The following is a 730318-nucleotide window of genomic DNA, read 5'->3' on the forward strand; positions in this document are numbered from 1 at the left end:
AGCCCAAGGGAAAAAAGATGAGAGATAGATACAAGAGTCATCTTTCTTACCTATTACAAGGCTAGCACCTGCACTCATCTTCAGGCGAAGATATACACTACGAATTCTGTTTTTCTTAAACTCTAAACCCACTTCAAGGTTCTTTGAATCGGCCTTAAATAAATTTAAAATTCTCTCCTCTTCTTTATTTAGATAATCTTGAAAAGATGTATAATTCACACCTTCAGGTATAGCAGAGGATATCTCCTCTCGATTCTTTGTTGTTGGAAAGCCTTCATTTATAAACTCTCTTTTTGCCTCTAGATGTTTCTCCCTTCTTCTCTTATCAGAAATACATCTACTCATTTCCTTAAGTATTAGTTCACCATTTTTCTGTTTGATTATTTTCTTCAACCTATCCATATAAGAAACAATACTCTCATCTTTTAAAACAAATTTCTCAAAGATCTCTTTAGCTGATGGCCTAATTACAGCAAGCCTCTTACCTTTATAAATAACTTCGGATTCAACACTATCTGTAATCGCCTTAACTTCTCCAGGAAGTCTAAAGTAATAAGTATTTTCACCTTTTACTAAAGAAGATTTAAAGCCATAGACCTCTCCTTTATTCTCTGAGAAATATATCTTTAACTTTCCACTTGTCATTCTTCCTTTATGAATATTGTAATCACAGAAATGACTTTTACCGTATCGGTGAAAATTCATACTATACGGGTCGATATCTTTCTCTTTTAAATGCTCCTCACTTAGCTTGCAAACTGTATCATTTCCAAGTTTTATATCTCGACTTGAAAAGGAGCCTACAGGCTTCCCCCTAAGCTCTCTATTGGTAAAAAGAGAGATTCTTCCCTCAAAAGCTCTAACAAAAGAAAGAGAAGATTCTAGCCTATCTTTTATAATAAAATGTCGTACAATTTCGCCAGGGTCTCGATTATCTCCGTGGCAGCTAAAACTAAATAATAATGTTATCAAAAAATATTTCATACTATAAGTTCTCCAGTCATTCATTAACTTCACTATGTTTTAGTTTTTCTAGATCAACTAAGATTATCACGTTTAAAACTAGTCTAAACTTTTAATAGAGACTTTAAGGTTAAGATTTCTAAAGGAATAAAGATCGACGTCTTCAGTTCTTATGGCAGGTTTGCTTGCAAGTAAATCTTTGAAATATGGGGGTTAAATAGCTTCGCATCCAAACGCGACACCCGACCTCGCGCTTCCTGCGCTCGCCTGGGATTCTCAGCATCATTTTTCCATCCTGGAAAATGTAAGACCCTCTCTCGGTCGCATCATGCTCCCTCGTCAGGGTTGTTCGGCGTCATATGCCATCGTGGCATATGACGCCTCCAAAAAAAAACCCGGCCGAAGCCGGGTCCTTAATCAAGATGTCTACCCTTAAATTGAAAACAACTCCTATGTTTCCCCGCCCAAGGCTTAAGAGTGTCATCAACCTCTTACGTGATCAATTGTCGATTCCAAATAAATGGCCATCGATTCTCTAAGCTGGGACATTGAAATAGGTTCTTCGTCTAACAGTAATTCCTTTTTGATAAAATCAACTGGAAAACCTGTCATTTGTGAAAGAGTTGAAAACGAAACCATCTCTTCCGTACTGGTCGATTTTGAATTCAATTCTGCCGTTCTGGCTAAATTCTGCTGTGTCATTCCTACACTCCCTTGTACCTACTTCAGCCGTCACAATATTAAAAACTCTTATTTTTAATATTAGTATGACCTGTCCATGCCGAAGGCCCATGTTTTCTTATGGTGCATAAAAATGATACAAATCTCTTTTTCACCATGTCAAATAAATGAGGGTTCTTACAGCGAGTTGTAAGACTTTATTAGATTCTTTCAGTAACTATAAATTGTTGAATTTATAAGATTATAAGAAAAACACTCAGGTAAAAGTAGAGCGTCATTTAGAGGTTTCTTACAAAGCTATCCTTCTTAAGATGCATCTCTAGGAACTCTTCTTCGCACTTGCTAAGTAAAGTAATGCCCCCGCCAGCGTGATAGCGCATCATTTTGTCATCCATGCAAAAGTCACCCGAGCGAATATTAATGGAGGCCGCAAAAAGATCTCTATCAATCAATATTGTGCTACCGCAGTAGAAGCCTCTCTTTTCTTTCTCTAGTGAAGATAAAATTTTCACAACATTCTTCTTTGGCGCACCCGTGACACTACCGCCAGGAAACATGGCCTTCACAATTTTTAAAAGAGATGTACTCTCCCTTAGCTTTGTTTCAATTAGTGAGTATTGATGAATAATTTTTGGAACAACGAGAGGAGCACACTTTTTAATAACCCTTCCGACTTGCAGATCTATTTTAGTTAAATCATTTCTTAGAAGATCAGTAATCATATTTAACTCACCCTGATCTTTCTTAGATGATTTGAGCTTCTTAAACGACTCTCTCCAATCTTCTCCCCTAGGAAGCGTCCCTTTTATAGGCATTGTCCACAGACTCGCCTGTGGCCCTTTTAAGTCACCTTGAAAAAGACACTCAGGTGAATTACTTAGATAGAGTTTTCCTAGCTTTGGGATATATGTGGCGTGCGCATATGGAGATCGACTCTCTTTCTCTCTCCACAGTCTTGAACAAATCTCCTTAGCGGAGTGGTTCTTCTTCCACCTATAGCTAAAAGGAAAGGTTAAATTAAATTGATAAATATCCCCTCTTAGAAGATGCTCATACCCTTTATCAAATGCTGCCTTGTAATCGCGACTAGAAACAGCTCCGACGGCCTTTAACTCAAGAGAAGGTATATTCTCTATTAATGACCAAGGTTTCTTTTCTTTGTACTGAATCTCAATAGCGAGAGGATCATCTGCACCAGGACCAGAGTGGTCTAAGAGAATTTCTCCCAACTCATAGAAGAGGTGCACAACATAATTTCTCTTTTGCCTAATTTCTTCTAGAGATCCATGATCACTTTCTAAACGCTCTAAGAAGTGATCTATTTTAATATCACTTCTCTGCCCAGTTAATAGATCAATGGAATAATGACGATAGAAAACTCTTGCAAAGCTTGGAGAGGAGTATTTTACAAAACCATCCCCCATCCAAAAGATGGACCACATAATTAATGTTCGTTTTCTATATTAAAGGCCGGATTTTCAAAACTCGTATATTGACCAACCCAAGAGAGTTTAGCCGTTCCCGTTTCACCGGCTCTATTCTTACCGACGATAACCTCGGCAATACCAGGCTCTTTAGTATCTTGGTTATAATACTCGTCACGGTAAACGAACATAATGATATCCGCATCCTGCTCAATGGCACCAGACTCTCTAAGGTCACTCGTCATTGGTCTCTTATTTGGTCTCGATTCAACACCACGGTTAAGCTGAGAGAGAGCAATAACAGGACAACCCAATTCCTTTGCCATTGACTTAAGACCCCTAGACATCTCTGAAATCTGCTGTTCTCTAGATGGGTTCTTAGTGTGAGAGTTCATTAACTGAAGGTAATCAATAATTATAAGTCCAAGACCTTGCTCAGTTTTAATTTTACGACACTGGGATTGAATATCTAAAATTGTTGAGTCACCTGAATCATTTATAAAAATTGGAAATTGAGATAACTCTTGAACAGCTTTACCTATACTTCTTAGGTCAGTGTCCAAGAAATTTTTCTGTCTAATTCTCTTAGAGTCTACCTTCGCCTTTTGTGAGAGAAGTCTCATTGAAAGTTCGTTAGATAACATCTCCAGAGAGAAGATTGCAACAGGTAGCCCTGAAGTAGCACAAGCGTTTTGAGCAATATTTAGGGCCAAAGCCGTTTTCCCCATCGCAGGACGGGCAGCTAAGATAATTAATTGCCCCGGCTGCATTCCAAGAAGCATTTCATCCAATTTAGGATAGCCAGTTGGAAGTCCATTAATTTCACCTGGAACTCTTGAAGTGTCCTCTAGTTCTTTAAGATTGAGCTTCAAGCAAGAATTAAGCTTTTGCATTTTTCCAGACTTGGCTTCATTAGTAAGCTTGAAGAAAGTTGACTCTACTTCTTGAATGAAGTCCTCAGACTTACCACCGAAGTCGTAACCCATTGAGGCCACACGTTCAGCACTTCTTATAACTTCGCGCATACCAGACTTATCTTTAACGACTTTAGCGTAGTGATAAATATTGGCCGCCGAAGCTTGGTCTTCGACAATTTCCATAACAGAAGATTGTCCACCAACAGCTTCTAATTTTCCAATCTCAGTAAGTTTTGAACATACTGTTACAAAGTCAATTGGAAGACTTGCACTATTTAAATCTGCGATGGCTTCGTAAATGACTCCGTATTGAGGGTGATAAAAGTCCTCACCTTTTAATTTTAAATCACTCATCTCATCGAAAGAGTTCCCATCAATAATTAAACAACCTAGTAGAGATTTCTCCGCCAATAAGTCATGGGGTAATTGCTTAATATTATTTTCCATTGGAACCTCCAGAGATTTTACTGTCGATTTAAAATATAGGCCCAGAGAAAACTCTGGGCCCTAAATGTAGCTAGGCTACGAAACTTTGGAATAAAATCTTAAGATCTTAAGATTTTGTTGGCTTCTTCTTTAAGCTTTTCTTCTTCAGTAAGTTCTTTTACTTCAGAAGTTGCTTCTTCAGTTTCACCATTTTCTTTAGCAAGAGCGGCTGCTTCAGCTGCTGCAGCTTTCTTTCTGTCTGCATCTTCTTGCTTCTTCTTCATCTCTTCTGCTTGAGCTGGATCAAGTGTAACGTTAACTTTAAAGTTAGCTTCTACACCTTCGAATAACTTAGCTGTTACATCAAAGTTACCAATTGCTTTAATTGGGTTAGCAACAACGATCATTCTCTTTTCAACTTCAACACCTTGAGCTTCAAGTTCCTTTGCAATTTCTAAGTTAGAAACTGTTCCGAAAAGCTTTCCAGAACCAGCTACTCTTCTTACGAACTCAAGAGTGATTCCTTCTACTTTCTTAGCACTTGCAACTGCAGTAGCTTTTTGTTCTTCCATTTTCTTTGCAAGAACTTTTTGTTGGTGGTTAAGTTGCTTAGTATTAGACTCATCAGCTAATACAGCAAATCTATTTGGTAATAAATAGTTTCTAGCATAACCTTGAGAAACATTTACGATCTCACCAACATTTCCAAGAGTCTTTACTCTTTCTGTTAAGATCACTTTCATATTATATCTCCTTCATTTTATTCTTTTTTTTTAAGAACTTTCTAAAATCAATCCAAATATCCGCTATCCCTAATATAGTTACCGCTTGATAACCCATAAATATTGATAGGATAACGACAATACTTCTAAAAAATCCAAAAATGCCGTACGTATCTAGCGCATCAGAAACAATTCCAAACCCTTGGAAGAAATAAAAGATTCCTAGAGAGTAAACAATATTCCATCCAATTGTTTCCATTAACTGACTTTCAAAAACAAAACTTCCAAGAGGAATTAATGCCATTGCTAAAATCAGTCCGTAAACAAATTGTTCAGGAACCTTAAAGCGAACTAAGTCTTTCATCTTGTAAGGATAATCGTAGAATTGACGCCAGATAAGTGAGTTTCTCATCAGCATAAATTGCGATATCCATAAAAAGAAGAAAGTTCCAACAAACGTCACTGCGAATGTCATTCTTAGAACTAAAATTGCTACTTCTTTTGGCTTATCAATTATAAACTTCATGGCCTCGGCTTGTTCACCGCCTTCAGCTAGAAAATTATCAAATCCCTTACTTGCCTTTAAACTATCTCCAACCTGGACGACTGTATCAGTAAACATGTCCACAGTTGTTTTTCCAGATAGCATAACAAGTAAACCAAATAATAGAGCTAAAACTGTAAAAACTGAAAAACCATTCTTTAGAAGGGCCGATACTGGGTTTTGCTTATTCCACACAACTCTTGCAGTTAAAAAAGCTACAATTGAAGTGACCACAAAGTAGAGGCTCATCATTCTTGTTCCCTCTAAAGAAGAAACTAAGAAAGAAGCTCCAACAATAACAGCAATAGTTGCTGCGATGAGGCCAAATGTCTTTCCCTTACCATAAAGTAAAAAGGCAATACAAAGTGGAATTGGTGCAAAAACAATTAAAGGACCTGCCACAGATAATAATAACGAGATCACTGCTAGGAAAACTAATTTCCCAATAGTCAGTTGACCAAAAACCTTCTCCTTAGACTTCTGTTCAGAACCCTGAGATGTTTTTAAATAGTTGTTATCATCGTTGTGATTTGTCATTTTACAATTAAAACCAATTCTTATTCAGCTAAGCTATTTGTAATGTGACTTACAACACCCATGTTTCTCGCTCTCTTAATTGCTGTATCAGCAAGTCTGTGAGCTTTACGGCTAATACCTGAAACACGACCTGGATTAATTTTTCCAAACTCGTTGATTAACCATGCATAAGTTTTTGGGTCTTTCCAATCTGGTGTAATGTTGTTTGCAGCAAACCAACAAGACTTTCTTCTTGAGAATCTCTTCTTATCTTTTTCAAGATCAGAATCAGAATCATTTTCATCAAGGATTGAACCGTTGAATTTCTTAGAAAAAGGTGACTTGAATTTCTTAGCAATCTCAGTACCTTGCTCAGCAGTCTCACCAACTTTAACAATCATTTTCTTAAGAATTGATTCGTTGATTTTTAGACGTCTTTCGATTTCTAAGTTAACAGCACCGTTACCAGAGTAGATGAAGTAAAGGTAGTGACCTGTTCTTACACCTTTTGATGTCGCTTGTGCGAAGTGCTTGTTACCCCAGTCATCAGTTAAAAATACTTCACCAGCATTTGCACCAACAACTTCAGTAACCATTGCTTGAAGAGCAGCTCTTTGCTCCTCAGTAGTTTCCGTCTTAGCCACTATGGCCAATTCATAAATCATAAAAACCTCCCGGACAATTTATGGCCCCACCTAACTAATGATGGAGCGAGATTTACGCAAAAATGTTTCGAAAAGATAACAAAAAAGCGAGCAAAGGTAAATGGCCAAAGAACTTTCTTTAGCAATTATAAGTATCTAATTTTAAAGGAATTCTAACTATTGAAGATCAAATATTGAATCTTTTCATTAATATCGTCCATCTCCAGCAAAAGCTGCTTCGTTTCAGGGGATTCCACCAATAATTCAATATAGAGACCAACCACTCTCTCGGGTTGCGTCAAACAAGGTTTTAAATGATCTTTTTGGCACTCAAGCTTTACCATCTTTCCCACCCATTTTTCAAGTTTCGTCTTGAGTCTGCGCAGAAGTAAAATATTTTCGGCCTTAAGCTCTTGAACACTTGCCTTGGGAGTAAATTCACATACCAAGTAGGGAGTCCCCTCGTCGAGAACTTCCATAATAGTGCCGCGCAGGGTTCCCGTGAGCAGAATAACCATTGTGCCGTCGCTACATTCTTGAACAATCTCAGGCACTCCCATACAAACAGTCTTACGTACATAGCTATGATGTTCATGAACAATTGCAGTGGATTCACTGGCCAGCGAGTCTTCGCTATGGGCAAAGGCCAGGGCAATGGGAATATTCTTTTCAATTGAATCCTTAACCATCTCTAAATACCTTGGCTCGAAGATATTCAGCGGCTTTCGAGTTCCCTCTTGCAAGGAAATTTTCGACAATGGAAAAAGATAAGCTTTATTTGGCATCTGCGAATAATAATAGTCTCTGTAAAACTAATCAAGTCCTAGTACGAATGTCTTAGACAAAACCTAAGGAGGGCCAAACATCAAGATAACTTAAGTTTGCACAATTTCAATCTCTACTTATTATTCTTATATGAATTATGACTTCGATATTTATCTACTCGGACTACCTATAGCTATCGTTAAGCTAATTGGAGATTCCTTAGAGTCTAAATTCACATTAAAAGTAGATGCCCAAGACAAGCATGATCTTGAGCTTGAAAAGAAGCCTATTCTCATTATCTACAATCAGGCCATTCAAAGAAGGGTGAATGAGTTTAGACAGAACTATTCACTCGAGGGCATTCCAACAATTGCTTATATTGACTCAGTTAAGAGAGGCCGCCAAAAGAAGATTAGATCTCTTGAAAATGGTGCCGACGACGTTCTAGACTATGAAATGAGTTTTGAAGAGAAGTTAGTTCGCATCAATAAATTGATACAACTCTACTTGAAGAGAAATAAAATGCTTATTTGTCTCAATGACTTTATTTTAGATAAGAATTGTCAGCGTGGCTTCTTTCAAAAGAAAAATCTCAATCTCTCACCTATTGAATTTAATATTCTCTTTGCACTTTTTGAAAATTTAAAAGTTTCCATCTCCAAAGAAAAGCTCACTCGCCTAATATGGAACTCAACTCAAACGAGTAAACTAAACTCACATATAACAAATACAAAGAAGAAATTGGCCCAAACTCCTCTTGAGATTTCTTTCAAAAAAGAGATGGGCTATTCGATAAAATTTAAAGAAGTGAATTAATACTCTTGCGAGAAAATTTCGTATTGCTCAATATGATAATTATTCTCTGATCTAATTTGCAGAGATTTACCATAACCCTCTTCAAGGTTTTCAATAAGATCTAAATCGTCGCCACACAGTCTTGCTGTAACTTCAGGGTGAGCATAAATATAGACCTTTGAGCCTGTGGATTTATTTAATACTTTTAAAAGTTCACGAATCAATTCGTAACAAACAGTTAGAGTCGACTTAACTCTCCCCGTCCCTTCACAATATGGACATGGCTCACAGAGAACTCTTGTTAGCGTGTCTCTCGTTCTCTTTCTAGTCATTTCGACTAGGCCAAGTCCTGAGATAGGAAGAACATTTGTTTTTGAACGATCTTTTTTAAGGGCTTCGATAAGAAGATTATAAACCGTTTCTCTATGCTCTTCTTTTTCCATATCGATGAAATCGATAATAATAATCCCACCACAATTTCTAAGTCTTAATTGGTAAGCGATTTCTTTAACCGCCTCCATATTAGTTCGAAGGATTGTTTCTTCGAGATTCTTGCGACCAACAAATTTTCCAGTGTTCACATCAATAGAGACAAGAGCTTCGGTTTGATCAATATTCAAAGACCCACCAGAGCGCAGGTAAACCTTATTACTAATCCCTCTTTCGATCTCCATATCTACGCCAAATTTTTCAAAAATAGGAGTTGTATCATCGTAGAGCACTGTTTTCCCTTTCATTGAAGGTAGGTACTTTGATGTAAACTTCTCAACTTCTTTTTGATTATCTTTGGAGTCGATAATAATTTCAGAAACATCTTCGTCTGTAATATCTCTTAAGAGTCTTTGAATAAAACTCAAGTCTCTATAACAGACAGTGGAAGGCTTAGATTTCTCCGCCTTCTTTTGAACATCTTTCCAAATCTTAACAAGCATATTGTAATCAGATTTAAGAGTTCTATAACTCTGTCCCTCGGCAACAGTTCTAGCGATAACACCCTTACCTTCTGGTCTAATGGTATCTAAAATTTCACGCAATCTCTCGCGCTCACCTTCATTTTCAATTCTTCTTGAAACACCTGTGTGCTCAATGAATGGCATGAAAACGACATGTCTTCCCGCTAGAGTGATCTGTCTTGTAACCCTTGGCCCCTTTGTTGAAATAGGCTCTTTAGCAACTTGAACTAAAATTTCCTGACCCTCTTTTAAGAAAGTCTCTATCGTTGCATGCTCAGGGCGAAAGCGCATATTTACCGATTCATTGAGAGTTGAAAATTCATCGGGAATAACTTCCCCTACTCTCTCTTGTGACTCAATCATCTTGCGCGTTTTTTCGGCCATCTCTCTCTGCTCTTGCAGAGTAGGAATATAGGCGTCATCTACATAGAGAAATGCGGCCTTTTCCCAACCAATATCAACAAAAGCAGATTGCATCCCAGGTAAGACTCGCAGAACGCGCCCTTTAAAAATATCTCCAACTTGTGGAACTTTATCCTCACCTTCAGTTGTTCTCTCCATTAGGAAGTCTAAGATTTCTCCATTGAGAACTAATGCCGCTCTACACTCGTTTAGAGTTTGATTGATAATTAATTGTTTACCCATAGTAATCCTTACTCTCTTTTATAAGAACATACCTGCAACTGCTGCGGTCATTAAACAAGCTAGAGTTCCTCCGATCATAGACTTGACTCCAAGTTCGGCCAGATCTTTTCTTCTATCTGGTGCGAGGACTCCAATCCCGCCAACTTGAATGGCAATGGAGCTAAAGTTTGCAAAACCACAAAGGGCATAAGTTGAAATAATAATTGCGCGCTCTGAAAGAGCACCTTCACTCATGGCCTTAGTTAAATCTAGATATGCTACAAATTCATTTAAAATCATTTTCTTACCTAGGAGACTTCCCACAATTTGACAGTCTGCCCATGGAACACCTAGGAGCCACGCCACTGGCGCGAAGAGGTATCCAGAAATAAGCTCCATAGAGAGCTCAGGATAGTTAAACCAACCACCCACGAACGAAAGGATACCATTAAACATAGCGATGAGAGCGATGAAGGCCAAGAGCATGGCGCCTACATTTAAGGCAAGCTTTAAACCTTCACTGGCTCCGTGTGCTGCCGCATCTACTAAATTCGTCGTTTCTTTTTCAATTTCTAATTTAAGGTCCCCGTGAGTTTGTGAAGATTCTGTTTCAGGGACAAGTAGTTTTGCACAAACAAGTGCAGCTGGTGCAGACATTACAGAGGCTGCCAATAAATGAGCAGCATCGACACCAAAACCAACATAAGCGGCTAAAACCCCACCAGCAACAGTGGCCATACCACCAGTCATCAAGGCCATTAATTCAGACTTTGTCATCTTTGAAATAAAGGGTCTAATGACAAGTGGTGCTTCTGTTTGACCAGCAAAGACATTAGCTGCTGCCGCAAGAGATTCCCCACCTGAAGTTCCCATCACCTTAACCATTATCTTGGCCATAAATCGAATTACGACTTGCATAACTCCCAAGTGATAGAGAATAGACATTAGTGCACTCATAAAGAGAATAGTAGGAAGAACTTGAACGAAGAAAATAAAACCAAACTTCTCAACACCTGTCAGACTTCCAAAAATAAATTTTGAACCTTCATTAGTGTAAGCTAAAATTCCAGTAAAGAATGTTCTCGCATATTCAAAGAAACCCTTACCAAAGCTCGTCTTTAAGATGATGAGTCCTAGGAAGATTTGTAGGCCAATTCCCGAGGCGACTGTTCGCCAACAAACTTTCTTTTTATTCGTACTCAATAAGTACGCAGCAAAAAGCATTAACAAAAGGCCGAAAAAGGAAATGAATCTTTCCATAGTAATCTACTCCATCATTAGTTTGGATAGACTTTAGCAAAGCGAAGAGGATATGGGAACTCTTCGCAAAGCAGCAAACAAAGAAAAAATTAATTAAAACGAGAAGTTGTAACTAAAAGTAGGAATGGATTTAGCTTGAGATTGAAATTTCTTTTGAATCTGAGACTTTTGCCAGGCCACGCGTCTAGCTGTAGAGAACTCTTCACTTGAGTTCATACCGTGAGACTCAATCACTCCCTTACTCTTCGTCGCTTGTTGCCAAGCAACAATTCCAACACCGGCGATAATCCCAATAGCTCCACCTACAAGAATATTCTTTAAGTGATCCTTAGGCTCTTCAGTGAATGAAAGAGTTGAAAGTCCAAGTATTGCCCCACCAAGACCAATTGCAGCAACTGTTGTTAAGTCTCCAACTGACTCTTGCAGGATCGAAGACTCTCCCTCTTGTGCCATTGCGCTAGGAGCTAAGGACAGAGAAAAAGCCGTCATTAGTATTAAAAACATTTTATTAAATTTATTGAACATTAAAACCACCTTAATCGGGCATTTACAGTTAAAGGCCCGGCGAATATGATGTTGTTTCCTTTCTTTTAAGAAAGTTACATATATAACGATGCTTTTTTTTTAATAATGAGTCAAGTACATGAAAAATCTCGAAACAAATTTAAATTACTCCGCCTACGATATTATCGCCAAGAAAAGGGACGGAAAAACATTAACAGATACTGAAATCAAGTGGTTCATCGCAGGTGTGACTAATAAGTCCATCACAGACTACCAGATGAGTGCCCTTCTAATGGCCATCTACATCAAAGGTTTTGATAAGGCCGAGACTGCATCTCTTACAGATGCGATGCTCTTTTCAGGTTCTACAATCTCTTTTGAAGGGGTCGATGTTATCGACAAGCACAGTACAGGTGGTGTCGGAGACAAGGCTTCATTCATTCTCGCGCCTATTGCCCACGCGGCAGGTGTAAAAGTTCCTATGATGGCCGGGAGAGGTCTAGGTCACACAGGTGGAACCATCGATAAGGTTGAGTCAATTAAAGGATTTAAAACTTCCCTATCACTGGAAGAATTTAAAAAGGCCGTAGACAAGAATCGAATGGCCCTCATTGGTCAAACAGGAGAAATTGCTCCGGCCGATAAGAAAATTTACGCTCTAAGAGATGTTACTGCCACTGTCGATAGTATTCCTCTCATCACTGCTTCTATTATGAGTAAGAAACTCGCAGAAGGGGCCAACGGAATAGTCATGGATATCAAGACAGGTTCTGGCGCATTTATGAAAACTCGTCAAAAGGCCAAGGCGCTTGGCAAGAGTCTTCGCGACACGGCGACTCGCTTTGATAAGAAGATGCTTACAATGATTACTGATATGAACCAACCTCTTGGTGAAGCTGTCGGTAATAGTTTAGAGATCATTGAAAGTATTGAAGTTCTAAAGAACAAAGGTCCAAAAGATATTACTGATATTTCAGTGGAACTTGCTGGAGCGATGATTTACTTAGCAGAAATTACAAAGACACATAAGGCCGGAATAAAGAAGGCCAAGGAAGTTCTAAAAAATGGTAAGGCACTTGAAAGCTTCAGAGAGCTCATACGCCTACAGGGTGGAGATCACAAGGTTGTCGACGACTACTCAAGATTACCATTAGCAAAGAATACCAAAGAGGTCCTCGCCACGAAATCTGGTTATATCTCAAGTATTGCCTGCCAAGAATTTGGAGAGCACGTAGTGACTCTAGGCGGAGGAAGAAAGAAGACCGAAGATCTCATCGACTTTGGTGTTGGATTCATTGTCCATAAATGTGTCGGTCAAAAAGTTAAGAAGGGCGAGAAGCTCGTTACTATTTATTACAATAATGACCAAGCTGAAATTGTAAAAAATATTGAAGAAGAAATACTAACTAAGAATATCAAAATTAAAGATGCAAAGCCTAAGGTTATCAAGCCATTGATTTATGAAATTGATGAGAACCCTCTTTGTTAAAACTGGAAGAAAATTATGTATGAGAAATTAGCTACAGCTGCGGCCCATATTCAAAAAGTTAAACCTTGTAGTCCTAAAGTAGGAGTTGTACTTGGGTCTGGTCTCGGAGACTTCGTTGATCAAATCGAAGATAAAACAATCATCTCTTATGATGATATTCCTTTCTTCCACAAGACTACTGTTGAAGGTCATGCTGGAAAATTGATCCTTGGAAAGATTGGCAATACTGAGATCGCTGCTCTTCAAGGAAGGTTCCACTCTTATGAAGGACTAGAGATGGATGATGTAGTCTTTCCAACAAGACTCTTATCAACTCTTGGTGTAGACACTTTAATCCTTACCAATGCCGCAGGTGGAATCAATACTAATTATCAAGCAGGTGATCTTGTCGTTATTGAAGATCATATTAATATGACAGGTAATAATCCACTAGTTGGGCCAAATATTAAAGAAATGGGTCCACGCTTTCCTGATATGTCTAAGGCCTATCACCCAGAGCTAAGAGAAATTATCTTAAAGAGTGCTGAAAAACTTGGTTACACAATGCAAACAGGAATCTATGCAGGAGTTCTTGGACCAACTTATGAAACACCGGCCGAAGTGAGAATGCTTAGAACACTTGGAGCTGATGTTGTAGGAATGAGTACAGTTCCTGAGTGTATTGCTGCCAATCATATTGGTATGAAAGTTTGTGGAATTAGTTGTGTGACAAATATGGCCTCAGGTATCGAAAATGTTGAACTAAAGCATGAAGATATTAAAGATGAAGCCCTTAGAGTCATGGAAAAGTTTACGAGCATACTTAAAGAAACTGTTAAAACAATAGGCGCATAATTTAAGGGGGGAGTATATTCCCCCTATTCTAATTAGCGTAACTTATTTAAAATATTTATTATTATTTACCCTTTTCAACCCGAGCGAATGTTCGGCGAAGGTCATCCATGTCAGAAGCTTTTGAATTAATAAATAATCTCGAATTTTGTGTCTTTGATTTAGAAACCACAGGTGGAAATCACAAGAGCGATAAAATCATAGAAATTGGTTTAGTTAAAATTAAAAACTTTGAAGTTATTGATCAAAAGAACTATCTCATTCAACCCGAAATTAAGATTCCTGAATTTATTCAAAAGCTGACGAGCATAAAAGAGGAAGACGTCAAAGACTCCCCCGTTATTGAAGATGTCATTGATGAAATCTTGAAATTTATGGGAGACTCAATTCTTGTTGCACACAATACAAGTTTTGATGTTCCCTTTTTTAACTCTGTTCTAAAAAGACTCGGTAAGCCTCAGCTAAAGAATAAAAGTCTTTGTACAAACCTAATGACAAAGTACCTCATTCCAAATTTGATGAACTCAAATCTAAACTATATGAGTAAGATTTTTGGAATTAAGCATAAGAAGGCCCATAGAGCACTTGATGATGCTTTGGCCACTGCTGAGTTACTACTTATTTACTTAAAGATTTATATCGATAAGGGAATCACAAAAATTAATCACCTCTACTACCCTAGAGGTCGCTATGAATTAGATAGGGCCAACTTCAAGTCAGACGATAATATCCAAGAGATTAGAGATAAGTTCATGTCTCTAAAGACTCCACATATTGTAACCATTAAAGGTGAAAATGGAGTGATCCTCTTTGCTCTACCTTGTAATAATACTGATAGTGAAAAGGAGTTAATTTTCTCTAAGCTAGAAGAACTGGATTGGAGAAACTTAACGATTAAATTAGTTGGTCCGTTTATTGAGGCGCTTATAAATTATAATAGCCTCTTTAATAAAATAGACTCTACCGATAAGGGAGAAGTATCTAGATTCCTTTGGAAAGAGCATCTTCCTGAGCAGAAACCGCCTCTAAAGGACGATATACGAGGTGAAAATATTCTAGGAAATAACTTTGGGGATTTTATTATTATAAATAACCTAGTCCCAGAGCAATACAATATCTATCCAATCAACGCTCTCTCTCAAAAGTCTGAGCTTGTTTTTAGATACCCTGGACACAGAAAGAAGTTAATTCAATACATCAACTCTAAATCGAATAAGTTGAGCAATAATAAATTGAAGAAAACATTTTTCAATCCACTCTTTAAACAATTTCTCGACTCTTATATTTTAAAAGAGGCGCAGGAAGGTTCTATTTTTTGCTTTAAGAAAAGTCTTCCAGCAAAGAATCAGGAAAACTTCTTCAAAGAAATGGAAGAGTATTTAAAAGAGAATCCAAATTCTTACGACTACCCAAAATATTATATTTAAAGTTTCTTTAAACTTCTTATAATAATTTTATTCTCTTTACCTTCAAGCTCTAACTCGAGAAGACTCATTAGGTGTAATAAGAGTTTTGACTTAGCGATTACATCAAATAACTTCATATACGGGTGGAAGTGCAATTGAATATCACTTCCCTCTTCAATTATTTCAATTCTAATTTGATCAAACTCACTGCTTAGAAGCTTTTGATGGTGCCCTAAAGTAAAGGCCTCACTTAAAATGAGATAGAAAATCATTGAAGAGATACTATTATTTAAATTGCGAGCAAAAGGTCTCTTCTTGTTATAATCAAAAACCATCTTCAAATTAGACTCAACCATTCTAGATCTGAGTAACTGCAATGATTGCTCAACCGAACTCTCTAGAGTATCGTTCTGAGAATTAGTTGGATCAAGCTTTGAGAATCCTAAGAAGACTTCAATCAACTTCTTACACCTCTTGGCCCCCGTTTCCATATCACTTATGAGATTCTCCGACTCTTCACCTAGATCATCTTCTAGTTTAAGAAGAGTTAAAGCGGCCAAGATTCCAGCAATAGGATTATTTAACTCATGGGCAATAGACCCTGAGATAATTCCTAATTCCTCAGATGAAATAGTCAGTCCTCCCTCACGAGTTTGGGATTCATCAGAGATAAAGATATAAGAAATATAATCTCTTCCCTTAATTCTTAGAGGAGTTTTTAGAACTTTAAAGAACTTCTCATTGCATTCAATTGTTTCATTATTTTCTAGTTTTAAACAATCACTGGCATAGAGCCCTAGTGATGAGAAGTGAGAGTTGTGAATAACCAGCTCTCCTCTAGGAGAGACGAGGCAGGTTGAAAAACTTAAACTATTTAAGATAATTTCCCAATCACTTTTAGAGTACTTCTCTAAAGTGTACTTCTCTCTTTTTTGGTCTTGATAAATAATCAAAAGTCCCAGTAATAATTTTACTTCTTCCTCAAGAACTTCTTCCCTAAAACAAAAGAAAAGAGAGCTATCTTTTGAGTGTGTCCGTAAAATACTTTTATAATTTAAAAATTCATTACCTTTTTGGAGCTCTTCTTCCGAGCAAAGAGTGATTTCAATATCAAAGTGATCGTATAGAAAGTGAATTAGTCTCTCTCGCTCTTGGACAATTGAAATATCTCCCCAAGAAGCGAGGAAGGCCAAGAAATCATTTAATGGGAAGTCCCCATAACTACTTAGCTTTGTTTTAAAGAAAGAGTTAAAGAGCTCCTTCTCCCCTTCACATAACTGTAACCACTTCTCAGTTGCAACGGACTCTTCAATTAACCTTAGAACATTTGGAATATATTTAAAGGAAAACTCAGGGATAATGATTGTTCTCTCACCTGTAGCAGAGAGATCTGTTACTATTTGCCAACCACCAAAACGAGGGTCCTCACGGCGAGAAAGTAAGAGATCAGAATCATCGCACTCTCTCCATCCGTTATTAATCATAAGTCCATTAACTTCTCTGCAATCTAAATTTGATTGGAAAGACTTAAGACTCATACTTTGCTCACCTTGTTCTTGCCGTCACTGAATTGAATATCTAACTCAGCACCACTTTCAAGTTTAGAAAACTCTTTTGAACTTGCAACAACATGCCCAGAAGAATCTGTCATATAACTATAGCCTCTCTCTAAGACATTGCTAGGATTGAGGGCCCCGAGCATATTGAATGATTTATTTACTCTGTGCTCTCGGTCCTTCAATGTTCTCTCAAGGGCCAAATTCATTCTCTTTAATGATTCATCAAGTCTTTGCCATTGTTCGTGTAGACCAAGTAATTCAAACTCCCTTTTCTCAAGTGAGCATCTAGAGAGTCTAAATTTATAGTCTTGATATAAATTCATCACTTTATTCATTAGAGCTTCTGGTCTTAGAGAATGAACTCTATCCTTCCTGGCTAAAATAATTTCACGCCCACTACTAGAGAGGTGCTTCTTAATATTTTCAAGTCTTGAAATAATTTGAGATTGCCCCTCACTGAGAATTTGTGCAGCAGCTGATGGTGTTTCACATCGAAGATCACTTACATAATCAGATATTGAGAAATCAACCTGATGTCCTACTGCACTAATAATAGGGATAGGACAATTAAAGATATCCCATGCTAGGGCCTCGTCATTAAATGCCCAGAGATCTTCTAGACTTCCGCCCCCTCTAGTAAGAACAATGACATCAACAGCATTCTCTTTATTCTCAAGTGAGTACTTAATGGTATTAAATAGAGCCTTTCTAATTGAAGCTGCTGCTCCCTCACCTTGAACAAGTGCCGGAACAACCATTACATTACTCCAAAGAGTCCTTCTCTTTGTAATGTTTAAAAAGTCCTGCAGTGCTGCACCCCTTTGAGCAGTAATTACCGCAATCTTCTTAGGCAGTGTAGGTATTTTATTTTTGTTAGAGAGATCAAAGAGGCCCTCTCCTGCTAACTTCTTCTTTAGTCTTTCAAATTCTGCCAGTAAATCACCACCAACATTGGTCTTGGTGATTCTCTTTACGATGACTTGAAATGATCCTCTCTTAGCATAGACGCCAATACCACCTATACACTGAACCTTGTCACCATTCTTTATTTCTCTAATGGCCGGGTTTCTCATAGCATCCATTTTAAAGAGACACGCAGAAAGGGCCGATGACTTATCCGATAGAGTGAAATAATAATGTCCAGATGAGGAAAGTGATAGATTCGTCACCTCTCCCTCTATTGAAACACTTCGAAACTGTCCCTCGAGAAGTCCTTTGACTTTACCAACAAGTGTAGAAACTGAATCGTACTGGATATTGCTCATGGAAAAATTCTAGCAATTTAGTTTGGATATGCAAATTTTAGAAGAGAAAAAGCGCCGATAAAGAAGCTATCGACGCTATGAAATATAGTTATTTATTCATTTTCTTAAAGAGATCAAATGAACGAATATAATTTACGGCCTGAAGAACTTGGTAATCCTCACTTGGATTATATTTAATCATCCACATATTCTTATGATCTTTCTTCTTTTCTTTTTTAAGCTTTTTGAGCTTTTCCATTCTCTCTTTTCTATCTTCTTTCTCTCTGACTAGACGACGTTTCTTTTCTTCTTTAGTCTCTATCGTTGCAGTGAGGTGATTCTTTAAGTCTGACTCCCTGATGTAACTAGATTCTTTTCTATTTTCGCTAACCCATGTGGCCTCAACCTCATCGACGAATACATCAGGAACAATTCCTACCGCCTGAATTTTTCTTCCTTTAGGAGTCATATACTGAGCGATTGTAAGCTTAACGCCCTTCTCATCATCAATCTTAGCAACAGTCTGAACAGAACCTTTTCCAAATGATTGAGAACCCATGATAATTCCCCTCTTCATATCTTGTATTGCTCCTGAGACAATTTCACTTGCAGATGCTGAAGATGAATTAATAAGTACAACTAGCGGCACATCTAATTCTTTGTAACCTGACTTTTTCACGTATCTAATTTCTTTATTCTTTGGATCTCGGCCTTCAGTACTAACGACAATACCATCCTTTAGAAAGATTGAAGTTACATCTACAGCTTCATCGAGTAGTCCACCAGGGTTAGATCTTAAATCAAGAATAACACCTTTGAGTCCACCGTTCTTCTCTGTCTTTTTTCTGATATCTTTAAGGGCATTAATAATTCCCTCTGCTGATCTTTTTTGGAATTGCTTTAATCTTACAAATCCATAATTCTTTCTTACGACATCATATTTAACAGGTTTGATCTTTATGATTTGTCTTGTGAGTACGAAGTTCTTAACTCCTTCCTCATTTTCCCTAACTACGCCAATAGTGATTTTATCGCCGTTCTTTCCTCTCATTTTATCGACAGCTTCTTCCAGAGTAACTCCAATTGTAGACTCATGATTGATTTCTACAATTCTATCTCCAGGAAGTATTCCTGCCTTAAAAGCGGGAGAATCCTCAATAGGAGTAACAACAATGAGGTGGCCATTTTTCTGAGTAACTTCTAGTCCAAGTCCACCAAATTCACCTTGAGTCTCCTCTTGCATCTTTGCAAAGACTTCTTTATTTAAGAATGCAGAGTGAGGATCTAATGTATTCATCATCCCCTTAATTGCACCTTGAATTAATTTATCAGTATCAACTTCACGGTAGTATTGAGACTCAACTAAGAATAAAACTTTATTGAATAACTCTAACTTCTCAAATCTTGACTTTGTAACCGCCAAAACCTTCTCTGTTCCAACGAAGCCCATAAAGAGGCCTCCAACAGATAAAGTGATACAAAGAGCTATAGCTCTTACGCTTCTGCCACTCTCTCTTTTCATAATTTTTCCTTAAATTATATATTTACATTGTTTAGATTATTTTTTGCTACGAATGCTTCATCCATTAACAGAGAAGTATTTTGAGCGATATTCTTCTTTCTCACTTCAAAATATAATTTCGCTAACTCACGAGACTTCTTATTAACGAGGGTATAACCAAGAATATCTCCTGCATTTACCGATTGCCCTTTCTTTACCTTGCTCTTTAATTGTCCTAGAAAGATTGATCTGGTCTGATTTCCATGTTCAACCATAATGACGTTACCATAATTAGATAAAGAACCTACGAAAGAAACTTTCCCATTAATCGTATTCTTAATTGGCTGGCGATCTCTAAATTTAAAATTAATCCCCTTCTTACCATATTCAACTGCGACATAGTCTTCAATTGGAGATGAAAATCTTAAATTTACTAATGTTTTATTACTACTAATTTTCTTCTTTGATTTATTATAAACAATCTTAGATTTAAGCGATGAGATCTCAGCACTTAAATCGGTTCTCTTCTTTTCAACTTCAACATATTGAGAAGCATATTCTTTTTTCTGATTTTCTAAATTCTCAATTACAGTAAGAAGTGTTCTCTCGCTCTCTTCTAAACCTTTAAAAGAGTCTGTTATCTCTTTATACTTCTTCTGCTTAAGTTCTAAGACCTGTTCAATGGCCTTAAGTTTTAAAATTTTCTGAGTTAATGCCTTCGCCATCATCTTTTTAGTTAAAAGATCTGCACTCGTTTCCTCATCACTTAATGAATTAGCAACAACTGATCCAAGAAGGTTCTTAACTTTTTCCTTCTCTTCTTTTACAACAACGAGATATTTCTCTATTTTTTCAGAATTCTTATAAATTTGATTTTCGATTGTTCTCTTAGACTCTAAGATCTGAATATAATCTTTATTCTTACTTCCTAGAGATTTTTCAAGACTAATAATTCTATGATTAATTTTTTTAAGGACTCTCTCCTGTGATCTCAAATTCTTTCGAAGATCAGAGATTGTTGAGCTCTTAGCAGCAAAGACCTTAGAGCAAGAGAGAGTTAGAGCTAATGTAATGAAGATTGACGGGGCTATTCGTGCCACTGTAAATTCCTTAACTGTACAATTGAAAGTAACGCGACAAGGGCAACCCCAATTAAGGCACCATACGTGTTCACACTTCCAAGGCTAAAACTAATTGCGAAACAAAAACTAAGTAAAGTTGCCATACCTGTTAGCATAACTTTTAGTCCTACTTTATTTCTTCTTTGAAATTTCTCAATAATATATGAGCTCTGCTGAACTTTACTAGAAAAGACAATTGAAATGAGAGACCAAATAACCAAGCAAGCAATGCTTACAACAGTTATTCCCCACTCTTTAAATTGTGTAAAAACTTGATTCTTTAATTCTTCTGCTTTTGAAATTGCTTTAACTGCCCCAAGTGTTAACTTTGAAGAACCAACGAGTCTAACAAGGTAATCTCTAATTAGGTTTTGACTTCTCTCTTGCAGACTTTTATCAAGAATAACTTTTAGTCCGGCATAGTTAAGATTCATCTCTTCCATTTCCATCCCAAGATCCAGATTTGAAAGTACTTTTGAAACTTGATCTTGAATCTCAGCTTCTCCTAAGATCTCAACTCTATTCACTCCAGGAAGTTCCGTAAGTTTTCTCGATATTCTCTTATGATTTTCCTGTCCAGAGATCAGCGCATGAAAGTATGGCCCTGTAGAGTAAGATGAATTAGTAGCAAACACACTCTCTTCAATACTTGTGAAGTTAATTGCACATGCCAGTACAAAGATAGAAGTCATTGCGAATAGGCCGCCCCAAAAAGGGTGATTCTTTATATTTAGAAAGAAGTTACTTAGATAAAACATGCATGCCCCGAGTAAACAAGTCTACCACCATCTAAGTGTACGATTCTCCCAGAGAATTGTTTTACCAACTCTTTATTGTGAGAGGCCCAGATAACGGTAAGCTTTCGTTTAACATTATATAAATTTAAAATATCAAATATCTTTCTAGCACTCTCGGCATCAAGTGAACTTGTTGGTTCGTCACAAACAATAATATCTGGCCTTGAAAGAAGTGCTCTTATGATGGCAATCTTTTGTTTTAATCCACCATTTGCATTTTTCATCTTTATATCGAGTCTATCAGTGATACCTACAATTCTTGATAGCTCCATAACATCTTTATCAAACTCTTTTCTAGAATTATAAAACTTAGGATCGTAACTAAAATTCAAATTCTCTCTACAACTTAAATTTCCAAAGACTCTAAGATCTTGAAAAACTTGTGAGATAAAAACACTTGAATCAGGTCTCTTCACTCTCCCACTATCCGGCTCAATATCTCCAGCAAGAACTTTTAGTAATGTCGTCTTACCTGCCCCTGAAGCACCTGTTATAAAAACGACTTCACCTTTTTCTACTGAAAATTGAACATGTCTAAGACCTACAGTTGTACCAAACGTAACTGTGACATCTTCAAGATAGAAGAGGTTTTTAGATGTGAAATTTGAGCGATTTTGTGGGCTTTGCGTTCTATGAAACGAATTATTGATCATCCTGACCTTTCCTTAAATTCTATTATTCAAATCATCCTAATTTGAAGCTGTAATGCATTTGCTACAGCTCTTATATTCTAACCAATTGCTGGATTTTAGTAAAGAAATCCATTAGATATGAATGAATTTTGAAAATTTTTCTAAGGCTAAGTCCCCTATAATACATCATAGGTAAAACCGACCATAGTAGTTGGTTACACTTTGGCCCCAAATGCGCACAGCAACATCAAACTTCACAGACTCCTAACTTGAGCCCTTGATCACAGCGTGATAGAAAATAGCAAAACTTCTAAGGAGAAAGTATGGCCACTCAAGCTTGGAAAATTGAAAGAGATTTACTTCTTTCAAATAGAATTAAGAATTACTCTAATCACTTTGTGTCGCTTGGTTACTATGACCTTGTTTATGTAGAAGTAGATGAAGAAGATAATCCTTTGATTAATTCTGATGGAAGAAGTTTTAGTGCATTTACTTCTAAAGAACTTGCATGGAGAAGTAAAACAAACCAAGAGCTAGAAGATATTATCAGCAATAAGATTCCTCTTGCTACTAAATCAATTAATTTAAAATCTTTTATGATTGGAGACTTGGCCTTTTCTCTCTCAAGCAATACAGATATTAGATTTATAAAAATAAATCCTATACTTTTCACAGAGCAAGAGAAAACTCTCCTACTCCATGAAGAAGTTTTGATTATTCCTATTAAAGATGAGTTAACTTCTAAACACATTCTCACATCTGCGGATGAATCAATGGCACTGCTAGCAATAAAGCCCAATGATGAGAAGAGAATGGGAATGGAGTTAGTCTTCTATTGTTTAACAACTAAAAATCTTCCTGATGATTTAGAAGAAAAAGAGCGCGTTCTCAATGAGAGAATTGCAGAGCTATCTTTCTATAGTTCTAGAGTTCCTATTAAAAAAGGAAGTAGTTCAATACTCTGTGTAATTGTTAATTTAGAAAATTCAATGGAAGAGACCGCTTTCATTAGAAACTACAAGACGATGGATAAGCATAGTGATGTGATCTTTGTCACCAGTGATTTAAAAATCAAAACTGGTGACTTAGAAGTAATCCCTTACAACGGTGAAAGTATCGATACTGTTTTTATGCCAATTATTAACTGGCAAAATAATCACAGATCACCAATGCAATCTACAATGAACTAGCCTGGAATTAATCCGGCCTTAACTAACCTCTCATGTGTTTTCATTGAGCAAAACACATTGGGAGTGTAATTCATCTTCTTATGCAGACTTGAGATAACTGAATTTTCAACATCTGCTAAAAGTTTAATATCCCCATTATCATAACTTATTTTTACCGGATCTCTCTCTAGTAATAAATTAGACTTCTGTCCATTCTTCGCAATGGCCTTTGGAGATTTAACATAAATAATATCTTTCTTAGGAAGATCAGGTAGAATCCAGTCCTCCGGACTTCCATTTTTCTGGAGATACTCTTCTAGCTCTTTAACTTTTGCCTGTGCCTTTTTTACGACTTTATCATTTTCAGTGGCCTTATCTTGATCAAAGAGTATTTGCTTGAACTCACTACAATTAATAGTCTTCGCCCCTCTCTCTAATAATAAAGTAAGCGCCATATCCTTTATATGAGGAACTTTATCTAGATCTCCATTTGAATAATGCTTTTGAACTAAGCTAATGAAGTAACTATCGTTAAAGCCATAGAACTTCATTGGATCATTTGCAATCATATCCAATAGATCACTGTAGCGATAAATATAACCTTTCTCTAAAAAGTGAAATGTAATTTTCTCAGCAATAGCATCATACTTTGATCCTCTAGGTGATCTGATGACTTGAGAGTACCAAGCAAATCTAGACATTAGAAAATCTTCTACACAGTGAAGAGCATTATGCCTGATCGTTAGAATATCATGCTGATCGACCTTTCTAACTTCAAAGTGGTGAAGAAGATAGTCGCGATCATAAGCTCCATACTTTAGACCAGTATAGTGAGCATCTCTAAGCAGGTAGTCCATTCTATCGCAGTCAATCTCTGAATGAAGAATTTGATTTGCCAAGATTGAAGGATCAACACCCTTTACTAAATCTGATATTGTTTGCGGATCTAGACCATACTTTTTCAAAATATGTGTTATTCCACCTTCGTAATCTGTATTCTTGATTATAAATGAACCAAGGTTCTCGTGGTCATCTTGTAATCCCTTCCCACCTTTTGAGTTAGTTGTCTCTCCAAAAGTGATATACGCCGATTCAGTTGTATGGGAAAAAACAAAAGTACCAAGATCGTGCAATAGAGCACCAATCCTTAAGGACTTGTGATAAATAGCTTCTTTACTTAAACAATTTATATCCATTAAATCTTCATCAGAAACTGCTCTTGAGCATGACTGAAGAATTCGGTGGGCATTGAACATAACTCCAATAGAGTGACCAAAACGAGAATGCTCAGCTCCTGGAAATACATAGAAACTAAATCCTAACTGCTTTATCCAACGCAATCTTTGATAAAAAGGTGAATGTATTATTTCATATTCAACAGGGGTTAGCTTTATAAAGCCATAGATAGGGTCGAAGACAACTCTTCCCTTTTTCGTAACATCCATGTACAACCTCAAAATTCTTTAAAAAAGAATACCGGCCTTCCCGGCCGGATTTATTTTATTGTAATTTTTCTTTTCTTCTAGCTTTTGCTTTTTTCTTACGCGTTTCTTTCTTCTCTTTCTGTCTTAAGTTTCCAACGATGGCAGAAAGAACAAGACTTGCTTCTCTTCTAAGTCCGTTATCTTGAATAAACCTATAAAAGTTCTCAATATCAGCAGCTGTACGAAAATTTCTAATACCTTTTGATTCAATTGTTGATGTATCTGTAGTCGTACTCACGGGTCCTCCTTAAAAGAACAATTTGCCCCAAAATTACTTCTGGGGCGAATTTAAATAATACTTAGTATATTTCAATAATTCAAATTTAATTTTTACACGTTGCTCTATCGCAGTGATTAAGCTTCTTTCGGCTCAATCATTCCGTATGAGTGAAGCTTGTTATAAAGAGTCTTAACTGTAATTCCTAAAGTCTTAGCAGTCTTAGTTTTATTACCACCTAAGTGCTCTAGTGTATGACAGATATGCTTTCTTTCTAATTCATCTAAAGTCATTTCGCTAAACTCGATAACTTTTGAATCAACAATCTCTTCAACTTTTTCAGCTTGAGAAACACTTTCAGATAAGTGATCTCTCTCAACAATCATTCCATCAGATAGAATAAATGCTCTTTCCATTACCGACTGTAGCTCTCTTACGTTTCCTGGCCAGTGGTAATCTTGTAAAGACTTTAGCGCTCCAGGAGCTAATGACTTTTGTAGCTCAGCACTCTTTCCTTTGTTTAGGAAAAATGATGCTAACATTTCGATATCTTCTACTCTATCTTTTAGAGCTGGTACTCTTAGAGACATAGTATTTAGAGCGTAAAATAAATCTTCTCTAAATAATCCTTTTTCAACTAACTCAGAAAAATCCTTTGCACTTGAAGCAATGATTCTAACATCTGATCTATAAGGAATTTGTCCTCTTACTCTAAAGGCCATTTTTTCATTTAAAAACTTTATTAACTTTGACTGAATCATGACTGGCATTGACTCAATATTATTAATGAATAGAGTTCCATTATTCGCCTGCTCAATTAATCCAAGTCTTGCATTATGTGCTTGCGTGAAATCTCTAGCTTCTTCACCAAATAATTCAATTTCTAATTGTGCTTCTGAGAGAGACGAGCAATCTACAGAGATAAATGCACCCTCTTTTCTTTCACTTCTACAGTGAACTCTTCTCGCAACCATTTCTTTACCTGTTCCAGATTCACCTAGAACTAAAGTTGCAACATCTACAGCTGCTACTTTGTCAGCTACTCTAATGAGCTCTTTCATAGAATCAGACTTACCAATAATATCTCTTTCTTCAATTCTGTATGAGTCTAATACATTTACACTAGACTTACTCTGCTCTAGTTCTTTTTCCTTAGCTTCAATCTGTCTAGATAGAGACTCGTTTAAGAACTTAGCTGATAAGTAAATTTTCATATTTTTTACTGGTTTTTCAATTGAGTTTAAAATCTCTAGAACCTCAGTAATATCTTCTCTTGCAAACGCTCTCTCTTCAGATAGAGATTGAATATGAATAGTTCCAATCATGAAACCGTCACAACCTAGAGGAACGCAAAGCTCGGCTACTGTGTCAGAATCACAGTTTGAAGCAAAGAGTGGATCTCTTGAAATATTATTTGAGAAGTATGACTTCTTTGTTCTAAGAACATGACCAGAAATTCCTGATCCTTTTTCGATGATGTTTCCATCTTCTATAGACTGGCCATTTTCACTAACTAATAATGATGAACCATTTTCTCTTACTCTAAGAATTCTAACTCTATCACTTGCGATGATTTCATTTAAGCATTTTGAGATCTCATTGAAGAAGACTTGCTCGTCTAGAGTTGATAATAAAATAGACGATAATTCTTCGATTCTTGTAGAGTTTTTAGCCACCATCTCAGTCATTGTTCATCTCCTAGTCAGATATATGAATTATTTAATTAATTACGCTTAGCGTTAATCTAAGAAAATAATACATTGCGTCTGAATTTTTTACAAGACTAAAATGCTCGGGTGTTCATTTTTTTTACTGTATTTTCGCAATTACAATGACTTAGTCCATCTAGGAGTTGTACAGTTTCCGAAATTCTCGGTGATCGCCCCTATAATTTCTCCATCATTGTCCATTATGTATATATTTTGTACGGCCCTAGTCCTCGAGAGAACTCTCTGACTAGAAAAGGCTATAAACTGTCCATCATTTGAATAGGTAGGATCTTCATTAGAGCCAAAGTCCTTAGTTAACCTAGCTAAATTACTACCATCACTGTCAATTCTAAAGATATCAAAGCGAGAATCTAACCATGAACTGAATGCTATTGTCTTTCCATCTGGAGCAAACCTTGGAGTTGCATTAAATTTTCCAACAAAACTGATTCTCTTAACCGCTCTTGTGGCCATATCCATAGTGTAGATCATTGGCTTCCCTGCCCTTCCTGAGAGGAAAGTCATTATTGAACCATTCTCATTAATAGAAGGGTCAACGTCTGGAGAATAGCTATTAGTAAGCCTCTTTAGAGCTTTCGTCTTTAAATTCATAATAAAAATTTCTGCATTACCTACATGGCTTAAAGTAAGAAGAATAGACTCTCCACCAGGCATGAAAACTGCTCCGGAGTTCAATCCATTTCTACTTGAAACAAGACTATTTCTTCCTGTTTCTAAATCGTAAACGCGAAGATTGATATTTCTATGCTTACTTTTCTCATTCTTTATAAGTGAATAAAGAACTTTCGTACCGTCGTGAGAGATTGCAGGTGAAATTACAACACCTCCATGATGAGTAAGCCTCTTCTTATTACCACCATCAAAGTCCATCATATAAAGTTCTTTCACTGGTGTTTGCTTATTTCCATGTCTATCAGAAACAAAGATCATTTTAGAATTAAAGATTGAATCACTGCCTGTAATTTTCTTATAAGCAGTATCAGAGAATCTATGAGCAAAACCTCTTGGGTTTTCTCCACTATATGTATAACTCTCCTCGCTTACAACTTTTGTATTGGCCACATCATGAACTAATAACGTTACCTGCAAAGAATTTCCTGATTGGCGAAAAAATCCTCTAATTACATAACTCACACCTTGGGTCTTAAAAGAGCTGTAGTTAAATCCACCTTCAGATATAGAAGAGAGCTCTTTTTTCACTGAAAATTTCTTCATATAAAAAGAGAAGTCATTTCTTATAACGTCCATTATGGTCGAAGCATCTGCAATAAAGCTTCCGCTCACTCCACCTTGAAGAATAGGCTTTGCAACCTCAACTTTAGAGAGCTCTAACTCAGCTTCACCAACAGCTACAATATTGATTTGTGAAAATGCATTCCAACAAAGTAATGATAAAAATAAAATAATAAGCTTCTTCATAATTTCTCCTATAGAGGGAATCCGAGTACGATCTCCCCTTTTAAGGCATTGCCTCTACTGGCAGGGGGAACGGCAGAAAATGGTGAAGCTTGCTTAATGGCCGCCATAGCTCTCTTATCAAATTCTTCTTCACCACTAGATTCAAAGATCTCACTTCTTAATAGTGAGCCATCTGATTTTAAATAAATTCTTATTCTACATTTTAAATTCTTGTCTATTAAGTATCCTGGAAGTTTCCAAAATTGCTTCACTTTAGCAGAAAGTGTTGAAGCGTATAGTTGAAACTCAGTAAGTTCTTGATCTGATCGTCCAGTTCCAGAGAGAGCAACCCCTTTAGAAATCTTATTTCCTTCAGCGACTAACTTTTTCAATGTATTAGAGTCAATACCGATTCCATCATCAGCACCTTTCTTTTTAGGTGTTGGCTTAGCCTTCTTAACTTCTACTTTCTTATTAGATAAGTCTTTCATCATATCTAAGAAGTTTGGCTTAGCGACTTTCTTCTCAAAAACAGTATCATCTTTATTGATAACTTCAGCAGGTTTAGCAGAAGGCTTCTCTCTTACAACTTCACCCTTGGCCGGAGGCTGCATTGCCTTTAATTCTTTAAGGGTAAACTTAGGCATTGCAACCATATCAACTTTTACAGAAGCCTGTACAAGCTTCATATTATAATCCCTAGTTGATTGAATCTTGTCGTGCACTAATTTTCCAAATAAGAAAAAGAGTACAGCAATAGTGATATGGAAGAAAAATGACCAACTAAAGTAATACTTAAATGATTTATTTGCTAAAACATTAGTGTTCATTATTTCTTTTCAATCTCCGTAACGAGGGCAACTTTTAAGATTCCCTCTCTCTTTAAATAGGACATTAAATTAGCGACATCACCATACTTCATTGCAAAGTCAGCTCTCAAAAAGAGAGTATCCGTTTTATTTTTTTGAAATAACGCCTTTATTTCCGAAATGATTTCACTTCTAAGAACCTTAGTTTCACCAATATAGTAATCGCCACTATTAGTATAAGAAAGTACGACTTGAGTAGTATTCAAGCTTATGGGATTAACTTCTTTTGTTTTAGGTAAGTCTAACTTTATACCGTTTAACATTAAAGGAGCAGTTATCATAAAGATAACAAGTAGAACTAACATGACATCGACCAAAGGAGTCACATTAATTTCAGAAATTGCACCCTTTTTATTTCCAACATTAAAGGCCATATTTTTATCCTATTTTACTAATGATCTTTCAACAACGTTTAAAAATTCTTGTCCAAAGCTCTCCATCTCCGATTGGATATGAGAATTTTCATTATTAAACTTATTATAAAACCATACTGCAGGAATAGCTGCAACGAGACCAACTGCAGTTGCAACAAGGGCTTCAGCAATACCTGGAGCCACAGCATCTAGAGTTGCACCCCCACCAGCAAGACCAGTAAAGGATCCAATAATCCCCCACACTGTTCCAAAGAGACCAACAAAAGGAGTTACAGAACCAATACTTGCTAGCGTTGCCAAGAAGCGCTCTAACTCGATATTAATCTCATGAACACCTTTCTTCATTCCCCTTTCAAGGAATTGAAGACCATGTTTTGTGATATGTTGTTCTAACTTCTCTTTATCATCACCAAGTGCATCTTTTAACTTCGATAATTCAAGATAGCCATTAGTAAATAATGATTTATGAGGAGAGAGCGAAAGTCTGTGACAACTCTCCATTATATCTTTCAAAGATGTAGAGTTTTTATATACCTCTAAGAAGTCTCTACTATTTTCTTCTAACTCTTTTATCAATTTCTTTTTCTTTAAAATTATTGCCCACGATACAACTGAAGCAAGAATTAAAGACAGTAGAACTGTTTTAACGACAAGACCTGAGTCAAGCATGATTTGTACAATATCTAATTCACCTGTAGTCAAAATGAACTCCTTAAATTCAAAATTATTACTAATATTTTATACTGTTAAATTAAAGCTGCAACCGGCAATGCTATACTTGATCTAGAGAATCAGACTTTTTCCTTCGACAAAAATACATATAACCGAGAGACACGCACAAGAGAGATGTAAATAAAAGCGGTCCTGGATCACTTGAAGAAATCAAATATGAAAACTCATTCCCCCAAATAAAATCAATCCCCAATAAACTGATTAGTGGTCCGATAAAAATAACTAATACTAATAAAGGATAACTCCAACTTCCCTTTGACCAATAGGATGAACTAAAGCAAAGCAGAAGAAAGAAAGGAAGAGACGATAAGGAATATTGAGAGTGAGTAAAGACATTCACATTCACTAAATAACTTAGAATGACAAAGAGTATAGTCTCTATGATTTTCTTCTTACTTGATACTTTGTAAACATTTTGAAGAAATAAGAGAAAGATCACTTCCGAGAAAATAAAAATAATAGAACCTAAATAAGATGAAAAGACTTTAAAAAGCTCGAAAGTTACTCTTTGAGCAATCACTGGTCTTAAGAAAATAATTGCAAATACTAGGTTAAATATAATTAAAGTAAAAAGAGGGCTACTCACATTCTTATAGTGATCTATGAAGAAAGTTCTCATTGGCTTTCTAGATGTAGAGCGAATAGATATAAACTTTATAATAACAAAGAAAGAAATCACTTTAACTAAAGAAGTGATCTCCCATCCCTGATCAAAGTTCCAATTTTCAACAATATTGAGAGAATGACCCAGCTGAAGGTGAAAGAAAGTCACAACAGACGAGACAATGAGAAAAATTGCCCAATTAAGAATGAAAAAGAAAATGATAAATGAGAGGTGAATAAGAAATCTCTTTCTCTCCTCTAGTGCTAACTTCTCTTGCATATCACTTAGGGGTTAACCAATTAATTTGTAATTCAGGAGATGGATAGATCTTTACATACTGCTCGTAGAGTGTGTTTTCCTTAACTAGCTTATCTACTTTTCTAAGAAGAGAGAAATAAGCGTTCCAAAGCTTTAAGTTATTCTTTAGAACCTTTTCCATTTCTTTTGTCACAGAGAATTGTTGTTTAAAATTAAAGCCTTCACTAAGTACAATTTGATCATATTTCTTTAAGATACTCTTGAGCATATTAGGATCTAATTTCTTATTTTGAAAATTTGTCCCCAGTGCTGAGCGAACCTCTTTAGTCATGGCCATTTCTTTGAATAGACCCTGCTTTACTCTTAGATAGTTCTCAAATAGAAGTACTGAGATCTCTAATTTCGTTAAATCCATCGTTCTAATAAAAGGAATAGATAAGAGAAAGAGGTATTCATTCTTCTTATAAGGTAGACCAAAGTGAAAGACATTAGGAGAATCAACCAATAGAATTCTAAACTTAATTCCAAAGACACCAATATTCTTTAGAACTTGTTCAAAAGATTCGTCTAATCCATAATCTGGCTTTTTAACATTCCACATTAGAACAGGAGCATTCTTTATGAGCCAAAACTCACTGATAAAAGGCCAAAATTCCTCTTCATTAGGAATATTATATCTTGCGCGATCTTTCTCTAATCTCTTCTTCTTCTTTTCTAAAGCAATTAGAGATTTCTTTCTCGCAGCTTCCTCTAACCCATCACTTTTGATAACGTCTTTTATCTTTGAGAAATCAACTAACTCGTTTTCCTTTTCCTCTTTAGATTTCTCTACAGAAAAGCTGCTGATACTCATTAGGAAAATAGATATGATTAAAGTAATCTTCATTTAATTTGCTCTCGATTGACCTGTCACATATTGGTCATATAGCTTTCCCCAGTAGAACATATCTGTAATTTCTAAATCTAGGGAGTCAAAAAACTTAGGATACTTATCTTGAAAACACTTTGGTTTGGTTGAACTCAAGTAGTCTCCATTCATATATCCATCATAGGAACCTACTTTTACAATTTTCCAAGTTCTATTAAATAAGACTCTCGCATTACTCTTAGACACTAACTTGTACACCTTTACTGGATGGCCACACTCTGTCGTCGTTAAATAGATAGAGTGCTTAGAAGGATTCTTGTGAACCTGAGCAAAGAGTTGATTTACATACATCACCTTATCTAGAACTTTCTTCTGATCCTGACCCTGAGCAAAGGTGCTGATCGATAATAATAAAATGGACAATGCAATAGCTAACGCTTTCACTTTAAACCTTCCATCTAAACTGAATTGTTTCCCATGAATGACACTGAGGGCATCTCCAAAAGATTTCATCAGAGTTATATCCGCACTCATTACAATAGTGCTTAGTAAGTGACTGGTGGAAACTATTTAAAAAGTCTTTAGTATACTTAACAACTTCTTCGCTTTTTCCAAGATCAATTAAGAGCTTAATATACTCACTATAGATGGCCTGAGAGTTATGAGGGTGATTATTTACCCACGGCTCCATTATAGCATAGGCCTTTTCTAGCATATTTCTAGACTTCAGCAGTCTGACTTTCGAAAGGATCACTGACGGTGAATTTAAAAACTCTGAATCATCTAACTCTAAAAAGTAATCTCTAAGCATTGTTAGTCGAGTGCTATATTGCTCTTGCTCGGCTTCCTCCCCTTTAAATCCTTCTTCAAGTGACTCAAAGATAAAAGAGGCATACATTGGATGTTCTTTTAAAAGTTCTAATAGAGAGAATTTAGCTTGTTCTAGATTCCCATCGTGAAGTTGAACTCTAAGTCTCAATATTTTAGCGGAAACTGATGGCGCAAATCTAAATGCATCCTCTAGGTCTTCTCTACTCTTAGCGAACTCACCTTTTTCGAAGTATATTCTCGCCTTTTGAACGAGTATGTGTGAGATCGTCTCTGCTTGATTATTATGTCCAACTTTAGAGAGCATAATTCTATAGTGATAGGCCTGATCCCAATCCTCAACATCTTCATAGATTCTACAAAGAGATTGAATCACTTCAAATTGGTCTCTATTTATTTTAAGAACATCTTTATATGTCTCTACTGCCTTATCTACAAAGCCACCCTTATCAAAGTCAATGGCAAGCTCTTTAAGGGCCCTAAGCCTGTGAGACTCAGAGATATTTTCTCTAGCGATTAAAGATCTATGAATACTAATTGCCTTCTCTATTTCACCATTACTTCTAAATAGCCCACCCAATGCAAAATAGGTTTCAATCGTTTCCCTATTAATATCTACGGCATTTAAAAATTCTTTAATGGCGAGGTCTTTATTTCCAGAGATTAGATATTGAGTTGCATTTAAGAAGACTTTTGACTGTGCTTCAAAAATGGAGTTTCGATATCTCTTTGAAAGCTTTACCCCAGTATCTTTTTCAACTAAGTAATGAAAGAAGAGAATAACCATAATAACCACTGCAACAATGGCCAAAAGGTATTCTTGAATCCACTCTAAATATATTTCCAAACCTATTTCCTATTTTCCAAAAATCAACATCGGCATATAGTTAACCATTGTACTAAGCCTAATATTTGTCGTCGCTTGATCAAGGTTATCTACAAGGTCCCAAAATCCGCTCTTCTTCTTTTTCTTAATATACTTTAGAGCAAACTCTCCCTCTAGGTTTAACTCTTTATGAATATCTCTTCCCGCCTTCCAAAGACTTCCAAGCTCATCTACAAGACCTAGCTCCTTAGCTTCCTCTCCAGAAAATATTTGCCCTTGTGCCAACTCTAAAATCTCTTTAGTTAATTTCTCTTTTCTCGTGGCCTCAATATCTCTCATGAATTGCTTGTGAACGACTTGAATCATCTTATTCATCAATCCAGACTCTTCATTTGTCATTGATCTATGAGGAGAACCAATATCTTTATACTTCCCTGCTTTGACTGGAGTCTGTTTAACTTTGAAGTACTCAAAAACCTTAGAGAGATCTGTGAAGTTCATAATTACACCGATGGAACCTGTTAAAGTTCCTGGCGAAGCGTAAATCTTTCTAGCTGCTGCCCCTAGATAGTATCCACCACTAGCTGCAATAGCATCAAAACTTGCATAGATTGGCTTTCCACTAGCGGTCTTATCCTCTGGATTGTAAGCGCTATCTATTCTTCTTATCTCTTCATAGATTTCTTGAGTAGGACCAACGGCACCGCCCGGTGAGTTAATTCTTAGAATAATTGCTTTAACTGATTTATCTTTTTCGGCCTTTTCTAATAGCTCTACAGTTTCCTTGGCCTGCATTATAGGACCCGAGACTTCAATAACTGCTATTTGACCTCTTTTATTTTGAGAGTCAAAGACCTTTGACTCATCATTAAAGACTTTTACTGTGAAAGTAGCAAAGACCATTAAAATTACAAAGAATAGGAAGACCATTAAAAGGATTCCAACAACTGCCCTGTTTTTTGTTTGCACCAGAATTCTCCATCTTGGAAAAATTATTAATTCCTTATATCTTCCCAAAAACAATAGCTTCCGTAAACTTAACACAAAAGTTTCCCTAATGTTTTTTACGAATTTGACGATAAATAGTTGAGAAATTGAATATGGAGTCATTATGAGACAGACAATTCTAACAACAATTCTATTTATGATGGCATTTACTGTGTCTGCGCAGTCTTATCAAGCGCCAGATATTAAAATCTCCAGACATCCCGACCATTCAGGTCAAGTAATTATTAAGGGAGACTGGGAATCTAAATACGAAGTAGAACAAGAAGTTATTCCAGATAGAGATGTTGCTTCTGAAGAGGATATCGCTCCTGAAAAGGATAGAAGTCCTTCATCAGAGAGAAAGCCTTCTTCTAAATCGAAGAAGCCTAAGGTCGAACCATGGCCGTTCGACCCATCTGAAGCGAATTAATCGGCCCAGAGATTGAGCTTATCGTGCTCACTTTTTAACTGACCACAAGCTGCTAAGATATCAGTTCCTTTCGTTGTACGAGTCGTACAAATATAACCCCTTCTATTTAGTTCATCTTGAAACCACTTAATTTTTTCATCACTTGGTCTCTTAAATTTAGACTCTGGATATTCATTAAAAGGAATAAGGTTAACTTTAGAAACTTTCTTATCTAAGAGATCACTCAAGCCATCAAGATCCTCAACTCTATCATTAAGATCTGCAATGAGAATATATTCATAAGTAATCCAACGATGGGCCTTTAGAGGAATTTTTCTAATGGCCTCAAAAAGCCTCGTTAAATCATAGGCCTTATTAATAGGCATTAACTCTGTACGAATATTATTGTGAGCAGCATGTAGAGAAATCGCCACATTTACAGGAGGAAAGTCCTGAAGCTTTTCAATTTGTGGAACGAGTCCCGAAGTTGAAAGAGTGATTTTTCTTTGTCCTAGACCAATCCCCTTCTCTTCCATAAAGACTTTCGTGGCCTGCTTTACATTATTAAAATTATGAAGAGGTTCACCTTGTCCCATGTAGACGATATTTGTTAGCCTCGCCTCTTCGTCAACATTCTCTCGTAACCACTTTGTAACGGCAAGATACTGTCCAACAACTTCACCTGTTGTTAAATGTCTTGTTAGTCCCATTGTACCTGTGTGGCAAAATGTACAACCAATAGCACATCCAATCTGCGAAGAGACACAAAGAGTAAGTCTATTATTCTTTGCAGGAATGGCCACCGCTTCAACAGTATTTGAGTCATTCATTCCAATGAGGAATTTTCTTGTTCCATCTTTACTCAATCCATTCCAAACGACTTTTGGAAGGAAGGTATCTAAATTTTCTTCGAAGTGTTTTTTGATTTTACCTGAAACATTTGACCACTTATCAAAGTCAAACTCATAGCGCTTAAAGATCCAATTATAAACTTGATCTGCTGCAAATTTAGCAAAGCCCTGCTCTTTGAGATACTCTCTCAATTCCTCTAGGGTTAGTGAATATAGTGAGACTTCTTTCTTGGCCAAGTCGATTCCCCAATTATAGTTTTGTAAGGGGAATACATAACTCTTATTAAGGGTTTACACAAGTGTCCAAGCAAAGATTACACTCGTAAATTGAGTGTAATTCCACGCCCTTTTGCCACTAAAATTTCAACTTCTGGCTCAGTGAGCTTCTTTCTAAGATTTGATACATGGCTATCAATTGTATGAGCATCAATATCCGAGACGCCCCACACAGACTGAGAGAGATCATTCTTCGAGACCATTTTCCCAACATTCTTCCAAAGACAGTGAAGAATCTTATATTCAGTTGGCGTAATATCCACAACTTCCCCATGGATTTCAAGCCTTTGCGAGTCAACAGACAACCTAGTTGAGCCGTATTGATAGACACTTGGAGCTTCTTTTTCGAGTCTATTTATTCTATTTTTTACTCTAGCAAGTAGCTCTCTCGATAATACTGGTTTAATTATATAGTCATCGGCACCAAGCTCAAGACCTTCGACCTTCGTCTCAACCTTGGTAATACTAGAGAGAAACATGACTGTCGTTCTTCTTAAATCTATATATTTTGAAATTTCTTTATAAACAGAAAATCCATTCATTACTGGCATATTGATATCTAAGAGAATAGCATCAAATTTATTGACCTTTAAAATATCTATCGCCTTAAGACAATTGCTCTCGGTAACAACATCAAATTCTCTAAGGAGAATTTCTGAAATTGTATCAAGCATGTCCTGTTCATCATCTAAGAGAAATATTTTCTTTTTTTCCATATCTAATTGAATCAATTAACAAGACGTTACGCAAGTTTAAAAAACATTATTTTAATTACCTTAAACTTTCGTTAAACTATGAACGAACCTTTTATAGAGGATAAAATGAAAAAGGCCATTCTATTTCTAGCAGTATTCTTAGCATCACAACTCACTACCTACGCATGGCTTGGAGTTGAGGTTCCTAAAGATGATAAAGTTCTAACTAACTATGGAAGCTCAAAGCAAGATTCTATCAATGGTGAAGCATTCAATGTCTTTGTTTGGAATATATATAAGGCCAAGAAAGAAGGCTGGGACAGTCAGTTTAAATCAGTAATTAAAGATTACGACCTATTTCTTTTACAAGAAATGCTAACAACAGAGAATGTTTTAAATATTTTCTCTCACACTGAGGGTGTGTCATTTACGGGCGCGACTTCTTTTATGTATAAGAAAGATGGTAAGAGAACGGGAGTTGCAACTGGGTCTAAAGTAGAACCAACGTGGCAAAAGTTTTTAAGAAGTAAGAAGAGAGAACCAGTTCTCTCTACTCCAAAGATCACTCTCTTTACAAAGTACCCTATCAAAAATTCAGAAAAAGAGCTTTTAGTCGTTAATATTCATGCTATTAACTTTGTCTCTTCTCTCTCTTTGCACTCTCAACTACAAGACGCAGCTGATATCATTAAGAAGCACAATGGACCTTCTGTTTTTGCGGGAGACTTCAATACTTGGACTCTTGAAAAGCAATTATTTCTAAAGAAGATCACGAAAGAAGTGGGCATGAAAGAAGTTGAATTTAAGAATGATACTAGAAAAAAGATGTTTGGTTTTATCTTAGATTTTATTTTCGTTAAAAACTTACAAGTTCTAGATTCACAAGTACACAATGACCTTTATAGTTCAGACCATAAGGCCATTAGTGCACAACTAAAAATGATTAAATAAACCTTTCTACAGAGGCCTTGGCAAGTCCAATGCCTCTTCCTTTTGTCGACTTGATTGTGTGACTAGCACCTCTAATTTTTCGTCTTAAGTTACAAATATGAGTATCAATGGCCTTAGACTTACCATAGTGACCACCGGCCCAAAGAGATTTCACGAGAACATCTTTTGAATGTAATCTATCTGGGTTTCTTACAAGAGTTAATAGGATTTAAAATTCAATAGGAGTTAAACAAGTATCCCTACCATCAATCAGAGCTCTCTGATCACTAATACTAATACTTAAATTTCCAAACTCTAGTTCTAGAGCACTTGTCTTTTTATATTTCTCAACTTTATTAGAGAGTCTAGCGTTTAATTCATTTGCAGTAATTGGCCTAGTAAGAAAATCATCAACTCCATAATCAAAGGCCTTAACTCTATTTTCAACTGAATCTCTAGACGAAATTAAAATGAGAGCAACTTGCTCTTTATCTATCGCTATCAGAACGTCATTTAGAAATTCAAAAAAGCCACCACTAACATCGCTATCATCTAAGAGAATAAGATCAATGTCACTTCTCTTACTGAGTTCACCAAGTAAAACCTCTCGTCGATTAATCGGCGTTACATTAAATTGATCTCTAATCGATCCCTGTAGTAGTAAATGATTTTCTATATTTTCGTCAAAGTAGATAATTTTTGCTTCCATAACTTCCCTGTAATCGAAACTGTATTGGGTAAAATTTTAGCAAAAATTAAAAAGAATATAAGTATGTGGAACCTTAATTTTTCTGGACGATACTAGTAATTTTAAAGACTTACAACGTCTTCTTCTACTTTAATTTCGATCGAACACTCTCTGCAAGAAAGTCTTTCTCTGAGTTATTGAAATATTTTCTAAGATATTTCCACCGCTACTTAAAGCTTCAAGAAGATCACTTACTTTTGAAGACTCCTCTAGAATTGTATTAAATTCATCCATAGAGTGAAGCCCAATATATGGAAGTCTCAGGTCTTCACTGATATGAAAACAGAACTTAGTAATTTCATCAACGCTTTCAAATGGACCGAAGCCAACTTCACCTTCCGGTTTATCGACATCAAACTCCTGGCAATATCTATGCATAAGCTCTGGCTTTAAAGCACCTTCATCAGTTAGTAGATGCAATAAATAATAAGAGCCTTTCGATTGCTCTAATTCGTTATATGGGTTCTTATATCTATAAATTGCAATTAGCTTATCCATACTTTCACCTTAAGAGAAAACACCAAAATCGATACTGAAAGAACCATCTGGTAGCAGCTCTCCCTGAATCTCATGTGGTTGCGTTGAAAGATCACAGTTATATTCATCAATTATTTTTAAGAGTGCAAAGTTCTTTGCAAACTTAAACTTAACCTTTTTCTTATAGCTAGTAGGATTATAAATACTAAGCCTTCTAACCTCTTCATAGTTAAGCTCATTAATAGAAGAACTTCTCGTTCTCCAAAAGACCTCTACACTCTCAGAAACTTCTACAGAAATATGCTGTACTTCAAAAGTTCCAATGAGCTTCTTCCAGAAGTTAACTTTTTCACCCCTCCCTCTAGAGAGAAGCTTTTCACCATTAAAAACGATTAACTTCCCCTCTCCTAATTGAGCATAAGTCACATCAGTGAGGAAGTTTACTTTTTCAACTTCTAAATTATTCTCCAAGAAGAAAGATTCAAGTCTTCTTACCAGTTGAGCATCGAGGTCAGAGTTATCCAAAATAACCTTTCCACCATTCATAAAGATTTTTAATATTGTTCGAAAGTCACTTTCAATCAACTCTCCCCCTTGAACAAAGAAGAATTGATCTAGAACGTTTCGCCCTTCTTTCCAATGAAAGGAGTCTTTCTCAAGATAAGAGAAACAGCTATAGAATTCGTCATTGAGAGATTCTACTAATCCCAACCCACTCCAAATCTTAGAGCCTTCCTCAAAACGAACTAAGTTAAATATATTAAGAGTTCTAAATTGAACTCCCTCACTTTCATATATATCGTCTTCAGAAATTTTTTGATTAAGATAAGTTGCCTCAACAACTTCGCTCAACTGCCTCCCCAGAACACCTTTCTTCTTTCTAAAAGGAAGAAGAATTGAAGAAGGGATCACACCCTTAGAAAGACATTTTGAAATATCGTTAGAGTACTTAGAGTTTAAATCATTCGCACTCATTCGACTCAAGAGGTCCTCTAATGAACCGCCAAGAAAGGCAAATTTTAGAACACCTTCCCAATTTGCACCAACGCCCTCAGAAAGAGATTCCAAATAGAGAGAAGTAATCGTTTCAGTAAACTCTCTCTTAACAATTACTTCTTCTTCAATCGAGTTTATTCCCGCAAATTCATTGCTCTCTTTTAATGCTCTCGCCTTAAGAAAGCGACTGAATGCTTGCTCGAAAACTTTGGATGAATCATCCAAGTAACTTACGAACTCATCATTTTCTAAGTTTCCGCAAATATATCCATATACATCAGAAGAGATTCCGCTCTTTGAAATATACTGCCCAAACCTGTGGCAAAATTTAGAGTAGGCTTGAAAAACTCTTGGGTCATAAAAGGAGTAGAGCTTATTGATATTTTCTTCGTTATCAATTATTCCATAGGCCATCCCCTCTTTATTAAGAGCAATTGAGCGCGCCAGTAAATGCGGCACTCCACCATTGGCCAAGAATGGAACGGGAGTTAGTGGCATAAGAAAGATTAACTCTTTACCTATTTCACATGCTATATCGAATAATTTCTTTAAATCTGTTTCCGGCTTTGATTCCGCAAAATCGTAACTATCCCCAGTGTCGGAGTGAAATGACCAATTGACTGGTACCAAAACTTTATCACTCTTACTAAATTCTTCTAATTTAGTTTTCCAAAGTGATGACGAAGTCTTCCAGTAGAGAAACCAATTCTCACCAGGAAATACTGCGTCCGCATCTCTAGTCACAGGTGTCGTTAGACTCAATGAATACCTCGTGTCTGTGCTAATATCTTCCATGATTTTTCCTTAAACCCTTAAAATTCTATCAATTTGTTTAAAATGATGTAAAGCATCTTTTATATAGAATTTGGGCAAGGCTACAAAACTTGTCAGAGTTTTATCTGCTTTGGTATAAAAGTTGCGTCAAATTCACAATAAGTCATTGAAGACACTCAATAAATAGACCTTAGATCAAAAGGATTACTCATGTGGTTTTTTACTGAAGAAGAAAAACAGATAAAAGAATTATGCGCTGACTTTGCTCGCAGAGAACTTGCTCCTGTAGCAGAGAAGCACGATACAGAAGAAAGCTTCAACATTGAAGCCTTTAGAAAAATGGGAGAACTTGGAGTTCTTGGTATTACTGCCGATCCAAAGTACGGTGGTGCTGGAATGGGTGCTGTCGCAGCAACAATAGTCATGGAAGAGTTTGGAAAAGCTTGTGCATCATCAACACTAAGTTACCTCGCCCACTCTATTCTTTGCGTAAACAATATTCAAAACAATGCTTCTGAAGAGCAAAAAGAAAAATATCTTCCAAAGCTCATCTCCGGTGAACATATCGGTTGTATGGGAATGAGTGAGCCTGAGTATGGTTCCGATGCAGTTGGTATTCAAACAAAAGCGGAAAAGAAGGATGATCACTATCTTTTAAACGGTACTAAGATGTGGATCACAAACGCAGAGTATGCAGACGTTGCGTATGTTTACACAAGAACAGGGAAAGAGAGAAAGAACCTTTCAACTTTCATTGTAGAAAAAGGCGCTGAAGGTTTTTCAATAGGAAAGCCAATTCATAAAATGGGTATGAGAGCTTCCCCTACGGGCGAGCTTGTTTTTGATAACTGTAAAGTTCCTCACAGTGCTCTTGTTGGAAACGAAGGTGACTCTATTTATCACATGATGAAGAACCTTGAGCTAGAGAGAATTACTATTGCGGGTATCTCTCTTGGTATTGCTCAGGCCTGTGTTGATCAATGTGTTAAGTATGCAGGAGAAAGAGAGCAATTTGGTAAGAGCCTAGGTAACTACCAAATGATCCAAAAAATGATTGCAGAAATGGCAACTGAAACAGAGATGATGAGAAGATTCCTCTACACTGTTGCTAAAGAATATGATGATGGGAAGAAGGGACCAATGGTTGCCGCGCAAGTTAAGCTTCAGATCCCAAAGATGGCCACAAAGATTGCCCTGGATGCTATTCAGCTTCACGGTGGTTATGGTTACTCAAGAGAGTTCCCTGTTGAAAGAATGATGAGGGATAATAAACTTAACGAAATTGGTGCTGGAACTAATGAAGTTATGATTATGATCATCGCAAAAGAGCTACTCTCTCTTAGTAAAACAGCTAATTAAATCAAAGGGCCCTGACTACAGGGCCTTTTTTTTGAAGTGTTCTCTCATTAACGCCCTTGAGTATTGATTCGCCTGAAAGTAAAAGAAACTCTTAAAGAACTCCCTTTGCTCTTCATTAAAATCTCCTCCACCTTGGTGAGCCTTTCGTATTTGACTAGTAGCATGCTCTATCACTATTGCCGCGGCCACGGAGACGTTTAGAGATTGAGAATAACCATAGCTTGGAATAATACACTCTACATCACTCATCTCTCTTGCAACTTCAGAAATTCCAAAAGACTCATTCCCCATTAAAAGAGCGGTGGGTTTAGTAAAATCTACTTCAGTATAAGGAATCGCCTTATCACTAAAAGCAGTTGAGACAATTTGTACTCCTCTATCTTTGAAATATTGTAAGCAGTCTTTCGTTTCATACCACTTCTGCATTGTGACCCACTTGTGGGCCCCTTGAGATGTTCTATTAGTCCACTTCATTGGACCTTTTGTTTCAATGATTTCTAATTTTTGAACACCGAAGTTATCACAAGTTCTCGAGATAGCTTGCAGGTTTCCAAGATCTCCCAAGCTCTCCAAAATCACACTTAAACCTGAAATCCTCTGGTCTAAAATTCTCTCAATTAACTCTTTTCTTTGATCATTTAGAGAGTCCTCTACAATGGATCTCATAGTGTGATGATCAAAGTTCTTATCATTAATTTCTAACTTTTCTTCATGTGCTTTAAATACGACTTTCATAATTTTTGTACTATAAACTGCAGTGCGCACACTGCCAATAGTATAAGTTACTAGAACTAGGTTTTCTGCTTAGTGCTATTCACTCCTAATATTGCTAAATCATTGAGTTTTTTGCTAGTATGCCCTCTATCTTAAAATGCAAATCTAGTCGGGAGAACTTACGTGTTAAGTGAATTACAAGTCGAATTATCAAATCAACTCAAGAGATTTTGTCTTGATAAAATTGAACCTCATATGGAGGAAGACGATAGTAATGAAAACTTTAGAATGGACATCTACAATCAAATTGGAGAACTAGGTGTTGCAGGAGTTACAATTCCCGAAGAGTACGGAGGTGCTGGACTTAGTTACCAAGACCTTTGTGTTGTCTTAAGTGAACTTGCGAAGTCATCTGTATCTTATGCTGTCACTCTTTCAGTTTCTACAATGTCTCAATCAATTCTCGCTGAGTTTGGTAATGAAGAGCAAAAGAAAAAATATCTTCCGGCCCTAACAAGTGGTGAAGAAATCGCGGCATTCGCACTCTCGGAATCACACTCAGGATCAGACGCTGCTGCACTAAAAACAACAGCAAAGAAAGTTGAAGGTGGATACATTTTAAATGGTACAAAGATGTGGATCACTTCTGGTGGTATTGCCAAAACTTATATTGTAATGGCAAGAACTGGAGAGGAAGGTCATAAAGGAATTTCTGCTTTCATCGTAAGAGATGGAGCCGAAGGTTTCTCATACGGAAAGAAAGAAAATAAAATGGGGTGGAAAGTTTCCCCTACTCGCGAATTAGTTTTTGAAAATTGTTTTGTTCCAGAAGAAGATCTTTTGCAAACAGAAGGTATGGGATTTAAGATCGCACTTAGCGCTCTTGATAGAGGAAGAATTACAATTGGATCTATTGCCGTAGGTCTTGCCCAAAGGGCCCTCGACGAAGCTGTTAAGTATGCTCTTGATAGAAAGCAATTTAACCAAGCAATCTTCGACTTCCAAGGTTTACAATTTATGATGACAGACATGGCGACAGAAGTTGAGTGCTCTCGTCTACTGGTTGAGGAAGCCGCTAGAAATTTTGATAATGGAATCAAGAATCAAAAAGTTGCATGTATGGCAAAACTTAAGGCCACAGATACGGCAATGAAAGTTACAACTGACGCTGTTCAAGTCTTAGGCGGAGTTGGTTATACAAGTGAATACCCAGTAGAGCGTTTTATGAGAGACGCTAAAGTACTCCAAATTGTAGAGGGTACAAACCAAATCCAAAAAGTCGTCATAGGTAGATGTCTAAAAAAGGAATATGCTCAATGAATATTGAATTAACAAGTCCTATCGCCAGAGATGAAGATCTCTTTAGTGAAGATTTCCTACGAGAGAAGCTATCAGAGTTTAAGAAAATCATCGCAGATCCAGCAATTGGATTCTTTGATCTTCCGCAAACCCAGAAATACGCTAAGGCATGTGAAGAAGTTTATGAGAAGTATAAGGGTGCAAAGAACTTTATTCACGTTGGAATAGGAGGAAGTTCTCTTGGTCCTGAAATGCTTATCACTGCTCTTGGAAAGAGTGATACTCGTTTTGAGTTCATCAACAATATAGATCCCGAGAGAATTGCTGACCAATTAAAAGGTCTTGATCCAAATGATTCAATCTTCTACTTTGTTTCAAAGTCAGGGGGAACAGCTGAAATGACCGCGGCCATGGCCCTCATTATAAATTGGCTTGAAGACAAGGGACTTAATCAGGAAGAGTGGAGTAAGAAATTTATTTTTGCAACCGACCCTAAGAAGAGCATTCTTCTAGATCTTGCTACAGAACTCAAAATAACAACATTAGAGATTCCTTCAGATATCGGTGGAAGATTTAGTGTTCTCACTCCTGTTGGCCTCTTTCCTGCCCTATTTGCTGATATTGATATTTATCAGCTTTTAGATGGTGCGAGCAAATCTCGAGAGAATTGTCTAAGTGAAGACGTTTTAAATAATGAACTCCTCAATACTTGTTCATTTCTCTATGACTTAAAAAACTTTGATATCACTCAAACGGTCTTCATGCCTTACTCTTCTAAACTTAGAGACTTTTGTTTTTGGTTTACACAATTATGGGCCGAAAGTTTAGGCAAGAGATTAGACAATGATGGAGAAGAAGTCTTTACTGGGCTCACTCCTATTCCAGGGTATGGAGCTACAGATCAACATTCACAGATGCAGCTCTTTATGGAAGGACCACTAGATAAGTGCCTTCTTTTATTGGAAGTCGAGAAATTTTCTTGTGATTTCTCACTCAACTCCAATTTAGATTATCCATCATTCAATAAGTTATCTTCCCATACACTAGCAGACCTCATGAAGGCCGAGCTTTATGGTACGATAAAGGCCTTAAAAGAAAATGGCCGTCCACATATTCACTTCAAGATTATTGAAAATAACGCCGAAGCTATGGGTGAATTAATAATCTTTTTTGAAAGCTTGACTGCTTTAATGGGGCATTACTTAAATGTTAATCCATTTGATCAGCCAGGTGTTGAACTTGGAAAGGTGTACGCTTACGAGAAATTGGCCAAAGGCTTCTAGATTAAAAATTAACTAGGAAGTTATGTAAGCAGTTGTATAAAATGGCCCTTGGGGCTAGAATTGAGTTTAGTTAACTACATATAAATTCATTATTTTTTCAGATATTGATAAGAAGAAAGGTATAAAAATGAGTGACGATTCTACAGTTGTACTAACCGACATTAAAGCAGCACTTGCTTCAGCAGAGAATGAAGCACAACAAAAGCCAGCCGCCCTATTGGTAGTTGGTGGAGATTTGAATGGAACAATTTTTGATCTAGATCAAAATGAAATTACCTGTGGAAGAAATGCTGATAATAGCATTCCTCTAGAGTTTAATGGAATTTCTAGACACCATTTTAAAGTTGTAAATCAAGGTGATGATAATTGGTCGGTTGAAGATACTGGTTCTAAGAATGGTACCTTTTTAAATAATAAGAAAATCGAAGGTTCAGTTGCCTTAAACAAAGGTGACATGATCAAGCTTGGTAGTATGGCCCTTAAGTTTCTTCCTAAGGGAGATCCTGAGAGACTAACTTATGACAAGCTTAGTATGGAAGCCAATACTGATGGACATACAGGTTGTTATAATAAGACATACTTCAACAATAGAATCGAACTAGAAGTTAAGAAGTCAAAAGTTACAGGTGATCCTCTATCACTCATTCTCTTTGACCTAGACCACTTTAAATCATTAAATGATAACTATGGTCACGATGCTGGAGACTTTGTATTAAAAGAATTAGCTGATGTTATCAGAGGTGGCGGAGTTAGAGATAATGATGTCTTCGCTAGATATGGTGGAGAGGAATTTGTAATCTTACTTCCAAAGACTAACTTAAAGCAGTCTTTTGAAATTGCAGAAAGACTTAGAAAGCTAGTTCAAGACCATGACTTTAACTATGAAGGAAAGATTCTTCCAGTTACTGCTTCAATCGGAGTGGCCGACTACCGTCAAGGTGTGACTTCAGGTACAGAACTCTTTAAGAGAGCAGATGAATCTGTTTATAAGTCAAAAGAAGGTGGAAGAAATCAAGTGAACTTCTATCGAGCACAATGAGTTTAGAAGAAAAACAGCATAAGATAAATCTCTTACCAGAGCATTTAATAGATCAAATCAAGGCCGGTGAAGTAATTGAAAGACCGGCCTCTCTTGTTAAAGAACTCCTAGAAAACTCTCTCGATGCAAACTCTACGAATATTAAAATTTCAATAATTGAAAATGGACTAGAGCTTATTTCCATCGAAGATAATGGAGACGGAATTCTATTTGAAGACCTCCCCTACGCATTTTGTAGACACGCAACTTCAAAGATTGAAAGATTTGAAGATATATACAACCTCTATAGCTTTGGCTTTAGAGGTGAGGCCCTTGCTTCCATGGCCGCAATCTCTAGGATTACATGCTCATCTACACCTATAGATAATCCAGAACAGGGTGGAAAGATTGTCATTCATGGCGCCAAGGAAATGTCCCATACACCTCTAGCCTCTCGCAAGCAGGGAACATCTATTTTTATAAAAGACTTATTCTTTAATACTCCCGCTAGATTGAAATTTATCAAATCAAAAACTAGTGAGAAGAACGCGATAAAGAGAGTGATCAATGCTTTCATTCTTACCAATCCTAAAGTTCAATTCTCTGTGAAATGGGATGATAAAGATAAGAATATTTTTAAACCTGTTGAAGACACTCGACTAGCTGATCGTATAAGAGAAATCATTCTTCCAAAGAATTCTCCTAATAAGGAGCTCTACGAATTTGAAGGGGAATACGAAGGACATAGTGTAAGAGGTTTTGCTTCTGCTCATACGAGCAAAGGAAATGCTGGAAAGTCCCAGTATCTTTTTGTAAATGGCAGACTCTTCACAGATAGACAAATCCATCAATCCATTCTTCGAACGATGGAAAAAGTTTGGCCATTTGGAGAAACTGGTCACTACTGCGTGATGCTCAATGTTCCCCCTACTCAAGTCGATGTGAATGTTCATCCTAATAAGACGCAAGTTAAATTTTTCAAAGCAAATATTGTATTCTCTCTAGTTTCAGCCAGTATAAAGAAGTTTATAGAAGAGAATTTCAAAGAAGAAGTCGCTCCACAAAATGAACTCTTTAATAGAGACCAAGCAAAAGAGCAAAGTGTTCAAATGTTCTCTCAAAGTCCATTTAGTACTTATAGCGAACAAAGTAATCATCCAGTTTCATATGGGCCAAGTTCTCGTGTACTACCCACATTATCTAACACAGAGAGCGCGACTTTCTTGAGTAGATTAAATGAGCGATACCTACTTCTAACGGATGAAAACTCTAAGAAGTTCATGATCGATTCTTTTGCTCTCTTTATTCAATACTGGATAGATAATTGGAAAGAGAACTACCCTTATGATGAAGCTAAGACAACTCCTCTTTTAATTAGTGAGCCCTTCCAACTACACCAGGGAATAGATAAGCTTGCCAACTTTTTAAAAACGTTAGGACTAGAACTAGATAAGCTTGATGAATCTACCTACGCTCTAAGAACAATCCCTAACTGCTTTGACTCATTCAATATTAGAGAAGTTCTAAGTGATATTCTCACTATATTTCAACAAAGTTCGTTGAATCCAGATAATTTTGAAAAAGTACTTAACGAAACTATAAAAGATTTTAATCCCTCTCAATTCTTTTTAAGTGACTATGCGATTAATTATATATTACAACGATATACATTAGCACAGGCCCTTAACTCAAAGGCCATTGTTAACTTAGACAATGAAGCTTTGGAAAAGCTATTTAAATGAGTACAAAGAAAAATAAAATCATTATCATTTCAGGACCTACTGCCTCAGGAAAGACCTCTACAAGTATGTTGCTCTCCCATGCCCTCAAGCAAGAAGGACTAGACTCAGCAATTGTTAACTTTGACTCACTTCTCTTTTATAAAGAACTCAGTATTGGAACTGCCAAACCATCTAAAGAAGAACTCGAAACTTTTGAGCATCATTTAGTGGATATAGTCAGTGCAAGTAGCCCGCTAAATGCATCCGACTTCCTCTCTCGCGCCGATAGTACACTTTCAAAGCTAGTAAGTGAGAATAAAATCCCTATTTTTGTTGGAGGCTCCGCTTTTTACATTCGTGCATTCGTAAAGGGAATGTATGACTCTAACCCTATCTCTGAGGATCTCAGAGATAAAATAGATAAAGAATATAAAGAGAGAGGAATTCATTTCATTAGAGAAATCTTAGAAAAGAGAGACCCTGCTTCTTTTAATCAGCTTCACGAAAATGACCACTACAGAAATATTAGGGCCTATGAGCACCTTATGGCGACTGGTGAGCCCATTAGCCAACAGAAACAAAAGAGTGATGAGAATAATCCTTATGATTTTACTATAAATCGACTAAAAGACTTTGATATCATCCACATATATCTAGATCTTCCTAAGGAAGAGCATTGGAAGATTATTCTAAAGAGAACCGAAGAGATGGTCGCCAATGGACTTGTAGCAGAAGTTAAAAACCTTCTGGCATCTGGCTTTGACGGAAGTGAAAAGCCTCTTGGCTCAATTGGCTACAAAGAGACAATACAATTTATTAATGGAGAATTTGACTCCGAACAAGACTATATTGAGCGCATTGCCATATCCACAAGACAGCTAGCTAAGTCTCAACGAACCTTCTTTAAAAAGGTCACCCCCAAAGCAACTTTTCACCCCATCGATGACAAGAATAAAATAGTCAACCACACCCTTTCAGCGATAAAAGAAGAGTAGGATTTTTTTTCTCAATCCTTTGTTAAACCATTAAATTTGCTAAAATTAAGCAAAGGAATTTTTATGGCATCTCTTCCAAGAAAGTTAAAAATAATTATTATCTCCGATGGAACGGGAGAGACCGCAACAGCGATCTCCAGAGCGATTATGACTCAATTTCCAGATCGAGAAGTTTACTTTACTCGTTTTAAAAATGTTAGAACGACAGAGCAAGTAGACGCAATTTTTACAGAAGCAGCAATTCATCACGATTTAATTATCTATACCATTGTAACAAGTGAGCTTAGAGATTATATTGGCGATGTAGCTAGAAATCGTCACGTTAGAGCACTAGATCTTATCGGGCATGCCTTGACTGCTTTTTCCAATTACTTTGAACAAGAGCCTAAATCAGAACCAGGTCTACTTCATGCAGTTAATGATGACTACTTTAAGAGAGTGGCCGCCATGGAATTCACTCTTAATCATGACGACGGAAGAAATTTAGAAACTTTAAGCCTTGCTGATGTTGTTCTTATTGGAATTTCGAGAACCGGTAAAACTCCCCTCTCAGTCTATTTAAGTCAACACGGAGTCAAAGTTGTTAATGTTCCTCTCATAAAAGGAACGGAAATTCCTGAATCTCTTTTTCAAATTGATCAGAGAAAAATATTCGCATTAACAATTAATCCCGATGCCTTATTGGAAATTAGAAGAAAGAGATTAACAACACTTGGAGCTTCTAATCATACTGGTGACTACGCCGAACAAAGTAAAGTCATTGAAGAGCTTGAATGGGCGAATGACCTCTTTAGTGAAAATAAGAGATGGCCTATTTTTAATGTCACAGATAAAGCAATTGAAGAGACAGCTTCAGAAATTCTTAGACTTCTCAACATGAGAAAGAATAATATTTTCAAACAAAGCAAGAGAAACGAAGAGCGTGAAGACTAATGAGTATATTTAAGAATTTCTATGACATTCAGATTCACTTCTCTAATGCTCTTGGAACAAAGATTGTAAATGAGGATGGAGTTAAGCTTGGAAAGCTTTGTGACTTCTTTGTAGATTATGAAGAGGTCTACCCTCTTGTCCTAGCGGTTCAATTTAAAAGATCAGGTCAATCATTTTATATTTCATGGAATGATATTATTGAATACTCACATAAGAAAATCATTGTTAAGAATAATAGCTTTCACGGAAGAAGTAGAACTTATCCAAAAGCAACTACTAATAAAGTCATTACACCAATTCTCGCCAATCAATTCATAGGAGATACTGTAGAGTATCCCCCATTAGGTAAAATTGTATTGGATAGACAAATTGTCGATACAGCTGGAAAGAAAGTTGTAAGAGTAAATGATATTCAAATGATTAAAGCTGGAAGTAATTTAAGAGTCACTCATGCAGCAATAGGACTGCGTTCAATGATGAGAAGACTTGGCTATGAGCCAGCAATCGATAAAATTGTAGGAATGGTTAGACCTAAGTCTAAATATCTCTCAAGCGAGACTCTCATCAATTGGAAGTATGTACACGCTATTCCAAACAAGAGTATTCAGTCTTCTGTAAAATTAAATTTATCTAATGAAGATATAAAAGAGCTCCACCCTGCTGATTTAGCTGATATCTTAGAAGATCTAGATAGCCATGGTAGAGAAATTATTTTCAACAATCTCGATGCTAAGACAGCTGCTGAAACTTTATCTGAAGTTGATGATGAACTCCAGGCAACACTCTTAAAAAATGAAGACCCTGAAAGAGCTGCTGATATCATTGAAGAAATGGATACAGATGACGCTGCCGATATTTTAAATGAGATCGGTGGACAGAGGGCCGAAGATATTATTTCAAGAATTGAAGATGATGAAATTCTTGAAGAAATTCAAGAGCTACTCGTTTATCAAGAAAATACCGCTGGTGGCCTTATGTCCACGGAGTATCTCTACGTAAATAAGAACGATACTAAGGTAGATATTTTAGAGAAAATTCAAGAAGAACATGAAGACCTTGAGACTGTTTACGCTATTTATGTTGTAGACTCTGACCATAAACTTATTGGCCACTGCTCTCTTAGGCAACTCATCACTCAGAAAGAAAATATTCAAGTTGGTGAGATCATGAATACAAAAGATATAAAAACACTCAAGCCTGACGCTCACTGGAAAGAAGTGGCCAGCTTTATGAGTAAGTATAATTTAATCTACACTCCTGTTATCGATGAATCGAATGAACTTCTTGGAATGATTTCGATTGATGACTTACTACCTTGGTTATTAAATGAGCGATAAAGTCGAAAAGAAAGGTTCTCCTTCATTTTATACAAAGCTATTAATATTACTCAGTATAGTTGGACCAGGTATTATCACCGCTAATATTGATAATGATGCTGGTGGTATTGCAACCTACTCTCTCGTTGGTGCTAAGACGGGATTTAAACTTCTTTGGACCTTAATGCCTATTACTGTCGCTCTCATAATGGTGCAAGAGATGTCTGCTCGAATGGGAATTGCCTCTGGAAAGGGTCTCGCCGATCTCATTAGAGAAAAGTTCGGACTCAAGGTTACCTTTTATTCTTTATTCCTTTTAATTTTTGCAGATCTTGGTAATACCATGGCCGAATTTGCTGGGATCGCTTCTGCTGGAGAGATTTTTGGAATATCCAAATATATCTCTGTTCCACTGTGTTCCCTCTTTGTATGGCTCTTAATTACAAAAGGAAATTACAAAACAGTTGAGAGAATTTTTATTGCTGGCTGTGCTGTCTATCTTTCATATATTGTCTCTGGATTTATTATTGGTCCAGACTGGGGAGAGGTCGCCAAAGCAACCTTCATTCCCGACTTTGATGTTCTTACATCAGAGAATATGCCGTTAATTGTCGGCCTTGTTGGAACTTCCATTACACCTTGGATGCAATTCTATATTCAATCAGCTGTAGTTGAAAAAGGAATTTCGACTAAGCACTTATGGCACTCAAAACTAGACGTTATTGTTGGTTGTTTATTTATGGTGATGGTTACTATATTTATCATCATTTGTTGTGCGGTAACAATTCATAGTGCAGGAGTTCAGATCAACACTGCCGCTGATGCGGCAAGGGCCTTAGAGCCTCTAGCTGGTAAATACTCCAGTATTCTCTTTGGTATTGGCCTCTTTAATGCTTCTATCTTTTCAGCAGCTCTTCTTCCCCTTGCAACTAGCTACTATGTCTGTGAAGGAATGGGATGGGAGTCAGGAGTAGATAAGACTTTCAAGGAAGCACCAAACTTTTTTACGATCTTTACTCTACTTATTCTCATTGCAGCAGCGATGATACTTATTCCAGGAATTGATTTATTCAATATACTCATTTGGACACAGGTTATAAATGGTGTACTTATTCCTATTATCTTACTATTTATTATCAACCTGTGTAATGACCCTGATGTAATGGGAGAATATACTAACTCCACAGCCTATAATTTTATAAGCTATGGAATCGTACTATTAATGTTAATTATTAATGGGGCCTTGATTTACTATGAGGCCGTTCAAAGGTTTTTCTAGAGTATGAGCTCACAGAAATCAACAAATGAATCTTCTGTTAGCTCAAAATCAATCTTTCTTTCGATATTTTGTTTACCCATCTTAAAGTAAATACTATGAGCTGTTGGCTCTCCACTTTCAGACTTCTTAGTACTGATTGGAAAAGGAATTCCCCTCTTACCTCTAAATGGTAGAGATTCTTCTCTTGGTTCACCAAACATATTAAAACTAATACTGCCGCGAGCACAATTTCTAGACATTCTTAAATATCCGTAAGGCTGATAGTTTGTTTCTGTAACTTCAATGTTCTCATTATCTCCATCAGCAGGAGAGATTTTCTTAATAAAATGCTCTCGACCTGAAGTCTCTATTCTAATCCAGTGAACCTTTCCTGTAGTAACTTTAAACGAGTTCAAGAAATCTACTTTCGTCTGCTTACCATCAACAAAGACATGTTGCTTATGCTTATTAAAGCCTTTAAGAGTAATCGTTGCTTCTCCAGCACTCTCTCTAATTACATTTGAAACTGCTTCACTTTCAATATCAGAAGATGGAACTCTTTGTGTTTGAGTGTGAACTGCTGTATCAGAATGAACTTCTAATCCAACAAGCTCTTTCACCATTCCCATATTTGTATATCCAAAGTATAGACCAGCTCCGAGAACTGCAATAGATGCAACCTTTGTAAGTAATCCACTTTCTTTCTTTTTCTTCTTTACCTTTCTAACGTTAGTCTTTGTTCCAGTTCTCTTTGTTTTAGTAAGATCTGGCTTAGATATACGTTTCGTACCTTCCATAGGTCTTCTGGTAGTACGTGTTTTAGATGCACCAATTGAAAGCTCCTGAGTTCCATCATTCAGGTGTCCAAATTTTTCATCAATATCAACCTTAGACTTCGTCTGTCCTCTTCTTGCCCTTGTTCTTGTTTTTGTAGCCGGTTCTTCTTCTTCAAAACCAAAGTCAAGAACTTGCTCTTTCCTCTCAGCCGGAGCCTTAGCTGCAGGTGCCGCTTCTCCAGAACTACTCTCCGCAGGAGCTGCTCCACCACCACTTTGCTCTCTTTTAAGATCATCTAAGTATGGCTTTAGATCAATTTTTCCATACTCAAATAACTTCTCTCTATCTTTTTTTATCTCTTCTTTAAAAAGCTCTTTTGCAAAGAAACCTAAATCTGAAGAGTTAAAATCAGGATAAGTTGAGAATAGGAACTTAATAAGTGCCCTATTTAGCTGATCTAAGTTTTCATATCTCTTATTTCTATCTTTATGAAGGGCCTTCATAACGATCTCATCCAACTCTTTAGGAACGTTTGGATTGATAGTAGAAGGTGCAGGTATTTTACATTCCTGAATCTTCTTAAGTACAGCTAGATCATTAGATGCCTTAAATAACTTTCTTGAGCATAGCATTTCCCATAGAGTAATCCCCACAGCAAATTCATCATACCTTGGATCAAGTTCATGACCTTCAAGATACTCTGGTGCAAGATAAGAAAGCTTCCCTTTAATTGTCCCCGCTTGAGTTGCCTCTGAATTGGTTTCAGTCTTTGCAATACCAAAGTCAATTACCTTAATGGCGCCATCAAAGGTCAACATTATGTTATGGGGAGAAATATCTCTATGGATAATCTGTAAATCTTTACCTGTAAGTTTATCAGTTAATGTGTGAGCATAGTGAAGCCCCTGACAAACCTGAGTAATGATATAAACCGAAATTTCTACAGGAAATACAAACTTTCTTTCTTTTAACTTATCTAAATACTCTTTAAGGTTTCGACCATCACAATATTCCATTGCAACAAAGAGTTGATCTTGATGCATACCATAGTCATATGTTTGGACAATATTTGGATGCAATAATCCGAAAGTAGTTTTAATTTCGTCCATAAACATTATTCTAAAGTTTTCATCTTTAGAAAACTGTGGCTGAACCATCTTGATCGCAACGACTTTATCGGCCTGCTCCCCAAGGAAACGCGCCCTACAAATCTTTGCCATCCCTCCATCAATGAGGTGATCTAAAATTAAATAACGTCCAAATCTTTCTCTATCCACAATATAAACCTTATAATAGCCAATGTATTATACTATTTTTCAAATACTATATCGGACTCTCACATAAATTCTTGAGGAAAAAGATGTCTGAAACACCAAAAGAGTCTCTCTCAACAAAGAGAATAATTACAATAAGTTAAGCCTAAAATAGGTCAATTAACCTAAAAAGAAATTGTCGAGAAATTAGGGAATTCTACTTTAAGAGGAGAATTCAAACTCGAAGTTGAACAAAGAATAGCAACATCATAAAGTTGGAATGAATTGGCAATATATTGAGGATGTAACTTCAAAGCACTTGTAAAGTCATTGAGAATAAATTGATCATAGCCCTGCGCTTTTGCTTGCTTTAAGAAACTCTTTTTTGAAATCACTTCACTGGCACTAGAGTAATAAATTGCTAAGTAGCTCTTCTCACACCTTTTAAGAGAAACTTTCTCTGAAGTTGAAAACCAATTATAGAAAGGAGAACTTTCAGTGACCTCCCCCATTAGTACATCAAAAACCATAGTCATTTCTTGATACCAAGAAATTCTTTTCATCTTTAATTCATCCTTCCAAACTTTCTCTCCCTTTGAACCACCGGCCAATTCAAATTCATTTTCCTGAACAAGATTTCGTCCAGTTAATGAACATGATGTAATGAGAAATGTTAGAAGTAGAATTATTTTTTTCATATTTTACCTATGGATATCACTTATCCAATTATAAATATCATTAAAGACCTTGTCTCTATTTTTTTCGTTGAATAAATCGTGTGCAGAATGAGGATAAACTCTCTCACTTGCTAAACTCTTAGGCATTCCTTTCATAAAGAGTGAGCTCTTACTCCAGTTCACAAGAAAGTCTTGTTTACTAAGGAGCATCAATAGAGGCATATCTAAGAAGTAAGAATAATCTAATAATTGCTTACTCTTTTTTACTATTTCTTCTACTAGTGAAATAGACATATAGTGATTAATTAGAGGGTCAGAGTTATAACTTTCAATCCTAACTCTATCTGTACTTAAGTCACTTCCCTTAATCTTATAAGGAAACCTCACTTTTCCAGCATACTTATTAATTTTCTTTAAAATACTCTCATAGAGCTCGTGCACTTCAATATTTAGATAAAGAAGTGGATTACTAAGAACAATAGAACTTATATGTTCACGGGCAATCTGCTCATACTTTTGAACGTAGGATAGAGCAATCAAGCCACCAAGCCCCTGTCCTATTAAGACTTTCTTTGTTTCGAATGATTCATCATCTTTTAAAATTAAATGTAAGTCTTCAATATACTCATCAAAGTTCTTCACATAGGATCTTGTCCCAGAGCTTAACCCATGCCCTTTGAGGTCAATGAAAGTTATATCAATCTGTTCTTCGAATTTTTCCCATAGATACTGGGCCAGCGGCTCATATCTTCCATGATGATCACAAATATCATGTAAAATAATGAAGTGATGGAGAACTCTCTTCTTAGTACTCTTCCACTCTTTTACATAGAGACTCTCACCCTTTGAGTGAGACTTTAAGTTATAGGAGTTAACTTGTAGAAAGTTAAATTTCTCACTAGCCTTTGTTAACATAACTCTCTATTGAGCTCTTTGCTTCATCATTTAGAGTCATAAATCTTAGTGAGAATCCTTGACCACCGTCTAGTAACCTTACAATCTCACCTTTGGCAGTGAAACAGTAGTCTGAATTATCAGGGTGAACATTCATCGAAACTTCATCACCAACATTGCCAGGGAAGTTTGAAACAAGAATCTGTAAACCACCTACTGAAATATCGCGACAAACGCCTTCGAAGAACTCTTCTTCATCATGAAAGAACATTCTTGCAACAAAAGGTTTTCTTAGATTCTTTCTCCTGTCTATTTCATCGATTACAGGAGGCATTGTATTAAAGAGTTGTTCATAGATAGGAACGTCGGCCAAGAAAATCCACTCTTTCATTTGACCAGGAACATAGATTAATGTCTTCTCATTAATTCTCTTCTCTGCAAAGGCCTGTGATAATTCATCAAGATTATATGGCCCATATTCGACCTCTTGCGAACCTCTATCAATTCCAATTTTAATCATGAATATTTTTTCAGACTTAGAAACACCATTCCAGTCAAAGTCACTCTGAACAACTTCTGATGGAGCGTCTTCACTTAGTAAATATTCAAGTTCACTGACCTCGTTAAACTTCTTCCAATTATCAAAGCCCTTGGTCCATACATAGCTCTCAGAATCTAGCGTTCCACCCTTTAAAAGCTCTGCTAATTTAGCTTCATCAACTGGTCCAACACGGTCCTTTCCTTCTACATAATACCAACTCGTCATTCTCATTCTCCGAAGATTTTATTAATACACTATTTAATTTTAACTCATTGAAATCTTGTGTCATTGGTGGATTTTTTTCCTAAAATATGAACAAACCCTACATCTTCGCTCAAGTTTTCTTAAAAAGTCTCCGAATAAGCTAAAGATAAGAATTATTTTGAGGTCAATATGATTAAAAATAATAGAAAATGGATACTAATATTATTAGCACCCCTACTCTTTATTTCTTGTAACGAAGAACAATTTGGAGTTGGCAAGCAAAACTCATCGGTTCAGACTAATCCTGTTGAAACAGGAAGTACCTTTGTTTGCTCTGATCATACATTGATTAGGCCACCTGTTGATTTGCTATTCCTCTGGGATAATTCAACATCTACAAATTATATTCACCCAGATAAGAAAGCTGCATTAAATAATACCCTTAACTATATCTCTGACCGCTTTGACTATCAGGTGATGATTGCTCCGCTAGTTGGCTCAGGAAATAATAATACATATTTCTTTAGTCGTGCTGGAAGTACACCATCTGGAGTGACACATATTTCAAAATCAAGTGCTGTCTCAGTAATTGAGAGTCTACCACTGGCAACTGGAGCTGCTGAAGCAGGTGGAGCAAGAGCAAGAGATCTTATTAAGAATAATATGAACAACTCAATCTTTAGACCAAATGCTTATACTATTGTTGTTCTTCTTTCAAATGAAGATGATGATAGTTATGTTCAAAATGATTATGGTTCCAATAAGAACGAAGCCGAAAAACTTGGAAACGGTATCACACACGACCTCCTCTGCTTAAAGGGAGGGACTTATAACGGAAGCTATAGAAACTCATATTCATCATACTCTACAAATTGTAGTGGAGTTCCAAAACTCAATGCTTCTATGATGAGATTTTTAAGTATTACTCCAAGTGGAAGCTTTGCTTACAGAAAGATCTCTCGAAATATTGCGATCTCTCAAAACTATAGTGAAAGCGATTGGACAAACTTATCTGTCAGCTCGTTTTCAAATATTTTTGATCAAGTGAATAGTGTAATTGCAGACCAAGTGATCAAGCATAGATATAATTACTGGCCAGTTGCAGGGACAAATGTAGAAGTTGAACCTAGTTCAATTAGAGTCTTTAGAAATAATGGTACACAACTTGAGAGTGATGAATTTAGTTATATTGGTAAACAAGTAAATAAGAACACGAGATATCATCCAAGCCTTGGTGAGCCATATACAGGACATATGATTGAACTTATTGGAGAAGGTGAAGTTATTTTTCCAAGTTGTTTAAGAGTTACTTATAACGCTCCTGCCGCCTACTATGGATATTGCCACCTAAGCTCTCAACCATTAGAGAGTAGTATCGAAGTGAAGATAAACGGTGTAAAAATTGCGAACTCAAAATGGAGCTTAGTAAAGTCAGGAAGCTCTCCTAGATATTTCTCTAGTAAGAATATTAGAATTAAATCTGCGAGTGACTTCTCTGAAGCAACTCCTGCGGTCAATAGATCGGGATACTTTGTGAAGCTTGATCCAAGTGTGGTCTATACAGATAGTCAGACTTGTGATGTTACATACCACTCAACAGGACAAGTAAATTAACTAGAAGGTTTTCCTTCTAGTTATTTCCTGACTTCTCGTCATTAACCTTCTTAACGGCATTCATCATACGAATAGACGGATATAATTTTTTAAGTTTTGAGTAGTTTACAACTGAAGTAAGTTGATTTCCTTCACCAACTAAGATGTCTTCACAGAGCTTACAAGTAACAGCATCTCTAATATCTTCGTCAGAAATCATAACCTTTTGCTCTTTAAAGTCACTTAGTATCGATGATATATTCGCCTGCCCTTTCTCTTTATCTAGTCCAGCTTTGGCCAATTGTCTTAGGATTGCACCGAGAAGAATTTCACAGCGTTTAGAAATTTTTATCTTCTTTGCGTCTTCGGTCATACGTTGCGTATTAAAAAATACCAACATCTGTCTGAATTGATCCACATTAGAGACTCTAATAAGCTTTGGCAAACCATCAGGATCATTTGCAACTTCAACCATACTAAGGTCAGTGCAAATTCTCATAAACTCTTCGTACTTTACTTCTGAAAAGTTATAGATGTCGAACATATAGAACTTCAACTTATTCATATGAATTTCCATCTTATTATCTTTTAGCTCAGCATGAGTTTTTAAAATAAGATAGAAAGTTGAAAGGAACTTTATAATATCTGTAGAATGAAAGAAGACATAGGAACCCACACCACCGTCTGTACTTCTCCCAACAGAGTTACTTTCTAATTCTTTAACTTTTGTATTTGTTTTTCTAAGTCTATCTGCAAGAGTGTTAATGATAGTCTTAAACCATGGGTTGAGGCCGGCCATCGTTTTTCCAAAGGCATTATAGGAAATTTCAATAACCTCTGTCGTAACAAGTGCTGCGGCAGAGCAGCTTCTACGATTGGCCTTTTCGTCGAAGTATCCCATTTCACCAATAACTTCTCCGGCCCTTAGAATGGCGAGATCAACAAAACCTCTTCCCTTAGGAATATAAAGTCTAATTTGACCCTTTTGAATAATATAGAGAGAGTCAGCGGGATCGTTTTGCGCAAATATCGCCTCACCCGCCTTAAATGTTCTCATTCCTGATTTCTTTGCGACCTGCTTCCCTGCTGTCGTACTCATTTAAAAACTCTCTCGTTAATTTTACATTCTTTCTACTATTAAGCTTAGTGCTTCTCCGCCACCAATACAAATTGCGGCCATACCGTATTTAGCATTCTTCTTTTCAAGAGCGTTCATAAGTGTAACCACTATTCTCGTTCCTGAACAACCAATTGGGTGACCTAGGCTCACACCACCACCAAAGACATTTACCTTATCTCTAGAAATTTTAAATTCTTCCATCGCCGCCATAGTTACTGCAGCAAAAGCTTCATTGATTTCAAATAACTCTATGTCTTCAATCTTTAGTCCGGCCTTATCTAGTGCCTTCTGCATTGCTCCTGCCGGAGCAGTCGTAAACCAAGTTGGATTCTGCGCATGAGAAGCCCAAGATAGAATCTTAAATTTTGCTTGATCTTTATATTCCTCTCCGCCTAAAACCACAGCTGCTGCACCATCATTAATTGTTGAGGCATTGGCCGCTGTAATCGTTCCATTCTTATCAAACGCAGGACGAAGTGCAGGAATCTTTTCAAAGTTTGCTTTGAATGGACCCTCATCTTCAGAAACAATAGTGTCTCCCTTTCTACCTTTGATCGTTACTGGAACAATCTCTTCTTTGAAGATTCCTTCATTAGCTGCATTTTGAGCTCTCTTAAAAGACTCAATTGAAAACTCATCTTGTTGTTCACGTGTAAAGTTGAATTTTGAAACACACTCTTCAGCACAATTCCCCATTGGTCTGTCTGAATAAACGTCCCATAGTCCATCCCACTGCATAGAATCTTTCATCTCTGCACCACCAAATTTTGAAACTCCAGTTCTAGAGTTCATAATTAAGTGAGGGGCCAAAGACATATTCTCCATTCCACCAGCAACGACTACTGAGTTGTCACCACACTTAATTGATTGAGCGCCCATAATAATTGTCTTAAGCCCAGAACCACAAACTTTATTAACTGTTGTACAAGGAACAGACTCTGGTAGCTCAGCAAAGAGAGCGGCCTGTCTTGCAGGAGCTTGTCCTACGCCAGCTGTAATAACATTACCCATAAATACTTCGTCTACTTTTGAAGCATCTACATTTGCCTTAGTCACGGCACCTTGAATAGCTGCAGCACCAAGCTTAGGCGCTGGTACACTAGATAATGATCCTAAAAAACTTCCACTAGGAGTTCTCGCTCCCGATAGTATGTAAACTGACATAGTGTCTCCTTTTGCATTGTTAAAGTCGAAGTATTAAACCATAGCTTACTTAAATTTGTAAGCTTCATGGGCTAATCAGCAACATCTTGCAATGCGAAAGCTTTGATCAAAGTCCACCTGCTCCCTCTCTTCTAAGTGAAAAGAAAGGCGATCTACAATAGACTTGTCTTTATATTCTAAAATTGGATTGAAATCTGAAATTCTATACTTCTTCCAATTGCCTGCAATTTTAAAGAAGATTTCTACAAATTGTATTTTATCAAGGAGACTAATATTGATTGCTCGAGAAAGGATTAGCTCATCTCTATCAATATGAGAAAACTCAAGACAATTATCATCCCACGAATCCTCTGCAGATAAGTTTTGATGAACAATAATTTTAATTCGTTTATTTCTTGAGATTAGACTTCGCATAATCGCCTTGCTCCTTGCCTCTATATAGTGTAAATCTCCAATAGAAAAGCTTCAAAGAGGTAATAAATGCTATCGAGAAAAGAACAAAATAGTCAGGCAATTGCTCTTCCAAAAGAGTGGACTGAAAAAGTCTGCAATCTTCTAAATGATGTGTACGGAAGTCACTGTAAACAGATGGATAAGAGGTTCGAAGTCTACGGATCAACCTACCCTAATGAATTTGTTCTCATAGCCACATTGGCCGATACTGCTGACGAAAGAGCCGCTTCTGTGAGTTATTTTATTTCTGTAGATCTTGAAGAGAGTACAAAACCAGAGAAAATGCTTAATGATTTAGTTGACTCAATTGGTGCGTTTTTTGATATCTACTTCGCTACTGAAGACTGGGATGACTACCAAGCAGAGTGGCTGGAAGCAGAATTTAAAGGTCATAGATTTTTCTATAAGATTTCAAGAGAGAATATTGCCCTCCACATAATGGCGGACAACCTTCTCAATCAATAAACTATATATTCATGAAGAGATGATATTGTTGCGTCTCTTCATTGAATTTTTCTTCTGTAAAACCAAGTGTCTCATAGAGACTTCTTGCCACAGCATTTGCATGAAATACACATATCTCAATTTTTGAAATTTCTTTTTCTTTTAATAGGTCTCGCCCTTGATTCATCACTAGGCGTCCAAGCCCTCTTCCTCTAAAGTCAGGATCGATATAAATATCAAAGCCAAAGGCCAATTTCGACTCATAATTAAGCTGAACCCAAATATAACCAATCTCTTCTCCTTCAAATTCAACAACTCTCCATAAATCTTTAGAAGCATTTGTTGTGACCGGATTTTGATCTTGGTTCTCTGTTAATTCAACTTTAATATCTTCAATTTTCTTACTTGTGGCTAGAGACATCTCTTTTAGAAAGTTATTATAAGAAAACTCTCCATATTGTTTAAATTGATCAGATGTCATCTCTTTTAATAGAATCACTTATACTCCTAATTTATGAACATAAGTAAATAGTAGCACAGAATTATCAATTGAATTTAGGTAGGAATTATTTTGTTAGTTCAAATAAAAAGGCCTCGGTTTTTCCGAGGCCATCATATTATTCTTCGTTTAAATAGCTCTTTGAAGATGAGCTCTTAGTCTGCTCGTAGGCAATATCTTGATCTTCGGAGTCATCATTATCGTCATTAAGATCAAAATCAACTTCATCAGCATCAATTCCAAGATCCTTAAGAACTGCAAAGAATGACTTCTCATCAGTTAGATCTTCTAGGATTGATTCAAGATGCTTTAGAGGATACTTTGCAACAAGCTCTTCAATAAACTCTTGTAGCTTCCCTTCTTCTAAGATTGAATTTCTTCTCTTAATTTCATTCCAATTCTTAATATAGTGGTAGCGGCAATAACCAAGCGTAGTTACAGGGTTATCACAATTCTTCTCTAAACACTCATCAGTATCTTCTGTAAAGAAGCTCAACGATTGGATAGCTGTGAAGATTTCATTTAATGAGAAATCATCTGTTAATGAAACTATTTCTTCAGTTAGCTGATCCCTTGCTTCTACCAAGTCTTCTTTTGAAGACTTCTTAGGCTTAACTTCTACAACTTCTTCAATTTCTTCTTCAACTGCTACTTCTACTTTTGTGGCCTTAGCTTCTTTCTTAGATGAAGTTTTCTTCTTTGGTGCTGCTGACTCTGCACTCTTCTTTTTTACAGAAGAAGTCTCTACTTTTTTAGCCGCCGCCTTCTTCTTTACAGAAGAAGTTGCTACTTTTTTCGCTGTCTTTTTTGCAACTTTCTTCGCTGTCTTTTTTGCAACTTTCTTCGCTGCCGCCTTCTTCTTTACAGAAGAAGTTGCAACTTTTTTAGCTGCTTTTTTCTCAACTTTTTTAGCTGCTTTTTTCGCTACTTTTTTCGCTGTCTTTTTTGCAACTTTTTTCGCTGTCTTTTTCGCAACTTTCTTCGCCGTCTTTTTTGCAACCTTCTTCGCCGCCGCCTTCTTCTTTACAGAAGAAGTTGCAACTTTCTTCGCCGTCTTTTTTGCAGTTTTCTTTGCTGTTTTTTTCGCAACTTTTTTGGCAGTCTTTTTTGCAGTTTTCTTTGCTGTTTTCTTAGCAGTTTTCTTCGCGACTTTTTTTGCAGTCTTTTTAGCTGTTTTCTTTTTGGCCATTCCTATATTCTCCAGGATCTTTTTTAACAAAGTAGACTTCCTATAAAAAAGACGAGCCCTGTTTTACACAGGGCTTCATTCTTAATTTTTATAAGTCATATTCGTATCATTATTGATAATAATCAGCAAGATTTACTTAAGATCTTTAAGTTCGTTAGCTGCAATTACAACTCTCTGAATCTCACTCGTTCCTTCATAGATCTCTGTAATTTTAGCATCTCTGAAGAATCTCTCTACTGGATATTCCTTCGTATAACCGTTACCACCGCAAACCTGAATAGCTTTAGTAGTTATCCACATTGCAGACTCAGCAGCAAATAGCTTGGCCTGAGCTGATTGAAGAGAATATGTTTCATTATTATCTTTTCTTCTTGAAGCTTCCCAAATAAGAAGTCGCGAAGCAGCAATTTTTGTACTCATATCAGCAAGCATAAATTGAATTGCTTGAAGAGCATGAAGTGGCTTTCCAAATTGAACTCTCTCATTAGAGTATTTCTTAGCATAGTCAAAAGCTGCTTGAGAAATTCCTAGGGCCTGAGAAGCAATCCCAATTCTTCCACCATCAAGTGTATTCATTGCGATTCCAAAACCTTTTTCAAGTGTTCCAAGAAGATTCTCTTTTGGTACTCTTACTTTATCAAATGAAATCTGAGCCGTTGAAGAACCTTTAATACCAAGCTTATCTTCACACTTCATTACTTCATAACCAGCAGTATCAGTTTCAACGATGAATGCAGAGATACCTTTATAGTTATCCGTTTTAGTTGTCTTAGCAAAAACTACTGCGATATTGGCCTCTTTACCATTTGTAATAAAGTTCTTTGTCCCAGTGATTTCGTAGTAGTCGCCTTTATCTTCTGCGAATGTTATTAAAGAACCAGCATCTGTACCTGCATTTGGCTCACTTAAACAAAAACAACCAATATGCTCACCTGAAGCAAGCTTAGGAAGATACTTCTTCTTCTGCTCTTCATTTCCAAAGTTAAGAATTGGATAAACGCAAAGTGATGTGTGCGCAGAAACAAGAACACCAGTAGAAGCACAAGCTCTAGAGATTTCTTCTACGATTATAGAGTAGGCCGTGTAGTCCATACCTGCTCCACCATATTCTTCAGGAACATAAGAACCTAAGAATCCATTTTCGCCTAATTGCTTAACAATTGATTCTGGTATTTTCTCATTCTTATCAATACTTGCCGCAAGTGGTGCAACCTCAGTATCGGCAAACTTTGAAACCATATCTCTAATTTCTTGATAATCACCTAACATCATTTATATTCCCCTATCTATTATCTATTTTCCTGTAAATACTGGTTTTCTTTTTTCAACAAATGCTTTTGTTCCCTCTTTCATATCATCAGAGTTAAAAATAGCACCGAAGGCCTTAGCTTCGACATTTAGTCCTTCACTAATTGTTAAATCATTTCCTTCATTCATCACTCTCTTCGCCTCTAAAATAGCGTGGGGAGAATTTCTCATCATTTTAGAGAGATATGTTTTAGCACTCTCTAGCATTTCATCTTTTGTTTCAAAGATAGCAACAACAAGGCCGATCTCTTTCGCCTCTTCTACTCCAACATTTCTTCCAGAGTAAGTAATCTCTTTTGCTCTATTTCGTCCAACTAACTTTGAGAGTCTCTGAGTTCCACCGAAACCAGGAATCAATCCTAACTTTACTTCCGGCTGACCAAAGACAGCAGTCTTTGTTCCATAGATGAAGTCACAACTCATTGCCATCTCACATCCGCCTCCTAAGGCGTACCCATTAACACAAGCGATAACAGGAACGTTTAGAGATTCAAAGAGGAGTGTGTTTTCTTGACCTAATCTAGCAAAGCTCTCGGCTTGCTCAGCAGTCATTGTTGTCATACCTTTTATATCCGCACCAGCAATAAAGGCCTTATCTTCAGCACCAGTTAGAATTAATCCCTTTGCTATCGAATAGTCTTTATTCAAGTTTTTAAACTCTTTTAAAAGAGCATTTAACTCTGAGTGAACTTGTTCGCTTAGTGCGTTTAAAGCTTTTGGTCTATTAACCGTTATAACGCCAATTTCATTTTCAACTTCAAAGAGAAGTGTTTCGTAATTAGTATTCATAAACACCCTTCCCTACTTTTCTACCAAAGCGTCCCGCTGTCACATACTTCTTAAGAAGTGGACATGGACGGTACTTTGTATCACCTAGTCCTTCATGAAGAACTTCCATGATGGCCAAGCAAGTATCTAGTCCAATAAAGTCAGCCAATTCAAATGGCCCCATCGGTTGATTACAACCCAACTTCATTGCATTATCTATTCCACGAGCATCTGCAACACCTTCATAGAGAGTGTAGAATGCTTCATTAATCATAGGCATTAAGATTCTATTTACTGCAAAGCCAGCAACATCATCAGCTCTAACGACAGTCTTCCCCATTTTTTCAGCAGCTGCTTCAACTGCATCAATCGTTTCCTTACTTGTTTCAAGACCAGTAATAGTCTCAACTAATTTCATTACAGGAACTGGGTTCATAAAGTGCATTCCGGCCACAAGCTCTGGCCTCTTTGTCACTGCTGCAATTTCAGTTATAGAGATTGAAGAAGTGTTTGAAGCTAGAATTGCTCCATCCTTTGCCACTTCATCAAGTTGCTTAAAAATTTCAAATTTAATCTTCTTATTCTCAGTGGCAGCTTCAATGATCAGGTCACAATCCTTAAGTTCTGACATATCAGTTACACCTCTTAAGCGACCCTGAACCTCAGACACAAATGAGTCATCCCACTTACCTTTTTCCACTCCACGCTTAAGCTGTTTTTCGATGAAGTTAAGACCAAATTGAAGTCCCTCTTCAGAGATATCAAATACATTTACATTATAGTTAGACATTGCCGCCACTTGAGCAATCCCTCTTCCCATTTGGCCAGCGCCAACTACACCAATAGTTTTGATTTCAGACATATAGAATCCTTTGTCGTAAATAAGCTATGAAAAAACCACACGATCATACGGCCTTTACAACCATTTCACAAACTCATAAACGGTTGAAAATCTATTTAAGTCACTGAAATTCATCATATTTCTTGCAACTCTTTCAAATAAAGGGAATTTTCACTTGCCATAGACCCCCATATGATCTAAAAAGTATGTTCTAGTACAGAATATTAATGAAGTGCATTAAGTAATACAGTTAACGTAGGAGTGACTTGTGGCAAACCACAAATCTGCGAAAAAAAGAGCAAGACAAACAATCGTAAGAACAGCTAGAAATGTTCAAAGAAAATCAGCAACTAGAAATGCTTTAAAAGCTATTCGTTCGGCAATCGAGTCTAACGACAAAGCAACAGCAACTGGTTTATTAGCTAAGACTCAAAAGCTTTTAGCAAGACTTGCTAAGCACGGAGTAATTAAGCCAAATGCAGCTGCTAGAAAAACTTCTAGACTTGCATCTCAAATTAATAATCTTTAATAAATTATTATTTTAGATATAGAAAAGGAGCCTCTTCAGGTTCCTTTTTTAGTTTGTGGCTACAAAGAAATAAAGACTAATTAAAAGAAGCTAAGTACTCAACTCTAAGTCTATTCTTTAACAGTGGACTCTTAGACTTTGCATCTATTTCAAGCTCTCCAAATAAATGACATTCTCTCTGCAGATCATCAACTGACCACGCCTTAGCGTGAGAGAGTATTTCTTTATCATACTTACTTAGACGACTCTTTCCATCACAGTAACTAGTATCCATCATTTTAAAAAGATGGCCCTGCATAAAGGTAAAGAGTGAGCGCAATTGTTCAAAATCAATATCCTTTGAGGAAAGCATTCCGAAGAAATGAGATCTCTTCTTAGTCCCAAAGAGATTTGCCAATTGAAAGTGGTCCAACTTACTAGGTCTAATTAATCTTTGAACATAATCAAGCCTGATATCTACTCCACCAGGGAAGTATAGACTAAGAAGGTTCGCTGCCTGAAAGAACTCATAGCTAGTATTCTCAAGAGCACCTAAAAGGTAGTTCTTAACGTTCATTGGAAGATTTAAATTGAAGAAGTTACAAATAAATTCCAGATGCTGAAGCCCCTCCCAAAACCTAGGAGCTTCTATTTTTATAAACTCCCCACTCATCTTCTTTGAGAGTTGCTCAAAAGTCTTCGATGGTTTCGAGAAAGAGAAAATGAGAAATTGATCAGTGATCTCTAATGGATTTTCTTCAAGCCACTTCTTGGTCTTTTGAGGCAAGTTCTGGGCCTCAATAACAAGATAGCTTTCGTTGGTACTAAAAAGAGAAATTGTTTTGAATTTATCTTCAAGCCAATCAATCGTTATATCAGCGCCATTAATTTTAAAGAAGTTTCCACTCTTAGTGAGTTCTTTAGGAAGTAATTCTAAAATAATATGACCAACAAATTCATCACAAAATTGAAAAGAGTATATTCCACTTTTAGAAGGATTAAGTGTTTGTTGGTTGGCTTTTAAATAGTCCCAAGGAAACCATTTACTAGAAGGCATTTAACACTGTCTCCCTAAATGTTGATCCAGCTGAAGAAGCCAGAGACTCCACACTTTTATTAAATATTTCTCTATTTTGAGTTGCATTCGTCACTCCCGCACCATTCGGTCCACTAGAGAGACTTAGAAACCTTGTATAAGATGTAGAGAGATTAATCACTTTTGAAAATACAACCTTAGGGTGCTTATCTAAATAAGGAAGAAAGTCTTTATTTATAAGCTGTAGATCAAGTTGTGTGGGCTTTTTAATTAGAATAATATTTAAAGTCATCTTATAACTCGTCTGGTTCGGGGCATAGAAATCCCTTCTCCCTCCCCTATCTTCAATTAATGTTCTCCCCGTAGTTTGGTTGAAACTACTTTTTCTATCTAGAGAAGAGATTATTCCAATGAGTGTTGCATCCGCCCTAGTAGAGTTACCGCTATGAATTTTAAGCGTAGTATTTTGGGAAAGAACAGAGCTGATACTCTCTGTAAAAGGAGTACTCGCATTAGGAACTAATGACTTATTTAAGAAGTTAGGAATCGCAATAGAATTTATTCCATACGCAGCAAATGGATTATTTTGGTAACGAAACTGATACCCCGCACAAGAGGAAAGTAAAAATAGCGCTAGGAGTGTAAAGATTTTCATAAGTATTTATTCTACTGTTTATAAATTGCGTTAAATTAATCTACCACCTCTAATCACAGTTGCCAATTCTACAGAATTAATAGACTCTTAGCCCATGGTAAAAAAAGGTCAATTTAATAGCTTAAAGAGCTTACTTGAAAAGAATTCGTCGGGCAGCGTTAGAGCTTCCAAGGCCAAGTATTTTGGGCAGGATACCTTTGACTTCTTTTCGCTCATTGAAATATGGCCAAAAATCGTGGGTGAAAAACTTGGGAAGTTTACCATTCCCCTAAAGAATCACAACGGCAACTTAACAGTTCTAACGAATCACTCCGCGTTCTCTCAACAACTTGGCTTTCTAGAAGAAGATATTAAAAAGAAAATCTTTAGCCAATTTCCTTCACTAAAAGGAAAGATTAATAGGATTTACTTTAATTATAATACTGAGCATTTTAATACACAGGTGACACTATCTGAGAAAATGATTTCTAAGAAAACAAATGCGAACCAAGAAAAAGAGAAAATTATATTTCATAAATATTCTCCAACATATAAGAAGTTAAAATCTCAAGCAGACCTTCTTCTTCAAGACATTGAAGACGAAGAGATAAGGGAGAGCTTAAGCTCAATCTACATTCAATTGAAATCGGAATAGACCCACTTCTTGAAATGATCCTATTCTCTCTATCCTCTTATCCAATTTACATAAGTCGTCACTGTGGCATATATAGGCGCGACCATTCTCTAAAAGTCTTTGCTCCAAAAAATTTAACAACTCCAGCAGTGTAAAATTCAAAGCAAAACGGCAGTGATTTCTCTTTTCGTTCTCCCCCAATCTTGAGCTAGCGGGATCAAAGTAAGGAGGGTTAAGTAAAATGACATCAAACTTCTTTGTCATCTCTACTTCTTTGAAATTTCCCCAATGAATCTCATAAGGAATTTTGAGATCAGAGATATTACTTAAGAAATGAGACGAGAAATCCTTCTGCTCTTCTATAAAGCACAGATTAGAAATAGAGTTATGTCGAGAGAGAAACTCTAAACTTACAACACCACAGCCTGAGAAGACTTCGAGTACATTTAATTCTTTATTCTCTGACTCTAGCTCTGCTGCAATCTGAGCAAGTTCAATGCTATCTCTAGAGAATTTATAAAAATCAGGTTGAGAGTAATTCAAAATGTTCTTTGACTTCATTGATAAATTTACCTTCACGAACAAATTGGCAATTCTTCCCATCAAAGAGAACAATTGTAGATGAGCGTCCAGAACAATTAGTGCTTATTCTTTCTACAAACTCTTCACCCGGAAGATTCTTTCTGAAGAATTCTTTCGCCATCTCTTGCTCAGTAATGGGCTCTTCACCAGTTAGGTTGAGACTAGTTGAGGTTACAGGTCCTTTTACCTTTTCAAAAATTGCTGCCAGCTCTGGTGTGTCCATACATCGAATTGAGATATACTCACTCTCCTGGCATATCCATTTAGGTAAATCTCTCTTTGCCCAAACCTTAGGCAGACCTATTGTCGACTCTAATGTAAAGTACTTCTCAAGCCACTGTTTGGTAATATTCTTGGGAAGATCGATAAGATCTTCAATCATTTCATAATTTTTAAAAACAATACTTAGAGGCTTTTTAAGAGCATGGCCCTTTATTTTAGATATTTTCTCGTAGCACTCATTTGAAAAAATATTCCCACCAATTCCCCATACAGTATCTGTAGGATAAACAAATAATTTAGATGTCATAGAATTAACCACCAGATGAACTCTTCTCTCTCTTCTCCCATTTCGATTAATTTTAATATAGGAAAAGAGCTCTCTCGTCCAGCCTCAAGTATTTGATGGTAGAAGTTTCTCTTTAATGTAAAAATGGGCTTCTTAAGCTCAGGGTTTATATCTCCAAGATTCTTCTTGAAAATATTATCTTCAAGTAACTCTAAAATAATATAGTCGCCAGCGTATGAATCCCCATACGACTTATTAATTTGATTTACAATAAAGTCTCTAACTGTGTCATTGGGAGAGAGGTTTTCTTGAAAGACCCAGTAGTCTAAGATATTCAATTTTCTTAGAACTCTATCCTTCTCTAGCTTAGTGATAAACTTCTGTTTTTCACTATTTGATATTCTATTGATGACTGATTTCATCCAAAAAGAAGGAAATGAAATTCCATACAGAGAGGAGTTCATATTCTCTCTAATTTCATTTAATGACCAGCTCAACTCATCTGATTCAAATTCTATTTTTTCTTTCTTAGTGTCTAAGAACTGAAAATTTGTATCTAGAATACGGATTAACTTTGTGTCATTTAAACTCTCTCTTAGTAAATTAAAGAGATCGTTTACTAACGAATAGTAATGATCTCTGTTTTTAAAAGAAACAAAGTTTTGAGTGAGATCGATAGTATAAATAATTTCATTGATAGCTAGTAATTCTTTAAAGCTCTTTGCGAGTAAACCTTGGTTTCCAATTTGTCCATAAGAGGCACTCAAAATGAGACGCTTTAAGAATACTGATTTTGATTTATTTGCCAGTGTTAATAGTTTATTAAAATAAGAATACTTCTTAAGTTTAGATTTCTCATTCTTAATTTGCTTTAGTAACGCTCGGTACTCACCTAGTTCTGAATCCTTTGAATACTTCGCATTCCAAATTTTCTCAATCTTGTCCATCTCATCTTTCTCAAATCCACGTGATTTAAGAAAGAGAAGAATGTCGCTCAAATCATTTCCTTTCTTATATGGGTAGTGAAGAATATCTAAAGTTCGCTCACTAAAAGATGGACTACATTTCTTAATAAATGGCTTGAGTTCCTCTCCTAGAAGAAAATCAGACTTGGCCATTGCTAGAACAAGTTGGATATTAAATTCATTTTTAAACTTACAATTTTCTGGATCAGGAATATTTGTTAACAATACAGCGAGTCCCTCTCCGGAGACTCGAAATGCAATATTGTAAAATTCATTTGTTACGGGAGATATTTCAAAGAAACTTTTTTTTTTAGATCATTTGAAAATTGTGCTTGAGCATTTACCGATTGGATAAAAGGATTTCCTATCCTAACGACTTCACTATTTAAGATATTTGTAAAATAGTAATAAGCACCTGAGGCAATGATTCCAATTAAAAGGACTAGAACATAAAAGAGATAACGATCGTTTCTCTGTGGTTTATTCTTTTTCTTAACTTTACGCTTCTTATCTGGAGAAGCTTTCTTTTTTGAAGACTTCTTCTGAGAACTGGCTACGTTAGCTTTTTTTTTTACTGGTTCTTCGAAAGCTGCTTCAGGAAGTTCTGGGGTAACATCTTCCTTGACCAAAGGAGGCTCAGAGAAAACAATTTCACCTGAACTATCTTGTACAGAATTCATATCGAAACTAGGATCTGTAGCATCAGGGTCAAACTCTTCTTGCTCAACAGGAGCAGCAGCACTAACTGGACCACCCATATCTGGGTACTCTAGATCATCACCACAAGGCATCTTCCCCTCTTCATCATGACCGGGCTCTTGAGCCTCTACATGAGCGTTCATTTGAACAGGTGGATTCTTTGGAGGTGTACTAACTGCTGGCTTACTTACAGGAGTTGGATTACTCTCAACCATTCCCATATCTGGATACTCTAAATCTTCGTTACTTGGAGTGGCCACCTGATCATCACCTGCAGGCTCAGCACTCCCCCCCATATCTGGATAGTCTAGATCTCCCCCCTCTGGTACAGCTGGACTCTCATCGAGGTCTAGCTCAATCGCTGGTGGAGGACTATCCTTGGGCATTGTATTTGGATTAAGTGATCCTGTATTCTCTGTTGGTTGTGATAAATTAGCCGTTAATACATTTGGTGCTTCAGAAATTGGATTAAAGCCCTGAGGAATATCTCCTCTTACATATTTATCGATTAAGTTATTCTCTTTAATTAAAATCCAATATCCGTTTCCACTTGTAACTTCATCCTCAGGAGTTAAAGAGCCTTTATCGATAAACTCAATAATCTTCTGCTTAGTTACTGGACCTAAGATTTGTTTATTTTTAGTTCTAATTAACCAACATTTTTCCATTTCTTACCTATAAGAAAAAACCTATAAGGCCCTTTAAATCCTCATCATTAAATCTTAGACCTAAACTAAAGAGAGCTGATCTTTCTTTAGTTGCAAGGTCTACACCTGAAACTTTTCCGTAGAACACATTCCACAATTGTACTTCTGTAGAAAGTCTTAGATTTGGACCAAGCCCTGATCTATAGTCAAATACATCAAGAGAGAATCTTGTTGCGCCATTGAATATGTCATAATCAATACCAGCACCACCAGTAGACTCGATGATCCCACCACGTACATAGAGATCGTGTAGCTTTCTACCAATCTGTACATCAAATCTAAAAACATCTTTCTTTTTAACTTTCTCAGTTTCTGTTGTCGTAACACCATTAACGATGCGAACAGTTTCTTTTTCGCTCTCAGGCCCGTAGTTAGAAGAACTAAGACCTAAAATATAGAACCTTTCTGGTGATGGGAAAATTCGAAGAGAACCACTAGTGACACTTCCCTCTTCAGTTCCTGCTCCCATATAACCTGATAGCTCTGTTCTAATGTCGCTTACTCGACCAACAATTTTATTAACACTTGAGAGAGTTTGCTTTACTTCATCGGCAATCTCTTCTTCGACTAAAATTTTACCTAATGTTCCTTTACCAACTTTAATATCAGCAACAAGATCTTTCAGGTCAGCAGTCATAGCATCAGCATTTGCCAAAATCTTTCTTAAGTCCTTCATTGCAGAGTCTTGCTCTTGATCATCTGTATGATAAGCAATTTGTTCAGAGAATCTCTCTAGGTTTGCGATGAGATTATTCATCTTTTCTTCGTTACCTTTAATCACTGTTTTCAAGGAGTCAGTTGCAATACGAGCATTCTCTGCAACAACAGCGAAGTCATTAAGAATTCTCTTCACAGGAGAAACTTCTCCTTCAGGCGAAATAGACTCTCTTAAAGTCTTCATCATGACCTTTACATCTTTTAAAACATCACTGGCATCTTTAACTAATTTCTCAACTCCAGCTCCTTCGTCAGAAACAATGAACGAGTTTGCAGTTAAGCGCTCTTGTGACTCACCCATTTGAATTTGAATATACTTGTCTCCAAGAAAGCCAACTGTCTTAACTTGTAATTTAGAATCTTTTACGACAATTACATTTTCTAAAACTTCAAAAGTGATTAAAGCTTGATTACCTTGTAATTCAATTTTCTTTATTCTACCGGCATTTATACCTGCAATTTTAATTGGTGTTTTAGGAAAGATTCCAGAGGCATCTGTAACAATAGTTCTATATGTTACATACTCTCCGAACCCAGATTGATTAGATGTAATTTTTAAAGACATATAAGCAACCATCACCATTGTAGCGATGGCCATTAGTCCTATTTTAAATTCATTCATGGCTTATATTTCTCATAAATTTATAAACTCCTGCACAAGAGGATTTGTTGATTTTTTAAATTCTTCCACAGGTAAGTATTCAACAATATTACCACGATCTAAAAAAGCTACAAAATCTGAAATACGAAGGGTAGCTTTTACATCGTGAGAGATAATAATTGATGTCATGCCTCGGTCACTATTCTTTTCGGCCGTATCCACAATCAAGTCATTGACCATTTTTGTCGTAATTGGATCTAGACCAGTTGTTGGTTCGTCATACAACATTATATGAGGATTTAGAGCAAGCCCTCTAGCTAGACCTACTCTCTTTCTCATCCCTCCAGATAATTCTGAGGGAAGTCCTTCAAAAGAAACCTCTTTAATTCCCACTGAAAGCAGTAGGTCTTTTGACTTAGAAATAATCTCTTCATTCCCAAGCTTCGTGAATTCTCGCATAGGAAAAGCGACATTTTCCACAGCACTCATGGAGTCAAAGAGGGCAGCATATTGAAAGAGCATTCCAAAATTTTGCCTAAACTCTCTTAGCTTCATTGGATCAAGATTTTTTAAATTACTTCCAAGAACCTCAACCACTCCACTTGTCGGCTGATGAAGCCCAAGAATATGTTTTAAGAGAGTTGACTTTCCAGCTCCTGAAAAACCTAGAATTGTTGTAATTTTATTTTTAGGGATATCAAAATTTAAATTATTAAGTACTGTATGCTTACCAAATACTTTGGTTAGATTAGAAATTCTTACGGCAGGATTTTCAAAACTCAACATTATAGGACCTGCACCAAGAAAGAGGTTAAGAAGTAATCTAGAACAAGTACTGAAATCATTCCCCAGACCACAGCGAGGTTTGTTCCCTTCCCTACTCCTTCAGCTCCTTTAGTTACATTAAAACCAAAGTACGTTCCAATAACAGCAATGACAAAACCAAAGACAGTGGCCTTAATGATTCCCTGGACAATATCTCCAACGAACATAAAGTCGCCTAACTTTGAGAGATACATCGTTTCATCAATTAGAAGCGCTACTGTACCAACAATATATGAGCCTACATTTCCAACAAATAAGAAAACAATACTGAGCATTGGTAGAGAGAGAGTCGCCGCCAAAATTCTTGGAACAGCTAAGTACTGATAGCTATCAATACCCATAACTTCGAGAGCATCTACTTGTTCTGTCACTTTCATCGTTCCAATTTGAGCGGCCATAGCTGCACCAGCTCGACCCGCAACGATGAGTCCACTCAATACGGGAGCCAGCTCCTTAGCCAAAGAGATAGCAACAACTGAACCAACTAGTGAATCGACATTAATTAATTTAAAGCCGAAGTAAGTTTGGTAGGCCATAACCATACCCGTAAAACTTCCGGCCAATGTAATGATAAAAAGTGATTTATTTCCGATAAAGTAGAACTGCTCGGCGAAGAGCTTAAATCGATATGGAGGCTTGAATACCCAGTAGAAGAATTTGAATATAAATCTGCAAATGCTACCTAGACCTTGGACGTTTTCCATTGTCATAGAACCAATTGCTTCTACAAATTTTCTTATCTGATTTGTGATTAAGACCATTACTTGAGCTATTCCGTCGGCTAAATAAAGTATCAATTTTATATAATATTTAAAATTGTAAACGATCAAACACACCAAGGCGAATAATTATGCGAAATTTTTAAATTTATTAGCAAAAAATTCCGTTTAGTAAGCTGATAATCTAAAAAAAGGCCGAATAAGTGACGTATTATTTAATTAATATAGAGAACTCTGACTTTATAAAAATTAAGGACAAGTTAATACTAGGAAGAAAGAGTTCCTGCGACATTGTTTTAAAGGATGATCTCGTATCTGGTAGACATTGCAGATTTCACGTCACCGAGAGATTTCTCATGCTTGAGGACCTCGATGCCTCCAATCCAGTACAAGTTAATAATCAAGAAATGGACTCTAAGTCCCGCATAAGAATTAATGTCAAAGATAAATTAAAAATTGGATCAACTGAGTTCTACCTTAGCGATAAAGAGCCAAGCGATGAAGTGACGTACAAGTCTATGGTTCTTGAGAAAGTTAAAATTCATGAAACTTTTGACTCTGATCTAGATTACGAACAACATCAATCCCACTGGCATGAAGAAGTCTCCAAGAAGAAAAATGAAATTGTAAAAATTCAAAAGAAGCTCAACAAGGTCACTTCTAGTAAAGATAAAATGCAGAATTTAAAGAACCAAGTTGCAGAGCTTGAAACGAATATAGAAAAGCTACAGAGTAGGATTGGTGAGACTAAGAACTACTCTCAGGAAGAGCTAGTAGAGAAGATAAGTCTCTTTAGTGAAAAAATTAAATATTACACAGAGAAGAGAGACCAACTCTTTGCAATTCAAACTCTCGCCAGTGAGAAAGAAGAGCTTAAGGCCAAGAAGAAATCTCTGATGGAAAAACTGGGCGAGCTCTCAGAAGAAGATTTAGATAAGCAACACCATGAGCTATCGAAAATCTACAATACAGAAGTAGATGCGCTATCAAAACTGAATGAGAAGTTAAAAAAGTCTTAAGAATAAATCTTTGGAACTCTCTGTGTAATTCCAATGAAGACTTCATAAGGAATTATTTTAGCTTCTTTACAGAACTCAGCGAATCTCTCGGCACTATGATCCCAAAGAGTGAAACTATCCCCTACTTTTAGATCAGGTAGAGAGTTTTCATCAAAGAAAACTTGGGCCATATCCATATTCACTCTGCCAACAACCTTACCTTTAATATCTTTATGATAGAGATGTGTTCCAATATAGCGAGTAGTAAAACCATCTCCGTAGCCGAGAGCGACTATGGCCACCTTCCCTTTGGACGGACAAGGTGTAGCTCCGTAACCTACAGGCTGTCCCTTTTCTACATCGAAAATTGAGATGACATAAGTTTCTAACTTAGAAATAATCTCACCACTCCAAAGACTTAGATCAGAGTATTGCGGCAACATCGAACTTGGCCCATACATCATCAGACCAGGTCTTACGTGTGTTTCGCCAAGTCCAGCACCCTGCTCAATAGCACCAGAGTTTGCAATTGAAGTTCTCTCAACTTCAATTCCAGCATCAGAGAAAGCTTTCTTAATTTTTTCAAAATTTTCAAATTGAATTATATTTCTCTTATTCTTCTTAATAGGAAGAGAAGATGAAGATAAGTGAGTCATTAAATGGTAAATTGATTTTCTACCAGAAACTCTAATACTTCTTATCACCTCATCAACTTTATCCATTTCTAGACCGAGTCGATTCATTCCAGTATTAAACTTAATAAAGAGTGGAAAGTTTTCAAACTCTCTACTATTTAAAATGAAATCTAAATCATCACGATTTGATATCACCGGTATAATTCTTCTATTCAAATAAATTTCAGCGCACTCTCTCAGCTCAACCTGAACATCTGAGAAAACATAAATTTCAAATTCAAGATCATAGAGCTCTTCTCTTAAAAGAAGTGCCTCTCCAAGACTAGCGCATCCAAACTCAGTGATTCCAAGCTTCTCAACACTATGGCGAACAATAGGTATCACCCCATGCCCATAGGCATTGGCCTTAACCATAAAGATGATTTTATTATCTACACAGATTTCTTTTAATTTCTTATAATTATTTTCTAATTTTTCAAAGCTAATAAAGTGTCTTGAGCGAAAACGCATAAATTAAAGTGTCCTCTCCGGCGCTTTCCCCCAAACAAGATCTTTGGTCTTTTTCTTAATTGCTATTGACTCTAACTCATCCAGAGCAGAGAACTTCACATCTTCAATATGGAGAAGATATGCTTCAGCAGAAGCTGGAATCATTTTGATTTCTGGCTTTAAATTCTTAGTTAGTAGAGCATCTGATTTTTCAAAGTAGCGCCAATATGAAAATCTCATACTTACATTTTTTAAATGCTTTAAAGTTGCATCGATATGTTCATGGTCACAAACAACTCCAATATTGCTTACTCCCATAGAGATAAATTTTAATTCGTAATTAAATGATGACGTTATTCTAGTTACAAAATCTTGAAAGAATTCCTTCCAAGAGAACTCTCCGGAATCTCCAATTCTTGCAGCTTGTACTAAGCTAGAAAGATCAATATCTACAAGAGCGTATTGATTTTTAATATCACCAACCGATGCCATTTTAATTTGTCTATCAAAGAGAGTGAATGCTTCCCATGGAGTGATAAATCTCGCTTCTCTTTTTATGACGGCCTTACCACTGTCTCTAAAGTGAGCATAAATACCGTTAAGGTGACTCTCTAGAGAAGTCCAATCAATTCTCTCTGAAAGTTCTAGATCATTTAAGCTTAAATAGATGATGATATCAGGATTAACTTCGCTTCCAGAAATATTTAAAGACATCACCTCTCCGCCGAGAAGTTCTACTGCCACTTGTGAGCTTAAATTTTGAGCGAAATCTGCAATTCCATTCTTACAAGTCTTACCTAGAAAGAGTGAAGGAATAGAGACATACTTCATCGACTGTCCTTCAGGAGAAACAAGTCGCTGTCCGTTTGAGCTCAATTCAACAAATGAGAACTCTTTAATATCCGCAAGATCAGAGAAAACACTTTCACATGCAGAAAAGAAATCAAATGAAGTTCTCTTAGTTGCATCAAAACGCGCAAAAACATTTTTGAGGTACTTCTCAAAGAAGTTATCTTCTTTATAAACCTGAGAGACTTCAATAAGTCCTCGAACCTGATTAGAAAGTTTCCCCTTCTCAAGTTCAAGATTACTTAGTTGCTGCTCGTACGATAAGAGCTTATTCAATCTCTTAAGTATTGATTTAATTTGACCCTTGTAATTTGCTCCGTGAAGAATTGTTCCAAGGTTTAGAAAATCAAATGTTGAATGAAGAAGTGGAGCCGAACCCGTTGTAAAGTAGAAGGCCATCGGCATTTGTTCATTTATTACAAAAGGATGATTTTTAAGTAAGAGATGTCCTTCGTGCATTTTCTTTACATCAATCAAAGAAAGTGTAGGAAGAACTTCAAGTGTTCCATTCCAAAAAGATTCTAAATTTTCATAAAAGTGAGGAACCACACCTAATTCGCGAAAGATATCTGAAAATTCTTTTGCTAAACTGAGGTCTTCTAGTAATAACGCAACTGTTAAACTATTGGAATTCATCTTAAATCTCCCCTTGGAAAGTCCTTCATTATTATGACTTTCTTTACACGATACGTCTAATACCAAAAGCCTAAGATATTAAAAAAGAGTCTTGAGCAAAGTCCAGCTCGTAGGCCAAGAATTCACATCAGAGACTAAGCTCAGGTCACAGCACTTTGAAAAAACCTTCTCTCTTTTTAAATAGAGCTCTTCTAGCTCGTCTCTACTCTTATCAAGCTGTGGTCTATTCGCATCTCCAGCAATTCGATTCATGGCCTCATCAAAGTCAACTTTCAGATGTAGGATCTTTACTCCTGATTCCTTTAAAAACTCAATATTTTTCTCATCTTCAAGCGTTCCTCCTCCCAGAGCAATCAGTCCCTCTTGACCAATTGTATGGACTTTCTGGCGCAAACAAAGAGACTCCAACTGGCGAAATTTCTCCCACCCACTTCTCCTTATATACTCGCCTAAGTCCTCGCCAACTTCGTCTCGAATAGCAATATCTAAATCAATAATAGGGACACCGGAAAAGGTCTGTAAGAATGTGCTCTTTCCCGCTCCCATAAATCCACAAATAGCTATAATCACAAAAAACCTACGTCTGAAAAAATGATATATACAATGTACTTTTAGCTTCTTATACGTTACAAGCGCTAGATATTTATATTTAAGAGGCTACCATGTTGCAAAGAGACATAAAAGATAATCTAGAGGAGTTCGCCAGAATTGAGAGTTTTCTCGATGAGGAGAGAAGCTACGAGCTAGACAAGGGCTGCGAATGGGTGAACGACCTTTTAGCAGAGCTTGAAGAAAACCTAGAAGAGGACGAAAAAGATCCTGAAAACAGAAAGATGTCTGTTAATTTAAAGATCAAGAGAAAGAGTATTCCAAGCTACGGAGAAGGACTCATTGTTAGAGGTGACTTCAGCGGGAACTTTCTCACTCCATGTATCAAGTGCCTAGCGCCTGCCGCCGAGACTTGCCAAGGAGAATTTGAAGCAGTCTTTATTACTGATAAATTTGAAAAAGCTGAAGAATTTGATGAAACTCTAAGCCTTTGGGCCGATAATTCTGAGCTGGAAGTTTATTTTCACAATAGAGGTAAGTGTCACATTAAAAAAGTGGTTCACGAGCATATTTTTCTTGGATTAAATCCTTACCCTCTCCACAGTGAAGACTGTAAAGGACTATGTGGAACTTGTGGAAGTGACTTAAATCACGAAGATTGTGGACACGGGGCCCAATAAGTCCTATAGAGAATGTTAAAAAGCTTGATAAATGGGTTAATATAGCGTAAATATTCACCCTTAATATTAAAAATAAAGAAGTTAAAGTTATATATCTGGAGTAGAAAATGGCAGTACCAAAGAAGAAAACCAGTGTTTCTAAAAAAGGTTTAAGAAGAGCTGGGCAACACCATAAATTATATGCAAATAACAACGTAGTTGTTGATAATACAACTGGTGAGTTAACTAAGAAGGGATGTATTTCTCCATCTGGTTACTGGAAAGGTAAGAAAATCTTCGAAACTAAAGCTGATAGAGAAGAAGAAACTACTGAAGAGTAGTCTTACACTTAAAATTTAAAAGTTAAATAAAGCAGAATTATTAGGTAACTAATTTTTCTGCTTTTTTGCGTTCTATAGAATGAAACTCCAAGAGCTCAACACACTCTCCCCTTTGAATAAACTCTTTTCATATCCAAATCAAATTTGTTATTTTACTTACTTATAAAAATTAGGAAGGAAGTATGACGGAATATAAAGTAAAAATTAAGGGAACAGGAATGTTTGTTCCTGAGAAAGTTTTAACGAATGATGACCTCTCAAAAATGGTTGATACAAATGATGAGTGGATCTTCGAGAGAACAGGAATTCGTCAAAGAAGAATTTCAAATACTGAGGCCGGTGAGTTTCCAAGCGACATGGCCTATCACGCAACTCTTCAAGCATTAAAAGAAGCGAATCTTGAACCAAATGATATCGACATGATTCTCTTTGGTTCAGTTACACCAGATTATAAACTCCCAAACACAGCAGTTATTCTTCAGCAGAAACTAGGTATCACAAATCAATGTGCGGCCCTAGATATTGCAGCAGCATGCTCTGGTTTTGTTTACGGTGTAAACATGGCACAGGCCATGGTGAGAACAGGAATGCAAAAGAACGTTCTAGTTGTCGGTTCTGAAATGCTAAGTACAGAAGTAAACTGGGAAGACAGAGGAACTTGTATTCTCTTTGGAGACGGTTGTGGCGTGGCCATAATTGGAAGAGGAGAAGAAGGTGAAGAATCTGATATTCTAGCTACTCACCTTGGTGCCGATGGAACAGGTAAAGAGTTCTTTGACCAACCAATTGGTGGAGCAGTTCACCCTCTTACGGCTGAGCACTTAGAGGAAAAAACTCACTACATGCAAATGAAAGGTAGAGAGATGTTCAAAGTAGCAACGAGAACTCTCGCTCAAAATGCAAGAACAGTTTTAGAAAAAGCAAATTTAAAATTAGAAGATGTGGACTGGCTAGTTCCTCATCAAGCTAATGTGAGAATAATTGAAACAACAGGAAAGCTTCTAGGTATTGATCCTGAGAAAGTTATCGTCAATATAGATAAATACGCTAATACTTCTGCCGCGACAGTGCCAATGGCATTTCACGAGGCTATCCAAGACGGAAGAATTAAAAGAGGTGATATCGTTTTATTTGACGCTTTTGGTGCAGGACTGACAACAGGGGCCACTCTACTACGTTACTAAACTAAGGATAAGAAATGACAAAATCAGTTACTTTATTATTTCCTGGTCAAGGTGCACAGTATGTAGGGATGGGAAAATCTCTCGAAGGTCATAGTGCGTTTAATCTCTTTGAAAAGGCAAACCAAGCTCTTGGTTTCAACCTTACAAAGATGATGTTCGAAGGACCAGAGGAAGATCTCAAACTTACAAAGTACACACAGCCAGCAATTCTAAGTCACTCTGTTGCTCTTTTTGAAAAAGCAAAAGAAATTCTTGAAGAAAAGAATGTAAAAATTGACCGAGTTCTCGGTCACTCTGTTGGAGAATATGCGGCCCTAGTTGCGGCCGGAGCAATCTCTTATGAAGATGCACTCAACGCTGTTCATCTTCGTGGAACTTATATGCAAGATGCAGTTCCAGCAGGAAAGGGAAAGATGTTCGCCATCATGAAAGTCCCTGAAGATAAAATTCTTGAAGCTTGTAAAGCTGCTAGCACAGAAGGTTCTGAGGTTATGCCAGCAAACTTTAACGAACCATCACAAATTGTTATCTCGGGCGAAGCCGATGCTTGTGACAGGGCCGTTAAATGGTTAGAGGAAAATTGGAGCGATCCATATAGAGCGGTTGAATTAAAAGTTTCGGCCCCATTTCACTCTTCGCTAATGGAGCCAGCAGCTAAGAATTTAAAAGAAGCTTTTGCAAAATTTAAATTCAACGACTCAACTCTTCCCTACATCGCCAATATCGATGCTAAAGAGTATGCAGCCGGAACAAGTGCAGCAACAATTCAAGATAATTTAATCAAGCAAGTTGATGGCTCAGTTCTTTGGACACAAAGTATTCAAGAACTTCCAGATGACACAATCTGTATCGAGTGTGGACCTGGACGAGTATTAATGGGACTTGTTAGAAAGATTAATCGCAACATCAAAGTTATCTCACTAGATAAAGACGGTGCCTTTGATGAATTGAAGGAGCTATTATCATGATGGCAAAATTTGAAGATTTAAAAGATAAGAAAGTTTTAGTTACGGGTGCAACGAGAGGAATTGGTAGGGCCATTGCTCTTAACCTAGCTTCACAAGGTGCTCACGTAGTTTTCAACTTTAGAGAAGGAAAAGAAGAAATCGCTAAACAAATGGAAGAAGAACTTAAAGCTGCGGGAGCTGCAAATGCAACTGCCGTTATGTTCGACGTTACAAATAGCGAGCAAATCAAAACTGCCCTCGATGCTTTCAATAAAGAGCACGGTGCAATTACTGGTCTTGTTAACAATGCCGGTATCTCTAAAGATCAAATTGTTCTTAGACTTAAGGAAGAAGATATTACTCAAACACTAGATACGAACCTAAAAGGATCTATTCTAGTTACGTCTGCGCTCTCAAGGGCCTTTCTAAGAGCTGAGAATGTTTCTATCGTAAATATTAGTTCTGTAGTTGGACTAATGGGAAATCCTTCTCAAATTGCTTACGCCGCCTCAAAGGCCGGAATGCTTGGATTTACAAAGAGTTATGCTAAAGAACTTGCCTCTAGAAATGTAAGATGTAACGCAATATGTCCAGGATTTATCGAAACAGATATGACCGAAGCACTTGATGAAAAGGTAAAAGAAGCGTATCTTTCCTCGATCCCGTTAAACCGCCTCGGTAATGTTGAGGAAGTTGCTAACCTAGTGAATTTTTTACTAAGTAGAGCCTCTTCATATATTACAGGTGAAGTTATAAAGATTGACGGTGGATTATATATTTAAGTAAAGTATTCAAACACATATAAGGAGTTAATAATGGAAGAAAAAGTAATTAAACTTGTAAGTGATGCAACTAAGATTGATATTGCTAAAATCAACGCGGGAACAAGCTTCGTTGACGATCTAAACCTTGATTCACTAGACATCGTTGAGCTAATGATGAAAATGGAAGATGAGTTTGGTGTAGAAATTCCAGAGGAAGACGCAGAAGGTCTTAAGTCAGTTGCTGATGTTGTAACTTACTTAGAAAAGAAGCAATAAGAATTTTTAAATAAAAGAAGATAAAAAAGGGGAAGCAACTATAGGCTTCCCTTTTTTTTTGCACTATATTTTATGTGTTGAAATTCAAAACCTAGAAAGAAGAAGCCCATTGGAAAATGGCTCACTAGGAACAGGAGAATCACAAATGAATAGAGTTGTTATTACAGGTATGGGTGCCATCTGCGGATTAGGTCACTCACTTGATGAAGTTTGGGGAAATATCATTGAAGGTAAATCTGGTATTTCTAAAATTGAAAACTCACCTATTGAAAAGCTAGCTGTTCAAATTGGTGGAGAAGTTAAGAACTTTGAAATAGACCCAGAAATTCTAGACCCTAAAGAGGCCACAAGATACGACAAGTTTGTACACTTTGCACTCCATTCAGGGTACGAAGCGTGGAAGGATGCCGGGCTAGAAAACCACAACTACGCACCAGAAAAAATTGGCTCAATCCTAGGTGTAGGAATGGGTGGATTTCCAGAAATAGAAAGAACGTATGAAACTTTTATGGCCAAAGGTCCAAGAAGAATTTCTCCATTCTTTATTCCAGGAATTATTCCTAATATGGCGACAGGTCTCTTAAGTATTAAACTTGACCTCCAAGGTGTTAACTACACGATCGCTTCCGCTTGTGCTTCAGCAGCTCACGCAATATCAGCAGCAGCTTTTGAAATTATGGCCGGAAGACAAGATGTAATGATCACAGGTGGAGCAGAGTCTGTTCTTTCAAACTTACCTATGGGTGGTTTCATCTCTATGAAGGCGCTTTCTAAAAGTGTTGAAGAACCAGAAAAAGCCTCTCGTCCTTTTGATGTAGATCGTAATGGTTTTGTCATTGGAGAGGGAGCAGGTGTTCTCGTATTAGAAAACTACGAATCAGCAAAAGCTCGTGGAGCAAAGATCTATGCTGAAGTTGTTGGTCACGGAACATCAAGTGATGCTCACCATATTACGGCACCACACCCAGAGGGTGAAGGCGCTTATAAATGTATGAAGATGTGTATTGAATCAGCAGGTGTTGATCCTGCAAAAGTTGGCTACGTAAATGCCCACGGAACTTCTACTCCACTAGGAGACTTAGGAGAAACTAAGGCCATTAAGAAAACTTTTGGAGATCACGCTAAGAATATGTATGTCTCATCTACAAAGTCTATGATTGGACATCTCTTAGGTGCAGCAGGTGGAGTAGAAAGTATTTTCTGTGCGATGGCACTTCATAAAGGAATCCTTCCTCCAACTATTAATTTAGACAATCAAGACCCAGAATGTGATTTAGACTATGTTGCAAATCAGGCCAAGAATGTTCAAGTGGAATATGCACTAAATAATTCATTTGGTTTTGGTGGAACTAACTCTTCTCTACTTCTAAAAAGATATACAGAATAAAGGACTCACTATGTTTCATAAAGATGCAACTTCACTTGATACAATGGATTCAGAGATCACAAAACTTGTAGAGCTAGAAAGAGTTCGCCAAGAAGAGGGGCTCGAACTTATTGCTTCAGAGAACTATACTTCAAAAGCTGTCATGGAAGCTCAAGGTACAATTCTTACGAATAAGTACGCTGAAGGTCTTCCGGGTAAGAGATACTATGGTGGTTGTGAAGTTGTTGACTCTGTTGAAACTCTTGCTATTGAAAGAGTTAAGAAATTATTTGGAGCAAAGTTTGCCAACGTTCAGGCCCACTCAGGATCTGGTGCAAATATGGCCGCTTACTTCTCTCTTTTAGAAGTTGGAGATAAAGTTCTTGGAATGAACCTAGCTGAAGGTGGTCACCTCACTCATGGTTCTCCAGTTAACTTTTCAGGAAAACTTTTTAAAATTATTCCTTACGGTCTCGATTTAGAAAGTGAAACAATTGATTATGATGCCCTTAGAGATTTGGCCCTAAAAGAGAAGCCAAAGATGATTATAGCTGGAGCGTCTGCCTACCCTAGAACAATTGACTTCGAAAAATTTAGAAGTATTGCTGATGAAGTTGGTGCTTACCTTATGGTAGACATGGCCCATATCGCAGGTCTAGTGGCCGCGGGACTCCATCCTAATCCAGTGCCTCATGCTCATGTTGTAACTTCAACAACGCATAAAACTCTTAGAGGCCCTAGAGGTGGAATTATTCTTACGAATGATGAAGAGCTCGCTAAGAAAATTAATTTCAATGTCTTCCCTGGTATTCAAGGTGGACCACTTGAGCACGTCATCGCGGCCAAGGCCGTTTCTTTTAAAGAAGCGCTCGAGCCAAGCTATATCGATTACCAAAAGCAAGTGATCCTTAATGCAAAAGTTCTAGGTGAGAAGCTACAGGCCGAAGGGATTGAAATAGTCTCTGGTGGAACAGACAATCACCTTCTTCTGGTAAAGACAGACTCTGTTAATCTTTCTGGAAAGCAAGCTGAACATGCACTTGAAGCCGCAGGGATTACTTGTAATAAGAATATGATTCCTGGAGACAAGAGATCTCCTTTTGTAACTTCAGGTGTAAGACTTGGAACTCCTGCCATCACGACAAGAGGTCTCAAGGAAAATCATATGGAGCAACTTGGAACTTGGATATCTAAGGCGCTTAGAAATAGCGAAGACGAAGGAGTTCTTAAATCAATTAAAGAAGAAGTCCTCACTCTTTGTAGAGAATATCCTGTTTACTAAAATTATATCTAGGCCCTATCAATTCGTTAGGGCCGTTCTTTGATGAGGATAGATCTCCTCTAAACTCTTCACCTTTGTTGGTGACACTCTTCTAAAAATATCAGCTCGACTTAACTTACTAGGATGATCAACTCCAGCACTTCCTAGAATCTCTCTAACAGAGTGAACCGTTTCTTGATGAAAATTATTAATTCGCGTTCCCTTATTTTGAACATCTAGTCCCCAAGATAAACTCTTATCTTGAGTTGCAATTCCTGCTGGACATTTATTCGTGTTACAAATAAGTGCTTGAATACAACCCAATGCTAGCATCATTGCTCTAGCACTATAGCAAGCATCTGCCCCTAAAGAGAGAGCTCTCACAATATGAAAGCCTGTAATAATTTTTCCAGAAACAATTAGTTTAATCTGATCTTTTAATCCGTACTTATTTAAGAGATTACTTACTAACACAAGTCCCTCAGTCATCGGTGTTCCTAAACTATCCGAGAACTCTAGAGGTGCCGCACCAGTTCCACCCTCTCCACCATCAACAACAATATAGTCAGGATAATTATCCATCTCTTTCATCTTAATGCAGAGATCTTCAAATTCGTGGAGCTTTCCAAAACAAAGTTTTATACCGATTGGCTTTCCTCCACTTAAATCTCTTAGTCGCTGAATAAATTTAATTAGTCCTTCGCTATTATTAAATTCAGTGTGCCCAGGAGGAGAGATGACGGCAGTATAAGGTTTTACCCCTCTAATGCGCGCAATTTCAGGAGTGTTTTTCTTAGCGGGAAGGATTCCTCCATGCCCCGGCTTCGCCCCTTGAGAGAGTTTAATTTCAATCATCTTCACACTTTCTCTTTTAGCATTCTTACTAAATAGCTCATCTGAAAAGTTACCATCGTGATCTCGGGCACCGAAATAACCGGTACCGATTTGCCAAATAATATGACCGCCGTGCTTTAGATGGTAATCACTAATACTCCCCTCTCCTGTATTTTGAGCGAAGCCCCCAAGGCTTGCGCCTCTATTAAGAGCCTCAACAGCATTACCACTTAGAGAACCATAACTCATGGCCGAAATATTTAAGATACTAGCATTATATTTTTGCTGACAGTGCTTACTTCCAATCTCTACTCGTAAGTTCTCTAAAGGAACTTCGTGATCACTGAGTGGATACATAGAATGGTTAATCCACTCATATCCAGGTTCATAAACGTCGACTTGTGTACCAAAAGGTTTAGTTCTTAAAACTCTCTTGGCCCTTTGATAAACAACACTTCTATTGATTCTATTAATTGGAGTTCCGTCTGTGTCACTCTCAACAAAGTACTGATAGACTTTTGGTCTAAGCTCTTCCATGACATATCTTAATCTTCCAAAGAGTGGATAATTCTTTTTTATCGTGTGCCTTGTTTGAGTTAAATCATAAAGACCAACCAACCACGAAGGCAGCAATAGGATCAAAGACAGCGACCACCACGGATGTAAGTAGATAAAGTAACTAGCTAGAGGTACTGTAACAATACAGTAAACAATGAACCATTTTCTCATGAATTTCTCCCTTAACTTATTATATAACGGGAGTGATATTTTTTATGCTAGGTAAAAGAGTTGTCTTAGTAGTTGATTGATTTATTCACACATTGATGACCATTCTGAAATTGGTTCAAGTGCCTTATTATAATCCTCTTTGCAGCCATCAATTGGAACATAGGAGTAATAGAGAGAACCGCCTGCGATCTTCTCCATTATTTTTCGACCTTGCTTTGGTACGAATGCCGGACATCCAAAACTTCTTCCCATAACACTTCCCGTATTATAATAAGCTTCGTGCATCACTACGCCCTGGGCCCTGGCCTTATCGTTTACACCATCACTTAGGCCATCCATTCTCATACCGTTATAACTTCTTCCATTCACTCTAAAAGTTGGCCAACCTCTATTTCCTTTCTTCGCCTCATTATGACTAGAAGACATATAAAATTCTCCAGTCTTAAAAAATCCAGGTCTCGTTAGAGCATATTGATCGTGCTTATTGCCTACTTTATTTTTTGGTATACGACATCTTTTCATCATTCCATTGTGGTTTGAAGACTTAGTAACTCTCCCATTTGAGATTGTTGCATCTCCGTACTTAACACCACCTAAACTACCACTACCGTGAGAGACTTTTGACGAGCTTACTTCCCCTGTCCTCATATCCAATAAGAAAAATCTCTCTTTGGTCGAGTTCACAGAGTAATCAGCAATCGTTATATAGTTTTTATTCTTGAATGATTTCTTATTCTTTTCAAAATAGTAGAGAGATTGTTTTAGAGCATTAACAGGAACCCCGGCCTTAATAAATTTCTTATAATACTGACAACTCTCACCTCTAAGAAGAGTATCCGCTATTCCAATGGATTGCTTTGCCGCAAGTCTTAACTCTTCATTAAGGGCCTCAATATATTCAGGAGAGCACTTATCAGCGACTGCGGGCTCTTCCTCATACTCAACAGGTATAGACTCATCAGCAAAGACTGAGAAATGAAGGCAAAATATCAATAATAGCAATTTAGACACAAGAATCTCCTCTCCACACTTCTTATCGGTTACTAAGACATGTCACTTGAGCTCCTAACAGACTGAAATCATATGTACTTTTTTCAGGAAAATAAAATAATGCCTTGCCAATGAAGCCTAAATTACAGTAAAAATTCACTTACTTTAATAGGATTTTATATGCATTGCCCAATTTGCCAACTTACAGACACCAAAGTCATCGATTCACGCTTAATGCCTGAAGGATTTAGTGTGCGCAGAAGAAGAAAATGCGAAGGTTGTGACAATAGGTTTACAACTTATGAAAAAATCCAAATTCAAATGCCTGCCGTTTTAAAACATGACGGTAGACGCGAGAGCTATAACAGAGAAAAGATCTTGAGCGGTCTAAAGAAAGCTTCACAGAAAAGACCAGTCTCAACAGAAGATCTTGAAACATTAATGGAAAAAGTAGAAAAGCATATGCTTGAACATTTTCCAAAAGAAGTTCCTTCCAATGTTATTGGCGAATTAACAATGAAAGAACTACTTCATCTTGACCCAGTTGCCTACACTAGATTTGCTTCGTTCTATTGGGATTATAAAGATATCGAAGGTTTTGTTTCTTCTTTACTAAAAAATCTTACAGCATCCAAAGGAGTAGAACGTGAGCAACTTCAACAATAAAACTATTGCGAGAGAGTTCTCTTTCAAATTAATTTATAAAGTTTTATGTGGAAACGAGAACCTTCTCGAATTAATGCTCTCAAAGAACCCTAAGGCAGAATACGAAAGATTTATGGAAGAGTTTACTAACTCTTGTATTGAACCAGACGAAGAACATCCAAATAATCAACTTCCTTCTGGTGCTCAAAACTTCGCACTCTCTCTCATCGATGGAGTATTTACGAATAAAGCTTCACTTGAAGATGAAATATCTAAGCACCTTAGAAAGAGAAAAATTAATCAATTAGAGAAAATTGACTACGCTCTCTTAATGCTTGGTTGTTATGAAATTCAAAATGTAGACGCTACACCTAAGGCCGTCGTAATTGATGAAATGGTAAATCTTGCCAGAAAATTTGGGACAGCTGATACGTATTCATTTATCAATGGAACTCTTGACTCAATAGGAAAATAGAATGAATAGAGAATTATTAAATAAAATTGATAATTCTATAACTTCTATCCTATGGATTAGTGCAACGGAGTTTCACAACACACAAAATTACTTTGAAGAATTCAATTACCTAATGAGTGGAATCCTTGAGAAGAAACAAGAAAATCTAACAGGTCTCTACCAAACAGATAGTTTTAATAGGCCTCTTAGTATTGCTCTAATAAAGAAAGATACAAATCAATCAGCGCTAGCTGCCGCTGAGAGCTCTCTTGCAATCATCAATAAAGAGAGCAACTCTAAAGTCTTAATTGTTCATGAAAATATTGAAGATAATTTAAAAACTAAATTCGAAAAGAAATACAAGGGATGTGAGTTTCTAGAATTTTCACCAACAAAGGAAGATTCAAATGATTAAGTATTTAGCCGCAATCTCACTTCTACTTTCTTTAAACTCATTTGCCGACTGTGAGAAAGAATATAATAAATTTAAACTTATTGCTCTCACTGAACCAATTACAACGCCTATAAGAACTGGACTCTACTTCTCAAGTGGTGCCATTTCTTCAACAGGAGCCTCTCTAATTGGAACACTCGCTCTCAACTTAGAGCTCAGTACGGCAGGAGTACTCTATGGAGCGGCCTTTACTTATGAAGGTACCTACTTCATAAAGGCTACAATTGCTAATTTTAGAAAGTTTAAAGGACGTGCTCACGCACAAAAATTAATCATCGAATCAAAAATTGGACTCGGAGATACTTTGGAAGAGTTCATTGATGATGTTAATGAAGCCTTAAGCGATTACATCTTGCTCTCTAAAGAGCAAGTGATAGAAGAAGTACTTCTTGGTAACACTACTTTTGATTTCTGCCAAAGTAGAGAGACTATGTTTACAATCAATAATATTAAAAACCATATTATTAGAAAGTACACACCACAATCAGATATAGAACCTGATTACGATGATGATTTGGATATTGATATCATTGACGGTGGGTACGAATTATAAAAAAAACCGGCTATTGCCGGTTTTTTTATTTTAGAGCACAAATATAAGTTACCCAAGATTCACAATTTTCTTCTTTCTTAGCCGGATAGAAGTTACCATCTCCTCCACCGTCTCCGTCCTCACCTTCCCAGTAAGGAATAACGCTTGAGAACCCTGCTTCTTTCATAATATCTTGAAGCTCTTTTAGTCCCCACATACGCCAATCATATGTGAATACTTTCTCATGCTTCTTACCTTTATACTTGAAGTGAATATAGTAAAGTACTTCAGATGTTATTGGATTAAAGCTCTCACAGTCCCAGAAGTATGTATGATCATCATGGTCTGTCTCTTCTACCATTTCTTGACATGCATCTGTTCCACCAAAGAGGTCTACAAAGAAAGCTCCATTATCATTTAACCCTTCTCTAACTTTTTTAAAGTAATTCAGAAGAACTTCTCTTTCTTTAAAAATAAAGTAAGAAAAATTAAAGGCCACAACAACATCAGACTTAAAGTTTCTATCTTCAAGAACATTGCCTTCAATATATTCCATTCTAGATTGCTCAGCATCACTCAGCCTAGAGTAATGATTTTCTCTTCCATACTTTATAGGTTCAGAATCTAAGTCCACTCCCCAAGCCTTGTGATCACTAGATTGTCTAACCCAGTCACATGCCATAGCGGCTGTACCACCAAAGTCTTCTCTTAAAGTTAGAGGCTTTCTTTTAAAATATCTCTTATACTCTTTATTTATAAAATCGATATCTGTTTCGTGATTCTGAACAGAGGCTTCATAAAGTTTATACTTATCCTCTAATGATAGCTTTGCCATCAAAAACTCCCTATTAATTTTTTTAAAAATGTATCATACTTCCAGTAGATTTTTGAAGTATTAATATTCTTCGTAGGACTTGACCTCTTGAATAGAAGAACCAAATTTAATATTCACTTCATTCTTTAGCGCAAAGCGCTGATCGTTTGTTATATACACTGCTCTTGCTAATTCAATAAATCCAGTAGAGAAGTCACCTCTTCGCTCATACTCTCGGATATTATCTTCAATCTCCCAGAGTTTTGTATTCACTTCTCGGAGTTGACTGATGTAGCTCTCGATTTCTGATAAGTTTAACTTTTTTAAAGTATCTCCCAAAGTTTCTAATTCCTTTGATGCATTTTCATTTTTAACTTTATCTAAGATTTTCTCTTTCTTAATTTCAAGAATCGAGATCTTATCGACAAGCTCTCCAAGTGAAACTTCACAAAGTATTTTCATAATATTTCCTTATATTCTATTTTCAGTATCTCTAATTCAAAACTTCCATTTGGTGCATCAATGCTAACAATGTCTTCAACCTCTTTACCAAGTAATGCTCTTCCAATGGGCGATCTCCAACTAATCTTACCTTTCGAAACTTCAACTTCATCAATTCCAACAATGGAATAGACTTTAACTTCAGCCTCTTCATCTTCAACCGTAACTGTTGCTGAGAATTGAACCTTTTCACTACTCATCTTTAGAGGGTCAATAACCTCTGAGTCATCGAGCCTCTTTTTGAGAAATCTTAATCGTCTATCAATTTCTCGAAGTCTTTTCTTTCCATAGATATAATCAGCATTCTCAGAACGATCACCATTTCCTGCTGCCCACGCAATTATCTGAGTCGTCTTTGGTCTCTCTACCTTTAGAAGATTTTCCATCTCGGCAGATAGCTCATCAAAGCACTTGGGAGTCATATAGTTTTTCTTCTTACCTTTCAGCGATAAACCCCTTAATTGCATCTTCCAAAATATCAATAACTTCAAAAAATCCCTGGTCACCTCCATAGTAAGGGTCAGGAACTTCCGAGGCCCTCATCGTAGTGCAGTAATCTGTTATTAATTTAACTTTATTAAAATCATCATCACTTGCAGCAAGACGAGTTATATTTTTATAATTACTTTGGTCCATTACAAGAATAGAGTCAAAGTCTTGAAAGTCTTCCTGTCTAAACCCTCTCGATCGAATTTGACTTAAGTTATACCCTCTTCTACTAGCGGCTTCCCTCATTCTAGCATCGGCCATCTCACCTTCGTGAAATGCACTTGTTCCCGCAGAATCACAGCTCATATTTAAGTTTAACTTTTCAATATAGCTAGACAATATGCCCTCTGCCATTGGCGATCGACAAATATTGCCCAAGCAAACAAATAGAACTTTCTTCATATTCCCTCATGTAAAAATCTAGCTTGAAGTAGAATTCTATTCTATCATGTTTTTAGAGGAGTTTTAAAAATGGCGATTAAAGATTTGACTAAAATGGGGAATCCTGTCTTAAGAAAAGTAGCTCTCGAATATCCGAGCGAAGAGATTGGTGGAGAGAAGTTTATAAAGCTCATTAAAGACTTAGAAGATACAATGAAAGAAAATGGTGGTATTGGTATCGCAGCACCGCAAATTGGTGTCTCCTATCAAGTCGCAATAATTCAACTCCCAGATAACTCTGAAAGATACCCCGATATTGCAAAGAGTGACCAATACATTGTTGTAAACCCAACCATTGAAGTTCTTGATCAAACTGAGCAAGGTTTTTGGGAAGGCTGTCTCTCTGTACCTGGCCTAAGGGGTTTTGTTCACAGACCACGTAAGGTTAAAATTACATTTCTAAATGATCGTGCCCAACAAGAGGAACTAATACTAGAAGGATTTCTCGCTACAGTATTTCAACACGAATTAGACCATCTATTTGGAAAGCTCTATATCGATAGAATTAAGGACCTAACTCTCTTAAGTTACGAAGAAGAGTTTCGACAATTCTGGCAAGATACGATCTAAGTACCTGAAATAAAGATATTGAGATTAATTTAAGGTAAATAAATTCCCTCAAACTTCCGATAGAGGAAGAGGAATTGAGGGAAGAATTTGATAGTTCTAAAGAAGTTTAAAAACATTGTCCTGTGGCTACCATTTGTCATATTTGTATGTGTATTGTCGACCTATATACTCGCAAATTTCTATGGACCCTACCACCAGTACTGGGCCTCCCAATCACTTGAGAATATTCAAGAGAGATCAATTGCAAGTTCAATTGGAGATCTCGAATACGATGCGTATAGAGATTACTTTTTTCAAAATCAATTTAATAAATATATTAATTATAAAATCGAATCAGAGATTTGGAGCAGCAATAAAGAGCAAAGTACTAGTGAGATTACGAGTGCCTACTCACAAGCTATAAAAGAGACCTTAGAGGGAGAAAATGCGAGTGAGAACTCTCTTGCTCAAGTCTTTCAAAGACATACACTTAAAACATTTATTAAGAAAATGCGCTCTCACTTAAAAAGTAAGAGCAATGCCAGTGGCGAGCTTCAAATTGATATTCACTTCATTCCACAATTTGAGCAGACCCTCAATTACAACACAGAACATTCTACAAATAATTTAGTTAACGTCGACCAATTCAATTTAAAAAGAGAACTCGAATATAAAGAAAAGACTATTAGCGAGCAAATATTAAATTCTAAGATTCCCTCTTCACACTCACGCTACCAATATAACGGTGGAACAATTAGCATCGTTTTAAATCTGGAAAAAGAAGGTAGCACAGAGATTCGATTTCGCCGTTTTTTTAAGGCCAATAGTATGACTGAGCCAGATCTAAATATTCGCTCTAAAGAGTTTAAAGTAACGATGTTCCACTCTGTTTCATCTAAAGAATCTGATAACGACTATATAACAGTTGACCTCATAAAGAATTACAATACTCAAGAAGATACAATTGAAAAAGACAAAGTCATGATACATCTTGGTAAGATTCTCCCATCCATTAAAGAATCAGGAGTATGGGTAAAGAAACTTAGCGACACTAACAAGACTCCTACAATTACAAATGATTTCTATATTCATGGTAGATATAGTGCCCCTTCAGAGAATCTAAAAGTTAAAATGAAAGTTGATACCTTAGTTTACTCTCTAAAAGACAGGGAATTTTTAAAAGAATCAAAGTACTTTATTAAAATAACTTCTAGAGATCCAGCAAGTACAAATCCATATAGAGAAAGAGAAATTCTTAAAGAAAATTTTAGATTGAATACAATTCCAGAAGTAATCAAGAAATTAGAACTTGGTCATTTCTTATACTCTAAGCAAGAAGGAGATCTCTAGTGAATAGGTATCTCATACTCTTCTTATTCATGTTTAATATTAGTGCAGCGGAATTTCACCTCCAAGAGAGAATCCTTGCAAGAAGCTACTACCTAGAGAGCGCTCCACTCATATTTGATAATGATCAAATTAAAAATACTTCTATGTTTAAGAAGAATCTTATTTCTTTAGACACTCAAAGAAATAAAAGGGCCAATTTATTAATCAATCGTCTTGCCCCCGTTCTTCCCTCAGAATTTTTAAAACCAATTATACATTGGAGATTAATAGAGCCAGATAGAAACAAACTAAATAGAACACTTAGTTTTATAATGCTATATAAGGCAAATATACTAAGAGATCACCTCCAGTATCCAAATCTTTCGGAGTCAGAAAAAGAGTCAGCTGAAAACCTTTTCAAAAAAACTTACCACCATAAGTTTTCAAAGGGCCAATCTCTTCACCTAACTTTAATTAAAGATTTTGAACAAAAATCAAACTTCATTACCAATTTTGAAAATACTGAAAACTTTATTACAGCGATAACTGAAACGACTCCCCTTTCAATTAACTTCAAAAAACATTCAGAGATAAATCCATACTCACTAAACTTTGGTGGATACATTCCAGGTAATAAAATAACTTTCTTCAATAATGGGCCAACTACTAAAGAGAGAATAGAGACTTTAGTTGAACAAGAGAATTACCTCAAATCAAACGGCGAGCATATTGCTTTAAGTAATGATCCAGTATTTAAAGAAACAAAGAAATTAATTGAAAAAGCGAAAGAGTCCATTGTTATCAATATGGACAGAATTAGCGGTACAATTGGAGCCTCTTTCTACAAAGCTTTAAAAGAGAAAACGACTCGAGAGCTAAAGAGAAATCCTAACTTTAAAACAATTATTTTAACGAATTCCATATATAAAGAGAATTTAAATGCTGAACGTAACTCTTCTTTTATTATCTTAAACTCACCCACTCATTCACCCGTCAATCACACTAGAGCAATTATAATCGACTCTAATTCCAGTTCACCAATGGCCCTTATAGGTTCAAAGAATTGGAGTGATCATCAAGGTGGCTACTTCCATGACAATGATCTTCTAGTGGAAGGACCAGGTGCGGCCTTTATTCAACATACAATTCAAGAGGATATCTCTAACGCTCTTAGTGATCCGCAAAATAGAGTTTCGAGTACAATTCAAAGTGAAGTTTTGAATTTCATCAAAATTAAAAGAGAGAGCTATCCAATTATTGGTAAGCAAAGTATTCGCATTAGTGAAACAGATTCATCAAAGAAATTAAGAACAACAAGAAACTTCATCATTGATATGATCAAAAAGGCACAGACCAATATCTATATGGAGCAACAGTATCTATATGATTCCTATATTATAAACTCACTTATTAAGCGAAAATTAGAAGTACCCACTCTAGACATTCGTATCCTTGCTGATCACAGTGAGAGCATTGCTCTTGGAGGTCTTCCCAATACAATCTATCTTAGAGAACTAAAGCTTTATGGTATTGAAGTAAAGTCTCGTATGAATGTGACTTATAAGCAGTACCAGACAATGAATCACAGAAATACAATTTCAGTTGATGGAAAAATCTTACTAACAGGCTCCAATACAATTTCACCTAAAGCGATGCAAGGAGATTCTAGAGAATTAAGTATCCAAATTTATGATAGCTCTGCTATCAAATCTTTTGACTCCAACTTTCTAATCTCTTGGAATAATCGTAATCAAGTAATGGATCTAGATATTCAAAATTTTCGCGCAAAGATTAAAAATGAAACTCTATCCAAAGAAATTTCATCATTAATAAACGCTGTTGCAGCAAGTTTTCTGAAGGCCAAAGACAAGCTACAAAATGATTTTTAGAGAAAGCTACTTAGCTGCTGAAACGTCGCAACCAGTATCTCCACCTTGGAGTTGAAAGGCTTCTTGCTTGGGCTTTGCCAGCTTCTCTTTTAACTCTTCCTCTGTTTCACAGGACTCATCATCTACTTTCTTTAAATCAGAGAAGTCATCTTTCACTGCCATTGAGTTAGATTTTTTAGAGAAGTCATAATTTGGAGTTTCTTTTTTTACTGAGTTCACACTCTTAGAAGCAATAGGAGCTTCCTTATTACAACTCACTAATAAAAGAGTAAAAAGTAAAAAAAATTTCTTCATATAAACCCTACTTACTATAATTTGCAAATGGTAGCTGCATAAAAAAGCGATACATCCACCTAGGAAGTCTCTCCAGTATAAACATAACCGTCTTCATTTGCCATGGAAAAACAAAGAGAGGAAGCTTTCTGTCTAAGGCTTTTTTAATTTTTCTTGCGGCTTTTTCACTACTCATAAGCCAAGGCATACTATGGTCATTTTTTTGAGTTAGAGGTGTATCAATAAAACCAGGTGCAATACAACTGACCTTTATATTCTCAGAGTGAAGATCCATACTGAAAGACTCACATAACTTCAAAACTGCGGCCTTAGAAGCTGAGTACGAAGACGCTCCCGGCAGTCCCACCATTCCAGCAACACTAGCAATGGCTGCAATATGACCTCTTTTATTAGGAAGCATATTCTTCAAGGCTCCTTCAAAAGAGTTGAGAACACCTAAGACATTTATATTAATCACATCTCTTGCTGCTTCAAAGTTTGGAGTTCTCGTCTTACTTCCAACACTCCTTCCAGCACTGGCAACTAAGAGATCTAGTTCGCCTTTACTAAAATCATCAATGGCCGCTAGGACTTCATCTCTATTTGTAACATCAACTTTATAACAAGTTAGATTCTTATATTTTTCATTTGCTCCAGACTCAACTTTAGATAAATCACGACCACAGATCGCAACCTGATGCCCCTCTTCTAAGTAAATCTTTGCAAGAGACCAACCAATACCTGTCGTCCCCCCAGTGATAAAAACTTTCATACACAATCCTTTATACCATTCTATCAATCTTATTAGATGTGACAACTGTACAAGCTTACAAGATCACTATAAGATTAACTATGCTAATTCTCGGTCTTATTGTTACAGGTATTTTCGTAGGTCTTCTCTCAACTTTCTTTGGAGTTGGTGGTGGTATCCTTATCGTACCGACTCTCTACACGTTTTTTAGCTTCCTACCTGCTCAGGTGGTAATTGCAACCTCTTTAACTCTTATCTTCTTCAACTCCACTAGAAATACATATAACTTTACAAAAGCAGGCGTAAAACCAAATTTTAAGTTCGTTGCCCCCATTGCACTTGCTATGCTTATTGGAGTCATCGTTGGAGGAAGACTCGCCCTTATTCTTGATGCAAAAACTATTAAACTCATTTTTAGTATTTTTGTTTTCATCATTGCTATCAGAAATATTTTCAACAAAAATAAAGTAGCTGATCATAATAACTGGAGTCCAAAGTTTACATTTAAAACAATTTCCCTAGGGACACTTACCGGACTAGTAGGAGGACTCATTTCTGGCCTCACAGGACTTGGTGGCGGCGCTGTACTAATTCCCCTTTTTATACTCATACTCGATATCCCCTTTAAAAAACTCTCCGTCCACAGCAACGCCTGCATGGTGGTCGGAACATTTACTGGAATGCTCACCTACCTCATCCAACCGACTCCAACATTCGTTTTCAACTATAGAATTTTAGAAATGGGACAAGTCGGTTACGTTAACTTTTCAATAGTCATCGCACTATTCATTGGCTCAAGCCTCTCTTCTAAGTTAGGAGTCAACCTCACTCAGAAAGTTAGCCCACAAGTGGCGAATATGCTCTTCAGCATACTGCTGATGGTCATTTCAATAAAAACATTTGTATCTTCTCAATTATTTTAAAAAAAGATCATTTTCATATTGACTCTACGACCAGAAATACTTATATTAAATCTCACGAAATGCGGGGGAGTAGTTAAGTTGGTTATAACGTCGCCCTGTCACGGCGAAGGCCGCGGGTTCGAGTCCCGTCTCTCCCGCCATTTTATACTTGATCAGATACCAACTATCATGATCATAAAAAAGCCCAGTTTAACGACTGGGCTTTTTTGTTTCTAGACTCAAATCAATCAAAACCATATACATCAAGACTCAAAAGTTGCTTAAAAATAGGAGAAGTTAATGATCAAATAGAGGTGAAGCTTATTAAATTTATTCTATCAACTTCTGAAAGTAGCGGCGAATTGATTAAAGAAATACATACGGAATTAAATACACTGCAAAGACTTCGAGGTAGAGGAAAAGCCCATGGTAACTGGCAAGTTCCAGATGGGTCTTTGATTGAAGATGCCGAGAATAGATTAATCAGAGTAATTAATGCTCTAACAAAACTCAAAGAACATCTAGAAAAGATTAACTAAAACGATAACACCTAGTAAAAATACAAAGGAAAATCTAAAGTTCTCAAAAATCAAAATCAGTAGTCCCTCAAAAAAAGTTGGAAGTCTCTTATCTTCTTGCCGGTATTTCGTCTCTACAAGATTCTGAGATCTATTTGAAAGGCTAGGCCATTCCTCCTCTATCAAACTATCCTCTTTAAAAACATGAGGTTCAGACTCCTTACAGTCTTCTATAGTAACACTGACAGCCTTCATTTCTTCAATAACTGACTCAATATTTCTTTTTGGTATCTCAGCCTTGACCACACTATTAACAAGGTGTCTTGAATTGCCCCATCTTGAAATATCGACAGCATCATTTTGCTTTTCTACTTTTCTTTCTTCGACTGGCGTCGCTCTTATTTTTTTCACTTCCTTTCGGTTAGAATCTTTTTCCCTCTCTATTCCCTCGATATAAAACCCTGTCCCTTCTAGGTCTCTACTAGAGACATCTCCCCTTGGAATCAATATCCCAACAGACTTCTTACGACCAATCCTTCTCTTACAATCATTTAGTAACTGCTGCTGCTCTTCAACCATTAGAACTCTATTAGGTATATCTGGAAATTTAGGAACTAGAATGGCTATAATTTGAAGACTTTTACTATTTAGATATCTTATTTTCTTCGGACACAGAGAGCTCGAAACAATAGCCTCTAGGGCAACTTTCCCCTTTCTATTCTCACTAACTAAGTCCGCGATGACGTCAACGATCTTCATTCCTTTCTCTAATTTTTGAGACTCAGAAAAAGACATCTCACCTCTAGGATTTCTATATTTAACAGTATAGCCTTGACTAGATCCTGGCTTTATACACTTCAGTTCACTCAACTGCGTTAGTGCTATTTTGAAAAACTGGTGTTCATAGGACTCATTACTTCCAAGAGGCGGCTCTTTTGAGTTTTTCTTCAGTCTAAAAAAAGGGCCATTTTTACTCGTCGATTGACTCACTCGAATATCTTTTGAGCCAGGTAAGTACAAGCATCGATCTTTTAGCTCTTTCTCTGAGCTATTGTTAATCTGAAGTAAGTTATGAAGTACTCCACTTTTCACTTGCTCTGCAGAAACAAGAAACTCTCGACTTTGATACCTAAGTGATGCATGTAGCAGTGAGTACTTAGCTTTTTTCTTTTTAAACTTAACGGAATAGCCCAAATGATCTCCTTGATAAGGACTAATCACATATATCATACTCAAAATTTTTCACAACAAAAAAACAACACATCGCAACAAGAAAAACAAATAAAGTAAGACGTACTATCGTTATGTTAGAGATTTCGTATTACCGGTATCGAATCTTTAATATCCCCGCCAATTTAAATACAAAATTGGAAAAAGTTATAAGACACCGCCAACTACTGTATTCCGATATAAACTTTTACGGAATTTGGCCCATCATAAAGTTCAAAATCTGTTTTATAAAGACGCTTAAACTCTGAATCTTCATCAGAGAAGTAATTCCAAATATCAGTCCATACTTGAATCACGGCCTGTGGCATTTCACCTTGTGCAGTAAAAACAAGGTATTTTCCTGCTTCTATCGCCACAGCTTCTGTTCCATCAACTTTCTTTTCTGAGGCGGCCGTTACATTAAACTCGCCAGAGTGATCAGACTCATAGGATGAATAAATTCCATAGACAAGTTCTTCTTTATTAAGGAGAGGAGCAACTTCTGAATAAAAGCTTCCCCATAGATTTCCTATTTTCGCAGTCTCTTGGTTCATCTCATTTTCATTCTTAGTACGGATCGTGAGGCCATAGACTAATTTTAATTCATTAATTGTTTCTACTTTCATTGAATTAACCTTTTGATCACTCGAAAGACTAGTGATCTACTTGTAGCCCTTTTGAGCGAGTATTTTACTTAGTGAATTGGCGAAGTTTTCTTTGTCCTTAGCACCAAAAGGTTCAGGACCTCCAGTTACAACTCCACTATCTCTTAAGTCTTTCATAAAATCACGCATAGAGAGCCTCTCACCTATATTCTCATCATCGTATAGCTCTCCACGAGGATTTATTGCCACAGTTCCTTTTTCCACAACTTGAGCAGCAAGTGGAATATCTGCTGTAACCACTAAATCTTCTGGAGCAATATGGTTCGCAATATACATGTCAGCAACATCGTCGCCGCTTTCAACTTTTACAAATGAGATCAGCTTATGAAAAGGAACATTCATATAAGAATTCGCTACCAGACAAATAGGAATCTCCAAACGAAGGCAGCTCTTAAATAAAAGCTCCTTTACAATTTTGGGACAAGCATCTGCATCAACCCAAATTTTCATATAACTCCTCTCAAGCATCAGTAAAGTCCTCTAAACGTTTTTAAACTATAACAAATAGAAGCTGAAAATTACAATTTATCGATTCACATTATAAATCCTCTTATGGTACTTCATAGTTTCAAGATAACTCTTCCCTCTAACTTTAGAGAAGCACATAAGGCACAAAACTAATGAAAAAAATATTTAATCTTACAGCTCCAAATAAGAAACCAGAGCGCCAGGCTGACTCCGTAAAATATGAAATAAAGAAATACATAAAGAGAGAGCGCCGCAAAGAACTCCCAGAGGGACATAGCTGTTGGGAGCTTGATTGTAAAATTGGCAAAGATCAAAACCAAGCACAAGTAATAACACCAGATAGGTTCAGCTCAATGATCGATGAGTTTGTAGCTCAAGGGTGTGAATCTATTTACGTCGAAGTTCTAAGTCGTGCGGGACATAGACCAAAGAAAAAATAAGATTAAAGCTTGTCTCTTACATAACAATTATATATAAACACTTTATCAAATATCTCTCCGGAGATATTTGTAGAAAAGCCAGGGTTAACCCACTCTGGCTTTTTGTATTTCTAAAACTTCCTTGATAAAAACCAAATATAATCAAACTACTCACTAAAGTATTCAATTTCTCTTACTAATTTATAAAAGTGAGCTATTCAAAAGGTAAACCTAAAATCACAACAGCAAGACAGAAAAGTCCAACAAATAAAGAGAAGCTTAACCTTGATAGAGATCTGCGAAAGTAATACTTAGCTGAAGAAATACATTGAAGCAGATAATAAAGTGCAAACCCCTTAGATGCGAGAGAGATAACTTCAAATATATTAAACGACCAAATAATAACAAGTATTAAAATAGCGATTAAAATATATGAGTTTCTTTCAGAAATCTTACCTTTAGAAAACTCTCCTATTAAACCTCCACATCCACTCATATCTGCGAGTGCTGCACTCAATTGACTAGAAAGAGCGGCAAGAAGAATTAAAACAGGAGCAACTCTAAAAACATGTTTTGCAGCATCAATAACAGAGGTCTCCTCTATCGCCCCACTAAGTGGATACAAAATAAATACACTAGAAAAAAGGATTATAAAGAGAAGATAAATTCCAGTACTTATTAACTGAGCATTTCTCATACTTGTGACTCTTATTTTACTCGAGTAGCTAGATCCTAAATAGCGACTAGTCTCAAACCCTTGGACCATAATAACAAGTCCAAGAAGGACTCTAATAACATCAAAATCAAAAGCTTTCTCCTGAGCAACTGGTGAGTCATTTTGAATATTAAAAACAATCAAAGAAACTAAGAAAGTAAAAATTATGGAGAGCTTAATATTTACGGATATTGACTCAACTTTCTCTAATGACTTAAAACCATGCTGATGGCCGTAATACGCAATACTGCAAACGATTAAAGTGGTTAAGCCTCTCTCTAAGTCAAGGCCATGTAAAGAGGTTGCCTTTAAAATGAATGAACTTAATAAGTATAAATAATATGAAACAGAGAGTATGTATGCGATAGATAAGAAAATATCGCTTAGTTTCTCGCTAATGTAGCTAGAGCTATTCTCTTCCACATTTTGAATATTCCATCTAATGATAATACCAATACAGTAAGTCGCACAACAAAGCCCAAGCATTAAGAGATAGCTATATTTAGAGTTTAAGGAGTTTAAAATTGGAGCTGCAATTAAAAAACCACTCCCTATTATAGAGGCAAGTGGAGTTATTGTTGCTCTCCAAGTTTCGTTACTAGAGACTTTTTTATTGAAGAAAAATCCTAAAAAGATAATACATATAAAGAGGTAAACTAAATCCATACGAGAACTTTACCTGATAATATATCAATTTTCAGTCCTTATTTTTCTAATTTCTAATAAGTTTTATCTTTAAAGAACTATCGACTGGTTTCTCAACAAACCATGGGAATTGACTAAGTCATACAGCTTCTTATAATCAATTTTCCTCGCAATTTTTTCACCATTGATAGCTACTAGCAAAAAGTCCAAACACTTCACTAAGAATCTAGTTTCTTCATTTTTTCTATCCAAGCACTTCTTTTTTCTTCGCTAGATTTTATAACGGGGCCAATATAGATAATCTTCTTTGTCTTGATTCCACAGAAACTTAGAATCAGGTTCTTCAATGTTCTCACTCCTAAATTTCCTTGAAAGTACCTATAATACCAAGGGGGAGTGTCTAGAGTCGTAATTATTGAGGCTGTTTTTCCCTTTAATAACTTCGTCGGAAGAGTCTTTCCTTCTTCAAATTTAAAAGCAAAGCCAGGAAGTAATACTCTATCAAAGAAACCTTTTAATTTTGCGGGAAGAGTTCCCCACCAAGTTGGATAAAAAATAGTGATGTGATCAGCTTCCTTAATAAGACTTTGACACTCAAGCAGAGAATCCTCTAAAGGCATTATTTCTTTGTATCCCATCTCTAAGATAGGATTAAAGTCTAATACTGATAAGTCTACAACATTCACTTTATCACCACTCTTTTTACGGGCCTCTATGTAAGAAAGCGAAAGAGAGTGAGTTAAAGAAGAGCTATCTGTATGTCCTTGTATCACTAATATATTTCTCATCTTTACCCTTGTCACAAATATTAACGGTTGATAACATATTATGTGAACATATGTTTACATTCAATATAAAAATAGAGAATTTACAATGAACAAAAGAAAATTAGATACTTATCATCACGGAGACCTAAGAAGTGACATTATTGAAAAGTCTAGCTCTATTATTGCTAAGAATGGCTCTCTAGATTTCTCTATTCGAGATATAAGTAAATTATGTGGTGTATCACCTGCTGCGATTTACAGACATTTTAAAACAAGAAATGAAATCGTGGTGACTATTGCACTTGAAGGTATAAAAATTCTAAAAAATAATTTTGAAGAAATACGTCTCTCCAAGAATCCTAGTCTCATAAAGTTAGGTATGGCCTATATTTCTTTTGCAAAAGAGTATGAAGGTTTCTTTAGAGCAATGAACTTTAGACAGATCGCAGAGATGAAAGAATATACTGAAGTTGAGACAATCTCTGAACAATTAATATCTTATATTTTTGAATTTGTAGCAAAAGGAACTCCCACAAATAAGGTTAAGATGAATACTCAAACATTAATTGCCTACGTACATGGAGCCTCATTTCTAAGTATTGATGGATGTATTAATCTCAAAGAAAAAGAAATTGAGAAGTCTCTAAAGGCCATTCTTAACTAAATAGTTCAGCCCATTACTCCACAAAGGATTCTTTGATTTCAAAGCGAACATCAAAATCATCATTGGCCACAATCTTAACACTTACTCTTTGAGCGATTGTATGCATCGGTATCGTATGGGAGCAATCAAATTCAGATATGATTGGATAGTCTCTCTGTCCAACAATTTCCAGTAATAAATCATTAAGATCAAAGGGAGCACCTTCATTATTAGGCATCTCGGGTTTCCCCATAATCAATCCTGCAATTTGATCAAAAACACCTATGAGCTTAAGCTGCGTCAAGCTTCTCTCTTCCTTTGACCATGGCGCGGCCATTTCTTCAATTAGTAGAATTTTTCCTGATAACTCTGGGAAATAATTTGTCCCAGCACTTGAAATGAGAGTGTTTAGGTTTGCAATGACAATCTCAGCTTCTGCCTTACCGGCATTTAAAACACGCCATCCATCGTTCTTACTCCACTCTCTTGGAATATTCTTCCAATCACCATTGGACCAGTCTCTAAAATGATTACTCCACCTAGAGAATGGTTTTATTTCTCTAGGTGAATTATTTGTATTCATAGAGGCCTGTAGAAAAGAGTCGATACTCTCTTCTATTCCATTTGGGTACTCTCCAAACCAAGTCATAATAGCTGGGCCATAGAATGTACTTAATCCAGAATATTTAAGAATCGAAAGATGGAGTGACGTTACATCACTATATCCGCATATGATCTTTCTCTTCTCTCTGATTAGATCAAAATCTAAATAGGGAATCATACTATTTGAATTCATTCCGCCAATTGTTGATATAAGACACTTTACTTCACTATCTTCTATCAGCTCCATAAACTCATTCGCTCTTTCTCTGGGTGTTCCTGAGCGATAACCTTGCGATGATCTATTCTGAGTAAGGCTTCCTAGTTTCACTTTGAAACCTAGTGCTTCAATATTTTTTACACCATTAACAAAGAGCTCTTCATTAGCCTTATAAGCAGGAGATGAAGGAGTGAAGATACCAATTGTATCTCCTTTTTCTAACTTATAAGGCTTAATTATTTTCATTTGATTATAATTGCCAACGATAAAGAGCCGCGACAACATAGTCCTTTGTCACTAATAGATAAGGTCTATACTCATAATTCTCGTTATAAAGCGCATTAGTAAAATCTATTGTAACAAGTGACTCTGAAGAGTTCGCTTCGGCTTGAGTCGTAACAAAGTTTTGAACAACCTTTAAGCTAGAGTCTAAAACTGTTACCTTCTCTCCATTTGAGTTTGTATTATAATTATAATAGTAAGCTTCAAAACTTAATGGTTCCGTTAAGTTTCCATTACCATAAAATTTAATCTGATTATAAAATTTAATGAGATCAGTGAAAAAGTCACTACCCATTCCGTATCGAGATAACATTGCCCTATAATCACTACCTTTAAATAAAGTACTACCATTTTGAAGTATCGTACGTACTTCATTCTCGTTCAAATTACTTGGCCTCAAACTTCTAGTACTATATTTACCTTCTCTCTTAAAAACTCTGAACCAAAGATTCCCCTCAGCCTCATTAGTTTTAATTAACTCTAGCCCATTACTATTAATTAAAGTAACTGCTTCTCCTAATTCCTTATTCTGATTCTGACCTAGCTCTACCCAACACTCTCTCTCAAATAAACAAACCTTTTGATTATTAGATGCCAAAATATTTGAACCTGAAAGTAATAAACAACAAATAAGAAATAGCTTTCTCATGGATCTCCCCTTTAAATACCTATAATTATAAAAATGAAATACCACAGGGAAATTAACATAAAAATATTTATGTAATCATTACACTGAATAGAAAGTTAATACTTTAGGCCAAATACTCTTTTAAGATCTCTTCACACCAATTCATAAAAACCTTAACACGAGAAGGTATCCTCTCTCGATTAGTATAAAGTAAGTAGACGTTCATTGGTGGCATCTCATATTTCTTTAAAACTTGAATCATTTCTCCAGATTCAAGATATTTCAAAATCCCAATCTCAGGAACTTGGATAATTCCTAGCCCAGCTAGGCAGGCCGCTTGATAAGAAACTGTATTATTGACTGTCGCAAATGTCTTCATCTTAATCATTTTCACACGACTTCCATCTAGATACTCAAAGCCATCCTTACCAGAGCCAAAATTCTGTAAGTAACATACTTGATAATGCTTATGTAGCGAATCCAAGGAGCGAGGGATACCGTACGTATCAGCATAAGAGCGACTTACGCAATTTACAATCTTATGCTTTCCTATTCTTTTAGCAATTAGACTACTATCTTTTAACTTTCCAGCACGAATAACAAAATCAATGCCTTCTGCAACGAGGTCTAAATCCCTATCACTAGATCCAATCTCTAATTTTATTTCAGGATATTGTAAGCTAAATTCTGGTAAGCGAGGAATGATGACTCTCTCTGCGAGAATCGTTGCCATATCAACTCTAACTCTCCCCTCAACAGTGCTTGATATACCAGTGAATGAAGATTCTAGGTCTATTAAATCACTTAGAACATTCTGCGCCTTCTCATACAGAAGATGTCCTTCATCAGTTACTGATACTTTTCTTGTTGTTCTTTTAAGTAACTCTGTTCCAAGATCTTCTTCAAGTCTCTTAATGGAATCAGAGACAGTGGATCTTGGAATATTCAATGCTTCTGCTGTCTTAGAAAAGGAAAGAGTCTCGCATAGTTTTACATAAATACTTAATACTTCAGGCTTAATCATAATAATCCGATTTTCACTAACAATATTTTAACATTATCACTATTTATCCGTTTAAATCAAACAGATAAAATCATATAAAAAGGAGATTATATGAAAATAGCACTTATTACAGGAGGAAGTAGAGGGTTAGGAAGAGAGGCCGCAATAAATATGGCAAAGAAAAATACGGCCGTCATCATAACTTATCTAAGCAATGAAGTTGAAGCTCAAAAAACTGTAGATCAAATAAAGACGCTAGGTGGAGTAGCTTATGCCCTTAAACTGAATACAGCAAAAGCCGATAGCTTTGATTTATTCGTAAGTGAGTTAACAAATTTATTGCAAACGAATTTAAAGACTAAAAGCATTGATTATCTACTAAATAATGCAGGAATTGGTCGCTATAGCTCAATTATAGAAACAAGTGAGGACACTTTTGATGAGTTAATGAATATTCATCTCAAGGGAGTCTTCTTTCTTACCCAAAAACTAATACCTTTAATTAACTCTGGTGGAAAGATATTAAACATCTCTTCTGGTCTAACGAGGTTTTCTTATCCAGGCTATGCCGCCTATGCAATGATGAAGGGTGCCATCGAAGTATTTACAAGGTACCTAGCAGTTGAACTTGGGGAAAGAAGAGTTAATGTAAATTGCCTCGCTCCTGGGGCGATCGAAACAGACTTTGGAAATGGTGCTGTTAGGGATAATAAAGAACTCAACAACAAGATTGCTGAGCAGACTCCTCTAGGCAGAGTTGGTCTACCCACTGATATTGGTCCAATTATTTCAGAGCTTCTGTGCGATGAGATGAAGTGGATTAATGGTCAAAGAATTGAAGCTTCAGGCGGGATTCATAGTTAGATTATAGAAGAAATTAGCGCTGATATTATTCAGCGCTATATTTTTCTTATTTTAATCCAACTGCATTCTTTGCCTTAGAAAATAGTTTATCTCCAATAGCAAAACCAACAGATACACCTACAGAATAATCATGTAATTTATCAGGAGTATCTCCTTTAAATTCGAGAATTCTATTATTCTTTAAATAGTCCCCTTCTGTTTTTCTATATTTAGTATAAGATCCAAAAACCTTATAGCTAATAGACTCAACCCATGATGAACTCTGAGTGTATTGCTTAAATTGAACTCCTAGCTTTCCTCCATAGCCCCATGACTCATGAGAATTGTCCTCTGTTTTTCCAGTTGTTAAGTCAGTAAACTTTGCAGAGTTATCCGCCGAAGTATGATTATAAAAAACTCCCGCAAACGGTGCCCAAGACCAAGTTCCACTTTCTGAGTAAATATGGTACTTAAGTGTCGGCCCTACACTCACTGAGTGCCAATTGTAGTCATCCCCATTAGCGCTTTGAAGATAAGAAAAATTAAAGTCTTTTTGTCTTCCTATAGAATACATTGTATCTAGAGAGAAATCCCAGTTTACCCACTGATGACCAAGAGAAGCTTCTGTTAAAAAAGACTGACTTGATTTGTAAGACTTAGAATCACCTTTAAGCTGCTTGTGAAGAACTCCACCTGAGAGCTCTAAGTAACCTCCAGCCCATGAGGGTAGTGAAAATAGTAGTAGTGTTAACGATAAATATTTCATATAAACCTCCGTTTTATTCTTCTATTCTCCCTCCATATTAAAGTTTTTTGATGTGTCAAAATGTCACATTTTCAAGCTCTGAATAAGTGATATAATCTCTTTATGAACCTATTAATCGTAGAAGATGAAAAAGTTTTATTGGATAAGTACAGTGACTACCTAAAGGAAGTATTCTCTTCAATAAGAACAGCTAGAAGTAAAGAAGATGCCTTTCAACTTATTGAAGAGCACGAATTTGATGTGGCGTTAATTGACTACAACCTTCCCGACGGCAAGGGCCTAGATATACTTAGGGAATACCCTAAAAATGGTGATGCCCCAGTTTTTATAATGCTCACTGCTTACTCCAAGGAAAGACTTGCTATAGAGTGTTTAAATATTGGAGTCTATAAATATTTAGAAAAGCCAATTGATAAAAAAGAACTTATTCATACTTTAATTGAAGCTAGAGAAGAGGCTTCAAATAGGGATACAATAAGAAGTTTGAAAAGAAAATTTACTATTTCTGAAAGAGTTGCAAATGTGCTCGTTGAAAAGTATCAAATTTCAAATAGAGAGCTAGAAGTACTAAAGTCTATTATTATACATGGTAAGAATAAGATTGTGGCCGAAAAACTATTTATTAGCCAAGGGACAGTAAGGAACCACTTAAGCAATATTTTCCAAAAAGTACATGTAAATACAAAAGAGCAACTTAATGGATTAATTGAAGATCTTAACTCAAAGAATTAGTCTTCCTAGGAATTTTGAAAGTGAAACAATTAAGCCCATCAGAATGTGAATAGAGCAAATCTCCACCAATACTTTTGGCCACGTCTTGAGCAATAGCGATTCCCATCCCTCTTCCAATTCCTTCCTTACTTGAGTAGAGACTATCGAATATCTTATGAGACTCTTCTATGGCTCCTCCCTCATTAGAGATTTTAATGTAAATACTATCTTCTACTTGCTCAATAGAGACTTCAATCTTCTTTGAAGTACTTTTGTGGCTTACTATATATTCAATAGCATTATCTAATATATTAGAGATTGCTCCAAGTAATTCAGTTTTTGATGCATAAATAGCATACTTCGCATTTTCGTTATCAAAGTTAAGATTAATATTAACTTCAGCACTACTGGCCATTGAATCATACATGGAAACTAAGTCTTTTATCATCGCCCTTAAGGAGATCTCCTCTTTGACTGAAAGATTATTTCGAGACCCTAACTTTCCCGCAACAACTTTTAATCTCTCAAGAGCATGAGAAGCTTTTTCAAGTTCATTCTTTGCGAGATGAAAATCTTTTGATTTTAAGAAATTCTCTGCATCATCTAAACAATACATCAAAATGGCCAAGGGATTTTTAAGTTCATGGGCCATCTTAGCAGAATACTCTCCTAGCTCACTCACCTTCCTCATCCTCTGTATGGAATCTAAAAGCTTAATCTTCTCCTCTTCAATTTCTCTTTGTTTTATAATATATTCGTTAAGCTCTGTACTCATTTCATTGAAGGCCAACATCACTTGACCTATCTCATTTTTTGGAATTTTACTGTCAATTCTCTTTGAAAAATCACCTTTCCCAACAAGAATTGCTCTATCTTGTAACACTTTTAGTTGAGGGAAAATTCTTAAAAATAAAATACACATTATTAGTAAGATAAAAACACCAATAATAATGACTGAAGTAACTACAATTCGAAGTCTATCGGCTCTCTCTCTCGTTTCTAGATCTAGCTGTATTTCACGAAAACTTTGCCAACTAGGCACAAGGTGGGTATTGAGATGATGTGAAACTTCATTCTTTATGGATTTTATCTCAGCTTCAATGCTCTCTTTAGTACTTAAAGTTCTTTCTATTTGGAACTTTATACTCTGTAGATTTTCAAAACTTCTTATCAAATGACTTTTTAATTTTTCATTTAACTTTGTAGATTTTATTTTCTCAAAGGCTCCAGTAAATTTACTTTTTAAGTTTACATCCCTAGTTTGCTCAAAATTTTTCCAACTGATTAGCCAATCCGAGAAATCCATTAACTCTTTCAACTCTTGAAATTTCTCCTGTTGCACATAGGAAATATCTAAAGAATTACGGACCTTTTCAAAAAATGGTATATCCTGTGCCCACTTTGAAAGAGTCGTCTTGAAACCTGGTAGAAACTCTTGCCCATTCTTCATTCGAGTAACAATTTCAGTACTCAATTTCTTTTCAATTTCATCCCATGTTTGTTTCTCTACAATCGACTCTTTATTCAATCGCTCTCTACTTAGAAGTAAACTTCTATTTAGAACTTTCATTCGATCTAATTTCTTCTTAGGGTGAGAGAGCTTTAGCTCACTTAACTCATCAGTCTCTGCGATCTGCATATAACTATTATTTAAGTCATTTAAGGTAGAGCTAACCTCCTTCATACTATTAAGAGGAAAACTTGAAATTAATTTATACTTAGAAATATAATTTACAATCAAAAGACTTTTCTCAAGATCCTTTTTTGATCTTTGCCAATCTTCTTCGATTTGGTCTTGCCCATCGTTAAGAATAAAGCCAACTCCACCTAATAAGACTGAAATAATTAAAAATGTAAGTAAAAGAAATGTTGAGCGTAGTCCCATAGAGATCATCATATCTCACTTTACATCTAAAGGCCTATGTCAATTTGACACATTTTTAGAAGAATTATGGTGTATTTTCGGTGCTAGATTGCTCACCTTGCCCAGAGTAGATAACACCTCGACTCGTAAAGACGTATGACTTTCCATAGGCACCCGATGATGTCATTACCGCTTCAAATATTGGAGGTATTATTTTATCTTTTGAAGAGAAGATTACAATGAAGTTAGCACCAGAGCCTCCCTCAACATCACTTCTTTGAACAAAGACTTCTCTTGTTTCTAGAGGAGCAAGGGTAACTCCCTCTTTAAAATAACTTCTAATTAGATTACCTGAAGTATTATAATATAGAACTTTTTCTATTTGTAATGAGTTCTTTAAATCTATATTCCTAAGACTTAAGGTAATGGCCATTGGTAAGCTCTCACCTTTTGACTCATAAATATTTGAGTATGCAGGAACATAACTATAGATCAATTTCTTATCGCTATTTAATTTAAAAGACTTTGAGATATCTTCATTAAGCCCTTCAACGACTTCGTAAGAAACACTATAAGATTTCGAAGGTTGTAAATACTGTGAAAAGTTTTTTGCAAGAAAAACAAGAGTAATCATACTTATAACTATAGATATTGTTTTTACTTTCTCTAACATTTATTCCTCTTTATAATCTTATTCTTTAATGTAGAATCTAATTCTTTTATACTCTCACCAAAAAAATATTATTACTATCTAAAATTCGCCAAATGCAACTTCAAGCTTTAAATATGCTCCGTGAACTTGCTTAAAATTCTTTTCTCTCGAAAAAGAAATATATGGACCCAAGTCGTAATAAAGCCAATCTTTATGAAGCTTTTGTCTATAGTTAATAAAGAATCTCAAGTTTGTTAAATAAAAATGAGGTTTATTTTCGTAATCAAATCTAAAGTTGTACTCAATTGATCTTCTCTTAGACAGAAAATATATATACGAAGGACCTGTCGAAAGAGATACTATATTTGTACTTTCTCTCCATCCTTGCTCCACGACGTAGCGAAATGTACTTATATCGTTAATCTTCTTACTTAAAGTTATTCCAGAAGATTGAGAAAAACGATCTCTACTATACCACTCACTTCCCAAGTAAGTTGTCATATTAAAGTATTGAAAACTATCTTCTCTTGAAAAATAAAGCTTTGAAAAGATTTGAGGCTGGCTTGATACAGTTAACCCGGCCGATGTTCTCATGGAAGCTAACTTACTTAACTTTAGAAAGTGGTGAAGATTTGCTTCTACCTTTTCTTCAACTTTTCGATTATCACTACTATCGACTTCCCCTTCATCGGAGTTTCCATTTACAGGTGTTTTATTATTACTGTCAAAGGATAACTGTAAGGACTTTGAAAGCCTAGGGAGTCTCAAGCTCAGTCTATAGTTAATTTCATTTAGAAATTGGCCATCATTAGAAAAAGAAACTTTATTAAAAAAATATATTCTGGAACCGGTATCTTTATTAAGCTCTTTTTCAGTAAAAACAAAATTATCTAATCTGTTGACACTCTTTCCAAATTTTTCAGAAATCATTGAATGTCCAGAGTCTATCTTTTCTTTGAAACTACCTTGAGCACAAACCTCTCCCCCACGGCATAAGAAAATAATAATGAAAATTTTAATATGGAGCTTTAGCATATATATAGTCTATAGTATCTAGACTAAATCTCGCAAATAACAACTCTTTGCATGGTCATTAACCATTCCCATCGCTTGCATGAAAGCATACATTGTCGTAGGTCCCACAAACTTCCAGCCTCTTCTTTTTAAATCTTTAGATAGAGCGATTGACTCTTCAGAAGTCGAAATATCTTTAGTGCTTTTTCTTTTTTGTTTTGGCTTAAAGCTCCAAAAGTAATTTGCAAGACTGTCATATTCTTTAATGATCAACTTGGCCATTTTTGCATTATTGATAGTAGCTTCAATTTTTCCACGGTGCCTAATAATACCTTCATCTTTCAAAAGTCTTTCGACATCGCTTTCCTTAAACTTTGAAACTTTATTAAAGTCAAAATTTTTAAAGGCCTTTCTAAAATTCTCTCTCTTAGTTAGAATTGTTCTCCAACTCAGCCCAGACTGAAAACCTTCCAGACAGATTTTCTCAAATAATCTTTGATCATCGTGTACAGGAAAACCCCACTCTGTATCGTGATAGCTCATGTACTCTGGAGTCGCTATACACCACTTACATCTCTTTTTTCCATCTTCACACTTTACTGCCGTAACCATTACTTACTCCAATGAAATATAAAGAGGTATTCTCTCAGTTTATTTTAATTCTCTCAAGTACTCACTCAACCTTTCTTTATTCATAGAGACTTTCTTCTTATATTTATTAGAAAATTCAATGGCATGATCTAAGTTCATAACTTTTCCAACCTGTATAACTCCAACCATTCCCATTACATAATGATTTTTACAATCATAGATATAAATCCCCTCTTTATTGAAGGTTACTTCAATTTCCTTATTCCCTTTCATCTCCCAACTCTTTGCATCCTTTGGAATAAAAATCGAACGAGGATGATGTCCTCTTGTTGATGGAAGAAATTTCACAGTGTCTCCCACATTAATCTTAAGAACACTTGGATTGAATATCATTAACTCTTTTCCTTCTTTATTTAACATTTTCACCTCATAAGTTGCGGCAAAAGTTTTCGAAAAGAGAAGACACATAATAAGAATTTTGAATAAATTTAACTTCATTTATAACTCCATAAAAAAAGGCCTAGATTACTCTAGGCCTTCAAATCCAAGGAAGGATTTATTTAATATCAAAGCGATCGAGCTGCATAACTTTTGACCACGCTTTAACAAAATCTCTTGCAAATTTATATTTAGCATCATCAGAAGCATAGACTTCTGCAATGGCCCTTAATTCCGCATGAGAACCAAATACTAAATCAACAGGTGTTCCTGTCCAAAGAACTTTCCCCGACTTTCTTTCAACTCCATTGTAAATTCCAGGAGTATTTGACTTTTCCCACTTTGTTCTCATATCGAGAAGATTTACAAAGAAATCATTCGAAAGAAGCCCAGGTCTCTTAGTAAAAACTCCATGCTTTACTCCATTAGTATTAGCATCTAAAGATCTCAAACCACCAATAAGTACCGTCATCTCTGGAACTGTTAGAGAGAGCATATTTGCTTTATCAACTAACATATAAGTAGGAGTTCTCATCGTTTCTTCTGTAAAGTAGTTTCTAAATCCATCTGCTAGTGGCTCAAGAACACCAAATGACTTCACATCAGTTTGTGCTTGAGTAGCATCCATTCTACCAAGCTTATATGGAACACTAATTCCTTTATAGCCTGCTTTTCTTGCAGAATCTTCAATAGCAGCTGCCCCACCAAGTACGATAACGTCAGCAAAAGAAACTTTCTTTCCACCAACTAAAGTACCATTAAACTCTTCATGAACTTCTCTAAGCTTTGCTAATACTTTTGTAAGCTCTTCAGGGTTATTCACTTTCCAATTTCTTTGTGGAAGTAAGCTTACTCTGGCACCGTTAGCACCTCCGCGCATATCAGTTCCTCTAAATGAAGCCGCTGATGCCCACGCAGTTCTAACTAGCTCTTGATTTGTAAGTCCTGATCTTAAAATAGATCTTTTTAAAGAAGCTACTTCTGATTTATTAATTAGCTTATGATTTCTTCTTGGAATAGGATCTTGCCAAGAAAGAATCTCCTTAGGCTTATCTTTACCTAGGTATCTCGCCAATGGCCCCATATCTCTATGAGTAAGTTTAAACCATGCTTTAGCAAATGCTCTTTCAAACTCTTTAGGATTCTTTCTAAAACGAGTTGTGATCTCTCTATAAATAGGATCTCTCTTTAATGCCAGGTCAGTTGTAAACATGATTGGCGCATGTCTCTTTCCTTCAATGTGAGCATCAGGAACTAGATTTGATGCATTCTCATCTTCAGGAACCCACTGAATTGCCCCAGCAGGACTCTTAGTTTGTTTCCAAGTAAATGCATAGAGATTATCTAAATACTGTGTCGTCCAAAGTGTTGGTGTTGCTGTCCATGCACCTTCAAGACCGGAAGTAATTGTATCTTCACTATGACCTTTACCACACTTATTGATCCAACCTTCGCCTTGCTTTTCAATACTCTCAGAACCTGGGTCTTTTCCGACACACTCTTCTACTTTATGAGCACCGTGGGCCTTACCAAAAGTATGTCCACCAGCAATTAACGCCGCTGTCTCTTCATCATCCATTGCCATTCTTCCAAATGTCTCTCTAATATCTTTTGCTGCTAATAGAGGATCTGGTACCCCATTTGGCCCCTCAGGATTAACATAGATAAGACCCATTTGAACTGCAGCCAATGGTCTTTCAAGCTTTCTATCACCTTCGTATCTCTTATCATCTAACCACTTAGTCTCTGGTCCCCAATATACTAGATCTGCTTCCCAATCATCTGTACGTCCACCGGCAAAACCAAATGTTTTAAATCCCATGTCTTCAAGAGAAACATTTCCTGTTAAGACCATTAGATCGGCCCATGAAATTTTCTTTCCGTACTTTTTCTTGATTGGCCAAAGGAGTCTTCGCGCCTTATCTAAGTTTGCATTGTCCGGCCAACTATTAAGTGGTTCAAATCTCTGTTGTCCACCTCCGGCGCCACCTCGTCCGTCCATAACTCTATACGTACCAGCACTATGCCAGGCCATCCTAATGAAGAAAGGACCGTAATGACCATAATCTGCTGGCCACCAATCCTGAGATGTTGTTAAAACTTTTCTAATATCTGCTTTAACAGCATCTAGGTTTAATTTTTTGAATTCCTTAGCATAGTTAAATCTCTTGTCCATTGGACTTGATTCTTTAGCATGCTGTCTTAGAGGGCTTAGATTAATCTGGTCAGGCCACCAAAATCTATTTGGCTTTGCTTCCCCTACTCCAAAATGGGAATCCATTTTCTTTTCAGGCGTAGAGCAACCTACTACTGAAAGTAGAGTGGCCATCAAGACGATTCTTGATTTCATACAAACTCCTTTTTATAGAATTAATTTTAAATTTTCTAAATGGTAGCTCATTTTTAGACTAAACATAGTAAATTTACTCTATCGGTTGATAGAAAAAATTTATCGGCCGATTAAAGTATTAAGATATCTTAATATGTTCATTTTAAGTGTCTGCAATTATATTGACATAGAAGATAGTAGACTGATCTGATCGGCGAATGCCTTTAAATTGTGTGTCATGTGCACTTTCATCTTTTGCACTACTGGCCCTGTAGATATCAATTTCATCTCCAAGGTGAGCTTCTTTTAAGAAGTTGATTTGATAATTTCTTAGCTTTGCACTCTTGTGTAATTCAATAGGTATTGAGTCTAAAACCCATTGAGTGTATTTCGTATTATTGACATGCATATTCAAATCAAGATCACTTATTCTAACTTTGATTTCATTAACAAGCTCAAAGTTATCGAGGACCTTAATTCTCTCGGCACAATAATCTAGTAGAGAATCTAATCTAGGGTTAATCTTTTCTATCGGAAAATCTGGTTTCTTTATTCTTCTTGTATCTCCACTAAGAATCATCCAAGCGGTTGAACAGCTCCCAACTTTCTCATCATTTAAGAAGAATTCAAACTCTCTAAAAGCATACATCCCTTGAGGAGTTCTCGACCATGTTTGAATTTCAATTTCATCATTCCACTTAGGAAACTTATTCATTCGAATCTCTTGTCTGACTAAAACCCAGAATGAATTAGAGGAGATCATCTCATCTAACCCAAACCCTGCTATCTCTGCGTGTAACGTTGCTATGTCTTGAAGATAGCCAAGTAATCCAAATAGACCAAGCCGCTTATTGATATTTACATTGCTTATACTAACTTGATATTTCTTTTTAAATACAGGTGATTTCATAGCTCTATTTAATCAAAGACTTAAGTAAATGTCCTTAATTTTTCTTGTTTAGAATTAGAGATACTATATAATCTAAATATGAATAAGAATAAGTTAATACTTTGGTTTGGAGACTCTCACGTTGAGACAATCTCTGTTCGCTGTCACTTTATTATTAGACTGCTCAGTTATTGTGAGATTGATTTTGATGTTCAATGGGTAAAGCTTCCTGAGCAAGCAAAGAAATTAGATATAGAAGCCAAAACAATTCCGATCTTAGATATGGGCGGTAAGAAATTAACTTGTCCTGAAATTATAGAGTATTGTCGTAAGCATATTAATAAAGTGGAAAAGGATCTTATATTTCCGGACTATAGCTTAGTTCAAACGATTACATTTCAGTGGGCAACAACTACACTGCTTGGACTATATGTAAACTATGTCTACACCTGTGAAGAAACAAGAAAGAGATTTTTTAAAGATTTCAAATCGACTCACTCAGAGATTAAAGATAGCGACCTCAATCAAATTTCTCAACTTATGTCCCAATGGGTAGACCACTGCTCTAGTATTAATATTCCTCGAGTAGAGTATGATAATCATGTCTTTAAACTTATTGAGCATTTTGATAATCAATTAAAAGATCATGAGTTCTTTTTTGGAGATACTGTTTCTACTACAGATATTGCAATCTTTAGTTTTATCTTTTTAATGTGCAATCCACATATTCATAAATTTAAAGAGAAAGTGAGGCAGTCAAATAACTTATTTAAGTGGTGTAAACGTATGGATCATCTTACTCAGCATGAGTTTAGAAAATATAGAATTTAGAGATTATACTTACTTTTAAGTTTTGAAATTACACCTTTTTTAGTTAATTGCTCATACTCACGATCAATTAGTTTCTTTAACTCTTCCGAGAATTTGTTCTGCCTATTAATAAGCCAGTAGAAATTTTCCTTCTTGGCCCCTTTTATTTCTGAATATGCAATATCTGTATACTCTTTATAGTTAGGTAACTCTCGTTTTAAAACCTCTAATCTCGTTAAGCCTACTTTACATCTTCTCTCACTTACAAGATCAATGATTCTTCCTAGCGCCTTAGAAAGCTTCTTTACTTCCTCGTTAGGAATTCCAAAATTTGTATACGTATATCCAGTCTGCCCACAAATTGGCTGACTTGAGACAATCTGTTTGGCAGTCTTATCTCTTAAACTTGCTTCGAAGCTTTTATGAAAGAAATATGCAGGAGTCATTGTATATATTGGAGTAGTAAGTAAGTAGTCTCTTCTTCTTTGCTCATTGGAAGCAGCATCTAATACAATGTCGACTCCGCCCTCAATAGCTTCCTTTAAACATCTTTGCCAAGGCTTAACAACAAATTTAAACTTAATTCCAACACGAGAAAATACAGCTTCTGCCACATCTCGATTAAAGCCAAGAACATCAAACTCTCCTGTTGCTGAGTCTCTTACTGGACTAGAATAAGGAAGCCACCCAGTATCCTCTGCGCAAATATTGATCACCTTTTCAATCTTAGGAGAATCCTTCTGAGCGAACCCAGATGAAGAACTTAGAATTAAGGTTAATATAAACAATAAGTTAAAGTGCAAAGCATACCTGTAAAATAAATTACTAAATAAATCTATTGTACTTCAATTTTATCTTTCTACTACCTCAAATTATAAATAAATATAAACTTTACCCATCTGCTCGAAATTCTTTACCAAACCAAAATAAAACCTTAATTTTTCCTCACAAGGAGAAATAATATGAGACATATATTAATGGCGATTATGCTATATTCATCATTTGCCAGTGCTTCGGAAGTAGCCCCTCAAGCAAATGACATGAAATTTGTAACAGATTTTACTAACTTTGCTTGTAAGAGCTTTAGAGATAAAGTCGATGCCCCAAATGAATTAGCAGAGCTTGAAGTGGAATTTACTAATTTAGGAATTTCAAGTTCAACAAGAAGAGCAATTATTGACGTAAAAACTCTTGATGGAGAATGCCTCTACTCAGCTGACTACTCGAGAAAGAAAGGTGAGACTATTCTTACTTTTGAAAACTCATACATGACTAATACACCAAAGTGTCTTGAGGTTAAGAAAAATCTTGATGAGATTATGTCTGAAGGTTTCAGATATAGAATCAAGTACAATGCATTTATCTCAATGCTATTTCTAAAAAAACTTTCTGGTCAATGTGACGACGTTAGTGGAAATCATTTAATTGAATTTCAGTGGATGCTATAAAAAAAGGGCCCTAGATGGGCCCCCTTCCTTCTAAGATATCACTTCTTTATTTCGAAACTTTGCAATTAAATTCTTAACTTTATAAACCAAGTAATGAACTATTGGTACTAAGAAGTAAGTGAAGATAATTGATCCAATCATACCACCGATGATTACTGCCCCCATTGCTGACTTGATTTTATCTAGAGCAAAGAGCTGCGGTAGAGTACCAGCGATAATAGCAATTGATGTCATAAGAATTGGCTTAAGCTTCTCTTTGGCTCCTAGCCAAATTGCTTCTCGAACTTCTATTCCTTCAGCTATTTTCTGTTGAGCATATTCAATCATTAAGATCGCATTATTAACTGCTAGACCAACAACCATAACCATCGCCATCATAGATCCAATATTCACCGTTTGATCTGTATAGAACATCAGCGCGAATGATCCTAAGAATGAAGTTAGAATCGCTGATCCAATTGAGATTGGAAAAACAAAAGAATCTAAAACTGCAACAAGTAGCATATAAGTTAAGATAACTGCCAGCATAAAGGCCTTACCTAACTCCTGTGATGATTCAGCTTGGTTTTCAGCATTTCCTGTATAGGCGTATTCTACAGATTCAGGAAGATCTAACTCTGAAAATTTCTTAGTGAGCTCACCCATCACTGTACCTGTATTCGACTTTGCGAGATAACCATTGAGCTGAATGATACTCTTCTTATCCCTTCTCTTTAAAGGAGAAGTAGCCTCAGTAAATTCAACCTTACCAAGTGAAGCGATTGGAATTAATCCATCTTTTCCATGAATAAGGAACGAATCAAAGTCTTCAACATTTTTCTTAAAATCATCTCCAAGAGTGATGTTGATATCATATTCCTCACCCTCTTCTTTATAAACAGAGTCATCATTACCATTAACGAGACCTCTAATCACTTGCCCAATTTGAACATTTGAAAGACCTTGCCTGATAATCTTTGAAGCATCTGGGTTAAACTGAACTTCCATTTTTGGAATTCTATAAGAGCTTTCAATAGAACCAAAGTAGCCACTATTGGCCATAATCTCTTTCATTTTCTCAGAAGCTTTAGCCATTTCTTCAAAATTACGTCCAGTAACATCAATTGTAATATCCCCTTGACCACCTGAACCAGAGTCCCCCCCAGATAATGTGACTTCAGCTTCAGGAATTTTTGCTAAATCAATGAGAAGCTCGGCCATAAGAACGTCGTAACTCTTCTCTCTAGACTCAGCAGGAGTTAAGCTAACAGTTACTCTCGCCTTCTCCTCACCATCATATCCAATATCAGAGAGAGTACTTGTAACTTCAGGATATTCTTTTAGTAGTACATCAATCTTGGCAACAACTTCACCAGTTTTCTCAACAGGTGTCCCATCAGGCATAACAACAGTCACTGTATACTCATCTCTATCCGACTTTGGAACAAATTCAGAACCGAGCTGTCCAGCAGGAACTACGATTGTGAAAAATACGGCTAATGAAAGAATTGTCGCTGTAATTGGCCAGTCCATCATTTTATCAAAGAACCATTTATATTGAGTTGTAATCCAAGCGATTACTCTATCAGTTATTTTAGCAATAAAAGGAAATGGTCCCTTTAACCTTGAAGGATCCTTTAAGAGTATTGAACAAAGCATTGGAGTAAGTGTCACAGATGCCATAATAGAGAAGATTGTTGCATAAACAACAGTCATACCAAATTGAACCATGAATTGACCTACAATACCTCCCATAAATGCAAGTGGCGTAAATACAACAAGGTTAGTCCCAGAAGAAGCAAAGATAGCAAGAAGAACTTCCTTAGTTCCATCAATTGAGGCAAGTTGTGGGTCTTTTCCCATTTGAAGGTGCTTATAAATACTTTCAATAATAATCAGAGCATTTGCAATTAGTGTCCCTAAACAAGTCCCAAAAGCAAGTAGAGTCATCATATTAATTGAAAAGTCAGACATATCCATAATAAAGAATGTCGAGATAATCGATGTTGGAATAACGACAGCTGCAATGATTGCACCTCTCCAATCACCTAAGAAAACCAAGAGAATAATAATTGTAAGAACAACACCTAGAAGAATACTGTTAATTGTTCCAACTGTATTATCAACTGTAACCCTAGTTGTATCAACAGCAATCTCTAACTTCATTCCCTCTGGTAACTCTTTTTTAATGACTTCTAAGTCACTTTTTAAAGTTCCAACGATTTTTACAGCGTCACCATCAGATAGTTTCTTAACAGCAATACCCACTGTGTCCTTTCCATTGAATCTTGCAATAGAGTCAACATCTTTATAACTATCACTTACAGTACCTACTGATGAAAGCTTTATAGTTCGTCCCTCTCTTGAGACAATTGAGAGATTTTTAATTTCTTCAACACTTTCAAATTCACCAACAAATCGAACACTTACTTTTGAGTCTTTTCTATTTATTGACCCACCTGGAACATTTAAGTTCTTGCTCGAAACAGAATTGATAACGTCTTCAATCGAAAGATAATTTTGAATCATTAAATTATTATCTAACTCAACATTAATTTGTCTCTCTCGACCACCAAAGACATCGACAGTCGCAACACCATTAATCGCAGATAACCTTGTTTTTAGTTTTTTATCTGCATATTCAAAGAGTTCTGTAAGATTATGCTTATCACTCATTAAAGCGAGAGTTGCAATTGGTTTAATTAAAGGGTCAAATTTTGCAATAATTGGTCTATCGGCTCCACTTGGGAAGTCGTTCATTATTGCTTCAACTTTATCTTTAACCTCAATCGACTTAATATTAACATCTGCTTCGATTAAAAATTCAATTATAACAACACCGTAACTATCTCTCGCCTCAGAAGATATCTTCTTAATTTGAGAAATCTCAGATACGGCATCTTCCACTCTTTTTAAAACCTGAGTTTCAATCTCTTCAGGAGAGGCTCCACCATAGGTTGTCTGTATTGTGATAATTGGAAACTCAATTTTAGGAGTAGGTTCAATAATTAAATTCCCTATTGACACAAGTCCCATCACCATAAATATTGCAATAAAGATAATCGTCGTTGCGGGACGCTTTACAAATATTTCAATCATAATTTACTCCACTCTCTTTACGACAAGTACTTTCTGTTGATCTTTTAAGTACCTTTGGTCACTAATCACAATTTCATCACCGACCTTTACGCCCGAAGATATTGCGTAATAGTCGTCATTATTCCCACCTAGAGAAACAAACTTTTTAGAAATTTGATTATTCTTAACAATATAAAGGTGTGGTTTACCACCTCTAGTAGATACAGCTTCTCTCTTAACAACTACTGATCGGTCCAAGTGTCCTATTTCCACTTGAACAACCACAGATTTAGATGTCACAACATTCTTTGAAAAAGTGATTACAATTTCAAATAGCCCAGAAAGTTCATCAACTTGATTAGAGATGAAAGTAACCTTTCCATTGTAAATTGTATTATCCTTAGTAATTCTTGCAATTGCTCCAACACTAAGTTTAGAGGCAATCCTTGGTGCAACTAAAGACTTTACTCTTCTTCCAGTTGTTCTAAGCCCAGTCACAGCAATAGTATCTGAAAGTGATCTCTCAACTGCTTTCTCTGTGTAAACAGGTGTTCCACTCTCTTGCCAGTATCGATAGAGAGTCGGCACATCTTTATTCTTAGCAATCTTCACCTGCTCACCTTTCCAGATGAGACTCCCAGCGTAGATGGCACCAATTATTAAAAGAAATAATATTCTCTTCATTACTCACCCCTCTTCGAGCTTTCAGTCTTAATTCTTTGAATATCAACCATAGTGTTTAAAAGCTCTAGCTTTGTACCTGCGTAGTTAATTTTATTATTTGTCAGAAGAAGTTCACTATCGTTTAGCTGAAGTTGAGAAACTCCACCTGTAGCGAAAGCACCTAGAGAAACTTTATAAGATGACAAAGCCAGCTCAATAGCACGTAACTCAGATTCTAACTTTCTCTCTAAACTTTCTTTTTGACGATAAAGCTTAAGTAACTTCACTCTTTGGTTTCTTGTTTCCATATCCAGTTGAAGCTTAGCGATTCTTGATTGTGTCTTCTTAATCTGGACAGCATCATTTAGTGATCCACCAAATGGCCATTCAAAAGTAAACATCACCCCAAAAGTTAAATCTTTTTGGTCTTTGATTTTGTCCCCAAGAAATCCATCTTTATAGTTAGATGGTGTGAAGTTTGCGAACGCACTAAGGGTTGGCATTCTATTTGATCTTTCATTATCAACTGCCAATTCGCTTAACTTTAAATTCTCAGTCAATATTTTAATATCTATATTATTCTCAACAGTACTTAGCCCATCGTCTTCACTTAATGAAACTTTTCTAAGCGAATTAACTTCAAGATTAAGTTCACTACTCTCTGGAATATTGATAAAGTTCATTAAATCAAATTTAGCAATATTAAGATTTTTTTCAGAATCTATAAGTAAAGGCTTTCTACTTGCAACATCTGCCTGCATCTTCAAATTATCGTTACGACTTATTCTTCCGTAGGCAACTCTTTTCTCTAAAGTCTTCTTATTCTGATTTGCATTTTCAAATGACTCTTTTGAAACTCTTAGAATATCACTACTGAAAAGAACTCTATAATATAGTTTTCTTGCAGTATTTACGATATCAGCTTTAGTAGCTAGTGCTTGAGATTTACTTATCTTCTGACTAACTTTAGCAATATCAATTGCACTACTTATTTTTCCAAAAGTATAAATGGGCTGACTCACACCAATAGTCGCTCTCTCATTCCAATCATAAGCATTAGGAGCAGCATTCCCTCTTCCAGAAGATTTTTGCACCTGCGCTTGTATTGATAGAGTAGGAAGAAGAGATGATGTTGCAGCATCAATTTTAGAGTTAGCAATTTCAATCTCTGCTTGTGAGATCCCCATGGCCTCATTTCTTTTCAAGGCCATCTCTATAACCTTTGCTTCATTTAAGTTCACAACTTGAGCAAAACTAAGTGGACTCAAAGCAAAACTCGTAATGCATATAAGAGATTTAAATTTATTTCTCATCATGTACTCCCCCTTTTTTCATACACGATTCAATATATTCTAATTGTTCTAGTAACTTCTCTTTCTCTTCCTTAGAGAATTTTTCAAGAATATCTTCTGTCATTCTGAAATACTTAGGAGATATTTCGTTTAAAACCACATGGGCCTTCTCTGTAAGAAGAAGAACTTTTGCTCTTGAATCTTCAGGATCGACTCCCCTTTGAATGTAATTTGATGATTCAAGTCTTGCGATTAGTCCTGAGATATTTGCTTTAGAAACACATAACTCCTCAGCTATCTCAGTTGCCTTCAAACTATTCCCATCAGCATATTTAATAACAAAGAGAACATCTAATTGAGGCTTAGTCAGAGAGTACTTCTCTACTGAGCCGGTAATCATTTTTTCCAAAAATCTAATTGAGCGGGCCATAGCTCCAATAATGTTGATGTCTACGCCCTCGATTTTAATTTTACTCATAGTCACACCTTAGTTAACATATTAACTACATAGTTAACATATTTACTAATTTGAGACAATTTAATTTACATGTTAACTAAGTTAACAATTTAAAATTTCGTTAGATTTCAAGTAGTTAGCTAAAATAAATCTTCTAGACTCTCATATTGGTTTGATTTGATCACTTTTTCATTGGCCTGCTCGAGTGCTGACTTAATCTCATTGGAGATACCTTTTCTTAAGTGAATCCAGTTTTTCTGCTCATTGAGCATGAAGGTATTAAAGCTCTTCTGAGCATCTAATTTATTTTCAGAAATAAAGTACTTAAATGCCGCAGATGATATGACCACAATATCAACTCTATTTAGTAAGAGCATCTGTAATGCTTTACTATAGTCTTGCATAAAAACTGTTCCAGGCTTCTCTAGTGCATCAAACCCAGGTGAATACTTCGCACCTCTAATAAATGCAATTTTTCTAGAACCTATATCGGATAGTTTCTTTATCTGAATATCTTTAAGCGAAACAAGATAATTTATATTTCCAAGAGTTGGAGTAAGCTGGTCAAAGTCTTTCTTATATTTAGAGGATGGATAGAAAATCGCCATATCCATTTCTCCGTCCTTTAAGAGCTTAATCGCTCTCGCATACGGAACTAAAGTATAAGTGAATTCAAGATTAGATTCTTTTTCAATCTTCTTACAGAGATTATAAACGAGCCCATCCAATTTCCCATTCTCATTAATATAACTAAATGGAGCGACATCAAATAAAGCTACGCGTACCTTGCTATGGGCTTCGAATGATATCAAAGAAAAGAGTAAGATTAGTATGGCCTTCAATTTAATTCCCGAGAAAACTTTATTTAAGACTATCACAGGCATGTGCTATTTACTACATGCATAATTTCTTCTCATAAGACCTAAGTCCAAAGAAGTAAAATGAGAAAGTAAGGGCATTAAAAGTAAATAATGTTAGTACCATAGGCCATGCTGTTCCATTGGCAAAAATAGTCACTAACACAGACCCTAAAGAAGATATGCTAAATTGAATACTCCCCATCATCGCGGAAGCAACCGCCGCTCTTTCGTGCTGAAACTCCAGAGCCTTCGCAGTAATATTTGGAATAATAAAACCAATTGAAGCAATTGAGCAAAATAGTGGGATTAAAAAGTAAATAAGATCAAGATGTAAACCAATTGAGATTAACGTACAAGCAGCAGCGACAATCGCAAAAAATATAGCTTTCTCTAAAATTGAATCAATTGAATAATGATTTAATAATCTAGCATTTATTTGAGAACAAATAATAAAGCCAAGTGCATTTGAGCCAAAGATGATTGGATATGCAGTTGCCGACACTTTAAAAATATTTAAAAATATAAATGCACTACCAGCAATATAAGAAAACATCCCCGCAGTTATTGTTCCACAAACAAAGCTCGCCATAAGGAACTGTCTATCTCTTAACAACTCATAGTAATTTACAAATCCTTTTTTAATTGGAACAACGACTTTAAGAGACTCTGGGATTTTAACTATTGAGCCCAATAGAGTCACTGCACCAAATACTGCTAAGAAAATAAATAACATTCTCCAAGTCGAAAAGAGCAATATCTGTGTTCCAAGTAAAGGTGCGATGATAGGTGCGACACCCATAACGAGAATAATTAAAGAGAATACTTTTGCTGCATCTCTTGGTTCATAAAGGTCTCTAATAATGGCCCTAGTGATAACCATTCCAACACAAGACCCAAGAGCTTGGATAAAGCGTAAAATAACGAGAGCTTCTAGAGATTTAACCATTGAAATGAAAATAGAGGTAATTATAAAAATGGTGATACCAATTAGGAGTGGTTTCTTTCTCCCAAACCTGTCAGATATTGGTCCATAAATTAATTGTCCAATTGAGAGTCCTGCCAAGAAAGATGTTAGAGAGTACTGTATATCTTCAGTTGGGACGAGTAGATCTTTACCTATTTCAACAAAGGCCGGCAGATAGAGATCAATAGTCATGGGTCCAAAGGCAGCCAATGCACCTAGTATAAGCAAAAGTGATTTTTCAATTGTTCTAGACATATTGCAAGACTACTCCTATAAGCCGGGCAATACTAGGTAAATAAAGTTAAATTTTGATGATAAAAATTAGACTTTCTTAAACAGTTTCTTAGCATCCTTTCTTCTGACATAGAGAACTTTGTTTACAGACGCTACGACTTTATTTTCACTATCAATTATTTCGACCGTGTACTCAGGCTCATAACTGAAATTATTAAGGCAAGCTTTCCTAATAGATTCTATTTCTTCTAAAGAAACATAGAACTTCGCGCGAACCTCTCCCTTAGCTGGTCGCAGATAATTTATAGAAGCACTTTTATCCCATACTATATGCTCATCTTTTAAATGATGAAGTAAAATAAACATCAGAAAGGGATCGCACATTGAGTAAAGAGAGCCTCCAAAGTGGCTCCCTACATAATTTGTATTGTAGAATCTCTGCTTCATTCTTGTCTCAACTTCAGTGAAGTCTTCACTTATACTCTTGACGTAAACTCCTGCTCCTAAATAAGGTGGCCAAAACTTTATTAATTTTAATATCTTACGTGGTTCAATAAAATTAATCAGCATTCCTTTCTACCCTTATTTAATATTCCAATTCCACAATAAACTTACTATAATTCGTGCATGAAATTTATAATCGCTTTCTTATTTATTATACATGCAAATGCATTTGAACATCTAAGTATACACCCTTATCTAAAAAAAGGGCAAAGTGCTCTCATTCTCTCAACAGGAACTTGGGAAGACGAGAAAACTTATGAGAAAGACAGTGACATTATAGATATGAGTGAACAGAAGGGTTATGTTCAGACTCTTAACTATAAAAAAGCTTTCAGCAACCAGTTTACTTTTGCTATTGAATTACAATTATTAGTTGATGGAACTTACTCAGAAAACTATTCAGGCAGTCTTTCACATATCCCAGATAAGAAGCAAAGTAGCCATGGCCCAAGAGAGCCACTTTTTAAAGGTTACTACTGGCTAGACTATCCTGGTAAAGAATTTAAGCACGCTTTTCTCTTTTCGCTGAGACCAAAAATTATCGAACCTAAAGCACATGAGTTCTTTACTGGTAGAAATGAACTCTCATTTAGTTACCTTTATAGATACCAACGAAGTAACTTTGAAGTAGCAGGAGATATTTATTCTACTATCTTTGGAAAGAAAGAAGTGAGACTAGACTCTGGTGCTGAAGATACAATTGAAGCTTTCACAGAAGTTGGTCTCAGATTTAACCCTGGATTAATTTTTGAGAGATTCTCTATTCACGTACTCTCTGCCTACTCTTCAATGACTGATTACAACACTAAGAATAGCTACTTTAGTCGCTATAGTGACAAGGGTTATGCTGTAGAGATTGGCCTAAAAATCAATTTTAAAATTTCAAACTCTCAAGGAATCTCATGGTTCTATTTAAATAGAGAATCATACTTCAACTCAATTGAAGAGGACCTCTCTAGGGCCATAGAATATGAAATAGACAGTGATGAACACAGATTAAGCTGGTGGTTAATATTTTGATAAAAACTTTTCTAATTATTTTTACATTAATATTCTCGATTTCAAGTCTTGCAAAGAAAAGATCGTGGTACAGCGATTTCGCAAGCCCAATTACTACTGACGCAAAATATATTACAATGAGTGGTGCAGCCGCGACGCTAATGGTTTATGCAAATAAGTCTAGTAGAACTTATCGCAAGAGAGAGTCACTAAAAGAAGCTCAACCATTTGGGAAGTACGGAATTATTGGGGATATCGCAGGACAAGGTTTTTTAAATACTTTCTATGCACTCGCCTACTTGGGACATGGTTACTTTGGAGAAAGTAATGAAAGTATGCAAAATGGTGAGCATATGGCCAAGGCTTCGATTTACTCAACCTCTCTCATTGTTGTTGGTAAGTTACTAGTAAGTGAAAAGAGACCTGGATATCCTGACGATGACGATTCATTCCCTTCTGGACATTCTGCTGCTTCATTTGCTTTTGCTTCTGTTGTAGCCGCTAGACATGGTTGGTACTGGGGCGGCGCTGCTTATGGACTAGCCGGTTTCATCTCAATTAGCCGAATTAATGATGACTTTCACTACCTGCACGATGTGGTTCTAGGTGCGACAATTGGAGCCGCTTACGGATGGGGTACCTACTATAACTATAAGGATGGTATGCCCTACTTCTTCTCCCCAATCATCGTAGATGATGGAGGAGGAATAAATGTGAGTTGGAGTTTTTAGATATCTAGAATAGTACCAATCTTTTCCATAAGCTTTTGACGATTAAAAGGCTTTACTAAGATATTCTTCACCCCTAGCTTCATTGCAAATAAGGTTTCCTCTTTAGTTAAACACCCAGAGATTAACAGTACTTTTACCTTTCCAAGCTTAAATGATTTTTTCAAGTTCTCTATAAATTCAAGCCCTGTACGATTAGGCATAGATTTATCTACAATGATTAAGTCAAACTCTTGATTATTTAACTTCATCATACCTTCGAGGGCATCTTTAGCTAGAACAACATTACTGAAGCGAGAAGACATATCTAGAAAAATCTTAATGATTTTACAAATTTTCTCTTCATCATCAATCACAAGAACACTAAACTTCTTCTTCTTCATGACCTTCTCCAGCAGCAATTGAAAGACTTGTTAAAACACTCTCTTTATCCAGAGGTAAACTTACATAACCTTGGATTCCTTTAATTTTCTTATCTTCTTCACTCGCAATTAGGTAAAATTCAATCTTCTCATTTAAAGAAGAAACTTTTTTAATATCTAGCTTTGAGTGTAGATTCTTACTAATAATTATTTTATCAATTTCAATATTCTCTAGAAGGTCTAGAGACTTTGAAGCACTTCTTGAAACAATAAATGAAGTTCCTCTTTCACCATTTAGAGCAATGAAGAAATTTAAATGATCATAGTCCTCATCTAAAACAAGGACTTTAGTTGTAGAAGATGTATCAATATTAGAGATCTTAGCTTGAATCTCTAGATAATTACTAATTTCAGCAGATGGAAGCTCTATTATAAAAGAGCAGTGCTCTTTCCTATTCTCACCCAACTTTATTGAACCCTGATGCTCATCAATAATCTGAGAGGATAGTGAAAGACCCATACCTGTTCCCTCTCCTAGTTCCTTTGTTGTAAAGAACGGATTAAAAATACTTTCTACATTCTCTTTATCAACTCCATTTCCACTATCAATGACTTCTATAGTAAATGAATCACTTTCTTCTCTTGAGGAGGCCTTAATAGAAACCTCTTTCTTCTTATTATTTGATTGAACAACAGAATCTAGCGCATTTTTTAAAAGGTTTACAAGAACTTGCTCAATGGCCAATTCATCGACATAGGCCGAGATATCAGTGCTTGAATCAATTAATAAACTCACACTCTGTCTCTCATACGACGACGCGACTAGACTGACTGATGATTCAATTAAGTTTTTTACAGAGACAAACTTCTTCTGTTTAACTCCTTCATGAATAAACTTCTTCATATTAAGAGTTATTTTATTAATTCTTAGAAGTGAGTTCTGTATATTGGAAATTGATTCCAGTATATCTTCCTTAGATTCAACACCTACTTGCTCGGCCAATAATATCTCTAAGATTTCAGTGTTCCCAGAGGCGATTGTTAAAGGATTACTTATTTCATGGGAAATTCCCGCTGACAGCTCTCCAATACTTTTCAATTTATCTGCATGAACTAATTGCTTATAAGAAACCTTTAGTTCCTCAACTTGCTTTCGGTATTTGTCGTAAATAGATTTCTCTATTGAGAGATCATTAAAGCAAATTAAATACTCCTCATCAGACACCTTATTAATTTTCACTACACAATTTATAATATCACTAGATTGGTGGAATTGAATTTCTCCTTCTTTACTAACAAAAGGATGTCCTGAAGACAGTACTTCTTCGAAGTGCGAGATTAAATCGATTCTCTTATCTACGGAAGTAAACAAATTTGAAATATCTTCTATTTTCTTAATCTTTCTCGGGGAAAGACCTGAGAATGTTGAAAAGTAATGATTATAATAAACTAATTGCTTAGATTGATTTACAATAATTACTGGTTCAAATAATTGATCTAAATAACTCTTATCTTCTCTCATAATCTGCTCTACTTTATAAATTGAAAATACTGCTCTTCAATAGCATCAAACTCCATTTCATCACTTCCGCAATCAGGACACTTTACGGCCGGTGCACTTAATCCTTTTACGTCAGATACTTTTAAGTGCATTTTAAATTCTTTATCACAGTCCTCGCAATAGTAAGGAGCATAGAATGACTCTACAGTTGCACCCTCTCTAATGAACCCATGTACCATATTGATCTGCTCTATAATGATTTGACGACAATTTCTATAAACAAGTACAGAGTCCTTATCAACAGACTCAAGAAAGTTAACCCACTCTCTTATTCCGCAAGAGTTTATTAAAGACACTTTCTCAAAGTCGAAAATAACTTTCCCTTTAATCTTTCCATCAAGCTCCGAGAAATTAGAATCCTCATCAATCAAACCTTCAAATGAAATCAAGAGGCCATCCCCCTCTTGTCCTATTGTTATCTTTAATCCTTCGCTCATACCTTTTCCTGTTCTTCAAAATAATGAAAAGAAGTTATCCTTTCTTTATATGTTTTAAATCTCTTATTTTTTTCAATTATGCATATGACTTCAGTACTTACACCAGGTCTTCTCCTGACAATAAACTGATTAGAATATGAAAAAGCTAGAAATAATCCTAACCCTGCTCCTCCATTCTTATTTTGATGTTCGCGCTCCCTAAAGCTTCTTTCCAAATTAGAAACAATAACTTCTCGATCTAGACGACCAGTAAAATCAATCACACAGATTGCAATAAACTCTCTTCCAACTGCAAGAGAATAGTCTATATGCTCATCCTCTCCTAAGAGTGGAGATGACTGACGATCCATTTCTGAGCGCTCATTGAAGACACTGCCTTTTCCTGAGTGGTAAAGTGCATTTGTAAGTAATTCATTACTAATGATCTTCAAGTAATCAATTGGACTTTCAAAGTATCCATCAGCATCAAGAGTCCCAAGTAAATTATTGATCTTCTCAAAGTCTGACTTCTCACGAACTGTTGTATTGTGAAAATGAGCTTCCCCTAGATACTCTCCAAGAGAGAGCGATTCTTTGTAATTTTCAATATTGTGTTGAATTTCATGAACGAGGTGCGGAGAATTTCTTCCAACAAGATGATTAATGCTTTCATTCTCTTTTAATATAGAGATATTCTCGCAGTCCTCCCTAGAGGAAATAAAAACAAATCTAGAATCATTTATAACTTTATCAGTTACGTACTTCTTACATTCTTCTTTAAGATTTTTATTAAGTAGAGTTTTCAATTCAGAATCATCAATATTACCACTCTTTGTGGCTTCCTCTTTCTTAATATCTTCAGACTTTACACTTACTATTGTAACATCATCATCAATTGGAATATCTCCATAGAAATCAAATGCACCACTGACAATATTATCCCTGAACACATCATTAGCTTCAGCTATATTTGCATTAAGACTCTTTAAGAATCTTCTCTGCCCATAGTCACGATCTTCACTATTTTTTGACTCTAGAATTCCATCTGTAAATAGAAGGACTCTTTCAACTTCACTAATATCAATGCTATCTACTTTATAATCCCCAAATCCCTTGTGCCCAAGCCTTGGGCCATTACTTCCTAAAAGCGGCTTAAAGTTGTTCTTAGCATTTACGTCGTAATCAAAACCCCTATAGAGAGGAGGATTGTGAGAAGCATTAGAGTAGAGAACCTCTCCCCTCTCCTTATCAAAGACACAGCAAAATGCGGTCATCAACATCTTACCTTCTAAGCACTGAATGGAGCGGTTCATGAACTCGAGAACTTTCTCTGGAGAACGAATAATACTTTCATCGCCTTGCTTCAAGTTCTCTAGACAACAATGGGCCGTAGCGGTTAGTAGTGCTGCAGGAACTCCATGTCCAGTAGCATCGGTAATCACAACTGTGAGAAATTTATCACTCTCATAATATCCCCACCAATCTCCACCACACTCACTAGCTGGTTTATAAAAAGAGGATATATTGAAAGAGTTTAGGCCTAAGTTCTCATTTGGAAAATATGTAGATTGAACATACTTAGCCGTCTCAATTTCATTTTCAAGACGTGCCTTCTCTTTCATCTCATCCATATAGCGAAGAATTTCTTCACTCATATAATTAAATGAATCTCCAAGTGCTCCAATTTCATCCCTAGAACTAATCTCGGCCTTTTTCGTAAATTCACCTTTTGAGATTGAAAGTGTTAAATCATATAATTTTTCAAGTGGAGATGTTAGCGATCTCGAAAACAAAAGAGCAATAAACCCTGAAAGAGAAAGCAGAACAAGACCAAAAATCTTAGATTTCCCTAATAAGTACTCATTAACCTTATAAGCTTCTTTTTTTGAAATTTCAGAAATAAATATTAATTTAAATTTCGCATCGATAATATACGATAGGATTTTTGGTTCAACTGTATCAACTTCAATTGTGGCCTCTTTTAGAGACTTTTCTTTTATCTCATCGAAGTAATTTTTAGATATATCACCAAAGAAAGCAGTTCCATCAGGATTAAGTATATAAGAGTCATATTGAGAGAATGAAGATAGGATACTCTCTAAGTAATTTGTACGTAAGAACATTACTAAATTAAGAGAATTCTCCTTATTGAAGTATTTTAATACTAAGTAGCTCTCCAATTGATCTTTGAAAATTATGAAGCCGTTTATATCTTGAATATTGAGACTGCCTACTATTCTCTTGTACTCCTCCACAGAATGACCTAAGTTTTCAATTTGGCTTTGATTGTAGAACGAGCTCTTTTGCTCTCCATCTTTATAAATATCTAGATGTAGAACATCTTGGTAATTACCAAGAATATCCCCTACTTTTTCAATTGGCATGTAACTTAAAATTTGTAACTTATCAAAAGTGGAAGATAGATAATTAGATACTCGATTATTGAAAGAGAGATTGGCCTCACTACTATTTCCATAGATATAAGCCGACTTATCTTTTTCAAATAAGTTAAGAGCAAAGATTGCATAGAGAGAAATAGAACTCACCAAAAGAGCTGCCATTATCACAACTAGCTTTATCTTTAGAGGAAAAACTACCCTTCTACTCAAAAATGCCTCACTCATTTATCATTACAATATGATTATCTATCTAAGTAGTGAAAAATTAAAGACGGGCAAAAGCTCCACGTTGTGAAATGAACTATAAGAAGCTTGATTACTTCCTAATTCCCTTTACATTTATCTGCTTTCTCATAAGTAGTTACTACCTAGTGGCCGACCAACTTACTTTGACCAATGAGATTAGAGAATCCATTGCTAAAATAACTCAAACAACAAATACAGTACGAACAAAAAGAGGAACAAGCCTCTTTTGGAAGAATGCACATATGGGAGAAGATCTTGATCAAAGCGATCAGATTTATACTCATCAAGGTTCTACAGCTAAGATTGCGCTCTCTGATGGAGCAAAAATTAATATCTCACAAAGTACACTACTCTCTCTATCTCAATTCTCTAAAACAAATGAAATCTCAGTGGAGAAGGGATTTATCATTGCTGAACTTGGTGATAGTAAAAAAGAAATTAGTATAAAACTTGGGGATAAAACTCTTCGTCTTCAAAGTAATAAGGCTAAAGTTCAAATTACGACAGAAAATAATCAATCTTCTCTATCCATCCTAGATGGTAGTGTCAGCATCTCACATGACAATAAAGAGACAACAGGTAGTAAAGGACAAATTCTTAAACAGAAAGGAAAGAATATCGAAGTTGAAAATACTATTGCACAAATAGATTTTCCAACTAGTGGGGCAAGAGTTTTTATTGGTGATAAAACTAAGAAAGTAGCATTTAAATGGTCAGGTACAAAATCCCCAATAATTCAAATTGCTAAAGACTATAACTTTAAGAGAATTATACAGAGAAAGTCCTTAACAAAGAATAATATCGAATTACCTCTAATGACAGGACAGTATTACTGGAGAATCGTCGAAGGAAATAAAACGAGTCTAACCCATCGTCTAGAGGTTCTCCCAGAGGTCTCCACGACTCTCACCTCTGCTTTCGACAAAGAGGAAATTGAGTTCTTAAACAAAGAGTCTTCCCTCCTTCTCACTTGGGTTGATCAATACTTTAACGACTTTGAAATTGAGATTAACGGAAAAAGAGAAATTGTAAGTGGAAAGAACTTTTTCAATTTCATATATTCTAGAGAAGGTATTTATAATTGGAAAGTTAGACCTTTAAACTCTCCTGCTTCAAAATGGTCAAAAGAGGGAATTTTTATTGTTAAGAACCCTCCCCTTCCCCCTCCAGTAAATCTTATTACCCCTGAGAATGATCATGAAATTATTGTTTTTCCAAATTCTAAAGCAGAATTTAGATGGTCTGGACGAAATAGCGATCGTTATCTTTTAGAAATATCTAAGGATCAGAACTTCAAAGATATTGTTTTCTCAAATACCCTAACAACAAACTCTATTCTTTTTAGAATGAAGAAAAGTGGAAAGTACTTCTGGAGGGTAAAGTTAATTGATCCCCTTAATAGAGAAACAGAATATTCCAAAGCTAATATTGTACATATAAATCTATATGACACGAGTTCTATCCCAAGAGATGGAACTAAATTAGTCATCAATAGACCTAGTAAGAAAGTTCAATTTAAATGGGAAGACTTAAGAACACGAGATCAGAGAGTTGTTTCTTATCAATTCGAACTTTCAAAAGATTCAAACTTCAAGAGTATTGAGAAATCTGCAAGTGTAAGAACGAATTCTATAGAAGTTAGTGTTCCACAAATTGGAACGTACTACTGGAGAACGAAAGTTGAAATCCCTGGTAAGGAAGCATACTACGGTAGCCCCCAAAGAGTTACAATTAGCCCTACCCCTCCGCCAGTTCGTCCTATACTAGACGATGAGGTTGAAATTGAGCTTAAGATTAACTCGATCTTCAATTCCATTAAGAATATATTCACTAAAATTATTGATCTTATTATACCTTCTGTATCTGCAAGTGAAGAGACAACACAAGCAACCATCCGCTGGAAAAAAGTTGTAGACACTAAGAAGTACTACCTTGAGATATACAAAGACCCTGAACTTAAAGAAATTGTGATAAAGGAAGAAGTTAGTGAGAATGCTTTTAAGTTGAATAATTTTGAGGAAGGTATTTACTACTGGAGAATTTCTACTCTTGATCACTGGAATAGAAAAAGTGAGTTCTCAAATATTTCTAAACTGATTCTTAAACTTCCAGAAGAAGTAAAAAAAATCGAAAATGTGAAATTAAATCTCCCATCAAATAACTCTACCTACAGAGGAGAAAAGAGAAGAATAAGATTTAGGTGGAGTAAATCAAGTCAGGCGGTAAAGTATCAACTTATAGTTTCAAAAGACATTAATTTTGAAACGACATACCTCATGAGAACAGCAACAAAGAACTTGTATAATATCTCCCTCTCAAAAGGAAAGTATTTTTGGAAAGTCACCTCTTTTAATAAATATAATAGGTCTATAGAGAGTAAAGTAAGCTCTTTTCAAATTGCTCCTAAGAAAGATCCGCCAACACTGGCCCAGCCAAAAGAAGCAAAGAATATACTTATATTTAAAGATAAAAGCTCTTTTAAAGAAAGAGATCATCTCTATTTTCGCTATGACTTCACTCTTTCTAGTGCCAAGCAAGAGCATCAGAGCTACACAGTAAATGCCAAAGACCCTATCTTCACATCAATAGAAATAGGAAACTTCTCTGAAACTAATTGGGGAGACTTTAATTCACAACTAAGAAGATTCTCAGGAAAGGTCTTTGAAGATCAAAGCTATGGAGTACTATCTATTCAATCCACTTATCAATATGCTCTAACAAAGAGTCTATTTCTAAATGCAGGACTTGGATTTAGTAAGTTCTCTAGCTATCAAAGAGATGTTAATACAGTTGTCTCCGTTGACCAAACATCCATTCTCTTACCTATTTCAATTCAATACAATTCTGTCTTTTTAGAAAATCGAAATCGCTTACGTTTCGAGTACACCATTGGTAAATTAAGTTCTATGAAGTTAATTAATACTTTTGATTTTAACTATAAGAAAAATAAGTTCTTTAGTGTAGGTCTTGGATATGAGAAGTACTCTGCAAGCGTTGAAAGTAGTGACTTTACAATATCAAATATGATGAGCTTTCTTAGATACAATATACGCTATTGAAAAAGTCATTATTAGAGTTAAGAGCATATATTTCATTTTCTCACTCTCATCTAAATCAATTCTTCCACAAGAAATTGAAGAGTCATAACTAGCACTTGATACAGCACTGGTTGATGAAGAGACAAATGTATTAATTGAAGCGCTCGGAGAGGTTGAACCTGTTCCCGTTATAATTCCATCTCCATCGTCGTAGCGAATTCTTCCACTACCACCTTTTCCACCGTCATTATTTGTTGTAAAAGTTCCATCCCCTGCACTTCCACCATCAGCACTAACTGTCCCATTAATTCTTATATCACCAGAAGCCTGCAAAAAGACTGCTCCACCAGATCCGCCACCGCCGCCACCTGCACCACCAGAATGAGGAGTTCCTGCTCCTGTAGCAGCACCACCTCCACCAGCTCCACCACCAGAGCCTCCTAAGAAGATATTCTCAAAGTTTGACTCTGGTCCATAACTAGATGAACCAGCAGCTCCTGCAGCAACTGCTCCCCCTAGATCGTCCTCTCCAGCTTCTCCATCATCGGGAAGAGTCTCCGTTCCATAGCGGCCACCGCCACCACCACCTCCGCCGGCATCGCCAAAACCTAAGTGTGTTGCAACATCTCCACCTTTACCCTCTCCATCATTTCCACCACTTTGCCCGTCATTTCCAGAAGAAGAAATTGTAGGGCAACTTCCTCCTGCAAAACCTCCAGCTCCAGCGCTTCCAGCACTTGAACCAGCAACAGCACTTCCATTACCGCCGTCTCCACCAACAAGGGAGAGATTTCCAGTAACTGTAACCGATGATGTTGATTTGATAATTAAGGCCTTTGATCCGGTAACTGAAATAGAAGAAATAGAGACACTCGTACAATTGTAAGTATCTTTCACGTCAGTATCGAGTGCTACTGTGAAGTTACAGGCTCCATCACTTCCGTCGCCAAATTCAGCGCCCATCGCTCGAGGAGTTAAAATAATGAGAAATAGAAGGGCCCAAAAGCAGTGCATATATCCATTATAAGGAACCCTTCTACAATGACAAGATATTAACTTATTCTACTTTTTCGACTCTAATTTGAGTATAGATTTCATCGTCACCAAAGCTTGCGGCGATCCCAAAACCAACTATAGTTCTAGTAACAGTACATCTATGTTGAACCTGAAATGCACTCGCCTCAGTAACAGTTATAATTCCCATGAAATCTGAGTTCGACACACTTCCGTAACTAGTGTGAGATCTTTGAGTTGTCCCTATTAGAACATTCTCACCTGTTGTCATATTTACTAATTTTGATTTATGAATATTATCAAAGTATCCCGGAACAACACCGTGAATATGATAAGTCCCTGGAGAGAGATACATCTGATTACCAGAAACTGAAACAAAAGAATTATCTCCCTCAACAGTATTTAAATCTCTTGTTAGATAACTTCCCTCTGTACAGTCTCCACCGTGAGTTCCGTTTGGCTTAACATCTTTAACATAAGCAATTTTTCTTTGAACTCCTGTCTCTGGAATTAATGACGCTGCAATCTTTCCATCAGTCCCTACTTGAACAATTTTCCCAGCGCTTGTACCTACATCAACACTAATTTCACCATTTCCATTCTCAATGGCACCTACGATACCAACACCTGAAGAGAGGTTTACATTAGCGTCTTCACCTTTATCACCCTTATCACCTTTCTCACCCTTTTCACCTTGAATACCTTGAGCTCCATCAGCTCCAGCAAGACCCTGTGGACCTTGAGGTCCTTGTGGCCCAATAGCACCAGCTAAACCTTGCGGTCCTTGAGCACCAACTTCCCCTTGTGGGCCTTGGATTCCCTGAGGCCCCTGTGGTCCCATTTCTCCTTGCTCCCCTTTCTCTCCACGCTCACCTTGGTCACCCTTATCGCCTTTTGCTCCAGCAACACCAGCAACACCTTGAATCCCCTGAGGACCTTGTGGACCTACATCACCTTTGTCGCCTTTATCACCTTTATCGCCCTTATCCCCTTTCTCACCTTTTGCTCCGGCAGCACCTGCAAGCCCTTGTGGCCCTTGCGGACCAGCTGGTCCAACTTCACCTTGTATACCTTGAAGACCTTGAGCTCCTGGCGCACCAGCAATACCTTGTGGTCCTTGTTCTCCAGCTTCACCTTGGAGACCTCTTGGTCCCATTTCACCTTGAGGACCTTGAATCCCCTGAGGGCCCATTTCACCTTGGTCTCCCTTATCTCCCTTTTCACCTTGAGTTCCCTCTGGCATATCAGTCGGCACCCAAAGGTTTCCATCAAACTGAAGAATCTGCCCAACAACAGGACTTATTCCTTCAAACTCGATTCCTTCAACTTCACTTACAGCTTCCTCTACTAAGAAGTTTGCTGTTATTGAAAAATTTCTACTTGTAAAAAATGTTCTTCCCTCTAATCTCAATGTTATTTGATCAAAAACTTCTCTAACCTTTCTACTATCATAACCATCACTACAACTATCTAAATAGAGCTTATAATCACTGGTTAGAAGTTGTGCTAACGGAAGTCTTTTAGGCGAGTACAAACATGAAACACTATTGTCGAGGTCTACAAAAACTTTATACTTACCTAGGGTTCCACGAGCGTTCTTCATTCTTATATAGCGTGGAATCTGGACTAAACCTTGAATAGATAGAGAGTTTTCTGGAACCTTATAGCTTGCAGAGAGCGATACTCTCTCTTTATGAGCATGCCTCTTCTCTGACTTTCTCGCCTCTACTAAAGGAGCAACGAGCAAAGCAATAGCGATAAAATTTATCTTTAAAGATTTCATAAAACATCCAACGTGCAATTGTTAATTAATTGAGTACTATTGTAGGCCAATTAATAAGATTTCTTATGAATTTAAAGAATTCTAATAGTTAATTCCTTTAACCGACTGATAATTCGAATTTTAATTTAATATATTCAATAAACTTAATTTCAACGTCTTATTTGATAGTAGCGACTATTATTGGCAGTTAAAGAATAAAAACCAACTAACAATATATCCCAATAATATATTTCTCATTTTCAGCTATTATAGGCTAAGCAAGTAAACAAAATTAACCGAGTAGTAGAGCATGGATGAATTTGAAATTGAATTAAAACAATCTACCTTAAATGAACTTGAAGATACTCTATCTGACCTTATTGATTATTTGCAAAGTAACGAGTTTCACTTACTAGACCTAGATGAATTATTCAGAGCTGCCCATAGCCTAAAGGGCAATTCCAAAGCAGCCGACTTTGACTCCATAGCAAAGGTAACCCACCAACTTGAAGACCTACTTATTAATAGAAAAGATTCTTCAAAAGAAATGACGAGTAAGTTCTACGACTTACTCCTTACTTATAGTGAACATATTCAAAGCTCAATCGAACAATTAAAGGGAGACATTTCGCTTATGCCAAATCTAGATGAACTACAAAATCAAATTGAGAGCTTTGAAGATTCTACAACAGAAGAGTCCTCACCAAAGAAAGCCGAAGTCAAAGGTCTTAAAAAGCTCCTCCTAGTAGATGACGATATAGATATCTATACAATAGTTAATAAATATCTAAACGATAAATTTGAAATTGATTATGTATCAAATGCTGTTCAAGCCATTGAAGATTGTAAACTTGAAGATTATGATCTCATCATCTGTGACTACAAGATGCCAGTAATGAATGGACAAGAATTTGCCCTCTACCTTAGACAAGGATCATCTAAGAATAAAGAAACTCCAATGATATTTTTAACAGCTTTTTCACCAAAGCTATTCAATCAAAAATCTATTTGGGAAGAAGTATTCTTTATGGATAAACCTATTCAAAAAAAGAAGCTACAATATTACGCCAAATGTGCACTACAGTCTTCTTATATAAAAGAGAAGGCCTCGTAGGCTTAACTTCTCTTAGCTGTATTAAAGAATTTATCTTTAAACTCTAAGAGCTGAGCAATTATACTCATCGATATCTCTGGAGGAGAATTATCTCCAATATTTGCTCCAAGAGGACAAATAAAGTCAAACTCAGTAACACCACACTCTTTGAGTTCCTTTTCCATATTATTTCTTTTTGCAATTGAGCCTATAACCCCAAGGAAAGGGAACTTAATTTTCTTTAATAGAATCTCTTTTAGAATTGGTAAATCTTTTCCATGCCCCATTGTCATGAGAACAACAAAACTATTCCTAGGAATTCTCTCAATATAATCTTGCATATTTTCAAGATGAACTAATTTAACTTCACTACTTATATCTTCAAACTTATCAAGCCATTCTCTTCTATTATCAACAATTGTTAAGTTACATTTTAACTTTACAAGAAAACGGCAAAGGCTCTGGGAAATATGACCGGCACCAAAAACAGTGATATTCCAAGGATTGCGATTATAAACTTCAAAGAATATTGAGGCGACACCACCACAAGTCATCCCTATATCTTTTTGTAAGTTTATAGTAGAGAATAAAAAACTCTCTACGTTTGACTCCCCTAGTAACTCAATTGATTTTTGAATTGTATAATTCTCTAGTTTGCCTCCACCAATAGTGCCTTCAATACTTCCATCGGGAAAAACTATAATCTTTGCCCCTTGATCCTGTGGAGCACTCCCTAGTGTATTAACTAAGGTTGCCACACAAAAGCATTTGCTCTCAGAATCTAAAGATGCAATTCGATGTACTATTCTACTCATCTAATAACGTCACAATCTCCTCACAAGTGGCGGGGAGTTTTAATTTTGAAGCATTCGAAGGATTTGCAAAGTAGAGAGCATCCTTCACAGCATTCCACACGGAATTGCCAAGAAGAAATGGAGGTTCTCCCACAGCTTTAGAGCGATGAACACAAACATCATTTGTATTATTTTCAATTAGATCAATATTAAATTCTCTTGGAGTATCTTGAATACTTGGAATTTTATAAGTCGTTGGCGAATGAGAGAGGAGAACTCCTTTATCCGAATAAGTAAGATTTTCACTAGTCACCCAACCCATTCCTTGAATAAATGCTCCCGAAACTTGTCCCATATCAATACCAGGATTGATTGAGCGTCCAAGGTCCATTAATACATCCGCCCTTAGAACCTTTGTCTCTCCAGTAAAGCGATCAATAAGAACCTCACTTACAGCAAGTCCGTTAGTATAGTAATTGAACGCTTGTCCTTTTCCCTTAGCCTTATCAAAGCCAAGACCAGGAGTTTTATAAAACGCATAGTCTCCCATTGAAACTCTATTAAAGTAAGCTGTTGAGATCAACTCTTTGAAGTCTATCTCCTTCGATGTTTTAGTATCTCTGACTTTAGAATTTTCAAATACTATATGATCTAGTTCCTCAACAGAGTTTATCTCTATTTCATCAGCAGGAGAAATCTCTCCTTTTTGAAGAGTATTAAATACACTTGCCAGTCTTTGCTTAATTTTATTACAAGCAATCAGAGTGGCCATTCCATTTAAGTCCGATCCACTAGAAGCAGCCGTTGGTGAAGTATTGTGATTCTTCTCTGTTGAAGTTGGCATAACTTGAACAAGACTCGCATCTATGCCAAAAGCATTGGCGGCGATTTGTTGAATCTTAGTATTCACCCCTTGTCCCATCTCTGTTGCTCCAGTAGAAACTTGCACCGTTCCATCTAGATGTAGATTTACAAGAGCATTGGCCTGATTTAAGAATCTAGCTGTAAAAGCAATTCCAAATTTAGTTCCAGTTAGAGCTAAACCTTTTACGTGAGTCGCAGAGTTCTTATTAAACTCTTCAATCTCTTCTCTTCTTTTTAAATAATTCGACGACTCTTTTATCTTTTCCATTAATTCAGGAAGAGTATTATTATCAACAATCTGCCCATAAGGAGTTGTTAATTTATCCCCTTGATAAATATTTTTCTCTCTTATCTCCAGAGAATCTTTCTTTAGAAAGTGAGCAATCTCTTCGATGACACTCTCAATAGTAGCGTTACCCTGTGGTCCACCAAATCCTCTAAAAGCAGTATTTGAATGTATATTCGTTTTGCAAACACGGCCTAAGATTTCAACATTTGGAATATAGTAGCATCCATCACTGTGGAGCATGGCCCTCTCAAGTATAGATTCTGATAAGTCAGTGTAGGCTCCTCCATTAGAGAATAATCGAATTCTATAGCCTAGGATCTTACCTTCTTTATCAAAGGCCACTTTCCAAAAATTCTTAAATGGATGTCTCTTACCAGTAATCTTCATATCATCGTCTTTACTGATAATAAGTCGAGCTGGTCTCTTTAATTTCTTCGCACAGAGACCAACAAGAGAAGCAAAAGGAGCTGCCTGAGATTCTTTACCTCCAAATCCTCCACCCATTCTTTTAACAACACAAACAACCTGGTGGTAGCTTAAACCTAGTGATTGTGCCACTACGTGCTGAGTCTCACTTGGGTGCTGCGAAGATGAATGAACTTCAATTTGATTATTCTCTAGTGGTATTGCCGCACAGGCATGACTTTCTAAATAGAAATGTTCCTGTCCACCATTTTCAAAAAAACCTTCTAAGGTATGTTCTGCATTTGAAAAAGATTCTTCTACATTACCTCGAGCAATTTTCTTTTCATCTGAAAGAAAATCCTCTCTATCTATTGCTTCTTGTAAACTAAGAATAGGCTCTATTTCTTCAACTTCAATTTGGATAAGCTGCTTGGCCTTCTCAATTGCCTTATAGTTTTCAGCAGCAATTACACATACAGGCTCGGATTCATATGAAATTATATCATCTACTAAAATAGGTTGCTCTTTTACAATGGCTCCCCATCTATTACTTGCAAGATCTTTGTGAGTATATATTCCAAGTACACCTGGCACTTCAAGCGCCTTAGAGATATCTATATTCTTCAATCTCCCATGTGCAATAGGAGCACCCATTAGCCCACAAACAACTTCATTCTTCAAAAAGGCCCTATCGTCAATAAAGATAGACTCTCCACTGACGTGAGTTACTGCTGAATCGTGAGGAATATTTTTACCGACAGTCATTACTTCCCCCCTCTAGAAATATTTAAACTCTCTTCAGCGTAAAACTTCAAGAGCATATTCTTACTTAGAATTCTTCTAAAATTTGCAGTACCTCTTACATCATCAATTGGTGTGACTTCTTTTTTCAAAATCATACTTGCCGATTCAAAGGCACTCTTATTAAAAGTTTTACCTTTAAGCTCATTCTCAGTCTGCTCAACTCTCATCACAACAGGACCGACACCGCCGACTGCAATTTGGATATCCTCTATCTTATCTTCATTAACTTTAAACTTACTCGCAAAAGTTACAATTGAGATATCCATATCTTTTCTATTACTAGTTTTATAGAGTTTAACTTTTTCTCCCTCATCAAGAAGAGGTATTGAAACTCCTTTTATAAATTCGTCGTCCTTCATATCTAACTTCTTGTAGCCTTGATAAAAGTCATTAATATTAACAACTCTCTCTCCTTGGCTTCCGATTAAGATAATTTTCGCATTCATCACCATAAGAAATGGAATTGAATCACCTATAGGAGAAGCGTTTGCGATATTCCCAACAAGAGTTGCTCTATTTTTAATTTGAGGTGAAGCAAAAATATGGATCATGTGAGTAAACTCATAAAGTTCATCACGAAGCTCTTGTTCTATCTTGTGAAGATTTACTCTTGCTCCAATGAAAACCTCACCCTCACCTTTAATGATCTGATTCATTTCTTCTATATTATGAAGGCCTAAAAGAGAGCTTGGATCATAGCCTCTCTTATTATAGAGAACACCTAAATCACTAGCACCAGAGATTAAAACACAGTCATCACCTCTTACATGCTCAATTGCATCAGATAACTTTGTAGGCAGGTAGACTTCATTCGTCTCACTCTTAACCCTAGTCGCTTTTGCAATATCACTTCTTAAGTTCTTTAGTATTTCAGCTGAATCATACTTCGATGTTAAAGGCTCAAACTTCGCCATATCTATATTAAGACCAGCTTCAATAATTGACTTATATCCAGTGCAACGACAAAGGTTTCCAGTGAGAGCATTTTTAACTTTCTTCTCTGTAAACTTCTTTCCAGAACTCGCACTAGCTTCAGCTCCAGCATTAAGAGCACACACAAAACCTGGAGTACAAAAACCGCACTGAGCTCCATGATTATCAACCATGGACTTTTGCACTTCGTTTAACTCATCTCCATTCTTAAGTCCCTCAACAGTCACGATATGACATCCATCGAGAATATGCATGAATGATATACATGAATTCACTGGTACATATTCGAAGTCTCCATCCTTTAAAGAGCGAGCATTGCCAATGAGAACTGTACAAGCTCCACAATCTCCCTCGGCACAAACAACTTTTGTTCCTACAAGCCCTCGCTCATATCTCAAATAATCAGATAAAGTCATAAATGCATGGTCGCCCTTAATTTGACGAGGCTCCCCATTTATATAAATCGATATATAATCTCTCATTAATTTTCTCCGTATTTAAGAAGCTATTATCACATAAAAAGCATTCATTCGTTAATTACAATTTCTTCAATATACAGCTTCTAAAGATGCGCACTGCAATTTAACTTCACAAGAACTTAAACATAGGATAAGTTTCTCTAATGATTACTGATGAGGAAAACCTAACTCCACCTGAACCTATTGAAATTCTCTACCAAGATGAGCAAGTTGTAATTGTAACAAAGCCATCTGGCCTGCTTGTGCACCCTTACTGGAAAGAGACTAACGAGCGCGATAATTTAATGAGAAGAGTAAGGGATCAAATTGGTCAAAGGGTCTATCCTATCCATCGATTGGATCGTCCAGTTTCGGGAGTTCTTTTATTTGGCCTAAATGGCGAAATCGTCAAAAGAATCCAAGAGCACTGGCATGACAAAACGAAAGTTCATAAAGAGTACTTGGCCCTCGTTTTTGGAGAGATTGAAAACGAAGGTGTCTTTGATTTTCAATTAACTAACGACAAGAAAATTAAGCAAGATGCACTAACTAAGTACCGCCCTCTACAGTCGAGTGAACGCGCTACTTTAATGCAAATTACGATCGAGACAGGTAGAACTCACCAAATAAGAAGACACTTCTCTAGATCTCGTCACCACCTTATTGGCGACACGAAACATGGAAAGGGAAATATTAATCGTTACTATAGAAGTGAGCACGACTTCAATAGAATCTTTCTACACTCATATAGACTCAAATTAAATCTAGACTTTTTAAAGGTAGATATTGAATCCCCTCTTCCAAGTGAATTAACTGAATTATTAGATACGATAAAAATTGATTATAAGAATGTTCCTACTTGGAAAGAAGTGGCCCACAATCCACAAGAGGCTTCTTCTCCGTCCAAGGATCTCGAATCTTCTGACTAAGATTTCCAGTATCCAATAAGGCCATATCTGGAAAAGATGCTTCTCGGTCATTACAATTATATTCCATCAGTGCTCTAATCTTTTTCAAGTGGCATGAGCTCTTACTGTATACGCTTACAACTGAGTTATGAAGCTTCTTAGCATCTTTAAAATCTACTCTTTCAAGCTTATCATTGAATATATAAGTATTCTTAGGTCTATAGGCCTTTGTTAATTGAACTCTCAATTCACAAGGAAATTTATCATTCTTAGTTTTCTTTTGAGAGAGAACCTCTCCCTCCACGCAAATAGCAGGTGGGTTGTGCGGATACTCACACATAGCTTGTAGATTCCAACAAAAGAGAGAAATAATAAAAGACTTAAATAGAATTTTCATTCTTACCTATTTGAGCAATTTAAAAAGATTGGATAGTGATCTGAAATAACCTCTTTATACACACGATAAAAAGTATTATTGCTTAATTGAGACAAGAATACTCTATCTCTAAAGTAACTTAAACGTTGATTAATCCTAGAGTCATCCTTTACGATTTCACCTCTTTTAATGGTGTAAACCTTCTTTAGCTGACTCTCTAGAGAAGAGATCATCTTCTTCATATGACGCTCACCCGTCTTCGTCAGTGAGTAATCATATGATTCAGTTAGGCTCTCTTCTAAAATATCTTCAGGATAAACCTGAGTACTATTCTTTATTCTCTTCGATCTTACGATGTAATTATCACTAATATACCTATAGACATCACCACTTAAATATTCCAAACGGCTTGTATCATAATCATCATTTTCTTTCTTACAATTGCTTAAACTATTCTTTGGAACAATGAAGTGGTCATAGTTACTTGCCATAGCATTAGTAGGTACGCCTCTATAATTTACTTTTGCTAGACTTAAACTTGTTTCAACTTCAATTAGTAGTTCGTGTTCACCAGTTTCTTTAAGTAAATTACTCCAAAAAGGATTATCAGCAGTAAGGTTCATATCACCAACGTAAATAATATCTTTTTCTTTGTACTTACGTTTTAACTTCTGCATGAACTCCATAATTATTTTTGCCTCAGCAAAACGAGCATAATTTGTTGAGTCCAGTCCCACACCTAAGTCTTTGTAGTCAGAGACTCCAAACGAAGGCCTTAAGATATTTTCCATATCTTCTTTATCCTCAACAGGATGAGGAGAAGTAAAAACAACATGAGAGGCCAAAAGAGAAAAATCAAAGCTTCCACTCTTAAAACTTCCAAGTAGAGGTCTTCTTGAAAATACGTGAGAAGTTTCTCTACCCATAAATGATTTTCTTAAATTAGGAAAACAGGCATATTTCTTACCTGAAGTTCTAGAGTAAGTTTCTTGGCAATGTTCATTAGTAATCGGCTTTACACTACGACCTCTATAAAAGAATCCCGTCAACTCTTTTACGTGTGTAGGTTTAGCAGAGTCACCTCTCGGGCTCAGAATTAGTGACCAAGAGGAGTCTAATTTTCTGAGTTCACTTAATACTTTCAAGTACCCAGGTTCTCGGTATAGTGACGGCGCTTTCTTTAAAGTATCTGAGATAATTGTAATTTTGGCCTTAAGCTCTTGAACTTCATCTAAGTCTCCACTTCTGTTAGCAGCATTAAGCTCCCTTTTCAGTGATCTTAATTGCGCCGGGCCTTCAGCTAAAATAGAGACAACTTCACTATTATTCTTAGCATCTAAACTTACTAAAGGTAGAAGCTCAAGTGCTCCAACGACATCTGACTTATCAATAATTTGAGCGATTAATTTATAGTCTTTATATCCTGAGTTCTGAGAACCTGGATGCCAAAGGTTGAATCCAGCAATTCGGACCTGTCCATTTCTTCGAGCTTGTGATTGTGAGTATTGCTTATCAGAATTAGAGTTGTAGTGTTGATATAGTTCACCACAGTCAACATCAAATTCATCTTTGATGAGGTAGAGCTTATTATTTCTACATTCCTGAAGAAATTCAGCGATGGCCTCTCTATCTTCTTCAACAGTTTTTGCAAAACTATTTCCTAAGAGAGTGAGCGCAATAAATATCCATAGTGTGTAGTGTAACTTGGCCATAAACACTCCTTAAAACCAAGGAACACAAAGATACCTTAGAGCTATCTTTTTAGCAAAAATATAATCGGCATAAGGGACTGAAATTACATGAAACCATGTCAGGAATACATTAGTATTTTAAACTCTTTGTATTTAGTCATCATTCTCAGACTGGGCCTTATCTAATAACCTATTGAAATATCGCATCCTAGAATTCTTAGTGTATTCAGATAGCTTTTGGCCTGTAACCTCAGGCATTAGTATGGACTTAGTATAGTAATTTATTGCTTTCGATCCTGAAGGAGTATTTCTTAAGGTCGTCCAATCAAAATCGTGATCGTCATAGAAGAAGAACTTAGTGATTCCCCAGTGAGAGTCATTATCATTTTGTAAGAATTCCTTTGCCGCTGTAGCAGCAAATCGTTCAGCAAATCCACCATTAGCATCATCTTTAACAACTAACTCACTAACCATTTTCAAAGTTTCTCGCTCGGCTTCATTTGAAACCCTTCCACTCGCGATAAGAGGTAGTAGGTAATTCTTTTTAATTCTATCAAGTTTCTTTCGAGACTCTTCACTTCCATCGCGAAATAATCTCTTAAAATCATAAGAAGATGTCATCTTTCTAGACTCTATTCGAAGTTGGTCAAAGCGAGAGGTCATACGCTGCCACTTCACTCTTTCCGAAGAACTAAAGTCGCTAGTGCGGCTCTTTTTAAATTGTCTAAGAAGGATTTGCTCCTGTCTTCTTTGCTCTTTTTTAATATAGTCATCGAAGATATTTCTCACATTCTTAGAGACTACGGCATAGGCTAAAATATCTGCGAGCCTCGTTGACTCAAAGAAGTTCTTTAACTCAGAGAGTTTTACCTCTCCATTTTGCTTATTGAGCCACCTTAGGGCACGCACAAGTTCAGATCTAAAAGTAATTAGCTCTGTTTCCATTGATTCAGGATCAAATATCAATCCCTCTTTAAGAAACTCCCCAAGCACGGATATAAGATTACCAAGCGCAGCCGTACCAAGCTCGCCAGTAACTTCAGTATTAGCTATATCAGTTTCACCAATATCAGATCCGAAAGACTTTTTTCTTGTTAAAATTAAAAGCTCATTTAGAAGATCGTTGTTAAAGACATGTGTTATTAATCTTCTATGATTTGCATTATTAAAGGAATCTCTACCAAGCTTAGAATCTAAGTGAATCTTATCTTGAATAAAGGTTCTAAATGAATTGAATAATTCATTATCCACATTTGACTTACAAGTACTCAAATGGTCTTCCAACCATCCCTCTGGAACTATTTCATTATCACCTAAAATAATGAGTAAGTTCTCAATAGCGCTCTTTGTCTTAGAGTCTCCGTGAGTATAACTCTCTAATAGCCCTCTGCTATTCGTATTTGATTCTCTTGCTTTAAATATCTTAATAAGATCAATGTCCCCTCTAGGGCTTATTGATTGTAAAAATAATTCTCTTTGCTCAGGAGTTACTACAGTGGACTTCTTAACTAAACCTGCTAAGAATAAAAATGTATTCTCATAACAAATTTCATTAACGTTTAGAGCAGCCTTCCCCTGATCTTTTAAAATAGGCTTATTTGTCGCTATCAACATATCTGAAATATTTTTTTCAATCTCAAACTGGGCCATCTCATAGCAACCATTCATTTCAGCGAGAGTGTTGACAGACTTAGAGTTAAAACTCGGCAATTTTTCGATGCACGACTCAAAGTAATGTAGAGGCGAGAGAATATTATTGGCCTCTACTGAAAGTAGATCAAAGTCCTTCGAAACTAAGTGCTCTAACTTATCTTTAGAACTTAAGAAGAAATCTTCTCGCTTTTTCTTTTCCTTACAATTAATTAAATAGTCATTGAAAGATATATCTGTCCATGTTGGAGAATAATTTGAAAAACAATCTATAAATGCATCTTCAGAAACTTGATTCTCTTCTTTATAAACTAATAATTCCGCTTCTTTTAAGACTTGATTAGTTAAAGTATGGCCACTAATTTCTCGTCCCTTACTCGCTTGAATTCTGACCGTATACTTCACTTTAGAGGAGAGGCTCATCTTTCTATCACCAAGTAACATAGAATGAACTTTTTCTTCGATCTCTTTTCTCTTACTTCTATCTAAGTTTGAATCAGTCAGTCTCTGCAAAACATAGAATTCAGAATAGATAATTCGTGAGTCTTCTTTAATTTCATCATTAAATTTACGGAGTCCAGAGACATCTTTTAAATCCCCCACAGTAGATTTCAAGTACCGCTTAAGAACAGTTTTAAAATGTTCTCTCTGCTCTTCCTCCAAGTTGATATAAGAATCCTCTTGAACAATCGAGTTTGTAAAGATCTCAGGAATAAGGCTTTTAAGAGTGACAAACTCACACTCAAGTTCAACTCTAGAAAAAGATTCGATAGATTCTAAGAACTCATTTTCATTTGCACCTAAGAAGAATTTCTCTTCTAGGCATCTATCAAAACGTCTTTTAAAGTTCCTCTCATCCCTAGCATTAAAGGAAAAGTTTTCACCAGGTAGTATTGAATTCAGAGCATATTGAAGCTTACTAGATCCTTCTGAATGACTTAACTTCTTCAGTACGGATATCATACAAAATTGATCTTGGTCACACTTCTTGAAGCTATCAGATAAGGTTTGCTCCATCGTCTTAGAAAGTAATTTACGCTCACTTCTATCTTTTAGAAATGTATCAAATGCAAAACGAATCTTGCTTTTATTTAAATGATTTCTACATTCTTGAAAGCTTAAACTCTCTCTACACTTAGAAAATTCTTCAAAAGATTTTTCTTTAAAGAACTTACTATTAGACTCTGTTAAAAAGATCCCCTGCAACCTTGAATCATTATTAATACCATTTTCTATTTCACTTAGCTCTACACTTTTATTTAATTTCTCAAGGCATATTTTAATATCTTCTTCTGCAATACTCATTGGAATAAGAGCAACCTTTACTTCAGATGAATCTTCGAAGAAGCCATTATTGTGTAGGCACTGATAGAAGTTATTCTTTAGATTTCTCTCTGTATATTGCCCTTCTTTAGCCAAAGAGACATTCATATCGATATTGAAATCCAAGAGAGAATTAAGTTCAGATATTATACGGCAACCTCTTCTTAACTCAGGAGAATCTACATTTTCAAAGCTTCCCTTTGAAAAGTAATTAAAGATACATTTTCCAAATTCATTCTGAACCTTCTCAAAATCTTCGTCACGAAGACTATTTAAGAAACTTAATTCATCTTGTTCAAGAGACTTAAAGTAGTCCTCTCCTTTATCTACTCTAAGAACCTTCTTATGCTCTACACTATCAAAAGAGAGCTCTAACCTTCTCTTTTGTTCAACCACACTGGAAGATGAATCAAAGATAACTTTAGAGCTTAGACCGCGTTTATTAACTTCTAACTCTAAGATTGTATTTTGTGACAATAGAGGGTTGGAGGCATTCGGTCTATAGAGAACGAGCTTCTTTCTATTATCTAATAAGCGCAGGGATAGTAATTGAGTTCCAGATTTATGAACTTGAAAGAAATCATTCTCTTTCTTTATTTTAAGATCACTAATATCGACCTTATCAGAAAAAAGAGAAAATCCATTAACTTCTAGATTCTCATTTAGATGTGCTCTTAGAGATACCTCTCCTATACCTTCTATTTCAAAAGTATGAATAATAGTTTTCTGAGTAGCCTCTTCACTATCTTTTAATTTATTTGCTATTCCCTCAACAAGTGGGCCTAGCTCATCCGCCGATGTTGGAGTTACTTTTTCAAATAGAACGATATTACATTGAGTTCCGTTCATTACCTTAACTCGGTCAAGTGCTGCTAGCAACTCTTCAAACTTAACCCCTTCAAGAACCTCTTCTCTAATCTTCTCCTCTATGACAGCCGAGGCCATATCTATAGAGCTCGTATCTTGAATATCAAAAGACAAACTCTTCTCATCATCAAAGAAGCCTTTCTTATACTTAAAAATGATCTTTCGCTCAGAGGGTTCATAGATTAATGACAGATTTGAGGACAGTGCACGGCTCGAATATAGCTCTACTTGCTCTCCACCTAGAGTGCTAAAAGCAATCACTAAAATTAAAGCTCGTATTAAGATATACATTAAGATTCCCTCAACTCTCTTTACGGTATTTCAAGGTATTCCTTAAGCAATAACTGTTTATTTTTAACAACTTAGAGAATGGCTTTTTATTAAAGAAATATCTGACTTAAGCCGATAAGAATGCAGAATGTTTTAGAATAACAAGAAAAATTTTACGAGGTCAAAGGGTATGTTCCTAAAGAAGTTATCAATTTTATTTTTAATTCTTACCATTTCTTCTGCTAATGCTGCAGGTGGAAAGCTAATAGATTTCCTTCTCTTTGACTCAGGTGTTGCTGAAATACTAACAAAGAATGGTGTCGATGCTATAGCAATTCCAAGAGTGAAGAGATATGTAGCAAATTCACTACAAGCTCTCAGTCTCTCGGGTGCAAAACCTACTAAAGCTCAGTTGAAAGAAATTCTAAACGGACTTGGTGGTTCGCCTCAAGATATTAAGATTAAAAACTCTCTACTTGCTCTACTGGATAAACCAGAAGATAAAATTAGAAAGAGAGATGTCGTTACTGCGATCAATAGTCTTATTTTCCTTGCTAATAGACATGGTAGTACAGGCTCAGCAATGCTTGCATGTGCACAGTGTGTAAGTGATGTTTTAAGTAAGAATGGATTTAAATTCACACTTGAAGAAATTAACAATACTGCCGCTAGAAAAGTTTTAGACCAAACTCTTCCAAAACAACCAAGACAATTAACAAACTATATTAATACTAAGATGGCAAAGTTCAACTTTGGTGATCTCTCTAGAGTTAGCCCAAAAATGCTAAGACCAGAAGAAGAGAAATCTCTAGGACTTTTCCTTGGACTTGCTGAAGCTGGAAATAAGAAACAAAAAGCACTTATTGAGGCCGTTAGAGAATTTAGTACAGATCAAAATGGAGTAACTAACTTGGTTGACTCTAGAAACCCTCATACATTTTGGAAATTATTCAGTGAAGATATGGATGATGAAACAGTTGAAGGGTGGACAAAAATTATTAAAGAAGCAACTGAAAGTGCTGATGGACAGACCAATAAGCAAGATGCCTTCTACGCTGCTCTAAAGAAGAGAGCTGGGGATGATCAATATATGAACGATCAGCTCGAATTTCTAAAAAAGAAGAATTGTTTCTTCAAATAAAAATATAAAAGAAGCTCAATTGAGCTTCTTTTTTTTTACATAAAGTCTACAACACCTGGATCTCTACTAATAACTAATATCTTTAGTGCATTTACGAACTTATCAAATTCTCCTGCCGTATTGTACTCAGCTAACTCTCTTACTACTTTATATGCCATATCTCCAAGCTCTCTCATACCAAAGATGTCATCAACAGATACAGATGACCAAATCACCTGTGCAAGTGCCTCTTGCTCTGCGCCCTCTGCTTTAAAGAGTAACCTCTTAATCGACTCAGGAGACATCTCTACAAACTCTCTAAATGCAGCTTGTTTCTTCGCTCCTAATTTAGAAACGAAACTCCCAACGTTTTCAGATGAAACTTTCTGAGATGCAAATTGATGAACTCTCTTTGAGATTGAATCTTGAAACTTCTCCATTTCTGCTGCGATCCTCTTAGACTTTGAGCTTGATGCTGTACTGATAGCTTCATCTACTGTCTTATCAAATGCCTTCAGAGCTTCGAATGTTGTCTCTGCAGCCACATATTTAGAAAGCCCAAACGTCTCTCTTGCTGTCGCCTTAGTTGATTCATAAACAAGCCTAACTCTAGCATTTAAGAACTTCTTCATAATTAGACCATCTGCTAGATCATAAACTGCTCCTGAAACTCTATTTACGAAAGCAGAAGAAGTATTCTTTAATACACCACCAGTATGTGGTCCACCCTCAAGAAGAACCATGTAAGGGATCTCTCTCTTTCTTACAGGTATTTTTACAAAGATATCAGAGAGATCTTCCATATTCTTTAAAAGGTACTCAGATAGATCATCTCCATTCTTCGATACGGCTTCAAGACCATCGATCATTCTATTGATTTTAGTTCCATTCTTTGCCAATTGCTCGAATCTAAATTTTCTAATCCAATTTGTTCCCCAAAGATATTCACCCTTATTGGCCTTTCTCATAACTGCTCTAGCGTGAACGAGCTTATCGTGAGAACTAAACCACTTTGTTGAGTATGACTTTAATAATCTCTGTAACGCTTTTGGGTTGTGTCCAAAGTAATCAGCAACAACTTGTGCGGTTTTCTTATTGATCATCTCTGGAGTTTCTCTAACAATGACATTACTAGTATATTCAAAAATATCATCAGCACCCATTTTTGCATGCTTCTTAAATGGAGCAAGAATCTTTCCAAGCTTCTGAGTCATCTGGGCCATTGTCACTCTCCCAGTCTTATAGAGATGCTTAACATTATCCATTTCACTCATAGCATTCTTTACTAATTCTTCAGATGCTCCACTTCTCACTAATTCTCTTGAAATACTCTCTACTGCCTGAGAAGCTTCATCAGAGTTCTTTCCTAGGGCCTTTGCTAAATCGTCTTGTAGAGATCTAAACCCTAGAACATATCTTGCAAAGCTCACATCAGCTTCAGTGGCCGCAGTTTTACCTGCAACACCTGCCATATTCCAAGCTTTCTTAAACCCGATTTTTCCTGTATTTCTAAGCATTGTCTTCGCAGAGATATATGTCATCTTAGATCCAACTTTAACAGATCTTCCAACGACACCTACCATAGGAATAAGTGAAACAGCTTCAAAAATTGCCCATCCCCATGATCTTGATACTTCATCAGAACTTCCAGATGTTGCAAATCCCATTTCTTCCATTCTCTTTACTTTTTCCTCGTTCTCATCCGCTTCCATTTTTCTATCAACTTCTCTATAGACAAGAGTCAACTGCATCGTTAAAGCTGAAGTACCTGCAGCTATCATTGCAATTCCCAAAGGTGCACATAGTCCACCTGTTACACCAGTACAAGCAGCACCGATAATAATTGCTGCCACACCAAGGAAACCAGCACCAAGACCTAACCACATATCAGTCCATTCTTCATCTGACATAGAGTTAATCTTATCTAATACATTCTCAGGAACTCCTGGAAGCCCTGCTAATTGATTCAATTGGTTTTGCGCCTTAGAAGTTGCATAGAATAATGTCTTCATATCTTCGTGCGTATTAGGCTCCATATTACAGAATTCATTGAGGTTACTTAAAACCTTAAGCTTTCTCACCATTGCAGCTTCTTTAATAAGATCTTTAAAGATTGGTGATTTAATTCCATTATCAAGAGATAGAAAGTTCATCTTTGCAGAGAATTTATTATCAATTCCATTTTCCTCTGAGAACTCTTCAAATAAAGCAATTTGCTGATCAACATTTCCCTTTCTCTTATAGAGATCAAGAAAGAATTGTCCAATTTGTCCTTCATCGCTCTCTAATAGGTCATCGATTTCATCCCATGCTTCACCTGAGATTGTATTATTATACTTAGCTTCGTACTCTTCAACATTCTGTCTTGTTAATAAAGTTTGGTAAGAAAGATCCTCTAATCTTGAGTAGTAACTCTTTCCTTTAAGTTCTGTTTGAAAGATATTTGAGTTCTCTTCATTTACTCTCTCAGCTATATCTTTCCAGAAGTAATCTTTTTCATCATCAGAAAGGATTTTATTGGCATAGCTTGGTACGAGTACTTCATCAATATTAATTTTCTTCGCTGCCTTTTCAAGCATCTCAATATGTAATTTAATATTCTGTCTCTGAACTCTTGTCTCACTAGAAACTCTACTCCCTCTTCTTGTTTGGATATATTTAGGAGTTATTCCAGCTTCTACATGCTCAAGCTCATCCATTGCGACTAAGTAACTTAAACGAACAGAAGCCCATGGATTAAGTGCTTGCATTTGACCAGTTAAGAAATCTAATTCGCTCATATTGCTAAATGAGAACTCAGAGTTTCCTCTATTAGTATTCATATTCCAGATATATCCAAATACAGGATAATTCTTTTCTAATTTCATTTCTTCAAGTCTTCTAAGAGGTACAAAGTCAGAACTTGTAGTAAATTCTTTCAAGTAGTCTGCCATTTGAGAGATTAAGTGCTTCCCTCTTCCGTCCTTACAGATCTCACTTCCCTTACCAACATATTGACATGCAATTTGAGCATCTCTATAAGCTGCATCAGACTTCTTTACATCTCTCTTTGATTCTAAGTAGAGAGCAATATTTTTAAGGGCCCAATTTCTCCATATAGCAGCACCGTAGAGAGATGGAAACTTTATTCTTGTCTTATTCTTCTTTAATTTATTAATCAGCTTCTCTGAGAGAATTTCTGTATAGTGAGTTGCTCCCTTTCTTTGCATTAACTCTGTTAAAAATAAAGAAAGATTCTGTCTTTGAGTATTAATTGTCGCTAAAGTTCCATCACTTAATTTAGTTTCATACATTTTACCTGCGGCAGGCTTTTCAAAGAATTTCTGGAACTCTACTCCAATATTGTAAGTGTAAGTTCTTGCAGCCGTGTGCTTCTTAGTTCTTCTATTGTAATTTGCTCTTGTCTTTCCTTTAAATACAGACATCGCCTCTTGTAACTTCATTTGAACAATAGTTGGATAATGTGAAACATCATCGATGTCAGCCTTTGTAAAGTGACTTCCATCTCTATCGTTTCTTAGAGCACTCTTATATTCTTCAAATGGTAGTAACCCAGAATAACCCATCTTCGTAGGATCTTTATCCGCATTATCCATGAAGTACTCTAAATACTGATAGTTATTTAAGCTAAAAGTAAGTCCATGCCCTGACATAATATTTTGTAGATACGTGTCTCCCTGACCTTCTACAAATTGAAAGTTAAACTTCTCTGGCATACTTCCATTAAAGTGAGACTGACAAGATCTTGGTACATCGATCGCTTCATTATCTCCAATCATTGCTTGATAAACATAGATCTGAGACATCATCATATGAAGAGTAAACCACTTTAGCGCTCTTACATAATTTCTCTTTGTTGGCGTCTTTACCAGAGTTAGAACATCTCTAGAAAGGATTTCGTTTTCATTAAAAACAAGTCTAGATTTTCCCCATGATTCATCTAATACATTTAAGTGATATGGATCTGTCTGCTCATCAGGTCCTAGTGTGATTAATTTTCTTTGATCAATTTGATCTTCATCAATTAAGTCCGTTGGAAACTCAGGAAGAAGTGATTCATAGAAAAACTTACCATCGTACTCTCTGTCGACATAAGATCTTTTAGATACAACGAGATCTCTCATTGGCAGAAGAACACCACCAAGGTACTTTACAAGTAAGTCTCTTCTTACTTCTTCTTCTACTTCATCGTCATAGAGGTATTTCTTTAACTCATCTTTTAAGATTTTTGCTTTCTTATTTAAACTTGTTAATAATTCATCATTTGCATTTAACGAAGGAATCTCTGACTCTCTCTCTTCTTCTTCAAGCTTCATTACTTTTTCAGCAAATTTTTCTATATGTCCCTTAACTCTCTTTGGAACACATTTTTGAGCTTCTTCTTTTGAAAGATTCTGATCAAATGTATATAAGTACTGACCACATGAAGCCTCATTGATACCTTTAACAATCTTCTCCCAATTGCTTAAAGTTGCTTCATCGTAGGCAACGATTTCATCTTCCTCAAAACCAAATAAATCATCATATGACTCTTCTTCTTCACTGGCCTCTTCAGATACGGCTGATTCTAAAGCATCCACTGCATCTGTATTACACTCGGCCTTAAGGTCCTTTCCTTTGATAGAAGTTTTAAAGCTCTCAATTTCTTTGAATAACTCTTCTGTTGAGTACTTATGATCAAAAGACGCCTGAGCTGGAACACGTAGAATCGTCTCAGCAAAGGCCAATTGAAATGATATTAAGTAAATTAAAAGCGCAGAGATAAATCTCTTCATATAAGTCCCCTCAAGTTCTATATGCAATATATATTGCAATTGAGGGGCCAATCACATGCCCAACTTCCTTAATAATTCTAATATGTTAATTTTTATATAGTTGTCTAAACTTTAGACATGTTAGGATTTTAACGCTTTAGAAAGGTGCCAGTCGACTTTAGCCCTGGCACCCTGGATATATTTCTACGAGTCTCTAAGGTCTTTTCTGAGAATTTTACCGACATTTGACTTTGGTAATTCATCTCTAAATTCGTAAATTTTTGGAACTTTATATCCCGTTAGGTTTTCCTTACAAAATGCTTTTAGCTCTTCAACAGTAAGTGATTCATCTTTCTTCACAACAAATAACTTCACCACTTCTCCTGACTTTTCATCTGGAGAACCAACAGCTGCACATTCAAAAACTTTCTCATTCGAACAAACAACATCTTCAACTTCATTTGGATAAACATTGAATCCCGATACTAGAATCATATCTTTCTTTCTATCAACAATTTTAAAGAATCCTTCTTCATCCATGACTCCAATATCACCCGACTTAAAGTAACCATCATCTGTCATAACTTTCTTTGTTTCTTCTGGTCTATTCCAGTACCCCTTCATCACTTGAGGTCCCTTGATACAAATTTCTCCAACCTCTCCTACTCCAAGAGTCTTTCCATCATCGTCTTTGACCACAACTTCCGTTGAAGAAACAGGTAAACCAATTGCACCGTTATAATTCTTAAGATCAAGTGGATTGATACAAGCAGCTGGAGATGTTTCCGTTAAACCATATGCTTCGATCAAAGGAGCTCCAGTTATTTTCTTCCATCTTTCGGCCACTGCTTTCTGTACGGCCATCCCTCCACCAAGTGTTAGCTTTAATGAAGAGAAGTTTACATCTGAAAATTCTGGAGTATTAAGAAGTCCATTGAATAGAGTATTCACACCAGTTATTGCAGTAAAGTTCCACTTATTTAATTCTTTAACAAAGCCTTTCATATCTCTTGGGTTTGTAATTAAAACGTTGAGTGCACCAACTGTAGAGAACGTGAAGCAATTCGCTGTTAAACTAAAGATGTGATAGAGAGGAAGTGGTGTGATAATAATCTCTTTACCATCCTCAATAACTGGAGAGATCCATGCTTTCGCCTGGAGAAGATTTGCAATGATATTATTATGAATAAGCTCTGCACCTTTTGAAACACCAGTAGTTCCCCCTGTATATTGAAGGAAAGCTGTATCTTCTCTTTTTATATCAGGTCTTATGAACTTAGTTTCATCACCTTTATCAACACATGATAGAAAATCTTTTGTCCCAGAGATATTCCATGCAGGAACCATCTTTTTAACATTCTTAATGACGAAATTAACAATCATCGATTTTGGAAAACCTAGCATATCTCCAATTTTTGTAGTGAGAACATTCTCAACACCTGTATTGGCGATAACTTCTTCGAGCACGTGAGCTGAGTTTTCAAAGATAATAATTGTCTTTGCACCAGAGTCATTGAGCTGATGCTCTAATTCTCTCGCGGTATATAAAGGGTTAACATTAACGGCAACCATTGCGGCCCTAAGAATTCCAAAGAGAGCAATTGGGTATTGTAAAATATTAGGCATCATGATCGCCACTCTATCGCCCTTAGATAGATTCAAATCATTTTGTAAGTAAGATGCAAATTTTCTACTTAGAAGATCTATCTCTGAGTAAGTCAACGTTTTGCCCATGCAATGAAAAGCAGCATTATTAGGATACTTAGTGAAGGACTCTTCTAAGATTTCAGGTATTGAGTTGTAGACCGACGTGTCAATTGTGTGCGCTACACCTTCTTGATAATGCTTAAACCATACATGTTCCATGAGATCCTCGAGTTTAAAATTTATGTAATATATTGATTTTATAAAATCTTTCTAAATAAGTAATCTTTGGCAGAATTTTCTTATTAAGCTATAGGATATTCTAAACTTTTTTTCTTGCCTACAAAAATCGCTAATGATAGAACTCTCAAACTTTATGAGAGTGATTTCCTGAATTAATGGATGTCAGCACTTCACTCTTAGAGATAGATTAATTCTATACACACGCGTTTTAGCCTCCGGAATCGGAGGCTTTTTTGTTTCTTTACTCTGATTCTCTAGCAAGATATTATGTACTCTATGACCAAGAAACTGATCGAAAATGTCGACTATTATTTCAATGATAAAGGCCTTATGGTTTTTACTGAGAAATACCATACTGAAAGAGGCCACTGCTGCCAAAGTGGTTGCCTTCACTGTCCCTACGAATTTAGTAAGAAAGTCGACCCTGAAGTTCCATCAGAATTGCAAAATCCATGGACTCAGAGTGAAGAAGATGAGCTTGAGATCTATGATGGTCCCATCGACGAATAAACCAAGTGCTCTTTCTCTTTTCTAGATAATTGTTTTATCTCCCACTCTCTTTTTGAAGCAAGTGAGCGATTCTCATATTCTTCTATATGAACAACTCGTTTAGGTCTATTAGATCTAAAGAATTTTGCGCCCTTCTTTCCACTAGCGTGTTCATTAAATCTTCTCTCAACATCAGTTGTAATTCCGGTATAGAATTTACCACTTGTCGTCTCTAAAATATAAACAAACCAAAGCAACTTTAAACCTAGGCCTTTACATCTTGATGACGTTCTAAGACTTGAGAAAATTCATCTACATCGATAGGTTTTTGGATATAGCCATCAAATCCAATCTCTCTAGCCTTTTGCTTATCCTCTTCCATCACATTGGCAGATAGTGCATAGATAAAAGGTCTTTTCTCATCTTTCCAGTATTTAATAATTGTCCTTGCAGCCTCATACCCGTCCATGACAGGCATTTGAATATCCATAAGAATAAGGTGGAAGTCTTCTTCATTAAGAGCTTCAATGGCGAGTTTTCCATTGTCGACAATTTTAAAATTAGTGTAGCCCAGCTTCTGCAGTAACTTCTTCACCAGTAATTGATTTACCTTATTATCTTCAGCAACTAAGATTTTAAAATCACCATAACTACCTTTAGAATTTTTCTCAACTTTCTTACTTTCAGTAGGGACTTCTTCTTCAGAAGTATACGTCATGACAGTGAATGAAAACTCAGAACCGACACCCTCTTCACTGGAGACACTTATCTCTCCACCCATGGCCTCTACAAGTTTCTTAGAAATACTTAACCCAAGACCAGTTCCACCATACTTTCTAGAGGTTGAAACATCAGCTTGCTCAAAGGAGTAGAAAAGTCTCGCCTGTGCCTCTTGTCTAATACCAATCCCAGTATCTTTGACTTTAAATTGTAATTTGAAATAACTATCTGACTTTTGAACGACCTTTACTTTAACTTCAATTGAGCCCTTTTCTGTAAACTTAACTGCATTTCCAATAAGGTTTGTTAAAACTTGTTTTAATCTTAATGAGTCACCAGATAGGATATCAGGGATATCACTTTCGATATCTATTTTTAGATCGATTCCTCTAGAGGTTGTTATATGATCAAATATATGGATAGTTGAAAGTACGCAATTTCTAATATTGAAATTTGATTTTACGATACTAAGTTTTCCGGCGCTAATTTTAGAAAAGTCTAGAATATCATTTATAATTGCAGCTAGACTCTCTCCACACTCTTTAATATAGCGAACCTGTTCCTTTGCTTCTGTAGAGAGTTTTAAATCTGAAAGAATTCCTGTAAAGCCAATAATTCCATTTAGAGGAGTTCTAATCTCATGACTCATATTCGCCAGGAAGTTACTCTTTAAATTTGCAACACTCTCGGCCTTAATTTTCGCCTCTACTAATTTAACACTTGTATAGTAAGTCAGCGCAAAAATGAATATAGTTGAAAAGAGTAGGCCAGTTAATAGTGCGACTTTCGCATCATTTTCGGCTCCATTAATTCTATTCGTTGCTTCTACCTTTAAAGTAGCCTGATTATTCTTTAACCACTCAAAAGCTTCAATCGCCGGGTCGTCGTCCACTTTTACATTTTCATCAATTCTTCTAATCGAATATCCTTGATCCCTTAACTTTCTAGCAACACTTATATTGTCTTTATATTTTTGAACTGTTGAATAAATATTTTGAATATGAATGAACTCTTCTGGAGTTATTGTTGGATTTTTCTCAAGCTCCTTTAAAATATTAAGCGCTTTTTCCAAAGAGTCGCTTGCAACTTTCGAGTACCTCTCATCCCCTCTTAAGATGTAATTCTTAAACGCGTGGTGAGCTCCACCAAAGCCTAAAGTATCTTTTAACTCTCCGTACAGTAGTCCCTTTGAGTCGACTGTATTCAAGTACTGACTCCACTCCTGCCTAATATTATCTATTTTAATATATTGAAAGATCGCCACTGAACTCAAGAAAATACAGATGAGGAGTGGTACAATCATCAAGCGCTGTTGATAGTTCTTCAAGAAAACCTCTGTTTAATAGTTACCCCTATACTTTAATCCAAAAAAAAGGAAGGTTGTAGGTTTTCCTAAAGAAATTATATTTCAATCAAAGATAAAGTACTGATTATTCATAAGAAAAAAATGGCCCCCAAGAACTGGGGGCCTATATATTTAAAAGTCAATGAAGATGGCCCTCTATTACACAACACAAATAGGAAACCAACACAACTATAGAACCCGCTCCTTATAAAGGAGCATGGCCATCCCACCAACTTACTAATTTCTTGAATGCGGCTTTATAACGCAGATTTGAAATGATCTCTAGTATAGATTCTAGAGTCTAAAAAAGTTACACACCTTTATATTCTATTGAGCAATGATTGCGCCCAATAGAGCAGCTCCAGCGGCAAAGATAATAGAGTTAGCGGCCTTATCTGAAACTCTATATCCGCCTTTAGACTTAGAAGGGTTCTCTCTATCGTAGTAAGGAATATCTGGTTCTCTTTCAACATTATCCTGCGGAGGAACTCCAAGACTGCTAAGTTCAAAAGTGCTGGCAGATTGGATATCTAAAAAGTGCACGAACTTACTTACTTCATTAATTTTAATATTCTTCTGCTTAGCAACGGCTTCAATAGTATAGGTCTTCTTTGTATTCTTACGTATAGAGTCTCTAAGCTTTGAATTCAACACTCTTACAGGATAGGCGTAACTCTTTCCCCTCTTATCTTTAATTCTAAAATAGAGATCGCTATCTTGTCCCTCAACACCCTTCTTGATAACAAACTTACCAGAGAGTCTTAAGACCTCTTCGCTTTGTCCAAAGGACGCCAAACTAATAATTAAAGATAGTACAATTGCTAATGATTTCATTATTTCCCCTAGTTTCAACTCATTCTATCTTATCTAAGTGAAAATCAATAGCGTAAAAAGTGTCTAAAATTTAAACAGCTATGGAAATTTTCTATACATAATTTCCTGAAAAGATCTCTAACTATGCTTAAGTATGTACTTCTTTTTTGGCACGCTGATTGCTCTATATTAACTAGAAATAGTAACTGGAGAGATTACAATGAACACTTTAAGAACAGTCTTTTTTACGATGCTGACACTTTCATTTATGCAAGTGATTCAAGCAAGAGCAGCTGTCCATACGAAGCTAGAGTGCCATACTCCTAGAATGAAGAAGTCTTTTGTTATTTTAAATAATAAGATTAGTTTCCTCGAAGAAACGGATAATGGCAGAATGGTTGCCTCAGCAAATGCGATGAGAACAAATTATAAGAAGAATGGATTTACCAAAGTTCTAAATTATTGGGGACAAAGGCATGAAATCCATATCGGCGATGTTGATAAGCTGTCGGAGCTTAACGACTATCTCACGATTCGAACTAATAAAGGACATGAGATCACGTACCCCCTAACGTGTTATCAGAGATAGAAAAAGCCCGAAAGGGCTTTTTTTTGGCTTACTTATTCCATTTAAATTGATTTATTCCACTTCCATCGTCCATACGCGGTGGGATCTTATAATTTTCACAGCCACTTAAAGGAATAGACTGCTCTCTAACGACTTTGGCAGATCCATCTAACTCTATAAAGTTAGAAAGTTTGGTCTTTCTCTCTTTATTGTAAAAAGCGATATCGACGTAGTAATCACCTCTTAATTCCTTCCCTCCATTGAGAGAGGTATTCGAGTAATTAAAGTCCTCAACAGCAACGAGTAATCTCTCCTCTTCAACAGGAGAAACGCTTATCTTAGAAGAAAATGGTTTCTCGCTTCCAACTTCCGTTTTTTCAATGAGAAGATCATGCTTAAATGCTGGGCAAGGAGAATTTGAAAAACGTGCAGACACAGAAGAAGCAGAGTAGAGAATTCTAAAGCTTCCTTTTTTAAGCTGATTAATTCTCATAGCATTCTTTTGCCCGGGAAGAATAATTGGAACATAGAGGTAGCCGATGGTTTCATTTCTCATCATCCCCTTTCTCTTCACTCGAACAATCCAGCTATCGACACCATACTTATCTACTAAGTATCTTAGGTCTTTATTTTCAAATTGCGGAAAGGTGAAGGTAACTTGAACACCACGAGAAATTGTAATATTTCTCATAATGCCGGCTTTCCAAATAATAGGAGTAATATCTGTAATTTCAGAAGAAGTCGGCTCTATCGACACTCTTTCTCCATCATAGGAAAATTGTGATTTCTTTTGACAAGAAAATAGCAAGAATAAAGAAAGAATAAATAGAGTGAACTTCATATCTTCTCCTACTTAATAATTAAAAAGCTACCCTTGCCTACTACGCTAAAGCTATTCTCTTCTTCTAGAGGAAAGATTGCCGCTTCATATTGAGAGAGGGACTCTGACACTCCTCCTCGAGTAACTTGGACTTCTCCACTAAGGACGAGAATTGAAGAAACTCTTTTTTCAAAAGAGACCTCAATTTTAAATTCATCCTCTCTACTATAACTAAAAAGTTCAAAGTCATTTAACTCAAGAAGTTTTAAGTCTTGGTTAAAAATATTATTTTGAATTTTAAAATTAATTGGAAAGTTAAACTCTTCATCAAAACGAATAACGTCTAGAGACTTTTGAACGTGAAGTTCTCTAGAGTTTCCTTTTTCATCAACTCTATTCCAATCCCATACACGGTAAGTAATATCTGAGCACTGTTGAACTTCAGCCAGGAAGACATCTTCTCCAATTGCGTGAATAGTGCCGGCCGGGACATAGAAGAAGTCACCTCTTTTGACTGGGTAGAAGTTTAAAAACTTAGATAGATCATCTTTAGATTCGATTGCATCTCTAAAAGTTTCTTTATCAACACCTGGCTTAACTCCAAGATAAATTCCTGCACCTTCTTTAGCATCTAAAATAATCCAACACTCAGACTTGCCTTTAGAGTTCTCTACTCTCTTAGCGTACTCATCCTGAGGGTGTACTTGGACAGAGAGATTCTTCGCCGTATCTATAAACTTAACTAGGTAAGGAATATCTTCTAGGTTAAAAATTTTATTTAAAGGACCTTCTTCACTAAAAGACGCACCATCATCGTGAGCTGATATTTCCCAAGTTTCACCTAGAGGATCTTGCTCCGGTGCAACGTTTATATTTCTAATCTTTGAAAGCAATTGCCCTCCCCAAATTTTATGGGAAGCGAATGGTTTCAAAGGCATAATTGATTTCATTTTATAACCTCTTAATATCATGATACTGATAACATGATTTATTGTCACTTTTATGGCCTAAATTTCTAAATTCTCGCCACTCTTTTCTTAATAAACTACTGAAACTAGGCATATTCATAAACTCTTCAAGTTCTCTTCAACATCAGCGGTTACAATGACGTATGGAAACTTTAAGACTTCCCGTATTACCAATCCCAAATGTCGTTCTCTTCTCCAGAACATCTCTACCCATTTATATCTTGGAACCCGTTTACATTGATATGGTCAAAAAGTGCATTCGTGACAATACACCTATTGCTATAAGTAAGGCTGTTGAGATTGGAAGAGAGGACTATAAAGTAAGATACTCACCTTGTGACATTTGTGGCTACGGAAGACCTGTTATCTTAGAAGAAAATGTTGATGGAACTTTGAAGGTACTTATTAAGGCCATTGGTAGAGTTCGCCTTCTCAATGTCGAACAAAACCTTCCCTACCTCGTCTATGAAGCGGAATACTTCCACGATAAAATTGAATCTGAAAAACTTCACGGTCCACAAATTCAAAACCTAAAGAAGCTTCTCGACAACTGGTTAGAAGTAAATATTCTAGACTCATTTGAGAGAGAGACATTTGCAAACTCTCTCACTAGCATCTATCACATTATTGATTATATCTGCATGTTCTTAGTTCAGGACCCTGAACTGCGGCAACTGCTCTTAGAGAATAATTCTCTCTTTGAGAGGATTCAATTACTCAACTCATTATTTGAAGAGCCTTCTCAATTTGAAGAAAGCTCCCTCGTTGTATCTGCAATAAAAAGATATGAAGAGATTGAGAAGACTTCTCGAATCGCCCACTAAAAGATTGGTATTAAAATATTAATGGCGGTTATTCCCAGACCTGAGAGAACTGGAATTGTTAGATTGTCATCAATCACAATACTGCACAACTCTGAAAGCGCGCCAAATAATCCAGCGAGAACACTAAAGACGAGAAGATCTACTCCCGGTCTGTAAAAGTAACTCCCGTAAGCAAAAGTTAAAATATAGCAAACGAGAAACCCTGCGATACAGCCTTGCAGTGATTTATTAGAAATAATTTTATCCTTTCCGTATAGAATTCCAAAGAATGAGCTAATTGGATCAGCGAAAATAAGAAAGAGGATTGAGAGAATTGCGATCTTCTCTTCAAAGAGAAGTAGCGAAATCGCCGCACCGAGCGCATAGAATGGAAATCCACTTAATGAATTTCTCTCGGACTCTCTCATAAAAGGCTTCATCACCTTCAAAACAATTGCATTAAATGAGCTGACATTGAGGCGAGTAAACTCAACCAAGAGAGCTGCAAGCCCTAGTGCCATTAAGTAAATCCCCATATCTCTTGATTCAAGAGAGAAGTGATTATAAATCGACAGTCCGCTTAAACCTGTTCCCATGTGCCACAGTTTTCTAGTCAAATGAACTTCTGAGCGCAGGGCCATTGAATTATTTATTTCAGTACTCATAATGAGCCTCCAGTGATTGCGAAAGCACTCTAGCTAGCAAAGCGGAGACTGTCCATACTTAAGCAAAATATACAACTATTTGTATTTACATTGAAAAAGTTTAATATACGAACTTTTTTAAGCACTTAATGCCTTACATATTGAAATTTCTTATCTATAATTAAGTGAATTTTCAGGGATAGAAAAATTTATGCAAAATACAACGCAAGATGTTCACGATATATTAGACTCGACGCAGAGAACAAAAATTTGGGCCATTGGTGGCGGAAAAGGTGGCGTAGGAAAAAGCCTCGTTACAGCTAACCTCTCCATTTGCCTCGCCCTTATGGGTTATAAAGTAGTTACTATTGACCTCGACCTTGGTGGAGCAAATCTTCACACCTGTCTTGGAATGCCAATTCCAGAAAAAACTCTTTCTGACTATTTAACTAAGAAAGTTAGAGACCTAAGCGAAGTGGTCACACAAACACCTATTCAAAACTTATCCATTATCAGTGGTGCTCAAGATGACGTAGGCATTGCAAACCTAAAGCAAATGCAAAAGGCCAAAATCATCAGTAAAGTTGGCTCACTTGATGCTGACTACGTTCTCTTTGACCTAGGTGCTGGTACGACCTTCAATACTTTGGATTTCTTTATCTCAGCTGACCAGGGAATTTTAACAGCTCTTCCTGAGCCAACGAGTATTGAGAATACTTATAGATTTATTAAAAGTATTTACCACCGTAAGCTTAATATGGTGGAGGATCTTTTAGAGATTGGTCCACTCATTGATCAGGCCATGAATGCAAAGATATCTCAAAACTCAACTCCTGCTGATTTAGTTTCAAGAGTGATAGAGATCAATCCTGAAATTGGACACAAGCTAAAGATGGAAATTGAGAAATTATCACCTAAGCTCATTATCAACCAAGTCAGAACTCAAGCTGATATTGATATTGGTTTTTCTATGAAAATCATTTGTAGAAAGTACTTTGGAATAAACTTAGATTACGTTGGTTTTCTCGACTACGATGCTACTGTTTGGCAAAGTGTAAAGAGAAGAAGACCGCTATTAATGGAATTTCCAAACTCAGCACTCGTCAACAACTTTGATAAAATCGTTCACAGACTGCTCAATATTTCTTAAGGAAGAGGAAAAATAATTGGAAAAGCAAAAGAATTACTACGATGTATTAGAAATACCACCTAGTGCGACTCAAGAAGATATTCAGCAAGGGTATGTTAGAGCAAAGAATGCATACTCGATGGACTCCCTAGCACTCTATTCTCTTATGACAAAAGAAGAGTGTGACTCTATTTTAAACTTAATAGAAGAGGCCTATAGCATAATTAGTGATCCTATAAAGAGACAACAATACGATGAGGCTAGAGGTCTTAATAAGAACTTCAGCTATCATGAGAGACAAACTGCTTCAGATAGCTTTACTCGCAACGACTCACCTGACTCTAAACTAGATGCTCAACTTGGGACAGATACAAAACCTAATGAAGGTAATGTTAAGAGAATTGTTGCAAGTAAGAAATTTGCTTTGGACTACCAAGAAAATCCTGAAATGGAAGAAAAGATTACTCAGGCCACAGATTTCACAGGGGATTTTCTAAAAGAAATTAGAGAATATAAGAATGTAGATATCTTACGTATGAGTGAGATGACAAAAGTTTCAAAAACATATTTAAAATATATAGAAGAGGAAGCAATTACAAAACTTCCGGCCACTGTCTATGTTAGAGGTTTTGTATATCAATATGCAAAGTGCTTAAAGCTTAATCCAGAGATGGTCGCCTCTTCTTACTTAAATAGAATCAAAGAATTAAAAGGTTAATCATATGTCCGCTTCTGATGGTAGTGAATCATTTACTTTTACTATTACAGAGGAGGACAAGGCCAACTTTAAAAGGCTCGATCAATTCTTATCTCACAAGCTTGTTGATCAAAGTAGATCATATATAAAGATGCTCTTTGAAAAGGGAGAGATATCTTCTCCCAATGCTGCCAAGAAGATTGAACTCAAAAAATTTCCCGATGTTGGCACAGAGATCATCGTCAACATACCACCTCCGGCACCTGCTGATGCAATTGCTGAGAATATTCCTCTAGAGATTCACTATGAGGACGAAGATTTAATTATTGTTAACAAAGCGGCAGGGATGGTCGTTCATCCAGCTCCGGGAAATTATACTGGAACTTTAGTCAACGCGATCCTCTACCACTGTAAAGATATAAAAGGTGTTGGAGATCAACGCAGACCAGGAATTGTTCATCGCCTTGATAAGGGAACATCCGGCATCATGGTGGTTGCTAAGAATCAAAAATGTCATGAAGGCCTTGTGAAGCTCTTTAGCACTCACGATATCACTAGAAGATATGAATGCATTGCCATGGGAAAATCGTTTCCTACAGGTGGAAAGCTAGAGTCTAATATTGGAAGACATCCACAAAATAGATTAAAGATGTCGACGGAATCAAAAGCTGGCAAACATGCGCTCACTCACTACCGAGTCCTCAAGCAATTTGATAAAGTTGCCCATGTGGAATTAAAGCTAGAAACGGGAAGAACTCATCAGATTAGGGTTCACCTTAGTCAATTACTTCATCGCCCTATTCTCTGTGATCCACTCTATGGAAACCCCAAAGAGCACCTTCAAAGAATTGGCCCTGAGCTCAGTGATATTATCGGTGACTACGAGCACCCATTTCTTCATGCAAAAGAGCTTGGATTTATCCATCCGATTACTAAGAAAGAGTTGCACTTTACTGCACCTCCACCAGAACTTTTTCAAAATGTTCTCAATCATTTGAATGGATGCTAACGTGATGGCCCCAATTTTTAGCCAACACTTAAATCAGTATATCTATGAAGTCTGGCCAGCGAGACCAGAGTTAAACAATATAAAAGAATTAATCCAAGTTCATGGCAATGATATTGTCGAAGCAACGAGCATTAATGCAGACACTCAAGCTGATGGATTAATATCCTATGCAGACGAAGTCCTATGTATAAGGACTGCCGACTGCCTACCCGTTTGTTTTACCTCCAATAAAGGCCACGCTCTTATTCACGCGGGCTGGCGAGGAATAGCCAAGGAAATTTTATTGGATGATAAATTGAAGCAAATATCTCCAGAAACTATTTATATTGGTCCTCATATTAGGGCCTTGAATTACGAAGTCTCGGCAGAGTTTACAAAGAATTTTCCTAAATCTAACAATTTTAAAGAGATTGAAGGTAGAATATTCTTTGATATCTCACAAGAGGCCATTGACCAGTTATCAAAAAACTACCCACAATCAGAAATAATTGACTGCGGTATTGATACTTATTCTCACACAGATTTCTATAGCTATAGAAATGGAGATATCGAAAAAAGAAATTGGAATGTACTAAGGAAAATATAGGAGAAGAAATGGAAAAGAAGTCTTTTTACAAAGATGGCACATTTAATGCGCATGTCATTTTGGGTGTACTAGCTGTTGCAATGATCGCAGTTTCAATTTATTTAACAAATCACTACTTTGGAGTGAAGTTTCCAACAAGTATTAGCGATAGCTCTACTATGTGTAACTTCAATTCATTCTTTAACTGTGACACAACAACCAACTCACCTGCTTCAAATATTGCAGGAGTACCAATCTCTCTCTTTGGTGCACTTATTGGAGCATTCCTCCTCTTTGGTTTCCTATTTAAAGACGAAGAATTTGAAGGTACTAATCACATACTACTTCTTGTTAACGCTGTAGGATGCTTAGTACTATTTCTCTATTCACTTATAGCTCTTGGTGGACTTTGTCCTATGTGCTCTGTTTACTACTTCCTCTCTTGGGGTGCTCTCTTTATTTTCTACAAGAACAGCTCCCATAGATTTTTAAGTATTAAGCCAGTTGCTATTTACCTAGTAGTTACGCTTGTTGCTTCTGGTATCACGTACTATGGAGTTTCTGGAAAGCAAGATGAAATAAATAAGCTTGCTCCTTCTCTTTTAAGTCAATACTGGAACCTTCCTAACCTTGGAAAGCCAGCAACGGATTCAGAGTTTAGAATTGCTTCTGCAAGTGAGAACTTCACAGATGCACCACTTCAATTAACATTCTTTTCTGATTTTCAATGTCCTGCGTGTAAGGCCCTTTCAGATAATTCTCACGCAATTGCAAGAAAGTACCAAGGGAAGATTAATATTCAATATATGTACTACCCTCTCGATCACAACTGTAACCCTAAGATGCAAAGACCTCTTCACACTCTGGCATGTCAGGCCGCTTACTTAACAACTTGTCTTCCAGAGAAGTTTGGAAAAGTTCATGATGATATCTTTAACAATCAACAGAGTCTTTCTATGCAATGGCTTACTGATTACGCAAAGAAAGAGAATGTACTTGAGTGTATGAATGCTCCTGAAACAAAGAAGAAAGTTCAGGATATCATCGCTAGAGCAGAGCCATTTAATATTAACTCAACACCTACAATGCTAGTGAATGGAGTTAAGATTGAGGGTGTACTTCCTCTTAATCAACTCTACATCATCTTAGATGATATATTAGCTAAATCTAAAAAGTAGTCATACATGGGCAAGAAGAGAAGAGAGATACCAACCTTTGAGAATCCAATAATCGAGACGCACTGTCATCTCGATTATTTGAAAGAAGAAGAGCTAAAGGATGTTCTCTCAAAAACTCTTGCCCATAATATTGAGAAAATCATAACAATTTCAGTTGCTCCCAATAATCTACAACCTGTTCTAGAATTAGCTCAAACTCACTCCAATATCTACTGCACGCAGGGAATTCACCCTCATGAGGCAAAGGACTGGAGTGACGAGGTTGAAAAGAGAATCAGAGAAAACCTTAAAGACGAGAGCGTTGTCGCTGTCGGAGAGATTGGCCTTGATTTCTACTACAACAAGTCGGTTAAAGATATACAAATTGAAGTCTTTAAAAAGCAATTAGAGTTGGCCATTGAATTTGAAATGCCAGTGGTCATTCACACTAGAGAAGCGGATGAAGAGACCATCGAAATCCTAAAAGAGTACGCTCCCAAAATGAAATACAAAGGCGTTGTCCATAGTTTTACTTCGGGACAAGAGCTCGCCAAGTGCGCTATCGACTTAGGCTTCTACCTTGGCTTCAATGGAATCATTACTTTTAATAACGCACAAAATGTCCGCGATGTTCTAGAGCTCTGTCCACTTGAGAGAGTCCTACTTGAAACTGATGCTCCCTTCTTAACTCCTGTACCATACAGAGGAAAAGAGAATGCTCCCTACTACCTACCTTTTGTTGCCGAAAAGGTGGCCGAGGTGAAGAATTGCGAGCTGGATTTAGTGCTCAAAACTTGCTACCAGAACTCGAAGGACTGCTTCCTCCTTTAAAATCAAACACTTAGTCACGAGTAGAATCTACACACTCCCTTTATTTGGATAAATTCTCTGTTAAAATAACGCACTTCACAAAAAGGTGGGAGCTTATGAAATCTATTCTTAAAATGGCAGCGTTATTGTTGTTAAGTACAATGATAAATACTTCTTTTGCTAAGAACTTCAGTGCCAATGTTCTTGCTCCAAATTTGGTTGGATTTACAAATGATGTAGAAGAAAATAGAAATCAGTGGGCCAAGTTTGAAAGCGATTTAGAAAAAATGAAAGAGCTTGGAATCCAATCCATCTCAACAAATATCTGGTGGTCTCTAGTTGAATCATCAGATAATAATTTCAACTGGAGCTATTATAAAAAGCTCTCTGAAATCATTATTGATAAGGGGTTAAAATGGTCCCCAATCATTTCTTTTCACAGCTGTAAAAGTAATGAAGACGACTGCAATATACCTCTTCCAAGCTGGGTATTTAATAAGTACTCTGCTCATGAAAGTATTAATGACATTAATGATCTAAAGTTCATTTCTCAAAGTGGTGCCGTAAATGACGAATATATTTCTTTCTGGGCCACTGAAATTGTGGCCACAGAATATAAAGAGTTCATTCAATCCTTTATAACTGAATTCAACTCTAAGAGTTCAAGTATTCTAGAGATCATTGTTTCCCTTGGACCAAATGCCGAACTTAGATTTCCAACTAATAACAATGAAGTGAGTTCATCAGCATACTCTAATCTTGCAAAGAGCTCTTTTAGATCGTTTATCAAAACAAAGTATAAGACGATTGATAATGTTAATGCTGCTTGGGAAAGTAATCTTGAGACAATCGAAGATATTCAACCTCCTCTAGATTCTTCATTCTATACAGCAGAAGAGTTCAAGAGCAATTATGGAAAAGACTTTTATGATTGGTATAACTCTTCTTTAAGTGAGCATGGAATTATTGTTCTTACGACTTTAATTAGAGAGCTTAATAAAGAAGATTCTTCATTTTTAGGAAAGCCAATCGGTACAATTATTCCAGGTTCAATCTGGTCTCCTACAAAAGATCTCAATCGACTCAATGAACTTAATGCTGGACTTATAAGATCCAGTGACAATTTCTGGGACAATAAGAATCCTGCATCAGGGTATGATCATATTATTGGAACACTTAAGGATGCATCAGTTCTAACGAAGTTTGAAAATTTAAATATTCACTTAACTTCAATTGAAATGACGGCCCCAAAAGAGTCTAAGGTTGATGAGGAAGAGAGTACAAATTTAGCTTTTGAAATATCTAAGTTAGCAAAGATTTCAAATCTAGGAATAATGGGACAAAATCAGTCGGCCAATGTTCTTGGTTCTAATATAGCTTGGGACAATATTTGGAATGCCGTTCAGAATGCAAATTACACAGGATTAACGATTAAAACGATGAACGATATTTCTGAAAATCCACTTGCCTACGATTTCTATAAGTGGATTATTGAAAATATGAAGAAGTAGAAAAGGGCAAAATTTTCCTCATCAATTAAAAAGAATAACCGATTAGCTAAGTATGAAAAAAATCTACTTAGCTATTACTTTACTAATATTATCAACATCTATTAGTGCCAAGACTCAAGCGCTCTCTGTACGAAGTTATCTAGATACAGAATTCGATGCAATGTTTGAACTTAAGGTTCTAGAGTATCCAAAAATTATTCTAGACTGCCAAAGCTTCTTTCACCAACTTGTCGTCTATAGAAATAATTCTCAATCAGGTGAGAAAACAACTTTTCATCTAGATTTTAGTCAGTGCTATGAAGCTCATGAATTTCTGTCACAGTCACAAATAGAGAGAAAGCCAATTTGTTTGAAGCTAGATTTCGACTACGGTGAAATTGGACTCTCCAACGAGCCTCAAGAATACTGCAAATAATTTACTTTAAGATTTCTAATGCATTTGGGTGGGCCAATATTTTTGAGAGGAAACTCTTCATTAAGTTGGTCTGTTCTTTTTCTTGCTCGTAACTTTCTCTTATTCTTGAGATCTCTCCCCAAATTGTTTCCCTAACCTCTCTAGAGTCATCTATTTGAGTATGTCCCTCTTTTCTAAGGTTATTAATCACCTCAGTTTTTGAATTATCTCTAGCGATATTTGGACCATCATTGAAGAAAGCGTCTTTATCTCCGATAAAGTTAATATTCTTTTTTACATTCTTAGGAATAATATCGTTATCAAAGCCAACAGAATCTAGCGTCACCAAGAGATCAATCTTTCTAAAACCATTTGCAAATGTATTTAAGTTATTAGCAATATTTACGATGGCATCTCCACCAAGGGAGTGACCTATGAGAATGATAGGCTCATCTTTTGGAGTTCTCTTTATCTGATCAATTACAACTTCTTCATCTTTCCAGCTAAAGTGAGAAGCGCCTTCGAGATCTTTGGCCATGCCCTCTAGCCCCTCATCATTAGAGCTTATCCCAGCTAAATGAAGACCACTCACGAAGATAACTTTAGCCCCTTCAATTTGACCGGCCTCTTCCTTATCAACAAAGACTTCTTTAACTTCTTCAATGGCCTCACTCTCAGGAATAACAGAGGACACAAGATCTATAGCTGTTCCAATCCCAGGCATATTCACTGCATTCTTGGCGACTCCAACAGCATCTTTCAAAAGATGTTTTGAAGCGCTCTTTAGCTCTCTTTCATTTTGCTTTAGGTTTTCCTTAACTTTTGAACCGAGATCTTTACTTTGATCTTTCGAAGTTTGCGACAACTCAACTTTGTCGGTAGGAGCTTTCTCAACTGGTAAATCACCGCTTCCCCCCTTGGCAGGAGAGATCAACTTCTTCCCTCTATTTTGAAGATAATCGCTATGGGACTTATAGTGGCGCACGCCATTTCCAGTTTTCATCACTTTATTTTACTCTTGTGAGAGCTTTGACGCAGCCTAGAAAAACTCTCCCTATTTAATCCGAGGGAAATATTCAGGATTTCATCAAAGAACTACCCAAGTGCGTGTATTTATGGCATAGTCCTAGACATTAATATACCTTAAAATAACGCGGAGTAACTATGTCCAAAATCAGAGTTGGAATTAATGGAATGGGAAGAATTGGTCGTACAGTTCTAAGAGAATTTTTCAATCGTGGAGTTGAAGAATTTGAAATTGTTGCAGTCAACAGTCCAGGTCATCCTGAAGACTATGTTCACCTACTGAAGTACGATTCTCTTCATGGAAAGTTCAATGCTGAAGTTTCAATTCAGGATGGACATATTTTAAATATTAATGGAACTAAAATTACATTTCATAAATACAAAGACCCTTCTGAAATTCCTTGGTCACATGACAAAGTTGATATTGTTATCGATGCCACAGGAGTTTTCAAAGACAAGAAAGGACTTGGTAAGCACTTAAATGGAACAGTTAAGAAAGTTATTATGTGTGCCCCAGGAAAAGATCTTGATGGAACATTTGTAATGGGAATTAATAACGAAGAATACGACTCTGAAAAACACCACATTATTTCAAATGCTAGTTGTACGACAAACTGTCTAGCACCAGTTGCAAAAGTTTTAAACGATGCTTTTGGAATTGAAAGTGGATTTATGACTACTGTTCACTCATATACTGGTGATCAAAGAATCCTAGACTCATCTCACTCTGATAAGAGAAGATCTAGAGCCGCTGCGATGTCAATGATCCCTACAACAACAGGAGCTGCAAAAGCTGTTGGACTTGTTATTCCTGAGCTTAAAGGAAAACTCGATGGTTTCGCGATTAGAGTACCTACTCCAAACGTTTCTCTTGTTGATTTAAACGTAACACTTAAGAAAGAAGTTACTGCCGATGAAGTTAATGCTGTTTTAAAAGAAGCTGCAAATGGTGCTTTAAGTGGAGTTCTTGGATATGAAGAAGAAGAACTTGTTTCAGTAGACTATATGGGAATGAGAGAGTCATCTTGTGTTGATGCTGGACTTACAAATGTACTAGATGGAACAAATGTAAAAGTTGTAACTTGGTATGATAACGAAGCCGGTTTCTCAAATAGAGTTATCGACCTTACAGTATTTATCGGGAAACAACTCTAATGGCCCTTCACTTTATTGATGAATTAACAGAGGAACTCAAAGACAAGGTTGTCATTGCACGCTTTGACTTTAATGTTCCTCTAGATAAATCAGACAGAACGAAAATTACAGATACCACTAGAATTGATATGGCCCTTGAGACCATTCAATATCTATTGGAAAATGGCGTGAAGAAGTTAATTCTGATGAGCCACCTCGGTAGACCAAAAGGAAAAGTAAACGAAGAGTTTACTCTCGAGCCAGTAGCGACATATCTTGCTGAGAAACTTAGAGAAGATGTTGTTCTAACTGAGTCTTGTTTGGACAGAGGAATTAGAACATTATTAAACCTCAATGAATCAAAAGTTATTCTTCTACAAAACTTACGTTTTCACCCAGAGGAAGAAGCTGGTTCATCTGAATTTGCAAAAGCTCTTGCAAGCTACGCTGATATTTATGTGAATGATGCATTTGGTGTCGCACATAGAAAGCATGCATCTGCTTATACAATCAATGCTTACTTTAAGAATAAGGCCTATGGTGGATTCTTACTAAAGAAAGAGATTCAAGCTCTAAGTAAAATTGTAGAGTCTCCAAAGTCACCATTTGTAGCAATTGTTGGTGGAGCAAAAGTTTCTGACAAAATTAAAATCATTGAAAGATTAATTATTAATGTCGACCACTTAATTATAGGTGGTGCTATGGCCTATCCATTTCTAGTGGCGAGAGGTCACGAAGTTGGTAACTCTCTTTGTTCACAAAGCGACGTTGCTCTGGCCAAGAGAATCCTTATGGGTTCAGGTAAGAATAAAGTTGTTCTCCCTGTAGATCACGTTGTTTCATCTGAGTTTGGTGGAAAACCAGAAGCATGTGACAATGTTGAAATTGATGGAGATAAGATGGGCCTAGATATTGGTCCAAAGACTATCGCTCTATACACAGAGAAGCTAGCAGGAGCAGCGACAGTTCTATGGAATGGTCCAATGGGGCTATTTGAAAATGAAGACTACGCAGCAGGAACGATGGCCATTGCAAAAACTCTAAGTGAGATGGAATCGGCCTTCACTCTAGTTGGTGGTGGAGACTCAGTAAGTGCAGTAAGAAAGTCGGGACTCTTTGATAAGATGTCTCATGTTTCAACTGGAGGCGGAGCTTCTCTTGAGTTTATTGAAGAAGGAAGCCTACCTGGAATACAGGCCCTAAAATTTGGTGTAGATTTAAATTAAGGAGTTCAAATGAGAGAGATACATATCGTTGGAAATTGGAAAATGAATCAAGAGCTTGAACAAGTTCGTGAATTTGCCAAGGCCCTTGAAGCAATGCCCTCTCTCAATTGCCAGGCATGGATTGCTCCACAAGCGATTCACGTTACAACTCTATTGAGTGCGACTTCTAAAGTTAAGGTTGGTGCCCAGAATTGCTCTAACCACAACTCAGGAGCCTTCACTGGAGAAACAAGTCCTAAATCACTTAAAGACCTTGGTGCACACTTTGTCATCATTGGTCACTCTGAGAGAAGGGCCATTTTTAACGAAGAAGACACTCTTTTAAATGAAAAGGTCCTAAACGCTCTAGATAACGGACTCAAGACTATTCTCTGTGTTGGAGAAACTCTTGAGCAAAGAGAGAGTGGAGAATTTAAAGATGTCTTGGCCACTCAACTTCACTCAGGACTAAAAGGTATTAAAGCAGCTGACAAAGAAAATATCATCATTGCATATGAGCCAGTTTGGGCCATTGGGACAGGAAAAGTTGCTTCACCAGAACAAGCGGCGGAAGTTCACACTTTCCTCAGAGAGGAATTATCTAAAGTTGAGGCCCTAGACTCTGAGCAAACACCTATTCTCTATGGCGGTAGCGTAAAGCCTGAAAATATTGAAGGCTTATTAGAAAAAGTAGATATTGATGGAGCTTTGGTTGGAGGAGCCTCTCTTAAAGCCGATAGTTTCATGGAATTATGTAAATTAAGTAAATAACATTTAATGACTAGATGCGTTTTCTTGCCAAAGCTAGTGATTATTTGATATTTAACTAGATACGTTTTATTAAGATTTTATAAGGTACTAAAATTATGTTTCACTCTTTAATGATTTTCCATATTGTTATTTCTGTTCTTCTAATTGTTCTTGTTCTCCTTCAATTTGGAAAGGGAGCCGAGGCAGGACTTCTATCAGGAGGAGCTGGAGACTCTACTTTCACAGGGACACAGCAGGGAAATATTCTTGGTAAGATCACAACAATCTTAGCAGTTCTCTTCTTAGGAAACTCAATTCTCTTAGCGAAGATTCAATCTACAAAATCTTCTTCTTCGATTTTAGACGGTGAAGCTCCAATTGCAGCACCACTTAATAACGATGCAATGATGCCAAAAGCACAAGAGACAAAAACTCCTGAAACTGCAACACCGGCAGAAACAAAGAAAGAAGAAACAAAGTAATTAAAATAAGAAATTAAAAATAGACTAGGGCCTCTTTTTTAAGAGGCCTTTTTCTTTTTAGCACCATCGTCAACAGCAACTTTACCAAAGTTTTGCTCTTCCTTCTTAAAGAAGTCTGTCTGTTGCTTCTTGGCCGCAACCTGTCTAAACGGTAGTACATCATGAGGCTGGCAAGGATCAAAGTCAGATGGGAGCTCTTTATTATGCGCCCTATCCACAACCTTAGAAATATTATTTGAAAAGAGCTCAAAGAGCTTTGGATCAATCTTCTTTCCAACACTTCTAGACATTACGCCTAGGGCCTCTTCTGGAGTTAAGGCCTCATGATAAGACCTCTTTGTTGTAATAGCATCAAAGAAATCAGCAATAGCTGTCACTCTTGCAAGAAGGTGAATATCATTGCCTTTTAGACCTGCAGGATAGCCTGTACCATCGAAGTTTTCATGGTGCTCATGAACGATTCTTTTAACAATTGAAAAGTCTACACCAGGACAGTCAATTTCACTTCCTTCAAGAAGATCAAAACCAAACTTTGGGTGCTTCTTAATAATAGTAAATTGCTCATCATCAAGTTTACCAGCGTTATTGATAATATGAGTTGGAATTTTAATTTTTCCAAGATCGTGTAATAGACCTCCTAACCCAGCTAGAACCATTTCTTCTCTAGCAGCATTTGGTCTAAGAATCTTAAACATTGAAATACAATACATCGAAACATTTATCGAATGATCGTAGGTATAGAAGTCATGGAAACTTAAGTCTCCAATTAAACTTTGAACTTGCTTAACATCATAATCTTTAATCACGTCTACCATTGATTCAACGGAGTCTCTACAGCCACTAATAGTCTCTGTTAAAACTTCATTGGAAAATTCTTTTGTAGGATCAAAGATAGTATCGAGGTAGTGTATCGCCGAGTCTTTTATGATCTCAGTCTTTAGCGTATCCGCCACACCTGAACAATCCACTAAACTTCTGAGGTACATATCTCTCTGTGTCTCTGGAATATATAATTGATGATATTTTTTCTTAAAAGTAGTTATATCCTCAGAGTTAAGTATTCCATTCATAGGGAAGATTCTTACAAACTTCTCCTTGGCCTCATTAGTCGATGAGTTAACGTAGAGGTCATACGGAAGCGACTTCTCAACGAGAATCAAATCAAACCCTACAGAGAAAAAGCTTGTGTTCTTTGGTCTTAATATTTCAGACATAATACCTCTACATTTATCATATACTATATCGGCGAATTCCCCTCTCATCTTTAACCTTATCCTTAAAAGTTTTCTGCCTAAACTACTGTTTTTACTAACTAAGTACGGAAAAAGAATTCACGAACTCCAGTAAATTCAACAACAAAAAAGCCTTTATTTATCCTCAATTAAAAGTGATAATGAAAGAGATTCAATAAAATTGATAATAATTATGCCCAAAGAAAGCCTCATTCTAATTCTCCCCCTATATAACGAAGAAGAAGTCATTTCACATGTTCTTGAAACTTGGGTAACGACTCTGTCTAAATTTGATCTCAAATACGAGATTATTGTTATCAATGATGGCTCCAGAGATAAGAGTTTAGCCGTGGCCCAAAAAGCTGCTTCTTGCTTAGAGAATATTCAGATTATTACAGGTGAGAATTCTGGGCACGGTCTTGCAATTACTAAAGGCTATCAAATAGCAATTGAGAAAAAACCAGATTGGATTTTTCAATGTGATAGCGATGATCAAATTAGCAGTGATCAATTTTATAAATTATGGAACGAAAGAGAAGCTTGTGAACTAGTGCTAGGAAATAGAAAAAAGCGCGAAGATCCCCTACTTAGAATTATTGGATCAAATGCCCTTTCACTTCTTCTTAACTCACTCTTTAAACTTAGAATGAATGATTATAACTGCCCTTTTAGATTGATTAAAACGGATCTCCTAAGAAAGTTCTATCAACAATATACGCAGCCTTTCTTTGCTCCGAATATTTTCATCTCCATCTTCTTTGCTCAACACAGTAGAGTAAAGAGTATTCAAATTTCTCATTCCATGAGAAGAACCGGTCGTCCCTCACTAAATATAAAGGGAGTGTTTATTGCAGCACTAAAGACATTAAAGAATATTATTAGCTTTAAACAAATTGATAAAATATGAAAGTAAAGAATTTAATTATTGGTGCGGGTCCATGTGGTCTTGGAGCTGGCTATAAACTTAAAGAAAATAATAATGATGACTTTCTTATATTAGAGAGAGAAAGCTGTGCTGGTGGCCTATCTAGAAGCTTTATCACTGATGAGGGCTACCTCTTTGAGATTGGTGGACATGTGCACTTTTCAGAGGACGCAACATACTTAGATGCTATTTCAAATGTATTTGGAAAAGAGAATATCTTCTTTCATGAAAGAAAAGCCTATGTCTATATGGACTCATACTTTGTTGATTACCCATTCCAGTCCAACTTAGAGCAAGTAAGAGATAAGAGAATCCTAGATAATAAAGTTGATGAGAACTTAAAGGTTCAAAATTTTCATGACTGGCTTAATAAGACTTTTGGAGATAAGGTCTGCGAAATTTTTATGACTCCGTATAACTCAAAGGTTTGGTCTCATTCACTAGAGGATATGTCTTTTGAATGGATCGAAAAGAGAGTGGCAACTCCAGTAGAGAGGAAAACTAAATCCTGGGGACCAAATAGTCAGTTCTTCTTTCCTAAAAAAGGTGGAACAAGTGCAATCTGGAACTCATTCGCGAAGTATATTGGCGAAGAGAAGATAAAGTACAATACAAGTGTCATTAGTATCGATTTAGAAAATAAGCAGGTCACCACAGATAATAATCTCATCATTGAATTTGAAAACCTACTTAACACTACCCCACTCATAAATTTAGTAAAATACGCGAATTTAAAAATTGATCATCAAGACTTGAAGTTCAACTCTCTTTACTGTCTTGGATTGGGGATAGAAGGTAAGGCGCCAAAGAAAATAGAAGATAAGTCTTGGATATATTTTCCTGGAAAAGCTCCTTTCTACAGAATGACAGTCCTCTCCAACTACTCTAATAATAATACCCCAAATGACCACTGTTACTCTCTACTTCTAGAGATGACTTCATCTAATAAAGAAATAGATACAATAGAGCTAGAGAATATGGCCCTAGCATATCTTGAAGAAGAGGGGTTTATTGAAAATAGAGAATCAATTCAGTCTAAGTGGTCTTTTCAAAGTAAATTTGCCTATCCAATTCCAACTCTTGGAAGAAATGAAAATCTCGAAGAGATTAATCGCACACTAGATAAGTACTCTATTAAAAGTAAGGGGCGCTTTGGCGCATGGAAATATGAGCTAGGTAATCAGGACCACTGCTTTATGCAAGGATATAACTGGGCAAAAGATGTTTAACCTTAAGTACTTCCTATTCACTTCATTACTTTTACTATTTCTCTTCGAAGTACTTATAAGAGTCAATGACAATACTTTTCGTGCTTGGCCTAAGAATCCAAACTCATGGACACTTTATGATAGTGAATTAGGCTGGAAGCATAAGAAAAACTTCAAGACTCTCGATGAGTTCAAGCAAGATGTGCATTTAAATAACTATGGTCTAAGAGAAGATAGAGACTTTTTAATTGGTGACTTTAAAATTGTAGCACTTGGAGATAGTTATACTTTTGGAGATGGAGTTAAATCAAAAGAGAGTTGGCCTACAATCCTTGGCGAGAGGATTAATAGCGAAGTAGCAAACTTAGGTGTTTGTGCATATGGATTAGACCAAATGATTTCTTGGTACAATCAGTTAAGTTTAAACGCAGCCCCTTCTCTAGTTATCCTCGCAATGATTGAAGAAGATATAACGAGAACAAACCTGACTCACTGGATTTCTGGCCATCGAAAAAATAGATTGAGCGCTAGTAATGGAGAATTTCAATTGGAATTTGAAGATCTTCCAAAGGTTGTTCACAATGAGATTAACTTTGATCGCAATGGTTTCTTAGATTTCTCCAGATCATACTTATTAGATCGTGTGACTTTTGGTCAAACATATAAGTCTCGTGCATATGAGAGAGCAAACTCACTTTTAAAAGAGTTTAAGAGAGTATTATCGAATAAAGGTACAAACCTTATCATTGTGAAGCTCTCTAGTTTTTCACCTAAGTTTGAAAATATTTTAAATGATTTAAAAATAGAAGCTTTTACATGTGATTCATTTGATGAAGTGAAGGGTGGTCGTATCTCAGATACAAATCCACATCCTTCTGCTCGAGGGCATCAATTAATCTCTGATTGTATACAGAAGAACGTTAATTGGAATGATTATTTAAAATAATATTCATCTTAGAGCTTTCACAACAGCCAAATTCACATAGATCTCCTTGATCAAAAGGAACTTCTACAATTAAATGAATTTTTGCCATCTTTATAAATCGACTTAATCTTAAGCGTTGTTCAAACATCTTAATAGAAGAGACTACTTCCTCTCTAGAGAGGGATACCTCTTTTTGAAAATAATTATATGAAATGTTGCAATCTCTTGAGACACTAGAAGATAGACTAGAGATATTGATCGCACATTGTTCGCTTTTAAAAAACCACTCTCCTTTTCCGTCTACGTTATTGTACTCTCCTCTAAAATCTCTTAAAAAAAGAGCCCCTTTCATTACAATTTTCTTTATATTGCTAAAGTTTTCTTTATCTAAGTAATCTATTGGATAAGCGAATTGATTAGTTTTTCCACATAGAAATTGGCAAGATACAAACTTCTCCTTGGGTAAGGAGCTAAACTCGACTTCACCTTCTACTCTATCAAAAATACTTATCCCCTTTGATAGACAGAATTTGCGACCAGTATCATGATTCGTATTTAGAATACTTAAGGCCTGTATAGAAGTACTCTTTGTTAATTTATTATACTTAACTCCTGGCCACACAAATAGAGCAAAAATTAAAGTATATAAAAGACAAAGGAGTACTCTCTTACTAATCATCAAACATCTCTTTTAGAATACTTCTTGAGTTTTCATCTACTAACGAATGATCAATGAACTTTGTCTCTTTAAGATCATCCAAAATAATTCCTCTATCTCTTTGAATACTTGGAACGTAGAGAATGAAAAAGAGTCCAATCAACAAAGGCCTTAGATAATTTTCTTTCTTATTTAAAATCTTCAACATCGGAATTAAAGAAATATACCAACAGCAAAATATCATAGGAGCGAGATGCCTTGTTAACTCTGCCCTCCCCTTCATAAAGAACCATAGAAAGTAGAAGAGAAAAGAGAGAAATAAAGGAGTGAGGTCATCAAATGATTTTTCTCTCCAATTTCTTATTCCAAAAATAAGAGTGATACATGAGAGAAGAAAAATCCCAATACCAGTATTTGAGTATACTATCTTCACATTTTCTAATACTAGGGAAATAGATACTTGATTCATTTCAGAATTTAATCCTGAGCCATTCTGACTAAATGCCGCTATGACATCAAAGGGATACTGTAGAACTCCTGCAAGTCCTCTATCAAAGAATATATTCACGAGAACAAATCCAAGAGGAGACATTGATAATAGAATGATATTGATCTTATTTTTCAAGGGTATATTCTTTAATAAGAGAAGTAGAAAGTATCCTAAGACAGGTAACACGAATATAGTCTTTACAAGTATGGCGGCACTACTAAAAAGTAAAAACGCACTTCTAAGTTTTCCTTGCTGGTAGTGCAATACTCCCGCAACAAGTATCAAGCTCCCAAAGACCTCCCCCCACATTATAGAAAAGTATAATGCTATTTCACTCCAACAGCCCAGGAGTATTCCGCTTAGAGTTAGTACTTGATAGAATTTAAAATTATGAAAGCGTGCAATTTTATTCAGTAAAAATATCAATAGAGAAAGAGAGACCAATAAGAATAGTACTCTTGAATAAAGTACTGGGAATCCAAGAACTAGTGGCAATCCACCAATTAGTGTTGCCAGAGGGCCAGTTGTAATGAAAGGATCAAAGCTTTGAGTGTAATTTCCGAAAGTATTTGAATAGCTAAACGAACTTAAGAAATTTGCCCCCGCCTCTAAATTGACGACTTCATCAATGAAGATAGGATAACCCATTCCTTCCAGGAAGAGTTTAATGAATAAAACGATAGTGAGTAGATAGGTAATCGTTTTATCAGAATTTAATTCCTTAAGCTTTATACAACTCTCCCGCTAGAATAAAAAAAGGGCATTTAAATAAATGCCCTTCTCTAACTATGTTAATTGTATTTAATCACAATTTCTAGAACGGAATATCATCGCTTGTGAAGTTCGAGTCAGTTGAAATATCATAATCCTGGCTCATAGCGCTGTTATCTTGTGATGGAGAAGATTGTTGAGAGTAATTGCTATTATCTCTTGATTGAGAAGCTCCCGTAGAGGCTCCACCAATAAATTGAACAGTTCTCACATTGATTTCAGTTGTGTAATGCTTTTGTCCTTCTTTTTCCCACATTCTTGTTTGAAGTGAACCTTCGAAGTAAGCTTGTCTTCCTTTTGAAAGGTACTGGTTACAAAGCTCAGCTGTTTTTCCCCAAACAACCATTCTATGCCATTCAGTTTTTTCTTGTTTTTGACCACTTTTATCAGTCCAACCTTCAGAAGTCGCAACAGAGAAATTACAAACTGCAGCACCAGATGGTGTGTACTTTAATTCTGGTTCAGTTCCTAAACGACCTAAAATAATCACTTTATTTACACTCATGATTTCCTCCTTCATGATGAGCACCTACGATACTTTCTCACCAAAGCTAAGTGTGTGTTGGTATCGTTAAAACATATTACGAAAACAGCCCTTTTAAAAGATATTTTCTTCGCTTTTGAACAAAGCAAAGATGGAGGAAATACTTAAAATCCTAAGTGTTTGAAATTAAAAATAACTTTTAGATCCAGCTCTAATAACTGGCGTAGGGGTTTGAAGAATTCTGCTGAGGCGGAGGCATTTGCCCTTCATCGAACTCATTAATCTTCTCCTGCATTTGGGCATTTGGTTGCTTCGTGGCCCAGAAATCATGAACGATTTTCCTCGCCATTTTCACGTCTTTCTTATACCAAGAGGCGTCGAATCCACAATGTGGGCAAGGGATGTCTTTTCTAAAGTTCATTCTTACTGCCGCTTCAAAAATGGCCCAGAAAACAAAGAAGACAAAGTATGATCTTGCGCCCATCAAAGGTGCGAGCGCAGCTCCCACTAAAAGAGAACTTAGTACGAGTTGTAGATAATTCTTAGGTGATAGTCTTGGAGTTGAGTGAAAGGCTCTCTTAGTGCCACAGAGAGGGCAGAAGAATTCCATCTTTGGATTCTTATGTTTAAACGTTCTGTACTCTAAGGGCTGCCAGTCTGGTCTTCTCATTAAATTCTTTCTCCAAAAGAGTTTTACCTTCATCTATTCTAGCAATAAAACACTTCTACTTTTAGAGCGTAAAATCTTCCAAACGCACCGCAAATAGAGCTCCGATGGCCCCGCGACCACCGGAGAAAGACGTGTTTTAGACGCACCGAAGTGCCAAGAAAGTAAAACTGTTGATAGGATGAGCCGTGCACCAACGTTCCGCGCTACGCTACCGACAATTCAGCATAGCCTATGCACTATATATCAAGATTCATTCCAATTTTTGCTATGCCCAAAACACTGATTTCACAATGGGGCCGGTGCCAAAGCAGTCTAAGTGGTCTCTCCTTGCTCCCGGCAATATTTTCCACATTATTAGATTTCAGACCTTTTTTATCAGTATCTTATAGTGCTAAGATAGAGCCCAATGAGAAAGATCTACAAAAGCGAAAAAGGACAGCTCAGTATTTTCCTGGGAATTATTATGGTGATTATTATTACCATGATGGCCTTTATCATTAATGTTGGTCTCTTCGTTAAGGCCAAGATCAATCTTCAAAATGCAGTCGATGCTGCCGCATGGTCTGGAGCAGCCGTTCAAGCAAGACAATTATCCAATATCGCCTATATGAATTGGGAGATGAGAAATACTTATAAAGAGTGGATGTTTAAGTACTATGTCATTGGACACCTTGGACTTAGCGACCAACTCAAGGCCGACGTTGTCGCAACTAAGAATAAAACAAGCTTCAGACTCCTCCCCTTCCCTGGTTCAAGTGAAGTAGATCCCTATAATCTTCCATCAACATGTATGGCCTTCGGTGGATCAAAAGATATTTGTAAACTTGTCTCAACTCCTGGTCTTCCAAGGTTTGAGGCTCCGGGCCTTGCTGGAATTGATGACCAACACGAGAGTTTTGAAAATACAATTGCAAAGATCAAAGCAGATAACTGTTCTACTAAGTCAGTCAAAAATTTTGCGAGTGCAATGATTTGGGCATACGGAATCAAGAAAGACTTCTTTAGCGATACTCCAGCAGCCGCAACTCATAGACCTGGGGCTTGGATTCAAGCAATGGAGTTGGCCCTTAGAATGAGAAACCTTGAGGCCATCGTCAATCGCCCACCAGTCGATGACCCTATCTGCTTTGGAAGTTCTTCGTGTAAAACAATTGAGTCTTTGGCCAGTGACAACGCTGGAGGATCTTTTGGTAACCCTTATAACGAAAGACCAATTAAGGCCTTTAAATCGGCCTTTAGAAATCTCTCAGGTGGAACCTATAAGTCTGGTGAGATTAAAGACGAGTTTAGTGGATCATTTAAGTTAACAGAGCTTAAGCCAAAAATATTTGATGCAAAGAACGGAACACTCAGTAGACTTTTAATGCCACCGAGTCCAAACGTTAACCTTGGCTCAACATCTTTTGATCCCTCTCAAAAAAGGTATCTTGACCTTATCGCCTATCCACTTAATCTAGTAACTTTCTACACAACGATGGTAACTAATAATAGTGGTGAAGCGATCCAATCTATCGTTGGATCAACACCTGTAGAATCGGCGTGTGGTTCTACAAAAACCGGATTGCCAGTTCCTGGATACATCTTCGGTTATGTTAAGAACCCAAAAGTTCTCACTTACTACGCAGTAAAAGGTGAAGCGAACTTTGTTGGGCTCTTCTATCCATTTACAGATACTAATGGAATCACACTTCAGGCCTATGCAGCGGCCAAGCCGTTTGGCGGTAGAGTCGGTCCAATGCTCTTTGGCTTTGGAGATGAAAATGCTTCCACTCTTATTCCAAGAGTTGAAAATGCTCAAAATAGAACACTTCCTTATGTCTCCGCACTTCTTGTCCCTCCGGGACCATTTAGGGCAGGAAGACCAATCCCTAACAATCAGGACTTCTGGGTTCAGAGTGCAACCTCAGTTATCGGTGGCTCGCCAGCAGCGGGGATCGATGTAAAGTTTGGTATTCCAAATATTCTCTACGACTATGTTTCAATGGGAGATCTCACTCAGCATACAACGAGTACAGAAGGTGCAATTTTAACTATTCGTGAAACCACCTCAGCCATTGCAGAGCCACTTGAAGAGCTTGGTCTCTACGACGCAAAACAATACTCTAAGTTTGCCAGCCACCTTCAAGTTGCTGACCCAACAATTGTTGGAGCTGTCGAGATTGAAAGGGCCCTTGAGAGCGTCAGACAACCTACAAGGTATGAAGCCCTTAACTATATGATTCCAACATTTGAAGAGGGAGATTCTAATCCTGAGAAGCTAGCTGCCTACCCTGTGGTCAAAAAGAAAGGAAACAGTCCTTTTACAGGAAACACTCTCTACCAACTCTTTGGACCAATCTGGGGAAGTGATACTCTTTACTCAACACCTGATGCTATTATCTCGATTATTCAAAGCTTTATGATGAGTAATCAAACGGCCATCGATAAATATTTAGACTCTCTAAAAGAAGTTGCCGAATCAATTGCTGCAACTCCTTCAACGGGAACCGATACATATAAGAATGCAGCGGAAACCATCTACCCACTAGCCGCTGGCCTAGACAACCTAAGTAATTGTGACTCTCTAAGTATGGCCACTCGTTTTAATCAATTCTTTAACGGCGGTAGTACTCAGTGTGACATCAAGCCTCTCGGAGAGCTTGTTAGAGATTATATTAAAACAGAGAGTGATACGGGTGGAGAAAATTATAAGTATTTTTATTTAACAAGTTACGTTAAACCCAATAGTGGAACTCCCTATAAGCAACCTGTCTCAAATAAAGAGCTTCTAACTGCGTACGCACCAGGTGAGAGACAAGGCTCAAACGACGAGGGAGAGCTTCTTCACCCCTTCAATGTTTACTCCACTATCTTGAGTGCAAAGAGAAATTACTACTCGACAAAATTAGTGGCAATGAGGGCCCTCGCAGAGAGTGGACAAGGAACATATCAAGAAAAACCAATATATTCCGAAGCGGCGGGAAGTAGTTCTGGAAGTGTAAGTTTTAAAATTCCTAGTGACTTATTGAGTACAAAAATTGTAAATGAACTAGAAAATGGACAATTGAATGATTTTGGCGATTTGACGCACTAAAATTACTTGAAAAAAGTCACTATTTATTTATATACTCAGAAAAAATATTAAATAAATTATCAATAGAATTATACAGAGGAATTTCCTATGGCAGCGAAGAAGAAAGTAGCCAAGAAAAAGGTTGCTAAGAAAGTGGCTAAAAAAGCGACTAAAAAGAAAGTTGCAAAAAAAGTAGCTAAGAAAAAAGTTGCAAAGAAAGCGACTAAGAAAAAAGTCGCGAAGAAAGTAGCTAAGAAAAAAGTTGCAAAGAAAGCAGCTAAGAAAAAAGTTGCAAAGAAAGCGACAAAGAAAAAAGTTGCAAAGAAAGCGACTAAGAAAAAGGTTGCAAAGAAAGCGACAAAGAAAAAAGTTGCAAAGAAAGCGACTAAGAAAAAAGTTGCGAAAAAAGCGACAAAGAAAAAAGTTGCGAAGAAAGCGACTAAGAAAAAGGTTGCAAAGAAAGTAGCGAAGAAAAAAGTTGCGAAGAAAGCAGCAAAGAAAAAAGTTGCAAAGAAAGTAGCGAAGAAAAAGGTTGCAAAGAAAGTAGCGAAGAAAACAGCGAAGAAAAAGGTTGCAAAGAAAGCGACAACATCTTCTGCTAAGAAGAAGACTCCAGTGGACAAGGGCCCTAAGAAGCTCTCTAAAGAAGAGGCCATTGAGAAATATAAGAGAGAACACAAACTAGAGCTCAACGACGACCTAAAAGAGTCAGAGGAAATCTTTGTAAAAGAAGATAAAGAAGTTGAAACAGTAGAAATTGCAGCGGCAAGTGAAGACCTTGCTCCAGAGATTGCAGCAGAAATTGAAGAAAAGTCGACTAACAATACTGACTCTCTCGATGAGTATAATCCTGACGATGAGAAGGATGATGAGACAGCAAATTTTGGTTACGGTTGGGGATATAACGACGCCTTTGACAAGCCAGAAGACGAAGATGAAGTTAATCCTTATGATGAAGATGAACTTTACGCTAAAGGTCTCGATACAGACGACGAAAGGGATAACGAATTATAATATTTAAGCCCCCATTTCGGGGGCTTTTTTTTTTACATAATCAAAGGTTAATTACACATGAAATTAGAATTGTTCTACTATGACGCTTGTCCGTTTTGCCAACTCGTATTAGGGGTCATTGATGAATTAAATATTGCTGTTGATTATTGCAATATCCAAGAGTCTATGGAGCACCTGAATCGTCTTACTAGCGATACAGGTAGAAGAACTGTTCCTTGTCTTTACATAGACAATAAGCCAATGTTCGAATCATCTGACATTGTTGATTGGCTCAAAGAGAATCAATCTAAACTTCAAAAAAAGGCGTAAACAAGATGGAAGTTAGAGATCCTGTACACGGTTCAATCCATATTCTAGATGAAGAAATTGCAATTATTCAGCATGATTTTTTTCAAAGACTTCGAAATATTAAGCAACTTGGATTTTCAGAGTATGTTTTTCCAGGAGCAACTCACACTCGCTTTATTCACTCAATTGGAGTTATGAATATTGGAGACAAGGCCTTTGATAAATTATTTAGAGATAAGATTGGTCACAAAGATTTTCAAAGACTGAAAGAAACATTCAAGCTTGGATGCTTACTACATGATATTGGGCATGCCCCTCTTTCACATTCTACAGAATCAGTCATGCCTTCTCTTAAAGAGCTGAAAATTCCTGCGCGTTTTCTAAGTGAAAAGGATCAAAACTCTGATCGCCAAGCAACTCACGAAGATTATACAATCAAGGCAATTGCCGATAGCTCTTTTGCCGAATCTTTCACTGATGTAGAAAAAAGTTTTGGAGTAGAGAGAAAGTATATTGCTGACCTCATTCGTGGAGATACTGACGAGCCAGAGTACTTTACAATTGATGGTATAAATTACTTTGGAATACTTCATCAGCTTGTTTCAAGTGAACTTGATTGTGATCGCATGGACTATCTTCTTAGAGATAGCTATTTCTGTGGCGTGAGCTATGGTTCTTACGATCTTGACTGGCTACTAGACAATCTTGAGCCGGCCATCATCGATAATAAGGCCTACTTAGGTATCTCTGAAAGAGCTGTTGTTACTTTTGATGACTTTCTCTTAAGTCGATATCATATGTTTGTTATGGTGTACTTCCACTATAGGGCCGTATGTCTTGAGCAATTGCTCTTTAGATACTTTAGAACAGCACCAGGGGAATACTCTATACCTGCTGATATTGAAAAGTATATTGAGCACGACGATCATTATCTCATGAAGATTATGAGAAATAGTAAAAATGAATACGCTCAATCTATTGTGAAAAATAAAATTCCTCAAAAGATATTTGAGTCGTTTAACTCAGAACAAGTTCTACATTTAGAGCAAGTTCAGAAATATCTAGAAGACCAAAATATAGACTTTATTAGATGCTCATCTAAGGGAAGACTTTCCAAGTATTACAGCGAGGGAAATACATCTAATAAGTACTCCATGAAAGTCGTAAGAAAAACTCATGGAAGTAATAAGAAGGAATACTTTGATATTGATGAGGCGACAGACTTATTCACAAAATTCTCCGCTTCTCATTCAATAAATAGACTTCACTGCAACCTCGACCTTCTCTCAGAATCTCAGAAGAAGGAAATCGAGAAGCTTATTCGTTCATAACTTGAATGTTACTGCCGCTTGAGAGATAATAACCTATATTCTCAAGCGGTACGGAACATATAGAAAATGAATAAAATTTCAATTTATATTTTATTAACACTCATCTATCTTGGACTCTCTAAGAGTTTCTCGCCGTCAGAGAAAAGGGCCCCTCATGTTCCCAATGAAAAGATCTTTCCTAGTTTCTTCTTTGGCGCTCCTATTTCCATAATTCTGCTCGACAGTTTTCAAACAGGCTTTTTAATAAAGACCTATTTCCAAAAATATAAAATTGTTCACGGTTTTAAACATCCAGAGACGATTATTGTTAGAACTTCTTACTCTTTTTGGGAGAAGAATAAAGGCAATATCGGAATGTCTATTTTCCGCAGAGGTGAAAAGAAGAATACTCAAAGCGATATCCCTATGCCTCCTGGAATTCTCTATGTTGGAGACCCTGCTTACGGACACTGGGAAATGCTCAATTCAGGAGAAAAGGGATGGGTCTTCCATAGGGCCTATAGACACTTCCCTGCCATTTTTAATTGGGGAACATTTACGCCTACAGAAAGATTTTATAACACTGCCGTTGCCTTTGAAGAGCACGATAAAACTTATTACGGAGATAATAACGAGTTTGGAACCAACGGTAAGCTCTCTGAAGAGAAGAATCAATTAGAGAAAGAAAAAGATGAAGAAGTTCGAAAGACTGACTTTCGTGAACGTATAGACCGCTTATTTCACATTCCAAGTTGGAATGATTAACTTAGAGAACTAATTGCATGAATGAATTATTTGATAAACTTATTTTAAGAATTGTATTTACACTCTTTCTATGTGGAATCTTATTTCTTTATAAATATGCTCACAGTTTTCTCTACCCTTCATCGAGAACTCAAATTTTCAAAAGATTTTTCCCGTCCAAGAACTCTGCCGATACAATTCATTTATTCTCGCGTTTAATAGGTATTGGAATTATTCTTTCAGAGTTCTACTTTACGATGTCGGATAAATTCTATCTAGTGCTCATTGATTTCTTCGTTCATGCGACTCTGGTAAGCTTCATCTATTTAATTTCAATTTATATCATTGAAAGTATTGTTCTATATAACTTCGAATATCATGACGAAATCATCAAGAGAAAGAATATGTCCTACGCACTCATTTCTTTCTCTAACGCCATTGCCGTGGCCTATATCCTAAAGGGTGTTTCATCAGTTTCTCAGTCTTCAATAATTATACTTCTATTTCTTTGGTTACTCTCAATGGTGCTCCTTGGGTTTTCAACTAAGAGTTACTCGCTTATCTCAAAGCTTTCTTTTAACCGACTACTCGTACAAAAGAATCTTGCTGTAGGAATCTCATACCTTGGATTTATTTGGGGCTGGGCACTTGTTATTAATGCCTCATTTGATCACGAGCTTTTAAATATTAAGTGGTACTCCATTCACGTTATATTAAAATTGATTCTCGCTCTTCTCATTATTCCAATTTTTAGAAGTGGACTCATTTTTATATTCAAATTACAAGACGACTTTAATATCGCAAATAAGTCTAAAACCAATACTAGTGATTCATCTGCAGAGATTGGATATGGAGTCTATGAAGGTGCTATCTTCTTTACTTCATGCTTCTTAACAACTGTAATTACTGGAAATATTAACTTTGGTAACTTCTATCCTGTCTTTTAATTGAGTGAAAAACTCTGGGATATCTTGCCTTATTCCATTTGATCCCCACTATTTTATATAATACTCATTGAGTACTTTAATGGGGATTTTATATGGATTTAAAAATGTTTCAAATGCTTGAGTTTATGAATAATAGACTTAGCAATATTGAAAAGAATATTTCTAGAATTGATGAGAAACTAGAGTTCTCTCTCTCCCTTCAAAGAAATCATCTTATTAGAATAAAGAATGGTGAGTTCATTGATGATGCAAATATTTTAATGGGAAAGCCATATAACGACCTCTCCCCTCAGAGGGCCTTCGAGATTTTTCAAAACCCCAACCTCGATTTTCTCATTCTAGATGTAAGCCACGAAAACTTTAAAGGCAGAAAGAAGCTAGAGGGAAGCGTAAAAATTCCTCTCGAAGAATTACCGAGAAGATACGCTGAGATCAGCAGTAAAACGACACCTATTCTCGTTTTTTCTGAACAAGGACTTAGATCTATTCAAGCCTGTGAATTACTCATTAAAAAGGGATTCTTTAATTTAAATAATGTGTCTGGCGGACATCGTTTCTGGCCAAGTCTTGATGAAAATCTAGGCCCTACAACTTAGGGCCCTTAGAAATCGAGAGTTAAATTTTGAAATGCCTGGGAAGCCTTTCTTTGAATTTGATTTGTCGTAAGTCTCGTATGGAAATTTTCAAGAACATGCTCAATTCTATCCATTTCCACTTCACCAACTAGGAAGGAATAACTCTGCTCAATATTTGATAAGCATTCAAAGAGGTTTAACTTAAACTTCTCTCCGTATTCTGTAAGATAGATTCTCTGCTCTCTCTTATCAGAGGCATTAACTTGTCTAAATATATAACCACGCTTCTCTAATTCATTGAGATGGCTCGTCATGGTTTGTTTCTTCAGTCCACAACCACTTCCAATATCTTTGATCGATGGACCTTCATTTTCACAAATATAGAGTAGAACTTCCAAGAAACTTGGTCTTAAGTCAGTGAAGCCGCGCGACTCTAAAACAGAAAGCATTTGAGAATTATACATTCTGTAGAGTCTTTTTAATAAACTTCCAATATTTGAAACTCTTTTCATATTTTAGTACCTACCACATACTACTAGTATGTTAATAAGACTATATAACTACGCTCGTCTTAATGAGTCAAGCCTAGGTTACTGTTCTAACAAAAACATGTTTGATTAACTATAGGAAAATACGTCAAGGGGAACGCGACGCAAAATAAGAGTTCATCTACTTCACTTGCGCGTAACCCCATCGAAGATATTTTTTAGATCGCTATGCTTTCTTCGCTCTTTCAAAAGAAGTTCATTCATAAGATCTCTTTCAGCCTGAGTTAAGTTAAACTCCGAAACGGCATTATTATCAAACTCTTTTAGGGTCATCTCTCTAGGCCACTCAGCTCCATCAAATTTCTCATCAACAACCTTCTTAAAGACCTTTCTTTCTGAGATATAGATAATACCAAAACCATTGCCAGAAACTTCTTTCTCAAAATCTCCTAACTTTGCTACCAGATCTTTATCATTTTGAACTGTAAGACTAACACCACTAGGAACTGAGGCTAAACCTCTAAAGTTTCCTCGTCCTCCGCCAGGGCCTCCAAGACCTCTAGATCCACCAACTCCCGCGCGACTTCCCGCACTCGCTGTCGCTGCCGCTCCCTTCTTAGAAGAAGGTACTTGAGCGCTAGAAGAGCTCGTGTCGAGTTCATTACTTCCTTTATTTGAAGAAGTCGATTCAACTTCCTCGTCACTATTCTCGTTACTGTATTCATCACCATTCACTTCTGGCAAATTGGCTGAAATCTCAGGAACTATAAAGCTAGAATTCGTTTTAGAACTATAAGATGGCGAAGATTGAAAAGAGTCTGGTTCAGATGAAAAGAACCTATCTACAAATTGTTTTGCAGGTTTTTTTCCAGTGATTCTTGTCACTTCATCGATCTCACGCTTAAGTGCACCGAGCTCACTTGAAAAAATATTCTTCCCATTCGGCCTAGACGCCAATCTTCCATATCTTCTAACTAATGAGTCTTGAATCTTGTTGAGCTTTTCATCTCTATACTTATCAGCACTTCTAATAAAACTCTGCTTCGCTTTGGCAAATTCCTCATCACTCATACCGACTCTGATTTTTCCATCCAATGATTCAGGAATTAAATTCTCATAACTATCTGTTAGCTCTTTAAACTCAGGAGTCCCTTCTTTAATTCCAACATCACGAGCGTAACTTCTTACTCGGTCCCTTACGCTTTCAACAAAGGCAAGCTCCGCCATTTTCATTTCGTGCAGGGCCTTCTGTTCTGCAACTGTTCTATCAGTCTCTGAAATAGTCGGTGGAGCCTTCATATCAATAGGAGCAGTATCTAAAGCACCTAAGACCTCTGCACGAGCAGGCTTTGGGCCCATTAGGCAGCTCAAGTTACTAGCAAAGTCCAAGTTTCTATCTAAATCTGATTTCGATTGACTCGACATATGTAAAAGAGCATTTCTTGAAGCTGAATCATTCGTTTTATTTGCCTCTTCCACAAGCGCATGGATCTCCATTGTAGGAATACTACAAATAAGACTCACTCTCTTACTTAAATTTTCACAGCGCTTTGAGACTTCTTTTGCAAATTCATCTCTAAATTCACTCTTTAAAGCATTTGCTAGAAAAGGCTCCGTATCTACATTCTGAGAAGACTTATTTATCAAATCTGCTAAGGCCCGACTCTTCTTTTCAAACCTGAGCTTCTGTCTCATTATCTGCACAAGAGAAGCGAGAAAGTGACTCATGAGTGAGTATCTTCATTTTGAGTTCTTTCACTTTATCTGAATCACTATCACTAAACTTACAGAGAGATTTCATAATTTTGCCTGAGTCTTCTAAAGCCAATTCATTCTTTATAAAGCCCTCTAGACTATTTCCATTTTCTTTTACGTCCAAACGTAAGGCGTGCATATCCATCATGTACTGGTGTGTTGGTTTGCCTATTAACTTTTGTAAGTCAGAGGAATTTTTAATATTCTGAAACTTAGCACTATCTATACTACTGCTTCTATTCTTCAAATAATTCTTTAAAGTAGCTGAGTGAAGCTCAAGCTTAGGCTGATAGAAATTCCCTTTCTTCTTCTTAAGACTCTTCAAATAACTAATAGGATTAAATTGCTTATCTTTTAAAAAAGAAAACATTTTATTTTCTTCATTTAGATCTAGATCAATCTCACTATAGGCCTTCTCAATTCCCTCACACTTGGGCTCAATTTCTTCTTCACATAACCCTTCTTCAATACCGTAGTATCTCATCATATCAAGAAGGTGCTCGGCCTCTCTTTCTAACTGAATAGAATTGGTGATAAGAACTTTATTTGCACTTTCTTGTATATGCTGTTTGATAGGATGCTTATCATCATCACTTGAGCAGATTGACTTTTTCGTTTCATCAAAATTATTGACCATATCGCAGATACATGAGTTTTGAGGAAGTTCATACTCCGAACTATATGCAGTCAAACTTAACTTCTCCCAACCTCTCTTGTACTTTCTACTGCAAAGATTTTCTAAAGTACCTTGAGCTTTTCTCTTATTAAAAAAGTTATCTATATCTAAAAGGCTTGGCTTTATTGGGATTAAACTTCCACTTTGATCAACACACATAGTCCCCTGAACTTTAGAAGTTAGAACAATTTTACTTCTTTTCAAACTATCTACACTTTCCATACTACAAAAAGAAGTGACTCTTCTATTAAATGATTCGAGGCTAACCTCAGCTTGAGAAAGTGACACTAAAGAAATAAATGTAAGGACCGTTTTCGCTAATATATTCATTACCTTCATTCTAATTCAAGTTATTAAACTTATCTGCTTTACGGTATAACCGACTGAAAACTTTAACTATTACCTGGCAATTATTATTGGCGATTTTGGAAATAAAAAAGCCACTCATTGAGCGGCTTTATCAATATTTAGAAATTACTTTTTACTTTTAGAAATCCCAATCTGGCTCATCGGCAATCCCATCAATCTTTCCATTATACTTTTCCATATAGTCAGCTAGGTCTAAGTCAAATTTCTCATAAGTCACAAACCTTGTATTATTCGACCCCTCAACACCATTAGAGCTAGCAAAGTCATTTGTGAGACCACCCTTAATCACTCCAAAGAGAAAGGCCTGCTTTCCTTCTAATATTCCTGGAGCGTAGTCTTCATCTACTTCATAACTCAAAATTATTGCACCACCACTGGCTCCACCAAACGTCGTAATATCATCACTGACACCGCCAATTGGATCTCCTGAAACATCACTCGCCGCCATATCACCTGTAACATCGTAAGTGAGAACCGTTCCGCCCTTTCCTTTCTCTGCATCGGCACTATAGCCTGCTGCCGCAAACTCAACTCCATTACTCATGTGACCATCTAGAGAAGATCCTCCATTATAGTCTAAGATAAGTGGGGGAACATCTCTGAAGTCTACAAAGTCTTCTAAGAGTAGAAAGGCGACGTCTGATTCCCAATTATTATGAATTACTTCTTTTACTTTTCTAGTGATGGTCTTTCCATCTTTAGTCTTTGTTGTCCAAGTTGCAGTATTCCCAGCTAGACAATGTAGCGAAGTCACTACAATGCGAGAACTCTGCTTTGGAGTAAAGGCCACAAGGGATCCTCCACAAATATTTGCCTTTCCATTAGACTTCTCAATTCTAAGTCTTCCAACTGCATCTAAATATCTTGGTGAGTCTGGACCTTTGACTAGCCTATCATCTGAAGGGTGAATTGCTTTATCTGATTTTAAATATAAACCTTTTGAAACCTCAGTTGATCTGTCTGTTGAAATAAACGAATCAATAGTCTTTACTTCAGAAGCGATACTTCTAGAGTTTCCAGTAGTTGGTGTTACGGTTTTAGAGCTATGGCATTCCGAAGCTGTGGAATATCCGCAGATGAATAGAACATTAACAGTGAATAGAATTTTAACAACGGCTCTCATGTAATTTCCTTTACTTACAATAAAAACATTCGCTCGATACCCTCTATGTAGCATACACCATGCCAAAACTCACCAGAAAATACTATTTATTGTAATTACTCCCCAATTAGTTCCAGGTGCTTTTTCAGGACACAACAAAGACTAAACGGAGCTGCTTAAGCCAGTCGCAGCTCCAAGGAAAGTTTTCAAACTGATTAAACTCTCACAATAGCCCTTTCAAGAATGGATAATAATTCCTAAATATTAGGAATTAGGCTTTCCTAAAAGAGATACGAATTCAACCTTCTCAATTCCATTTTCTTCTAATCGTTTTGAAAGCATCTCAAGATATTCTTCATTCGTTTTTAATTGAAATTCCTCAATGAAGGCACGACTCTTTTTATATTCTTCATCTTCCTGAATTTTAACAATTTCAGAAAGAGTTTTAGTTGGCACAGCTTGAAATAAGTAGAGATTCAATTGAAGAGTTATTAACTTTAAATTGGAAATTAATCTTCTATAAAAAGATAGCTGTTTTTTAGTGCTATCAAGTTTACTAATCATAAGAAGTAACTTTGCTGAGAAGTCTCCTTGGTAAAAGTTTGGAAAGTCTACTTCAACAATCTTCTCTACAAGATCTAATCTCTTTGCTGCATCTTCAATCCTATTGAAGTTCTCTATATACTTAGTAAACTCAGGCCCATCAATTTTTTTTAATCTAAGAAGATTCAATTTCCTTACGATTGGTTTATCTATAAACTTGAAAGAATTTTCCTCAAATTCGGAATAGCTCTTTGAACTTTGAGCTTTATCAAAGAGTAACTCACTATAGTTACTCTCTCTAATAAAACTCTCCGCTACTTCTGCAGCCTCCTTATTCACTACATTTTCAGCACCTTTAGAGTACTCTTCAATCATAGCAATTAATTCATTCTGATCTAAAATAACCCCATTAAAGAGTTTATAGACCTTCTGATCATCCTGTGAAACCTTCAAGCTAGATGTGCTACACGACACGAAAGTTAGACTCATTAGAATTGTCATCAATATTTTTTTCATTTTGCCCCCACTTAAGTTTGAAAAATCAATTTGAATACTTTTCTTAATTTGATCTATGTAAAGCAATTAGCTTGCCAATTTTTTTGAATGTAATATTGGGAAGATATAGAAAGATAAAAGGAAATGTTCTAATTCAAGAACACCTATAGACGGGTTCCAGGTGCTTTTTCAGGGACCAGTGGTCTTACACATTTTAAAAGGTCGATAAATCTAAGGTACTAAGCATCCTTAATAAAAAGATTGGGCTTAATTTGTTTTTTAGTGTTGTTATTTTTTGCATAAGAGAAAATAGGTCTTTTTAATCCAGTTCTAATACTATGATCCTCTTCTTCACTATACTCAATATTGAGCCAGTCAATGACCTTTTGGTCAGTAATAAGACTATGGTCTTTCAAGTCAACTAGAGGCTCAATTTTTAGGATATCACTTTGGAAGTGCTCACAAATTGAAAATGGATAGTATTCACATTTCTTAGTGATATGAGCCTTAACAGGGTTTCTCAAAATGTACTTATAAGTATTCAATCTATGAGTAGGCTCTATTAGAAGAGATGACTTGTATCGGCCTCCATAAATAGAGTTAATACGACTTGTTTTTCTTTGAACTCTCAATGTCGATTTCTTCATGAACCAATACATCACGATATCAATATTTGAGAGTGGTGTTTGAATCATCAAATGATAATGATTATTCATTAACGTGAAGGCATAAATTCGAACATCGAATTCATCCATTAGAAATTCAAGTAACTCAATGTAGAGACTCCACATTTGATCTATCGGTAGCGGAAACCACTCTTTATTATGAGCTCTTGCTACAATGTGATATGGATATTTATTTTCTCTTATAGTAGGTCTTCGTCCCATACTAGACTTTCTGCAATCTAAAAATAAATATTATTCACTCAAGGTGTTAGTTCTATTGGTTTTTTACAAAAATAAATCAAAAAATTATTTTCTCGAGCTGCCTTTTTTGTGCGAAGCCGCCTTAAAAGGCACCTGGAACCCATTAGGATTCAAACTTTGCAATGGCCAAATCGAGCTCCTCTGGCACTTCCAACTCCTGCTGCGAAGCCACCTCAGCAGACTCTTCCTTACTCTCTTCTATCTGCTCAGCAAATTGAGTAATCCCCTGCTCAACCATTTCAACCTCTGTTGTACTCGAGTTATCGACACCAAAGACCCACAAACTATTTCTCACTTGTTTAAAAGAGCTTGCAGCAGACGAGGACGTTACACTCGCAATGAAAACGAACAAGACAATTGATAAAAACTTAGTCACTTTCATTGGTATAACCCCTTGTTATTGCGTTATTTAAAATAGTTATACCTATATAAGAGCAAGTTCCATGCCGAGAAATCGCATTTCTTTGACTTTGAAGATTCTTTTTGAAAGAATTTAAGTGACTCTATTCATGGATGAAATAATGTCTAAACTACTGCTAATCTTAGCAATCACTCTTGCCCTGCCTGTAAATGCTTCATTTACAGTGAGTACACAAAACCTTTGGCACTATACCAACGATTACGAAAATAGACTTAAGAATTTAAATGATGAGTACTTTTCTGAAAGTGCAGACATTATGAACTTCCAAGAAGCTTGGCAAAGTTTTACTGGCAAGAGTCTCTTTAATACCATTGTAAAAAAAGAAGAATTTAACACTCACTACTATAGAACCAATAATACTTTAATTATCAAAGAGGGCCTGGCCACTCTCTCTAGATTTGAAATTCTAGAAAAGACTGCTTTTGAGCTTCCCCATAGTAAACTCTTTAGAAAGAGAACAATGATTATTACAAAGATTCTCTCACCTACTAAGAAAGAGCTTTATATGATCAATATTCATTTAAGCCCATTCACTCAGGGTAAGGTCGAGAGAGTTGATCAGCTCGACTATATACTAAAGAAGATTGAAAGTGATTTTAGCGATGCACCTGTGATTCTTACGGGGGATTTTAATCAAGAAGAAGATGAAAACTTTTTTACTAAGTTAGTTGACGCCGGCTACTCTTCGACACTTCCGGGAATTTGTACATATTGTGCTAATGAAAATGAATACGTTGATTCTGAATATATTAGTAAATTAGATTATATCTTCTATCCAAAAGAAGTTTTCCAGCTTCAAAAAGCGAGAAGAACTTTTGTTGAAAAACCTATTTCAGATCACTTTGGAATTAAGGCCGAATTTATTGACCTGAGAGATTAACAATAAAGTCTCCATACTGATCAGTCTCTACGATTTCTTTATCAACGCCAATGACTGTCACTTTTCGACCTAGAATCTTAGACCACTTTTGATTGAATTCTTTTAATGCCGCGAACTCACTCTCCATCCATCGAGATTTAAAATACTCTTCATGGGAGTTCCACTTATAATTAGCTTCTCTCATTCTTTGCGCCATCGCTGGTGAGAATACCTTAAAATCAATATCACTCTTAAGCATTCCTTTAACAGTAAAAGCCTTCCCTAAACTCTTTGTTGGATTATTTGAATAGAATGTAGTTGATGTGCCATCTACAATGAAATTACCATTTTCAACTTTTTCAGCATTGAGGGCCTGTAGAAGTTCCGCTTTCATCTGTTTAAATTGCTCTAAGTTCATTCCAAGTGGAACTTTCTTATTAACCATTAAGTCAATCTGCTCTTCAGTGATACCTTGCTTATAAGCTGGGCCATAGCCAAACTCTCTCCATAACTTTACGTTTTGTAGCTGTCTGACTTTTACATCGAGTTCATTGGCCAAAGACTTCATCGCTTTTGCATCTTCACTCTTGGCCATAAAACGATTAAGCGCGCTGTACTTCTTTCTCTGAGAGCTTAACTCCTCAATCATATCTGAAAGCTCAGTGTCGCTAATATGACTCTTGTAGAGAATTTTCTTTGCATCAGTAACATCTTCTCCCGTTTCGTAAAGATGCTTTCTTCTAATTTCAATTAGGTGTTTTATTTTAGAGTATTCAATATCGTAGAGTTCAATTGAAATTGGAATATTTGCTAACTTCTCTTGCTCAGCAAATTCTCTAAGAGCGAAGAGTCTTCCATTTCCATCAAAGACAATATAATTTCCATCATCAGTCTTAACTGCTCTCATCAACATTCTAGACTTTATAGTCGCTTCTTGAATATCAGTTGTAATGACATCGGGAATACCTTCTTTCGAAGTGTACTGAGCGAGACTTGCCGCTCTGGCCTTTGTTTTTTCTAGAGACGCTCCTCTATTTATAGGGTGGATCGCCTTTAACTTAGAAAGAGGAATATCCACAACTCTCTTTCCATTATTTTGAGTAACTAATCTATAACGAAGTAAGATCGCCACAAGATTAGATTTGTCGATATGCTTTATTTCCGAAAATTTCTGCGTCAGATACTTTAATCCGGAAATATTTGCTAATTCAGTATTTGCGGAATCAACTTGAATAAAGTTGGTACTAACTTCTTTGCACGAAAGTTCAGTACTAGTCGTCTTTACAGAAGCAGGTAACCTAAGCCCAGAGTTAGTTGTCGAGCATGAGGTAAATTGTAGGAAAAGTAGAAATGTAACCAATAAATGAACTATTCTCATAGCTCACTTATCGGTTTTTATATGGTTTTTCCTTAGGAAAAAAGAAATTTCGAAGTAAATATTTTCAACAACTTAGAAGAGGTTTCTCGAATTACTTATAGAGGTTGCAATCCCGCAACAAATTCCAAATGTCATCAAACTCGAACCTCCATAACTCATTAATGGAAGAGGAAGCCCTACAATAGGCATCAGTCCCGCGACCATTCCCATATTGATGAAGGTGTGCCAAAAGAAAATCGACATAATTCCTATGATAACTATGGACTCATAAATCCGAGGCACAGACTGCGCCAGCCATATAAATCGGTAGAAGAGAACGATAAATAAAGTGATCAAAAAGAGGGAGCCAACAAAACCGTGTTCCTCATTAAAGATAGAGAAAACAAAGTCAGTGTGGTTCTCAGGAAGATAATTTAAAGACGCCTGAGATGATTTTCTAAATCCCTTTCCAATCACCTTCCCTGAGCCAATCGCTATTTTTGATTGAATAGCATTATAACCAGAACCCTTGGCATCGGCGGCAGGATTTAAGAAAGTAACGATTCTTCTCTTTTGATAATCCTTTAAACCAAATTGATACATGACTCCGCCACTTATCACTCCAATAATGGCAAGAATCGCAATCGTCTTCCACTTTAATTTTCTATAAAAAGAAATCACAAAAAAGATAAGTAAGATCAGAAGTCCTGTCCCTAAGTCTGGCTGAATAACAATGAGTAACGTCGGAACGAATGCAATAAGAAACGGAATGATCAATTGCTTAAAACCAAGCTCCTTATCTGGATCCCTCTTAGCATACCATCTCGCTAAGACAAGAATTGACGACATCTTCATAAACTCAGAAGGCTGCAACCTAATAGGCCCAATGACTAACCAACGCTGGGCACCCATTCCCTTATGTCCTAAGATGAGAACAAGTACGAGAAGGAATATATTGACTGCAAAAATAAGCCAAGAGAATCTAAAAAAGTTCTTTGGTTGAATAAAGCTTATGACTACTCCAATCAGTAGGGAAACTAAGTACCAACCGATCTGAACTTTGTAGAGATTTGCCATGTGATCGCTCACTGAGGCGTGAGTGGCGGAGTAGAGATTAACAACACCCATTAGAAAAATGGCTCCACAAATTCCAAAGAAACTAAAATCATATTTCTTTAATGCTTCTATAAGTGCAGAAGTGTTCATTCGCTTTCCTCTTCTAATTTTTTCTTAGCCGCTGCTTCCTCTTTCTTTCTCTTTTCTTCGAGATAGATTTTTCTCGCATACTCTTTATCTTCTTTAGAGTACTTTGCATAAAGCTCTGGCTCATACTTTTTCATATATGTCTCAGTAACATTTCGAACGACTGGAGCTGCTGCACCAGAACCCGAACAACCGTGTTCGACAACTGCAGCAACTGCAACTTTTGGGTTATCAAATGGTGCAAATGCCACAAAGATTCCGTGGTGCCTATCTTCGTAAGGCATATCAACACAACGTGAGAAGAGTTCTTTCTTTGACATAGATCGAACCTGAGATGTTCCAGACTTACCGGCCATCCTTATTCCTCTCCCTCTATACCACCAAGCAGTTCCCTTTCTGTGGTTCACAACCTGATAGAGACCTTTTTTAACGTGCTCCAAAGAATCCTGGCTAACTGTTACAGTGTTTACAACCTTTGGAGAAAATTTCTTTTTGATCGTTCCATCACTAGAGAAAATTTCCTTTATTAAATGTGGCTGCATTAATTTACCACCATTGGCAATAGTCGCATAGGCCATGGCCAATTGGATTGGAGTTGCAAGAACATAAGACTGTCCAATAACACAAGAGAGAGTCTCACCCTTTTGCCATGGTTCTCCCGTCTTTTTTAACTTCCACTCTTTATTTGGAAGAAGACCAGGTATTTCTCTAGGAAGAGGCACACCAGTCTTGGAGTTGAACCCAAATTGTTGTGCGTACTTATAAAGATCATCAATATCTAGTTTTGTGGCAATCTTATAGAAGTAAACGTCCACCGACCTTCTAAGTGACTTATAAATATCTGTAGGTCCATGACCGTTTCTCTTCCAATCGTGAAAGACCCTTCTCCCCAATCTAAATGTCGGAGGACAACTCACCTCTTGAGTTGGTGTAACAATCTTCTCTTCTAATGCGGCTATCGCCGTGAAGGTTTTAAAAGTCGAACCTGGAGAATAGTGCTCTTGAATAGTTCTATCCGTCATTGGTTTGTGCTCATCACGGCTCAGTTTATTCCATCTCTCACGAGTTATTCCTCTGGAAAACTCTGTTGGATCAAAACTTGGTCTTGAAACCATCGCCAGTATTTCCCCCGTATTTACATCAACGGCAACGGCGGCGCCTACTTTTCCCTCTAAGGATTCATAGGCCGTTCTTTGCATATCTCTATCTATAGTAAGGCGAATATTATTTCCCGGAGTGGCCGGCTTATTCTCAATTCCCGCAAAGAGATTCTTCCCACCGATAAGACGCTTCATTCGTCCTCTAGCGTCGACCTCCATAAATTGATAGCCGTCTTCTCCTCTTAAATCTAAGTCGAAGTTCTTCTCTATCCCCGCTTGACCAATAAAATCACCAAGCTTGTAATCGTAATTATCTCTATCTCTAAATGTTCGAATTTTACTTTGTGAAATTTCAGAAATATATCCAAGAGCGTGACTCCCTATTTCCTTATCCGCATACTCTCTGGCAATAAATGTTTGAACACTTACCCCCGGCATCTTCGAGTTCTCTGTTTCAATAACGGCAACTTCTTTTTGAGAGATATTCTTCTTGATAATGACTGGACGATAGCGCGCTTGATAAGCGTTCTTCTTTAAAATTGAGTTAATTGACTTCTCACTCATATCTAAAATTTTAGATAGCTTTGATAGCGTCTCTTTTTTATTTGTTAGATACTGAGGAACAATAATTGCGTCAAATCTTGGAACATTCTGTACAAGTAATTGATTATTTCTAGAAAAGATCATTCCCCTTGGGGCCTTAACCGTTTCCTTTCTTAGTCTATTTTGAACAGAATACTTATAGAACTCATCGCCCTTATAGATCTGAAGGTACCAAAGTCTAATGAGGATAATGATAAAGCATCCTACAACAATATTAAAAATGAGGTCTGCTCTTCCTTTATGGGAGCGGACAATATCATCTTCACCAAACATTAAATATCTTCTCCAAGCATCCCTTCTGCTCCACCTTTCCAAACTTTATCAAGGATGGCGAAGAAAAATGGTGCCATTAATGAGATCACAATACTCTCAGGTATAAAGCGCCACATCTTTTCTACAATAAGAACAAAACTATTCGTTTTTAAGTAAAAGAGAATTGAAACAATTAAGAACCAAACAACCTGAAAGATCTGAGTTACGGTAATAGTAATTATGGCAGATGAGAAGTGAATGACATCTCTTAAGTATGAAATAACGATACAGATAAAAACACCTGCAATTGTACCGAGCTCCCATCCTTCTATTGAGAAGAATGAATGAAAGTATTGCACAATCAAAATCAAAACAGATAAATACGGAGTCTCTAACTTAAATCCTAAATAAAGAACAATTAAAATATTAAATGGAATGATATATTTCTGTATTCCAAAAGCAGGAAGAAGTGCCGTAGAGATTATCTCTAAAACAATTAGGATTAGAAGAGTAATTATCAGAGGAACGATAAGATCTTTTAACTGAGTTTTCATTTATCTTTCTCCTCTGAGTTACTATCGAGGGCATTCCACTCTAGGTCTTTCTTTTCATCACCTTCAGAAACCAGAACAATGACTTCCTCAAGTTTTCCAAAATTCACACTTGGAGAAATTGCTACATCTTGAGTCATCCCATAGGACTCTCTTTCGATGCGAGATACCTTTCCAATTAAAATTCCCTTTGGGTAAAGATTCCCAAGGCCAGAAGTTAGAATTTCATCGTTTAATATAATTGGCTCGGTTCTCTTTACATACTTCATGAGACATTGACGATCAGAGTCCCCTTCAACGATTCCATGAGCGCGTACCCTTTTAACTAAAGCATCAACTCTATTATTTGGATCTAGAATTGTTAAAATATCTGCAAATTGATCAGTCAGTCTGTAGACAAAACCTACTAGGCCCTCTCCTGTTACAACAGTAGACTGAAGCTTCAATCCGTCTTTTAGTCCTTTATTAATACGAAGTACTCTAAAGTCACTAGAAGCATCTCTGGCCACAACTTGGGCAAGAATTTTCTTATAAGGTAGCTCCTCTCCAAAATCTAAGAGTTTTTTGAGTCGTACATTCTCCAATTCCATTTCACTAAAAGAGAATATCTTACTATTCATTTCTGATAGCTTCATCTTCAATGCTTCATTTTCCTTAGAAACATTTACATTGGCGATGTAATTTTCAAATATTGAATTAAAGCTTGTTTGTACAAAAGTTACACTTTTTTGAATTGGGGCAAAGAAGTCAATCATTACGTTCTCAAATGCACTTGTCTTGTGCTGCGCAAAGTCTTTCGTAGATATTCCATATAACGCGACTGCACATACTAAGACATTTAAGATGATCTTGGTCTTCTGCCCTTCTCCTTCACCAATTCTCACTTGGCCCATCCTTGAGTTATTATTCATTTTATTGAGAAGTCATATAAAGAGTAACTAATTAAGCCTCAACTGCCAATAATCTTTACGGATTTAATAAGTCCATGGAATAATATGGCACTAAAAAAATAAATATCGAAAAGGATTTTGCACTATGTCTGAAATTGAATCTACACCGAAGAAGTCTTCAAATATTTTTGTGACGATTTTCATCGGCTTAATTGTTATTTCATTTATGTTTACGGGTTACCAAAGTTTAACAACTTCTCCTAACTCTGTGGCCAAGGTTGGCGACGAATTTATCAAAGTTGAAGAATATCAAAGAGAGTACAACAGACAACTCGAGTTCTTTAGAAATATTCTTGGTGGAAAAGATCTGACTACGCAACAAATTCAGCAATTCAGAATCAAAGAAACTGCGCTAAGTAACTTAGTTCAACTAAAGCTAACTCTTATCCTTGGTGACAAAGTTGGAGTTATCCCTAGTTCTGAAGAAATCAAAACTGAAATTAAGAGACAGCCTTACTTTCAAGTTAATGGACAATTTAGCATCAATAGATACAAGGACCTCTTAGCTGCAAATAGAATGAACCCAGCGCAATTTGAAGAGAGCATCAAAGATCAAGTGAGAGGAATGAACTCAGACGCTATCTTTACTTCAATGCCAATCTCTGAGTCTTACCTTAAAGATGTTGAAAATTTTAGATCTCAAAAAATTGAAGCTAATATTATTGAAATTGATAAAGAAGCGCTTAGAAAGAAGCTAACAATTTCAAATGATGAAATAACTAAGTATCTAGCTGATGAAACTAATGCAAACAGAGTTCAATCTCTATTCAATGAAAGAAAGCCTACTCTTGATCAAAAGGAAGAAGTTAAGGCCAGACATATTCTCTTTAAGACAGATGGTAAAAACGATAAGCAAAAGCTAAAAGCAATCACGACTCTTAGAGGAAAGTTAACAAAATCAAACTTTATTTCTCAAGCGAAGCAACACACTGAAGAAGAAGCTGGTAAAAGTACTGGTGGTGACCTGAGATGGTTTACAAGAGGTGCTATGGTTCCTGAGTTTGAAAAAGTTGCCTTTGAACTTAAGCCAGGGACAATCTCTAGACCTGTTAAAACTCCTTTTGGTTACCATATTATCTACGTTGAAGATAAGAAAGAAGCTAAAGAAGCAACTCTGGAAGAGTTTAAAAACCAACTGGCGTCTGAATTAATTAGAAAGACAAAGAATGATGAAGTAGAGGCAATGGCAACTGAAGCGAAGAAGGAAGTAGCAAGTGCAGCGAACTCATCTAGAAAGCTTAATGCATTAAAGAAAAAATATGGAATCAAGATTGAGCTTTCTAAAGAAATCAGCAAGCTAGATGGTTCAACTGGTCAAATTCAGCTTGAAGCGGCCAACCTAAATGATATCTTTAAGAAAGGTCTAGATCAAAGCGAGCTCTATACTTTTGATAGGGCCAGCAATATTGTCGTTGTAAAAACGTCTAAATTTGATAATAAAGAGTCTGTAAACGAAGAAAGTATGGACGAAAGAAATAGATCTCTTAGAAATATTCTTTCAAAGAAGCTTAAGCAAGATATCCTCAAAGACCTTGAAGCAAGTGTTACTGTAAAGGACTTTGGCGTATTATAAGGTAGGAGTTAATAATGGCAGACAAATCAGCAAAATGGGATTTAAACGTAAGTGGAAAATTCTATGTTGATGACCAGTGTATCGCATGTGATGCATGCATCATGGAAGCAGAAGACTTTTTTGAAATGAATGATGATGATGGTCATGCATTTGTAAAAAAGCAACCTTCCAATGATGAAGAGCTTGAGCTATGTAACTCTGCTCTTGAAGCCTGCCCCGTTGAGGCCATAGGCGCAGACGGAGAATAATTAAATATCCCAAGGGTAGCAATTGCTACCCTTTTTTTTTACCTAAGAGCACTTTTATTTTCATTCTTTTCTCTCCATAATAAGTTCAAATTCAATTTAAAGGATTAAGAATGAAAAACCTTATTTTCTTATTTATTATTGCATCACTTTACTCATGCTCAACAACTAAGAATTATCACGTTTCAAATGAGTCAAAGAATTCAAAAGAAAGCTTAAATGCTCCCTATGTTCTTCTTATCTCACTCGATGGATATAGATGGGATTATACCGACAAGTATAAGCCTAAATTCTTAAGTAACTTTAAAAAGTCTGGTGCCTCTGTAAAGAGCTTAAGACCTTCCTTTCCAACTAAGACATTTCCAAATCATCTCTCTCTAGCAACTGGAATGTATCCTATGAATCATGGAATTGTTGGAAATAGTTTCTATGCACCTACTATGAGAGAATCTTACTCTCTAAGAAATCGAGAGGCCGTAACAGACCCTAGATTCTATCTATCAAAACCGATATGGGTTCTTGCAGAAGAACAGTCACTAAAGTCTGCAACTTACTTTTGGCCTGGCTCAGAAGCTAAAATTGATGGAAAATTTCCTAGCTACTACCTCACTTATAATCACTCTGCACCTCACGCTGATAGAATAAAGACTATTATAGAATGGTTTAAGCTCCCTGAAAGTATTCGTCCCCACTTAGTTACTCTCTACTTTTCAGATGTCGATAGTGCTGGACACAAATTTGGTCCAAACTCCCCTGAAGTGAAGAGTGCCATTGAGAAAGTTGATCACTCTCTTAATACTTTAAATCAAGAGCTAAAGCGTCTAAAGCTTCCTATAAATATTATTATTGTTTCAGATCATGGAATGGACGATGTCTCAGAGGAAAAAGTTGAGCTCATTGCTAGTGGAGAGCTAAGAGAAGATATTGAATTAAGCTTTAAAATTGTAGGCTCAGGACCACTTATTCACTTCTATAGTAATGACAACCCACTCATTAGTTCTGAGGCGACGCTTGAGAGAATTAACAAGAATGCAAAGAACTTTAAGTGTTACGATAAAGACTCTACTCCTAGAAAATTAAACTTTAGAGAGAACGATCGCATCGGCGATATTGTCTGCATTGCTAAAGAGGGTTGGTCGATAGGCATAAAAGAAGGAAAGCTTCCAAAGGGAAATCATGGTTGGTCACAATTTGAAGGGATGAATATGCACTCGATTCTCTATGCCGATGGCCCTGATTTTAAAAAGAACACAGAGATTGGAACTGTTAACAATATTGATCTCTATCCTTTAATTGCAAAAATTCTCAATTTAAAAATTGAACACAAAATCGATGGTTCAATAGATAAGATTAAAGAACTCCTTAAATAAAAAAAGGCACTAGTATTACTAGTGCCCTTTTAATTATAAACCTTAGGAGAGATTAGGTTAAAAATTATCTTTTGATGTTAAGAACTTGTTGTAGCATTTCATCTGCCGTCGTCAAAGTCTTCGCGTTAGCTTGGAAGTTTCTTTGAGCAGTCATTAGCCCAACAAATTCATTTGCAATATCAACGTTTGAAAGCTCTATTGATTTTGAAAGAACTTCACCTCTTCCAGACTCACCCGGTTTCCCCATTGCGGCCTCGCCAGAGTTTCTAGATTCTTTCATTAAGTTCTTACCAACTTTGAAGAGACCTTCGTTATTCTCAAACTTCGCAACTGCGATTTGAGAAATATCTCTAGACTCACCATTGTCATATACTGCTGTTAAAATCCCTGCATCGTTGAAAGACATTGATGCTAAAGTCGCAGCCGAGAAACCATCCTGAGAGTGTCTTGCAATTGCAGAACCCGAACCATACTGAGTAGAAGCTCCAATTCCTTCACCACCTTCAGAGATAGACTCACCAAAGTTAAATGTTATTTTTTGATCTGGAGCTGCACCCTTATTAAAGTTAAAAGAGTTACTTCCTTCAACTTCTTCTTGAAGCTGACCTTTGTTATTGAAAATAATATTACCTTGGGCCATTTCAACAAATTGACCAGACTCACCACCTTCTACATCAGCACCATCAACTAATGCTCTATATGTCCACTGATTATCACCTGTCTTGTTATAATACATTGTTACTAGTCTAGCCGTACCAACGTTATCGTATACTGTTACAGAGTTTGAGAAGTTAGATGTTGCATCAGGATCAGCAATATTAAATTCTTTAATCTCTGCTCTTGAGTCTAAATTCAAATTAAAATTAACCTTCTCTGAGGCCTTAGCTGGAATCGTTGTACTTCCTAGCTTAACTGGAGCTTCTTTATTAGTAATCTTACCTGTTTCATCTGCTTCAAATCCAATCACTTGATACCCATCAGAGTTTACAAGCTCTCCTTCCTTATTGAAGTGAAACGAACCATCTCTTGTAAATCCTTTACCAAATGGTGCATTTACCTTAAAAAATCCGTCACCATTAACTGCTAAGTCAGTAATGTTGTCTGTTCTTGCAACATCACCTTGAGTCATTAGTGTTTTAATGTGAGCTAACTTTGTACCTGCACCAAATTGATCTCCACCGTCGATCCCTTTAAGTGAAGTTGCTAACACATCTTGAAATTCTGCTCTTGAAGATTTAAAACCATTAGTACCAGCGTTAGCAATGTTATCACCAATAACACCCATTCCCTGTCCTACAGCGTTTAAACCAGTTACACCAATGTTAAATGAACGTAAGATTCCCATTTAGTCCCTCCTAGACCTTGTATTAAATAAGAATATTTGCGAAGGGCGTTTAGTAACTACAGACTAAACACAAGGCTTCCGGAAAGGACCAGCCATCAATCACGAATACTTTAAACGATTACCGTCGAATCAATCTTGGTAAATACGTTTTCTAAAATATTATTTTTATCTATCGCCGTTACAATTTTATTTTTTGGAACGTCGACAATATAAGCGGCCTTATCTGTAATTACTAAAGAGTCTTGGCCACCCTTTTCTTTCAACTTAGTCATTGCGCCCTTCAACTTGAAGAACTCATCTGAATCCATTGATAAATTTCTTTCTTGAAGTCTTCTCGCAGCATGAGTTGTTAATTGAATCCCATGCTCTTTTCTGGTTTGTTCAACTTGGTCCTGGAGTAATGCTTTGAATTCATCACCAGACTTACCATTACCAATTTTATTTTCTAAGTTAACCTTCTTATCCGAAGGTATCTTCGATACGTTTGGAATTAGAATGTTGTTAACTTTTGCATTTGTCATTTATATTTCTTCTCTTAGTTTACTTGAGACTCTATATTATTATAGACCTTCGCAGCATTCTTTTTCAAGCTAGGTATATTTTGCATTGCCGCGTTATTTTTTGCCATTGAAAAACTTTCAACATCTCTTAAGAAGACCTTCTTCCCCTTCTCAAGCTCTAATACTGCTTCACCATTTTCAAAGTGAACACCTGTTACTAAACCAGTAGACTTAGTTTCACCTTTAAATTTATTCATTGATTCATCATAGGCCGTAACATCAATTCTATAATCACCTTTTACAGCAGGTGCACCGTCTAATTGTAGACCGTCCCAAGTTACAGATTGACTTCCTTGACCAAGAGATTCTTTTTCGATTTGAGAGATCAATTGATTCTTACTATCGTAAATTCTCACAAGGACATTTGTCGCTGGCTTATTTAAATGAAAAGGAAGTGTTGTACTTCTACTCTGTCCATCGTATTGAACAGAAGTACCTTTTGACATAATTTCCTTACCGATAAAACTTGCTGCCATAAATTTATTTTCAGTTGTATCGTTTTTCTGCATACCATCCATTTTGGTATTCATATTAGTAAGTTGCTCTAATTGAGAGAATTGAGCTAAGTCTGCAGCGAATTGTTTTTGATCCATAGGTTTCATTGGATCTTGGTTTGCCATTTGGTGAGAAAGAAGTTTTAAAAAACCATCTTTACCGAGTTTATTATGCTCTTTTGCATCAACAAACTTTTGATCTGGTCTAATACCAGCAATGTCATTTAGCTTGTCACCAACATTTTCTCTTTTCTTATTATTACTTGTTTTCTTGAGTGCGATTCCATTAAATGGATTTGCAACTTGTGGTCTACCGATCTCGGCCATTATGCCCCTAACCTTTCTCTATACATGTCCCACATCTGCTCTCTTCTGTCTCTTCTATTTTGTTCGTGACCAGAAGAAGCTTGTCCATTATGTCTAGAGTGTTGACTTGAGTGTCCTTGATTAAATTGACTATCCCCTTTATCAGAAGATTGTAAGTTAAAATCTCCACCCATCGAAATCTTAACGTCATTTAATTTTACACCAGAATTCGATAAACTCTTAATCATTTCTACTTCATTTGATTTGAAAAAGTGATGACCTTTATCAGAGTTGGCAACAATATCTAAATTAATTTGATCAGGTAATTGTCCCTTAGTGGCCGTCACTTTAATATGCCCTAAAGAATCATGCTTAACTAATAGCTCAACATGATCTTGATTCTCTAAACGACTTGTCGTTATATAATTAGAAATTTTATCAATTAACTGAGCTGAGTTTGTTGAATTAATATTTGAGAAATCTAAAACTTTAACAGCGTTATTATTTCCAAATAAGTTTTGCCCTTCACTAGATTGACCTTGAGTGTGCGCCATCATAGGAGCAATCACTTCAGCACTCTGATTAGTAGAGAGTATTCCTTCAAGAGAAGCTTCAGAACTTAGCTTTGCCTTACTCGTCGCAACTTCAGTATTTGTTGTAAAAGGATTCTTTCCAGCAAAGACATTATTATTAATTAAATTTTGTTCTTTATTAAAAGCTAATACTTTATTCTTGGAATTTGGAAAGAAAGATTTTCTCTCACCTATTTGTTGAGTTTCACCCTCTTTATTTTCTACAACTTTTGAAGCATCAATAAAGTCCTGTGAAGATTGGAAATTACTTTGAACTGGTTTCTTTGTCGCATGCTCTTTTAAAGAGATTAGCTTTCCATTTGTGATCTTTGGATTAACTACTTCAAGAGTTTCTTCTGAAGTGTTCTGACCAATAACTTTATTCTCTAGACCTGTTACTTCCCCCTCACTTGAAATATTCTTGAGAGTATTATTGATAACAGTCTTATTTACAGGAGTTTTAATTTCTTCATGACCAAGAATTTTTGCAAGTTCAGGACTACTCTTTAGAGTTTCCCCCGTAGGCGCTTTAACAATTTCAGCACTAGAAGTAGAAATTTCTGACTTAACTAAATCAGAGCCTTCAAGAGCATTCATAAAACTCTTTGCGAGTGTCTTCTTCTCTTCTGAAGATAGACCTAGATCTTCTGTTCCTAATGTTTCAATAAATTCTTGTGGTGATACACCTGACTGTGCCATGGCCTTAGTTTCATTTAATAGAGAAAGAAATTCTTTTGAAAACTCAGTAACTCCACCCTCAGTAGATGGAACAAGCATATTAGAACTCTCAGCAGTCTTTGCGACTTCCTGCCCTTGTCCTAAAAATGTTTGTATTAAGTTTGAGTTCGTTAGCATTCTATTTATTCTTCCTTTAAAAAACTGTTGCCACTATGCGCAACATATCTATCTTTTCATAGTTAGGTACTGTTTTTGAAGCCGGGCAGAAACTTCCTTATCCATCAAGTTGAATATTTTCGATACCTTAGCTGCTTCTAACTTTCCTAATATTTGAACTGAGAGATTCGAATCCTGTACTGAAAGTACATCTGCTGCATTTTGAGGCCTCATTCCAGAGACAACTTCCACCATGTGGTCAATTCTCTTAGTCTCTTTTGTATTCACATCATCCAAGCAAGAGATAAATTTCTCCTGCCTTTCATTAAATAATTTAACTCTTTTAACAAAGGACTTTTCATTGATCTGAAGACTTTGGCGCTCTTTTTGAAGTTGTAACTCTCTCTGCTCAAGCTCCTCTTCTTTCTTTAAGAGCTGGTTTGAAAACTCAGTCATCTTAGAGCGACCAATTTTTCTCATTCTCTTTTCCATCTCATCCATGACAGCTTTTCTAAACTCTTCTTTAGTAAAGGTAAGCTTACTCTCTTTAGGCTTTTCTTCCTGTGCACTTACTGTAGTAATGAATAGAAAAAATATTAAACCATAAATAGCTTTCATGATTTAGTCTCCTTAAGTAATCTTCTTATTTGAACAAGTTCATCTACATTTTCTTGAAATTTCTTTTCTACTTTCTTCTTATGTTCAGATGACTTCTTTTCTTTTAAATTTTCTATAACTTTTACTTCTCCTCTAGCGATTCCTAACTCTTTTTGTTTTTCATCAAACTTCTTTTCTAGAGCGTAGAGAAGGTTTTCTTTATTCTTAATATCAGCTTTCTTCGCTTCAATAAAACGGGGAAAAAACTTTACCATATCCCCACTACTTGGATCAGCTAAAAACTTTTCTTGAGATTCATAAGTCTCTTTAATATTATTAGTAAGCCTTGTGATATCATCTTTGGTGTTCTGTATTTGAGTAAGAATCTCACCAAGTTCTATCTTTAATCTCTTTTCTTTGAATTCACGAACCTTTAGTAGACCATCTAGCTTAAATTTGAACTTCTGCATGCCTACTCCTCTTCAGTTGGATTAAGAGAATTTTCAGCTTTTCTAGCAAGTTCAACCATCTGATCATAGAGGGCTTCAATTGTTAAATAGTCACTCATGCCCTGAAATTGCTTTAATAAGGCCATCAGGTCGTCATAAATGACAAGGGCCTTATCTACCTTTGGATTAGACCCTCTCGCATAGGCCCCAACATTTATAAGGTCCTCATTTTCTTTATAAGCTGAGAGTAAGTCTCTTAAGTGAGAGGCTACAATTTTATGCTCGTTTGTTGTCACTTTATTCATAACCCTTGAGAGGGACTGAAGGACATCAATTGCAGGGAATTGGTTTCTTGATGCAAGTTCTCTACTTAAGACAATATGCCCATCGGCAATTGCTCTTACAGCATCTGCGATCGGCTCATCCATATCACCACCCTCTACGAGAACAGTATAGATACCTGTGATCGTACCAGAGTTAGATTTTGTTCCGGCCCTTTCCATCAACTTAGGTAATTGTGCAAATACAGATGGCGTATATCCTTTTTGCCCAGGAGGTTCTCCAGCACTTAAGGAAATCTCTCTATTGGCCATGGCAAAACGTGTAATAGAGTCCATCATCAAAAGAACATCTTTATTATCATCTCTAAAAAACTCTGAGATTGTCGTAGCAACATAGGCAGCTTTCATTCTAATCAGTGGAGAAGTATCTGATGTGGCAACAATAACCACAGATCTTTTAATTCCCTCTGGTCCTAAGTCAGACTCTATAAACTCGAGGACCTCACGTCCCCTCTCTCCGATAAGTGCAATGACATTAACATCAGCACTAGAGTTTTGAGCAATCATCCCAAGAGTCACAGACTTCCCGACACCAGAACCTGCCATGATGGCCATTCTCTGCCCCTTACCTGCCGTCATAAAACAATTAACTGCATGAACTCCCACATCTAATGGTTCTTTAATAGGCGGTCTCTCTAGTGGATTTAACGCCGTCCCATAGATAGATCGAGACTCTTCTATATCTGTTATTGGTCCCTTTCCATCAATTGGATTTCCTTGAAAATCAATAACTCTTCCAAGCATATTCTTTGAAAGTTTAATTGTTGTCGTGAGGTCTTTTAGGTAGACTTTTGTTTCTGAATTTATTCCTGAAATTTCATCATATGGCATGGCCATGCATTTATGACCGTTAATAGCGACGACTTCACCTAGACATCTCTCACCAAATTCAGTCACAAACTCAACATTACTGCCAATCACTGCACGTGAGAGATTTACTTCAAAGAGCATACCTTTATTAGCAAAAACTTTTCCAATTTTTTGATAGGGAGTTGAGTATTCATAAGCTTTATGAATAGCAAGTAAATCAAGTTCTTGATCTTTACTCTGAGTCACTACTTCCCTCATCACTGCTATTGCTCTCATGGACAGTATTCATATCCACTGGAGCTTCTTGATCGAGCCCTACAGACTCAAACAGACGATCTAAACTCTTGAGCTGCTGATTAATTGTTCCGTTTAAGATACCTTTATCACACTCTAAAACTATCCCTGGCCCTTCAATATCGTAATCAATTTCAACTCTAACATTAGAGAGTTGTCCAACCTTCTGCTGAACAATCTCAAGGACCTCAGGCATTTGCTCAAAAGATCTTTCATCTACATGAATGAGAAGGTTACTCTTTGTTTGCATCTCTACGATAAGCTTTTCTAAGAGATTTTCGATATAGGCACCATCGTCCTTAAGCTCACGTAATATAACCCATTTAGTAAGAACACGAACTAAAGAATAGACTTGCTTCTTTTGGTTAATTAAAAGTTCTGGTCTTGTACCTAGAACTTCAATAATCATATTTGTTAAATTCTGTAATTTCTCTTCAGAAGCAGCTCTATTTTGACTAAAGACTTCTTCTCTACCATTCGCAACGCCTTCATTAAAACCGTCGTTATAGGCTTCTTGTCTAATTTCCTGAACTCTTCTTTCAACTTCTTGCTCAATTCTAAGTTCTCTCTCTTTGAGAACCTGTTTCGTAATTCCTCTATGTTCTTTTACGATTGGTGCAATCTTGAAGTCATTCTTTTCAGCATGCTCTCTTTCAATTTTAATAATTTTCTGATGCTCTTGTGTCCTAGATGGGGCTAACTCTGATATTTCTTTAAATTCAAAGTTAGAAACATCTCCATTTGAAAGTGAAGTTGAAGAAAATGATTGAAACTCATAATCTTGTACATCACCAAATAGATTGTTCTTATCATTAGACATTCAAACTCCTAAAAAATTAATTATTAAACGAGAGCATCTCCGTCTCCACCTCTAGAAATAAAGGCCTTACCTTGAGACTCTAGTTCCTTACATTTTTGCACAATTTCAGATTGTGCTTTTTCAACATCAGATAACTTTGTTGGCCCAAGAGCATCTAAATCCTCTTGTAATAGCCCGGCAGCTCTATTAGACATATTCTTAAAGAGCTTTGCTCTAATCTCTTCAGGTGCTGTTTTAAGAGCAATAACGAGCTTCTGCTGATCAACTTCTTTAAGTAGAGACTGAATACCTCTATCATCAACGTAGACAAGGTCTTCAAAAACAAACATGAGTTTTCTAATCTCTTCTGCGAGTTCAGGATCTTTCTCTTCAACTCTACCCATAATGTTCTTCTCAGAGTTCTTATCCATAAGGTTAAGCATATCTGCAATAGGCTCAACTCCACCCAGTTGATTTGTATCAATAGAACCAAGAGTAGAGAGTTCTGTTTTAAGCACATCATCAAGTTGTGCAATAAGCTCAGGAGAAACATAGTCTAAATTAGAAACTCTTAGAACAACTTCGGCCTGTAACCCTTCAGGTAATCTTCTTAAGACATCAACTTTTCTCTCAGCATTTAAGTGAGCAATAATTAATGCGATAGTCTGAGGGTGCTCATTGATAAGGAAGTTTGCTAGAGTTCTTGTATCAACTAGTTCAAGTGACTCAAGAGTATTTGAAGCTCCCACATCAACAATCTGTCCAAGTAACTGCTTCGCTCTATCTTCACCAAGAGCATTGATGATGAAGTCTCTTCCCCTATTCTCAGAGAATAATAAATCATTATCTTCATTTAAGTGTGAGTAGAATTCTTCAAGAACTCTCTTGATCATCCAAATAGGGGCTTTATTAATTGATGACATCGCATTAATCATACGTTTAACATCATTATCTCTCATATATGAGAAGATTAATTGAGTTGTTTGAACACCCAATGAACTCAAAAGGATCGCGGCCTTATCCTGCCCCGATAATAGTGAGTATTCAATATCTGGTTCTAAACCTTGCTCTGCCATCTTTATTCCCTATCCTATCTTATGCTATCTGCTTATCTGACTCTTGAGCATGGATTATTTCATGGATAACTTGTGCTGCCTTGGCAGGGTTTCCTTCAACTAGTGAAATAATCTTCTCTCTCAACATATTCCCTTCGATCTTCTCAGGGTTTAGCTTCTCTTCTATCTGTGGAAGCGCATCTTCAAGCCCTGGTAACTTTTGATTTGCTTGAACTTTCTCAAGCTCTTCAAGAGTTTTAGGTAGGAAGTCTTCAACAGTTTCAACTGTATTATCAGTTACCCACTGAATAAATGGTCTAACAACTAGGAAGAAAAAGAGAGTTATCGCTAAACCTACAGTAAGATACTTAACGATATTCTTGATAAGTTCTCTATTTTCTTTCTCTCTCATCATCGCTTCAATAGATGCCATATCTTCTTGAGCGAACTCCATATTCTTGATAACAATTTGATCGCCTCTTCTAGCATCAATACCTAATGTAGATGAAACAATGGCTGAAAAATTTGCTAAATCTGCTTCTGACCATCTCTCGTATTGAGTAGAAATGGCTCCATCAGCACCCTTAACCTGAACTCTTCTTCCATCAATCATTACAGCGGCACTAATTTTTCTAATACCTGCCGTTGGGTTCTTTGACTTTGTTACCTTTGATGGAACATTGTAATTTCTAGTCGCAAGTGACTTATCTACATTATTTCTAGTCTCTGGGATTCCTGGTTGTGGTTGCTCTCCAGGAAGATTTGATCTCGCTCCAGGAATTCCCTGAGGAGAAGGTCTAGAACCATTTAGCTTCTGAGTATTTGAAACCTCTGAAAGAACGGCCTTATTCTCACCGTCAAACTCTGTTTTAGTAGATACACTCTCTGTAAAATCAAGATTTACTGTAACCTTAGCAATGACTTTTCCGGCCCCTACAACCTTTGAAAGGATATCTTCAATTTGTTTTTCATACTTTCTATTTACTTTTCCCTCAAGTGCCATTCTATTGGCAGTATAAGCGGTCATTGGATCACCAATATTCTCAGAAAGCTTCTTACCCCTATCATCTAAGATAACAACATTTTCATTTCTCATTCCATCGATTGAGCTAGAAACAAGTGAGGCAACACCTTTAATTTCATCAGGAGTTAGTGTTACACCTCTTTCTAAGTCAACAACTACTGAGGCAGATGGAGCTTTCTTTTCCGAAACAAATGGACTTGATTCTGGAATAGAGAGGTGAACTCTTGCTCTTTTAACACCTCTAATATATTTGATGGTTTTAACAAGCTCTCCCTCTAGGGCCCTTTGCTTATTAACTTTTTGAACAAAACTTGTCGTTCCAAATGACTGCTTATCAAAAACTTCGTATCCAACTGTTCCAGAGAAATTTACTCCTAGAGTTGCAATCTCAAGCCTCCACTTATTGATAAGTTCTTCTGGAATACTGATCGTTTTTCCATCATTAGACATTTCATAAGGGATTTTCTTCTCTTCAAGTAAAACAGCGATCTTTTTCGAATCTTCTCTATTTAACTCTGTGTAAAGAACATCCATTCTTGTCTTAGATGCCCAAATGACAATCCCAACAAAGCAGGCAACAATAAATGCCGCAATTGAAACAAGACCAATCTTCTTATTTAGGTCGAGTGAGTTAAAAAATTCTGTGAAATTCCTTATGATCTTTTCTAAAAAATCTTGCAAGGGAATCCTCCTGATAAATTGAGCTAGAACATCCTATTCCAGCTTTAGTTGCCCCCAACTATTATATTTGCATTCTCATTACTTCTTTATAAGCATCAATGACTTTAGTCCTAATTTGGTTCATAGTTCTAAAAGCAATATCAGCTTTTTCTACTGCCATCATTACCTCTGGAAGATTCTTCTTCTCTCCAGAAGCAAGTTTTTGCATGGCCGTATTGGCTTCTTGTTGAAGTCCATTTACTTGTGCAATAGAGCTGGCTAACATTTCACCAAAACTCTGCTTTGCCTGTGTACCTTCAACATCACCTATTGAAAGCTCATTGAAGTTGATGGCCTTTGCCCCATCGAGTTCAGCGCTCTTGGTCCAGTCCTTTGAACTATAATCATTCAAAATACTTTTCATAGATCCTACTGTTTCAATTGGCATAACCTACTCCCTCTTAGTTTCGACCAAGCTCTAGAGCCTTCATGGCCATATTCTTAGTCGTATTCATAGCATTGATATTGGCTTCGTATGCTCTCGAAGCCGATATCATATTTGCCATTTCTTCCATTACATTAATATCTGGATAAGCAACATAACCTTGATCGTTAGCATCAGGGTGATTTGGTTCATACTTTAAGATAGGAGGTCTGTTAGTACTAATCACCTCTGTTGCTTGAACAGTTTGTGCTTTCTCACCAAGTTCGCCTTCAAGAATCTCTGAAAAAGTTTCTCTCGCTGGCTCTGAACCAAAAACAACTTCTTTACGTCTATAAGGGCCACCTTCAGCCGTTCTCGTCGTTTGAGCGTTCGCAATATTCGAAGAAATCGAGGCCATTCGCTTTTTATTAGCGGCTAAACCTGAAGAACTTATTTTTAAAGAGGTTAATAAATCCATCTATTCTCCTTAGTTACTTGAACCAACTGCGTACTTCATGAGTCCAAATTTTTTATTAATTAATTGCACCGTTGCATCGTATAAGATCTTATTCTCTGCCATTCGTGCTAGTTCTGCATCTCTGTCTACTGTATTTCCATCCTCACTTACAATTCCATTAGGATCTTCGTATACCTCTGGTTGTAAATTCCCAAAGCCACCGCTTCCTACATCGAAGTGACGTGAATCTTCAGTATTAAGTTGTTGCTGTCCATCAACGTCCAACGCTCTCGCCAGGGCCTGCTCAAAGTCTACTCTTTTCGCTTTATAACCTGGCGTTTCAGCATTAGCGATATTAGAAGAGATAATCTCCTGTCTCATCTGTCTGAAATTCAGTGATGATGCTAGTGCTTTAAGTGTTTTATCGTTTACATCCATTACAACTTCCTAAGTCTTATTTGATTACAAATTATCTTAAGTTTACAAAGTATGCTGATCCATTATTTCTATATTCATTAATTTTATTTCTAAGAGTTCTAATTGAAACTCCAAGAATCTTTGCTGCTTGAGTTCTATTTTCACTTGTGTGAATTAAAGCCTTCTTAATTAATAGCTTCTCAGCTTCTTTTAAAGACATTAATCTGATTCCATCAGAATCATCATCACTCATCATACTTACAGCTTTCTTCTCACCAATTTCTAAGTCAGCTTCTGTTAAAACACCTGTAGAGTTATTTTCAAGTGCATTCTCAAGAACTGTTCTTAGTTCATTTACATTATGAGTCCAGTAGTGACCAAGAATTTTATCCATTGCTGAGCTATCTACTGATACTGAGTCTTCAGAGAACTCTTGTACAAAGTGTCTTGCGATTTCTTCAAGGTCAGTTACTCTCTCTCTTAATGGAGTTAGTGAAATTGCATTTGAAGAAATAAAAGTATAGAGACCTCTATAAAATCTTCCTGATCCAACTAACTTAGATAAGTTCTTAGTCGTTGTTGCAAGAATTCTTACATCAATATCGTAGTCTTCTAATTCATTTAAAATTTTGTGAAGTCTTTTTTGGAACTCATCTTCTAGACAATCAATATTTGCGAAAACAACTGATCCACCGTTAGCAGCTTCAAGAGCTCCCTTAACGAATCTTCCAGTCTCTTCTTCTCTATGTCCTAGAATTTGATTTTCTACAGTTTGAGCATCTGCTGAACAATCAACACAGATATATGAGCTATTTGCTCTTGTAGAATTTTCGTGGATATAACGACTTAAGGCCCTCTTACCTACTCCCGTTTCACCAACAACTAATACTGGGGCTTTTGTTACAGAAATATTCCTAGCTACCGAAATGGCCTTCGTTACCTTAGGATCTTTACCGAAAAGCTCAACTCTAACTGATTCCATTTGACCTCCTGTCAATGCTGATCCATTCCTTGGATCTAAAATTATAAAGTTCTTTCTTTTATTTTTAACATGCTCAGCTCACTACGAGCTAAATTCTTGATATGCTCATCAATCCCATCTTCAGAGATTAGCTTTTCAAGAATTTCTTTTCCTTCATCATTTTTCTTATTATTTAAAAGTGCTAAACCTAATAAGTAATTTACTCTTCCTAAATAAATAGACTTACTAAATTCCTCTTTAAATCTTTTAATTTTTGACTCCATTAGCATGAAGCTTGCGTCTTTCTCATCTCCAGCTAATAGCTCGATATTTAAGTAAGAAACTTTCTCTCTAACTGAGTCCATGTATTCATTTTTCTTCTTAAGACCTCTAGTATCACTTAAAAGAGCACTAGCAACTTTCTGATACTTCTTCGTATCTCCTAATTCATAAAGACAATCTGTATAGGCCTTAACTAATTCAGCAATTTCTTTCGGGTCAGTAATAGAGCTATCTTTTCCACTTGAAAGAAACTTCTCAAATGAGTCAGCGCCTTTTTTCCAATCTCCAGTATGATAAGAAAGTAGACCTTGGTAGTACTCTAATTTATCAATATTAGCTTTCTCATTTCTCAAAGTATTAAGCTCTTTTCCTACAACACTCCAATTCTTTAATTTAAGATTTCTAATAACTTGAAGTTCAGATAATAGAGTCTTTGTATCAGCGCTATTTTTTCTCTCAACCCAAATTGGAAAAGTTTTTGAGATATCGTATTTAGACTTAGAGAATTTCTCATAAAGCTCGTCAAACCCATCCATTAATCCAAGTCTGATGTAAGCATTAGCTACTAAGAAATTCATCTGTGGATCGTTTGCAACCTTATCAACATATTGATCCTTGTATATATCCCATGCCTTAATAACATTGGCATAAATTCCTTCTTCAAATGACTTCTCGATAACACCGTATACAATCTCAGCTCCATCACTTTCAAAAACTCTTCTATCAGTAGGAATCATCGACTTAAGAGGAAGAGCGTTTAAATAAGCAAGCGCTTCATCATATTTCTTCTCAACAATGAATGTTCTCAAACGAACTTGCCAAAGCAACTTCTTTAGATCACTTTCAATTTTCACATTATCAATACCTGAAGTTAAAAATACTTTAACCTCTCTATCACTATCATCAACCTTCTTCTTTCTTAGATTTCTAAGAGCAACATAACGGATTCTCGCTTCAAATCCTATTTCAGAGTTTTGAGATCTATTAATGGCATTCTTATAAAGCTCAATTGTTTCATCAAAATTCTTTTCTTGAATTTCCCAGCACTGAGCGATTCTGATTCTTGCTTCAGAACTCTTAGAGTGAAATGAGTAATCCTTGATAAAATCATCATATACTTTGGCAGCTTTTGAATAATTTGAATTTCTAAAGTACGCTTCAGCGACATTATAAAGAATAACTGGGTGAACTGGCTTTACTAGAGACTTCTCATTCGCTTCATAGAGTTTAATTACCTTCTCAGACTCTTCTAAACTTAGGTAAGTATACATTTCGTAAGCAAGCATTACTTGCTTAGGTAGAATCTTTTGAATCGTTTTCTCTTTTAAAAGTTCTTGAACCTTATCAATCTGCTTAAGCTTTGCAAGATTATAAAGAATTCCTTCTGCTGCAAAATTTGACTCTTCATAATCATGACTTTCTTTAGAATCAACATAGTACTTCTTAGTTAGTTCCAAGCTTTTAATATGATCGTTTGCTTGAATATAGTAAGGGATTAAATACTTATAGATTCCACTTCTAAGTTCATAATTCTTAGACTTTAAAAGGATGTTTTCAAACATACTGATACTCATTTTAACTGGTTCAGTATTTCCTTTTGAAAAGTTTTCTCTAAGAATTGCATTGGCCTTCATGAATTCATTTGTATCAAACTCAGTCTCTTCACCATACTTCTTATTAAATAGCTTAATAGACTTATACATTAATCCCCATTTCTTTTTTCTAAAGAGATTAATAGTTAATTGCATATGAGCTTGAGCTTCACTCTTAGAAACATCTCTATTTCCAACTTTGTAGAAGTACTCAGGAGTTTTTCTATCTAGATTAATAATTTTCTTAAGAGTTGGTGCTAGAGGTGAATAATCCCAGATAAATGAAGCACCATATCTGAAGTCTCTATAAGGAGAATTCATTTTAGGATTCACTGATTTTTGAACAATAACATTCTTAGCTGGCTTAGCTGCTACGACTTTCTTCTTTGCGGCTTTCTTTACTGGTTTTGCTACAGGCTTAGAAACATTTGCAACTGGAGCTGGCTTGGAATCTTCTTCAGTCCAAAAGTCTACAACTAACTTCTTATCTCTATCTTTATAGAAGCTAAATAGCTCTACACTTTCAGACTTAAGTTTAACTTCAACTTTTGAGCTATTACTCATTTCAGATGGACCAACAGTCTTTATAGAAGTGATGTACTTCCCGTCTGGATCAATCTCTTTAATAGCTTGCTCTAGTTTAATATACAACTCTGTGTTTAATGTTTTGAATTGAACTGTGTCTTTATTCTTATGTATTTGAACTAAATCTTTTGGTGCGAAAATATTCCACCTAAGATGTGTTGAACCTTTTTCTTGTACAATAATTCCTGCCTTAACATTTAAGATTGTTAAGAAAGCGATTAGTGTCAAAGTTTTGAGCTTGATAGGCTGCATAGTAATAGAAACTTCCTGTTTCAAGTTAATGCTACCGCGACTGGTTAAATTCAATGTTCATCCTAAACATCGTTTTCCATCGCACAAACCTATTCTACCTTTTTTTGAAAAATTTTAAAGGAAAATTTTTCCAATAGGACGATTTTTCCCCACAGAAAAATGACATGGGAAAAATCTATCGCATATATACATACTTAGGTGGAAATAGGGCCAAAATGCCCTAGCTAAAAACTACACTACTCCCGCACTGAATGTGCGGGAGACAAGTGTTATTGTTGGAATTCAATTTGCTTTTTTTTCATTTTTTCAATGAGTGTTGTTCTATTCATTGAAAGAAGTTTTGATGCTTGGTTCTTATTCCCAGCAGTCTTTGAAAGAGCTTGAAGAATTAGAGAGTCTTCAATATTTGATAGGGCCATCTTAAGATCTATCCCTGCTTCAGGAAGAGAGATTAAACTATCATATGAATTTAAATGCATTGGAGCTCTCTCTAAAAATTTAACAGGTAGATCACTTGGGCGAATTACACTTCCACCTCTTAAGATAACTAATCTCTCCATTAAATTTTCTAACTCTCTCACATTTCCTGGCCAATCATAAGCAAGTAATAGCTCAAGAGATTCATCATCAAACTCAATACTATTTCGTCCGTCTGCACTTACAAATCTTGAAAGAAAGTACGATATTAATAATGGAATATCTTCTCTTCTTTCACAGAGTGCCGGAACCTTAATTGGAATTACGTTAAGTCTATAATATAAATCTTCTCTGAAGTTACCATCCTCAACATGTTTCTCTAGGTCCCTGTGCGTGGCCGTAATGATTCTCACATCTACAGGTGTTGTCGTAGTACTTCCCACTCTTTCGATAACTCTTCCCTGAAGAACTCTTAAGAGTTTTACTTGAAGTAGTAGTGGCATATCACCAATTTCATCGAGGAAGATAGAACCCTTATTCGCTAGTTCAAACCTACCCTTTCGACTTGAGATGGCTCCAGTAAAGGCACCCTTCTCATGACCAAAGAGCTCACTCTCTAGGAGTTCACCTGGTATCGCTCCACAATTTACAGAAACCATTGGGTTATCCACTCTCTGAGAAAGTGAGTGAATGGCAGAGGCAATTAATTCTTTACCTGTTCCCGAAGGACCGTTGATGAATACTGTTGAACCAGAAGAGGCTACTTTTTCAATCCTCTCAAAGACTTGTTTCATCTTTGCTGAGCGACCAATCATTCCACAGAAGATATCTTCTTCATTAGGAGCTTCAATCTTAAAAGATCTCTCAATTCCTGTACTCTTCTTCGGGATAGTGACTTTAGGTGTTTCAACTTTAAAATCTTTTTCTGTGTATCCAAGCTTAGAAATTGCGGCCTTCATTATTAGGTCCGTAAGAACATCAAGCTCAAATGGTTTTGTAAGATAGTGAAAAACTCCCTTCTTAGTTGCTGCAATTGCAGTTTCAATAGAAGCAAAGCCAGTCATTACAATAGGAATAAACTTGTGACCCTTTTCTTTAAGAAGGTCAATCAGAAGTAGGCCATCGGCCCCTCCGTCATCAAAGCTTATATCTGTGATTAAGATAAATTGCTCACTAGAAGATCTTTCATTGATCTGGGCAATTGCAGCACCTGGATCAGAGTGATAACTAACTTCAAGGCCCAATTTCTTTTGAATAAATTTCTTAAGTGTTTTTCCAAAGATTAAATCGTCTTCAACCAGAAAAACTTCAGGTAGGCTGGGTTTATCTTCACTGCTTTCATAAGAATTGTGAAGAAATTCAAATTCGTTCAAATGACTCTCCTTAGTGACCAAAACAACTTCTTAAAAGAAGTTTTGATAGAAAAATCGTAGCTAAGAAGATCTTCAGTGTCAATTTTTCAACACCCTGGAAATACTTTCCAGTCCTAACGAAATCTTACATTTGAGGGTGTGAGTGCTGAAATTTTACTGTTGGAATTGTAAAATTTGCTGCACAGAGGCATCAGGACCTCCTGCAAATATCCAGTAGGCCAAAAAAGATAAGGATATGAAAGCAATTAGTCCAAAGCCTAGAGAGATAACTCTAATATCTTTTATCCAATAAATATAACTAAAGTACATAGCGATTAAGAGAACCGGCAAAGACCAAAAAGGAGTGTATCTAATGAGAAAGAAAATTAAATCCATTACTAAATACTAATCTCTAAGCAAAAAAAAAGCCAGTCCGCAGACTGGCCTTATATTTATTATTTTCTTCTTATTAGAACATTGCCTTGAGCTGATCTAAGTAAGTAAGCTTCTCCCATGGGAATGAAGTATTACTCTCTCTACCGAAGTGACCATAAGCAGCCGTTTCAGAATAGATTGGTCTTAGAAGATCAAGTCTTTCGATAATTGACTTTGGCTTCATATCAAAGATTTCATTAACAGCTTTATTGATTGCTGCAATATCAACTTTCTCTGTTCCGTAGCAATCAACTAGTAGAGACATTGGCTCTGCAACACCAATTGCATAAGCAACTTGAACAAGAGCTCTATCAGCTAAACCAGCCGCAACAACGTGCTTTGCAATTTGTCTTGTAGCATACGCTGCTGATCTATCAACCTTAGATGGGTCTTTACCAGAGAAAGCACCACCACCGTGAGCACCGTGACCACCATAAGTATCAACGATAATTTTTCTACCAGTTAAACCACAGTCTCCCATTGGTCCACCGATAACGAACTTACCAGTTGGATTGATGAAGTACTTAGTTTCATTATCAACTAAGTGAGAAGGGATAACTTTATTGATAACTTCTTCTCTTACTGCTTCTTGAACTTGCTTTAAAGTCATGTTTTCTGCATGTTGAGTTGAAAGAACAATTGTATCGATTCTAGATACTTTTCCATCAATATATTGAGCAGAAACCTGTGTCTTACCATCAGCTCTTAAGTCGCCAATTGTTCCATTCTTTCTAACTTCAGAAAGTCTCATTGCAAGCTTATGAGAAAGATCAATCGTTAGCGGCATGAAATTATCTGTTTCATTGATTGCATAACCAAACATAAGACCTTGGTCACCGGCACCCATTTCTGTATAAGTTCCTTCACCAACATTTACACCTTGTGCGATATCTGGAGATTGCTTATCAAGCGCAACCATTACTGAACAAGTGTTACAGTCAAATCCCTTATCTGAGTGATCGTATCCAATCTCTCTAATTTTATTTCTAACAACTTCTTGAAAATCAATATTTGCTTTAGAAGTAATTTCACCTGCAAGAACAACCATTCCTGTTGAAATCATAGTTTCACAAGCGATTCTAGATTCAGGATCTTGAGCAAACATTGCATCTACGACAGCATCAGAGATTTGATCTGCCATTTTATCAGGGTGTCCTTCAGTTACAGACTCTGATGTAAATACATAATCTTTTAACATATATACTCCATTAAATAGATTTTATTAAACAAATAATACACTAGTAACTGAAAGACTATACTCCCTTAAGTGTGTATTAACAATGAAATTATTCAGAATTAGAGGGGGTGTTCGAAATATCTAAAGTAATGTCTGTTTCTATACTTATAGAAGTGCTCACCTTGTTTATCTGTTACGTAGATATTCTTTTTAAACTTAAGAACTTGGAATAGGTTCCCCTGTGCGTCTGTGAAGTCATAGAGGAAAGTATACTTACCTTTCTTGTACAGACCTTTGATGTAATGGCTTCTCTTAACTTTTAGCCCTGGCCTCTCTGAGACAGGTGTGAAGTTCGACCAAATCTTGGCCATATTTACTCTTCCAAGCATAGATGCACGCGAAAAGTAGCGCAAGGCCCTAAAGTCTACATTTGGCTTTTGCAAGAGAGAGAGAGCTATCGAGACGTTTTCTCTTCTAAGAAACTTCCCCGTTCTCGTCATATCAGGACAATAGATTCGTAAGTTTCCAGGAATAAAAAAATAAGTGAAAGAGAATTCCCCCTCTTTAAACATAACATTGAGCCATGGGTTTTTAGCAATTTCTTTCTCACTTAACTTTAGATAATCAAAGATCGACTCATCGGGGTCAATTGAATTGTATTCCGGGTCCGTTAGACGATTAATTACCACTTGAGTAACATCTCTTCTTTCGAGCGCATCTCTTCCATCAAGACCTCCGACCTCATTAAAGAGAATCGTATCAATTACATAAATGGCCTGCATAAGAGTAGATTGATTCATCCAAAATTTATAAGAATCTGCTTCCTTCGATAAGACATAGTCTTTGAGAATATATCTTCCCTTTGCTCTATTTTGTAAAAGATTGTCTGTTGAAAAGGAGTGCCCTTCCTCTTCAACCTTTCCATCGCGAAGCATTTTATAAAATGTTATGGCCCTATCAACTCTCTCGCTCCACTCGCCCAATCTAATAAATTGTTTCTTAGGCTTTCCCTTTAAGTGCCATTTTATAGCATCGAGAGCGGCCTTTAGATCAAATCTAAAATCCTCACTAATAAAGTCAGTATTCTCATTGAGCCCCAAATAGATAGAGTCAATAGTCGCCCTTAGAAAGCGATCACTTCTTTTATGGTTTAAATCTTGAGCGCCATCTTGAACAATTTTTCGAAAGAAATACACTTCATTAGATTTTCTCTTCCCTACCACATCTTCAGAAGACTTGTATTTGTCATAACTCACTCTAAGATCAAAATGATCAACAGGAAATTTATAGGACTGTAGAAATGATAGTGACTCTAAGTATTTTTTTAGATCGTTTCTAAAAGCGATCAATTTATACTTTGATTTATTGCGAATCAAACTCCTCTCTTCCGGCTTAGAGCTCGTAAAGTACTCTTTCTTAAATAGGAGAAGAGAATGAAATTCTTTTTGTAGTTCTAAAAGCTTTTTATATTCGCTCTTGAAGTTCTTTCTTTTTTTGACAATCTCTCTTTGGGAGTCAATCCACTTCTTCTTTTGTTCAAGTTCAGGGATGAAACGATTCACTGTACTCTTATCTAGCTTTCCATCAGGTAGAAGAGGAATAAAGTTTCCATTGCCTCGAAAGTTTTTATACTTTTTCCAAAACTCCTCTTCAACTCCACCCTTACAATAGGTTTTAGAAAAGGTGTTCAGCTTGTTTAAATAGAGGTTCATTACCTTCTTTTCAGAAAGCTCAATCGACATGACTTGCGATGAGATTTTCTCAGTACTTCCAAAGCTTTGGACCGAAGTCATCAATGTGAGTAATAATAAACTTTTAAACATTAATTAATTTTTCAACAAAGTCAGATTGCCAAAGACCTAGGCAAGTTCCATTACTAAGTACTAATAGAACAGTGTCTTTATCCGCAATTTTATTAATTTCTTTTACCAAGTCTTCAAGGTTTGTCTGTATTGTTCCCTTTACGCCTATTTTCTCGAGTTCAGAGAGAATTTTGTGACCGTCTAAGTCCTTGGCACCTTTTACACTTGTATGTCTCTGTGGCTTAGCGAAGACAACATAATCAGCACACTTTAGGGCCGTTGCAAATTCACTTTGAAATATATCACTTCTAGCTGTCGCTGAATTTGGCTCAATTACAACTTTGACTTTCTTTTCAGGATATAGATTTTTAATTCCTTCAGTTGTTAACTCTACCGCACGAGGATGGTGAGCAAAATCGTCAATAACAATTGCCTCTTGATACTTTCCTCTCACTTCTTGTCTTCTGCGCACAAGCTTTAGATTTGTAATTGAACTTTTAATATTCTCATACTCAATGCCCTCACCTAAAGCAAAGAGTATCACTGAAGAGAGGTTTAAAATATTATGTTTTCCTACGAGATTGGTCTTGAAGTCTAGTTCCCCACCTTTCCAGATTAAAGAAAAAGAGGTTCCATCCTTAGCAACACTTTTAATTTTTGGATTCTCTTCTCCGTAAGCAATCAGGAAGTTTTCTTTAAAATCTTTTCCATACTCTGAAACCAATTCATTAGTGGCCTTGTAGCTATTATCGTAAATAAGTTTTCCCTTAAAGCTATCTAACATGGCCCTAAACTCATTTTTAATATCTTCTATATCGTTAAAGATGTCAGCGTGGTCAAATTCAAGAGAAGTAAGAATTAAATGATCTATTGAATAAGATCTAAATTTTGAGATTTTCTCAAAGTAAGCGCTATCGTACTCGTCGGACTCGATGAAAAAGTACTTACCATCACCAAGAGTTGATGACTTTCTTCCATCTACAACTCCGCCAATAAAGTATCCAGGATTGTGTCCAAGCTTCTCAAATACCTGAGTCATTAAGTATGTTGTCGTTGTCTTTCCATGTGTTCCTGCAATCCCTACAACATTCACATCATCTAGGACAAGGGCTCCGAGAGCAGAGGGAAAGCTTGTAAAGGCAACTCCAAGCTCTTCGACTCTTCTAGCATCCTCACTCATTCTAGGTACGACGTTGCCAACAACGATCAAATCAAAACCTCTTAAGTAGTCCATATCCAGCTCATCCAATTGATGGAGTGCTATTCCAGTACTCTCTAGATAAGTACTCATAGGTGGATAGAATGTCGTATCTGCTCCCTCTACGACATAACCTTTCTCTTGTAGAAGACCTGCACAGGCACCCATACCTGTTCCACAGACTCGAAACATAAATATTTTCTTTATCTCATTCTTTTTAAGCTTTAATTCGTCGTGAGAAATTTTATTTACTAAATTCATAATTATCCTAATAAAAAAGGGAGCAATAGCTCCCTTCATTATACACAAGAATATACTTTTGTAGAACTTAGTTACTCGATGTTTATCCTTCTTGTAATCATCTCTTCAGTGACCTCTTCAAACTCGGACACCTTTGGATCTTTAACTACAAGTAGCTCGCTTGGATTCTTTGGATTTCTAAAATAAGAAACAGCAATATCTCCATCGTCTTTCAAAATTTGTACTACCATTACAGAGTCAGGGTCGGCCGCACCAATTCCCATAACCTCTTGTTGACGACCATACTTATAAGAGAACTCTGGTCTTACTTGTTTTAATCTTCCAAGATCAACATCTTTATTCGCTCTTCTCACACCAATTAAAACTCTTCCCTTTAATTGATCTTTTAATTTCTCAATAACATCTGGATCATTTTGCATACCGTATGTCACTTGAACTCTCTTACCGGCATCATCAGTAATTTGGAACTGCATTGCCCCCATAGCAAAGGCCTTACCAACCTTTCTATCTTTTGATGTTGAGTATCCATAACTCGTTCCATACTGAGGACCGGTCTCAGAGTGATCCTTTGCCATCTGTACAAGTCCGCCATGATAGAGATCATCGTTGTAGCGATCAAAGTCCGCTAGAACAATCTCTTTCATTTGCTTTTGAGACATATTACCTCTGATCTTTTTAGCAACATCATTGGAAGTCATTTGCGGATGAATTTCTCTAAATATTTTTAAAATCTCACTCTCTTCAACATCTCTTCTATAAGCAAGACCTCTCCATACAACACTGTCTTGATACCAAAGAGCCATTTTAGCATCCCAGTCCTGAGAGTTTCTAAATGCACCCTCTCCAAATGTTGCTTTGAAGTCTCTATCAACGAAAGCTAGATTAACTTCTTGGAGTCCTTCTTTCTTATGAGTAAAGTCCACCTTTACAGTTTTTAGAAAGCTTTCATACTTCTTATTAATACCTAGTAAAGTCTCATGGGGACTTTTCTCAATCTTAGCAATTAAGCTCGGATCTTCATCAACCATATAAGAGACGAACTCCATATATTGTCTAGGATCAACATCTGCAACTCGAGCATCCTCTTTCACCGCTTTAGAGCTATACTTTTTAGCATCTATACTTGCACTTCTTATTGTATAAGGAGAGAAAAGCTCAGGTGAATTTTCAACAGGTAAATTTAACTCTAGTCTATTTGTTATATCTTCATAGAGACTATTTGTTGATTCCATACCTTTAACAACTTGCTCTCTCCAAACTTCAATTGGTGAGTATAGATCCATATTTGGATCAGCAATACGTGACGGCGGAAGCCCCTCTTTTATTAGAGCGTAGTTTAAAATAAATTCCCTTGTGGTTCTTCCATTTCCATTTCTAAATGGATGAATAGAGACCATATCTCTTTGGAAATTTACAACCATCTCTATGTAGTCATTAATTTTCTCTTCAGTATCTAGGCTTCCAAGCGCTCTTCTTGTTTCATTAAACCAAGAGAACCTTTCCTCTGTCAGCGCTTCAACTAAAGTAGTCATTAAATCATTCTCAGAGATAGATCTATCTCCCTCTTTAAATGCTGTTATTTTTTCAAATGTTTCTGGATGAGTCGTTTCAATTCTAGCGAGCGCCTCATCTTTAATATTTGATGGAGTTGGATAGAGGATGGCTCCTTTAGATCTTCTAACCTCACCTTCAGTTGTCACACTCGTAACCTGAAATCCAAGGTAAGGATTACTATTAATATTCTCTAGGGCCTCATCTGTTACTCCGCGCCCTCTCTCATTACCAATTAATGCAACTTTTCTAATTGCTCCTAATTCACTATCTTTAATTTCTTCCACACCATTTTTCATCATCATAGTGTGAACTTCTTTAAAAGTTTCTAAAGAGTAGTCTGGTCTATTTGCAATAAGATACTTTCTAGCATCAACAAAGTTTTCAAAAGCAGCTTCATCCCACTGAGGAGTGGCAACGGCACCTCTCCCTCTAAGGAAGTTTCCAACTCTACCAAGAACTTCTCTTGCTTCTCTACGACCTTTATTAAAGGCATAAGGATATTCAACCTTAGAAAGTTCTTTATGCCCCTTGAAGACCTGATCAAGTTCTTTAACGGTATAGTTATAATCAATGAAGTGAATACTCTCTATTGCGTTGGTGATACCAATTCTTTCAGTCTCATCAAAGTTAGAGATATTTGTCATCAATCTCTCTCTTCGATCGCTGAAGCTTGATTTAAAGAATTGCTCAACTACAGTTTTACAAGACTCTGATGCAGCCGCTGGATATCTTAAAACATAGTTCTTTGGCTTACTCTTAACTGAATAAAATGTACTATTATGAGTACAACCAAAAGCAGTTAGCGCAACTAACAAGGTAAAAATTAAATTTCTATGCATTAGATAATCCTCCGTCTTGGAGTCTTATCGGGTAGTTGATGAATTTTCTTTAAGGGAAGAGGAACAAGCTAAGAGTCTGAAATTACTTAGACCAAATAGTGGTCCCTAATTCCTTTCTAAGCTCCGTGAGGCCTTTTCTGTCGTACCAATAGTTTTGAGTGGCATTGGTTAAAATCACACTGCCCCTACTCTTTTGCGTATCTATCCAAATTGATGTTCCGGTAAAACCTAAGTGACCAAAAGTCGAAGACGAACATCCTCTGCCCGCCAATGAATTTTGAGGATCAGAAACAGTATCCCAACCATAGAGAAAGCGATCAAAAGATGTATTTTTAAAAGCTCCATCCATAAAGTCTAGAAGAGAGTATTTAGAGTCTAAATTCAAGAGACTCTTACAAAGTCCATCGATGGAAGCAAAGAGACCAGCATGAGAGACTTTCTCCTTTAAATAAAAGGCATTGTCATCATGTACTTCCCCTTGAATTTTCTTTCCATGTCTAAATCCAGTTACAGGAGACCTGAGAGGATCTTCAAGCTCAGTCCAATGAAACATTTCTTCGTCAAAATAGTCAGAGCATATTTCATAGAGTTCTCTTTTAAAAGTGTCTTCTATTTCTAACATTGCCCTTAGTGCAGAATAGTCGGAGTAAAGTGTCGGCGCCTCTTTTACTTGAAAACTCTTTATATAAGAGCGCCACTGACTGGGAGATATTCTTCCTCCAGAGGTCAATGAACCGCGATGATTTAATAGAAGTAACATTTCATTGTTAAACTTCTTTGGAGAGGTAAGGTAAGTACTCGCTAAAGTTAGAGGCTTAGTAAGAGAGGCCAAATCAAAGAAATACTTTCCAGACTTATTTACAAACTCTCCACCATGCCACTCGAGAGATTCGTAATTCTTAGCTTTAAAATCAATCACTCCGACCGCTACGCAGTCGAAGTGTTGTTTAGGCATTAAATTCTCAATTATCTTTTGAATATCTTGCATTAATCCCTAAGGGCAGCTTGAGCTGCGGCCAATCTAGCAATTGGAACCCTGTACGGAGAACAAGAAACGTAGTCTAGTCCAATATCATGACAGAATTGAATAGATCTCGGCTCCCCTCCGTGTTCACCACAGATACCCATATGAATTTTTGGATTTGATTTTCTCCCTTCAACACAGGCGTGATTTACTAAGAAACCAACTCCTTCTTGATCGAGAGAAACAAATGGATCAACTGGAACTAATCCTCCATTTATATACTCTGGAAGAAACTTACCTGAATCATCTCTTGAAAGGCCAAAAGTTGTCTGTGTTAAATCATTTGTACCAAATGAGAAGAAGTCTGCCTCAGGTGCAATTGAGCCGGCCGTAATTGCGGCCCTTGGAAGCTCAATCATTGTTCCCAATTTATATTTTACTTCTTCACCAGTTTCTTTAAAGATCGTTTCAATTTCTTTAATACACTCTTCTTTAAGTAGAACAAGTTCTCCCTTTAATGAAATAAGTGGAATCATAATTTCAGGAAGTACTTCTACTCCCTTCTTCTTACACTCTAGAGCAGCTTCAATAATTGCTCTTGTTTGCATTTTATAGATCTCTGGGAAAGTTACTCCTAAACGACAACCTCTATGCCCTAGCATAGGATTAAATTCATGTAGCTGCTCACATCTCTCATCTATAAGTTGTACTTCAATTTCAAGATACTCCGCTAAGGCCTCTCTATCTTCTTTAGTGTGAGGGAGAAACTCATGTAGAGGTGGATCCAGAAGTCTGATATTAACAGGCTTTCCATCCATAGCAGTGAAGATACCGATAAAGTCTTCTCGCTGAAATGGTAGTAACTTAGCAAGGGCCTTCTCTCTTTCTTTAAGCTCTTTAGCGTAGATCATCTCTCTTACAGCTAAAATTCTCTCCGCTTCAAAGAACATATGTTCAGTTCTACAGAGCCCGATTCCTTGAGCTCCAAAGTTTCTAGCAGTCTCGCTATCCTCTGGGTTATCAGCGTTTGTTCTAATTTCTAATTTTCTGAACTCATCGGCCCAGCTCATAAAGTTTGCAAAGTCCTCAGAAATCTCCGCCGCAATTGTTGGAACCTTTCCTTCGATAACTTCTCCAGTAGCTCCATCAATCGTTAAGTGATCACCTTCTTTAAACTCTCTTCCATTAACTTTTAACGTAAGAGTTGCATAATTAATTTGAATCTCAGAACACCCAGCAACACAAGGTTTCCCCATCCCTCTGGCCACAACAGCAGCATGAGAAGTCATTCCCCCTCTCGCTGTTAAGATCCCCTCAGATGCAACCATTCCAGCAATATCTTCAGGACTAGTCTCTTGCCTTACAAGTAGAACTTTCACTCCACTCTCATTAAGGGCGGTTGCTTTTTCAGATGTAAATGTAATCACACCACTTCCAGCACCAGGAGATGCCGGCAGTCCTTGAGCAAGAACATTCTTAGTCGCACTTGGATCAAGCCTTGGGTGGAGAAGTTGATTGATATCTTCTGGGTTGATTTTCAAAATCGCTTCTTCTTTTGAAAGGATCTTTTCATTTACTAAATCCACAGCAATTTTCACAGCTGCCGCAGCCGTTCTCTTTCCATTTCTTGTTTGAAGAATAAAGAGCTTATCATTTTCGATAGTGAACTCAATATCTTGCATATCTTTATAGTGTTTTTCAAGACGAGTGTAGACCTCTACTAACTCATCATAAACTTTTGGCATGGCCTCTTGTAAAGTTTGAAGACCTTTATTGGACTCATTCTTAGATAAGTCATTTATTGGTTGTGGAGTTCTAATCCCAGCAACAACATCTTCACCTTGAGCATTGATTAGAAATTCACCAAAGAATTTCTTCTCTCCAGTACTTGGATCTCTAGTAAAGCAAACACCTGTAGCGCAATCATCACCCATATTTCCAAAAACCATAGATTGAACATTTACAGCTGTCCCCCAGCTATGGTCTATATCATTTATCTCTCTATACTTAATGGCCCTAGGATTATTCCAAGAACTAAAGACTGCCGAGATGGCCCTCCATAGCTGCTCCATCGGATCAGTAGGAAATGAAACCCCTGTCTCTTCAAATATAATCCTCTTATAAACTTCGACCAACTCCTGTAGGTCATCAGCTGTAAGCTGTGTATCGAGTTCAACTTCTCTGGCTTCCTTTAGATCTTCTAGTGTTGACTCTAGGATCGCAACATTGAATCCCATAACCACGTTGGCATACATTTGAATAAATCTTCTATAAGAGTCCCATGCAAACCTAGGGTTCTTTGTGAGTTCAGCTAGACCTATAACAGAATCATCATTTAAACCTAAGTTTAAAACTGTATCCATCATCCCAGGCATTGATACTCTTGCTCCCGACCTAACAGAGAAGAGCAGAGGGTTCTTAATATCACCAAACTTCTTACCAGAGTTCTTCTCCACTTCCTGTAAAGCGAGTAGTACTTCATCTTTAATTTGCTGATTAATCGTATTTGAGTTTTCCACGAAATCTAGGCATGCAGCTGTTGTTACAGTGAAACCAGGTGGAACAGATAGTCCAATCGAAGACATCTCTGCAAGGTTAGCCCCCTTGCCTCCGAGTAAGCCTTTCATTGTTTTATTACCTTCAGTCTTTTCAGAACTAAAGCCATAGACCCATTTATTTTTAGTTGCCACAAAACCCTCCCTGGGTGGTTGAAACTAATAAAAAATAAAAGGAGCGAGAAACTCGCTCCTAGAAATTAAAAACCTAATTTATCTCTTAAATACTTATCCAGTTGATCAATGGCGACTCTCTCTTGAGTCATTGTATCCCTATCTCTAACTGTAACTGCATTATCGTCAAGAGTATCAAAGTCAAATGTCACACAAAGCGGTGTTCCGATCTCATCTTGTCTTCTATATCGCTTTCCAATTGAACCTGCGACATCGTACTCAGCTTGATAATTTTTTTGAATTGTTTCAAATAACTTTCTAGCTGGTGTATCAAGTTTTTCTTTTTTCACAAGAGGAAGTACTGCTACTTTAATTGGAGCAATCTTAGGATGAAACTTCATCACTACTCTTTCATTTTCTTTATCGCCTTCATTTTCTAATCTATAGGCATCACAAAGAAGAGCAAGAACGGCTCTATCACAACCAACAGAAGTCTCTAGAACGTAAGGAAGGTACTTCTTATTTCCATCCTCAGTATCGAGATACTTTAAGTTCTTCTTTGAAAATTCTTCGTGTCTCTTTAAATCAAAGTCCGTACGAGAGTGAATTCCTTCCATCTCTCCCCATCCCATTGGGAATTCATATTCAATATCAGTTGCAGCATCTGCGTAGTGAGCTAAGCTATCTGGCCCATGTGGTTCCCAACGAAGTTTTTCAGCTCTTAGCCCATTATCAATATGCCATTGCCAACGAACCTCTTTCCACTTCTCCATTGCATCCAATTGAGTTCCAGGCTTCACAAAGAATTGCATCTCCATTTGCTCAAACTCTCTCGTTCTAAAAATAAAATTCCCTGGAGTAATTTCATTTCTAAATGCCTTACCAATCTGAGCAATTCCAAATGGAAGTTTCTTTCTCATTGTCTGCTGAACATTTAAAAAGTTTACAAAAATTCCCTGTGCAGTTTCTGGTCTTAAATAAACTGTTGAAGATGAATCTGTAACAGCTCCCATCTGAGTATTAAACATTAAGTTAAAGTCTCTTGGCTCAGTAAAGTCAGTTGCACCACATTTAGCACATGGTTTAGAAGTATCAATTTGATCTTCTCTATATCTCTCTTTACAACTCTTACAATCAACCATTGGATCGCTAAAACCATCCACGTGTCCAGAAGCTTTCCAAACCATTGGATGCATGAAGATAGAAGCATCAATTCCCACAACATCTTCTCTAAATGTCATGGCCTTCCACCAACTTTCTTTTACATTATTTTTTAATTGAATGCCGTAAGGAGCATAATCCCAGCATGAGCCTAGGCCACCATAAATTTCTGATGATTGAAAAATAAACCCTCGTCTCTTACACAGACTAACGAGATCGCTCATAGATTTTAAATTACTTTCTGACACTGAGTTAACTCCTACAAAATCTTTATTAAATTCTGCTCATTTTACCGAAGTTTTTCAGGGCTGTCTAAGCATCAAAGCCGATTTTTAAATGCTTTCTAGCTTTGACTCAGATCGTAAAGTTTAGCGTATTCCCCACCCTTAGAGATCAATTGTTCATGACTACCATGCTCAACTAAATGACCTTCATGAAGAACGTAAATTCGGTCAAAGTTTTGAATAGTCGACAATCTATGGGCCACTGCAACAACTGTCTTATTTCCACCAATTGAATCTAGAGCCTTTTGAACTAATTTTTCAGACTCATTGTCTAGTGCAGATGTCGCCTCATCAAAGAGAAGAATCTCGGCATCTTGCAAGAAGGCCCTAGCAATTGTAATTCTCTGTTGCTGACCTCCTGAGAGTCGAGCACCCCTATCCCCAACAACTGTCTCAGTGAGCTCGGGAAGCTTTTCAACGAATTCATTAGCGTAGGCAACTTCAAGGGCCTTATTAACTTGCTCCTGTGTGAAGTCTGAACCAACTAAAAGGTTTTCTTTAATAGTGTCATTGAATAGAAAGATATCCTGACTAACTAGGCCAAAGAGATCTCTTAAAGACTTGAGTTTAATATCATTTAGATCAATTCCATCAATACTTATACCACCGCGGGCAATTGGATAGAGACCTAGTAAGAGATTAATTAACGTAGATTTTCCAGATCCAGAAAGACCGACGAGTGCTATTTTTTCACCTTTATTAATTTCTAAATTCAAATTCTTTATGACATCACCTTCCCCATAAGAGAATGTAAGATCATTAACAATAATTTTTTCAGAAAAAGAATTTATTGCCACTTCTCCACTATCTGGTTCATCTGGTGTTTCTAATAGTTCAAAAATTCTATCCGATGCAGCCTTGGCCTGAGATAATTTAACATTTGCCTGAGAAAATTTTCTAAGTGGATCCATAAAGAGTGCTAGCGCTGTCGCAAAGGAAATAAAGTCACCAATCGTTGTACCATTCTTTAATCTGTAGTGAGCAAAAACAATAAGTCCCGCAAATGCAAAAGTTCCAACGATCTCAACTAGTGGATGGGCAAATTCCTCAATGAAAGTTGTTCTCATTTGAGCAGAGAAGAATCTCTCTTGCGCTTTTTTAAATCTTGAATTTACAAATTCTTGAAGATTGAAAGCTTTCGTTATTTTCTGAGCATGAATTCCCTCTGCGATATTGTGAGTCAGTTGGGCCTGCTCTTCTTGAACACTTCCTTGATTTGCTCTTACTTTCTTTCCACTCTTAGAGAAAATAACTGCGAGAAAAGGAGCAATAACAAAGATCACCAGGGTGAGTTGCCAATCACTCCAAAACGCCATACCAAGATAAACAACGGCCTTAAGTGATTCACGAATAACGTCAAGAGCTGCCTTGAATCCGTAAGAGAAAACTTGTGTATCATTTAGAATACTCGAGATTAGCTCACCTTGCTTCTTTTTTGCAAAGTATGAAACAGGAAGCTTCTGTAACTTTTGAAAGATCTCTTCCCTTACTTTTAGAGTTGCCCTATCAGACACGTAACGCAACCAGTAAAAATGAAAGAAACGACTTGGAAAGTGCATGAGCCCAACGGCCACTAAGAGTCCGGCCAAGAACATAACATCTTCAACAGAAGAGTAACCTTTTAGGCCAGTGTCAAATATTGGCTTAACTAGCCTTACTTGAGCCCCACCTAGACCAGCAATTAGGAAGGAGAGGATAAAAGCACCAAATACTTTTGTTTTATAGGGAATAATATATGGAAAAAGTTTATTCTTTACTAAGTCTTTCATTCCCAGAGAATAGCAAATAAATACTCAATTAGTACATCTTAATCACGAATAAAAGCTGAGCGATTAATAAGCTGATTTCCTTCTGAGCTCTCAATAATTTCGGCTTCACCATTTTTAGAAATCTTAATATGGAAAACTTCCTCATCGAATTGATATAGTTCAATTCTATCTGCACCAATTGCATAGGTGTAGAGCTTATCTACTTTTTCCGAAGCCTTCACTCTCTTAGCTAGATTCTCTAACATCACTTTCGATTCAGCAGAATTGGCCTTAATTGAATTTAGGTTATGGCCAAATACAACCCCACTTTCAATTTTAACTGGCTTATCTCCAATCTTGCTAAGTAAATCTTTTAAATCTTTACTTCTTCTCTTCTCATCTTGCTCAGTTTTCTTCTCTTCTAACTTCTCAGAGTTGTTAATTGCTTCTTCGATTAATTCATTGTTAACAATACTTGGAACAGAGTCATTATTTGACTCACTAGCAACTGGTGAACTGCTCTCATATGAAGAATTATCACTACTAGAATTATTTGAAGAAACGCTTGATGGAGCAGAACTTAGAGAACCTGATGAAGAAGCACTCGAACTCACTGGAGCTAAGGCTTCATCTTCAACTCCTCTTCTAGAGGAAGTAGCTTCATTATCCGCTCTAGCAATCTGTCTCTCGGCAGTAGGAGCTGCTTCTCTTGGAGTAATTTCAGAAGATGTAGTAGTACCTGCACCACTTTCAATGGCCTCTCTTTGTTTTGTTAAATTTGAAAGTTCCGAGCCGAGTGCATTAAGTTGATTTCTTCGACCAATATTTCTTAATTCCTCAGTAGCTGAAACTTTATCTTTTGCTTCGTAAGATGAGCTATTTTCTCTAGTAGCTCTATCCATATAATCATAGGCCTTATCAACTTGCGCCCTTCTATTATTAAAGATTTCTTCTGCTTGATCTCTAGATAAATCTTTATTTGAATTCTGAATTTCTGAAACAATATTATCCTTGTTTTCATCAGAGTACATTTCTTTTACGTTCTGTGCCTGAGTCATCGCCTGATTAGAAAAAGGGTTACTACTATCTACACCTAGAACGTTCTTTGCAGAAACTAAACTATTATCAAACTTCTCTCTTTGACCATTAGCTAGCGCTTGAATTCTTTCAGCTTCTCTCTCGGCTTGCTCATTTGACATGATAACGCCTTTTGCTGCTAAGTGAGTCGCTAACGATGCAGCAACTGCGCCTTTACTAACTTTAAACTCACTCTTCTTCTCTTCTGTTTCGCTATGATGTTGCTCTTGAGCTTTTCTCTGTTCTTCTTTTCTCTTTTGTTCAGCAACCTTTCTCTGCTCTTCTCTTCTTCTCTCTTCAGTCTGTCTTCTTGCTTCATCTCTAGAAGCGCGCTGATTTTGAGTACTATTATTTTGAGCTTGTTGATGTTGATTTTGCCCAGGGTGCTGATTAGAGTTTTGATGATGACTTCCCTCTTGACTTGGAACTCTCTGTCTATCTGAATACTTTTCATCAGTTGAATATCTTCCTGTACGATTTTCAGATCCATGTGTAGAGCTTCCACTTGTTGCACTAGAGGCGTGGCTTCCAACAGAATTACCACCTGAAGATCCTCCAATTGCCTGAGAAGAACCTGAGGCTCTCTCCCCTCTTCGAACAAGGGAAGTTGCCTTTGCATTATGTCCAGAGAGCCTACTCTTTTCGTGGGTTCTCTCACTTAGTACTTGTTGCGCTCTTTCAGAGTGTCTCGCTCTTTGTGCGACACGAACGAGCTTATCTGCATCGGCCTTAACTGCCCCACTTCCAACTTTAGAAACTGCTTTCGCTCCAGCAAGAACACCCTTCTCAGCAATTTTCTCACTAATTCTTCCAGGTATATTTCCTTTCGCTATTACTTCTGAAGCAACCATCACAACTTTATTTTCTGTAACAACTTTTGCGATTGAGTCCATCTTATCTTTAATTCGAAGTGCTTGTTCAGAACTCACTGAGTATATTTTCTTCGCAATCTCAGTAGACTTACTCAATCCTGTACCAACTACAGCAGCAGTCTTTGCCATAATTTCACTGGCCTTTGTCGTCTTGGTAGCTTTAGAAGATTTTGCAAAAGACGGAGCAACAGTCTTTACTTTAGAGGATACTTTAGTGGCCACCACCGCTAGAGTCTTGGCTCCGGCCCTTGCCGTTAAGCTGGCAGCAGTTCCCACGCCCGCAGTTAAAAAAGCGACACCAACCTCACTTGATATCGCACCAATAGCAACACAAGTAGCATTGATTTTATCATCACAGTCAATACAATCGTAATTTTCAAGAGGCTGTAAACATTTTGAAAACTGAGGTTTCCCTTCCCACTTTGCGCAGAAAACAGAAGTTCTAACCCAATCATCTACACCTTTTTTAATATTATCAATTAAGTTTGAGAACCACTTACCAGGGTTATCCCAAAAGTCTTCTACATCTTTTTTACTCTGAATGGCCTTTGCATGTAGCTTGTCTGCTTCGTCATCAAACCACCCACCAATATCAAAGAGAGACTTTGTACCTTTAGAAACTAAGTCCCAAACACTTGAAGCACTAGACCATAGATTGGCCGCAAAAGCGTAGACAAAATCTTTTACACAATTCGATCTACCGTCAGCGATACACTCACTATCATAGTTTTTTTCTTGAACTGTATTTCGAACATATTTTTGAATAGGATTTCTAATAACTCGAGGGAGCATTCCCGCGCCGTCTTTAATGGCCCTTAACTTATTACATTCCCATGCTTGTCCACAATTTTTCTCAAACTCTTTTTTCTCACTTTCATTACAGGTAACTTCATCAGTAGCTTCTTGTATTTCAGCTATAAATGGAATGACTTTTGGCTTATCCCTGTTTTCTACACAATCCTGAAATTGTCTATAGACATCAGGATTACTTGTCATTAGTTCTTCTCTTTCTTTGAACTCTAATTGTAGGTACTCCATAGTGTCTCTACACGAAAAGAATTCATCACTAACATAAACATCTTCTCTAAGTTCATCATTTTGATCGATACAATACTTTTCAAACCTATCTAATGTTTCGACAAAAGGATCAATTTCTCCATCTGCGTAGACGGATAAAGTGAGCGAGGTTAATATTATTAAGAGAATATTTTTCATTTACACCATTCGAGTTTTTTTCTTTATAAACAAATGAAATTAAAGGACTTTCCTTGCTAATTCATCGAGAAAAAATTAAGAATTCTTTAATTATTTTAAAAGAAAATCCGAAGTATAATGTGAAAAAAAGAGGAAAAAAATATTTTGAAAAACCTAAGAAAATTCAACATTAAATTAGAGAACGGTAAGTATAAGAATATACTTCTAATCTTAATTTTTTCCTTAACTTTTCAAGTTGCTAGCGCTACAGAAAAAGACTTTACACTTGGTAAAAATAAAATAAATTTACATTACCCAAAAGGTTGGCAGCACGCTTTTAACTTCCTAAATACACCTTTGACTCTCTTTGGACCGGTTCTAAATGGAAGAAGAGCAGTCGTTTCAATTAACAACACCAATATAAAAGATTTTTCATTTAATAAGAAAGATCTTCAAGACAATGAAGACAACTACAAAAATGGAAGACTTAAGTGGTTAAAGAAAAATAAAGGGAAAGTTGTTCGTTTTACGGGCTATAGAATTTCAAAGTGGAAGAATATCCCAGAAATTCATTCTATTGGTTACTCATATACAATTAAAAATGACCTCTTTTTAGAAAAGTCATATTTCTTTAATTGTAATAATGAACTCTTTAATATCTCAACACTCATGACATGGGAGCAAAATAAATCTCATGGAAAAGAAGTTAAGAAGATACTCTCATCATTTAAATGTTTAAAATAATAAACTCAGCGTTTTAAAATCATTGCGTGACATTTGAACTTGAAAACATAAGTAGTCCAATAATCTATTTGAATAGGATAGTGGAATCTCTTTAGTCTCTTGTAGCTCACTATATTTCTTCAAGGCCACTTGGCAGAGAAAATTCCACATTATCTTCCCCTCTTCAGCGCTAAAGCGTCCATCTCTCATATCTTGATTTAAGCAAGTTGTATCAGCAAATCCACCGTGCTCATCTATAAGAGTTAATTGTGATAACTCATGTAGAGAAACTCCACTTAAGACACAGTTATTTCTCTCTGGGAACACTCCCTGCTCGATCAATGTTTTTGATACAAAGTGAAAAAGATCAGCTGAGAACTGGTCTCTCTCTAAAGTATTTTTTTCAAGATAAAAAATTGCATTACTTAGAACTTTAAACATTGAATCTTTATCAACTAAATCTTGATAGTGGCCCTCATGTAAATCTGCATCGACAACCAGCTTGTCGGAAATTTCTAGAAAAGCACATAATAAATAGAACGCTTTGTGATTTTCTCTAATACTTTTATGATGCCAAGAAGGAGACCATTCCTTCACAGAGAAAATACTTACTCCAGGCTTGGCCCTAGTAAGTTCTACTTTCACAAGATGACCTAATTCTAAGAAAGAACTCTTCTTCTTATTTCCTCCACCTTGTCCTCCGTAGAAAATGGCGGATATCTTCTCACCACTTCGAAGAAGAACACGACACACTAAGTGTCTATCTTTATAAGGAGTCTTTGAGAGGATGATGCCCTCTACCTTTGTCATCATAGTAAAAACCTAAACCTAATGAAGTCTCGAATTAAAAGTATCAAAGTTTGATATAAATATCTAATATCTCGCCAATCTTTTTTCTCCATTTCGTAGACATGGTAACACGATCCATCGCGTCCGCCTCGTCCAACCATCTGTATCCAAAAGTCTTTATTCTCTATTTCATAGCTTAGAAAAACCTTGGAGATAATTGGAAGATTCACTCCGTGGCTTAGGGCCGAAGTTGAGAAAATACACCTTGGCCTTGGATTGCTTTCAAGATTATTTAAAAACGATTCAACCTCTCCACCTACACATCCAATTGCAGAAATCTTATGTCTAAAACAAAACTCTAACCACATATCGACTTCTGTTCTAAACCTACAAAAGTAAAGAATTGTTCCTTTTTCTTGCTTCTTAAGAATATTTATAAAATTTCTTTGAAATACCATTTTCCCGGCGAGATTATAATTTGTAATCACTGATGGATGATTAAATAATCTTTGATTGCCAAGATTAATAAGAAATCTCTCCTCTACACCAAGAGAGAAGTCCTCACTCCAAGACTTTAAAATCTCCTCGTCCATTGTAGCAGTTAGCCCCAGAATACTTCCCTGATTATTTGAGACTTCCATTGCTCTCTCCCAAAGCAGTGGTCTAAAGCTTTGACCCCAATAATAGAAGAGATGAAATTCATCAAAAATAAAGAGAGTCTTCTCCTTAGAAAATCTTTCTATAAGATCACTTCCTAGTCTCTCAGCGGTACAAACTAATAAGCCCTTCTTCTTGGTCGAAAATTTTTTTAGCTTTTCTTCTAATCCTTCTCTATCACTTAAAGACAGAACATTTCTTAAATGCGTTGCTCGATTCACGAATTCCTCCGCTAGGGCCCTTAACGGAGAGACAAATATAATTCTTCCATTAAATTTCTCATAGAGATCTAGCACTAGAGTTGTCTTCCCCCAACCAGGAGGAGCTAGCATTAGCGTGAAGGAGCTTTTTATACTTATAATTGGAAGAATATTGATAGATCGGTCCATATATTATACTTTGCAAATAGGATTAAAGATAAATCCACAAAGTCACCGAAATTATTGACACAAGTTGAGCTATGAACAGTATTTGCTTTTTCAAAGAAGAATTAATTAATCAAGACAGCATCAGCTTTTCTGATGAAAAAAGACTGGGCCATCTACACACCCATCTAGATTCAAAAGAGGGTGACCTCATCACTATTACCATTATTGGTCAGGGAATTTATAAAGCAGAAATTATAAAGTTAAATAACCTCACTTGCGAAATTAAAGTTAAAGAGCAACTCAAATCTCTTTCACAGTGGTTTCATCTCTTAGTCGGATTGAGCAGGCCACAAACAATTAAGAAAGTGCTCGAGCACTCTACAACTCTTGGAGCGAAATCAATTCACCTCTTCAAGGCCCTACTCTCAGAGAAGAGCTATTCCCAGTCCTCCATTTACAGAGACGAAAACTATAAGAGCTACCTCATAGACGGACTTGCTCAGTCCAAAACATACTTTGAACTACCTGAGTTCTCTCTCAAGAACTACTTAAACCTTGATCAATATAAAGCACATAAGAATAAGTTCTACCTATCTTTAAATACAGAACAGACCTTTAAAGAGCTAAGCCCCGGAGAGCGAGATGAGCCTCTTTTGGCGATTGGTCCAGAGAGAGGATGGACAAGAGCTGAAGAGGAAAAACTTAAAGAGGCAGGATTCTCTCCAATAAAGATAAGCCACTCAACGTTAAGAGTTGAACACGCTATTTATACAAGTGTTGGGCAACTTGAAATGTTTAGAGTTTAATACTTATAAACATAAGAGCTGATTAATTCAAAGAATGTTTTAAACTGAATTGGTTTTGACATGAACTCTACATCTTCAAGATCAACCCTTCCTTTGAGCTCATCCGTTAAGAAACCTGTCAGCATCAAGATTGGCGTCTTCATATTTAAATTCTTTCGAGTTCGAATTCCAGATATTAAAGCTGCACCAGTCATAAAAGGCATTTTATGATCTGTAACAATAAAGGAATATTCACTTTCCTGGCATAGAATAAAAGCATCTAGACCATTAGAGGCCCTATCAACTTCACACATATATTTATCAGTTATCAATTCCTCAAGAATATCAAGGATTTCCACTTCATCGTCTACGATTAGTATTTTCATAGCTAAATATTAGCTTAACTTTGGGAATTTTATAAGCCTATGGCCATTAAATTGTTATAATAGTAGAAAGAAAGGACTGAATAAGATTTGGAGATATTATAATGATTAGAAAGATAGAAAACCTCTTCGATGAACAAGTGAGACCTGCTCTGGCAGCTCATGGTGGTAATGTTGAGGTTATCGATATAGATAATGGAAAACTCTTTGTTAAGCTAAGTGGAGGATGCCAGGGATGTTCTAGCTCAAGCGCCACTCTCAAAGATGGTATTGAAAGAATGGTTAAACAAAATTTCCCTGAAATTGAAGAAGTTGTAGATCTTACTGATCACGCATCAGGTGACTCACCTTACTTCTCATAATTGCTTCATCATTCGAAGCCCAGCTTCTCGCTCATCAATAACCTTAAAGCCTTCATTTAAATAAATATTGAAGGCTTTTTTATTTTTTGGATCAACAACTAACCACAATTCACTCTTACTTAACTCTTCTCTAACAAATCTATAAGCGTCATCTAATATTTTTGAAGAGAGACCCTTACCTCTATATTTTTCATCAATAATAAAGAAGCAGAGATAGACAATTCCAGGCTTCTCTCTAAAGCTCTTAATTGCTAGGTGTGAAATAAACCCATCTTTATTTTCCCACAAGAGCGAGAAATTTTCGGACTCAGTTTTCTCAATCCAATCATGCCAGTCTTTCATATCAACTGGATACTTCGCACTTGGAAAGGCGAGTTTTAAATCATGTTTATTTTTATAGAGAGTTGCAATGGCATTTTGATTGAAAGATTTAGAGATTTTTAAATCCAAACCTATCTTCCCATTATCACTTGTGATCTAACTGCTTCAATTCTTTCGAAGTCTAAATCTTGAATAAAGATCCCTTCACCTTCCTTAGCATCAACTAAAACCTCTCCCCACGGATCTACTATTAGTGAGTGACCGTAAGTTGAGATGACTTCATTATTAAGTCCCCACTGGGCAGAAGCAATAACATAGCACTGATTCTCAATTGCACGCGCCCTCAAGAGAGTGTGCCAATGAGCTTTTCCAGTTGGTACAGTAAAAGCAGAAGAATAAGTTAGGATTTTAGCTCCACGCATTCTGTAATCTAGGGCCATCTCACTATAGCGAAGATCAAAACACACACCTAATCCAATTAGAGTATCTTTGAAATTTAGTAATTTCGATTCATTTCCAGGAGTGTAAATATCTCCCTCATCAATCTTCTTCACTGCCCCATCTCTTTTAAAGTTACATGAGAAGAGATGATTTTTATCGTAGAACCCTAAGTCTTCACCATCGGCAGAAAAGTTATAACATCTATTCATAACTTTTCCATCTATCATAGAGGCAGCAGTTCCACCGATAAGGGCCACGGAATACTTCTTGGCAAGATTCTTTATATTATTGTAGTGCTCATTTCCAGGAGCAACGAGATAAGGAGTTGGCTCTTTTCCATTAGACATAGAATAGAAGCACTCTGGAAGAAATACTGCTTCGACATCAGAATTCTCTACCTCTTTTAAAAGAGTTTCAATCTTTTGAAGATTGACCTGGTAGTCCAAGACTGATGTCATTTGTAAAACAGCAACTTTCATTATGATCTAGAGATCCTTTTTCCAATCGCAAAGTAATCAAACCCTGACTCAAGAACCTTCTCTGTCTTATAAAGGTTTCTACTGTCAAAGATGACTGCTTTATTTAGTCTTGTTTTAATTTCTTCGAAATCTGGACTCGTAAACTCTCTCCATTCAGTCATAGTCACAAGACCATCAGAATTTGTAAGAGCATCGTATTTATTATCAAATCTCTTTGTTCCCTCTGACATTCCCTCTAAAGAGCTCATCAATTTTTCAAAATTATCTGATGCCTCTGGATCGTAGTAATTTACTTTTGCTCCAGCTGCAACGAGTTCTTTGGCCATAGTAATCGCACTAGTCTCTCTAATGTCATCCGTATTGGCCTTAAAAGCAACTCCCCAAAAAGTAAATGTCTTCCCTTTCACATCTCCATAGTAAGACATGATCTTTTCAAACATTCTCTTTTTCTGCTCTTCATTCACTTCTTCAGTTGCTTCAACAACTTTTAAAGTCATCCCATTCTCTTTAGCTGTATACATGAGCGCCTTAACGTCTTTTGGAAAACAACTTCCCCCATAACCTGGACCAGGATAAAGAAAGTGACTTCCAATTCTTCTATCACTTCCAATTCCCTCTCTCACCTCATTAATATCTGCACCTGCAAGATCACAGAGTTTTGCAATTTCATTAATAAAAGAGATTTTTGTGGCCAAGAAACAATTGGCTGCATACTTCGTCATCTCTGCAGAGAGATTAGACATCATATAGATAGGATTCCCCTGACGAACTAGTGGAGCATAGAGTTCACTCATTGCATCAGCAGCAAATTGATCAGAGTGTCCAATAACAACTCTATCAGGTCTCATAAAGTCATCAACCGCAGTCCCTTCTTTTAAAAATTCTGGGTTATTTACGATGTGAAACTTTTTATCTGTATTTTTTGAAACAAGGTCTCTAATCATTTCACAAGTCCCTACAGGAACAGTTGATTTGATTACAATGATTGCACCGTCACTCATTTCCTTAGCAACACAAAGTGCCGCATCTTTTAAGTAATTAAGATTGGCTGAACCATCATCACTTGATGGAGTTCCAACAGCTAAAAAGATAGACTTTGCCGTCTTTACAGAGTCGTAGCTCGTTGAAAACTTTAATCTATTCGATTTAATATTTCTTTGTAGTAATTCTTCTAGACCTGGCTCATAGATTGGAGACTTACCATCTTCCAAAATTTGAATTTTCTTCGGGTCAATATCAATACATGTTACATCGTGACCGATTTCGGCAAAACATGTTCCACTAACTAAACCTACATATCCAGTACCAATGACTGAAACTTTCATAATTCCATTCCTTATTAAAATTCAAAGCCCTTTACAATAGCACTAAATTCATTAAATATAGAGGGAAAAGACAAATTCTTTGCACCGCAAGACTCAGGTACATAATGATAAAGACATTGGCAAAATTTCTCGTCGCAGCACTACTCATTGGTTGGTTAATAAGTAGTGGAAAACTAGACTTTTCTCTCGTGAAGCGACTTATCAGTGAGTCTAACAACTGGATTTATGCCATTATTTTCATGGTTATTCAGATCAATCTTGCAAGTTTTAGATGGAGGGCCCTACTAAAGACTAAGTCTAAAGAAAAACTCCCTCCCCTAAAATTAATGTCACTAAACTGGATTGGACAATTCTTTAATACTTTCCTACCAGGAGCAGTAACAGGAGATCTCATCAAGCTTCTCTATGCGAGAGATTTAGATAAGTCTCTACCTAAGACATTTTTAATCATGACTGCTTTTATTGATAGAATTCTGGGCCTTGTTGGTTTGATTTTTCTGACAGGGATTTTCACAATTCTAAACTACGAAGAAATGATTACTATTTCTCCTAAAATGAAAGCACTTCTTCCATTTAATGGATTACTCTTTTTAGGAAGTTTGGTCTTCTTAGCTTCTCTCTTTCTACCGCAAAGACTGCAAGAGATGATTCTTAAAATCTCTCAGAAGATTCCATTACTAGGAAGTAAAATAGCGACAACTTTTGAACAAGTTTGGTCAATCGGAAAAAGTAAGAGTACCGTACTTTTTGGAGTGGCCATCAGTTGTGTACTTCAATTTGGAAATATTTTCTGCTTCTGGCTAGTAACGGAGCCTTTTATCGATATCAAAGTACCAGTTGGTCAACTCTTTACTTTTATTCCAATTGGTATGATTTCGACTGCAATCCCAATCTCTCCAGCAGGACTTGGAGTGGGACATGTTATTTTTGAAAAACTATTTAAGCTTGTAAATATCAATGGTGGAGCTTCACTTTTCAACCTCTTCTTTGTCATTACTGTTGCGACTAATCTACTGGGAGCAATTCCTTACCTATTAAGTAAGAAGCACTCAATTAAAGAAGCGGATGAATTTGAACATAGTGAAGCTTAATTAAAAACGAAAATAGATTTCGCATCTAAGTGACCGTAGCGAACCCACTTTGTCTTTAAATTCTCAACTTTAAGTAGAAATTCCATTTCTTTCTTAACGTCATTTAGAGAGCGAACCTTCTTTCCCTCTTTTTTAAGAACATTTTTCACATCACCAGGAAGTAGGCATAATCCAGAGAGAGTATAGTACTCTCCTTCTGTCTCAATAACTCTTCCGATAAAGAGATCATTCTTTATAAGTGAAGGAATGATGGCCCTTTTAGAGAGGACAATTTTTCTATTGTGTACAATATCTTTTAGAACGTGTTGTCTACGTAGGTTGCGACCTTGATACTCATATATAGAATGCTTGATTGTCTTTAAGGCCTTAGAAACTTTTTCTTCAACAGAATTTTCAGATACATAATTCCAAATTGGACAACCATCTTCGGATACATATTGTAATAGATACCAATCATTAAAGGCAGACATTCTACTCTCGTAGTCCTCATCTTCTTCAAAGATTTGTCCAGTCATTGAGAAGTAGAGATTCTTAGCCTCTAACATCGTATCGTAGTGGTTTCCATTACTATATATTTTTAGAGCATTATTTAAATGCTCCATTACAACTTCAATCATCTAATCATCAACCTTCAATACTGCGAGGAAGGCTTCTTGTGGAATTTCTACACTACCAACCATCTTCATTCTCTTCTTACCAGCTTTTTGCTTTTCAAGAAGTTTTCTCTTTCTAGAGATATCCCCACCATAACATTTCGCTAGTACATTCTTACGTAATGCCTTCACTGTTTCTCTAGAGATAATCTTTGCTCCAATAGCAGCTTGAATAGCAATATCAAATTGCTGTCTATCAATAATTTTTCTCAGTCTCTCAACTAAGACCTTACCTTTGCTATAGGCATTGTCTCTGTGACAGATCAAAGAAAGAGCATCAACTTTCTCACCATTAAGTAAGATATCAACCTTTACTAAGCTCGAAGGCTCGTAGCCTTTAAACTCGTAATCCATAGAGGCATACCCTTTAGACATCCCCTTTAGCTTATCGTAAAAGTCAAAGACCATTTCACTAAGTGGGAGATCATATGAGATTTGAACTCTATCTTCTGTAATATAATTAAGATCAGTTTGAATCCCTCTTCTCTCTTCACATAACTTAATAATTCTTCCTACAAATTCATTTGGAACGTGGATAGAGATTTTAACGTATGGCTCAGAGATAGACTCAAACTCTCCTGGCTCAGGAAGGTCCGCTGGATTTTCTACATCGATCTGACCACCGTCATTAAGTTGAACTGTATAAGACACAGAAGGAGCAGTTGAAATTAAATTTAATTCAAATTCTCTCTCAAGTCTTTCTTGAATAATATTCATGTGTAGAAGGCCTAAGAATCCACATCTAAACCCAAAACCAAGTGCACCCGATGTTTCAGGCTCATAGGTAAATGATGAATCGTTTAGAGCTAACTTCTCTAAGGCCTCTTTTAAATTTTCATAGTCAACAGATTCAACTGGAAAAATCCCACAGAAAACCATCGGCTTAACTTCTGAATATCCAGGTAAATTTGGCGTGTCTTTCTTCTTAGCGTGTACAACTGTATCGCCGATCTTCACATCGCGCACAGCTTTAATTCCACAGATAAGCATCCCAACTTCACCGGCGCCAAGCTCAGTAACTTCTTCAAAGAAAGGAGTATTAACTCCCATTTTTAACACTTCATACTCTTGGTCTGAGTGCTTGAGATAAACCTTATCTTTCTTCTTAAGCTTACCTTCCATGACTCTAACAAGAACCACTACACCTTGATATGGATCAAACCAAGAATCAAAAATAAGGGCCTGTAAATCGTTATCGGGACTACCTGTTGGAGAAGGAATTTTCTCGATAATTGTCTCTAGAAGTTTCCCCATTCCGATTCCAGATTTGGCCGAAACTTCATCCGCATCCATTGCATCGATACCAACAATATCTTCTATTTCTTGTTTTACTTTATCTACATCTGCGTGTGGAAGATCAATCTTATTTAAAACGGGAACGATTTCCAGATCGTTTTCCATGGCCATATAAACGTTGGCCAGAGTTTGCGCCTCAACACCTTGGGAGGCATCAACTACTAGTAGCGCTCCATCACAAGAGGCAAGAGAGCGAGAAACCTCATAAGAAAAATCAACGTGCCCCGGAGTATCGATGAGATTAAGGAAGTATGTATTCCCATCTTCCGCTTGATATTTAAGTCTTACTGTTTGCGCTTTAATTGTAATCCCACGCTCTTTTTCAAGATCCATATTATCTAAGAGACGATCTTTTTTCTCACGAGCAGTAATCGTTTTAGTTTCGTCTAAAAGTCTATCTGCCAGAGTTGATTTACCGTGATCAATATGTGCGATAATTGAAAAGTTTCTGATGAATTTTTGATCCATTATTTTCTTGCCTACTTAGTCTATATGGTAATCTTAAAACACCATATCTTAACCAATTTTTAGGCATTTAAAAAGACTTGGGAGGAGAAAAAGTAAAATTATACTCCCCCCGATGCGTTACGCATTAAGAGCCTGAATTTATACGTGAACATCCGCGGAAAGAACCATTAAGTAATAGTCCATTGAACTTTCCTTCCCTCTAATAGGAATCACGTTCCCGTAACCACTAAATATATTCTCTTCCACTTCTACTTCACCATTCTCTAATTTAGTAGATTCATCTTCACTTACTTGAACAGGATCGACTTCGCTATCGGACTCTTTTGCCTTCTTCTTAGGAATAACAATATCAGCATTTTCAATCTTACTTCTTCTCTTGATGGCCAATTGATAAGTGGTAATAATTGACTCTGGAATAAGCGTGTCACTCATTGTTTTACCAATAACATCCTCAGACTGAACTTGAAGTAGAGAATAAAGTCTAGAGTTCATATAAATAATTTGATTATTTGCATTTGCCAGCAGAACAGGTTTTTTAACAAGGTTTGCAAGGGCGTCAAACTTTCTATTTTCAAGAGAGATTCGATCCGTTCGAAGTTCCTCAAATACCTTGAAGGAGTGAATCATCTTATTCATCTCTCTTGCAATTTCACCAATCTCATCATCTTGTGAGTAATAGATTGAGACGTCAAAGTTACAATCCTGTAGCTCCCTAATGGCATCTTTAATCTTTTTAAATGGAAGAGCAATTTTTCCTGGAACCACAAGACCTAAAATAATTGTTCCAAGAAAACTAATGATCAATGTGATCATCATATTTCTCTTTGTTTCATTAATAATTTTCTTTATCTTCTTATCTCTTTCTACTGATTGAAAATATTGAATATCTTGAAACTCACTAAAGGAATCTAGAATCTTATCTGCCAGATCTCCAATTGAGGCCATCCCGATATTATCTCGATGAAAAAGAGATGCTTTTCCAAGTACAACTTTTAGAGAATCTACATAGGACTGCATTTGCGCCACAACCCTCTTAACATCTGGGTCTCGGTAAAGAGAGTCTAGAGTTTGAAGCTGTGAGGTAAAGCTATCACAGAGATTAACTAACTTTTCTACTAACTCTGGTGAAGCTTTTTTAGAAAGAATTCTTCTTTGATACTTGAGAATCGAAACCGCCGAAATTCGAATCTCATCAGTTAAGAGAGAAACTCTATTGGACTTCACTGTAATAGATTCAATTTCTTTATTTAAAGAATTCAAATGAAAGAAAACAGTAAAACCGACAACTAAAACAACAAAGCAGGCGATTATAAAACTAGCTGCAACTCTATTTTTAAGCGATAAATTCACTCTATCCCTCCACTAAATCTGCAAAAAGCTTGTTGAAGTTCTTCTCACTTCCTACAAGAACAATAATGTCATCAGATTCAATTACGTCCATTGGCATTGGACAGTCATTTATCTCAACTCGATATGCAGATTTACCATCTTCTGCAATATATGGAATTTTCTTTTGAAGAGCGACAACGTTTAAGTTGTAACTTTGTCTGATCTTACTCTCAACAATAGTCTTACCTTCAAACTTCTTACCTAATTTTAATTCTACAATTGAGTAACCTGCAGAGAAGTTATATCTCTGCATAACGTGAGGAGCGACAATCTTAGAGGCTATAATCTCTCCCATCTCTTCTTCAACTTTTATAATTTCCGAAGCTCCAATTTCTTGAAGAACGTGCTCATGCAATGTCGAAGTAGCACGAGCAATTACTCTACCAACCCCGAGTCTTCTAAGCATTGTCACTGCGAGAATACTCATTTCAATATGATCACCGATGGCTACAACAGCAACATCAACATCAGAAATATTAACAGAACGAAGAGATCTCTCCTCTGTAACATCTAAAGATACTGCGTGAGTCACCCTGTCTTTAATCTTGTCGACGAGCTCGTCATTTTTATCAATAGCAATAACCTCAGCACCTTTTTCAAAAAGCCTCACCGCAGTTTTTGCTCCAAATGTTCCCAGTCCAATGACAGCAACAATCATAATACTTCCTTATTTAATATAAAATTAACCAATCATTATTCTACCATCAGGGTAGTCAAACTTCCCTTTATCTCTATTTCTTTGACCAATGGCAAGGATGAGAGTCAGGGGACCAATTCTCCCAATTAACATTAATAATGAAACAGCAATTTTCCCCACCATAGAAAGATAAGGGGTAATTCCCAGAGTCAGCCCAACCGTCCCTGAAGCACTAATGACCTCAAAGAAAATCGGCAGAAACGACTGCTCTGGTTCTAACTTCATTAATATCAATATAAAAGAACTCGTTATTAAAATTGAAATAAACATAAGAGCCGTCGCTCTTACAACCACCGGAGCAGGAATCTTTCTATCTAGAACAGTAACCTTCTTATCGCCCTTAAGCGTAGACTTAATTGAGTAAAATAAAATTGCGAGAGTTGTCGTCTTAACACCACCAGCTGTCGAGCCCGGACTTCCCCCGATGAACATAAATAAAGTCATCATATAGATCGTATACTTATGTAAATTTGTAAGTGGTATAGTATTAAATCCTGCCGTTCTCAAAGTCACTGACTGGAAGAATGATATCTGCATCTTTTCCCACAAAGTATATGAATCGAGGGAATTTAAAAACTCTCCAAAGAATATAAAAAGTGTTCCCGCAACCGTTAAGACAATAGTTGTAACCAGAACAATTTTTGAGTGTAACCCAAGTCTTACGAGCTTCTTCCCCTTAGTGATCACCTCTGCTAATTCTTTTAAAACAATAAATCCTAGTCCACCAAGAATAATTAAAATCGCAATCGTTCCATTAATTAAAGGTGAAGCCGCATAGCTCTCAAGTGAGTTGTTAAATAAACTAAAGCCAGCATTACAAAATGCAGAGATACTATGGAAGAATCCATAATAGATGGCCTTACCAAACTCAAAGCCTTCAAATGTGAAGGCAATTGTTAAGACAATCCCCCCCCAAAGCTCAATGAGAAATGTATACTTTATAATATTTATGATCATCGCAAAGAGCTCTTCTAGAGATGAAACGTCTAAAAGATCCTGCATAATAATTCTATCTTTCATCCTCATTGATCTCCCTAGGAGAATAGCCATTGAAGAATAGAGAGTCATAATTGAGAGACCACCGATTTGAATAAGAACAAGTAGAACAACTTGTCCAAAGACAGAGAGATTGTCCTGAACAGAGAGCGTACTAAGTCCTGTTACACATGTCGCCGAGGTCGCCATAAATAGGCCATCGACAAAGGATATACTATTTCCATCGGCCGAAGAAACAGGAAGCATTAATAAGAAAGTTCCTAAAAAGATAACACCTATAAATGAGAAGAGAACCATCTGCGCAGGTCTGAGCCTGAGTCCTTGAAAGAGGTTTTGCTCCTGCCTCCCTCTTTGTACTTTCACATCATTTACATCATCATAGAGTGCAAGAATTGATGAGAGCAAATGTGCCGATGCCAGCCAAAAGGCAAACTCAACATCCCCCCAAGTAATAAGAAGAGGAACGAAGACGACCATTGAGAAAATATATCTGCGCAAGAAGTCTTCTAGGCCCTTTGAGTTTTTAAAATTATTAACTACATTTATTAACAATATAACAGGGACAATATAGGCGCAGTTCTGGATGACAGAATCTATAAATTCTGGACTCCAATTTTCAGGCAATTTCTTAATAGATCTTAACGAGTAGAGAAAAATAAATAACCCGTTAAAAATGAATTCTAAAAGAAATGGTAATTTTTGCGATATTTTTCCCATAAGACTATGATAATACTAAAAGCGAAATCCTTTTATAAGTTACTTTTTACCCGTTGGATATTATGAAGAAAATAGAATTCACTATTGATCACATTGACCCTCTTGGTCAAGGAATCAGTAAAACTCAGGATCAAGTATGTTTTATTGAGAAGTCATTACCAGGAGAATCTGGAGAGATAGAGATCATTAAATCGAAGAAGAAAGGCAGACTTATTTTCTCAAGATTAAATAGTGCAGACCTTCATAGCCCTTCACCACTAAGGATTCAGCCAGAATGTGAACACTTTTGGCATTGCTCAGGTTGTCACTACCTCCATGTAAAATACGAAGATGAGCTAGAATTAAAAACTTCTGTAATTCAAAGGATGTTCCAATATCTTGACCAATATGATCAAGATATCCCACTTATTTCTGCCAGCAAAAGATTTCACTATCGCAATAGGATTCAACTTCACTATGACAAGAAGTTATCAAAACTAGGATTTATTGACTCTCTTAGAAATGAAATAAGAGAGGTTGCAAATTGTTTAGTTGCAAATGATGAGATATCGGCCTCGCTTAAAGAGCTCTACACTGCAAATAACTGGAAGAATCTAGTGAGAGACGAGAAAAATACTGGTCATATAGAGCTCTACAAGCTTGGGGATAAGGTTCAAATCTCAATCAATAAAAGATACTCAGAGGGAGGATTTACACAAGTCAATGAGGAGATGAATCAAAAGATGCTCTCTCACCTTGAAGAACAAGTGCGCCAATATATTCCTGCCGGAATAACACTTCTTGACCTCTTTGGTGGTGCAGGTAACCTAAGTTACAACCTAGAAGAATACGAAACTTACGTTGTAGACGGCTTTCCGCCAACTGAGATGAATTATCGACCTCACCAAAGTTTTGAGCAGATCAATCTGTACAAGGAAGGAGCAATAGATAAATTACAATCTAGATGCTCAGGAAAAGATATTGCCATTATTTTAGATCCGCCTAGATCTGGCCTCAAAAATATCAACGAACTCATACAAAAATTAAAACCTTCTTTTATTTTTATGATCAATTGCGAGCCCTCATCCGCTATCAGAGATATAAAATCCATTGAAGGAGATTTTTCAATTGAGAATCTTACAACCTTTGATTTATTTCCAGGTACAAGACACTTTGAGACCTTTTCTACATTGCGATTTGGTTGATTTAACATTTCCAAAGAAGTACAATTATTCATAACTAAGACATAGAAGTCTTTTTAATGGAGCATAGATGAAACTCAAATTTAATTCACTTCTTTTTATCACTCTTTTCGCACTTACATCTTGTGCCACAAGAGACAAACTCACAAAAACACCTGAGCAAAAGAAAGCTGAATTATTCTATTCTCACGGAACTTCAAAACTTTTACAAAAAGACTACCGTGAAGCTCTTAAATATCTAAAGCAAGCTTATGAAATAGATCCAAAAGATACAAAGATCTTGAATAATTTGGGAATGAGTTACTACTTTCTAGGTCAAACTAAGACTGCATTTAAATATCTCGAAGAAAGTTTAGATATTGATAGCAAAAACTCAGATGCGCTTAATAATATTGGTTCTCTCTATTTCAAAAATAAAGAGTACGACAAATCTCTAAAAAGTTATCAAGAGGTCCTAAGCAACCTGACTTACAGACACCAATATAGAACTCATTACAATATTGGACTGATTTACTTAATTAAAGGCGAGAAAGACAAGGCCAAGGAGAATTTCTTAATGGCCAATACTCAAAACCAAGACTACTGCCCTGCCAGCTATGAACTAGGGAAGCTCTACCTCGGTGAGTATAGATATAACTCTGCCCTCAAATGGTTTAAAGAAGCATCGAAAGGCGTATGTTACGAAAACCCAGAGCCTATTTATATGCAGGCAATTACACAATTACAGCTTGAGAACTACGCTCAGGCAAAAGAAAAATTTCAAGAGGTTATAGAACGTTTTTCCTCTACTAGATATTCAACTCTAGCTCACTTAAAATTAAAAAAGATTAATAGTGAACAAATTTTGGAAAAACAAGCTAAAGAGACTGTTCTTCCAAATAACTTAAAAAGTACTAATCAATTTGATAGTCCATCTTTTTAATTAAGGCCTATGAATACAGAACAGAGTAGTGAAGAAATGACTAATACTGAAAACCCAGCTGGAACAGAGACTCCTATAAGAATGACTATTGGCGAGTACCTCAAAGCTGCAAGAGAAGAGAAGACTCTCTCTTTGAAAGTGATTTCTCAACATACAAAAATTTCTGTAACAATCTTAGAAAGTATTGAAAATAATAATTTCGACAAGCTTCCAAGCAAGGCCTATGTAATAGGCTTTGTAAAAAGTTATTCAAAAACAATTGGACTTGATGAAGCGGAGTGCTTAAAGCTTTTAAATGAAGCCTATGGCAGTACAGAGCACACCATTGCTAAAACTGCACCAACTTCACTTGAAGGTGCTCCCCCAACAAATCCACCAGTAGAAGCGACTCCTTCAAAGGAAATTCCTTCTCAGTACTTAACGATTGCAGGTGTCTTTGTTGCACTTATTATTTTATTTGCCATTGTTATTAATAATACAAATACAAAGCCAGGCGAAGAAGTAGCCGCTACAGAAGAAACAATTGAGAAAGAAGTCGTACAAACACCACTTGTAGACGTTAAGCCTCAAGAGTTATCAGAGAAAACTCCACTAACAGAAGATAGTGATCCTGTTGTTGAAGAAGAAGCTGCAGAACAAACTGACGATGAGCAACCTGTTGCTGAAGAAGAGACCAAGCCAGAAAAAAAGGTTGAAGCTGCAGAGAAGAAAGTTGTAGAAGATCAGAAAACTGAAGAAAAGAAAAAAGAAGAAGTTAAAGAAGAGGAATCAAAGAAAGAAGAGAAGAAGATTACTCTAAGAGCGATTCCGATGCCACTATACACAGAGACGAGTGAAGAATCTTTCTACACTCACTTACCTGAGAATATTAAAGCTGCAAAAATTGATGGAAAGCAAAATATCTTTATCAATGCTGTTGATGGAGATACATGGATTACTTATAAGTCAGATAATGACGATATAAAGAAGTTTGTTCTCCATCAAGGAAGAACTCTCTTAATAAGAGGAGATATTGTTCGCATTTTCCTTGGAAATGTAAATGTAGCTAGAATCTTTTTAAATAATAAGGCATTAAAAATCTCTTCAAGATCAGGTGTTAAGTCTCTTGTCTTTCCTCAGGAAAATGCAAAAGACTATAAGCTACCTCTTTTTATCTATCCAAAACCAGGTCAAGTTATTACTTCATCTGAGTATGAAGAATCTCTTAACTAGCCCAATCTAATTTCTTATAGAAGTATGCACCGATGGAAGCAAGAATAATGGTCGGTGCAAAGACAACTACGTAAGCTGGAACAATACCTTTTCTCGCAAAGCTTACACCTAAGAAGAAAAGTGAGTAATATCCTAATAAGACAAAGAGCGCTCTTCCAGAAGAGTTTTTGCTCTTTCCCCTACCGTGTTTAATTCCAAGTGAGAAACCAATTAGAATAAAAACAAAGCAAAGTAGTGGAGTATTAATTCTTGACCACAATTCCAATTTTGTCTTGGCCATTGATCTCTCTCTATCTTTTCTTGAGAGCTTCTTCTTCACTGCCAGGGCCGTTGCTTTCTTAATTTCTGATCTAAGCTCGGCATTGGTTCTCATTCCATCTTTAGTCACAAAGTTATTTACAGCACCACCTGAGGCAAGCGGAAAGTCATACTCTTTAAAGAGAATTTTCTCTAAATCTTTATTTGTGTCTTTAAATCTTTTAACAATCGTTCCATCAGTTAAATGAAGGCGTACACTAGGAATAGACCACTCTTCATTTTTGATTTTTATTAGAGCACCTTCTTTTGCTGTAACAACCTGCTCCAATAAATTTCCTTTCCCCTCTTGCTGAATAAAGACGTTGTACATCTTTCTTCCCTTATCAATAACGGTATCAGCAAAGAGAGTCACTCCAGCAACTTCTGTAAAGAATTGTCCTTCTTTAATATCAGTTAAAACTCCCCTAGAAGTTAGTCTGATAATCGTATTTTTAAATTGGGTTTTTGAAGCTGGTATAACCTTATTATTTAAGGAATATATACAAGCACCGATAAAGAGAGCTGAAATTAGAAATGGTAGAAATAGTTTAGATTTGGTCATTCCAAATGAGCGCATAGCAACTATCTCAGAGTCATCACTCAATTTATTAAGCGTATAAATTGTAGCAAATAGACATGAGAGAGGAACGGCCATAGGAATAAATGAAATGGCGATGTGACCCATTAGCTCAAAGACCAAGCTCCACTCAACACCCTTACTAATGACAATTTTAATAATGCGAAATAACTGGAATGTGAGTAAAAAGGCCACGAAGAAGAATAAACTCATCGTAAACGGAGCAATAAAATTTACAGCTAAGTAGCGCTGAGTAAGTTTAAGCATATATCCTAATAACCTTCTTCAATTTTGGCATTCTAATATGATCATGATAGTTTAACTCGCGAAGATTTATTTCACAACTAATGACCCTACGGGTCGAACAATATAAAGGAGATTTCCATGAAGTATACTCTCAATCTTGGAGCGAAGGACTTTTCAAGCGATAGCCTAGTGCTAGTTTCTGCCTTTGAAAAGACTGTTGAAGCAAAAGGGAAAACTAAAGAGTCAAAGGCCATTGTTAATACTCACTGGTCAAAAGAACTTAAAACAGCTTTTGAAAATATTAAAACATCTGCTGATTTTACAGGATCACTAGATAGTACTTTCACTTTTCACCTTGAAAATGGAACAACTATTCTTGCTTACGGTCTTGGTGAAAAGAAATCTATGGACTTTGAGGCACTAAGAAATTCTGCAGCAAAGATCTATAAGTCAATCGCATCTAAGCACAAAGAAGTTGCCGTTCAATTTGATGGATTCACATTAAAGAATAAGGCCGAAGAAAGTTTAAATGCTATGGCCGAAGGACTATCTCTTGCTGACTATAAATTTGATCGTCACTTCGTAAAGAAGTCACCAGCAAAATTAAAAGAAATTACTTTTGACTCTGCTGCAAAGAAGACTGGTCTTAAGAAACTACAAAAGACTCTTGATGACACTCTTGTAGTTACTGAGTCTATTAATGTTGGTAGAAACTTTGTTAACGAAGCACCAAACATTCTAAGAAGTACAACATACGCCAAAGAAGTTCTTGCTGATATCAAAGGAACTAAAGGTGTTAAAACTAAAGTTCTAGGTAAAGCAGAATTAAAGAAAGAAAAAATGGGATTATTTCTTTCAGTTAACTCTGGTTCTGGATTCGAGCCACAACTTGTTCACTTAACTTATACTCCAGCAAAAATGACTAAGAAAACTAAGCACATTGCACTAGTTGGAAAAGGACTTGTTTTTGATACTGGTGGATACTCTCTTAAGCCAAGTGGATCAATGGTTAATATGAAATTTGATATGGCCGGATCAGCGACTGTTTACTCTGCATTTAGAGCAGTTGCAAAACTTGGATTAAATGTAAAAGTAACATGTATTCTAGGTATGACTGATAATGCGGTTAACGAGTTTGCAACAATGCCAGATGCAATCGTAAAAGCAAGAAACGGACTATCAGTTGAAATCCTAAATACAGATGCTGAAGGAAGACTAGTTCTAGCAGACTGCCTAGACTATGCTTGTGATCAAAAGCCAGACGCTATTATTGACTCTGCAACACTAACAGGAGCAGTACTTGTTTCTCTTGGTAACCAGGTTTGTGGTGTAATGGGAACTGATCAAAAACTAACTGACAGTCTATTAAAGTCAGCTAAGAATACTGATGAGTACATGTGGCAACTCCCTATCATTAAGGAATTCCATGAAGATATGAAATCACCAGTTGCAGACCTTAAAAATATTGGTGGATCAAGCTTTGGTGGTTCATCGAAGGCTGCAGCATTCCTATCGAACTTTGTAAGGGATGGTATCCCTTGGGCCCACCTTGATATTGCCGGAATTGGTGATAGCCAAGGTCACAAAGCTTATTGTCCAACTAAAGGTGCTTCAGGACTTATCGTAAGAACACTTGTAGATTTCTTAAAGAACTCTTAATACATTTGGCGCTCACATAGTTGGGCGCCAATCTCTCTCTTATGCAAAAACCTCTTTTTAAAATTGTTTTAAATGCTCCAGAGATACCAGGTAATACTGGCTCTATTGGTAGAACATGTGCGGCCCTAAATCTAGAGCTCATACTTATTCATCCACTTGGCTTTGATATCTCAGAAAAAGCCGTTAGAAGAGCGGGACTGGATTACTGGGATTCGATTAAAATATCTGAGTACAGAGACTTTGATCACTTTCTAGAGTCTGAGAAGCCTAAAGAAGAGGAATTATTTTTCTTCACAAAGAGCGCAGAAGAGACCATTTTTGAAACGACTATCACTGAAGGATCATATCTTATATTTGGAAGTGAAAGTGTTGGACTTCCCAAAGACCTACTTGCAAAGTTTTCAAATAGACAAGTATGCTTTCCAATCCTCAATAAAGAAATAAGATCACTCAATCTTGCCAGTATAGCGACTAGTGCAGCATTTGAAGGAATACGCCAACTCAAAGGCTATTAATAAAAAAGCCCCGCAGTAGCGGGGCCTAAGTATCGAAATAAATTTTTAAAATTTATTAGAACTTATAAGTCATACCAACTCTTGTCATTAAGTTATCAAGAGCAAGTACACCTTGCTTAGATTGAGTTGTTGCAGCTCTTGAAGCAGCAGTTGTCCCAATGAATCCATCTACAGTAAGGTTACCAAATAGAAGTGATGCACCAGCATTTACTGAAGTAGAGTTAGCAATTGATTTCTTACCATCAGTTGTTGAACCGTCATAAGAACTAAGAGCTAGACCCTTAAGACCAAAGTTTGCAGCAGCTGGGTTAGTTGACTGCTCAGAACCAACAACTGTTGCAAGGTTCTTAGACTCTGCATTTCCAAGTAGGTGGTAAGAAACAGATCCTCTAAGAGTTAACCAAGAAGTTGCGTTTACTTCATAACCAGCAACAAGTGGTAATGCTTTTCTATCAAGTTCAGCTTTTCCTGAAGCATACTTAAGCTCTACATTTAAAGCATCATATACTGCTCTAAAGAAAACAGAATCAGTTTCACTTAACTTATGAACTTTACCTGCACCGATGAAGTATCTAGTGAATGAACCATCAGTTTTAACACCAGCAGTTTGGTTACCACCAGTTTGCTCCCACTTAAATGTTTTGTAAGCAGCGTGTAGTTTAACACCTGAATCTAGCTTGTATGAACCACCAAGTAAGAAACCTAGCTTTCCATCAAATTTAGTAGGCGTAGTTAAGTTCTTCTTTTCAGATTCTGACTTAAGTGAAAGGTTTACAAAACCTTCCCAGTTTGAACCAAGAAGTCCAAATCTAGTCGCCATTGCACTATCTTTACTATTTGCAGCAGTGTTTGCTTCATTCTTGTCACTTGTCCAAAGAAAGTTCCATCCCCACTTAATTCCGTTAGACATAGTTGATCCAACAAAGAAGTCAGTTTGGTTATCAGCAGTTGCTAAGTAAGTTGACTGAAGGTTAGCTGCACTTGGAGAATCAGGAGAAGCTACAATTCTTAAGAATGAAGAAACATTTGATTCGTTACCAAGGTAAATACCATAAGTGAAGTTACCTGATTTCTTTAAGAAACCACCCATTGCTTTCGCATTGTCATTTTGATCTAAAATAGTGAATGCACCATTTCCACCCCACTCTAACATTAGAGTATCAGAGTAATCATTTACGTAAGCAGCGTTTGTAAAAATTGATCTTGAGTCTTCGATGAAGTAGTTATCTTCTACCTCTTCACCAAGAGCTAAAATTCTAGCCTTAGAAGCTAGAGCTGAAGTAGAAGCCAATCCCATGGCAGCAACAGCAGCAAATCCTAAAATCTTTTTCATCCTAATTTCTCCTGAAAAAGTTGATATAAATTCTTATTTTTTTGTAATGATTATATTGTCTTGCCTAAAAGTTTTTCTGTCAAATTTTATAGTTTAATTAAGTTGAAATATTCTTCCCTAAATTCATTTAGAAATTTAGAAATGCTTTTTAAAATTGCGTTGAAAAAATTAAGATTAAGAGAGTGTACTTCTCTTCGGTCGCATCCTGCTCACCCGACTCTGGGTTGTTCGGCGTTAAATAGCTTCGCATTTCAAACGCCCTCCCTTGCACACCCGACTCAGGCTCCTGCCTTCGCTGGGTTGCCGAGCGCTATATCGCATCCTACGATATAGGCGCACGCAAAAAGCCCCGCGGTTAAGCGGGGCCTCGATATTTAAATTAATTTATAATTTAAATTAGAACCAGTAAGTAACACCAACTCTAGTAAGTACGTTGTCAAGTGCAAGTGTACCGTTCTCAGTTTGAGTAGCAGCATTTCTTGCGTGGCTTGTTGTACCGATAGAACCGTCAACTTTTAACTTACCAAAGTTAAGAGTTGCACCAGCACTAACGTCTGTAGAGTTAGCACCTGTTCTCTTGTAGTTGTTAGTTGTCGTAGTTGCACCTTTTTTCTCTTCATTGTTAATGATAACATTTTGAGTTACAGATCCTCTAAGAGTTAACCAAGAAGTTGCATCAGCTTCGAAACCTAAAGTAAGTGGTAAAGTAGTTGAAGTTGTTTCACTTTCAGTTGCAGTTGCTGGCTTTGTCTCTTCTTTAGTTGAAACAAACTTAAGATCCATGTTTAATCTTGCTGTTGAAGATACTTCGTGAATTCTACCTACACCAACAGTAATAGCTGTGAAAGACTCTTCAGACTTTACTCCAGAAACTGTGTTGTCAAATCCGTCTTTGTCATAATCAGCAAAGATAGTAGTTCCGTTTAAGTTATAAGAAGCACCAAGGTTAAGACCGTTAGCTTCGAACTTGTCAGCAGCTGCTGCTCCACCTTTTGACTCGTCAGAAAGAATGATGTTTGCGTAACCTTCAATGTCACCCATCATCATACCAAGACCTAGACCAAAGTTAGAGTGTTCTTTCTTGAATGTACCTGTATTTTCAGTGTTTCCTGAAGCATAGTGAACTCTTGCTCCCCACTGAACACCCATATCTCCACCAAAGAATAGGTCAAGACCATTGTCATGTGCTTGGTAGTTAGTTCTACTAGAGTTTTGAGCATCAATTTGAGATCCCATGTAAACACCGTAGTTGAATGATCCCATTTCTCTGAAGAATCCACCTTCTGCATGTGGAGCCGCAGCAGAGTCATCAGTAGAGTTAGAAGCTGTTCCCCACTCAGTAGTGATGTAGTTCTTGTGTGTGTTTACTTTTGCAGCGTTTCTGAAGATGTTTCTAGAATCTTCTACGTAGAAAGAACCTCTGTCGTCATTTTGACCAAGAGCTTCTAGTCTTGCTTTCGAAGCGAAAGCACTTGTTGAAAGTACTGCTAAACCAGTTGCGATTAGGACTTGCTTTTTCATCCAATCTTCTCCTTGAAGTTTGAGATTACATTCCGTGTGTAATCTTTTTTATTAATATGCAATAAACTGCAATAAAATACTTTTCTCAGTTAATCTTAATTTTCATTGGCTTTAAAATATTTGTCAACACCCTAAAATCATTTGTTTTCAAAAAAATTAAGACAAAGAATTCTTCATTTGTGACAAAACCTTCAACCCTCTCGCGAGGTGAGAAAGCCCCACACAGGAATCTGCGCTACTATCATCCTTATTCTCTTCGTAATAAAAAGGTGCACTACTACTAACGAAAAATACATTCCCTAAGAAATCTTGCGATTCTAAAGAGAAGGTATCGTCAAAACTCAGACTATGCGTATTCTCTGTTAATACAATAAATTCTCTCGCATTTATTTCTTTAAAATTAGGATAAATTTTTTCTAAATTTCTTTTTAATAATCTAATTTTTTTGGAAATATCTTCTTCATTCGTATCATTCGTGTCTATAAAAGTTAAAAACTCTCCAGTTTGAACCTTTTTTTCTTCATCATATTCTGAAAATTCACAAATAAAATGACCCCATTCGTGCGTATAGCTTAGCGGAACTAGTAAAGTCTCTCTCTGATCAGTAACTTCCTTCTCTAATTCCAATTTTACGTGGAGGGCACAAGGTGTTTTCGTGCTTTCTACAAACTCAATGAACTCATTAGAAAGCTTTTCCTTACCTTTAAACTCCTCATAAAACTTCCAAGGAGAATCGGCCCAAACAAGCTTCTTAGTATATATTTGAGTACCATTAGTGCATTCAATAACCCAATTATCTCCGTCTTTAAAAACTTTGGAATAAAGAAGTTCGAGTCTAGACTCTGTTAGCTTATTGTAGAATTCATCACTCTTTATAAAAGGAAAGAGCTTCTCTAAATTGTAGTTTGCACCTGGACCTGTATAGAACTCCTCACCCCATTGAAGCTTCTCTGACTTACTTCTTCCACCAAAAGGTTTGAACTTCATATCCTTATAGAACTTTGGAGTCTCTGTCGTTTCTTCTATTTCAGCGTATTCAAAAGCTGACTTAAGAAAGGCAATATTGGCTTCACCTCTTAAGATATTTGGACCAAGAAACTGACTTGTTTCTTTAGAGAGAATGTCTTTAGTAAGAATCTTTGTAACTTGCTCAGGATATTTTCCACTTAAAAACTCAAAAGCAGACTGAGCAAATAGGTCTCCACCTACAACTAAGTTATCTACTTCTACTTTTGTAATATCTTTTATTTCTTCTTTCTTTAATTTTTTTAAATCTGAGTATGCCATCTTTCCTCGGGGGCTATTTTTATCAATATATCAATATTGATCGAATATTACCCCGACGAATTCTCTATTGTCATCCCTTAACGAAAGAAACCTGCTAATGCAGGTTTCTAAAATAAAATTCAATTTAGTTTTAAAATTATCTTATGGCCAAACGGTCACCAGCTCTAATTTGTCTTCGATTAAGAATTGATAAGTTTGAAACGATAAGTGTATCTAAGTTAGTTTTAGTTTTTCTAGCAACAGACCAAAGAGAATCTCCACGTCTTACCACATACCACTTCGATGGGTTAACAATTCTCTTTCCTCTTGCTTTAGCAATTCTGAGTCTCTTTCTATAATTCTTTCTTCTAACAACAACTTTACGCGGTTTTTCATATAAGTCAGCGTACATTGCATTCTTTCTAGACTGTCCCTCTCTAAAAGGAAGTAAGATCGTAGAGCCCTTCTTCAATCTCTTCGTTGCGCTTAGGCCATTTAATGAGCTTAGAACATAAGGTGCTTTTTTAATTTTAAATTTTCTAGCGACATCATTTAGATTCGTTCTCTTTCCTCTAATTTGATATTCTTGGAAAGCAACCGCTTTGTATTCTTTAGAAGAACAACATGCCACGTACGTATCTCTTAAGCCCGCAGGGATTCTTAGTGTATACTCTTCAGCATTTGGTGGTGTAAACCAGCGTAGAATCTCAGGGTTTAAATATTGAATGTCTTCAAAGTCGAGTCCCATATCCTTTGAGAATTCGACTAGGTCAGTTCCACCTGGAATTTTAATTTCTTCAAAATCAATTGGATCGTGGAAATCAATTTCATTAAAACCAAAAACTTTTAAGTTCTTTCCAATGATAGCTAGGGCCATAATATTTGGAACATAATTCTTTGTTTCAGGTTTTAGGTATCTACCCTTTCTTAAATTCCAAAAATTCTCAGTCTTATATCTTCTTATCGCTCTACCAACTTTTCCTTCACCTGCGTTATAGGCAGCAGCTGCTAGCTCCCATGATCCAAAGTCTCCGTAAAGTTTCTTTAAATATTTTGCTGCGGCAACAGTGGCATTAAAAGGGTCTCTTCTCTCATCAACATACCAGTCAATTTTAAGTCCATACCTTTTTCCTGTATACGGCATGAACTGCCAAGGTCCAACAGCTCTGGCCCATGACTTAGCTTTATTCTGAAATCCAGACTCGGCCATGGCCAAGAAGATAAGATCTCTTGGTAGTCCTTTATCTTCTAAGATCTTTCCTAAAAGAGGAGCATATCTTCCACCTCTAGCAGAATATCTTTCAAAGAAACCTCTACCACGAGTTAGAAAATACTTAATCCACTTCTTTGTTGCCTCATTATAAACAACAGGAATATCGAAGTAGTAATTATCTAACTTCAAATGTTCTGCACCATAGAGAAAGTATGTTTTACCATCGTAGTTAGAAGGATTAATTTCTGCACTACCGGCTATAAGAGTTTCAGTATCAACACTTCCTACAGACTTTCTTGCGTCATTGGCCCAAGTCTTATGTTTAGAAAGTTTCTTTTTTACAACTGGTTTCTCATCTTGAACAACTTCATTTTTAGGCTTTATATTTGAACAAGATACAAAGAGAGAGGCGCAAAAAAGTGACGTGTAAAGGGATTTACTTATCTTCATAATTCTCTTATTTCCTTAGTTGATAAATGGGCAAAAAGGCCCAAGTCTCGAGTTCATATATTGTCTAATGAACGGGTCTCTGAGTCAATCCAGAAGACCCGAACGTATTTCAATACATTTTGCTTAGTTGGCAGTACCTTCTATTAATGGGTTATCCTCGCTATTGGAGAACTCCTTATTATCCATCATTGAATCGACAACTATAGTACCCACACAGTCTCCAAAGACATTTACTGTAGTTCTGAACATATCGAGAATTCTATCTACAGCTAAGATTAGTCCGATCCCTTCAATTGGAAGCCCTACTGCTCCTAGAACAATACTCATCGTAATTAGACCAGCTCCTGGAATTGCGGCTGCACCAATTGCTGCTAAAGACGCTGTCATAAAGATAACAATCTGCTGTCCAATTCCTAGCTCAATTCCATAAACCTGAGCAATAAAGATTGCGGCCACTGATTCATAGAGTGCCGTACCGTCCATATTTATAGTGGCACCAAGTGGAAGAACAAATTTTGCTGTATCCTTTCTCACTCCAAGATTCTCTTCTACACATGTCATAGTGATTGGAAGAGTTGCCGCTGATGATGATGTTGAAAATGCTGTCAGTAATGGTGAACTTAAATTTTTCAAAATAAATAATGGAGACTTCTTCATTCTCCAAGATGCAATAAACATAAGAACGCAAGCATGAAGAAGCAATCCAATAATATAAGTCTTAGTGTCATTGCCTCAAGACTTTCCATGAAACTAACAATTGGTTGAGCTTTCTTAGGCATGTAGAGAGCAACAATTCCAAACATAATTGCGAATACAATAACCTGTAAAACAGTCGAAGTTGCCATCGCTTCAAATGGGTTTGTTGGAATCGCATTTATGATTACATCTAAAATCGTCTGATAGAGTCCTTTCGATTGCGTTACCTTCTGGTGCATGGCTTCGGAAAGTCCATGAAGTCCTGCTGTGTCTTGAATACCTTCAACACCTACACCTGGATTAATTAAATTCACCATGATTAAACCGAAGAAAACGGCCATTGCTGTAGTTAGAAAATAATAACCAACGGCCTTTCTTCCCATTGAGCCCAAACTCTCAGGAGTTCCCAAGTGATACATGGCCATAAAAATGGAAGAGAGTACTAGAGGAACAATAACCATTTTAAGTAGTCTTATAAAAACTGTTCCTATTGGTTTAATATAGGCGGCCAACTCACCGTGACCACTGAAGTAGAGCGCGAGCCCTGCAATTAAACCTGCGATCATTGCTATACCAATGAGTTTCGCTTCTTTCTTAGATGCTTCCTGCATTTATTTCCCCTTTCTGCTTATGTCTTTTAAAAGTTTGTTAAAATATAAAAATGTTAAATCATCCTATAACTTTCATAATGATTTCTCTAAGCATAGTCTTAATCATGTCGACTTTAATTCTTAGTCTCGGAAATCCTATGATCTTTCACTAAGGCAGTTATGCAACTTATTCAAATTATAGGTAGATTATTTGTACTAACTATTCTCGTTGCAAGTGGCCTTCTTGTAAACAGGGCATTTTCTAAAGTGGAAGCTCCTAATTATGACTTTACTCTCCAAAAGCTTGAGCCTTTTACTCCGGGAAAGGAAGCTTCAACTATTCCAAACACACTTGGAAAAGCTGATACTGTTGAAGATAACGGTGACACAAAAATTTTGAGATACTCGATCAGTCATGTCAGGTACAAATTCCCTGTCTATGTTCAAATAAAAAAAGGAATCATCTTAGACTTCTTTGCAAAGCTACCTACTTACTTTCTTCATGATACATTTCATCAATCTCTTATCAATAAATATGGAAAGCAGAGTAAGTATCATCGACAAGAGAACGATGCGCTCTATGTTTGGAATGATATCGAAAATATTAAAATCATCTACAGTGGCTCTTGCACCGTAACTTGTTTTCCTAATTATGTAAGCTTTATACAAAAGACAAATAAAAAGGGAGACTATGTCCCCCTTGTTCAAAAATTTAGTAATAATTTTCTAGGTAAGAAAACTAAATAGGATCTTCACGTTTAGAGTTTAGGTAGAGAGCTGCAAAGCCTCCAATTATCATAATCAGACATAGAATTTGTCCCATCGTAGTCGTTCCACCGAAGTAGTAACCTAATTGTTGATCGGCCTCTCTGAAAAACTCGATAAAGTATCTAAAGAATCCATAACCAATTACAAAAGAACATGCAATCACGCCGTGTCTTTTTACTTTTGTCATAATTAGCCAAAGGATCAATGTAAGAAGTATTCCCTCAGCGAAACCTTCATAAAGCTGAGAGGGATGTCTCGGGTAAGGGCCACCTGTTTTAAAAACCATTCCAAAAGGAGAATCAGTAACTCTTCCATAGAGTTCACCATTTATAAAATTCCCCATTCTCCCAAAGAAGAGTCCCGGTGTTCCAGCAAGGGCCGTAGCGTCCATAACCTGTGCCCAAGAAACTCCATTTTTTCTACCAAAATACCAACCTCCAAATAGTAGGCCGGCCAAAGCACCATGGAAACTTAATCCCCCCTGCCAAACATAGAATAATTCTCCGATGTGACCTGAGTAATAATCCCAGTTATAAATGAAGACATAAGCAAATCGCGCACCCAAGAACATGCAAATAAGCATAGTGGTAATCATTGAGTCGATTTTATCTTTTTCGATTTTATAAAAACCTTTTTCTACAAGTTTCTTTAATAAGATATTTGCGATTACAAAACCGATGACATACATCATTCCATACCAACGTACACTTACAGGTCCTATGGAAAAAATAATTGGATCGATATTGAGAGGGTTCATGAATACTCCTGCATAAATTTATATGCATTCATGCTACTCTCATTGACTTTGCATTACAATTTTTTAAATTTTAATCAAGCATGACAACAAAATTTAAAGATTCAAATTTGTTCTCGGTTGAAAACTTTCTGTTGGATAAATCAATCCTTCATAAGTTCTACAAAGTGATTGAATCATCTGTCTCGTAGGCACTGTCATTGAGCCGTAGCTAAAGTATGAGCAGTGAGCAGATAAGAAAGAAAGAAATTGCTCTGGCCCCATCTTGATTGATCTATCCTTTAAACTACTATCGAGTTTAAGAACTTTGAAAGAGCTCTTCATTTTCTTCTGACCATCTTGAGTATAGAGCCAACGCTTAAAGACATCGATGAAAACGACTTCACCACTGGCCTCGATCGGCTTTTGCACAACGATCCCCTCTTCCACTGGAACACCCCAAAAACCAATAATGCCAAGAGGAGCAAGTGACCATGAAAGAAATCTCATTAAAATAATCTTAGAGGCCAACTCAAATCTTGAAGTTGCGAAGTCATCCGTGCAACCCATTTCCCACTCTTTAAAAGAATGGCCATAGATCATAAGGCCAACGCCTCTGTAGCGATAAATATTATAGGTTTCTTTAGGATGGATACTCTCGCTACCAAATTTATCAGACTCACTATAAAGTCCTATTTGGCGCATAACACCAGGACTTGCTTCTTTAATGGTTAGTAACTTGCCAAACTTCTCTTGTGAGAAGTTTTCCATAGCAGTTTCTGACTCAGTGCTAGAGAGCTCATCAAATTTTAAAGACTTCAAAAGTTCTACAACTTCAGAATTAAAATGTGACGTTTGAAGACGGATATAAACTGGTAAATTCATACCCTTAAAATACTGAAAATACGTGTAGTTAGGCGTTTCCATATATCCCTCGCTCTTGCTATAAACTTTCTCGCAGGTAAGTACCTGTTTTTGTGAAAGTATCCCCACTAAACTTATCGTCAATCTTCGCTATTTAATTAATAAATTCCGCCTTTCTTAAAGAGGTTTTTCCCTCTAGAATTGCTATAAAATCTTGACATTAGGCCCCAAATTTTATACATCTTCTAGATTCTGAATAATAGTGACCAAGTTTAGGGTAACAAGATTCTCCAAAAAACTGCGAGGACCCCTGAGTTTGTCAAATACTAGGAGTATTAAATGTACGGAGTTGTTGAGATTTCAGGACACCAGTATAAAGTTCAAGCTGGAGATGTTCTTGATGTTGAAAAACTAAGCAACGAAGCAGGTTCAACTGTTGAGTTAGAAAAAGTTTTATTCATTGGTGGGGAAAAGCCATTAGTTGGTCTTCCTACAGTTAGTGGTGCAAAGGTTACTGCAAAAGTTATCAAGCACGACAGATCTAGAAAGATTATTGCTTTCAAAAGAAAGCCTGGTATGTACCAGAAGAAGATGGGTCACCGTCAAAACTATACTGCTCTTTTAATCACAGAGATTAACGATGGTAACGGTAACGTTACAAAGATCGATGCTGATTCAAAAGCTGCAAAGAAATTTTTAAAATAAGTTTTAATTAGGAGAATAAGTCATGGCACACAAGAAAGCCGGTGGTTCAACAAGTAACGGACGTGATTCAAACCCAAATATGTACGGGGTTAAGAAATTTGGTGGTGAGAAAGTCATCCCAGGAAATATTATCATCAGACAAGCTGGAAACAAGTTCCACGCAGGTCCAGGTGTTAAGCAAGGTAAAGACTGTACTCTTTTCGCGGTAACAGAAGGTTCTGTTAAGTTTTCATACTATAACAAAACTAAGAAAATCGTATCAGTTGTACAAGGTTAATTGATATTTTCAAAACATCATAATAAAAGGGAATCCAAACGGGTTCCCTTTTTTTATATGGGGCTAAATATTAAAGTTAGTGAGATAGTTAATGCGGTTTATAGATGAAGTTGTAATCACAATTATAAGCGGAAACGGTGGTAATGGTTGTGCCAGTTTTCGAAGAGAAAAGTTCTACCCATTGGGAGGACCAGACGGTGGCGACGGCGGAGATGGTGGAAGCGTCTTTATTCAGGCCGATAGAGGAATAAATACTCTCGTTAACTTTCGAAGCAAGAGAATATTCAAAGCTGAGCATGGACAAGATGGGATGAACTCCCAGTGCCATGGCAGATACGGAGAAGATCTCACTCTCAATGTCCCAGTCGGTACTATTATTCGCTCAGCAGAAACGGGTGAAATCATCGGCGACTTAACAGAGCATGGTGAAAAAATACTCATGGCAGAAGGTGGTCGTGGTGGAATGGGAAATATACACTTCAAGTCCTCAATCAACCAGGCCCCTAAGCACGCTACTTTCGGTAAGGAAGGTAGAACTCTTGAAATAGAGCTAGAACTTAAACTAATTGCAGATATAGCATTAATTGGACTTCCAAACGCTGGTAAGTCTACTTTAATTTCAACAATTTCAGCGGCCAAGCCAAAGATAGCCGACTACCCTTTTACAACACTAGAGCCAAATCTAGGTGTTGTGACAATGGGTCCAGAGCAATCATTTGTAGTAGCAGATATTCCAGGACTCATTGAAGACGCTTCAGAGGGAAAAGGACTTGGTATAAAGTTCTTAAAACATATTGAAAGAACTAAGGCCTTTGTTCACTTAGTCGATGTTTCTTGGTGCCTTGATGAATTTGAGGCCTTTGAGCAATACGTAACGATTAGAGAAGAATTAAGAAAATATAATGAAGACTTACTCACTAAAAAAGAGCTTGTCTGCCTAACAAAAATTGATGCAATGACCGAAGAAGAGATTCAAAAGTTTATCGACTTCTTTGAAGAGCAAATCGATAGAAAGGTTCTTCCACTCTCAGCAGTCTCAGGAAGAAATATTGGTCTTTTAAAGTCTTTAATGCTAAAAACTTTTGAAGATTACGAGGAATAAGAGAAGAGTATGAGCGCAGAATTTATCACTAAAGAAGTTGAAAAAATTGTTAAGAATACAGAGTTTGAATATCCTTTAAATATCGCCATGGCCACGGCTTGGATTTTAGGTAACTTCAAAGGTATCAATCTTAAAGTCTTAGATGTGAAAGAAAGTAGCTCACTAACAGACTTCTTTGTTCTCGGATCAGCAACAAACCCTACAATGGCCCAATCAATGGCCGATGAAATAACAAAGCAACTTAAAGTTCATGGTTATGAAGTTATCTCGAGAGAAGGCTCTAGAAAGGGAGACGATTGGATTCTCTTAGACTTTGGAGATATCATCGTTCATGTATTCCTAGATGTTTCAAGAAGCGTTTATGACCTTGATAATCTTTGGGAAAATGCTAAAGAAGTAGAGATTCCAAATTCATACTACTTCTCTTCAGATGATGAAGAAAAATCAGAAGACGCTACAGGGAAGAGTTACTTCTAGTGAAAGAAGTTCACTTAATAGTCGTTGGAAAGTTAAAAGATAAGAATATCGAATCACTTGAAAACGACTACCTAAAAAGAATTAAGTCACCTAAATTCATAATTCACGAAGTAAAATCACACAAAGAAAACTTAGACCTTGAGGCCGGAGAAGTTGAAAAAAAACTTAATGATCTTGGCCCATGCTACCCAATTCTTCTGGCCGAAAATGGTCAGCTTTTTGATAGCCCCAAAATGTCCAAATGGCTATTTAACCTCATTGAAAACCGAAGTGAGAAGATTGTCTTCATCATCGGAGGAGCCAGTGGGCATGGAGTTAAAATTATTGAAAGGGCCAAAGAGAAGCTTTCGCTATCTCCACTAACCTATCCTCATAAGTTAGCTAGACTCCTTTTTGTAGAGCAAATCTACAGAGCTATTACAATTCAATCTGGGCACCCATATCATAAGTAGTTCTAAAACTAGAACACTTAACTCCTAGAAAATTCATTAAATAACTTGGCACTCTTATTGCTTTAAAGTGAGTAAAAGGAGTATTAAAAATGGGAAAACTTGATCGACTAGATATAGTCATCCTAACTTCAGCACTGCTGCCATTTCTATTCTTATTAAGTTCAGAAAAGAGTTCTGAATACAGCATTTTTATAACCTTAAATTTCATATTAATGATGATTATTTTTATTAATTTCAAAAGGAGTGATTTGAAATGAAAAGTATATTTCTATTTTTTCTAATATTACTAACTTCTAACTTTGCCAGCGCAAATGAAGATTTCTGCTTTGTAGGCTTAGAGAACAATAAGTCACTCTCGATAGATAAGATAAATAAGAGAATGAGCTGCCAAACAAGAGACTCACTCGTTGTTGCTCTCCAGGCCGGCACACTAACAATCGGTACAGTCACTGCTCTTTGTACCTGGGCGCCTGAGCCTGGTTTAACTAAAATCAGTGCAGCTGTTCTCGCGACGACGGGACTAATTGTAAATTATGCAACATTCATAATGAGAAATATTCCATGTAACTCTACAAGTGAAAGAGAATTAAATGATTATGAGAAGAGAGAATTTATGGAAAAAATGTGTAGGGCCATAGATAAAACTTTTAATCCCTACACTGAGAAATGTGAATAGAACTATTTTACATAAACTTCATACCAATAATCTTGGCTTTCATTTAGAACAAATCTATTTGAAAGCTTCAAATCTAACTCTTTAACTCTCTCACGGAGCTTTTCTTGAATTCCATTATTTTGAAGGTTATTTAAAACTACAACTTCTGTCTTATTACTGCATTCTAGATCTAATTTCTTTTTAAAGTAACCATGAACTTTCTGAGTTCCAGCATCAATTGGCCACATGAAACATATTTTTCTTGCTTGATAATTTTTCTCAATATGCTCAACTGAAGAAATAATCACTTCCTGCTTTGACTTTAAATAATTGTTTCTCCACCCATTCTCACTATTGTAAACCCCAAGAGAAAAAAGGATTAGTAACAATAAAAAGCAGTACTTATTTTTAAAGTAGCCAACTAGAGTGAAAATGGTAAAACACATTGAAAAATAAACTGGTAAAAAGTCTCTCTCTATAGAGTCTTCAAAAAAGATAAAGAATAGGAGAAAGAATAACGAATACAGCCCTTGTATGAGAAGAGAATCTCTTAAACGAGTATCCAACCTCTTAAAGACCTTTACTAGAATACAAGAAGAGATAAAGAATATAATTATAAAATAAAATCCTAGTGCATTTTCAAAAATATTAATCACTTTAAATAATGACTCTATTTTAGCTGTCCCTATAGAAAAGAAAGAAATATTCTCCTCTAGATGACTCAACTCCCCCAAGGCAAATGGATGGCTTGAAAGCTTTCCTCTAAAGAAGTAATTCAAAGAAAAGAAGACAATTAAGCCTAAGAACGACGGCAAAGTGATTAAAGCGTTTTTGATAAGGTTCTCTCTTCCTTTAAAGAAAGAAATTATGACCAAAGAAATACTTAGAGCAATGGCTGACTCTCGAGTTAAAACAAGGATCAACATTGTGAGAGAAGCGGCCCTATTCTTGACCTTGTAGAGAAAATAGAGAGTCAGGAAAAAGAGAAAGACTGCCGGCATATCAGCCTGACATTCTACTAAGTAATTAGAAATCCCTGGTAAGAAAAAGGTCAAGAGAATTGCTAATGATGCAATAATTTTTGGAATAAATTGCGATAGATAATATAAGAAAATTGCAAGAGTAGAAATTGAAAGAGAAATAGAGAAGAGATGTGCATTTGAATGAGAGAGATCAAAAATTGAAAACCACCCTACCGCCATAATTCTATAAAAAGGAGGATGGCCAAGAAAATCATAACTTTCGTGAAATGGATTTATGGAGGAGATCTTATTTGTCACTATTGAGTCTACGATGTGATAGAGCTCATCTTCCATTAAGATTAGAGGTACTCTCTCACCAAACATATAGTAAGAGAGAATAAATAAGAGTGCTAAAAATATGTAATTAGCTGATTTTGTATTAATTCTTTCCATCACATTAAGTTTTCACTAAAAAATATCTATAACTAGAGTTCGTTGACTCTGAATCATCCAATCTATATACTTTTAAAATGCTAGGTATCATTGGTAAAAATGTCAAAACTGAAGATCATTCAGAAAGCTCTCTATTGGGCAAAGACTACTTCTTTGTGGCCAATAAGAAGCTTTACGAAAATGAGCAATTCTCACTACTGCTTTGCGGAACTATTACAAACTTTCTCACTGAAGTTAGAAGCGAAGACAATTTTTCAAACCTTTTAGAATTATATCAGAGGTATGGCAATTTCTTCTACAAGTATATAGATGGGCCATTCTTTATCATGCTCTGGGACAAGAGTACCCAGAAGTTAATTCTTGCTAATAATAGACATCAGACATCTAATCTCTACTATTCATTTGAAGATAGCACGCTTTACTTTAGTGACTCGCTTGAGAAGATTAACTCCGCTCTAAAATCAGATAATCCTTTCATGCCTAGTATAAGAAGTTTTCTCTCAAATGGTTTTACTTATTCTGATAAAACTCAAATTCAAAATATATCAAAGCTACTCCCTACATTTTCACTCATCTTCGAGAAAGGTAAGTTAGAAGTGATCAATCATTGGGACGAAGAGATCAACTTTACAAAGAGAGAAATTACAAACTTAGATGATAGATTAAATGAGTATGAAAATACTTATCAGAATGTGCTAAAGAGTTATCTCACTAAGAATGTTGGAAAGAATATTGGATGTCTTTTAAGCGGTGGGCACGATACAAGTTTTGCGGCCATTCAGCTTAGTAAATTGAATCTAAGTAAAGTAAGTGCTTACACTGTTACCTTTCCCAACTGGGCCTTTAATGAAGAAGAGCATGCAAGAAATATTGCAGAGAAATTTGGAATCGATTTTTGTCCTGTTCCCTTCTTACCTAAACACCTAGATGATATTGTTGAATTAATTCACGCTGTCGAAGAACCTGTTGTAGGTGTTGCTCTTCCGCTCTTTATACTTTCAATGAAAGCTAAGGAAGACGGGATTGATATTATTGTTGGTGGCGATGGTGGAGATACGATGTGGGGGGAATATTACCCCGTTGGAGAAATTCATCGCTATATAAAGTTCCTTCCCCTTCCTTGCAGAAAGCTACTACACCTATGTAGTAAAGCCCTAGCAAAAATAACAGACTGGGAGAGGTTCTGGGAACTCGAGCACGTATTAAGTATTTTTGCGCAAAGAGATTATTACGATCAATTCATGAGAAAACTCTGCACCTATAGGCATTTTAATGACCCTGTACTTCGAGATCTTTTTTCACCAGAGTCTTACGGTGGAGGAGAGATTTCAAGAAGTATACTAGAGGTGCCATTTAGAAGAGATAATTTTAATGAAGCTCTGATAGAAGGAAAATTATTCAATGCCTTCTATACATATATGGGATTCTCTCAAACAAAACTAATGAAGTTCTTAAAGATTGATTTCTTTATGCCGACTGTTCAAAAACCTATAATTGATTTTATTACAGCTCTTCCTAGTCTCTGGATTAATGGTGGAAATACATTTCAACGTCTCACAAATAATAAGAAAATAAATAGAAAATTTCATAAGAAGGCCTTATCAAGATATTTATCTAAAGATGAGATATATAATCGAAGCTTTGATATTCCCTGGCATCTTATTTTAAGGCCGAGGGAAGATATCCTAACAGAATTAGAGCACGCTCTCATAAGACGAGGATGGTACAACAAGACCTATCTCAAATCCCTTTTTAAAGAGTTTAAAGAGCAAAAAGTTAAAGAAGATGAGCTTCTTGAACTTAAAACCCATGGTTATAGGATATTCACCCTATTAAGCTTAGAGATATGGTGCCAATTATTTTTAGATAAGAAAAGTTATTCAAGTTTTGACGGTAACGTATCTAACTTCCTAAGAGGTCACAATGAATGAAATTTGTATTCACGGCCTAGGAATTGTTGGATTGGTTCAGGCCCTTAAACTTTGTGAAGATGGGCATAAGGTCGCCTTATACGATATAAACTCTGAAACAAAGGAATCGATCAGTAGAGCAAAGATTCCTTTTTATGAAAGAGATATTGAAGGGCTTCTTGAAAAATACCTAAATCAAAGTTTAAGGCTCATCGACGAGAGTGAGATTGCTAATTACAATATTCATTTCATATGTGTAGGAACACCTTCTAACTCAAACAATACAGTTAACTTAGACCACCTAATAAGTTCTATAGAAGGCATTGAAGAAAAAGGAATTAAAAACGCTACACTCGTGATACGCTCAACTGTTCCACCCAATACAATCACTGAATTAACTCATAGTAAAAATAGCTTTGATAATATTATCTACTTTCCTGAATTTCTTAGGCAAGGAAGTGCATGGAAAGATCAGAAAGATGAGAAAACAATCATCTACTCCGTGAATAGAGGGTGCGATAGTACTTTCAAAGGTCTATTCAAAGAAGGGGTAAATTTCAAATCAATAGATACCAAATCAGCAGAGTTTTTAAAGTACGCTAATAATACATTTCATGCACTGAAAGTTACATTTATTAATGAGCTATCATCACTAGCTGATGCAATGGATGTAGATTTCAAAGAAGTCTTAGATCTTTTCACGAGTGATACAAAGCTCAATATCTCTAAGGCCTATTTGAGTCCAGGGTTACCCTACGGAGGTCAATGCCTAACCAAAGAGGTAAAAGCTTTAAGTAAAATTTCAAAGCTACAAAGTATACAGACACCATTAATTTCATCTATAGAAGAGAGCAATGATGAACATTTACAAAGATGTATCGAATCATTGAAGAAATATGAATCTGCTGGATTTATAGGGATTGGTTTTAAATCCAACTCTGGCGATATAAGAAATAGCCCCGTCCTCAGTATATTAAATGCTCTTACTAACACTCACTACTTCCATCCGGTAGATCATTCAACAATGATTCAGGCTAAAAAGCATTTGAGTATAGAAAGTTTAATTGAATTTTCAAAAGTCATTATTATTTCCACTAATGATCTCTCACTAGAAGATTGGGAGAAATTATTTAAAAGCTCTAGAGATATCTTAATTTCCTCAACTAAGATTAAGTGCCCTTTACCTAATTACAAACCGAGGGTTATTGGAGAGACAAAGAGATGAGTCCAAAAATTACTTTTGTCCTCCCTACAAAAGATGAAGAAAAAACAATAGGAAATATCATAAAGGAGATTAACTCACTTTCAAGTGAACTTAATTTTCAGATCTCAGAGATTCTTGTCTCTGATGATTCAAGAGACAATACGAAAGAAATTGCTCTATCGTTAGGAGCGAAAGTTCTCTTTGGAGGAGGCAAAGGTTTAGGCGAAGCCATGTACCGTGGGCTAAAAGCAGCCTCAAATACTGACTGCGACTTTATCATTTCTCTAGATACAGATGGACAGACAAATCTTGCAGAAATTTCTGATATGACTCAGGCCATAAATGAGCAAAAGGCGGACCTCGTTCTATCCTCACGCTTTAAGCGCAAAGATCTCGTTTCTTATAACTATCCATTAATAAATAGAATTGGAGTTCTCATTCTAGTTAAATTCTTAAGGTATGGGAGTAAGTCTCCTCTCACCGACTCCCACGGAGGAATTAGAATTATGAAAAAGGATGTTGCCTCTAGACTTGAAATGCTTGGTACACATACATATGTACAAGAAACAATTTTTGATGCAGCAAAGAAAGGATTTAAAATTGCTGAGATTGAAGGTAGATGGTTACCTCGAAATGGTGAATCAAGAGTACTTGCCTCCATTCCAAAGTATGTGGCGTACACTCTGCCTGTCATCATTTTAAGACTTGGACTTCATATGAAGTTATTACTACCAATTTTCTGCACACTATTACTCTTATCGATAGGTTATTTAATCATTAGTTTAAGTACTACAGCTGTTGTTTCTATATTGATTTCAATCTTACTTATTTTCCAGGTATATCTATTTGAATACCTACAAAGTGTACTTATCCAAAACAGAAGATATGAATAAATACTATCTCAACGAAGTCTTATCTTTAATGCCTCGTCTTCTTTCCCTACTTGATAGAAGACCCTTCAGTTCAACTCGAGGCTCCTTTGATAAATCCTACTGGCACTTTAAAACATCTGATTTTTCCAATGCAGCAGCTCAAATGGGTATGGAAACGTTGGCCAGAGTTTGGAATATAGATGATAGTTCAAACCCTTATTACAAGAATGAAAATATACTAAACCTAACAAAATGCTCTCTCTTATATACTGTTAGCATTCAACACAACGACGGGTCTTATGATGAATGGTATTATAACGAAAGAGGATGGGCTGGCCCTACCGGCTATGTTCTTCAAAGTGTTTGTAAAACCTATCAAATAATCAAAGATCACCTTAGTGAGAAAGAGAAGTCTATCGTAATAGATTCAATTAAGAGATCTTGTCTCCATCTTGATAGAAGAGATGAGAAGAATATCTTAGCAAATCATATTGCTGTAACGATTATGTCTCTCACTAGCTCCTATGAAATTTTGCAGTCACCGCAGCTAAAAGATTCAATAATAAAGTGGTGGAAGTTCTTTCAAGATTACAGTTTTGATGAGGGATGGAGTCTAGAATACGATGGGATAGACTTTGGCTACAACTTTGCTTCAATTAGCTTCCTATCAAGAACTTTAGATTCTATTCACTTAGAAGGTCTTGAAGATTATATTTATAAGAGCTTTAATTTCTTACAATATTTCTTCTATCCAGATGGTACATTCGGAGGATCTCTTGGATCTAGAAATACTGAACATCTCTACCCATTTGCCATTGAGTTTTGGAAAGAGAAATTAGATATTGCTTCAAGAATAGATTCACTTCTAAAGAATAAGAAAATTAAATTAATCCCTCCAAGTACCCAAGATGATCACTATATTATGTATAGAACTAATGATTATCTTGAAGCTTACGAGTTGCACGCTTCTAAAAAACAAGAGACGTCATACCTACTCCCTTTTGAAAAAGAAGGACATTGGACTAAAGAATTTAAAGAAAGTGGAATTATTATAAACAAGGGAGTTAGTAGTTATTTTTTGAGTAATCTAAAAAAAGGTGGCGCGTTCTATTACTTCAACTTAAATAATTCTGAGCTAAATAGAAAAGACTCCGGACTAATTGGCAACTTAAACGGAAAACTCCTTACGAGTAGTTATAGCAGTAATGATTGGAAGGCGACTTATCATGAAAAGAGTTTTTCAACAGAGAATAGACTGGAGAAGGTAGATAACAAGCTCTTTAACCCTCTTACATCAAGTATATTTAAAATTGTAGTAATGTTTTTGGGCAGTAGTACTTTTCTAAGTTATAAATTAAAATCTATCATTAGAAGTCTACTCATTGTAGGTAGAAACCCTGAAAAGAATATTCATTATCGTAGAGAAATTACCATTCAAAAAGATAATATAAAAGTAGTTGATTCTCTTAAGGGAAAAGCTTCTGGAAATATCATGATTGAAGATGACTTCACATTGCGCTATGTCCCTCAGTCACAATACTTCACAGAGCAAAAGCTTTCAAGCTCGCCTAAATTTCACTATAAGAATAAGAATAATGACTTCTATCTAGAGAGAGAGTTTGAGTTATAATGTGTGGTTTAGCTGGCATCTACAATTACTCTAACGAACAAGATATTAAAGAAACTATTGAGAGCTTTGATTCTCTTCTTAAGCATAGAGGTCCCGATGGTAAGGGGAGCTACTTCGATGATAAGTACTTAGTTGCTCACAGAAGATTAGCCATTGTAAACTCAGACTCCAACTCTGATCAGCCCTTCTACTCTAAATGTAGAAGATATAATCTCTCGTTCAACGGGGAAATATATAATTACCTAGAGCTTGCACAAGAACTGAAAGAAGAGGGTATTGTTCTAAGTACCACTTCAGATACAGAAGTCTTACTTGAATCATATCTTTTTTGGGGCACTTCATTTCTAGATAAAGTAAATGGAATGTTTGCCATCGCTATTTGGGACAGTGTGGACAAGAAGATCTTCATTGCTCGCGATAGACTTGGAATAAAACCTCTTTACTATGCTCACGATGGGAAGAGCTTTGTTTTCTCATCGGAAATAAGGCCTATACTTAAAGTCATAAAGAAGTGTTCTCTAAATTATGAATCACTGTCGGACTACTTTCGCTTTCGCTACATACAAGGAGATGCAACTGCATTTAAAGAGGTGAAGTGCCTAAGTCCAGGTAGCTATATGATCGCTTCAGGCACTGAATTTACTCATAAAAAATATTGGTCACTACAAGAGGCAGTTAAGGGCCCTCAGTCTCTCAATCTCGAGAAACTAGAAGAAATATATAAATCTTCAATTCATCTTAGGATGAGATCCCACTCTAAGATTGGGAGTTATTTAAGCTCGGGAATAGATTCCTCTTCTCTACTCTTTGCAAATTCAGAGACTCAAAGAATCCACTCCACATATACCTTTGACACAGAGGATTCTAAAAGTGAAGTCAAAGAAGCCAAGCAAATCTCTACTCAACTTAATATAAGACATACAGAAGTAAAGAAGAAATCCAATTATAAAAACCTCTCTACTATCTTAAAAAACTTAGAAGAGCCTATTGGAGACAATATTATTTTAGCGAGTAACGACCTCGCACATATGGCATCTAAAGATGTTAAAGTCATACTCTCAGGAGAGGGGGCTGATGAGATACTCAATGGCTATGCTCATCACTATGTACTCTACATACTCTCTAAATTTAAGTTTTTAACTAAAGCCATTGGACATATTATTAATTTCTTACCACTAAAGTTTATAAACTATATTCACCCCTACCCGAGAGAATTTGATAGACGAACGATTCAAAGTATTTCTTCCAAACTCACTCGATTTGAGAATTCTAAAGAGTATATACAAAGTTTCACTGAATTATTTTCAAACGAAGATCTATCAATCTTCTTAAAGAGTAGCTTCTACAATAAATTATCAAATAGAAAGATCTCCACTAGCAATGAGTACAAAGAGAGCAATTTTCTTAACAAGCTCACTCTCCACGATCTTGAGAATTGGAATGTTAAATATACCTTATTAAGAAGTGATAAAATTAACATGTCTCACTCTCTAGAAGCCAGAGTACCATTTATGGATCATCGCTTAGTTGAGTATATCTATTCTTTAAAGATAGAAGATCGTATTGGCCTAAGGGAGCAAAAAATCCCATTAAAAAGACTAATGAAAAGATTAGGGGCCCCTAAAGCAATTTGGAATAAGAAGAAAGCCCCCTTCTTAGTATCTCTATCAAATGAACGGGAATACATTGAATTCCAAACATACTGTGAAGAAGAGCTTACATCTACAATGCTTAAAGACTCCCCCTTTTGGAATTGCGAAGAAGTCCTAGAGCTAATTAATAAAAAGAGATCGAGAAGTTTCGTTGAAGATAAGCAATTATTTTCAATTCTTGCATTTCAGTCTTGGTTCAATGAATTTGAAGAGTTTGGCCTTAGTATTTAACTAAGTACACCCACTGCTTTTTTAACCTCTTTCAAAAAGGCCGCTGCTTTTGGACGAACTCTTTCAGCACCTTCAACAAGTACTTTATCAATTTGAGATTTATCGGCCATCAATTCATTATACTTCTCTCGAGGGCCTTTTAAATGATCATTGATAACGTTGAATAGCTCAAGCTTGGCCTCTCCCCAACCAATTCCTCGTCTATACCAAGCATCAAGCTCAGTGACTTGTTCTTCAGTTGCAAAGAATTTATAGAGGTCAAAGACTAGTGAGTCATCTGGATTTTTTGGATCTTCAGGTGCAGATGTATCCGTAGTAATCTTATTAATTGTTTTCCTAAGCTTCTTTTCTGGTAAAAAGAGTGGAATATGATTCCCATAACTCTTACTCATTTTTCTACCATCTAAACCAGGAACAAGAGCACCTTCCTGCGCCTTAGCTTCAGGAAGTGTAAAGACATCACCGTAGACATAGTTAAAGGCACTTGCAATATCTCTTGCAATTTCAATATGCTGAAGCTGGTCAGCGCCAACAGGAACAATATTTGACTTTAAAAATAAAATATCACATGCCATTAGAATGGGGTAAGTATAAATCCCCATATTAACACCGTGGTCAATATCCTTTCCGGCCTCTTCATTATTTTGAACAAGGGCCTTATAAGCGTGAGCTCTATTCATTAGACCTTTAGCTGTGAAGCAAGAAGTTATCCAATTTAATTCTAAAATTTCAGGGATATGACTTTGTTGATACAGTGTCACTTTAGAAGGATCAAGTCCTAGGGCCAACCAAGTTGCTGCAACTTCGTAAATATACTCTCGTAAAACTTCCGGCTTATGGATTGTTGTAAGAGAGTGATAATCTGCAATAAAGTAATATCCTTCATACTCAGATGATTGCGCCATCTCAAGTGCAGGCTTTATTGCTCCTAGATAATTTCCTAGGTGTGGTACGCCAGTTGGCTTTATTCCAGTTAAACTTATTTTCTTGTCGCTCATGATGATATGCCCAAAATTGGATAAATAATCTAAAAGTTACAATAAGAGAGCTTTGATAACAAGACTAATCTTTGAACATCTCTTCCATCTTCTTATTCATATCATTCATAGTCTTAATATTCTTATTCATTTCCTTAAGCGCAGCATTTTTCTCTAGGAATGACTTCACTTTTTCCGACTCAGCACTCTTTTTACCTGAGTGTAAATCCTTTAACCCTTCCTGAATATTATTGGCAGCAGGAGTTCCATCAAATGCAGCACCTGAGCTAGCACCAAAAGTCGTACAATCTTTTATAGCGCCATCTTTATCTAGGGTTAAATTTAATTTTAAAATTCTTGTATAACCTTTCGCTCCGTAAGAATTTCCAATCTTATCTAGCTTAAAGCGAAGATCCATTAAAGCTGAAAACTCAGTATCTTTCTCATAATTTGCTGTTGAAATTGAGGTTAGTCTCAGCGATTGGTTCAGAATTTGTCCCTTTTTATAAAGGGTCTTTCCATTAGATTTTAATATATCCTCTAAAACGAACTCATCACCTTCACCCACCTTAAGTCCATTGAAGTTTTTCTTACAGTAGCCCGGTCTTGCCATATAGGCCTTAGCTTCTAAGTAAAAACTATGGGCCTGAGCGGAGGATTTAATTGCATTAGCTGATTTTCTTTGGTTTTCCATGATCTTCATTACCCCCAAAGAGAGTAATCCCATCATTCCAGCGGCCATCATAATTTGAACCATGGAAAAACCAGAATTATTTAATTTTTTCATAAATCAATTATATGAATCTCTAGGCAGTAGCGGAATCGGAAAAGAATTCCGTAACCGAGTAAATTAATCAGCATTTTAAGGAAATTTGAAGTTGGCCCTACTAAGGACAGAAGGGCCATAGGAACTTTATTTGATGCTACAATTTAACTTAATTGTCCCACCATAGTGATCATCCATATATGTCATGATTAAATATGAAGTAAACGATGAAGGTTCACTAGACTTAAGATTTTTAGCAGGAACAATTAAATCTAAATATCCAAAGCCATAATATGGGCTTCCAGCAATTTCATTAACCCACACTGGGAACTTCATATGACCAAAGTACTTTCTTGGTCTGTAATCAAGCTTATTAGAAAAATTCTCAAGCTCTTTTAGTCCTGCAGACCAAATATATTCTTCATTATTATCTTCGTAGATAGAATACTTAAAAGTAACTTTTGAGAACTTCACTTCTTTCTCAGATACAACTGAGAAATCTCCATTGATTTGAGCACTCACAAACATTCCATTATGCTCGTAGAAAGATTGCTCACAATTTAAAGTCGCCCCTAAAATTGATGAAGAAAATAGTATACCAATAATTAATCCAATTAAAGCTGACTTCATATGCTTCTCCAAACTTTTTAAATTCATCTAATTTTTTGGATATTGCCATAAACGATATGTATTTTAATGTAAGTTGAATTTTTTATATGGAAAAAGGATGGTTTTCTTTAAATAAGTACGTGATATCCCAAATGAAACTTTCTGCCCAAATGGGAATCACGTACATAGAGTAATTCTTACTTTTTCAATAGATCAATTAACTCGATAAACTCTTCACGATAATGGTGCTTGTCCTCACCTTTAGATCTATCTGCCATAGATCTAATTTCTTCATAACTCATATTCTTCGTCAGCTCATCATCTCTAAGCTTCAGTCCAAAACTTGCAACCGCAAGGGCAAAGGTAAAGTCATTATCAACAAACTCAGAACCACCCTTAAGAGATTTCTCAAACTTATCACTCATAAAAGCATTTGGTTTCTTGTATCTAACCTTTACGGTTAATAACTCATCAGAGTTAACTTCAGTCTTTGTTGAAGATGAATATTTCAATTTATCTATCTTAGGTAAATCAATCCCTCCACCCTTTGGAACAATCTCATAGATAGCAGTTACAGTGTGTCCAGCACCAATATCACCAGCATCTTTTGTATCATCATTAAAGTCTTCGTTTGCAAGCTGTCTATTTTCATACCCAATAAGACGATAGGCCTCTACTTTAGAAGGATTGAACTCAATTTGAATTTTCACATCTTTCGCAACTGTTACGAAATTCTTTTCTAAATCAACATTTAAGATCTTATTGGCTTCGCTCAATGAATCGATATAGGCATAATTTCCGTTCCCTTTATTAGAGATCTCTTCAAGCAATGAATCTGAATAATTACCCATTCCTAACCCGAGTACCGTTAGATATATATTCTTCTTTGCTTTCTCTTGTATGAGGTCTACTAATTCATAACGACTTGTTGTCCCGACATTAAAATCCCCATCTGTTGCTAAAATGACTCTATTCACTCCATTTTTTATAAATTCTTCCTCAGCTAACTTATAGGCTGCAACAATACCGGCTCCTCCATTAGTTGAGCCCCCAGATTGGAGTTGATTGAGCGCTTTATGGATTTTAACTTTATCTGAAACACTAGTCGGTTCTAAAACAACACCTGAAGAACCAGCATAGACTACAATTGATACCTTATCATCGCCCTTTAAGTTTCTAAGAAGAAGCTTAATTGACTCCTTAAGAAGAGGTAATTTATTTGGGCTACTCATTGAGCCAGATACATCTAAAAGAAACACTAGATTCTTTGAAGAGTTAATAGCTGTTTTTGGAGTATCGGCTTTAAGTGCGACCCTAACAACTTTTCTGTCTTTATTCCAAGGACTATTTGTTAAATCTAACTTTAAATCAATTGGATGTTCAGGATTTGAAAAAGTGTAATCATAAGAAAAGTAATTGATTAATTCCTCAACTCTAACCGCTCCTTTATTTGGCCTTACTCCGTTATTAATAAACCTTCTAACGTTTGCGTAGCTTGCTGTATCGACATCTATAGAGAATGTTGTAAGAGGGTTATCGCTTACTCGAGAATAGCTACTCGCTTCAATATGATCATATTTTTCACGAGAGAGAAGATTAGTTGAGTGAACTTGACTATCACTAAAATTATCAGCAAATCCCTCATACTTTCCAAAAAAATTATCATGAAAACGATCTTTCAAGTTTGAATTGCTAAAATTATACCAAATAGCGACAGTAGCAATGAAGAGTGTAAATACACTCGTTGTTAAGGAGAGACCTAGAGCTATCTTCTTAAAAATTTTCCATTTCTTTTTCTTTAAAAGCTCTTCTTTACTGGCCTTAGATAAGTTTAAAACTTGATCCCTTTGGTATTCACTTTTTATAGCTGCTGAAGTTGCTCTAATGGCCTCTACTTCAGCATTAATTTCTTCTTCAGAAATATCTTTGCTTAAAAGATCATTTCTATAATTACTTCCTTCTTCAATAGTCATTTCATCAAGGGCAAATTTTGTAAATAATGGATCATGATTCATTTAAAACCTCCTGTGAGTAAATAACTTGTTCTTTTAAAACAATAGCGCGAACTTTCTTTACACAGTCATGGATAATAAAACCAACATTTGAAACACTTAGGTTTGTAATAGAGCTAATCTCTTTGTAGCTTAAGTCATTTGCAAACTTTAAAGTCATAACTTCGACCTCAATAGGCTTTAACTTTCCAATCTCTTGCAAAATAATACTGCTATCAAATACAGACTCACTAATTGATGGGCAGCTTATCAACTCTTCAACTTCTCCATCAAAAACAAGCCTCGTATCCTTTCTAAGAATATCTATGGCCATATTTCTACAGACTCTATAGAGCCAGGCCTTTGGATAATTCTCATACTCTTTATTAGGGAAAACTTCTCTCCATAGTTTTAGAAAGCTTTCCTGAGTCACCTCTTCACTAGTCGCTCTTTTACGTAGAATTTTAAAGACATAACCAATGAGAGGAGCTTCATGTTTAAGAACAACTTCCGTAAACCACTTCATTTTTTTAGACATAATAAATCCCCAACAAATAGTTTCTAAGTTAGATACGTTTGAACTCACATTTTCTTAGAAAGAAATTTCTATAAACTAAAGATTTTTCTTTAATTACGGACACTTAGGAGTACAAAAGGATAATAAAAGTTATTTAACTATTCGATATATCTAGGGATAATTTGATAAAAGATTTCTTGAACTTAGGTGTAGGCAAAAAAAAAAGCTCTTCCGTAGAAGAGCTTTTTTATGGTGCCCAGAAGAGGACTTGAACCTCCACGCCAAAGGCACTAGATCCTAAGTCTAGCGTGTCTACCAATTTCACCATCTGGGCATATATTCGTGATCTGACGTTCTGTATTTTTAATAGTTCTAGATGGAAATGACAAGGAAAATCTTCTCTTTTTTGAAATTTCAACAGGATTTTAGATGATTATCTTAAGCGGCTTTCTTCTTGGTTACTGCTAATTTACGCTCAGACTCAGCTAATTTTGTTTTTAGCAGGTTAGCCTCTTGCTTGTACTTTAAGATTTCTTTCTTCTTTTCAGCAAGCTCACTCTTAGCATTCTGAGCTTCTGTTTTAAAGTTCTCGTTTAGCTTCTCGAGGTGCTTAATCTTGTGCTGTGACTTAGCATCAGCACCTGAGCGAGAACTACCTCTACCAGTGCTGCTCTTTCTCGCACTTTCTTCAACTTGGGCCATAAGAAATTTATTCTTTTGCTCCAATTGCTTTATCTTTAAGCCTAGGGCCTTGCTTTGATCAACACCTTTCTTGACTTCGAGGTTAAGCATTTCTATTTCTTTCTCTTTTTCAATTAACTCACTAGCATCATTTGATGTGCTTTGCTCAGGAACAATTGTATCCAACTCTCTTTGTAAGGATTGTAGCCTTTCAACTTCTTCAGAAAGTTCTTTATTTTCTTTTTGAAAAGAGTTGATGACTTGCTGGCTCTTCATCATCTTTGTTCTAAAGTGAGCAGTATCTTCATCAGATTTTGTAAGAGCATCTTTGCGCTCTTGCTCAAGCTTAGTATTTAGTATTTCGCTTCTCTCTCTAGCATCTTCTAGCTGTGCCTCTAAAGTTTTTACTTTTGCTTCAAAGGACTTAATTTCTGCATTATTTGGAATCTGTTTAACTATATCTTGAACAAGATCATCTTTATGTCTCTGGGCCTCGAGAGCCTCAGACATATTCTCTCTATTGGACTTTAATATCTCAATCTCTTTTTCTTTCTTACTAAGCTCATCTTTAACTTTAGCTAGCTCTACTTCTGCAACAGTGTCCCTTTCAGGGTCAGCATTTCTCTTTTGTATAATAAGCTCTTTTTTCATAGCGTCGATCAACTTCATCATTCGACTTATTTGAGCATCTTTCTTAGCTGCTGAGTCTCTTAGATGAGTCACCTCTTTATCAATAGAGCTCGTACTTTCTTCTTTAGTAACTTCAAGAGAGTTAATCAAGGTATCATCAAGTAACCCCTTAACTAGTGCATTAGATTCACTCCCTTCAATATTTAAATTCTCTTGAAATAGACTTGAGATCTCATCTTTTATATCCAGATCTTTAAGTTCATTATCAGACTTAACTCTTTCTCTAAGCTTAGCAATAAGTCCGTCTTTAGCCGCTCTCCACTTGGGTAAGTGTGCTTGTACATTATCGTAATTAACTTCTCTTCTAGAATTGCTTTCACTTTCAGAAGAATTTGAGTCTCCACTGATAACAAAAGTTTCCTCAGTTAAATCTTCCCTAGACCCCTTAATGAGCTGAGTCTTCTCTCCAATATCTTCACGACTACCAGAAACAATCGTTTTAGAATTGTCAGGTTTATCAACCCATCCAGACACTCGCGTTACGGCTTCACTATAGTCTTGAAGCCCAAGACTTACGATTTCGTTGGCCTCATCTATATCCAGATTTTCAATTTTATTAATTAGTTTTTCTAGAACTTCTTCATTACTAAGAGAGGTTTCCTTTTTAGAAACTGAATTTTCTATCTCTTCTATTTTTTGACTACTTTGCAGTACTTTAAGAATCTCTTCCTTATCATGCTGAGTAATACCTTTTATGATTTTTTTATTCGGATAATTCTCTAAGAACTCAGATAGATTGGAGATTGTAATATCATCAGAGGATTGCATTTTTACAAAGTCTACTATCCTCTTAATATTGCCTAATTCTAATGTTCTACTTGAAGAACTCTTTAGAGAAAAACTCTCATCGAGAGTATCTTTAAGTTCAAAGTTTTCTATATCTTCTTTCTTTGAAATTCCATTGAAGTTAAACTTCTCTATATCATGAATGTAGATTGCTTTATTCTCAGAACCTTTAGACCAAGCACATGTTAGAACCAACTTATCCGTACGTGAGAGTTTATAAATATCTAAAGAATTCACATTTTCTATAATTTGACCAATAGACTCTTTATCACTTAAGAAGTTATCTACTAGGTACTCAAGATAGAAATTTTCAACAGGAAAGTGAGCTTGAATAAAGAAGTCATCTCCACAGACCCCAAAGTCTATATCTAATGGAAAGGATCCTCTATCTGAAAGAATAATTTGAGAACTCAATTCAAAGAGATGAAATAGAGTTTTCTTAACCTTAAAGAAATCAAACTCTCTCTTAGCCGCCTTAATTGCAATTGAATCGCTATAGAAACCTGAATTTAGATGATCAGATACTTTAAAGCTACCAATCCCCTCAAGGCCATTACTCATTGACTCAGAGGTTCTTAGTGTTGAATCTTCTCCCAAAAGTCTTTTAAAAAATGTTCTATCAACTTCACTCTCTCCAAGTTCTGAAGGAACAATGGAAACCACTCCCTCTTTAAAGAGAGATGCATGCTCTTTGGACTCACCTATATAAATTATTTGAGCTTCCACTAGGTCAGTAAAACTCTCTCCTGGACCCACGAGTGTAAACTTATATTCTCTGCCTTCTTTTCTCTCTGTATCAAGAGAAAAACCAAGCTCCTGAAGAACCTCAACATAAGACTCGTTAAGAGAGTCTCCTAGTAGATTAAGAATGTACTTTTCTTGCACATCACTCACTAGGCGGCCTCTTCTTTTGTAGAATTATCATTGAATTTTTGAAAGAGATATTCTCGAAATGAAGCCATCACTTCATTTTCATTCTCTTGAGCAGTAAGTAAGTTCCAAAGAAACTTATCTCCATCCCCACGAGTGTATTCATACTCACCTCTAGAGAGAGTAGACTCAAGGAATATAGAGATCTTTTCAAGCTCACTCAGCTCATTGATATTTAATTGATAGCTTCTCCCTTCGCCCGAAAAAGACTCATGGTGAAACTTTATTAATTTTGAGAGTTGCTTATTTGTTAGATTGTAATAGCCAGATTTTTGGAAATCCTCAAATGAGTTTTCGCTGTGATCAATTTCTATATGCTCTTCTGATTTATATTCTCTTTTAGAAAATGAGAAATCATTAAAGAAGCTAATATTGTAAATATCTTTTAAGAGGCTAAAGTGAGTATAGCCGCACATATATGAAGTTAAGGCCATTAGACTTGCATAGAGTGAAGCCCTACGGTGTAGCGAGAATGCTTTCTCATCCATATCTTCTGAAAAAGATGGAGCGATTTCATAGAATGCACTATTAAATAGAATGACTAAATTTAATAGCGAGGCAGATGACTCTCCCCTCCAGAATATAGGTAGAATTAGCTCTTTTAACTCTTCCCTTAAATTTAAGCGAGCCAATTCACTTTCTTCTACTTTAAGTTGATTTAGAATTTCAAGTCCACGCTCAATGAATTCGCTTTCAGTATATTCATTAATGAATAAGTGATCTGTTACTTTTTGAAAGCGCTTAAGCTTGGAGAATTCTACAATATCTCCACTATGTAATAACTTGATGAGCTTCCCATCTCCTTTTTTCCAATACAAATCCCCAGAAGAAGTTTTCATCTTCTCTAAGTTTTCAAAAGTAATAGGCTTCAGTTCACCGTCGTTTTGTGAACCTTGATCATCTAACATGCATTTCTCCACAAAACTTATCGGAATATGGCCTTAAATTCTTAGTATTTAGAGATAAAAAAAAGCCTCCCAGAAAGGGAGGCTAAGTTACTGAAATTTAATAATTTATGATAAAGATCACTTTCCTTTAAGCTTTGGATCTAGAGCATCTCTAAGAGCATCCCCTAAGATATTCAAAGAAAGAACAACAATCATCATTGCTAGAGTTGCGGCCCCTAATTGCCACCAAACACCTCTGGCAAGCTCAAGTTTAGCGTCATCAATCATTGTTCCCCAACTTGGTCTTCCCTGAACACCAAGACCTAAATAAGAAAGAATAACTTCAGTCTTAATTGCTGTTTGAAACATTAAAGAGAAGTTAATAATTACTAAGTGAGATACATTTGGAAAAATATGCTTAATTAATTTTCTTGAATGACCTCCACCTAGTGCAGATGCCGCTTGAACATAGTCTCTATTCTTATGTCTCATAACTTCGCCACGAATTAGACGACAAAGGTTTACCCAAGAAGTTAACCCAAGAGCAACGTACATTGAAATTAAACCTCTTCCAAGAACAAAAGAAAGTGCAACTAGAAGCATGATTGTAGGAATTGATTGAAAACAAGTGTAGAACCACACGATTAATTCATCAACCTTTCCACCGAAGTATCCAGCAATACTTCCTAATACAACACCAATACATACAGAGATAAGGGCCGCGACAAGTCCTACTGACATTGCAACTTCCGTCCCTTTAATCATTTTAGTAAAAACACTTCTACCAAAAATATCTGTTCCGAAAATAAAGTCTGTACTCGGAGAAGCATACGAAGGTCCGACTTCAACTGCCCAGTCTGAAGCTATGATACCAGTAGCAGACAGGACTGATACTAATGCGTAAATCCCAACAATAAAGAGAGACGTTACGGCCATTTTGTCTTTGAAGATATTTTCTAAAGCATGATCCCAAAGAGACTTTGATTTATTCATTTTCTTTTCTGTTAATTCTACACCCTCAACGGATTGTATATTTGATTGAGACACTGGTCTTCTCCTACTTTAAACGTACTCTTGGATCTACAACGGTATATAAAACATCTGTGATAACACTAAAGATGATATAGGCCATTGCTGTTAAAATCGTCATGGCCTTAATCACTGGAAAATCAGAGTTATAAACACCATTTAATGTAATCCCACCTAGACCTGGAATACTAAAGAAACTCTCTAGTAGTAGAGCACCTAGAATCAGGAAAGGAATTTGGATAACAACAAAAGTAATAATTGGAATCATTGCATTTTTAAGAACGTGCTTAAAGAGAATAACTTTCTCTGACAACCCTTTGGCCTTAGCTGTTCTCACATAGTCTTGGTAAATTTCATCTAACATTACTGTTCTATAGAACCTTACGTCTGGACCGATTGAGAGAATAATCCAAATGATAACTGGAAGTACAATATAAGGGATAAAGTCTGGGAAACCTGATTCGTAACCCGAAATCTCAAACCAACCTAACTTATAAGCAAAGAACCATTGTCCAAATAAGATATAAGCTAGAGAAGTAATACTCATAAGTAGAACACAGAAAAATACTGCACACTTATCAATCCACTGACCTCTAAAGAAAGAGACGATAAGAGAAATTGAAATCGAAATAATTGTCGATAAAATAAATGCTGGCAGAGTTAAAGTAAGAGATGGTATCGCACCATTCTTAATCATCTGAAGAATCTCTTGCTTAGTTGTCCAAGACCTTCCGAAATCAAAAGTAAACGCAGACTTTACAATATCAAGGTACTGGGCCCATAAAGGCTTATTAAGTCCAAGTTCATTTCTAAGTTCTTCAATCTGAGAAACTGTTGCGTGTTTTCCTAGCATAATTAATGCAGGATCCGGTGCTACAACATTAAAAATAACGAATATAATTAATGCCACACCTAAGATCGTAGGAATGATGTAAAATAATCTTCTAAGGATGTACTGCCACAAATTCAAAATTAACCACCTGATTAATGTAAAAAGCCCTCTACAAGAGAGGGCCATAGTATTTTAGATAATCTTAAAGCTTTTTAGTCACTTTAGCTTTTAGCTCTGTATCAATATTTAAATATTGAGCCTGACCTGTTTCGAAGTCAGTAGACATGTAATTCTTTAAGAAAGAATGTCTAAGAGTAAAGTTTTGTCTGTGTACTCCATAAATCCATGGAGCTTGCTCAGCTGCAATTCTATTCATTTTCTCATAAAGAGCTGTTCTCTCTGGAGAATCTTGCATTACAGAAGCAGTCTTAAATAGCTTGTTAAACTCTGGGTTATCATATCCAGAACCATTTGCTCCTGGAGCTTTATTTGGTCCGTATAATAACTGTAGGAAGTTCTCAGCATCTGGGTAATCTGCTCCCCAAGCAATACCGTAAAGCATAACTTGTCTCTTAGTGATCTTCTTCTGAAGCTCTGGCCAAGGATTTGTTACAACTTTAATTCTTACTCCAATTTGAGCCATTTGTTGTTTCATGTAGTCACCAATCTGACGAGAAACTGTTCCAGATGGACAATCGTAAGTAATTTCAGGAAGCCCTTTTCCTTCTGGGTAACCTGCTTTCGCTAATAATTTCTTAGCTTCTTCGATATTTGGTCCTCTATATGGAGAAACATAATTTGGAATATTACCTGCAATCCCTGGAGGAACTACAGATTGAGCTGGAAGAGAAGTGTTATTGTAGAATAACTCATTTGACTTCTTAACGTCATACGCTAAAGACATCGCTCTTCTAAGGTCTGGGTTTTGAAATAATTTTAGGTCGTGATTAAACGCCGTGTAAGTTACATCTAAAGAAGGAGTGATCATTAAAGAGATACCCTTATCTTTATATTCTTTAGAAAGCTCTCTCTCTGGTGTTACAGCAGAGTCAAAGTTATCTTTTGGAATACCGATATAATCAACGTTTCCTTTTAGGAAGTTTAACCATCTTGGTTGAGACTCGATGATAACGCTAACAACAACTTTATCTACGAGTGGTAATTGCTTACCAGCGTCTTCTAAGAAACCTGCTGCTTTAAATTCGTCACTCGCCTCAGTTGGGTAAAGCTTCTTTCTAAAGTTAGGGTTCTTTGTATATACAACTTTCTTAGTTTGCTTAAATACTGGAAGAACAAATGGTCCTGTTCCTACAGGGTGATTTAAGAATTCTTTTCCATACTTTTCAACAACTTCTCTAGCTGTTGCAAAAGTAAATGGCATTGCTAGTGAGTAAAGGAACTGTGGAAATGGCTTCGTCAGTTTAAACTCTAGAGTGTATTTACCAGTAGCTTTTAAACCTTCAACAACTTCGTCGTAATCAACTTTGTCGAGGTCAGCATACTTCTCTCTCCACTCATTTAAACCTTTAATCTTTCCGTCAAGTAACCACCAACCAAGGCCCTGAAGCTTAGGGTCAGCAAGTCTCTTAATAGAGTAAACAAAGTCTTCAGCTACTAACTCTCTTCCCTTACCGTTAGGAAAAGCTTCACTGTCATGGAAGAGAACTCCCTGGCGAATTTTAAAAGTATAAGTAAGCCCATCTTCAGATACAGATGGCATAGACTCAGCTAAATTTGGAACTAGTGTGTATGGTCTCTTTAAGTAGTGATACTCGAGTAAACCTTCGTACACGCGCCCAACTTCATTACTTGAATAACGATCGTTTGCGTAGATTGGGTCCATACCTTTAATTTCAGCCGAAACTGCAATATTAAGAGTCTTTCCCGTTTCCTTTTCTTTCTTAGTACAACTTGCGAATCCAACTAGGACTGCTGCAGTTGCCAAAAGCGTTGTAAACTTCTTCATAGTAAACTTCCTCTGTTTAGTTTTATTCCAAAACCTAGCAATTTAACTTAAAATCTATACAAAATTATTTAGAGAATATCTAGAAATTAAAGGAAAAGACTTATTAGCTTCGCGTTATTCGCATTGATTAAAAAATAATTCTACTCTAAATGAGTTAGAGGAGGACTTGTTTTCAATAGGATAGATAGAGAGCCTCTTGGCCCCTTCCTCAGAGAGGTTTGAAAAATCGAATCGAAGTATCTCTGAAGAATTCCCGTCCGAGGAGTAATCAAAGAAGAGATGCCCCTCGCTAGTCTTCCAAGAAAGCACCGAGTCACCAACCTTACAATACTCGCTTTGGCAGAGGTTCTTACCTTCTTTATTCAATTTTTCACTCAAGAAGATCAGCTGACTAAAGCCATGAGCAAAACCTTTGAGATAAGAGATATTTTCCTTTGAGTTATTTTGATTGCGAATAGTTGTATAGATTCTTCTGGCAAAGTTTCCTTTGAATCTCGCAACAGAGTTTTCAATTTCTCCCCAATAAAGACTTAAAAGCTCTGAACCATGTAAGGGAATATCGACACCCATCTTCCAAATCTTTCTTGAAGCATCGTTGGCCGATTCATAGGAGAAGAGAGTTGTGCTCTTTAATAGCTTAATTCTCCCTCTGCCCTGTGAGCTTAGACAAAGGTTCCCCAGCTGATTTGTCATCAACTCAAAATCATTCTTACTATTTAAACTGGTGTGGGTACACGAAAGAAGTGCTACTGAGACGCAGGCAAGCGAAGCTTTTCTAAGCCACTTAGCTCTTTGAGTACATCTCTTCTTTCTGATTCGACTTTGCAATTTTTAAGCGCCTCCACATAGAATTCCTTAGCTTTCGTAAACTTCTTTAATTTTGCATACGTCATTGCTAAGTGCTTAGTAATGACAACATCTGTGTTTACTAATGTCCACGCTTTTTTGATTTCGACTAATGCTTTTTCGTATTCTCCAATCTTGTAATAGTACCATCCAAGGCTATCTCTGATATAGCCATCATCAGGTCTTAACTCTACAGCTTTTGAAATCAAGTAGAATGCTCTCTCTAAGTCCTCTCCTCTTTCTAGTAGAGAATAACCCAGAAAATTTAGAGCATGAGGATTTTCAGGGTTTTTAACCAGTATGCCCTCAATGACTTCTTTTGCTCTATCGAAGCGATTGATCTTCTCCAGTAAAGCTGCAAAGTAGTACTCATGACCTTCATTGAAAGTCTTTTCATTCTTTATTTTTTCCATTTCATCCACAGCACTTTGTAGCGCTCCTTCATTCTCATAGAAACCAGCAAGTAACACTCTCAGCTCCACTCTTAAATTAGTGTGCTTGTCCGCTCTCTCGTTAACAAAACTAACGAGCTTATCTTTTGCTTCCTTTTGCTCAATCGCACTTGCCTGCAGTAACTGAGCAATTTGGATATTGCTTTCGTGAAATAGAGAACTCTCTTCAGGAACTCTAGAATAGTATCCAATAGCAGAGTCTAACTCTCCCGTTTGTTGGTAGAGTGTTCCAAGGTAATAAAGAACTTTGTCAGACTTTGGTACTGCCACTAGGATTTCTTTGAAAATTCCCTTGGCGTCTTCATATCGCTTTGAGTCCGCATAGAGAATTCCAAGCCTAACTTTTAAGTTTAAGTCACTAGAGTCAATATTAGATAATCTCTCTGCATATGGAATGACTTTGTCATACTTCCCTAGTGCAAAATAGATCTGAATAACATTCTTTAAGATTGCATATGCATGAGGAGATTTCTTAAGAAACTTCTCATAAACCTCTAGCGCATTTGCAAACTTCTTCTCTTCTTCATAAATAGCACCTAGACCAATAGCGGCCTGCTGGTACGTTGGATCGACTCGCAGTGATTTTTTAAAATTCTTCTGCGCCGATTTAATATTCCCACGAGCAATTTCAATCTTCCCTCTATAAAAAGAGTAAATTGCTTTTCCCTTGGAAGATCTTTCACATTTATTTAGAAGCGAAAACGCCTTTTTAAATTTTGATTCTAACGAATAAGACTTCGCTAGGAAGACACAAGCCTCCTCAGAAGAAGGAAAGTTTTTTAAGATTGAGAGATAAACCAATTGGGCCTCCCTCTTTTCTTTTAACGCCGTATGAACACCGGCCAAAATCAGTCCAACCTTTTCAGAGTTTTCGCTCTTATATAGCGAGGCCAGAATCTCTTTGGCCTCACTCAATTTATTTAATCGAATTAACTCAACTGCATATCTCTTTTGAACATAATTATCTTCTTTCTTAACCTTCAAGACATATTCAAAAAATAGTGCAGCCTCTTCACTATCTCCACGAAGAGAGGCATCTGAGCCTTTCATATAGAGCTCATCAGCAAAGAAAGCGAGCTTGGTAGTATCACTAGGATCAATTGAGGCATACTCCCTCTCCAACCTCTCCTGTATAGAGAGTTTATCCAATCCCTTTTGCTTTATAGATACTGCCTTTAGAGGATCGATCGTTTTGACCTTTGTTTTCACAATACTCGAACATGAGCAAAGGCCCGCAATTAAAATTGAATAGGAAAGTTTTTTAAGCATGATATTCCTTTAAGTCGTGGGGCCCTAAAAATGGAAAGACCCTTCCTACTTGTCGTAAATGCTGAGAAAATATTTAAAACTTTGTCCCATTTTGCTTATCAGGTATATTTTACCGAAGCTTGCGCCACGCACCATTTATTATACCATTTCAAACCTCAAGATATCTTGACTTTACTCCCCTCTAAACGACTGATTATTCGATTTTCATAGTAAAAATAATGCAGTGTAAGAATTTTGTCATGATTTTCAGTTGACACCCTTTTGAGGTTCTTGCTAATTCATTGAGTCGTTAATCGAAGCAAGGCATTAAACAAAATGCAAACAGAGCAGCAATATAGACTAAAGTGCTGATATTGCGTACTTCTTTGCTTTTCTTAACTTAACGACGCTAAGCACTGAAAAATATACAAAAAGGCTTTCTTTTCGATATTTTGATGCTAGAAGCAAAAAATAAATTTATTTTTTAATGAGACTAATATCTCATATTCAAATAGGGGAAATAAAAGATGAACGACGTAAGAATTATCAAGAGATACCAAAACCGTAAGCTTTATGACACACACCAAAGCTGTTACGTGACTCTAGAGGAAATCGCTCAGATCATCAGAGAAGGTCACGAGATTCAAGTAATTGATAATAAAACAAAAAATGACATCACTTACATGACTCAAATTCAACTTCTTTTTGATCAAGAAAAGAAATCTACAAGAGCTGGAGACGTTGAGCTTCTTAAGAGAGTAATTAGATCAGAAGAAGGTACTTTCACAGGGCACATCAGAGCTCTAGAAGGAACTTCAACTACTGAAACAACTGTTGAGCCATCTTTAAGTGAAAACTTAAACAACTTCGTACAAAACACAGAAGTTAACTCAACTGTTGAAACACCAAATACTTTAAACTAATATAAGGGGGAGTTTAATATCCCCCTAAGTTTAGAGAAAGAAATGAAAAAATATCTATTTAGTTTTTCAAAATACGTTCTTCCTGCTGCTTTTTTAGTAGCAGGTCTAACGGCCAACGCAAAACCATCAATCAAGAAATTAACATCAGATGAAAAGTCCAAGAACGTAGACTCAGAGATTCCTACGTCTAGAAATATGAGTACACTGAATAAGCACAGTGTAGGAATAGGAATTGGTCAAACTTTTCTAATGAGTGAATTTGCGGATAAGGGAGAGGACAAGATTACTTGGGACCTTTTCTATAATTATTCAGCAAGCCACTCTTTTGATTTTATTGCTAACTTTCACACATCAAAGCATAAGCATTTAAATCAATATACTCAGTTAACAGGACTGGCCCTAGGGATTAAGGCCAAGGTGTTTCACTTCGATAACTTTGCACCATTTGTTACTGGTGGTTTTGGATTCTATCAACCAAAGATGAGAAGAATGATTAACAACGAGTTAGTTACTTCTAAGACAAAACTTACTTTTGGATATCATGCAGGAGCTGGAGCGGACTTAAGACTTAATGATAAGTTTACAGTTGGTGTTCTTGGAGCTCTTCACAACCCATTTGATGTAAAGCAAGAACTTCAACCAGAAGTTGAAGGCTCATACGTCAAATTAATGATGACTGTTTTCTACACCTTCTAATCATGTCACACCGTCTTTATATAGTTACAGGAAAAGGCGGTGTTGGAAAAACGTCCCTCGCCATTGCCCTAGCAAAGAAATTAAAAGCGCAAGGAAAGAAAGTTCTCTACAATAGTTTTGACCAAGAAGATCAGACAAAGATTTGCTCTGAACTCGAGACACCATCTCTACATTTAGAATTAGAAAAATCAGCTGAAATTTATATGGGCAAGAAGCTAGGTTCAGAAATGGTAGCCTCATGGATAATGAAGACACCATTTTTTAAATCATTATTCAATATGATTCCTGGTCTCGGTCACATGATTCTACTTGGGCATATTATAGATTTACTTGAAGATGACCCAGAGCTCGTTATAGTCTTAGACTCACCTTCTAGCGGTCATGCTATGACTATGTTTGAATCATCCCACAACTTCAAAGAAATTTTTGGCTCGGGTCTTCTCGTTGAAGATATCAATAGAATGCATCGTTTTATCTATGCACAAAATGTACTAAAGAATTACATCGTTTCACTACCTACAAAGATGGCCCTTAATGAGGCAAAGGAAGTGAGAGAACATTTACAAAACTTAAATTTTACAAGTACAGAAATTATCATCAATGATTGTCTCTCCCCAGTTCTCGCAGCTAAAGAGGACTTACCTGAGTTTTTAAAAATTAAAAATGATCTAGAGAATGAAGTCATTTCTGAATATCAAGATATTACATCACATAAGATTGCTCATTCGCTAGGTGAAGACTTTCAAAGTGTTATAGATGATCTATCAGCAGAAAAGATAGGAGTGCTAATATGAGTATTCCAAATAAGAAAGTTGAAATCTTCTGTGGTACAGGTGGAGTTGGAAAAACGACTCTTGCAACATCCAGAGCAGTGAACCTTGCACAAAATGGTAAGAAAGTTCTTCTTATTACAATTGACCCAGCCAAAAGACTTAAGCAACTTCTTGGACTTGAAGATAACGACACAGGAGAGATCACACCTGTTTCGACTAAGAACTTCTATCCTGAAGAGGAAGTATCAAAAGAGCTCTTTGCCCTTCTTCTCTCCCCTTCAAAGACATTGGAAAGAATTGCAAAAGCAAAGGGTTTAACAAATGACCTGAATAATAGGATTCTAAAAGTCCTTACCAAGCCCTATGGTGGCATGAATGAAATCATGGCCGTCATTGAAGTTCAATTTCATTTAGAACATGGTGACTATGACACTATCATTCTCGACACTCCTCCAGGTAAGCACTTCATTGACTTTCTACAGGCAACAAGAAAGATAGAGCAATTCTTCGATAAGAGCTTTGTTGAAATTTTCAAATACCTAGGTAAAAAGGTTGGAACAAAGAGTTCTCCAAAGAAAATTTTTACGAAACTAGTTTCAACTGGAATAAAGAAACTTCTTACCTACTTAGAGAAAGTTACTGGCTCTGATTTTGTTGATCTATTTGTAGATGCTATTAGCTTTCTTTATCAAACAAAAGATCACTTCACATCGGCCATCGAGTTCCAAAAAGAGTTAGGACACAAAGAGTTCTCTAATTGGTTCCTCGTGACATCCGCAGAGCATCATAAAGTTGGTGAAGCCCTTCATATTATGCAAGGGGCGGGTAAGTTCATGCACGATGATAATTTCCTATGTGTCAATAAATGCCACAAGCCCTTCTTAGACAATTGGCATCCTGTTGACACAGAACTTAAATTACTGAAATCCACTATGCTCACGAAGGAAAATGAGTTAAAAACATTTGCAGGAAAGAATTTTCAAAGAGTACTCGAGTTTTCAGAGATTCTATCAGCAAAGCCTTGTGATCACGTCACAAGTCTAGCGCGAGGTTGGAATCTACTTCAGTCCTAGGAGCAAGTAATGTCATTTAAAGTAAATACTAAAGACGAATTTGAAAAATTTGTATCAGAACATTGGAACGATATAAATACATATTTTGATACTAAGTTTGAAAAGAGAACGACACCAATTTACTCAAGCGTAGACATCAGAGAGAGTAAAGATAAAATCGCTCCCGTTGACCACAACATGTATCCAGCAGGTTTTAATAATCTCTGCCAACTTGATTTAAGTTATGCGACAGAGGTTTTCGAAGAATCTTTAAAAAGCATTAATAGCGAAATTCAGCATATTGGAATTATTCCAGAGTCACACACAAAGAATTTATTTTACCTTGATCATTTAGCAATGCTTGGAAAGGCCATTAGAGACGCGGGCTTTGAAGTCACCTTCTTAAGCTTTGATAATAATCTCTTTCAAGATGAAAATACACTTAACCTTATCTCTCATTCTCAATTTGATTTACAAATATCTAAAGCAGAGCTTAAAGATGGAGAGATATATGCAGCAGATCAAAAAATGGATCTCGTTGTTTTAAATAACGACCAATCTGACCCTATTGAACTCGATTGGAAGGCCGTTAAGACTCCTATCAATCCAACTCCACTAATTGGGTGGTTTGCTAGACAGAAGAATAAACACTTCACTTATTATAAGAATTGCGTTGAAGAGTTTTCAAAAAACTTCGACATCAATCCAGATATACTACAAGCGAAATTTAGAACAGTAGAAAATGTCGATTTCTCCTCAAAGGAAGGACTCGATAAACTAGGTAGCGCTGTTGATGATCTAAAAGCAGAACTTCCAGAAGATAAGAAGATTTTTGTAAAGGCATCACAGGGTACATACGGAATGGGAATTTCAGTAGTCTCTTCAGGAGAAGAGATTATTTCAATGAATAGAAAGGCCCGTAACAAAATGGACATAGGAAAGAATAAAATTAAATTCACTTCACTACTTGTTCAAGAAGGTGTTGATACAATTATCCAGTATGATGACATGCCTGCCGAGATTGCAATCTACCTCGTTTCAGGAAAAAGTGTTGGCGGATTTATGAGAGCAAATAGTGAAAAGAAAGCTGATGGAAATTTAAATAGTAGAGGAATGGTTTTTAGAAAATTTTGCATTAGTGAAATTAGACAAAACCAAGACCACAAGGCCAAAGAGGCCGTGTATACAGTTATTGCAAGGCTCGCAACTCTTGCAAGTACAGAAGAGATTAAAGAAGTTTTAAATTAAGGAGAGAGATATGATGAAGGGATCTAAGGCCAATGTAGTAGAGGCCATTGGGAACACGCCAATTGTAAAATTAAATAGCTTAGCTAAAGATAGTATTTGCGACATCTATGTAAAGTTAGAGTTTATGAATCCAGGTGGATCAACTAAAGATAGAATTGGTGCCTATATGTTGGATCAAGCCGTCATTGATGGAGACCTTAAACCTGGCGGAACTATTATCGAAGGAACTTCGGGTAATACTGGAGTAGGTCTTGCGATGTGGGCAGCCGTTCACAAGTACAAATGTATTTTTGTTCTAGCTGATAAGCAATCACAAGAGAAGATCGATAACCTTAGAGCATTTGGGGCAAAGGTTGTTGTTTGTCCAACAAATGTTGAGCCTGATGATCCAAGATCGTACTACAGCGTTTCTAAGAGACTTGCTCAGACTATCCCAAATTCATTCTACGTGAATCAATATGATAATTTACACAATAGAAATACTCACTACACTTGGACAGCGCCAGAGATGTTTGAGCAAACTCAAGGTGACTTTGATGTCTTCATGGCCGGTGTTGGAACAGGTGGAACGATTACAGGTTGTGGTAAGTACTTCAAAGAGAAAATGCCAAATGTTGAAATCGTAGGAATTGATTGTGAAGGTTCAATTATTGCACACTACAAGAAAACGGGAGAAATTTGCGAAGCAAAGTCTTACGTTCTTGAAGGTGTTGGAGAGGACTTTATTCCTGAGAACTATGACTTTGACGTCATTGATGATTTTGAAGTTGTTGGTGATAAAGAAAGTTTTCTTATGACAAGAAGGCTTCTAAAAGAAGAAGGTATCTACGCTGGTGGATCGGCAGGTGCTGCGATTTGTGGTGCTTTAAAGTATGCGGCAAAACAAACTAAGAAAAAGAAAATCCTTATCCTATTACACGACTCTGGAAATAGATACGCTTCAAAGATTTATAATGATGATTGGATGAGTGACAATGGTTACTTAGACTCATCATTTAATGTTCAGATTAAAGATGTTCTAAATGATATTGGGAAAAAGAGTGATCTCCATACAATTACTGATAGTGCAACGATCGGTGAGGCTATTAATATTATGGACTCGAAGGGAATTTCACAGCTTCCAGTTCTTAACTCTCAAGAGGAGATCGTTGGTCTTGTAACAGAGAAGAACTTAGTTAAGCCAGTACTTATGGGAGAATTCCAAAAAGATGACAATATCTCTCTCGCCTTCTCAAATAAGTATAGAGTTGTAGATAAGAACCTTCTACTTGAAAGCGTTGGGGAAGCCCTTCTGCAAAAAGAAGTTGCTCTAATTACAGATAATGGAAAATTAACAGACATTCTTACAGAGATTGATGTTCTTCAATACTTCTCTAAGAAGGGTCACGTTTAATGAATAAAAAGAAGCTTAAGGGGCTAAAACTAGCCTCTAAAGTTATTCATGTCGGGGGACATCCCGATCCAGAAACGGGGGCCGTTATGCCCCCTATCTATCAAACATCTACCTATGCTCAATCAAGTCCAGGAAAACATAAAGGGTACGAATATACTCGCTCTCATAACCCTACAAGAAGCAGATTAGAAGAATGTCTGGCTTCCCTTGAAGATGCTAACTACTGTGTTGTTACAGCTAGTGGAATTTCGGCGGCGACACTCGTTCTTCACTCTCTGCCCGCAGGATCAACAATTCTATGCGGAGATGATGTTTACGGTGGTACCTACAGACTTCTAACTACTGTCTTTAATGAAATACATAATATCGTTTTTATAAATACGACAGATATTAAAGAGGTTGAAGGAAAGATCTCTGAACATAGACCGAGCTTGATTTGGTTAGAAACTCCCACTAACCCACTTTTAAAAATCACTGATATTGAAAAAGTCTCAGCTATAGCGAAGAAGTATAAAGTAAAAACCCTCGTAGATAATACATTTATGAGCCCTTACTTTCAAAATCCGCTTAAACTTGGAGCAGATATAGTACTTCATTCAATGACAAAATATATCAATGGCCACAGCGATGTAGTCGGTGGCGCATTAATGCTCAATAACAAATCTCTTTATACTAAGTTGTGGAAGCTTCAAAACTCTACAGGACCAAGTCAGTCTCCCTTTGATTCTTGGCTAGTTTTAAGAGGAATTAAAACACTTGCCATTAGAATGGAAGCACACCAAAGAAATGCATTGGCCATTGCTAAATTTCTTGAGTCCCATCCTAAGGTGGAGAAAGTTCTCTACCCAGGGCTAAAGAGCCATCCACATCACAAAGTGGCAAAGAAACAAATGAGTGGTTTCGGTGGAATGATAACATTCTTTTTAAAGGGTGATATTAAGACATCTAAGAAGTTTCTACAAAGAGTTCAACTCTTTTCTCTAGCAGAGAGCTTAGGTGGTGTTGAGAGTTTAATCGAGCATCCAGCAATTATGACTCATCACTCGATTCCAAAAAATGTAAGAGAAGAAATTGGTATTACGGATAACCTTATAAGATTATCCGTTGGAATTGAAAGTATAGATGATCTAATTGAAGACTTAGATAATACTTTAAATACGCTGAACTAGAAGTCAGCTGGCCCATCTTCAAGAGGCTTACTTACCTCACTTGGTTCGTTTGCCTCTTTAACATCACTCATGACATTTGAAGTATTCATTTTTACTTTTACAGGAGAGAGAACACCTTCGTATTGTCTTCCTCTATTAAAGACAATTCCCTCTCTTAGATATTTCTTAGTTAAGAGATAAGCGCAGTAAATTTTTCCGTGATCACTTGAAATATTCTCTTTTTCACCAGTGGCAAAGATTAGCCCATCGTCTTGTAGAATCTTTTCAATCATAGAGAGTTCTTTACAAAAGTCACTAGAACCTTCTTTGCAACCATTTCCTCTTTTTATGACATTTACTCCACCCTCATCCTTTTTAATATGAACAGGTGCTCTACAGACATCAATATTCCAATTATTCTTCATAAACTTTAGCTTTGAATGACTAATTGAAATTGAACAATCATTTTTTGAAACAGTTAAAATATTCTTTGATAATCCAAATGGTGCTGCCTTATGTTCAACGACAGCATCAAAGCTTCCCTGAATACAATCCATATCGGAGAACATATTCATGGCATTGATATTTACATTTAATAGAAGAAATAAAATACTAAATTTGAATAATTGCATTCTTATTAACCTCAAAGATAATCATAGTTGCGTCATGTGAAAGGAACATAGACGATTTTTCTTTTTTTAGATTATAGAAGACTTCATCTAATATTTCACGTCTTGATTTAGAAACATTTTCCTTAACAGTACTAAGTAGAGAAACTTTCCCTGGAGCATTTTCTAAGAGTCCACTCGAGAGTACAAAGAGCTTTTGCCCTCTCTCAATAGAGAATTCACTCTCCTCCATTTTTTTTCCATCGATTAGAAGTTCACAATTACCCGACTTCCACACTCTAGAAATCATCTTCTTCAAATCTACTCTTACAAAGAGTATGTCTAACTTTCTCTTGTCTTCTTTAACCTTTGAGTTTTCAACTTCTAGATTTAAGCTCTTAATAAATTGGTCGATTTTTTCATCTGAAAAAGTAGAGTTAGATCTTAATTCATCAAATTGATTCATTACTATACTTGAGACAAGATAAGATCTCGACCTTGCAAGCAAGAGTAACATTTCAGTATCTGAGGATATAATGTCAAAGAACTCTCCCCCAGCACTTTCTCCAGCTGCAAACTTGCTCGTTGCACTCATTCCTTTAAAGGACTCTTCACGTATAGGAACTAGCTTTTCATGGATTTCTTTTACTCTTTGTAATTCATTAATTGCGGCACTCATAACCTTTTCAATACTCTGACCAACTTCATCTAAGTCTGTCGTATCAATACTTTCAATTTGAGGGTTCACCAGTAAATTAAACCAAGGTCTTTGAAGATAGCTGGGCTGATCTATATTAATTGTTCCTTTAATAAAGCGGTCCAATGTACAAAGAGTTGAGATCTTCTCTTCTCTAAAGCTCTCAGTATTTCCCACCAAGACAATAGTGCCGTTAATATCCATTTTATATTTAGTGTAGAATTCATCAAATGAGCTCCAGTCACTAATGGAAATAAGCAAAAGGGCCTGATCATCTCTAAGGAGGTTTTCAAAGACACTAGATTGATCAAAGTTAAAAGTAATCACTTCACATAAGTAATGATTTTCTAGTTCGTTGAAAGAACTCTTGAGTTCACCTTCTTTTGATAGAACAACTATTTTCTTCATGGGCCTTCACTTGTTTAGAACTTCGTATTTGTATCCAAATAGAGTAACAAAAAACAATAATTCAGAGTAGTTAGGGCAAAATTCTCTGTCAAAGTTCAAAGGGTGGCCGACATCAATTATGGGCACTAGAGATCATTTATTTAAGGCCATAACTCTCTGAAAACATTATCAAAAAAGTTAATTCTAAAGGTTTTTGGTCAAAATAACGATAAATGCTTTGCACGCTATTACAATAAATAAATAGCTAAGCATTGGGCTAATTATGGATAAGAAAAAAGATAATGTTATTTCACTTCAAACGGTTATTGCTAATGTAGCAATGCTTGACCTTGTAAAACAAGTTCGAGAGCTGCGTGAGCAACAACGAGAAATGTGTGAAATGGCAGTAAAAAGTATGTTAAGAGCACTAGATGCTAAAGACCACTATACATATGGTCACAGTACTCGTGTTGCTTATTATAGTGTTACTCTTGGTAAAGAGCTTGGTCTTAATGATGAAGAAATGTATGAGCTAGAAATGTCTGCTCTATTTCATGATATTGGTAAAATTGGTGTTCCCGATGCTGTTTTACTTAAGCCTGCGAGACTAACAGAAGATGAATTTCTAAAGATGAAAGAGCATCCAAGTATGACAGCAGAAATCCTTCAAGATTTTGATTGCTTCACTGACATTGCTACTTATGCCAAACATCACCATGAGAGATATGATGGTCGCGGATACCCAGACGGGCTTAAAGGCGAAGAAATACCTCTATTTTCAAGAATCATTTTAATTGCTGATACTTTTGATGCAATGACTTCTACAAGACCATATAGAAAGGGCCTACCTTATGAAGTTGCCTTTAGTGAGCTAGAAGAATTTTCAGGTTCTCAATTTGATGCTGAACTTGTTAAGCACTTCATCAAGGCAATGACTAGAGAAGATTCAAAAGGTGAAGATACTTTTGAACTTACAATTATCGAAGGGAACTTCGCTAAAGACGCTGCTTAATCTACAAAGAAATTTAATATATAAAAAAAGAGAAACACTATGTTTCTCTTTTTTATTTTCATTTTAGAGTTCTGCTTTATTTCTTACAGAACTCTGTCTCAGTGATTGTATTGATATTATGAATCTGAATTGTTCTACAGTCTGTAAAACTACTGTAGACATTGGATGGAAAACACTCTGGGTTCTTCTCGTTCTCTTTACTCCAATCATTATTCTTCTTACAGTTAATGTAACTTGTCTGATCTACGCAGGCCCAATGTTTCCCCGTACAGTTGTATACCAGTCCTCTTCCTGTCTCTAAGTAATTAGGAGGTTCTTGATACTCTAGTTTTTCCTTTACGACTTTTTCGATCATCTCGGGCGTATCAGCTTGTGTTAAATTATCAAGAGCATTCGACATATCGTCGTTAGAGTTTGCACTATCTGATGAACCTTCTCCAAGAGTTGGAGTTTGCGCATCTTGATTAGATTCAAATCCATCTTGCCCTAGAGGCTCTACTGCTGCTGCCTTCTGTTCTTCATTAGAGTCATCATTTAATTTTAGTTCATTTTCAACTACAACTTCCTCTGTGCTGGTCTCACTCGGTGAAGTGCTTTCAGCCTCAACATTTTCACTAGGTTGCTCATTTACTGTATTCTCACTTGGGACCTGTGCCACAGGAGTCTCTTCAGCGGGAGACTCATTAGTAGGAGCAGCTTCTTTCTTTGCCACTTGTGCCTCTTTCTCCGCGTTTTTTTCAACATTTTTCTTAACGGGCTTCTTCTTTCGCTTAGGTCTCTTTCTAGCAATTGGAGCAGGAGCCGGTAGCTCATCTTCCTCTGCCCCGTCATCCATTAATATACTGGCACCGAGAACTAAGACTATCGCCACTAGCCCAAGGCGCATCATCTTTTGCTTCTTCGCCTTAGCTTCATCCTCATCGTCTTCTTCGTCTTCGTCCTCGTCTTCATCGTACTCGTCATCAGACTCATCTAACTTTTCAGAGACATCTATTTCTTCAGTCTTTTCATCAAACTCTTCGTCTTCATACTCTTCATCATCGTCATCAGACTTTGATCCAGGTAGTTTAGATTTGACAGAACTTACCAATCCATCGATTTTCTCTTTTAGGTCGTCGAACATTCTTCTTTCCTTTGAAGGTTTCAATAACTTATAATATGGGTAATCTTATAACTTATCGAAAATTAACAAAAAAGGTTGAGAAAAAGTGATCGATGACGGTGTAATCAAATATGATAGGTCAAACTTTACCCATACAGGGCCACTGGATAAAAGTTTATGGGGCGATTTAGAGCTATGGAGAGAGAAATTATTCGAACTCAACCTCATTGGCGAATACCCTATTGAAAAAGTTGGTTTTGGAAATATTTCAAAGATCGTTGAGTGGCAAGATCAAGCACACTTCATAATCACTGGAACTCAGACTGGAAAGTATTCAAACTTAACTGGTGAGCATTACACGCTCGTCGAGGGTTATGACCTAGCACAGATGAAGCTAAAACAAAGAGGTCCCTTAGAAGCATCTAGTGAGGCCCTTACTCATGCTGCAGTCTATGAAGGAAATAGAAACTTAAATGCTGTCTTTCATATTCACAATACAATAATTTGGGAAGAGATGATTAAGCATCAATACGACTCTACTCCCAAGGATGTACCCTACGGAACTATCCAAATGGCAAATTGCGTAGGTGAAATTATCAAATCAAAGAACGCAGGCTTAATTGTAATGAAAGGACATCAAGATGGTGTTATCGCTTATGCTAGAGAGATGGATGAGTGCGGTCAATTGATTTTAGATTTGGCCAATAAATTCCTCTAACTTGGAAATTTCATTAGAAATATTTAACTCCTTCTCTGATAAAAGAGCAATGGAGAGGAAGTGATCTGCAGGAGAAAGTAGTACCGTCTTAAATGGATACTTTTTAAGTCCTTCTTGAATATCTTTAAAAGACTTTTTCTTTTTATTAGTCATTAATAGCCAGTAAATATTTCTTTCATCAAAGTATCGCTTTAAAGAGTAAACCATCTGTCCCATTGTTCTTCTATAATTAACTTCTACGAATGGATGAAAACCTTTATCAAAAGTAAATGTATCAATCTGAACGGAGTCAGTGGCCCCTAAGTCTTTTAATTTATTTCTTATAAGAATTAATTTTTCTAGATTCTTCTCTCCGATACTCTCATCCACCGAGCGAAGCGTTCCACCTTTAAATTGCCCTCTTGAGTCAATAAAGTTTTCAACAATAAAGAAATCGTCATGGATTAAATCAAAGGTAATTCCATAGTCTCTAATTTTTTTCACATAACTAGAGAAGACACTACGATTCTTAACACTATCAAAGTCGCGTTCATCTCTAATAATCTTTACACCACGTCCCGAAAACCCCCACTCGTCTCTAGCAATAAGAGGAAGCTCAAACTCAGATCTCGCTTGTTCTATATCAATGGTACTTTGAACCGGAATCCACCCTTCACGGAGACCTAATTCAGTCATTGTTATCTTAGAGTTAAAATATTTTTCAACAGGAAGGTCTATTTTCTTCCCCCACCAATTCGTTGGGTTGTCAGCTCTTCTAATTTTAGTTGAAACAACTCCAAGCTCTTTTAAGTAGTTTAAATAGTCTTCGTCAAATGGATAGGTAGAGTTAAGAGAAGCATTAGCTTCTTGGTTAATAAAGAAGAAAATATGATCAAACCAATTAGAGCCCTTAAGTTTAAAACTCTTTCCTGCTAAGGATGATTCATAGTCAAAGTTCAATATATAATTTACTTCTTCCATTCTTTTCTATTTGTTACGACAAAATCATCTTCATAATTTCTAACTTTATCAATGAAGTCTTGATCTAATCCAGCTCTTAGGCGAGCATCTTGATCAAACATCATCGCCTTCGCTCTGGCGGGTGTCACATTCTCAGGAAGAAGTTCATTATAATAGGTCCACAAAGACTTATCTTCTCTCCACTTATTGAGCCAATTTCTTCCATAGGCAACGTGGCTGATTTCATCTTCATAGACAATATTCATTATCTTCTCTGTTTCGAAATCCTCTACTTCATTAAAGATATTCTCGTAGAATTTCGCAAAATCTAAATTCGCGGCTTCAAAGGTAAGTGAGACAAGCGCAAAGAATCCATCTAAGTTATCTACCTCTAAAAACTTTTTCCAAAAATAGTCATTTAAAGAGACCCCTCCAAACTCAAGCCCTAAATTCTCCATTCTCTTTTTATAAAGGAGAAAGTGCTTTTGTTCATCAGCGATAGTCGCAAGGAGCCCTTTCTTCGCTTTTAGGTCTAGTTCATTTCTCGTTGGTAAGCAAAGTATTGCCGCGGCCATCATCTCTATTGCAAGCAATTCATGATTAGCGAAGAAGTGTAGCGCAGTAGCTCTTCTCTCTGGAATATGAAGCGTTTTAGGCTTTGGAAACTTTGTCTGCTTTGTAGAAAAAGAAATTAACTTATCTCTTCCAGGAGAAAGCGGACGGTCTACAATTTCAAAACTATTGAAGCTAGAAATAACTTTAGGACTTAAAAGCTTATCCTCTAAGTTCGTAGAAAAGAGAAGAGTTCTAGCGTACTCGTCAATATTCATTAGCTAGTTCTTCTTCCCACTAAACTTTCTCTTCTTCTTAAAGCCAGTCTTCTTACCACCTTTTCTTGGCGGTAATCCTTTCTTAAAGGCTTGAGCTTTAGAGTTCCCTCTACCTTTTCTAGGTCCACCACCTCTTCGACTAAAACGTCTTTGCTGAAAACAATCTTCACAGATGGCGAATTTATGCTTCTCTCCTAGTTTCACTCCACAACTTGAGCAAGTTGGAACAATTTTTTCAGAGAGTAAGGTATTAAGTCTATCAACGGCCAGCCCTTTATTTTCAAGAAGGTCTGATTCATTGAAGAGAAAATTCTTATTGCTAAAATGTCTAGCAAGCCACTGATATAGCTCCACACACTTAATTGATGTTTCAAGATAATCAATGTCACTAGATTTAGAGTCTATTGGCTCATTTAAAATGTCTTGAGACTTAACATAATGTGAAAGTATCCACATATAGTATTGAACATGTTCCAACAGCCCTTGATTAACTGGAGCACAGGCGAAACCAAAGATTTCAGAAGATGAAAGAGCACCCTCTGTATCCGTATCCTCAACCATCTCAGCGAGTTCAATCATCTCTTTTAATTGCACACAGTAGAATGGCTTTTTAAAGTCCATTGTGTGGAAGAGTCGTAGGAATTCAGAAAGTTTAAGGTCTGGAAGATTATTATCAGCTAGCGCATTGTTAACTTTATTATAAATATCTAAATCTGGTCCAACCATACATTGAGTTGATTGAGATAACTCTGCACTTAGAGCATCATTAATTTCTTTTATTCCGTTTTCTACTTTTGAAAGTGTCGTCACAAAACCAGTTGGGAATCTACCGAATCGGCCAGCTCGCCCAGCAATTTGCTTAATTTCACTTTGAGAAATTATAAACTCATGACCATCAATGAACTTTGAGAGTGTTGAAAAGACAATACGTCTAACAGGTAAATTCATACCCATAGAGATTGCATCAGTAGAGACGATAATATCAGTCTCACCCTCGTCAAATTTTCTAGCCTGCTCCCTTCTTACCTCAGGACTTAATCTTCCATAGACAATGGAAACTTTAAATCCAACTTTTTCAAGATCTCTTTTAAAGCGAAGAGCATTTCTTCTAGAGAAAACAATAAGAGCGTCATTTTTTTCAAGTTGTCCAACAACTATTGGCTTAGGCTGAACATTGAGTTCAGTCATTCTAGTATATTCTTTGACGACTAACTCATCTCCACATAGGTCAGCAATTTGCTTTACCAACTCATATGCAGAAGGGTCACCACAAACATGAATCTCGGGAGAGAATATATTTACAAGAGCACGAGTCCAGGCCCATCCTCTTTGCTTGTCGGTGATCATTTGAATTTCATCAATGACACAACAATCGAATACTTCACCAAAGCGGGCCATCTCAATTGTAGATGAGAAATGAGTTGCTCCCTCATTCTCTATTACCTCTTCACCTGTTAGTAGAGTTGTCTTCGCACCCTTAGAGTTTAGCGTATCGTAGAGCTCTCCAGCCAAGAGTCTTAGTGGCGCAAGGTAACAACCAGTCTTTGCCTTACTAAGAGCTTCAATTGCATGATAAGTCTTTCCTGAATTTGTTGGCCCCATGTGATAAATAATTGTTCTCTTGATATCTCTCGCATTAGAGTGAAGCCAGAACTCTCCAAGATAATCATTTAAGATTTTGGAAGAGACATCTTTCTTCTTCAAAACAACAATGGCCCTTACAAATTTTCTAAACTCTCTTTGTAAGTACTTCTTTCCCTTCCAAAGGTTTGAACCTAGTTGAGAGAAAAATTTCTCGTATTCCTTATCTTCAATAAGGTCTTCTGAGAGATCATTATTATTAAGCCAATCTCTTAGATAAGGAATGATATTTCTAGAATGATCTTTAGCAAGATCACTTGGATAATCAAATCTATCACTTAGATTATTTTTAATTTGAGACTCTAATCTATTAAGAGATGATCTCTTAAGTTTATTTCGGGCCTTAAAGACAGTCTTATCCAATTCTTTTTGAAGTGAATTATATATATCCCCGATCTCTTCTATAGGTCTGTTTAAAGCACCTTCAATTTTCTCGTAAGACTTTTCAATATTTTCGATACAAGATTCAAAAATAAATTCTCTTAGTCTCGTTCTATAGTTAGCGTTACAAGATAAACATTGGCAGTCTAGATCAGACATCTTTAAAGAGAGTGAGAATTTCTCCAGTATCTTTGCCTGAGAGTTTAAGTGGTTATCTTTAACCTTTTGCATCCACTCAAAGAAAGCTTTTTGGTGAAGAGAGAGAATATTTAAACTAATCCCTCCATCTTGACCAAAGTAATATCTCTCCTGCTCAGGAAACATACAATCATCTAGAAATATTAAATCGAGAACATTTTCTCTTTGAACAAAGTCATAGAATGTTGTGTACTCTTTTCCAAAAAGAGGTACGAGTGAAGGAAACTCTAAAAAGAAAGTGTGAAGGGATTGTTGAACTTCTTTTATAAAGTCCAAAATTAGAGCGGCGTCCTCAGTTGAGCGAACATACTCTTCATCATCACTAAAGCTATTAATTTTAATTATTGTTTTTCTTTCTGACTCGAGTAGATTTTTTACTTCTTCAAAATCTACCAGTGAAGGAACCTCAGATTGGGCCACGTTTACTCCATTAAAAAGTTTAGTGGCCCATCATAACTTACAGTCTTAAATCAGTCTAACGATCCAGCTCTACTGCATATGCTAGAGCAAGCTTCGCAAACTTTACTGCGTGAAGAGAACCACCTCTAGATTGTTCTATTGTATCACGAGCAGTATGAATATTGTGATTCATATCTCTTTTCTTTGACTCAAAAGGCATTGAAGCTGGGAAGCCTTGTCCATGCCATGATGCGTGATCAGAACAACCATATCCACATCTATCATATCCCCAACTCACAGTTGGTAAATACTTATCTAAGAGAGTTCCAATAAATTCATTTTGTTGCTGATTAGTGTAATCAGTCATCATAACGATATCTAAGTCAGAACCTTTGAAGTTCGTCATATCTAATTGTAGAACTCCTACAATATTTGCATTCTTTTGCTTCATTTCTTTCGCAATGGCCTTTGAACCTAGAAGTCCTACTTCTTCAGCTGCATAGCCCATAAACTTAATTGTCTTTGTTGGCTTATATCCAGAGTTCGCAAATACTCTAATAACCTCAGTCATTGTAGCAATACCAGAAGCGTTGTCATCTGCTCCAGGAGCGTGAGCATTCGCTCTTCCCCAGAAACCTGCTATTGAGTCAGCGTGACCACCAATAACAATCGTCTCATCAGTTGTTCCCTCAATTGTTAGAATAACTGAAGGCTGATCCCAGCTAGAGTGCTCGTAGAGCTCAACCTTGGCATCACTTCTATGGGCAACTAGACTTGTCCAACGATCGCGAATCCAGTGAACAGCATCAACTCCACTTTGTGACTTATAGTATCTATTTTTGTAGCTAGATAATTTCTTGATCACTTCAGTAATATTCTTTTCACTTACTTGAGTGATTAGCTCTTTTACTGTGTCTTCTTCTGTAATTGAATAGTCTGCAAATGGAGCTGACTTGGCAAAATTTCTTAGCTCACTAGAGTTTAAAGTTTCTAGAGCATCTTCAATTGAGTCGTGAACCATGAAGCCACCACATCTATGAAACTTCTCATGCATCTCATGACTAAGTTCTTCAATTGAGTTCTCATCAATCTCTAGTAAAGAGATTCCCTCAACACTTTTAATTTTCATCATTTTTTGCGCGAACATTTTATTAGTGAAGTTCACCGCGTCGCTATCAATTGTGATTAATTTCTTACTTGGGGCAGCATTTACTGATGCGCTTAAGAGTAAAGAAAGTGAAATCCATCTCAACGAATTCTTCATTGTATTTCTCCTAATTAAAAAATCTTCCTGATCTTTTTTAACTATTGTAGAGCAGACTCTTCTCAAATACTGCAAATAAGTTCTTACAAAATAAAACTTTATGCCAAACGGCATATATGTAAGAATAAATACAACTACTTAAGATGACAATATGGAGAAAAACCATGATAAAAACGTGGCTTACAGAGACCTTTAAAATTAAATATCCCATCATTATGGCACCTATGTTTCTCGTTTCTAATAATGAAATGTTAATTGAAGCATCTAAATGTGGAATTATGGGCTGTATTCCCGCTCTCAACTGGAGAACTCCAGAGCTTTTCGAAGAAGGGATTAAGGAGTTAAAAGAAAAATGCGAGGGACCTTTTGGTATAAATCTCATCGTGAATAAATCAAATGTTCATCTAAAGAAGCAAATAGAAATTTGTGAGAAATATGTCCCTGACTTCATCATAACTTCCCTAGGAAGTCCCGAAGAAGTTATTAAGAAATGCGGTGCTAAGGGCACTAAGGTCATTTGCGATATTGTCGATTTAGAATACGCAAAGAAAGTTGAGTCTCTTGGGGCAGATGCACTTATTGCAGTAAACTCTGGAGCAGGTGGGCACGCAGGCCCAACTCCAACTTCTATTCTCGTTCCACTCTTAAGAGAGCATTGTAAAATTCCTGTGATAAGTGCAGGTGGAGTTGGTACAGGTTCAGCTCTCTTTTCAACTCTAGCTCTAGGAGCAGAGGGTGCCTCAATTGGTTCTCCATTTATTGCGACTGTTGAGAGTGGAGTGTCTCAAGAATATAAGCAAGCTGCTGTAGACTTTGGTGCTAAAGATATTGTTATGACTTCAAGAGTTTCTGGTACTCCATGTACTGTGATCAATACACCATATGTTCAAAAAATAGGAACTGAGCAAAATTTTGTTGAATCTTATTTGAATAAGAATAAGCAGTTAAAGAAGTATGCCAAGATGCTTACTTACTACAAGGGAATGAAGGCCATTGAGAAAGCCGCCTTCTCTGCTACTTTTAAAACAGTTTGGTGTGCGGGACCATCAATAGAGTTCTCTCACAATATCGAACCTATTAAAGTTATAGTCGATAGACTTATTAGTGAATATGAAACTTCAGTAAAAGAATTTCAAGATCGAATGATTTAAGGAAGAAAAATGAGTGCTACATTTATCTTAAGAAAAGAATTTAAAAATTCAGAGAGAAGAACACCTCTTACACCAAGTGATGCAAAGAAACTCCTAGACCTAGGTCATAAAGTTAAAGTTGAGGCCTGTAGCGACAGAATATTTAAAAATAAAGAGTATATTGATATTGGCTGTGAGCTCATTGAAGAGAAATCGTGGATAAATGAAGACAAGGAATCCTTTATCTTAGGACTTAAGGAGCTACCTGTAGATGACTTCTCTCTAGAGCATAGACATATTTACTTTGCCCATATCTACAAGGGACAAAGTGGAGCAAAGGAAGTAATTAAGCGCTATACAAGTGGTGGCGGTAAGCACTTTGACCTAGAGTATCTTGTAGGAAAAGACGGGCGAAGAGTTGCAGCATTTGGAAAGTGGGCAGGCTTCATTGGTGCGGCCATTAGTCTAGATCGTTTTTATCAAAAGCAGTCTGGGCAAAACTACTTAGAGTTAAAATCTTTTGAAAATATAGAAGAGCTTTATTCACAAATTACAAAGCATAGAAAGGATGCAGGCCAAGAACCTAAGGCGATAGTCATCGGTGCTCTCGGTCGATGTGGTTCAGGAGCAAAGGAAGTTTTTGATCACTTTGGGGTAGAGACTACTTCTTGGGACTACGAAGAAACTAAGAGAGGCGGTCCATTTCCAGAAATAAAAATGCATGACATCTTTATTAACTGTGTCTTGATGACCACAAAGATTCCTCCCTTTGTTTCAAGAGAAATGTTACAAACCAATAAAAAGCTCTCTATCATCGGTGACGTGAGTTGCGACCCAACCAGTGACCTAAATCCTATTCCAATTTATGATCATATTACTTCTTGGAAAGAGCCATTCTTAAAGACTTGTGACTTAGAGCTATTAGCTGTGGATAATCTTCCCTCTCTACTACCTAGAGAGAGTTCTATTGATTTTTCATCTCAACTTATTGAGCATCTAATTAATTTAGCAAATGAAGGTGAAGAGAATCACGTTTGGAAGGCAAGTTTAGATATCTTTAAAAAGCACTCGCTATAAAGCGAGTGCATTCTTTTATTCGTTAAATTAATCCGCCTCTTCTAAGGAGAGCATCAGGTGTTGGCTCAGCTCCTCTAAACTTCTTATAAAGTTCCATCGGATGCTCAGTTCCACCTTTAGATAAAATATTATCTTTGAACTTAGTGGCAATTTCTCTATTGAAGATACCATTTTCTTTAAAGTGTTCAAATGCATCAGCGTCAAGAACCTCGGCCCACTTATATGAGTAATACCCTGATGAATATCCACCGGCAAAGATATGGCCAAAAGATGTAGACATCATTGTTCCATCTACATCTGGTAATAAGCTAGCTGGCTTCATCGCTTCTTTCTCAAAAGTTTCAGGATTAGAAATTGCAGTCGTATCACCACTATGCCATGCCATATCTAATAAACAGAAACTTATCTGTCTAAGAGTAGCTCTTCCCTCATGGAAAGTGGCACTATCTTTGATCTTCTGAATTAATTCACTAGGAATAACTTCTCCCGTCTCATAGTGTTTCGCAAATAAGTCGAGACACTCTTTTTCATAGGCCCAGTTCTCAAGAATCTGTGAAGGTAACTCTACAAAGTCCCAAAATACATTTGTCCCAGAAAGACTTTCATACTTCGTATCCGCTAGCATTCCATGAAGAGCGTGTCCAAATTCGTGGAAGAGAGTTGTCACTTCATTAAATGTTAGAAGCGAAGGCTTCGTCTCAGTTGGTTTAGTAAAGTTACAAACAATTGAGATATGTGGTCTCTTCTCTACTCCATCAACATTTGACTGACCTCTATAAGCAGTCATCCATGCACCATTTCTCTTTCCAGCTCTTGGGAAAAAGTCTGCATAGAATACAGCAATATGTCTTCCAGACTCATCAGTTACTTCATAAGTCATCACATCTTTGTGATACTTTTGCATCTCATCGTTCTTTTTAAAATTAAGACCGTAAAGTTTATTTGCAACTTGAAAAACACCATCAATAACATTCTCTAATTTGAAGTATGGCTTTAGCATTTCATCATCAATACTAAACTTATCTTTCTTCAACTTCTCTGCCCAAAAAGCATAGTCCCAGTTTTGTAAATCACTCGGCCCACCATTTTCAACTGCATATTTTTGAAGGTCTTCAATTTCTTTCTTGGCCTGATCTTTTGCTTTTGATAAGAAATCATCTAAGAAATCTGTTACTGTTTTTGGATTAGCGGCCATTCTCTCTTCAAGAGTAAAGTGAGCGTGTGACTCATAACCAAGAAGTTTTGCTCTTTGATGTCTTAGCTCCGCCATTCTCTTTATAACTTCTTTATTATCTAATTCGTCACCCTTACAAGACTTAGTCCCGTTGGCCATATAAAGTCTTTTTCTAAGCTCTCTATTCTCAGCATAAGTCATGAAAGGAATTAAGCTTGGATAATCTAGAGTTACTGCCCACTTTCCTTCGTGGCCTTTCTCTTTAGCAAGCATTGCAGCCGCTTCAACTTCACCGGCCGGTAGCCCCTTCAGATCGTCCTCAGAATCAAGAACCATAATAAATTTATTTGTCTCTTTTAGATTATTGTCTCCAAACTTAAGACCTAAAGTTGAAAGTTCTTCATCGATCTTTCTTAACTTCTCTTTTCCTTCTTCATTTAAAAGAGCTCCATTTCTAACAAAAGATTTATAATTCTTTTCTAAAAGCTTTAGATCTTCAGCATCTAAATTTAAAGAATCTTTTTTGTCCCAAACCGCCTTAATCTTTACAAATAAATCAGCATCAAGACCTACGTCATTTCCATAAGCAGTTAGCTTTGGAGAAAATTCTTTTGCAATCTCTTGTAGCTCATCATTTGTTTCTGCAGAAAGAAGATTGAAAAATACTTCTGCTGTCTTATCTAAGATTTCGCTTGAGTTCTCAAGTGCAAGAATTGTATTTTCAAAAGTCGCCTCTTCAGTATTACTTTTGATTTTTTCGATATTCTCTTTACCTAAACGAATCCCCTCTTCAAGCGCAGGAAGAAAGTGTTCATTTTTAATTTCTTCAAATGGTACAGTTGCGAAAACTGTCTTATATTCATTAAGTATTGGATTCATAAATACTCCTTATTTTGATTTAATACTTTCTCTTGTTGTCTAAACAATGGAATTAATACAAAAATCCATGCAATTAGACAAATGGCCAAGCAATATTCTACGAAGGTTTCGCTTTGATAGAACACTAAAACAAGAGAAATGACCCCTTTTGCCATCCTATAGATCAGCATATCAACAACATACTTCGCCCCAAACTTTTGTCTAGCGATAAGTGGAAAATATAGCATCTCTTTTGCCGCTGCGAACAATGAGTAGTCAGTCCCTTTGAAGAGCACGAAAGTGAGCATCACAGGAAAGAGAGTTGCCCCTCCAAATGAAAAACTTAACCCCGAGACCAGAAAGAAGAAAATAGGAATAAAGAAGTGGATTGTCCTATTTTTTACAATATTGAAGAGAAGCGGAATAATGAGAACTTGCATAAAGAGAGAGATTCCATTTATAGCGGAGTATAGATTTCCTAAATAAGAAACTTTCTCACTCTTAGTGTGTACGAACCTCTCCAGTAGAATATTGAATTTAAAATTCGTAAGGTTAATACAGAACTGAGTCAAAATGATAACTAAGGCAATGAGAAAGACATAATTCTTAACTTCTAAAATAGAGTGCAATGGAGACTCATTCTTTCTATTATCAATTTTATCTAATTGATCAAACTTTGTTCCCGTCATTTGAAAGAATGAGCATGAAATTAAAATAAAGAATGTACCTATTAGCGCAATTCCCTCCGCTCCACCTAGAACAGAGGAAGAGCTTGAAGTAATCACCCCTCCAAGAATTCCCCCAATTGAACCCAGCGCACCCATAGGGCCATAAATTGTCTTTGCAACTTTATAGCTAAGAATCGAATTTATGAATGCCAGAACTGAGTGAACCATTAAGACAATGTAGACTTCTTTCCAAATATAGAAGATGTAAGCAAAGATATTCTGCCCGCTGTGCAGAAAGTAGAGTGCAATACAGAAAATAACTGCGGTGATTGAACCAATTCCCCAATAGACTTTGTGAACAGAGTTATTGGTTTGAAATTTATTAAAGAGAGTAACTGTAAAGCTAAGAGCTATGATTGAATAGAACCAAACATGTGGAGATTTCTTAGCTCCATACGTATCTAGAAATATGGCCTCGGCAGCACTTCTAATCATTGGGTAAGAGAAGAAAAGAAAGAAGAGACTTATACTTCCTAGAATTAATCCTCGTTTTTTTTCTGAGCTTAACTCAAGTAACATTTTCTTCAAATCATCAAAGTAATTTTTATTCGCCATTTACCACGCCATTGTAAATTAAAGTACATTTAATCATATACGATAGAGGTATTTGATGAAACAAAACATTGAATTATTTTAAGATAAGATAAACCTGATCTCTTTTCTCTCCAGTAGTTTTTGAGTACTGAATACCTTTTGAAAGAGAAACTTCTGAATTTTTATTGGATAGATCTTGAACAACACTTCCAAGGTCAACTCTTTGCCCTTTTCTAATTTGAATTGTCGTTACAAGATTCGTTTTCTTTGTACCAAGATTAATACTTACCTCAGTCACTCGTCCTCGAACGCTACAAGAGATTGCGATTAGGGTATCATTTACGAAGAGTTGAGCGAGTTTCCCCTCAACAACTCTAATACTACTGGTCGACTTGCCACTATAGCTAGAGTCTCTATCTCTAACGTCATTTCTAGAGCCTACCTTCAAGCCTCGAGTTTTCTTATCTCCACTCCTAAGAGTTTCAACTTCAAATTGACATTCATTCTTAGAAATCGTGTTGTCTCCTCTGGTAGTAAACTTATAGTTCATACTCAGAAACTTTTGAAACAATCCGACTCGTTTCTCCTCAACCCCTACGGTTAAGCAATGAAGGGAGTTATTGATATTAATAATATCTCCATCAAGTTTAATTTGATTTAAATATCTCTTAACTTCAGTGAGGGAGGTACTTCTTGGGAAACAATACTGCCTTAGCTCAACGGCAAAGAGTTTGCTTTGAGCTAAGAACAAAATAGAGATGAATAATAAATTACTCTTTTTCACTTAGATGAGAATCACCAGTTTGGCTTTCAAAGAACTTCTCAGCGGAATCAAATTCGCAGAAGTCTAGCGACGACTGGAAGTTAAACCCAGTAGGAACTTTGCCACCTTCTTTTTCAATTCTCTCACAAGTACAAGCAAGGTTCTTCATGAAATCAAAGAACTTTGTACTAGTCTCAGAACTCATGAGGTGCTCCATAAGGCACGAGTCGCGCTCAGCAGTATCTTCACTTACTCCAACAAAGTCTTTTAAGAAGTAGTATAGAAGAGTTCTTGAAGAAAGAATTCTATGAACTTCATCGTGACCCTTGTCTGTTAGGATTAAAAACTTACAGTCTTCTTCCTCTTCGACAAAGCCTTTCTTCTTCAAGTTATTAAGGGCCGTAGATACACTTCCCTTTGTTAGACCGAGATCTTTTGCAATATCAGTAACTCTAGCAAAACCTCTACTCTCCTTTAACTTATGGATCGTTAAAAGGTAGTGGGCCATTGAGTGTGATAATTCTATTTCATGTGTTTTTGCTGTCATACTATACCTTGTACCAAATTCTCTCGATGGGATCAAACGTCAACTTTTCTTTGCACCTAGGCAAAACTATAACACCCCTATACCCCATTGTTAAGTTCCCGATATTAAACATTTTACATAAGGGGTGAGATTTTCCCATAGGCCCAATTTCCCACCCATGATAAAATGATAAGGTATTGAAATAAGGATATTCAGATGAAGCGTAAGCTCTTAATAACATTACTCACAATGACACTATCTCTCCAAATTGGGGCCCAAGCTGTCATGGATACGAAGTATGGACCTGACCATGATCCGTCTAACTTAACTGATCAAGATAAGGATCTTTCTGAGAATTTTGTTCACGATCAAAGAGTCCAGAGAATTTATGAAGAAGAGTGTACTGCCGACTCTGATACTGAAGATGCTTGTCTAGGAAATAAGGCCGACCCAAAGTTTATGGGAATGAAGTCTTCAATGGTAAGCGCTCTCTCGAAAGCTTACGTCATGATCATGGGGACAGCCGGCGGTGAATTGAGTACCACCAAGAGTGAGTGGGCCAAGTCATCAGCAGAAAAAGCCAAAGAAGCCGAAGCTGCAAGTAGTGGAGATGCGAATAACTCTGGAAACAATAATGCTAACGGGGAAAAGGACGAGCAAAAGGATTACTGTAAGTATATCCCAATGGCCACAGAGGCAATTGGGATGTTTAATACGACTTCTGATCAACAAACCCTAAGCAGTTTACCTAGTAAAGAAGATACTCAACAAAGGGATTCTCTTCTAAAGGCCGCTGCCAATCATGATAGCCGCGCCAAAACAGCAAAAATTCAAACAACGGGATGGGGAGCCGGAACAGCCTGCTATGTGGGAATGCTCTCTCTATCAAGTGCATCTTGGGGAAGTACAAGTAACTTAATGAAACTTGGTGCCTCAACACTTTTAACAAAGTTCTATTATGATCAAATTGGTGCTCATGAAGACTATGCTGAAAAAACAAGGGCCATTGCCAATAAACTACCAGGCAAGGGCGACTGTAATCCAATTACAGAGAGAGAGTGTTTCTGTGAAGAGGAAACCTCAAAGAAGAGACCTGACTACGCTCAGTATTGTGTTCCACAAATAAATGGTAAACCTATTGCCTATACTTCTGAGATCGTCACTTGTGTAGATAATCAATTAAAAGAAGACCCTGATTGTAAATGTGCTCAAACCAATACATGTATTGATGAGAAAGTTATGACGACTATTACAGGGTTTAATGGTCAGAGTTTTCTTTCTTCACCTGCACTAAGTGACTTTAGCTCTCTTTCAAAAGGAGAGCTCACAGGGAAGAACTTAAGCTCAACACAGACTAATCTTAATAATGCTCTCGCAAAGCTTAGAGAGCTTGATAGTAAAGTTGAACTAGAGCCCAATACAATTCTATCTCCTGCTCAAAAATCAGAGGCTAAGTTTCTTCAAGAGATGGGACTGCCTGCAAATTTAGCAACCAAGGTAGCAACAACTTCAGTTTCACCTGAAGCAAAAAAGAATATGGCAAAGTTTAATGGAAACTTTAACAACAGCAGAAGAAATTATTCCAACTCTAATAGAAAGAAGAAGAGCAACGTTCTAACTTTTTCCGGCGGCGATGGAATTAACTCTAACCAAAGAAAGGCAACGACAAAGAAGCCTGACTTTCTCTCTCGCTTTGGTCTAAAAAAGAAAAAGAAGAAAAATAATCAAGCCGTTTTAAAATTTGCAGAGCAAGCAGAGAAACAGGCACAGATATCTAAGAATAGTGATAGAAAGATTTTTGATATTATCTCTAGAAGATACCAAGTCTCAGGATGGAGACGCTTAGAATATATTAAATAGGACACTGTTTTCATGGAAGAAGTTTACGAGAGAAAAGAATTCTCCCCCATTCTCCTCTTCGATAGTGAATGCCCACTATGCGAGAGATTTGCGAACTCAATTGCAAGAATGGAGTCTACGGAACATATAAAGCTCGAGCCTCTCTCCAATTCGAATCTCTATCAAGACTTCCCTATTTTAAATTATGAACAATGCAAGAAAGAAGTTCACTTACTTCTTAGTAAGGACCAGGTTCTAAAGGGTGCTAAGGTTATCGAGTACTTGATCACTCTAAATCCTAAAGTCAAAAAAATCTCTTGGCTTATTCAGTCTAACGCGGGTCAAAAAGCACTTGATATTTTCTATAAATCCTCAAATCTCTACCGCGAGTCATTGCTAAATAGATGCCCAAAATGTAAGAATAATTAAAAGATTTTTAATTAGCTGGAGTTCATTTTGCTGCCATTTGAGAAAACACTCATCATTATTCCTACATATAACGAAATTGATAATATCGAGAGAATGATTACAACTCTCTTTTCGCTTCACCAAGGTGTGCACCTACTCATTATTGAAGACGGTTCACCAGACGGAACAGCAGATGTAGTGAAAAAGTATCAAGAGCAGTACCCAGAGCAGTTACACATGATCCAAAGAACAGGGAAGCTTGGACTTGGAACGGCCTATGTCACAGGGTTTAAATGGGCCCTTGAAAGAAAGTATGAATTTGTTTTCGAAATGGATTGTGACTTCTCTCATGACCCTGCTCAGGTACCAGATCTTCTAGAGGCCGCTCAGTCAAATGACTTAGTTATCGGTTCAAGATATATCGACGGAATCAGAATTATCAACTGGCCATTTAGAAGACTACTCCTCTCTTACTTAGCTTCTATCTACACTCGCTTTGTTACAAATATTCCAGTCTACGATACGACTGGCGGATTTAAGTGCTTTACAAGAAAGGCCCTTGAGTCATTGAACTTAGATAAGATCATTTCTAAGGGTTACATTTTCCAATTGGAATTGAATTATAAAGTTTGGTCAAAGGGATTAAGAGTTAAAGAAGTTCCGATTATTTTTTATGAGAGAAGAGATGGTCAATCTAAGATGGCCGGTGGAATAATCTTTGAAGCTCTCTTCTCAGTTCTACGCCTCAGAGTTCACAAGATCTTAGGTAAATTATAAAAGTAGAAACTGGGACTTACCCAGTTTATCTACCTTCAATATTTTGATCCCAGACTATATTAATTAGCACGGGATCAAATCCTTCTTTTAAGATTTCATCTTTAAAATCAGTTATTGAAGGAAAGTACTTCCTAAATGATAAATCCCAAAGATCTTTAAAACTTATTTCCACATTTTCATTATCATTATTTAAATCAATAAGATCCCAAAGAAATGAATACACTCTCCACTCATTGGTTGGACCAGTACAAACATCACCTGGAACATGTTCAATCTCTAGAGGAGCTCTTCTAGGAACCATATACTCAAACTTGGCCATAGGATCATTTAAATCGACAGAGACCCATGCAGAGAAGAAGCTGGCCCAGCCTTCACTCAGCGCTAACTCTTTAGAGTAGCACTCATCAATTCTATGACTTCCCCCTGCGCTTCGACCGATTCGGGCATGAGAATAGATAGCATGGCCTATTTCGTGACCTACAACGTCCCATTGGTAGCCCTTTGTCACATTTACAGTTCCGTTATAATAATCTCCTCCACTAGGAAATTTTATTTTAATTTTACTCGTAAGAAATTCATCACGTTTAATATCTTTTAAGTTCTTAGAAATCCTATAAGCTATATTTCTAATTTTAAAATATTCTCCGGCTGGCGAATCATAGTTAAAGATGAGCTTATAATCTTTAGAGCAGTCGGCTTCGAACTCAAGCTCGTACTCTCTATTCCAATCGCCTACGATCTTAAATTTATCGAGATCAAGATCTATCTTTACTAAGTTTTTTGATTGAGAAAGGCACTCTTCCTTGCTTGGAACAGTATATTTAAAATTTAAAACATCTTCCCTAATATTATTCTTTAAAATAACAGCAGTTATCTGGGAGTCAGATCCTCTTGAGTTAGTAATCTCTATAGAGTCTGGCTTGAGTCTACGATCAATCTTATTTAAGTAATTAGGTGCAGAGGATAAATCGCTCTCGTGTGCATGGATATTAAATGTGAAAATAAGTGCAGTTAATAGAAATGCATATTTCATGTTCCGTCCTAAATTTAAAGTTCTAACCTAGATGGTATCTTTTAATTTAGAGACGTGTCATGACACAAAAAATCACGAGGATTTTAATCAACTACCTATCGAAAGTCTTTCTTGAAAAGATCTCTCTATTGAAAGGAACAAATGTCATTAAGACAAATATCCATACTCCACCAAACTCAAGAACTTCTCCCTTCTTACCACCCTGAATAAATTCAGTAAGGGCAACAAGAACAAGATAAGCAATTATGTGAAAGTACTTTGGAAGCGGCATTGCCATAGAGTCGACAATGGCCTTAACCTTTTCAACTTTTCTATAGAGAAATGGAAGTATAAGAAAGTAGAATCCAATTAAGATTCCAAGAATAGTTCCAAAGATAAGTTTATTAATCTTTGTTCCGCCAACAATGAGATTATGTAAGTTAGTTTCCCCTTGAGAGTTATGAGTTAAAAAGAAATCCGAGGATTGAATATTAAAGATTCTTTGTCCCCACGAAATCTCTTCTCCTGCTCCAAAAAAGAATAGGCAACCAAGTATAAAAGTACAAAAGAGAAAGAGCTTCCCTCTAAATGGCCTTAGGATTGATATTCTGTAAAAGCATAGAAAACTTCCTGTTAACAATCCGATAACTGTTAACCACTCTACAAAACCATCTTCTCTGGCAAATGTTCCCTCATACCAAGTTACATCAATATGAGATCCGATAACGCCAACTAAAGCGACAATTAAAGCAAAAATATAAGCGACTCTCTCAGCAGTAAACATTATACATCTTCTCCAATATCATTAAACATTGCGACTCTATCAGTGTGTCGCCCTTCTTGAAACTCAGCTCCAAGCCATGCCTTAGTGATACTTTTAATTTCATCCATTGTATTTATTCTAGCACCAACACAAAGTATATTTGCATTATTGTGCTCGATTGAAAGTATTGCATCTTTCTCTGTTCTACAAAGAGCCGCTCTAGCTCCTTTGTAGCGATTCGCAACCATTGAAACACCAATCCCTGAGCCACATAGAAGAATACCTTTTACGCCATCTCTCACTACACCTTTAGCCAGTGCACTAGCGTAATCAGGATAGTCACAACGTGAGTTCTCATGAGTTCCTACATCATCAATTTGATGACCTAAGTCTGTTAAGAATTTCTTTAAGATTTCTTTTTCTTCAAATGCTGCATGGTCGCAGCCAATATAGATTTTCATGAATTCATTCCGAGGCTTGAATATGATGTTCTAAAAAACATGACCTACTTTAAAGTAGGCCATGTCACTATCAATTAGTATCTGTAGTGGTTTGGCTTATAAGGTCCTTCAACAGGAACTGATAAGTAAGCCGCTTGATCTTTAGAAAGAGTATCAAGTCTTACACCAATTCTTTCAAGGTGAAGTCTTGCAACTTTCTCATCAAGGTGCTTAGGAAGCATGTAAACTTTGTTTTCATACTTATCAGAGTTATCCCATAACTCCATTTGCGCCATAACTTGGTTTGTAAATGAGTTAGACATAACAAATGATGGGTGCCCAGTTGCACAACCTAAGTTCACAAGTCTACCTTCAGCAAGAAGAATTAATCTTCTTCCGTCTTTGCTAATATACTGATCAACTTGTGGCTTAATATTTACTTTGTCGTAGTTTTTGTTCAGGTGAGCTACATCAATTTCGTTATCGAAGTGACCGATATTTGAAATAATAGCATTGTCCTTCATCATATCCATGTGACGAGCAGCGATTACATCGTAACAACCAGTTGTTGTAACAAAGATGTCTCCGATTTTAGCAGCATCATCCATTGGCATTACTTCAAATCCTTCCATTGCAGCTTGAAGTGCACAGATTGGATCAATTTCAGTAACGATAACACGTCCACCTAATCCCTTAAGAGATTGAGCTGAACCTTTTCCAACATCACCGTAACCAGCAACAACACAAACTTTTCCAGCGATCATTACATCTGTCGCTCTCTTGATTCCGTCTACAAGTGACTCTCTACATCCGTAAAGATTATCAAACTTAGACTTAGTTACTGAATCGTTAATATTAATTGCAGGCATTTTAAGTGTTCCCTTTTCAACTCTTTCATAAAGTCTGTGAACACCTGTAGTCGTTTCTTCAGAAAGACCTTTAATTCCTTCGATTAGCTCTGGGAATTTGTCATGAACCATATTCGTTAAATCACCACCGTCATCAAGAATCATATTAAGTGCAGAACCGTCGGCCCACTTAAGAGTCTTCTCAATACACCAGTCAAACTCTTCTTCTGTAAGACCTTTCCATGCGAAAACAGGAATTCCAGCAGCGGCCATAGCAGCAGCAGCGTGATCTTGAGTAGAGAAAATATTACAAGAAGACCATCTTACTTCAGCACCTAGAGCAACAAGTGTCTCCATAAGTACTGCAGTTTGAATTGTCATGTGAAGACAACCAGCAATCTTAGCACCTTTTAGTGGCTGAGACGGTCCAAACTCTTCTCTAAGTGCCATTAGACCTGGCATTTCAGATTCAGCGATTGTAATTTCCTTACGTCCCCAGTCCGCAAGTGAGATATCTTTTACTTTGTAGTCAGTAAATTCCATTTAATCCTCCAAGATTTATTGTAAAAATCCCCAGTAATATAACACTTACAACCCCATAGGAGCAAGAAACCTTTACCCAAGTCGTTGACCTAAGGGCTTAAAAAAGCTAAAAATCAGCATATTTTCAGAGGACACAACGCAACAAGGGCCTTTTGTGGGTGATTACACAAAACTGAGCAAAGAAGACGCTCAGAATATTATTGATTTATACGATTTAGGGAAAATTGATGAGCTCAGCTCTCTTTCGCTCGGTATTTCAAATTCCAATTACAAAGTTGAGATTGCACAGAGCACTTACCTCCTAAAAGTTTCAAACGATAAAGGATATGATCACCTAAAAGAAGAACAAGATATTCTCACTCTTCTAAGTGAATCTGGTTTCAAGTTTTCACTTAGACCTTTCACGACGACTAAAGGTGAAAATGTTTATACTTATGACGAATACTTCGGGGTCATCTTTCCTTTCATTGAAGGAATTGCCCCTGGACCGTGTGATCAAACTTGCCTTGAAATAGGAAAGGGCCTAGCAACTCTTCACCGCCTCGATTGCGATAGTGAAAAAGTTCGCTCCCACCAAAGTGTCGGCTTTGGTCCAGCAGAGATTATCGAATACCTCGATAGCCCAAAATGCCCAGATGACTTCAATGAGATGGTGAATTACTTCTTTCCCGATAAGCTTGCTAGCTTCATTGAGCTTCCTCTTGAGAAGGGTATTATTCACGGGGACCTCTACTACGACAATACACTCTTTGATGAAAATCACCTTGCAGTGATATTAGATTTTGAACAGGCCGGTGTTGGTGAATACCTAATCGACTTAGGCATTTCGATCTCGGGAACTTGTCTTGAGAAAGGAAGAATTAATACTTCTCTCATTAAGTCCTACTTAGAAGGCTATGAAGAAGTAAGACCATTAAGTATTTTTGAAAAAGAAAATTTAGATAAGGCCATAGTAATTGGATTTCTCTCAATCGCTCTATGGAGAATAAAGCGATTTAAAGAAGGAAGTTTAAATCCACTTATGGCCAATAGTTACCAAGAACTTTTAAACAAAGCGAAAGTTTATTGGGATGACAGGAATAATAATGAATAAGAAAAGAACAAGAGAAAAAGTTAGTGAATCAGAGAGGCTTAGTTGGTACTTCGCCTCGTGCCCAGGTGGATTAGAAGAGCTTCTCCTAGAAGAAATTAAGAAATTTGACGGAGAAGACTTTCAACAATTTACAGGAGGTATACGCTTTAAAGCAAAGCAGTGGAACGTCATTGAGTTAATCATTAATTCAAGACTGGCCAGTAGAGTTTACCTTGAAGTTCATCAGTATAAATTTGAAAAAGATAGCGACCACTATGCGCTTGCAAAAGATAAGTGGTGGCACCACCTCTTTTCAGTTAATCAAACTTTTAAAATTTCTACACTCTTTGATAGAGATGCAAATAAGTTTTTTAATAACTCGATGGTTATGTCGCTTAGACTTAAAGATGCCATTGTAGATAGCTTCCGCCAAAATGTTGGTCCAAGACCAAATATCTCTAAAGATGCTCCTGATATTTCTTTTCTGCAAAGAATTGAAGGAATAAAAGGACAGAAGGGATGGTTTAATAGAATTTATCTAGACCTTTGTGGGAGTCCTCTTAGTCACAGGGGCTATAGACCTCATGGTCACGAAGCTCCTATGAGAGAGAATCTTGCTTCGGCCATCATTCAATCAACAGATTGGAATAAAGATGAAGATATTTTCATGGACCCTATGTGTGGATCGGGAACAATTATTATAGAAGCTCTCTATCTAGCAGCGAATCTTCCGGGAGCGTGGATTAAACTTCTTCCTATTGTTAAGAAGTCTCAAGTCTTCGCATTCCAAGATCACCTTTGGTATAAGAGAGAGGATCATCAAGAGCGCCTAGAAGAATATGCTATGGATCTTCTTAAAAAAGGAGAGGAGAGCATTAATCAACTACCAGGTGGTCAGTTCTTTGGTAGTGACATCTCAAATAAGGCCCTCAGTGTTTTTAGAAAGTCCATGAGACTTGCAAACTTTCCAGAAGACCTAGTTGAAATTCACAATGCCGATGCACTTGAACTTAAGCCATTTGATGAAGCTCCAGGGATTGTTATCACAAACCCTCCATACGGAGAGAGACTGGCCCAAGAAGAAGACCTGCCTGCTTTTTACCATGACCTCGGTGAGAACTTTAAAGCTAATTACAAAGGTTTTCGCTGTTATGTTTTAACTAGTGATCAAGAGTACCGCAAGGCCATCTCACTTCAAACTTCAATGAGAAAGCCTTTCTTTAACGGTGGTATTGAGTGTCGACTTCTAAAGTACGACATTAGATAAAATTATCCTCCAAACCTATCGACTAACTTCATCGCTAGGTTTGGATTTGAATATTTCATAAGCGCATTCACATTAACAACTTTATCTGTATGCTTATCTGACTTTGAGAAAAAGTATGGTGAGATATCAACATCTTTTAAAAAGATAGTATGCCCTTTTCCAGAGAATTTTCTCTTAATGAACTCAGAGTCTAGGAAGCAAACTTCTCTAATCATAAAATTCTTCGCCACATAAATGATGACACAGAATTCACTAAGCTCAACTAGACTCTTTCTAACTTTTACACCTTTTGGTGAAGAGTGATCACCCCAGTGAACTTTAACTTCTACTCTCTTTTTATCTAAGTAGAAATCAAACCCTCTTTGAGACGTAGACTTCTTTTGATGTAATCCAAAAATGCACTTTGAATACCACTCACCCAATTGGACAGGCAGCTTCTTTCCATTCACCAGGATTTGCTGCTCAGTAAGAATTCTATAACACTTATTAACTGTCTCAACAGCATCGAGAATAGACTTATTATCTGGTAGACCAAGAATTGATATATCCTTTCCTTGGCCTCTTTTTAGTTTTTTTGAGAATTGCTTTTCATACCAACTTGAAAAATTCTCCAATTCAAATAACTCAAGAGAATCACAGACAAAGCCTTGCTTTAAAAGTGCGCCCACTCCACCTAATCCATCGAGCTTTTTCTGAACATATTTAAGTGGTGCAAAACTTGACGAGTTTTCTCCCCTTAAGAAGAATTCGTCTTTGTCATAATCGGAGCTACCATGAGTCGTTTCATTGAATTGCTCAATTATTTTTAATATTTCCGAAGAGTTCATATATTCCTAATTCTAAAATTCACTAATGATAGTAACACTAATTCGCTTAAAGCTCTAGCGCCATCAAATCGTTTTCAAAATTGAGAACACTATTTCCAATACCGATATTTTTAACTAACTGATACTGGCAGAAGATCTTAAAGTCGACAATTTTAGACTGGTAATACTTCTTCTCTTCTTCACTACAACCTGCTCTCATTTTCTTTTTAGCAATACAAGCGTGCTCAAGTAGTAACCAAGCAACAACGAGGTTTCCGCAGTAGTCCAAGAAGTCTGTAGCGTGAGAAAGTATTCCATTATGATTTTTCTTGGCCGCCATTTCCGAGAACTTTGCCAAAACTTTTTCAGACATCTCCATCGATTTTCCAATCATTGAGTTCTCATGCTCAAATTCTTTCGCTTCATCACTTGCCATGATTGCTTGAATTTTCTTACCGACCGCAAAGAAAGTTTGAGCCTTATCCTTTAAAATCTTACGAGTTACAAAGTCAATCGCTTGAATTCCATTTGTTCCCTCATAAATACTCGCAATTTTTGTATCTCTAATAAATTGCTCGACTCCATACTCTGTACAGAATCCATAACCACCGTGTACCTGTACGGCATCAACTGAAACATTGAAACCTTGATCCGAACAATAGGCCTTACAAATCGGAGTTAAAAGAGCGATCTCTTTGGCAGCAACTTCATCTCCCTTCGCTTCTTTATCAAAGAGATTTCCTGTATAAATCGTAAGAGCTCTCATTCCTCTAGAAAGTGCTCTCATTCTTAGAAGAAGTCTTCTCACATCTGGAAGGTTACAAATTTCAACGCCAAATTGTGCTCTCTCTTTCGCGTATTGCTCAGTAAGCATATAGGCTAAATTGGCCTGAGCCTCTCCCTGTAATCCACAGAGAAGTCTCGCCTCATTCATCATAATGAACATATTGGCCATTCCTTCAAACTCCTCACCAATAAGCTCACCTACACACTCTCCATTTTCACCAAAAGTAAGCTCGCAAGTGGCAGAGCCGTGAATCCCCATCTTCTCTTCTATTTTTGTACAAACAACATTATTGGATTCACCAGTTTCAGTATTAAATCTTGGAACAATAAAGAGTGAGAGCCCTTTTGTTCCCTCTGCTGCACCTGGTGTTTTCGCTAGCACAAGGTGAATATTATTTTCGTAGAGATCACTTTCTCCTGATGAAATAAAGATTTTCACACCACTAATAGCATACTTTCCGTTATCCAGTGGTTTGGCAGTAGACTTACATGCTCCAACATCAGAACCAGCTCCTGGCTCAGTCAGACACATTGTTCCTCCCCACTCTCCACTCATCATTTTAGGAATAAAGAAATCTTTTTGCTCTTTTGAGCCTACTTGATGAATCACATTCATCGCACCACGAGTCAGTCCATAGTACATAGAGAATGAAACATTCGCTCCAATAGCAATTGAGTTACAGGCAATAGAAACACCATGAGGAGCAGGCATTCCTCCAATATCTTCAGGGTAGCCAAGAGCGTACCATCCATTTTCATAGAATTGCTTATGAGGTCCATGGAAACATGAAGGAACGATAACCTTTCCATCTACTAGCTTTACACCTTCTTCATCACCGGCCATTCGAGTTGGATAGATTTCATTTTCTGTGAACTTATTAAATTGTTCTACAATATCTTTAAGTTCATCATCTCCATAGTCCGGAGCATGCTCTCCAACATTATTCACATCAAAGAGGTTGAAATAAATGTCTGCTAAGTCTGTTTTGAAATTTGCCATAAAATAATCCTTTTAAAATAAATACTAGATTATTATAAGGCCTTTTGAATTTTCGTGGCAGTGGGAAACTAAAGAAAAAAAGGAGAGCATTTCGCTCTCCTTATTATTATCTGTATACTCTTACAGGATTATTAATCAACGATTTTGTTAGGTCAATTTCATACCAATAGTTATTATACCTAAACCTAAAGTGCTTTGAATAAGTATTGTTATTACAAGCTTGTGGGTAGTAATAACAATTCAAATCAATATTGCTCGTACCAGAACTTGATGATGTTGATACACTAACAAAACTATACCCATTTGATTTCTCAGCACGTGACGCATTAGAAATAATTCTAAGTAATCCGTCTCGTAGAGAACTTAAAGTATTACCAAATTGATCATCACTATCTGGGGCAGCATATGTAATGCCATTTGAAGTGAAGTTTCTATAAACTGTTTGCCCGTCTGAATCTAAGAAACGCCAGTAGTAATTATTCACCTGAGATTGACTACGATCAATTTGATCTTGCATACAGTCTTCGTATCCCCAGCAGAAATCGAAATCAAATCCGCCACCTGAAGTTACGTTTTTTGGAAAAGAGTAAAGTCCAGGTTCACTAGATTGCTCAAACATATAGTTTGAAACTTCTGTATAAAACTCCGATGCTGTTCTTGCGCCGTTCCCAGTTCCCGAAGTTACTACAGATGGAGTGTTAACCACAGTAGTACTTCCTGAGTTTGCTTCGTTCTTGTCGCTACCACAGGACGTAACGCCAAAGGCGATCGTTGCGGCTACCAATAAATGGAATGCTGTTTTAAATTTCATCTCTCACACCTCCGAAAGTGTATTTTCCCTATACAATTTAAAATAGTTCAATATTTATAAAGCAAATAGAATGCCAAGTTTGCAGACCATCAAACAGGAACTTAGAGATTGCCTAATAGGTATATATTTAAACACTGTCTAAAATTTAGTCATTTTACGTCTAGATATATGAAGAATTTAGTCACTTTTTTAGGCCTTACCATTAGCTCGTAATAAGGTAAAATTAGCTAAATTTCAAATGGAGTAAAGCTTGAAATCAATTAAGAATATTAGCGACCGCGCACTTTTAGTCATTTTAGATGGCTATGGTTTAAACGATTCAGACCTAAAGAATGCAGTTAAACATGCCAACACTCCCAACTTGGCCAATCTCTTTAAGCACTATCCTTTCACAAAGATTGAAGCAGGAGGGGTTAAAGTTGGTCTACCCAAGGGTGTTACTGGTAACTCTGAAGTTGGTCATATGAACCTTGGTGCGGGAAGACCTGTTAGACAGGATCTTGTTCGAATTAATGAAGCTATCGACAATGGAACATTCTCTACTCTTCCGATGATGAATGCACTAAAGGAAGCTGCAAGAAAGGGATCTAAGAGAGTTCATCTTATGGGTCTTCTTTCGGATGGAGGGGTTCATTCTCATATTGACCATATAAAGGAAGCCGTTAAAGCGCTTAACCTCGAGGGTGATTTAGAAGTTTTCTTCCATGCTTTTATGGATGGAAGAGATACGGCCAGAGACGTTGGTCATAAGTATGTCAAAGAAATGGACCAGGTAGAGGGAGTGAAGTTTGCTTCTATGCAAGGTCGCTCAATTAGCATGGACAGAGACAGAAGGTGGGAAAAAATTAAACTTGCCTATGACACCTTCACAGGAAAGGGCAATATTTCTACAAAGTCTCCGCTAGAATATCTTCAGGAAGAATATAAGAAAGAAATCTATGACGAATTTATCACTCCTACTCTTTTCGCAAAGGAGATGGCGATGAAAGAAGGCGATAGTGTCTTCTTCATTAACTTTAGACCAGATAGGGCCATTCAATTGTCACTCTGTTTTAATGATCCTGATTTTAATGAGTTTGAAAGAGAATTTAAGCCGAACTTCTTTCTATGTATGACTCCTTATATTCCTGATGAAGTAGAATTGCCTATTCTCTTTGATAAGGAGCGACTGGCAGGAGTTATGTCAGAATATGTCTCTAGCCTAGGAATCAAACAATTCAAAATTGCAGAGACAGAGAAGTATGCCCATGTGACATTCTTTTTTAATGGAGGAAGAAAAGAGCCTTTTGAAAATGAAGAGCACTTTTTAATTCCTTCACCTAAAGAAGTTTCAACTTATGATCAAAAGCCTGAAATGAGTGCTTACCTTGTAACAGAGAAGCTCTTAGAGAAGCTTGATGATGACGAAATTAAATTCTCTCTCGTAAATTTTGCCAATTCAGACATGGTTGGTCATACAGGAAACTTTGAGGCTGCCGTTAAAGCACTAGAGGCCCTTGATCAATGTGTCGCGAAGTTAGTTGAAAAGTGTAGAGAAAAAGGGGTGGCACTTCTGCTTACTGCCGATCATGGCAATAGTGACCAGATGGTCTATGAAGACGGCACACCTCATACTTCTCACACAAATTCACTTGTTCCTTTTTGCGTCTTTCATAGAGAGTTAGAAGATTGTGACTTTGAAGTAAACGGTGAAGGCCATGCCCTAATGGATGTGTCCCCTACTGTTTTAAGTATTCTCAATATTGAATCACCTGATTCGTTTACTGGTAAATCCATTTTTAAGTAAGGAAAGAAGATGTCTGAAATAAAAAGAATTGGCCTTTTATGTAGTGGTGGGGATAGTCCAGGTATGAACTGCGCTATTCGTTCAGTAGTGAGATCGGCGATCAATGCAAATCTTGAAGTTTATGGAATTCAAAGAGGATTCTCCGGACTGCTTGAAGGAAATATAAAAGAGCTCGATGTTTCTAGTGTTGGGAATATTATCCAGCATGGGGGAACTATTTTACAAACTTCTCGCTGCCCAGAGTTTCACGAAGCTGAGACAAGAAAAGAAGCTGCCCATATTTTAAAGAGAAAGAAGATAGATGCTCTTATTGTCATAGGAGGAAACGGTTCTTTTAACGGAGCTTACGCTCTTCATACAGAGCATGGCATTCCTATGGTGGGGATTCCAGGAACAATTGACAATGATATTTCTGGGACTGACTACTCTATTGGCTTTGATACCGCTGTTCAGACAGCTATCGATGCTGTAGATAAAATCCGCGATACGGCCTCTTCTCACGAGAGAACTTTCATTGTTGAAGTGATGGGAAGAAAGTCTGCCGCTATCGCACTTCACGTTGGTGTATGTACGGGTGCGGAAAATGTGGTTCTTCCAAGTGAGAATGTTAATGTTGAAGAGATTTCAAATGACATTAAAAGAGGAATAAAAAGAGGAAAGAACTCTTCAATTATTATTGTTGCCGAAGGTGAAAAAGAGGGGTTAAGCCATAGAATCCAAGAACAGCTAAAGGCCGACTTTGAACTCGACTCTCATGTTTGTATTCTTGGACATATTCAAAGAGGGGGTAACCCTTCTGGACAGGATCGCTTTATAGCTTCTGGCATGGGCTATCTGGCCATTGAAGAATTATTAAAGGGGAATAACTCTTTTGTCACGGCTTACAGAAATGGTCACGTTGTGGCAGCGCCTTTTGATGAATGTCTTGAAAAGAAATCTGAGTACTTACCTCAGTATATAAATCTAGTTAAGACCCTATCGATTTAGCGAGATCACTCTCCAGTGGAAGATGTACTATTTCCTCCACTGGAAGCCTCACTAGCCCTAAACACTCTTTCTGACCTTTTCCTGTTATTATTTTCCACACCTTTTCACATTTTACAGAGTTAAAATACTTCAAGTACTCACCATGAATTTGCAGCGGTCTCACAACACCATCTAAAGTGATTTCTCCGCCACATAAGCAATCATCCAACTTGGAAATTGGAAGCCCTTCGGCCAAAGACCAATAGAGAATTAATATAGGTAGCTCAAGCCACTTTAACTCATCCTTATCTAAGGGTGCTCCCGTCTCTTCTACACAAATTACATACCGCTTAAGGGGAATCTTTATTGATGAGATTCTGGTTAAGTAAATCATTTTCTCTTTCAATATCTTTGAGTTCTTGGCCCCCACTCTAAGCTCTAAACCAGGGATTCCTTTAGAGGCATAGGCAAAGATATTATATGTCTTATAGATATTCTTATTTATAGTTAGGGCCTTTATTTTTGATTCCATCTTCTCATCTCCATCTAAAACTCTATGAATGGATATAGACCATACAAGAAATTGTCTTGAACTGATGGAGTAAGTTATGGAAATAATGAGGTGTTATTAAGCGTAAAGAAGATAATTCCACAGAGTTAGATCAAAAAATGAACAGTACTTATAAAATTTACTTAAGCTCCCTTGCCAGTTACATAATTTGATATAAAGACCCATGCAAAAATTTATCTTTCTCTTTTTAATTTCTCTCGTGGCCCATGGTGGTATCGTTAATTCTGATGATCGTCATGAGATCCAATACTCTCCCCTACACATTCAAGAGATAGCAAAATCTATTGCAGCACTCATCCCCAAAAAGAATATGACTCAATTGCCAAATGGAGACTATAAACTTCATGGCCTTAGCTATGTCGATGATTTGAACTTTTGTAGCGATGAGAGATTTGTAAATGAGCAGAAGATGATCGCAAATTGTTCCGCTTCTCTTATTGGAAGAAAAGACATCCTAACCGCAGCTCACTGTATTGATGAAGATCACGGGTATTCTATTAGGGATTACTATATTGTCTTTGATTATAAATTCAATGCTGAGACAAAGAGTCATATCGTTGTTCCGAAAAGTAGCGTATTTGAAATAAATAAATTAAAGCAGTACACATTTGATTTCCCAGGAGACAAAGATATTGCTCGACTAGAACTTAAGGAAGCTCCAAAGAATCGTAAAATTCTTAAGTTGGCGAGAAAAAGGATTTCACTTTCAAGTGAGATTTATATGCTTGGCTTTCCTTTTGGTCTTCCTATGAAATATCACGACAATGGTTACATAACTAGTGAGACTACTTTCTTAAATGGACAAGACTCTTTTACTCATAGCCTCGATTCATTCTCTGTTAATTCAGGTTCATCAATCTTCGATGCAAATACAAATGAGATCGTCGGTGTGCTTGTTAGAGGAACAGGGTTAAATTACACCTTGGATAAGGAAAGAAATTGTAATATCTGGGGACAAGGTGATCATCACTTTGGAGAGGCCAATTATATCGATCTTCTCTTAGAGCTTTAATGGTCCGTCGTCACTATAAATACATGTTAAAACTTTAGAGTCATAGGCAGAGTGAGTTAGAACTAGAGAGTAAGCGAAAGCCTTCTTCAGGTTTTCACAATCAAGTCTCTTCCTATTTGTGCACTTGAAACTATCTCCACTGCAATCTATTTTTAAAACAACAGATTTTGCAAATTCACAAACAACATTATTCTTTGTAAGAGCGTCGACTCTCCCTCTAATAAGGTTTTGTCTCTTTGAAGTTTTCTTTTTACAAAAGTCTAAGATATTTACAACTCTTGAAGTACAATCAATTTTAGAATTTCCAACGGCCTGCTCAATGAGACTATCTTTAAATCCCATATCTCCACAGACAGTTTTAAAGGGGTAGATTTCCCTAGAAAGAGAAATGGCCTTATTCTCAATTACTTTAGAGAATGAAGGCCATTGTAAAAATAAAAATAAGAATGTTAACAGATAAATTGATCTCATCAATTTATTAAGCTGGGAAAAGACCTCTAAGTCTCATCGCTCTTTCAAGTCTCGCTAGAGCTGCAATGAAAGCTGCTTTTTTCATATCTGTATTATACTTTGTAGCTGTATCAAAAACATTATCAAATGAATCTTTAAGAATGTCGTGAAGCTTTCCGTTAATCTGGTCTAGATCCCAGAAGAAGTTTTGTAGCCCTTGAACCCACTCAAAGTAAGAAACAATAACACCACCAGCGTTACAAAGGATATCTGGAATAATGAATCCACCACGCTTAGTGATAATATCAATTGCTTCTCTAGTTAAAGGTCCGTTTGCACCTTCAGCAACTATCTTTGCTTTTACGTTTCCAGCATTTTCTTTAGTGACAACACCATCAATCGCAGCAGGAATTAGAACATCTACATCAAGCTCTAGAAGTTGTGCGTTTGAAATTAACTCTACACCTTCCATATCCTTGAGGTACTTTCCTTGTCTTGTCCACTCATAACACTTCTCAATATCGAGACCGTCTTTATTGTAAACAGCACCTGATACATCAGAAATCGCTACAATTCTTGCTCCTTGAGCAGAAAGATCTTGAGCTGCAGGAACACCTACCTTACCAAAACCGTGAATAGCAATCGTTGTATTCTTATCGATTGTCATTCCAAGTTTTTGACAAGCAAAGTTCACACAGTAAGCAACACCTTTACCTGTAGACTCGGCTCTACCTAGTGATCCACCAATCGTAATTGGCTTACCAGTAACAACACCTGGAACAGTATAACCCTTAATCTGAGAATAAGTATCCATGAACCATGCCATTGTTTGTCCGTCTGTCCCGATATCTGGAGCAGGAACATCAACATTTGGTCCAATAATCATATTGATCTCAGTTGCATATCTTCTTGTTAAAGATTGAAGCTCCTGTCTTGATAACTCATTAGGATCAACTTCAATCCCACCTTTTGCTCCACCAAGAGGTAGACCAACAAGTGCACACTTAAATGTCATAAGCATTGCAAGAGCAGCTGTCTCAGAAAGGTCAACTCCTGGGTGAAAACGAATCCCACCTTTTCCTGGACCTAAAGTCATATTGTGCTGAACTCTGTAACCTTGGAAAGTTCTAACTGAACCATCATCAAGACGAATTGGCACGGCAACTTGAAGTGCTCTCTTTGGATATTTTAATCTTTCTAGAATATTTCTATCTAGACCCATTACATCTGCCGCTTGTGTTAGTTGCTCGTAAGCATCTTTAAAAAGTGGCGCATCAAATAAGCTCATTACGGCTCCCTTGAACTAATCGTATTCGAAAAAATAATGCTTCAAATCTACTACTACTTAATAGTACTGAATAGCAATTTTTTAAGAAATTTTGGGATTATTTTTTTAAAGAAAAGAAGTGCTGCACAGTAATGTGCAGCTCTATTGAATAAATTAAAATGGTTTGCTAAAGAACAGCTCTAAAGTTTCACCGCTAGAGGCAATTTCCCTCTTCTTGGCAGTGGAGATTCTCGCCGTAATCTCTTCAGTCAGAGGCTTATCAAGCCTTGCTTCATACTCGTTCTTATTCACGTTATAGTCGAAGTTGGCCTTAAGACCCAAGGCGGCAATATCTTTATTGATATTGATATTTACTCTTCCATCTAGCTTCACAGAAGTTTCATTATTAACCCATGGGTTTTCAACAAACATCAAGGCCTTTCCCTGTAGTACTCTGGCCTTAAATTTAAACTTTAAATTCTTAGAAACTTCCACTCTAGTTTGAGGTTTAAGTGCTTTTTGAACTTTACCTACACGGTGAAGTGTTGAGCCTTCTTCTGCCTCTTTAATCTCACCAGAAAGTCTCTTATCTAGGTACTTTAAAATATACTTATTAAAGTACTTCTGTCTGTCTTCTTGATCTTTAATTTCATACAGTCCAGTTGAAGTCATATTCCAATTTCTTGCATACTCTTCTGTCTTCTCCCAGTCTCGGTATGTATTTCTCATTTTCTTCATCACACCAGCTGTATCTTCTACAAGAATATTTTCGTACCAAAGGACAACATTATTAGGTCTATCGCTGGCCTCTACATCAGGAACAAAGTTACTTGGTCCTCTACTGGCCATTCTCTTATAAGGATTAAGGTAGGAGAGCATTTCAGAGTTTTCACTCTCTGCACTTTTCTTAGATTCAAAAGCGCTTACTTGTGAAATAGAGGCGCAAAGTAAGAGAGTGGTTACTGCCACTTTGCTTTGTCTAAAGTTTAGACGGCCTGTTAAAATTTTACATATACGTTGCTTCATACAAGTCCCTATTTTTCGTAGTTTTCTCTTTCTCTACTTAAAAATAGTGCAATAGCCGTACCAAATTTTGTAAAAAGTGAGTTTCTAAAATGAAACTCATATAACCCACTAATTATTCTAGCATAACCAGTGAAAATAGCGAGATGGAAGTGTTGATGGGAAGAGAGATCCTTTTGCAGGGAGTCGATTTATGTCAAAGCTTTAATCAATTTTTAGTTAAGTGGCTGAAATTAAAAGAGGAGCCTAAGCTCCTCTCAAATTTAGGTAGAATTTTATTGATCGACCATATCTTTGGTTTCTTCAACTAGGGCCTTAAGGATGTCCTTAGTCTTCTTATCCAACTTAAGATCTTTCTGCTTCATATTCATGGCCTTTAGGAAAGCACTGGCCGTAAGACCTTTTGGAAGAGTTGCCTTCTTCTTCTTTGCTGAAGAAGTCGATGCTTTCTTCTTAGTACCTGCAGCGACAACACCACCCTTAATCGCTTTCTTAAGTTGTGACCTCTTTGTAATCTCTCCAGTGTGAACAAGCTTAGTTAGCTTTGTCTTTAGTGGAGATTTCTCAAGAGCATCAAGCTCTAAGAGAACATATTTTTCAATATTGTGGATCTTAGCAGCTTCTCTAAGCTTAGCAGGCATTCTAGCAATTAGAAGTGATCTATGAACTTCTGATTTTGAAATACCAAGGGCAGCACAGATTTTTCTTTCACTGGCCTTAGTTGCCTTTTGATAATTTAAAATACCATCGGCCTTATCAATATAGTGAAGTGCTTCTCTTGAAGAGTTTTCAGAGAATTGAATTGCCATCAATTCTTCTTCGGTCTTATTCTCAAGAACAAAGCAAGGACACTTCTTCATATTGATAGAAGTCATTGCTCTATATCTTCTTTCACCACAAATTAAGGTATATCCCTTCTTTGTTTTATAAAGAACAAGTGGTTGAATCAGACCATTAACTTTAATGTTGGCAGCTAATTCTTTAATTGAAGCATCGTTAAACTTAGTTCTAACCTGCTCTTTTACAATAATATCTTTAATAAGAATTTCATCTAACTTTGCACCCGATAGAAGTCTATCATCGGCTAACTTAATTAGATCACGATTTAAATTCTCTGAAAGATCGATTGTCTTTCTCTTCTTTTTTGAAACTCTAGGCGCGAATGACTTTGCCATACGTTTTTACCCCACATCCTTGTGATTAAAATTTAACTATAAATTAAGAGACTCCCAAAGAGCATCATAATCCTGCTTCCCTCTACTACTATTACCCATCATAAAAACAGGCTTTCTCATTGAGATAGACTCCTGCATTTGAACAAGGTTTCTAATAGGTGGCGTGATATTGAAAGACTGTGAAAGTTCAACAATCCTTTGTTGCTCAATCTTTCTTCTCGTATCAACCATTGATGGGATAATTGAGAAATCTAAACCAGGGTTCTCTGTCTCTTTAATAATCTCGAAAGTATCCATTAACTCTTCAAGACCATCGATAGAATAATCTTGAGCTTGAGTAGGAATAAGAATTCTATTAGAAGCAACTAGCGCCATAATCAACTCGTCTCCAAGCATTGGAGGTGTGTCGATAACAACATAGTCATAATCTTCTGCAACTTCTTGAAGTCTTAATCTAAGTAGACGCTCTTTTCTTCCTGCATCTCTTCTAATCTCACCTTCAGAAAGAATAAGTAGCTTAGAGAGGTTTGCAAGATGTCTACTCGACGGAACAAGCGTTATATTGTCGTAAAACTCAGCATCACCTTCGGCCTTAACAACAACATCCTCAGCAGGAACATCGCCAATTAGCCACTCAGGGATAAGAGTTCTTTGAATTTGCACTCCGAGTGTTGAACTTAGGTTGGCCTGAGAATCAAGGTCAATTACGAGAACCTTATTTCCTTGGTGGGCCAAGTGACATACCAATTGATAACACTGCATTGTTTTACCAACACCGCCTTTATTATTGGCAACTGTGATAACTTCCATGAATCACTCCTTAAATACGCTGATATCCAATTTCAGCGCCTTTTAAAGGTCGAAAAAGACCTAACATACTAAAATAGTAAAAAATGAGTCACACTTCGTCAAAGAAAGAAGATAATTTTTTTTTAGAGTTAAACACCACGCATCACTCTACTGGACATTATGAGAAAAATGAACAATATTTGGGCCATAGAAAAGGGAGAAAATAATGATCAAATCTATCAACTCAACTGAGCTTAAGGCCATGCTTGATGCTAATGAAGAACTCGTTTTAATTGACTGTCGTGAACAGGAAGAATGGGACGAAGGTCATATTGCTGGAGCGAAGTTTATTCCACTTAGCCAGTTTCCAGATCTCTATGCAAATGAATTAAAAGATAAGAGTGCTAACCTCATTCTTCAATGTAGAAGTGGAAGAAGAAGCCTCAATGCCTGTCAATTTCTTCTTGGAGAAGATTTTGAAAACCTAACTAATCTAGAAGATGGAATTCTTGGTTGGCAAAATAACGGATACGAAATCGTAAAGTAATTGGATAAGAAAATGCTCAACTTGTTTGAAGAAGATAAGAAAGACCACCTACCATTAATTTCTGAAGAAGAACTTTCTGATGAAGAAGTGCTTGTAGAGTTAAAGAAAATAAAAGAAGAATTAAAAGATAAGGTTGTTGTTCTTGGACATCACTATCAACAAGATGACGTTATTCAATTTGCAGATGTAACGGGCGACTCACTAAAGCTCGCCCAAGATGCAGAGAAGCTTGATAAGCCATACATCGTTTTCTGTGGAGTTCACTTCATGGCGGAAACGGCTGATATGCTCACAAGCGATAATCAAAAAGTAATCCTTCCAGACCTTAGGGCCGGATGCTCTATGGCCGATATGGCAAACCGCGAACAAATCGACAAGGCCTGGGAGTTTATGAAGAGCTCAACAGAAGAAAAAATTGTACCAATTACATACATAAATTGTTCTGCTGCCCTCAAAGCTTTTGTCGGTGAAAACGATGGAAGTATTTGTACTTCTTCAAATGCTAGAACAATTATTGAATGGGCGTTTAAAGAAGGGCAGAAGCTACTCTTTTTCCCTGACCAACATCTAGGAAGAAATACTTGTGCAGAAATGGGAATCGGTCTCGATGAGATGGTTATCTATAATCCTAATATGTACAATGGTGGTTTAACTGCAGAACAAATTGCCAAGGCAAAAGTTATTCTTTGGTACGGCTACTGTTCAGTTCACCAAGGCTTCACTGCTGCTCAGGTAGAGAATATCAAAAAAGAAAGACCGCAAACAACTGTCATCGTCCACCCAGAGTGTTCCCATGATGTGGTAAAGGCGGCACATGACAATGGATCGACAGCTTATATTATTAACAAAATTAAGGATGCTCCCGCTGGTTCAAGCTTTGCTGTTGGAACAGAAATTAATCTCGTCAATAGACTTGCTCAAAACTTTCCTGATAAAGAAATTATCTCACTATCTCCTTACCAATGTCTCTGCACGACAATGTATCGCGTTAGACCTCGCTGGCTACTTGCCAGTTTCAGAGCGATAAAGGAAGATAAGCCAATAAATGTAATTCAAGTAGATAAGAAAACGACAGAGCTTTCACTGAAGGCCCTGAGTAAAATGCTTGAATTAAGTTAAAGCTTACACACATATATTTAAGGAAGATGAAATGATTTACGCTGACTACAACGGAAGTGCTCCTATTTGTGAGGACGTTAAAGAATACTTTATTAAGAGACTTCAAGACGGCCCATTTGCAAATCCAAACTCTATTCATCGCCTCGGTACTAAAGTTCTTACAGCCATGGAAAATTCTCGCGCTATTTGTGCCAAGACTTTAGGCGCAAAATATACACAAGTTATTTTCAACTCTGGTGCAACTGAAGGTATCACACAGGTTTTCCACAGTGTTCTAGATTCGGCAAAAGATGATGGACAAAATATTGTTATCACTTCGGGAATAGAGCACTCAGCAGTCATCAACTGTGCAAAGTTCTATGTTAATAAAGGCTATACTCATAAAATTGTTCCAACTCTTTCAAATGGTGTTATTGATTTTGATCAATTAAAAGAATGGCTAAAAGAGTTTAAAGGTAGAATCGCTCTAGTCGCGATCATGGCCGCTAATAATGAAACGGGAGTTATTCAACCGTTTGAAGAGATTGCTTCAATCTGTACAAAAAATGAAGTTCCATTTCTCTGTGATACCACTCAATTCATTGGAAAGTGTCACTTCGATTTTCAAAAAACTAATATTGATTACGCCGTAACTTCTGGACATAAGTTTGGGGCCCTAACGGGAACAGGAATTCTTCTTGCAAAACACCCTGGAAAACTTCATCCGTTAGTTATTGGTGGTGGACAAGAAAAAGGTATTCGCGGCGGAACTCAAAACTACCTCGGATATGAAACTCTAGCAGTGGCCCTAGATAGCTTTACTAAAAATGCTGGAAAGTATGAAGACCTTAAAGTTAAAAGACTAGAGTTTGAAAAAGAAATCAAAAAGAGATTTCCTCAAGTTGTTATTCTTGGAGAAGATGCTCCACGAGTTTGCTCAACTACTTATATCTCCTACCCTGGTGTTCACGGTCAGGCCGTTCAAATTGAACTAGAATCATCAGATATTTTTGTTACCACTTCTTCTGCCTGCTCTGACAATGAGCCAGTTACTTCAAAAGTACTAAAGGCCATGGGAGTTAGCGACGAAGTTGGTCGTGGTGTAGTGAGAATAAGTTTAGGACATTGTAGCCCCCTTGAAAGTTATGACAAAATCCTAGAAGCTTTAACTAATGCATATGAAAAATTAGGAAAAATTAAAAGCTACTAGTCATGACTAAAATTCTTATTACGATATTCACATTACTCTATGTAGGGTCTTGTGCCTCCAATCAAGTTCCAACAAAGGTTCTCAGTGAGCCAGATTGGAGTGATGTTGAAGTATTGGAAAATGAGAAGAAAATTACAATCGCCTCTATTAATTATTTCAATAGCTCAATAGCAACTCAAGTAGAGAACTTCGATCAAATCGGAACGATGCGAATTGGCGGTCTCCAATTAATCAAGAAGTATTCCTCAATTCTTAAAGAAAGACTTCCTGATCAGGTTCTGATGCTAAGTGCAGGAGACCTAATTAACGAAAACCAAAAAGGTGGAGTTGATTCAATACTAGACGACTTTGAAAATATTGGCTTCGATGCTTTTCACCTCTCTGAGAGCGAATTAAAAATGCTTTCAATAAAGCAAATTGCTAAGACAAGTAATAGCTTTATTAATTCCAATATTATTGAACTATCAAAGAAGTCCCCTCTTAAATCAAAGAATATAGATAACTACATGGTTAAAACTATAAATGGAGTAAAGGTTGGAGTCATTGCAGTAACAACTTATAAGAATACAGAAGCAAGAAAACATAAATACTTAAACGGCCTTTACTTTGAAGATCCTGTTTATAGTATTCTCAAAATCCATGATCAACTTAAAAGAAAGGGTGTGGAAGTTTTTGTATTAATGATTAAGGGACAGAGAGTTTGTAAAGAGGGTGAATGTACATCTAACAAAGAAGAACTCTCTCAATTAATAAAGCGACTTCCACCAGAGAAAATAGACGTAATTATTGGGTCAGAGCCAGAGCTAATTAATCAAAAAATTGGTGGAATCCCATTCATTCAAAATCTTGGGCAAGGAAAGTACCTAAGTCGTATCGATTTATTCTTTGACACTAAAACGAAGACTATAAACGATAGTAAGACTTTAATGCATTCACCAATTAAGCTTTGTTCCCAGTTTTTTAAGGCAACAAACGATTGTCATATAGAAGATGATTATTACAAAGAAGCAAAAACTGAATTAATAAAAGATAGCCATATGGAATTATCAAGAGCATATTTCTTAGGAATTGAAATTTAATTACACACTAAGATCCCATCTTCTGCACAAATAACTCTAAGATCACTTTCACAAAACCCTGCAGGGCTATCATCGAAACAGAGCTCTCTTGCATCTATTCCACTCCATGCAATACCTCGTGGACATGCAGGTCTCCCCTTTTGTCCACACTTTACAGGGCTACAAACCTTAGAGCCTCCTCCACTACAATTATAGTCGACGACATACTCCCAACCATAGAGGCACTCTCCACAGAAACTCTCTCCCTGGATTTTACAGTCCTTATTTTTCTTCTCACAGAATAGGATTTGATTACTTTCTTTTAGGTCCCAGTCTCCAGGCCACATGGAAGATCTCATCTTCTTGTCTAGATCTCTCGTTACACGCAATCCTTTATTCATGCGATATGTTCCAGAGGAAGAGTACTTAGTCATTTTAGCTTGAGTAAACTCACTACTTCTCATTCTATTTATTAGAGAAAATTCTAGCTCTCTCTTTTCTTTTAAATACTCAAAGCTTAATTTAAAACCAAAGACAGCATTTCTTATGCTTTTTCCTTTAATATGATCGGTTGTAAACTTTACCTTTAGATCATTTATATTCTGTAGTGACATCTCTTCGTTATTTGTAGGTAGCACAGGACAATTCGCTTCCTTCTTTCTAACGACTTGTAAGACACCTACATTTGAGGGTGAAGGAACTCTGTAATTGAGACAGTAACTCTTGGACTCTAATAGATTCTGCCAACTACCTACAGGTCTAGAAATAGGATCTCCATTTACAAAAGATGAATTCCACTTAAAGTCCTCTTCAAAGCTGAGTTTAATTTTTAGAAAATTTTCAAAGTTCTCAACCTTCTCTTTGTCTTTATAAAAGTAGTGCTCACATGAGCTAGTAATCAAAGTAAGGATAAGAATAAATAGAACTCTACTCATACATATTCCTCATACATCGAAAACCAATCTCTAAACTTCTTCCATCAACTCCTGCAGGCTTTTCCTTTTTCCAATCTATATTCTTATCGAGGTGAGCCACACCATCCCAGTAGAGCTTCTCTCCCAACATATGGACGCTACTCTGAGCAGGAAAATAGAAGCTTGATGCTCTTAAGTTTTCCTTGGGCTCTAAACTATTTTCATATGCCTCAAAAGGGCCTCCCATAACTTGAAATATTCCACTCCAACTTGATGACTTTGTCATATGAGAGATGAAAGGTGTGACTTCAAAGCAATCTTGAACATAGGCCTTTTCGCAGTCAAATTTAGTTAATGGTAAATCAGAATCTCTTTTCATCTTAAAGAGAAATGAATCTCCACTTCTTCTTGTCCATGGGTAATCGTAGCGAATCAGCGTTCTTCCCGCTTTATCTGAAGATCCTGATGGATAGAAGCTCGCCGCCTCTACGACCTGTGCGCTGGCAAGACTCTTTCCTTTAAAGGCACAATACTTTTTCATTTCATCTAGAGAGAGAAAGACTGATGGTCTCTCTAGTGGAAATTTCTTTTCAATATTTAAACCTAGAGTCTCGATCCATTCATTTACTTCTCTATTCGTTACTAAGAATTTATCCACATAAATATTTCGATTAAAGTTATCCCATGTCCAATCAAATTTTCTCTTTGGAGATGTTTTAGTTTTATATCCATAAGATTTTCTAGGAAGGTAAGTGTCTCGACATGTATCCTCTAAATCAATATTGTAAACTGAATCATCCAACTGAACTTGAACTCGAAGTGAAAAGGCAGAAATATTTTCTTCTAAAGAGTTCTGTCTAGATAGTACTGAATAGTACTTTCCCTTTGAATTTTTAATAATACCTAATGAAGAATTATTTTCTAAATAGCAATTTAGAAATTCACTATTACATTTAGAATAGGAGATATCGACAATATCTTTAAGTTGAAGATCGGGACAATACTTTCCAATATCTTTCCACTCACTACTGGTAGCCCCTTCCTCCCACTTTTGAGAAATTTTTTTAGAGGTATCCAGTACACGTTCAATAACCTGAACTTCCCTCTCAAGTTTCTTCTTTCTCTCAAGACTCTTCCACCTCAAAATGGCCACAATGACACCAAATACAACAAGCATCATTACTAGAGTGAAAAGAATGGTCTTTACTTTTTTCATAAAACCTTTTTTACAGGACTTAAATGCCATCTGGCCTTATAATTATATAGAGGCTTTTATAGTAAATAAAGGTCAGAATAAGTTTGATGGGGGACCAATGGATTGGTTAGAAGAAGCAAATCAAAAAGATTCACACAGTGAAGTTCATTCATTTAGAGACTATATGGATATCTTTCACAAATATCCAATTAGAGAGACTAGACCAACATATAAGTACCTCCTCGATATGGTACATAGCTATGGACAAGATACAGATGGGAACTACAAAGTTTTCCAACATAAGTATCCTGACTCTCCCCCTGTCTATGGCCAAAAAAGAACACAACGTGCCCTTATCGAAAATCTAGAGAACTTCGAAAAAGAAGGTGTAAATAATAAATTCATACTCTTAGTTGGTCCAAATGGATCGTCTAAATCAAGTCTTGTTAGACAATTTATGAAAGGTGCTGAGTCCTATTCTAAAAAAGACGAAGGTGTGCTCTATTCTTTTAGTTGGATCTTTCCAATTGATAATTACATTAAGGGAAATCTTGGATTCTCTTCAGATAGAACAAATAGAGACTTAAATACTTATGCCTATCTAGAAGACAAAGATATTTCTGCCATTCTTGGAAGTGAGTTAAAAGATCACCCGCTCCTACTTATTCCTAAAGAGTATAGACAAGAAATTTTAAATGATACCCTCGCCAAAGATCCTTCTCACCTTGAGATGGTCAAGAAGTCATATATTTATAAGAGTGACCTCTCTAAGAGAAATAGAATGATCTATGATGCCCTCTTAAAGAATTATAAGGGAAAACATACTGAAGTCTTAAAGCATATTAGAGTAGAGAGAATACTAATCTCCAAGAGATACTCAGCGAGTGCAGTTACAATTGAGCCACAATTACATGTAGATGCTAAACTTCAACAGATTACCATGGATAAGAGACTAGCTAGTCTACCTCCTTCACTTCAATGTCTAAACCTCTTCTCAATGCAAGGTGAAGTCGTTTTAGCGAACAGAGGTATCCTAGAATATTCAGATTTACTTAAAAGACCACTAGATACATATAAGTACTTACTTATGACAATGGAAACTGGAAGTATTAATCTTCAAGGTATACTTACTCAACTTGATATCTTCTTTGTTGGAACGAGTAATGAAATTCATCTTGCGGCCTTCAAACAGCATCCAGACTTCAATTCTTTCAAAGGAAGAATTAACTTTATTAGAGTGCCATACTTATTGAATTACAAAGATGAAATGAATATTTATCAAGAACAGGTAGAGGGACTCAAGAGTAACTCTGTCTTTGAGCCTCATGCACTTGAAGCATTCTGTCTCTTTGCAATTATGACAAGACTTAGATGTAGCCAGACGAAACACTTTGAGAACTCTAAGCTGGCCAAGATTGCAACGACACTTAGTCCTCTTGAGAAAGCAAAACTCTATGCCATTGAAGAGTTACCAGAAAATCTAGACTCAGAAGAGAAACAAATTCTTAAACTTGGAAGAGTTGATATCCAAGCTGAGTTTGAAAATGAAAATCTTTATGAAGGGAAATTTGGTATTTCACCTAGAGATATGAAGAATATTCTCTATAAGATTACTTCTAAGCATGAAACCATTACATTTGTAGAAGTTATTGATTACCTCTATAAATTGATTCAGAAGAAGAATAATTACGACTTCTTAAATATGACTCCTCAAGGAGACTTTCACCACCCAGCGAGATTTATAGCTCTAATTAAAGAAGAGTGCCTAAATCGCTTTGACCGTGAATTCAGAGAAAGTCTTGGCCTAGTTGATGATAGATCATACGAAGATTACTTAAAGAGATATATTGAGAATGTTAACGCTCTTATTAAGGGCGAGAGAATTAAAAATATTATCACTGGAAAGTATGAAGAAGCAGATGATTACTTTATCAAGGAATTTGAGCAGAGTATAAACCTTAATGAGTCATCTGATTCATTTAGATCACACCTTATCTCAAAACTTGGAGCTTGGTACCTAGATAATCCTGGAAAACAAATTATCTATAACGAAGTTTTTCCAGATATTGTTGAAAGATTGCAAGAGTCATTTAGAGTTGAGCAAAAAAAGGTCATTGTAGAAATCTCTAAACACCTTGTTTTCTTTGAGAAGGAAATCTCAACAGCAGAGGATGAAGATGCTAAAACTCCCCTATCTGATGCCAATAGAAATCAAATAAGAAAAGTTTTAGATAACCTCATTGAGAATTATAGTTATTCACAAAACGGGGCACTTGCGCTAATAAAGTTCATTATAAAAGAGCGTTATTAACAAATAGGCCGTAAATGCCAATTATTGAAAAAACTTTTGAAAGTGAGAAATACACCGCAGTCTATCTTGTTGAAGAAGAACACGATGGAATGCGGCTTGATCAGTATCTTCAAATCTATCTGGCCAGTTGGTCTAGAGAGCAAGTCAAAAAAAAGATTGCTGGTGGTGATATCTTAATCAAAGGTCGCCCGGGAAAGCATAGGCCATCCACAAAAATATATACAAGAGATATCATTACTCTCGTCACTGTAAAAACAGAACATGAAGACGAGTACTGGAATGGAGAATTACTAGAGCTTGAACTTAAGCCAAGTATTATCTTTGAAGATGATGAATTAATTATCATCTCTAAACCACCCTATATGTCTACTCATCCAACAGGTAAGCACCTATTTAATTGTGCGACTGTATACTTTGAATCACTCTACAAGAAAACAGTTCATTCTATTCATAGACTAGACAGAGAAACATCAGGTGTTCTTATGCTTGCAAAGACACCAAAGTGTGCTCAGAGCATGACTGACTGCTTTGAAAAAGACTTAGTTAGAAAGTGCTACTTTTTTATTGCTTATAATAAATCTTGGAATGGAGAGCAGAGCTTTGAGGACAATCATCGCCTAGGTGCTAGTGAGGAAGGGCTAAAGCGAGTCTATATTAACCATTTCCCAAAAGAGTCTAGCGAAGGAAAGAGCGCAAGAACTCTCTTTAGAGTCATTCATAGTGAAGGTGATTACGTTCTTGGACTAGCCTTCCCTATCACTGGAAGACAGCACCAGATTAGAGTTCACGCGATGATTAATGGGCTTCCTCTAGTTGGTGACAAGCTCTACTTAGGAAACTTTAAAATGTTTCAGAGGTTTAAAGATAATATTGCGACTAAGGAAGACCATGATCTTATGGAAATTAGCCGCCATGCTCTCCATGCCATCGCTCTTAGAGCACCCTACAAGGGAGAAGAGAAGGTTTTCTCATCTCACATCCCAAAAGATTTACAAGAATGGATCACTACAAATATGACCATTGACTTAAATCACCTTCAAGAACAACTTGAAGAAGAGATTCAAAATTACTTTAATAAAGAAAGTAGATGATTATAAACTCCGTCTGGCCCATCATTCTCTTCACCTAGAAGAATGGTTTGTGGACGATACTCAAGTTTACTTAGAACATCTTTAATACTTGAAACACCTACAGAGTTTTGAAAATAACGAAACATTGACTCATCATTGAGAGAGTCACCAAAGTAAATGCACTCGTCTAGTGAAATATCTTTATAGAATTTTTCAGAGAATGTTTTTACAGCGTTATACTTAGATACGTCTCCACTCCAAAAGTTCAAGTGTACATTTGAAGTTGAATAATTGATTTCTTCTTTATCTAAAAAAGACTTAACATTTTTTAAGAGATCAATATCAAGTAATAAGTCAGATAATTCAATTGCCCTATCAGTAAGTCTACCGAATGAGTCTGCACTTAAATTAATATTTGAAAACTTCTTTAATAGCGACTTTGTTGAAACTTCAAGATGCTTAATATTACTACGCTTAACAAAGGGCTCATCAATTGGGTTTCCAAGCTTATCTCTTCTAATTAAAACTCCACCACCTTCGGCTATTACATAGTCCAAGGCCTTAAAGTGAGTAATTAAGAAATGTCCCCATGAAAGAGAGCGTCCTGTAACAATAACTAAAGGAATTGAATGGGCCTTCACTAAATTCAATATATCAAAGAACCTAGCAGTAAACTCTGTTCCTTTTGTAAGTGTTCCATCAAAGTCTGAAAAAATTATTTTAGGTGCCATAAAAAGGGCCCTCGCCAGGCCCTGTTAATTTATTGAAGTGGGTATGAAAGTCCAACTAGAATTGAAGTGAACGAATCCTTTAGCCCTAATTGAATCTCAGCATTTGCTTGTAGATGCTTATATTGTTCTAAAGGTACGTTACCGTTGATCCCTAAGTTTGCACTGATTGTTGACTCATAAGTTTTTGTGTCACCATCAAGTGAAAGACCTACTGGCATCGAGAAGTATGGGTAAGCTTCTTTTCCCCAAAAGCTGAAACCTTTTGAAACAGTTGGAGCTAAAGAGAGTTTTGTTCTACTTACTTCAAACTCTTTCGCAAGTTCCATAGTCGTCTTAACTGAAACTTTTGGCTGCTTATAGTAGTCAGGGAAGATTTCATAATCTACACCTGTAAAGAATCTATTGCTCATCTCACCACCAGAAATACCAAGACCCGCATCAAAAACGGCCTTCTTAGAAAATTTCTGAGTATATCTAACCTGCGCACCAATTCCACCACCAGAAGAAGTTACACCAAGAACCTCTGATGAAATTAATTTCTTTCCCGTCATCATTGGAAAAGAAGAGACACCTGTACCTAGGGACCACGCGTTAGTAGAAAGTAATGTTGCTGCTGCAAATGAAAGAAGTTTTATTTTCTTCATGTTCTCCATCCTTGAGAATAATGATTTTAATAATTTGTTACTGAATATTCTAACTTGATAAATGCTTCAGAGTCAAAATTGACAACGGGCAACATTCTTTTTTTCGAAACTTTAAAACTCTTCGATTGACTCTACGGACAAAAACCTCTATAAATATCAACTCAAGACTTCTATGGTGGCCGTAGTTCAGTTGGTAGAGCGCCAGATTGTGATTCTGGTTGTCGTGGGTTCGAGTCCCATCGGCCACCCCATTTTTCGAATAAATTCTCAAACTAAATTTATGATGGTCCTAGTCTCTGCTGCCAAGCAGGCGCTGACGCTTCTGCATGCAGCAAAGATGCTCTCATCAAAATGCTTATCAAGCATTTTGACTTCGGCACAACCATCGGCCACCCCATTTTTTGTTCGATTAAAATCTCACAAACATTCATACGATGGTCCTAGTCTCTGCTGCTAAGCAGGCGCTGACGCTTCTGCATGCAGCAAAGATGCTCTCATCAAAATGCTTATCAAGCATTTTGACTTCGGCACAACCATCGGCCACCCCATTTTTCCTTTAATATACAACCAATCTAGTTCCAATAATGGAAAATTCTAAGAGGCTAGTTAGTCAGAATAGAACCTCTCTCCGAAAGAGTTCTACTATCAGAGATATCAACCCAGCTTCCATGAAAGGTTATTGGAATAACCTGTGACAACTCAATCCTTGCTTGAAACCTTAAATCTCTCGCAGTTAACAACAAGTAATAACTAATATTTTTATAGCTATCAAAAACAAGACTTAAAACATATTCACAACCATCACCACTTGCTTCACTAGTTATCGGTACTGGCTCAGAACAAAGCTGACCTTCATCGTAAACAAAAGTGACCACTTCATTTTTTTCATTTATTCTGCTAATACTTGATCTAAAAAAACCATCTATATACTCTTCACTTTGAAGCCAAATATAGGGATACTTTTTCCCTGAAAAAAATTTTGCAATTCTTGGAAACTCACAATGACCATTCCACCTTAAATTTGATATGAAAGTATTATTCTTAACATCAATTTCAGCTCTATGTAGTTTTCCGTGAGAATGATTATCACTTTCTCTCCAATTCAGCTCACTTCCATCTCCTAAGTTCTTAAATAATTTAATGTCAGGGTAGTGAATATAATCCACATAGATTTTTCCATTTTCCTCAAAAGCTCCTGCGAAGTGACTGGCAAAGAAAGCCTTTGTTTTAAATCGGTATGATTTTTCACAATCATCAATAGGTACTACAATTATTTCTGTTTGAGATTTCTCATCCCATTTTAGACAGTCAATGAAGCTACCTATTGATAGCAATAATTTCCAAATTATTAGTTGTGCGGGAGCGATAAAGAAAATTAAGTAATTATCACTAACAATAAAATCATGAAGCATCACCGGCTTTTCTAAGGTCAAACTCCCGATTCTTCTCACTTTTCCACTATTTGGAAGCTCATAGAAATTTAACTTAGTTTCTCTTCCGTATTCTAAACCAAAATTATATGAACACTCTCTTGAGGCTACATAGTGAGGGTGAGCCGAAAAAGTCCCTTTAATTTCTCCATTAAAATCCTCCTCTCCAATAGTAGCTAATGTTTCAAAGTCTATTTGAGTAGGTTTTGCTCCCTCCATAAGTGCGTAAAGTCCTTGCTGCCAAGCTACAATGTGAGTATTTGCTGTATTTTTTCTTTTATTTTTTAATCCATTTATAAACCTACTAAACCAAGGCGCTTTTGAACCATATATGTTCTTCCCCTTATTTATCTCTTCTAAAAGGCCTTCACTTTGAACAACTTTGGAAGAAGCATAGGCCTTTGAATCTTTAAACTTAATGGCACTAATCGCTCCATCTCCTTCAAAAGTGTGCTTATACCGTTTTCCAAATTGTTCAAAAATCCCTACTCCACTACGATACAATATTCCATTAAGAGAACTCGGTATTTCTCCAATCACACTTACTTCAATAAAATCGTGCTCTTTATCTAAATTTTTAAAAAACTTAATTGGGGAAGGAGGTGTTTTTTTATCCATTTTTCACCTCCTTAGTAAATTTTAGATATTCATAAATTTTTTCTAAGGCATTTGAACGACTTACATCAAAATCAATTTTTTTCCAGACTTCATGTTTTGAATCAATACCTAGATGCTCTATGTAGTCAGCAGAAGCAACAAAGTATTGCCCTTTATATGTTAATAAATATCCACCATATTGCTTTTGATAATCCTGAGCTTCTTGATGCTGAGTGAACCAGTGATTGAGAAAAGAAGAGGACTTTTCATACCAAAATGTATCAAGAGAGTTTTTATAATCTTTCCAAGTGGAAAAATTATTTTTCTCAGCAAGCAATTCTAATGCTTGTTTTAGCCTAATGCCTTTTTCTTTTGATAAGATGTGAGCAAGCTTTTTAGCTTCAATAATTGATTTCATACCAACCTTTTAATAACCAGATAATTCGCGATAGGTTATATAAGAGTTAATATAAATGTCTTTGAATCTTATGAAGTGATTATCTCTTTTGCGAATACAGGCATCTTCCACTACCTACAACTAGGATAACTAACTTCACAATATTTTTCAAACTAAATTTTATACTTGTTCCAGAATTGACCTTTTCCGCATAGCTTATTTTTTTCAAATAACTAAAATCATATTACCAACGCCATGCAATCCATTCCAAATCCATCTAAACACCCACCCCATTTTTCGAATAAATTCTCAAACTAAATTTATGATGATCCTAGTCTCTGCTGCTAAGCAGGCGCTAACGATTTTTAAGCGATATCGAGGGAAAGGTCTCCATTAGATGATTCTACTTCGTGCTCGCCAGTAGAGTCTTCGTTATGTTCAGAAGTTACTTCTTCTCTTTCTTCAGTTTGCTCATCTTTATCATTATCTCCAAACTCAAGATTTCTTTCGAAATTAGTTGGAGATGATGCTGCACCACTTGCGACTTCAAATGATAGAGTTTTTTCTTTATAGAGCTGAGTTAAGTGCTGGTCGAAGGACTGCATCTTCCCTTTAGACTTCTCTATAGTTATATACATTTTGGATAGGTCTTCTTTTCCACTTATACAGTCTTGAATACCAACTGTATTAACCATGATCTCCTGAGCACAGACTCTACCTTTTCCATCCATTGTTGGAAGAAGACGCTGGCTGATCGAACCAAATAAACACTCTGATAATCTAAGTTTTACATTGTCTTGTTCTTCGGGAGGGAACATCGAAACGATCCTATTGATCGTTGCTGGAGCATTCGTGGTATGAACTGTTGCAAAAACTAAATGCCCCGTCTCTGCTGCCTTCATCGATATTTGAATCGTTTCAGCATCCCTAAGTTCACCAATCACGATGATGTCTGGATCTTGCCTAAGTGCACCTCTCAGCGCATCCTTGAAACTGTCCGTATCTTCACCAAGCTCTCTTTGAGTAATCCTCGACTTTTCAGAAGTAAAGATAAATTCAATCGGATCTTCGATTGTTAAAATATGTTCTTCTCTTGTTCTATTAATTTCTTGAATAATGGATGCCAAGGTAGAACTCTTTCCTGAACCAGTTACACCTGTAACTAATACGAGTCCTCGCTTTGCATTTACAAATCCCTGCAATGCAGATGGAAGACCCAGCTCTGCCATTGTTGGAACTTTAATATTAATAACTCTCATTATAATAGCTATTCGCCCTTGAAATTTGAGAAGACTTATTCTTACTCTACAAATTTTTCCAAGCTGATAAGAGCCATCATACTCTTTAATTGTTTCAATGTTTTTTAAAATATTTTTATCGGGAATAATGGTATGACAAATAGTGAGCATATCCTCTTTCGAAAGAATATCTCCCTTTATCTTCTTAAGGCCACCTCTCATTCTAAAGTACGGATTCTCACCTTCTCTAAGATGAATATCACTAACGCCGTTGGCAGTAGCTAGTTTTAATAGTTTATGAAAGGATTCTTTAGTTATTGGCATAATCACTTATCGGTAATCTAAAGAAAACTTGTATCTTTTTTTAAAAAACAAAAAAGTCAACATTAACTATTTAAAGCAGATGGCCAAAGAATTCTTTACCGATGTTTCAAATAGCCCATCAACACTACATTTTCTAAGATCAGAATTTTTTTGCCTGCTAACCCAGCATAGTAATGATCATATACTGAAGTCTGAATATATTTTATTTCGGAGATAGAATGACAGACCTATTTATGCAAAATCCTGTTTATACAGTTATGGCCCTGGCCGGAACAATACTTTTCTTTATAAAGATCCTACTTCTCTTCTTTGGTGGAGATAGTGATTTCGATACTGATTTAGATATTGATATGAATGGAGATCACATCGATGGAGGAGATACTTTTTCGATAGTATCAATTCAGTCAATACTTGCTTTTTTCATGGGCACTGGATGGATTGGTTTAGCGGCAATTCATGAGTGGAAACTTACAAATGGTCAAAGCACAATTGCAGCGGCTCTATTTGGAGTTATCATGATGCTCTTTAGTTCGTTCATTACTTTTAAAATTAAAAAATTCAACTCAATTCCTAAAGTAGATATTAAAGAAGCAGTCGGTAAAGTCGGGCGTGCTTATACGAATATTCCATCTAAGGGCCAAGGCGTCGGACAAGTCGAAGTAACAGTTGGTAATAAGCAACAAATACTACAAGCAAGTAGTGTTGACGAAGCCATCAACTCTTTTGATGGGATCGTAGTTGTACAAGTCGATGATTCAGGAAATTTACTCGTAAAAAAATCATAATAACCAAGGGAGTCTAAGTGTTATTCAGTTCATTTGGAATTATGGGACTAGTTGTTGTCCCAGTTTTAATTCTTTTATTTGCGGCGGTATTCTTATCTAAGCAATATAAGAGGTGTCCTTCAAATCAAATACTTGTAATCTACGGTAGCGTAGGAACTGGCCAGTCCGCAAAGTGTATTCACGGTGGTGGGTCCTTTGTTATTCCACTATTACAAGACTATACATTTCTATCTTTAGAACCACTTACAATTGAAATAGATTTAAGGAGTGCACTTTCTAAAAAGAATATAAGAGTAAATGTTCCTTCAACTTTCACAGTCGGTATTTCTACAAAAAGTAATATCATGACCAACGCAGCAGAGAGACTCCTAGGTCTTTCGACTGATGAAATTTCTAATCAAGCTCAAGATATCATCCTAGGTCAAATGAGACTTGTTATTGCCACACTGGCCATTGAAGAAATCAATCAAGATAGAGAGAAGTTTCTAGACCTAGTTAATACAAACGTAAATGTTGAACTTAACAAGATTGGACTTGATGTTATTAACGTAAACATTCGAGACATTACTGATGAGTCAGGGTACATCGAAGCCATTGGTAAGAAGGCTGCAGCAGAAGCGATTAATAAAGCAAAGATTGAAGTTGCTGAACAAGAAAAAGATGGAGCAATTGGAGAAGCAAATGCGAACAAACAAAAGGAAGTTCAAGTTGCAAACCAAGTAGCTGAATCAGAAGCTGGTCAAAAAGAAGCGGAAAGAAATAAGAGAATTAAAGTCGCAAAGTTTGAGGCTGAAGGTATTGCAGGTGAAGCATCTTCTCTAAGGGAGCAAGAAGTTGCTCAAGCAAAGCAAAGAGCAATCACAGAACAGGGAAAGAAAGAAGCATTGAAGGAGCAAAGAGTCTTTGTTGCAATTCAAGAAGCTGAGTCTGTTAAAGGTGAAAATGAGTCTAAGGCCAATATTGCTGAATATGATGCAACCTTAAAAGAAAAGCAAGCCGATGCCGCCAAACGGGGTGAGGTTGCTCTTGCTCAAGCTCAAAAAGCAGTCCTTGAAGCACAGAAACTTGAAGAGATTGCAAGACTTGAGAAGACAGAAGTTGCACAAGAAGAAATCAATAAGAGAAAAGTTGAGATCACTGCAGAAGCTGAAGCAGAGAAACAGAGACGAATTGCCAAAGGTGAGGCCGATGCAATCTTAGCGAAGTATGAAGCTGAAGCACAAGGTATTCAAAAAGTTCTTGAAGCTAAGGCACAAGGGTACCATCGCCTTATTGATATCGTAGGTGAAGATAAGAGGCTAGTCCCTACTCTACTTATGGTTGAACAACTTCCAGAAATTATTGCACAACAAGTAAAAGCAGTCCAAGACCTTAAGATAGATAAAGTAACTGTCTGGGACAGTGGTGGAAATGGAGAAGGAGGTAAGAATGCAACCTCTAACTTTCTGAGTGGGCTTATAAACTCCTTACCTGCTGTACATGAGCTAGCAAAGCAAGCAGGTGTAGATCTCCCAGAGTTTCTAGGTCAAATAACACCACACGAAGTAAAAAAAATAGAATCTGAGAATCCCCCAGCAAGTCACAATTAGAAATAAAATCGCCCCTAAATGGGGCGTTTTATATTGAATCAATTGTGCCTAATCAAGAACTTCTATAGAATTAATTTTCTCATTTAATAACTCTTTAAGTAACTCTAAGTTACTACTATCCTTAGACGAGCTAATTCCAAAGCGATATAAAAACTTCTTAGAATTAAAAAGATAGAATAACTCCTCTCCATCTTTAGATTGATACTCGACCTTCGCCACTTGTAGACCATTTTCTAGCATTATTTCACGGGCCTTAAGATTGAGGGCATCCTTCTTTTTCAATTTCTCTAAAGTCTTCTCTAAGTCCTCTTCGCGAGTTCTATTCTTGAAGTTTTTCTTAATTGATAAATAGAGAATATCATCCTCAGATGAAGCCAGCATAAAATTAGTAACGAAGTTATCTTGAATTCTATATTCCTTAAAGCTGAACTTATTCTCATCTATAGGAATGGAAATGCTATATTCACTATTAAGATACTTACTAGTACTTCCCTCTTTTATAATCTTTCCCTTGTAGGGAATGAATAGAATAGAGCTGATTATTAAAACGAAAATTAATAATCCAGAATAGGTGATATTACCCTTTTGAAACTTCCAAGAGCTCCCCTCTTGTTTGGCTGAAGTCTTAACAAAACTTATTACCCATAGAGTTGTTGCAAATAAAGACAAGAAAAGCATTCCATAGTGCTTTAGAACAATTGAGCTTAATCCTTCTCTACCTAGGCTAGAGATTTGAATTACATGATGTGTTGGAAGGGCCCTCGCAAAGTAACCTATTAAGTTATTAGTGAAAGCAAGAAGTTCAGGCATAAATAAAATAAGCATTAGAACAGTTCCAAACCCACTTAATGCTGCTTGAGTCGGGCACACAAGTCCCATAACCATACCAAACATACAAATAATCAATGCACCAATTGGAACAGAAAGAAGCGTATGTAATGTTGAGATTTCACTATGGTGTAATGAAAAGATAAGACCAAATGAGACGAGAATAGTTAAAACTAGAGTTAGGAAGAGCTTCCCAAACAGAATTTCACTATATGTCGCCGGAGAGATCAATAGGGCCTCCAATGTCTTTTTATCTTTTTCCTCTGTGATAATAAATGATGTCAAGGTAAAGCCAACCATAACGAGAGACATTGCAAAAGTCATAACCCACAATGGTTTTGCAATTGTGATAGACATAAAAACATTAATCCCAATAGTAATCCCTAAAATTATTAAAGTTTGAGGGTTTCTAAGGGTTTCTTTTAAGTCTCTTTTAATAATTGCGCTAATAATGTGCTTTCTCATCTACTTACTCCTTTATCATTCTTGATAACTGATAAGAAAACATCTTTCATCGTTGCTTCTTTTGTATGTATGGAAAGAATTCGATCTTTCAAATTCATGTTACTTATTTTTTCAAAAACATCGCCATCATCCATATTGAAACACTGTACTGCCTCTTTCCCCTCTCTATCCAGGTAAGAAACCTCAACTTCATTTGTACCAAATTTCTTTTTCAAATACTTGGGCGAGCCGCTCGCAACTATCTTACCTCTATCAATAAAGGCCACTTCATCGCATAGAGAATCAACTTCTTCCATGTCATGGCTCGTTAGAAAAATAGTCGTTCCCAACTCTTTCATTCTAAGAATGAAGTCATGAACTTCAAATGATGATGAAGGATCAATCCCACTCGTTGGTTCATCGAGGAATAATAACTTAGGAGAATGAAGAATGGATCTAGCGAGAAGAACTCTTTGCTTTAAACCTTTTGATAAATTAGAAACTTTTTCATTTCTTTTATCCAGTAGAGATAAGGTTTCAATTATATTATCAGTATTCTTCTTTTCAACATTATACAACTCTCTGAAGAAGTCTATATTTTCCCAGACGGTTAAATTCTCATATAAATTTTGAGACTCAGAAACCACTCCAATCTGTTGATGAATTCCCTTCAAGTCCTTTCGTACATCGAGTCCTAAAATCGAAATTTCACCACTGGAGAATGTAAGTCTTCCAGTCATTGTTTTAATAGTTGTAGTTTTGCCAGCACCATTTGGACCTAGAAGACCAAAAATACTTCCAGACCTAACAGAGAGGTTTACGTTTTCTATTGCTTTGAAGTTTTCAAAACTCTTAGTCAGGTTTTTAATTTCAATAATATTACTCATAGAGAAATAGTAACTTGGAGTAAGCTAAAAATCGAATATATTTATTTAAAGTGGAGTAACGAAGTATCTATCTATTATCTTTAGGAGATTCCATTACGACGTATGTGGATATTGAATTAACTTGGGGCAAAGTTCCCAAAATATCTGTATGAAATACTTTATAGGCCGCTAAATCTTTTGTCTCAACTCTCAGTAAATACTCAAAAGACCCAGTTACATTGTGGCACTCAATCACCTCTGGTGATTGAACTATTGCCTTCTCAAATGCCCTTTGTGACTTTTTGGTATGAACAGATAGACCTACAGATATATATGCAGAGAAATTCACCCCTAAGAGAGAGTGGTCAATTATCGCTCTATAGCCCTTTATAATACCTAGCCTCTCAAGCTCCTGTACTCTTCTTAAACAAGCAGACGCTGATAGTCCGACCCGTGACGAAAGTTCTGAGTTACTCACTCTTCCGTCCGAGCCAAGCTCACGCAATATTCTTTCGTCAATTTCATCAATTTCGATCATATATTGCAAAAAATACCATCTCGATGCAGAAAAAAGCAAGATAAAATTTTCAACTTCCTGCTATAGTTTAGCTTATGAATATAGAATCAATCACAGCACTTCTTTCATTCGCACTAGTCTCCTCTATTACACCAGGACCAAATAATATTATGTTAATGAGCTCGGGGACGAACTTTGGCTTTAAGCGATCTCTTCCACATATGCTTGGAATTAATCTTGGTTTTACTTTTATGTTAATTCTTATAGGTATTGGCCTAAGTCAGATTTTCAATCTCTATCCCGTCATCCAAACAATTCTAAAGTTCGTTGGTGTTGCCTACTTAATTTATCTTTCTTATAAGATCGCACGCTCTTCATCAGTACAAGTTAAAGGTGATAATCAGGCAAGGCCGTTAACTTTTTTTCAAGCAGCTCTATTTCAATGGGTAAATCCTAAAGCTTGGACTATGGCCACTGCAGCTGTAACCTTATATGCACCAACAAGTTCATATAGAAATGTCGCAATCGTGGCGATTTCCTTTAGCGCGATGAATTTTCCGGCAATTTGTACATGGACATTACTTGGTAAGCAAATTAGAAAGAAATTAGACAACCCACGATTTCTTTTAATATTTAATTACATCATGGCGTTACTGCTACTTAGCTCACTCTATTTTATAATTATGTAAAATATTTAAAGGCTTTTTGATAAGTCTCGAATATATCTTGCAAGCTTCTTAATTTGCTTTGTCTCAACTGTAGACTCACGTTTTACAAGATAAACTACTCTCTTCACTTTTTTAAATTTTGCGGGAAGTTCTCTCTCAACAAGCCTATACTCCGCTTTAACTATCTCATTGTGAAGACTTGCAACGAATTTTGGTAGAAAGACAGCGCATAGTCCATTTCGACACATTGAAATCGCCGTCTCCATCAAATCCACTCTATAGCGAATTTCTCTTTTAAACTTATCATCAGGCCAACTATCTAGCCCCTTCACACCTGTTGGAGCTCCTTCAACCGGTATGGCCGGTGCTGCAAACGGAATAGAGAGTAATTCTTCTTGTTTAAAGGCACCTTTTTTAGTGTAGGCGCCCATTTCAATTTCTGTAATCTTTAAATGTTCAATACCTGGATATGGAATTGGTTCATAAGTTATGGCCATATCTATTTCACGATTAAGTAACGCCTTTTCTAGCCTTCCGGGGACTAGCTCGTGAAAATCAAGTTCATACTCAGAAAATACAGGTGCTAGAGTCTTTGCAAAATAAGTCGTAAAAACTTCAAAAGAACCTATTCGTAGAATTTTTACATCTGAAATTTTCTCCAGATTTAAAATTCCATCAAGGCTATCTAAAAAAGCAGGTATTCTCTTTGCCAATGCATGTCCTTCATCTGTAAACGATATCCCCCTACCTACCGGAATATATAAATTCGCTCCAAACTCATCTTGAAGAATCGAAAGTGATTTTGATAATCCAGAATGTGATATCCCCAAGAGTTCCGAAGCTCTTCGCATATTTCCAGTCTGATACAAGGTTATAAATTGCTTAAGTCGATTGGTTTCCATATGGAACCAATAGTTGAACATTAATCGCTTTTAGTCAACATAGTGTAGTGATAGTTTCAAATTAACAAGGAGAGAAATATGAAGAAGCAGACAAATTTTTTGATTACAACAGTACTAATACTCTTAAACTTACCTGTTCTTGCAGAAGTGCCAATTGCAAAAAGAGAAGGAGTTTCAAGTGAATATCTAAGCTGTAAGCTCTATGAGAATAAACGAACACTTACACTAAGACAAAGAGGTGCTCGAAATATAGAAGAAAGTGAGGAATTACTAGTTCCACACTCAATTATAAATGACCATGCAACAAGCGCTATCGAGGCAAGAGGAAGAGCATCTTACAGGTGGCTAGCTCATCAAGAAACCTACTATGTTCAAGGTCATAAATTCTATGCCACAGGCTATGAAAATATTTCCAATAGTTCACCTGCATCAGAAGTTTTAATCAACTTGATTAATTCAATTTGTGACCTTCCACAGAGAGACTTTAGAATTTTTGGTGATTTTATTTTCAATTTAAAGATTGAAGATAAAATTTTTAAAGACAGAGTGAAAATTCAGCTTTTAAGAAATGGAGATAATATACCAAAAGTAGTTGGTTCTTACTCTGTCCCACTATCTTTTTCTTCCCCTATTTCAGAGCTAACTTATAGAGAAGATTCATTCTCATTTAAAATAAGAGTCAAAGAGAATGGTCAAGACTATTACGCTCAATTCGAAGGACAATTTACGGGGCAAGATTCTTTGAGAGGTCGAGCTGTCATATTACCTGAAAGAAGCTTTCTAGGGAGCTTCTCAGGAGAGAGGATAAAGAAATGAATCAAATATTAGACCTAATGAAATCTCACCGTTCTATCAGAAAGTATGAAAATAAAGACGTATCGAATGAATTAATCTTAGAGATATTAGAGGCCGCTACCATGGCCTCTTCCTCAGGTAATATGCAACCATACTCCATTATTATTACTAGAGACGATGACATAAAAAGAGAATTACTTCCTCTGCACTTTAATCAATCTATGGTTTTAAACTCGCCAGTTCTAGTTACATTCTGTAGCGACTTTAATCGCATGAGAAAATGGCTTAAATACAATAATGCTCCTGAGAATTTTGATAATTTTATGAGTTTTTTAATCGGAATGATTGATGCAACTATAATGTCTCAAAATTTCGCACTAGCTGCTGAGGCAAGAGGATTAGGAATTTGCTATATGGGAACAACTTTGGCTTCAAATTTAGAGATCGCTAAAACTCTTAAACTACCTAAGTACGTTGTTCCTGTTGTTGGATTTTCATTAGGCTACCCAGCAGAATCTCCAGAAAAACGAGATCGACTTCCTTTAGAAGGAATTATTCATCACGATGTTTACAAGGACTATACAGAAGAAGAAATACAAAATATTTACTCATCCAAAGAGAAACTTGGAATGCAAAGATATCGCTCGTCAAAAGAACTTAGTGAAATTATAGAAAAAAGTAATGTTGATAATCTTGCACAAATCTATACCAAGATTAAGTATACAAGGGAGTCCCACATAAAATACTCTGAAGACGTTATCTCTTGCCTAAGAGAGCAAGGATTTCTCTAAGACTTACGAAGAAATATAAAACTAAGCGCCACAAAGAAAAGAGTTACACAATAGTATGAGCTAGTAACTACTTCAATAGGAGCAATCTTAAAGCTTGCTCCTAGAAGAAGTGCTTGGGCTCCATATGGTAACAAACCTTGTGTGATACAAGAAAAAATATCCAATACACTTGCAGAGCGCTTAGCACTTACTTCTCCACTTGCGGCCAACCTCTTAGCGATGGGCCCAACGATTATGATGGAAACTGTATTATTTGCAACACATAGGTTTGTAATAGAAACAAGTAGTGCAATCCCCAACTGGTCGGCTATCTTCTCACTCCACTTTGAAACAATCTTTGTTAAAGACTGAATAGTTTTTGAGATATATTCCAGACCACCACCTTCTCTAATGAACTCAGATAGGCCACCAATGAGAAGAGATAATAAGAATATCTCCTGCATACTACTAAATCCCTTATAAATATCTTTAGTGAAAGCTAAGAAAGTATAATCTCCCATCATTCCTATAACACCAGCTATTAAGATACCTGCAAAGAGAACAACGAAGACATTCACCCCTAGTATTGCTAACAACAAAATAAAGAAGTATGGGATGGCCAAAATAAGATTGAAGTCTTTAACTTCTATTGATTCTGGGCTTGGTGCAAAGAAGAAAAGAATGACCATAGTGATGATTGCTGCAATCAAAGACATGTTAAAATTCTCTTTAAACTTATCTTTCATATTACAACCTTGAGATCTTGTGGCAGCAATCGTAGTGTCAGATATAATAGAGAGATTATCGCCAAACATTGCTCCCGATATAACTGCTCCAGCCATTATATTGAGGTCGATTCCTGCCTTTGTAGATACTGCTAAAGCGATGGGCGCAATTGCTCCAATAGTACCCATTGAAGTTCCCATCGCCGTTGCGACAATAGCTGAAATTATAAAAATACCTGGAAGTAAAAAATTAGCTGACACGAGAGAGAGTCCGGCATTAACAACGGCATCGACACCACCTGTGGCACTGGCCACAGTTGAAAAAGCTCCCGCTAGAAGATAAATCAGACACATTGTAATTATATTACTGTGACCAATACCTTTTACAAAGACCTCTACCTTCTCCGACACTCTACCTCGGTGTAAGCAAAATGCTAGAATGATGGCCGGAATAATCGCAATAGGTGCAGGCACCTGATAAAAGGCATAATCAACTCCCACTGACTCAAAATAGATACCAACACCTAGAAAGACTGCAACGAAGAGCAGTAAAGGTAAAATTGAGAGTTTTGCAATAGTTGTATTTACCAAATTCATTTAATTATTCCTTTTATAGAGAATGAATATCTTATGATAACAACCTCTTTAACCTTTCTCTAGTCAAATCATCTGTCCACTCTCGACCAAGCTCTAAGAGCTCTGTAGAGCTGGAATCTAGTCCCAATTCTCGCAAGTAATTATCATCACAAACAAAGAATTGCTTTCTATAGGGAAGAATATACTCGGTCGGTGTCGCAAACTTTCGAGCTTCCTCAATTGTAGAGAACCACTTTTTCCATTGAGAAGCCCACCTTGGAGGGTTTACAAGATCTGCAAGCTCATAAGAGTCCTTAAGAGCTTTCCAATTCTCATAGCCTGCGGTCTTAGCTATTATCTTAAAAGCTTCTTTTAAGGCGATATCTTCACCTTTAGATTTCTTCGCTTTTTGAAGTAGCTTTGCTTTGATTTTTAAAGATTCAATACTAGAACTAGACATACATTTCTCCTCTGGTTCTTGTTGCCATTTCCGTCATTAGCAACCAAAAGATTAAATGTAAGATAAAGAATTTGAAGTGAGGTACTCTTTTTAACGGTTAGGCGTCTTCAAAGCCTAAATCAACTATAACTTAGGAATATAGTTGATTCAAGCTTGAAATTTATTTCTTATTCGCCTAAATCTATCATTTTTTTGAAGCCACCCCACATCATGCGCTTTCCATCAAATGGCATTTCCTCATTCTCCATCGCCTCCATTCTCGGGTCACTCATAACCTTATCAAGAACTTCATCTCTATGCTCTCTCGAATTATATGTGATCCAAGAGAAGATAACGACTTCATCTTTTTCAAGATTTACGCTCTGAGGGAATGATGTCAATTCTCCCGACTCCACATCATCTGCGACACACTCTACGTAAGAAATTGCACCATACTCCATCCAGATCTTACCGGCCTTTTCTGATATTGCTTTATAAGCATCTAGATTCTTCTTTGGTACAGGTGCTATAAAACCATCTACATAATTCGACATAATACTTCCTTATTTCTTATTTAATAAATAATCTAAACTTCCTTTTACAATAGAAAAGAACTTATCCTGTTGGATTGCTCTATCTTCATCATTTTGAGCAGCTATAAAACAATAGTTCTTATTCTCTTTCTTCAGTAAATAGGCCATTGATATTACCCCAGGCTCACTTCCACCTTTATAGCCTGCATACTTTACTAATTTCTTCGATACGAAAGGCGTATTGAAAGAAAGAATATCTAAAACCTTTGAGCTCTTTTTCAAATCTAACTCTTGGTAGAGCTGACAAAGATCACCAGCATTAGCAAACCATTCTATCTTTTGAATGTGAGTAGGTGTATTTCCCCACTTTTTTATATTCTCATTAAATTCTTCATCAGACTTTTTATAAAGATCAGAAATCATATTCAAACGAACTTCTCGCGATGACTTCATATACTTTGCTACGTCCTTATCATCAAAAAAAGCTCTTGCTTTAAACATATCCATCGTAGAGAGAAAGGGTATATTCCTAGAGTCTTTATTCCCTAATCTTTTAACAATCTTCTCCACACTTTCTCTTCCTACAAAGTTTAGCAGATGATCAGTGGCCGTATTATCAGAAATCTCAATCATTTTTCTGGCAAAGAAAAATAATTCTCTCTTCTCACCTTCTTTAAGATTTTGCATCTCTCCAGATGGAAGTGATTTAAACTTTTTTTCAATTTTTAAGAGATCACTCCATTTAGCCTCTCCTCTAGAAATTTTCTCTTCCAAGGCCAAGAGAATATAGAGTTTAAAAGCGGAGCCCAATGGGAATGCTTGATCTTTATTCACAGAAACGATCTCTTTCCCCTCAAGTGTAGAGAATAGAAGATTTGAATTCCCCTCTAAAGAGTCGAAGATCTCTTTTAATTGCTTATCGCTTTCAATTACAACTGGAGGAGAAACTTCACCTTTAAAAAGAAGACCTGTAATTAAGTTGTTTTTTTGCGAAATCACAATATTAAATTTGAGTTCTTTTTTTGCCTTAACTATAAAGCTTGCAGAAAAAGGTGAATTCAAAGTGTTTACAGTTTCTTGACACTCTCCAAATTCAGTCACAATTGATTTTAAAATTCCTTCTATTTGATCTTTAGGAATTGCCTCAATGAAAGAGCTATCAAAATTATCGCTGTAGTTTAATGAAGCGTTCTTCTTTAAAAGAGAGCAGACATATCTTATTTTTTCTTCTATTTTTCCAAGAACACTTCGACTATCTCTCACCCAGAGACCAGTGATTTGATTCTCTTTATCTAAGTAAAGGTTAAAATTTACAATAAAATCATCTGAAACAGTAGTGATGAGATAATGACCATCACCAACTCTGCTCTCACTAACCTTCTTACACTTTCCATACTTCTCACGAAGATTTTTAAATGTTTCACTACTGCTACTAAAGTCCACCTCTTCTCTAAAATATGCAGAGAAGAATTTAACATACTCTTCTTTAGAGATATCATCTTGTAGGTTTCGACATAAGAGATTTGAAACTTCTGAGAGAGATGCAAAAGATGCACTGGAAAATAATAATAAGTATAAGAATACAAATTTCTTCATTTAAACTTCCTCACTAATTAATTTCTTATTTAATTCCAGCAGCGCCACAGGCATTGGTAACTTATCCCAATAGAGATCTAACTTTTCTTTAAGGTAATGGTTCGCAAGCTCTTCCCTACCCTCAAAGAGATCTTCCCTCTTTTGTAAGAGATCCAAATCGGAGTGGCAATCACTCCCTTCACTTGCACCAGAAGATTTCGCATTAAAACCTAAGCACCCGAAAGGTTTCCACTCAGGAGAGATAGAACATCCCTTAGGACCTTTATTATAAAAAGGACATGTATACGTTCTTCTAAACATACTTCCTGCGCCAGTTTGAATTTCATAATCCAAACGATTATTTCTTATGACCTCTTTTAACTCGGCTATTAGCTCATCATTCCATCTATTATTATCTTTTAAGAAGAGATAAAGCTCTAGCGTCTGAACAGGATCGGTTTGCATTGAATTGGATACAAAAGTGCAACAAAGTCCACTGCACGAAAAACAATTGATCTCTCTATCCAATAAAGAGTTCATATTTTCATTCAAAACCGAGCGCCTTACTGCGTAGTTTGGAAGTTCAAAACTACTCAACAAATGTTCATATAAATTTTGGGCCTTATTAGTCATAAAGGAGATTTATCCGAATAATAATGATATGTTAACTATTATTGATATAAATGAAGTAATTATATGGAGATATTTCTCAATATTTCCAACAACTTAAGGTTTACAATGAGTGTAAAAGAGATCGTTTTTAGCATGATGGCCGTAATGGTAATTGTCTTCGCCCTTTTTCCTTTTTTTAGAAAGAGAGAAGTTAAGCGCAACAATCTAGAAGTTAAGTACTTCGATGCCCTTAGAGCTAAGTCTGAGAATCTAACTGAGCTTGGACTTGAGTACTATATGAATTTAGGATTAGATGAAGAGGGAGCGAAACGTTCGATAGAAAATGATATGGCCCACACTAAGTGAGGGCCAATCAATATTACTTGGCAGATAGCTTAACAGTCATTTCTACATCATCGTGAATTAACTTATCACCAAGATCTTTAAAGAACGATCCTGACTTATACTTAATATCATAATGAGCTCTATTGAATTTTACATTTGCAGTAGCAGTTGCTCCACCTGATTTATTCTCAACATTTGCTTTAAACATTACTGGCTTTGTAATTCCTTTAATCGTTAAGTCGGCTTCAACATCGTAATGTCCACCTTTTCCAAGTCTCGCAGACTTGATTACTAACTTTGCAGTATCAAACTTATCTACAGAAAAGAAATCATCATTCTTTAAGTGATTAACAAGTTTCTTATTGTACTCAGGGTTGTCGATATCATCACAAGAGATAGTAGTCATATCAATAACAAATTCACCACCAACAAGATCACTATCTTTAAAGTTTAATGAACCAGATTTAATTTTTACTTTTCCATTATGTCCACCAGTCACTTTAGTCGCTTTCCACTCAAGTGTTGAAGCGCTTGTATCAACTGCTAACTTCTTGTCTGCTGCAAAAATTGAGAACGTACTCAATGCTATAATTAATGTCATAATTTTTTTCATTTTCTTCTCCTTAAAAAATTATTTCAAAAATTCTAGTTTCATTTTGATTACAGAACAAGTCTTTTGGAATAAGTTTGCAAAGACATGACAAAGCATTCATTTCGTTAGATACTTTTACTCAACGTCAAACGAGACCAATCATCAATAATATAGGTAACTTATGCAAAGGGTTCTGTGTTATATAATATTTCTTGCTTTAAGATTAGTTAAGCTAACTTACAAGTTTGAGTATAGGAATGAGCAGTACATAAGTGACGCAATAGAAAACTCAGAGCACAAATCTTTTATACTCGCACTTTGGCATCAAAATATTCTGGCCTCTATTCTTTCTCACTTAGATCAAAAATTTTCTATGATAATTAGCTCTTCTAAAGATGGTGAATATGTTGCGAATATTTGTGAGAACTTTGGACATATTCCAGTAAGAGGTAGCTCATCTAAAGGTGGAGTTAAAGCACTAATAAATTCTATAAAATTATTAAAAGAAGGGATACCTAGTGCGGTTGCCATAGATGGGCCACGAGGCCCTCTTTACAATATAAAGCCCGGTGTCTTTGAAATGGCCAAGAAAGCCCAGGTTCAAATTATCCCTATGACCATCTCATCTAATAATTACTGGTCATTTGAAAAGGCGTGGGACAAATTTAGAGTTCCTAAACCGTTCAGTAAAATAATAATCCATTACGGAGAGCCTATAAGCGTTCCCAATAATTATGATAAGAATAACATTCCCACTTTGATAGAGCTTCTCCAGCAGACCATGCGAGAAAATGAAGAAAAAGTGTCCTCTAGCTTTGCGTGAAACCCAACCTTAGAGTATTCTTAACGTATGGAAAATTTAAAAGAAAAACTAACAAATGAAATTGAAAAGGCCACTTGGCCATTATTAGAAGAACACCACAAACGTGAGGCACTTTTAATTGTAGATCTGGAGCTAGATCTCGTTGATGTCAGCGTCGCTGTAGCCAACGACGATGTTCAAAACGTTAAGACCTGGCTAACGAGTGAGAAACTTATCCGTCCAACAGATGAGATGATTCAATCTTGGGAAGAGAACCCTGAACTAGGGTTTAAGTTTTTAATCATTCAGCCCTATGTTATTGCACAGGAAATAAAGGAATAGAAATGAAGAAAATTATTTTAATTCTTATCACAGCGATTTTGACGGCATCATGTATTGATAACAAAGAGCCCGAAGGATTAGGTATCTCGGTAAAAGACTTTGGAACAAGAAGTGGATTTAGTTTAAAAGAATGTCATAAGAAGAGCTGTGTAAATTCTAGAAAAGAACTTACTGATGAGAAGCAATTTATAGAGCCAATAAAAGTCGTGGCCACAAAAGAGATTGCATATGAAAAAATTATGAAAATCATTCTAAAAGAAAAAGACCTTAATGTAGTGAATAGTACAGAAAACTATATCCGTGCCAAGCAAACTCTCTATGGAAAGCTTATTACTGATGTAGAATTTTTCTTCACCAATAAGAAGACGATCTATATAAGAGCTGAAATGAGAGGCGTTCCTTACGATCTAGGAAATAGTAGAAGACTACTAGAAAATATAAGGTTTAAATTTCATCAAAACGATTATTAATCGGACACTTTTTCAAAGCAGTTTGCATCTAAGAACTGCTTTGAATATTTCTCATAACTCTTGTAATGATCACCATAAAGCTTTAACTCACCTTCGTTGAGCTGTCTTTTTACAATGGCCGGAGAGCCAATAATAAAACTTCCCGGTGGATACTTCTTTCCAGGTGCAACGATTGAACCTGCTGCAACTAATGAGTTCTCTCCAATAACTGCTCCATCTAAAATTGTAGAGCCCATGCCTATGAGACAGTTATCTTCAATCGTGCAAGCATGTAGTGTTACGCTATGACCTACACTCACACCATTTCCAATAATTAAAGGCAACTCCTCTGTTACATGAAGCATGCAGAGATCTTGAATATTAGTTGATTTACCAATATGAATCTCTTGAACATCTCCCCTAACAACAGTTCTAAACCAAATGCTAGACTTCTCTCCAATCCACACTTTACCGATGATATCGGCAGAGGGAGCTATAAAACATTCATTAGAAATTGTCGGTGTAATATTTTCGAATTTATAGATAGGCATAATTTTAGACCAAAAAAAAGCGGCCAACAAAGCCGCTTACAATTACTTCTTTTCACCCCAAGGGAGTTTTGAAATATAGGCCGCAAGATCTTTAAAGTCTTGTGCTTCTAATTTCTTTAAGTATGGATCCATCACTTTATTAATTCTAGCTCCACTCTTCATATCTGCTAATTGCTTTTCAAGATACCATTCCATTTGTCCACCAATATGAGGAGCCTTTTGAGATTTCTTCCCTTCACCTTTCTTACCGTGACAAACAACACAGCTCTTATATAACTCACTACCTTTTACAAGTTGAGGAGTATCAAGAACAACGAGTGGTCCTTCTTCAACTACTTCTTCTTCTTTTTTTACAGGATGTAAAAGTGCAAGACGTTTTTGCTCAAGTTCTTCTAAAGTTTTCAAGTGGTCAGCATATGCTTGTTCTTGTTTCTTTAAATCAAAAGGTTCGTTGTTCACCTTTTCAGACTTAAAAGTATCAAGATTCGCTACAACGAGAAGTGCAATTAAAACTACGGCGAAAGTCACCAACCTAGCCATGTGATCTCCAGACTTATTAAAATTTCAAAATAGGTTCTTTAAGTGATGAAAGTATATATTATCACACAACTATTGGCAATTATTACGCACCTAGGCCAAGCACTTTTTAAGCTCATTTTCTAATTCTGAAAATGAATCAACAACCGTTATTAAGCTCAAATGTTCATCCGAAAGGAAGCCCTCTTTGTTAATATGCTTAAAATGCTTTACCAAATGATCGAAGAATCCATTGAAGTTTAAGAGGAAACATGGCTTTTGATGGTACTTAAGCTGTGCCCACGTTAATATTTCACACAACTCATCTAGCGTTCCAAAACCACCGGGCATTGCAACAAAAGCGTCTGACCAGTCATACATTTTCTGCTTACGAGTATGCATCGAGTCAACTGTTTCAAAGTGAGTTAGTCCATTGTGCGCCACTTCCCAATCCACTAGAGACTTTGGCATCACGCCCCAAACTTCTCCCTCTGCACCTAAAACTTGATCGGCCATTGTTCCCATCACACCAATTGAAGCTCCCCCATAGACGAGTCCAAAGTTGTTCTGAGTTAAGACTTCTCCCATATTTTCTGCCATTGTCTTATAGGCATCACCCTTTCCTGCACTAGATCCACAAAATACGCACACTTTTTTCATTCTAATATCCTATAAATTTCTAAGTTCTTCTTTAGTAAGTTCATGATCTGATAAAGATCTATCAAAGTAAAAGAAGTATTCAGTATTACCAGTCTTTCCCTTTATGGGAGAAACCATTGCTTCTTTAATAAAATATTTCTTTTCACTACACCAGGCGTAGAGACTCTCTAAAGAATTTAATCTAGCTTCATCACTTCTAACGATTCCGCCTTTTCCAACATTTTCTTTACCGACTTCAAATTGAGGTTTCACTAGAGCAATAATGCTTCCATTATCTTTAACTAAAGAATGTATTGTATCGAGAGTTAGCTTCAATGAAATATAAGAGAGATCGACTACAGCAAGATCTACTTTTTCATCTAGCTCTAACTCATACCTGATATTTACACCCTCCATATTAATAACTCTGCTATCTTCCCGAAGTGACTTGGCCAACTGTCCGTGACCAACATCAATAGCGAAGACCTTCGATGCGCCTTTTTGAAGAATATAATCAGTGAAGCCACCAGTAGAAGCTCCCACATCTGCAACAATCATACCTTGGGGATCAACATTAAATTCTTCCAGCGCCCCTTCAATTTTGTGGGCCCCTCGACCAACGAAGATATTATCTTTGCGAACTTCGAGAGACTCTCCCTCAACAATAAGAGAAGTTTTTTTAACCAAAGTATTATTATAATAAACAACACCTTCTTTAACTAGAAGACTTGCTTGAGAGCGAGTAGAGGCCAACCCCGTGGCCACTAGAACTTTATCAACACGATCTTTCATTTAGAGTAGTCTTGGAACAATTTTAATAATAACTTCTTGTCCTGCTTTATCATCGAAGACAAGAACCTTTTCTGAATCTAGTGGAATAGTAAAATCATTTTCAGTAATACTCTTTAGAATATTACCTTGAGAATTATAAATCTTTCCAGTTAGTGCAATCAGTGGACTCGGTCCGTAATCATTTAGGTTTTGAACAAAGAAGGCCTTAAACTCAACACCTACACCATTTTTCATAGTGACAAAGAAGCTCTCTCCGTTTTCCAACTCTTTAATCTCATGAACTTCACTTACAAGAATGTGCCCCTCACTGGCGCTCAGTGCTTTCTTATGAATAATCCCAAGATTTAAAATAATAGTTGCCTGCGATGTAAAACTCAGGACCATCAAAGTGAGAGCTATAAAAATTTTTAGATAACTTTTATTTTGCATAGAGCTAGTCTATTATCAAAATGTTAAAAACTCAAAAATATAAAACATGAAATCTTTAAAACTTATAAAATTTTGGACAATTCTTGGTCTTATCTATGTTGCAGCAATATTCTATCTCTGCCTTAAAAAATCTGAACCCTCTATTCCACCATTTGAACACTTTGATAAGATTCTACACTTCAGTGCTTACTTCACTTTAACGAGCTATTTCACGCAGATAACAAAACTTAAAAACCTAAGAGCTCTCATTCTCATATTCTTTATAATGGGAGTTACTATTGAAGTACTTCAATACTTTTCGGGCTATAGGTCTTTTGAAATGCTGGATATCTTGGCCAATACTCTCGGAATCCTTGCCGGCGCATTTATCGTGGGAAGATACTGCTCCGGAATAATATTTAAACTAGAGAAAATTCTAAACTTCAAAGACGCCTGAAAATATTTTCTCTACTTTTCCACTTAAATAAACTTTTCCATCTTCAAATAAGACTTCAAGCTCTCCACCTGGCACATCAATCTTTATATGATCGATCTGTTTATAGAGTTCGCGGTAGGCCCAAGCACAAGCTGTTGCCCCAGTCCCGCAAGCAAGAGTTTCTCCCTCAACACCTCTTTCATAAGTTCTTACTTTAAGGTGACCTTCATCGATAATCTCGACAAAGTTTGCATTCGCTCCCTCACTGAAACGTTTGTCGTAACGAACCTTTGCTCCCCACTCCATTAAAGGAATATTATCCAATGAATCAAGGAAGTACACACAATGAGGTACGCCTGTATCCATAAAAAAGGAGTCTTTACTTGTAATTAAATCACTAACGTCTATAGTGTTTATTTCTGATAACTGAGTCATCTCAAGCTTAATTAGCCCTGACTTAAGAACACTACTGCTATAAACACCATCTCTTGTTTTAAATTTAAAATCTGTTTTATCGAATTGTATTTTCTTAGCAAATGAAGTTAAAACCCTAGCACCATTTCCGCACATTCCAACTTCTCCGCCATCTGCATTTAGATAGGCCATTTCAAAATCGTACTCATCACTATTGTTAAAGAAGAGAACTCCATCTGCACCAACTCCAAACCTTCTATCGCATATTCGCTGCCATAGAGCTTGATCTTGCTGATCAAACGAGCCCGTTCTATTGTCCAAAACAATAAAGTCATTTCCTGTTCCACAGTACTTATCAAATGAAATCTTAGCGCTCATAGTCATTCCTTTTGCCTATTTTCAGAATTTACATTATAGGCACTTCGACTTATATTATAAAGCCAAACAACCAATATGAGGAGCATTAGCTCAGTTGGTTAGAGCCCCCGGCTCATAACCGGGTGGTCACAAGTTCAAGTCTTGTATGCTCCACCATAATGAAAAAGCCCAGTCTTAGGATTGGGCTTTTTTGTTTCTTAAATAGAAGATTAGCTGATTGTCTTGAAATTGTTAGACTTATAAGTAGTTATACTAAGTTACTCGATTAAATTACATTCTACAAAATATGTATATTTTTTAAAATCAAACTCAATTCCTACTTTTTCTTTAAAAAACAAAGCATGTTCTGTACTTACTTCATAGCAATCATACATTGGATTACTGGACTCTAAATTAAACATCTTTTGTCAGGCTAACAAAAGTATTAGACTCAGGGTGATATAATAATTTATCCCCATTATGTAATCTAACTTCTGCCAACGCTCCACACAGTGGATTCATTCCAAACGAATGCGCTGTTTCTACATATCTACGGCCTTATTAATCTGAGGAAAGCCACTTCCATGAATTTTGTAGTGACTAAAAGCATCGTGAAACCTTTTCCATCTTAATTTTTTTAAAAGGTACTATTATAAAAGTTTAAATGGATAAGATTCATTAAAAACAGTAAATTGGAGATCTTCCCCTTTTTCGTAAAACAAAATTGACTCATCCAACGCTCTAATACAAATTTCATTCTCACTCGGTTCAACTTCTCCAGAAGCAAGACCTACTCTTTTATCTCTAAACTCTAAAAATACTTTAAATAAATTATCCTTTAAATATTCTTGTACAACGGTAATTACTTCACCAGAAAGCTGTCCCGTCAATTCAATTAACTCATTAGACTCAAAAGATTCTAATTCTAATTCTGTTTCACTTACATTTCCAATATATCCAAGAGTGAACATATCATCATTTTGAAAAGTAGCTAACTTATAGACTTCATTATTTTGAGCCCATAAATAAAGAGCGCTAAGTTGGCTAAAAGGAAGGTCTTTGTGTCCAAAGATTGGCACAGTTTCTTCTTCATCTTCCCAAGAAAGTGGCTCTTTAACTCCAATAGCTTTAATAATATTTTTTCCTTCTAATATTTTAATATTTTTAATCATATTCCCTCTATGGTTTCCAGTTTGGATTAGTTGGCACAACACTAGGTTTACTTGAACCTTTAATTATAAAAACATTCGTTTCCTGTGCCTGAACTCCAGCACCAAGATTTACATTCGTTCCCTTAACATTCGTAACCTTGACAACCTGATGACCATTTGATGTTACACCTAAAAAAGTTGCATTTCCTCCCTTATAGGCATCTAAAACCTCTTGAGCATCTTCAACACTTTCCATATAGCCACCACCTCTATATCTTGAATTTCCTCTTATATGTCTCAACTGCTTTTGACTAATATTATTAGATGTATTCGCAAATGTCTTTAATACTTTAGGAGACTTCACTCCAAGTTTTACAGCTGATGCCACTATCGTTTTTCCACGACCCCAAAGATCTGAGGATAATTCATTAATAGCATCAATTCCTGCATCAGAAAAAGCTTTGATACCTTCAAAGACTGCTTTACAGCTCTTGAACCCTTGGCCTTAGACAGGTTTTTTTCGTTTGGGGTACTAAAGGTTCTACGGCTCCACCTTCCCTATAGCTTTATGATGCTTTCCTTAGAGTTTTCAAGAAATCAGGATGATTCTTTAACCCCTGGGGAATCAAAAGCTTCTCAAGAGTAACAGGAAAGATTGCACAAAGCTTAATCGCAACGCTTACACCAATTTCTCTTTTACCATTCTCAATAGCGGAAATATTATTTTGAGAAGTTCCAATTAATTCAGCTAAAGCTGCTTGAGATAGCTCAAATGATTCACGATATCTTTTTAAGATATCTCCAGCTGTTTCTTTTTTGGCTCTTCTCTTAATTACATCTTTTGCATTCTTCATAATAACATCTCCTAGCTATAATCATGATCTGGTGTAATTTGCACAATAGCTATTTCAATTTTTCCTTCGTTATATCTATAAATAAGTCTGCCAGTTTTTGAAAATGAACAAGACTTATGTTTTAACCATTTTTTATCTCTAACAAGATCATGGTCTTTAACGTCATAAGAAACATAATCACTAAAAACTTCAGGGCCATACTCCTCCATCGCTTCAATGATATCTACAATAATATCGTTTTCAGCATCAGAAATATAACCTTCGTCTAACAACTTTAAATATTCTGTTTCACACTTCTTTGTGATTAACACCTTCCACGTCATCACTTAACTATATATCAAAAATGATATTATATCAGCATTGATATATCACATCTGTAATTATAACCATAACCTAGAGTGCTTCCTCACAGCATCTCTTTGATTTCACAACTAACTGAAAAGTCATTAATTGACATCACCAACACAACCAAATTTCACTGAGGAAGATAACCAAATTGAAGAGTTTCATAAATTAAATTAATGACTTACGAGTAAGGACTGAAGCCGTCAGGGTTCAGGGTTCGCGTTAGCAACCGAATGGACCACCATAATGAAAAAGCCTATTCTTCGAAGTAGGCTTTTTTGTTTCAAAGAAGAAAAACTTTGGCACAACAGTGAACAGTCTAATTACCAACTCCATGAATCCTGATACCTCATAAGATTACTCTCACAAGGAGAATTTATGAGTAATTTTAGAATAGATAAACCATTTGAGACAAGACCTCCAAGACTAAAAGACCTTGTAAACCAACATGTCATGGGAGATGTTTGGATTAGGGACACTCCCTTTGGTCCAGTTACAGACTCACTTAAAGTAGCCGAACATTTTGATATGAAACATCACAATGTGCTAAGAGCAATAGATAAATGTAACAAGGAGCTTGGTACAGAACTCAAATATGAGTTGTGTAAAAATCTTATTGAAAATAATCACTTATCAGGCCCCAAAGGAAGAGAAAGAGAATATAGAAAGGTTGATATAACGGAGTTTGGGCTGACCTTGCTTCTACTCTATATCAATACACCTAAAGCAAGAAAAATCTCTGCTGAAATTTTATACAGATTTTTTATATTAAAAACATATCTAGAGGGTCTTAATGAAAATCAAATTGGAGCTTTAAAGGGTTACTATAGAAAACAAATGAAAGATTAAGAGTTAAGGACATCAAGTTCATAAAGTGCCACCATAATGAAAAAGCCTCTTGAAATATAGAGACATCTTTATTTTGGTCTCTTCTTATCCGGCAAGCCATCATGTGAACCTAGCTTATGCTTTGGATGATCTTTCCAAAACCAACCATCTTCATCACATTCTTTATTTCTTTCGGGGTGTAGAGGGTAAAAAATCCTATCGTCTGGAGCTTCTATTTGACCAATAACCATTAACTTCACTTCATCTTCAGAGTTATTAATTACACTATGAGCATGCCCTGTCCCTGCTGGTAAAGAAACACAATCCCCACTTTTCAGATCAAAGACTTTACCATCAATCCATACTTGTGGTGTTCCTTCTAATACAAAAATAAACTCTTCTTGTTCTTTGTGAGCATGGGGCCAAGAAGAACGATCTCCAGGCTGAAGAATATGATAATTAACTGCAATTTTCTTTAATCCCAACATTTCGCCAAGGTGTGCCCCTGTGACAAATGTTTCATTATCACCTGGGTAGCTAAAAGATTCAGTCGATCTTAAGTCTTCACAGTTTTGTATGAAGTCTGGCCTTTCCATAATCAAAATCCCTTATAAATGAAATGCTTTAACTATTCAGATTCACCGTAATACTGAATTTTTACAGGCTTCATGTGCTTTCTTGAAACAAGCAGGGCTTCTGCCAATTGAAAGTCTTCTTCTCTATCAATATCAATAGTGGCCAAACTATTTACTTCATATAAATGAAACTCTTTATCTCCACCGTGATAGGCGCATCCAAACTTCTCCATATTCTCAATGAAGCTCTTATACGTCCAGCCCATCATCACTGAAGCATAAGTAAAGACAGGCTCCATATTCTGAGAGAGTGGATTTTTTTCTAATCGATTAAAGTTTAATGGCTTTCCTTGATAGAAGTTTGAAATTTGATTTCTCTCTACTGAAATCAAAATATCTTTTTCATCTTTAATCATTTCGCTAACAAAGTCCTCAATCTCTTCAGGTGTAACAAGAGGTGAAGTTGCCAGTACTTGAATTAGAATATCTCCGTCAGTATTTTTCATAAAGTCATAAGCGAATTCATCATTCGTGGCCGTATTAGAAGCGAGGTGCGCCTCTCTTTTATAGAACTTTGCTCCATACTCATGTGCTATTTCTTCAAATATTTCATGTTCAGAGTTTAAGTACACTTCATCAAAAATAGTTGTTTTAGAAAGGGCTTCAAGAACGTAAGAGACCAGGGGTCTTCCATCTATTAAACGTAGATTCTTCTTCTTCACTCTCGTACTACCGTATCTTACCGGTACCATTGCAATAATCTTTCTCTTTCTAGTCATTAGGCCTTTCCTTTTAAAATATTAAAACACTGACAAAGCAAAATGTCATATACATATCAATCTTAATTAAAGTATATAAACTGTAAGTATGAAGTTTAAAATAGAAGATCTACAAAGCATTTTTCACAAAACCTTTAGAGAGGAGTATCAAACTAGACTTGAGTTTGGTCACCATGAACCTTTTTATCAAGCTGCTCCAGAAAAGGGACTAGAGAATATTATTTTCTCTAGAGAAGATTTCTTTGCATCAGGTCTTCACGAAATTGCACACTGGTGTCTTGCTGGAGATAAGAGAAGAAAGCTCGATGACTATGGTTATTGGTACTCTCCCGATGATAGAGATAAAGAGAAACAAGCTCTCTTTGAAAAGGTTGAAGTAAAGCCTCAGGCCATTGAGAAAGCCTTTTGTATAGCATGCACTTATCCCTTTAAACCAAGTACGGACAATCATTCACTCAAAGATCATGATCCAAGCCAATTCATTTTTAATATCAATAAACAATTTAAAGCTTATTCTCGGACGAAGTTCCCAAGAAGAGCCGAGCTATTTATAGAGGCGCTTAAGCAGTTCTATCAAAAGTGATTAATTAGGTTTATCTACTTGAATCTCTTTTTTTAACACTTTCCAAACATTGCTGGCCATTAACTTGTAACCTTCAGGACTAGGGTGCTCATGTTCTCTAAAGAGATCATTATTCCCTTTTTCAATTAACTCATTAAATACCGTATTGTTATCGACAAGTGGTAACCCATATTCTTTTGCAACTTGCTCTAGGGCGATATTTGCATCTGTAAAGTTCTCGGGGTAGTTTTGCAATATTAACTTTATACCATTGGCCTTACTTATCTCAGCCAACTCTCTTATATTTTGAATTCTCAATCTATTTATTCTTTGAATTGACTTCTCTCTTTCAGTAAAGAGAGTTGCATACTTTTGATAGAGTTCGGTTTGTAATACATTAGGGCTTTGATGAGCAATCTTCAATAATCTCTTAGCAATATCATGTGCCGTATATTTAGACTGAAAGTCATATGCCATAGTCATTCTATGAAGAGGGTAACGTCCAAATCCTTCAAACAATTCAGGATGCTTCTCTAAGAATTTTAATGTCTCTTCGATTACTCTCGACTGCTTACTTGCAATGAAAAGTCTATCGACGACTGCATTAAGTATCGTTTCTAGCTTTACAGGAGGAACCTCTAACCCCTTGTCTGTCACAAACTTCTCTGCCGCCTCAACGTCTCCTGTAAGATAAAAATCTAAAACTTGTGCTACTTCAGGATCCCAATCTCTAAGCTCATCTTCAGTAATATCTAAAGTTGAATTATGAAGGAAACTCTCCTTTAGAGCTAAATTAATTCCTCTGTATATTTTATAAATTCTTAGCCCTCTAATAAAGCTTGGAGCATGCTCCTCTATATCCTCTACGATCTCTCCAACTTTTTCTTGCTGTAGGGCTGAGATAGGGCTAAATAAATCGGCAGCTCCCCCTAAGTAGATGATAATATCAGGAACTCGATTCCATTTCTTTAAAATATCTTTTAACTGCTTTAACGATTGATAAGTTGTTGATTCACAAATACCGTGATTTAAAATATTAAAACGTACCTTATTATCTGAAATTCTATTTTCTTCTTTATGAAATAATCTAAAAGGATAGGTTTCATTTACTGAAACATTACTTCCATTTGTAAGAGAGTCACCAAGAGCAAGTACCCACTTATCTGCTTTCAACTCTTTTCTTAAATTTACTTTTGAATCACGATCGACTGTTTTCCCATCTTCAAAACTAGCCTCTCTACCAGTTTGAATAACTAGTCCAAGACCTCTAAGACCCAGCTCAACTACTGAAATGGTCAAAATCAAGCTAATTGAAAATAGCGAACACTTGACCAAAATGCTTTTAAGAAATGATGAGATAAACTTCTCCCTAAAAATTATTTTAAATAAATTTTAAAGAGGAAGTTATTTTTTTTCAAGAATAATGCTAAATATTCAAGGTTTATTTAACAGTCCTTATAGAATCTTTAATTAACTCTGCAATTTTAAAGGTTTCTTCTATTGTCCAATGGATATCTACTTCCACCCTAAGAGTTTTTGTAACTTTATCCATTGATGACAAGAAATTAAAAACTGCATAATTATATTGCTTGTCTGTCTTTAAGTATGGGTTTCTACGCTTATCAAAGAAAGCTTCTTTAGTAAGCATTTTCCCCCACTTCCAAACCACATGACCAGGTCTCATTGATGGTGGGATCGCTGCAACTCTTCTATTGCGCAGGGCTTTTCCTATGGACGCGCACATATTTGCGTCCTTACAAGAAAGGTAAATAGTTATTCCACAATCTCCTTCTACATCATGCCCATTTTGAATTTTTATTCCATCTACTTCTTTTAAAGCGTCGTATAATATTTTTTTTCTTTCTCTGTACTTAAGAAGAATCATCTCCGACTTCTTAAGCTGTATATTTAAAATTGCACCAGTAATTTCACTCACACGCATCGAGTAACCCAAAACAGGGTTAAAGTCGGTGAAGAAGTTCTCATGATGTGGACTAATACTGAAAGCACCATCAGAAATACAACAGATTTTCTCATACATTTCTCGGTCATTAGTTAAAACAATACCTCCATCTCCCGAGGTTATTATCTTATCTTTATTAAATGAGAAGCAGCCAAAGTCACCAAAAGTTCCCAAGTACTTACCTTTATATTTTCCTCCGAAGGACTGACAGGCATCCTCTATTAACTTAAGATTATGATCCTTTGAAAACTTAACAAAGGCGTCCATATCGCAAGCAATCCCATCCATGTGAACAGGGATTAACCCTTTAGTTCTATCTGAAATAATTTCCTTGGCGTGATTTAAGTCCAATTGAAGATTGTCATCAACCTCGCATACGACAGGAATTGCACCGGCCATTAATACTGCACTAGCAGTAGCAATAAAAGTATAGGATGGAATTAAGACCTCATCCCCTTCTCCTATATCTGATGCGATGAGCGCACAGACAAGAGCATTCGTACCACTTGTCACAAGATGAGCGTATTTTACACCAAACTTACTTGCTAATGCTTTTTCAAACTTTCGACAAAGACCGTCCTGCTTTTGATATCTAAATAACTCTCCAGATTTTAAAACTTCTGCAACGGCATCAACTTCTTCTTGATCAATAAAGTGCTTTTCCATTTTCTCTTTCCCTTCAGAGAAGTCTACGCGACTACAATTCTTGCAAATGCTATGTAGCTCCCTCTTTCCCGCTAATAAATCTTCTCTGAACTGACATGCTTCATTACTATTCCAAATATCAATTATATTTTTGTTCTTTATATTTCCAAGTGATTTTTTTCGATAAGCATCTTCAAAGCATGATAGAACTTCACCGCTATAGGTCACTGTCATCATTAAGCTCGGCACACTACAGGGTAAATTTGAAGAATCAATAGAGGTTTCCAAATCTAAAGAACCACCTCTATTTGTTAAAGTTAAATCTCCAAAGCCACGCAATGAAATCTTTGACTTTACTTGCTCCTCTAGGTCTTTATAAAAGTTTTCAAGAGGTAACTTCTTTACTTGCTCATGTTTTGTTACAACAATCTCACCGAGTCCTAAGTCTAAAATTTCTTGCAGTTTATCCTTTGAAGTTATCCGCGTCCCATTTGTATATAAGCTTAAAAAAGAATCTGGCAAAACCCTTCTCGCTTCACTTACAAACCAATTAAAGTTTTTTGCCATCATAGGTTCATTATAAAAATCAAATGCTAACTTACCTTTGAATCCATTCTCTTTTAACTGGCTCAGCAATAAGGAATATACACTTTCTTCCATTTCAAAGTTAGAGGCATAGTTTTCTAGTGAATTTGGACAATATGAACATGAAAGGTTACATCCCGAATTTATCTCTATTTCAATAACTAAGGGGTGCTTACTATTCATTACGACCTAAATCACCTATCATCATTTATCAACATGGCCTTTAGGCCAACTCTTTTTTTTGCAAACTCAAAAGCTTTGTTAATATTTCCAAACTTAAAGGTATCAACCATTTTCTCTGAATACCTTTCAATAATAGGTGCCCAGAAAGTAACAGATTTACGAAAGTCTTCAACTTTATGACTACCTAACCAGGTCGCCGTCAAGCTTCTTCCGTGCATTGAATTATTATCTATCTTTGCATCGTAATATTTACCAACGACAACAATTAGCCCTTCTTTCTTTGTGAACATATGTATCTTAGGCAGGACACCTACCCCTCCATCACCGTTGCCTGTACAGTCTATAGCTGTATCAAACTTTGCAAAATTCTTTCCCGAGATAAGAAAGGGTGCAAAGTTTTGTATATCTATTCCCAAACCTTTCGCTCGCTTAATTCTCTCCCTCTTAACCTCGACAATAGTAGCATTATATCCCCTATGCTTGAGGGCAAGGTAAGAAAATATTCCAATTGGTCCAGCGCCAAAGATTACGATCTTATCACTTTTTTTAAGACCAGCCTCTTTCGCCTTATAAAAAGATAAATCACCTATAAAAGCAACTTCAAGTAAAGTAAGTGCCTTAATAGAAAGGTCTTGAGGGAGTTTAACGATATCGCTAAAATGAATTTTCACTCTATTGGATAATACACTTACCTCTCCTGAGCCTAAAAGCTTTCTCTCTGTACAATTGCTCCAATTTCTTGAAATGCAACTCTCACACTTTTGGCAGCAGTAATTTGCTGATGATGTGACATATTCGCCTACACTTAAATCTTCTACAGAACTTCCTATTTCTATTACCTCTCCAACCCATTCGTGACCAACAGGGGGATTGCTCCCTCCATATCTAATCGCAAATAAATCCGAGCCACAGAAACCAACAGAGATAGGTTTTACTAAAACCTCATCACCATTTACTTTAAGAGGCTTATCTCTATTTTCAATCTGAAATGTATTACTTTTAAATCTGTAGATCCATCTCTTCATCTTACAACCCCTTAATTCAACTCAGCAAAGTGCATGGTTTACAGTCTAGCAGTTTCCATAAATAATTTGAAATTTTTATGGGCATTGTTCAATTAGATTTTTCACAAGATTTGAATTAGACTAACCTAATGAGAAATACAGAATTTGAACTTTTAAACTACTTCTTTAATGAAAACGTTATTGTTACTGAGCTTAAGCTCTCGAGTGAGAATGACGGGAAGATCTTATGGGTCAAAATAAACTCGGCAACAAGAGAGGTTGAAGAGCTGACTTTCTTATCTTCAAAGAGTGAAAGAGTTAATGACAACGATATTTTTGTTAGAACTTTTGAAAGCGCTGAGTTGAGATCAGATAAGTTTTTTGCAAAATTTCAGCATAATCAAGAAGGCCAAATTCTCATGGTTTCTGAACTCGAGCAAGTGCCACAAATCGTTTTAGATAAAATTGAGGAATATCTATCTTCAAACCACTAACTCATGGAAATAACTAGAATCCTTTACTTGTTTCTAGTCCCAAGGTAGAATTTTAAAACTTATGACTTTGGATATAAAACACCTATTAAGGCCACTCTTTAACCTCTATTCTATGATGTTTGGGTTTGCCGCAAAATGGTTGCATCCAATTTTTCCATTTACCCCACTTCGTCTATCTGTCTACATTACAAAGAAGTGTAATTTAACTTGTCCGCACTGCTATACAAAAGATGCACTAAATACTCCAGAGCCCAATTCGCTTAGCTTTGATGAATGGAAGAAGATCGTTGATACAATTCCTAGAAATACAGTTATAGATTTTTGTGGAGGAGAAATATTCTTTTCTAAGCACATGCTCCCCTTACTTGAATATATGTCTAGAAAAAAGAGGCTAATTTCCATCATTACGAATGGAACAACGATGACAGAGTCTCATATTGACCGTTTTATAGATCAAAAAATCACCTACTATATGACATCAATAGACGGCATGGAAGTTTTCCACGATAAGCTTCGTGGAAAAGAAGGAACATTCAAGCGCGCCACAGATATGCTTCGCTACATGCAAAATAGAAAAAAGCAAAGAGGTGCAACATACCCTATAACTTGTATAAAGACAGTTATTACTCCAGATAATTATAAAGATATTCCAGCTCTCTTAGATTTTGCAGAGAATGATCTTGGTGTTGAGAATATACAGTTCTGCCTAGTTTATAATAATAAGAATAGAATGGTTTTTGATACCTTTAGTGACTATAACTTGATTTCAGGATTTGAAGGAAATACTTTTGAGTATCCAGAAGAGTCTAAAGCAGGCGTCAAAGAAACACTTAAATATATTATTGAATATAAGAAGAAATCTAAGATGTTCATCGGTCTAGATCCACGACTTCCAAAAGACGAAATGATTCTCGACTATTTAGATAATCAAAATAATTTTGGAGTAAAAAACTGCAATAGACACTGGAGTGAATACTTTCTCCACTACGATGGACAACTTACTTCATGTATCACCTATAATCTTGGAAATATCAGAGACGTCAATTACGACGTTAGAAAGGTTTTAGGACAGAAGAAAGTGAAGAGTTTTTTGAAATATATGGATTCTCAAATGCCTTTCATAGAAGAATGTAGAAGTTGTTGTAAGGGCGATCACCATCCCAAATAAGGAAGTCAATGTACTTAAGAACTTTAGCTGAGAGCTTTAAAGTATTTTCATTTTCTAGAATTTTGCTTCACCCAAAGTACATGCTCAACCGTTTTCTTTTAAACTTAAGCTTCGCCTTAAATTTAAAAAAGTCACTTGGCAAACCAGCTTATGTTGTAATTGAACTTACCAATCACTGTAATTTAAAATGTGTAATGTGCCCTCAACCAAGACAGACGCGTGAAGCAGGGTATATGAGCTTCGAGTTATTTAAATCCATTATTGATCAAGTAAAGAACTACGCCGAAGTCATCGATCTTGATCTATTTGGTGAAATTCTTCTACATCCTAGGTTTGATGAATTTATAAAATACGGAAAGACCCAAGGTCTTAAAATGATGGTCAGTACCAACATTACAAGACTAAATGAGAAATACTCAAAAAGGCTTATAGACTCTGGACTAGATTTTATAACACTCTCACTCGATGGAGCTAAGAAAGAGACCTTTGAGTCCGTTAGGGTTGGCGGTAATTATGAAAAGTGTGTAGAAAATGTTGAGACATTTCTTCGCTTGAATAAGAGAAAAATTTTTTCAACTATTCAAATCATTAACATGAAGCAAACTCAAAGAGAGTTGATAGACTTTGTAGAAAAATTTAAAAATCACGATGCAGACATTGTTCGAATTATTCCCTACACTTCTCACGATCCAAAAAAGAAAGATTTAAATTGTGACTATAACTACACTCCATCAGAGAATCATTGTGCTTTTCTCTGGAGAACAATGGTCATAACCTGGAATGGCAAGGTTGTTCCGTGCTGCCAAGACTGGGATAATAATATTGTCCTTGGTGATATGACAAAGAATAATCTTAATGAAATTTGGAATGGAGAAGAGTTCACAAAGATGAGAAGAGATCATATCGACAATAATAGAATTGATTATGAAATCTGCCAGGGCTGCGATGCCTTCAATCCATCCAAACTAACAATGCTAGGTAGCTCCGTGCTTGACGACTACAATGCAAATAAGATTCTGCCTGTTATACAAAAGAACTATATTCTCTCTAATCTTAAAAAGAAGAATTAATCCTTATTGTGCCAAACAACTGAATATAAATCATGTCTTCTATCCTTAAGATTTCGAACAGCACCTGACTGTCTTGCCTCTCTTAGAATATCTAACCTCAAGTCTGCAATAGCAACCATCTCCACATTTGGAGTCGTATCCGCTGCAACACCGTCCTTAGCAAAAGGAAAATCGCAAGGAGTTAGAATACAACTTTGAGCATATTGAATATCGACATTATTTACTCGAGGAAGGTTTCCTACATTTCCGGCCATAGCAACATACATTTGATTTTCAATCGCTCTCGCCTGACAGCAATACTTAACCCTACAGTAGGCCTGACGGTTATCCGTTAAAAAAGGTACAAAGAGAATATTAACCCCTTGATTGGCCAGGTGCCTTGAAAGCTCAGGAAATTCCGAGTCGTAACAAATTAAAACACCAATTGGGCCGCAATCAGTGTCAATGACTTTAACACTCTCACCACCTTCTATATTCCACCAATATTTTTCATCGGGAGTTGGATGTATTTTCGCTTGTTCATGTATTTGGCCATCTCTAAGACAAATATAGCTAATATTTTTAACTTTATCCCCAACCTTAGTTGGATGAGACCCTGCAATTATATTTACATTATACTTAACGGCCAATCTTCTAAAGAGATCTTTTACTTGCTCTGTATAGCTTGTCATATGCTCGATAGCTACATCAGCGGCAATCTCCTCATTCTTAATCGAAAGAAGTTGCATCGTGAAGAGTTCAGGAAAGAGAACAAAATCTGCTCTATAATCAGCAGTAACATCTACGTAGTATTCAACTAAGCTCTCAAATTCTTCGAAGCTTTTAATCCCTCTTTGTTGATACTGTACACATACAACTCTAACCACATTTTGCTCGACAGTGGCACTCTTCTTTTTTGAAACTTCTTGGAACTCAGGGTTCTTCCACATTAAGTGAATTCCATAGCCAAGTGACGCATCATCAGAAGGAAGATAATCTTTTAGAGAACCAATGACTTCGAATCCATTGCGAAGTTGAAACCCTAGAGATGAATCTCTGATTTCTTTATTCTTAACCATCTCAATATAAGTTTCTATATTCTTAACTTGTTTTAACTTCTTCTTAAAATTGGGCGCTCTTCCAGCAAAGACGATTCCTTTTAATCGGTAGAATTTTACTAGTCTTTTTCTAGCATTATAAAACCTCTGCCCTATTCTATGTCCTCTAATATCGGGATCGACACAGACTTCATAGCCATATAAGTAATCTCCATCTTCATCGTGAGTAGAACCATAACCACCCCCCGTAATACTCTTCCAAGTATGGGCAGCAAGAACAACTTTCTCCGGTAGGATAATACTCGCTGAATAACCTACAATCTCATCGTTAAGCGTTGCGACTAAGTGTCCCTCAGGAAAGTTCGTAATTTGGCCTCTAATTATATCTCTTGAATAATCTTCAAGGTCTTTATAGGCTTTTTTGATCAGATGCATTATCCCTTTAATATCAGATATTTTGGCTGACCTAACATCTAGTTTCATCTCATTTTTCATGTTTCTCTCACAAATTCGATTTTTCTACTTAACTATGACAAATTTTAGCACGAAATATTTTATAAAATCGATATGAATAAATTAGTATTAGCTTTTTCTATTGTTTTTTCTCTGAGTCTATCTGCAAAGGTTAATTGGAAGCCTATCCACTCAGAAAGTAATATTAATATTTATACAAGAGATGCGGGGGATGGCATTCTTCCTTTCAGGGCCACCGGAGTAATCAAGGCTCCTCTTAAAGTTGTTCTTGAAACATTGATGGACCTTAGTAATAAGAATAAATGGTCCCCAAAACTAAAGAATGTGAATGTTCATAAAACGCTTAATGAAAATCACATGATTATTTCTGAGTACTATAAAACTCCTTGGCCTGCTACAGACAGAGAGTTTCTTCTAGAAGGTATCAAAGAAAAAATCTCTGATACTAAGTATATTATTAAGGCAAAATCCCTTCATAATGAAAAATACGCCTCTGACGAACATGTTCAGGCCGACGTTAAATACTTAGATGTTACACTAGAGAAGATCTCGGATAATGAAACTTCCATTGATTTTAGATTCCACGGTGACCTCAAAGGGTGGATGCCAGTGTGGCTTACAAACTTAATTCAAAAGAAGTGGCCACTGCGCTTTATTCAATCACTCGATAGCTACATCGTAACTAAGAATAAGGCTATATAAGATCCCAGCTCTTCTTCCAATCAGGGCTACTATAAAATTTTTTATAGTAGTCAAAACTCAGCAAATTCTCTTCGCTATAAGGAGCAACGACTCCTCTTTCTTTTAATTTATAAATATCTAAAGGTGCTGTATCTAGAGATGGCTCAAAAGCAACAAAAACTCCCTTTTTAAGCATCTTAATAATATGGCCACTATTGCCACTTATGATGATTGTGCATTCATCTAAGTTATCTACAATCTCATACTGCCCACTCCATTTTGTGACACCAATGACATTTGGATGTAACTTCACACAAGGAATAATTCCTAGAGCATTCATACGTGCTATAAGCTGATTAATTCCTTTCTTTGATGGAATAATAGAGATAATGATACCAACTCTGGCCTTACTAGGGACCTTGAATTCAACTTCGCAGGAGTTTCCAATATAGCGATTCTCACCACTGCAATATCTCCCCATCTCAAGATAATTATATTTAGTAGTATAGTAGTTTACATCGAAGTAAATAAGGTGTTCAGAGTTTGGAACAATTCCATGGGGCGTGTGAATAATCTGCGCTCTCCCCTTAAACCCGAGTAAAATCGAAAGTGCGAGAGGTGAAGCATCGCTACTTACGATAATCCTCTTTGCCCTAACAGCTTCACTGGAATTAAGAAAAGATTTACAGATAACCTCTCCACTTCTAAGAGCTGAGAGAAGTCCATATCTTCTTGCTATGGTATCTAAGACCTGCCAATACCTCTTTATATCCCTAAGACTTATTTTTTTTATTGAACTAAGGATTTCTTTAAAACTAAACTCAGGTTGATACTCTATTCTCTTTCCCTGTATTGGAATCATTGAAATATGATTTCTTTCTGGAAATCGCTCCCAAACTGCAACTTCATCACAGTCAAGGTCTGAGAGCTTAATCACTTCCCCCATAAACTTGATAGAAAAAACAAAGAGCAATATTCTTTGAAAGAAAATAGGTAACACTTCATAAAATTTTAAAATTTTAGATAGGGCCGAGAACTCTACATATTGGTGGTAAATTGCCTGCCTCATTGGTGCAGAGTCTTTTTTATGCAATGACTTTATCAATAAGAGTAAGCGGTACTTCTCTTTAAACTCAATTCTTTCTAATCTTTGTACTTTATTCATCTATAGGCCCTAAAAGTCTATGAAATCAAAATCTCTTTCTTTAATTTTCTTCTTCAACCCAATTGGGTCTACAACAATTTCATTTATCGCTTTATCACTATACTCATTCAAAGCTTTCTCTGTAATTTCAATATACTTCTGATCTCCACGCAACTTTGAGTATCTATTATGCATTAAAATATTTCCGACATTATCGTTTAGCCCGTACATTAGAGATCCATTCGTTATGACTTTATCATCATAGAAGTTCTTACTTTGGAGGTTTTCAACGTTCTTTGAATTAGAACTTATATTGAATATTGAAATAACTAAATATGAAGAAGTAAAAAAGGCAATGAAGTATAATAAAATACGGCTCTTCAGTAAGTCAGCTTTTGCAAGTTTATACAAAGCATATGAACAAAGAAGCATGAGTGGATAGAATAGAATTAAATCTCCAATATCATCACCCTTTAACCCATTTAGAACATTTGATAAAAAGTACCTATACTTAGGTAATTGATCTGATATTGCACTAAAATCCTTTTCATAGAAAATTCCCCATTCAAACTTTCCACTAATATCTCTCATGTACACAAAAGACATAAAAAGAGATTGAAGAACACATAGTGCAGAGATAATGTAAATCAGAGTCTTCTTGATCCCATTTGTATAAAAAGCCGGAAACAACAATAAAAGTACAAAGACATCCGTTAATAAATGTCTTGCTCCATACTCAGCATTACCTGCATAGGTAAAGGATTCAACAAGCACTTTTAATACTGGAGCCAACATAAAGAGAGTAAGTAAACCCTTCTCTTCAATACTCTTATTTTTTCGAATAGCTAAATATAGTCCAAGAAATGCAAGTATATAAATAGGATTAACAACTAAATACCCAGCTGGAGCTAGTACTGTTTCATAAAGTAGGTAATAATTTGCAACGATTTGGGAGTATGTATACATGAGCACACCTGTCTCCAAGTACTCATTAACCATATAAGGTATAAGAATTGTAAAGACACCCAAAGCAAGAGAGGGAAGAAATTTTATAATACTCTCTTTTAAGTTACTTCTAAACTTAATAAGAAAGTAAATAGGTAAGAAGACATAAAAGAGCAAGCTAACTTTCAAAATAATTCCGAAAGTTAGAGATAACCCAAAGAGAAAGAACTCGAGCCTTCTAGGTGCGCCGGTACATCTGTATAGCTGAATAAAATAAATAAAAGGAAAGATTCCGGAGACTAAGTCTGTTGAACTTGGATGAACAAAAGAATACCAATAAATCGAGGTACCAAAAAGAATGCTGATAAGTTCAATAGGGTTTGCTTTTCTATTAAATAAAATGGGGACAAATTTATAAATTAAAATAATTAGAGCCAGAGCATAGAATAGATTAGATAAAACCATTGCAACTCTATAGTTATCACTAATAAAGTATCCATCGGAATTTGAATAATTAGAAACCCCCTTTGTATACAAGTAAATAGGTATCCAAAGAGCTGCAACACCGTGATCATGTAAGTTAGGATAATTATATGTTTTAGATACAATAACTCCTCTATCAGGGGACATTTGGTTGATAATATTCAAATCTCCATCTTCGACAATAGAAGTTAGTAAACTGCGATAAACTCCATCCTCTAAATCGCGAACCTCTGGATCAAAGCGAAGAGTAAAGATAGATAGTGCTAAAAAGAGAATAGAAATTAAAAATGTTACAAAAAAAGATTTTAATTTCATCGATTACCTATAGATTTTTTTATATTTTATACTGCTCAACTTGTTATCCTCAGCAGTACTTAACCCAGGTAGCTTAACTTTCCTTTCAAAGTAAATTAGAACATATACAGAACTCTTTGATGTCTTAAATTCTTTAATGACTTTATATTCTATATTCTCTCTATCAAGAATTCCCTTGGTTCTTTCAATCGAATGATTTACTACTATATTATCTCCACCCTCATTTCTGTATGTCTCTCTCTCCAATGAATACAGAATATATGCAGAATTAAAGCTATTCACGATCCGACTTAAGCTAACAAAGTCATCTAAATTTTGCATGTAGATAGGTCTGATTGAGCCACTAGAATGAAGCTCCAAAACGCCCCACTCACTCTCATCTCTACTAAGAATAGGATTATAAATTTTATTCTCAATGAGATAATTTGAAATTTTTTTATTTAACCTAATGCTTAATGATCCGTTTTCGACACTATCAACATAATAAATTGATACGAAGAAAACAAGAAAGTATAGTTTTGATAATATAATTATTGAGATAAGTCCCCTATTAAAAATCTTACTTTGCTTTAGTAAATAAACGATAGACAGAGAAACAGTTAAAACCATTAATGTCGCTACTTCAGAAAATCGTGCTGTATATGTAACGTCAAGATGCCCTACAAAGAAGGCCGCAAGTGCCCATAAGAAACATGAAAGGAATGATAATCTAACGTCATCATCTTTAAACGCACAATAAATATAAATTAGAAAAAGAGTTACAAATGGACCCGTTAATATAATAGTTAAATATGAAATATCATTAGTATATGTAGGCATTAGATCGAAAATGCCAAGTTGCTCGTTAAGAAAGATACTTGGACGACTAAATAGGCTTACAAATTCCTGAAACCATAACACGATATGCATCAACGGTTTGCGATATCCTTCCCCTCCCCTTGTTATTAGCTCCGAAATACTATCCCCCATAGAGAAAATTATGCAAAGGTAAACAAGTAATACAGCTGCAACAACACAACAGAATCTATAATACTTAAGGAATTTATCCTTATTAAATAAGAATAAAGGAATAACTGAGATGATAAAATTGAGTTTAAAGTATGTACTTACTATAAAGACAACGCCTGAAAGTATACGACTTGTTTTTGTATCTCTTTGTATTAAATAAAACAAAATCCAAAACGAAAGGGCAATTAGCTGCTCAGTGATATAATAACTATAGCTCAAGATAAAAATAGGTGAGATACTAGCTATTAAGACACTTATACTTGCAAGTCTATTATCAAAGCGCTTCCTGATAGCTAAGAACATAAATAATAGCGTAGAAATCCCCACAAATAGATTGAAGATATTCATTGCGCTTTCAAGAGGATTTTTTTTAAGCAATAGCTTAAAAAACGCGTAGGGAGCGCCGCCCATCCTTCGGCTTTTAAATACCGGGTACCTATCTCCATTTATATCAATAGATAGAATAGGTTGGATTGGCTTAAGAAAAGACTTATCGTTAGTTAATCTCTCATCATAGAAGCAACTCGTACAGGTGGAGAGGTCATAATTCCCTTCAACGAGGGTTCCTCTTTCAGAGATATAGAGAGGAACCGATTGATTAAGGAGTGCAAGATGTATGTCATCTCCTAATAGAGGATTCGTTCCTAAAGTTAAAAAATAGACTGACACATAAAGTAGGCAACTTCCTAACAAGTACTTTATTTTAAATAAATATTGAAATGGAGACTGCCCATCGCTCACTTGAAATTAACACCCCAAATTACTCAGATAATCTTATTATGTACAATCAAGTATAACATAAAGCTTCGTACCAGATTGCTTTAAATTGGGGTTATTTGTTATAATTTTACTGTATTTAAAATAAGTTACAGGTCAATTGATGAAGATAAAAAGAAGACATTTCTTAACTTTCACTTCACTCCTTGCGCTCTACCCTCTTAGTAAATTCTTTCAAAGAAGTAATCATAAAGGCGGGAGAGAAAAGAGGACTGAATATAAGAAGTATATTCTTCTCAATGTCGTTGAGTCTCCCTCTCGTTGGATGTTCGACACCATTCTAAGGCCTACAAATAATGACAAATTTATAGAGAATCAATTCATAGCGACTGGTTTTGCTCACATTGGACAAGAACCACTCGATTTTTCCTATGAGTATAAAACTTTTCCTCATAGGGGTATGAATTTTCCCGTTATGTGGAACCAAAGTCTTCCTGACTCAAAAGGAGGATCATTCGTTCTCAAAGAACTTGCTGAAAATATGCTCATAGTTCGCGGCTGCAATATGATATTTGATGGTCATGAAATAAATAGCAAGAGGTTAGATGCTCCCTCGATCGGAGACTACAGCATAGCTGGCCTGCACGATCACACCTCTCCAGGTTTATTTCCATGTCTTTCACTAGAAGGAGTTAAAGAAAGTGGTACTGCAGCACAAGCTTATCACTCCCCTTCAAAAAATAGAATCCCCATCAAACATAGTCATAACCACTATGTTGATTACCTCCTCGATTCATTTCTTAATTCAAAAGAAGACGATAGTTCTGATGCACTACTAGAAGAGATACTAGCGCAAAAGTTTAGAAGAGATCATATCGGAGATTTTATAAAGAACCTCAGACAGAAAAAGAAAATAAGAAACTTCGTAAAAGAAAATTACTCCCTTATAAAAAAGGACTACGAGAGTGCTATTTCTAAATATCAAAGCCTCATAGACAGAAGTATTAGAGAGACACGAATTTCAAATCTCACAGATAAGAGAATCCCAGGCATCAAATTTCCATTAACACTTAAAAAGAGAGTTCATAAAGATAAAACTCCCTTTGATATTGTTGACTACATTGGAGCCTATAAGCAAGGGGACAGAATCATTATTGAAGATGATATAAGAGATATTTTTAAAACAGCAGAAATAAAAGAATTAGCAAAGCAAATGTCCTTAACAGAAATTGCTCTTAAATATGATCTTACAAATAATATTGTAATGAATATATCTGCGATTACTGAGATGACTACAAAAACAATATCTTTGGATGATCTAGAAATTAAATCTTCTGGAGATACAGTTATTATTTCAAAGAAAAAAGAAGCTAAAGAAGAAGTACTTAAAATAAGTCATGAAGCGGATTCCCATGAAACGGGGTCAATATCAACTCTTGTTTGCGATTACCTAATGTGGAGAGCTGTTGCAAGTTGTACTCATGAGCTCATTAATAGAATAAAAGAGCACGGTAAGTCTCAATGGGAAAATACCCTCATTCACCTAACAACTGAGTTTGAGAGAGAACCTGGAGAGATAGATAAAGGTTCACATCATGGATTCACTGGCCACACATCTACATTTTTTAGTGGAAGCATAAAAGAAACATCTCTTATCGGAAATATTTATTCAATATCCCACGACCAAACAGATGTAAGTCCAGGTTGCGGAACGTGGGGAAAGGGTGCCCCTATTGATAAGCTTGGTAACCGAGAAATGGTATATGGAAATATCGCAACTTCAATTGCAGACTTCTTAGGATGCCCATCTCCAATGCCTCACGAACCTAGGGTATTTAAGCTCGAAAATGGAAGAATTCACTCACTTGTAGAAGCTCCTACAAACAAAGAATTTATCAAGCAATCATTAAAATTTGAGAAGCCGGCTGCGACATGAAAGTAATAATACTTTTTCTAATTAATATTCAACTTATCTATGGATCGTCTTCTTATAAGGTAGACTACAGAACTCTTGATAAATTCTATGTTTACAATTTTTTATTATCAACCTTTGGACCTCACAATAAAGACATCTTAAAGAAGAATATTCTAAGTAGACCTGAGGTTTTCGCCGGAGGGTGCCTTCCCTACAAGGTTTCAATTTATAGGAAAGAAAATAGTGAAGAGGTTGAAAATGATGAGGATAGATGTATTAACCACCCTGATGAAATTGGAGATCCTTCATTTGCACCAATTACATCTATTCGACAATCTTTAGTTGAGTCGGCATGTATCGAATTATTAGGTAATAAAGAAAGCATCACATACTTTGAAAAAAAGATCGGGTTCAAACTAAAGCAGCCCCCTTCAATTGAAAATTTGAATAAAGTTGTAGATATTTTCTTTTACAAGAGATCTGTAGCGAATAGATATCAAACTACGTTTATGAATATTGATAAGATATCATGGAAAACGATACTACTTACTTTGTGTAAGTCACCCGAGTGGCAGCTATTATGAAGTCCAAACTCATGGTATTTACTTCTATTTTCATAGCTCTATTGCTCATTTATTTATTGAGCCCAACACAGAAGTTCACTAAGAAAAATATTGAAGTTAACAGTATCACGTTCAGAGAATATAGAGACGTCATCAAAAGAAATTGCTCCTCTTGTCACGATTATTATCTCGAGATGAGTGAGGAACAATGGGTAGAATCAAATCTTGTCACTCCCTCCTCTCCTGCTCAATCAAGAGTATACTCTGCTATACGAGGAAGTAATGTTGGAGGGGACGAAGATATGCCCCCTAAGAAAAGTATTTCAAAAGATGATCTTGAGACAGTGAAGACGTGGATTCATGATTTGAAAAAGTATAGCAACAAATTTTCAATTTCTAAAAAAGAACATCTAGAAATTAAATTTTCTAAAAATAAAGAGCTAACACCAATTGAAGTCTTCGAGCGATGCTTTATACAAATAGCAGGAAAAAGGCCCTCAAGACGAGATCCTCTCTATAAGAAAGTAAAGCAAGACCAATTAAAACCAAGCAAGGCATGCTTACTAGCGCTACAAGAATCATCTTTCCTAGCTGAGAATAGAAATATTTCAAAAGATACTAGTCAAAGTATTCGTGATAACTTCCATAGATTTTTTACATCTTGGTATTCAAATTATTCATATTACAGAGCAGGCGCAACATTCCTTACCCATGATATTCATCCAAGAGATAGTTCTGCTCTTCTCATGTCCTATGTACTTTGGAAGAATAAACCATTTAAAGACATCCTATTAACAGAAGGAACTCTACAGGCCATTAGAAAATCGAACTCTAAAAATAATACTCACCTTTTTTTCGAGTCACCTTTAGAGATCCGAGAGTTTGAGCAATATAGATATGGAGATACCAAGAAAAAAGGACTCTCTAGAAACTGGAGCCCAAAGTGGCTTCCTAGAGGTGAGATTGTAGATATTGTAAAAAAAGAGAGCTTTCAAAAAACGCCATGGTATGTAAATAGAGATATGAATGTATTCTTATTTAAATCTCCCCTTACTCTAGATAAGGACCTTGTTGGTGCGAATACAACTCAAGCCTATATCTTGAATAATATGGGTCGTGATCCAGGAGAGATTAACAACGGTGGACTTGTTATCCCAAGAACTTGGTCAAGAAAAGTTCTCAATGACTTTCTTTGTAGAGATCTTCCAGCCGTTAGAATTGAAGACACTGTAAAATATGTTCAAAGAGACTCTAAAATTAAATTTCGCTCAAAGTCCTCATGTATGCAATGCCACACGACTATTGACCCTATGGCCGGAGTAATCAGAAACTCTCAAGCAGTCTATACAAGTTCTGCTGGTGATTCATCAATTCATATCCGCTACTTCAAAGTCAGTGAGCCAAAGTCTAACAATCTCCTAACAGATGTTGATAGAAAATTTCATCTAAGGCCTCCTACTGGTCGATTTATATATAGAAATAACAATGGAAATTTAATAGATCAAGAGTTTAACAATATTCATGAATTAAATAAGATTATTATTAGCAGCGATGACTTCTATCAATGTGCCACAAAGAAGGTACTATACTATATGACAGGTATCGACATTAATCTTGAGGATAATATTTTCAATAAAGATTTGGATAAGAGATCAACGTATTTGCTTAGTGTTTTAAAAGATCTCTCTGAAAAATTCAAGAAAAGTGGTGACATGAAACTTTTAATATATGATATCATCAACACTGATCTCTATCAGCAAGAAGACTTTGGTGGACTAAGGTAATGAGCAAACTTGAAAATAATATTTTCGCAAAGATATCTCTCTCGATAATAAGTTTAATTATAACTCTCTTCATTGTAGAGATTGGACTCAAGACTGTAGGACATTTTTACAACATGAAATTTCAAGCAGAGTATATTCCGTCTAAAGAAGGCACTGACTATATCAGAGATGAAATGTATGAATCTTATTCATTCAAAGAGAGTAGCAAAGATGTAATTCTTTCTATTGGGGACTCATTTACAAACGCTGGCAACGTAGAGAGTAAATATAGTTACCCTCATCAATTATTCAACATCTTTATAGATAACAAAAGACCAACTACTGTATTAAACATGGGCCTTTGTGAAGATAGTACTTTCGGTGTTAATAAACGACTTAAAGATTATCTATCTAAAAGCACTAATACAGACAAGAAACCGACAAAAGTTCTTATTCTCATAGGAGCAGCTGATAATTTTGAACGATTTCAAAAAGAAGCTATTACTGAAGTAAAGCCTTGGTATAGCGTATCATCACATAGCTGGTATAAATCTCTAAGTATATATAAGGTTATTCGACATATTAAATATCATTATATTCAAAAAGAGCTAACTTCAAATATAAGTGAAGCATCCTTAGTTAACACTAATGAACTTCAAGTTATTCTCAGTGAGTATAAAAAGTTAAAAGACAACATTCACAATTCTACAAAAATTTCTTTAAATGAAATTGTCTCAAATCTACCGATAGGCTTTACAAAGTACTGTAACAATCTTCACATAAGCTTCAATACAAAGTATGAACTTCTTCATTCTTTAAATGTATATATGAGTAAGATTCTCGCCTCTCAATTTAAACATGACGAAGCCCTAAAATGGCTTTTAGACCTAGCAAGCTTTAAGCCTCTCAAGTTCTGGGGTGGTGAATTTGATGATGCATACTTTAGAATTGTTCAAACATTTCAATTTCAAAGTGAATACAGTGCTTCTGAAATTCTTAAAAGCTTAGATTCAATGCTTGCAAACTCACCAAAAATTAAAGAGTTTACTCACTTTAATGAGTTTTATACTTTGGTCAAAGAAAATGAAGAAGTAATGAAACAGACAAATATAAATAGACAGCAAGCTTGGAAAGAAATGATCTCTCTTAGTAAGGAGTATAACTTTGAATTATATATGCTCAACTATCCGTCTAACTATGTAAGTGCAAATAATATGATTAGAAAAGTTTCAGAGGAAAATAATATTCCTCTGATAGATTTAAACCTATATTTTAATGAATTAATCGGCCAAAGTAAGAGAGATGTTTATCTAGAAGATGATGATCATCTTACTCCACTTGGTTACAAGTTAATGGCCCAAGAAATTTATAGGGCCATTAATAAGTAAGGTAATTAAAGACCTTTAGGATCAACAGCTTTTAGATTTAATTCTATTTCTATTTTTGCACCTGTTACTTTCATATCTTTAAGTTCTTCTTCAATTAACTCTGTATAGTAATTTCTTACTTCTTGCTTTTCACCTTCTGTAAGATCGACACTATAGAAAGCCTCCGCAACCATTGTATTTGGAGCTCTAAAATCAAAATAAACTTCTTCAAGCTTTGCTACAGGTTTCCCCAATTTTAGACCAGCAATACTTAAGTGGATTTCAGCTAAGTCTCCATTTCTAAATGGCGCCGTATCCGATAGACCTGCTCCAAATGAAGTTAGGGAAAAAAGAAATAATGTTAGAAATAATTTCATCGTAAACCTCTTTAAAAAATGGATAATTGCTATTATAGCACTAAATATCTGGCCATAAATAAAATAATGGCGAACGAAACCACTGTAATTACAATACCTTACTCAATATAAATAAAGAGGGACGGACTAGCACTCAGGGAAACCTTCTCCTTTTTCTCCTTACTTGCTTCCCAATCAAGCTGAGCATACTTAGAAAAGTCCTTCTCAAGACTTTCCCCAATCACCTTGTAATAAGCTTCACCAACTCGAGCTTTAGACGAAACTGAAACAGGATCTCCCCACTTTGGAAGTTTACCCAAAAGCACTTCCATCATAAAGCTACCATCAAAGCCATATTTGCCAGAAGTATTACGTTGATAGACTTCAACCAAATCTCCTTCCTTAAGAACTATATTCTCAATATCTCGTACAAAGACTCCAACTTCAGAATGTCGAAAATTTAACTCAGTTATCTTCTTCTTGTTTATAAAAATTTCTAGATTCACTTCATTATCTTTCTCAAGTGAGACATAACCTATTTTTGAAATATGACCATTAGTACTCGAATCGAAAACACTTCTTATATACTCAATCTTACCAGTTGTATTATATCTCCAGCCATGGAGAGAGTGCGTAAGAACCTCTTTGAAAGTATTCTCTTTGGTATTTGAAAAAGCAATTGCGCCCATATACTTATCTTTTGCAGCATGAAGATCATCATACATTATATAAAAAATCCCAATATGCTTTCCTGTTTTTTCATCTTTGTGATCACTATCTTTTACTATCCAGGCACCTTTATGACCCTTGTAAACTAGTGAATCGTCCCAGCCTACAAGTGATACTGCATGATTCAACTTTTCTTCGTTTAAATTCATATGAATTTCTAGTCCATCACTTGCAATTGCAAGGGGCTCATCTCTCATATTCTGTGCAGATGCGACAGCGCCATACTTCATAATTGCTTTTTTTACTTTTTCTCTTTTTTGTTCGTCCGTGCCAGAAAAGCTGAGCCATTCCATATCTCTTGGAAGGAAGTACTTATAATTATTCTTCAAAAGAACTCCATCGCTAGATGTATTTCCAAAAGAGTTAAAGTCTCTATTATTAACTGCTGGAGTTAAGCGCTCTTGGACTGCCCCTCCTACTGATAATAGGTACGCACTAGAGACTTGGTAATCGCCGCCAAGATGAACAACGAGTCCATCCTCAGGCTCATCAAGATTACTGCCAACAAACTTCTCTCCTTGACCAGAATACCAACCTTCTTGCCTATCTCCTTTTCTTCCGTGTCGATTAAAGCCATTAAATTTATCCAAATGATACTCTGCTAAATCCGCATGGCCCTTTTCGCCGCTCTTACTCCACTCACTACTTCTAAGAAGATTACTTTCAAGAGTACTCATCGTAGCAAAGGCCCAACAAGTCCCCCATGATTGTTCTTTAAAAGAGCTTACGGCACCAACAACACGAGAGTCATATCTTGTCGGAAGAGTGCTCTCTTTCATGCATGAAGATAAAAAAAGAATTATAAAGAAAATAATAGGTCTCATAGAGATCTATTATACCTGAAAAAATGCAGCGGCTAAACCTTTAGAAACACATAAAGCTATACAAAAAAATCTCTAAACTATGTTAATATTATCAATGAAAACAACTGAGAACCAAATAATGGCGAACGACAATCCAACATCTTTAAAGGTGAAAATCCTAATTGCTACGACTTCACTTGTACTTACGTTATTCTTTGTTGAAGTAACTCTTAGACTCTTAGGTGAAGCTGTTCTTGAAGCAACTCAAAGGGAGTATATTCCACCCTTCGATGAGAAAAATAGCGACAACCATGACCTTACCTACGAAGTCTACAATTCAAAGAAAACTAAGGATATTAAAGTAGATCCAGACTCAGCTCTTTGCGTAGGTGACTCCTTTACAAATGGTGGAAATGTTCAGTCTTACGATACATATCCGTACTTTCTCTACAATCAATTTGAGAAAAAAGGAAAGTCCTTCTCTGTTTTCAACTTTGGTAAGTGCGAAAGCTCTACCTTTGATTCATATACAAGAATAAGAGATTTTATACAGAAAAAGAAAAACGCTAACGAACCACTACCAGGAAAAATTATATTACTTACAGGCTCTGCAGACCTCTTTGGTGTAAACTATGGCTCGGTAAATGATTCAAAGCTTGAGCCTTTTATAGTTCCTATTGAAACCGGTGTTAAGAAGCTTAGAATTTATAAAATCTATCGTTTCTTTAAGTACGAACTCTTTAAGAGATTTTCTTTGACTAATCCACTTCGCATTCCCTACCAAGCAACATCTCCAGAAGAGCAGGTTGCACTAAAGAAAATAATTACAAACTCACTAACCATTTTCAAAGATAATAAGAGCGACTACAGCTATTCTAAAGAGATAGAAAAGAAAATTTTAAAAGATGTAAACTTACAATTATCAAAAGGATTCAGAAAGGAAGTACTCCCTCTAGAGAGTTTCTCTGGAAATATATATATCGAAAGAGTTCTTATCTACTATGTAGGAATGCTCTCAAGAAGAGATATGCACAAAGAGGCCATTGATTACTTACTTGGTTTCATCAAAGATCACTCTAATTTTTACTGGAGAGATAATACTATCACTGCAGTTAAGTATTACTTTACTCAAGCAATACTCTTACAAAGTAAATATTCATCAAATGATATACATCAAATGCTAATTGAAACAGCTCCTAAAGAGGAAACGAAGTCCTATAAGAAAATCCTCAACCTAGTAAATTCGTGGGATGAGAATATAAAGTTATTAAATGCGAAAAGAGAAGAAACATGGAAAGACTTATACGAGATGACAAAAAAAGAAGGTATCGAATTAATACTAATGAATTATCCATCAAATTATCAAAGTGCGAACAGTATGCTCGAAAGGACTGCAAAAAAATACAACCTTCGTTTTGTAGATAATAACTCACTTTTCCAAAAGTTGATTAAAAGAGATGGTAAAGAAAAGTATCTCTATGATGATGACCACTGTACCCCAGAAGGTTATAAAATTATGGCACAAAATATTTTCAACACTATAGGAAGAGAGTAACTTGAAGAATAAAGTTATTTGCACATTATTGTGGAATCATCTCTACCTAAATAATGAAGGTTACTTTCTCCCATGCTGTAACTCTAACGAAAAAATAGAAGAGTTAAAGAAGAGATCTACTACTATTCTTGAAAATAAATCTCTCGATAACATTCACACTCTCGATTTTATCAAAGAGATTAGAACGGATATGTTAAATGGTAAGAAGAATATATTCTGCAACCAATGCTACGAAGCAGAAGAAAAGGGAATATTATCTTATAGAGAAATTAACAATGACCTTTTTAGTGATACGTACAAAGAACTCATCAGTGGTTTAGGAGATTTGAACGACAAGCTAAAGTTTGAGTACGTAGATCTTCGCCTTGGAAATACTTGTAACCTATCCTGTAGAATGTGTCCCGCAGAATCCAGCTCCAACTTAATTAAGGACCTAGAGGTACTTGAAGGAAGAACTTTTACAAGCGACTTCTTTAAAAATACAAATTGGTATAAAGAAGAGAATTTTTGGAATAATTTATTAACTCACAGTGATAGCTTTAAGAAAATTTATCTAGCTGGTGGCGAGCCACTATTAATAAATGAAACGTGGGACTTTCTTTTAAAGCTCATAGAGAAAGGTGTCTCTAAAAACATTACACTTTACTATAGTACAAACTTAACAATTCTTCCTAAGAAGGCATATGAGATATGGCCACATTTCAAGAAGGTCAACCTCTCTCTTTCAATAGATGCAACAGAAGAGACATATGAATACATTAGATTTCCCGCGAAATGGTCAAAGGTAGATTTAAACCTTAAAGAATTAGATAAGAAATTCCATGAGCTAAATATAGAATCTGCAGTAGTCTACACTACAATACAAGCATATAATTACGCATCAATACCAAAACTAGTAGCCTACCTTAGTGAATTTTCTTTTATTGATCACTACCCGATTTTGAATATACTCAGAAGCCCTGATTCACTGGCCATTGATAAAATCCCAAAAGAAATTAGACATAGAGAAGTGAGAGAACTTAAGAAAGTTCTATTTAAGGCAAGTACAGCTGATTATAAATCAAAGAAGTGGAAGCTTAATTTTGTCAACGAGCTCATTAGTTACATCGAGGAATTAAAAAGTGAAAGTACTTCTAATATAGAAGATTTCAAGAAATATACAGTTCACTTTGATAAGAGCCGTAAGCAATCAATTTTCAATATCATCCCTGAACTTAAGAATTATTTCTAAAGAAGTCATTTATATATTTAGATATTCTAAGCATATCTTTTTCTTCAAGGTAAGGATGAGCTGGTATATATAAAGTATTTCTCGATAATTCAGATGCTACAGGTGTGGTGTCTTTAATATGAAACTCTTTTATCTCGTTAAAACATTTTAAGTTTGATCTAGCACTATCAACACCTCTTTGTGAAAGATAACGCTGTAACTCTTCCAAGTGTTCCGTAAGAAATGGAAACTTCCAAAACACACAACTTCCACTACTATTCAAACTAGGTAAGGAGCTTTGATGTTTAGCTAAACTCTTATATAAGATTTTTGAGTTTCTAATCCTCCTCCTCTCAAGATCCTTGAAGAGTGAGAGTCGCTTTAAGCCAATCGAAGCTTGTAGATTAGAAAATGAAAATAACATTCCCTTTGGTACGCTCTTCTTTAAAACATTTCCACCGCCGCCAAACAAACCTTTAAAAAGATAAAATGGACCAATCTTAAGACCCTTTCCCTTAGTAAAATTCTCAACTCCATCTATACCAATAAGCTTCGTCACCATAGATAAAGTTGGGTGAATAAAGAAAGTAAAAAACACTCTATTAAGCAATATGACAGCGACCATATCTTCAACAAGAAATCTAAAGAAGTAGGAGGCACTCATTGTAGAACACTCTCTTTCAATAATTTGATCCACTTTCTCTTTTAGAGCAGATGACGAATATGTAATGACGCCACCGATATGAGTATGTATGACTTTTAAGTCGCAAAGGGAGCTAATCGTATAGTCACTATATTCTTCAAGATTACGACCTTTATACTTTGCATTTACAATCTGAGTACAATCTTGAATTAGAATTAAGTCATTCTCTTTACAAAAGTGTACAATATCATCCATATTGGGAACAATTCCATTTAAATGAGTGAGAAAGAGAATCCTTGTCTTGGGCGATAACTTCTTTTGTGCATCTGCCAGATCAATAGAATAGGTCTCCTTTTTCAAGTCAACTAAACATTCTTTTAATCCACAAATGCGGGCCATATTCAACATATCTGGAATATTAATTGGGGTCATAAGAATCTCATCCCCCTCTTCCAAACCCAAAGACTTCAAACAGAAGTAAAATCCTGTCCTAGCGTGAGAGACCAGAGAAATATATCTATTCCCAAAAACTTCTTTATAGCGCTCTTCAAACTCCTGGACTTTAGAAAACCTTTTATGCTGAAGGCTCACAAGTCTAAGACAAGTCTTCAGTGGTTCAAAGAAGTTCATATAGTAATACGCTCTAGGTATTTTCATTGCTATAGGCCTCGAAATATTTATTCAAAATCTCTATTGAAGTCACTAAATCATATTCATTATTCTTTTCACTTAAGTTAAGAAAAAGACAATTTTCTTTTATAAATCGCCCACTAGGAAGATTTTTTGAAAAGTGAGAAAAAACCTTCTCTTCCGAACACAAATTAAGTCCATATCTTCCCATATCTAATCCCTTGGAGATTACAAATAGTGAAAACCTTTCAACATTTGTAATATAGAGTGGAACTCTTGTAGGGAAGTAGGCTTCTCTTAAGAAGTTCTGGGCGACACATCTCTTTGTGGCCTCACTACTATACTCAATAAAGATATCTCTGTTTCTTCTTCTCTTTTCATCTACATTTTTCCATTTATTCAGAGTTCTCATTCCAAGATCTGCCATCCAATCATTAAATGGAAAATAAAGTTCTTCAGGGAAAGTTTCTCTTAGAACGGGAATATCATCAAAGAAAATATCTTCTTCATTAAACTTAGTAATGGTATTTGTTTGATGAATATTCATATATTTACTAGGGCTAATCTTTGCCAAAACGGCTAAGCTAAATCTTGTAAAGTACTTATAAAAAAGAGGAGAAGTTAGAATATCTATTTTTATATTCTCTAGTAATTGCCTCAGAAAATATGCTCTCTTTGCAATACCTATTATTTTAAACTGTCCTTCAATTAATTCACCTTTACTTGCAATTGCTCCCCCGACTAATGTTGTAATCGTTTTACCTATTGAGAGAGAAATAAAAGTAAAGTCAGCGGCGCCACGACTTTGAAAGTAATTTCTTACTGGTGCCTGTGAAATATCATCGACTAAGATTAATTCATTCTCAGCAGCAAGTTCATTAATTTTTGTATTTAAATTATTTAATCCAGATAAGTTAGTATTAAGAATCAAACAACTTTTTTCTGTAATCTTATTTTCTAAGTCTTCTATGTCAAAAGAGTGATTTGATAGATTCATATCTACGAAAACAGGCTTGAGCCCATTTATGATAATTGCATTTACCATATCTGGAATAGTAATTGGGCAAAGTAGAACTTCTGATCCTTGTTCAAAGTTCTGGTTCCTTAAAAACTCAGAGAATGCAATTCGACAAGAAGAAAAGACTTTTACATCTTTTGCACCCAGATGGTTTTTCAGTTGATCACTGAACTTGAAAACATTCTTATGACTATTAAGCTTTGAAGTAAATAAGTTCAAAAAGGAGCAGAATAAATCTTTGAGTTGAATGTGAAATTGGCCCCTTGCAATCATATTTTATATAAATCTTCAGTGAGATTTTCACAATACCTACAAGTAGGATCGCAATTCTCACTTGGTTCATTCATAACTGTTCGAAGTCCAATATTTGCTTCATTATTCCAAGCATTGTCTTCAAAGATACTACCGTAAACTTCTTTCTTTGGAGGTCTCATAAAACAGGCGCCTATTCCACCTTGATTATCTAGATGAACATAATTTATGGGCTGTAGGCAGGACTTTGAGGAAACCTTCCTTGCCACAGGAGCTGCCCAGTCGATATTAAGTATTTTACCAAATTTCTTCTCAACATTAGTTCTTAAAATTTTATAGTCTTCGTTATCATCAAAAATAACTTTTTCCATAGATTGATTATAAGTAGGATAGTAATTTGAGAATCGAATATTCTTACACCCAATTGCAATACAAAATTCAAGAACATCATAAACGTAACTTAAACTCGTTGCCTCAATAATCGTTTGAATCCAGATAATACTCTTATCTTTCATTTCTGCATATACACGCCTTACGTCCTCTCTATTAGTATCATAGAGACTTAGACCTAGAATATCAGGAGCAAGTTCTTTAAATCTATTTAACCTCTCACCTTTTAAGAGAGTTGAATTTGTTACTACAGTTGAAACCTTTCTTCTTTTTCTTAAATCTTCCAGGATTCTAAAAATATCCTTAGCGATAAAAGGCTCGCCTCCAAGAAGACCAACCCGAAGAGAGTTCTTAAAAAATTTATTCTCCACTATTTTCAAGTAATCTTCATAACTAAGTTCATATTCCTTAGCATTACTTGGATTTAAGTCATCTCCAATAAAACAGAAACTACAATTCAAATTACAATTCTTTGTTGTATAAATAACGATATTTGGAGGAGTATATGAAAGTTCAATATTTCTTCTATAGCGAGCAATTAAATACTTCCCGTAATTCAAAACAACTCTCAAATGTGGAGGTGATTTGCAAAGGCGTATAAACGCTCGAATATATATATTTAATAATAACTTCATTCCTAATCATTTTAGTAAATTATGAGTTTTTATACAATATTAGGCATTTACTTTGCTATAATAGAGAGAATTTAACAGAGAGTGCTATATTTTGGAGTCAATCCCACATAAGTTATCAATAATTATTCCCGCCTTGAATGAAGAGAAAAATCTCTCTAAAACTCTCCACATGCTTATTGAATCCACCCCTATGTGGAAAGATGTAGAATATGTCATTATTGATGACGGGAGTTCAGATCACACTTATGAAGTTGCAAAGGGATTCTCCAACCAAATTAATACATTACTCATTAGACATTCAAAACCTATGGGAAGAGGCTATAGCATTAATGAAGGTTACAAGAGGGCCAGTGGCGAATATCTTATTGTTTTCAATGGTAAAAAGGACACAAAATCTTCTGAAGTCAAAAAAATATTCTCCAACTTCGAAAAGGCAGACATTATCATCTCCTACCAAGCCAATACTCACGAAAGGCCTTTAATTAGAAGAGTTCTCTCAAGATTATTCACAACTATTATTAACTTCTTATTCTCAAAGAGAATTAAGTATTACAATGGTTCTATTCTTTTAAAAAAAGAGCACTTTAATTTAATTAGCCCTAAAACAAGTTCATATGCCTTTGATTGTGAACTAATACTTCAACTCTTAAATCTAAAACTTAGCTATATTGAAGTCCCTGTTAATGATATATTTGAAGATGGTAGAAAGACGAGATCACTGAATATAAGAAATATTTGCGGAGTTCTTAGCACAGTCCTAAGAATATTCTGGCAACTAAGAATACTAAGGTCAAAATGAATTTAAAGAACCTTTGGAGATATTTTCATTTATCTATTAGAGTTGGTATCTACAAGACACCTTTTACAAGCTTTATGATCTTTCTATATTTCATAGTAAATAGAGTTCAGATAAAGCTAAAAATGGTAAAGCTAATCCTCCCCCCACCAAATTTAGTTATCTCTCTTACATCTAGATGCAATAAGACCTGTTCCTTCTGTCACTATGTCACTGAGCTCAACTCTCCCACTTATAAAGAGGATGAACTCACACTAGAGGGCTTCAAGACACTTCTTCGCTCAAAGTCAGTACCTAATTATGGAAGAGTCTGTCTCTATGGAGGAGAGCCACTTTTAAATAAAGACTTCTTCTCTATTTTAAAATTGGCCAATAACAAAAAGTACTTAACGACGATTGTCACTAATGGACTGCTTGTTGGAAAGTACCTTGAAGAGCTCAAGAATTCAAAACTCAACCTAATGACTTTAAGTTATTACAAAGAGGATATTGAAAAGATTAGAGACTCTATAAAGAAAATATCGAGCTATATACCTATTAATGTAAGTTATGTTGTGTCGAATAATCGACTAGATGAACTTAAAAATATGCTCGAATTCTCAAAAGATATAAATGCCGAGATGGTGACCATAGAGAATCTAAGAGAAAATGGCGTCACAAATGAAAAGACGCTCTTTGAATCAAAAGAATTGAGGGCGATTCAGAAGTCCTTAAATGCTCAATATTCTGACCACTTTATTTTAAGGTGGTCAGGTTTTAACACTGCCCCAAAAGAGAATGAAAAGATTAGATGTATTGATTTCTGGGACACTATCTTCCTCAATGCTAAAGGTGAGGTTTCACCATGTTGCCAGTACCCACTCTCTTCCTACAAGGGTAGCATTGAAAGTTCATGCTCCTCTATAAACTCTAAAGAAATGATCTCTCTTAGAAAAAGCTTTATTAACAATATTGCACCTGATGCCTGCAAGGGATGTCACTACCTCTATAAGTCAGACCCACTTTATAAGTCTTGAGACATTCTCTTTAGCTTCCACACAATAACATCACAAGAAATATACTTACGTCTCTCATTTAGAAAGCTTAAAAAATAAGTGTCACTTTTATTCACTATAGAGGCGCTCACTATTCTATCCCCTTCTAGTGGCCAATACTCAGTTAAAAACTCACTACGGCTATAGAAGTCTCCCTCTTCATTAAATCTTCTCAGCTTCCCATGAGTGGTCTTCAAAAAAACACACTGCTTATCTCTTTCATAAGCAACCTCTTTTCCAAAGTCCAATCGAATAAATCCATCTTGATTACTGAGAAGAGGTAGAGAAACACTTGATGAGCAATCCACTGTATTCAAAGTTAGAAGTGCTCTTCTTGAATCAATCTCTATTTTTTTGGAAACAACATTATCAAAATCGAAAGAATAAGACGCAATTAACTCAACATCATCATTTTTATCATATCTCTCGAGAAGAGTTTTATTGTTATCAGTATCTGAAGCACAGTAAATCCTCTCTATACTGTAAGATCCACTAGGCAATTGACTACTAATATTCTTCACCTTCAACACATATAAAGTGAATAAAAGTAAAATTGAAATTGAGAAAATAACTCTCTTATTCATATCGCTCAAACGCCACAATATTATCTTCAACTACTAATGGCCTATACTTTACGTTATCAGCTAAATTTAGATCACTCATCAAAATCTTCGCCTTACTGATATCATTAACTAAAATAATATCAGCATCTAATTTTGCCTCGTTAGATATATAATTACATACATCACGTCCTAAATACATTTTAGAATATGGGCTCAAGACTGCTTCATACGAATCAATAACGACACACTGAACACTAGTACGATTATTAATAACCTCTCTATCTTTAAGGTTTTTAAAGAAGTGCTTATAGTCTATTTTATATTCATAAAAGTCTCTATAAGGAGTAATGCGATAGGAACCAAATTGAACTGATACAATTAAGAGAATAATCACTTTCCCAACATTAACATTCATTAAGCTTCTTATAAACTCAGCAATTACGAGTGTCATCAACGGATAGAAAACGACAAAATATCTTTGAACAAAAATCGACATCAAAAATGTATCAACAAAGAGATAGAGGAAATAGCCGACCAAGGGAACACTTGAAAATACAATCAGCTTTCTGTTTGTAGTTTTATACTTAAAAAAGACAAAAATTAGGCTTATCAAATAAGTTATTAAGATTGGGTCTAAATAAGTGAAGTCCCAAGAGCTCTTTCCTATCCAAGAGACCTTTGATCTATAATTTATAAATTGAAAATATATTACGACGAGATAGACAAGAAGAGATACCAAGAAAAGTATATTGATTTTCTTCTCTAATAACTTCTTCCAGTGTCCACTAAATATCAACAATAAGAAACATGACGAAATATAGAAAATTGAAGTATTGTGAGTAAAGAGAATTGCTATTGAGAGAAAAGTAAAGGCATTGTAATCTCTACTCGATGAAGTACCTGCTATAACTTTTTTAAAAAAGTAAACATGAATCGAGCTTAGAAAAAGAAGTAATGGGTATGAACGAGACATAGTCGAAGTCATGACTACCCAATCCAAATTACTAAAGAGAATGAAAATAATAGTAGCAATGAGCCAATCACTTACTTTTCGAACTTGTAGCGCCACAAGAATACTGGCCAAACAACTTAGAATAATACTAGGAACCCTTATCCAGTAGTCATTATTTTCTGGTGATATAAACATCCACAGTTTAAGAATTGTATAATATAGTGGCTGCATAACTGCGCGATACACTTCAGCCCACATACCAGTGAAACTTTTCTCTATAAGTAACCAACTGAGTAGCTCATCACCATCAAGGGTATATTCGGTAATTATTTTAATTCTTGGGAAGATAAATAATGCACTAGATAGAATAATAAAAAATAGAGTTGTTACCTTTTCATTTGAAAAGAGTTCTCTGTTTTTTAAAAAGAATAATCTCACTCTTTCCATTTAAATATCCCACTTTCATTAGTAGAGTTCTTCTAATTCTTTAATCTTAGTATCTATCTCTAAAATTCTTACTCTATTTCTTTCTTCTAACTCAGGGTTTTTGGAAACACTTGATTTTAGTACTTGTAAAATAAAGCGTCTCTCTGACTCAAGAAGGTCTCTATATATAACTATAAATTGTCTACTATAGAGGTAGCGGCTAAAGTTTGTACTCATTAAAGAATTTGCTTTGCTGAAAATTCTATTTTCCACCAAAATTGAAATATAGTCAGAGAGGAGCGTCCAATCTTCAAAAAGTAACTCTCCAATCTCCTCTTTTAACAGTTCCGCTTTCTCAAGACTCCCCTGTCTTAAATAGACAGACATAAGTCCAACATTACTACCAATAAAACTAGGGTCATTCTTCTTTGCCCTTAAGAAACTCTTCTCGGCCCCTTCAAGTCTTCCCTCTTTAACTTGTTGTTTACCTAAGAGAATATTGTAGAAGAATGAGCTCTCAGAACCATTATGATTAAAAACAGAAAACGAGTCCCACTTACCGACCTGAGAAAAGCTAGCCAAAATTAAAGTAACTGCCATTAAAGTAGATATATAACCCCTTATAGAAGGTTTAAATTTGTGGATGAGTATTTCAATAAGCCAACCAAGACCAATTAATGGCAAGTAGAAGTATCTCTCGGCCACCACTGATACAATTTGGTAGTGGAAATTAAGAACCCCAGAAATAGGTACATAGAATGAAAGAAAAATAACTAGTGCGATTCCAAGCTGTTTTGAAAATCTCTTTCTAAAAATAAAACTTAAACAAAGAGTTGTTAAAGTTCCTATTCCAATAAGGTAATCCCAAATTGATAACTTAAAATTGTATACATCTTTTAAGCCTGACATTTCATAACCAAAGTCTGAAAGAAAGAATATTCTTTTAAAATAGAAGATAGAATTAAAGGTTATTAACTTTAAATAGCTTCCAATTCCACCACCAGTCATTTTGATAATAAGGTCATTATAGAAGTAAATAACACCGATGATTAGGCAGAGAATTAAGAAGCCATTCTCTTTTAAAACCTCTTTAAAATTTTTCTTGTGATGGTAATAATCGATTCCCATGACAATTATTGGCAGAAGAAAAATAGTGGGCTTTGAAAGTAGCCCTAAAATAAAGAGAATAAGTATGGCGACAGACTTCTTATAATCAAACTTTATATTAATAGAAGTCCAAATACCGAGTAGTACAAAGAATCCCGCGAGTAAGCCCCTTAGAGATGATATCCAAACGACACTCTCTACTTGAATCGGGTGAAATGCAAAAATCATCGCAGTAATAATTCCCGCCTTACAACTTCTCTCACGCTCAGAAGAGAGTTGAGAGATTATGAAATAGACCAGAATACTATTAATAGAGTGAAATACAATATTTGCTATTCTAAAGAGCTCTGTATTATGAACACCACCAACTGCACCTATCACTTGCCAGATATTATAGGCCAGTGGTGTTTTTGAATTTGTCCAAAACCATAGAATATTTGATAAGTTTAATTGAATATGATCGTTCTCATAGATATGAAAAGCATCATCTAAAATGAAGTAAGAAAAATGTATGGCCTGAGAATAGACGGCCATACAGATAGTAAATGTTATTAGAAAAAATTTTAAGAATTTATGACTTAATAAATTTTTCACTCAAGCTTATTTTACCTTCTTCAGTAAAACTTCAATCTGAGCTTGCTGGTCTTCAACCTTCTTATTCAGTTCTTTTACAGCTTCTAGGAGAATTGGAGTTAGCATTGAGTAATTCACGTACTTCATTCCCTTCTCGTCTTCAGCAACGGCTTGTGGAAATACACTCTCCAACTCTTGGGCCATTACACCAATCTGCTCTCTTTGCGAGAATTTATTTTCAGGAAATTCTTCTGTCTTATAATTATAAGTATATGCATTTAACGATGCGATTCCCTTCATTGCGTCACTAAGAGGATTGATATTCTCTTTGAATCTAACATCAGAGCCTGCGAAAACATCAATATAAATACTTTCATTGAGAACTTCTTCTTCAATTTCTTGAAGGTTGAACTCCTTAAGCTCTCCAAAATCGTATTCTTTTTTCTTATCGTTATCAGTGCTCATATAACCTCATCATATTTAAGTTATTTTCTAAAGTATAACATAACTCTTTGCCCTCACAACGGGTAAAAATCAAGAGTTTTTATATAAGTTATCGTATTTTTAAGCAGTTACAGCTAAATTCTTATCAACTAATTGAGTAATAAGCTTACTCACATCACCCAAGAGAACTTCTCTAGTGACATTATATTCGCCTTCTAATTGGTCAAGAACCTCTTTTACGCTCTTCCCATCGCTCAAAAGATCCCACACCTCAGCGGCCACTCCATTAATTTTAAAGAAAGAAGATGAATCATCCATTTTCATCAAAACAATAATATCATTTGCATTCTTTCTAGAAACAACGTCATCACATTTTTGTAGCTTTAAGCCTTCATTGATTTGAAGCTCAGACATAGTCCTCTCCAATAGTTAATTTTTTTACAAAGTAGTAAGATTTCTTACAGTTTAACATAAAATCTTTGTACTCTGGAAATGCTGTTAAAAAGTCTTTATTGTATCTTTTATCAAACTGAGTCACAAAAGTATATAAGTCAGCCCTATTCTGGTTCTTCTGATCCATTCTCTCTTTTGAGACAATCCAATGATATACTCTTTTAAATTTCTCAAGCTCATATTCGGAGAACTCGTTTCCACCAAACTCTGATACTCGCCCCCCCATAAACTCGAGACTTTCTTTAATATAAGAATGTAAATCTTCAGTGACCATATTGGCCCTTAAGTATCGCGGGTGATTTAAATAGGATATATCTAAAATAACTCGACCATAGTCTTTTTTTAGTTCGAGTATATCTTGAAGAAATAATTTAAATTTTGGAATAGAGTAAACTCCAAAAGTACAATTTATAATGACATCAACACCGAGCTCTTCTTTAAACTTTCTAATATTTGAGAGCATCTTATCGTAATCAAGTCCCTCCCTAATGTATTCTGCTTGTTCCTTATATGCATCTACACTAGTAAAGAGTTCAAATTTCTTAATATTTCCCTTCTGTAAAACTGGCTTTAACTTCTTTATAAATCTATCAATGACAACATCCTTAACGGAGAGATTTGTATTGATTGCCAAGGTCAAATCCTTAGATTCATTCTCAAGTAAGTAATCTAAAACTTTAAAAGTATTCACAGATAAAAGAGGCTCTCCACCGGTAATTCTCAGAGTGTGAAGTCCTTCGATTATAGTTGGTAACCATTTCCAAAAAGCGATGACGTAGGGATTAGTAGTTTCATCATCAGATATTTTCTCATTACGAGGCAGTCGATGATCAATCAATTCCTCATAAGGGCCAAACTTTTTTATTTCTTGCTCGATACGACTTGAGACATCTGCAATACAATAGCCACAAGCTAAGTTGCACCCCTTATCAAACATCACCTCAACATATGTAGGAGCAACATCATCTTCGTAGTGAGAGTTCGCTATTCTATCTTTGTGAGGGTAAGCCCAATGGTCTAGAGATTTAATCAGTCGATCTGATTTCTCTGGGCCAGAGCTATCTTCAATTTGCCAACAATATTCACACTCTGAAGGCCTGCGACCTTCAAGCATTTCTTTTCGCTTCTCTTTCTTAAATTTCGTATTGTGTAGAGCCGAAGGATTTTGCTCAAGTTCTTCTAAGGGGATTAAATGTCTTCGAGGATGGTGGCAACTATGGTTCGTTCCGTGAACGAGATCAATAGTCACTTGAAGCCACTTTGCAAGACAAAAGCTTTCAGACACCTCATTTATTGAGTCAATACGCTTTTTTCTGTCCTTCAATGATTCCAATTCTTTAACCCTCTAGATGCCTTAAATTTAAGGCATATTCAAAATATGCCGATATTGTTTATGAAACTAACTAATCAGTAATTTTAAATAATTAGAAGGATTTTTTTTCCTTAAGTATTAAAAATTTAGTTAGTCCATATAATGTAACACATAGATATTTATTATACAGGCTAATCTACCGGTGGCGAAAGATTATGAAAAAGAATTTTAGATTTTTAAATTCAAAAGGTTTTACTCTCGCAGAGATTATGGTGGCAACAGGTATGCTTGCTGTTATCTCTCTAGGCGTTATGCAATTGATGTCCAATATGAATAGAGGACAGAAAGAGTTTGAGCAAAACGCGGAGATTAGATCAATCCTGAATAATATTGAAGTCTCTCTTCAAGATACTAATACCTGTAACTACAGTTTAGTTGTCAATAAATACATAGACAGTGGTAACACCGGTTTTTATAAAATTGACGACATTGCAGCTGCAAATATAAATACTTATTCTCAGGATGTTCTTGTAGATAGAATTATAAATCCAAATAAAAGTTTCTTTACGGTTCCTGCAGATGAAGGCAATATTTTAGGTCTTAATTTGGCAGATGATATTACAGTCGCCAGAATGTGTAATGAAGACTACACAGGGGGAATGAGTGCTGATGAACTAAGAGAATATGGATGTATGATTGGTAACGATAAAGGCAGAATTCTTATAAGAAGAATGTGGCTCGGTACAGACTCAGGTGGAAACACTTCACTCTTTATAACATTTATCTCTGGTGGATTAATTAATGTCTTTACAAGTGACCCATCAACAGACCTACAAGTCTACTATAATGCTCTTAGAGCTAGTGACCCTGAAGCTGCTGCAAAACTCTCAGGTTCGTTTGGCTCACCTATTGTGACTAAATTTATAAGAATAAGCTTAAGTAGTGTATCTGCTGATCAAGTTGCTCCAATGAATAATATGACAGCTGTATCAAGAATCACTGACCCTGCCGGATCGCTAGCAGAAGGTGATGTTACAAATTGTTTTACAAACTTAACAGATACTATTCAAGCAGCCTGTGAGAACTTTGGTGGTAATTACCATGACATAGATGGTTCATGTAGAGCTCTTAGAATTAGAAGTGATAATTCTAGTAATGACGGTGAAGCTGGATACGACGCTTCTTTTATTCCAAGTATCCCAACAAATGCTGTATCACCAGGTGGTCCAAGATCAACGGCCATTGCAACAGAAGGACACGTCTATGTTGGACCTCTTAATAACACCGGCGCAGCAGAATCAGTTGGTGGTAACTTATGGGCTTCAGGTGTAGGTATTATTGGTTCTCCAAGTTTTAATGTCGAACCTGATGATGGAGGAGATAACCAAGGTGAGCTTTGGACTCAGTCTCATATTAGAGTAGGCTCCAAGGCTTCTGGAACAGCGGGTGATCACGGAAATATTTACGCCGATGGTGGGCTCGTTCTCGGTACAGCAACTACGGACCCTGCTGATAATTCAGGTCATATTTACTCAAATGGTGGTATCGCACTTGGTACAACTTCGGGAACTGCGCTTACTGGACCTCATATGAAAACAAGTGGTGGCCTCTCTCTAGGTACCGCTAACCAAAGTCCAGACGATGGACACGCCATGATTTCCGGTGGTGCTAAAATTGGTTCACTAGCAGCAGGTGCAGCTATGTCTGATGATGACCTTGCTGTTACTGGAGGTATTTCTGTTGGTGCAAGTGGATCAAATCCATACTCTGCCGACCCAGATGATGGTTCAGTTTATGCGCAAAACTCATACTACGGTGCGGGCTCTCTACACCTTGGAAGCCAAGCAGTTAATCCTAGTGCAGGAGCTGGACATATAAGAATTTCAGGGGCACTGAATGTAGGAGCGACTCAGACTCAGACAGACGCAGGGACTGCTCATATTCAAGGAATAGCCTACTCATACGGTCTCGATCCACTAGAAGATAATATCAATGCCCTTACCACTATTGAATGGGTGAAAGAGAGAATCGCAAGAACACTCGCACCAACAGGATCATCAGCAGCACAAATCGCTGAAGATATTCTGAGCAATGCGGTTAAGGATACAAAGTCTGGTATTGTCGCGATCCAAAAAGATGCTTGTGAGAACTTCTATGTGAAAAATAATAATCAAAACTATGTAGCAGGCTCGTGGAAATCTGGAACAAAGAGATGCGAATTCAACAATAACGCCAGAGACTGTAGTATTGATGGGCAGTGTACAAACGTCTATGCTAACAATGCTGTTATCTCCGACAATTACATGAGAGCGACTGGCTATATAAGAGCGGGAAGTTATGTACGTGCAGATACGTATCTTGTAACTGGTACATATGCACAGATTGGTTCTTATTTAAATGTTGGTGGAAATGTAACAGCAACTGGTAGAGTCCATTCGAGTAACTATGTCTTTGCGACTAATTACTTACAAACGAATGGATATGCTAGAGCTGCAAGATTCTGTATAAACGGTACATCAGGTGCATCTTGTATCACAAAAGTTAAATCAAATGTTTGTGGGAACACGCAGAAAGTAGTCAGTTGGCAAAATGGTCACGTTATTTGTATTAACGAAGCAAGACACTATTAAAATCTTAGAAATGGCACTCTCTTTTGAAGAGAGTGCTTTATTGCATTAAATAATCTAAATCTTCTCTTGGGTCTTCCTATAAAAGAGCTTAAGTTTCCTCCATCTACAATGGTATCCCTCATTCTCTTATCTTTACACACCTCTACAAATTCATCATACAAAGGGTGTTCACTTAAATAAACAGCTCTCTTTAAAAACTCTTCATTTGAAAATGTTCCCCAGTTAATAATTCTCTGAAAGAAAACAAAGTCTGCCTCAAACCTTTTTCCAAGATCGACAAATTGTGGCATCTCTCTAAAGTTATGATCTTGAACAACAAAATCATATTTTACATAGGGTATTTGACCACTTTTTCGAAGCTTCTTAATAAACTCTAAATTCCTAAGCAATCGATCCCAGTCACCTCCCCTACGAACAATTTCATAAGTAGCAGAACTTGCAGCATCAATTGAGACACAGAAGCCTTCAATTCTTCCGTGAATATTAGAGAGTTCGCTCCAAACTCTTTCACTAAAGAGTAGCCCATTCGTCACAATTTGAATCTTTAAGTTTGGATTCTTAGAAAAGTTTAAATTCTTTAAAAGATTTTTAAAGTGTTGACTCGCAAAAGGGTCTCCTGAAGAGCAAAAAAGAAGTCTTTCTGTATGTGTTCCACTTACTTCGACAATCTCATCCCCGATTTTACTAAATAGCTCTTGAGCGTCTTGACCATTATGAGAAATATAATCAACGCGACAACTTGGACAAGATAAATTACAAGTCTGATCATAAGATAGATTTATAATCTTCGGGCTTCTATCTAAAACAACTTGCTGATCTTGAATAATCTTCTTTAAGTATTTATCACTGACCGTATATTTATCAGGAAGCTCCCCTGCTTGAATAATCGGACACTGCTCTTTTACACAATACTCAAATGTACCCTCATGAATGGAGCGGCGAATGTCTTGAATAGACTGTGAATTCCATGTTTCTAAAAGTGTATCGTTTTTTAGATTACCAATCTCTTTTGGTAATTGATTAGGACAACAAGCATGACACAAAACTCCCCTTTCCTGAGGATACCCTATCTCAAGAAACTCAAAAGGCTTTGCACAAAACTTATTCTTTAGATCCATTGAAGTATTTTACATTATTTTAAATCTATGTAAACTCGCTTATAATTACAGTAACTAAGTGGGAGTCACGATGAGCCAAGCGATTTTCAAAAGAGGAGACTTTGTCTCTCTATCTGTTGAGGATATTAACACCTTAAAAGAAGAAGTAACTAAATCTCCGACGAAGAGGTATCGCTATTGTCTTCATCAAGCCCACCAAGACTCCATTCAAGAGATGGTTATAGCAATGATGGAAGACTCATACTGTAGACCGCACTCTCACCCGCAAGCATCTTCAGAGTCATACCATATAATTGAAGGAGAACTTCTCGTTCTAATATTTAATGACAAAGGAAAGGTTATTGACTCAGTTAGATTAAACTCTAGAGAGAACCTTATTCTAAGAATGAATAATGGAACGATACATATGCCAATTGCTCTTAGTGAAATTGTAATTTATCACGAAACAATTTCGGGTCCTTTTGAAAAAGACCTAATGGTTCACTATGTAGATTGGGCACCGAGGGAAGATGACATAGAAGAATCAAAACTCTTTTTAAATCAAGTGAAGAGTCAATATGAGTAAAGTTATTTTTGGCTCCAAAGGCCTTATTGGGAAGCGAATTTCTGAATTATCAACGACTAAAGAAGATGATTGCTGGTTAAGTCGAAGTGATTACAACCTAGAAAATGAATTCAAAATTCACCATCAAAATAAGGATATTATCTTTAGTGCAGGAATACCTAGATCAAAAGAAGACACAAGAGAGAGTCAAAAAAGAAACCTAAAAATGATTCAAAACACTATTCTTTCATTAGATAGGCCAAAGAGTTTCACTTTTCTTAGCTCTGTTGAAGTCTATGGAAATCAAGTTAATGAAAAGATTTCAGAAGAGACTCCACTCAATCCACACAACTACTACGCCGAAGGAAAAGTACTGGCCGAAGAATCCATTAAAGACTTTTTTAAAAACACCAATGTCAATGTCAACATTTTACGTCTACCAGGAGTCTATAGTCAGGAATCTATGTTTGGACTTTTTGGTGCCATAAGAAGAAGTATTAGTCGTAATGAAATACTTAAAATACAAAATAATGGAGAAGATCTACGGGATTTTATATTCTGTGATGATATCTCTATTATTATTGATGAATTACTAAAGAAGAACCGCTCTCACCTACTAAATATTGCTACTGGAGAATCTACTTCTGTCGCAAATATCTGTAAGTATATACAGAGAAGGAATTCAGACTTTAACTTCAAATTAGAGAGCTCAGGCCCTCAATCGTTTAACTTAATTTTTGAAACGAAGATGCTCAACAAAAGTCTTCCAAATCTAAATCTAACTTCTATTTACGATGGAATCACCAAGTGTGATTACTTCTCTTGAGACTCAAGCTTCTTTCTCATTAATTCAAAAGCTGACTTAAGACTTTTTAAATCAAGATAATTCAACTCTCTTCCGTTTAGGAAAAATACTGGTGCTCTGGAAACGTTCAGTTTTTGAAAGAACTTCAAAGAATCGCTGGCACTATAACGTATATCTTTATCTAGCATACATTCGAAGAACTTCTTCTTATCTAAACCGATTTTTGCAATGGACTTCTCAAGGCTTTTTCTAAGCTTAACATTATCAAATATTCTTATGTCACTATAAGCTGGGTTTGTGAACATTTCATCTTGAAACTTCCAATAAAGGCTAGAGTCTACTTTATGCACACAATTTCCTGCGATAATTGAATCCATCCCAACATCGTTTACATTGAATGTATGCCCAATATGAACATAATTTAGCTCTTTTCCATATATCTTGAATAAATCTGTAAGCTCGGCATTAGCTTTTCTGCAATCTGGACAAAAGTAATTTGTTACTCCAAAGAGTTGATACTTTCCATCTTTTGATCCCACCTGTGGATACTTACTAAAATCTATTCCAGTCTTTCTCACATCAGGTGGAAGGAGATTTACTATTAACTCGCCCCTATCTGAAAGCTCCTTCAATTTTCTCATATAATTAACAGTTATATGATCCACTAATTGAAAATACTTTACCTTATTTAACCAATCGGGGTCATTTTTAGGGTCGAGATTATTGAATTTGTCTTTATTCTTCTCGTAATACTTTTTGGTCGACTTCTCATCGAAATCCTCCTTTAAAATATCTGTAATCTCAGCGACGATTCCCTCTCGCCCATAAAAGTCACTCATTCCCCTATCTTTCATCAAATCTTTTCTCACATAATACGAGTGTATAGAGTTGACGAGTTCATTATATTTCATAACCTCCGCTCTATATTCTGCGATTCTTAAATCTAGGGGCATATCTTTTTCGTAAATAGAGACATTTTTATAGCTATAAATAGGTCTAGCTACACCTTTCTTATCGTCTTTTAGATACGGATTGTAATCCTCAGTCTTATTACAGGCATAAAGAAATACCATCGACAAAAGAAGAAGGGCTCGTCTCATATTCACTCCATTAGGTAGTACTTTTTTGATACTTTTATGTGACATCATTATATATTATACTTAGTTTATGAGCAAAGTAGTATTAATTAGACGAAAAAATGAGTCCGACTGGATAAGCTGTCAAAGCATTACCTCAAACCTTGAGGCTAGTTACAAATCATTTATAAAAGATATTATTATTATCGATATAGAGAGTGATTTTAATAAATATGACTATTATAAAAAAGCAGAGGAAATACTCTCTCACAATCCAGCTAATATTATTTTTATAGATCACACTCCTCATCCACATCAATTGATAAAGTCTTTATTTTATCTTAGTAAGGTTGAGCTTAACTTCACATTTCATATTTTCGGTGATTTTACTTTGCAAAGTTCTCATTGGATCGGTTTAGAAGATATTCTCAAACAAACAAATAATAAGTTCATTTGTGCCTCTCATAAACAAACCAATCTTTTGAAGAATTTGGTTGATGGTTTAGAGGAAAATCTTTTTACTGTTCCATTTCCTGTCGATACCAACATATTTAATTACAAAGAAAAAGAAATCTCTAATGAGAAATTCAGATTTTTATATACTGGACGACTTTCTGATCAGAAAAATATAATTGAATTAATTACTCTCTTTAATCACTTTAATCTCAATATAAATTCAAATACTGAATTAATTATATCTGGGCCATATGATGATCTAGGAATCCCATTTCTTGGCAAGAAAATGAAAAGTGGTGCATATGGGCTCACAGTTGAGAGTTTAGTTGAAAGACTTAATAATCCAAATATTCAAATTATTGGAAACTTGAATCACGATGATTTAGTCAACTACTACCAAAGTTCAGATGCCTTTATAAGCATTAGTACCCATAATGACGAAGACTATGGAATGTCTCCAGCCGAAGCCCTTTGCTCAGGTCTTCCGTGCTTACTTACAAACTGGGCAGGATATACGAGCTTTAAACTATATTGCCCAAGCTCGGTCTATTTAAGTCCTGTTGATATACAAAATCATAAAAATCTGCCTAATAAGAGTGATATTATAAAGAAGATGACGTTCCTGGCTTCATCTAAGCTTAGCTCAAAACAACGCTTTGATTTATCCACGACTGCTCAAAGTACCTTAGGCATTAGCTCTGTAACCGAATCTCTTAGTGAAATCGCTGAGAAGGACTTTACTTTAGGAAAAAACCTTTCTTTCACTGAGCGCTTTAAGGCTCTTTCAAGCTCACATATTTATTCTCCAGATACTCCCTTTTTAAAGGCCAGTAATGGTGAATATAATTCACTTTATAAAGATGTCTACTGGCCATACTATGAAGAGGAAATAAATGAAAAATAGAATTGAACTCATTCATAGAGATTACCAAGAATATACAGAGTTAATTAATAATAAGAAGAAGTGGCTTGAGCCTGATTATTTAGATAAGCAATACACTCACTATAGCCAACCTCATACTCAAGAGTATCATAATCCAATAGGTGCTCCCCTCTTCTTAGTTACGATTAAAAAACTTGAGTGGCTCAATATGTTTCCGCTCATATTTGTGAGGGATGGTATTACATCAATTGCTCATTTCTTTTACAGGCATCCTACTCCAAAGAATATAATTTCAACACTTGCAATTCCAAAAGAAGCTGAATCAGTTATACCAGAAGCTTGGATCGATCATTGCATTACATATTCTACAAAGAGATTTAAAAGAAATGAAAAGGCTCATAAAGAAAATATTGTCCTAGTATCTTCAATTAGTGAAAACCTCTATTGTCTAAAAGAGCTAAAGGAAAAACTTTCAGATTTAAAGAATAAGTTCACTCTTCCTGTCTCCGCAATTGTATTTGATAATATCAAGCTAGGTGAAGAATTTAGAATGGACTATAATCTTCATAATGCAGATTTTTACAGAACCCTTTTTGAAATATTTGGTAGTGAACTCACTATTAAAAATTGGTTCTCTGCAAAAGACATAGACTATTCAAATTCATATTTCTTTGAAACACATAGAAACAATTTAAACTTCTCAGATAGTTTTGTTACTCACCTTCTATTATCTCAAGGGGCTCACCCTTTGAATAACCGCTACCAAGAAGATGATTTCAAAGACAATTGCAAGAGAATATCTCGGTATCATTTTTTAAAATTTGAAGTGGCAACTTTAAACAAAGAATCGAATAAGCTTTGGTCATTTATTAAAAACTCAGAAGAGTTACTTCTCTCTGGAGAGAAACTTTTAAACAGATCAATGCAAGATTTTGAAGAGATTAACCTATGTACTCCTGAGTTTGAAAATATAATTAAAGACTATATTGATGACAAGACTTTATAAAATTCTCTCTAAACTTCCCTATCCATTACAAGAACTTCCATACTCATTATGTTGGATAGTAACAAAGACTTATTTAAAAAATAATCAAGTAGAATTGTGGCCAAGAAATAGTTATGTATCTAAACGTATTGTCGCTGCCCTAAGTGATTTAGACCTAACTATAATTGTTAGTAAAGGTGGATTAGAAGAGAAAGTTATAAGAAAATATAATCATTTAAAGATAATCTTTCCATTTCTTGGTGAAATCAATATGTATCCGGCCAAGGAAGTTCAAGACTTTATCCCTATAGCAAATAAGTATGAACTTGAAAGAGATCCCCGTCTATGTAAAGACTATGGCATTTCAAAAGAAGAAAATATTTATGAAAAAATTGTTTTCTTGTGCAAATTAATAGAATCAGATCAAGAGAATTTAAAAAACAACCCATTATATAGAAAGAAGAAATGGGAAAAACATCTAACAGACCTAGGATTAAGTTCAGAAATAGATTTCGAAAGTCTTATTCAATTACTTAATTCACAATGTAGTGAAATAGGTATTGATGCATCAAACTTCCTCAACCACTATTACCAAGAGAATAGAACTCAAAAAACTAGTTGTGATAACTTCTATAGAGAATGTAAGAATATAAAAGAGTATATACTGCTCTATCCATTTCGCTGGATAGGAAGTTCATTAACGTGTGAGAGCTTCTTTCACGATATTGAATTAATTAAAAGCTTCACAAAACACGAACTCTCACTACTTGAAGCTCAGCTCAATTGGGAAATCTGGGGACTCTTCTCACAGTATTTACATAATTTACATAAAGCAACACTACATACGCACCTAGAAAATATAAGACAAGTAATGGATACAAATGAAGCTCTACAAAACTCATCTGTATATAATAAGCTAAATGAACTTAGAGCTCTCCACGAAAACTCGCTACTCCAGTATCTAGAAAACGATAGGCTTTAATTCCTTTTTCAACATCACCAAAGAACTGAATCTTCCCTTTATCTAACAGCATCACTTTATTACAAACGTCTCTTATTTGATCCAGAGTATGTGAAACTAGTATCGTGGCTCCTGAAGACTTTATAACTTCAGTTATTCTCTTTCTAATTTTTTCTTGAAAGAATAAATCAGCTCCATCAAATACTTCATCTAATATAATGAGATCACTTGGCCTCGCTGAAATTACAGACAAGCAAAGTCTTGCCTGCATTCCTTTTGAGTATTTTTGAAATGGTGTATCCAAGAACTCGCCTAATTCACTAAATTCAAGAGCATCTTCTAAAATCTCTCTTTGTTCTTTGACTGAAACTTTTGGATAAATAAACTTAACCAATAAGGAAGCATTCTCTCTTCCCGTAAGCTCAGGAAGGACTCCGACTGTGGTATTGAAAATAGAGCGACATTCACCCTTTAACTTTACCTCTCCACTAGAAGGTTCCAGTATTCCAGAAATAATTCTGCACAATGTAGTCTTTCCAGTTCCATTGACACCTAGAATCCCTATGATATCACCCTTATGGACTTTAAAATCTAATCCTCTTAGCACATGAATTGTATTCTTTGTTGTAGATTGAAGCGTAAGCCTTTTGATGAATACTTCTCTTAGCGAAGAGTTATGAAAAGACTGAGTATCATATGTCATATTTAGACCAGAGACCTCTAAAATCTCATCAGAGTTTAACATAAAACTCCCCCCTCTTTCTCTTCCAAATCATGAAAGCAGAAATAGAAAATAACATACTAAAGAAAATACTCTTAAGTATCTTTTGAAGTAAAATATCCATTGAAAAGTCATAAATTGCAAAACGAAATGGTTCTATAAAGCTATAAATAGGATTCAATTCTACAAAAATTCTATATTCAGTTGGTATAAACTCTATTGGATAAAAAATAGGCGTTAAAAAGAAGAGAACACTTGTAACGAAGGAGACTATAAACCTAATATCTCTAAAGAATAGCTGCATAACTGATAAAATAAAACACATACTAAATACACCAATAACAAGAGATAAAAGAATTATAGGAATGAAGAATATTCCCGTTAAAGAAAGATCAGAAAGAAACCAAAAGGGTAACAAAATCACTGTAAAGGCCACAAGGAAATTAATAAAGTTATCAATGACTTGAGAAAGAACTAGGACAGAGGGCTTCAAACTAAAGCTCTTTAAAAGTTCTCTTGATCCTTCTAAAATAGGTGTGATCATTTCGATATTCATTGTAATAAATATCCACGGAAGTAGTCCGCACAATAGAAAGAGAGAGTAGTCTGGAACCTCTAATTTTAAAATCTTCTTAAAAACGAATGACTGTACGCTATACATGATAATAGGATTTAAAATCACCCATAGAAAGCCAGCAATAGTCTTTCTATAACGTGCCTTCATATTGGCCGATGTTAAGGCAAGTACCTGTCTAGAGTATTCCTTTATCGATAATTTAGATTCCATAACGTAAACTCAAATATATTTTCTTTGACATAGAAAGTTGTACGTCTTTCAGTATTCCGAGAACTTCGCTTTTTTGAACTGGTAACTCATCCTCGTGAGGATTCTCTAGTGAGCGAGTGATAAAACTCTTTTTGCTCACACCATTTATTCTCCAAATATAGTGAACTACAAACTTACCGTCTCTTAAGAAAACAATTATATCATATCTTTTTAAATCTTCTTTAACTTCTATGATTTTTAGGCGATCACCCTTTTTAAAGAGAGGAGACATGGAATTTGAAAGAATATTAATTTCGAACTCCCCCTTAGAAGACAGCAGCTTCTTGGCCATCCCTAGGTCAATTTCATTATTTTGAATGTTCATTCTTCTTCTCTTGGAATTTTAACAAATAGGAGACTTTATCAATGCCATTCAATTTATCAAAGCTTGGAGTTAGAGCTCTTATTCCCATCTCTATTTGCTCCCAAGTAAGATTTTCTAAGTACCAATCTAAAATTTCCTTGTGCTTATCATCAGGAAAATCAACTAGTGAACACTCAATTGGTTCGTAAGCATATTGTATATGTGGTCTAAAATTCATTTTCCTACAATATTCAAGAGCATCACCGACCTCTTTCCAATTATCTTTTTGAACTAAAAAGCCTAATAAGATTGGAAAATCATTTAAACCTTTTTCCTCTCTAGAGTCCCTATACTCCTTAAATTTTTGAGCCGTCTCAAGAACTGTCGACAGCTTCCCTTTTTTTCTAATTTCAGAAAATGTTTCATCGTCAAAGCTATCAATACTAATCATAATACTTTTAATTTGGATTTTATCTAAGTAGGACTCAAGTCTTTGACCAAATTTATAATGAGCGTTAGTTGTGAATACCCACTTACAGTCAGGATTAATAGGCGAAACCATATCAATTAATTTAAAAGTATCTTTTTGTATAAATGGTTCTCCAGAGAGGAGGTCCATTTCTAATACATATGGAAATATTTCTTTCTCCGCTCTATTCCAAAAATCAATTTCATCATAAAGTCCATTAGGCTTCTGCCATATATGACACATTTTACACTCTAGATTACATTGCCCATTGAAATTCGCAGTAAACTTAAGAATTTTACTTTGCTCAACATTCAAGTCGATATCATCTAACAAAATATTATTGTCGCTACAAAGATTACAGCCCCTATGACGGATTTCACGCTCACAAATCTTTACATTTCCAGTTAGAAACTCATTTCTCCACTGCTTTATAAAGTCAGAATTCCAAACTTCCATAATATCTCCATCTTTTAAGATATTACCAATTTCGAATTCTGCACCTTTTAATCTACATGAGCCTATTCTTCCATCTGGCTCAGCTATAATTGTAGAAAAAGGAACAGGACAAAAGTTTTCAGGCAGCCCCATTTTCTTGAGCTTTTCTTTTATAATATCTGCCTCTAACTTTTGCTCTAATTTATATTTATTCAAAGTTACCACCTCACACAAGTACACTTTTCGCATACTGGATTAGATTTTCTTCCATTCTTTTCTCTAAGTAACTTTCTGAAATTATTATATTTTTCACTATTCCATATTTCTTCAATATGCTGATCGTGAATATTGCCCATTGAATGATTCTGATAAAAGTCATCATAGCAAGGCAATACATTTCCGTTTAAAGTAATTACAACTAAATACAAAGGTATATAGCAAGGTACCGAAGAAATATCTTGAGTACTCAAGTGTTCTAAGAGACCACCTCTATTACTTAGATCTAATTTTTCATGACCTTGAAAATGTACTTTCTTTTTTTGAGCTTCATCTAGATCTTTATAGACTTTCTTAAAGATATAACCTGGTTTAGTTCCTTCATGCTCTGTAATCGTAAATTTATCAACACCGAGCTCGAATAATTTCTCAAGTCTTTTCTTCGTAAGTAAAGTTCCATTAGAATAAATATCTATAATACAACTAGGTAGAAACTCTTTTGTTAAAACAACGAATTCATCTAGTTTCTTACATAAAAGAGGTTCATTATAGAAATGATAAGATACTCTTCCCTTAAACTCTATCTCCTTCAACTGCTGCATAATTCGAATAAAGGTTTCAGTACTCATCTCACCTTTTTCCAACCTCTCATGCTCCGAATTAGGACAGTATGAGCAGGCCATATTACAATGGCTATTTATTTCTATCTCTACAACTGAGAACATTCCTCTAGAGAGTTTAAACATGCTCATCCTTTAAGAAAAATATCTTATCTTCTCCTTCCACTAAAGAGCTTACAAATTGAAATAACTCTACACCATCTTCTTTTGGAAATGAAAAAGCTATAGATTCAGCTTGCATCACTTTAATTAAGTTTCTCTTTTTAACAACCTCAGAGGCAGTTAATATTTCGTATTTAGAAATTTCTGAGATAGAAGATAGGTCGTTTGTAGCCTTATTCTCTAAGAAGCCTACTTCATTTACTCCATCTTTAACAATAAGTATCGAATTTCTCAAGCTATATCCACCAAGTCTCTTCGTAAGATCTTCATAAAAAGATTCTCCGATTGACTGCTGAGCAAAGCGCTCTCCAGCTCCTCTTAGAATAAGCATTATATTTCGCGAGTACTTTTTAACTAAGTGACTTCTAGCTAAATCCATCTCTTTGGGTGTTACAACTAATCGGTTAAATGTTTCAAGATCATTGCCTAAACATATTGTCTTAGAAGAAATGATTTCTTTTGCGATATTTTCACCGTAAGCTTTGATAAATATATTTCTCTTTAAGTAGGGAAGTATATTATTGACTGAAACGAGAGTTGCACCTTTAACATCTTGATGAGCTCCCCAGTTAGATAAAATACAAGGCCATCCCTTCTCTTGAGCTTGCGCGACACTTACAGCAAAGTCCTCCGACAAATAACTAGAGAGACTGATATAATGAGGAGAGGTGAAGTTTTTTAAAGCCCATTTATCATGATTAACTTTTCTTAGAAATACGGGTTTTGAAAACGGCCACTCCAAGGAGTTCACTAACTCATTAAGCTCCTCTTCATAATTCTTAGAGGAAGAGAAGTAACCCCAATAGTCATGATAGTTCTCATCAAAATCGCCTATTAAATTTAACTTAATATCCTTCTTTAGAAGTACTTGTAGGTAATAATTTGTATAGATGAGAAGCTCAATATTTTTTACTCTGGATATTCTTCCAGCATATACGAGGTCTACATTTTTCTCTAAGCTTACTTTCTTTACTTTAGAAATAGAGAATAATTCTTCTCTTGGAATAACTGAGATTGAATCAGCCTCGAGCCCGCAAATTTCAACGAGAACTTTTTTTACACTTGGAGAAAGAACCCAAAAATGAAACTTACTAAAATTCCAACAACCCGATTCCAAGATTCTTTGAAGGTAGCCTCCAAATAAGACGATATTAACAATCTTTGACTCATCAACATTCTGTTCTTCACAGTCGGCGAAATAAGGATTTTCAATATTATTAACTTCAAAAAAATTTAAAACTCTCTCTCTTAGAATCTCTATTGAAACGGAACAGTGATCCTGCAAATATCGACTAGTAGAGAGATCTAGATTAGATATTCTACAAAAACCTCCACTATAGAGTTTATCAATAATAGATTTTGAAACGTATCTTGTATTTCTTGCAAGATCACGAAGTGGATAGTCCCCATTTTCAATTTCTAATGAATAACAACTCTTATGAGGATCTGTAATCTCTATCCTATTACCTTTAATCTCACTCCAAGGAGATAGATCATAGAAATTTCTATCAAACTCTACTTTTCTCTCCACTGCCTTCATTCCGTAGGCACTAAAGAATGTGTGCGATAACTTGTCACTATAATCATTAAAAATACCAGTTGAGAAATTATTCTCAAGGCCTTTCTGTCTATTTACTACTTCTCTTGCTTCTACTGTTAGAATTAATTCACTTTGTGCTTCTGACTCTCTACTCAACTCAGCAGTTATAATTCTTATTAAATTTGATTTTTCATAATAGCTAGGGCAATGAGAAGGAAGGGATTCTTTACTCGAAATATTTAACATAGACTCAAGAATAGCTTCGCTAGAGACGACAGGTCCAAAAGAAGATTGCTCAACCGCTATAAGTTCTAATTGTTTTTCAAAATAATTTCTATAATCACTATGGCCACCCCAATCAGACAATACGGCACGTCTACCAGATATGAGGGAGCGAAAAGCAGCTATCCCAAAGTTTTCATCGGAATGAAGAGAGGGTGAAATAAAGACGTAGTCTCTATGTTCCAATTCTCGCTCAATTTCATCTCTATTAACAAATCCTCTAAATATTACATTCTTTTCTATACTTAAATCTTCACTAAATGAGCGCAGCTTCTCCATATAATTCTCACAGCTCCACCCCATATTTGGACTACCTAAATCATCCTCTTTACCATAGAAAATTAACTTAGCGTCACTCTTCTTTACACTTAAATATTTAGAAAATGCCCAAATTAAATTATGTAAATTCTTTTGTGCCGATATTCTCCCAATAAAAATAAAGTCTACATCCTCTTCCTTACAAACAGTCTCTCGTGTGACTTGATTCTCAATAAAGAAGGGGTGCTTAAAATATCTAGCATTCTCATAACATAATTTCATCGAACGAATATCGTTTTCGCATGTAACGATAAATCGATCATTCGTATTTAGAAGTTTATTCAATCCCCATGCTTCTAGCGGCCATGCTCCTATCGTTTGCATATTATGCATATAAAAGAATATTCGCCCGGGGTGCTTAATTGACTTCCTAATAACTTCAAGAGCTGAAACAATTTTTAAATTAAAGGCCGTTACTACGAAGTTCTCCGCCCAAAGAACCTTTGGTAAAAGATCTTTGATACTAATTTCATCAACATTAATAATCTGACTTTCTATCCCTTCAAGACTCGACCATAAATTCTCAAGAGAGGGAATGATTTCCTGCATGCTTGTCCATACATGATTCTGCCTAGTCGTTAAGATTAATACTTTCATACTTCTCTCTCCTTAAGTATAAAAGCATCTCCTACTGCTAATCCGTAAACATTACTCTTATCAAGAAAATTTCTAAGATCATCAATAGTTTCTACAATTGGCTCCCCCATGACATTTAGACTTGTATTTAAAACGGCGCCAACCCCTGTAAGAGTCTCAACTTCTCTTATAAGATCATAGTAGCGAGGATTTTGTTCTCTTCGAACAAGTTGCATTCTTGATGTTTGATCAATATGTGTTGCCTCTTTAAAGATATCTAAGTACTTATCTCTTAGCTTTACGGCAAAAGACATATAAGGATTATTAAAGTCTTTAGATATATGAAAGTACTCCTCTCCTCTTTCAAAGAGAACACTTGCACCATAGGGCCTAAAAGACTCTCTAAATTTTACAGACTCATTAAGATAATTCTTTCTTCCAGGTATATCCATGCGACTTAAGATAGATCTATTTCCAAGCGCTCTTGGTCCACTCTCACTTCTTCCCTGATACCATCCAATAATGTGACCATCACTGATAAGCTCTGCACTAAGCTTAGCTATAGATGCTGGCCAAATAATTTGATAGCTCTCAAATTTTTTCTCAATATCACTCTTTGCGTACTCTCTCTTTTCTCCAAGATAGCCGTGCTGATCAGAATGTTTCTTGATACTCCACTTATGACCTTCATAATATTTAGCAAGGCTACATCCCAGTCCAATTGATTCATCCCCTGGAAAAGGAGGTATATATATTTGCTCTAACCCACTCTTTTCAATTAATTTCATATTGCTTGTACAATTGAGCGCGCAGCCTCCTGTTATAATCAATTTATCTATATTAGGGAGTCTTTCTTTTATTTGATTAATGATAGAGAACATTCTCTCTTCAAAAATTCTCTGAACAGTACATGCTAAGTCTTTAAAGTGATCCATTTCTCCAGAAGCTTCCCAGTCCTCTTTAGATCCTCCTTTAAAGGACCTACCCCAATCCAGCGAATAAAGAAGCTCTCTACTTGTTTCAAATCCAAGATCTTTTCCAAAAGGAGCAAGGCCCATGACTTTTCCTGAAGCCCTCTTTGAATTAAAAATAAATTCTGCGATCTTTTCATAGCATGTACCAAGTCCATCACTGTAAGAATGCTCAGAAAACTTTTCGCTCTTTTTAAACTCCTGCCAGTTCTTCAGTATCGGAGTTAGTTCACCTTGCTCAAAGAGATATAGCGAAGACTCTTCATGGAGGTGTGACTCTACTTTTGATGCAAACTCATAGTCTAGATAATTACTAGGTATGTCTGCCGCCTTTGAGCCCGCACCGTCTATAACTAAGATGGCACACTTTTTAAATGGAGACATATACTTTGCAACCTGAGCATGAGCAAAGTGGTGAGGAATATATTCAATTTGCTTATTGAAGTGAGAAGAGAAATTGTGAAGCCCCTTCTTTTCTAAATAATTAAAAAATGGAAACCCTTTATCTAGTGCAGCTTCAAAATCATAGGGAGAAATGACGTCTCTATTCTCTGATAACACCAAGTCTCTATCAGAGTACTTCTCTTTTAGCGAAGAAAGAATATCTGCTGGCCAAGAACCGTCGGCCTTCTTGCGGCTATATCTCTCTAAGAGATAGGTCTCGACGAGCTCATGACTCAACGGGTCAACAACTGAGACTGAAGAGCAAAAGAGGGTCTTTCCCATGCCTATAAATATAGGTGATTTCTTTTTTATTTCCATTAGTTATATTATCTACTTGAGGTAAATAAATGTAAACGAAAGCCTCGATTTTAGCCTAAGTATCTAATATCTTATTTAAATATTTCAAAAGGTATCTTATAACTGCATAGAATTATTGCCACAGTTAGCTCTATTCAAAGAAAAGGAATTCAAAATCTCCTATATAACCAGACTGTTTAAAGATATGCTCCCAACTTCGAGGAGAAAAGAAGGCCTCGCAACTAAGGGCCCAACACTGTAGATTCGTTAGCTCTCTTTCATTTCGATAGGACTCAACACTGATATAGGAATTTTTCGAAACTCTAGAAATTTCAGCTAGAGCTAATTCTAATTCAGGTAATTCCAAGTTGTGTAATGTCATTAGAGAGAGAGTTAAATCAAAGGACTTATCAGAATATGGAAGTTCTTCCCTAATGTCGTGAACACTTAGATAACTTCTCACTTCCTCCTTGCAGTTATCAACTGCATACTTCGATATATCGACTCCAGCAATCGTTGCTCCTGGCAAGAGTTCCTTTATTTCGTAGAGTAAGTAACCTTTCCCACAACCAATATCTAATATCTTTGATTCATTACATAAGTTGTAATGAGCAATTAACTTTTTAGCAACACTGTTCCAACGCCCATCATACTCATATCCACCATATCCAAAAGACCTATCTCCATCCCAATAGTCATACGAGAATTTTTTTGAGACGATCATCTTTTCAAATTTTTCTGCATTCATTCTTTGAAAATAATCTCTCTTAGTTGAAGTATGATTATCTTTAAAGAGACTTAGTATCTTTTCTTTAGATAACTCTAAGTACTCTACCAACTCTTCTATCGTTAAGCTGTAATCTTCACGGCAAAAAGTAAATTGAATATCCTTATTAAGATTTTCTTTTAAAAGAGATAAAATCATTTCTGAATTTTTCTCAAAAAGAGTTTTCGATGAAATTAAAATTTTCGAGGCATTCTTGACTTCATCAAGGAGAGAATTTAATACGAAGAATGAATCCTCTGTAACAAACTCAGTATTAGCAAGAGGAAATTCTAGATTATGTCGTGAGCAATACTCCCTAATTAACCTATTCTGCTCGCGATGAGAGTCTAATTCGAGTTCAAATGCTCTAGAAAATATATAAGAATAAATTTTATAATCGACTTTCATACTCTTCGGCCATAATTGTTTGAGGAAGTTTTCTAATCTCTACAAAGTAATCATTTAATTTCTTCAAATGAAATGGACTATGTAGACTTTTAAATCGTAAATTTAAACTAATTCTAGATATATCTTCACTATTGATAGAGCTTCCATGAATTAGTGTTGGAGAAAAAATTAGGATATCTCCAACATTTAACTCTAAATAGTGTTTCCTATCCTTGAATTCTTCAAGAACTTTTCTTCTGCATTTTAATTTATTAAAAGATGATAAAATCTCAAAGGTCGTCTCTCTATCAAAGAGATACATTGATTGTGTCTTCTTCGTCTCACACAAAGGTATCCATACCACAACTTCATAAGGTGAGTTTCCACAGAGTACATCAGAATGTAGAGGTGTTATATTATTATCAATCTGAGGAATGTGAAAGGTTACATTAATATTTTTTTGAACCGCAATTTCAGGACCTATGAGAGAGATCATTTGCTCTTCAACAAGAGTTAAGATCTTCTCTCTCACTTCACTCGTGGACAAAGATTTTGAAAGAGATAGTCGAACTTCATTTATCTCATCTCTGCCTACTTTCTTATGAATATTTGATAAATCATTACAAGCTAAGAACTCTTGAACAGAGTTTACAATAGAGCTGGTATCGACACCTCGAATAATTCCAAATCCCTTCTCAGTGTAATTATTAACAAATTGATTCATGAAATAATCTCTCTGCACACACTTAAAATATTTTCAGTAGTCACGCCCATATAATCAAGTATCTCCTCCTGTCTTCCATAAACCATCGGATAGCTCTCTCCTAAATGGAAGTGCTTATAGAAGTTAGGAGTTTTCTTATTTTCAAAGAGAACTCTACTTACGGTTGAGCCAAGCCCTCCGTTTTTCATATGCTCTTCAACAACAATTACGGAATCAAAGTTATCGATATATGAAAGTAAGCTTCTATCATCAAAGGGTCTCATTGTAGCATAGTGCAGAACTGAAGAGTCACAATCCCCTTTTAGAGATTCACTTACTTCGAGACATCTTTGAAGCATAACTCCCGTAGATATAAAGAGAATATCTCCCTTCTCTTTTCCATAGAGGTTTGCACGACCAATTCTTATATCTTGTTCTTGGCTAACAACTCGGTCACCGCCCTTAGCTAGTCTAATATAAATTGGTCCTTGGTGAGTTAGTGATTCTTTAATAAAGGACTTCATTTCATTTTCATCGGCAGGGGCAAGAATTGTTAGATGAGGAAGTGATTGCAATATGGAGAAGTCATCGACACAAGTATGAGTATGTCCTAGAGGCCCATAAACTAAACCACCACCATTACTGTACAGCCTTACATTTAAGTTCTCAGCGCAAATATCTAGGGCCAATTGTTCTAATGCCCTTTTAACAAAGAAGGTTGCAATTGTATTCACATAAACAATGTAACCGTCCATTGCAAGCCCAGATGCCATTCCAAGGACGTGAGCCTCACTAATTCCTTCCATGAAGAATTGATCTGGATAATTCTTTTTTGTATCACTTAAAACATCAGGACCCAGGTCGGAGCCAATGAATACGACATTCTTATTTTCAGAAATTAAGTTCTCAATTTCTAGAAGACCTTTCTTTCTCATTTCAGACCCTCGCGAAGAAGTTCTTGCTCTTGTGGACTCAACCTATTCTTATGGTGCCAAGAAAGATCCCCTTCCATCAACTTATGACCTTGCCCTTTAATGGTGTGACAAATTATTGCTCTAGGGCGATTAGTGTTCTCAAGTAGTGGCAAGAGATTTTCAGGGGAGTTAATCATATCTACTTCGAATGTTTCAAAACCAAAGCTCTCCCATTTCCTAGAGAATGGATCAAGTGGACACACTTCAGTGTTAGGACCATATGACTGATACTTATTATGATCAATTAGAACAATTAAGTTATTCAATTTATGCTTAGACGCTGAAAGAGCTGCTTCCCAAATAGAGCCTTCGTTACACTCACCGTCTCCTAAGATAACGACGACCTTTCTCTCTTTTTGACTTAGTCTTAAAGAATGTGCCATCCCGATTCCTACAGACAGTCCATGGCCCAATGAACCAGTTGAAACATCAACACCTGGAACCTTCAAGCGAGAAGGATGTCCACCGAGAATCCCATCAATTTTACAAAACTTTAATAGCTCATCTTTTGAAAAAAAGCCTTTATCGGCCAAGATACTATATAGAGCCAGGCAACCATGCCCCTTACTCAAAATAATTCTATCTCTATCGAGATTCCCCACACTATCCGAGTCGATTTCAAATCTCTGATAATAAAGAGTGACAAGAATTTCTACGAGAGAGAATGCTGAGGGAACGTGCCCTCGTGAGGCATGTATAAACGTTTCAATTATGGATTTTCTAATTTCTAAGCTCTTAGCTTTTAAGTCTATCATCTATAATCCACCAAATATCTTTTTTCCAAGATACAACTTCTTCATTTTTCTCAATATTACTACTCATAATGTTAGCAAGACTTCTCACTTTTGATAAGTTTTCTTCTCTACGATATGCAATGAGTAGCCATTCAAAGGCTACTAAATCAAAGTTTAACTTCACTCTCTTCCAGAAGGACGCATCCCCAATGGAGAGATCTGTGAATAAATCTATGAGAACACTCTCTTCTCTATTATTAATATCATGGCCAAAGTGATGAATCGCATTCAAAAAAGTTCTCGAAAGATCGTCTCTTCCAAAAGATTCGAAGTCCATCAAAAGTAAGCTTCCATCTCGCTCATAGAAATTCTCCCTATAAAAATCGGGAAAACAAATATTGGTTCTGACATCTTCTATTTTACGATCACCCTTTTCCTTAGAGAGTATTTTTCCATATAGAGTCTCTAGTTCTTTAGAAATTGAGTTATCAAGATAGTTCATTCTTCGATCAATATTCTTCTTATAGTCTAATCTTTCAAGAGCTGAGTCGGTAGCGTTAAACGATATATTCTCCATATCTTCTTGTAAGACCTTATAGATCTCTATAAATCTATTCTTAAATTCAATATCAAAATATATTGGAGAAAGATTCTCCTCATATTTAAAAATTAAGAACTTCTTTCCTATGGCCTCAACATAGCGAGGATTAAAATCATACTTAAGAGAATATAACTCTCTTTCTAATCTAGAAGTCTCTCTAAATCCTTTTAAAATAAATTTTTTATGATTCTTACTATACTTTATTAGATGAGTTGCTAATTTCTCTATTTTAGAATCTGTAATTTCATTAAAGATAAGAAGTACTTCTTCCCAATTCGAAACTTTTAAATAATTTGAATCCTCTCCCTCATAGTGAAGTAAAATAGCATTGCTCTTCACTCCATCTAAGACAGCCTCTAAATCATCTACAATAATATCAAAGGAGTTCTCACTTAAATATTTAATCTTTTCTTCTAAGGTATCTAAGAAGATCGTTTCGACCTCTCCTAATCCTCTAGATTGTAAGAAAACCTGTGCTTGTTCTCTGAGATTATATCTTCCACAAAGACTCATTTCGCTTTTGTGACTCACAATTGTTACATCAAATTTCTCAGCAATATCTAATACTTCACTGGCGACGGCTGCATCTAAAATTGCTTCTCCATAAACGCGCCCTTGAACTTTGATCCAATCCATTGGCCACTCATAGTGATCATGGTTTCTAATGAAATTCTTTATCTCTTGCTTACTACATATGTTATTAGGAAGCTCAATACCTTCAAGAGAGCAGGCGCTCACAAAAGAATTGGCATAATTGATTATTGTATTATCTAAATCTAGAGCTATTTTCATCTATTTTATTTTCTTGTAGATACTTAACATTGAAATATTTTATATCTTCAAATGAATTAGGGATCTTTCCATCTTTAAAATGTTTAACAAGCTCAGTGACGGCATCCTCTACACCTAATTCCACTTGAAATCCGAGCTCATTCTTTATTTTCAATGAAGAGATATGATAAGAGCGATTGTCATCAGTAGGAGTGACTTTGATATTATTAACATTAGTTGCCTTTGAAATTATTTTGGCTATATCTATAACCTTATAATTATCTGCCCCCACATTATAAGACTTCCCATTAATTTGTTCTCTTGGAGCCATCAGTAATGTTAGGTAACACCTCACCATATCCTTAATGTGAATATTGGGTCTCAACTGCTCTCCACCAAAAACTTTAATCAAACCTCTATTTACAGCAAAATTTGTTAGAATATTGACCACGACATCTAAACGCATCCTATCAGAATATCCGCAAACAGTTGCCGGTCTAAGAGAGACTGTCGTAAAACTCTCATCACTATATTCTTTCAGGATTTCCTCACAGAGCATTTTATACTTGGAGTAGTCAGTGAGTGGTCTTAACTCAAGGTCCTCAGTAACATTTGGCTCTTCACGAAGACCATATACACTCGAAGATGATGCAAATATAAACCGACTTATTGATGAAGCCTTCGCATCTCTTACAATTTGTTCAAAGCAATCATAATTTATACTCTTTGCAAGTTCGGGATTTAAATCGCAAGATGGATCATTGGAAATACAGGCCAGATGAATTAAATCACTACATCCATCCATAGCACTTCTTAATTTTACGGTGTCTCGTATATCACCTTTAATAACTTTTAATGAGTCTCCAAATTTATTGAAATACTCTTCACTTAAAAACCAAAAAAGATCATAGACAACAACATCGAATCCACTATCTAGTAGAGAGCTTACGAGCTCAACTCCAACGTAGCCCGCACCACCTGTAACTAAAACTTTTCTATTCATTTTTACCTAGTAATTTAAACCAACTCTCAGTCTCTTTCTTAATCTCTGAAGATGACCAAACTCTTGCATCTTTCCAGTAATCAATATCATTGAGAATGAGCTGAACACCTTCTTCAAAAGTTGTTTCTGCACTCCAACCTAAAATCTCCTTTGCCTTGGTACTATCTCCCTGTGTGCGATCTGGCTCGCCTGGTCGTTTTGGTATAAACTCTACACCGTAACCATCTAGTAAGCTCACAAGATGATTTATAGACTGAGGATTATTAGTAGCAATATTAATGATCTCACCAAACTTCTTACACTTTCCAGCTTTCATAAAAGCCTTGGCCACATCGCCCACATAAACAAAGTCTCGAACCTGCTCACCACTTCCGACAACAGTAAATTTCTTGGAAGCCAACTTCTGGGCCAAAAAAACTCCCATTACAGAGCCGTAAGCGCCATTTGTTCTAGACCTAGGGCCATAAACATTAAATAGACGCAATGAATTTACTTCAATCCCATAGACTTTTCCCCAGTGAAGTAAACAACTCTCACCCATTAACTTTGTTTGAGCATAGGGATACTCTGGAGATAGGGCACACGTCTCAGTCGTCGGGTACTCATCGACCAATCCATAACAGCTTGATGATGCCGCATAAACGACACGTTTAATATTATTCGCTCTAGCCGCTTCAATAACATTAAATGAACCTGTTACATTTACATCAAAATATAATTTAGGGTTATTAACAGAAGGTACAATATCTGCTTTTCCAGCCAGATGATAAATCACATCCACATCAACACTTGATTCAAGTAAAGCTTCAAAGTTTAAAATAGTTTCCTCTATAAACTTGAACTTCTCATTATTAATGAGATGTTGAATATTCTGAATCTGTCCATCTTCAAGGTTATCGTAACAAATGACTTCATCACCGCAATTAATTAACTCTGAACATAGATGACTGCCTATAAAACCTGCGCCACCTGTTACTAATACTTTCATAATAACTCTTTCTTAAAATATTTATTTAAAATCTCTGTTGAGCTTCGCTTAGAGGTCTCAGTATAGTGGACAACCCCTCCGACACTTTCAACAGACTCAACCTCAAACCCAATATTACCTGTTGGATCATCCTCATTATTTTTATAATCAATTCCCTTAAAATAAAAATTAGGTTTCAATTCCTTTATTAAATTTATAGACGTCTGCTCATTATTTACAAAGCAGTAATCGATCATTGTCAAATTTGATAAATACTCCAAGCGCTCAAGTTCGTTATAATAAGGTCTTCCATCGCCTTTAATAACAAGTTCATCTGCTGTAATAGAGCACATTAAAATATCAACTTTAGAAGCAGCTTCATTAAAGTGTCTTAAATGACCCAGATGAATAAAATCAAAAGTTCCATGACAAAGCCCTACACTCTTACCTTGGCGTAAAAACTCACCTCTCAACTCAATCGCTTTTTCTCTATCAATTAATTTACTATTCATTTTCTTCAACAACTTCAAAGAAGTTTCCAAAAGACTTAGAGACACTGTGGATACTATTTAATACCCCACCACCATGGGCCCTTAAAAATAAGTAAGAAACCATTACAATTCGGTGATCATCAGGAGGGTATATTTCTTTTGCTTTATCTATTCTCTTCTTACTTCCCTTGATGTGTAATACATCTTCTTTTTCATTGTAAGTATTTTCAATAGAGTATAGATCTAGTAACTTCTGAACCTCTAGAAGCCTATCACTCTCTTTATATTTTAAAACAGAGAGATTACTAAGTTTACTTTCTCCATCTATTCGAGAGCAAGTAAATGCTAAGGTTGGTACGAGGTCAGGACAATTCGAGCAATCCAAGTTAATAGGAGTTATTTCTTTTTCACTCGACTTAACTTCTAATCCCTTATCTGAAAGAGTTACGGAGTAGCCCATATTCTTTAAAACTTCTACGAAGATAGAATCAGATTGAAATGTGTCTATATCTACGCAATTTTTTACAAGAACTTTTCCTCTATCTGCACCTAAGGCCAGAACATAGGACATTGAGCTAAAATCGACAGGAACGTAGAACTTCTTTTGACCTTTTTTAAAGTCTTGTATTAATGACATTGTCATGTCCCAGTAGCTTTTAGAGTACTTCATATCAACAGGTTGAACTTCGATATTTTGAAATGCTAAACAAAGGGCCAATGCCGTTGCATGCTGAGTCGTCTTAGATGCATCAGCTTTTAGTTTATTTGTTTGAAAGCTCAATGGACCTCTAATAGTAAGCCATGTATCACATTGATTTATACTCGCCCCTAATTCTGCTAGAACTTCCAGTAAATCAGCAACGGGTCTCTCTCTCATTCTCCCCTCAGGCTCAATTTGATATGAGTTCTTTCCCATGGCCAAGAATGGTATGAGAAATCTTGTCGTTGTTCCTCCATCTCCGGGATAGATTTTAATCTTCTCACTCGAAGGTCTTTCACATTCTGGAAATGAATTCTCAATAATGATTCCGTTCTCAACCTCTACGATTCTAAGTCCAACTTCTCTTAGGACATTCAATAGATTTGTTACATCATGTGATAAAGGAAGATTTTCAATAGTGATCGCATCTTTAGATAGTGCCGCTAAGATGATTGCTCTATTTGCATAGGACTTAGAACTTGGAACATTTACCTCAGCATCAAAGCTCTTCGCACTTACATTAAATTGTGAGTTTTCTAATGACATCTTTATTCTCTATTAGTTTATTTTCCACTTCATTAAAAGAAATAGAATGAAATTCTACATTACCAATATCTTTAACAACTACGAACTCTATGAGCTCAGACGAAGTTGTCTTCTTATCTTTTCTTAAATACTTCATGATTTTATCAACTGGAAATTCTTTATTTAACCAAGGGGAATCACCTAACTCAATTTTTAGATTTTCAATCAACTCTTTTGCCCTAGGAATTAGCTTTCCTTCATTGAAAAGAATATCTACAAGAAGAATCCCCCAAACAACAGCAAGTCCATGGGGAATTTGATATTCAACTTCTATTGCATGCCCAAAGGTATGCCCAAAGTTCAATTTCTTTCTCTCACCACTTTCCTTAAAGTCATTCGCAACAACTTCTTCTTTATATAAGACACAACTCTTAATCAAAGTCTTTATATCCACGTCAGGTATGATTTTTTCTCCTATCTCTTTTGATAAGAATCCGTACTTAACAATTTCTCCAGCACCGCTTGACCATTCCCTCTCATCTAAAGTCTCTAAAAAGGAATCACAAATCCAAATATTTGTAGGGTGATAAAAGGCCCCGATTAAATTCTTACCTTGAGGTGAGTTGATGGCAACCTTCCCGCCAATTCCCGCATCTACCATTGAAAGAAGAGTTGTAGGTATTGTAGACCACTCAATCCCTCTTAAAAGTAACGCTGCAACCATTCCAGAGAAGTCACTGGTCGCTCCCCCACCAAGAGAAACAAGGTGGGCTTTGCGGTGAACGTTTTTAGAGAGGAAGAATTCTATAGCAGAGGATAAGTTTTCAAAGTCTTTTACTTTTTCACCATCTGGTGCTTTCCAGAAAACGACTTTCTTTCCCTCTATATTCATTAAAGGTAATAGCTTTGAATAGTGACTCCAAACATTGAGGTCAGCAATTACGAGGATAAGATCAGAATTTATAGATCTAATTTTCTCTTTAATATAATCCAGTTTACAAAATTCAATTTTACTACTCATCAATTACTCCATCTCCATAAGCGCGTTGTCTTAAGAGGTGATCAGCTAGAATACATTTAACCATTGCTTCAACTACCGGAACAGCTCTTGGAAGAATACATGGGTCATGTCTTCCCTCTTTAGCTTTTTCACCAATAGTTGATGTGGGCTTGAATGTGGTAGTTAGAAAAATATCTTCTCCATTTGAAATTCCACCTTCAATTCCACCAAAATTCTCTCTTTTTGAGGAAACTTCACTTCCTTTTAAGTTTGCCATTTCCTCTCCAAGTCCAAATGAAAAAGAAACACAGGCTCCAATAGAGAGAAGCCCCTTGGCAAAGTCAGCCTTAAGCTTATCAAATGCAGGTTCACCTAGCCCTTTAGGAACACCTGTAACGTGGATAGATATTCTACCGCCTACAGATTCCCCCTCGGCCTTAAGCTTGAGGAGATACTTCTTTATCTCTTCATTCTTCTCTGTTAATGGAAAGTTATATGGTGCTATATTCTTAGCGTTTTTCAAGTCATCAAGACTTGCTTCAAAAGGACCCATCTTTGATATATAAGCACTAATATTGATTTTAGGAATCATCAGCCCAGCGAAGTAGCCGGCAATAACACGAGATAAGGTTTCTCTTCCCGATGATCTTCCTCCTCCTCTGTGATCTCTAATTCCATATTTACTCTGAGTTGTTTCATCTGCGTGACCAGGTCTATACTCAGTTTTCAATTTATCGTAATCGCCACTTCGTTGATTTGTATTTCTAACAATTACGGCAATTGGTGTGCCTAAAGTTTTTCCTTCGAAAACCCCAGAGAGAACTTCTGCCCTATCGGCCTCTTTTCTATTAGTCGTTCCGGCCACTCTTCCGGGAGCCCTACGATCCAGCTCACGCTGCAAATCTTCCAAATCAAAATCAAGTCCTGCGCTCACACCATCTACTACAACCCCTAAGGCCTCACCGTGTGATTCACCAAAGGTTACAAAAGAAAAAAGCTTACCGAATTTATTGCCACGCATATCTTATACTCTACATGAAAAGTGGGCAGTGAATTTTATAACTACCTGTAAATTTATAACAAACTCTATTATGCCAGAAGGACAAACATTTGTGGGAAAATGTTGGGAAAGTTAGGCTACTAAGAGAGGTGCAAAATGGACAATCGCCAAGCACTACGAAATATCGACGAGATATCTCAAATACTTGAGAAGATTAGTAGTCATGGAAATTACCTTGAGTTCTGCCAAACAGTTAATGGCCTCACCTATCGCAGCCAGTCATTAATCAAGTTTATAAATAACTTCTCCTATGACATAGCCCTACGGCCCAAAGATAAACTCAATCAATTTCAATTTATCCCCGATATCCCAATCTTTGCCAAAAACGAAATGAATAGCATCGTCTTCAAGTGCGAGATAAAGCAACTTAATCATCACAACCTCATTGTTGCCAATTTCCCAGAACTTCTCTATTTACTCAATACAAGAGAAGGCCAGAGACTAAACTTTGAAAACTTATCCCTCCCACTTATATTCAAGAATCCAAGCCTTGACGATTATCAGCGCAGTAAACTCTTCTTCGGAGGAAACCTATCTGACTTCTCTAGAAATGGACTTTCATTCATCACCTACAATGACAATTGCCTAGAGTACAAAATAGGTGACAAGATTGTCTTCTCAACAATCAATGGCTACTCCTTAAAAGAGCCTATCACTGGCACACTTGTTTACATGCAAAAAGTAAATAATACACAGATTGTCCCCTCAACCAAACTTGCGATTAGATTTGACAGAGCAATTCCATTGAAGCAAATTCTTAGATACATAGATAATCAAATCTACATCAACGTCTAAGAAGCATGGAACATTTTAAAGTTTTTATTGAAGCCCAGTCTTTACTTAAGAAAATATCTGAGCATGAATTTAAGATTCAGGAACACCAAAAGAGAATTCAATTCGTTGAGCGCAATAGAGAATTAAGACAAGAGAAGAAAGATAGAGATAGTGAAGAACTAAAGTCTTTTGGCCATGAAATTGCGAACTTTGAAAAAGAGCTCTTCTCTAAAGAGAAAGACCTAGATAGAGCACAAGTAAACCTTCAAAGGGCGACTAGCGAAAATCAAGTTAGTGCACTAGAGAAAGAGATCGAGAAGTTATCTCCAGCAATTGAATCCCTTCAAGAAACTATTCTTGAGAAGCTTGAGAAATGCGAAGAAATCGAAGGTGAAATAGAAAAAGCTCAAACATTTCTAGAAGGCTCTCTTTCAACACTAAATGAACTAAAGGCCGAGGCTTTAGCAGATGTACAAGAAGAAGAAAAAGAAATTTCAAATTATACACAGAGAGTGGAGCTCCTACTCAACTCATTAGATTCAAATAATAAACAATCCTTTCTTGAAACAAAGAAGAACTCAAAAGATGGGCAAGTGATCGCTTTTTTAAATAATAGAAAGTGTTCTAGATGTCGATTTGAAGCTTCTAGCTCTCAAGTCGCTGAAATAGAAAATGCGAGGAACTTAGAGTTCTGTCAAAGTTGCTCGAGGATCTTAATTCCTGCGACGATCAATAGCTAAAGACTTACTTTAAAACCGCCTCTCTTAACTTACCTCTATAGTAAGCGAGAGTACTAAAGTTTGAATCTTTTAGATAAAGGTAATTAATATAAGACTGCTGAGTACTAATCAGTTCTTCTTCGGCCCTAATCACCTGATCAAGAGTCGCGCGCCCTCTTGAGTAAAGCCTGTTGTACTCCTTAAGCGTTTTATTTGCAAGCTCAAGTCTCTCAGATGCAGAATTTAAAAGTATTTCAACTTCACTTTGTCTTTTTACTAAAGAAGACTCCTGCTCCTTTAAACTTAAGAGAACTTTACGTGATTGCATCTTCACTTTATTTAATTCAATTGAAGCGGCTTGCTTTGAGAGCCTCTCAGCATTTGATCCAATATTCCAAGTAAGTGTTAGTCCTACAGAAACTTCATTATTGTCACTTCCAATAACTCCATCTGAGATGGGACTACTATCTCTTTCATAGTTATTCGTCGCATAGCTCGCAGCGAATACTAGACTTGGGTAAATTCCCATATCGGCCTTCTTTGAAGAGTCGACTAAGTAATCAATTTGCTTTTGAGTCTGAAGATAATTTTTATTATCTTCAATAGTTCCTTCAACTTGTTGAACCTCACTACTCTCTTTTAATTTATAGTCTAAGATATTACTTGCGCTAACTTTACGATGAATCTTCTTAGACAAACTCTCTAAACTGGACTGTAAAGAGATCATCTCTGACATATAACTCTCTCGAGAGGCTAGCTCTTGAGTTTGAGCACTATAGAGGTCTACCTTTTCGCTAAGACCATCTCTCACTCTTCTCTTAATTAAAGAAAGTCTCTTCTTTGCTCTATCTAGGGCCTCTTTCTTTAATTGAGTATTTGCTTTATCTAGCTTGGCCTTTAGATAATCAGCTACGAAAGTATAAAGGTTTGCCTCAACCTGAAACTCAGTACTTTGCTTCTTATAGTCTAAAGTTTTCTCAGAGATATCTAGATCGAGAAAATCTCTTCTTCCCAAGAAGTTATTCCACAAGTCTTGCTCTAAGCTCAATGTTTGAGTAAAGCCTTTATTATTCTGTGTTGTATTTGCATTATTAACATAATCAACTAGAGAGTTAGAGAGACTTAACTTAGTTCCGCTAAAGAACTCTTTTGAAAAAGTCAGATTATAAGATGTTGCTTCAGTATCATTTGGTTGAAGAGTTGCATTACTTATTAAAAGAGATGAACTTCTCTCTAATTGAGAGTTTACTTTCTGACCACTCGCTGAGAGTTGCCAAGCCTTAGACTCTGAAGTCATATCTCTTTCAAGCGTGTCCACCTCTAAGTCTAATTTCAAGCTCTCATTATCTGAACCCTTATCTAAGTATTCTAGAGATAGATTAGAGAGCGAAGCTTGGATAGAAGATGATAACAGAAGAGTACAACAAAGAAGTGAGAGTCTATTCACGATTATTCCTAATTTTAAATTAACAATAAAGTTTTACCATAGTGCGTAGAGCATGACTATACCATAGAGGGCTCGAGTCTAGCCCGAGAGTTTAAGCTCTTGCGGCTAAATATAGATCATAATAACAATCGTTTAATTAATGATTTGACGAAGCAATTAACTTATTGCATAAAACTATCTCGAGATGGGAAGACTATCGCTGGTGAAGGATTCTTCACGAGAGGAAAGTCCGGGCTCCACATGGCGATGTAGCGGGTAATGCCCGTCCACCGTGAGGTGAGGACAAGTGCAACAGAAAGGATGTACAGGGGTCTGAGAATGTGAGGGGTAGCTTCGGCCGGCCTCACTTCGAATCTTTTAGATACCTGCTGTAGTGAAAACAGGTAAACTCTACGTGGTGCAAGCTTAAATAGGCCTGTGTTAAGGGCGGCCAGTCCGTGCAGGCGGGTAAAGCGCTTGAGTTATAGGGCAACTTATAACCTAGACGAATGATAGTTCACGACAAAACCCGGCTTATCTCCCATCTCTTTTTTTACTTTATTTTAGACAGCGCTTTCAAAGAGACTGTCGAAAAATTCACTTTCTCTGAATCATTCTTAAAGAACTCAAAGTTTTTTATACTTTTAAAATATTTCTTAAACTCACTTTCAGATATTTCATAAACTAAATTATCAATCTTATATTTAGTTATTGTGCTTTTAAAGCCTAGTGCATCTCTAAAGAGATCGTTTTTAAAATTCTTAGGCAGTGCTGGGTATTGAGTTAAAAGTTCGTCAGTAGATGAAATGACAAATGTTGGAACTTCAATTTGTCCCTGCAACCATTCCTTCTCTGATTTAATATAACCAAGAATATTTCCTTTCTTTTTAACAATAATTCTTAATAATTTAAGTTCATGTTTTACTTTCTTTTTTTCTACAACTTTAGGAATGCTCTCAACTAATCCTTCTTTAAAAGAGAGACAACTTCTCTTCACAGGACAGAGAACACAATCAGCTTTTCGAGCCTGGCAGATAACTCTCCCTAGGTCCATGAAAGCTTCATTTAATTCACGGCTATTATTATCTGTTAACTCTTTTAATATTTCACCATTATAGAATCTCTTATAAATTTCTTTTTGTAACTTCACACCCTTTTCAATATCGATGGCATAGATTCTTGCAATCACTCTTTCTAAGTTAGCATCAACAGCGAGTGCCCTCTTTCCAGCACCAATACCAATAATAGCATTGGCCGTATAATCACCAATTCCTTTAATACTTTTTAAAGTATCTATATCTGTTGGAATTTTTCCACCATAATTTAATTGAATATCCTGAGCTGCACTTAAGAGATTTCTCGCTCTTCTATAGTAGCCAAGGCCTTTCCAAGCAATACAAACTTCTTCTTCATTACTTTGTGCTAAAGATTTTAAAGTCGGATACTTTTTTAGAAACCTATCAATATGATTTACAACTGTTTGAACTGTTGTTTGCTGAAGCATGATCTCTGAAACGAGAGTTAAGTAAAGAGATCTATTCTCTCTCCACGGAAGGTGTGAGTGCTGCTCACTAGACCATTTAAGTAATTTTTTAAACATGGATATCTTTTACTAGAGATGATGATTATTTACAATACTTAGCGACTGCTTTATCGGTCATTTCGTGGACTTCTTTCATTGTGTAGGTATCTCTATCACCACCATAAATTGTGGCAGGAATAGTGTCCAAGTAATCTTTTAGCTCAAGAGAAAGCTCATCAATATCTGTAAAAACATAGAGATACTTGGCTGATGAATCATTAATCCATCTCATTAATCTCTTCTGATCATTTAAACCATAATTTACACAAGTAGAAGCGAGATCGCCCATTTGCTTTAAAGATGTATCAAAGAGTTGAATATTTACTTTTTCTCCACACCCATCTCTAAACTTTCTTGCAACGATTCTTCTTTCACAGTAGCTAGGGTCCTTACTATAGTCTACAGATCTCATACTTGAACTAGTATCAATCCATACTTCAACATTGGCCCTCACAACACTTTCTTTCTTTGCTTTTCCACAGAAAATATCGAAGTAATTTCCTTTTTCACAGTTAATCATATCAACTTCGGTAGCGTTAATTGTTCTATGTGGCCTTTCTTTTAGAGGTTTCTTATCTTCCATATCCTCACCAACATAACCAATTTGAGGATTAAAACAGCCATCACCCATAGGAACGCAATCTAGCCCTCCTCCTCTAATATTCTTTGCAGTAAGCTTAGTGTATTTAATTTTGCTGCTCTCAAATTCTTCAATAAAAGAAACGGCCTCTGGTGAAATAAAATAGAAGTGCACATGCTCAGGCAGAGCAAATGCCTTTAAAGAAAATAAGAAAAAAATCAAATAGGATTTTTTCAAATAGTCATTCCTTTTTGCCTAAAGAATCTAAAGAGATCATTTCCTAAATCAACAATTAGATCTCTTCCTTCAATATCTAAGTTTAGAAAGTCACTCATATAAGCTTTTTGCCTAGGAGTTAAGCTCTCTAACTTCTCTTTAATTGTTAAGTCTCCCTCTCGTCTTCCTTCAAATGAAATACTTTGAGACTTACCACCCACTTTTATTTTTGCGGTGACATTCTTATTTGCAGTTCCACCACCGAGAGCATCTGCAAGAGTATCTTCAAAAACCTCATTAGGTGAAGCACTTATCGATCCCCTCGTCTCCCCCATTACAGGTTCCTGCTTCGGAGCGAATTCATCGTCATCCTCTTTATAAAACTTCACTAGCTTTATAAAGTGATCCGCATAATCCTCTTCGACAAAATCAATGATTTCATGAAGCGGTATATTTAATTTTGCAGATATCTTTGCAACAAGCTGCGGGTTAATATCGGAAGTTTTCTGGGCCAAGAACCTACTCATAGTAGAAACCCCTACATCTGTAATTTCGGCCAAATCTTTTTGCGACAAGGAACCACGTACTTGCATATACTTACGTACGACTCCTAGAAACTCTGCAATTTTATCTTGATTGAAATTCGACATATCTAATCTCCAAGTTACTGTTATCACAATAATGCGAAATTTTTCTTCGCTTGTGAGTACCTGTAATCATTATCGGAATTGCAAAAAAATACCTTAGTGCAATTTTTATTCTTGACGCAATGAGTCAGATAAACTAATATTAAATTGCACGGAGCAACAATGTTGCACCAAAAACACAGACTCGGGAGTAACCGACATGAAAACTCTAACTCAATTCTTTAATCCTTTTTTGAATGAGTGCCAACTGGACGCAAAGTATGAAGTTATCGAGAATATGGTAATAAATACTAAAGAATTCAAAGGTTTGAGTATTTCAGGTTCTCTCTTCTCTCTCACTACCTTTAAGAATGTTACTTTCGAGTCCTGTGTTTTCTATGGATCAAAAATTGAGAATTGCAGATTTGTAAATTGCAATTTTATAAATTGCGAATTCAAATTTACTAACATTTCACACAGCAACTTTACAGGAACGAGGATAGAAAATTGCAAATGGGATTATTCTCCCATCAAAAAAACCGAGTTCAACTTTTGTTATTTATGTGCCGTCACAATGCACTTTAGCTCTTCAGAGAGCAACAACACTCACAGCTCATGTACGAGCAATATTGATCTCTCGTGGGATCAGGCACTTATGGCAGGGGAAGCCGAGCTTGCCAGTGAGAAACGCGAACAGGAAAACTTCACTAACTTAGTTGAAAACTTCCTCTTCGGAAAACAAGCAGCTTAACTATTTGAAATAACGAATATAGCTCAGATTGCCTCAAGGATATATTCGAAAGTCATATCTTTATAACTAGCGAGGCAACTTATCTAATTCAGATCTGGTAAATGGATTTATCACCTGAACAACTCAAAATCCTACCTTCTGATCTGGCACCTTCGGGTGCCAGAGCTCATCTCCTAAAAGGTAGCTTGCGAGGAGCCGATCATGAAAGAGTTAATTGCATCATTATTACTATCTTTTTTAATTGCAGAAACAGCCCAGGGTGTTGTTACTAAATATAAGCATGAGATCCTGCCAAATATGGCCATTAATCACCACCTAGGAAATCTAGAAATAGAGCTAGAATAATTGGCAAATTTTGGTCTAAGTTATTAATAATTTAATAAAAGTAAAGATTTTGACCCTCTTAGGCCATTCAATAGAATCAGCTTATAAGTAAATGAAATTTATCCTTTTTTACATTTTCTCCAAAAAATTTTCTTCTTCACACTTAGAATATTGCCATAGCACGTAAACGGAGGCTGAAGTTGATGGAGAACATCGAATTACAGGAAAAGCTATACGATCAGTATAGAGAAGAGTTACAGCTGGCCTATAAGAGTTGCCTGCATTCAGGTCAATTCTTTGCCGGAGAATTTAATCATCATATTAATGAAATCTGGGCCATTGCCAAAGATGAGGGTTTCACAGAAATGGATTTCCAAGAAATTATTGATGAAGTGGCCAATCAACATGTCGACTCAGTGATATATCCCTTCCCTACACTCATGCATACAGCTGCGTAATAATTGTCTGTGGGTTAGCTCTTTCTATAGAAACAGCCCACAGATTCCCTATTTCTTCTTGAGGCATTGAGAACCATGTAACCGACTTCAACAGCGTTGCGAAGGCCAATCAGACTATCCTTCAGCTCTGCGTTCTTATAGAATCTTTCGATTTCATCGTAGAGTTCACTAAACATGGCATCTGCTCTCTTTAATCGATGTGAAGTTCTCGTAAGTCCTACATAATTCCACATCGTTTGTTTCAGAGTCAGCCAGTCTTGAGAGATAAGAGCATTGTCGGCTTCTAGAGAACCTTTTCTCCAATCTTGAATTTTATAAGCATCATATAAAGAGGCTGTATCTAATTTCTTTGCAATATTTTCTGCAGCGATATAACCCCAAGTCAGTCCTTCTAATAAAGAAGTAGATGCGAGACGATTCGCTCCATGAAGTCCTGTGCACGCAACTTCACCAACTGCGTAGAGGCCTTTTAAATTTGTTTGCCCTTTCAAGTTTGTTTTTACACCACCGCAAGTATAATGAGCAGCAGGTACTACAGGAATAGGTTCCTTTGTTATATCCACATGTTTTTCAAGACAATGTTTATAAATCGTAGGAAATCTCTCCTTTAGCCAATCACTATCTTTGTGAGAAATATCTAAGTAAACACAATCATGACGAGTTTCAATAATCTCATCAGCGATGGCCCTTGAGACGACATCTCTTGGAGCAAGCTCTCTATCAGGGTGATACTTCTCCATGAAGGCCACACCATTAGAATTTATGAGCCTACCACCCTCACCTCTTACGGCTTCTGAAATAAGAAATCTTCTATGGGAAGAACTATCAAAGAATGTCGTTGGATGAAATTGTATAAACTCCATATTTGTTAGAATTGCTCCGGCCCTTTTCGCCATAGCGTGACCATCACCTCTTGCTCCTTCTGAGTTTGAATGGTGGAGATAGAGTCCTCCAATTCCCCCAGTTGCAAGAATTGTAAATTTTGAAATAACCTTAGCAACTTCCTTAGTCTCTTGATTAAGGGCATAGACACCAACGACATAATTGTCTTCATATCTTTGTTGGATACTCACTCCATGATGAACAGGAGTTAGTAGATCAATAGCAGTATGCTTAGTAAGAAGGTGTACATTTGGAAATCGACTTTTATCACTAAGATAATTTAATAGAGATATTTGAATTTCCTTTCCGGTGAAATCACCTTGGTAAAGAATTCTATCGCGAGAGTGAGCAGCTTCTCTTGTAAAGAGCAATTCCCCTTTCTCATCTCTAGCAAAATTCGTTTTAGATTTTTCAATAAGGACTTCTTCTAGAATTTTTCCAGAGCGTTCTTTTAAAATCTCAGCGGCCTTCGTATTTGCCGTATAAGAAGATGCTTTTTGTATATCCTCTAAGAGATCTCTATCACCGTCGTGAGGATAGATAATTCCACCTTGGGCATAGAGAGTATTAGAGACTTTTGGATCTTCATCTCTAGTTAAAATACCTACACGAATTCCACTCTCCGCCAGCTTTGCAGCAGAAGTTAATCCTGAAATTCCACAGCCAATAATGAGAACATCAAATTCGTAAACTGACATCTAAGACCTCTTATACTTTAAAGAAAGATCTACCGCAGGAGCATCGTAAGTCATTGAACCAATACTAATGGCATCGACACCAGGAATGAGATACTTTTCAATTGTATTTAACCTTATTCCACCGGAGACTTCAAAGGTAACTCCAGCAGGCTTCATTGCAATAGCTTTTTTAATGTCATCAGGAGAGAAGTTATCAAGCATAAAGTGCTTTACACCTAAACCAAAGCAATCTTCAAGCTCAACTAGGTCGTGTATTTCAACTTCAATAGGAGTATAGAAACCATTCATTGATTGAAAGTATTCAACAGCAGGTTTAACACCGCCAAAGAAAGACTTATGATTATCTTTAACCATCCACATATCACTTTGACCAAGTCGATGATTAAATCCTCCTCCAATTCTCACAGCGTACTTCTCAAGTCCACGCAGTCCAGGAGTTGTTTTTCTCGTATCAAGGATTTTAGTATTAGTCTCTTTTGCTAATTCAGAAAACTTATTCGTAAATGTTGCTATTGAGCTCGCTCTTTGGAGAAGATTAAGAGCAATTCTCTCACCAGTGAGAGCGAGAGCGAATGGAAGCTCAAATGATAACATTGATTGATCTTCCTTTTTAAACTTCTTTCCTTCAAATGATAAGTGCTCCTCAATTTGAAGGTTTGCTCCCAAGTAATTAAAAGCACCAAAGAAATAAGGGAGCCCGGCCAATACTAAATCGTCTTTGATTTTTAGCGAGCAATCAACCTTATCCATTGGCAAGGATTGAATATAAGAATGATTCCTTGAGAGATCGTCCTCAGCGAAGAAGTGTTCAAAGTCTCTCTCCATTGCCTTATCGAATAATTTTGTGCTCATATTGTCTCCTATATTCTGTTCATATCTCTTTAGAAACAATAAGTTAAGTCTTATAAAGCCCTGTTCAAAACTATTGAGAACCCCCTTCAAAGTCTTTCATAAAATCAGTCACTTAGGTTTAGAAGTCATTGTTAATTTTGCATGAATCCCACTATGACCAACTGGAAGTCCCCTCTCATTCTTGTACTCTCCTCCCTACTTTTTATTTTGGCCCTTAGCAAAGAGAGGGCTAGCTATCGACCAATGAGACAGTCTGACTTCATTAGAGCTCACTTAGTTCGTATGCAGAATATTCAAGAGCGCGAGAGCTTTGCTCTAAGCAGGGCCTTTATTCTTGGAGATAAGAGAAGTTTAACTAAGGATTTAAAACAAAAGTTTTCAACACTTCATATAAATCATCTCTTCACTCCAAGTGGGATACACTTCTCCTCCTTCTTTATACTCTTTCTTCCTTTATTAAAAAGACTAAGAAAGAAAGAGTTAAAAAAGACAGCACTTGCCATTGAATTGATACTTTGTCTTCTTCCTTTTGGGCTTAACCAACTCTACTCCTTAAAAAGGATTTCAATTTTAAGAATTTCAAATCTTATTTTCAAAAAGCTAAACTTGAAAATGAACATCTTTACTATTTTCGTTTTGAGTTTCCTCTTTGACTTTATATTTGGAACTTATGAACAAAGCCCAATGAGTTATGCTTTTAGCTTTCTCTTTCTCGGTAGCTTACTTGCCACCCCAAAACTATCTTCAATTGCACTGAGCTTCTTAAGTGCAAATCTCTTCATCACACTATTCTTTCCATCGACTGTATCTCTTATAGGCTTTTTTCTAGGTTTTATTTTCACTTCATTTTTTTCAATAACATTTCCATTTCTCTTTCTACTTTATTGGACGAGTTCCCTTACAACTCTGGACTTAACCTATTTATTTTTTAATCTCTATCAATTTTTAGTTAATTCTTTTTACAAGCTCTCTATTCTTGGACCAAGCGTAGAGATTGATCTCATTGGCTATTCCCTCTTACTCATTTTCACCATTGTTCGCAGAAAGAGATTTCTGATTTTTGCCATCATTCTGTCTTCTAATAGAGTCTACAATATTCCAGCAGAGAGAGTTTCTAAGAATAATCTTAACCGTGAAGTAAGAATTAATAACTGGAAAATTAAAGGTCAAAAGGAAGTAGGACTTAACAAGGAGATGAGTTGTAGAAGAATTATTTTAACTAATGGGCATAGAATAACTTGTAGAAAGATCAAACCCAAGGAGGATCTTTTGGCACAATCCTCTTAATCCAACTCATTTGCTCAAAAGAAGATTTTTCAAATCCTGTCGTCAGGTAAATTTCGCTTATTCCAAGTTCGAAATACTCTTTTGCCTTAATCTCCCCCTTTACATCATCAGAAAGGCTACTATCAATATAGAGAGTAAAATCACTTCCTAAACTATCTAGTGACTTTTCAAAATCAATACAAGAACTAAATGAATAAAACTCAACTGACTTTGACTTGGCGGCAGACTCCCAAGTTAGCCTAATAAGTTCATCATCATCAATTAAAACGTACTTCTTTTTTAGACGAGGGATACTTATAGAAAGCTGAGTTCCTTCGTCAACGACAGAGCTTACGAATATATTTCCACCACTCTTAGAGATAATCTCTCGAGCATAATGAAGACCAAGACCAGTTCCATTATCTTTACCAGAGGTATAGTTTTTTTCAAAAATCTTACTCATTTTATCTTCTGAGATACCCTGACCACTATCAGAAATATTTAAATAAAGAAATCGTTCATCAAAGTCTAACTTAATGCTAACTTTACCTTTCGCCTCTTTGAGGGCCTCTACAGAGTTGTTAATAATATTAGAGAACACTCTTTTATACTCAGAGCTATCCCCGAGGAGAAGCTCAGTTTCAACAAAATTATTATGCTCGTATTCAATTTCAAGGTCAGTTAAACTCATAAACTCTAACTTTTTCTCTTCAATGATATCAACTAATAGATCGTGCACTATAAACTTACTTAGTGACACTTCGCTTTCAGAGAATACCAACTCTCTAGTCTTTTGGTGCATATTGTTAGCAATACTTCTTATTCGCTCTAGGGCCGTCTTTATTAAATTAAAGCGACCACTCTCTAATCCTTTCAACTCATTTACTGCCATATCAAGGGCAGCCAATGGTGAACGTATATCATGGGCGACTTGCCTAGCAACTTCAACAACGATCTTATTTTCTGCATTTTTAATTTGCTCGTCTTGATAACTCTTTAACTGAAAGAGAAGTTCATTTCGATTTTCAAAAAGGGACTTGAGTTCATCAATTTGAAGAATTTGATCACGATAGTAAATATCCTCTTTCGCCTGTTCAACATTTACAACACCAGAGAGAGACTTCGTTACTTTTTGCAATGGTCTTATCACAATTCTAATAAGATAATGATTTGTAACAAAAGTTAAAATTACAAAAGAAATCCCAAGAAAAACAAGTAGTGGGCCGGTTTCACTAATGAATCCTTTTTTAACGTGGTAACCAAGAACGATCTCAGCAAGAACCTCTTTCTTTTGCTCGTCAAAGAAAAGAGTTTTTTTTAGTACTTCTCCATTAGAGACCTCTGTCCCACTCTTACAAATGATAAATTCATCAGTTAAAATTTGAATATAATTAACAGAGTTTTGATCAAAATATTGATTACATTTTTTCTCCACGCTTGCATACTGACCCATAATGATGTCTTGTGAAACAAGTGAAGAAAAGAGATTTAAATTTTCATTATAGAGTTTTTTAATATTATCGTTATTAATTCTTTCGAATGCGGTATAGAGATAAAAGCTCAACACAACAGAAAAAATGATATTCAATAATAAAAGAGGAATAGAAACGGCTCTAGAAAGCGAGAGATTAATCTTCATTTACGATATCTCCCAGACTCGGAATAAATTTATAGCTGTAACGTGATGCCTTCTTCTTTAGCTTTGTCGCAATTATTGGATTAATCGAAAAAGATTGTATAATCCAGTCTTGTGACTCAAAATTTGTAAATGACTTAGAGTAACCCTTAAGCCTCTCTCTAATATTATTCGTATTGCGATATTCACTTAAATCTTTCATAAATGATTCTGTTGAACAATTTGTAAATTTATACTGATTAGATTTTTCCAAAATACTTAAGAAACCATCAGGGTCAGGAAAAACTCCAACTGATGCTCCTGAAATTAAGTGATACTCTCTACCTTGAAGGTTCTTAACATAATCCTTACCTGCCACAAGTGTTATCTCTGAATCTATTTTCTTTTCCAATAGGGTCTTTCTTAAGTTATCAATAATCTCTTTTGAGAAGTGTTCAACCCTAAGTTTTAAAATAATTTTCCTTTTAAAGGATACAGGTGTTGGATCAGAAACTTTATGGTCTTTAAAATAAGACCTAGGCATCACTCCATTTGGTAGAAATGTTTTTTGCCTCTTTAAGAGGTAGTTTTCTTTTGCATTATCAAAAACCCCTTGAATAATGAATGAGAGGTACCTTCTCTGTTTAGCTGATAGGTTATACTCCTTATTACAATTGAAGTAGAGATGGTTAATGGCCAATCCATTTAGCGAAAATATTGAATACTTTTCTTTATCAAGCCCTTCAATATCTTCCTCACTTGGACCAAGAACAACATCGTAGTTTGAGACTTGATCACTTTTAGAGATGATGAAGCTCTCTTCTTTTGAGATAATACTGAGTTTACCTTCTTTGAAATCAACCTTTGCGTCTCTTGCAAATTTCCCCTTCACGTTTCCACTTACGGAAAATTGATAATCTCCTTCTTTCATTGTCTTGGGAATTATTCCAAATGTTGGCAATGACAAAACATAGAGAAGTGGCGAATACGCTTTTTTTAGGTTGAGGGAAATAGAGAGCGAGTTATTTACTTTTATTAACTCATCGAAATTTATTTTTTTAGATTCATTGTCACGAACTCCGAAGGCATTTAAGAGATAACTCTTAATGGAACTCTTATTAGACTTATGAAAGTATCTCTTCAGGGAGTATTCTATATCCCAAGCTGTAATTTGATAACCTTGATAGAAAACGTTCTTCTTTAATTCAAATGTATATTTTTGTCCGTCTTTGGAAACACTCCATCTCTTTGCAATATCTCCGCGCAGAAGACCTTTATTATCTATAGAAACAAGGTTTCTAAAAAGGTATTTGGAAATAAAATAATTATAGTAATGCCATTGTTTAATCGGAAGAACACTCTTTGGCATTATTGGCATAGAGATTTGATAACTCTTTATTGCAAAAGAGCTGAAGCTCAAAAACAATAGGATAACTGCGAACTTAATTTTCAAGAGCACCCCTATAGTTATAAACAAGTTTCATTCCAAATTCTGTTAACTGAGATCGATCAAAAGTTTCAATAGTTTGTCTCAAAAGCTCTCTTTCATTCTCTAATTTATACTTAAACTTATCCTGATGCATAATAAGTCTAAACATGACATGTGCGGAATGTAGTCTTCCAATTGGAGGTCTCTCCTTTCTCTGAAAAGGTGCGTATCTCAGCTCTTCATCACTTCCCTCAAGAACCAGACGGTCTTCAAGGTTTAGAAGAAATAATTCTTGGTGAGCAATTTCATGGACAATAGATTTAATAACATCTTCTTTATTTTCACATTCACTAAAATTTAAATAAAGACAAAATAGTGAATGAGGATGTGACGCTCCTCTAAAATTTGGCGCAGAGACAAGACAAAACCTTAAATGCTTATTTAGGTCAAAACCCAAATCATCCATCGCAGAGATTTCGTTGATAATTTCATCAAGATTAAATCTAGAAGCATCTCCACGAAATGATGTCAGAGATTCGCTTACTATATTAATTCTTCTATTCCAAAATGCTTCAAACTCTGTTGATACGTCTAAATTGACAACCCTTTTTTTGTAGAAGTCATTGATGCCAACTATTTCTTCAAAACTTAAGTCTCCATAATAAAGTAGAGATAAATAACACAATGGAGCAGAGGCCAAAAAGTCCAAGTTAAACTTATCCATTAAGGCCTTGGCGTAAGTTGCTCTTACTTTTTCAAATTTATTTTTAAATATCCAAGAGTCTAAAGCACCACTCACTTAACTTTTCCTAGAGTTTTAATCAAGGCCCTTTCTTTTTCTCTGAATGAAAATGCGTAACTCTCTTCCCTAAGTTGTAAATATTCGTCATTAAGGTCTTTGATCCAATCAACTACTGGAGTAATAGTCTGCTGACTCTCTACTTCTTTAAGTAAAGTAAGGTCGAGTTCATACTTCCCCCACTTACCAAATGGAGGTGGAGTTATTTCATTTTCAACAAACTTCTCTTTTCCAACATTAAATATAGGTGTTTCGAAGTTGTTACACTTATCAATCATGGAGATCAATTTCTTATTCGTGAATATTTCATCTTGAGCATAATTTACAATTAGATTTTCTCTGTTATTTGAGTTTTTTATCAGATCAAAATAAAATCTTGCCATATTGGTGGAGTAAACAAGGTGATAGGTATTATGACCTTCATCCGGAAGGAGAACACCTTCTTTATCGTGAACTCTCTCTAAGAAATAATTTGTTCTCTTAATCGGATCTCTCTTACCTAAAATAACATTAGGTCTAATAATCACTTTCTGAGAAAAATTTGAGTCAAGGAGAAGTCTTTCACAATCGGCCTTTCCTTGAATGTAGTCCCACTCCCTATCTTGAAAGAGAGAGTTTCTTTCATACTGATGATAAACATCAACATCACTTTCTTTGAAGTTATTTTCTTTTTGGTTACGAATAAGGTGATAAACAGCTGATGAGCTCGTGAGGAGATATTTAATCTCATTTCTACCTGATAGTGCCTCTAGCAAATTACTTATTATTGATTTATTCACTGAGATATTATCGACGACTATTTCAAATTGATAATCTGCAAGTTGATCTAAATCTTCTCGCTTGGTAACATCGCCTTTGAGAGTAAGAAGTTGATCGCTTTCTATACCTGGAACATTACCACTTCGATTGAAAGTCACGACCTTAGTACCAGAACTTAAAAGCATCTCCACTAACTCTCTACCTACAAATGAATTTCCTCCAAATACAAGAACTGTCGACATTAACCCTCCGAGCACTAAGGAAAGAAAATATCAGAACCAAAGCTAGCTGAAGTCCTTCTGCCACCAGTTAAGATCTCTACTCTTGCTTCAGAGAACCCTGCATCTCTTAGTCTCTCTAAAACAGACTCATTGAAACTGAAGTCTCCTGATAAGATTTCTACTCTAGACTCCGAAATATTATTATTTCTAAATACATCTAGCTCAAAATCACTCAATCCATTCTGCACTCTAGCGTCGTTAATAAGAATCTCAACTCTTGACTCGGCCATACCCGCATCTCTTAGAAGGTCAATATTTAAACTTCTACCACTATCGACTAATATCTCAATACGAGATTCTGAAAGCATTTCAGCTCTTAAAAGGTCCAGCCTAATATTGTCTCTAGAATTAATTAATATCTCAACTCTAGATTCTGAAAAGCCTGCCTCACTTAAGTTTTGTAAATTTATATTTCTCTGATCTCCCGAGAGAATCTCCACTCTTGATTCTGAAAAAAGAGACTCATTCATAACATCAAGGCTTACGTCCTCTACTTTTTCAGAGGTTAGGATCTCAATCTTTGCAGCTTGAAACTCTTTAATGAAATAAACTGCAGTATTGAGCTCTTGGTCTTTTATATCAATGATGCTTTCTAAACTCTTATGATCTTTTTCGCTTAAGTTCAGTGCATTTTCTTTGAGGAGATTATAAATATGAGGCCTTAGAGTGAAGAAGCTCTTATCATATTGCTTTGCTAGCTTTAGAGCTATAATGTCTGCCTTAAACCTTAAAAGCTCATCTTTAGCGGCTTCGCTTAAGTTAGAATTTAATTGAAATTGTCCCAGGGCTGATTCAATTTCTTGAGCTAAAACTCCCGATGGAACACTTAATAAAAGTGCTACTGACAATAATTCTTTTTTCATAACGACCTCTTGAGTACAAAAATCTTTGTATTCATATACTTATAAATTTGTGTTTTTAAAAGAGGATTGAAAAAATTCTATTTAATACACAGGTAGTAAGATACTGTAATCACATACACACCCACGACTTCCCCTAGGAAAGAGAAAGTCGTGAGCTTTTTAAATTAGAAACTTAGTAATTTCTTTAATTGATCGTAAACATCATCGATCTGAGGAAGGATATAGTCTTCAGATGTTGGACAGTAAGCAACATAAGAATCTCTCGCAGTTACTCGTAGAATCGGAGCATCTAGTGATTCGAAACACTCTTCATTAACTCGTGCTGCAATTTCTCCAGCAAATCCAGAAGTCTTCGTCTCTTCGTGACAGATAAGAAGTCTATTTGTTTTCTCTAGAGACTTCTTAACAGCATCCATATCGAATGGAACTAAAGTTCTAGCATCTAAAATTTCAATTTTCACACCAAGTTCAGATTCTACTCTCTTGGCCGCTTCAATTGACTTTTGAACAAGTGCTCCCCATGCAACGATAGTTGCATCTGCACCTTCTCTTGCCACGCGAGCTTTTCCAAAAGGAATCATATATTCTTCACCAACATCAGCTGTTCTATTATATCCTTGATAGTAAAGGTGCTTATGCTCTAAGAACATTACTGGATCATCTGCTCTAATGGCCGTTCTTAGAAGTCCAGCAGCATCAGCAGCATTAGATGGGTAAGCAACACAAATACCTGGCACGTGAGTAAAGAGAGACTCTCCACACTGAGAGTGATAAATAGAACCACCTCTTAAGTAACCACCAATTGGAACTCTAACAACCATTGGACATTTGAAGTCACCACCTGATCTATATCTCGTCGTGGCCATTTCATTTTTTAGTTGCATATAAGCAGTCCAGATATAATCAAAGAATTGAATCTCTACAACTGGCTTAATTCCTCTCATGGCCATACCAATAGCACGACCAATAATATTTGCTTCAGCAAGTGGTGAGTTGAATACTTGTCCCTCTTTAGAAGCTCTTTGAACTCCTGATGAAACTTTAAATACACCACCCTTTCCAGAAAGGTCAGGGTTATCTAATTTTTCAAGTTGAGAGAAGTCTGCTACGTCTTCACCAAACATTCTTAAAAGAGGATTCGAAGCGAACTCTCTTTTTAAAACAGCATTAATAGCTCCGGCCATTGGAATATCATCTTTTCCTTCAAGTGTAGGAGTTGTATCAAACTCACTTGAAGTGATATCTACATCTTCAGAGAAGATATGTTTTAATGAATCTTCTGGCTTTGGCCACTCTGTTGCGATTGCATCATTCATGGCCTGTCTTACTTCTTTAGAAACTTCATCTAAAAGTTCTTTAACTTCAGACTCAGTCATAATTCCAGTTTCAATAAGTGTCTTTGGGTAAGAATTGAAAACATCAATTACTTTTTCTTCTGCCAACTCTTCTTTTGTTCTATACATTGATTGATCATCAGAAAGAGAGTGTGAATATGGTCTTGTAACATGTGAGTGAACAAGAACTGGACCCTTCTTCGCTCTAATATGTTTTACCGCTTCAACAAATGTTGCATAAGATTCGATTGGACAATTCCCATCACACTCTAAAACTTTAAGTCCAGGAAATTCATCCATGGCCTTAGAGATAGACCCTCCAGGAGTCTGTACAAAAGTTGGTGTAGAAATCGCGTAACCATTATCTTCAACATGGAAGAGAACTGGGAGCTTATTTACACAAGCTGTTGTTAGCCCTTCCCAGAACTCACCTTGAGAAGTTGTACCATCACCACAAGAAGTATAAACAACTTCATCATCTTTAAAGTTATCTGTTCCTACATCGTCGCCTTGAGCATCTAGAGAATTTAAATACTCTCCCGCTTCTGCAACACCACAGGCCTGAAGAAATTGTGTTCCTGTACATGATGACTTATTAACAATATTTAATTTTACATTTCCCCAGTGCGCCGGCATTTGACGTCCATGAGAAGCTGTATCGCCGATATTACCATTTGCCTGACATAGCATTTCGTAAGGAGTTACCCCTAAGCCAGTACATAGTGCTCTATCTCTATAGTAAGGAATGAACCAGTCATATCTTGGCTTCATTGCAAAGGCAGCTGCTGTTAGAACACCCTCATGACCTGCTCCAGAAATTTGAAAGAAGGCCTTTGATTGCTTCTTCATTGTAATTTCTGCATCATCTAATTTTCTAGAAACATAAATATTTCTAAGCATTGAGATGAGATCTTCTTTTTTAAGCTTATATTTCTTAGCAAGTTTTAACTTATCTTCTGCGCTTAATTTCTTTAATTTCTTAGAACTCATTTCTTTCAGTCCTTTGGTTTTATCGAGCATGAAAACCCCTTTTGTCGCTTTGCGACGAATGTATCAAAAATCTATAGCAGACTACCTAAATGAGCGCCGAATGTCTAAAATGACACAGAGGGGAATGAGAAGAATTATTGAAATTTATTGAATTTACAGACCGTAACTAAAGCTCAGAGCAAATCTTCTATCCTCTTCGCCTCTAAATTCGTTAGATGTGGTATCAACAGCGTATGTCGTAAGATCAAATTCAAGCTTCTGAGACTTTATCCCAAGCCCTGCAGAACCCCAACCATCTCCATATCCGGCCCTAATAAAGAACTTTCTAGCAATATCGAATTCGATACCAAAAGTTAGCTTTCTATTTGTGGCCACACCATCGTATTCACTTGAGATATCTTTGTAATTGGCTTCAAGGTGCATTCTTACGACTTTTCCAATTTGGGGAGTTAGAGAAAATCCAACATCCATAGAATTTAGAACATCTGTTGGTGCACCATTTGTACTTCCCTCAGAAAATTTCTGATCAAAAGCATTGTTCATCTTTACCGCTAATGTTGGGAGGAATGTAATTGGTAGCGTTAGCTTTGCCCCCGCAACAACTATGACCGCTGCTCCCTTTTTTATTTCATCAGGATTTTCATTATACTCAGTATTGGCATCACTCTCGCCAACAATTTCTTTTCTATTGAGATATGTTGCCGATCCACCAATCTTAAAAACTCCACCAAAGAGAGAGATATTTAGGGCCGCATATGGACCGTGGTCTCTTCTATCAGCGTATTCAAAACTTGCACCGGCTTCTGTTCCAATAGTTGCTCTCGTTCTCTTAGAGAGCAAATAACCTAAACTAAAATATCTTGTTGTAAAATTTGGTAGAAAGTGAAATCTCTGATGTGAAATTGTTCCTTTGTTTTTAACGAGACTCTTTCTCTGCCCTTCTAAGCTAAAGGCATCCATCATCTCAGGAAAGACATCTAAAACGCTTCCTCTAGTTGAATTATCAATCCAACCCTTATTGAATTCCATGTGGAAATTACTTAAGTGAAAATGAGTTTTTCTAACAGTACCTAGTCCCGCAGGATTATAGTAAACAGCACTAGCATCATCGGCCTTAGCCACGTAGGCATTTCCCATAGCAAGCGCTCTGGCAGAAGTGGCCAACTCAGGAAAGACAGCATCTTCAAAGTCGATTGCAAAACTAGGCAACGACAGCGAACAAGTAAGGACAATTATAAATGGTTTAAGCAAAAGCTTTCTTAAACTTCTCATCAGGTTATTTTAACAAGTTTAAAAGGGGAATCGTATGGGGAAAGAAGGTTGAGCTAGACAGTATTAACCCAGTATAAAGCTCAACTATATTGGGTAAGGTATTAAAATCCCTGACCACGAAGGCCAGGGAATATGAAAAATTAATTTCTCGTCTTTCTTCCAGGGAATCTATGTCCAAGATTACCAAGGTATTTACCGTTAATATTTCTAATAGACTCAATTCTACTCTCAGCAAGTACGTCCGCAGCTTTATTTACTGGGATATCTTGCTCATCAGAGATTGCAAAGATCTTTAACGTTGTATCATAAATTGTATCAACCATTCTTGAAGACTTAGAATCAGACCATCCTTCAAATTCGATTGAAACGTTCATTAATCCACCAGCATTGATAAGGTAATCTGGAGCGTAGAGAATTCCTTTTTGTCTTAAGATTTCTCCGTGACGATCTTCAGCTAATTGGTTATTTGCAGCACCTGCTACGATTTTACACTTTAATCTATCAATAGTGTCGTCATTAACTGTTGCACCTAGGGCACATGGAGCATAGATATCACAATCAACATCGTAGATATCATTAACACCAACAACTTCTACCGCAGGAACTGCTTCCTTAAGAAGTTGAATATTTCTTTCGTTAATATCGCAAACAACAACTTTTGCACCTGCTTCATCTAGGAACTTCGCAAGGTATCTACCAACAGACCCCGCACCTTGAAGAGCAACTGTTTTTCCTTTTGGAGAACGATCACCGTATACTTTCATACAAGCAGCTTCGATACCTCTGAAAACACCCTTTGCTGTATATGGAGATGGGTTACCTGAACCACCGTGGATCTTTGCAACACCACAAACATTTCCAGTTTCAGTGAAAACGTGCTCAATATCCTGAACACCAATATTTACGTCTTCTGCTGTAATATATCTTCCATTAAGAGACTCTAAGAATCTACCGTAAGATCTGAAAAGAGCTTCTGACTTATCTTTCTCTGGATCACCGATAATAACGGCTTTACCACCACCAAGGTTTAAACCTGAAACAGCAGCTTTATAAGTCATACCTTTAGATAGTCTTAATACATCATTAATCGCTTCTTCTTCTGAAGCATATGGCCACATTCTTGTTCCACCCAAAGCTGGACCTAGAGTTGTGTTGTGAATAGCAACAATTGCTTTTAGATTACAACTTGGATCGCTAAAGAAAATTACCTCTTCGTGTCCATCTTTATATAATCTTTCAAAGCTCATCATTTTTTAGCTCCTTGCTACATGATCCTTAATAATTTCCATATCATACCGATAAGGAAGTATCTGAATAAATTCAGCAAACTATAATCACTAAAGGATGGAATTCGTATGCCCACCGTGTCACTCGTACAAGTAGCCGAAAATGGAGACTTATTAGATGAAGAAACCCTCAATTTTGAGGTCGAAGAGGGTGAAAACCTCTGGGTTGGACTTGAAACGGCCGGTCACTTACTCCCAAAAGGTTGCCTTGCAGGCTCTTGCGGCACATGTAGAATAAATGTCCTCGAAGGCGCGTCAAATCTTTCTAAATTAAGCGTCATTGAAAATGATACTGTTGAGCATATCAAAGGCTCATATGTAGAATCATACGGCGAAGAATGGATCCAAGGCAAAGAAGTTAGACTTGCTTGTAGAGCAAGAGTAAATGGCGATGTTAAGATTCATATTTTAAAGAAGTAAGTTGAGCTTCCCCTCAATTAATAGATAGTCTTCTCCATCGTCCCACGACTCTTTATAAATAAGCTCCGTACCGATCTTTTTTAATGAGAGTCCGTAAACTCCATTTTCATAATTTAAATTGATTTCATTCTCAGTAACCTCTCCCACTTTTTCACCAAAGTAGTAGAGTGCACCATCAACGATATTGAAGCTCGAGGGAGGATAGGAAGCTTGAATATCAGAACAAATATAACCACCATCTAGAATATAGAGCTTCTTATCTGTTTGCTTGATCTGCATGAAGATTTCTTTGCACTCTCCGCTTCTATTATTATAGTCAAAGAATCCACCAGCACTCCACTTCCCAGTAAGCCCGGCGAAAGAGGAAGACATTAACAAAAAAGCGATTAATGTTTTCATGCGTTTCTTCTCCCTCTTCTAATCTTAGCATTTATATCATCAGCACTATCTACCGCCGTATCCCATGCTGTATAGATCTGCTTCTTCACACCCGCTCTTAAATCTCCTGCAACATAGAAGTTCTCTATATTTGTTTCACCTTTATTATTGGTCACAACAAATCCTCTCTCATCAACTTCAGCCCCAAGAGATTTTGCGAGTTCATTATAAACAATCATCCCCAGAGACACGAAGCTCATTTCAACTTCAACGATACCCTCGCCCTCAACTTCAAAGCCTTCAAGCTTTCCAGACTTAGTGTCACCGTGAATAGAGAAAATCTCTCCTTCATAAACTTCGATACCGTACTTATCAATTAAGCCCTTAACTTCATCATCAAATTCTGGAGTCTCACCATGAGTGAATATCTTCATCTCCGGTGTTTGATACCTCTCATAAAGCATCGCTGCCACCCAGCCTGCTCCATTAGTGTGTCCAATAATTCCCGTCTTCTTTCCATAGACATGATGTCCATCACAACGAAGGCAGTAATCTATAGACTGATTATTAGCGTAAGGAAAAACTGGTGCGATATCTCCATCGATCTTAGGCTGTACATCCATAACTCCAGTACAGAGAATAACGTACTTTGCTTGATACTTATCACCTTTATTATCTACTAATTCAAAGAGACTTCCCTCTTTCTTTAATTCTGTAATTCCTCTATTTTTCTGCCAAACAAACTTTTCTTTTAAGTCACTTTCTTTTGATAGCCAGTCAAGTTGCTCTCTATTTGGATTCTCGATCCCTTTCTTATATTCTAAGTGGCCTGGCATATTTTCGACTTTAGTCACCCACATAGCACGCGACTTCTTCTTATCTTTACCTGTACCTGGGAAGAGAATTGTTTCATCATTATTTAGAACTGATCTAAGAGTGGCCATCACTCCTGCTGATCCTCCACCAATTACTGCAACATCATATATTTTTTCCAAAATAATTCTCCTCAAAAAAAAAAAGACCTAGATAACTAGGTCTTTAGTATAAACGTAAATGTAAAATATTTTAAGCTTAGACGGGAGATATTTTTTGCGAAGCCATTCGATCAACTTCTTTTTCTTCAACATTTTCTTCTTCACCAGCAGAATTGGCCTCTCGTTTAGAGAAAAAGTGCTTTTCACCATCGACATCTTGAATTCTAATTTCTCTAATCTCGTAATCTTGAACTTTCTTCAATTCAAAAGATAGACCTTCCCAAACAATAATTTGTCCCTCTTCTGGAAAGTTATTTCCAAGCATATCTAAAATAAACCCAGATACTGTAGAGTAGTTATCGTTTAGAGGTATCTTAATTTCGAAATCGTTATATAGCTCTCTTAGGGAAAGAGACCCATCAATATAGATTCCCGTCTCTAAATCACTAATTTGGTATTCTTTATTAATTGATTCTTCTTCTTCGTCGTGCTCATCTTGAATTTCTCCAAAGATCTCCTCAACGATATCTTCTAAAGTAATAATACCAACGATTAGACCATTCTCATCTTTAACTAAAGCGAGGTGAACTTTCTTTCTATTCATATGATCGAAAACCGCTTGGATCTTCATATGTTCATAAACAAAGAAAGGACTCTTTAAATGTTCAGTAATATCGAAATTCTCTCTCTCTTCTTGCTCTAGGAATACAAGTTCTTTAACGTGAAGAAAGCCTTTCATATTTTCAAGCTCACCATCACATACTGGGAAACGAGAGTGAGTATCTTCTTTAATAACAGTTAAAACATCTTGGTAGCTAGATTCTGACTTTAGATATTTAATCTTTTGTCTTGGTATCATAATGTCTTTAACTTTGATTTTCGGAAAATCTAAAACAGAGTGAAGAAGATCCACTTGTTTAGAATCGATTGTGTTTTCTTTCTCCGCTTTTTGAACCATATACTCAATATCGAGCTTAGTGATAAGTCGACCAGTAAGTTCAGCATTCTCACCTAAGAAAGTACTAATAAACCAGACGATACTTTTAATCACTGGAAATAGTGAGATATACCAAAGCTGAAGAAAGCGAATTGTTGGAACAGCAAGCTTTTCAGCGTGAGTTCTCGCAAAAGTCTTTGGAATAATTTCACCGAAAATAAGAATGATAAAAGTTGTTATACCCACGGCAATTCCGATGGAATCTGATGAGAAAATTCTCGCCGTAAGAGTAGTCATTAATGATGACGCAAAAATATTAACAACGTTATTTCCAACAAGGATCGTAGTTAGGAATTCATTAGGGCGCTCAATCATGAAATTGAGAGCATTTCCTCTACTTCCACCTTCTTCAATAATCTGCTTTGCTCTATCAATATTGATAGACATGAGGACAGCTTCTGAGCCAGAAAAAATTCCCGACAAGAGAAAGCAAGTCATTAGTAAAACGACTTCATAAGTTTCTACTTGCACGTTACACGTCCTGACAGAAAGTTGAATAATGTAATTGATTTAATTTGAGAGAGGTTGGCCAAGCTAAAGTAGCCGATGAATGACGGAGGTTCTATTTCCCAGTTCCTTGTTAAGTTAATAATGTGACAAATCTTTTATACTTAAATAAATGAAATGTCTTTACTTATAATACATCGCATTGATTTCTTTGTCTATTTTATAGTAAAACCAACGACTTATTGTAATAATTATACCACATTTTAGTGGTGCTCTAGCTGTTTGCCATTAAAATCGTGATCAGAATAGACGATTCTATCATTCATTTCATGGTTAAAGCCGTATATCTCTTTGATATTGCTTACGTTTCTAAAAATCGTATTGCACTTATAACAAATCGCAATCTGGCTCAATTTTCTAAATAATATGAGGTCCATTGCGTAGAGAACAAGAAAAGATATTCCATACGTCCAGATTGAGAGGATTGCCGCCACAATAAATAAGGCCACACCAATTTTTCGATTAAAATCTTTCTGTGAATAGAAGTCTTTTCTTTCGCAACATGGGCACTGCTTTAAAATACCTGTCTCATGCTCCTCACTGAAATGAACGGGAGTTTCTTTTTCGCAGACATCACACTTTGCAATCTTGGCCTCAGTGCTTGGTAAAACGTGAACTCCTGAACCGCATTCAGAACAAGTTAAAGTAACTTCCATCATATTAGTAATCCATATTTAAAATATAAATACGCTGAAACTAGCTCTCCTACAAAGACAAAAATTGTCATGGCGTACAGTACTCCTGTAGCACTTTGAGTGGAGCGAATCTTCACTAGTTTCCAAGTAAAAATACTCATTGCGAAGATGACAACATAGCCCCAGCCAACACGCATAGTCAACATTAACCAGTTAAATGCGTAACCTCCACCTAGCTGAGTGAACTCCTTGAAGAAGCCCCAATTCTGATATGTTTCATATGAAGACCAAACAACTTTAATTGCTAGAATCGCCCAGAGAATAAGCACACAAATTTTCAGTGGCTTCTCACTTAATTTTGGAACGACTAAGTAGTAGTGACCAAGAATCATTGCGTAGGTAATAATCCCATTTAGAATCGCCGAACTCAGACCAAAGCGGTACTGAGTGCTCCAGCCATTTTGAAAGTCCATTAATAGATAGAGCATAGCGAGGTTGTGAACGACAAAGAGCACCCACATAAAAATAGTTTTCTCGTCTTTGTGCAATTGTCTTATTAAGAAGAAGGCCGCTATCGCAATATAGTAAATTCTAGAAACTGGATCTGTTAAAGTTCCATAGGATAAGTGAATAAGGAACCCAATTGAAACTGAGCCTAGGCAAACACTATTAATTAACTTCTGAAATCCTGCCCCAGTTAGCTTTGGACTTGCAATCCAAGTAAATAACCCTATTCCAAGTGCTAGAGTCATAAAGAAAAACTCTGCTACATTTAAGATTTCTGCGCCCATATATTCTCCAACATTCCTGCTCTTTGATGCCTATCTATATAATTTAAAAGGTCGTCTATTATTTCATAATTTACTTCGGGAAGTCTCTCTTTATAAGGTAAAGACATTTCATTGAAGTTAAATTTAAACCACTGCCCATTGGCGGGACTTACATCATCCCCCTGCGCAAAGTGCACAAAGAGACAGACACTTCTATCTTTGTAAGTATGTGTCTTAATCTTAAAGAGGAAGGTCTTCGAAAGCGAAACACTGGCCTCTTCTAGGAATTCTCTACGTGCGGCTTGATGAGAATCTTCACCTGCTTCGATTTTTCCGCCGGGAAACTCTAGCAATCCGTTAAGGGGTCCATCTTCAACTCGCTCCTGCATCCACAGCTCAAGAGAGCCTTTTTCTATAGATCTAATCAGAATGACAATTGAAACTGGAGTAACCATGAGTAACCTTAAAATTTTTATAATACTTTCTAGCAAAAATAAAAAGTGACCACAAGTCTTGAGATATTGACACCCATGGTCTATAAGCACTTTATGCGAAAATTACCTTTCAAAGAGAGATCACTTTTATTTGCACCTATGGAGGGAGTAACCGACGAGCCCTACCGTATTGCTATTGAAAGGGCCTTTCCTGAATGGGATTACCTATGTACTGACTTCCTAAGAGTTCCCACTGTAGGGTCATTCTCTACTCAGAAAATAATTGGTCACTACGGTGAAAAGGTTCTAAGCACTCCTGAACTTAGAAAGAAGACAGGATTTCAAATCCTCACTAGTTACCGCGCTCAAACTAAGGAGATGGTCTCTAGGCTCAATTCAATAGAAGAAATTGAGCATCTTGATTTAAACCTCGGTTGTCCTTCTAAGAAAGTAAATGCCCACAAAGGTGGAGCCTACCTCTTAAGTGAAATGGATGAACTTAGAGAGATCATAAAAATAATTAGAGAAAACTTTAAAAGAACTTTCACGGTAAAAATTAGAATCGGCTACAAGAATACAGACCGCTTCCTTGACTCACTAAAACTCTTTGAAGATGAAGGTGTTGAGGCCATAACAATTCACGGCAGAACTAGAGATCAGCTCTACCGAGGCCTCGCCAATTGGGACTACATAAAGCAAGCAGTTAAAAGCGTTAATATTCCAATTATAGGAAACGGTGACGTTTGGACTGTTCACGATATTGATAGAATGTTCGACTACTGTGAGTGCGATTCAATTATGCTAGGAAGAGGGGCTTTAAAAACGCCATGGCTTGCTTCGCTCTACTATCAGAATAAAGATTCTTTAGATGATCTCGATGACTACACTCTATTAGAAGCTAGAAAGACATTTATTCAAAACTACTTTGATGAACTTGAGAGAGAGTATAAGAAAGAAGAAAATCAAAATATTAGAATTCTAAATAGGTTTAAGTCTTTTTCTCGCTATCTCTTTGATGATTTTGAAAACCCTGAACAATTGCGATCTAGTTTTTTACGAGCGAACTCTCTCGACCACTTTAAAGACCTTCTGTACGGAATTTAATTAACTTCAACAATCTCTTTCTTTGAAAAATTAATTCAAAGTATAAACCTCCGATTAGTGAGGCCATAAAAATACCTTTCATACTAATGAGAAAGCAAAGAAAGGAAATGATTATTGGTGGTATAGAGCGAAGAAAAATTCTTAAATAAAACTTAGAGCTCAGAGAAACAAGAAAATTATCTACTCCAAAAACAAAGCGTAACAGTGAGAACTTATATTTCTTTAACTCTAGCCTCTCTCTCAAACTTGGTGCATGAATAGTAAAGCTCCAACAAAATCCTAAAATTATATAATTTAATGTTTGGAAACTTAAATTTATAAACCAAAGAATAAGAGTTAAAAAAAAGAGAGCAACTAGATAAGTTACTAAATATTTATTTTCTCTATTTAATTCCATTTTCTTACACCGCTACATAAGTCGTTATTAATATTATAGCAGAGAAATTATTACCATCTCTTATTTTTTTCTAAGCACATTTATAATGAAATCTACCATTTTGGAGGATACATGAAAAAGCTAATTACTATCTGCGCCCTTGCAGCTTCTTTTACTACATTTGCTGATTGTACAAACAGCTTTAACAAGGGTGTCACTCAATACAACCTCGGAGCAAGTTATTTTCAAGATGGGATGAATCACTATCAAAGAGCTGTAGATGAATCTAGAGGCCAAGGTAGAAGATCAATTATCTGTGAAGCCCTTTTAAAGTCCAATACAGGTTTTGATGTTGCAACAAGATCATTCTTAAGTTGTACGACGGCATTTGGAGAAGCGGCTTCAAGTTGTTCTGGAACAACTGGACAAATCGCTAGAGATAATCAACAAACATGCGCAGAAAACCACAGTGTTTCAGAGGATAACTATGCCGCTATCTTAGAAACACTTAAGGCCACTTGCTTTGGAGAAGAGGGGAATACTCTCATTAATACTGTCGTTAGAAGTTTATAATTCTAAAGTAGCACCGAGACTTCTCGGTGCTCAATCTTAAAGACACTCTTTCTTTTTTAACCTAGCAGAGAAATCATAGAAGAGACCTCTTCTTACAGATGAGAAGTAAAAGTCTCCTTCAATCTCATCTCCCACAATTTTAAATTTTGCATCAACTAGGAAATCAACTTTAATTCTTTCATAATTAGAGCTGTAGTACATTATATCTTCATTCATCTTAAAGGAGATTTCATTTCCTACTTTTGTCCACTCACCTTTTTCGACAGGAATAATGACGTTAGAAAATCCGTACCAAGGGTCGTTATAGCCATTGAAGACACTTACTACTAACGTTTTTAATTCTTTAAAAGTTTCAAGGTCACGGTAGTATTGATTATCTGTTAGAAAAAATTCACTCTGCGAATTGAGTGCTGATGGCCCACTTACTACATCTTGAGCATTAAAAGAAATAGTCTCATAACATCCTTTAAGTTCACTATAAGCAAGAGAGTTTAAAGATAGAAAGACTAAGAATAGAATTGATAACTTCTTCATGAAATAAATCTCCAGTAAAAAATTTAAATTAATTTTAACATAGAGATTTACTTTTTAGGATAATGTTAGATTTCTTGAGAATAAAAAAACCATCCAAACTGGATGGTTTTAATATTTTGTGTTTTGTTCGCGTTTTGTACGATCCTTGCTCGCGCGCGATCCGCCCATGCATTTTGTACGTGCTCCTTGCTCACACGACAGGCGCTAACGCTTCTGTCATGTGCCAAGGTGCCTAGCGACGTCAAAACGCTTTCGCGTTTTGCACGCGCGGCTACTTCGCAACGCCGATGGCCTTAGTCTCTCTCACAACTGTAATCTTAATTGTTCCAGGGTAAGACATCTCTTCTTCAATTTTCTTAGCAATATCTCTTGAGAGCATCACTGTCTGCTCATCACTTACTGAATTATTTTCAACAATAACTCTCACTTCTCTACCACCAGAGATTGCATAAGACTTTGAAACACCTTCAAAGCTATTCACAATTTCTTCAATATCTGTAAGACGTGAAACGTAAGACTCCATCATCGCTTTTCTTGCACCTGGACGAGCACCTGAAAGTGCATCACCTGCAGCAACAATATGAGCTAGAACAGATTCTGGTTTCTCATCATCGTGGTGTGCTCTAATCGCATGTACAATATCAGGAGACTCTCCGTACTTCTTAGCAAAGTCTGCACCTGTTACAGCGTGAGAACCTTCTGCTGAAGCATCAAGTACTTTTCCAATATCGTGAAGAAGACCTGCTCTTCTTGCCTGCTTAACGTTTAACCCCATTTCAGCGGCCATAGCTCCACAAATAAATGCGGCTTCAATTGCGTGCTGATATTGATTTTGAGTATATGATGTTCTCCAATTTAGAGCACCAACTAACTTTAAGATCTCTGGGTGAATTCCGTGAACACCTATTTCCATTTGTGCTTTTTCACCAAGAGAGAGAAGTTGTTTCTCCATTTCAGTTTTAGACTTATCATGAAATTCTTCAATTTTTGCTGGGTGGATTCTACCATCAGCAATGAGTTTTAAAATTGTCTGTCTAGCAATCTCTCTTCTCACAACATTAAACGAAGAAATAACAACAACTTCAGGTGTGTCATCAATAATTAAATCAACTCCACAAATTTGTTCGAAGGCCCTAATGTTACGACCTTCACGACCAATTAAACGCCCCTTAACGTCATCAGACGGAAGCTCAACCGTTGAGATTGTTTTCTCTGCAACGTGCTCTCCAGCAAATCTTTGAATGGCGATACCAACAATTCTCTTTGCTCTTTCTTCCGCTTCTTCTTTCGCTTCTTCCTCTAGGCGAACAAGTCTTTTAGAGAAGTCTACTTTCGCGTCTTCTTCCATTAAAGAAATAAGCTCTTCCTTTGCTTGCTCTTCTGTAAGCTTGGCCACTTCAGTTAGCTTTACAACAATTTCTTCTTGCTTAGCCTTGAAACGTCCTCTCTCTTCATCAGCACTTCTCTTTGCTTTTTCAAGATCTGCTTCTTTGTCAGCAAGACGAGCTTTTTCCTTAGTTGCTTCTTCTAACTTTGAATCAAGCTTAGCTTCTTTTTGAGCAATTTCTTTTTCTTGATCTTTAATTTCTTTCGTTCTTTGACTGATTTCTCTGTCTAGATTTTGCTTTTCTTCCTTAGCAATCTCTTTAGCTTCTTTTCTAGCTTTATAGGCTAAATCCTTCGCCTTCTCTTTCGCCTCTTCGATGATTTCATCACCCTTCGACTTTCTTTCATTCAATTCCTTCATTGCTTGCGAATTTCTAACAAAAAATCCCGCTCCCGCACCAACGATTAGAAAAAGAATGGATGCAAGAATAACTTCTATACCCATCTCTTTACTCCTTTATTATTTCAAACTTCAATGATTTCTTTATCTGTGACAATCCAATTTAGATAACAATCGTGATCTTCCATTGGGATGTCAGCAATTAATTGCTCATCGAAACTTAAACCTATGGTTATACCTTTATAATTCTTTAAATACTTATCGTAATAACCCTTTCCGCGACCAAGTCTCTCGCCATTTCTTCCAAAGGCAAGGCCCGGAACAACTAGAATATCTGGATCAATTTCCAAGCACTCTAATCTGGGCTCAAATATCTTTACTTTAAAACTCGATTTCTCAACCAAGTCTTCATACCTCGACTCTCTAAAAACCATCTGTCCCAAATCATTTACACTTGGAAAAGCTAGCTTGAAGCCTTGGCCCTTTAACCCACTCACAATATCTATCTCATCAGAAAGTGGAGCAAAAAGTCCTATCGTTTTATCACTGGAAAGAAGGGAGAGATCCCCAAGAAGTTTTGTAAAATAGCTTAAGCAAGAGAGCTCTTTCGATTTTTTTTCTTCAGCATTGAAATTATTCAATCTCTCTCGAAGAATTTTTCGAAGATTTTCTTTACTCAAAATTTACTTCCACTCTTTTGTAAGAGAAGAATTAGATAGTAGAAGGAGACACTTCTTCAATAAATTGAAGAGCATCACAAGCTGTCGTATGCAATCTTGATATATTATTTTCGAAGTCTTTCTCAATTGAAAGTTTTTCATTCGCCACTTTTAAAGCCGCTAACGTTGCAACTTGGGCAATATCTAATTGAGGAGATTTTTGTCTAATTTCCTCAGTAATTTGCTGTACGTAACTCACAACCTCATCTGCTGAAATACTTGCCTCAGACTCATCTGGTGTGAACTTGATTTTATATCCTAGTACGTTAAATTCTTTTTCTTCTCTTATACTTTCCATCTCTTAAATATTACCCTTAAAGGAGCATTAGAGTCAATCTACTTACTATTACTCAAGGTCCAAAAGGGCGTCCAAGTACTCACTGAGATTGAAGATATTCAGATCCTCGACCTGCTCTCCAACACCAATGTACGCAATTGGTACTTTTAATTTATCAACAATTCCTATTGCAGAACCTGCTTTAGAAGATCCGTCGCATTTCGTAAAAATTAATCCTGACAGCCCAAGAGTATTATTAAACTCTTCAGCCTGTCTCAAAGCGTTTTGACCCGTAATGGCATCAATTACTAAGAGAGTCTGATGTGGCGCAGAGTCATCCAGCTTCTTCAAAACGTCTCGACTCTTCTTAAGCTCTTCCATAAGGTTACCTTTTGTATGTAACCTTCCTGCAGTATCTAAAATACAGTAGTCCGCACCCTCATTAATAGCCGTTTGCAGAGCATCATATCCTACGCCACTAGGGTTTGCTCCTTCTTTGGCCCTAATCATCTGAGCTCCGGCCCTTTGACACCAAACTTCTAGTTGATCCACTGCTGCAGCTCTAAAGGTATCACAAGCACCAACGACAACTTTTGCTCCCTGAGCAGTGAGCTTCGTCGCAAGCTTTCCAATTGTAGTTGTCTTACCAGCGCCATTAACACCAACGACCATGATAACCTTTGTTTTTCCACGATTCGCTTCATTAAACTTATAAAGGTCGCTATCAACCGTTGCCTGTACGCCATTCATTTTTGAATCTAAGAAAGTCTTTAAGTATTTCTTAAACTCTTTCTCACCGAAACCATCTTTCTTGGCCTCTTCTTCAAGACCTTCAATTAATTCAACTGCGATAGTTGGACCAATATCTGCACCATAGAGAAGCTCTTCAACCTCTTCTAATGTGTCATCATCCAATCCTTTCCCAGTAAAAATAGCTCCAATCTTTCCCCACACTTCAGAGCTTGAACGCGAAAGCCCTTTTCTAAGCCTATCTCTCCAGCTTATTTCGACTACTTTCTCTTCAACTTTTTCTTCAGCAACAGGAGTTGGTTCTTCTTTAGGTGACTCCTCTTTCGCCAGAGCGTCTTTCTCTACTTCATCAGCACTTTGCTTGGCCTCAATCTCTGCACTGACCTGCTCAACTTCATCTTTAAAAGTTGGCTGATCCTTAATTTGTTCAGGAGTCTCTAACTTCTTTGTTGGTGATTTTCTAAAAAGAAGAAATAGAACTAATACGAGCAGAAGGGATAGCCCTCCTCCTGCACCATAAACATGGTTAATATCTGCAGTTAAGTTTTGACCTGTCTGGTCATATAGATTTTGAAGTAATTTAATTAAATCATTCATTAAAAATCCTCTTGTGTATTTTGTGCACCCATTGATATGTCATAGAAAAAAGAAAATCAACACATGGCGCGGTGAAAGGTGAAAGAGAAGAGTGAACGCTTAAAAAAGCTTCAAAAACTATTTAAACTCCAACAATTCATAAGAGACTTTTTTCTAGAAAGAGAATTTATTGATGTTCTTACTCCTCCGATGGTGCAAAACCCTGGAATGGAAACTCACATCCACCCCTTCCAAGTTAGAAGTCCGCACAATAAAGAAAACCTTGAGCTCTACTTACACACATCACCTGAGTTTCATATGAAAGAGCTCCTTTCTCTAGGCTTTTCAAAAATTTATAATATTTCATATTGTTTTAGAGATGAGCCAAACTCGACTCATCATCGCCCGCAATTTCTAATGCTCGAGTGGTATAGAACGCAAGAGTTTTACACTACTATAATGAAGGATACAGAAGATCTTTTTAAATATTGCTGTGAAAAAATGCTCGCCAGTGGAGAAGAAATTAAAAGCGAGCTCAAGAATTTCTCTCCAATGAAGAAGACTGTTCAAGAAATATTCTTAGAAGTTCTAAAAATTGATATTTTGGAATACCTAGAAAAAGATAAGTTATTGGCACTCATCAGAGAGCGCTTCCCGCAGGTTCCTCTTCCACCAGAAAAAGACGACCACCTCTTAAGTTGGGACGATGGTTACTTTCTTTTATTTCTAAATGAAGTTGAACCAAAGTTAAAAGAGTACCCTTTTATTATTTTATATAATTTCCCACATCACTTAAGTGCTTTATCAACAATCAACAAAGATGACTCCCGTGTTTGTGACCGCTTTGAAGTCTATAGCTTTGGTATTGAGTTATGTAATTCGTTTAATGAGCTTACTGAGTTAGATTTACTAAGAGAGAGATTTAATGAGCAAGGACGACTAAAGGAAAACCTTTATCAGTACAAACTACCAGAGCCAAGCGAATTCTATAAGACGATGAAAAGTCTTCCAACTTCCAGTGGTATTGCACTAGGAGTTGAAAGACTACTTATGTCTATTTGTGATATTGAAAATCCGTTCTACTACTGATTAGTAGCATTGAATAATTTATGAAGCTTTATAATGACTTCAGACTTTACGTGTTGAACCGGAACAAACTCGGCCCACTTTCTATGCCTTTCTCTTGAAGTACTTACACGAATTTTATTCGTAAAATAAGTTGGATACTTCTTCGCTACCTCAGCAGAGAATACGGCATACCAATCATAGAAGAGATTAACATCTTTAAAGAGTAGCTCGTCGATTATCTCAAGCGTTTGCTCTACTAAAACTCTCTTTAGAGTATAGAAGTTTGTCTTTTCCAAAGAATCTTTAGAAATATTCTTATCCATAAAAGATGAAACATAGTACTGAGCAAATTTAATTCCAGAGTCAGTCATTGGAGAATCATAATTTTCCATCGCTGCATAAGTATTATCTAGGACGAGGGCCCTATAAACTCCCTCACGACTTCCCCCTTGAGTAATAACATTCATCCATTTAGCGATATCATTATCATTAGGCTTCACTCTTCGTGCTGATTCATAAACTTCAAATAAAAAAGAGAGGTCTGCTTTCTCCATTTTATCTTTAGAGATTTTTGATTTTGTTTTATCGACGAATTCAGGACGAGTAGACTTTGCATCTTTATTAACAACTGGAATTTCAGGCAACTTAATTGATTGCTCCTTCTCTCCAAATAATTTTACAGCAATCTCTTCTCCTAAGTATTGCTCTACATAAGGTCTTACTTTGTCACTCCAACTTTCAGCTTGTACGCTGCTAATACTTAGTGACATCATTAATACAATTAAAATCTTTCTCATTCTTCTACCTTTATTCTTTAATTATTTCTTTAACACTTCCCCATGTCTCTTCTAGGCTCGTAGCCTTTTCAAGTAAAAGAGGAAGTATCTTTTCAACTAGATCTGGATTTGATTTCCAATTATCGTTAACAAGGGCCAACGACTGCGCAATTGCAGAAATACTCGAATTCATGTCGTGAATTAATTTACTCTTGTCCACAGCCCTTTCCTATTCTCTCAGATATACGATAAAAAGCACTATTAGATATCTTTAAGACCCCTAAAGATTTCCTCACTTTATCATTATTATTCTTTAGCACTTGTGAAACTGCATCCTCTTCAACTTTTTCTACAAAGGCCTTTAGCCCATTTATTTGAATGTATTCCATTTGCATCTTATTTAAAATACTTCCCTCTAGGGCCGGAGAGAGTTCACTTGAATCTAAACAAGAGCTCTTAGTAACTCCTAAGATATGAGAAGGGAGATCATCTACCTTTATAATTCCATGAGCTTTCGCCTGAAGAATTTCTACAACTTTTCTAAGCTCTCTTATATTTCCAGGCCACGAATATTTTTCAAGTAAAGTCTTAACTTCTGCTGACAGAACGACTCTCCTCTTTCCCTGTCCTAAGAAATGCTTAATCAAAAGAGCGATATCTCCTTTTCTCTTACTTAAGGCCGGAAGCTCAATATTAAATCCCTCTATCCTAAAATAGAGATCTTCCCTGAAGTCTCCATCTTTGACCATTTGCTCGAGGTCCTCACAGGTTGCACTCACTAAGCGAAAGTCGGACTTAACCATCTTTTCACTCCCCAGTGGATAGAATGACTTTTCATCAATTGCCTTAAGAATTTTCTTTTGAAGAATCATTGGCATTGTCGCTATTTCATCTAGAAATAACGTCCCACCATCTGCTAGTTCAAACTTTCCTTTCTTAGAACTCTCGGCTCCCGAGAAAGCTCCCTTTTCATACCCAAATAGTTCTGCTTCTAAAAGGTTCTCAGGAATTTCAGAGCAATTGAGATGAATAAACTTATCATCATTCTCAAAAATCAATTCATGAACAAGCTTTGCAATGAGCGTCTTTCCTGTTCCTGTTGGCCCTTTTATAAAGACCGGCTTATTAGCAGAAATAACCTCACTAATAATTTTCAAGCTATCAATTAACTTCTGATCTTGAGTGATATATTTTCTTGAGAAGAACTTCTTTAGAGTAGACTCTTTAGAGAGTACTTTATACTTTCTAAGTACAAGCTCTAAAGCATCCTTATCAAAAGGTTTAGAAAGATAATCCTCACAACCTCTTAAATAAGCTTCCTCAATATTGGTCTCTTCTTCTCTTCCTGATAAGACAACAGGGTAAGCTCCCGATGACTTCACTAGTGGAATAAGGTCTAGGCCAGCTAGATCTCTTTCAAGATCTAGATCAATCCATGCTAAATCAAATTTTTCTGATTCAATTAATTTCGTTGCTTCTTGTGAGTTCTCAGCTTCCCTTACTAGACCATGATCTTTGAGTAAAGTTACTAAGTTTAATCTCGAAAGTGCATCATCTTCTATAACGAGAAAGTTTAACGTCTTCTTGCTCACTGTAAGCCCCAGAAATAAAAAGGATTAGTCTTTATCCTATTGTATTTTCCAAGCTCAATTTAAACAAATTTAAATTCAATGGGCAGAGATTTAACCCCTTGTAAAAATTGAGATGATTAAGAAAAGCTTATTTTTAAGGATAGTTCTAGAATTGAGTAAGACTTGCTGCCTCTATTTTCGGGCAATTTTACTCAAGCTCTCTTTACTGAATAGGCAATTTTTTCCACTTAAGAGTTTGAAATTAAAGTACTCTCTCATCTTTCTAAATATCCGCTCAGAAAGTGTCGATAATAAGACTATGAGAACTTTATGGAAGATATCGACATTTTTAGTTTTATTATTCACCCTTACAGCGTGTATGCCGGACAGCCTCACGAAGTTTAAAGAAGCACCTACTAAGAAAGTAGATGATACAACTTCGGCCGGAGGTAGTGGCGATGATACAGATGAAGAGGAAGTAGAGATTGTTACAGAGTTAACAAATCTTGAAATCCCTCAATATGCTGACCCTGTTAACGGGGACCTCATGCTCTTAAATGTCGACAATATAGGGACTCTTAAAGCTGGTGATAATATTTTCTCATCTGCAACAATGTTTAAGACAACAGATAAAGGTGCTGCGAGAATTATTCAAGTTGCGCCTGACGATACGGGAACATCAGGAAAGCTACTCGTTAGAATTACACTTGCTGCGGCCGGTGTAACGAGAGTATTTAATGAGGACGACTTTGTAGACAATTGCTCTCTTGGTTATGCAAATTGTGCTGTTGGAGCTTCTACAGCAACTAAAGTTGGTGGAACATCATTTTATTTTGATCCATCTGGAACACCTGCCTTTTCAAGAACACTAACAGTAGATTCTACAAATCCTGTTCCAATTAAATTTAGAGTAGAGCCAAGTCTACCTTTAGGAGTTAGTTTGAATGAAGACACAGGTCTTCTTCAATCTCCAGTTGTACCTTTTACAATTGCAAATACTTTTGACTTAGAAGAGTACAACTTCATTGCAGAAGTTGCAGAAGATAATTTCGGAGAAATTCTAGACGAGCAAGAAACTGTTTCATATCTTGACTCTATCAGTTCAAAAGTTGGTTCTCAGGCCACTACAATTTCTAACTATAACTTTTCTTATAAGTTATTAAACGGTGACAGAATACTTATAAAACTCGCTAATACTACTGGTATTTACACTGGTGATACTCTCTATTCATGTATCTCTTCAACATTTACAAGCTGTAATAGTAATACTGAGTATACGGGAATTGGAACTGTTTATCATGTTGATACAGAAAATAGTGAAGTCTACTTGACTGTTGCAGACGTTAACGGAGCAGCAAATCCAAGTGAGTTCCTTGACGGATACTACGTTCATAAATCAAATGGGTCATTATTTACAATTCAAAACGGTTCTCCATCGAGACTTTATAACTCTAGTTCAACTGGTATTTCATTTACACCAGATTGGGAAGTTGATCCTGCAGGAGATGGAATCACTGTTCTTTTCAATATAAACTCTCTTATTCCAGGGATGTCTATTGATACAAACACAGGTGTTGTTTCACTAACTGCTCCTATTCAACTTAGTACAGAAAATGAGTACCAAGTGACAGCGATTAACTCTGCAACGGGTGAAACTATTTCAAATTATGTTTTCAAACTTGGTGTTTTTGATCCACCAGGTGGCATCTCATATTCACTTCCGACACTAAACCTTGGGATTGGAAGAGACTCTATTGACTACGAACCTTCTCTTACGCCAGCAAACTTTGCTGACGCAGAAAGTGTTTACTATAGCGTTGCAGGTACTATTGTTTCAGGAATTTCTTTTGAAGAAGAGTCTGGAGCATTCCAAGGTGTACCAAATGCATACGATGCTGGTACTCTTTTAACAATTAGTGGATTCCATCCAAGATCTGGATCAACTGCATTTGCCTCAACAACTTTAACAATTAGGGCCGGTACACCAATTGATGATTTCTACTATCCACAGTATCTTAACGAGTATTTACAATTAACTGTTTCAGATACATCAATTTTTAGCCTTGCTCAAAATATTTCATCTAACAATGGTGCTCAAGGTACTGTTTCATATATCAATAGCGATACGAGCCAAATTGTAGTGCAAGTAACTGCAAACCTCACAGGTAATCAGGTTTTTAAAGCTGGTGATACATTAGATAATGCTGGAACATATTCTTTTCCAAAGGCAAACCTCACGAGTGTAGTGCATATCTTTAATTCGGCAGCAGGTGTTGCTTCTAGAGTACCCGCTCTTTACAATAACTCACAAGCAATTGCGCTCGCTGGTGGAGAAGTTGTTACTTATAATGTAACTCCAAGTCTACCTGCCGATTTTACAGCTTTTAATACAGCAACGGGTGAAATTGACGGTGATTCTTCACTACCTCTTTCTCTAACGTCAGCTAGAACTGTAAATATTCTTCTAACAAATTCAATTGGTGAAATTACTACTAAGCCATACACTTTCTTGGTCAAGAGTGCTCCAATTGAAGCAACAATAGGTAGATACCAATTCATAAGACTTTCTCAAAACTTCAATCGCTTCTATATCGGTACGAGATTTCAAACTGCTGCAGGTATTAAAGGCAGAGTTGTCCACAAGATAGGAGACGCTACAACAGGTGGATTACTTGTCGAGGCTCAGGGAACAATTGAAGCTGGCGATCAGGTTGATAATGTCATTCCTTACCAGGCTGCTGAAGGTCGCGTAGAGAATTATATCTTTATCACACTCAAAGATGTTACGACTCTTGCTGCTTCAGACACAATTACAACTCCTGATGGAGACAACGCTACAATTGTAAATGTTATTGGCGCAGAAAATAAACTCTATGTAAAAATAAATAGCGGTTCATTTGAAACTGGTGAAATTGTAAATGCAGGTACTGCAACAGAAAGTATTGTTATGGATGTCGTAACGAAGCACTATGCTTCTCACATCTTAAAACTTGCTAATGCAGCGGCTTTCCAAGTTGGTGGATATATCTCTTCTAACACAGGAGCTGCCAGTGCTGATGTAATCTTCAAAGAAGATGCAAATGACTATGTTTACTTACAAGTTATAAGCGGGACATTCTCAGAGAATTCAAATGTTGACGATCTAGCGACATATGCTGCTGCAGCGTCGACAGTTGATCAGATTGCAGGTCCAATTGTCACAATCACTTCTTCAGGGAATGCTGGAGGTAATAATGTTACATCTAGTACAAACCCATTTGCAGAGGGAGCAACAATCACAGCTGACAATGGTTCACATCAATCATCAGGTATCGTTCTCGATGTTGTTGGAAACGACTTTACAGTTGATGTTAAAGACTTAAAAGGAACAAATGCCTTTGAGGTTGGAGATGATATTGATGATGCAACACCATTCAACTCAACTCTTGGAAGTGCAAACTCAATTACTGCTGTAAGCACTACAAATATTATTCCAATCTATGTTGGTGAAGAAACTTATATTGAAGGTAAGGTTAAGGGTGTATTTAGTGATGTTTCTCTAACTCCAGACACTCTACCTTCTGGACTAAGCTTCAATAGCACAACAGGTGTGATCTCTGGTATTCCTACAGAGCCACAGGTAAAGACAACTTATACTATTACTTACTCTTCACCTGGTGATGCCGATGCAACATTCTCATTTGAACTGATTACATATAATCAATTTGAGCTTATTCAAGAAACAGAGAACGCTTCATCATTTAATCTTCATAAAGAAGGTGAAGGTTTTGGAACAACTTCATGTAAGATCCTAAGCTCACAGGTATCAGAAACGAATGACTCTAACTATCAGATGAATGATGTTGTCTGTAGATTAGAGGCCGGAGAACTTGATCTTTATAATAGAGGTGCAAACTTAAAAGTTAAGTCTGGTGCGGGAATGTGTGAATACGTTCGCTACGTACCAGAAACTCACAAAAGTTACCCTGCAGGTAGAACTGACTCATACTATGTTCAGTACTCTGACTTTGCGGGAACATGTGCAGGTGGTATTTCTTCTTTAAGTATCCCTGACCCTCTTGCTGTTGGTGGACCGATTGAACTTGTTGAAACGGCTGCTGACAATAACGACAATATTCCTATTAATGCCAATGGAGATGTCTTCTTTGGAAGAAAAGTATGTCTTACAGGTGATTGTCTAGAGAGATTTGCGGTATCTGCTGATGGTGCGACTTCATGTCAATTTGATCACAGAGAACACCAAACAGGTCTTAACTGTGACGAAGGTAGTAACTGGGTTGCAACAGTAAGTTGTGAAGAAGATGATGATACTGGTGCCTGTACTTGTACTTCTACAGACTTTGTAGAAACAAGATGTGGTGGTAGTCGTTACAACTGTATGAGTGGTGCAATTAAGAGTACGGAGCTCGATACAGAGAGTGAGTCATCACTTATTGTAAACTCATTCAGTGGTGTAACTGCAGAGTTCCCAGTTGATGCTCCTCAGTCTCAGGGTCAGTATAGTAATACTATTATCTCAAATACGACGAGAGCAACACAGTGTAGAGACACTACTCAAAACTTTGCTTTTGATAGTTACGATAATGCTGGAAACCTAACAACATTTATTAGTAACCTTGCAAATTATAACCAAATTGATACAACAGCTAGAGGTTTCTGGGCAGACTTAAATCCAACAGGAAGCTCGGCCATGAACGCTAACAAGTTCTACGAATACCATTGCCTTGATGCCTCATATAATATTAAGGCGAGAATTAGACTTCAAATCAGAGACTGGAACGAGAGTTTCAATCCAGAAACACCTGAAATTGAAATCTTCGATAACGGTGGAGCTATTGCAGGTATCGATACTTCAGGGCCAAATTGCTTCGGTGAAGAATGTGATCAAAGATGGGACTGGGATAGTTTAGTTGATGGTCTCTCAGCTGGATCAAGACCAAATTATACTGTTGCCGCAGGGTCTTGCTCTAGAGGTGGTAATGCAACTTTTGCATCAACAATTACAACAGTCGCGGGAAGTAACGTTCTAACAGTAAGTGGTGGTGCACTTGGAAGTGATATCACAATTGGTAGTATTATTAAGGTCGGTGCAAACCTAGCTGGTAACGAGTTTAGATACTTTACAGTGACTGGCTATACTTCAACTACAATTACAACATCAACTCCTGCCGATGTTACAGTATCAGGGCTAGACTGGGAGCTCATAAGAGACTTCCCATTCCCACTAGATCATACTAATTAGTAAGGACAACTCGTCCAACTAAATCATAATCTAAAACTTCGGTGATCTCGACTTTAACGAGATCACCTGCTTTTAGATCTTCAATATCGCTATCATTAATAATTACTTTTCCATCAATATCTGGAGCTTGACCAATGTGACGCCCTTGTATGAGGAGTTCCGTTTCTTCGTGCTGACCTTCAATAAGAACATCAATCAACTGACCTTCATACTTTGCATTAAGCTCTCTAACAATCTCTCTTTGAGTTTCAAAGAGCTGATCAAAACGATCGTCGATCGTTTCCTGGTCAACCTTACCTTTTAATCTATAAGCAGGAGTTCCCTCTTCATCTGAATATCTAAAGATTCCAAGGTGATTAAATCTCGCCTTCTTAACACCCTCAAGTAACTCTTGAAAATCTTCATCAGACTCACCTGGGAAACCTACAATAATAGAAGTTCTTAGAACAATTCCCGGAATTCTCTCGCGCAGTCTCTCTACGCGATTCATGATTTCGGCTCCAGTAATTCTTCTATTCATTCTCTTGAGTACATTATTTGAAAAGTGTTGAACTGGCATATCTAAATAGCTACAGATCTTCTTGCTATTTCTCATCTGCTCAATAACTTCATCAGTAAGCTCATCTGGATAGAAGTAAAATAGACGAACCCAATCAATTCCTTCCACTGTTTCAAGACCATTTAAAAGCTCGTGAAGGTTATTGTTTTCATCTAAATCGACACCGTAGTCTGAAAGATCCTGTGAAATTAAATTAAGCTCTCTAACTCCTGACTCAGATAGTTTCTGCGCCTCAGTCACAAGAGATTCAACAGAGCGAGATCTTAGTCTTCCTCTTAGTGTTGGAATAATACAGAATGTACAATTTCTATTACAGCCTTCAGAGATTTTTAACCAAGCTGTATAGAAGGGCGAAGTATTTAGTCGTGGATCAAACTCAGTATGAATGAACTTTGGAATTTCAACAAAAGACTTCTTCTCTAATTTATTATCTTCTAGTGCCTTTAGAAGAGGCACTATTTTATTATACTCTCCAGTTCCAATGAACATATCCACTTCGGGTAGAGACTCTTCTAATTGATCAGAATATCTTTGGGCCATACAACCAGAGACCACGAGAGCTTTACAGTTGCCTTGCTCAGTATCTTTGTAATCCGCAAGATCAAGAATAGTTTCAATAGACTCTTGTTTTGCGGCCTCTACAAACGAACATGTATTTACAACGATAACTTCCGCACTATCTGGCTCAGGAACAACCTTAAACCCATCAAGGCCCATATAACCAAGCATAACTTGTGAGTCTACTAGGTTTTTAGAGCAACCTAGGGAAGTGAAAAATACAGTGCGGTCTTCAAACTTAGTCGTTTGCATAAAAGTTCCTTAAATTTAAAAAATATCTTGAGCACTTGTAATATAAATTCTTCCAATAATCAAAGGGTTGTGTAATTTTTCATTGAAATAGCAGATTGCATTTTTCAGCACCTGCAAATAGACTTAAATCATGGAAAATAAAAGACTTTTTACCTTCATTTTACTCTTAATTCTCAGCTCCTCTTGTTCGAGAAATGTTATCAATCCTCCTCACCCAAACTTTATGAATTTGACGGGCAGCCTAGAGCCTTCAAAATCAGATATTTTGGCGAAGAAGTTTCATCTAGCAAACTTAGATTTCAATAATAAATATTTTGAAAAATCCTGTAGTGTTTATGAGGAACTATTAGAAGAAGGTGACTTCCCTCTTCAATCCATAGCACTTATACGAGCGATAAAGTCGTGTGACTGGACAGTTACTAAACTCATTTCCATCTGGGATAGTAAAAGTGTTGAGCCATGGCTTGCTCAGGATTACCATCTCATTTCACTTGAGGTTGCAAAAAGTAAAAATATAAAACTATGGCAAGCCAAGCATAACTTTGCACTCTACCCTTTTGAAAAAAGAAAGGAAGAGAAAGAGAAGTTTATTAGAAATGCTCTAGAGATTGCTGAAGACGAGCAGATAACTGAACTCGTCACTAAGTATAACGAAGAACTACAGAAAATCTCTCCCCGCTTTATCACTGCCCCTAGCGATGAATTGCTCTATGATGTGGCCAGAGACTTCGAAAGAGCAAGAGAGTATGACAAGGCGATAGCGACATATGAAAATATCATTAAGAATTCAAGTATCGATCTAAAAATTAAAATAAACTCTTGGCACAGAATCACTAGAGTATTTAAAAACAAGAGAAGAAAAGATCTAGCATTGAGTTCTACTAAAACTTTAGTTAACTGGATTACTAAGAATAAAGAATTATTTGGAACTCAATATGGGTATGAGCTAGTAGAGGCCAGAACAAGATGGGCCAGAGCAACTTGGACAGAAAATAATCTTCCTCTAGCAAAGAAAATTTTAACAAACACTCTTAATAGAAATAATCCTGAAAGCGAACAAGCTGCCACAATCTACTATCTACTTGCGGGAATAGCTAAGGAAGAGAAGAAAATTAAATCGGCCATAGTCTATCTAAAAAAGTCAGTGGACCTAAGCACTAGCTCGCAAAGGGAAGATATTCTCTGGCAACTCGCATGGCTTGAATATAAGAGAAAGAACTACTCTGAATCCACAACTCTCTTTAAGAAGTTACATAGTGAGTACGATGATGTTTCCAAATATACCTATTGGTTAGCGAAATCTCTTTCCCGTGAAAAGAAAACAAAAGAATCAATTGAATTCTTTTCTAAAACAATTGAACTCAATCCCTTTGGATACTATGGCATTTCGGCAAAGAGAAATCTTGGTCTAAAAGATGGATTTAACTTAGAAGTTATTGAGAGTTCTAAAGATAATCTCTTTGAGTGGCTAATTGCTCTAGGAGAATACGAGAAGGCTTCAAAATACTTAGATAGTCTAATCTATTCATCAAAGTCAGCCTCTAGTAAACTTTCTCTCCTAGAGAGAATGAATAGAGCTAGAAACTTTCAAGGAAGTTTAAAAACATTCTTCAATATGGGCGAAGATCAAAGACTAGAGATAGAAAAGAAGTTTATCCAGTATATCTATCCAAAACCAGTTCTTGAATCCAAGTATCTTGAGAATAACTTTGATAACAATCTAGCCTATTCAATTATCAGACAAGAGTCGGCCTTTAACAGAGAAGCGAGAAGCTTTGCAGATGCTTATGGTCTTATGCAAATCATTCCTTCTAGGGCAAAGAAATTGGCCAAGAAGCATCGTATTCCTTATCAAAATACGGAAGACCTCTACGATATTGATGTGAATATGGCCCTTGGTGTTCACTATCTAGAGGATCTGAAAAAAATGTTTGATTATTTACCAATGGCAATTGGATCATACAATGCAGGAGAAGCTGTTATGAGTCGCTGGGTAAAGTCTAGGTATCAAGGGGATATAGAGACTTTTATTGAAGATATTCCATACAGGGAAACTAGAAAATATATTAAGCTTGTTCTAAGAAATTACTATATATACCAGCAGCTTCCCATAGATAAGAAAGTCTTTATCTATTAATCTTTGTATTGGCGGGCACTTTGAAAACAAAGTGCTCTTTCTTAAACTTCGGACCTTCAACTATTTTAGACAATTCAAGCTTCTTCGTTTTCTTATTAGATAAAGTCATTTCTACAATTTTTAAATTCTTAAATGTAGCGGTATCTTTTTTAAAAGTAAGCTTGGCCTTCTCTACACCTAAATCCTTAATAATAGTTTTTGAGAATTCTAGAAAGTACTCTCCAGCTTTATTCTTTGAAACTTTATATAACTTATTTGTTAACAATCCCTTTCTCAAAATATCTAGAAACTTTGTAAGCTCATTCTTAGTTGCATCTTGGATAGTCACTTGTCCAGGCTCAGACTCTATGAATGCTGGAGTATAGTACCAAGTTTTAGAGTCATTACTAACGTAAGTAAGACTCTCTGGCGAAGATGTCTCCAATTTAATATTTCCAGGATACATATAGTCCATTGTCCCCTTAGACCTTTTCTCCTTACCAGTGAGAGCACTCTTATAGACTTGCTCAAAGCTTGCAGAAAAACTATTAGGAATAAATCCTGTAGCGAATGTTTGATTGATAAATAGTAATGAAATTAATAAGAATTTAGTCATAATAGTGAAGCCTCCTAAAGACTTCACTATTATAACGATTTATGAAAATTAGTGCAATTGTACTGATACTGCTTTTGATACACCTGGCTCTTGCATTGTCACCCCATAGAGAGTGTCGTTCAATTCCATTGTCTTCTTATTGTGTGTAATAAGAATAAATTGAGAATCTGAACTCATCTCTCTTAGAAGTTCATTGAACCTACCTACGTTTGCATCATCAAGTGGAGCATCAACCTCATCCAGTAAACAGAACGGAGAAGGCTTAACAAGGAATATAGAGAAGATAAGAGAAACCGCTGTCATGGCCTTTTCACCACCTGACATGAGGTTAATATTCTGCATCTTCTTCCCTGGTGGTTTCGCAATAATGTCTACACCACATTCGCTGTCATTTATATCTCCAGTTACCTTAAGCATGGCCTCACCACCACCAAAGATAATTGGGAAAACTTTTCTAAATCTCACATCAACTTCTTCAAAGGCGATTTTAAATCTTTCCTTAGATTTTTCATCAATGTGATTAATTGCTGTTTCAAGATCTTCTAAAGATTGCTTAAGTTCAACTTCTTGTACTCTTAGGAAATCAAATCTTAGCTTTTGACGATCGTAATCTTCGATGGCCTGCCAGTTAATTTCTCCAAGACGGTTGTACTCATTCTTATAATTCTTTAACTTATTTGAACATTCCTTAAGATCTTGTCCATATCTTCTATGGAATTCGTAAGACTGCTTTTCAATAGTAACGAGTCCATTCTCAGTTTCCATAAAGTGCATCTGTCTTGTATCAATAAGATCATCAAAGTCATCTTGATCGTACTCAAGGAAGCCACCAATGGCCTCACGAAGATCGATCTGATATTTTTCAAAGATATTCTTAACAACTTCGACTTCATCGTTTTGCCACTGATTAATCTTAAGTTCATATTCAGTTATATCTTTTTCGTTCTTAGCGATTTTCTTAGAAAGCTCCTTAACTTCATCTTCTCTCTCCTGCATAGCAAGTAAGAGCTGAGTTAAGTCATCTTTCATAATTCCAAGAACATCATCTCTTTCCGATAGCTCTGAAGCCATTTCTTGATTAGATGACTCTAAAGTATCAATTTGATCATTCGTTGTTTCAATCTCTTCATTATATTTTTCAATTAACTCTTTATTAGAAGCAATTCTCGCTGTCTGCTTATCCATTTGAGAATTAATATCTTCAATCTGAGACTGAATTCCAGAAACTCTTTCTTTGAAAGTATTGATCTCAACTTGTTTTTCCATATAAGCTTCGCGTTCAGTCTCATATGTACTTTTAAGGTCTGCAAGTTCGGCATTCTCTTCTTCAAAGCGAGTGCTTAATTCTTCTAGCTCTTCATCTAGAGAAGATTTATTTTTAGAGAGAGAATCTTCACTCTCTAACATATCTAATCTAGACTTAGAGATTTCTTGTTTTCTCTTCTTTAGAATTTCAAGTCTTGTATTTCCAGACTCCATACCAGAGAGCTTAGACTCAAGTGCTGATTTCTTAGCAGCATGATCAGCTCTTGCTTCAGAGAGAAGATTTCTCTGCTCTTCTAAGCTATCTCTCTTCTGCTCTAGAACGAGAGATTTCTCCCCTGAATTTGTCTCAAGTTCAGCAACCTCAACTCTTAACACTTCAATTTCTTTTTCCAGCTCTTGGATCTGATTATTTCTTTCGACAACACCCTGCCCCTCAGAGCTTCCAGACATTGTTAAAATTTTACCATTTCCAGGATTCTTCACTAGAAGCTTCCCATCAGTTGAACTAATGGCCTTAAATCTAATCGAATCAGAAATTGATTTAAAAACTTCTTGATCAAACTTACTTGCAATAAAGTAACCGTCAAAGAAAGGAATTAATTTTGATTTATATTCTTCAGGAAGATTTAAAAGTTCGTGTACAGGAGTAATATCTCCACCCGTAGCAACTCTTAGTCTCTCTAAAGTTTCCTCTGAAGTAATGTCTCCATTCTTATTTGGGGCCAAGAACTCAAGAGCTTTATCATTATTAGTTTTACACCACTCAATTACAGCTGAAACATCTTCATCTGTAGAAACAAGAGTGTCCATAAAGTCACTTAGAAGGTTTTGAACGGCCTTCGCGTGATCTTCTTCACACTGAATTAAATTACCAAGTAATTGATACTTATCAGAATCTACAGTCTCAAGAAACTCAACTGCACCTTCCCTTACACCGTCCATTGCCGCAGCAATTTCTTGAAGAGATGAGAGTTTAGATTCTTTAGTAATGAGTGACTTACTCTTTTCCTTAAGTTTAGCATCTAACTCTTTATTCGCTGAGATTAACTCTTCGATTTCAGACTTAAGCTCTGACTCAACTTCCGTAAGTTTCTCAGATAATTCTTGAGCAGTATGAACTGCATCTCTTTCATCTGCAATTTGAGTTGATACTCCAGAGTATTGCTTCTCAAGTGCCTCAATCTCTTCTGTAATATCTTGAAGGTTAGCTGCATATTCTTCGAGCTTAGAAGTATTTTGAAATGCTGCTTGAGAAAGAGTGTTAAGTTCAGATTTCTTTAACTCAATCTCTTCTTTTAAAGTATCCACCTGATCTGTTTTAAGCTCAAGTCTCTCTTTAAGTAATTCTATCTTCTCTTCTACTTCTTCAAAATTAACAGTTTCTTCATTTCTAGTTTGAAGTTCAACTAAAGAATCTTCAAGGGCCTTAATTTTTTCTTCCCTCTCAACTAGTTCCTCTTCGAGTTCAGTCATTTCTTTCTGTCTTGTCTCAATGAGGTTTTCTTTATCAGTTAGTGTCTTACAAAGATTTGAGAATCTCTCTTCCGCAGTTGCAAGTTGAGTAGATATTTCATTTCTTTCTTTTTGAAGAATTTCTAATTTCTCAGTTTGTTCTTCCTTCTTAAATCTCTCTTCTTCAAGTGAGATCTCTAAGGAATTCTTTCTTGTTCCCCAACCCTCTAATTCAAGAGTCTTTTCATTTAATAACGTCTTCCCATCTCTTAAATCTTTTAAGAGATCATAAACCTTATGCGCGTGAACAATAATATCATTTCTTTTAATTTTTTCTTTTAAAGAACGAGCTCTCTCGGCCTTCTCTGCTTGCTTTTGCAGGGCCTTTAAGTTCTTCTCAATCTCAGATTGAAGATCTTGAAGTCTATTAAGGTTTTGCTCTGTTTGCTCAATCTTCTTAAGCGATTCTTTTTTTCTAACCTTAAACTTTGTAATCCCTGCAACTTCTTCAATCATTGTACGGCGCTCTTCTGGCTTGGCCTGTACAAGTCTGTTGATCTCACCTTGGGCGATAATAGAATAAGACTTTGCCCCAGCTCCGGTATCCATGAAAACTTCTTGAATATCTTTCAATCTCGCTGGGTAATTATTAATTCTATATTCAGTTTCACCGTTTCTATATAGCTTTCTTGTTAATTGAATTTCAGAAGGGCTAGAAACTTTATTTCCAATATGGATATGCTTTCCATCATCATTTCCAAGAACTAGTGTAGCTTCAGCATATGCACCTGGATTATATTTTGATGAACCAGCAAATATTAGGTCTTTCATGGATTTACCACGAAGGTGCTTCGCCGATTGCTCACCCATGACCCAAAATAATGCGTCTACAATATTTGATTTTCCACAACCATTTGGTCCTACAATACCAGTAATCCCATCGTCGAAATGGATAGTCGTGCGATCTTTAAAGGATTTAAATCCCTGTATAACAAGTCTCTTCAATTTCACAAGCGCGTCCTTTGCTTGAAATGTGTGTGTATGTCTTAGGAATCTACCATTAATAAAGGCATTTCGTACACGATTAAATGCAAAATGTAAGATCTTGTGAGGCCATCGCAACACGTACTTTCAACAACTTGGACTCATTTATTTATAGTGTGCTTTTTATTGTTTTTTGCTAATTCACTATTTTTATAAGAAAACTTAATTAACTCTCTTAATCTTGCCTTAAGAAATTAACCCTAAAGCTCTAAATTCATATACCGATACTTAAGAAAACTTAAACCTTGAGAGCGGTTATGAAAAAAATAAACTTTAAAATCAAACTACTTTTATTGTGTTCTTTTATGTCTCTAGTTAGTCTTGTCATAGGGGCAGTTTCCTACTTTGGATTCGATCACTTTAGTGAACTTGCAAGTGAGGTTAATCATGACGTCATTCCAAGAAGCACACTTGTTCACACTATGGATGTCAATTATCAGAAAACGAGAATTGCCGTAAGAACATTGGGCCTATCCAATCTATCCGAAGAAGATCGAGAACAGGCCATCGCGGACTCTCTTACAGCTGTGGCGAACTATGAGAATGCAGCCAAAGATTTAGATACTAGAATCACGAAACCTATAGAGAGAGAACTCTTTAATAATGTTGCTAGTGAATGGGCCGACTTTAAAAAAGTTGGTGTTCGCGCTATCGAACTGGCAAAAGTCTATGATGAAGCGGCCAAAAAAGATCTCTTAGAAATTTTCCTCGTTCACTGCCCCAAAGCCGCTAAGAGCTACCAAGCAGTATTAGACGAATACACAAAGAATATAGAAGAAGAAGTTCTTTCTTCATCAGAAGATATTTCTAGAACAACTCATTTTTTAAATTATCTTCTCATTGGTATTTCTTTAAGTGGTATTTGTATTGGGCTAATTGCCGGGATCGTCTTTGCCAATAAGATTTCTACTTCGATAAGAGCGACAGTTGAGTCTCTAACAGAGAGCTCTACTTTTCTAACAAATAGTGCAAATAGTATTGCCGAAACATCTCAAAACCTTTCAAGCTCAAGTGAGCAGCAAGATTCATCACTTCAAGAATCATCTGCTTCACTCGAGGAAATTAGCTCAATGGTGAGAATGACTGCTGACAATGCAATGAAGTCAAACGACCTTGCCAATAGAAGTTTAGAAAGAGCTTCTCGTGGTAAGCAAGTTGTTACAACGATGATTCATTCGATGAATAATATTAATACAGATATTGATACTATTGTAGATGAACTCGATGGTAATAATGAAAAAATGAAGCATATCACAGAGCTTATAAATAAGATTGAGGAGAAAACTCAAATCATTAACGATATTGTTTTCCAAACAAAGCTTCTCTCGTTCAACGCCTCAGTTGAAGCGGCGAGAGCTGGCGAAGCTGGAAAAGGTTTTGCGGTAGTTGCAGAGGAAGTTGGAAACCTTGCTCAACTTAGTGGTAAAGCATCTGTTGATATTGCAGAAATGGTTTCAAATAGCGTTGAGCAAGTAAATCATATTATTGAAGATTCTAGAGGAAGAGTTTCTTCCCTCGTTTCAAATGTTAGAACTAGCGTTAACAATGGTTCTAGTATTGCCAATGAATGTGGTGAAATCTTAGAGAGCATTGTCGTCAGTGTAGCCGATGTAACATCTGCTATTTCAGATATATCTACAGCTTCACAGGAGCAGTCAAAAGGTATTGAAGAGCTTCAAGAGTCCATCTTACAAGTAGACTCTTCATCAAAATCGAATACGGGAATTGCCAAAGACGCATCAGAGATAGCTGTAAAACTGAAAGGACAAGTTGTCACAGTAAATAGTTCTATCATTGAAATTCAAAATGTTATTTTTGGTAACTTTGAAAATAAAAAGAAAGCCGCTTAATTAGGACAAAGAGTCTTATCAAGTTTACACCCAAGCTCTCTAAATTTATTTGCGAGCTTGGGATTTCTACTTTGGTAGTTCGAATATTTCATACAAGAGCTAGCCGATGGTCCAATTTCTGCCTGACAACTTCTTCTATAAAAGCTCATTGACCTCGCAAGGTTTTTCTTTTCAATACTCTGAGCAAACCTTAAGCAACCAATTCCAAGATCTAAGTCACAGGCCTTCTCAAAAGAAGCAAACTCGAGCTTCTCCTCTTTTTGCTCAACCTCACCAAGCGCCAAACACCCATAGGGAGATTTATTATTACAAGAAGTCTCCGCCCACTTTCTAGCGTCTTTTAAATTTCCAAGAAATAAGAAGTTATTGGCAAGCATTGTACAACTTTCAAACTTTTCAGCTTTACAATCTTTTTCAAGGAGAGACATTCTTTCTTTTAACAGCCTTAAATAAATTTCTTGATCACTTGACTCACTCTCACTTAAATCTTTTGCTGCACTTCTTATGATTTTCGAAAAGTAAGTATCGTATTTTTCTTTCTCTTCACATGAAGACTTAAGCCCTAACTGACATCCTTTTTCAAAACTCTCTACGGCCTCAATATAAGATTTTTTCTTAAAGTAATATCTAGCGAGATGTAGACAACCTGTTGGAAAATTATAATCACAAGACTTCTTAAGGAGATCTAAACTATTCTTAGTTTGATTTAACTTTTGGTTAACCCTCTCTAAAGCAAAGCACGATTTACCATCCTTTAAATCACACCCCTTCTTAAAGTAAATAATGGGAGCAAGCTGATCCCCTCTCTTAGACATTTCATAGGCGTATTCAAAGCAATCATTTGCATTCGCCTTTTCACACGAATCCTTTAGATCCTTAGCGCTAATACTTAGAGATAGAATGAGTGATAGAAAAACTTGTAACATATAGTAATAATATAACACGGTGTTGTTATTCAAAAAATCTATAAGTTACTAGTAATTGAATCATGCTATATAAAAATTATAGATTCTCTCATTTTTAAACACAGCACAATAAATTCTAGATATAACTCCTCTCCAACGAAAAAGGGGGATCTAATGAAAAGGTTATTAGTATTAACAACACTAGCACTTCTCAGCTTTAACAGTTATGCATTAAAAATTTCCAAATCTACTGTAAATTGTATTCTTGAAGAAGGGCACATGGAGATTGTCGTTAAAGAATCAAAAGACGAGAGAATTTCAGTTGCTCTCTATGATCTAAACTTAGATTTTACTAGAGCGAAGCTCATGTATAAGAGCCCTAAGCTCACTTATAACGATTCAACGAAGACGTATCAATCAAAGAGCGGAGCAATTAACTTTCAATTCTATAAGTCTAAAGTTCAAAACTATGGCGCAGAATTAGAAGTCGAAAGTATTGATTTCTATAGCGATATGTTCTCATGTGAGAATTTCTAATTGTGATATAATTCTTGAATGAGACTAGCTCTTCTATTTTTCACAATCACTATTTTTCTTTGCCAGTTCACCCTGGCAAAGGATGAAGTGAACCAAAACGAACAACGCAAAATAAACTCTCTTCTCCAAAGAATAAAAAAGTCTGAAGTGATATTTATTCGAAATGGTAGTGAGTACTCTCCTAAAGAAGCACATGATCATCTCAAAAGAAAATTAGATTACGCTCTGAATTCATGGTTTGCGCCGGCCAAAAGCAAGTGGACGGCCAAAATGTTTATCGAAGAGATTGCTTCAAAGTCTTCATTTTCCAAAAAGCCCTATCAAATTAAACTCAAAAACGGCGAAGTATTAAATACCGAAACTTGGCTCAAGAAGTTACTTAAAGAAATTGAAAAGAAGTGAGAAAAATGGTCGGGACGACTGGATTTGAACCAGCGACCCCTACTCCCCCAGAGTAGTGCGCTACCCCTGCGCTACGTCCCGTTTCTAGATACAATATATTAAAAGAGATCAACGTAGTCTTCAAGGCTTTATAAATTTACTGGATGAAATAGTAGAAAAATGGTCGGCTCGCCAAAACCGTATACGAACCAAACCCCCACTGTTGCTATCTACCTGTTTTTATTGCACATTTTTTTCAATAATCCCAAGGAAAATATCGGAATTTTACGGAAACTGTATCTTAATTTTGATCTCTCAATGAGCAAAATTAGTGAACTGACTGAAGGAAAGTGGCCAAAGACTTCCATCATTGAAGCCCTTCAGGCCCATGGAATTAAGAAGTCGGACACTCCAATTCCTTCCAAACCTAAGTACGGGTACAAGGTCGAAAATGGGGAGCTGGTTCTTTGTGAAAAAGAACAGAAAATCATCAAGCTAATCTTAGAGCTTCACGACCAAGACAACTCCTTGCGAAATATAGCCAGAATTCTAAATGAGAAAAAAATCAAAGGTAAATACGGCGGTCTTTGGGACAAGTCCGTCATTTCTACCATTATAAAGCGTGAAACCAAACAGGAGGAATAATCATGCGTGCAGTTATCGAAATCATTCTTGCAATTGGCTTTACGGCTGTAACAGGAACGACTGTTTTAAACTTCTCTAGTAAGGCTATCAAAAAAGAAGCTCTCACAAAGGTGCAGAAAGGGCTTCCATCACTTGAGAGTTTTACAAAGAAATTAGTAAAACCTAGATAAGCTTCATTTTAAGTACTCAACAAATTGCTTTAAATCTCCTCAAAATGCAAAGGTAAGAAGAGTTGTTAGAAGTATTTAAAAGGTACTAACGATTTAAACGTTGATTGAGTAAATCAACAAGCTTACTTTGATTCTCTATGCAACAGGCTCTTGCATTAGCCTCTCTTTGTTCTAAGTGATGAAAGTATTTTCCTGAAACTAGAGCAGAAGCTTCACTAGAAGTAGCTAACCATACTTGAGTATCAACTCCCATTTTTAAATCATCCGTAGCTTCTGATCCTCCCATTCGAGTTGGAACCCAGCCCGGATCGACAGCATTTACAAAACAGTCTGACCATTCCTTAGCAAAATAATTTGAAAGCATAGTAGCGTAAAGTTTTGAGTCAGAGTAATTAAGTTTATCCAAACGACTGAAGTCAACATGACCATTTAAGTGCATTGATGAGCTTAAAAAAATCATTCTTTTTGGCCTATGAATCAGACAACTTAATATAAAAGGGGTAAGCACATTAACAATGAATAAATCATCTGGACTTGCATTATATATTCCGGCATTTTGTATTATTGCATCATAAGGGCCATACTCATTAGCTTGTTCAGCAACCATCTTAATCTCTTCAAGTTTAGAAAAATCACCAATGACGTATGTTAGATTGTCCTTCATTTGAGACTTAGAGTTTCTCGCATGAAAGATTACATCATGCCCCATCCTTAAAAGTTCGAGCCCTGCTAATTCACCTAAACCTGTTGTTGAACCAGTAATAAATATTTTCAAAAGTTTTTCCTTTTCAACAAGTTAACTCATTTAATTTCTTACAATCAATATCCTTCTCAAAACGAGTCTTAACAAAATAATATACCACTAGGGATGCAAGAATCCATAAAACCCCACTCATGCCAAATAAGATATCTACTCCTAAACGATCGAAAACAATTCCTCCAAAGAAGGAACCTATTGCGGCTGAAGTCTGTACCGCGGCGACATAAAGACCACCAATTGTTTCAGTATTCTCAGGAGCTATTTTGGGTCCCCATTTTGACCACGATACAGGGATAGGAGCAAAGCAAAAACCTAAGAGAAAAATCAATATTCCAGTTATAGCAATCGTGCTGCTGGTAAGAGTAAGGCAAAAGCTTGTCAAAGCTAAAAGTATTGGGGAAATAATCATTGTCCCTCCGAGACTCCTATTTACGAGTTTTGCTGCCTGTAAACTACCGATAAAATAAGCTAAATCAAATACAAGGAACATGATTGATATGTCGTGCCCCTCTAAGTTTATCTTTTGCTCAAGATAGGGACGCAGAAAAGTTAAAGTTGCAAAACGCCCACAAAAAGTAAGCCCTATTGCAATCATTCCACTTCTAACGGAGCCTTTATTAAAAACCTTTATTATTGTTCCAAGCCTAATTTCACCAAGAGGTTTTAAGTGCGGCATACTGTAAATTATCCATCCAACGCCAAGAATCCCAATCACTGAATTTAAATAGAAAACATTCCTCCATCCTATTATTTCACCTAGAAAACTACCAAGAGGTGCTGCAAGCATAGCCGAAAATGAAGCACTCCCAAATATAATTGAAAGCGCCTTCGCTACATTCTTTTCCTCTACAATTCGTATGGCAATTGCTGTTGACATAGACCAGAATCCACCGAGCGCAACTCCTAGCATTACTCTTCCGACTAAAATTGTTGAAAAGCTGCTTGATGAACCAACAATTACACTAGAAATAAATGTGAGTAATGAAAAGCCAATGAGAACATTTCTTCTATTTAGACTTCTCGTTAGATATGCACAAAAGAGACTTGATAAAACTGCGAAAATCGAAGTTACAGTCACAGTTTGTCCTGCAACACCTTCAGTTATATTTAAATCTTTCGCAATTGGAGTCAAAAGACCAGTTGGTAAAAACTCCCCAATCATAATTGACGAAACTCCAAAGGCCAAAGCCCAAATTCCTCCCCATGAGTTTTTATTTTTTATTGAAACTTCATCCACCATCTTTTTGTCCTATAATCTTCACTCACCTCTACAATTTCACCAATATTGGGCATAATGATCGGAAAATTTCTTTCTACTGAATAATCATAAATTTTTTGTGCCGGTTCAAACCATGAATGTGTCGACAAAGTAAAAGCGCCCCAATGTACAGGAAAGAATATCTTCGCCTTGAGATCGTAAAAAGCTTCAACCCCTTGCTCCGGCAAAAGGTGGACTTCCTCCCAGTTTTTGTTATATTGGCCATTATCAAAGAATGCGATATCAAATGGTCCATATTTTTCACCGATTTCTTTAAAATGAATGTCGTACCCAGAATCACCGCTAAAGAATATTCTCTTCTTCACATTTTTAATTATCCAACCGGCCCACAAAGTTGAGTTCTTATTACTAAATGAACGACCAGAAAAATGTTGAGCAGGAGTGGCCACAAACTCGATATCATCAAACTCTAGCTTATCCCACCAATCGAATTCATTAATACTTGATTTTTCAATTCCCCACCCCTCAAGATGTGCTCCAACACCAAGGGGGACCATGAACTTTGTATCTTTGTCCCGAAAGAACTTTATAGTTGGCATATCCAAATGATCATAATGGTCATGAGAAATTAGGACGTAATCGATCCTAGGCAATTCTTCTAAACTTAGCGGCGAGGATTGAAATCTTCTTACAATGAAAAAAAAAGGAGAAGCAAACTCCGATACAATAGGGTCGACTAGAATCGTTTTACCACTGATATTTATTAAAAAGGAAGAGTGTCCAAACCATATAACCTTTAGCTTGTCGGATGGTTTTAAAAACTCACCTAAATTTGGTTTTAAAACTGGAAGTCTGTCTAATGGTTTTCGTTGATTTTCGTTGCCAAAGAAAAAACTAATCCATGCTCCTGCTTCATTCTTTCTTTTTGCCATCCTTTCATTCATTTTTTCTAAAGCTTCCTGGTCTCTATTTATAAAATTTTCCGTGGAAGTATCAAAATGATCAGAACTTGCGAATCGCTCACGGTCTTCTTGATTTGGATTTGAGCCTAAGGATAAAAAGGCATAGCTTAAAAGATAAATAATAAATACAAATATAATTAAACTAGTTAATATTGATATATTCTTAACTCTATTCATTTATGCCCCGTTATACTTTAACCCTAAAGCAGATGCCTCAGGGTTTTAGCTTTAAAACTTTACGATTATTTCAAATTTGTTTTGAAGAAAGTTGTAATTTTATCAAAAGGAATCTTGTCCACTTGATCATATAGATCGACGTGACTAGCACCTTTCACAATCACCAGCTCTTTAGGCTCGGCAGCGGCTGCATAAGCAGTTTCGCTAAAGTAGCGAGAGTGAGCTTTTTCACCGTGAATAAAAAGAGCCGGTCTTGGAGAGATTTCCTTAATGTAAGTCAATAACGGAAAATTCATGAAAGATAAGGACGTAGTCTGTGTCCAAGCATTACCAGAATTGACCGAACGCTTATGATATCCACGCTGAGCAGACATGTAATAGTTGTGATAGTCCACTAAGAACTGTGCTTCGCCACCTTTCAGTTCATTGTAAGGGGGTTGGTAAGCTGGAGTTCCCGTTTCTGCATCTTTCCAGCGCTGCTGGCCCAGTTGCTCTAATGTTTTCGTGCGCTGTTCGAGTGTCACGCTGTCGTTGTAGCCTTTAGACATAACTCGCGACATATCGTACATCGTACTCGATACAACCGCTTTAATACGCTTATCGACGGCCGCTGCACTTAGGGCCATCCCACCCCAACCACAAATTCCGATAACGCCAATTCGGCTTCGATCAACGAAAGATTGCAGACCAAGAAAATCTACAGCTGCACTAAAATCTTCGGTACTGATGTCAGGCGAAGTGACATTGCGTAGCTCTCCACTGCTTTCGCCAGTGTAAGAAGGATCGAAGGCAAGCGTGATGAATCCACGTTCTGCCATTGTTTGTGCATAGAGGCCTGATGCCTGCTCTTTGACTGCTCCAAAGGGACCACCAACAGCAAGAGCTGATAGTTTTTTGCCATCAACGTCCTTTGGAATGTATAAATCTCCAACAAGAGTGATTCCATATCTGTTTTTAAAAGTTACTTTCCTATGTTCTACTTTATCACTTTTGGCAAAAGTCTTATCCCATTCATTTGTTAGTTTCAATTTGCCTCCTCCTGCACTTGAACAAGCAACAACTCCAAGCAGAGTTGAACCAAGTAACAATCTTCTTAGTATTGTTTTCATATTCCTAACCTCCTATAGCGTTGCCATATCAATTACAAATCGATAACGGACATCACTTGTTAATACACGTTCATAAGCTTCGTTTACTTTTTGAGCAGCAATTACTTCAATCTCTGGAGTGATGTTGTGCTCTCCACAAAATTTTAGCATCTCTTGAGTTTCCTTAATTCCACCAATCCCTGATCCTGCATAAGTTCTTCGCATGAGAATTAGAGAAAAAGGGTGGATACTTAATGGCTTCTCTGGCGCTCCAACAGACACAAGAGCTCCATCTAACTTTAGAAGAGAAAAGTAGCTAGACATATCAATATCAGACACAGCAATTGTATTGATAATAAGATCAAAGCGAAGAGCATTTTTCTCTAATGCTCCTTCTTCTGCTGTTATGATAAAATCATCTGCGCCTAAATGTTTTGCATCTTTGCGCTTTGACTCTGATCTACTAAGAACTGTGACATCTGCACCCATCGCTTTTGCTAGTTTAACAGCCATATGCCCAAGGCCCCCTAGGCCCATGACCGCAACTTTTTTACCTGGCCCAGCATTCCAATGTCTTAAAGGTGAATATGTTGTGATTCCCGCACATAAAAGAGGTGCTGCTTTATCAAGCGGTAAATTATCAGGAATTTTTAAAACGAAATCTTCATTGACTACGATTCTGTCAGAGTAGCCTCCTTGAGTGACTCCTGATCCATCTCTTTCAATAGAACCATAAGTCATTGTGTTTCCATCGACACAATAATTTTCAAGGTCGGCTTTGCAGTGAGAGCATTCTCTGCATGAATCGACCATGCAGCCAACTCCTACTCGATCTCCAACTTTATACTTTGTCACACCTGATCCAACTTGAATCACAATGCCTGCGATCTCATGCCCTGGAACCATAGGAAATGGAGAGCCCATTCCCCATTCATCTCTAGTCATATGGATATCTGAGTGGCAAATACCGCAATACTTGATATCAATCACCACATCCTTAGTCTTCGGATCCCTACGTTCAAATGTGTATCGCTCTAAAGGTGCCTTTGGTTTTAAAGCTGCAATAGAATTAGTCTTAATCATTTCGACCTCCAAACAAGTATTATTTTAGACTAGATTACAGTTTCGATAAATGGCACAATGGACAATGAATCATTAACGAGGACGCAATAATGGACAAGAATAGATTTGATGGGCTCATCGCCTTAAAATTAGTCGCTGAGAACCAAAGCTTTAAAGCCGCAGCTGAATTACTTAATATTTCAACACCAGCAATAAGTCGTATTATTGCCCAGCTTGAAGAAAGCATGGGCGTCACCTTGTTAACGAGAACAACTCGATCTGTTAGGCTAACTAATGCCGGAGCAATCTTCTTGGAACAAGTATCTCCTGCAATGGAGCAAATTCTGAAGGCCCAAGACTTCATTAAAACCTATGGTGAAAAGCCATCTGGGCCTTTGCGAATAAATACGCCCGTTATCTTTTATCAACACTACCTCAAAGACTTCATTAAAAAATTTCTAATTAAATATCCAGAAATACAATTAGAGATTTTTTCAGATGATCAAGCTACAAATATCTTTGAGCGCGGTTTTGATGCAGGCATTAGAGCAGACGACATCATCGCAAAAGATTTAATTGCTTTTAAATTATTTGGGCCAATAGATTTTGTTACAGTTGCATCCCCTAACTATTTTAAAGAATTTGGAAGACCTATGCATCCGAAAGATCTTCTTGAACATAACTGTATTACCTTAAGATTTGGTTCTGGCTCCGGCATATATGACAAATGGGAGTTTGAAGAAAAAGGCAAAGAATTCAACGTTAAGATTCATGGCAATCTCATTTTAAATAACTCTGAAAACATCAGACAAGCGGCACTTATAGGGCAAGGTATCGTTTACACAGAAAAAGGTTGTGTTGAAGAAGACCTAAAGGCAGGACGCTTAGAAATTGTCTTGAATAAATATAAATGTCAAAGTACCGGCTTCTATCTCTACTATCCTCATAAGACTCAAATTTCGCCGGCACTAAGGGCATTTATTGAATTTTTTAAAGAAGTAAAGCAACGTGAAAGATTAAGTAGAAAATAAATTCAACTAGCCAAGATCAGAGTGACTCTATGGTAATGAGGTCTTGGCACTAACTTGAAATTAGTGCATTTAAATAGTGCAAAAAATATCGCACAAAAAATGGTCGGAGTGATAGGATTTGAACCTACGACCCCCTGCTCCCAAAGCAGGTGCGCTACCCCTGCGCTACACTCCGACTGATTCTTTTTTATGAGAGATTTTTATAAGGCCTATTACACTATTTGGCAATCCTTTCCTTGAAAAATTTCTCGGCCATTTTACAAGCGTTCGCTCTGTGAGAGTTTTCATTCTTCCACTCAGGCACCTGGGCCACAGTCTTAGACTCAAACTCACCTAAACCATGGAATACAGGGTCATATCCAAAGCCATGATCACCAATGTAATTTTCTCCAATAAGGCCATTGAGTCTTCCCTCAAAAAAGAAAATTTCTTGAGGGTTTAAGTAAAAACAAAGAACACAAGTAAAGTGAGCTGCTCTATTCTCAATATCTTTCATTTTATCCAGTAAAAGCATTGCTCGATCTTTATCATCAAGACCTGGACCACCAAACCTAGCTGAATAAATACCTAGCTCTTCTGGCAATGCCTGCACATTTAAGCCTGAATCATCTGCTAATACTGGAACTTGAAACTTATCATAATAGGCTTTCGCTTTTAGAAAAGCATTCTCATTATAGGTTGTGCCGTTTTCTTCGACCTCTAACTTTTCAGCCGCAGCACTTACTTCAATGATTGAAGTATCAAATAACTCTGCAAACTCTTGCGCCTTATGAGCATTTCCCGAAGCCAATATAAATTTCATTAAGATAAAACCTTTTCTTGCTCTTTAAAAACAGATTGAATTGCTTCCGTAGCACACTCTAGGATCGCATTGAGTTCATCTCTTGAAAATGCTTCACCTTCTGCTGTTCCCTGAACTTCAATAAATTTTCCAGATTTAGTCATAACGATATTCATATCTGTTTCACAAGTTGAATCCTCATCATAATTAAGGTCAGCAATAACTTTACCTGCAGAATTTATTCCAACACTAAGTGCCGCTAAAGGCTCCTTTATTGGTGTTTCTTCAATAAGACCAGACTCTAGTAATTTCTCGACTGCCATCTCAAGTGCAACATACGCCCCTGAAATAGATGTTGTACGAGTTCCACCATCAGCAACTAAGACATCACAATCAATTTGGATACTTCTCTCACCTAGCTTTTCAAGATCAATAATGGCCCTTAAGCTTCTTCCAATGAGTCGTTGAATCTCTTGTGTTCTCCCACTGACCTTACTTCTTTCTCTTCTATTTCTAGTATGAGTTGAAGACGGAAGCATAGAGTACTCAGCTGTAATCCAACCTTGTCCTTTATCCTTTAAGAACCTTGGAACACTTTCTTCAACTGTTGCAGTAATATGAACCTTAGTGTTTCCAAATTCTGCAATAACACTTCCTGCTGCATAAGGGTTAATTCCCGCTGTAAATTTAATATCTCTAGGCTGAGATCTTTCGATAATTGACATGTTACTAACCCCTTTATAATGATTACATATTATTTTTACCTAAATAATAGAGAATTGAAAAGAAGGTCATTTTAATATGAATGAAAAGATTGAGCATCACCACTTAGAAATTTGCGAATCAACACAAATCACTTTGAAAGAAATTTTAGCTTCTAAAGATGAAGTAGAAAATATTCTTATAACTAGTGAGAAACAAACTCTAGGAAGAGGAAGAGGAACAAATAAGTGGGAATCAACTCCTAACTCAATTGCTATGAGCTTTAGTTTAAGGCCACATCCCGTCATCACTTTAACTTCCCTTGAACTCGGAGTTTTAATCTGTAGATACTTTCAAGGTGCTCAACTAAAGTTAAAATGGCCTAACGACATACTAAACTCAAAAGGTCTAAAGAGTGCCGGTATTCTGTGTCAAACATATAAAGATCATATCTTAGTTGGACTAGGATTAAACTATGGAACAAGTGACGAAATAAAACCTTCAAAAGAATATAAATTTGGAAGAGGGTATATACACGAAGATAGTTTAACGAAAGAAAAGCTAATTAAAACTTCTAAGGAACTCTATCAATTCATTCTGGATAATCGAACTTCAACTAACGACTTTTCAAAAGAGTGGAGTTCATATTGTATTCATCAAAATAAATCTGTAACGATTATTGATGATCAACGTAGAGATCAGGGACTATTTATTGGAATTGGAAAGAATGGGGAAGCCCTCTTAGAAAAAGAGGGTGCTATTAAAAGCGTCTATACAGGATCACTATATCTTGATTAGTGCTTAAGTGTACTTGTGATATCTTTAATTTCTTTCTTAATTAAATTCTCTGCTAAATCAGGTATGACTTCCCAAGCAACTTGTTCAATCTTCTCTCTACAAAACTTTTGAACTAACTCTTCAAGAGCAGGAGTGATTGCGTCTTTTACTTGAGCTACAATTTCATCTGTATCTATATTTAAGTCAATTGCAGGTGATCTATCATTTTCAAGTTGAGAAGGATTGATTGCATCAACAGAGTAACTCTCTTTCTCAGAGTCTATCTCACTTTCTAAGTCGGCAAAGATTTGATCAACTTCTTCTTCTGCAATATCGTCTAAATCTTCGATATTTGCTGAAGTTGCTGTGTCAAAAGAGTTTTCATTCTCAGAAAGCTCCTCTTCCACTTGAGCAGACTCTTCATCTACGGCCCAGAAGTCTTCCTTATCTATTTCATCTTCTAGTGAAGCATGTTCTTGTACGTTTTGTGATTGAAATTCTTGTGGCATTTGAAATGAAGGATCAGTTGCATCAAGATCTTCTTCAACTTCGACATCATCAATTTCACTAGCAGATATACTTGAGTCTGAATCTGGGTAATCCATATCTTCATCAGAAGGTAGACTTGATTCAGATTCAACTTCTTCTGCAGAAGACTCTTGAGCTTCTATCTTAGGAGGGAATACCCCAAATTTATTTTCTGCACCAATTACATTAGGAACTTCAATTCCCCAACCTTTCATCTCTTCACTGAGAGCATCTTCGGCCTGTGCTTCATCAAACACTAGTTCCTCTGGCTCTTGATCAGATTTAGAAAGTGTTGCACTAGAATTGTCAGATGGTTTAGGTGAATCAACTACCCAATCATCTCCAATAATATCTTCTTCAACTTCATCTTGAATTTCTTCATTATATGATGATTCTTCTTCATCTAGATTAATGTCTGCAAGATCTCCTCTATTATCTAGGAGCATGCGACACTTCTGAATAAACTTTTCACTCTCAAATGGCTTTACAATTTTATCGCCAATACCTGAGTCTGATAATTGATAATCATCAATCGAATCAAAAGTTCCAAGCATTGCTAGGATTTCACTATTACTTGAAATTCCTTTAATTTTCTTCGCGAGATCATAACCTGAAAGAGATTCAGATAGATTAAAGTCCAGTAGGATTAAATCAAACTCTGATGACTCCACTTTCTTAATAAGATCACTCTCATTGAGACACTCAACTAATTCATAATCTGTATTAGAAAGAGTGATTGCTATAACTTTTTGAATTGTAAGACTGTCGTCAGCGACTAATATTTTTTCTGCCATATAGATATTGTCACTCAATTTCGTCCGGTAAGCAACTGATTATTAATACAATGGCTAAAACTGGAGAAAAATAGTCGACTGATTATCTAGGTTTCCTCTTTGATTTGAGAGCTTAGTCAGTTCTTTAATTTTCCCATTATCATCTAAGTCTTGTCTCTCAATAGTATGCTTAATCTCTTTGTGAGTAACTCTTGAATATACTCCGTCAGTCATAAAGATAAATAGATCACCAGACATGACTTTGAATTCTTTTACGTTCAAATGTAAATCATCAAAAAGTCCAAAACCACTCATAGGAGTTGTTCTAAATTGAGTATCATAATTATCTTCACTTAAAGACTCTAGAGAATCTGGCCTTACTATATTATCAAGCTTTCCTCTCCTAAAGAGAAAGGCACTACAATTACCTGTTGAGGACATTGTTAAAATACTATCTGCCAAAGTTGCAGCTATACAAGAAGCTCCACCTCTATTTGACAGTCCTTTTTCCTGATTATCATTTTTAATCATGGAGTGGGCCAAATGCATTGAGTTCACAAGGGCGTTGCCCTCAATTAAATATTTATGGCTATAATAAAAAGGAAATGTTGAGTCTGGGTCTCCACCAATTTTTGTATAAAACTTCAATATCGTATCTTTAATTTTAGCAACTGCTGCATCACCTATATTTGAGCCTCCAAAACCATCAAAGATTAAGAAGAGTTTATTCTTTAAATCTACAACTGCATCATCTTCATTAATTTGTAAGTATGGCCCTTGATTTGTATAAACAGAGTAGCTTCTTAACTTCACCATAATTACTCCAAATAATCCTTTAATTTCTCAGTTGCTTTAAGATAATACTCACTATCCATTGGCGATATTTGCTGAACTTCTTGAAATTTTTCTTTTGCTTCATTAAAGAGACTTAGAGACTCAGCGATGATCGCCTCTCTAAAGACTCTTTTAGAACGAAGTGTAAGTCTATCGCGAATTTGATCCATCTCATTTAAAGCTTCTTTATGTGTAGGATCAAATTCTAAAATTTTATTATAAGTTTCGTAAGCACCCTTAAGGTCTTGCCCTTCATTCAATGATCTAGCTTTACCTAGAAGAGGGCCTACAATATTATTCAAATTCTCTTTGGACTCGTTAAGCATTTGAGTTGCCTCTTTAACTAAGTCATCATCCATTCCTTGGAGACGTAAGAAAATCTCTAATTTCAAAATGGCACTATGCCATTCACCTTTAAGGTAAAATGATTTCCCTGGTTCAAGCTCGGTCTCTTGTCTCTTTCTTTCTGCTTCTCTCTGAGCCTTTTCAACAGAGATGCGGTCTTGCTCTTTTCTCCATTCATCAAGCTCTAGCTTAAGTTGAGGGACGTCATAATTTTCAGGATCTAAACTTAGAATTTCCTGAAATAGAGATCTAGCATAAGTCTCTTGTCTATTCTTAACTGCTTCCTTAGCCTTCTCTAGAAGTTGAGCGATCTTTACTTTTAATTCCGCTCTTCTTATCTCTTCTCTCTTCTTTTTCTCGGCCTCTTCAATACGAGCTAAACCTTCTTTAGCATTATTATAAATCTGATTTGAATTTTTATATTCAGGAATGACCTGACGCAATCTCTCTATTTCAATAAGTGTTTGCTCATACTTTCCACTAGCAAGTAAATCCTGCGCAAGAAGATATTGAGACTCTACAAATTCTTTTTGCTCCGGCTTCAACTCAATCTTAGGCTTATTAAGCGCTTTCTTAGGTTGATTTGCCAGTTGCTCATTCTTCTTCTTATTCTTTTCACTTTCTTCAGGCACAGGGTCATCGGTTAGAAACACAAGCGCCAATAAAAGTCCTACTACGATATAAATAAGCTTCTTTCTCTGAGCTGGATCTTTAAGAGCTTCTTTTGAAAATAATGACTTTGGGGTAGTGTCTACTGGAGCGCCGAAACCATCTCCATCGAGTTCAACAACATCATCATCGCCTTCATAATCAGCTGCGACTTCAACGACTTCTTCCACCTCTACTATTTGATTCTCTTCAACAGGCATTAACCTATCTTTCTCTTTATCTAAGAAGTCAGAACCTACTCTAAAAGTAAATGTTGTAGAACCAATTATAAATTCATCATTATTAGTTAAAACGGCTTGATTGACCCTTTCACCATTTAAAAGGGTTCCATTACCAGACTGCATATCTTCTAGAATACAGGTGATATTATTCTTCTTTAATTTTGCGTGAGTTGAAGAAACCTCTGGATCATTTAATACAATCTGACATTTGGCAGGGTCTCTACCGATAATGACTTCTTGATCTTCAACATTATATTTATCGTATGGTGCATTCTCACCAAATAGCTCTAAGAAGAAAGAAGCAAATGACTGAAGAACCTGAGTCTTATCATCCTCTTCATAGTCATCATCTAGGCCATACTCATCATAGCCATCTTCGCCGTATTCTTCATCTCCATAGTCACCCTCGGAGTCCATGGCACCGTCACCGAATGTCTCTGTACCATCATTGTCATCTGGAAATTCAACGTCGTTATTCTCTCCAGAGAAAAAAGAAGTCGTCTCACCAATTGAAGATGACTCACCTCCATCTCCATCTTCCTCATCTAGTACTTGTGCATCTTCATTCGCATCGAGAGAGTCTAATGACTCAAGATCATCAGATTGCTCTTCAGTATCTTTTTTGGCAGCGACTTCCGAGGGAGCAATGGCGACAGTCTCAGTAAATGATTCTTTCACTTCTTCAACGACTGGCTCTTCAACAACTGGTGCTTTTGTTGTTGGCATTATAAAACAAATTACTGAGAAAGGACCAATATTGATCATATCTCCATTGTTGATCTGAATATCTGAAACGTCTGTACCATTAACATAGACCTTACCAAACTCAGAGAGTTGTTTGATTGACCATGTTTCTCCATTGAAGTTTAACTGGGCATGTTCTCTTGAGACCATCTTATCATCTAAGCAGACATGACACTCCTCAGAGCGTCCAATAAGGAAGCTTAATCCTTGTCCTGCCATCGTGAGCTCACTTGTTAAGTCAAACTCACCTACAGATATATTTCCTTTAGAAACATTTAACTTCATCTGCCCTCAATCCCTGCTCTTCAACAATTATATCAATTTCTTTCTGAGCTCTCTTATAGCGCTCATCCTCAGGTCTCTCTTGTAAATATCTTAATATAGAACAGTAAATCCTTACTGCTTTCTTAAATTTTAAAGAATCGATCTCTCTTTTTGCCTTATTAAATTGGCTCTTTACCTCTTCATCTAGGAGCATTTTAGATTTCTCCAAATAGGCACTCGCCCTACCGTGGTTCGGACTTAAAATAAGGGCCAAACTAAATTCTTCAATTGCACGAATATAATTCTTCTCCCTAAGCTCTCGAAACCCTCTATGAAGAATTGTTCCAATTTTCTCTTCTGTTTCCTTATCATAGTTTTGGTTTCTCTTTTTGAGATCACTAGCTAAGGACTTGTCCTCCTTCTCAATAACAGGAGCCTTCTTAACAGGAGCTTTTTTCTCTTCTCCGCCATCATCTAAGAATAAAAAGAGAAGTGCTATTCCAACAATTCCATAGATCATCTTCTTCTTTTTGGCCGCAGCTTCATCTTTGGCCTTCTTTCCTTTTGGCTTTTTTACCTCTTCTTCATCATCATCGTCATCTTCGTATTCATCATCATCTTCTTCTTCATCATCTAGAACGGCTAGTTCATTCTCAACAACTATGATATTGAACTTAAAAACAGTCTGCCCAATTATTATTTTGTCCCCATCTACTAACTGATGCTGACTTACTTTTAAATCATTAACAATAATACCATTTTGAGACCCAAGGTCTGTCACGATATATGAATCGCCAAAGCGAGTGAGTTCAGCGTGTTCACGAGATGACTTTGTATCCAAAACTTGAATATCTACAGTATCGGCTCTTCCTAAGACGAGCCTCTTAGACTTGAGATAATAGACAAGACCTTTATTTTTCCCAGTCATACACAATACTCTATAATGAGTACCTGCTGCCTCTGGCTTTTTTAAATCTCTAGTTAGTCTTACGTTCTGGTTTCTCATGATCTAATAAAAGTTATATAGTATGCCTTTGCAAAATTATCCTTTCCTAATAAGCTTGAAACATGAATTTCATAGGAGTTACCTTGAAGTTCATACTCACCCTCTTGATTAGTTCCCCCATTATTTGCAGAATTATCACATAATTCGATAATAGTTCCTGCAAATCCTTTCTCTCTTGATACGTCTGATATACTCATTCCTTGAGAGCTTGATTCTCTGATACCTGTAATATCTTCTGCATCAGTGCTCACGGCCTGCACACTTTTTTCAGAGTCTAAGACAACAACAGGTACACCTGCTCCACGCATAAACTCCTTCAATGTATTTACATAGCCTTCGTCACTTTCCATTTCAGCAAATTCGGAGTCCATCTCCTCATTCTGCAACTCTCTATTTCGTTGTAGTATAGAGTTAACCGACGACCTCAATGAATTCATCTCACTAAATAGAAATCTACTTTCTAAGTTACGTCTCTTCCCTCTTAGTGCTTCCTCGATTTGATACTTCATCTCATCGAGAGGCTTGATCGTTAAATAGTAAACAATCGAGAAGAAGACAATTGCAACGAGAAATGATGTCATTAAAGCTTCTAAGTATGCCTTAGTACTTTCTTGTGCTTCAACAGCAAGGGACTTTGGACTAAATCGAATTGCAATAACACCTACCGGCTCAGTTGTTCCCGTCTTAGGGTTAAAGGCCATGATCTTCTTACCAATTCCAATTTCACCACCGTCTAATCTCTTCTTATAAATATTTTCTTCTGTTCTCGTTTTCTGCGCCCACTCTTTTACTTTAATTGAGTGTGTATCTGTAATGTAACTATTCATCCTTACAAGAGGACGAACAATACGACCGTCAAGCTCAAATAAATCGTAACTTGTAACGTCTTTGATATTATTCATAAACGCAGTATTTAGCTGATCAAGATTTTTAGCCTCAAGTGCTCTGGCATTGGTACGAGCAATCTCCTCAGCGTAGTGAGCACCCCTTTCTGCTGTTTCAAGCAGTAGAGTTCTCTTACTACTTTGAATAACTGGAAAGATTGTTAGAGTAATTGTAATCACACTAAGTACGGCCAAGAGAATCCCAAATAAAACTCTCCACTCATACTCTTCATTAATACCGTGAAAGACAGGCATTAATTTATATTTAAATGCCCAAATGACCTTTGCAGGTAAGCTCTCTGGCGCAGGAGGTGTATCGCTCATGAAGTCAATATCATCGTCTTCGTCTTCTTCTTGCGCCCTCTTTTTAATAATAATCTTTTTTTCTTCTACATAGACAACTTGTAGAATTGAATCTGGCAATGCGACCTTATCGCCATTTTTTACAGTCGCTCTTTTGATAATCTTACCATTTAAGAAAGTTCCATTAGAGCTTCCCAAATCTTGTAAGTAAGCTGCATCTTTGGTAACCGTTACGGCCATATGTTTCTTGGAAACACCATTTACAGGAAAGTGAATATCACAATCTTCACTTCTACCTAAAGTATTCTCTCCATCGTGAAGTTCAAACTCTTGTCCTCTAAGTTTTCCTCCAACAACAACTAACTTATACATACCACTTCCAATTGATCATCTTTTTTAATTCTATTTTTCAAAGTTCCACTCTTAAGCTCTAAGACTTGTGTCGCCTTAAAATACATTAGAGTTGCTCTCCAAGGCTTCATATTCTCTATTACTTTCACCACCCTTAAATCTTTATCCAAAAAAATAATATCTAAGGCATACCTCATAAAGAATGTATGAATAGAGTTGCATTGCTTTATAAGAAGAGCATCAAAGCCCTCCATTTCTTTTTTAAACATTAGCCCTATCAATCTTGAAAGAAAGCTATCTGCTACCTTTAGTTTTTCGCTAATCACTTCATCTTTAAATTTTACGATACTGGCCACTACTTCTTCCCTACTACTAATTCAAGAACAATAGGAGCGGCAACAACGATAAATACCGCAGGAACAATTAAGAAAAGCATTGGAAAAAGTATCTTTGTTGCTGCAGTCGCCCCAGCTTTTTCAACTTCTGATGATTTCTTTTGTCTAATTTCCATCGAAAGGGCTTTTAAAATAGGACCAATTGATGCCCCTACAGAGTCTGCTGCAATTAAGGTTGCACAAAAAGAAGAAATTTGAATTAAATCAATTCTCCATGCTAGATTTCTAAGAGCTTCAGCTCGACTCGCACCAATTCGAATTTCTTTAATCATTGTTTCAAACTCTTCAGACAGAGCTGTCTTCTTTGCCTTTTCCACAACTTTTGTCATTGCTGCAACAAAGTCTAATCCCGCTTCTACTGACAAGGCCAACATATCTACACAAAAAGGCATCGCCATAATAACTTCTTTTTGCCTCATTTCGATTCGCCCTTTAATCCAAATATCAGGATAAACAAATCCCACTGCACCAATAATTGGAATTAAAGTCAGTGGCCACTCCTCTTCTAGGAAAACTCTTATTCCAAAGAAAACAATTGGAAACCCAACAATTAGAAATATTTTAAATGAAAAGAAATCTTCAGGAGTAAGAACATCAGTTAGTCCAGCTGATGCAAGTTTCCTTTTATACTTTTCCTTTATTTTCTTCTTATTCTTCATGGAGGAGACTATGGGGGTCACATACCTCTTAAAGAAAGGTTTTGAGTATCGAAGAACGATTCCATAGTTTTCAGTCGGAGAGCTCTTCTTATCCCCATCTTCTAGTTTCTCTGAAGCTTTAAATTCCTCTTCATCTTGAAACATCATTATTGTGACAAGATAAACAGCTAGGCCAATAAGTCCAATTGAAGAATAGAAGAGAAGGTCTGATCCAGTATCTCTTGCCAGTCCGCCTTTCAAAAATTCACAAGCATTCTCATGCCCGCCCTTACAGGCCTTTTGAACGAGCTTTCTACCTTTTGCTTTAGAGGCTTCACTCTCAGCACTCATATACATCTGACCTGCTTCATAGCAATTGGCCATCTGTCCACGCTCACACTCTTCATTGAGGAGAGCGACTAACTCTCTAGAGGTTAAATTTTCATAACGTCCGCTTTGGGCAAGCGTGTCCGCTGGCGCAAATAGCGTCAATATTGTGAGTACAAGTAAAATGATATGATATCCCCATTTTTTCATCTAAGTATAGAATATCAAAAGGATGTAAATAGGATGCTGACAGGCAAAAAAAGCATCCTATTTAAAATAGTGGAGTAAATGAATTAAGAATTTAATTCTTCGATTTTTGCTTTAACTTCTTCTACGTATTCAATTGAAGCTTTAGTTCCAACAACCTTACTTAGCTCTGGAATATAGATTGGAGAATATTCTTTTAGATTTCTCTCCTTACAGCTTTTTACTCGATTATAGCGATCAACAATTGTCTCATTCTTCAACTCTTGATTCTTTTGAGCCTTTTTAAGTCCATCTAGAGCCTTACGCGCAAACTCCATGTCTTTATACTCTACAATATCTGCACCAGCATTAATTGCCATGACGGCCGCTTCCTCATAAGAGTATCTATCTGCAATGGCCTTCATTTGCATATCATCAGAGATGATCAATTTTGTATATCTAAGTTCATCACGAAGAATTTGATAAGCCTCTGGGCAAAGTGAAGTTGGAAGATCTGGATTAATATCTTCTACTATCACGTGCGCCATCATAAGAAATTCAACTCTTGACTTGATGGCCTTAATGAAAGGAAGAAACTCTTCATTCCTAAGCTCATCTAACGGCTTTTTAATAATTGGTAGATCGAAATGTGAATCTTTTGTAGTACAACCATGTCCAGGAAAGTGCTTAGCACATGATAAAATATCACTTGTTTGTAGACCTCGGATAACGGATGAAATGTATTTAGAGACAGTCTCAGCATCCTTGCCAAATGCTCTATCTCCAATCACTTTGTTTTGCTCGTTATTAACAATATCGCAAACAGGTGCGAGATTTAAATTCACTCCACAAGCTTTCAATTCCTTTGCCATAATCTGACTACACTCAAAAACTGTTTTGGGGGAATTAAGACTACCAAGCTCCATCATTGGAGGAAACTTTGTAAATCCTGTCTTAAATCTAAATACTCTCCCCCCCTCATTATCTACACATACAAATAACGGATACTCTTTACGAGTCGTTTGTATCTGATTAACTAACTCGGCTAACTGAGCAGGTGATTCATAATTATTTGAAAATAAGATGACTCCACCAATATTTTCTTTCTCTAAGAACTCTCTCTCTTCATCTAGAAGCGATGTTCCCGATATTCCTGTAATGATCAATTGTCCTAACATACTCATAATTCCACCTTGAATATTTCTATCATATCCCAAATCAAAATTAGTTGGAATCAGTAAACTTATTCACTTAAAAAGATTTTCTTGGGTCTAAATAATCTCTTAAACCATCTCCCAATAGATTTAAACCTATTATTAATCCGGCCATTACAATAGAAAGAGTAATAACCATATATGGAGCCTCTAATAAAACTGTCTTTGCAATTGAGAGCATTGCTCCCCATGAGAATTCAGATCCACCAAGACCAAGAAAGCCAAGTGCTGCCTCACTAATGATGACCCCACTCACTCCAAGAACGATATGAACCATCATTAGCGGAAGTATTGATGGAACAATAACTTTTAAGAAGAGTCTAATCTCTGTTACCCCTATTGCTCTAGCGCTTTCAACATAAGTTAAGTTCATCACTCTCATCGTCTCACCACGTGCAATTCTTGCATAACCAGGCCATCCAGTAATTACTAAAGCAAAGACTAATCCCCAAAATGATTGTCCTGTGACAGACATCACCATTATTGCAATTAATATACTTGGGAAAATAAAAATAAGGTTTATCACTAAATCACTCGTAACTTTTACAAAGTTATTTCCTGTGATTGAAAGGTAACCAATAATGATACCAATAGTTGCAGATGTTAAGCTCACGAGAGTTGATACCCCAAGACTATAGGCCAATCCCGCAGAGAGAATCTCAACAACAGAGCGACCATAGATATCTGTTCCCAATAGAAATCCCTCTACTCCAGGATAAAGTAATTCCTTAGTCATATCTGTTTCTGGGAAGTAAGGACTTAGAAATGAGCCTTTAATCATAAGACTATAAACTAGCCAGGCTATGGCCCAAATTAAATATGAACTTAAAAGAGCTCCACCTATTTTGATTTCTTTATTTAACTTCTTTGACATAATTAAGCCTGTATCCTTGGATCAATTCTTGCGTTACAAAAATCGACAACGAAGTAAACTGCCATATAAATAATTGTAGAATAAATAATTACCCCTTGAACGACAGGGTAATCTCTATTTTGAATCCCCTCAAATAGAAGCATTCCCATTCCTGGAATATCAAAAATAGTTTCTGTAATCATTGTTCCTGCAAGAACAACTGATAATTGGATTGCAACAACATTTAAAATTGTAGGTAAACACACTCTAGTTAAGCGTTTTAATATTTGAAATTCATTAAGACCCTTAGACTTAAGTACTTGAACCCAAGGCTCACCACCTTCTTCTAAGAGCTTATTACGAGATACTCTCATAAGAACTGCACTCAAAGGAATGACCAAAGTAATGATTGGCAATATCGAATGCTTTAGTCCTCCCCACTCTGATACTGGTAGGACGCCAAGTTTTACAGAGAAAATATAAACAAGAATTGGAGCAAGAGAGAAGATGGGAAAAGATAAAAATAGTAGTGAAATAATTCTTGAAAAGTTATCAAAGAGTCCGGATCGCTTAAACCCTGCCCATACTCCTAGCATTGTTCCTAAACACATAGCCAGCCCTACAGAAATAAATGCTAATACAATAGTAGGGCCCATATGCTTACTAATTAGATCTTTTACTTCTCTTTTTTTAAAAAGACTCTCACCCATATCTCCAGTAACAACACCTACTAAGTAATTCTTATACTGAATTAAGATTGGCTGATCTAAACCTAGTTGCTTTCTATATTTAACAATCTCTTCAGGCTTTGCCTCCGCACCCAGAACTTTCTCAACAGGATCACCTGGAGTTGCTCTTAAAACGATGAAAATCGCAGTTACTGCGACAAAAATTGTGAAAAGAGAATATGCGAACTTTCTAACCGACTCTTCCATTATTCCAACTCCACCATTGATAGTCCTTGGGAGACCCAGAACTTTTTCATTAACTCTCTATTATCATCCAAGAAATAGAAAATAGCCTGATCCCCTACTTTTAAGGTAAACCTTCTCTCGCCTCTTGAATTTTTCCCATCATACTCAAATGTTCCCTCAGTAAATACTGCATTTGGAATATTGAGATATTGTTCTTGAAAATAAGGATAACCTTCCCAAATAATGACAACTTTCATTGAACCACTATCTCTTTTAATTGCTTTATCTATAAAGCCTGTCGCTCGAGCACACTCTGTAATTTGAGAAAAATAACAAAAGATTCCAGTGGAGTTCGGGAAAGAGAAAACCCTCTTTCCTTGCCACTGTCTTTCAGGAGAAGTTAGCTTAACTTCCATCGACTTAGTATTTGGATTAACTTCCATTCTAGAGACATACTTCTTGCCTTCAAACCAAACGGAGTATTCAGAAATCTCTGGCCTTAATACTGTAAGAGACTTTTTGAGAGTTCCTAACTTTGAGATGACAATTAACTTTTCTAGCTCTTTAGATTCACCAGAGACCTTAACTGATTTCTTCACAATAAATTGGTTCTTACTTTTGTTGAAACCCTTTTCTCTCTCGACAACAAATTTTCCGGCCTTGTCTGAGAGTTGGAATACTTTTTTAACCTTGTCCGTATTTCCAGATCGAACCTCAGATGAGCTTGTAAAGATGTCAGAAACTCCAATACTTTTAAAATAAGCACAAGAGCTTATAAACATAAGACTTGTTAAAAGAAGTAATTTCCTCATATTTTAATCCGCTAAAAATGATTCTATATTTTTATCAACTTCTCTATAAACTCCAGAAGAGTCCATAAATGTAGAAAGATGATTTTTGAAGTCTTCATTTTCTTGAAAATGAACTCCAATTTTCTTCATCGGTACTTTAGAGGCGCGTGAATTTACGTAATCAACGATGTACACTATATCTTCACACTTAAGAGAATAGGCCTTCTCTTCAAACATCAGAGTGAATTCGACTTCACTATGTTCTTCCAAGCTTACAAAGTAACCTGTTTCTCTATTATTTGCACAAAATGAAAGACCATTATTGGAAATATCTAGAATTCTAAATCCCATCAATTCAGCTATGGCCTCATCATCACCAACGATACTCTTCAATCTTTCAGAAACAAAAGTATCAATGGCCCCACTAGGTGCTTCGTTAAATTTATTCAGAGAAATGATATTGCTATTATTTTCATCAGAATAAACTTTGAAATATGCATAGACTTGATGATGTGGAAAAGTGAGAAGTCTCTCATTCGCTCTTTTTTCACTCTTAAAGACTTCTTCTCCTAATTCAATACGAATAGATCCATTTTCGTCACTTAGGAGATCACCCTTTGCGAAGTAGTCCACACTATTATATGAAAAGTTAACGAAGACTCTCTCTGTTAGAGAGTGCGTTTCAATTATAGGGTTAGATATTTCAAGAGATAGAGTCTGATTTTCATACCCTTTTACAAAAGCAAGAACAGGTTCTTCACCCTTGCTCCAAACTCTAATAGGTCTCTCGCCATTTATAAAGCTAGAGACCTTAGATGAGATTTCTTTTACGTTCAATCCTGTGAACTTTTCTTTAGAGCTTTCCGCCATGAAAGCCACCTCGTTAGTTATAGTTTATGAAAGTGTTGCAACTTGTCTCAATAAGTGAATTGATTCAAGGGCCTTACCACATCCTCTAACAACACAAGTAAGAGGATCTTCTGCTAAAGAAACAGGAAGACCTGTCTTCTCTTTAATCAGAACATCTAAGTTTGCTAGTAGAGATCCACCACCGGCAAGAATAATTCCATTATCAACAATATCCGCTGCAAGTTCAGGTGGAGTCTTTTCAAGTGATACCTTGATAGCTTCTACGACCTCTGCAATTGGATCGGCAAGAGCATCTCTAATTTCATCTGAAGTTACTTCAATAATCTTAGGAGCACCTGCAATTAAATCACGTCCTTTTACTTCGTATGTCTTAACTTCGTCATCAAAAGGATATGCGTTTCCAATAGACATTTTAATTGCTTCAGCAGTTCTCTCTCCAACAAGTAGAGAATATTTCTTTTTGATATAAGATGTAATCGCTTCATCAAACTTATCACCGGCCACTCTTACTGATTGAGAGTAAACAATTCCACCAAGTGAAATAACAGCAACCTCAGTCGTACCACCACCGATATCAACAATCATATTTCCTGATGGTTCAGTAATTGGTAGTCCTGCTCCAATAGCTGCGGCCATTGGCTCTTCGATCAAGTAAACTTCTCTTGCTCCTGCTTGCTCGGCAGATTCTTTAACAGCTCTCTTCTCTACTTGCGTGATACCAAATGGAATACAGATAATAATTCTTGGCTTAATGAGCTTTGATCCAGCTAAAGACTTTTGAATAAAGTACTTTAACATTGCTTGAGTAACTTCAAAGTCAGAAATGACTCCGTCTCTCATTGGTCTAATTGCCTTGATACTTCCAGGTGTACGCCCAAGCATTTCTTTTGCTTCTTTACCTACGGCCAAAACCTTATTAACACCTTTCATTCCCTGATGAACCGCTACAACAGAAGGTTCATTGACAATAATTCCTCTATCTTTAGCGTACACGAGACAATTCGCTGTCCCTAGGTCAATCGCTAAATCATTTGAAAACCAATCTAAAAATTTCTTGAACATTATGAAGTCCTTATTATGCTTTTATTACCAATTATAATGTCTAACTTTCTCACCTCTCTCAGCAATATCGGCCATGGCCTCAATTCCGAGTTCGATGTGAATATCTGTATACTTTTTAAATACTTCTTTAGCAGAGCTCTTTGTTTTGATTCCACCTTTCTTCATAGGGCAATCTGAGATTAAAAGAAGTGCTCCAATATTAACCTTACTTACAAAACAAGCTGTAAACAGAGCAGCTGTCTCCATTTCAACAGCAAGTACTCTCTCTTCAATTAGGTTTTGCTTGAACCTGTCATCAAATTCCCAAAACCTAAAATCTGTAGAGTGAATTGTTCCCGTTCTATAGTCATGCCCATGCTCGACTAAAATTTGAGAAACAAACTTCTGAACTTTGAAAGTTGGAAGCGCTGGAACTTGAGGTGGTAAGAAGTGATCCGAAACACCTTCTGCTCTAATTGAAGCAATAGGAAGAACGAAGTCTCCAACCTTCAATGAAGGATGTACTGAACCGGCCAGTCCTAGAAATAAAACGGCCTTTGGATTGACGACAGAAACGAGTTCCCCAATCAATGCGGCCATTGCAGAACCTACTCCGAATTCAATAATCGTAACTTGTGCTTTCTTTGAAGAAGATGCTTTAAAGGCTGAACCCTTCGTGTAAATAGCATCGTCTAAAAGTACGTTGAATCTCTCAATATAATAGTGAAAGTTCGTTAAAATTATCTGTTGTTGGAAGTCTTTAATGTCGTGACCAGTATACCTTTCGAGCATATCAATCGCGATTTTTTCCTTCTCTTTATTCCAGTGAATTCTTCTCGCTCTAAGACGAGCTTTCTTTTCTTCAACAGAATTAACCTGTCTCTTAGTTGATAATCTAACAAGTGAATATGGGTCTACTGATGCAGCCAACTCACTACTAGGAGTTGATTTAACTTTCAGTGTGCTTGCTTTCTTTGTTTTCTTTAACTTTGCAGTGACAGAACTCTGCGCTGAAGACTTTGCTGAAGATTTTTTCTTAGAAGCCTTTTTTGAAGAAGTCTTAGCAGCCTTTTTCTTAGTAACCTTAGTCTTCTTTTTTGAAGTCGATGACTTTGAGGTTTTCTTCGCTGTCTTTCCCTTGACGGCCATAGTCGTAAAATCCTTTTTAAATAAAAAAATACAATAATAAAATGTACCACTTGGCCCTTTTTATTGACAACACCTAAGTGACTAAAATCCCCATAAAAGCAAATAATATTGCCATTGATGCACAGCAACCCCGCATACGACAGGATTGAATTTTTCCTTGTCAGAGTGGGTCATTTTTCTTAGTATGGGAAAACTTAAATTAACTTAACACGTAGCAAAAGGATATCTCATGGGAATGGGTAGAAAAAGAACAGTAACAAAAATGAAGCAAAGAAAAGGTCAAGCTAAGAAAAAAGCTAGAATCTTAAAAAGAATCCAAGCTGGAAAAAAGTAAGGCCTACACGCCTTACTTTTCTTTAAAATAATCATAGAGAAACTTGGCATTCTGCTCTGGTTGCTCACTCATTTCAAAAATATAAAAATCACTTTTCCACAAAACTTTAAACACTGCTCTCATTCTTAATATGGCTATTTTTGTCTTTACAAAAAAGTCCACAATACCTTTTTCCCAAAAGTACTCAAAAATCATTGGAAGCCCAATTCCTATAAGTAAATGAATACTAAGATAGTAATACTTTTGAAAAATATTAGCTTTAGAGAGATTTACTCTTCCCCCACTTCTCTTACCCTGAATAAGAGTTTGAGATTTAGAGCCTATCGTTTTCGCTACTTCATTTTCAATTCCATCGAGACAAATCAAATCTTTCTGACCGAACTCTTGCCTTCTGATTGAATAGATATTCTCTTCTCTATTTTTAATTTTCTTAAGGATACCTGGATATGCTCCCAGCCTATTTGGAAACGGGTGCACTAGGCCATCCTTATCGACAATAGGAGTATCGTCAGAGATCAGCTTTACATCACTATAGTTTAATAGGTTGGAAAGCAGTGTACTCTTACCACCCCCCATCTCCATCATGAAGAGAATATTCTTCTCATCTAGCTGAAAGCCCATTGCATGAATTCGGTGCAATCCCATCAAATCCATCTCTTTACCAATTCTTGAGAGAATTATCAGATAAGTTAATTCGTGTAGTAAATCTGCATCCAAAGTGAAGATCTTTGCAGATTCACTTCCATAGTCAAAAATGGTCAGTGCTTTCTTTGAGTAATCATTATACCGAACTCTTCCAACATCATAGGTTGTAGAATACTTTCTTTTAAAAGTTGGCTTTATCTTAGGTAGCTCTTCTAAAGGAGGTGAGGATTTTGAGACCTCAATAGATAAAAATACTTCGTCTTCATTAAAGCTAGATTTGAAGTATGAAAAATCCTTAACGATCTTCCCTAATGTCTCAGAGCAATTAGTTCGCACAATAACATTGAGACCAAAGAAATTAAATTTTTCACTAAAATCAAGCAACATATGTTTATAATAAGTCAAAACAACATTTAGCAAAAGTTTATTATGAAGTATTCAATTGTCATTGTAACTTATGAAAGATTAGAGCTTCTTCAGAAATGTATTTCTGAGATCAGGTCCCAATCTCCTAACACTCCTATTTATGTTGGCATAAATGGTTCCGATTCAAAGAGCGCTCAATACTTACAAAATATTCCTCAGGTAACATGCAAATCATTTAATAAGAGAACTCCTGGAGAAGTCAGAAACGCTCTTATTCAATTAGTTGAAACACCTTGGATATGTTTCTTAGACGATGACGTTATTGTTAGTGAATCTTACTTTCAAAAGGCAGAATCTATACTTGAGATGAAATCTCTAGAGATATTCGGTGGACCAGATACTTCCTATCCAAACGAGGAAAGCACAGAGACGGCAATATCTCTAGCGCTCACTTCTCCCTTGGCCACTGCACATTCAAAAAAGCGCCATACGGTAAGTAACGACTTTAATCCAAACGCAAAGGAGCAAGACTTTATCCTTTGTAACCTATGGATGAAAACTTCAATCTTTCACAAAGAAAATAATTCATTTGATGAGCGTTTTTTTAGAAACGAGGAGAATGTTCTCTTAAATAAATTATTGAGTTCAGGAAAGACTGCTCACTACTATGGTGACCTTTTCGTACATCACAAGAGAAAGAGCAATTTAATTTCTATGAGTTTAACAGTAATGAAGAGTGCTAATTTTAGAGCGAAATCATTTCTTTTATTTCCAGAAAGCTTTCAGCCTATATATCTCGTTCCAAGCCTCTCATTTCTTTTTCTAATTTACTCAGCATTTTATCCAAATCTCATTGCCCTATTAGCAATTAGTACTTATATCTCTTGTCTTTTATATTTTAGTTGGAAAATTTGTAAGGACAGCTCAAGAATGAATTTATTTTTTCAAGTTGTACTTGTTCAAATCATTATCAACTTGAGCTATGGGATAGGTTTTATCTCACCACCTAAGTCTACAAAGTAGACTTAGGCTCTTCATTATTTTGTAAAATTACGTCTTCTATTTTTCCTCTTCTTAACTTTAGAGGAACCATTGTCTTAATCCAAACACCATCGTTTAATGTCCATTTACCAGTGATCCCAGAGAGGTTTTCTTTATTTCTAATTAACATCTCAAGCTCATCGCGCGTACCAGGAGAAGTTTCAGATAAAACGCTGCTTATGACTTTGAATGCATCATAGGCCCTAATCTCAATTAGTCTTGGTCTAACTTTATAACGATCAATAAATTTATTAATAAATGTATTATCTTTTATACTAAAGTCATCACCAACAAAGTATAGAGAACCTAGTTTATGACTCTCCTTACTCATTGAAGTTGAACGCCAACTAGGGCCACCAATAATATTCAAATTAAAGGCGTCATAGTAAGTAAATGAAGGGATTAACTGAAGTGCTTCATTTGGAAAAGCTGGAACGAAAACCCAGTCAAAATCAATGATCGGCTTTAGGTTCTGTATTCTTCGCATCGAGTGATTCTTCTCTAGCGCATGAATATCTTCCATTATTGCAAGCTCTTCTTCCCTCTCTCTCTTATACTTTAGGCCTAAGAGCTTTTGGATCGTTTCTCTATGATCTGTCTTACTCTTGTCATAAGTCTTAACTCCAGTAACCTTAACATCGTGTATCTTAGCTTTTCTCCAAAATTCATCAACGTAAGCTCTCCCTCTATCCGAGTCAGGATAAATGACAGCGGCCTTCTTTCCAAAGTGAGCTAACATTTTCGGTGAAAATAAATTATCAACTAACGATTCTACCGAACCAGGAATCTCTAAAAGAAGGTGGTTTTTTTCTTCCTTTGGGAGGTAGATCTGAGAAAGAGAAATGAAGAAAACACCGTGCTTTCTCGCTTCTAAATACTCTTTCGTTGCTTCAGATGAAAAAAGTCCACCTATAATTACCGATACATAATTCTTCTCTACCAACTCTTTCACACGGTAGGCACCAACAACTCCACTCCCCTCACTATCTTTAACAAAGATTTCAAATGGAGGTTTACCTTCAAACTTATTATTTAATTCTCTAATTCCATTATCAATTCCAATAAGCGCTCTTTTACCGAACTCGACCTTATCGCCACTGCGAGGAAGGATGACACCTATTGAATGAGGATTCATTTTTGTAAAATTATCTAAACGAAATTTAAAATTTGTAACGAGTAGTGATATTTCTTGAAATTTATTATAACGGTCATCCACCCACTCTAGGAGGTCTTTTGCCTCGTCCTTCTTTCCCTTATAGTAAAGTTTCTCAGCCTCTAAGTAGCCAAGGTAACCTACGACCAAAAATGGCTCATCTTCAAATTCCTGAAGAAGTCTGCGCTTTTGATTCTCTTCTAATTGAAAAAACGATCCCATTAACTTTTCATACATTGGCTCTGATTTAAGAGCACTGAGAGAATCAATAGAAGAAAGGAACCAAATAAGAGATCTCATTGCACTAGAAGGTTTCTCTAATTCATTTGCAATACTATAATTTAATTTATGAAACTTCTTTGCTTCCTGAGTATCAAGGCTTCTAAAGTCTGTAATAGAGAGAGTTGAGAAGGCGCGATCTAAATATCCCATCTTATAATGAGAGCTTGCTAAGTTTAAGTGAATTTGAGCAGTCAGATTTTTATCAAGCCTAGACGAAGAAAGTGCTAAGCCAAAATTGTAGATGGCCTGCTCATAATTCTTTTCACCAAAATTTATTACACCTATAAGGTTTCTTCTAAGTGCCTTCTCTGTTGGCAACAAAGTTTCAGTTTGATAGCCCTGGAGTTTTTTTAATGCTATTTCAGATTGACCCTTTTTATAGTCCTCTTTTACAGCATTTATAAACGTAAGAAATTTCTCAGTATAAAGATCACTTGGATCACTTCCAGAGAGTAGAGATATGCCCGAGCATGAGCAAAGAACAATTAGTGCTACTATAGATATTATTTTCTTCATATTAATTCTCTTTTAATCCGTTAAAAGTCGCAATAATTGTACGATAGGAGAATTCAAAGAGCTAGGGCGTTTTTAAATAACGCAAGAAGTAAAAGTAAAATACGTATCCCATTAATATTTATACGTAATTTTTACTACACTTACTATTCAATTAGGCCAATTATGGCTACTTATGGACCATGAAAAAAGCTCTCATTCTCTTACTATTGTCTTTAAACTCATACTCATCGGTAACTCACGAGCAATTTCTTCAACTCAAAGAAGCTCTTTTTCTTACCTTTGAAGATTTAAAACCTTTTGAACAAGATATACTTACAATTAATACGACAGCTAATGGTCTACCTGACAACTACTGGTGGAACCTAGATATGGTCCATGCCTCATATACAAGAATTGATAATCAACATAATATTTTTCTATTTGGTGGATTTGCAAGACTTGAGAAGATGACTCTTGATGGACTTGCTGTAACAGCTTGTCATGAAATAGGTCACGGGATTGGTGGCGCTCCTTATAAATCAACTGGCTCTTCAATGGAGGGACAGGCCGATTACTTTGCAACTAAAGTTTGTCTCCCAAATGTATTTAAGCATCTCCCTCAAACAAGTGAGATAAGAGTTACAGAATTTAATCACAAGTACTGTGAGCAATCTGAAGACCAAACTTACTGCTTAAGAGCACTCAATGCTCTTGAAAGCGATATTCATTTCTATGAGACCCTGGGCGATATTGTTCACTTTCACACTCCTTCAGAAGAAGTAGCAACTCAGTTAAATGATCATCCCACTTTTTATCCAAGCTCACAGTGCAGGCTTGATACATCTCTAGCAGGCGTACTCAAAGAACCTAGACCAATATGCTGGTATCCTCTATAAAAAATCGTTTTGTTATATAAGAAAAAACAAGGCCACTCAGGGCCTTGCTTTATTGAAATAAATTTCTAACTTTATCAAAGAAACCGTTACTCATTGGATGAGAGTGCTCATCATCAAATGTAGCTAGTTTGTGAAAGAGCTCTTCCTGCTCTTTAGTTAGCTTTTGAGGTGTCTCAACATGAATATGCATGATTTGATCACCGTTTCCATAGCCGCCTAATCTTTGAATTCCCTTTCCTTTTAAGCGCATCTTTTTACCAGACTGAGTTCCAGTAGGAACCTTAACGGAAACCTTTCCATCAAGAGTAGGAACTTCTATCTCTGCTCCAAGTGCTGCCTGAGAAAATGAAACTGGTATTGTACAATGAACATCAAAACCGTCTCTTTCAAAGAGTTCGTGCTCCTTAATATCAATCACAACATAAAGGTCTCCCGCAGGACCACCCTTTGCACCAGAGTCACCTTCACCTGTAAGTTTAAGTCTCTGACCGTGATCAATACCCGCTGGAACTTTAACCTCGAGTTCAGTTTTCTTTCTTGTTCTTCCATCACCATGACAAGTTCCACAAGGATCACTTACCGTTTGCCCTGCACCCTGACACTTTGGACATGTTTGAGAAACAGTGAAGAAGCCTTGTTGTCTTCTCACTTCACCCATACCACCACACATATCGCAGTTAACAGGCTGGGCACCATCTTTTCCACCAGAGCCGTGACAAGTTCCACACTCTGCAAGTCTAGTGATATTTATATTCTTTTCACAACCAAATGCTGCTTCAGTAAAATCAACTTCCAATGACATTTGAAGGTCGTTTCCTGGACGAGCTGCCGAGCGTCTTCTACCGCCTCTACGTCCACCACCAAAGATATCTCCAAAAATATCTCCTAGATCTCCAAAGTCGCCGAAACCTCCACCGAAGCCTCCGCCACCAAAGCCTCCGGCCTGGCCATCAACTCCAGCGTGACCAAATTGATCGTAGCGTGATTTCTTATTTTCATCCAAGAGAACTTCTGCCGCCTCAGATGCTTCCTTAAACTTGGCCTCTGCTTCAGCATTATCTGGATTTCTATCAGGGTGATACTTCATGGCCATCTTTCTGTAGGCCTTTTTAATTTCGTCCTTACCGGCGCTTTTATCTACCCCTAGAACTTCGTAATAATCTCTCTTACTCATAATATTCCTTATACGAGGAAGAGGTGTTAGATGATTTTACTCACCGAACACCTCTACATCTATAAATAAATCTAGAGGATGAAACCTCTATGCAATGTCTCTAAAAGAATTAAACTTCTTTAAAGTCTGCATCGACAACATCATCGTCGTCTTTCTTCTTAGCTTGACCTGCATCTGCACCAGCTCCCGCTTGTCCAGCACCCATGTCAGGACCAGGTTGTCCTTCAGCTCCAGGTTGCTGATACATTTGCTGTGCAATTTTGTGAGAAGCATTTTGAAGTCTCTCTTGCTCGGCCTTAAGCTCGTCAAGAACTTCTGATTGTAACTTCCCTTTTGCAGCTTCGATTGCAGCTTCTAGCTCTTTCTTATCGCCTTCAGCAATTTTATCTCCACCGTCTTTAATCATTTTTTCGCAGCTTAAGATAAGAGCATCTAAACTATTTCTAGTATCAACGATTTCTCTTCTCTTAGAGTCAGCATCTTTATTTGCTTCTGCTTCTTTAACCATTCTTTCGATTTCGTCGTCAGTTAAACCAGAACCAGCAGTAATTTTAACTTCTTGCTTGTTACCTGTTGCCTTATCTACAGCAGAAACATTAACGATACCGTTAGCATCAATGTCGAAGATAACTTCAACTTGTGGAACACCTCTTGGTGCTGGTGCAATTCCAGTAAGGTCAAATCTACCAAGTGTTTTATTATCATTTGCAAATTCTCTTTCACCTTGAAGAACGTGAATAGAAACCGCTGGTTGGTTATCTTGAGCTGTTGAGAATACTTGTGATTTCTTTACAGGAATAGTTGTATTCTTATCAATTAGCTTAGTCATAACTCCACCAAGAGTTTCAATACCAAGAGAAAGAGGTGTTACGTCTAGAAGAAGAACGTCTTTAACATCACCAGCAAGTACACCACCTTGAATCGCGGCACCAGCAGCAACAACCTCATCAGGGTTAACACCTTTAGAAGCTTCTTTTCCAAAGATTTCTTTAACTCTTTCTTGAACCGCAGGCATTCTAGTTGAACCACCAACAAGAATTACTTCGTGAATTTCATTTCTATCTAATCCAGAGTCTTCAAGACAAGTTAAACATGGCTTAGCAAGAGCTTCTAAGTCTTTTGCAATAAGTGACTCAAATTTTGCTCTAGAAAGGTTAATGTTTAAGTGCTTAGGCCCTGAAGCATCTGCTGTAATGAATGGAAGATTTACATCAGTGCTATTAACGTTTGATAGTTCGTGCTTAGCTTTTTCTGCTGCTTCTTTAAGTCTTTGAAGGGCCATCTGATCTTTTCTTAAATCAATTCCTTCAGTCTTATTAAATTCTTCAGCAAGGTAGTTGATAATATCTTCATCAAAGTTTTCACCACCAAGGAATGTATCACCATTTGTTGCCTTAACTTCAAATACACCGTCAGTTGTAATTTCTAGAATCGAAATATCAAATGTACCACCACCAAGGTCAAATACAGCGATATTCTTATCTACTTTAGAGTCTAGACCGTAAGCAAGTGCTGCAGCAGTTGGCTCGTTAATAATTCTCTTAACTTCAAGACCTGCAATTTTACCAGCGTCTTTCGTTGCTTGTCTTTGAGCATCGTTGAAGTATGCAGGTACTGTAATAACTGCTTCAGAAACTTCTTCACCAAGGTAATCTTCTGCAGCTTTCTTTAGCTTTTGAAGTACGATTGCTGAAATCTCTTGAGGAGACATTTCTTTTCCGTCTACTTTTACCCAAGCATCACCATTTTTATTTGCAAAAATTTCAAATGGAGCAACGTCAGCAAATTTCTTTGCTTCTGGAGTATCGGCCTTACGACCAATTAATCTCTTAATTCCGTATAAAGTTTTTGTTGGGTTTGTAACGGCTTGTCTCTTAGCCACTTGTCCAACAAGAGTATCTCCATTATTTGCAAAACCAATTACTGAAGGAGTTGTATTATGTCCTTCTGCGTTTGCAATAATTTTGTACTTTCCATTTTCAAGAACTGAAACACAAGAGTTTGTAGTTCCTAAATCAATTCCAATAATTTTACCCATGGTAATCTCCTTTATTTATATATTAGTTTTTTGCTATTACTACTTTTGCCGCTCGTAAAAGACGACCGTTTAAAATATAACCTTTTTGAAATTCAGAAATAATTTCATCGTCGGCCTTTCCTTCTGCCGGCTGCTGTGCCATGGCCTCATGGAAATTTGGATCAAAAGATTTACCGATTGATTCAACTTCTGTTAATCCATTATTTGTTAAAACTTCTGAAAATTGTTTCTTAACCATATCTACACCAATGTAGATATTTTTAACTTTCTCATCTTCATCATTTGCGATTGCAGAAAGTGTTCTATCTAAATTATCTAAAACATCTAAAAGAGAAGATAAGATTTTTTCATTTCCATACTTAAGAAGGTTATCTGTTTCTCTTGCTTGTCTCTTTTTAAGATTTTCCATTTCAGCTGCTAAGTAATAGAACTTTGCTTTAAAGTCTTCTTGCTCAGCTTGTGCCTTCTCTTCTTCAGTTGGCCCTTGTTCTTCGCGCTTAGTCTCTAGTGACTCGACATTATCATTTTCAACTTCGTTAGAAGTTTGCGCTCCATCTTCAACTTTAGCTTCTAAATTCTCAGTATTTTCAGTAGTCATTTTTTCTCTGCTCCTAAAGCGTATTAATTTCTCCTTCTCAAGATGGGAGCAACCTGGCGAGTGTCAATGCTAAGGAAAATAAAAAAATCGTAAAGAGACCAGACATCTAATAATTACGATACCTTAGCTTTGGCACAAGTCTTGTAACTAATATATTGAGTCTCAAATGGACTATTTATAAGTTACTTAAATTACATAAAAGTGATGTTGGAGAACTGACTGGTGTCTAAACTTAAGGCAATTTTACTATTTCTAGCTCTAATCGGCAGCACCTTTGCTGGTGGTATTGATATTAGTAAAGAGTACTTACTGGCAAAGACACAAATTCAAAGCTCATCTTTTAATAGAGAGTTACTCATCAGCTTTCTCAGATCTCAAACAGTTCTCTTAGTACCTGGAGTGCTTTCAGAGTCATTTAATTCAAATTCAAATCAACGCATTAAAGTTAACTACGCTCTTGGAGAAATTTTCAGCGATCACGAAGAGTGGTTAATGGAGTACGGAATCAATTATGAGTTCTTAGACATAGAATCAGAATCCTCTCCGAGCGAAAATAAAGATTTTATCATTCAAGTTTTAGAGGAAATTCCAAACAATATTATCCTCTTTACACACAGTAAAGGTGGGCTCGATACTTTTGCAGCTCTTTCTAGCCGTCCCGATTTACTCGAGAAAATAACAGGAGTCATCACTGTTCAAACTCCCTTCAACGGATCTCCTGTAGCTGATGCTTTTGCTGGTAATTCTATTACAAGATCCATGGGTAAATGGCTCTTTCAATTTCTTGGTGGTTCAGAAGAAGGAATGCTTAGTCTCACAAGCAAGGAAAGTAGAAAAAGGAACGAGAAGAGAGAAGAAGATTATCAAAGAATCATAAGAACTATTCCAGTGGTAAATTATGGCTCTTACAAAGAAGATGAACTTGGTTGGGACACACCACTTGAAATTTTTAGAGACTTCACTCAAAAGAAAATTGGAAAGAACGATGGCGTCGTCCCTCTAGAGAGCTCGTTTCTAAACGACACCTATCAAATTACAGAAAAAGGCGTTGATCACTTAAATAGCGTTACAAATACTAGTGGCGTAAGAAGAGTCTCTATCCTACCGGCACTCAATTATAGAAAGAAATGGGACTATGATAGAAAGCCACATTTTGAAGCACTGTTAGAGTCTCTAAGACAAATTTCATATTAATTTATACTTGAAAAGATCATTCATCAAAGAATCCAAGAGTAAGAAGCCTCTAGAGTTTAAACTCAATTTATATCCTACTCTCTCTTTAAGATAAGAGCTCTTCTCCCAGTGAGAAATAACCTGCTCAAGAGTTTTTAAATCTTCTATTTGCAATGAGAGATCATAGAGCTGATTGATCCTAAGACCCATATAGATTTCTTCTAGTCGAAGTTCATCTTCAGTCAGAATCTCTTCTTTATACTTACTCTCTAAGACTTTCCACTTAAACCTCGTAGCAGCTTCTTTTAGATATCCTGTAGCAGAGGCGCCCAGTGCTGCGACAGACTCACTTCTCCAGTACTGAAGATTATGCCTAGACTCCTTTCCCTTTTTAGCAAAGTTTGAAACTTCGTAGTGATCAAAGCCTTTCCCTCTAAGAAAGTTAGCAACATCCAAATATTCTTTTTCAATATACTCTTCACTAGGAAGATGATCTCGATGAATATAGCCGGCCTTAGTTGTTAGAATATATAAGCTGATATGCTCTGGTGCGTAGTCTAAAATTTCTTCAAGCTCTTTTAAGATATCTCTATTGTATTTTTCAGAAAAAGGTAGGCCTAACATAAAGTCTACAGAGAAACTTAAATTGTGCTCATGGAAAAACTTCAGTGTCTCGTACACATCGTCAATGCTATGAACTCTATCAATGACTTTTAAGAAGTTCGCATCAAGAGATTGTATTCCAAGAGAATAGCGATTTACTCCACTACTTTGCCAACTAGACAAGGCCTCTCGAGTCCACGCTCCAGGGTTCACTTCAAGAGTAAATTCACAAGTACTGCTCAATTTTATATTTCTTTCAAGAAGAAAATTTTTCAAAAATTCAGCTCCGCGAACTCCCCATAGCGAAGGTGTTCCTCCTCCCAAATAAAGTGTATTTAAAGAAGAAATCTCACAATTATTTCTAAGTAAAAATTGTTCTAGCTCTGAGTAGCCCTCTACCAAAGAGGTTTCAAACTCCCCGTACTCAAGCTCTTTGTCCACGGGTATATTCTTATAGAAATCACAGTAATTACATAAGTGTCGACAAAAGGGAAAATGAATGTAAAGTGACTCTATAGGGTGATTTTTCAATTTTTTACCTTAAAAAAAAGCTGCCTTAAACTATAATAGAATGAGTTTAATTTACCAAAATAGGATATATATGCAACACGATCAAATGACACTAAAAAATGGCCTTGAAACTCTCTTTGTCGATTTCCCAGGCTCCACAAGTTCAAGTGTACAGATTTGGTTTAAAGCGGGCTCAGCGCTTGAAGCAAAAAGAGATGAAGGTATCGCTCACTTTCTAGAGCATATGTTTTTTAAAGGAACGAAGAGAAGACCGGGGGCTGAGATTGCTCACGAAGTTGAATCATTTGGTGGAGAAGTTAATGCTTTCACTTCATTTGATTACACTTGTTATTATATCAACTCTCCAAATTCAAAAATTATTCCAACTACTGATATTTTAATGGATATGGTTGCCAATCCGATGTTCAAAAAAGAGGACTTTAACCCTGAGATAGGAGTAGTCTTTGAGGAGTACAGACGATCTCAAGATAACCCTAATCAATATTCATTTCAAAAAATTCAAAAGAGTAGTTTCACAGGTGGCTATGCTCACCCAATTCTTGGAACCGAAAAGACTATTTTAAAGTTTAATAAAGAGCAGCTGCAAGATTTTAGAAAGAAACACTATAATTTAAATAATGCTCTACTCGTAGTTGCGGGAGACTTAAAGCAGAAGAGTAAAATTATTAAGTCGATTGAAAAGTATAAATTACCTTCGGGTGATTCTTCAGTTTTCCCAAAGTTCAAGCTGAAAAAAGAATCTACTCTTAGTATCCATAAAAAAGATGTAAGAATGTCTCAACTCACTCTTACAATTCAAGGTCCGGCCTATTCTGATGCGACAGCGGCAGCAGAAGATCTTGCTCTAAGTACTTTGGGCCACGGTGAAACTTCTAGACTTCATAGAAATCTTGTTCTCGATGGAACTCTTTCTAACGGGGCATCAAGTTCAACGATGTTTATGTCAAAGGGTGGTGTCCACTTTTTAAGAGTTAGCCTACCTCATAAGAATCTAAAGAAGGCCCTTACAAAGCTAGAGGGCATCTTCAAGGAGCTCGTAAAAACAGGATTAAAGAAGGACGAGATTACAAAGATAAAGAATCAATATATTGCTTCAAAGATTTATGAAAAAGAATCACTAGAGTCTTACGCCTTCTCTCTTGGTCATGGCTTTGCTCAAACTGGAAATATTAACTGTGAAGAAGACTTTATAAATAGAATTAAAAACACTTCAATCACAGAAGTTAACCAAACCTTTAAAGAAATATTTTCTAGACCTATTCACATCTCTCTACAAGTTCCTAAGGATACTGATGTAGATAAGGCGCAAAAAGTTTTAGAAACTTTTCAGAAAAACACGGCCAAGATTAAAGACCTTGCAAAAGATAAAAATATTAAGCAGAAGGGAATTACTTCAAAGTTTGACCCTCAAGTTAGAGTTCTTGAACTTAAGAAGGGTATCTCCCTTCTCTATAGACACAATCCTCTAAACCCTACTTTTGTACTTCACACTTATATCAAGGGAGGACTAACAGAGGAGAAGAAATCTAATAACGGAATCTATCATTTACTAAGTGGCACAATTTCTAAAGGTCATCAAGATAAAGACTACGATAAGTTGAAGGAAGATCTTGAGAATAAGTCAGCACATATCTCTGGCTTTACAGGAAAGAATGCCTATGGAATCACAATGCATGGTTTAACAGAGAATGCTCCAAGTCTATTTAAAGATTTCTTTGCAACACTTTTAAGACCTAGCTTTGATGAACGATTTATTGCCCATGAAAAGGAAATGACTCTAAGACATATTGAAAACCAAAAAGAAGATCCAATTAGACATTGCTTCTCTAAAGTTAATGAGTTTGCTTTTAAAGATCATCCTTATAGTTTTAATATTCTTGGAACAAATGAAAATATTAATGACTTCTCTAGAGAAGACCTCATCAAACTTCACACTAAGAATTTAAACGAAAAAGAAATTCTTATTAGTTATTGTGGAGACCTATCACTTGAAGAAGTGATGGAGATGGTAAAGAAGGAAATATCTAGTTTGGATAAAAGAGCTAAGAACAAACTAGTGGCAAAAGTGATCAAACCAGAAGTTGGAAAGAGTCACTTCATTCCTTTTGATAGAGAGCAAACACAAATCTTTCACTTCATTCCAAGTGCAAAACTTGGCAAGAAAGAAAATATTGTTTTAAAGATGATCGCGACACATCTCTCAGGACAGTCTAGTGAGTTATTTGTAGAGGTGAGAGACCGACAAGGTCTTTGCTACTCTGCTCAACCGATTCATTTCACGGCCCTTGAAGCCGGATACTGGGGAATCTATATGGCATCAGGGCACGATAAAGTTAAGCCGGCCATTAAAGCGATCAAAGAAATTATTGCAAAACTCAAGGACAATGGCCTAACCAAGAAAGACTTTAATCGTATTAAGAAAATGATTGAAGGACAGTCATTACTCAATGTTCAAACAAATGAAGATTATGCAAATATCTATTCTGTTCCTACTCTTCAAGGTTTAGGACTAGATTGGTACCACCAAGGCAATATTGATATTAACCAAATTACTTATGAAGAATTTCAAAAAGAAGTAAAGAAAGTCTTCAAGAGAAAGTGGAATACTATTATTGTCGGTAGAGAAGACGCCTAATAACTAGGAGGCGATCCAAATAAGATCGTCTTCCTTCGCATTACTTAAGCACTCTCTTGAAAGAAGTTCCATCAAGAGAGCGGCATTATTAAATTTCTTAGAAAATTCATTATAAAAGGAATCTACATCATAGAATGAAGGTACCAAGTGATTTAACTTTGAATACGCCGCTTGCCCAATATCTCTATAGTAACTCACGTCGACTATTTTCTTATTTAATGAGTCTTGAAAAAAGCCACATATAAAAAGGGCCGTATCTCCAATATCTTTTAACTCTCTAATTCTCTTCTTCTTTGGAAGATGAGAAGCCTGCATCAATTTTAGGCCTAGAATTTTCTCAGATGGTCGCCCCTCTTTTTGCTCAAAGAGCTGATGAGACATTCCAAATTTATCCATCACGAGACTAGAATAGAAGATATCTTCATTCGCCAATGGATTTGCTTGAATACGATTTAGCTGCGCGAGTTGATCAAAGAAGTAACATTGTAGGCTTGTCTCTAGAACGAGATCGCTTGAAAAGCTTGAGGTCATCGATTCTCCTTTCGAAGTTTCAACAGGTTAGACGAGGCACTACCACCATAAATCTACCTTCCTACCCATCATAGCACGGCGCAAAACAAATCGATATTCTGCATTTTTTTCCACTACTTAGGATTTCCAAAATGTGCAAAAGTGCCAAATTTTTGATAGCTTTAGAAATCAAATAAATTACAAAGTGGAGCACCATGAAATCGATCAATGACTGGAAAGAACTTGCAACCAAAGAGCAAAAAGGAAAATCTCCAGAATCACTTATAACGAAGTCGGCCGAAGGCATCGACATTAAGCCTCTCTATACAAAAGAAGATATCTCATCTTTTGATAATACTAATACTCTTCCAGGTTTTGCACCTTTCATTAGAGGTCCAAGGGCCACAATGTATACAGGAAGACCTTGGACAATTAGACAGTACGCTGGCTTCTCTACAGCAGAAGAATCAAATGCGTTTTACAGAAAGGCCCTCGCTGCTGGTGGACAAGGTGTATCCGTTGCTTTTGATCTAGCAACTCACAGAGGATATGACTCTGATCATCCTAGAGTAAGTGGAGATGTCGGAAAAGCAGGTGTGGCCATAGATAGTGTAGAAGATATGAAAGTGCTCTTCGATTCTATTCCTCTTGATAAAGTTTCTGTCTCGATGACAATGAATGGTGCCGTTCTTCCAATTCTTGCAAACTATATTATTGCAGCCGAGGAGCAAGGTGTTTCAAAAGATAAGCTCTCCGGTACAATTCAAAATGATATCTTAAAAGAGTTCATGGTTAGAAATACTTATATCTACCCTCCTGCTCCATCAATGAAAGCAATCGCCGATATTTTTGAATACACATCAAAGAATATGCCGAAGTTTAATTCGATTTCAATTTCAGGTTATCACATTCAAGAAGCTGGAGCCGACAATGCACTAGAGCTTGCATATACACTTGCAGATGGAAGGGAATATATCGAAACGGCCATTGCTGCTGGGATGAATATTGATGACTTTGCACCAAGACTTTCTTTCTTCTTTGGAATTGGAATGAACTTCTATATGGAAATTGCAAAGCTTAGAGCTGCTCGAATGCTTTGGGCAGAAATTGTAAGCGAGTACGAACCTAAGAATGTAAAATCCACAATGCTTAGAACACATTGCCAAACATCAGGATGGTCACTAACAGAACAAGACCCTTACAATAATGTTATTAGAACAACTGTTGAGGCTATGGCCGCTGTATTTGGTGGAACACAATCTCTTCACACCAACGCTCTAGATGAAGCCGTTGCACTTCCAACAGAATTCTCTGCTCGAATAGCAAGAAATACTCAAATAATTCTACAAGAAGAAACAGGTATTACAAATGTTGTGGACCCATGGGGTGGTTCATACATGATGGAAACACTAACAAATGAAATTGCAGATAGAGCAAGAGAGTTGATGAAAGAAGTTCACAAACTCGGAGGGATGGCAAAGGCCATTGAGTCAGGTGTTCCAAAATTAAAAATTGAAGAAGCCGCTGCAATTAAGCAAGCCAAAATCGACAGAGGCGAATATACAATTGTTGGCGTTAATAAATACAAAGTTGAAAACGAAGAAGAGATTGAAATTCTTGAGATCGATAATACTGCTGTAAGAGAATCACAAATTAAAAGATTAGCTCAACTTAAGAAAGATAGAGATAATGAAGAAGTTAATAAAGCACTAAGTGCCCTTACTGAATACGCTAAGACAGGAATCGGTAATGGACTTGAGCTCGCAGTTAATGCAGCGAGAGTTCGCTGTACAGTCGGAGAAATCTCAGACGCACTAGAGAAGCACTGGGGAAGATACAATGCAAACTCGGCAACAGTCTCTGGAGTTTATGGAAGTGCATACGAAGAAGATGAGAACTGGAATATGATCAAAGAGAGAATTGAAAAATTTGAAAAAGAAAATGGTCGAAGACCGAGAATGCTTGTTGCCAAGATGGGACAAGATGGTCATGACAGAGGAGCGAAAGTTATCGCTACTGCTTATGCAGACGTAGGCTTTGACATTGACCTTGCCCCTCTCTTTTCAACTCCGGCGGAAGTTGCAAAACAAGCAGTTGAAAATGATGTTCACGTCATTGGCGTTTCATCTCTAGCTGCCGGACATAAAACTCTTATTCCTGATCTTATCAATGAGTTAAAGAAATTGGGTGGTGAAGATATTGTAGTTGTTGCCGGTGGAGTTATTCCAAAGCAGGACTATGACTTTCTTTACAACTCTGGAGTAAAAGGAATCTATGGTCCGGGTACGGCAATTCCATACGCGGCAGAAGATGTCCTTAACCATATCGAAAATAGTAAGAAGTAATGAGTAAAGAGATCAACGAAAAAGATATTCTAAAAGGAAGTCGCAGGGCCCTTGCAAAGGCAATCACTCTTATTGAAAGTAAGAGAGAGGACCATCGCATTGAAGCTCAAGAGCTTTTAGAAAAACTTCTTCCTAAATCTGGCAATAGTATAAGAATCGGAATCACTGGTACCCCAGGTGTTGGTAAATCGACTTTTATTGAAAGCTTTGGGCTTTACCTCATCTCTAAAGGGCATAGAGTCGCCGTACTTGCTGTCGATCCAAGTTCTCCAATTTCTGGTGGTAGTATCATGGGTGACAAGACGAGAATGGAAAAACTTTCACAAGATGATTCGGCCTTCATTAGACCTTCACCTTCATCTGGTAGCCTTGGTGGAGTTGCCACAAAGACTCGAGAAACGGCAATACTCTGCGAAGCAGCTGGTTATGATGTCATCCTCATAGAAACTGTTGGCGTCGGACAATCAGAATTTGAAGTGGCCTCTATGGTAGACTTCTTTCTTGTTCTCATGCTTCCAAATGCTGGAGATGAACTACAAGGAATAAAGAAAGGGATTTTAGAATTAGCTGACTCTATAGTGATTAATAAGGTTGATGGAGATTCTGTTAATTTAGCAAATCAAACTAAGGCCCACTACTCAGGAGCCTTACAGATTATACATCCAACATCATTTTGGAAACCAGAAGTACAGCTCATCTCATCTCTTGAAAATAGAAATATTGATGGAGTTTGGGAGATGATCGAAAGATATAGAAAAGAAGCTCTTGAAAATGGTGAACTTCATCAAAAAAGAACAAAGCAAAATAGAGATTGGATGCACAAGCTTATCGCTGAGCTTATCGACATAAAGCTAAAGCAGCATCCAGATGTAAAAGAGGAACTTCCCGTCCTCCTTGATAAAGTAACAGAGGGAAAAACAACTCCTTATTTAGCTGCTAATAATATTATTAACCTTTTTTTGAAGTAGGAATAGGAATGATGAAAAACTTAATATTAATGTTTTTATTACTAATGAGTACCACAACTCTTGCTAGAGAAATTCATTGTGTCGTTCATGATGTCTACGCACCTTATTCCGACATCAACCTCTATAAGAAAAAAGGTAATAAATATGAAATGAAAGTTTTCTTAGAAGACGAATTATTGTTAACAGAGCAAGTTAGCTTTAAATTCTCTAGAAGGGCCCGTGTTGCCACATTTAAAGGGCAGTCTGTCGAGATTAAAACCATTGGACTAGTTGCAAATATGGGTGTCCGTGGACAGTTTAAGATACAGAAAATATCAAAATTACCTTATAATGGACTGTGTAAGTTATTTAAAGACTAGGACCATATTATGGACGAGAAGAACATTAAGAAAAAGACTCTAAAGGAAAATTTTCAAGCAAATAACAAAATGCTTAAGGAAATCTTTCTACTCATTAAGAAAAATAAAAAATGGTGGCTGATGCCAATTTTCTTCGTGTTTGCAATTCTTAGTCTATTCTTAACACTTGCTGGAGGAAGCTCTATTCTTCCGGCGATCTATGCCCTTTTCTAAAAAGGGAACTTTAAACTCTGAGGATCAAAAGTACTTTCTTCGCTTCTAAGAAAGTACGTCTCCTTCTCTTTTGAAAAACTCTTTCTCATTGGATCCTTTCCTATCATCTTCATAATGAGTGCAATTGGTGTAATCATAATGAAATAACCAAGAACAAGAAGTAACTGCCCCTTAATAAAGGTTAGATTATTCATTAACCAAGTCCAAGGATGATAGAGAATCGTTAACATTCTCGGTCGTATAAAATAAATCAAAATAACGAGGGCACCTAGAATGAATGGAATTAAGGAATAATTATATTTCCATACATAAGGAAGAAGAATCCCCACACCCAACATGAGAAATATAGAAAATTGCTTCGTAAAATTTTTCAAGTCTAATTCTGAGACACTTGCCCTTACCTTTTGCGTGACTTCACCACTGAGTTCAGTTGTCGTGTATGCTTTAAATGACTCCCTACTCTGATCTTCTTTTTTTAAAATAAAGTCATTCAACACAAGAATATCCATCTCTGTGTTCATAAAGCAGTTTATTGCATTTTCAGGAGTGAGCACTATTGGCTCTCCCCTAATATTGAAAGAGGTATTTATTAAAACAGGAAAACCACTCAAAGAAGAAAACTCAGATAATAAATTATGGAACTTACTATTCGTACTTTGATTTACTGTTTGTAACCTGGCCGAAAGATCGACGTGTGTAATTGCGGGAAGAGGTGAATTCACCTGAGCAAGTCTCTCAAAGAGATTGCACTCTTTCCTCTCGAGAAGAGAGGAGTTCTTAACCTTTGCAGTGAAGAGCATATAGGGAGACTTGCCCTCAAAGTTAAAATAATTACTGACACACTCTTCTAGAACAACGGGGGCAAAGGGGCGAAAAGACTCTCGATATTTAATTTTCAAATTAAGTCTTTTTTGCATTGAAGAGTCTCTAGGATCCCCAAGAATCGATCTATTTCCAAGCGCTCTTGGACCGTATTCTGCTCTACCTTGAAACCACCCCACAACTTTTGCTTCAGATATATATTGAGCCGTTTCTTTACAAATATTTTCACTCTTAGAATATACACATCCTTTAGAGTTTAAAATACTTTCTACTTCTTCGTTTGAATACTCTGGGCCCAATAGTGATCCCTTCATATCATCTGTCGACCTAGCAGATCTCGAATTCCCATTGAATTGATAGTGGCAAGAGAGTGCAGAGCCTAAACTTCCTCCAGCGTCTCCCGCAGCAGGCTGAACCCAAATATTTTCGAATATATTAGCTTCTTTAAGTTTTCCATTGGCAACACAATTAAGGGCGACACCACCGGCAAGACATAGGTTCTTAATCCCTGTCTCTTTCTTTAAAGAGGTCGCAATTTTTAAAACGCAATTCTCTGTGACAGTCTGAATACTTGCCGCAACATCCATATGAAATTGCAAGATATCCTCGTCTCTATTTCGAACCTCTCGTCCAAAGAGCTGACTAAACTTTTTATTCGTCATCACAAGGTCAGTCGTATACGAGAAATAGCTCATATCAAGGCTAAACGATCCGTCTTCTTTTATATCAATAAGATGTTCTTTTATTTTATCAGCATAGATAGGCTTTCCATATGGAGAGAGCCCCATCATTTTATATTCCCCATTATTAACTTCAAATCCAAGGTAGTACGTAAATGCAGAGTAGAGTAATCCTATGGAGTGGGGAAAATCAATATTCCAAAGTTTATCAATGACGCTTCCTCTACCTATCCAGCTACTTGTTGTATTCCACTCACCGACCCCATCGATGCAAAGGATAACGGCCTCATCGAATGGACTTGGAAAGAAAGCCGATGCTGCGTGTGAGAGGTGATGCTCGCAAAATAAAATATTCTTTGAAGAATCGATTGTTGGATCAAGCATTTGTAGCTCATGCTTCAATGTCTTTTCAAGAAAGATCTTTCCACTAAACCACTCTGGTAAAGACGCTTTATAAAAACTCCAACCAAATGGTGCAAATGAAACATATGTTTCTAGAAGTCTTTCAAATTTTGTTAATGGCTTATCATAGAAAATTATCTGATCAACTTCTGCTAATGAAATCCCTGAGAAACCCAGGCAAAAACGAATCGCTTCAAAAGGAAATGTCTTATCATGTTTTTTCCTAGAGAACTTCTCTTCTTCAATAGAAGCGAGAATTTCCCCGTCCTTCAACAACGTTGCAGAGCTATCATGATAATAAGCAGAAATCCCTAAAATATAAGCCATTACTTTTCAAATACCTTTTTAAGAAAGAAACTCTTAAACCCCTGCCATAAACTATGAAGAACTCTTTGAAAAAAGCTCATATTAGGAGATTCAATCTCCAGTCTTTTAAAAATAGGAATCTCCCTCGTTTCTTTCTTAAAACTGCTAACCTTATTCTTTATATTGCAGCAGTCCTCTTTATTATCCCATAGGTCCTGATCTTTCCAAAAATAAGCTTCGCCCAGACCAAGATAGCAAGTTGAGAACTCAATTTTATACTTAGAGCACTCCTCCTTAACCATCTCATAATAACTTCTAATCTCTGATGAAGAATATCTAAAGTCCTCTCCGAGATCCTTCATCTCCTGAGACATTAAGCTTCTTAAGTCTACTCCTGTCTTTTCCTTTATCAACTCTACGACATTGGAGTTCAAATGAACAAAGCCCGTTAACAGAGACTGGCATCCGTACTCTGACAATGTCTTGATATAAGAGAAGTCGAAAAAGTCAGAGGGTGTCCCTTTGGCCAAGTTTCTGGAGTAAACGCCGTCAGCATAAATTGGAAAAAGTGGGTTTAATCTAACCGTACACCAAATTCCATGATCTACTAACGTCTTCAATGCCTCAAGTCTTTTAATAGGAGGAGGTGCTCCAGGCTCTAGAACTTTTGTAAAATTCTCATTCAAACTTGGTAAGGATATTTGGATTGAAAAAAGACTAGGGTTTAGAATATCTAAATACCTTTGTTCAATTACATGATGAGAGCGAGTAAGAAATACCGTTGGGTACTCATAGTGATTTAATATTTTCAACATCTCTAGAGTTACACCGTACTTCTTATCCATTGTCATAAATGGATCAGAGAGAGATCCTATTCTAAGTGGTGTTCTCTTTTCAAGGATTGACCTAAGAGGATGATCCTTATCTGTTTCAAAGACAATGTAGAATAATTCCCAAAACTCTGAGATATTAATAGGCAATGGCATCGGATTATTCCACATCTCTTTTTTACTAAGATCTGATTTGGCCCAACAATATTCACAATCATGAAAACATCCCTCGGCATATGAATCTATCTGAAGTCCATAGTAGCACTCAGAACAATCACTCAGGGCATTTAAGAGAACAGGTTTTCCAGAAGGTGCTTGACCATTCTTAAAAAGATTCTTACTCAAAAAGAAGTCATAAATATCAAGACTAAAATCTGATTGATATGAAGACAGCTTTTGTAGTTGATTAAATTTCTCTACAATGTAATTGCTCATTTTACCCTTATTTTCTTATACTAATGATACAACATCTTCTAATTTCGGACCATAAATTCCCTATTTAGCAACTTGTATCAAAACACATATTCGTTCATACTTAGACAATAAGGAATGAAATATGAATAAATCGATATTTAGAGAGGTCTCAATCTCTCTCATTATTGCCATCCTAATAATATTGGCACTTGAAGGAGTATCGAGAATCATCTACACCCCCTCACATCTTGATAAAATCATGGCCGTTTTAGAAGAAAATCACTCCCGTTTCTGGAAAGTGAAGAGTAATCTTCATCAGGACTTCTTTGGTGCTGAAGTAAGCACTGACTCAAGAGGCTTTAGAATTGGAGCCGCAGATAAGACATGGTCATCAGCAAAAATGAGAGTTGCACTTATGGGCGCATCTCCTAGTTTTGGATGGGGTGTTTCTAACCACGAAACATACTGCTCTAAAATTTCAACTTATTCTGACAACCATATTGCTACGAGAAATTTTTCTCAAATCGGATACAGCTCATATCAAGGAACAAAGTTAATTGATGAAGTCATCAAGTCTAAACCAACTCATATTCTCATCTCTTATGTCATAAATGACTTAGACTACTATCGCTTCTTCTACTCTGATAATGTGCCAGATAAAGAAGTACAAGCTAAAGATCAAAGCATAATAACACTTAGAAACTTTGCAAAAGGTCTCATGTTCCCAAAGTTATTCTTCAAGTTTCTTAAAAGTAATCAAAGCTCAATAAAACTTGATAGAGAAACTAGAGTAACCAAAGAAGATTATATAAGTAATATAAATTCTCTTGTTGAAAAGATTAAGAGCAATAATATAACTCCTATCCTAATTAAGTTTCCTGTAAATATGCCTCTTCAGGAAAATACAGAGGGAGATATTCAAAAAATTCAAAATGCTAGAATAAGAAAAAGAGGTCTAGAGTACAACCTTGCCTTACAAAATTTTGCAAATGAGAAAAGCATTAAGTTAATTGATCTGACTGAGGTTGTTCGAACAACAAATAAGTACCTCTTCTTAGATCCCAACGGGGATACTATACACCCCAACATTGAAGGTCATGATCTATTTGCCAAGAAAATCCTTAAAAGTATCTTATAATCGGCTTTATAACCTCAATAAACTTTAAGACTTCATCCTCAGTATTATATGGCCCTAGAGAAACTCTAAGTGATGGTTTCAATTCTTTTTCGTGATACCATGAGTGGCAACAATGAACACCACTTCGAACCATGATTCTGTGACTCTTATCGAGTACTAATGAGATCTGTCCAAGATCTAGGCCTTCAACAGAAAAATTAATAATCCCGCCTCTCAAATTAGCATCCCTTGGCCCAATAATTTGAACACGCTCTTCACTTAAGAGAAATTCGGTCAAAATCGAGTTTAAGTGAGTTAAATGGCTTTTAATATTCTGAATGCCTATACTTTCAATGTACTCAATACATGCCTTTGTACCAATGACTCCAGAGTAATTTTGAAGTCCGGCTTCAAAGCGAAATGGAATATCACTAAAGGTACAGGAGTCATAAGTTGAATCGATGACAGTCTCACCGCCATAGAGCATAGGAGTTAGACTTGATAAAATAGACTCCTTCCCAAACAGGGCACCAACTCCAGATGGACCAAAGCACTTATGAAAAGAGAAAGCTATAAAATCAACATCAAGTTCTTGAACATCAATTTTAGACGTTGTCATCGCCTGAGCGCAGTCTAGGAGAACTAAGGCTCCATACTTCTTAGCCATGCGAACAAGAGGTGCCACAGACAATGAGCTTCCAGTAACATTAGAGGTATGATGAAGAGAGACGAGTCTATACTTTTTTTCAGATAGCTCTCTTTCAAAGTCCTCTAAATTAATATCAAAATCTTTGTTAAGAGAAATATGATTTAACTCAACTCCTTTCTCTTTAGTGAGAAACTGCCATGGTAAGAGATTTGAATTATGCTCCATTTCTGTTGTGAGTATCCTATCCCCCACCTGCCAATTGATACCTTTTGCAATGATATTTATCGCCTCAGTTGTATTTCTCGTAAAAACAATCTCCCTCTCACTTTGCGCATTAATAAATTTAGCAATGGTCTTTCTTGAGTCTTCGTACTTCTTAGTTGTTTTAACTCCAAACAGGTGAAGCGCTCTATTATGACAGGATGGATGCTCTTCATAATATTCATTCATAGCACTAATGACTTGCTGAGGTCTCAAACTAGTGCAGGCATTATCGAAGTAAAGAAATTCCTTATTGTTTTTATATACAGGAAAGTCTTCTCTAATTTTCATGGGATCAAATTTCATAATTATACTACTTTAAAAATAACAAGAATTATTAGGGTCCAAATAAATACTAAAATTGAAAAATTAAAATATTTGAATATAAGCCCTGACAGCCTAGGGGACACTTTAAATACTGCACTCGCTAGGTTGCATTTATACCTTGAGAGAATATTTTTTTGTCTTATTAACTTATGGTTCACATTAATTAATGAGTCGATTATCGATATCTTTTTCATAAGAATTATTGGAAAAAGAATTATCTTTAGCACCGTTAATAAAATAACGAGGGGAAAAGAGAGAGTTAGCAGCCCCAATAGAGAAATATGACTCTTCTCAAACTCTGCTCCACAACACTCTAACTCTTGATCAAACATCACTATTTCCCAATGATTTTCTTGAGCTTTTTATCATCGCCCTCTAATAATTGAATCATACTAGATATTTTCGATTTATAGAAATCTACCGTCATATCTCTATATTCATCATATGTATGTTTTTGCAGAAAGTATTTTATTGCAAAAATATTGAAAATAATAAATTGAAAGCATCTCGGCTGACGTTTCCTATCATACTTAGAACCCTTTACATTAGGGTTAGGTGCAAGGCCAAGACTAAAGAGCTTCTCACCTGGAGTAAATGTCTTCTTAGCTTCATCATATACCAAGGGCTTTTCTATTTCAGGTACTGTTGGATCACTTATAATCTGTAAATTAGATTTTTCAATAAATCCTTTTTCTTCCGGTCCATCCATTTCAAAAACAGGATTAAAGTATGTAATTCCGAAGTGCTCGTACATTCGCTTTAATTCATCAATAACACCCTTCATTTGAGCGGGGAACATACTCATGGCCTGATTAGCGCCATCTGCAACATACTTTATATTATTATCATTACAGTACTTTATTGTTCTAACATGCATCGACAATTTACATAGTCCACAAGTAGATAGATTAAAGAGACCAAATTTTCTGATATTGGAAAAATAATTTTCATATGAAACGTGCTTAAATAACTTATCTACATTCAATATTTCATGAATAAACTTATCACTTCCAAATTTATCTTTCAGCAGTTGCGCTTGAACGGCAGTATTGTCAGTTTCGTGAAAACCAAATCTATTATAAGTAATGAGGTGTATTTTATTAAATGACTCTTCTAGCAATGCAGCTGTTAGAGTAGAGTCAGTTCCCCCAGAAAAAAGAATTGCAACACTCTCACCTTGAGGGTTCATTTCTTCTCCTGTTCAGACTTTAACTCTTTAAGCATGAAGTTTAATATTCCATAATAGGTATAGTAGATGAATTGTGTAAACCACCCCAGCAACTCGCTAAAGAGAACCCTCAATCGCCACGGCAAAATGAGTGAGATAACACAAATGACCAGTCCAATAAACCTACTTATCATAGGCTCTTATTTTAACATAAGTTGAAACTTTAACCAGAAAAGATGGAAAATGTAGATCTAAATATCTAAAATTATGAGAAAAGAGGGCCAAATTAATGGCCCATTTTGATCGTTTTATTGATTTGAAATAATAAAGACTCTGTTAGTTTCATTATTCAGTTTTCTTACGCTAATTGCATCTCTTTGAATGAACTTAACATTATCTGCCGTCGGAGCAACTCTATCTGTGATATCTACATATCTAGGATCTTGAAAGTTTCTCTCTTCGTCCTTACTTAAAGCGTGAGTTGCAGTGTTATGAGTAACAACAAGAACATGACTTGGACCTCTCCATCCATCATTCTTATACTGAGCAGCTGGTACTTCGACAACACCTCTGTCACTATTAAATGTTCCTATTCTTTTAAAGACTTTAGAAACATTAAAAGATGAGAATCCACCACTACCTGCAACTAAGTAAACAGATGCTTTCTTTGCAGTAATATTCTCTACTCTAAATCCTGCAAACTCTCTTGCTGAAATACTCATTGACATCAGAATTGCTAAACTAATTGTTAAAAATTTCATAAAAACCTCTTTATTATTTCTTATTATAACTCAAGATAATTGTTGTAAATCATTAAATAACCATTTTCATTAATTTCAGTTTTTTGCTTCTTTAAAAGAATACCACCTAGGTCTGAAGGTACAGGAATTTCATCTGCGATCTCCATTCCGTTTATATCTTTCTGCATTTCTTTTATTTGCTCTCTAACTGACTTTCTAACTTTTGACTTAAATAACCTAATATACTTGTCGTCTAAGTAAACAGTGTCCATATCAATTCCCGAAGCAACCATCTTAATTCTTCCTGTTGCAGGATCAATTGGGAATGAAAGATTCATATCAAAATTAATATGTATTGGATTTCTAACGAATGCTTTTTGCCATCCAGTAACTTCATAAATAATCTCTAGAGATAGAGTTGCTGGCTTATTGTTGCCCTTCCCTTTAAAAGTCACAACAGGCATTCCTTCAATTCCAATTGACTCTCCACCGTCAAGATCCATCTTTTTAAAATAACCCCTTAAAGCTGAGAGCTGAATCATTCTATTTACAAGCCCTTGGTTAAGAGCAAGTGTAATGTCATAGTCAGAAACTTCCGACTTATCAATATTTGGATAATCCAAAGCTGTATATTTTGAAGGAAAAGGAACAACTCCTCTAGAAGGATCTTCTACAGTAGCTCCAAGACCTAGGTGTAAGTTATCTCCAACAAAGTTCAATTCTTCTAATCCAAGTTTCCATAAAAATTTTGGAACAAATTTTCCCTCAGGTGCTCCCGGAGGATTCATCTGAGTAACTTCAAATAGTCCGCCCTCAAGTGCGCTCTCTGCTTTTTCTGTGATCATTTGAGGCGCTTGATTTTCTAAAAAACCTTGAAGAGAGCTTTGAATCTTCTCAAGAATCATAGGCTCTTTTTCTACGACTAACTTCTCTACTTCTTCAAGATTAAGAGAGACTTCGTGATCGTTAATTAAAATTTTAATCTCTGGTAATTTGAGTGGTGATGTAAAGTCAGCATCGAATTTAACATCATTCATATTTGATACAGGCTTAGATACGACTAACTTAAATTTCCCACTCTCATCTTTTCCAAACTTAAGAGGGAGTCCTATTCTAAGTTTGTCACTACTATCAACTTGCTCTATCTTTAGGCCATCAACACCAACATCACCTAGAAACTTATGGTTTAAGTCTCTGGCATGTATCTTATCTACACTTATTTTAATGTCAGTTGCTTCAATCCAAGCGTAAACCAAAACATCATATGGCTCCTCTTCTTCTGTAATTTGAGGCTTGTAAAAATCGAGAGAGATCTTTTCCCAATTTGCTGAGAAGGCAACACCTTCGATATCAACTTGAAATTTATGCTTATCAAGATCAAGGCCACTAAAGAATCTATTCAATTGTCCTTTTACTTCTGCAATTTGCTCCTGAACTTCAGGGTCTGAAACCATTTCTTCAAGAGTTTGCTCTTCAGTTTCAATCTGAGTTCCCGCATAGAAGAACTCATCAATATTGAAACCATTATTCTCGACAACTTCTTTTAAGTTATTTTTAAAGTAATTTAGACCATTTTGAGAAATATAAAGTCCAACAGAGTGCTTAATATTCTCAGCTCTTATGCTTGAGATGTAAAAGAAACAGCTCAGAAAGAGAAAAAATGAAAAGAAGAAACGCTTCAATAATTCCAGTAACATAGATTGGTCCTCAATAGATTAGTTCCCTAATTTTATTGATTTTACGGACTTTTCTCTAGTTACTCTGTAAAGACTTCCCAGGGTGTAAAAAGTTTTTACAACTTTAGGCTAGGTATAAATTTAATTGCCTCATAATGATGAGATGGAGCAAATTTAATATCTTTATTCTCCCTCCATACATTGTGCATAAGTATTATTTTTTCGAACACTTCTTCTTTACTCCCATCCGTTAGACAACTAGAGAGCCACATTTTATGAGATTTTTCATAAATTTGAGATGCATGCCATACACTATCCCCTACAAAAAATATTCTCTCTTTTGAAGAAACTCTAACTAAAACTCCAATAGAGCCTTTCGTATGGCCATAAAGGGGTAATAAGATAACAGAGCCATCTGAAAAAACATCGTAATACTTTTTAAATGGTCCATATTTCTTCTTAGTCCATTTGATAAATTTCCAATTAATTCCTGAGTGGTCATATTGAGAACTTAAAAAAGCGTGCTCAGGCCTTCCTTCAGAGAAGGCATCTTTATACTCCTCTTTATCAACAATAACATCTGAGCCAAGAAATTCCTCCAATGCACTTGCATGATCCCAATGTAAATGAGTTAAGAATATTCCTTTTGGATTTTGCTTTTGAACTTCTTTAATATTTTCAGTTTGCTCATATCTAAAGAGTAGCTTTGCCCAGAAAGGCATTTTTTGAAACTGCTTTTCAATACCTTCACCAAATCCAGTATCAATTAAATACCTTTCACCATTATGATCAAAGGCAAAAGCATTATGGGTTGATCTATGAGTTGTTCCCCACTTTCCCCTTGCATAGACTAAAGCCTCTGGACTATCGTTATGACCAGTCTCTAACCTATAGACTTTTACAAAACCGCTTCCAAGAATTGGCAATTTATAGTCTTGAGCAGAAACAGCCTTCGAAAGAATAAATATAAATAGTATAAGTTTCACATAAACTCCCTTTGTAATATAGTTATTATAATGATTTTTACCAAGAACATAGATTACTAAAAGGTTACTTAAGATGAGTCTCACTAAAGATCAGTTAGATATAAGTACAAGAAATATATATACGGCTTTAGATATTATTGGCGGTAAATGGAAAATTAAAATTCTTGGGCAAATATATTTTCATAAAGAGATGCGATTTAATAATTTACTTAGATCAATCCCTGGTATTTCCAACAAGGTTCTTAGCCAACAACTAAAGGAGCTTGAGAGAGATGAAATTATAAAGAAGCAAGATAGAGATAATCTAATTCATTATGTTCTAGATACAAAGGGAAGTAGTATTAATCCTATTTTAACAGCGCTTTGTAATTGGGCAGGAGATAATTACTATTAATTCCCAGAAGACATCATTGATTGATAGAGGTGATACCAAAAAGACAAAACGAGAATTAGAAGCGTTACTTTAATAGCTATTCTCTTTTTATTAAGTGGTCGCTTACTCATGGCCAAGGCCCTGCACCCTCACGGATGACTTCAACTTCGCCTTCTACGCTTAGATCAACAATAGTTGACTCGCCCACAAACTCATACTCCCCTGGATCAATAATCATATCCAAAGGGCCTCTAAAAGTTTCTTCAATTTGGTAGCTGTAGAATGTCTCTCCTAACTCTAGACCAAGTAGGTCAGCAGTTATATTAGTAGAGAGAAGAACATCGCCATGAATTTCGATTAAATTTTGTGTAATTGAATCAGGACAAAAGCGAACTCCAACTTCTTTATCAGATTTATTTGCCTGAACTGCTCTTGTGATCTTCTTCTTAGCTTCAAAAATAAAAGTGTAGTGACCAGGAACTTTTTTTCGAATCATCTTAAAAGCACTGTCATGGATATAAGCAACTTCTCCTGCATGAGAAATTGTGTCACAAATTAAGCTGTAATGCTTTAATGGCCCTTCATTTTTTACACGGTAGAGTTTCTCCAAGCCTTTCTTATTGAAAGGATCACAAACGATGATCCAATTCGTATCCGTTGGATAGCAAACAAGACCTCCATCCTTTAGGGTCTCGCTTGCTTTTTTTAAAACTCTATCATCAGGGCTTTGTGCCACTACATATTCAATCATTATCTACCTTTAAGATGCTTTAGAAACTCAGAGTCCGAAGAGATGATGAAGTTCGTCTTATCTTTCAATGAAGACTGATATACTTCCATAGACTTTATAAACTCATAGAATTTAGGACCCTTATTAAAGGCCTTAGAGTAAATTGCTGCCGCTTTCGCATCACCTTCACCTCTAATTTTTTGAGCTTTTCTATATGCTTCTGATTGAATCCTTCTAAGATCTCTTTGTAGGCGACCTTCAATTTTAGCTTTTTCACCAGAACCAATTGATCTAATTTTCTGAGCAATTCTTTGTCTCTCAGAGATCATTCTCTCATAAACTTTCTTCTCAACAGATTGCTCATAAGAAATCCTTCTAAGTTGAACATCAATAAGCTCGATTCCAAAAGCTCTCAGCTCTTGATCTGCTTTTTCAACGATTAGCTGACTAAGCTGCTCACGACCAGTATAAATCTTCTCGATTTCCCCAGTAACACCCTCTTCAACATAGTTTTCACCATTTTTAATTTTCTCAGCAATTTCGGCTTTCTCTTTTTTGATCTTATCGATAATCGCGTTTGTATTTCGAACAGACTCAACTAAGTTGTGAGAAGAAATAATATTTCTAGTTGCAGAATCGAGGATTGTATCAAGTCTTGCCTTAGCACCAGACTTATTTCTCACTGTTTGGATAAATTTTAGCGCATCAATAATTCTATATCTTGCGGTAGTATCCACTTTGATAAACTTCTTATCTTTTGTAGGTATTTGGTTTGGTAACCCATCCCAAGAAAGGATTCTCTTATCTACATAGCGAACTTCTTGTACAAAAGGTTTCTTAAAATGTAGACCTGCTTCTGTCTTTGGCTCACCTACAGGTTTTCCAAATTCAGTGATAATGGCCTGTCTTCCCTCATGTAAGATAAAGAGTGATGACTTAGCCAAGACAGCAGTGATAAATAATATAATTACAATTGGAGCGATAAATTTACTTTTCATTACTTGCTCCCTCCATTTAGAGATTTGTTAAATACTGGTAATAATCCTTTCACTTCTGGATCAACTACAGTGATATTTTCAAACCTTTTAAAAATCGTAGACATTGTTTCTAGATAGATTCTCTTTCTCGTAATCTGAGGCGCTCTCTTATACTCTTTAAAAATCGCTTCAAATTTTTCCGCATCACCTAATGATCTATTAACCTCTGCACTAGCATACCCCTCAGCTTCACTAATGAGCTTCTGGGCCTTACCTCTCGCTTCAGGAATAATTTTATTATACTCTCCCTCTGCTTGGTTTATTGATTTCTCTTGCTCCTGCTTAGCTTCGTTCACTTCATTAAAAGATGGTTTCACCACTTCAGGTGGATTAACATCTTGTAGCTTAACAGTCACAATTCGAACTCCCATATCGTACTTATTCAAAACTTCTTGCATAAGAACGAGAGCTCTCGTTTCAATTTCAACTTTCCCAGTAGTAAGAATGTCTGTTACAGATCTATCACCAACAACTCTTCTCATTATTGACTCTGAAACATCTCTAATATTTACTTCTGGCGAAGATGTCTGAAAAAGATATTTAAATGGATCAGAAATTTGAAATTGAACGGCCCATTCAACATCCGCTACATTAAGATCACCAGTAAGCATTAGTGATTCAGTCTTATAGCTATTTGATGAATAAGTCGTTCTTCTCGTTCTCGTGTCCTGAGTTCTGAATCCGAACTCAGCCTGAAGAACTCTCTTCGTTTTGACCTTAATAACCTGATCTACACCCATTGGAACTTTAAAGTGAAGCCCTGGAGGATTTGTTGTTAGATACTTTCCAAACCTGATAACGACTGCTTCCTCGTCTGGCTCAACCGTATAAAAAGAAGTAAAGGCACCTATTACTAAAAGACCAATTACAATAATTGGGCCTAGAAACTTAGCGCTATTTCTAAACTCATTCTTCATACGATCGATATCATTGATAAAGTCGTTCGGATTATTTCCGTTATTAAAGGACATCTCTTCTCCTAATTTGCTTCAATTTCCATCATTAGAACACCTTGCTCTAATGCATCTCCTTCAGAGACGTGAATAGTCTTAACAACTCCATTCACACCACACTTAATTTCATTTTCCATTTTCATGGCCTCTAAAATAATAAGTGTTTGTCCTGCCTCAACGGTATCACCAACTTGTGGTAAGATTTTTACAATCTTTCCTGGCATCTGAGTAAGAAGCTCTCCCTCATTTCCACCACTAAGACCAGAAGGTTTATACCCTCTATAGACATCAAAAACTCTATTTACATTTAACATTCTAGAAGGAAGATCTTGTCTCGAAACTTTTGACCAACGCTTATTATCTTCAGACACAAAGTATTGACCACAGAGTTGTCTTACAAAAATAGTCTTTTGATCTTTAAGTTCATTATCTTCGATTGTTGAAAAATCAAACTCCACTAGTTCACTAGAGTGAACTTTTGTTCTCGTAAGATCAACAATCACTTCACTTTTTTCTTCATCTATTAGATACGTTCTCATGATTACATACCCATCCTTCTCGCTTCAACAGCGGCAAGCATCTTATAAAATCTCATGTGATTTAAATCTGTATTAACTAAATCATTTGGATTCTCTACTTTAATAAAGTCTGTAGAGTACTTTCCATCGATGAAATTTTGGTTATCCATTATCACTTTTAGAAGTGGTTTATTTGTCTTTAGTCCTTCGATGAAGAGACCATTAAGAGCTGCTTTCATTTTTCTAACAGCAACATCTCTAATGATTCCCTTTGCAACGAGCTTTCCAACCATAGGATCAAAGTCAGGCGTTACATTTAGCCCTTTATAAAGACAGTGATCAAAACGAATTCCTTGAGGAAAGTTCGTTTCAAATCCAGTTACTAGCCCTGGAGCAGGTAACATTGTGATCGGGTCTTCTGCACAAATACGGCATTCTATTGCATGACCAGATCTCTTAATGAACTCTTGTCCTGGAAATCCTAAATCATCACCTAGGGCCGATTGAATCATACAAACAATGAGGTCAATTCCTGTGATCTCTTCTGTTATAGGATGCTCTACCTGAATACGAGTGTTCATCTCTAAGAAATAAAAACTCTTATCCTCTCCCATAATAAATTCTACAGTCCCCGCAGAATCATAGTTAACGGCCTTCGCTAACTTTACAGCAGTTTCACAAACATTTTGTCTCAACTCTTCATCGTCACCAATGAATGGAGATGGCGCTTCTTCAATAATCTTCTGGTGTCTTCTTTGAATAGAACACTCTCTTTCAAAGAAGTGATAAACGTTACCTTTCTTGTCTGCAAGAATTTGAACTTCAATATGTCTTGGGTTAACGATTAATTTTTCAACAAGTAGGTCGCCATTATTGAAGGCTGCAAGAGATTCTCTCCCTACTGCTTCAAAATTTGCACGTACTTCTTCTTCATTAGCACACGCTCTCATTCCACGACCACCACCACCGGCAACCGCTTTTAATAGAACTGGATAACCAATTTTCGCAGAAATTTCGACTGCTTCCTCAACGCTTTCAACGGCCTTATCTGTTCCAGGAACAGTCGGCACACCAACTTGATTAGCAAGTTGCTTTGATGTCGCCTTATCACCCATCACTTTAATACATTCTACATTTGGACCAATGAAAACAATTCCCTCACTCTCCATTCTTTTTGCGAAGTCTGCATTCTCAGACAAGAATCCATAACCAGGATGAACAGCATCGACATTATTTTCCTTAATAACCTTCACTAGATTATCAATATTTAAATAAGTCTCAGCATTAGTACTCCCCTTTAGGTGTACCCACTCATCACAAAATTGTAAGTGTGTTGCGTGTACTTCGTTATCTGTCCAAATACCAATTGCTGTGTGACCAAGCTCTCTACATGCCTTAGCAATTCGAGATGCAATTTCACCACGATTGGTAATTAATATCCTTCTACTCTTATTCTCTGGTTGCCTTATCATAATTGAATATTCCCGTGTTTTCTTTTTGGGTTATCAACAACTTTATTCTTTAGAACTACAAGGTATTCATAGATTCTAGCTCTTGTCTCTTCTGGTAAAATAACAGAGTCAACATAACCTCTTTCTGCTGCTCTATAAGGATTTGCAAATCTATCTTCGTAATTCTTTACAAGCTCTGCCTTCTTATCATCGTAGGCTTTTCCTTCTAGTCCCTTTAACTCGTTTCTAAAAACAATATTAACTGCACCATCAGCGCCCATAACTGCAATCTCACCTGTAGGGTAAGCAAGGTTTACATCTGATCTAATATGCTTAGAGGCCATAACATCGTAAGCTCCACCATAGGCCTTACGTGTAATTAAAGTAATCATTGGAACTGTCGCATCCGCATAAGCGTATAAGAGCTTAGAACCATGTTTAATAATTCCTCCATACTCTTGAACAGTCCCCGGCAAGAATCCTGGAACATCAACAAGTGTTAGTATTGGAATATCAAAAGAGTCACAGAAACGAATAAAGCGTGCCGCCTTACAAGAAGAGTCTATGTCTAAAACTCCAGCAAGTACCTGTGGTTGATTTGCAACGATACCAATTTTAATTCCACCAATAGAAGCAAAACCAACAATGATATTCTTCGCCCACCCTTTATGAACTTCCAAGAAGTGCGAATCATCAACGATATCTAAAATAATCTCATTCATATCGTATGGCTTCTTAGGGTTTGCCGGAACAAGTTCTTTTAACTTTGTATTATCTCTATTTACAGGGTCAGCCGTATACTTTGGCGATGGCTTCGTATAGCAAGCTGCTGGTAAGTATGAAAGAAGCTCTCTCACTCTCTCAAAACACTCGTCTTCATCTTGACTTATAAACTGAGCGACACCAGAAGTTTCATTATGTGTCTTAGCTCCACCTAATTCTTCTTTAGTCACTTCTTCGTGAGTCACTGTCTTGATTACATCAGGCCCAGTAACAAACATATAAGAAGACTTATCAACCATGAAAATAAAGTCTGTAATTGCTGGAGAATAAACTGCTCCACCTGCACAAGGTCCCATGATAAGAGAAATCTGTGGAATAACTCCTGAACATTTTACGTTTCTATAAAAGATTTCTGCATATCCACCAAGGGCGTCAACACCCTCTTGAATTCTCGCTCCACCAGAATCATTCATACCAATAACAGGTATTCTATTGGCCAGAGCAAAGTCCATTATTTTACAAATCTTCTTTGCGTGATATTCACCAAGTGCTCCACCCCAACATGTAAAATCTTGAGAGTACAGGGCCACTTTTTGACCGTTAATTTCCGCGATCCCAGTCACAACTCCATCACCAAGATATTCAGTTTTTTCCATACCAAAATCTTTACAACGATGAGTTACAAATTTATCAAATTCAATAAATGTCCCTGGATCTATTAATCTTTCGATTCTTTCGCGGGCTGTATATTTTCCTTGAGAGTGTTGCTTTTCAATTCTTGCAGCTCCACCACCAAGGTCGGCTTGTGTTCTTTTTTCTAGTAATAGAGAACGTTTTTCTTCTAAAACGGTATCCATAAATCCTCCTAAAAATTGAGGGCACATCATACCGTTTTGCTCAAGAAAGTGCTATCAGCTTGCGTCAATTAACGCCAAGCACCCTTGCGCTATAAACTGCTAATATTTTTAGGTTTTTACGAAATTTAATGGATCAGAATTTAGAGGAGCTAACTAAATAAAAAAGGCCGCTTACACAGCGGCCTATATTACTTATTAATTTATTCGCGTGATCCGCCCATGCCTTGTGTCGCTAACGTGTACACAGGTCACAACGATAAAGCTACCCGATCAAATGCTCTGCACTTTAGCGCGCATTACTCTCCAGCCGCTTTCTTTCTCTTATCTAAGTCGTACTTATCAACTTTCATAATTAAAGATGCTCTAGAAACTCCAAGCTCTTTTGATAACTTCGACTTATTGTAATTACACCTCTTAAGTCCTTCCTTAATCATCATTGCTTCTAGTTCTTCCAGCGCATCTTTTAGTGAACCGTTTGTATTTATTCCTCTAGCTACTGCCACAGGCTTGTCACCAGATTCTAGAATTCTTGGACTAAGAAGATCAGGAGTAATCATCTTATCTTCCCCAGCAAGAACAACGAGTCTTTCAACTTCATTCTCAAGCTCTCTTACGTTTCCTGGCCAATGATAGTCCAGGAGAATCTCCATACACTTCTTAGAGAATTGCTTCATTGCCATCCCAGACTCGTCACATCTCTTCTTTAAGAAGTGATCCATAAGAATTGGAATATCTTCCGCTCTATCCTTTAACGAAGGTAGGTTAACGTTAATAACATTTATTCGATAATATAAATCTTCTCTAAACTCACCACTTGCCATCATCGCCTTAAGATCTTTATTTGTTGCCGCTAGAATTCTAACGTCAGTCTTCTTAGGCGCATGAGCACCTACTGGTAAGTAAGTTCCTTCCTGAAGGACTCTAAGCAGTTTTACCTGCATACTAAGAGAGGTATCCCCAATCTCATCCAGGAATAGTGTTCCACCATTTGCAACTTCAAAAAGTCCCGCCTTATCTTTAACAGCACCAGTAAATGAGCCTTTCATGTGACCGAATAGTTCCGAGTCTAAAAGGTTATCGTTAAATGCTGAGCAGTTTAGAGCAACAAATTGCTTTTCCTTTCTTGGTGAGTAGAAGTGAATCGCCTTAGCAACGAGCTCCTTACCTGTACCGTTTTGACCTTGAATGAGTACTGATGACTCTGAAGAAGAGATTTTTTCTAGCAATCTATAGATCTGCTGCATCCCTTTCGATTTCCCAATCATCATATGATATCTATACTTATCTCCAAGCTCAGAGTTAAGCTCTTTAATTCTTGATTCACGCTTAGAGATTTCTGAGTGAAATGTCTTTATCTCATCAGCAACTAGCTCAACTAGCTCCTGTAGATATTCAATCTCTCTTGGATAAAGTCTTCTAAGGCCATCAACCGCAGCACTTGCATCGGCTTCGTTAGCACCTTCAGCAATCATGTGCTTCTTGATCTCTTCAACTTCTTCCTCAGTAATCGAGCTTGAAACAAATGGATAAGCAAATACACTACCTAAAACTTCTCCACCAATTTCAACCTTAGCTCCCACACCTTTAACGTGCTTAAAGAAAGTCTCGAATGATCTTGCCTTATCATCTTCACCCTCTAGAGCATCTGTTACTTTTTCAATATCCTGTCCCATGTAGTTATAACCATGGTTCATTTGCATCTGCACTTTAAAGAAGTGATTCTTAAAATCATAACCCTTATCTACATGACCACTTCTGATTTTATAGTGCATATCTGAGTAGATTTGCTCTACACCAAACCACTTACTTAAAATCTCTTCCAGTTTTGAGATAACGTGTAGGTCTTTAATTTCTTGCCAGTTAATCATTTTTCACTCCATTTCACTAAATAATGTGAACAATAACTTCTACGAGAGAAGCGTTTACTGTCTAACTTTTCGGCAATTGAAATTTATTCTTTAGATTTATTTGTTGATAAATTTGACATAAAAACAGAGTTAAACCATTGAAAATGTGTATTTCTGTCTATTTTTTTACTAGTATGGGTTTAAGCTACTGACCAAATATTAGTCTCTTCACTCTTGGAGCAAATGCCTCCATTTCCCATGACTGCGGCCCAATGAACTTCTTTATATTTTTGAAGTTTTTATCAAAGAGATAAGTCTCTGGAACTTTCACTGTTCCAAAAAGGTTCATACTCTTACCTGATTTATCGTGAGAGATGATCACATTCTTTGGAAGATCTCCAAATCTCTTTAAAAACTTCTTAATTTTCAGATCGTCATCATTAACTGATAGAAGTAAAAATTGAACATTATCATTTTCAAATTTTTCAGCGAATTTTAAAAACTCAGGAAACTCTGCTTCACATGGAGCACACCATGTTCCCCAAAAGTGAACAAAGAACCCATTCGTCGAGCTAAAACTCTCTTTAGTTAACTCTTCTTTAGTGTAAAAGTTGGTTAATTTGAATTCTGGCAATTGCTTTAGAACTGGCTCATCTTCAGCAACATTTAGCATTTCTGTGAATTGCTTTTTCTCAAAAAGAGAATAAGCCAATGTTGCACCTAGAACTAATGTAATAATCAAAACTTTTGAACTAATAGACATAACGAATCCGAAAACAAAAAAACCTTCGGTGGAAACCGAAGGCTTTAATAAATTACTTTAATTTAAAAATAATTAATCTACTAGAGCAATGTATGCCATAGGAGCGTTGTCTCCAACTCTCGCATCTGCCATTTTCATAATTCTAGTGTAACCACCATTTCTATCTTTAAACTTAGGAGCAACGTCAGTGAATAATTTCTGAACAGCTTCTTTATTGTTTAATTTTTTGAAAGCAAGTCTTCTGTTTGCAACAGTGTCTTCCTTTGCAATAGTGATTAGCTTTTCTACGTATGGCTTAATCGCCTTACACTTTGTAACAGTTGTCTTAATTTTCCCGTGATCGATAACTTCGATTGCTAGGTTTTTCATAAGAGAAACTCTGTGTGCCGGACCATTACCAATTCTATATTTATGCTTTTGATGTCTCATAACTACAACTCCAACTGAGCCCTCAGCTTAAAACTTATTCACCGTCCTGAAGGTCTTTCATAATTGAATCTACCTTCATTCCAAGTCCAAGTCCCATGTTACTGAGAATTTCCTTAATTTCATTTAACGATTTACGACCAAAATTCTTAGTTCTTAACATTTCACCTTCTGTCTTAGAAACTAACTCATAGATGTACTTGATGTTAGCATTCTGTAAACAGTTAGCAGAACGTACAGAAAGCTCTAATTCTGAAACAGGCTTTAAAAGAGCGCTGTTAGCAGGGCTAGAAGCTTGCGCTGGTGCTTTTTCTAATCTTACAACTTCTTCTTCATCTTCGAAGTTTAAGAATACTGCAAGTTGATCTCTTAGGATCTTTGCAGAGAAAGCAACTGCGTCTTGTGGTTGAATTCCAGCATTTGTCCATACTTCTAAAGTAAGCTTATCAAAATCTGTTCTCTTACCAACACGTGAGTTTGTAACTGTAAAGTTAACTCTGTGTACAGGTGAGAAAAGAGTATCAACATAGATCCATCCTACAGGAAGATCATATTCTTCTTTATTTTCTGATGCTGTAACATAACCTTTTCCTCTTGCTACCTTAAGTTCAACCTTAATTGAACCACCTGAGGAAATATTACATATAACGTGCTCTGGATTTAGAACCTCAAGGCTTGCACTCTCTGAAATATCTCCAGCTGTTACAGGACCTTCTCCGCTCTTCTCAAGAGTAAGTACAGTATCTTCTTTACCTTTTAACTTAAAAAATACTTCTTTTAAGTTAAGGATAATTTCAGAAACTTCTTCTTTTACGTTATTGATTGTACCGAACTCGTGCTCTACACCCTCAATTCTGATAGCAACAATTCCTGCACCTTGAAGTGAAGAAAGTAGTGCTCTTCTAAGAGAGTTACCTAAAGTTTGTCCATAACCTCTCTCTAAAGGCTTGGCTACAAACTTTCCATAGTTCGCTTTCATACTCTCATTATCTGCTTCAAGAGAAACAGGTCTGATCATATTCGTCCAATTTTTTGCTACAAAATTATCCACGGATAATCTCCTTAATTATTACGATTAAACTCTTCTTCTTTTCGGTGCACGACATCCATTATGAGGGATTGGTGACTTATCTGCAACAGATGTAATTCTCAATCCAACACCAATTAGAGCTCTAATCGCATTTTCTCTACCAGCTCCAGGACCTTTAACTCTTACGTCTACAGAACTTAATCCATGCTCCATCGCTTTCTTAGCAGCATCAGCAGATGCAACCTGAGCCGCGAACGGAGTAGACTTTTTTGATCCACGGAAACCAAGTTGCCCAGCTGACGCCCAAGCAATTGCTCCACCATTAGGATCTGTAAAAGTTACAATTGTATTATTGAAAGAACATTGAATATGGCAGATACCATGTGGAATGTTCTTTTTGACTTTTTTCTTTCCAGCAGTCTTTTTAACCATTTTTCACTCCAACTCTACTACTTCATTGACTTGATAGACTTCTTACCAGCAATTGCTTTCGCAGGACCTTTTCTTGTTCTTGCGTTTGTACTAGTTCTCTGTCCTCTTACAGGTAATCCTTTTCTATGACGAATTCCTCTATAACATCCAAGATCTTTTAATCTCTTAATGTTCAGACCAATTTGTCTTCTAAGATCACCCTCTACCGTATACTCTCCCTCTAGAAGTAGACGAATATTATTCGCTTCCTCTTCAGTTAAGTCATTAGAGTTTTTGTTTAAATCAATTCCCGCTTTAGTGAGTACTTCTTCAGCTACTTTTGGACCAACACCATAGATTGATCTTAAAGCAACAGTAACCACCTTATTACGAGGAATATCAACACCAAGTATTCTTGCCATAGCTACACTCCCCTAAGGTTTTAACCTTGTTTTTGCTTATGTTTAGGGTTTGCTTTACAAACAACCCTTAATACACCTTTTCTTTTAATAACTTTACAGTCTTTACACATTACTTTAACTGACGCTCTAACCTTCATAACATCCTCTTTAACAGTAATACAGCCTACCGGCCTTTACTTCTATATGTGATTCTTCCCTTAGAAAGATCATATTTACTAATTTCAACAAGCACTTTGTCCCCTGGGAGGATTTTAATAAAGTGCATTCTCATTTTCCCACTAATATGGGCTATTACACTATGCCCATTAGGCAGTTTTACTTTAAACTTCGTATTCGGCAAAAGCTCTACAACTTCACCTTCAATCTCTAGGACCTCTGTATTTGCCATTAAGCGAAAACTCCACTAATCCCTGCCTTATATCTAAAGCGGAATCATTATGCAACATATATTGATAAAAATATATTTAAACTCTATTTATTTACAGCTTCAACAACAAGACCATAAACTTCATCAGCTGATCTCGAAGCATCGATAGATACTAAAACACCTTTTGATTCATAATAATCTAAAATAGGGGCAATAGTATTCTTAAAGACTTCCAGTCTATTTCTAACTGTTTCTGCATTGTCATCTTTTCTATGAATAAGATCTTCACCAGAAACATCACACTTTCCTTCCACTTTAGGTGGCCTAGAAAGGAGGTTATAAATCTCTCCACTCTTTGGAGCGATCCTTCTATTAGAGATTCTTTCAACCAAAACCTCTAAATCTATATTAAAGTATATTGCTTTAGAATCCGCGCCCTTAAGAACGTGCTCTTCAAGCAATTGTGCTTGCTCAATATTTCTAGGAAATCCATCAAATATATAAGCAGAATTTTCTATATCGCAATTAGCGTTCAAAAGCTCTAAAACCACTTGATCATTAACAAGGTCACCCCTATCAATTATCCCCTTAACCTTCTTACCAAGCTCCGAGTCTTTAGCGATCTCATTTCTAAGCAAGTCACCTGTTGAAACATGGCTATAACCAAGATTTTCAACAATTTTCTTTGCCTGAGTTCCCTTACCAGTTCCAGGAGCTCCTAGTAATATCAATTGTGGCTTCATTAAAACCTTCTATTTTGTCCGTTATATTTTCCGCGAGACTTGTAAGCTGTTTCATATCTATCAGAGAACATGAAAGCTTGAACATTCATCATCACGCGCACACAAACACTAACCAGGATAAGTAGTGACGTCCCACCAAACCTTGTATTAGCACCTGTAATGATCGTTGGCAGAATACAAATTACCACCAAAAATAAAGCTCCAAAGAATGTCATTCTATTTAAAATGAAATCTAAGTACTCTTTAGTCTTTGCACCTGGCCTAACACCTGGAACAAAAGCATTATTCTTTTGTAACATCTCAGCCACCTTCTTCGTTTTAAACTGAATAGGTGCATAGAAGTACGTCATATAAACAATTAATAGAGCAAATAAAATATTAAATAATAGTTGCCCTGGATACAGAGATTGAATAACTGTATCTAAGTATGGCTTTAATGGGTGACCTTGGCTTACAAAGTTTGCCATAGTCGCCGGAGCAGCCAATAGTGATGATGCTAAGATAGGAGGCATAACTCCACCAGTATCTACCCTAATAGGAAGACTCTGAGCTCCACCATATACTCTATTGTGAACAACTTTCTTAGCATATTGAACAGGAACGCTTCTTTGAGACCTTTCAATAAACGTCACAATGAAGAATCCTGCTAGGATTACAGCTACTGTAATTAATAAGCTAATTCCTGAAAGCTCACCATTTCTATAAAGAGTAAGTTTTTGCATCATTTCAGCTGGTAACTCAACAGCAATACCAGCAAAGATAATTAATGAGATACCATTTTCAAGTCCATACTCAGTAATTCTCTCACCAAGCCAAAGTAGGAACATTGTCCCGGCACAAAGAGTGATCACTGTAGTAATTCTGAAAAGCATTCCAGGCTCTGGAATAACTGGAATATTACCAGCACTCTTGAACCCTTCAAACATAACGGCCATTCCCCATCCCTGTACGGCACAGAGAAGAACAGTTGCATATCTTGTCCACTTTTGGATTTTCTTATTACCTTCCGAGTCTTCTTGTAGTTCTTGAATCTGCGGAATCACCTCTCCTAATAAAGAGAAGATAATTGATGTCGTAATATACGGCATAATTCCTAGTGCAAGAACCGAGAACCTTTTAAAGGCACCACCACTGAAAGTGTTGATAAGATCGAAGATCCCGCCACCACTTTCAGCAAAGTATGAAGCAATAGCTGCGGCATTTACACCAGGAACTGGTATTTGCGCAGCCATTCTATATACGGCAAGTAATAAAAACGTGAAAAATACTTTTTTCTTAAGCTCTTCTAGCTTTCCATGAGCAGTAGACATTTATTAAAATCCTTACTTTTTAGTTTCGATTTTTCCGCCAGCCTTAGAAACCATTTCTTCAGCTGATTTAGAAAACTTATCAATATTAACAAAAGTTAACGATTTTGAAAGCTCTCCGTTACCAAGAATTTTAATTGGTCTTCTTTTATTGATACCTTTTAGGATACCTTTCTCAACTAGCGCTTCACGAGTAACTTCTTCAGTTGTGAATTTTGCTTCAACAATCGCAAGGTTAACTTCAGCGTAAATAGTTTTAAATGGTGCATTAGAGAAACCTCTCTTAGGAAGTCTCATATATAGTGGCATTGCCCCACCTTCAAAACCAGTTCTAACACCGCCACCAGCTCTCGCCTTTTGACCTTTGTGCCCTTTACCAGCTTGCTTACCTTGCCCTGAACCTTGTCCACGACCTAGTCTTTTTATATTTCTATGTGCGCCCTTTGGGCTGCTAAGATTATTTAACGTCAACATATAATTCCCCAATATGGTCTTAGTTCTCTTTTATGTCTAAAAGGTGAATAACTTTCTTGATCATTCCACGAACAGCAGGTGTATTTTCTAATGTTTTCTCAGTTCCAGTCTTTCTAAGACCTAGTCCACGAACATTTGCCTTCTGCTTGTCAGTACAACCAATAGTACTTTTCTTTAATTTTACAGTTATAGTTTTTCCGGCCATTTTTATATCCTCAACTACTTGATTCTAAGCCCTTGAGCTTCTTTTCCTCTAATCTTAGCTACTTGATCAACACTTCTTAAGTTCTTAAGAGCATCAAAAGTTGCCTTTACGATATTGTGAGGATTATTTCCTCTTAGAGATTTTGTTAATACGTCAGTTACACCAGCAAGTTCCATGATTGAACGACATGCACCAGCAGCCTTAACCCCTGTACCGTTAGCAGCCGGCTTAAACAGGATCTTACCTGCATCAAATTCACCAGTTACTTCGTGAGGAATAGTTCCACTATCTAGAGGTACGTTAATCATACTTTTCTGTGCCGCTTGAGTTGCTTTTCTAATTGCTTCAGGTACTTCTTTCGCCTTACCTAAACCGTAACCAACTCTACCTTTCTTATCACCAACGATCATTAGTGCAGCAAAAGAAAATCTTCTACCACCCTTAACAACTTTAGCAACACGGTTAACAGCTACTACTCTTTCTTCAAATTCAGAAACAGGTGCCGCAGCCTTAGGCTTTCTAGTTCCTTGCTTCTTCTTTGGAGCTTTCTTATTTTCAGCTTTCGCTTCTACTTTTGTTTCTTCTACTTTAGTTTCTTCAGTCATGAGATGCCCCTTAAATCTGAATTCCGTTTTCTCTTACACTATCAGCAAGAGTTGCGATAACACCATGGTACTTATAACCACTTCTATCAAATACAGCAGTAGTTATGTTCTTCCCTTTTAATCCTTCAGCAACTTTAGCACCAACAGTTTTTGCTGCTTCTTTATTGCTTCCAGCGCCTACAGCATCTTTTCCGTATGTTTGAACAGAAAAAAGTGTTTGCTGAGCATTGTCATCAATTACCTGTACAGATAAATTTTTGTTTGAACGGAATACACAAATTCTTGGACGATCTGCTGAACCATTAATTTTTGAACGAATCGCTAACTTTCTACGGTAACGACGAGATTGTGCGGCATTGATTATCTTGCCATTTTGCTTTCTCATATTTTCTCCACCCTAAGCTTTGCTATTTCAAGGCAAATGTTAATAAACGGCGAAAGCCGGATCTTACTTAGATCCAGCCTTACCTGCTTTTCTAATAATTGTTTCGTCAGAGTATTTAACACCCTTACCTTTATAAGGCTCTGGTGGTCTAAATGATCTGATTTTTGCTGCTGCAAAACCAACAAGTTCTTTATCACAACCAGTTAGGTCAATAACGTTCTTGTTAACTTTAGCTTCTACACCTGTTGGCAACACATAGTCAATTGGATGTGAGTAACCAAGGTTTAAAGTGATTGTTCCACCACTTACAGCTGCTTTATAACCAACACCGTTAAACTCTAGTGTTCTTGTAAAACCTTCAGATACACCAGTAACCATATTGTTTACTAATGTTCTTGTTGTTCCCCAAAGAGATCTTGACTCTTTAGACTCATCAACAGGCTTAACTACAACACTTTTGTCTTCAAGTGAAATTGTAACTTTATCAGTAAAAGTATACTCTAGTTGTCCCTTAGGACCCTTAACAGCAACGTGAGCACCATTAACTTTAACTTCTACTTTCTCTGGAATTTCTACAGGTACTTTACCAATTCTAGACATTGTAAACTCCTACCATACGTTGCAGAGAATTTCTCCGCCTACTTTAAGTTTCTTAGCTTCTCTATCAGAAATAATTCCCTTAGAAGTAGAAACGATCGCAGTTCCAAGACCACTAATTACTCTAGGAATATCAGAATAACCTGAATATCTTCTTAGACCAGGCTTAGATACTCTCTCTAGGCCAACAATAGCATCTTCTTTAAAAAGAACTTTAATTTTAATATCATTTTTGCTTTTAGCGATAATCTTAAAAGAACGAATATATCCTTCATCTTTTAAAACTTTACAAAGACCAGCTTTTGCTTTTGAAGCAGGAAACTCAACTCTGTCGTGACCCGCTTTAATCGCATTTCTCATTCTAGTCAGCATATCCGCAATAGGATCAGTCATCATAAGTCAGCTCCTTAATTACCAGCTTGATTTAGTTACACCAGGAATCATTCCACTTAGAGCTAATTCTCTGAACTTAATTCTTGAAAGTCCAAATGCTCTGTAGTTTCCTCTTGGTCTACCAGTTAATACACATCTATTTCTAACTCTTACAGAAGAAGAGTTTCTTGGTAGCTTCTGAAGCTTAATTGTTGCTTCCGCTACTTGCTCATCTGTAGAGTTAGTATCATTAATAATCTTCTTAAGCTCAGCTCTTACAGGAGCATACTTTGAGCTTAGTCTTTTCTTCATTTCGTTGTTAACGATTTTTGCTTTTCTAGCCATTATCTCATCCTCAAGATTTATTATTTTGCGAAAGGCATTCCTAATAAAGTTAATAACTCACGACCTTCATCGTTATTTGTTGCAGTCGTAACAATTGATACACCAAGACCTCTAACCTTATCGATTTGGTCATATGTAATCTCAGAGAACATAATTTGCTCTTTAAGACCTAGTGTATAATTCCCACGTCCGTCGAAACCTTTCTTAGAAACACCTCTAAAGTCACGTACTCTTGGTAAAGATATTGTGATCAATCTGTCTAAGAAGTCATACATTCTTTCACCTCTAAGAGTTACAGAAGCACCTAGTGGCATACCTTCTCTAACTTTAAAAGATGCGATTGATTTCTTAGCAGTTGCCACTACAGGCTTTTGTCCAGCGATTGCAGTTAAATCCTTAATGATTGAGTCAACAACCTTAGAATTTGTAACAGCATCTTTAGTACAACAGTTAACAACAATTTTCTCAAGCTTTGGAACTTGGTGAATATTCTTGTACTGGTACTTATCTCTTAACTTACCAACTACTTCATTTTTATAAGTTTTTTGTAATCTACTCATCGTCAGCCTCAACTTACTTCAGTACAGAGCCGCAAGCAACTGCTACTCTTACCTGTTTACCGTCTTTCTCTTCAAATCTTACTCTAGTAGCCTTTTTTGTCTTAGGACTAACTACAGCAACATTACTTAAGTGGATTGGCTTTTCCATATCAGCAAAACCACCAGCAGGATTTTCTTGAGAAGGCTTTAGGGCTTTTCTAGCAAGGTTTACACCTTCAACAACTAGAGTACTCTTCTTAAGGTTAAGTCTTTGAACTTTACCCGTTTTACCTTTGTCTTTTCCTGCAATTACCACTACTTCATCATTAACTTTTATCTTCTGCATCTCTAATATCCTTGCAAGTTATAAAACTTCCGGTGCTAGAGAACAGATCTTCGTAAAGTTCTTTCCTCTTAATTCTCTCGCAACAGGCCCAAAGATACGAGTTCCTACAGGCTCATTATTGTTGTTTAAGATCACCACACTATTATTATCAAATTGGATATATGATCCATCTTCTCTTCTTAATGGGTATGCCGTACGTACAATAACTGCTTTCTTAACATCACCCTTCTTGATCTTTCCACCAGGAAGTGTTTGTTGTACAGCTACCACTATAATATCGCCAAGGCCAGCGCTCATTCTCTTTGAACCGCCTAAAACCTTAACACATTTAACTTCTTTTGCTCCTGAGTTATCAGCTACCAGAAGCTTTGATTGCATTTGAATCATGGGTTTTTCTCCATCTAAATCAGCTTAACATTAACTCGGTAGTCAGATTACTTCTGAGCTCCAACAAGTTCCCACTTTTTCAACTTAGAGTGAGGTCTCGATTCAATAATCGTTACCTTGTCACCAAGTTTTGCCGTATTGTTTTCATCATGAGCGTGATATCTCTTACTAAAAGATACGAACTTATTATAAGTTCTGTGCTTAAAACGACGAACAACATTAACTGTTATAGTTTTGTCATTCTTATCAGAGACAACAACACCTTCTAGCTTTCTCTTAAATTTTTTCTTTTCAACACTCATCACTACTTACCTTTAGAATTCTTTACTGTTAATAAACGAGCAATATTTCCTTTAGCAATTCTAACAGCATGTGGCTTCTCTAGCCCTGATGCTGCTTTTTGCATTCTCATGTTAAAGAGACTAGTTCTAATCTCTTTAACCTTGGCGTCAATTTGCTTGTTATCTAATCCACTTATTTCGCTTAATTCTAGTTTTTGCATCTTCGCCTCGCAATCATTCCGTCTCGGAATTATTCTTCTCTTTTAATAATTCTAGTCTTAACAGGAAGCTTGTACATTGCTAGCTTTAAAGCTTCTTTACTCAATTGAGCATCAAAGTGCTTAATTTCGAAAAGTACACGACCTGGTTTAACTACTGCCACCCATTTTTCTGGAGAACCTTTACCTTTCCCCATTCTAACTTCAGCTGGTTTCTTAGTAAGAGACTTGTCTGGAAAAATCTTAATCCAAACGTTACCACCTCTTTTAATCTTTCTTGTCATGGCAATACGGGCTGCTTCAATTTGTCGGCTTGTTATATACCCACAAGATGTCGCTTGTATAGCAAATTCACCAAACGTGATATTATTTCCACGGTTGGCTTTGCCCTTCATTCTACCTTTATGTTGTTTACGCCACTTTACTCTTTTAGGACTTAGCATATTGACCTCAAAAATACTGTGTTTCTAATCAGTTAGCACTTAACTCGTTTTATTCACGCGCCAGAGGTGCACCATTTATTCAAATCTACAAACTAAAATAGTTTATACGTAGACTTCTCCCTTATATACCCAAACCTTAACTCCAATTACACCGTATGTAGTGTGAGCTTCGGCTGTTGAGTAATCTATATCAGCTCTTAGTGTATGAAGAGGCACTTTTCTTTCTGAGTATCCCTCAGCTCTTGCCATTTCTGCACCACCAAGACGACCAGCAGTTCTAACTCTGATACCTTTAACTCCAGCTCTGAAAGCAGATTGCATAACCTTTTTCATAGCTCTTCTAAAAGCAACACGTTTTTCTAACTGAGATGCGATATTCTCTGCGATTAGCTTTGAATCTGCATCTGGTCTTTTTACTTCAGCAATATTGAAGATTAAAGTTCCCTTAGTTAACTTCTTAAGGTCTTCTCTAATTTTCTCAATTCCTGCACCTTTCTTTCCGATCGCTACACCAGGCTTAGCTGTATAAACAGTAACCTTGATTTGATCAGACGTTCTCGAAATATCAGTTTTAGCTACAGCTGCATTCTTCATGTTTTTTTCAACATAATTTCTGATTGCAAGATCTTCCTTTAACTGTTGTGCATAGTTGTCTTTTGCATACCAGTTAGATTGCCAACCTTTTATATAACCTAATCTAAAACCATATGGATGTACTTTTTGTCCCATTGTATCCTTCCTATGCTTCTTTTAATTCTAAAGTAACGTGACTACTTCTTTTTCTAACTCTAAAGGCACGGCCTTGAGCTCTTGGCTGAACTCTTTTTAGAGTTGGACCCTCATCTGCAAAGATTTGAGTCAGAACTAGATTATCAATATCGTACTTGTCAGAATCAGCTGCAATAGCAAGTCCACTATTGATTAACTTTGTAAGCATAAGTGCAATTTCTTTCTTTTCGCAAAAACGTAGAATCTTAATTGCTTCAGATGCTTTTTTATTTCTAACTAAGTCGCAAACTTGTCTTACTTTTCTCGGAGCTATTCCTACTCTGCGATTCTTAACTGTAATGGCCATAGCGAGCCTCTCCTAATTTATATGCCCCGAAGGGCATTAAAAATTCTTATTTTCTTTTTGCTTTCTTATCAGCGCCGTGACCGTAGTACGTTCTAGTAAGTGCAAATTCCCCTAACTTGTGTCCAATCATATTGTCAGTTACGTAAACTGGAATAAACTTTTTACCGTTATGAACAGCAAATGTTAGTCCAATAAACTCTGGAACAATTGTTGATCTTCTAGACCAAGTCTTAATTACTTTTGAACTTTTGCTCTCATCTCCGATTACCTTGAAAACTTTTTCAAGTAAGTGATAATCAACAAAAGGACCTTTTTTAAGTGAACGGGCCATCTATATCTCCCTAACCTATTTTCTTCTTTTAACAATAAATTTATCTGTTCTTTTATTCTTTCTTGTTTTGAAACCTTTAGTTGGTTTACCCCAAGGTGTAACAGGGTGTCTACCACCTGATGTTCTACCTTCACCACCACCGTGTGGGTGATCAACTGGATTCATAACAACACCACGAACCGTTGGTCTGAAACCAAGCTTTCTCTTACGCCCGGCCTTACCAATGTTTCTTTTCTCATGATCAAGATTTCCAACTTGACCAATTGTGGCTCTACAAACAGATCTTACTTTTCTAAGCTCACCTGAAGGCATTCTTAGAAGTGCACTCTCACCCTCTTTCGCCATTACTTGTACATAGGCTCCAGCTGATCTAGCAAATTGTCCACCTGCACCTGGGTGTAGCTCAACATTGTGAACTAATGTACCAACTGGGATGTCCTTTAATTGCTTAGAGTTACCAACAGTAATATCCGCAGTCGCAGATGAAATAACAGTGTCTCCAACATTTAAACCAACAGGAGCAAGAATATATCTTTTCTCACCATCAGCATATGCTAGAAGAGCAATGTTACAAGTTCTGTTTGGATCGTAACTAATCGCCTGTACTTTAGCAGGGATATCGAGCTTGTTTCTTTTGAAATCAATTACTCTGTATCTTCTCTTAACTCCGCCACCTCTGTGTCTAACAGTGATTCTACCAGCGTTGTTTCTACCTGCCGTGCTCTTTTTAGGAGCTAATAATTTCTTTTCGGGTGCTACACCTTTAGTCAACTCGTCGCTGTTTACGACTTGCATACGTCTTAGCGAAGGAGTTGTCGGTTTAAATTTTTTAATACCCATAGTTCTTCCTCTTCTACTTTATCTAATTAGATTCCTTTAAAGAATTCTATTTTTTGACCTTCACCAAGCTCCACATAAGCTTTCTTAAGTTTAGAAGTCTTCTTAATCGACTTTCCAACTCTCTTTACTTTACCTGGAGTGATATTCGTTTTAACACTTAAAACCTTTACATCATAAAGACTTTCAACTGCTTCTTTAATCTGATTCTTATTAGACTTAAGATTTACTACAAATCCGTATCTATTATATTTCTCAGTTGCAACTGCTGCTTTTTCTGTAATCAATGGTTTTACGATAACATTTTCAATTTGTGCCATTTCTTACCCCAATCTTCCTAAAAGCGCTTCAAGAGCAGCTTTTTCAATTACTAAGTTTTCGTATTTAACAGCTTCGTAAACACTGAAACCTTCAACAGCAAGACCTTTACCATATTGTAAGTTCTTAGCTGCTCTAATTGCTAAAGAGTCTTTTTTCTCTGCAACTACTAGTGCAGGAAGAAGGCCTTTGCTGTTAAGAGTTGTGTATAGTTCTTTTGTCTTTCCGTTTGAGTCAAAAGAGTCAACAACTGTTAACTTTCCAGCTTGAAGCTTATCAGCTAATACAGATTGAATTGCTTTAGCTGCTACTTTCTTATTTAACTTTTGATCATAGCTTCTTGGCTTTGGTCCAAATGTAGTTCCACCACCGACCATGATCGACGCTCTTGTTGAACCTTGACGAGCTCTACCTGTTCCTTTTTGCTTGAAAGGCTTTGCTCCACCACCGCTTACTTGACCTCTAGTCTTCGTACATGCGTTTCCTTGTCTTCTACCAGCTAATGTAGCCTTAACTACTTGGTGAACTACAGGAACATTTATATCTTCAGAAGTAAGACTTACATTTGTGCTAAGCTTACCTGAAGTTTCGAATTTTCCATTAAGTACTGTTATATCTGTCATCTTTACAACCCCTTAATTATTTCTTCAAAGCTTTAGCTATTTTAACGAAGCCATTTTTTGATCCAGGTAATGATCCTTTAATAAGCATATAACCTTTCTCTGTATTAACTTCTACAACTTTGACATTTTGAACTGTTTGTTTAACTGCACCCATGTGTCCTGGCATTTTCTTAAGCTTGAAAACTCTACCTGGAGTTGCTCTGTTACCAATTGAACCGTTTGTTCTATGGAAGTGAGAACCGTGAGACGCTGGACCACCTGCAAAGTTATATCTCTTCATTACACCCTGGAAACCCTTACCTTTTGTAACACCTGTTACATCTACGTAAGTTTCAGGAGTAAAGTTAGCTACAGATAACTCTTTACCTAAGTCGTCAGTTGAAACTGTTTCGTTTTTGATTTCAGCAAACTTTGTTAAGTTAGCGCTAACGTTTGCTTTCTTTAAGTGACCTTTCGTTGGCTTTTTAACCAACTTCTCTCTCTTCTCACCGTAACCAACTTGATAAGCTTCATAACCGTCTGTTTCGACAGTCTTAACTTGAGTTACAATGTTTGGGATTAATTTTACGACTGTCACAGGAACATGGTTACCGTTTTCATCGAAAATTCGAGTCATACCTGCTTTTACGCCGAAAAATGCAGGAAGGTCGATTGAATTTGCAGTTGCAGAATTTTCAGTAGACTGATTCTCAACAGCTGTATTTTCTTCTGTCATTGATCCTCCACAGCATCACCCTACTCTTAGGGATGCATGCATGGTTAATAAAAAATTGAGTTAAAACTTAATCTAACTCTTGATTAGTATTTAATTTCTACATCAACACCAGCTGATAAGTCTAACTTCATTAGGCTATCAACAGTTTGTTGTGTTGGGTCTACGATATCAATAAGTCTCTTGTGAGTTCTCATTTCGAACTGCTCTCTAGACTTTTTGTTAACGTGTGGTCCTCTAAGTACAGTAAATTTGTTAATTTCTGTTGGAAGAGGAATTGGACCAGCAACTCTGGCACCAGTTTCTTTTGCAGTGTTAACGATTTCGTTAACAGAGTTATCAAGTAATTTATAATCGTAAGCTCTAAGCTTAATTCTTAGTCTTGGTTCTTTCATGACTACTAAATCCTCATTTTTTTTACATATAGAGTCAGGGTTTTATGAGTTATTGGGCCCTTTGTCAATCTCTTTTCCACTTTTATCCGAAAAATTTTTATTTTTTTTTGCAAAAAGAATAAATGCGCTCATTTCTTTTCAATTTTATCAACTCACGAGACTATTAAACAAATTCCCTCTACCTCCAGATTCATCTCCAAAAAAATTCTTAATATGATCTTATTCTTCAAAATTTAACCCTTCAAATCCTATGGCCAGAGAGGTATTCCTATAATCTTGGCCAAATAGCCTCTCAACAACAACCAAGACCCTTTCTTCACATTTAAGATTCAAATTGAGGTCAATTGGCGTTCTCTTGGCGGGCGCTTTAAATTTTCATGCAACCTAGAAAGGGAAGAAAAGAATTCATGTCAGGGCATCAACGGGTACTATTTGAAACCTATCTCCTGCACTGTAATTCATCTTTCTTAAAAGGCTTGCCATGTGAGGATTATTTGTTCGTGCGAAGACATCTCCATTTAAAGTACTATGAGAGTAGCTTATTAAGATTTCAGAGAGTCCCCTCTTTCTAAATTTATGCATAGTTGATGTATTCATCATGCAATAATAGTTATTCTTTGGAGTTTTAAAAAACGAAGTAATACTAGCAACTTCCCCTTTATACTTTAATAAAAAGAATCGACACTCCATTTTTGAAGAAACTGACTCCATCTTTTTAGCAAATCCACTAGCGAATCCCTCTGGATACTCAAATCCATTTTGAATGCATTCAGAGAACATCAGGTAATCATCTGTCTCTAAGACTTCAATATCGCCCGAAGGAACATTCTGGGCCTCTATGGCCCCTTTAAAGAAGTACTCGCTATTTTCAATGGCATCATCTCGCCTAGACTCTAGATACTCAATTACAATATTTCCCTTAGTTTCTTTACTATTAAAGAAGTCTTGAAGATCTTTAAGCTCGTTACTTGTATATTTAAACTGTGAGCTTTTCTTGATAGCAATATTCAAAAAACCAACATCATTCGAGGGATAAGTAGCAATTAAATTATAATCATCAGATTCAATAGAAGAAGCTGTTAAAGTTTCCCATAAATAAAACTCTTCAGTTAAAAGTTCAAATAGCTTGGACATTTATTTACTACCTTAATTTGTACTCATTTACTGGAAATCTTCCGTCGGTTAACTGTCAATAGAAATAGATATATTTCTAATAGAAGTAATCAAAGACATTTTCTATTAAGTGTTTCGTGATTAAAACTTTTTACTATCGCTCTTAATAAAAAGGCCATCCGAAGACGGCCTTGATTTTTCTTATTTTTGTATCTCGAACCGAGAACCTTATTAAGGTTCTCTCTCGATCTACTCTACGATCTCAGATACTGTTCCAGCACCAATCGTTCTACCACCCTCACGGATTGCGAACTTAAGACCTTTTTCCATTGCGATTGGAGTAATTAACTCTACGTCGAATGAAGTGTTATCACCTGGCATGATCATCTCTGTTCCAGCTGCTAACTCGATCGCTCCAGTAACGTCTGTTGTTCTGAAGTAAAATTGTGGTCTATATCCCTTAAAGATTGGAGTGTGTCTTCCACCTTCTTCTTTAGAAAGAATATAAACTTCACACTTAAACTTAGAGTGTGGAGTTACTGTTCCTGGCTTAATTAAACACTGACCACGCTCGATCTCTTCTCTTTTAACACCTCTTAAAAGAAGACCTACGTTATCACCTGCTCTACCTTCGTCAAGTAACTTTCTGAACATCTCAACACCTGTTACAGTTGTCTTAGTTGTTTCTTTGATACCTACGATTTCTACTTCTTCGTTTACCTTAACGATACCTCTTTCAATTCTACCTGTACAAACTGTACCACGTCCTGAAATTGAGAAAACGTCTTCTACTGGCATTAGGAAGTTCTTATCAATATCTCTTTCTGGAGTTGGAATATACTCGTCAACTTGTGCCATTAGCTCAAGTACTTTGTCTTTTCCAATTGCATCGTCTCTCATCTCAAGTGCTGCAAGCGCTGAACCTGCTACGATTGGAAGATCGTCACCTGGGAAGTCATAAGAAGAAAGAAGTTCTCTTACTTCCATCTCTACTAGCTCAAGTAGTTCTTCATCATCTACTTGGTCTACTTTGTTTAAGAATACTACGATCGCTGGTACACCAACCTGTCTAGCAAGAAGGATGTGCTCTCTAGTTTGTGGCATTGGCCCATCTGCCGCTGAACATACTAGGATCGCTCCGTCCATCTGTGCAGCACCTGTAATCATGTTCTTTACATAATCGGCGTGACCTGGACAGTCTACGTGAGCATAGTGACGATTAGCTGTCTCGTACTCAATGTGAGAAGTATTAATTGTAATCCCTCTCGCTTTTTCTTCTGGAGCAGAGTCAATCTCGTCGAATTTTCTAACTTCTCCACCCATTGCATTTGCAAGTGTGATTGAAATTGCTGCTGTTAATGTTGTTTTACCGTGGTCAACGTGCCCAATCGTACCAATGTTTACGTGGGGCTTACTTCTGTCAAAAGATTCCTTTGCCATTTTTAATTCTCCTAAATTTCGTAAAAAATTTTTTTACTTAATATTAAATATAGATACCTTTCTTTTCTAAAATTTCTTTTGCCATTTCTCTTGAGAGGTTTTCGTACTTACTAAAGTTCATCGTAAAACTTGCTCTCCCTTGAGATTTAGATCTCAGGTCAGTACTATAACCAAACATCTCTGCTAGTGGTACTTCCGCTTCAACAACTTCTTTATTTTGCTTTGCGTTCATTGCCAACACTTTTCCGCGCTTCATATTAATATCTGAAATAACATCGCCAGTGTAATCGATTGGAGTTACAACCTCTAAAGACATTAACGGCTCTAGAAGACCAATACCTGCACTCTGACATGCCTCTCTAAACGCATTTGAAGCTGCAATTATATATGCAACTTCTGACGAAGACTCTTCACTATACTTTGCCTCTAAGAGAGTAACCTTGATATTGATAAACGCGTATCCCGCCATTGCACCACCCGGGGCCGTATCACGAATAGACTTCTCAATTGCGTCGATAAATTCCTGAGGAAGATCTCTCTTAGTCAACTCAGTGAAGAATTCAATTCCACCCTGACAATCAACTGGCTCAACCTTCAGCTTCACATGACCGAATTGAAGTTTACCTCCGTGCTCTTTATCAAAAGTATTCTCACCAACACCTGCGGCAAGCACACTTTCTCTATAAGATACTTGAGGAGCTCCGACTCTAATTCCAACTTTAAATTCTCTTTCGAGTCTGTCAGCAATAATCTCTAGGTGCAACTCTCCCATACCAAATATGAGTAACTGACCCGTTTCTTTATTATTATTAAATGTGAACGAAGGATCCTCTAGCTTTAGTCTAGAAAGAGAGTCCATTAATTTTTTCTCATCTGCTGTCGTTTTTGGCTCTATTGCAATCGAAATTACAGACTCAGGAAAGTCCATTAAATCATAAACAATCGGTTTATGATCCATACAAAGAGTTTCCCCTGTAATCGTCTCTTTAAGCCCAGATACGGCAACAATATCACCTGCTTTAGCTTCCGCTAATTCAGTTCTCTTATCTGCATGCATCTGAAGAATTTTTGTAATTCTTTCTTTTTTCTTCTTATGCGGATTATATATAGTTGCACCTTGCTTTAAAGTTCCGGAGTAAATTCTCACGTAGTGAAGCATCCCTACAAAAGGATCAGATGCAATTTTAAAAGCCAGTCCACTGAAGAGATCTTCTTCCGAAGGCTTTCTTGTATCTTCTTTTTCAATATCCTTTGCACTATGTCCTTTAATTTCTCCTCTATCTATAGGAGATGGTAGGTAATCACAGATCGCATCCAATAAAGGCTGAACACCTTTGTTTTTAAATGCTGATCCACAAAGTACAGGAATAAAATCATCATTAATTACTGCAGATCTAATAGCTTCTTTAATCGTAGTGATTGTTATCTCTTCACCACCAAGATAAGCCTCTGCCAATTCATCGTCATAATCACAAAGAGCTTCAATAAGCTCCTCTCTGGCCATCGTAGCCTCATCACTTAGATCACTTGGAATATCTTGCGTATCAACAGTTGCACCTAAATTATCATCTCCAAAAAAGAGAGCTTTCATTTCAATTAAATCAATCATTCCTTGAAATTCTTCAGCAGAACCAATTGGAATTTGAATGGCCGCAGCCTTCTTACCAAGTCTCTCTCTAATTTCTTCAACACAATTTTGAAAGTCTGCGCCGACTCTATCCATTTTATTAACAAAGGCAATTCTTGGAACTTTATACTTATCGGCCTGAGCCCATACTGTTTCAGATTGTGGCTCTACTCCAGATACAGCATCAAAGACACCTACGGCACCATCTAAAACTCTTAGCGCTCTCTCCACTTCAATAGTGAAGTCTACGTGCCCTGGAGTATCGATGATATTGATATTTTTCTTATTCCACATACAAGTTGTTGCAGCAGAAGTAATTGTAATACCCCTCTCTTGCTCTTGAACCATCCAGTCCATAGTCGCTGCACCATCATGCACTTCACCTATCTTATGGCTTTTACCTGTGTAGTAGAGAATACGCTCAGTTGTCGTAGTCTTTCCTGCATCGATATGCGCCATGATTCCAATGTTTCGGATATTGTCGATTTGAGTTGAGCTCATATTCCCTAAGCCTTTTACTAAAAATGGCTTCCTAAGTTTGAGAACCTAGGAAGCCATAAAAATTGCAATTAGAATTTAAATTATATTACCACTTAAGGTGAGCAAATGCCTTATTTGCTTCAGCCATTTTGTAAACGTCTTCACGTTTCTTAACAGCTCCACCTCTACCTTGAGAAGCATCGATGATTTCATCTGCTAACTTCTCCATCATTGTCTTACCACCTCTGTTCTTAGAGTACTCTCTAAGCCATCTAAGTGCTAAAGACTGACGTCTGTTAGGTCTTACTTCTACTGGGATTTGGTAAGTAGCACCACCAATACGACGAGACTTAACCTCAACCGCTGGCTTAATATTTGAAAGTGCTTTCTTAAATACTTTTAATGGCTCTTCGCCTGTTTTCTTTTCTACGATGTTCATCGCACCGTAAAAGATTTTTTCTGCTGCAGATTTCTTTCCGTCTAACATTAAGCTGTTTACACATTTAGAAATCACTACGTCTTGATACACTGGATCTGGAAGAACCAGTCTAACAGGAGCTCTACGTTTTCTACTCATAAAAACTTCCTCTTCAACCCGCTAGGGATTTACTCTGACCGACCGTGCGGCCAGTGATTAATAACAATTTGCTAAGCAATTACTTCTTAGGCTTCTTACAACCATACTTTGAACGTCTCTGTCCTCTTTTATCAACACCTGTTGCATCAAGAGCACCACGAATAGTATGGTATCTAACACCTGGAAGATCTTTTACTCTCCCACCTCTTAAAAGAACAATACTGTGCTCTTGGAGGTTGTGACCTTCGCCACCGATGTAAGAAGTCACTTCGAATCCTGAAGTCAGCCTTACTCTACATACTTTTCTCATCGCCGAGTTTGGTTTCTTTGGAGTTGTTGTATAAACTCTTGTACAAACCCCTCTACGCTGAGGACAAGCAACTAGGGCAGGAGACTTAGTCTTTGTCTGCTTATCTGTTCTACCTTTTCTAATCAACTGGTTAATCGTAGGCATTACCCACTCCTTCTACTACTATCGCAATTTTAGCTAATTCAGCCAAATTGATGTATCACACCAATTTGGCCAATTCAAGTTTTTTATACCATTAATGTAACAGATTCCTCTACTTTTTCTGTCTCTTCCTCTTCTACCACGGCCTCAAAGTCGCGATATTTCGAAATACCAGATCCAGCAGGAATCAATCTACCCATAATTACGTTCTCTTTCAGCCCTCTTAGAGAATCTGACTTCCCTTCTAAAGTTGCTTGAGTAAGAACTTTTGTTGTCTCTTGGAATGAAGCCGCAGAGATAAATGAGTCTGTAGTTAATGACGCCTTAGTAATACCAAGTAACATTGGTCTACCTTCAGCTGGCTCATAACCATCAGCAATCATTTGCTCGTTTACTTCTTCAAATTCACCTTTAGTTACCGAATCACCAACAACAAAGTTAGTATCTCCAGCATTTAAGACTTCGATTTTCTTAAGCATTTGAGAAACAATTACCTCAATGTGCTTATCATCGATCTTAACACCTTGGAGACGGTAAACTTCTTGGATCTCGTCAACAATGTAACGAGCAAGAGCTTTAATACCCATAACTCTTAGAATATCGTGTGGGTTAGAAGGACCATCCATAATTGCTTCACCAGCACGGATATAGTCACCTTCGTTAACGATCACATAACGACCTTTTGGAACAGAGTAAGTTACTGGCTCACTTCCGTCTTCTGGCCTAACGATAATTCTTCTATTACCTCTAAGCTCTGGACCAAACTCAATTGTACCTGACACATCAGAGATTTGAGCAGCGTTAGCAGGCTTTCTGGCCTCGAAAAGTTCTGCAACTCTTGGAAGACCACCGGTAATATCTTTTGTCTTAGTTGTTTCACGAGACAATTTAGAAAGAGTATCTGCTGCACCAACTTCTTCACCGTCGTTAACCATAATATTGGCACCAACTTGAAGTCTATATGTAGCATGTCTCTTCGTTCCTGGAACAACAATTGGATTTCCGTTTTCATCAACAATTGAAATTCTTGGTTGAAGAGATGGGTCCTTAGACTCTACAACAATCTTCTGTGTTAAACCTGTTACTGCATCAGTTTGCTCATTAATTGTCGCACCTGCAATAATATCTTCAAATTTAACTGTACCCTTAACTTCAGTAAGAACTGGAATTGCAAACGGGTCCCATTCGATAATTGTATCACCAACGTTTACTGCTTCACCTTCTTTGAAGAAGATTTTTGCACCGTAAACTGCTGGGTATCTTTCTTTTTCAGATCCACGAGCATCTTTAATAATTAGCTCACCAACCTTGTTCATTACAACCATTGAACCATCAGCTTTAGTCTCAACAGTAACATTCTCATAAGAAAGCTCACCGGCTGTTCTAATCTGAGTCTTGTTAACTTGAGCACCTGCAGTTGCAGTACCACCAACGTGGAATGTACGCATCGTAAGCTGTGTACCAGGTTCACCAATTGACTGAGCAGCAATAACACCAACTGCTTCACCAATTGAAACTTTATTACCTCTCGCAAGGTCACGTCCAAAACAGTCCGCACAGAAACCATGTCTTTCTTTACAAGTTAAAACAGATCTAACTTTAATCTGATCCACATCACGCTCTTTAAGAGTGTCCATGTCTTTCTCAGTTAGAAGGTAGTTTCTTGGGAAAATTTCTTGTGCTTCACCATCAACGATAGGAGCTGCTGTTACTCTACCCATTGCTCTTTCAGCAACGTGCTCAACAATCTCTCCACCTTCAATAGTTGAAGTTAAAGTAATACCGTCTTGAGTACCACAATCAAGTCCTCTAATAATACCATCTTGAGCAACGTCAACAAGTCTTCTAGTTAGGTAACCAGAGTTTGCTGTCTTAAGTGCAGTATCGGCTAGACCTTTACGCGCACCGTGTGTTGAAGAGAAGTACTCGAGAACCGATAGACCTTCACGGAAGTTTGAAGTAATTGGTGTCTCAATAATTTCACCAGATGGTTTTGCCATCAGACCACGCATGGCCGCTAGCTGTCTCATCTGCTGTGCAGAACCCCTTGCACCAGAGTTTGCCATCATATAAAGAGCGTTAAATGAAGGAGCGTGAATATCTTCTTCACCATCAACATCACTTGTAAAAGTATCTGTTGAAATTCTCTCAAGCATAACTTTAGTTAGGTTCTCACCTGTCTGCGCCCAAACATCAACGATCTTGTTATATCTTTCACCGTTTGTGATTGAACCTTCGTTATATTCTTCAGTAATTTTTGAAACTTCTGAATATGCTTCATCAAGAATAGAAACTTTCTCTTCTGGAATTGTCATATCGTGTACGTTAATCGAAATACCTGCTTTCGTTGCTTGGAAGTAACCAAGTCTCATTAGAGAGTCAGCAAGTAGAACTGTATCTTTTTCAGATCCAACTCTGTAGGCCTTATCAATTAAAGCACCAAGTTCTTTCTTACCTAGAACCTTGTTTACGTCTTCATACTTAAGACAAGATGGAATCGCATCGTATACGAATGTTCTACCAACACTTGTTTCAATTAGACGACCCTCAACTCTAACTTTGATTGGAGCTTGAAGGTGTAGGTTACCTGAGTGGTACGCGAATTGAGCTTCTTCTTTAGAAGCAAATACTTTCCCGTATCCTCTAGCGTAAGGACGAATTCTCGTCATGTAGTAAAGACCAAGTACAATATCCTGAGAAGGAACAATAATTGGAGATCCATCTTTAGGAGAAAGGATATTGTTTGTAGACATTGCTAGAATTCTACACTCAATCTGTGCTTCTAAAGAAAGAGGTACGTGAACCGCCATCTGGTCACCGTCGAAGTCGGCGTTAAAGGCCGTACATACTAGTGGGTGAAGTTGGATCGCTTTACCTTCAATAAGAGTTGGTTCAAACGCTTGAATACCAAGTCTGTGAAGAGTAGGTGCACGGTTAAGAAGAACTGGGTGCTCTTGAACAACTTGCTCTAAGATATTCCAAACTTCTTCTTTTTGCTGATCAACCATTTTCTTAGCAACTTTAATAGTTGTACAGTGACCAAGCTCAATTAACTTGTTGTAGATAAACGGCTTGAAAAGTTCAAGGGCCATTAGTTTTGGAAGACCACATTGGTGTAATCTTAACGTTGGTCCAACAACGATAACAGAACGACCAGAGTAATCAACACGCTTACCAAGTAGGTTTTGTCTGAAACGACCTTGCTTACCTTTAAGCATATCTGAAAGTGATCTCAATGGACGCTTATTTGCTCCAGTGAAAACCTTTCCTCTTCTACCATTATCAAACAGAGCATCAACTGCTTCTTGAAGCATTCTCTTCTCATTTCTAATAATGATTTCTGGAGCATTTAGTTCCTTTAGTCTCTTTAGACGGTTATTTCTATTAATAACTCTTCTATAAAGATCGTTAAGGTCAGAAGTCGCAAAACGTCCTGCCTCAAGAGGAACAAGTGGTCTTAAATCTGGTGGTAATACTGGAATAACATCCATCATGAACCACTCAGGCTTATTCTCTGACTTTAAAATAGACTCAACAACTTTTAGCCTCTTAACAATTTTTGTTCTGGCCATTTCTGTTGTAGCAGCTTTAAGTCCTCTTCTAAGCTCTTTATTATCAAGGTCAAGATCTACTTTTCTAAGCATATCTTTAACAATCTCTCCACCCATTCCAGCTTCGAATTCGATACCTTGCTCTTTAAGCTCATAGTACTGTTGTTCAGTAATAACTCTACCAACTTCTAGACCACCATCTTGTCCATCAGTTGCTGAAGCAGTAACGATGAATGCTTCATAGTAAAGAACCTTTTCAAGCTCTTTAAGAGTTAAGTTTAAAAGTGCACCTAAACGTGAAGGTAGTGAACGTAGGAACCAGATATGTGCAACTGGAGCAGCAAGCTCAATGTGTCCACATCTCTCTCTTCTTACTTTTGAAAGTGTAACTTCAACACCACACTTTTCACAAACAACACCTCTGTGCTTCATTCTCTTATATTTACCACAGATACATTCGTAATCTTTTACAGGTCCAAAAATTTTGGCACAGAAAAGACCGTCTCTTTCTGGTTTGAAAGTTCTGTAGTTAATTGTTTCAGGCTTTTTAACTTCTCCAAATGACCATTCACGAATTGTGTCAGGTGAAGCCATCTTTACAGATACTGCCTCAACGCTAATCGGATCTTTTGGTTTGTCAAAAAAGTTCAGTAAGTCTTTCATGCCTAATCCTCAATATGTCCCCGAGCTTTTACTCGGGGATAAAAATTAATTAAAAAATTCTTCTTCAGTAGTTTCGTCTAACTTAACATCAAGACAAAGAGCTTGTAGCTCGCGAATAAGTACGTTGAATGACTCAGGAAGACCTGGCTCAAGTACTTGCTCACCTTTTACGATCGACTCATACATTCTTGTACGTCCAATCACATCATCTGACTTAACTGTTAAGAACTCTTGAAGAGTATATGCAGCACCGTATGCTTCTAGCGCCCAAACTTCCATTTCCCCAAGTCTCTGACCACCGAACTGAGCCTTACCACCAAGTGGTTGCTGAGTTACAAGTGAGTAAGGACCTGTAGATCTTGCGTGAAGTTTTTCATCTACAAGGTGGTGTAGCTTAAGCATGTACATCGCTCCAACAGTTACATCTTCTGCAAAAGCATCACCTGTAATACCGTCGAATAATGTTGTCTTACCATTCTCCTCTAGGTCTCCTAGAGCAAGCATTTGTCTAATCTTCTCTTCTTTAGCACCGTCAAATGCTGAAGTTGAGAAACGAACACCTGTAGCTAATTGGTCTGCAACAGCTCTTACTTCTTTATCGGAAGCTTTCTTGAGCCAGTTTTTAACTTCTTCTGTCTCGTAGATCTTGTAGATATAATCCTTAATCTCGGCCATCTCTACTTGATCTTCAATAAGAGCTTTCATTTTCTCACCTAGACCACGACCGGCCCAACCAAGGTGAAGCTCTAGAAGCTGACCAATATTCATACGAGATGGAACCCCTAGAGGGTTAAGTACGATCTCGACAGGAGTACCGTCTGCAAGGAATGGCATATCTTCTTGTGGAAGAACGTTAGAGATAACACCTTTGTTACCGTGACGACCGGCCATCTTATCACCAGGCTGAAGCTTTCTCTTGATCGCTACATAAATTGTAACTTTCTTAATTACTCCAGGAGGTAACTCATCACCTCTATGGTGCTTAGCAATTTCGTCGTTAGCTTTTTGGCGAACTCTATTGATTCTATTTCTAACATCTGCGAAGTATTCACTTAATCTTTCTTCAAGCGCTGGCTCTAATGGTAAGTAACCAATAAGCTCAAAAGGAATCGAAGCAAGAACTTCACCTGTTAGCTCAGCTCCTTTCGGAAGAAGTTCAGATGAACCATCTTCAGAAACTAGTCTATCAGTTGTTTTTGCACCTTTAAGCATTTCAGCAATCTTTAAAATTGAAGAAGTTTGAATTGCTTTAATTTCAATTCTCTCATCTCTTCTAATTAAAGTTGTTTCTTGCTCAATGATTTCCTTAGATCTTGCACAAAGCTCTACACCTTCTCTTGTGTAAACTTTTGCATCAATAACAGTTCCACGAACTGATGATGGTGCTCTTAAAGAAGTATCCTTAACATCTCCAGCTTTATCACCAAAGATTGCTTTAAGAAGTTTCTCTTCCGGTGAAAGTTGAGTCTCACCTTTTGGAGTAATTTTACCAACAAGAATATCACCTGGCTTAATGATAGCACCTACTCTAATAATCCCTGCTTCATCAAGATCTTTTAAAGCCTCTTCAGAAACGTTTGGAATATCACGAGTAATTTCTTCTTTACCAAGTTTTGTATCTCTAGCTTCAACTTCATAACTTTCGATATGAACAGAAGTGAAAACATCTCTTGCAAGTAATCTTTCGTTAATTAAGATCGAATCTTCATAGTTGTAACCACCCCATGGCATGAACGCTACAAGAACGTTTTGCCCAAGAGCAAGGTCACCTAAGTGAGTACCAGGACCATCAGCAATAACCATTCCTTTAGAAACGACATCACCTTCTTTCACTAGTGCTTTTTGGTTGTTACAAGTATTTTGATTTGTTCTTTGGTATTTAACAAGTTTGTAAATATCAACACCAGATTGACCTTCATCAAACTTATCTCTTTGAATAACAATTCTGTTTGAGTCAACAAAGATAACTCTACCAGAATGCTTCGCAAATAGAATTGCACCCGAATCTCTAGCAACAGTACTTTCGATACCTGTACCTACGATTGGAGCATCAGTTCTAACAACAGGCACGGCCTGTCTCATCATGTTCGATCCCATTAGGGCACGGTTGGCATCATCGTGCTCAAGGAAAGGAATTAATGATGTTGCAATCGAGATCATCTGCTGAGGCGAAACGTCCATTAGCTCTACTTGATCGTTTGGTACAAGTGTAAATTCACCAGCCGCACGAGAAGGAACGTGTTCACCGTCAACTTTTCCATCAACGATATGGTTATTATCAATCTGAGCAATAACTTTTCCTTCTTCTTCAAAAGCTGTGAAGTACTTAGCTGCCCCTAATGATAGATCTTCATTTACTGTCTGGTATGGAGTTTCAATAAATCCATATTCAGAAACTCTTGCATATGTAGCAAGTGAAGTAATTAGACCAATATTCGGTCCTTCTGGAGTCTCAACCGGACACATTCTACCGTAGTGAGTAGAGTGAACGTCACGAACTTCGAAACCTGCTCTCTCTCTAGTAAGACCACCTGGCCCTAGAGCTGAAAGACGTCTCTTGTGAGTTACTTCAGAAAGTGGGTTTGTCTGATCCATAAACTGTGAAAGCTGAGAAGATCCGAAGAATTCTTTAACTGATGCTGATACTGGTTTTTGGTTTACCAGATCGTAAGGCATCATAGTTTCGATTTCTTGGATAGCCATTCTTTCTTTAACAGCTCTTTCCATACGAACAAGACCAACTCTAAATTGGTTCTCAAGTAGTTCACCAACTGCACGTACTCTTCTGTTACCAAGGTGATCAATATCATCAACTTTACCTTTACCATTGTTGAGTTCAACAAGGTATTTAGCCGTCATGATAATGTCTTCTTTAGTAAGAACAGTATTTTCAACTGGAACATTAAGACCAAATTTATAATTAATTTTCATACGACCAACTTTCGAAAGGTCATACTTCTCTTCGTTGAAGAATAAGTTATCAAATAACTGTTCTGCAGCTTCTACAGTCGGTGGCTCACCTGGACGTAGTCTTTCAAAGATTTTGATAAGTGCAGTATCTCTTGTATCTGTTTTATCTAAAAGAAGAGTATTTCTTACTTGGTCACCAAAGTTAATCATATCAATATAGATTACTTTTACTTTAGTAATACCAGCAGCGATTAGTTCTTGAATCTTTGCTTCTGAAAGTGCTTCGTTAGCAAGGCAAAGAACTTCACCTGTATTTTCATCAAAAATATCTTCCGCAGCAACTTTTCCAATTACTTCTTCTAGCTCAGCAGAAATTTCAGTAATTCCAGCTTCGTTTAATTTCTTAACAGAAGCTTTAGTGAATTTCTTCCCTTTCTTAACAAGTGCTTTTCCAGAACTTGGATCAAGAATGTCATTTAATGCTCTTGTTCCAATCATAAGAGAGAAATCAAGCTCTCTAGTGAAAGTAGCGTCCTTGTTGATATTTAACGTTTCCATCTCATAGAACATTTCTAAAAGATCTGTCGTTGAATATCCCATCGCCTTAAGAACTACAGTTGCATGTAATTTTCTTTTTCTATCGATTCTCGCGAATAGAACGTTCTTGTGATCAAACTCGAAGTCTAACCATGAACCTCTATGTGGAATAATTCTAGCAGAGTAAAGTAATTTACCACTTGAGTGCTTCTTACCTGAGTCGTGCTCAAAAATAATCCCTGGAGATCTGTGAAGCTGAGATACGATAACTCTCTCAGTTCCGTTATAGACAAATGAACCTGTCTCAGCCATTAAAGGGATGTTACCTAAGTAAACTTCCTGCTCTTTAATAGAAGATACAGTTCTTTGCTCGTTTCCGTCTTTATCTACGTTTACTTCGTAGAATACTAGACGAACAACCACTTTAAGTGGTGCTTCATACGAAAGGCCTCTTTGTCTACACTCTTTAACAGAGTACTTAGGCTCTTCCAAAGTATAACTAACAAATTCTAATGAAACTGTTTTGTTGAAATCGTGAATCGGGAAAACAGAGTGGAATACTTGTTGTAAACCAACCATTTTTCTCTGTGCCGGTGGCACATCTTTTTGTAGAAATTCTTCAAAAGATTTCAACTGAAGATTCATGAGTGGTGGTGTCTCAAGTACCGTTGGAGCTGTAGAAAAACTCTTTCGATACCATTCATTCGGCTTAAAAACCTCAGTCATTTGATGTCTCCTAGAGAGAAGAAGTATATAAAAAATCGATTTAAAATTATTTTTTTTGCCAAAATGCAAAAAGGCGTGAAGACGCGTCCGTCTTCACACCGTTTATTTTTTTAATTCTTAAAGACTTAAGTCTTTAAAAGTTGAACAAAGTAAGTAATTACTTAAGTTCAGCTTTAGCTCCAGCAGCTTCAAGTTTCTTCTTGATTTCTTCTGCTTCAGCTTTCTCAATACCTTCTTTAATTGGCTTCGGAGCACCTTCAACAAGTTCCTTAGCTTCTTTAAGACCTAGTCCAGTAATTCCTCTAACTTCTTTAATTACGTTGATTTTCTTTGCACCAGCGTCAGTTAGCATTACAGTAAATTCAGTTTGCTCTTCAGCAGCTGCACCAGCAGCAGCACCAGCTACAGCAACAGGAGCTGCTGATACACCAAATTTTTCTTCTAATTCTTTTACTAGGTTTGCTACGTCTAAAACAGACATTGCAGAGATGTGTTCGATAAGTTGTTCGTTTGTAATTGACATATAAAACTCCTAAATTTTTTAAAAATAATAATCAATAATAATTTGTTAACTTTTTACTCTTCAGTTGCTGTTTCTTCAGCAGCCGGAGCTTCTTCTGCAGCCGCTTCTACTGGAGCTGGCTCTGCACCTGATTCTTTCTGCTCTTGAATAGCAAATAGCACTCTTGCTAATGCTGAAATAGGAGCATTGAAAGTAGCTAGTAATGTTCCTAGCATTTCATCAAGTGATGGTAAATCTGCAAGAGCTTGAACTTCTTGGATAGAAAGAACTTTTCCATCTAGAATTCCGCCTCTTAGTTCTACCATTTCGTGTTTCTTTCCAGCTTCTTTTAAAGCCTTTGCAACACCCGGAGCATCTTCAAATGCAAATGCTACCGCTTGTGGACCTTTAAGGTTAGAAAGCATTTCTTCTGCTTCCGTTCCCTTAGACGCAAGTCCAAAAAGAGTATTTCTAGTTACCACTAGCTTCCCGTTGGCCTCTCTAATTTCTTTTCTTAGAGCTACACCATCGTTTGAAGTCATCCCGATAACATTTGTAAGAAAAATACCCTTCGCATTCTCGATATCACCTTTAAGTGAATCGATAATGGCGCCTTTCTCTTCTCTGGTTAACATAAAACCTCCAAATTGGTTAATATTAGGAGGGAGTTTCGGCTGGATTTACACGCTCAATCCCTTGAAGGCGTAACCTGCTTTCTTCAACCCTATTATTTCGCTATACTTAGCGCTTCTAAAGTATCTACTTTAATTCCTGGTCCCATAGTCGAGCTAAAAGTTAACGTCTTTAAGTACGTTCCTTTTGCTGAAGATGGCTTAGCCTTAACAATTGCAGAAACAACTGCTTCAATGTTTTGCTTTAGCTTGTCTTCTTCGAATGAAACTTTTCCAACAGGAATATGGATAATACCATTCTTCTCAGTACGGTACTCAACTTTACCTGCTTTTTGCTCAGCTACGGCCTTCGCAACGTCAGGAGTAACAGTTCCAAGTTTTGGGTTAGGCATTAAACCTCTTGGCCCTAAAACTCTACCGATTCTACCAAGTTTCCCCATCATGTCTGGAGATGCAATTACTCTATCAAAGTCAAGCCAACCACCGGCAATCTTTTGAACGATATCATCACCACCTGCGAAATCAGCTCCCGCTTCTTCTGCAGCTTTGATTTTATCACCTGAAGTAATAACACAAACTCTAACGTCTTTACCTGTACCAGCAGGAAGAGCTAAAGCACCACGGATCATTTGATCAGCGTGTCTTGGATCAACACCAAGGTTGAATGCTACGTCAACAGTTGCATCAAAAGAAACATAGCTTGTTTCTTTTGCTAACTTAATAGCTTCTTCAATTGAATATAATTTTGTACTGTCTACCTTAGCAGCAGCTTCTAAATACTTTTTTGACTTTGTCTTAGCCATGATAACACCTCATTGGTTCTAACGAACTTTCGTTCTCCCACTTAATTAATAGTCTAACTTTAATCCCATTGCTCTAATCGAACCTTCAATTGTTCTTTCTGCTGCTTCTTGTGATGCTGCAGTAAGATCCGGTCTCTTAGCTTCAACTATTTCTTCAACAACTTTCTTAGGAACTGAACCTGCTACTTCTGTACCTGGCTTTTGAGATCCTCTTTTTAACTTAAGTTTTGTCTTAAGTAAGTAAGATGCTGGTGGTGTTTTCGTTACAAACGAAAATGATCTATCAGAATAAACTGTAATAATTGTTGGAAGAACTGTTCCAGCTTCTTTTTGCGTCTTCGCATTGAATGCTTTACAGAATTCCATGATGTTCACACCCTTTTGACCAAGTGCTGGTCCAATTGGAGGTGAAGGGTTTGCTTTTCCGGCTTCAATTTGTAGTTTAATGAAACCTGTAATCTTCTTTGCCATGATTACTCCTGCGATCTATACGATCTACCAACTTGTTAATATTTATGCTTTTTCAATTTGTGTAAAATCTAACTCAACCGGTGTTGGTCTACCGAAAATTGAGACGTTTACACGAATTTTACCTTTTTCACTAATTGCTTCCACAGTTCCAACGAATGAAGCAAATGGTCCCTCGATAACTTTAACTGTTTCACCTTCGGCGAAATCAACCGTAGTTTTCGACTTCTTGAACCCTTCACCTTGCTGACCTGTCATATAGGCAGCTTCTTCATCAGAAATTGGAGCCGGCTTGTCAGATGTCCCACCAACAAAACCAGTAATCTTATCCGTATCTTTTACAAGGTGCCATGTATTATCATTCATAATCATTTTAATCAATACATAACCTGGAAATAACTTCTTCTTTATAGTTCTTTTCCTACCATTCGCGTGAGAGGTAACAGTCTCCTCAGGAACCATAATCTCAGAGAAGAACTCTGTTTGCTTATAATTAACGATTCTCTCTCTTAGAGCTCTCTGAACCTTACCTTCTTGACCAGTTAGAGTCTTGGCAATAAACCACTTAAAGTCAGGAGAATCTCCTGCCGCTAGCTCGCCTTCAGCTGTTTCAGTTGCTTCATTAGTTTCCGTTGACTCAACTACTTCAGAAGTCTCTTCTGTTTTATTTTCTTCAGACATATATCACCTTATAATTAGTACAATAACTCTAAAACTTTTCTAAATAAGAAATCTATTAATACAAAGATTCCACTTATTATAGAGACAGTGATTACAAGACCGACTGTCATCTTTAATACAGAGTCCTTGTCTGGCCATACAACCTTAACAAGCTCTGAATATACTTCTTGCATGTGTGTTGAAGCATTCTTATTCTTCAAGATTCCTACAAAAGTACCTAAACCAACAACGATTCCCAATCCTTGAGATACTGCGAGGAAGTTTGAAATTTTTGCTTCTAAATCAAACCATTCACCTAATTGACCAACAAATCTAATCATTACAAAACCAGCTAAAATACTGATTATTGCAACAAATGCATTGATCCACTTCTTTCCGTCTTCAACTCGAATAAATGACATCCGAAAAATCCTTGGACTAAACTTTCTAGCAAAAAATAGCTAAAAATTTGTTATTATTTACGTATAAGTTTTCCATATATCCAACAAATGAGACAATTTGTCCATCTATTTCTCAAACTGAATTTAACGCACACCTAAAACATGAAGTTTTTCCAAGCATCTTGACATAATTTATTGAGAACTAATGATATGAAATTTATAGGACATTTAAGTGGCGGGTGCAGAGGGACTCGAACCCCCAACCTACTGATTTGGAATCAGCCGCTCTACCAATTGGAGCTATACACCCTTAGGGAAAGAAAAGGCCATCCGAAGACGGCCTTGATTTTTCTTATTTTTGTATCTCGAACCGAGAACCTTATCAAGGTTCTCTCTCGATCTACTCTACGATCTCAGATACTGTTCCAGCACCAATCGTTCTACCACCCTCACGGATTGCGAACTTAAGACCTTTTTCCATTGCGATTGGAGTAATTAACTCTACGTCGAATGAAGTGTTATCACCTGGCATGATCATCTCTGTTCCAGCTGCTAACTCGATCGCTCCAGTAACGTCTGTTGTTCTGAAGTAAAATTGTGGTCTATATCCCTTAAAGATTGGAGTGTGTCTTCCACCTTCTTCTTTAGAAAGAATATAAACTTCACACTTAAACTTAGAGTGTGGAGTTACTGTTCCTGGCTTAATTAAACACTGACCACGCTCGATCTCTTCTCTTTTAACACCTCTTAAAAGAAGACCTACGTTATCACCTGCTCTACCTTCGTCAAGTAACTTTCTGAACATCTCAACACCTGTTACAGTTGTCTTAGTTGTTTCTTTGATACCTACGATTTCTACTTCTTCGTTTACCTTAACGATACCTCTTTCAATTCTACCTGTACAAACTGTACCACGTCCTGAAATTGAGAAAACGTCTTCTACTGGCATTAGGAAGTTCTTATCAATATCTCTTTCTGGAGTTGGAATATACTCGTCAACTTGTGCCATTAGCTCAAGTACTTTGTCTTTTCCAATTGCATCGTCTCTCATCTCAAGTGCTGCAAGCGCTGAACCTGCTACGATTGGAAGATCGTCACCTGGGAAGTCATAAGAAGAAAGAAGTTCTCTTACTTCCATCTCTACTAGCTCAAGTAGTTCTTCGTCATCTACTTGGTCTACTTTGTTTAAGAATACTACGATCGCTGGTACACCAACCTGTCTAGCAAGAAGGATGTGCTCTCTAGTTTGTGGCATTGGCCCATCTGCCGCTGAACATACTAGGATCGCTCCGTCCATCTGTGCAGCACCTGTAATCATGTTCTTTACATAATCGGCGTGACCTGGACAGTCTACGTGAGCATAGTGACGGTTAGCTGTCTCGTACTCAATGTGAGAAGTATTAATTGTAATCCCTCTCGCTTTTTCTTCTGGAGCAGAGTCAATCTCGTCGAATTTTCTAACTTCTCCACCCATTGCATTTGCAAGAGTGATTGAAATTGCTGCTGTTAATGTTGTTTTACCGTGGTCAACGTGCCCAATCGTACCAATGTTTACGTGGGGCTTACTTCTGTCAAAAGATTCCTTTGCCATGACTAAGTCTCCTTAAAAGCTTGTTATATGAATCATGTTTGTTATCTAAAATGAGTACAAAGTATCGACCAATATCGAGTCCATGACAAGAGAAAAATCTTTCACCATGGCCAAAATTGTGTCGGACACCAACGCATTTCACTATAATTAGCAAATGATTTACAATCTAACTTATCTAACGTCAATTAATTAAAGGCCTTTTCGGCAAAAAAGGCCCGATATTTAGTGTTATTTAGTCCTAATTTGAGAGAATTTTACTGCTCGGCTTGAGAATAGAGAAAGTATTCTACTGCTCGAAGTGAACAACCTGCTTCAAAAGCTCTATACATTGATCCCTCTGAATCATTATTCTCTAAACATCTTTTCTTCAGAACTTCCACTAGTGCTTGGTCGTAAGAATTCAACTCTTGCTTACATACTTCGTAAGCTTGCCAACCCAATGAGGCCACTGCTGTGTTTGCACCATATGTTTCAACAGCGCCTTCATATTTAACAGTTGCATCTTTGCATTCTTGAGAGATCGCGTAAGTATTGGCAGAGAGAATTAGTGCCATAAAAATAGCTTTCATAAATTTTCCTTATTTCAATTTATGAATTTATCCAATAGCTTTTTGAAGCTGACAACGGCTGTTGAAAAAAGTACTCGAATGGTTTTGATAAATAAGAATGGAGCTTGTGACGGGAATTGAACCCGTGACCTCTTCCTTACCAAGGAAGTGCTCTACCACTGAGCCACACAAGCATTGAAATATCGGCTCAGTGTCCGCCCATGCAAATCGAAACTGAGGTTTCGCTTTTCATTACGGTAAAGCGAGCATCAAATTGCAAAAGCAATTTGCCTGCTTCGCAGAGCCACACAAGCATATGCTAAGAACGCTAAATGCTAGCGAGTTCACTATTGCGCCGTCAAGATTTATTTTCTGATTGATTACTCAACTTTACAAGGTGGATAGCCTCTAACAAGCTTTCCAATTTTTCCACCTGTCTTACTATTGCTTGGACGCAATTTTTCCCAGTAACTATTTGTCGGAAATATCTTTCCATTGGACTTATACTCTCCGCCCTTACCTTTTAAGAGCTCGTGCATAATATCCATACTACATCTAATCTGGTTAACAGGCTTATTTGTATGCTCTGCCCCTGATGGGAACTTACAATTAGAGCCGCGCCAAGAGCGATTCTTCTTTAATGTATTAAGTTGAAATAGGCCTCTAGGTCTATCAGAAGGGTTTGGAACTCTTCCCGTATTCACCTTACCCTTATCACATGAAGATTCAATATGAGCAATGGAGGCCATCATCCACACCCAAAACTCTTTTCTCTGATTGGTATTTAGATTATACCAATTTGGACATGTCCTAGGTTGCGCAGTCATTCCACGCAACTCATCGTTTAAAAAAAGACTTTCTTCACCACCGACTTCGTCAATATAGCTAGTGATAAGGTTTCCCCACTCTCCAGATTCACCGTTAGCCTTAATGAAGTTTGTACATTTTTCGTTGAAATATAATCCATCTTTTCTGTGCTCAGTAGGTAATGGATGGCCACCTGTATTGCTAGATGTACGACAGTCGTGGCAATCACCAGATGGCGGGTTTGTACTTTTCTTGACGACTGAATTTATATCGACAATATCTTGTGTAAGAGCGGACATAGAGAATAGTAAAAATAGCGAGAGCGCCTTTAGTAAGTTCTTCATCTTTGCGCCCTAGAAAATACTCTTTTGAATTTACAAGTAATCTTAGACTCTAGGCTTTTATAAATAAGCTCATTCTTTGAATCATCAAAAGAAATAATTTGAGTTGAGACGGCCTCATCGCCCTTATGGCTTTTGTCACACTTATAAACCTTAGTGGTTTGTGTAATTGAATTGGTCGTATATTTAAATTTTTCCAAGATCGAGCAATAACCATCTTCGTTATGTTCAGATTCTTTTTTAGCTAATGGCCCAAAGAAAATTTTATTAGCAAATCGAAGTCCTTCCAGAGGCTTCTTCTCGTTCACAAAGAGAAGTCTTCCCGAGTGACAGTGTTTCGATGCCTTCCCTACTAACTCGTAGTAGCCGATTCTCTTCGCTACTTCTTTTACAAATTGATCTCTAGATAACTCGGAGGCTTGAGTTACTAAACTCGTGGAGATGACAAATACAATGGTATAGAAAAACTTAAATTTACTGAAGAGCACTTCCCACCTCATCCGTATTAAAGACTAGGGTTATTGTAGCACTAAATGAAAGATTTTTAGAAAAAAGGCAAAAAAAAAGCCTGTGGGTTAACAGACTTTTTTATGGAGCGGGCGACAAGGATCGAACTTGCGACATTCAGCTTGGAAGGCTGACACTCTACCAACTGAGTTACGCCCGCATAGATTAATTTTTTATTCCATCCACTTAAACACGAAAGAAGATGGTGGCGAAAGATGGATTCGAACCATCGAAGGGATAACCCGACAGATTTACAGTCTGTTGCCTTTGGCCACTCGGCAATTTCGCCATTTAAATGGAGCTGGTTATAGGATTTGAACCTACGACCGCCGGTTTACAAAACCGGTGCTCTACCAACTGAGCTAAACCAGCATAATCCCAAAATCTAAATTTGTTAAGATATTTTTTAACAAATTTTCAATTCATCCGAGGAATAAATTGTTTCGAGGATTGAATTTATAAATGCTTCCGCACTTAAAATCAACACTTTTTTTAAAAAAAATTAAAAAAAATTATTAAAAATATTTCTTATTTAAGCCAACGTTCCATGGCAATCGCTGCTGCCACTGAAACATTCAAAGACTTTATTTTTCCAAGAGGCTTTATTGCTACCCTATGCTCAACTACCCTTGAAACAGCATTAGACATACCTACATCTTCTGCACCTAAGACTAGAGCAACGTGACCAGAAATATCGACACCGTCTCCATCCTCTTTTGCATGCTCAGAAAAACCAATCACACTTACATTCTTCTCAATGAGTTTTGTAATGGCCTTAGGAAGTGATGAACAAATAACAATATTAACGTGCTCTATTGCACCTGAGGCAATTCTCGCAAACGATGGACCCGTACCAAAGTGCCCTTTCGCTCCTGTAACAACACAATCCACACCATAGAAAGCCGCTGTTCGCATAATTGCAGCAGCATTGTGAACATCTGTTACTTGATCGAGGCAAAGGATTTTATAGCGAGGTGATTTATCAATTTGATCATAGAGCCAAGCAAGGTCATAAGTTTCAACCGGATCAACGACCATAAAAATTTGAGATGGTACACGCTGAAATGAGAGCTCTAGCTCTTTATAAAATTGCTCTGCCATCTTTTGAACATCATGGGGTGAAACAATCTTCACATCAAATTGCTTGATCTCTTTATCTAAGCGAGTTTTCTTTCTAAACTCTTTTAGACCTTCAGCCGTTGCTATAATTTTTCTTACGGCACTTGGACGATTAGTAATCGCCTCAGCAATGCTATGAATTCCTACGATTAAATCAAATGTTTTCACTACTATCCTTTAATTAACTCTTGTAACTTAGAAACCACGTCTTCTGGCTTAACTTTTAAGCTCTCGCCTGTCTTTCTAATTCTTATCTCAAGCATTCCATCCTTTTTAAAATCTCTCTCTCCAAAAACGAGCTGTAGAGGAAGACCCAAAAGATCAGCGTCTTTAAATTTAAATCCTGGACCCGCTTTTCTATCGTCAAAAACGACTTCAATATTGGCCTCTAAAATTTCATTATAAATTTTCTCAGCTAGTTCTTTATTTTCTGCAGACTTTGTAATCTCTGCGAAATAGACATGGTATGGAGCGAGGGCCATTGGCCAAACAATACCTTTATCATCGTGATGTTGCTCTACTGCAGCGGCCACGACTCTAGTAACTCCAATTCCATAACAACCCATAAGTGGATTCATGGCCTTTCCATTACTATCTAACACTGTTGTTCCCATTGCCTTTGTATACTTGTCACCGAGTTGAAAAATATGTCCAACCTCGATACCTCTTCTAATATCGACAACGCCTTTTTCATCAAGAGTTAAGTCTCCCTTCATTGCAAGTCTTAGATCTGCAACTTCAAAGCTCTCAACATCTCTTTTAGGATTAATTCCTTTGTAGTGAGCATTTTCTTCGTTAGCTCCTGCACAGTAGTAAGCATCTAAATTGACGGCACTATCAAAAATAATTTTCGCTTTCGCACTTAATTTATGAGGCCCAATATAGCCTTTTGTGAAGCCCTCAGAGAGCATTTCACTATCTGTTGCTGGCCTTAGGTTATCAGCTTTTAAGAAAGCATTGAGCTTAATTTCATTTAGAGAGTCATCCCCTAATAAAAGAACTAGAACTGTCTCTTCCTCATCACCGATCGTAGACTTATAGACTAGAGATTTAATCGACTGCTCTTTTGGAACTTTTAAAAAATCACAAACAGACTCAATTGTTCCCATATTCGGAGTTTCAACTCTTGTTACTTCGCTAGCAGAGAGATCAAATTGTAGCTTCCCTCTCTTTGTTTGCGCTTTTTCGATATTGGCGGCGTAACCTGTTTCATTACAATAGATAACTTCATCTTCACCAGTATTGGCTATAACTTGAAACTCGTGAGTTTTTTGATCGCTATCGGCCATGGCACCTGCATCTGCTTCTACCGCACTAAACTCCAGTCCTGCTCTCGTGAAGATGGCCTCATAGGCCTTAAAGATTCTGTCATAGACTTCATCTAGAGAATCTTTATCAATGTGAAAGCTATATCCGTCTTTCATTGTGAATTCACGTCCACGCATAAGACCAAATCTTGGCCTTAGCTCATCTCTAAACTTTGTATTAATTTGATAGAGAGTAACTGGAAGGTTCTTATAAGACTTAATCGTCTTTCTAAAAATATCTGTAACGGCTTCTTCATTTGTTGGAGATAAGCATAGGTCGCGACCACCTTTATCTTTAACTTTCAGCATCTGATCGCCCATTGCATCCCATCTACCAGACTCTTGCCATAGCTCTCCAGGAGTCACCATACTCATAAGAATCTCATGGCACCCGGCCTTATCCAGCTCTTCTCTAATAATCTGCTCTACTTTTCTTATGGATCTATATCCAAAAGGAAGGTAGCTATAGAGACCTGATCCCATTTTATGAATCAGTCCGGCCCTAACCATCAATTGATGAGATGGAATCTCGGCGTCTGCTGGTACTTCTTTATATGTTTGCCAAAAACCTGTTGAAAGCTTCATGTAAATTCATCCTTTGAATCAAATTAATCATTGAATTTTAACCTAGATACACAACTTTAGATAGCCTTACAAGCCTATTGAAAACTCAACCTACTTCTCTCGCTTCCCTCAAGCTTCAATTCAAACACAGAGAGCATAAAAGAATGAGGATTTTAGTTCTGGAACTGAATTGTTCCAAATCTGAAACGCTTTCAGAACTTAAGCCACCGAAAAGCCGTAGCAAAGTTTTGGCACACCCTTTGCTTTTTCTAAATAAAAAATACAAGTGAACAGGAGAGAAATATGAAATTAATCAAATTATTACCACTTTTAGTCCTGGCCGTAGTTGCCTATTCTAATACTAGTCTCCAGCCAATCGCTGCCGCTAATGCAGCTGGAGATGGTGGCGTTAAAGATGCTGACTGTAATTGTGGGCCAGCGGACGACGGTGATCCAAATGTTGGCTACAGAACTATAAATCAAGATCTAATCCTTACTGTAAATGATGACCTCTTTAATAATGACAATGATATTGAAGATCTACTACGTGGGGGAGAAGAGCCGCCAAAGAACCCTCTTCTTGATGACAGATTTCAGATTGATGAAAACCTCATTAGAAGTGTAAATAATAGTGACCTCATTGATAGTTTGAATATAATAAAGAAATGATTATCAAAAATAAAATTGTCTTTGTGGTTCCGGCCATTGCCCTCATTATTGCCTTAATACAGTGGGGGCTGTTTGAATCGACCCACCTTTCGAGATGGAAAGGTGGCGGTTTTGGAATGTATACCGAACTTCACCCAAATGTTGCCAGAACATCATGGGTAAGCTTTGAGGTTAATTCAAAAGCCTTTAGGCTTAGAGGAAAAGACCTTAAGGATTCTTTGAAAACTACCAATATCTTAGGTGGCCAAACAGAGCTTGCAGTTAATCATCTCTACAATAAACTGAAGGATCTAAGATATTTTCCAAATGAAAAGAATATGAAAAGCGCTAGTGAGCTATTCAAAATTGTTTATAAAGCTAGTGGTGCCAATATTGAAAATATTTGTATTGAAGTTACTGAACTAGAACTAGATATGAAAACGAAAATGTACACTAATAAGTCATTGGTTAAGTATTGTGAAAATAGAAGTTAAGAAAATAAATGAAACTATTGATCTAAATGATATCGTTGCAATTGCTGCAAAGATATTCTGTGCCATCCTCTTAATGACAGTTATTAAGTATCAAAGTATTTCTTTATTCATTAGATCTAGCTCAACGATCATTCTCATTGCGGGATTAATTCTTCCAAAGCTTATCAAGCATCCCCTCTTTTGGTTGACTGTTGCAGGATTTAATCTCGCACATCTTTTTACAAATTACTTTAGTAGTGCGAATCATCAATTTCTTTACGTCTACTATAGTTTTATTTTTGCAATCACCTTTATGCATAAGGAAGAGGAACAAGAGAAATTTCTAAAAGATTCTTTCAAGTATATGTTCATTGTTGTTATGGGATTGGCAACACTTCACAAGGGCCTGAGTTACTTCTATTGGCAAGGTGGACTTCTCTATGATTATATTCTTAGAGGAGGAATTCTTAAGTATCTCTTCAGTACTCTAGACCCTAACTTCAACTCCATCACGTTAGAAAACTCTCAAAAGATAGAACTCTTCATTGGAAATTATAAGAGTATCGGACAACAACTTGGTCTGCGTGAGCCTGTTTCATGGGCACGTGAATTCGCTAGAGTTCTCTCTATTTCAGTAATTGCGATGGAAGCAATACTTACGATCATGATTGCAAGCTCTAAATTCAAGTCCATCAAGCATTGGCTCTTTCTTGTTTTTATTATTACAACTTTCTTTTTTAGAATGGAAAATCTTTTCTTATCTACTTTATCACTAACAGGTCTCGTTCTATGCCCGAAGGAAAATGATACGATTACAAAGTCATATCTCATTATTATTTTATATTTTCTCTCACTCTCAGTACTTAACCTTATGCCAGGATTCTATTACTAATGAAAAAAATTATTGCTCTCCTTATTCTCTTTGGTGCTGCTGTCATTTACCTAATGCCAGAGGATAGAGCGCTAAATGGTCACGACCAAGAATCGCCTGAAGAAATTTCGCAATCTCTTGAGGAGAAGGAAAGTAATTTTGAGAAGAAAGAGTTAGAGACAGTACATAAAGAGAGTAAGAAGCAATCTAAAAAAAGTGATTCATCACACTTAAAGGACAACAACAATAATCAAGCCTCAAAGCAAGCGCCAACAAAAGAAGAGCTAATAGAGCACCTTGAAACAATTTTTAATAATACCTACGAAAATGAAGTTAAAAGAGAAAATGAAGAGAAAGAAATCTCTAAAGCACAAGAAGTCTCTCCAGCAGATGAGTCAGGGTTAAAGACCTATAAGAACCAATATGAAAACCATTCAAGACCTGTCGATATCTTATGGGTAATAGATGATTCTGGATCAATGACTAATAAGATTAAAGAAGTCTCAGAAAAAATAGATCTCTTCTTAAATCAATTTATTGAAAAAAACGTGTCGTTCAAAATGGCCGCGGTCAATACATCAAGAGAGCTCTTACACGATGGATCTATTTTAAACTCTATAAATTACAGAGACGACAAGAGTAGTTTCTTTGGAGCCATTTCTGAAACCTTCAACCTCTCATCATCAGGCAATGGAGAAGAACAGGGATTCTTAGCGATATCAGACTTTCTTGATTCCAATGGAGAGAAGTTTCTTAGAAAGAATTCAAGATTTGTTGTCATTGTCATATCTGATGAAGATGATGGGAGCTTGCTTTATGGAGATGGGAAGGAGAGGCTTATGCGAACTCAAACTCTTCTAAATAAGATTACAGAATATAGATCTCTCGAAGAGGCCGAAGTCTACTCTATCGTCTCTTTTCCACCTCATGTAGCTAAAATTGCAGGAATTCGCTACGCTGAGCTCTCTTATCAAACAAAGGGCCTAGTCGCCGATATTAAAAGTGATTTTCACCAAACTCTTCTCAATATTGGTGGAAGAATAATTAAGTCAAAGCTTAACAAATAGCATTCTATAAAAACTATAAAGACTATTTACTAAAAAAAGTCTCGCTGATAAAACCATTGAAAATCAGGGAGAAATCATGAAAAACACATTCTTACTCGCATTAGCGATAACTCTTACTGCTTGTGGTTCATCAGGCGGAGATTCGACACCAGGATCAGTCATCAATCCAGCCAATACAACCGAGGGAAAAATCAAAGCCCACCTTGCAAGTGGATATAGTGTTGGTCTAATACAGACAACAACAGAAAGTGGAGAGGTTATCGATAAAGGCACAAACACAAAAGTGTGTGACTATAATTATGAAACTGTTTCAACACTCATTGATATCTCCGGGTCTCAGTATACTTTCCATGTCAAAGGTACAGGAAATCAATTTTGTGATGACCACCCTTCAGAGTCAATTGAAGTTAAAGATCTAAAATACTTGGGTAGCTATGTTGATTTTCTACTCGAGGCAATTCTTGAAAATAATGCGACTTACAAGTGGAACGACACATCCAAAGTATTTACTATTAATATTAATGGGCAAGAAGACAATATGGACTTAAAGAATGTTAAGACCTATGAACACTTAACTGCAGAGGTCTCTCCAGAAGGTGAGTACTCCCTAGCTGAATATAAAACTATTTATACAATAGATGGATTCACTCAAACGAACTCTAGACAAAATTACGATGTTCAATCTCTAAAAGATCAACTTGGCTACTGCACTTACACTCTGAATGACAAGAAAGAAGCAATCGTTAATTGCGTGAATCCAAAGCAATAACCTAAAATGAGAAGTCTTCTACAACGGAGACTTCTCTACTTATGCAGACACTTTACTCTTTCTCTTCCCGCCCAAATTACTTTGAATTACATAAAGAAGCTTAGAGTCTTCTTCTAATCTCTTAGTAATCATCTCTACACTACGAAGTTGATCCAAGCTTCTACTGGAAGAATCATTTATACTAGACAAAGAGTCTGATAGCTCATTCACGCCATCACATTGTCTATCTGCTGATGAAGATATCTCATTTAAGGAGCCTTCTTGAACTATAGAATTATCCTCCACTACTTTGAACGATTTTTTCAATCTATTGTTTATTTGTGCCCACGTCGTGAATGCTCCCTCTAACTTCCCTTGAAATTCAGTTAATTGAGTAGAGATTGTTGAAACAGATTCACCCAGCTGAGTTCTACTAAGCTCTACTATTGTAGCTATTTCTTCAGAAGCTTTTCCCGAGTTTGCCGCGAGGCTACCTATCTCCTCAGCGACCACAGAAAACCCCTTACCATGTTCACCTGCTCGCGCAGCCTCCACTGATGCATTGAAAGAAAGAAGCCTTGTCTGAAATACAATATCATTAATAATACTCGTCTTATCACTAATGGTGTCTACGGAGTCCACTACCGACTGAAGCTGGTTTGAAGAGAGACTTTGCAACTCCTCCATTTGTTTCTTCACTTGATTTAGTGACTCAAGAAAGTTTTCCCCCTCTTTAATCACTTCAGAGCTTTCGTTCACAGACTCCTGTGTTATTTTCATAATGTTCAATGTTTCTAGTATCTTCTGCTTTGTTGCTATTGCCATTTCAGATATACGACCCGCACCTGCTGAAATCTCTGCAATTGCACTTGTATTATTATCTGTTAAACCTAGAAGAGTCGTACAAGAGACACTTGATTCCTTTGATGCAGAATCAATACTAGTTACAAGTGGTGAAATTTCATTCTTTATTCGATCTTGTAAATCGAGCACCTTCTTAAATTGATTTGATAGATAAACACATGCAACTGACTCTACGACTACAAAAGCTGCATGAATAACTACTATGTAGATACTCGCATTATAATTAAATACACTCTCTGGAAGATAGAAGTAAAAAGTTACATGATGTATCGCTGCAGTCAGGGCCGCAGCCACTATAGTCAAAGGACTAGCAAATAAAGATAACACTCCAATGAGCACGAAGATGTGAAAATGCCATTCAATCATGCCCTTCCCAAGATGAATCATCGTTGCAGATAGGGCCATAGAACTAAATCCCATAAGAATCGCTGCAACTCGAATATTCTTAAAAACGTGTTCGAATAATTTTTGTCCAATATATAAAATAACTGGTGCTCCAATTGCGATAGAAACCTCTGTTGAAAAAAAATCTGCCATGGCAATGAAGATAGGAACGTGCATAAGTATTGCCCAGTTCATGATCTTCAAAGAGCGCTTTAAATTCTTTTCATATGTGTTCATCACTTTTCTCCGTATATTTCAAACCAAATGGATCCAATAATTCTTTATACTCTTTACTTACCGCACATCCGACAACAGGTTTTGAAGCAATGCCTCTCCCCTCTTTTAAGGTTTTTATATATTCTTTAATATCAATTTGTGTAAAAGGCGTTATCGACTTTTCCGAGTATCCCCCAACATATTTTGTAACTTGATTACGATCATAAATTACAAGTAACGGGACACCACGAATAGCTCCATCAGACTCTTTCGACAACTCTTTAGAATTGAGACTTACAACAGAAAACCTTCTCTTCTTTAGCAATCTCTCTGTTTTATTTTGAAAATCATCTATTAATACTACAAGTTCTTTACTCTCCTCTGGGTTTAACGGACCTCTTTTTAAAAGGTGATTAACTATAGTATTTGAACAGCTACATTGTGGTGAGAGGTAGTGAATAACTCCAAATTTATTAACACCTTTAGCGTATTGTGAAATTGATAATTGCATAGACTTTTCTGGAGATAAGTCAATTAAGTGCCAGGAGTGCATCACTCCAACAATGGCAGAGATACCAATTACCCAACAAATAAGAAGAAGCACCTTTAGAAATTTCATACAACCTTATCGAATCAATTAAAGTAATTATTTAAGAATTCTTAATGAAGGCTAATCTAAGTATATGAAAAAAGTTTAAGGAAACTAATGATCTCGATTCTTTTTTTTAATTTCTCAATAAAGACAGAGGATTACAAGGGCATCTATAAGATTTCCTCAACTCAGAAACAACGAGTAACTGAGCTGAGGAATATGGTATTAGTGTGAACTCTTAGAGAGAGTTACTTCTTTTCTAAGGGTTTCGCTTCCCCTCTTCCAAGCTAACTCTACTTTATCGCCAGCTCTATAGTATTTTAGAGCAAAAGCTAAATCGTAAATTGATTTAATTTCAATATCACCAATTTGAATTAAGATATCACCTGCTATGATACCGGCCTTAAGCGCTGGCGAATTATCACTCGCTCTCACACATTTAACGCCAACGATATCATCGCTTTGACCAAATTCAGGAACACATCCAAGGTGAGCTCCGTAACCTCTTGGTCTACCAGAGTCTGATCCATCACTATAGTCAGGATTAAATGTTGGGGCTTCGCTTCTCTCAAGTGAAGAAACAAGATTGAGAGAATACTTTTCAATCTCTCTCATCGCACTATAGTCGATCTTCTCAGCCGTATCATTACTCGTATGATAATCTTCGTGAGCGCCTGTTGTAAAAAAGAGAGCTGGAATTTTCTTAGCGGTAAAAGAAGCATGGTCACTACTTCCTACGGCTTCTTTTTTTACAGTAAACTTAACTTTACTCTCAAAAGGAGTTAAGAGCTTATTCCACTCAAGTGAAGTAGCTGCACCCATGACAGAGACTGCTTCATTATATCTTCCAACCATATCAAAGTTTAGCATGGCCTTAAGTTCGCCGTACTGTTCTCCATGTCTTGCCCACATATCCACAAAGTGAGCTGAACCTAGAAGACCCATTTCCTCTGCGTTAAAAAGTGTGAAGATATAAGTTCTCTTTGGCTTCTTCGCTACTAACTCTTTCGCCAATTTTAAAACAAGTGCTGTCCCCGAAGCATTGTCATCGGCACCATTATGAATCTTACCATGCCCATGAGGATCCATAGATGACTCTCCACCGTAACCAAGATGATCGAAGTGAGCTCCTAAAACGATCACTTCCTTTTTCAACTCAGCATCACTCCCTTCAAGAACACCCACAACGTTAGAAACTCGACCAGTCTTCTTCTTAAGATTTACGGCCATATCAAAAGAGCCTTCAATTTCAAAAGAGTTTGGAGCACCCGTATCTCTAATTTTCTTTTGGAGCGACAAAGTGTCTAGTGACTTTCCTTTTAAGACTTTATTCATCCACTTATTAGTTACGTAACCGGCGAGCGCAGAGAATCTATTTCCTCCCCCCTCAGTTGGATTGAAGTAAGGCGCGTTCTCTTCGGGATAATTCTCAAGAGATAGAGGATCATTTAAAACAATCACCCCTGCTGCCCCGTGAACGATAGCATTCTTTAATTTATAAAAAATTGAACGATAATTTATATAATCAGGATGTCTGAAAGGGGAATTCATATTTCCAATAGCAGGATCACCAGTCATAACAACAACAATCTTATCTTTTACATCTAAATCCTTATAGTCATCGTATTTGAGTTTTGTATCACTCTTTGGAATTGTAATCCCGTAACCAGCAAAAACCATTTTTCTCTTTTCTATCTTTCCACTAAGAGATGATGAAATTGGTTGAAAAAGTTTTTCTAAGTCACCTGAATTCCCAAAGAAATTCTCACCAGACTTAACCATTTCAGTAAAAATAGTGAACTCTTGCTTATAACTTCCGGCCAAAGGCTTTAGTCCAAAGCTCTTCATTTTATCGATAGAGTAAATTGTCGCACTCACGTTTCCTGGAGTTCCAGGCTTTCTTCCCTCTAGCTTATCACTGGCCAGATATTGAACGGCTTCCTCATAGAAACCTGCGCTTAAATTAAAACTTAAAGCGATAGACAGAAATGTGATTAAATACTTTCTCATTATAAATCCTCTATATTATGCTATTATGTACTTCTATATTTAACTCAACTTAAAATCAAATTTCTTTTAAAGTAGCACTATGATCAGAGAAGAACTTTATCATCCAATGTTTAGTCACTTTCCAATTGTGATGTTCGCACTAGCACTTATCACAAAGTTAATAGGACTAAGTCTCTTAAAACTTAGACCGCAAGCGGCGAACTATCTTCTCACTACTGCCAAGCTACTTATTTATATTTCTCCCTTTCTATTTCTCATTACAATTTACTTAGGAGACTTTGCTCTTGATCAAATCAAGAATCAATTTTGCGACCTCTTTCAAATTTATAAACACGAAGAAGTCGCTTACTATGCTCTTTACTGCTTCCTAGTCGTTCTAGCTCTTGAAGCTGTGAGCGAACTCAAACATAACTTTAAAATACACATGCAAGTAGGAGCCCTTATATTTTTATTCTGCGGCAACTACTTTCTCTTTAAAACGGCCCACTCTGGAGCCCTCTTAGTTTATGATCTAGGAGCGGCGGTTAAGGTCGCTCCAAAGTGTAATTAATCTAAATCTGTTTCAACTTTTCCTGTATCATAGTTGAACTCACTACCTTGCATGGAGTGAGGGATGCAATATATTGCGATTAATATCATTGCTGCGGCAATGATTGGCCAACGTCTCTTCTTACCAATTGTTAATAAGACAGCACTTAACCAAGCCAATACTCCAACTAATAATTTATTATCTGTTAAATCCCAATCGTAAGGAAAACCTGCCCAATAAACACCGAAGGCATATTTCTGAACGATTGGCCCAAGAAACATTCCGCCAAACATTAAGCAGCCTAACGTCGCTCTTCCTATTTTTATTGCACTCTCAGTTTTGAATATTGCTTCAACAAAAGCTACTGCCGAGAGAAGCATTGAGAAGAACATAAAGAAAACGTGAGGAGCTAAAATAAATGTAGGTACATCGCCCTTATAACGAATATAAATCGGGTCTTCTTTACTATGAAACTCTTGAACTTTATCTCCAAACTTCAATTTCAAAAAGTAAGTAAGCTTTCCCGCAGGAGGTTGATTCGGTAAAGTCATGAGATATCTATTTCCCTTATCTTCTAGATTAACCGTCGTCCACTCATCATTAGTTGGATATCTCTTATATGTAAGCTCTACTCCACTCAAATCTTTTATCTTTGGAATTTCTACAGGTGCGCCCGTTTCACCTCCATGACTTCTTGGAAGTTTTACTCTAACTTGAGCATCTTTATCTAAACCAATATAAATTTTTTCTGGATACGTTGGTCCTGTAGCTCTTTGATAGATCACTGCCGCCATAGTAATAATAATGGCCAAAGGAATGGATACCTTGAAATTATTCTTCATCTAGTCTTCTCACCTGTACTTTCTTTTTATATATTGATATCAGTTTGGCACATCAAACCCTATATGGAAATGAATCTAGGCACCTCGCTTTGGATAAAATGGAGAGAAGATGAAGAAATTACTAATTTGCTTACTATTTTCAATAAGTTCTTACGCAAATATTGTTTCTATTTATAACACTAAGAACAACTCTTTCCTCTCTTACACTCAATTCATCAACGACCTTAATGAAAGTGGCTATATCGTTCTTGGTGAATTCCATAACTTTGAAAATATTCAAAAGGCCCAGGCTAAAATTATAAAAGATAAGACTCGTCTCGCTGCCAGTGAAGATAGTGTTCAAATCATGTGGGAATTTCTTAATCATACAGAGCAAGAGAGTATTAACTCTGAATTCTCTAGATATATGAACGGCGCCATTACAACTGCTGAGTTCATCACTAACACTGCCGGTAAGCAGAACCTTAGCTACTCTCCTATTATGGAAGTTGCGAAGGACTTTGCTCGTGCTCCAATTGCACTCAACCTTCCAAGAAGCCTAAAAAAGAAAGTCATGGATGAAGGAATTAACTCTATAGACCCTTCTCTTGTGCCGGCCCATCACTATGTTGGTGGCGATCAATACAGAGAGAGATTTAAAAGGGCCATGGGTGGACACATGCCCGATGAGTCCTTTGAGAAGTACTTTCTCGCCCAATGCTTAACAGACTCCGTTATGTCGGACATTGCAAATAAGAATGAAATGAACTTAAACTTCATTGTAGCTGGGTCTTTTCATACTGACTTCTTCGATGGAACAGTTTCAAGACTTAAAGAAATCAACCCAAGCACCGTGACGACTCTTAAGATCACTACTAATGAGCTATTTGATACTGAATATATCAATGGTAGCCAAGACTTTGGTGCTTACGCTGATTACATTATTATTACTGAGTAAATTATCTCTTTTCAAAAATGGCCATCGTTAGTCTAGAGACACAAACGAGGGCCTTATCTTCATTATAAATATTAATTTCCCAAACATGAGAACTCTTTCCAAGATGGATGGCCTTACAATAACCAGTGACAAGCCCTGAGCGCGCACTCTTGATGTGATTTGCGTTTATACACTGACCTACAGCTGCATACTTCGATCCGTCGACGACGAGATTAGAAGCAATACTTCCAAGACTCTCTGCAAGCACACAAGAAGCGCCACCATGCAAAAGACCGAAAGGCTGTTTCGTCCTATGATCTACTGGCATAGTTCCAACCAGTGAATCTTCACCAAGCTCAGTAACCAATATATCAAGGAGTCCTGTCATACTTTCCTTGCCCATACTATTAACTGCTTCTAAGTTATAATCCTTAAACCAAATTCCCATAGATACCTCAAATTATTGGCTACAATAGTGCTTATTTACATAAATCGTCTTATGTATTGTCGTATAAATATACAATAACTGGAAACATTACAATTTGGCTAAAATCTGATTTAAAAATGAATTACAATCTGTTAAGTATCCCTTTCGATAGAAACGGATATGAAAGGCAATATTTTCTGATCTCACACTTGATCAACTATTGTCAGGTATCATAAGTATTTGAGTTGCCATATTGTTACGCACACTATTAAAATGTAACTTTATGAAATTTGGAAGGTAAATGATTTATCAACGCACTATAGCTAAAAAAGTTGAAGTCACAGGAATTGGAATTCACTCTGGTAGAAAGGTTACTATGAACCTTTATCCGGCAGAGGCCGATTACGGTATTCAATTTAAGAGAGTTGACCTTAAAGACGCTCCCGTCTTAAAGGCCGATGCAACTTCTGTTGGTGCGACTGAGAATAACACGACTATCGGTGGCGGAATCAACGCTGTTCACACCGTAGAACACCTACTTTCAGTACTTTACGGTCTAGGTATTAATAATGCCTATATTGAAATTGATGGACCAGAAGTTCCTATTATGGACGGATCAGGTGCATCATTTGTTTTTCTCCTAAAAGAAACTGGAATCCAGACTCTAAATAAATCGAAGAAATTTCTCGTTGTCCTTGAACCTGTTACGGTTGAAGTAGATGATAAGTGGGCCAGAATTGAGCCGGCTTCAAAGCTCATTATTGACTCAACGATTGTTTTCACTCACCCGCTCATTAAGACTCAGCAGAAGACCTTTGAGTTTTCATGCGAGAATTATATTAAAGAGATCGGTAGAGCGAGAACTTTTGGACTACTAAGAGATGTAGATATGCTCAAGAGAAAAGGCCTAATTAAAGGTGGTTCTCTAGATAACGCTATCGTTCTCGACGAGTTTAAAGTTGTAAATAGCGATGGACTTAGATTTGGTGATGAGTTTGTTCGTCACAAAATTCTAGATACAATCGGGGACATCAGTCTTCTCGGCTACGAAGTTGCTGGAAAAATTACGACTTTTAAATCTGGTCACAACCTTCACAACCTTCTTTGTAGAAAACTGCTAGAAACTCCATCTGCCTATGAGATTGTTTCTGCAAACTCTCTGCAAAAAGAAGCTGTCGAAGCCTTTGATCTTCCTCAGAATATCTTTCCAACATTTGCCTAAAATTTAGACTCAGTCTTACTCTTTTACACACTTTCTATGATCGCAATTAATGTTCTGATATAAGTAACTACTATTTATTTTACTTAAACACAGGACACGTTATGAAAGCAATCATTGCAGGGTTAATACTGGCTACTTCACTATCATCTTTAGCATCTCAAAATGCATCAATTGTTAAAGTTTTCGATGGAACAAATGCTACTTGTAAGACAAGCCAAGATGCTTATCGCTATAAATTACAAGCTCACCTTGTTAAGCAAGCAAAGTATGAGATCAATGGTGATAACCTTGAGCTTGATTTAAAAGCAACAATGCTCTCATGTGATAAAACAGAGACTGGATATTCTTTTAGTAAAGCTAACCTTTTCGATACTTTCACTTACCAAGTTCTTATGTCTGTTGATGAAAATGGTGAGGCAGTATTTAGTACTGTTGAAGTTTCTACAAATGAAGCAGAAGTTGTTCTTTTCGACAATAAAACTTACCAAAAAGTTGTCTCTATCGAATCTAAAAATAACTCAACTAAGACAACTGAATACAGTGCATCTGTAGCACTTGATAAAGTTCTTAATGCTTCTGAGCTAGAGAAGTTTAATGCTGGTGAAGAAGTTCAAAAGACATTAGATCTTTTCTTAAAGAGAAATATCAATGTTGAAAACGGTGAGCTTAACATGAGATATACACAGTCTTATGGTGCATTCAGACTGAAACTAAAATTAAAGAAGTAATTTAAATAGAGAGGAGATGCTTTTTAGCTTTCTCAGAAATCTCTCGACCTCTTGGGGTTCTAATTAAGAACCCCTCTTTTAAGAGAAACGGCTCATAGACATCTTCAATCGTCGTTCGATCCTCAGATAACGTAGCACAAAGAGCTTCAATACCTACAGGACCTCCGGCGTAATAGTCATGTATAACCTCCAACACTTTTCGGTCCATTCTATCTAGGCCATACTCATCGATCTCCATCAGATCTAAAGCCTTTGCAACAGCTTCTTCACAAATAGATTCCTTACTCTCCACAACAGCAAAGTCTCTCACTCTTCTAAGTATGCGGTTAGCAATTCTTGGAGTCCCTCTTGAACATCTTGCTATATGATTTTTAGCTTCACCTTCAAGGCCAATAGAGAGCTTCTTAGAGTTATTCTCTACTATTTTTGCAAGTTCACTATGCTCATAGAAATCAAAGTGCAGGTGGGCCATGAAGCGGTCCCTAAGTGGGCTTGAAAGAAGTCCTGAACGAGTAGTTGCTCCAATCAAAGTAAAAGGAGATATTGAAATCTCCATTGTTCTGGCCGAAGCACCCTCACCTATTAGGATATCTAGTCTATAGTCTTCCATGGCAGAATAAAGTATTTCCTCAACGGATATATTCATTCTATGAATTTCATCAATAAAGAGAACGTCACCTTCTTCTAAATTAGTAAGGATTGCTGCGAGATCACCCTTCTTCTCAATAGCAGGACCAGAGATAACGTGAAGATGAGAGCCTAAAGCACTTGCAATGATCATCGCCAAAGAAGTCTTTCCTAAACCAGGAGGGCCAGAGAGGAGAACGTGGTCCATCGCCTGCTTTCTAATTTTTGCTGACTCGACCATCACTTCTATATTTTGCACGACTTTTCTCTGTCCAATATATTCAGAGAAATCTTTCGGTCTTAGAAAGATTTCCTGTCTACTTTCTTCTCTAGAACTATTGCTATCAAAAACTCTTTCTTCACTCATACTATACTTCTTTTAAAACAAGATGAACTAATTGCTCTGGCTTAGAAATTTCATTGGTAGCCAATATTTTTTGTGCCAAAGGAATGATCTTCTCTTCTTTAAACCCTAGTTCCTTACATGCCATGATAGCGTCTTTGATGATAAGCTCTTGATTATCACTTTCTCTATGGACACTCTCTTCTTGCTCAGAAGTACTGAGCTCAGGAATTTGAATTGCAGGAACGTCTTGAATTCCCTTTGACTTATTCGAGTACATTTTTATTTTTGAAATTTTATTTTGTAAGTCTAAAATCATTTGAGCTGCGGCCTTATTGCCAATACCCGGTGCTTTAGTCAGAGACTTCTTATCGTCAAAGAGAATAGAGTTGATAATTTGATCAACACCTAAAGCTCCCACTAAACTAAAGGCCGACTTAGGACCAACCCCTTTAACACTTGTTAAAAGTTCAAATAATTTCTTTTCGCGAATCGTTTTAAATCCATATAACTCTTCACTTGCTTCTTTTATGACATGTGAAATAAAGATAGAAGCACTTTTACCTTCTGGTAGAACTTGATTGATATAAACTTGATATCCAATTCCTGAGTTAGTGAGAACAACAGCTTCTACACCATCGCTAAAAATTACTTCACCCTGTAAGTGTCCAATCATAATCTATATCCTATCTTTGAATACACTTTTCAAACTCCTTCCCCTTGAAGCCTTCTTTGTCACACCCTTAAGTGCGGCATTACCTAGACTATGGCAAAGAGCAATGGCCAGCGCATCTGACTCATCATTCGTTTTAAATTCTATTTTTCCAAAAATCATTCCAAGGGTTTTCTCTATAGCCGCTTTATCAGCATGCCCATAACCACTCACAGACTGCTTAATGAGAGTTGGTGAATATTCAAAAACACTTCCTTGATAACTTGGTATAATGGCCGCCAACATCGCTCCTCTAGCCTGAGCTAGCTTGGCCAGAGAATTCACATTCTTTACAAAGATCAAAGACTCTAGTGCTACCTCATCTGGACGATACTCTTCAATTAATTCACAAATTGATTGATGAATAACACCCAATCTATCTAAGAAATTATCAATTTTATCGTATTTCAAAACACCGGATGCGAGATAGGTTGTCTTTCTTCCCTCTTTTTCTATGAGGGCCCAGCCGGCCTTTCTCGAACCTGGATCGATACCAAGAATTTTCATATTTCTATCTTACATGGCAGACACAAGATACGTCTAGAAACTATCCCTGTCCTTTTGATTTAACAAAGCTACCAAAGTAGAAGGCTAAAGAACCTCCAACTAATTGGATCAATTCAACCTGACCGTAGTCCCCTTTATTGATCCCAGCAAAGAGACAAAGCCCCACGGAAGCAAAACCAATCAATTGTAGACCAAGACCTAGGTAAAATAGCACTGATAACCCCTTAGTTGTTTAAAATCCGTACTATAAAAGGTATAAATAGAAAGATCAAAACAAAGATTTACAATTAGAAACACTAATGTATTATATTAGAAAAACTAATCCTTAATTCAGCGAGGAATCTGTGAGCGATAATAAAACTCTTATTCTAAAGTCGGCTCCCATTGTAAAAAAGTCACTCGAAGAGCTTAGCGCTAGAAGCAAGGCCCTTATCGATTCTGGCATCACTCCTTGCATGAAGGTTATTTTGGTAGGAGATAATCCTGCCAGCATCATTTACACCAGAAATAAAAAGAGATTTATGGAGAAGTTTGGCGCTGAGTGCGAAATTATCAAACTCGACAAAGACCTCACAGAGAAAGAATTTCTGGCCCGAGTAGATCAAATCTCTGGAGATGAGAAAACTCATGGCTGCTTTGTTCAGCTTCCTCTTCCTAAGCACTTATCCCATATCGATGTTGGTGAGCTCATTCCTCCACACAAAGATGTAGATGGCTTTAATAAGGCCAATATTATTAGCCTTTACAAGGGTGAGACTGGTGAGGGAAGCCTTATTCCATGTACACCAAAAGGAATCGTTACACTTTGTGATTACTACGGAATTGAGCTTAGTTCTAAGAATATTGTGGTCATTGGGAGAAGTTTGATTGTCGGCAAGCCTTTAAGTATGTTGCTCTCAAATCACAATGCAACCATTACGCTCTGTCACTCTAAAACAAAGAACCTCGAAGCTCACACGAAAGCTGCAGATATTATTATCACGGCCATTGGCGTACCTAAGTTCCTGAAAAGGGAGCATCTCAGTGATTCAAAAGAACAATACATTATTGACGTTGGTATTAATCAAAACGAAGACGGCACTCTTTGCGGAGATGTCGACTTTAAAAACGTTTCAGATCACGTAGCTGGGCTTACTCCTGTTCCAGGTGGAATCGGTCCAATGACCATTCTCTCTCTGGCCCAAAACCTTTTACAAGCTGCCGAAAAGAGCTTATAAAGTTTATCAAAATTGATTTTTATTCCTAGATAAAGGAGGCATAAATGAGCCTTTTAAAAACATCACTACATCAAAAACACGTTGAACTCGGAGCAAAGATGGCCGCATTCGCTGGCTACGATATGCCTCTGCAATATTCTTCCGTTAAAGAAGAATCTATTGCCGTTAGAAATTCAATCGGAGTGTTTGATGTTTCTCACATGGGTGAATTCTTTGTTACAGGAAAAGATGCTGTCGCCTTTGTTGACTATATAATTACAAATGATTTTGCGGGAGCTGAGCTTGAGAAAGCAGTTTACTCGCCACTTTGCCGTGAAGATGGAACTGTTATTGACGACCTCATTGCATATAAACTTGGAAGTGAAAAAGTTCTTATCTGCGTAAACGCGGCCAATATTGAAAAAGACTGGAGTTGGATTTCTTCACATACGCAAGGTTTCGAAATAGAGCTTGTAAATAAATCGAATGACTACTCTTTATTAGCCGTTCAAGGTCCTAAGGCGCAAGAAGTTTTAAAGTCAATTGAGATTATTAACGACTCAGACGAGCTTGTTTATTATAGCGCTAAAGAACTAACGAGAATGAATGAGCAAATTATTGTTGCTCGTACTGGTTATACTGGGGAAGATGGATTTGAAGTTTTCACTTCTCACGAAATGGCCCAAACTCTTTGGCAAAAACTTTTAGATGCCGGAGCCACTCCTTGTGGTCTGGCCTCAAGAGACGTTCTAAGACTTGAAGTTTGTTACCCGCTATACGGTCATGAACTCAATGATGAACTTACTCCACTAGATGCTTCACTTAAGTGGACAGTAAAAGGAGCAAAAGAGAAATTTATTGGAAAAGAAGCCCTTGAAGGTGCAGTTTCTAAGAAGAGACTTGTTAAGCTAAGCCTCGACAAAGGGATTCCACGCGAAGGATATAATATCTTGAATATGTCAGATGAAGTTATCGGCGTTGTTACTTCAGGAACAATGTCTGTAGAGCTTTCTAAAGGTATTGCTCTTGGCCTTGTAGACCGCGATAAATTTCCAGAAGATAAGAAGTTTAAAATTAATATTAGAAAGAATAATATAGAAGCTAATTACCATGCAAAAGCATTTGTCACAGGAGGACACAAGTAATGTCTCACAACGTTCCTAAAGAATTAAAGTACACAACAGACCACGAATGGGCCCAGCTTGAGGGTGATATTGTAACAGTTGGAATTACTGACTTCGCACAATCTTCACTTGGAGATATTGTCTTTGTTGAGCTTCCAGAAGTTGGAGATGAACTTTCAAAAGAAGACTCATTTGGTGTTGTAGAATCTATCAAGTCAGTTAGTGACCTTTACTCTCCACTTGCTGGAGAAGTTGTTGAAATAAATTCAGAGCTTGTTGATTCTCCAGAGTCTTGTAATGAATCTCCATATGGTTCATGGATGATTAAACTTAAAGTTGAATCAGCAGATGAGTTCAACTCTCTAATGACTCCAGAAGCATACTCTGAACATTGCGAAAGCCTTTAAATAGTAGTTTAATTGGGGACTCAAAGTCCCCAACTTTCAATGCAAGTAAAAAATCAAAAAAAATCATTGTCCCCCTGTCAACTCTGCCTAACTAAAAAATACATGATTTATCTCAAATAAATTCTAACTTTTTCTAAGTTCAATATTTCGAGAAATTTTTTTTACAGATTGTAATATTTTCCCTTTACGAAAGGCCCTCAAACTCGCATACTGGCTCTCGTTCTCAACGGAATACCATTCATAATTTTTGATTATATAGGTTTAAAAAATATATGATTTCTGAAACACAAGAATCTGTTCAACTTCTAAATACGGCTATCATTAAGAGCAAAGAGAAGAAAATAGATAATAATTTTGAAGATCGTTTAGCGGAAGCATGTCACTCTCCAGAAATGGAAGCACTTTCTGTCGCAATTACTTTCCTTGCAGAAAAAAGAAAAATCTCTCGTGACCAAGCGGCTATTTCACTTATTGAAAGAATGAGAGAACTCGACTCTATCTGGAACGATTATGTAATGATGGAAGGTATCAGTAACTTGAAAGATTTGCTGACAAAATCTAATAGACCTTCTCAACAACAATAACTCTAAGACTTAACAACGAATCCCCATTCAATTTGTGCGCGACCATTTTTAATTAATCCAGCAGGTGGATTAGGAAATGGTCCAGCTCTATTAAATGATTCAATTGCAGCACTATCTAGCTCATTAATTCCACTTGTGCTCTTCACTTTAACTTCTAGAATATTTCCATTTTGATCAATTGTGATTTTAAGTGCCGTAACCTTATTTACATCACTCGCAAGTCTTCGACCTGACTTCCACATTTTTTCTGCTTGCTTGCGAAGAGAGTCTCCCCAGTACTGCTCAAGCTTCTGTCTAATTCTAAAGTAGAAACCATAGTACTTATATTCAACCGTATTAAGTCTCGTCATATCGGCCAGTGGAATCTCATCCATAAAGTCATTATTTTGAGCTAATCCTCTCGATTTCTTATGACCATTTTTCAACCCAAGTGCTGGTGCACTCTTAGTCACAGGTTGTGCAAGGGCAAGGTTGCCAAGAGAGAGATCTTCAAATTTAATTTTCTTCTTATTCTTATTTTTAACAATTTTTTTAGAAGGACTCTTTGTAGCCTTCTTTGCCTTTCCAAGACTAGAGCTCTTACTAGATGTTTGTGCTTGTTTACTTCCATTTCTAACGCCAATTCCTGCAGCCTTAAAGCTACCATTAATTGCCGCCTTAGTTTGCCTCTCAACCATCTGGCTTTGCTTGCCAAGATACTTCGCATCTCTAGGAGTTTGTGTTGTTTTCTTTAGCTCTGTATTTACTATCTGCTTTGGTTTTTTAGAGTTGCTTCTAAACACAAGCTTAACTCTCTTCTCTTTCTTTTGTTCAACAACAATTTTTTTAGATGATGACCAATCGACTTTTGAAAAGATAAATCCTAAGTGAATAAATGCAGAAAAGAGAATTGAGTATAAAACAAAATTTTTAAATTGCTTATTTTCGCTATTAAATTTTTGGTTTTCTCTACTCATAAAATTCCCTAGAGCTTAGACACTCTAGAGAACTTATCGGACCATTTTTAAAAATATTTATGCTTATTGATTATTATAATAATCATCTTCTTCAAGAAACTGAGTATTATTGTCGGACTTTAACTTCTCAACATCTTCAACAACCTTAGAACCAGGCTCTGTCCCCTCTACAAAGGTCTCTAGAAAGTTACCCTGTCCAGATCCACCTGCTAATTTTCCAGTCTGCTTATCAATTAAAACGTTCACGACACCAAGAGGTGCTTGATAGTCGTACTCACCTTTTTTCTTGATTCCAGCGCGCATAAACTCTTTCCAAATTGGCAGTGCTGACTTCGCTCCCGTCTCTCCCCAACCAAGGGTCTTATTATTGTCAAAACCAGTCCAAACACCAGTTACAATATTAGATGCAAAACCTAGAAACCAAGCATCAACATAGTTATTTGTTGTTCCTGTTTTTCCACCGATGAAAGCACTCACATCTTTCACTCTTCGTCCTGTCCCGTTTTGAACAACACCCCTAAGAAGGTTTGTCATAATATAAGCAAGCCTAGGATCATAAACCTGATCTCCACCAAGAGCGAGATGATATGGATTTACTTCTACTTTATCCTCTTCGCTTTCAGCTTCAGTTCCTAGTGTATTATTCTCTAGAATTTCCTTTGCTTCTTCCTCTTTGACCTCTGCTTGCTCTTCAGTAACCTTTTCTTCATTGTGCTCACTGATTTCATAATTCTTTCCGTATCTATCAACCACAGAGATAATTGATTTTGGTCTTACGATTTTTCCGCCATTTGGAAAAATTGCGTATGTGGCTACAATATCCATAAGAGTCACACCAAATGAACCAAGTGCTAGAGAGAGATCCTGATCGAGCTTGGCCTTAAAACCAATTCTCTTTGTAAATTCAGTAATCTTCTCTACCCCAATATCTGAGGCGAGACGAATCGTTGGAATATTTCTTGATGTCTCTAAAGAGTTTCTAAAAGTCATTGGCCCCTTAAACTTTCCATCATAATTTCTTGGCTTCCAATTCAGAGATGAATCCACCCCACCAAGGGCCTCAGGTGAATCCATTAAAGTACTTGCTGGAGTAAATCCATTCTCTAGTCCAGCAGCAAAAAGAATTGGCTTAAAAGATGAACCCGGTTGGCGATGAGATTGAATCGCTCTATCAAATTGAGATTTTTCAAAATCAGCTCCACCTACAAGAGCAATTAACTCACCGGTCTTAGGGTCAAGTGAAACAAGAGCGCCCTCTGCCTCAGGTTCTTGATCTAGTAAGAAATGAATATACTTCTCATTCTTAACGAGATCATAGTCTCTCGACTTTTTAAAATTGGCCTGATCTCCCCTCCAAATATGTCTCTCAATTCCAGTAGACTTACTTACGATAGAAACTTGTATAACATCACCAGCTTTTAAAATTGTTGAAGGCCTTGTGACATATGGATAGTATTGTCGCTCTTCAGATATATTTCTTTCATGTGCCCATCTAAAGCCTTCATAGGGAATAAACCCATTAAGGCCAGCAAATGACACATAAACAATCCTCGATCTATTATCAACTCTCCTAACGACAGCTTCATACATCTTATCATCAGAGAGCATATCTAGAATTGGATCTTCTTTAATATTTCCTGGGTAGTATCTCTTGCTTCTCAACTTCTCAAAGAAACCAAGAGTGTGCTTCTCTCTTTTCTCTGTTATTTCTTCACTTATTTCGGATTCATATAATCTTGAAAGATCATCTTTCAATGTGAAGTAAGTAGACTTCTCTTCATGTAAATCTTTTCTCTGCTTAAGTAAGAGCTCTTTAACTTTCTCTTCTGTTTCAATATTGCGAAGAGGTCCTTTAAATCCTTGCCTCTTATCTATTTCCTTTACACCTTTATAAACTTCCTTCTCTGCAACTTGCTGTAGTTCAAAGTCAATTGTAGTAACAACTTTAAATCCGTCAGTTAGAAATTTATCATTACCTACTTCTTCAACAATTCTCTGCCTAACCCAATCAGTTAGATAGCCGGCCTTAAACTCTCCACCTTTTTTAATTCTAAACTTTATCTTCTCGGCAAGAGCCTCGTTATACTCTATCTCTGTAATTTTTCCTGTGGCATACATTCTTCCCAAAACATAACCCTGTCTCTTTTTTGCATATTGAGGATTTATATAAGGAGAATATCTTCCAGGGGCCACAAGCAGTCCTGCAACAATAGCACTCTCTGCAATGGATGCTTCTGTCAGCTCCTTTCCAAAGTACCCTTTAAAAGCGGCCTTAACTCCATAGTATCCACCACCAAGATAGACTTGATTTAAATAGAGAAATAAAATCTCTTCTTTAGTGAATTTCTCTTCAATTCTCTGTGCTAAGAGAAAGTCTTTTATCTTTCTGCTAATCGATCTTTCACGACTCAAGAGTAATGACTTTGCAACCTGTTGAGTAATTGTTGATCCACCCTGAACAACTTTCCCAGCTCTTAAATTGGCAATAAAGGCCCTCATTACACCAAGGTAATCAACTCCTTTATGCTCGTAGAAATTATCATCTTCTGCTGAGAGAAAGGCGTTGATAACTCTCTTTGGAATCTCGTCCATCTTTGCAATATAGCGAGTCTCTTTTCCAATTTCAGTAAGTACTGTTCCATCTCTTGCCATAATCTGACTTGGTATTGGCGGATTATAATCTGCCAATGTTGAGATCTTTGGTAAACCAAAAGAAAAATAAGCAATAACGAGAGCTACGACCAATGCCCCCAAAAGACCAGATCCTACTATAAAGATGGATAGCCTTATTAATATCTTTTTCATTAAATATTATTCCTTCTTAAAAAACTCTCTTAGTTTTTTAACTATATCTTCATTCTTGTTATATGTTGTTTGCTGTAACTCTTGTAAATCTACAATTCTATCTAGTTCACTATTATTTCGTTTTAAATTAAACCAAGTGATTCCTTTAGATTCTATCGCCGACTGCTGATTTACACTTCCAATAAGTTTACCATAAAGACCGATGAGGTAATGGTTCGTTTTATAGAAGTTTAAACTATTGCCAAGAATATTTAGTACGGCCACTTCATCAACACCTTTGAGTGTTAAGTCACCTATTGAGAGACTGCCCTCAATCATTGGAGATTGATACTGATCACTAGAAGTATTATCAATTTCTAAATTTACAACTAAGACATTATAGAGACTTCCTCTCGTGAGATAGCGCACTTTTCGAAGCTTCTTATCATAGATAGGTAAGATCAAAGCCTTCTTTAGGCCCTCAAGTCTATCTTCTCCAAACTCGTCTTTAAGAAACTTATAAACGACTTCTCTCCACTCTGAGGAGTAGTACTCAAGCCCCTTTATTTTATCCAGTAGAGAAAAGAACTTCCACTCAATATGATCAGTAGAAAACCCCTTGGCCAAGAATGATGCCATCACAGCTCCAAAGCCAGCTCCTGAGTAAACAGCTGGTTCAACTTTATATTTTTGGAGGTTATCCACGAACTTGAGATAAGTTATAGAGTTCATCGCGCCTGGGTAGAGAAAGAGAGCCTTCACTTTTTTAGATTGATTATTTACGTAATCAGACTCTTCACCAAGAACTGGACCATAGCTTTGCGTAGTTGTTTTATTTTCAATAAGAGGTATTTCCTTTTCTTCAACTCTCTCAACATCAACACCCTCATAGACCGAGGAGTAACGATACTCCTTCGTTGATGAGCAAGAAACAACTAATATTAAGAAAAGAAAACTTAGAACAAACTTCATTCTTCTAAAGCAACCTCTTTTAAGGAGTCCGAGAGTTTTGTTATTTTCTTCTCGGCCTTAGTAAGTTCATCCTTACAAAACTTATATAATTTAGTTCCCTCTTCAAACTTCTTAAGACTTTCGTCTAATGAAAGATCTCCATCTTCTAGACCTTGAACGAGCTTTTCCAATTCATTTAATGACTCTTCAAAACTTTGCTTACCCTTACTCATGTAAAACCATCCGCTATTAATTTGACACCACAGGCCACTCGGCGAGGCAAAATGTCACCAGTTATGGTGAAAATATTTCCACTATTTATAAGAAATATACTATCAGAAAGCTCTCAAAACATAAAATTTCAAAGACTTACTTATTAAGGATATTTTTGCCCATGTAGAGGTTTTGGCACTGAGGTTGCTATAGTTAGGAGTAGATATCTTGAGGATGCCATGAGGGCACCCCTAAATAAATCTAGGAGAGATGACTTGAAAGAATTATGGGTCCCACTTTCAGGCGCAATTGCTCAACAGAGAAAAGTAGAAACAATCGCTAATAATGTGGCGAATGCTAACACTCCTGGTTTCAAAAAAGATCAAATCGTATTCAAAGAGTACCTTACACAATTCGAAAAAGGCTATGAACAAGACTTGGACCTTCCTCACAAAGAGTGGAAGCCTGAGGATTTCTATAGAAGTTATGGAGCAGAGCACGCAAAGGTGAAAGTTGATGGGTCATTCACTGACTTTCAACAGGGACAAACGACTCCAACAGGAAATCCTCTAGATGTTGCTCTTAAAGGTAAGGGCTTTATTGAGGTTCTTACTCCAAACGGCGTCCGCTATACAAGAAAGGGAAATCTCTCTATCAATCCTGCCGGACTCCTCGTTACAGATGGTGGTAACCCTGTACTTTCGAAAATCGACCCTGCTCTTCTACTGGCCGGAGAAAATCTCCCAAGTCCACAGGAGAGAACAATTCAACTTCCGCAAAATAGTGGAAGGCTAGCAATTAATTTTCAAGGTGAGCTCTCAAATAGCAATGGAAAAATCTCGGATCTCTCTATTGTAGAATTCAACGATATACACGCTCTTAAGAAAGAAGGGAATTCATTCTACATTAATGAGAAATTTGAAAATATCAGCACTGCTGAAAATAAAACTGCTGTTTATCAAGGATTTATTGAACAATCCAACGTCAATGCAATCCAAGAAATGTCAGAACTAATTAAGGCCAATAGAAACTTTGAAAGTATTCAAAGAGTTATAAAAACATATGACACCATTAGTGGAAAAGGTGTTAACGAAATTGCTAAATTTTAAGGATTAAAATGTACAACGTAATGAAGACCATTGTTATTTCACTCTTTTTACTTCAAGTCACAAAGTCTTTCGGGATGCTAAGAGCACTTAATACTGCAGCAACTGGAATGGCAGCACAGGAAATGAATGTATCTACGATTTCCAACAATATTGCCAACGTGAATACGACTGGCTACAAGAAGCAAAGAACAGAGATTCAAGATCTCTCCTACCAAACAATTCAAGAGGCAGGTTCAAGATCTAGCGCAGACACTATGAATAATGTCGGTGTTCAGATTGGATCTGGTGCGAAAGTTTCTGGAGTTAGAAAAGAGTTCACACAAGGCTCTCAACAAATTACAAATAATCCTTACGATCTTATGATTAGCGGTGAAGGATTCTTTGGAATCATGATGCCAAATAATGAAGTGCGATACACGAGAGACGGATCTTTTAGTGTCGATGCATCTGGGACACTCGTAAACAAGCAGGGATATAGAGTCTTCCCATCTTTCGTTTTTCCTCCGGGGACAAAGAGTGTTCATATCGCTCATGATGGAACAGTTGAAGCTTACCTTTCAAATCAAATTGAGCCGACAATTCTTGGACAAATTCCAGTTTTCACTTTCATCAATCCGGTTGGACTTAAATCAACAGGAATGAACCTTTATACAATTACCAGATCAAGTGGTCAGGCCATTCAAAATATTGCAGGCAATGCGAATGCGGGAACGATTGCTCAAGGAGCACTAGAGTCTTCAAACGTTAGTATTATGAATGAAATGACTTCATTAATTAAAGCGCAAAGAGCTTATGAGATGAACTCAAAAGTTATGGGTGTAGCAGATCAGATGTTACAGACTGTAAATAATATTAGGTAGTAAATGACAAAGTACTTAACACTCTTTCTATTTCTTATCTCTTTTTCGGCATGGTCTAATCCATGCCAAATTGATATTCACCCAAAGAACTATTTGCTCTCTAATAGCACAACACTTCTATCAAAGAGCTTAATAAAAAAGTCTACTTGCTCCAAAGCAACAGAGACTGAATTTATTCGCTTCCTTATAGACACCAAAGGAAACACTTCTGGAAAGCAAATCTCTAGAGTCTTTAGCTCACTTGTAAACGAGAAAGTGACTATAAAGCCAGATAGAATCTCTGTTTACAAGTTAGAGGACTATCTTACTGAGAGACTTTCATTTTCAAAGAGCTGGTTCATTAGAGAGATCAAGACTCCTTCTAAGCTATCGGCCATCACACTTGATAGTAGTGAGAACCTAAGTATTGATTGCCCAAATTGTAACTATCCAGGCAATAAGTCGATTCGTGTAATCGTCAGTAATTCAATGAGTGGTGCAAATAAGTATCATATGCTCAATGCTAAGTTACAAATTAAAACAAGAGCACTTGTACCAAAAGGGATTATCAAAATTGATAACCAACCACTTTCAAAACAAATGTTCAGAGAAGAAGAGGTCTATACAGATAACCCATCATCTCTGTTTACAAATATAAATACACTTAATTTCTATAAAGTTAATAAATCCATAGATGATCGTGCTGTTCTCATTAATGACCTCGTTCCCGTTTCACTTGTTAAGGCCGGGATTCCAACTAAAGTCATTTTGGATAATGGAATTATCTCTCTTAAAAGTGTTGCGACTCCACTAAGAAGCGCTCGTTTTGGAGAGACTGTCCAACTACGGTCATCAAAAGGAAATAAAATTATTGTCGGTAAAGTTATCGACTACAACAAGGTATCCGTAGAGTTATGAAGCTAGCAAAGATTACACTTTTAATTTCAACAGCATTTCTATTTTCATGTAGTAACTACATTAATAAAATGTATGCTGACCTAGATCGTCAAGATGGTATTGTTCAACAAGCACCAATTAATAATCGCTTTGATCGCTACAAAAATCCTCCGACGACCTATAGAAGACAGTCAGATGCTGGACGTGTTGCGACTGCTGCTCAGGGACAGCCTTATTACAATAGAAATAATCCACCTCAAGTAAGAAGGACGTATAGACCTCAGCAAAGTGTTAGAAAGAGGTATAAAGCCGATGATCTTCTCGACAACTCTACAAATAACTCAAGCCTTTGGGCAGGGAAAGGTAGCAATCGCCACCTCTTCACTGTTTTAAAGGAAAAGAGAAATGGAGACATCGTCCTAATCAACGTACAGAAAACTCTAAAAAACGATATCACTCTTGAGCTTAAAAGGGCATTTCCAGATATTCCTAAGCCAGCAGACAAAGAAAAGAAGGATGAAGAGAATAAAGAAGAGGCAGTGGCAGACAATGCAAATGAGCAGAGTGCTAATAAAATTTATGACCGCGTCTCAAGTGTCATTGTTGAAGAAGTTAATGAAGACCACCTTCTCTTAAGAGGTCAAAAGAGTGTTCTCTTCAAGCAAAGAAAGAGACTTGTTGAAGTTCAAGCTCTTATTTCAAGAAGAGATATTACAGATGAAGATACTATAAACTCAGACAACATACTTGAATCAAGTGTGCATATTTTAAGGTAATTTATGAAAAAGATTTTCTTTTTATTTACTCTCATGCTCTCTCTCACATCACTTGGAGAAACTCGTCTTAAGGACTTGATCACAGTGAAAGGTGTAAGAGATAATCCTATTATTGGATATGGTCTCGTTATTGGTCTTAATGGAACCGGTGATGGAGGCGGAGAAGTTACAAATAAGTCACTAAAGAGAATGTTTCAAAAACTTGGACTCAATCCTCAAAATGAAGTGACGTCTAAGAATGTGGCCGCTGTTATTGTAACGGCGAAGCTACCTCCATTTGCAAGACAGGGTCAAAAGATAGATATCACAGTCTCTTCTATTGGTGATGCTTCATCTCTTGCTGGAGGAACTCTCATGGTAACACCACTCAAAGGTGGCGATGGAGTTGTTTATGCTGTGGCCTCTGGCCCACTATCCATTGGTGGTCTTGAAAAAGGTAAGAAGTTTGCTACGACTGGAACAATTCCAAATGGTGCTATTGTAGAAAATGAGATCAAAATCGACTTCGATAAGAAGAAGTCTCTTCGTTTCGCCTTACGAAACCCTGATTTTACGACAGCTGCAAGAATAGAGAAAACTATCAATCAAGAACTTGGTGGTAAATACGCCATTGCAAAAGATGCTACGACTGTTGATCTTATTATTCCATTTCACTATCAAAGAGAGGTCGTACACTTAGTAGCAATTGTTGAAAACTTCAAAGTCATCTCTGACTCAATTACAAAAATTGTGATCAATGAGAGAACAGGGACAATTGTTGCAGGTGGAGATGTTCAACTTTCTTCTGTGGCCATTAGTCATGGAGATTTAACAATAGAAGTTAAAGGAAATGAGGCCGCAAACTCGGACAAGCCAAATTCCCTCTACTTTGTTGACAAAAAGAGTACACTAAATGACCTAGTAAAAAGCTTAAATGCTTTTGGTGCAACACCTGAAGATTTGATATCGATATTTAAAGCACTTAAAAGTAATGGCGCATTAGTAGGTGATGTAGAATTTATATAAGCTGGATTATTATCCTAAAAAATGCTACAATGTAGCTATTGAAGCGGTGATAAAGGAATTATCACCCCAAGAACAAGGTCAGGAAGACTATGTCAAAAATCAACAATTCAATTCCTGTAAATCAACCAGTTTCCAGCAAAACTGAAAATAAGAAGTATATTCCAAAGCCGTACTTAGATGCAGCGAGAGGAATGGAAAAACAATTTATCAAATTAATGATTGATGAAATGAAGAAGACTGCTGGAGCAGAGCAAACATCAACTGGTATGGACTATTACATGGATCTCCAGAACGAAGAGAGATCTAAAGCAATGGTTAATAGAAACCAAGTTGGTTTACAAGATTTAATTCTAGACAGAATCTACCCTGAGAATAAGCGTAACCCTTATGCTTACAATGCTTATTTACAACAAACTAATCAAATGAATAGACCAAAAGTTGAGATGCAAAATGCTCACGTTACAAAACGAGATGAAGTAGAACTTTATCAAGTTAATAAGAAAAATATAGGTTCGAATGGACTAGGCCAGGAGGCGCATCGTGAATAATATTGATTCTACAAGATCCAAGTTTTTTCCTAACACAAGAACAGATGTTACAGGAACAAACGCAGCGAAGATCAAAGCGCTTCAAAGAAATGATTCTGGCAGGTTTAACGAACTCAAAGAAATGGAAAAAAGAGATAGCAGTGTCTCAATTCCTGAAGCAGTAAAAGACTTTTCTAGAATCAGAAAGGCCGTTGATGCTGCACCTGAAACAGATAATTCAGAGAAGATTGCAAGACTTAGAGATCAAATTCAAAACGGAACTTATAAGATGGACTTTGAAGCTATCGCCGACAAGATCCTTAAAGAAGAAATATAAGATATGGAACAACAAAAGAAAGAGCTATTTTATTTTCAAGTGACAGATCTTTGGAAGAGACTTTGCGAAGAGCACTCTACTCTATTTGATCAAACATGCGACGAGTATTCACTTCTTTTAACAAGTGACCTCGATAATCTTGAAGACAAGATTGCTGAAAAACAAGAAACTATCAATCGTATTAATCTCTTAGAAGATTTACGAAGCTCTATTATTTCTAGAGTTAATAGAGAGTTGAATCAAAATATTAATCATGTCTCTGATTTAATTTCTTTCTTTCAAAGTTTTGAGGCAACACTAGATCATAGACATCTATATAACTTCAACGCTCTTTTAATTGATATTATTGAAAAGATTCAAACACAGAATAAAACAAACCAATTATTTATCAATAAAGCACTAGGTTCACTAAAGAGCATTCGAGAAGAAGCTTTGGGCGAAAAGAGTTACTCAACATATAACTCTAAAGGCTCGGCAAGATCTCGAAGTCTTTCGATATAATTGAGGTTTAATTGTCAGATTTATTAAATATTGGACGTACAGGTTTAAATGCATCAAAGAAGTCTCTTGAGACGACAGGGCATAATATATCCAATGTTAATACTGAAGGTTACTCTAGACAGAGAGTGAACCAAACGACAAACACTCCAATTACAAAGGGTGGAACCGTTCACGGAACAGGTGTTCGTGTAAAGTCTGTTACTAGAATTAATGACGACTTCATCAATAAGAGACTAGAGAAGGCTATCTCTAATGATCGATTCTTTGAGCAAAGAGCCGAGAGAATGACTCAGATAGAAGATATCTTCAACGACCTTGATACTGATGGTCTTAATCAGGTTATTAATAAATTCTTCAATAGTTTTAGAGAACTTGCCAATCAACCAGAGAATGAAACAATTCGTTCGGTAGTTAGGGATCAAGCCAACTTAGTTGTACAAGACTTTAGAAGAATCCAAGAAAACTTAAATTCTATTTCTGCTGGTATCGATGAAAATATGAAAGCAGAAGTCATTGATATAAACCAAACTCTTGAGCACATTGCAAATCTCAATAAAAAGATTCAATCACTTGAGGCAATCAATGAAGAGGTTGGTGACTTAAGAGATCAACGTGATCTTGCTGTTAGAAATTTATCTAAGTCATTTAAGGTTCACACTTATCAAGATGAAAAGGGACAATATGTTGTAGCCGCGAAAGGTGTTGGTACACTCGTTACCGCTACACAAGTTCAACGTCTACAAATTGGTACGAGCAATAAAGAGAACTCGACAAATGGTCTTCCAGGTTCTGCCGATATTTTCTTCGAAGGAAAGCCTGCTCATATTCTCACACAGAAATTCCAAGGCGGTAGCTTGTCTTCCCTTGCAAAAGTGAGAAATGAAGAGATCGTAGACATTAGAAATAAAGTCGATCAAATCGCATATAACTTAACTAAGAGTGTAAATGCAATTCACAGAAGAGGATATGTTAACAGACCTCTTAATGTAGATGAAGCTGGTAATGTTTCAAGCGTAGACTCTAAAGGTCTTACGACAGGAATTAACTTCTTTAAAGAGCCAACAGATCCTAAGGACGCTGCTCTTAATATGTCACTAAGCTCCGCCGTTAAAGAAGATCTAACTAATATTGTGACAGCACTAGGACCAAATAGTCCTGGTGATAATAGAGTTTCCTTGGCCATCTCAAAGATTCAACACGAGAGAATTGTTGGTGATGGTGAATCGACACTTGAAGAATTCTACCTCCAAACAGTTGGTAAAATTGGCTTGGAAGCTGGAAAAGCAAAGCTCGATAGTGAGCAAGCAGAGGGACTTAAGGCCCAGGCCGTAAGTATTCGAGAACGCCTTGTTGGTGTGTCAATAGATGAAGAAGCTGCCAATATGGTCAAGTTTCAGCACGCCTACGAAGCATCTGCTAAAATAATGCAAACCGCCGATGAAATGTTTAAAACAGTCATCGGCATTAAGAGATAATTAAATGTCTAGAGTATCGGAAAATAGTTCATCTGCTGCCCTTAACTTTTCTCTAGGAAAAGCTAAGTCAAAGCTAGAAGACCTGCAAATGAAGGGCGCGACCCTAAAGGATATCTCTAGGCCTTCAGACAACCCTATTAGTAATGTCGAGGCACTCTCCATTACTTCTAATATGTCTGATAATAAGCAATATCAGCGAAATGCTGATTATGCTCTTCTTCATTTAAATGTAACCGAGAAATCGCTTGAACAACTCACTGACCTATTAGTTAAGGCCAAAGAAATTGCGATTTCTCAATCTTCGGATTTTTATAATGCCGATGTTAGAAAGAATATTGCGAACGAAGTTAACCAATTAAGAAACTTGGCACTTTCAATTGCAAATAAGAGAGTTGGCCAGAAATATATTTTCTCTGGTTATTCAACATTAACTCAACCCTTCGATGTTGCCGGTAAATATAACGGAGACAAGGGTCACACTACTGTTGAAGTGGCAAAAGACTTCTTTTTACCACTAAATTTAAATGGACATGAGATCTTCTACTCATCTGATGATACGTCAGACAAGAATATCCATCCTTTAAAAGAGATCAAGGAACCTGATACAAGTAAGCCTGTTGAGAATAAGAGAGAACTCGCCTCTACTGAGGGAGAGAACTTTCATAAGAGAGATAATATCTTTGCTCAACTTGAGAGTTTATCAGTGGCCCTTGAAACAAACGATGCTGTATTAATTCAAAACCTCTTAGAGGAATTTGATGACAGCATCTCAAGACTTATTACTCTAAGAACACGAGTTGGCTCAATTACTAGCTCTGTTATGAATTCTAAGTCTCGCCTCGAAAGTGAAAACATCGAAGGCGCTACGCGAAAAAGTAAATTAGTAGATGCAGATATTGCTGAAGTATTTTCTGATATAACAAAGCATCAATCCGTCCTTAAGACTACATATCAATCCTCTCAAGGTTTAATGAATCAAAACCTCATGGATTTCTTAAGGTAGGGCGTTGAAGTTATTGAATCTTGCAATTTAGGCCAATGACAACAAATATTATTAAAGTATTTGATAAATTTTGCCTGTTTTTACTTGCCTTTTGAAAAATGAGGTAATATATGAACCATTGCGGATCGAATCAGGAAGGTTCACAAAGTTGAGGTTTATTTATGCTCGTTTTGACAAGGAAGCTAGGAGAAAGCATCGCAATTGATGACCACATCAAAATTGTTGTTGTGCAAATCAAGGGCAAGCAAGTACGGCTAGGCATCAAAGCCCCTAAAGAAACGAAAATTCACAGAGAAGAAGTCTATAAGTCTATTCAGGATCAGAATACTGAAGCGGCGCAGGCAGACCTATCTTCAATTTCAGACTTAGCAGACGAATTAAAGAAATAAGCAAGAATTTCCTTCTTGCACTTCTGGTCCTACGACTGCTAGAATCATGAGGCGGGCCATTTAGGCTTGAATTTGGAGGCCAGAAGTGAAAATCAACACAACTAGATTTGGTGAACTCGAAGTAGATAATAGCGATATTATTACGTTTAAAGATGGACTATTAGGTTTTGAACAACTTACAAAGTTCTTCATTGTCGATCCAGGTGACCAAACTTTAATTCTATGGATTCAATCAGTAGACGATGCTAGTACAGCATTCCCTATTATTGAGCCAAAGATCTTTAAGCCTGATTACTCTGTAAAATTACTACCAGCAGAACTAACAAGCTTAAGCCTAGAAAACTTAAACGAAGCAAGTATTTATACAATTCTTACTATCCCTCAGGTTGTAACGAATATGTCAGCAAATATGAAAGCTCCTATTGTTATTAACAATAAGACTAAAGTTGCAAGACAGATCGTTCTTCAAGATTCAAAGCTTGAAGTTAAGTACGAAATGTACACTGAGCTTAAAAGATATATCGTAGCTTATACTTCTGACGATTCTGTTAGAACAAATGTTAAGCTTGATAATACAGCGACAGAAGCTACTGCTCAAACTCAAGAGCAAGCTCCTAAAACAAATCCAAATCAAAACGCAGAAGCTTAAATATAAAAAGCCAGCATTAAGCTGGCTTTTTTATTTCTCTATTTCAATTTAATTTAAATTTATAAATTTGTTTCAGTAGCAGTCTTTGATAGATTCAAATACATTGCAGCTTCAGAGTTCATCGGCTCCATAGAGATAACCTTCTCCCACTCTGCTTGGGCCTCTAAAATATTTCCATTACCGTATTGAAGTACACCAAGGGCCACTCTGGCATTTGTATAGTTTGGCTCTTCTGTTCTTAATCTCTTAAGTTCATCAATGGCCTTAGAAACAAATCCCTTCTTAGCATATACTTTTGCAATTTTAATTCTCGTTTCAAGGCTCTCAGTGTCCAGGGCCACTACCTTATTATACTCGAAGAGAGCTTCATCAAATCTATTATATGTCATATAAAGATCTGCAAGCTCTAAGTGCTTAACTGCAAATTTCTTATTAACGTGTTGGTCGTCAATACCTTCGTTTCCTCTGGCCCTTGTCTTCACTCTTTCATTCGCCTGATTAAAAACCTTCTTAGCGTCTTCATAGTGACCAATGTCGTTGTAGAGAACAGAGAGAGAAATCGCTGCATCAGTATGAGTTGGATCTATACTAATAACTTTATTGAAAGCTTTGATTGCTTTTCCAATTTCGCCATTAATATGAAAAATATTTGCAAGGTAGAAGAGAGCATCAATAGACTTTGGCTCAACTTCAATAATCTCATTGAAAATAGCTGCCGCTTTCTTATACTCACCGCTATTGTAACAATGCTTCGCTTTTTCTAGTAATTCCTGTGAATTAAAAGTTTCCATGATTCCCCTATTACCTAAGACAGTTATTATATGCGCTTTGTAATTTCTTTAAATTGCTTTGCTCAATTTGCTCTTTGAATTGATTAAAGTACTTAGTACAAGATTCCTTATCCTTAAGCTTATGAGAGCTCTCAACAACTCTAATCATTGAGTGGGCCAAGAGCATTGGATCGCTTTTAAATCTATCAATGATAGACAGATATCTATATCTAGCAGCATCGAAGACATTAGTTTTATAATAGAAATCACCAATGTATCTCTCTTTATCTAAAATCATTCCCTGAGCTAATTTAATCTTATCAATACTTCCCTTTGAATATTCAGAGTCTGAGTGGAAGTTTAAAAGCTCTTGATAGTACTTAACAGCTTCATGTGCAGCTGAAAGGTCTCTATCAAAAGTATCAGGAATCTGTGCATAGAAAGATTCTGCAATCTTCCAAATCACATAGGCTTTCTTCTTGTGCTTAGGATGAAAGTCTTTAAAAAGAATATAGGCGGCGGCTGCCTCTACATAATTTTCCTGCTTAAAGAGAACGTCAGCCTGGAGAAGTTCTGCATGAGTTGCATAGAAACTATATGGATATTGAGATCTTAGAGTATTTAACTTCTCTGTTGCTAAAATATATCTAGAATCATTTATAAGATCTTGGGCCTCTTTAAAGAGGACTTCTGCTTCTGTTTTACCTTCTGGCCTAGGCGTAGAACACGAAATGAGGGCCAAACAAAATGTCACTATCAATAAGCGCACACTTACTTCCTTTGTAGTTATATAGGAGCAAGCATATCATTTGCAGCGTAGCACCGTCAAAGTAACTATCTGGATTTTACGCCGTATAATTCATTATAAATTTCGATAGATATCAACTTAAACGCCGCAGCAAGTGGGATTGAAATAATCATTCCAACCACACCAAAGAAAGTGGAGCCAAGAATTACACTAATAACAACCATCAATGGGTGTAAGTTAACAATTTTAGAAACAAGAATTGGAAAGACCAGTGCAATATCTATAGCATTGGCCACAATATATAAAATTGTAATCGCACCAAATGTTGGACCCCAACCATACTCGGCAAGACCAAAGATTATCGCAGGAATTGTTCCAATAATTGGACCAAGATATGGAATTACATTTGTAAATCCTGCCACTAGTCCCAACAAGAGAGCAAAGCGAACGTCTAGAAATAAGAGTCCAGTAGTAATAATAATTCCTACAATACTTGCCTCAACAAATTTTGCAAAAATATAGTCACCCAACTGGCGATTAAATTGATGCGAAAGATAGTAGAACCTTTCAAACATTGAGTTAGGTACGATCTTTAGAAAGTTAGACTTAAACTCTTTTCCGTCCTTAAGTATAAAGAAGACAAAGAGGGGAACAAGAAAGATCCACTCTATTATAGAGCCTAAGTATTTCGGAACTTGTAGCAGTATTTCAGTTGTCGCTTTTTGACCATAGTCTAGAGAGTTATCAAGAATCTCATTGCCTACAACATAACCCGTCTTCTCTTCAATCTTAGAAGTTAAGTTCTTATACTCTGTTTTTAAAAAGCTCTCCACTTTAGGTAAGTAGTATTGAACATTTTGCGCTTCATTTGTAATCGTAGGCGTTATTTTGATAAGCGGATAAGTAAAGAGAAAGAGTATTGCTAGAAAAACAATATTAACAGATGTTGATTTCTTTAAACCAAAACGCATCACCATGGGAACGACTGGATTAAAAATTAAACTCACAACATAGGCAACACTTAGAGGTATCGACACTCGCGGAAAGAGCCAAAGGGAAAATAGAAAAAGGATTAGTCCTAGAATAAAGAAAACTAGTCTTACTTTTTCAGGCTTACTCATTGCTCTTTGCACTTTCTAGTTCCAATTGTTTGATCTTATACTTTAATCTTCTAACCTCATTCGTAACTGAAAAGAGTCTATTTGCCGTAATAATAGAGACGGCCTGAAGAAGCTTAGTTGCGATTGTTGGATTAGTATTAATTAAGTTCTCGAGATCAGGCTTAAAAATTCCTAGAAGCTGACACGACTCCCTAGCGATAGCTGTCGCGTTTCTTATACTTTGCTGCTGCAAGAGTGCAAGCTCTCCAAAGTAATCCATCTTATCTAAGGAAACCACATGATTAACTTTTGAATCATTAGTGTCATCTACAGTTTGATCGTTCTCAACAATAATATCGACTCTACCACTATAGATAAAATAAAAGCCAACTCCAATATCTGTCTGCTTGAAGATCACCTCTCCATCAGCAAATTGCCTTAAGTGCAATGCCTTTGAAAAAAGCCTTAACTCATTATCTGAAAAGTTCTCAAGCACTTTTATTCTTCTCAGAAATCTTGGAATAGAGTTCTTATTGGAAGTGAAGAGAGGATTCGATTGCCAGAAGTATTTTAGAATAGGAATATCTAACTTAGGCGGCAGCTCTTTACTCGTTTCTATATCTTTTTCAAAACTATCATTGGCCATAGTGCCCTCTTAGAGAATTCCAATATCTTCTTTTTTTACCCAGCCCGTAAGGTCCAGGGGATGATCTATATAGAACCAATCACCATCAGACTTTCCAAGAATGAATTTAGATCCACCTGGAATAGTTACCCTAACATCATAGACAGATGATGGGCCTTCATAGATTTTCATCTCTTTTATATTTACAGCAAAGCTCTTACCGCTAAGTAGTAACTGATGAGAAATCACCGGTGATAATGACAAAACTAACAACGCTCCAAGTACCAACTTAGAACCTACCTTTTTAAACTTAAAAAGGAGGAGGGAGATCAACATAAGTACCAAAGTGATACTAATGGCATAGGAAACAGGGTATTGAGATAGAAAACTCAGTAACTTATCGCTCATATTTTGAGAGAATGAGAGATCGATTCCCTGCAACTTAGATTTAACGAAAGCTAGGTTGTTGAGAATATCTGATCCAACATAGCCCTTTTTCATGGCCAACTCTAAATGGTAACGCCCCGGACCAAACTCACCCATCTTTGAGTAAACAGTTCCAAGATTATAGTGAAAATCCACTGCTGTGAGCTGGTTTTTACTCTCAAGTAAAAGGTCGACCGCTTTGTCGAACTTACCATCTAAATATAGTGTCTCTAATGACTTTGATAATTCATCTATGTTAGTATTCGCCATGAGCATATTATCAACTTAGCAAATAAATAATGCAAGTTGCGGTAATCTATACACACAAATATTTTGAGGTTTTATTATGACAATTGGTGTTTCAAACGAAGAAGTTCTCGACCTTTCTAATAAGTTATTTTCAAGCATTCTCTTAGAGCAGAAAAAGTTTATGGGTCTTAAAGGTCCCGACGAGGGAAAAGAGAATATGAACGAAACTATTCTTAAAGAATATGAGCAAGATAAGGGACGTGGATTCTTTTTTAATTACGTATCGTCAGGAAGAGGACATGGGCCGTTTACTGAGTTAGTAGATGGATCAATTAAGTATGACCTTATTGGAGCTATTGGGCCAAACCTCTTAGGTCATTCACACCCACTCTACATCAAGGCTCACCTAGAAGCCGCTACAAGCGATGTTATGATGTGTGGAAACCTACTTACTCACCAAGAGCCACAACAATTAACGAAAGAAATTTTAGACTCAGTAAAAGGAAGTCGTCTTAAGCACTTCTGGTTTTCTGGTTCTGGAAGTTTTGCAAACGATACGGCACTAAAAATGCTATGGCAGAAAAAAGATCCTGCACATAAACTAATTGCTTTTCAAAAAGCATTTGCCGGTAGAAGTATCGCAACTCAGGACATTACATACAATCCTGATTATAGAGTTGGTCAGCCAAAATCAATTGACGTAGACCACGTTCCACACTTTGACCAAAACGATCCAGAGGGATCATTAGATAAAACTCTTAGCGCACTTAACGAATTAGTTAAAAACAATAAAGATCAATACTGCGCTATTATGCTTGAGCTTATTCAAGGAGAAGCAGGTTTTGTTTACGGGACTAAAGAATATTACGAAGGTGTATTCAAGTGGGCCAAAGAAAATAACCTCTACATCTGGGTAGATGAAGTTCAATCTTTTGGAAGAACTACTGAGCTATTTGCCTTTCAAATGTTTGGATTAGATGAATATGTAGATATCGTGACTGTTGGTAAGGCCCTACAGGCATGTGGAACTTTATTTACAGAAGAACTTAATCCAAAGCCAGGATTAGTTGCTGGAACTTTCAATGGTTCTAATGCTGCTCTTAATGCCGGAAGAAAAGTTGTTAACTACCTTAGAGAAGGAAACTTCTACGGTGAAGACGGAAGAATGAAGTATCTTGAGACACAATTTCTTACGAGACTCTCTTCTCTTGCTAAAACTACTTGCAAAGGAAAAATAGGCTACGCTGGTGGTGTTGGTTCAATGATCTCATTTGAGGTTGGTGACTCAACTAAGGAGACAACTACAAAGTTCATTAAGAAGCTTTATGAAAATGGAATCATCTCTTTTATGGCCGGTAAAGATCCTGTAAGAGTTCGCTTCCTTCTTCCAACATGTCTTACTGATGAGCATATTGACGAAATTTTCAAAATCATTGTTAAGACTGCTGACGAAGTACTCTAGGAGAGAGCATGTTTAATTTAAGGCCTGCAAAGCTAAGTGACATTGAAGATCTCTTTGCCCTTAGTCAGCACTATGTCTTCATCAGCCTACCTTCTGATAAGGAACTCATTACAAAGAAAGTAAAGAGTTCCATCAGCGCTTTTAAGAAAGCCTCGAAGGATATTAGTGAAGACACATATATCTTTGTATTAGAAGACCTTTCAAAGTCTAAAGTTATTGGCTGCTCTATGATTCATGCTCAACATGGAACAGAAGATGAGCCACATTTCTTTTTGACAGTATCCCAAGAAAATAAATTCAGTGAATCAATTAATACTGGGTTTATTCACGGTACACTAAAGCTTGGTTACGACACTGATGGACCGACAGAAATTGGAGGCCTAATACTAGATCCAAATTACAGAAATAATACTCATAAACTTGGTAAGCAATTATCTTTTGTGCGCTTTCTGTATATGGCCTTAAATAAGAAGAGATTTAAAGAAATGATTCACTCGGAGCTAATGCCTCCTTTTGATAAAGATGGAAGATCTCCTCTATGGGAGGCCATCGGTAGACGATTCCTCAACATGGAATATCACGACGCCGATCTACTGAGTAGAAGTAATAAAGAGTTTATTCTAAGCCTCTACCCTTCTGATACTATCTACGAAACACTTCTACCACTTGAAGCAAGAAATGCTATTGGTAAAGTTGGACAAGACACTCAACCCGTTAAGAGAATGCTTGAGAGCATTGGGTTTAAATATACAAAAGAAGTTGATCCATTTGACGGTGGGCCTCACTATAGAGCAAAGCTAGGTGAGATCAAGCCAGTTCAAGAGTTAAAAGAGCTAGAACTTTCATTTGAACAAGATATAAAGAAAGACGATGCCCTTAACTACCTAGTCTGTCCTACAGAAGGTGACGTTTTTAATGCTATTAAAATTACAGGTAAGATTAAGGGAGCGAAGCTCTTAACTTCAATGAAAGAATTAGAAAATTTAAATTTTACGAATAAGACAAAAGTGAATGTTATCCCACTTTAGGAGAAAATATGACTTACGAATTAAAAGGCAATTATTTTAATAATGAATTTATTCAGCCACCACTAACGGGACCAGATGCTGTAGAGAAGTGGATTACAAGAACAAGTCCAGCCAATAGTGCACAAACACTTTGGAAGTGCCCTATTCACTATGGTCACGCAGAGGAAGTCGTAGAGTCTGCAACTAATGGATTTAAAGAATGGAGAAAAACTTCTGTTCAAGAGAGAGTTGCTCTTTTAAAGAAATATCAAGAAGAACTTATTACAAAGAAAGAAGAAATTGCAAAAGCAATCTCTTTAGAAATGGGAAAGCCTTACTGGGAAGCTCTTACTGAAGCAGGGGCCTTAATTGCTAAGGTTGATGTAACAATTAGTGATTCACTACCTAGAGTAGAATCAAAAGTTTACGATGAAATCATGCCTATGACGAATGGCTATATTCACTATAAGCCAATCGGTCCATGTTTTATCATTGGTCCTTTTAATTTTCCTTGTCACTTAGCTAATGGACAAATAACAAGTGCACTAATTGCTGGTAACACTATCATCTTTAAGCCATCAGAGAAGACATGTTACTCAGCTCAACTCATGTTTGAATGTCTATCTAGAGCTGGATTTCCAAAAGGTGTAATCAACCTCGTTCAAGGTGATGGTGAAGTTGCAAGAAGAATTTTAAAGAGTAAAGACATCAAGGCAGTCTTCTTTACTGGTTCAAAAGATATTGGGAAATCAATACTGAAACAAACTCATGAAGATCTTGGAAAACTCGTTTCTCTAGAACTTGGTGGAAAGAATCCTGCCATCGTTCATAGTGATGTTAATATCGACTACGTACTTGGCGAACTTGTAAAAGGATCTTTTCTAACAACAGGTCAAAGATGTACTTCTACAGCCATTGTTCCAATTCATAGAAGTATTTGTGATGAAGTTGTTTCAAAGTTCCATGAACTCTCTAAGAGAATTATTGTTGATCACCCAATCGAGCACGATGAAGTTCCCTTCATGGGACCGCTTGTAGATCAGCAGGCCCTTGATAGCTACCTGCTCTATGTAGGAATGGCAAAAAGAGAAGGACTAGAAGAGATCATGCGTGGAAAGAAGCTTGAGAAAACTTTCGACGGACACTATGTCTCTCCTTCAATCCACCTTGCACAAAAATGGGATGATAAGAGTCACTTCTTATCAAGTGAAATCTTTGGACCAAATTGTACATTCATTCCTTATGACGATATCGAAGAGGCCATTGAGATAGCCAATAAAACAGAGTACGGTCTTGCCGCTTCAATCTTCACGAAGGATCACTCTCTCTATGAATTAGCTCTTAGGGATCTTGACCATGGTTATGTAAACCTCAATAGATCTACAGTTGGAGCATCAGCGAAGCTACCTTTTGGAGGAGTTAAAAATTCTGGTAATTATCATCCAGCAGCTGTTACAACTATCGACGCTTGTGTATATCAGCAGGCCAGTTTAGAAATTTTAAAAGAAGAAGAAACTGACTTAAATAATATCGTTGGTCTCAAAAAATAAATTCCATCAAGCGGTATTCTAGTTATAGAATATCGCTTAATTCTACTCTTCTCTTTAAATCATCCATAGTCTTAAATGCTTTATTGCAGGCAACCCTCACTCTCTCATCAATAGAGTCTCGATTTCTATTCAAATAAACTGACTCTAAACCATTCTCCAATTCTCTAAATTTTAAGTAACCATATTTAACAATATCATTTTCACAGAAGTCTTTAACATTTGTTTCTTTAGTAAACTTTCGATAGAGATTCATTGTTCCAACAAGCCCTTTCATCGAATCTTCTTCAATTCTCCCAAGCTCAGCATCAATTTCTCTCATCTTCTGATCAAGAAAATCATCTCCAATATTTAAGTTCATATCAAAGAAGTTCTCATTAATTAGCTCTTTAGCTTTCTCTGGGTAATTAAATTCACTTGAGATTTTATCCCAGTTTTGTTCTAACATCTTTTTTTGATAAATTTTACTTATACACTTTTTCAAATCGTCATCACGTCTTCCATCAAATCTCATCATTATTTCTTTGCTACAGCTAGCAAGTGATTGATCATATTTAAATTCCGAATTCTCTCTTTCAAATTCTTTCACATCTTTATTTAAAGTTGCTTCCATTTGGACCTCTAATAATGTCTGTCCTTGGCAACTCTTTTCATTTCCTTCAGTGTATTCTCTTCCCTTAAAGACAAGCTCTTTGATAAAGTCGTACTTTTCAGGAGATGCAGCCCTTAGCGCATCAGGGTTATACCTATAGGCCACAACACTCTCAGCAAAATCTTCACCGGGATTGGCCATTGCATACTTCGATACAAAAGTATGATTCCTTGATGAGTCTCTCTCCCATTTTCCTCCATTATCTATCCAGCCTGATATATTCAACCAATCTGGCGATTCATCAAGCTTTCCACGATCCGAAAAATTATGAGCAAATTCATGTGTGCATATTCCTGTTTTTTCATTGTGATTATATTTCGTTATTCCCTCAAATAGCATTATCGTTGCGTTTCCTAATGTATTTCCATTGCTCAAACTAGAGCGACGAAATGACTTTGCAATTCTTATAGGAAATAAACTCTTAGGAAGATCAGCAACTGACTGATGTATAGACTTCAACTCTTTATCTGAAAACTTCTTAGTTTTATCATTGCCAAGACCAACTGGACTTACATTAAGTTCATATTGAGAGAGAAGGTACATAGCATTTTCGCTATAACTCTCACCGAATAATTGATTTAAAGCACAGCGAACTTTTTTACAGCTTCCTTTAGTGAGATGAGAATAATCTTTTTGATTTGGTAAAATATAACCTTCACCACTGAATCTTCTCTTTTGAACTAGTAAATCAAACATTCTTAACATTTGTTCACTTTCGTTCTCAAACTCAGCTCCTACGATCTCTCTCTTTTCTACTTTTGGTGAATCGAGTAATTTATTATTCGCCCTTTTCATTTCCTCTAAAGTTGGAACTTTTCCTTTACAAGGGGAATCTTCAATATCATCAGACGACGCCGACCAGTGGGAAACCTTAAAAGTTTTAAGAATCTCCTCTGCCATAACTTTTGCCTCTATAGGCTCTGAGCTTGGCTCGCAAGGAACCTGTCCAGCAAAGACAGGTGAACTTATCATAAATAGAAATAAGAGAAGCTTCATTTGCTCCTCTCTTTAAAGACTTTAATGGAACTTAAAGTTTTTCGACTACTTCCCTTAAAGAATAGCTCAGTGTTTTTACTTTTAAGATAAGTTTCATAGCCAGCAGCGTGACCACTGCCTAAGCTTTCTTTGAACTTCTTTTCGACACCAGTAAGACTATGAAGCTCCAGCTTCGAGTTTTGAACTTTATAATAAATTTCTAAAATTTTAGAATTATTATCTAGAGTCACAACTAAAGCATACTTATATTTTTTTATCTCATAGAAGATCTTACTTCCCTCTACTTTAGATGCACTACCAACTACTTTTTCAAACTTTGCTACTTCATACTTTGAGCCAACTTGTTTTAATAGATTTAGAATATCTTTTGGGACTTCTCCTCTAACTTGATCAGGTAGATCAATGGCATACACTTGAAGAGATAAAATAAAGACAATAAGAACTTTCACCATCAGTAATGCTTCTTGTTTATAAGAACTCCAGATTGAGCGGACTGGTGAAAATCATCCTTCATCGCCCTCATCTGATCGACATCGACTGCAGCATTTTTCTTATATAAGCTGAGTACCTCTACTTGCTTTAATTTGGATTGAGAATAGGCAAAGCGCTCTTTCTCATTGAAAATGAAGCTAGAAGTTTCAACTAACTCCCCATCTTCATTCAGCGCTGTATTCTTTATTTTCTTTCTCTCAAAGAATCTTGTGATTAATTCACTGGCCATTGGCCCACATACGGTCTTTTCAACGACCTCTTCTTCTTCCTCTTGATTCTTATTTTTAAATGGAAGAATCTTGGCCATTCTCTCTGGATCGGAAAAGTCGTGGCTAACACCCTCTAATCTCTGGTTAATGATATCTGTTAGAGAAGTTCTATTGTCACCATTAGATGAGCTCGTAAGCTCACTTATCTCCTCTGGTGTCAGAACTCGAAAGACTGATGTTAATAGAAAATTTTTAGCACTCATTTGGGCTTCCTTTGGCTAAAACCTACTATTCTTATCGGTTATTAGCCCGAAAACTTTAGCCCAAAAAACTCTTTAAAAACAGATAGATAGCACTCAAGAAGTCTTCAACTTTGTTTGTTTACAATTTTTTTATAAAAACCTCTAGACAAAAATAGTACAGGCATTTATAAATGTAATCTCAACAATCTACTGGGGTGTGGCGCAGCGGTAGCGCAGCGGACTGTTAATCCGTTGGTCGTGGGTTCAAATCCCTCCACCCCAGCCATTTTTAAATCAATCTAAATTTAATTAATACTTTTACTAGTTCATAGCTAATTTGATATGAGTATGCTCATTAATAATTGAGGTAAAATGCTATGATTTCTAATAAGAATATTTTCAACTCTTCCACTCATAATGACTTAAAAAGCGATGTGGCCAACTCCTATGCTGAGTTAATTCATGATCTAAGAGAAGATCTCACATCTGGATATACTAATAATTTTTTCAGCGAAGGCTTCTTAGATAGGCTTAAAGAAATTATTATTGATAAGGAACTCAATCTCTACACTGACCTTAACTTCTATTGGTCTACTCTATTAGAGAATTCTATTTACCTTGTTCAGCTTCATGAAGAGTGTGAAGAAACACAGAAGTCTGACCCTGAAGAATTTCAAATTATTGAAGAAGAACTTTTTAACTTTTGGAACGACAGCGATCTAACAGAGAGCTTTTTGGAGTTAATATCAAACGAAAAAACTATTCTTGAAGCCTCTAAAGTTCTTCAGCCTTTAATTGAAAATCAGATCATTTCTTTCTTCTATTTAAATATCTCTAAGAATCCTCTGCTTGGAGAAGAGAGCTATATTTATAAAGCAATTCCAGAAAAGGGAGATAATGACCAATGTCTCTACCTAGGAGCAAACAACCAATTGGTTAGACTAGAGCCACCTTGTGAAACATTCCCTACTCTTCCTATTGTTGGAGTAAATAAACATCAGAATTTAATCTTTCTCGAAGGTGATAAGCGCTACGTTATCACTGAAGGGCTAGAGACAGCATCTTTTGAAAATAAAGAGCTTCATATTCTTCCAAATTGCGAGAAAGGTTTTTCTAAGCTAGCAGAGATCAAAGAGAGTATATTAAAAGCACTAACAATCATTAATCAAAACTCTAACGATCTTTACAATACTTTTAAGGCCTTCACTCATACCATTATACCTATAGATGAACCTGCCGTTGTCAGCTATTCGCAACAACAGCTTCCAGGCTTTTCATGTATCAATGTTTTTGAGAGGGACTTTGTAGATCTCCTAGATGACCTGCTTCATGAAAATGGTCATCACTACCTCAACACAATTTTAAACTCAAAAGAATTAATTATTGAAGACGATGAGAAAATTTACTTCTCTCCATGGAGAAAGGCCCTAAGACCAATTAGAGGTATTTATCATGGTGCCTTTACATTTTATTGGGCACTAGAGCTATTCTCTAAACTCTTTGAGAATGAAGTACTAAATAATACATTCAATAACTTTAATGACGAACAAAAGAATAAGATTACATTACGCTTTCTTGAAGAGTATGAAATGCTAAAATTCTGCTTCGAAGATATTGAAAGTGCTTTTGAGAGCGGCAAAGTGACAAAGGATGGTCTAAAGCTTATGAAAGTTATTGAAGAACTTACTGAAAGCAAGAACTCCCTAGTTGAAAAAGCTCTTCAAAGCTTAAATGACAGTGATAGTGTGAAGCTGAACGAACTTAAGAACCTTCTTGAAAAAGAAGGTAAGCACTATAGATTATAATTTAACCAGACGTGCCTGCATTTCATTTGCAGGCATGAGCTCACCTTTGGCCGAAGCAACCTCAATACCCTTAGTATAAATCTTCTTTGCCTCTTCTTTTTCTCCTAAGACCTCAAGAGTTTTCCCTAAGAGCGAATAGGCCGTAGAGTACTTAGCATCAACAGCTATGACTCTCTCTAAGTGAGTTTTTGCCATTGAGTATTCTTTGCGATGAAAGTAAACATCGCCCATTCCAAAATTTGCAATAGTATCATCTGCATCAATTTCTAATACTTGCTTAAACATTGATTCACGCTGAATGATCTCTTCTTCTTTTTGCTTATCTAGTGCCTCTTTTGCCTTCTTCTCTTTTGCAATTTTTCCAAACTCTGCAAATGACTTTAGAGTCGCAAGTCCCTTCTCTTCTTCCGCCTCTTCAATTTTACCTAATCTCATTAGATAAAGAGACTTATTTGTATGGGCCATAACAGACTCTTCATTAACACTTAGAAGCTTATCCATCAATTCAATACCAAGTTCAAACTTCTCTTGTCTTCCATAGATGACTCCAAGAGACTCGTAGGCATCAGAGTAATTGGGAGCAATCTTGATCACCTTAGAAAGTGTGGCAATAGCCAGGTCTTCTTTTTCTGCTTGAAATTGAGAGACTCCGTATAAGTATAAATCGTGTGCAAATACGTCTTTCGATAGTTCCTTTGAGTAACTATTAAATGACAATTCAAAACTTTCTTCGTTCTGAGTAACGATAAATGATTTATGATCTATTCTAAACTCTCTAAAGAGTTTTACCATTGCCACGTTACCAATCTTGGAGATAACTTCTCCGCCTTTTCTATCATTGATTTTAAAGACGCCTATTTCTAGTTTTTGAACACTTGGTGAAGTTAGAAAACTTGGATAGAAACTCGCTCCTCTTCCGTTTTCAATTTTGGCCACAGTCTCTTGGCCTAAGAAACATCCCTTAGTATATGAAATACCAAGATCGTTTAATCTCGTATTATTAATTAAGTCTCCTGCAGTGATGTCTACACCCCATCTAGGCCAACCATTTTCAACACAGAGGTATTCTATCTCTTCATTACTTATCTCTTTAGATTCTTTATCGATCTCTTCAAAGCTTAAAGTCGCAGGAACTCCATAGAGCATTCCTTCAAATTTATTATCTGATGCCTCTGTAGTTAAAAAAGTAAAATAAAGGTTCTTATCTAGGGCCTCTATTTCAACATCATCCATTATGATGAATTTATCCAGTTCCTCAATTGCACTTTGAGCAATAGACTTTGGAAAAGCGAGATAAAGCTCGTTACTTGTTTTAATATTTAAAAAGAAGAATTGAATTTTTCCTGTTCTATCTACTCTCGCATTGAGTGCAAATTCATTAGGATTTAAAGACATCAAATCATTCGTTGTTTGGCCCTGAAAGAACTTTTCTCTATCCTCTCCCTTTACACAATAAACACTCCAGTCAGAAAGAACACCCTTTCGACCCTCTACGAATAATTCAAATTTCTTCATGTTAAAATCCATTAAACGGAGAAGGATTCTCCACAACCACAAGTATTTTTGGCATTAGGATTTACGAAAACAAAGCCCTTACCATTGAGACCATCTTTGAAATCTAAAATCACACCTTTTAGATAAATCGATGACTTAGGGTCAATGAATACGTTGATATCGCCAAACGAGCAGATATTGTCATTGTCTTTTTTCTGATCAAAATCAATCTTGTAATTGAGCCCAGAACAACCACCACCAACAACTCCTAATCGAAGGCCATAATCTAAACCCTTGTTTTCACTAGCAAAAATTTGCTTAATATGATCCAGGGCCTTTTGCGTAATCTCTACAATTTGATTTGATTCACTCATAATTCAACCATTTCTATAATAATCGACAATTTATATCTGTTTTACTTACTTCTATCTTACAACATTATCAAGCCATGCGCCTTATTTTTCCCCATTTGTTCAAAATCTAAAGCTGAATTAATATAAATATTGGAGATTATTATGGCAGTGCTGTTAATTATTAGAGAAGAGAATGAGGAGAGACGTGTAAAGCTCACGGCTCAGCCCCTAATTCTTGGTCGCTCTAGTAAGTGCCATGTTCAGATAAAAGATCAGATGTGCTCGGGAAAGCATTGTGCTTTCAAGTTGAATCAACAATTTAAAGTCCTAGTAAAAGATTTAGAATCAACGAATGGAACTTATCTAAATGATTGTCAAATCATGGATACACACCTGATGCTTGATGACGTTTTAAAAATTGGTAACTGCGAGATCTTCATTGATCGCTCAGAACTCTCTCCCAAAGAAAAGGCCATTCTAACTAGAGATGAGCCTACAGCTCAAATCAAGTTTATGGATCTCCCTTCAAGTCAGAGAACTGTTAAACCCTCACAAGTTGTTAGAGCAAAGCAACAAGCACAGCAAGGTGCGAAGCCTGGAAGTAAACCAGTACCAAAGGCACCGAAGAAATTCTTCCCAGAGTCAGAAGAAAAAACGATGGTTGCTAAGAAACCTGTGCCAAAGCAAGAGCCTGTAAAGAAACCTCAAGCACCAGAAGGAACCAACACAAATACTAATACATCACTAAAAGAGAGACTTGCTCAGAAAGCAAAGAACTTAAATCAAAAAAAGAGTGCGCCTCAAGTTGAAGTCTCAAATGAAAGACAGATTGATCTTGAAGAGTCCAGTGGTGACACTCAATTCATTCAATTAGACAAAGGTGATAAGAGTAGTCCAGGTGATAAAAAGAAGAAGAGTTCACTGGCTTCTAAACTAAAAAAAGTCTTTAAGAAGTAGGTTTTCCTGGAATCCACCAAACCTCTTCACACTTCATTACCTTATTTGCAAATCTAGAAATGATAAAGAAGAAGTCTGAAAGTCTGTTGAGATATTTAAGAGTTTCAACTGGAAGCTCTCCATTATGACTTGACTCATAAGACGTAGCATATCTTTCGGCCCTTCTACATACAGTTCTTATAATATGAAACTGCGAAGAGATCTTATGACCTCCCGGAAGAACAAAATACTTTAATGGCTCAATTAAAGAATCCATTCTATCAATCTCACTTTCAAGCTTAACTATATCCTCTTCAGATATTGTAGGCAGGGAATAGCTCTCTCTCTTTTCTTTTTCACAAGCAAAGATTGAACCTATAACAAAGAGGTTGTATTGAATTCTCTTTAAAAAAGGAATAATTGCGACTAACTCACTCTGATCAAATTCTTCAATGAGTGAAATTCCCATTCCCAAGTGAGAGTTTAACTCATCTACTTCTCCGTAAATATGAATACGGGCATCCCCTTTAGGAACGCGGGTTCCACCGACTAGACCAGTTGAACCCTTATCACCAGAACGAGTATAAACTTTAGACTTAGTCATTACATATTCCTTCTATATCTTCCACCGATTTCATAGAGGACATTTGTAATCTCACCTAGTGAGCAATAATTTACAGTCTTTAGTAACTCTTCGAAGATATTCCCTCCGCTTAGAGCAACTTGTTGTAATTTTTCTAGCGCTTCTTTTGAATGATCAGAATTCTTTTCTTTAAAAGCATTGAGTCTTGCGATCTGCTCATTCTTCTCATCATCAGAGCATCTAGAAATTTCAATCTCTTGGTTTAATAACTCTTCAAAATTGTCTGCAATATATGTATTCACACCAATAATTGGAAGCTCTCCATTATCTTTAAGTGTTTCATAGTGAAGAGATTCCTCTTGGATCTTTCCTCTCTGATACATACTTTCCATTGCACCAAGAACTCCGCCTTTATCAGAGATTCTTTCAAACTCTGCAAGAACAGCTTCTTCAACAATATCGCAGAGCTCTTCATAGATATATGAACCTTGCATTGGATTATCTGTTTTATTTAAACCAAACTCTCTATTGATAATCATCTGAATGGCCATCGCCCTTCTAACAGATTCCTCAGTTGGAGTTGTAATCGCTTCATCATAAGCATTAGTGTGAAGAGAGTTACAATTATCACTTAACGCTAAGAAGGCCTGAAGTGTTGTTCTGATATCATTAAAGTCAATCTCCTGAGCGTGTAGAGATCTACCAGAAGTTTGAATATGATATTTGAACATTTGTGACTTAGTATTTGCACCGTATTTATCTCTCATGGCCACGGCCCAGATCTTTCTAGCAACTCTACCAATTACTGTGTACTCAGGATCAAGTCCGTTTGAGAAGAAGAAAGAAAGGTTTCCAGAGAAGTCATCAATATTCATTCCTCTTGAGAGGTAATACTCAACAAATGTAAATCCATTTGAAAGAGTGAATGCCAGTTGAGAAATTGGATTCGCCCCTGCTTCAGCAATGTGGTATCCACTGATTGAAACAGTGTAGTAATTTTTAATTGCAGCTTTACAGAAGTACTCTTGAACGTCTCCCATAAGTTTAAGTGCAAACTCTAATGAGAAGATACAAGTATTTTGAGCTTGATCTTCTTTAAGGATATCGGCCTGAACAGTTCCACGAACTTGTCTCATCACCTCAATTCTCTTTTCCTCATTCCAAAACTCATCTTCGCTCAAGGCCTGCTTCATGGCCGTATTCATGAACATGGCCAAGATAATCGGAGCCGGACCATTAATAGTCATCGAAACTGAAGTCATTGGGTCGATAAGTGAGAATCCCTTAAATAGATCTCCCATATCATCGAGAGTTGCAATTGAAACTCCCGCCTCACCAATCTTTCCAAAAATATCTGGTCTCTTATCTGGATCTTCACCATAGAGAGTTACAGAATCAAATGCAGTTGAAAGTCTCTTTGCCGGATCATTTTCTGAAAGATAGTGAAACCTCTTATTAGTTCTAAGTGGTCCACCTTCACCAGCAAACATTCTCTTTGGATCTTCATCAGCTCTCTTAAATGGAAAAATACCTGCAGCATAAGGAAAGAATCCCGGAAGGTTTGCCCTTTTAACAAATCTATATTTTTCTGAGATTGAATCAAATCTTGGGTAGGATACTTTTGAGATCATTGATCCTGAAAGAGATTCAAACTTTGTTGGAACCTTAATCTCTTTATTTCTAACAGTGTAAGAAAATTCTCCACTCTTGTATTGAGAAATTGCACTTTCACAAATCTCTAATTCACTAAAGACATCTGCTGGAATCGTTTCCTTAACTTCCATTAGCTTTTCTTTTAGCTCCTTACTCTCTGGCATTATCTCTGTCGCCTTAAGTAGAGCTTCGTAATCCTTTAGTTTTTCAAAATTTTGAAGAGCTTCACTATTATAATTTTTAAGTGTTGAAGAGATATCTCTTAAGTAGAGACTTCTCTCCGGTGCGATAATCTTTGTCTTATTCTTTGGAGCTCTCTCTTTTTTAATATCTTGAATTTTAGAAGTATCGAAACCAAATTGAGTTGCGATTTCAGAGAAGAGAGCATTAACACCAGAGTCATTAAATTGAGAGGCCATTGTACCAAAAACTGGAAGCTCATCATCTGTAGGTGCACCAGGATGACCAGCGAAGAGTTGATGATTTCTTCTATACTGCTTTCTGATATCTCTAAGTGCATCTTCCGAGCGTGGCTTTTCAAATTTATTAAGAACAATAAAGTCAGCCTGCTCAAGCATTTCAATCTTTTCAAGCTGTGTAGCTGCTCCGTATTCAGGAGTCATTACATAAATACACTTATCAGCAACTTTTGTAATAGCATCAGAAGCCTGACCAATACCTGAAGTTTCAACAATGATGAGATCAAAGTTTTGTGACTTCAAGAAGCTAACAACTTTCTCAATCTGTGGAGAGAGTTCAGTCTTAGAGTCTCTTGTGGCCAGTGAACGAATATAGAAGTTCTCATAACTAGAACTTCCAAGTCTAATTCTATCCCCAAGAAGTGCACCCTGAGTTTTTTTCTTAGTTGGGTCTACTGAAATCAGTGCGACCTTACAGTCATTATAATAGCGGTGAAATCTTAGAAGAGTTTCATCAATTAAAGATGACTTTCCTGCTCCACCTGTCCCTGTAATACCAAGAACCGGGACGTCTTTTGAATTCATCTCAAATGGCAGATCAACTCCGTCTTCTATTGAAGTGATGGCCTTAGATATTTCATAATTTTCTAATGACTTACTTTCATACTTAGAGAAATCTACTCCTTCGATTGTTGAATAGTCGGCCTTGGCAATCATATCTTTTATGATTCCTTCTAAGCCTAATTTCATCCCATCTTCCGGTGAGTAAATTTTTGTAATTCCCTTTTCGTGTAAGGCCTTAATCTCAGATGGTGTAATTACACCACCGCCACCTCCAAAGATTTTTACATCTTTAGCGCCAGCTTCATCTAGTAACTCTCTAATGTATGCAAAGTATTCATTGTGACCACCCTGATAAGAGCTAAGGGCCACAGCGTTTGCATCTTCATGGAGACAAGCATCGACAACATCTTTTGCAGATCTATTGTGACCAAGATGAATTACTTCAACTCCGTTGGCCTGTAAAAGTCTTCTCATAATATTGATTGATACATCGTGGCCATCAAAGAGGCTGGCCGCCGTTACGAATCTTAAACGTTTCATTAACGATTTCTCCATAAAATATATTTAACACTAGTGAATTTACACCAGAGGGAATATATCGTATAAACCAGAGGTTGCAAAATCTCTTTATACAAAAGCAAAATTACGCTATTATGTGACATAAACTGATTTAAAATTGAGAAGATAAGGTTATTCATATGAGTGATGACAGAACGATAATTGTTGAAAATCCATTTCATACAGCGAGAACAAAGCCTGTAAGAAAAGGGAAGAAACCACCGAAATTACTAGCAATTGTACACCAAAGTGGATGTACTGGTTGTGAGGTTTGTATCGCTGGTTGCCCTGTAGATTCGATTGAATTAGTCGCTGGACCAAACCCTGATAACCCAGAATTTAAGCAGACTGTAGAAATTGACCTTGCGCGCTGTATCGGTTGTCAAAACTGTTCACAGGACTGTCCATGGGAAACAATTACGATGTACAACTCTGATGATGCATTTACAGCTTGGGGTAACGAGACTCTTAAGTCTGAACTCTACGTAACAGAAGATGTACTAGAAGACCTGAACGAAAAACACGGTGTTAAAGCTGAGGAAGAATCTACGGAAGTAGAAGAAACAGCTTAAGTTATATAGAAAGCCGCACTTTCTAAGACGCGGCTTTTTCCTCTCTCTTCTTTTCTAAATAGGCAAAATCAATAATCAACATCACAGCAGCAATACTTATAGCACTATCGGCTATATTAAAGGCCGCAAAGTGGCTTGTCCCAATATAGAAATCAAACATATCCACAACATATTTTAAGCTATAGCGATCAATGAGATTTCCCACTGCTCCTGCAAAGATTAAGCTATAAGTTGTGCAAAGCCATGCGCTAGTATGTCTCGTCTTCCAAATTAGCCAGAGTAACCAAAAGCAAGCAATAGTTGGGAGGATTAAAAAGAAGAGGATTCTTACAAAGTCTCCTGAGCCTGCTCCCATTCCAAATGCTGCCCCAGAGTTTTGAACATAAACTAAATTAAAAAAACCAGGTATCACCGCTAAGGACTCACCTAGTTTAAAGTTTTGCTGAATTGCACCTTTAGTAAATTGATCTAAGAGAATCACTCCTACAATAAGGAGTGACATTTTCCAAATTCTATCCATTTCTTTAATTCCTAATAATATGACTTTGGATTAATCTCATACTTCTCAATTTTTCTAAGCAATGTCTTCTTTGGAATATTTGCTTTTAAAGCCGTTTGATTAATCTTACCTTTATTCATCTTCAAAGCATGGATGATAAATTCTTTTTCAAATAAGTCTTTTGCAACTTGAAAGTCTAATTTTATTTCATTGTCCTCTGTCACTGTCGCAAAAGTAAATTGATACTTGCTCACTTCAGAGTCTTCTACAATATTATCTACTACAGAGTCCTGAATTCCTTTAAAGTCAATTTGTACATTCGACTCGTCAGCATTGTCTTCTGGACCATCTTCAATATTTGCACTCTTCTTAACAGTCTCAGGAAGTGAAGAGATATGTATTTGCTCTGAAGATTCTATAATGAATGCGTGTTCAATTACATTTCTTAACTCTCTAATATTTCCTGGCCAAGAGTAGTTTTTAAGAACTTCTTGCGCCTCAGGTACACACCCCTTCATTTCAAGGTGGTGGATTCCATTAAAGTATTTAACATAGTAGTCAATTAAGAATGGAATATCTGATTTTCTCTCTCTAAGAGGTGGTAGATAAACCGGAAGGACATTTAATCTATAAAATAAATCTTCTCTAAATGTTCCCTCTTTAATCATCTCTTCAAATGGCTTGTGTGAAGCCGCAATAACTCTAACATCACACTTAATATCTCTGTTTGAGCCAACAGGAGTAAAAGACTTTTCTTGTAGGACACGTAAAAGCTTTACTTGCATCGTAGATGAAATGTCTCCGATCTCATCTAAGAATATTGTTCCACCATCTGCATATTGAAACTTACCTATTTTTCTTTCACTCGCACCAGTAAAAGCACCTTTCTCATGTCCAAATAACTCCGACTCAATAAGGTTGTCAGGAATAGCGGCGAGGTTAATCGTAACAAATCTCTCATCCTTTAGCGGCCCATTGTAGTGAATTGCTTTAGCAACGAGTTCCTTACCTGTACCTGATTCACCTCTAATTAGTACTGGCGTATTCACCTGCGCAAGCTTTGAGATAACACCAAAAACTTTTTGCATAACATCTGATTCACCAACAAACTTATCATCTCCTGTTCCAAGAGATAGTGAAGGAGCAGAAAAGATCGATGTCTCAACTAAGCTTCTCGCCTTTAAGGCACGCTTGATAAGAGCGACTAAATTTTCAGATGAAATTGGTTTTTCAAGATAATTATAAGCGCCTTCTTTAACGGCCTTAACCGCATCTCCAACATTGGAATAAGCAGTAAGTATTAAAACAATTATAGAAGGATCGTATTTCTTTATTTCCGTTAATGCTTCAATACCACTCATCTCTGGCATATTCACATCCATAACCACTAGGTCATACTTTTCTTTATAAACGCAACTTAAAGCTTCCTTTCCATTGTCAGCAGTATCAACTTTAAAGTGGTGAAACTCTAAAGCTTGTTTGACTGAGTCCTGTAAAACTTTGTCATCATCTACAACAAGTACCTTGTGCATTTTATTTCCTTTTGTTTATTGATTCTTTAATTTTATTTTAAAAGTAGTTCCCTGGCCGACTTCTGAAAATGCTTCAATTGTCCCACCATGTAGCTCTACAAAGTATTTTACCAGATATAGGCCAAGTCCGGTTCCTTTAATTGAGTGACTTGCATCATTTTTAACCCGATAAAACTTCTCAAATACATATTCTAAATCTTCGGGCGGAATCCCTACACCATTATCGCTTATGGTGATATAGACCCATTGCTCATCGTCCCATGTTTTAACATTAACCTCAGAGCCCTCTCCAGAGTATTTTATTGCATTCTCCACCAAGTTAGCAAAAACTCTTTTCATTAGTGTTACATCAAATTCAATTGGATATAAAGGGGCTAAGTCTTGGACAACGGTTACATTTTTAGTGTTCGCTTCATAGCGAAGTCCTTCCACAGTATTCTCAACAATTGAGTTAATATCTTTTGACTGCATATTCAGTGAAACATTTCTAGACTCTACTTTTGTAAGATCTAAGATGGAAGAGATAAACTTATTCAATTCCTTTGTTGAATCGATAATAGATTGCAGACCAGAGGTTAGTTCCATATTTCCCGCATTCTTATGCTTCATTACATCGGCCATACCTGCAATTTTTGCGACCGGAGTTTTTAAATCGTGACTCATTAAAGAGATGAAGTTTTGCTTTAAATTCTCAACTTTCTTTAGAAGCTTTGTCTCTTCTTGAATTGCGTATCTTCTCTGATATTCACCAATGGCCCTAAAAGGAACCCAGATATAATAAACCACAAATACCGTCAGAATAATGTGAGTCACATAGAGCCAAAGTCCCAACATTGAGAAGAGCAAGTATGCCAAAAGATTTACTCCAAACATCAGAGCAAGAGTCATTGCAAGTCCAGTGGTCGGTCTCATTCTTGAGATTATCACCGAAAGAAATAAAGCGATGAGAATTGCGAGAACGTTTGAGACATCTCTTGGAATTTGAAGAATTGTTTTATTTTGAAGAAAGGACTGAATGATCTCTGCGTGTACCGCCAATTTTGAAGAAATATAATCTTCCCTATTAAAAGGAGTTAATACAGTGTCATTGGTATTTGAAATATAACTAGGTCCAACTAGAACAATTTTATTTTCAAAAAAACCTTTTGGAAAATTACCAACCAATACTCTGTGGAAAGGAATTTTCTTTATACGACCTTTTTTAGAGATTGGGTTTGTATAATATCTAAAGAGAGTAAAGGTCGCATCTGCTTCTTGAAGATAATATGAACCTTGAATGGCCGGAGCATCAAGCTTCTCTAGCCCGCTCTTAGCTCTATTGGCATTAGCCATCCATAAATGAAAGGACTCCTCACCAGAAATATTAATAAGTGCGCGTCTTGAGATATCATCTTTTGAAAACGTTGAATTATCTTTGTTAAGAAGTGCTAGTGAGTAACCTAAGCTTCGCAAATCCATTGGAGGTAAATGCTCATCCCAGTTGTCCATATTTGTACCGAAGCGAAAAATACCTCCACTTCTTATATAGTCTTGAGTGAGTTCTTTAAAGTGACTAAGGGCCTCTCGTTCTCTTTGAGAATCTGGCTCTAGAAGGCCTACTAAGTAACCAACAGATGAGGGTCTATCTTGCATTAATCTTTCAATTAAAACTTCATGGGAAGCATAAGTATATGGAAAGCTCTCCCCGAGGAATTGATCACTTTCTTCATCCATGGTGACGAGAACAATTTCATCCTTAAAAGAAATTCCCCAATCATATTTAATTCGTAAATCATAAAAGACAGCTTCTAGTGAAGCAAAAGAGTATTGAAAGAGTACAACTATAAATATAATTGTAAAAACTAATGGGTACAGTCTTGAGGTATCAAGCTTCCTTAAATATTCAATGGCAATTTTTAAATAGTTCAATTACTACCCAAAGTTATCAATATTATTAAAGTGTTTGTTTCAACTTTAAGTAATATGATAGCTTTTCTTTGCCTTCTTTGTGAGTGAGGGAAATTGTTTCAGTGCAAATTTCAAAGAGATAAGAGCGTTTTTCTACAGTATTAATATTTACCTTATAGAGACCACCTTCTAACTCGTGGGCCAAATCAAAAGACTCTAGAAAATCCTTCACCAGATCATCCTGAATTTGCTTTGTATTGAGGACGTAACCTTTTAGTAGAATAAAAGGCATTAGAAGAAATTTAATTAGTGATGAAATTGCATCCAGTCTATATTTCTCAAGTATATTACACAGAATAACTGGGCTTAATATAATACTAAAGAGCACGAGGTATATTGAGTCCTTTCTAGCTATCCCTCTGCTGATCTTGAAGCAGGCCAAGCTGAGCATGGCCTCTAATTCTCTGTCACTTAGTCTTTTTAGTGTTTCAGGATTTACAACAATAACGGGACTTGAGAATGCGTTATCTATAATATGCCACCCTCTCACTCTTCTCGACGTATATAGATTTACGCGAGATAGAGAAAATTTAAGCCTGATATTTGAGAGCATATATGAAATTCTATTTTGATCTACTACTAGCTTGGCCCTCATGAAACCGAGAAGAATTCTGTCTCCAAAGAGAAATTCTATGAGAATGAGAATGCTCAAGAGTCCTGAGGCGTAGATCTCACCAAAACTTGGAAGAAGGATGAATCCTATGGCGCTTGTCAGGGCGTAGAAGAATAATAAAAAACCAAATAAAAACAACATATTACATATCAAACAAAGAAGGTTGATCCTTACTTTATTACACCTTTTACATGAAATTATAGACAAGAATTCACATTAGGGATATAACTCAACTCGTCATAACAATAGAAAACCCAAGAGCGTACTTAAGTGTCCGTTTTTAAAGATGTTTTCTCGGCGCGTCTACTACCCGGCGCAATAATGTGATATGACACTTTTTGCAAAACTGATTATTAAACGTACACGGGAGATATATGCAAGCAAATAAGCTATTGTTCGGTACTGCTGGTGTTCCAAATAGTACACAGAAGAAAAACAATCCTATTGAAGGTGTGAAGCAAATTCACTCTCTAGGGTTAGATTGTATGCAACTTGAGTTTGCTCACGGTGTGAGAATGAAAGAAGAGGTTTCTTCGGCCCTAAGAAAAGTGTCTTATGAGCTAGGTATTCCTTTAACTTCTCACGGTCCTTACTACATTAATCTTAATGCAAGAGAGCAAGATAAAATTGACTCTTCAGTAGAAAGAATTATTCAAACTGCAAAGATCTCTGATTTATGTGGTGCTGAATCTATGACTTTCCACGCTGCATTTTACATGAAAGATTCTCCTTTTGATGTTTTTGACCTTGTTGAAAAGAGTATGAACGTTATTGAAGAGAGACTAAGTCGTTTAGATATTGAAATTGAACTTCGTCCAGAACTAACTGGTAAGACAAGTCAGTTTGGATCTCTTGATGAACTAATCTCTTTAACAAAGAACGTTTCTTCATGTGCTCCTTGTATGGACTTCTCTCACCTTTATGCGAGAACTGGTCAATACAATACTGAAGAAGAGTTCAAAGAAGTACTAACTAGAATTAAAGAAGAGATTGGTGCTGATTCACTAGCAAATATGCACATTCATATTTCAGGTATTAGCTCTAACTCTAAAGGTGATTTGAAGCATTTAAATTTAGAGAAATCTAAGTTTAACTGGAAAGATCTTCTTAAAAGTCTAAAAGACTTTAACTGTGGTGGATATGTTATTTGTAACAGTCCTAACCTTGAAGAAGATGCAATGATGATGAAAGAATTTTACAATTCACTATAATAAAAAAGCCCTCGTAAGAGGGCTTTTTTTTAAGCGGCTTTTTCACTAGATTCACAATATTTTTTCAACCAATTAAGAATTTCAACATTCTCTTTCGGCATAAAAATTATATAACTCTCTCCATTTCTACAAAACGCAATCGTTTCATACTCATAATCAATTGAAGATTTAAAGATTTCATTTAGAAGATAGTCTTCGTTAAAGTATTCAAAGATTTTATATTCTGTATCATTCATCTCACTAAACACTCTCTCAAACTCACCCCAATTTCTTGGGCACGTATAACTCTCACCTTTTAAATCAAAGTGAAATGAAGAAGTTTCAAGGAAGTAGCTCATACAGCTAAACGATACATTAGAACGTAGAAGTTTATCTTCTAAGAAGTGGTCACTATTGCTCCCCTCTACTTCAGAGCTCATTCTCGACTCAAAATAGGCCGAAAGATTTGAGCTATTTTCCTCTTTCTCATCAACACATTGATAAGTTTCAGATACGAGGGTTGCCAACAAAGATTCATCATTTATCTTTAAATTCATAGTGAACTTGTCGGCTATTATATGGGAATACTTTAGGAATTTAGTCGGTCAGTTATGATTCCGAGTAGTTAGACTACTCGGCTTCTATTTCTAGGGTTTTATCTGCGTCGATATAGGTTTTTACATTCGTTACATTTTCGATTTTCCACTCTTTTTCAAGCTTAACCATCTCAGCAATTTTCTTATTATCTACTCTGTAGTCCTTAGTGGATTCGCCAAATTGATCATAGCTAATGATATAAGTGAGGAAGCATTTAGCCTCAGAACAATTTGAGTGAGTGATCTTAAAAGTCTTCTTCTTGTATTTAGACATATCAGAGAACTTATCAAACTCCTCTTCTTCCATTGCCAGTACAGAGTCCTTCATCTGACCACTGAGATAATCGGCCATCTCTGTTCTATCCAAGCTTCCGTTGAATCTCTTTTGAATGAATGTGCTTAAAGTTTCCTGAGCACCTTTTTCTTTAAAACAACTGGTAACAGAAAGGGCAACTAGGATGATTAATAACTTATGCATTATCTATAACCTCTTAAACATTAATTGGATGAATTCCTCTGTCTGTGATTATATCATAGAAATCAAGCCAGTTAAGAGTGGACTTATTTTTCTCTTTCATTATGTATAGTCCAAAGCCGTCTGCCGACTGGGTTGCAATCTTCGCCTCAAACTTGAAGTCTATCCCCTGGTACTTCATTTCAACATCAATTACATCATTAATATTTAATGTGAGATCACTACATGCAATAAAGAAACTATTCTTTGACCAGTTCTGAATAACTCCATCAACAGAGTTAGATGACTTATCCATGAGCCTGACATTAACTTTTCTAAGTCCAGAGCTACGTAAATTTCTATTATCAAAATTCGGATTATATACAGACTCTTCTAACTCTAATTTCCAAATCATCGTAAAGAAGAATGAAATAAAGATATAGAATAGGTTGTAAAAGAGAATTGATTTATCGAAGGTCGCCAAAAATTGGAAAAAGCAAATCACACTAATAATCATTGAAGTTAAAATTATCTGATAATAAGACAACTTCTTAATAAAGAAGATTGAAACAATATTAACCAACAAGAGTGCTGCTATTAAGAAATAGTCAGAAAGTAGGGCATAAAGTCTATCTACATTTAGAGCTGAATATCCCGTTTTCAAAGAAAATATAACGTGTAGAAATACGAAAGAAAATATTTGAAATAGAATCAAATTGAATACATTAGAACTTCTTTTTAATATTTTCATTTAGTACCCGGTAATATTTGCTAATTATTTATTCATATTTCTGTAGGTATAATAGTCCTATGAAACCTGAACTCGAAATAAATAATCGGTGTAATTCCTGTGACAATTGTAGGCTAATATGTCCGGAAAAGGCCATTATAAAATTCAAAGACACTTATGCTATAGACACATGGTCATGTACTCTATGTTCAATATGTATCGAGGTTTGTCCTGTAGACTGTATTAAATTAATTGAAAAGCCTAACGACTAAACTTTAGAAATACTCTCACCCATCACTACGACATTTTCTTTTTCAAATAAACTATCCTGACCATCAAAAACGATATTTCCAAATCCTGGCTGAGAAGGTGTATCAGTGAGGTTGATACTAAACTCTTCTCCCTTAGCATTATAGCAATTATTTGGAAGAAGTTTACTTTGATCAATGGCCTTTGAGTCTAGAAGAAATTTATAGAAACGACTCTCTTTTGAAAGCATTACCTCTCTCATAGAGTTTAAATATCTAGCTGTTGTGCCAAAGTCCCAGTACTCGTAGTCAGTAGGTCTATAAACATAGATCTCATCATTTTTAAAATTAGCGACAGACTCAAAGAACTTTGTCTTACCTGCTACAGGTTTTAACAAGTCTAGATTAATAATGCTCACACCACTATAAGTATAATACTTTGAATTACTTTTTGAGCTTTCAATCCCTGCTAATAGATTATCGTTTAATACTAATTCATTATATTGATCGCTAACTTCTAAACCCATTAAAGTCGCAACATATTTTTGTGAGATATCCACAAACTCTTTGAATTGCTTTTCAACGAACATAAGAAATTGATCACCATTTAGAATTAAGATCTTCCCACGATAGTTCAATTTATTCGCTAGATTATGAACTGCTCCACCAATATCAAGCAATTCTTCCTCGTGAAGGATTTCTACATCAACATCATGCTTATGAACAAAGTCCTGTATAACTTGTGCTTGAAAATGAGTGTTGAGATAGACTTTCTTTATTCCCAGTTTGAGTGCATATGAGAGTTGTAACTCTAGTAATGATTTTTCGTACACCGGCCACAGCAACTTAGGTAACTTCTCACCGACAGGACCCATTCTTGTTCCAAGTCCAGCTCCCAAGATATAGGCAGTATCAAGACTCATAGTATTTACCAATAATTAAATTATATAAATCTTGGAACTCTGGAAACTTCTTAAGTTTATTTCTGAACTTTTCCATCGCAAACCCAATATACTTCAAGTATCGACTATCCTTACGATCTTCATTTATATAAGCAAAGCTCCCTATTGCTTTAAATGTTCTTTGAATTGTCATTAAATCGTATAGTCTTTCAAACTTCGCGAGATCCTGCTCTAAGAAATTACTATTTTTAAAGTAGTACTCTTTTAGCTTTTTAATATTCTTTGCTGATAGTTGAAAATAGCAATCCTCTAACATAGAAACTAAGTCATATTGAGGAATACCTTGTCTTGCATCTTGAAAGTCTATAACCACAGGTCTCTCATTTTTCATCATAATATTTCGTGAGTGAAAATCTCTATGACAAAGAACCATCTTTTCATTAACTAATTCTGAAATAATTTTTTCAAAAGAGCTTGTATAAATTTTCTCTTCTTCTTTATTTAATTCGACCTTTAAAAATGAATTTAAGAAATACTTCTTTGTAAAATTCATTTCAAACATTAACTTCTCAGTATCAAACTTCAGTTTTCCCCAAGAAAAACTTTGGTCTGCAGGTATAGCGTGAATTCGAATTAAGATATCTATAATCTCTCTATATGTTTCGTAAATCTTTCCTTCATCAAGCATTAGTGAAACGTATGAAAGAAGAGTTGTATTTCCTAAATCTTCCTGTAGAAAATATCCTTTCTTAATATTGTGATCATATATTTTTGGAACTCTTACATCAGAGTCTGAGAAAATATTGTATACATTGAGAAAGTCACTATCACTATCTTGCTCAAGAGGTTCACTCAAGCAAGAAACATAACTCTTTTTATCAGTTACAACTCTATAATACCTTCTCGTAGATGCGTCTCCCGTTAAAGGAGCTATACTCTTCGCTGTTTCATTAAAATTATCAATTCTATTTTTTGTATTTTCAAAAAGCTCTTCTATCAACAGTCTCTCACTTTCTTCTGGCCTCATCTTGCCTTCCTCTTAATATCTCTTACAAAATGATAATAATCCGGTGTAGAGTTCGCCTGTCTGCCTGAAAAGCTTTCCTTTGTCTTCAGTTCAGAAATAAAACTTTTAAAGAGAAATTCCTCTCTAGAGATGATCTGAGTATTACCATATTGAAGTGTAAAATCTAATGTGTTCTTATTCATTGTTTGAAGCCAAATCAAAAGAGCATATGGATCATGCCCTGATCGCTTTAATACGTAGTAGGCCCACTTGTTGACTTCTGCCTTTATATTTACAGGTAGTCGTGTGTACGCAAGAATATCCTTAGTTCCAATATAACCCTTAGGTATTAGCATCTTTGCAGCAAAGAGGTTTCGTTGGCTCACGATAACTTCTTTGGCAAAGGCCGCGATAAAAATTTCTTCATTCTTCATATAATCTATTATGAGACCAGAAGAGAAAAAGAAATTTGCCTTAGGTAGTGCAAAGATAAATGGAATTTCACTCTTAACAATATTGAAGGTTGGCTTCATCGGCTCTTTTAAAAAGAGCTTATTATTAGTTACAATTTTAAAATAGAGATCCTCTAGATATTTCTTTGTTCTAGTATTTAGATTTATTTTGGTAACACCATCTGTATTAAGATAACTGGATGTCAAAGAAGCTAACTGATCAGTATAATCTCTTTCTGGAACTTCAAAGATCTCTTTATCAAATTCATACTCGTCCTTTTGAAATAAGGAACACGAAGTTAAGAGAAGCGATGTGATTAAGATAAAAAGTTTAGTCATTCTATAAATTATACCAATGACTATCTACAATACAACCCGTAGAAACTAAAAGGCCTGCAAAAATGCAGGCCCCTTAATTATTATTTAAATATTCTTAGATATCTTCTGAAGCAATATCTCTATCTGGAAGATAGTGCAGTGTAAATCCAGCAAAGATAATATTTGGATCGTGAATCATCGCTCTATTATTATCCCAGATTTCTTTCCATCTCTTATCTGTTCCATACTTCTCACCAGAGATTGTCCCAAGAGTTTCACCAACTTTAATTAGGTGTGGTAAACCTTGAGGATTATAGTTAAATCCAGCTGAGTCATGGTTTAAAGTCATACCTGTTGCTAGGTTAGTAGCCGAGATATTACCGTTTAAAGATGAAAGGTGTTGCCACTTTCTATAATCACCGTAAAGCTTAAATGCAATCCACATTAGTGTATCGCCTTTTTCAACAGTATATTGTCCACCGATAAGACCCATCGAAGAACCTGAAGACTCTTCCATAATTAAAGGTGCTGACTCAGACATTGCAACTTCTTCAATGGCACCATTACTACCATCATCTAAAAGAAGATCTTCATCTTCTGAATCTACAATGAAGTCCGCGTCCTCAGCACTTACCTCTTGTGAGATATCTGCTGTCTTAGAAGCATCGTCTTTCTTTCTCTTGCTCGAACAACTTACACCTAGAGTAAGTAGCGCTAGTAATAAGAGTATTTTTGATAATTTCATAATATCTCCCCTTGATATCTAAAAGAATTTATTTAGCTCTTTTAAGACTCATCGGATAATTATATCAAGTAGTTAATTTTTTTTAAGGAATTAGAGATTCTTTTTCAGGCAATGAGTTTTCAACCAGTTAGCATCAATAATTTTAAATAAAAATTGCATTTTTTGCGAAAAAACACGAATAGTTGCCATTATTTAGACAAATCTTTGCTCATCCTACTTTTTTATCTAATAATAGAGATTGTATTACCCGGTTTAATTGACCAGATTTAAAAGGTATTATTTATTTAATGATGAGATCTTTACTAGTAGCTCTAACATTTTTATTTCTGACAGCAAATTCCTATTCACAATCTGTTATAGATGAATTTAATGAGCAGTCTGAAGGTAACCAATTGGCCTCGGAACTAGTTACAGAGAAAATAACTAAGGTTTCTAACTCAAAGAGAACCTATATAATCACCAATGAAAACCAGGCCTTTAATAAAGGTGACTTCATCACTCTTGTGCTGGCAAATAACTTGGCAGCAAGGGCCATCGTTGCCAAGAGTCTCAACGACCTAGCGGGAATTAAGATTATTAAAATCTACTCTCTAGATCTCTTTAAAAGTTTTCGCCCTGACCTTGAAGTTCAAGTCATTCGTGGGGACGATAGTTTCTTTGGCGCAAAGAAAGAAACCGAGGAAGAGAAAGAGGATGCCAGTCTCCTAAAGGAAGAGGAAGACCTCTACAATGGAACTCTCTTAGAAGATGATCTCTCACTAGATGAGAATACAAATAGAAAGATAAAGACTGATAATATTATCTCATTGAACGTAGGACTTATTGAAGGCCTCAACAATGATGGTTCTACTCAGCGCTACACACACCTAAACGGAATGTGGATGTATCAATTCGAGGATAATATTTGGGCCGAAGTTGGTTACGGACAAAACCTTATCAATGATTACCCAAGCCCTGGGTTCGATACTAAAATGACCAATGTTTTTATTAGAGCAAAGTATACCATCAGTGCTCCTTTCTATTCCTTTGTACAGCCATACTTAGGCTTTCAAATGATTAATGCCAGTAGCCCTCAAGCTGGAGTTGACGACCCTAATGACGGCGTCACTCCTACCCAAGCGCAACTCGATAATGAAATCCAATTGGTTGAAGACTTAAAAAAGAGACAAGTCATCTTTGGTCTAACAGTTTTAAAAAGACTCGTACCTGGATGGTTTATCAGAGCAGACCTTGGGTCAGATATAATGAATGTTGGATTTAGCCTTGAGTTCTAAACTTCTTCTTCTATTCTTACTAACTTTTTCTGCATGCGGAGTTAAAGGTCCACCAAAACCTCCTGCGGGCACAGCTGTTCCCTCATTTGTAGACGGATATCTTTTCAAAGATAAGGAAAAGAAAGAGGCCGCAAAAAAAGATGAGAAGAAAGAACAAGATCAAGAACAAGACGGTCAATAATGTCTCTTATCCTTGCCACCGGAACTAATATCGGTGATAGACTTCAAAATCTTGCCCAAGCAAAGAGACAGCTCTCCTCAGCTTTCTCTCTCCAAGAAGAAAGTCGTATTTACCAATCCGCTGCTGTAGACTATGAAGAACAACCTGACTTTTACAATCAAGTTCTCGTCTTTAGTGATCCCAAAATTGAACCCAACCTTCTTATGACTCAGGTCCTAGAACTAGAAGCAGAGCTCGGTAGAACTAGAGATATTCTTCGTGGACCTAGAATTATAGACATTGATATTCTCTTTTATAATGACATCAAGTCTGAGACAGACCACCTATCACTGCCACACCCTCGTCTCTTTGAGCGAAGTTTTGTGATTAGGCCTTTAATGGAGCTAGAAGTTTTTAAAGAGTTAAATAAAAAGTATGACTTTAATACAAAGTTTGACACAGAGGCTTACCCGCTTAAACTTTAACTAAATTTATTGCTCCTCCATTGACCCCGACACCTTATACTTCTATAATTTCCTTCGTACTCAATTTTAGTTAAGTCACCTCTGCAAGGATGCAATCATGGTTAGCTTTGAGCTCTCAAGCGAACAAAAAGAAATTAGAGAAATGGCAATGAAGTTTGCCAAGAATGAAATGATGCCTAAAGCAAATGAGTATGATGAGTCTGGTGAAATGCCAATGGACATCCTTACTAAGGCATGGGAACTGGGTCTTGTGAACACATGTATTCCTCCTGAATTTGGTGGAACTGGCTTCACAACTCTAGATTCAATGATCATCACAGAGGCCCTGGCATATGGATGCCTTGGTATGAATACAACTTTAATGGCAAATGACCTTGCCCTTCTTCCAATTGCATTAGGTGGAAATGAGGAACAGAAAAAAAGATTCCTTACTCCCTTTACTGAATCCTATAAAATCGCTTCTTTTTGTTTAACAGAACCAGGTAACGGATCAGATGCCGCTGGACTCAAAACAACAATTAAAGAAGATGGAGACCACTATATTATCAATGGTCAAAAGATGTGGATTACTAACGCAGGATACGCAGATCTCTTCGTTATCTACTGTACAACAGATCCAGAACTCAAGCACAAAGGTATCTCTTGTATCGTGCTTGACGATAAAAATGTTGAAGGACTGGAGATTGGTGCTAAAGAAAAGAAGATGGGACACCGAAGTTCTGACACTAGAGCCGTTACTTTTACAAATGTCCGCATACCTAAAGAAAATTTAATTGGAAATTTAGGCGATGGTTGGAATTTAGCAAAGATGACTTTGGACCACTCAAGACCAATGGTTGCCGCTAGCGCGGTGGGTGGAGCGCAGTGTGCATTGGATCACGCAGTTAAATATGCTAAAGAAAGAATACAGTTTAATAAGCCTCTAGCAGGTCACCAAGCAATTCAGATGATGGTTGCGGATATGGCCATGAAAGTTGAGGCTTCAAGACTACTCGTTCATAAAGCTGCATGGCTTTTAGACCAAGGTAAGTCTAATACTGAATTAGCATCGTATGCAAAAGCGTTCGCTGCTGACAAATTTATGGAAGTCGCTACTGATGCCGTTCAAGTTTTTGGAGGATATGGCTACAGTAACGAGTACCCTGTAGAAAAAATCATGAGAGATGCCAAGCTTATACAAATATATGAAGGGACATCTCAGATACAAAGATTAGTAATTGCTAAAGAAATTTTTTCAAGGAGCTAAAAGTGAATATCTTTGTTTGCATAAAACAAGTTCCGGACACGGAAACAAAAATTACACCTAACGGTGATGGTACTTACATCGAAACTAGTTCGATTAAGTGGATTATGAACCCTTACGATGAGTTTGCAGTTGAGCAAGCACTTCTAACTAAGCAAGCAAATAGCGGATCAACTGTTACTGTTGTGAGAGTTGGTGGTGTTAAGGATACTGAAGCTCTCAGAACAGCACTTGCAATGGGCGCTGATGATGCCATTCTAGTTGAGTCTGACGACAATCTAGATTCATTCATGACAGCAAAAGCTCTTAAAGGTGCAATCGAGAAATCTGGAAAAACTCCAGATGTTATCTTCACTGGAAAGCAGGCCATCGATGATGACTGTCTTCAAGTTCCTCAACTACTAGCTGGAATGTTAAACCTTCCTTCAGTATCTGTTGTTGTTGGTTGTGAAGAAACAGGTGGAACTTTCACTCTTAAAAGAGAAGTTGAAGGTGGAGCCTTAGAAGTTTACGAAGTTAAATCTCCAGCTGTAATCGCATGTAACAAAGGACTTAATACTCCTAGATATGCTTCACTACCTGGGATTATGAAAGCGAAGAGAAAGCCTCTTGCTCAGCACTCACTTGCTGACGTTGGAGTTTCTGATGCTGACAGAAGAGTTAAGTACTCTGGATTCCAACTTCCTCCAGAAAAACCAGCTGGTAAGAAGTTTGATGCAATGGACGAAGCAAACCAAGCTTCAATTGTAGCGGAAGTTGTTGGCCTTCTAAGAAACGAAGCGAAGGTAATTTAAGGAGTTAAAAATGGCAAAGGTATTAGTATTTACAGAAGTTACAGCTGATAACGTAAAATCTGTTACATATGAAATTTTAGGTAAATTAGCTGGTAACGAAGTTGATGTTGCTGCCGTAGGACAAGTTCCTGCTGGTGCAGTTGCTGAGTTAGCAAAATTTGGAGCCGCTAATATTCACTCACTCAAAGGTGATAATTTAGATAATTATTCTCCAGAAGGTTATGCTAACGCATTAAAAGAGTTTATTGGAAATGGTGGATACGACTATGTTTTCGCAGGTTCTACATCTCTAGCGAAGGATTTATTCCCAAGACTTTCAGGGATGTTTGATGCTGGTATGGCTTCAGAAGTTACTAACTTCACAATGGACGGTGGAACATTTGCTGGAACAAGACCACTATTTGCTGGTAAGTGTTTAGCTAAAGTAGAAATCGAAGGTCCAAAGCCTCACTTTGTAACGGTTAGACCAAACGCTCTTGGTATGCCTTCAAGTGAAAACGCTGCTGCAGGTAATGCTGCTGATGCAAGTGTTAGCGCTGGAGAAATTAGAGCTGCTATCAAAGAAATTATTAAAGGTGCTTCTGAGAAGCTAGACCTTACAGAAGCAAATATTATCGTTTCTGGTGGTAGAGCAATGAAAGAGGCTTCAAACTTTAAAATTTTAGAAGACCTAGCTGACACTATTGGTGCAACAGTTGGTGCTTCAAGAGCTGCAGTTGATTCTGGTTACGCTCCACACGCTATGCAAGTTGGTCAAACAGGTAAGACTGTTGCTCCTTCTCTATATATTGCTTGTGGTATTTCAGGTGCGATTCAACACCTTGCAGGTATGAGAACTTCTAAGTGTATTGTAGCAATCAATACAGATCCAGATGCTCCTATCTTCACAAAGGCTGACTACGGAATCGTTGGCGATTTATTCCAAATCGTTCCAATTCTTACAGAAGAATTTAAAAAGATTATGTAATCACTCATAAATCTAAAGGGCCGATGTAGTTCTCTACATCGGCCCTTTTTTTATGTTTTCTTGGGGGATAAAACTTTTCTTATTTTGAAGCTGGAGCTCTTTCTACTTGTCCAAATGAAAACCCTCTCTCTTCTGTAATTCTAGCAAACTCTTCTTCAGTCTCTGGCTCAATTACTTCTTCTTCTTCATAGTTTTCATTTTCATCGATTTCATAAATATTTTGACCTTGTGCTGATCTTGAAAATTCTGCATCTCTTTGGTCTTCAATAACTTCAATCTTATCAGAAGTTAGATCTCTCATTTCTTCTTTTGCATATGCTGCTTCTTCTTCAATTGCATTTAGCTCATCCATCTTCTCAATTGTTACGAAGTTAAGCATTGCTCCTTGAAGTGGTCCAGTTGCAAATCTTACTCTAAATCCATCTTTTCCATTATTTGTAATTATACCTGTTACTTCACCGCTATTTGTTTCTGCTGAGAATTGACCTCCAGCTTTGATTTCTGGTGAGTTAATAAAACCTAGTGGCTGCTCATAGTTCTTTCCAATTCCTACTACAACATTGAACTCTTCAATTCTTCCCGCACCTACTACGATATTTCCTGAAACAACACTCTCACCTCTTAATACGTTTGGATCTTTTGATGGGTGAAGTGCTCTTTCTAAAACAAGATCTTGTACTCTTTCAATTACAACACCTGTTGTATTTTCTTCAGCTACTTTTTCAGTGTTCTCTACTCTCTCAACAGCTGCAACTTCTTTAACTTCTACCTTCTTAATTGCTTCAATAATTTCGTAACCCTTACCAAATTGTCTAAATAGTGCGATTGTTCTTCCACTCTCATCTAAGTAAGAAACTCTTAGAATCATTGGCTCTTCCTCTCCAACTTTTACAAGTGAAGTTCCAACTAATTCAAAGTTCATTTCTACTTTATTTGATTCCTCGTTAGCATTGAATACAACTTCATTATTCTCATCTTGAATTCTTCTAATTTCCCACTCACCATTAATGATACTTGAGTTAAGCTCATTCATTGGTAAGTACTGCACAGCTGGTCTTGCTGCAGTTTCAGAAGCTACATGTCTAACTACCTTTTGATCATCTAATCTCTTTACTACCTGAACAGTATTCTTGTTCATAAAATCAGATGAATTAAAGTTAGCATCTCTTACTGCCTTAACTCCAACAAGTACTGAACTAGCAGTTAAAAATCCTGTTAATGTCTTAAGCGTCAGTAGTGACTTCATGGTAATCTCCCTTTCAAACTTACTTATTAATAAGCAAGCATCGTGCCAAGCGTTAAGCGCTCAAAACAAGGGAAATATGTGTATAGATGCAGTATAAAGTATTGAAATTATGCTAACCCAAAAGATAGGCACAAAAAAGGCCGTCTAAAGATTGGACGGCCTGTATAAATTATATATAGGGAATAGCGGTACTAGGACTATTCAAATGAAACCTTTGTACCTTCATAGTCACTATGGCTAACTCTAAACCTCTTAAGAGCAATAACTACTAAGTCATTGATATCATAACCTGTATTGTCCGCCATTCTCTCAAATGCCTCAACAACGTCTTTTTCGATGTTTACAGTTAATTCCTTAAGTTCAGTCTTGTTATGCTCTTGTGTTTTCAAAATATAATCTCCATTTAGGTGTATTTTACTTACTTTACTACTTTAATGGCCTTCTTCTTTCTAAGAGAAACAAGGGCCTGGGTAATCTCAAAATCATAAAGATCACAATTATTATAAATATCCGATACTAATGAGTACTCCGTCAAGACGTTCATCAGTTTAAATTCTGAATCAGAAACTTCAGATCCTCTAGAAATAAAATCACCATCCAAAATTAAGCGTAAATCCATTGATGGCTTCAGGGCCTTAGACTCTCTATGCTTTAAATATAGGGTTTGTGAATTCTGTTTGAAGTCCTCAAAAGTTAGCTGGAAATTTCTATGCTCTTCCTGAACAACCTCAGGCTCTACAATAAATTTTAGAGGAGTATGGTCCATATCATCAAAGAGGGCCAGGTATAGAGCTTTTTCGGCCTTAAGGCCGCCGTAAGTGCAGTCGACGATTACACCGTCAGCAATCAACACGATTCCAAGATACTGACCAGTGCTTCTATTGAGAATATTCACTCGTCCAGTAAAACCAAATGTTGTCTGCTCTTCAATTGTACCCAGTAGAGACAATTTGTTCTCCTTGCTTACTTTCCTAATATTTTAGAAAAGAAACCCTTTTTCTCTTTGCCATTCATTTTTTGGTCAACCTTATTGGCCAATTCCATATAAGCATTCCAAACAGGTCTTCCCTCGTGTGCAGATGAGCTCATATAAGGAACACCTGTATCTGAACCTACTCTAAGTGCTATCTCCATAGGAATCTCTCCTAAGAAGTCTGTTTTTAGTTCAGAGCAAGCATTCTTCACTCCACCTTCACCAAAGATAAAGTATTTCTTATCTAGATTATCATCTGGAACAAAGTAGCTCATATTCTCAATCATACCAAGGATAGGTACATTTACTTTCTCAAACATCTTCATTCCCTTTCTCGTATCGAGAAGGGCCACTTCTTGTGGTGTCGAAACAACGACAGCTGCGTCGACTTCTGTTGCCTGAACCATACTAAGTTGCATGTCTCCAGTTCCTGGAGGTAAATCAATAATAAGGTAATCAAGCTCTCCCCATTCTACATCAAATAGAAATTGATTTAGAACTCCACCTAACATTGGACCTCTCCAGATCACAGCATCGTCTTCTTGAATAAAGAGACCAAAAGAAATGAAATGAACACCTAGAGCTTCAACTGGAAGTATCTTCTTCTGCTCATTGGCCGCTGGCTTTGCCTCTCTCTTACCAAGGAGCATCGGCATAGATGGGCCATAAATATCTGCATCAAGTATCCCTACTTTGTAGCCTTTATTCTTAAGTGACATGGCAAGATTAACTGAAACAGTCGATTTACCAACTCCACCCTTACAAGAGGAAACAGCCAGAACATTCTTTACGTTAGGAATTCTCTTCTTCGTTGCCCCTACAGGTCCATGTCCGGCCTTTACTTGAGCAGCTTCCTGCTTAGGCGCCGATTCTTTCTTAGCAGCTGGAGCTCCTCCAAAAACATCTTTAGAGTCTTTAGAGAAAGTCATAATCGTAATATCATCTTCTTCGAAGTCAGCTTTTAGGAGTCCATAGATTGAATCTTCAATCACTCTCTTCTGCGCAGGAGAAATCCCCTCGCGGTCGTACTTAATAGAGATCTTCTTCCCCTCTACTTTTACTTCAGAAATTCTTTCCTCAGCCCCCAACGTCATCCCCGTTGCAGGATTGGCTATAGTACAAATCAGATTCTTGACCTTATCACTCATAAATTACCTCGTTTTTGAATCTTATTTATATCGCGAAATAACTTATACGTTAAGAGATATGAGCTAAAGTTGAGTGAAATGGTTGAATAAATTTAGTGGTGGAACTTGGTATCATTCTCTTATATTATAAAGAATACTGAGCTCAATCTGTTGAAAGGAATCGACCGAATGTCTGAACCGTATAAGAGAAGTATTATTCTGATAAACCCAAGATTTCAGGTTAAATTTAGTATCCTGGTCTGTGTTTTCTTATTTATCTCAAGTGTATTCTATCCACTGACAATTTATGACCTAGTAACAAGGCTTGTTGAGCAGGCAAATGCCACTTCACCAGATATGGCAGCGAAAATGGAGTCCTATAAAAATAACCTGATTTTTGTTCTAGCACTCTTTCAACTAGGCTTTACTGCTGTAACTTTCATAGCTTGCCTACTCTTTAGTCATAAAATTGCAGGCCCAATATACAAGGTACAGAAATTTCTTTCCGCTATCAGAGATAGGGAAGGAAATGGTAAACTATACTTCAGGCAAGGGGATTATTTCCAAGAATTAGCCGATGATTTCAACGATACTTTTGAGGTAATTCAAGAGGACTACAAAAAAGATATGGTCTACCTCAGTGAAGTCTCCTCATACATTAACAATCTTACAATGGTGGTACCAGAAGATAAGAAAGTCGTTCTCGACGAAATAAGCTCCAAGCTTGGTGAGATTCAAGAGCGATACCATACAATTTATTAATTACATTACAAATATGACAGGAGGTCATTTTTGTTACGATTAGCAACTGTTACGGCATTAACATTTCTCTCTCTAAACACCTTTGCAGCAAGTGCAACGGCACAGCCCTTTTCAATTAAGACTTCTAGGGCCGATGAAAAGTTTGCCAGATCATTCCATCAATTTTACAAAAATATTAAAAGAACCAAACTCCACTATAATTCTATTTCCCACATGGGTCGATGGATCAAGCATAGCCAAGCTTTTGCAGAGTATAGTCCACTCGTTGACACTCTTTTAAAGTTTAAGAAAGCAAAGCTAAGCACAAGTGAGTTTCACAGCGTTTGTAAACCTAAGAACTTTGACAGCAAAGACTACCCTGACTTAGTTAAGAGATCGTACACTCACTTAGATCACTACTGTCACTGGAAGTTTTTAAAGAATACAACAAAGAGTAAAACTAAGAAGAGTATCAGCTTTAAGAACTTAGAATACTTTAAGTATGCTCTTCCTTTTTATTTAAAGGGAAAAAACAAAACAGAATTCGCGACATACCTCTCTCGTATCGATAAGAATTCTAATCTTCACCAGCTCGTTTCAGATTTGATGACAGAGCAGTATCTAGAGAAGCAGTTCAAGCCAAACTCAGATCATTTAAAATTCATTAAAATAAATAATCAGCTTACAAGTTATGTGCAGTCTGCTGGATTAAATGATAGTAGCGAAAGAAATTATTTTACTAAAGCATTCTACGAGATTCGCTCTAATATAAAGAAACATCTTGCAGATGAAGAGCTAGATCTCGCCTATCAAATGGGTCACCAGCTCGTAAGTTTTTATGATTCTAATAAGCAATATGTGAATTCGGACAAGGCCTGGATCAATATTCTAACGACAGGAAAGAACTTTCTTTATCGTCAGGAAGTTGAGAAGGCCCGCTACTTTTTCGAATATGCCTTAACTATGGCAACTAATGACCAACTAGATGAAACAATCTTTCAATTACTGTGGTCAGATATCTTAACTGGAAAGTATAAGAAAGCTGTTAAGACTATCGAAAAATTTCAATTGATAAAGAATTACTCTAAGTACAACTCAAAAGTAAAATTTTGGATTGCCTACACTCTTTACAAGAACGGTGAAAGTGAGCTTTCAAAGCACTTATTCACGACACTAACTGAATCGTCTCCACTAAATTTCTATGCCATTATTTCGTATAAGAAACTTTTAGATATTTTTGATGTTGAAGATAAGGAAAAGTTACTTGGTAAATATACTGAAGAGATAAAGCCAAATGTTCCAGCTAATAAAAAGTTTTCAAAGAACTTCATCTCTTCTCTTAAAAGATTATCTCTTTGGTTAGAGCTTAATTTGGATGCTTTTTCTAATAATGAAATTTCTGAAATCATCTCTAGGGATTCCCTCTATGTTTTCAAGAATAAGGCTGTAGCTAAGAATGTCGAAAATAAAGAACTTAGAAAGTATCTCATTGAAAAACTTGTAAGCCTCTTTACTAAAGAGAAGAAGTACTTACACTCATTTAAACTTGTTCACAATTCACTTGAGAACGAAGTTTTCGAACTCGACGCCTTCACTTTAAAGAACCTCTTTCCTTTTCAATATCTTCAAAAGATTAAGAAAATAGATAAGACTATCGACCCTCTTGTTGTTATCTCACTTATTAGACAAGAGTCTGCTTTTAACCCAAGTGCAAGGTCGCATGTTGGAGCAAGAGGTCTAATGCAGCTGATGCCTGCTACAGCGAGACAGTATAAGAAAAATGTTAGGACTTCTCATCTAAAGAGGCCCGATGTAAATATCAAGATTGGGATTACTTACTTAAAGAAGCTTTTAAAGAAGTATGACGGAAATCTAATTTATACTCTAGCCGCTTATAATGCTGGTGAATCGAGAGTTAAGAGATGGAAGAAGAATATCTTCATCAATGATGATCCAATGGTCACAATTGAATCTATACCATTTAGAGAAACAAGAAAGTATGTGAAGCTTATTTATAGAAATATATTCTTTTATAATTTGCTATCGAATAAAACTGTCCTCGAAAAATCTCTCGAAGACAGTTTCTATGTGAGTTTAAATACTAAACGTTAAATCTGAAGTGAATAACATCTCCGTCTTTTACGAGATATTCTTTCCCTTCAATTCTAAACTTACCTGCTTCTTTGACCTTTTGTTCTGTCCCCAGTTCAAATAGGTCATCGCAGTGATAAATCTCGGCCTTAATAAAACCTCTTTCAAAGTCAGTATGAATAACACCTGCAGCTTGAGGAGCCTTATCTCCGGCCTTAAATGTCCAAGCTCTCACTTCTTTTTCACCGGCAGTGAAGTAAGTTCTAAGTCCTAACATTTCATAAGCTGTCTTTGTAAGAGTTTGTAAACCAGATTGCTCTAATCCAGCTGCTTCAAGAAATTCTTTCTTTTCTTCATCTGTTTCAAGTGAAGCTATTTCAGATTCTAGCTTCCCACAAATAACACTTACCTGCGCATTATCTTTTGCAGCTAACTCTCTTACACTTGTAACGTATTCGTTATCTCCGTCTACGCAGTCTTCATCTACGTTACAAAGGTAGAGAACCTTCTTCATTGTAATAAGGTTAAGTTCAGCAACTAGCTCTTTCTCGTCGTCTGATAATTCAAGAGCTCTTGCAGCAAGACCCTCTGTTAGATGAGTCTCTAGTTTTTCAAGTACAGGTAGCTGCGCCTTGGCCTTACTAGAGATTTCTTTATTTTGATTCTTCATCAGCTTTGGAAGGTTTCCAAGCTTCTTAGTCACAACTTCAGCATCTGCAAGAGCCAGTTCAATATTAATTGTTTCAATATCATCTACTGGATCGACACGCCCATGTACGTGAACAACGTCACCATCATCAAAACATCTTACAACGTGAATGATCGCATTAACCTGTCTGATATGTCCTAGGAATTGGTTCCCTAGACCTTCACCTTTACTCGCACCTTTTACTAAACCTGCGATATCAACAAACTCAACAATCGTAGGAATTGTCTTACTTGGCTTTATGAGTGTTGTGATCTTTTCTAGTCTCCAATCTGCAACATTTACAATTCCAACATTTGGCTCAATTGTACAAAATGGGTAATTTGCTGCTTCAGCTGGCGCCGAAGTTAAAGCTTGAAAGATAGTTGATTTACCAACATTTGGAAGACCAACGATTCCACAATTTAATGACATCTTTATTTCCTTTTAAATAATTTTCTTTTTACTATACGTTCTTGCAGCACTTTGAAAACCTTTTTCAATATATGCTTCTACCGCTTTTGCTGCACCTTTTAAATAACTTTCTAAAAACTCTGCATCTTCTCCGTGATATCCAGAGAGGACCCAATTACTCACAGAGCCATGAACTGGCCTACCGATACCAACTCTAAGTCTCTTAAAATTCTGCTTTCCAAGACATTGAGCAATTGATTTTAAGCCATTATGTCCGGCCAATCCACCACCGTCTTTATAAGCTATCGTCCCAAAATTTAGGTCCAGCTCATCGTGTACGACTAAAATATCCTCAACAGGAATCTTAAAGAAGTTTGCCAGTGGTGCTACTGATTCTCCACTTAAGTTCATGAAAGTCTGAGGCTTTAAGAAAATAACCTTTTCCCCTTCAATTTCTGTAGTGGCCATCTCTCCCTTATACTTGCTTTGCCAGCGTAAATTCTGTGCAAAAGAGAGATTATCAAATGTTTCCCAAGCTATATTATGTCGGGTATTTCTATACTCGGCTCCAGGATTTCCTAGGCCAACAATTAATTTCGTCATCATCTCACCTGATTATAAAAATAGAGAACTTACAGAGTCATTATTGAAAGTTCTATGAATGGCCTTCGCTAAGATTTCGGCCGTATCCAGTACATGGATTTTATCAATTAATTCCCCCTCAGGACTGAGTGGAATTGTATCTGTTACTATTATTCTATCTAACTCTTCTGCTCCCGCAATTCTCTCAAGAGCTGGGTTTGAGAAAACAGGGTGGGTCGCACAGGCATATACCTTAGTTGCACCATTATCTTTAAGTGCGCGGCAAGCCTCTATTAAAGTTCCGGCCGTATCAACCATATCATCAATGATTATACACTCCTTACCTTCAACATTACCTACGATATTCATCGCCTTAGCTACATTCTTTCCAGTTCTTCGCTTATCAATCATAGCAATATCAGCTTTAAGCTTTTTGGCATAGTGGCGCACTCTTTCAACACCACCAGCATCTGGCGAAACAAAGATACTATTATCATTAAAAATTTCGGCCCTAATATACTCAAGCAAAACTGGAGAAGCATAAATATTATCGAATGGAATATTAAAGAAACCTTGAATCTGGCTTGCATGTAAATCCATTGTGATAACTCGAGTCGCTCCAGCAGCAGTTAAAATATCTGCAATTAACTTTGCTGAAATAGGAGTTCTTGGAGATGCTTTTCTATCCTGACGCGAATAACCATAGTGAGGAATCACTGCAGTAATTGATGCTGCCGACGCTCTCTTAAGTGCATCGATCATGATTAGTAATTCCATAACATGATCATTAACTGGTGAGCTCGTTGACTGTATAACAAAAACGTCCGCACCGCGGACATTCTTTTCTATTTCACAATATATTTCGCCGTTAGCAAATCTTACTAACTGTGGGTCTACTAGGGAAACATCAAGGAATTGGGAGATACGTGAAGCAAGCTTCGGGTTTGAAGATCCGGAAACAAGGACGATCCGCTTCATAAAAACTCCCCATCAAAAAAGATGGCTGGGCTGGAAGGGTTCGAACCTTCGCATGGCAGAATCAAAATCTGCTGACTTACCACTTGTCGACAGCCCAACATATTTTAGAATTATCATGAATATACTCACTTAGGGCTTCTTTGACAAGCCCCTATATCCACTAATGGCCACTTTTTTCGCAGCTCAACTCACCAAGTCGCCTACCGCGGGTCAATAAAAAATCCTGAAATATTTTAAATGACGTTGTACTTCCATACAGCCTTAATCGCTCACCACTTCGACCAGAATCAATTCCCGTCCAAATGACTCCCAGATTCCAACCGTCATAGAAAACAAACCAATTATCGTATCCATTATTAGAGGTTCCCGTCTTCCCAAAGAAGCTTAGGCTACTTAGATTCTTAGAGACAATTCTCTTTATCGTTGTTTTAGAGGGATCACTTAAAATATAGAGTATCGTATCTTCCCACTTCTTATTTCCAAGTGCGACTTCTTCACACTCGCGTTTCAATATCTTCTTATAGACCTCAAATAATTCGTAAGTTGAGAGCTCTATCGAACCTAGTAATTGACTTGGATACTGAGCCAAGGGAACTTGTAGAGTTGGAATATATTCTTTTACATGTGGTTCAAGATTCTTAAATCCATACTTATCTGCCAGTCGCACTAAAGGCCTATTCAAAGATTCTTGCAATGATCTGGAGACGGTCACAAATTCATCTTCTACCTTATGTGATTCTCTAGGGCTCCACTTTCCAGAAACTAAGTCCAAAGTTATCTCACCCGACTCAACTTCATCACTCCAATTTAGGCCCATATAACTCATAAGGGCATAGTAAAGAGGCTTAAGCGTACTCCCAACAGAGTTTCTCTCGGAGCTAATTGCCTTAATCTTATCTCGTTCCCACTTAGAATAATAAGAAAAGAAATTATTATCTTTCAAACTTCCAATCACCATTTTTACAGCGACATCTTCTTCACTATACTTCTCTTTTATGTCCGCTAAAATATCTATGGATGATTTAACGAGAACGAATTGTTCATAGGAGCTAATTCCCGCATTCTCTGTAATTCTAGAAATATAAATAAGTGGCCTATACCTATTGCTGAGCGCTCTTTTCTTAAGATCAACAACCCACTTCTCCCACTCTTTATCAGTCCACACTCTATCTGCACTTTTAGAAAATAAATTCATATCTACTAATTTATTAAATACGACTTTAGTTCTCTGCTCTAACCTATCTAGGTGTGTTAGTGGATTATAAAAGTATGGCCCTTTTAAAAGACCAATAAGAATTGCCGCCTCGAAGGGAGCTACTTCATTTGGCTTTTTACCGAAGTAGAAAAGAGATGCAGAGTAAAGACCTTTAATCCTTACACCATTAAAGCTTCCCCAAAAAACCTCGTTAAAGTAAGCCGTTAAAATCTCTTCCTTTGAAAATTTTGTTTCAATATATATTGCAACAATGATTTCTTTAATTTTCCTTTTAAACGACTTTTCATTGCTATAAAAAAGATTCTTAACTAATTGTTGTGTAAGTGTTGAACCACCTTGAGCAAGTCTTAACTCTGCTATATCCTTGGCAATGGCCCTAAAGATTGACTTCAAATCGACTCCAAAGTGATTTAAAAATCTGGCATCTTCAATTCCAATTAAACCCTTCCAAAAAACTGATGGCATTTCTCCAAAAGACATTCTTCTTTGATAACATGAAGATCTCTCACACTCATTCAGTGCAACCATTGGCAAGGTCATTTCGTCGTGAGAAAGAAATCCATTTTTATACTTTGTTAACTTTCCAGATGAAATAGAGAGTTCGATAAACTCTTTGAAGCTCAATTCACTCTCTGTAAAAAGCCAATAATCCTCTAAATCTGATTTATTCAGAAGAACATCGGAGTCAACTTTCGATACTGATTGAGCAATGGCCGTGGATTTTTCAAATTTTCTAATCCTCTCGACTGGAATCTCGCTAATTGTTTGAACAACGTAAACTGACGCTATGGTTAAACCTAATACCATAAGCGCTAATAGGGCTAGAAATATGATTTTTACATGACGCAACATTACCAAAGTATTTTCCTACATTTTTGACTTCATTTCTTCTTTTCATATATTATCATGAGACGTTTAGATACTTAAATTCATTTATTAAGGGAGTAACTAGTGTTACGTAAGAAATTAATTAACCTCTCTAAAGTTGCAACGCTTGCCACTTTAACTATGAACTCTGCACATGCACTTCCAATTGATTGGCATGGTGTTTTTGGAGTTGATACAACTCTAATCAATAATTATAGAAGAGTTAAAAATACTGCAGACAATAAGCCGATTGCAAATAACGCTGGTTCACAAGAGATTGGTCTTGGAACAGGTAATGAAAAAGCATCATTCCAAAGTTACATCTTCAGACTAAATCCACATATTATTGTAAACGACTCAGCAAGTTTTAAGGCCGAACTGACTTCAGGTTACGGTCGTGGTGGAAGACTCGGTGACGATAGAACAACTGACGCGACTAACGACAACTTTGGTAACGCTCTCTACGTTCAAAATAAATCATCAAGCTCTAAGAGTTTAGTAATTAATCAAGCCTATATGGAGCTCTACTCTGATACTGCTACTTATGTTATCGGTAGACACACTTCTGACTGGGGTCTTGGTGCCGTTTACAACTCTGGTAGCGACACATGGGACAGACATGCTTTCTCAAGAGATGGTATTACTGCAAAAATTAAAATTGGTAATTTCTTAATCGAGCCATATTGGGCAAAGATTGATTCAGAAGCTTCATTATCAAGAAACACAAAGGCCAATGAAATTGGTGCAGGTCTTCTTTACGATAACGTTGATAGAGATATTGCCTTTGGACTTCTTTATGCAAAGAAGAATAATAAATCTGGAAACACTAGAGCTGATACAAATACTACTGGTGCAGCTAGTGCATATTCTCTTGGTGAAACAGACGTTAAAGTTACAGATATTTACTTCAAGAAAATCTTTGGAAACTTTAAGCTTGAACTAGAAGTTCCTATTATCTCTGGTGAGCTTGGGAAAGTTTACAACACGGGAACAACGAAAGTTAACTCTAAATCATTTATCTTTGAAACAGAGTATAAGCTAAACGACTCTTGGACTCTTGCTTTTGACTTTGGTTCTATCAGTGGACACAGTGGTTCTACAACTAGCTACGAAGCGATGTACTTAAACCCTAACTACCAGGTAGCGAACCTTTTATTTAGATACAACCTACAGGCGGTTGGAAATACAAATTACAATATCTACGACTCTTATATGACAAATGCGACGTATGCTAAGATCGCTGGTGAATATAAGTCTGACAAGTGGTCATGGGTAGCTGCTATGATTTGGGCCAAAGCTAATGAGACGGCAAAAGCTGGTCAAAGCTCTTACAACCACACAAATAACAAAACGTTTACAGCTGCAGATACTCAAGCTGATGATCTAGGAATGGAAATTGATTTAAGCTTCGATTACCACTGGAACAATGCTGTTAAGGTTGGTGGTTCTCTAGGTTACTTATTTGCAGGTGATTACTTTGCTTTTACAAATGATCCAACAAGCAAGAATACTGCAGACAACTCTTTTGCTCTACAGTTAAACTCTTCAATTGAATTCTAATTTTATTTAAAATCTAGACATAAAAAAAGCTCCCAAAAGGGAGCTTTTTTTATTATCGACCTTGCATTAAAGGCATGGCAAATTGTGGTGTTCCCATATTGTACATAGAAGATTGGTTAGGAGCCATATTAGTATTTCCTAGAATACTAAAGCTATCATAAGGAGAAGCTCCTACATTTAAAGAGGCAACCTCTCTATCATTCTCTTCCGCCATTCTTCTTTGAGCGGCATCATAGTACGACTGATAATAAGAGTACTTCTGGTTATAACCTTGTACATCTTGCTGGAGTCCCTTCATCTTACTCTCAAACATTTTCATTCTCATACTTTGAGAGTTTTGCCAGTACTGACAACGAATTGGGTTTTTCATTCCACCAAACATACTACTTGCACAGTACTCTTGATACTTCTTATACTCATTTTGCTGAAATTGAGAATATTGATTTTGCATATTCTTCTGTGCATTTGTATAAAGCTGTTGAGTTAAGTACATTGGTGTTTCCTTACCTCTAGCGGCTTGTGAAACAAAACTCCAATCTCTCTTATCTTCTTTATTATACTTCTTAATTCTCTTTGCAATATTATCTTCCGCGTCTTCCATATCTTGTTGCCCATCACAATCTAGACAAACTCTCGAAAGCTCAGAAGAGCTTGCATATGCGGCTAAAAGATCTTTACCTGTTGAGTGTAGGTTGTGAACTTTCATCACCTCTACTCCATCAGTCATTTCGATATCTGATAAACCGGCCAGTGCTTCAGTCACTGTTTCAATACGGTTTTCTAATATATCTCTTGTATTTCTTGCAGCATCTGAATCAACATCTTCAATCTCTTCATACGCAGCTAAAGACTGTGCTAAAACTTGCTTTGCAGGCTCAGCAATTTCTTTATTATATCTTCTAGAAAGAGATTGAATTTCTCTAGCTATCTCTCTCGCCTTTCTCTTGTCTTTTTTATTTGTTGGATCGTTATACTTCTCAAGTTGAGCAAGCTTATCTTCTATCTTTGTAACAATCTCTTCACTCTTAGACTTTAGGTCCTTTGCTAGAAGTCTTGCATAGACATCTTTAAGTCTTCTTTGAAGTTCAGAACTATTACCAGTGTCCTTACTAATTAGTCTCTCGACAGCATAAATATCACCATCAACTGCTGACTCACATGCAGCTCTAGCAAGTTGCCAGTCTCTATCATACTGAGAAACAAACGCATACTTAGACTCATCTTCAGAGCCTTCTTTTATTCCATACTCTTGAATTTTAGTACAGGCCCACTTTCCTTCTTTGTCATCGATAACCTTATCTTTATAAGTGATGTAATCATTTCTATCTGTCACCGGACTAGCAAAGAGAAACTTAGAACTCTTTTCAGGGTTAAAGTCTTCCTGAAGGTTTGGAGTCTTTGAAATAGATTCGAACTTCTCATTGTTTCTATCCATCTCATAACCTGAGCCTTTCTTAACAAGGTAGTTATGCTTAATTAAACAACGAGTGATTTTCTCGTCCATAGACATATTACTAATAAGTGAAGATACATCTTGCTTCAGCTCTTCAGCTGTAAAATGTAAATCTTCCTTGGCAAAATTCTTTAGGTTTTCAAAGTTAACAATATGGTTATTTTCATTATCTAAAATTCTATTCACCTTTAGATGAACACACTTTGTAGCAAGTCGATTAAACTCTACACGAAATTTTGTTTTTGAATGTGGTTCAAGAATTGGTAATTGACCACCATTTAGAATACTTAATTCATCCATCGTAAGAGTATTGTTGGCCTTTATTCTCTCTCTACAATTTTGGCTTTGAAACTCTGTTCCTGATCCTTCGCCAGGGTTGATCGTCCCATCATCACCTGGATCATTTGATTGCCTACCATTTGAGTTTCCCTCACTTCCAACAATATTTATATTAGAAATGGAGAACTCACCAGCAAGTGTACTAGGTGCAAGGCTGCCGATAGTTAAAAGAATTAAAAGGTTTTTAATGTTCATAGTTTATTCCCAATTACCATTACGATAAAAATTCTATCTCATCTGTTTATCGGCGAATCAGAAATAAACTTGAATAAAAGAGTTAAAGGTGTCTCATTTCAATAATTTAGACACCTTATATCTAGTAAACCAGAACTGGTTTCTGTGTGATCAGCTTCTGCCCTTTAGCATTGGCCACTGGCTCTTCTTGGCTCATCAGATCTTTCTTAGGATTTTTGGCAAGATTTTCTTCTTCAATCTTCTTATACCTTAGTGCTCTCTTAGCTAAATCATCTCCGGTATTGTTGAAGATAGATAGGCCAAGAAATCTAACATTATAATTAATATTGCTCTGATCTTTTATCATTATATGCTTAGGAAGCTCATGCCTTCCATTAAATAGAATATAGTCTGAGAAGAAAGATTCAACATCACTTGTTCCCTTAGAAACTTTCATTCGAACTAGTCTATGCTCCTCATTTGTAAACTTAGCACTCACTCCTCCAAGGTCTAAGTTCAAAAAGAAGTTTCTCCCCTCTTTAACTAACTTAAGTGCTTTGTTCTCAGAGTACATACTTGAAGATCTAATTTCTTGAATCTTCTTTTTCGCTTCCTCATCTTCACCTTCTAGTGGAGAGGTAAGCTCTTCCTTAATATCTTCATTCTCTTTAACGGCAGTTAAATACTTCTTATACTTATCAAATAAATCCAACTTCTCTTTATTAAGAGAATCTTTATTTGATATATAATTCATTGAGTATCTCTTCAGTATACTTGAGATAGCTTCAGAACTATTTAATCCGTACATTGTTAAGAGAGAATAAAATAAAGATCTTTCGATAAGTTCATCATTTTTAACTTTAGGAAAGAAGTTGTTTAAGAATAATGTACTAACAACTTCATCATTAGACATTTTCCCTTCACTATACTCCACCTGAAGAAACTTAACCCTTTGCTCAGCTTCAATACTAAAGATGAACTTATAGAAAGAAGGTTTGAAGTATTCTTCCTCTGTAGCCTCTCTTTCGATCATAGCCTTAAGAACAATAAGGTTACCATCAAGGTCCTGACTATTTGGGTTTCTAAAAAGTCCCTCTACACTTGGAGCGACAGCATAAATATTAAGTGTAGTAAAAAATAGAGCTAATGAAAGAAGCTTTCTCATTATTTTATCCCGTAAGTTTTAATCTTCTCTTTGATAATATTTAACATTAAGTCTTTTGTAGATTCATCCCTAAGAGCAAATTCAACCGTTGCATTTAGGTAACCTTCAATACAGCCTGTATCAAATCTATCTCCAATAAACTTATGAGCATAAACCTCATCTTTATTAGCCAGCATATTGATAGCATCTGTAAGCTGATATTCCCCACCAACTCCTCTTGGTATTTCTCTCAAGCACTCAAAAATATCTCCCGAGAGAATATATCTACCTGGTGTTGCTAAATTTGTAGGTGCCTCAGCAGGCTTTGGCTTTTCAATCATAGCATTCATTTTCAAAGTAGTTGAACTATCTTTAAGGAATTCTCCGTCCACTATTCCATACTTATATGTTTCAGTTTCCGGAACTTCCATAACTCCAATTACGGATTTGCCACCATTGTCTCTAGAGACATCAATTAATTGTTTAGTCGCTGGTGTTTGCCCTCTTACGATGTCATCGCCAAGGATAACTGAAAAAGTCTCACTTCCAACAATTGGCGAAGCACAATTAATCGCGTGACCAAGACCTAACTGCTCTTTTTGTCTTACAGTTATAATTTCAATCATAGAACTTACATTTTGAATAAGCTCTAACTCTTTTAACTTACCATTTTGCTCAAGAAAGTTCTCTAATTCCAAGTTTCTATCAAAATAATTCTCGATAGAACCCTTTCCAGAAGAAGTCACAAAAATTAATTGCTCAATACCTGACTCAACTGCTTCCATTACACAGTAATGAACCATTGGAATATTGATTATTGGCAACATCTCTTTAGGTGTTTGTTTTGTTGCCGGTAAAAACCTTGTTCCTTTACCCGCAACAGGGATGACGGCCTTTCTAATATTCATTATACTATCCTTAATAAACTTTTATTTTGGAAAAATTATGAAAATTAGATTATCACATTTATCACTATTGTCCATCTGTCTTACTTTCACACTTTGTGCACAAGGACGAATTCTTGAGTATGAAACAACAAGACTTAAGTCAACGGCTGGAGCAGGTGCAGGTTCACTTCTAGTGGAAGAATCTATTTTTCTAAACCCTGCTGCTATTTCATTTTTTAATATAAGTACATTCTACTTTCAGAAAGTTAGTACGGAACAAACCCCAGACAATGGCGCTGTTTCAGAATCAGATGCTATCAGCTTTATTGCTGCCGACACAAAGGGATCACTCAAAGGTGCTGTTGCCTATACAAAGCAAAAGAAAGGTGATGAAAAGAGAAAGACTATTGCTGGCTCTATGGCCTCACCACTTGGAAAGATGGCCTCTTTTGGTGTGAGTTATCAACATATCACAGAAGAAACTGTAGATGAATTTCACCAAAGTTCTGAAGAAACTTATAAGAAATTCACTCTTGGAATTACACGTATCATATCTCCAGAATTAACAATGGGAGTTGTTGCAGTTGATCCATTAAGAGAGAGACCTCAAGATTCAAAAGCAATTCTTGGATTTCAATACGTTTTCAAAGATACAATTTCACTTATGCTAGATGGTGGTGCTGACTGGAAAGAGAACCTCTCTTCCACTTTAGTTTGGAAAGCAGCAGCTCAGATCAAGTTCCTAGATAACTTCTTTTTAAGATTTGGTACATATAGAGATAAGGCCCTTAAAGAAAGAGGTTCCGGTGCTGGTATCAGTTGGGTTCAACCAAAGCTTACTGTTGAAGCTGCACTCAAGAACTCGAAGCTTGAAGAAGATGAACTTCTTAACCAAGAAGGCGAAAAGGTACAAGAAACTTCTCTGTCACTATCTTACAGGTTCTAATTAATGACCGAAGAGAAAAAGGCTCCAGAAGAAGAGAAGAAGAAACCAGAGAGTGTTTTAAACGCTTACCGAGATCGATTAAAATCTCTAAAGCAAGCGAGACAGTACTACTCTACTGGTGAAATCCCGAAAGCTGTCGAAAAGTATTCGCTATATTTAAATACTCTTGCCAGTTACTTTGGAGTTAGTGAGGAGAGACTCTCTCCTAATTTCTTTGATAATGAGAAAGAGATCTCAGAGCTTCTACTAATTAGCCAAGTATATTGGGACTTAGCAAAGGCCTATGATCGAAGCCCTAATCTTCACCGAGAATCTATTCGCTGTCTCGATCAATTTGTAAAATTCACAAATGGATTTAAATATCAGCACATAAATGCTCAAATGCTTCGTAAGTTCATTAAAAGAAAACAAGCACATAATCTCAAGGCCTTTCAAAATGCCTACACTAAAATTCAAGTAGACTCTAAAGGCTGTTTTATCGCCTCATATAGTTATGGACCTAATCATCAAGTAACAAATGATTTAAGAGAATTTAAAAAAATCCTATTAGAGCTTCCTCTTGGTTTTAAGTTTGTAGAATTGTATTACCGTCTTTCACCACATATTGTGAGTCTCTTTGAGGGTTCTGGTTCGATTGGAAAGCTAATAAATTATATTGCCTTGAGACCACTATTATTACTTATATCTCTCATAGGTAAGAAGAAATAATATGGGTATCTTAAGAAAGCTCATACTTAAAGAATGGTTTAAATTCTTTGCTGGATCAGTCATCGCACTTTTCCTTCTCGTCTCTGTTGCAAATTTAATTTCTGGCTTTCTCAGAGGGAATGTAACTGCGACAGAAGTTATGATTAATCATTTCATTGAGATTCCTGGCTACCTCAATAAAATTTTTCCTGTTTCATGCTTAATGGCAAGTTTATTCAGTATTAATAAACTCAAGACTCGAAGTGAGCTCACTGCAATCTTTGCAGCTGGCTATTCAAGAAAGAATTATATCATCGACTTAATTTTTGCCTCACTCATTGTTACAATTGTTCAATTTATGATGACTTCATATATCTCTCCTTTTTTCAAATCACAGAGAGAGAACTTAATATCTGAATCAACTCATAAATTCAGTAACCTTAAAAGTCAGGGACTAAGATCATCTACCATCGGTAGTGGTAAGATGTGGTATCGCTCTGACGACTATTTCATTGCATTTACAAATTATAATCAAATAAAAAAAGAACTCTACAATGTAACTCTTTATAAATTATCTGCTGACTCATACCTAGAAGAAATTCAGGCCATGCAAAAGGTCTACTGGGAGAAAGGAATTTGGATTGGAAAAAACGTAATAAAGCTAGACGGTCTTAATTTAAAGTCATTTCCTAAGGCAGAAGAAAATAAAGAAAATATAATTAATCTCTACGAAACCCCAGAAGAGCTTAGACAAATCGAAGCCGACATAACAATTTTAAATATTGTTAAGCTTTGGAAGTATATCGATCAATTAAAAACAAGTGGAATTAATATTAATGAGTATATGGTTCTTTTCTACGATAAGTTTGCAAACTCAATCATTTGCATCATCTTTGCTATTTTAGCATCTGTCTCTGTTTTTAACCCGAATAGAAGAAGTAGTTCTTTTGGAAAAAACATTGCTGCCGTTTTCTTTTTTACGATTCTATACTGGCTGGTTTATTCATATTTAATCGAATTAGGAAATAACTCTAAGGTTCCACCAATAGCAGCAACATTCACTGTTCCTATTGCGTTTACAATTATATTAATCGTGATTTTTTCTAGAAATCGGAAATTAGCGAAATGACATCATTTTCATCTATTAAAAAACTTTCTATCTTTTCAATTTTTCTTGTTTTTATTCTCTACACTTGGGACATCGGAAATCTCGATGCGATTAGACAAGGAACAGAAGGATTCTATCTACAAATTGCGAAAGAGATGTTCAATGCTGGCTCAATTCTCACACCTCTATACAACGGAGAGAATCACTGGTCTAAACCACCTCTACAATTTTGGATGGCCAATATTTTCTACTTCATTGGCGGTGGCCCAAGTATTTTACTCTCTAGACTCTCGATTGTTCTCTTCTCTCTAGCAACTCTTATACTAACGTCACAGATTGTCTCAAAACTTTTATCGAAGTCATTTCTACTTATATTTGTTTTTCTAAGTGCTACATTTGGCATGTTTAAATACTCTAGAATCTTTATGATGGAGATGCCTCTTACAATGCTTACAACGCTGGGTGCACTCTACTTTTACCTCTATCTTAATGATAAGAAGTACTCACTTCACCTAGCCTCACTCTTTATCGGCCTCTCGATTCTCGTTAAAGGACCTGTCTCAATTGTCATGGCCGCAGGTGGAATTGGATTATTTCTAGTTTTAGAGTGGTATATGTTTGGCTTCAACTCTAAAGATCTAAAAAAAGCACTTATATGTTTTTTCTATTCTCTCGCAATTGCTTCTATCTGGTTCATCATTTGCACACTAAAGTATGGACATGAATTTATTGATTACTTCTTTTTAAGAGAAAACTTAGGAAAGTTTGCTTCTAAATCTTATCCGATTAGACACGTTTTCCAAGGACTCATTATATTCGCGCTTCCATGGAGTTTGTACTTACCTATTAGTATTTCTCAGATCAAAGACCATTGGATTAAAGTAAAGAATGATAAATTTCTGCTCTTTTCTAATTGCTGCTTCTTTGTCTTTTTCACTCTATGGCTAATTCCATCACAGCGCTCACATCACTATGCCATGCCATCGATTATTTTCTTTCTAATTTCAAACTTCATTCTTCTTAATAATTATCAGTTAAGTCAAAAAAGAGAGAAGATGATGAAGTTGGCCAATATCGTGATCTCTATTTTAATGGCCCTGACTGGTATTCTTCTAAGTTCTCTGCTCGTGTTTAATGAAGTGAACCAATCAGCCTCATTAACAATAAAAGTTTTAACTACTGTAGCCCTTCTCTTTGTTGGTGCCTTTTTATTTATTAAGAGTAAGAAGCAAGTTTCAAAATACTTTATTGCACTCTTTATAATTGGAAATCTCTGGAATATTTTTATTCCATCATTCATTCTTCCTTACATGCCTGATCGAGTAATAAAAACTATTGGATCAGCACAAGTAAGTGCTTCTGTTAGAAAGCCTTACTTTATTGAAGAGGCCCTTGAGAGAAAAATAAACTGGATAGGATCACAGTCAATTCGACAGTATATTCTTGAGAATAACCACTACTATATAATGCATGAAGCCACGTATCGAAGCAATAAACTCGAAGACCTTACAAACGTTGTAACTACTTGGAAAGTTTGGAGAAGAGGGGTCAAGGCCAAGGCCGGAGTCAATGCACTTTTAAATAAGAATATTGAAGAGCTGAAGGATACTGTATACCTTTTAGAAAACAAGCCCTTAAGGTAGACTTACGCGCAGCTTCCATGCTATAAGGGCTCATGGAAAATTCAAGCTTTTTAGAGAACTATAAACTCGAAGGGGAACTCCTTCAAATATTCACTTACCCAGCTCCTGTGCTTAAGAAAGTTGCTGAACCAGTCACTGAGTTTGACGATGATCTTCGAGCTCTTTGCAAAGACATGTTATTTACTATGTATCATGCTCCAGGCATTGGGTTAGCTGCTCCTCAAATTGGAAAGAGCATCAGACTCTTCGTCATGGATATTGATTATGACAGAGAAGAAGTTACAAGAGCTGATGGTTCAAGTGAGCACGTACTCTCAAATTTCAACCCAATGATTTTCATTAATCCAGTTATCAGCAATAAGCATGGAGAGATTCTCTACGAAGAAGGATGTCTAAGTGTTCCTGGTATATATGAAGAAGTTAAAAGGGCCAAAACAATTACTGTAGATTATCAAGATATGTGGGGAGAGAAACACTCTATAGATGCAGATGAACTCCTATCAATTTGTCTACAACACGAGAATGATCACCTAGAGGGAATAGTCTTTCTAGAAAGATTAAGTATGTTAAAGCAAAACCTTTTAAAGAAGAAATTCCTAAAACAAAAAAAGAAGAAAGGACTTTAAATGAAGAAGTTGAATATTATCTTTTGTGGGACACCAGACTTTTCTGTCCCGGCCCTAGAAATGTTATTCAATCATCCTCATGTAAACTTATCTCACGTTATAACAATGCCAGACAGACCAGCGGGAAGAGGACAGAAGCTACAGTCACCTCCCGTAGCTGAGTTTGCTAAGGCTAGCAAGATCTCTCTTATTCAAACAGAGAATATCAACCGAGAAGAAGAAATACTAAATAAGCTTGAAGGCGAGAAAGTTGACGCTATAGTCGTTCTTGCGTTCGCTCAATTTCTAGGTAGTAGAATTTTAAACTTACCTAAATTGGGCTGCTTTAATATTCATACATCACTACTCCCTAGATATAGAGGGGCTGCTCCAATTCAGTACGCCCTGCTTAACGGAGACAAAGAAAGTGGTGTCAGCATTCAGAGAATGGTAAAGCAAATGGACGCGGGGGATCTCGTACACTCTTATCCTATGCAATTAGATGATAATGAAACGGGTGGACAGCTCTATACTAGGCTTAAGTTTCAAGCGGCACTAAGTTTAAATACTGTTATCTCTAAGCTTTTAAATAATAAAATTACCTACACTCCTCAAGATCATGATGCTGCTACATTTGCTCCTACTTTGAAAAAAGAAGATGGATTTCTAGATTTTAGTAATAAAACAATTGAAGAAATTCACAATCAAGTAAGAGCGCTCATTCCTTGGCCGGGCACTTGGTGTAAATTAAACGGAAAAAGACTCAAAGTTTTTTCTGTTGAGAAATCACTTAAATCAATCAGCCCTGGAGCCTGTGACACTAAAGATGGAAATATTCTCATTGGATGTAGCAACGGTACTCTGCGCCTTAGCGACGTGCAGATCGAGGGAAAGAAGAGATGTAGCGATACATCACTAATTAATGGAATGAAGAACTCTACAACTGATTTTACAATTAACTAGGAAGAATGATGATTATTTCACCAAGTTTATTAGCCTGTGATTTCTTAAATATTGAATCTGAATTAAATGCCTTTGAAGGTTTTGAAGATTTATGGTTCCACCTCGACATTATGGATGCTCACTTTGTACCAAACCTTACTTTTGGTCATCCTATTGTAAAATTGATTTCAAAGAAAACCAAAATACCATTAGATGCCCACTTTATGGTGAGCAACCCAGAATTCTTTATTGAAACCTTTAAAGATTTCAATATTCATAATTTTACTTTTCATATAGAGGCCACAGAAAACTCATTTGAGCTTATTAAGAAAGCAAAGAAGTACTATCCAAGTGTCGGTGTCTCTATTAAACCAAAAACTCCTCTAGAAGATATTAGTTCAGAAGTATTAGCGAATATTGATCTTCTTCTAATTATGTCCGTTGAACCAGGCTTTGGTGGACAAGCTTTTATAGAGGAGAGCTATGAGAGAATTGAATATTTTAATAAATTAAAAACACAATATCCAAATCTTACGATTCAAGTAGATGGAGGCGTTAGCAATATCAATGCTGACAAATTAAGAAAAGCTGGAGCCGACAACCTTGTTGCAGGCTCATATATTTTTAAAGAAGGCCCTACTACTTATCGTGAGAAAGTTGAAAGTTTAAGGAGATAAAATGTCTGCAGTTGAGAAAATTACTTTTAATGGACAGTCACTTACAATTGAACAAGTTCATCATATTGCTTTTTCTAAACCTGGAAAGGTTGAAATTAATATTTGCGATAAAGCATTGGAGAGAATGAAAGAATCTCGCGCCTACGTTCACAATATTGTTGAAAAGGGTGAGCCTGTATACGGTATCAACACAGGCTTCGGTGCACTTTCAAGTATGCACATAAAAAAAGAAGACCTAGCAACTCTACAAGTTAATCTTATTAGATCCCACTGTACAGGAACTGGTAAACCATTCAGCAGAGAGATTACTCGTGCAATTATGATTCTTAGAGCAAATTGCCTCATCTCTGGTTACTCAGGTGTTCAACCTGAAATCGTTCAACTTATTATTGATTTTATCAATCACGATGTTATTCCAGTTGTTCCAGAAAAAGGTTCAGTTGGTGCCTCTGGAGACTTAGCTCCCCTATCTCATATTGCGCTTGCGCTCATAGGAGAAGGAGAAGTTATCTATGAAGGAAAACTAGTTAATTCTAAGTTTGCAATAGATCAAATTAAGAAGTCTCCTGCAGTACTAGGTCCAAAAGATGGTCTCGCTCTAATTAACGGTACAGCTGTCATGGCGGCCATTGGAGCTTGCGCAGTTGTAGAAGCTACTAATATTATGAAAATTGCTGATATCAGTGCAGCACTTACACTAGACGGTGTAAGAGGAACTACAAAGGCTTATTACCAAGGTATATCACAACTTAAGCCACATCCTGGTCAAATCGACTCATGTAATAACTTAAATAATCTCTTAGCTGATTCAAAGATAAAAGACTCACACGATGACTGTGGAAAAGTTCAAGATCCTTATTCTTTAAGATGTGTTCCTCAAGTACATGGAGCTTGTAGACAAACTCTTAAACATGCAAGAGAAGTTATCTCAATAGAGCTAAATTCAGTTACAGATAATCCACTTATTTTCTTAGAAGAAGATAAAGTAGTTAGTGGTGGAAATTTCCACGGTGAAGCTCTATCGCTGGTTATGGACTATCTTTCAATGGGTGTTGCTGAGATTTGTAATATCTGTGAAAGAAGAATTGAAAAAATGATGAATCCTAGCTTCTCTGATCTTCCTGCATTTCTAACTAAGAACTCAGGATTAAATTCAGGACTAATGATTGCTCACGTAACAGCAGCGGCCCTTACTTCAGAGAATAAGTACCTTTGTCATCCGGCATCCGTAGACAGTGTTCCAACTTCTACTGATAAGGAAGATCATGTATCAATGGGTGTGACAGCAGGTAGAAAATTATTAGAAGTTATAGACAATGCTAAAACAGTACTTGGTATTGAGCTTCTTTGTAATACACAAGCACTAGACTTTCAAAGGCCACTCAAGTCTTCTCCTGCTCTAGAAGCAGTTCACGCTCTTGTTAGAAAGCATGTTCTTCCAATTGAAGAAGATAGAATTTTCTATAAAGACATGGATAATATTAAAAAGCTTATCTCTTCAAATGAGATTGTTAATGCAGCGGCTGAACACTTAAAAGAAATTAACTAGGAATTATAATGAGTTTAAAAGCATTTAGAAATTTCTCTCAAATTGTAACGCTCGAAAATGCTTATAAGAAAGATGGGCGCCATCTACTTCCAGAAGACCTCTCTATTATCGAGAATGCTTCTATAGTATTTGATAGCGAAGAAATTGTTTGGGTCGGAGAGGACTCAACAATTCCAAGTGAATTTCAATCAGTACCCTTTGAAGACTTCACAGGAAAAACTCTTCTTCCCGAACTTGTAGACTCACATACACACTTAGTTTTTGGTGGAGATAGATCTTCAGAATATTCTATGCGCTTAAATGGTGCCGACTATCAGGCCATCGCCAACGCAGGCGGTGGGATCCTCTCAACGATGAAAGCTACTAATGAAAGTAGTGCTGATCAACTATTTGAAGATGCTGTTGCTAGAGTAGAGAGAATTTATTCCTATGGTGTTGGAACAATAGAAATTAAAAGTGGATATGGCCTTAATTATGAAAAAGAGAAAGAATGCTCTTTGATAATTGAGCGTCTGAAAGATCACTTTGAAGGTCGTGTTCAAATTTCTAATACATATATGGCCGCGCATGCTGTGCCTAAAGAATATAAAACATCTAATGATTACATCAATAAAGTTGTAATCCCACTTCTTAAGGAACTATCTGAAATTGGCGTTATCGACGCTGTAGATATCTTTCACGAAGAAGGATACTTCGATGAAGTAGACACTCAGCAGTTATTTGATGTCGCTTCCTTTTTAAATATTCCCGTAAAGAGTCATGCCGACGAATTTAAAGATAATAAAGGTGCTATTCTTGCGGTTAAGAATAATGCACTAAGTACTGATCATCTTCTATGTACAACTGAAGATGGTATATCTGCCCTAGCCAGCTCTTCAACTGTGGCGACCCTCTTACCTGGAACTGGTTTTTTCCTTGGAAAACCACAGGCCGATGCTGAAGCTTTTTTTAAGGCTGGTGTAAAGGTGGCCATAGCATCTGACTATAATCCTGGATCATGTCACTGCGACAATGTCCTTCTCGTTGCTTCTTTAGCTGCTCCTACATATAAAATGAATATTGCTCAATTATGGGCAGCGATTACAATGAACGCCGCTCATGCCTTGAACTTCAAAAATCAAGGTGCGCTTGTTAGTGGACTAAAGCCTAGGTTTACTATTTTTGATGTAGATAATATTGATAAGGTTACCTATCACTGGGGTGTGAATAAGTGCATCCGCTAAGGATAGCTTACTTATAGAAGTAAGCTATTTCTTAAGTAGATTATCAAACTTCTCGTAGAGCTCTTCAGAACTAAAATCTTTTGCTCCATTTGAAACCTGAATTACTTTTCCCTTATGATAAATAATTGAAACGGGAATTGCCGATATCATAAACTTCTCTAGTATTGATCCATCAGTATCTGCAACATTAGGGAAGTTTAATTTATACTTTTTAGTAATTTTCTTAATATTTTCCATCTGGTCTTCATCATCTTGGTTAATTCCAAAGACCATTATCTGATCGTCATTATACTTTTTCTTCATGGTAACGATTGATGGAAATTCTATTAAACAAGGCTTACACCAAGTTGCCCAAAAGTTGATGATAACAATTGGAGTTTTAAGATCTTTTAATTTAACTTTCTTATTTTCAGTCGTTTTAAGTTCTAAGTCTTTATATAGTGACTCATAGTGAGTCGTAATCTTCTTCTCTACTTTAGTAGCATCGGCCTTAAGATCAAATAATTTGAACATACCCTGCCCTAGACCTATAAACGTTAGGAAAGATACGGCGATAAAAATTGGAAAATATTTCTTCATTGAGACTCCGGTCCCCTTGGATTAGCATTTATTATAATGGAAAAAGCTGATTTATTTAACCAAGAATTCAATTCCCATCAACAAGAATTAGTGCAAAATCTCGACGCCAATATGCACGCCCAAAAGCTTTTAGTCAACCAGAAGGGTCAAGCATTCATAGAGTTTTTATTTATTCTTCTCGCGATGATATTGATTTCATTTGGAATGTTAAAAGGCCTAAACAGCTCAATTTCACAACGATGGCTAGGAACGGTTAAGGCCATTGCAAAGCCAACACCCACTGACATACAATTAAGATAAATTTCATTTAATCACTGAGGATACTATGAATTATATACTCTCGATCGACCAGGGAACAACTGGAACGACTGCCGTTCTAATAGATGCAAATACAATGAACTTTGTAGATAAGCTCAATAAAGAATTCCCACAAATTTTTCCTAGGCCTTCATGGGTAGAACATAATTTAAATGATATTTGGGAAACAGTTGAACATACAGTAAAGCAAATCCTGAAGAATAATAATATCACCTCTGATCAGATCTCATCCATTGGGATAACTAATCAGAGAGAGACAACTTGTGCGTTCAAGAAAAATGGAATTCCACTTTCTAATGCCATCGTTTGGCAGGATAGAAGGACAAGTGAGTTCTGTAATTCTCTATCAGAGAAGAAGGACTACATAAGAAAGAAAACTGGGCTGCAACTAGATTCATATTTCTCAGGTACGAAAATGAATTGGCTTCTAAGTAATAATGAGAATGTTAAAAAGGCCTATGAGAATAAAGATCTTCTCTTTGGAACTATTGATACTTACCTTCTTTATAAATTGAGTGCTGGACAATCTCATAAGACAGAAGCTTCCAATGCATCGAGAACTCTATTAATGGATCTTGAAACAACTGAGTGGTGTGATGATTTATTAGAAATCTTCAAAGTTCCTAGGGAGACACTACCTGAGATCAGTGATTCATTCTGCAACTTTGGTGTAACAAAAGACCTCTCCTTTCTTCCTGATGGTATTCCAATTACAGGTATCCTTGGAGATCAGCAAAGTGCTCTTTTTGGTCAAGCTGGTCTTAAGAGTGGTGACTTGAAATGTACGTATGGAACGGGTGCCTTCATGCTTCTTAACACTGGAACTGAAATAAAAGAGTCACAGCACGGCTTGCTCACAACTGTCGCCTATAAAGAAAATGGCGTCGCCTACTACGCATTAGAAGGAAGTACTTATATTTGTGGAGCTGCAGTTCAATGGCTAAGGGACAACCTTGAAATTATTAAGAATAGCTCTGATATTGAAGATCTCGCTAGAAAAGTTAAAAATCTCGACGAGATGGAACATGTTATGTTTCTACCATTCTTTACAGGTATTGGTTCTCCATATTGGTCGAGTGATGCAAAGGCCTCTATTCTAGGACTAACAAGAGACACAAAGAAAGAGCATATTGCTAGGGCCTGCCTAGATGGAATGGCCCTATCTATTAATGACCTTCTTCAGGCCATGGCCTTAGATACAAATGAAGAGATCAAGACATTGAAAGTAGACGGTGGAGCCGCGCTCAATGAACTTCTTATGAATATACAATCTACAATATCTCAAGTTGAAATCATTAGACCAAAGGTCATAGAGACAACTGCCTACGGAGCTGCTTTAGCAAGTGCTATTGGAGCAGGTATGATTAAAAAAGAAAAAGTTCTCGAGTTGTGGAAGAAAAGTGACTCCTTCCACGGCAATAAAGGAGAGACTTCTCATTACGAAATGAAGAAAGAGAAGTGGACCCACTATATAAAAGCACTATTTCTATAAATTTAAATGCTCTTCAATTTCTTGAATTTTAGAGATACCTATAATTTCTAATTTTGATTTCCCAGTAATTCGCTGGGAAATATTTTTTGAAGTTATTAACTTCTTATACTTCAATCTCTCCATCTCCTTTATTCTCTTATCAATATTACTAACAGACCTGACTTCACCATTGAGTCCGACTTCGCCTATAAGTATTGTTTCTGTATCTATTTTCTTATTTTTAAATGAGCTAAGAAGCGATGATATAATTGAGAGATCTGTGTCTTGCCCCTTTACTTTAATTCCTCCAATTATATTTAAATAAATATCGCTAATATTCATCGGTATACCTAAGTACTTTTCGATCACGGCCACTAACATGGAAACTCTATTTGTATCTATACCCTGAGTTGTCTTTCTTCCCTGCCCATCTACGACTAGGGCCTGAACTTCTATAAAGAGTGGCCTTGTTCCCTCCATAACACAGCTAATACTTCTTCCATAGGCATCAACATTACTTGCATCAATAAAGTACTGCGAAGGATTTAAAACTTGATTGAGTCCTTTCTCATTCATCTCAAATATTCCGACCTCGTTTGTATTGCCAAATCTATTCTTAATAGATCTGAGAATTCTATTATTTGAGAGCTGATCACCTTCAAAGTAAATTACTGTATCCACCATATGCTCTAGAATTTTTGGTCCCGCAATGGAGCCCTCTTTTGTAATGTGCCCTATCACAAAGCAAGTCATGGAACTTCCCTTTACATGATTCATCAATTCATAAGTCACTTCGCGCACCTGTGATACCGAGCCTGCCGCCGATTGAACTTCTCCAGATACTGTCGTCTGAATAGAATCTAGAACGATTACACTAGGGCGAATCTTCTTAATCTGTCCCAAGATAGACTGCCAATTTGTCTCGTTATAAATATAGAAGTTTGCATGAATCAATCCCAACCTCTTCACTCTATCTGCCACTTGATGAATAGACTCCTCTCCCGAGACATAGAGAATATCTTCCTTTGGATATTTCTTTGATAGGGCCGCCAACACTTCAGTTAGCAGTGTCGATTTTCCAATTCCTGGCTCACCTCCAAGAAGAGTTAAGCTACCAATAACAATTCCTCCACCTAAGACTCGATCAAACTCAGCTATACCCGTAACCTTTCTTGAGTACTCCTGAGTATTAACTTCGCTCACCCTCTCAGGCCTAGAGCCCTGCTCGTCTAGTTTTCTTTGCTTAGAGCTCTCCTCCACTTGGACAAGTGAGTTCCATTCACCACAGCCACTGCATTTTCCCTCCCACTTCAAGGCCCTAAAATCACAATTATTGCATAGGTAAACATTTGAAATCTTTTTAACCATAGTAATTCCTTCACGCATTTGAGATAAATTTTGCCAGACGCATCAATAACTTATATGTATTCAGAGAATTAAATAATTTGCACATAATAAGGTGGAAAGATGAAACTAATTTCTATTATTTTATTTACTCTCTTATCCCTATCTAGCTTTGCCGACACCAAGTTCTATTCAAAATTCTCTCCTCATGAAGGAGCACAAGCTTTTGAAATTATTTACAAAGAAGTTAAGGAATCTAAGAAATATGTCTATGCGACAATTTATTCTTGGTCAGACAAGGGTATTACGGACTCTTTTAAAGAGGCCCTCCAAAATGGCGTCGAAGTTAAAATTATTCTACACCCCTCTCTTGCAAAGAAGTCTTCAATCAAAAAAGTTGCAAGTGAGCTTGAGGCATTAGGTGCTGACTTAAAGATTGCAAAAATGAATATGCATGAAAAATTCGTGCTCGTAGATGATGTCTTTGTTGTTAACTCATCTGCAAATATGTCAGGTGGAGCAAAGAATCGCTACAGTGAGAACTTTATTTATCATAGTGATGAAACAGTTGAAGGAAAGTCTGTCTTAAGCCAATTTAAAAAAGAATTTATCATTCTTTGGAACTCTGCAAAAGATATCTTCACTGCAAATGAAGGAATCGCTGAGAAGCTTAACTTAGAAGCACTTAGTAATTCTCCAATCAACTCTAATGCTTCTCTCTACTCAAGTTCTATGAACTTCAAAATTAAAGAGAATAAACCATCATCAAAAGCATACAAGCAGGGTAAGTACTATACATTAAGTCGAATCGGTGGAGTTAAGAATCAAACTTGGACTGTTAGAGATATTATCTTAGATAATATTAAGAATGCTAAAAGTAATATTTATCTTTCACTAAATCACTTCAATATTAGAGAAATTTCTGATGCGCTTATTGAGGCAGTAAAAAGAGGGGTTGATGTTAAGCTCGCAGTTGATAACCAAGAGTTTAAAACTCGAATTAACAATAAAGAAATGACACCTCAATTTGTTAGCGACTGGAAGGCCCTTCCTGGAAACAAAAGTAAGATTGCTCCTGTAAGAGTTAAGTACTACTCTCACTCACCGTCGCCTAGACATTGGCTATTAAACCATCACAAATTTATTATTGTAGATTATAACGAATCAAACTTTGAAGAAACAAAGTTAATCTCTGGCTCATATAATTTAAGTAAGACAGCTGAGCATAACCAATTCGATAATATGGTTGTTTATAAGAGTGTTGCAAACAAGGCCTTGTTTAAGAGCTTCAAAGAAGAGTTCGATAATCAATGGTTTTGGAATAGAGATTCATCAGATAAGCCAAAGAAAGAGATGATCGAGCAATTTACAAATTTGAAAGATGGAACATCTATCGCTCTTCACATGAAAGAAGCTGTTTCATTAAATTGGAAAGAAGTTCTTAGTCTAAGAAGTAAAGTATCTAGAGCCGCTAAAGGATTTTTTAGAGGCCTCTATAGCAATAAAGACTGCCTTTACTACGATGTAACAAAGTCTTCGTTCTGGGGTTGTCCAAGATAATCTCTACATTACCTAAGAGCTAATCATTGAGATTAGCTCTTCCTCTGTAATAATTAGAATCCCCAAATCCTTCGCTTTTTTCAATTTACTTGAGCCACTACTTTGATCATTCGTAACAAGTATATCTGTATTCTTGCTCACAGAGCTTACAACAATTCCACTTGCATCTCTTATCTTAGATTCAATTACTGATCTCTTCTCTGATAAAGAACCAGTTATACAAATTTTCTTATTAGAAACTTTTGTTTCAACTTTAATCACTTCTTCAAAACTAAAACCAACAGACTCTAGCTCTTCTATTAAAGGAAATTTCTCACTCAAAGAAAGATAAAAGTCATCGGCAGACTTCTTTGCAAACCCATCAATTAGAATCAACTTATCTGGCGTAAGAGACTTTACCTTTTCCAAGCTATCATGACCTGCAAAAACAACTTTCTCACATTTATTATAGGCTCCACCACTTATACCAAGAGCGGAAAGAAAGGTGACCAAATCAACTGTCTTACTCTTTTCGATAGCTCCTAATAATTTAGTCGCCAATTTCTCCTTAACTTTATCTAGTGTAAGAAGAGACTCCATATTTAACTTATAAAGATCAGATATTTTTAATACGAGCTTGGCCCTTATCAACTCTTCAAGTCTTTTAGAACTTAGATCATCAATTCCAATTTTTTGAATATAATTTAAAATACTTTCTTTTACGATTGCAGGACATTCACTATTTCTACAAATAAGTCTAATGTCTACAACTTCAATTTCTTCATCACACGATGGACATGTCTTTGGGTAGGAGAATTCCTCATCCGAGCTTTCAACCACCTCTAAAAACTTTGGAATAACTTCACCAGAGCGAATTATTTCAATTCGATCACCCTGTTTTAATTCAAATTGCTTAACGAGACCAAAATTATGAAGAGTAACTCTTGAGATTTTGGCTCCACTTAACTCTACAGGTTTCACATTCGCCACAGGAGTAAGAATACCATTTCTCGAAACTTGCCACAGGATATTCTCTATAACAGTTTCTCTTGATTCACCCTGAAACTTAAACGCCATCTTATACCTAGGATGGTGAGCGGTTTCTCCAAGCTCTCTATGCCACTTCTGATCATTAAAACTAAAGACAATTCCATCTATTAAGTAATCACCCTCGGCCATAAAGTCTTTGGCTTCATCGATTGTCTTAGATAGAGACTTCGCATCTTTATGTAGAGTGTATTCTAGTGTTTCAAAACCTTGCGCCTCAAGATACTTAACCTTCTCTACCTCTGTCTGAACAGAAATATCACCCAATAGCTCGAAGGCCTTAAAAGTTAATTTCTTAGAAAGTTGAAGATGATCTTTTCTAGAAATAATACCTGCGACAATATTTCTTTGAGATGTTGGCTTCTCTAAACCTAGAGCAACCATATCGTCTGACAAACTAAAGAAGTGTTCTTCATCACAGTAAATTTCACCGCGAACTTCTATTCGCTTTTCTTCTTTAATAGTATTTGGGATTGTATCTATCCACAGGGCCTTACTTGTAATATTCTCACCAAATGTCCCATCTCCACGGGTCTTTGCTAAGACTAAGTTTCCATTTTCATAAATTAACGAGCAACTCATTCCATCAATTTTATACATTGAAATGGCTTCTCTTCCATCCATCCAAGTTGCCAGCTCGTCTTCTTTATAAGTCTTTGCAAGGCTTAGCATTTTCTCATCATGCTTTACCTTATCCTCAGCGGTAACTACTGAACCGACCATTTTTAAAATAGGACTATCTGGACTCAACTCTCTTAGTTCGTCCTCTAGTTTATCGTATTCATGATCTGGAATTTCTGTTTGGCCTTTATAATAGAGCACCTTGTGGTGCTCTATTTCTTTTTCTAATTCTTGGATTCTTTTATTACTCATTACAATCTTAAAAGTTGAATCTTACTCCGCCTTTAAAAGCCGTATCCTTAAGTGATATAGACCTACCACCTGAGAACTTAGCCTTATTGCTATTAAACTCAACTCCACCCTCAATATCCATATTTGGACTATAGTTGTGGCTACCACCAATTTCTATATTATAGTTACTACTTGATTCGTCTTCTCCATATAAGAAAACATCCTCACTATAGCTAGATGTGGCCATAAATTCTAGGCGTAAATGAGCTCTAAACTTTTTCATTAGAGGAATACTTCCTTTTCCACCAATAATTAGCCCACTAAAAGAAACTTCACCTATTTTATCTGCTGATAAATCATCATGACCATAAGAGTATTTTGCATATCCAACATAAGCATCTACTTGTGGGCCATAAAAGAAGCCAAGAGGTAAATATCTATAACCAAATTTCAGCTTAAATTTACTATTTGTTGTTGAGTTAGACTCTATAGATAAATTTCCACTTTTCTTTTTTTGAGATCCAAAGTTTGCTCCAAGTTCAAAACTTCCCCAGTAATTTCTTGTGGCCCATAGCTCAGTCTCAACATTAACTCCCATTAGAACACCGCCTAATGAGTTTGTACCTGTTCCTGTAGTACTTGAAACTTTACTCAGGTCAATCAAACCAAAAATCCCTACAGTACCGAGCTTACCAAATGCAAAATCATTCTCTCCACCGGCCTTTTCATATGGAACTTTTAATAAATCATTTTTCTTAGTTACTGCATTCTTCTTCAAAATCACCCAATCATTAACTTCAACTCTCTTTCTAGATTCATACTTATCAATCTTTCCTTGAGCCTGTGTTGGTGAGACATAGAAGATTCTACCATTGGCCAATTTTTCAGTTTCCCAGTCCACAATTTCTTTAAATAGTGGGTGCTTCTTCTTTCTAATTGGTCTGATAACTTCAACAACATCGCCGTTAAAGACGCCGTAACTTTGTCCAAAGTCTACAGTGAATTGATTACCTAGAATTCCTAAAATTCTACCATCATATGGAATCGTCTTTTCATATTGGTCCAGCCAATTCTTAACAGTTTGACCAATAACAACAGGGTCATTATTAGAGAGTTTAAGTTTTTCTTTGAAGTATATATCTTTACCATTATCACTAATTACCGAAGCTTGGACTTCAACACCCTTTCCTTCACTAATTATTTCTACACGAATGATACTTCCGGCTTTAGTTTTCTCTGAAATGACTCTTAATACATCTGGATTATGTAAATGCTCATTTAGGTTTCTTTTATAGTTACCTAGAATATTTATAATCTCAGAATTCGAACGATAGTAGCACCATTCAGAGGTCTTAAGGTATCTCTCAACCTCTTCATACACTTTAAAGCCAAGAGCACCACCAATGGAATCTTTCACTGGAAGTAGCATACAGCGTCTCATAGATTGAGAAGCATAAGAATTAAAGTTAAAGAAGATAAATAAAGTCAGTAGTAATAGTTTCTTCATAGCTCTGCCGGTAATTCAGGAAGGAAATCCTGTTGTTTATTATTCTCATAAAGATCAACTAGCATCTTTAACTCGTCATTCTCTAGTTGTAATGTCTTAAGCTTCATTTCAAGCTCTTGAACTCTAAGCTTTGCCTTCAGAAGTTCACCATCTTCATTCTTTTCTTGGTTCTTACTATAATTTTCCTGACTCATAAAAATGAGAAACTTTCCATTCTCTTTTCTATGCTTCACACGGTTAGACTTAATATATCTTCTGACTGTTGAGACTGATATATCTCGAACTTGGGAATATTCAGAAATGGATAGCCATAATCCTTCAATTTGCATAATCACTCCATGATTTATGTAGTCTTTTTATTCTATTCAATTTGTTCTGAATAATCAAAGGTATCAAAATACCCGATTAAAAGAGTTCTCTTTTTTTTAATTCAATACGAGACTATAATCTATCCATGCAAAGAGTAGATATATCAAATTTCAAAAATAAAAAGACTGCACTTGTAATGTCAGGTGGTGTTGTCAAGGCCGCAGCTTGGCATCTGGGAGTAGCACTAGCTCTCGAAGAGCTTGGATTTACGCTCAAAAATAACGAGTCATCTCCCAGTGATTTAGAAATTTCTACTTATGTAGGTTCTAGTGCAGGCTCCCTCATCGGTCTCTACTTCGCTCAAGGCTTCAGGCCAATGGATATTATCGAGGCCACAATTAATAAGGATAATAGTAAAATTAGGGCCATAAACTATAAGGATATGCTCAGTCTTAAAAAGCCGCAGGGAAATCCTACCAGCTACTATGACCCTTTAGAGGGCTTTCCTAAAATACTAAAGCGTATTCTAAAGCCCGTGCTCTCTCTTCCTGGTATTTTTAGTACGCAGGGCCTACACGATTATCTTATTGAGAATGTCATTAAAGAGAAAACCTTTGAAGAACTTGAAGCTGACCTCTTTGTCGTGGCCACTCAACTTGATCATTCAAGAAAGGTGATCTTTAGTAAGTATAATTATCCAAATCCAAGTCATGATAATACGGCTAACTACTATACTGGTATCCCACTTGCAGAAAGTGTCACTGCTTCAATGAGTGTTCCACCATTCTATAGTCCATACCCAATAAAGAATCCTCACACAGGACAAACAGATTATTATATCGATGGTGAGATTAGAGAAACTCTATCCACCCACGTTGCCTTTGATCACGATTGCGAATTTATTATCTCTTCATGGACCCATACGCCCTATCACTTTCATGATGAGATAGGGTCACTAGTTAATTACGGTCTACCAGCGATTTGTACTCAAGCAATTTATTTAATGATCCAAAAGAAGATCGTTGCCAATAGAGCAAGACGTGAGCTCTCGGCAGATATCATCAATACAGTAAATGATTATCTCAAGACTAATAAGTTTGAAGAGAAGCATCGCAATCAACTCACAAGTATTCTAGAAAAGAAATTATCATATAAACCTAATGTACACATGATTGATATTTTTCCAAGACATGAAGACTATCAATTATTCTTTAGAAATTCATTCTCTTTAAACTCTGATAAAACATCAGAGATGGTTTCGGCAGGATATAAGCGTACAATCAATATTTTCAAACGGCACGAATGGGAAAGTTAATACTCGTATTTTTATTTATTACAAATTCTTTTGCTCTGATACCAGAGAACTTCTTTCAAGACGACCTAACAATCATAGAGAGTATTGTTTTAAAGAAGAAAGTTGAATACTTCGATTTGGGACCACTCTATAAGGGTGATCAATTTCATTATTACGCCAGAGATCCTGAAAATAGAATCTCAAATGAGTTTCCAATTCCAAAGTACTTCTACAATAAGGTTCATTTCTGGTTCAATATTTATACTCTTTATGATTCAAACTATGCCGTACTCCATGACAAAGTGAATATGAGTATTATTTATGATGTTCTAGATTATACATCACTCGCAAATTCTGGACTTAATCGTCATACTAAATTTGCCCTCCAATCAAAGCTCACATTAAATAAGGTTAAAGAGTTAAAGAAAGTATTCAAAAATCTTGGGGCCAATAAGAATCTAGGACTACAAGAGCAGAATATTCTCAAGGCCCTTAAAAGCTCTAGAGTTCAAATACCTAAAGGAAAAAATAAGAGAAAACAGTTCTTTAAAAAGCTCGCAAATAACCTTCGTGCTCAAACAGGTCAAAAGGATAATATTCAACGAGGGCTCTCAAATATTCAGCCCTTTGAGAAGTCCATGGATAAGTACTTTAATAAGTTCAAGCTTCCCAAAGAGTTGAAGGCCATTCCATTTCTTGAATCTTCATTTAATACTAAGGCAAGATCTAAAGTAGATGCCGTCGGTACGTGGCAATTTATGAAGTATATTGGCAGTCACTATATGCCAATTAATCGCTATGTTGATGGAAGAATGAACCCTCTTCTCTCAACAATCAGTGCCCTACACCTACTCAAGCAAAATAAACAAATCTTAAAGTCCTGGGACCTTGCTGTAACTGCTTATAACTCTGGTCCTAAGCATTATATAAGGGCGAAGAGAAAGCTAAAAAAGAAGAATGCTGACTTAGAATATATCCTTAAAAACTATAAGCATCCCCATATTGGTTTTGCATCAAAGAACTTCTATACCGAGTTCTTGGCCCTTGTTTACTCTCTCGCTTATAGAGAGAACTTCTTTGATAAACCTTCCGGCGATCCTCATGATAGAGTCAAAATCTTCGTAACTAAATGTACACAATCACCTGACTGGTACTTTAGGAACGTTAAGAAAATTGATCCCGAAACCAGACTAATCAATCTTCACTTCAAGAGAAGGAAGCTTAAATCAAGGCTTAGAAAAGGTCAGATTATTTTTGCAGATGTAGACTTAAATCCAAAGAAATATTACGAGCTTCCAGATAAGTATATAACTAAGAAGTACCCTAAGAATTGGTCAAAGTTAGTTAGTAGAATGAAATGTGGTAAATAACTTTATAGCTGCTCTACAATTATTGTATTGGAAGAGCAGAAAGTTTGAATATAGTCTTTAGATTGATCTGAGTATTCAACTTCTAAGTTAATTGTTCCAGTAGTATCACCAATCATAAACACTTTCTTAGCAAAATCACTGGCCTCAGTATTAAACATTCCGTCTTTATCTAGATAGAGAGTTTCAATCCCGATTGGTCCTTTATAACTCTCACTTGCAACTCTCATATCAACAATATTCTTATCAAAGTTAACCTGAATTAAGCATCTATCCTGTAGGTCACCTATTTTGAAAGTATCCAGTACATAATTTAAGTATTCACGACTTGGAACATGTATTGATTTATTATCTTGGTAACCAGCATAGATACTCTCACCCAAGTGCTTTAACTCTAGATATTTTCTCATACCTAAAGGAAGAATCGGTCTCTCTACTTCATATAAGTTGAGCCCAATGGCCTTTGAACCAATTCCTGTATTAAAGTATCGAATATCATCACTATCAATATTTAGCTCTAGATCATTCTTTCCAAGTAACTTTGTTTCATATAATTCAATATTTTCTTTCTTAGATTGAATATATGTATTTGACTCATAGAAGACATGATCTTCAACAAGATGAACTATCTTCTCACCAATTTCATTATTTAAAGTTAGGTATTGAATTAAAGTATTACCAGGCTCAACTCCAACATAGAGAATGAATCTATAATCATCACCTTCTTCTACTTTTTTAAATCTATCGTTAAGTAAAATTCTTTCAACATATTTATGATCAATATCAACGCTATCAGTAGACTCATCAAGCTCAATAAGAAGCATAGCTCCTCTAATTCCATCAAATCTTTTAAATACGTCACTTCTTTCTAGTAATGGAATATTAACTAAGAAGTCACCATACTCTAATGGTAGCTCAACAATAGTTGGGAACGTTTCACTACTTAAGATTGTTCCTCTTATTGTAGAGATTCTTTCATTAATTTGTTCTTCAATTTCAATTGCCCCTATAGAACCACTAACGATTGGTGATCCTAAGCTTACATCGCTTACAAATTGAAATGGTACTGCGTTTTTCTCAAGACCTGAGTCTATAATTCCTAGTGATGTTTTCACTGTTAATTTCGCATTGTAACTTTGAGAGTTTTTCTTTCCACTGCTCAATGATGATTTAATCATTTGTGAGTAGTCAGGTAGAGCTGCTGGTTTTTGAGTAGTCACAGCTTTGTGAGTATTCATTGCTAAATTTACTTGCTTACCCTTAGGTAATAAGTTCATTGCTTCATCTATAGATAGAACTTCTTCTTTAAGTGGATTATTTGCTACTGTCTCTGTAACTATCTTTTTCTTAGCTACTTGTTTTACAACTTCTTTTTTAGTTTCTTTCTTGTTAACTTTTTCTTGTGCAATTTCTTTTTTAGATGAGTAGTCAAAAAAGAGTGGTTCATCATCTGTTGAATCTTTTTTCTCTTTTCTTTCTTTGGCCACATCTTCTACATTTAGATTATTCACTAGTTCATTTATCATGGCCTCTTCAGCTTCATTTAATTTTTCTGTAGCTGACATACTCAACTTAATTTCATCTTCTTTATTTTGGATATTCTTTTTTTCTTCCTTGATTACTGGTGCAACATTTTCAATAGTCTCAACTAAAGGCTTATCTACTTGAGCTAATTGAACTTTTTCAGATGTGTTTACCGGTAGTGCAAAATTATTCAATAGACTTGCAACGACAAATGTTTTTATCACTGGTACCTCAAAAGCTTTTATACTTATTAACTCACTATTATCAATTTCGTATCTAGAGAGGTTCTCTTCTCTCTTTCTTGCATGCTTAACAACTCTCTTGATCTTTTTAACTTTCTTAAATCTATTAAGAGCAATCATATGATTTGTATTTAGAGTCTTCTCTAAATTAGAAGTCTTAGCTTCTTTACTAACATCTGTTGATCTTTCTAAATGAATGCTTGATAGGCCCTTAGAAGCCTTTATTAGGCTGGTGATATCAACAACTGTCTTATCTGCTATAAAGTGCTTATACGTGTGCTTAGCGGCCTCGAATGTGCCTACAGTGAGAAGTGCGAATAGAGTTGTTATAAATACGTATTTTTTCATTACTAGTATTTATATTTTCAACTCTTAGCACTTAATTTTAAAGTAATAAAAGTTTGCCTAGTGATTTTGTGATTACCCAAAAAAAAAGCCGCTTAAAAAGCGGCCCTTGGATATTCAATTTTGACTATTCACTAAAGATTTCTACTTCTGACAAAGTCGTGTAGTTGAATTCTAAGCTTTGCTCTCTCTTCTTTTCTTCTGTATTTTTCAATTTCATCATCAGAGAGACCTTGAGATTCTTGTAGCCTTTGCTTGGCATTTAAAAGAGCAGCTTCAGCTCTCTCTTTATCAATCTCAACAGCTTCTTCAGCAACATTTGCAAGAATAGTAACTTTTTGATCAAGTATTTTACAAATTCCTGTAGTGATCCCAAAAAATCTATCTGGATCATCAGCACCACCAAAAATAGATAACATTCCTGTATCTAACTTAGTCACAACGTGAGTATGGTCCTTTAAAACATTAATTTGACCTCTTTCAGTTGGAACTAAAAGTGCTTCAGCAGGAACATCCTTTGCAATAATTGCATATGGAGTCAAAACATCTACTGTAAAATTATTCATACAAATCCCAAATATATCTGGGGATAAAAACTATCCCCAGTTATTAATTAATTACCTTTTGCTATTTCTGCAGCTTTCTCTTTAACCATATCAAGGTTACCCATTAGGTAGAACGCTTGCTCAGGAATATCATCACATTCTCCACCAAGAATTGACTTGAAACCTGCAATTGTATCTTCGATAGATACGAACTTACCTGGGTTACCAGTGAACTGCTCAGCAACGAAGAATGGCTGAGAAAGGAATTTTTGAACCTTTCTAGCTCTTGCAACAACAAGCTTATCTTCTTCAGAAAGTTCATCCATACCAAGGATAGCAATGATATCTTGAAGTTCCTTATATCTTTGAAGAATTTCCTGAACCGCTCTAGCTGTATTGTAGTGCTCGTCTCCAAGTACTTCAGCAGATAGAATTGTTGAAGAAGAAGTTAGTGGATCAACCGCTGGGTAAATACCAATCTCAGCAATCGCTCTTGATAGTTCTGTTGTAGCATCAAGGTGAGCAAATGTTGTAGCTGGCGCAGGGTCAGTATAATCATCGGCAGGAACGTAAACGGCCTGGATTGATGTAATTGATCCATCTTTTGTTGATGTAATTCTTTCTTGCATAGCACCCATTTCAGTAGAAAGAGTTGGTTGGTAACCAACGGCTGAAGGGATACGACCAAGAAGGGCAGAAACTTCTGAACCTGCTTGAGTAAAACGGAAGATATTATCAACGAAGAAAAGAACGTCTTGCTTTTCAACATCACGGAAATATTCTGCAACAGTTAGACCTGTAAGTGCAACTCTTGCTCTTGCCCCTGGTGGCTCGTTCATCTGTCCATATACCAGTGCAGTCTTATCGATAACTCCAGACTCACTCATTTCGTCATAAAGGTCACGACCTTCACGAGTTCTTTCACCAACACCTGCGAATACTGAGAAACCACCGTGTTGAGTTGCAATGTTGTTAATTAGCTCCATAATTAGAACTGTCTTACCAACACCAGCACCACCGAATAGACCAATCTTTCCACCTTTAAGGTATGGAGCAAGAAGGTCAATAACTTTAATCCCTGTGAAGAATGGCTCTTTTGTTGTCGACTGATCTTCAAACGTTGGAGCATCTCTGTGGATATCACTTGATTCTTTATTTCCAATTGATCCTCTTTCATCAATCGGCTGACCAGTTACATTGATAATACGTCCTAGAACTTCTTTACCAACTGGTGCTTGAATTGCTTTACCTGTATCAACAACTTCTAAACCTCTTGCAAGACCTTCAGTTGCATCCATAGCAATACATCTTACTACGTTGTCACCTAAGTGCTGAGCTACCTCAACTACTAGATTGTTCTTCTCTTCAGAAATAACTTTGTTTGTTAATGTTAGGGCATTGTAGATCGATGGAAGTTTTCCACTTGGAAATTCAACGTCAACAACTGGACCCATAACCTGCTTAATGTACCCAATATTAGTCTCAGACATTACTAGCTCCTTAGCCATTTAATGACTCAGCACCTGATACAACTTCGATTAACTCTGTCGTAATGGCCGCTTGTCTTAATTTATTCATTTTAATTGTTAATTTATTAATTGCATCTTTACAGTTAGAAGAAGCAGAATCCATAGCACTCATTCTTGAACCATGTTCTGCTGCTAACGCATCTAATAGAGATGTGTAAACAGAACTGATATAAGTTTGAGGAATTAATGAATCAAGTATTTCCTTTGGTGTTGGCTCATACTTGAAATCAAATGGAAACTTTTCCTTTAACTCTTCTTTTTCTTCTTCAGCTAATACCATTGGTAAAACTTGCTTTACACATGGAGTGAATGCAATTGCTGATTCAAAAATATTGTAAGCAACATATACTCTACCGATCTCACCAGATTTGAACTTAGCTGCAAGCTCTTCTGCTACATCAACCATTTCGTTATATGTTGGCTCTATTTTTTCAAAAGAAAACTCTTTCGCTACAATTACTTCAGTCTTAACTAAGTCCTTTACTTTCTTACCAATGAAATAACACTCAATCTCTTCACCTGTTTGAGCGATGAAGTTTCTAACTTTCTTAGAAAGTTGAGAGTTATAACCGGCACATAGACCCTTGTTACTTGAAATAATTAAAAGAGCAGACTTTTTATTCTCACTCTCTTCTAGATACTCGTGGCTGTAATCTTGAACAAGAGCAGAAACAGTCTTAATCGTATCCTCTAATTCCTTAGCGTAAGGACGAGAGTTTTGAATAGCTTGTTGTGCTTTATTCAACTTCGCAGCAGAAACGAGCTTCATAGCAGAAGTGATTTTAAACGTACCTTTAGTACTTTTAATTTTCTTTTTAAGCTCTTTAATATTTGCCATTATGGCTCCTCATAAAGAGGAAGAAGTTTTACCTTCTTCCAAATTAGTATTTAAGTCCTGCTACATAATCTTTAATGATAGAGATTAACTTCTCTTCATCTTGAACTGCTTTCTTCTCATTAATTTCTTTAACCATGTCAGCATGCTTAGAGTTCATTAATTCGATTAGACCTTTCTCACACTCTTGAATTTTATCAACAGGTACTGAGTCAAGTAGACCTTTTGTTGCTGCGAAAATACCAATAACTTGATCAACAACTTCCATAGGAACATATTGTCCTTGCTTTAGAAGCTCAACAAGTCTCTCACCTTTTGAAAGCTGAGCTTGAGTAGCTGCATCTAGGTCAGAACCAAATGCCGCGAAAGCAGCAAGCTCTCTAAATGAAGCAAGATCAAGTCTAAGAGTACCAGCAACTTTCTTCATTGCTTTAATTTGCGCTGAACCACCTACCCTAGAAACAGAAAGACCAACGTTAACTGCAGGACGTACACCTGAGTTAAATAAGTCAGACTCTAGGAAGATCTGTCCATCTGTAATTGAAATAACGTTTGTAGGAATATATGCAGAAACGTCACCTTCCTGAGTTTCAATAACTGGAAGTGCTGTTAATGAACCTGCTCCTAACTCGTCAGAAAGCTTTGCAGCTCTTTCTAATAGTCTTGAGTGTAGATAGAAAACGTCACCTGGGAATGCTTCACGCCCTGGTGGTCTTCTAAGTAGTAATGACATTTGTCTATATGCTTGAGCTTGCTTAGTTAAATCGTCATAAACGATAACTGCGTGCTTACCATTATCTCTATAGTACTCACCCATTGTACAACCAGTATATGGTGCTAAGTACTGAAGTGGTGCTGTATCAGATGCTGTTGCAGAAACGATGATTGTGTAATCAAGTGCTCCAGCTTCTTTTAGTTTTTGTTGTACTTGTCTAACAGTAGAGTTCTTCTGTCCAATAGCAACGTAAATACATACAACATCTTTACCTTTTTGGTTAATGATTGTATCGATAGCTACTGCTGTCTTACCAGTCTTACGGTCACCAATAATAAGCTCACGCTGACCTCTACCAATTGGAATCATAGAGTCAATTGCTTTGATACCTGTTTGAAGAGGCTCATGAACTGGCTTTCTTGCAATAATTCCTGGTGCTTTAATTTCAATTTTACCATAGTTGTCAGAGTTAATTTCACCCTGTCCATCAATAGGCTCACCGATAGCGTTAACAACTCTACCAAGTAGAGCATCACCAACTGGAACTTCAACGATTTTTTCAGTTCTCTTTACAGTAGAACCTTCTTTAATATCGTTATCGTTACCTAGAATAGCAACACCAACGTTGTTAGCTTCTAAGTTAAGAACCATACCTTTAGTACCTGTTCCAAATTCAACAAGTTCTCCGGCCATAACGTTCTTAAGTCCAAATACTCTGGCAACACCGTCACCAACAGTAAGAACAGTTCCAACTTCATCAACTTGTAATTTAGTTTCGAAATTGGCAATTCTACTTTTAATAATGCTCGTAATTTCTTCTGGGTTCATCGACATTAGATACCTCTTTAATAATTATTCACTTAATACTGAATCTTTAAATTTTGCTAATTGATTATCTAACGAAGCATCAAGCTGTAGATCTTCTACTGTTACTTTGTAACCTGCTGTGATGTCTTCATTTTGTACATACGTTAATTCTGTTGTTAGTCCTAATTTTTCCTTAAGATAAGTAGTCATCTTAGTTTTAAATTCTGGAGAAACTTCAGAGTTACTTCCTTCAATAGTTCCTCTAAGGAAACCTTTATTATGATCATCAATCACAATAACTTCTTTGAAGATGAGAGGAAAAATACTAATTCTTTTCTCGTTAATTAGAAAATTAACAAAGTTTGTTACGATTGAAGATAAACCAAGCTTTGATAAAATTTCTTTCATCACTTCTTCTTTTTCTTCAACAGTAAAAACATCTAAGAACAGTAAGTTTTCAAGATCGTTGTTCTTATTAATAAGAACATTTAAATCCGTAAGCTCTTTTGCAGCATCAACTTTAGCTTCGCTAGCTAATTCGATAAGTGACTGAGCATAGGCTTTTGCAACAATTTGTTCTTTCATTACTTAACCACCAAAAGTTAGATTTCAGATACTAATTTATTAGTAACTTTATCTTTATATTCTTTGTTTTCGTTTATTTTTGATTTTGCTTTTGAAATAACTTGATCAACTAAAGATGCATTAATTGCTCTTACGGCCTGATCCTTTTCGTAAGCGACTTTTTGATCAGCATCTTCATTTAGCTTCTGAATCATATTTACTGTTTCTTCAGCATTTTGCTTTTCAAATTTTTCGATCTGCTCTTTTGTCTCTTTCATAATCTTTTCAGACTCAGACTTTAGAGAGTTCATTTTCTTTTCATACATATCAAGCTTGATTTGAGCTTCTTTGTCTTTCTCCTCAGCAACATTATAAAGAGCTTCTACTTCTTCAGCATTCTTAGTGAACGCGGCACTAATTGGCTTTCTAAGTAAAACAATCATAACGATTAAAAGAGGGACAAAGTTCCACGCAGGAAGAATAAGTTCAGAAATATGGCCACCGTGACCACCACCAGCTGCTTGAACATCAGCAACAGTTAGAATTAAAGCAATTAACTTCAACATTCTATATATCCTTATTAATTTGTTAATTTATTAACGAGATCACCAGATAAAGAATCTGCTTCTTTAAGTACATTTGCTTTATGCACTTCAAGTTCTGCCATAAATTCTTTTCTCTTTTCATCAACTTGAATATTTAATTGATTTTCGACTTCTTTAAGTTTTGATTTTTGAGCGTCAATTGCTGCATTTCTTTTTTCAGAAAGAAGAGAGTATGCATCGTGGTTAGCTCTATCTAATTCTGCCTTATACTTTTGTGCTAATTCTTCTGCTTCAGCAAATTTCTTATTAGCATTACCTTCTAACTTTGTTGTTTTACTCTCTCTTAGATCAAGAACTTCCTGAAGCTTTCCAAAAAGTGTGTACTTCAATACAAAATAGAAAACAAGAACAAGGGCTAACTGGTAAAAGAAGGTAATATCTGCACCTAAGCTTTTAAAAATATTAAGGATAGTATCCATACTGACAGGGCTCCTAAAACTAAAGACTTCACATTAAAAAGTGAAGAATTACTTTTTACGATTATGTATATAAACGACCTTAATGAATACTTATAGAGGCGTATAACGTCAAGGAATTTAAGAATTAACTAGTAAGAAAAATAGTGTGAATGAGTCTGTTTTAATATGAATTTTATTTGATTAATTTTCCTGGTCACGCATTTTAGTTGTACCATGAAAAATGACGCCCTCTTCCACAATTAAACTAGGAGTTGTAATTGTTCCTTCAAATCTTGCGGGCTTAATAATTTCTACTCGACTTGAAGCTTTTATGTTGCCCTTAACGGTTCCTGAGATAAGAATAACATTTGCATTAACATCTGCGTTAATAATAGCACCTTCAGAAACTATAACTGTATCGTTAGAGAAAATACTTCCATTTACTATTCCAGCTATTCGGGCAACACCATTAAACGAAAGATTGCCTTCAAATTTACAACCTTCTTCAATAATTGCTGAAATGTCCTTTTCACTGTTTTGCATTTTCTTCTCTTCTGGTTCTATAGGACCATTTTTTTCTGCCCCCATAGAACCACGGCAATGTGGTCCTATGGGACCACTTTAATTATTCATTAAGTATTCAAAAATATCATTAAATTCTGCTTCATTTGAATACTTTAAAACCACTTGACCAGCACCATTCTTTTTTGAAGTTAACTGAAAGTGAAAACCTGTTTTCTTTTCTAACTTTTGTTTTAAAGAATCTAGTTTTTCATCAAAGAAAGGATTCGTTGTCTTTGGTTCTTTAAAGTTTTTCTTTGATTTAATAAGCTTTTCTAATTCTCTAATTGATAAGTTATTAGTAGCTGCTTCATTGGCAAAACGAATAGCTTTCTCTCTATCTTTTTCAGCTGCTAAAACTTTTGCATGTCCAAAAGAAAGTAATTCTTTTTGTAGCAATTCAATCACATCTCTAGGAAGCTTTAAAATTCTTAGAAAGTTTGCAACAGTAGATCTTTCCTTACCAAGCTTCTTTGCTACTTCTTCTTGTGTAAGATTAAACTCATCCATTAATTGATAATATGCAAGAGCTTCTTCAACACAATTTAAGTCTGAACGCTGAACATTTTCAATAATGGCCATAACCATTTTTTCTCTGTCAGTTGCTCTTTTAATTACTGCAGGTATTTTTGTAAGACCAGCTAACTTACTTGCTCTAAGTCTTCTCTCTCCAGCAACTAACTCAAATCCTTTTTCAGCTTGAACTACGATTACTGGTTGAATAACACCGTTTTCTTTTATCGATTGAGAGAGTTCTTCAAGCTCTTTCTCTTTAAATATTTTTCTTGGTTGATTTGGATTTGTTTTAATTTCAGAAATTTCAATCATAGATGGTTGTTGGTCTGTAACCATAACCTGTTCTTTTGCTTCTGAATTACCTTCAACATCAAAGGCCATTTTATTTTTAAGATTTCCTAAAACTGCATCATTACTTGCACCAGAAATTAATGATCCTATCCCTTTACCAAGTGCTACTTTCTTTGCCATTAACTACCTCGCCTATTGTAATTGATCTTGTGTTTCTACTTGAGAGCTTTCTAAGTTTGGTACCTCAGGCAACTCATCTGCCAAAGTTTCCTCTACAGGTAACTCAGGTAATCCTTGGGCCTCTCTCTCTTTTAAGATTAATTCCTTGGCCAGAGCTAAATATGCTTCACTACCCTTTGATTCGATATCATATAAAATGATTGGCTTACCAAAGCTTGGACACTCAGCTAATTTAACGTTTCTTGGTATAACTGCTTCAAACACTTTTTCTCCAAAGTGTTTTCTTATTTCTCCGGTAACTTGCTTATGTAAGCTTGATCTACCGTCATACATAGTTAAAAGAATTCCATCCATTTTTAAGTTTGGATTTAAACTATTCTTAATAAGTCTCACTGTATTTAATAATTGTGCTAACCCTTCCATTGCTAAATATTCTGTTTGCATTGGAACGATAAATGAATCCGCTGCATTTAGAGCATTAACCGTTAAGAGACCTAGCGATGGTGGACAATCAATCAAGATATAGTCGTAATCATCCATTACAGGCTCAAATGCCATCTTAAGCTTACTCTCTCTCGCAAATAAGCTTACAAGCTCAATTTCAGCGCCTGAGAGGTTATTATCAGATGGGCAGATATGAAGATATGGAAGTTCTGTTTGGTAAATTGCATTTTTAATTGATGCCTGACCAATCATTGCGTGATAAATATTGCACTCAGTATGCTGCGACGCATCTAAACCTAAGCTTATACTACCGTTCCCTTGAGGATCGAGGTCAATTACCAGAGTTTTTTTCTCGGCAACAGCTAAACAAGCTGCGAGGTTAATAGTAGACGTTGTTTTACCAACTCCACCTTTTTGGTTCATCATAGCAATGATTTTAGCCATTTAGATCTCCCATGGGATTATTAGTGTGTATGTAAAAATTAAATTAGTTGCGACAAATTGACAAGATTTTTAATTTCTTTTTTTAATGTTCCACGTGGAACAGTCTTATTTTTTAAGCCAATTAATGTACGTCCATCAGTACCTTCGAGATCATAGAAGAGCTCTTCTACAACCTTCCATTTCTTCTCTGTTGGCTCTAATTCTTCAAGCTCATAGAACGATGGTCCCTTATAAAAGAAGACAGTCATATCTTCCCTATACTTAATCATTGGTACAAATTTCTCAATTGTTCCTACGGCCTTAAAAGTCATCATGATTGGAATATCGATATTAACTGTTTCAATTCTCTGATGGTAGCACTTAACATTTTTTAAACCTAGTTTGTCCGCGATCTCTTGAACAACCTTAGCCTTTTTGCCTCGGGCCTCGAAGCCAATAAACTTCTTGTCGGGATAAAGATAGGCCAGTGGAAGAATTGGAAAGCCACCACCAAAGCCAACATCTACAACAACTTTATTATTCTCTAGTGTTTTCTTAAAGACCTTACTTACCTCTAAAGGAATAATGGAATCTACTATTTGCTTTTGATAAAATTCTTCAAAAGTAGTGATTCGGGTTAAGTTAATTCCCCCATACTCACCTGTTAAAAGATCATGATACTTTTTAGCAAATTCTTTCATTGAACTATATTTCCCGCAACAAATGCTAATGTAGCTGGCCTAATTCCATCTATTCTCTGAAGTTGAGAAAATGTCGTAGGCTTAACTTCTTCAATACGCTGGCGACACTCATTTGATATATTTCCTCTAACAATGCTCTGCCAATCAATCTTCTTTCTTCCTAGTCTATATATTCTTTCATTCTCAATTAATGAGCGATTAATATAGCCCTCATATTTAATAGAGACTGCACAAGTATAAACAACTTCTGAACTAAAGAGTGCTCCCCTTTTAGACAATTCCTGCTCTAATGTCTCAACGGGATTAAGCTGACTTCTTCGTACTAACTCAGACAGTGTTATATTCTTGGATAGATCTCCATATCCCATCGATGCAAAGTATTCCTTATTTTCTGGAGTTACATAAATGCTTGTGCTCTTACAAAGACCAAGGAGTAATTCAAATTCTTCTATAAACTCTTGCTGATATTTATCTATTTCCTTATCTAATCCCATCTGAAAGCGATATTTTGCCATTCTATTGATAGAATTATCTTCTCTAACATAGAGTCTGTTCTCAGACCTGGCAGTAAATAATCTATAAGGTTCATCTCTCTTATTAGAGATTAAATCCTCTACCATCACTCCAATATATGATTCAGCTCTATCTAGAACCAAATTATCTTTTCCTTTCATTGATAAAGCAGCATTTGCACCTGCAATCAAACCTTGTCCAGCAGCTTCTTCATATCCAGATGTTCCATTCACTTGCCCGGCAAAGAAAAGTCCAGGAATATCTATATATTCAAGACAATCACTTAGCTTAGAAGTATCAACTACGTCATATTCAACAGCATAGCCATATAATTCAATCTCACACTCTTCAAAACCTTCTATAGTTCTTAAAAACTCTAGCTGAACTTCTTTAGGAAGACTTGTTGATACTCCATTTGGATAAATTGTATTGGCCGATAAACCCTCTGGCTCAACAAAGACGTGATGTGAATTTCTATCTGGATAGCGAAAAGCTTTATCTTCAATACTTGGACAATATCTAGGTCCAACACCCTTAATTTGCCCGTTATATATCGGTGATCTTTCTTTATTATCTCTAATAATCCCTAGAGTTCTTTCATTTGTATGGGCAATATAGCATGAGACTTGGTCTACAAACCTTTCGTATGGATTATTTAATGAATGAAAGTTCTTTGTCCTACCATCACTCTTCTGCTCTACAAATTTCGAATAATCTAGAGAGTCTTTATTAATTCTCGCTGGTGTTCCTGTTTTAAATCTTATACCAAGTGTCTGAACACTAGAGAATATTTCCCCCATTCCAGCAGAGGCCATACAATCAACTCTTCCACCACTTGTAGAAACTTCTCCTGTATGCAATTTTCCATTTAGAAATGTTCCAGTCGTAACAATACACTTTGTAGTATTAAAGTAACTTGCTTCTGTCTTAATAGAGAACTGGTCTCCATTCTTCTCCACCGAGATAACCTTTTCTTTAACTACAGTGATATTTGGATTGGCAGCAATCATAGCTTCAGCATTTTTAGTATATAAATCTTTATCAACTTGAACACGAGTAGACTGAACCGCATATCCTTTTGATTCATTGAGAATTCTATATTGGATAGCGGACTGATCTGCCAGCTGCCCCATCAATCCACCTAGTGCATCTATCTCTCTTACCACTTGCCCTTTACCAACTCCACCCACTGCTGGATTACAAGGAGTCGAAGCTAAACCTACATTTGGCATAGATAAGATTAAAACTTTTAGATCAAATTGTGATGAGATCCAAGCTGCTTCAACACCAGCATGTCCTCCTCCAATAATAGCTATATCAAATTTCTGCATTAGAACCTCAAAAGTTCCACATGGAACATTTATAATCTACTTAATCGAATTTGTTCCACGTGGAACATGTATATGTAAATTAGCATAGTGATTTAAACATTTAAGGGGAAAATGTCCATAAATAATTGAAAATATTGTAATAAAAACCCTATTTACCTATACAAAAATTTGTAAAGATATTATTTAGAACATCATCAGGTGAAACGATTCCTAGTAATTCCGATACCTTAGCTTCTAGAATATTTAATTCTGAGGATATAATTGCGATATCTTCAACATTCTCTGTAAGTGATTGGAATTCCTGAAGTGATAAATATATATTATTTATACACTCTCTATGCCTACCAATTAACAAAGGATTATCAGAGCATAAATCGTTGAATTTATGTGAAATAAGCCCTTCAATATAGGTAATTAGTGGTCCTATAGAACCACTTTTATCCGCCCCTATAGAACCAGGCTGACTTGAATTTGCCCCCATAGGACCATTAACAGAACTTGGTCCTATAGAACCAGAAGCCTCTAAATCCTCTGCCCCCATAGAACCACTTTCAAGATTTGGTCCTATAGAACCATCTTGTAGAACTTTAAAAGAAGTAGTATTCATCGACAGTTCAGCGGCTATAGAGACCTTACTTGAAGGCAATTTAGAGAGAAATTCATCGCCTGAAAAATCTTTCAATTGATCAAAATGAGATATAATTAATAAGTCAAAACTCTCATCTTGAAGTGATTTATAATCCTCAAAATTAGTCTGGAGAGGATTAACAACAAGTATCTTAAAGAAAGAATTAGAGGAAATTTCAATGGCCCTATCAATACCGATCTTTTCTATATTATCTTCTGTCTCCCTAAGACCTGCAGTATCTACGAGGCGATAAGTATTGCCAGAAATAGTAAGGTATTCAGAAACATAATCTCTAGTCGTTCCAGCCTGATCTGAGACGATAGATCTATCATTGGCCAAGAGGTAATTAAAAAGAGTGCTCTTCCCAGCATTTGTTTGCCCAACAAGCGAAACAGAGGGATTTGCTAAATCACTTCTATCTGACTGAACTCTTCTCCATAAAGAAGTGACTCTAGAAGAAAATTCTAAGAGTGATTCTTTTAAAAGTATTGCACATTGTTCCTCACCAACATCCTCAGAAAAGTCGATGCTTATTTCTACAGATGATTTCAATTTTAAAAAAGAATCGTGTAGCGACAGATATTGCTTATGAAGATCACCTGAGAGAACCTGCAAACCCTGATCAAGCATAAATGAAGAATTAGCATTTAAAAGTAAATCTAGGCCTTCAACCTGAGAGAGTGTAAGCTTCTTATTCTTAAGGGCTCGATAAGAGAATTCACCCTCTTTAGCTGCTCTTACTAACTTACTATTTATAAATAGAGAAATGATCCTCTGGATATTAATTTGATTGCCATGAACACCTAGTTCAAGAATATTCTCGCCATTATAGCTATTAGGGGCGCTATAGAAAGTAAGAACTATTTCATCTAATGTAATGTCACCATCTATAATAGAAGTGAAGTGCGAATATCTAGCTTTAACATTAGCTAAATCTATCTTGAAAAAATCTTGAAATATACTGAGGTCACTAAAACCAGAAATACGAATAAGGCCAATTGCACTATTAGACTGAAGTCCAGTACTACACGCTATAATTGGCCTATCATCGTAGAGATGTAACATAATTAATCAGTTAATTTATACACAAGAAGTTGTTGTCCAACTCCATAGATTGTTGATGTAAAGATATAAAGGTTTAAACCAGCAGGTAGATCTTTCATAAAGAAACCAAAAACAATTGGCATCAACATCATGATCTTTTTCTGTGTAGGATCCGCTGACGGAGAAGGGTTTAAACGAGTCTGTAGTGCCATTGCTAGCGCCATTAATACAGGTAGAACATAGTACGGATCTTTAATTGAAAGATCTGCAATCCAACCAAAGAATGGTGAACCAACAAATTCTTCAGCATTATAAAGAACTTGATAAAACGCAAAAAAGATTGGCATCTGAGCAATCAGTGGAAGACAACCACCTAGAGGGTTAGCTCCGGCTTTCTTGAATGCTTCCATAGTTTCTTTCTGCATTCTTTGTGGATCATCTTTAAATTTTTCCTTAATCTTTGTTAATTGAGGCTGAATCTTTTGCATCTTCTTCATAGACTTAAAAGACTTATATTGAAGAGGGAACATTATCGTTCTAATAAGGATCGTTAGAATGATAATAGCAATACCATAATTAGGTACGTAGTCGTGAACAAATTGTAGGCCTCTTAAGATAGGAACTGAAATTATTCCAAAGAAACCAAAGTCAATTGATAGATCTAACTTGTCCCCTAGCTTAGCCAGTAGATCATAATTCTTCTTAGAAAATACGATTGAACCTTCTAAGTTATGAACATCATTAACAAGAGTAGATCTGAATTCACCCGACTCAAATGCCTTAAGTCTTGCTGCCACAGGCTCTTTGAAAGTAATTGCAAAAAGATGAAAATTGAAATCGATAGCAAGCCATCTCATCTTACCGTCATCATCATCAGAATCACCTACTTTCATATGATTCAAGCTTTGAGTATAGTAACTAAATTGTCTGATTTGCCTATTCTCTTCTTCCCTTTCAGTTGATGTAAAAACAACTCTAAATTGATAGGCTTTTGCAGAAGTTACTTTATAAGTAACCTTACCTAAATCATCCATTTTAAAGTCAACATTCATTGCTAACTTAACATTTGAACCCTGAATATGAGACGGGCTTACTTGATTAAAAGTAAAATTAAATGAGCTAAAACGAGCTTCATTTCCAATCTCAATTTTGAAAGGCTTTTCAACACCTGTCGTTGCGAAAAAATCAAAAGAAGCACCTGGGTTAGAAAAGTCCTGGATTGATAAGTCTGAATTAATCTTTACCGAGTGACCATTATTTGTAAGCGTAAATGACTTTACTTCTGAAGAAACACTTTCAGTAACAGGCTTTACCACTTCTTGCTTAACAGTTGTTTCTTGTGTCTTAGCAGCAGCTTTAGCATTAATCTGCTCACTAGCATTTTGCTCTATAATAGGCTTCTGCTTAGGGGCAAAGTACGTTTGCCATCCAAAGAGAACGAGTCCAGATAGGACTACAGCTAAAAACATACGTTTTTGATCATCACTCATTTAAAAAACTCCAATTAGGAATGAAAATTACAGAGTTGTAGATACCACAATGCAAATAGCTAGGAAAGTTTTGATTCTATAATGTCTTAAGTAAATGAGAGAAAGAATCTTTCAAGCATTTCTCTTGATCATCTTTATTAGAGTTATTCTTAGTTATATATGGAGAGACAATAACTAGAATATCTAAACCTTTTTCTTTTAAAGTTGAGTTGCGAAACATATCGCGCATAATTCTCTTATATCTATTGCGCAAAACTGCATTGCCAACCTTCTTAGTTACAGAGAATCCAATACGTGAATGACTTTCGGGTAAACGAATGCGTGTTGGCTTGTAGTAAGCCATTAACCACTTTGATTTGAACCTTTTAGAGTTCTTTCTTAGATAGGAAAAATCTTGTGCCGATAAGAGACGATAAGACTTATCGTAGCTATTATCGGCCATAGATTATTATTTAGAACCAGTAGAAACTGTAAGTTGCTTTCTACCTTTAGCTCTTCTGGCGTTAATTACGTTCTTTCCACCAGCTGTAGACATTCTCTTAAGAAATCCGTGAACTCTTAGTCTTTTCTTTCTTTTCGGTTGCCAAGTTCTCTTGCTCATCGCTCCACCTTATCTGTATTAACATTTAACTATAATTTACGAAGGTTAACATTTACACATGGCTTTTAAAAAGGTCAATGGCCCTTTGCAAAATTTTACCAAAGTTTTGACTTTTTTTGGCCCTGCGAAAAAAATATGAAGATTTGTTTGGAAAAGTTATTGGGCCATGCTAAAAAATTTCACCCACACAAGCAACGCTATATAGCTACACACAACGGAGACAGAAACAG

709 protein-coding genes, 13 tRNA genes, 1 other RNA gene and 4 pseudogenes (1 of these 727 running past the window's edge) are annotated in these 730318 nt (G+C 36.4%); 246 read left to right on the forward strand and 481 right to left on the reverse strand.

Annotation, left to right across the window (positions count from 1 at the left end; all coding sequences use genetic code 11):
* The 8 genes from BMS_RS12885 to BMS_RS12920 form a co-directional block, all read right to left on the reverse strand.
* Positions 1 to 984: the 5' portion of a hypothetical protein gene (locus BMS_RS12885; protein WP_157868287.1), read on the reverse strand. It extends 24 nt beyond the left edge of the window; 984 of the gene's 1008 nt are visible here — the first part of the coding sequence; its start codon is at positions 982 to 984; the stop codon falls past the left edge of the window.
* A gap of 462 nt (positions 985 to 1446) precedes the next feature.
* On the reverse strand, positions 1447 to 1665 hold the full coding sequence (locus BMS_RS12890; protein WP_044557608.1) for a hypothetical protein: 219 nt from the start codon (positions 1663 to 1665) through the stop codon (positions 1447 to 1449).
* 257 nt (positions 1666 to 1922) lie between these two features.
* Complete coding sequence (locus BMS_RS12895; RefSeq protein ID WP_014245261.1) at positions 1923 to 3086, reverse strand: chorismate-binding protein; 1164 nt, start codon at positions 3084 to 3086, stop codon at positions 1923 to 1925.
* A 2-nt stretch (positions 3087 to 3088) separates the two neighbouring features.
* Positions 3089 to 4432 (reverse strand): replicative DNA helicase, encoded by a 1344-nt coding sequence (gene dnaB, locus BMS_RS12900; RefSeq protein ID WP_014245262.1) that lies wholly within the window; start codon positions 4430 to 4432, stop codon positions 3089 to 3091.
* A gap of 98 nt (positions 4433 to 4530) precedes the next feature.
* Positions 4531 to 5154, reverse strand: a complete 624-nt coding sequence (rplI, locus tag BMS_RS12905; protein ID WP_014245263.1) for a 50S ribosomal protein L9 — start codon at positions 5152 to 5154, stop codon at positions 4531 to 4533.
* Position 5155: 1 nt separating this feature from the next.
* Positions 5156 to 6214, reverse strand: a complete 1059-nt coding sequence (locus BMS_RS12910; protein WP_014245264.1) for a DUF2232 domain-containing protein — start codon at positions 6212 to 6214, stop codon at positions 5156 to 5158.
* A 20-nt stretch (positions 6215 to 6234) separates the two neighbouring features.
* A complete protein-coding gene (gene rpsR / locus BMS_RS17685) occupies positions 6235 to 6858 on the reverse strand; it encodes a 30S ribosomal protein S18 (protein WP_014245265.1) in 624 nt (207 codons plus the stop codon).
* A 152-nt stretch (positions 6859 to 7010) separates the two neighbouring features.
* The gene (locus tag BMS_RS12920; protein ID WP_014245266.1) at positions 7011 to 7622 is read right to left on the reverse strand and encodes an LON peptidase substrate-binding domain-containing protein; all 612 of its coding nucleotides are present in this window, start codon (positions 7620 to 7622) and stop codon (positions 7011 to 7013) included.
* Between the two features lie 130 nt (positions 7623 to 7752).
* Here BMS_RS12920 and BMS_RS12925 point away from each other — a divergent pair, with 130 nt between their 5' ends.
* Entirely contained in the window at positions 7753 to 8418 is a 666-nt protein-coding gene (locus BMS_RS12925; RefSeq protein WP_014245267.1) for a winged helix-turn-helix domain-containing protein, read from the forward strand.
* Here BMS_RS12925 and BMS_RS12930 read toward each other — a convergent pair.
* The 3 genes from BMS_RS12930 to BMS_RS17115 all read right to left on the reverse strand — a co-directional run bounded on the left by BMS_RS12930 (position 8415) and on the right by BMS_RS17115 (position 11759).
* On the reverse strand, positions 8415 to 9995 hold the full coding sequence (locus tag BMS_RS12930; protein ID WP_014245268.1) for an Rne/Rng family ribonuclease: 1581 nt from the start codon (positions 9993 to 9995) through the stop codon (positions 8415 to 8417). The two genes, BMS_RS12925 and BMS_RS12930, sit on opposite strands and share 4 nt — an antisense overlap.
* An 18-nt stretch (positions 9996 to 10013) precedes the next feature.
* Complete coding sequence (locus tag BMS_RS12935) at positions 10014 to 11234, reverse strand: NupC/NupG family nucleoside CNT transporter (RefSeq protein ID WP_014245269.1); 1221 nt, start codon at positions 11232 to 11234, stop codon at positions 10014 to 10016.
* Positions 11235 to 11327: 93 nt separating this feature from the next.
* Positions 11328 to 11759 carry a hypothetical protein gene (locus BMS_RS17115; protein WP_014245270.1) on the reverse strand — a complete coding sequence of 144 codons (432 nt, stop codon included), beginning with the start codon at positions 11757 to 11759 and terminating at the stop codon, positions 11328 to 11330.
* A 118-nt stretch (positions 11760 to 11877) separates the two neighbouring features.
* On the opposite strand from BMS_RS17115, the gene BMS_RS12945 reads away from it, so the two are divergent.
* From BMS_RS12945 to BMS_RS12955, 3 genes are all read left to right on the forward strand, one after another.
* Entirely contained in the window at positions 11878 to 13227 is a 1350-nt protein-coding gene (locus BMS_RS12945; protein ID WP_014245271.1) for a thymidine phosphorylase, read from the forward strand.
* 15 nt (positions 13228 to 13242) lie between these two features.
* Positions 13243 to 14061 carry a purine-nucleoside phosphorylase gene (locus BMS_RS12950; RefSeq protein WP_014245272.1) on the forward strand — a complete coding sequence of 273 codons (819 nt, stop codon included), beginning with the start codon at positions 13243 to 13245 and terminating at the stop codon, positions 14059 to 14061.
* Between the two features lie 107 nt (positions 14062 to 14168).
* Complete coding sequence (locus BMS_RS12955) at positions 14169 to 15485, forward strand: 3'-5' exonuclease (protein WP_014245273.1); 1317 nt, start codon at positions 14169 to 14171, stop codon at positions 15483 to 15485.
* On the opposite strand, the gene BMS_RS12960 is transcribed toward BMS_RS12955, so the two are convergent.
* The 6 genes from BMS_RS12960 to BMS_RS12985 form a co-directional block, all read right to left on the reverse strand.
* A complete protein-coding gene (locus BMS_RS12960; protein WP_014245274.1) occupies positions 15482 to 17002 on the reverse strand; it encodes a histidine kinase dimerization/phospho-acceptor domain-containing protein in 1521 nt (506 codons plus the stop codon). The two genes, BMS_RS12955 and BMS_RS12960, sit on opposite strands and share 4 nt — an antisense overlap.
* Complete coding sequence (gene xseA, locus BMS_RS12965) at positions 16999 to 18288, reverse strand: exodeoxyribonuclease VII large subunit (RefSeq protein WP_014245275.1); 1290 nt, start codon at positions 18286 to 18288, stop codon at positions 16999 to 17001. The genes BMS_RS12960 and xseA overlap by 4 nt, the downstream gene beginning before the upstream one ends.
* Positions 18289 to 18376: 88 nt before the next feature.
* Positions 18377 to 19789, reverse strand: a complete 1413-nt coding sequence (locus tag BMS_RS12970; protein WP_014245276.1) for a S41 family peptidase — start codon at positions 19787 to 19789, stop codon at positions 18377 to 18379.
* A 14-nt stretch (positions 19790 to 19803) separates the two neighbouring features.
* Complete coding sequence (locus BMS_RS12975) at positions 19804 to 20868, reverse strand: murein hydrolase activator EnvC family protein (RefSeq protein ID WP_014245277.1); 1065 nt, start codon at positions 20866 to 20868, stop codon at positions 19804 to 19806.
* Positions 20856 to 21647 carry an SPFH domain-containing protein gene (locus BMS_RS12980; protein ID WP_044557609.1) on the reverse strand — a complete coding sequence of 264 codons (792 nt, stop codon included), beginning with the start codon at positions 21645 to 21647 and terminating at the stop codon, positions 20856 to 20858. The genes BMS_RS12975 and BMS_RS12980 overlap by 13 nt, the downstream gene beginning before the upstream one ends.
* Positions 21635 to 22339 (reverse strand): ATP-binding cassette domain-containing protein, encoded by a 705-nt coding sequence (locus BMS_RS12985; protein WP_014245279.1) that lies wholly within the window; start codon positions 22337 to 22339, stop codon positions 21635 to 21637. Before BMS_RS12985 ends, BMS_RS12980 begins: the two co-directional genes overlap by 13 nt.
* 302 nt (positions 22340 to 22641) lie before the next feature.
* On the opposite strand from BMS_RS12985, the gene BMS_RS12990 reads away from it, so the two are divergent.
* A complete protein-coding gene (locus BMS_RS12990) occupies positions 22642 to 23508 on the forward strand; it encodes a hypothetical protein (RefSeq protein WP_014245280.1) in 867 nt (288 codons plus the stop codon).
* Here the strand turns inward: BMS_RS12990 and BMS_RS12995 are convergent.
* The 12 genes from BMS_RS12995 to sppA form a co-directional block, all read right to left on the reverse strand.
* Positions 23505 to 24932 (reverse strand): HD domain-containing protein, encoded by a 1428-nt coding sequence (locus BMS_RS12995; RefSeq protein WP_044557610.1) that lies wholly within the window; start codon positions 24930 to 24932, stop codon positions 23505 to 23507. The genes BMS_RS12990 and BMS_RS12995 overlap by 4 nt on opposite strands.
* Positions 24933 to 24987: 55 nt before the next feature.
* Complete coding sequence (locus BMS_RS13000) at positions 24988 to 25209, reverse strand: hypothetical protein (RefSeq protein ID WP_014245282.1); 222 nt, start codon at positions 25207 to 25209, stop codon at positions 24988 to 24990.
* A gap of 116 nt (positions 25210 to 25325) precedes the next feature.
* Positions 25326 to 26876: a sigma-54-dependent Fis family transcriptional regulator gene (locus BMS_RS13005; RefSeq protein ID WP_014245283.1), complete on the reverse strand. Its 1551-nt coding sequence runs from the start codon at positions 26874 to 26876 to the stop codon at positions 25326 to 25328.
* A gap of 138 nt (positions 26877 to 27014) precedes the next feature.
* On the reverse strand, positions 27015 to 28337 hold the full coding sequence (locus BMS_RS13010; protein WP_014245284.1) for a TolB-like translocation protein: 1323 nt from the start codon (positions 28335 to 28337) through the stop codon (positions 27015 to 27017).
* Positions 28338 to 28345: 8 nt separating this feature from the next.
* Positions 28346 to 29146 (reverse strand): TonB family protein, encoded by an 801-nt coding sequence (locus tag BMS_RS13015; protein ID WP_014245285.1) that lies wholly within the window; start codon positions 29144 to 29146, stop codon positions 28346 to 28348.
* Positions 29146 to 29559 (reverse strand): ExbD/TolR family protein, encoded by a 414-nt coding sequence (locus BMS_RS13020; RefSeq protein WP_014245286.1) that lies wholly within the window; start codon positions 29557 to 29559, stop codon positions 29146 to 29148. Before BMS_RS13020 ends, BMS_RS13015 begins: the two co-directional genes overlap by 1 nt.
* Before the next feature lie 9 nt (positions 29560 to 29568).
* Positions 29569 to 30261: a MotA/TolQ/ExbB proton channel family protein gene (locus BMS_RS13025; protein ID WP_014245287.1), complete on the reverse strand. Its 693-nt coding sequence runs from the start codon at positions 30259 to 30261 to the stop codon at positions 29569 to 29571.
* A 70-nt stretch (positions 30262 to 30331) separates the two neighbouring features.
* Entirely contained in the window at positions 30332 to 31174 is an 843-nt protein-coding gene (locus BMS_RS13030; RefSeq protein WP_014245288.1) for a hypothetical protein, read from the reverse strand.
* Between the two features lies 1 nt (position 31175).
* Positions 31176 to 32039: a hypothetical protein gene (locus BMS_RS13035; RefSeq protein WP_014245289.1), complete on the reverse strand. Its 864-nt coding sequence runs from the start codon at positions 32037 to 32039 to the stop codon at positions 31176 to 31178.
* The gene (locus BMS_RS13040; protein WP_014245290.1) at positions 32040 to 32465 is read right to left on the reverse strand and encodes a hypothetical protein; all 426 of its coding nucleotides are present in this window, start codon (positions 32463 to 32465) and stop codon (positions 32040 to 32042) included.
* A gap of 1 nt (position 32466) precedes the next feature.
* Positions 32467 to 33696 carry a hypothetical protein gene (locus BMS_RS13045; RefSeq protein WP_014245291.1) on the reverse strand — a complete coding sequence of 410 codons (1230 nt, stop codon included), beginning with the start codon at positions 33694 to 33696 and terminating at the stop codon, positions 32467 to 32469.
* A gap of 9 nt (positions 33697 to 33705) precedes the next feature.
* Positions 33706 to 34644, reverse strand: coding sequence for a signal peptide peptidase SppA (sppA, locus tag BMS_RS13050; protein ID WP_052590692.1), 939 nt, complete (start codon positions 34642 to 34644; stop codon positions 33706 to 33708).
* A 142-nt stretch (positions 34645 to 34786) separates the two neighbouring features.
* Between sppA and BMS_RS13055 the strand changes: the two genes are divergently transcribed.
* Positions 34787 to 35092: a hypothetical protein gene (locus BMS_RS13055; RefSeq protein WP_014245293.1), complete on the forward strand. Its 306-nt coding sequence runs from the start codon at positions 34787 to 34789 to the stop codon at positions 35090 to 35092.
* Here the strand turns inward: BMS_RS13055 and rlmN are convergent.
* Together rlmN and BMS_RS13065 are read right to left on the reverse strand one after the other, a co-directional pair.
* On the reverse strand, positions 35089 to 36159 hold the full coding sequence (rlmN, locus tag BMS_RS13060; RefSeq protein WP_014245294.1) for a 23S rRNA (adenine(2503)-C(2))-methyltransferase RlmN: 1071 nt from the start codon (positions 36157 to 36159) through the stop codon (positions 35089 to 35091). The two genes, BMS_RS13055 and rlmN, sit on opposite strands and share 4 nt — an antisense overlap.
* A 77-nt stretch (positions 36160 to 36236) precedes the next feature.
* Positions 36237 to 36914: a response regulator transcription factor gene (locus tag BMS_RS13065; protein WP_014245295.1), complete on the reverse strand. Its 678-nt coding sequence runs from the start codon at positions 36912 to 36914 to the stop codon at positions 36237 to 36239.
* A 105-nt stretch (positions 36915 to 37019) separates the two neighbouring features.
* Between BMS_RS13065 and BMS_RS13070 the strand changes: the two genes are divergently transcribed.
* Positions 37020 to 37844: an endonuclease/exonuclease/phosphatase family protein gene (locus tag BMS_RS13070; protein ID WP_014245296.1), complete on the forward strand. Its 825-nt coding sequence runs from the start codon at positions 37020 to 37022 to the stop codon at positions 37842 to 37844.
* Here the strand turns inward: BMS_RS13070 and BMS_RS17440 are convergent.
* From BMS_RS17440 to BMS_RS13085, 4 genes are all read right to left on the reverse strand, one after another.
* Positions 37837 to 38052, reverse strand: a complete 216-nt coding sequence (locus tag BMS_RS17440; RefSeq protein WP_083885992.1) for a helix-turn-helix domain-containing protein — start codon at positions 38050 to 38052, stop codon at positions 37837 to 37839. The two genes, BMS_RS13070 and BMS_RS17440, sit on opposite strands and share 8 nt — an antisense overlap.
* A complete protein-coding gene (locus BMS_RS13075) occupies positions 38053 to 38532 on the reverse strand; it encodes a response regulator transcription factor (RefSeq protein WP_044557612.1) in 480 nt (159 codons plus the stop codon). It abuts the gene before it with no gap.
* A 129-nt stretch (positions 38533 to 38661) separates the two neighbouring features.
* Entirely contained in the window at positions 38662 to 39069 is a 408-nt protein-coding gene (locus tag BMS_RS13080; RefSeq protein WP_014245297.1) for a hypothetical protein, read from the reverse strand.
* 9 nt (positions 39070 to 39078) lie between these two features.
* The gene (locus tag BMS_RS13085; protein WP_014245298.1) at positions 39079 to 40839 is read right to left on the reverse strand and encodes a hypothetical protein; all 1761 of its coding nucleotides are present in this window, start codon (positions 40837 to 40839) and stop codon (positions 39079 to 39081) included.
* 189 nt (positions 40840 to 41028) lie between these two features.
* Between BMS_RS13085 and BMS_RS13090 the strand changes: the two genes are divergently transcribed.
* The gene (locus BMS_RS13090; RefSeq protein ID WP_014245299.1) at positions 41029 to 42177 is read left to right on the forward strand and encodes an acyl-CoA dehydrogenase family protein; all 1149 of its coding nucleotides are present in this window, start codon (positions 41029 to 41031) and stop codon (positions 42175 to 42177) included.
* Positions 42178 to 42192: 15 nt separating this feature from the next.
* Here the strand turns inward: BMS_RS13090 and BMS_RS13095 are convergent, their stop codons facing one another.
* Positions 42193 to 42912 (reverse strand): TrmH family RNA methyltransferase, encoded by a 720-nt coding sequence (locus tag BMS_RS13095; protein ID WP_052590694.1) that lies wholly within the window; start codon positions 42910 to 42912, stop codon positions 42193 to 42195.
* Between the two features lie 162 nt (positions 42913 to 43074).
* Between BMS_RS13095 and BMS_RS13100 the strand changes: the two genes are divergently transcribed.
* The 8 genes from BMS_RS13100 to BMS_RS13135 all read left to right on the forward strand — a co-directional run bounded on the left by BMS_RS13100 (position 43075) and on the right by BMS_RS13135 (position 52735).
* On the forward strand, positions 43075 to 44211 hold the full coding sequence (locus BMS_RS13100) for an acyl-CoA dehydrogenase family protein (RefSeq protein ID WP_044557613.1): 1137 nt from the start codon (positions 43075 to 43077) through the stop codon (positions 44209 to 44211).
* Positions 44208 to 45473, forward strand: a complete 1266-nt coding sequence (locus BMS_RS13105; protein ID WP_052590697.1) for a glucose-6-phosphate isomerase — start codon at positions 44208 to 44210, stop codon at positions 45471 to 45473. The genes BMS_RS13100 and BMS_RS13105 overlap by 4 nt, the downstream gene beginning before the upstream one ends.
* A gap of 127 nt (positions 45474 to 45600) precedes the next feature.
* The gene (locus BMS_RS13110) at positions 45601 to 46512 is read left to right on the forward strand and encodes a GGDEF domain-containing protein (RefSeq protein ID WP_014245303.1); all 912 of its coding nucleotides are present in this window, start codon (positions 45601 to 45603) and stop codon (positions 46510 to 46512) included.
* A complete protein-coding gene (gene mutL / locus BMS_RS13115; RefSeq protein WP_014245304.1) occupies positions 46509 to 48233 on the forward strand; it encodes a DNA mismatch repair endonuclease MutL in 1725 nt (574 codons plus the stop codon). Before BMS_RS13110 ends, mutL begins: the two co-directional genes overlap by 4 nt.
* Positions 48230 to 49207: a tRNA (adenosine(37)-N6)-dimethylallyltransferase MiaA gene (miaA, locus tag BMS_RS13120; RefSeq protein ID WP_014245305.1), complete on the forward strand. Its 978-nt coding sequence runs from the start codon at positions 48230 to 48232 to the stop codon at positions 49205 to 49207. The genes mutL and miaA overlap by 4 nt, the downstream gene beginning before the upstream one ends.
* A gap of 63 nt (positions 49208 to 49270) precedes the next feature.
* The gene (locus tag BMS_RS13125; protein WP_014245306.1) at positions 49271 to 50140 is read left to right on the forward strand and encodes a pyruvate, water dikinase regulatory protein; all 870 of its coding nucleotides are present in this window, start codon (positions 49271 to 49273) and stop codon (positions 50138 to 50140) included.
* Positions 50140 to 51477 carry a magnesium transporter gene (locus tag BMS_RS13130; RefSeq protein ID WP_014245307.1) on the forward strand — a complete coding sequence of 446 codons (1338 nt, stop codon included), beginning with the start codon at positions 50140 to 50142 and terminating at the stop codon, positions 51475 to 51477. The genes BMS_RS13125 and BMS_RS13130 overlap by 1 nt, the downstream gene beginning before the upstream one ends.
* Complete coding sequence (locus tag BMS_RS13135; protein WP_014245308.1) at positions 51467 to 52735, forward strand: Nramp family divalent metal transporter; 1269 nt, start codon at positions 51467 to 51469, stop codon at positions 52733 to 52735. Before BMS_RS13130 ends, BMS_RS13135 begins: the two co-directional genes overlap by 11 nt.
* Here BMS_RS13135 and BMS_RS17120 read toward each other — a convergent pair.
* From BMS_RS17120 to BMS_RS13155, 4 genes are all read right to left on the reverse strand, one after another.
* Positions 52732 to 54768: a serine/threonine protein kinase gene (locus tag BMS_RS17120; protein ID WP_014245309.1), complete on the reverse strand. Its 2037-nt coding sequence runs from the start codon at positions 54766 to 54768 to the stop codon at positions 52732 to 52734. The two genes, BMS_RS13135 and BMS_RS17120, sit on opposite strands and share 4 nt — an antisense overlap.
* Positions 54769 to 54929: 161 nt before the next feature.
* Positions 54930 to 55442, reverse strand: coding sequence for a hypothetical protein (locus BMS_RS13145; RefSeq protein WP_014245310.1), 513 nt, complete (start codon positions 55440 to 55442; stop codon positions 54930 to 54932).
* Positions 55443 to 55445: 3 nt separating this feature from the next.
* Positions 55446 to 56336 (reverse strand): alpha/beta fold hydrolase, encoded by an 891-nt coding sequence (locus BMS_RS13150; RefSeq protein ID WP_014245311.1) that lies wholly within the window; start codon positions 56334 to 56336, stop codon positions 55446 to 55448.
* Positions 56320 to 57081: a GYF domain-containing protein gene (locus tag BMS_RS13155; RefSeq protein WP_044557614.1), complete on the reverse strand. Its 762-nt coding sequence runs from the start codon at positions 57079 to 57081 to the stop codon at positions 56320 to 56322. The genes BMS_RS13150 and BMS_RS13155 overlap by 17 nt, the downstream gene beginning before the upstream one ends.
* Positions 57082 to 57249: 168 nt before the next feature.
* Here BMS_RS13155 and BMS_RS13160 point away from each other — a divergent pair, with 168 nt between their 5' ends.
* Positions 57250 to 58674 carry a hypothetical protein gene (locus BMS_RS13160; RefSeq protein WP_014245313.1) on the forward strand — a complete coding sequence of 475 codons (1425 nt, stop codon included), beginning with the start codon at positions 57250 to 57252 and terminating at the stop codon, positions 58672 to 58674.
* Positions 58675 to 58690: 16 nt separating this feature from the next.
* Here BMS_RS13160 and BMS_RS13165 read toward each other — a convergent pair whose 3' ends face one another.
* The 3 genes from BMS_RS13165 to BMS_RS13175 all read right to left on the reverse strand — a co-directional run bounded on the left by BMS_RS13165 (position 58691) and on the right by BMS_RS13175 (position 61351).
* Positions 58691 to 59752 carry a Crp/Fnr family transcriptional regulator gene (locus tag BMS_RS13165; protein WP_044557615.1) on the reverse strand — a complete coding sequence of 354 codons (1062 nt, stop codon included), beginning with the start codon at positions 59750 to 59752 and terminating at the stop codon, positions 58691 to 58693.
* A gap of 21 nt (positions 59753 to 59773) precedes the next feature.
* On the reverse strand, positions 59774 to 60937 hold the full coding sequence (locus BMS_RS13170; RefSeq protein WP_014245315.1) for a thiolase family protein: 1164 nt from the start codon (positions 60935 to 60937) through the stop codon (positions 59774 to 59776).
* 75 nt (positions 60938 to 61012) lie between these two features.
* Positions 61013 to 61351, reverse strand: coding sequence for a hypothetical protein (locus BMS_RS13175; protein WP_014245316.1), 339 nt, complete (start codon positions 61349 to 61351; stop codon positions 61013 to 61015).
* Between the two features lie 66 nt (positions 61352 to 61417).
* Here BMS_RS13175 and BMS_RS13180 point away from each other — a divergent pair, with 66 nt between their 5' ends.
* Positions 61418 to 61855: a hypothetical protein gene (locus BMS_RS13180; RefSeq protein ID WP_014245317.1), complete on the forward strand. Its 438-nt coding sequence runs from the start codon at positions 61418 to 61420 to the stop codon at positions 61853 to 61855.
* A 1-nt stretch (position 61856) separates the two neighbouring features.
* Here BMS_RS13180 and BMS_RS13185 read toward each other — a convergent pair whose 3' ends face one another.
* The 5 genes from BMS_RS13185 to BMS_RS13205 form a co-directional block, all read right to left on the reverse strand.
* Positions 61857 to 62333, reverse strand: a complete 477-nt coding sequence (locus BMS_RS13185) for a GNAT family N-acetyltransferase (RefSeq protein WP_014245318.1) — start codon at positions 62331 to 62333, stop codon at positions 61857 to 61859.
* 118 nt (positions 62334 to 62451) lie between these two features.
* Positions 62452 to 63522: a hypothetical protein gene (locus BMS_RS17750; RefSeq protein ID WP_197536769.1), complete on the reverse strand. Its 1071-nt coding sequence runs from the start codon at positions 63520 to 63522 to the stop codon at positions 62452 to 62454.
* A gap of 132 nt (positions 63523 to 63654) precedes the next feature.
* On the reverse strand, positions 63655 to 64794 hold the full coding sequence (locus tag BMS_RS13195; protein WP_014245320.1) for an acyl-CoA dehydrogenase: 1140 nt from the start codon (positions 64792 to 64794) through the stop codon (positions 63655 to 63657).
* A 21-nt stretch (positions 64795 to 64815) separates the two neighbouring features.
* The gene (locus BMS_RS13200; protein ID WP_044557616.1) at positions 64816 to 65619 is read right to left on the reverse strand and encodes an enoyl-CoA hydratase/isomerase family protein; all 804 of its coding nucleotides are present in this window, start codon (positions 65617 to 65619) and stop codon (positions 64816 to 64818) included.
* Positions 65609 to 66460, reverse strand: a complete 852-nt coding sequence (locus BMS_RS13205) for a 3-hydroxybutyryl-CoA dehydrogenase (protein ID WP_014245322.1) — start codon at positions 66458 to 66460, stop codon at positions 65609 to 65611. Before BMS_RS13205 ends, BMS_RS13200 begins: the two co-directional genes overlap by 11 nt.
* A gap of 247 nt (positions 66461 to 66707) precedes the next feature.
* On the opposite strand from BMS_RS13205, the gene rpsT reads away from it, so the two are divergent.
* Positions 66708 to 66968: a 30S ribosomal protein S20 gene (gene rpsT / locus BMS_RS13210; protein ID WP_014245323.1), complete on the forward strand. Its 261-nt coding sequence runs from the start codon at positions 66708 to 66710 to the stop codon at positions 66966 to 66968.
* 76 nt (positions 66969 to 67044) lie between these two features.
* Here the strand turns inward: rpsT and BMS_RS13215 are convergent, their stop codons facing one another.
* Together BMS_RS13215 and BMS_RS13220 are read right to left on the reverse strand one after the other, a co-directional pair.
* The gene (locus BMS_RS13215; protein WP_014245324.1) at positions 67045 to 68004 is read right to left on the reverse strand and encodes a DNA polymerase III subunit delta; all 960 of its coding nucleotides are present in this window, start codon (positions 68002 to 68004) and stop codon (positions 67045 to 67047) included.
* Positions 67994 to 68638, reverse strand: coding sequence for an LPS assembly lipoprotein LptE (locus BMS_RS13220; protein ID WP_014245325.1), 645 nt, complete (start codon positions 68636 to 68638; stop codon positions 67994 to 67996). The genes BMS_RS13215 and BMS_RS13220 overlap by 11 nt, the downstream gene beginning before the upstream one ends.
* Before the next feature lie 94 nt (positions 68639 to 68732).
* Here BMS_RS13220 and BMS_RS13225 point away from each other — a divergent pair, with 94 nt between their 5' ends.
* A complete protein-coding gene (locus tag BMS_RS13225) occupies positions 68733 to 69272 on the forward strand; it encodes a DUF721 domain-containing protein (protein ID WP_014245326.1) in 540 nt (179 codons plus the stop codon).
* Here the strand turns inward: BMS_RS13225 and BMS_RS13230 are convergent.
* Genes BMS_RS13230 through BMS_RS13260 form a run of 7 tightly spaced genes read right to left on the reverse strand, consistent with a single transcriptional unit; the run spans position 69243 to position 75652 of the window.
* A complete protein-coding gene (locus BMS_RS13230) occupies positions 69243 to 69812 on the reverse strand; it encodes an RsmD family RNA methyltransferase (protein ID WP_044557617.1) in 570 nt (189 codons plus the stop codon). The two genes, BMS_RS13225 and BMS_RS13230, sit on opposite strands and share 30 nt — an antisense overlap.
* Positions 69775 to 70362 (reverse strand): L-threonylcarbamoyladenylate synthase, encoded by a 588-nt coding sequence (locus BMS_RS13235; protein WP_044557618.1) that lies wholly within the window; start codon positions 70360 to 70362, stop codon positions 69775 to 69777. The genes BMS_RS13230 and BMS_RS13235 overlap by 38 nt, the downstream gene beginning before the upstream one ends.
* Positions 70359 to 71531: a hypothetical protein gene (locus tag BMS_RS13240; RefSeq protein WP_014245329.1), complete on the reverse strand. Its 1173-nt coding sequence runs from the start codon at positions 71529 to 71531 to the stop codon at positions 70359 to 70361. Before BMS_RS13240 ends, BMS_RS13235 begins: the two co-directional genes overlap by 4 nt.
* A gap of 53 nt (positions 71532 to 71584) precedes the next feature.
* Positions 71585 to 72673 carry a hypothetical protein gene (locus BMS_RS13245; protein ID WP_014245330.1) on the reverse strand — a complete coding sequence of 363 codons (1089 nt, stop codon included), beginning with the start codon at positions 72671 to 72673 and terminating at the stop codon, positions 71585 to 71587.
* A 7-nt stretch (positions 72674 to 72680) separates the two neighbouring features.
* A complete protein-coding gene (locus tag BMS_RS13250; protein WP_014245331.1) occupies positions 72681 to 74051 on the reverse strand; it encodes an MlaD family protein in 1371 nt (456 codons plus the stop codon).
* Between the two features lie 12 nt (positions 74052 to 74063).
* Positions 74064 to 74816 (reverse strand): ABC transporter ATP-binding protein, encoded by a 753-nt coding sequence (locus tag BMS_RS13255; RefSeq protein WP_014245332.1) that lies wholly within the window; start codon positions 74814 to 74816, stop codon positions 74064 to 74066.
* The gene (locus tag BMS_RS13260; RefSeq protein WP_157868288.1) at positions 74816 to 75652 is read right to left on the reverse strand and encodes an MlaE family ABC transporter permease; all 837 of its coding nucleotides are present in this window, start codon (positions 75650 to 75652) and stop codon (positions 74816 to 74818) included. Before BMS_RS13260 ends, BMS_RS13255 begins: the two co-directional genes overlap by 1 nt.
* Before the next feature lie 125 nt (positions 75653 to 75777).
* Between BMS_RS13260 and BMS_RS13265 the strand changes: the two genes are divergently transcribed.
* Entirely contained in the window at positions 75778 to 76593 is an 816-nt protein-coding gene (locus BMS_RS13265) for an FHA domain-containing protein (RefSeq protein WP_014245334.1), read from the forward strand.
* Here the strand turns inward: BMS_RS13265 and alr are convergent.
* The 3 genes from alr to BMS_RS13280 form a co-directional block, all read right to left on the reverse strand.
* The gene (gene alr / locus BMS_RS13270; protein WP_014245335.1) at positions 76590 to 77717 is read right to left on the reverse strand and encodes an alanine racemase; all 1128 of its coding nucleotides are present in this window, start codon (positions 77715 to 77717) and stop codon (positions 76590 to 76592) included. The two genes, BMS_RS13265 and alr, sit on opposite strands and share 4 nt — an antisense overlap.
* 3 nt (positions 77718 to 77720) lie before the next feature.
* Positions 77721 to 79181, reverse strand: a complete 1461-nt coding sequence (locus BMS_RS13275; RefSeq protein ID WP_044557619.1) for a hypothetical protein — start codon at positions 79179 to 79181, stop codon at positions 77721 to 77723.
* A 78-nt stretch (positions 79182 to 79259) separates the two neighbouring features.
* Positions 79260 to 79751 (reverse strand): shikimate kinase, encoded by a 492-nt coding sequence (locus tag BMS_RS13280; protein WP_014245337.1) that lies wholly within the window; start codon positions 79749 to 79751, stop codon positions 79260 to 79262.
* A 92-nt stretch (positions 79752 to 79843) separates the two neighbouring features.
* Here BMS_RS13280 and BMS_RS13285 point away from each other — a divergent pair, with 92 nt between their 5' ends.
* The 8 genes from BMS_RS13285 (at position 79844) to glyA (ending at position 86549) form a co-directional block, all read left to right on the forward strand.
* Complete coding sequence (locus BMS_RS13285; protein WP_014245338.1) at positions 79844 to 80410, forward strand: YceD family protein; 567 nt, start codon at positions 79844 to 79846, stop codon at positions 80408 to 80410.
* A 107-nt stretch (positions 80411 to 80517) separates the two neighbouring features.
* Positions 80518 to 80730, forward strand: a complete 213-nt coding sequence (rpmF, locus tag BMS_RS13290) for a 50S ribosomal protein L32 (protein WP_014245339.1) — start codon at positions 80518 to 80520, stop codon at positions 80728 to 80730.
* Positions 80731 to 80912: 182 nt separating this feature from the next.
* The gene (locus BMS_RS13295; RefSeq protein ID WP_014245340.1) at positions 80913 to 81914 is read left to right on the forward strand and encodes a beta-ketoacyl-ACP synthase III; all 1002 of its coding nucleotides are present in this window, start codon (positions 80913 to 80915) and stop codon (positions 81912 to 81914) included.
* Positions 81915 to 81928: 14 nt separating this feature from the next.
* Positions 81929 to 82882, forward strand: a complete 954-nt coding sequence (gene fabD / locus BMS_RS13300; RefSeq protein ID WP_014245341.1) for an ACP S-malonyltransferase — start codon at positions 81929 to 81931, stop codon at positions 82880 to 82882.
* Positions 82882 to 83643, forward strand: coding sequence for a 3-oxoacyl-ACP reductase FabG (gene fabG, locus BMS_RS13305; RefSeq protein ID WP_014245342.1), 762 nt, complete (start codon positions 82882 to 82884; stop codon positions 83641 to 83643). The genes fabD and fabG overlap by 1 nt, the downstream gene beginning before the upstream one ends.
* Positions 83644 to 83676: 33 nt before the next feature.
* Positions 83677 to 83901 (forward strand): acyl carrier protein, encoded by a 225-nt coding sequence (acpP, locus tag BMS_RS13310; RefSeq protein WP_014245343.1) that lies wholly within the window; start codon positions 83677 to 83679, stop codon positions 83899 to 83901.
* A gap of 145 nt (positions 83902 to 84046) precedes the next feature.
* On the forward strand, positions 84047 to 85288 hold the full coding sequence (gene fabF / locus BMS_RS13315; RefSeq protein WP_014245344.1) for a beta-ketoacyl-ACP synthase II: 1242 nt from the start codon (positions 84047 to 84049) through the stop codon (positions 85286 to 85288).
* 10 nt (positions 85289 to 85298) lie between these two features.
* Positions 85299 to 86549 (forward strand): serine hydroxymethyltransferase, encoded by a 1251-nt coding sequence (gene glyA / locus BMS_RS13320; RefSeq protein WP_014245345.1) that lies wholly within the window; start codon positions 85299 to 85301, stop codon positions 86547 to 86549.
* Between the two features lie 18 nt (positions 86550 to 86567).
* Here the strand turns inward: glyA and BMS_RS13325 are convergent, their stop codons facing one another.
* Entirely contained in the window at positions 86568 to 88091 is a 1524-nt protein-coding gene (locus BMS_RS13325) for an FMN-binding glutamate synthase family protein (protein WP_014245346.1), read from the reverse strand.
* 81 nt (positions 88092 to 88172) lie between these two features.
* Positions 88173 to 89102: a murein L,D-transpeptidase catalytic domain-containing protein gene (locus BMS_RS13330; RefSeq protein WP_014245347.1), complete on the reverse strand. Its 930-nt coding sequence runs from the start codon at positions 89100 to 89102 to the stop codon at positions 88173 to 88175.
* Positions 89103 to 89261: 159 nt separating this feature from the next.
* Between BMS_RS13330 and nrdR the strand changes: the two genes are divergently transcribed.
* Genes nrdR through BMS_RS13350 form a run of 4 tightly spaced genes read left to right on the forward strand, consistent with a single transcriptional unit; the run spans position 89262 to position 91187 of the window.
* A complete protein-coding gene (nrdR, locus tag BMS_RS13335) occupies positions 89262 to 89747 on the forward strand; it encodes a transcriptional regulator NrdR (protein WP_014245348.1) in 486 nt (161 codons plus the stop codon).
* Entirely contained in the window at positions 89728 to 90201 is a 474-nt protein-coding gene (nusB, locus tag BMS_RS17125) for a transcription antitermination factor NusB (RefSeq protein ID WP_014245349.1), read from the forward strand. The genes nrdR and nusB overlap by 20 nt, the downstream gene beginning before the upstream one ends.
* Before the next feature lies 1 nt (position 90202).
* Positions 90203 to 90595, forward strand: a complete 393-nt coding sequence (locus BMS_RS13345) for a hypothetical protein (RefSeq protein ID WP_014245350.1) — start codon at positions 90203 to 90205, stop codon at positions 90593 to 90595.
* Complete coding sequence (locus BMS_RS13350; protein ID WP_014245351.1) at positions 90588 to 91187, forward strand: hypothetical protein; 600 nt, start codon at positions 90588 to 90590, stop codon at positions 91185 to 91187. The genes BMS_RS13345 and BMS_RS13350 overlap by 8 nt, the downstream gene beginning before the upstream one ends.
* A gap of 25 nt (positions 91188 to 91212) precedes the next feature.
* Here the strand turns inward: BMS_RS13350 and BMS_RS13355 are convergent, their stop codons facing one another.
* From BMS_RS13355 to BMS_RS13370, 4 genes are read right to left on the reverse strand one after another with little or no spacing between them, the layout of a single operon-like run.
* Entirely contained in the window at positions 91213 to 92001 is a 789-nt protein-coding gene (locus BMS_RS13355) for a methyltransferase domain-containing protein (protein ID WP_044557621.1), read from the reverse strand.
* A 60-nt stretch (positions 92002 to 92061) separates the two neighbouring features.
* Positions 92062 to 92442, reverse strand: coding sequence for a DUF6165 family protein (locus BMS_RS13360; protein ID WP_014245353.1), 381 nt, complete (start codon positions 92440 to 92442; stop codon positions 92062 to 92064).
* On the reverse strand, positions 92439 to 92948 hold the full coding sequence (gene greB, locus BMS_RS13365) for a transcription elongation factor GreB (RefSeq protein ID WP_044557622.1): 510 nt from the start codon (positions 92946 to 92948) through the stop codon (positions 92439 to 92441). Before greB ends, BMS_RS13360 begins: the two co-directional genes overlap by 4 nt.
* A complete protein-coding gene (locus BMS_RS13370; RefSeq protein WP_014245355.1) occupies positions 92917 to 93372 on the reverse strand; it encodes a low molecular weight protein-tyrosine-phosphatase in 456 nt (151 codons plus the stop codon). Before BMS_RS13370 ends, greB begins: the two co-directional genes overlap by 32 nt.
* A 69-nt stretch (positions 93373 to 93441) precedes the next feature.
* On the opposite strand from BMS_RS13370, the gene def (BMS_RS13375) reads away from it, so the two are divergent.
* The 3 genes from def (BMS_RS13375) (at position 93442) to BMS_RS13385 (ending at position 97178) form a co-directional block, all read left to right on the forward strand.
* The gene (def, locus tag BMS_RS13375) at positions 93442 to 93981 is read left to right on the forward strand and encodes a peptide deformylase (RefSeq protein ID WP_014245356.1); all 540 of its coding nucleotides are present in this window, start codon (positions 93442 to 93444) and stop codon (positions 93979 to 93981) included.
* An 87-nt stretch (positions 93982 to 94068) separates the two neighbouring features.
* Positions 94069 to 95310 carry a hypothetical protein gene (locus tag BMS_RS13380; RefSeq protein WP_014245357.1) on the forward strand — a complete coding sequence of 414 codons (1242 nt, stop codon included), beginning with the start codon at positions 94069 to 94071 and terminating at the stop codon, positions 95308 to 95310.
* Positions 95310 to 97178, forward strand: coding sequence for a phospholipase D-like domain-containing protein (locus tag BMS_RS13385; RefSeq protein ID WP_014245358.1), 1869 nt, complete (start codon positions 95310 to 95312; stop codon positions 97176 to 97178). The genes BMS_RS13380 and BMS_RS13385 overlap by 1 nt, the downstream gene beginning before the upstream one ends.
* A gap of 6 nt (positions 97179 to 97184) precedes the next feature.
* Here BMS_RS13385 and BMS_RS13390 read toward each other — a convergent pair whose 3' ends face one another.
* Complete coding sequence (locus BMS_RS13390) at positions 97185 to 97472, reverse strand: hypothetical protein (protein ID WP_014245359.1); 288 nt, start codon at positions 97470 to 97472, stop codon at positions 97185 to 97187.
* 7 nt (positions 97473 to 97479) lie between these two features.
* Positions 97480 to 98223, reverse strand: a complete 744-nt coding sequence (locus BMS_RS13395) for an SDR family NAD(P)-dependent oxidoreductase (RefSeq protein WP_014245360.1) — start codon at positions 98221 to 98223, stop codon at positions 97480 to 97482.
* Between the two features lie 80 nt (positions 98224 to 98303).
* Here BMS_RS13395 and BMS_RS13400 point away from each other — a divergent pair, with 80 nt between their 5' ends.
* From BMS_RS13400 to BMS_RS13410, 3 genes are all read left to right on the forward strand, one after another.
* On the forward strand, positions 98304 to 99125 hold the full coding sequence (locus BMS_RS13400) for a sulfite exporter TauE/SafE family protein (protein ID WP_014245361.1): 822 nt from the start codon (positions 98304 to 98306) through the stop codon (positions 99123 to 99125).
* 63 nt (positions 99126 to 99188) lie between these two features.
* A tRNA-Asp gene (locus tag BMS_RS13405) sits at positions 99189 to 99265 on the forward strand.
* Between the two features lie 66 nt (positions 99266 to 99331).
* On the forward strand, positions 99332 to 99643 hold the full coding sequence (locus tag BMS_RS13410; RefSeq protein ID WP_044557623.1) for a hypothetical protein: 312 nt from the start codon (positions 99332 to 99334) through the stop codon (positions 99641 to 99643).
* Here BMS_RS13410 and BMS_RS13415 read toward each other — a convergent pair.
* From BMS_RS13415 to BMS_RS13425, 3 genes are all read right to left on the reverse strand, one after another.
* Positions 99626 to 100816, reverse strand: a complete 1191-nt coding sequence (locus tag BMS_RS13415) for a hypothetical protein (RefSeq protein ID WP_044557624.1) — start codon at positions 100814 to 100816, stop codon at positions 99626 to 99628. The two genes, BMS_RS13410 and BMS_RS13415, sit on opposite strands and share 18 nt — an antisense overlap.
* Before the next feature lie 200 nt (positions 100817 to 101016).
* The gene (locus BMS_RS13420; protein WP_014245364.1) at positions 101017 to 101457 is read right to left on the reverse strand and encodes a GyrI-like domain-containing protein; all 441 of its coding nucleotides are present in this window, start codon (positions 101455 to 101457) and stop codon (positions 101017 to 101019) included.
* Between the two features lie 36 nt (positions 101458 to 101493).
* Positions 101494 to 101946 carry a YaiI/YqxD family protein gene (locus tag BMS_RS13425; protein WP_044557625.1) on the reverse strand — a complete coding sequence of 151 codons (453 nt, stop codon included), beginning with the start codon at positions 101944 to 101946 and terminating at the stop codon, positions 101494 to 101496.
* Positions 101947 to 102116: 170 nt separating this feature from the next.
* Here BMS_RS13425 and BMS_RS13430 point away from each other — a divergent pair, with 170 nt between their 5' ends.
* Entirely contained in the window at positions 102117 to 102404 is a 288-nt protein-coding gene (locus BMS_RS13430; RefSeq protein ID WP_014245366.1) for a DUF6172 family protein, read from the forward strand.
* Between the two features lie 193 nt (positions 102405 to 102597).
* On the opposite strand, the gene BMS_RS13435 is transcribed toward BMS_RS13430, so the two are convergent.
* Positions 102598 to 103764, reverse strand: coding sequence for a hypothetical protein (locus BMS_RS13435; protein ID WP_014245367.1), 1167 nt, complete (start codon positions 103762 to 103764; stop codon positions 102598 to 102600).
* Between the two features lie 197 nt (positions 103765 to 103961).
* The gene (locus BMS_RS13440; protein WP_044557626.1) at positions 103962 to 104531 is read right to left on the reverse strand and encodes an NAD(P)H-dependent oxidoreductase; all 570 of its coding nucleotides are present in this window, start codon (positions 104529 to 104531) and stop codon (positions 103962 to 103964) included.
* Between the two features lie 85 nt (positions 104532 to 104616).
* Between BMS_RS13440 and BMS_RS17130 the strand changes: the two genes are divergently transcribed.
* Positions 104617 to 105174, forward strand: a complete 558-nt coding sequence (locus BMS_RS17130) for a TetR/AcrR family transcriptional regulator (protein WP_014245369.1) — start codon at positions 104617 to 104619, stop codon at positions 105172 to 105174.
* Positions 105175 to 105187: 13 nt separating this feature from the next.
* Here BMS_RS17130 and BMS_RS13450 read toward each other — a convergent pair whose 3' ends face one another.
* The 3 genes from BMS_RS13450 to BMS_RS13460 all read right to left on the reverse strand — a co-directional run bounded on the left by BMS_RS13450 (position 105188) and on the right by BMS_RS13460 (position 107907).
* On the reverse strand, positions 105188 to 106219 hold the full coding sequence (locus BMS_RS13450) for a S66 peptidase family protein (protein ID WP_014245370.1): 1032 nt from the start codon (positions 106217 to 106219) through the stop codon (positions 105188 to 105190).
* A 4-nt stretch (positions 106220 to 106223) separates the two neighbouring features.
* Positions 106224 to 106904: a hypothetical protein gene (locus tag BMS_RS13455; protein WP_044557627.1), complete on the reverse strand. Its 681-nt coding sequence runs from the start codon at positions 106902 to 106904 to the stop codon at positions 106224 to 106226.
* Positions 106905 to 107007: 103 nt separating this feature from the next.
* A complete protein-coding gene (locus tag BMS_RS13460; RefSeq protein ID WP_014245372.1) occupies positions 107008 to 107907 on the reverse strand; it encodes a LysR family transcriptional regulator in 900 nt (299 codons plus the stop codon).
* 90 nt (positions 107908 to 107997) lie between these two features.
* On the opposite strand from BMS_RS13460, the gene BMS_RS13465 reads away from it, so the two are divergent.
* Entirely contained in the window at positions 107998 to 108750 is a 753-nt protein-coding gene (locus BMS_RS13465) for an SDR family NAD(P)-dependent oxidoreductase (RefSeq protein WP_014245373.1), read from the forward strand.
* Between the two features lie 46 nt (positions 108751 to 108796).
* Here BMS_RS13465 and BMS_RS13470 read toward each other — a convergent pair whose 3' ends face one another.
* Positions 108797 to 109495 (reverse strand): hypothetical protein, encoded by a 699-nt coding sequence (locus BMS_RS13470; RefSeq protein ID WP_014245374.1) that lies wholly within the window; start codon positions 109493 to 109495, stop codon positions 108797 to 108799.
* Positions 109496 to 109597: 102 nt separating this feature from the next.
* Between BMS_RS13470 and BMS_RS13475 the strand changes: the two genes are divergently transcribed.
* Positions 109598 to 110227 carry a response regulator transcription factor gene (locus tag BMS_RS13475; protein WP_014245375.1) on the forward strand — a complete coding sequence of 210 codons (630 nt, stop codon included), beginning with the start codon at positions 109598 to 109600 and terminating at the stop codon, positions 110225 to 110227.
* Here the strand turns inward: BMS_RS13475 and BMS_RS13480 are convergent.
* From BMS_RS13480 to BMS_RS13510, 7 genes are all read right to left on the reverse strand, one after another.
* A complete protein-coding gene (locus tag BMS_RS13480; RefSeq protein ID WP_231853112.1) occupies positions 110211 to 112091 on the reverse strand; it encodes a sensor histidine kinase in 1881 nt (626 codons plus the stop codon). The genes BMS_RS13475 and BMS_RS13480 overlap by 17 nt on opposite strands.
* A gap of 64 nt (positions 112092 to 112155) precedes the next feature.
* Entirely contained in the window at positions 112156 to 112743 is a 588-nt protein-coding gene (locus tag BMS_RS13485; RefSeq protein ID WP_014245377.1) for a DUF3124 domain-containing protein, read from the reverse strand.
* A 78-nt stretch (positions 112744 to 112821) separates the two neighbouring features.
* Entirely contained in the window at positions 112822 to 113757 is a 936-nt protein-coding gene (locus BMS_RS13490; protein ID WP_014245378.1) for a hypothetical protein, read from the reverse strand.
* Between the two features lie 18 nt (positions 113758 to 113775).
* Entirely contained in the window at positions 113776 to 114348 is a 573-nt protein-coding gene (locus BMS_RS13495) for a DNA-3-methyladenine glycosylase I (protein ID WP_014245379.1), read from the reverse strand.
* Positions 114349 to 114387: 39 nt separating this feature from the next.
* Positions 114388 to 114825, reverse strand: coding sequence for a pseudoazurin (locus tag BMS_RS13500; protein ID WP_014245380.1), 438 nt, complete (start codon positions 114823 to 114825; stop codon positions 114388 to 114390).
* Between the two features lie 58 nt (positions 114826 to 114883).
* The gene (katG, locus tag BMS_RS13505) at positions 114884 to 117115 is read right to left on the reverse strand and encodes a catalase/peroxidase HPI (protein WP_014245381.1); all 2232 of its coding nucleotides are present in this window, start codon (positions 117113 to 117115) and stop codon (positions 114884 to 114886) included.
* A gap of 142 nt (positions 117116 to 117257) precedes the next feature.
* Positions 117258 to 118004 (reverse strand): acyl-[acyl-carrier-protein] thioesterase, encoded by a 747-nt coding sequence (locus tag BMS_RS13510; RefSeq protein ID WP_014245382.1) that lies wholly within the window; start codon positions 118002 to 118004, stop codon positions 117258 to 117260.
* A 78-nt stretch (positions 118005 to 118082) separates the two neighbouring features.
* Between BMS_RS13510 and BMS_RS13515 the strand changes: the two genes are divergently transcribed.
* A complete protein-coding gene (locus tag BMS_RS13515; protein WP_014245383.1) occupies positions 118083 to 118814 on the forward strand; it encodes a glutathione S-transferase C-terminal domain-containing protein in 732 nt (243 codons plus the stop codon).
* Here BMS_RS13515 and BMS_RS13520 read toward each other — a convergent pair.
* The gene (locus BMS_RS13520) at positions 118811 to 119581 is read right to left on the reverse strand and encodes a substrate-binding periplasmic protein (RefSeq protein ID WP_157868289.1); all 771 of its coding nucleotides are present in this window, start codon (positions 119579 to 119581) and stop codon (positions 118811 to 118813) included. The two genes, BMS_RS13515 and BMS_RS13520, sit on opposite strands and share 4 nt — an antisense overlap.
* Before the next feature lie 174 nt (positions 119582 to 119755).
* Here BMS_RS13520 and BMS_RS13525 point away from each other — a divergent pair, with 174 nt between their 5' ends.
* Positions 119756 to 120241, forward strand: a complete 486-nt coding sequence (locus tag BMS_RS13525) for a hypothetical protein (protein ID WP_014245385.1) — start codon at positions 119756 to 119758, stop codon at positions 120239 to 120241.
* A gap of 30 nt (positions 120242 to 120271) precedes the next feature.
* Here BMS_RS13525 and BMS_RS13530 read toward each other — a convergent pair whose 3' ends face one another.
* The 7 genes from BMS_RS13530 to BMS_RS13560 all read right to left on the reverse strand — a co-directional run bounded on the left by BMS_RS13530 (position 120272) and on the right by BMS_RS13560 (position 128338).
* Positions 120272 to 123319 (reverse strand): efflux RND transporter permease subunit, encoded by a 3048-nt coding sequence (locus tag BMS_RS13530; RefSeq protein ID WP_014245386.1) that lies wholly within the window; start codon positions 123317 to 123319, stop codon positions 120272 to 120274.
* 3 nt (positions 123320 to 123322) lie between these two features.
* Positions 123323 to 123982 (reverse strand): efflux RND transporter periplasmic adaptor subunit, encoded by a 660-nt coding sequence (locus BMS_RS13535; RefSeq protein ID WP_014245387.1) that lies wholly within the window; start codon positions 123980 to 123982, stop codon positions 123323 to 123325.
* Entirely contained in the window at positions 123982 to 125277 is a 1296-nt protein-coding gene (locus BMS_RS13540; protein WP_014245388.1) for a TolC family protein, read from the reverse strand. The genes BMS_RS13535 and BMS_RS13540 overlap by 1 nt, the downstream gene beginning before the upstream one ends.
* Entirely contained in the window at positions 125264 to 125731 is a 468-nt protein-coding gene (locus BMS_RS13545) for a MarR family winged helix-turn-helix transcriptional regulator (protein ID WP_044557630.1), read from the reverse strand. Before BMS_RS13545 ends, BMS_RS13540 begins: the two co-directional genes overlap by 14 nt.
* A 119-nt stretch (positions 125732 to 125850) precedes the next feature.
* Positions 125851 to 126552, reverse strand: a complete 702-nt coding sequence (locus tag BMS_RS13550) for a substrate-binding periplasmic protein (protein ID WP_162137853.1) — start codon at positions 126550 to 126552, stop codon at positions 125851 to 125853.
* Between the two features lie 52 nt (positions 126553 to 126604).
* A complete protein-coding gene (locus tag BMS_RS13555) occupies positions 126605 to 127789 on the reverse strand; it encodes a multidrug effflux MFS transporter (protein ID WP_014245391.1) in 1185 nt (394 codons plus the stop codon).
* A gap of 66 nt (positions 127790 to 127855) precedes the next feature.
* Positions 127856 to 128338 carry a DUF4442 domain-containing protein gene (locus BMS_RS13560; RefSeq protein WP_014245392.1) on the reverse strand — a complete coding sequence of 161 codons (483 nt, stop codon included), beginning with the start codon at positions 128336 to 128338 and terminating at the stop codon, positions 127856 to 127858.
* 57 nt (positions 128339 to 128395) lie between these two features.
* On the opposite strand from BMS_RS13560, the gene BMS_RS13565 reads away from it, so the two are divergent.
* Positions 128396 to 129292, forward strand: coding sequence for a hypothetical protein (locus BMS_RS13565; RefSeq protein WP_014245393.1), 897 nt, complete (start codon positions 128396 to 128398; stop codon positions 129290 to 129292).
* Positions 129289 to 130002, forward strand: coding sequence for a phosphatase PAP2 family protein (locus tag BMS_RS17135; RefSeq protein WP_157868291.1), 714 nt, complete (start codon positions 129289 to 129291; stop codon positions 130000 to 130002). The genes BMS_RS13565 and BMS_RS17135 overlap by 4 nt, the downstream gene beginning before the upstream one ends.
* Here BMS_RS17135 and BMS_RS13575 read toward each other — a convergent pair.
* The 4 genes from BMS_RS13575 to BMS_RS13590 are packed head-to-tail and all read right to left on the reverse strand — an operon-like array spanning position 129999 to position 134962.
* Entirely contained in the window at positions 129999 to 130382 is a 384-nt protein-coding gene (locus BMS_RS13575; RefSeq protein ID WP_014245395.1) for a response regulator, read from the reverse strand. The two genes, BMS_RS17135 and BMS_RS13575, sit on opposite strands and share 4 nt — an antisense overlap.
* Complete coding sequence (locus BMS_RS13580; protein ID WP_014245396.1) at positions 130363 to 131883, reverse strand: sensor histidine kinase; 1521 nt, start codon at positions 131881 to 131883, stop codon at positions 130363 to 130365. The genes BMS_RS13575 and BMS_RS13580 overlap by 20 nt, the downstream gene beginning before the upstream one ends.
* 8 nt (positions 131884 to 131891) lie before the next feature.
* A complete protein-coding gene (locus BMS_RS13585; RefSeq protein WP_014245397.1) occupies positions 131892 to 132359 on the reverse strand; it encodes an FmdB family zinc ribbon protein in 468 nt (155 codons plus the stop codon).
* Positions 132356 to 134962: a SpoIIE family protein phosphatase gene (locus BMS_RS13590; protein ID WP_014245398.1), complete on the reverse strand. Its 2607-nt coding sequence runs from the start codon at positions 134960 to 134962 to the stop codon at positions 132356 to 132358. The genes BMS_RS13585 and BMS_RS13590 overlap by 4 nt, the downstream gene beginning before the upstream one ends.
* Before the next feature lie 71 nt (positions 134963 to 135033).
* On the opposite strand from BMS_RS13590, the gene BMS_RS13595 reads away from it, so the two are divergent.
* Positions 135034 to 138042, forward strand: a complete 3009-nt coding sequence (locus BMS_RS13595; protein ID WP_014245399.1) for a FecR domain-containing protein — start codon at positions 135034 to 135036, stop codon at positions 138040 to 138042.
* Here BMS_RS13595 and BMS_RS17140 read toward each other — a convergent pair.
* Together BMS_RS17140 and BMS_RS17955 are read right to left on the reverse strand one after the other, a co-directional pair.
* Positions 138001 to 139035, reverse strand: a complete 1035-nt coding sequence (locus BMS_RS17140; protein WP_014245400.1) for a hypothetical protein — start codon at positions 139033 to 139035, stop codon at positions 138001 to 138003. The genes BMS_RS13595 and BMS_RS17140 overlap by 42 nt on opposite strands.
* Before the next feature lie 43 nt (positions 139036 to 139078).
* Positions 139079 to 140818 carry a collagen-like domain-containing protein gene (locus BMS_RS17955; RefSeq protein WP_052590701.1) on the reverse strand — a complete coding sequence of 580 codons (1740 nt, stop codon included), beginning with the start codon at positions 140816 to 140818 and terminating at the stop codon, positions 139079 to 139081.
* A 289-nt stretch (positions 140819 to 141107) separates the two neighbouring features.
* Between BMS_RS17955 and BMS_RS13610 the strand changes: the two genes are divergently transcribed.
* Complete coding sequence (locus tag BMS_RS13610; RefSeq protein WP_014245402.1) at positions 141108 to 141911, forward strand: ATP-binding response regulator; 804 nt, start codon at positions 141108 to 141110, stop codon at positions 141909 to 141911.
* Between the two features lie 2 nt (positions 141912 to 141913).
* Here the strand turns inward: BMS_RS13610 and BMS_RS13615 are convergent, their stop codons facing one another.
* The 3 genes from BMS_RS13615 to BMS_RS13625 are packed head-to-tail and all read right to left on the reverse strand — an operon-like array spanning position 141914 to position 146461.
* On the reverse strand, positions 141914 to 142705 hold the full coding sequence (locus tag BMS_RS13615) for an XdhC family protein (RefSeq protein ID WP_014245403.1): 792 nt from the start codon (positions 142703 to 142705) through the stop codon (positions 141914 to 141916).
* A complete protein-coding gene (gene xdhB / locus BMS_RS13620; protein WP_014245404.1) occupies positions 142698 to 145007 on the reverse strand; it encodes a xanthine dehydrogenase molybdopterin binding subunit in 2310 nt (769 codons plus the stop codon). Before xdhB ends, BMS_RS13615 begins: the two co-directional genes overlap by 8 nt.
* Positions 145007 to 146461 carry a xanthine dehydrogenase small subunit gene (locus BMS_RS13625; RefSeq protein WP_014245405.1) on the reverse strand — a complete coding sequence of 485 codons (1455 nt, stop codon included), beginning with the start codon at positions 146459 to 146461 and terminating at the stop codon, positions 145007 to 145009. Before BMS_RS13625 ends, xdhB begins: the two co-directional genes overlap by 1 nt.
* A gap of 140 nt (positions 146462 to 146601) precedes the next feature.
* Here BMS_RS13625 and BMS_RS13630 point away from each other — a divergent pair, with 140 nt between their 5' ends.
* Positions 146602 to 147366 (forward strand): pseudouridine synthase, encoded by a 765-nt coding sequence (locus tag BMS_RS13630; RefSeq protein WP_014245406.1) that lies wholly within the window; start codon positions 146602 to 146604, stop codon positions 147364 to 147366.
* Here the strand turns inward: BMS_RS13630 and BMS_RS17655 are convergent.
* From BMS_RS17655 to BMS_RS13640, 3 genes are all read right to left on the reverse strand, one after another.
* A complete protein-coding gene (locus BMS_RS17655) occupies positions 147293 to 147742 on the reverse strand; it encodes a hypothetical protein (RefSeq protein WP_157868292.1) in 450 nt (149 codons plus the stop codon). The two genes, BMS_RS13630 and BMS_RS17655, sit on opposite strands and share 74 nt — an antisense overlap.
* Before the next feature lie 2 nt (positions 147743 to 147744).
* A complete protein-coding gene (locus BMS_RS13635; protein WP_044557631.1) occupies positions 147745 to 149433 on the reverse strand; it encodes an exonuclease/endonuclease/phosphatase family protein in 1689 nt (562 codons plus the stop codon).
* A 132-nt stretch (positions 149434 to 149565) separates the two neighbouring features.
* On the reverse strand, positions 149566 to 153543 hold the full coding sequence (locus BMS_RS13640) for a hypothetical protein (protein WP_014245408.1): 3978 nt from the start codon (positions 153541 to 153543) through the stop codon (positions 149566 to 149568).
* Between the two features lie 169 nt (positions 153544 to 153712).
* Here BMS_RS13640 and BMS_RS13645 point away from each other — a divergent pair, with 169 nt between their 5' ends.
* Positions 153713 to 154663, forward strand: coding sequence for a hypothetical protein (locus BMS_RS13645; protein WP_014245409.1), 951 nt, complete (start codon positions 153713 to 153715; stop codon positions 154661 to 154663).
* 35 nt (positions 154664 to 154698) lie between these two features.
* On the opposite strand, the gene BMS_RS13650 is transcribed toward BMS_RS13645, so the two are convergent.
* Positions 154699 to 159417 (reverse strand): hypothetical protein, encoded by a 4719-nt coding sequence (locus BMS_RS13650; RefSeq protein WP_044557632.1) that lies wholly within the window; start codon positions 159415 to 159417, stop codon positions 154699 to 154701.
* A gap of 183 nt (positions 159418 to 159600) precedes the next feature.
* Entirely contained in the window at positions 159601 to 161262 is a 1662-nt protein-coding gene (locus BMS_RS13655; RefSeq protein WP_014245411.1) for an AMP-binding protein, read from the reverse strand.
* Between the two features lie 297 nt (positions 161263 to 161559).
* Here BMS_RS13655 and BMS_RS13660 point away from each other — a divergent pair, with 297 nt between their 5' ends.
* Positions 161560 to 161793, forward strand: a complete 234-nt coding sequence (locus tag BMS_RS13660; protein WP_044558163.1) for a DUF5522 domain-containing protein — start codon at positions 161560 to 161562, stop codon at positions 161791 to 161793.
* Here the strand turns inward: BMS_RS13660 and BMS_RS13665 are convergent.
* The 3 genes from BMS_RS13665 to BMS_RS13675 all read right to left on the reverse strand — a co-directional run bounded on the left by BMS_RS13665 (position 161769) and on the right by BMS_RS13675 (position 164671).
* Positions 161769 to 162029, reverse strand: a complete 261-nt coding sequence (locus BMS_RS13665; RefSeq protein ID WP_014245412.1) for a GIY-YIG nuclease family protein — start codon at positions 162027 to 162029, stop codon at positions 161769 to 161771. The two genes, BMS_RS13660 and BMS_RS13665, sit on opposite strands and share 25 nt — an antisense overlap.
* Before the next feature lie 8 nt (positions 162030 to 162037).
* Complete coding sequence (locus BMS_RS13670; protein WP_014245413.1) at positions 162038 to 163819, reverse strand: ATP-binding protein; 1782 nt, start codon at positions 163817 to 163819, stop codon at positions 162038 to 162040.
* A 345-nt stretch (positions 163820 to 164164) separates the two neighbouring features.
* Positions 164165 to 164671 (reverse strand): hypothetical protein, encoded by a 507-nt coding sequence (locus BMS_RS13675; RefSeq protein WP_044557633.1) that lies wholly within the window; start codon positions 164669 to 164671, stop codon positions 164165 to 164167.
* A 199-nt stretch (positions 164672 to 164870) separates the two neighbouring features.
* On the opposite strand from BMS_RS13675, the gene BMS_RS13680 reads away from it, so the two are divergent.
* Positions 164871 to 165239 (forward strand): hypothetical protein, encoded by a 369-nt coding sequence (locus tag BMS_RS13680; RefSeq protein ID WP_014245415.1) that lies wholly within the window; start codon positions 164871 to 164873, stop codon positions 165237 to 165239.
* Between the two features lie 28 nt (positions 165240 to 165267).
* Here BMS_RS13680 and BMS_RS13685 read toward each other — a convergent pair whose 3' ends face one another.
* Positions 165268 to 166059: a hypothetical protein gene (locus BMS_RS13685; RefSeq protein WP_014245416.1), complete on the reverse strand. Its 792-nt coding sequence runs from the start codon at positions 166057 to 166059 to the stop codon at positions 165268 to 165270.
* An 8-nt stretch (positions 166060 to 166067) separates the two neighbouring features.
* Positions 166068 to 166988 carry a type I phosphomannose isomerase catalytic subunit gene (locus tag BMS_RS13690; RefSeq protein ID WP_052590704.1) on the reverse strand — a complete coding sequence of 307 codons (921 nt, stop codon included), beginning with the start codon at positions 166986 to 166988 and terminating at the stop codon, positions 166068 to 166070.
* A 161-nt stretch (positions 166989 to 167149) separates the two neighbouring features.
* Between BMS_RS13690 and BMS_RS13695 the strand changes: the two genes are divergently transcribed.
* A complete protein-coding gene (locus BMS_RS13695) occupies positions 167150 to 167830 on the forward strand; it encodes an LON peptidase substrate-binding domain-containing protein (RefSeq protein WP_014245418.1) in 681 nt (226 codons plus the stop codon).
* Here the strand turns inward: BMS_RS13695 and BMS_RS13700 are convergent.
* Positions 167827 to 168474 carry a diacylglycerol/polyprenol kinase family protein gene (locus tag BMS_RS13700; protein ID WP_052590706.1) on the reverse strand — a complete coding sequence of 216 codons (648 nt, stop codon included), beginning with the start codon at positions 168472 to 168474 and terminating at the stop codon, positions 167827 to 167829. The two genes, BMS_RS13695 and BMS_RS13700, sit on opposite strands and share 4 nt — an antisense overlap.
* Before the next feature lie 190 nt (positions 168475 to 168664).
* Between BMS_RS13700 and BMS_RS13705 the strand changes: the two genes are divergently transcribed.
* The 8 genes from BMS_RS13705 to BMS_RS13740 all read left to right on the forward strand — a co-directional run bounded on the left by BMS_RS13705 (position 168665) and on the right by BMS_RS13740 (position 175746).
* Positions 168665 to 169603 (forward strand): AAA family ATPase, encoded by a 939-nt coding sequence (locus BMS_RS13705; RefSeq protein WP_014245420.1) that lies wholly within the window; start codon positions 168665 to 168667, stop codon positions 169601 to 169603.
* A 16-nt stretch (positions 169604 to 169619) separates the two neighbouring features.
* Positions 169620 to 170300: a helix-turn-helix domain-containing protein gene (locus BMS_RS13710; RefSeq protein WP_014245421.1), complete on the forward strand. Its 681-nt coding sequence runs from the start codon at positions 169620 to 169622 to the stop codon at positions 170298 to 170300.
* A gap of 4 nt (positions 170301 to 170304) precedes the next feature.
* Positions 170305 to 171288 (forward strand): RluA family pseudouridine synthase, encoded by a 984-nt coding sequence (locus BMS_RS13715; protein WP_014245422.1) that lies wholly within the window; start codon positions 170305 to 170307, stop codon positions 171286 to 171288.
* A gap of 4 nt (positions 171289 to 171292) precedes the next feature.
* Positions 171293 to 171874 carry a polyphenol oxidase family protein gene (locus BMS_RS13720; RefSeq protein ID WP_157868293.1) on the forward strand — a complete coding sequence of 194 codons (582 nt, stop codon included), beginning with the start codon at positions 171293 to 171295 and terminating at the stop codon, positions 171872 to 171874.
* An 8-nt stretch (positions 171875 to 171882) separates the two neighbouring features.
* Positions 171883 to 173031, forward strand: coding sequence for a vitamin K epoxide reductase/DsbA family protein (locus BMS_RS13725; RefSeq protein ID WP_014245424.1), 1149 nt, complete (start codon positions 171883 to 171885; stop codon positions 173029 to 173031).
* 6 nt (positions 173032 to 173037) lie between these two features.
* Positions 173038 to 173841 carry a TatD family hydrolase gene (locus tag BMS_RS13730; protein ID WP_014245425.1) on the forward strand — a complete coding sequence of 268 codons (804 nt, stop codon included), beginning with the start codon at positions 173038 to 173040 and terminating at the stop codon, positions 173839 to 173841.
* 95 nt (positions 173842 to 173936) lie between these two features.
* Complete coding sequence (locus tag BMS_RS17150) at positions 173937 to 175331, forward strand: family 14 glycosylhydrolase (RefSeq protein ID WP_014245426.1); 1395 nt, start codon at positions 173937 to 173939, stop codon at positions 175329 to 175331.
* A 52-nt stretch (positions 175332 to 175383) separates the two neighbouring features.
* On the forward strand, positions 175384 to 175746 hold the full coding sequence (locus tag BMS_RS13740) for a hypothetical protein (RefSeq protein ID WP_014245427.1): 363 nt from the start codon (positions 175384 to 175386) through the stop codon (positions 175744 to 175746).
* A 1-nt stretch (position 175747) separates the two neighbouring features.
* Here BMS_RS13740 and BMS_RS13745 read toward each other — a convergent pair whose 3' ends face one another.
* A complete protein-coding gene (locus BMS_RS13745; protein WP_044557636.1) occupies positions 175748 to 176728 on the reverse strand; it encodes a lipase family protein in 981 nt (326 codons plus the stop codon).
* A 161-nt stretch (positions 176729 to 176889) separates the two neighbouring features.
* Between BMS_RS13745 and gap the strand changes: the two genes are divergently transcribed.
* From gap to secG, 4 genes are all read left to right on the forward strand, one after another.
* A complete protein-coding gene (gap, locus tag BMS_RS13750) occupies positions 176890 to 177906 on the forward strand; it encodes a type I glyceraldehyde-3-phosphate dehydrogenase (RefSeq protein WP_014245429.1) in 1017 nt (338 codons plus the stop codon).
* The gene (locus BMS_RS13755; protein WP_014245430.1) at positions 177906 to 179111 is read left to right on the forward strand and encodes a phosphoglycerate kinase; all 1206 of its coding nucleotides are present in this window, start codon (positions 177906 to 177908) and stop codon (positions 179109 to 179111) included. The genes gap and BMS_RS13755 overlap by 1 nt, the downstream gene beginning before the upstream one ends.
* 9 nt (positions 179112 to 179120) lie before the next feature.
* Positions 179121 to 179861 (forward strand): triose-phosphate isomerase, encoded by a 741-nt coding sequence (tpiA, locus tag BMS_RS13760; RefSeq protein WP_014245431.1) that lies wholly within the window; start codon positions 179121 to 179123, stop codon positions 179859 to 179861.
* A 95-nt stretch (positions 179862 to 179956) separates the two neighbouring features.
* Entirely contained in the window at positions 179957 to 180322 is a 366-nt protein-coding gene (gene secG / locus BMS_RS13765) for a preprotein translocase subunit SecG (RefSeq protein ID WP_014245432.1), read from the forward strand.
* Positions 180323 to 180360: 38 nt separating this feature from the next.
* Here secG and BMS_RS17155 read toward each other — a convergent pair whose 3' ends face one another.
* On the reverse strand, positions 180361 to 181536 hold the full coding sequence (locus BMS_RS17155) for an HD-GYP domain-containing protein (RefSeq protein ID WP_157868294.1): 1176 nt from the start codon (positions 181534 to 181536) through the stop codon (positions 180361 to 180363).
* A gap of 211 nt (positions 181537 to 181747) precedes the next feature.
* On the opposite strand from BMS_RS17155, the gene BMS_RS13775 reads away from it, so the two are divergent.
* Genes BMS_RS13775 through BMS_RS13785 form a run of 3 tightly spaced genes read left to right on the forward strand, consistent with a single transcriptional unit; the run spans position 181748 to position 184633 of the window.
* Positions 181748 to 182461 carry a glycosyltransferase family 2 protein gene (locus BMS_RS13775; RefSeq protein WP_044557637.1) on the forward strand — a complete coding sequence of 238 codons (714 nt, stop codon included), beginning with the start codon at positions 181748 to 181750 and terminating at the stop codon, positions 182459 to 182461.
* Complete coding sequence (locus BMS_RS13780; protein ID WP_014245435.1) at positions 182458 to 183708, forward strand: protoporphyrinogen/coproporphyrinogen oxidase; 1251 nt, start codon at positions 182458 to 182460, stop codon at positions 183706 to 183708. The genes BMS_RS13775 and BMS_RS13780 overlap by 4 nt, the downstream gene beginning before the upstream one ends.
* Complete coding sequence (locus BMS_RS13785; RefSeq protein WP_014245436.1) at positions 183701 to 184633, forward strand: SGNH/GDSL hydrolase family protein; 933 nt, start codon at positions 183701 to 183703, stop codon at positions 184631 to 184633. The genes BMS_RS13780 and BMS_RS13785 overlap by 8 nt, the downstream gene beginning before the upstream one ends.
* Here BMS_RS13785 and BMS_RS13790 read toward each other — a convergent pair.
* From BMS_RS13790 to BMS_RS13805, 4 genes are all read right to left on the reverse strand, one after another.
* Positions 184608 to 185291 (reverse strand): hypothetical protein, encoded by a 684-nt coding sequence (locus tag BMS_RS13790; RefSeq protein ID WP_044557638.1) that lies wholly within the window; start codon positions 185289 to 185291, stop codon positions 184608 to 184610. The two genes, BMS_RS13785 and BMS_RS13790, sit on opposite strands and share 26 nt — an antisense overlap.
* A complete protein-coding gene (locus BMS_RS13795) occupies positions 185284 to 186408 on the reverse strand; it encodes a hypothetical protein (protein ID WP_014245438.1) in 1125 nt (374 codons plus the stop codon). Before BMS_RS13795 ends, BMS_RS13790 begins: the two co-directional genes overlap by 8 nt.
* Before the next feature lie 166 nt (positions 186409 to 186574).
* Positions 186575 to 187036, reverse strand: a complete 462-nt coding sequence (locus BMS_RS13800; RefSeq protein ID WP_044557639.1) for a single-stranded DNA-binding protein — start codon at positions 187034 to 187036, stop codon at positions 186575 to 186577.
* 190 nt (positions 187037 to 187226) lie between these two features.
* Positions 187227 to 187685 carry a hypothetical protein gene (locus tag BMS_RS13805; protein WP_096910213.1) on the reverse strand — a complete coding sequence of 153 codons (459 nt, stop codon included), beginning with the start codon at positions 187683 to 187685 and terminating at the stop codon, positions 187227 to 187229.
* A gap of 406 nt (positions 187686 to 188091) precedes the next feature.
* On the opposite strand from BMS_RS13805, the gene BMS_RS13810 reads away from it, so the two are divergent.
* The 8 genes and pseudogenes from BMS_RS13810 to BMS_RS13840 all read left to right on the forward strand — a co-directional run bounded on the left by BMS_RS13810 (position 188092) and on the right by BMS_RS13840 (position 195636).
* Positions 188092 to 190758, forward strand: coding sequence for a pilus assembly protein TadG-related protein (locus tag BMS_RS13810; protein WP_014245441.1), 2667 nt, complete (start codon positions 188092 to 188094; stop codon positions 190756 to 190758).
* Positions 190759 to 190980: 222 nt separating this feature from the next.
* Positions 190981 to 191067: pseudogene (locus BMS_RS17760) on the forward strand (histone protein); the annotation flags it as partial.
* A 132-nt stretch (positions 191068 to 191199) separates the two neighbouring features.
* Positions 191200 to 191280, forward strand: a pseudogene (locus tag BMS_RS17765) (histone protein); the annotation flags it as partial.
* Between the two features lie 528 nt (positions 191281 to 191808).
* Entirely contained in the window at positions 191809 to 192060 is a 252-nt protein-coding gene (locus BMS_RS13820) for a glutaredoxin family protein (RefSeq protein WP_014245443.1), read from the forward strand.
* A 5-nt stretch (positions 192061 to 192065) separates the two neighbouring features.
* Positions 192066 to 193370, forward strand: coding sequence for an HD domain-containing protein (locus tag BMS_RS13825; protein WP_014245444.1), 1305 nt, complete (start codon positions 192066 to 192068; stop codon positions 193368 to 193370).
* 66 nt (positions 193371 to 193436) lie between these two features.
* Positions 193437 to 194114, forward strand: a complete 678-nt coding sequence (locus tag BMS_RS13830; protein ID WP_014245445.1) for a hypothetical protein — start codon at positions 193437 to 193439, stop codon at positions 194112 to 194114.
* Between the two features lie 17 nt (positions 194115 to 194131).
* Positions 194132 to 195040 (forward strand): DUF350 domain-containing protein, encoded by a 909-nt coding sequence (locus BMS_RS13835; RefSeq protein WP_014245446.1) that lies wholly within the window; start codon positions 194132 to 194134, stop codon positions 195038 to 195040.
* A 92-nt stretch (positions 195041 to 195132) separates the two neighbouring features.
* Positions 195133 to 195636, forward strand: a complete 504-nt coding sequence (locus BMS_RS13840; RefSeq protein WP_014245447.1) for a rhodanese-like domain-containing protein — start codon at positions 195133 to 195135, stop codon at positions 195634 to 195636.
* A 5-nt stretch (positions 195637 to 195641) separates the two neighbouring features.
* Here BMS_RS13840 and BMS_RS13845 read toward each other — a convergent pair whose 3' ends face one another.
* The 7 genes from BMS_RS13845 to BMS_RS13875 form a co-directional block, all read right to left on the reverse strand.
* A complete protein-coding gene (locus BMS_RS13845; protein ID WP_014245448.1) occupies positions 195642 to 196127 on the reverse strand; it encodes a MarR family winged helix-turn-helix transcriptional regulator in 486 nt (161 codons plus the stop codon).
* Between the two features lie 162 nt (positions 196128 to 196289).
* Positions 196290 to 197831: a hypothetical protein gene (locus BMS_RS13850; RefSeq protein WP_044557640.1), complete on the reverse strand. Its 1542-nt coding sequence runs from the start codon at positions 197829 to 197831 to the stop codon at positions 196290 to 196292.
* Complete coding sequence (locus BMS_RS13855; RefSeq protein WP_044557641.1) at positions 197776 to 198864, reverse strand: hypothetical protein; 1089 nt, start codon at positions 198862 to 198864, stop codon at positions 197776 to 197778. The genes BMS_RS13850 and BMS_RS13855 overlap by 56 nt, the downstream gene beginning before the upstream one ends.
* Before the next feature lie 157 nt (positions 198865 to 199021).
* Entirely contained in the window at positions 199022 to 200026 is a 1005-nt protein-coding gene (locus tag BMS_RS13860) for a serine protease family protein (protein ID WP_014245451.1), read from the reverse strand.
* 243 nt (positions 200027 to 200269) lie between these two features.
* Positions 200270 to 201064, reverse strand: a complete 795-nt coding sequence (locus BMS_RS13865; protein WP_044557642.1) for a hypothetical protein — start codon at positions 201062 to 201064, stop codon at positions 200270 to 200272.
* Between the two features lie 218 nt (positions 201065 to 201282).
* Positions 201283 to 201930 carry a transposase gene (locus BMS_RS13870; RefSeq protein ID WP_014245453.1) on the reverse strand — a complete coding sequence of 216 codons (648 nt, stop codon included), beginning with the start codon at positions 201928 to 201930 and terminating at the stop codon, positions 201283 to 201285.
* A 142-nt stretch (positions 201931 to 202072) separates the two neighbouring features.
* The gene (locus BMS_RS13875; protein WP_014245454.1) at positions 202073 to 202351 is read right to left on the reverse strand and encodes a hypothetical protein; all 279 of its coding nucleotides are present in this window, start codon (positions 202349 to 202351) and stop codon (positions 202073 to 202075) included.
* A gap of 139 nt (positions 202352 to 202490) precedes the next feature.
* Between BMS_RS13875 and BMS_RS13880 the strand changes: the two genes are divergently transcribed.
* Positions 202491 to 203270 (forward strand): endonuclease/exonuclease/phosphatase family protein, encoded by a 780-nt coding sequence (locus tag BMS_RS13880; protein WP_044557644.1) that lies wholly within the window; start codon positions 202491 to 202493, stop codon positions 203268 to 203270.
* On the opposite strand, the gene BMS_RS13885 is transcribed toward BMS_RS13880, so the two are convergent.
* The 5 genes from BMS_RS13885 to mreC all read right to left on the reverse strand — a co-directional run bounded on the left by BMS_RS13885 (position 203251) and on the right by mreC (position 209199).
* Positions 203251 to 204627: a hypothetical protein gene (locus tag BMS_RS13885; RefSeq protein WP_014245456.1), complete on the reverse strand. Its 1377-nt coding sequence runs from the start codon at positions 204625 to 204627 to the stop codon at positions 203251 to 203253. The two genes, BMS_RS13880 and BMS_RS13885, sit on opposite strands and share 20 nt — an antisense overlap.
* A gap of 72 nt (positions 204628 to 204699) precedes the next feature.
* Complete coding sequence (gene rodA, locus BMS_RS13890; RefSeq protein ID WP_014245457.1) at positions 204700 to 205812, reverse strand: rod shape-determining protein RodA; 1113 nt, start codon at positions 205810 to 205812, stop codon at positions 204700 to 204702.
* The gene (mrdA, locus tag BMS_RS13895) at positions 205809 to 207785 is read right to left on the reverse strand and encodes a penicillin-binding protein 2 (protein WP_014245458.1); all 1977 of its coding nucleotides are present in this window, start codon (positions 207783 to 207785) and stop codon (positions 205809 to 205811) included. Before mrdA ends, rodA begins: the two co-directional genes overlap by 4 nt.
* Positions 207785 to 208318 carry a hypothetical protein gene (locus BMS_RS13900; protein ID WP_014245459.1) on the reverse strand — a complete coding sequence of 178 codons (534 nt, stop codon included), beginning with the start codon at positions 208316 to 208318 and terminating at the stop codon, positions 207785 to 207787. The genes mrdA and BMS_RS13900 overlap by 1 nt, the downstream gene beginning before the upstream one ends.
* Positions 208315 to 209199 carry a rod shape-determining protein MreC gene (gene mreC, locus BMS_RS13905; RefSeq protein WP_044557645.1) on the reverse strand — a complete coding sequence of 295 codons (885 nt, stop codon included), beginning with the start codon at positions 209197 to 209199 and terminating at the stop codon, positions 208315 to 208317. Before mreC ends, BMS_RS13900 begins: the two co-directional genes overlap by 4 nt.
* Before the next feature lie 151 nt (positions 209200 to 209350).
* Here mreC and BMS_RS13910 point away from each other — a divergent pair, with 151 nt between their 5' ends.
* The 3 genes from BMS_RS13910 (at position 209351) to BMS_RS13920 (ending at position 212453) form a co-directional block, all read left to right on the forward strand.
* The gene (locus BMS_RS13910; RefSeq protein WP_014245461.1) at positions 209351 to 210838 is read left to right on the forward strand and encodes a peptidylprolyl isomerase; all 1488 of its coding nucleotides are present in this window, start codon (positions 209351 to 209353) and stop codon (positions 210836 to 210838) included.
* A 14-nt stretch (positions 210839 to 210852) separates the two neighbouring features.
* Entirely contained in the window at positions 210853 to 211086 is a 234-nt protein-coding gene (locus tag BMS_RS13915) for a ferredoxin (RefSeq protein ID WP_014245462.1), read from the forward strand.
* 110 nt (positions 211087 to 211196) lie between these two features.
* Positions 211197 to 212453, forward strand: coding sequence for an alkaline phosphatase family protein (locus tag BMS_RS13920; protein WP_014245463.1), 1257 nt, complete (start codon positions 211197 to 211199; stop codon positions 212451 to 212453).
* A gap of 64 nt (positions 212454 to 212517) precedes the next feature.
* Here the strand turns inward: BMS_RS13920 and BMS_RS13925 are convergent, their stop codons facing one another.
* From BMS_RS13925 to BMS_RS14050, 26 genes are all read right to left on the reverse strand, one after another.
* Entirely contained in the window at positions 212518 to 213798 is a 1281-nt protein-coding gene (locus BMS_RS13925) for a flagellar hook protein FlgE (protein WP_014245464.1), read from the reverse strand.
* 110 nt (positions 213799 to 213908) lie between these two features.
* Positions 213909 to 214319: a TIGR02530 family flagellar biosynthesis protein gene (locus tag BMS_RS13930; protein WP_014245465.1), complete on the reverse strand. Its 411-nt coding sequence runs from the start codon at positions 214317 to 214319 to the stop codon at positions 213909 to 213911.
* 14 nt (positions 214320 to 214333) lie between these two features.
* Positions 214334 to 215179 (reverse strand): flagellar hook assembly protein FlgD, encoded by an 846-nt coding sequence (locus tag BMS_RS17160; RefSeq protein WP_014245466.1) that lies wholly within the window; start codon positions 215177 to 215179, stop codon positions 214334 to 214336.
* The gene (locus BMS_RS13940; RefSeq protein WP_014245467.1) at positions 215179 to 216585 is read right to left on the reverse strand and encodes a hypothetical protein; all 1407 of its coding nucleotides are present in this window, start codon (positions 216583 to 216585) and stop codon (positions 215179 to 215181) included. Before BMS_RS13940 ends, BMS_RS17160 begins: the two co-directional genes overlap by 1 nt.
* Positions 216586 to 216633: 48 nt before the next feature.
* On the reverse strand, positions 216634 to 217182 hold the full coding sequence (locus BMS_RS13945; RefSeq protein ID WP_014245468.1) for a MotE family protein: 549 nt from the start codon (positions 217180 to 217182) through the stop codon (positions 216634 to 216636).
* The gene (gene fliJ / locus BMS_RS13950) at positions 217179 to 217631 is read right to left on the reverse strand and encodes a flagellar export protein FliJ (protein WP_014245469.1); all 453 of its coding nucleotides are present in this window, start codon (positions 217629 to 217631) and stop codon (positions 217179 to 217181) included. Before fliJ ends, BMS_RS13945 begins: the two co-directional genes overlap by 4 nt.
* A gap of 2 nt (positions 217632 to 217633) precedes the next feature.
* On the reverse strand, positions 217634 to 219007 hold the full coding sequence (locus BMS_RS13955) for a FliI/YscN family ATPase (protein ID WP_014245470.1): 1374 nt from the start codon (positions 219005 to 219007) through the stop codon (positions 217634 to 217636).
* A complete protein-coding gene (locus BMS_RS13960) occupies positions 218994 to 219875 on the reverse strand; it encodes a FliH/SctL family protein (RefSeq protein ID WP_014245471.1) in 882 nt (293 codons plus the stop codon). Before BMS_RS13960 ends, BMS_RS13955 begins: the two co-directional genes overlap by 14 nt.
* A gap of 23 nt (positions 219876 to 219898) precedes the next feature.
* Positions 219899 to 220930: a flagellar motor switch protein FliG gene (fliG, locus tag BMS_RS13965; protein ID WP_014245472.1), complete on the reverse strand. Its 1032-nt coding sequence runs from the start codon at positions 220928 to 220930 to the stop codon at positions 219899 to 219901.
* Positions 220931 to 220949: 19 nt separating this feature from the next.
* Positions 220950 to 222614 carry a flagellar basal-body MS-ring/collar protein FliF gene (fliF, locus tag BMS_RS13970; RefSeq protein WP_014245473.1) on the reverse strand — a complete coding sequence of 555 codons (1665 nt, stop codon included), beginning with the start codon at positions 222612 to 222614 and terminating at the stop codon, positions 220950 to 220952.
* A 61-nt stretch (positions 222615 to 222675) separates the two neighbouring features.
* Entirely contained in the window at positions 222676 to 223041 is a 366-nt protein-coding gene (fliE, locus tag BMS_RS13975; protein ID WP_014245474.1) for a flagellar hook-basal body complex protein FliE, read from the reverse strand.
* A gap of 13 nt (positions 223042 to 223054) precedes the next feature.
* A complete protein-coding gene (gene flgC / locus BMS_RS13980; protein ID WP_014245475.1) occupies positions 223055 to 223495 on the reverse strand; it encodes a flagellar basal body rod protein FlgC in 441 nt (146 codons plus the stop codon).
* A 9-nt stretch (positions 223496 to 223504) separates the two neighbouring features.
* Positions 223505 to 223912: a flagellar basal body rod protein FlgB gene (flgB, locus tag BMS_RS13985; protein ID WP_014245476.1), complete on the reverse strand. Its 408-nt coding sequence runs from the start codon at positions 223910 to 223912 to the stop codon at positions 223505 to 223507.
* Between the two features lie 31 nt (positions 223913 to 223943).
* Complete coding sequence (locus BMS_RS13990) at positions 223944 to 224873, reverse strand: sigma-54-dependent transcriptional regulator (protein ID WP_044557646.1); 930 nt, start codon at positions 224871 to 224873, stop codon at positions 223944 to 223946.
* Positions 224874 to 224914: 41 nt separating this feature from the next.
* The gene (locus tag BMS_RS13995; protein ID WP_044557647.1) at positions 224915 to 227563 is read right to left on the reverse strand and encodes a tetratricopeptide repeat protein; all 2649 of its coding nucleotides are present in this window, start codon (positions 227561 to 227563) and stop codon (positions 224915 to 224917) included.
* Between the two features lie 269 nt (positions 227564 to 227832).
* On the reverse strand, positions 227833 to 229353 hold the full coding sequence (locus BMS_RS14000) for a sigma-54-dependent transcriptional regulator (protein WP_052590709.1): 1521 nt from the start codon (positions 229351 to 229353) through the stop codon (positions 227833 to 227835).
* A gap of 153 nt (positions 229354 to 229506) precedes the next feature.
* Positions 229507 to 229728 carry a hypothetical protein gene (locus tag BMS_RS14005; protein ID WP_014245480.1) on the reverse strand — a complete coding sequence of 74 codons (222 nt, stop codon included), beginning with the start codon at positions 229726 to 229728 and terminating at the stop codon, positions 229507 to 229509.
* A gap of 73 nt (positions 229729 to 229801) precedes the next feature.
* Positions 229802 to 230965, reverse strand: a complete 1164-nt coding sequence (gene metK, locus BMS_RS14010) for a methionine adenosyltransferase (RefSeq protein WP_014245481.1) — start codon at positions 230963 to 230965, stop codon at positions 229802 to 229804.
* 98 nt (positions 230966 to 231063) lie between these two features.
* On the reverse strand, positions 231064 to 232767 hold the full coding sequence (locus BMS_RS14015) for a hypothetical protein (protein ID WP_014245482.1): 1704 nt from the start codon (positions 232765 to 232767) through the stop codon (positions 231064 to 231066).
* On the reverse strand, positions 232760 to 234205 hold the full coding sequence (locus BMS_RS14020; protein ID WP_044557648.1) for a UDP-N-acetylmuramate--L-alanine ligase: 1446 nt from the start codon (positions 234203 to 234205) through the stop codon (positions 232760 to 232762). The genes BMS_RS14015 and BMS_RS14020 overlap by 8 nt, the downstream gene beginning before the upstream one ends.
* A 71-nt stretch (positions 234206 to 234276) precedes the next feature.
* Complete coding sequence (locus BMS_RS14025; RefSeq protein ID WP_014245484.1) at positions 234277 to 236598, reverse strand: Fic family protein; 2322 nt, start codon at positions 236596 to 236598, stop codon at positions 234277 to 234279.
* 82 nt (positions 236599 to 236680) lie between these two features.
* The gene (locus BMS_RS14030; protein ID WP_014245485.1) at positions 236681 to 237586 is read right to left on the reverse strand and encodes a serine hydrolase; all 906 of its coding nucleotides are present in this window, start codon (positions 237584 to 237586) and stop codon (positions 236681 to 236683) included.
* Positions 237586 to 240252, reverse strand: a complete 2667-nt coding sequence (gene ppdK, locus BMS_RS14035; protein WP_075053423.1) for a pyruvate, phosphate dikinase — start codon at positions 240250 to 240252, stop codon at positions 237586 to 237588. The genes BMS_RS14030 and ppdK overlap by 1 nt, the downstream gene beginning before the upstream one ends.
* Positions 240253 to 240317: 65 nt before the next feature.
* Complete coding sequence (locus BMS_RS14040; protein WP_014245487.1) at positions 240318 to 241640, reverse strand: glycine--tRNA ligase; 1323 nt, start codon at positions 241638 to 241640, stop codon at positions 240318 to 240320.
* A 95-nt stretch (positions 241641 to 241735) separates the two neighbouring features.
* Entirely contained in the window at positions 241736 to 243445 is a 1710-nt protein-coding gene (locus BMS_RS14045; protein ID WP_014245488.1) for an ABC transporter ATP-binding protein, read from the reverse strand.
* 38 nt (positions 243446 to 243483) lie between these two features.
* A complete protein-coding gene (locus tag BMS_RS14050) occupies positions 243484 to 246588 on the reverse strand; it encodes a hypothetical protein (RefSeq protein ID WP_014245489.1) in 3105 nt (1034 codons plus the stop codon).
* A 144-nt stretch (positions 246589 to 246732) separates the two neighbouring features.
* Here BMS_RS14050 and BMS_RS14055 point away from each other — a divergent pair, with 144 nt between their 5' ends.
* Complete coding sequence (locus BMS_RS14055; protein WP_014245490.1) at positions 246733 to 247311, forward strand: hypothetical protein; 579 nt, start codon at positions 246733 to 246735, stop codon at positions 247309 to 247311.
* Here BMS_RS14055 and recO read toward each other — a convergent pair.
* Together recO and BMS_RS14065 are read right to left on the reverse strand one after the other, a co-directional pair.
* Positions 247303 to 248103, reverse strand: coding sequence for a DNA repair protein RecO (gene recO / locus BMS_RS14060; RefSeq protein ID WP_044557649.1), 801 nt, complete (start codon positions 248101 to 248103; stop codon positions 247303 to 247305). The two genes, BMS_RS14055 and recO, sit on opposite strands and share 9 nt — an antisense overlap.
* A complete protein-coding gene (locus BMS_RS14065; protein WP_044557650.1) occupies positions 248100 to 249125 on the reverse strand; it encodes a DEAD/DEAH box helicase in 1026 nt (341 codons plus the stop codon). The genes recO and BMS_RS14065 overlap by 4 nt, the downstream gene beginning before the upstream one ends.
* A 71-nt stretch (positions 249126 to 249196) precedes the next feature.
* Here BMS_RS14065 and BMS_RS14070 point away from each other — a divergent pair, with 71 nt between their 5' ends.
* Positions 249197 to 249910, forward strand: coding sequence for an RsmE family RNA methyltransferase (locus BMS_RS14070; RefSeq protein WP_014245491.1), 714 nt, complete (start codon positions 249197 to 249199; stop codon positions 249908 to 249910).
* On the opposite strand, the gene BMS_RS17165 is transcribed toward BMS_RS14070, so the two are convergent.
* Positions 249907 to 250275 (reverse strand): response regulator, encoded by a 369-nt coding sequence (locus BMS_RS17165; RefSeq protein WP_052590711.1) that lies wholly within the window; start codon positions 250273 to 250275, stop codon positions 249907 to 249909. The two genes, BMS_RS14070 and BMS_RS17165, sit on opposite strands and share 4 nt — an antisense overlap.
* A gap of 101 nt (positions 250276 to 250376) precedes the next feature.
* On the opposite strand from BMS_RS17165, the gene BMS_RS14080 reads away from it, so the two are divergent.
* Entirely contained in the window at positions 250377 to 250634 is a 258-nt protein-coding gene (locus BMS_RS14080) for a NifU family protein (RefSeq protein WP_014245492.1), read from the forward strand.
* Here BMS_RS14080 and BMS_RS14085 read toward each other — a convergent pair.
* From BMS_RS14085 to BMS_RS14095, 3 genes are read right to left on the reverse strand one after another with little or no spacing between them, the layout of a single operon-like run.
* Positions 250629 to 251084, reverse strand: a complete 456-nt coding sequence (locus BMS_RS14085) for a GNAT family N-acetyltransferase (RefSeq protein ID WP_014245493.1) — start codon at positions 251082 to 251084, stop codon at positions 250629 to 250631. The genes BMS_RS14080 and BMS_RS14085 overlap by 6 nt on opposite strands.
* 2 nt (positions 251085 to 251086) lie before the next feature.
* Positions 251087 to 251875, reverse strand: coding sequence for a nitrilase-related carbon-nitrogen hydrolase (locus tag BMS_RS14090; RefSeq protein ID WP_014245494.1), 789 nt, complete (start codon positions 251873 to 251875; stop codon positions 251087 to 251089).
* Complete coding sequence (locus BMS_RS14095; protein WP_014245495.1) at positions 251875 to 253200, reverse strand: UDP-glucose dehydrogenase family protein; 1326 nt, start codon at positions 253198 to 253200, stop codon at positions 251875 to 251877. The genes BMS_RS14090 and BMS_RS14095 overlap by 1 nt, the downstream gene beginning before the upstream one ends.
* Before the next feature lie 104 nt (positions 253201 to 253304).
* Between BMS_RS14095 and BMS_RS14100 the strand changes: the two genes are divergently transcribed.
* Positions 253305 to 254291: a lysylphosphatidylglycerol synthase transmembrane domain-containing protein gene (locus BMS_RS14100; protein ID WP_014245496.1), complete on the forward strand. Its 987-nt coding sequence runs from the start codon at positions 253305 to 253307 to the stop codon at positions 254289 to 254291.
* On the opposite strand, the gene BMS_RS14105 is transcribed toward BMS_RS14100, so the two are convergent.
* From BMS_RS14105 to BMS_RS14125, 5 genes are all read right to left on the reverse strand, one after another.
* Positions 254288 to 254908, reverse strand: a complete 621-nt coding sequence (locus BMS_RS14105) for a hypothetical protein (RefSeq protein WP_044557651.1) — start codon at positions 254906 to 254908, stop codon at positions 254288 to 254290. The two genes, BMS_RS14100 and BMS_RS14105, sit on opposite strands and share 4 nt — an antisense overlap.
* Complete coding sequence (lepA, locus tag BMS_RS14110; protein ID WP_014245498.1) at positions 254909 to 256708, reverse strand: translation elongation factor 4; 1800 nt, start codon at positions 256706 to 256708, stop codon at positions 254909 to 254911.
* Positions 256709 to 256846: 138 nt separating this feature from the next.
* A complete protein-coding gene (locus tag BMS_RS14115; RefSeq protein WP_014245499.1) occupies positions 256847 to 258058 on the reverse strand; it encodes a HAMP domain-containing protein in 1212 nt (403 codons plus the stop codon).
* 1 nt (position 258059) lies between these two features.
* Positions 258060 to 258755 carry a potassium channel family protein gene (locus tag BMS_RS14120; RefSeq protein ID WP_014245500.1) on the reverse strand — a complete coding sequence of 232 codons (696 nt, stop codon included), beginning with the start codon at positions 258753 to 258755 and terminating at the stop codon, positions 258060 to 258062.
* Positions 258756 to 258779: 24 nt separating this feature from the next.
* Positions 258780 to 260288: a TrkH family potassium uptake protein gene (locus tag BMS_RS14125; RefSeq protein WP_157868295.1), complete on the reverse strand. Its 1509-nt coding sequence runs from the start codon at positions 260286 to 260288 to the stop codon at positions 258780 to 258782.
* 281 nt (positions 260289 to 260569) lie between these two features.
* Between BMS_RS14125 and BMS_RS14130 the strand changes: the two genes are divergently transcribed.
* From BMS_RS14130 to BMS_RS14140, 3 genes are all read left to right on the forward strand, one after another.
* Positions 260570 to 261691, forward strand: coding sequence for a class I SAM-dependent RNA methyltransferase (locus BMS_RS14130; protein ID WP_044557652.1), 1122 nt, complete (start codon positions 260570 to 260572; stop codon positions 261689 to 261691).
* Between the two features lie 67 nt (positions 261692 to 261758).
* Positions 261759 to 262610, forward strand: a complete 852-nt coding sequence (locus tag BMS_RS14135; RefSeq protein ID WP_014245503.1) for a tetratricopeptide repeat protein — start codon at positions 261759 to 261761, stop codon at positions 262608 to 262610.
* A 9-nt stretch (positions 262611 to 262619) separates the two neighbouring features.
* On the forward strand, positions 262620 to 263822 hold the full coding sequence (locus tag BMS_RS14140; protein ID WP_014245504.1) for a helix-turn-helix domain-containing protein: 1203 nt from the start codon (positions 262620 to 262622) through the stop codon (positions 263820 to 263822).
* On the opposite strand, the gene BMS_RS14145 is transcribed toward BMS_RS14140, so the two are convergent.
* Positions 263815 to 264963, reverse strand: a complete 1149-nt coding sequence (locus tag BMS_RS14145; protein WP_014245505.1) for an LptF/LptG family permease — start codon at positions 264961 to 264963, stop codon at positions 263815 to 263817. The two genes, BMS_RS14140 and BMS_RS14145, sit on opposite strands and share 8 nt — an antisense overlap.
* A gap of 117 nt (positions 264964 to 265080) precedes the next feature.
* On the opposite strand from BMS_RS14145, the gene BMS_RS14150 reads away from it, so the two are divergent.
* A complete protein-coding gene (locus BMS_RS14150) occupies positions 265081 to 266601 on the forward strand; it encodes a leucyl aminopeptidase (protein WP_014245506.1) in 1521 nt (506 codons plus the stop codon).
* Positions 266602 to 266642: 41 nt separating this feature from the next.
* Positions 266643 to 267116: a tRNA (cytidine(34)-2'-O)-methyltransferase gene (locus BMS_RS14155; RefSeq protein ID WP_044558184.1), complete on the forward strand. Its 474-nt coding sequence runs from the start codon at positions 266643 to 266645 to the stop codon at positions 267114 to 267116.
* 55 nt (positions 267117 to 267171) lie between these two features.
* Here BMS_RS14155 and BMS_RS14160 read toward each other — a convergent pair whose 3' ends face one another.
* The 5 genes and pseudogenes from BMS_RS14160 to BMS_RS17860 all read right to left on the reverse strand — a co-directional run bounded on the left by BMS_RS14160 (position 267172) and on the right by BMS_RS17860 (position 274206).
* Positions 267172 to 268449, reverse strand: a complete 1278-nt coding sequence (locus BMS_RS14160) for a hypothetical protein (protein ID WP_014245508.1) — start codon at positions 268447 to 268449, stop codon at positions 267172 to 267174.
* 396 nt (positions 268450 to 268845) lie between these two features.
* On the reverse strand, positions 268846 to 269970 hold the full coding sequence (locus tag BMS_RS14165) for a hypothetical protein (RefSeq protein ID WP_014245509.1): 1125 nt from the start codon (positions 269968 to 269970) through the stop codon (positions 268846 to 268848).
* A 156-nt stretch (positions 269971 to 270126) separates the two neighbouring features.
* A complete protein-coding gene (locus tag BMS_RS14170; protein ID WP_014245510.1) occupies positions 270127 to 271257 on the reverse strand; it encodes a hypothetical protein in 1131 nt (376 codons plus the stop codon).
* A 136-nt stretch (positions 271258 to 271393) separates the two neighbouring features.
* Positions 271394 to 272899, reverse strand: coding sequence for a lytic transglycosylase domain-containing protein (locus BMS_RS17170; protein ID WP_014245511.1), 1506 nt, complete (start codon positions 272897 to 272899; stop codon positions 271394 to 271396).
* A 123-nt stretch (positions 272900 to 273022) separates the two neighbouring features.
* Positions 273023 to 274206: pseudogene (locus BMS_RS17860) on the reverse strand (dicarboxylate/amino acid:cation symporter).
* Between the two features lie 159 nt (positions 274207 to 274365).
* On the opposite strand from BMS_RS17860, the gene BMS_RS14185 reads away from it, so the two are divergent.
* Positions 274366 to 274932, forward strand: a complete 567-nt coding sequence (locus BMS_RS14185) for a hypothetical protein (protein ID WP_014245512.1) — start codon at positions 274366 to 274368, stop codon at positions 274930 to 274932.
* Here BMS_RS14185 and lgt read toward each other — a convergent pair.
* Both lgt and BMS_RS14195 read right to left on the reverse strand, forming a co-directional pair.
* Positions 274925 to 275710 (reverse strand): prolipoprotein diacylglyceryl transferase, encoded by a 786-nt coding sequence (gene lgt, locus BMS_RS14190; RefSeq protein WP_014245513.1) that lies wholly within the window; start codon positions 275708 to 275710, stop codon positions 274925 to 274927. The genes BMS_RS14185 and lgt overlap by 8 nt on opposite strands.
* Positions 275711 to 275803: 93 nt before the next feature.
* On the reverse strand, positions 275804 to 276571 hold the full coding sequence (locus tag BMS_RS14195) for a hypothetical protein (protein ID WP_157868296.1): 768 nt from the start codon (positions 276569 to 276571) through the stop codon (positions 275804 to 275806).
* A gap of 318 nt (positions 276572 to 276889) precedes the next feature.
* On the opposite strand from BMS_RS14195, the pseudogene rplU reads away from it, so the two are divergent.
* The 6 genes and pseudogenes from rplU to BMS_RS14225 all read left to right on the forward strand — a co-directional run.
* Positions 276890 to 277189: pseudogene (gene rplU / locus BMS_RS14200) on the forward strand (50S ribosomal protein L21); the annotation flags it as partial.
* Between the two features lie 88 nt (positions 277190 to 277277).
* Positions 277278 to 277532, forward strand: coding sequence for a 50S ribosomal protein L27 (gene rpmA / locus BMS_RS14205; RefSeq protein WP_014245516.1), 255 nt, complete (start codon positions 277278 to 277280; stop codon positions 277530 to 277532).
* Between the two features lie 91 nt (positions 277533 to 277623).
* Complete coding sequence (gene obgE, locus BMS_RS14210) at positions 277624 to 278634, forward strand: GTPase ObgE (RefSeq protein WP_014245517.1); 1011 nt, start codon at positions 277624 to 277626, stop codon at positions 278632 to 278634.
* 9 nt (positions 278635 to 278643) lie between these two features.
* Positions 278644 to 279111, forward strand: a complete 468-nt coding sequence (rsfS, locus tag BMS_RS14215; protein ID WP_052590718.1) for a ribosome silencing factor — start codon at positions 278644 to 278646, stop codon at positions 279109 to 279111.
* Positions 279111 to 279563, forward strand: a complete 453-nt coding sequence (locus BMS_RS14220; protein WP_014245519.1) for a 23S rRNA (pseudouridine(1915)-N(3))-methyltransferase RlmH — start codon at positions 279111 to 279113, stop codon at positions 279561 to 279563. Before rsfS ends, BMS_RS14220 begins: the two co-directional genes overlap by 1 nt.
* Positions 279564 to 279816: 253 nt before the next feature.
* Complete coding sequence (locus BMS_RS14225) at positions 279817 to 280239, forward strand: hypothetical protein (RefSeq protein WP_014245520.1); 423 nt, start codon at positions 279817 to 279819, stop codon at positions 280237 to 280239.
* 2 nt (positions 280240 to 280241) lie between these two features.
* Here the strand turns inward: BMS_RS14225 and BMS_RS14230 are convergent, their stop codons facing one another.
* Positions 280242 to 281636, reverse strand: a complete 1395-nt coding sequence (locus tag BMS_RS14230; protein WP_014245521.1) for a glycosyltransferase family 39 protein — start codon at positions 281634 to 281636, stop codon at positions 280242 to 280244.
* Positions 281637 to 281710: 74 nt separating this feature from the next.
* Between BMS_RS14230 and BMS_RS14235 the strand changes: the two genes are divergently transcribed.
* The 5 genes from BMS_RS14235 to asnB are packed head-to-tail and all read left to right on the forward strand — an operon-like array spanning position 281711 to position 289132.
* Entirely contained in the window at positions 281711 to 283564 is a 1854-nt protein-coding gene (locus BMS_RS14235; protein ID WP_014245522.1) for an asparagine synthase-related protein, read from the forward strand.
* Entirely contained in the window at positions 283557 to 284768 is a 1212-nt protein-coding gene (locus BMS_RS14240) for a nucleotide sugar dehydrogenase (RefSeq protein ID WP_014245523.1), read from the forward strand. The genes BMS_RS14235 and BMS_RS14240 overlap by 8 nt, the downstream gene beginning before the upstream one ends.
* Positions 284765 to 285640: a glycosyltransferase family 2 protein gene (locus tag BMS_RS14245; protein ID WP_014245524.1), complete on the forward strand. Its 876-nt coding sequence runs from the start codon at positions 284765 to 284767 to the stop codon at positions 285638 to 285640. Before BMS_RS14240 ends, BMS_RS14245 begins: the two co-directional genes overlap by 4 nt.
* Positions 285633 to 287249, forward strand: coding sequence for a hypothetical protein (locus tag BMS_RS14250; protein WP_014245525.1), 1617 nt, complete (start codon positions 285633 to 285635; stop codon positions 287247 to 287249). The genes BMS_RS14245 and BMS_RS14250 overlap by 8 nt, the downstream gene beginning before the upstream one ends.
* Positions 287249 to 289132 carry an asparagine synthase (glutamine-hydrolyzing) gene (gene asnB, locus BMS_RS14255; RefSeq protein ID WP_014245526.1) on the forward strand — a complete coding sequence of 628 codons (1884 nt, stop codon included), beginning with the start codon at positions 287249 to 287251 and terminating at the stop codon, positions 289130 to 289132. Before BMS_RS14250 ends, asnB begins: the two co-directional genes overlap by 1 nt.
* Here asnB and BMS_RS14260 read toward each other — a convergent pair.
* From BMS_RS14260 to BMS_RS14320, 13 genes are all read right to left on the reverse strand, one after another.
* Entirely contained in the window at positions 289129 to 290130 is a 1002-nt protein-coding gene (locus BMS_RS14260; RefSeq protein WP_014245527.1) for a tryptophan--tRNA ligase, read from the reverse strand. The two genes, asnB and BMS_RS14260, sit on opposite strands and share 4 nt — an antisense overlap.
* Before the next feature lie 64 nt (positions 290131 to 290194).
* Positions 290195 to 290896 carry a hypothetical protein gene (locus tag BMS_RS14265; RefSeq protein WP_014245528.1) on the reverse strand — a complete coding sequence of 234 codons (702 nt, stop codon included), beginning with the start codon at positions 290894 to 290896 and terminating at the stop codon, positions 290195 to 290197.
* Between the two features lie 126 nt (positions 290897 to 291022).
* Positions 291023 to 291505 (reverse strand): hypothetical protein, encoded by a 483-nt coding sequence (locus BMS_RS14270; RefSeq protein WP_014245529.1) that lies wholly within the window; start codon positions 291503 to 291505, stop codon positions 291023 to 291025.
* 176 nt (positions 291506 to 291681) lie between these two features.
* Positions 291682 to 293499 (reverse strand): vWA domain-containing protein, encoded by a 1818-nt coding sequence (locus BMS_RS14275; protein WP_014245530.1) that lies wholly within the window; start codon positions 293497 to 293499, stop codon positions 291682 to 291684.
* Positions 293489 to 294013 (reverse strand): RNA polymerase sigma factor, encoded by a 525-nt coding sequence (locus BMS_RS14280; protein ID WP_044557655.1) that lies wholly within the window; start codon positions 294011 to 294013, stop codon positions 293489 to 293491. The genes BMS_RS14275 and BMS_RS14280 overlap by 11 nt, the downstream gene beginning before the upstream one ends.
* Positions 294014 to 294242: 229 nt before the next feature.
* Positions 294243 to 294326: transfer RNA gene (locus BMS_RS14285), tRNA-Leu, on the reverse strand.
* A 104-nt stretch (positions 294327 to 294430) separates the two neighbouring features.
* Positions 294431 to 297043 (reverse strand): coiled-coil domain-containing protein, encoded by a 2613-nt coding sequence (locus BMS_RS14290; RefSeq protein ID WP_014245532.1) that lies wholly within the window; start codon positions 297041 to 297043, stop codon positions 294431 to 294433.
* Positions 297043 to 297987 (reverse strand): hypothetical protein, encoded by a 945-nt coding sequence (locus BMS_RS14295; RefSeq protein WP_044557656.1) that lies wholly within the window; start codon positions 297985 to 297987, stop codon positions 297043 to 297045. The genes BMS_RS14290 and BMS_RS14295 overlap by 1 nt, the downstream gene beginning before the upstream one ends.
* Before the next feature lie 117 nt (positions 297988 to 298104).
* Positions 298105 to 299013, reverse strand: a complete 909-nt coding sequence (locus BMS_RS14300) for an ABC transporter permease (protein ID WP_014245534.1) — start codon at positions 299011 to 299013, stop codon at positions 298105 to 298107.
* 10 nt (positions 299014 to 299023) lie between these two features.
* Positions 299024 to 299965 (reverse strand): ABC transporter permease, encoded by a 942-nt coding sequence (locus BMS_RS14305; RefSeq protein ID WP_044557657.1) that lies wholly within the window; start codon positions 299963 to 299965, stop codon positions 299024 to 299026.
* A gap of 64 nt (positions 299966 to 300029) precedes the next feature.
* Positions 300030 to 301793: an ABC transporter substrate-binding protein gene (locus BMS_RS14310; RefSeq protein WP_014245536.1), complete on the reverse strand. Its 1764-nt coding sequence runs from the start codon at positions 301791 to 301793 to the stop codon at positions 300030 to 300032.
* A 114-nt stretch (positions 301794 to 301907) separates the two neighbouring features.
* Complete coding sequence (locus BMS_RS14315; RefSeq protein ID WP_157868297.1) at positions 301908 to 302621, reverse strand: hypothetical protein; 714 nt, start codon at positions 302619 to 302621, stop codon at positions 301908 to 301910.
* Positions 302540 to 304360, reverse strand: a complete 1821-nt coding sequence (locus BMS_RS14320) for a tetratricopeptide repeat protein (protein WP_014245538.1) — start codon at positions 304358 to 304360, stop codon at positions 302540 to 302542. Before BMS_RS14320 ends, BMS_RS14315 begins: the two co-directional genes overlap by 82 nt.
* Before the next feature lie 506 nt (positions 304361 to 304866).
* Here BMS_RS14320 and BMS_RS14325 point away from each other — a divergent pair.
* The 7 genes from BMS_RS14325 to BMS_RS14355 are packed head-to-tail and all read left to right on the forward strand — an operon-like array spanning position 304867 to position 311593.
* Positions 304867 to 305262: a polyhydroxyalkanoate synthesis regulator DNA-binding domain-containing protein gene (locus tag BMS_RS14325; protein WP_014245539.1), complete on the forward strand. Its 396-nt coding sequence runs from the start codon at positions 304867 to 304869 to the stop codon at positions 305260 to 305262.
* Positions 305263 to 305304: 42 nt separating this feature from the next.
* Positions 305305 to 305958 (forward strand): outer membrane protein, encoded by a 654-nt coding sequence (locus BMS_RS14330; protein WP_014245540.1) that lies wholly within the window; start codon positions 305305 to 305307, stop codon positions 305956 to 305958.
* A gap of 2 nt (positions 305959 to 305960) precedes the next feature.
* Positions 305961 to 306752 (forward strand): ArsA family ATPase, encoded by a 792-nt coding sequence (locus BMS_RS14335; RefSeq protein ID WP_014245541.1) that lies wholly within the window; start codon positions 305961 to 305963, stop codon positions 306750 to 306752.
* Positions 306749 to 307804, forward strand: coding sequence for an ArsA family ATPase (locus tag BMS_RS17185; RefSeq protein ID WP_014245542.1), 1056 nt, complete (start codon positions 306749 to 306751; stop codon positions 307802 to 307804). Before BMS_RS14335 ends, BMS_RS17185 begins: the two co-directional genes overlap by 4 nt.
* Positions 307805 to 307813: 9 nt before the next feature.
* Positions 307814 to 309031 carry a glutamate--cysteine ligase gene (locus BMS_RS14345; protein WP_014245543.1) on the forward strand — a complete coding sequence of 406 codons (1218 nt, stop codon included), beginning with the start codon at positions 307814 to 307816 and terminating at the stop codon, positions 309029 to 309031.
* 10 nt (positions 309032 to 309041) lie between these two features.
* Entirely contained in the window at positions 309042 to 310424 is a 1383-nt protein-coding gene (locus BMS_RS14350) for a pyridoxal-phosphate dependent enzyme (protein WP_014245544.1), read from the forward strand.
* Positions 310424 to 311593 (forward strand): trans-sulfuration enzyme family protein, encoded by a 1170-nt coding sequence (locus tag BMS_RS14355; RefSeq protein ID WP_014245545.1) that lies wholly within the window; start codon positions 310424 to 310426, stop codon positions 311591 to 311593. Before BMS_RS14350 ends, BMS_RS14355 begins: the two co-directional genes overlap by 1 nt.
* Here BMS_RS14355 and BMS_RS14360 read toward each other — a convergent pair.
* Complete coding sequence (locus BMS_RS14360; RefSeq protein ID WP_044557659.1) at positions 311590 to 312204, reverse strand: hypothetical protein; 615 nt, start codon at positions 312202 to 312204, stop codon at positions 311590 to 311592. The two genes, BMS_RS14355 and BMS_RS14360, sit on opposite strands and share 4 nt — an antisense overlap.
* Positions 312185 to 313285 (reverse strand): hypothetical protein, encoded by a 1101-nt coding sequence (locus BMS_RS14365; RefSeq protein ID WP_014245547.1) that lies wholly within the window; start codon positions 313283 to 313285, stop codon positions 312185 to 312187. Before BMS_RS14365 ends, BMS_RS14360 begins: the two co-directional genes overlap by 20 nt.
* Positions 313286 to 313547: 262 nt before the next feature.
* Between BMS_RS14365 and BMS_RS14370 the strand changes: the two genes are divergently transcribed.
* A complete protein-coding gene (locus BMS_RS14370) occupies positions 313548 to 314276 on the forward strand; it encodes an HD-GYP domain-containing protein (protein ID WP_014245548.1) in 729 nt (242 codons plus the stop codon).
* Between the two features lie 76 nt (positions 314277 to 314352).
* On the opposite strand, the gene BMS_RS17665 is transcribed toward BMS_RS14370, so the two are convergent.
* On the reverse strand, positions 314353 to 315399 hold the full coding sequence (locus BMS_RS17665; RefSeq protein ID WP_044557660.1) for a hypothetical protein: 1047 nt from the start codon (positions 315397 to 315399) through the stop codon (positions 314353 to 314355).
* A gap of 85 nt (positions 315400 to 315484) precedes the next feature.
* Here BMS_RS17665 and BMS_RS14380 point away from each other — a divergent pair, with 85 nt between their 5' ends.
* The gene (locus tag BMS_RS14380) at positions 315485 to 316096 is read left to right on the forward strand and encodes a class II aldolase/adducin family protein (protein ID WP_014245550.1); all 612 of its coding nucleotides are present in this window, start codon (positions 315485 to 315487) and stop codon (positions 316094 to 316096) included.
* Here the strand turns inward: BMS_RS14380 and BMS_RS14385 are convergent.
* Genes BMS_RS14385 through BMS_RS14400 form a run of 4 tightly spaced genes read right to left on the reverse strand, consistent with a single transcriptional unit; the run spans position 316070 to position 321748 of the window.
* Complete coding sequence (locus BMS_RS14385) at positions 316070 to 317056, reverse strand: hypothetical protein (protein WP_014245551.1); 987 nt, start codon at positions 317054 to 317056, stop codon at positions 316070 to 316072. The two genes, BMS_RS14380 and BMS_RS14385, sit on opposite strands and share 27 nt — an antisense overlap.
* Positions 317044 to 317865, reverse strand: a complete 822-nt coding sequence (locus BMS_RS14390) for a ferritin-like domain-containing protein (RefSeq protein WP_014245552.1) — start codon at positions 317863 to 317865, stop codon at positions 317044 to 317046. Before BMS_RS14390 ends, BMS_RS14385 begins: the two co-directional genes overlap by 13 nt.
* A gap of 3 nt (positions 317866 to 317868) precedes the next feature.
* On the reverse strand, positions 317869 to 320505 hold the full coding sequence (locus BMS_RS14395; RefSeq protein ID WP_014245553.1) for a helicase-related protein: 2637 nt from the start codon (positions 320503 to 320505) through the stop codon (positions 317869 to 317871).
* Between the two features lie 55 nt (positions 320506 to 320560).
* On the reverse strand, positions 320561 to 321748 hold the full coding sequence (locus tag BMS_RS14400; protein ID WP_044557661.1) for a M20/M25/M40 family metallo-hydrolase: 1188 nt from the start codon (positions 321746 to 321748) through the stop codon (positions 320561 to 320563).
* 164 nt (positions 321749 to 321912) lie between these two features.
* On the opposite strand from BMS_RS14400, the gene BMS_RS14405 reads away from it, so the two are divergent.
* Together BMS_RS14405 and BMS_RS14410 are read left to right on the forward strand one after the other, a co-directional pair.
* The gene (locus BMS_RS14405) at positions 321913 to 322899 is read left to right on the forward strand and encodes an NAD(P)H-dependent flavin oxidoreductase (protein WP_044557662.1); all 987 of its coding nucleotides are present in this window, start codon (positions 321913 to 321915) and stop codon (positions 322897 to 322899) included.
* A 9-nt stretch (positions 322900 to 322908) separates the two neighbouring features.
* Positions 322909 to 323955 carry a saccharopine dehydrogenase gene (locus BMS_RS14410; RefSeq protein WP_014245556.1) on the forward strand — a complete coding sequence of 349 codons (1047 nt, stop codon included), beginning with the start codon at positions 322909 to 322911 and terminating at the stop codon, positions 323953 to 323955.
* Positions 323956 to 323977: 22 nt separating this feature from the next.
* Here the strand turns inward: BMS_RS14410 and BMS_RS14415 are convergent, their stop codons facing one another.
* The 4 genes from BMS_RS14415 to BMS_RS17190 all read right to left on the reverse strand — a co-directional run bounded on the left by BMS_RS14415 (position 323978) and on the right by BMS_RS17190 (position 328559).
* Complete coding sequence (locus BMS_RS14415) at positions 323978 to 326008, reverse strand: M3 family metallopeptidase (protein ID WP_014245557.1); 2031 nt, start codon at positions 326006 to 326008, stop codon at positions 323978 to 323980.
* Positions 326005 to 327270 carry an Npt1/Npt2 family nucleotide transporter gene (locus BMS_RS14420; RefSeq protein ID WP_014245558.1) on the reverse strand — a complete coding sequence of 422 codons (1266 nt, stop codon included), beginning with the start codon at positions 327268 to 327270 and terminating at the stop codon, positions 326005 to 326007. Before BMS_RS14420 ends, BMS_RS14415 begins: the two co-directional genes overlap by 4 nt.
* Positions 327271 to 327343: 73 nt before the next feature.
* Positions 327344 to 328033 (reverse strand): hypothetical protein, encoded by a 690-nt coding sequence (locus BMS_RS14425; RefSeq protein WP_014245559.1) that lies wholly within the window; start codon positions 328031 to 328033, stop codon positions 327344 to 327346.
* Positions 328020 to 328559 carry a metal-dependent transcriptional regulator gene (locus BMS_RS17190; RefSeq protein WP_014245560.1) on the reverse strand — a complete coding sequence of 180 codons (540 nt, stop codon included), beginning with the start codon at positions 328557 to 328559 and terminating at the stop codon, positions 328020 to 328022. The genes BMS_RS14425 and BMS_RS17190 overlap by 14 nt, the downstream gene beginning before the upstream one ends.
* 195 nt (positions 328560 to 328754) lie before the next feature.
* Here BMS_RS17190 and BMS_RS14440 point away from each other — a divergent pair, with 195 nt between their 5' ends.
* The 3 genes from BMS_RS14440 to BMS_RS14450 are packed head-to-tail and all read left to right on the forward strand — an operon-like array spanning position 328755 to position 331562.
* Positions 328755 to 330398, forward strand: coding sequence for a hypothetical protein (locus BMS_RS14440; RefSeq protein ID WP_014245561.1), 1644 nt, complete (start codon positions 328755 to 328757; stop codon positions 330396 to 330398).
* A 12-nt stretch (positions 330399 to 330410) separates the two neighbouring features.
* On the forward strand, positions 330411 to 330806 hold the full coding sequence (locus BMS_RS14445; protein WP_014245562.1) for a thiol-disulfide oxidoreductase DCC family protein: 396 nt from the start codon (positions 330411 to 330413) through the stop codon (positions 330804 to 330806).
* A 27-nt stretch (positions 330807 to 330833) separates the two neighbouring features.
* Positions 330834 to 331562 carry a polyprenol monophosphomannose synthase gene (locus tag BMS_RS14450; protein ID WP_014245563.1) on the forward strand — a complete coding sequence of 243 codons (729 nt, stop codon included), beginning with the start codon at positions 330834 to 330836 and terminating at the stop codon, positions 331560 to 331562.
* Positions 331563 to 331587: 25 nt separating this feature from the next.
* Here BMS_RS14450 and BMS_RS14455 read toward each other — a convergent pair whose 3' ends face one another.
* From BMS_RS14455 to ahcY, 4 genes are all read right to left on the reverse strand, one after another.
* On the reverse strand, positions 331588 to 332595 hold the full coding sequence (locus BMS_RS14455; protein ID WP_014245564.1) for a hypothetical protein: 1008 nt from the start codon (positions 332593 to 332595) through the stop codon (positions 331588 to 331590).
* Between the two features lie 91 nt (positions 332596 to 332686).
* Positions 332687 to 333358, reverse strand: a complete 672-nt coding sequence (locus BMS_RS14460) for a hypothetical protein (RefSeq protein WP_014245565.1) — start codon at positions 333356 to 333358, stop codon at positions 332687 to 332689.
* Positions 333358 to 333798: a ribose 5-phosphate isomerase B gene (gene rpiB, locus BMS_RS14465; protein ID WP_014245566.1), complete on the reverse strand. Its 441-nt coding sequence runs from the start codon at positions 333796 to 333798 to the stop codon at positions 333358 to 333360. The genes BMS_RS14460 and rpiB overlap by 1 nt, the downstream gene beginning before the upstream one ends.
* Positions 333799 to 333872: 74 nt before the next feature.
* Positions 333873 to 335168 carry an adenosylhomocysteinase gene (ahcY, locus tag BMS_RS14470; RefSeq protein WP_014245567.1) on the reverse strand — a complete coding sequence of 432 codons (1296 nt, stop codon included), beginning with the start codon at positions 335166 to 335168 and terminating at the stop codon, positions 333873 to 333875.
* Positions 335169 to 335322: 154 nt separating this feature from the next.
* Between ahcY and BMS_RS14475 the strand changes: the two genes are divergently transcribed.
* A complete protein-coding gene (locus BMS_RS14475; RefSeq protein WP_014245568.1) occupies positions 335323 to 336261 on the forward strand; it encodes a phosphotransferase in 939 nt (312 codons plus the stop codon).
* On the forward strand, positions 336254 to 337507 hold the full coding sequence (locus tag BMS_RS14480) for a THUMP domain-containing class I SAM-dependent RNA methyltransferase (RefSeq protein ID WP_044557665.1): 1254 nt from the start codon (positions 336254 to 336256) through the stop codon (positions 337505 to 337507). The genes BMS_RS14475 and BMS_RS14480 overlap by 8 nt, the downstream gene beginning before the upstream one ends.
* A 2-nt stretch (positions 337508 to 337509) precedes the next feature.
* On the opposite strand, the gene BMS_RS14485 is transcribed toward BMS_RS14480, so the two are convergent.
* From BMS_RS14485 to BMS_RS14495, 3 genes are all read right to left on the reverse strand, one after another.
* Entirely contained in the window at positions 337510 to 338334 is an 825-nt protein-coding gene (locus BMS_RS14485; RefSeq protein WP_014245570.1) for a hypothetical protein, read from the reverse strand.
* Positions 338335 to 338380: 46 nt separating this feature from the next.
* Positions 338381 to 340099 carry an acyl-CoA dehydrogenase gene (locus BMS_RS14490; RefSeq protein ID WP_014245571.1) on the reverse strand — a complete coding sequence of 573 codons (1719 nt, stop codon included), beginning with the start codon at positions 340097 to 340099 and terminating at the stop codon, positions 338381 to 338383.
* 106 nt (positions 340100 to 340205) lie between these two features.
* Positions 340206 to 340910: a hypothetical protein gene (locus BMS_RS14495; RefSeq protein ID WP_014245572.1), complete on the reverse strand. Its 705-nt coding sequence runs from the start codon at positions 340908 to 340910 to the stop codon at positions 340206 to 340208.
* Between the two features lie 250 nt (positions 340911 to 341160).
* Between BMS_RS14495 and gpmI the strand changes: the two genes are divergently transcribed.
* On the forward strand, positions 341161 to 342696 hold the full coding sequence (gpmI, locus tag BMS_RS14500) for a 2,3-bisphosphoglycerate-independent phosphoglycerate mutase (RefSeq protein WP_014245573.1): 1536 nt from the start codon (positions 341161 to 341163) through the stop codon (positions 342694 to 342696).
* A gap of 9 nt (positions 342697 to 342705) precedes the next feature.
* On the forward strand, positions 342706 to 343683 hold the full coding sequence (pfkA, locus tag BMS_RS14505; RefSeq protein ID WP_014245574.1) for a 6-phosphofructokinase: 978 nt from the start codon (positions 342706 to 342708) through the stop codon (positions 343681 to 343683).
* Here pfkA and BMS_RS14510 read toward each other — a convergent pair.
* Complete coding sequence (locus BMS_RS14510) at positions 343664 to 344194, reverse strand: hypothetical protein (RefSeq protein ID WP_014245575.1); 531 nt, start codon at positions 344192 to 344194, stop codon at positions 343664 to 343666. The genes pfkA and BMS_RS14510 overlap by 20 nt on opposite strands.
* A 202-nt stretch (positions 344195 to 344396) precedes the next feature.
* On the opposite strand from BMS_RS14510, the gene BMS_RS14515 reads away from it, so the two are divergent.
* Positions 344397 to 345245, forward strand: coding sequence for a trypsin-like serine peptidase (locus BMS_RS14515; protein ID WP_014245576.1), 849 nt, complete (start codon positions 344397 to 344399; stop codon positions 345243 to 345245).
* Here the strand turns inward: BMS_RS14515 and BMS_RS14520 are convergent.
* The 5 genes from BMS_RS14520 to BMS_RS14540 form a co-directional block, all read right to left on the reverse strand.
* Entirely contained in the window at positions 345234 to 345716 is a 483-nt protein-coding gene (locus tag BMS_RS14520) for a hypothetical protein (protein WP_044557666.1), read from the reverse strand. The genes BMS_RS14515 and BMS_RS14520 overlap by 12 nt on opposite strands.
* A 7-nt stretch (positions 345717 to 345723) precedes the next feature.
* A complete protein-coding gene (locus BMS_RS14525) occupies positions 345724 to 346983 on the reverse strand; it encodes a Glu/Leu/Phe/Val family dehydrogenase (RefSeq protein ID WP_014245578.1) in 1260 nt (419 codons plus the stop codon).
* 153 nt (positions 346984 to 347136) lie between these two features.
* Positions 347137 to 347988 (reverse strand): hypothetical protein, encoded by an 852-nt coding sequence (locus tag BMS_RS14530; protein WP_014245579.1) that lies wholly within the window; start codon positions 347986 to 347988, stop codon positions 347137 to 347139.
* Positions 347989 to 348260: 272 nt separating this feature from the next.
* Positions 348261 to 349160, reverse strand: a complete 900-nt coding sequence (locus tag BMS_RS14535) for a ParB/RepB/Spo0J family partition protein (protein ID WP_014245580.1) — start codon at positions 349158 to 349160, stop codon at positions 348261 to 348263.
* Positions 349161 to 349196: 36 nt separating this feature from the next.
* Positions 349197 to 349970: a ParA family protein gene (locus BMS_RS14540; RefSeq protein WP_014245581.1), complete on the reverse strand. Its 774-nt coding sequence runs from the start codon at positions 349968 to 349970 to the stop codon at positions 349197 to 349199.
* Between the two features lie 205 nt (positions 349971 to 350175).
* Between BMS_RS14540 and BMS_RS14545 the strand changes: the two genes are divergently transcribed.
* The 4 genes from BMS_RS14545 to BMS_RS14560 are packed head-to-tail and all read left to right on the forward strand — an operon-like array spanning position 350176 to position 353883.
* The gene (locus tag BMS_RS14545) at positions 350176 to 350496 is read left to right on the forward strand and encodes a rhodanese-like domain-containing protein (protein ID WP_014245582.1); all 321 of its coding nucleotides are present in this window, start codon (positions 350176 to 350178) and stop codon (positions 350494 to 350496) included.
* A gap of 12 nt (positions 350497 to 350508) precedes the next feature.
* The gene (nadA, locus tag BMS_RS14550; protein WP_044557667.1) at positions 350509 to 351615 is read left to right on the forward strand and encodes a quinolinate synthase NadA; all 1107 of its coding nucleotides are present in this window, start codon (positions 350509 to 350511) and stop codon (positions 351613 to 351615) included.
* A 31-nt stretch (positions 351616 to 351646) separates the two neighbouring features.
* Complete coding sequence (locus BMS_RS17195; protein WP_014245584.1) at positions 351647 to 352804, forward strand: cysteine desulfurase family protein; 1158 nt, start codon at positions 351647 to 351649, stop codon at positions 352802 to 352804.
* A 2-nt stretch (positions 352805 to 352806) separates the two neighbouring features.
* Positions 352807 to 353883 carry a bifunctional UDP-sugar hydrolase/5'-nucleotidase gene (locus BMS_RS14560; protein ID WP_014245585.1) on the forward strand — a complete coding sequence of 359 codons (1077 nt, stop codon included), beginning with the start codon at positions 352807 to 352809 and terminating at the stop codon, positions 353881 to 353883.
* Here the strand turns inward: BMS_RS14560 and BMS_RS14565 are convergent.
* Entirely contained in the window at positions 353880 to 354797 is a 918-nt protein-coding gene (locus BMS_RS14565) for a hypothetical protein (protein ID WP_014245586.1), read from the reverse strand. The two genes, BMS_RS14560 and BMS_RS14565, sit on opposite strands and share 4 nt — an antisense overlap.
* Positions 354790 to 355992: a hypothetical protein gene (locus tag BMS_RS14570; protein WP_044557668.1), complete on the reverse strand. Its 1203-nt coding sequence runs from the start codon at positions 355990 to 355992 to the stop codon at positions 354790 to 354792. The genes BMS_RS14565 and BMS_RS14570 overlap by 8 nt, the downstream gene beginning before the upstream one ends.
* A gap of 97 nt (positions 355993 to 356089) precedes the next feature.
* On the opposite strand from BMS_RS14570, the gene BMS_RS14575 reads away from it, so the two are divergent.
* Together BMS_RS14575 and BMS_RS14580 are read left to right on the forward strand one after the other, a co-directional pair.
* Entirely contained in the window at positions 356090 to 358282 is a 2193-nt protein-coding gene (locus tag BMS_RS14575; RefSeq protein ID WP_014245588.1) for a serine protein kinase PrkA, read from the forward strand.
* 14 nt (positions 358283 to 358296) lie between these two features.
* The gene (locus BMS_RS14580) at positions 358297 to 359373 is read left to right on the forward strand and encodes a pseudouridine synthase (protein ID WP_044557670.1); all 1077 of its coding nucleotides are present in this window, start codon (positions 358297 to 358299) and stop codon (positions 359371 to 359373) included.
* Here the strand turns inward: BMS_RS14580 and BMS_RS14585 are convergent.
* On the reverse strand, positions 359349 to 360083 hold the full coding sequence (locus BMS_RS14585) for an HAD family hydrolase (protein WP_014245590.1): 735 nt from the start codon (positions 360081 to 360083) through the stop codon (positions 359349 to 359351). The two genes, BMS_RS14580 and BMS_RS14585, sit on opposite strands and share 25 nt — an antisense overlap.
* A 29-nt stretch (positions 360084 to 360112) precedes the next feature.
* Positions 360113 to 360727 (reverse strand): hypothetical protein, encoded by a 615-nt coding sequence (locus tag BMS_RS14590; protein WP_044557671.1) that lies wholly within the window; start codon positions 360725 to 360727, stop codon positions 360113 to 360115.
* Between the two features lie 175 nt (positions 360728 to 360902).
* Here BMS_RS14590 and BMS_RS14595 point away from each other — a divergent pair.
* Positions 360903 to 360978: transfer RNA gene (locus BMS_RS14595), tRNA-His, on the forward strand.
* Positions 360979 to 361329: 351 nt separating this feature from the next.
* On the opposite strand, the gene BMS_RS14600 is transcribed toward BMS_RS14595, so the two are convergent.
* The 3 genes from BMS_RS14600 to BMS_RS14610 all read right to left on the reverse strand — a co-directional run bounded on the left by BMS_RS14600 (position 361330) and on the right by BMS_RS14610 (position 364713).
* Positions 361330 to 362775, reverse strand: coding sequence for a carotenoid oxygenase family protein (locus tag BMS_RS14600; protein WP_014245592.1), 1446 nt, complete (start codon positions 362773 to 362775; stop codon positions 361330 to 361332).
* The gene (locus BMS_RS14605; RefSeq protein WP_014245593.1) at positions 362768 to 363172 is read right to left on the reverse strand and encodes a hypothetical protein; all 405 of its coding nucleotides are present in this window, start codon (positions 363170 to 363172) and stop codon (positions 362768 to 362770) included. Before BMS_RS14605 ends, BMS_RS14600 begins: the two co-directional genes overlap by 8 nt.
* A 344-nt stretch (positions 363173 to 363516) precedes the next feature.
* Positions 363517 to 364713, reverse strand: coding sequence for a type IV pilus twitching motility protein PilT (locus BMS_RS14610; protein ID WP_044557672.1), 1197 nt, complete (start codon positions 364711 to 364713; stop codon positions 363517 to 363519).
* A 218-nt stretch (positions 364714 to 364931) separates the two neighbouring features.
* Between BMS_RS14610 and BMS_RS14615 the strand changes: the two genes are divergently transcribed.
* Positions 364932 to 365498 (forward strand): hypothetical protein, encoded by a 567-nt coding sequence (locus tag BMS_RS14615; RefSeq protein WP_014245595.1) that lies wholly within the window; start codon positions 364932 to 364934, stop codon positions 365496 to 365498.
* A 17-nt stretch (positions 365499 to 365515) separates the two neighbouring features.
* Complete coding sequence (locus BMS_RS14620; RefSeq protein ID WP_014245596.1) at positions 365516 to 367087, forward strand: flotillin family protein; 1572 nt, start codon at positions 365516 to 365518, stop codon at positions 367085 to 367087.
* A 48-nt stretch (positions 367088 to 367135) separates the two neighbouring features.
* Here the strand turns inward: BMS_RS14620 and BMS_RS14625 are convergent, their stop codons facing one another.
* The 3 genes from BMS_RS14625 to BMS_RS14635 all read right to left on the reverse strand — a co-directional run bounded on the left by BMS_RS14625 (position 367136) and on the right by BMS_RS14635 (position 369763).
* Positions 367136 to 368380 carry an ABC transporter permease gene (locus tag BMS_RS14625; protein WP_014245597.1) on the reverse strand — a complete coding sequence of 415 codons (1245 nt, stop codon included), beginning with the start codon at positions 368378 to 368380 and terminating at the stop codon, positions 367136 to 367138.
* Positions 368377 to 369246, reverse strand: a complete 870-nt coding sequence (locus BMS_RS14630) for an ABC transporter ATP-binding protein (RefSeq protein WP_014245598.1) — start codon at positions 369244 to 369246, stop codon at positions 368377 to 368379. Before BMS_RS14630 ends, BMS_RS14625 begins: the two co-directional genes overlap by 4 nt.
* 67 nt (positions 369247 to 369313) lie before the next feature.
* A complete protein-coding gene (locus tag BMS_RS14635; protein WP_044557673.1) occupies positions 369314 to 369763 on the reverse strand; it encodes an Lrp/AsnC family transcriptional regulator in 450 nt (149 codons plus the stop codon).
* A 74-nt stretch (positions 369764 to 369837) separates the two neighbouring features.
* Between BMS_RS14635 and BMS_RS14640 the strand changes: the two genes are divergently transcribed.
* Positions 369838 to 370431 (forward strand): LysE family translocator, encoded by a 594-nt coding sequence (locus BMS_RS14640; protein WP_014245600.1) that lies wholly within the window; start codon positions 369838 to 369840, stop codon positions 370429 to 370431.
* Positions 370432 to 370436: 5 nt separating this feature from the next.
* On the opposite strand, the gene BMS_RS14645 is transcribed toward BMS_RS14640, so the two are convergent.
* Entirely contained in the window at positions 370437 to 371312 is an 876-nt protein-coding gene (locus BMS_RS14645; protein WP_014245601.1) for a LysR family transcriptional regulator, read from the reverse strand.
* 78 nt (positions 371313 to 371390) lie between these two features.
* On the opposite strand from BMS_RS14645, the gene BMS_RS14650 reads away from it, so the two are divergent.
* Together BMS_RS14650 and BMS_RS14655 are read left to right on the forward strand one after the other, a co-directional pair.
* Complete coding sequence (locus BMS_RS14650) at positions 371391 to 372128, forward strand: hypothetical protein (RefSeq protein ID WP_014245602.1); 738 nt, start codon at positions 371391 to 371393, stop codon at positions 372126 to 372128.
* On the forward strand, positions 372125 to 372898 hold the full coding sequence (locus tag BMS_RS14655; RefSeq protein ID WP_014245603.1) for a nitroreductase family protein: 774 nt from the start codon (positions 372125 to 372127) through the stop codon (positions 372896 to 372898). Before BMS_RS14650 ends, BMS_RS14655 begins: the two co-directional genes overlap by 4 nt.
* Here BMS_RS14655 and BMS_RS14660 read toward each other — a convergent pair.
* From BMS_RS14660 to BMS_RS14680, 5 genes are all read right to left on the reverse strand, one after another.
* Positions 372895 to 374199, reverse strand: a complete 1305-nt coding sequence (locus BMS_RS14660) for a Na+/H+ antiporter NhaC family protein (protein ID WP_014245604.1) — start codon at positions 374197 to 374199, stop codon at positions 372895 to 372897. The genes BMS_RS14655 and BMS_RS14660 overlap by 4 nt on opposite strands.
* Before the next feature lie 31 nt (positions 374200 to 374230).
* Positions 374231 to 374638, reverse strand: a complete 408-nt coding sequence (locus tag BMS_RS14665; RefSeq protein ID WP_014245605.1) for a hypothetical protein — start codon at positions 374636 to 374638, stop codon at positions 374231 to 374233.
* A 167-nt stretch (positions 374639 to 374805) separates the two neighbouring features.
* Entirely contained in the window at positions 374806 to 375171 is a 366-nt protein-coding gene (locus tag BMS_RS14670; protein ID WP_014245606.1) for a DUF1428 domain-containing protein, read from the reverse strand.
* Between the two features lie 9 nt (positions 375172 to 375180).
* Complete coding sequence (locus tag BMS_RS14675; RefSeq protein WP_014245607.1) at positions 375181 to 376746, reverse strand: serine hydrolase; 1566 nt, start codon at positions 376744 to 376746, stop codon at positions 375181 to 375183.
* A complete protein-coding gene (locus BMS_RS14680; protein ID WP_157868298.1) occupies positions 376747 to 377265 on the reverse strand; it encodes a hypothetical protein in 519 nt (172 codons plus the stop codon).
* A 156-nt stretch (positions 377266 to 377421) separates the two neighbouring features.
* Here BMS_RS14680 and BMS_RS14685 point away from each other — a divergent pair, with 156 nt between their 5' ends.
* Entirely contained in the window at positions 377422 to 377703 is a 282-nt protein-coding gene (locus BMS_RS14685) for a hypothetical protein (protein ID WP_014245609.1), read from the forward strand.
* Positions 377704 to 377716: 13 nt separating this feature from the next.
* Here BMS_RS14685 and BMS_RS14690 read toward each other — a convergent pair whose 3' ends face one another.
* Positions 377717 to 378295, reverse strand: coding sequence for a YceI family protein (locus BMS_RS14690; RefSeq protein ID WP_014245610.1), 579 nt, complete (start codon positions 378293 to 378295; stop codon positions 377717 to 377719).
* Between the two features lie 160 nt (positions 378296 to 378455).
* Between BMS_RS14690 and BMS_RS14695 the strand changes: the two genes are divergently transcribed.
* From BMS_RS14695 to BMS_RS14705, 3 genes are read left to right on the forward strand one after another with little or no spacing between them, the layout of a single operon-like run.
* Positions 378456 to 379097, forward strand: a complete 642-nt coding sequence (locus tag BMS_RS14695; RefSeq protein ID WP_014245611.1) for a lysophospholipid acyltransferase family protein — start codon at positions 378456 to 378458, stop codon at positions 379095 to 379097.
* Positions 379098 to 379124: 27 nt separating this feature from the next.
* Complete coding sequence (locus BMS_RS14700; RefSeq protein ID WP_014245612.1) at positions 379125 to 379418, forward strand: DUF2288 domain-containing protein; 294 nt, start codon at positions 379125 to 379127, stop codon at positions 379416 to 379418.
* 2 nt (positions 379419 to 379420) lie between these two features.
* Positions 379421 to 379888 carry a DUF1499 domain-containing protein gene (locus BMS_RS14705; protein ID WP_014245613.1) on the forward strand — a complete coding sequence of 156 codons (468 nt, stop codon included), beginning with the start codon at positions 379421 to 379423 and terminating at the stop codon, positions 379886 to 379888.
* Here BMS_RS14705 and BMS_RS14710 read toward each other — a convergent pair.
* From BMS_RS14710 to BMS_RS14730, 5 genes are all read right to left on the reverse strand, one after another.
* Positions 379885 to 380418 (reverse strand): gamma carbonic anhydrase family protein, encoded by a 534-nt coding sequence (locus BMS_RS14710; RefSeq protein WP_044557677.1) that lies wholly within the window; start codon positions 380416 to 380418, stop codon positions 379885 to 379887. The genes BMS_RS14705 and BMS_RS14710 overlap by 4 nt on opposite strands.
* 42 nt (positions 380419 to 380460) lie before the next feature.
* Positions 380461 to 380958, reverse strand: a complete 498-nt coding sequence (locus tag BMS_RS14715) for a c-type cytochrome (RefSeq protein ID WP_044557678.1) — start codon at positions 380956 to 380958, stop codon at positions 380461 to 380463.
* Positions 380959 to 381048: 90 nt separating this feature from the next.
* The gene (locus BMS_RS14720; protein WP_014245615.1) at positions 381049 to 381594 is read right to left on the reverse strand and encodes an LOG family protein; all 546 of its coding nucleotides are present in this window, start codon (positions 381592 to 381594) and stop codon (positions 381049 to 381051) included.
* Between the two features lie 9 nt (positions 381595 to 381603).
* A complete protein-coding gene (locus BMS_RS14725) occupies positions 381604 to 382365 on the reverse strand; it encodes a TlyA family RNA methyltransferase (RefSeq protein ID WP_014245616.1) in 762 nt (253 codons plus the stop codon).
* On the reverse strand, positions 382366 to 382794 hold the full coding sequence (locus BMS_RS14730) for a hypothetical protein (RefSeq protein ID WP_014245617.1): 429 nt from the start codon (positions 382792 to 382794) through the stop codon (positions 382366 to 382368). It lies immediately after the preceding gene.
* 46 nt (positions 382795 to 382840) lie between these two features.
* Between BMS_RS14730 and BMS_RS14735 the strand changes: the two genes are divergently transcribed.
* On the forward strand, positions 382841 to 383230 hold the full coding sequence (locus BMS_RS14735) for a VanZ family protein (protein ID WP_014245618.1): 390 nt from the start codon (positions 382841 to 382843) through the stop codon (positions 383228 to 383230).
* Here the strand turns inward: BMS_RS14735 and dapF are convergent.
* Positions 383210 to 384001, reverse strand: coding sequence for a diaminopimelate epimerase (gene dapF, locus BMS_RS14740; protein ID WP_044557679.1), 792 nt, complete (start codon positions 383999 to 384001; stop codon positions 383210 to 383212). The genes BMS_RS14735 and dapF overlap by 21 nt on opposite strands.
* 79 nt (positions 384002 to 384080) lie before the next feature.
* On the opposite strand from dapF, the gene BMS_RS14745 reads away from it, so the two are divergent.
* Positions 384081 to 384157 (forward strand) — tRNA-Ile (locus tag BMS_RS14745).
* A gap of 101 nt (positions 384158 to 384258) precedes the next feature.
* Here the strand turns inward: BMS_RS14745 and BMS_RS18005 are convergent.
* From BMS_RS18005 to BMS_RS14765, 5 genes are all read right to left on the reverse strand, one after another.
* Complete coding sequence (locus BMS_RS18005; protein ID WP_014245620.1) at positions 384259 to 384402, reverse strand: DUF7683 domain-containing protein; 144 nt, start codon at positions 384400 to 384402, stop codon at positions 384259 to 384261.
* A gap of 228 nt (positions 384403 to 384630) precedes the next feature.
* Positions 384631 to 385152 (reverse strand): hypothetical protein, encoded by a 522-nt coding sequence (locus tag BMS_RS14750; RefSeq protein WP_044557680.1) that lies wholly within the window; start codon positions 385150 to 385152, stop codon positions 384631 to 384633.
* A gap of 7 nt (positions 385153 to 385159) precedes the next feature.
* Complete coding sequence (locus BMS_RS14755; RefSeq protein ID WP_014245623.1) at positions 385160 to 385519, reverse strand: polymorphic toxin type 50 domain-containing protein; 360 nt, start codon at positions 385517 to 385519, stop codon at positions 385160 to 385162.
* Positions 385520 to 385697: 178 nt separating this feature from the next.
* Entirely contained in the window at positions 385698 to 385985 is a 288-nt protein-coding gene (locus tag BMS_RS14760; RefSeq protein ID WP_014245624.1) for a helix-turn-helix transcriptional regulator, read from the reverse strand.
* Between the two features lie 11 nt (positions 385986 to 385996).
* Positions 385997 to 386311, reverse strand: a complete 315-nt coding sequence (locus tag BMS_RS14765) for a hypothetical protein (RefSeq protein ID WP_014245625.1) — start codon at positions 386309 to 386311, stop codon at positions 385997 to 385999.
* A gap of 397 nt (positions 386312 to 386708) precedes the next feature.
* On the opposite strand from BMS_RS14765, the gene BMS_RS14770 reads away from it, so the two are divergent.
* Positions 386709 to 387179, forward strand: a complete 471-nt coding sequence (locus tag BMS_RS14770; RefSeq protein ID WP_014245626.1) for a Rha family transcriptional regulator — start codon at positions 386709 to 386711, stop codon at positions 387177 to 387179.
* A gap of 68 nt (positions 387180 to 387247) precedes the next feature.
* Here the strand turns inward: BMS_RS14770 and BMS_RS14775 are convergent, their stop codons facing one another.
* Both BMS_RS14775 and BMS_RS14780 read right to left on the reverse strand, forming a co-directional pair.
* Positions 387248 to 387754, reverse strand: a complete 507-nt coding sequence (locus BMS_RS14775; protein ID WP_044557682.1) for a cupin domain-containing protein — start codon at positions 387752 to 387754, stop codon at positions 387248 to 387250.
* Between the two features lie 32 nt (positions 387755 to 387786).
* Entirely contained in the window at positions 387787 to 388512 is a 726-nt protein-coding gene (locus tag BMS_RS14780) for an acylneuraminate cytidylyltransferase family protein (protein ID WP_014245628.1), read from the reverse strand.
* A gap of 88 nt (positions 388513 to 388600) precedes the next feature.
* Between BMS_RS14780 and BMS_RS14785 the strand changes: the two genes are divergently transcribed.
* Positions 388601 to 389095 carry an elongation factor P hydroxylase gene (locus BMS_RS14785; RefSeq protein ID WP_014245629.1) on the forward strand — a complete coding sequence of 165 codons (495 nt, stop codon included), beginning with the start codon at positions 388601 to 388603 and terminating at the stop codon, positions 389093 to 389095.
* Here BMS_RS14785 and BMS_RS14790 read toward each other — a convergent pair whose 3' ends face one another.
* From BMS_RS14790 to BMS_RS14800, 3 genes are all read right to left on the reverse strand, one after another.
* Positions 389096 to 390373: an SGNH/GDSL hydrolase family protein gene (locus tag BMS_RS14790; RefSeq protein WP_157868299.1), complete on the reverse strand. Its 1278-nt coding sequence runs from the start codon at positions 390371 to 390373 to the stop codon at positions 389096 to 389098.
* Positions 390374 to 390515: 142 nt separating this feature from the next.
* Positions 390516 to 392450, reverse strand: coding sequence for an aminotransferase class I/II-fold pyridoxal phosphate-dependent enzyme (locus BMS_RS17200; protein ID WP_014245631.1), 1935 nt, complete (start codon positions 392448 to 392450; stop codon positions 390516 to 390518).
* A gap of 11 nt (positions 392451 to 392461) precedes the next feature.
* The gene (locus tag BMS_RS14800; RefSeq protein ID WP_014245632.1) at positions 392462 to 393475 is read right to left on the reverse strand and encodes a zinc-dependent alcohol dehydrogenase; all 1014 of its coding nucleotides are present in this window, start codon (positions 393473 to 393475) and stop codon (positions 392462 to 392464) included.
* A gap of 128 nt (positions 393476 to 393603) precedes the next feature.
* On the opposite strand from BMS_RS14800, the gene BMS_RS14805 reads away from it, so the two are divergent.
* The 3 genes from BMS_RS14805 (at position 393604) to BMS_RS14815 (ending at position 396186) form a co-directional block, all read left to right on the forward strand.
* On the forward strand, positions 393604 to 393948 hold the full coding sequence (locus tag BMS_RS14805; RefSeq protein ID WP_014245633.1) for a hypothetical protein: 345 nt from the start codon (positions 393604 to 393606) through the stop codon (positions 393946 to 393948).
* Positions 393949 to 394060: 112 nt separating this feature from the next.
* Complete coding sequence (locus BMS_RS14810) at positions 394061 to 395116, forward strand: radical SAM protein (RefSeq protein ID WP_157765824.1); 1056 nt, start codon at positions 394061 to 394063, stop codon at positions 395114 to 395116.
* Between the two features lie 8 nt (positions 395117 to 395124).
* Positions 395125 to 396186 carry a radical SAM/SPASM domain-containing protein gene (locus BMS_RS14815; protein WP_014245635.1) on the forward strand — a complete coding sequence of 354 codons (1062 nt, stop codon included), beginning with the start codon at positions 395125 to 395127 and terminating at the stop codon, positions 396184 to 396186.
* Here the strand turns inward: BMS_RS14815 and BMS_RS14820 are convergent.
* On the reverse strand, positions 396183 to 397718 hold the full coding sequence (locus BMS_RS14820; RefSeq protein WP_014245636.1) for a carbon-nitrogen hydrolase family protein: 1536 nt from the start codon (positions 397716 to 397718) through the stop codon (positions 396183 to 396185). The genes BMS_RS14815 and BMS_RS14820 overlap by 4 nt on opposite strands.
* Before the next feature lie 72 nt (positions 397719 to 397790).
* Between BMS_RS14820 and BMS_RS14825 the strand changes: the two genes are divergently transcribed.
* Positions 397791 to 398399, forward strand: a complete 609-nt coding sequence (locus tag BMS_RS14825; RefSeq protein WP_014245637.1) for an START domain-containing protein — start codon at positions 397791 to 397793, stop codon at positions 398397 to 398399.
* On the opposite strand, the gene BMS_RS14830 is transcribed toward BMS_RS14825, so the two are convergent.
* The 3 genes from BMS_RS14830 to BMS_RS14840 are packed head-to-tail and all read right to left on the reverse strand — an operon-like array spanning position 398392 to position 402942.
* On the reverse strand, positions 398392 to 399543 hold the full coding sequence (locus BMS_RS14830; protein ID WP_014245638.1) for a hypothetical protein: 1152 nt from the start codon (positions 399541 to 399543) through the stop codon (positions 398392 to 398394). The two genes, BMS_RS14825 and BMS_RS14830, sit on opposite strands and share 8 nt — an antisense overlap.
* Positions 399544 to 399552: 9 nt before the next feature.
* Positions 399553 to 401265 (reverse strand): hypothetical protein, encoded by a 1713-nt coding sequence (locus BMS_RS14835; RefSeq protein WP_014245639.1) that lies wholly within the window; start codon positions 401263 to 401265, stop codon positions 399553 to 399555.
* Between the two features lie 3 nt (positions 401266 to 401268).
* A complete protein-coding gene (locus BMS_RS14840) occupies positions 401269 to 402942 on the reverse strand; it encodes a hypothetical protein (RefSeq protein ID WP_044557684.1) in 1674 nt (557 codons plus the stop codon).
* A 211-nt stretch (positions 402943 to 403153) separates the two neighbouring features.
* On the opposite strand from BMS_RS14840, the gene BMS_RS14845 reads away from it, so the two are divergent.
* Genes BMS_RS14845 through BMS_RS14860 form a run of 4 tightly spaced genes read left to right on the forward strand, consistent with a single transcriptional unit; the run spans position 403154 to position 408619 of the window.
* Complete coding sequence (locus tag BMS_RS14845; protein ID WP_044557685.1) at positions 403154 to 404926, forward strand: DUF1501 domain-containing protein; 1773 nt, start codon at positions 403154 to 403156, stop codon at positions 404924 to 404926.
* Positions 404923 to 405489: a hypothetical protein gene (locus BMS_RS14850; protein ID WP_014245642.1), complete on the forward strand. Its 567-nt coding sequence runs from the start codon at positions 404923 to 404925 to the stop codon at positions 405487 to 405489. Before BMS_RS14845 ends, BMS_RS14850 begins: the two co-directional genes overlap by 4 nt.
* Entirely contained in the window at positions 405486 to 407252 is a 1767-nt protein-coding gene (locus BMS_RS14855; RefSeq protein WP_044557686.1) for a c-type cytochrome, read from the forward strand. Before BMS_RS14850 ends, BMS_RS14855 begins: the two co-directional genes overlap by 4 nt.
* Positions 407252 to 408619, forward strand: coding sequence for an SGNH/GDSL hydrolase family protein (locus BMS_RS14860; protein ID WP_014245644.1), 1368 nt, complete (start codon positions 407252 to 407254; stop codon positions 408617 to 408619). Before BMS_RS14855 ends, BMS_RS14860 begins: the two co-directional genes overlap by 1 nt.
* Positions 408620 to 408624: 5 nt before the next feature.
* Here BMS_RS14860 and BMS_RS14865 read toward each other — a convergent pair whose 3' ends face one another.
* Positions 408625 to 408975, reverse strand: a complete 351-nt coding sequence (locus BMS_RS14865) for a hypothetical protein (protein ID WP_014245645.1) — start codon at positions 408973 to 408975, stop codon at positions 408625 to 408627.
* A 98-nt stretch (positions 408976 to 409073) separates the two neighbouring features.
* Positions 409074 to 410507, reverse strand: coding sequence for a C1 family peptidase (locus BMS_RS14870; RefSeq protein ID WP_014245646.1), 1434 nt, complete (start codon positions 410505 to 410507; stop codon positions 409074 to 409076).
* Between the two features lie 94 nt (positions 410508 to 410601).
* On the opposite strand from BMS_RS14870, the gene BMS_RS14875 reads away from it, so the two are divergent.
* Together BMS_RS14875 and BMS_RS14880 are read left to right on the forward strand one after the other, a co-directional pair.
* Positions 410602 to 412041: an SGNH/GDSL hydrolase family protein gene (locus BMS_RS14875; RefSeq protein ID WP_157868300.1), complete on the forward strand. Its 1440-nt coding sequence runs from the start codon at positions 410602 to 410604 to the stop codon at positions 412039 to 412041.
* A gap of 1 nt (position 412042) precedes the next feature.
* Positions 412043 to 413272 (forward strand): twitch domain-containing radical SAM protein, encoded by a 1230-nt coding sequence (locus BMS_RS14880; protein WP_014245648.1) that lies wholly within the window; start codon positions 412043 to 412045, stop codon positions 413270 to 413272.
* Here BMS_RS14880 and BMS_RS14885 read toward each other — a convergent pair.
* Genes BMS_RS14885 through BMS_RS14895 form a run of 3 tightly spaced genes read right to left on the reverse strand, consistent with a single transcriptional unit; the run spans position 413256 to position 416819 of the window.
* Positions 413256 to 414551, reverse strand: coding sequence for an aminotransferase class V-fold PLP-dependent enzyme (locus BMS_RS14885; protein WP_014245649.1), 1296 nt, complete (start codon positions 414549 to 414551; stop codon positions 413256 to 413258). The genes BMS_RS14880 and BMS_RS14885 overlap by 17 nt on opposite strands.
* Positions 414538 to 415761: a DegT/DnrJ/EryC1/StrS family aminotransferase gene (locus tag BMS_RS14890; protein ID WP_157868301.1), complete on the reverse strand. Its 1224-nt coding sequence runs from the start codon at positions 415759 to 415761 to the stop codon at positions 414538 to 414540. Before BMS_RS14890 ends, BMS_RS14885 begins: the two co-directional genes overlap by 14 nt.
* A gap of 50 nt (positions 415762 to 415811) precedes the next feature.
* Complete coding sequence (locus BMS_RS14895) at positions 415812 to 416819, reverse strand: radical SAM protein (protein ID WP_014245651.1); 1008 nt, start codon at positions 416817 to 416819, stop codon at positions 415812 to 415814.
* A gap of 91 nt (positions 416820 to 416910) precedes the next feature.
* Here BMS_RS14895 and BMS_RS14900 point away from each other — a divergent pair, with 91 nt between their 5' ends.
* A complete protein-coding gene (locus tag BMS_RS14900) occupies positions 416911 to 417618 on the forward strand; it encodes a glycosyltransferase family 2 protein (protein WP_014245652.1) in 708 nt (235 codons plus the stop codon).
* Positions 417615 to 418631 (forward strand): radical SAM protein, encoded by a 1017-nt coding sequence (locus tag BMS_RS14905; protein ID WP_014245653.1) that lies wholly within the window; start codon positions 417615 to 417617, stop codon positions 418629 to 418631. Before BMS_RS14900 ends, BMS_RS14905 begins: the two co-directional genes overlap by 4 nt.
* Here the strand turns inward: BMS_RS14905 and BMS_RS14910 are convergent.
* The 6 genes from BMS_RS14910 to BMS_RS14935 all read right to left on the reverse strand — a co-directional run bounded on the left by BMS_RS14910 (position 418619) and on the right by BMS_RS14935 (position 424500).
* Positions 418619 to 419170: a hypothetical protein gene (locus BMS_RS14910; protein WP_157868302.1), complete on the reverse strand. Its 552-nt coding sequence runs from the start codon at positions 419168 to 419170 to the stop codon at positions 418619 to 418621. The two genes, BMS_RS14905 and BMS_RS14910, sit on opposite strands and share 13 nt — an antisense overlap.
* A gap of 55 nt (positions 419171 to 419225) precedes the next feature.
* On the reverse strand, positions 419226 to 420611 hold the full coding sequence (locus BMS_RS14915) for a glycosyltransferase family 39 protein (RefSeq protein WP_014245655.1): 1386 nt from the start codon (positions 420609 to 420611) through the stop codon (positions 419226 to 419228).
* 18 nt (positions 420612 to 420629) lie between these two features.
* A complete protein-coding gene (locus BMS_RS14920; protein ID WP_014245656.1) occupies positions 420630 to 422291 on the reverse strand; it encodes a tetratricopeptide repeat protein in 1662 nt (553 codons plus the stop codon).
* Between the two features lie 6 nt (positions 422292 to 422297).
* Positions 422298 to 422735, reverse strand: coding sequence for a tail fiber domain-containing protein (locus BMS_RS14925; RefSeq protein ID WP_014245657.1), 438 nt, complete (start codon positions 422733 to 422735; stop codon positions 422298 to 422300).
* A gap of 99 nt (positions 422736 to 422834) precedes the next feature.
* Positions 422835 to 423128, reverse strand: a complete 294-nt coding sequence (locus tag BMS_RS14930; protein WP_014245658.1) for a PqqD family protein — start codon at positions 423126 to 423128, stop codon at positions 422835 to 422837.
* Positions 423121 to 424500, reverse strand: a complete 1380-nt coding sequence (locus BMS_RS14935) for a twitch domain-containing radical SAM protein (RefSeq protein WP_014245659.1) — start codon at positions 424498 to 424500, stop codon at positions 423121 to 423123. The genes BMS_RS14930 and BMS_RS14935 overlap by 8 nt, the downstream gene beginning before the upstream one ends.
* 194 nt (positions 424501 to 424694) lie before the next feature.
* On the opposite strand from BMS_RS14935, the gene BMS_RS14940 reads away from it, so the two are divergent.
* On the forward strand, positions 424695 to 427109 hold the full coding sequence (locus BMS_RS14940) for a PulJ/GspJ family protein (protein ID WP_014245660.1): 2415 nt from the start codon (positions 424695 to 424697) through the stop codon (positions 427107 to 427109).
* Here the strand turns inward: BMS_RS14940 and BMS_RS14945 are convergent.
* Complete coding sequence (locus tag BMS_RS14945) at positions 427106 to 428227, reverse strand: radical SAM/SPASM domain-containing protein (protein ID WP_014245661.1); 1122 nt, start codon at positions 428225 to 428227, stop codon at positions 427106 to 427108. The two genes, BMS_RS14940 and BMS_RS14945, sit on opposite strands and share 4 nt — an antisense overlap.
* Before the next feature lie 70 nt (positions 428228 to 428297).
* Here BMS_RS14945 and BMS_RS14950 point away from each other — a divergent pair, with 70 nt between their 5' ends.
* Together BMS_RS14950 and BMS_RS14955 are read left to right on the forward strand one after the other, a co-directional pair.
* On the forward strand, positions 428298 to 428792 hold the full coding sequence (locus BMS_RS14950; protein ID WP_044557691.1) for a WbuC family cupin fold metalloprotein: 495 nt from the start codon (positions 428298 to 428300) through the stop codon (positions 428790 to 428792).
* Entirely contained in the window at positions 428785 to 429597 is an 813-nt protein-coding gene (locus BMS_RS14955; protein WP_014245663.1) for an NAD-dependent epimerase/dehydratase family protein, read from the forward strand. The genes BMS_RS14950 and BMS_RS14955 overlap by 8 nt, the downstream gene beginning before the upstream one ends.
* On the opposite strand, the gene BMS_RS14960 is transcribed toward BMS_RS14955, so the two are convergent.
* Positions 429585 to 430676: a DsbA family protein gene (locus BMS_RS14960; RefSeq protein ID WP_044557692.1), complete on the reverse strand. Its 1092-nt coding sequence runs from the start codon at positions 430674 to 430676 to the stop codon at positions 429585 to 429587. The two genes, BMS_RS14955 and BMS_RS14960, sit on opposite strands and share 13 nt — an antisense overlap.
* 67 nt (positions 430677 to 430743) lie before the next feature.
* Here BMS_RS14960 and BMS_RS14965 point away from each other — a divergent pair, with 67 nt between their 5' ends.
* From BMS_RS14965 to BMS_RS14975, 3 genes are read left to right on the forward strand one after another with little or no spacing between them, the layout of a single operon-like run.
* Positions 430744 to 432012: a glycosyltransferase family 4 protein gene (locus BMS_RS14965; RefSeq protein ID WP_014245665.1), complete on the forward strand. Its 1269-nt coding sequence runs from the start codon at positions 430744 to 430746 to the stop codon at positions 432010 to 432012.
* A complete protein-coding gene (locus tag BMS_RS14970; protein WP_014245666.1) occupies positions 432002 to 432997 on the forward strand; it encodes a hypothetical protein in 996 nt (331 codons plus the stop codon). Before BMS_RS14965 ends, BMS_RS14970 begins: the two co-directional genes overlap by 11 nt.
* Positions 432981 to 433958 (forward strand): hypothetical protein, encoded by a 978-nt coding sequence (locus BMS_RS14975; RefSeq protein WP_014245667.1) that lies wholly within the window; start codon positions 432981 to 432983, stop codon positions 433956 to 433958. Before BMS_RS14970 ends, BMS_RS14975 begins: the two co-directional genes overlap by 17 nt.
* Here the strand turns inward: BMS_RS14975 and BMS_RS14980 are convergent.
* The 18 genes from BMS_RS14980 to aroC form a co-directional block, all read right to left on the reverse strand.
* Positions 433903 to 434682, reverse strand: coding sequence for an ABC transporter ATP-binding protein (locus tag BMS_RS14980; protein WP_014245668.1), 780 nt, complete (start codon positions 434680 to 434682; stop codon positions 433903 to 433905). The genes BMS_RS14975 and BMS_RS14980 overlap by 56 nt on opposite strands.
* Entirely contained in the window at positions 434669 to 435445 is a 777-nt protein-coding gene (locus BMS_RS14985) for an ABC transporter permease (protein ID WP_014245669.1), read from the reverse strand. Before BMS_RS14985 ends, BMS_RS14980 begins: the two co-directional genes overlap by 14 nt.
* Positions 435435 to 435809: a S26 family signal peptidase gene (locus BMS_RS14990; RefSeq protein ID WP_014245670.1), complete on the reverse strand. Its 375-nt coding sequence runs from the start codon at positions 435807 to 435809 to the stop codon at positions 435435 to 435437. Before BMS_RS14990 ends, BMS_RS14985 begins: the two co-directional genes overlap by 11 nt.
* Positions 435793 to 436908: a radical SAM protein gene (locus tag BMS_RS14995; RefSeq protein ID WP_044557693.1), complete on the reverse strand. Its 1116-nt coding sequence runs from the start codon at positions 436906 to 436908 to the stop codon at positions 435793 to 435795. The genes BMS_RS14990 and BMS_RS14995 overlap by 17 nt, the downstream gene beginning before the upstream one ends.
* A gap of 2 nt (positions 436909 to 436910) precedes the next feature.
* Entirely contained in the window at positions 436911 to 437654 is a 744-nt protein-coding gene (locus BMS_RS15000; protein ID WP_052590722.1) for a radical SAM/SPASM domain-containing protein, read from the reverse strand.
* Entirely contained in the window at positions 437647 to 440427 is a 2781-nt protein-coding gene (locus BMS_RS15005; RefSeq protein WP_014245673.1) for a glycosyltransferase family 4 protein, read from the reverse strand. Before BMS_RS15005 ends, BMS_RS15000 begins: the two co-directional genes overlap by 8 nt.
* Positions 440424 to 442139: a carbamoyltransferase C-terminal domain-containing protein gene (locus BMS_RS17205; protein ID WP_014245674.1), complete on the reverse strand. Its 1716-nt coding sequence runs from the start codon at positions 442137 to 442139 to the stop codon at positions 440424 to 440426. The genes BMS_RS15005 and BMS_RS17205 overlap by 4 nt, the downstream gene beginning before the upstream one ends.
* 130 nt (positions 442140 to 442269) lie before the next feature.
* Positions 442270 to 443292 carry an LIC12192 family sporadic carbohydrate cluster protein gene (locus BMS_RS17455; RefSeq protein WP_014245675.1) on the reverse strand — a complete coding sequence of 341 codons (1023 nt, stop codon included), beginning with the start codon at positions 443290 to 443292 and terminating at the stop codon, positions 442270 to 442272.
* Positions 443276 to 443995 carry a sporadic carbohydrate cluster 2OG-Fe(II) oxygenase gene (locus BMS_RS15020; RefSeq protein WP_044557694.1) on the reverse strand — a complete coding sequence of 240 codons (720 nt, stop codon included), beginning with the start codon at positions 443993 to 443995 and terminating at the stop codon, positions 443276 to 443278. Before BMS_RS15020 ends, BMS_RS17455 begins: the two co-directional genes overlap by 17 nt.
* Positions 443992 to 444909 carry a transketolase family protein gene (locus tag BMS_RS15025; RefSeq protein WP_014245677.1) on the reverse strand — a complete coding sequence of 306 codons (918 nt, stop codon included), beginning with the start codon at positions 444907 to 444909 and terminating at the stop codon, positions 443992 to 443994. The genes BMS_RS15020 and BMS_RS15025 overlap by 4 nt, the downstream gene beginning before the upstream one ends.
* Positions 444906 to 445703: a transketolase gene (locus BMS_RS15030; protein ID WP_014245678.1), complete on the reverse strand. Its 798-nt coding sequence runs from the start codon at positions 445701 to 445703 to the stop codon at positions 444906 to 444908. The genes BMS_RS15025 and BMS_RS15030 overlap by 4 nt, the downstream gene beginning before the upstream one ends.
* Entirely contained in the window at positions 445684 to 447075 is a 1392-nt protein-coding gene (locus BMS_RS15035; protein ID WP_014245679.1) for a hypothetical protein, read from the reverse strand. The genes BMS_RS15030 and BMS_RS15035 overlap by 20 nt, the downstream gene beginning before the upstream one ends.
* Entirely contained in the window at positions 447050 to 448057 is a 1008-nt protein-coding gene (locus tag BMS_RS15040) for an NAD-dependent epimerase/dehydratase family protein (protein ID WP_014245680.1), read from the reverse strand. The genes BMS_RS15035 and BMS_RS15040 overlap by 26 nt, the downstream gene beginning before the upstream one ends.
* Positions 448050 to 449045, reverse strand: coding sequence for a GDP-mannose 4,6-dehydratase (locus BMS_RS15045; RefSeq protein ID WP_014245681.1), 996 nt, complete (start codon positions 449043 to 449045; stop codon positions 448050 to 448052). The genes BMS_RS15040 and BMS_RS15045 overlap by 8 nt, the downstream gene beginning before the upstream one ends.
* On the reverse strand, positions 449042 to 449536 hold the full coding sequence (locus BMS_RS15050; RefSeq protein ID WP_014245682.1) for an adenylyltransferase/cytidyltransferase family protein: 495 nt from the start codon (positions 449534 to 449536) through the stop codon (positions 449042 to 449044). The genes BMS_RS15045 and BMS_RS15050 overlap by 4 nt, the downstream gene beginning before the upstream one ends.
* Positions 449529 to 450761 carry a 3-phosphoshikimate 1-carboxyvinyltransferase gene (locus BMS_RS15055; RefSeq protein WP_014245683.1) on the reverse strand — a complete coding sequence of 411 codons (1233 nt, stop codon included), beginning with the start codon at positions 450759 to 450761 and terminating at the stop codon, positions 449529 to 449531. The genes BMS_RS15050 and BMS_RS15055 overlap by 8 nt, the downstream gene beginning before the upstream one ends.
* On the reverse strand, positions 450736 to 451761 hold the full coding sequence (locus tag BMS_RS15060) for a 3-dehydroquinate synthase (RefSeq protein WP_044557695.1): 1026 nt from the start codon (positions 451759 to 451761) through the stop codon (positions 450736 to 450738). The genes BMS_RS15055 and BMS_RS15060 overlap by 26 nt, the downstream gene beginning before the upstream one ends.
* Positions 451754 to 452761 carry a chorismate synthase gene (aroC, locus tag BMS_RS15065; protein WP_014245685.1) on the reverse strand — a complete coding sequence of 336 codons (1008 nt, stop codon included), beginning with the start codon at positions 452759 to 452761 and terminating at the stop codon, positions 451754 to 451756. The genes BMS_RS15060 and aroC overlap by 8 nt, the downstream gene beginning before the upstream one ends.
* 135 nt (positions 452762 to 452896) lie before the next feature.
* On the opposite strand from aroC, the gene BMS_RS15070 reads away from it, so the two are divergent.
* Both BMS_RS15070 and BMS_RS15075 read left to right on the forward strand, forming a co-directional pair.
* Positions 452897 to 453595 (forward strand): hypothetical protein, encoded by a 699-nt coding sequence (locus BMS_RS15070; protein WP_014245686.1) that lies wholly within the window; start codon positions 452897 to 452899, stop codon positions 453593 to 453595.
* Positions 453596 to 453600: 5 nt separating this feature from the next.
* Positions 453601 to 454314, forward strand: a complete 714-nt coding sequence (locus BMS_RS15075) for a zinc ribbon domain-containing protein (protein ID WP_014245687.1) — start codon at positions 453601 to 453603, stop codon at positions 454312 to 454314.
* A 4-nt stretch (positions 454315 to 454318) separates the two neighbouring features.
* On the opposite strand, the gene BMS_RS15080 is transcribed toward BMS_RS15075, so the two are convergent.
* Complete coding sequence (locus BMS_RS15080; RefSeq protein WP_014245688.1) at positions 454319 to 455740, reverse strand: TolC family protein; 1422 nt, start codon at positions 455738 to 455740, stop codon at positions 454319 to 454321.
* Positions 455741 to 455920: 180 nt separating this feature from the next.
* Here BMS_RS15080 and rnpB point away from each other — a divergent pair.
* Positions 455921 to 456272: RNase P RNA component class A (gene rnpB, locus BMS_RS17285), an RNA gene on the forward strand.
* On the opposite strand, the gene BMS_RS15085 is transcribed toward rnpB, so the two are convergent.
* The 3 genes from BMS_RS15085 to BMS_RS15095 are packed head-to-tail and all read right to left on the reverse strand — an operon-like array spanning position 456273 to position 458747.
* Positions 456273 to 457319, reverse strand: a complete 1047-nt coding sequence (locus BMS_RS15085; protein ID WP_014245689.1) for an A/G-specific adenine glycosylase — start codon at positions 457317 to 457319, stop codon at positions 456273 to 456275.
* Positions 457320 to 457344: 25 nt separating this feature from the next.
* Entirely contained in the window at positions 457345 to 458118 is a 774-nt protein-coding gene (locus BMS_RS15090; RefSeq protein WP_014245690.1) for a hypothetical protein, read from the reverse strand.
* The gene (locus tag BMS_RS15095) at positions 458115 to 458747 is read right to left on the reverse strand and encodes a helix-turn-helix domain-containing protein (RefSeq protein WP_044557696.1); all 633 of its coding nucleotides are present in this window, start codon (positions 458745 to 458747) and stop codon (positions 458115 to 458117) included. Before BMS_RS15095 ends, BMS_RS15090 begins: the two co-directional genes overlap by 4 nt.
* A gap of 196 nt (positions 458748 to 458943) precedes the next feature.
* On the opposite strand from BMS_RS15095, the gene BMS_RS15100 reads away from it, so the two are divergent.
* From BMS_RS15100 to BMS_RS15105, 3 genes are all read left to right on the forward strand, one after another.
* Positions 458944 to 459474 carry a pentapeptide repeat-containing protein gene (locus BMS_RS15100; RefSeq protein WP_044557697.1) on the forward strand — a complete coding sequence of 177 codons (531 nt, stop codon included), beginning with the start codon at positions 458944 to 458946 and terminating at the stop codon, positions 459472 to 459474.
* Between the two features lie 201 nt (positions 459475 to 459675).
* Positions 459676 to 459819, forward strand: a complete 144-nt coding sequence (locus BMS_RS17670) for a hypothetical protein (protein WP_157868303.1) — start codon at positions 459676 to 459678, stop codon at positions 459817 to 459819.
* Between the two features lie 179 nt (positions 459820 to 459998).
* Complete coding sequence (locus BMS_RS15105; protein ID WP_014245693.1) at positions 459999 to 460256, forward strand: hypothetical protein; 258 nt, start codon at positions 459999 to 460001, stop codon at positions 460254 to 460256.
* A 14-nt stretch (positions 460257 to 460270) separates the two neighbouring features.
* Here BMS_RS15105 and BMS_RS15110 read toward each other — a convergent pair whose 3' ends face one another.
* The gene (locus tag BMS_RS15110) at positions 460271 to 461836 is read right to left on the reverse strand and encodes an L-aspartate oxidase (protein ID WP_014245694.1); all 1566 of its coding nucleotides are present in this window, start codon (positions 461834 to 461836) and stop codon (positions 460271 to 460273) included.
* On the reverse strand, positions 461837 to 462688 hold the full coding sequence (nadC, locus tag BMS_RS15115; RefSeq protein ID WP_044557699.1) for a carboxylating nicotinate-nucleotide diphosphorylase: 852 nt from the start codon (positions 462686 to 462688) through the stop codon (positions 461837 to 461839).
* Between the two features lie 153 nt (positions 462689 to 462841).
* Between nadC and BMS_RS15120 the strand changes: the two genes are divergently transcribed.
* Positions 462842 to 463975 (forward strand): ComEC/Rec2 family competence protein, encoded by a 1134-nt coding sequence (locus BMS_RS15120; RefSeq protein WP_157868304.1) that lies wholly within the window; start codon positions 462842 to 462844, stop codon positions 463973 to 463975.
* Here BMS_RS15120 and BMS_RS15125 read toward each other — a convergent pair.
* The 8 genes from BMS_RS15125 to BMS_RS15160 form a co-directional block, all read right to left on the reverse strand.
* On the reverse strand, positions 463938 to 465593 hold the full coding sequence (locus tag BMS_RS15125) for a sensor histidine kinase (RefSeq protein ID WP_014245697.1): 1656 nt from the start codon (positions 465591 to 465593) through the stop codon (positions 463938 to 463940). The two genes, BMS_RS15120 and BMS_RS15125, sit on opposite strands and share 38 nt — an antisense overlap.
* On the reverse strand, positions 465583 to 467022 hold the full coding sequence (locus BMS_RS15130; RefSeq protein WP_044557700.1) for an ABC transporter substrate-binding protein: 1440 nt from the start codon (positions 467020 to 467022) through the stop codon (positions 465583 to 465585). The genes BMS_RS15125 and BMS_RS15130 overlap by 11 nt, the downstream gene beginning before the upstream one ends.
* Positions 467012 to 467797, reverse strand: coding sequence for an aKG-HExxH-type peptide beta-hydroxylase (locus BMS_RS15135; RefSeq protein WP_014245699.1), 786 nt, complete (start codon positions 467795 to 467797; stop codon positions 467012 to 467014). The genes BMS_RS15130 and BMS_RS15135 overlap by 11 nt, the downstream gene beginning before the upstream one ends.
* Positions 467794 to 468798 carry an NAD-dependent epimerase/dehydratase family protein gene (locus tag BMS_RS15140; RefSeq protein WP_044557701.1) on the reverse strand — a complete coding sequence of 335 codons (1005 nt, stop codon included), beginning with the start codon at positions 468796 to 468798 and terminating at the stop codon, positions 467794 to 467796. The genes BMS_RS15135 and BMS_RS15140 overlap by 4 nt, the downstream gene beginning before the upstream one ends.
* Positions 468799 to 468812: 14 nt before the next feature.
* Positions 468813 to 469700, reverse strand: a complete 888-nt coding sequence (locus BMS_RS15145) for a hypothetical protein (protein ID WP_014245701.1) — start codon at positions 469698 to 469700, stop codon at positions 468813 to 468815.
* A 164-nt stretch (positions 469701 to 469864) separates the two neighbouring features.
* Positions 469865 to 472054 carry an alpha-ketoacid dehydrogenase subunit alpha/beta gene (locus tag BMS_RS15150; protein ID WP_014245702.1) on the reverse strand — a complete coding sequence of 730 codons (2190 nt, stop codon included), beginning with the start codon at positions 472052 to 472054 and terminating at the stop codon, positions 469865 to 469867.
* Between the two features lie 123 nt (positions 472055 to 472177).
* A complete protein-coding gene (locus tag BMS_RS15155; protein WP_014245703.1) occupies positions 472178 to 473296 on the reverse strand; it encodes a hypothetical protein in 1119 nt (372 codons plus the stop codon).
* 140 nt (positions 473297 to 473436) lie between these two features.
* The gene (locus tag BMS_RS15160; protein WP_014245704.1) at positions 473437 to 474546 is read right to left on the reverse strand and encodes a Glu/Leu/Phe/Val dehydrogenase dimerization domain-containing protein; all 1110 of its coding nucleotides are present in this window, start codon (positions 474544 to 474546) and stop codon (positions 473437 to 473439) included.
* Positions 474547 to 474651: 105 nt separating this feature from the next.
* Here BMS_RS15160 and BMS_RS15170 point away from each other — a divergent pair, with 105 nt between their 5' ends.
* Complete coding sequence (locus BMS_RS15170; protein WP_014245705.1) at positions 474652 to 475002, forward strand: 2Fe-2S iron-sulfur cluster-binding protein; 351 nt, start codon at positions 474652 to 474654, stop codon at positions 475000 to 475002.
* Here BMS_RS15170 and BMS_RS15175 read toward each other — a convergent pair.
* The 6 genes from BMS_RS15175 to BMS_RS17215 all read right to left on the reverse strand — a co-directional run bounded on the left by BMS_RS15175 (position 474991) and on the right by BMS_RS17215 (position 479718).
* Positions 474991 to 475401, reverse strand: coding sequence for a hypothetical protein (locus BMS_RS15175; protein WP_014245706.1), 411 nt, complete (start codon positions 475399 to 475401; stop codon positions 474991 to 474993). The two genes, BMS_RS15170 and BMS_RS15175, sit on opposite strands and share 12 nt — an antisense overlap.
* On the reverse strand, positions 475398 to 476375 hold the full coding sequence (locus BMS_RS15180) for an NAD(P)/FAD-dependent oxidoreductase (RefSeq protein WP_044557703.1): 978 nt from the start codon (positions 476373 to 476375) through the stop codon (positions 475398 to 475400). The genes BMS_RS15175 and BMS_RS15180 overlap by 4 nt, the downstream gene beginning before the upstream one ends.
* 76 nt (positions 476376 to 476451) lie before the next feature.
* Positions 476452 to 477822: a hemolysin family protein gene (locus BMS_RS15185; RefSeq protein WP_044557704.1), complete on the reverse strand. Its 1371-nt coding sequence runs from the start codon at positions 477820 to 477822 to the stop codon at positions 476452 to 476454.
* A gap of 239 nt (positions 477823 to 478061) precedes the next feature.
* The gene (locus tag BMS_RS15190) at positions 478062 to 478517 is read right to left on the reverse strand and encodes a hypothetical protein (protein ID WP_014245709.1); all 456 of its coding nucleotides are present in this window, start codon (positions 478515 to 478517) and stop codon (positions 478062 to 478064) included.
* Positions 478514 to 479284 (reverse strand): hypothetical protein, encoded by a 771-nt coding sequence (locus BMS_RS17210; protein ID WP_014245710.1) that lies wholly within the window; start codon positions 479282 to 479284, stop codon positions 478514 to 478516. Before BMS_RS17210 ends, BMS_RS15190 begins: the two co-directional genes overlap by 4 nt.
* Positions 479266 to 479718, reverse strand: a complete 453-nt coding sequence (locus BMS_RS17215) for an NUDIX domain-containing protein (protein ID WP_014245711.1) — start codon at positions 479716 to 479718, stop codon at positions 479266 to 479268. The genes BMS_RS17210 and BMS_RS17215 overlap by 19 nt, the downstream gene beginning before the upstream one ends.
* A gap of 93 nt (positions 479719 to 479811) precedes the next feature.
* Here BMS_RS17215 and BMS_RS17220 point away from each other — a divergent pair, with 93 nt between their 5' ends.
* Positions 479812 to 480801, forward strand: a complete 990-nt coding sequence (locus BMS_RS17220) for a tRNA dihydrouridine synthase (protein WP_157868305.1) — start codon at positions 479812 to 479814, stop codon at positions 480799 to 480801.
* A gap of 508 nt (positions 480802 to 481309) precedes the next feature.
* Positions 481310 to 481750, forward strand: a complete 441-nt coding sequence (locus BMS_RS15215; RefSeq protein WP_014245714.1) for a hypothetical protein — start codon at positions 481310 to 481312, stop codon at positions 481748 to 481750.
* A gap of 36 nt (positions 481751 to 481786) precedes the next feature.
* On the opposite strand, the gene BMS_RS15220 is transcribed toward BMS_RS15215, so the two are convergent.
* From BMS_RS15220 to ftsY, 5 genes are all read right to left on the reverse strand, one after another.
* The gene (locus BMS_RS15220; protein WP_014245715.1) at positions 481787 to 482284 is read right to left on the reverse strand and encodes a hypothetical protein; all 498 of its coding nucleotides are present in this window, start codon (positions 482282 to 482284) and stop codon (positions 481787 to 481789) included.
* A gap of 271 nt (positions 482285 to 482555) precedes the next feature.
* Positions 482556 to 484115, reverse strand: a complete 1560-nt coding sequence (rny, locus tag BMS_RS15225) for a ribonuclease Y (protein WP_014245716.1) — start codon at positions 484113 to 484115, stop codon at positions 482556 to 482558.
* A 20-nt stretch (positions 484116 to 484135) separates the two neighbouring features.
* Positions 484136 to 484690 (reverse strand): 5-formyltetrahydrofolate cyclo-ligase, encoded by a 555-nt coding sequence (locus BMS_RS17225; RefSeq protein ID WP_014245717.1) that lies wholly within the window; start codon positions 484688 to 484690, stop codon positions 484136 to 484138.
* A 31-nt stretch (positions 484691 to 484721) separates the two neighbouring features.
* A complete protein-coding gene (gene zapA, locus BMS_RS15235) occupies positions 484722 to 485027 on the reverse strand; it encodes a cell division protein ZapA (RefSeq protein WP_014245718.1) in 306 nt (101 codons plus the stop codon).
* A 48-nt stretch (positions 485028 to 485075) separates the two neighbouring features.
* The gene (gene ftsY / locus BMS_RS15240) at positions 485076 to 486353 is read right to left on the reverse strand and encodes a signal recognition particle-docking protein FtsY (RefSeq protein ID WP_014245719.1); all 1278 of its coding nucleotides are present in this window, start codon (positions 486351 to 486353) and stop codon (positions 485076 to 485078) included.
* A 78-nt stretch (positions 486354 to 486431) separates the two neighbouring features.
* On the opposite strand from ftsY, the gene BMS_RS15245 reads away from it, so the two are divergent.
* Positions 486432 to 487421 (forward strand): amino acid--tRNA ligase-related protein, encoded by a 990-nt coding sequence (locus BMS_RS15245; RefSeq protein WP_014245720.1) that lies wholly within the window; start codon positions 486432 to 486434, stop codon positions 487419 to 487421.
* Here the strand turns inward: BMS_RS15245 and BMS_RS15250 are convergent.
* The 3 genes from BMS_RS15250 to BMS_RS15260 are packed head-to-tail and all read right to left on the reverse strand — an operon-like array spanning position 487415 to position 489768.
* Entirely contained in the window at positions 487415 to 488197 is a 783-nt protein-coding gene (locus tag BMS_RS15250) for a hypothetical protein (protein WP_044557705.1), read from the reverse strand. The two genes, BMS_RS15245 and BMS_RS15250, sit on opposite strands and share 7 nt — an antisense overlap.
* Before the next feature lie 10 nt (positions 488198 to 488207).
* The gene (locus tag BMS_RS15255) at positions 488208 to 488396 is read right to left on the reverse strand and encodes a hypothetical protein (protein WP_014245722.1); all 189 of its coding nucleotides are present in this window, start codon (positions 488394 to 488396) and stop codon (positions 488208 to 488210) included.
* Positions 488383 to 489768 carry a sigma-54-dependent transcriptional regulator gene (locus tag BMS_RS15260; protein WP_014245723.1) on the reverse strand — a complete coding sequence of 462 codons (1386 nt, stop codon included), beginning with the start codon at positions 489766 to 489768 and terminating at the stop codon, positions 488383 to 488385. The genes BMS_RS15255 and BMS_RS15260 overlap by 14 nt, the downstream gene beginning before the upstream one ends.
* Before the next feature lie 298 nt (positions 489769 to 490066).
* Here BMS_RS15260 and BMS_RS15265 point away from each other — a divergent pair, with 298 nt between their 5' ends.
* Positions 490067 to 494989, forward strand: coding sequence for an Ig domain-containing protein (locus BMS_RS15265; RefSeq protein ID WP_157868306.1), 4923 nt, complete (start codon positions 490067 to 490069; stop codon positions 494987 to 494989).
* On the opposite strand, the gene rimO is transcribed toward BMS_RS15265, so the two are convergent.
* A complete protein-coding gene (gene rimO / locus BMS_RS15270; protein WP_014245725.1) occupies positions 494982 to 496358 on the reverse strand; it encodes a 30S ribosomal protein S12 methylthiotransferase RimO in 1377 nt (458 codons plus the stop codon). The genes BMS_RS15265 and rimO overlap by 8 nt on opposite strands.
* Before the next feature lie 130 nt (positions 496359 to 496488).
* On the opposite strand from rimO, the gene BMS_RS15275 reads away from it, so the two are divergent.
* A complete protein-coding gene (locus BMS_RS15275; protein WP_014245726.1) occupies positions 496489 to 498495 on the forward strand; it encodes a lytic transglycosylase domain-containing protein in 2007 nt (668 codons plus the stop codon).
* On the opposite strand, the gene BMS_RS15280 is transcribed toward BMS_RS15275, so the two are convergent.
* Positions 498485 to 499090, reverse strand: coding sequence for a LolA family protein (locus tag BMS_RS15280; protein WP_044557707.1), 606 nt, complete (start codon positions 499088 to 499090; stop codon positions 498485 to 498487). The genes BMS_RS15275 and BMS_RS15280 overlap by 11 nt on opposite strands.
* 48 nt (positions 499091 to 499138) lie before the next feature.
* Positions 499139 to 502819 (reverse strand): chromosome segregation protein SMC, encoded by a 3681-nt coding sequence (smc, locus tag BMS_RS15285; RefSeq protein ID WP_044557708.1) that lies wholly within the window; start codon positions 502817 to 502819, stop codon positions 499139 to 499141.
* Between the two features lie 290 nt (positions 502820 to 503109).
* Here smc and BMS_RS17230 point away from each other — a divergent pair, with 290 nt between their 5' ends.
* Complete coding sequence (locus BMS_RS17230; protein ID WP_052590728.1) at positions 503110 to 504702, forward strand: HAMP domain-containing methyl-accepting chemotaxis protein; 1593 nt, start codon at positions 503110 to 503112, stop codon at positions 504700 to 504702.
* Here the strand turns inward: BMS_RS17230 and BMS_RS15295 are convergent.
* The gene (locus tag BMS_RS15295; RefSeq protein ID WP_044557709.1) at positions 504699 to 505628 is read right to left on the reverse strand and encodes an SEL1-like repeat protein; all 930 of its coding nucleotides are present in this window, start codon (positions 505626 to 505628) and stop codon (positions 504699 to 504701) included. The two genes, BMS_RS17230 and BMS_RS15295, sit on opposite strands and share 4 nt — an antisense overlap.
* A gap of 153 nt (positions 505629 to 505781) precedes the next feature.
* Here BMS_RS15295 and BMS_RS15300 point away from each other — a divergent pair, with 153 nt between their 5' ends.
* Together BMS_RS15300 and BMS_RS15305 are read left to right on the forward strand one after the other, a co-directional pair.
* Positions 505782 to 506144 (forward strand): hypothetical protein, encoded by a 363-nt coding sequence (locus BMS_RS15300; RefSeq protein WP_014245731.1) that lies wholly within the window; start codon positions 505782 to 505784, stop codon positions 506142 to 506144.
* 18 nt (positions 506145 to 506162) lie between these two features.
* Positions 506163 to 506546, forward strand: a complete 384-nt coding sequence (locus tag BMS_RS15305; RefSeq protein WP_014245732.1) for a DUF5329 family protein — start codon at positions 506163 to 506165, stop codon at positions 506544 to 506546.
* Positions 506547 to 506552: 6 nt separating this feature from the next.
* Here BMS_RS15305 and BMS_RS15310 read toward each other — a convergent pair.
* Positions 506553 to 506627 (reverse strand) — tRNA-Pro (locus tag BMS_RS15310).
* Positions 506628 to 506843: 216 nt separating this feature from the next.
* On the opposite strand from BMS_RS15310, the gene BMS_RS15315 reads away from it, so the two are divergent.
* Positions 506844 to 507170, forward strand: a complete 327-nt coding sequence (locus BMS_RS15315; protein ID WP_157868307.1) for a recombinase family protein — start codon at positions 506844 to 506846, stop codon at positions 507168 to 507170.
* 2 nt (positions 507171 to 507172) lie between these two features.
* Entirely contained in the window at positions 507173 to 507340 is a 168-nt protein-coding gene (locus tag BMS_RS17700; RefSeq protein ID WP_014245734.1) for a hypothetical protein, read from the forward strand.
* 85 nt (positions 507341 to 507425) lie between these two features.
* Here the strand turns inward: BMS_RS17700 and BMS_RS15320 are convergent, their stop codons facing one another.
* The 5 genes from BMS_RS15320 to BMS_RS15340 form a co-directional block, all read right to left on the reverse strand.
* Positions 507426 to 508115, reverse strand: coding sequence for an SDR family NAD(P)-dependent oxidoreductase (locus tag BMS_RS15320; protein WP_014245735.1), 690 nt, complete (start codon positions 508113 to 508115; stop codon positions 507426 to 507428).
* 13 nt (positions 508116 to 508128) lie between these two features.
* The gene (locus tag BMS_RS15325; protein WP_014245736.1) at positions 508129 to 509340 is read right to left on the reverse strand and encodes an MFS transporter; all 1212 of its coding nucleotides are present in this window, start codon (positions 509338 to 509340) and stop codon (positions 508129 to 508131) included.
* Positions 509319 to 510458: an MBL fold metallo-hydrolase gene (locus tag BMS_RS15330; protein ID WP_014245737.1), complete on the reverse strand. Its 1140-nt coding sequence runs from the start codon at positions 510456 to 510458 to the stop codon at positions 509319 to 509321. The genes BMS_RS15325 and BMS_RS15330 overlap by 22 nt, the downstream gene beginning before the upstream one ends.
* Before the next feature lie 65 nt (positions 510459 to 510523).
* Complete coding sequence (locus BMS_RS15335; protein ID WP_014245738.1) at positions 510524 to 511567, reverse strand: alpha/beta hydrolase; 1044 nt, start codon at positions 511565 to 511567, stop codon at positions 510524 to 510526.
* Positions 511568 to 511579: 12 nt separating this feature from the next.
* Positions 511580 to 512629: an NAD(P)-dependent alcohol dehydrogenase gene (locus tag BMS_RS15340; protein WP_044557710.1), complete on the reverse strand. Its 1050-nt coding sequence runs from the start codon at positions 512627 to 512629 to the stop codon at positions 511580 to 511582.
* An 89-nt stretch (positions 512630 to 512718) separates the two neighbouring features.
* Between BMS_RS15340 and BMS_RS15345 the strand changes: the two genes are divergently transcribed.
* Positions 512719 to 513639: a LysR family transcriptional regulator gene (locus BMS_RS15345; protein WP_014245740.1), complete on the forward strand. Its 921-nt coding sequence runs from the start codon at positions 512719 to 512721 to the stop codon at positions 513637 to 513639.
* A 100-nt stretch (positions 513640 to 513739) separates the two neighbouring features.
* Here BMS_RS15345 and BMS_RS15350 read toward each other — a convergent pair.
* The 3 genes from BMS_RS15350 to rph all read right to left on the reverse strand — a co-directional run bounded on the left by BMS_RS15350 (position 513740) and on the right by rph (position 515145).
* Positions 513740 to 513814 (reverse strand) — tRNA-Pro (locus BMS_RS15350).
* A 42-nt stretch (positions 513815 to 513856) separates the two neighbouring features.
* A complete protein-coding gene (locus BMS_RS15355) occupies positions 513857 to 514441 on the reverse strand; it encodes a non-canonical purine NTP pyrophosphatase (protein WP_014245741.1) in 585 nt (194 codons plus the stop codon).
* Positions 514441 to 515145 (reverse strand): ribonuclease PH, encoded by a 705-nt coding sequence (gene rph / locus BMS_RS15360; protein WP_014245742.1) that lies wholly within the window; start codon positions 515143 to 515145, stop codon positions 514441 to 514443. Before rph ends, BMS_RS15355 begins: the two co-directional genes overlap by 1 nt.
* Positions 515146 to 515221: 76 nt before the next feature.
* On the opposite strand from rph, the gene BMS_RS15365 reads away from it, so the two are divergent.
* Positions 515222 to 515920, forward strand: coding sequence for a biotin--[acetyl-CoA-carboxylase] ligase (locus BMS_RS15365; protein WP_014245743.1), 699 nt, complete (start codon positions 515222 to 515224; stop codon positions 515918 to 515920).
* Here BMS_RS15365 and BMS_RS15370 read toward each other — a convergent pair.
* The 15 genes from BMS_RS15370 to BMS_RS15445 form a co-directional block, all read right to left on the reverse strand.
* On the reverse strand, positions 515917 to 517221 hold the full coding sequence (locus BMS_RS15370; protein WP_157868308.1) for a response regulator: 1305 nt from the start codon (positions 517219 to 517221) through the stop codon (positions 515917 to 515919). The genes BMS_RS15365 and BMS_RS15370 overlap by 4 nt on opposite strands.
* 54 nt (positions 517222 to 517275) lie before the next feature.
* Positions 517276 to 518016, reverse strand: coding sequence for a PP2C family protein-serine/threonine phosphatase (locus tag BMS_RS15375; protein ID WP_014245745.1), 741 nt, complete (start codon positions 518014 to 518016; stop codon positions 517276 to 517278).
* 2 nt (positions 518017 to 518018) lie between these two features.
* Complete coding sequence (locus tag BMS_RS17235; RefSeq protein ID WP_014245746.1) at positions 518019 to 520298, reverse strand: FHA domain-containing protein; 2280 nt, start codon at positions 520296 to 520298, stop codon at positions 518019 to 518021.
* Positions 520279 to 521283, reverse strand: a complete 1005-nt coding sequence (locus tag BMS_RS17240) for an FHA domain-containing protein (protein WP_014245747.1) — start codon at positions 521281 to 521283, stop codon at positions 520279 to 520281. The genes BMS_RS17235 and BMS_RS17240 overlap by 20 nt, the downstream gene beginning before the upstream one ends.
* Positions 521280 to 522842, reverse strand: a complete 1563-nt coding sequence (locus BMS_RS15395) for an FHA domain-containing protein (RefSeq protein ID WP_014245748.1) — start codon at positions 522840 to 522842, stop codon at positions 521280 to 521282. The genes BMS_RS17240 and BMS_RS15395 overlap by 4 nt, the downstream gene beginning before the upstream one ends.
* Positions 522830 to 523177: a DUF192 domain-containing protein gene (locus BMS_RS15400; protein ID WP_014245749.1), complete on the reverse strand. Its 348-nt coding sequence runs from the start codon at positions 523175 to 523177 to the stop codon at positions 522830 to 522832. Before BMS_RS15400 ends, BMS_RS15395 begins: the two co-directional genes overlap by 13 nt.
* Positions 523177 to 524391, reverse strand: a complete 1215-nt coding sequence (locus BMS_RS15405; protein ID WP_014245750.1) for a type II secretion system F family protein — start codon at positions 524389 to 524391, stop codon at positions 523177 to 523179. Before BMS_RS15405 ends, BMS_RS15400 begins: the two co-directional genes overlap by 1 nt.
* Before the next feature lie 83 nt (positions 524392 to 524474).
* Complete coding sequence (gene nagZ, locus BMS_RS15410) at positions 524475 to 525551, reverse strand: beta-N-acetylhexosaminidase (protein ID WP_052590730.1); 1077 nt, start codon at positions 525549 to 525551, stop codon at positions 524475 to 524477.
* 67 nt (positions 525552 to 525618) lie between these two features.
* Entirely contained in the window at positions 525619 to 526455 is an 837-nt protein-coding gene (locus tag BMS_RS15415) for an ABC transporter permease (protein ID WP_014245752.1), read from the reverse strand.
* Between the two features lie 2 nt (positions 526456 to 526457).
* The gene (locus BMS_RS15420) at positions 526458 to 527369 is read right to left on the reverse strand and encodes an ABC transporter permease (RefSeq protein ID WP_014245753.1); all 912 of its coding nucleotides are present in this window, start codon (positions 527367 to 527369) and stop codon (positions 526458 to 526460) included.
* Complete coding sequence (locus BMS_RS15425; RefSeq protein ID WP_014245754.1) at positions 527369 to 528160, reverse strand: hypothetical protein; 792 nt, start codon at positions 528158 to 528160, stop codon at positions 527369 to 527371. Before BMS_RS15425 ends, BMS_RS15420 begins: the two co-directional genes overlap by 1 nt.
* A 3-nt stretch (positions 528161 to 528163) precedes the next feature.
* Entirely contained in the window at positions 528164 to 529009 is an 846-nt protein-coding gene (locus BMS_RS15430; protein ID WP_044557714.1) for a hypothetical protein, read from the reverse strand.
* A 24-nt stretch (positions 529010 to 529033) separates the two neighbouring features.
* Positions 529034 to 530071, reverse strand: a complete 1038-nt coding sequence (locus BMS_RS15435) for a rod shape-determining protein (RefSeq protein ID WP_014245756.1) — start codon at positions 530069 to 530071, stop codon at positions 529034 to 529036.
* A 24-nt stretch (positions 530072 to 530095) separates the two neighbouring features.
* Complete coding sequence (locus BMS_RS15440) at positions 530096 to 531199, reverse strand: AMP nucleosidase (RefSeq protein ID WP_014245757.1); 1104 nt, start codon at positions 531197 to 531199, stop codon at positions 530096 to 530098.
* Positions 531200 to 531545: 346 nt separating this feature from the next.
* Positions 531546 to 532565, reverse strand: a complete 1020-nt coding sequence (locus BMS_RS15445) for a hypothetical protein (protein WP_044557715.1) — start codon at positions 532563 to 532565, stop codon at positions 531546 to 531548.
* Between the two features lie 42 nt (positions 532566 to 532607).
* Here BMS_RS15445 and BMS_RS15450 point away from each other — a divergent pair, with 42 nt between their 5' ends.
* Positions 532608 to 533567, forward strand: a complete 960-nt coding sequence (locus BMS_RS15450) for a glycosyltransferase family 2 protein (protein ID WP_014245759.1) — start codon at positions 532608 to 532610, stop codon at positions 533565 to 533567.
* On the opposite strand, the gene BMS_RS15455 is transcribed toward BMS_RS15450, so the two are convergent.
* On the reverse strand, positions 533557 to 535536 hold the full coding sequence (locus tag BMS_RS15455) for an ABC transporter substrate-binding protein (protein ID WP_014245760.1): 1980 nt from the start codon (positions 535534 to 535536) through the stop codon (positions 533557 to 533559). The genes BMS_RS15450 and BMS_RS15455 overlap by 11 nt on opposite strands.
* 179 nt (positions 535537 to 535715) lie before the next feature.
* Here BMS_RS15455 and BMS_RS15460 point away from each other — a divergent pair, with 179 nt between their 5' ends.
* The gene (locus BMS_RS15460; protein ID WP_014245761.1) at positions 535716 to 536411 is read left to right on the forward strand and encodes a hypothetical protein; all 696 of its coding nucleotides are present in this window, start codon (positions 535716 to 535718) and stop codon (positions 536409 to 536411) included.
* 49 nt (positions 536412 to 536460) lie between these two features.
* Here the strand turns inward: BMS_RS15460 and dnaJ are convergent, their stop codons facing one another.
* The 3 genes from dnaJ to BMS_RS15475 all read right to left on the reverse strand — a co-directional run bounded on the left by dnaJ (position 536461) and on the right by BMS_RS15475 (position 540221).
* Positions 536461 to 537585: a molecular chaperone DnaJ gene (gene dnaJ, locus BMS_RS15465; RefSeq protein ID WP_014245762.1), complete on the reverse strand. Its 1125-nt coding sequence runs from the start codon at positions 537583 to 537585 to the stop codon at positions 536461 to 536463.
* Positions 537586 to 537694: 109 nt separating this feature from the next.
* A complete protein-coding gene (gene dnaK, locus BMS_RS15470) occupies positions 537695 to 539623 on the reverse strand; it encodes a molecular chaperone DnaK (protein WP_014245763.1) in 1929 nt (642 codons plus the stop codon).
* A 22-nt stretch (positions 539624 to 539645) separates the two neighbouring features.
* Positions 539646 to 540221, reverse strand: coding sequence for a nucleotide exchange factor GrpE (locus BMS_RS15475; RefSeq protein ID WP_014245764.1), 576 nt, complete (start codon positions 540219 to 540221; stop codon positions 539646 to 539648).
* Between the two features lie 222 nt (positions 540222 to 540443).
* Here BMS_RS15475 and BMS_RS15480 point away from each other — a divergent pair, with 222 nt between their 5' ends.
* The gene (locus BMS_RS15480; protein WP_014245765.1) at positions 540444 to 541415 is read left to right on the forward strand and encodes a lipase family protein; all 972 of its coding nucleotides are present in this window, start codon (positions 540444 to 540446) and stop codon (positions 541413 to 541415) included.
* On the opposite strand, the gene BMS_RS15485 is transcribed toward BMS_RS15480, so the two are convergent.
* Positions 541407 to 542528: a coproporphyrinogen-III oxidase family protein gene (locus BMS_RS15485; RefSeq protein WP_014245766.1), complete on the reverse strand. Its 1122-nt coding sequence runs from the start codon at positions 542526 to 542528 to the stop codon at positions 541407 to 541409. The genes BMS_RS15480 and BMS_RS15485 overlap by 9 nt on opposite strands.
* Before the next feature lie 40 nt (positions 542529 to 542568).
* Between BMS_RS15485 and BMS_RS15490 the strand changes: the two genes are divergently transcribed.
* Entirely contained in the window at positions 542569 to 545163 is a 2595-nt protein-coding gene (locus BMS_RS15490; RefSeq protein WP_014245767.1) for a M16 family metallopeptidase, read from the forward strand.
* 3 nt (positions 545164 to 545166) lie between these two features.
* On the opposite strand, the gene BMS_RS17245 is transcribed toward BMS_RS15490, so the two are convergent.
* A complete protein-coding gene (locus BMS_RS17245; protein ID WP_014245768.1) occupies positions 545167 to 545694 on the reverse strand; it encodes a hypothetical protein in 528 nt (175 codons plus the stop codon).
* 194 nt (positions 545695 to 545888) lie between these two features.
* On the opposite strand from BMS_RS17245, the gene scpA reads away from it, so the two are divergent.
* The 4 genes from scpA to BMS_RS15515 are packed head-to-tail and all read left to right on the forward strand — an operon-like array spanning position 545889 to position 549558.
* Positions 545889 to 548018: a methylmalonyl-CoA mutase gene (gene scpA, locus BMS_RS15500; RefSeq protein ID WP_014245769.1), complete on the forward strand. Its 2130-nt coding sequence runs from the start codon at positions 545889 to 545891 to the stop codon at positions 548016 to 548018.
* Positions 548018 to 548986 carry a methylmalonyl Co-A mutase-associated GTPase MeaB gene (gene meaB / locus BMS_RS15505; protein ID WP_014245770.1) on the forward strand — a complete coding sequence of 323 codons (969 nt, stop codon included), beginning with the start codon at positions 548018 to 548020 and terminating at the stop codon, positions 548984 to 548986. The genes scpA and meaB overlap by 1 nt, the downstream gene beginning before the upstream one ends.
* 8 nt (positions 548987 to 548994) lie before the next feature.
* Positions 548995 to 549345 (forward strand): hypothetical protein, encoded by a 351-nt coding sequence (locus tag BMS_RS15510; RefSeq protein ID WP_014245771.1) that lies wholly within the window; start codon positions 548995 to 548997, stop codon positions 549343 to 549345.
* A gap of 9 nt (positions 549346 to 549354) precedes the next feature.
* The gene (locus tag BMS_RS15515) at positions 549355 to 549558 is read left to right on the forward strand and encodes a DUF5989 family protein (protein WP_014245772.1); all 204 of its coding nucleotides are present in this window, start codon (positions 549355 to 549357) and stop codon (positions 549556 to 549558) included.
* Here the strand turns inward: BMS_RS15515 and BMS_RS15520 are convergent.
* Both BMS_RS15520 and BMS_RS15525 read right to left on the reverse strand, forming a co-directional pair.
* Positions 549555 to 551789, reverse strand: a complete 2235-nt coding sequence (locus BMS_RS15520) for an SxtJ family membrane protein (RefSeq protein ID WP_014245773.1) — start codon at positions 551787 to 551789, stop codon at positions 549555 to 549557. The genes BMS_RS15515 and BMS_RS15520 overlap by 4 nt on opposite strands.
* Positions 551789 to 553033: an SPL family radical SAM protein gene (locus BMS_RS15525; protein WP_014245774.1), complete on the reverse strand. Its 1245-nt coding sequence runs from the start codon at positions 553031 to 553033 to the stop codon at positions 551789 to 551791. Before BMS_RS15525 ends, BMS_RS15520 begins: the two co-directional genes overlap by 1 nt.
* Before the next feature lie 121 nt (positions 553034 to 553154).
* Between BMS_RS15525 and BMS_RS15530 the strand changes: the two genes are divergently transcribed.
* Positions 553155 to 554150 carry an SGNH/GDSL hydrolase family protein gene (locus BMS_RS15530; protein WP_014245775.1) on the forward strand — a complete coding sequence of 332 codons (996 nt, stop codon included), beginning with the start codon at positions 553155 to 553157 and terminating at the stop codon, positions 554148 to 554150.
* Here the strand turns inward: BMS_RS15530 and BMS_RS15535 are convergent.
* The 5 genes from BMS_RS15535 to BMS_RS15560 all read right to left on the reverse strand — a co-directional run bounded on the left by BMS_RS15535 (position 554134) and on the right by BMS_RS15560 (position 559936).
* Positions 554134 to 555345, reverse strand: a complete 1212-nt coding sequence (locus tag BMS_RS15535; RefSeq protein WP_014245776.1) for an aminotransferase class V-fold PLP-dependent enzyme — start codon at positions 555343 to 555345, stop codon at positions 554134 to 554136. The genes BMS_RS15530 and BMS_RS15535 overlap by 17 nt on opposite strands.
* A 355-nt stretch (positions 555346 to 555700) precedes the next feature.
* Positions 555701 to 556555 carry a DUF7411 family protein gene (locus tag BMS_RS15545; RefSeq protein WP_014245777.1) on the reverse strand — a complete coding sequence of 285 codons (855 nt, stop codon included), beginning with the start codon at positions 556553 to 556555 and terminating at the stop codon, positions 555701 to 555703.
* A gap of 287 nt (positions 556556 to 556842) precedes the next feature.
* Complete coding sequence (locus BMS_RS15550; protein ID WP_014245779.1) at positions 556843 to 557295, reverse strand: hypothetical protein; 453 nt, start codon at positions 557293 to 557295, stop codon at positions 556843 to 556845.
* A gap of 23 nt (positions 557296 to 557318) precedes the next feature.
* The gene (locus BMS_RS15555) at positions 557319 to 558971 is read right to left on the reverse strand and encodes a hypothetical protein (RefSeq protein WP_014245780.1); all 1653 of its coding nucleotides are present in this window, start codon (positions 558969 to 558971) and stop codon (positions 557319 to 557321) included.
* 95 nt (positions 558972 to 559066) lie between these two features.
* Complete coding sequence (locus BMS_RS15560) at positions 559067 to 559936, reverse strand: MBL fold metallo-hydrolase (protein WP_014245781.1); 870 nt, start codon at positions 559934 to 559936, stop codon at positions 559067 to 559069.
* 73 nt (positions 559937 to 560009) lie between these two features.
* On the opposite strand from BMS_RS15560, the gene BMS_RS15565 reads away from it, so the two are divergent.
* Positions 560010 to 560330: a winged helix-turn-helix transcriptional regulator gene (locus BMS_RS15565; RefSeq protein WP_014245782.1), complete on the forward strand. Its 321-nt coding sequence runs from the start codon at positions 560010 to 560012 to the stop codon at positions 560328 to 560330.
* 106 nt (positions 560331 to 560436) lie between these two features.
* Here the strand turns inward: BMS_RS15565 and BMS_RS15570 are convergent, their stop codons facing one another.
* The 61 genes from BMS_RS15570 to BMS_RS15870 form a co-directional block, all read right to left on the reverse strand.
* The gene (locus BMS_RS15570; protein WP_014245783.1) at positions 560437 to 561060 is read right to left on the reverse strand and encodes an L-threonylcarbamoyladenylate synthase; all 624 of its coding nucleotides are present in this window, start codon (positions 561058 to 561060) and stop codon (positions 560437 to 560439) included.
* Complete coding sequence (hflC, locus tag BMS_RS15575) at positions 561060 to 562037, reverse strand: protease modulator HflC (protein ID WP_014245784.1); 978 nt, start codon at positions 562035 to 562037, stop codon at positions 561060 to 561062. Before hflC ends, BMS_RS15570 begins: the two co-directional genes overlap by 1 nt.
* The gene (gene hflK, locus BMS_RS15580) at positions 562037 to 563047 is read right to left on the reverse strand and encodes an FtsH protease activity modulator HflK (RefSeq protein WP_014245785.1); all 1011 of its coding nucleotides are present in this window, start codon (positions 563045 to 563047) and stop codon (positions 562037 to 562039) included. Before hflK ends, hflC begins: the two co-directional genes overlap by 1 nt.
* Positions 563048 to 563055: 8 nt before the next feature.
* Positions 563056 to 563568 (reverse strand): biotin/lipoyl-containing protein, encoded by a 513-nt coding sequence (locus BMS_RS17250; protein WP_014245786.1) that lies wholly within the window; start codon positions 563566 to 563568, stop codon positions 563056 to 563058.
* Positions 563569 to 563570: 2 nt separating this feature from the next.
* Positions 563571 to 565019, reverse strand: a complete 1449-nt coding sequence (locus BMS_RS15590) for an acetyl-CoA carboxylase biotin carboxylase subunit (protein ID WP_014245787.1) — start codon at positions 565017 to 565019, stop codon at positions 563571 to 563573.
* Complete coding sequence (locus tag BMS_RS15595; protein WP_044557720.1) at positions 565016 to 566578, reverse strand: acyl-CoA carboxylase subunit beta; 1563 nt, start codon at positions 566576 to 566578, stop codon at positions 565016 to 565018. The genes BMS_RS15590 and BMS_RS15595 overlap by 4 nt, the downstream gene beginning before the upstream one ends.
* A 296-nt stretch (positions 566579 to 566874) precedes the next feature.
* A complete protein-coding gene (locus tag BMS_RS15600; RefSeq protein ID WP_014245789.1) occupies positions 566875 to 568446 on the reverse strand; it encodes a sigma-54 interaction domain-containing protein in 1572 nt (523 codons plus the stop codon).
* A 184-nt stretch (positions 568447 to 568630) separates the two neighbouring features.
* Positions 568631 to 569188, reverse strand: coding sequence for a TlpA family protein disulfide reductase (locus BMS_RS15605; protein WP_014245790.1), 558 nt, complete (start codon positions 569186 to 569188; stop codon positions 568631 to 568633).
* A 72-nt stretch (positions 569189 to 569260) separates the two neighbouring features.
* Entirely contained in the window at positions 569261 to 569617 is a 357-nt protein-coding gene (gene rplQ, locus BMS_RS15610) for a 50S ribosomal protein L17 (RefSeq protein WP_014245791.1), read from the reverse strand.
* Positions 569618 to 569651: 34 nt separating this feature from the next.
* The gene (locus BMS_RS15615; RefSeq protein WP_014245792.1) at positions 569652 to 570665 is read right to left on the reverse strand and encodes a DNA-directed RNA polymerase subunit alpha; all 1014 of its coding nucleotides are present in this window, start codon (positions 570663 to 570665) and stop codon (positions 569652 to 569654) included.
* A gap of 24 nt (positions 570666 to 570689) precedes the next feature.
* Positions 570690 to 571076, reverse strand: coding sequence for a 30S ribosomal protein S11 (gene rpsK / locus BMS_RS15620; protein WP_014245793.1), 387 nt, complete (start codon positions 571074 to 571076; stop codon positions 570690 to 570692).
* 17 nt (positions 571077 to 571093) lie between these two features.
* The gene (rpsM, locus tag BMS_RS15625) at positions 571094 to 571477 is read right to left on the reverse strand and encodes a 30S ribosomal protein S13 (protein ID WP_014245794.1); all 384 of its coding nucleotides are present in this window, start codon (positions 571475 to 571477) and stop codon (positions 571094 to 571096) included.
* A 20-nt stretch (positions 571478 to 571497) separates the two neighbouring features.
* A complete protein-coding gene (gene rpmJ / locus BMS_RS15630) occupies positions 571498 to 571614 on the reverse strand; it encodes a 50S ribosomal protein L36 (protein ID WP_014245795.1) in 117 nt (38 codons plus the stop codon).
* 26 nt (positions 571615 to 571640) lie between these two features.
* Complete coding sequence (infA, locus tag BMS_RS15635; protein WP_014245796.1) at positions 571641 to 571865, reverse strand: translation initiation factor IF-1; 225 nt, start codon at positions 571863 to 571865, stop codon at positions 571641 to 571643.
* A gap of 83 nt (positions 571866 to 571948) precedes the next feature.
* Complete coding sequence (locus BMS_RS15640; RefSeq protein ID WP_014245797.1) at positions 571949 to 572587, reverse strand: adenylate kinase; 639 nt, start codon at positions 572585 to 572587, stop codon at positions 571949 to 571951.
* Positions 572587 to 573897: a preprotein translocase subunit SecY gene (gene secY / locus BMS_RS15645; RefSeq protein WP_014245798.1), complete on the reverse strand. Its 1311-nt coding sequence runs from the start codon at positions 573895 to 573897 to the stop codon at positions 572587 to 572589. Before secY ends, BMS_RS15640 begins: the two co-directional genes overlap by 1 nt.
* A gap of 12 nt (positions 573898 to 573909) precedes the next feature.
* Positions 573910 to 574365: a 50S ribosomal protein L15 gene (gene rplO, locus BMS_RS15650; RefSeq protein ID WP_044558239.1), complete on the reverse strand. Its 456-nt coding sequence runs from the start codon at positions 574363 to 574365 to the stop codon at positions 573910 to 573912.
* Between the two features lie 22 nt (positions 574366 to 574387).
* Positions 574388 to 574573, reverse strand: coding sequence for a 50S ribosomal protein L30 (gene rpmD, locus BMS_RS15655; RefSeq protein ID WP_014245800.1), 186 nt, complete (start codon positions 574571 to 574573; stop codon positions 574388 to 574390).
* A 14-nt stretch (positions 574574 to 574587) separates the two neighbouring features.
* Complete coding sequence (rpsE, locus tag BMS_RS15660; RefSeq protein WP_014245801.1) at positions 574588 to 575178, reverse strand: 30S ribosomal protein S5; 591 nt, start codon at positions 575176 to 575178, stop codon at positions 574588 to 574590.
* A 10-nt stretch (positions 575179 to 575188) separates the two neighbouring features.
* On the reverse strand, positions 575189 to 575563 hold the full coding sequence (rplR, locus tag BMS_RS15665; RefSeq protein WP_014245802.1) for a 50S ribosomal protein L18: 375 nt from the start codon (positions 575561 to 575563) through the stop codon (positions 575189 to 575191).
* A gap of 63 nt (positions 575564 to 575626) precedes the next feature.
* Positions 575627 to 576163, reverse strand: coding sequence for a 50S ribosomal protein L6 (gene rplF, locus BMS_RS15670; RefSeq protein WP_014245803.1), 537 nt, complete (start codon positions 576161 to 576163; stop codon positions 575627 to 575629).
* 9 nt (positions 576164 to 576172) lie between these two features.
* Positions 576173 to 576556: a 30S ribosomal protein S8 gene (gene rpsH, locus BMS_RS15675; protein ID WP_044557722.1), complete on the reverse strand. Its 384-nt coding sequence runs from the start codon at positions 576554 to 576556 to the stop codon at positions 576173 to 576175.
* 15 nt (positions 576557 to 576571) lie between these two features.
* The gene (gene rpsN / locus BMS_RS15680) at positions 576572 to 576877 is read right to left on the reverse strand and encodes a 30S ribosomal protein S14 (protein WP_014245805.1); all 306 of its coding nucleotides are present in this window, start codon (positions 576875 to 576877) and stop codon (positions 576572 to 576574) included.
* Between the two features lie 20 nt (positions 576878 to 576897).
* Entirely contained in the window at positions 576898 to 577437 is a 540-nt protein-coding gene (gene rplE, locus BMS_RS15685) for a 50S ribosomal protein L5 (protein ID WP_014245806.1), read from the reverse strand.
* Between the two features lie 13 nt (positions 577438 to 577450).
* Positions 577451 to 577762 (reverse strand): 50S ribosomal protein L24, encoded by a 312-nt coding sequence (gene rplX, locus BMS_RS15690; RefSeq protein WP_014245807.1) that lies wholly within the window; start codon positions 577760 to 577762, stop codon positions 577451 to 577453.
* Positions 577763 to 577780: 18 nt separating this feature from the next.
* Complete coding sequence (gene rplN, locus BMS_RS15695; RefSeq protein WP_014245808.1) at positions 577781 to 578149, reverse strand: 50S ribosomal protein L14; 369 nt, start codon at positions 578147 to 578149, stop codon at positions 577781 to 577783.
* Between the two features lie 47 nt (positions 578150 to 578196).
* Positions 578197 to 578451: a 30S ribosomal protein S17 gene (gene rpsQ / locus BMS_RS15700; RefSeq protein WP_014245809.1), complete on the reverse strand. Its 255-nt coding sequence runs from the start codon at positions 578449 to 578451 to the stop codon at positions 578197 to 578199.
* 2 nt (positions 578452 to 578453) lie between these two features.
* Entirely contained in the window at positions 578454 to 578651 is a 198-nt protein-coding gene (gene rpmC / locus BMS_RS15705) for a 50S ribosomal protein L29 (RefSeq protein ID WP_014245810.1), read from the reverse strand.
* Between the two features lie 29 nt (positions 578652 to 578680).
* On the reverse strand, positions 578681 to 579091 hold the full coding sequence (rplP, locus tag BMS_RS15710) for a 50S ribosomal protein L16 (protein ID WP_014245811.1): 411 nt from the start codon (positions 579089 to 579091) through the stop codon (positions 578681 to 578683).
* A 102-nt stretch (positions 579092 to 579193) separates the two neighbouring features.
* On the reverse strand, positions 579194 to 579820 hold the full coding sequence (rpsC, locus tag BMS_RS15715; RefSeq protein ID WP_014245812.1) for a 30S ribosomal protein S3: 627 nt from the start codon (positions 579818 to 579820) through the stop codon (positions 579194 to 579196).
* 10 nt (positions 579821 to 579830) lie between these two features.
* Positions 579831 to 580166 (reverse strand): 50S ribosomal protein L22, encoded by a 336-nt coding sequence (gene rplV / locus BMS_RS15720; protein ID WP_014245813.1) that lies wholly within the window; start codon positions 580164 to 580166, stop codon positions 579831 to 579833.
* A gap of 46 nt (positions 580167 to 580212) precedes the next feature.
* Positions 580213 to 580497, reverse strand: a complete 285-nt coding sequence (rpsS, locus tag BMS_RS15725) for a 30S ribosomal protein S19 (protein WP_014245814.1) — start codon at positions 580495 to 580497, stop codon at positions 580213 to 580215.
* 15 nt (positions 580498 to 580512) lie between these two features.
* Positions 580513 to 581337, reverse strand: coding sequence for a 50S ribosomal protein L2 (rplB, locus tag BMS_RS15730; protein WP_014245815.1), 825 nt, complete (start codon positions 581335 to 581337; stop codon positions 580513 to 580515).
* Positions 581338 to 581363: 26 nt separating this feature from the next.
* Entirely contained in the window at positions 581364 to 581654 is a 291-nt protein-coding gene (gene rplW / locus BMS_RS15735; RefSeq protein ID WP_014245816.1) for a 50S ribosomal protein L23, read from the reverse strand.
* A gap of 3 nt (positions 581655 to 581657) precedes the next feature.
* On the reverse strand, positions 581658 to 582275 hold the full coding sequence (rplD, locus tag BMS_RS15740) for a 50S ribosomal protein L4 (RefSeq protein WP_014245817.1): 618 nt from the start codon (positions 582273 to 582275) through the stop codon (positions 581658 to 581660).
* A 16-nt stretch (positions 582276 to 582291) separates the two neighbouring features.
* Positions 582292 to 582990 carry a 50S ribosomal protein L3 gene (rplC, locus tag BMS_RS15745; RefSeq protein WP_014245818.1) on the reverse strand — a complete coding sequence of 233 codons (699 nt, stop codon included), beginning with the start codon at positions 582988 to 582990 and terminating at the stop codon, positions 582292 to 582294.
* A gap of 83 nt (positions 582991 to 583073) precedes the next feature.
* Positions 583074 to 583382: a 30S ribosomal protein S10 gene (gene rpsJ, locus BMS_RS15750; RefSeq protein ID WP_014245819.1), complete on the reverse strand. Its 309-nt coding sequence runs from the start codon at positions 583380 to 583382 to the stop codon at positions 583074 to 583076.
* 405 nt (positions 583383 to 583787) lie between these two features.
* Positions 583788 to 584516: a hypothetical protein gene (locus BMS_RS15755; protein WP_014245820.1), complete on the reverse strand. Its 729-nt coding sequence runs from the start codon at positions 584514 to 584516 to the stop codon at positions 583788 to 583790.
* A 228-nt stretch (positions 584517 to 584744) separates the two neighbouring features.
* Complete coding sequence (gene tuf, locus BMS_RS15760) at positions 584745 to 585935, reverse strand: elongation factor Tu (RefSeq protein ID WP_014245821.1); 1191 nt, start codon at positions 585933 to 585935, stop codon at positions 584745 to 584747.
* A gap of 43 nt (positions 585936 to 585978) precedes the next feature.
* Positions 585979 to 588063, reverse strand: a complete 2085-nt coding sequence (fusA, locus tag BMS_RS15765; RefSeq protein ID WP_014245822.1) for an elongation factor G — start codon at positions 588061 to 588063, stop codon at positions 585979 to 585981.
* 85 nt (positions 588064 to 588148) lie between these two features.
* Entirely contained in the window at positions 588149 to 588619 is a 471-nt protein-coding gene (gene rpsG / locus BMS_RS15770; RefSeq protein WP_014245823.1) for a 30S ribosomal protein S7, read from the reverse strand.
* A gap of 79 nt (positions 588620 to 588698) precedes the next feature.
* The gene (rpsL, locus tag BMS_RS15775) at positions 588699 to 589073 is read right to left on the reverse strand and encodes a 30S ribosomal protein S12 (RefSeq protein ID WP_014245824.1); all 375 of its coding nucleotides are present in this window, start codon (positions 589071 to 589073) and stop codon (positions 588699 to 588701) included.
* Between the two features lie 83 nt (positions 589074 to 589156).
* Entirely contained in the window at positions 589157 to 593284 is a 4128-nt protein-coding gene (rpoC, locus tag BMS_RS15780; protein ID WP_014245825.1) for a DNA-directed RNA polymerase subunit beta', read from the reverse strand.
* A gap of 45 nt (positions 593285 to 593329) precedes the next feature.
* A complete protein-coding gene (gene rpoB, locus BMS_RS15785; protein WP_044557723.1) occupies positions 593330 to 597457 on the reverse strand; it encodes a DNA-directed RNA polymerase subunit beta in 4128 nt (1375 codons plus the stop codon).
* Between the two features lie 157 nt (positions 597458 to 597614).
* Positions 597615 to 597980: a 50S ribosomal protein L7/L12 gene (rplL, locus tag BMS_RS15790; RefSeq protein WP_014245827.1), complete on the reverse strand. Its 366-nt coding sequence runs from the start codon at positions 597978 to 597980 to the stop codon at positions 597615 to 597617.
* A 53-nt stretch (positions 597981 to 598033) separates the two neighbouring features.
* Positions 598034 to 598594 carry a 50S ribosomal protein L10 gene (gene rplJ, locus BMS_RS15795; protein WP_014245828.1) on the reverse strand — a complete coding sequence of 187 codons (561 nt, stop codon included), beginning with the start codon at positions 598592 to 598594 and terminating at the stop codon, positions 598034 to 598036.
* 92 nt (positions 598595 to 598686) lie between these two features.
* Positions 598687 to 599394 (reverse strand): 50S ribosomal protein L1, encoded by a 708-nt coding sequence (rplA, locus tag BMS_RS15800; protein WP_014245829.1) that lies wholly within the window; start codon positions 599392 to 599394, stop codon positions 598687 to 598689.
* 45 nt (positions 599395 to 599439) lie between these two features.
* Positions 599440 to 599865: a 50S ribosomal protein L11 gene (gene rplK / locus BMS_RS15805; RefSeq protein WP_014245830.1), complete on the reverse strand. Its 426-nt coding sequence runs from the start codon at positions 599863 to 599865 to the stop codon at positions 599440 to 599442.
* Between the two features lie 42 nt (positions 599866 to 599907).
* Positions 599908 to 600543 carry a transcription termination/antitermination protein NusG gene (nusG, locus tag BMS_RS15810; protein ID WP_014245831.1) on the reverse strand — a complete coding sequence of 212 codons (636 nt, stop codon included), beginning with the start codon at positions 600541 to 600543 and terminating at the stop codon, positions 599908 to 599910.
* Between the two features lie 14 nt (positions 600544 to 600557).
* Positions 600558 to 600944, reverse strand: a complete 387-nt coding sequence (gene secE, locus BMS_RS15815; RefSeq protein WP_014245832.1) for a preprotein translocase subunit SecE — start codon at positions 600942 to 600944, stop codon at positions 600558 to 600560.
* A 212-nt stretch (positions 600945 to 601156) separates the two neighbouring features.
* Positions 601157 to 601233 (reverse strand) — tRNA-Trp (locus tag BMS_RS15820).
* Positions 601234 to 601323: 90 nt separating this feature from the next.
* The gene (gene tuf, locus BMS_RS15825) at positions 601324 to 602514 is read right to left on the reverse strand and encodes an elongation factor Tu (RefSeq protein ID WP_014245821.1); all 1191 of its coding nucleotides are present in this window, start codon (positions 602512 to 602514) and stop codon (positions 601324 to 601326) included.
* Between the two features lie 254 nt (positions 602515 to 602768).
* On the reverse strand, positions 602769 to 603083 hold the full coding sequence (locus BMS_RS15830; RefSeq protein ID WP_014245833.1) for a hypothetical protein: 315 nt from the start codon (positions 603081 to 603083) through the stop codon (positions 602769 to 602771).
* Positions 603084 to 603181: 98 nt separating this feature from the next.
* Positions 603182 to 603256 (reverse strand) — tRNA-Thr (locus BMS_RS15835).
* 186 nt (positions 603257 to 603442) lie between these two features.
* The gene (locus tag BMS_RS15840) at positions 603443 to 604213 is read right to left on the reverse strand and encodes a hypothetical protein (RefSeq protein WP_014245834.1); all 771 of its coding nucleotides are present in this window, start codon (positions 604211 to 604213) and stop codon (positions 603443 to 603445) included.
* Complete coding sequence (locus BMS_RS15845; RefSeq protein ID WP_044557724.1) at positions 604210 to 604698, reverse strand: hypothetical protein; 489 nt, start codon at positions 604696 to 604698, stop codon at positions 604210 to 604212. The genes BMS_RS15840 and BMS_RS15845 overlap by 4 nt, the downstream gene beginning before the upstream one ends.
* A gap of 103 nt (positions 604699 to 604801) precedes the next feature.
* Positions 604802 to 604877: transfer RNA gene (locus tag BMS_RS15850), tRNA-Gly, on the reverse strand.
* Between the two features lie 43 nt (positions 604878 to 604920).
* Positions 604921 to 605006, reverse strand: a tRNA-Tyr gene (locus tag BMS_RS15855).
* A gap of 7 nt (positions 605007 to 605013) precedes the next feature.
* Positions 605014 to 605089: transfer RNA gene (locus BMS_RS15860), tRNA-Thr, on the reverse strand.
* Positions 605090 to 605245: 156 nt separating this feature from the next.
* The gene (locus tag BMS_RS17255; protein ID WP_014245836.1) at positions 605246 to 606004 is read right to left on the reverse strand and encodes a TrmH family RNA methyltransferase; all 759 of its coding nucleotides are present in this window, start codon (positions 606002 to 606004) and stop codon (positions 605246 to 605248) included.
* Between the two features lie 2 nt (positions 606005 to 606006).
* Positions 606007 to 607728 carry a proline--tRNA ligase gene (locus BMS_RS15870; RefSeq protein ID WP_014245837.1) on the reverse strand — a complete coding sequence of 574 codons (1722 nt, stop codon included), beginning with the start codon at positions 607726 to 607728 and terminating at the stop codon, positions 606007 to 606009.
* Between the two features lie 282 nt (positions 607729 to 608010).
* On the opposite strand from BMS_RS15870, the gene BMS_RS15875 reads away from it, so the two are divergent.
* The 5 genes from BMS_RS15875 to BMS_RS15895 all read left to right on the forward strand — a co-directional run bounded on the left by BMS_RS15875 (position 608011) and on the right by BMS_RS15895 (position 611535).
* The gene (locus BMS_RS15875) at positions 608011 to 608376 is read left to right on the forward strand and encodes a hypothetical protein (protein WP_014245838.1); all 366 of its coding nucleotides are present in this window, start codon (positions 608011 to 608013) and stop codon (positions 608374 to 608376) included.
* Positions 608373 to 608849 carry a hypothetical protein gene (locus BMS_RS15880; RefSeq protein ID WP_014245839.1) on the forward strand — a complete coding sequence of 159 codons (477 nt, stop codon included), beginning with the start codon at positions 608373 to 608375 and terminating at the stop codon, positions 608847 to 608849. Before BMS_RS15875 ends, BMS_RS15880 begins: the two co-directional genes overlap by 4 nt.
* Complete coding sequence (locus BMS_RS15885; RefSeq protein WP_014245840.1) at positions 608833 to 609720, forward strand: hypothetical protein; 888 nt, start codon at positions 608833 to 608835, stop codon at positions 609718 to 609720. Before BMS_RS15880 ends, BMS_RS15885 begins: the two co-directional genes overlap by 17 nt.
* Positions 609720 to 610766: a vWA domain-containing protein gene (locus BMS_RS15890; RefSeq protein WP_014245841.1), complete on the forward strand. Its 1047-nt coding sequence runs from the start codon at positions 609720 to 609722 to the stop codon at positions 610764 to 610766. The genes BMS_RS15885 and BMS_RS15890 overlap by 1 nt, the downstream gene beginning before the upstream one ends.
* A gap of 76 nt (positions 610767 to 610842) precedes the next feature.
* Positions 610843 to 611535 carry a hypothetical protein gene (locus tag BMS_RS15895; RefSeq protein WP_014245842.1) on the forward strand — a complete coding sequence of 231 codons (693 nt, stop codon included), beginning with the start codon at positions 610843 to 610845 and terminating at the stop codon, positions 611533 to 611535.
* Positions 611536 to 611574: 39 nt separating this feature from the next.
* On the opposite strand, the gene BMS_RS15900 is transcribed toward BMS_RS15895, so the two are convergent.
* From BMS_RS15900 to BMS_RS15910, 3 genes are all read right to left on the reverse strand, one after another.
* Complete coding sequence (locus tag BMS_RS15900; RefSeq protein ID WP_044557725.1) at positions 611575 to 612999, reverse strand: methyl-accepting chemotaxis protein; 1425 nt, start codon at positions 612997 to 612999, stop codon at positions 611575 to 611577.
* Positions 612986 to 613597: a hypothetical protein gene (locus BMS_RS15905; protein WP_014245844.1), complete on the reverse strand. Its 612-nt coding sequence runs from the start codon at positions 613595 to 613597 to the stop codon at positions 612986 to 612988. The genes BMS_RS15900 and BMS_RS15905 overlap by 14 nt, the downstream gene beginning before the upstream one ends.
* A 198-nt stretch (positions 613598 to 613795) precedes the next feature.
* A complete protein-coding gene (locus BMS_RS15910) occupies positions 613796 to 615580 on the reverse strand; it encodes a M28 family peptidase (protein WP_014245845.1) in 1785 nt (594 codons plus the stop codon).
* A 79-nt stretch (positions 615581 to 615659) separates the two neighbouring features.
* Between BMS_RS15910 and BMS_RS15915 the strand changes: the two genes are divergently transcribed.
* On the forward strand, positions 615660 to 616130 hold the full coding sequence (locus BMS_RS15915) for a hypothetical protein (RefSeq protein WP_014245846.1): 471 nt from the start codon (positions 615660 to 615662) through the stop codon (positions 616128 to 616130).
* Here BMS_RS15915 and BMS_RS15920 read toward each other — a convergent pair.
* Entirely contained in the window at positions 616127 to 616951 is an 825-nt protein-coding gene (locus BMS_RS15920) for a hypothetical protein (protein WP_014245847.1), read from the reverse strand. The two genes, BMS_RS15915 and BMS_RS15920, sit on opposite strands and share 4 nt — an antisense overlap.
* Before the next feature lie 109 nt (positions 616952 to 617060).
* Between BMS_RS15920 and BMS_RS15925 the strand changes: the two genes are divergently transcribed.
* Positions 617061 to 617888: a ChaN family lipoprotein gene (locus BMS_RS15925; RefSeq protein ID WP_014245848.1), complete on the forward strand. Its 828-nt coding sequence runs from the start codon at positions 617061 to 617063 to the stop codon at positions 617886 to 617888.
* Position 617889: 1 nt separating this feature from the next.
* Here the strand turns inward: BMS_RS15925 and BMS_RS15930 are convergent, their stop codons facing one another.
* Entirely contained in the window at positions 617890 to 618315 is a 426-nt protein-coding gene (locus BMS_RS15930) for a hotdog fold thioesterase (protein ID WP_014245849.1), read from the reverse strand.
* A 280-nt stretch (positions 618316 to 618595) separates the two neighbouring features.
* Between BMS_RS15930 and lpxC the strand changes: the two genes are divergently transcribed.
* Both lpxC and BMS_RS15940 read left to right on the forward strand, forming a co-directional pair.
* A complete protein-coding gene (gene lpxC / locus BMS_RS15935; RefSeq protein ID WP_014245850.1) occupies positions 618596 to 619516 on the forward strand; it encodes a UDP-3-O-acyl-N-acetylglucosamine deacetylase in 921 nt (306 codons plus the stop codon).
* A gap of 101 nt (positions 619517 to 619617) precedes the next feature.
* Complete coding sequence (locus tag BMS_RS15940; protein WP_014245851.1) at positions 619618 to 620244, forward strand: hypothetical protein; 627 nt, start codon at positions 619618 to 619620, stop codon at positions 620242 to 620244.
* Position 620245: 1 nt separating this feature from the next.
* On the opposite strand, the gene ruvB is transcribed toward BMS_RS15940, so the two are convergent.
* The 4 genes from ruvB to BMS_RS17675 are packed head-to-tail and all read right to left on the reverse strand — an operon-like array spanning position 620246 to position 622647.
* Positions 620246 to 621238 (reverse strand): Holliday junction branch migration DNA helicase RuvB, encoded by a 993-nt coding sequence (ruvB, locus tag BMS_RS15945; RefSeq protein ID WP_014245852.1) that lies wholly within the window; start codon positions 621236 to 621238, stop codon positions 620246 to 620248.
* A 1-nt stretch (position 621239) separates the two neighbouring features.
* The gene (gene ruvA, locus BMS_RS15950) at positions 621240 to 621890 is read right to left on the reverse strand and encodes a Holliday junction branch migration protein RuvA (RefSeq protein WP_014245853.1); all 651 of its coding nucleotides are present in this window, start codon (positions 621888 to 621890) and stop codon (positions 621240 to 621242) included.
* 3 nt (positions 621891 to 621893) lie between these two features.
* Positions 621894 to 622433, reverse strand: coding sequence for a crossover junction endodeoxyribonuclease RuvC (ruvC, locus tag BMS_RS15955; protein WP_014245854.1), 540 nt, complete (start codon positions 622431 to 622433; stop codon positions 621894 to 621896).
* Positions 622434 to 622473: 40 nt separating this feature from the next.
* The gene (locus BMS_RS17675; protein WP_157765840.1) at positions 622474 to 622647 is read right to left on the reverse strand and encodes a hypothetical protein; all 174 of its coding nucleotides are present in this window, start codon (positions 622645 to 622647) and stop codon (positions 622474 to 622476) included.
* Positions 622648 to 622777: 130 nt separating this feature from the next.
* On the opposite strand from BMS_RS17675, the gene BMS_RS15960 reads away from it, so the two are divergent.
* From BMS_RS15960 to BMS_RS15975, 4 genes are all read left to right on the forward strand, one after another.
* Positions 622778 to 623650: a bifunctional 5,10-methylenetetrahydrofolate dehydrogenase/5,10-methenyltetrahydrofolate cyclohydrolase gene (locus BMS_RS15960; RefSeq protein WP_014245855.1), complete on the forward strand. Its 873-nt coding sequence runs from the start codon at positions 622778 to 622780 to the stop codon at positions 623648 to 623650.
* A 44-nt stretch (positions 623651 to 623694) separates the two neighbouring features.
* Positions 623695 to 624774 carry a glycine cleavage system aminomethyltransferase GcvT gene (gene gcvT / locus BMS_RS15965; protein WP_014245856.1) on the forward strand — a complete coding sequence of 360 codons (1080 nt, stop codon included), beginning with the start codon at positions 623695 to 623697 and terminating at the stop codon, positions 624772 to 624774.
* Positions 624774 to 625160: a glycine cleavage system protein GcvH gene (gene gcvH, locus BMS_RS15970; protein ID WP_014245857.1), complete on the forward strand. Its 387-nt coding sequence runs from the start codon at positions 624774 to 624776 to the stop codon at positions 625158 to 625160. Before gcvT ends, gcvH begins: the two co-directional genes overlap by 1 nt.
* 272 nt (positions 625161 to 625432) lie before the next feature.
* On the forward strand, positions 625433 to 625744 hold the full coding sequence (locus BMS_RS15975; protein WP_014245858.1) for a hypothetical protein: 312 nt from the start codon (positions 625433 to 625435) through the stop codon (positions 625742 to 625744).
* A gap of 2 nt (positions 625745 to 625746) precedes the next feature.
* Here BMS_RS15975 and BMS_RS15980 read toward each other — a convergent pair whose 3' ends face one another.
* From BMS_RS15980 to xseB, 4 genes are all read right to left on the reverse strand, one after another.
* Positions 625747 to 626700 (reverse strand): TonB family protein, encoded by a 954-nt coding sequence (locus BMS_RS15980; RefSeq protein WP_014245859.1) that lies wholly within the window; start codon positions 626698 to 626700, stop codon positions 625747 to 625749.
* A gap of 63 nt (positions 626701 to 626763) precedes the next feature.
* A complete protein-coding gene (locus BMS_RS15985; protein ID WP_014245860.1) occupies positions 626764 to 629505 on the reverse strand; it encodes a penicillin-binding protein 1A in 2742 nt (913 codons plus the stop codon).
* Between the two features lie 6 nt (positions 629506 to 629511).
* The gene (locus BMS_RS15990; protein WP_014245861.1) at positions 629512 to 630456 is read right to left on the reverse strand and encodes a patatin-like phospholipase family protein; all 945 of its coding nucleotides are present in this window, start codon (positions 630454 to 630456) and stop codon (positions 629512 to 629514) included.
* Positions 630453 to 630668: an exodeoxyribonuclease VII small subunit gene (gene xseB / locus BMS_RS15995; protein WP_014245862.1), complete on the reverse strand. Its 216-nt coding sequence runs from the start codon at positions 630666 to 630668 to the stop codon at positions 630453 to 630455. Before xseB ends, BMS_RS15990 begins: the two co-directional genes overlap by 4 nt.
* 255 nt (positions 630669 to 630923) lie before the next feature.
* Between xseB and flgF the strand changes: the two genes are divergently transcribed.
* The 12 genes from flgF (at position 630924) to fliW (ending at position 640155) form a co-directional block, all read left to right on the forward strand.
* Positions 630924 to 631757: a flagellar basal-body rod protein FlgF gene (gene flgF, locus BMS_RS16000; RefSeq protein ID WP_075053445.1), complete on the forward strand. Its 834-nt coding sequence runs from the start codon at positions 630924 to 630926 to the stop codon at positions 631755 to 631757.
* Positions 631758 to 631765: 8 nt separating this feature from the next.
* Positions 631766 to 632617: a flagellar basal-body rod protein FlgG gene (gene flgG, locus BMS_RS16005; RefSeq protein ID WP_157765842.1), complete on the forward strand. Its 852-nt coding sequence runs from the start codon at positions 631766 to 631768 to the stop codon at positions 632615 to 632617.
* Between the two features lie 3 nt (positions 632618 to 632620).
* Positions 632621 to 633514 carry a flagella basal body P-ring formation protein FlgA gene (locus BMS_RS16010; RefSeq protein WP_014245865.1) on the forward strand — a complete coding sequence of 298 codons (894 nt, stop codon included), beginning with the start codon at positions 632621 to 632623 and terminating at the stop codon, positions 633512 to 633514.
* The gene (locus BMS_RS16015; protein WP_014245866.1) at positions 633511 to 634269 is read left to right on the forward strand and encodes a flagellar basal body L-ring protein FlgH; all 759 of its coding nucleotides are present in this window, start codon (positions 633511 to 633513) and stop codon (positions 634267 to 634269) included. Before BMS_RS16010 ends, BMS_RS16015 begins: the two co-directional genes overlap by 4 nt.
* Before the next feature lie 3 nt (positions 634270 to 634272).
* The gene (locus tag BMS_RS16020) at positions 634273 to 635274 is read left to right on the forward strand and encodes a flagellar basal body P-ring protein FlgI (RefSeq protein WP_014245867.1); all 1002 of its coding nucleotides are present in this window, start codon (positions 634273 to 634275) and stop codon (positions 635272 to 635274) included.
* 89 nt (positions 635275 to 635363) lie between these two features.
* Entirely contained in the window at positions 635364 to 635822 is a 459-nt protein-coding gene (locus BMS_RS16025) for a hypothetical protein (RefSeq protein ID WP_014245868.1), read from the forward strand.
* Complete coding sequence (flgM, locus tag BMS_RS16030; RefSeq protein ID WP_014245869.1) at positions 635815 to 636138, forward strand: flagellar biosynthesis anti-sigma factor FlgM; 324 nt, start codon at positions 635815 to 635817, stop codon at positions 636136 to 636138. Before BMS_RS16025 ends, flgM begins: the two co-directional genes overlap by 8 nt.
* A gap of 3 nt (positions 636139 to 636141) precedes the next feature.
* Positions 636142 to 636639 carry a flagellar export chaperone FlgN gene (flgN, locus tag BMS_RS16035; protein ID WP_014245870.1) on the forward strand — a complete coding sequence of 166 codons (498 nt, stop codon included), beginning with the start codon at positions 636142 to 636144 and terminating at the stop codon, positions 636637 to 636639.
* Positions 636640 to 636650: 11 nt separating this feature from the next.
* Complete coding sequence (gene flgK / locus BMS_RS16040; protein WP_014245871.1) at positions 636651 to 638114, forward strand: flagellar hook-associated protein FlgK; 1464 nt, start codon at positions 636651 to 636653, stop codon at positions 638112 to 638114.
* Positions 638115 to 638118: 4 nt separating this feature from the next.
* Positions 638119 to 639117 carry a flagellar hook-associated protein FlgL gene (flgL, locus tag BMS_RS16045; protein ID WP_014245872.1) on the forward strand — a complete coding sequence of 333 codons (999 nt, stop codon included), beginning with the start codon at positions 638119 to 638121 and terminating at the stop codon, positions 639115 to 639117.
* Between the two features lie 161 nt (positions 639118 to 639278).
* The gene (gene csrA, locus BMS_RS16050; RefSeq protein ID WP_014245873.1) at positions 639279 to 639506 is read left to right on the forward strand and encodes a carbon storage regulator CsrA; all 228 of its coding nucleotides are present in this window, start codon (positions 639279 to 639281) and stop codon (positions 639504 to 639506) included.
* A gap of 85 nt (positions 639507 to 639591) precedes the next feature.
* Positions 639592 to 640155 carry a flagellar assembly protein FliW gene (fliW, locus tag BMS_RS16055; protein ID WP_014245874.1) on the forward strand — a complete coding sequence of 188 codons (564 nt, stop codon included), beginning with the start codon at positions 639592 to 639594 and terminating at the stop codon, positions 640153 to 640155.
* Positions 640156 to 640214: 59 nt separating this feature from the next.
* On the opposite strand, the gene BMS_RS16060 is transcribed toward fliW, so the two are convergent.
* From BMS_RS16060 to BMS_RS16080, 5 genes are all read right to left on the reverse strand, one after another.
* Positions 640215 to 640946: a tetratricopeptide repeat protein gene (locus BMS_RS16060; protein ID WP_014245875.1), complete on the reverse strand. Its 732-nt coding sequence runs from the start codon at positions 640944 to 640946 to the stop codon at positions 640215 to 640217.
* A 10-nt stretch (positions 640947 to 640956) separates the two neighbouring features.
* On the reverse strand, positions 640957 to 641694 hold the full coding sequence (locus BMS_RS16065) for an outer membrane protein assembly factor BamD (protein ID WP_014245876.1): 738 nt from the start codon (positions 641692 to 641694) through the stop codon (positions 640957 to 640959).
* Between the two features lie 65 nt (positions 641695 to 641759).
* Positions 641760 to 642794 (reverse strand): AI-2E family transporter, encoded by a 1035-nt coding sequence (locus BMS_RS16070; RefSeq protein WP_044557728.1) that lies wholly within the window; start codon positions 642792 to 642794, stop codon positions 641760 to 641762.
* Positions 642787 to 643419, reverse strand: coding sequence for a cyclic nucleotide-binding domain-containing protein (locus tag BMS_RS16075; protein ID WP_014245878.1), 633 nt, complete (start codon positions 643417 to 643419; stop codon positions 642787 to 642789). The genes BMS_RS16070 and BMS_RS16075 overlap by 8 nt, the downstream gene beginning before the upstream one ends.
* 9 nt (positions 643420 to 643428) lie before the next feature.
* Positions 643429 to 644094 (reverse strand): SH3 domain-containing protein, encoded by a 666-nt coding sequence (locus tag BMS_RS16080; protein ID WP_157868309.1) that lies wholly within the window; start codon positions 644092 to 644094, stop codon positions 643429 to 643431.
* Positions 644095 to 644170: 76 nt separating this feature from the next.
* Between BMS_RS16080 and BMS_RS16085 the strand changes: the two genes are divergently transcribed.
* The 3 genes from BMS_RS16085 to BMS_RS16095 are packed head-to-tail and all read left to right on the forward strand — an operon-like array spanning position 644171 to position 648092.
* Complete coding sequence (locus BMS_RS16085; protein WP_014245880.1) at positions 644171 to 645535, forward strand: aminotransferase class III-fold pyridoxal phosphate-dependent enzyme; 1365 nt, start codon at positions 644171 to 644173, stop codon at positions 645533 to 645535.
* Between the two features lie 8 nt (positions 645536 to 645543).
* Positions 645544 to 646563 (forward strand): arginine N-succinyltransferase, encoded by a 1020-nt coding sequence (locus BMS_RS16090; protein WP_014245881.1) that lies wholly within the window; start codon positions 645544 to 645546, stop codon positions 646561 to 646563.
* An 8-nt stretch (positions 646564 to 646571) separates the two neighbouring features.
* Positions 646572 to 648092: an aldehyde dehydrogenase family protein gene (locus BMS_RS16095; protein ID WP_014245882.1), complete on the forward strand. Its 1521-nt coding sequence runs from the start codon at positions 646572 to 646574 to the stop codon at positions 648090 to 648092.
* 22 nt (positions 648093 to 648114) lie between these two features.
* On the opposite strand, the gene BMS_RS16100 is transcribed toward BMS_RS16095, so the two are convergent.
* Genes BMS_RS16100 through BMS_RS16110 form a run of 3 tightly spaced genes read right to left on the reverse strand, consistent with a single transcriptional unit; the run spans position 648115 to position 650701 of the window.
* Positions 648115 to 649737, reverse strand: a complete 1623-nt coding sequence (locus tag BMS_RS16100; protein ID WP_014245883.1) for a putative zinc-binding metallopeptidase — start codon at positions 649735 to 649737, stop codon at positions 648115 to 648117.
* Complete coding sequence (locus BMS_RS16105) at positions 649734 to 650189, reverse strand: hypothetical protein (protein WP_014245884.1); 456 nt, start codon at positions 650187 to 650189, stop codon at positions 649734 to 649736. Before BMS_RS16105 ends, BMS_RS16100 begins: the two co-directional genes overlap by 4 nt.
* Positions 650189 to 650701, reverse strand: a complete 513-nt coding sequence (locus BMS_RS16110) for a hypothetical protein (protein ID WP_014245885.1) — start codon at positions 650699 to 650701, stop codon at positions 650189 to 650191. Before BMS_RS16110 ends, BMS_RS16105 begins: the two co-directional genes overlap by 1 nt.
* A 190-nt stretch (positions 650702 to 650891) precedes the next feature.
* On the opposite strand from BMS_RS16110, the gene BMS_RS16115 reads away from it, so the two are divergent.
* A tRNA-Asn gene (locus BMS_RS16115) sits at positions 650892 to 650966 on the forward strand.
* A gap of 91 nt (positions 650967 to 651057) precedes the next feature.
* Positions 651058 to 652485 carry an aKG-HExxH-type peptide beta-hydroxylase gene (locus tag BMS_RS16120; RefSeq protein WP_014245886.1) on the forward strand — a complete coding sequence of 476 codons (1428 nt, stop codon included), beginning with the start codon at positions 651058 to 651060 and terminating at the stop codon, positions 652483 to 652485.
* Here the strand turns inward: BMS_RS16120 and BMS_RS16125 are convergent.
* Together BMS_RS16125 and BMS_RS16130 are read right to left on the reverse strand one after the other, a co-directional pair.
* The gene (locus BMS_RS16125; protein ID WP_044557729.1) at positions 652480 to 654000 is read right to left on the reverse strand and encodes a tetratricopeptide repeat protein; all 1521 of its coding nucleotides are present in this window, start codon (positions 653998 to 654000) and stop codon (positions 652480 to 652482) included. The two genes, BMS_RS16120 and BMS_RS16125, sit on opposite strands and share 6 nt — an antisense overlap.
* Before the next feature lie 11 nt (positions 654001 to 654011).
* Entirely contained in the window at positions 654012 to 654353 is a 342-nt protein-coding gene (locus BMS_RS16130) for a HesB/IscA family protein (RefSeq protein WP_014245888.1), read from the reverse strand.
* Between the two features lie 141 nt (positions 654354 to 654494).
* On the opposite strand from BMS_RS16130, the gene BMS_RS16135 reads away from it, so the two are divergent.
* Positions 654495 to 655289, forward strand: a complete 795-nt coding sequence (locus tag BMS_RS16135) for an FHA domain-containing protein (protein WP_044557730.1) — start codon at positions 654495 to 654497, stop codon at positions 655287 to 655289.
* Here the strand turns inward: BMS_RS16135 and BMS_RS16140 are convergent.
* Positions 655279 to 655872: a cob(I)yrinic acid a,c-diamide adenosyltransferase gene (locus tag BMS_RS16140; RefSeq protein ID WP_014245890.1), complete on the reverse strand. Its 594-nt coding sequence runs from the start codon at positions 655870 to 655872 to the stop codon at positions 655279 to 655281. The genes BMS_RS16135 and BMS_RS16140 overlap by 11 nt on opposite strands.
* Positions 655872 to 659027 (reverse strand): fused isobutyryl-CoA mutase/GTPase IcmF, encoded by a 3156-nt coding sequence (icmF, locus tag BMS_RS16145; RefSeq protein WP_197536771.1) that lies wholly within the window; start codon positions 659025 to 659027, stop codon positions 655872 to 655874. Before icmF ends, BMS_RS16140 begins: the two co-directional genes overlap by 1 nt.
* 158 nt (positions 659028 to 659185) lie before the next feature.
* On the opposite strand from icmF, the gene BMS_RS17260 reads away from it, so the two are divergent.
* Complete coding sequence (locus tag BMS_RS17260; RefSeq protein WP_014245892.1) at positions 659186 to 659617, forward strand: 4Fe-4S dicluster domain-containing protein; 432 nt, start codon at positions 659186 to 659188, stop codon at positions 659615 to 659617.
* 22 nt (positions 659618 to 659639) lie between these two features.
* Here BMS_RS17260 and lspA read toward each other — a convergent pair whose 3' ends face one another.
* The 4 genes from lspA to BMS_RS16170 are packed head-to-tail and all read right to left on the reverse strand — an operon-like array spanning position 659640 to position 664349.
* Entirely contained in the window at positions 659640 to 660137 is a 498-nt protein-coding gene (gene lspA / locus BMS_RS16155; RefSeq protein ID WP_014245893.1) for a signal peptidase II, read from the reverse strand.
* Positions 660138 to 660148: 11 nt separating this feature from the next.
* Positions 660149 to 661648, reverse strand: a complete 1500-nt coding sequence (locus tag BMS_RS16160) for a sigma-54-dependent transcriptional regulator (RefSeq protein ID WP_014245894.1) — start codon at positions 661646 to 661648, stop codon at positions 660149 to 660151.
* Positions 661649 to 661663: 15 nt separating this feature from the next.
* Positions 661664 to 663556: an ATP-binding protein gene (locus BMS_RS16165; RefSeq protein WP_014245895.1), complete on the reverse strand. Its 1893-nt coding sequence runs from the start codon at positions 663554 to 663556 to the stop codon at positions 661664 to 661666.
* Between the two features lie 25 nt (positions 663557 to 663581).
* Positions 663582 to 664349, reverse strand: a complete 768-nt coding sequence (locus BMS_RS16170; protein WP_044557731.1) for a M48 family metalloprotease — start codon at positions 664347 to 664349, stop codon at positions 663582 to 663584.
* Positions 664350 to 664582: 233 nt separating this feature from the next.
* Here BMS_RS16170 and BMS_RS16175 point away from each other — a divergent pair, with 233 nt between their 5' ends.
* Complete coding sequence (locus BMS_RS16175) at positions 664583 to 665419, forward strand: TIM barrel protein (protein ID WP_014245897.1); 837 nt, start codon at positions 664583 to 664585, stop codon at positions 665417 to 665419.
* A 29-nt stretch (positions 665420 to 665448) separates the two neighbouring features.
* Here the strand turns inward: BMS_RS16175 and BMS_RS16180 are convergent, their stop codons facing one another.
* The 3 genes from BMS_RS16180 to BMS_RS16190 form a co-directional block, all read right to left on the reverse strand.
* Positions 665449 to 665955 (reverse strand): hypothetical protein, encoded by a 507-nt coding sequence (locus BMS_RS16180; RefSeq protein WP_014245898.1) that lies wholly within the window; start codon positions 665953 to 665955, stop codon positions 665449 to 665451.
* A gap of 73 nt (positions 665956 to 666028) precedes the next feature.
* Positions 666029 to 666472, reverse strand: a complete 444-nt coding sequence (locus BMS_RS16185) for a hypothetical protein (protein ID WP_014245899.1) — start codon at positions 666470 to 666472, stop codon at positions 666029 to 666031.
* Between the two features lie 13 nt (positions 666473 to 666485).
* Positions 666486 to 667199: a hypothetical protein gene (locus BMS_RS16190; RefSeq protein ID WP_014245900.1), complete on the reverse strand. Its 714-nt coding sequence runs from the start codon at positions 667197 to 667199 to the stop codon at positions 666486 to 666488.
* A 59-nt stretch (positions 667200 to 667258) separates the two neighbouring features.
* On the opposite strand from BMS_RS16190, the gene BMS_RS18000 reads away from it, so the two are divergent.
* Positions 667259 to 667450, forward strand: a complete 192-nt coding sequence (locus BMS_RS18000) for a 4Fe-4S binding protein (protein ID WP_075053425.1) — start codon at positions 667259 to 667261, stop codon at positions 667448 to 667450.
* On the opposite strand, the gene BMS_RS16195 is transcribed toward BMS_RS18000, so the two are convergent.
* The 4 genes from BMS_RS16195 to BMS_RS16210 form a co-directional block, all read right to left on the reverse strand.
* Positions 667447 to 668349 carry a nucleotidyltransferase family protein gene (locus BMS_RS16195; RefSeq protein WP_014245901.1) on the reverse strand — a complete coding sequence of 301 codons (903 nt, stop codon included), beginning with the start codon at positions 668347 to 668349 and terminating at the stop codon, positions 667447 to 667449. The two genes, BMS_RS18000 and BMS_RS16195, sit on opposite strands and share 4 nt — an antisense overlap.
* A complete protein-coding gene (locus tag BMS_RS16200) occupies positions 668339 to 669355 on the reverse strand; it encodes an aminoglycoside phosphotransferase family protein (RefSeq protein WP_014245902.1) in 1017 nt (338 codons plus the stop codon). Before BMS_RS16200 ends, BMS_RS16195 begins: the two co-directional genes overlap by 11 nt.
* Entirely contained in the window at positions 669352 to 670125 is a 774-nt protein-coding gene (locus BMS_RS16205) for a hypothetical protein (RefSeq protein ID WP_014245903.1), read from the reverse strand. Before BMS_RS16205 ends, BMS_RS16200 begins: the two co-directional genes overlap by 4 nt.
* A 94-nt stretch (positions 670126 to 670219) precedes the next feature.
* Positions 670220 to 670849 carry a LysM peptidoglycan-binding domain-containing protein gene (locus BMS_RS16210; RefSeq protein WP_014245904.1) on the reverse strand — a complete coding sequence of 210 codons (630 nt, stop codon included), beginning with the start codon at positions 670847 to 670849 and terminating at the stop codon, positions 670220 to 670222.
* Positions 670850 to 671136: 287 nt separating this feature from the next.
* On the opposite strand from BMS_RS16210, the gene BMS_RS16215 reads away from it, so the two are divergent.
* The 6 genes from BMS_RS16215 to BMS_RS17870 all read left to right on the forward strand — a co-directional run bounded on the left by BMS_RS16215 (position 671137) and on the right by BMS_RS17870 (position 675772).
* Positions 671137 to 672123 carry a hypothetical protein gene (locus BMS_RS16215; protein ID WP_014245905.1) on the forward strand — a complete coding sequence of 329 codons (987 nt, stop codon included), beginning with the start codon at positions 671137 to 671139 and terminating at the stop codon, positions 672121 to 672123.
* The gene (locus BMS_RS16220; RefSeq protein ID WP_044557733.1) at positions 672113 to 672304 is read left to right on the forward strand and encodes a lipoprotein; all 192 of its coding nucleotides are present in this window, start codon (positions 672113 to 672115) and stop codon (positions 672302 to 672304) included. Before BMS_RS16215 ends, BMS_RS16220 begins: the two co-directional genes overlap by 11 nt.
* Positions 672304 to 672768, forward strand: coding sequence for a 2-amino-4-hydroxy-6-hydroxymethyldihydropteridine diphosphokinase (folK, locus tag BMS_RS16225; protein ID WP_014245907.1), 465 nt, complete (start codon positions 672304 to 672306; stop codon positions 672766 to 672768). The genes BMS_RS16220 and folK overlap by 1 nt, the downstream gene beginning before the upstream one ends.
* A 97-nt stretch (positions 672769 to 672865) precedes the next feature.
* A complete protein-coding gene (locus tag BMS_RS16230) occupies positions 672866 to 674014 on the forward strand; it encodes an acyl-CoA dehydrogenase family protein (RefSeq protein ID WP_014245908.1) in 1149 nt (382 codons plus the stop codon).
* A 2-nt stretch (positions 674015 to 674016) separates the two neighbouring features.
* Entirely contained in the window at positions 674017 to 674805 is a 789-nt protein-coding gene (locus BMS_RS16235) for an electron transfer flavoprotein subunit beta/FixA family protein (protein WP_014245909.1), read from the forward strand.
* Between the two features lie 10 nt (positions 674806 to 674815).
* A complete protein-coding gene (locus BMS_RS17870) occupies positions 674816 to 675772 on the forward strand; it encodes an electron transfer flavoprotein subunit alpha/FixB family protein (RefSeq protein WP_014245910.1) in 957 nt (318 codons plus the stop codon).
* Positions 675773 to 675851: 79 nt separating this feature from the next.
* Here BMS_RS17870 and BMS_RS16245 read toward each other — a convergent pair whose 3' ends face one another.
* From BMS_RS16245 to BMS_RS16260, 4 genes are all read right to left on the reverse strand, one after another.
* The gene (locus BMS_RS16245; RefSeq protein WP_014245911.1) at positions 675852 to 677018 is read right to left on the reverse strand and encodes a hypothetical protein; all 1167 of its coding nucleotides are present in this window, start codon (positions 677016 to 677018) and stop codon (positions 675852 to 675854) included.
* A 197-nt stretch (positions 677019 to 677215) separates the two neighbouring features.
* Complete coding sequence (locus BMS_RS16250; protein ID WP_014245912.1) at positions 677216 to 677407, reverse strand: hypothetical protein; 192 nt, start codon at positions 677405 to 677407, stop codon at positions 677216 to 677218.
* Positions 677408 to 677436: 29 nt separating this feature from the next.
* A complete protein-coding gene (locus tag BMS_RS16255; RefSeq protein ID WP_014245913.1) occupies positions 677437 to 677967 on the reverse strand; it encodes a hypothetical protein in 531 nt (176 codons plus the stop codon).
* Positions 677968 to 677981: 14 nt separating this feature from the next.
* Entirely contained in the window at positions 677982 to 679139 is a 1158-nt protein-coding gene (locus BMS_RS16260) for an Mrp/NBP35 family ATP-binding protein (RefSeq protein ID WP_014245914.1), read from the reverse strand.
* A 168-nt stretch (positions 679140 to 679307) separates the two neighbouring features.
* Here BMS_RS16260 and BMS_RS16265 point away from each other — a divergent pair, with 168 nt between their 5' ends.
* Positions 679308 to 679880 carry a hypothetical protein gene (locus tag BMS_RS16265; protein WP_044557734.1) on the forward strand — a complete coding sequence of 191 codons (573 nt, stop codon included), beginning with the start codon at positions 679308 to 679310 and terminating at the stop codon, positions 679878 to 679880.
* Positions 679881 to 679910: 30 nt separating this feature from the next.
* Positions 679911 to 681971 carry a lytic transglycosylase domain-containing protein gene (locus BMS_RS17265; protein WP_014245916.1) on the forward strand — a complete coding sequence of 687 codons (2061 nt, stop codon included), beginning with the start codon at positions 679911 to 679913 and terminating at the stop codon, positions 681969 to 681971.
* Here BMS_RS17265 and ychF read toward each other — a convergent pair.
* The 5 genes from ychF to BMS_RS16295 all read right to left on the reverse strand — a co-directional run bounded on the left by ychF (position 681961) and on the right by BMS_RS16295 (position 686632).
* Complete coding sequence (gene ychF, locus BMS_RS16275; protein WP_014245917.1) at positions 681961 to 683070, reverse strand: redox-regulated ATPase YchF; 1110 nt, start codon at positions 683068 to 683070, stop codon at positions 681961 to 681963. The genes BMS_RS17265 and ychF overlap by 11 nt on opposite strands.
* Positions 683071 to 683082: 12 nt before the next feature.
* Positions 683083 to 683655 (reverse strand): aminoacyl-tRNA hydrolase, encoded by a 573-nt coding sequence (pth, locus tag BMS_RS16280; protein WP_014245918.1) that lies wholly within the window; start codon positions 683653 to 683655, stop codon positions 683083 to 683085.
* A gap of 9 nt (positions 683656 to 683664) precedes the next feature.
* Positions 683665 to 684609 carry a ribose-phosphate diphosphokinase gene (locus BMS_RS16285; RefSeq protein WP_014245919.1) on the reverse strand — a complete coding sequence of 315 codons (945 nt, stop codon included), beginning with the start codon at positions 684607 to 684609 and terminating at the stop codon, positions 683665 to 683667.
* A 22-nt stretch (positions 684610 to 684631) separates the two neighbouring features.
* Positions 684632 to 684706 (reverse strand) — tRNA-Gln (locus tag BMS_RS16290).
* A 63-nt stretch (positions 684707 to 684769) separates the two neighbouring features.
* Entirely contained in the window at positions 684770 to 686632 is a 1863-nt protein-coding gene (locus tag BMS_RS16295; protein WP_157868310.1) for a transglycosylase domain-containing protein, read from the reverse strand.
* A gap of 144 nt (positions 686633 to 686776) precedes the next feature.
* Between BMS_RS16295 and BMS_RS16300 the strand changes: the two genes are divergently transcribed.
* Positions 686777 to 688252: a hypothetical protein gene (locus BMS_RS16300; RefSeq protein ID WP_014245921.1), complete on the forward strand. Its 1476-nt coding sequence runs from the start codon at positions 686777 to 686779 to the stop codon at positions 688250 to 688252.
* 52 nt (positions 688253 to 688304) lie between these two features.
* Here BMS_RS16300 and BMS_RS16305 read toward each other — a convergent pair whose 3' ends face one another.
* The 3 genes from BMS_RS16305 to galU all read right to left on the reverse strand — a co-directional run bounded on the left by BMS_RS16305 (position 688305) and on the right by galU (position 692270).
* Positions 688305 to 690239: a hypothetical protein gene (locus BMS_RS16305; RefSeq protein WP_014245922.1), complete on the reverse strand. Its 1935-nt coding sequence runs from the start codon at positions 690237 to 690239 to the stop codon at positions 688305 to 688307.
* Between the two features lie 121 nt (positions 690240 to 690360).
* Positions 690361 to 691383: a hypothetical protein gene (locus tag BMS_RS16310; RefSeq protein WP_014245923.1), complete on the reverse strand. Its 1023-nt coding sequence runs from the start codon at positions 691381 to 691383 to the stop codon at positions 690361 to 690363.
* Positions 691383 to 692270 carry a UTP--glucose-1-phosphate uridylyltransferase GalU gene (galU, locus tag BMS_RS16315; RefSeq protein WP_014245924.1) on the reverse strand — a complete coding sequence of 296 codons (888 nt, stop codon included), beginning with the start codon at positions 692268 to 692270 and terminating at the stop codon, positions 691383 to 691385. Before galU ends, BMS_RS16310 begins: the two co-directional genes overlap by 1 nt.
* Positions 692271 to 692307: 37 nt before the next feature.
* Between galU and BMS_RS16320 the strand changes: the two genes are divergently transcribed.
* From BMS_RS16320 to hutI, 9 genes are read left to right on the forward strand one after another with little or no spacing between them, the layout of a single operon-like run.
* Positions 692308 to 693195 carry a hypothetical protein gene (locus BMS_RS16320; protein WP_044557736.1) on the forward strand — a complete coding sequence of 296 codons (888 nt, stop codon included), beginning with the start codon at positions 692308 to 692310 and terminating at the stop codon, positions 693193 to 693195.
* 3 nt (positions 693196 to 693198) lie between these two features.
* On the forward strand, positions 693199 to 693903 hold the full coding sequence (locus tag BMS_RS16325; RefSeq protein ID WP_014245926.1) for a hypothetical protein: 705 nt from the start codon (positions 693199 to 693201) through the stop codon (positions 693901 to 693903).
* A 1-nt stretch (position 693904) separates the two neighbouring features.
* Entirely contained in the window at positions 693905 to 695011 is a 1107-nt protein-coding gene (locus tag BMS_RS16330; RefSeq protein WP_014245927.1) for an LptF/LptG family permease, read from the forward strand.
* On the forward strand, positions 695008 to 696633 hold the full coding sequence (locus BMS_RS16335; protein ID WP_014245928.1) for an ArnT family glycosyltransferase: 1626 nt from the start codon (positions 695008 to 695010) through the stop codon (positions 696631 to 696633). The genes BMS_RS16330 and BMS_RS16335 overlap by 4 nt, the downstream gene beginning before the upstream one ends.
* 32 nt (positions 696634 to 696665) lie before the next feature.
* Positions 696666 to 697259 (forward strand): peptide deformylase, encoded by a 594-nt coding sequence (gene def / locus BMS_RS16340; protein WP_014245929.1) that lies wholly within the window; start codon positions 696666 to 696668, stop codon positions 697257 to 697259.
* Positions 697260 to 698201, forward strand: coding sequence for a methionyl-tRNA formyltransferase (gene fmt, locus BMS_RS16345; protein ID WP_014245930.1), 942 nt, complete (start codon positions 697260 to 697262; stop codon positions 698199 to 698201).
* 5 nt (positions 698202 to 698206) lie between these two features.
* Entirely contained in the window at positions 698207 to 698857 is a 651-nt protein-coding gene (gene rpe / locus BMS_RS16350; RefSeq protein WP_014245931.1) for a ribulose-phosphate 3-epimerase, read from the forward strand.
* A 1-nt stretch (position 698858) separates the two neighbouring features.
* Positions 698859 to 700406: a histidine ammonia-lyase gene (gene hutH, locus BMS_RS16355; protein ID WP_014245932.1), complete on the forward strand. Its 1548-nt coding sequence runs from the start codon at positions 698859 to 698861 to the stop codon at positions 700404 to 700406.
* Between the two features lie 8 nt (positions 700407 to 700414).
* Complete coding sequence (gene hutI, locus BMS_RS16360) at positions 700415 to 701629, forward strand: imidazolonepropionase (protein ID WP_014245933.1); 1215 nt, start codon at positions 700415 to 700417, stop codon at positions 701627 to 701629.
* A 24-nt stretch (positions 701630 to 701653) separates the two neighbouring features.
* Here hutI and BMS_RS16365 read toward each other — a convergent pair whose 3' ends face one another.
* On the reverse strand, positions 701654 to 702208 hold the full coding sequence (locus BMS_RS16365) for a TlpA family protein disulfide reductase (protein WP_014245934.1): 555 nt from the start codon (positions 702206 to 702208) through the stop codon (positions 701654 to 701656).
* Positions 702209 to 702244: 36 nt separating this feature from the next.
* On the opposite strand from BMS_RS16365, the gene BMS_RS16370 reads away from it, so the two are divergent.
* Positions 702245 to 702508: a hypothetical protein gene (locus BMS_RS16370; RefSeq protein WP_014245935.1), complete on the forward strand. Its 264-nt coding sequence runs from the start codon at positions 702245 to 702247 to the stop codon at positions 702506 to 702508.
* 25 nt (positions 702509 to 702533) lie between these two features.
* Positions 702534 to 704018, forward strand: coding sequence for a glycerol kinase GlpK (gene glpK, locus BMS_RS16375; protein ID WP_014245936.1), 1485 nt, complete (start codon positions 702534 to 702536; stop codon positions 704016 to 704018).
* On the opposite strand, the gene radA is transcribed toward glpK, so the two are convergent.
* Positions 704013 to 705365: a DNA repair protein RadA gene (gene radA, locus BMS_RS16380; protein ID WP_044557737.1), complete on the reverse strand. Its 1353-nt coding sequence runs from the start codon at positions 705363 to 705365 to the stop codon at positions 704013 to 704015. The genes glpK and radA overlap by 6 nt on opposite strands.
* 99 nt (positions 705366 to 705464) lie before the next feature.
* On the opposite strand from radA, the gene BMS_RS16385 reads away from it, so the two are divergent.
* Positions 705465 to 706901, forward strand: coding sequence for a phospholipase D-like domain-containing protein (locus BMS_RS16385; RefSeq protein WP_014245938.1), 1437 nt, complete (start codon positions 705465 to 705467; stop codon positions 706899 to 706901).
* Positions 706902 to 706913: 12 nt separating this feature from the next.
* On the opposite strand, the gene ligA is transcribed toward BMS_RS16385, so the two are convergent.
* Genes ligA through BMS_RS16400 form a run of 3 tightly spaced genes read right to left on the reverse strand, consistent with a single transcriptional unit; the run spans position 706914 to position 710615 of the window.
* The gene (gene ligA / locus BMS_RS16390; RefSeq protein WP_014245939.1) at positions 706914 to 708800 is read right to left on the reverse strand and encodes an NAD-dependent DNA ligase LigA; all 1887 of its coding nucleotides are present in this window, start codon (positions 708798 to 708800) and stop codon (positions 706914 to 706916) included.
* A 7-nt stretch (positions 708801 to 708807) separates the two neighbouring features.
* Complete coding sequence (locus tag BMS_RS16395; RefSeq protein WP_044557739.1) at positions 708808 to 710286, reverse strand: hypothetical protein; 1479 nt, start codon at positions 710284 to 710286, stop codon at positions 708808 to 708810.
* The gene (locus BMS_RS16400; protein ID WP_044557740.1) at positions 710283 to 710615 is read right to left on the reverse strand and encodes a MerR family transcriptional regulator; all 333 of its coding nucleotides are present in this window, start codon (positions 710613 to 710615) and stop codon (positions 710283 to 710285) included. The genes BMS_RS16395 and BMS_RS16400 overlap by 4 nt, the downstream gene beginning before the upstream one ends.
* 125 nt (positions 710616 to 710740) lie before the next feature.
* Here BMS_RS16400 and BMS_RS16405 point away from each other — a divergent pair, with 125 nt between their 5' ends.
* Both BMS_RS16405 and BMS_RS16410 read left to right on the forward strand, forming a co-directional pair.
* Positions 710741 to 711910, forward strand: coding sequence for a patatin-like phospholipase family protein (locus BMS_RS16405; RefSeq protein WP_044557741.1), 1170 nt, complete (start codon positions 710741 to 710743; stop codon positions 711908 to 711910).
* Entirely contained in the window at positions 711898 to 713259 is a 1362-nt protein-coding gene (locus tag BMS_RS16410) for a lytic transglycosylase domain-containing protein (protein ID WP_014245943.1), read from the forward strand. Before BMS_RS16405 ends, BMS_RS16410 begins: the two co-directional genes overlap by 13 nt.
* Positions 713260 to 713261: 2 nt before the next feature.
* Here the strand turns inward: BMS_RS16410 and BMS_RS16415 are convergent, their stop codons facing one another.
* The 17 genes from BMS_RS16415 to rpmH form a co-directional block, all read right to left on the reverse strand.
* Positions 713262 to 715370: a hypothetical protein gene (locus tag BMS_RS16415; RefSeq protein ID WP_014245944.1), complete on the reverse strand. Its 2109-nt coding sequence runs from the start codon at positions 715368 to 715370 to the stop codon at positions 713262 to 713264.
* 131 nt (positions 715371 to 715501) lie between these two features.
* Positions 715502 to 715933, reverse strand: coding sequence for an ATP synthase F1 subunit epsilon (gene atpC / locus BMS_RS17270; protein ID WP_014245945.1), 432 nt, complete (start codon positions 715931 to 715933; stop codon positions 715502 to 715504).
* A 47-nt stretch (positions 715934 to 715980) separates the two neighbouring features.
* Positions 715981 to 717402: a F0F1 ATP synthase subunit beta gene (gene atpD, locus BMS_RS16425; RefSeq protein WP_044557742.1), complete on the reverse strand. Its 1422-nt coding sequence runs from the start codon at positions 717400 to 717402 to the stop codon at positions 715981 to 715983.
* Positions 717403 to 717412: 10 nt separating this feature from the next.
* The gene (atpG, locus tag BMS_RS16430; RefSeq protein WP_014245947.1) at positions 717413 to 718279 is read right to left on the reverse strand and encodes an ATP synthase F1 subunit gamma; all 867 of its coding nucleotides are present in this window, start codon (positions 718277 to 718279) and stop codon (positions 717413 to 717415) included.
* Positions 718280 to 718322: 43 nt separating this feature from the next.
* Complete coding sequence (atpA, locus tag BMS_RS16435; RefSeq protein ID WP_044557743.1) at positions 718323 to 719825, reverse strand: F0F1 ATP synthase subunit alpha; 1503 nt, start codon at positions 719823 to 719825, stop codon at positions 718323 to 718325.
* 18 nt (positions 719826 to 719843) lie between these two features.
* Positions 719844 to 720383, reverse strand: coding sequence for a F0F1 ATP synthase subunit delta (locus BMS_RS16440; RefSeq protein ID WP_014245949.1), 540 nt, complete (start codon positions 720381 to 720383; stop codon positions 719844 to 719846).
* Positions 720384 to 720400: 17 nt separating this feature from the next.
* Entirely contained in the window at positions 720401 to 720928 is a 528-nt protein-coding gene (locus BMS_RS16445; RefSeq protein ID WP_014245950.1) for a F0F1 ATP synthase subunit B family protein, read from the reverse strand.
* A 14-nt stretch (positions 720929 to 720942) separates the two neighbouring features.
* The gene (locus BMS_RS16450; RefSeq protein WP_014245951.1) at positions 720943 to 721386 is read right to left on the reverse strand and encodes a F0F1 ATP synthase subunit B family protein; all 444 of its coding nucleotides are present in this window, start codon (positions 721384 to 721386) and stop codon (positions 720943 to 720945) included.
* Positions 721387 to 721566: 180 nt separating this feature from the next.
* Entirely contained in the window at positions 721567 to 721953 is a 387-nt protein-coding gene (locus BMS_RS16455) for a bactofilin family protein (protein WP_157868311.1), read from the reverse strand.
* A 33-nt stretch (positions 721954 to 721986) separates the two neighbouring features.
* Positions 721987 to 722913: a ParB/RepB/Spo0J family partition protein gene (locus BMS_RS16460; protein ID WP_014245953.1), complete on the reverse strand. Its 927-nt coding sequence runs from the start codon at positions 722911 to 722913 to the stop codon at positions 721987 to 721989.
* Between the two features lie 12 nt (positions 722914 to 722925).
* Positions 722926 to 723801 carry a ParA family protein gene (locus tag BMS_RS16465; RefSeq protein WP_014245954.1) on the reverse strand — a complete coding sequence of 292 codons (876 nt, stop codon included), beginning with the start codon at positions 723799 to 723801 and terminating at the stop codon, positions 722926 to 722928.
* A 38-nt stretch (positions 723802 to 723839) separates the two neighbouring features.
* Positions 723840 to 724481 (reverse strand): 16S rRNA (guanine(527)-N(7))-methyltransferase RsmG, encoded by a 642-nt coding sequence (locus BMS_RS17275; protein ID WP_014245955.1) that lies wholly within the window; start codon positions 724479 to 724481, stop codon positions 723840 to 723842.
* Positions 724478 to 726325, reverse strand: coding sequence for a tRNA uridine-5-carboxymethylaminomethyl(34) synthesis enzyme MnmG (gene mnmG / locus BMS_RS16475; RefSeq protein ID WP_014245956.1), 1848 nt, complete (start codon positions 726323 to 726325; stop codon positions 724478 to 724480). Before mnmG ends, BMS_RS17275 begins: the two co-directional genes overlap by 4 nt.
* A gap of 148 nt (positions 726326 to 726473) precedes the next feature.
* The gene (locus BMS_RS16480) at positions 726474 to 728018 is read right to left on the reverse strand and encodes a tRNA modification GTPase (protein ID WP_014245957.1); all 1545 of its coding nucleotides are present in this window, start codon (positions 728016 to 728018) and stop codon (positions 726474 to 726476) included.
* A gap of 2 nt (positions 728019 to 728020) precedes the next feature.
* Positions 728021 to 729487, reverse strand: a complete 1467-nt coding sequence (gene yidC, locus BMS_RS17280; RefSeq protein WP_014245958.1) for a membrane protein insertase YidC — start codon at positions 729485 to 729487, stop codon at positions 728021 to 728023.
* A gap of 76 nt (positions 729488 to 729563) precedes the next feature.
* Positions 729564 to 729929, reverse strand: a complete 366-nt coding sequence (gene rnpA, locus BMS_RS16490; protein WP_014245959.1) for a ribonuclease P protein component — start codon at positions 729927 to 729929, stop codon at positions 729564 to 729566.
* A gap of 6 nt (positions 729930 to 729935) precedes the next feature.
* On the reverse strand, positions 729936 to 730088 hold the full coding sequence (rpmH, locus tag BMS_RS16495; RefSeq protein ID WP_014245960.1) for a 50S ribosomal protein L34: 153 nt from the start codon (positions 730086 to 730088) through the stop codon (positions 729936 to 729938).
* Between the last annotated feature and the right edge of the window lie 230 nt (positions 730089 to 730318).

Origin of the sequence: Halobacteriovorax marinus SJ (assembly GCF_000210915.2) — a bacterium.
GTDB lineage: Bacteria > Bdellovibrionota > Bacteriovoracia > Bacteriovoracales > Bacteriovoracaceae > Halobacteriovorax > Halobacteriovorax marinus.

What these genes read in the sequence shown, in the direction of transcription:
- BMS_RS12890 (WP_044557608.1), bottom strand. Translation starts at nt 1,665, where the DNA reads ATGACACAGCAGAATTTAGCCAGAACGGCAGAATTGAATTCAAAATCG.
- BMS_RS12895 (WP_014245261.1), bottom strand. Translation starts at nt 3,086, where the DNA reads ATGTGGTCCATCTTTTGGATGGGGGATGGTTTTGTAAAATACTCCTCT.
- dnaB (WP_014245262.1), bottom strand. Translation starts at nt 4,432, where the DNA reads ATGGAAAATAATATTAAGCAATTACCCCATGACTTATTGGCGGAGAAA.
- rplI (WP_014245263.1), bottom strand. Translation starts at nt 5,154, where the DNA reads ATGAAAGTGATCTTAACAGAAAGAGTAAAGACTCTTGGAAATGTTGGT.
- BMS_RS12910 (WP_014245264.1), bottom strand. Translation starts at nt 6,214, where the DNA reads ATGACAAATCACAACGATGATAACAACTATTTAAAAACATCTCAGGGT.
- rpsR (WP_014245265.1), bottom strand. Translation starts at nt 6,858, where the DNA reads ATGATTTATGAATTGGCCATAGTGGCTAAGACGGAAACTACTGAGGAG.
- BMS_RS12920 (WP_014245266.1), bottom strand. Translation starts at nt 7,622, where the DNA reads ATGCCAAATAAAGCTTATCTTTTTCCATTGTCGAAAATTTCCTTGCAA.
- BMS_RS12925 (WP_014245267.1), top strand. Translation starts at nt 7,753, where the DNA reads ATGAATTATGACTTCGATATTTATCTACTCGGACTACCTATAGCTATC.
- BMS_RS12930 (WP_014245268.1), bottom strand. Translation starts at nt 9,995, where the DNA reads ATGGGTAAACAATTAATTATCAATCAAACTCTAAACGAGTGTAGAGCG.
- BMS_RS12935 (WP_014245269.1), bottom strand. Translation starts at nt 11,234, where the DNA reads ATGGAAAGATTCATTTCCTTTTTCGGCCTTTTGTTAATGCTTTTTGCT.
- BMS_RS17115 (WP_014245270.1), bottom strand. Translation starts at nt 11,759, where the DNA reads ATGTTCAATAAATTTAATAAAATGTTTTTAATACTAATGACGGCTTTT.
- BMS_RS12945 (WP_014245271.1), top strand. Translation starts at nt 11,878, where the DNA reads ATGAAAAATCTCGAAACAAATTTAAATTACTCCGCCTACGATATTATC.
- BMS_RS12950 (WP_014245272.1), top strand. Translation starts at nt 13,243, where the DNA reads ATGTATGAGAAATTAGCTACAGCTGCGGCCCATATTCAAAAAGTTAAA.
- BMS_RS12955 (WP_014245273.1), top strand. Translation starts at nt 14,169, where the DNA reads ATGTCAGAAGCTTTTGAATTAATAAATAATCTCGAATTTTGTGTCTTT.
- BMS_RS12960 (WP_014245274.1), bottom strand. Translation starts at nt 17,002, where the DNA reads ATGAGTCTTAAGTCTTTCCAATCAAATTTAGATTGCAGAGAAGTTAAT.
- xseA (WP_014245275.1), bottom strand. Translation starts at nt 18,288, where the DNA reads ATGAGCAATATCCAGTACGATTCAGTTTCTACACTTGTTGGTAAAGTC.
- BMS_RS12970 (WP_014245276.1), bottom strand. Translation starts at nt 19,789, where the DNA reads ATGAAAAGAGAGAGTGGCAGAAGCGTAAGAGCTATAGCTCTTTGTATC.
- BMS_RS12980 (WP_044557609.1), bottom strand. Translation starts at nt 21,647, where the DNA reads ATGTTTTATCTAAGTAACTTCTTTCTAAATATAAAGAATCACCCTTTT.
- BMS_RS12985 (WP_014245279.1), bottom strand. Translation starts at nt 22,339, where the DNA reads ATGATCAATAATTCGTTTCATAGAACGCAAAGCCCACAAAATCGCTCA.
- BMS_RS12990 (WP_014245280.1), top strand. Translation starts at nt 22,642, where the DNA reads ATGGCCACTCAAGCTTGGAAAATTGAAAGAGATTTACTTCTTTCAAAT.
- BMS_RS12995 (WP_044557610.1), bottom strand. Translation starts at nt 24,932, where the DNA reads ATGGATGTTACGAAAAAGGGAAGAGTTGTCTTCGACCCTATCTATGGC.
- BMS_RS13005 (WP_014245283.1), bottom strand. Translation starts at nt 26,876, where the DNA reads ATGACTGAGATGGTGGCTAAAAACTCTACAAGAATCGAAGAATTATCG.
- BMS_RS13010 (WP_014245284.1), bottom strand. Translation starts at nt 28,337, where the DNA reads ATGAAGAAGCTTATTATTTTATTTTTATCATTACTTTGTTGGAATGCA.
- BMS_RS13015 (WP_014245285.1), bottom strand. Translation starts at nt 29,146, where the DNA reads ATGAACACTAATGTTTTAGCAAATAAATCATTTAAGTATTACTTTAGT.
- BMS_RS13020 (WP_014245286.1), bottom strand. Translation starts at nt 29,559, where the DNA reads ATGGCCTTTAATGTTGGAAATAAAAAGGGTGCAATTTCTGAAATTAAT.
- BMS_RS13030 (WP_014245288.1), bottom strand. Translation starts at nt 31,174, where the DNA reads ATGCAAGAGAAGTTAGCACTAGAGGAGAGAAAGAGATTTCTTATTCAC.
- BMS_RS13035 (WP_014245289.1), bottom strand. Translation starts at nt 32,039, where the DNA reads ATGAAGATTACTTTAATCATATCTATTTTCCTAATGAGTATCAGCAGC.
- BMS_RS13055 (WP_014245293.1), top strand. Translation starts at nt 34,787, where the DNA reads ATGAGACAGACAATTCTAACAACAATTCTATTTATGATGGCATTTACT.
- BMS_RS13065 (WP_014245295.1), bottom strand. Translation starts at nt 36,914, where the DNA reads ATGGAAAAAAAGAAAATATTTCTCTTAGATGATGAACAGGACATGCTT.
- BMS_RS13070 (WP_014245296.1), top strand. Translation starts at nt 37,020, where the DNA reads ATGAAAAAGGCCATTCTATTTCTAGCAGTATTCTTAGCATCACAACTC.
- BMS_RS13075 (WP_044557612.1), bottom strand. Translation starts at nt 38,532, where the DNA reads ATGGAAGCAAAAATTATCTACTTTGACGAAAATATAGAAAATCATTTA.
- BMS_RS13080 (WP_014245297.1), bottom strand. Translation starts at nt 39,069, where the DNA reads ATGGATAAGCTAATTGCAATTTATAGATATAAGAACCCATATAACGAA.
- BMS_RS13085 (WP_014245298.1), bottom strand. Translation starts at nt 40,839, where the DNA reads ATGGAAGATATTAGCACAGACACGAGGTATTCATTGAGTCTAACGACA.
- BMS_RS13090 (WP_014245299.1), top strand. Translation starts at nt 41,029, where the DNA reads ATGTGGTTTTTTACTGAAGAAGAAAAACAGATAAAAGAATTATGCGCT.
- BMS_RS13095 (WP_052590694.1), bottom strand. Translation starts at nt 42,912, where the DNA reads ATGAAAGTCGTATTTAAAGCACATGAAGAAAAGTTAGAAATTAATGAT.
- BMS_RS13105 (WP_052590697.1), top strand. Translation starts at nt 44,208, where the DNA reads ATGAATATTGAATTAACAAGTCCTATCGCCAGAGATGAAGATCTCTTT.
- BMS_RS13110 (WP_014245303.1), top strand. Translation starts at nt 45,601, where the DNA reads ATGAGTGACGATTCTACAGTTGTACTAACCGACATTAAAGCAGCACTT.
- mutL (WP_014245304.1), top strand. Translation starts at nt 46,509, where the DNA reads ATGAGTTTAGAAGAAAAACAGCATAAGATAAATCTCTTACCAGAGCAT.
- miaA (WP_014245305.1), top strand. Translation starts at nt 48,230, where the DNA reads ATGAGTACAAAGAAAAATAAAATCATTATCATTTCAGGACCTACTGCC.
- BMS_RS13125 (WP_014245306.1), top strand. Translation starts at nt 49,271, where the DNA reads ATGGCATCTCTTCCAAGAAAGTTAAAAATAATTATTATCTCCGATGGA.
- BMS_RS13130 (WP_014245307.1), top strand. Translation starts at nt 50,140, where the DNA reads ATGAGTATATTTAAGAATTTCTATGACATTCAGATTCACTTCTCTAAT.
- BMS_RS13135 (WP_014245308.1), top strand. Translation starts at nt 51,467, where the DNA reads ATGAGCGATAAAGTCGAAAAGAAAGGTTCTCCTTCATTTTATACAAAG.
- BMS_RS13145 (WP_014245310.1), bottom strand. Translation starts at nt 55,442, where the DNA reads ATGAAAAAAATAATTCTACTTCTAACATTTCTCATTACATCATGTTCA.
- BMS_RS13150 (WP_014245311.1), bottom strand. Translation starts at nt 56,336, where the DNA reads ATGTTAACAAAGGCTAGTGAGAAATTTAACTTTCTACAAGTTAACTCC.
- BMS_RS13155 (WP_044557614.1), bottom strand. Translation starts at nt 57,081, where the DNA reads ATGACGAGTTGGTATTATGTAGAAGGAAAGGACCGTGTTGGACCAGTT.
- BMS_RS13160 (WP_014245313.1), top strand. Translation starts at nt 57,250, where the DNA reads ATGATTAAAAATAATAGAAAATGGATACTAATATTATTAGCACCCCTA.
- BMS_RS13165 (WP_044557615.1), bottom strand. Translation starts at nt 59,752, where the DNA reads ATGAGTACGACAGCAGGGAAGCAGGTCGCAAAGAAATCAGGAATGAGA.
- BMS_RS13170 (WP_014245315.1), bottom strand. Translation starts at nt 60,937, where the DNA reads ATGTCAGTTTACATACTATCGGGAGCGAGAACTCCTAGTGGAAGTTTT.
- BMS_RS13175 (WP_014245316.1), bottom strand. Translation starts at nt 61,351, where the DNA reads ATGCGAAGTCTAATCTCAAGAAATAAACGAATTAAAATTATTGTTCAT.
- BMS_RS13180 (WP_014245317.1), top strand. Translation starts at nt 61,418, where the DNA reads ATGCTATCGAGAAAAGAACAAAATAGTCAGGCAATTGCTCTTCCAAAA.
- BMS_RS17750 (WP_197536769.1), bottom strand. Translation starts at nt 63,522, where the DNA reads ATGGCCAAAAAGAAAACAGCTAAAAAGACTGCAAAAAAAGTCGCGAAG.
- BMS_RS13195 (WP_014245320.1), bottom strand. Translation starts at nt 64,794, where the DNA reads ATGATGTTAGGTGATTATCAAGAAATTAGAGATATGGTTTCAAAGTTT.
- BMS_RS13200 (WP_044557616.1), bottom strand. Translation starts at nt 65,619, where the DNA reads ATGAATACTAATTACGAAACACTTCTCTTTGAAGTTGAAAATGAAATT.
- BMS_RS13205 (WP_014245322.1), bottom strand. Translation starts at nt 66,460, where the DNA reads ATGTCTGAAATCAAAACTATTGGTGTAGTTGGCGCTGGCCAAATGGGA.
- BMS_RS13215 (WP_014245324.1), bottom strand. Translation starts at nt 68,004, where the DNA reads ATGCCTTCTAGTAAATGGTTTCCTTGGGACTATTTAAAAGCCAACCAA.
- BMS_RS13220 (WP_014245325.1), bottom strand. Translation starts at nt 68,638, where the DNA reads ATGAAAATCTTTACACTCCTAGCGCTATTTTTACTTTCCTCTTGTGCG.
- BMS_RS13225 (WP_014245326.1), top strand. Translation starts at nt 68,733, where the DNA reads ATGGTAAAAAAAGGTCAATTTAATAGCTTAAAGAGCTTACTTGAAAAG.
- BMS_RS13230 (WP_044557617.1), bottom strand. Translation starts at nt 69,812, where the DNA reads ATGAAGTCAAAGAACATTTTGAATTACTCTCAACCTGATTTTTATAAA.
- BMS_RS13235 (WP_044557618.1), bottom strand. Translation starts at nt 70,362, where the DNA reads ATGACATCTAAATTATTTGTTTATCCTACAGATACTGTATGGGGAATT.
- BMS_RS13245 (WP_014245330.1), bottom strand. Translation starts at nt 72,673, where the DNA reads ATGGAAAAATGTTGGTTAATTAGAACTAAAAATAAACAAATCTTAGGT.
- BMS_RS13250 (WP_014245331.1), bottom strand. Translation starts at nt 74,051, where the DNA reads ATGAATGAATTTAAAATAGGACTAATGGCCATCGCTACAATGGTGATG.
- BMS_RS13255 (WP_014245332.1), bottom strand. Translation starts at nt 74,816, where the DNA reads ATGTTGAGTTTTGAAAATCCTGCCGTAAGAATTTCTAATCTAACCAAA.
- alr (WP_014245335.1), bottom strand. Translation starts at nt 77,717, where the DNA reads ATGCGTTTTCGCTCAAGACACTTTATTAGCTTTGAAAAATTAGAAAAT.
- BMS_RS13275 (WP_044557619.1), bottom strand. Translation starts at nt 79,181, where the DNA reads ATGAATTCCAATAGTTTAACAGTTGCGTTATTACTAGAAGACCTCAGT.
- BMS_RS13285 (WP_014245338.1), top strand. Translation starts at nt 79,844, where the DNA reads ATGTTGCAAAGAGACATAAAAGATAATCTAGAGGAGTTCGCCAGAATT.
- rpmF (WP_014245339.1), top strand. Translation starts at nt 80,518, where the DNA reads ATGGCAGTACCAAAGAAGAAAACCAGTGTTTCTAAAAAAGGTTTAAGA.
- BMS_RS13295 (WP_014245340.1), top strand. Translation starts at nt 80,913, where the DNA reads ATGACGGAATATAAAGTAAAAATTAAGGGAACAGGAATGTTTGTTCCT.
- fabD (WP_014245341.1), top strand. Translation starts at nt 81,929, where the DNA reads ATGACAAAATCAGTTACTTTATTATTTCCTGGTCAAGGTGCACAGTAT.
- fabG (WP_014245342.1), top strand. Translation starts at nt 82,882, where the DNA reads ATGGCAAAATTTGAAGATTTAAAAGATAAGAAAGTTTTAGTTACGGGT.
- acpP (WP_014245343.1), top strand. Translation starts at nt 83,677, where the DNA reads ATGGAAGAAAAAGTAATTAAACTTGTAAGTGATGCAACTAAGATTGAT.
- fabF (WP_014245344.1), top strand. Translation starts at nt 84,047, where the DNA reads ATGAATAGAGTTGTTATTACAGGTATGGGTGCCATCTGCGGATTAGGT.
- glyA (WP_014245345.1), top strand. Translation starts at nt 85,299, where the DNA reads ATGTTTCATAAAGATGCAACTTCACTTGATACAATGGATTCAGAGATC.
- BMS_RS13325 (WP_014245346.1), bottom strand. Translation starts at nt 88,091, where the DNA reads ATGAGAAAATGGTTCATTGTTTACTGTATTGTTACAGTACCTCTAGCT.
- nrdR (WP_014245348.1), top strand. Translation starts at nt 89,262, where the DNA reads ATGCATTGCCCAATTTGCCAACTTACAGACACCAAAGTCATCGATTCA.
- BMS_RS13345 (WP_014245350.1), top strand. Translation starts at nt 90,203, where the DNA reads ATGAATAGAGAATTATTAAATAAAATTGATAATTCTATAACTTCTATC.
- BMS_RS13350 (WP_014245351.1), top strand. Translation starts at nt 90,588, where the DNA reads ATGATTAAGTATTTAGCCGCAATCTCACTTCTACTTTCTTTAAACTCA.
- BMS_RS13355 (WP_044557621.1), bottom strand. Translation starts at nt 92,001, where the DNA reads ATGGCAAAGCTATCATTAGAGGATAAGTATAAACTTTATGAAGCCTCT.
- BMS_RS13360 (WP_014245353.1), bottom strand. Translation starts at nt 92,442, where the DNA reads ATGAAAATACTTTGTGAAGTTTCACTTGGAGAGCTTGTCGATAAGATC.
- greB (WP_044557622.1), bottom strand. Translation starts at nt 92,948, where the DNA reads ATGCAATTAAGGGGTTTATCGCTGAAAGGTAAGAAGAAAAACTATATG.
- BMS_RS13370 (WP_014245355.1), bottom strand. Translation starts at nt 93,372, where the DNA reads ATGAAGAAAGTTCTATTTGTTTGCTTGGGCAATATTTGTCGATCGCCA.
- def (WP_014245356.1), top strand. Translation starts at nt 93,442, where the DNA reads ATGGCGATTAAAGATTTGACTAAAATGGGGAATCCTGTCTTAAGAAAA.
- BMS_RS13390 (WP_014245359.1), bottom strand. Translation starts at nt 97,472, where the DNA reads ATGAAGAAATTTTTTTTACTTTTTACTCTTTTATTAGTGAGTTGTAAT.
- BMS_RS13395 (WP_014245360.1), bottom strand. Translation starts at nt 98,223, where the DNA reads ATGAAAGTTTTTATCACTGGGGGGACGACAGGTATTGGTTGGTCTCTT.
- BMS_RS13400 (WP_014245361.1), top strand. Translation starts at nt 98,304, where the DNA reads ATGCTAATTCTCGGTCTTATTGTTACAGGTATTTTCGTAGGTCTTCTC.
- BMS_RS13420 (WP_014245364.1), bottom strand. Translation starts at nt 101,457, where the DNA reads ATGAAAGTAGAAACAATTAATGAATTAAAATTAGTCTATGGCCTCACG.
- BMS_RS13425 (WP_044557625.1), bottom strand. Translation starts at nt 101,946, where the DNA reads ATGAAAATTTGGGTTGATGCAGATGCTTGTCCCAAAATTGTAAAGGAG.
- BMS_RS13430 (WP_014245366.1), top strand. Translation starts at nt 102,117, where the DNA reads ATGAAAAAAATATTTAATCTTACAGCTCCAAATAAGAAACCAGAGCGC.
- BMS_RS13435 (WP_014245367.1), bottom strand. Translation starts at nt 103,764, where the DNA reads ATGGATTTAGTTTACCTCTTTATATGTATTATCTTTTTAGGATTTTTC.
- BMS_RS13440 (WP_044557626.1), bottom strand. Translation starts at nt 104,531, where the DNA reads ATGAGAAATATATTAGTGATACAAGGACATACAGATAGCTCTTCTTTA.
- BMS_RS17130 (WP_014245369.1), top strand. Translation starts at nt 104,617, where the DNA reads ATGAACAAAAGAAAATTAGATACTTATCATCACGGAGACCTAAGAAGT.
- BMS_RS13450 (WP_014245370.1), bottom strand. Translation starts at nt 106,219, where the DNA reads ATGAAAATAATTAAGCCTTATAAGTTAGAAAAAGGAGATACAATTGGT.
- BMS_RS13455 (WP_044557627.1), bottom strand. Translation starts at nt 106,904, where the DNA reads ATGAGAAAGCTATTTCTTATTTGTTGTTTATTACTTTCAGGTTCAAAT.
- BMS_RS13460 (WP_014245372.1), bottom strand. Translation starts at nt 107,907, where the DNA reads ATGATTAAGCCTGAAGTATTAAGTATTTATGTAAAACTATGCGAGACT.
- BMS_RS13465 (WP_014245373.1), top strand. Translation starts at nt 107,998, where the DNA reads ATGAAAATAGCACTTATTACAGGAGGAAGTAGAGGGTTAGGAAGAGAG.
- BMS_RS13470 (WP_014245374.1), bottom strand. Translation starts at nt 109,495, where the DNA reads ATGAAATATTTATCGTTAACACTACTACTATTTTCACTACCCTCATGG.
- BMS_RS13475 (WP_014245375.1), top strand. Translation starts at nt 109,598, where the DNA reads ATGAACCTATTAATCGTAGAAGATGAAAAAGTTTTATTGGATAAGTAC.
- BMS_RS13480 (WP_231853112.1), bottom strand. Translation starts at nt 112,091, where the DNA reads ATGGGACTACGCTCAACATTTCTTTTACTTACATTTTTAATTATTTCA.
- BMS_RS13485 (WP_014245377.1), bottom strand. Translation starts at nt 112,743, where the DNA reads ATGTTAGAGAAAGTAAAAACAATATCTATAGTTATAAGTATGATTACT.
- BMS_RS13490 (WP_014245378.1), bottom strand. Translation starts at nt 113,757, where the DNA reads ATGCTAAAGCTCCATATTAAAATTTTCATTATTATTTTCTTATGCCGT.
- BMS_RS13495 (WP_014245379.1), bottom strand. Translation starts at nt 114,348, where the DNA reads ATGGTTACGGCAGTAAAGTGTGAAGATGGAAAAAAGAGATGTAAGTGG.
- BMS_RS13500 (WP_014245380.1), bottom strand. Translation starts at nt 114,825, where the DNA reads ATGAAGTTAAATTTATTCAAAATTCTTATTATGTGTCTTCTCTTTTCG.
- katG (WP_014245381.1), bottom strand. Translation starts at nt 117,115, where the DNA reads ATGAAATCAAGAATCGTCTTGATGGCCACTCTACTTTCAGTAGTAGGT.
- BMS_RS13510 (WP_014245382.1), bottom strand. Translation starts at nt 118,004, where the DNA reads ATGAAATCACCTGTATTTAAAAAGAAATATCAAGTTAGTATAAGCAAT.
- BMS_RS13515 (WP_014245383.1), top strand. Translation starts at nt 118,083, where the DNA reads ATGAATAAGAATAAGTTAATACTTTGGTTTGGAGACTCTCACGTTGAG.
- BMS_RS13525 (WP_014245385.1), top strand. Translation starts at nt 119,756, where the DNA reads ATGAGACATATATTAATGGCGATTATGCTATATTCATCATTTGCCAGT.
- BMS_RS13530 (WP_014245386.1), bottom strand. Translation starts at nt 123,319, where the DNA reads ATGATTGAAATATTTGTAAAGCGTCCCGCAACGACGATTATCTTTATT.
- BMS_RS13535 (WP_014245387.1), bottom strand. Translation starts at nt 123,982, where the DNA reads ATGAAGAGAATATTATTTCTTTTAATAATTGGTGCCATCTACGCTGGG.
- BMS_RS13540 (WP_014245388.1), bottom strand. Translation starts at nt 125,277, where the DNA reads ATGATGAGAAATAAATTTAAATCTCTTATATGCATTACGAGTTTTGCT.
- BMS_RS13545 (WP_044557630.1), bottom strand. Translation starts at nt 125,731, where the DNA reads ATGAGTAAAATTAAAATCGAGGGCGTAGACATCAACATTATTGGAGCT.
- BMS_RS13555 (WP_014245391.1), bottom strand. Translation starts at nt 127,789, where the DNA reads ATGTCTAGAACAATTGAAAAATCACTTTTGCTTATACTAGGTGCATTG.
- BMS_RS13560 (WP_014245392.1), bottom strand. Translation starts at nt 128,338, where the DNA reads ATGCTGATTAATTTTATTGAACCACGTAAGATATTAAAATTAATAAAG.
- BMS_RS13565 (WP_014245393.1), top strand. Translation starts at nt 128,396, where the DNA reads ATGAAATTTATAATCGCTTTCTTATTTATTATACATGCAAATGCATTT.
- BMS_RS13575 (WP_014245395.1), bottom strand. Translation starts at nt 130,382, where the DNA reads ATGAAGAAGAAGAAGTTTAGTGTTCTTGTGATTGATGATGAAGAGAAA.
- BMS_RS13580 (WP_014245396.1), bottom strand. Translation starts at nt 131,883, where the DNA reads ATGAGAGAAGATAAGAGTTATTTAGATCAATTATTTGAACCAGTAATT.
- BMS_RS13585 (WP_014245397.1), bottom strand. Translation starts at nt 132,359, where the DNA reads ATGAGCGAAGGATTAAAGATAACAATAGGACAAGAGGGGGATGGCCTC.
- BMS_RS13590 (WP_014245398.1), bottom strand. Translation starts at nt 134,962, where the DNA reads ATGAGTGAGGCATTTTTGAGTAGAAGGGTAGTTTTTCCTCTAAAGATA.
- BMS_RS13595 (WP_014245399.1), top strand. Translation starts at nt 135,034, where the DNA reads ATGAACTATAAGAAGCTTGATTACTTCCTAATTCCCTTTACATTTATC.
- BMS_RS17140 (WP_014245400.1), bottom strand. Translation starts at nt 139,035, where the DNA reads ATGCACTGCTTTTGGGCCCTTCTATTTCTCATTATTTTAACTCCTCGA.
- BMS_RS17955 (WP_052590701.1), bottom strand. Translation starts at nt 140,818, where the DNA reads ATGAAATCTTTAAAGATAAATTTTATCGCTATTGCTTTGCTCGTTGCT.
- BMS_RS13610 (WP_014245402.1), top strand. Translation starts at nt 141,108, where the DNA reads ATGGATGAATTTGAAATTGAATTAAAACAATCTACCTTAAATGAACTT.
- BMS_RS13615 (WP_014245403.1), bottom strand. Translation starts at nt 142,705, where the DNA reads ATGAGTAGAATAGTACATCGAATTGCATCTTTAGATTCTGAGAGCAAA.
- xdhB (WP_014245404.1), bottom strand. Translation starts at nt 145,007, where the DNA reads ATGACTGTCGGTAAAAATATTCCTCACGATTCAGCAGTAACTCACGTC.
- BMS_RS13625 (WP_014245405.1), bottom strand. Translation starts at nt 146,461, where the DNA reads ATGAGAGATTATATATCGATTTATATAAATGGGGAGCCTCGTCAAATT.
- BMS_RS13630 (WP_014245406.1), top strand. Translation starts at nt 146,602, where the DNA reads ATGATTACTGATGAGGAAAACCTAACTCCACCTGAACCTATTGAAATT.
- BMS_RS17655 (WP_157868292.1), bottom strand. Translation starts at nt 147,742, where the DNA reads ATGAAAATTCTATTTAAGTCTTTTATTATTTCTCTCTTTTGTTGGAAT.
- BMS_RS13635 (WP_044557631.1), bottom strand. Translation starts at nt 149,433, where the DNA reads ATGGCCAAGTTACACTACACACTATGGATATTTATTGCGCTCACTCTC.
- BMS_RS13640 (WP_014245408.1), bottom strand. Translation starts at nt 153,543, where the DNA reads ATGTATATCTTAATACGAGCTTTAATTTTAGTGATTGCTTTTAGCACT.
- BMS_RS13645 (WP_014245409.1), top strand. Translation starts at nt 153,713, where the DNA reads ATGTTCCTAAAGAAGTTATCAATTTTATTTTTAATTCTTACCATTTCT.
- BMS_RS13650 (WP_044557632.1), bottom strand. Translation starts at nt 159,417, where the DNA reads ATGAAGAGATTTATCTCTGCGCTTTTAATTTACTTAATATCATTTCAA.
- BMS_RS13655 (WP_014245411.1), bottom strand. Translation starts at nt 161,262, where the DNA reads ATGGAACATGTATGGTTTAAGCATTATCAAGAAGGTGTAGCGCACACA.
- BMS_RS13660 (WP_044558163.1), top strand. Translation starts at nt 161,560, where the DNA reads ATGACCAAGAAACTGATCGAAAATGTCGACTATTATTTCAATGATAAA.
- BMS_RS13675 (WP_044557633.1), bottom strand. Translation starts at nt 164,671, where the DNA reads ATGAAATCATTAGCAATTGTACTATCTTTAATTATTAGTTTGGCGTCC.
- BMS_RS13680 (WP_014245415.1), top strand. Translation starts at nt 164,871, where the DNA reads ATGAACACTTTAAGAACAGTCTTTTTTACGATGCTGACACTTTCATTT.
- BMS_RS13685 (WP_014245416.1), bottom strand. Translation starts at nt 166,059, where the DNA reads ATGAAGTTCACTCTATTTATTCTTTCTTTATTCTTGCTATTTTCTTGT.
- BMS_RS13690 (WP_052590704.1), bottom strand. Translation starts at nt 166,988, where the DNA reads ATGAAATCAATTATGCCTTTGAAACCATTCGCTTCCCATAAAATTTGG.
- BMS_RS13695 (WP_014245418.1), top strand. Translation starts at nt 167,150, where the DNA reads ATGGAAACTTTAAGACTTCCCGTATTACCAATCCCAAATGTCGTTCTC.
- BMS_RS13700 (WP_052590706.1), bottom strand. Translation starts at nt 168,474, where the DNA reads ATGAGTACTGAAATAAATAATTCAATGGCCCTGCGCTCAGAAGTTCAT.
- BMS_RS13705 (WP_014245420.1), top strand. Translation starts at nt 168,665, where the DNA reads ATGCAAAATACAACGCAAGATGTTCACGATATATTAGACTCGACGCAG.
- BMS_RS13715 (WP_014245422.1), top strand. Translation starts at nt 170,305, where the DNA reads ATGTCCGCTTCTGATGGTAGTGAATCATTTACTTTTACTATTACAGAG.
- BMS_RS13720 (WP_157868293.1), top strand. Translation starts at nt 171,293, where the DNA reads ATGGCCCCAATTTTTAGCCAACACTTAAATCAGTATATCTATGAAGTC.
- BMS_RS13725 (WP_014245424.1), top strand. Translation starts at nt 171,883, where the DNA reads ATGGAAAAGAAGTCTTTTTACAAAGATGGCACATTTAATGCGCATGTC.
- BMS_RS13730 (WP_014245425.1), top strand. Translation starts at nt 173,038, where the DNA reads ATGGGCAAGAAGAGAAGAGAGATACCAACCTTTGAGAATCCAATAATC.
- BMS_RS17150 (WP_014245426.1), top strand. Translation starts at nt 173,937, where the DNA reads ATGAAATCTATTCTTAAAATGGCAGCGTTATTGTTGTTAAGTACAATG.
- BMS_RS13740 (WP_014245427.1), top strand. Translation starts at nt 175,384, where the DNA reads ATGAAAAAAATCTACTTAGCTATTACTTTACTAATATTATCAACATCT.
- BMS_RS13745 (WP_044557636.1), bottom strand. Translation starts at nt 176,728, where the DNA reads ATGAAAACTGGAAATGGCGTGCGCCACTATAAGTCCCATAGCGATTAT.
- gap (WP_014245429.1), top strand. Translation starts at nt 176,890, where the DNA reads ATGTCCAAAATCAGAGTTGGAATTAATGGAATGGGAAGAATTGGTCGT.
- BMS_RS13755 (WP_014245430.1), top strand. Translation starts at nt 177,906, where the DNA reads ATGGCCCTTCACTTTATTGATGAATTAACAGAGGAACTCAAAGACAAG.
- tpiA (WP_014245431.1), top strand. Translation starts at nt 179,121, where the DNA reads ATGAGAGAGATACATATCGTTGGAAATTGGAAAATGAATCAAGAGCTT.
- secG (WP_014245432.1), top strand. Translation starts at nt 179,957, where the DNA reads ATGTTTCACTCTTTAATGATTTTCCATATTGTTATTTCTGTTCTTCTA.
- BMS_RS17155 (WP_157868294.1), bottom strand. Translation starts at nt 181,536, where the DNA reads ATGTCTGAAATATTAAGACCAAAGAACACAAGCTTTTTCTCTGTAGGG.
- BMS_RS13775 (WP_044557637.1), top strand. Translation starts at nt 181,748, where the DNA reads ATGCCCAAAGAAAGCCTCATTCTAATTCTCCCCCTATATAACGAAGAA.
- BMS_RS13780 (WP_014245435.1), top strand. Translation starts at nt 182,458, where the DNA reads ATGAAAGTAAAGAATTTAATTATTGGTGCGGGTCCATGTGGTCTTGGA.
- BMS_RS13785 (WP_014245436.1), top strand. Translation starts at nt 183,701, where the DNA reads ATGTTTAACCTTAAGTACTTCCTATTCACTTCATTACTTTTACTATTT.
- BMS_RS13790 (WP_044557638.1), bottom strand. Translation starts at nt 185,291, where the DNA reads ATGATTAGTAAGAGAGTACTCCTTTGTCTTTTATATACTTTAATTTTT.
- BMS_RS13795 (WP_014245438.1), bottom strand. Translation starts at nt 186,408, where the DNA reads ATGGGTTATCCTATCTTCATTGATGAAGTCGTCAATTTAGAGGCGGGG.
- BMS_RS13800 (WP_044557639.1), bottom strand. Translation starts at nt 187,036, where the DNA reads ATGAGTGTAAATAAAGTGATTATTTTAGGTCGTTTAGGAACTGAACCA.
- BMS_RS13805 (WP_096910213.1), bottom strand. Translation starts at nt 187,685, where the DNA reads ATGAGAAGACCAGACTGGCAGCCCTTAGAGTACAGAACGTTTAAACAT.
- BMS_RS13810 (WP_014245441.1), top strand. Translation starts at nt 188,092, where the DNA reads ATGAGAAAGATCTACAAAAGCGAAAAAGGACAGCTCAGTATTTTCCTG.
- BMS_RS13820 (WP_014245443.1), top strand. Translation starts at nt 191,809, where the DNA reads ATGAAATTAGAATTGTTCTACTATGACGCTTGTCCGTTTTGCCAACTC.
- BMS_RS13825 (WP_014245444.1), top strand. Translation starts at nt 192,066, where the DNA reads ATGGAAGTTAGAGATCCTGTACACGGTTCAATCCATATTCTAGATGAA.
- BMS_RS13830 (WP_014245445.1), top strand. Translation starts at nt 193,437, where the DNA reads ATGAATAAAATTTCAATTTATATTTTATTAACACTCATCTATCTTGGA.
- BMS_RS13835 (WP_014245446.1), top strand. Translation starts at nt 194,132, where the DNA reads ATGAATGAATTATTTGATAAACTTATTTTAAGAATTGTATTTACACTC.
- BMS_RS13840 (WP_014245447.1), top strand. Translation starts at nt 195,133, where the DNA reads ATGGATTTAAAAATGTTTCAAATGCTTGAGTTTATGAATAATAGACTT.
- BMS_RS13845 (WP_014245448.1), bottom strand. Translation starts at nt 196,127, where the DNA reads ATGAAAAGAGTTTCAAATATTGGAAGTTTATTAAAAAGACTCTACAGA.
- BMS_RS13850 (WP_044557640.1), bottom strand. Translation starts at nt 197,831, where the DNA reads ATGAGTCACTTTCTCGCTTCTCTTGTGCAGATAATGAGACAGAAGCTC.
- BMS_RS13855 (WP_044557641.1), bottom strand. Translation starts at nt 198,864, where the DNA reads ATGAATATATTAGCGAAAACGGTCCTTACATTTATTTCTTTAGTGTCA.
- BMS_RS13860 (WP_014245451.1), bottom strand. Translation starts at nt 200,026, where the DNA reads ATGAGAGCCGTTGTTAAAATTCTATTCACTGTTAATGTTCTATTCATC.
- BMS_RS13865 (WP_044557642.1), bottom strand. Translation starts at nt 201,064, where the DNA reads ATGAAAAAAATATTGATGACAATTCTAATGAGTCTAACTTTCGTGTCG.
- BMS_RS13870 (WP_014245453.1), bottom strand. Translation starts at nt 201,930, where the DNA reads ATGGGACGAAGACCTACTATAAGAGAAAATAAATATCCATATCACATT.
- BMS_RS13875 (WP_014245454.1), bottom strand. Translation starts at nt 202,351, where the DNA reads ATGAAAGTGACTAAGTTTTTATCAATTGTCTTGTTCGTTTTCATTGCG.
- BMS_RS13880 (WP_044557644.1), top strand. Translation starts at nt 202,491, where the DNA reads ATGTCTAAACTACTGCTAATCTTAGCAATCACTCTTGCCCTGCCTGTA.
- BMS_RS13885 (WP_014245456.1), bottom strand. Translation starts at nt 204,627, where the DNA reads ATGAGAATAGTTCATTTATTGGTTACATTTCTACTTTTCCTACAATTT.
- rodA (WP_014245457.1), bottom strand. Translation starts at nt 205,812, where the DNA reads ATGAACACTTCTGCACTTATAGAAGCATTAAAGAAATATGATTTTAGT.
- mrdA (WP_014245458.1), bottom strand. Translation starts at nt 207,785, where the DNA reads ATGTTTGGTGAAGATGATATTGTCCGCTCCCATAAAGGAAGAGCAGAC.
- BMS_RS13900 (WP_014245459.1), bottom strand. Translation starts at nt 208,318, where the DNA reads ATGAAAACTCAGTTAAAAGATCTTATCGTTCCTCTGATAATTACTCTT.
- BMS_RS13910 (WP_014245461.1), top strand. Translation starts at nt 209,351, where the DNA reads ATGTCTGAAATTGAATCTACACCGAAGAAGTCTTCAAATATTTTTGTG.
- BMS_RS13915 (WP_014245462.1), top strand. Translation starts at nt 210,853, where the DNA reads ATGGCAGACAAATCAGCAAAATGGGATTTAAACGTAAGTGGAAAATTC.
- BMS_RS13920 (WP_014245463.1), top strand. Translation starts at nt 211,197, where the DNA reads ATGAAAAACCTTATTTTCTTATTTATTATTGCATCACTTTACTCATGC.
- BMS_RS13925 (WP_014245464.1), bottom strand. Translation starts at nt 213,798, where the DNA reads ATGGGAATCTTACGTTCATTTAACATTGGTGTAACTGGTTTAAACGCT.
- BMS_RS13930 (WP_014245465.1), bottom strand. Translation starts at nt 214,319, where the DNA reads ATGACAAATGCAAAAGTTAACAACATTCTAATTCCAAACGTATCGAAG.
- BMS_RS17160 (WP_014245466.1), bottom strand. Translation starts at nt 215,179, where the DNA reads ATGGCCGAGATCGGTAGACCACAAGTTGCAAATCCATTTAATGGAATC.
- BMS_RS13940 (WP_014245467.1), bottom strand. Translation starts at nt 216,585, where the DNA reads ATGCTAACGAACTCAAACTTAATACAAACATTTTTAGGACAAGGGCAG.
- BMS_RS13945 (WP_014245468.1), bottom strand. Translation starts at nt 217,182, where the DNA reads ATGAAAGCTATTTATGGTTTAATATTTTTTCTATTCATTACTACAGTA.
- fliJ (WP_014245469.1), bottom strand. Translation starts at nt 217,631, where the DNA reads ATGCAGAAGTTCAAATTTAAGCTAGATGGTCTACTAAAGGTTCGTGAA.
- BMS_RS13960 (WP_014245471.1), bottom strand. Translation starts at nt 219,875, where the DNA reads ATGTCTAATGATAAGAACAATCTATTTGGTGATGTACAAGATTATGAG.
- fliG (WP_014245472.1), bottom strand. Translation starts at nt 220,930, where the DNA reads ATGGCAGAGCAAGGTTTAGAACCAGATATTGAATACTCACTATTATCG.
- fliE (WP_014245474.1), bottom strand. Translation starts at nt 223,041, where the DNA reads ATGCCAATTGAAACAGTAGGATCTATGAAAAGTATTTTGAATGATTAT.
- flgC (WP_014245475.1), bottom strand. Translation starts at nt 223,495, where the DNA reads ATGGATTTATTAACCTCTTTAAAAATAAGTTCTTCAGGTTTAGCCGCT.
- flgB (WP_014245476.1), bottom strand. Translation starts at nt 223,912, where the DNA reads ATGGATGTAAACGATAAAACACTTAAAGCACTAGCATCATCACTGAAT.
- BMS_RS13990 (WP_044557646.1), bottom strand. Translation starts at nt 224,873, where the DNA reads ATGGAATCAGTTAGAGTTGAGCTTTTCGGTAAAGATCCTAAGGTAACG.
- BMS_RS13995 (WP_044557647.1), bottom strand. Translation starts at nt 227,563, where the DNA reads ATGCAGCCTATCAAGCTCAAAACTTTGACACTAATCGCTTTCTTAACA.
- BMS_RS14005 (WP_014245480.1), bottom strand. Translation starts at nt 229,728, where the DNA reads ATGGATTTAATTTTCTTTCTCATTAGATACACTCCTTTTTGGTCTTTG.
- metK (WP_014245481.1), bottom strand. Translation starts at nt 230,965, where the DNA reads ATGTTAAAAGATTATGTATTTACATCAGAGTCTGTAACTGAAGGACAC.
- BMS_RS14015 (WP_014245482.1), bottom strand. Translation starts at nt 232,767, where the DNA reads ATGTTTAAAAGTTTATTATTACTCACATTGATGACTTCGGTCCAAAGC.
- BMS_RS14020 (WP_044557648.1), bottom strand. Translation starts at nt 234,205, where the DNA reads ATGAATTTAGTAAATAAAATTTCTCACGACGAATTAAAGCTTAAAAAG.
- BMS_RS14025 (WP_014245484.1), bottom strand. Translation starts at nt 236,598, where the DNA reads ATGCATAGAAATTTAATTTTTACCTTGTTAGTTGCGCTAACTGCTTTT.
- BMS_RS14030 (WP_014245485.1), bottom strand. Translation starts at nt 237,586, where the DNA reads ATGCAAGATATTCAAAAGATAATTGAGAATTTAATGCCTAAACAACAC.
- BMS_RS14045 (WP_014245488.1), bottom strand. Translation starts at nt 243,445, where the DNA reads ATGAAAGACTTAGTAAAGAATAAACTTTTTCCATATATTATTCCCTAT.
- BMS_RS14050 (WP_014245489.1), bottom strand. Translation starts at nt 246,588, where the DNA reads ATGAAAAATATTCTCTTAATAATATTAACCTCGCTCACTTTATCCGTC.
- recO (WP_044557649.1), bottom strand. Translation starts at nt 248,103, where the DNA reads ATGATGACAAAGGTAGAGGGCATCATCCTCTCAAAGACTCCTTATAAA.
- BMS_RS14065 (WP_044557650.1), bottom strand. Translation starts at nt 249,125, where the DNA reads ATGGACCGATCTATCAATATTCTTCCAATTATAAGTATAAAAAGCTCC.
- BMS_RS14070 (WP_014245491.1), top strand. Translation starts at nt 249,197, where the DNA reads ATGAACAGTATTTGCTTTTTCAAAGAAGAATTAATTAATCAAGACAGC.
- BMS_RS17165 (WP_052590711.1), bottom strand. Translation starts at nt 250,275, where the DNA reads ATGAAAATACTAATCGTAGACGATGAAGTGGAAATCCTTGATATTCTT.
- BMS_RS14080 (WP_014245492.1), top strand. Translation starts at nt 250,377, where the DNA reads ATGATTAGAAAGATAGAAAACCTCTTCGATGAACAAGTGAGACCTGCT.
- BMS_RS14090 (WP_014245494.1), bottom strand. Translation starts at nt 251,875, where the DNA reads ATGAAAGTTGCTGTTTTACAAATGACATCAGTCTTGGACTACCAGGTC.
- BMS_RS14095 (WP_014245495.1), bottom strand. Translation starts at nt 253,200, where the DNA reads ATGAAAGTTTCAGTCATTGGTACTGGATATGTAGGTTTAGTTAGTGGA.
- BMS_RS14100 (WP_014245496.1), top strand. Translation starts at nt 253,305, where the DNA reads ATGATAAAGACATTGGCAAAATTTCTCGTCGCAGCACTACTCATTGGT.
- BMS_RS14105 (WP_044557651.1), bottom strand. Translation starts at nt 254,908, where the DNA reads ATGATTGAAGTTGTAATGGAGCATTTAAATAATGCTCTAAAAATATAT.
- lepA (WP_014245498.1), bottom strand. Translation starts at nt 256,708, where the DNA reads ATGGATCAAAAATTCATCAGAAACTTTTCAATTATCGCACATATTGAT.
- BMS_RS14120 (WP_014245500.1), bottom strand. Translation starts at nt 258,755, where the DNA reads ATGATTGTTGCTGTCATTGGACTGGGAACATTTGGAGCAAAAACTGCG.
- BMS_RS14130 (WP_044557652.1), top strand. Translation starts at nt 260,570, where the DNA reads ATGAAGAAAATAGAATTCACTATTGATCACATTGACCCTCTTGGTCAA.
- BMS_RS14135 (WP_014245503.1), top strand. Translation starts at nt 261,759, where the DNA reads ATGAAACTCAAATTTAATTCACTTCTTTTTATCACTCTTTTCGCACTT.
- BMS_RS14140 (WP_014245504.1), top strand. Translation starts at nt 262,620, where the DNA reads ATGAATACAGAACAGAGTAGTGAAGAAATGACTAATACTGAAAACCCA.
- BMS_RS14145 (WP_014245505.1), bottom strand. Translation starts at nt 264,963, where the DNA reads ATGCTTAAACTTACTCAGCGCTACTTAGCTGTAAATTTTATTGCTCCG.
- BMS_RS14150 (WP_014245506.1), top strand. Translation starts at nt 265,081, where the DNA reads ATGAAGTATACTCTCAATCTTGGAGCGAAGGACTTTTCAAGCGATAGC.
- BMS_RS14155 (WP_044558184.1), top strand. Translation starts at nt 266,643, where the DNA reads ATGCAAAAACCTCTTTTTAAAATTGTTTTAAATGCTCCAGAGATACCA.
- BMS_RS14160 (WP_014245508.1), bottom strand. Translation starts at nt 268,449, where the DNA reads ATGAAAAAGATTTTAGGATTTGCTGCTGTTGCTGCCATGGGATTGGCT.
- BMS_RS14165 (WP_014245509.1), bottom strand. Translation starts at nt 269,970, where the DNA reads ATGAAAAAGCAAGTCCTAATCGCAACTGGTTTAGCAGTACTTTCAACA.
- BMS_RS14170 (WP_014245510.1), bottom strand. Translation starts at nt 271,257, where the DNA reads ATGGCATACTCAGATTTAAAAAAATTAAAGAAAGAAGAAATAAAAGAT.
- BMS_RS17170 (WP_014245511.1), bottom strand. Translation starts at nt 272,899, where the DNA reads ATGAAGATAAGTAAATCCCTTTACACGTCACTTTTTTGCGCCTCTCTC.
- BMS_RS14185 (WP_014245512.1), top strand. Translation starts at nt 274,366, where the DNA reads ATGCAACTTATTCAAATTATAGGTAGATTATTTGTACTAACTATTCTC.
- lgt (WP_014245513.1), bottom strand. Translation starts at nt 275,710, where the DNA reads ATGAACCCTCTCAATATCGATCCAATTATTTTTTCCATAGGACCTGTA.
- BMS_RS14195 (WP_157868296.1), bottom strand. Translation starts at nt 276,571, where the DNA reads ATGAATTTACCAGTTTATATCCGTCTTCAAACGTCACATTTTAATTCT.
- rpmA (WP_014245516.1), top strand. Translation starts at nt 277,278, where the DNA reads ATGGCACACAAGAAAGCCGGTGGTTCAACAAGTAACGGACGTGATTCA.
- obgE (WP_014245517.1), top strand. Translation starts at nt 277,624, where the DNA reads ATGCGGTTTATAGATGAAGTTGTAATCACAATTATAAGCGGAAACGGT.
- rsfS (WP_052590718.1), top strand. Translation starts at nt 278,644, where the DNA reads ATGAGCGCAGAATTTATCACTAAAGAAGTTGAAAAAATTGTTAAGAAT.
- BMS_RS14225 (WP_014245520.1), top strand. Translation starts at nt 279,817, where the DNA reads ATGAAAAGTATATTTCTATTTTTTCTAATATTACTAACTTCTAACTTT.
- BMS_RS14235 (WP_014245522.1), top strand. Translation starts at nt 281,711, where the DNA reads ATGCTAGGTATCATTGGTAAAAATGTCAAAACTGAAGATCATTCAGAA.
- BMS_RS14240 (WP_014245523.1), top strand. Translation starts at nt 283,557, where the DNA reads ATGAATGAAATTTGTATTCACGGCCTAGGAATTGTTGGATTGGTTCAG.
- BMS_RS14245 (WP_014245524.1), top strand. Translation starts at nt 284,765, where the DNA reads ATGAGTCCAAAAATTACTTTTGTCCTCCCTACAAAAGATGAAGAAAAA.
- BMS_RS14250 (WP_014245525.1), top strand. Translation starts at nt 285,633, where the DNA reads ATGAATAAATACTATCTCAACGAAGTCTTATCTTTAATGCCTCGTCTT.
- asnB (WP_014245526.1), top strand. Translation starts at nt 287,249, where the DNA reads ATGTGTGGTTTAGCTGGCATCTACAATTACTCTAACGAACAAGATATT.
- BMS_RS14260 (WP_014245527.1), bottom strand. Translation starts at nt 290,130, where the DNA reads ATGAGCGACAAGAAAATAAGTTTAACTGGAATAAAGCCAACTGGCGTA.
- BMS_RS14265 (WP_014245528.1), bottom strand. Translation starts at nt 290,896, where the DNA reads ATGAAAAAATTAAATAATTCTGGTTTTTCCATGGTTCAAATTATGATG.
- BMS_RS14270 (WP_014245529.1), bottom strand. Translation starts at nt 291,505, where the DNA reads ATGAAGTCAGCTTTAATTGGATTAATTATTGGTATACTATTTTCTTCA.
- BMS_RS14275 (WP_014245530.1), bottom strand. Translation starts at nt 293,499, where the DNA reads ATGAATCATGATCCATTATTTACAAAATTTGCCCTTGATGAAATGACT.
- BMS_RS14280 (WP_044557655.1), bottom strand. Translation starts at nt 294,013, where the DNA reads ATGTCTAAAAAAATGAAGTGGTTTACGGAAGTTGTTCTTAAACATGAA.
- BMS_RS14295 (WP_044557656.1), bottom strand. Translation starts at nt 297,987, where the DNA reads ATGTTAGATGATCAAGGTTCACAAAACGACGGTGAACTGAAGCCTATT.
- BMS_RS14310 (WP_014245536.1), bottom strand. Translation starts at nt 301,793, where the DNA reads ATGAAGAAGTTTACAACGCTTTTGGCAACTGCAGCAGTCCTAGTTGGA.
- BMS_RS14320 (WP_014245538.1), bottom strand. Translation starts at nt 304,360, where the DNA reads ATGCTTAAAAAACTTTCCTATTCAATTTTAATTGCGGGCCTTTGCTCA.
- BMS_RS14325 (WP_014245539.1), top strand. Translation starts at nt 304,867, where the DNA reads ATGAACGACGTAAGAATTATCAAGAGATACCAAAACCGTAAGCTTTAT.
- BMS_RS14330 (WP_014245540.1), top strand. Translation starts at nt 305,305, where the DNA reads ATGAAAAAATATCTATTTAGTTTTTCAAAATACGTTCTTCCTGCTGCT.
- BMS_RS14335 (WP_014245541.1), top strand. Translation starts at nt 305,961, where the DNA reads ATGTCACACCGTCTTTATATAGTTACAGGAAAAGGCGGTGTTGGAAAA.
- BMS_RS17185 (WP_014245542.1), top strand. Translation starts at nt 306,749, where the DNA reads ATGAGTATTCCAAATAAGAAAGTTGAAATCTTCTGTGGTACAGGTGGA.
- BMS_RS14345 (WP_014245543.1), top strand. Translation starts at nt 307,814, where the DNA reads ATGTCATTTAAAGTAAATACTAAAGACGAATTTGAAAAATTTGTATCA.
- BMS_RS14350 (WP_014245544.1), top strand. Translation starts at nt 309,042, where the DNA reads ATGATGAAGGGATCTAAGGCCAATGTAGTAGAGGCCATTGGGAACACG.
- BMS_RS14355 (WP_014245545.1), top strand. Translation starts at nt 310,424, where the DNA reads ATGAATAAAAAGAAGCTTAAGGGGCTAAAACTAGCCTCTAAAGTTATT.
- BMS_RS14360 (WP_044557659.1), bottom strand. Translation starts at nt 312,204, where the DNA reads ATGCAATTATTCAAATTTAGTATTTTATTTCTTCTATTAAATGTAAAT.
- BMS_RS14365 (WP_014245547.1), bottom strand. Translation starts at nt 313,285, where the DNA reads ATGAAGAAAATAGTTGTTCTATCAAAAGAAGGTGAACTCAAGAGTTCT.
- BMS_RS14370 (WP_014245548.1), top strand. Translation starts at nt 313,548, where the DNA reads ATGGATAAGAAAAAAGATAATGTTATTTCACTTCAAACGGTTATTGCT.
- BMS_RS17665 (WP_044557660.1), bottom strand. Translation starts at nt 315,399, where the DNA reads ATGTTCGACGACCTAAAAGAGAAAATCGATGGATTGGTAAGTTCTGTC.
- BMS_RS14385 (WP_014245551.1), bottom strand. Translation starts at nt 317,056, where the DNA reads ATGGAAGAAGTAAATTATATATTGAACTTTGACTATGAATCATCCTTA.
- BMS_RS14390 (WP_014245552.1), bottom strand. Translation starts at nt 317,865, where the DNA reads ATGAATATTGACGAGTACGCTAGAACTCTTCTCTTTTCTACGAACTTA.
- BMS_RS14400 (WP_044557661.1), bottom strand. Translation starts at nt 321,748, where the DNA reads ATGAAGAATTCGTTGAGATGGATTTCACTTTCTTTACTCTTAAGCGCA.
- BMS_RS14405 (WP_044557662.1), top strand. Translation starts at nt 321,913, where the DNA reads ATGATAAAAACGTGGCTTACAGAGACCTTTAAAATTAAATATCCCATC.
- BMS_RS14410 (WP_014245556.1), top strand. Translation starts at nt 322,909, where the DNA reads ATGAGTGCTACATTTATCTTAAGAAAAGAATTTAAAAATTCAGAGAGA.
- BMS_RS14415 (WP_014245557.1), bottom strand. Translation starts at nt 326,008, where the DNA reads ATGAATCCAATACTTAATGAATATAAGACAGTTTTCGCAACTGTACCA.
- BMS_RS14420 (WP_014245558.1), bottom strand. Translation starts at nt 327,270, where the DNA reads ATGGCGAATAAAAATTACTTTGATGATTTGAAGAAAATGTTACTTGAG.
- BMS_RS17190 (WP_014245560.1), bottom strand. Translation starts at nt 328,559, where the DNA reads ATGACAGCAAAAACACATGAAATAGAATTATCACACTCAATGGCCCAC.
- BMS_RS14440 (WP_014245561.1), top strand. Translation starts at nt 328,755, where the DNA reads ATGAAGCGTAAGCTCTTAATAACATTACTCACAATGACACTATCTCTC.
- BMS_RS14445 (WP_014245562.1), top strand. Translation starts at nt 330,411, where the DNA reads ATGGAAGAAGTTTACGAGAGAAAAGAATTCTCCCCCATTCTCCTCTTC.
- BMS_RS14455 (WP_014245564.1), bottom strand. Translation starts at nt 332,595, where the DNA reads ATGAAATATGCATTTCTATTAACTGCACTTATTTTCACATTTAATATC.
- BMS_RS14460 (WP_014245565.1), bottom strand. Translation starts at nt 333,358, where the DNA reads ATGTTTACTGCTGAGAGAGTCGCTTATATTTTTGCTTTAATTGTCGCT.
- rpiB (WP_014245566.1), bottom strand. Translation starts at nt 333,798, where the DNA reads ATGAAAATCTATATTGGCTGCGACCATGCAGCATTTGAAGAAAAAGAA.
- ahcY (WP_014245567.1), bottom strand. Translation starts at nt 335,168, where the DNA reads ATGGAATTTACTGACTACAAAGTAAAAGATATCTCACTTGCGGACTGG.
- BMS_RS14480 (WP_044557665.1), top strand. Translation starts at nt 336,254, where the DNA reads ATGAATAAGAAAAGAACAAGAGAAAAAGTTAGTGAATCAGAGAGGCTT.
- BMS_RS14485 (WP_014245570.1), bottom strand. Translation starts at nt 338,334, where the DNA reads ATGAACTCTTCGGAAATATTAAAAATAATTGAGCAATTCAATGAAACG.
- BMS_RS14490 (WP_014245571.1), bottom strand. Translation starts at nt 340,099, where the DNA reads ATGGCAAATTTCAAAACAGACTTAGCAGACATTTATTTCAACCTCTTT.
- BMS_RS14495 (WP_014245572.1), bottom strand. Translation starts at nt 340,910, where the DNA reads ATGAAATTTAAAACAGCATTCCATTTATTGGTAGCCGCAACGATCGCC.
- pfkA (WP_014245574.1), top strand. Translation starts at nt 342,706, where the DNA reads ATGTCTGAAATAAAAAGAATTGGCCTTTTATGTAGTGGTGGGGATAGT.
- BMS_RS14510 (WP_014245575.1), bottom strand. Translation starts at nt 344,194, where the DNA reads ATGGAATCAAAAATAAAGGCCCTAACTATAAATAAGAATATCTATAAG.
- BMS_RS14515 (WP_014245576.1), top strand. Translation starts at nt 344,397, where the DNA reads ATGCAAAAATTTATCTTTCTCTTTTTAATTTCTCTCGTGGCCCATGGT.
- BMS_RS14520 (WP_044557666.1), bottom strand. Translation starts at nt 345,716, where the DNA reads ATGAGATCAATTTATCTGTTAACATTCTTATTTTTATTTTTACAATGG.
- BMS_RS14525 (WP_014245578.1), bottom strand. Translation starts at nt 346,983, where the DNA reads ATGAGCTTATTTGATGCGCCACTTTTTAAAGATGCTTACGAGCAACTA.
- BMS_RS14530 (WP_014245579.1), bottom strand. Translation starts at nt 347,988, where the DNA reads ATGAAGCAACGTATATGTAAAATTTTAACAGGCCGTCTAAACTTTAGA.
- BMS_RS14535 (WP_014245580.1), bottom strand. Translation starts at nt 349,160, where the DNA reads ATGGCAAAGTCATTCGCGCCTAGAGTTTCAAAAAAGAAGAGAAAGACA.
- BMS_RS14540 (WP_014245581.1), bottom strand. Translation starts at nt 349,970, where the DNA reads ATGGAAGTTATCACAGTTGCCAATAATAAAGGCGGTGTTGGTAAAACA.
- BMS_RS14545 (WP_014245582.1), top strand. Translation starts at nt 350,176, where the DNA reads ATGATCAAATCTATCAACTCAACTGAGCTTAAGGCCATGCTTGATGCT.
- nadA (WP_044557667.1), top strand. Translation starts at nt 350,509, where the DNA reads ATGCTCAACTTGTTTGAAGAAGATAAGAAAGACCACCTACCATTAATT.
- BMS_RS17195 (WP_014245584.1), top strand. Translation starts at nt 351,647, where the DNA reads ATGATTTACGCTGACTACAACGGAAGTGCTCCTATTTGTGAGGACGTT.
- BMS_RS14560 (WP_014245585.1), top strand. Translation starts at nt 352,807, where the DNA reads ATGACTAAAATTCTTATTACGATATTCACATTACTCTATGTAGGGTCT.
- BMS_RS14565 (WP_014245586.1), bottom strand. Translation starts at nt 354,797, where the DNA reads ATGAGTAGAGTTCTATTTATTCTTATCCTTACTTTGATTACTAGCTCA.
- BMS_RS14570 (WP_044557668.1), bottom strand. Translation starts at nt 355,992, where the DNA reads ATGAAAAAAGTAAAGACCATTCTTTTCACTCTAGTAATGATGCTTGTT.
- BMS_RS14575 (WP_014245588.1), top strand. Translation starts at nt 356,090, where the DNA reads ATGGATTGGTTAGAAGAAGCAAATCAAAAAGATTCACACAGTGAAGTT.
- BMS_RS14580 (WP_044557670.1), top strand. Translation starts at nt 358,297, where the DNA reads ATGCCAATTATTGAAAAAACTTTTGAAAGTGAGAAATACACCGCAGTC.
- BMS_RS14585 (WP_014245590.1), bottom strand. Translation starts at nt 360,083, where the DNA reads ATGGCACCTAAAATAATTTTTTCAGACTTTGATGGAACACTTACAAAA.
- BMS_RS14590 (WP_044557671.1), bottom strand. Translation starts at nt 360,727, where the DNA reads ATGAAGAAAATAAAACTTCTTTCATTTGCAGCAGCAACATTACTTTCT.
- BMS_RS14600 (WP_014245592.1), bottom strand. Translation starts at nt 362,775, where the DNA reads ATGGATAAAAAAACACCTCCTTCCCCAATTAAGTTTTTTAAAAATTTA.
- BMS_RS14605 (WP_014245593.1), bottom strand. Translation starts at nt 363,172, where the DNA reads ATGAAATCAATTATTGAAGCTAAAAAGCTTGCTCACATCTTATCAAAA.
- BMS_RS14610 (WP_044557672.1), bottom strand. Translation starts at nt 364,713, where the DNA reads ATGCCAATAACTAAAGAATCCTTTCATAAACTATTAAAACTAGCTACT.
- BMS_RS14615 (WP_014245595.1), top strand. Translation starts at nt 364,932, where the DNA reads ATGACAGACCTATTTATGCAAAATCCTGTTTATACAGTTATGGCCCTG.
- BMS_RS14625 (WP_014245597.1), bottom strand. Translation starts at nt 368,380, where the DNA reads ATGAGAAAGCACATTATTAGCGCAATTATTAAAAGAGACTTAAAAGAA.
- BMS_RS14630 (WP_014245598.1), bottom strand. Translation starts at nt 369,246, where the DNA reads ATGAGTAATATTATTGAAATTAAAAACCTGACTAAGAGTTTTGAAAAC.
- BMS_RS14635 (WP_044557673.1), bottom strand. Translation starts at nt 369,763, where the DNA reads ATGATCGAAATTGATGAAATTGACGAAAGAATATTGCGTGAGCTTGGC.
- BMS_RS14640 (WP_014245600.1), top strand. Translation starts at nt 369,838, where the DNA reads ATGAATATAGAATCAATCACAGCACTTCTTTCATTCGCACTAGTCTCC.
- BMS_RS14645 (WP_014245601.1), bottom strand. Translation starts at nt 371,312, where the DNA reads ATGGAAACCAATCGACTTAAGCAATTTATAACCTTGTATCAGACTGGA.
- BMS_RS14650 (WP_014245602.1), top strand. Translation starts at nt 371,391, where the DNA reads ATGAAGAAGCAGACAAATTTTTTGATTACAACAGTACTAATACTCTTA.
- BMS_RS14655 (WP_014245603.1), top strand. Translation starts at nt 372,125, where the DNA reads ATGAATCAAATATTAGACCTAATGAAATCTCACCGTTCTATCAGAAAG.
- BMS_RS14660 (WP_014245604.1), bottom strand. Translation starts at nt 374,199, where the DNA reads ATGAATTTGGTAAATACAACTATTGCAAAACTCTCAATTTTACCTTTA.
- BMS_RS14665 (WP_014245605.1), bottom strand. Translation starts at nt 374,638, where the DNA reads ATGTCTAGTTCTAGTATTGAATCTTTAAAAATCAAAGCAAAGCTACTT.
- BMS_RS14670 (WP_014245606.1), bottom strand. Translation starts at nt 375,171, where the DNA reads ATGTCGAATTATGTAGATGGTTTTATAGCACCTGTACCAAAGAAGAAT.
- BMS_RS14675 (WP_014245607.1), bottom strand. Translation starts at nt 376,746, where the DNA reads ATGAAGAAATTTGTATTCTTATACTTATTATTATTTTCCAGTGCATCT.
- BMS_RS14680 (WP_157868298.1), bottom strand. Translation starts at nt 377,265, where the DNA reads ATGAACTCTTTATTGGATAGAGAGATCAATTGTTTTTCGTGCAGTGGA.
- BMS_RS14685 (WP_014245609.1), top strand. Translation starts at nt 377,422, where the DNA reads ATGGAGATATTTCTCAATATTTCCAACAACTTAAGGTTTACAATGAGT.
- BMS_RS14690 (WP_014245610.1), bottom strand. Translation starts at nt 378,295, where the DNA reads ATGAAAAAAATTATGACATTAATTATAGCATTGAGTACGTTCTCAATT.
- BMS_RS14695 (WP_014245611.1), top strand. Translation starts at nt 378,456, where the DNA reads ATGCAAAGGGTTCTGTGTTATATAATATTTCTTGCTTTAAGATTAGTT.
- BMS_RS14700 (WP_014245612.1), top strand. Translation starts at nt 379,125, where the DNA reads ATGGAAAATTTAAAAGAAAAACTAACAAATGAAATTGAAAAGGCCACT.
- BMS_RS14705 (WP_014245613.1), top strand. Translation starts at nt 379,421, where the DNA reads ATGAAGAAAATTATTTTAATTCTTATCACAGCGATTTTGACGGCATCA.
- BMS_RS14710 (WP_044557677.1), bottom strand. Translation starts at nt 380,418, where the DNA reads ATGCCTATCTATAAATTCGAAAATATTACACCGACAATTTCTAATGAA.
- BMS_RS14715 (WP_044557678.1), bottom strand. Translation starts at nt 380,958, where the DNA reads ATGGCTAGGTTGGTGACTTTCGCCGTAGTTTTAATTGCACTTCTCGTT.
- BMS_RS14720 (WP_014245615.1), bottom strand. Translation starts at nt 381,594, where the DNA reads ATGAAAAAAGTGTGCGTATTTTGTGGATCTAGTGCAGGAAAGGGTGAT.
- BMS_RS14725 (WP_014245616.1), bottom strand. Translation starts at nt 382,365, where the DNA reads ATGAAAGATCGTGTTGATAAAGTTCTAGTGGCCACGGGGTTGGCCTCT.
- BMS_RS14730 (WP_014245617.1), bottom strand. Translation starts at nt 382,794, where the DNA reads ATGCAAAATAAAAGTTATCTAAAAATTTTTATAGCTCTCACTTTGATG.
- BMS_RS14735 (WP_014245618.1), top strand. Translation starts at nt 382,841, where the DNA reads ATGAAATCTTTAAAACTTATAAAATTTTGGACAATTCTTGGTCTTATC.
- dapF (WP_044557679.1), bottom strand. Translation starts at nt 384,001, where the DNA reads ATGAGCGCTAAGATTTCATTTGATAAGTACTGTGGAACAGGAAATGAC.
- BMS_RS18005 (WP_014245620.1), bottom strand. Translation starts at nt 384,402, where the DNA reads ATGTTTAATTTAGAGTCCAGTAATCCAATGTATGATTGCTATGAAGTA.
- BMS_RS14750 (WP_044557680.1), bottom strand. Translation starts at nt 385,152, where the DNA reads ATGATTAAAAATATTAAAATATTAGAAGGAAAAAATATTATTAAAGCT.
- BMS_RS14760 (WP_014245624.1), bottom strand. Translation starts at nt 385,985, where the DNA reads ATGAAGAATGCAAAAGATGTAATTAAGAGAAGAGCCAAAAAAGAAACA.
- BMS_RS14770 (WP_014245626.1), top strand. Translation starts at nt 386,709, where the DNA reads ATGAGTAATTTTAGAATAGATAAACCATTTGAGACAAGACCTCCAAGA.
- BMS_RS14775 (WP_044557682.1), bottom strand. Translation starts at nt 387,754, where the DNA reads ATGGAAAGGCCAGACTTCATACAAAACTGTGAAGACTTAAGATCGACT.
- BMS_RS14780 (WP_014245628.1), bottom strand. Translation starts at nt 388,512, where the DNA reads ATGACTAGAAAGAGAAAGATTATTGCAATGGTACCGGTAAGATACGGT.
- BMS_RS14785 (WP_014245629.1), top strand. Translation starts at nt 388,601, where the DNA reads ATGAAGTTTAAAATAGAAGATCTACAAAGCATTTTTCACAAAACCTTT.
- BMS_RS17200 (WP_014245631.1), bottom strand. Translation starts at nt 392,450, where the DNA reads ATGAATAGTAAGCACCCCTTAGTTATTGAAATAGAGATAAATTCGGGA.
- BMS_RS14800 (WP_014245632.1), bottom strand. Translation starts at nt 393,475, where the DNA reads ATGAAGAGATGGATCTACAGATTTAAAAGTAATACATTTCAGATTGAA.
- BMS_RS14805 (WP_014245633.1), top strand. Translation starts at nt 393,604, where the DNA reads ATGAGAAATACAGAATTTGAACTTTTAAACTACTTCTTTAATGAAAAC.
- BMS_RS14810 (WP_157765824.1), top strand. Translation starts at nt 394,061, where the DNA reads ATGATGTTTGGGTTTGCCGCAAAATGGTTGCATCCAATTTTTCCATTT.
- BMS_RS14815 (WP_014245635.1), top strand. Translation starts at nt 395,125, where the DNA reads ATGTACTTAAGAACTTTAGCTGAGAGCTTTAAAGTATTTTCATTTTCT.
- BMS_RS14820 (WP_014245636.1), bottom strand. Translation starts at nt 397,718, where the DNA reads ATGAAAAATGAGATGAAACTAGATGTTAGGTCAGCCAAAATATCTGAT.
- BMS_RS14825 (WP_014245637.1), top strand. Translation starts at nt 397,791, where the DNA reads ATGAATAAATTAGTATTAGCTTTTTCTATTGTTTTTTCTCTGAGTCTA.
- BMS_RS14830 (WP_014245638.1), bottom strand. Translation starts at nt 399,543, where the DNA reads ATGAATAAAGTACAAAGATTAGAAAGAATTGAGTTTAAAGAGAAGTAC.
- BMS_RS14835 (WP_014245639.1), bottom strand. Translation starts at nt 401,265, where the DNA reads ATGAAATTAAAATCTTTTTTTGTAACATTTTTAATTTCTATTCTCTTT.
- BMS_RS14845 (WP_044557685.1), top strand. Translation starts at nt 403,154, where the DNA reads ATGAAGATAAAAAGAAGACATTTCTTAACTTTCACTTCACTCCTTGCG.
- BMS_RS14850 (WP_014245642.1), top strand. Translation starts at nt 404,923, where the DNA reads ATGAAAGTAATAATACTTTTTCTAATTAATATTCAACTTATCTATGGA.
- BMS_RS14855 (WP_044557686.1), top strand. Translation starts at nt 405,486, where the DNA reads ATGAAGTCCAAACTCATGGTATTTACTTCTATTTTCATAGCTCTATTG.
- BMS_RS14860 (WP_014245644.1), top strand. Translation starts at nt 407,252, where the DNA reads ATGAGCAAACTTGAAAATAATATTTTCGCAAAGATATCTCTCTCGATA.
- BMS_RS14865 (WP_014245645.1), bottom strand. Translation starts at nt 408,975, where the DNA reads ATGAAATTATTTCTAACATTATTTCTTTTTTCCCTAACTTCATTTGGA.
- BMS_RS14870 (WP_014245646.1), bottom strand. Translation starts at nt 410,507, where the DNA reads ATGAGACCTATTATTTTCTTTATAATTCTTTTTTTATCTTCATGCATG.
- BMS_RS14875 (WP_157868300.1), top strand. Translation starts at nt 410,602, where the DNA reads ATGAAAACAACTGAGAACCAAATAATGGCGAACGACAATCCAACATCT.
- BMS_RS14885 (WP_014245649.1), bottom strand. Translation starts at nt 414,551, where the DNA reads ATGAAAATACCTAGAGCGTATTACTATATGAACTTCTTTGAACCACTG.
- BMS_RS14895 (WP_014245651.1), bottom strand. Translation starts at nt 416,819, where the DNA reads ATGAAGTTATTATTAAATATATATATTCGAGCGTTTATACGCCTTTGC.
- BMS_RS14905 (WP_014245653.1), top strand. Translation starts at nt 417,615, where the DNA reads ATGAATTTAAAGAACCTTTGGAGATATTTTCATTTATCTATTAGAGTT.
- BMS_RS14915 (WP_014245655.1), bottom strand. Translation starts at nt 420,611, where the DNA reads ATGGAAAGAGTGAGATTATTCTTTTTAAAAAACAGAGAACTCTTTTCA.
- BMS_RS14925 (WP_014245657.1), bottom strand. Translation starts at nt 422,735, where the DNA reads ATGAGCACTGATAACGATAAGAAAAAAGAATACGATTTTGGAGAGCTT.
- BMS_RS14930 (WP_014245658.1), bottom strand. Translation starts at nt 423,128, where the DNA reads ATGTCTGAGCTTCAAATCAATGAAGGCTTAAAGCTACAAAAATGTGAT.
- BMS_RS14940 (WP_014245660.1), top strand. Translation starts at nt 424,695, where the DNA reads ATGAAAAAGAATTTTAGATTTTTAAATTCAAAAGGTTTTACTCTCGCA.
- BMS_RS14945 (WP_014245661.1), bottom strand. Translation starts at nt 428,227, where the DNA reads ATGGATCTAAAGAATAAGTTTTGTGCAAAGCCTTTTGAGTTTCTTGAG.
- BMS_RS14950 (WP_044557691.1), top strand. Translation starts at nt 428,298, where the DNA reads ATGAGCCAAGCGATTTTCAAAAGAGGAGACTTTGTCTCTCTATCTGTT.
- BMS_RS14955 (WP_014245663.1), top strand. Translation starts at nt 428,785, where the DNA reads ATGAGTAAAGTTATTTTTGGCTCCAAAGGCCTTATTGGGAAGCGAATT.
- BMS_RS14960 (WP_044557692.1), bottom strand. Translation starts at nt 430,676, where the DNA reads ATGAGACGAGCCCTTCTTCTTTTGTCGATGGTATTTCTTTATGCCTGT.
- BMS_RS14965 (WP_014245665.1), top strand. Translation starts at nt 430,744, where the DNA reads ATGAGCAAAGTAGTATTAATTAGACGAAAAAATGAGTCCGACTGGATA.
- BMS_RS14970 (WP_014245666.1), top strand. Translation starts at nt 432,002, where the DNA reads ATGAAAAATAGAATTGAACTCATTCATAGAGATTACCAAGAATATACA.
- BMS_RS14975 (WP_014245667.1), top strand. Translation starts at nt 432,981, where the DNA reads ATGACAAGACTTTATAAAATTCTCTCTAAACTTCCCTATCCATTACAA.
- BMS_RS14980 (WP_014245668.1), bottom strand. Translation starts at nt 434,682, where the DNA reads ATGTTAAACTCTGATGAGATTTTAGAGGTCTCTGGTCTAAATATGACA.
- BMS_RS14985 (WP_014245669.1), bottom strand. Translation starts at nt 435,445, where the DNA reads ATGGAATCTAAATTATCGATAAAGGAATACTCTAGACAGGTACTTGCC.
- BMS_RS14990 (WP_014245670.1), bottom strand. Translation starts at nt 435,809, where the DNA reads ATGAACATTCAAAATAATGAAATTGACCTAGGGATGGCCAAGAAGCTG.
- BMS_RS15000 (WP_052590722.1), bottom strand. Translation starts at nt 437,654, where the DNA reads ATGTTTAAACTCTCTAGAGGAATGTTCTCAGTTGTAGAGATAGAAATA.
- BMS_RS15005 (WP_014245673.1), bottom strand. Translation starts at nt 440,427, where the DNA reads ATGAAAGTATTAATCTTAACGACTAGGCAGAATCATGTATGGACAAGC.
- BMS_RS17205 (WP_014245674.1), bottom strand. Translation starts at nt 442,139, where the DNA reads ATGGAAATAAAAAAGAAATCACCTATATTTATAGGCATGGGAAAGACC.
- BMS_RS17455 (WP_014245675.1), bottom strand. Translation starts at nt 443,292, where the DNA reads ATGAAAGTCGATTATAAAATTTATTCTTATATATTTTCTAGAGCATTT.
- BMS_RS15020 (WP_044557694.1), bottom strand. Translation starts at nt 443,995, where the DNA reads ATGAATCAATTTGTTAATAATTACACTGAGAAGGGATTTGGAATTATT.
- BMS_RS15025 (WP_014245677.1), bottom strand. Translation starts at nt 444,909, where the DNA reads ATGAGAAAGAAAGGTCTTCTAGAAATTGAGAACTTAATTTCTGAAAAT.
- BMS_RS15030 (WP_014245678.1), bottom strand. Translation starts at nt 445,703, where the DNA reads ATGATAGACTTAAAAGCTAAGAGCTTAGAAATTAGAAAATCCATAATT.
- BMS_RS15035 (WP_014245679.1), bottom strand. Translation starts at nt 447,075, where the DNA reads ATGAAAATAGCTCTAGATTTAGATAATACAATAATCAATTATGCCAAT.
- BMS_RS15040 (WP_014245680.1), bottom strand. Translation starts at nt 448,057, where the DNA reads ATGAATAGAAAAGTTTTAGTTACAGGTGGTGCGGGCTACGTTGGAGTT.
- BMS_RS15045 (WP_014245681.1), bottom strand. Translation starts at nt 449,045, where the DNA reads ATGAAAGTATTAGTAACAGGTGGCGCAGGTTTTATAGGCAGTCATCTA.
- BMS_RS15050 (WP_014245682.1), bottom strand. Translation starts at nt 449,536, where the DNA reads ATGAATAGTAAATTAATTGATAGAGAAAAAGCGATTGAGTTGAGAGGT.
- BMS_RS15055 (WP_014245683.1), bottom strand. Translation starts at nt 450,761, where the DNA reads ATGTCATTAGAAAACTCACAATTTAATGTAAGTGCGAAGAGCTTTGAT.
- BMS_RS15060 (WP_044557695.1), bottom strand. Translation starts at nt 451,761, where the DNA reads ATGAGTAGTAAAATTGAATTTTGTAAACTGGATTATATTAAAGAGAAA.
- aroC (WP_014245685.1), bottom strand. Translation starts at nt 452,761, where the DNA reads ATGCGTGGCAATAAATTCGGTAAGCTTTTTTCTTTTGTAACCTTTGGT.
- BMS_RS15070 (WP_014245686.1), top strand. Translation starts at nt 452,897, where the DNA reads ATGGACAATCGCCAAGCACTACGAAATATCGACGAGATATCTCAAATA.
- BMS_RS15075 (WP_014245687.1), top strand. Translation starts at nt 453,601, where the DNA reads ATGGAACATTTTAAAGTTTTTATTGAAGCCCAGTCTTTACTTAAGAAA.
- BMS_RS15085 (WP_014245689.1), bottom strand. Translation starts at nt 457,319, where the DNA reads ATGTTTAAAAAATTACTTAAATGGTCTAGTGAGCAGCACTCACACCTT.
- BMS_RS15095 (WP_044557696.1), bottom strand. Translation starts at nt 458,747, where the DNA reads ATGTCGAATTTCAATCAAGATAAAATTGCAGAGTTTCTAGGAGTCGTA.
- BMS_RS15100 (WP_044557697.1), top strand. Translation starts at nt 458,944, where the DNA reads ATGAAAACTCTAACTCAATTCTTTAATCCTTTTTTGAATGAGTGCCAA.
- BMS_RS17670 (WP_157868303.1), top strand. Translation starts at nt 459,676, where the DNA reads ATGAAAGAGTTAATTGCATCATTATTACTATCTTTTTTAATTGCAGAA.
- BMS_RS15110 (WP_014245694.1), bottom strand. Translation starts at nt 461,836, where the DNA reads ATGTCAGTTTACGAATTTGATGTTCTCATTATTGGCTGTGGAATTTCA.
- nadC (WP_044557699.1), bottom strand. Translation starts at nt 462,688, where the DNA reads ATGAGCACAAAATTATTCGATAAGGCAATGGAGAGAGACTTTGAACAC.
- BMS_RS15120 (WP_157868304.1), top strand. Translation starts at nt 462,842, where the DNA reads ATGACCAACTGGAAGTCCCCTCTCATTCTTGTACTCTCCTCCCTACTT.
- BMS_RS15125 (WP_014245697.1), bottom strand. Translation starts at nt 465,593, where the DNA reads ATGAAGATTAATCTCTCGCTTTCTAGAGCCGTTTCTATTCCTCTTTTA.
- BMS_RS15140 (WP_044557701.1), bottom strand. Translation starts at nt 468,798, where the DNA reads ATGTCGACAGTTCTTGTATTTGGAGGAAATTCATTTGTAGGTAGAGAG.
- BMS_RS15145 (WP_014245701.1), bottom strand. Translation starts at nt 469,700, where the DNA reads ATGAAAAAAGAATTATTGTCAGTAGCACTTTTATTAAGTGTTCCATCG.
- BMS_RS15150 (WP_014245702.1), bottom strand. Translation starts at nt 472,054, where the DNA reads ATGCTCGATAAAACCAAAGGACTGAAAGAAATGAGTTCTAAGAAATTA.
- BMS_RS15155 (WP_014245703.1), bottom strand. Translation starts at nt 473,296, where the DNA reads ATGAGAAGTTTAAGAAAGCTTTTGCTTAAACCATTTATAATTGTCCTT.
- BMS_RS15160 (WP_014245704.1), bottom strand. Translation starts at nt 474,546, where the DNA reads ATGATGAGCTTTGAAAGATTATATAAAGATGGACACGAAGAGGTAATT.
- BMS_RS15170 (WP_014245705.1), top strand. Translation starts at nt 474,652, where the DNA reads ATGCCCACCGTGTCACTCGTACAAGTAGCCGAAAATGGAGACTTATTA.
- BMS_RS15175 (WP_014245706.1), bottom strand. Translation starts at nt 475,401, where the DNA reads ATGAAAACATTAATCGCTTTTTTGTTAATGTCTTCCTCTTTCGCCGGG.
- BMS_RS15190 (WP_014245709.1), bottom strand. Translation starts at nt 478,517, where the DNA reads ATGATGGAAGTTACTTTAACTTGTTCTGAATGCGGTTCAGGAGTTCAC.
- BMS_RS17210 (WP_014245710.1), bottom strand. Translation starts at nt 479,284, where the DNA reads ATGGGCGCAGAAATCTTAAATGTAGCAGAGTTTTTCTTTATGACTCTA.
- BMS_RS17215 (WP_014245711.1), bottom strand. Translation starts at nt 479,718, where the DNA reads ATGGTTACTCCAGTTTCAATTGTCATTCTGATTAGATCTATAGAAAAA.
- BMS_RS17220 (WP_157868305.1), top strand. Translation starts at nt 479,812, where the DNA reads ATGCGAAAATTACCTTTCAAAGAGAGATCACTTTTATTTGCACCTATG.
- BMS_RS15215 (WP_014245714.1), top strand. Translation starts at nt 481,310, where the DNA reads ATGAAAAAGCTAATTACTATCTGCGCCCTTGCAGCTTCTTTTACTACA.
- BMS_RS15220 (WP_014245715.1), bottom strand. Translation starts at nt 482,284, where the DNA reads ATGAAGAAGTTATCAATTCTATTCTTAGTCTTTCTATCTTTAAACTCT.
- rny (WP_014245716.1), bottom strand. Translation starts at nt 484,115, where the DNA reads ATGGGTATAGAAGTTATTCTTGCATCCATTCTTTTTCTAATCGTTGGT.
- zapA (WP_014245718.1), bottom strand. Translation starts at nt 485,027, where the DNA reads ATGGAAAGTATAAGAGAAGAAAAAGAATTTAACGTACTAGGATATAAA.
- ftsY (WP_014245719.1), bottom strand. Translation starts at nt 486,353, where the DNA reads ATGAATGATTTAATTAAATTACTTCAAAATCTATATGACCAGACAGGT.
- BMS_RS15250 (WP_044557705.1), bottom strand. Translation starts at nt 488,197, where the DNA reads ATGAGAAAGATTTTAATTGTATTAATGATGTCACTAAGTATTAGCAGC.
- BMS_RS15265 (WP_157868306.1), top strand. Translation starts at nt 490,067, where the DNA reads ATGAGAACTTTATGGAAGATATCGACATTTTTAGTTTTATTATTCACC.
- rimO (WP_014245725.1), bottom strand. Translation starts at nt 496,358, where the DNA reads ATGCAAACGACTAAGTTTGAAGACCGCACTGTATTTTTCACTTCCCTA.
- BMS_RS15275 (WP_014245726.1), top strand. Translation starts at nt 496,489, where the DNA reads ATGGAAAATAAAAGACTTTTTACCTTCATTTTACTCTTAATTCTCAGC.
- BMS_RS15280 (WP_044557707.1), bottom strand. Translation starts at nt 499,090, where the DNA reads ATGACTAAATTCTTATTAATTTCATTACTATTTATCAATCAAACATTC.
- BMS_RS17230 (WP_052590728.1), top strand. Translation starts at nt 503,110, where the DNA reads ATGAAAAAAATAAACTTTAAAATCAAACTACTTTTATTGTGTTCTTTT.
- BMS_RS15295 (WP_044557709.1), bottom strand. Translation starts at nt 505,628, where the DNA reads ATGTTACAAGTTTTTCTATCACTCATTCTATCTCTAAGTATTAGCGCT.
- BMS_RS15300 (WP_014245731.1), top strand. Translation starts at nt 505,782, where the DNA reads ATGAAAAGGTTATTAGTATTAACAACACTAGCACTTCTCAGCTTTAAC.
- BMS_RS15305 (WP_014245732.1), top strand. Translation starts at nt 506,163, where the DNA reads ATGAGACTAGCTCTTCTATTTTTCACAATCACTATTTTTCTTTGCCAG.
- BMS_RS15315 (WP_157868307.1), top strand. Translation starts at nt 506,844, where the DNA reads ATGAGCAAAATTAGTGAACTGACTGAAGGAAAGTGGCCAAAGACTTCC.
- BMS_RS17700 (WP_014245734.1), top strand. Translation starts at nt 507,173, where the DNA reads ATGCGTGCAGTTATCGAAATCATTCTTGCAATTGGCTTTACGGCTGTA.
- BMS_RS15325 (WP_014245736.1), bottom strand. Translation starts at nt 509,340, where the DNA reads ATGGTGGATGAAGTTTCAATAAAAAATAAAAACTCATGGGGAGGAATT.
- BMS_RS15330 (WP_014245737.1), bottom strand. Translation starts at nt 510,458, where the DNA reads ATGAATAGAGTTAAGAATATATCAATATTAACTAGTTTAATTATATTT.
- BMS_RS15335 (WP_014245738.1), bottom strand. Translation starts at nt 511,567, where the DNA reads ATGAAAACAATACTAAGAAGATTGTTACTTGGTTCAACTCTGCTTGGA.
- BMS_RS15340 (WP_044557710.1), bottom strand. Translation starts at nt 512,629, where the DNA reads ATGATTAAGACTAATTCTATTGCAGCTTTAAAACCAAAGGCACCTTTA.
- BMS_RS15345 (WP_014245740.1), top strand. Translation starts at nt 512,719, where the DNA reads ATGGACAAGAATAGATTTGATGGGCTCATCGCCTTAAAATTAGTCGCT.
- BMS_RS15355 (WP_014245741.1), bottom strand. Translation starts at nt 514,441, where the DNA reads ATGAAATTTATATTGGCTTCGGGAAATGCTCATAAGGCGCAAGAGTTT.
- rph (WP_014245742.1), bottom strand. Translation starts at nt 515,145, where the DNA reads ATGTCAATTATCGAAAGATCTCAGCCTAGAGATATTAAATTTACAGCG.
- BMS_RS15365 (WP_014245743.1), top strand. Translation starts at nt 515,222, where the DNA reads ATGAATGAAAAGATTGAGCATCACCACTTAGAAATTTGCGAATCAACA.
- BMS_RS15370 (WP_157868308.1), bottom strand. Translation starts at nt 517,221, where the DNA reads ATGGCAGAAAAAATATTAGTCGCTGACGACAGTCTTACAATTCAAAAA.
- BMS_RS15375 (WP_014245745.1), bottom strand. Translation starts at nt 518,016, where the DNA reads ATGGTGAAGTTAAGAAGCTACTCTGTTTATACAAATCAAGGGCCATAC.
- BMS_RS17235 (WP_014245746.1), bottom strand. Translation starts at nt 520,298, where the DNA reads ATGAAGTTAAATGTTTCTAAAGGAAATATATCTGTAGGTGAGTTTGAC.
- BMS_RS17240 (WP_014245747.1), bottom strand. Translation starts at nt 521,283, where the DNA reads ATGAGAAACCAGAACGTAAGACTAACTAGAGATTTAAAAAAGCCAGAG.
- BMS_RS15395 (WP_014245748.1), bottom strand. Translation starts at nt 522,842, where the DNA reads ATGTATAAGTTAGTTGTTGTTGGAGGAAAACTTAGAGGACAAGAGTTT.
- BMS_RS15405 (WP_014245750.1), bottom strand. Translation starts at nt 524,391, where the DNA reads ATGAAAAAATGGGGATATCATATCATTTTACTTGTACTCACAATATTG.
- nagZ (WP_052590730.1), bottom strand. Translation starts at nt 525,551, where the DNA reads ATGAGTATGTTAGGACAATTGATCATTACAGGAATATCGGGAACATCG.
- BMS_RS15415 (WP_014245752.1), bottom strand. Translation starts at nt 526,455, where the DNA reads ATGTCAAAGAAGTTAAATAAAGAAATCAAAATAGGTGGAGCTCTTTTA.
- BMS_RS15420 (WP_014245753.1), bottom strand. Translation starts at nt 527,369, where the DNA reads ATGGAAGAGTCGGTTAGAAAGTTCGCATATTCTCTTTTCACAATTTTT.
- BMS_RS15425 (WP_014245754.1), bottom strand. Translation starts at nt 528,160, where the DNA reads ATGAGGAAATTACTTCTTTTAACAAGTCTTATGTTTATAAGCTCTTGT.
- BMS_RS15430 (WP_044557714.1), bottom strand. Translation starts at nt 529,009, where the DNA reads ATGGCGGAAAGCTCTAAAGAAAAGTTCACAGGATTGAACGTAAAAGAA.
- BMS_RS15435 (WP_014245756.1), bottom strand. Translation starts at nt 530,071, where the DNA reads ATGTTCAAGAAATTTTTAGATTGGTTTTCAAATGATTTAGCGATTGAC.
- BMS_RS15440 (WP_014245757.1), bottom strand. Translation starts at nt 531,199, where the DNA reads ATGGCCGTCAAGGGAAAGACAGCGAAGAAAACCTCAAAGTCATCGACT.
- BMS_RS15445 (WP_044557715.1), bottom strand. Translation starts at nt 532,565, where the DNA reads ATGTTGCTTGATTTTAGTGAAAAATTTAATTTCTTTGGTCTCAATGTT.
- BMS_RS15450 (WP_014245759.1), top strand. Translation starts at nt 532,608, where the DNA reads ATGAAGTATTCAATTGTCATTGTAACTTATGAAAGATTAGAGCTTCTT.
- BMS_RS15455 (WP_014245760.1), bottom strand. Translation starts at nt 535,536, where the DNA reads ATGAAGAAAATAATATCTATAGTAGCACTAATTGTTCTTTGCTCATGC.
- BMS_RS15460 (WP_014245761.1), top strand. Translation starts at nt 535,716, where the DNA reads ATGAAAAAAGCTCTCATTCTCTTACTATTGTCTTTAAACTCATACTCA.
- dnaJ (WP_014245762.1), bottom strand. Translation starts at nt 537,585, where the DNA reads ATGAGTAAGAGAGATTATTACGAAGTTCTAGGGGTAGATAAAAGCGCC.
- dnaK (WP_014245763.1), bottom strand. Translation starts at nt 539,623, where the DNA reads ATGGGTAAAATTATTGGAATTGATTTAGGAACTACAAACTCTTGTGTT.
- BMS_RS15475 (WP_014245764.1), bottom strand. Translation starts at nt 540,221, where the DNA reads ATGACTACTGAAAATACTGAGAATTTAGAAGCTAAAGTTGAAGATGGA.
- BMS_RS15490 (WP_014245767.1), top strand. Translation starts at nt 542,569, where the DNA reads ATGAGTTTAATTTACCAAAATAGGATATATATGCAACACGATCAAATG.
- BMS_RS17245 (WP_014245768.1), bottom strand. Translation starts at nt 545,694, where the DNA reads ATGACCTCAAGCTTTTCAAGCGATCTCGTTCTAGAGACAAGCCTACAA.
- scpA (WP_014245769.1), top strand. Translation starts at nt 545,889, where the DNA reads ATGAAATCGATCAATGACTGGAAAGAACTTGCAACCAAAGAGCAAAAA.
- meaB (WP_014245770.1), top strand. Translation starts at nt 548,018, where the DNA reads ATGAGTAAAGAGATCAACGAAAAAGATATTCTAAAAGGAAGTCGCAGG.
- BMS_RS15510 (WP_014245771.1), top strand. Translation starts at nt 548,995, where the DNA reads ATGATGAAAAACTTAATATTAATGTTTTTATTACTAATGAGTACCACA.
- BMS_RS15515 (WP_014245772.1), top strand. Translation starts at nt 549,355, where the DNA reads ATGGACGAGAAGAACATTAAGAAAAAGACTCTAAAGGAAAATTTTCAA.
- BMS_RS15520 (WP_014245773.1), bottom strand. Translation starts at nt 551,789, where the DNA reads ATGGCTTATATTTTAGGGATTTCTGCTTATTATCATGATAGCTCTGCA.
- BMS_RS15525 (WP_014245774.1), bottom strand. Translation starts at nt 553,033, where the DNA reads ATGAGCAATTACATTGTAGAGAAATTTAATCAACTACAAAAGCTGTCT.
- BMS_RS15530 (WP_014245775.1), top strand. Translation starts at nt 553,155, where the DNA reads ATGAATAAATCGATATTTAGAGAGGTCTCAATCTCTCTCATTATTGCC.
- BMS_RS15535 (WP_014245776.1), bottom strand. Translation starts at nt 555,345, where the DNA reads ATGAAATTTGATCCCATGAAAATTAGAGAAGACTTTCCTGTATATAAA.
- BMS_RS15545 (WP_014245777.1), bottom strand. Translation starts at nt 556,555, where the DNA reads ATGAACCCTCAAGGTGAGAGTGTTGCAATTCTTTTTTCTGGGGGAACT.
- BMS_RS15550 (WP_014245779.1), bottom strand. Translation starts at nt 557,295, where the DNA reads ATGAAATTTTTAACAATTAGTTTAGCAATTCTGATGTCAATGAGTATT.
- BMS_RS15555 (WP_014245780.1), bottom strand. Translation starts at nt 558,971, where the DNA reads ATGTTACTGGAATTATTGAAGCGTTTCTTCTTTTCATTTTTTCTCTTT.
- BMS_RS15565 (WP_014245782.1), top strand. Translation starts at nt 560,010, where the DNA reads ATGAGTCTCACTAAAGATCAGTTAGATATAAGTACAAGAAATATATAT.
- BMS_RS15570 (WP_014245783.1), bottom strand. Translation starts at nt 561,060, where the DNA reads ATGATTGAATATGTAGTGGCACAAAGCCCTGATGATAGAGTTTTAAAA.
- hflC (WP_014245784.1), bottom strand. Translation starts at nt 562,037, where the DNA reads ATGAAAAGTAAATTTATCGCTCCAATTGTAATTATATTATTTATCACT.
- hflK (WP_014245785.1), bottom strand. Translation starts at nt 563,047, where the DNA reads ATGTCCTTTAATAACGGAAATAATCCGAACGACTTTATCAATGATATC.
- BMS_RS17250 (WP_014245786.1), bottom strand. Translation starts at nt 563,568, where the DNA reads ATGAGAACGTATCTAATAGATGAAGAAAAAAGTGAAGTGATTGTTGAT.
- BMS_RS15590 (WP_014245787.1), bottom strand. Translation starts at nt 565,019, where the DNA reads ATGATAAGGCAACCAGAGAATAAGAGTAGAAGGATATTAATTACCAAT.
- BMS_RS15595 (WP_044557720.1), bottom strand. Translation starts at nt 566,578, where the DNA reads ATGGATACCGTTTTAGAAGAAAAACGTTCTCTATTACTAGAAAAAAGA.
- BMS_RS15600 (WP_014245789.1), bottom strand. Translation starts at nt 568,446, where the DNA reads ATGATTAACTGGCAAGAAATTAAAGACCTACACGTTATCTCAAAACTG.
- BMS_RS15605 (WP_014245790.1), bottom strand. Translation starts at nt 569,188, where the DNA reads ATGTCTATTAGTTCAAAAGTTTTGATTATTACATTAGTTCTAGGTGCA.
- rplQ (WP_014245791.1), bottom strand. Translation starts at nt 569,617, where the DNA reads ATGAGACATCAAAAGCATAAATATAGAATTGGTAATGGTCCGGCACAC.
- rpsK (WP_014245793.1), bottom strand. Translation starts at nt 571,076, where the DNA reads ATGGTTAAAAAGACTGCTGGAAAGAAAAAAGTCAAAAAGAACATTCCA.
- rpsM (WP_014245794.1), bottom strand. Translation starts at nt 571,477, where the DNA reads ATGGCAAGAATACTTGGTGTTGATATTCCTCGTAATAAGGTGGTTACT.
- rpmJ (WP_014245795.1), bottom strand. Translation starts at nt 571,614, where the DNA reads ATGAAGGTTAGAGCGTCAGTTAAAGTAATGTGTAAAGACTGTAAAGTT.
- infA (WP_014245796.1), bottom strand. Translation starts at nt 571,865, where the DNA reads ATGGCAAATACAGAGGTCCTAGAGATTGAAGGTGAAGTTGTAGAGCTT.
- BMS_RS15640 (WP_014245797.1), bottom strand. Translation starts at nt 572,587, where the DNA reads ATGAAGCCACAATTGATATTACTAGGAGCTCCTGGAACTGGTAAGGGA.
- secY (WP_014245798.1), bottom strand. Translation starts at nt 573,897, where the DNA reads ATGTCTACTGCTCATGGAAAGCTAGAAGAGCTTAAGAAAAAAGTATTT.
- rpmD (WP_014245800.1), bottom strand. Translation starts at nt 574,573, where the DNA reads ATGGCCGGAAAAACTATAACTGTAAAATTAAAGAAAAGTACTATTGGT.
- rpsE (WP_014245801.1), bottom strand. Translation starts at nt 575,178, where the DNA reads ATGACTGAAGAAACTAAAGTAGAAGAAACAAAAGTAGAAGCGAAAGCT.
- rplR (WP_014245802.1), bottom strand. Translation starts at nt 575,563, where the DNA reads ATGAGAAAGCAAAATGGCAAGATAATCAATGCCGCACAATCTCGTCGT.
- rplF (WP_014245803.1), bottom strand. Translation starts at nt 576,163, where the DNA reads ATGTCTAGAATTGGTAAAGTACCTGTAGAAATTCCAGAGAAAGTAGAA.
- rpsH (WP_044557722.1), bottom strand. Translation starts at nt 576,556, where the DNA reads ATGATGACTGATCCTATTGCGGATATGCTGACTAGAATGAGAAATGCG.
- rpsN (WP_014245805.1), bottom strand. Translation starts at nt 576,877, where the DNA reads ATGGCTAGAAAAGCAAAAATCGTTAACAACGAAATGAAGAAAAGACTA.
- rplE (WP_014245806.1), bottom strand. Translation starts at nt 577,437, where the DNA reads ATGAGTAGATTACAAAAAACTTATAAAAATGAAGTAGTTGGTAAGTTA.
- rplX (WP_014245807.1), bottom strand. Translation starts at nt 577,762, where the DNA reads ATGCAGAAGATAAAAGTTAATGATGAAGTAGTGGTAATTGCAGGAAAA.
- rplN (WP_014245808.1), bottom strand. Translation starts at nt 578,149, where the DNA reads ATGATTCAAATGCAATCAAAGCTTCTGGTAGCTGATAACTCAGGAGCA.
- rpsQ (WP_014245809.1), bottom strand. Translation starts at nt 578,451, where the DNA reads ATGAGTGTTGAAAAGAAAAAATTTAAGAGAAAGCTAGAAGGTGTTGTT.
- rpmC (WP_014245810.1), bottom strand. Translation starts at nt 578,651, where the DNA reads ATGCAAAAACTAGAATTAAGCGAAATAAGTGGATTAGATAACAAGCAA.
- rplP (WP_014245811.1), bottom strand. Translation starts at nt 579,091, where the DNA reads ATGCTAAGTCCTAAAAGAGTAAAGTGGCGTAAACAACATAAAGGTAGA.
- rpsC (WP_014245812.1), bottom strand. Translation starts at nt 579,820, where the DNA reads ATGGGACAAAAAGTACATCCATATGGTTTTAGATTAGGTTATATAAAA.
- rplV (WP_014245813.1), bottom strand. Translation starts at nt 580,166, where the DNA reads ATGGCCATTACAGTTAAGAATCGCAGAGTAGGAATAGCTCCGAGAAAA.
- rpsS (WP_014245814.1), bottom strand. Translation starts at nt 580,497, where the DNA reads ATGGCCCGTTCACTTAAAAAAGGTCCTTTTGTTGATTATCACTTACTT.
- rplB (WP_014245815.1), bottom strand. Translation starts at nt 581,337, where the DNA reads ATGGGTATTAAAAAATTTAAACCGACAACTCCTTCGCTAAGACGTATG.
- rplW (WP_014245816.1), bottom strand. Translation starts at nt 581,654, where the DNA reads ATGGCACAAATTGAAAATGTTATCGTAAAACCATTGATTACAGAAAAA.
- rplD (WP_014245817.1), bottom strand. Translation starts at nt 582,275, where the DNA reads ATGACAGATATAACAGTACTTAATGGAAAATTCGAAACTTCAGGTAAG.
- rplC (WP_014245818.1), bottom strand. Translation starts at nt 582,990, where the DNA reads ATGACAGAAGAAAATACAGCTGTTGAGAATCAGTCTACTGAAAATTCT.
- rpsJ (WP_014245819.1), bottom strand. Translation starts at nt 583,382, where the DNA reads ATGAAAGAACCAAGACTAAGAATTAAGCTTAGAGCTTACGATTATAAA.
- BMS_RS15755 (WP_014245820.1), bottom strand. Translation starts at nt 584,516, where the DNA reads ATGTCCAAGCTATTTGAACTTTTAACTGAAGAGTTTTATTTATGGGAA.
- tuf (WP_014245821.1), bottom strand. Translation starts at nt 585,935, where the DNA reads ATGGCAAAGGAATCTTTTGACAGAAGTAAGCCCCACGTAAACATTGGT.
- fusA (WP_014245822.1), bottom strand. Translation starts at nt 588,063, where the DNA reads ATGAGCTCAACTCAAATCGACAATATCCGAAACATTGGAATCATGGCG.
- rpsG (WP_014245823.1), bottom strand. Translation starts at nt 588,619, where the DNA reads ATGAGTAGAAAACGTAGAGCTCCTGTTAGACTGGTTCTTCCAGATCCA.
- rpsL (WP_014245824.1), bottom strand. Translation starts at nt 589,073, where the DNA reads ATGCCTACGATTAACCAGTTGATTAGAAAAGGTAGAACAGATAAGCAG.
- rpoC (WP_014245825.1), bottom strand. Translation starts at nt 593,284, where the DNA reads ATGAAAGACTTACTGAACTTTTTTGACAAACCAAAAGATCCGATTAGC.
- rpoB (WP_044557723.1), bottom strand. Translation starts at nt 597,457, where the DNA reads ATGACTGAGGTTTTTAAGCCGAATGAATGGTATCGAAAGAGTTTTTCT.
- rplL (WP_014245827.1), bottom strand. Translation starts at nt 597,980, where the DNA reads ATGTCAATTACAAACGAACAACTTATCGAACACATCTCTGCAATGTCT.
- rplJ (WP_014245828.1), bottom strand. Translation starts at nt 598,594, where the DNA reads ATGTTAACCAGAGAAGAGAAAGGCGCCATTATCGATTCACTTAAAGGT.
- rplA (WP_014245829.1), bottom strand. Translation starts at nt 599,394, where the DNA reads ATGGCTAAGACAAAGTCAAAAAAGTATTTAGAAGCTGCTGCTAAGGTA.
- rplK (WP_014245830.1), bottom strand. Translation starts at nt 599,865, where the DNA reads ATGGCAAAGAAGATTACAGGTTTCATTAAACTACAAATTGAAGCCGGA.
- nusG (WP_014245831.1), bottom strand. Translation starts at nt 600,543, where the DNA reads ATGTCTGAAGAAAATAAAACAGAAGAGACTTCTGAAGTAGTTGAGTCA.
- secE (WP_014245832.1), bottom strand. Translation starts at nt 600,944, where the DNA reads ATGTCATTTATTCGAGTTGAAGACGGAAAGAAGTGGATCAATGCATTT.
- tuf (WP_014245821.1), bottom strand. Translation starts at nt 602,514, where the DNA reads ATGGCAAAGGAATCTTTTGACAGAAGTAAGCCCCACGTAAACATTGGT.
- BMS_RS15830 (WP_014245833.1), bottom strand. Translation starts at nt 603,083, where the DNA reads ATGAAAGCTATTTTTATGGCACTAATTCTCTCTGCCAATACTTACGCG.
- BMS_RS15840 (WP_014245834.1), bottom strand. Translation starts at nt 604,213, where the DNA reads ATGAAGAACTTACTAAAGGCGCTCTCGCTATTTTTACTATTCTCTATG.
- BMS_RS15870 (WP_014245837.1), bottom strand. Translation starts at nt 607,728, where the DNA reads ATGAAGCTTTCAACAGGTTTTTGGCAAACATATAAAGAAGTACCAGCA.
- BMS_RS15875 (WP_014245838.1), top strand. Translation starts at nt 608,011, where the DNA reads ATGAAATTAATCAAATTATTACCACTTTTAGTCCTGGCCGTAGTTGCC.
- BMS_RS15880 (WP_014245839.1), top strand. Translation starts at nt 608,373, where the DNA reads ATGATTATCAAAAATAAAATTGTCTTTGTGGTTCCGGCCATTGCCCTC.
- BMS_RS15890 (WP_014245841.1), top strand. Translation starts at nt 609,720, where the DNA reads ATGAAAAAAATTATTGCTCTCCTTATTCTCTTTGGTGCTGCTGTCATT.
- BMS_RS15895 (WP_014245842.1), top strand. Translation starts at nt 610,843, where the DNA reads ATGAAAAACACATTCTTACTCGCATTAGCGATAACTCTTACTGCTTGT.
- BMS_RS15900 (WP_044557725.1), bottom strand. Translation starts at nt 612,999, where the DNA reads ATGAACACATATGAAAAGAATTTAAAGCGCTCTTTGAAGATCATGAAC.
- BMS_RS15905 (WP_014245844.1), bottom strand. Translation starts at nt 613,597, where the DNA reads ATGAAATTTCTAAAGGTGCTTCTTCTTATTTGTTGGGTAATTGGTATC.
- BMS_RS15910 (WP_014245845.1), bottom strand. Translation starts at nt 615,580, where the DNA reads ATGAGAAAGTATTTAATCACATTTCTGTCTATCGCTTTAAGTTTTAAT.
- BMS_RS15915 (WP_014245846.1), top strand. Translation starts at nt 615,660, where the DNA reads ATGATCAGAGAAGAACTTTATCATCCAATGTTTAGTCACTTTCCAATT.
- BMS_RS15920 (WP_014245847.1), bottom strand. Translation starts at nt 616,951, where the DNA reads ATGAAGAATAATTTCAAGGTATCCATTCCTTTGGCCATTATTATTACT.
- BMS_RS15925 (WP_014245848.1), top strand. Translation starts at nt 617,061, where the DNA reads ATGAAGAAATTACTAATTTGCTTACTATTTTCAATAAGTTCTTACGCA.
- BMS_RS15930 (WP_014245849.1), bottom strand. Translation starts at nt 618,315, where the DNA reads ATGGGAATTTGGTTTAAGGATTATAACTTAGAAGCAGTTAATAGTATG.
- lpxC (WP_014245850.1), top strand. Translation starts at nt 618,596, where the DNA reads ATGATTTATCAACGCACTATAGCTAAAAAAGTTGAAGTCACAGGAATT.
- BMS_RS15940 (WP_014245851.1), top strand. Translation starts at nt 619,618, where the DNA reads ATGAAAGCAATCATTGCAGGGTTAATACTGGCTACTTCACTATCATCT.
- ruvB (WP_014245852.1), bottom strand. Translation starts at nt 621,238, where the DNA reads ATGAGTGAAGAAAGAGTTTTTGATAGCAATAGTTCTAGAGAAGAAAGT.
- ruvA (WP_014245853.1), bottom strand. Translation starts at nt 621,890, where the DNA reads ATGATTGGACACTTACAGGGTGAAGTAATTTTTAGCGATGGTGTAGAA.
- ruvC (WP_014245854.1), bottom strand. Translation starts at nt 622,433, where the DNA reads ATGAAAATTCTTGGTATCGATCCAGGTTCGAGAAAGGCCGGCTGGGCC.
- gcvT (WP_014245856.1), top strand. Translation starts at nt 623,695, where the DNA reads ATGAGCCTTTTAAAAACATCACTACATCAAAAACACGTTGAACTCGGA.
- gcvH (WP_014245857.1), top strand. Translation starts at nt 624,774, where the DNA reads ATGTCTCACAACGTTCCTAAAGAATTAAAGTACACAACAGACCACGAA.
- BMS_RS15975 (WP_014245858.1), top strand. Translation starts at nt 625,433, where the DNA reads ATGATTTCTGAAACACAAGAATCTGTTCAACTTCTAAATACGGCTATC.
- BMS_RS15980 (WP_014245859.1), bottom strand. Translation starts at nt 626,700, where the DNA reads ATGAGTAGAGAAAACCAAAAATTTAATAGCGAAAATAAGCAATTTAAA.
- BMS_RS15985 (WP_014245860.1), bottom strand. Translation starts at nt 629,505, where the DNA reads ATGAAAAAGATATTAATAAGGCTATCCATCTTTATAGTAGGATCTGGT.
- BMS_RS15990 (WP_014245861.1), bottom strand. Translation starts at nt 630,456, where the DNA reads ATGAAGTTTGTTCTAAGTTTTCTTTTCTTAATATTAGTTGTTTCTTGC.
- xseB (WP_014245862.1), bottom strand. Translation starts at nt 630,668, where the DNA reads ATGAGTAAGGGTAAGCAAAGTTTTGAAGAGTCATTAAATGAATTGGAA.
- flgG (WP_157765842.1), top strand. Translation starts at nt 631,766, where the DNA reads ATGTACAACGTAATGAAGACCATTGTTATTTCACTCTTTTTACTTCAA.
- BMS_RS16010 (WP_014245865.1), top strand. Translation starts at nt 632,621, where the DNA reads ATGACAAAGTACTTAACACTCTTTCTATTTCTTATCTCTTTTTCGGCA.
- BMS_RS16015 (WP_014245866.1), top strand. Translation starts at nt 633,511, where the DNA reads ATGAAGCTAGCAAAGATTACACTTTTAATTTCAACAGCATTTCTATTT.
- BMS_RS16020 (WP_014245867.1), top strand. Translation starts at nt 634,273, where the DNA reads ATGAAAAAGATTTTCTTTTTATTTACTCTCATGCTCTCTCTCACATCA.
- BMS_RS16025 (WP_014245868.1), top strand. Translation starts at nt 635,364, where the DNA reads ATGTCAAAAATCAACAATTCAATTCCTGTAAATCAACCAGTTTCCAGC.
- flgN (WP_014245870.1), top strand. Translation starts at nt 636,142, where the DNA reads ATGGAACAACAAAAGAAAGAGCTATTTTATTTTCAAGTGACAGATCTT.
- flgL (WP_014245872.1), top strand. Translation starts at nt 638,119, where the DNA reads ATGTCTAGAGTATCGGAAAATAGTTCATCTGCTGCCCTTAACTTTTCT.
- csrA (WP_014245873.1), top strand. Translation starts at nt 639,279, where the DNA reads ATGCTCGTTTTGACAAGGAAGCTAGGAGAAAGCATCGCAATTGATGAC.
- BMS_RS16060 (WP_014245875.1), bottom strand. Translation starts at nt 640,946, where the DNA reads ATGGAAACTTTTAATTCACAGGAATTACTAGAAAAAGCGAAGCATTGT.
- BMS_RS16070 (WP_044557728.1), bottom strand. Translation starts at nt 642,794, where the DNA reads ATGAGTAAGCCTGAAAAAGTAAGACTAGTTTTCTTTATTCTAGGACTA.
- BMS_RS16075 (WP_014245878.1), bottom strand. Translation starts at nt 643,419, where the DNA reads ATGGCCAATGATAGTTTTGAAAAAGATATAGAAACGAGTAAAGAGCTG.
- BMS_RS16080 (WP_157868309.1), bottom strand. Translation starts at nt 644,094, where the DNA reads ATGGCGAATACTAACATAGATGAATTATCAAAGTCATTAGAGACACTA.
- BMS_RS16085 (WP_014245880.1), top strand. Translation starts at nt 644,171, where the DNA reads ATGACAATTGGTGTTTCAAACGAAGAAGTTCTCGACCTTTCTAATAAG.
- BMS_RS16090 (WP_014245881.1), top strand. Translation starts at nt 645,544, where the DNA reads ATGTTTAATTTAAGGCCTGCAAAGCTAAGTGACATTGAAGATCTCTTT.
- BMS_RS16095 (WP_014245882.1), top strand. Translation starts at nt 646,572, where the DNA reads ATGACTTACGAATTAAAAGGCAATTATTTTAATAATGAATTTATTCAG.
- BMS_RS16100 (WP_014245883.1), bottom strand. Translation starts at nt 649,737, where the DNA reads ATGAAGCTTCTCTTATTTCTATTTATGATAAGTTCACCTGTCTTTGCT.
- BMS_RS16105 (WP_014245884.1), bottom strand. Translation starts at nt 650,189, where the DNA reads ATGGTGAAAGTTCTTATTGTCTTTATTTTATCTCTTCAAGTGTATGCC.
- BMS_RS16110 (WP_014245885.1), bottom strand. Translation starts at nt 650,701, where the DNA reads ATGAGTGCTAAAAATTTTCTATTAACATCAGTCTTTCGAGTTCTGACA.
- BMS_RS16120 (WP_014245886.1), top strand. Translation starts at nt 651,058, where the DNA reads ATGATTTCTAATAAGAATATTTTCAACTCTTCCACTCATAATGACTTA.
- BMS_RS16125 (WP_044557729.1), bottom strand. Translation starts at nt 654,000, where the DNA reads ATGAAGAAATTTGAATTATTCGTAGAGGGTCGAAAGGGTGTTCTTTCT.
- BMS_RS16130 (WP_014245888.1), bottom strand. Translation starts at nt 654,353, where the DNA reads ATGAGTGAATCAAATCAAATTGTAGAGATTACGCAAAAGGCCCTGGAT.
- BMS_RS16135 (WP_044557730.1), top strand. Translation starts at nt 654,495, where the DNA reads ATGGCAGTGCTGTTAATTATTAGAGAAGAGAATGAGGAGAGACGTGTA.
- BMS_RS16140 (WP_014245890.1), bottom strand. Translation starts at nt 655,872, where the DNA reads ATGACTAAGTCTAAAGTTTATACTCGTTCTGGTGATAAGGGTTCAACT.
- icmF (WP_197536771.1), bottom strand. Translation starts at nt 659,027, where the DNA reads ATGAAACGTTTAAGATTCGTAACGGCGGCCAGCCTCTTTGATGGCCAC.
- BMS_RS17260 (WP_014245892.1), top strand. Translation starts at nt 659,186, where the DNA reads ATGAGTGATGACAGAACGATAATTGTTGAAAATCCATTTCATACAGCG.
- lspA (WP_014245893.1), bottom strand. Translation starts at nt 660,137, where the DNA reads ATGGATAGAATTTGGAAAATGTCACTCCTTATTGTAGGAGTGATTCTC.
- BMS_RS16160 (WP_014245894.1), bottom strand. Translation starts at nt 661,648, where the DNA reads ATGCACAAGGTACTTGTTGTAGATGATGACAAAGTTTTACAGGACTCA.
- BMS_RS16170 (WP_044557731.1), bottom strand. Translation starts at nt 664,349, where the DNA reads ATGTTGTTTTTATTTGGTTTTTTATTATTCTTCTACGCCCTGACAAGC.
- BMS_RS16175 (WP_014245897.1), top strand. Translation starts at nt 664,583, where the DNA reads ATGCAAGCAAATAAGCTATTGTTCGGTACTGCTGGTGTTCCAAATAGT.
- BMS_RS16180 (WP_014245898.1), bottom strand. Translation starts at nt 665,955, where the DNA reads ATGAATTTAAAGATAAATGATGAATCTTTGTTGGCAACCCTCGTATCT.
- BMS_RS16185 (WP_014245899.1), bottom strand. Translation starts at nt 666,472, where the DNA reads ATGCATAAGTTATTAATCATCCTAGTTGCCCTTTCTGTTACCAGTTGT.
- BMS_RS16190 (WP_014245900.1), bottom strand. Translation starts at nt 667,199, where the DNA reads ATGAAAATATTAAAAAGAAGTTCTAATGTATTCAATTTGATTCTATTT.
- BMS_RS18000 (WP_075053425.1), top strand. Translation starts at nt 667,259, where the DNA reads ATGAAACCTGAACTCGAAATAAATAATCGGTGTAATTCCTGTGACAAT.
- BMS_RS16195 (WP_014245901.1), bottom strand. Translation starts at nt 668,349, where the DNA reads ATGAGTCTTGATACTGCCTATATCTTGGGAGCTGGACTTGGAACAAGA.
- BMS_RS16200 (WP_014245902.1), bottom strand. Translation starts at nt 669,355, where the DNA reads ATGAGGCCAGAAGAAAGTGAGAGACTGTTGATAGAAGAGCTTTTTGAA.
- BMS_RS16205 (WP_014245903.1), bottom strand. Translation starts at nt 670,125, where the DNA reads ATGACTAAACTTTTTATCTTAATCACATCGCTTCTCTTAACTTCGTGT.
- BMS_RS16210 (WP_014245904.1), bottom strand. Translation starts at nt 670,849, where the DNA reads ATGAAATTATCAAAAATACTCTTATTACTAGCGCTACTTACTCTAGGT.
- BMS_RS16215 (WP_014245905.1), top strand. Translation starts at nt 671,137, where the DNA reads ATGATGAGATCTTTACTAGTAGCTCTAACATTTTTATTTCTGACAGCA.
- folK (WP_014245907.1), top strand. Translation starts at nt 672,304, where the DNA reads ATGTCTCTTATCCTTGCCACCGGAACTAATATCGGTGATAGACTTCAA.
- BMS_RS16230 (WP_014245908.1), top strand. Translation starts at nt 672,866, where the DNA reads ATGGTTAGCTTTGAGCTCTCAAGCGAACAAAAAGAAATTAGAGAAATG.
- BMS_RS17870 (WP_014245910.1), top strand. Translation starts at nt 674,816, where the DNA reads ATGGCAAAGGTATTAGTATTTACAGAAGTTACAGCTGATAACGTAAAA.
- BMS_RS16245 (WP_014245911.1), bottom strand. Translation starts at nt 677,018, where the DNA reads ATGAAGTCACTACTGACGCTTAAGACATTAACAGGATTTTTAACTGCT.
- BMS_RS16260 (WP_014245914.1), bottom strand. Translation starts at nt 679,139, where the DNA reads ATGAGTGATAAGGTCAAGAATCTGATTTGTACTATAGCCAATCCTGCA.
- BMS_RS16265 (WP_044557734.1), top strand. Translation starts at nt 679,308, where the DNA reads ATGTCTGAACCGTATAAGAGAAGTATTATTCTGATAAACCCAAGATTT.
- ychF (WP_014245917.1), bottom strand. Translation starts at nt 683,070, where the DNA reads ATGTCATTAAATTGTGGAATCGTTGGTCTTCCAAATGTTGGTAAATCA.
- pth (WP_014245918.1), bottom strand. Translation starts at nt 683,655, where the DNA reads ATGATGACGAAATTAATTGTTGGCCTAGGAAATCCTGGAGCCGAGTAT.
- BMS_RS16285 (WP_014245919.1), bottom strand. Translation starts at nt 684,609, where the DNA reads ATGAAGCGGATCGTCCTTGTTTCCGGATCTTCAAACCCGAAGCTTGCT.
- BMS_RS16295 (WP_157868310.1), bottom strand. Translation starts at nt 686,632, where the DNA reads ATGGTATTAGGTTTAACCATAGCGTCAGTTTACGTTGTTCAAACAATT.
- BMS_RS16305 (WP_014245922.1), bottom strand. Translation starts at nt 690,239, where the DNA reads ATGAACATTAAAAACCTTTTAATTCTTTTAACTATCGGCAGCCTTGCA.
- BMS_RS16310 (WP_014245923.1), bottom strand. Translation starts at nt 691,383, where the DNA reads ATGAGAAAGCTTCTTTCATTAGCTCTATTTTTTACTACACTTAATATT.
- galU (WP_014245924.1), bottom strand. Translation starts at nt 692,270, where the DNA reads ATGAATATTAGAAAGGCCGTCATCCCTGTTGCGGGTAAAGGAACAAGG.
- BMS_RS16320 (WP_044557736.1), top strand. Translation starts at nt 692,308, where the DNA reads ATGAAAATTAGATTATCACATTTATCACTATTGTCCATCTGTCTTACT.
- BMS_RS16325 (WP_014245926.1), top strand. Translation starts at nt 693,199, where the DNA reads ATGACCGAAGAGAAAAAGGCTCCAGAAGAAGAGAAGAAGAAACCAGAG.
- BMS_RS16330 (WP_014245927.1), top strand. Translation starts at nt 693,905, where the DNA reads ATGGGTATCTTAAGAAAGCTCATACTTAAAGAATGGTTTAAATTCTTT.
- BMS_RS16335 (WP_014245928.1), top strand. Translation starts at nt 695,008, where the DNA reads ATGACATCATTTTCATCTATTAAAAAACTTTCTATCTTTTCAATTTTT.
- def (WP_014245929.1), top strand. Translation starts at nt 696,666, where the DNA reads ATGGAAAATTCAAGCTTTTTAGAGAACTATAAACTCGAAGGGGAACTC.
- fmt (WP_014245930.1), top strand. Translation starts at nt 697,260, where the DNA reads ATGAAGAAGTTGAATATTATCTTTTGTGGGACACCAGACTTTTCTGTC.
- rpe (WP_014245931.1), top strand. Translation starts at nt 698,207, where the DNA reads ATGATGATTATTTCACCAAGTTTATTAGCCTGTGATTTCTTAAATATT.
- hutH (WP_014245932.1), top strand. Translation starts at nt 698,859, where the DNA reads ATGTCTGCAGTTGAGAAAATTACTTTTAATGGACAGTCACTTACAATT.
- hutI (WP_014245933.1), top strand. Translation starts at nt 700,415, where the DNA reads ATGAGTTTAAAAGCATTTAGAAATTTCTCTCAAATTGTAACGCTCGAA.
- BMS_RS16365 (WP_014245934.1), bottom strand. Translation starts at nt 702,208, where the DNA reads ATGAAGAAATATTTTCCAATTTTTATCGCCGTATCTTTCCTAACGTTT.
- BMS_RS16370 (WP_014245935.1), top strand. Translation starts at nt 702,245, where the DNA reads ATGGAAAAAGCTGATTTATTTAACCAAGAATTCAATTCCCATCAACAA.
- glpK (WP_014245936.1), top strand. Translation starts at nt 702,534, where the DNA reads ATGAATTATATACTCTCGATCGACCAGGGAACAACTGGAACGACTGCC.
- radA (WP_044557737.1), bottom strand. Translation starts at nt 705,365, where the DNA reads ATGGTTAAAAAGATTTCAAATGTTTACCTATGCAATAATTGTGATTTT.
- BMS_RS16385 (WP_014245938.1), top strand. Translation starts at nt 705,465, where the DNA reads ATGAAACTAATTTCTATTATTTTATTTACTCTCTTATCCCTATCTAGC.
- ligA (WP_014245939.1), bottom strand. Translation starts at nt 708,800, where the DNA reads ATGAGTAATAAAAGAATCCAAGAATTAGAAAAAGAAATAGAGCACCAC.
- BMS_RS16395 (WP_044557739.1), bottom strand. Translation starts at nt 710,286, where the DNA reads ATGAAGAAACTATTACTACTGACTTTATTTATCTTCTTTAACTTTAAT.
- BMS_RS16400 (WP_044557740.1), bottom strand. Translation starts at nt 710,615, where the DNA reads ATGCAAATTGAAGGATTATGGCTATCCATTTCTGAATATTCCCAAGTT.
- BMS_RS16405 (WP_044557741.1), top strand. Translation starts at nt 710,741, where the DNA reads ATGCAAAGAGTAGATATATCAAATTTCAAAAATAAAAAGACTGCACTT.
- BMS_RS16410 (WP_014245943.1), top strand. Translation starts at nt 711,898, where the DNA reads ATGGGAAAGTTAATACTCGTATTTTTATTTATTACAAATTCTTTTGCT.
- BMS_RS16415 (WP_014245944.1), bottom strand. Translation starts at nt 715,370, where the DNA reads ATGAAAAAATACGTATTTATAACAACTCTATTCGCACTTCTCACTGTA.
- atpC (WP_014245945.1), bottom strand. Translation starts at nt 715,933, where the DNA reads ATGAATAATTTTACAGTAGATGTTTTGACTCCATATGCAATTATTGCA.
- atpD (WP_044557742.1), bottom strand. Translation starts at nt 717,402, where the DNA reads ATGTCTGAGACTAATATTGGGTACATTAAGCAGGTTATGGGTCCAGTT.
- atpG (WP_014245947.1), bottom strand. Translation starts at nt 718,279, where the DNA reads ATGGCAAATATTAAAGAGCTTAAAAAGAAAATTAAAAGTACTAAAGGT.
- atpA (WP_044557743.1), bottom strand. Translation starts at nt 719,825, where the DNA reads ATGTCGATGAACCCAGAAGAAATTACGAGCATTATTAAAAGTAGAATT.
- BMS_RS16440 (WP_014245949.1), bottom strand. Translation starts at nt 720,383, where the DNA reads ATGAAAGAACAAATTGTTGCAAAAGCCTATGCTCAGTCACTTATCGAA.
- BMS_RS16445 (WP_014245950.1), bottom strand. Translation starts at nt 720,928, where the DNA reads ATGTTGAAGTTAATTGCTTTAATTCTAACTGTTGCTGATGTTCAAGCA.
- BMS_RS16450 (WP_014245951.1), bottom strand. Translation starts at nt 721,386, where the DNA reads ATGGATACTATCCTTAATATTTTTAAAAGCTTAGGTGCAGATATTACC.
- BMS_RS16455 (WP_157868311.1), bottom strand. Translation starts at nt 721,953, where the DNA reads ATGGGGGCAGAAAAAAATGGTCCTATAGAACCAGAAGAGAAGAAAATG.
- BMS_RS16460 (WP_014245953.1), bottom strand. Translation starts at nt 722,913, where the DNA reads ATGGCAAAGAAAGTAGCACTTGGTAAAGGGATAGGATCATTAATTTCT.
- BMS_RS16465 (WP_014245954.1), bottom strand. Translation starts at nt 723,801, where the DNA reads ATGGCTAAAATCATTGCTATGATGAACCAAAAAGGTGGAGTTGGTAAA.
- BMS_RS17275 (WP_014245955.1), bottom strand. Translation starts at nt 724,481, where the DNA reads ATGAAAGAATTTGCTAAAAAGTATCATGATCTTTTAACAGGTGAGTAT.
- mnmG (WP_014245956.1), bottom strand. Translation starts at nt 726,325, where the DNA reads ATGCAGAAATTTGATATAGCTATTATTGGAGGAGGACATGCTGGTGTT.
- BMS_RS16480 (WP_014245957.1), bottom strand. Translation starts at nt 728,018, where the DNA reads ATGTTACATCTCTACGATGATAGGCCAATTATAGCGTGTAGTACTGGA.
- yidC (WP_014245958.1), bottom strand. Translation starts at nt 729,487, where the DNA reads ATGAGTGATGATCAAAAACGTATGTTTTTAGCTGTAGTCCTATCTGGA.
- rnpA (WP_014245959.1), bottom strand. Translation starts at nt 729,929, where the DNA reads ATGGCCGATAATAGCTACGATAAGTCTTATCGTCTCTTATCGGCACAA.
- rpmH (WP_014245960.1), bottom strand. Translation starts at nt 730,088, where the DNA reads ATGAGCAAGAGAACTTGGCAACCGAAAAGAAAGAAAAGACTAAGAGTT.